Raw genomic sequence first — 900,728 nt, forward strand, 5'->3', positions numbered from 1 at the left:
GGCAAGGTGATGCTGCAACATGTCTGCCGCATGGGCCTGGAAGGCGTGGTGTCGAAGCGCGCCGACGCGCCGTATCGCAGCGGGCGGGGACTGACCTGGATCAAGTCGAAATGCACGCTCAGGCAGGAATTCGTCATCGGCGGCTATCTGCCCTCGGACAAGACGGGGCGGGGCGTGCGCTCGCTGCTCGTCGGCTTCAACGAAGGCGGCAAGCTGCACTATGCCGGCCGCGTCGGCACCGGCTTTTCCGGCAAGGTGATGACGGATTTGAAAAACAAGCTCGACAGCCTCGAGACGGACACATCGCCCTTCTCGGCCGCCGTGCCCAAGGGCAAGGGCCTCACCTTCGTCAAGCCCGAACTTGTCGGCGAGGTGGAGTTCCGCAGCTGGACATCCGACCGTATAATCCGCCACGCCTCGTTCCAGGGATTGCGCGAGGACAAGCCGGCGGAGGAAGTTGTGCAGGAACAGCCGAAGCAAGCCGGCAAGGCCGAGAGCGAAGTGAAAGCGGCAAGTGGTAAGACCGCGCCAAAATCGGCCGGAACGGCCAAGACCTCGATAAAACTCTCGCATCCCGACAAGCTGCTATGGCCCGACGAGAAGATTTCGAAACGGGACCTGCTCGATCACTATGCGCTGGTCTGGCCGCGCATGGAGGAATTCGTCGTCAACCGGCCGTTAAGCCTGGTGCGGGCGCCGGACGGCATTCATGGCCAGCGTTTCTTCCAGAAACACGCATCGCCAGGCATGAGCGACAAGATCGCCAGGATGAAGGATCCGACCGATGGCGAGGAGATCCTCTACATCAAGGATTTCGACGGGCTTGCGGCACTGGTCCAGTACGGGGTGGTCGAGGTCCACATCTGGGGCTCGACGATCGATGAGCTGGAAAAGCCGGACCAGATCATCTTCGACCTCGATCCGGACGAAGGCATCGACGTCAGCCGCGTGCGCGAAGCCGCGCTCGACATCCACAAGCAGCTCGACGAATTGTCGCTGCCCAACCTGGTCAAGACCTCCGGCGGCAAAGGCTATCACGTGCTGGTGCCGCTGAAACCCTCGGCGGAGTGGGACGAGGTCAAGGATTTTGCCCATGATTTCGCCCGCGCGCTGGAGCAGGCGGCGCCCGAGCGATACACCGCGACGCTGTCGAAGAAGGCGCGCACGGGCAAGATCTTCGTCGACTATTTGCGCAACGGCCGCGGCGCGACCACGGTCGCGCCCTATTCCTCGCGCGCCAAGAAGGGTGCCACGATATCGATGCCGGTGACCTGGCCGGAGATCGAGAAGGGCCTCGCGCCGAACGCGTTCCCGCTTGGCGATAAGACGACGCTGTCACAGTTGAAGAAGGCCGATCCGTGGAAGGAGTTCTTCAAACTGGGGAAGGCGTTGAAGCGGAGTTAGCTGGCGCAACGAACGTCGCGATCCTTCGCGCCCCCTCCTGTCCTGCGGACATCTCCCCAATTTGTCTACGCTATGCAAGGTATCTTCTGTGACTGGCGTGACTGATCAGGCCGATGCTTGATTGCCACGTGTTTCCCCAATCCGTCGCTGCTTCGCAGCGCCACCTTTCCCCCCTCCGGAGGGAAAGGAAGCGAGCACTGGACGAGCGTTGACGGCAAAAAACTTGGCGCCTTTCCTCTACCCCGTTCAATCGGGGGAGGAGGCTCGGCGAAGCCGATACGGAGTGGGGGTCGACCAGTGCTACATTGGACAATGCATGCACCAAGCTGCCGTGCTGTCCCGCCAGCACAAAGAGATTGGCCGCCTAGGAGAGAAACACCCTCTCGAACGCCTGCCTTCCCTTCGGCGAGAACACCACGGCGCGGCTGTCCTTTTCGCGTCGCGCCCAGTTTTCGGCGATGATCTTGTCGAGGATGGCGGCGCCAAGCATGCCGGCGAGATGCGATCGGCGCACGCTCCAGTCGAGGCAGGCGCGGCACACCGGCCGCCGCGCCTTGGCTTGGGTCTCGATGCCGAGCGCGGAAAAATGCGAGGCGCCGGATGACGTGAGCCTGATCTCATTGCCCTCGCGCAGCAAAAGCTTCCTGTCGAACAGCCGGTCTAGCATCGCCACCGCCTGCTCGCCGGCGAGATGGTCGTAGCAGACCCGCGCCACGCGCATGGCCGCATCGCGCGGACCGGGGCGCACCCGTTTCGGACCGACCGCCTCGGCGACGCCGATGATCGCTTCGATCATGCCGGCCACCTGCGCGCTGGCGAGCCCGTAATAGCGATGGCGACCCTGGCTCGCCAAGGTCAGCAGCCCGCCATCCATCAGCTTCGACAGATGCGAGGAAGCGGTGGGCAGCGACACGCCGGCTTCCAGCGCCAGTTCCGACGCTGTCAGCGCCGTGCCGCCCATCAGCGCGTTCAGCATATTGGCGCGGGCAGGGTCGCCGACCAGGCTGGCAATGCGGGCGATATCGGGTCCTTCACGCATGGTTCGATCCTCATCGAAGCATTCTCGTCAGGAAAGCATTATTCTGGCGCCATCTCAAGCAGTCCGGGCAAACACTCCTGACAGGAGGATGCCTAGCACAGAGGCGCAAGCGATGCTTCGATCACGGTCGAAGCATCGATGGCGGAACCCAACCGGCCAGGAGACCGACATGACCATAACCTGCTTCATCCGTTACGAGATCGACCCGTTCGGCAAGGCGGCCTTCGAGCAATATGCGCGCGCTTGGGGCCAAGCCATTCCGCGCTGCGGCGCCGAGCTGATCGGCTACTACGCGCCGCATGAAGGCTCGGCCACCACTGCCTACGCCGCCTACAACATCGAGAGCCTCGCGGCCTATGAAGCCTATCGCGCCCGGCTTGCCGCCGACCCGGTCGGCAAGGCAAACTACGAATTCGCCAGGCGCGAGAAATTCATCCTCAAGGAGGACCGTGTCTTCCTGAAGCTGGTGTCCGGCCCGCATGGTCCAAGGCAGCTCTTTCGCACCGACATGACCGTCAAGGAAGGAATAGAGGCATGATCGCTGTCATCTTCGAGGTTGAGCCGGCGGAAGGGAAGCGCGATGCCTATCTCGGCATCGCCGCCGAACTCAAGCCGCTGCTCGAGAGCATCGATGGCTTCATCTCGGTCGAGCGCTTCCAGAGCCTGACCGATCCGAAGCGCGTGCTGTCGCTGTCCTTCTGGCGCGACGAGGAAGCGGTGAAAGCCTGGCGCAACACCGGGGAGCACCGCCAGGCGCAGCAGGCCGGCCGCGGCGGCATCTTTGCCGGCTATCGTCTGCGCATCGCCCATGTGGTGCGCGACTACGGGCTGACGGAAAGGGCGGAAGCGCCGGCGGATAGTAGGGCGGTGAATGGGTGAAGCGCGGCTCTCCCTTCTCCTTTGTGGAAGAAGGTGGCCGAGCGAAGCTCGAACGGATGAGGGGTGCTCCAGCTTGGCGCCGCCGGAGGAGACGGTAAGTTTGCCAGCCTCTCACTCCGCTGGAACACCCCTCATCCGTCTCTCGGCGCTATCGCGCCGATCCACCTTCTCCCGCAAGGGGAGAAGGAGAGCGCTGGCGCTAAGCATTCCCGATCAGCACGCCCGCCCCGAAGACCAGCGCGCCGCCCAGTACCACCTGGAAGGCGGCGCGCCAGAAGGGCGTCTGCATGTAGCGGTTCTGGATGAAGGCGATCGCCCAGAGCTCGAAGAACACCACGATCGCCGCGACGATCGTCGCCGTCCAGAAGTAGGGAATGAGATAGGGCAGCGCGTGGCCGAGCCCGCCCAGCGTCGTCATGATGCCGACGGTCAGCCCGCGCTTCACCGGCGAGCCGCGGCCGGACAGCTTGCCGTCGTCGGAGGCAACTTCGGTGAAGCCCATCGAGATGCCGGCGCCGATCGAGGCGGCGAGGCCGACGAGGAAAGTCTGGAATGTCGCATGGGTGGCGAAGGCGGCGGCGAAGATCGGCGCCAGCGTCGACACCGACCCGTCCATCAGCCCGGCCAGCCCGGGCTGCACATAAGTGAGGATGAACTGGCGCTGCTCGGCCGTCGCCTCCTCCACCTTGACGGTGCCCGGCACATGCTCCTGCTCCAGTTCATGCGCCGAGCTCTCATGGCCTTGCTCGGCCACGGCGAGATCGTCGAGCAACTTTCGCGTCGAGGCGTCGGTAGTGCGCTTGGCCGCCTCGACATAGAAGCGATAGGCCTGCCGCTCCATTTCCTCGGCCTGCCGCCGCACGTGCTCGATGCCGAGCGGCTTCACCAGCCAGTCGGGCTTGCGCTCGAAATAGCCTTTGACGTGCTCGCGCCGGATCAGCGGGATGCGCTCGCCGAAGCGCTTGCGGTAAAGCTCGATGAGCGAATCGCGGTGGCCATCCTCCTCCTCGGCCATCGCCTCGAACACTTTTGCCGATCGCGGAAAGTCTTCCGCCAGGCCATCGGCATAGGCGCGGTAGATGCGCCCGTCATCCTCCTCGGAAGAGATCGCCAGCGCCAGGATCTCCTGCTCCGACAGCGAATCGAAGGAACGGCGGCCGAAGCCGAAAACACGGGAAAGCATGATGGGATCACTCTAGTTTAGAATCGTTCTAAACTAGGATCTTGGCTGCCGGGCGTCAATCGCCAGTGCCGTCGATGCGCTCGCGAATGGTTGATCCAGCGCGTCCGGGCCGCCCTTCATTATTGCCGAATGTTTGCCTATATGGGCAGCATCAGCCGAAATTGAAGGAGACCAACGAATGACGGACAAGAAGCCTCCGCACGCATTCGATGCCAAGCCCGTTCTCGATCTCATCGCCAGCATCGAGGCCGACCTGCAGCGCCTCAAGGGTCTGGTCGAGCAGCAGATCGAAAAGTTCGATCCCGCCAATCCGCACAACAAGACGCCGGACGGCAAGCTCACCGAGGAAGGCGTCGAGTGCTGCTACCGCATGTTCGACGAGGGCAAGTCGCGCTACACCGTCGCCCAGCAGATGAAGATCTCCTTCGCCGCCGCCACGCACCGCTTCAACAATTGGCGCAAGCTCGGCGGCAGCAAAAGGACGAAGACACTCTTGGGGTGAAGGGGCGGTCCTTCACTTGGTGAGGGTGTCGATCGAGCGCATGTGAGCGCGCAAGGCGGCCATAAGCGACGGCGGGCATTTCCTAAAATCCCGAGCTCTGAGGGCAGCCCGCCCGCTATGTGGCCCTACTGCTCCTCGATCGTCGTCATGCCTTCGAATTCCGGCAGCCAATGCAGCGCCGAGCGGTGCCAGACCTGTCTTCTCGGAACGAGATCCTCGCGCTGGCGCGCTGTGCCCACCCTGATGCCATAGATTTTCGGTCCATCGCCAACCGAGGTGGCATAGAGATGCGATCCGCATTCGCCGCAAAAGGCCTGCGCGCGCTTGGCGCCGCTGGATCCGGTCTTGATATAGACCTTCGGCGTGCCCTTGGTAATCCGGTAATGCTCTTCTGACGCCCCCACGGTCACGCGAAAGGCTGTTCCCGTCAGTTGCTGGCAATCCGTGCAATGGCAGATCGAGGTCTTCTCGGGATCGACCTCCGCCTCATAGGTGATCGCGCCGCAATGGCATCCGCCGTCGATCTTCATTGGCCGTTCTCCTCACGAACTTCGCTTCGTTCAACCTAACTCTCGTCCGAAGCCTCGGCCATGGCCTTGCGCCGCTGCTCCCATGTGCCAGTGGCCTGCGGCTTGACGAACAGCCTCGAGATTTGCGGCATTTCCTTCTTGAGCCTTGCTTCCAGGCGCTCGACGCAGGCTTCGATCTCGGGCGCGGTGAGATGATCCTCGAATTCGATGCTCAAGCCCGCGACGATCTCCTCGGGGCCGATATGGACGCTCAATATGCCGTTCGCCCGCTGCACCGCCGGATCATCCTGGGCGATCGCCAGGACCTGGCGCTGCACGTCCAGGGAGGCGGGCTCGCCCATGAGCAGCCCCTTGCTCTCGCGCGCCAGGAAGACCGCGGTCGCCCCGAGGATGATTGAAATGCCGATCGAGCCGACGCCGTCGAGCTCCGGGATTTCGAGAAGTTCGGCGGACAGGATGCCGGCGAAGGCGACGACGAGCCCAAGCAGCGCGGCGCTGTCCTCGAACAGCACCGTATAGACGCTGGGGTCCTTGCTGCGGCGCACCGCCTGGAACCAGCCCTGCTTGCCCTTCTGCTGCCGAAACTCCTTCAGCGCGACCAGCCATGAGCTGCCCTCGAAGAGGAAGGAGAGGCCAAGCACGATGTAGTTGACCTTGACGTTGACGACCGGTTCGGGCGCCATGATGTGGATGACACCCTCGTAGAAGGACACGCCGGCGCCAAGCGCGAACACCAGAAGTGCCACGATGAAGCTCCAGAAATAGAGCTCGCGTCCGTGGCCGAGCGGATGCGTGCGGTCGGGCGGCCGCGCGGCGCGATGCATGCCGTAGAGGAGCAGCGTGCCGTTGCCGGTGTCGACTAGCGAATGCACGCCTTCCGACAGCATGGCGGACGAACCGGTGAAGGCTGCCGCCGCGAATTTGGTGAGCGCGATCGCCAGGTTGCCGGCGAGCGCGGCGTAGATCACCCGTCTCGATCCGCTATGTCCTGCCATCCGATCTCCCGACGCGCCCCAGGGGACACTGAAACTCCACAGACAATGCGCCAGGCAATCGGAAGTTCAAGCAATAGCTATGCGCTTGAGCCGGCTAGCGTGGGGAAACCGGTTGACAGCCGGCCGGCCGGCTTCGCAAAGCGGCACAGCCTCTTGCAGTCCGGCATTTCTCTTGTTTCACTTGGATTGCCCACAAACCGGAGGAGCGAATCATGGCAAAAGGTGCGATGAAGGCGGGCAAGGAACCCCGCAAGCCGAAGAAGGATGCCAAGAAGCCCGCCGCGGCCCCGGCTCCGAAGGCGCCGCCGGTCAAGGCGATGCGCATCAAGGAAAAGTAAGCGGCCGGATTCGGTCGGCCTCGCTCGATCCTCGCTTGAACCGGCAGCATGGCCGTGCTGCCGGTGTTTTGTTGATCGGGAAACAGGGGCACCCTATATCCAAGCGGCGAGGACGACCTCGCTTCCCCGAGAACCGGCCGGGACGACCCGCCACACCCAGCATCTCAACCGATGCTGGAATGACGGAGCGCTTTAGATGTCCTGGATCTTTCTTTTCTTCGCCGGCCTGTTCGAGATCGGCTGGGCGATCGGCCTCAAATACACCGACGGCTTCTCCAAGCCGCTGCCGACCCTTCTCACCATCGCCTCGATGATCGTCAGCCTCGGCCTGCTCGGCCTGGCGCTGAAGACGCTGCCCGTCGGCACCGCCTATGCGGTGTGGACCGGCATCGGTACCGTCGGCACGGCGCTGCTCGGCATCTGGCTGCTCGGCGAACCGGCGACCGCGGTGCGGCTCGCCTGTATCGGCCTGATCGTTTGCGGCATCGTCGGTCTCAAACTGGTAGCCTGAACAATTCCAGGCACAAACACGTTCAGGGCCGCTTTCGGCGACCCTGACCTTATTTTCCGACGAACCGGAACTTAGAGCGGTTCAACGTTCACACGCCGAACCGCTCTACGTCTTGGTTTTGCGCAATTCCGAACGGAAAACCGCTACGCACTTTTCCTGGAATTGCTTTAGCGGGCGGAGAAGCCCGGAGGCGTTCTGCCGACGCGCGCCTTGCGGGCGGCGTAGCGTGCGTCACGCTTGGCCTTGCGCGCCGCTTCCTCGGCGAGCTCGATCGCGATGCGCTCGGCTTCCTCGGCCTCGCGGCGCCTGGCCTCTTCGGCCGCCGCGGCTTCAGCCGCAAGACGCGCCGCTTCGGCAATCGCCTCGCGCTCGGCCTTCTCGGCCGCTTCACGCGCCAGCTTTTCCTGCTTCAGTCTTGCCTTTTCAGCCTCGCGGATGGCGCGGGCCTCGAGGATTGCCTTGCGTTCGGCCTGGCGGGCGAGCACGGCCGGATCATCCGCCGCCGGTCTTGCCTTGAAGCGCTCGAGCAGCGCCTTCTTTGCCTCGTTCGCGGCGTTGCGCCGCTCGAAAATGTCTTTTTCCCTGTAGATAGCCAAGTGCACTTCCCTGCAGTCTATTTGCGAGGCTTACATACGCGCGAAAGCGGCGAGTTCAAGCGCCAAAACGGTATGCCAGCCATGAAAAATCCGGGCTTGTTGCCGCAGAGATACGGCATGGCGATGGGGCGATGCACTGTTCACAGATCGCGCGTCTGGCGGCTGGCAGGGCGGATCGTTACCTCTAGCGCCGACAAGCAACATCCACACGAACGCCCTTTAGGACGCAACCAGATGGAACTCGGTCTTTATACTTTCGCCGATGTCAGCCCGGAGTCCGGCCCCGGCGCCATCGGCCCGCATGAGCGGCTGCGCAATCTCATCGAGGAAATCGAGCTGGCCGACCAGGTCGGGCTCGACGTGTTCGGCCTCGGCGAGCATCACCGCCCCGACTACGCGGCCTCGGCGCCTGTGGTGGCGCTGGCCGCGGCGGCAGAGCGCACGAAGCGCATCAAGCTCACCAGCGCGGTCACCGTGCTCTCCTCCGACGATCCGGTGCGCGTCTTCCAGCAATTCGCGACACTCGATCTTCTGTCCGGCGGCCGCGCCGAGATCATGGCCGGGCGCGGCTCCTTCATCGAATCCTTCCCGCTGTTCGGCTATAACTTCGAGGACTATGACGAACTCTTCGCCGAAAAGCTCGACCTGCTTTTGGCCATCCGCGACCAGGTGAAGGTGACGTGGCAGGGTAGGCTGCGAGCGCCGATCAACGGCCGCGGCGTCTATCCGCGTCCGTTGCAGGAGAAGCTGCCGATCTGGATCGCCATCGGCGGCACGCCGCAATCGGCCGCCCGCGCCGGCGTGCTCGGCCTGCCGCTGGCGCTTGCCATCATCGGCGGCGAGCCGGCCCGTTTCGCGCCGCTGTTCCAGATCTACCGCGAGGCGGCAAAGCGCGCCGGCACCGATCCGGCCTCGCTTGCCACCAGCATCAACGTGCATGGCTTCATCGCCGGAACGATCGAGCAGGCGGCCGACGATTTCTACGGCCCGCAGGCCGAAGTGATGAACCGCATCGGCCGCGAGCGCGGCTGGGGTCCGACCTCGCGCGCCCATTTCGACCAGGCGCGCGGGCCGAACGGCGCGCTGTTCGTCGGCAATCCTGAAGCGGTGGCGGAAAAGATCGTCGCCCAGCACAAGATCTTCGGCAATGACCGCTTCCTGCTGCAGATGGCGATCGGCACCATGCCGCACGCCAAGATCATGAAGGCGATCGAGCTCTACGGCACCAAGGTGGCGCCGATCGTGCGCAAGGAGACCGCTAAGGGGGCATCCGCCGCGCCGGCGCCGGCCGCCTGAGCGGCTGCACACCAAGGGCGTCCACGACCACCGGCTAACGGAACCTTGGCGCGGCAAGCACGTTTCCCCGTCGATTGCACCGGTCGCGGTGCCTGAGGGGAACCGATGAAAGCCGAACCGATCGCTTCCGGCGCGAGGGTTGCCGAAAGCCCTGACACGCGCGCCGAGGCGCGGGCGGACATGCGCCTGATGCGGTCGCTGGTGATCGGGATCTTCATTCTGATGACCACCGCGGCGCTCTATTTCGCCCGTGCCTTCTTCATGCCGGTAGTGCTGGCCTTCCTGCTGGCGCTGACCTTGACGCCTATCGTGCGTTTCCTGCGCAAGCGCGGTATCTCGGAGGTTATTTCGGCGACGCTGCTGGTGCTGCTGTCGATCTTCATCTTCGCCGCCGCGGGCTATCTGCTCAGCGGTCCGGTCATCGAGCTCATCAACAACTCCTATTCGATCGGCCAACAGCTGACGGAACGGCTGGCGCCGTTCCGGCGACCCCTCGAACGGATGATGGATCTCGCGCATCAATTGGAGGGGCTGGCCGAGACGTCGCAGGAGCCGGGCGTGCAGCGGGTGGCGGTGGCGCCGTCCGGGATCCTGTCCTCGGCGGCGAGCAACATTCTGGAAGCCGGCACCTCCATCACCATCGTCTTCGTGCTGTCGCTGTTCCTGCTCGCCTCCGGCACGCTGTTCTATGAGAAAATCGTCCAGTCCTTCACCAGCATGAGCCAGAAAAAGCGGGCGCTGCGCATCGTCTATGACGTTGAGCGCGAGATTTCGCACTATCTGCTCACGGTCTCCGTCATCAATGTCAGTCTCGGCACGGTGATCGGGCTGGGCCTGTGGGCGCTCGGCATGCCCAATCCACTGGTCTGGGGGGCGATGGCGGCATTGCTCAATTTCCTGCCCTATGTCGGCGCGCTGATGACCGTCCTGATCGTCGCGATCATCGCGCTGATCAGCTTCGACACGATCGCCTATGCGCTGCTGGCGCCGGCCTTCGTGGTTTTGTGCGACATCGTCGAAGGCCAGTTCGTGACCCCCATGGTGGTCGGGCGGCGTCTGGAGATCAATGCGGTGGCGATCTTCATCGCCATCGCCTTCTGGTCCTGGCTGTGGGGCTTCGTCGGCGCGCTAATGGCGGTGCCGCTGCTGGTCGTCATCAAGGTTTTTTGCGACCATTTCGAAAGCCTGACCCCGGTCGGCAATTTCCTGGCGGCGCAGCACACGACCGTCGTTGACGACGAGCCGGCCGAGAACAACCACAATCACGCGGCCTGAGGCTGGCCCAATCTCAAACCTCTGCCATCGTTTGCGGCACCGGTGACCAGTGCCTATATCGGACCGGTCAAGCCGGACCTGTCTCCCGAATGAGCGATTTCGATCTCGATGGCTATTTTGCCCGCATCGGTTATGGCGGACCGGCCCACGCTTCGCTCGCCGCGCTCCAGGCGCTGCACGCCGCGCACCCGCGGGCGATCCCGTTCGAGAACATCGACGCCTTGATGGGCGTTTCGGTCGGCCTCGACGTGGCTTCGCTGCAGGACAAGATTTTTCGCCAGGGCCGCGGCGGCTATTGCTTCGAGCACAATCTGATCTTCATGCATGCGCTCGACGCGCTGGGCTTCACCGTCACCGGACTTGCCGCGCGCGTGCTCTGGGGCCAGCCGGATGACGCCGTCACCGCGCGCAGCCATATGCTGCTTCGCATCGAACTTGGCGGCAGTACTTACATTGCCGATGTCGGCTTCGGCGGCTTGACGCTGACGGCGCCGCTGCTTTTGCAACCCGGGCTGGAGCAGCAGACGCCGCACGAAACCTTCCGCCTTGTCGAGACCGGCGGACAATTCCGCCTGCAGGCCGAGATCGGCGGTGATTGGCGCACGCTCTATCGCTTCGACATGAGCGAGGCCTATGAGGTCGACTACCGGGTCGCCAGCCATTTCCTCTCGACTCATCCAAGCTCGCATTTCCTGTCGACGCTGGTCGCCGCGCTCGCCTTGCCCGACCGGCGCTATGCGCTGCGCAACAACCGGCTGTCGACGCATCATGCCGGCGGCCGCAGCGAGCAGCGCGAGATCGCGACGGCTGCCGAACTCGCCGACGTGCTGGAGGACCAGCTCGCCATCGTCATTCCCGACCGCGCCGCCTTCGCGACGAGGCTGCGGGAAAAACGCATCGTGGAGACCTGACCCATGACGGACCTTTCGGTTCTCGACCTGTCGCCGATCACGCAAGGCAGCACCGCCTCGCAGTCGCTTGCCAATTCGCTCGACCTCGCCCGCCATGCCGAGCGCCTGGGCTACCGGCGCTATTGGCTCGCCGAACACCACAACATGCCGGGCATTGCCAGCGCCGCAACATCCGTCGTGATCGCGCATGTCGCCGGCGGCACCAAGACGATCCGCGTCGGCGCCGGCGGCATCATGCTGCCCAACCATGCGCCGCTGGTGATCGCCGAGCAGTTCGGCACGCTGGCCGCTCTTTTCCCCGGCCGCATCGACCTCGGCCTCGGCCGCGCGCCAGGCACCGACATGCTGACCGCGCGGGCGCTGCGCCGCAACCTCGAAAGCGCCGACAATTTCCCGCAGGACGTGGTCGAGCTGATGGGCTATTTCCAGCCGGCCGAGGAAGGCCAGCGCATCCGCGCCGTTCCGGGCGAGGGCCAGACCGTGCCGGTCTGGATTCTCGGCTCCAGCCTCTATGGCGCGCAGCTCGCCGCGCTTCTCGGCCTGCCCTACGCCTTCGCCTCGCATTTCGCGCCGGCCGAGCTCGACCATGCGCTGGAGGTTTATCGCACGCGCTTCCAGCCGTCGGCCGAGCTCGAAAAGCCCTATGTCATGCTCGGCCTGAATGTCTTTGCAGCACCCACGGATGCCGAGGCGAGGCTGCTGTTCAGTTCGCTGCAGCAGGCCTTCGTCAATCTGCGCAGCGGCCGGCCCGGCCAGTTGCCGCCGCCGGTCGAGAATTACGACCGCGATCTCGATTCCGTCGCGAAGACCATGCTCGCCCAGGCGCTGTCCTGCGCCGTCGTCGGCTCGCCGGAAACGGTGCGCCAGGGCATCGACGCCTTCATACGCCGCACTGGCGCCGACGAATTGATGGTAACCGCACAGTGCTTCGACCACGCAGCGCGCGTCCGGTCCTTCGAGATCCTCGCCGACGTGCACAAATCGATGTCGAAGGCGGCCTGACGGCGCCATGGCTTCTGATATGCTCGTCTGCTAAGGGCCCTCCTCGAACGCGAGCGCTGGCTGTGACTCACGACCTCGATGACCGCATGCATTTCGCCATCGACCTGGCGCGGCGCGCCGGCGAGCTGGGGCTCAAATATTTTCGCGACCTCGACAATCTGGCCGTTGAGAGCAAGGGCCATCAGGACCTGGTTTCCGAGGGCGACCGCGAGGTCGAGCTGTTCATCCGCGCGGCGATCGCCGAGGCCTATCCGCAAGACGGCATCGTCGGCGAGGAGCATGCGGCGGTCACCGGAACAACCGGTCATGTCTGGGTGATCGATCCGATCGACGGCACGGCCAATTTCGTGCGCGGCATTCCCGCCTGGTGCGTGGTGATCGCCTGCGCCAGGAATGGTGAGACGATTGTCGGGGTCATCCACGAACCCTCGACTGGCGAGACGTTCTACGGTCGCCTGGGCGGCGGCGCCTTCCTCAACGGCAAGCCGATCAAGGCCAGCGATGCGGCCTCGCTGTCCGAGGGCGCCGTCGGCACCGGCCTTTCCAACCGCGCCTCGACCAAGAATGTCGTCATTCTCATCAGCCTGATCATGGCCGAGGGCGGCGTCTTCTACCGCAATGCCTCGGGCGCGCTGATGCTTGCTTATGCTGCTTCCGGCAGGCTGCTCGGCTATATCGAGGAGCACATGAATCCCTGGGACTGTCTCGCCGGCATGCTGCTGGTCGAGGAGGCCGGCGGCAGGGTGCTCAAGGCCGATCCGAAAACGGTGGTCAGCCAGGGCACGCAAGTGATCGCCGGCGGCAAGCACATCTTCTCCAGGCTGCAGCTGCTTGGCGAGAGTTCCTTCTTGCCTACGCGCTGACGCTCTGCGCGACCGGGCCGAGCGGCCGGCAGGAATTGCGGATCATCAGCCGGCCCTTCAGCACGAGCTTTCTCGGCGGCGCGTCGCGGTTGCCGGCCAGCCGGTCGAGCAGGAGGTTCGCCGCCTGCTCGCCGATCGCCTGCACCGGCTGCGCCACCGTGGTCAGCTGCGGCACGAACACGTCCGACCAGGGAAAATCGTCGAAACAGGCGACCGAAATGTCCTCGGGGCAGCTGAGGCCGATATCGCGGATCGCCTTCATGGTGCCGATCACCATCGGATTGTTGGCCGAGAAGATCGCGGTCGGCCGGTCGTGCAGTGACAAGAGCTGCATGGTCGCGTTGTAGCCGTCGATCTCGTGGAAATTGCCGGAGCGTATGAGCTCCTCCGTCACCGGCAGGCCGGCCGCCTGCAGCGCCTCGCGGTAGCCGATCATGCGGTCATGCATGGGGGATATGTCGGATGTGCCGGTGATGTAGCCGATGCGCCGGTGGCCAAGATGGATCAGATAGGTGACGGCGTCGAACACGGCGCGCTGGTTGTCCAGCACCACCGCGTCGGTGTCGACGCCTTCGCAGAGGCGGTCGAGCAGCACCACCGGCACATTGGCGTCCTCGACGATGCCTTTCAGAATGCCGCCGTCGCCGACGCGCGCCACGATCAGCCCGTCGACCATGCGGTCGAGCAAAAGCCGGATCTGCTCGTCCTGGGTGTTCAGGTCCTCGTCCGTGCAGCACAGCATGACGGCATAGCCGGCGCGGTCGAAAGCCTGCTGGATGACCGAGACGACATCGGTGAAGAACGGGTTGGTGATGTGCGGCACGGTGAGGCCGACGGTGCGCGTAGTGCCCACCTTCAGGCTGCGGGCGATGGCATTGCGCTTATAGCCGATATCGCGGATCGCCTGCTCGATGCGCTGGGTCAGCTCGGGGCTGACGGTTGCCGTGCCGTTGAGCAATGCGGACACTGTGGCGACCGACACACGCGCCGCCTCGGCTACGTGCAGCATGGTCGGCGCCGTGGATTTCCGCTGTTTTTTCCGTCCTGACGCCGTCATTTTCGAAACGTTTAGCCACCCTTATTTGGCTAAACCTACGTAAACCCGGCATTTTTCGCAAGAATTGAATTGCATCAATCCTCAGCAGCCAGATAGGCGCTTGACACATTCGAAACGTTTAGATTAGCGTCGGTCAATCGAAGACGACGGAGGGAGGCCGTCCTTTGCCATGCAGCGCGCTGGCCCCATCACGACGGAAAACAAGGCGGCCGACGGTCCAGCCGTCGTCCTGGGCGCGACGGGCATTTCCAAGCGATTTGGCGGCATCACCGCGCTGTCCGATGTGAACCTCGACCTCAGGCCCGGCGAGGTGCATGCGCTGATGGGCGAGAACGGCGCCGGCAAGTCGACGCTGATGAAGATCCTCTCGGGCGTCTACACGGATTACGAAGGCACTGTTGCCCTCGATGGGCAGACGGTTCATTTCACCGGTGTGCGCGACGCCGAGGACGCCGGCATCGCCATCATCCACCAGGAGCTCAACCTCGTCCCCGAGCTCAGCGTCGCCGACAACATCTTCCTCGGCCGCGAAAAGCTGATCGCCGGGCTGGTCGTCGACCGCAAGGCGAGCAGCCGCGCGGCAAAAGCGCTGCTGCAGCGTCTCGGCATCGAACTCGATCCGGAAGCGCGCGTCGGCACGCTGAGGGTCGGCGAGCAGCAGCTGGTGGAGATCGCCAAGGCGCTGTCGAAATCGGCGCGCATCCTGATCATGGACGAGCCGACCTCGGCGCTGTCGCCGGCCGAGTGCGAGCGGCTGTTCCGCATCATCCGCCAGCTCGCCGCGAGCGGCGTAGCGATCGTCTACATCTCGCACCGCATCGACGAGGTCATGCATCTGGCAAGTCGGGTGACGGTGCTGCGCGACGGGCGCCATGTGTTGACGCAGGACATGGCGGCACTGAACGAAGACGCCATCATCTCGGCCATGGTCGGGCGCGACCTTCTGGCGTCCTCCGATCACGAGCGCGGCAGCGGCGGCAAGGCGGTGCTGTCGGTCAGGAACCTGTCGCTGTCCAAGCCCGACCGGCATGGCTGGCGCAGGGTGATCGACGGCGTCGGCTTCGACCTTGCGGCCGGCGAGATCCTCGGCATAGGCGGGCTGCTTGGGTCCGGCCGCACCGAAATCCTGGAGGCGATCTTCGGCTCCAGCGAAGGCCGCACCGGCGGCGAGATCAAGCTCGACGGCGTGCCGGTCGAGATCGGCTCGCCGCGCGAGGCGCGCCGGCTCGGCATCGCCCTGGTGACCGAGGACCGCAAGACGCAAGGCCTGCATCTCAAGGCCTCGATCACCGACAATGTCGCGCTGCCGCTGGTCGGCGCGTTGGCCCGCTTCGGCCTGCGCTCGCGCTCGGGCGAACAAGGCCTGGCGCGAGAGGCGGTTGGCGCGCTTGGCATACGCTGCGAAAGCATCGAGCAGGCCGCCGGCACGCTTTCGGGCGGCAACCAGCAGAAGGTGGTGATCGGCAAATGGTTGGCGACGCGGCCGCGCGTGCTTCTGCTCGACGAGCCGACGCGCGGCATCGATGTCGGTGCCAAGCGCGAAATCTACGATCTGATCTTCAAGCTCGCCGGCGACGGGCTGGCGATCGCCGTGATCAGCTCGGAACTGCCCGAGCTCCTGCATCTGGCCGACCGCATCCTGGTCATGGCGGAGGGCCGCCAGCGCGGAATCCTGTCCCGCGCCGAAGCCAGCGAGGAAGCGATCATGCGGCTTGCCGCGCCGCGACGTACCACGAGACCTGCCGCATGAACCTAATCAGCCTTCTCTCCCGCACCAAGCTCTACTGGGGGCTGATCGCCATCTTCCTGATCGGCGTGTTCGGCTCGCCGATCAGTTCCAAGGGCAACAACATCTTCCTGTCCTACGGCAATCTGCTCGACGTGCTGCGCCAGGTGTCGACCACCGGTCTCATCGCCACCGGCATGACGGCGGTGATCCTGACCGGCGGCATCGATCTTTCCGTCGGCTCGCTGATGGCTATCTGCTCGGTGGTCTGCGCCATGCTTCTCACCGTGCCGGGCCTCACGCCGTCGGCGGCGCTCGGCGTGCCGACGACCGCGCTGGTGGCTCTCTGCCTCGGCGCGCTTGCCACGCGCTTCATCCTGCTCAACATCGAGAAATCCCGCGCCGGCGCGGAAGCCCGCCGCGACATGCGGCTGGACAAGGCGCGCGGACTGATCATTCCGGGCGTCGTCGGCGTGGTGCTGTGCTGCCTGTCGCTGTGGTACCTGCTGCCGCAGGTCGAGACCAAGTTCGGCGTGCTCGGCGTGCTTCTGGTGGCGCCCTGCGTCGGTCTTCTGTTCGGCACCATCAACGGCTTCATCATCGTCGCCGGCCGCCTGCAGCCCTTCATCGTCACGCTTGCCATGATGGTGACGGCGCTCGGCATCGCGCGGCTGACGGCCGGCCAGAACAATGCCGTGCTGCCGGTCTATACCGGCTCCAACGCCACCGCCGAGTTCGAGATCCTGCGTTCGCTGGTGTTCGGCGTCGTGCCGATGCCGGGCCTCTTCTTCCTCGGCGCGGTGGTGATCTGCGGCGCGGTGCTGCGCTTCACGCCCTTCGGCCGCTATGTCTACGCCATCGGCGGCAATGAGGAGGCGGCGAGGCTTTCGGGCATCGCTGCCGGACGCGTCAAGATCGCCACTTATGCCGTGTCGGGCCTGCTCGCCGGCATTGCTGCGGTGCTCTACGTGGCGCAATACCGGCAAGGCAAGCCGGATGCCGGCGCCGGGCTGGAGCTCGACGCCATCGCCGCCGTGGTCATCGGCGGCACTAGCCTGATGGGCGGGCGCGGCAGCCTGATCGGCACCTTCTGCGGCGTGCTGATCTTCGGGCTGCTCTCCAACATCCTGCAGCTGCACAACATCAATTCGAACCTTCAGCTGGTGCTGAAGGGGGCGATCATCATCGGCACCGTGCTCGTGCAGGAGCGCAACGCCGGCGACATCTTAAGCTATCTGCGCCTGCCCGGCGGGCGGACGGCGCAAAAGGGAACGGCCGCGGCAAAACGGCCGTCACAGGAGACCTCGTCTCTATAATCCGGAGGAAACAGGACCATGAAACGACGTGATATGCTGAAGCTTGCCACCTTCGCAGTGGCACTTCTGACGACGACCGCTCTCTTTTCCAGCGACGATGCCTTTGCCCAGGACAAGAAGTGGAAGATCGGCTTCTCGCAGGTGACGACCATCGAGCCCTGGCGCGCCCAGTTCAACAAGGACATCATCGCCGAAGCCGCCAAGCACCCGGAAGTCGAGCTGATCATCACCGACGGCGAGGACAAGACCGAAAAGCAGGTCGCCGATGTCGAGAACCTGATCCGCCAGGAAGTCGACGCGCTATTGGTGTCGCCGAAGGAATCGGCCGGCCTCACCGGCGTCGTGCAGCAGGCGATCGACGCCAAGATCCCGGTCTTCGTGCTCGACCGCAATGTCGACACCAAGGACTACACGCAGTTCGTCGGCGGCGACAACAAGCTGATCGGCCGGGCGGCCGGCGAATATGCCGTCGAGCTCCTGGGCGGCAAGGGCAAGGCCTCCGGCAACGTCGTCGAGATCTGGGGCGGCATGGGCACGCAGCCGGCGCATGACCGCCATGACGGCTTCCATGAATTCACCGACAAGGAGCCGGGCATCAAATATCTGCTCGACCAGCAGTCGGGAGACTGGAAGCAGGACCAGGCCTACAACATCATGGCCAACGCGCTGAAGACCAACGAGAAGATCGACCTCGTCTACGGCCACAACGATCCGATGGCCTATGGCGCCTATCTCGCGGCCAAGGATGTCGGGCGCGAGAAAGACATCAAGTTCATTGGCATCGACGGCCTGCCCAACGAAGGCGTGCAGATGGTGAACAAGGGCGAGCTGACGGCGACCTTCACCTATGTCACGCCGGGCGCCGAGGGCCTGCGCCAGGCGATCAAGTTCCTCAACGGCGAGAAGGTCGAGAAGACCATCACGCTGCCGACGGAAAGGATCACCAAGGACAACGCCGCCAAGATCCTCAAGGACAACGGGCTCTAAGCCCGCAATCCCCTGCCGGGCCACGCGCCTGGCAGGGCTTTGCCCGAGCGCGCTTCCCATAGCTTGCCGCCGGATGGCGAAGCGTCGCCGCAACACCGATTTTCCGCTCTTTCGCGACCGAAAGTCACGCCCGCCCGGACAAGTCCTGCCCCCGCCGGGAGGCGGTTCTAAGCGCCGCCAACGACGCCGGGTCTAAAAAAAGCAGCGGGAACAACGCGATAGCGCGGGCTCGCGCCGATCGCGCAGCAAAGCGCGCCGCATCGCTTCCCTGGCCTCGCCGAGACAATGAACAGCTTGCGCAGAATGCTTGCGCCTCGTATCGCCTGTTCTTATATACGCGCCAGCCGTCCGGCCCCGTAAAGCGGGGACGTGACGGGATTTCTTGTGAACAGGGGCTTTCGTCGGAACGCCTTTTTCAAGGGTCCTGAGAGCCTGCTTAGAGGAGAGACCAGAACAATGGCAAAAGTTATCGGTATCGATCTCGGCACCACCAATTCCTGTGTCGCCATCATGGACGGCAAGGATCCCAAGGTGATCGAGAATGCTGAAGGCGCGCGCACGACGCCTTCCATCGTCGCCATTTCGAGCGACGGCGAACGTCTCGTCGGCCAGCCGGCCAAGCGCCAGGCGGTCACCAATCCGGAAAACACCATCTTCGCGGTCAAGCGCCTGATCGGCCGCCGCTATGACGACCCGGTGACGGAGAAGGACAAGAAGCTTGTCCCCTATAAGATCGTCAAGGGCGACAATGGCGACGCCTGGGTCGAGGCCGGCGGCAAGAAGCAGTCGCCCAGCCAGATCTCGGCCATGATCCTGCAGAAGATGAAGGAAACGGCGGAAGCCTATCTCGGCGAGAAGGTCGAGAAGGCGGTCATCACCGTTCCGGCCTATTTCAACGACGCCCAGCGCCAGGCGACCAAGGACGCCGGCCGGATCGCCGGCCTCGAGGTGCTGCGCATCATCAACGAGCCGACGGCCGCCGCACTTGCCTATGGCCTGGAAAAGAAGGACGGCAAGACCATCGCCGTCTATGACCTTGGCGGCGGCACCTTCGATATTTCGGTCCTCGAGATCGGCGACGGCGTCTTCGAGGTGAAGTCGACCAATGGCGACACCTTCCTCGGCGGCGAGGACTTCGACATGCGGCTCGTCGAATATCTGGCGGCCGAGTTCAAGAAGGAACAGGGCATCGATCTCAAGGCCGACAAGCTCGCGCTGCAGCGCCTGAAGGAAGCGGCCGAGAAGGCCAAGATCGAGCTGTCGTCGACGACGCAGACTGAGATCAACCTGCCCTTCATCACCGCTGACGCCAGCGGCCCGAAGCACCTGACGATGAAGCTCACCCGGGCAAAGTTCGAAAGCCTGGTCGAGGATCTCGTGCAGCGCACGATCGACCCCTGCAAGGCGGCGCTCAAGGATGCCGGCCTGAAGGCGGGCGAGATCGACGAGGTGGTCCTGGTCGGCGGCATGACCCGCATGCCCAAGATCCAGGAGATCGTGAAGCAGTTCTTCGGCAAGGAGCCGCACAAGGGCGTCAACCCGGATGAGGTCGTGGCGCTGGGCGCCGCCATCCAGGCCGGCGTGCTGCAGGGCGACGTCAAGGACGTTCTGCTGCTCGACGTGACGCCGCTGTCGCTGGGCATCGAGACGCTGGGTGGCGTGTTCACCCGACTGATCGAGCGCAACACGACGATCCCGACCAAGAAGAGCCAGACCTTCTCGACCGCCGAGGATTCGCAGTCGGCGGTGACGATCCGCGTCTTCCAGGGCGAGCGCGAAATGGCGGCCGACAACAAGCTACTTGGCCAGTTCGACCTGGTCGGCATCCCGCCGGCTCCGCGCGGCGTGCCGCAGATCGAGGTCACCTTCGACATCGACGCCAACGGCATCGTCAACGTCTCGGCCAAGGACAAGGGCACCGGCAAGGAGCACCAGATCCGCATCCAGGCTTCGGGCGGTCTGTCCGACGCCGACATCGAGAAGATGGTGAAGGACGCCGAGGCCAATGCCGAGGCCGACAAGAAGCGTCGTGCCCTCGTCGAGGCCCGCAACCAGGCCGAAGCGCTGGTGCATTCGTCCGAGAAGTCGCTCAAGGACTATGGCGACAAGGTCTCGGAGGCTGACCGCACCGCGATCTCCGACGCCATCGCCGCGCTGAAGACCGCGGCCGAGGGCGACGACCCGGCCGATATCGAAGCCAAGTCGCAGGCGCTCGCCGAAGCGTCGATGAAGCTCGGCCAGGCCATGTACGAGGCCTCGCAGAAGGAAGCGGCCGAAGCCGATGCCAAGGCGGATGCCGCCAAGGATTCGGACGTGGTCGACGCCGACTTCGAGGAAATCGACGAGGACGACGAGAAGAAGAAGTCGGCCTGAGCCGGTTGACGGCGAATAAGTGCAAAAGCCCGGCGCAAAGCCGGGCTTTTTTGCAACCCCAATCGAAAAAATGACGGAAAAACCCGGAGCGGCCCGGCTTGGTACTAGCATCCGGGAAACATCGCTCCTAAATCCAAGACCATGCCGGCAAAAATTGCCAACAATGCTTGAAGACATTGAGCATCCGGACAGCGGGAAAAAATGAAAGCTGATTTCTACGAAACGCTGGGCGTGCAAAAAGGCGCCGACGACAAGGAACTCAAGAGCGCTTTCCGCAAGCTCGCCATGCAGTTCCATCCCGACCGCAACCCCGGCGACCGTGCTTGCGAGCACAAGTTCAAGGAAATCAACGAAGCCTACGAGACGCTGAAGGACCCGCAGAAACGCGCCGCCTATGACCGCTTCGGCCACGCCGCCTTCGAGGGCGGCATGAACGGCGCCGCGCACGGCTTCGGCGCCGGCGGCTTCGCTGACATTTTCGAGGACATCTTCGGCGACATGATGGGCGGCCGCCAGCGCCGTTCGTCGGGCGGCCGCGAACGCGGCGCCGACCTGCGCTACAACATGGAAATCACGCTGGAAGAGGCCTTTTCCGGCAAGACGGCGCAGATCCGCGTGCCGGCCTCCATCTCCTGCTCGGAATGCTCCGGCAGCGGCGCCAAGCCCGGCACGCAGCCGGTGACCTGTGCCATGTGCCACGGCCACGGCAAGGTGCGCGCCACGCAAGGCTTCTTCTCGATCGAGCGCACCTGCCCGCAATGTCAGGGCCGCGGCCAGACGATTAAGGATCCCTGCCCGAAATGCGCCGGCCAGGGGCGCGTCACCGAGGAGCGCTCGCTGTCGGTCAACATCCCGGCCGGCATCGAGGACGGCACCCGCATCCGGCTTGCCAATGAGGGCGAGGCGGGCCTGCGCGGCGGACCGTCCGGCGACCTCTACATCTTCCTGGCGGTCAAGCCGCACGAATTTTTCCAGCGCGACGGCGCCGATCTCTATTGCAAGGTGCCGATCTCGATGACGACGGCCGCCCTTGGCGGTTCTTTCGAGGTCACCACGCTCGACGGCACGCAGACCAAGGTGAAAGTGCCCGAAGGCACCCAGAACGGCCGCCAGTTCCGCTTGAAGGGCAAGGGCATGCCGGTGCTGCGCCAGCCCAATGTCGGCGACCTCTATATCCAGACGGCGGTCGAGACGCCGCAGAACCTGTCGCGCCGCCAGCGCGAGCTTTTGGAAGAGTTCGAGCAGCTCTCCTCGAAGGACAACTCGCCCCAGTCGAGCGGCTTCTTCGCGCGCATGAAGGACTTCTTCGAGTCGTTCGGCGAAAACTGATCGTCACGGTCGCGGACGGCGTCGGAAGGGGCGGGCCGCTTCCCAAGCGTCGTCAACACCTTATGCCAGCTTGACGCCTTGCCTTGTCCCACCCAACTGCTAAGTAGCGGATCGGGGGCTGAGCATTGAGGAGAGCTCGTGATGGCACGTAGTCCCGGGTTGCGCAAAGCGCTGGCCGAAAAATTCGACGACGAGCTGAAGTTCTTCAAAGGCTGGATCGACAAGCCGAAAACGGTCGGCTCGATCGTTCCCACCAGTTCCATCACCGCCCGCAAGATGGCGTCGATCGTCAATCCGAGATCGGGCCTGCCCGTGCTCGAGGTCGGTCCCGGCACCGGCGTCATCACCCGCGCCATCCTCGCCCAGGGCGTGAAGCCCGAGAACCTCTACGCTGTCGAATATTCGACCGACTTCGTGCGCCATCTGCGCGGGCTCTATCCCGGCGTCAACGTGATCGAGGGCGACGCCTTCAATCTCGATGCCACGCTCGGCGACAAGCGCGACTTGGTGTTCGATTCGGTCGTCTCCGGCGTGCCGCTGCTCAATTTCCCGGTCGCCCAGCGCATCGCCTACATCGAAAGCCTGCTCGACCGCATTCCCGCCGGACGGCCGATCGTGCAGCTCACCTACGGCCCGCTGTCGCCGATCCCGGCAGGACGCGGCGACTACACGGTCGAGCATTTCGATTTCATCTTCCGCAACATCCCGCCGACGCAGCTGTGGATCTACCGGCGCGCGGCGCATTAGGGATAGGGGAGTAGGGGAGTAAGGCAGTAGGGGAATAGGGGATGAACGGTTCAGCTTCCACGCTCGCGCCCTACTGCCCTACTCCCATACTGCCCTACTCCCTTAGCGAAGCAGGCCAATGGCAGTAATCCCACGAATCCTTGTCTTCGCCGGCTCGGTCCGGACCGGCGCCTATAGCGGCCGGACCGCCGATGTGGCGCAGAAGGAGCTGGCCATGCAGGGCGCGGAGGTGACGCGTATCTCGCTTCGCGACTATCCGCTGCCGATCATGGACGAGGACCTGGAAAAGGAAAAAGGCATCCCGGAGAACGCCGTCAAGCTCGCCCGTCAGATCGCCGCGCATGACGGGTTGCTCATCGCGACGCCCGAATATAACGGCTCGATCCCGCCATTGCTCAAGAACGCGATCGACTGGGTGAGCCGGGTACGGCGCGAGGGCAGCCGCACCTTCAGGCCGCTAGCCGGCAAGCCTGTAGGGCTCTGCTCGTCGTCGGAAGGCAAGTTCGCCGGCATACGTTGCATCAACCATCTGCGCGCCGTGCTGGTGCGTTGCCAGATGGAGGTGATCACGCCCGAATGCTCGGTCTCCGGGGCCGGGGAAGCCTTCGCCGAGGACGGACAATTCAGGGACGCCAGACTACACCAATCGATGGAGCGCCTATGCCGCACACTGATCGAAACCTCGCGCATGCTGTCCACCCGGATCGAGGCATGATCAATTTCGCGGAGGCCGATACGATGCGAGACAGGCTGATCGTGGGGCTGGACCTGCCGACGCTGAAGGAGGCCGAAAGAACGGTGCGCGAGCTCGAAGGCGCCGTTTCCTTCTACAAGATCGGCTATCAGCTCGCCTTCGCCGGCGGACTGGACTTCGCGCGGGAGCTCGCCAGCGGCGGCACCAAAGTGTTCCTCGACATGAAACTGCTCGACATCGACAACACGGTGGCCAAGGGCGTCGAGAACATCGTCAAGATGGGTGTCTCGATGCTGACGCTGCACGCCTATCCCAAAACCATGAGAGCGGCTGTCGAGGCGGCCAAGGGCAGCGAACTCTGTCTGCTCGGCGTGACGGTGCTGACCTCGATGGACGAGCAGGACGTGATCGACGCCGGCTATGAATACGACCCGCACACGCTGGTGCTCAGGCGCTCCGAACAGGCGCTGCATGCCGGCATGGGCGGCATCGTCTGCTCCGCGGAGGAAGCAGAAGCGGTGCGCCGCATCGTCGGCCCCGACCTGGCGGTGGTGACGCCGGGCATCCGGCCGTCGGGCAGCGACCATGGCGACCAGAAACGCGTGGTGACGCCGGCCCAGGCGATCCGCAACGGCTCCAGCCACTTGGTCGTCGGCCGGCCGATCGTCGCCGCGCCGGACCGTCGCGCCGCGGCCGAAGCGATCCTCGCCGAAATGCAATCCGCCTGAGAGCCTCTTTCGCCAAACAAACAGGAGAACAGCATGCCGAAGGGATATTGGGTCGCCCGCGTCGATATACGCGATCCGGAGGGCTACAAGGATTATGTCGCCGCAGCGAAGCCGGCTTTCGACCGCTTCGGCGCGAAGTTCCTGGCGCGCGGCGGCGAGCATGAAAAGGCCGAAGGGCCGGGGCGCGCCCGCAACGTCATCATCGAATTCGAATCGCTTGCGGCGGCGCATGATTGCTACCACTCGCCGGAGTACCAGCGCGCCGTCGCAATCCGCCAGAAGGTGGCCGACGGCGAGATCGTGCTGGTCGAGGGTATCTAACGGAGCAATCTATTGGCGGCTGTCTCTGCCATCGCGTCTGCAAGGCTCATGCCCCATTGCCTGCGGCAATAGTCGCGGAAATCGAAACAGGGCAGGCCGGGGCAGACTTCGAACTCGATGAGATGGACGATGTCATCGCCCTCGACCCGGAAATCGACGGAAAAGACATCTTTCAGGCCGAGACCGCTTATCAGTTTCTGCGCAATGGCACGGATTTTCCGATCCGCCTCCGGCTGACTGGCGCCGACGGCCTCAAGGTCCGGCTCGACATAGGTGCCTGCATCCTTCGCGGCCTGGCCGGTGTCGCCGTAAAGCGCCATCGAGTCGGCCATGGTCTGAAAATCGCCGCCGGAATCGACGAAGAAGATGCCCAAAGCCTCGACGCCTGTTTCGGGTTTCAGACCGAGGAAGCTCGCCCGCACGTTGCGGCCGGCGACATAGGGCTGGACGACGACATCGTCGCGGTAACGCGAAAAAACCCGCCGGCTAAGCTCCAGCGCATGATCGAGATCGGTGATGCGCGAATCCGGCCAGATGCCGATCTTGGCGCCGAGGCGGTTCGGCTTGACGAACCAGCCCTTGGGCGAGGCCGGCGGTTCGACCAGCCATTCGCCGTTGCGGGCAAGGCCCGCTGCCGGCACCGGCAGGCCGAGCGTGCGGAGCACGGCGCCGGAGCGAAGCTTGTCCTGGCAGAGCGCGAAAAGCGAATCGTCGGCGCCGATGGTGCGCAAGCCGTTGAGGCGGGCGAGCGCTGGTGCCGCGCCGCCACGGAAATAAGCAATGCCGTCCGTCAGCGTCCAGACCAGAGTTTTTGCGGGATTGGCCTTTGCCAGCACAACCGCCGCCTCGTCGAGCTCGACAGGCTTGAAGGCGAGGCCGCGCCTTTCGCAAGCCTTGGCGAGTTGGCCAAATTCCGGCTTAAGGTCGGTCGATTGTGCAAGGTAGGACGCAATTTCGATGGCCCGTTCGGCCGGGTGGCCCTGCGCGACCAGCCGGTCGAGACAGGCCTTTTCCGGTTCGTAGACAAGGATCAGCGTCGGCTGCGGCATCGAATGCTCCGGGCGAAATCAGGCGCTACCATTGCATGGCCGCAGCGGCCGGCTTGCGGGAAACCGACCGGGCCAGGGCGATTGCCTGATAGTGCTGGACGGTCTTAAGCGATCAGCACGTGCGGCTCGAAGCGGCCTTTGACCGGAATGTCGAGCAGGAAAGTCATGCCGGCCTGCGGATCGAGCGCGCGCTGCTTCTCGTCCTTGCCTTTCCAGGCGGAGGTGACCGCCAGCCGGTCGGCTTTGGCGCCGACAAAGGCCGGGCAGGAAGCCTGCGTCACCGGCATGGCGATCTCGCGCAGCAGCGTGCCGTCCGGCGCATAGGCCTTCACCGCCCTGCCGCCCCAGACGGCGTTCCACAGCACTCCGTCGCGGTCGACGACCGAGCCGTCGACATAGCCCTTCGAGGAGCGATGATCGACGAACACCTTTGGTTCGCCGTTGGGCAGTCCCGTTGCGGGGTCGCAGGCAACGCGCATCAGCAGCCCGGTCGCGGTGTCGGTGTAGTAGGCGATCGTCCCATCCTCGGAAAAGCAGATCGAGTTCGAGACGGTGATGTCGGAAAACAGCCGGCGCAGCTCGCCCTTGAAGAACCAGTAGATCGAGCCGGCGCCCTTCTCCTCTCCCTTGCCCATCGTGCCTGTCCACAAGGCGCCGCAGGGGTGCACGCGGGAATCGTTGGAGCGCGTCAGCGGATTGTCGGCCTCGATCGGCATGTGCAGCGTCAGCCTGCCGGTCCTGATGTCCCGGACCTGCAGGCCGGTCTCGGTGGCGATCAGCTGGCGCTCGTCGTCGATGATGGCAATGGCGCTGGCCATGACGCCGAGATCATGGATCTTCAACGCGCCGGCGAGCGGCTTTTCCAGAAGCTTGCCGTTGACGATGTCGAACCAGAACAGCGTGTCGGTTGCGGGATCGTAGCTTGGGCCTTCGCCGAGCTCGCAAATGTGGTCCGAAAAAACCGAAATGCCGTCCATCGTCATCCCCCGAAGGCTTCGTCCCAGGCGGCGACCGCGGCGCGGGCGCGCTGCGCCACCTCCTCGACCGTCGCGCCCGGCTTGTAGAGGCTGGACCCCAAGCCGAAGACGCTGACGCCGACCGCCTTATAGCCGGCGAAGTCCTTGTCGGAAACGCCGCCGACCGCGCCGATCAGCGTCGTTGCCGGCAACACGGCGCGGATGGCGGCAATGCCGCCGGCGCCCAGCACGCTGGCCGGGAAGAATTTCAGCGCCGAGGCCCCTAACTGGATCGCCTGAAAAGCTTCGGTGGGCGTAAACACGCCAGGCATGGTCACCATGCCGTGATGCATGGCGCGGCCCATGACCTCGGCATCGATGTTGGGGCTGACCAGCAACCTGCCGCCCGCCTCGTGCAAGGCGTCGACGTCGGCCGCCGTCAGCACCGTGCCGGCGCCGATCAGCGCGCTTTGCGGCAGCGCCTTGACCAGATCGGCGATGGAGACGAACGGCTCCGGCGAATTGAGGGGCACTTCGATCGCCTCGATGCCGGCGTCGTGGATCGCCCGTCCGATCGCCACGGCTTCCGATGGCTTCAGGCCGCGCAGGATGGCGACAAGCCCGCGTTTCAGCTTCGGGAAGGGTGCGGTCTGGCTCATGAAGCGCCTCCAATCATGCCGTTCTCGCGCGCGGCCTCGACGAGGCCGGCGCGGACCGCTTCATCGGCGTCTACCGTGCGGAAGGCAAGGCCGGCAATGCCAAGCGCCGCGCCATAAAGCATGGCCAGCGCGCCGGAGGCGACCAGCACGACCGGCGCTTCGCTGGCACCGTAGCGGCGCCTTGCCGAAGCGATCTCGCCGCCGATCAGCAGTCCGGATAGACATGCCGCCGCATCGGCGGGCTTAAGATCCTGCAGAAGCCCCGCGGCGCGGATGGCAAACAGTTTCGAGGTGACGTCGCCGCCTTCGCCCAGGGCTCGTTCGCACCACCGCCTGAAGAACGGGCTGTCCGCGGTAACCGTCGCGGGATGCTCGCCGAGTGAATGTTTCAGGATCGAGTGCGTGGCGAGCACGGAAAACAATTCCCCGGTCGGCCAGGTACCGAAACCTCCGACCGCGCCGTCCTCGACCGCGACCCATTTCGAATGCGTGCCGGGCATGCAGACGAGATGGCGTCCCTTTGCCGGCAAACCGGCGCCGGCAAGCTGGGTCTCCTCGCCGCGCATGACATCCGGCGCGTCGGCCAGGCGCTGCGCCAGGCCGGGCACGATGCGGATATCGCGGCGCGAGCCCTCGATGTGGGCGGCGCCGCGCAGGATGGCGCCGATCGGCGCCGGCACGGTGACATAGGGCGCCTCGATCCAGCCCTGCCGGGAACCGGCCATGCCGCAGATGATGACGGGCAGCGCCTCCGGCGCGCCCATGGCCCCAAGATGGCCTTCCAGCACGTTCGAAAAACCTTTTTCGCGGGCGGTGATCAGCCCGTCGTCGCCGCGCCGCTCGGCAAGCACTTTGCCGGAGCCGTCGAGCAGCCAGGCCCTGAGCCTTGTCGTGCCCCAGTCGAGCGCGGCGACCGCTGGTGCCGCGCTCACAGGAAGCCTCCATCGACGATCAGCATCTGTGCGGTGAGCATCCGCGAGGCGTCCGACGCGAGGAACAGCACCGTGCCGACCATGTCGTCGGGCTGCATCACGTCCTTGATGCATTGCTTCGCGACATGGGCGGCGAGCGCCTCGTCGGTGACCCAGAGCTCGCGCTGGCGCTCGGTGATGACCCAGCCCGGCGCCACCGCGTTGACGCGGATGCGGTCGGCGCCCAGCTTGCCGGCGAGGCCCTTGGTCAGGCCGAGGATACCCGCTTTGGCTGCGGTGTAGGCCGGCATATCGGGGTGGTTGATCAGATAGGATGTGGAGGTGAAGTTGATGATCGAGCCGCCGCCGGCGCGCTTCATGCCGGGCGCCACCGCCTGGGCGGTGAAGAAATGCGGCCGCAGATTGATGGCGAGATTGTTGTCCCAGAACTCGACCGTCACGTCTTCCACGGCGTGGCGGTCGTCGAGCGCGGCGTTGTTGACCAGCACCGTCACATCGCCATGCGCCTCGGCCGCTTTTGCTGCGGCGCCGCGCAGCGCCTCGATGTCACGCAGGTCGGCCTTGAGATAGAGCGGGCGGCGGCCGAGCTCCTTCTCCAGCCGGTCGGCAAGCGCGGTGCTTGGCTTGTCGGCTATGTCGATGAAGGCGACTTTCGCGTCCTGCCGCATGAAACCTTCGGTCAGCGCCGCGCCGATGCCGGAGCCGCCGCCGGTGATGAGCACCGAGGCGCCGTCGAGGTCGGCGAAACGTGCCGATGGCATCATGATCTCTTCTCCCTTTGGCCGGCGCGCATCCTAGCCAGACAAAGCGCGGGAGCAAGGGAGAAACGTCTGATTCCGACCAAATGTCAGACAAATGATCGACACCGCGCCATGATGGCGGCCGCCGGTCTCCGAACAGTCGAAAAGCCGGGTCAGATCGCCTTGGCGTGCAGCGCGCCGCGATAGGAATCGCGCAGATAGCCGAGCGTGGCGTCGGCATCGGCCGGCTTGCCGAACAGGTAGCCCTGTCCGCCGGCGCAGCCGAACTGGACGAGACGGTCGGCCTGCGCCTCGTCCTCGATGCCTTCGGCAACGACCTCCATGCCAAGCCCCTCGCACATGGCGAGGATGGCGCGGATGATATGCTCCGACGGTCGGTCGTCGAGGATCGACGAGACAAAGGCGCGGTCGATCTTGAGCTTGTCGAAATGGAACTCGCGCAGGCGGCCGAGCGACGACTGGCCGGTGCCGAAATCGTCGAGCGAGACGCGGATGCCGACGCGGCGCAGGTCCTCGACGATCTTCTCGGCCGAGGCCGGATCGGTCATCAGGCCGGTCTCGGTAATCTCGATCTCCAGCCGGCGCGGATCGAAGCCGGTGCGGTCGAGAATGGCCAGGATATGCAGGCCGGTGTTCTGATCGACCAGCTGCGAGGGCGACAGGTTGAAGGACAGGAACAGGTCCTTCGGCCAGCTGCGCGCCGCCTCGGTCGCCTTGCGCAGCACCAATTGCGACAGCGGGCCGATGATGCCGCGTTCCTCGGCGATCGGGATGAAGACGGATGGCGGCACGACGCCGAGGTCGCGGTCGGTCCAGCGCGCCAGCGTCTCGAAGCCGATGGTGCGGCGGCTGGTCAAGTCGACGATCGGCTGGAAATGCGGCTCGACCTCGCCGGCCGACACCGCGCGGCGCAACGCCTGCTCGATGCGGGTGACGCGCTTGGCCGCTTCCTCCATCTCGCGGGTATAGACGACGACGCGGCCGCGGCCCGAACGCTTGGCGTGATAGAGCGCCGTCTCGGCCTTGTTGAGGAGGATCTCGGTGGTCTCGTCGCCGGAATAAAACAGCGAGCACCCGACCGAGGCCGAAAGCCTGGCGGTGCGCTCGCCAACATCATAGGGCGCCGACAGGATCTCGATCAGCATGCGCGAGGTCTCGGCCGCCTGCTCCTCCGAAAACACCATCGGATAAAGATAGGCGAACTCGTCGGCGCCGATGCGGCAGACGGTGGAGTAGCCATCCATCGAGGCGCGCAGCCGCATCGCCACCTGGACCAGGATGTCGTCGCCGGCCTTGTGGCCGAACAGGTCGTTGATAGGCTTGAAACCGTCGAGGTCGAGGATGCCGACGGTGAAGGGCGCGGGATCGTCGGCGCGCTCGCTGATCAGGCGATCGACCTTGTCGAAGAAGCGACGATGGTTGCCGAGCCCGGTCAACGAATCGGTGAAGGCCAGATCCGTGTTTTCCTTGCCTGACTGAGCGGTAGCAAACGTCGTTTGCATCATGCCTCTGTTCTTGTGGCGGTATTTCTCTTTAGACTGGCAGCAAAGCGTTTAGGAAAAGTATCGAGAAAATCGATTTTCCGAAGGCCCCCAAAAAAGGTCGCGCTTTCCACCCCTCCTGCGCAGTGCTCACGGAACCCGCCGCGCATTTCCTGGAGTTGTTCTTAGCCGGCTCGCCTGACGCGATAGAGGGAGATCGGGCTGCCTTTGGTCCCGGCGAGCGGCTCGAGCCAGTCCGGCACCGAGCCGCGCAGCAGGCCGGCCAGGAAGCCCTGCGGCGCCTTTTGGGTCAGGATCATGGTCTCGACATTGCCGGGGCAGATGGCGACGAGGCCGACACGATGCGCCTCGATGATTGCGCGCGCTTCATCGGCCGAGCCGAGAAAGGCGTCCAGCGCCAGGAGATTGCCTGCGACGTTGCGGTGATAGGGGCCGGCGAAGACGCGATGGCCGCTGTAAGCCAGCACCGGCGCTCCAAGATTGGAGGTCGTCAGCACGGTGGTGTCGGCCATGACGCCCAGCGGCGCGAAGGTCGCCTTCTTCTCGCAGGTCCTGTCCGTGGTGGCGCCGTCGGCGACGGGTTTGCCTTTTTCCAACGCCACCGAGGCGGCCGCGGCGACGCCTGTCCAGACCGGGTTGATCGAGACCAGCCAAACGGCCGCAAGGCGCAGCGCCACGCCGAGTGAGGAGCTGGTTTCGGCCCGCGCCCGCCATTTGGCGATCCACGCCGCGAGCGGGATGACCGCGAAGGCGATCGAGAAGGTGGTGGCGCGCACCTGCCAGGCGCCGACCGCGAAAGCGACGGCGAGCAGTGCCGTGACGAGGCTGTCCTGCCGCCGCCAGCCGCCGCGGCGGAAATGCAGCGCCATCAGGATGAGGGCGACCAGCGGCGTCGCGTAACGCGCTGCGACACGCGCCGGATCGCGGACAAGCAGCGTGAACAGCGACTGGGCCTCGTCGACATGGTCGAGCCACAGTTCCTTGAGGCGCGCGTCGAGGGAGGCGTAGGGCGCGGAGAGGCATTGCGGGAACAGCACCGCCACGACCACGCCGAGGACGACACCCAGCGCGGCGAGCGATCCCAGCCGGCGCCGCCAGCTGCCGGTGGCCGGCTCGATGGAGACGATCGCCGCCAGCGCCACGCCGGCAATAGCCGCGACGACGAACTGCGCGACCGAGAAGGCATCGCACTGAGCCGCACCCCATGCAGAAGGCGAAACGGTGGTGACGAAGACAAGCGCCGCGACTCCGGCGAAGCCGAGGCCGAAATCCCGTGCGATCGTCCGCTCGCCGGCTGGATCGATGACGAACAGCAGCGACACGCAGAGGCCGATGGTGGCGACATAGGGCACGGTTTCCATGCCGACGGCGAGCGTCAGCGCGGCGCAGAGGCCCGATAGCAGCGCGGCCCAGCGCCGCCCGGGCGCCTCGAGCAGCAAAGCGAGGCTCGCCATGGTGAGCATCAGCTGGACATTGTGGTGATCGAGCGCGCCAGGGTCATAGATGCCGATGAAATAATAGCCGGCGGCGCCGATCAGGATGGCGGGCAGCACCGCGCCGCCGCCGCCGAAGCTGCGCGCGGCGCGGGCGGTGAAGAACAAGGTCGACCAGAAAAGCAGCGCCGGCCACAGCACCTGCGCCATGTCCTCGCCAAGCGGCCTGCTGCCGGTGAGCGCCGAGGCGGCGAGGGCTATGGCGGCGATCGGCGCGTCGACCAGCCGCGACCAGTGCATGACGAAGCCGCCTTCCGGCCCCATCCGGTACTGGTGCAGGTCGAACCAGCCCTGGCCTGCCAGCAGGTCGCGGACTTCGATGAGGCGCAGCAGATTGTCATTGTCGCCGCCCGCATCGGTCAGTTGGCCAAAGCCGGCCCATGCATTGACGGCGAAGGCAAACAGGGCGACCAGCAGCGCCAGCATGAGGTCGGACTTCCAAGTGGCGGCGCCGTTCTCGGCTGTGCCCATTACCGTGGCCTTTGAAAGGAGAGGATCGGTTTAAACCTAGCCTTAACGGCTTCAATAAATAGTAAAACGGCTCGACGGGGCCGGCATGAGCACGGCCGGAGGCTGGATCGGGCGTTCGGAGACAGACATGCCGCATGCAGTCCGCCATGAGCCGGTCATCGCCGTGCTCCTGCCTTGCTACAATGAGGAGCTGACGATCGGCGAGGTGGTGCGCCGCTTCCGCGAGACGCTGCCTTCGGCCGCGATCTATGTCTACGACAACAATTCCAAGGACCTCACGGCGCTGAAAGCCCGCGCCGCCGGCGCCATCGTCGTGCGGGAGCCGCGCCAGGGCAAGGGCAATGTGGTGCGGCGCATGTTCGCCGACATCGACGCCGACATCTATGTGATGGCCGACGGCGACGGCACCTACGCCCCGGAGGATGCGCCGCAGCTGATCAATATCCTGCAGACGGAGCGCTCCGACATGGTGGTGGGCACCAGGCGCGGCGTGACGGACGATGCCGGCCGCAACGGCCACGCTTTCGGCAACCGCGTCTTCAACCGGCTCTACAAGGGTCTGTTCGGAACCGACTTCACCGACATCTTTTCCGGCTACCGCGTGTTTTCGCGCCGCTTCGTCAAGAGTTTCCCCGCCGTCTCCGGCGGCTTCGAGATCGAGACCGAGATGTCGGTGCATGCCTCGCAGCTGAAGCTGCCGGTGAGCGAGATGGCGCTCGATTACGGCCGCCGCCCGGAGGGCTCGTCGTCCAAACTGTCGACCTTCCGCGACGGCGCCAGGATCCTGTGGATGTTCGCCATGCTGGTGAAGGAGACGCAGCCGCTGCGCTTCTTCGGCACCTTCGCGCTGTTCTTCCTGGCGGCCAGCATCGGCCTGATGATCCCCGTGCTCATCGAATTCGCCGAGACGGGGCTGGTGCCGCGCATGCCGACCTGGGTGCTGTCGATCGGCATGCTGCTTCTGTCCATGCTCTCGATGATGACGGGCTTCATTCTCGATTCCGTGTCGCGCGGCCGGGCCGAGCAGAAGCGCATCTTCTACCTGTCGATTTCGTCCGGCCGGGCCGAGCGCGGGATGCCGGCGCAGGCCTTGCCGAAGAGCGAGCCGGGCAAGGCGCCTCGGGCTGCTTAGAGCATGGTCCCGAAAAGTGGGAACCGGTTTCCATGCTCCAACAAAGAGTTAGATCGTGAGGGCGATTCAACGAAACGCCATCACGATCTATGGGGCGGCATAGTGGGGCGTCTCTTCCGCTTCGTCCTTGCCGGCGGCATCGGCTTCGTCGCCGACGCGGCGGCGCTCTGGCTGCTGCTTGCCGCGACGCCGCTCGGCGCGCTCTCGGCGCGCGTGCTGTCGATCGGCTTCGCGCTCTGCATCACCTGGCAGGTGAACCGCCATCTCACCTTCGCGCCTTCGAGCCGGGGCATCGCGCAGGAAGGTGCCCGCTATGGCGGCGTCGGCATCGCCACCAGCATCGTCAATTACCTGGTCTACTGCGCCGTCCTATTCGCGCTGCCGGCGCTGCCGCCGCTGGCGGCGCTCGCCATCGCCTCGATCGTCGCGATGACGCTGTCCTTCCTCGGCTATTCCAGGCTGGTCTTCGACCGCTAAGCCTCTGCACCAAGCAAGCACGATTGGCAGACGCCCTCGATTTCCTTATATCGGCGACTGAGTTCGCCGGAGACCAAAGATGCCGCTGAAAATCGCCGTCCAGATGGATCATGTCTCCACCGTGTCGATCGCTGGCGACACGAGCTTCGCGCTGTCGCTGGAGGCGCAGCGGCGGGGGCACAAGCTTTTCCACTACACCCCCGACCGGCTGTCGATGCGGGACGGCAAGGTGTTCGCGCGCATCGAGGAGATGCAGGTGCGCGACGAGAAGGGCAACCACTATTCGCTCGGCGAGAAGGCGCGAACCGATCTGTCCGAGATGGACGTGGTGCTGCTGAGGCAGGACCCGCCCTTCGACATGAACTACATCACCACGACGCATATTCTGGAGCGCATCCATCCGAAGACGCTGGTGGTCAACGATCCGGCCTGGGTGCGCAACAGCCCGGAAAAGATCTTCGTCACCGAATTCCCGGACCTGATGCCGGAGACACTGATCACCAAGGATCCCCAGGAGGTGGCCGCCTTCCGCAAGGAGTTCGGCGACATCATCGTCAAGCCGCTCTACGGCAATGGCGGCGCCGGCATCTTCCATCTGCACGAAGCCGACCGCAACCTCGCCTCGCTGCTCGAGATGTTCGGCCAGCTGTTCCGCGAGCCCTATATCGTCCAGCGCTATCTCAAAGACGTGCGCAAGGGTGACAAGCGCATCATCCTGATCGACGGCGAGCCGGTGGGCGCCATCAACCGCGTGCCGGCCGAGCACGATTCCCGCTCCAACATGCATGTCGGCGGCCGCGCCGAGAAGACCGAGCTGACGGAGCGCGAGCGCGAGATCTGCGCCCGCATCGGACCGGCGCTGAGGGAACGCGGCTTCATCCTCGTCGGCATCGACGTGATCGGCGACTACATGACCGAGATCAACGTCACCTCGCCGACCGGCGTGCGCGAGGTGCAGCGCTTCGGCGGCGCGGATATTGCTGCTCTGTTCTGGGATTGCGTGGAGGGGAAGAGAAGCTAGTTCTCTCCGCGACGCTCTTTGAAACGCGCGGGAACAATGTTCCCGTAATGTTCTTGCCTAAACCGCAAATCTGTGGTTGTCTGGCGTGAGGTCTTGCGCGGGCTGATGGCATCATCGCGCGGGAGCCTGCATCCGGGGGCGCGAAAAACATGGTGGCGCGGGTTCGCACGGTGGCTTTCCAGGGCATCGAGGCTTTGCCGGTCGATGTCCAGGTGATGGTCGGGCCGGGCAAGGTCGGAATGCAGATCGTCGGCCTGCCCGACAAGGCGGTGGCCGAGAGCCGCGAGCGCGTGCAGGCCGCGCTGCACGCATCCGGCCTGTCGATGCCCTCGAAGAAGGTGACGGTGAACCTCGCGCCGGCCGATCTGCCCAAGGAAGGCAGCCATTACGACCTGCCGATCGCGCTCGGCCTGATGGCGGCGCTGGGCGCCATTCCGGGCGACATGCTGGCCGGTTACGTGGTTCTGGGCGAATTGTCGCTCGACGGCACCATTGCGGGTGTTGCGGGCGCGCTGCCGGCGGCGATCGGCGCCAATGCGGAGAGCAAGGGCCTGATCTGCCCCTTCGCATGCGGGCCGGAGGCGGCCTGGGCGGGCAAGGATTTCGATATATTGGCGCCGCGCAGCCTGATCGCCATCGCCAACCATTTTCGCGGCACGCAGGTGCTGTCGCGCCCCGAAGCCGGCATCCAGCTCGCCGCACGCGACTTACCCGACCTCGCCGACATCAAAGGCCAGGAAAGCGCCAAGCGGGCGCTCGAGGTGGCGGCGGCCGGCGGCCATAACCTGCTGATGGTCGGGCCGCCCGGCGCGGGCAAGTCGATGCTGGCGCAGCGCCTGCCTTCGATCCTGCCTCCGCTGGCGCCCAAGGAGCTCTTGGAAGTCTCGATGATCGCCTCGGTCGCCGGCGAGCTCGCCGAAGGCAAGCTGACCGACCGGCGGCCGTTCCGCGCGCCGCATCACTCCGCCTCGATGGCGGCGATGGTGGGCGGCGGACTGCGCGCGCGTCCGGGCGAGGCCTCGCTCGCCCATAATGGCGTGTTGTTCCTCGACGAACTGCCCGAATTCGCGCCGCAGACGCTGGATGCGCTGCGCCAGCCGCTGGAAACCGGCGACTGCATGATTGCGCGCGCCAACCATCGCGTCACCTATCCGGCGCGCATCCAGCTGGTGGCGGCGATGAATCCGTGCCGCTGCGGCATGTCGGGCGAGCCCGGCTATCGCTGCCTGCGCGGCGACCGCTGCCGCACCGAATACCAGGCGCGCATTTCCGGCCCGCTGCTCGACCGCATTGATCTCAGGATCGAGGTGCCCGCGGTCTCGGCGAGCGACCTGATCCGGCCGGACAAGGCGGAGACGAGCGCTTCCGTGTCGCAGCGCGTGGCGCGTGCGCGGGCCATGCAGCGCGAACGGCTGGAAAGGCTGGGCGCTGCCGCCACCACCAACGCACATTGCCCGCCTTCGATCATCGAGGAGATCGCCAAGCCGGATGCCGCCGGCCTGACGCTGCTCAAGGATGCCAGCGAAAAGCTCGGCTTTTCGGCGCGGGCCTATCACCGCGTGCTGAAAGTGGCGCGCACGCTGGCCGACCTCGACGCCAGCGAGACCGTCGGCCGCATCCATCTCGCCGAGGCGATTTCCTATCGCATGAGTGCCGAGCGGATGGCGCAGGCAGCGTAAGGTCCCTGGCGCGGATTCCGGCGCTACCCCGCCCGGTCCTTCGCCTTCAGCTCCAGCCGCCGCTTATGCAGCACCGGCTCCGTATAGCCGTTGGGCTGGACTGTCCCCTTGAACACCAGGTCGCATGCGGCCTGGAAGGCGATCGACTTGTCGAAGTCCGGCGCCATCGGCTGGTAGAGCGGGTCGCCGACATTCTGGCGGTCGACGATCGCCGCCATGCGCTGCAGCGAATCCCGGACCTGGATTTCCGAGCACACCTTGTGGCGCAGCCAGTTGGCGATGTGCTGCGAGGAGATGCGCAGCGTCGCGCGGTCCTCCATCAGGCCGACATCGTTGATATCGGGCACTTTCGAGCAGCCGACGCCCTGGTCGATCCAGCGCACGACATAGCCGAGTATCCCTTGCGCATTGTTGTCGAGCTCGCGCTGGATCTCGTCCGGCGTCCAGTTCGGCCGCACCGCCACCGGCACGGACAGGATGTCGTCGAGCTTGGCCTTCGGCCGGCTCTTCAGCGCCGCCTGCACGGCGTGCACATCGACCTTGTGATAATGCGTGGCGTGCAGCGTCGCGGCCGTCGGCGACGGCACCCAGGCGGTGTTGGCGCCGGCCTTCGGGTGCGCGATCTTCTCAGCCAGCATCGCCGCCATCAGATCGGGCATCGCCCACATGCCCTTGCCGATCTGGGCGTGGCCGGCGAGCCCGCATTCGAGACCCGTGTCGACATTCCAGGCCTCATAGGCGGAGATCCAGGCGGCCTGCTTCATGTCGCCCTTGCGGATCATCGGGCCGGCTTCCATCGAGGTGTGGATCTCGTCGCCGGTGCGGTCGAGGAAGCCGGTATTGATGAACACCACGCGCTCCTTCGCGGCGCGGATCGCTTCCTTGAGGTTGACGGTAGTGCGCCGCTCCTCGTCCATGATGCCCATCTTGATGGTGTTCTTCGCCATGCCGAGCAGCGCCTCGACGCGATCGAAGATCTCGACGGCGAAGGCGACCTCTTCCGGCCCGTGCATCTTCGGCTTCACCACGTACATCGAGCCGGCGCGGGAGTTGGCGCGCCGCCCGTTCGGCCCGATATCATGCAGCGCGATCAGCGCGGTGATCGCGGCATCCATGATGCCTTCCGGCACCTCGTCGCCGTCGCGATCCAGGATCGCCGGATTGGTCATCAGGTGGCCGACATTGCGCACCAGCATCAGCGAGCGGCCGGGCAGCGTAAGCGTGCCGCCGCCGCGCGAGGTGTAGCTGCGGTCCGGATTGAGCTTGCGCACGAAAGTCTTGCCGCCCTTGGTGATTTCTTCGGCGAGATCGCCCTTCATCAGGCCGAGCCAGTTGCGGTAGACGACGACCTTGTCCTCGGCGTCGACGGCCGCGACCGAATCCTCGCAGTCCTGGATGGTGGTCAACGCGGCTTCGAGGAGGACGTCGGCGATGCCGGCCGGATCGGTCTTGCCGATCTGGTTGGCGCGGTCGATGACGATCTCGATGTGCAACCCGTTCTTCACCAGGAGCACCGCTTCCGGCGTGGCGGCGTCGCCGCGATAGCCGACGAACTGCCTTGGATCGGCGAGCGTCGTGGCGCCGGCGCCCTCGCCAGCTTTCAGCGCGCCATTCGCCACCGACAGTCCGTTGACGCCGGCCCATTTGCCGGTGGTGAGCGGCACGGACTGGTCGAGGAAATCCTTCGCCCAGGCGATCACCTTGGCGCCGCGTACAGGATTGAAGCCCTTGCCCTTGTCGGCGCCGCCGGTCTCGGGAATGGCGTCGGTACCGTAGAGCGCGTCATAGAGCGAGCCCCAGCGGGCATTCGCGGCGTTGAGCGCATAGCGCGCGTTCATCACCGGCACGACGAGCTGCGGCCCGGCGACAACGGCGATCTCGGGGTCGACATGTTCGGTCGAGACGCTGAAGGCCGGCCCTTCCGGCACCAGATAGCCGATCTCCTTCAGGAAAGTCTTGTAAGCCTCCATGTCGACCGGCGCGCCGTTTTCGCGATACCAGCCGTCGAGCTTTTCCTGCATGGCGTCGCGCTTGGCGAGCAGCGCGCGGTTCTTCGGCGCGAGGTCGTGGACGATGGCCGAAAAGCCGGTCCAGAATTTTTGCGGGTCGATACCGGTGCCGGGCGTGGCCTCCCCGGCCACGAAGTCATGGAGCTCCCGGGCGATCCGCAACCCGGCGATCTCGATGCGGTCGGTCATCTGCGCGTCTCCAGATAGGTGGCTTTGGCCTTGTTAGCGGGGGCCTTTGACATGTTTGGGGTTGCGGGGTCAATTCAGCTTAGGGTGTAGGGAGCGCGGCTTTCTCCTTCTCCCCTTGTGGGAGAAGGTGGATCGGCGCGCAAGCGCCGAGACGGATGAGGGGTGTTCCAGCGGAGTGAGACGCTGGCTTTCCCTGGAACACCCCTCATCCGTCGCCTTCGGCGACACCTTCCCCCACAAGGGGGGAAGGGAAGGCTGCGCTACACCGCAATCCGCGGCCGCCCCGACGCCACGGCAACCACATGCGCCTCGATGAACATGCGCTGGCCCTCGATGGTCGAGACCTTGAACTCGGTGGCGATGTCGATCTCGGCGCTGTCGGTGCCGGCATCCTTCGCGCGTTCGGCCGCGATCGCGCGCACGTCCGCTTCGGCCGCTGCGATCGCCTTGTCCTCCTCGGTGAAGTCGCGCACCGTCTGGCCCGACGCCAGCCGGAACAGGCCTTCCTTGGGCTGGCTGACGCGGGCTTCGGCCGAGACGCGCACCTGGCCGACCACGGCGCCGAGCGCGTTGGCGACATCGGTGTCCTCCGGCACGATGCAGCCATTGCCGACCAGCGGCGGCAGGCCGGCATAATGCAGCGGCGCCGAGGCGCCCAGCCCGATGACCGGGCGGTCGAGCGCCACGGTGAAGCGGGCGATGCCGGGATGCGCGTCCACCGCGCGCTGCACCAGCGCATGCGCGACGGTGGCCGCGCCATCCAGCCCGTCCTCGGCGAAGGCGGTTTCGAGGATATATTCGGCCGACCAGCGGGTCAGCGTCGTCAGCACGCGCTGCGAAATCTCCTGCGGGGTCGCCGCGATCGTCTGGCCGCGGCCGTCGCGGCGGCGGGCGAAAAGCTCGGCGCCAAGGCGGGCGGTGGCGGCATCCCAGTTCGACTGTTTGCCCAGCACATGGGCGGCATCCGACGGCGTGAAGCCTGAGATATGCACCAGCCCGCGCGCGACCAGCCGGTTCAGCGTGGCATTCTGCGCGTTCGACGACAGCAGCCGGTCGAGCGCCAGCGGCGTGGCGCCGATCGTCTCGTAGAGCTTCGCTTCCGGCCCGGTGAGGCCGGCAGCAAGCCGGTCCGGCACGCCGGTGCGCAGGGCGAAGCGCCCGTCCATGCGGCCGGGATTGGGGGCGCGCAGCTGCCGTTCAAGTTCCGATGTCACCGCCTCGCCATGCACCATGCCGGAGAGCGCCAGCGGCACCAGGCGGCGCGGCCCGAGCAGGATTTTCGGCTCGAGCGCGCCGTCTTCCAGCGTGACTTCCGAATCGCCGCCGAGGCCGAAGGTGCGCATGGCGACCGCCTCGACCATGGTGCGGAAGCCGCCCACGGTTGCGCCTTCCGGATCGAGCCGCGGCCGGCCTTGATCGAGCACGGCGACGTCCGTCGTGGTGCCGCCGATATCCGAGACCATGGCGTCGTCCAGCCCGGTCATGTGGCGGGCGCCGACAAGGCTGGCGGCCGGGCCGGAGAGGATCGTCTCGATCGGCCGCTGGCGGGCGAAGGCGGCCGAGACCAGCGCGCCGTCGCCGCGTACCACCATCAGGGGTGCTGCGATGCCGCGCTTGGCCAGAAACCCTTCGGTCGCCGCGACCAGCCGGTCGATCATCGAGATCAGGCGTGCGTTGAGCAAAGTGGTGAGCGCCCGGCGCGGGCCGCCGAGCTTGGCCGAAAGCTCGTGGCTGGCGGTGACCGGCAGCCCGGTCTTCTCGCGGATGAGGTCGCGGGTCGCCAGCTCATGCGCCGGGTTGCGCGTGGCGAAATAGGCGCAGACGGCGAAGCCCGATACCGAGCCGCCCAGTTCCGGAAGTGCGGCCTCGAGGCCGGAAAGATCGAGCTTGGCGGCATTGCCGTGCACGTCATGGCCGCCGTGGCAGAACACGACCGGATCGGTGCCCAGCGCCATCTTCAGCCCGTCGCGGGCAAGATCGGCCTCGGAAAAGCCGATCATCACCAGCGCCACGCGCCCGCCCTGGCCCTCGACCAGCGCGTTGGTGGCCAAGGTCGTCGACATCGAGACCAGCTTTATCGAGGCAGGATCGCTCCTGGATTTCTCCAGCACCGCGTCCACCGCGCCGGCTATGCCGACGGCGAGATCGTGACGCGTGGTCAGCGACTTCGCCTTGGCCAGCACCTTGCCCTTCGGGCCGCCCTCCTCCGACCACAGCACCGCATCGGTATAGGTGCCGCCGGTGTCGATGCCGAGGAAGAGAGGGTGAGGCTTGGCGGTCATTTCGCAGGCAGTCCGAGGTCGAGGGCTTTGTTGCGAAGCCCTTAGCCGATACCGGCTGGCGGATAAAGAAGGGAGGGATGGGCCAAGGAGGTGGAGAGCAAGTTCCTCGCCCCACGAGGGCCTACGCTATGTGCACATCTTCTGTGACTGGCGTGACTGACCGGGCCGAGGCTTGATTTCCACGTGGTTCCCCCAATCCGTCGCTGCTTCGCAGCGCCACCTTTCCCCCCCCTTCCGGAGGGAAAGGAAGGGCGCCTTCCTCTACCCCGTCGATCGGGGGAGAGGTGGCTCGGCGAAGCCGAGACGGAGTGGGGGTCGACCAGCGCCACATTGGACAATGCATGCGCCAAGGTGCCATGCCCTTCTCTGCCCTGTGGGGCATCTCCCCCACAAGGGGAGACTGGCAGCTCCGCAGCTCACTTCTATTTCGCCGTGATGGTGCCCGTCATCGAGCTGTGGATCGCGCAATGGAACGGGTGCGCGCCGGTGGCGGTTATCTTGACCTTGGCTTTCTTGCCCTTTGCGAGGTGGCCGGTATCGAAGGAACCGTCGTCCGCCGTGGCGGTGTGCGTCTTGGAATCGGCGTTGGTGAAAGTCACGGTGTCGCCGGCGGCGACACTGATCTTGGCCGGATGGAATTTCATGTCCTTGATCTGCACCGCATGATTGGCGGCATAGGCGGGCATTGCGAAAGCAAGCAAAGCGAGAACGAGCGCGGTACGCATGGCGGATTTCCTCCCATGGGTTGTTTAGCTGCTCCTTAACTAACGCCGGCGCGGCGCCTGTCATCCCACGAACCCCACCCTTTTATGGCTCCCATCACAAAACGGCTTGTTCGCCGAATGCCCGCAGCGGCAGAGGAAAACCTTGGTGGTGCGCGCGATCGTATGCCCCGTGCCGGTGACGATCTCGAGATTGCCTTCGACCTTCAGCGGCCCCTTGACCGTGGGGGTTACGGCCAGCGGGCCATCGCGCGCCTCCAGCACCTGCGCTTCCTTCAGCGGCGGCTCGCCGGTGGCGGTGAAGCCGGCCTTGATGTGGCTGTTGTCGCAGAACGGCTTGTTCTGCGACAGGCCGCAGCGGCAGAGCGTGGCACGGAAGAAGGTTTCCTCGCCCAGCACGATCTCGGCATGCACCGCCAGCGGGCCGTTCTCGCGCAGCCGCACGGTGTTGACCACCGGCGGCTTCTCCTGCGGCCCGCCGTCCTTTCTGGTGTAGGTGATGGCGCCCGACGGGCAGTTTTCGGCCAGCGCCACCACCTTCTCGACGCTCGCCGCCTCCGGGTGGATCCACTCGCCCGGCGCGTTGGGCACGAAGACATGCGGATTGCCGAGCACGCAATTGCGCGAATGGATGCAGCGCTTGCCGCTGAAGGAAACGTCGATCTTCTCGCTTTCGACCGTGCCTGCCATGGGGCTCTCCTCCTGGTGGGTTGAGCAAGGCTAGGGCGGCGAAGAGAGGGGCGTCAAGCGACAAGCTCCCCCTTCCCCCCTTGCGGGGGAAGATGGCTCGGCGCTCAGCGCCGAGACGGATGAGGGGGTGCTCCAGCTTGGCAAAGAGGCCGATGCACCACTACCGCCAAGGCTGCAGACTTTGATCCCGAACATAAGCGATGATGGTATCGCACACCGCATCGAGTTCTTTCAGAACGTCGTCGTTCCAGAACCGAAGCACGCGAAATCCTCTCGCCTTCAATTCCGCGTCGCGTTCCTGGTCGTGGCGCGACTCCGCATGCTGACTGCCGTCGATTTCGACGATGAGCCGAGCCTCGGCGCAGAGGAAATCCGCCACGAAGCGGCCGATCGGCGCCTGCCGTCGGAACTTGATGTTATCCAGACGGCGCCCGCGCAGCTCCTGCCACAGGCGATCTTCCGCCTCAGTCGGCTCGCGCCGCATCGAACGGGCGAAATTCCGTTTGGCTGGAGCTACGGGCTGGTGGGGCATAGCGCGAGATTAACCGATGTTGTGGACTTGAACATCCGGCGTCGCACTTCGCTGGAACACCCCTCATCCGTCTCGGCGCTGCGCGCCGAGCCACCTTCTCCCACAGGGGGAGAAGGGGAAGACGCTACTCCGCCAGGTCCACCGTCTCGGTGGAATGCTCGGTGCAGATGAAGCAGCAGGTGTCGCAGGGCTGGTCGTTGTCGGGACCGACGCCGGCGATGACGGAATCGTCGCCGTTCACCCAGGCGCCCCAGCAGATATGCTCGCCCGGTTCGCAGGAGATCGGCACGGACTTCCGCGCCTTCGGCCGGATGAGGAACACCTTGTCGTCGCCCGGCCAGACTTTCTGGCTGTCGCGGCTGAACAGTTCCAGCGCAACGCCGTCGGAGCGCTGGTTGCGCACGAAGATAGACATATCGGCGGCGAAGGCCGAGCCGGTGAGGAGAAGGAAGGCGAGCAAAGCGCGAATCATGGCGAGGTCCCCCGGGGGGAGTAGAGCACGGGAGCGGAAGCGACGCGACCTCCCCTTCCCCCCTTGTGGGGGAAGGTGGCTCGGCGCGCAGCGCCGAGACGGATGAGGGGTGGTCCAGCTTGGCAAGGGCGTTCGCCACATTCGCCACAGAAGTGTGCATCGCCACCGCCTCACTCCGCTGGAACACCCCTCATCCGGCCGCTTCGCGGCCACCTTCCGCCACAAGGGGGGAAGGAAGGGTCAGCGCCTCACCGCGACATGCGGCGCAAACGTCTTCACCGCATCCACCAGGTCCTGGCCCCGCACGTCGAGCGAGGAGATCTCCATATGCACGATGTTCCGGCCGAAGGGCATCAGGCCGAAGGCGTTGGCGGAGGAATAGCGGATGGCGTCGGGCGGCTCCTCGGTAAGCTCGAAATTGAGCATCGCCGCGCCCTTGCCGCCGGCGGCGAGCCGCACGCTCTGCACCTTGCTCCACGGCACCAGCACGTCGCCGGCGCGACGGTCCCGGAAACCATCCTTGTCCAGCACGACCTTGACCGAACTGTCGAAGGCACCGCGCGCGATGAAAGCGCCGAGCCCGAGGCAGGCGGCGCCGAGCAGCGCAATCCACAGCACATGCCCGCCATCCGCGCCCGAGGCCACGCCTTGCAGCGCGCCGAAGCCGAGAATGCCGCCGATCAGGAAGGGTCCGAGGGCGGGCAGGATCTTTCCCGACGGGCTGTTGCGGAGTTCGAGCGGCGCGGCCATGGCCTTGGCACTCAACGCTCCGGCTGCAGCAAAGTCCAGATCCAGCCGATGAAGGTCAGCACCAGGAACGGATAGCCGAGCGCCGGCAGCGGCGCGGAGGTGGGCAAAAGAGTCTTTTTGTTTGTCCGCAATTCCGGACGCAAAACCGCTGCGCACTTTTGCTGGAATTGCTCCCGGGCGCCCCACAGGATCGACGGCGAAGAGCAAAGCGGCGAGGAAAGCCGTGAGCCGCATCCACAGCGCGAAGGTGGCTGGCGCACTGACCATGACCAGCCCCGCCGCCCAGAGCGCAATGCCGCCGGCATAGGAAGGCACGCTGGCCTGCAGGCCCGCCGCATTGCCTGCCAGAAGCAGGCTTTCGCCGGCGAGGAAAGTGAGGAAACCGGCCGCGACGAGATCATTGCCGAGCCGCTGATATTTCATGGTGAGCAGCGCGGCGGCGACGACTATGCCGACGCCGTCGATGGTCCACAGCGTCTCGCGCAGCGCATCGCTGGCGACAAACGTGCCCGCTATGCCACGCGACGCCAATGGCGAGACCGATCGCGGCGACGGTATCCGAGGTGGAGCGCATGCCATGTCTCCCCAAGCCAGAATGCTTCACGGCCGGGCGCTCTCAAAACCGCCTATAAGAAATCTGGAAACCCTGGACCTGAGAATCGGTCTCCCCCCTAGCTGCCAAGTCACAGAACTGCGCAGGATGGTGTTAGACTTTGACAACGCCACATTAGCATTTGAAGATTCCCGAAACTCGCGTATTCGTAGGGCGGGGGAGCAATGACGGTCAAACCATCACACAACAAATCCGAGGCACCGGGGCAGGCGGCGGGCTATCTATTCCAGCTGCGCTACGCTCTTCATAGGGCACTCGAACGCATGCGCCGCGATCCTACCGGCGCAATCGCTATCGAGAAGTATGACGATGTCGCGGTAATCCATGATGGCAACGTAATTTCTGCCGATCAGCTAAAGCACGTGACTCAAACAGAGGCGAAATTTCAGATTCCTCGAAAGCTTTTTGGCGAACCTTAGGCAATTGGGTGCGGTTATTCTCCGGCGGAATTGTCGAGCTAACTAGGGTCGACTTCTGCCTAGTCACGAACGCAACTGTTCCAAACGAATCCGCGCTTGCACACCTCTGCCCCGACGAATCAGCACGTGACGTCGACGCAGCGTTGGTAAAGTTGCGTGAAATTGCTCTGTCGTCCGAAAATAAAGCGACGGAGGAGGACCGTAGTTTATTTGCCGCGTTGGATGAGGCAAGCCAGGCAGCTTTTCTCCGTTCCATTTTCGTGGTGCCGAATACAGTCAATTTGGCCGGGCTAACCGCGGAGATCGAAGCTAGCCTGTATCCTGCTTGCGAGCATCAACAATTGCCGGAATTTCGCCAGGAATTGGAGGGGTGGTGGTTGGAGCAAGTTTCTATTGGGCTTAGCGCCGGTAAAGGACCGGTGATTTCATTAATCGCGGTTGACGGAAAAATCGCTTACCTACGGGAAAAATATAAGGCGTCTGTGCTGCATATTGATATTGATGATCCTGAAGGTGACCTTTCTGGTTTGGACGGCTATACTTTTGTTGAACAGATACGATGCGTCAAGGCTGGCGTTGCCCGCATCAAAAATGCGCAGAAGGCGTTCTTGAAAGCCAGTGCGCAACGCTCAAAGTGGCTCCGAGAGGCCAAAATCGATCCCGCTGAATTGACTCGCTATGACAACGATCTGCAAGCGCGCTGGGGAATCCAATGTGCCATTGTGATGGATGAGTTGGGGGCCGATGCCGACGAAGACGAGAAGCGCAGATGTGGGCGAGGCTTGTTAGGTTGGGCGGAGGTTCAGGAGACACCCCTCAAAGGGGCTAGTGCGCAATTCTTGACCGGAGGCTCGTTTCACGCGCTTGCGGATGCCGTGAAGGTGGGTTGGCATCCAGATTTCTCAACATATTTCAAGTCCAAATGACACTTCGCGCTACCACAATAGAAGAACGACGCTTATTAAACCCGGCTTTTTCGGGAGTCTTAATTGCTAGGGCTGTGGCGGGTTACCAATCAGAGTCGGGAAAGGGATTTCCCTTTCTATATTCGTACTTGATATTGCCACTCGTCCTTCACAGCGAAACGCGGGCACGCCTCCCGTCTACGGTCGTCACGCGACTAATCAACTGGTCGGAGAGGAATGCGGAACTGACGACGCACCTTTCGCGCCGTCTCGCTGATCTAGCCTTGGCAACGAAGGAAGGCCTCCTATTAATCACGACAATGGGGCTCGCACAGATCGTCGACGATGCGCGGATAGAATTGGTCGCAGCGGACAAGGTCTTCGTGAAATTCGAGAAATCCACACCATCCGCCGAAGTCTCAAACTGCTGCAAGAAGGCTCATTTTGTCGGTCGCTGGTTGGCTAGTTCTGGAACCGCACCAACCGTCTTCACCGCTCTGGGAGTACGTCTTTGAAGGTTACTCTTGAAAAATTGGTTCTCTATGGCCACCGAGGCGAAGTCCGCTTTCTTAGCTTTTTCCTCGATCGGATGAATATAATAACTGGTGAGTCAAAGACCGGAAAATCTGCAATCATTCATATTGTTGATTATTGCCTTGGCTCTGGTGAGTGTCACGTTCCAGATGGTGTGATACGCCGAAAAGTGAGCTGGTATGGCGTGTTACTGGATTGCTCCGGCGAGAAAATCTTTATCGCGCGTCAGAACCCTGATAGAGGGCGAGCAACCAACTCAAACATTTATATTCAAATTGGTGCCCAGGTGGAGATTCCAACTAGTGAACGTCTCGTCAAGAACAGCGACCTCGACGGCATAAGGGAACTGCTCACCCGGTATGTTGGAATTGAAGAAAATTTGCACGTACCCGGGTTGGACAGCACACGTCCACCCTTGGCAGCAAATTTCGCTCATTCTCGTATATTTTGCTATCAGGACCAGAGTCTGATCGATAATAAAAATCAGCTTTTTTTCAATCAGGAAGACGGGTTTGTAGCCCAAGCGATTAGAGACACTTTGCCATACTTTCTGGGAGCTGTAACCACCTCCGAATTGCTCAAGCAAAATGAGCTTTCCCAACTTCGTCGGGATATTCGACTTTTAGAGCGGCAGCTGGAAGCCGAAGTCTCTTGGGAGAGGGCTACAGCAACCCGTGCTAGTTCTATATTGGCAGAGGCGAGGCAGGTGGGGCTTGTTCCGCTCGATGTAAGGCCGGCTTCGGTGGATGAGGTGATCCTAGCTTTGCGAGGCGCCCTTGCATCGCCGCTCCCTTCAACTGGCGACTATGTTGATGCTGATGGGGAAATTGGCGAGCTTTTCGCCGATCGAGATTCCCTCAGGTCAGCGTACTCAGAACTCAAGGATCGTGTGGATGAAGCCCGCGTCTTTGGTTCAAACAGGGACGCCTACGAGGGCGAGCTATTCGAACAAAAGTCAAGGCTGGAGGCGCTAAACATATTTCCGGACCTGAGCGTTGGAGGTCATCAATGCCCTCTATGTGACTCCTATATCGATTCCCCGAGAATTCTTATTGAGGAATTGCGCTCAGAACTCTCTGAGGTGGGTGACAGGCTAACATCCCTTCGAGCCCAAAATCCCAGGCTGCAGTCGTACATCGTTGAACTGGAGACCCAGCTAGAGGACGTTAGTCGACGAATACGCGAGAACCAGAGTCAACTGAACGCTGTTGTAAGGCAGAACGAGCTTTACCGGATCCAGCAAGAAGACGCGGTTAAGCGGTCTAGAGTTCAGGGGCGAATAAGCGCGTTTCTTGAAAGCAGGGCGCCCGCGGAAGAGACCGAGCAACGAGTGCGCCTCGGCATAATGAAGCGCAGGGTTGAGCAATTGATGTCCGAATTATCCGGCGATAACTATGAAGATAGGCTCGCAAATGTCGAATACGTCCTATCCGACTATATGACGGAATATGCTCGTGATTTGGAACTTGAACACGCTGATGGGCGGACTCGGTTAGACTTAAGACGACTGACGGTCGTTGCAGAAACGAGAACGCATGGAAGCATCCGGCTAGAAAATATGGGCAGTGGTGACAATTGGGTAGGTTGCCACGTTCTAACGCACATGGCTCTTCACCGCATATTTCGCGAGCGCGACAGGCCAGTTCCTGCATTTGTGATCTTCGATCAACCGTCCAAGGCTCATTATCCGCCGAGTGAGCTGCAAACCAGCGATAGTGATATCGAAGACGACGATCGGATCGCAGTGCGGCGTCTCTTTCGTTTTATTCAGCAACGAACAGCTGAAAGTAAGTTTCAGACGATTGTCATTGATCATGCCGATGAGGCAGAGGCGTGGTTCCAGGATGCAGTTGTCGCCCGATGGAGAGGGGGGGGAAAAGTTAGTCCCAGATCAATGGCTTGAAGTTTAGATCCAAAATCGGCTCCTCAATCCCCCATCTTCAGCGCCTGGATAAACGCCTCCTGGGGGATATCCACCTTGCCGAACTGGCGCATCCGCTTCTTGCCCTCTTTCTGCTTGTCGAGCAGCTTGCGCTTGCGGGTCACGTCGCCGCCATAGCATTTGGCGGTGACGTCCTTCCTGAGCGCCGAGACGGTCTCGCGGGCGATGATGCGGCCGCCGATCGCGGCCTGGATCGGGATCTTGAAGAGGTGCTGCGGGATCAGTTCCTTCAGCTTCTCGCACATGGCACGGCCGCGCTTTTCCGCCGCCGACCGGTGCACCAGCATGGAGAGCGCGTCGACCGGCTCGTCATTGACCAGGATCGACATCTTCACCAGGTCGCCCTCGCGATAGTCGGTCAAATGATAGTCGAAGGAGGCGTAGCCTTTCGAAATCGACTTCAGCCGGTCGTAGAAGTCGAACACCACTTCGTTGAGCGGCAGGTCGTAGGTGAGCATCGCGCGCTTGCCCACATAGGAGAGGTCGGCCTGGATGCCGCGCCTGTCCTGGCAGAGCTTCAGGATGCCGCCGAGATAGTCGTCGGGGGTGAGGATGGTGGCGCGGATCCACGGCTCCTCGATCGAGGCGATCTTGACCACGTCGGGCATGTCGGCCGGGTTGTGCAATTCCTTCACGGTGCCGTCGATGAGGTTCATGCGGTAGACGACCGAGGGCGCGGTGGCGATCAGGTCGAGGTTGAACTCGCGCTCCAGCCGCTCCTGGATGATCTCCAGATGCAACAGCCCCAGGAAGCCGCAGCGGAAGCCGAAGCCGAGCGCCGCGGAGGTCTCCATCTCGTAGGAGAAGCTCGCGTCGTTGAGGCGCAGCTTGCCGACGGCGGCGCGCAAATCCTCGAAATCGGCGGCGTCGACCGGGAACAGGCCGCAGAACACCACCGGCTGCGCCGGCTTGAAGCCGGGCAGGGCCTTTTGCGTTGGGCGGCGGTCCTCGGTGATGGTGTCGCCGACCCGGGTGTCGGCCACTTCCTTGATCGAGCCGGTGAAGAAGCCGAACTCGCCGGGGCCGAGCTCGTCGACATTGACGCGGGCCGGCTTGAACACGCCCGTCCTCTCGACGAGGTACTTCGCGCCCGTGCCCATCATGCGGATGGTCTGGCCCTTCTTCATCACGCCGTCGATGATGCGCACCAGAACGATGACGCCGAGATAGGCGTCGTACCAGCTGTCGACCAGCATGGCCTTCAGCGGAGCGTTGATGTCGCCCTCGCGCGGCGGCGGCAGCTGGTGGACGATCGCCTCCAGCACGTCCGGCACGCCGAGGCCGGTCTTGGCCGAGATCAGCACGGCGTTGGAGGCATCGAGGCCGATCACCTCCTCCACCTGTTCGCGGATGCGCTCCGGCTCGGCCGCCGGCAGGTCGACCTTGTTCAGCACCACGACGATCTCGTGGTTGTTGTCGATGGCCTGGTAGACGTTTGCCAGCGTCTGCGCCTCGACGCCCTGGCTGGCATCCACCACCAGCAGCGAGCCCTCGCAGGCGGCGAGCGAACGCGACACCTCATAGGCGAAGTCGACATGTCCGGGCGTGTCGATGAGGTTCAGCACATAATCCTCGCCGTTCTTGGCGCGGTAGTTGAGCCGAACGGTCTGGGCCTTGATGGTGATGCCGCGCTCGCGCTCGATGTCCATCGAGTCCAGCACCTGCTCCTTCATGTCGCGCTCCTCCAGTGCGCCGGTGAGCTGGATCAGCCGGTCGGCAAGCGTGGATTTGCCATGGTCGATATGGGCGACGATGGAGAAATTGCGGATATGGTCGAGCGGCGTCGTCATGCGGCGCGCTTTAGCAGGGGCGGGGTTGAGGGGCAAGCGGCGGGGCAGTCTCCCCTTCTCCCCTTGTGGGAGAAGGTGGCCGCGAAGCGGCCGGATGAGGGGTGCTCCAGCTTGGCGGCGCCGCCTATCCAGTCGGAGTCCGCCAACGTCTCACTCCGCTGGAACACCCCTCATCCGTCTCGGCGCTATCGCGCCGATCCACCTTCCCCCACAAGGGGGAAGGGGAGGCGCCGCGCCCCTTCACATCCCGCTCACGAAATATTCAAACCCGCTTAAGCATTCATGCACCGCTCTCGCGCATGCTTCGCGCCCGGATGGTAAACCGGCTTGCTGCCTGAGACGACGAAGACCCTGAAATGTCCCGCTCTGCCCGTAAGTTCAGCCCGGCCGCGGTGGCCGGGGCATTGAGACAATTTCTCGCCCGCCGCGACGGCTCGATGATGCCGATGATGGTGCTGCTGACGATCCCGCTGGTGGCTGCGGTCGGCTTTTCGGTCGACTACACCTCGGCGGTGACGACGCGCAGCGACATGCAGAACGCGCTCGACGCCGCGATCATCGCGGTCACCACGCTGCCCACCACCACAAGCTTTTCCGACCGGCAGACGGCGCTGCAGCAGGCCTATGCGGCCAATAGCGGCCAGGGCACGGCGACGCTCACCGGCGTCAATGTCGATGCGACCGGCACGGCGACCTTCACCGCCACGGCAAGCTACCCGATGCCGACGACTTTCATGCAGGTCGTCCGCATCAACACGGTGCCGGTCGGCGTCGGCTCATCGGTGCGCAAGACGCCGGCGCTGGTGCAGACCACTTTCAAGGTGACGAAGGTCTCCGGCTACTGGGCAAAGACCATGACGCTGTGGGGCACCAAATTCGGCCAGACCACGCCCCAGAAGCTGATGACGATCGGCTACACCTATAATGGCTATGGCGACCCGAAGGGCTACGGCACCACGGTCGTGAACACTATAAATGGGTCGACCTCGACGACGGTGCAGAAGCAGGTCTGCACCACCGGCACACTGAAGAGCCTGCAGAACTCCGTGCCCGCCGGCACGGTCATCCAGACCGACAATTACGGCACGAGCTATTATTGCGTCGACACGTTCTATCCGGCCAACGGCGCCGGCGCGGTGATCGACGTCAGCCAGATGGACCAGCTCTACCTCGAGATGGACGTGCCGTCGGGGAATCCAAAGGTGCTCAAGTCCAACGATCCGACCACGTCGAACCGGCTCTATATCGGCACCAGCCCGACCAACTTGACCGAAGTGGCGACCGGGCAGAAGGTCGACATCTTCACCGCCGTGCCCTGCGGCCAGACCGGCTACCAGGCCTGGGAAGACGGCGGCAATGCGGTCCCGGCCCCGGTCTCCAACGCCGACTTCTTCTACACCGTGCAAGGCAAATGCGACTACAACCAGCGCCCGTCGGAGAACGTGCTGACGCAGTGATGGCGCCTCTCCTTCCCCCTTGTGGGGAAGATGCGCGGCGCCGCCGCTGCCGATCTCCCCCACAAGGGGGGAGATCGGACGTCGCGGCCGCTTTCGCCAATCTCCGAACAGCAAGCCACCCACATCACAAACCGGTGAAGCTGTAACGAACCCCTCCACCCCGGCGAAATCGGAGCATGACCCGCTACGGAGATTGCTTCCCATGACCGGATTGAAAACAAGCCTGCTCGCCAGCGCGATGCTTGCCGCCACGCTCGGCGCCGCTTCCGCTGAGCCGCTGACCGTGGTCGAGCTGTTCACCAGCCAGGGCTGCTCGTCCTGCCCGCCGGCCAACGCCAATCTGATCAAGGTCAAGGACCGGCCGGGCGTGCTGGCGCTGTCGTTCAACGTCACCTATTGGGACTATCTCGGCTGGAAGGACACGTTCGGCCGCAAGGAATTCACCGATCGCCAGGTGACCTACGAGCCGTCGCTCGGCCATGACGGGCCGTTCACGCCGCAGGTGGTTGTGAACGGCAGAAGCGACGGCGTGGGGGCGGCGCCGGGCGAGATCCAGGGCTTGATCGCCAAAGGCGGCCGCACGCAGGGTCCGGAGCTTTCGCTCGGCCAGGGCAAGGTCAGCATCGGTGCCGGCAAGGCGCCCGGCGGCGGCGCCGACATCTGGCTGGTGCGCTACAAGAGAGGCGTCGTCGAGGTGCCGGTGGCGCGCGGCGAGAACACCGGCCGCACGCTGCCGCATGCCAATGTCGTGCATGCGCTGACAAAGCTCGGCCGCTGGAACGGCGAGGCGACCACGCTGCCGCTGCCGGCGGCGACCGACGGCTTGAGCACCGCGGTGCTGGTGCAAACACCAGGGGGCGGGCCGATCCTCGCCGCCGCCGCCAACTGATTTTCTTCCCTTCGCGCGGGGCCGCATGAGAGCGGCAACGCTTCACCAAGGCCCGCATCTGCGCGCGCCATAACTCAAGGAGCACGACCATGACCAAGTTCCTCACGCTGCCTGCGCTGGCCGTTGCGCTTACCGCATCGGTCGTCGTCGCCGGCGCCCGCGCCGATGACGCGACCAGCGCGATGAAGCCCGCCAACGCGATGGCGACCGACGCCATGAAGCCGGCCGATGCGATGAAACCCGCCGATGCCATGAAGCCCGACGCGATGAGCACCGAGGCGATGAAGCCTGCCACGGATGCCATGAAGCCTGCGGACACCACCGCTCAGTGAGGTGAGGTTGCGATCCGCTCGCGTCGCCGGCCGACGAGGCAATCGCATATGGCAGCGCAGCCCCCTCTCCGTCTCGGCGCTGCGCGCCGATCCACCTCTCCCCCGGCTTTGCCGGGGGCGAGGAAATGCCAGCCGCCGAGGGCGAGGAAGCGCCAACCGCCGAGGGTGCGGCCTTCGGAAGCCTGGGTTCCTCGCCCCCGCCAGGCGGGGGAGAGGTGGCTCGGCGAAGCAGAGACGGAGAGGGGGAGCGCCGCTGGCGGTTAGACGCCGCCGCACGTCAACGTGAGAATCCCATGGCGGCTTCCTTCCTATATACTGAAACAACAGCAAGGAGATCAGACATGAACGGCATAAAGACAAAGGCCGCGCGGCGATCGCCATTTTTCGCGCGTGGCGCGGTTGCAGCGCTCGGGCTTGCGGCGGTCGTCGCGGCCGTCTTCTGGCAGAGCCCGGCGCGCTCGGCCGAGGACGCGGTGGTGATCCCGCCGCCGGCTTTGGACGAGAAGGCGGCGAGCGGCACCGAGAAGGCGATCTTCGCCGGCGGCTGCTTCTGGGGCGTGCAGGGCGTGTTCCAGCATGTCAAGGGCGTCAGCAAGGCGGTGTCCGGCTATACCGGCGGCAGCGCCGAGAACGCCGTCTACGAGGTTGTCGGCACCGGCCGCACGGGCCACGCCGAATCCGTCGAGATCACCTACGACCCGTCGAAGGTCACCTATGGCCAGCTCCTGCAGGTCTATTTCTCGGTCGCGCACAATCCGACGCAGCTCAACTACCAGGGGCCGGACCGGGGCACCCAGTATCGTTCGACGATCTTCGCCGAGAATGACGAGCAGAAGAAGATCGCCGAGAGCTACATCGCCCAGCTCGACAAGGCCAAGGTGTTTCCGAAGCCGATCGTCACCACGCTCGAAACCGGCAAGACCTTCTACCCGGCCGAGGATTACCATCAGGACTTCCTGACGCTGAACCCGACCTATCCCTATATCGTCTACAACGACCTGCCGAAGATCGAGAATCTGAAGGCGCTGTTCCCCAAGCTCTACAGCGAGAAGCCGGTGCTCGTGCTGGCCTCCAGCAAGAGCTGAGGAAGGCCGCCGGTTTCCTGACGCAGGGGAATCTCGGGCGGCAGGTGTATCTGGGGTCGGCAGGTGACATGCCTTGGCGATTGGCGGAGCCGCCCGAACGTCGTCATTCCAGGGCGGAGCAGCCGCGAAGCGGCGTCGCGGAGTCCCTGGATCCATGCCGTGACCCTGATCAAAGAGCGCAGCGGAGCAGAATTCTGCACCGCAACAGCGCTCGCACGTCGCGGCATGGACCCTCGGGTCTGCGCGCGTCGCTTCGCTCCTTGCTCCGCCCGTGGATGACGAGGTCAGGGCGGCTCCGCCAATCCCGCAGCGTTTGCGCCGATTTCACGGAGGAACGGTGAAAATCCTGCCGACCGACAAACGGCAAGCCAGCCGCTTGCACTTTTCCTGGAATGCTCCGGGCCGGCCTGCCGTTTGAGCACGTGTTTCGCAACCATCCACCCTCTATTTCGCCAGCAAACAAAACACAGTGTGAAGCAGTTCATAGAATTATACTTGCCGCTGTTAAACATTGACATCCGATCTTCTGCCGCCACATAATCATCGCCGTCACCCTTTCGAAGAATTCTGTTTCAACCGAGCCGGAGCCCTGCTTCCGGTACGGAGTCCTCTTGCCTGCATTGGTGGGCCGGACATGCCGGGCCGCGCGCTTTGGAAACAACGACAGATGCGGAGGAACGGCAAATGGCCGTCGAGATAAAAGTTTCCGTCTACACCAATGGCGACGACGCTTTCGTCGCCTGGGCGCCCAGCGACTTCATCGCCGGATGCCGGGGCTTCCTGCTCGAGCGCGGCCGCAAGGCCGGCGCGAGCGAGAAGATCGAGCCGGTGGAGAACCGCGTCGGCTTCACCAAGGACAAGCCGAAATCGGGCGACCACAGGCCGTCGGACGTCTGGCCGTTCCAGCGCTTCAACTGGACCGATCATGCCGCCGATGTCGGCAATGTCGTGCGCTACCGGGTGACTGCGATGGTGAGCGCCGGACCCGGCAAGCCGCTGACCAAGGGGGTGTCGAGCGACTGGACGGACTGGCATACACTTGCCACCGACGCCGGCGGCGGTTTCTCCTGCTACTTCAACCGCGGCCTGGTGCTGTCGCAATTCGTCGCCCGCTATATGGCGAAGAACAAGCTCACGCCGGCGGCCTTCAAGAAGAGCCTGCAGACCAATGGCGACGCGAAATTCCGCGCTTTCCTGGAAGGCGATCTCGGCCTGCGCATGATCGGGCTGACGCAAGGCGCCGGCGACGAATTGCATGCCGCGCTCTACGAGCTTGGCGACGCGACGCTGGAGACGGCGCTGATCGGGCTCGGGCCGCGGCTGCATCTGATCCTCGCCAACGCTTCCGACAAAAAAGGCGACGGCAACAAGGACGCGCGCAAGAATCTCAATGATCACGGCATCGCCACCATCGACAGGATGCTGAAATCGAAAGGCCTCGGCCACAACAAGTTCGTCGTCGTGTCGGAAGACGGCGAGCCGAAGAAAGTGTGGACCGGCAGCACCAACTGGAGCACCACGGGCCTCTGCACGCAGGTCAACAACGGCCTGCTGATCGAGGACGCGGCGGTGGCGGCGCATTTCCGCAAGCATTGGGACCTGCTCAGGGACGCCTCGCCGCCAAAGACCGACCCGGCCAACTTCACGCCGGCGCTTATGGCCGACAACGACGCGCCCAAGACCTTCACGGTCGGGGCCGCCAAGGCGACGGTTTGGTTCACCCGCACCTCGAACGGCGCCGACATGGCGGCGCTGCGCGACGTCATCGGCTCCGCCAAACAGGCGGTGCTTTTCCTGATGTTCACGCCGGGCAAGCAGGGCCTGCACACGCTGGCCGGGCAGCGCGCCCGGGAAAAGGGCATGTATGTGCGCGGCGTGGTCTCCACGCTGAGCGCGGACGAGGGCGGTTCCGAGCAGAATTTCCTCGACATCGACCTGGTCAGCAGCGACCGGAAATTCACGCCGGACCGCTACGCGGTGGCGCAGCCGCAAGGGCTCGACGCGCCGCTCGGGCCGTGGATCGCCGAGGTCACCCGGCGTACCTTCCTGTCGCAGGTCGGCCACGCCATCGTGCACTCGAAGATCCTGGTGACCGACCCGCATTCGAGCGACTGCGTGGTGGTGACGGGCAGCCACAATTTCTCGGCCCCGGCGAGCGAGAGGAACGACGAGAACCTTGTAATCGTGCGCGGCCACAGGAAGCTCGCTGCCGCCTATGCCACCTATGCGATGTCGGTCTATAGCCACTACCGCTACCGCTCCTACATCCGCGAGATGCGGGCTGAAGGCAAGACGCCGTGGAGCTACCTCGAGGACGACGATCAATGGCTGAAGGCCGAGCTTCGGACCAAGGCGCAGGAAATCGCCTTTTGGACGGCGCAGACCTAATTTCCTTCTCCCCGTTCCACGGGGAGAAGGTGCCGGCGGCGCCGGCGGTTGTGATATAGGCATCCCCGAAAAAGCGCAGCCATTGCCTTACCTGACAGGTTAGCGCCGCCCCTCATTGCCTGCCCGTCCTCCGCAGCAGCTACGCTGCAGCTTCGGAGGGTGAACCGGGCTGTCTGCCCATAAACGGGTAGAAAGACGCTCTCACTGTCCAGAATTGTCAGCAGCGGTGTCGATTCACTTGCACCGGGCGGCATCCGACCTATATCAGGTCACCTTTTCCAGCCGGCCGTATTTCAGCATGTCGTCCATCATCTCGATCTCCGGTGTCACCAAAACCTATGCCACCGGCTTCAAGGCGCTGAAGGAAATCAATCTCGATATCGAGCGCGGCGAGATCTTCGCGCTGCTGGGGCCGAACGGCGCCGGCAAGACGACCCTGATCTCGATCGTCTGCGGCATCGTCAACCGCTCGTCGGGCACTGTCACGGTGGACGGCCACGATATCGGCAAGGACTATCGCGCGGCGCGCAGCCTGATCGGGCTGGTGCCGCAGGAGTTGACGATCGACGCCTTCGAGACCGTCTGGGCGACGGTGAATTACAGCCGCGGCCTGTTCGGCAAGGCGCCCAACAAGGATTTCGTCGAGAAGGTGCTGCGCGACCTCTCGCTTTGGGAGAAGAAGGATTCCAAGGCGATCACGCTGTCCGGCGGCATGAAGCGCCGGCTGATGATCGCCAAGGCGCTGTCGCACGAACCGCGCGTCTTGTTCCTCGACGAACCGACGGCCGGCGTCGATGTCGAGCTGCGCCAGGACATGTGGGCGATGGTCAGGCGCTTGCGCGAGGACGGCGTCACCATCATCCTCACCACGCATTATATCGAGGAAGCCGAGGCGATGGCCGACCGCGTCGGCGTCATCAACAAGGGCGAGATCATCCTGGTCGAGGGCAAGGCCGAGCTGATGCGCAAGCTCGGCCGCAAGCAGATGACGCTGGAGCTGCGCGTGCCGCTGTCGGCCGTTCCGGACGGGCTTTCTCGCTATTCATTGGAGCTGTCGGGCGACGGCAACCAGCTCACCTACACCTATGACAACCAGAGCGACCGTCCAGGCGTCGCCTCGCTAATCCGCGACCTCGAGGCGGCCGGCGTCCAGTTCCGCGATCTCGACACCAAGAACAGCTCGCTCGAAGAGATCTTCGTCAATCTTCTGAGGCAAGAGCCATGAACCTGCGCGCGGCCCCCAATTTTCGTGCAGTATGGGCGATCTACCGGGTGGAGATGGCGCGCGCCTTCCGCACGGTACTGCAGAGCATCATCTCGCCGGTTATCTCGACATCGCTCTATTTCGTCGTCTTCGGCTCGGCCATCGGCTCGCGCATCAACGAGATCGACGGCATCGCCTATGGCGCCTTCATCGTGCCCGGCCTGATGATGCTGTCGCTCTTGACGCAGTCGATCTCCAACGCCTCCTTCGCCATTTATTTCCCGAAATTCGTCGGCTCGATCTATGAGCTTTTGTCGGCGCCGGTCTCCTATCTCGAAATCATCATCGCCTATGTCGGGGGTGCGGCGACCAAGTCGATCATGCTCGGCCTGATCATCCTGGCCACCGCGGCTTTGTTCGTGCCGCTCAGGATCGAGCACCCGTTCTGGATGATGGCCTTCCTGCTGCTGACGGCGGTGACCTTCAGCCTGTTCGGCTTCATCATCGGCATCTGGGCAAAGACCTTCGAGCAGCTGCAGCTGGTGCCGCTGCTCATCGTCACGCCGCTCACTTTCCTCGGCGGCAGCTTTTATTCGATCCACATGCTGCCCGGCATCTGGAAGACGATCACGCTGTTCAACCCGGTCGTCTATCTGATCAGCGGCTTCCGCTGGAGCTTCTACGGCAAGGCGGATGTCTCCGTCGGCGTCAGCCTCGGCATGACGCTGGTGTTTTTGGCCATCTGCATCGCGATCGTGGCGTGGATCTTCAAGACGGGATACCGGTTGAGGAACTGACGGAGTTCCTCGCCCCACGAAGTGGGCTACGGCATGCACACATTTTGCAAGCGCCTGGTCTTTGGCGATAGCGTGCATGGCGGCTTGGCGCATGCTTTGTCTATTGTAGCGCTGGTCGATCCCCACTCCGTGTCGGCTTCGCCGAGCCACCTCTCTCCCCGGATCGACGTGGTAGAGGAAAGGCGCCGAGCTTTTTGCAACGCTCCCTTCCTTTCCCTCCGGAGGGGGGAAAGGTGGCGCTGCGAAGCAGCGACGGATTGGGGGAACCACGTGGCAATCAAGCCTCAGGTCGATCAGTCACGCCAGTCACAGAAGATGTGCATCGCGTAGACGAAGTGGGTGAGGAAAGAGCTCCTGGTCAGATCGCCTTCAGCAGGCGCAGCAGTCCCAGCATCTCCACGAAAGTCCCTTTGCGGAACGCGATATAGGTCGGCTCCTCGACGCCGTGGAAGCGGCGCTTGAAGGCCGCCTGGCCCTGCAGGTTGAAGCGCGAGCGGTTGACCCAGGGCGAGTTGTAGGCGCGCTGGAAGGCGCCGCGCCAGAAGCCCGATTCGGCAAAGCCGCTGGGCTCAATGGCAAACAGCGGCGAAAGGCCGAGCGTCACCTGCGAGATGCCTTCCTCGCGGAAGCGGTCGACGGCGAATTTGGTCAGGCCGATCTCGGCATGCGGCGTCGCGTCGGTCTGTTTGCGCTTGAAGGCGGTGGTGTAGCCGATGACCTTGCCGTCGCGAAACAGCGGGTCGAAGTCGAGGATGGCGAGAAGCCGGCCTTCGGGGCTGTGCAGGAGGAAGCGGCGCATGTCGGCGCCGAGCTCTTCGGAAAAGCGGCGGTTGAGGAAGCCCATCTCCCAGCGCTTGATGATGCGCTCCTTGCGCCAGTCGGCGGAAAGCTGAATGATTTCCTCTTGCAGCCTGTCGCCCCTGTCCTCGGCGATGACAAAACCCTTCTTCATCAGCCAGCGTTCGGAATAGCGCACGGTCTCGTTGCGCTTGCCGGAAAAATCATGTGCCGGCAAAAGCAGCCTGGTGTCGATGCCGAGGCGATTGACCATGTAACCGAGGCCGGCGAGCACTTTGGCCGTGTCGGCGCTGATCTGGACGAACCATGGGCCACCGGCGGCCTCGGCGAAGCGCTTGATATAGGCCGCGCGATCGGCCGGGTCGACCACCGGATCGCCCAGCGCGAAATGGTGGCTCATCTTGGTGCCGAAGGCGATGTAGCCGTCGCCGTCGCTGAAATAGGACAGTTTCTGCTGCACGGCCGTCGAATAGGCGAGCGAGAAATCGCCGTAACGGCGCACCAGCGCCAGGCGTTCGCCATCCGTCAAGTTGCGTCGCGGGACCTTGGGTGCCACGGCGTCGAGAAGCCTGTCGAAATAGATGCGCAGGGACGCCATGAGCTCCGCGTGCCAAGAAGTGATGACCTGCCGCCCTCAGGTCGCGAATCGCTGGCGACCGCTGCCGGCCATATCGCATCAGCGCGATATAGGATGCAATTGGCGGCGAATGAAGGGCAAACGGCCGAAAGGCTGCGGTCTCTTCCATCGGCGGCCGAGCATGGGTGCGCGAAGCCCGGTTTGACATTTTCATGCAATGTTATATATCAAGTTATAATATATGGTGAACCAGCCATGGAAGACATCCTCCGATCTCTCGGCTTTCTCTGCCTCGGCAGCCGGATGAAGCGCATAGGCGAGCAGTTGCAGGCCGACACGCAGCGCGTGCTCGACCGTCTGGACATGCGCATCCAGTCGAGCCAGTACCCGCTGCTCGCCGCGCTTGACAGGCTGGGCCCGCTGCCGGTCGGCGAGCTGGCGCAATCCTTGGGCGTCGCGCAACCGGGCGTGACGCGCAGCGTGGCGCTGCTTGCCGAACTGGGTCTGGTCGAGGTCAACCCTTCGCAAGACGACCAGCGGCGCAGGATCGTTTCGCTGAGCCGCGACGGAAGGCGGCTGGTCGACCGGGCCAAGCGCGACATCTGGCCAAGCATCGAGAACGCCGTGGCGGATCTGTGCGCCGATCTTTCCGGCCCGCTGCTTAGCCAGCTTGCCGCCGTCGAGGATCGTCTGGCCGCGACGCCGCTCCACCGCCGCGCCGAAAACGCCAAGGTGGCCGCCTTATGAGACATGTCCTCGACCGCCCCGTCTGGAGCGCGCTTACGACGCGGCACCAGGCTCTCGCCGAAGGCGGCGACCTTGCCAGGCGCTATCGCCCGTCGATCGTTCCTTTCGCCGCCACCGCCGGCGACGATGCGGACAGCCTGCGGGCGCTGGCGGGGCTTCTACCGCCGGGCGAAACCGCAGCCCTGGTCCAGGCGGATGACATCGTTTTGCCGCCGGAACTTTCCGCGATCTCGACGGCGACGCTGGTGCAGATGGTTGCCGAAATGCCGATGCCGGCGGCGTCCGACAAGCGCGTCCGGCAGCTGACAAAAGACAATGCCGAGGAGATGCTGGCGCTTGCCTCGCTCACCAAGCCCGGCCCCTTCACGCTGGAGGCGCTGAGCCTCGGCGATTTCTGGGGCATCAGGGTCGACGGCAGGCTGGCGGCGATGGCCGGCGAGCGCATGAAGCAGCCCGGCTACGCGGAACTCAGCGGCGTGTGCACGCATCCGGATTTCCGCGGCGGCGGCCTTGCCCGCCTGCTGTCGGTGTTCGTGGCGGGCCGAATCGCGGCACGCGGCGAGGTTCCGTATCTGCACGCCTATGAAAGCAATGCCGCGGCGATCAGGCTTTACGAGTCCATCGGCTTCCGCCTGAGAAGCGTAATGAACATGGCCATGGTTCAACGCGCGGAGTGAGTGCCGGGCTATGGAGGCCCATCGCTTCCTCATCCACGGGCAGAGCAAGGAGCGCAGCGACGCAGCGCAGACCCGAGGCTCTCTGCGCCGCTGCACCCTGCGTCCGAGGTAACGGAATGGAGTCCAGGGTCTCCGCGACGGAGCTTTGCTCCTGCTCCGCCCTGGAATGACGACGTTGGGGAGCCTTCCGCCAATCCCCAACGTCTGCGCTACCTCAGTGCATCACACCGCGATCTTGCCGCCGCCCTGTTTCGTGATCGCAACGACGGACGGCCGCACCGGCATGTCCGGCTTGAAATCCGGCCAGCGGGTCGACGGATCCTCGTAATAGGACAGGCGGCCAAAGCCTTCCCAGTCCTCGCCGCCATCGCCCGGATGCTGGACGGCGACGAAAGCCGTCTGGTCGTCGGGCGCAAACAGCGGACCGCACATTTCGGCGCCGATCGGCACCCGGAAGAACAGTTTCGAGGTTGCCCGTGCCGCGCCCTCGGTATCGACCGCCCAGAGGCCGTCGGTGCGGCCGGTGGCCTTCGGCCCCTGGCCGTCGGTGGCGACCCATAGACGTCCGGCGGAATCGACGGCGCAATTGTCCGGCATGCCGAACCAGCCATGGGCGGTAGTCGCGGTCGAGAAGGTGGCGCCGACATCGGCGACCGACGGGTCGCCGCATTTCAACAGCACCTCCCATTTGCCCTTGGTGGCGGCGAAGTCGCCGCCATCCTCGACGATCTCGATGATATGGCCGAAGGCATTGTCGGCGCGCGGATTGGCGGCGTCGACCTGCTCGGCCTTGCGCTTCGAATTGTTGGTCAGCATGACATAGACCTTGCCGTTGCCGGCATTGGGCTGGATGTCCTCCGGCCGGTCCATCTTGGTGGCGCCGAGCAGGTCGGCGGCGCGCCGCGTCTCGATCAGCACGTCGGCCTGCGACGCAAAGCCGTTCTCCGCCGTCAGCGGGCCTTGCCCGAACACGATCGGCATCCATTCGACCGAACCGTCCTCGGCGAACTTCGCTACGTGCAGCGTGCCATCGTCGAGCAGGTTCATGTTGGCGACACGGTCATTGGGGTTGAACGTGCCGGCGGTGACGAATTTGTAGACATAGTCGAAGCGTTCGTCGTCGCCGAGATAGAAGACGACGCGGCCGTCCTTGGCGACGATCGATTCGGCGCCCTCATGCTTGAAGCGGCCCATGGCGGTGCGCTTCCTCGGTGTGGAGGTTGGATCGTTGACGTCGACCTCGACGATCCAGCCGAAGCGATTGGGCTCGTTCGGCTCCTTGGCAAGGTTGAAGCGGTCGTAATGCGCGCCCCATTCATAGGCGCCTTCCGGGATGCCGAGGCGCTTGTAGTTGGCCGCTTCCTTGTGGCCTTCCGGCAATTCGCCCGAGAAATAGCCGTGGATGTTCTCCTCGGCCATCACATAGGTGCCCCAAGGCGTGACGCCGCCGGCGCAATTGTTGAACGTGCCGATGACTTTGGTGCCGGATGGATCGGCATTGGTCTTGACGCGGTCGTGGCCGGCGACCGGGCCGGAGAGCGCCATCTCGGTGGTGGACATGATGCGGCGGTTGAGCTTGCCGTCGCGCACCACCTGCCACTTGCCGCCTTGCTTGCGGATCTCGACGATGGTGCCGCCATGCGCGGCCATCTCGACATCGACCTGCTCCTTCGAGAGCGGAGCCACCTCGGCCTTCTTCTTTCCATCCTTCTCGACGATCGAAACGATGCCCGGGAACATCAGATGCGGGTTGGTGTATTCGTGGTTGACGACCAAAAGGCCGTGCTCGGCCGAGCCGTCGATCGGGATATAGCCGACATAGTCGTTGTTGTAGCCGAATTGCCTGGCCTGGGCCTCGGCCGATTGCTTCAGCGGATCGAAATCCGGCGAATCGGCAAACAGCGGATCGCCCCAGCGCAACAGCACGTCGGCGTCATAGCCCGGCGCGACATGGTGCCTGTCGTCGATGCCGGCTTCGAGCTCGTCGAAGTTGAAGGCCGAGCCTTCTGCGGCGCGGGCCTCGTTGGCGGCGACGAGCGCCAGCGGGCTGACGGTGGCGGCGATGGCCGAGACGGCCAGCGAACCCATGAGGAAGCCGCGGCGCGAGAAGCGCGCTGCGATGATCTCGCCCATGGTGCGGTTGTCGGTCGGGTTGACCGGCGGGCCGTCATTGTCCTCGAGCTGGCTGGTGCGGAAACGGGTCTCAGGGGTCACGGTCATGGTGTTCCTCTGGCTTCTTGAGGTGGCTGGGATTTTGACCGTTCGACCCCTAAAGCGCGCCGATCACATTTTCGTGACACTACCTTGATTGAATCGCAATGGCTATTTGCCGGCTGAGCAGCGGCTGGCTGGCTTGGCCCCCGAAACGCGCCAGCGGTCGACGGCGATCAGCTTGACGGCCTCGCCTGCTTCGGAAACAAGGGCTGCGGCCGGCTTGGCGACGGCGCTTGAAAAAAGGAGACGGCGGTGAGTTTCTGGGGACTGTCGCAGCTCTGCATTTCGACCCTGATGTTCGTGCTGGCGGCGATGGCGGCCAAGCAATGGGGGCTGGCGCCGAGCCTCGCCAAGCTGCTTTTGACGCTGGCGTTCTATACGGCCGGCAATCTGATCATGCTGAGGCTGGTGCGCGAATTCGGCATGTCGGTGTCATTCAGCCTGTCGGCGGTGATCCAGCTCGTCGCGGTCAATGTCGTGGCGCTCGCCTTTTTCGGCGAACGGCTCAACGCCTTGCAAGCGACCGGCATAGTGCTGGCGATCGCCGCCGTCGCGCTGATCACGCTCGGGCCCTATATGCAGCGGCTGTAGCGGGATCAAAAGGCTGGCATGAAACCGATCGCCAACGCGCTCCTCAACAGGTTGGAATTCCCCGTGCTGCTTGCCGGGCTGGTGATCGCCGGCGGACTGTGGGGCCTGGTGGAGCTCGTGGAAGTGGCGCGCGCCACGACCCCGCACGCCTTCGACACGGAAATCCTGCTCGCTTTCCGTCATGCCGGGCAGCCGGACAGCCCGATCGGCCCGCTTTGGCTGGAAGGCGCGGTGCGCGACGTCACCGCGCTCGGCAGCACTGTTGTGCTGGTGCTGATCACGACTGCGACCATCGTTTATCTGCTGTTGATCCGCAGGCCCTCGACAGCGCTGTTCATGTTCGCGGCGGTGGCGGGTGGGCAAGTGCTCTCAAGCCTGCTCAAATTCGAGGTCGACCGGCCGCGGCCTGATCTCGTCTCGCATCTCGTCAACGAGACGTCGCTGTCCTTTCCGAGCGGCCACGCGATGCTGTCGGCCGTGACCTATCTGACGCTCGGCTCGCTGGCAGCCCGATTCCTGCCGGACCGCAGGACGAAGGTCTTTGTGCTCGGGCTTGCGGTGCTCACCACCGTGCTGGTCGGCACGAGCCGCGTCTATCTCGGCGTGCATTGGCCGTCCGATGTGCTTGCCGGCTGGTGCGCGGGCTTCGCCTGGGCCATGCTGTGCTGGCTTGCGGCGCGCCTGCTGCAGCGGCGCAAAGTCGTGGCCGACAGTAACTGATCGATGGCTGCTGGCATCGACACTCGCCGAGTGGGCCGGGCTCTCGCTGCGACGATCCAGCGCATGGAAGCGGGCGACGGCGTCGTCGACACGCTGATGAAGGTCATCCAGGCGCTCGACGAGGCGCGCGTGGAGCTGATCGGCGAGAACCAGGCCAGCGGGCGCGGCGGCAATGGCGTGCGCCTCAAGGCCACCGTGGCGCAGGACCCGCAAGGCTGAGCCGCCACTGCGGTAGGAAAACAGTATTGGCACCGCCGCGACCGGATTTGCCGGCCGATGCTGTGCTCTCTCACACCGCCGCTTCGATTGGCTCGGCAAGCTTTGGATTGGCGCGCGCGGCGATCAGGCAGCCGGCGACGATGAGGCATGCGCCCGCCAGCGTGGTCCAGGCTACCTTCTCGCCGAAGAAGAGCCAGCCAAGCGCGATCGCCCAGATGAAGGCCGAGTATTCGGTCGGGATCAGATATTGCGCTTCGGCGCGGGCATAGGACCAGCTCATCAGGAATTGTCCGGCGAGCGACAGCAGCGCCACCCCGGCCAAGGGGAGCCAGAGATCGCTCGGCAGCGCAACCGCGAGCCAGGGCGCGGCGAGACCGAGCATGATTGCGACGAAGAGGTTCTGGAACAGCATGATCTCGACCGGCTTGGCCAGCAGCGCCTGTTGCCGGGAGAGGATCAGATTGTAGGCATAAAACACCGTCGATACGAGCACCGCGGCCGTGCCCAGCAGGGCATCTTGCGAATAGCCTGCCGCCCCGAACTGGCCGGCCAATATGATCGCGACGCCGACCATTCCGGCTAGCGACGCCCAGACCGCCTGCCGCCTTATGCGTTCGCCCAGCAACAACGCTGCAAGAAAAAGCGCGAACAGCGGCGCGACGAAGCTGAGCCCGATCGCCTCGGCGAGCGGCAGCCTGGCCAGGCCCCAGAAGAACGAGACCAGGACGATGCCGACAATCGCGGCGCGCAGCGCATGCAGGCCCAGCACCGGAAGTCTCGGCTTCACGCGCGGCCCGGCCGACCAGGCCGTGCTCGCGACCACCGTGGCAACCACGCTGCGCCACAGCAGCGTGTTATAGACGCCGATCGCGATGGCTAGGGACTTCATGGCCGCATCCATGCCGGACAGCAGCAAAATAGCGAGCGCGCATATGAGCACAGGGATCGTCGGCGAAACGGCGCCGTTGAGGCTGGATGTCTTCACGGCTTCGCCCATGTGACGGATCGGAGCCGGATAATCCGGAGTGAGCGGCAGGACCAGATGGCAGTGCCGCCGATATGCCGGTCCAATCCCGACCGGCGCCGTTCACGATGCTCTCAGTCGATCTTAATCGCCACGATCTCCCCTTCGCCCATCAGCGGCACGAAGATGTGCTTGCCGTCCGTGCCGATGTCGGCGCTGCCTGGCTTGAACTGCGCCACTGCTTCCGGCGCGCCGGCGGCCTTGTAGCTGTAGAGCGTGCCGGTCATGTAGGCCGTGGCGTAGATGGTGCCGCCGATGGCGACGACGCCGTCGAGATCGGGCGCCGGGCAGCGGCGAGACCTTCCTGGTGGTGAGGTCGACCGACAGCAGGCCGCCGGGCTCGGCGGTGCTGAAATCGGCCTTGTTGATGCCCTTGCCCCAAGAGGCGACGATCAGCCTGTCGCCATCGGCGAACACGCCGTTGGGCGAGGCGAGCAGCGCATCCTTGACGAACAGTTCCGGCCTGTCGCCGTCGATGCGGTAGATCGCGTCGGCCAGCATGTCGCTGACATAGACCTTGCCGGCGCTGTCCTGTGTCATGTCGTTGAGGAACACGGCGCCGGGCACATCGATGGTTTTGACCAGCCTGCCGCTGGCGAGATCGACGACGCGCACCCTGGTAATGTCGGCGGCGTAGAGCTTGCCGCCCGAAATCGCCATGCCCTTGGGCGCGTCCATGCCGTCCACGCAGTGGCGGATGATGACCTTGCCGTCCATCGACAGAAGCGACAGGTAGCCATTGCCGTCCGCCGCGCCGGGATTGCCGACGATGTTGGATACGACGATGCGGTTGTGGGCGGCATCGACAAGCGCCGACTCCGGCTGCTCGAAGCCGGTGGCGCGCCAGAGTTCGCCGGCCTGCGCAGCGGACACGACGGCGGCAATTGCGATGAAGGCGATCAAGGCGGCGAGATGTTTCATAGGTACTCTCCTGGGATGACGCCGAAGAGCTAGGATTTCCGATACTTTCCGGGAAGCCGAAACAGAGCTAGTATCGCAATTCGATACGAATTCGCGCGAACGAGGTGCATTCCATGAACGGCCCGATCTTCGAGGCGCTGAAACGGACGCTGAAGGCCAAGGGCCTGACCTATCGGACGCTCGCCGAACGCATGGGCATTTCCGAGCCGACGGTGAAGCGCATCTTCCATGAGCGGAACTGCAAGCTCGACCGGCTGATGGAGATCTGCGCCGCAGCCGATGTCGAGCTGGAGAACGTGCTCGGCGCGATGAACCGCGGGCCAGGCCCCGCCAACCGCGTCGCGCCCGACATAGAGCGCAGGCTGGCGGCGCGGCCGGCGCTGCTCTTCGTCTTCATCATGCTGTCGGAGAAATTCACGCCCGAAGGCATCATGCGTTCGCAAGGCCTGAGCGAAGCCTCGATGTTCCTCTATCTGCGCGACCTCGAGGAACTCGGGCTGGTGGCGCTAGGGCGCGGCCTGTCGGCAAGGCTGCTGGTCGACACGCCGATCCAGTGGGATTTCGAGGGACCGCTGAAGCCGCATTTCGAGATGACCAACAAGAACTTCATCGGCTGGGCGATCGGCCATATGGAACAGGCCGCGACATTCATCAGCTTTTCCCGGCGGATGCGGCCGGAAACGGCCGAGATGCTGCGGCGCGAGGCCGACGAGCTCGCCGAACGCGCCAGGCTGCTTGCCCACCACGACCAGCACACCACGCCCGAGGACCAGCTCACCGGCTACAAATGGACTTTCGCCTTCGGCGCAACGCCGTTTCCGGCGATCATGCCGATCGGGCCGCACCCGCGCGATGCGGGTGCAAGGGCGGCGAAGGAGAGACGTGCGCTGCCGGCGTAGGGGGCGCCCCTTCTCCCCTTGTGGGAGAAGGTGGATCGGCGCGCAGCGCCGAGACGGATGAGGGGTGTTCCAGCGGAATGAGACGTTGGCGGATTCCGATTGGATAAGCGGCAGCGTCAAGCTGGAGCACCCCTCATCCGGCCGCTTCGGCCACCTTCTCCCACAAGGGGAGAAGAAAAAAGCGTCAAGCCGCGTTCGCTTCTTCCTGCTGTCCGGCGAGATCGTCGCGCGCCTTGCGGGCGAGTCTTTTGGCCGAACGTTTCGGGCTATCGCCGAACAGCTCGGCGGCATCGGCGAGGCAGGCCTTGGTCAGGCTCTTTTCGGAGCGCTTCAACAGCTTGCGCAGAAGCCCGGTCTCGTCGGCGGGGCCGAGCGGCTCGCCTTCGGCATCGAGCAGGGCGCGCATGACGAAGACGTCGTGCAATTCGCCGAGCTGTTCGCCGAGCCTGTCGACCGCCTTACGGCGCGCCTTGATCGGCGTCGGCCACAAACGGCCGAGCAGCGACAGATGCATAGAATGCGTCTTGGCCGCCTTGCGCAGATCGTGAAAGTCCTCATCCTCGCCGCGCGATTGCGCCTTGTCGAGCGCTTTCTTCGCCCGCCGCAAGGTGGCGCGCGCCCCGTCGGCCAATATATCGGCGGCCTGCTCCGGCTCATCGGGCAGAGCGAGCCTGTCAATGCGCTCCAGTCCTTCCCGGCACGCGGCTATCGCCGCATTGATGGCGGCGTCGAGGCCAGGACCGGCATGAAGCTCATGCTGACGCAGCACCAGCCGTTCGCGCACGGCCTCGAGACCGCCGCCTGCGGATAGTTCCGGAAACGCATCGGCAAGGCGATCCATGGTCTCGATCAACGCAGTCGCCTCGCGCGGGCCGGCCAGCAGCGCCGAGACCTGCTTATAGCATTCGTTCTCGGTCTGGCAGAACGGTTCGTCTCCGGAACGAACCAGGCGCAGCAAGGCGCGCACGCTTTTCAGCCGCTTGCGGCATTTATGCAGCCCCTGCTCCGGCTTCTCGTGGGCCATCTCGAGATGGCCGATTGCCTTGCCGATCTCGTCGGCCAATATGCGCCTGACCTCGCCGGTCAGCGGCAAGCGCGGATCGATGCGGAAGCTCATGCGGCGATCTCCGGAATCCCCCCAAGGGCCAGCGACGCGTTGTAGAACCTCGACTCGCCGGTGACCTCGCGACCCAGCCAGTCGGGCAGCATTTCGTCAGATACGTCCTCCGGCGTCTCCAGCTCAGCGATCACCAACCCCGCGAGCTTTCCGCCGAATACATCGACTTCATAGAGATAGCCGCGGTGTCTAACATGGTGGCGTGTCTTCTCGATGACACGTCCGACGGCAAACGCCATCAATTCCTCGGCCTCGGCAAGCGGGATGGAATATTCGAACTCGTCGCGCTCTCGCGCCCTGTCGCCAAACTTCAGCGTCAGCTTGGCGGAGCGCCCGTCGCTGATGCGCACACGCACCGTGCGGCCGGGCTGGGCGGCGACATAGAACTGGCGAATGCGGACCTCCGCCTCGACCTCGTCGCGCCAGGCGGGACTGGAGACCAGGAACTTACGCTCGACTTCCTTGCCCATGGCCGCGCACTAAAGCCTGTGGGGGTCGAGAAGGCAAGCCGACTTGAAGGCCATTTGACTTTAATCAATCGATTGATTAAAGATCGGGCATGAGCAAGCAACCAAGCGTAACAAGGCAGCAGCGCGAGGCCACCACCGCCGATCAAACGCGCGCGGCGCTGGTGCACGCGGCGCTCAAGCTGTTCGGCCGGCAAGGTTTCGACGGCACGTCGACGCGCGAGATCGCGGCCGAGGCCAAGGCCAATATCGGCTCGATCGCCTATCATTTTGGCGGCAAGGAGGGCCTGCGCGCCGCCGCCGCCGACTTTATCGTCGAAACCATCCAGGGCGTCGCCGGCCAGGCGCTGGGCGCAACCCAGGCCGCCACCCCGGCAAGCACGGAAGCCGCGAGAGCACAGCTCTTTGCAGTCCTGGAGCGGATGGTGGTTTTCGTCGTGGCCAGTCCGCAGGCCGGCGAGATCGTACAATTCGTACTTCGCGAGCTCTCGCATCCGACAGCCGCGCTCGACCGCATCTATGCCGGTGTGTTCGAGCCGACGCACCGGCGGCTGTGCCAGATCTGGGAGCAGGCGACCGGCGAGCCGGCCGAGAGTGAGGCGACCAAGCTCACGGTCTTCACCGTGATCGGCCAGGTCATCTATTTCCGCATCGGCCGCGAGGCGGTGATGCGCCGCATGGGCTGGCGCGAAATCGGCGACAAGGAGGCGGCAAAGGTGGTGGCGGTCGCTACCGGCAATCTCAAGGCAATGCTGGCCGCGCGCGCCGCGACCGCCGGCAAGAAGGGTAAATCATGAGCTTTCTCTGTTCGCTGCCGCTCGCGGCTCAACTGTTCGGCGCCTGCGCGCCGGCCGCGCCTTTGGCCGTCGGCTATGTCGAAGGCGAATATGTGCTGATGGCGCCGATCGAAGTGGCCCAGGTGGCGACGGTGACGGTCAAGCGCGGCGACCGCGTCGAGAGCGGCACGGCGGTGGCGACGCTGGAAGACGCCGACGCCAGGATCGAGGTGGCGCAGGCTAAGGCCGCCCTTGCGCAGGCCCAGGCGCAGCTTGCCGATCTGCAGGTCGGCAAGCGCCCCGAGGAGATCGCCGTGCTCAAGGCCGAGGTCGACATGGCCAAGGCCCAGGCGGCAGACGCCAAGCGCAAATATGACCGCGCGAGCGACCTCTATAAGCGCGGCACTGGCACCCAGGCCGATTACGACACCGCCTCGGCCTCGCTGGAGACCGCCAATGCACAGGTCGGCCAGGCGGAGGCCAATCTCGCCGTCGGCAATCTGCCGGCGCGGCCCGAGACCATCAAGGCCGCCGACAACCAGGTCAAGCAGGCACAGTCGACCTTGCAGCAGGCCGAGTGGCGGCTGTCGAAGCGGGTGCTGACGGCGCCCTCGCCCGGCCGCGTCAACGACGTCATCCGCAACCCCGGCGACACGGCCGGGCCGACCTCGCCGGTGATCTCCATGCTGCCCGACGGCGCCGTGAAGCTCAGCGTCTATGTTCCGGAAAGCGCGTTCTCGTCGGTCAAGGTTGGGACCGAGCTCAATGTCCATTGCGACGGTTGCGGGGCGGGGCTGAAGGCGCGGGTCAGCTATGTCTCGCCCGATCCGGAATTCACGCCGCCGGTGATCTACTCGCTCGAGAACCGGCAGAAGCTGGTCTATCTCGTCGAGGCCCGGCCGGAGGGCGATGCGGGACCCTTGCAGCCCGGCCAGATCGTCGATGTCGATCTCGCGGATATCGGGCAATGAACGTCATCGACGTTCGCGGCCTGGTCAAGCGCTTCGGCGACAAGACCGTCGTCGACCACGTGACGATGACGGTGGCCGAAGGCGAGATCGTCGGCTTCCTCGGGCCGAACGGTTCGGGCAAGACGACAACCATCCGCATCATGTGCGGGCTTTTGACGCCGGACGAGGGCGACGGCACCGTGCTTGGCTTCGACATCCGCAACGACGCGCTCAGGATCAAGCGCGAAGTCGGCTACATGACGCAGAAATTCTCCTTCTACGAGGATCTGACGATCGGCGAGAATCTCGAATTCGTGGCGCGGCTCTATCAGCTGAAGCCGGTCGAGGAATATGTCTCGCGCACGCTCCAGGAACTCGGCCTGACGAGCCGCCGCAACCAGCTGGCCGGCACGCTTTCCGGCGGCTGGAAGCAGCGGCTGGCGCTCGCGGCCTGCATCATGCACAAACCGAAGCTGCTTCTGCTCGACGAGCCGACGGCCGGCGTCGATCCCAAGGCGCGGCGCGAGTTCTGGGACGAGATCCATCGCCTCGCCGGCGGCGGGCTGACCGTGCTCGTCTCCACCCATTACATGGACGAGGCCGAGCGCTGCCACCGCATCAGCTACATCTCCTACGGCAAGATGCTTGCCACCGGCACGGTGGACGAGGTGGTGAAGAATGCCGGGCTGACGACTTTCGTCTTGCAGGGGCCGCGGCTCGACCGGGTGGCCGAAGCGCTGCAGGGCCGCCCGGGCGTCGACCAGGTGGCGCCGTTCGGCGCGACGCTGCATGTCGTCGGCTCCGACAAGGCGGCGCTGGAAAAGGCGCTCGCCGATGTCGAGAAGGAGCACAAGGGCGTCACCGTGAAGCCCGGCGAGACCAGCCTCGAGGATGTCTTCATCCAGTTCATGTCCGGCTCGAAGGACAATATGGCATGAACGCGGTCTTCTCCTTCCCCAGGCTCGGCGCGCTGCTGATCAAGGAGTTCATCCAGATGCGGCGCGACCGCATCACCTTCGCCATGATGCTGGGCGTGCCGCTGATCCAGCTGGTGCTGTTCGGCTATGCGATCAACAACGACCCGAAGAGCCTGCCGGCCGCGCTCGTGGCGACCAGCAGCGACCCTTACACGCGCGCCATGGTCTCGGCGCTGCAGACCACCGGCTACTACCGCTTCGACCATGTCGCGCAAAGTGCCGAGGAAGCCGAGTTCCTCATGGCGCGCGGCGATGTCTCTTTCGTCGTCACCATTCCCGCCGATTTCGCGCGCCGCGTCGAGCGCGGCGACAATCCGCAGATCCTGATCGAGGCCGACGCCACCGATCCGGCGGTGGCGAGCGGCGCCGTCTCGACGCTCAGCACCGTGGCCAGCCAGGCGCTGCTCCGGGCGCAGGGAACGCAGGAAGCGGCCAAGGAGGCGGCGCGCGGTCAGCTCGATGTCGTCGTGCACCGGCGCTACAACCCCGAAGGCATCTCGCAATACAACATCGTTCCCGGCCTGCTCGGCGTCATCCTGCAGATGACGATGGTGATGATGACCTCGATCGCGCTGACGCGCGAGACCGAGCGCGGCACGATGGAAAATCTTCTGGCCATGCCGTCGAGCCCGCTGGAGATCATGCTGGGCAAGGTGCTGCCTTATCTCGTGGTGGGCGCCGTGCAGGTGGTGGTGGTGCTGGCCGCGGCGAAGCTTCTGTTTGCCATTCCCTTCATGGGGTCGCTGTCGCTGCTGCTCTCGACCGTGCTTGTGTTCGTGCTGTCGCTGGTGCTGCTCGGCTACACGATCTCGACGATCGCCCGCACGCAGATGCAAGCGCTGCAGCTCACCTTCTTCTTCTTCTTGCCCTCGATCATGCTGTCGGGCTTCATGTTCCCCTATCGCGGCATGCCGGGCTGGGCGCAGGCCTTCGGCGAGATTTTTCCGCTGACGCATTTCCTGCGCATTACCCGCGCGGTCATGCTGAAGGGGGCGGAGCTTCCGGCCGTGGCGGCGGAAATCGGCTGGCTGGTGGTCTTCGTGGCGCTGTTTGCCGGCGTGGCGCTGGTGCGCTTCAGGCGGACGCTGGACTGAAAGTCTCACGACGAAGGTCTCTTGGCGAGCACAAAAGCCCAGGGCTGGAGGAGGTGTGAACGATCGCGGCGCTTCCTGCGTGCAGCACTCCTACGCCGCCGCCATGATTTCCGCATACGTACCGAAATCGACATTGCCGCCGGAAAGCACCACGGCAACGCATTTGCCGGCGAGGTCGATCTCGCCGGAGGCGAGCGCGGCCAGCGCGACGCAGCCGCCGGGCTCGACGACCAGCTTCAAATGCGCCATGGCATCGCGCATCGCCTGGGCGGCGGCCTTGTCGGAGACGGCGATGGCGCCGGCGAGATTGCGGCGGTTGATCTCGAAGGTGATGGCGCCCGGTTCGGCGGTAAGCAGCGCGTCGCAGATCGAGCTGTGGCCGGGCTCGTTCGCGACCCTTTCGCCCCTGGCCAGCGAGCGGCGCGTGTCGTCGAAATGCTCGGGCTCGACCGCCCAGACTTGCGTGTTCGGCGAGGCGTCCTTGACGGCGACGGAAATGCCGCTCGACAGGCCGCCGCCGCCGCAAGGCACGACGACGGCATCGAGCGCGACGCCGAGCGCTTTCGCCTGCCGCATCAGCTCCAGGCCGATCGTGCCCTGGCCGGCGATGATCGCCGGATCGTCGAAGGGCGGCACTAGCACCATGCCTTTTTCGATATAGGGGCGCACGACCGCCATGCGGTCGTCCTTGAAGCGGTCGAACGGCACCACTTCGGCACCCATCTTGCGGACATTGCCGACTTTCAGCGTCGGCGCGTCGGCCGGCATGGCGATGACCGCCCTGACGCCGAACATGGCGGCCGACGCCGCCACGCCTTGCGCATGGTTGCCGGAAGAGAAGGCCACGACGCCGCGGCCGCGCTCTTCCTCGCTGAGCGACGACAGCTTGTTGTAGGCGCCGCGGATCTTGAAGGAGCCGGTGCGCTGCAGCGTCTCGGGCTTGAACAGGATGCGGCCGCCATGACGCCTGTTGAGCTCCGGCGATTCGATCAGCGGGGTTTCGACGATCAGGCCGGAAAGCCGCTCGGCGGCGGCGCGGATGTCTAGGATGCCGGGCAGTGTGGTCATGGGCGACGGTCTTGCGAGAATGGGATCGCCCATGGTGCACGCAAAAGACCGCAACGCGCCAACGAAAAAATGTCATGGAGACAAGGTTGGCGATGGCGGCGCCGGCGGCCATTACTTTCGCCCAGGGCGACGGAAGCGAAGACCTGCCTTTTTCTGGCGCTTAACCGGCTACTCGTCGCCTTCGACGACCCGCAGTCTGAGCTGACCGGTCTTTGAATCGGCCACGCGCGCGCCGGCTTCCGCCTTGGCGGGACCGCCGCGCGGCGCCTCGGTTTCGCCTTCGGCGAATTCCAGCGCCTCGATCTTCTGGCCGCGTTTGGTCACCTTGGATGTCGAGACCAGGATGTCGTCTATGTCCCGCGCCGCCTGGCCGAAATGCGTCTGCAGCCGGCGCACCCGCTCGTCGACGCGTGCCACATCCTCCATCAGCCGGATGACCTCGCCCTGGATCAGATGCGCCTGCTCGCGCATGCGCGCGTCCTTGAGGATCGCCTGGATCACCTGGATCGACAGCATCAGCAGCGACGGCGAGACGATGACGACCCGGGCGCGATGCGCCTTCTGCACCACCGCCTCGAAATTCTCGTGGATCTCGGCGAACACCGATTCGGACGGCACGAACATGAAGGCCGTGTCCTGGGTCTCGCCTTGGATCAGGTATTTTTCGGCGATATCGCGGATATGCACCTCGATGTCGCGCCGGAATGCCTGCGCCGCAACCTTCTGCATGTCGGCGCCCTCGGCGGCGCGGATGGCGTTCCACGCCTCCAGCGGGAACTTGGCGTCGATGGCGAGCATCGGCGCGCCGTTCGGCATCCGCACCAGGCAGTCGGGCCGGCTGCCGTTGGAGAGGCTCGCCTGGAACTCATAGGCGCCGTGCGGCAGGCCGTCGGCGACGATCGCCTCCATGCGCGACTGGCCGAAGGCGCCGCGCGTCTGCTTGTTTGAGAGGATCGCCTGCAGCTGCACGACCTGGCCGGCCAAGGACTGGATGTTGCCTTGCGCGGTATCGATCACCGCCAGCCGCTCCTGCAGCTTGGCGAGGCTCTCATGTGTCGACTTGGTCTGCTCGGCCATGGTCTGACCGAGGCGTCCGGTCATGGCGTCGAGCCGCTGTCCGAGCGACTGGGTAAGCTCGGCCTGCCGCGCCCCGAACACCTCGGCGATGGCCCCCATTCGGCCCTGCATCTCGACCTGCGCCTGCAGCACGTCGGCAATGCGCGCCTCGGTGTCGCGGGCATGGTCGGCGGCTTCCGCCGCGGCAACCGCCCGCGCCTTGGCCGCGCGCCACAGGGCGATGACCAGCGCCGCGAAAAGAACGACGAACAGGACGAGGGTGAAAGCGAGCGCTTGGCCGAGCGTGAGCGTAGAGGCGCCGAGCCGCGCGACCGGTTGCGAAAGGATGGAGGTCATGTCGTTCATGAGAGGCAGCATAACCGATTCGGCCGTCTGGCACAGATCAAAACGTGAACAGGCCAAAGCTGCCCCGGTTGACGCTTCTCAAGCGAGGTCTTAGGTGAGACGCCATGTCGATCAAGCCGCTCATCATCCTTCCCGATCCCGTCCTGCGCCAGGTTTCCAAGCCGGTCGAGCGCGTCGACGCCGATTTGCGCAAGCTCGCCGACGACATGCTGGAGACCATGTATGACGCGCCGGGCATCGGCCTTGCGGCGATCCAGGTCGGCGTGCCGCGACGTCTGTTGGTCATCGACCTCGCCAAGGAGGGCGAGCCGCCGGAGCCGCATGTCTTCATCAACCCGGAAATCCTTGAAAGCGCCGACCAGCGTTCGGTCTATGAGGAAGGCTGCCTGTCGATCCCGGACTATTATGCCGAGGTCGAGCGACCGGCTTCCGTGCGGGTGAAATATCTCGACCGCGACGGCAAATTGCAGGAGATGCAGGCGGAAGGCCTGATGGCCACCTGCCTGCAGCACGAGATCGACCATTTGAACGGCGTGCTGTTCATCGATCACATCTCGAAGCTCAAGCGCGACATGGTGGTGCGAAAGTTCAAGAAGCTCGCCAGGGACAAGGCGCCGGGCAAGATGGTGGGCTAGGGGCCTCTTCGGCCGCGCGAGCACCCGAGCCTGGCGCAAAACAGGATCGCAGCACCTCATGCCGCTTCGCGTCATCTTCATGGGCACGCCGGATTTTTCCGTGCCGACGCTGCGCGCCATCGCCGGGGCCGGTCACGAGATCGCGGCCGTCTACACCCAGCCGCCGCGCGCCGCGGGCCGGCGCGGTCTGGAATTGACGCCATCCCCGGTGCAGCGCGAAGCCGAACGGCTGGGGCTCGAAGTGCGCACGCCCTCATCGCTAAAGGGCGAGGCCGAGCAGCAGGCTTTTGCTGGCTTGCACGCCGATGTCGCGGTCGTCGTCGCTTATGGCCTGTTGTTGCCGAAAGCCATCTTGGACGCCCCTAGGCTCGGCTGCCTCAACGGCCATGCCTCGCTTTTGCCACGCTGGCGTGGTGCTGCTCCCATCCAACGCGCCATCATGGCCGGCGATGCCTGGACCGGCATGATGGTCATGAAGATGGAAGAGGGCCTGGACACCGGACCGGTGGCGATGGTTGAAAAATGCGCCATCGCACCCGATATGACGGCCGGCGAATTGCATGACCTCCTGATGGCTCAGGGCGCTTCGTTGATGGTTGAGGCGCTCGCGCAGTTGGGGATAAATTGTCTGACATTTACCCCGCAGGCGGCGGAAGGGGTGACCTACGCCCGAAAGATCGATAAATCGGAGACACGCGTAGACTGGACGCGGCCTTCTGGCGAAGTCCACAATCACATTCGCGGCCTCTCGCCCTTCCCGGGCGCGTGGTGCGAGGTCGAAATTGGCGGCCGCATGGAGCGGCTGAAACTGCTTCGCTCGACGCTCTCGGATGGCGTCGGCGAGTCGGGAGGAATTCTCGATGACCGGCTGACGGTCGCCTGCGGATCGGGCGCGGTCAGACTGGTCGAAGTTCAACGGGCGGGCGGAAGGCCTGCCGCCGCGCAGGAGTTCTTGCGCGGAGCCAAGATCGCAAAAGGAATGAAACTCACATGAGCATGATGTCGATACGCGCGGCGACGCCGCGGGATCGCGAGGCGATCCGTCTCGTCGAAGAGCATGCCTTTGGCCAGCAGGCGGAAGCCGGCCTGGTCGACGCGCTGGTCACCGGCGGCGACGCCGTCGTCGAGCTGGTTGCCGAAGAAGACGGCCAGGTTGTCGGCCATATCCTGTTTTCCAGGCTTTACGTGCAGAATGGCGGCAAGCGTTTCGCGGCCGTCGCGCTGGCGCCGCTGGCGGTCGAACCCTCCTTCCACGGCACTGGCATCGGCGGCGCGCTGATCCGCGAGGCGCATGTACGGCTCAAGGAAGCCGGCGAGGCGCTGGCCGTGGTTCTGGGCGACCCGACCTATTACGGCCGCTTCGGTTATACCCATGCCCGTGCTGCTGGTTTCGAGAGCGAGTATCAGGGCGAAGCGCTGCAGGCTTTGGCCTGGAGCGACGCGCCCGAGACCGGCAGACTGGTCTACGCTTCGGCTTTCACCGCTTTGGCCGCTTAGAGCATGATCCCGAAAAGTGGGAACCGGTTTTCGGGTAAGATCATGCTCCACCGAGAAAACAAGGTCTCGTCTCAGACATCGGTAATTGTCTGAACATGCCGCGTTTTCGGCTCGATATCGAATATGACGGCAGCCAATTCGCCGGCTGGCAGCATCAGGCCGACCAGCCTTCGGTGCAGCAGGCGATCGAGCAGGCGATCGGGAAGTTCTGCGGCGAAGACGTTAGAATACGGGCCGCCGGCCGCACCGATGCGGGCGTGCATGCCACCGCCCAGGTGGCCCATGTCGATCTCGCCAAAGCGTGGGCGGGCGACAAGGTGCGCGACGCGGTCAATGCTCATCTGCAGGCGGCCGGGGCACGCGTCGCCATCCTCAAGGCGGTGGTTGTCGCGGACGATTTCGACGCGCGCTTTTCCGCCACCGGCCGCCATTACCTCTATCGCATCCTCAACCGCCGGGGGCCGGCGGCGCTGGAAAAAGGCAAGGTCTGGTGGGTCCCGAAGCGGCTCGACGCGGAGGCCATGCATGAGGCGGCCAAAATACTGCTCGGAAAGCATGACTTCACTACCTTCCGCTCCACCCAGTGCCAGGCCGAGAGCCCCGTCCGCACGCTCGACCGACTCGACGTCGGCCGCAATGGCGACTTTATCGAGGTGCGCAGTTCGGCGCGCTCCTTCCTGCACAACCAGGTGCGTTCGATGGTCGGCTCGCTGAGGCGCGTCGGTGACGGCTCCTGGGACGCCGCCGATCTCAAGGCGGCGCTCGAAGCGCGCGACCGCGCCGCCTGCGGCCAGGTGGCCCCGCCGGATGGACTGTTTCTCGTTGGGGTCGATTATCCGGAAGCGTCCGGCAAATCCGCCATGACCAGGGACACCGATACCTAACCGGTCGTGCTGTCCGGTATGTCGATGCCGAGCAGCGCCTGCAGGCCGAACAGGACGAGCAGCGAGGCAACGAACATGCCGACGAACACGGCCGTGCCTACAGCGGGGCCTTTGCCGATGGTTGTGTTGGTCATGCGCCAGGTGAGCACCATCGACAGGGCGAACAGAACCAGCGACAACAGGCTGGCGACCTCGCTGCTTGAGGGGAGGAAAAGCCTGAGCAGCGCCGAGGGCAGCATCAGCCAGGCGATGATCGCCGACGTCCAGTTGGACGCGACGACATAGTGGACGAAACGGCCGCCGATGCCGGCACGCGGCGCGACCAGCGCCAGCGCCACCAGCGGCAGCACCCAGGAGCCGAGATCGACGGTCGCCAGCCGGATCAGCATGCCGAGGCGTCCGGCGAAGGCGTCCGGGTCGCCGATCTCGTTGGCGATTCCGACCCAGCCGACGATCAGCGCCGGCGCCGCCACGACGATGGCGAAGAAGGAATTCCAGAAACCGTCCGCCGAAAGGTCGAGCAGGCGCAACCCGTCGGCCTTGCCGAACATCAGCCGCCAGGCGCCCGCAAGCGAGGCGTAGGTTTCGTCTGCCGACAACATGGTTACGCGAGGCCTTGTCCGAACCAGTCTTCGATGAAGCGTTCGTAGATTTGCGTCAGCGTCTCGAGATCGGCAAGGGCGGCGCGCTCGTCCACCATATGCATGGTCTTGCCGACCAGGCCGAACTCGACCACCGGGCAATAATCCTTGATGAAGCGAGCGTCCGAGGTGCCGCCGGAGGTGGAGAGCGCCGGCGTCTTGCCTACCACGGCTCTGACCGAGCCGCTCAGCGTATCGATCAGCCTGTCGTCGCGGGTCAGGAAGACATGGCTCGGCCGGTCGCGCCAGACAAGCTCGTAGTCGACCGGCGTCTTCTTGCCCGGCCGGTATTTCTTGCGGCCCGCTGCCTGGTCGAGCCGGTTGTGGATCTCGGCCTGGACCGATTCGGCGTCCCAGCTGTCGTTGAAGCGGATGTTGAAAATGGCCGTCGCCTTGGCCGGGATGACGTTGGTCGCCGGGTTGCCGACATCGATCGACGTCACTTCGACGTTGGTCGGCTGGAAATCCTTCGTTCCCTTGTCGAACACCGGATGGAGCAGCGCGTCGACGAGGCTCATCAGCCCGCGAACCGGGTTGTCGGCAAGCTGCGGATAGGCGACATGGCCCTGGCGCCCATTCACGGTCACGCTGCCCGACAGCGAGCCGCGCCGGCCGATCTTGATCATATCGCCGAGCGTGTCCGGATTGGTCGGCTCGCCGACGATCGAGCCATCCCACTTCTCGCCCTTGGCCGCCGCCCAGTCGAGCAGCTTGGTGGTGCCGTTGATGGCCGGTCCCTCCTCGTCGCCCGTGATGAGCAGCGACACAGAGCCTTTCGGGCCGCCATTCTTGGCGACGTGGCGCGCCACCGCGGCGACGAAGCAGGCGATGCCGCCCTTCATGTCGACGGCGCCCCTTCCATACATCTCGCCATTGGAGATTTCGGCGGCAAAAGGCGGGTGGGTCCAGGCCGCCTCGTCACCCACCGGCACGACATCGGTATGGCCGGCAAACATCAGATGCGGGCCGTTGCCCGAGCGCCGCGCATAGAGATTTTCGATGTCCGGCGTGCCGACTTCCGAGAAGACTGGACGTTCGACCGAGAAGCCGAGCGGTTTCAGCATACCTTCCAGCGCGGCAAGCGCGCCGCCTTCGGCGGGCGTCACGGAAGGACAACGGATCAGCGCGGCAAGGTTGGCGGCAGGGTCGGTCGGCAATGTCATGGGCAAAGCGATAGTCGAAAGCGTCTGTCGTGTCACGATGCCAGATGATCGCCGGTCATGCCGCCGACAATATGGTTGTCATCGCCTATAAATGCATGTCGCCCAGAAGTGCGCGGCCGTTCCGGTAGGACGGCCTGCATCATGGCAAGTCGCGGACCAGGCGAGGACGAATGCATGGCCAGTGAAGCAAGAACCATCGCGATAGCCGGCGCCGGCAGCATCGGCTGCTATGTCGGCGGCTGCCTGGCGCTCGCCGGGCGCGAAGTGGCTTTCCTCGGCCGCGGCAGCATCGTCGAGGCCATGCGCGAAAGCGGGCTGGGTGTCAGCGATCTCGACGGCCGCAATCGCCGCGTCGAGCCGCAGGCGATCTCTGCCACCGACGATCCGGCGGCGGCACTGTGTGGCGCGGACGTCATCCTGGTGACGGTGAAGAGCGGCGCGACCGGGGAGATGGCCAGGCTGATCGACGCCCACGGGCGCCCGGATGCCGCGGTGGTCAGCCTGCAGAACGGCGTCGACAATGCCGACAGGCTGCGCGCCGCGCTCCCGGGACGGCGAGTGCTGGCCGGCATGGTGATGTTCAATGTCGTCCTCTCGCCCGATGGCGAGGCGCCGTTGCGTGCGCATCGCGCCAGCCAGGGCGAGGTGATGATCGATACCGGCGTCGACGGTCTCGCCGATCTGCTCGATGTCGATGGGCTTGCCGTCGAAGCGCGCGCCGACATGAAGGCGGCGCAGTGGGGCAAATTGCTGATGAACCTCAACAATGCGCTGGTGGCGCTCTCCGGCCTGCCGCTGGCCAGGCAATTGGCCGACCGAAGCTGGCGCGTCATCCTCGCCGCTGAGATCGATGAGGCGCTCGCCGCGATGCGGGCCGCCGGCATCGCGCCGGCGCGCATCACCGGCCTGCCGCCGGCGCTGCTGCCGAAAGTGCTGCGGCTGCCTGACTGGCTGTTCGGGCTCCTGGCCCGCCGCATGCTGGCGATCGACCCTCGGGCGCGCTCGTCGATGTGGGACGATCTGAAACGCGGCCGCCCGACTGAGATCGACGAATTGCAGGGCGCCATCATTCGCCTGGCCAGGCAAACCGGCACTCCGACGCCGGCCAACGAACGCGTCGCCGCGCTGGTGCGTCAGGCGGAAGCGGAAAAGCGCGGTCCGCCGGGGCTGATGCCGGACGAGATTATCAGTTCCCTGGCACGGAAGTCTTGACCGGTCGGCCCTGTTGCGTTGGCGGGCGGCATGCCTTGGAGATTGGCCGAAACGCCCATCGCGATCGTCATTCTATGGTCTGCGCGCGTCGCTTCGCTCCTTGCTCCGCCATGGAATGACGAGCTTGGGGGGCGGCTTTAGCCAATCCCCGGCGTTTGCGCTGATTTCACAGATATGGACGGAAAATCTTGCACCAAGACAACGGCAGCCTTTCAAAGTCCTTGTGTCGCGGAGCTATCGGCGGTCCTGGATCAGCGTGATCTTCTGCCAGATCTTGCGCGACAGGTTGGAGCTCAGGTTCTCGATGTCGTTGACGGCATTGACGACGACGTCGTCATTGACCGACTGCGCGAACAGCGCCGCGATCTTGCCGGTGATCGACAGCATTTCCGAGCAATAGTCGAGATAGCGCGCCAGGTCGGCGGCATTGGTGATGCGGGCGGGCGAGTGCGAGGTCGGCTTGAAGTCGGCCGACAAGGCCGCCGGATCCTTGGTCAATTGATGCATGTCGATGACATGGATCAGCGAGCGCAGCCCGTGCAGCTTCCGGAAAACCTGCTTGCGCTTGATCCGCTCCTCGGTGCGGATCAGCGTCAATAGCCCAAGCACCGCCAGGATGACCGTATTGATCGTCGCCTCGATGCCTTGCACCGACTGCACGGCATCGTCGGCGCCCGAAATGCGGTCGAGCGGCAGGATGGTGCCGACGAACAGGAACATCGCCACGCCGGCGATGAAGGCCGCGACGATGACGCCGCGCAGCCACCAGATCGGCGCCTCCAGTTCCTTGGCGGCCTTGGCGAGATCTCGCGACAGCGACACCAGTTCGCCGGCAATGGCGCGCAGGCCCCGTTCCGGAAAACGTTCGGCGATACGCTCCTCCAGCCTTTGGGCCGTCTCGATGATCCGCGCCGGATCGAGCGTGCGGTAGCGCATGGCGGTCTCAGCTATCGCCCGGCGCGTTCGTTCGCCTGCCGTAGCGGTTCGGTCCGGGATCGCTGCGGAAACAGGAGAGGATGATGAGCAGGATGGGCCCGATGATGAGCGAAATCAGCGCAAAATAGGTTGGCTTGCCGAAGTCGTGGAAGCGCTTTGCCGTCACAGCGAAGGTGGCCCAGGCCGAGATCAGCAGCACCCCCCAGCAGATCATGGCCCAGTTCTGGCTGGCCGCGGTGTTCAGTTCAACCCGCGCAAACTGGTAGAAGGGGAAAAACTGGACAAGCACCAGCAAGACCCCGGCCAGCGCATAGGCGACCGGGCTCAGTCGCCCCGAAAGGCTGAAGAACACCCAGAGGAATTGCGATCTTTCCGACAATCGCGTCCGCTCCGTCAAAGCATGTCTCCCGAAAGTGGGAACCGGTGTCGGGACAAAGACATGCGCAAGATCAAAAACCTAAAGCGCAGGGAGCGAATCTGAAAGATCGCGACGCGCTTTAGGCAGGATCAATCGCGCAGCAATTCGTTGATCGAGGTCTTGGAGCGGGTCTTGGCGTCGACGCGCTTGACGATCACGGCGCAGTAGAGGCTCGGACCCGGTTCGCCATTGGGCAGCGGCCTGCCCGGCAGTGATCCGGCGACGACGACCGAATTCGCCGGCACCTCTCCGTAAAAGACCTCGCCGGTGGCGCGGTCGACGATCTTGGTCGACTGGCCGATGAACACGCCCATGCCGAGCACGGAGCCTTCGCGCACGATGCAGCCCTCAACCACTTCCGAGCGCGCGCCAATGAAGCAATTGTCCTCGATGATGGTCGGACCGGCCTGCATCGGCTCCAGTACGCCGCCGATGCCGACGCCGCCGGAAAGGTGCACGTTCTTGCCGATCTGGGCGCAGGAGCCGACCGAGGCCCAGGTGTCGACCATGGTGCCCGAATCGACATAGGCGCCGACATTGACGAAGGACGGCATCAGCACGGCACCCGGCGCGACATAGGCCGAGCGGCGCACGATCGAGGACGGCACGGCGCGGAAGCCGGCCTTTTCGAAGTCGACGGCGCTCCAGCCGTCGAACTTGGACGGCACCTTGTCCCACCACACCGCCTGGCCCGGGCCGCCCTTGATGATCTCCATCGGATTCAGCCGGAAGGAGAGCAGCACCGCCTTCTTCAGCCACTGGTTGACGCGCCACTTGCCGTCATCCTGCCGCTCGGCGACGCGGGCGACGCCGCGATCGAGCAGGTCGAGTGCCGACTGGATGGCGTCGCGCGTCTCGCCGCGCGTTGCGGTCGAAATCGTGTCGCGCTCCTCGAAGGCCTTTTCGATGATCTTTTCGAGGCTCGCCAGATCGGGCTTCGACATGATTTCGCTCCATTACCAAGCTGTTAAGGCGCTCAGCCTTAACCTGTTTAAAAGTCGCGCGGACCCTATGTTAAGGCTGAATGGGGGTCAATCGCGGCAGCGTCACGGGACGGCGCAAGTGAAGGAATTGGACGGGTGGATTCGATGACTCCCATGGAAAAGGCAGGGTGGACGCCGCTGCCGCATTCGGACGAGGACCTGGAGCGCTCGAAAAGCGTGCCGGATACCCCGCAGACACGTGCCGAAACCTACCGGCTGGCCTGGAACGATCCTGAATTCATGACGCGGCGCGAATTGCGCGCCGTGCGGCTGCAGCTCGAGCTGCTTAAGCCGGAGATGATCCTGGCCGAACGCGGCATCCGCTCGACCGTCATCCTGTTCGGCGGCGCCCGGCTGCCGGAACCGGGCGGCGAAGCCTGGGCGGCCAAGAACGAGACGCAGAAGAAGAACCTCGAGGCGAACAGCAAATATTACGAAGAGGCGCGCAAATTCGCCCGTCTGTGCTCGCGGCAGTCGGCCACCTCCTATTATCGGGAATATGTCGTCGTCACCGGCGGCGGACCGGGCGTCATGGAGGCCGGCAACCGCGGCGCCGACGATGTCGGCGCGCCGTCGATCGGCTTGAACATCGTGCTCCCGCACGAGCAGGCGCCCAACGCCTATGTCACGCCGGAGCTCTGTTTCAACTTCCACTACTTCGCCATCCGCAAGATGCATTTCGTGATGCGCGCCAAGGCGGTCGCCGTGTTCCCGGGCGGCTTCGGCACGATGGACGAGTTCTTCGAGACGCTGACGCTCATCCAGACGGGACGCATGGAGCGCGTGCCGGTCATCCTGTTCGGCAAGGCGTTCTGGCAAAGGGCGATCGATCTCGATTTCCTTGCCGAGCAGGGCACCATCTCGCCCGGGGATCAGGACATCATCGATTTCGTCGAAACCGCCGACGAGGCCTGGGACATCATCCGCCGCTTCTACAAACTTTAGGGCGATTGCCACGCCTTCGGCGACGGCCCGCGTCAATCTGGAGTTGGTCAGGCCGCCACGTCGACGATCGCGGTCAGGAAGCCGGCGAGATCGTCGGTGACGAAATCGACGTCATCCTCGTTTGCCGGGTCGCGTTCCCAGATCTCCGAGAAGGTCGGCTCGAAATTGCGCGGCACCACCAGCACGGTCGTCATGCCGAGCGTTTTCGGCACGGCCAGATTGCGCGCTAGATCCTCGAACATCACCGCATTGTGCCCGGTCACGGCGTGCAATTCGGCAAAACGCTCATAGGTCTGGCGCTCCGGCTTGGGGTTCAGCCCTGCCGCGACGATGTCGAAGATGTCGTCGAAATGTTCCAATATGCCGAGCTGGCGCGCGGTGCGCTCGGCATGCCTGCGGTCACCATTGGTGAAGATGAATTTGCGCCCGGGAAGCTGGCGGATCGCCGCGCCCAGCACCGGATCCGGCACCAGACGCGAATAGTCGATGTCGTGCACTTTCTCGAGGAAATCGTCGGGATTGATGCCGTGCCGCTTCATCAGCCCGTTCAGCGTCGTGCCGTATTCCAGGTAGAGCTCCTTCTGCAGCTTGCGGGCCTCGTCGCGCGAAAGCGTCAGCAGCTCGCCGACATAGGCGGTCATCTTCACGTCGATCTGCGCGAACAGGTTCGAGTGATGCGGATAGAGCGTGTTGTCCAGGTCGAACACCCAGTCCGTGACATGGGCGAAGCGGGCGGGATCGGGTGTCGTTGTCATGGATTTCTTATGGCACGCCGGGGCAGATTTTATCCACAACTTATGCGCGTCACCAAGGGTGAAAATGGCGTCTCGCTTCAAATTTTAAAAGTCTCGGAAAGGTCGCCTTTAACGCTTGCTGGCACAGAAGCTCTCCGTTGGGAGCAAATGATGAGTCGCATATTTCTGAAGGCCGCTGCCGTGGCATTCGCCTCGGTCGCCGTCTCGCTGTCGTTGACGTTGATTGTGGTTCCGGCAATGGGCTTTCCGATGAGCCGTACCGTCTGGCTGGCGTCGACGGTCTGCCCGCTCATGCTCGCCTGGGCCGCCAGCGCCGGCAGCTTCTGGCAGAGCGACCGGTTGCAGAATGCCCATCGCGAGCTTGCCCGGGCCCACGCGCAGCTCGCGGCGGCGCACCGGCGCCTGTCGGAAAAGGCGAGCCGCGACGACATGACCGGCATGCTCAACCGCGAAACCTTTTTTGCCGCGCTCGACGGGTCGCGGCGCAAGAGCGATCGCGGCGCGCTGCTCATCATCGACGCCGATCACTTCAAGAGGATCAACGACAGCTACGGTCATTTGACGGGAGACGAAGCGCTGCTCCTGATCGCCGGAGCCATCGAGCGCGGTGTCCGCAGCGGTGACATTCTGGGCCGCATCGGCGGCGAGGAATTCGCGGCCTTCCTGGTCGGCGCCAGCGAACCGGAAGCCAAGCATGTCGCCGAACGCATCCGCCGCGAGGTCGAGCTTATCCGTTTCCGCCCCGTCGACGAGCGCACCGTGCCGCTCACCGTCTCGATCGGCGGCATAAGCTGCGGCGAGAGCGCGACGGTTTCCGATTTGATGCGTGCCGCCGATCGCAGGCTTTACGAGGCCAAGAACCGCGGCCGCAATCTTTCGATCCTCGGCCGCGAGCTTCCTGAAGCGGCATGAAGCCTCGCCGCGGGCGTTTAGGAAAGCCCTAACCATGTCCGTATTCAACCGCGCTGAACTTGCCGGTGTAACGCCGTTTTCACTTGGGTTTGGCACGGAATTGGCTTTCTCGGCGGCATGTGTGCCGTTCAGGAACGGCATGCGTGGATCCTATCGAGAGGCGTGTCATGAGCAGGTTCATAAGCAAAATGTCGCGCCGCGCGATCGTGCAGGCGCTGATCGCGTTGCCCACGCTGTCGCTATTCCGCATCCGGCCGGCCCTAGCTGACCCGGACGAGATCGATCCCGATGAAATCGTCGAGATCAATGGCTGGATCCTGCGGCGGAGCGATCTCGCGTGATCTTCGACAGTTACGAAGCCTATAATCAGGCCGGCTTCAAACCCAAGGTCTGCATCCTCGGCTCCGGTCCCGCCGGCACGACGATCGCCAGGAAGCTCGGCGCCGCCGGCATTCCGGTCGTCGTGCTCGAGGCGGGCTCGCGCGAATTCAGCGACGACTCGCAGGATTTCTACCGTGGCAAGACGGTCGGCGATTTCTACTTCGACCTCGACATCACCAGGCTGCGGTTCATGGGCGGCTCGTCCAACCATTGGGCCGGCTGGTGCCGCGTGCTCGACAAACAGGACTTCGAGCCGAAGGCCTGGGCGCCGGACACCGGCTGGCCGATCAGCCGCGCCGACATCGAGCCCTATCTTGGCGAAGTCCATGACATCCTCGATCTTCCGGCGTTCCGTCCGGACGTCTCGGTTTCGGACGACATCCGCTGGGTTCAATTGATCAAGAGCCCCGCGGTGCGCTTCGGCGAGAAATTCGCCGACGAGCTCGACAAGAGCAGGAACATCGCTGTCGTGCTCAACACCTACGCGACCGAGCTTACCGGCGACGGCAAGCGCGTCACCGGCGCGAAGCTCTGGTCGAACGGGCAGGATGCCGGCACCTTCAGCGCGGACTATTTCGTCACCTGCACCGGCGGGCTGGAGAACTCGCGGCTGCTGTTGTGGTCGAATGAACGTTCGAACGGCGGCGTGGTGCCGAACGCGGCGGCGCTCGGCCGCTACTGGATGGAGCATCCGACCTTCCAGGGCGGCAACGCCATTCTCGCCAATTACTCGGAGTTCGAGGTCGACGCCTCGAACGAAGCCTTCTTCTCGCCGACGCTTGCCGCGATGGAACGGCTGCAGATCATGAATTTCGGCATCCGCCTGATCGAGAGCCCCTATCCCAATGTCAAGAAGCTGATCGCCGACCTCGCCTGCACCGCGCCCAACATGGCGGAGTGGATGTCGTCCCAGCTGGATCAGAGGCTACGTTGCGCCGCACAGCTCTATGTCGCCTGGGAGCAGGCGCCGCTCGCCTCGAACCGGATCGAGCTGTCGAAGACCGATGTCGATCACGCCGGCGTGCCGCGCATCGAACTGCACTGGAAGAAGTCGTCGCTCGAGCGCCGAACCCTGCTGGAGGGACTCAGGTTGTTCGGGGCGACGATGGCGCAGAAGAATCTCGGCCGCGTCCGCATCGACGAGTGGATCAGCAATGGCGGCGACTACCCGACCAATGAGGAGACGGCGGGCCACCACCATATGGGTGGCACCCGCATGGGAACCGATGTCCTGAAGAGCGTCGTCGACGCCAATTGCAAGGTGCATGGCATGGACAATCTCTATGTCGGCGGTTCCTCAGTGTTCTGCACGTCGGGCCAGTGCAACCCCACCACCACCATCACCGCGCTCGCCTGCCGGCTGGGCGAGCATCTCGGCAAGGTGATTGCCGTCTGATCTCAAAACGCCGGCGGCGCCGGCGCCTGGAATGGCAACCGGCGCCGCCCTGGCGCGCCTTTTGGAGAATTGCGAGCTCGCCTACAGTCCGTAAACGGCCACGCGCACCAGCACGGCCGCGGCGGCAAGCGCCACCAGCAGAATGCCAAGGCCGATGGGCGAGCCCCAGCCATACCATTCCATCGCCAGCTTGGCGTATTTGTATTCCTCCTCGTTCGAGAGAGGAGTGCGCTGTTGAATCAAGCTCATTGTTTGCTCCTTGTCGGCGACTTTGCCCTTGCCCTGCAAAAAGTGCCATCGCATATTGATACGATAGTCTGAGTGTTAGACAGATTAATAATTAGATGATCGAAATAAATTCGTCAAGCAGGAAACGCGATGAAATGACCCGGGCCGTCGGCCTCGCCGTCATGCGCTGGCAGGACGCCGTTCAGGCCTATGACGAAGCGGTGGGCGCGCGGCTGGGGCTGATCGCGGCCGAGCGGCATTGCCTGGGCCTGCTTCATGCCGGGCCGCAATCGGCGGGCGCTGTGGCGGCGGCAACGGGGCTGACGCCGGCGGCGGTGACGGCGCTGATCGACCGGCTGGAGGCGCGCGGCTACGTCACCCGGACCCGCAGCCTTCAGGACAGGCGCAAGGTGGTGATCGAGGCGACCGAACTGACCAGGGAGCTGTCGGAGCGCTATTACGGCACGATCGCGCGCGAGGGCGAGAAGGTGGTGGCGAGCTTCAGCGATGCCGAGCTCGCGACAGTGCTGCGCTTCGTCAACGCTGCGCTCGACCTGCAGAACGAGCAGTTGGCAAGGATCAAGGCGGAGCCCGAAAAGGCTTGATCGGCAAAAAGCGAGAGGCGGCTCAGCCGCCTGTCGGCAGCTGAACCGCCCTGAATGTCGGTTGGGCGAAAACCGACCTCAGACCGTCGCCGGGTCCAGCGCCGGCTGGCCCTTGAACCGCGCCACGATGCCGGCGAGGTCGCCCTTGGCGAAAGCATCGCGCAGCGCATCGAAGGACGGCAGCACGAAATAGGCGCGCTGGAACTTGTCGATCTCGTAACCGGTGCGCATCACCGTCTCGAGGTCGAACGGCACATGATGGGCATCCTTGCTCTCGACTGCGAATTGCAGTTCGGTGAAGGACGACATCAGCCCGGCGCCGAAGGCCTTCAACGGCTGGCCGGCCTCCTGGATGAGGCCGTATTCGGCGCTGTACCAGTAAAGCCTCGTGATCATCTCGTCGCCGCCGAGCGCGATGATGTCCTCGGCTTTCTGGCCGTACATCTGCATGAAATCGGCGAACACCGGCTGGGTCAGGATCGGCACATGGCCGAAGAAATCGTGGAACATGTCCGGCTCGACGATGTAGTCGAGCTCCTTTTCCTTCCGCAGCCAGTTGGTGACCGGGAAGCGCCGGTTGGCGAGATGGTCGAAGAACGGGCCGGCCGGGATCAGGCCGGGCACCGCGACGATCTCCCAGCCGGTCAGCCTAGTGAGCTTCTCGCTGAGCTCGTCGAAATCCGGGATCCGGTCGAGCAGGCCCAGCGCGGCGACGCCATCCAGATAGGAATGGTGCGCGAGCTTCTTGGTCAGCTTCGTCTGACGGTCGCACAGCGTGCGCCACACCGCCTGTTCCTCGGCGGAATAGTCGTAGCCCTGCGCCACGGTGAAATCGCTGCGGCACACCGAATAGTCGCCGCGAAGGCCCTGCGCCGCGCATTCGGCGGCGTAATCGGCAACGCTGATCGTCATCATATCCTCCTCAAGATCGTGATCCGCGGATCGTCGCGAAGAGTGTAGGAGCGATCGCTGAGGCAAATCAGCCTTGTTTGTAGCTCGGTGGCGAATTTTGAGGTAAAAACACTCCAGTCAACGCGAGATCAGGAAGACATGCCTCAGTTCGACGATTTCGAGATCAAGATGCTCGACATCCTGCAGCGCGACGGTCGCAAGCCTGTTTCGGAGCTGGCGCAGGAGATCGGCCTGTCGACCACCCCTTGCGCGCGCCGCTTCGAAGCGTTGCAGGAAACCGGCATCATCAAGGGCTTTGCTGCTGTGCTCAGCCGCCGCGCCGTCGGCCTCACGGTCGAGGTGTTCATCCAGGTGCGGTTGGTCAGCCACAGCGATGGCTCACCTGAAAGTTTTATAGCCGCCGTCCAGCGCATGGACGAGGTCTCGTCCTGCTGGACGATGACCGGCGACCACGATTTCCTGCTGCATGTCATGGTGCCGTCGGTCGACGATCTGAACGCCTTCGTCATGCACCGGCTGATGCGGCTGCCCGGCGTGCGCGACGTTCACACGCAGCTCGTGCTGCAGAACATCAAGGGCCCCGGTCATGTGCCGCTCAGCCATCTGCGGCGCTGATCCGGTCAAATCTGGCGAAAAGCTGCGTGGAAACTGCTGAACCGCGCCAAGGCGGCTTCGGCATCGGCCTCTAGCACAAGCGGACCCAATATGGAGGTCCGCCATGAACATCGTGCTGATCAATCCGCCGCACACCGCAATCGGCAGCCGCGTGCCCGACGACCATCTGCCGCCGCTCGGGCTTTTGGCGATCGGCGGGCCGCTGATCGATTCCGGCCATCAGGTGCGCCTGGTCGATGCCGAGTTCGGGCCGATGCCGCTTGGCACGCTGGTCGACGAGGCCCTGAGCGGTGATCCGGACTTCGTGCTGATCGGCCATTCCGGCTCGACCTCGGCGCATCCGACGGCCTTGAGCATCGCCGAAATGATCAAGGCGCGCGCGTCGGGCGTCACCGTCATCTATGGCGGCGTCTTCCCGACCTATCACTGGCGCGACATTCTCGCCGCGACCGACGTCTTTGACTTCATCGTGCGCGGCGAGGGCGAGGCGACCGCGACGGCGCTGGTCGAGGCGATCGAGATGCGCCAGCCAGTGGGAAGTGTCGCAGGCATCGCCTATCGCGACGATCTCGGCCGTCCTGTCGCGACGCAGGCGGCCATGACGATTGCCGATCTCGACGCTTATCGCGTCGGCTGGGAGCTGATCGATCATCGCCGCTACTCCTATTGGGGCCGCAAGCGGGCGGTGGTCATGCAGTTCTCGCGCGGCTGCCCGCATCTGTGCAATTATTGCGGCCAGCGCGGCTTCTGGACCCGCTGGCGCCATCGCGACCCTGTCAGATTCGCCAAGGAGATCGCCTGGCTCCATCGCGAGCACGGCGTCGAGCTGATCAACCTGGCGGACGAGAACCCGACCTCCTCGAAGAAGGCTTGGCGCGCCTTTCTCGACGCCATGATCGCCGAGAACGTGCCGGTGCTGATCGTCGGCTCGACCCGCGCCGACGACATCGTGCGCGATGCCGATATCCTGCATCTCTACCGCAAGGCCGGTGTTATCCGCTGGCTGCTCGGCATGGAGAACACCGACGAAGAGACGCTGTCGCTGATCCGCAAGGGCGGCAGCACCAAGTCCGACCGCGGGGCGATCCGGCTGCTGCGCCGGCACGGCATATTGTCGATGGCGACCTGGGTCGCCGGCTTCGAGGACGAGACCTTGCGCGACCTCTGGCGCGGCTTCCGCCAGCTCATCGCTTATGATCCCGACCAGATCCAGGCGCTCTATGTCACGCCGCATCGCTGGACGCCGTTCTTCCGCATCGCGCGCGACCGCAAGGTGATCCAGAAGGACGTGCGCCTCTGGGATTACAAGCACCAGGTTCTGCATATGACCCGGCTGAAGCCGTGGATGCTGTTCTTCGCCGTCAAGCTGATCGAGGTCGCGGTGCAGTCGCGGCCGAAGGCGCTGGCGCGCATCCTCTTCCACCCCGATCCCGAGCAGCGTCATTCGATGCGCTGGTACACGAAGATGGGCCGCCGCGTCTGGTTCCGCGAGGTCTGGAGTTTCCTGATCCACGATCGCCGCGCCGCGGACGGCCCGACGCTCGCCGAGTTCTGGGGCGCGCCGCAGGACGCCGAAGAGGAATCGATGATCGTCCGGCAGCCGGCGCGAAAGCCGGCCATAGTCATTGAAGGTCAGGGAAGGTTAGCCGGCTGAATAGGGCGGCTCACCGCCTGCGGAAACGGTGAACTTACTTTCTTACGGAACGATCAACGTGCCGGCGCCGTGCTCGGTGAAGAGCTCGAGCAGCACCGAATGCGGCGTCTTGCCGTTGAGGATGACGACGCCCTCGACGCCGCGCTCGATCGCCTCGATGCAGGTTTCGACCTTCGGAATCATGCCGCCCGACACCGTGCCGTCCTTGATCAGCGCCTTGGCCTCGGCGACGGTCAGCTCGTCGATCAGCTTCTTGTCCTTGTCGAGCACGCCCGGCACATCGGTGAGGAAGAGCAGGCGCGAGGCCCGGCATGCGCCGGCGATCGCACCGGCGAACGTGTCGGCGTTGATGTTGTAGGTGTGGCCGTCACGGCCGGGCGCCACCGGCGCCAGCACCGGGATCATTTCCGAGCGCGCGAGAAGGTCGAGCAGCGTGCGGTCGACCTCGACCGGCTCGCCGACGAAGCCGAGATCGAGCACCCGCTCGATGTTGGAATCCGGGTCGATCATGGTCTTGCGCGCCTTTTCGGCAAACACCATGTTGCCGTCCTTGCCGCAGAGCCCGATCGCCCACTCGCCTTCGGCATTGATCAGCGCCACGATCTCCTTGTTGATCGAGCCGGCCAGCACCATCTCGACGATCTCGACCGTCTTCTGGTCGGTGACGCGCAGGCCGCCCTCGAACTTGGATTCGATGCCCATCTTGTTGAGCATCGCGCCGATCTGCGGCCCGCCGCCATGCACGACGATCGGGTTGACGCCGGACTGTTTCAGCAGCGCGATGTCGCGGGCGAAGGCTTTGCCGAGCTCGGTATCACCCATGGCATGGCCGCCATATTTCACCACCACCGTCTTGTTCTCGTAGCGCTGCATATAGGGCAGCGCGCGCGAGAGCAGCGCGGCCTGCATTTCGGCGTTGGCGGCGACGTCCGTCATCGATGTGATCCCGGCTTCTAGGAAAGGACGGCGGGGTCTTAGCGGGAATTGGAGCAGGCCGCAAACGGCTTTGCGGTCACAATGACGAAATCGACAGACCTTAGCCCGGCACCTTGAGCGGCGCGCGCCGCTTCAGCCATCCCGAAAGCTTCTCCATCTGCGCGGCGAAGGACAACAGCGTCTCCTCGTCGCCGGGCCGGCCGGCGGCTTGGATGCCGAGCGGAAGGCCGGCCGCCGTGACATGCACCGGAAGCGCGATCGAGGGCTGCCCGCTGACATTCTGGATCGCCGGCCAGTGCGTGAACCACAGGCTCTTGTCCATCAGCTGGCCGAAGAACGACTTGACCTTGAGCAGGCTCGTCAGATGCAATTTGTCGAGCAGATTCTCGAGGAACTCGTCGGCGCCCTTGGGGTCCATTGAGCCGCAGGCCAGCGGCGGATGCGCGATGATCGGCATCAGCACGGCGTCGAAGCGCGCCGTCTCCTCGATAAGCCGCCGCGCCGTGGCGTTGAGCCGCTGCACGCTTTCATAGACTTCGCCAGCGGACAGCATTTCACCCAGACGCGCGAGCACGCGGGTCGCGCGCTCGACCTCGCGGGTTACCGGCCGGCCGACGCGCTGCGACTCGGCCCGCATCGTCCCGGCAACGGCGGAGGCGACACTCCGACAGAAATCGGCGATGAAGTCGCGGCCGATGAAAGGCAGGTCGATTTCCTCCACCGTGTGGCCGCCTTCGCGCGCCAACGCCACCGCCGTGTCGAGCGCCTGGAGCGTCTCGGCCGAGATCGGCAGGCCGAGCGGCGACTTGCGGTAGACGGCGAGGCTGAGCCTGCCCGGGTCGCGCGCGGCGGCGACCGCGAAGAAACCTTGCGGCGCGCGTGCCGCGTAGGGCGAAAGCGGATCGGCGCCATGGGTAAGGTCGAGCAGCAGCGCGGTATCGCGCACCGAGCGGCTGACGGCGTGGTCGACGACCATGCCGTACCAGCTTTCGCTGACCAGCGGCGTCAGCGGCACGCGGCCGCGCGAGGTCTTCAGGCCGACCAGCCCGCTGCAGGCCGAGGGCACGCGGATCGAGCCGCCGCCGTCGGAAGCATGCGCCGCCGGCACCACGCCCGCCGCCACCAGCGCGGCGGCGCCGCCGGACGAGCCGCCGGTGGTGTGGCCTGTGTTCCAAGGGTTGCGGGTGATGCCGAAGCGGGCCGACTCCGTCATCAGCCTCAGCCCATGCTCGGGTGAGGTGCTGGTGGCAACCGGGATCAGCCCGGCGGCGAGATAGCGCTCGACCATCACCGAGTTGAAATCCGCCGTGAAAGGCGGGATGCGGCTGCCGCCATGGATCGGCACGCCCTTGATGCCGATGCCGAGATCCTTGAGCGCGAAGGGCACGCCGGCCAGCGAGGCAGCGTGCGGTCGACGGTCTTCGCTCGTGCCCGTGCGGCGTCGTAAAGTGGTGTAGCGATCGCATTGATGTCGGGCCTTGTCGCCTCGGCGCGCGCGATCGCCGCGTCGACCAGCTCCTGCGGCGCGATTTCCCCTTTGTGGACGAGCTCGGCAAGGCCGGTCGCATCCTGTTCCCAAAGCACGCGCTCGATCGACATCACCGCATCCCCTCGTTTGCCAAAACCTATCGCATGAAGCTGCAGATCGAAATCGGGATTCGATAGAACCAACGGCACGGCAATCTTCGGCGGACAAAGCCTTGGGCGGCCCGTTGCAATTAAATCGCGATCTTCTAATTTGCCGCCATGGGGCCGCAGGACATCAGCAAGCTGATCGTCCGGACTTCGATGAAGGACCGGACTGCGTTCGATCTGCTCTACAAGCAGACCAGCGGGAAACTTTTCGGCGTTTGCCTTCGTGTCTTGAGGGACCGGGGAGATGCGGAAGAAGCGCTGCAGGAGGTGTTCGTCAAGATCTGGACGAAAGCAGACCGTTTCGCGGTTTCCGATCTGAGCCCGATTTCCTGGCTGGTGGCCATTGCGCGCAACCATGCGATCGATCGCATCAGGGCGCGGCGCAGTTCTTCCGCCGACATCGACGCAGCCCTCGACGTCGCCGATCCGGCGCCGGGACCTGAGGCCATGGCTGTCGCGGCTGGCGAGAGCGAACGCATCCACCATTGCCTTGACGAGTTGGAGAAAGACCGGGCGGCGGCCGTCCGGGGCGCCTATCTGAGCGGTGAAAGCTATGCCGAGCTGGCGGAGCGCTTCAAGGTTCCGCTGAACACGATGCGGACCTGGCTGCGGCGAAGTCTGCTCAACTGAGAGAATGCCTGGAAAGATGACGCTGGCGGAAGACAACGGACCGGAACGTGGAGGCGACGACCTGCTCGCCGCTGAATATGTTCTCGGCGTCCTGCCAGCCGACGAACGCCAGGCCGCGTCCCGCCGCATTGATACGGAGGCGGCGTTCGCCCGCCTGGTCGATGCCTGGGAGGTGCGCTTCGCGCCGATAGCCGCTGCTTACGCCGCGGTCGATCCGCCGGCTTCGGTGAAGGCGGCGATCGACCGGCGCCTGTTTGCAGCGTCCGCGTCCACTGCGACCGGCGGCGGCCTGTGGGGGAGCCTTGCCTTCTGGCGCGGCCTCGCCGCGGCGGCCATTGCCGCTTTGGCCGTCTATGTCGCCCTGCCTTACGTCAATCCGCCGGTCCGGTCGCCCGACACCAGGCTGGTCGCCTCTCTGGCCGCCGACAGCAGCAACGTCAAATACCTCGCCGTCTATGACGCCGCCCGCCACGAGGTCGGCCTGTCGCTGGTCTCCGGCGATCGCAGCGCCGGCAAGGATTTCGAATTGTGGATGATCGAGGGCAAGAACGCGCCGGTGTCGATGGGCGTCATCCCCGCCGGCCAGACCGTGCGCATGGCGGTCGCGCCCGCGGTCCAGCAGAAGCTCGCGCAAGGCGCCGTGCTCGCCGTCAGCCTCGAGCCTTCGGGCGGCTCGCCGACCGGCCAGCCGACCGGCCCGGTCGTCGCCGCAGGTGATTTGAAGGGCATCTGATCCCACGCGGCATCATCAAAGACGAATGGAAGTCTATCTCCTGCCTTTGGCGGACTGGAGGAATCCGCCACCGTCACGGGCGGCAGCAGCAAAATAAATCGAACGAAGCAAAAATCTATCGACCTCCGTGAAACTAACTTTTTTGAAGCCCGTGTCTCCTCGCGTTCCCAAACACGGGATGAAAACAACCAGAGGAGACTGACACAATGCGTAAACTCGCCACCCTTTTGCTTGCCTCTACGCTCGGTTTTTCCGCGCTCGGCGCCGTTGCCTATGCCGCCAATCCGATGGTCGGCGGGGCGCCGATGTATGCCAAGAAGAACATCATCGAGAACGCCGTCAATTCGAAGGACCACACCACGCTGGTCGCCGCCGTCAAAGCCGCCGGCCTCGTCGACACGCTGCAGGGCGCGGGCCCCTTCACCGTCTTCGCGCCGACCAATGAGGCCTTCGCGGCGCTGCCCGCCGGCACGGTCGATACGCTGCTCAAGCCCGAGAACAAGGACAAGCTGACCAAGGTGCTCACCTGCCATGTCATCGCCGCCAAGGCGCTGGCAGCCGATGTCGCCAAGATGGCCAAGGCCGATGGCGGCGCGCACCAGGTCACGACGGTCGGCGGCTGCGAGCTGACGCTGAAGACCGAGAAGGGCAAGGTCACCGTGACCGACGAGAACGGTAATGTCGCTCACGTCACCATCGCCGATGTCCGTCAGTCGAACGGCGTTATCCACGTCATCGACAAGGTTCTCTTGCCCAAGATGTAACAAAGCGGGCCGAAGATGTAACAAAGCGGGCATGCCCGGCGAAGCATGGCTGAGCGCCGGCCGCGACATCCAAAATCCGCGCTGCCGGCAGGAGTGCTCCGCGACGGCCCGCAAGGGGCGCGCGGAGCAGCAATCCAGCAAGACACGAAGCGGTTTTTCGTCTGGAAGTGCTCAACATGACGGATAGCGCGTCACCGGCTTTTGATTTCCGGGTGGCGCTCTATCTTGGCAAAATGTGTCAGGAGGAACGGCCATGAACCGTCGCGATTTTCTCTGGAGCGGGGCAGCCGCCACCGCTCTCATCGTCGGATCCGGAGCGATGCTGCGTGCCGGCGGCCCGAAGCCCGCTCTGGCCGCCGAAACCTTCGAGGTCACCAAGACCGATGCCGAATGGCACGCCATCCTCTCCGACGCTGCCTTCGACGTGCTGCGCAAGCAGGGCACGGAATATCCGGGCACCAGCCCGCTGCTCAACGAGCACCGCAAGGGCATCTTCGCCTGCGCCGGCTGCGACCTGCCGGTCTATTCGTCGGAGACGAAGTTCGATTCCGGGACCGGCTGGCCGAGCTTCTGGCAGGAGATCCCCAATTCCATCGGCAAGACCGAGGACCGCACGCTCGGCATGATTCGCACCGAGGTGCATTGCCGGCGCTGTGGCGGGCATCTCGGCCATGTCTTCGACGACGGCCCGCCGCCCACAGGCCTGCGCCATTGCATCAACGGCGTGGCGCTGAGCTTCAAGCCGGCCGCTGCCTGAGCGGACTGGGATCTGTCCAAAGAAATGACCCCGGAAATCGTCACCGATTTCCGGGGTCACGCGTTGAGGTAGCCAGGCGGGGGTTCCGGCTCCTCAATGGCCTCCGCCGCCACCGCCGCGCTGCTGCGCCGGCTTGTTGATGAACAGCACGAAAAATCCGAGCGAGGCGAACAGCACGGTCAACATCATGAACACGTCCATGAAGGACAAAAGCGCTGCCTGCTGCTGCACCATGCCGGACAGCTTCGAAATGGCGGCGGTCGTTGCGTCGAGACGGGCGTTTTGCTGGAAGGTCAGGGTCATGTTCTGCAGCTTGGTTTGCGCGGCCTCGCTGCCCCACTGCACATGCTCCGAAAGCCTTGCATAGTGAAAGGCATTGCGGTCGATCAGCACCGTGTTGATGACTGCCAGGCCGACGGCGCCGCCGAGATTGCGGGTCAGGTTGAACAGGCCCGACGCATTCTTCAGCCGCTCCGGCGGCAAGGTGCCGAGCGCGATGTTGTTGATCGGCACCATGCACAGCATCATCGAGCAGCCGCGCAGGATCTGCGGGATCAAGAGCTCATAGAAATCCCAGTCGGCGGTGAGATGCGTCATCCACCAGGTGCCGGTGGCGAAGCCCAGGAAGCCGATCATCATCATCAGCCTGAGATCGATCTTGTTCGACAGGATGCCGGCGATCGGCGCGGTGAAGAACATTGCCAGGCCGCTGACGAACAGCGCCTCGCCGATCATCATCGAATCGTAGCCACGGATACGGCCGAGGAACACCGGATAGAGGTAGGTCAACCCGTAAAGGCCGATGCCGACGACGAAGGAGAACAGCGAGCCGAAGGCGAAGTTGACGTTGCTGAAGGCCCTGAGATCGACGATCGGCTCCTCGGCGGTGAAGACGCGCCAGAAGAAGATGACGCCGCCAATGGTCATAATCACGGCGCAGATGAAGACGGCCTGTTCCTGCAGCCAGTCATGGTTCGGACCTTCCTCCAGCACATATTCCATGCAGCCGAGGAAGGCGGCCATGCCGATCAGGCCCCACCAGTCGAATTTAGAGAACAGTTTCAGGTTGGGCTTGTCGAAGTCGATCAGCGACCAGGCAGCCGTCGCCACCAGGATGCCGGGCACGACATTGATCAGGAACAGCCAGTGCCAGGACATGGCATGGCTGATATAGCCGCCCACCGTCGGGCCGATCGTCGGCGCCAGCGTCGCCACCAAGCCGATCATCGGCGAGACGACGGCGCGCCTGGAAGGCGGGAAGATGGTGAAGGCAGCCGCGAAGACGCTCGGGATCATGCCGCCGCCGATGAAGCCCTGGATGGCGCGGTAGACGATCATCTGGTCGATATTGGTGGCGGTCGCGGCGAGCGCGCTGGCCGCGGTGAAGCCGGCCGCCGCGGTGGTGAACAGCACCCGCGTCGACAGCATGCGGCTGAGGAAGCCCGACAGCGGGATCATCACCACCTCGGCGATCAGATAGGCGGTCTGCACCCACGGGATCTCGTCGGAGCTGGCGCTCAGGCCCGCCTGGATCTCGGCGAGCGAGGCCGACACGATCTGGATGTCGAGGATCGCCATGAACATGCCGAACACCATCGCCAGGAAGGCGACGACGCGGCGCACAGGCATATGGTCCGCGGGCAGGGCCGGCGCGGCGGCAGCGACCGGGCGTCCCGGCATTGCTCCTGCGGTGATGGTTGCGGTTGCCATGTCATGGCCTCCCTAAGCAATTCTCGACGACCAGCGTGGCGGTCCGGAATTGCGTCGAAACAGATGGTTGGAGCGCGTCTGCCGCTCCGAAGCAGGCTGGGCGGCTCGGCGCTCGAATGGCCACCGAACCGCCCCCCGATCAGTTGGTCGTCGAGGCCGGCGCGGTGCGGCTGTCCACTGCGACGACGACGCTTAAGCCGGCGCGTAGCTTGCCGGTCTTCAAGACGTCGGCCGGCACGTCGATGCGCACGGGCACGCGCTGCACCACCTTGGTGAAGTTGCCGGTGGCGTTTTCCGGCGGGAGCAGCGAGAACACCGCGCCCGAAGCCGGCGCCAGCGAGGAGACCGTGCCTTCGAAGGTCTGGCCGTCGATCGCGTCGACGGTGATGCGGACCTTCTCGCCGGGCACCATGCGGCCGAGCTGCGTCTCCTTGAAGTTGCCGACGATGTAGAGCTTGTCCATCGGCACGACGACGGCGAGCTTCTGGCCGGGGCTGACGAGGTCGCCCTGCTCGACCGAGCGGTTGCCGACGACGCCGTCATAGGGCGCCTTCAGCACGGTGAAGGAGAGGTCGCGCTGGGCCTTGTCGCGGGTGAGCTGCAGCGAGGCGAGCGTCGAGGCCGATTCCGCGCGCTGCGCTTCCAGCACGCCGATATTGGCCTGAGCCGCCGCGATCTGCGCATCGGCGCCGACAAGGGCCGCCTTGCCCTGGTCGAGCGCGGTCTGCGCGTCATCGAGCTGCGCCTGCGTGCCGACATGGGTCTTGAGAAGCTGCGCCGCGCGAAGCTGGGCGCGCGCCGCATTGTCGGCGGCGGCCTGGTCCGCGACCTTCTGGGCCTCGGCCTGCGAAAGCGAGGCCTGGGCCGCCTTGGTCTGAGCCTCTATGCGGTCGAGCGTTTTGCTCAATGTGGCGATCTGCGCCTCGGCCTGGGCGACCGCGATCTTGTAGTCGCCATTGTCGATGACGAACAGCGGATCGCCGGCCTTGACCTTCTGGTTCTCGCCCACCAGCACCTTGTCGATATAGCCGGATATTTTCGGCGACACGAACGACATATCGGCCTGGACATAGGCATCGTCGGTGGAGATCATGAACCGGCCGTCGGTCCAATAGTTATACCCATACCAGGATCCGGCGCCGAGCAGGGCGAGGCCGATGATTGGCAGCAGGAAGGAACGGGCCGAGCGCTTTTTCTTGACGGGCGCCTCGGCCGGAGTCGCGACCGGGGCGGCGGGCTGGACAGGAACTTCCGGCGCTTCGGTCGACGGTTGGACCTTGGCGTTGGGAAACGTGCGGACTTCGGCAGTGGCGGGCGCGTTCGAGGACATGGGTATCTCTCTGGATGTCAGTCAGACTGAACCGTTCGGTTCGAATTGGTGATTGACATAGCGCGGAAAGAGGACCATATCAAGAGGAAATCGAACCGAGCGGTTCGAAATATTTTCAAGGAATGACTTCCATGGTCGAAACGACAGCCGATAGCGATCTGCTCGACTTGCGCAAGGGTCGTCCGGCGGCCGGGCAGGACCCGGTCAAGCGTGCCCAGATCATCGAAGGCGCGCGCCGCGTCTTCATAGACAAAGGCTTCGAAGCCGCCTCGATGAACGATATCACGCGCGAGGCCGGCGTCTCCAAGGGCACGATCTACGTCTATTTCCAAAACAAGGAAGAGCTGTTCGAGGCTCTGATCGAGGAAGAGCGCGGCACCATCTTCAAGAACATGTATGAGGTGCTCGACCATTTCGACGACCTGCGCAACACGCTGGTGAAATTCGGCATGGGGCTCTCCGCCAAGATCACCTCGGCCAAGGTCATCCAGGCCCAGCGCACAGTGGTCGGCGCGTCCGACCGGATACCCGAGCTTGGCGCGCGTTTTTACGAGCGCGGCCCGAAACGCGGCCACGACAAGGTCATGGCCTTCCTCAACGAAGCCGTCGAGCGCGGCCTGCTCGAGATCGACGATGTCGATCTTGCCGCCTATCAGTTCACCGAGCTTTGCCTTGCCGGCCTGTTCCGCCAGTGCATCTTTTCCTACCGCACCAAGGCGCCGAGCCAGGCGGAGATCGGACATGTCGTGAAGTCCGGCGTCGACGTCTTCCTCAAGGCCTACGGCACGCAAAAATTTCTCGCCGAGGAAAAGGCGCTGCAATCGGCCTGACCGCCCTTGGGGCACGCTAATCCCAAAGCGTGCAAAGCAGGCCAAAGGGCCGTGGCGCGGCGTTGAAGGCGCGGGCGTGGCGGCCGAACGCGACGTCGTCGAGATCGTCCACCGACCCCTCTCAAAATGTCGATTGGCTTCGTCCGGCAGGCGCTGTCGGAAGAACCTGTTAACCATCGCTTCCTATGTCTCGGGAGACGTTCAATCGGCGAGTCTCGAGAATGACATCCATGCGTTTCCCCCGTGCCAACCTTTCCGGCGCCTCCGCCTATCAGGGCGACAACGATCATCGCGCGGACGGGCGCCATGGCGGGGTTCCGCAGGCGCAGGCGGGCCAGGTGGTCGCGTTGCGCGTCGCCCCGGCAAGCGAATCGGATGCCGCTCGCAACGCATCACCCGATTCGGCCAATGGCGGCGAATTCAGCCGCCCGGCGTGGCAGGATTATTTCTTCCTCGCGCCCAATGTGCGGTTCACCCGCACGCCGGACACCGATCTCTCCAGGCGGGCCGCCCCGCAAGAAGATACCGCGCAGGCTAAGCCACCCGCCCGCGAGCCCGTCCGGCCGGCGTCGCCGGCTCCGGCGCCAGCCGCTCCGGTCCGGAAAAGTCCTGCCGCCTCCGCCGCTCCCGCCGTGGCGCCGATGCAAACCAGGCCGCTCCGCGCACCATCGTCAGTCGCCCCTGTCACTGTCTCGCCCCCTCCGTCCGCGCCGCCCCAGGTCGCCGCCGCTCCGACGCCAAAACCGCGTCCGAGCGGACTGCGCTGGTCCTATCTTTCCGATCATGCCTTCTTCGAATTCGGCATGCCTTTCCTCGCCGAGCGCCTGGCACGGGCGCGCCTGAACGAGGCGGGGCAGGCGCCGGCCGTTCCGGCGCAGCCACCATTGGTGCAGCCGATGCCGGCGCAGCGTCCGGCCTCACCGGAGATCCAGCCCCGTGCCGCCTTCCTGGGCGAGGTGACGTCGTTTTACCGGGTCATCGAATGGCGCTCCAGCGCGGCGAACGCGGGGCCTTCTCCGGCGCCTGCCCTCCCGGCCGTCGAGCCGACGGCTGTCGAAGCCGCGCCGGTTTCCGCTCCGTCGAGCGCAAGGACGGTCAGGCAGGCGCCGTCGCTGCCCATGGCCGGCGAGGTCGCCCCGCTGTCCGCGATGGCCGGCTACGAGCTTCCTTCCGAGGATCTTCTGCAGATGCCGCCGCAAGGCCAGGGCTTCTACATGTCGCAGGAGCGCATGGAGCAGAATGCCGACCTGCTCGAAAGCGTTCTGGAGGATTTCGGCGTCAAGGGCGAGATCATCCATGTCCGCCCCGGTCCGGTCGTCACGCTTTACGAATTCGAGCCGGCGCCGGGCGTGAAATCCAGCCGCGTCATCGGTCTGGCCGACGACATCGCCCGCTCGATGTCGGCCATCTCGGCGCGCGTCGCCGTGGTGCCGGGCCGTAATGTCATTGGCATCGAGCTGCCCAACGAGACGCGCGAGACGGTCTATTTCCGCGAGCTGATCGGATCGGCCGGCTTCCGCAACACCTCCTGCAAACTGGCGCTCGGCCTCGGCAAGACGATCGGCGGCGAACCGGTCATAGCCGAGCTCGCCAAGATGCCGCATCTGCTGGTGGCGGGCACCACCGGTTCCGGCAAGTCGGTTGCCATCAACACCATGATCCTGTCGCTGCTCTACCGGATGAAGCCGGAAGAATGCCGCTTGATCATGGTCGATCCCAAGATGCTGGAGCTTTCCGTCTATGACGGCATCCCGCATCTTCTGACGCCGGTCGTCACCGATCCCAAGAAGGCCGTCACGGCGCTCAAATGGGCGGTGCGTGAGATGGAGGACCGCTACCGCAAGATGGCGCGCCTCGGCGTGCGCAACATCGACGGCTACAACCAGCGCGCGGCGAGCGCCCGTGACAAGGTCGAGGTCGTGACCATGCAGGTGCAGACCGGCTTCGAGAAGGGCACCGGCGAGCCGCTGTTCGAGGAGCGCGCGATCGACTTGGCGCCCATGCCCTATATCGTCATTATCGTCGACGAGATGGCCGACCTGATGATGGTGGCCGGCAAGGAGATCGAAGGCGCTATCCAGCGTCTGGCGCAGATGGCCCGCGCCGCGGGCATCCATCTGATCATGGCGACGCAACGCCCCTCCGTCGATGTCATCACCGGCACGATCAAGGCGAACTTCCCGACCCGCATCTCCTTCCAGGTGACGTCGAAGATCGACAGCCGCACGATCCTCGGCGAGCAGGGCGCCGAGCAGCTGCTCGGCCAGGGCGATATGCTGCACATGGCCGGCGGCGGGCGCATTTCGCGCGTGCACGGCCCCTTCGTTTCCGACCTGGAGGTCGAGCACGTCGTGGCGCATCTGAAGGCGCAGGGGCGTCCCGAATATCTCGACACCGTCACCGCCGACGAGGAAGAGGCCGAGGAAGCAGCCGATGCCGGTCCGGTCTTCGACAAAAGCGCGATCGGAGAGGAGGATAGCGACGCCCTCTACGAGGAGGCCATCAAGGTGGTCAAGCGCGACAAGAAGTGCTCGACTTCCTATATCCAGCGCCGCCTCGGCGTCGGCTACAACCGCGCTGCTTCCCTGGTCGAGCGCATGGAGAAGGAAGGTTTGGTCGGCGCTCCCAACCATGTCGGCAAGCGCGAGATCCTCACCGGCCGGCGCGATCGCGAGCCGGAACGTGAAGAGATGGATTGATCCCGACGGGCCGTTCCTGGAACGGCGGCATCAGCCGCCGTTCGCCACCAGGACGATCGCCGCGCGCAGCTCGTCCAGCCCGGCGGCTTTTTCCGACGAGGTGGCCAGCACCGCCGGAAAGGCCGCCGGCCGCTTCTTGATCTTGGCAAGCGTCTCCTCGATCAGCCTCGGCACGGCGGCGGCCTTGATCTTGTCGGTCTTGGTCAGCACCACCTGATAGGACACGGCCGCCTTGTCGAGCAGGGTGAGCACTTCCTCGTCCTTGGCCTTGATGCCGTGGCGGGCGTCGATCAGCACATAGACGCGCTTCAGCGTCACGCGACCCTGCAGATACTCGTAGATCAGCTTGGTCCATTGATCGACCTTGTCCTTCGGCGCGCTGGCGTAGCCGTAGCCGGGCATGTCGACCAGCGCCATCGGCGGCAGGTCGGCGCCTTCGCCGGAGAACCCGTCCGGCACGAAATAGTTGAGCTCCTGCGTGCGCCCCGGCGTGTTCGAGGTGCGCGCCAGGCCCTTATGCCCGACCAGCGCGTTGATCAGCGACGACTTGCCGACATTGGAGCGGCCGGCGAAGGCGATCTCCGGCGGTCCTTCCGGCGGCAGGAACTTCATGGACGGCACGCCTCGGATGAAGATCCAGCCGCGGGTGAACAGCTCCGGGCTGATCGCCGTCTCGCTCGTGCTCTTGCCGTTCGTCGTTTTTTCAGGCGCGTTCAAACCGCCGCCTCCAGTTGTGCAATGTCTGCGCCACGGATGGCGTTGAGGTTGCGGCTGATCTTGTCGACCGGCCAGTCCCACCAGGCAGCCTTCAAAAGCCGCCGCACCGTGAATTCGTCGAAGCGCATCTTCACTATCCTTGCCGGATTGCCGGCGACGATCGCATAAGGCGGCACGTCGTGCGTGACAACCGATTTCGCCGCCACGATGGCACCGTTGCCCACTTTCACGCCCGGCATGATCGCCCCATCCATGCCGATCCACACATCATTTTCGACGACGGTGTCGCCGCGGATCTCCTTCGACCAGGTCTGCGGATCAAAACCTTCTTCCCAGCCATGGCCGAAGATGTTGAACGGATAGGTCGAGAACCCGGACATTGCATGGTTGGCGCCGTTCATGATGAAGCGCGCGCCTTCCGCGATGGCGCAGAACTTGCCGATCACCAGCCGGTCACCGATGAAGTCGTAGTGGTGCAGCACGCATTTTTCGGCAAACTTATCGGGACCGTCGGGGTCGTCGTAATAGGTGAAGTCGCCGATCTCGATGTTGGGCGACGTCACCAGCCCCTTCAGGAAGCCGACGCGCGGATGCATCGCGATCGGATGCTTGATGTTGGGGTTGGGTCCGGTCATCGCGATCCCTCCATGGCTGGAGCAATTCCAGGAAAAGTGTGAGCGGTTTTCCGTCCGGAATTGCGTAAAAACAGAGAGACAGCGCGTTCCGGCGCGGTCGATCTCCGATCAAACTAACGTGATCCGCCTGCGGCACCAACCGTTCAGTGGTTGCCGCGGCAGATCACGATCGGGTTGGAAAGGGCGCTGTCGAAGCCGCTGCCCTGATAGACTTGGACGTTCGACGCCCCGGACGGCAGCGAGAAGCTGCCTTCGACGATTTTCTGTTCGCCCGCCGTCGTGTGCAGGGCCCAGCTGAAGGTGCAGAATTGCGGCGGCGCCTTGGGTTGCACGTGGCTGCAATTGAGCTGCGCGCCGCCCAGCATCGCCGCTCCGCCGCAACTTACCGCCTCCTTCGCGGCGGCTGGAAAAGCGTATCCCATGAGCAGCGCCAGCATGGCGATCTTGAGCCGGTTCATCGTCTGGTCCTTGCCCTGACCGCAGGCCGGCCGGGCCGGGTTATGGCCTATGCGATATTTTCAGCAAGCGCCTTAGTCGGTCTTGCGCTCCGCGTCCAGCAGGATTATGTGCATGATGATAATAAGCATGCTCACGAAAGTTTGTCTGCCGACTCCGAAGTCCTCCCATGTCCACCTCGCCCAACATCAGCTTCGTGCTGCACGACGTCGCGCGCCTGCTCAGGAAGCGTTTCGAGCAGCGGTCGCGCGCCTTTGGCCTGACCCGGGCGCAATGGCAGGTGCTGGCCTATCTTTCGGTGCATGGGGGCATCCACCAGAACAAGCTGGCCGACCTCATCGAGATCGTGCCGATCACGCTCGCAAGGTTGCTCGACAAGATGGAGGCGGGCGGCTTCATCGAGCGCCGGCCCGATCCGTCCGACCGCCGGGCGTGGCTTATCTATCTGACCCCGAAGGCGCATGCGCTGATCGAAGTGATGCGCAGCAACGGCCGGAAGACGCGTGACGGGGCCTTTGCCGGCCTGTCCGCGGACGCGCAGCAGCAGCTGCTGAAAACCCTTTGCCTGATCAAATCCAATCTGCTCGATGCCTGCGCCCAGCCGGCCGTCGACCGGGAGAAAGTCCATGTCTGAAGGAACCTCATCCAGAAAGCCCGCCGACGCGGAAAATGTCGGTGAAAGAGTAAGCGACCAGGTCATTCGCCTGGACAGCCAGCGCGAGCAAAGGCGCGGCAATAATCCGCCTGTCGTCGAAGACGACGAGCTGGAAGCGCCCGTGGCGCCGGAGCCGGCAACGCTGGAGGCGCCCTCGACCCAACCGAAGCCGGCTGCCGTCACCGTGGCTCCGCCCGCTCCCGCCAAGCCGCGCCGCAGCCTGACGCGGCCGATCCTGTTCGCGCTGCTGCCCCTGGCATTGGTGGCCGGCGGCTATTACTATGTCGTCGGCGGCCAGATCATGACCACCGACAACGCCTATATCCAGGCGCAGTCGCTCGGCGTTTCCACCGACGTCTCCGGCACCGTCGAGGAGATCGAAGTGCACGACAACCAGCCGGTGAAGAAGGGCGACGTGCTCTTCCGCCTGCGGCCTGCCTCCTTCGAAACCGCGCTCGCCGGCGCCAAGGCGCAGCTCGGCACGGTGCGCAACCAGGTGCTGACGCTGCAGGCGAGCTATCAGCAGTCGCTGGCGGCGATCGACCAGGCAGAGGCCGACATTCCCTATTACGAGTCGGCCTTCCAGCGTCAGCAGGACCTGCTCAAGACCTCGACTGCCTCCAAGGCGACGTTCGACAGCGCCCAGCATGATCTCATAGCGGCCCGCCAGAAGATGACCGTCGCCAAGGCGCAGGCGCAGGCGATGCTTGCCCAGCTCGGCGGCGACGCCAGCCAGCCGGTCGAGCAGAACCCCTTCTATTTGCAGGCCCAGTCGGCGGTGGACGACGCCCAGCGCAACCTCAACGATTCCGTCGTCAAGGCGCCGTTCGACGGCATCGTCACCAATGTCGACGCGCTGCAGGTCGGCAAATACCTGCCGGCTTCGCAGCCGGCCTTCAGCCTGGTGTCGTCGACCGACATCTGGATCGCCGCCGAACCCAAGGAAACCGAGCTCACCTATGTGCGTCCCGGCCAGAAGGCGACGATCAGCATCGACGCCTATCCGGGCGAGGTCTGGCACGGCACCGTCGGCTCGATCAGCCCGGCTTCCTCGTCCAGCTTCTCGCTGCTGCCGGCGCAGAACACCAGCGGCAACTGGGTCAAGGTCGTGCAGCGCATCCCGATGCGCGTGACGATCGACGATCCGGACGGCAAGCCGCCGCTGCGCGGCGGCATGAGCGCGGTCGTCAGCATCGACACCGGCCATGCCCGCGGCCTGCCGGATTTCGTCACCGATCTCCTCAATCGTTTCGGACACAAGTCATGACGACGGCTTCCGCGACAGGCGCGCCCGCGGTCGCCAATCGCGGCGCCATCACCGCTTGCGTGATCCTGGCGGTCATCATGCAGGCGCTGGACACCACCATCGCCAATGTGGCGCTGCCCTATATCCAGGGCAGCGTCTCGGCGAGCGCCGACCAGATCAACTGGGTGCTCACCTCCTATATCGTCGCCGCTGCGGTGATGACGCCGCCGTCGGGCTATCTCGCCAACCGCTTCGGCCGCAAGCGCATCCTTTTGGTGGCGATCACCGGCTTCGTGGTCGCTTCGGTGCTGTGCGGCTTCGCGCAGTCGCTGCCGCAGATCGTCGGCTTCCGTTTGCTGCAGGGCCTGTTCGGCGCAGCGCTCGTGCCGCTGTCGCAATCGATCCTGCTCGACATCTACAGCGTCGAGGAGCGCGGCTCGGCCATGGCGCTGTTCGGCGTCTCGGTCATGGTCGGGCCGGTGCTCGGCCCGGTCATCGGCGGCTGGCTGACCGAGAACGTCTCCTGGCGCTGGGTTTTCTACATCAACGTGCCGATCGGCGCGCTGGCCTTCATCGGCGTGTCGATGTTCGTCCAGGAAACCAAGCTCGACCTCAAAGCGAGGCTCGACTGGCTGGGCTTCGGCATGCTCAGCGTCGCCATCGCCTCGCTGCAGATGTTCCTCGACCGGGGCGAGCAGCTCAACTGGTTCTCCTCGGCCGAGATCATCGTCGAGGCGCTGGTCTGCGCGTCGGCCTTCTACATCTTCATCGTCCATACCTTCACCGCGCGCGACACCTTCGTGAACCCGCGGCTGTTCCTCGACCGCAACTTCTCCGTCGGCATGATCTTCATCTTCATCATCGGCATCACCTATCTCGCTTCGCTGGCGCTGATGACGCCCTATCTGCAGACGCTGATGGGCTATCCGGTGGTGACGGCCGGCATCGTCATGGGGCCGCGCGGCCTCGGCACCATGGCCTGCATGTTCGTGGTAGGCCGCCTCGTAGGCAAGGTCGACACGCGCTGGCTGCTGTTCATCGGCCTCGCCATCACCGCCTGGGCGATGTACGACATGACCGGCTGGACGCCGGATGTCTCGCAATGGACGATCATCAGCACCGGCTTCATCCAGGGCGCCGGCCTCGGCTTCTTGTTCGTGCCGCTCACCACCATCACCTTCGCCACGCTGGCGCCGGAGCGGCGCGCGGAAGGCACGGGTCTCTACAATCTGTCGCGCAACATCGGCTCCAGCGTCGGGATCTCGGTCGTCACCGCGCTTTTGACGCAGAACCAGCAGATCAACCACGCCAACATCGCCGACTACGTGACGCCCTACAATTCGGCGTTCAGCGATCCGGCGATCTCGCAGGCGCTGAGCCCTTACACCGCCGGCGGCCGGGCCGCGCTCGACGGCCTCGTCACCCTGCAGGCGACGATCATCAGCTATATCGACGATTTCAAGCTGATGATGATCCTGTCCCTGGCCGCCATCCCGCTGGTGCTTCTGCTGCGCAAGCCCGGAACGCCGGCCCAGATCGATCACAGCGCGGTCATGGAATGAGGGGTCCCGCCCGGCTCCGGCCATCGATCCCGGCTCGATCGTCGACACGCGGGGCGCTGACGCTTCTGTCGCCGACGTTGGAGATTGGCCGAACCCCGGCGACGTCGTCATACTCGGGTTTGACTTCCATGCCGTGAGCTTTGTCGTGGGGCGCAACGGTGCCGGAATTCCGGAACGGAGCAACGCCTTAGCGTAAAGGCAATGGATTCCAGGGGGTCTGCGCGCTTCGCTTCGCTCCTTGCTCCGCCCTGGAACGACGACCGGGATGGCCGATCGCGAATGTTGGCGCTGTCCCGTTGGCATCTCCAACAAAAAACCCCGGCCAAGCCGGGGTTCTGATTGGAAGTCGAGGAAGCCTACTATTCCGCCGGCGATGGCTTCTTGCGGAACATCGATGCCAGATTGTCCCACAATTCGATCTTGGCGCCCTGGCGCTTCATGATCACGCCCTGCTGCAGGATCGACAGCAGGTTGTTCCAAGCCCAGTAGATTACGAGGCCGGCCGGGAACGAGCCCATCATGAAGGTGAAGATCACAGGCATCCAGGTGAAGATCGCCGCCTGCGTCGGGTCCGGCGGCGCCGGGTTCATGCGCATCTGCAGGAACATGGTGATGCCCATCACCACCGCCCAAGCGCCCATATGCGGCAGGAAGGCGGGCACCGCGAAGGGCAGCAGGCCGAACAGGTTGAAGATCGACGTCGGATCCGGCGCCGCGAGGTCGTGGATCCAGCCGAAGAACGGCGCATGCCGCATCTCGATGGTGATGTAGAGCACCTTGTAGAGCGAGAAGAAGACCGGGATCTGCAGCGCCACCGGCCAGCACCCGGCCAGCGGATTGATCTTCTCGGTCTTGTAGAGCTCCATCATCGCCTGCTGCTGCTTCATCTTGTCGTCCGCGTATTTCTCGCGGATCTCCAGCATCTTCGGCTGCACCTTCTTCATGTTCGCCATTGAGGCGTAGGACTTGTTGGCGAGCGGGAAGAAGATGGCTTTGACGATGACGGTGGTAGCGAGGATCGCCAGCCCGAAATTGCCGAAGAATTTGTAGAGCGTGTCGATGAGCCAGAACATCGGCTTGGTGATGAAATAGAACCAGCCCCAGTCGATCAAAAGATCGAACCGCTTGATGTGACGGTCCTGCGCATAAGCGTTGATCTTGGCGACTTCCTTGGCGCCGGCGAAGACCTCGGTCTCGACGGTCGCCGACTGGCCGGCCTCGATGTTGATCGGATCGGTCAAAAAGTCGGACTGGTAGCGGTGGCGCCCGTCCTCGAAATAGGCATAGCGCGGCTGGAAGGGCTGCTTCTCGGTCGGCACCAGAGTCACGGCCCAGTATTTGTCGGTGATGCCGAGCCAGCCGTCGGTCGACTTGCCGGGCTTGACTTCCTTGTCCTTCTCGATGGCCGCATATTTGTACTCCGACAGCCCTTCGGTGCCGGTGAAGCCGATCAGGCCTTCATGCAGCACATAGGTGCTGGCGACCGCCGGCTTGTCGTAGCGCGTGACCCGGCCGTAATTGAACAGGCTGACCGCGGCGCTGCCTGAATTCTGCACCGTGTCGGAAACGGTGAACATGTAGTCGTTGTCGACCGAGACGGTGCGCTTGAAAGTGAGACCCTTGTCGTTGGTGTAGGTCAGCGTCACCGGCGTCGACGGCGTCAACGTCGGATTGCCCTCGACGCTCCACACCGTGTCCGAGCTTGGCACTGTACCTGTCTTGTCGGTGCCGACGAAACCGATCTCGGCGAAATAGCCGGTGGGCAGCGCCTGCGGGTTGAGCAGCTCAATCTCGGGCGAGTTCTTGTCGACGGTCTCGGTGTAGTGCTTGAGCTTCAGGTCGTCGAGGCGCGCGCCGGTCAGGTTGATCGAACCCTCAAGGCTCGGCGTGTCGATCTTGACGCGCTTGGTCGCGGCGATCGCCTGGTCGCGGCTCGCCGCCGTCGCGGTGTCGCCGCCGGGCGCGCTGGGAATGGCGCCCGGCGTCTGAGCCGTCGTCGCCGCGCCCGGATTGGTTCCCTGTGCTTCCTTCTTCTGCGCCTCTGCGCGCTGCTGCTCGATGCGGGCCTGCTCGCGCTGCTGCTCCATCCTCGGGTTCATGTAGAACACCTGCCAGAGCGTCAGGATCAGCACCGACAGCGCGATGGTGATGAAGAAATTGCGGTTGTTTTCCATCGAAAGCCCTTGGCCTATCGTGTTCCGCGCAGCCGGCGGGAAAGCTCGGCCTTCAACTGGCCGAACGGAATGGCAAGCACGTCTTCGCGCCCGACGATCACATAGTCATTGCCGGGCGCCATGTCATCGGCGGCATGCACGCGCACGGCTTCCCTCAGCCGCCGCCGGACGCGGTTGCGCACCACGGCGTTGCCGACCTTCTTGGTGACGGTGTAGCCGACGCGCGGCGCAAGATCATCGCCGCGGTCGAGAACTTCAACGAGAAAAAGCCGTCCGCGGCGTTTCTCGCCGCCGCGCACAGCCAGGAAATCCGCGCGTTTCAGAAGCCGCCCGGGAGTTTTCCCCTTTGGCTTGCCGGTTGCGGGCAACGATCTCGTCTTTCGTTCAGGCGCTGAGCCGCTTGCGGCCGCGGTTGCGGCGGGCAGCAACGACGCCACGGCCACCCTTGGTGGCCATGCGGGCACGGAAGCCATGCCGGCGCTTACGGACGAGCTTGGACGGTTGGTAGGTACGCTTCATTTGTTTTAATACCGCGGGGTGCGGCCCTTCTTGATTCTGTCACTCTGTAACAGGAGCTTTGCCGGGCCGGCTTAGGCGCGATCGAAACCGCGCCGGGACGGATGGCCCGAGCGTGAGCGGGCTTATAGAAAGAAGGTTTTTGGAAGTCAATCCGGCGTGGCCGCAAGGCATTTTTTCGCGGGACCAAGGTTGAAATGGCAAAAAAGCCGCAAATCGCATAATCTTGCCCGATCAAGGCTTCGTGAAGACCGCGTCATGACGAGTGAAGCTCTGTCCACCGAGGAAAAGACAAGGCCGGCGAATTCGACGCGCCGGGTGCCGCTGTCGCGTGGCCTGTCGACCAAGCTTCTCTTCCTCACCATCGCCTTCGTGCTCTTGGCCGAAGTCCTGATCTTCCTGCCCTGGATCGCCAGCTATCGGGTCAACTGGCTGAAGGAGCGCTTGAGCACCGCCGCAGCCGTATCGATTGTGCTCTTGCAGGGCGAGCCCAACGCGCTGTCGCACAACGCCCAGAACGACGTGCTGATGGCGATCGGCGCCAAGGCGATCGCCGTGCGCGACGGCGGGGTCTCCCGGCTGCTCGTCGTTTCCGACATGCCGCCCCAGGTCGACGAGCATATCGATATCGCCGATGTCGGCCTGGTCAACGGCATGACCGGCGCGCTCGACACGCTCTTTTTCGGCGGCAAGCGCATGCTGCGCGTCTTCGGCCCGGTCGGCGAAAGCGACAAGGAATTCGAGCTGATCATGCCGGATTACCGCTTGCGCGACGCCATGCTGAGATATTCGCGCAATGTCGCCGTCGTCTCGCTGCTGATCTCGCTCTTCACCGCCATGCTGGTCTATGCGGCGATCGACCTGATCATGATCGGGCCGATCCGCACCATGACGCGCTCGATCCTGGCCTTCTCCGAGGCGCCGGACGATCCAGGCCGCGTCATCTCTCCGACGGACCGCGCCGACGAGATCGGCGTTGCCGAGCGCGAGCTGTCGCAGATGCAGGGTCGGCTGCAGAGGATGCTGTCGGAACAGAAGCATCTCGCCGACCTCGGCCTGGCCGTCTCCAAGATCAACCACGACATGCGCAACATTCTCGCTTCCGCGCAGCTGATGTCCGACCGCCTGCGCCAGGTGAAGGACCCGACCGTGCAGTCCTTCGCGCCGAAGCTTCTGCGCGCGCTCGACCGGGCCGTTGCCTATTCCGAGGGCGTGCTCGCCTACGGCCGCACGCAGGAGCCGGCGCCGTCGCGCCGCAGGGTGAGACTCCGCCAGCTTGTTGACGACGTGCACGGCCTGCTCGACATCGAGGAAGGCATCGAGTTCATCAACGCCGTCGATCTCGCCTTCGAGGTCGACGCCGATTCCGACCATCTCTTCCGGGTACTCACCAATCTGTGCCGCAACGCCGTACAGGCGATGGCCGCCGACACCGAAAGCGCGGTGGTGCGCCGGCTGGCGGTCGCGGCCGAGCGCCACGGCAGCGTCAGCCGCATCACCGTGACCGACACCGGCCCCGGCCTGCCGCCCAAGGCGCGCGAGAATCTGTTCGCCGCCTTCCGCGGCTCGGCGCGCAGCGGCGGCACCGGGCTCGGCCTGGCGATCGCGCATGAATTGATCCGCGCCCATGGCGGCACGGTCGAGCTCGTCGAGTCGATCGGCGGCCGCACCGTCTTCGCCGTTACCATCCCCGACCAGCCGGTGCGGCTCGAGCAGGCGCGCAACGGCCTGCGCCGCCCCGCTTGAGGTCACGGCCTCTGGCCGAGCCGCCTGCCGGCAGCGCAGTGCCTCGATCGGATGGCAAAAACACCTGCGACAAAACTTTTGCCGGATCGGCTTGCTTTTCGCAAATTCAGCCGTTAGGGAACACTCCACATCGCGGCCGGCCGTCTCGACCGGATCGCGGGGCTTGTGTCAAACACGGCCTGTTGCGCGCCCGTAGCTCAGCTGGATAGAGCACCAGACTACGAATCTGGGGGTCAGGAGTTCGAATCTCTTCGGGCGCGCCATATTTCCCAAGGGGTTGCGGGGCATGGCGAAAAATGGCCGAGACCTCGGGGGCACGCTGGGGGCACCGGTCCCCAAAGGGCCTTTAGCTCAGCACCTGGCCGTACAGTTCGCGTTCGAACCCGACGTTCTTGCGAGAATCGCAGAACTTGCACCGCCGACGGATGAATGGCTGGCGCGCCAGCGGGAGATAACATTCGATGAGACCTATGGCCCTGAGCAGGCCTTTACGATGTGCGGCATCCGGTTCCTCCGAAGGAACATTGCACGCGTAAGCCGGGCCGAGCAGAGCGAATATTTGAAAGCGCTGGATCACCATCTGGCGGCCATCAATCACCTGCTGCTGACCTACACACAGTTCAATCATACGGCCGCAGATCCGATTAAGTTCCTCGAGGCGTACGAACGCCGCCAAGGCAAGCCAGCCCGGCGCCGCGACGAAATCTTAAAAGATCTGGCTGAGCCGCTCCTGGCGTTGCGAGCTTTCGCCCAATTCCAACAGCGAGCGATCGGAAGTGAGCCAAAGGAATCGGCGGAGGTAGTGCGGCGTCGTAATGACTTTCCCAGACTGGTGTTGATCGCGGACATTGCGGCGACGTATCGGCGCGTCACCGGGCAAGAGCCGACCGCATATGCCGCTGACGACAAGCACCTCAGTCCTGCAGTCGAGTTGGTCACGCTACTAGCGCCGGCCATTCTGAAGGCAGCAAGGGTCAAGAAGACCCAAGTGAGTGCACAGACAGCCAAGGATGAGATCGCGATGGTCAAAAAGCTCTGGTCCGAGGGGCATCGGCCTGAGGAAGCTGGCGTCATCTCCGGCTGGGCGGATTTAGGGTAAACTTTTTCGTCGGTTTCGCGCAGAACAAATTCCTACTATTCGTGACCTTCCCGCCCTCTAATGCGCACCATCGCAAAGGAGGCGAAGTAGATGGCGACTCGCATTCTGCCGGTGGAGGAGGTGCTAGACCGCACCGGCCTTTCCCGCCGGACCCTATATACCGAGATTTCTGAAGGCCGATTCCCCAGGCCAGTCCAGTTGACGGCCAGGCGCGTCGGTTGGCCCGAGGCCGATGTCGAAGCATTCCTCACCAGCAAGATCGCCGCGCGCGACGGGATGGCGGCTTGATGGCTGACCTCTCTCCGCCTGAGCACGAGCACTCCGCCGCGGTCGACCAGGCAATCGAATGGTATGCCGCGAACTTCGGCGCCTGTGAGCGTCCCGTGGTTCCAGCTCTTCGCCGGCGGTTCGATCTGACCCCACATCAAGCCGTTGTCGTGATCCGCGAGGTCACTTTGCGGAGAGCGCGCGCGGCATGAGCACCGAGGGCGACGAAGCCAAGGCCGAGGCATCGAAAGCGAGCTTCAAACTCACCCTGATCGAGACCATTGCGGCCGATCCTCTGCTCCAGCCCAGCGACCTCTCGCTGACCGTTGCCTATCTCGCTTTCCTGACGTGGCCAGCGCGAAAGGTTTGGCTGACGACCACAGCAGCGCGGGCGCGAACAGGCTTGTCAGAGAGGCAGATAGCGACCAGTCGTGCAAGGCTTCTCGACCGCAAATATCTGGTCGACACCGAGACCAAAAAGGGCTTCTCACAGGTCTTCCGAGTGGAAAATCCTCGGGCTGACGAGATGCGCGACCACGTCGCGCTTATGGTCGAGCACCTAAGAGAAGAGATGGCCTTCAAGCAGGCAGATCGGCGTCGCCTGGCTACATTGTCCCCGCAGAAATTGCAGAGACAGAAAGGCGAATGTCACCCTCAAAATGCAGGTGACGTCTCCGCAGCCATTGCAGAAGAATTCCCCTCATATACCCCCCAGGATATAGCTATGAAGGAGGAAGAACCCTTTGAGGGTGGTGCTGACCCCTCCAAGGGATACGCAACCAGAGACGATGATCAGCACGTGCCGTTTCCGGCACCAGCGAGTGAAGACGATCTCGCTGAGATGATGTCGACGCTGTTCGCCGATTGCCAGTTGTCGGCGCTCACCATGTCCAGGATGCGCAAGCTGCTCGCGGAAGGTCGATTGACGCCAGCCATCGTGAACGGCCAGCGGAGCGCTGCCGCATGACCAAGCGCAGGAAAGTTCACCCGGACCAGCTCGACCTATTCGCCTGGGCGGCCGCACGGCCGACGGCGAAGGTCATCAGCGCAATTCCAGGAATCGCTAAGCGCATGTGGCGGGAGCGGCACATGGAGCAGCCGAATAATCCGCCGCACATAGTCCCGCTGCGGAGGCGCGCATGAAGGCCTACCGCTCCGCCGCAACATGGATCGACCAGGCGCTCGGCTGTCTGTCCGAAGCCGTCGAGCGTATGCCCGAAACTCAGTTCCTGATCGAGCATGCTGCCGCGCATGACGCGCCGCGCACGCCGGCCGGTGACGTTGTGGCGGCTGTTCTTGAACGCGAATGGTGGAAGCGCTGGCCGGAAGGTCGCGACGATTGAAGCTGCTCTCCCTCGCCCTGACCATCGCCGCCGTCGCCATTGTCCTGGCCGGCATCATGGGGTGGTTGCCATGAACGGCTCCTTGCGCAAGGTCGGCAGACCCCGCCGCGATCTCACGCCGGAGGAGCAAGCCGCGAAGGAGGCGCGCCGGCGCGAGTTGGCCAGGTTGCGCGGCCGCGCGTGCCGGGCTCGACGGAAGCACGACAAGCTCACGGACATGATCGATGGCCTGGTGCCAGCCTGGGACGATGACGACCCCGCCAAGGTCCTGGCCGCGCTGCTGAGGCGCATGCGCTTCGATTTGAAGTGAATTTCAGCGTTACGCTTAACCGTCACGCTGAAATTCCTGGTGCTACCGTTCGAGTCATGAAGGCAAACGGCTCGAGCAGCACCTCAAGATCGAAACCCCGATCGCCGTACGCGACCGTTCAGCAAATGGTCAAAGCGGCCGGCGGCGCCGATGGCATCACGCTCGTGGATGCGTCCGCCTTGCTCAGCTCGCTCGAGCAGAAGGCGGCTGGTCTCAAGCGAAGGGGGCTCGCTGAGTCGCACAGGCTGGTCGCCGGCGACATCCGCATCCTCGAGGCGATGATCCCACGCCTGATCGCCGGCCACCCGCCGATTGCAGAATGGCAGCGCGACAAGGCCTACGAGCGCGGCGACCTAATCGTTGCCGAGGACGGCGTCTGGAAACTGATCAACGGAGACGGCTCAAAGCGGCAGGATTGGGATACCATCGTCGGCACTCCTGCACCGGCAACCAAGCCTCAGACTCTTGATGAGGAGATCGCCAGCGATCTTAAATTTCTGGAGATTGATGCCGACCTTGACCATGAGGAAATCGCGATCGAGAAGCGGGGCCTCAAGCGTTACCAGGAAGCGGTCAAGTCAAGCGATGTCACCATCGCTCAACTCGAACAACCGCTGACATTTCGCCAGCATCTGAAATCTGAGGCGGGATGGGTAGAGAGAGTACACAATGCTCTGCACAAGCGGGACGATCGCATCGAGAAGCTTGAGGCCGATCTCAAGGCCCGCTCCGATGAGATCGAGCAACGACTGATTGAACTGGCCAAAGCCATTGAACTGGCCAAAGCCAGTGCCTCGGCTTTCGACGAGCGGTTTGCCGCGATCGAGGCCAGAGCCGCAAAGCTCGAAACTGATCCCTTCGAGCTCGACGAGCTGATCGAGGACGGCGGCCGGACCGTCATCCGCCGGATAATCCGCAATGGCGAGGTGGTCAGCGTGAACCACCACGTCACCAAGGCGCCGGTTTATCGCGGGATCTACGACCACACCCGCACCTATCAGCCAGGCGACCTCATCAGCCGCGGCGGCAGCCTTTGGCACACCGACGTGCAATGCACCGGCCCGTTCAATGCCGACAATTTCACCTTGTGCGTGAAGCGCGGAAGGGACGGCCATGAATAAGAGCAGGCTGGAATTCAAGGCGTGCTTGGCGGTGAAGCGGCAGCGTGTGCTGCGCCGTGTTCTCGGCGATCGGAAGGCCGAGGCCAGGCTTGTGGAAATCGAGCGTGGTGCGGCCAAGCGTAAAGCATTGGGCGAGCAGCAGAAGGGGGATTGCGCCGATGGTCGCTGACTGCCCAGGCCCGCAATGGACGCGCGTCGAGATCCTTCCCGGTGAAGAGCCAGAGGATGCCGTGCGTCGGTTGCAGCCGCCTCCGCTCACCTTCGAGGAGCAACTAGCTGTCGAGATTGACCACGTTCGCCAGGAGTTCGGCCGCGACCCAAGGCCAGTCGAGATGAATGCATTGATCCGCTTGGTGAAGCGCCGCAACGGGGTCACCCATCAATGAGCACCAGCAATACCCCGGGGGGGCGTTCGACTTTTGATAGCGTGAAATTGGGCGCCAACCGCCCGGGGCTCATGGCCGCATTTTTTTTGCTGGGCCCGATATTTCCGGCCCTGAAGGCATTTTTTGCCTGTCAGAGGCCCGCCTGACATGTCGGGACCGCTGCTCGAACCCAAGGAAATCAAGGCTCCCAAGTGGATGACCGCTGCCGAACGGGCTGTTTTCCGGCGCCTGATCAGGGCTGAAATCGAGCAAAACAGGTACATTTCCGTCGGGAAACGCGACCAAATTGCCGACTACATCTGCACTTCCACTCGGCTCGACGACCTTCGCGATCGGCTGGCGAAGGAGATCGCCGCGGCTTCACCGCGCGATGTCGACAAAGCCCGAATCCTTGCCCTGAACACTCAGGTCAATTCGCTGATCGCTTTGCGGCAGAAGCTGGGGGATGCCCTATGACCGCTCTTCTGGCCTATGCGAGTAACGATGCCGCCAACGTCATGGCCGACGGCGCCTATGTCGGACGCTGTGACGGCCGCATCCGGGCGATCGAGACGAAAATATTCGAGGCGGCCGCAGATCAAACGGCCGTGCTCGCAATCAGCGGTCTCAAGGGGATGAATCTCCTGCTTTGCGCCCTGCTTCATGGTTGCTCGTTCGCGACCTTCGACGATGCCGTCGACGGGCTAGAGCCTGCGATAATCGAGGTCGAGAGGGCCTTGGGCGCCGCCGGGTTCTTTGCGCTGCGCCTAGCGGGCTGGTCACGGAAGCGCAATCGGGCCGAAGTCTACAAGATCAGTGGAGGCTCGTTTGATGGGGCGCCGGCCAAGCCGCCCAAGCTCATCATGGCAAACGGCATAACGGTCAGCGGGCCGCAGGATCCGTTGCCGATCCCATCGGTCACCAGGCGCTTTCACGATATGCATCGGCTTGGCTGCGCCCCGATATTCTCGGCTGAGATCGCCCTGCCGTTCTTCCATGCAGCGCGATCGGCGCCGTCCGCGCTGATCGGAAAGCACGTGGTCGGTGGCTATGTCGAGGAGGTCGTGATCACCGCGGCCGGCTTGTCGAGGCGCATCGTCTTCCAATGGCCGGAAGATCGGGTCGGCGAGCTGATCACCGTTCGGGCGATGGAGGCCGCATAGATGTTCTGGAACATCATCATCGGCATCCTGTCGTATGCGCTGCAACTCGCGCTTACGCCAAAGCCGCCAAACGCCAAGGCCAAGAGCCTGGAGGACTTCCAGGCCCCGACAGCTGAGGAAGGCCGTGAAATCCCGGTCTCATTCGGCACGGTCGATATCGCCGATCCGAACGTCACCTGGTATGGCGATCTCAAGCGCGATGCGATAAAGGGGCCTCGTCGCTACGGACTGTTCGGGCCGCGCCAGGTCATCGGCTACAAATATTCGCTCGGCATGCAGATGGCGCTTTGCCACGGCCCGGCCGATGATCTGATGCGGATCACCGTCGGCGACAAGCTGGCCTGGAAAGGGCATGCCGCCGACACCCAGATCACCATCAGCAAGCGCAATCTATTCGGCGGAGATAAGAGCGAAGGCGGCATTTCCGGCAAGGTCGATGTCTGCATGGGAGCGCCGACCCAACTTCAGAACGATTATCTAGTCGCCAAAGTCGATCCGAACATCTCGGCCTTCCGGGGCATCGTTACCATCGTCCTCCGACAGGTCTATCTTGGCACGTCGAATTACATCAAGCCGTGGGAGTTCCGCCTCCAGCGCATCCTGAAGAAGTCGGACGGCTCTGACCAGTGGTATCCCGAGAAGGCGAAGATCCAGGCCGAGGCGACCAGCGCCGACGATCTGGCGATCTATGTGGCGCTCGACACCTCTTCCTCGATCGTCGGTGCGCGCATGCAGGCCGTCAAGGCCGCCGCGCGGTTCATCGTGGACTGGATGCGGGATAACAACGATGTCAAATACGACGTCCGCATGGTGGCGTTCGGCTCGAGCGTTAAGTCGAGCACACAATATCGCAAGGTGAGTTCCGACAACCTGGACGCGCTCGATTCCTGGATCGACGGTCTTACCGCATCCGGCACGACCGACTTTGCAGCGGCGCTATCGCAGGCCTCCGCCTTCTTCGATGCCACGGATTCGAAGAAAACCCCCTGCGTCATCATCGTTTCAGACAATGCCGATCAGCCACCTAGCGATCCGATCAGCGGCGTGGCGGAGGCCGTCGACATCATCAGCAGTCTCGATAACGTGCCGGTCTACTGCTATCGCGCTTTCGGTGCCGGCGTCTCCACTATGAGCGGAGCATCGTTGGAGCAGCTCGACAACACTCCCGACGACAACCATGCTCCTGGAGCAGCAGGCGACGACAATCCCGTCGGCGAGGTTCCAAGAGTGACCTTTGGCAGCGCCAATCTGAGCGCCGCGATGACGCCCGGCGCGGTCATCCGTTACTACGACATGAACCCCGCCCACATCATCCGTGAGTGTCTCACGGACACCAATTGGGGCCTCGGCTACAGCGATAGCGACATCGACGAAGGACATGCAAATGGCTGACGAAAAGACAGACCATCCCGAGCCGACGCGTCCCGAAGTTCCTCATGAGGAAACTCGCGAGACCGGAGCACGGCAGCAGCAAGAAATCATCCGCGAAGCGTGGGGCCGCATCGCCGATCACCTTGGACCAGGAGCGCGGTTGTCATGACCTTGCGATATGTACGCTCCGGCGCACCCGGCGCCGGCACTGGTGCCGACTGGACAAACGCCTATACGACCCTCGCTGCTGCGCTGACGGCCGCCGCTGCCGGCGACACGATCTATGTCTCGGAGGACCATGCCGAGAGCCAGGCCAGCGCGATCACGTTCAACTCGCCTGGCACGCTTGCCAATCCCGTCCTGGTGGTTTGCGTCAACCATTCGGGTTCCGTGCCGCCGGTCAGTGCCGATCTCAGGAAAACGGCAACTGTCACCGCGACCGGCAACAGCGCCATCCGCTTCAATGGCGCGTCGACCATCTTCTACGGCATCATTTTCACGGCCGGGAATTCGACCGGCGCATCGAATATCACCGTCGCAGGGTCTTCCAGCTCCTTCAACAAGTTCATCGGTTGTTCGCTGCGCATTGGCGGCAGTGGCAATTCAACCAAGATCGACATGGGCTTGGCAACGAGTGCGGCGATCGTTTTGGAAGACACGACTGTCTCCTTCGGAAGCTCCGCTCAGTGGATAGAAATCGGTGGCTACCTGCGGTGGACCAACACGGCATCGGCTCTGCTTGGCTCGTCGCCAACCAACATCTTCCGGTGGAAGACAGCGGCGGGGGGCTTCCTAGAATGCTTCGGCGTTGATCTAAGCGCAGCGGGATCGGGTACGACCATCGTATCGAACACCACTGGCGATAATGGTGCGAGGGCTTCGCTCATCGATTGCAAGATCAATGCGTTGGCGACCAAATACGCGACCACGACCGCGCCAGGTGCGCTGTTCATCGATTACGTCCGCGTTGGATCGAGCGGCGCCAACTACAATATGGATTCGGTGCGCTACAGCGGCACGCTGACCGAAGAAACGACCATTGTCCGAACCGGCGGCGCGAGCGATGGCATCACCACGCTTTCCTGGAAGATCGTTACAAACGCCAACACGACGCTGCACAACCACTTCGAAAGCCCGCCGATCGCCATCTGGAACGACACGACAGGCTCAGCAGTCACGGCCACCATCCAAGGCATCTGGGGCGGCGGCGCTGTGCCCAACAACGACGATATCTGGGTCGAGGTCGAATACCTTGGAGCGAGCGGTTCGCCCCTCGGCTCGTTCGTCAATGACGGCAAGGCCGATGTCCTGGCTTCGAATGCCGGGCAGGCTGCTGGGTCTGGAACATGGGGCGGCAGCACAACCAAGTTTGCGTTGGATGTGACGTTCACGCCGCAGCAGAAGGGCTGGATTTATGCCCGCGTGAAGGCGGCAAAGGTCTCATCGACGTTCTATGTCGACCCGAAGATCGCGCTCACCTAACCGGCGAAGGCGTGGACGATCGCAAAGCCCACGCCGATAGCGAGGTCGGTGCAGAGGCTTTCCGCCAGGCGCCGGACGCCTATGACGGCGCGGCTGCTCAGCGCCCTGTGCGGCGCCCCAGGCTGCTGCCGACAAATAGGATACCAGGCGGTGGCTTAGGTCCTATCATCTCAATGCCGACGCCGTCGAAATTGATCGTTCCTGCTCCAGACATTGCGCTCGGTGAAAGCATTCCGGCCGGCCCGACGATATAGGGAGTGTGCATCACAGGAACGATGATCGGTTTCGCACCGGATCCGTTAGGCGTGATCGCGGCTTGAAGCGGCTTCATCGGGAAAAATTCGACATTCGGAAGAGTGCCAACTCTTGGACTGGGGATAGTGGCGGTCATCACGTCGGGGCCCACCGTCCCCGCAGACAACGCCACTTGCCGGATTGCGTCGACCAATAGCCCCTTGGCCACGTCCGGCGTGAACGGATCGCCCGTTTTGCGGAACGCCTCAAGCTTTCCAGAAAGCACATTCAGTCCCTGAACTTCCTCCCCAATTGCCCCCAGAACGATCTCCTTTTCCTTCGGGTATCGTCTCTCCACCCGCCAAGGCTTGGGGGTGGTCTCTAATCTTGTCGGGCGGAAGCGCTTCCACGCCATTTCCCGGATGAAGGGGTAGTGACGCGCCCCGTTGATGCGCCAGCCCGCCACCTGTATCCACAGTCCGTGCTTGGGCTCCGGTCGCGCTTCGAGGGCCTGAGCGAGGCCATGTACGACCTGGTTCAGCGTTTGTCGGATGGGCTTGCCACCTCTGAAACTGAGCATACCCGTTTGCGCGTAGAATCCGGAAATAGTTCTCGCGATCCATTCATCAGTTGTCTTGCCGTCGATGTAGGCGATTCCGGCAAAACTAATCGCGGCAAGGCCATCCAGCGCTTTCAGGAACACTAGTTTATTGGCCATCGCGTTGTGAACAGCGCCGGTGCGGTCAATGGTCACCAGACGATCGCCAGCCTGGACAATAAACGCAGGCGTCGAAATCGATAGGATCAGCGTCACGGGTTTCTCCTTGTTCCAGTCCGGAGGTCGTGAAAGATGGCTCGCTGTTTAAAGCAACTGCAGACGTTTGGGTAATGCCCAAATCCAGGCCACCGGCACGCGCCACAGCGCGCCGGACGCTGAGGCGGTGAATAGGAGAGCGGCGGCCAAGAACGCGCGCTTGGCGGGGTGCTATGTCGGTCTATCCATGAATCAGGTGAAACAGGAAATTTGCCGCAGAAATTACGAAGATCGCCGCGAGTAAAACGAGATGGGATCTTTTGATGGTGGCCTTCGGACCCGGAAGCGCGCGTCCGACCGAGACTTTGTTTTGAGCAGCTACTAGCCCAAACGTTCCTACCACTACCGATGCGGCCAACGGGAGCGCATACGGTTTGAACCCGGCAGGGAAGAACGGTCTGCCCATCAAAAGCACGAAACCGATGGTCGCACCAACAAGAACCGTTACATTTCTAAAGTGAGATTTTGGAACCATAGGTTGCTGACATGATTTGCGAGGATTATCCGCCAATCCATGGCAGACCTCAGACCGATGATGGGCTGACGCCAACTGCCCGGAGTTGAGAGCCGAGCTTGGCACGGGTGGCGCAAGCGGCCTTGTCGCCGGCGATGCATTTCTTGTTGGCGTCTGACCAGTCCAACAGGGCGGTGTTGATCCAGCTCCCAGGTGCCCGCGCAATGCCGTAAGGCGTCGGCGCTTTGCCGGCAGCTTCTGCAGCAACAGCAGCGGCTCCCTGACCCCGCGGCGCGCGCTTCCATCCGTTTAGGATAAGGCAGTTCTTCATGTATTGATCTTCTCGAGCCAAGTTGCCTAGGGCATTGCCTATACCGGCGCCGGCAACAAAGCCCGGCGAGCCAATCGCAAGATAGCCCTGGTCTACGGACCCCTTTTGCATTTCGCATTGAGCATGGGCGACGTCAAAACTCGGCCCATAGCCTATCTGTACGTAATCGGCTTGATTGCTCGTCTGACAGCCGCACAGCGCGGCTGCGGCACATAGTGCCAAGAACGCCTTTACTCTCATCCCCCAGCCCCTCCCACGGCTTAGGGTTAAGCATCTCTTAAAGCGAATATTTCTGCAAGAGGGCTCGCTATTTTGGGTAAACGAGACAACGGCAAGCCTGAACTGGATATATGCGGCTATTACTTCCGGGAGATTTCAGGTCGTTTTGTCGACCAGCGGGTTCTTCCGCCTCGGAGGCACATAGCTCGTGACGAGCCGCACGGCCGACCGTTTGACCGTGATCCCGAGGTCCTTGCCGCCGACCGTGACCGTATCTTCATCTACGCGCAGCACCTCGCCTGTTAGCTCGATCTTCTGCCCACTGCTGATGTTCGGCGACGTGTCCACGATCGAATGCGGCTGGTTGTAGGAAGGGATAAGCACCGCGACTCTATCCTCAGTGATGCGCTTGCGGATCGTCGCGGTGATCGCAACCGTATCGCCGACCTTGATGCTGTCCTTCGCCATGGCACGAGTCTGGCGCTGCAACCGGCTTCGTCAAGCGGTTGCTAATATTTTGCGAACAGGCACGGAACAACGCTCGCGAATTGCCGGTTGTGGAAGCATCCGCTCTTGCGTCCGTTTAGTCGAAAGCCCGTCGCCACCATCCTCCCGGCGGCGGGCTTATCCCTATCTTGACCCGGCGCCGAACCACCGCACGAACGCGGCATCCTTGCCGGTGATGTCCTTCACCGTCTTCAGCAGCGCCTCATGCAAGTCCTGCATTGAGCGGTAATGATCGCACTGCGTCGAAATCAGTGGCGTCACGATGGCTTTGTGCAGCGCTGCGGCCGCTGCCATGAATTCGGTTATCTGTGGTTCCGAAAGCTGTTTCGGTTTGTTGCGTCGAACCATTGCGACCGCCTCTTTGTGGTGATCGCCCCATCCGAGGACAGAATTCCTATTTTCAGGTCGCGGTGCAACGGACTATAAGTTGCAGCCAGGATCACATCCGAGGCGGCGATGCTGGCACGAACCGGTGATTTTCCCTGCGACATCTACCGAATAGCTCGAGCCTGCGGCGTCACCCTCCACGATGCTGAAGAGAACCGCACCACCGGCCGCAAGCCGGGCCACTGCTATTGCAAGCCTGCGGTGCGCGCGATCGGCCGCGCCTATGGCGAGTCGCATCTCGCCCTGGTGCTCAAGCTGATCAACCAGACCGGCAACGGCCTTGAGCTCCACGCCGCCATCCTACAGGCCGTTTCCTACCTGGTGCGGATCGAGGTCATGCCGATCGGCTCCGAACTCTTCGACGCCTTCGACCGGATCGACCTCGGCCACGTCCGACGGATGGCGAGGGCGATGCCGGGATCCACCGCGCACAACATGGCGGCCATGCTGTTTCCCATGATCGCCGGCGGCGCGCTATTCGAGAGGGCCGCGGCATAACCACAGAGATCGAGGTCGACGGTGTCGGCACCTATCGCCTGCCAAACGAATGGCAATACCGGCGCCTGGGCCGCATGCGAGGCGAAAAGCGCCATACCGCGGTCCTGGCCTTCGGGTGCGGCATGACGGTGCGGCAGTTCGCCAAGCTGCCACCAGACAGGCAGCAGGCGGTCCACAGGGCCTATTTGACCCTCATGGCACCTCCGGAGCCTCAGCCGGTCGACAACGACGTCCTGGCGCTTCCTGGAGGCCGCTGGTCGACCGAGTTGAAGATCAGGGTCGGGTGCCGGCTGATGCACATGAAAGAAACCCTTCCGCGCGGGCATTTCGGGCCCTGGGTAGAAAAGCAACCAGGTCTGACCAGCAAGATGGCCCAGCAATGCATGGCGCTGGCAAGGGAAGCCCGCCAGCGCGCGATCGAGACAAGGGCGGCGTAGGACAGCGGCAAGAGGAAACGCGCGCTGGCGAGGGCCTCTAGTCTCTGAGGTGGCCAAGAAGGCTGCGCGCGATGGAGACGCAGAAAGCGCTGATGAAGGCGCCAAAAATCAGCGGGAGAAACGTCGAGACCTCAAACGGCTTCCCGGCCATACTCAGCGTCACGGTCGGAAGGATTGCGCCGGTGGCAAGAGCAATGACCGCAAGGCTGTTGAAGAACGTCGCTGCCAGCTTCACGCGCTCGTTGTGAACCAGCTTGCTTTCCGTCATGTCGATGCCTCCTCGCTAAAGCAACAGCGCCCATACTGCGAGCGTCGCTTGCCGCCATCCCGATCATGTCGCGCTGCCGGTAGCGCCAGACAGCGCTGGCGGCCATCGCGAGGCCGATTTCGGCGATGTAGAGGGCGACCACGCCGTCTTGTCAGTCGTGTCGTGCCGGCGGCTTGGCGGAATATTCCCAAAGCTCGTCCCGGTCGTCGGCCCACGCCTCTTCTGTCGGCCAGATAGCCCAAGCATTGAAGAGCGCAGCCGATCCTAGTTCCTTGACGACCACGAAGTCTTCAAGGCGCCACCACTCAATGTTGTATCGGCCTTGCGAGTCTATGCCGCTAGTGGCGAAGCTCATAAACCATCCGTCTTTCGTGAGAGCAAGCACCCCGGAGAGGCGGCGTTCTTCGTGCAGTGTCGGATAGGCACGCTCTCCAGCGACGGGCTCGATCACCCAATCGGATCCGTAGGAAAGACACTCGTCATTGGGAGACGCATACACGACTCGTGGATGAGGCTCTTCGGTGTCGGTAAGCTCGCCGACAAGTCGGCCATTATTCTGGTGATCTTTCAGGACAATGCCCAGCATGCGAGATCGACGACCAAGCGCAACGATTTCGCCCGGCTGGGTGTCTTTGATGGTTTTGAATGATGCAGTGCTTAGGACCTTCATGGTTTTGCCCCTCAGTTGACCGTCCGCTCGATCGTGACTTTCTTGCCGCGTGACAAGAGCACCAGCAAGCCGAGAATGATGTCGCCGAAAACCCAAATCCAAAGCAACACGCCGACGGCAATGGTCCCGCCAATCGCAGTTCCAACATGGGAGGCGGCATCTGTTGTCGCCTGATATTGCTCGCTCACACCTTTGATTCCGGCAAACATCCACAGGCCCATAAGGATGTTGAAGCCCAAGAACATCCACCAGAACATCGTGCCGAAGAAACCGCGCTTGCGTTTCTCAATGCGCTCTATGTGAGGCATAGTTTAGTCCCCCTGTTTATTTCCCCGGCCCAGCATCGCGCAACTGAGGCGCGCACGCAAGCGGGCCCGCTGGCTGTGGCATCGGCGAGCATCGGGTGCTATCGATTAGCCTGCGAGCAGGGGGGTACATTGGAAAAAAGAGACAAACCGTACACACTTGCATGGACGGTCTCGATCGTCGCTCTGCTCAACTCGATCGTCTCCGTTTCCGTTGTCGTGGTCCCGATAGCGATCAATCTGTTCACGCCTAAAAATTCGAACCTGATCTACTCGATTCAGGCGAACGCAAACCCGGTCTCAATAGGGCTCCTGGTGTCGAACAGTGGCATTAGAGCAGGCACCATTTCCGGCGCATCATTGTCTGGCCGGATCGGCAATCACGAGGTCAACGGCTTGGAGCTTCGCGTTTCTGAGCTAGGTGGCAGCGCGGCGATCGTTTCCCCTGGGGATACGAAGCTGTTCACACTCAACGTTTTGAAGCCCATACCCGGTATGCGATTCTTCGAGGTGCTGCCCTGCGGGCCTCACGTGGCGATTGCCATCGACGTGAGTTCCACAGACTTCCAAGGGCAACGACAGAGTGCCCACCTGCCAATAAATTGCGAAGAGGAAATGAATTTTCTTCTCGGCTTGGCCGAAATGCCCGAGGTCTCCCCAAAAAAGGGGAATTGAATTTTTCATCAAATCAGCGCAGCGTGTCCGTGGGCGTAGAAACCCGGACCGCGATAAGCAGGAAACCTCGATTGGCGTCGAAGGTGCTGCTGAGGCGCAGGAGCCTTGGCGGGCTCTGAGCGCTTGGTAACGCCTTGGCGGGCGTTCCAACTCGGCGAATATGGCCGGAGGCGAACGCTATGTCCAGAGCGAGAGCTTAAAATCGTTCGGCTGGTCTCGCGGCCAGTTTCTACCCCCCGGCTTCGGCGCCGCCCGCCGATATTGGACATTGCTCAAACTTCGGCAATGTCCGCCGGCCGTAGAAAGCCGGTTCGAACCGCGAGGAAATACCCATGACTGCAATCACTCGTCGCGCCGCGTTCGGCGCAATCGCCTCCATTCCGGCCATAGGAGGCGTTGTAGCGCTGCCCGTCGCCGGCGCCGAAGAGATGTCGCCGCAGGAAAACCCGAGCCTGGTGGGCCTCCATGCCAAGTTTCGCCAGGCGTTCGATGCATATCTCGCAGCCGATCGGCACAAGACGGCGACCATAGCGTCGTGCGCCGCGCTGATCCCGCCGGTGCCGGCCGAGCTCGTTTACGCACGCAAAGACGGGGTTTCTTCAGGGCTCACCCAGGAAGAGCGCGATTTCGAGGGCAATACCATCTATCCACCCCACGGGTTCGCACGACGGATCTACACCAGCGATAGGATCAGGGAGGCGCATGGCCGCTGGTTCGACCATAGCTCCGGGCGCGAGTTCAAAGCGCTCTTCCGCAAGGCCAAGAAATACGAGGATGCCAAGGAACGCGCGCTTGTGGCCACGGGCATCAAGGCCGCGGTCGAGGAACGCGAGTTCGCCATCGATGACGTGCGGCGCGCCTTCTACGATATCATGAAAGAGGATGCCTGGACGGTCACCGGCCTGATCGCCAAGGCCAACGCGATGGCGTGCTTCGCATCGATCAGCAAGGAGACGAAGTTCTTTTCGTCGTTCGGTGGCGACAAGCTGGCGGCCGATATCCTCCGGGTGATGGCCAAAGCGCTGCGGTGAAAAAGGTCAATTTTGCCGACCTTATTTTTATTGGCCCGGCTGCTATGTGGCCGGGCTCACAACTGTAGGAACCTCGCCCCTTAGGCAGTTGTTTACCCTGATCCACTACCAATGTCCTTGCGAACGGGGTGGAAGGCACGCCAAATGATAGTCCAGAGATACATTTTCCCTGGCTTTGTATTCGGGCCCATAGTCGCCAATTTTGTCGCGGCGGCTCTGCAGGGTGACCTCATGATGAGATCCCCCATTTCAATGCAATTCCTCTTCCTAGCAGGTTGCGGCTTCGCAATAGCCTTTGCTGGCGTCGACCGGCTTACAAAACGCTAAGCGACCATGCTTGAGACGCTTATCGAGGCGCTCTGTTCGCCACTGGTGGCGATGGTCATGCTCGTCATCTTCACAGCGATCGCTTTCATCATGAAAATGACGGGCGACGGCGCATCCCTCTCCGGCATTGTTGAGCATGCCGCGTCCGGCTTTTCGATCGTGCTGATAGTCATGTTGGCGGTCACATTTTTCGATCTTCACACCACTTGTCGGATCCTGCTCGATAGCAATCTGCTCCAGATTGAGTTTGCAACCGTCATGCTAACCGGACTGTGGCATATGGTGCTCCGCTACTTCTTCAAATTTGACCCGCCTCCGCCTCGGAACCATTCGTAATTGCCACGAGCAAATCAGCCCAAGCGTCAAGCGCCTTGCGCTTCTCCCGCAGATAATCGTTCACGTCATAGTGCTGGCCAGTCACTGCGGCACCGCCGCCTGTGTCGCCAGCATGGGCGAGCACCTGTGACACGATGAAACGCGCAACACCTAAACGCTCGCTCGTCATGATGGTGGCGCCCGTGCGCCGAAGATCGTGCGGCGAGGCCTGGGGTAGCTTGAGATCGGAAATCAGGCGCGCCATGGCTCTGGAGAAGGCTCTCCGGTCGATGTGGCCGTCCTCGCCATCCTCAAGCCGCGGAGACGCGAACACATACTCGCTGCCATTGCCCGCAGTGAGCCGCGCGGCCTCGTCGAGCAGTTTCAATGCAAGATCGGACAACGGCACCAGATGCGTTCTCTTGCCCTTCATACGAGCCGCAGGAATGCGCCACGTCTTCGCCGGGCGGTCTATCTCGTCCCAGCGCATGCCGACCACCTCGCCGCCTCGCTGAAGTGTTACAGCGGCCATCCGGAGCGCAACGCTCATCAACGCCTCCGACGCATCCCATGCCTTCCAGACCTTCTGCAGCTCGGAATCATTGAGCACGCGCTGGCGCGCCGTCGGCATCGTCACCGCAATGTCGAGAGCGGGGTTGAGGTCGATGACGCCTTCGCGCACGGCATAGGCCATCATCTGCCGAATGATGTTTCGACAATGCCGGCCATTCGATGCTGCCTTGCGGCCCTGCAGCGTCACGAAGTCTCGAATCTCGGCGCGTGTCAGAGTGGCAACAGCACGATCGCCGAACTTCGGCTTCACCAGCTTGTCAAAGACCCGCCGCTCCTCGGCAATAGTTCCGGGCCGCTTCGGCTTTGCCTCGTCGCCTCCACGGTGCGTCCCCGCGGTCGCCGCTTCGAAATACGCTTCAGCCAGTCCCGCGATGGTATGCAGGCGCTTGCGGCGCTCTTCGGCCTTCAGTTCCTTGTCGACCGCAACCGGATCGATCCCGACGGCGACCTCGCCCTTTGCCTTCCGGGCTAACTCCCTCGCCTTCGATAGACCTATGACTGGGAACTTGCCGAGGCTCTTGCGCCGGTGATCGCCGGCGGCATTCCGGTAGCGCACCGACCACGTGCGGATACCGTTTGGCGTGACACGGAAGATCAGGCCAGGTTCTTTGTCGTCGCGTAGCTCGACGCGCTTGCCCTCCTCGGGCTTCACGTTTTTCAGAAGGTCGTCGGTCAGCTTCACCGGGGGCACTCTGGGGCAACTCGGGGGCACAAAGTCATTGCGCGGCTCTGCATTATCTTGCACACTGCCGCACAATGAGCAAACCCATAAAGCCAGCAAATCAGCGGTCTAGCGAGGGCCAGTGCATTTCCTCGCACAAACCCGCACTAACTTCTGACCAGACTACGAATCTGGGGGTCAGGAGTTCGAATCTCTTCGGGCGCGCCATTTTTCTGCTGTTTCCTGGCGTGGCCGGACGGTCGATCGTTGATCTCTGCCGGGCGAATTGCCTGTCCCTTTCCGCAACTCGGCGCATAGCTGACCGCGGGGACTGATCGTTTTAGGACGCGAAACGCCCGATCACCGCATGGGTGAAGGCCAGCGCCATGCCTCTCCGCCTAGCAACCCACAGATTTATCCTTTCCCAACCGAGGATTCAGGCGATCCTTCGGCGGCCAGGTCATCGACATCGAGGGGATTTCTGACGATTTTCAACGAGCCATCGGCGTTGCGGGGCCACTCCTTCTCGGGTCGATCCCAATAGAGTTCGACGCCGTTGTCGTCCGGATCGCGGAGATAGATCGCCTCGGTCCCGCCGTGGTCGCTGGCGCCAGTGAGTTCTACACCCGGCGTGCGAAGGCGGCGGAGTGCGCTGCCGAGCGCGGCTCGTGTTGGATACACAAAGGCAACGTGATGGAGACCGGTCGATCCTTCCGGCGGCGGCGAACCGCCTCGGCTTTCCCAAGTGTTGATCGCGAGGTGATGGTGATAGCCGCCGGCCGCAAGGAACGCGGCCTCGTCTTCAAGCAGGCCCTGCAGGCCGAAGCTAAGCACCCCGCAGTAGAAAGCAAGCGATCGCTCAAGATTTGCAACCTTCAGATGAACATGCCCGACGCGGACGCGCGGGTCGATCGGCTCGCTTCCGGTCATGATCGGCCCTTTCATTCTCCGTCTCCTTCTAACCTCTTCCCGACGTCGAAAGCAGATTGCGGAAACCGTTTCGTCACAAGACGGTATAATCTGGAATCATCATCCATAATTCTGCATAATAGTCGGCATGCGCATCGATGAGATCAGCGTCTTCGTCAAGGTGCTGGAGGCGGGCAGTTTTGCCGGTGCTGCCCGAAGGCTCCGTATGCCCGCCAGCACAGTGAGCGCAAAGGTGGCGGCGCTGGAGCAGCGCCTCGGTGTCGGTCTGATCCAGCGTACGACCCGCAAGCTCCGCGTCACCCCTGCCGGCCAGGCCTATTTTGAGCGGTGCCGTGCCGGGCTTCGTGAGATCGAGGCAGCCGAAGCCGCGGTTACGTCAGGGACAAGAAGCCTGGACGGCCTGCTTCGGGTCACAGCGGCCGTCGATATCGCGCAAAGCCTGCTGCCACCCATCATCGGCGCGTTTCGCGAAACGTTCCCGATGGTGAAAATCGAGCTGATCGTCACGGACCGGATCGTCGACATGATCGCGGAAGGCGTCGATCTCGCCATCCGCGTCGGTCCGCTCCGCGATTCGAGCCTGGTGACCAGATCCTTCGTCACAGGACCGACGGGACTGTTCGCAAGCCAACACTATCTCGACAGACGCGGCGTCCCCGTTGACGTGGACGATCTCAAGCACCACGACCTGATCGGGTTCGGCAGGCCCTGGGCCCATCCTCTGCCCCTGTTGATGGGAAACCGGAAGATCAGCATTGATCTATCGGGCGACCTGACCTGCGATGACCTGCTAACGGTCAGAACCTTTGTCACCATGGGGCTCGGGATCGGGTTCCTGCCGGCCTTTTTCGCAGACCAACAACGGCTGGTGCGCGTTTTGCCGGCGCTGCATTCGTCCTTGGCGGGACTTTTTTTCGCCTATCCCGCTCAGAAGTTTGTGCCAGCGCGCGTCAAGCGGTTCATCACCTTCGCAGCAGCCAGTGTGAAACGCCTGCACCTGCATCCGTAACTTTGGCGTCGCACTGGATTGAATGGCCACGCCATTTTGACGGGCGGCAGTGCGGGAGCGGCGTGTCCATGCTTCGGCCGAGCCTCGCTCGGCAGCCAGGCCCGCCGGAGGAGCCGGAGTGCTGCGCGCCAAAAACCAATTGCAAAATACAATCAGTCGACCTAGTCTACACTGATTGCACAGCGCAATCAGATCGCGCGAATGCCATGTGAGGAACAGGCAATGGCCAAGCTTGTCTTCGGAATGAACCAGTCGCTGGACGGCTATGTCGATCACATGGCGTTCGGGCCGAGCCCCACGCTCTTCCGCCATTTCATCGAGGAGGCCGAGGGGCAGGCGGGCAGCATTTACGGTCGCCGCATTTACGAGGTCATGCGCTACTGGGACGAGGAGCATCCTGAATGGAATGCGGACGAACGGGCCTTCGCGGCCGCTTGGCGCAACCAGCCGAAATGGGTCGTCTCACGCTCGTTGCAGTCCGTCGGCCCCAATGCCACGCTTGTCGAGGGCGATCTCGGGGCCGCAATCCGGAAGCTGAAGGCCGAGCGCGACGGCGAGATCGAAGTCGCCGGCCCGGACTTGGCGCGAAGCCTCACCGAACTTGGCTTGATCGACGAGTATCGGATCTACCTGCACCCGGTGTGCTTGGTCACGGCAAGCCATATTTCGCCGGACCCCGGCCGCCGCTCCGCCTCATGGCGCATGATCGGATTGGCGAGGATGTGATCAGATTGTCCTACGCCCCCGCCTGATCTCGCGGCGTCCGCGCGCCACCGCCGGCTGAAAATTCGCAAGCGTCTCGGCTCGCCTGCGGCGCCGTTCGGGCCTGCACGAGCAGCCTGGGAAGCTGGGATGAGCAACGCGGCTTTTGAGAGGTAAGGTTGTGGTGGTGAAGACCCCCAACCCGCGCCTATGCCGTGTATGCCAGCGTCAGGATTCTGGGCGAGAGGGCGAAGCGCACCGTCAGCATGCGGCCGGCTGATGTGACCGCTTCGCCCGATTCGAAATCGACGCCGATGTCCTCGAAGCCCAGCACATGGCCGTCGAGCGGAAACGATGCCTTGTAGACCGCCTCCTTGGCGGCAAACAGGACCCGGCTGCCTATGCCGGCCTCGAGATCGCCCACGCGGTCTTGCGGCGTGGCCACGATTGCCTCCAGCTCCCGAGGCAAGGGCAGGGCGGGTTCGATGTCGACGCCCACGCTTCTCATGGCGCCGCTTTGCGCGGCGACCGCCACGGCGAACTCGTCGTCATGCGCTATCGAGCCGATGATGCCCGCGGGCCAGATCGGGTTTCCCAGTTGGCCGCGCGGCACGGCGGGATCCGCGCACCCAAGCCGCCGGAGCAATTCGTGCGCCACCAGGCGACCCGACCCGCTGGCGGCGCGCGCCCTGGGGTCGCGCGTGGCGATGGAGGCGTTTTCCGCCGGCAGGAGATAGCGCTCGTCTCCGACGCGAATAAGACGGCAGCCGGTGATCAGGCCGGGCGGTGCGAAGCCTGTCAATGCGCGCTCGACGGCCATCTCGATGTCCGGCCGGGCCCCTGTCGGTGGGGTGTTCAACGCCCTATCCGCCCAATTCGAGCACGGCGATCATCTCGCCGTCTTCATCCAGTCGCTGCTCCACGAAACCGAAGCCGGCGTAAAGCCGGCGCGCCGCCTCGTTTTCGAGCTCGTAGCAGATCGAGACGCCACGGACATGGCCAAGGCGCGCAATCTCTTCCAGCGCCTTGGCGATAGCGGCGCGGCCGAGGCCCTTGCCCTGCTCGCGCCGGTCGATCATGAAACGATAGATGATCGCTTCGTCATCGTCGTCGGGTGCGCTGTACATCAGGAATCCGACGACACGCCCCGCGGCGACCACGGCGCGCGGGATGGCCTCGTCATCCTGGCGAGCCTCGGCCAGCGAGTCCGCGTTGGAGGCGACAAAGCCTTGTTGTTCTGGCGCCAGCTCGAGCGCCAGTACCGCCGCCCGGTTGCCCTTGCCGACAGGCTCCAGGGCAACCGGCTGGTCACTCGTGCCGGCGGCGCGCGTCACGGGGCATGCCCGATTTCCATCGCGCGAGCATCGATCGGCGTCACGACGCCGTAAAGTTTCGCCGGATTGCCGCGCCAGACCGTGTTCGGCTCAAGGACTTCGCCCTTCATGACGAAGCAGTCGACGTCGGCCACGGACCCCTCGCCCATCACCACCGCGTAGTGAACGAAGGCGGAAGGCGCCAGCGTGCAACCATTGCCGATACGGATGTAATCGGACTTGAACGCGCCTTCCTCCAGCGAGTGCGGCTGGATCACGCAGCCCTCGTTGAGCGTCACGTCGTCGCCGATCTCCACCAGCGACCGCTCGGTTATGATGCAGCCCCCGTCATAGAGCCGCAACCCGACCTTCACACCCAGCAGGCGTAGGATGAGCGGCCGGAACGGGGTGCCGGTGAACAGCCGCATGATCGGTGAATCGGACAGCTTCCAGTGGCGTTCGTGCCGCCAGAAGACCGGATCGTAGATTGTCGCCATCCTGGGTTTCAGCCGGCGGAAGGCGAGGCTGGCGCGCTCGAGGAAGATATAGAACGGAATACCGATCGCCGTGGTCAGCACCACCGCGACGAACAGCGCCGTCTCCCCCCATTCGGTATAGTAGTTGAGCGCCCGGTCCCAGATCGCGAGCGTCAGGAACAGGATCACCCATTGCGCGGCCACGAACATCAGCGCGGTGACGAGATTGTGCAGGTTCTTCCGCGGCAGGCGGCGACTGCGCTCCTTGTCGGAAATCAATCCGAGAAGCTCCTTGTCGCGGTTGACCATGCGCGGAATTTCGAAGGGCGGCGAGCCCAGCAGCCCTACATTCTCGCGGATGGGACCGTCCACCGGCACGTGGACCTTGGTCCCGAGCAGGCAATTGTCGCCGGTGCGGGAATCCGGCGAATAGATGATGTTGTTGCCGAAGAAGTTGCGCTCGCCGACCCGTGTATGCTCGAGGCGGAAGGAGTTGGCCGACTTCTGCATGTTGACCATGAACAGACCGTCGGACACCATGGTTTTCGAGCCGATTTCGCTGAGCTGCGGATTCTCGTGCCGCTGGTTGGTGCCGAAATTCGAGCCGGTCTGATCCACCTTGTTCAGCCGCCAGCCCAGGGCGCGCAGATAATAGACGATGGCCGAGCTGTCGCCGAACAGCACGTTCAGCAGCCGCACGTTGCTCACCAGCTCGAGCATCGACTGCAGCCAATAATGGAAGCCGTAAAGCGAATAGTTCCGGCCGGGTTTCAGCATGAGGTTGAACAGGCGTGGCACGACGGTCGCCAGCAGCACCCCGCCGACGATGAAGCCCGCCACCGTGACCGTAGTGCCGATCGCCACCAGACCGATCGTCTCCTGATAGTCATCGCCGACATTTTCCCAATAGGTGTGAAAGAGCAGCGGGAAAGGCGTGACGATGGCGAAGAGAATGAAGAGCTGGATCGCCTCGTAGATGAACCGGCGCACTCTCGACAGCGGCACGTTGGGGACGGTGCAGTAGTCAGCCTCGGTCGGGATCGCCGGCGAGCCGTGCCTGCGCTCTCCCGCCGGAATGGTCTGCCCGCGATGCAGCGATGAAGCATGGCCGAGCTGGGCGCCGTCGCCGATGCGGGTGTCGATGTCCAGGGTCGAGCCGACACCGACGAAGGCATTGTTGCCGACATAGACCGGGCCGGTGTGGATATAGCCCGCCTGGGCTCGGAAGCCGAGGATCATCGATTCCTTGCGCAGGATCGAGTTGTCGCCGATCGTGATCAGGTCGGTGCAGACCGGAACGGCACGGCATTCGATGACGGTGCGTTCGCCAAGCCTGGCGCCGAGCAGGCGCAAATAGAGGCTGTAGAGCGGGCTGCCTCGGAACAGCACGACCGGAGCGCCGCGGACCAGTGTCTTCACGATCCAGAAGCGGTAATACCGCCAGCCCCAGATCGGGAATGTTTCGGCCTTCCAGCGGCCGACCAGCAGCCATTTGGCGGCGATGGCGAAGCCGCTTAATCCGAAGAACACGCCGGCGGACAAAACAACGCAACGCAGGTAAAGGGCGACCGGTTCGTCCAGAGCGTCATAGACCCAGTTGAGGCCGTCATTGATCGTCCAAAGCGCGACATAGCTGTAGACCGCGTAGAACAGCAACTGCCCGAATCCCGTTGCCCAAATGGCGAGATTGGAAGCCCGGTGCGTCAGCATGGGCTCGCTCGCGGCAATAGCGGCCGTTTGCGGCTCCCGCAGGTAATCGGAAAGCTTGGCGACCGTCGGATGCAGGTAGATGTCGCGCATCGAAGTTGTCGACCACTCCTTGCGGACGCGGATGCGGGCGCAGAACCTGGCCATCAAAAGAGAATTCGCGCCGAGATCGTCGAAGAAGTGATCCTCGATAGAGATATCGTCGAACTTCAGCACGTCCTGCAGCGCGTCCACGAGGAACTTCTCGTCCTCGTTGCGCGGGTCGACCATCGCATGGCCGGATGCGACACGCGCGCTGGTCGGTTTCGGCAATTTCCTCAGGTCGACCTTGTTGGAGACCGTCATCGGGATCGCGGGCAACTGCTCCAGATAGGCCGGAACCATGTAGTCCGGCAGCCGCCGCTTCAGCTCCTGCACGAGCGCGGTGCGATCCACCCCGTCGCCCCCGGCCTTGGGCGCATAGTAGCCGACAAGTTCCGTGCGCTCGGGTTCGATCTCCCACGTCGTGACCGCCGCCTGCGCGATGCCTGGCTGGTCCAGGAGCACGGCCTCGATCTCGCCCAGCTCGATGCGATAGCCGCGGATCTTCACCTGCGTGTCGATGCGGCCGTGATATTCGATCTCGCCCTTGTCGTTGATCCGGCCAAGGTCGCCCGTTCGGTAGATGCGGCCGCCGGGATTGTTCGGCAGCCCGATGAAATCCTGGATGAATTTCTGGTCCGTCAGTTCCGGACGGTTGAGATAGCCGACCGCCACGCCCATGCCGCCGATGCAGATTTCCCCCAGCTGGTCGCCGGTCAGCACCGTCGGCTTTTCCGGATCGAGGATGGCTATCGAATAGGTGGGCAGCGGCCTGCCGATCGTCACCGGCTCGTCCGGCGTCAGCAACGCCATGGTGGCGGTGACCGTGGCTTCGGTCGGGCCGTAGGTGTTCAGGATCTGGCGTCCAGGCTTCGCCCAACGCACCACGAGTTTATGCGAGCAGGCTTCGCCGCCGACCAGGATCGCGCGCAGGCTCGGCGCGTCGCTCTCGATCGACGACAAAAGGGTCGGGCTGCAGGCCATGCATGTGATCTGGTGTTCACGCAGGAAAGCGGCCAGTTCCTCGCCGACGAGGGGCTGCTGACCCGGGGCCGGCACGACCGTGGCGCCGGCGGTGAACGGCACCCAGATCTCCTCCGAGGAAAAGTCGAAGGCGATGGTCATGCCCTGATATACCCGGTCACCGGGTTGATAGCCGTAGGACGCCGCGGCGACGCGGATGAAGTTGCAGAAGCTCTGGTGGGTGATGACAACGCCCTTCGGCTTGCCGGTGGTGCCGGATGTATAGAGGATGTAGCAGGTTTGATCCTGGATGCCGTCCGGCAAGGGCGCTGTTTCCGGCTGGAGCGCGATTTCGGACTCCGCGGAGTCGATCGAGATATGCGGCACCGGCAGGCGCGCTACGCGCGCCGCATAGCCCGAGACGCTGATCACCAACGTGACATTGGCATCGTCGATGATCATCACCATGCGGTCTTCGGGAAACGCGGTGGCTAAAGGCACGAAGGCCGCTCCGGCCTTCATCACGGCCAGCACGGCGATGTAGGTCTCGGCGGAGCGGTCCAGCAAAAGGCCGATCCGGTCGCCCGGCTTGACGCCACGCTCGATCAAAAGATGGGCGAACTGATTGGCGCGGTTGTTCAGCTCGCGATACGACCAGGCACGGCCGCCGGAAATGACCGCGGGCGCGGCGTCGAAGCGGCTCGCCAGGTCGCCGAAGAACCGGTCGAGCCTTTCGTCCGGCTCGCCCTTCTGGATGAAATCGGGGCCGATCAGGATCTGCTCGCGCGCCGGCGCTGCGCTCGCTGCTTTTGCCTGGTGGAAGTTCTGCTTGGCGGGCTTGGTGGCTTCGGTGAGAGACATCAGAAAACCTCGCGGGCTCGTATCGCCCGCTACGTGATTGGTGAAAAGACAAAAACTAACGGCGTCCGGCCAGGCGCCCTTCTTCGCGGACGGTGAAATGATCCTGCCGAGGCGTTTGGGACTGGGGAACTGGCCGACTTCGAGCAGGCCTATGCTGCTGCACTGATGGCCGATCCGTGACGATCGCGCGACTTCACGATGATTTGATGAGGCAGCGCCTCACGCGGGGATCAAAGGGCTATAGGGCGGATGTCGGCATTCTCGACGCAGTACGCAACGTGGCGGAAATCGCGGATGCGCACGACCTCCTCACCGCGCCAGTCGATCAGCACGAAGCCGCGCACCGCATCGCCCGCCTGTGGGTTGCGGATCAGGATCGCCGGCTGGCCATCGAGGAAGCCGAGCGACAGCGCCCAGTCGCCGAGGCGGTCGTAATTGCCGAAATAGGTCGAGGCTTCCTTCTTGCCGATGAGGCGGACGCGATCGATGACGTCGACTCGGACATCCTCGGCGATCAGTCTCCTGACCCCGTCGAAATCGCGCGCGTTGAACAGGTCGACATAACGGCGCAGGCGGCGCTCCTCCTCCGGGTCGAGCTTGGGCATGGCGACGTCGTCGGTTCGGGCGGCCAGCGCCTTCAGCTCTGCCCGGCCGCGATGCAGCGCCGCCTTGGTTGCAGCCAAGGTCGCGCCCGTAACCTCGCACGTTTCGGAAAGGCTGAGGCCGAGCACGTCGGTCAGGACCACGGCGCTCCGCTGCGCCGGCGTGAGCTGCATGAACGTGCGCAGGCTTGTTGCCGCCGCAAGCCTCGCCTCGGCGTTGGCCGAGAGATCCTCCATTGTCGTCATATCGGCCTCGGTGTTGCGGGAGCGCTCCCGCTGGCGGCGGCGCAGATGATCCTGCGCCGCATTGTGGGCGATGCGGAACAGCCACTGCTCGGGCCGTTCGACGAGAGCGCCGCCGTCATATGCAGCAAGCGCCTTCACCACCGCCTCCTGCACGATGTCCTCGCCGTCGACGGTCGAGCCCGCCATACGGGCCGCATAGCGGTGCAGTTTCGGCCGCAGGCCGACAAGCATGGCTTCAAGTTGCGCGCGGCCGAACCCTGCCAAGCTCATCGTCCTCTTTCTCGTCTCGCCAACGCCACGCTGTGCCCTGCTCAGGCGGGCACGACCTCATCGGCCTTGGCCAGCATACGATAATTGCCGACGATCTTCGCCGGCGCCCTCACAAGGGGTGTTGAACGCCGCCCGCCGTGATTGGCGCCGAAGGCTTTGAAGGCGTCGAGTTCGGTCAGCGCCGAGCTGTCCTTGTCATAGCCGACAAGGTGGATGAATTCGCCGTTGTCGAGCTCAAGCACCAGGTAGCGCACCGATTGCGGCTGCGTTTTTATCAAGCGCCTCGAACACTTTCTCCACCAGCGCCCGGTTCTCGGTAATGCTGGTGTCCTTCACGCCGTAGCGGATGACATTGTACGTCATGGTCGTCTCCTGCTTGGGGGTTGCAGGAGAAAGACGTTCCGGATGGGCGAAAGGATTCGCGGGGCACAAAAAATGTTTCCGCTGAGGGCAGGGCAATCGCATACGAGTGGCGCCAGCACCCTGCAGATGTCGCCAAAGCAGGCAGAGGGGGCCTTGCGCGAGGAAGAACGGGCTGGCGGGACAGCGCCTCAAGCGGAGAGATTACCGCTCACCCGACCGCCTTCGCCGCAGCCCGTCCGGCGCTGCGCCCCGAAAAGATACAGCCGCCGAGGAAGGTGCCTTCCAGCGCCGCGTAGCCGTGCACGCCGCCGCCGCCGAAGCCGGCCGCTTCGCCCACCGCATAGAGCCCCGGCACCGGCTGGCCGGCGGCGTCGAGCACGCGGCTGTCGAGGTCGGTCTCAAGCCCGCCCAGTGTCTTGCGGGTGAGCACGTTGAGGCGCACCGCGATCAGCGGGCCGTTCGCCGGATCGAGCATCTTGTGCGGCTTGGCGGTGCGGATCAACCTGTCGCCGAGATAGGCGCGGGCGCCGCGCAGCGCCGTGACCTGCGCATCCTTCGAGAATGGATTGTCGAGCTGCATGTCGCGGGCGCGGATCTCGCGCTCGACCTGCGCCACCTCAAGCAGCGGCTCGCCGCCGGCCAGCGCGTTCATGCGCGCCACCAGCCTCGAAAGATCGGCCTCGACGATGAAATCCTCGCCCTTTTCCATGAAGGCTTTCACAGGGCCGGGAATGCCCGACGTGGCGCGGCCCAGCACCTGCCGCCAGCTCTTGCCGGTGAGGTCGGGGTTCTGCTCCGAGCCCGACAGCGCGAACTCCTTCTGGATGATCTTCCTGGTCAGGATGAACCAGGAATAATCGAAGCCGGTGCTCATGATGTGGCTGAGCGTGCCAAGCGTGTCGAAGCCCGGATAAAGCGGCACCGGCAGCCTTTTGCCGCGCGCGTCGAGCCAGAGCGAGGACGGGCCGGGCAGGATGCGGATCGCATGCTCGGTCCAGATCGGCGCCCAGTTCTTGATGCCCTCGACATAGTGCCACATGCGGTCGCGGTTGATCACCCTTCCCCCGGCAGCCTCGGTGATCGCCAGCATGCGGCCGTCGACATGGTCGGGAACGCCGGTGATCATGCGCTTCGGTGGCGTGCCCAGGCGCGACGGCCAGTTTTTGCGCACCAGCTCGTGATTGCCGCCGATGCCCCCGGACGCGACGATAACCGCCTGCGCGCGGAGCTCGAACGCGCCGGTCACGGCGCGCGAGCTCTTGCGGCCGCGTTCGACGCTGCTCGGCTCCAGCACATCGCCGCGCACGCCGGTGACGGCATCGCCGCTGCGGATGATCTCGTTGACCCGGTGGCGGAACTTGAACTGGACGAGCCCGCGCTTCTGTGCCTCGCGCACGCGCAGCACGAAAGGTTCGAGCACGCCGGGCCCGGTCCCCCATGTGATGTGGAAGCGCGGCACCGAATTGCCGTGGCCGACCGCGTTGCCGCCGCCGCGCTCGGCCCAGCCGACCACGGGAAAGAATTTCAGGTCCCGCTCGACCAGCCAGGCGCGTTTCTCGCCGGCGGCGAAGCCGACATAGGCTTCCGCCCATTGGCGCGGCCAGAAATCCTCAGGCCTGTCGAAGGCGGCCGTGCCCATCCAGTCTTCCAGCGCGAGGTCGTGCGAATCGCGGATGCGCATACGCCGCTGCTCCGGCGAATCGACCAGGAACAATCCGCCGAACGACCAGAAGGCCTGACCGCCCAGCGACTGCTCCGGCTCCTGGTCGACGATGATGATCTTCCTGCCGGCGTCAGCCAGCTCGGCCGCGGCGACGAGGCCCGCCAGCCCCGCACCGACAATGATCACGTCCGCGTCGTCAGCCATCTTTGTTTTCCCCCCAAAGCGTCGTTCCGACGGCGTCTCAGACGGCTTCCCAGCCGTCCTTCTCTCCGGCGCGGAAGATGGCGTCGATGACCTTCTGATTGAGCACCGATTCCTCCAGCGTGAAGACGCGGTCCTTGCCGCCCTGGGCGGCGCGCACGAAGGCTTCGCATTCCAGCCGGTATTGCTGCGTGCCGGGGAAGCGGAACACCTGTGCCTCGCTGTGGTTCTGGTTGTGCAGCTCGATGCGGTGGTGGTCGTAGAGCCCGGCATTGAACGGGGCGAACACCTCGATGAAACCTTTCTCGCCGTGGAACACCATCACCTGTCGCGCCGCCATCTGCGTCGAGAGATAGAAGGAGAGTTCGAAGTCACCGAAATCGGCGCGGATCGAGGAATAGATGTCGGTGCCGAAATTCTTGTCGCGCTCGATCGTCGCCTGCACGCGGAGCGGCTCCTTGCCGGTCGAAAAGCGCGTCGACACGGTCGGATAGACGCCGATGTCGGGCAGCGCGCCGCCGCCGAGGTCGAGCTGGTTGCGCATGTTCTTGGGATCGACATTGTAATAGGAGAACGCGCCCTGCACATGGCGCAGCCGGCCAATGGCGCCCTCGGCAATGAGGTCGCGCACCTTGATCCATTGCGGATGGTAGGTGACCATGAAGGCCTCGCAGACCAGCACCTTCTTCTCGTCGCGCAGCTTGATCAGCGGCGGGATGTCCTTGGCGTCGAGCGCCAGCGGTTTTTCCACCAGCACGTGCTTGCCGGCCTCGATCGCCTTCGCCGTCCATTCGACATGCTGGGAGGTGGGCAGCGGAATGTAGACGCCGTCGACCTCCTTCGACGCAAGCAGCTCCTCATAGGAGCCGAAGGCATGGCGGGCGCCGAAACGCTCGCCCAGAGCCTTGGCCTTCGACAGGTCGCGGCTGGCGATCGCCGACAGCACTCCGTTCTCCGATTCCACGATTGCCGGCAAAAGCTGCTCGCGGCCGATCTTCGCCGTCGACAGAACACCCCATCGGAACATCACGCTTCTCCATATCGGTTATCTCGATGGAGGTGTGCCCCAATTCCGGAGAAAAGCCAATGTACGCCAGTTCCTCGCCCCACGCAGTGGGGAGAGGTGGCCCGGCGAAGCCTGGACGGAGAGGGGTCTTCGTAGGAGGGCTGACCTGGTCGACTCTGACGCCTTGAGCCTCAGTTATGGCGGGCTAAGCTTTACTTTCAAAGACTCCGCCGTCGCGAGCGTCGCCCCCCGCTCCGTCTCGGGCTTCGCCCGAGCCACCTCTCCCCCGGCTTTGCCGGGGGCGAGGAAAGGCGCTGTGCTCAGCCCCTTCTGCCCGTCAGCGTCATGTCGAAATCGACGACGTTCGAATAGAGCGGCGTGCCGACATCCATGCCGTAGCGCGACCTGAGCACCTTGCCCGTGACGTGAAACTTGATGGTCCCGCCCGTCAGCCCGCCGAGCTCGGCCTCGAATTTCTCCGGAAACGTCTTGCCGCGCGCCGTCAGCCGACCGGTCACCACGGCCGTCGTGTCGCCGGTGCGCGTCACGTTGGTGGAGCGGAACTGGATTTCCGGATTGTTGGCCGCGTCGAACACCGCGTCGGAGCGCAGGAAGGCGTCGATGCGGCCCTGCCCGGTGCCGACGCTTTCGGGATAGATGGTGAGGTCGACCTTCGAGCGGCCGACATCGCCACTGTCGATACGGATCGTGCCCTTGAAGCGGCCGAAGGCGCCGTCGAAGCCGCCGCCGCCGGCCTTGCCGATGGTGAAGCGGATCGAGGAGCCCGACGGGCTGATCGTGTAGCTGCCGGCGGCGTCGCTGAGCGCCACCGCGGCAACGGCAGGCACGGCAAGGCAAGCGGCAAAAGCCGCCAATCCGAGGATGCGCGTGTTCATGGGTTTCTTCCTTCCGCAGATACGCCTTTTCTGCGTTCTCGCGCCACCAACGAATGATGGCGCGGTTCTATTCCCTACCTGACGAAGGGCGTGATCATGCGCGTCAGCACCGTGTCGCGCAGCAGGAAATGATGGCGCAGTGCCGCCGCGATGTGCAGCGCCACCAGCGCGATGCCGGCATAGGCGAGATACCAATGCGCGGAAGTCCAGAACCCTTCCGCGGCGTCGGATTCGGTTAGCGGCAGATCGGGCACCACGAAGAGGTTGAACGGCATGGTAGGAATTTCCAGCGTCGACACCGAGACCAGGGCCCACCCGGATAGGGGCAGTGCGATCTGGAAGGCATAGAGCGCGAAATGCGCCAGCGGCGCGGTCTTGCGCTCCAGCGCTCCGACCGAAGGCGGCAGCGCCGGCGCGGCATTGCCGAGCCGCCAGGCGATGCGCAGGATGACCAGGCCGAGCAGCAGGAAGCCGAAGGATTTGTGCAACTGGATCAGCTCGAAGGATGTCCGCTGGCTTGTCGTGCGCATCATGACGACGCCGAGCGCGAACTGGCCGATGAAGATGATGCCGATCAGCCAGTGGAGGAGGATCATCGCCCAGCCATAGCGGGTGGGGGTGTTGGTGAGGGATTGCATGGGAGGCGAACGAAGCCGGCGCAGGCTTTCTTCCGGGAGCATTACCCTCACCAAAGGGGGAGGGTGGGGCTCACCCACTCACCTTGAAGAAATCCACGAACGCCCGGAGCGCCGGCCGCATCTGGCGGCGGCTCGGATAATAGACGAAGAAGCCGTCGAAGGACGGGCACCAGTCCTCCAGCACGCGGATCAGCCTGCCGTCGGCGAGCGGCGCCCGCACATAGGGTTCGAAGACGAAGGCGAGACCGGCGCCGTCGACCGCCGCCTGGGCGATCAGATGATCCTCGTCCAGGATCAGCGGTCCTTGCGCCGCGATCTCGATTTCCTCGCCGTCCTTCTCGAACTCCCAGCGATAAAGGATGCCGCTGGAGAAACGGAAGCGGATGCAGCGATGGCCGGCAAGGTCGCGCGGATGGCGCGGCTTCGGCATGGAGGCGAAACAGGATGGCGCGCCGACCACCGCACCGCGGATGTCTGGCCCGATGCGCACCGCGATCATGTCGCGCTGCAGGCTTTCGCCGAGCCGGACGCCGGCGTCGAAGCCGCCTTCGACCACATCGGTGAAACGATCCTCGATGACGATCTCCAGCACGATGTCGGGATAGGCGGCGGCAAAGGCGCCGAGCCGCGGCGTCAGCACCAGATGCGCGGCGGTGCGCGGCACGCTGAGCCTGAGATTCCCCGCCGGCCGGTCGCGCGCCTCGACAGCCGTCTCCAGCGCGAGATCGATCTCCGACAGCGCCGGCCGCAGCCGTTCGAGCAACTGCGCGCCTTCTTCGGTCGGCGCGACGCTGCGTGTGCTGCGGGCGAGCAGCCGCACGCCGAGCCGCGCCTCCAGGCTGGACACCGCATGGCTCACCGCCGAAGGGGCGATGCCGAGCTCGCGGGCGGCGCCGCGGAAGCTGGCGCATTGGGCAACGGTGGCAAGCACCGCGAGCTGGGAAAGGTTCGTCCGGTTCATTGTTCTATTTTATAGAGCAAGCCGTGCAAAAGAGACAGAATTATCGAACGTACTGACAGCCGCTATCTCATGCCCATCGCAACAAGGAGATGCGCCATGAAAACCCGCAAACTTGGAACTGAACTCGAAGTCTTCCCCGTCGGCCTTGGCTGTATGGGCATGAGCTTCGGCTATGGCGGCCAGCCGGAGGCGGAGGCGATCGCCACGCTGCGCCGCGCCGTCGAGATCGGCGTCACCTTCTTCGACACGGCCGAAGTCTATGGCCCCTTCGAGAACGAGATCCTGCTCGGCAAGGCGCTGAAGCCGGTGCGTGACAAGGTCACACTCGCCACCAAATTCGGCTTCAAGATTTCCGAGCACGGCTCGGGCACCGACCGCATGGTCGGCGTCGACAGCCGTCCCGAGCACGTCAAGGCGGTGGCGGAAGCCTCATTGAAGCGGCTCGATACCGACGTGATCGACCTCTATTACCAGCACCGCGTCGACCCCAACGTGCCGATCGAGGACACGGTCGGCGCCATGGCCGAGCTGGTGCGCGAAGGCAAGGTGCGGGCGCTCGGCCTGTCGGAGGTGAGTGCAGCCACGCTGCGCCGGGCGCATGCCGTGCACCCGATCGCCGCCGTGCAAAGCGAATATTCGCTGTGGAGCCGCGATCCCGAGGACGAGGTCTTCGCCGTCTGCCGCGAGCTCGGCATCGGATTTGTCCCCTACAGCCCGCTCGGCCGCGGCCTGCTCACCGGCACGATCGCGAAGCCGGACGCGCTCGGCGCCGGCGATTGGCGCCTGACCCTGCCGCGCTTCCAGGCCGAGGCGATGGCAGCCAACAACGCCGTCATCGCGGTGCTGGAGAAAATGGCGGCCGGGAAGGGCGTGACGCCGGCGCAACTGGCGCTCGCCTGGGTGCTGCACCAGGGCGATTTCATCGTGCCGATCCCGGGGGCGCGGAAGATACGCCACCTGGAGCAGAACACGGCGGCGGCAGAGATTGAGCTGACGGCAGCCGAGGTTGCAGCGATCGGCGACGCACTGTCGCCCGGCAAGGTGGTCGGCAAGCGCTATACGGAGGAGTTGCTGGCGCTGGTGAATGGGTAAAGGTGGAGGGGCGCTTCGGCGCCCCTTTTGCCGACTCCTCTTATCTCTTCGGTCCTACCAAGGCAACACACTAATCTCCGGCCAGTACTCCCTGGCACGCTTCCCCTTCGCCTCATGCGTCCGCTGATTGTCCAGCGCCCGGTTCGGCGTGATGCGAAACGAAAAAACATCATCCAGCCCGAACGGCGCCACCAGCTCCAGCTCGCCGCTCTCGGCGTACCGCACCCCGACCGCATGCGTCTTCGACGCGAAATAGCTCACCGACTCGCTCGCGCTCGCGTATCGCGGGCACTCCTGGCCGAACTTTTGTGGATACCACAGATGCACCCGCGCCTGGTTGCGCACCTCGACCGGCAGCGGCAGCCCGTCAAAATGCGCCGCCGCCCGGCGGATCACCGCATCCTCCGCTTCATAGGAGAGGTCGGCATCGTCGAAATAGAACAGGTCGACATCCTTGATGCCGTAGCCCGGCGGCTTGCCGGTCAGATGGTTCCAGACGCTGTTGTAGAGCGCACCGGACACCACCAGCCAATCCGGCAGAGCGAGCTGGCGCACGCGCGCCAGCGTGTCGGCCAACAGCGGGTCGGCCGCGACGATGGCGAGGAAGGCCGCGCGTTGCTCTTCGAAGGGAAGGCCGGAGTAGCGGAGATGGTGCATCGCCCTTTGGAAGGCGATTCGCCCTGTTCCGGCAATCCCAAGAAAGCGTTACGCCCTCAGCACGCCGCCGGTCTGCTTGTTGACGTTCTCGACAATGCGTTTTGCGAGCGCCTCGAAATCCTCGTCGGTCAGCGTCTTTTCGACCGGCTGGATCGAGACCTCGATGGCGATCGATTTCTTGGCGGCACCGAGCGAAGCGCCTTCGAAGACGTCGAACACCGAAACGCCGGTGACCAGCTTCTTGTCGGCGGCCAAAGCTGCCCGCACCAGCGTGCCGGCTTCCACAGTCCTGTCGACGACGAAGGCGAAGTCGCGCTTCACCGCCTGGAACGGCGAAAGTTCGAGCTTCGGCTTGGTGCGCGTCGGCTTGGCCTTCGGCTCCGGCACGGCGTCGACGAACACCTCAAAGCCGCAGAGCGGACCGGAGGCGTCGAGCGTTTCCAGCGTCTTCGGATGGAACTCGCCGAACGTGCCGAGCACCGTCTTCGGGCCGAGCTTGATCGTACCGGAGCGCCCGGGGTGATACCAGGCCGGCCCGCCGGGCTCGATCTGCAGCCGGTCGACCGGCGCCCCGCAGGCTTCGAGCGCCGCGATCGCGTCCGCCTTGGCGTCGAACACGCCGACCGGCCCGGCATTGCCGGCCCAACTGCGGCCCGAGCCGTCGAGCTTGGCGGTGCCGCGCCTGACACCAGCGGCCACGCGCCGCTGCTGTTCCGGCGTGTCACCTTCATAAGTGCCGGAGACCTCGAACAGCGCCACATCGCCGATACCGCGGTCGGCATTGCGCTGCGCGGCCGCGATCAGCCCGGGCAGCAACGAAGGCCGCATGTCGGACATGTCGGCGGCGATCGGGTTGGCGAGTTTCAGGCCGTTCTGGCCGCCGCCGAACAGCTCGGCATGCTTGGCCGGGATGAACGACCAGGTCACGGCCTCCATCATGCCGCGCACGGCCAGCGCGCGCTTGGCCGAACGGGTGCGCACCTGCAGCGTGGTCAGGATCTTGCCGTTGACGGCGTCATGCGAGGTCAGCGGCTGCGGCGCGATGTTGTCGACGCCGTGGATGCGCATCACCTCCTCGACCAGATCGGCCTTGCCGTCGACATCCGGCCGCCAGGACGGCACCTTCACCTTGACCACGTCGCCAGAGCCCTGCGGCTCGAAGCCGAGCCGGGTCAGGATGTCCAACGCCTCGGCCCTGGGCACCTCGATGCCGGTCAGCCGCTTCACTTCCGACAGCGGGAAGGTGACGACCTTCGGCTTGTGGCCGGCATAACAGGCAACCTCGATTTCAGAAGGCGTGCCGCCGCAGAATTCGAGCACCAGCTTGGTCGCGAGCTCTATGCCCGGCACCATGAATTCCGGGTCGACGCCGCGCTCGAAGCGATAGCGCGCGTCGCTGATGATGCCGAGCGCGCGGCCGGTGCGGGCCGTGGTGATCGGGTCCCAGAGCGCCGATTCGATCAGCACGTCGGTGGTGTTTTCGTCGCAGCCCGAATGCTCGCCGCCCATGATGCCGGCGATCGATTCGACGCCATTATCGTCGGCGATCACGCACATTTCCGGCGTCAGCGTGTATTCGCGGCCGTCGAGCGCCAGCACCGTCTCGCCTTCCTTGGCGCGCCGCACCACCAGGTTGCCGGCGACTTTTTTCGCGTCGAAGACATGCAGCGGGCGGCCGCGGTCGAAGGTGACGTAATTGGTGATGTCGACCAGCGCGCTGATCGGCCGAAGCCCGATGGCGATCAGCCGCTGCTGCAGCCATTTCGGCGACGGTCCGTTCTTGACGCCCTTCACCAATGTCAGCGCGAAGCCCGGGCAGAGCTCCGGCGCCTCGATCGTGACCTTGACCGGGCACAGCCCGTCGCCGGCATGCGGCATGATCCCGCCGCCGGTGAGGCGGCCAAGCCCGCTCGCCGCGAGATCGCGCGCGATGCCGTAGACGCTGGTCGCGTCCGGCCGGTTCGGCGTCAAATTGATCTCGATGACCGGATCGTCGAGATGCGCGTAGGCCGCGAAGCTGGTGCCGACCGGCGCGTCCTCGGGCAAATCGATGATGCCGTTATGCTCGTCGGAGATTTCCAACTCGCGCTCGGAGCACATCATGCCGTGGCTTTCGACGCCGCGAATCTTGCCGACCGAAAGCGTCACGTCGATGCCGGGAATGTAGGTGCCGGGCGCCGCAAAAGCGCCGATCAGGCCCGCGCGGGCGTTGGGCGCCCCGCACACCACCTGGACCGGCGGCTTGCCGTCGCCGGTGTCGACGGTGAGCACCCGCAGCCGATCGGCGTCGGGATGCTGCACCGCCGTCAGCACCTTGGCGATGACGAAGGGCTTCAGGCCGGACTTGTCGTCGACATGCTCGACTTCGAGGCCGATCGCGGTCAGCCGCTCGACGATCTCGGCAAGCGAGGCGTCGGTCTCGAGATGGTCCTTGAGCCAGGAGAGGGTGAATTTCATGACTGTGTTCCGTCGGGTCTTTGTTCTTCGGGCCGGGCTACGCTGGTCTTCAGATGTCTGGGCAGATCGTCCGGCATGTGCAGGAAGGGCAGTTGCTCACGCACATAGGCATGCAGCGTCGGCTTGAAATAAGCCGGCATGTCCATGGCGCCGAGCATGAAATAGATCCGGTTGTCGAGCCGCCGGTCGGTATAGGCGATCGGCGAGCCGCAGATGCCGCAGAAGGACCGCTCCACCGGGCCGTTGCGGTAGCTTTTCAGCGATTTGCCGTTGAGCGCGACTTGGTCGGCCATGAAGCCGACAAAGGCCGACACCGGCGCGCCGCTGGCCCGCCGGCAATCGCCGCAATGGCAATAGCTGATGTGATGCGGTTCGGCTGACGCCTCGAACCGCACCGCGCCGCAACGGCAACCGCCGGTGTGAGGTGCCGTCATGCAGAGAGGCCTCCGAACAGCGTCGGCAGGTCGAGCGGCCGGAAGCCGTAATGCGACAGCCAGCGCACGTCGGCGTCGAAGAAGGCGCGCAGGTCCGGCATGCCGTATTTCAGCATGGCGATGCGGTCGATGCCCATGCCCCAGGCAAAGCCCTGATATTCGTCGGGATCGAGCCCGCCGGCGCGCAGCACGTTCGGGTGCACCATGCCGCAGCCAAGGATCTCCATCCAGTCGGAGCCTTCGCCGAAGCGCACTTCGCCCGGACGCGAGCGGTCGCACTGGATGTCGACCTCAAGGCTGGGCTCCGTGAATGGGAAGAAGGACGGCCGGAAGCGCATCTTGACCGACGGCACCTCGAAGAAGGCCTTGCAGAACTCCTCCAGCACCCACTTCATGTTGGCGACATTGGCTGACTTGTCGACCACCAGCCCCTCGACCTGATGGAACATCGGGGAGTGCGTGGCGTCGGAATCCTGCCGATAGGTCTTGCCGGGGATGACGATGCGGATCGGCGGCTTCTGCCGCTCCATGGTGCGGATCTGCACAGGCGAGGTGTGCGTGCGCAACAGCTTGCGCTCGCCCTTCTCATCCGGCTGGAAGAAGAAGGTGTCATGCATCTCGCGCGCCGGATGCCCCTCGGGGAAGTTCAGCGCCGTGAAATTGTAATAGTCGGTCTCGATGTCCGGCCCTTCGGCGATCGAGAAGCCAAGATCGCCGAAGATCGCCGCGATCTCGTCGATCACCTGGCTGATCGGGTGGATGCGGCCGCGCTCGGCCGGCGACTGGCGAACGGGGAGCGTGACATCGACTTTCTCGGCGGCGAGCCGGGCGGCGATCGCAATATCCTTCAGTTCCGCCTTGCGCTGGGTGAGCGCTTCGGTGATGCGGATTTTCAAGCCGTTGATCGCCGGGCCCCTCACCTGCCGCTCCTCGGCGCTCATCGTGCCCAGCGTCTTCAGCATCTCGGAGACCGAGCCCTTCTTGCCCAGCGCCGAGAGGCGCACCGCCTCGATCGCCGGTTCGTCGGCCGCGGCCGCGATGTCGGCCATCAGCGAAGCTTCAAGGGTTTCAAGATTTCCAGCGGTGGCGTTCACGGCGAAACTCTCTCGATTGGAGACCGGCATTCAGCTTGCGTGACCGTTTTGGTAACGCGGGTGCCAGTTTGGTTACAGCGGGCATAAGAAAAAACCCGCGCTAGCAGCCCTGCCAGCGCGGGTTTCCCATCAGAATTGCGAATGCCTGGGAAGCGCTGGCTTAGGCGACAGCGCTCTCAAAAGCGTTCGGCGTGGTGTTCTTCAGATATTCGAGCGCGACCTTGGCCTTAGCGACCAGGGCGGCGAAAGCCTGCGGCTCGTGGATGGCCATGTCCGAAAGGATCTTGCGGTCGATCTCGATGCCGGCCTTGTTGAGGCCGTCGATGAACCGGCCATAGGTCAGGCCGTGCTCATGCGCCGCTGCGTTGATGCGCTGGATCCAAAGCGCACGGAACGAGCGCTTGCGGTTCTTGCGGTCGCGGTAGGCATACTGAAGCGACTTCTCAACCGCCTGCTTGGCGATGCGGATGGTGTTCTTGCGACGGCCGTAGAAACCCTTGGCGGCTTTCAGGACCTTCTTGTGCTTGGCGTGGGCGGTGACGCCTCTCTTTACGCGTGCCATGTCATGATCTCCTTAAACGTTGTCCAGTCCGAGGCGATTAGAGGCCGTTCGGCAGAAAATTCTTGATGACCTTCTTGCCGTCCGGTTCAGCCAGAACCATCGTGCCGCGGGCATCGCGAATGAACTTGTTGGAACGCTTGATCATGCCGTGGCGCTTGCCGGCGGCAGCCGACAGCACCTTGCCGGTGGCAGTAATCTTGAACCGCTTCTTGGCGGCCGATTTGGTCTTCATCTTGGGCATTTTGCTACTCCGTATTGGTGGCGCACCATCGCGCTTCTTGTCTCGCTTCGGGCCGACCAAAGCCCGAAAAGCAAATGAAACCGCCACGGCATGCCCTGCCGGGCGGTTTTCGTCTTTTGCTCTGCGTATCGTGCTTTCCGTAAATCGGAGACGATTTCCGGGCCGATACGCGGAACGGCGGTCCTATAGATCAAAGATGGCTTGTGCGCAACACCTCAAGCCGTGCGACGCTGTGTCCCCGGCTAAGGCAGTGTAAACCACACCGGCAGCATCCCCGACTGCTGCATGCCGTCGATCAGCTCGAAGGCCGGCAGCGCCACCAGGAACACCAGCCCGTCGAGCAGCGTGTTCAAGAGCAGACGCGGCTTGAAGCTGCCGGTATCGCCTTCCTGGTAGAGCGTCAGGTTGGGGAAGAAGCGCGGCACCCTGGCGAGATAGGCCTGGTAGGGCGCGCCGAGCACTTCCTTCAGATAGCGCTCCTCGCGTAGGATGACGATGTGGAAGGCGCCGGCGCAGAGCAGCGAAAACAAGATAATGCCGCTGAACGAGCCGATCTGCGCGCCGACGCCGGCGGCAGCGACGGTCGAAAAGAGATAAAGCGGGTTGCGGGTGATCGAATAGGGACCGCCGGTGACCACTTCGGCCGATTTGCGCCCGCCTATGTAGAGCGTCGACCACAGCCGCCCGACGATGCCGAGAAAGATCAAAAGCACGCCGAACATCTCGATCGACTCATGCACGGGCGTGTCCGGCGGAAAGGAAGACTGGCCGAACAGCAGCGCGCAGAACAGCACCACGATCAGCACCGCCAGCACGATCCGGCGCATGTGCTGATAGCCGCCCAACCCCTCATTCTGGTTGTCGGTCGGGACCTTCACTTCATCGACCATGACCCATCCGATCGTCGCTGGCGATCGGATTGAAAAACAGGCGCCCCGCCGATCGTCGGGACGCCGTGCCCGGCAATTCGGGCGGATTTTAGAGCGGGATGGAAAGAGCCCGGCAACTCTCGAAACCGTGATGGGCGCGACGCTTTTGGCGGCCGCGCCTTTCTCGGTCAGCGCGGCGCCAGAACCATCATCATCTGGCGGCCTTCGAGCTTCGGCTCCGCCTCGACCTTGGCGATCGTCGACACTTCCTCGCGCACCTTGTTCAGAAGCTGCATGCCAAGCTCCATATGCGCCATCTCGCGGCCGCGAAAGCGCAGCGTCAGCTTGACCTTGTCGCCTTCCTCGAAGAAGCGCCGCACGGCCTTCATCTTGGTCTCGTAGTCGTGGCTGTCGATGTTCGGGCGCATCTTGATCTCCTTGATCTCGATGACCTTCTGGTTCTTGCGCGCTTCGGCCGCCTTCTTCTGGTTGGCGTATTTCAGCTTGCCGAGATCGAGGATCTTGACGACGGGGGGCTGCGCGTTGGGCGATATCTCGACGAGATCGAGCCCAGCCTCTTCGGCCAGCAGCAGCGCTTCGTTGATGGAAACTTCGCCTCGGTTCTGGCCGTCGGCGTCGATAAGCTGGACCCGGGGCACCCGGATGTCTCGGTTGGAGCGCGGCCCGTCCTTGGTGGGTGCCGCTGCTTTGAAAGGTCTGCGAATGGTCGTGGTCTCCTCGGCCGTTTCGTTCAGGGTTTTAGACAAAAATAGGTGGACGCGCCTATGTGGTGAGCGCGCGGCCGGAGTCAATAGCATAGCCGCGCCGGAAAATCACCTGCTGTCCGGCAATTGTCTGCACCAAGCAAAGAAATGCCGCGAGCACTTTTCGTTGAACCCCGGCCTGTGCCAAAAGACCGGCCGAAAGGACAAGCTCATGGCCGCCAGCGCTCCGGTTTTCATCGATGTGGAGGGGTCGAACATCGCCGTCAGACAGGCGCCCGGCACAGCACCCGGCGTGGTCTGGCTCGGCGGCTACAAGTCCGACATGCTGGGCACGAAGGCCGACGCGCTTGCCGCCTGGGCCGCTCGCGAAGGCCATGCCTATCTGCGGCACGACTATTCCGGCCATGGCGAGTCGGGCGGCGAATTCGCCGCCGGCACGATCTCCAGATGGCTGGCCGAGAGCCTTGCCGTCTTTCGCCGGTTCAGCAAGGGCAGGCAGATCCTGGTCGGCTCCTCGATGGGGGCGTGGATCGCGCTGCGCATGGTGCAGGAACTGCGCAAAGCCGGCGACGACCGCGTCGCCGGACTGGTCCTGCTGGCGCCGGCGCCGGATTTCACGGTCGAGCTGATCGAACCGGTGCTGACCAAGGCACAGAGGCGCGACCTTTCGAAAAAGGGGTTTTTCGCCGAGCCGTCCGACTATTCCGACGAGCCTTACATCTACACGCGCGCTCTGATCGAGGACGGCCGGGCCAACCGGGTGATGACCGGGCCGATCGACACGCATTGCCCGGTGCACATCCTGCAGGGCCTTGCCGATCCGGATGTGCCGTCCGGCCATGCGTTGAAGCTGGCCGCGATGCTGCCCGCCGACGATGTGACGCTGTCGCTGATCCCGGACGGCGACCATCGTCTGTCCCGCCCGGAGGATCTCAATATGCTCGAACGGGTTGTCGGCGACATGGTCAGGCGGGCCGCCTGACCGATGCGCATCTCCATCCCGATATCTGCCTTCGTCGCGGCGATCGTCGGCTTCGGCGGCACGCTGGCCCTCGTCATCGCCGCCGCCAAGGCGGTCGGCGCGACGCAGATCGAGACCGCCAGCGGCGTCACCGCGATCTGCCTGGCCATGACGATCGAATGCCTGTGGCTGTCCTGGCGCACGAAGATGCCGGTCATCACCGCCTGGTCGACCCCAGGCCTGGCTCTGATCGCGGCCTCCAGCGGTTTCACGATGCCGCAGGCCGTCGGCGCCTTCATCGTCACCGGCGTCCTTCTGGTCGCCACTGGCCTGTTCAAGCCGTTGACCCGGCTGATCGCGAAAATCCCCGCCTCGGTCGCGTCCGGCATGCTGGCCGGCATCCTGGTCAGCTTCGCCGTCAATGCAGTGAAGACCATTCCGGCCGATCCCCGGCTGATCCTGCCGCTGATCGCAGCGTTCTTCGTTATCCGCCTGTTCAATCCGGCTCTGTCGGTGCTTGTGGTGCTGATCGGCGGCGGCCTCGCCGCTTTCCTTACCGGCCGCGTCGGCAGCCTGCCTGTGCCGGAACTGTCGACATTGACGTTCATTGCGCCGCAATTCACCGCCTCGGCGACCATTGGCCTCGCCTTGCCGCTCTATCTGGTCACCATGGCTTCCCAGAACCTTTCCGGCCTCGCGGTGCTGCGCGCCGCGGGCTATCATCCGGAGCCCGGTCCGCTGATCGGCGTCACCGGTCTGTTTTCGCTGCTCTCGGCGCCGTTCGGCGCCGCGACAACCAATCTTGCGGCAATCTCGGCGGCAATCTGCACTGGCCCCGATGTCCATCCCGACCCGGCCGAACGCTGGAAAACCGGGCCGTTCTACGCGCTTGCCTATCTCATCTTCGCGATCTTCGGCGCCTCGCTGGTGGCGATCTTTGCCGTCCTGCCGCAAAGCCTGATCGTGCTGGTCGCCGGACTCGCTTTGACGGCGCCCTTGGCCAACGCCATGTCGATTGCGCTGAAAGACGAGGCCGAACGCATGCCGGCCACCGTCACCTTCGCCGTGACGGCTTCGGGGCTCACGCTTTTCGGCGTCGGCGCGGCATTTTGGGGGCTAGTTGCCGGAATGGCAGTGCTTTTCCTGGAAAAACTCAAAAAGCGATAATCATTTCAGGCGCTTCGCCGGTTTTGGCTGGCCTTGCCTTGAATAGCCGATTTCGCCTTCCCATTTCGATTCCACGCAGCCGGTTTGGCTGTCTCCAACGGAAGGATTGGGAGAAATGAATACGACTGCATTGATCCGTCCGGCCTGGACGCCGGCCACCATCGCGCTGATGGTGATCGGCTTCATGGTGTTCTGGCCGCTCGGCCTCGCCATGCTCGCCTACATCATCTGGGGCGACCGGCTCGAGGGCTTCAAGCGCGACGTCAACCGCGCCACCGACGGCATCTTCGCCGGCTGCCGCCGCGGCTCGGACAAAGCGGCTCGCTGGGGTCACGGCTCGTCCCGCACCGGCAATGTCGCCTTCGACGACTGGCGCGAGAAGGAGCTCGAGCGGCTCGCCGAGGAGCGCCGCAAGCTCGACGAGATGCTCTCGGAGTTCGACGAGTATGCCCGCGAGCTGCGCCGCGCCAAGGACCAGGAAGAGTTCGATCGTTTCATGGCCCAGCGCAACAAGCCGACCGCGCCGACCACCACGACCGGGCCCACCGGAGCGACGGGGCCGAATAGCGGCAAGGGCTCGAATCTCCTTGACGACTGAGGCTCAACCATAGGGCCGCCCCCACATGCGGCGTCGCGCAAGCGGCGCCGTTTCTTTTTTGTTCTCCATCTAGCTTTACTCCACTGGCCGTTTCTCTCGAATCGCGTATCGTCCAGCCATGACCCTCGGCTTCTTTCGCAATCTGACCAAGCCAAAGCCCACGCCTGTCGTGGAGCGAGAACATTGCGTCGCCGGCCGAACGCTGCCGCTGAAGATCGTCGAAAGCGCCAGGGCCAGGCGGCTCACGCTGCGCATCGATTCCGGCGGCCAAGGCCTGCGGGTCACCGTGCCGCCCGGCCTGCGCCGGGGCGAGGTGGAGAAATTCCTCGACCGCCATCAGGACTGGCTGGAGCAGCGCCTGGCCAAGGTGCCGACGCGGCCGCAGGTACGCCCCGGCATCAGGATTCCGATCCGCGGCGTGCCGCACCGTATCGTGCATGAGCCTTCGAGGCGCGGCACCGTCACCGTCTCGCGCGACGAGCGCGGTCCGCTTCTGATCGTGCATGGCGAGCGCATCCATCTGCCGCGCCGCATCGCCGATTATCTCAAGCGCGAGGCGAAGAAGGAGATCGAGAAGCTGGTGGTGAAGCACACCGAGGCGATCGGCAAGCGCGCCAAGGCGATAAGGTATAAGGATACCTCCAGCCGCTGGGGGTCATGCACCTCGGAGGGCAATCTCTCTTTCTCGTGGCGCATCATGATGGCGCCGCCGGCGGTGATAAACTACCTCGTGGCGCATGAGGTGGCGCATCTGAAAGAGATGAACCACGGCCCGAAATTCTGGAGACTGTGCGAGAAGCTCTGCCCCGACACCGACCGCTGCAAGGACTGGCTGAAGCGCAACGGCGGGGCCCTGCAGGCGATTGTGTTTGAGTAGCTTAACCGGCTAGGTCGCGTTCCTTCACACCCCCCTCAGCCCCGCCGGGCATCTCCCCCGCGGGGAGATTGGCTATCGCCACGGCTTTCGCTAAATATCAAGCGCTGCAGGAAGGGCTCAGCGCCGAAGCTGCTGATCACCCCCCTCGCGGGTCGGCAGGCCAGAGGGGGGTGCTGTCCCAGCGTCCGCTGGTTCAGGACGAAACCCATCAATCATCATTCGCCGCGTTCAGCTCCTCCGGCCGCAATCCCTCCTCGCCCTGATGCGGCCAAGGCAAGAAATCCCGGTCGAAGGCATCGCTGCCGAAATAGTCCAGCGCCCGGTGCGCTTCGGCGCCGTTGAAGTCGGACTTTTCCATCAGATGCGCGATCACCTCGCGCGCCTGCGCGATCTTCTGCTTCAGTTCGGCGACGGTTCGGTCGGCCATGAGTGTCTGCTCCCGCCTGTGGTTCCTATATGAAGGTAGCGTTTTCCGAAGAGCCGGCAACAGCATGCTTTTTCTCGACTCTTTTCCCGTTTCGTGCCAATCCCGCGCCATGACACTCGACATCAAGATCTGCGGACTGAAAACCGACGCCGCAATGGCCGCTGCCCTTGCCGGCGGGGCCAGCCATGTCGGCTTTATTTTCTTCGCCAAGAGCCCGCGCTATGTCGAGCCCGCCGAAGCCGGGCGCCTGCGCGAAGCGGCGCGCGGCAAGGCCAAGGCGGTTGCCGTCACCGTCGATGCCGATGATGCTTTCCTCGACCAGATCGTCGCCAAGATGCAGCCGGACATGCTGCAGCTGCACGGTTCGGAAACGACCGGGCGCGTGGCGGAACTGAAGGCCCGCTATGGTCTCCCGGTCATGAAGGCGCTGTCGGTCAGCGAGGCGGCGGATCTGGACCGCATGAAATCTTTCGTCGGGGTCGCCGATCGCTTCCTTCTGGATTCCAAGCCGCCGAAGGGATCGCAACTTCCGGGCGGCAACGGCGTCGCCTTCGATTGGCGCGTCCTTGCCGGCCTTGACGCAGGCGTCGATTACATGCTTTCGGGTGGGCTCAACGCCGCCAATATCGGCGATGCCCTGAGACAGGCCAACCCGCCCGGTATAGACATCTCGTCGGGCGTGGAAAGCGCTCCAGGCGTCAAGGATCCGGCGCTGATCGAGCAGTTTTTCCGGGCCGCCAGGGCCGCGCGCGACGACCGCGCCGCCTGAACAGCCTAACCCGAATATGTCCCGGAAAGGTGGAATCCGGTTTTCCGACAAGGACGTGTTCAAAACATAAGATGCCAGGAGATCGGCGATGAACAAGCCGGCAATGCCCAATTCCTTCCGCACCGGGCCCGACGAGCAGGGCATGTTCGGCATTTTCGGCGGCCGCTTCGTCGCCGAGACGCTGATGCCGCTGATCCTCGATCTGGAAGAGCAGTGGAACAAGGCCAAGAAAGATCCCGAATTCAAGGCCGAGCTGCAGAACCTCTCCACCCACTATGCCGGGCGACCGTCGAAGCTCTATTTCGCCGAAGGACTCACCAAACATCTCGGTGGGGCCAAGGTCTATTTCAAGCGCGAGGACCTCAACCACACCGGCTCGCACAAGATCAACAACTGCCTCGGCCAGATTCTGCTGGCCAAGCGCATGGGTAAGAAGCGCATCATCGCCGAGACCGGCGCCGGCCAGCATGGCGTCGCCTCGGCAACTGTGGCTGCGCGCTTCGGCTATCCCTGCGTGGTCTACATGGGCGCCACCGACGTCGCCCGCCAAAGCCCCAACGTGTTCCGCATGCGGCTGCTCGGCGCCGAGGTGCGGCCGGTCACCGCCGGCCACGGCACGTTGAAGGACGCCATGAACGAGGCCCTTCGTGATTGGGTGACCAATGTCGAGGACACCTATTACCTGATCGGCACCGCCGCCGGCCCGCATCCCTATCCCGAGCTGGTGCGCGACTTCCAGTCGGTGATCGGCTCGGAAGCGCGCGCCCAGATCCTGGAGCAGGAAGGCCGGCTGCCGGATGTCATCATCGCGGCCGTCGGTGGCGGCTCCAACGCCATTGGCCTGTTCCATCCCTTCCTCGACGACAAGGATGTGCGCATCATCGGCATCGAGGCCGGCGGGCGCGGCCTCGATGGCGTCGAACATTGCGCCTCGATGAATGCCGGCAAGCCCGGCGTGCTCCACGGCAACCGCACCTATTTGTTGCAGAACTCGGACGGCCAGATCCTCGACGGCCATTCGATCTCGGCCGGCCTCGATTATCCGGGCGTCGGCCCGGAGCATTCCTGGCTGCGCGATTCGGGCCGCGTCCAGTATGAGCCGATCCTCGACGACGAGGCGCTTGAGGCTTTCCAGCTCACAACCCGCGTCGAAGGCATCATCCCGGCGCTGGAATCCGCGCATGCCATCGCGCATGCGATGAAGATCGTGCCGAAGATGGACAAGGACCAGATCGTCATCGTCAATCTGTCCGGCCGCGGCGACAAGGACGTGCACACGGTGGCCAACATGCTCGGCATGGAGATCTGACAATGACCACGCGCATCGACCGCCGCATGGCCAAGCTCAAGGCCGAAGGCCGCCCGGCTCTCGTCACCTACATCATGGGCGGCGACCCCGATTACGACACCTCGCTCTCGATCATGAAGGGGCTGCCCGCCTCCGGCAGCGACATCATCGAGCTCGGCATGCCCTTCTCCGATCCGATGGCCGACGGGCCGGCGATCCAGGCCGCGGGTCTTCGGGCGCTGAAAGGAGGCCAGACCTTGGCCCGCACGCTGAAGATGGCATCCGAATTTCGCGCCGGCGATGACGAGACGCCGATCGTGCTGATGGGTTACTACAATCCGATCTACATCTACGGCGTCGACCGTTTCCTCGTCGACGCCAAGGCCAGCGGCATCGACGGCCTGATCGTCGTCGACCTGCCGCCGGAAATGGATGAGGAGCTTTGCATTCCGGCGCTGAAGGCCGGCGTCAATTTCATCCGCCTGGCGACGCCGACCACCGACGACAAGCGCCTGCCCAAGGTTTTGGAAAACACCTCCGGCTTCGTCTATTACGTCTCGATGACCGGCATCACCGGCTCCGCGCTTGCCGACACCGCCAAAGTCTCGGCTGCGGTCACGCGCATCAAGGCCCACACCGCGCTGCCGGTCTGCGTCGGCTTCGGCGTCAAGACCGCCGAGCAGGCGCGCGTCATCGGCGCGTCGGCCGACGGCGTCGTCGTCGGCACGGCGATCGTCAATGCGATCGCCAATGTGCTGGGACCCAAGGGCGAGACAGCCGATCCGGCCGAAGCCGTCGCCACATTGGTCAGCGGCCTTGCCCAGGGCGTTCGTACGGCCCGCCTTGCCGCCGCCGAATAGTCTGACTAATTCTTCGCGGCGCAAATTCCAGCCGGAAAACCGCCACAGACTTTTCCTGGAATAGCTTGAAGTTCTTCCAGGGCAGGGAGCCGAAGCCATGAACTGGATCACCAATTACGTCCGCCCGAAGATCAATTCGATGCTTGGCCGGCGCACCGACATGCCGGAAAACCTCTGGATCAAGGATCCCGAGACCGGCGAGATGGTCTTCCACAAGGATCTCGAATCCAACCAGTTCGTCATTCCGTCCTCCGGCCATCACATGAAGATCTCGGCCAAGGAGCGGCTGAAATACTTCTTCGACGACGGCAAATATGAGGTGCTGGAAAACCCCAAGGTCGTCCAGGACCCGCTGAAGTTCCGCGACGAGAAGCGCTACACCGATCGCCTGAAGGAGGCGAAGACGAAGACCGGCCTGGAAGACGCTATCCTCAACGCGGTCGGCAGCATCGAAGGCCTGCCGGTGGTGGTCACAGTGCAGGATTTCGCCTTCATGGGCGGCTCGCTCGGCATGGCCGCCGGCGAGGCGATCGTGCACGCGTTCGAGGTCGCGCTTCAGCGCAGGCGGCCGCTGATCCTGTTCGCCGCCTCCGGCGGCGCCCGCATGCAGGAAGGCATCCTCTCGCTGATGCAGCTGCCGCGCACCACGGTCGGCGTCGACCGGCTGAAGGAAGCCGGCCTGCCTTATATCGTCGTGCTGACCAACCCGACCACGGGCGGCGTCACCGCCTCCTATGCTATGCTGGGCGACGTCCACATCGCCGAGCCGGGCGCGCTGATCGGCTTTGCCGGTCCACGCGTCATCGAGCAGACCATCCGCGAGAAGCTGCCCGACGGCTTTCAGCGCGCCGAATATCTGATGGAGCACGGCATGGTAGACATGGTCGTGTCGCGGCTCGAGATGCGGCCGACCATCGCGCGTTTGCTGAAAATGCTGCTCAAGATGCCGCCGGCCGACAAGCCGCTCGAGCCGGAAATCCTGCCGCCGGCGGTGGTCAATGCCGAGGCGCGGCCGCCAGCCTGAGGCGATATCATCGGCCGGCGCGACATCGTTCGCCGCGAACCGCGATTTGCGCCGTCCGTTGTGTGCTGTAGCCTCTTGATGCGCATGACCGTTCCGAGACCGATTCCCGGTCTCTGGGTTAGGCGTTAGGAATCCGCCATGACAACGCTTTCCGCCGAACGCGAAATCGAACATCTGATGACGCTGCATCCGAAAGGCTTCGACCTTTCGCTGGACCGCGTCACGCGGCTTCTCGAACGCCTCGGCAATCCGCAGGACCGGCTGCCGCCGGTCATCCACATCGCCGGCACCAACGGCAAGGGCTCCTGCGCCGCCTTTTCGCGCGCGCTGCTGGAGGCGGCCGGCCACCTCGTCCACGTCCATACCTCGCCGCATCTGGTGAACTGGCACGAGCGCTACCGGCTGGCGGCCGAAGGCGGCGGCAAGCTCGTCGACGACGACGTTTTCGCCGAAGCCATTGCGCGCGTCGCCAAGGCCAATGCGGGCCAGACGATCACCGTCTTCGAGATCCTCACCGCCGTCACCTTCATCCTGTTCTCGGAGCATTCGGCGGAGGCGGCGATCATCGAGGTCGGCCTTGGCGGCCGCTTCGACGCTACCAATGTCATCAAGCGTCCGGCCGTTTCGGTGATCATGCCGATCTCGATGGATCACCAAGCCTATCTCGGCGACCGCGTCGAGCTGATCGCCGCCGAAAAGGCCGGCATCATGAAGCGCGGCTGCCCGGTGGTGATCGGCGCCCAGGAAAGCGAGACAGCGCTTCAGGTGCTGATCGAGACGGCCGAGCGGCTGGATTGTCCGACCGTGGTCTATAGCCAGGATTTCCTTGCTTTCGAGGAAAACGGCCGCATGGTCTACCAGGACGAGGACGGGCTGATGGACCTGCCGCTGCCGCGCCTGCCCGGTCGGCACCAATACGCGAATGCCGCCGCGGCGATCGCCGCCGTCAAGGCGGCCGGCTTCGAGATCGGCCATCGCGCCGCCGAGCGGGCAATGACCCATGTCGCCTGGCCGGCACGCATGCAGAAGCTGACGCAGGGCAAATTGGTGGATCTGGCGCCGAAGGGCGCTGAGATCTGGCTGGACGGCGGCCACAATCCCGGCGCCGGCATCGTCATCGCCGAGGCGTTGGCCGAGCAGGAGGAGAAGAATCCGAGACCGCTGGTCCTGATCTCCGGCATGATCAACACCAAGGACCAGACCGGCTATTTCAGCGCCTTCAAGGGGTTGGCCCGTCATGTCTATACCGTGCCGGTGACCAACAGCGAAGCCGGCGTGCCAAATGACGAGCTGGCACTGCGTGCCGAAGAGGCCGGCCTGTCGGCGGAGCCGGTCAGCTCCGTCGCCAACGCGCTGATGCTGTTGCGCGACTCCTGGGACGGCCCGGCACCGCGCATCCTGATCGGCGGCTCGCTCTATTTCGCCGGCGCCGTGCTGGCCGAGAACGGCACGCCGCCGACCTGAAGCGAATCAAGATTGCGCTGCGGATTTCGGCGGGGGCCGAAAGGAGCCGGCCATGATCAAGGTGAAGCAACTCGCTCATGTCTGCATCTTCGCGCATGACCTGGAGGCGACGCGCCGCTTCTACCGCGACGTGCTCGGCATGGACACAAGGTTCAATTTCCTACGCGACGGCAGGATTTTCGGCTTCTATCTCGACTGCGGCGGCCGCAGCCATGTCGAGGTCTTTGAAAGGAACGAGGCGAGCTACAGCGACCGCGATCAGATCAACCACTTCTGCCTGGAGGTGGAAGATATCGACGCGGCGATCGCCCATATCCGGTCGAAAGGCGTCGAGGTCACTCCGAAAAAGCTCGCCTGCGACGACACTTACCAGGCCTGGATCAGCGACCCAAACGGCGTGAAGATCGAGCTGTTTGAATACACTGCACAAAGCGCGCAATTCGCCGGCGGCGACCGCGTCGCCGACTGGTGATCAGTTCAGCTGATTGACCGGTCCGAAATTCGGCTAGACAAAGGGATTTTGAAAAGGTTGCCGTTTGTCTTGGTGCAAGATTCATTCCGCGAAATCAGAGCAAACGCCGGGGATTGATTGATGCCGCCCCAACCTCGTCATTCTATGGCGGAGCAAGGAGCGAAGCGACGCGGCGCAGACCATAGAATCCATGCCGTGATCTGGAAGCGCCGCCACGGACTGAGAGTTTTGGTCCGGCCATTTCGAACTCCGCTTGCCGGAAATAGATACCGACAGAGCTTAGCCATCAAGATGGCAGGTGATGGCTAGCCAACAGCCTATTTCAGCTCGATCTCAATGAAAGCATATTCGCCGTCATTGGCGTTGATGACGTCGTGCTCGACGCCTTCCCGGCGGAAATAGGGCGCGCCCTGCTTCATCTCGGCGAAGGATTCGCCGTCCTTCGTCACCAGCTTCACCTTGCCGTCCATCAGCGGCACCACGACATAGTCATGGCCGTGGCGGTGCCAGCCGGTGTTGGCGCCCGGCGCGAAGCGGTACTCGGTGACGATGACGCGCTCATTGTCGACGTGTACTGTGGCCTTGGCTGTCCCGGTCATGGCGCTCTCCCTTTTTCTGAAGCAAAGAGTATGACGTGCCTGCATGCGAGGGCCAGAGCGCGTCGAGCGATGACGCCAAGAAAAAGCCCGGCGCGATTGGCCGGGCTTGTCCTTGAACTTTTCGAATCGGCTCAGGCGAGGCTGCCGTTGATCCAGTGCGACAGCGCCGTCTTGGGCGCCGCGCCGACCTTCATGTCGGCCACTTCGCCGCCCTTGAAGATCATCAGCGTCGGGATCGAGCGCACGCCATACTGAGCGGCGAGTTCGGGGTTCTCGTCGATGTTCAGCTTGGCGACCTTCACCTTCGAGCCGAGCTCCTTGGCGATGTCTTCCAGCGCCGGGGCGATCATCTTGCACGGGCCGCACCATTCCGCCCAGAAATCCACCACGACCGGCTCCTTGGCGTTGAGCACATCGGCCTGGAAATTGCCCTTGTCGACCTTGACGGTGGCCATGCTGAAATCCTTTCGAAAACTCGGGTTGCACCAAATGTGGTGGTTGTGGCGGCGATGTTCAAGCAGTTCTTGTGTCACGCTCCCGTGAGTCGGGCAAGTGCATCGTCCATGGCCTTGGCCGGCAGCTCGATCAGGCGCGGCGCCTCGGTGAAGAGCAGCGCCGCCGTCACCTCTCGCCCCGGATAGAGCGGCTGAAGCAGCGCCCGGTAGAGCGCAAGCTGCAGCACATAGGCAGGCGGCACTTCCGTCAGGTCTTTGGGCGCCGGCCGGTTGGTCTTGTAGTCGACGATCGACACCTTTTCCGGGGTGACGGCCAGCCGGTCGATCTTGCCGGAGATGGAACGCAGCCTGCCCTTCACCTCGAGGCTGCCCATGATCGCGACCTCGGCGCGTGACGACGGCGAGAACAGTGCGCCGAAGCGGCCGTCGGACAGGATCGCAAGCACGGCGTCCAGCGCCCTGTCGCGCTCGTCCGCCGGCCAATCGGCACCAGCGCGCGTCAGGTAGAGCTCGGCCGCGTCCCGCCTTTCCCCTTCGGCGATGCCGGGCAGCATCTGCAGCAATTTGTGCAGGGCCAGGCCGCGCACCACCGCGAAGCCGGGCTCGGCGGCGGCATCGAGCACCGGCGAGCGCGTGTCGGGCGCAGCGTCTTTCGCTTCCTCGATCAGCGCCGAGGCGCCGGAAGGCGAAAGCGGCCGCGGCAGCTCCTCATAGGGCGGCAGCGGCCGGAACAGGGTTTCAGGCAGCGGCGCCGTGTGCTCGAACGGGCCGGTCTCGTCGACGCCGGTCAGCGCCACCGGCGGCAATTTGGTCATGTGGAAGCGATGCACGGCAACGTCCGCCGTCGCCGGATGCCGCCGCTCCGAACTTTCAGGCGCACCCAGCAGCGCCCGGCTGACAATCGAATGCCAGGTGCCGGTGCTGGGCTGGCGCTTGCCGTGATAGCCGCAGACGATCAGCCGGTCCTCCGCGCGTGTCATGCCGACATAGAGCAGCCGCCGGTACTCGTCGTCCGCCAGTTCGCGCGCTCGGATTGAGGCCGCCTTCGAGACGCCGTTGGCGACATCGCTGGCCGAGCGCCACAGATAGCCCTTGCCCTTCCATTGTGTCCCCGAGCTCTCGAACGGCATCAGCCGCGGCAGATGCTGGTCGCTGAACGGCGCCGAGCCGCCATCGACCAGGAAAACGACAGGGGCTTCGAGGCCCTTGGCGGCGTGCACGGTCATGACCCGCACCTCGTCGCGCGTCTGGTCCATCTCGCGCTTGATCTCGGGACCGGCATTTTCCAGCGTCGACAGGAAGGATTCCAGCCCCGGCAGGCCGGTCCGCTCCTCGGCCAGGCAGAAGCTGAGGAATTCGTCGAGGATGTCGCCGGCTTCGGGTCCCAGCCGCGCCGTCATCTTGCGGCGCAGCCCGTCGCGCGCCAGCGCCGCGGCGTAGAATTCGAACACCGGCTTGAACGCCACCTCGGTCGCCCAGCCATCGAGCCGGCTAACGACAGCAGCCAGGGCAATATCTTCGGCCGCATGCTGACGCAGCGAGGCAAGCAGCGACTGGCCTTTCGGCCTCCCGCCGGCAAGCGCCAGCAACGTCTCCTCGGAGACCTCGAAGATCGGACTGCGCAGCACCGCGGCCAAAGACAGATCGTCTTCCGGCTGGATCAGGAAATGTCCAAGCGCGATCAGGTCCTGCACGGCGATGTGGCCGGGCAGGCTCAGCCGGTCGGCGCCTGCGACTGGGATCTGCCGGTTCTTCAGGCTGCGCGACAGCGCATGAACGAAGCGGTCGCGCTTGCGCACCAGCACCAGGATATCGCCGGCGGCGAGCTTCCTGCCCTTGCCTTCGATCACCTCGCCATTTCGCAGCCAGGTCTGGATCGTCGTGGCCACATGCTCGGCGACGCGCACTGCGGGCGCGCTGGCGTGGTTGACCGGCAAGGTCCAGTCATCCGGCTCCTCGACCATCTCGGCGCCGATCGAAGGCCACACCTCGACATAGCCCGGCGCGTCGTTGCGGATCGCCTTGTGGCTCAAAGGGTCTGGATCGTGGCTGATGCCGCGCCGCACCTCCGGTTCGGCGAAGACGCGGTCGACCGCGGCCAGCACGTCGTCGCTCGACCGGAACGACCAGGTGAGCTTGAGATTGGCGAAAGCGGCTTCGGCGTCGCGCACACGGCCCGCAAACAACAGCCGGCTTTCGGCGAAGGAGTCCGGCGCTGCTCCCTGAAAGGAATAGATCGACTGCTTCTCGTCGCCCACGGCAAAGATCGTGCGCGTGACCGCCTCGCGCTGGCCGAGCCCGGCGAAGAACTCTTCCGTCAGCTTCTTCACCACCTCCCATTGGTCCGGGCTGGTGTCCTGCGCCTCGTCGAGCAGGATATGATCGATGCCCTGGTCGAGCTTGAACTGCACCCATGGCCCAGCATCGGGCCGTGACAAGAGGCTGACGGTGCGGGTGATGAGGTCGTTGAAGTCGAGGAAGCCCCGCCCGCGCTTCAGCTGCTCGTAGCGCGTGATCAGCCAGCCGGCGACCGTGAGCGCCGCCGCCGTCCCTTCCAGCATGCGGAACAGTGCCAGCCGGTCGGTTACGTCGAGGATCGCCTTGGCCGCGGCGAGGTAGCGATCGGCCAGGTCCGGCAGACGGTCGACCAGCGCCTTCTTGAAGATCTTGGGCGGTTCGTAAGGATCGCCGTCGGCCTTGAGAAAGGCCTTTGCCAGGAGCCGCAGCCGGCGGATCGGGTCGGCTTCGGCGAATGCGCCTCGCGCGTAAGGGACGACATTGTTCAGCACCTGCCGGGCGTCGGCGGCTTCGGCGGCCTGCGCGAATTCGGCGAACTGGCCGGGGGCGAAGCCAGGCAGCGGCCAGAGCGAAGCGGCGATGCCCTCGGCCGTCTGTCCGGATCTGAAGCCGAATTCGGCGAACAGCGGGCGGAAGTCCCGGTCCCTGCCGAGCTTGGCGATGAAATCGCGCAGCTCGTCGCGCTTGCCGACGATTTCGGCAAGCAGCGTATCGAGCCCGAACTCGCCGCCACGGTCCAGCACGGTGGCAAAGGCTTCCGCCAGCCCCTCGACGCCGGCGCCCGCGCCTGAGATCATGTCACGGCGGGCCTCGCCAAACAGCGAGGCCTCCATCTGCGGATCGAGCATCTCGAAATGCGCCGGGATGTTGGCTTCGAGCGGGAACTGGTGCAGCACCGATTCGCAGAAGGCGTGGATGGTCTGGATCTTCAGCCCGCCCGGCGTCTCGAGCGCCTCGGCGAACAGCCGGCGCGCGCGCCGCATCATGTCACGGTCGGCGCCGCGGCCGTCCAGCGCCGCGATCCTGGCCGCCAGCTCCGCATCGGGCAGGGCTGTCCATTCCGAAAGGGTCGAGAACACGCGGTTCGACATGTTGGCGGCGGCCGCACGCGTATAGGTGAGGCACAGGATCTTCGACGGATCGGTGCCGTTGAGCAAGAGCCTAATCACGCGCTGCGCCAAGACATGCGTCTTGCCCGAGCCGGCATTGGCCGACACCCAGGCGGAATAGGCGGGGTCTGAAGCGCGCGCCTGGCTGGCGGCGGTATCGGAGGGGATCGGATATTTCATCCTTCCGCCTCGTCTTCGCTGGCGCCGCCGGCCGACCATTCCAGCACACGCGCCAGATGATCGTAGTCGCCGTCGGCTTCGCCTTCGCGGAACGGCAGCGCGCGCGACAGATAGCCGGTGGTCGGATCGGCATAATGGAAAAGCAGCCGCTCCAGCCGCGCCCAGGCTTCCTCGGACAGGTCATTGGCGGTGCGCGGCTTGCGGTTATATTCGAGGATCGATTCTTCGAATACCTCGCCATTCGGCTTCAGCCGCACGAAGGCAAGCTGCGACGGTTCGCGGATGCCCAGCTCCCTGAAAGCGCCGCGCCTGAGCAACGCGCCTTCCAAAGCCAACTGCGGCGACAGCAGCGTGTGTGCCTGCGCTTTCGAAGGCGAGGAGCCGGTCTTGTAGTCGAGAATGTCGGCCATGCCGCCGGCCAGCAGGTCGACGCGGTCGGCATAGCCGGACAACGTCACGCCGGTGCGACCCACCACCGTCTTCTCGGCGCGCTCCTCGGCATAGCGCCTCGTGACCGCATCGGCGCGGGTATGTTCCCACTCGATGATGTTTTCGGCCAGCTTTTCGAAACGCGGCCACCAGATGGCTTCGATATCCGGCGGAAGCCTTGCCTCGGCAAAGCAGAGACGGCCGGCTTCGATGAGGCTGGCCAGGGCGTTCGGCGCTCTTGGATCCTCGATCCGCCGCGAGAACAAATGCAGGATCTCGTGAAACAGCGTGCCGCGTTCGGCCGCGCCCGGATCGCGGATCAGCGGCTCGAGCGGCATCAGGCCGAGGATGCGCCGCGCATAGACCGCATAGGGGTCGCGGCGCAAAGTCTCGATCTCGGTGACCGAGAAATGCTGCGGACGCATGCTGAGCGGCGGCTTCGGCTGCGGGCGAGGGGCAAAATCCTTCTTCTCGCCGGCATCGAGCGCGCGCGCCCAGGCAAGCAGCGCGTCGCCGCGCCCGCGAAGCGCTGCCGCCGGTTCCTTGCCGATGAAGGTCAGGATGCGCTGCAGCCAGCGCGACGGCACCGCCGGCGCGTCACCCGAGCGCGCTGACCGTGTCAGCACCACTTCCGCCGCGCCCATCGCCATCTGGAAATCATGCGCGGCAAGGCCGATGCGCCGCTCCGGCGGTTCGAGGTCGATGCCTGTCTTCATCAGCCGCGACATGAAGCGGTCGCTCTCGGGCTTGCGCGGCCACACGCCTTCATTGAGCCCGCCGATGACCAGCGTGTCGACATTCTGCAATCGGGCTTCCAGCGCGCCCCAGATGGCGATATTGCGGTCGGTGCCTTGCGCCGGCTTCACCGTCTCGGGCGCGATCAGCGCCTCCATCACGTCCGGCCACTCCGAAGCGGCGAAGGTAAAGGGCGAGGACGCCGCCACCAGTCCGCGCAGCAGTTCGGCGAGCTTTTCGCCGGCGTCGCCGGCATAGAGCTCGGCCAGGCTGCCGTCCGCCGCGCGGCCCAGATCCTCCAGCGCGACGACGCTCGCGCTGGTCAACGTGGCGATGTCGGCGTCCTTCTCATCGCGCATCGCAATGAGCGGCGAAAGCGCTTTGGTAAGGCGGCTAAGCATGCCGTGCGCCTGCTCGATGCCGCGCACGGTAAGACGCGAAAACCAGAAGGGCTGGCGGATATCACCGCTCAGCTCCGCCAGCCGAGTCTCGAAAAGCGCGCCGAGCGATGCGACATCGGGCCGGCCGGTGCCGCCGCGCAGCGCCACCAACTCGACGAGTTCGGCCGCCTTGCGCACGTTTCGGCGTTCGAGGCCGAGCCCAAGCAGCGGATGCTTGAGCAAGGCAAGCAGGCCGACCGGATCGCCGGGCCGGAACGCGGCGCTCAGCGCCAGCCTGAGCAGGCTGGCCGCCGGCGTGTTGATGAGCGGCGCGCCGCCGGAATCGTCGGCAACGACGCCGAAACGCAGAAGTTCCGCCGAAACCCGCCGCGCCAGCGCGCGGTCGCCGGTAACGAGCGCCGCGCGTTTGCCCGGAGCCTCCACGGCGCGCTTCAGCGCGATGGCGATAGCCGCCGCCTCGTCGCGTTCATTCGCCGCCTCCACCAGCGTCACGCCGGCAAGCGCCTGTTCGACATCGTCTGTCGTGAAGCGCGGCCGTGTCTCGGTCCAATATTCGGTGGTTTCGGCCGGCCGCAGCGCCTCGCCGACAAGGGCCGCACGCAAGGCCAGCGGCGGCGGCGCGGCGATCACGTCCTCTAGATCGCGGCGCGGAATGCCGATGCCGCCGATCAGCTTGGCGAGGCCGTATTGCGGGTGGCCGAGCGTTGCCGGATGCGCGCCGGGCACCGTGATCGCCGCGAAGGATGCATCGTCCATCTCGCGATCGAGCCCGGGCAGCACGACGGCCCCGTTGGGCAGGCCGGCGATCACGGCAAGCAGTTCCGCCGTGGCGGGAATGGAGCCGGTCGAACCGGCGGCGATCACCGGCCCGGCCGGCGGATTGCGCTTCAGCCGCGCCGCTTCCAGGCGGATCAGCGCGCTGCGATGCGCGGCGGGGTTGGAGCGGTTGCGCTCCTTGAGCAATTCCGGCCAATTGTCGGTGACGATGCCGAGGAAATCGAGCGTCACCTGCCACCAGCCGGCAAGGTTGCCGGTGACCAGCGTCGCGAGCTTTGCCCAGTCCGTGCCTTCGGTCTCGATCTCGTCCATCAGCCGGGCAAGGTCGCGCGCCAGCCAGATGGCGTCCGCGGCCGAGGTCGGCACGACGAATTCCTCGTTGAACCGGGTTCTGACATGGTCCGGCAGGCTTTCCTTCCAGGCGCGCACCAGCGGCGCCAGCAACAACAGCCGCTCCTGCGCGGCGATCGGTGGCGCGAGGTCTATCGCCGGCGCCGCCTCGGCGTCGAAGGCCGCCTCGTCTTCGTCGAATTCGCCGAGCGGCCGCACCGTCGGCAGGATGGCTGATCGTTTTCCGAGAATCTCCACGAAGGCGCCGCGCAGTGCCCGCGCGGCGCGGCGTGTCGGCACATAGATGGTGACGTCGGCCAGCGCCAGCGGCTCGCCGTCGAAGCGGAAGCCGGGGATCAGTCGCCCGTCGAGCAACGCTCCGGCCAGCGTCGACAGGAACGGCGCTCCGGGCGGGATGGAAAAGACGCGGCGCGCGCCGCTCATACCGCTTTCGCGAGCGCGCCGGCAACCGCCGCCTCGGCGGCGGGAATGGCGTCCGGCGTGCCGACGGTGATCCAGCGTCCATGCATTCTCATGCCGAACAGGCGCCCGGCGGCGATCGCCTTGTCGAAATAGACATTGAGCGAATGCGAGCCGGTGGGCGCGTCCTTGAAGATGCGCGGATGGACGATGGCGGCGCCGGCATAGATCAGGCCCGCCGGGTTGCCTTTCGAGCGCGTGAGCGCGCCGTCGGATGCAACCAGGAAATCGGTGCCGACGCAGTGCCCGGTGGCTGAGTCGAGATCGGTGAGCATCAGCAGAATATCCATTCTGGCGGCGTCCCATGCAAGGGCAAGACGCTCGAGGCTGGGCTCGCCTTTGTCGATCCAGAACGTATCGGCGTTGATGATGTAGAAAGGCGCAGTGCCCAGAAGCGGCAGCGCCTTGACGATGCCGCCCGCCGATTCCAGCAGCGCCTCGCGCTCGTCGGAAATGACGATCTTCGGTGCACGCCTATGGGCGACATGGGCGACGATCTGCTCGGGCAAATAGTGCACGTTGACGACGGCCTTGGCGATTCCGGCGGCTTCCAGGCTGTCCAGCCCCCAGTCGAGCAGGGTCTTGCCGGCGATCTTCACCAGCGGCTTCGGCATCGTGTCGGTGATCGGCCGCATGCGTTTGCCGAGTCCGGCCGCCAGCACCATCGCGGTCGTGGGCTTCATGCGACCCGTTCCTCGAGCAGGCCGTGGGCCATGTAGAATTCCTTCAGGCTGGCAAGCGCCGGATGCGCCAGCGCCCGCCTCAGATAGTCGCGGATGCGCGGCAGGTGCTTCAGATAGTAAGGCTTGCCGTCGCGCTTTTCGAGCCGCACGAAGATGCCGAGGATCTTCGAATTGCGCTGCGCGGCCATGATCGCATAGGCCTCGGCGAAACCGGCCTGGTCGAAAGCGCCGGCGTTGCGCCTGGCCTCGACATAGGCGGCGACCGTCCGCCGCTCGATCTCCGGCGGGACAGTGACACGCGCATCCATGGCTAGAGAGGCGACGTCATAGGCCGCCGGCCCGATCAGCGCGTCCTGGACGTCGACGATGCCGAGCCGGTCGAGGCCGTAACGCTCCGCGCGCCAGATGATGTTGGGCGAATGGAAATCGCGCAGCATCAGCGTGTATTCGCTGCCAGCGAGGCGGTCGAGTAGCGCGTTCCACACCCGGTGATAGCCGGCCCGCAATTCGTCGTTAGCCGGTTCGCCCGTGATCCAAGGCACGTACCAGTCGACCAAAAGGTCGGCCTCGATCAGCATGGCTTCCCGATCGAAGGGCGGCACGTCGTGGACCACGCCGGGCGCCGCTTCCATCCGCGTGGGCCAGGCCTTGCCATGCATCATGGCAAGCAGCTCCGCCGCCGCCTCGTAACGTTCGGCGATAGGCTGGCCGTCGCCGCTCAAGAAACCTTCCGAACCGAGATGTTCGAGGAGCAGAAAACCCTGGTCGAGGTCCTGGGCGTGGATCACCGGCACGCTGACGCCGGCCGCGAGCAACGCCCGGTCGATGGCGACGAAGGCGCTGACAGATTGCGCGGTATGGGCGATCACCGCATAGGGCTTGCCATCGCGCACCGGCGGCCCGAGCACGAGGCGCGGCGAGTTCATCAGCACGCGCGGCGCTTGGCCAGGCAACGAGACGATCTCGTAGGAGCGGGGGGAGGCGTCGCCGACGAAATGGCGGCGGCTGGCGTCGCCCCAGCCGGCTGTGGCCAGGAAATCGCGCATGGCCAGCGACCGCGCTGCGCGATCATAGGCCGGTCCCTGTCCGGACAATCGCGCCACGCGGCCTTCGCCATATTCGGCAAGCTCGACCCACAGCGCGTTTGCCGGCAGGCGGTCTCCGGCCCGTTCAGGCCATTCGATGAGCGCCGCGCCTTGACCGAGCGCGTCCTCGAGGCCGAGCTCGTCGATCTCGTCCGGCGCGGAGAGGCGGTAGAGGTCGAAATGATGCACCGGAACGCGCGTCTCGTAGCTCTGCACCAGCGTGAAGGTCGGGCTCGGCACTTCGAGGCTGTTATCATCGGCAAGCGCCCGGATCAGCGCGCGGGCCAGCGTCGATTTGCCGGCGCCGAGATCGCCTTTGAGCGCGATCGCATCGCCGGCGCGCAATGCCATGGCGAGGTCCTCGCCAAGCCTTGCCGTTGCCGCCTCGTCGGCGAGAAAACGCTCCAGCACCATCCCTGTCATATAGGCCGCGCTACTCGGCCGCGTCACGGATGCCGGCCGGCGTATCCGGGATTCCGGAAGGCTTGTCCGGGAAGGTGCAGATCACCGTCGTGCCCTTGTCCCGGCCGGTCTCGATGCGCACGGTTCCGCCATGCAGTTCGACGAAGCTCTTGACGATCGACAGTCCGAGCCCCGCGCCGCGCCTCCGCCCGCCATTGGCGCGCGGCTCGAAGCGGCGGAAGACCGATTCCAGCACATCCGGCGGCATGCCCGGGCCATCGTCATGCACCGAGAACTCGACGCCGTCGGCCAGCCGGCGGCAGGTGAGCCGGATCGTGCTCGCCTCCGGCGCGTAGTTCGCCGCGTTGCTGAGCAGATTGTAGAGGATCTGGCGAATGCGGGTCTCGTCGCCATGGAAGCTCGCCGGCGCCTCCGCTGCGTCGATCTCGAGCTTGATTTGATGCTCGTCCAGCCGGTCGGCGACTAGCTCGGCGGCCGCGGCGATCGTCCGGTCGATATTCATCTCGGAGATGTCGAGCTGCATGATGCCGGCATCGACGGTCGCCAGGTCGAGGATATCGTTGACGATGGTGAGCAGCACCGATGACGACGAGCCGACATGCTCGACATATTCGCGCTGCTTCGGCGTCAGCGGCCCTGTCGCGGGCAGCGACAAAAGCTCGGTGAAGCCGATGATGTTGGTCAGCGGCGAGCGCAGCTCATAGGACACGTGCTGCACGAATTCGTTCTTCAGCTGGTCGGACTTCTCCAGCGCCTCGTTCCTGTCCTTCAGCGCCCGTTCGACATTGACGGTGTCGGTGACGTCGACGAAGGTGATCATCACCTGGCCATTGGGCAGGTGGATCACCGCGTAGCGCAGCACGTTGCCGTTCATCAGCTCGATCTGGCCGCGGCGGTCGCGGCGCTCGTCGTCGAAGCCGGTGACCGCGGCGACGAAGCCGCCCCACGGGCTGTTCGCGGCCCGCTGGTCGCACAGGTCGCGGATCGCCGAAACATGGATGTTCGGCTTGACCGCTTCCACGGTCAGTCCCCACAGCGCGACGAAGGCCGGATTGGACAGCCGCAGCCGCCCGTCCGGACCGAACACCACCACGCCCTCGGCGAGGTTGTCCAGCGTCTCGCCCTGTACCCGCACGGCGGTCTGGTAGCGGCTTTCGAGGTCCATCTTCTCGGTCAGGTTCTCGAACACCCAGGTGACGCCGCCTTTCGGCTGCGGGTTGGCCACCACGCGGATCGTCTTGCCATCCGGCAGATGCCACCAGTGCTCCTGCGATTCGACGGCGCGGTAGGCGCTGAGCAGGTTTTCCTTCCAGCGCCGCCATTCCGGCTGCTCGGCGATCCTGCCTTCGCTGCGCAGCCGGTCGAGCAGCAGCGTGTTGGAAGGAGCGCTGAGCAGGAAGCCCGAGTCGAGACCCCAGAGCTTCTGGAAGGCCTGGTTGAAGAAGCGTAGCTTTTCCTCGGTGTCGAAGATCGCCACCGCGGTGTTCAGCTGGTCGAGCGTGTCGGCATGGCTGCGCACGGTCCGTTCATATTCGGCGCGGATCGTCTCGGCGGCGCTGGTGTCGCAGGCAAGCCCCGCCGAGCCGTCGGCACCGGCGAAATCGGTGACCGCGAACATGCGTCGGTCGCCTTCGATCACCGTGGAAAGCGTCTGTTCGAATACCGGGCGTGTCTTGTGCTGCTCGGCAATCTGCTCGCGCGCCTGGCCACCAAGGAATTCCTTGGCGTCGCGCACGGCCGCGGCCGGGCTTTCGGCCTCCACCGCTTCGGCATAGGCGCGGTTGACCCATTGCAATCGCCCGTCCGCCCCGCGCAGCCATGTCGGCATCTTCAACGCGTCGAGCAGGCCGATCAGGGTGTCGTAGTCGGCGCTGAGCCGCTGGTTCTCGATCTTCAGCCTGGCCTGGTTGCGCAGCGTCTCCGACAGCGACACGAAGCGCAACAGCACATGCGCCGCGCTCTTGCGGCCATGCACTTCCAGCGGCCCGCCGGCCTGCGTTTCTATGATGAGGTCGAAGGCCTTCCCCTGTTCGCGCAGCGCCGCGACCGCGTGCTCCAGCGCCGCCGCCGAACGCGGCATCAGCCAGCGGCCAAAGGCAAGGAAGGCGGACCTGTCGTCGGGCGCGCCGCTGTCCAGCGGCAGGCTGCCGATGAGCTCGGGTTTCTTGTTGTCCGTGGCCCAGACGACAACGCGCTGGTCGCGCAGGTTGAGCAGCGCCTCGGAACGCTGCAGCGCCGCGTTGACGTCCGCGATGCGGGCCCTGAGCTGGACATTCTGCGAAGCGGTGCGCGTGCGCTCGCGGATCAGGAAGATGGCCGAGACAAGTGCTGCGCCCATGACGCCGACGAACATGGCGAGCTGCATGACCTCGACGGTGTCGACCGGCGCCGCGGCCTTTCCCGGAAGACCTGTCTCGGCATGGGCGGCAAAAGCCAGCAGCGGGCCGGCAAGCGCGGAGGTGGCAAGAAGCGAGCCCAGCCGCAGGCGGGCACGAAAACCGCCGCCGCTCGCGGCGGGGCCGGCCTTGTTCGAATCCTCATGGCCGCCGGAAACGGCCGTTCCCGCGCGTGGCGGGTAATCCCCCGGCATGTCTTGGTCCTCTTCGCCGCTTGAATGCAAGACCGCCCTGAATGCGTCCCCGGCCCAAAATGTCCCCGGACCGCGAATCACAACAATAACGCCTGCCGGAATCGGCGTGAAGAATCATTGGCGCAAAAAATAAAGCCGGGCGGAAAGTCAACCACCCGGCTTCAATATCTGGTAGATAATTTCGCTTTGGTTAATAGCGATAGTGTTCCGGCTTGTACGGGCCCTGCGGCGTCACGCCGATATAGGCGGCCTGCTCGCTGGACAGCTCGGTCAGCTTGGCGCCGAGCTTGTCGAGATGCAGCCGCGCCACCTTCTCGTCGAGGTGCTTGGGCAGCACATAGACCTGGTTCTGGTACTGGCCGTGCTTGGTGAAGAGCTCGATCTGCGCCAGCACCTGATTGGTGAACGAGGCCGACATGACGAAGCTCGGATGCCCGGTGGCGTTGCCGAGGTTGAGCAGGCGTCCTTCCGACAGAAGGATCATCCGCTTGCCGTCTGGGAAGGTGATGAGATCGACCTGCGGCTTGACGTTGGTCCATTGCAGATTGCGCAGCGACGCCACCTGGATCTCGTTGTCGAAGTGGCCGATATTGCCGACGATCACCATGTCCTTCATCGCCCGCATATGGTCGAGCGTGACGACATCCTTGTTGCCGGTGGTGGTGATGACGATGTCGGCGGTGGGAGCGGCGTCTTCCAGCGTCACCACCTCATAGCCGTCCATCGCCGCCTGCAGCGCGCAGATCGGGTCGACCTCGGTGACCTTGACGCGGGCGCCGGCGCCGCGCAGCGACGCCGACGAGCCCTTGCCGACGTCGCCATAGCCGCAGACCACCGCGACCTTGCCGGCCATCATCGTGTCGGTGCCGCGGCGGATGCCGTCGACGAGCGATTCCTTGCAGCCATATTTGTTGTCGAATTTCGACTTGGTGACGGAATCGTTGACGTTGATCGCCGGGAAGGGCAGCAGGCCCTTCTTCTGCAGCTGGTAGAGGCGGTTGACGCCGGTGGTGGTCTCCTCGGTGACGCCGCGGATCGCGTCCCGCTGCTTGGTGAAGAAGCCGGGCGAGGCCTTCAGGCGCTTCTTGATCTGGGCGAACAGGATCTCTTCCTCTTCGCTGCCGGGATTGGACAGCACATCCTCGCCGGCCTCGGCGCGCGCGCCGAGCAGGATGTACATGGTGGCGTCGCCGCCATCGTCCAGGATCATGTTGGAGGTGCCGCCATCGGCCCACTGGAAGATGCGGTCGGTGTAGTTCCAGTAATCCTCCAGCGACTCGCCCTTGACGGCGAAGACCGGGATGCCGGCCTCGGCGATCGCGGCGGCCGCATGGTCCTGCGTCGAGAAGATGTTGCAGGAGGCCCAGCGGATGTCGGCGCCCAGCGCCTTCAGCGTTTCGATCAGCACCGCCGTCTGGATGGTCATGTGCAGCGAGCCGGTGATGCGCGCGCCCTTCAGCGGCTGCTTGGCGCCGAACTCCTCGCGGCAGGCCATCAGGCCCGGCATTTCGGTTTCGGCGATCTCGATCTCCTTGCGGCCCCAGCCGGCAAGCGAGATATCGGCGACCACATAGTCCTTGCTACCCGTCATGGCAGTGCTCCGGTGTGATTTTTTCTCAAAGGCGCGCCGGCGCCGGGAAGCGCGAGCAGGGCGCGATTGCCGGCTTGACTAGCAGATCGGTCGCCGGACGACAATGGGACATAAAGAAATCTTTATGCGCGCATGTCTTTAGTGGCGCGGTGCATGTCGCCCATAAGTGTGTTGCGGTTTGGGACAACGACATGCACCAAAAACAAAAAGATCAGATTTCCTCGCCGAAACGCGAGGCGACCAACTGCTCCAGCGCGTCCATGGCCGGCACCGCCTCCGGGCCGCTGGCGATGACGCGGATCGAATAGCCCGGGCTCGCCGCCAGCATCATCAGGCCCATGATCGAGGTGCCGCCGACCTTCACGCCGTCCTTCTCGACATGGATGGTGGCGTCGAAGCCGCTGGCGACCTGGACGAACTTGGCTGAAGCGCGCGCATGCAGGCCGCGCTGATTGATGATCGGGAACTCCCGCACAACCTCGTCCGTCTGCGGCGCCGATGCGTTCATTTGCTGCTCAGGAGCTGGCTGGCGACGTTGATGTATTTGCGGCCCGCCGCCTGCGCTTCGTCGAGCGCGGCGGCCATGTTGTCGCCCTTGCGGATCGAGGAGAGCTTGATCAGCATCGGCAGGTTCATGCCGGCGATGACCTCGATGCGGCCGGATTCCATCACCGAGATGGCGAGGTTGGATGGTGTGCCGCCGAACATGTCGGTGAGCACGATGACGCCGGCGCCGGTGTCGACGCGCGCCACCGCGTCGACGATGTCGGCCCGGCGCTGCTCCATGTCGTCGTCGGCGCCGATCGCCACGGTTTCGAAATTGTCCTGCGGCCCGACGACATGCTCCACGGCATGCCGGAACTCGGTGGCGAGTTGACCGTGCGTCACGAGCACGAGTCCGATCATTCTCTGGTGGCTCCCGTCATCGCCGCTTCACAGGCGTATCTTATGTTCGCCGGCCATTCCAGGCGGCGGGAGCGCTATCTTGTCGACGCACGGCCGGTTGACAAGCCCAAAATTGCGGCGGCCCGGACCATTTTGACGCATCGCAGCAAAAAACCCCGGGGCGGATCATGAAAAAGGCTGGATCGACAGCCGCGCCATCAGCATGGGCAGCGCGGCGGTGACATTCTGCCGGGCGACGTCGATGCGGGGCAGCCTGCAGCCGGCGATCGTCTCTGCGGCTTGGTCCTGCAGGCGCGCCATATCGGCCGGTTCGACAAGCCGAACCACCAGATCGATCACGGCGGCCGGCTCGAAGGCCAGCGGCCGCGGCCCGATGCCGTGCACCTCGCAGAGTCCGGCGATGCTTGCCGGCGCGCGGCACACCAGCCGGCCGCCGTGAGCAGTCGCAAACAACTGGTCGTCGCCGACCAGCCGGGAAAACAGGCCGCGGGTGCGGCAATGATCGATAAGCGTCAGCGCCAGCGTCGTCTTGCCGGAGCCGGACGGCCCGGTGACCAGCACGCCATGCTCGCCGATCAGGAGGGCCGTCCCATGCATGTTGCGGGGCTTCGTGGCGGTGTCCGGCATATTCGGTTCGGCGGTTAGCCTTCCGCGGGCAGCGTCACCACGAAGCGCGCGCCCTTGATCTCGCCGGGCTTGGTGCCGGGGATGTTCTCGGCCGTCAGGGTGCCGCCATGCGCCTCGACGATCTGGCGGCTGATCGACAGGCCGAGGCCGGAGTTCTGGCCGAATGCCTCGCCGGCCGGTCGGTCGGTGTAGAAGCGTTCGAAGATGCGGTCGATGTTCTCCACCCGGATGCCCGGGCCGTTATCGTCGACGGTGACGATGTTGAACTTGCCGGCGCGAGCCAGTGAAATCGCGATATGCCCATGCTCGTCGGGCACGAAGGAGCGCGCGTTCTCGATCAGGTTGGTGATGACCTGACCGATCCTGAGGTCATGGCCGACAACGAAGAAGCCTTTGGCGCCGGGCGGCAGCTTTGCCACCTTGAACTCGATCTCGACCGCCTTCTTGTTTCGCGTGGTCTCGCGCGACACGGCGACGAGGTCGGTGATGAACTTCTTCAAATCGACGGTGGCGGCGTCCTCGCGCGCCAACTCGGCGTCGAGGCGGGAGGCGTCGGAGATGTCGGTGATCAGCCGGTCGAGCCGCTTCACATCGTGCTGGATGATCTCCATCAGACGCGCGCGAGACGTGTCGTTTTTCGCCAAAGGCAGCGTCTCGACCGCGCTGCGCAGCGAGGTCAGCGGGTTCTTGAGCTCGTGCGAGACGTCGGCGGCGAAGCTTTCGATCGCCTCGATCCTCGCGTACAGCGCATTCGTCATGTCGCGCACGGCAATGGACAAATTGCCGATCTCGTCCTGACGGTCGGAAAAATCGGGGATTTCCTCGCGGCTCTTGACGCCGCGCCGCACCCTGACGGCGGCGGCGGAAAGCCGGCGCAGCGGGTTGGCGATGGTGGACGCCAGAAGCAAGGACAGGATCGCGGTGACGAGAGCCGCCACCCCGAACACGCGCAGGATCGCCTTGCGCTCAGCCGCGACGATCTTGTCAATGTCGCCGCCTTCGGTGGACAGCATCAGCACGCCGAGCACGGCACGGAAACGCTGGATCGGCACCGCGACGGAGACGATCTGCTCGCCCTGCTCGCTGACCCGCACGATGGTCGAGGGGCTGCCGGTCAGCGCCTTGACCACCTCGGGGAAGGCCGCGCCGTTGCCGCCGGGCTGCTCGTGATAGACCGGCAGGTCCTTGTTGCGGAAGAAGTCGAAGATGAATTTCTCGACCCGTTCCAGAAGGTCCGGCTGCTCGTCCTCGACCGGAGGCAGGTCGTAGCGGAGGATCTGGCCGCGCGAATAGAGATGACGCGAATCGAGCAGCAGATTGGCGTCGCGGTCATAGATGCGGGCGCGGGTGCGGGTCGGCGAGATAAGGCGCCTGAGCACCGGCGCGACGCGTTCCGGATTGATCGGGAAATCGAGATTGTCGAGCTGGTCGGAACCCGGTCCAAGGCTCTCGCCGGCCTGAAGCTCCAGTAGCTTTTCCGGGTCGATGCTGATCGAGTCGGTCTCGACGGTCGCCGAGGCCGCGATCGCGCCGGCGATGATCTCGCCCTGCGTCATCAAACTTTCGACGCGCGCGTCGATCAGCCCGTCGCGGAAGGTGTTGAGATAGAGGATGCCGGTGACCAGCACGGCGAGGCCGGCCATGTTGAGGAACAGGATGCGCCGCGTCAGGCTGGAGAAGATGTGGTGGCCGAGAAACCGGCGCATCGGCACCGTGAATTTCGACACGAAGGCGGGCACGATCCGCGGCGGACGCTTCGCCGCGCCCGCCCGTCTGCCTCGCTCTACTTCCACTGCCATCGAATAGCAGGCCCTGCTTAATTAGTGAGTAGGCAGTAGGCGGTAGGGAATTGAGAGATGGCTGGCTGATCGTGGCTATGCATGAGTGGCCGCTCGCACCATTCAAAAACTGACTGCCGACTATTCCCTATTGCCTACTCACTACTGCCCATTTATGCCTCTCGGAATCGGTATCCGACTCCGTAAAGGGTTTCGATCATCTCGAAGTCGTCGTCGACGGCCTTGAACTTCTTGCGCAGCCGCTTGATGTGGCTGTCGATGGTGCGGTCGTCGACATAGACCTGCTCATCATAGGCCGAATCCATCAGCGCATCACGGCTTTTTACCACGCCGGGGCGCTGCGCCAGCGAATGCAGGATGAGGAACTCGGTCACCGTCAGCGTTACCGGCTCGCCTTTCCAGGTGCAGGTGTGCCGTTCCTGGTCCATCACCAACTGGCCGCGTTCGAGCGAGCGGGCCTGCTGGCTGGGCGCCTTGGCGGCTGCCTCGCGGGCGCTGGTGCGGCGCAGCACCGCGCGCACCCGCTCGACCAGCAGGCGCTGCGAGAACGGTTTGCGGATGAAGTCGTCGGCGCCCATCTTGAGGCCGAACAATTCGTCGATCTCGTCGTCCTTCGACGTCAGGAAGATCACCGGCAGGTCCGATTTCTGCCGCATCCGGCGCAACAGCTCCATGCCGTCCATGCGCGGCATCTTGATGTCGAGGATGGCGAGGTTCGGCGGCCGCGCCGCCAGCCCTTCCAGCGCCGACGCGCCATCGGTGTAGGTTTCGACCCGATACCCCTCGGATTCGAGCGCGATCGACACCGAGGTCAGAATGTTGCGGTCGTCGTCGACAAGCGCGATTGTTGCCATTTCAAGCGGCTCCCTCATGAGCTGTCCCTTCTGTCGTCGAGAAGGGGCTTTTGCAGGACAAATTGGGTACAAAATGTGGCACTGGCCCTGTCCGAAGTCACGGGCGGCTTGCCGCTATACACGATCGCGCCCGTATTGGGATTGGACGAACCAAGCCTGCCAATCCTTTGGGCAACCTCCGTGGTTTTTGCACATATAAACGATTTAAACAACTTTCAAATTTTTTAAATCGATTAATGATTTGATATCATTCGGCTTTTCTGGTTCTGAACTTGGCAGCCCCCGTGCGGGCTTCGGGAAACCTCCCGTCGCATGCGGCCAAATCCAGAGAGGAAATTTGATGTCGGAAGCCGGCAAACGCAACCCCGACTGCGCCATCGACGCGATCAGCCTGAAGACCACGGGCATGGTGCGCTACAATTTCGGCGCGGCCGCGCTCTATGAGGAAGCGATCCGGCGCGGCGAAGCGAGGTTGACCGCGCAAGGCGCGCTGGTTGCAGAGACCGGCCAGCACACCGGCCGCTCGCCGAAGGACAAGTTCGTCGTGCGCGACGAGGCGACCGGCCCGCATGTCTGGTGGGACAACAACAAGGCAATGTCGCCAGGTGAGTTCGAAACGCTGTTTGCCGATTTCAAGGCTCATGCAGCCGGCAAGGACCTCTACGTCCAGGACCTGGTCGGCGGCGCCGAGGCTGACCTCAAGCTGCCGACCCGGGTCGTCACCGAATTCGCCTGGCATTCGCTGTTCATCCGCAATCTCCTGATCCGTCCCGAAGAAGCGGAGCTCGAGCGTTTCGTGCCGCAGATGACGATCATCGACCTGCCCTCCTTCCGCGCCGATCCGGCGCGTCACGGCACCCGCACGGAAACGGTGATCGCGGTCGATCTCACCCGCCAGATCGTGCTGATCGGCGGCACCTCCTATGCCGGCGAGATGAAGAAGTCGGTCTTCACCATGCTGAACTATCTGCTGCCGGCAAAGGGCGTGATGCCGATGCACTGCTCGGCCAATGAGGGGCCGGACGGCGACGCGGCGGTGTTCTTCGGCCTGTCCGGCACCGGCAAGACGACCCTGTCGGCGGATCCGTCGCGCACGCTGATCGGCGATGACGAGCACGGCTGGGGTCCGCACGGCATCTTCAATTTCGAGGGCGGCTGCTACGCCAAGACGATCAGGCTGTCAGCCGAGGCCGAGCCTGAGATCTTCGCCACCACTCAGCGCTTCGGCACTGTGTTGGAAAATGTCGTGCTCGACGCCGGCCGCGTTCCGGATTTCAACGATGGCAGCCTCACCGAGAACACGCGCTGCGCCTATCCGCTGGACTTCATCCCCAACGCCTCGAAGACGGGCCGCGCCGGCCACCCGAAGAACATCATCATGCTGACGGCGGACGCCTTCGGCATCATGCCGCCGATCGCAAAACTGACCCCGGCGCAGGCCATGTACCACTTCCTGTCTGGCTACACCGCCAAGGTCGCCGGCACGGAAAAGGGTGTCACCGAGCCGGAGGCAACCTTCTCGACCTGTTTCGGCGCCCCGTTCATGCCGCGTCATCCGTCTGAATACGGCAATCTGCTGCGCGAGTTGATCGCCAGCCACGGCGTCGATTGCTGGCTGGTCAATACCGGCTGGACCGGGGGCGCCTACGGCACCGGCCGCCGTATGCCGATCAAGGTGACGCGCGCCTTGCTGGGCGCCGCGCTCGACGGTTCGTTGAAGTCGGCCGAGTTCCGCACCGACGCCAATTTCGGCTTCGAGGTGCCGGTCGCCGTTCCGGGTGTCGACGGCGCCATTCTCGACCCGCGCTCGACCTGGACGGACAAGGCCGGTTACGACCGCCAGGCCGCGAAACTGGTCAACATGTTCGCGACCAATTTCGAGAAGTTCGAATGCCACGTCGACGCCACCATCCTCGGCGCCGCGCCGCGCCTGCAGGAAGCGGCGGAATAATCGCTGCCTCCAGCGTCTTCACCTCCAGAGCCTGGCTCACGCCGGGCTTTTCTTTTTGCGGCCGTCGCGCCATGACTGCGGGCATGGCAACTGACGACGACATCATCATCACCGGTGAAGCGGTCATTCGTGCGGGCGACCTGCATGAGGATTTCATCCGTTCCTCCGGTCCGGGCGGCCAGAACGTCAATAAGGTGGCGACCGCCGTGCAGCTGCGGTTCGACGCGGCAAACGCGTCCGGCCTGTCCGAGCGCGTGCGCGAGCGTGCCCTCAAGCTTGCCGGCCAGCGCGCCACCAAGGACGGCGTCATCGTCATCGAGGCCGGCCGCTTTCGCACCCAGGAGCAGAACCGCGCCGATGCGCGGGCGCGGCTGACGGCATTGATCGCCAAGGCGGCGGAACCGCCGCCGCCGCCCCGCAAGAAGACCAGGCCGCCCAAAGGCGCCGTGGAGCGCCGCCTGAAGAGCAAGGCGGGCCGGTCGACGGTGAAGAAGCTGCGCGGCCGCGTCGACAGCGACTGAGAACAGCATAGCGGAACGCGAGCGGCCGCTTTCGGGTCGCGGAGCTGTTCCTTCGGTGGCATGCTCTCCGGCCAATTGATCGGATCGACCCAATGCTCGTGCTCCCCAAAGGCGTCCGTCACATGCCGGGTTACCTCCCGCGCCCGGCCCAGGAAGCGCTGGTCGAGGAGATCAGGCGCGTCGTGCAGGCGGCACCGCTCTACGTGCCGGTCATGCCGCGCACCGGCAAGGAGATGAGCGTGCGCATGACCAACTGCGGCGCGCTTGGCTGGGTGACCGACAAGGAGCGCGGCTATCGCTATCAGCCCACGCATCCAGTGACGGGCGAGCCCTGGCCGCCGATCCCGGAAGCCTTGCTGCAATTGTGGCGCGAGGTCTCGGCCTATCCGCACCCGCCCGAGGCCTGCCTCGTCAACTTCTATGCGGCGGATGCCAAGATGGGCCTGCATCAGGATCGCGACGAGCAGGATTTCGCCGCGCCCGTGGTGTCGATCTCGCTCGGTGACGACTGCGTGTTTCGGGTCGGCCAGGACAGGCGCGAAGGCGGCACGAAGTCGTTCAGGCTGAAGAGCGGCGACGTCGTCGTGCTCGGCGGCGAAGGGCGCCTCGCCTTCCACGGCGTCGACCGCATCTACCCCGCGACGTCGGCGCTGCTGAAGAATGGCGGCCGCATCAATCTGACGCTGCGGCGGGTGACGGTGCCTGGCTGACCATTTTTGGGCAACGCGATCTTAAGGACACAAGGGCTATAAACACGGTTGCGAAACCGAGGTCGCCATGCAACCGGACTGGATCAGGACCAGAAGCCTCTTGGACGTGGCCATAGTCACGGTCGTGTCGATCATCGCCCTGTGGATGACCGAATTCTACCTGAGCATGTTGTGGAATCTCGACCACCGAGGGTTTTCCGAGCTTTCGCACAGGCTCCCCTACTGGGACTTCACCAATCTCTGGGCTGGTTCCCGCATGGCCATCGACGGCCATGTTGCTACCCTTTTCGACGTGGATGCCTACCGCGCGGCGCTGCGCGCCATGTTCTCGCCCGATCTTCCCAATCAGGAATGGAGCTATCCGCCGAACATCCTCCTGCTCGGCGTTCCGCTTGCCACCTTGCCGATCCTGCCTGCCTATCTGATTTGGACGGTCGGGACCGTGCTGTGTCTGTGGTTGGCGATACGGCCGCTGAAGCTCGGGACGGCCCTGGAACTAGCCATCGTCTTCAGTCCGGCCGTTATCTGGAACTCGGTGTTCGGCCAGAACGGCGCGTTGACCACCGCCTTGCTGATCGGAGGCCTCGCCGTGGCACCCAGGCGTCCGCTGCTGGCCGGGGTCCTGTTCGGCCTGCTGACGATCAAGCCGCATCTCGGCATTCTCGTGCCCTTCTGCCTGCTCGCCAGCAGCAATTGGCGCGCCATTCTCGCGGCCCTCGGCACCAGCGTCGTGATCGCCGTCGCCACCGGCCTGTTCTTCGGCTTCGATGTCTGGCGCCTGTTCCTGACTGAAACCCGTCCGCTGATGACGGCGATCATGGAGGCGCCTTACCCGCAACCTTATCAGTATAACGCGATAACGGTGTTCTTCACGGCGAGAGCCGTCGGCCTTGGGCTGACCGCCGCCTATGGGGTGCAGGCGGTCGCGACCGTCGCGTCCATCGCCGCGGCGATCTGGCTGTGGTGGCCGGGGCGCGCGGTTTCGCATCAGGAACGCGTGGTGCTTACCGCCGTCCTTGCGATCCTGGCCACGCCCTACGGCTACACTTACGACACGATCAGTGCGGCCCTAGCGGTCGCGATGCTCGCCGCGACGGCTTCGAGACCGCCTCGGCTGATATTGGCGATTTGCTGGCTCGGGCCTTTCGTCGTGCATTTTTTGACCTGGGGCGGATATTGCGTCGCTGTCCTGATCCCGCTGTTTCTTGCCGCGTGGATGCTGCACTCGATATGGGCGAGAGGCCGGAAGGCTGAAATCCCTGGGGAGCCGTCGCTGGCCGAAACAGTTCCGCGAAAGATCCGCAGCATTTCCGTCCGGAAGCGTCCAAAGCCTGCGGTTGGGGCTTAAGGCGCTGTGTCCATCTTGACGCTCACACGACGTCGCGGGAAGTCAGGCATAAAACCCGCGTCGCGCAAGCCCACGACAAGGAGCGCGAACAGGACAATCGTCGCGAGCGGAATTTTCAGCAGTCCAAACTGGATCATCACCAGTGGCAGCAGCATTGCGAAGGTCAAAATAGTCGTCCGCGCCTTGCCATCGGATGGTGGCGGATATCTCGATACCATGAGCCCCAACGCGCCGGCGAGCAGACCGAGATCGTAGCTCAGCGCATAGGGCGTGACAATAAATGTGGCGATCAAAAGGAGTGTGTCTCGGTCGCGCGCATCGCGAACACGAAAGAACGCCGTGGCCACCGCCAGCGCGGTGGGCAGGGCTACCGCGAGATGCAGCGTCAGCGCCAAATCCGGACCGAAGTTCCAGTTGCGAAGCGCGCCATAGACGGACGGCATCATCGCCAGGAACAAACCCTCGAGCACCCTCATGACCGCATTCTGATACGGCAGGACATTTTGGACGTAGCCGCGCCACGAATCGGCTCCGAAGACGGCGGCCGAGGCCGCCACCAGCAATAGCGTGGATATAATCGCGCTGGCGATCACGCTCCAGCGCCGCTCGGCCACCAGGAGGAAAGGAAACAACAGGCCGAGTTGCGGCTTGACTGTCAGTAGCCCGAGCAGCACGCCGGCAATGACGGGTCTCTTTTCGCGCAGCGCCAGCGCGCCGAGCGCCAGGGCCGCGCAGAGATAGCCGTTCTGGGCAGCCCAGAAGTTGAGAACCATGAAGGGCATTGCGGCGACCCACGCAGCGAGGCTCCCCTCGCCGATGAAAGTCCGATAGGCAAGAAGGAAGGCGGCGCCCGTCGTTGTCAGAAAGAGCAACTGGGCGGTTTCGTAGTCGAACAATCCGATCGGCCAGATGAGGAAGAGGAAATGCGGCGGATAGCTCCAATTGTGCCAAGGATATCCGCTGCCGAAGGTCCCTTGAAGGTGGTCGAAATAGATATTCCAGGGGCCAAACAGGTCCTGCACCCTGCCGGAAAGCAGCAGGGTGGACGCCATCCAGTAGTTAGCGAAATCCTTGTCGGCAAGGCGGGGATCGATGCCCGGCGTAAGGATTGCAACCAAAGTCGAGCAAATCAGGATCGTAGCCACGACGGACGCGGCTGCGAGCACAAGCAGATATGGCTTCGGCAGTGCCAGCAACCCTTGCATGAAACCTTGCCCATTGCCTGGCCGGTTTCTTGCAGGAATCTCTTAAGAAATCCGAAAACCGGCCGACTCACAGGGCTCAAAGCTTCCTTAACGCCACTTCCTCGACGAGATGGTTGGCGCCCTTGCGCAGGATGAGGTCGGCCCGCGCCCTGGTCGGTAGGATGTTCTCGCGCAGGTTCTTCAGGTTGATGTTGGCCCACAGCCCCTCGGCGATGGCCCGCGCGGCATCCTGGGAAAGCTGCGAATAGCGGTGGAAGAAGGAGTCCGGATTGCGGAAGGCGGTTTCGCGCAGCCGCATGAAACGCTGGATGTACCATTGATGGATCAGCTTCTCGTCGGCATCGATATAGATGGCGAAGTCGAAGAAGTCGGACAGGAACGGCACGATCTTGCCATCCTTCGGCAATTTGCCCGGCTGCAGGACGTTGATCCCTTCGAAGATCAGGATATCCGGCCGGTCGATGGTGACGAACTCGCCCGGAATGACGTCATAGGTCAGGTGCGAATAGACCGGCGCCCGGACGCTGCCTTGCGCCGATTTGATGCCGGACAGGAACCTGAGCAGCGCGCCGACGTCGTAGCTCTCCGGGAAACCCTTGCGCTCCATCAGGTTCTCGCGGCGCAGGATCTCGTTTGGCAAGAGGAAGCCGTCGGTGGTGATGAGATCGACCTTCGGGCTCGACGGCCAGCGCGCCAGGAGTTCCTTCAACACACGCGCCGTGGTCGACTTGCCGACCGCGACCGAGCCCGCAATGCCGATGATGAAAGGCGTCTTGATGACGTCCTGCGCCTTGAAGAAGGCCTGGCGCTGCCGAAACAGCAACTGGCTTGCCTCGACATGGGCCGAGAGCAGCCGCGACAACGAGAGGTAGATACGCTTGACCTCTTCGAGGTCGACCGGGTCGTTGAGCGAGCGCAGCCGGTCGATCTCGTCTCCGGTGAGCGTCAGCGGCGTGTCGGCCCGGAACTGCGACCATTGCTCGGCGGAGAAGAATCGAAAGGGGGAATACTTCTCGGTCGGAGCAAGCTGGTCCATCGGGTTTCCTGCCCTCCTAGAGCATGATGCCGAAAAGTGCGAAGCGGTTTTCGGGCGACACCATGCGCTCCCGTCTCTATTAACCCTTTGATCGGGACGCCTTTTCGGCGATGCCCGAGCGGCCAGTGCGGCCCTCGAGCTCCTTCAGCACGTCGTCCAGCGGAATGCCCGCTATGCCGAGAACGACCAGCCAATGATACAGAAGATCGGCACTTTCCGAAACGAGAGCCTGGCGGTCGCCGCGGATGGCGGCGATCACCGCTTCCACAGCCTCCTCGCCGAGCTTCTGGGCCGCCTTGTCCATGCCCTTGGCGAACAGCTTCGCCGTCCACGATTCGGGGTCGCCGGAATGGGCGCGTTGGTGGATGATCGTTTCCAGCTCGGCGAGCGAAAATTGAGCCATAGCAGTGCTTTAAGCCCGCTGGGCGGCCGAGTCCAGCCGCATCGGCAGGCCGGCCTTGGCCATATGCGCCTTGGCCTCGGCAATCGTGTAGGTGCCGAAATGGAATATCGAGGCGGCCAGCACTGCACCGGCATGGCCGTCGCGGATGCCTTCGACGAGATGATCGAGCGTTCCGACGCCGCCGGAGGCGATCACCGGCACGCGCACGGCGTCGGCAATCGCCCGCGTAAGTGCAATGTCGTAGCCGGCCTTGGTGCCATCGCGGTCCATCGAGGTCAAAAGGATCTCGCCGGCGCCGCGCTCGACCATGCGCGTGGCGAAGTCGACGGCGTCGATGCCCGTTTTCTCGCGCCCGCCATGGGTGAAGATCTCCCAGCGGTCGGCCTCGCCGGCCGCCGACACCTTCTTTGCGTCGATCGCCACGACGATGCACTGGTTGCCGAACTTGTCGGCCGCTTCCGCGACGAAATCCGGGTTCTTCACCGCCGCGGTGTTGATCGATACCTTGTCGGCGCCGGCCAGAAGCAGCTTGCGGATGTCGGCCACCTGGCGCACGCCGCCGCCGACGGTGAGCGGCATGAAGCACTGCTCGGCCGTCCTGGCGACCACATCGAAGATCGTCTCGCGGTTGTCGGACGATGCGGTGATGTCGAGGAAGCAGAGTTCGTCGGCGCCGGCAGCGTCATAGGCCTTGGCAGCCTCGACCGGGTCGCCGGCATCGACGAGATCGACGAAATTGACGCCCTTGACGACGCGGCCGTTCTTGACGTCCAGACAAGGGATGACGCGCGCCTTGAGCATCACTTCCCCTCCAGCGTCGAGAGCAGGTCGACCACCAGCTCGCCGACCAGCGGCGGCACGTCGCCCTTGGGGTCGAACGCCGGGTCGTAGGCGGAGATGGTGAGGCCGGCGATGCTGAGCGGGCCGGCAAGACCGCACATCGCGCTGCGCACCTGCTCCGGCGCGGGACCGCCAGGCGTGGTGTAGCGGTTGGCCTGCAGCTTCTCGGGATCGTGCACGTCGAGGTCGACATGCATGTGGACCTGGCGTGCGCCGTCGGCCTTCAGTCTTTGCGCCGCGCTCTTCCAATCGGGACATTCGGTCCGGATGATCGGCAGCTTTTCCAGCAGTTCCTTTTCGGCAGCGTCGAGGTCGCGCCCATTGACCAGAACGCAGCGCGCCGGATCGACCGGCTTGAAGCCCGGGATCTGCGCCGCCATCGATCGCCAGCAGAGGCCGAGCACGGTCGCCAGCGCCATGCCGTCGAGAAAGCCCGTTGTGGTGGTTTCCGGCGTGTTGAGGTCGCCATGCTGGTCGGCCCAGATGATAGCGTCGGAGCCGGCACCTGCCACGGCGCCGGCGGCGGTCAGGCAGTTGCCGGCCAGCACGATTGGAAACCGCTTCTTGTCCAGCGCGATGCGGACTTCGCCAGAAACGGCGTTGCAGACGGCAAATCCGGTGCCGATCTCTCGCTCTTCTTCGTCCTCGACCACCTTGCCGATCTCGTTCACCTCGACATCGTGGCCGGCGAGCTTCAGCGCCTCGGCCAGCCCGCCCGAGATCAGCGCGTCCGGACCCTGGCCGCAGCCGCCGTGGAAGTGGCCGCTGTCATAGGATGCCAGGATGATCGAAATGTTCACTGTTCTGCCTCCGCCCGCTCGCCGCGCAGGATCGCCAGCGCCTCGGCCGGGTCGATACGTCCGTCATATAGGGCGCGGCCCGAGATCGCGCCTTCGAGTTTTTGCGCGTCGGGCATGGTCATGCGCACGATATCGGCGATCGAGGCGAGACCGCCGGATGCGATCACGGGAATGGACACCGCCTCGGCGAGGCGGATCGTCGAATCCCAGTTGATGCCGGAAAGCACGCCGTCGCGGTCGATGTCGGTGTAGATGATGGCAGCCACACCCGCGCCCTCGAATTTCTTGGCGAGCTCGATGACGCCGAGCTCGGAAGCCTCGGCCCAGCCTTCGACCGCGACCTTGCCGCCCTTGGCGTCGATGCCGACGGCGATCCTGCCGGGAAAAGCCTTGCAGGCTTGCTTGACCAACTCCGGCTCGCGCACCGCGACCGTGCCGAGGATGACACGGGCGAGGCCGCGATCCAGCCAATCCTCGATCTGCGGCAGGGTGCGGATGCCGCCGCCGAGCTGCACCGGGTTCTTCGTCGCCTTCAGGATGGCGCCAACCGCCGCCGAATTGACGCTCTGGCCCTTGAAGGCGCCGTTGAGGTCGACGACGTGCAGCCACTCGAAGCCCTGGTCCTCGAAGGCCTTGGCTTGGGCTGCGGGATCGTCGTTGTAGATGGTGGCGGTGGCCATGTCGCCGTGCTTCAGGCGCACGCATTGGCCGTCCTTGAGGTCGATCGCTGGAAACAGGATCATGGATCAGGCGCCCTCGACGATGACGAAATGGCCGGTAGAGCTGGCAAGCCTGTATTTCGACGCCTCCTGATACTCCGGCGATTGGTAGCAGGCTACCGCCGTGTCGTAGGAATCGAACTCCACCACCACATGACGATTCCCCGTCGGCGTTTCGGGGTTCTCATAGCGGCCCGCCCGAACGATGAACTTCGCCCCATATTTGGCGAACGCCTTGGCGTTGGCTTCGATGTATTTTTTATAGATTTCCTGGTCGCGCACGTCGATCAGCGCGATCCAATAGCCCTTCTTGCTCATGTCAGGGCCTCCATTTCAGGAAGTTGGTGATCAAGGCCAGGCCGAGCGCCTGGCTCTTCTCGGGATGAAATTGCGTGCCGGCAAGATTGTCGCGTGCCACCGCCGCCGTCACCGCGCCGCCATAGTCGGCGGTCGCCACGATCTCGGCCGGGTTCTTCGCGTCCAGATGATAGGAGTGAACGAAATAGGAATGCAGCCCTTTCGGCCCGGTCTCGATGCCGGAAAACAGCGGGTGCTTGCGTTGGAGCTCGATCGTATTCCAGCCGATCTGCGGGATTTTCAGCGCCGGATCGGAGGGCTGGATCTCCTTGACGTCGCCGGCGATCCAGCCGAGGCCCTTGGTGACGGTCTTTTCAAGGCCGCGTTCCGACATCAGCTGCATGCCGACGCAGATGCCGAGGAAAGGCCGCCCCTTGCGAAGCGCGGCTTCCTCCACCGCCTCCCACATGCCTGCCACCGCGCGCAGGCCGGCGGCGCAATCGGCATAGGCGCCGACGCCCGGCAGAACGATGCGGTCGGCGGAACGCACCCGCTCGGCGTCGGCCGTCAGCTCGATCGTCGCGGCAAGGGCCGCCTCATGCGCGGCGCGCTCGAAGGCCTTGGTGGCCGAGCGCAGATTGCCCGAGCCGTAATCGATGATGGCCACCCGCATGTCAGGGCCTTCCAGGCGTATGGGTCAGGCCGAGCGCCATGCCTGTCTGTGGCGGACGTGCGTGTGATGCACCCGGCACGATGCGCGGCAAGGCCGGCTGGGCCTCGCTCTCCTCGCCGGCTTCCAGCGCATGGCGCGTCTCGGCATCGACGAGATTGCCGGCCTCGACCACGCTCCATTCGCGCCAGCCGCGCCGGCGCAGCGAAGCGATGCGCAGGTTCTGGCCTTCGAAGCCGATATAGAGCGAGACCAGCAGCGACAGCAGCGATCCGGCCGCTTCGAGCCCGAGTCTCTCGCCAGCGACCGACAGGATCGCCATGACGGCGAAGGTCAAGGCCGCCTCGACCCACAGCCGTTGCCAAGCGAGCCAGAGCGGCGCGACCAGGAAACCCAGCCAGGTGAAGCTGTCGCGCACGAAACTTGCGTGCTCGGGGTTGTTGCCGGCCGGCGGCGCCATCACGACATAGATCGCCATAGGGCTATCCTTTCAGGGATCCCTTGGTGGACGGCACCGCATCGGGCTGGCGCGGATCGGGCTCGAGTGCCGCGCGCAAGCTGCGCGCCACCGCCTTGAAGCAGGTTTCGGCGATGTGATGATTGTTGGCGCCGTAATGGTTGGTCACATGCAGCGTGATGCCGGCGTTCTGGGCCAGCGCCTGGAAGAACTCGCGCACCAGCTCGGTGTCGAACGTGCCGATCTTCGGCGACGAGAAGGCCACGTTCCACACCAGGAACGGCCGGCCGGAAACATCGATCGCCGCCCTGGTCAGCGTCTCGTCCATGGCAAGGTCGATCGAGGCATAGCGCATGATGCCGCGCCGCTCGCCCAGCGCCTTGCTCAGCGCATGGCCGATCGCGATGCCGGTGTCCTCGACGGTGTGGTGGTCGTCGATATGCAGGTCGCCCTTGGCCTTGACCGTCATGTCGATCAGCGAGTGCCGGGACAGCTGGTCGAGCATATGGTCGAAGAAGCCGACGCCGGTCGAAATGTCGGATTTTCCCTTGCCGTCGACATGGATCGAGACCGAAATCTCGGTTTCCTTGGTCTTGCGGCTGACTTCGGCCGAACGCGTCATCGCTTTGTCCTTGTTGCCCCGTTCGGAGGCGCCGGGGCTTGAAAACGAAAGCCTTCTATCAGCATGATCCGGCGATTGCCAGTTGCCATTCCGGCCGCTATCGGCCTCGGCCGAGGGGTGGTTTGCAATCGCTGGCCCTATGCATACATATGGCCGATCAAACCTACTCGTACCGCGCCAATCGCCTTTTCAAGGGATAGCGCGAATCGGAGCTCAAGATGTCGAATGAACTCACCATGCACGCCACGACCATCATCAGCGTGCGCAAGGGCAACAAGGTCGTGATCGCCGGCGACGGCCAGGTCAGCCTTGGCCAGACGATCATGAAGGGCAACGCCCGCAAGGTGCGCCGCATCGGCAAGGGCGGCAGCGTCATTGCCGGCTTCGCCGGCGCTACCGCCGACGCCTTCACCTTGCTCGAGCGGCTCGAAGCCAAGCTCGAACAATATCCGGACCAACTGACGCGCGCCTGCGTCGAACTCGCCAAGGACTGGCGGACCGACCGCTATCTGCGTCGCCTGGAGGCCATGATGCTGGTCGCCGACAAGTCGGTGTCGCTGGCGCTGACCGGCAATGGCGACGTGCTGGAGCCCGAGCATGGCGTCATGGCCATCGGCTCCGGCGGCAACTACGCGCTGGCCGCCGCCCGCGCGCTGATCGACACCGACAAGGATGCCGAGGAGATCGCCCGCAAGGCCATGCAGATCGCGTCCGACATCTGCGTCTACACCAACAACAATTTCGTCGTCGAAACGCTCGATGCCGCTTGAGCCGGCCGGCCATGATCCCGAAAAGTGGGAATCGGTTTTTGGACGAGATCATGGTCGAGCAGGAACATAGCTACGATTTTCGGCCGGTCACGGAGAAGGATCTGCCGATGATCGCCCGATGGCTGCGCGAGCCGCATGTCGCTGAGTGGTGGGATGATCCGGACAAGGAGATCGCCGAGATCCGCGAGCATATCGATTCGGTCTCGGTGGAGCCGCTGATCGTCGAGCTGGACGGCAGGCCGATTGCCTATCTGCAGAGCTACGATCCGCATATGGAGGACGACCATCCCTATGCCGACCAGCCCTTCGGCACGCTGGGCATCGACCTCACAATCGGCCCGCCGGAACTGGTCGGGATCGGCCATGGCTCGGCCATCGTGCGCCAGTTCGTCGAGGAGCTGTTCGAGGAAGGCGCGCCGCGCGTCATCATCGATCCGCATCCCGACAATGGCCGCGCCATCCGCGCCTATGAGAAGGCTGGCTTCAGGCCGATCGGCCGCAGGCATTCGCAATATGGGGACGTGGTGCTGATGGCCGTCGATGCGGCCGAGGACGATGAGAATCTGTGGGACTGAAGCAATGACCGCATCCGGAGGGGACAAGACGCTTTCCGCCTACGAAGACAGCTGGCGCATGGGCCTGCTGCTCGTGCTCGCCCTGATCATCTTCCAGGCGGGCGCCTTGTACGGCATGGGGCACCCGCCGATCTGCACCTGCGGCTACGTCAAGCTCTGGCACGGCGTGGTCAACAGCTCGGAAAACTCCCAGCACATCGCCGACTGGTACACTTTCTCGCACATCATCCACGGCTTCCTGTTCTATGCGCTGGCCTGGGCGCTGTTTCCGCGCTCGCCGGTGGGCTTAAGGCTCGCTTTCGCCGTCCTCATCGAAGGCGGCTGGGAGATCCTGGAAAACAGCCCCTTCATCATTGAGCGCTACCGTGCCAGCACCATTTCACTCAACTATTACGGCGACTCAATCATCAACTCGGTGTCCGACACGCTGTTCATGGCGCTGGGATTTGTGATGGCGCGAAAGCTTCCTATATGGGTGATCTTGGCCCTGGCGCTCATCTTCGAGCTCGGCACGGGCTACATCATCAGGGACAATCTGACACTCAACGTGATCATGCTGCTGCATCCGTTCGAGTTTATCAGGCAGTGGCAAAGTGGAATTTGAGTAATATGAGCACCTTTTCTCCCCGCGAAATCGTTTCAGAACTCGACCGCTTCATCATCGGCCAGAAGGACGCCAAGCGCGCCGTGGCGATTGCCTTGCGCAACCGCTGGCGGCGCCAGCAGCTGGAAGGCCAGATGCGCGAAGAGGTGATGCCGAAGAACATCCTGATGATCGGTCCGACCGGCGTCGGCAAGACCGAGATCTCGCGCCGCCTGGCGCGGCTTGCCGGCGCGCCCTTCGTCAAGGTCGAGGCGACCAAATTCACCGAGGTCGGCTATGTCGGCCGCGACGTCGAGCAGATCGTGCGCGACCTCGTCGAGGTCGCCATCGGCCTGACGCGCGAGAAGATGCGCGAGGACGTCGCCGCGCGCGCCCAGATCAACGCCGAGGAGCGCGTGCTGGAAGCCCTTGTCGGCAAGACGGCGAGCCCGGCGACCCGCGACTCCTTCCGCAAGAAGCTGCGCGACGGCGAGCTCGACGACAAGGAGATCGAGATCGAGGTGGCCGACACCGGCAATGGCGGCATGCCGGGCTTCGAGATCCCGGGCATGCCGGGCGCCAATGTCGGCGTGCTCAACATCAATGACATGCTGTCGAAGGCGATGGGCGGCCGCAGGACCAAGACCCGCAAGACGACGGTGCGCGATTCCTACGCGCTGCTCGTCAACGACGAGTCCGACAAGCTGCTCGACCAGGACGAGGTCGTGCGCCGCGCGCTGGAATCGGCCGAGAATGACGGCATCGTCTTCCTCGACGAGATCGACAAGATCGCCGCCAGGAGCGACATTTCGGGCGGGCCCTCGCGCGAAGGCGTGCAGCGCGACCTGCTGCCGCTGGTCGAAGGCACCACCGTCGCGACCAAATATGGGCCGATCAAAACCGACCACATATTGTTCATTGCTTCCGGCGCCTTCCACGTCTCGAAGCCGTCCGACCTGTTGCCCGAGCTGCAGGGGCGCCTGCCGATCCGCGTCGAGCTGCGCGCGCTGGAGAAGTCGGATTTCGTCCGTATCCTGACCGAGACCGAAGCGAGCCTCATCAAGCAGTATATCGCGCTGATGAAGACCGAAGGCGTCGAGCTGACCTTCACCGATGACGCCATCGATTCGCTGGCCGGCATCGCCGTCGAGCTCAACGCCAGCGTCGAAAATATCGGCGCTCGCCGTCTGCAGACGGTGATGGAGCGCGTGCTGGACGAAATCTCCTATGACGCACCCGACCGCCACGGCACGACGGTCGCTATCGATGCCGCCTATGTCGAGAAGCATGTCGGCGACCTGTCGCGCAACACCGACCTGTCGCGGTTCATCCTCTGACATATGAGCTTTGATTTCGGGCTGGCCCTGGGCTGGCCCGAAACACGGGGTGTGGCCAAATGGAAGCATCTGGCCACCATTCTTGGTGGCGGCTCGAAGCCTTCTCTCGACTCCGCGGCGCGCTTTACCTAGTTTGCCGCGCATTCGAAAGCGGCGGCGTATGAAGAAACTTATCCTGCTTTTTCTCGGCATGGCCTTGGCGGCGGCGGTGGCAAACGCTGATGCCGCGACCATCGTACCTCCAGGCAACCGCAACAGCGTGCAGCCGGACATCCCCGGCGCCTCCAGCCGGCGCACCCAGGCCACCAACACCACCTTCCAGGCCAAATACCGCAAGATCTACGCGCTCTTGCAGAACGACGCCGAGTTGCGCGGCAAAATCAGGAAGGTGGCGGCTGCCTACGGCATCGATCCGATGCATATCGTCGGTGCCATTGTCGGCGAGCACACCTACAATGTCGACGCCTACGACCGCCTGCAGACCTATTACGTCAAGGCGATCTCATACCTGTCGAGCAAGCTCTCCTTCGCCTATCATGGCGAGGACATCTCGGATTTCATCCAGCGGCCGGAATTCAAGAAATGCGCCGGCATGGACGACAGCTATGATCTCTGGGAATGCCGCGAGCAGGTCTGGAACCATTCCTTCCGCGGCAAGACCGTCGGCGGCGAGGATTTCCCCAACGACCGCTTCGGCGCCACCTTCTTCCAGCCTTATTATGCCGGCCAGACTTTCGGTCTCGGCCAGTTGAACCCGCTGACCGCGCTGCAGATGAGCGACCTGGTGCACAAGGTCTCCGGCCTGCCGAAGCTCGATGTCGATGACCCCAACGCCGTCTACAAGACCATCATGGATCCGGACCTGACGCTGCCTTACGTCGCCGCGACCATCAAGAAGTCGATCGACGCCTACCGGAGCATCGCGGGCTTCGACATCTCGAAGAATCCGGGCCTGACCGCCACGCTCTACAATGTCGGCAATCCCGAGCAGCGCGCCTACGCGCTGAAGGCCGAAAACGAGAAGCGCCGTGCCGCCGGCCAGCCGGAAAAGCTGCCCGAGGAGAACTATTACGGCTGGCTGGTCAACGACAAGCTGGACGAGCTGAAGGCGCTGTTTTAGCGGACCTCACGCCGCCAGCAGCGATTTCAGCTTGACCGCTTGCGATCCGAGCGCCTCTGGTGCCGGGCTCGCGCGCTTGGCGATCAGCATCTCCGCCAGGCGGATATCACGCGCCACCGCATTGCCGGGGCCGATGCCGCTGGCGGCGACCAGCCTGCCGTCCTGCGCCAAATGGAACAGGATGAAGGCGCCGTCGTCGAGGTCGCGCCGCACGATGCTCTTGCCCTCGTCGGACAGTCCGGCGATCTGCAGGGTGAGCCCGTACTGATCCGACCAGAACCACGGCACGGCCGCATGCGCCTCACCGGCGCCCAGCATGTTCCTGGCGGCCAAGGCGCCCTGTTCCTGCGCATTGCGCCACGCTTCCAGACGCACGCGCCGCCCGCCATAGACGGCGAGCGGGAACGAGCAGCAATCGCCTGCGGCGAAGATATCCGGATCGGCGGTGCGCAAATGCTCATCGACCGCGATGCCGTTGTCGATCGCGAGCCCCGCCTCGGCGGCAAGCGCCGTCACCGGCACGGCGCCGATGCCGATCACCACGAGATCGGCGACGATTTTCTGCCCATCGGCCAGCGTGATGCCGGCTTCCTTGCCGTCATCGGCAATGGCCGCGATCCCCTGGCCGGTGCGGATCGAAACGCCTTCGGCCTCATGCGCCTTGTGGATGATTTCGGCGATCTCGGCCGGCACGCCGCGCATCAGGATGCGGGGCTGCGCCTCGATGACGGTGACGGCGGCGTCGAGCTTGCGCGCCGAAGCGGCAAGCTCGAGCCCGATGAAGCCGCCTCCGATGATGGCGACACGGTTTCCGGCGCTGAGATGAGCGCGAATGGCGAGCGCGTCGTTGAAGGTCCTGAGATAGACGCAGCGGCCTCCAAGGCCCGGCATCGGCAACTGCCGCGGCACGGAGCCGGTCGCCAGCAGCAGCTTGTCGTAGGGAACGGAAGAGCCGTCCGACAGCTGCGCGAGATGCGCGGCGCGATGGATCGCAACAGCCCGGACGGAATGGATATGCCGGATCGCGCGTTCGGCGAAGAGTTCGTCTGTGGCGATCGCCTTGATGGCCGGAGCCTCTCCGGTCATCGCTTCCTTCGACAGCGGTGGCCGCTCATAGGGCAGATGCGGCTCGTCGCCGACCAGCGTCACCGGCCCTTCGAAGCCGAGGTCGCGCAGGGCGAGCGCGGCCCGTCCGCCGCACTCGCCCGCTCCGATGATCACCATCCCCGCCATGCCCGTCATCCGATCCGGATCAGCACTTTTCCGGCATCGACCTTGACCGGATAGGTCTTCAGGTTGACGCAGACCGGCGCGCCGCGCGCGTCGCCGGTCTTGTAGTTGAAGCGGCCATTGTGCTTGGGGCATTCGATGATGTCGTCCATCACCAGCCCGTCGGCCAGATGCACCTTTTCATGCGTGCACAGGCCGTCGGTCGCGAAATACTCGTCGTCCGGGCTGCGGTAGATGGCGAAGGTGCGGCCGGCATGGTCGAACCGCATCACATCCTCCTCATCGATATCTCCGGCCGCACAGGCCTCGACCCAGTCGCTCATCTCGTCCTCCTGAAATTCATGGTCGTGGTCGGGCCGCTCACTCGGCCGCTGCCGCCACCGTATTGTCGTTGTGCAGTTCTTCCCGGTAGGGCTTCGCCGTCGGCGGCAGCGCGCGCTTGAGGAAATAATCCTCGTTGCGCAGCTGGCGCAGAAAGGCCGGGATCATCTCGCGATAGCCGGCAAGGATCGAAGGCGTGGGGGCCGGCAGGTCGTGCTTGATCATCTCATGCAGCCTGGGCAGCGCGTGATAGGGCACCATCGGGAACATGTGGTGCTCCACATGGTAGTTCATGTTCCAGTAGATGAACCGGCTGATCGGATTCATGTAGACGGTGCGGCTGTTGAGCCGATGGTCGATGACATTGTCGGCGAGGCCGCCATGTTGCAGCAGGCCGGTCATGACGTGATGCCAGGCGCCATAGAGGCGGGGCAGGCCGATCAGCATCAGCGGCAGCCAGGAATGCAGGTAGAGGGCCAGGGCGACGGTAGCGAGATAGATGGCGAGCCAGATGCGGGCCACGCGGATCGCCTTCGGCTGCTCCTGCTCGGGAATGAAGGTTTTTTCCGCCGCGCTGATGACACCGGCGGCATTACGCACCATGTCGATCATCGCGTGCCATGCGTCGAGAATGCCGAAGAAGTTGAGCACCACGCGCAGCAGGTCCGGCGGCCGCATGACGGCGATTTCCGGGTCGCGGCCGACGATGATCGTGTCGGTGTGGTGGCGCGTATGGCTCCAGCGCCAGGTCACCGGGTTGCGCATGATCATGAAGCAGGCGAGCTGGTAGACGGCATCGTTCATCCATTGCGTGCGGAAGGCAGTGCCATGGCCGCACTCATGCCAGCGGGAATCGGTCGAGGAACCGTAGAGCGTGCCGTAGACGAAGAAGAACGGCACGCACCACCAGCTGCCCCAGAACCAGATGCCGCCCGCGGCGCTGACGACGAAAGCGGCCAGCCAGATGATAGTGTCGCGGATCGCCGGCTGGTCGGAGCGCTGCATCAGCTCCTTCATCTGCTTGCGCGGGATCTCGGTGTGGTACCACTCGGCCGCGGCCAGCCCGTTCTCGAGCGCGAGCCTGGCGTCTCGCCCGGTCAGGCTGTAGTCGCGCGGCGACGCCGCCGAAGACGTGATTGCCGTCATTGGAGTTCCTCCGCCAGCGCTTGGCGAGCCTCCCCGACCATGCAGGGGCCGCGCATCGCTGAGTTTCGACTTCAGCATAGCCGCAAGGTCTGATAGTCTCAACATCAGAAAGATAGTTTCTATCATTTCCTATCAGAATGAGATATCCTGAGTCGGATATACGGAGTCGGGCAAGCGAGGAAGCGTTCATGGCAAAGCGGCCGACCATTACCGATCTCGCGCGCGTCTCCGGCGTCAGCGTCGCCACGGTCGACAGGGTGCTGAACAGCCGCCTGCCGGTGCGCGAGGAGACGGCGCGCCGGGTTTACGACGCCGCCACCGAGATCGGCTATCACGCGGCGGGGCTGATCAAGCAACGCATGCGCCAGGAATTGCCGGAATACCGGCTCGGCTTCCTGCTGCTCAGGGGCAATGATGTCTTCTATGGCGATTTCGCCCGCGAACTCGAACTGGCGGTTGCGCAGTCGCAGCGTTTCCGCGGCGTTGCAACCGTCGAGTTCGCCACGTCCTTGGCGCCGGATGAGATCGCCGCCCAGATGCGCAAACTGGCGGCCAAGTCGAGAGCCATCGCCGTTGTCGGCCCGGACCATCCCAACCTTACGGCGGTCGTCGAGGCGCTGAAGGCGAGGGGCCAGCCGGTCTTCTCGCTGCTGTCGGATTTTGCCGCCGGCATCCGCGAGGGCTATGTCGGGCTCGACAACCGCAAGGTCGGGCGCAGCGCGGCCTGGATGATCGCCAAGGCCGCCAGGAAGCCGGGCAAGGTCGCGCTGTTCGTCGGCAGCCATCGCTTCCACGGTCATGAGCTGCGCGAGATCGGCTTCCGCTCATTCTTTCGCGAGCATGCGCCGGACTTCACCGTGATGGAGACACTGGTCAACCTCGAGGCCAATGACGTGACGCATGACGCCATGCTCGACCTTCTGGCGCGCCATCCCGATCTTGCCGGCTGCTATGTCGCCGGCGGCGGCATGGAAGGCGCGGTCTCGGCGCTGCGGACGGCGCGCCCGGCCGAGATGCCGGTCGTTATCTGCAACGAGATCAACGCCGTCTCGCGCGCCGCACTTGCCGACAACATCCTCACCATGGTGATCTCAACGCCGCTCGCCGCACTTTGCCGGGAGCTCGTCGGGCTGATGGCCCATGCCATCGAAAGCGGCGCCGCTAACGCGCCCGGGCAGACCTTCCTGCCCTTCGACATCTATCTGCCGGAAAACATCTAGGCCCAAGAGCGATGGCGTCGCCATGAAAGAATCCATCAGCCTGATGGATTCTTTCACGATGGTTTGCTTCGATTCGGGCTAAGGTTTCGACGATCGTGGTCCTCGTCACGCCGATAGTGATCGAAAAACCGGCCGTCCCGGTCGGAATCGCCCTTGACGTTTCCAAAACGAAATGGAATAAATATTTCACTAACTAGGCTTTTTGGTTCTTTCGTTCCGGAACATCTGTTCGAACGGAGGACGAGGCGCCCCAATCGAATTGGCGACGCCGCATGGCCGCAGGGAGAGATTCCCCGGGCAAACCGGGGATTCCGGTTCAATGGGTGCAGCCGGACACCAAGTGGAGGAGAATAAAATGAAGAAACTTCTTTTGGGCGTCGCGCTTTCGGCGCTGATGTGTTCATCCGCCTTCGCCGCCAAGATCGGCGTTTCGATGGCTCTTTTCGACGACAACTTCCTCACCGTGCTGCGCAACGGCATGATCGCGCAGGCCAAGGGCATGGACGGCGTCGAGCTGCAGGTCGAAGACGCGCAGAACGACGTCGCCAAGCAGCTCGACCAAATCAAGAACTTCGCCGCCTCTGGCGTCGACGCCATCATCGTCAACCCGGTCGACACCTCGGCCACCCAGGCGATGTCGGACGCGGCCGCCGCGGCCAAGATTCCGCTGGTCTATGTCAACCGCGAACCGATCAACGTCGACAAGCTCCCCGACAACCAGGCTTTCGTCGCTTCGAACGAGGCCGAATCCGGCACGCTCGAGACCAAGGAAGTCTGCCGCCTGTTCAAGGAAGCTGGCAAGAAGGAAGCCAACGTCTATGTGATCATGGGCGAGCTCTCGAACCAGGCCGCGGTGCAGCGTACCAAGGACATCGACGAAGTGATCGCCACGCCGGACTGCAACTTCATCAAGATCATCGACAAGCAGACCTCGAACTGGAAGCGCGACGAGGCGCAGAACCTGATGACCAACTGGCTGTCGTCGGGCAAGGCGTTCGACGGCGTGATCGCCAACAATGACGAAAGCGCCATCGGCGCCATCCAGGCGATGAAGGCCGCCAATATCGACATGAAGTCGGTGGTCGTCGGCGGCGTCGACGCCACCCAGGACGCGCTGGCCGCCATGCAGGCGGGCGATCTCGACGTAACCGTCTTCCAGGATGCGGCCGGCCAGGGCGCCGGCGCGCTCGACGCCGCGCTGAAGCTCGCCAAGGGCGAAAAGGTGGAACACAAGGTCTACATCCCGTTCCAGCTCGTCACCCCGGCGAACATCGACAAGTTCTTGAAGAAGAACTGAGACGCGCCCGCGCAATTCCGGGAAACCGTGCTCGGTCTCGGCATGGAATTGCGCGAAGACAACCGCGGAGTGGTGCCGCGACGCATCGGACTGGCTGAAGTCGGCTGCTGATCAAGCGGCGCCGCTCCTCTCCCCTCCCGCCCGGCCGGGCGGGAGAACGGGCGCGGTCATTCGGAGGAAGAAGACGTGTCACAGACATCGCATGGCATTGGCGGGCTGAGCTACGACGCCAAGAAGCGCCCATGGCCGGCCGAGTTCAACGTGTTCCTGGCGCTGGTCATCCTGGTCGGCGCCTTCGAGCTGATCGGCCGCGTCTTCCTCGGCGACAGCTTCCTGTTCAACACCCGCGAGAATGTTTCCGGGCTCTTCAACGAGCAGCGCCTGCAGATCATCATCCTGCAGGTCTCGATCGTCGGCATCATCGCCATCGGCGTCACCCAGGTCATCATCTGCGGCGGCATCGACCTGTCCTCCGGCTCGATCGTCGGCGCCACCGCCATGATCGCCATGAGTTTCGCCCAGGTTGCGACCGTCAACGGCAATCCCAACCCCAAGGCGATGTTCATCAACTATGGCTGGACCGACCTGCCGGTCATCGTGCCGCTGCTGGTCGCGATCGGCTGCGGCCTGATCGCCGGCCTGATCAATGGCCTTTTGATCGCCTACACCCGCATTCCGCCCTTCATCGCCACGCTCGGCATGATGGTCACCGCCCGCGGCATCGCCAAATGGTGGTCGAAGGGCCAGCCGATCTCGTTCCCGACCGACAGTTTCGCCGCCATCGGCAAGGGCCTGATGCCCGTCATCATCTTCATCTCGCTGGCGATCCTGTTCCAGCTCATCCTGACCTACACGAAATACGGCAAGCACTGCTATGCCATCGGCTCCAACGAGGATGCCGCGCGCATGTCCGGCATCAAGATCGCCAACCACAAGGTGCTGGTCTATGCGATCGCCGGCATACTGGCCGCGATCGCCGCCGTGGTGCTGTCCTCCAAGAACCTCACCGCCCAGGCCGGCATGGGCGTCATGTACGAGCTCGACGCCATCGCCATGGCGGTCATCGGCGGCGTCTCGCTGTCGGGCGGCCGCGGCTCGATCATCGGCACCGTCATCGGCTCGCTGATCTTCGGCGTCATCATTTCCGGCTTCACCTTCCTGCGCCTCGACGCCTATTATCAGGAGATGGTCAAGGGGGTGATCATCGTCGGCGCGGTCGTTCTCGATCAATGGCGCCAGCGCCGCCGCGCGATAGGAGCTTGACCATGTCCGACATCGTCCTGAAGACCGAAAACCTCACCAAGCACTATGGCGGCGTGCACGCGCTGCAGGAGGCGAATTTCGAGCTGCGCAAGGGCGAGCATGTCGCCATCATGGGCGACAACGGCGCCGGCAAGTCGACCTTCGTGCGCCAGATCACCGGCGTGGAGCAGCGCACTAGCGGCAAGATCTGGTTCGACGGCAAGGAAGTGAACTTCGCCGGCCCGATCGAGGCGCGCGAGGCCGGCATCGAGACCGTGTTCCAGAACCTCGCTCTGGCCGACGACCTCGACGTGCCGTCGAACCTGTTCCTCGGCCGCGAGAAGGTGCTGTTCAACCTCGGCCCCTTCTCGATCCTAGACCGCAAGGCGATGCGCAAGGCCACGGAGGCAGCACTTGTCCGCACGGCGGTGAAGATCCCGAACCTCTCCAGCACCATCCGCCACATGTCGGGCGGCCAGCGCCAGTGCGTGGCCATCGCCAGGACGGCGACCTTTGCCTCCAAGCTGATCATCATGGACGAGCCGACGGCCGCACTCGGCGTCCAGGAGACCGCGCAGGTCGAAAACATCATCCGCACGCTGAAGGAGAACGGCGAGCCGCTGATCCTGGTCAGCCACAACATGCGCCAGGTGTTTGACCTGGTCGACCGCATCGTCGTCTTCCGCCGCGGCCGCATCGTCGCCAATCTCCGCAAGCAGGACACCGACGGCAACGACATCGTCGCCTACATCACCGGCGCCAAGACCGGACAGGCCGAACTCCAGGCCGCCTGACTGGCGCCACGACGGGACCAGACCAAATCGTCCGCGCCGGAAGGTGCGGATATGCCTACAAACCCACCCCTCGAAGGACATTTCATGACACTCCGCTTCGCTCTTCTCGGCGCCGGCCGTATCGGCAAGGTGCATGCCCGCGCCGTCGCCTCCAACCCGCAGGCCAGGCTGGTGGCCGTGGCCGACGCCTTTGAGAAGGCGGCGACGGAGCTGGCCTCCGCCTATGGCGCTGAAGTCCGCACCATCGACGCCATCGAGCAGGCGAAGGACATCGACGCCGTCATCATCTGCACCCCCACCGACACCCATGCCGACCTCATCGAGCGCTTCGCCAAGGCTGGCAAGGCGATCTTCTGCGAGAAGCCGATCGATCTCGACGTCAAGCGCGTCGAGCAGTGCCTGGCCGTGGTCGAGAAGACCAATGCCACGCTGATGGTCGGCTTCAACCGCCGCTTCGATCCGCATTTCGCCGCCGTGCGCAAGGCGATCGACGACGGCGCCATCGGCGATGTCGAGATGGTCACCATCACGTCCCGCGATCCGGGCGCTCCGCCGCTCGATTACATCGCCCGTTCCGGCGGCATTTTTCGCGACATGACCATCCACGACTTCGACATGGCGCGCTTCCTGCTGGGTGAAGAACCTGTTGCCGTCAGCGCCCATGCCTCGGTGCTCGTGGATAAAAAAATCGGCGAAGCCGGCGATTTCGACTCCGTCAGCGTCATTCTCGAAACCGCCTCCGGCAAGCAGGCCGTCATCTCCAACTCGCGCCGCGCCACCTATGGCTACGATCAGCGCATCGAGGTGCATGGCTCCAAGGGCATGGTCGCGGCCGAAAACCAGCGGCCGGTTTCGATCGAGCTCGCCAACGACAAGGGCTACACCCGTCCGCCGCTGCACGATTTCTTCATGACCCGCTACATCGACGCCTACGCCAACGAGATCGCGTCCTTTATCGCCGCGGCAACCGCGGGCAAGAAGGCGGCGCCGAGCGGCAAGGATGGATTGATTGCGCTGAGGCTGGCCGACGCCGCCTTGCAGTCGGCGAAGACGGGCAAGACCGTCCGCATCGATTGAACGTTGAACTCGATTAGAGGAGCAGAGCGATGAACGGTTTGGCCGGTCGCAATTCAGAAACGCGCGCCATCGTCACCGGCGGTGCGCAGGGCATCGGCTTCGCGGTCGCCGAAGCCTTGGCCGACGAGGGCTGTCGCGCGCTGGCGCTGATCGGCCGCTCACAGGAGAAGGGCGACAAGGCCGTCGCAGCACTCAAGAAGAACGGCGTCGACGCGATCTTCATCAGCGCCGATGTCGCCAAGGTTGCCGACTGCAAGCGCGCCGTCGAGACCGCGATTAAGCATTTCGGAACGCTCAGCGCGCTGGTCAATGCCGCCGCCACGTCCGCGCGGGGATCGTTGGTGGAGACCACCGAGGAGCTCTTCGACCAGATATTCGACACCAATGTACGCGGCCCCTTCTTCCTGATGCAGGGCCTGGTCGCGCATCTTCTGGAGCGCAAGGCGCCGGGCTCGATCGTCAACGTGCTGTCGATGTCGGCGCATGCCGGCCAGTCCTTCCTCACGCCCTATTCGACCAGCAAGGGCGCGCTGATGACGCTGACCAAAAATGTCGCGAGCGCCTACCGGAAGAACCGCATCCGCTGCAATGCCGTGCTGCCCGGCTGGATGGACACCGAAGGCGAGGCGATCGTGCAGAAGAAGTGGCACGACGCGCCGGACGACTGGCTGGAAAAGGCCGAGGCTGCACAGCCCATGGGCCAGTTGGTGAAACCCGCTCAGCTTGCCCGGCTGATCACCTATATGCTGAGCCCTCAAGCCGGCGTTATGACGGGTTCGCTGGTCGACTATGACCAGAACATTGCCGGCGTGATCGGCGAGTAAGCAATTCCAGGAAAAGTGTGAAGCGGTTTTCCGTCCGGAATTGCGTCAGAGAATGAGAGAGTGACAAGCGCCCGCACATCGATTATATGAGCCGCATGATCCACCTGACCGCCTCGTTTTGGTACTTTTATTACAGCTCGCTGGCGGCGGGAGGATTGCGCTCGATCTGAAAATTCCAGATCAAAATCCGACAAGCCGCCAGACCTGGCGGCTTTTTTGTTTCAGCCGGCAGGTCTCCTAACCAGGAGCAGAAGCCGTGTTGACCACCACAGACGACCTTCGGGTCAAGGAACTCAAAGTCCTGAGCACGCCGGAAGAGGTGATGCGCGAGATACCGCGCTCGCTCACGGCGACGCGCACCGTTGCCGCTTCGCGCAACGCCATTCATTCCATCCTCACGGGGGCCGATGATCGACTGGTAGTCATCGTCGGCCCTTGTTCCATCCACGATCCGGTCGCCGCCGTGGACTACGCCAGCCGTCTGGCGGCGCTGCGCGAGACCCTGGCCGACCGGCTCGAGATCGTCATGCGCGTCTATTTTGAGAAGCCGCGCACCACGGTCGGCTGGAAGGGGCTCATCAACGATCCCGATCTCGACGGCAGCTTCAACATCGACAAGGGTTTGCGCATGGCGCGCAACGTGTTGTCGGCCGTCAACAATCTCGGCCTGCCGGCGGCGACCGAGTTCCTCGATATGACGACGCCGCAATATATCGCCGACCTTGTCGCCTGGGGCGCCATCGGCGCGCGCACGACCGAAAGCCAGATCCATCGCGAGCTGGCCTCGGGCCTCTCCTGCCCGGTCGGCTTCAAGAACGGCACCGACGGCAATCTGAGGATCGCCGGCGAAGCGGTGAAGTCCGCCGCGCAGCCGCACCATTTCATGGCGGTGACCAAGGGCGGCCGCAGCGCCATTGCCGCGACCACCGGCAATGAGGATTGCCATGTCATCCTGCGCGGCGGCATCCAGCCGAATTATGATGCCGCAAGCGTCGATGCCGCCGCTGCCGAACTCGGCCGCATCGGCGTCGCGCCGCGGCTGATGATCGATGTCAGCCACGCCAACAGCGCCAAGAAGCCGGAGAACCAGCCGAAGGTCGCGCATGACGTGGCGGGCCAGGTCGCTTCCGGTGACGAGCGCATCATCGGCGTCATGATCGAGAGCAATCTCGTCGCCGGCCGGCAGGACGTCGTGTCCGGCAAGCCGCTCACCTACGGCCAAAGCATCACCGATGGCTGCATCGACTGGGCGACCACCGAGACGGTGCTGCACGGCCTTGCCGGCGCCGTCGAATGGCGCCGGTCAGTGAAGCGCGAAATGCTCGCCAGCCGTCAGGGCGCGGCGTAAGCCGAATGGAGAGGGCGGCGGTCACGCCGCCCTCAACCCTTCCCAGGCTGTGAAGATCGAGACGGCGAACAGCAAAAGTCCCGCTGCCCGTCCGGCAAGGATCGTCGCGCCCGGATTATCGACCAGTAAACTCCGGCTGCGCCCGGCGGTGACGGCGAGCCCGCCATAGATCGCCGCCTGTGTGGCGACCGTCAGCAATCCCATGATTGTCGCCTGCATCCAGATCGGACCGTAAGCCGGCTTCAGGAATTGCGGATAGACGGCGAGGATGAAGAGATAGGCTTTCGGATTGATCAGGCAGGTCACCAGGCCTTGACGAAACGCCTTCCAGGCCGAGCGGCTCCCCGTGGGCCCGTCATCGCCGACGGTGATCGAGCTGCGCATCAGCGAAATGCCAATATAGGCCATGTAAGCAGCGCCGGCGACCAGCAGCGGCGTGAAGAGGATCGGCACGAAATGCATGAGCAGCCCGACACCGATCGCGCCGTTCAGCGTGTGCACGGCGCCGCCGAGCATGATGCCGGCGGTCGCCGCCAGGCCCCGGTTGCTGCCGCCGGTCAGCGCATTGGCCAGCACGAACAGCATGTCCATACCCGGAACGGCGATGATGCCGAACAGAAGCGCGAAGAACAGCCAGAGGTTTTCGGCATAGCTCATGTCAGTTGCCTATCGCTTCGGCCGCTAGTGCGGAAAAGGAATCTGTTGCTTTTCAAGCGGCTAGGCGGCCCTATAGGTCACCCCAACTGACGGGGATGTGTCAGTTGCGTTTCGGCCGGATGGAAAAATGCGCAAGGCCTCGCGCCTGTTCGAGATCATCCAGATCCTGCGTCTGGCCCGAAGGCCGGTGACCGCGGCGACGATAGCCGGACAACTGGAAGTGACGGTGCGCTCGGTCTACCGCGACATCGCCGCCCTGCAGGCGATGCGCGTGCCAATCGAGGGCGGGCGCGGCATCGGCTACATACTGCGTCCTGGCTTCGACCTGCCGCCGCTGATGTTTTCCATCGAGGAGATGGAGGCGATCGTGCTGTCCTTGGCGCTGCTCGAACGCACCGGCGACGACGAGCTCAAGCAAGCAGCAAAGCGGGTCGGCGCCAAGATCGCCGGCGCGGTGCCGCCGCCCTTGCGGCAGACGCTCGATGCCAATGCGCTGCATGCTTGGGGTTTTGCCGCACCCTCCGCTTCCGCCGTCGACCTTGCGCTGGTCCGCCGCGCCATCCGCGACGAGGAGAAGCTCAGCCTCTCCTATCGCGACGAGGCGGGACGGGCGACCGACCGCATCATCCGCCCGGTCGCGCTGATCTATTATGCGGAGACTGCCAATATCGTCGCCTGGTGCGAGTTGCGCCAGGCCATCCGCAATTTCCGCAGCGACCGCATCGAGGGCTGCCGGCCGGCGGGCCTGTGGTTCAAGGGCGAGGGCGACCGGCTGCGGCAGGTCTGGGTCGACGGCTGGGAGATCAACACCTCGGCCGTCAGCAACTGAGGCGTCGCCGGCCTAGCGATGCAGCGCTGCGCGGTCGGCGCGATTTCAAGGCACGATGCCGCGACAGGCCCAGGCGACATTGGCGAAAGATCGCGGCCCATCGGGCCGGCCGGCCTGGTAGGCATCGCGCACGGCGGCCTCGACGCGCTCCCGCTCGGCCGCATCCAGCGTGGTCATGTATTTGCCGAGAGGGCCTTCGCCGGCGCCGATCGGCGCCCAGAAATCGTCGAAATCCGCATAGTCCATGCGGATCATCAGCTCAGTCTCGGTAACGTCGGCGAGACCCTGCTCGACGAAAGTCCGCTTCATCTCGCCCGGCTGCATCATCGGCTGGAAGCAATAGCGGCTCCGCATCTGGCGCCCGCTTTCGCTGAGCGCCGCGACGGTGTCGATCATCATGCGCATGCCGGTCATGCCGCCGTAATGGTCCCAGACAACGGCCGCGACCACGCCGCCCGGCCGCACGACGCGGCGCATCTCAGCCACCGCCTTGCCGGCCTCCGGCACGAAGTGCAGCACCAGCAGCGCCAGCGCCCGGTCGAACGCATTGTCCGTGAAAGGCAGCGCGGTGGCGTCCGCTTGGCTGATGGTGACGCGCGGATCGGTGTTCCTCTCCTTCGCCGCCGCGACGAAAACCGGCGAGAAGTCGATGGCCTGGATCTCGGCAAGATCGGCCGATTTCGCCAGTTCGAAGGTCAGGCTGCCGGTGCCGCAGCCGACATCTAGGATTTTTTCGCCGCCGGCCAGACCGGCGAAATCGATAAACAGCGGCGCGAGTCTCTTGCTCCAGCGGCCCATCAGCTGCTCATAGCCGGACGCGGCGTGAACGGTGAAGCTTGATGTCATCCCGCCCTCCCTTCGCTGGTTCCCAGCCTAGACCTGCGCGGAAGCCATGCCAAGCGACGAAAGCAGCGTGATCGCACGCAAGCGTGGAGCGGGTCGGCGCTGGCCGGTCCGGCACGTTGCCGCGAACGTGTACAGAAGCTAATATAGTGCCCGACCCTCGCGGACATTGGGGGACGGGGTGAGTAAGATCCTGATTTGCGGTGGAGGCGTAATCGGGTTGTGCACGGCGGCCATGCTTGGCCGCGACGGTCATGACGTGACGGTCCTCGAGGCCGATCCGGCGGATCAGCCTTCGAGTTCCGTTCAAGGATGGGACTGGGAGCGCCCCGGCGTCGCGCAATTCAGGCAGCCTCACAACCTCAGCTCGCGTTTTCGGATGGTCGCCGATCAGGAACTGCCCGGGCTGACGGATATATTGCTGCGCGCCGGCTGCGTCTGGATGGACTTTTTCGACCCTCGATCGTTGCCTCCGACAATAACGGACAGGGCGCCCCGCCCGGGCGATGAAGCGATGCGCTTCGTCACCGGCCGGCGGCCGGTGATCGAATGGGCCGTGGCCGAGATGGCGCAAGCGGCGCCCAATGTGACGATCCGGCGGGGGACCAAGATTCGCGAGCTGATCACGGGCGCGTCGGCCATTCCCGGCGTGCCGCATATTGCGGGCGTTCGTGCAACCTCCGGCGAAGAAATCCGCGCCGATCTGGTGATCGACGCGATGGGGCGGCGAAGCCCTGCCTGCGAATGGATCGTCGCGGCAGGAGGCCGCAGCCCGAGCGAGGAAGCCGAGGACAGCAATTTCGTCTATTTCACCCGCTACTTCACGGGCAAGCAGCGGCCGCGCCGAAAGGGCCGCCTGCTCACTCCGATGGGGATGTTCTCCATTCTCACGCTGGACGGCGACAACGACACCTGGTCGGTCACCCTGTTCACTTCCGCGAGAAACAAGGCCATGCGGGCTTTGCGCGATACGGCTACGTTCCACCGTGTCGTCATGGCCTGTCCCATGCAGGCCCACTGGCTTGACGGCGAGCCGATCACACATGTCCTGCTGATGGCGGGCGTTCTCGACCGCTACCGGCGGTTTGTCGTCGACGGCCAGCCTGTCGTCACCGGGTTTGCGGCTGTGGCCGACGCCTGGGCCTGCACCAATCCGTCTGCCGGGCGGGGCTTGAGCGTCGGTCTTGTGCACGCGCAGGTGCTCAGGAACGTCGCTCGCCGGCATATCGAAGACCCTGCCGAGTTCTCGCGAGAATACGATGCCGAGACCGAGCGCCAGGTCGGCCCGTTCTATCGCAACCAGATCGCCGCCGACCGTGCCCGGATCGCGGAGATGAACGCTCTGGCGGACGGCCTTCCTGTTCCGCCGCCGAATCCGGTCATGGCCCGGCTTTTCGCCGCCGCAAGCGAGGATGCCGACGTGTTTCGCGGCGTGATCGAGATCGCCATGTGCGTTTCGCTGCCGCAGGACGTCGTCGCCAGTCCGCATATCGCGGCAAAACTGGCCGAGCTGGATGGTCAGCCCTTACCGCCGAGCGCCAACATCATCGATCGCAACCGTATGGCGTCCCTGCTTGCCGGCTGATCTTTGCGATCTGGGTGGGACTTATCGGGAGCGCCAACGACCGGAGACTTCGCTCAAGCAGGCGTCGTTTTGCCGGCCGAGAGGGCTTCGAATATCTCACCTGTTTCGGCCACAAGCGTCCGCATCAATTCGTCCGCGGGAAGCTCCCTGTTCAGCGCCGCCGCCTGGCCATAGAGATGAAAGGCGAAATCTCCCTTTGCGCCGGCGTCGCCGAGCGGAGCGCTGAGCGCCACCATTTGCGGGAAGTCCGGAAGGGGCGTCCTGCTCTCCTCCATCTCCAGGGCATAGCGGGTGCGTCTCGCCCGCGCCGCGCGGCCGGTGAAGGCGTCGGTGACCATCGTGTCCATGTCGCTCGCGGCGCGGATCAGGGCGCGGCGCGGTGCGTCCGTGCCGGCTTCGTCGCAGGACAAAAAGCCGGTGCCGATCTGCACGCCGCTGGCGCCAAGCGCGAAAGCCGCCGCTATGCCGCGGCCGTCTGCGATGCCTCCCGCGGCAATGACCGGCAGTTCGACGGCGTCGACGACCTGGGGGACCAGCGCCATCGTGCCGACGCCGTCGCCGGGACCATTGGGGACATGCGAGCCCCGGTGGCCGCCCGCCTCCCAGCCCTGGGCGATGACTGCGTCGGCCCCGCCGTCGGCGAGCTTGCGCGCCTCGGCGACATTCGTCGCGGTGCCGATGATCGCGATCCCGGCCTGCTTCAGCCTGCCGACGGCAGCCGCATCCGGAATGCCGAAATGGAAGCTCACGACCGGCGGGCGGATCTCGAGCAGCAGTTCAAGCTTTTCCTGGTCGAAACCCGGTCCGATCGGCGGGAGCCTCCGCGAGGGTTCGTCGAGCGACAGCTCCTCGTAGTAGGGCCGCAACCTGTCGATGACCCCGTTCAGCACGGCGTCGCTGGTATCGGGTCTGGGAAAAACAAAGAAATTGAGGTTGAAGGGACGCTCGGTCGAGGCGCGCATCTGGCGCGCAACGTTGCGCAGGCCATCCGGCAGCATCGATGCGCAGCCGAGCGACCCGAGCCCACCGGCATTGCTCACCGCGGCGGCGAGCTGCGGCGTCGCCGAGCCGGCCATCGGAGCCTGGATGATCGGATGCTCGATCTTCAAGAGATCGCATAAACGGCGGTTCGGCCACATGAGCGTTTTTTCCTGTCCGGGACGGGACACACTCGCGCCTATCATAAGCCTGTCTCAGGGCCGGGTCACCGCAATTGTGTGGGCACGCTCCCCACGCTCTCCCTTTCCACCAGCGGGCATTCCAGCTTGGTGATGGGATAGCGGCCGCGGCCTGGCGTCGGCGGCGTTTCGAGCTGCTCGATCGCCCATTGGCCCATCGCCAGATGCGGCAGGATGGAGGTGGTCAGCGGCGGGAAGAGATGGCGGGCGATCTCCTCGTCGTCATAGCCGACCACCGAAATGTCCTGCGGGATATGCAGGCCGGCTTCCTTCAGCGCCTCGTAGCAGCCGATCGCGGTGCGGTCGTTCTGGCAGAAGATCGCGGTCGGCCGCTCCTTGAGCCCGAGCAGCTTGACCGTCGCGGCATAGCCGGCGCTTGCCGACCAGTCGCCCTCGACCACCAGCTCGGGATCGAACGGGATATCGGCAGTGGCCAAAGCGCGGCGATAGCCCTTGAGCCGGTCTTGCGCGGCCTGCATCCACGGTTCGCCGGTGATGGTGGCGATGCGGCGATGGCCGTGCGCAACCAGATGCCTTGTCGCGCTCTGGCCGCCAGCGATCTCGGAGGGAACCACGGCCGGGAAGGCATAATCGGCGGTGTAGCAGTTGAGCAGGATGACCGGGATGTCGAGGCTGTAGAGGAAATCCGGCGCCGCGATCTCGCGGGTGAAGATGGTCATGTAGATCAGCGCCGAGATGCCGCGCCGCGTCAGCGCCTGGACGGCGCGCGGCTCCATCACCGCGTCGCCCATGGTCTGCGCCACCAGAAGCACGTTGCCGGCATTCCACGAGGCCTGTCGCGCGCCCTCGATGGCGACCACCGCCTCCGGGCTGGTGGCGAGCTGGTCGACCGCGAAGCCGATGACGCCGTCGAGGCCCTCGAACGGCGTCACCGGCGGTCGGAGCGCCGAAAAGACCGGCGGCGCATAGCCCAGCGCCCGCGCCGCCTCGATCACCCGGTCGCGGGTTTGCTGCGACAGCCTGATGCCGGGCGAGTTGTTGAGCACGAACGATACCGTCGCCTGCGAGCAGCCGGCGGCGCGTGCAATGTCGGTCATGGTGACGCGCCCCTTGGGCTTGGCCGACGGCTTGCGGCGCCTGGAAGCCCCGGGAGAATCGCTGAGTTCCGTCGGTTCGCTCATGATCGTTTCCCAAACCCAGCCGGCTCTAAAGCAAAGGCCGACGACAGCGGCAAGATGGTCGGGCCGGTGCGTTCATCGAGCTTGCAGCTGACTAATATATATTAGCAGACGCAACATGCAAATCGCTGGCGGCGCCGCGTCGCGACGAAACCAGTCGGACAAGGTCAATAATGCTGACGAATCCGGGTATTTTCCGCGCGGCTGCGAGCCTTGCCGCCCTCGCTCTTCACACTCCAGCGCGTTCTTCGCTCAGCGTCTCCTCCGCTCGAGAGCGCGCGCCTGGCCTCATAGCTAATACTCTTTACTAATAGCCGTTAGCGTTCTACTGTCAACTCGTCGTGACCGTCCGGGCTTCCGTTCGGTGGCGTCAGGTGCGGAAGGACGCTCGCTCGAAACGGCGGCATCGCCGATCCGGGGCTTGCGTCCATCCTCACGAAAATGTCAGACAAATCGGACTATTTACGAACGCCGCATGAGTGTCTAGTGTCTCAACCGCGGCCGGATCGGCACCGTTCTTAAGTCGGCGGATCTTTGCGCCGCACCCTTGAGGAGGAGGGTTGTCCGGGCCGCAGCCGAGACATCGGCGACGAGCTCTACAAGGCAAGTTCTACAAGGGAGGTTGAACTATGAAATCCATGATCCGTAATGCATCTGTCGCCGCGGCGGCCCTGCTCATCGGGCTTGCAGCCACGGCGGTAGCCCGGGCGGACGACAAGCCGACGCTGGCCTTCGTCGTCAACGGCGCGTCGGACTTCTGGAAGGCGGCGGAAGCCGGCGTGAAGAAGGCGCAGGGCGAATTGCCCGATTATAATCTCGAGCTGAAATATCCGGAACAGTCCTCGGTCGCCATCCAGCAGCGGCTGATGGACGATCTGGTGACGGCCGGCGTCAAGGGCATCATGGTCTCGGCCGTCGATCCCAAGACCTCGACCGAAGGGCTGAACAAGATCGCGTCGGAAACCGCGCTGTTCACCACCGACTCCGATGCACCGCAGACCAAGCGCGTCGCCTATATCGGCTCCTCCAACGTCGATGCCGGCAAGCAGGCGGCCGAGATCGCCAAGAAGGCGATGCCGAACGGCGGCAAGTGCCTGGGCTTCGTCGGCCTGCTCGGTGCCGACAACGCCAAGGAGCGCATCCAGGGCATGAAGGACGGGCTCGCCGGCAGCAAGATCGAGCTGGTCGACGTGCGCGGCGACGACATCGATCAGGCGCGCGCCAAGAAGAATGTCGAGGACGCGCTGGTCGCCAGCCCCGACATCACCTGCATGGTCGGCTTCTACTCCTACAACACGCCACGCATCTATGAAGCGCTGCGCGACGCCGGCAAGCTCGGCCAGATCACCGTCGTCGGCTTCGACGACGATCCGATCACGCTGGGCGGCGTCAAGGAAGGCACCGTCGCCGCCACCGTGGTGCAGCAGCCCTTCGAATGGGCCTATCAGGGCATGAAGCTGATGGCCGCCTACCTCAAGGGCGACAAGTCGGGCATCCCGGAGAACCACCTGATCATCATCCCGACCAAGATCATCGGCAAGGATGACGTCGACGCCTACGCCGCCAACCTGAAGGCGATGCAGGGCAAATAAGCCCAAAACAGTCGCGCCGGCTCAAGCGTCCCGCCTTGAGCCGGCGTTCGTATTGACGGGCCGGCCAAGGCCCGTCAGTCTGTGGCCACCGGCTTTTGCCCCGTGCGGTAAACTTAGGCGCGATGACCTCTACCGACACCACCCAGCCGATCACGGCTCCGTTCCTGAGCCTGGACGCCGTGCGCAAGACCTATCCGGGCGTTGTCGCGCTGGACAGGTTCTCTATGGAAGTGAGGCCCGGCGAGGTCATCGGCCTTGTCGGCGAAAACGGCGCCGGCAAATCGACGCTGATGAAAATTCTCGGCGGCGTAACGCGGCCCGACAGCGGCACCATCACCGTCGATGGCGCAGCACATGACGGGCTGACCGTCGAGCAAAGCATCGGCTCCGGCATCGCCTTCGTGCACCAGGAGCTCAACCTCTTCGAAAATCTCGATGTCGCTGCCAACATCTTCTTCGGCCGCGAGCCGCTGCGCGCCGGTCCGCTGAGGCTGGTCGACCGCGCGAAATTGCGCGACATGGTGGCGCCGCTCTTGAAGCGCGTCGGCGCCAATTTCTCGGCCGACACCCCGGTGGCGTCGCTGTCGCTTGCCCAGCAGCAGATGGTCGAGATCGCCAAGGCGTTGTCGATCAAGGCCCGCCTTGTCATCCTCGACGAACCGACCTCCAGCCTGCCGATCGCCGAGACCGAAAAGCTGCTTGACGTCATCAAGGGGCTGAAGGCGGAAGGCATCAGCGTCATCTTCATCTCGCACCGGCTGCATGAGATCGAGCGCGTCGCCGACCGCGTCGTGGTGCTGCGCGACGGCACGCTGGCCGGCACGCTGGCGAAGAGCCAGATCAACCACGACGAGATGGTCAGGCTGATGATCGGCCGCATGCTGAAGGAACGCGAGAAGGCCGGCGAAGCCGCCCGCGCGCCGGGCAGCGTGGCGCTGGCTGCCGAAGCGATCCGCACCAGCACCTATCCGGACCGGCCGGTTAGCATCGAATTGAGGCGGGCAGAGATCCTCGGCCTCGCGGGCCTTGTCGGCTCCGGCCGCACGGAGCTCGCCCGCGTCCTGTTCGGCATCGACGAACGGTTGGCCGGCAGGGTCACGCTCGACGGCAAGCCGCTGAATGTAACATCGGCCGCCGACGCGGTGGCGAACGGCATCTTCCTCGTGCCGGAAGACCGCAAGCTGACCGGCATACTGCTCGACCTTTCGATCGCGCAGAACATATCGCTGCCCAACCTGCCGGCGCATGCCAGGCGCTCGCTGGTCTCGACCGGCGCCGAGCTCGCGACGGCCGAAAAGCAGAAGAAGAACCTCGGCATCAAGGCGCCGTCGGTGCTCACCCGCACCGGCACGCTGTCGGGCGGCAATCAGCAGAAGGTGGTCCTGGCCAAATGGCTGGCCATGAACCCCAAGGTGATGATCTTGGACGAGCCGACGCGTGGCATCGACATCGGCGCCAAGGCCGAGATCTACGGACTGATGCGGGCGCTGGCCGATGCCGGCGTCGCCGTGCTGATGATCTCCAGCGACATGGAGGAGGTGATCGGCGTGTCGGACCGCATCGCGGTCATGCATGAGGGGCAGCTCTCCGGCATTCTCGACAAGCAAGATTTCAGCCAGGAGAACGTGCTCTTGCTGGCGGTCGGCAAGAAGCCGAAATTGCTGCAAGCGGCGGGAGGAGTGCAATGAGCAAGAAGGATCTCGGCCTGCTGATCCTGATCCTTGTGGTCGGTGCGGTGGTGACGGCCATCAATCCGCGCTTCCTGTCGGCGATCAACCTCGCCAACACCTCCAACCTTGTCGCGCTATTCGGTATCCTCTCGATCGGCCAGGCCTTCGTCATCATCACCGGCGGCATCGAATTGTCGGTCGGCTCCCTGATCGCGCTGCTCGGCACGCTGTTCATCGATTTCATCGCGGTGCGCGAGTTGGACTGGCCGCTGGCCTTCGTGGTCATCATCATGCTCGGCGCGGTCATCGGCTTCGTGCATGGCTGGCTGATCACAAGGCTCAAATTGCAGCCCTTCGTGGTGACGCTGTGCGGCTTGCTCATCTATCGCGGCGTGGCGCGCTTCTACACCGCCGACGGCACGGCGGGCTTCGCCTTCGGGCAGAATTTCCCGACGCTCGAATTCCTGACCGCCGGGCGCTCCTACGGGCTGCCGAACTCCTTTATCGCGCTGATCGTCATCGCCATCGTCATGTGGGTGGTGCTGCACCGCTCGGTGTTCGGCCGCTATCTCTACGCCATCGGCAAGAATGAGGAGGCGGCGAAATATTCCGGCATCCGCACGGGCCGGGTGATCATCGCGGCCTATGTCATCTGCGGCGTGCTGACCGCGCTGTCGGCGATCTATTTCGCCATGTACACGCGCTCGATCTCGCCGGCGAGCCACGGCCAGTTCTACGAGCTCTATGCCATCGCCGCGGCGGTGCTGGGCGGCTTCTCGCTGCGCGGCGGCGAGGGCTCGCTGTTCGGCGTCGTCCTCGGCACCGTGCTGCTGCAGGAGCTGCAGAACCTCGTCAACCTGCTCGGCATTCCCTCATCGCTCAACTTCGCGGTGATGGGCGGCGTGATCCTGATCGGCGTCCTGGTCGACCAGCAATGGGGCGTATTCCGCGCCCGGCGCCGGATGATCGAGGCGACGCGCCGCAATGTCGCCGGCGCGCCGGCGGAATAGCTCGCTCTTCCGTCCACGCCCCGGTCCCGGCTCCGATTGGATCGATGCTCGCGGTTGAACCGCCGGGCAAGTCCGGATTCGTGGACGAACTGCAACAACGCGTGAAGCGGAAAACAGCCCCTTGTCGCAGAATCGGGGCTGGGCTAAGCAAATTGTATCCGAGGGTTCCAAGAACAAAATTGGGAGAAAGTACCGTGACATCATCACGTTGGATCGCGCTCGCCGCGCTGGCGTTGACCTGCTCGACCCCGGCGATGGCCAAGGACTGGAAGACCGTCACCGTTGCCATGGAGGGCTCCTACGCTCCCTGGAATCAGACGGATGCCAGCGGCAAGATCGTCGGGTTCGAGGTGGACATCCTCAACGACGTCTGCGCCCGCGCGAAGCTCGAATGCAAGATCGTCGCTCAGGATTGGGACGGCGTCATTCCCGGCCTCACGGCGGGCAAGTTCGACATCGTCATGGACGGCATGTCGATCACCGAGGAACGCATGAAGACTATTGACTTCTCGATCCCCTATGCCTCTTCGCCGGTGGCTTTCCTGGCCGACAAGAACGGCCCGCTGGCCAACCTGTCCAACAAAGGCAAGATGATCGATCTGTCGAAGGACGACGCCGAATCCAAGGCGGCGCTCGACACGCTGCGCAAGGAACTCACCGGCAAGAATATCGGGCTGCAGGTGTCGACCACGGAGGCAACCTTTGCCGACAAATATCTCAAGGACGTCGCCAACGTCCATGAATACAAGACCACCGACGAGCACGACCTCGACCTGATGGCGGGCCGCATCGACGTGGCCTTCGCCGACACCACCTATTTCCTCGGCACGCTGGCCAAGCCCGATGCCAAGGACCTCGAATTCGTCGGGCCGCAATTCAAGGGCGGTCCGATCCTCGGACCGGGCATCGGCGCCGCCTTCCGCAAGACCGACAAGGACCTGCAGGACATCTACAACAAGGCCCTCAAGGCCGCGCTCGACGACGGCTCGGTGTCGAAATACTCCATGCAGTGGTTCAAGATCGACATTACCAAGTAATGTCGCAACGGGAGCAGCCAAGGCTGCTCCCGTTTTGCATTGAGTGCTTGTTGCCCAAAAAGCAGAGCGGTTTTGGGCGAACGACACGCATCAAGGCAGGCAACCGTCGATGCCTATCTCGGCGCCCGCAGGAGCCGTAAGTGGAGTTTCTCAACGATCTCAAGGACCAGGCATCGACGGCCTATGAGCTGCTGGCCGCCGGCTGGGGCGTGCAACTGCTCTGGGGCATCGGCTGGACGCTGGCCGTCACCGTCGTATCGATGCTGATTGGCGCCACGCTTGGGTCGCTGGTGGCGGCTGCCAAGCTTTCGCATCGCGGCGGATTGAGATTTATCGGCGAGAGCTACACCACCGTCTTCCGCGGCGAACCGGAACTTTTGATTATCTACCTATTCTACTATGGCGGCACCCAGGTTCTGACCGGCGTGGCGAGGTCGACCGGATCGATCGGCTCGACCGACATTTTGAACATGCCGAGCTTCCTGGGCGGCGTGCTTGCGGTCGGCATCATTTCCGGCGCTTACCAGGCCGAGGTTTTTCGCGGGTCGTTCCTGGCCATTCACCGCGGCGAGCTGGAAGCGGCCCGCGCCTACGGCATGTCGGCCTGGCTGCGGTTTCGCCTCGTGATCATGCCGCAGGTCCTGCGCCTCGCGGTGCCGGGGCTGGGCAATGTCTGGCAGTTGACCATCAAGGATTCGGCGCTGATCTCGGTCACCGGCGTCGCCGAGCTGATGCTCACGGCCAACAAGGCCGCGCGCTCGACGCATCACTCGCTGCTTTTCTACACGCTCGCCGGCATCCTTTACTTGGTGATGACGTCGATCTCGACGCCGATCTTCGACCGGGCCGAGCGCTACACCTCGCGCAGTTTCACGCGGCCGAAGTGAGAGGTGGCGGTGGAGTTTGATTTCTATCTTTCGACCATATGGAGCGTGCTCAAGGCGCTGCCGCTGACGCTCGAGATCTGGTTCTTCGGCATCGCCTTCGGGCTCGTCATCGCCACCGGCCTGACCTGGCTGCGGGCTTCCGGCTACAAATTGGGCGAATATTTCACCCGCGCCTATGTCTTCGTCTTCCGCGGCTCGCCGCTCTTGGTGCAGCTCTACCTGATCTATTTCGGGCTCTCGCAGTTCGATTTCGTCCGCCACAGCCCGATCCTGTGGCCGATCCTGCGCGATCCGATGTATTGCACGATCGTCGCCATGGCCTTGAACACAGCCGCCTATGAGAGCGAGATTTTCCGCGGCGCACTGCGGGCGGTGCCGGTCGGCCAGATCGAGGCGGCCAAGGCGTTCGGCATGTCGGCCTTCACCCGTTTTCGCCTCGTCACGCTGCCGATCGCGCTGCGGCTCGCCTTGCCGGCCTATTCGACCGAGATCATCCTGATGACCAAGGCGACCGCGCTCGCCTCCGTGGTCACCATCATGGAGATGATGGGAACGGCGCAGAAGATCCAGCACGACACGTTCCGGCCGATCGAGGTGCTGACCTGCGCCGGCGTGATCTACCTGCTGCTCAACCTGTCGATCGCCCGGCTGTTTGCCTGGGTCGAATATCGGCTTTCGCCGCATCTGCGTCCCCCGCCCGAGCAGAACCAGCTGGCCAAACCCGTCCCGGAGGTGTTGTGATGTCGGCAAATGTCGCCGCTGCTGCGAAAGCGGCGCCGTCCTCTGACGAGACGCCCGCGATCAGCGTCAAGGACCTGCGCAAATGCTTTGGCGATCATGAGGTGCTCAAGGGCATCTCGCTCGAAGCGCACAAGGGCGATGTCATCTCGATCCTCGGCTCCTCGGGCTCCGGCAAGAGCACGATGCTGCGCTGTATCAATCTCCTGGAGACCCCGGATTCGGGCGAAGTGCGGGTGGATGGCGAGCTCATCAAGATGAAGCGCGGGCGCGACGGTCACCAGATGCCGGCCGATATCCGCCAGGTGGAGCGGATCCGCGCCAACCTCGCCATGGTTTTCCAGAGCTTCAATCTCTGGTCGCATATGACGGTGCTGGAAAACCTCGTCGCCGCGCCGACGCATGTGCTGAAGCGCCCGCGCGCCGAGTGCCTGGAGCAGGCCGAGGCGCTGCTGAAGCGCGTCGGCATATGGGAGCGCCGCAACTACTATCCGCCGCACATGTCGGGCGGCCAGCAGCAGCGCGCGGCAATCGCCCGCGCCCTGGCGATGAACCCCAAGGTGATGCTGTTCGACGAGCCGACCTCCGCGCTCGATCCGGAATTGGTCGGCGAGGTGCTGCGCGTCATGCGCTCGCTCGCCGAAGAAGGACGCACCATGCTGGTCGTCACCCACGAAATGGGTTTTGCCCGCGACGTCTCGAGCAAGGTGATGTTCCTGCACAAAGGCGAGGTGGATTCGGTGGGCGAGCCGAAAGAAATGTTCGCCAGGCCGCCGACGCCGCAGTTCAAGCAGTTCATCGCCAACTTCAGCAAGTGAAGCGCTGCCTCACCTTCTCCCCTTGTGGGAGAAGGTGGCCGCGAAGCGGCCGGATGAGGGGTGCTGGAAGAAACGAGGCACTGAAGAATAGGATGCTTCCAGCGCCCATTTCGTCATCGTAGCGCTCCTTCCAACACCCCTCATCCGTCTCGGCGCTGCGCACCGAGCCACCTTCTCCCACAAGGGGAGAAGGGCAAGGCGCTAGATCATGTCCGAGAGATCGGAAAACGCCATCGCCTTGCGCAGCACCTCGGCGAAGCGTTCGCCGGCGATTTCCTTGTCGCCGCTGTTGTCGATCGAGGTCACGTCCGATCCCGTCAGCTTGACGCTGGTGCTGCGCGCCAGGCGGACAAGCACCTCGCCACGCGATTCGCGGCCGCGCGCGGCCAGCCGCTCGGCGAGGATCTCCGGCGCCGCCGTGATCTCGACAACGGCCAGATTGGCGTAGCGCTCGCGCAGCGCCGGGATGACCGCGCGGGACACGTTGGCGACCGCCACATGGCCGTTCGCCACGGCCCAGTCGACATCGGCCGGCAGGCCGTAGCGCAGGCCATGCGCATCCCAGCACAACGAGAAGGCGCCGTCGGCCTCCGCTTCGGCGAAGGCGGCATCGGCCAGCGTGTCGTGATCCTCGCTTGCCGTATCGCTCGGCCTGGTGATGACGCGGCGCACGAATTCCAGCCGCGTCTCGCCGGCAAAGCGCGCCTTGGCGTAGCTGATCAGCGTATCCTTGCCGGCACCGCTCGGGCCGACCACCGCGACGAAGACGCCGTGGCGGATCGGCAGGCTCTCGGCCAGCTCGCGCTCGATGAGGGCCGAGACCATCATGCGACCCGGCTGCCCTGGCGCCACACCGTGCGCACGACCGGCACATGGTCGTCCACGCGCACGCGCACGAGGTCGGCACGGCGGCCCGGCTCGATAACGCCGCGGTCGGTGAGGCCGACCGCCTCGGCCGGGTTCTTCGACACCATGGCGACCGCTTGCGGCAGCGAAATCCCTTCGACGACATCACCGAGGAAGAAGGCCGACTGGATCAGGCTGAAGGGGATGTAGTCTGAGGACAGGATGTCGAGCAGGCCGTCGGCGGCAAGCGTGCGCGCCGAGACATTGCCGGAATGCGAGGCGCCGCGCATGACGTTCGGCGCGCCCATCAGCACGCCGAGGCCCGCCGCCTTCGAGGCCTTGGCCGCTTCTTCCGTCGTCGGGAACTCGGCGACGCGCACGCCCTGCTCGACCGCTTCGTCGACATGGCCGGCGGTTGCATCGTCGTGGCTCGCCAGCACGATGCCGCGCCCATGGCAGGCGGCCGAGATGAAGACACGGTTCGGACCGGAATTGCGGGCCGATTCCGCCATCCGCTTCTCGCAGAATTTCTGGAAATCGCGGTCGGTCAGCTTCAGCTTGCGCTGGTAGTAATAGGCATAAGTCTCAAGATTGACGAACTGGCGCTGTCCAGGCGCATGGTCCATCAGCGAGGCGAGCTTCACCCGCTCGTCGGTCTCGAAATTGGCGAAGGCCTCGAGGCAATCGGGTGCGGAAACCTCGCAGCGCAGGTGGATGAAATGGTCGGCCCTGAGCCGATCCTGGCGCACGCTGTCCTCGATCGCGTCGGCCAGCTTGCGCACGTCGTCGGACTTCAGGTCGGCGTCCTCGTCCATGCCGACGCGCAAGGCGTCGAGCACGGTGGTGATGCCGGCCGTCGCGACCTGGGCATCATGGGCAAGCACGGCGGCGATCGGGTTCCAGCGCACTTTCGGGCGCGGCGCGTAATGGCCCTCGAGATGGTCGGTGTGCAGCTCGACAAGACCCGGGATGATGTAGTCTCCGCCCATGTCCTCGCCGGCGCGGGCGGCCCCCGGCTCTATGGCGGCAATCAGGCCGTCGCGCAACAGAAGCGAGCCCTCGACGATTTCGTCGGGCAGCACGATGCGGGCATTGGTGAGAACGGTTTCGGCGGTCATCTCGGGCGGTCCTATCTCGAACGGTCGGCGATCAAATCAGAGCAGTTCCAGGAAAAGTGCTTTGCGGTTTTCCATCCGGAATTGCGTAAAAACTAAAGACAGGGCGGTTCAGCGTTTCCGCTGATCCGCCCTAGGCGGTTTTGCGGGCCGGGCTGCGGCCAAGCGCATGGTGGGAAAGCACCATGAACGGGGCGCCGGGCTCGCTTTCGACGAACAATGTCAGCGCATCCACCGGCACCGGCTGCCGCAGCACATCTGAAAACAGGCCGTCTATCGCCGCGCGCAGCCGTGGGCTTTCCTCCGGTCCGACGCGCCCCGACAGCGTCATGTGGAAGCGGAACGTGTCGAAGACGTAAGGATAGCCCCACTGGCAGAGGTTGCGGAACTCGTCCGGCTTCAGCGCATCGGGGCTGCGGCGCTCGATCTCGGCCTCGGTCAGCGGCGCGCGGAATCGATCGAAGGCGCGCACCACCTCGCCGGCGAAATCGTTGAGCGGCGCGAACTGCGTTTCCGGCACCAGCGCGAAGAAGCCGTCGATCTGGCCGACGACCAGGCGCGGAATAACGACCGGCGGCGTCGCCTCGGCGAAACTGTCGAGCGCGGCGCGCAGCGAGGCTTCCGTCTCGTTTGGCGCCAGCCGGAACGGCGCCTTCAGCGTGGCATGGAACCCGTAACGCCTGGCGGAGGCGGTGTGGAAGGCGACTTCCGCGGCCGACAGATCGCCCACGGCCTCCACCGGCCGCGTCGCCGTGCCGAACGGGTCGCGGCCCAGCCAGTTGGCGGCAATGCGCGCCAGCTGCTCGTCCTGCCCGGGGGTGTAGTAGATGGCGTAGCGCATCGGCGTTCCTCGTCAAGCGCGCTGCGCCCCGAAGGATCATGCGACGCGCTTCAAGTCATTGTTTCGGCAAGTCGTGGACCCAAAAACGCCGGAGCGCTTGCGGCGACATGCAGCGGAACCGCTGCCATAGGTGATTTCCATGACGGATTGACGAAGCTTCATGGGTTTTCGAAGGCAAGTCCAGCACAGAGCGCGTTAGCCGACGATTTTTCCGGACTGGACCAATCCGCCGGTCAGGCCTTCATCAGCCATTCGTGCTCGGCCGCGTTGTGGAATTTCCACGTCCGCTTCGGTCCGGCCATGACGTTGAGGTAATAGAGGTCGTAGCCGTGGCAGGCCGCGCAGGGGTGGTAGCCCTTCGGCACCAGCACGACATCGCCGTCCTCGATCGCCATCGCCTCGTCCAGCTCGCGCACGCCGTTGCGGTCGGCATCGGTGTAGACGCGCTGGAAGGCAAAGCCCTGCGGCGGGTTGAGGCGGTGGTAATAGGTCTCCTCGAGATAGGATTCGGCCGGCAAATTATCCTGGTCGTGCTTGTGCGGCGGATAGCTGGAGGTATGGCCGCCGGGCGTGATGACCTCGACCACCAGCAGCGAATCCGCCGGCTTGCCCTCGGGCAGGATGTTGGTGACGTAGCGCGTGTTGGTGCCCTTGCCGCGCACTTCCTGGCCGAGATCGTCCGGTCCGATGACGCGCACCGGCAGTCCGCCGCCAAGACCGGGCGCCGAGCAGACGGCGAGCTCCAGCTCGGTGTCGGCGGTCACCGACCAGTCGGCGCCTTGCGGCACATAGACCGACCAGGGCTTGCCTTCGAAGGGCGACATGCGCTCGCCCAGCAGGCCGAGATCCTTGCCGCCGGCCGACGCCTTGCCCTTGCCGGTGACGAAGACCAGGCAGACCTCGCGCTCGCCCGTCTTGCCGGACGCCGTCTCGCCGGGACGAAGCCGATGCAGATCGAAGCCGACATAGGTCCAGCCGGCGCTCTGTGGCGTGACGTGGGCGACGTGGCCATGGCCCTTGTCGGCCTTGACGAGAAGTTTCGACATGCTGGCCTCCTTTGGATCATTCCTTCGGCTCGGCCGGAGGCTTCGTCTCCTCGGCCGGCCTGTAGAGATAGAAAAACTGCCACACGGCGTAGCCGGCGAAGCCGAGCGCGATGACGCCCCAGAACGGCGTGCCGGACGCAAACTCGATCACCGACCAAACAAGGCAGACCGCCACGACGGCGATGCGGCGCCAAAGTGGCCGGAAGAAGGGGTGCTCATAGTCTTTCATCACGCCAATCCAGGATTTTGCCCAAGCGCACCAGATAGACCGGGCGCCTCGACTAATCCACTGTTCAGGCCGGAAAGCCTTGCGTCTCCACCGTGTAGCCTGCAGCCGTCATCACCCGCATCAGCTCCTTATGGCCGACCTGAGCCATCCTGATCGGCGGGTTCTTCTTCGGGTCCTGCTCGGCCTCGACCACGAACCAGCCTTCATAGCCGTAGTCGGCGAAGCGCTGGACGATGGCGCCGAAGTCGAGCGAGCCGTCGCCCGGCACGGTGAAGGCGCCGAGCGCCACGGCATCGAGGAAGGACTGTTTCGAGCGGTTCAACCCGTCGATCACACCCATGCGGACATCCTTCACATGGACGTGGTTGATGCGCTTGTGGTGTTTGTCGATGGCGCGCAGCACGTCGCCGCCAGCGAATGCGAGATGGCCAGCGTCGAGCAAAAGCGGAATGCCTTCACCGGAGTTGCGCATGAAGGCGTCGAGCTCCGGCTCGGTCTCGACCACCGCCGCCATGTGGTGGTGGTAGGAAAGCGGCATGCCCTGCTCGGCGCACCATTCGCCGAATTCGGTGACGCGCCGGCCATAGGCCCTCATCTCGTCGTCTGAAAGCTTCGGCTTGGTGGCCAGAGGCTTGGAGCGGTCGCCCTGGATGGAGCGGCCGACCTCGCCATAGACGATGCAGGGCGCGTCGACCGCCTTGAACAGGTCGATCATCGGCTGGATGCGGTCCTTGTTCTTCGCCAAATGCTCGTCGACCAGCGTGCCGGAGAACCAGCCGCCGCAAAGCGTCACGTCCGCCTCCTTCAAGATCGGCAGCATCACCTTCGGGTCGTTGGGGAAGCGGCGGCCCATCTCCATGCCGGTGAAGCCGGCCGAGCGCGACTGGCGCAGGCATTCCTCCAGCGACACATCATCGCTCAGCTCCACGAGATCGTCGTTCCACCACGCGATGGGGGACATGCCCAGTTTGGCTTTCAAGTCGTCACTCCAATGTCGGTTCGTTGTGAGGCCGGTTCAGCCCTGGCGGCTGCCCACGGCTTCCTCATATTTCTTGCGCGCGGCATTGACCTGCGGTCTCGACGAGACCTGCGGCACGGCGACATCCCACCAATGGCCGCCGGCCTCGGTCGAGACCAGCGGATCGGTGTCAATGACCAGCACGGTGGTCTTGTCGTTCTTCTTCGCCTTGGCCAACGCCGTTTCCAGTTCGGCGATCGACGCCACCTTCTCGGCGACGGCACCTAGGCTTGCCGCATGCGCGGCGAAGTCGACATCGGGCACCACCTCGTGGCGCGCGTCCTTGAGCAGATTGTTGAAGTTGGCGCCGCCGGTCGCCATCTGCAGCCGGTTGATGCAGCCGAAGCCCCGATTGTCGAGGAGCACGATGGTGAGCTTTAGGCCAAGCATCACCGAGGTGGCGATCTCGGAATTGAGCATCAAATAGGAGCCGTCGCCGACCATGACGACTACCTCCTGGTCGGGCTTCGCCATCTTCACGCCGAGGCCCCCGGCGATCTCGTAGCCCATGGTCGAGAAGCCGTATTCGGCGTGGTAGGAGCCCGGCGCGCCTGCCTGCCAGAGCTTGTGCAACTCGCCCGGCAAGCCGCCGGCGGCATGCAGCAAGGTGACCCCAGAACCCATGGCGCGCTGGACAGCGCCGATCACCTGCGCGTCGGACGGATAGGCCACGTTGGTCGAGGCCGTTACCTTGGCGGCGGCGGCCTGCCACTCCGTCTTGCCTTTCAGGGCATTGTCAGTCCAGGCGCTCGGCGCCTTCCAGCCCTTCAGCGCGGCACTCAGTTCGGAAAGCCCTTCGGCCGCATCTGCGACCAGCGGCAGCGCCCAGTGCTTGCCTGCGTCGAAGACCTGGGTATTGAGCCCGATGATGGTGCGGCCGGCATTCTTGAACAGCGCCCAGGAGCCGGTGGTGAAGTCCTGCAGGCGTGTGCCGACAGCAAGCACGACATCAGCCTCCTCCGCCAGCCGGTTGGCGGCGGAGGTGCCGGTGACGCCGACGGCGGCCATGTTGAGCGGATGATCGTCGGGCAGCGAAGATTTGCCGCCTTGCGTCTCGCAGACGGGAATGCCGGCGCCCTGCACCAGTTTCGCCAGTTCGCCGGAAGCCTGCGAGTAGAGGACGCCGCCGCCGGCGATCACCAGCGGCTTCTTGGCGCCCCTCAGCGCCGCGACGGCCGCCGCCAGCTCATTGCGGTCCGGGCGCAGCCGGCGCGGCGCCCAGACGCGCTCGACGAACAGGCTCTCGGGATAGTCGTAAGCCTCGGCCTGCACGTCCTGGCAGAGCGAGAGCGTGACCGGGCCGCATTCGGCCGGATCGGTCAGCACCTGCATGGCGCGGTTCAGCGCCGGGATGATCTGCTCCGGGCGCGTGATGCGGTCGAAATAGCGCGACACAGGGCGGAAGCAGTCGTTAACGCTCGCCGTGCCGTCGGAGAAGTCCTCCGCCTGCTGCAGCACCGGGTCCGGCAGGCGGTTGGCGAAGACATCGCCCGGCAAGAACAGGACGGGCAACCGGTTGACATGGGCGAGCGCGGCGGCCGTCACCATGTTGAGCGCGCCGGGGCCGATCGAAGAGGTCGCGGCCATGAAGCGGCGGCGGAAATTGGCCTTGCCATAAGCGATCGCGGCATGCGCCATCGCTTGCTCGTTATGGGCGCGGAAGGTCGGCAGCTCGTCGCGCACCTGATAGAGCGCCTCGCCGATGCCGGCGACATTGCCATGGCCGAAGATCGCCCAGACGCCGCCGAAGATCGGCACCGTCTTGCCGTCGATCTCGGTCATTTGCCGGCTGAGAAAGCGGGTCAGCGCCTGCGCCATGGTCAGGCGGATTGTCTTGCTCATGGTGTTTCCTCCGCAATCCTTCGCCGGTCTTGTTATGCGGCCTTGCGGCCGCGCGCGGCAAGCCACGCCTCCGTCAGCTGCTCGAAACGCGCCGCCATGTCGGCGACCGCCTCGTCATCCGACATCTTGCCGGCCAGCCATTGTTCGGCGGCGTTGACGAAGATGGTGCGACCGACGGCAAATCCCTTGACGATCGGCGCCTTGGCGGTTGCCGCGAAGGCCGCCACCAGCTCGTCCTGCGGCGCCTCCAGCCCGAGCAGCACGACGCCTCGGCACCACGGATCGTTCCTGACGATCACCTGTTCGATCTTTGCCCAGGCGCCTGCCGAAGCCTGCGGCTCCAGCTTCCACCAATCGGGCTTGATGCCCAGCGCATAGAGCTCTTCCAGCGCGCGCGGAATGGTGGTGTCGTCGAGCTTGCCGTGCTTGCCGGCGATGATCTCGACCAGCAGTTCCCGGCCGACTTTCCGCGCCGCCTCGAACAGCGCGCGCAGCTTCTGCTGCTGCTCGCTCTTCAGCGCTTCCGGGTCGTCCGGATGATAGAAGCACAGGCATTTGATGCAGTGGTCGACCGGCCATTCGGCGAGCTGCGAGCCGATATCCTGCGAGAACTCGAAGCGCAGCGGCCGCGACCCGGGCAATTCGACCGGGCGGCCGAGCCAGGCGAAGGGATGGCGGGCGAATTCGAACATCGCGTCGCGGCCGTATTTCTCGTCGATCAGCATGCCGTAGCCGTCCCGGCCGGCGGCGACCTTTGCCGCCGCTTTGACGGTCAGCACCTTGAAATCGGGGATGCGCGCAATATCGCCGCCGACCTTGGCGGCAACGTCTTCCAACTGCACGCGATGGTCGCAGGCTAAAGCCATCAGCGAGGGAATGTCGCGCCTGCGCGTCGTCGCCCAATGAATGTGGTTGATCGCCTCGTCCTTGCGCAGCGCCAGGTGCTTGCTGCCCTGCTTCAGGAAGAACTGCAGCTCCTCGAAGGTCGGATATTCCGGTGCGCAGAGCAGGCGCGAGACGGCGAAGGCACCGCAGGCATTGGCCCAGGTCGCGGCGGTGGCAAAGCTTTCGCCGCCCAGCCAGCCGCGCAGGAAACCGGACATGAAGGCGTCGCCGGCGCCGAGCACATTGTAGATCTCGATCGGAAAACCCTTGCCGACGATGCCGTCCTCGAGATCGTCGCTGATCGGCCCGTCATAGACGATGCAGCCCTTGGCGCCGCGCTTCAGTACGATGGTCGCCGAAGAAATCCCGCGGATCGTCTTCAGCGCGCTCAGGCAATCGTCGGCGCCCGAAGCGATCATGATCTCTTCCTCGGTGCCGACGATGAGATCGCAGTCCGGCAGCACCGTCTTCAGCTGTGCCGAGACGCGGTCGGATTTGACATAGCGCTCGAAACCCTCGGCATGGCCGGCAAGGCCCCAGAGGTTCGGGCGATAGTCGATATCGAACACCACCTTGCCGCCCTTGGCCTTCATCAGGCGGATCGCCTTGCGCTGCGCGGCATCGGAATTGGGCCGCGAGAAATGCGTGCCGGTAACGACCACCGAGCGGGCCGAAGCGATGAAGGCCTCGTCGATATCCTCTTCGGCCAGCGCCATATCCGCGCAGTCGGAGCGGTAAAAGATCATCGGCGAGACGCCTTCGCTCTCGACCGAAAGCAGCACCAGCGCCGTCAGCCGTTCCTTGTCGGTCTTCAAGCCGTCGACCGAGACGCCTTCGCGCCGAAGCTGTTCGCGGATGAAGCGGCCCATCTGCTCGTCGCCGACGCGGGTGAGCAGCGCCGAGCGCAGGCCGAGCCTCGCCGTGCCGACGGAAATATTGGCCGGACAGCCGCCCACCGACTTGGCGAAAGAGGTGATGTCCTCCAGCCGCGAGCCGATCTGCTGGCCATAGAGATCGACCGAGGCGCGGCCGATGGTGATGACGTCGAGCGGCGGATATTTCCCTTCCACGGCTTCGCCCATTCGAACCTCCCATCGGCCTTGTTGTGCAGAGCAGCGTCGTTTTGGACAGCGCGCGCCGGCGATGGCGTGGTGTCGTCAATATGAAATATTAATTCCAATCTACAGTCAATATGGAATGAGCGTTCCCAAGCCGAAAAGCGCTTCTCGGCGAGGCTCAGCCCTTGCGCCGGCGCCCAGCTTCGCGGCGCTTCTCACCCACGGCGACGGTCAGCGCCATTGCCAGCGCCATCGTCGCCGAGATTGAGCGGAAGCCGCCGAAATCGGCCTCGGCGACCTCGAACCAGACCTTGGCGAATTGCGCCAGCGGCGAGAAGGAAGAGTCGGTTATCGCCACGATCGGCACCCCTTGCTCGGCGATCGAGCGCGTCTCCTCGATGGTCGCCGGCGCGTAAGGCGAAAAGCTGATGGCGATGACGGCGTCGCGCGGCGTGGCGAAGCCGATCATCTCGGCATTCAGGCCGGCGGCCGATTCCACCAGCTGGTTGCGGATCTTGAGCTTGCCCAGCGCATAGGCGATGTAGGACGCGACCGGATAGGAGCGGCGCTTGGCCAGCACATAGATCGTCTCGGCCTTCGCCAGAAGCGCCACAGCCTCCTCGAAATGCGCATCGTTGAGCGAGCGCGAAATGTCTCCCAGCGAGGTGCTGGCGGCGGCGACGAAGCCGTCGAAGATCGCCCGATGGCCGCCGCCTTCCTCGGCCTTGGCGCGCAGCGCCGCCAGCCGCTCGTCATAAGAGGAATTGCGCTCACGCAGGCGCTCGCGGAAAACCTGTTGCAGGCTGGTGAAACCGTCGAAGCCGAGCTGCTGGGCGAAGCGGATCAACGTCGAGGGCTGCACGCCGGCCGAAGCGGCAATGCTCGCCGCCGTTCCGAAGGCGATGTCGTCGGGATTGTCGAGCGCATAGGCGGCGATCTGCGCGATGCGCTTCGGCAGGCTCGCACGCCGGTCCAGGATCGTCGCGCGCAGCGTTTCGAAATCGCGAGGCACCCGTTCGTCCATCGTCGCTCCGTCCGCGCGCATATGCTCTGTCCCTCTCCTGCCTCATCATAGCGAGTTCGCGCAAGAACACCATAAAAAATGATTTGTATGTTCCATTCGCAACCAAAATGGACTAATTCATCCATAACAATATTTTCCCGGAGCGATTCCGCTTTCACGGAACCGCTCCATCTGTTTGTTGACGCAATTCCGGACGGAAAACCGCTCGACACTTTTCCTGGAATTGCTCTGGCGCGGAGACAAATCGACATGGTCGGAGTGGGCCTCATCGGCACGGGCTTTATGGGCAAGTGCCACGCCATCGCCTGGAACGCGGTGGGCACCGTCTTTCCCGATGTCGAGAAGCCGAGACTGGTGCATCTGGGCGAGGTGAATGACGAGCTTGCCCGGCGCAAGTCCGGCGAGTTCGGCTTCGCAAAAGGCTCTGGCAACTGGCGCGCTGTGGTCAACGATCCGGAGGTCGATGTTATCTCGCTGACCACGCCCAATCAGTTCCATCCCGAGATGGCGATCGCCATCCTCGAAGCCGGCAAACATCTGTGGTGCGAGAAGCCGATGGCGCCGAGCTTCGCCGAGGCCGAGGCGATGGCGAAGGCTGCGAGAAAATCCGGCAAGGCCGCCGTGCTCGGCTACAATTACATCCAGAATCCTGCCATCCGCCATATCGGCGCGCTGCTCGAGGAAAAGATCATCGGCGACGTCAACCTTGTGCGCATCGAGATGGACGAGGATTTCATGGCCGACCCGGAGGCTCTGTTCTTCTGGAAGCACGAGGCTTCGTCCGGCTATGGCGCGCTCGACGACTTCGCCGTCCACCCGTTGTCGCTGATCAAGGCGCTGTTCGGCCGTGTGTCCCGCGTCATGTGCGACATGGTCAAACCCTATGCCGACCGCAAGACCGCTTCCGGCGACCGCCGCGCGGTCGAGACCTACGACATCGCCAGCGTCTTGATGCATCTCGAGAACGGCGTCGCCGGCACGCTCCTGGTCAACCGCTCGGCTTGGGGCCGCAAGGGCCGCATCGCCATCCAGATCTTCGGCTCCAAGGGCTCGATCCTCTACGACCAGGAGCGGATGAACGAGTTCCAGCTCTACCTCACCGCCGACCGGCCGACCGAGCAGGGCTACCGCACCATCCTGGTCGCGCCGCACCACAAGCCCTACGATTCCTTCCTGCCGGCGCCCGGCCATGGCCTCGGCTTCAACGACCTCAAGATGATCGAGTGCCGTGAACTCCTGATGCGCATCGCCGGCAAGCCGGCTCGCATCATCGACTTCGACGAGGGGCTGGAGATCGAGCGCACCGTGCATGCCATGGCGCGCTCCTTCCAGGAGCAGCGCTGGATCGATGTGAGATAGGGCAGGCAACACCTCAGAACCGGACCGGCTCGAAGCGGCCGGACTTGGCCGAGGCAAGGGCTGCCTCGCACAGGATCATCGCCTTGCGGCCATCGGCGGCGCCGACCGCCGGCCTGCGCCCCGCGGCGAGCGCCTGGAGGAAATGGTCGAGCTCCGCCTCGTAGGATTCGGCATAGCGCTCGACGAAGAAATAGAGCGGCCGCTCAGTGGCGATCCCGCTCTCGCCGCTGAGGCTCACCGAAGTCGGCGTACGGTTACCGGCCTGCAGCATGCCCCTCGAGCCATGCACCTCGATGCGCTGGTCGTAGCCATAGACGGCGCGCACGCTGTTGTTGATGTGGCATTGCCTGCCGGATGCCGTGCGCAGGATGAACATCGCCGTGTCGTAATCGCCGAGCTTCGCATAGTAGGGCAGCACCAGCGAGGAGCCGGTGGCGAAGAGCTCGACCGGCTCCTCGCCCAACAAAAAGCGCGCCATGTCGAAATCGTGGATCGTCATCTCGCGGAACACGCCGCCGCCGCCCGCCAGCGCTTCCTCGGTTTCCGGTTCCGGGTCGCGGCTGGTGATGATCACCTGCTCGACCGCGCCGATCTCGCCGGCGTCGATCCTCTTCTTGACAGTGGCGAAGGACGGATCGAAGCGCCGGTTGAAGCCGATCTGCAGCGCCACGCCGGCCTTCTCGACAGCCGCCAGACATTCATCGGTGCGGGCGATGTCGAGATCGATCGGCTTCTCGCAAAAGATCGCCTTGCCTTTGGCGGCGGCCTCGATGATCAGATCGGCATGTGTGCGCGTGGCGGACGCGATCAGCACGGCCTTGATCGACGGGTTTTTCATCACCGTCGCGGTATCGGCGATCTCGGCGCCCGTCGCAGCGGCGATCCGCTCGGCCGCGTCGCGGCGCGGATCGACGACATAGCGCAGGCGCACGCCCGGATGCCGGGCAAGATTTTTCGCATGCACCGAGCCGATCAGCCCGGCGCCGAACAATGCGGCGTCGATCATTTTATCTCTCTTTTCAGTCTTTCAGGAGATGACTGCTTCCGCGCCGGAACCCGGCTTGGTGAAGCGCTCCAGCTCCTGCTGCAATTCGCGGATCTCGCGGCCGCCGGCCATCATGTCCAGCACTTCCTTTTCGGTGATGTCGCCCTTGCGGAACGTGCCGAGCGAGCGGCCGCGGTTGAGCATGGTGAAGACGTCGCCGATCGGATAGGCGTGGTGGATATTGTGGGTGATGAAGATGACGGCGAGCCCGCGGGCGCGTGCCTGCGCCACATAGCGCAGCACGATCGAGGCCTGGTGCACGCCGAGGGCCGATGTCGGCTCGTCGAGGATCAGCACCCGGGCGCCGTGATAGACGGCGCGGGCGATCGCCACGCATTGCCGCTCGCCGCCGGAAAGCGTGCCCACCGCCTGCTGCGGATCGCGCACATTGATGCCGATCTTGCCGAGCTCCTCATAGACGATGGCGTCGGCCTTTTTCATGTCGATGCGTTTTGTGACCCAGGCACCCTTCACCGGCTCGCGCCCAAGGAAGAAATTGCGGGTGATGCTCATCAGCGGGATCATCGACAGGTCCTGGAAGACCGTGGCGATGCCAGCGTCGAGCGCCTGCCTCGGCGAACTGAACGTCACCGGTCTGCCGTCGACATACATCTGGCCTTCGCTCGGCGTGTGCACGCCCGACAGTGTCTTGATCAGCGTCGACTTGCCGGCGCCATTGTCGCCGAGCAGGCAATGTACCTCGCCGGCATGCGCGGCAAAGGACATGTCGCGCAGCGCCGTCACCGAGCCGAAGCGGCGGGTGACGTTGCGCAGCTCGATCAGTGGAACCGGATCGGCCATCAGCGTGCCTCCGTCGCTTTGCGGCGCACGTAATTGTTGACCAGCACGGCAATCAGCAGCATCGAGCCGAGGAACACCTGGAACCAGTCGGTGTCGATGCCGGTGTAGAAGATGCCCATCTCCACCGTGCCGAAGATCAGCGCGCCGAACATGGCGCCGATCGCCGAGCCGTAGCCGCCGGTGAGGAGGCAGCCGCCGATCACCGCCGCGATGATCGCCTGGAATTCCTTCTGCGTGCCGCGCAGCGTGTCGGCGGAGCCCGCCTCCAGCACCTGGATGACGGCGAACAGTGTCGCCGAAAGTGCCGTGCCGATGAACAGCAGGATCTTCACCCGGTCGACCGGCACGCCGACATTGCGCGCGGCCCGGTCGTCGCCACCGACGGCGAACACCCAATTGCCGAAGCGCGTCTTGATCAAAAGCCATGTGGCGAAGGCGGTCACGGCCACCCACCACAGGATCGACATCGACAGGCCCTGCACCATGGGCGAGCCATCGGGGCGGGCGGCGATCACGCCGTGCGAAGCGAGCCAGGCGAAGACCGGCGCGCCGAACTTGCCGCCGAACAGCCAGACCACGAAGCTGCCTTGCTGGCCGTCGGTAATATAGGGGATCTGCGTGCGCCCGGTGACGGTGCGGGTGATGGCGAGCGTCAGCCCGCGCAGGATGAACAGCCCTGCCAGCGTGACGATGAAGGACGGCAGCCTCGTGCGCACCACAAGGATGCCGTTGAGTGCGCCGACGATAATGGCGATGACGAAGGCGATCGCCACCGCAACGGAGATCGAAAGTCCGAACTGGGTGACGCAAAGCCCGATCGTGACGCTGGCAAAGCCGATCATGGACCCCAGCGACAGGTCGAACTCGCCGCCGATCATCAACAGCGCGACCGCCGCGGCCAGTATGCCGAGCTGCGCCGAGACCTGCAGGAAATTGGCGATGCCGGCCATCGAGAACAGGCCGCTATTGCCGGCGGTGATGCCGAAGGCGAGGAAGACGATGAGGGTGCCGGTGATGGCGCCGAGCTCCGGCCGCCGCATCAGACGCACCAGGCGTCGCGAAACAGGTTTCGGCTCGGGCGGATGAGCCGGGTTCAGGGCATCGGTCACGATCGTCATCCCAATAAGCGTCCAGGGCACCTGAGCAAAATCCGAGGCGGCAGGTGAGGCGGCTTCGCCTTGGCTTCCGTCCGGATTTCTTGTCCAACAAGGGCCCGCCAGCGCTTTTCGCCGGCGGGCCATTATAGCATCAGCGGATGCCGGCCTTGCTGAGATCGCGCACGGCGGCCGCGTCATCCTTCATGATGAAGGACGGCCCGGTGCGCACGGCGGCTGTCGGGAAGGTCTTGTACATCGCCTTGTTGGTCAGGAAGACGACGGGATAGTAGCCCATCATATATTGCTGGTTGTCGATGCCGAACATCATCGTGCCTTTGCTGACGGCATCGAGGATCTCGGGCGACAGGTCGAAGGTGCCGATCTTGTAATTGCCGATCGTGCCGGCGTCCTCGAACATTTTGAGCAGGGGCGCGGCAACCGTCGGCCCGAGCGTCAGCACGCCGGTGACGTCCGGATGCGCGGTGAGATAGCCTTCGACGCGGCGCGTCACGTCGGTCGGGTCCATAGTGGCCGCGACCACGTCGGAGGAGCCGCCGCTCTTCTTCAGCCCGTCATTATAGCCTTCGCAGCGCTTGTCGAGGCTGACATTGCCGACCTCGTGGTTGATGCAGATGCCCTTCTTAACGCCGGCCTTGGCCATGATCTCGCCGGCCTTGACGCCATTGTCATATTCCGAGCCGCCGCCGACGAAGAGGTCGAGGCCCCAGGGCTCCACCGCTTCCTCGCCGCTGTCGATGACCACCACCGGAATGCCGGCGGCCTTTGCCGCTTCCACCGGCGCCTTCAGCGCGTCCATGTCGGGAATGGAGACGACCAGCCCGTCGGGCTTGGACGCCGTCGCCGCCTCGATCATGCGCGCCATGCGCACCACGTCGAAGGTCTCCGGCGCCTGGTATTCGACCTTGACGCCGAGCTGCTTGGCGGCGGCCTGCATGCCGTTCTTCACCACGCTCCAATAGACGTCGTTGGCCTGGCCGTGGGTGACGAAGACGATGCGCACATCGCTTTCCTTCTTCACCTGGGCCGGCGCGGGCAAAATGCCGGCGCCGGCAAAGGCGAGCGAGAGCGCCGCCGCGCTCAACGCATTTCGCAGCCCGGACATCGAGAATAAGGCACTCATAGTGGTTCTCCTCAAGTTATCGTTGTCGTCTCAAGTCTCGGCCTGACCCTCCCGGTCAGGCCGCTTTCGTCATGATTCCCTGTTTGGAGCATGATCTTTTCCGAACCGAAGGTCAGCGAAGCAAAAACCGGTTTCCACTTTTTGCTTCCGCTGACCTTCGGTTCGGGATCATGCTCTGAAATCCCGGAGCGAGCCGCGGCGGATGGACAGTCCCTCCACAAAGGCCATGAAATCCGGGTCTGGAAGCAGGTCGAATTCGTCGATGCGGATCTGCGCCGAGTCGGGCTCGATCGCCTCGATCTCGCCCGGCGCATTGGCGTGCAGGCAAAGGAAGTTGAGCCCTTCGCCGATCTGGTTGAACAAGGCCTCGTAGCGCGCCCGGGCCGGCTGGTTGCGGTGCCAGGGCGTTTCCAGCACAGCGCTCGCCAGCGTTTGGCCGGCTTCTTCCAGCCGCTTGCCGGGCGCCGCATAGACGCCGTCGTCGAGTTGGCCGAGATTGTGGATCGGCCCGTAGACCGAAATGCTTTTCGGAAACAGCGTCGGCAGGCCGTACTCGATGCCGACCGAAGCGTAGCGGTCGACGAATTCCGGCGAGAACACCGCGCCCATATGCCCGTCAATATGGGTGAGCGAGAGCCCTGCGGCCTTGGCCGCGTCGATCTGCGCCCGCATCTCGGCCTCCACCGCTTCCGGCTCGCCCTTGGCGCGCAATTCCGGCACCGAGCGGAACAGATAGCCGTCGCTATCGACGATGCCCGACGCCTGGCTCGCCTTGGTCAGTGGCCGCCAACGATAGTACTTTTTCTCCGAGGTAAGCGTGATGTGGACGCCGAGATTGAGGGAGGCGTCCTTTGCCCCTTCCTCGGCGATCTCCAGGAACCACGGGCAGGGCACCATCACCGAGCCGCTGTCCACCGCGCCGGCGCGCTTCAGCTTCAGATAGGCGACATTGGCGCCATGGCACATGCCGACATCGTCGATGTTGATGACGACCTTGCGTTCAGCCGGCATGGCGGACCTCTTTGGCGCGCTCATGCACATAGAAGCCCGAGCCTTGGGCGAGCCTCTTCAGATTGCGGTAGCCCAGCCTCGCATAGGTTAAGGGATGCGCCTTGGCCGGGTCCTGCTCGGCCTCCACCACCAGCCAGCCGGAATAGCCCTGGGCGGCGAGGATCTTTAAGAGCGTCGCATAGTCGATCGCGCCGTCGCCCGGCACGGTGAAGATGCCTTCCATCACCGCGCCCATGAAGCTCATGTCGGTGTCGCGCGCCTTCTTCAAGATGGCGGGGCGCACATCCTTGCAATGCACATGCACGACACGGCTCACATGCCGGCGCAGCAACTGCTCCGGGTCGCCGCCGGAAAAGGCGCAGTGCCCGGTGTCATAGAGCAGGCCGACCGCCTCGCCGGTGGTCTGCATCAGCCGGTCAATCTCCTCGTCGGTCTCGACGATCGTGCCCATGTGATGATGGAAGGCCATGCCGACCCCGAAATCGACAAAACGCTCGGCGAGCCGGGTGATCTTTTCGCCATAGGCTTTCCATTCGCCGTCCATCAGCTTGGGCCGCTGCGAGATCGGGTCATGGATGCCGCCATGCCGGCCGCGCGAGGTGTCGGCATAGACGACACGCCTGGCGCCGAGGTCCTTGAGCAGCGTCAGATGCGGCCCGATCGCCTCGAACTCCTCGTCCACCTCCTTCTCGCAGATGCGCCCATCATACCAGCCGGAGACCAGCGCCAGCCCGTAATGGTCGAGGATCGGCCGAAGCGCACGGCTGTCGCGCGGGAACTTGCCGCCAAGCTCGGTGCCGGCATAACCGGCTTCCGCGGTTTCGCTAAGGCAGGTCTCGAGCGGCGTGTCGCCGCCCAGTTCCGGCACGTCGTCATTGGTCCAGGTGATCGGGTTGATGCCAAGTCGAACTGTCGTCATTGCTCGCTTTCCGCCCCGCAGCCGGATCGCTGCGGGGTTCATGGTCTCGGGAGGAGATGGCTGCGATTGCTGGCGGGGCGAAAGCCCTGCCGTTTCGTTCGGCAGGAGGCCCTCCCAGCACCCCGCCTCACATGTCCTGTCGACGTCTTGCCCCAACGTCAGTGGTGGAAGTCTACCCCGCTCTGTCTCCCTCGCGAGGGCCAGTTTTCCGAAAAATGAAGGAACCAGTTGTGTTGGGGGGCGGGTGTGACAGGATGGGGGAGGAGAACAATCGCCTATGGCAGCGCCCCCTCATCCGGCCGCTTCGCGGCCGCCTTCTCCCCGGTGGGGAGAAGAGACTGGCGCCGGCGCCGGCAATCTCCTCTCCCCTTGGGGAGAGGTCAGCCGAGCGAAGCGGAGGCTGGGTGAGGGGAGTGTCATATCGACCCATGAAGCAACCCATGCGCCCACACCCCAAACCGCAGCCCTTCCCCCTCGACATGCTGGCCGTGAACCGCTCGAGCCCCGAGCATCTGTCGCGCCAGCTCTATCACGGCCTCGTCGCCATCATCCGCAGCCGCGCGTTGCCGCCCGGCTCCGAGCTTCCTTCCACCCGCGCTTTGGCGGCCGAGCTTGGTCTTGGCCGCAACACCATCGTCGCCGCCTACGACCAGCTCGTCACCGAAGGCTATCTCGCCAACCGCCAGGGCGCGCGGCCCGTGATCGTCGACCTGCCCGAAGGCCCGCGCGAGTCGCCGCGCGAGGAGTCGCCCGTGCCGCTGCGCCAACCCTCGCTGCGCGGCCGGCAGCTGCTCAGCCAACCCTATCACCACGGTCGTCCAGGGCATGTCGCCTTCCACCCCGGCATGCCGGATGCGCAGAGCTTTCCCTTCGGCGTCTGGGGCCGGCTGGTGGCGCGCCGCGCCAGCCATGGCGGCGAGACGCTGTTCGGCACCTATGACGTCACCGGCCACCCGGCGCTGAAGGAGGCGATCGCCGGCTATCTCTATTCCGCGCGCGGCGTGCGCTGCCGTCCGGAGCAGATCGTCGTCACCACCGGCGCGCAGGCCGCCTTCGATCTTCTGGCGCGCCTGCTGCTCGACCCCGACGACACGGTGTGGATGGAGGAGCCCGGCTATTACGGCGCCAAGGCCGCCTTCACCGTCGCCGGCGCAAGAATCCTGCCGATTGCGGTCGACCAGGAGCGCGGCTGGCGTCTCGACCCGCCGGACCCGTTGCCCCGCCTCATCTATGTGACGCCGGCCTGCCAGCATCCGCTCGGCATCACCATGCGCATGGAGGAGCGGCTGCGCCTGCTCGACATCGCCGAGACCGCGAATGCCTGGGTGATCGAGGACGATTTCGACGGCGAATATCGCTTTCAAGGGAGGCCCGTGCCGGCGATCCAGAGCATGGACCGGTCCGGCCGCGTCATCTATGTCGGCACCTTCGCCAAGCTCCTGTTCCCGGCGCTGCGCCTCGGCTTCATGGTGCTGCCGCCGGAGCTTGCCGGCCGCATCGTCAACGCGCTCTCGACAACCGGCCAGTTCGCGCCGCTGCTCCTGCAGGCCGCCTTGGCCGATTTCATCACTGAAGGCCATATGAGCCGGCATCTGAAGCGCATGCGCCGTATCTACGCCCAGCGCCGCCAGCTTTTTCGCGACATCGTCACCGAGCGCCTGCGCGACGAGATCACCCTCTCCCCCGCCGAGGCCGGCATCCAGGTGGTGGGCTATCTCAAGGCAGGCATAGACGACATCAAGGTCAGCCAGGCCGCGGCCAAAAGGGCGATCAACGTCTCGCCCCTGTCGAAATATTTCCAGAACACCGCGCCGACCCAGGGGCTGGTGCTGGGCTACGCGGCGTGTGATGCGGCGCAGACAAAGGATGGGGTGGAGAGGCTGGCCGCGGCGATAGGGGAGGTGCTGGGGTGAGGGGGTGCCGGTGCCAGCAGATGGCGCACCCGTTAAGATTCGAACTTTGACCTCTGCCTTCGGAGGGCAGCTAGGCAGCGGTTGCGTCTGAGTAGAGACCTGCTTGCATTCCGGAAATAACTCTTTCGCTACAACCGGTTGACACAAACAGAGGTACCCTCGACCCCTATGCGTCGTCAAGCTCGGAAGCCCCTTTTTTGTGACAGATGTGACCGCGTTGTGACCGCTCGACCGTCTGACAAGCGGTGCCATGGGGGACAATCGACTTTATGTGTTTATTGATACCTGCGCGAAAAAATTTGCAGTTTTCGCCTGAGCCGAGGAAGCCAGTGCCGCCTACGAACTCAGCCAAACACGAATTGATGGCCCTAGCGCGGGCGCAGCAACAACATCATCTCACTTGCACTTTGGCGTGCATGCCGTCCGCGATCCGTACGCGTCGCCTGCGCATATCCGCCTAGAGTGCTAAACCGAGATGCAACATATTGCTCTTCAATTGCGAAGTCGATGCGAGCCATGTCACGTACCAGTTCTCCAGATAGCCCGTTCGAGCAACTGTGATCAGGAAAAGTCAAGATTGCCGTTGCCGTCGCGTCCGCCACCGCCTTGAGCAGGTCAGCAAGTGCGTTTGCCGAATCTCGCTTAAGACTATAGAGCGAGCGCGGTCGCTTGCTTGGATGAGGGTAGCGCCCGATCCCGGATACTACCCCACAGTCACCGTCCGCAATTGTTTCTAGCACATGGTAGAAACGACTGTAGTGAACACCTGAGTAAGGCGGGTCGATGAACACAAGGTCGCCGGGCATTAGAGATCTTGCGGCAACGTTTGCGTCCTCACGCATGGCGAAACCAGCCCTCAGCGCACGTGAATTGCACACGTCGGAAAGCGCCTTCTTGACATGAGCAACGGGATCACGGGCCCAAGCCTCTTGGAGAAACTTGATCGCCGTAGGTGTAGGTTGGAAGGGTTGCGCAGTGTGCCCCGGTGAGGCCGCGCATTGACTAGCGGCTTCAATCAATGCGGCAATAGCAGCGGTGCGAAGCTCGCCACTATCCGGCACACTCAGTCGAAGCGCATCGAACCAAACGGCTTGCTCGCCGCTAAAGTAGTATCCTCCATAGGCTCGCGTAATTGGCAGTTCTTGGTCATCACACCAACGACGTATTAACTCAACATCTTGCCTATTCGCCATCTGCTGCTTAGGGACTCTCGTCCGATCATAGATTGCTGCAGCCCGTCGTAGCCAAGTTCCCCACATCTCTTCAAACTCAAGATGGTGAGTTCTGGAAATCACCGCTGACGCTACCGCAATACTATATGATTGGATATCAACAGCATGTACCGGTAAGCTATAGTTCTTGGCAACGTGATAAGCTACAGAGGCAGAGCCCGTGAAGAGATCGACAAATCTAAGGTGTTTACTTACCTCATTCTTAATAAGGTGACCGAGGCCATTGCGCAACATAGCCCGCTTTGATCCCATATACTTCATAGCGATTGTAAAACCTCATGCAGGCACCATGCTCCAGATCATCGCGCGCTCGAACCCTGCGAGGCCGCTTAGTGCAACGCCTAGCTGGTTTCCGAGGTTATAGAACGAATGCTCGTCGCCTGTATATTCTCTTTGAAATTGAGCTACGTCATCCAGTGACTGTCGAATGTCGCTCCAAAGATCGATGGAGCTGTCTGGCTCGCCCCCTACCTTCCAAAGCCCGCGTGCAGGTCCAATGTCTTTCCACCAGAAGGCAAAAACATCCGAATCAAAACCCGCTGAATTGAAGAGGGCAGAGGTGGAGCCCGACGCCATACGGAGCATGAGCACCGCCCTCGAAACGATAGCATAAGCGCTCTTTTCCCTAGCGCTAGGAGGTACGCGTGATAGTACGAAAATTGAGTCGTCATCGGGCGAGCTTCTTCGTAATAGAAAATCTGACCACCAAGTTGCAACACGGGGTGACAGATTCTGATAGTCTACTACAGACTGCACGAGACGTCCGAAGCCGACAGGATCAGCCGAGGGGACCTGTCCTGAACGACTTTTTTGTATACTTTCCAATGTAAGTCGCAGTATTTGCCTATCTATGAACTCGAAAGCCGAGTTTGAAGCAGGCTCTAGAGAGGCCCAAATATCCGCGACGACCTTGGTGGTCTCCGGCGCCAACAAGTTCCAGTGGTCCGGTATGCCTTCCGGGCGATAACTGGAATGGTTGCGGGCATGCCGGTCCTTGCTTATGGATTCCAGGTCCATGCCCCACTGCGTAAACCACTTTTGCGCTTGTGCGCCGACCGCCGCGTTGCCCCCGATCGGGGTCAACCAATCTTCTAGAGTTCGTCCGTAAGGGCGCACGGTTGCAGCAAACAGCTCCCCAGATGTGGTTTTCTGCGCCCAATAGGCCAAACAATCCCACACGAAAGAATGCGTGTTCGTCCTACCATGTACGGGCCTTGAGATATTTGGGGCGCTGATCATTGCATGAGAGTTGTTGAATATTCCGATCCCCTCTCCCGCCATTAGTGACATGGTTGCCCGCAGTTCAGCGTAGTAGGCAAGATGGCGAGCTCGATGCGGGTCGCCTCTTAAAAGAGAATGAACGGCCCGACCCAAGTAGCTCCATCCGTCGGCGCAGTGAAGTAGTGTGCTAACAGATATGTACTGAGCCAGATTCCGTGGTTTAGTTATTGCACCAGCGTCTATATCGTCCTGGACTTTTTTTGCAGCTTCGGTTTGATACCAATTGTCCTTGCTTAACCAGCGGCCCTCTTTTGCGAAACGGCGGGTGCCACGCAACGTAGTCTCTACGTCACTTCGATTGATCCGATTGAATGCAGCCTGATTCAAAGCACTGAGCGGCATGATCAGACCAACTCTCGGCGCACACGATCCGCAGCCTTGCCAACGTCACTATCTTGACGGGCCAGGTGTTCCAAGAGCTGCGCGCGAATTTCCTTGTACCCACTACCGCCCCTGAAAACCAATTTTGCGCGCCTCATCTCAGGGGAAAGGCCAGGGGCTGAACTCGCGCGCCAATCAAACGATGACAATGCCGTGGCGATTGAGGATACCGCTGTTGCGGCAGTGTGCTTCTTAAGTGTCGCTATCGCAGCAGAGACGGCGCTCGCATCTGCTCCGTTGGTTCCGTCGGTACCGCGCCATTGACGTAGATCAAGCCGTGGGGCCAGGGCAAAGCAAATGTCATTAAGGACATGCAAGTATCCCCTGACGCCTTGGTCCGTAGAGATGAGTGAGTAGGGCCCATAAAAAGCGGCTGTAGAAGCTAATTTCGCCTCTACGTTGGTTTCCCGCATGGCCGTGTTAGCTAAGTCTGTAGCCCATTCTTGCTCGGACGCGACAACTTCGTCTTTAAATCGTTGCCATGCGTATATGAGAAAGGCCGCTTGCTGGGCTCGATTCCAGCCCAAAACTTCGTTGTCATCTGCGATGCGGGAGCCGAACAGACCTCCTATTTTGCTTCGGCGGCCTTGCCAAGGCTTCACGAAGGTAGCCATCAGAGAGCCTATCCAAGCTGCCTGAGTGACCCAAGGGCTCTGACGCTCACCCAACATATTGATGCGATCGTACCAAGGGCTGTCAGGATGCGACCACAGTGCCTCAGTTAGCTCTTGGGCTCGGGTCTCTCGATAGACTTGGTGCCCTTCGGCTTTGTCCAACCAGTTCTCGCCTCTTAGGAGAGGGTAAAGGTCGAACGCCAAACTTGGATTGATCCTCTTCGGCTTTATGTTGATTGTCCAAAACAGATACGCCTGCCAACTGATGTCAAGACCATGGAAGGCAACGACCGGAAGCTGAAACTCCTCATCCCCCCCTTGGTCGAACGCCCAGAGCCTGTGCTGGCCATCTATAACCTCGAAAGGAGGCACCGCTGTCGGTCGCCAAGTCGAGGACCATTTTTCGTAGGGGAGGTTCAAGCTGGGTGTCCCGCCAGCTTCTGATATAGTCACAACGTCGGCTGCATCGATACCTAGCCCGCGACGCTTCTCACCCGCCTTGATAATGTTGATAACGATGGATGTGGGCAACCAACCCGGCTTCCTTAAGTCATTGAATTCTTCTGAAGCGCGTTTCGATTTGCTCAATGTTGACCACGGATAGCCAAACTCTACATAGCGCCCTATTTCGTCCGATCTCTCGCGGTCATGCTCGCGTTGTATACCCAAATCAGCAGAGCGGGCCGTCATTCCTTTCACATTGCGTCGTGAGATACCACACAGGCTACGCATCTCCGCCGCAGAAAGGGAAAACACATAGAAATGCGGATCAGGCTTACGACGATGCTCTTTGGGGGAAAATTTAACTTGGTCCCAATCTTTAAGCCATTGGGACACCTTTATGGCGGCGACCGCTTTTTTCTTAGAAGTCACCATTTTCACCCCGCCTTTTCCCCATCCCTATAGGTACTGTAGATCGAGTTTCTTCTTAGTTAAAGCCTAGCATCCACGATGCATCAAGTCCGGCAGGTGGCCAACGGACTCAGCCGTGGAACAGCAGGAGGCAGTAGGCGCCACTTGACGCGATTTCTTCTGGGTCAAAGCCGGGCACCCAGCATCTATGCCTCAGAACGTAATTGTACGGTTAACTATGACCCGCCTGGAAAAGGTCATAGCCCCGACGCGATCAGTCAAGTCCGGTGTCCGCCCCTGCGAATTGAGACACCCACGCGGATCGCGTTCCACTCAAGCAAGACTTCGAAAGCTTCGGTGGACGCCTCCTCAGCTCCACAGCGCTGCGTGCATTTGTAGGTCACAACGGTTGTCGCGTTACGCGAAGGCGCAACTCGTCATCAATAGTTGCATTCAAAGTCCGCAATCGGTTCAACCGAACTGACAATTGACCCTGCCAAGGCTGCGCGAGGTGTGCAATCGCAGGCCCGTACGGACCATTGTAGATGATCTCGACGCGCTCCTGCTCATAATGGAGCCGAAGCGCAATAAGCCAATCCGCCTGCTCTTCGACATGCGTGAAAGGGAAGCTGTCGCCGCGTCCAGTCGATTTCACCTGAACCTTACGCCCATCGGGCGCGACCGCATCTATGCCCTTAAGGCCACGCCGCGCCACCAGCGTCAAGGCGAACAATTCGGCCGCAATTGCCTCCCCCAAATCTCCGACGAGGTTACCGTCTAAAGTGAACCGTAGTCCCGTCGCAGCAAATCGTTCCCGTAGAGAATTACGGGCATGAAGTAGGTGGCGCACCTCAGAAGGCAAACTATAGAAAGCCATCACATATCCCCCGGCCGGAACTCCATGGCAGGTCAGGTACCACATTTTCGGAACTACTTCAGGGAGGAGACCGCAAGGACCTCGGTGTGGTTGGCGTACCAACGGGTGGCTTCTCATCAGCCACATTGGGGGTAATGAACCATGGACGGCTAGCCTGTCACGCCCACCAGCTATCGCGAGGTTCTGACAATTCATTGGAAGACGGGGCACTAGGCCCCGCCCTTCATTCGGTTTTCCCGCCGCCAAAGCGGTTGAAGGTTGGTGTAATAGCAAAGCCGGATAAGGTGGTCTAAGTCCCTGGCGCTTGCCAGCGGCTCTATGTGGTCAACCTCCCACTGCCGGTAGCTGTCCCACGACATGCCGATCCGAAACTGTGACGCAATATGGTCTCGGAGCTTGGAGTGGTTGCAGCCGAGCGCATAGGAGGGGCTAGCGCTCCCACCAAGGGCCATTCCGGTTCGGCGGAGGGTATTCCTGTACATTCTGAATGAAGGTTCCCTATACCCTCGCAACAACTCGCGTTGCCGTGCCTGTTTGGCATTGCAAGCGACGCATTGCCGATTGCCCACGAAGCGTTCCGCGCGGTGACCTTCTTTACAGGTCTTCCCCGTATAGAAACGAGAAAGGCCGCACGCGGCGGCCTCTTTTCTGCTCAGCACAATCGAGGTGCTGACACTGTGTAGTGACATTTGAGTTTCCTTTATTGTTTGATGAAATACGCTCTCCTTTCCTCGGCCTGCGGTCGAGCAATAGCCGACTTTGAGTGCGGCCAGTTGTTCTGCGATTGGGGTAGGTTTGCGCAATTCGGCGGTCATGCGTTCGAAGCTACGCGCATTGGTTCCCAGGCCGCTTACTACGGCTGATTTCAAGTGGATGCCCTTAGGAGCGCTCTTGAAATATTCAAGCAGCCGTGTCTCTGCCGATGCCTTACGCGCCTTACGTTTTGTGGCGCCCGCTTCCCATTCTGTTACAACTATGCCCGGCATCTGGCGCCGTAAGGAATTTGTGACTAGGTCGCTTGTCGTGCCCCTTGCAGGAAGAAGCAGGTAGAGGTCTGTAGGATTGCAGTTGCCGGCGTTGTCGATGGGCTTCCTACATCTCGTGCGATTGACGGCTTGCACCACACTTCTGGCTATGAAGCCGTCTTGAAGTGACCGCCGTATGTCAGCATAACCACCGAAGCTGCGATTGCCGGCAAACCAATCGTCACTCTGCGGCCCTTGATGGGCAAAATAGACGTGTGCAGGTGCGATATCGTCGATGTAAGGGAGTCCGAAGAAAACGGCTGCGTCACAGTCGCTCCATTCATTCTTCCCATCGAGGTTGCCCCAGTGGGCAAATTTCAAGGAAGTGCTCGTGCTAAAGTGCTTCACCACGGCCTTTACGTCCTTGTGGGTGCAGACCAAGGGCCGCTTGGCGTTCAATGTTTGCGAGAGCTGGCCCCAGATGACCGGCCATTCCTTGGCGGCATTCTGGACAAGATGCTCTTTGCCGACGCGATGTCCGCACGATAGGTTCAGCCTCACGTTGGCATAAGAACGAATGCCCTCAGGACGAGGAAGCACTCGCACCAGCGTCCCCATTACCAAATAGGTGGGGTCGATGCCGGCAGTAGCATCAAGGATCACACCATGTTTGCCGGCTGCTCCAAGTAGTGACCTAGAGCTGTGCAACAGAGCCTTACCGCGTCTGTCGGTAGTCCAACCAAAGCCGATCCCAGAGATAATTTCCAAGCTCGATAGTAGGTCAATATACCGGGTTCTAAATGGGGTGCGAATTTGAGCTTGACCAAACACCAGATCGGTATCAATGCAATCCTGTATATCTTTCCATGCCGCAAAGGCTTCCTTTGGTAAGCTCTCAACGGCTTCTTGTAGCCTTTGGAAGTCAACGCGACCAAGCAAGTCGAACTGCTTACTACTCAGCATCTTATCGGACTTTGAATGAGCGTCTTCGGTCAACGTAGTTGCGAGGCCATGCAGCCGTTCAACATCGGAACGAGCCGGTCCCTTGAGCAATCCCACAAGGTCTCCACACATGGAACGCATGTCGCCAAGATCAATGTCATATGCGTCAACCCAATCGAAGGCTTCGTCTATGATAACCCATTCACGGCTATTGAGGCCAGCGTAGTAGTGATCTAGTCGAGGACTATTCCCTGTGTTGGCTTTTTCTATAAGAGCTAGCCTATACGCAGAGTGAGTGATCACTAGAACTTGATATGACCCGAGTATATCGGGCGAGCAAGGAGCTTCGCTGTGCAATGACCGGGCCATAGTCCGACCTGCTAGCTCATTGATGCCATGAGCGATTTGGTCTGCTTCATCATTAAACCGGGTAACGATGAGAATGTGCGGATGTAGGATCGGGTGCTGTACAGAACACAGGACCTTGAGAGCCTCGGTCTTTCCCGAACCCGTCGGTAGCTGTACGACCTGCCATTGCTTCGACTTGTCGGCTATCTGTTCTGTGGCTTGTTCGAGCTGGAGCCAACCTTTGACAAGGGGCTCGGAGTGCGACAATTTCAGTTTTGAAGTCCAGTGTTCGATCATACGATTAATGAATGTCATGCTTTCTCCTCAGTATTGAAAAACAGAAAGGCCCACCGGTTTGAAGCCGGCAGGCCCTACAGCGAAAAATCCCGCAGATATCCTGTAAAACTATTGGGAAAAATGCGGGGGTTTATGGACTAGATGTGGCTAGGCCGCCTAGCAGCATTTCTGGAGGGTGAAACCGTTTCACACCTAGCCTCCAGGAGCCTTTTACTCCGCATAGGGAGCAAATTGGATTTCTGAGTCATCCGGGTGCAAGCGGACGATCTGGCAGGCTGACGCATTCTCCCATTTCGGCAGTCGCTGCAACGGTCCAAGCCATGGCCCGAATATTGGTGTTGAGCGCAAGCAGAAACTGTAAGTCGCTTGGACCGTGGGGAACTGGCATCATCTCTCGCAGATAGATGTTTGTCGCCCTCATGCTGGCATCCAGCTTCGCTATCGAAACAGCTACAATTGGCTTTTCACGAAACCAGCTTTTTTGAGCCAAGCACATAATCACAACCGAAAGCTCGGTCCCATCTTGGTAACGAAGCGACGCGGTTATGATGTCCTCGTGTTCGGTCAATGGGACCAACCCAAGCTGCGCTAAACATAGCTTCACCAACTCCGCAACGTGGTCCGGCATTACAAGTGGTCTGTTCGTCATGCTGCCACCTGCCGGCCGGCTTGCCTGAGTTTCGCAACGATATCTTCCGGCTTAAGGTGGGTGTACCGGAACAGCATTCTCGGGTCCCTATGTCCGCTGATGGCCGCGACCTCTGGTACATTCAAACCCAATTCAAAGAACCGGCTTACGGCCTCATGCCTGAGGTCGTGGAACCTAAGGTCCAAAATGCCCGGCTTGTCCTTTGAGGCTCTTCGTTTGCACCTTTCCCATGCAAGGCGGAACGCATTTGCAGAGACGGGAAACAGCCGGTCGTCAGTTGCCGTACCTTGTAGGCTGCGCAGTATCAAAACTGCTTTCTCTGACAGCGGAATGGTACGCGGAATGTCGGTCTTCGTTTCAGGTATCGACAGCAGGCCATTGGCTAGGTCAAGGTCCGAACGACGTATGTTTAGCAGTTCGCCGCGCCGCATTCCGGTTTCGATCGCCAGTTTGATACCGGGCTCTAGCCAATCGGTTCGGCCATCTGCACAAGCAGCCAACAGCGCCGCAAACTCATCTGCATGAAGCCGCCTGTTCCGTCCGTTAGCGGCCTTAGGCCTGCGCACGTTGGCAACTGGATTTGCCTGTAAGGGTATGTCCCATTCACGTCGTGCCACCTCAAATATGGTGCGCAACAAGCCCAGTTCCCTTAGGACCGTCCCGGCTTCGACCTCCCTTAGCCTCTTGTCTCGGTGCCGGGTGAATGCCTGAGGCGTAATCCGAGCTAAGGTCAGGTTGGCCCAGTCGTACCGCAGGAAAACTTCTATCCGTTTAGCTTCCGAAGCATGGCCGCGCTTGCCCGGCGTTACATCGCGCGCATAGCGCCTTAGCAAGTCTGCAACGGTCATACGCTGTAAAGCGGACGGATCATAAGCTAGCGCTGAGCGGTCTAGTTCCTGTTCGGTCTGCCGTATCCATCGCAGTGCATCAGCACGGTTGATGAAGGTTTTGCTTATCGGGGTATGCCCAGTGCGGCGGACCTGTGCCTGCCACTTGTCGTTTCGCTTGCGTAGAGACGCCATCGGCGCTGCTCCTTGTGACCAGATTGTGACTGGTTGCGTTGAGGAGCATTTCGAGGAATGAAGCAGTCGCTCGAAACCCTTGCCGTATAAGGGTTTGAAATGGCGCACCCGACAAGATTCGAACTTGTGACCTCTGCCTTCGGAGGGCAGCGCTCTATCCAGCTGAGCTACGGGTGCTTCCCGGGGGAAACGAACCGGCCGGTGAGCCGGCCAGCCACGGCTTCTTAGCGGAAGCCGCAGCACGCTTCAACGGGCAATTGGCGATTGGGTCGGGGGCTGTAGCGGTTGATTGTCCGACTGAGGGCTGTCGGAGAGGGCGCTCCCCTCTCCGTCTCGGCTTCGCCGAGCCACCTCTCCCCACTGCGTGGGGCGAGGAACAGGCCTCACCCCTCAGCCCCCACCTTCGCCGTCTTCCTGCTCACCGCCCGTGTCGCGCGCTTCGCTTTCTTCGCGCTGGTCAGTTCGTGCATCGCATCAAGCTGCATCTGCTGCATCTCGGCCAGGCGCTGCCATTGGCGCGAGATGAGGTAGTCGAGCTTTTCGTGCAGGTGGCGCACTTCAAGCTCGGCCTTGAGGTTCACACGGTAGTCGTTGAAGGAGCGCAGCCGGTCTTTGGCTTCCTGGCGCTTCTGGCTCATCATGATCACCGGCGCCTGGATGGCGGCGATGCAGGAGAGCAGAAGGTTGAGCAGGATGAACGGGTAGGGGTCGAAGGCCTTCGCCTCGCCTTCCACGAGGTTCAGGCCGATCCACACCAAGAGGATGCCGGCAAACGAGATCAGGAACCACCAGCTGCCGCCGAACTCGGCCATCGAGTCGGAGACGCGGTCGGCGAAGGAGCGGTGCTCCTCGAACTCCTCTTCGGAGTTTTCCGAGATCGTGTCCTGCCTGGCGATCGATTCCACCACCTGACGGTCGAGCTCGGAGAATTCGCCATGCTCCTGCTGCAGCAATTCCTCCATGTAGCGCATGCGGTAACGGGCGAGCTCCTCGCGGCTGATGCGGGCGCCGCGCGGCAGGTCGGGATGGTCGGAGCGGATGCGGTCGGCAAGGCTGGGCCTCAGATCGTCGACGCGCACCAGGTCGCGCTTGCGGAATTTGCGCCCCGATATCGCCGAGGGTTTTTTCTTCGGCTTGACCCTGGTACTGCCGGGAACATGCGGTTCGGGGTGCGGCTCGGAATCCGGCACTTCCGGTGCTTCGAGGATCTCGTCGGCGGCTGCCTGCGCGTCCTCCGGTACGGTTTCCGCCTCTAGATACTCGCCGGCGACGTCGTTCTCATTGTCGGCCTGGATTTGCGCGGATGCCTTCGGGTCGCCTGCCATGCTCAGTGCTCCTGTTCGAGGCTTTGCGCCACGATACGCCAAGCCGGCGCGGCATATCCATGGTCAGTGTGAAAAGTGTGTGACGGAACAAGTTCTTGTGATTGGGGCGGACGGGTGAGCGCCTGGCGATGTACGTGTAATTGCTTGGGGCAGCGCCGCCCCCACTCCGTCTCGGCTTCGCCGATCCACCTCTCCCCCGCTCCGCGAGGGAGAGGAAAGGGCGCGGCGCTATTTCCTCTCCCCTACCTCTTGGTGGGGGAGAGGTGGCTCGGGCGAAGCCCGAGACGGAGTGGGGGAGCGCCGCCGGCGATTTCGCGCCTAACCCTGGAGCAATCGTCTCCGCCGCCTGGCCTTGATCCACATCCAACTGGGCCCTGTGGCGGGCCTCATAGGCTGACTATATCGAAATCAGGCCTGACCGTTCAGGCTCCCGCCACCCGGGGCGCGCGCAGCGCCCCGCAATCTGAGGGATCGCCATCATGTACAAAAAAATCCTGATCGCCACCGACGGCTCCGAACTCGCCCAGAAGGGCGTCGCCCACGGGCTGGAACTGGCCAAGGGGCTCGGCGCCACCGTGGCCTTCGTCACCGTCTCTGAGCCGTTCCCGGCGCTGGCCTGGGGCGGCGCCATGGCGGGCTATGTCGCCGCCGACGAGCTGGTCAATTACGAGGGAAGCGCGCGCAAATATGCAAGCGAGCTGCTTGGCAAATGCAAGGCCGAGGCAGAGGCGAAGGGCGTCAGCGCGAAAACCCTGCATATCGAGAACCGCACGCCCGCCGAGGCGATCCTCGAGGTCGCCGGCGCGGAAGGCAGCGACCTCATCGTCATGGCCTCGCATGGCCGCCGCGGCATCGGCCGCCTGGTGCTGGGTAGCCAGACGGCGGAGGTGGTGTCGCTGACGACCATCCCGGTGCTGGTGGTCAGATAAACGTTGGTGAGGCGGCGCCTCCCCATGAGGTCGTCATTCCAGGGCGGAGCGACGCGAAGCGTCGCGGGGACCCTGGAATCCATGCCGTTACACTGGCGCAAGAATGCAGCGGAGCAGAAAGAAGCTGTCTACGCTGGCGTCTCAAGGCCACTGTCTGCACCGCCCCGACGCTCATTGGTCGGAATGGATTCTAGGGTCTGCGCTGCGTCGCTTCGCTCCTTGCTCCGCCCTGGAATGACGAGGCTCTGGACGGCGGCCCCGCCGCCCTACTGCGTCGGCAGCAGCGGCGCGCCGGGCGATGCCAGATCCGGCGACGGAAAATCGGACGCCAGCTGGCCCGGCGGCATCGACGCAGGCGCCGCGAACCCCGGCGGCCGCAACCCTGGCAAAGCCGAGTCCGGCGGCATCGTGCCGGGCGGCGGCGAGGCCGGCTGCTGCCCGGAATACATCAGCCTGGGTTGGCCGGCGTTGGCGGTCGCCGGCCCGAGGCTGCGCTGGATCAACGCCTCGACATGGTCGTTGCGCTGGCGCGCCGAGTCGGCGCCCATCACCACCACGATCAGATGCCGCCCGTCGGCATTGTAGGAGGTGACGATGTTGTAGCCGGAGGCACGGATGTAGCCGGTCTTGATGCCGTCGACGCCACGCACCCGTCCCAGCATGTCGTTATGACCGCGCACCAGGCGGCCGCGGAACATGAAGTCGCTTTCGGAGAAATAGTGGAAATGCTGCGGGAAGCGCTTTTCCAGCGCCATGCCCAGCACCGCCATGTCGCGCGCCGTGGTCACCTGGCCGTCGTCGGGCAGACCACAGGCATTGCGGAAATTGGTGCCGCTCATGCCGAGCGAGCGGGCCTTGGCGGTCATCATCGCCGCGAACTGATCCTCCGAGCCGCCGCCCAGATATTCGCCCACCGCCACCGCCACGTCGTTGGCCGACTTCACCACCATGGCGCGGATCGCGGAATCGACGTCGATCGTCTCGCCGCGCCGGAAGCGCAGCTTGGTCGGCGGCTGCGAGGCGGCATGGTCGGAAACCGGGATCCGCGTTTCCTTGGTGACGCGGCCGCTCTCCAGCGCCTCGAACAGCATGTAGAGCGTCATCATCTTGGTCAGCGAGGCGGGATAGCGCTGCGCTCTCGAATTGACCTCGAACAGGGTCTTGCCGCTCGATGCATCGACCACGATCGCCGCGTATTTCTGCGGCTGCGCCGGCACGGCCAGCACGCTTTCCGGCGGTGCCGCCGTCGTGCAGCCGGCGACCAGCACGAGCAACGCCAAGACGGCGATGAGTTTCTGTAGGAAGGCGAGAGGACGGGGCAAGACGTTTCTAAAACTGTTGCTGAGACGCGGCGAAGCTAACGTAACCCATGTGCCGCGTCCAACTGGTTAACGGGGATAGAAACGCATTTGCCCAGGTTTTCGGGGGGTGTGAGTATGCTTTCTTTGCTTCCGGAGGTTCGGCGCTGCCCCCTCACCTGCCTGCCGGCATCCTCTCCCCGTATAGTGACGGGGAGAGGAGCGCTGTCATCGCCGGTTTCGCCAATCGCCAGCGTTGCAGAAAGGGCGCAGCCATGGCGGCCAGCTCCTTTCTCCCCGTCACTATACGGGGAGAAATGCCCGGCAGGGCGATGAGGGGCAGCGCCTGCGGCCACAAGTTGGCGGCCCCTGCCGCATCTTGATGCAAAATGCCGACTGTCCGGCTTGCGCGCCCTCCCTCCGACAGGCTTTTCTTGCGCAAAGATTCGGAGAGGCATCCATGGACACGGTCACGATCGGCGCAAAGGGCATCTCCGTCTCGGTCGACCTTGCCGTCGGGCACATCGCCGTCATGGAGGTCGACGCCGATGGCCGCGTTCTGAAGCCGCTGCATCGTGCGCCCTGGGTCGGCTCGCCGCGAGAGAGCCTGCCTGCAAATCTCCCCGAAGGCACGGTGCGGCTCTCCGGCGATTTCCTCTGCGCGCCCTTCTCCGCCAGCGATGTCGAGGTCGCACCCCTGCATGGCTGGCCGGCCAACAGCGAGTGGGACGTGGTCGAGAACAGTGCCATTGCCGGCGGCTGGCGCGCCGTCTTCCGGCTGCGCCGAAAGGTGATGGGCGCGGCCGTCGACAAGGTCTTCACGCTGCGCGACGGCCATCCCTTCCTCTACCAGGAGCACATCTTTTCCGGCGGCTCGGGCGCCATCTCCGTCGCCCATCATCCGATGACGGTGATGCAAGGCGGCGGCCGGCTGGCCTTCTCGCCAAAACGCGTGGCTGTCACGCCTCCCACACCGCTCGAGCCCGATCCGGCGCGCGGCCGCTTCATGCTGGCCTATCCGGCCCGCGCCACCGACCTTAAGCAGTTTCCGCTGGCCGCCGGCGGCGCCACCGACCTCACCGACTATCGCATGGAAGACAGGCGCGAGGATTTCATCACGCTCGTCGAGGCGGACCACGGCGGCCCGGGCTGGACCGCTATTGCCCGCCGCGCCGAGCAGGACCTGGTGCTGGTGCTGAAGAACCCGGCCGAACTGCCGGTGACCATGCTGTGGCTCTCGAATGGCGGCCGCGACTACGCGCCCTGGAGCGGCCGCCATCTCGGCGTGCTCGGCATCGAGGACGGCCGCACCGCGATCGGCCACGCCGCTTCGCTCGGCGACAATTGGCTGAAGCATGAAGGCGTGGCGACGGCCTTCGCGCTGGCCGAGGGGCGGTCGGTCTCGTTCCGCCATGTCCTCGGCGGGGTACCGTTCGCAGGAGTGGAGCCGCCGAGCGGTCTGGAATCGGCGCCTGACCGCGTGCGCATCCTTGCTCCGAACGGCGCGGTGCAGGAGGTGCCGTTCGACGGGGCGTTCTTGCGCATTGGGCGTACGGTTCCGGCCTGAGGTCACATGGCGAAGCCAAGGTTGGGACGATTAAGAACTGCGCCGCGGCTTCTGCATGAACCGGCAGCATGCGACTGCCAGCTTGCAGTCTAAACGACGTCCTAAGGTTTGAATTTTCCACCGACACCCGCCAAAATGCCGGCCGCAACCTTACCGGAAAGCGCCGATGTCCGAGATCGCCCATATCACCGCCGCCATCTTCAAGCGCGCCGGCAAGGCCAAGCGCTTCGTCGTCGCCATCGCCGGCCCGCCGGGCGCCGGCAAGTCGACGCTGTCCGCTTCCTTGCATGAGCTTTTGCCGGAAGGCAGCTCGGAAATCGTGCCGATGGACGGCTTCCACTATGACGACATCATTCTCAACCGTCGCGGCCTGCGTCCCCGCAAGGGCGCGCCGGAAACCTTCGATTTCGCCGGTTTCGAGACGCTGCTGAAGCGCATCCGCTCCGGCGAACCCGATATAGCCATCCCGGTGTTCGACCGCAGCATCGAACTGTCGCGCGCGGCGGCCGAAATCATCGGCGCCGACACCAAGTTCATCCTGGTCGAGGGCAACTACCTGCTGCTCGACGAGGAGCCGTGGTCGCGGCTGGCGCCTTTGTTCGATTTCACCATCTTCGTCGACGTGCCGCGCAACGAGCTCGAGCGCCGGCTGATGGAGCGCTGGCGCGAACACGGCAAGTCCGACGAGGACGCCCGCGCCTGGATCGCCTCCAACGATATGCCCAACATCGAGCGGGTGCTCGCGCGGCGCCGGCCTGCCGACATGGTCATTGGTCAATGACCTGCATGGCCCAATGACCCTGATGATTGGTTAACCTGCTCAATTTTCAATATTTTTGAACGGGAACCTTAAGGTTTTCGCGCCGTTATGACCCTATCCCGAATTGTCCGGCGCCGGAGCAATTCCAGGAAAGCGTGCACCGCTTTCCGTCTGGAGTTGAGAAGAAAATTGCAGGAGCTGTCAGATGGCAACCAACAGCCGAAAAGCCGCGCCCAAAAAAGCCAGGGCCAATCAATCCAGGACGGCGCAGGCCAAGGCCGGCGCCGCGATCGCCGAGCGGTCGAAGGACGCCAAGCCGGCATTCGGCAAGGCGGCGCCGAAGAGAGTAACGCCAGCGGCTCACAAGGTCGCGGCCGAGAGCGCGAAGCACCACAAGCCGGCAAAGGGACCGGCGGTCAAGAAGTCGGGTCCGATCCGCACCGTGGCCAGCGTCGCGACCGGAGCGGTCGTGGCAACCGCAAGGCTGGCGGCGTCCATGTTCGGCCGCGGCGGCGCAAGCGCCAAGACGAAGTAAGGGCTCAGCCCTTCGCCGGAATCGCGAGCCCCCGCTTCACCGCGGGGCGCGCCAGGCCGCGCTCCAGCCAGTCGGCGACGGTCGGGAAGTCGTCGAAGCCGACCAGCTCGCGCGCCTCGTAGAAGCCGATCAAATTGCGCACCCAGCCTAGCATGGATACGTCCGCGATGGTGTAATCGTCGTCCATGATCCACTTGCGGCCCTTCAGCCGCGTTTCCAGCACACCGATTAGCCGCCGCGACTCGTCGCGATAACGCTCCAGCGGCCGCTTGTCGGCAATCTCGCGCCCGGCGAATTTGTGGAAGAAGCCGACCTGACCGAAGATCGGGCCGATCGCCGCCATCTGGAAGAACACCCACTGGATCGTCTCGTAGCGCCGCGCCGGATCGGCGGGAATGAGCTTGCCGGTCTTGTCGGCCAGATAGAGCAGGATGGCGCCGGACTCGAACAGGCCGATCGGCTTGCCGCCCGGACCGTCCGGGTCGACGATCGCCGGGATCTTGCCGTTCGGGTTGAGCGACAGGAACTCCGGCGTCCAGCTCTCGTTCTTGCCGATATCGACATAATGCGGCTCATAGGGGAGGCCGATCTCCTCCAGCGCGATCGAGACCTTCACGCCATTGGGCGTCGTGGCGGAATAGAGCTGCAGGCGCTCGGGCTGCTTGGCCGGCCAGCGCTTGGCGATCGGAAAGGCGGACAGGTCGGTCATCGGAAACTCCGGAGCGGATTGGCGCAGGGCGGCGCTTGTGGCGGGTGAGGCAAGAATTAGGTCTGTGGCCGGCCGCGATCAATACACCGGCAAGCGGCTAGAGCAATTCCAGGAAAAGTGTGAGCGGTTAGGTTCGGCGTCTTCGCCGTAACCTTCCGACCGGAATTGCGTAAAAACAAAAAGATAGGGCGGTCCGCCGTCTCCGGGAAACGGGGGTCCGCTCTATCCATGCACACACAGTCAACCGGAGGGCTTCGGTCAGACCGCCCTGAAGGCCAGCACCGAGTTGGTTCCGCCGAAGGCGAAACTGTTGCTGAGCGCCGCGCGCACCTTGCGCTCGCGCGCCGTGTTCGGCGTCACGTCGAGGTCGCATTCCGGGTCCGGCTCGCGATAATTGGCGGTGGGCGGCACGATGCCGTCGCGGATCGCCATCACGCAGGCGATCATCTCCAGCCCGCCCGAGGCGCCGAGGCAATGCGCATGCATCGACTTGGTCGACGACACCGAAAGCGAACGGGCATGCTCGCCGAAGACACGCTTGATCGCCGCGGTCTCGATCTGGTCGTTGGCCTTGGTGCCGGTGCCATGCGCGTTGAGGTAGTCGACGTCTTCCGGATTGAGTCCGGCATCCGCCAGGCAAAAACGCATGGCCGCTTCCGGTCCCTCGACGGTCGGCGCGACGATGTCGGAAGCATCGGCCGAAAGCCCGACGCCGGCGATCTCGGCCAAAATGGTGGCGCCGCGCGCCGTCGCGTGATCATAGCTTTCGAGCACCGCCATCCCGGCGCCTTCGCCAAGCACAAGGCCTGCACGATCGGCCGAGAACGGCCGGCAGGTGTCAGGCGAAAGCACTCTCAGCGCTTCCCAGCCTTTCAGCACGCCCCACACCAGCGGCGCTTCGGTGCCGCCGGCGACCATCACGTCGGCGCGACCGAGCCTGATCTGGTCGACGGCCGAGGCAATCGCATGGTTGGCGGACGAGCAGGCCGACGTGGCGCCGAAAACAGGGCCGCGCAGCCCGAGATTCATGCTGACCTGGCCGGCGGCCGCGCCCGGCATGACTTTCGGCACGGTGAAGATGGCGGCGCGGTTGCGCCCTTCGAGCAGGATCGCGCGGTAATTCTCCTCGATGGTCTCGAACCCCGCGACGCCGACGCCGACGACTGCGCCCATCCGGTAGGTGTTGTCGGCATGGGCGACTAGTCCCGATTGCCGCATGGCTTCGCGCGCCGCGATCACCGCCAGCAGGCTGAAACGGTCCATCGACACCACCTGCTTGCGGTCGATGCCGTGGTCCGGCAATTCCTTGATTTCGCAACCGGTCTTGACCTTGAGGTCATGCAGCGACGGATTGTCGATAGGGCCGATGGCCGAGCGGCCGGCGCGCATGGCCTCCCATATCGCCGGCGCATCGTTGCCGAGCCCGCAAATCCCGCCGATACCGGTGATGACGACGCGTCTTTGCATGCAATCAGGCTTTTTTCGCGATCAGTTCGCGAACCGCCTCGACCATGTCGCCGACGTTCTTGAGATTGCTCCAGGCATCGACCGTGTTCATCTCGATCTCGATGCCGTATTTTTCCTCGAGATCGAAGATGATCTCGGTCAACTCCAGCGAATGGATGCCGAGCGTTCCGAGATCGGTGCTGGCGGTGATTTCCTCGCCGCCGGTATCGGCATGCGCTTTGATCTTTTCGATGATCTCGGTCGTCAGTTGGTCAGCCATTCGGTTCCTTCCCTGTCGTTTCCCGACGCCAACTGATCAGCGCCCTTTTTGTCCCCGGATCCAACAACGCCGTTGCCCTTACCTCGCCAGACATCGCGCAACCGCTCCAGGGTGGCTTCCCTCTATAGAAACCAAAACGATGTCAAGCAACAAGCGATATATCGACAAAGCCGCCGGAGTGCTTAACCTGGAATGGTGGACACGATCGAGAACACTCTCCCATCCCGGCCCGCCTTGCCTTCGGCCGCCGCTCCTTTGCCTGCCGCGCAACGTGTTGCCGGGCGAGCCAGGCTTTTCTGCGGCAAGAGCGACGGCCGGACGCGCTTGCAGCGGCTCTATCAGGATGGATCGGCCAAGATCCGCCTGCCGGCAGTAGAAGGCGATCCGCTCGAGGCAGTGCTCATCAACACGGCCGGCGGAATGACCGGCGGCGACCGCCTCGGCTGGACAATCGAGGTCGGCGCCGGCGCCTCCGCCTCCGTCACCACCCAAGCCTGCGAAAAACTCTATCGCGCCGCCGCCGACAGGGCCGAGACAAGCGTCGGCCTCCGGGTCGGTCCGGGCGGCCGCATCGCCTGGCTGCCGCAGGGAACCATCGTTTTCGACCGTGCCGCTTTCGCCCGCACGCTGGATGTCGAGCTTGGCGACAGTGCCGAGGCATTGATACTCGAAGCCACGCTGTTCGGCCGGCTTGCGATGGGCGAGCGGACGGTTCAAGGCAGTTTCCATGACCGCTGGCGGATCCGCCAGGGCGGCGCGCTGGTCCATGCGGAGGATTTCCGGCTCGGCCCGGATATCGCCGCGACGCTCCAGCGGCGGGCGGCGACCGGCGGCGCGCTTGCGCTTGCTACAGTGCTCCTCGTTTCGCCGCAGGCGGAAGACCTGCTGGAGAAGGTCCGCGCCATCATCGGCGATCCGGCGATCGGCGGCTGGGGCGGCGCCAGTTTCTGGAGCGTCGGCCGATCTGGCAAGCTTCTTGCGAGGCTCTGCGCCGGCGACGGCTACCAGCTCCGCAAGCGGCTGGTTCCGCTCGTCGAACTGCTCAATGGACGGGCGGGACTGCCCAAATTGTGGTCACTCTGATCTGAAATACCGGGACATCGCATGAACCTTACGCCGCGTGAAAAGGACAAGCTGCTCATCGCCATGGCGGCGATGGTGGCGCGCAAGCGCCTGGAGCGTGGCGTCAAGCTCAACCATCCCGAAGCCATCGCCCTGATCACCGACTTCGTCGTCGAAGGCGCGCGCGACGGCCGTCCGGTCGCGGAACTGATGGAGGCGGGCGCCCATGTCGTCACCCGCGCCCAGGTCATGGACGGCATCGCCGAGATAATCCGCGACGTCCAGGTCGAGGCGACGTTCCCCGACGGCACCAAGCTGGTGACCGTGCACGAACCGATCAGGTGAGGGCCGATCCGATGAGGAAGACCGATGCTGGAGCTTAGGCCCAATTGCGAATGCTGCGACAAGGATCTGCCGCCGGAGGCGGCCGATGCGCTGATCTGCACCTTCGAATGCACCTTCTGCGCCGACTGCGTGGACAATGTGCTGGGCGGGGTCTGCCCCAATTGCGGCGGCAATTTCGCGCCGCGGCCGATCCGGCCGGCAGCCAAGCTGACGAAATACCCACCATCGACCACGCGCGTGCTCAAGGCCGGAGGCTGCGGCCCGCGCAAGGCCGCTTGAACCAGGTCAATTGGAGAAGGGCAGAAAGATGATCACCGCTTCGACGAAACGAACCACACTTGCCGCGATCCTTTTCCTGGCAGCCGCTATGCCGGCTGAAGCCCATGTCGGCGCAGGCTCCACCTCTTCCTTCGCCGCCGGTTTCGCGCATCCGCTGTCCGGGCTCGACCATATGACCGTGATGGTTGCCGTCGGCCTTTGGGCGGCGATGAAGGGCGGCAAGGCGGTCTGGGCCTGGCCGCTGGCCTTCGTCGGCGTGATGCTGGCCGGCGGCGCGCTCGGCATGCTGCATGTGCCTGTTCCTTTCGTGGAGCCGGTTATTCTCGCTTCCGTCGTGGCGCTCGGTCTGCTGGTGGCATTGGCGATCGACCTGCCGCTCTCGGCCGGGATCGCTGTCATCGCCCTGTTCGCGCTGTTCCACGGCCATGCCCATGGCACCGAAGTGCCGGAAAATGCGGCAGGGCTGGACTATATGGCGGGCTTTGCGGTGGCCACGGCGCTGCTCCACGGCGCCGGCATTGCGGCCGGCGTCGGGTTAGGATCGCGCTTCCGCGGTCTGGCGCGCACCGCCGGCGCCGCTTGCGCGGCGATTGGCGTCGGCCTTGCCTTCGGCGTGCTGTGAGGGTGCGATGATCCCCGGCGAAGTCATCACCGCCAAAGGCGACATCGAGCTGAACAAGGGCCTGCCCACGGTGACGCTCAAGGTCGCCAACAGCGGCGACCGGCCGATCCAGGTCGGCAGCCACTATCATTTCTTCGAGACCAATGAGGGCCTGAAATTCGACCGCGAGCGCGCGCGGGGCATGCGGCTCGATATCGCTGCCGGCACGGCCATACGCTTCGAGCCGGGACAGGAGCGCGACGTCACGCTCGTGCCGCTGGGCGGCAAGCGCGAAGTCTATGGTTTCCAGCAGAAGGTGATGGGCAAGCTGTGAAGGTGGCCGGCGCGCTCATATCACTTCGGCGGCTTGGCGGCGGCGTAGATGACGACCTTTCCCGGATTGTCGAATTCCACGGCAAGCACGTCCTCGGCCTGCACGCGTCGCGAATCGATGGCGTTGAAGAGCAGCGCGTTCGCCTCGATCTCCTGGCGCAATTCGGCGACATCCTCCTGATGCTGCTTCACCTTGTTCTCGATGGCCGGCGGCGGCCCGCCTTCACTGCGCGCGGCATCGGTCAGGAACACGATGTCGACCCTGTCGAGCTTGGTGGTCTTGCGCACCGTGCCGATGTTGTCGCGGGTGCGGTCGATGGCGGTGATGACCTTCCCGGCCTCCGTCGTGGAGAGCGCCTCTTCCTGTCGGACATCGGAATCGACGATTGCCGCGGCAGGCCTGGCATTGTCCAGCGGCTGCGCCGCGGACGCCGCCTGGGGCGCGGCCATGACAAGCGCGGCGGCAACCGCGGAACTCCATCTTGCAAAACGCGGGGCTTTCGCCATCGCTCGCTCCTGACTGAACTCCTGACGGGGCGAAAACAGCGAAACGGCCCTGTCTGGCCGCAGGTTCCCTTCAAAAGCCGACAGGCGGACCGCGACGCGGCCCGCCTTGACGTGCAATCAGCTTGCCTTCTTGGTGATCAGCGTCAGCGCGCCATTGGGCTGCATGCTGGCGGCGATCACCTGCGCCGAGCTCATGCCCTTGGCTTCGAGCGCGGATTTCACCTTGGGCGTGGCGTCGATCGACTTGCGCAAGGTCTGCAGGCCGGCGTCGCCGCGCTGCGCCACGATCTGGTTGACCTGCGTCTGCGTGTCCTTGGGCAGTTCTGTAATGTCGACGATGTTGACGCTCTGGATCGCCGGCGCCGCGGACTGGGCTTCTGGCGCGGCGGGTGCGGTGGGCGCCGGGCTTGGCTGCGGCGTCGGCTGCTGCTGGGCGCTGGCGGCCGCCGCCATCACCAGGGTGGCGGTTGCGGCGAGAACTATCGCGTTGCGCATGGATATTCCTTCCATCGGCTTGGGAGTGATTCCGCCCGCCTCAACGGCCCGATGGGAAAGCCCAAATGGGCGCTCAAAGTGTCGCCGGGCGGGTCATTGCGTGACCATTGGATGGCGACAATGTGTGCCCTGCGCGCAAACAATTGGAATTTCGGGAGCGATTGCTGATGGCCAGGATAAGCCGCGCCGCCTATGCGCAGATGTATGGACCGACGGTCGGCGACAAGGTGCGGCTCGCCGACACCGAGCTGTTCATCGAGGTCGAGAAGGATTTCACGGTCTACGGCGAGGAAGTGAAATTCGGCGGCGGCAAGGTCATCCGCGACGGCATGGGCCAGAGCCAAGTCACGCGGGCAGGCGGCGCGGTCGATACCGTCATCACCAATGCGCTGGTCGTCGACGCGCTTGCCGGTATCGTCAAGGCCGATATCGGCCTGAAGGACGGCCGCATCGCGGCGATCGGCAAGGCCGGCAATCCGGATACCCAGGCTGGCGTCACCATCATCATCGGCCCCGGTACCGAGATCATCGCCGGCGAGGGCAAGATCCTCACGGCCGGCGGCTTCGATGCGCATATCCATTTCATCTGCCCGCAGCAGATCGAGGAAGCGCTGATGAGCGGCATCACCACCATGCTCGGCGGCGGCACCGGGCCGGCGCACGGCACCTTGGCCACCACCTGCACGCCCGGCCCCTGGCATATGGCGCGCATGATCCAGTCCTTCGACGCTTTTCCGATGAATATCGGCCTCTCGGGCAAGGGCAATGCGTCAAAGCCGGCGGCGCTGGAAGAGATGGTGCTGGCTGGCGCCTGCGCGCTGAAGCTGCACGAGGACTGGGGCACGACCCCGGCCGCCATCGACTGCTGCCTGTCGGTCGCCGACGCTTACGACGTGCAGGTGATGATCCATACCGACACGCTGAACGAGTCCGGCTTCGTGGAAAACACGGTCGCGGCCATCGACGGCCGCACCATCCATGCCTTCCACACCGAGGGCGCCGGCGGCGGCCACGCGCCGGACATCATCAAGGTCTGCGGCCTGCCCAATGTCATCCCGTCCTCGACCAACCCGACCAGGCCTTACACGATCAACACGCTGGCCGAGCATCTCGACATGCTGATGGTGTGCCATCATCTGTCGCCGTCGATCCCGGAAGACATCGCCTTCGCCGAGAGCCGCATCCGCAAGGAGACGATTGCGGCCGAGGACATCCTGCACGACATCGGCGCCTTCTCGATCATCTCTTCCGACAGCCAGGCCATGGGCCGTGTCGGCGAAGTGGCGATCCGCTGCTGGCAGACCGCTGACAAGATGAAGCGCCAGCGCGGCGCGCTGCCTGATGAGACCGGCGACAACGACAATGTCCGCGTCCGCCGCTACATCGCCAAATACACCATCAACCCGGCCATCGCGCACGGCCTGTCGAAGGAGATCGGCTCGATCACCCTCGGCAAGCGCGCCGATCTTGTCCTGTGGAATCCGGCCTTCTTCGGCGTCAAGCCGGAGATGGTCCTGGTGGGGGGCACGATCGCGGCAGCACCCATGGGCGATCCCAACGCCTCGATCCCGACGCCGCAGCCGATGCATTACCGGCCGATGTTCGGCGCGTATGGCAAGGCGCTGACCAACTCCTCCGTGACCTTCGTCTCGAAAGCGGCGTTCGATGCTGGCCTGCGGGACAGGCTCGGCGTCGACAAGGCGATGATCGCGGTCGAGAACACGCGCGGCGGTATCGGCAAGCATTCCATGGTGCTCAACGACGCCACGCCGCATGTCGAGGTCGATCCCGAAACATACGAAGTGCGCGCCGACGGCGAGCTGCTCACCTGCGAACCCGCGACCGTGCTGCCGATGGCGCAACGGTATTTTCTGTTCTGACAACGGCTGACCGGTGAGCGGGCAAATATCGTTGCGGCGCGCGTGCGCAGATCGCAATATGCGGCAAAGCAGCAGCATTGTGATCAGGCATGCCCACCGAAATCGCCTCGCCGCACGACATCTTTCCGCATATCCGCATCGTCATGGGTCATGGTGATCGGCCTCGGCGTCACCCGGCTGCTTTCGGGAACGGCCCGCATCGTCCAGCATCCCGGCCAGTACCGGCTCTACGCGGTGCATCTCGCCTGGGTCGCCTCGGTGCTGTTGATGCTGGTGCATTTCTGGTGGTGGGAGTTCGGCCTCTATGCCATCGAGAACTGGACCTTCGGCAAATATCTTTTCATCATTTTCTACGCCATCACGCTGTTCCTGCTCTGCGCGCTGCTGTTTCCGGATTCGATGCTCGATTACACCAGCTACGAGGATTATTTTTACTCGCGCCGCGCCTGGTTCTTCGGGCTGCTTGGCGCGACCTATCTGCTCGACGTCATCGACACGCTGCTCAAAGGTCCGGAGCATTTCGCCCGCTTCGGCAACGAATATCTGATCCGCACGCCGGTCTTCGTGGCGCTCTGCATCGTCGCGATCATGGTGCGCGACCGCCGCTTCCACATCGCCTTCGTCGCGGCCGCGCTCGTCTATCAGATATCGTTCATCCTGCGGCTCTTCGACACCATCGTCTGAGCGCGATTGGACCGGCGCTCAGGATGCCCTAGAAATCTCGGAAATGCAGGGCTCAACCATGTACAAGGCCGTCGGATCGCGCGGCTCTCGGGTCAGCCGGGTGCTCTGGATGCTCGAGGAGCTCGGGCAGCCCTACGAGTTCGTCGAGGTGAAGCTGCGCTCGCCGGAGGCTTACGCGCTCAATCCTTCCGGCAAGGTGCCGATCCTGATCGATGGCGACATTGAGGTGACCGACTCGGCCGCGATCTGCGTCTATCTGGCGGACAAGCATGCCGATAAGGGCATGGGCGCCAATCCCGGTCTCGCTGGCCGCGCCGAGATGGATTCCTGGATGCATTTCGCCCAGAGCGAGTTCGAGGCGCCGCTGTGGAACAAGCTGCGCCATCGTTTCCTGCTGCCGAAGGAACTGCGCGTCGACGTCGGGCCTGCGGCCGCCTATGATTTTGCTTCGGAAGTGAGGGCGCTGGACCGCCGGCTCGGCGACAAGCCCTTTGCGCTGGGCGACCGCTTCTCGGCCGTCGACGTCTTGCTGGGCGATATGGGTGGCTGGGCGCGCGCCGGCCGTTTCCCGATCGAGTCCGACCGGGTGAATGCCTATTTCGACCGCGTGCTGTCGCGACCTGCTCGTGCCCGCGCTCAAGCTAATGGCGGAGCCATGAAATGAAGCTCAACATCACCACCGATTTCACCAAATTTCCGCGCGCCGTCTCGGTGCTTGCCGCCGGCGATCCGGCTTTGACCGCGCCCTATGACAAGGCCGTGCTGCCGCATGACGAGCGGCATCTGCGCCGCCGCGCCGTCGAGACCGCCGGCGGCGACAAGGTGCTGGTCGACCTGCCCGAGCCGGTGGCGCTCAACAATGGCGACCGGCTGGTGCTGGAGGACGGCCGCCAGCTCGAAATCGTCGCCGCACCCGAGGAGGTCTACGACATCCGCGCCCGCGACGCGGTTCATCTGACCGAGCTCGCCTGGCACATCGGCAACCGTCACCTCGCGGCGGCGATCGAGGCGGACCGCATCCTCATCCTGCGCGATCATGTCATCAAGGCGATGCTCGAAGGCCTCGGCGCCACGGTGAACGAGGTGTCGGAGCCGTTCAGCCCGGTGCGCGGCGCCTATTCCGGGCATGGCCACGATCACGGCCATTCGCACGACCACCATGACCATGACCACCATGGCCACGATCATCACGATCACGACCATCACGACCACCATCACCACCATGACTGACCAGCCGTCGTCGATAGCGCTGCTGCGGCTGATGGCCTGGTTGTCGCCGGCCTTTCCGGTCGGTAGCTTCTCGTACAGTCATGGCCTGGAACGCGCCGTGCAGGATGGATTGATCGCGGATCGCGAAGATCTCGCCGGCTGGCTGGAGACTCTGGTCGAGATGGGTTCGGGCTGGAACGACGCGGCCCTCTTCGCCGAGAGCTGGCGCCGCGCGCGTGACGGCGGCGACCTGGCGGAAGTCGCTAAATTGGCCGAAGCCCTCGCCGGGTCGCGGGAGCGTCATCTCGAAACCATGCTGCAGGGCGCGGCTTTTCTCCAGGCGGCGTCCGCCTGGTCGTCTCCGGTGCTGCAGCGCCTGCCGGCCGATTGCCCCTATTGCGTTGCGGTCGGTGCCGTTGCCGGCAGCGGCGGCATCGACCTTGCGCAGGCCCTGTCCGCCTTCCTTCAGGCTTTCTTCTCCAATCTCGTGCAAGCGGCGATCAGGCTCGGCGTCGTTGGCCAGCTCGATGCCGTCTCGTTGTTAGCCGGCTTTGAAAATTGGGCTATAGACACGGCAGCTCGCGCAACGGTGTCGACGCTCGACGATCTGGGCGGCGCGGCTTTTGTCTCCGACATCGTCGCGATGAGCCACGAAACGCAATATTCGCGGCTGTTCCGCTCATGATCGTGCTTGCCGTCATCCTCGCCTTCGTCCTGCTTTTGATCACCACGCTGCATGTCTATTGGGGCATAGGCGGTATCTGGCCGGGCACGGACCAGGCATCCTGTGCGCGTGCCGTCGTCGGCTTCCGCGGCGTCGACGAGATGCCGTCGACAGTTGCGAGCTTTGCCGTCGCGGCCTGCCTGGCATTGGCGACGCTCTGGCCTCTGGCGCTTGCGGGTGTCTTTGCGACGCCCTTTCCACGAGCAGGCCTGGCGGCCACAGCATTGATGATCGGCCTTGTCTTCCTAGGACGCGGCATTGCCGGTTTCACGCCCTGGTGGCGCAGGCTTGCGCCCGAACAGCCTTTCGCGCGGCTCGACCAGCGCCTCTATTCGCCGCTTTGCCTGTTGATCGGGTTGGGCTTTGTCGTTCTCGCTATCTCGGAGTTTCCGGCATGACGTCGAAAAACGGTCCTCTTCGCATCGGCATCGGCGGCCCGGTCGGCTCCGGCAAGACGACGCTCACCGAAAAGCTCTGCAAGGCGCTGCGCGACGATTTTTCGATCGCCGTCGTCACCAACGACATCTACACCAAGGAGGATGCGATGATGCTGGCGCGGCTACAGGCGCTGCCGGAAGAGCGCATCGTCGGCGTCGAGACCGGCGGCTGTCCGCACACCGCCATTCGCGAGGACGCTTCGATCAATCTGCGCGCCATCGCCGAGTTGAACCAAAAATTTCCGGATCTCGACATCATCTTCATCGAATCGGGTGGCGACAATCTCGCCGCCACCTTCTCGCCCGATCTTGCCGATCTGACGCTTTATGTCATTTCGGTCTGCCAGGGTGAGGAGATTCCAAGGAAGGGCGGCCCGGCCATCACACGCTCGGATTTCCTGATCATCAACAAGAGCGATCTGGCGCCCTATGTGAACGTCAACCTCGACGTCATGGAGAGCGACGCCGGCCGCATGCGCGGCAAAAGGCCCTTCGGCTTCACCGACCTGTCGCGCGGCAAGGGCTTGCAGCAAGTGATCGACTTCATCGTCGAGCAGGGCGGGCTGCAGCCGGCGCGCCCGGCGGCTTGATCCGCTGAGCCACCGATTATCGGTTGCTGGCAGCGGCCATGCGCGGCATTCTCGGAAAAACAAACCCAAGCGGAGGATTTTCGATGAGCCTTGCCCGCCTGCACAAGGAACCGCTGAGCAACCTGCCCTATTACGAGGAGCGGGTCGATCTCGCCGCCGCCTTCCGCTGGACCGCCCGGCTCAACATGCACGAGGCGGTGGCCAATCACTTCTCGCTGTCTGTCAACGAGGACGGCACGAAATTCCTGATGAACCCGAACCAGGTGCATTTCTCGCGCATCAAGGCGAGCGACCTGCTCCTGATCGACGCCAACGATCCCGACACGCTGTCCGGTCCTAATGCCCCCGACCCGACCGCCTGGGGCCTGCATGGCGCTATTCACCGCAACGTCCCGCATGCACGCTGCGCCATGCATGTCCATTCGATCCACGCCACGGTGCTTGCCTCGCTGGCGGATTCGACGCTGCCGCCGGTCGACCAGAACTCCGCCATGTTCTTCAACCGCCATGTCGTCGACGCCAATTATGGCGGGCTGGCTTTCGAGGAGGAGGGTGAGCGCTGTTCGCAGCTTCTCACCGACCCCAAGGTCAAGGTGATGGTCATGGGCAATCACGGCGTGATGGTCATCGGCGACACCGTCGCCGACACCTTCAACCGCATGTTCTATTTCGAGCGCGCCGCCGAGACCTACATCAAGGCGCTGTGGACCGGCCGTCCGCTGCGCACCCTCTCCGACGAGATCGCCGAGAAGACCGCGCGCGAAATGGACGATTACCCCGGCCAGGCCGAGCGCCATCTGGCCGAGCTGAAAGCGATCCTCGACGAGGAAGAGCCGGTTTACCGGAACTGATGCTGGCTTCCTTCTCCCGGTTACGCTACGCACACATCTTCTGTTACTGGTGCGGCTGATCGGGCCGAGGCTTGATTGCCACGTGGTTCCCCCAATCCGTCGCTGCTTCGCAGCGCCACCTTTCCCCCCTCCGGAGGGAAAGGAAGGGAGCGTTGCTGGACGAGCGTTGACGGCAAAAAGCTTGGCGCCTTTCCTCTCCCCCGTCGATCGGGGGAGAGGTGGCTCGGCGAAGCCGAGACGGAGTGGGGGTCGACCAGCGCCTCCGTTGGCGATTTTCTCAGAGTCCCAACTGCGCCCGCAACTCCTCGGCGCTGTTGATGACGATCGCCCCGGCCGGACCTTCCATCGGTGCTTCCGGCCAGAAGATCGTCTTCATGCCGGCCGCCAGTCCGGCCATGGCGCCGGTGAGGCTGTCGTCGACGGCGAACGCGTCGGCAGGCTCGACCCCCGCCAGATAGGCGGCGCGCAGGAAGGGCTCGGGCAGCGGCTTGCCGTCGATCACGTCGTTGCGGCTGACCGTCAGCATGCCGGGATAGATAAGGCCGACAGCGTTGAGATTGGCGTCGACGATCAGTCGGTCGGAGTTGGAGACCACCGCTTGCTCGACGCCGAGCGCGCGCAATTCGTTGAACACTTCGATCGCGCCGGGGCGTGGCTTCAGCGTTTTGGCCAGCGGCAGATAGTGATCGTATTTGCGCCCGATCCAGTCGTCGAAGGGAAGGTCGAGGCCGAACTCGTCGCGCAGCATCTCGTAGACCGGCCATGCAGCGATGCCCAGCACCCGCTCATGCAGGTCGTGCGGCGGGGCGATGCCGACGCTGCGCAGGGCCGCCGCGAGCGCCGCCTCGTGCAGCGGCTCGCTGTCGACCAGCGTTCCGTCCATATCCCAGAAAACGGCTTTCGGCGTCATGCGCGGCTCCTTTCGCCGATCCCCTTAATCGGTTTCCCGGTGGAGATAAACCGTCCCGCCGGCAAATGTCGCAAGGATGACGAATTGATCCTTCGTCAACCTGCGAGACGTCCAAGCAATTGCTCTCTCGATAGGCAATTGCGCGTTACAATATTCGCTGTAAGCTATGGCGCCCGTTTCAGTATTCTTGCGGGTGGGGAGGCAGCACGTGAATTCGCGACAGGAAACCGGCAGCACCAGGTTGGACGACGCCGCGCGCGCCGGCTGGCTCTATTATGTTGCCGGCAACACGCAGGACCAGATCGCCGCCAAGCTCGGCATCTCCAGGCAGACCGCGCAGCGGCTGGTGTCGCTCGCCATGTCGGAGGGCCTGATCAAGGTGCGCGTCGATCATCCGATCGCCAACTGCCTCGACCTTGCGGCGCGGCTGAAGTCGCGCTTCGCGCTCGACCTTGTCGAGGTGGTGCCGAGCGATCCGACCTCGAGCTCGACGACGATCGGCATCGCCGAGGCGGCCGCGGCCGAGATCGAACGCCGGCTGCGCTCTGAGGCCCCCATCGTCATGGCGATCGGCACCGGGCGCACGCTGAAGGCGGCGATCGAGCAGCTGCCGCCGATGGACTGCCCGCAGCACAAGGTCGTGTCCTTGACCGGCAACATCTCGCCCGACGGCTCGGCCGCCTTCTACAACGTCATCTTCACCATGGCCGACCGCGTCAAGGCGCGGTCCTTCCCGATGCCGCTGCCGGTCATCGCCTCCTCGCCGGAAGAGCGCGAGATGCTGCTCAACCAGCCGATGATCCAGCCGACGCTGGCGCTTGCCGCGGAAGCCGACGTCACCTTCGTCGGCATCGGCGACCTCGGGCCCAAGGCGCCGCTCTACGAGGACGGCTTCATTTCCGAAAGCGAGTTGAAGGCGCTGCAGAAGGCCGGCGGCATCGCCGAGATCGTCGGCTGGGTCTTCGACCGCGAAGGTCGCATGATCGAGGGCATCACCAATGACCGCGTGTCTTCCGCCGCGTTGCCGTCGCGGGAAAGGTCGCTGGTCATCGCTTTGGCCATGGGCGAGCGCAAGCTGCCGGGCATCCTCGCCGCCGTCAATCGCCGGCTGGTCAACGGCCTCATCACCGACGAAAGGACCGCCGAAGCTCTGCTTGCCGGCTGATTGCCCATAAAAAGAGCCGGCTATTGCGAACGGCCATGCGGATTGTTGCCGTCGAGAAAACCCATGTCGCGCTGCAGATGCTCGGATAATTCCCGGACATCGAGATAAGTGCGCCTGCGGCCCGAAAACCTTGCCAATCCCCGCACGAGCGAGAAAAACCAGCCGCGCACCGGGGTGGAAACGAGTTTTTCCTGAACCGTGACCATGATCGTCAGCCTTGAACTGGATTGATCGTTGATCCCAAATATCGGGCTGACCGCTTCGTGCTTCCAATTAAACCTCGATCATGACCCATAAGGAGGCCTTATGCCCGATCTGAGTTCTCCGCAGCTTGCGCCGCTGCCGCCGCTGCAGGCGATCCGGGTGTTCGAAGCAGTGGCGAGGCACCTGTCCTTCACCAAGGCGGCGCAGGAATTGGGCATGACCCAGGCTGCTGCGAGCTATCAGATCAAGGTGCTGGAGGAGCGCATCGGCGCGCCGCTGTTTCTGCGCCGGCCGAAGCAGATCGAATTGACCGAGCCCGGCCAGCGCCTGGCGCCCGCCGTCAGCGAGGCCTTTTCCATCCTGGGTCAGGCCTATGCCGCGGCGCGCGGCGGCGCCGACGGCCTGCTCTGCGTCACCACCGTGCTGACCTTCGCCTCGAACTGGCTGGCGCAGCATCTGGGCTCGTTCCAGCTCGCCCATCCCGCACTTGCCGTGCGGCTCGACACGTCGAGCCGCCTGACCGATTTCGCGCGCGAGGATGTCGATCTTGCCATCCGCTCCGGCGCTGGTAAATGGCCGGGCCTGGAGGCGCACAAGCTGCTCGACGCCGATTTCACGCCGATGCTGAGTCCCAAGCTCGCGGCAAGCATAGGCGGCGTCAAGGAACCGGCGGACCTGCTGCGCCTGCCGATCCTCGACCCCGGCGACATCTGGTGGGCGCAATGGTTCGAGGCCGCCGGAGTGACCGGGCACGATCTCGCCAAACGGCCGGGCTCCAGCATGGGCGCGCAGGCCTATGAGGCGAACGCGGCGATGGCCGGCCATGGCGTGGCGATCCTGACAAGGGCGCTGTTCAAGAACGAGCTCGCCGACGGCCGTCTGATCCAGCCCTTCGACCTCGTCGGCGATGATGGCCACGCCTATTGGCTGGTCTATCCGACGGCGCGCCGCAACGTGCCGAAGATCCGCGCCTTCCGCGACTGGATCCTGGCCGAGATCGCCTGCCCGTAAGCAGGCCGCCCCAGCTTCCTTCCAGTGGGCCGGCCACGTCGCCGGGCGGCTCACGTTGCGTCATTTCTGCTGCGCTGCAGCACAGATTCCGGCTTGACATAAATCACGGTAAGTGAGTAATTGCCCAAAGCCAAGGCAAATGCTCATCTTGGTTTATGGGAGGAATTTGATGAAACTTCGCACGCTCACACTGGGCCTGTTGTCGGCCAGCGCCCTCGCTTTCGCCGCGCATGCCGAATCCATCACCATCGCCACCGTCAACAATGGCGACATGGTCCGCATGCAGAAGCTGACGGACGACTTCACCAAGGCTAACCCCGACATCCAGCTCAACTGGGTCACGCTTGAAGAAAACGTCCTGCGCGAGCGTGTCACCACCGATATCGCCACCAAGGGCGGCCAGTACGACGTCCTGACCATCGGCACCTATGAGGTTCCGATCTGGGCGAAGCAGAACTGGCTCCTGCCGCTCGACAAGCTCGGCGACGACTATGACGTCAAGGACATCATCCCGGCCATCGCCGGCGGCCTCTCCGTCGACGGCAAGCTCTATGCCGCGCCCTTCTACGGCGAGAGTTCTTTCGTCATGTACCGCAAGGACCTGATGGAGAAGGCGGGCTTGAAGATGCCCGACGCGCCGACCTGGGACTTCATCAAGCAGGCGGCCGACAAGATGACCGACCGCGCCAACGGCGTGAACGGCGTGTGCCTGCGCGGCAAGGCCGGCTGGGGCGAGAACATGGCCTTCCTCACCGCTATGTCGAACTCCTTCGGCGCCCGCTGGTTCGACGAGAACTGGAAGCCCCAATTCGACCAGCCCGAATGGAAGAACACGCTGCAGTTCTATGTCGATCTGATGAAGGCCGACGGTCCGGAAGGCGCTTCCTCCAACGGCTTCAACGAGAACCTGGCGCTCTTCCAGCAGGGCAAGTGCGGCATGTGGATCGACGCCACCGTCGCCGCGTCCTTCGTTTCCGATCCGAAGGCCTCGCAGGTCGCCGACAAGGTCGGCTATGCGCTGGCGCCCGACAATGGCCTCGGCAAGCGCGGCAACTGGCTGTGGGCATGGTCGCTGGCGATCCCCGCCGGCACCCAGAAGGCCGATGCCGCCGAGAAGTTCGTCTCCTGGGCGACCTCGAAGCACTATCTGGAACTGGTGGCTTCGAAGGAAGGCTGGGCCAACGTTCCGCCTGGAACGCGCTCCTCGCTCTATGCCAATCCGGAGTACCAGAAGGCGGCGCCCTTCGCGAAGATGACACTGGACTCCATCAATGCCGCCGACCCGACGCATCCGACCGTCAAACCGGTGCCCTATGTCGGCGTGCAATTCGTCGCCATTCCTGAATTCCAGGGCCTTGGCACCACCGTCGGCCAGCTCTTCTCGGCCGCCCTTGCCGGCCAGTCGAGCGTCGACGACGCGCTGAAGCAGGCTCAGGACGCAGCGACCGCGGCGATGACCGAAGGCGGCTATATCAAGTAAGGCTCCTCCCGGTGCCGAACGCCGGCCGCGCATCATGACCGGCAAGGGGCCGCCCGAAACCCAGTTCGGGCGGCCCCCCTTCAAAATCGGGAAAATTCTGGCACAACACTGAAAATCCGGCTGACTTTGGGAGGGTGACCGTCATGGCTACTCAGCAAACCCGTTCGCTTGCCCGTTTCATGATGGCGCCATCGGTGATCCTGCTGTTCGTCTGGATGATCGTGCCGCTGCTGTTCACGCTCTGGTTCTCGTTCCAACAATACAATCCGCTGAACCCGATCCGGAACGGCTTCGTCGGCTTCTCCAATTACGCGCTGTTCTATTCCAACCCGGCCTTCCTCTCCTCGATCCTCAACACGTTGATCATCGTCGTCAGCGTGCTGGTCATCACTGTGGTCGGCGGCATCCTTCTGGCGATGCTGCTCGATCAGCCGATCTGGGGCCAGGGCGTCGTGCGCATCCTGGTCATCTCGCCGTTCTTCGTCATGCCGCCGGTCGCGGCGCTGGTCTGGAAGAACATGATCATGCATCCGCAATACGGCGTCTTCGCCGACATCGCGCGCTTCTTCGGCGCCCAGCCGATCGACTGGTTCGGCCAGCATCCGCTGACCGCCATCATCCTGATCGTCGCCTGGCAGTGGCTGCCTTTCGCGACGCTGATCCTGCTGACCTCGTTGCAGTCGCTTGATGGCGAGCAGAAGGAAGCGGCCGAGATGGACGGCGCCGGCTTCCTCAGCCGCTTCTGGTATCTGACGCTGCCGCATATGTCGCGCGCCATCACCGTCGTCATCCTGATCCAGACGATCTTTCTGCTGTCGATCTATGCCGAGATCCTAGTCACCACCAATGGCGGCCCGGGCTATGCCTCCACCAACCTGCCCTTCCTCGTCTACCAGAAGGCGCTCCTGGAGTTCAAAATCGGCCAGGCATCCGCCGGTGGCGTGATCGCCGTCATTCTCGCCAACATCGTTGCATTCTTCGCCATGCGCGCCGTCGGCAAGAACCTGGACAAGTAAGGGAGGACAAGATGGCACGCGCAGTCACCACCCAGCACAAAACCATCGCCACGGCCGCGGCCTGGATCGTCGCCCTGCTGATCTTCTTTCCGATCCTTTATACGATCATCACCTCGTTCAAGTCGGAGCAGGAGGCGATCCAGGGCTTCAACCTGATCCCCTCCGGGACTTTCGAGAGCTACTCGGAGGTCCAGCAGCAGAGCGGCTACTTCAAATTCTTCTTCAATTCGGTGCTGCTGTCGGTCGGCTCGACCATCCTCGCGCTCATCGTCGCCATCCCGGCGGCCTGGTCGATGGCGTTCTCGCCGACCAAGCGCACCAAGGACGTCCTGATGTGGATGCTGTCCACCAAGATGATGCCGGCCGTCGGCGGTGCTGTTTCCGATCTATCTGATCTTCCGCGACTCGGGCCTGCTGGACAGCCGCATCGGCCTCACCGTCATGCTGATGCTGATCAACCTGCCGATCGTCGTCTGGATGCTCTACACCTATTTCCGCGAGATACCCGGCGAGATCCTGGAGGCGGCGCGCATGGACGGCGCCTCGCTGTGGAACGAGATCATCTATGTGCTGACGCCGATGGCCATTCCCGGCATTGCTTCGACCATGCTCCTGAACATCATCCTCGCCTGGAACGAGGCGTTCTGGACCATACGGCTCACCACCACCAACGCCGCGCCACTGACGGCTTTCATCAGCTCGTTCTCCAGTCCGCAGGGATTGTTCTGGGCAAAGCTCTCGGCGGCCTCGACGCTGGCGATCGCGCCGATCCTGATCATGGGCTGGTTCAGCCAGAAGCAGCTGGTGCGCGGACTGACCTTCGGCGCCGTGAAGTAGCACGCCCAAGCGGCGGACGACGAAGACCATCCCCGGGAGGAAACCATGGGAAACATCACGCTCAAGAACGTCTCCAAGTCCTTCGGGTCGACGACGATCATTCCGAACATCGACCTCAACATCGAGGACGGCGAGTTCGTGGTGTTCGTCGGCCCCTCGGGTTGCGGCAAGTCCACGCTGCTCAGGCTGATCGCCGGGCTGGAGGACACCAGCGGCGGCACCATCTCGATCGATGGCCGTGACGTCACGCGCGAGGCGCCGGCCAAGCGCAAGCTCGCCATGGTCTTCCAGTCCTACGCGCTCTACCCGCATATGACGGTCGCCAAGAACATCGCCTTCCCGCTGAAGATGGCGGGCGAGGACCAGGCGACCATCGACAAGAAGGTGAAGGACGCCGCGCGCGTCTTGAACCTCACCAACTATCTCGAGCGCCGCCCTGGCCAGCTTTCCGGCGGCCAGCGCCAGCGCGTCGCCATCGGCCGCGCCATCGTGCGTCAGCCCTCGGCTTTCCTGTTCGACGAGCCGCTCTCCAACCTCGACGCGGCGTTGCGCGGCACCATGCGGCTCGAGATCAGCGAGCTGCATCATCAGCTGAAGACGACGATGATCTACGTCACCCACGACCAGGTCGAGGCCATGACCATGGCCGACAAGATCGTCGTGCTCAATGCCGGCAATATCGAGCAGGTCGGCTCGCCGATGGAGCTCTACAAGACGCCGAAGAACCTCTTCGTCGCCGGCTTCATCGGCTCGCCCAAGATGAACATGATCGAAGGCGCGCCGGCGGAGAAGTACGGCGCCAAGACCATCGGCATCCGGCCCGAGCACTTGAACATCTCGACCTCGGCCGGCGACTGGAAGGCGACGGTGGGCGTTGCCGAGCATCTCGGCTCCGACACCTTCCTGCATGTCCAGGCGGACGGCATCGGCACCGTCAATGTCCGCGCCGACGGCGAGGTCGCGGTGAGGCATGGCGACACCGTCTATCTGACCCCCGACAAGGCCAAGCTCCACCGCTTCGGCGCCGACGGCAAGGCGCTGGTCCAGTGAGGACGGGACAGTGAGACTGAAAGGCAAATCGGCGCTGATCACCGGATCGGCGCGCGGCATCGGCACGGCCTTCGCCGAAGCCTATGTCCGCGAGGGCGCGACGGTGGCCATTGCCGACATCGACCTGGAAGCGGCGCAAGCGACGGCGAAAGCGATCGGCCCCGCCGCTTACGCGATCTGGCTCGACGTCACCGATCAGGCCTCGATCGAGGCGGCGGTCAAGGCGGTCGAGGCGAAGACCGGTGGGCTCGACGTGCTGATCAATAACGCGGCGATCTTCGACCTCGCGCCGATCGTCGAGATAACCAGGGCGAGCTACGAAAAGCTGTTCTCCGTCAATGTCGCCGGCACGCTCTTCATGCTGCAGGCGGCCGCCCGTTCGATGATCGCGCGCGGCAAGGGCGGCCGGATCATCAACATGGCGAGCCAGGCCGGCCGGCGCGGCGAGCCGCTGGTCGCGGTCTATTGCGCCACCAAGGCCGCCGTCATCTCGCTGACGCAGTCGGCCGGGCTCGACCTCATCAAGCACCGCATCAACGTCAACGGCATCGCGCCGGGCGTCGTCGACAGCGACATGTGGGATCAGGTCGACGCGCTCTTTGCCAAATACGAGAACCGGCCGAAAGGCGAGAAGAAGCGGCTGGTCGGCGAGGGCGTTCCCTATGGCCGCATGGGCAAACCCGAGGACCTCGCCGGCATGGCGGTGTTCCTCGCCAGCGACGAGGCCGAATACATTGTCGCCCAGACCTACAATGTCGATGGCGGCCAATGGATGAGTTGATCGGACGAGTTGAGGGGAGGCGCTTCTCTTCTTCCTCCGGAGAAGACGCCGCGGGGCAGGTGAGGGGCAGCATACTGGAACACCAGGTGTTGCCCCTCATCTTCGCTCCTCTCGAAGGAGGCGTAATCAGTCGGGCTGCAGATCGGCCAAAGGGTAAATGCGATGACCGTGAAACTCTCTTCCTCGAACCTCGCCAGGCTGCCGGCCAACGTCGCCGGTCCGAAATATGACCGCTCTACCCTCAAGGCCGGCATCGTCCATTTCGGCGTCGGCAATTTCCACCGCTCGCACCAGGCGGTCTATCTCGACGATCTGTTCGCCACCGGCGAGGGCCACGACTGGGGGCTGATCGGCGCGGGCGTGTTCGAAGGCGAGAAGATCGGCCGCTCCAAGCTCGAGGAGCAGGACTGGCTGACCACGGTGGTCGAGCAGGACGAGGGCCATATGAGCGCCCGCGTCACCGGCGCCATGGTCGATTTCCTCACCCCCGGCGATGCGACCGCCATCGTCGAGCGGCTTGCCGATCCGGCGATCAAGATCGTCTCGCTGACCATCACCGAAGGCGGCTATTTCATCGACCCGGCATCCGGCAAGTTCAACCCGGCCCATCCCGACATCGTCGCCGACGCGCAGCCGGGCGCCGTGCCGAAAACCGTTTTCGGTATCATCTTGGCCGGCCTGTTGCGCCGGCGCGCCGACGGCATCGTGCCGTTCACCGTCATGTCCTGCGACAACATCCCCCATAACGGCCACGTCACCTCCGACGGCGTCATCGGCCTCGCCCGGCTGATCGACGAGGATCTCGCCAAATGGGTGGGCGACAAGGTCGCCTTCCCGAATGGCATGGTCGATCGCATCACGCCGGCCACGACTGACCGCGAGCGCAAGATCCTGGCCGACGATTTCGGGCTGAAGGACAATTGGCCGGTGTTTTGCGAGCCGTTCAAGCAATGGGTGCTGGAGGACCATTTCACCGCCGGCCGCCCGGCGCTGGAAAAGGTCGGCGTGCAATTCGTCAAGGATGTCTCGCCTTACGAGCTGATGAAGATCCGCATCCTCAATGGCGGCCATGCCACGATCGCCTATCCGGCGGGGCTGATGGACATCCATTTTGTACATGAAGGCATGCAGGAGCCGCTGGTGCGCGCCTTCCTGTCGAAGCTCGAGCATGACGAGATCATTCCGACCGTGCCGCCGGTGCCCGATACCGATCTGGAGGACTATTACCAGCTCATCGAGCGCCGCTTCTCCAATCCCAAGATCGGCGACACCATCCGGCGGCTTTGCCTCGACGGCTCCAACCGCCAGCCGAAATTCATCATCCCGACGATCTCCGACCGGCTGAAGGCGGGCAAGGGCGTCGCCGGCCTCGCGCTGGAATCCGCGCTCTGGTGCCGCTATTGCTTCGGCACCACCGACAGCGGCGCCGTCATCGAGCCGAACGATCCGAGCTGGGACCGCATGCAGGCCACCGCCAAGGCGGCCAAGGACGATCCGAAGGCATGGCTGGCGATGGAGGACATCTACGGCGATGTCGGCCGCTCGCCCGTCTTCGCCGAGGCCTTCACTCATGCCTTGAAGGTGTTGTGGGCGCACGGCGCGCGCGAAACCCTGACGCGCTATCTCGCCGGAAAGCTCTGAAAGCCTCTGTCTCTTTGACGCAATTCGGGACGGAGAACCGCTCACGCTGTTCCTGGAATTGCTTAGCTGGAAGCAACGGCCATGACGCCGGAACTGGTCATCTTCGACTGTGACGGCGTTCTGGTCGACAGCGAGGCGCTTTCGGTCTCGGCGCTGCTTGGCATGATCGAGCTTGCCGGCGGCACGGTCAGCGAGGACGCCGCCTACGAGCATTTCCTCGGCAAGAGCATGAAGAGCGTGCGCGAGATCCTCGGCCAAGAGTTCGGGCTCGACATCAGCGACCAGCATCTGACCGCGATGCGCGTCGACCTGATGCGCAAATTCCGCGAGGAACTGAAGCCGATCGCGGGCGTCAAGGAGGTGCTGCCGAAGCTAGGCCTGCCTTGCTGTGTCGCCTCGTCGGGCACGCTGGAGCGCATCCGTTACGCGCTCGACGTCACCGGCCTGCTCCCTCTGCTGGAGCCGCATCTGTTCAGCGCCACCATGGTCAAGCGCGGCAAGCCGGCGCCCGATCTTTTCCTCTACGCCGCCGCCAGCATGCGGGCGCATCCGCGCGAGTGCCTGGTGATCGAGGACAGCCCAGCCGGCATCGCCGCCGCCCGCGCGGCGGGTATGCGCGTCCTTGCCTTCACCGGCGGCTCGCATGCCGCCAACCCCGCCCTCAAGGCGCGGCTTGCGTCGACGGAACCGGACTTTATATTCGCTGACATGCTGCAATTGCCCGATCTGATTGCAGGCCTGGGAGCGAGAGAAAAAGCATCTTGAGGAAGAGTTTCGTTTGCGCGGTCGATGTCGGCACCGGGAGCGCTCGCGCGGGCATTCTCGACCCTGAAGGCAACCTGCTCGGCCGTGCCGATCATCCGATCGCCATGCACCAGCCCAAGCCCGACCATGCTGAGCATGATTCGGAAGATGTCTGGTCGGCGGTGTGCAAATCGGTGCGGTCCGCCCTCGAGAAATCCGGCGTCGCCGCCGGCGATGTCGCCGGGATGTCTTTCGACGCGACCTGCTCGCTGGTCGCGCGCGACCGGCAGGGCGGCCAGATCAGCGTCTCCGTCACCGGCGAGAAGCGCTGGGACACGATTGTCTGGCTCGATCACCGCGCCATCGCCGAGGCCGATGAATGCACGAAAAGCGGCCACGCCGTGCTCGACTATATCGGCGGCGTGATGTCGCCGGAGATGGAGACGCCGAAGCTGATGTGGCTGAAGCGCCATCTGCCGAAGACATGGAATGAAGCCGGCTATCTGTTCGACCTTGCCGATTTCCTGACCTGGAAGGCGTCTGGCTCGCTCGCCCGCTCGCAATGTACGCTGACGGCGAAATGGACCTATCTCGCGCATGAGGAAAAAAGCTGGCGGCGCGATTTCTTCGCGCTTGTCGGCCTCGACGACCTGTTCGAGCACGGCAATCTGCCCGAAAAGGCGAGCCCGGTCGGCGCCGATATCGGTCCGCTGACGGCCAAGGCGGCCGCCGAGCTCGGCCTCACCGAAAAATGCCGCGTCGGCGCCGGCGTCATCGATGCCTATGCCGGTGCGCTCGGCGTCCTCGGCGGCTTTGCCGGCGACGAGAAGGACATCAGCCGGCATTTGGCGCTGATCGCCGGCACATCGTCTTGCGTCATGGCCATGTCGCAGGACCCGCAGCCCTTCGCCGGGGTGTGGGGGCCGTATTACGGCGCGGCTTTGCCGAGGCTGTGGCTATCGGAAGGCGGCCAGTCGGCCACGGGCGCGCTGCTCGATCACATCATCCGCTGGCACGGCGCCGGCGGCGAGCCGGACGCGGCCATGCATATGAAGATTGCCAAGCGAGTCGCCGAGCTGCGCGCCGAGGAGGGCGATGCGCTGGCCGCGAGGCTGCATGTGCTGCCGGACTTCCACGGCAACCGCTCGCCGCTCGCCGACCCGCATGCCGTCGGCGTCATCAGCGGACTGACGCTCGATTCCTCCTTCGACAGCCTGTGCAAACTCTACTGGCGCACCGCCGTCGGCATCGCGCTCGGCGTGCGCCATGTGCTGGAGGCGCTGAACGAGAACGGCTATCTGATCGACACGCTTCACGTCACCGGCGGCCACACCAAGAACCCGCTTTTGATGGAGCTTTACGCCGACGCCACCGGCTGCACGGTGGTCGAGCCGCTGGCCGACGAGGCGGTGCTGCTCGGCACCGGCATGGTGGCGGCGACCGCTGCCGGGCTTTATCCCGACCTCAACGTGGCCTGCGTCGCCATGCAGCAGGGCGGCCGGACGCGCGCCCCCAACAGGGAAGCCGGCGCCCGCTTCGACCGCGACTACCGCATCTTCCTCGAAATGCACCGCCAGCGGCAGGCGCTCGACGCGATCGGGTAGAGCGTTCCAGGAACTCTTCCGCCGTCTTACTGTCTGCGCAGCGACTTGCCTGTCTCTCCGTCAAACAGATGGATGCAGTCCTCCTCGAAGCTGTAGCGCACCGGCGCCCGCAACTCCGGGCATTCGCGGGCCGGCACCAGCGCGCTGATCTCCTTGCCGCCCGAGCCGAACGTCACCAGCGCGTCATTGCCGTGAAACTCGATGAGGTCGGCGGTGCCCTGCAAAAGGTTTGCGCTACCGGCTTGCGCCGTCTTCAGGTCCGGAGGCCGGATGCCGAGCACCACGCGATCGCCGTGCCGCAGGTGGAAGTCGCCGCCTTGCAGCGACAGCACTGTCCCCGCGCCGGTCAGCGTCCAGCCATCGCCATTTCGAGCCACCGTGGCCTCGATGAAATTCATGTTCGGCGTGCCGATGAAGCCGGCTACGAACTGGTTGCCGGGACGGCGATAGATCTCCGCTGGCGAGCCGATCTGCTCGATCACGCCGTCCTTCAACAGCACGATGCGGTCGGCCAGCGTCATCGCCTCGAGCTGGTCATGCGTGACGTAGACGGTGGTCGTCTTCAGCGACTGGTGCAGCCTGGCGATCTCGACGCGCATATGGTTGCGCAGCTTGGCGTCGAGATTGGAGAGCGGCTCATCGAACAGGAACACTTTCGGCGTCTTGATCATGGCGCGCGCGATCGCCACGCGCTGCTGCTGGCCGCCGGAAAGCTCGGTCGGCTTGCGGCCGAGATAAGGCTCCAGGCCGAGCGTCCTGGAGACTGCCTCGACTCGCTTCCTGATCTCGGCCGCCGGCACTTTCTGCCGCTTCAATCCGAAGGCGATGTTGTCGAAGATCGTCATATGCGGATAGAGCGCATAATTCTGGAACACCATGGCGATGCCGCGGTCGCCCGGCTCGAGATCGTTCACTACCTTGCCGCCGATCGAAACCTCGCCGCCGCTGATATCCTCCAGCCCGGCGAGCATCCTGAGCAAGGTCGACTTGCCGCAGCCGGACGGCCCCAGGAACACGACGAACTCATGCTCCTCGATCGCAAGATTGAGATCGCGGATGACGGTCGTGGCGCCATAGGCCTTGTCGACATGGGAGCAAACGATCGCGGACATCCCTTATCCCTTCTCGCCGGTCAGCAGGATCTGCAGCTTGACGTCCTGCGGCTTGCCTTGCGCCGCGCGCTCGAACGCCTTGATGCTTTCGGAGAAATCATAGGTGCCGGTGATCAGCGGCTTGAGATCGACCTTGCCCGAGGCGATGAGCTGCAGGGCGCGGTCGAAGATGTTGGCATAGCGGAACACGGTCTCGATGCGGACTTCCTTGGCGATCGCCGCCGGCACGTTGAGCTCGACCGTCTCCACCGGCAGGCCTACCAGCACCACTGCGCCGCCCGGCCGCACGATGTCGAACAGATTGGCGAAAGCCTTCGGGCTGCCGCTCGCCTCGAACACGATGTCGGCGCCCCAATTGTCCGTCGCGCTCCGCACGGCATCGACCAGCGACTGCTCGCCGATATTGACCGGCACGATCCCCGGATATTGGCCGGCGATCTCCAACTTCGGCGCGGAGAAGTCCGAGATCAGCACTTTGGAGCAGCCGCCCGCCAGCGCGGCGAGCGCGATCATGATGCCGATCGGGCCGCAGCCGACGACGACGGCGACGTCGCCGGGCACGATGCGGGCGCGCGCCGCCGCCTGCATGCCGATGGCGAAGGGCTCGACCATCGCGCCCTCGGCGAAAGAGACATTGTCCGGCAATTTGTAGGTGAAGGCCGCCGGATGCACGGCATAAGGCGCGAGCACCCCATGCACCGGCGGCGTTGCCCAGAAGCGGACGTCCGGGTCGACATTGTAGATGCCGAGCTTCGTTGCGCGCGACGCAAGGTTCGGCACGCCGGGTTCCATGCAGACGCGGTCGCCGACCTTCAGGCTCGTGACATTGGCGCCGAGCTCGACAATCGTCCCCGAGGCTTCGTGGCCGAGCACCATCGGCTGGCGCACGATATAGCTGCCGATGGCGCCATGTGTGTAGTAATGCACGTCGCTGCCGCAGACGCCGACCGTGTGGATGGCGATCCTGACATCGTCCGGTCCGACGTCTTGCGGCAGCGCGATCTCGCGCAGCGACAGTTCGCCTTTTTTCTCAAGCACCAGTGCCCGCATCGGGTATCCTCACTTCAACTTTTCTTTTGCCGGAAAACGGAATTCAGGAAGCCGCTCAAAACACCGAGGAAGAGCAGCGGCGGCAGCGACAGAAGCACGACCGAGGCGTTGAGGATGCCCCAGGGCACGTTCATGCCTTGCTGGGAGAGCTCGGATGCCACGATAGGCAGCGTCTTGGCGTTGGAGCTCGACAGCATCAGCGCGATCAGGAACTCGTTCCAGACCAGCACGAAGCTGAAGGCGATGGCGCCGATCAGCGAGCGCGCCGCCACGGGCAGCGCGATCCGCCAGAACACCGAATAGGCGCCGTAGCCGTCGACGAAGGCCGCTTCCTCGATCTCCTTCGGCACGCCCTGGAAGGCGGGGATCGCAAGCCACATGATCACCGAGATGGTGAGCAGCGAGTATGTGACGATCAGCGCGGGAAGCGTGTCGTAGAGGCCGACCTGCAGCCAGATAACCATCAGCGGGATGGCGACCGCCACCGGCGGCAGGAAGCGCAGCGACAACACGAAGAACTGGATGTCGCCGGCGAAGCGATTGGGATAGCGCGCCACCGCATAGGCCGCCGGCAGGCCGAGCACGATGCCGATCAGCACCGCCGCGCCGCAGGCGACCGCGGAATTGTACAGCCCGGTCAGCACGCTGTCGCGGCCGAGGATGTAGCTGATGTTGGCGAGCGTCGGCGTGAAGATCACCTTCGGCACGCGGGTGATGATGTCGACATTGTTCTTCAGCGCGTTGAGCGCCGTCCAGAAAAGCGGGAACACGGCCAGGAATCCGGCCAGCGTCAGGACGGCCTTGGCGATCACGCGGCCCGGTCTCAATCGATATTGCTTCATGCCTGCACCCGCTTCCAAAGCAAGGTGAAGGTGATGACGGTCGCGATCATCATCAGCACCGCCATGGCCGAGGCGTAGGAAACCTTGCCGGACTCGATGAAGCCTTGCGAGAAGGCGTACATGTCGAGCGTTTCGGTCGCGACGCCCGGCCCGCCGCGCGTCATCACATAGATCAGGTCGAAGGAGCGCAGCGACTCGATCATCTTGACGAACATCAGGCTGATCAGCGGCGCCTTCAGCATCGGCAAGGTGACATAGGCATGGATCTGCCAGCGCTTGGCGTGGTCGAGCCTGGCCGCCTCGATCGGCTGCGGCGGCAGGGTTTCGAGCAGCTTCAGCACGATGACGGCGAAGAACAGTCCCCATTGCCAGACATCGACCGAAGCGACGGCGAACAATGCCGTGCCGGGCTTGGACAGCGGATCGAAGATCAGCCCGCCGGTGATCAGCCGGTAGGGATAGGTGGCGATGCCGTAAAGCGGATGATAGGCGAACTTCCAGACGAAGGCCGCAGAGACGCGCGGCAAAAGCACCGGGATGATGAAGAGCAGGCAGTAGAAGTTGCGCAGCCGCGGCGAGGCGACCTCGAACATCAAAACGCCGAGCCCGACCGCAACCACCATCGTCGCGATGACGGTGACGATCTCCCATTTCACCGAAACCCAGACGGCATTGAGGAAGCGGCGGTCCGCAAAGAGGTCGGCGAAATTCGAGAACCAGACCCAGGAATAGTCCGGCGCGCTCAGCTCACGGTTCTGCAGTGCGATCACGATGGCGTAGAGCGTCGGCACCATCGACAGCACCAGAAGGATGGCAAGCGTCGGAACCAGAAATGTGACCGGCAGGGAAGAGCGTCGGCGCATTGCCTATCCTCGGATTTTTGCTGCTGTCTGGTGAAGGTCCCGCGGCGCGCATCCCGGCATTCCTTCGAATGCCGCGAACCGCGCGCCGCGGGCGGGAGGATTACTTCTTCTTCACCAGCTCGTTGGCATAGGCCTCGAGCTCGTTGAGGCCGCCCTTGATGTCGGTGCGCGTGCCGGTGACCAGCTCTTCCAGGATGATGCCCCAGCGGTCGCCGAGATCGGGCCAGCGCGGATCCTGCCAGAAGTTCACCGCCGTCACCTTGCCGGTTTCGGCCAGCGCCTGGCCGAGATCGGCGCCGTAGATGTCGGCGAATTCCTTGCTGGAGAGGATGCTGGTGCGGTTCAGCTCGCCGAACTGGTGCGCGTCGAGCCGGCGCTTCTCATTTTCCTTGGATGTCGCCCAGGCGATGAACAGCCCGGCGCATTTCTTCGCGGCGTCATCGGCATTGGCCTTGGTGCCGATGGCAAGCCCGTGGCCATAGCCGCCACCCGGCAGCGGCGAGGGCGGCGGCAGGAAGCCGACCTTGCCGACCACCTGCGAGGTTTTCGGGTCGACCGCCATGCCCGACAGCGGCGTCGATTCGACAAGGATGGCGACCTGGCCGGACAGGAAGGCGCCGGTCGATTCGTCCCAGCTGCCGGTCTGCGTGCCGGGGGCCGAGTCCTTGAACAGCTTGAGATAGGTCTCGGTCGCCCTCACCGCGGCGTCCGAATTGAAGGCCGGCTTGTCGCCGTCGAACCATTTGCCGCCATAGGCCTTGAAGAACGGCATCCAGCGCCAGACATTGGCGCCCGAGCCGCGCGCCCCGCGCAGTGCGATGCCGTACATGCCCTTGTCGGCATTGGTCAGTTTCGGCACGTCGGCGATCAGCTCATCCAGCGTCTTCGGCGGCTGGATGCCGGCGGCTTCCAGCACATCCTTGCGATAGACCATCAGGTCGCCGCCGCCGGTCAGCGGCGCGAACCAGACCTTGCCGTCATAGGTGGCGACCTTCTGGCGGCCCGGATCGAAATCGGCGTAGTCATATTCAGCCGGATAATAATCCTTGAGCGGCGCGATCCAGCCCGAGGAGGCGAACAGGGCCACATTGGCCTCGTCGACATAATAGACGTTGTAGTTACCGACAGTGGAAGCGTCGGCGCGCGACTTGGCGCGGCGGTCGTTCTCGTTGAGGTAGTCGATCTGGAACGAGGCGCCGGAGAGCTTCTTGAACTCGTCCTTGGAGTCCTCCAGAAGCGTCAACCCGTCGCGCGGTTGCGCCAGCACCTTGACCGGCGCCGAACAGACCGGCGCCTGGGCAAGTGCTGCGGTTGACACGGAAGCGGTAAGCACGAACGCTGCGCCGAGGCTGGCAGCGAGCCGGGTTGAATTCATTGGTTTTCTCCTCCAGGAACACTCGCGAAAAGCGGCAGGTCCTCGGGCTAAGCGACCCTCACCGTCGCCCATGTGACCTGCCGCCCGTCGCCAAAATGAGCAGTTGGAGGGAGCGAGACTAGAAGCCCCGTTGCAGCAGACCTGTACTTTTATGCATTGTGCGACGCAAAATATGGCGCAGGCAGAGTCTGCTCGTCACACGAGTATCAGAACTGTCGAAGTGGACGTATCTCGGCTGTATTACGCCCTTAGCGCCAGCCGCTGCCGCGACAGCTTGCGATAGGATGAGGGTGTCATCTTGTGCTTGCGCAGGAAGGCGCGGTTGAAGTTCGAGATGTTCATATAGCCGACCTGGAAGCAGATGTCGGTGATCGGGATATCGGTGTCGGCGAGCAGCTTGCAGGCCTGCCAGAGCCTGAGCTTGGCGAGGTGGTCGCTGAAGGAATTGCCAGTGTTCTTCTGGAAGAAGCGGGAAAAACTGCTTTCGCTCATGCCGGCCAATTGAGCCACATCCGGCAGCTTCAGGTCCTCCGCGAAATGCTGGAACAGGTAGGTCAGCGAGCGCTGTATGATGTCGAGCGACTCGGCGTCGAGAAGCGGAGAGAAGTCGGGCGACGACAAAAGCGCGTATTCGTCGGTGGTGGCCAGAAGCTCGAGCAGCTCGAGGAACATGCGGAACCTTGCCAGCCCGTGCACCTCGCCCATCCGTTCCATCAGCTCGGCGCCGTCGAGCGCGGTGCGGCCATGGAAGACCATGCCGCGCAGCGAGCGTTCCAGGAACGGCTCCAGCTCGCGCAGCTCCGGCAGCAGCCCGGCCGAGCCGCGCAGCCGCTCGGGATCGAATTGCAGCACGATATCGCGGCCTTCGATCAGCTCGCCGGGCTGCACCGCTGTCACCCAGTCATGCGGCAGCCCCCCGCCGACGATGGTCAGATAGCCCGGCCCGAACTCGCCGATATGGTCGCCGACCAGCACCACGCCGGACGATTTCCTGAGCAGATGGATTTCGTATTCCGGATGGAAATTCCAGACATTGCGCTCCCACGGATAGTCGTCCAGCCGCCATAGGAAGCTCTCGCTCGCCTCCGTCACGATGTGCTCGAAAGCGGGCACCGTGCGCGGGATCGCGGCCGTGTTCTTTCTGCGCCTGAATGGCATCCATTCCTCCCGGCATGGCGGCTGGCCGCGCATGCCTGAGGGATCCGTAGCAGCCTGCAGGCGGCAAATGAAAGAGGCGTCGCTGCATCCCGGCTCGCCTGGATCAATCGCTAACCGGGCTTCCTCCCTTGCCAACATGTCGCATTTCGTTCACAAGGCGACGCAAATGGCGCCATTTTGCGCCGTTGTCGTGCGGCTTCCGGCCCTTTGGCCGACGCGCCGTGTTCTGAAAGAGCGGAACAATGTCTGCGATCGAAGCCGGCGCTCGCGCGCCGGAAAATCTTTGGCGTCAGGAAATCAGGGCGACGATCGCGCTCGCCTGGCCGATGGTGCTGACCAATCTCGGCCAGACCGCCATGACCGCGACCGACGTCATGATGATGGGCCGGCTCGGGCCCGATACGCTCGCCGCCGGCGCGCTCGGCTCCAACCTCTATTTCATGCCGCTGATCTTCGGCCTCGGCCTGATGCTGGCGACCTCGCCGATGATGGCGACCGAGCTCGGCCGTCATCGCCATTCGGTGCGCGACCTGCGCCGCACCGTGCGCCAGGGCCTTTGGCTGGCTATCCTGATCTCGATCCCTATCTGGATCTTCCTCTCGCATGGCGAAGAGGTGCTTCTGGCCATGGGCCAGAAGCCGGAGCTTGCGCATGAGGCCGGCATCTATCTGCACTGGCTGCAATGGGCGGTGCTGCCCTTCTATGGCTATATCGTGCTGCGCTCCTTCATCTCGGCGCTGGAGCGGCCGGGCTGGGCGCTGATCATCGTTTTCGTCGCGGTCGCCTGCAACGCCTTCTTCAACTGGGTGTTCATGTTCGGCAATCTCGGCGTCAAGTCGATGGGCATCGCCGGCTCCGGCCTCGCCACCACTCTGTCCAGCACGCTGATGTTCGCCGGCCTAGCGGGGGTAGTGATGCTCGAGAAAAAATTCCGCCGCTACCGTCTCTTCGGCCGCTTCTGGCGCTCCGACTGGCCGCGTTTCCGCGGCCTGCTCAGGCTCGGCCTGCCGATCGCCGGCATCCTCGCCTTCGAGGTGACGATCTTCAACGCGGCGGCCCTGCTCATGGGTCTGATCGACGCGGATTCGCTTGCCGCCCATGCGATCGCCATCCAGATCGCCTCGATCTCCTTCATGGTGCCGCTCGGTCTCAACCAGGCAGTCACGGTCCGGGTCGGCCTGGCGCATGGCGCCGGCAATCCGGAAGGCGTTTCGCGCGCCGGCTGGACGGCCTTCGTCATCGGTGTGTCCTTCATGGCGCTGATGGGCTTGGTGATGATTCTGTGGCCGCATCTGCTGATCAGCGCCTTCATCGACCTCGCCGATCCGGCCAATGCCAGGGTGATCACGCTTGCCGTGTCGTTTCTTATGTTCGCAGCGCTGTTCCAGATCTTCGACGGCGCCCAGGCCGTCGCCGCCGGCATGCTGCGGGGGTTGCACGACACCAAGGTGCCGATGATCTATGCGGCGGTCGGCTATTGGGGTGTCGGCCTGCCGCTCGGCGTGCTGCTCGCTTTCCATTTCGGCTTTAACGGCGTCGGCATCTGGATCGGCCTGGCCTCGGGGCTGGCCGTGGTGGCGGCGCTCCTGCTCGCGCGCTGGCTCAGGCGCGATCGCATCGCGCCGGCGCTCGCCTTCGGGCATTGATCGACAAGGCTGCGCGTCCAGTCGTCAGCAGCCTTGGCGTCTCAGCGCGCCCCTGCGCCTTGCTCCAGCCGCCGCGCGTATTGCGTCAGCGGGAAGCACATGACGAAGAAGATCAGCGCCACCAGTCCATAGACCTTGAACGGCTCGAAAGTCGCGTTGTTGATCGCGTTGGAAGTCCTGACCAGTTCCTCGAAGCCGATGATCGAGGTCAGCGCCGTCGATTTGATGAGCTGCACCAGGAAGCCGACAGTCGGCGCGCGGGTGATCGCGAAGGCTTGCGGCAGGATGATCAGCCTGAGCTCCTGCAGATAGTGCAGCCCGAGGCTTGCGCCGGCATCCCATTGTCCGCGCGGCAGCGCATCGACGCCGCCGCGCCAGATCTCGGCCAGATAGGCGCTGGCGAAGAAGGTGAGCCCGAGCGCCGCCGCCGTCCACGGCTCGATACGCAGGCCCAGCATCGGCAGGCCGAAGAACATCAAAAAGAGCTGCATCAAAAGCGGTGTGCCCTGGAACAGCGCGATATAGCCCGAAGCAATCCGCTTGACCCATTTGTTCCGGGCGATGCGGAAGAACAGCACCATGAGCCCGACCAGCGCACCACCGATGAAGGCGGCCAGCGACAACAGCACCGTCCAGCGCGCGGCGAGCAGCAGGTTGCGCAATATGTCCCAGAAGGTGAACTCGATCATGACACACCTGCTCCGAGCGCCCCTCGTCCGCCGGCAATGAGCAGCCGGCGCAGCCCCATCGACAGGCCGAGATAGACCATGGTCACGACGAAATAGGTCTCGAAGGCGCGGAAGGTGCGCGCCTGCAGCATGTCGGCTTCGTAGGTCAGCTCGCGCACCGCGATCTGCGAGACCACGGCCGATTCCAGCATCATGATGACGATCTGGCTGGTCAGCGCCGGGTAGATCACCTTCAGCGCCTGCGGCAGCACGATCTTGACGAACACCTGGCGGGGCCTGAGGCCGAGCGCCAGGGCGGCTTCCGTTTGGCCACGCGGCACGGCGTCCAGCCCGGCGCCGACGATCTCGATCGTATAGGCCGCCATGTTGAGCGTCATGGCCAGCATGGCAGCAAGGATCGGGTCCAGCCTGATTCCGAGCGTGGGCAGTCCGAAGAAGATGAAGAACAGCTGCACCAGGAACGGCGTGTTGCGCATCACCTCGACATAGGCACCGATCGCCAGCCTGAGCGGCTTCGGGCCGCTTCTCTTGCCGGCGGCGCCCAGAATGCTGAGAAACGTGCCCGCCAGCGTCGTAACTGCGATCAGAAGCAGCGTCATCGCCGCGCCGCTTGCGATTACGCCCGCCGCGCCCGCAAGCCAGCCGAAGTCGAGGCTGTAGCCCATGGCGATTGACCTTGCTGGAAGGTGCCTGACCTGAGGAGGGTTCGGCGCCTCTTACGCCGCCGAACCGCTCCGAAGATCAATCCTTGAGGTTGTCGGGATTGAGCGGCGTCTTCAGCCAGGCCTTCGAGCTCTCGTCGAGCTTGCCGTCGGCCAGCATCCTGGCGACGGCGTCGTTCACCGCCTTCTTCAGCCGGTCCTCGTTCTTGTTGAGTCCGATATGCGAGGGCGAGGTCAAAAGCTGGAATTTCTGCTCCGGCTTCAGCGCATCCTGCTTGGCCAGCACCTGGGCGCCGACATCGTTGCCGACCACCATCAGCTGGGTCTGGCCGGAGATGAAGGCCTGGATGACGGAATTGTAGTTGTCGAAGCGGCGGATGTCGGCAGAGGTGGGCGCCGCCTGGGTGAGCGAGGTGTCTTCCAGAGTGCCGCGATTGACGGCGATGGACTTGTCGGCGAGGTCTTCCTTGCCTTTGACGGCAAGCTCGGCCGGGCCGATGACGGCGATGTAATAGGGCGCGTAGGCGGCGGCGAAATCGATCACCTGCTCGCGTTCCTTGGAGTAGCCGACGCTCATCAAAATATCGACGCGCTTGTCGGTGAGATAAGGAATGCGGTTCTGGCCGGTGACGCTGACCAGGTTGAGCTTCACCTTCAAGGCATCGGCGATCGCCTGCGCCACGTCGATGTCGTAGCCCTTGATGCTCATATCCGCGCTGGCCGAGGAGAAGGGCGGGAAGTCCGAGAAGATGCCGACATTGATGGCGCCGGCCTTGGTGATGTCGTCGACGGCGTCGGCTTTGGCATGTGTGGTCAGGCCGGCGGCGCCGAGCATCAGCATTGCTGCGAAAGCGGATTTCAGTACGTTGCGAAGAGTCATTTTAGTTCCCCTGCTGGAAGCTTGTTGTTTGAAACCGGCCGCCGGCTCCAGCGCGGCGGCCGTGTTGGTAGAGCAGTTCCAGGGGAAGCGGTCTTCCGCCCGGAATTGCGTGCTTTGGTATTAGCCTTTCTTGATCGCCGGGCTGAACACCATCAGGCTGAGGATCTCGAACAGGACCTGGGCGCCGACATGGGCGGTGTTGGTGGTCGCGTCATATTGCGGCGCCACCTCGACGACGTCGCCGCCGACGATGTTGAGGCCCTTCAGGCCGCGCAGCAGCTCCAGCACCTCGCGCGTCGTCAGCCCGCCGACTTCCGGCGTGCCGGTGCCCGGCGCGAAGGCCGGATCGATGCTGTCGACGTCGAAGGAGATGTAGGTCGGGCCGTCGCCGACAATTTTGCGCGCCTTCTCGATGATGGCCGGGATGCCGAGGCGCGGTCACCTCCTCGGCATGCACGACAGTCATGCCGGATTCGTAGGTGAACTCCCACAGATATTCGGCCGAGCCGCGGATGCCGATCTGGATGGTGCGCGAGGGATCGAGCACGCCGTCCAGCACCGCGTTGCGGAACGGCCCGCCATGGTGGAACTTGGTCATGTCGAACAGCCCGCTGGTGTCGCAATGGGCGTCGATATGAATCATGCCGACCGGCGCCTTTTTGCCGACCGCCTTCAGGATCGGATGGCTGATCGAATGGTCGCCGCCGACCGAAAGCGGCAGCACGCCGGCATCGACGATCTGGTTGGTGCGCTTTTCGATGTCCTCATGGCTGATCTCCAGCCGGTAGCGGCTGCGGAACGGCGTGTCGCCGATATCGGCGACGCGCAGCTCATGCGTCGGCGCGCATTCCAGCACATGGTTGTAGGGGCCGATGCGCTCGATGGCGCGCAGCGCGCGCGGCCCGAAGCGCGAGCCGGGACGGTTGGTAACGCCGAGGTCCATCGGCACGCCGATCATCGCCACCTGCAGGTCGCCGAAATCCGGATTCTCGGCGGCGATTTCGCGGTAGGGCGCGGCGAGGAAGGTCGGGACGCCGGAATAGGGGGCGAGGCGCGTGCCCGACTTGTTGAAGATCTTGTCGGCGACCTTGCGGAATTTCGGGTCGAACATCTCGCCGCCATGGCTCTCGCCATATTTGCGGCGCAACGCTTCGAGCTTGCCGCGATCGTAACCCATGTGGTTCTCCTCTCTTGCCTGCCTGCAGCGCTGCCCGCATGGGCGATTTGCCAAGCCAGCCTGTTGTCCGGCTGGATCGTTGCTCCCGGCTGCTGCGGATTCCACGTCTCTTGAAGCTGTTCCGGGTAAAAGTCTCGGGCAGCCGCATTGAAAAATCAATTGATATTGTTAGGTTCCTGGCTGTGAGAAAATCTCACAAAGTAGGAGCTCTTCCATGGCCAAGCGCCTGCCGCCGCTAAACCCCTTGCGCGCCTTCGAGGCCACGGCGCGGCATGCCTCGCTGACCAAGGCCGCGGGTGAGCTGAATGTCACGCATGGCGCCGTCAGCCACCAGATCAAGGCGCTCGAGCAGTCGCTCGGCGTGAAACTCTTCGAGCGCATCGGTCAGCGCGTGAAGCTGACGCCGCATGGCGCCGAATTCCTGCCGGCGGTGTCGGCCGCCTTTGACGGTATCGCCGCCGCCACCCAGCGCATGACTAGGCCAGCAAACGCCGGCGCGCTGTCGGTCTCCTGCGTGCCGGCGCTGCTCTTGTTGTGGATGACGCCGCGGCTCGGCTCCTTCACGGCGCAATATCCGGACATCCAGCTCACCCTGATCCCGTCCAACGACCCCAAAGACATCCGCGCCCCGGATATTGACGTCTGTGTGCATTATGGCGACGGCGGCTGGACCGACTGCTGGATGCGCAAATGGTCCGGGCTGGAACTCTTCCCCGTGGTCAGTCCGACGCTGATCAACAACCGTCCGATCCGCAGCGTGCGCGATCTTGCCGACCACGTCTTCCTGCATGGCGACGACGGCCGTGAATGGCATACCTGGCTGGCCGCCGCCGACGCGCTCGATCTGGAGCGCGGCCGCGGTCATCGTCTGGGCGATGCGCGCATGGCGACTGAGGCAGCCGTGCACGGCCATGGCGTCGCGCTGGGTGACTCCGTCACCGCGCGCGCCTTGCTCGCCAGAGGCATGCTCGTCGCGCCCTTCACGCTGTCGGTGCCGGCGGTCGATGATTTCTACGTCGTCTGCCGCAACGAGATGCGCTCGGCGCCGATCGTGCAGCTCTTCATCGACTGGCTGTTCGCCGAAAAGGAGCAGGACGAGGCCCGCGCCGACGCCCCGGTGGCCGGCCGCGTGCCGAGCCGCAGGAAACGTCCATCGCTCAGGCTTGTCGGGGCGAGAGCCATTCCAGGAAAGGTGTAAATGGTTCAGGCGGCGTCCCGAGGGCTGGACTTGCGTAGCTGCTTTTTGTCGGGCCAGCTTGCAAAGCAGCAAGCGCGTTCGAAAATACAATGCTAAGACGCATTCCCGCGGCTAGAGCATGATCCCGAAAAGCGGGAACCGTGCTCCAATCCAAAGTTAGATCAGGATGACGATTCAACAAATGTGATCTAGCGAGCAACGAAAGCGCATTGAGACATGGCAAAGACCGATATAGCGCGGCGCGTCTACAACCACACCTGGAAGCTCGACCCGATCGTCCGCAGCCTGCTGGACACTGACTTCTACAAGCTTCTGATGCTGCAGATGATCTGGGGCATGTACCCCAAGGTCGACGCCACCTTCTCGCTGATCAACCGCACCACCTCGGTGCGGCTGGCCGACGAGATCGACGAGGGCGAATTGCGCGAGCAGCTCGACCACGCTCGCACCTTGCGCTTTTCCAAGAAGGAGATGATCTGGCTGGGCGGCAACACTTTCTATGGCCGCAAGCAGATCTTCGAGCCGGAATTCCTCGCCTGGCTCGAGGACTTCCGCCTCCCCGAATACGAGCTTTCCAGGCGCGACGGCCAGTTCGAGCTCTCCTTCGCCGGCCCCTGGATGTACACGACGCTCTGGGAAATTCCGGCTTTGGCCATCATCAACGAGCTGCGCTCGCGAGCGGCGATGCGCTCCTTCGGCCCCTTCACGCTCGATGTGCTCTATGCCCGCGCCAAGGCCAAGATGTGGGATAAGACCGAGCGGCTGAAGGCGCTGCCCGGCATCCGCATTTCCGACTTCGGCACGCGCCGCCGCCATTCCTTCCTGTGGCAGCGCTGGTGTGTCGAGGCCCTGAAGGAAGGCATCGGCGAAGCCTTCACCGGCACCTCCAACGTGCTTCTGGCCATGGACAACGACCTCGAGGCTTTGGGCACCAACGCGCATGAATTGCCGATGGTGTTTGCAGCGCTTGCCAATTCCGAACAGGAGTTGCGCGAAGCGCCCTACAAGGTGCTGCAGGACTGGCAGCGCTACTATGGCGGCAATCTGCTGATCGTGCTGCCCGACACTTTCGGCACGGCCGCGTTCCTGCGCGACGCACCGGACTGGATCGCCGACTGGACCGGCTTCCGGCCGGACAGCGCGCCGCCGATCGAAGGCGGCGAGAAGATCCTCTCCTGGTGGCGTGAGAAGGGCAAGGATCCCAAGCAGAAGCTGCTCATCTTCTCCGACGGCCTGGAAGTCGAAACCATCGAGGAGACCTACAAGCATTTCCGCGGCAAGGTGCGCATGTCCTTCGGCTGGGGCACCAATCTCACCAACGATTTCGAGGGCTGCGCGCCGACCGCAACCAAAAGCCTCGACGCCATCTCGCTGGTCTGCAAGGTCAGCGAAGCCAACGGCCGGCCGGCGGTGAAGCTGTCGGACAATCCCGCCAAGGCGACCGGCGAGGAGAAGGAGATCAAAAGGTATCTGAGGATCTTCGGCGAGAAGGATCGGGTGCAGCAGCTGGTGAAAGTGTGAACACTCTGCCGATCTGACGTCACCCTGCAGGACAGCAAAGTTGGATAGGCTGAGTTCCTTCGCGCCCCCCTCTGTCCTGCCGGACATCTCCCCCTCTACGGGGGAGATCATCTTGGCACCCCCGCTTTCGCCAATTTTCAACGCTGTCAGGAATGAGCCGGCGCTGAAGCCGCCAATCTCTCCCCTTGAGGGGGAGATGTCCGGCAGGACAGAGGGGGGCGCCGTAGAGCGCAAGCCTCCGTGGTTGGCCTTCGTAGCGGCCCTCACCCTCCTCCCCACCCCCGCCTTCGCCCACGCCTCCGACCGCGGCCACGTGCTGCTTCTCCCGACGGGCTATTACATCGCCGGCGGCGCGCTGGCGGTGGCCGTCAGCTTCCTCGTGCTGGCGCTGCTGCCGCCGGCCGCCCTCGATCGGTTCTGGCGCCGGCGCCTGCCCCTGCTTGTCTTCAGTGACCGCCCGCGCATCACCGTCAGCCTCACTTCCTTTGCCGCCTTGATATTTCTCGTCGCCGCCGGTCTTTTCGGCAGCCGCGACCCGCTCTCCAATCCGCTGCCCCTGGTGATCTGGACGCTGCTCTGGGCCGGTTTCACGCTGCTGCAGGGCATCTTCGGTGACCTCTGGTCGGGGCTCAACCCGTGGTACGGCCCTTGGCGCGTCGCCTCTCGCGTCTTCGGCCTTCAGGCCGGCGAGGCCAAGCCGTCGCTCCTGCCGCCATGGCTCGGCTGCTGGCCGGCCTTCGTGCTGTTCCTCGCCTTTGCCTGGTTCGAGCTGATCGATCCGGCGCCGGACGATCCGGCCCGCCTCGCCTTTGCCGCCGGCATCTACTGGCTGGCGAGCTTTGTCGCGATGCTCGTCTTCGGCTATGGCGGCTGGAGCAAGCGCGGCGAATTTTTGACCGTCTTCTTTTCCATGGTCGCCCGCTTCGCGCCGCTCGATCGCCGCGATGGCCGGCTCTCGCTCTGCTGGCCGGGCGCCAAGCTGCTCGCGGCTGAGCCGCTGCCGCTGAGCGGCACGGCCTTTCTCCTGCTGGCGCTGTCTTCGGTATCCTTCGACGGCCTGTCGAAAACCTTCTTTTGGTTGGGCCTCTTCGGCCTCAACCCGCTGGAATATCCCGGCCGCACCGCGCTGATCGGCATCGGCAGCTTCGGCCTCGTGCTCACCTTCATCCTGCTCGCGGCTGTGTTCGCGCTGGCCGTCTTTCTCGGCCAACGACTCGCCGGCGATACGCAGCCGCTCGGAAAAACCGCCGGCCTGCTGGTCTGGTCCATCGTGCCGATCGCGCTTGCCTACCACATCGCGCATTACCTCATCGTGCTTTTGGTCGACGGCCAATACGCCTTGGTCGCCGTGTCCGATCCCTTCGGGCTCGGCTGGAACCTGTTCGGCACCGCCAGCATGATGGTCGAAGCCGGCGTCGTCGCCGGCGCTCAATCGGCCTGGTGGCTGTGGAACCTGCAAGCCGGCGTCATCATCGCCGGCCATATGCTAGCCGTGCTTGTCGCGCATGGCCTTGCCTGGCGCCTCCACAAGCAGTTGTCCCGCGCCGCGCTCAGCCAGTTCCCGCTCACCCTGTTGATGATCGCCTACACCATCTTCGGTCTGTGGTTGCTTGCAACGCCGACCGCGGGATGAGACAAGGTTCCTGTCCTTGGGGAAGCTCGCTTGCCAGGTCGGGGCTTTGGTGATTTAGTTTGTACACATGCAATTTTCCCATCCTCGGGAAGAGGATGGTTTAGCCGCCTTATCGCTGGTCAGAACTGAAAAAACAGGGGAACGGACATGGCTGACAAGAACGGATTTTTCGACCTCTCCAAGACGACGCTGTCGCGCCGCACCGCGCTGAAGGGCATGGCCGCGGGCGCCGGCCTTGCGCTGGCCCCCGGCTTCGTCCGCTATAGCCAGGCGCAGAGCTCGGCGCCCATCAGAATAGGCTTCCAGTCGCACCGCACCGGCATCGGTGCCGCCTATGGCCGCTGGTACGAAAAGACGAGCGCGGCCGCCGTCAAGGCGATCAACGATGCCGGCGGCATCAGCGGCCGCAAGGTCGAGCTGGTGATCGAGGATGACGGCACCGATCCAGCCCGCGGCGCCGAGGTGGTCAACAAGTTCGCCAAGCAGCACAAGACCGACATCGTCTTCGGCACGCTGTTTTCGCATGTCGTGATTGGCTCGGCGCCCGCCGCCGGCGAGAACAAGATTCCCTATTTCGTCGTCAGCGAAGGCCATCACGTCGCCTCCACCAAGCTTAACCGCTATGTCTTCCAGCCCGGCATCACCGACGTGAAGAGCCAGATCCAGTCGATGGCGCCGTGGATCGCGGCGAACGCCGGCAAGAAGGTAACGCAGATCTTCCCGGACTTCGCTTTCGGCTACGACCACCGCGATTACCTGCCGCCGGCGCTGAAGGCGCAAGGTGGTGACGTGATCGCGCAGATCGCCATCCCGCCGACGGAGAGCTCCTTCACCAAATACTTCCCGCAGATCCCGGCCGAGACCGAGGTGATCTACCATGTCATGGTCGGTCCGGCTGTGCTCACCTTCGTCAAGGAGCTCGGCGAGTTCTACGGTTCGCAAAGGCCGCAGCTCTTCGGCTTCATCGACTCGCTCGAAGCCGTCGACATCAACAGCCCGGGCCTCGAATTCCTCGACGGCAGCCATTTCTGGGAGGGCTCGCCGCGCTACGCGCAGCCGGACGATTCCGCCGCGCAGAAGGCCTACCGCGCCGCCGTCGGCATCGACGACAATGGGGCCGCCGTCGGCGACGCCAAGGACGTGTCCACCGCCGCCCACATGTTCGGCTGCTGGGAGACGCTCTATGTCGTCAAGAAGGCGATGGAGGATGCCGGCTACAAGGGGCCGGAGGACCGCGCCAAGCTGGTCGAGGCGACCGAAGCGCTGAAGGAATTCGCCGAGGGGCCGGAGCATCCGCAGGGTCCGAAGACCTTCAACGGCAAGATCCACCAGTGCTTCGGCATCCAGAACATCTCCAAGGTCGAAGGCGGCAAGCTCAAGGTTGTCCACAAGACCAAGATCGAGGACGGCCTCTACGAGCCGGAAGGGGACTACACGACGCAGGCGTTGTGAGCTTGTCTCATAGCTGATGCACTTCGGCCCCCACCTCCTCCTCGCCGCCCTCGAGGGTCTGGTCACCTCCGCGGTTCTGGCGCTGACGGCGCTTGGCCTGTCGCTGGTGTTCGGCGTCATGCGCGTCGTCAATGTCGCGCATGGCGAGTTCTTCATGCTGGGCGCGGTGCTCGCCTGGGCGGTGTCGACGGCGATCTCCGGCCATCCAGCGATCGGCTTCGTCGCAGCACTTGTGATCGCGCCCTTGCTGGTCGGGCTGGTCGCGCTCGTTGCCGAACGCCTGGTGCTGCGCCGGCTCAACTACAATCCCGAAGGCACCATCGTCGCCACCATCGGCATGCTCTACATCATCCAGCAGCTGGCGCTGACTTTCTACGGCCCGGAAGCGCGTCCGGTGGAGCCGCCCTTCAGCTACCGCATCCTTTTGCCGTGGTTCGGCTATTCCGGCTACAAGCTGTCGGTGGTCGCCGCTTCCGCCATTCTGCTGGTGATCACCTGGCTGGTGCTGACCCGGACGAAAATCGGCCTGATCATGCGCGCCACGCAATATGACCGCGAGACCGCGCAGGCCTTCGGCATTCCGGTGGAGCGCGTCTATGCCGGCGTCTTCGCCGTCGGCGCCATGCTGGCGGCCATCGCCGCAGTGCTGATCGTGCCGATCAGCCAGGCGCATTACCTGATGGGCCAGGACCCGCTGCTCTTGTCCTTCATCGTCGTCATTATCGGCGGTCTGGGATCGCTCCGCGGCACCGTGGTCGCCGCCATCCTGATCGGCCTCTCCGACGGTATCATCTCGATGTTCTTCTCGCCGACGCTCGCCAAGATCATCGCCACGCTGGTCGTCGCCATGGTGCTGGTGTTCCGGCCGCAAGGCCTGTTCGGGGCGACGTCCAGATGAGGGATGCTTCGCCGGCAAAGACCTACGCCCTGCATATCGGCGTCATCGCGCTTCTCTTCGCGCTGAACTTCATCCTGCCCGATTATCATCAGGGCCTGTTTGCCCGCATCATGGCGCTGGCCGTCTTCGCCATGGGCTACAATCTGCTCTTCGGCTATGGCGGCCTGCTCAGCCTCGGCCACGCTATGTTCTTCTCGGCCGGCCTCTATGGCGCTGGCTTGACCGTCTATCATCTCGGCTGGGGCGTGCCGGAAGCCTTCGTCGTCGGGATCGCCTGTGGCGCGCTGCTCGCCTTGGTCATCGGCCTGCTCGCGCTGCGCACTTCGGGTGTCGCCTTCATGATCGTCACCATGATGCTCGCCCAGGTCTTTTATCTGCTGATTCTTTACTTCGCCGCCTGGACCGGCGGCGACCAGGGCTTGGTCATCCAGCAGGCATCGCGGGTGGTCGCGATCGGCGGCGCATCCTTTGACCTGACCGATCCGACAGTGCGCTACATGATTGCGCTGGCGCTTTTCTCGATCATTCTGCTCGTAACTTTAGCCACGGTCCGCTCCCGCTTCGGCCGCGTGCTGGTGGCGATCCGCGAGAACGAGGAGCGGACAAAAATGCTGGGCTACGATACGGTCGCCAACAAGCTCGTTGCGGTCGTTGCCTCCGGCGCCATCTGCGCGGCGTCCGGTGCTGCTTATGCCTTGCTGTTCGGCTATGTCGGCTCGAGCTTCGCGTCGATCCAGTACTCGATCCTGCCCCTGCTCTGGGTGTTGCTCGGCGGTGCTGCGACCACGCTCGGGCCGCTCATCGGCACGCTGTTCATGTATTATGTCACCGACATCACCAGCGGCTTCACCTCCGCCTATCTCCTGATCGTCGGCGTGGCGCTCATCCTCTTGGTGCTGTTCTTCCCGAAAGGCGTCCTGGGCAGCATCCGCGAACGCTGGCTGGGGTGGCTCCCATGAAGCCGCTGCTCACCACCAAGGGCCTGTCGCGGAATTTCGGCGGCCTGCGCGCCGTCGACGGCGTCGACTTCGCGCTGATGCCGGGCGAGATCCGCGCCATCATCGGCCCGAACGGCGCCGGCAAGACCACTTTCGTCAGCCTGCTCTCGGGCCGCATCCGGCCGTCCTCCGGCATGGTCGTCTTCGACGGCGCCGACATCACCGCCATGCCGGCTTACAAAAGGGTTCGCCTCGGCGTCGCCTATACCTTCCAGATCACCAGCGTCTTCGCCAACCTCACCGCCTTCGACAATGTCGCCTTGCCTGTGCAGCGTACCCTCACGGACGGCCGCACAAAGGGGCAGGTGAGGAGCGGCGTGATGGCGGCTCTGGAGCGCACCGGCCTTGCCGACCGCGCCGGCACTTTGGCCGGACAGCTTTCTTACGGCCACCAGCGCCTGCTCGAAGTGGCGATGGGCCTGGCGCTGAAGCCGCGCCTGCTTATCCTCGACGAGCCGACGCAAGGCCTGGCCGATAGCGAGATCGACAATTTCATCACTTTGGTGCGCGAGATCGCCAGGAACGCGACGGTGCTTTTGATCGAGCACAACATGCCGGTGGTCATGCAGCTTGCCGACCGCATCACCGTCTTCAATTCGGGAAAAATCCTCGCCGAAGGCACGCCGGGTGAGATCCGCGCCAATATGCAAGTGCAGGACGCCTATCTCGGAGCGACCCATGGCTGATCCGGGGTTGCTGACCATTTCCGGGCTGGACTGCTTCTATGGCGAGGTGCAGGTGCTCTACGGCCTCGACCTCGTCTTGAATAAGGGCGAGGTGCTTTGCCTGTTCGGCCGCAACGGCGCCGGCAAGACGACGACGCTGAAGGCGGTCATGGGGCTGGTCCCGGCGGCTGCCGGCTCGATCAAGCTCGACGATAAGGAACTGACCGGGCTTGCCGCGCATGACGTGCCGAAGGCTGGCGTCGCTTATGTGCCGCAGGGCAGGCGACTGTTTGCCGACATGAGCGTGGCGGAGAACATCGAGATCGGCTTGATGGCGCGCGGCAAGGGCAAGCAGACGCGTGACAACGTCCTCGCTCTCTTCCCTTTGCTCAGGGAGCGGCTGAAGCAGCGTTCGGGAACGCTGTCCGGCGGCGAGCAGCAGATGCTGGCGATGGCCCGCGCGCTCTGCCTCGAGCCGCAAGTGCTCCTGCTCGACGAGCCGACCGAAGGGCTGATGCCGTCGATGATCGCCAAGATCCGCGAGACGGTGGCGAAGCTACGCGAGCTGGGTGTCTCGACCATCCTGGTCGAGCAGCGTGTCGATGCCGTGCTGTCGGTGGCGGATCGGGTTTGCTTCATCGAGAACGGCCGCAACCGCGAGACGGTCGATGTCGAGGCGTTGCGGGCGGATCCGTCCGCAGTGCGGCGGTATGTCGGCGTCGGTTAGAAAAACAAAAACCCGGCAATCAAAAACGTCGGAAACAGCACCAGGCCGGACCACGCCATATAGCCGAAGAAGCCCGGCATCTTGAAGCCACGATGCCTGGCGATGGCGAAGACCATGAAGTTCGGCGCGTTGCCGATATAGGTGTTGGCGCCCATGAACACGGCGCCGGCCGAGATCGCAGCAAGCGTCGAGGCGGCTTCCGTCATCAGGTGGTGCGCGTCGCCGCCGGCAAGCTCGAAGAACACCAGATAGGTCGGCGCGTTGTCGAGGAAGGAAGACAGTGCCCCGGTCAGCCAGAAATAGGCGAGATGGTTGGGCCGGCCGTCGGCGGAGGTGACAAGCGCCACCAGCGGCGCCAGCGCGCCGTCATGGCCGGCCCGCAAAATGGCGACGACCGGCACGATGCAGATGAAGATGCCGGCAAAGAGTTTCGCCACCTCGGCGATCGGCCCCCAAGTGAAGCCGTTCGCCTCCCTGTGGCTCTTGTACGAGACTTTAAGCGACAGGAAGGCCAGCGCCAGGATGATGGCGTCGCGCACCAGATTCTGCAGCTCGAGGCCGACGCCGAGGATCTGGATGCTGACGCCTGGCTTCCAGCTTGCCGAAAGCAGGATCGCGCCGATCACGCCGGCCAGCAGCGGCAAATTGGCCAGGCCGTGCAGGCGCACTTTCGTGTCCGGCGTCGGGTCCTTGATCTTCGGCATGCCGCCCTCGCGACGATGCAGCACGATGTCGAGCGCCAGGAAGACGATGAGCACCAGGCCGCCGGTGAACAGCGTCTCGCGCCACAAATTCGCTGTCGTCCAGAAGAAATCGACGCCGCGCAGGAAGCCGACGAACAAGGGCGGATCGCCGAGCGGGGTCAGCGAGCCGCCGATGTTGGAGACCAGGAAGATGAAGAAGATCACGACATGGGCATTGAACGGCCGGTTGTCGTTGGCGCGCAGCACCGGCCGGATCAGGATCATCGAGGCGCCGGTCGTGCCGATGACCGAGGCAAGCAGCGCCCCGATGAGCAGCAGGCCGGCATTGGTGAGCGGGGTTCCGTGGATGTTGCCGGCAAGCAGGATGCCGCCCGAGATCGTGTAGAGCGCGAACAACAGGATGATGAAGGACAGATATTCGGTGAGCAGCGTGTGCAGCACCGCTTCGCCTGCCGAAGGAAGGCCGAAGACGACCGCCAGCGGCACGACCACCAGCGCAGCCCAGGCAGCGGTGATCTTGCCATAGTGATGTTCCCACACATGCGGGAAAAGCAGCGGCCCCGTCGCGATCGACAACAGCAGGCCGGCAAAGGGTAACCCCCACCACAGCGACATGGCGGCGCCCGGCAGTTCGTGAATTTCGGCGGCGAGCGCCGGCTGCGCAAATGCAATCAGGGCCGCAGCGATCAGGCCGGCGGTCAAGCTGCTCATCGAGATCGAGAAGCCGCCTCGATATCCCACAGTCCGGTCAGTCCGCCGGACGATCTTCGAGCGTCACGCCGGCTTCGCGCATGCGCTTCAGCATCGCCTCGACCGAGCTGTTGAGGTCGATGCCGCGGCAGGCATCGAGCCGCACGGTCGTCCTGAAGCCCTGCTTGATGGCATCGAGCGCCGAGAAGGCGACGCAGAAATCGGTGGCCAGCCCAACCAGCGTGATCGCGTCGATGCCGCGCTCCTTGAGATAGCCGCCAAGGCCGGTCGGCGTCGTGTGGTCGTTCTCGAAGAAGGCCGAATAGCTGTCGATCGCGGTGCGGAATCCCTTGCGGATCACCAGCTCCGCCTTAGTCCAGGCAAGTCCGGAATGGAAATCGGAACCGAGGCTGCCCTGGATGCAATGATCCGGCCACAGCGTCTGCGGCCCATAAGGCATCTCTATGGTTTCAAACGCCTGCTTGCCGGGATGGCTGGAGGCGAAGCTCGAATGTCCGGCCGGATGCCAGTCCTGCGTCAGGATCACATGGTCGCTGCGCCGGATCAGATCGTTGACTAAAGGCACGATCTCGTCGCCGCCGGCGACCGCCAGCGCGCCGCCCGGGCAAAAATCGTTCTGCAGGTCGATGACGATGAGCGCTTCTTCGGCCATGCGGCTTCCTCTCGTTCGGCCCTCTGGGTCGGCCCTCTGGTTCGGCCCCCCTGGTTCGGCTTTGGGGGCTGCAGTCAAAAGCCCCTGACGCGACCAGAGAGGGAACCTTGACCAGATGGCCGGCGGCGTCAACCTCCGGCGCCATAACAATCGCGTTCAGGTCTTCGCGGCGCCAACTCCGGCTTTGACAATTCCGGCCCGCCTGATATCATTTGCATACGAATGAATTTGACCGGTGCGAACCGGCAGAAAGCCCAAGGTCAGTGCTTTGGGAGGGCCAAGTGGGAATGGTCCGTTTCTGGAAAGGTTCTGGAAGGCAGAGCGTGATCCGTTACGCGAAACCCACCACGGTCGACGAGGCGCTCGCTCTGCTTGGCGAGGATCGCTGGCGCATTCTCGCCGGCGGCACGGATTTCTACCCGGCGCAGGGCGCGAAGCCGTTCCGCGACAACGTCCTCGACATCAACGGTCTCGCCGAACTGCGCGGCATCGCGGAGGCAGGTGAGCATTGGCGGATCGGCGCCCGCACGACCTGGACCGACATTGTCCGGCACCCTCTGCCGGCGGCGTTCGACGCGCTCAAGGCAGCCGCGCGCGAGGTGGGTTCCGTGCAGATCCAGAATGTCGCTTCCGTTGCCGGCAATCTCTGCAACGCCTCGCCGGCAGCGGATGGCGTGCCGGCACTGCTGGCGCTCGACGCCGATGTCGAATTGCGTTCCGTAGACGCCACCCGTCACCTGCAGCTCGACGCGTTCATCCTCGGCAATCGCCGCACGGCGCTGCAGCCGGGCGAAATGGTCACCGCCATTCGCGTGCCGAAGCGTTCCGCGGCCGGCGCCTCGGCCTTCGTCAAGCTCGGCGCCCGGCGCTATCTCGTCATCTCGATCGCCATGGCGGCGGCGCGGCTCGTGGTTGAGAATGGCGCCGTCGCCGAAGCGGCGATTGCCGTCGGCTCCTGCTCGGCGGTCGCCCGCCGTCTTGCCGGCGTCGAGGCGGCCCTGCGCGGGCGTCCGATCGATGAGGCGCTTGCCGATGCGGTGCTGTCGGCGCCGTTCGATGAACTGTCACCGATCGCCGATGTGCGCGGCAGCGCCGAATACCGGGAGCAAGCGGCGCGCGAGATCGTCGTCCGCGCCGTGCGCGGTGCGGTCGGGCTTGATCAAGGCAAGGTGGCGGCATGAGCACGGCCCAATCCGGCATGGCCCAGTCCGGCATCGAACGCGCCGACATCGCCTTCGAGGTCAATGGCGCGGCCGTCAGCGTTTCGGTGCCGCCCGTGCGGAGGCTATCGCAGGTTCTGCGCGACGAGTTGCGGCTGACCGGCACCAAGGTCGGCTGCGATGCCGGCGATTGCGGCGCCTGCACGGTGCTGGTCGACGGCAATCCAGTCTGCGCCTGCCTGATGCCGGCGGCCTCGGTGGTCGGCGCATCCGTCACCACTGTCGAGGGACTTGCCAATGGCCGGCTTTCGGCCCTGCAGGCGTCGTTCCTGGAGCATGGCGCCGCGCAATGCGGCATCTGCACGCCTGGCCTGCTGGTCGCGGCCACCGCGCTTTTGGAGCGCAACCCCACCCCGAGCGAGGCCGAGACGCAGGATGCGCTGGGCGGCGTGCTCTGCCGCTGCACCGGCTACAGGAAAATCGTCGCGGCGGTGATGCAGGTCTCGCAGCAGATTACCGGTGTCGACCTTCGCCTGCCGAAAGCGGGCCGCGCCGTCGGCGCCTCGCCGATCCGGCTCGATGGCGTGCCGAAAGTCACTGGCGGTGAAAAATTCGGCGGCGATTCCTTCCCGGCCGACGCATTGTCGGTGCTGGTGGTCCGCTCGCCGCATTATCATGCCTGCTTCAGCGTCGGCGATCTCGACGCCTGGACGAAAGCGCATCCCGGCATCGCCGGCGTCTTCACCGCCAGGGACATTCCGGGCAAGAACTGTTTCGGCGTCATCGGCCCCTTCGCCGACCAGCCGGCTCTGGCCGAGGGTTTTGTCCGTCTGCGCGGCGAGGCGGTGGCGCTGGTGGCGGGTGAGCGCGAAGCCATCCTTGACCTAGACCTGACGGATTTCCCGATCACCTGGACCGAGCTGCCGCATCTGCTGCAGCCCGGCGAGGCGAAGGCCGAAGGTGCCGCGCTGATCCATTCGCACCGGCCGGCGAACCTGCTCACTTCCGGCTATGTCGAGCGCGGTGATCCGGAAGGAGCGCTCGCCGCAGCAGCGGTCACGGTCTCGGGCTCCATCGAGACCTCCTTCGTCGAGCATGCCTATATCGAACCGGAAGCCGGCTACGCATACATGGACGGCGACACGCTGGTCGTCGTCGCCTGCACGCAGGCACCCTATATGGACCGCGACGACACCGCCAAAGTGCTGGGCCTTCCCGTCGAGAAGGTGCGCATCGTGCCGACCGCCACAGGCGGCGGCTTCGGCTCGAAGCTCGATGTCTCGCTGCAGCCGCTGATCGGCCTTGTGGCGATGAAGACGGGGCGGCCGGCCGCGCTTGCCTACACACGCAACGAATCGATGATGTCGACCACCAAGCGCCATCCCGCCGAGATGAAGGCGACGATCGGCGCCGATGCCGAAGGCCGCGTCATCGGCATGGTCTTCGAAGGCGATTTCAACACCGGCGCTTATGCCAGTTGGGGCCCGACCGTCGCCAATCGCGTGCCGGTGCATGCTTCTGGTCCTTACCTCACGCCAAATTACCGGGCGACGGGCTATGCCATCCACACCAACGGCCCGATCGCCGGCGCCTTCCGCGGCTTCGGTGTGCCGCAGGCCACCATCATGCAGGAAACGCTCTATGACGAGCTCGCCGGCAAGCTCGGTATCGACCGGCTCGATTTCCGCCTGAAGAACTGCTTGCGCGACGGCTGCGAGACGGTCACCGGCCAGCGCCTGGAATCCGGCGTCGGCATCGGCGAATGCCTGGAGAAGCTTCAGCCGCACTGGGCGCGCGCGCTGGCGGAGGCGGAGGCGTTCAATGAGAGCCATGGCGCAAGCAAGCGCGGCGTCGGCATCGCCTCCTGCTGGTATGGCTGCGGCAACACCTCGCTGCCCAATCCCTCGACCATCAAGGTCGGCATCTCGGCCTCGGGCGAGGTCATCCTGCACCAGGGCGCGGTCGACATCGGCCAGGGCTCCAACACGGTTATCGCCCAGATCTGCGCCGACGCGCTCGGCCTGTCGCTGGACAGGTTCAAGCTGAAGAGCGCCGACACCGCCATTACGCCCGATGCCGGCAAAACATCCGCGTCGCGCCAGACTTTTGTGACGGGCAAGGCGGCCGAGAAGGCCGGCCGCGCGTTGCGCGAGAAAATCCTGCGCTTCGCCAATGTCTCGGAGCATGCGACGATCGTTCTCGATGGCGCCAGCATCTCCATCCGCGAGGGCGACGCGGTGCGGCGCATCGATCTCGCGGCGCTGAAGGTTGATGGCGATGGCCTGGTTTTCGTTGCGGAAGAAACCTACGACCCGCCAACGCTGCCGCTCGACGCCAAGGGCCAAGGCAAGCCTTACGCGGTCTACGGCTATGGCGCGCAGATCGCCGAGCTCGAGGTCGACCTTAAGCTCGGCACCGTGAGGCTGATCAAGATCACCGCCGCGCATGACGTCGGCAAGGCGATCAATCCGCTGCTGGTCGAGGGCCAGATCGAGGGCGGCATCGCGCAAGGCATCGGCATGGCACTGATGGAGGAATATATCCCCGGCCGCACCGAGAACCTGCACGATTACCTCATCCCGACCATCGGCGACGTGCCGCCGGTCGAGCACATTTTGGTGGAGGTTCCGGATCCCGAAGGGCCGTTTGGCGCCAAGGGTCTGGGCGAGCATGTGCTGATCCCGACGGCGCCGGCGATCCTCAACGCCATCCGCCATGCCACGGGTGTTCTGGTCACCAAGGTGCCGGCGACGCCGAGCCGCATCCTGGCGGCGATCCGCGAGAAGGAGGCGCGCCGATGAGCGAGCTTGCCGAACGTTTCGAAACCCATGATCCCGGCGAGAAGCAGGTGGCGGAAAAGATCCGCTGCGATGCCTGCCCGGTCATGTGCTACATCGCCGACGGCCGCACCGGCGCCTGCGACCGCTACGGCAATATCGGCGGCCGCATCGTGCGCATGGATCCGCTGACCATCCTCGACCATGCGGCCGAGACCGGTGGCTCGGTCGTGCCGTTCGTCGCCGAGGGCGAAGCCTGGAACGGCGAACTGGTCAACACCGGAAGGCGTTTCGTCACGGCGATCGGCGCCGGCACCACCTATCCGGATTATAAGCCGGCGCCCTTCATCGTCAGCCAGGAAGTCGAGGGCGTCGATCTCGTCACCGTCGTCACCGAAGGCATCTTCTCCTATTGCGGTGTCAAGGTGAAGATCGACACCGACCGCCACATCGGCGACGAGACGGCGACGGTACGCGCACAAGGCGAGGCGATCGGCCATGTCACCACCGGCGAGTATGGCTCGCAGATGCTGTCGCTCGGCGGCGTCCATCACCTGACCGGCGGCTCCAAGCAGGAAGGCCGTGCCACTTGCGACGCGCTGCTCAATCTCTGCAACAGGAAGCCGGTCGAGCTCACCATCGATGGCGGCGCGACGGTCATCGTCGAGGCCGGCAAGGCGCCGGTCATCGACGGCAAGGTCGAGCACCGCATGCGCGTCGGCTGCGGCTCGGCCACCATCGGCATGTTCGCCACGCAATGGCGCGGGCTGGTCGACGAGGTGGTGGTGGTCGACGACCACATCACGGGTGTCGTGTCCGAGCATCAGGCCGGCAAGGTGCTGGGCTGGGAGGATACGGGCATAAAGATCATCGGCCGCCGCTCGACGCCCGGCCGCTATTTCAAGGTATCGGAACCCGGGCTCGGCTGGGGCGGCACGACGATCTCCGATCCGCTGTCGATCCTCGGCGACTGGAACGCCAAGAAGGGCGCGCGCCCGGGCCTGTCGCTGCTGATGGTTTCGACCACCGGCGAGCAGTTCGCGTATTACGAGCTCGACGACCAGTTGAAACCGATCCAGAAGCCGTTCCCTGAACGGCTGCAAAAATCCGTCGGCCTGATCGAGGACAATTGCGAGCCGGCGCTGTGCACGGTTCTGTTCATCGGCGGCGCCGGCGGCTCGTTGCGTGCCGGCGTCACCGAAAACCCGGTCAACCTCACCCGATCGGTGCAGGGCCTGAAAACCTATGTCACGGTCGGCGGCGCGCCGGTCTATGTCTGGCCAGGCGGCGGCATCACGCTGATGGTCGACGTCACCCGCGTTCCGGAAGGCGCCTTCGGCTATGTACCGACCCCGGCACTTGTGGCGCCGATCGAATTCACCATGCGCCGCGACGATTATGTCCGCCTCGGCGGTTATGAGAACGAGATACGCAGCGTCGAGGATATCCTCGCCAAGGGCGGCGAATATCTCAATCCGCGCAGCAACACCGGCGCGCCGGCCGGCAATCCCTGGCCACCGCTGGTGCAGCTGCGGCGTGCGGCGGCGAATGGTGCTGGATGATAAATGGCCCGCAGGCGCATTGGCTCGCCGACGGCCGGCGGCTTCATCTCAACCATGGGCCGATCGATCTGATCGTCGAGGCCTTCGGTGAAACGGATGAATGCCGCGCCGCTTACGAACAGGCAGTCGCCCGCTTTCAGACGATTCTGATCGAGGTGGTCGAGGAGCTGCCCGAATTGCGCTTGCCGGCCTTCTTCCTGGCGCCGCGCGATTTTGCGGGCCCAACGGCCCGCCGCATGGAAGCGGCCGTCATGCCGTTGGCGGAATGCTTCATCACGCCGATGGCCGCCGTTGCCGGTTCGGTAGCCGACGAAATTCTTGGCTCAATGCTCGCCGGCCGCCGCCTCGACCGCGCTTACGTCAACAATGGCGGCGACTGCGCGCTCCATCTTGGCATCGGGAGGTCGATGACGGTTGCGATCGCCGGCACCGGCAATGGCATGGCCGACCGGGTTACCATCCGCTCCGAAGATGGTGTGCGCGGCGTCGCCACCAGCGGCTGGCGCGGCCGGTCGTTTTCGCTGGGCATTGCCGATGCCGTCACCGTTCTTGCGCGCACCGGCGCGGAGGCCGACGCCGCGGCGACGCTGATTGCCAACGCCGTCGACCTGCCGGGCCACCCGGCGATCGAACGTGTGTCCGCGCGCGATCTGGCGCCCGACAGCGATCTCGGTGAGCTACTGGTGACGCAAAGCGTCGGCGCGCTTGGCGCCGCCGAGGTGGCGCGGGCGCTGGACAACGGCCTTGCCGTCGCCGAAGATTTTCGCCGGCGCGGCCTGGTCACCGCCTCGGCGCTGTTTCTGGCGGGCGAGGCCCGCATCAGTGGCTCGGTGACGCTCGCTGCGCCCAACAAGCATGCACAGGAGGAATTTGCCGATGCCTGAGTTTCCGATCCGCAAGATCGCGGTTCTGACCGAGGAAATTTTCCACGAGGGCGGACCCGCGGCCAAAGAGCCGCGCCTGCGCGCCGCTGCCATGGCGCTCGTGAAAAATCCTTTTGCCGGCCGCTATGTCGAGGATTTGCAGGGCGCGATGGAGGATCTGAAGCCGCTCGGGCCTCTGCTCTCGGACAGGCTGATTACAGCACTTGGCGGCGATGTGAAGAAGATCGACGGCTATGGCAAGGGCGCCATCGTCGGCACGGCGGGCGAGTTGGAGCACGGCGCGCTATGGCACGTGCCGGGCGGCTACGCCATGCGCGAGCGCCTCGGCGGCGCCAAGGCGATCGTGCCCTCGGCCAAGAAGGTCGGCGCCTTCGGGTCAAAGCTCGACGTGCCGCTCGGCCACATCAACGCCGCCTATGTGCGCAGCCATTTCGACGCCATGGAGGTCGGCATCAGCGACGGCCCGCGTCCGGACGAGATCCTGTTCTGCCTCGCCATGACCTGCGGTCCGCGCGTCCACAACCGCATGGGCGGCCTGGCGGCGGAGGACATCAAGGCATGGGACGGCCTCAGATGAGCGGCGAGGACAATCTGCTGCGGCTGGTCGAGGCCGAAGACGGCGACGAGAACAACTACCACCTGCAGGACCAGGTCGGCTTCATCCTGCGCAAGGCGCATCAGCGCCATGTCGCGATCTTCGCCTCGCATATCGGCGACCTGACGCCGCCGCAATTCGCCGCCTTGGCCAAGCTTTACGACATCGGCGAGACCTCGCAGAACCAGCTGGGAACGCTGATCGCCATGGATGCCGCGACCGTAAAGGGCGTCATCGACCGGCTGAAGGCGCGCGGCCTGGTTGAGCTTGCCAAGCACGAAGTCGACAAAAGGCGGCTGCTGGTCAATCTGACGGCTGAAGGCCGCGAAGCGATCGAGCGGCTGATCCCGCTGGCGCGCACCATCACCGAGGAGACGCTGGCGCCGCTCACGGCCAAGGAAGCCGCGACCTTCTTGCGGCTGCTGGCGAAGCTGGCTTAGAGCGTTTGCGCGACCGGCATCAGGCGGGAAGGACTTGGTTTGCCGTCGGTGATGTTTGCGGTGCGCCCCCAGATCAAGACCACAACCAGCATCGAGACGTAGCCGTCAACCGCATAGTGCCAGCCCGTATACACCGAACCAAATAGGATGAGCATCGCGAACACCCAGCCCGCAATGCCGAGCCAGCGGTTGAGTCGCCCAAGGTAGAACGCGTTCAGCGTGGCGATCGCCACATGCATGCTGGGCATGGCGGAAATCCCGGAACCAAGCGCCGGCATGTCGGCCCTATAAGTGGCAAGAAGATAGCTGGAATAAGACAGCACATGCTCGTTGTAGGGCCGCTGCTTCAACACTTCCAGAAGGTCCGCGTAGCGATCGCCACCCAGCAATTCATCGTAAAAGATCGGGCCGACGGAGGAAAACAGCGTCGCCATCAGGGTTCCGACCACCATGATGACGACGGCCATCGCAGTGAGGTATCGCATATGCGTCGGCCGATTGGCGAACAGCGCTGCAAAAAACACCAAGCCGAACCATTCGAGAAACCAGAGTTGGGCATAAGTTACCGACACGATCATCGCCAGAAGGTCGGAATCGAATGCGTGAACGATGCGCCATGGCGCCTGGCCGTGCAGCAGCTCTCCGAAATCGGCCAGGGCTTTGTCACAGTAAAAGGGAATGATGTCGGGTATGTTCACCTTGTAGGTCGTGAACGCGGAGAGCGTCAGAATAAACACGATCACGACACTGGCCGCCCGCAGCCCATTGGTGCGGATCGACATCGCGATGAATGTGAGCGGAGCCTTGGGCGACAAAACCACCGCCACCGGGATCGTCATGGCCAGAAAACCGAGCGATCCAAAGACGAAAAGCCGCCGCAGATACATCTGTGCCATCGCGGAATATGCCGACGGCCAGATCAGCAGCGCCATCATAATATATACCAGGCAGAGCCCAAACAGCTTTTGCGGAACATTGCCTAGTTCAGGGTAACGCGCGAGCCGGCCGGGTTGCCACCGGCCTGGTGAACTTGCGTCCCCAAGTAAATCGCCGGATAGCCCCATGTGCGTCCCCCGAAACGCTATAGAGGTTCTATCTATAGTTGTTTACTTAATATATCATTATCCGATTGCTTGGTGTTTGAAGCGCTCAACCCGAATAACATTAGCGATATGTAATATGTACGAACTATACTTGAAAGGTGGACGGCGCTGACGGAACAACGGCGCCGAACATCTCCCTGGCCTGCTCGGCCGTATAGTAGCCGAGCCTGACATCCTCGGCGACCTGCCTTGGATCGCGCTCGCGCGGATCGCCATAACCGCCGCCGCCCGGCGTGCCGACCCGCACGCGGTCGCCGGCTTTGAGCGCGATGTCCTGTTCCTTGGAAAGATGCGGCGGCACATGGGCTTCGCCGTCCCGGAACACGGTCACGCTGTTCGGCGCGCCGTCCTTGCCGCCGAGCGCGCCCTGCGGGCCGAAGCGGCCGTGATCCATGACGAAGGACGCGCGGGCTTCACCGCGCAGGATCTCGACTTCATAGGCGAGCCCGAAGCCGCCGCGATGTTTTCCCGCGCCGCCCGAGCCCTCGCGCAGCGCGTAATGCCGGTAGAGCACCGGGAACGCCTGCTCCATGATCTCGACCGGCGGCGATTTCGAAATGCCGATGGTCGAGCAGCCATTGCTCAACCCGTCATGGCCGGCATTGCCGCCATAGCCACCGCCCGAGATCTGGTACATGACGTAGTCGCGCCCGCGCGCCGGATCGTTGCCGCCGAGCGCGAAATTGCCGCTGGAGCCGGCGGGCGCCGCCGTAACCTTATCCGGCAGTGCCTGCACCATCGCGGCGAACACGGCCTCGGCGATGCGCTGCGAAACCTCCGCCGCGCAACCGGAAACGGGGCGCGGATATTTCGCGTCGAGGAACGTGCCTTCCGGCCGCTTGACGATCAGCGGCTCGAAGGCGCCGGCGCTGATCGGCACCTCAGGAAAGATATGGCGCATGGCGAGATAGACCGACGACAGGGTCGTCGCCAGCACGCTGTTCATCGGTCCTGCACAAGGCTTCGATGAGCCGGCAAAATCGAAGGTCAGCGTGTCGTCCCTCTTCTCGACGGCGAGATTGATCGTCAGCGGTTCGTTCACCACACCGTCGGAATCGACGAAGGCCTGCGAGCGATAGACACCGTCAGGTATGACAGCGATCGAGGCGCGCATCTGCTCGGCGGCGCGGCGGCGCAACTCCGCGACAGCCTCGACAACAGTTTCGTCACCGTAACGATCGAGAATTTCATTGAGCCTGTCCTGTCCGATCAGCAGTGCGGCGGCCTGGGCGCGGATATCGCCGATACGCTGGTCGGCGACGCGGATGTTCGAGCAGATGATGGCGTAGATCTCTGGATCGAGCACGCCCCTCTTGAACAGCTTTACCGGCGGCAGTCGCAAGCCTTCCTGTTCGACCGCTGTGGCCGAGGCCGAAAAGCCGCCCGGCACCGAGCCGCCGATATCCGGCCAGTGTCCGGTGTTGGACAGCCAGCAGAAGATCTTGCCGCCCCGATAGACCGGCATGACGAAGCGCACATCCATCAGATGCGTGCCGCCGAGATAGGGATCGTTGACGATGTAGATGTCGTCCGGTTCCGGTGGCAGGCAGCGGCCGTCGGCGATCATCTCGATCACCGTCCTGGTCGAATATTGCATGACGCCGACGAACACCGGCAGGCCCTGGCTGCCTTGCGCGATCAGCGAGCCGTCGACGGCCGAGTAGATGCCGTCCGAACGGTCATTGGCCTCGGCGATGACTGGCGAGAAGGCCGCGCGCGAGAAGGCCAGGTCCATCTCGTCACACACCTGCTGCAGGGCGGCCTGCAGCACCGAAAGCGTGATCGTGTCGAGCTTTGCCATTTCAAGCCTCGCCGATGTCGATGATAATGTTGCCGTCGGCGTCCGAGCGCGCATGGTCGCCGGGCTCCAGCACCGTGGTGGCGTCCATCTGTTCCAGGATCGCAGGGCCGTCAATGACGGCGTCCAGCGGCAGCTTTTCACGCGCATAGACCGGCGTGTCGTGCCAGTGCCCATTATACCAGACCGGCCGGATCTCGCGCCGCGCCTCTTCGAGCGTCGCCGCGCGTCCTGCAGGGTCGATCAGCCGCGATAGGTCGATCTGGGGCCGCACGCCGGTGACGGAGGTGTTGAGGTTGACGAGGTTGGCGCGGATTTCCGGCAACTCGACCTTGAAGCGGGCGAAATAGGCCTTTTCGAACAATTCCTGCAGTGTTTCTCGTGAAACCGACGAGGAGGGTAGCGGCACGTTGATGATATGCGTCTGTCCGACGAACTGCATGTCGGCCGAATGGGTGACGCGGATCGCGTCCGGCTTCACCGCTTCCTTGGCGATCAGTGCCTCGCCTTCGTTACGGTGCCGTTCCAACACCTCGCGAAGCGTAGTTTCGTCGAGCAGCTTAACGGGCTGATTGACCGTGTTGACGAAGTCGTGGCGCAAATCGGCGACGACGCAGCCGAGCGCGTTGGTGATGCCCGGCCGCGCCGGCACAAGCACGCGCGGCAGGCCGAGCTCGCGGGCAAGCGCCGTCGCATGCAGCGGCCCGGCGCCGCCGAAGGCGAACAGCGCGAAATCGCGCGGGTCATGGCCGCGCGAGACGGACACCATACGGATCGCGCCCGCCATCTTCATGTTGCCGAGCCTGAGCACGGCGCCCGCGGCTTCGACGCCGGAGAGACCACTGCGCTTGCCGATCTTGTCTTCGAAAACACTGGTCACGCGCTCGACCGTGACCGGATTGTCGACCGCGAGCAGCTTCTTCGGCGCCAGGCGGCCGAGCACCAGATTGGCGTCGGTGATGGTCGGCTCCGTGCCGCCGCGCCCGTAGCAGATCGGGCCTGGGTTTGCGCCGGCGCTTTCAGGGCCGATCTGTATCAGCCCGGCCGCATCGACGCGCGCGATCGAGCCGCCGCCGGCACCGACCGTGTGCACCGCCACCATCGGCACATGGATCGGCATCGCATATTCGATCTCGATTTCGTTCGACACGGCGGGCTCGGCATTGCGGATCAGCGCCACGTCGGTCGAGGTGCCGCCCATGTCGTAGGTGACGAGATTGCCGAAGCCGGCGCGTTTTCCGGTATAGGCGGCGGCGATCACCCCGGAGGCGGGACCGGACATCACGGTCTTGGCCGATTCCAGCGTGACGAAGCGGGCCGAGATCATGCCGCCATTGCCGTTCATGATCAGGAAGTCGCGCGCGTAGCCTTTTGCCGCCAGCTCCTTGCGCAACCGCTCGATATAGCGCTCCAGAATCGGCTGCACCGAGGCGTTGACGGCGGCCGTAACGCCGCGCTCGAACTCGCGCGCCTCCGACAGCAGCGCATGTCCGGTGGTGATGTGCCCGTTCGGCCAGAGCTCTGCCGCGATCTCGGCGGCGCGCTGCTCATGCGACGGGTTGGCGTAGGAATGCAGGAAGTGGATGACCAGCGACTCGCAGCCCGCGGCGAGCAGCTTCTTCACCGCATCGCGCATCTCGGCTTCGTCAAGTGGAATGCGCACGGCGCCGGACGCCTCGACTCGTTCCGACACTTCGAGCCGAAGGTCGCGGGGAATGACGGGGACAAACGTGCCTGTCATACCATAGGCCTGCGGCCTTGTGCGGCGGCCAAGCTCGATCACGTCGCGAAAGCCTCGCGTGGTGATCATGCCGGTCCGCGCCAGGCGGCGTTCCAGCACGGCGTTGGTCGTGGTCGTCGTGCCGTGAACGATGAGGTCGATGCCGTCGATCGGAAAGCCGGTCGCGCCAAGCGCGGCGACCACGCCGAAGGCCTGGTTTTCCACCGTGGTCGGCGTCTTGGCGATATGCACCTTGCCGCCCGCCTTGCCGTCGATCAAAAGCAGATCGGTGAAGGTTCCGCCGACATCGATGCCAGCCACGACGCTTCCGGCCGACGCCGAAAATTTCTCATTCATTGCCGAAACCCGAAATACCAGGACTACGGATATACCTCGGTTTGGAAAGGCGTTTTACGTCGCCATCTTGACCTCAAGATCATTTGTATACTAATAAATTCCCGACACAAGAGCTTACCGCTTGGCAGTGTGTGAGGAGCGCCTCGGAACCTGACCGTTCGGACGCGCAGGAGAAATTTGGCGCCCGGTATGTTCCGTCTGGGCCGGAAAGTTGGGTTGGAATGAACACGACATCCGCATTGAACGTCGCCGGCGCCAAGCCGCTGCAGTTCCCGATCCCGGCCAATGTCTATGCCGAGACCGTGGTGTCGGTGAAGCACTATACCGACCGGCTGTTCTCCTTCCGCATCACCCGCCCGCAGTCGCTGCGCTTCCGCTCCGGCGAGTTCGTCATGATCGGCCTGCCCAATGCCGAGAAGCCGATCTTTCGCGCCTATTCGGTCGCAAGCCCCGCTTGGGACGACGAGCTCGAATTCTTTTCGATCAAGGTGCCGGACGGTCCGCTGACCTCCGAACTGCAGAAGATTGAGGTCGGCGACACCGTCATCATGCGCCAGAAGGCGACCGGCACGCTGGTGCTGGACGCGCTGACGCCCGCCAAGCGCGTGATCATGATCTCGACCGGCACCGGCATCGCGCCTTTCGCCAGCCTGCTGCGCGATCCCGATACCTACGAGAAATTCGACGAGGTCATCCTCACCCACACCTGCCGCGATAATGCCGAGCTCACCTATGGCCAGGAGCTGGTGGCCGGGCTCGAGAGCGACCCGCTGATCGGTGAGCTGACCGGCGGCCGTGTCACGCTCTACAATTCGACGACCCGCGAGGAATCGGCGCGCATGGGCCGCATCACCGCGCTGATCGGCTCAGGCAAATTCTATTCCGACCTTGGCATCGAGAAGCTCAATCCCGAGACCGACCGCATCATGATCTGCGGCTCGATGCACATGCTGAAGGACGTCAAGGAACTCGCCGAAAGCCTCGGGTTCCAGGAAGGTTCCTTGAGCCACCCGGCAAGCTTCGTCGTCGAACGCGCCTTCGTCGGCTGAGGGCGCGTCTTCGCGTTTTGACCATACGGTCAAAAATCTACTGCTTTTGCCGCCTTTTTCCGCTATGAGCCTTTGAAGGACTCGTGAAGCATCGCTTCACGGGTTATCTTCGGCTGAGGTCGCTGAATGGAAGGGCAGGAGATGAGCACGATCCGCGAGGCTGGCGCAGGCGCGTCCAAGGTGATGCCGCTGCCGGCGCGCGCCGCCGCCAACACGCCGGTGCCGCTGGAACATGGCATTGCCCGCAACCCCGGCATGAAGCTCGATCTCGGCTTCCTGGAATCGGTGCGCAGCGTCAATCGCTCGGCGCTGGAGCGTCGCGTCGCGACGCTCACCAAGCGGCGCTCGATCAAGGCCGACAACCAGGCCGCCTGGCTCTTGCGTGCCATTGCCTGCATGGACCTCACCACGCTGAACTCCAACGACACCGACGAGCGCGTGCGCCGGCTCTGCGCCAAGGCGATCAACCCGTTGCGTCGCGATATCGTCGAGGGTCTCGGCATATCAGGCGAAACCATTCGCCCGGCGGCGGTCTGCGTCTATCATCCCTTCGTCGCCACCGCGGTCGACGCCCTGCGCGGCACCGGCATCCATGTCGCCGCCGTATCCACGGCTTTCCCGCACGGCCTTGCCCCGCTCTCGACTCGCCTGCAGGAGATCGAGGCCTCGGTGAAGGACGGCGCCGACGAGATCGACGTCGTCATTCCGCGCGGCCTGGTCTACGGCGCCAAATGGCGCGAGCTGTTCAACGAGATCGTCGCGATGCGGGCCGCCTGCGGCGACGCCCATCTCAAGGTCATCCTCGGCACCGGCGACCTTTCCACGCTGCGCAATGTCATGCTTGCCTCCATGGTGGCGATGATGGCCGGCGCCGATTTCATCAAGACCTCGACCGGCAAGGAAAGCGTCAACGCCACGCTGCCCGTCGGCCTCGCCATGGTGCGCGCCATCCGCGCCTATTTCGAGGAAACCGGCTATCTCATCGGCTTCAAGCCGGCCGGCGGCATTTCCACCGCCAAAGCCTCGCTCGATTGGCTGGTGCTGATGAAGGAAGAACTCGGCCGGCCCTGGCTGGAACCGGACCTGTTCCGCTTCGGCGCCTCTAGCCTGCTCACCGACATCGAACGCCAGCTCGAACATCATTTGACCGGTCACTATTCGGCCAACCACCGCCACGCGATGGCCTAGCACCCACCCTCCCCCCCTTGTGGGGAGGGCCGCCGCGGAGCGGCGGGATGGGGCCAAAAAACAAATCAACCTGTCAAATGCACCAATCCGCTAATCGTTTACCCCCACCCCGATCGGCTCTGCCGATCGACCCTCCCCACAAGGGGGAGGGTAAAGGAGGCGCCCCATGAATATCCTCGAACGCTATCACGCCATGGATTATGGCCCGGCGCCGGAAGCCCGCAACGAGGCCGATGCCTGGCTCGCGGGACGCGACTTCTCAAAAGCGCTGTTCATCGACGGCGCCTGGAAGGCAGCCGCCGGCGGCAGGACCTTCGACACCAGCGAGCCTTCCTCCGGCAAGCTGCTTGCCAAGGTCTCGGATGCGGGCGCCGCCGACATCGACGCCGCGGTCGCGGCGGCGGCCAAGGCGCTGCCGAAATGGAGCGCCAGCTCGGGCTATGCCAGAGCGAAAGTGCTCTACGCCGTCGGCCGCGCCATGCAGCGCCACCAGCGTCTGTTCGCGGTGCTGGAATCGATCGACAACGGCAAGCCGATCCGCGAGAGCCGCGATATCGACGTGCCGCTGGCGATCCGCCACTTCATCCATCATGCCGGCTGGGCGCAGACGCTGGAGAAAGACTTTCCCGACCACAAGCCGGTCGGCGTCGTCGGCCAGGTCATCCCGTGGAATTTCCCGCTGCTGATGCTGGCCTGGAAGATCGCGCCGGCTTTGGCCGCCGGCTGCACGGTGGTGCTGAAGCCTGCCGAATTCACGCCCCTCACCGCCATTCTGTTCGCCGAGATCTGCGAGCGCGCGGGCGTGCCGAAAGGCGTCGTCAACATCGTCCAGGGCGGGCCTGAGGCGGGTGCTGCCATCGTCAACCATCCTGGCGTCCAGAAGATCGCCTTCACCGGCTCCTCCGAAGTCGGCAAGATCATCCGCAAGGCGACGGCCGGTTCAGGGAAAAAACTGTCGCTGGAGCTCGGTGGCAAGTCGGCCTTCATTGTCTTCGAGGATGCCGACCTCGACAGCGCCGTCGAAGGGCTGGTCGACGGCATCTGGTTCAACCAGGGCCAGGTTTGCTGCGCCGGCTCGCGCCTGCTTGTGCAGGAGGGTGTAGCGGAGGCCTTCATCGCCAAGGTCAAGGTCAGGATGAGCCGGCTGCGCGTCGGCAGCCCGCTCGACAAGAACACGGATATCGGCCCGCTGGTCGATCGCACCCAGCTCGATCGCGTCAGAGGCCTGATCGCCGAGGGGGCGAAGCAGGGCGCGGTGTGCTGGCAGCCGGACGCTGCCGTGCCGACGACAGGGTATTATCATCTGCCGACGCTGGCGACAGGTGTTTCGCCGGCTAATATTCTGGCGCAGGAGGAGGTGTTCGGACCGGTGCTGGCGACCATGAGCTTCCGCAACACCGAGGAAGCGATCGAACTTGCCAACAACACGCGCTACGGCCTTGCTGCCTCGGTGTGGAGCGAGAACGTCAACCTTGCCTTGCACGTTGCTCCGCAACTGAAAGCAGGCGTCGTTTGGGTCAACGGCACCAACATGTTCGACGCCGCCTGCGGCTTCGGCGGCTATCGCGAAAGCGGCTTTGGCCGCGAGGGCGGCCACGAAGGCATGTTCGAGTATCTGGCGGCGAAGCTGCCGGCCGGGCTTGTCGTCAAGCCGGCCGCAGCCGGCTCGGCCCAGCCGGTCGAGCAGGCCGACGGCACGCCGATCGACCGCACGGCAAAGCTGTTCATCGGCGGCAAGCAGGTGCGGCCGGACGGCAACTATTCGCTTGCCGTCGCCACTGCCAAAGGGAAGCTTGCCGGCGAGGTTGGCCTCGGTAACCGCAAGGACATCCGCGACGCCGTCGCCGCTGCACGCGCCTGCAAGGCTTGGCCGGATGCGACCGCCTATAACCGCAGCCAGGTGCTCTATTATTTCGCCGAGAACCTGTCGGGCCGCGCCGACGAGTTCGCCGCGCGCCTCGTGCAACTCACCGGCGTCACCGCCAAGGCCGCTCGCGAAGAGGTCGAGCAGTCGATCGAGCGGCTGTTCCTCTATGCCGGCCTCACCGATAAATTCGAGGGCCGCGTCCATCAGCCGCCGGCCCGCGTCGTGACGCTTGCGCTGCATGAACCGGTCGGCGTCGTCGGCATCGTCGCGCCGGACAACCAGCCGCTGCTCAACTTCATCTCGCTGGTGGCGCCGGCGCTCGCAATGGGTAACACCGTGGTCGCTGTCCCTTCCGAGCGGCATCCGCTCTTGGCCACCGATCTCTATCAGGTGATCGAGTATTCCGACGTGCCTGCCGGCGCCATCAACATCGTCACCGGCCGCAGCGCCGAACTCGCCGGCGTGCTGGCCAAGCATGACGATGTCGACGGGCTCTGGGTGTTCGCCGATGCCGACACCTGCGCTAAAGCAGAGGCCGATTCCGTCGGCAATCTCAAGCGCGTCTGGACCGGCAATGGCCGCACGCTCGACTGGGGCTCGAACGAGGCCGGCGGCGAGCCCTTCCTGCGCCGCGCCATCGAGGTCAAGAACGTCTGGGTGCCCTATGGCGACTGAGGCATCCCGCTGAGGCAGATTGCGGGCGGAGTCCTCCGGCCGCTGTCGCGATGGTGATTGCGTTCCGGCTTGACGCTCGCTCACGTGTTCTTTAACCAGAAAAAACATCTTTACATGTGAAGCGGAAGCTGACTGCACGATGCCGGCTGTCTGGCACACGACGCCTGGCCGGCCGTCGAGTAGAGGCGGACGCTCCAGGCAGGCGAGGAGAAAAACATGGCGGAGCTGACAGGCAAGGTGGTCGTCGTTACCGCGGCGGCGCAAGGCATCGGCCGGGCGAGCGCGCTGGCTTTCGCCAAGGCGGGCGCCATCGTTCATGCCACCGATATCAATGAGCCGTTGCTGGCGGAGCTCGGCAAGACGGCCGGCATCAAGACCCGCAAGCTCGACGTGCTGAACGACGCGGCCGTCGCTTCCGCCTTCACCGAAATCGGGCGCGTCGATGTCCTGTTCAACTGCGCCGGCTTCGTCCATGGCGGTTCGATCCTCGAGATGAAGGACGAGGATCTGGACTTCGCGATCAATCTCAATGTCCGTTCGATGATCCGCACCATCCGCGCCGTGCTGCCGGGCATGCTGGAACGCGGCGACGGCTCGATCATCAACATGGCCTCGCTGGCAAGCTCGCAGAAGGGCGTGCCGAACCGCTTCGTCTACGGCCTGACCAAGGCGGCCGTGGTTGGCTTGACCAAAGCGGTCGCCGCCGATTTTGTCGCCAAGGGCATTCGCTGCAACGCCATCTGCCCGGGCACGGTCGAAAGCCCGTCGCTGCAGGACCGCATGCATGCGCAGGGCGACTATGAGGCAGCCCGCGCGGCCTTCATCGCCCGCCAGCCCATGGGCAGGCTCGGCACGCCGGAAGAAATCGCCGATCTCGCCGTCTACCTTGCCGGCGCCACCTACACGTCGGGGCAGGCCTATAATATCGACGGCGGCTGGTCGATCTGACGAAAGGCTCGGATATCGGCGGGGCGGTCGGATCGAAGCGTCTGAAAATCTCGACGATTTGGTCGGCATGGCAGCAAGGCTTGCTTGCCGCCGGTGTGGTCGGCGACTAGGGTCCGCTGGCTTTAACGGGAATTTGCAAAACCGGCCCTTGGCCGCAAGGTGGAGAAAGTTGAGATGAAGTTGTTGCGCTATGGCGAAGCTGGCAGCGAGAAGCCGGGCCTGCTTGATGCGGATGGGAACATCCGTGACCTTTCCGCTCATGTCGCCGACATCGCCGGCACGGCGCTTCATCCGGCCTCGCTGGAGATGCTCTCCAGGCTCGATCCGAAGTCGCTGCCGGTGGTCTCCGGCAAGCCGCGCCTGGGCGCCTGCGTCGCCGGCACTGGCAAGTTCATCTGCATCGGCCTGAACTATTCCGACCACGCCGCCGAGACCGGCGCCACCGTGCCGCCGGAGCCGATCATCTTCATGAAGGCAAGCTCCGCGATCGTCGGGCCCGATGACGACGTGCTGATCCCGCGCGGCTCGGTCAAGACCGACTGGGAAGTCGAGCTCGGTGTGATCATCGGCAAGACGGCGAAATACGTCTCGGAGGACGACGCGCTGGATTATGTTGCGGGCTATTGCGTCGCGCATGACGTGTCGGAGCGCGCCTTCCAGGCCGAGCGCCAGGGCCAGTGGACCAAGGGCAAGTCCTGCGACACGTTCGGCCCGACCGGCCCGTGGCTGGTCACCAAGGACGAGGTCGCCGACCCGCAGAACCTCAAGATGTGGCTGACCGTCAACGGCAAGACCATGCAGAATGGCTCGACCAAGACGATGGTCTATGGCGTGAAGTATCTGGTCTCCTATCTCAGCCAGTTCATGTCGCTGCATCCCGGCGACATCATCTCCACCGGCACCCCGCCCGGCGTCGGCCTCGGCATGAAGCCGCCGGTGTTCCTGAAGGCCGGAGACGTCGTCGAGCTCGGTATCGAAGGATTGGGCCAGCAGAAGCAGACGTTCAAGGCGGACGAGTAGCGCAGACTTCTCCGTTCTCTCCTTTTGGTATTCCGGAAGGAGAGAAGGCGGTTTCGCGCCCTTCCTCTCCCCCGTCGATCGGGGGAGAGGTGTCGAGCGAAGCTCGACGGAGTGGGGGTCGACCTGGCTCGGCCACGGTTATTTCAAGCTGAGCAACGATCAAGGCTCTGTGGTGAGTCGTCAGCGGCGGTGCATTTGAGGACTGCCTTCCCCCACTCCGTCGCCGCTTCGCGGCGCCACCTCTCCCCCCTCCGGAGGGAGAGGAAAGAAGCGCCGCCTACTTCAGCACCTTCCCATCCGCCCCGAACCTGTATGTCTTTGCCGCATCCGGCGTCGCGTAGAGCGTTGCGCCCGGCTCGGCATTGTAGACGCCGAAGATGCGCACGGTGATCAGTCCGGCCTTCTCGCAGTCGAGATAGAGGTTGGTATCAGCGCCGAGATGCTCGGCATGCACCACCGTGCCTTTCCACGGGCCGGATTTCGCGTCGACCGTCAGATGCTCCGGCCGCACGCCGATGGTCTTGGCCGTCTCGCCCAGCCGCGCGCCGTCGATGAAGTTCATCTTCGGCGAGCCGATGAAGCCGGCGACGAACTCGTTGGCCGGCGCATTGTAGAGTTCCATAGGGCTGCCGATCTGCTCGATCCGCCCGGCATTCAGCACCACGATCTTGTCGGCCAGCGTCATCGCCTCGACCTGGTCGTGCGTGACATAGATCATCGTCGCTTTCAGCCGCCGGTGCAATTGCGCGATTTCGAGCCTCGTGTTGACCCGCAATGCCGCGTCGAGATTCGACAGCGGCTCGTCGAAGAGAAAAAGCTTCGGCTCGCGCACCACGGCGCGGCCGATGGCGACGCGTTGGCGCTGGCCGCCCGACAGTTCTGCCGGCCGGCGTTCGAGATAGGGCTCGAGCGACAGCATGGCGGACGCGATCTTGATGCGGCGCTCGATTTCGGCCGCCGGCGTGGCGGCCTGCTTGAGGCCCAGCGCCATGTTGTTCTTCACCGTCAGATGCGGGTAGAGCGCATAGGTCTGGAATACCATGGCGATGCCGCGTTTCGCCGGCGGCGTGACCGAGACGTCCGCGCCGTCGATCAGCACGCGGCCGGAGGTCGAGTCCTCCAGCCCGGCGATCACGCGCAGCAGCGTCGATTTTCCGCAGCCGGACGGGCCGACGAAGACGACGAACTCGCCATCAGTCACTTCGAGGTCGATGCCCTTCAGCACCTCGACCGGCCCGAAAGCCTTCTTCACATTCTCGATCTTCAGCGAGCCCACGGATTCGTTCCTGTTCTAGAGTTTGACGGCCTTGCCGCTGCGCACGCTCTCGTCGGCGGCGAGGCAGACGGCGAGCGACTTCACGGCATCGTCCATGTGGCGGGTTAGGTCGATATCTTCGCGGATGGCCTTGAGCAGGAAGGCCTGCTCGAGGTCGCAGAGCTCCTGGTGGCCCGGCTCGCCCTCCATCGACAGCAACTGGTCTTGCCTGGTGAATTTGCCGTCCGGTCCGGTCGCGGCACTGTGCAGCCGGATGGTCGAGGTCTTGGTATGGGTGTCGATGTCGTCGGACTTCACACCCTCCTTCATGACGATCGATACGCAGCCCTTGGGCGACATCACGTCCTTCACGAAGAAGGCCGTCTCCGAGATCATCGGCCCCCAGCCGGCTTCGTACCAGCCGACCGAGCCGTCCTCGAACAGCACCTGGAGATGGCCGTAATTGTACATGGAGGGCGCCACCTCGTCGGAGAGTCGCACGCCCATGCCGCGCACCTCGACCGGTCTCGCATCGGTGATCTGCAGCATCACGTCGAGATAATGCACGCCGCAGTCGACGATCGGCGATGTCGTCTGCATCAGCTGCTTGTGCGTCTCCCAGGTGTGGCCGGAGGATTGCTGGTTGAGGTTCATGCGGAAGACATACGGGCCGCCGAGCTTGCGCGCCTCGGCGATCAGCCGCACCCAGGACGGGTGGTGGCGCAGGATATAGCCGATCACCAGCTTCCTGCCGTTGGCCTTGGCGGCGTCGACCACGCGTCTGGCGTCGGCAACTGTCGTCGCCAGCGGTTTTTCGACGAAGACATGGCATCCCGCCTCGAAAGCCCGCACCGCATAGTCGGCATGGCTGTCGGAATAGGTGGCGATCGCTGCCACATCCGGCTTTTCGTCGCGCAGCGCCTCCTCGAAGGAGCGGCGGATAGCATAGCCGGCAAGCCCGTCCGGCAGCGGCACGTCGGAGCGGTTGACGAGCGCGGCGACCTCGAAGCCCGGATTGGTATGATAGGCGAGCGCATGGCTGCGGCCCATATTGCCGAGCCCGGCAACGATGACGCGGAGAGGTGTTTGCGAACTCATTTCACGGCTCCCGACGTGATGCCGCGGATCAACTGCCGCGAGAAGATGACATAGAGGATGAGCACCGGCAGGATCGCCAGCGAGAGCGCCGCCAGGATCGCATTCCAGTTGGTGACGAACTGGCCGAGGAAGAGCTGCGCGCCGAGCGTCACCGTCTTGGTCTCTTCCGAGGGCGCCAGGATCAGCGGGAACCACAGATCGTTCCAGATTGGGATCATGGTGAAGACGGCGACCGTCGCCATCGCCGGCCGCACCAGCGGCAGCACCAGGCGGAAGAAGATCGTGTATTCCGAGAGCCCGTCGATGCGTCCCGCATTCTTCAAATCGTCGGACACCTGCTTCATGAATTCCGACAGGATGAAGATCGCCAGCGGCAGGCCTTGCGCGGTGTAGACCAGGATCAGCGCCGCCAGCGTGTTGACCAGCCCCGTCGCCACCATCAACTGCAGGATGGCGACGGTGCCGAGGCGGATCGGGATCATGATGCCGAGCGCGAGGTAAAGCCCCATCAGCGCGTTGCCGCGGAAACGGTATTCCGACAGCGCAAAGGCCGCCATCGCCCCGAACAACAGCACGAAGAACAGCGAAAGCACGGTGACGATCAGGCTGTTCTGGAAATAGTGCAGGAAATCGCCCTGGCCGAACACGGTGGTATAGCCGATCAGGTCAAAGGTCTTCGGCGTCGGCGGCGTCAGCGGCGCGCCGAAGATGCCCGCGCGCGACTTGAACGAATTCATCACCACCAGGACCACCGGAAACAGCGCGATCACCGTGTAGGTGATAAGGATCGCATGCGCGCCGATGGTGCGGGGAAGCGAACGGGTAGCAAGGCTCATGGCGCGCCTCAGAACTGGTAGCGACGCAGGCGCGTCTGCACGAGGAACAGATAGACGCAGACACCAGCGAGGATGATCAGGAACATGATCGTGGCGATCGCGGCGCCCATATTGGGATCGCCGACCTGCAGCTGGAAGCCGAAAAAGGCGCGGTAAAGGAAGGTGCCGAGGATGTCGGTCGAATAGTTCGGCCCGGCGAGCGCGCCTTGCGCGGTGTAGATCAGGTCGAAGGCGTTGAAATTGCCGACGAAGGTCAGGATCGAGATGATGCCGATCGAAGGCAGGATCAGCGGCAGCTTGATCTTCCAGAACTGCGCCATGCCGGTGACGCCGTCGCATTCGGCCGCCTCGATCACCTCGTCGGGGATGGACAGAAGTGCCGCATAGATCAGCATCATCGGGATGCCGACGAATTGCCAGACCGAGACCAGGCTGAGCGCGGTGAGCGCATATTGCTCCTTGCCGAGCCACGGCGTGAAGAAGCTCTTCAGGCCGACGAAATCCATCAGATGCGGCGCCACGCCCCAGATTGGGGACAGGATCAGCTTCCAGGCGAAGCCGACAATGACGAAGGACAGGATCGTCGGCACGAAGATCGCCGTGCGGTAGAAGGCGGTGAAGCGCAGCCTCGGACTGGAAAGAAGCGCCGCGAGCAGGATGCCGATCGGGTTCTGCACCAGCATATGGATAATGAAGAACCAAACATTGTTCCTCAGCGCATTCCAGAAATTCACCGACCAGTTCGGATCACCGAACAGCGTGCGGAAATTGCTGAAGCCGACGAAGACCTGGGACTGCTCGATGTTGCGGAACATGGAGAGCTGGAGGGTGCCGAACAGCGGCAGGATCATGAAGGCCGTGTAGACCAGCACCGCCGGCGCCAGGAAGACGCCGACATGCCAGCGGATCGATCTTTTCGCCCGCGTTTCTGCAGCCATAGTTTCGGTAGCCATGAGTTCGGTTCCCCGCCGTCTCTGGGTTCCAGTTCAGGTGATGCTAGCTGATGCCTCGATGCACGGCCCGGCTGTCCCCTTCGGGGGAAGACAAGGCCAGCGACAGATCGGCTCCGTCTTCCCCGCGCGATCGAGGGTAAGACCGGGAGGCTGCGCCGACAATCGCTATCTGGAACTCGGTCGATGCCGGCCGGGCGCCTGCCCGGCCGGCATCGCTCTTTGATGCTCTTACTTCGCCGGCTTGTACCAGCCGTCGAGGCCGTCCTGCAGCTTCTTGGCCGCGGCCTCCGGCGTATCGGTGCCGTTGATCACATTGGCCGATTCAACCCAGGTCTCGTTCTCGAGGTTCGGCGTGCCGCGCGACAGGATCTGGTAGGTCGAGCGGATGGTCGACTTGCACTTGCCGCGCCAGGAGACGAATTCCTGCGCCAGCGGGTCTTCCATCTTCACCGGCGTCGAGTTCAGGCTGAAAAAGCCGGGCAGCGCATTGGCATAGATGGTGGCGAAGTCGGGCGAGGCGACCCATTCCAGGAACTTCTTGGCTTCCTCCGAGTGCTTCGAGGCCGCATTCAGGCCCATGCCGATGTCGGTATGGTCGGAGATGTAGCAGGTGTCGCCGGCCTTCTCGACCGGCGGCGGGAATGCGCCCATCTTGAACTGGGCCTGGGTGTTGAACAGCGCGATTTCCCACGATCCGGCCGGATAGATGGCGGCGCGGCCGAGCGTGAACAGGTTCTGGCTGTCCGGATAGGTCTGCGCCTCGAAGCCGTCGCCGAGATAGGGCTTCCACTTGGCCAGCTCCTCAAAGGGCGCGACCCAGTCCTTGTCGGTCAGCTTCTGCTCGCCCTTGATTAGCGCCAGGCGGCCTTCCTCGCCTTTCCAGTAGTTCGGGCCGATATTCTGGTAGCCCATGGTCGCGGCTTCCCAGAGATCCTTGGTGCCCATCGCCATAGGAATATAGGTGCCGTCGGCCTTGATCTTGTCGAGCGCCGCGAAGAACTCGTCGCGGGTCTGCGGCACCTTGATGCCGAGCTTGTCGAAGGCGTCCTTGTTGTAGATGAAGCCGTGGATCACCGAAGCCATCGGCACGCAGAAGCTCGTTTTGCCGTCGTCGGTCTGCCAGGCGGCCTTGGCGACGGGCGAGAAGTTCTCCATGCCGGGCAGCGAGCTGATATCGGCAAGGTTACCCTTCTTGAACAGTTCGAGCGACTTGTCGAAGGGGCGGCAGGTGATCAGGTCGCCGGCCGATCCGGCGGCAAGCTTGGCGCCCAGCGCCGCATCATACTCCGTCGGGGCCGAAGGCGCGAACACCACCTTGATGCCGGGGTTCTTGGCTTCGAAGGCCGGGATCAGCTTGTCCTTCCAGATGGTCAGGTCGTCGCCGCGCCAGCTTTCGATGTTGAGCGTCACGTCCTCGGCCAGCGCCATCCCGGTGGTGCCGAGGATGCTTGTGCCGAGCAGAAGGGCCGTCAGTAGTTTGGTCTTCATCTTCAGTCTCCCTGTTGACCTTTTTCAGGTTCGGTTCTGATGAGAACAGGAGCTCAGCGCCCCTTGCTCCCCTCGATCGCGGAAAGCGCCGGCCGAAGCTTCTGGCCGGTTCCTTCCAGTATCTTCTCGGCCGCATCGGTGCTGGCAGCACCCGCGGCGAGCAGAATGGCGGTTTTGACGACGCCGCCGCTTTCCTCGAGCAGGCGCGCGGCGTCGTCGCGGTCCTTGCCGCTGATGGCGGCAACCATGCGCACGGCGCGGTCGCGCAGCTTGATGTTGTCGGCGGTGAGATTGACCATGTAGCCGTCATGGACATGGCCGAGATGGATCGCGGTCAGCGTCGACAGCATGTTGAGCGCGATCTTCTGCGCGGTGCCCGCGCCCATGCGCGTCGAGCCGGCGATCAATTCGGGCGGGGTTTCGAGCAAAATGGCGACGTTGGCCTGTTTGAACAGCGCCGCGCCCGGGTTGTTGGCGATCGCGATGGTCGCCGCGCCGCGGCCGCGCGCATCCTGGAGCGCCTGAAGCGCATAGGGGGTCGAGCCGCTGGCGGAAATAGCGATCAGGCAATCGCCCTTGCCGATGGCGGCCGCGGCGACCGCCGCCGACGCTTCTTCGGTGTCGTCCTCCGGCCCACCGGCCAGCGTGCGGAAGGCCTCGTCGCCGCCGGCGATCAGGATGGCGATGCGATCACGCGCGATGCCGAACGTGCCGGGCAGTTCCAGCGCGTCGGCCACCGCCATCAGGCCGGAGCTGCCGGCCGCCGCATAGGCGAGCCTGCCGCCGCTCTTCAACTGCTTCGCAATGAGCTCGGCCGCGGCGGCGATCGCTGGAATGGCGCCGTGCACAGCCTTGGCGGCCTCGATCTGGGCATTGGCCAGGAACGCCAGGATGGCTTCCGGGGCCTGGACATCCAGTCCCTCAGCATTCTGGTGGAGCGCTTCCGTGCGCGTCTCGGCCATGCATTTTCCTCCAACTGAGCGAACAATACCAAAAAAATACCACTTGTCCACACGCATTAACGAATTTCGAGTCGGAGAACTCGCTTGCCGGCAAATTGGCATGAGTTTTCAACAAAATACGGCTTAATCTTTTTTGAACCGAAATTAACTCTTGGCTATTGGTATTTTATTGGTATTATCCCGGCTTGAGGAGAAATCGTGTGAAATTCGTGCTTGGCATCGATGGCGGCGGCACCAGCTGCAGGGCGGCCCTTGCGACCGTCGAGGGCGCTGTCGTCGGCCGCGCCAAGAGCGGCGCCGCCAACATCCGCACCGACCTCACCGGCGCCCGCGCCAACATTGTCGAGGCGGCCAGGCAGGCTTTCCTTGCCGCCGGTGCCGATCCGGAACTGATTCCCCAAACGCCTGCCATTCTCGGCCTCGCCGGCGCCAATGTCGGCACCTACCGGCAGCAGCTCGAGGCAATCCTGCCCTTCAGCCGGAGTCGCGTCGAAACCGATGCCGAGATCGCGCTCGAGGGCGCGGTCGGCTCCGGTGACGGCGCCATGGCGATTCTGGGCACCGGCACCGCCTATATGGCGCGTAAAGAGGGCAAGTCGCGCGCCATCGGCGGCTGGGGTTTCCAGGTCGGCGACCAGGGCAGCGGCGCCCGCATCGGCCGCGACCTGCTGGAACAGACCCTGCTTGCCTATGACGGCATCCGCCCGGGCTCGCCCCTGACCGACGCGATGCTCGCCGTCTTCCGCAACAATCCCGAGGACGTGGTCGAATTCACCACCAACGCCAAGCCCGGCGATTTCGGCGGCTTCGCGCCAAAAGTCTTCGAGCATGCCGAAAAGGGCGATCTCGTCGCCAACTTCATCCTCGATAAGGCGGTGGCCGATGTCGAGGCTTCGCTTGGCGCGCTCGATCTTTCCGACGACGCGCCGCTCTGCCTGCTTGGCGGCCTGGCGCCGCTTTACGCGCCGCGCCTGTCGACGCGCCATCAGTCGTTGCTCAAAGCCCCGCTCGATGACGCGCTCGGCGGCGCCGTGCAAATGGCCCTGCGCCTCTTTGCCGGCAAATCAGAGGCCGCCCGATGAGCGCCGCCGACCAGATCTTCGCCATGCTGAGGGAGTCATCGCAGAGCGGCGCGCCGCTTTATCTGCAGCTCAGGCGCAGCATCGAGGAAGCGGTCAATCGCGGCCTGATCGGCCCCGGCGACGCGCTGCCCTCCGAGCGCGACATCGCCAGCAAGGCCGATATCTCGCGCGTCACCGTGCGCAAGGCGGTGCAGGACCTGGTCAAGGGCGGCATCCTCGTCCAGCGCCATGGCTCGGGCACTTTCGTCGCGCCGCGCATGGAGCGCGTCGAGCAATCCCTGTCGCGGCTCACCTCCTTCACCGAGGACATGGCGCGCCGCGGCATGACCGTGCGTTCGGTCTGGCTCGACCGCGGCCTCTATCCGCCGTCGCCGGACGAGATGATGGTGCTGGGCCTGTCCTCGACCGAGCTGGTGGCGCGCGTCGCGCGCCTGCGCATCGCCAACGACACGCCGCTGGCGATCGAGCGCGCCGCGCTCTCGGCCAGCGTCCTGCCCGATCCCGAAGCGATCGGCTCCTCGCTCTATGCGGCGCTGGGCATGACCGGCAATCGCCCGGTCCGCGCCGTGCAGCGCATCTCGGCCACCAATCTCGGCGATGCCGATGCGCGCCTCCTGGAGGTGCCGCCGGGGGTTGCCGGACTGCAGATCGAGCGCATTTCCTATCTGGCGAGCGGCAAGGTGATCGAGTTCACCCGCTCGGTCTACAGGGGCGATGCCTATGATTTCGTCGCGGAACTCCGGCTGACCGGGCCGGGAGAGGAGATCCGGCCATGAGCGCCAACACCACCCATATGCGGCGTGAGATCGACGAGATCCCGGAAGCCGCCGCCCGCCTTCTCGATGGCTCGGCCTCGGCGCTGGCCGAGGCGGGGCGCGGCCTGCGCGAGCGCGACCCGCATTTCGTCGTCACCGTGGCGCGCGGCTCGTCCGACCATGCCGCGACTTTCATGAAATATGCCGTCGAGCTGACGGCAGGCCTGGCGGTCGCCTCCGTTGGGCCATCGATCGCTTCGATCTATGGCGCCAGGTTGAAACTCCGAGGTTCGGCGTGTCTAGCGGTCTCGCAGTCGGGCAAGAGCCCGGACATCGTTGCCATGGCCGAAACCGCGCGGGCCGGCGGTGCGCTGACCGTCGCCATCACCAACACGGCGGACTCGCCGCTGGCGCGCGCTTCCGACTACGCCATCGACATACTGGCCGGGCCGGAACGTTCCGTCGCGGCCACCAAGACCTTCGTCAATTCGGCCGTCGCCGGTCTCGCGCTGATGGCGCATGCCACCGACGACCAGCCACTGCTCAAGGCGCTCGCCGGCCTGCCCGGCCATTTCGAGAAGGCGATCGCCTGCGACTGGATGCCGCTCGCTGCCGCGCTGGAAAATCCGCAATCGCTGTTCATCCTCGGCCGCGGCCCGTCCTTCGCGATCGCCAGCGAGGCGGCGCTGAAATTCAAAGAAACCTGCGCCATGCATGCCGAGGCCTACAGCGCCGCCGAGGTCATGCATGGGCCGCTGGCGCTGGTCGGGCCGGGTTTCCCGGTCCTGGCGCTTGCCGCCCGCGATGCGTCCGAACCCTCGCTCGCCGAGGCCGCCGATGGTTTGACGGCCAAGGGCGCCGCCGCCTTCATCACCTCCGACAAGGCGAAGGCCGCGAGGCTTCTTCCCCATGTCGCCACCGGCCATCCGCTGACCGATCCGCTGCCGCTGATCGTGTCCTTCTACGGCTTCGTCGAGGCCTTCGCCCGCCATCGCGGCCTTGACCCCGATACGCCGCGCAATTTGCGCAAGGTGACGGAAACCGTATGAGCGACCGGTTCGCACTCACCGGCGCCCGCATCTTCGACGGCGCCGACTGGCATGACACCGCCGCCCTTGTCGTCAATGGCGACGTGGTCGAGGCCATAGTACCCGCCGGCGCCATTCCCTCCGGCGTTCCGGCGGTCGAGACCGGCGGCGGCCTGCTTGTGCCGGGTTTCGTCGACATCCAGGTCAATGGCGGCGGCGGCGTCATGCTCAACGACCACCCCGATCTCGCCTCGATCGAGACCATCTGCAAGGCGCATGCGCCTTTCGGTACCACGGCGCTGCTGGTGACGCTGATCACCGACGCCCCGGCGATCACCGCCGCCGCGGTCGCCGCTGGCGCCGAAGCGGCCAGGGAGAAGGTGGCGGGCTTCCTCGGCCTGCATCTGGAAGGGCCGCATCTCGCCATAGCCCGCAAGGGCGCGCATGATCCGGCGCTGATCCGGCCGATGACGGACGCCGACCAGGCGGCGCTGATCGCGGCGCGCAGGGAGTTTCCCGTCCTGCTCACCACGGTCGCGCCGGAATCGGTAGAACCGGCCCGCGTCGCGGCGCTGGCCAAGGCCGGCGTGGTCGTCAGCCTGGGCCACAGCGATACCGACTACGCGACGGCCACCGCCTTCGCCGAAGCCGGCGCCACGGTCGTCACGCATCTCTTCAACGCCATGAGCCAGATCGGCAATCGTGAGCCGGGCCTGGCCGGTGCTGCGATCGACACCGGCGCTCTGTATGCCGGCATCATCGCCGACGGCATCCATGTCCATCCGGCGACGATGATCCTTGCACTGCGCGGCAAGCAGGGGCCGGGCAAGATCCTGCTGGTCACCGACGCCATGGCGACGATCGGCACTGACATGACCTCCTTCACGCTGAACGGCCGCACCATCTACCGCAAGGACGGGAGTCTGCGGCTTGCCGACGGCACGCTGGCCGGCGCCGATCTCGACATGATTTCCGCCGTGCGCTACGTCCATCGCGTCGTTGGACTGGAGCTCGACGAGGCGCTCCGCATGGCTTCGCTCTATCCGGCCGAGGCAATAGGCCAGTCGCACCGCCTCGGCCGTTTCGCCAACGGCACGGCCGCCGACATCGTTGGTCTGTCGGACGGCCTGGATGTGAAAAACGTCTGGATCGGCGGCGAGAAGGTGTTTGGAGCGTAGGCCTTCGCGATTTTCGTCATCCTTGGGCGTAGCGACGCGAAGCGCAGCGAAGACCCGAGAATCCATGCCGTGAGCTCTGCCGTGAGCGCAGCGGAGCAGAATCTACAACGTTAGCGATGCCTTAGCGTCACGGAATGGATCCTAGAGCGGTTCACCGTTTCACGGAAACGGTGAACCGCTCTATCTCTTTGTTTTTACGCAATTCCGGACGGAAAACCGCTCACACTTTTCCTGGAATTGCTCTAGGGTCTGCGCGTCGCTTCGCTCCTTGCTCCGCCCTAGGATGACGACACGATGTTCGTTTCGGCCAATCGCCGAGGGCCTTCGGCTCGATAATTGTCAGCCAGCTTTGCTGGCGTAGATATCTTTATACGCCTCGCGCAACACGTTCTTCTGCACCTTGCCCATCGTGTTGCGCGGCAATTCGTCGACGAAGATCACCTGCTTCGGATGCTTGTATTTCGCCAGTCGCTCGCCGATGGCCTGGGCTATGTCGGCGGCGCCGATCGACGATCCCGGGTTGCGCACCACCACCGCGGTGACGCCTTCGCCGAAATCGGGATGGGCGACGCCGATCACCGCGCTTTCGCTGACGCCGTCCAGCGCATCGATCTCGCTCTCGATCTCCTTCGGATAGACATTGTAGCCGCCCGAGATGATCAGGTCCTTGCCGCGCCCGACGATGTGCACATAGCCGTCGGGATCGATCAGCCCGAGGTCGCCGGTGATGAAGAAGCCGTCGTCGCGGAATTCGGCTTTGGTCTTCTCCGGCATGCGCCAATAGCCGGCAAAGACGTTCGGGCCCTTGACCTCGATCATGCCGATCTCGCCCTGGGGCAGCGGCCTGGCGGTCTCGGGATCGGTGATGCGCAGCGAGACGCCTGGCAAGGGGAAGCCGACCGTGCCGGCGCGCCGCTCGCCGTCATAGGGGTTGGACGTGTTCATGTTGGTCTCAGTCATGCCGTAGCGCTCGAGGATGGCGTGGCCGGTGCGCTCGCGCCAGGCCTTGTGCGTCTCGGCGAGCAGCGGCGCCGAGCCGGAGATGAAGACCCGGATCGTTTTCGCCGCCTCGCGTGTCAGGCCGTCCTGCTGCAACAGCCGCACATAGAAGGTCGGCACGCCCATCAAAGCCGTCGCGTGCGGCATCAGGGACAGGATGCGCACCGGATCGAATTTCTGCTCGAAGAACATTCTCGCGCCGGACATCAGGACGACGTTGGTGGCCACGAACAGGCCATGCGTGTGGAAGATCGGCAGCGCGTGGATCAGCACGTCGTCCGCGCCGAAACGCCACTGCTCCACCAGCACGCGCACGTTGGAGGCGAGGTTCTCGTGGCTGAGCATTGCGCCCTTGGAACGGCCGGTCGTGCCCGAAGTGTAGAGGATCGCCGCAAGATCGTTCGGCCCGCGCGCGACATCGCTGAAATCCGTCGTCTGCCGCGACGCCTGACCGGGGAGCGTTCCCTGCCCGTCGCGGCCGAGTGTGAGCACCGTGGCGCCGACCGATGCGGCAAGCGGTTCGACACCCGAAAGACGGTCCGGATCGCAAACGATCAGCCTCGGCTCCGCGTCGCGGAAGAAACAGTCGAGCTCGGGCAGCGTGTAGGCGGTGTTGAGCGGCAGGAAGACCGCGCCGGCGCGCAACGAAGCGAGATAGAGCAGCGCCGCCTCCGGGCTTTTCTCGACCTGGACCGCGACTCGGTCGCCCGGCTCGACGCCCGCCTGCGCCAGCGCATGCGCCAGCTGCGCCGACTTCGCCAGCATATCGCCATAGGTGATCGAACGGCCGTCATCCGTCTCCATCAGCAGCCGGTCGGGGGCCGGCATGCGGGAACGGAAGGCGCTGAAGAGATGATTGGTCATGAAATGTCCTCAAGGCGGACGAAGGCCGAATGGCGCATGCGTTGCGCTTGCCTGAGCGGATACCAGATTTGGCAGCCGGAGCAAAAATTGCGCGGCAGTTTCAGTAGTTATCTGCGGCGCGCCTTGCTGACGCCGGCCCTCGCATCATAGCCCTGGGCGAAGCGTTCCATGCACATCGCCGCGGTGAGCCGGTAATGGTTGAGAAGCGCCTCGACTGCGCCGTCGGCGTCGCCATCCAGCGTGCGCTCGGCGATGATGCGGTGCTCGCCAAGATCGTCGCGTCCCATCCCCGGCGCGTTTTGCGAGATCAGGCGGTAGCGCGAGGCTTGATCGGAAAGCTGATCGCAGAAGGCGATCAGCCACTTCGACCGGCATGCCGCGATCAATGCGCGATGAAAGGCGCGGTGCAGCTTTTCCCACTCCGGATTGTTGGTTGTCGGGTCATCCGGCAGCCGGCGCTCGGCGCGCGCAAGGCGGTGCAGGGCGAGCACCAGCTGCTCTTCCCACTCGGCGGTGCGGTGCGCAATGGATTCGCGCAGCGCCCGCTCCTCCAGCCAGCAGCGCGTGCGCGTCAATTCCTCCAGTTCCGCGGCGCTGACCGGCATCAGGAAGAAGCCGCGCTGGTCGTGACGGCCGAGCAGGCCCTCGGCGGCCAGCCGGTTGAGTGCCTCGCGTACCGGCGACGCGCCGGCGCCATAGCGGGAAACGACCCATTCGACCCGCAGTTTCGTCTCGGACTCCAGAGCGCCGCGCAGCAGGTCGTCGCGCAGTTGCTGGTAGACCGAGCTGGCAAGCGTGCTTTTGCCGCCCTTGCTTTCGCCCGGCTCGGTGTTTCCGTTTGTCAAACGAACTCCTGTTGCTTGCCCCTGGTGTGCCAGGGCCCCTCGGCGAAGCAATTTCCCGTAACTATATTATACAGCCGGGCAATGGCGCCTCAAGCGGAAGATGAGATATTCGACTTTAAGACAAGACGACGCGTTTATTCATTGAACAAAGTAGAATCTCGGCAAAAAGCCGATATTTCTGCACTGCTTCGCTTTATTGAACAGTCGTTCAATTCTCCCATGCGCTCTGCAACTTACGCGGGAGATCGGATCGGTACACGTTCAGCTTGCGGTCCTATCGGCAGCCGTGCGAATTGCTTCGATGTTTGCCCGATAGGCCTCGATGCTGCCGCCCTTGAAGACGGCGGCGCCCGCCACCAGCACATTGGCCCCGGCCGCGGTCACCAGCGGCGCCGTCTCGGCCGAGACGCCGCCGTCGATTTCGATATGGATCGGCCGGCTGCCGATCAGCGCCTTCACCCGCTTCACCTTGTCGACGATCGCCGGGATGAAGGCCTGCCCGCCGAAACCCGGATTGACCGTCATGATCAGGATAAGGTCGAGCCGGTCGAGCACATATTCGATCGCCGTTTCCGGCGTCGCCGGATTGAGCGAGACGCCGGCCTTCTTGCCCAGGCTCTTGATGGTCTGCAACGAGCGGTCGAGATGCGGCCCCGCCTCGGCGTGCACCGTCATGCCGTCGCAGCCGGCTTCGGCGAAGGCCGCCAGGTAAGGATCGGCCGGCGCGATCATCAGATGGCAATCGAAGAAGGCCTTGGTGCGGTTGCGGATCGCCTTGATCACCGGCGGGCCGAAGGTGATGTTAGGCACGAAATGGCCGTCCATCACGTCGAGGTGGATCCAGTCGGCGCCGGCCGCCGCGACGGCCTCGACCTCATCGCCCAGCTTCGAAAAGTCCGACGCCAGCACTGATGGCGCGATCAGGGTCTTCTTGCTCATCAAAGGCCTCTCCAGGCGTCCTCATCGGCGCGCTGCCTGCACGCCTTCATGCGGCGTCTGCCTAGACCATCGTCCAGCCAAGGGGAAGCACGTTTTCCGCATAGGTCGGCGGACAGGCAAAACCGCTGGCCCCGACCCGGGAAAGAAAGACCCCGCCGGATTGCTCCGGCGGGGTTCGGGCGCGGTAATACCGGCTCCTTACTGAAGGTTGTTGGTCGCGGGGTTCCGCTGCAACCTTGGTCGGTCTCGTGGCACCAACTGCTGCAGGATGTCTGGATTGAGCAGCAGGTCCGGATCGATCTCCAAGCCTGGCCGTCGGCGGATCGGGAAGCAATCCGGGTACCGTCCGGTCGTCCCGACCGGGCATCGCCGCCGGATGATCGGCTGGCAAATGCCATCGATCATCTCCGAGCCCGGAGCGCATTCAGCGTCAACAACCCTGCGGCACGCGCCTTCGATCACTTCCGTTCCGCGCGGGCACACACAGGCGCCGCGCTTGTTGAGGATCTGGCCGCGGATGGAGCAAGCTTGTGGCTTCCTGACTGGCGCGCAAACCTTGCCTCTCACCTCCGTCCCTTTCGGGCAGACGCAATCGCCATCGGCATTGCGCACTTGGCCACGGATGCGGCACTGGGCGGGCGGCTGCCTGTCGGGCACGCAAGCTTTGGCGACGCGGTCGAAATGCGTGCCCTTGGGGCAAGCACACCCATTCGTTGTCGGCACCGCGCCGCGAATCGTGCATTTCGGCGGGGCGACCTGACAGACGCCGTTCACCAACTCGCCGCGGCGGCAGACGCAGTTGCCCTCCTGGTCGCGGTACTGGCCAGGACGCAATGTGCATTGCGGCTCCTGCGGCTCGCCGCCTTTGACGCACTTGCCGTTTTCCAGCTCCGTGCCGCGCGGGCAGACGCAGCGTCCGTCCGCCGTCCGGATCTGGCCCTGCAGCAGAACGCAGCGCGGCGGCACCGGCAATGGTTGCAGCTTGCCGCCGCCCGAACTGCACTGGCCGTTGCGGAAGGTGCTGCCTTCCGGGCAGACGCAGCGGCCGGCCGGGTTAAGCACCATGCCGTTCGAGCACTGGTCCTTCACCTCATGCCGGATGGTGAAGGGATGGCAGGCATAGGCCTTGCCGCGATCGCCCTGGATATTGGTCTGGTCGCGCGACAGCACATCGCCGCCGCCTTGCACCGGCGTGTTCGGAGGAAGCACGCCGACGCAGTTCTGGCCGTTGACCGTGCCCTTGAGATCGGCAAGGCGCCCGTCCTCGGGAAGGATCACGGTGACGTGGTGACTGTGGCTTTCGCCGGCGCCCAGCATCAGATTGGCGATGCAGGACGCGGGGAGCGCTGTCGGCTCCGGCGAGCAGCCGAAGGGCGGGTCGATCGAGGTGATCTGAACGCCTTCCAGCCGACCGAGACCCTCTACGCCGATCGCATCGCCGATGCGGACCGGACCGGAGAAGGGATTCGGCCCGTCATTCGTGATGGTGATCTCGAACGAGCAGGGTTGTCCCGGCCGGCACTCGGCATCGCCGGTCTTCTCGATGCGGATGGTGGAGGCGCCACCGCCCTTCGCGCAAGCCTGGCCGATCGGATAGACGATGTCGTCGCCCGGCGCTGGCCCCAAGCTGCCGCGCGCGCAGTTCTCGAACGCGCCATTGCCGCTCACCGTCACGTCGAAGTGCCGGCTGGTTCCGGGCGTCATTACGGCGCCGGGAATCTGGCACGACAGCGTGTCGGCAGGCACCGGTCCGCAAGCCCAGTCCGCGCCGTCCGGAGCCACGGTCTGGATTTGCACCGGCGCGCCCCCCGACACCAGCGTCGCGGCATCGTTGATCCGCACTGGAGCGGTGGGAGCCGAGGTGCCGGCATTGGTGACGGTGATGCGGCAGGAAACAGCGGCACCGGCGAGAGAGCCGCCGCAGGTCTTGGTGATGCGCAAGCCGGGCTGGCCGCCATTCGGATGGCGGATGCGCTCGGTCGCGCAGGCCTTGTTGTTGGCGAGGTCGGCCTCGCCGGGAATGCCTTTCACCTCGGCGCAGTTCTCCACCGTGTCCGGCCGGTAGTTTGCCGGCATCGCCGCCTTGACGACGATCGGCGTCGAGGCGCCCGGAGGCAGCGAGATGCCGGCATTGTCGCAGCGGAACTGGCCGGGGCCGTTCGGCCCGCAGTTCCATGGCGGGCTCGGCCCGAAGGTCGACGAGGTCGGCGCGCCGCCTGGATAGGTGTCGATCACCGTCAGCGGCCCATTATAGGTGCCGGTGCCGTTGTTGATGATGTCGATCACGAAGGTGCAGACGCCGTCCGGTGTGCAGACCGGGGTGCGGGCGCGCTTCTTCAGGATCAGGTCGACCTTCTTCTCCACCGGCGGATTGCACTGCGGATCGCGGTCGCCACGGCGGCAGATTGGGATCGAGGCGCAGCCGCGGTCGTTCTGCTGGCTGCCGAACAGCGGCTTGCCGCTGGCCTTGTAGTCATAGGCGACGCAATTGCGCAGCACGCCGCCCTGCCAGCCGCCCGCCGGCTTGAAGCCGAGCTTGAGGTTGACGGAAGCGCCGGGATTGAGCGTGGTCGCCGGATAGGTGCAGGTCATCGGTGTCGTGCCTGGCACGCAGGCCCAAGGCGCGTTTGGCCCGGAGGTCAGCACGGAGCCGGCCGGCAGCGTCACCTCGTCGAGCACGATGTTGCCGTTATAGGGCGCATCGCCGACATTGGTGACGGTGATGGTGAAATCGCAGCCGCCGGCCATCGTGCAGCGCGGCACGTCGGCATGCTTCTCGACCTTGAGGTCGGGCTGTTTTTCGGGCGGGCACTTCAAGTCGCGCGGGATGACGATGTCGATCACCTGCGTGCAGCAGAGCCCCCAGCCCTCCTTCGGCCCGGCATAGGTCTCGATGCCAGTGACGATGAGGTGGATGGCCTCGCCGGGCGAGGCGCCGATGATCTTCCAGTTCAGCACGCCGCCGCCGACCGGCACCTTCTGCGTGTCGGGAACGATGCTGATGCCTGGTGTCGTCGTCGACACCTGCACCCATTTGCCGGCCATCTCGGGTCCGACCGGCATATGGTAGATGAAAGCGCCGCCGCCGGGCACGCAGTCGACTGTGCCGTGCTCGACCTTGAAGCATTCCTTGTCCGGAGGCGGAGGCGGCGGGTTGCACTTGGTCGGGTCGATCTTGATCGAGGTCTTCACCCCGGTAAGGAAATCGCCGTCGTCGGGCTTGTCCGGATCCTGCGAGGGGATCGTTGTTGGCGGACCGCCCCTGAAGACCACCTCGATCTCACCCTGATTGTCGACCGCCGTCGGCACGGGAAAGGTCGCATGGTCTATCTTGGCGGTGATGCGGAAGGTGATGACGCGTTCGTTTGCGGCGCCCGCGCCATCGAGGTTGACAGCACTGATGCGGAAGTTGGAAACGCTCGCCGTGTCGTTCGGGCCGGCCGACGTGCTGATGGAAGCAGCCGGCAGCGGTCCGCCGGAAGCGCCAGTGCCGTCGCCTGCGACATCGACGCTGACGATCTGCAGGCCGTGCGGCAGTTGGTCCCTGAAATCGAGCCTTGTCGCCTTGAGCAAGGCAGCCACGCTTGGCCGGTCGAAGTCCTGCGGGTCGCCATGGATGCCGAAGCTCAGGACATATTCGACCGTATCGCAGCTTTTCTGGCCGCCTTTCTTGGTGAAGAACGGCACGATCCGCGCAAGCTCCGCATTGATGCCGCGTGACGCTGGATTGGCGGCCTGACTGGTCGCGGCCGGAGCCTGGGCGAGCGCCGGCAAGGCCGGCATGATGGGGACCGCGATACCGGCCGCCATCAGCCAGCGCGCGCCGCGCCTGGCATATGACAGGGGTTTCATGATCGTTTTCATGACGGTTTTGCGCGAGGCGAAGCGGGAATGGGCGAGATCGCTCATCTGTCCCTCCTCGGCGCTTCGCAGTCGACGGCTGGCGTCCTGAGCGGCAGTGTCATCTTGCAGCAAGGGTAGTAGCCGCCCTTGTCCTGATCGGACTTGCGGTAGAAGCAGAGCCCGACATCAACGGTGTCGCCTGGATTGTGGCTGGTGATGTCGACCGTGTAGGGCTTGCCCGGAACATGCGACATGGGGGTTGTCACCCCGACGCCGGGCGTCCTGGACTGCGCCTTGATCGAATCGCCGCCTAAGCCGGCATGGTCATGGAGAGTAAGTTCGGCCCGCAGCCCGCGCGGCGTGCAGTAATAATGCACGTCCTCGACATCCACACAGGGCGGCGTATTGCCGGGCGGCGGGAAATCGGGCGGATAGAACGGAGGCAGATAGCCGCCGCCGGGGATTTCCTCGTAATAGCCGGCGCGGCCCTCGCAAGGGCGCCAGACCCTGACGTCGCCGACATGGCCTTGGACGTCCGGGTCTTCGAAATAGCCGTCGAAATCGACGAACCAGGAGCCGAAAGGCGGCACGTTGGCCGGCTTGACCTGCGCGCTCGGCGTCAGCTGCACGCCATGCACGGCAAGCGGTCCGCCGGCGCCGAGCCGCTCGGCGAGGTCCGGATTGTCGCGCAGCTTGTCGCCGGCGTTGACGACGGTGTCGGTGCAGACGGACGTGTCGAGATTGCCCTCGGCGTTATAGCGATATTGCAGGTCGACGCCGCCGGCCGACTGGCGATTGCCCTGCGGGAAGCCGACCGCATATTCCTGCGGCACCTCGACCCAGGCCGATTCCGTCGCCGGATCGTCTGGATCCTCGCGCCAGTAGCGGATTAGCTCGCCTTTGCCGGAGGAGGCGAAACGGCTGTAATCGTAGCGGTTCTCGACCGGGCCGCGCTGAGCGAGATACATGAAGCCCTTGTTGTCGAAGGCGATGTCGGTGATGGCATAGTCCTGGTCCGCCTTGACCGTCAGCTCCCAGCGCGGATCGCCGGCAAAGCTTCCGTCGCTCGCAATGCCGACCGACCAGATTTCGGCCTTCTCGCCGACGGAATAATAGAGCCGCCCGCCATGATAGGCGACGGCCCAGACGCGGCGCGCATCCTGCGTATAGCCCCAGGTCTCGGGGTTTTCGCTATCGAAAGCGGCAGCCTGGATGTTCATCACGGCGCCGTCGTCGGCGACCGGGGCGAGCCCATGCGCCGGGCGCCCGGCAACGCCATGGTCGAAGCTGTCGATCAGATTCCCTTCGATATCGATGCGGTGAATGAGCCCGGTATCGAGATCCGAAGCGAAGAACTCGCGATGGGTCGGATCGAAGGCGAGATTGCCGATGCCGGGCCCGCTGTTGGTGTCGATATCGGCGAATTTGGAGACCGCGCCCGTGGTGCCGTCGATCTTCCAGATCGTGCCTGGACCGCCGCCATTCTCGGTGCCGAACTGGCCGTCCATGAAGACCGCCCCCGCGGCGCCGCGGCGCTGCCGTTCCGGCCTGCCGTCATTATCGGCGTCCGTGGTGACGATCTCGATGCCATACAGAGAGGTCGCGGCCGCGTAGAGGTTGGGAACGCTCGATGGCACGCCGTCGCGCACGCCGTCGTCATAGGCGAGGCCGAACACCTCCCCGATCTGGCCGGCCGTCACCTCGAAGGGCGGAGGCGTGTTTACCAGTTGGCCGGAAGCCGGCCCGCCGAGATTGGAAACATTGAAAACGCGCAAGGAGGCGCGGGATGTGTCGATGAAGGTCTCGTCGACCGGGTCGGCGCCGGGCGGCAGGCCCTGATCGAAATCGGGAATGGTGGTGCCCGGAAAGCCGCTGACCGCCATCGAGCCGGGATAAATGATCCGGGTTTCCTGCGCCTTCGCTACGCCACCGAGAAAGAGGCCGGCGGACAGCGCCAGGGCAAGAATTCCGCTGCTTGTCGCGATTGCGCGGCGCAAATTGTCGCCGTGGGAACGCAGGAACGAGCCGCGAACGCCAGACATTGAACTCCCCCCGAAGCCGCTGGAAGGAACGTCCGCCTCCGCCGCGCCAATCAGGGCAAGGCGCGGCGTTGCAGCACGTTCTTCCCTGATCGAATTGTCTGTTTTCCTGCTTGTGACGATACGCCGGCTCGTATGCGGGGTCAACGGAATCAGCCGGAAGCCCAGCGCGTCGGCCCCTTCCCTAAGGCGGTGATCGCGCCGGACTCCCGTTGCTCCCGGAGACCGCGAAGTCTCTGGGTTCCTGATCATAGCGGCTTTCCTTTCCGGGCCGCACCATAGCGGCGCCTGACCGTCAGTCGCTGGCTGGCGGGAAAAGGTTCACGGGAAGATAGCGGAGCGGAAAGCGCCCTCGATTGTCACCAGATCCAGTCGCCCCGGCCGAGCGCCGAAACCGCCTCGACGATGCGGGTGAAGCTCGTCCGTGCACGGCCGACCATGTGCCGGGCCCTGAGGTAACCATGCACCAGCCCTGGCTCCTCGAACCAGGTGGCGCGTCCGCCGGCTGCAACGACGCGGTCGCGATAGGCTTCGCCGTCGGAGGAGAGCGGATCGCATTCCGCGGTGATCAGCACCGTTGGCGGCAAGTTGGCGAAATCGGCATCGGCGAGCGGATAGAGCGTGATGTCGCCGGTCAGGTCGGCGCCGCCGGTGCGGATATGCTTGTAGAAGTCGACGTCGCGCACGGTCAGCATCGGCGCCTCGGCATGGGTCACATGGGAGCCGCGCGAATGGTCGCCGCCAAGGCCGGGATAGATCAGCACCTGGCCGGCCGGCTTCTTCCTATGGCCGCGCGTCGCATGCGCGACCGCCGCGCAGAGATTGCCGCCGGCGCTGTCGCCGCAGAGCAGCACCGGGCAGTCATAGGTCCTGGCGGACCATTCGAAGGCGTCCATGGCGTCGTCGAAGGCGGCCGGATGCAGATGCTCGGGCGCCAGCCGGTAGTCGAGCGAGACCACATCGAAGCCGGTGCGGGCGCAAAGCTCGGCGCAGACATCGTCATGGCTGTCCAGCCCGCCAAGAATGAAGCCGCCGCCATGGATATAGAGCACCATCGCGGCCTTGTTCGGCGCCGCATTGCGGTAGATGCGGATCGAGATCTTATTGGTGGGCGCGGCAACGGCAGTCGTCTCCGCCGTCACCCCTTGCGGATAGCCGGCAAAGAACTCACGGCACATCCGGTCGTATATCTCGCGCTGCTCTGCGATGGTGTAGTCGATCGTATCGGGCGGGTAGTAGGAGTTGGTCTTCTCGATGAAGGCCCAGGTCTCGGCGTCGATGAGGGTTTTGTAGTCGGTCATAGACACTCCTTACCTCCCCCTCGATGGAGGAGGTCGCCGCGAAGCGGCGGGTGGGGGTGGCGGCGCTTCACCCCGCCCCCGGACCTTCGGTCCGACCCTCCCCATCGAGGCGAGGGTAAGCCAGCGTTATCGTCCCTTCCACACCGGGTCGCGCTTCTCCGCGAACGCGCGGAACCCTTCCATATTGTCTTCCGACCCATAGAGCTTGTCGACCGTCGGCAGCTGCCGGCGCGTCACCTTGTTCATGGCGTCCTGGAAGGTCAGCGCCTCGGCAACTCGCGCCGTCTCCTTGATCGAGGCGAAGACTAGCGGCGGGCCGCTGGCCAAAAGCCTCGCGATCTCCCAGACGCGCTCCTCGAGCTTTTGCTTGGGCAGCACCTCGTTGACCAGGCCCCAGCGATGTGCTTCCGCCACATCCATCCAGCGGCCGGTGAACAGGAGGTCCATGGCGATGTGGTAGGGAATGCGCTTCGGCAGCTTGATCGTCGCCGCGTCGGCCAAAGTGCCGGCGCGGATCTCCGGCAGCGCGAAGGAGGAATGGTCCGAGGCATAGATGAGGTCGCAGGATAGCGCCAGCTCGAAGCCGCCGCCCACCGCCATGCCGTTGACGCAGGCGATCACCGGCTTGTTGAGATCGCGCAACTCCTGCAGCCCGCCAAAGCCGCCGACCCCATAGTCGCCGTCGACCGCATCGCCGGCGGCGGCCGCCTTCAGGTCCCAGCCGGCGCTGAAGAACTTGTCGCCGGCCGTCTTGACGATGGCGACGCGCAATTCCGGATCGTCGCGGAACGCCTTGAAGGTCTCGCCCATCAGTCGCGACGTCTTGAGGTCGATCGCATTGGCCTTTGGCCGGTCGAGCGTGACTTCGAGGATCGCGCCTTCGCGGCGGGTGGTGATGACGTCAGCCATTCTTCTTCTCTCCAAGCACGAGCAGGGCGTCCGCGATCCATGCGCCCTTGCCTTCGGCGCAGACGATCAGCGGGTTGATGTCGAGTTCTTCGATCTCGCCTTCGTTCTTCTGCACGAAGTCGGCGATGCCGGCGATGGCGTCGATGGCGGCGTTGACGTCGGCCTTCGGCCGCCCGCGATAACCTTCGAGGAGAGGATAGAGCTTGAGCCCACGCAATGCCGCCTCGATGTCGTCACGCGTCGCCGGCAGCATCAGGGTGACGCTGTCGCGCAGCAGCTCGACCAGCACGCCGCCGGTGCCGAGGGTCATCACCACGCCGAACATCGGGTCGCGGGTGAAGCCGACGATCAGTTCGGCGACGCCGTCGCGCACCATGCGCTCGGCATAGAGTCCCGTGCCGAGCGGCAGAAGGTCATGCGCGGCGGCGCTGACGGATTCGGCATCCTTGAGGTTCAGCCTGACGGCGCCGACTTCCGACTTGTGCGTCACGCCGAGCGCCTTGAGCGCCACCGGAAAGCCAAGCGTCATGGACGAGATCACCGCCTCGACCGCATTGGAAGCACGTTCGCCCTTCGGCACCGGCAGGCCGGCCTTGATCAGCCTTTCCTTGGCTTCGGCCTCGTCCGGCGTGACGCGCTTGGCTTCGGCCGCGCCGGCGGCCGTTGTATCGACCGGCTGCGCCTGCGGCTCGCGCCACGCCCAGCCGATGAAGGCGGCGGCCTGGGCGGCATCCATGGCTTCGGAGATGCCGAACAACGGCACCATGCCGCGCGCCATCAGGCCGGCGGTGTATTCCTCAGGCAGGTTCTCCGGCAGCGAGGAGACGATCGCGCCTTGCGCCTTGTTGGTCTTCAGCGCCGCCTCGAAGGCACGCAGCGTCGCCCACCAGTCGACGTCCGAGCAGCGGTCCGGGCGCGGGAAGTCGAGCACCAGCATGTTGAGATCGAAGCCGCCCGACACCATCGCGGTGAAGGTGGCGGTCATAGCCGGCTCGTTGTTCCAGATGAAGGTGTGGTAGTCGAGCGGATTGGCGACAGCGACCAGCGGGCCGAGCGTCGATTTGACATGCGCGCGATGCTCGGCCGTCAGTGCGGGGAAATGCACCCAGCGCCCCTCGGCGCTGTCGGCCATCACCGAAGCCTCGCCGCCGGAGCAGCTCATCGACGACAGCCTGTAGCCGGGCAGCGGCCCGGTGATGTGCAGCAGCTTCAGCGCCTCGATGAAGGCCGGAATGGAATCGACGCGCGCAATGCCAAGCCGCTTCAGGAAAGCGCCGGAGGCGGCGTCGGAGCCGGCCAGCGAAGCGGTGTGCGAGACCGTCGCCTGCCGCGCCTGTTCGGACCGCCCGACCTTCATGGCGATGATCGGCTTCTTCAATTCGCGCGCCCGTGCCGCCAGCTTCTCGAAGCCGGCGACTGAGTCGAAGGCTTCGATATGCAGGCCGAGCGAGGTGACGCGTTCGTCCTCGATCAGGCCCAATGCCATTTCCGAAAGGCCGGTCTGCGCCTGGTTGCCCGCCGTCATCAGGAAGGCGATCGGCAGGCCGCGCTTCTGCATCGTCATGTTGATGGCGATGTTGGACGACTGGGTGATGATGGCCACGCCCTTGCCGCCCTCGGCCAGGCGGATGCCGCCATGCTGATCGGGCCACAGCAACGCGCCGTCGGCATAGTTGATCAGGCCGTAGCAGTTCGGGCCGATGATCGGCATATTGCCGGCGGCGGCGACGAGCTCCGCCTGCAGCCGCTCGCCGTCCTCGTCATAGGCTTCGGTCTCGAGGAAGCCGGCCGCGAAGCAGACGGCGCCGCCGGCGCCGCGCTCGGCCAGCGCCTTGATCACCTCGATGGTAAGATGCCGGTTGACGCCGACAAAGGCGGCGTCCGGCGCTCCGGGCAGGTCGGCGACCGAGCGGTAGGCCTTGCGGCCGGCGACCTCGTCCTTGGTCGGGTGCACCGGCCAGATTTCGCCGGCAAAGCCCATCTTGATCGACTGCGCCACGACGGCGGCGGCCTGCGCCCCGCCGAACACGGCGATCGATTTCGGGCGCAGGAGACGTTCGAGTTTATGCATGGCCATCTTTTCGTTTGAGCGCGATCTTGTCCAAGGCCGGATTCCGGCCTTGGCATATCATGCTCTAAGCTCCGAACGGACGCAGCAGCGCCCGCGAAATAATATGTCGCTGAATCTCCGACGTGCCTTCCCAGATGCGCTCGACACGGGCGTCGCGCCAGATGCGCTCCAGCGGCAGGTCGTCCATCAGCCCCATGCCGCCATGGATCTGGATGGCTTCGTCGGCGACATAGGCCAGCATTTCGGTGGCCTTGAGCTTGGCCATGGCCATGTCCTGGTCGGTGACGGTGCCCTGATCGTACTTCCAGCCGGCTTCGAAGACCATCAGGTCGGCGGCCTTCAGTTCCGTCGCCATGTCGGCGAGCTTGAAGGAGACGCCTTGGAACTTGCCGATCTGCTGGCCGAACTGCTGGCGCTGCGCGGCATATTCGATGGCATGCGACAGCGCGCGTTCGGCGCGGCCGAGGCAGGTGGCGCCGACCTGCAGACGGGTCGCGCCGAGCCAGGAATTGGCGACGTCGAAGCCCTTGTGCACTTCGCCGAGCACCTGGGAAGCCGGCAGCCGGCAGTCGTCGAACTCCAGGATCGAGTTGGTATAGCCGCGATGCGAGACATTGCGGTAGCCGTCGCGCACCGTGAAGCCCTTGGTGCCCTTGTCGACGAAGAAGGCGGTGATCTTCTTGCGTTTGCCACGCGGTGAATCCTCTTCGCCCGAGGCCATGAAGACGATGGCGAAGTCGGCGATGTCGGCGTGGCTGATGAAATGCTTGGTGCCGTTGAGCACCCAGTCAGAGCCGTCCTGCATGGCGGTGGCCTTCATGCCGCGCAGGTCGGAGCCTGCGCCCGGCTCGGTCATCGCCAGGCAGTCCCACTTCTCGCCGCGAATGCAAGGGAAGAGGTATTTCTCGCGCTGCTCCGGCGTGCCGGCGAGCAGGATGTTGGACGGGCGCGCCACGCAGGTCCAATGCAGCGCGTAATTGGCGCGGCCGAGCTCCTTCTCGTAGAGCAGCCAGCTCACCGTATCGAGGCCGGCGCCGCCGACATCGGCCGGCATGTTGGCCGCGTAAAGCCCGGCCTCGATCGCCTTGGCCTTCAATTCGTCGATCAGCTCGCGGCGCAGCACGCCGGTGCGCTCCACCTCGCGCTCATGCGGGTAAAGCTCGTTCTCGACGAAGGCGCGCGTCGTGTCGACGATGAGCTTCTGTTCTTCCGAAAGACCGAAATGCATCGCCTCACCCCTTCTTCTTGCTCTTCTTCGCCTTATCGGCCTTGGCGGGCTTCCCGGCTTTTATCGGCTTTTCAGCCTTTGCCGGCTTCTCGGCCTTCTTCGCCGGCTTGGCCTTTGCGACAGGCTTGGCCGGGGTCTTCCTTGCCGCCAGCTTGGCGAGCTGCCTGGTATAGTCCTTGTGCAGCGCGCCGGCGCCCCAGCCCTTGCCCTTGTTCTGCTTCGATAGCGCTTCCATGATCGCGACCAGATTGTCGTCGCGGATGCGCTCCAGCTCGCGGATCGAGAGGCCATGCGCCTGCTCGTCCGACTGCGTGGCGATCAGGTCGACCAGTTCGTCGTTGAACTCCGGCACGTCCATCAGCTTGGTCCATGGCCATTTCAGGCAGGGTCCGAACTGCGCCATGAAGTGGCGCATGCCAGCCTCGCCGCCGGCGACGCGATAGACCTGGAACATGCCCATCTGCGCCCAACGCAGGCCGAAGGAATAGCGCATGATGTCGTCGAGCTCCTCGACGGTGCAGATGCCGTCCTTGACCAGCCACAGCGCCTCGCGCCAGGCGGCTTCGAGCAGGCGGTCGCCGACAAAGGCTTCGATCTCCTTGCGCACCACCACCGGCTTCATGCCGATCGAGGCGTAGAGCTCCTTGGCGACCTCGATCGCCTCGGGGAAGGTCTGTTCGCCGCCGACGATCTCGACCAGCGGCAGAAGATAAACCGGGTTGAACGGATGGCCGACGACCAGCCGCTCCGGATGCTTCTTCATCGCCACCTGCATGTCGGTCGGCTTGATGCCGGAGGTGGACGAGCCGACGATGGCGTTGGCCGGCGCATGCTGGTCGATCTCGGCCAGCACCTTGTGCTTGAGGTCGAGCCGCTCCGGCACGCTTTCCTGGATGAAATCGGCGTCGGCGACCGCCTCGGCGATGGTCTTGGCGAAGGTCAGCTTGCCTTCCTTGGGCAGGCCGTCCGGCAGCATCTGCTTATAGGCGCGGCGTGCGCCCTTCATCACTTCGCCGACCTTGCGCGACGCTTCCGGATCCGGATCGAAGATCGACACATCGATGCCGTTGAGCAGCAGCCGCGCCACCCAGCCGGCCCCGATGACGCCGCCGCCGATGGCGGCAGCCTTGTTGATGATGCTCATGGTCAGGCTCCGGTTCTCGTCTTGGCTGTGTCGGGATTGGTGAGGGCGACGCGCTCGCCGGCGCGGATCACTGCCGGATCGTAGGCCTTGCGGGCAAACACTTCGAGCACGAAGGGCCGGAAGAATTCGACCGGCAGCGTCTCGTAATCGGGGTCGAAACTCGACTGGTCCCAGCGCTCGCAGAACTGGTCGCAATCGTCGAAATAGGGATGGCCGGCGAAGCGGTCGCGGGCATGCCGGTTGCCGCCCAGGTGATGAGCGTAATAGAGGCGCTGGAAGTCGCCGTGCTTCTCCACGACCCAGGTGCATTGCTCGCGCACAAAAGGCTTCAGGATCGTCGCGGCATACTCATCGTGATTGTAGGGCGCGTAGATATCGCCGATGTCATGCAGCAGCGCCGAGACGATCCAGTCGGTGTCGGCGCCATCCTTCCAGGCGCGCGTCGCCGCCTGCAGGGAATGGCCAAGCCGGGTGATCTTGTAGCCGGAAAGCCCTTCGTCCAATTGCACGAGCGCGTCGAGCAGCCGGTCGCCGGTCTTGGCGGCATAGTCGATCTCATGGGCGGTCAGGAATTCGTAGTCTTCCTTGTCGCCGTCCTTCATCGCGGTGAATTTGACGGTAGCCATCGTGCGCGCTCCCCGCCTTATGCCGCGGCTGCGATCGGCGCCCGCTTGGTTAGATTGAGCTTCTTGCGCACTTCCTCAGGACCGAGCACGCGCGCGCCGAGATTGGTGACGATGCTCACGGCGCGTTCGACGAGTTGCGCGTTGGTGGCCAGCACGCCCTTGTCGAGCCACAGATTGTCCTCAAGGCCGACGCGGACATTGCCGCCGGCAAGCACGGCGGCCGCCGCATAGGCCATCTGGTTGCGGCCGATCGAGAAGGCCGACCAGTTCCAGGTCGAGGGCACGTTGTTGACCATCGCCATGAAGGTGTTGAGGTCGTCCGGCGCGCCCCACGGCACGCCCATGCAGAGCTGCACCAGCGCGTCCGGGTTGAGCACCTTCTCCTCGACGAGCTGCTTGGCGAACCACAGATGTCCGGTATCGAAGGCCTCGATCTCCGGCTTGACCCCCAGCGCCGTCATCATGCCGCCCATGGCGCGCAGCATGCCCGGCGTGTTGGTCATCACATAATCGGCCTCGGCGAAGTTCATCGTGCCGCAATCCAGCGTGCAGATCTCCGGCAGGCACTGGCGGACATGCTCCATGCGGTTCGACGCGCCGCCCATGTCGGTGCCTTTCTCGCTCAGCGGCAGCGGGCTTTCCGGCGGGCCGAACACCATGTCGCCGCCCATGCCGGCGGTGAGATTCAGCACCACGTCCACATTCGCCTCGCGGATGCGCTCGGTCACTTCGCGGTAGAGATGCACGTCGCGCCTGGGCTTGCCGGTCTCGGGGTCGCGCACATGGCAGTGGACGATCGCGGCGCCCGCCTTGGCCGCGTCGATCGCCGAATCGGCGATCTGCTTGGGCGAGCGCGGCACGTGTGGGCTGCGGTCCTGCGTGCCGCCGGAACCGGTCACGGCACAAGTAATGAAGACCTCACGGTTCATCGCGAGCGGCATCGTCTTTCCTCCCAGATTCGATCGGCCATCCATGTCGAGCAAAAAGCTGGAAACCGGCTTTGCTATGACGACCATGCGCCGAAGCTGGCCAAGAATGACCGACTTGCCGGAAACTGTTTTGCGTTTTACGAAGCTCTCATGATAAAAAGCGAAAAGCCGACCATCTTTCGTGCCGAGCGCGAAACGCTGAAGGTGACGTTCCTGGTGTTCTCGGGCTCGTCGATCATGTGCGTGGCCTCGGCGGTCGATCCGTTGCGCGCCGCAAATCGCGTCTCGGGCGAGACGCTGTTCGATTTCAAGCTGGTCTCGGTCACCGGCGAGGCGCCGGTCACGACTTGCGGCCTTCCCGTGTCCGTCAGCGGCCGCTTCGACGCGGCCGAGCCGACCGACATGCTGGTCGTCGTCGCCGGCTTCGGCACGCAGAACTACGCCACGTCGGCATTGCTTGCCGGCTTGCGCAGGGCGGCGCGTGCGGCCCGCGCCTGCGGCGGCGTCGAGGCCGGCACCTGGCTGGTGGCGCGCGCCGGCCTGCTCGAGGGCCGCAGCGCCACCACGCATTGGGAGGACATGGAAGATTTTTCCGCCGCATTCCCGGGCGTCGACGTTCGGCCGGACCGCTATGTCATCGACGGTCCGGTCTTCACCTCCGGCGGCGCCTCGCCAACCTTCGACCTGATGCTGCATCTCGTTCGCACAAGGCTCGGCATGGCCGTGGCGCTCGATGTGGCGAGCGTCTTCATCTACGACCAGGCCCGCGCCGCGACGGATGCGCAGCCGCTGGTCTCGCTCGGCCGGCTCGACGGCTACGACCCTAGGCTCGCCCAGGCGATCCGCTTGATGGAATCGCATGTCGACCAGCCGCTCACCATCGATGCGGTGGCAAAACGCGCCGGCGTCACGGCACGGACGCTGGAAGGCATTTTTCGCAGATCGATCGGCGAGACGCCCGGCGCCTACTATCTGAGGCTGCGCCTCAGCGCCGCCCGCCGCCTGGTGGTCGACACGCGCATCGCCATGGCCGATATTGCCGGACGCACAGGCTTTTCGTCCGCCGCGGCTTTTTCTAGGGCGTTCTCCAGGGCGTTCGGCGAGGCGCCGGTCAGGCTGCGGCGCGGCTGATTATCCAATCGGTCGCTGCCGCCAGATCGTCGACCACAGCCGTAGGCGCCGGATCGAAGCGCGTTTCGTCGCCAGGACGGTACTTGCCGGTCCGCACGAGCAGCGCCGCGCCGAGCCCGGCGCGCAAAGCACCGGCAACATCGCTCTCCGCATCGTCGCCGACCATGACCGCATCGGCCGGCGGGCAACTCAAACCGGCAAGCGCCGAGTGGAAGAATTCAGGCGAGGGCTTGCCGAGCACGACCGGGCTGCGGCCGCTGGCGAATTCGAGCGCCGCGACGAAGGCGCCGGTGTCGAGGCTGAGCAGTCCGTCGGCATCCTTGAAGGTTCGATTGATGGCCAAAGCCAGAAAATCGGCGCCGGCGACCAGTTCGCGGAACGCCCGGTTGAGGCTTGCATAATCGAACGCCTCGCCGGCATCGCCGACGACGACGGCTTTATCGCTTCCGCCTTCCACTCCGGAAAACTCGGCCTTGAGGTCGGGATGGACGAGCAGATGCGGTCGGCGGCCATGCTTGCGGAGCCATTCGACGGCTGCGCGCGCCGGCGTCTGCAATTCCTCGTCATCTACCTCGATGCCCAGCCCGGCAAGCTGGGCAATGATTGCGTCGCGCGACGAACGTGTCGTGTTGCTGACGAAACGGAGCGGCAGACCGGTGCCGCGCAGCCGCTCCATGGCTGCCGCGGCGCCTGCTATCTGGACGTCGCCATCGTAGACAACACCCAGAAGATCGAGCAGCACCGCGCGTATCATCGATGCAGGATGGAGAAACAGTCTCCGTTCGTCAAATTAAGGAAGAATCAGGCCATGGAAGAATCAGGCGGCGTCGCGGCCTTCACCGACGATGCGCGAGCGCATGCTCCTGGCCAGCGCCGTTTCGAGCCGCGCGGCGACCGCGCGATCCCATTCATTTGGCTTGCGGGCGCCGTCTTTCGAATGCGGCAGCGCCATCAGCCGATCGATGATCGAACCAGCCTCGCTGGGAGAGAGCAGGGCGTCGATTTCGCGTTCGTGCTGCATAACGTTTCGCCTCCTTCTTTCCTTCCCGCCACAGGAGTCACGTTTATACGAGTTCCGTGACGGCTGTTTGAAGGCAAGGATGGGGCGATTGAGGGGCGGTTCGGGGCAAGACCTTGTCGTGAAGTCCTGCCCCGCGCGAAGGCGAATTTAACGGCAGCCGCTGCGGTCGGGCAGCCGCTGCGCAGTCAGACGTAGCGATTGACGATGTTTTCGAGCAGCTCCTGCCGGCCGGAGCGCGGCTGCGGCTCGATCTTCTCCTTCACCACGCGTTCGGCGATCTCCTCCAGCGTGCGCTTGCCCGACAGCATCGCCTTGCCTTCGGCCGTGTTCCAGCCGGCATAGCGTTCGGCGAGCGGGCCGGATAGCGCTTTATCCTCGACCATCTTGGCCGCCGCCTTGAGGCCGCGCGCGCAGGCATCCATGCCGCCGATATGGCCGATCAGGAGATCGTCCGGGTCGAGGGACTGACGCCGGAGCTTGGCGTCGAAATTGGTGCCGCCGGTCTTGAAGCCGCCCCCCTGCAGGATCTGGTAATAGGCCAACGCCATTTCAGGAACGTTGTTGGGGAACTGGTCGGTGTCCCAGCCCGACTGGTAGTCGTTGCGGTTCATGTCGATCGAACCGAAGATGCCGAGCGCATTGGCCAAAGCCAGCTCGTGCTCGAAGGAATGGCCGGCGAGGATGGCGTGGCCCTGCTCGATGTTGAGCTTGACCTCCTTCTCTAATCCGAAGCGCTTGAGGAAACCATAGACGGTCGCGACATCGTAGTCGTACTGGTGCTTGGTCGGCTCCTGCGGCTTCGGCTCGATCAGGATCGTGCCCTTGAAGCCTATTTTGTGCTTGTAATCGACGACGAGATTGAGGAAGCGGCCGGCCTGTTCCTGCTCGCGGGCAAGGTCGGTGTTGAGCAGCGTCTCATAACCCTCGCGCCCGCCCCACAGCACATAGTTCTCGCCCTTCAGCTTCTTGGTGACATCGATGCATTTCTTCACCGTGGCCGCCGCATAGGCGAACACATCCGGATCGGGATTGGTGGCCGCGCCCGCCATGAAGCGGCGATGCGAGAAGAGATTCGCCGTGCCCCAGAGCAGCTTGACGCCGGTCTCTTTCATCTTGGTCGCGAAATAGTCGGTGATCTCGTCGAGGCGCGCAGCGCTTTCGGAGAAATCCTTGCCTTCCGGGCGCACGTCGGCGTCGTGGAAGCAGAAATAGGGCGCGCCAAGCAGCGAGAACATTTCGAAGGCGACATCGGCCTTGAGCTTGGCCAGTTCCATCGTGTCGATGCCGCCCGGCTTGGCGAACCAGGGCCGGTCGAAGGTCTGGCCGCCGAAGGGGTCGCCGCCCGGCCATGCGAAGGAATGCCAATAGGCGACGGCGAAGCGCAGATGGTCTTCCAGCCGCTTGCCGGCCACCACCTCGTCCGGATTGTAGAACCGGTAGGCCAGCGGATTGGTCGAATCCGGCCCTTCATACTTGATCTTTTTGATGTCGCCGAAAAATCCGCTGCTCATGGTTTCCTTCCTCTCCAGTGCTTTGCCCGATTACCTCAGGCGTAATTGGTTTCGCTCTTGCGGGGCGCGAAAAGGGTCATGTCGAAACCATCCAACGAAGGAGCATGACAATGACCGATCTCAACACGACTGCCCGCAACTATATCGCCGCCTGGAACGAGAGCGATGCGGCCCGCCGCAAGGCGCTGCTTGACGCCGCCTTTACCGAGGATGTCAGCTATCGCGACCCGGTCATGCAGGGCGACGGCCATGCAGGCGTCGCGGCGCTGATCGACGGCGTGCAGCAGCGCTTCGCCGGCTTCCGCTTCTGGCTGAAGGGCGAGCCGGACGGTTTCGCCGACAAGATTCGCTTCTCGTGGAATCTGGGACCCGAAGGTACCGAATCCGTCATCGAAGGCACCGATATCGGCATCATCGAGAACGGTCGCCTGAAGAGCGTCACCGGATTTTTGGACAAGGTGCCGGCGCAGTGAGGCTGCAGGAGCGAGCGGGGCGCTCCAACTGCCAATCTCCCCCCTTGCGGGGGAGATGCTCGGCAGGGCAGAGAGGGGGGCCTCGCGTCCTCTCACGCGGCTACGGCCCGGATCGCCGGATAGAGCGCACGGTAGCGCTGATAAGCATCCGCGAAGGCGCCGCCGAGGCCAGCGTCCGGCTCGATTGTCGCATCGGTCGCCGGCGCCGTGCAGACCGCAAGCGGATCGGCGCCGGTCGCGGCGATCAGACCCAGCCGCGCCGCGCCGAAGGCGGCGCCGAAATCGCCGTCGGCCGGAATATCGACCGGCACCTGCAGCGCTGTGGCAATCGCCTTCAGCCAATAGCGTGAGCGCGAGCCGCCGCCGATCGCAGTCACCCGGCTCAGCGTCGTGCCGGCTGTCTTCAGCGCTTCGAGACTGTCGCGGAAGGCGAAGGCGACGCCTTCGAGCACGGCCTGCGTCAGCACGGCCCGGCTCGACTGATGCGCCAGCCCGGTAAACGAGCCGCGAATGGCGGAATCATTGTGCGGCGTGCGCTCGCCCGACAGATAGGGCAGGAAGGTGACACCCGTCGGCGCCTTCAGCGTATCGCCGAGCTCGCCGGTCAGGTCGCCGGCGCTCTTTCCCGTGATCTCCGAAAGCCAGTTGAGCGAATCGGTGGCCGACAGGATCACGCCCATCTGGTGCCAAGTGGCGGGCAGCGCATGGCAGAAGGTATGCACCGCGCTTTCCGGATTGGGCAGATAGGAGGCGTTCGCCGCGAAGAGCACGCCCGAAGTGCCGAGCGACACGAACGCATGCCCGGCGCCCACCGTGCCCATGCCGCAGGCGGAAGCCGCGTTGTCGCCGGCGCCGCCGGCGATCGGGATGCCGGCCGTAACGCCCCACTTCGCCGCGAGCTCGCCGCGCAAGCCGCCGGCCCTCGCCGTGCCTTCGACCAGCGACGGCATGTGTTTTTCGTCGAGCGATGTCGCCGCCAGCAATTCGGGCGCCCAGCGCCGCTTGCCGACATCGAGCCAGGACGTGCCGGCTGAATCCGACATTTCGGAGATATGCTCGCCGGTCAGCCAGAGCCGCAGGTAATCCTTGGGCAGCAGCACTTTCGCTACCTTGGCAAAAATCGCCGGCTCGTTGTTCTTCACCCAGGCAAGCTTTGGCGCGGTGAAGCCGGGGAAGACGATGTTGCCGGTGAGCTTGCGGAAGCGCGGATCGGCGTCGAGCGCCGCCGCCTCGACATGGCTGCGCGTGTCGTTCCACAGGATGCAGGGGCGCAGCACCTTGTCTGCGGTGTCGAGCAGCGTGGCGCCATGCATCTGGCCGGAAAGACCGATGCCCTTGACCGCGGCAAGCTCCTTCGGGTGCGAGGCCTTGAGTTCGGCAATCGCCGTCTCGCAGGCCCCGATCCAATGGGCCGGATCCTGCTCCGACCAGCCCGGATGCGGCCGCGAGACGTCGAGCGAGCCATGGCCAGAGCCGAGGACCTTCTGGCCGTCGTCGATCAGCAGCGCCTTGACGCCCGAAGTGCCCAGGTCGAGGCCGAGATACATGATGTCCTCCCATCGCCATTAATTTTTTCGGGTCTCGAAAAAATCTGGCTTGGCCAGTTTTTAAGACAAGATCCGCCCCGGGTCAATTGTCCGGCAAATCGGCGGCGCGGCGCGAGAACAGCGCCGACAGCGGGGTGTCGGGACGGGCGAGCTGCCGCTCGGCTGTCAGCGCCCGCGCCAGCGCAATATGGCCGGCGCGCAGCGCGGCCTCGATCAAGGTCAGGTCGATCACGTCGCGCTGCGCGTGGCTGCCGCCGAAACGGTGCGCGATCGAGCGGATCGGCCGGATCAGGCGCACGGTCTCGTCGTAATTGCCCTCGCCGAAGGCCTTGATCGCGAGCGTCAGCGGATGGCCGACATCGCGGGTGAAGGCGGCATTGTCGTCGCTGCCGCGCATCGCTTCGCGCTGCGCCTCGAGCAGCGTTTTCTTCGGCGCTTCCAGCTCGGCGCCGACAAAGGCCATCATCGCATGGGCGTCGTTGAAGGCGTAGTTACCGGCGGCGGCTTTCGGGATCCAGTTTTCGGCAAGTGCCGCCCAACGGTCGCCGACATCGATGCCGCCCAGGGTGAGGCGCCACAGGATCGCCGAGGCATCGACCATGTTGAGCGCCAATGTCGAGCGGTCGCCATAGATCGGCCCGTCATAGAGCTCGAGCACCTCGTTCGTATCGCCGAGGTCATAGTGGAACAGCGCCAGGTGCCACCAATTGTGGATTTTTAGGAAGCTGTCCTTCGACCACGCGTCGGGATTGGCGCGCATCCAGGCTATGCCATCCCTTTGCCGGCTTTGCATTTCCATGACATGCGCGACCGCATGCTGCGCCCAGCCGTCGCGCGGCTCGATCTCGATGGCTTGCCGGCCCAGGGACTCGGCGCGGGCGTAATCGCCCATTTCCTCCAGCCCGAAGGCCTGCATGCCGAGAATGGCGTGGTAACCCGCCATGTTTTTCTGCCAGGCCGGCAGCGCCCGGCCGATTCGGTCGCGCAGCATGCGCGCGTTGCCGGTGAAGAAATCGATCTGGTGCCCGACCTGCAGCGCCAGCGCGTCGCGAGGATTGTCGATCGCGATATCCTCCAGGATACGGGCGGCTTCATGCCATCGCCCATCGGCAAGATGGCCAAGCGCCGCGACATGCGCCTGTTCGCGCGCCGTGGCGGCGAGCGGCAGCGCCGCCTGATGGCTGGATCGGGCGACCGCCGTCGCATCCCGCTCGGTGGCGAGGCCGAAAAGATAGCCCTTGAAGACATGCGCCATTACAAAGGCCGGGTCATTGGCAATGGCGCAGTCGATGGAACCCACCGGGTCGCCGATGAAGCATTGCAGCTCATGCACGGCGCGGGCGTAGGACGAGTATCCGGCTTCGGTCGCACCGGAATAGGTAAGACCGAATGCGTCCTTCATCATATATCCTCGCTATCGACGGCTCGAACCTAGCCGCTGGAGCGCATCGCTACGGTAGCGATGCCGGCGCCGACCAGCAGCGTTCCGCCGGTGCGGTTGAAGATGCGGATCGCCTTCGGGTTGCGCACGACCGCCCGGGCCCTGGATGCAATCAGCGCGTAGCCGAAGGCGTTGAGGAAGGCCAACGTCAGGAAGGTCGTCTCGAAGACCAGCATCTGCGTCCAGAAATCGGCATGCCGGTCGAGGAACTGCGGCAGGAAGGCGACGAAGAAGGTGATGCTTTTCGGGTTGAGCGCCGTCACCAGCCAGGCGTGGGCCATCATCCTTGCCGCCGAGACGGCGTCGGTGCGGGGTTCCGCCTTCAGCGCGCCGCCGGCGCGGAACAGCTTTATGCCGAGATAGATCAGATAGCCGGCGCCGATCACCTTGAGCACGGTGAACACCGTGGCCGAGGCCGCGAGCAGCGCGCCGATGCCGAGCATCGACAGCGTCATTGCGGTGAAGTCGCCGAGCGCGACGCCCACCGCCATCGGCAGCGCAGTGCGCCAGCCCTGGCCCAGCGCATAGGAGACGACCAAGAGGATCGTCGGGCCCGGAATGACGAGAAGGATGGAAGAGGCGGCGGCGAAGGCGGCCCAGTTTTCGAAGGACATTTCCCTGCTCCTTGAGCGCAAAGAACAGGATAAATCCCGGGGCCGGCGGGAATGTAAAGGGGCCGCTGAAAGAATCTTCGGCGAAAATCTTCAGCGCTTGGGCCGCAGCCCAATCGATCGCTGCAACCATTGGTTAGGGTTAAGCCGGACGCCCGCGTTTCACCCTTTTTCAACCATGACTGCTGAAAATGCCTGCGATCCGGCCGGACCGTGCTTCCCGCCGGCAGCGTAGGGTTTGGTGCATGCGCGAGTTGCCGCAAAGTCTGACGCCGCCTTCCAACGGCGCCGCAATCGATACCGAAATTCTCCTTTCCCGCCGCGCCGTGCTTTCGGGCGCCGGCGCCATGGCGCTGCTCAGCCTTGCCGCCTGCAGCACCACCGACACGCTCGACCTGCCGCAAATGCAGCTCGACAACACCGTCACCGGTTCCGTGCCGCCGATGCGCCCGGCGATCAGCGTCGACAAGAACATCACCGGTCCCGACGTCATGTATGCCTCGCTCACCGATGGTGGTTTCGAGGTTCCGGCCGTGCCGTGGCAGAAGGTCAAGCCGCAGTTCCGCCGCCAGATCGTCGTCGACAAGACCGGCGAGGCGCCCGGCACCATCGTCGTCCATCTTGAGGAGCGCATGCTCTATCTCGTCCAGCCGGGCGGCGATGCCATCCGCTACGGCGTCGGCATCGGCAAGGACGGCTTCCGCTGGTCGGGCCGCGCCAACATCCAGTACGGCCGCGAATGGCCGGTGTGGACGCCGCCGCCGGAGATGATCCAGCGCAAGCCGGAACTGGTGAAATGGCAGGGCGGCCAGCCCGGCGGCCCCACCAATCCGCTCGGCGCCCGGGCCCTCTACATCTATCAGAACGGCAAGGACACCGGCTACCGCATCCACGGTTCGCCCGAATGGTGGAGCATTGGCCAGGCGATGTCGTCGGGCTGCGTGCGCTTGATCAACCAGGACATCATCGACCTCTACAGCCGCGTTTCCAAGAAGAACCCGGTCGTCGTGGTCTGATCGCTCCGTCGGCCCACTCTTCCGTTGCGCGATGCCGCAAGACAGGCGAAGGTGCCGTGAAAACCTTCGCCTCGGGAGAAAAAGCATGGCTGGAACCTTCGTCATCGCGCAAGGCGGCGGTCCGACCGCCGTCATCAACCAGACGGTCGTCGGCGCCACGCTGGAAATCCGCAAGCGCCATCCAGGCGCCAAGGTGCTGGGCTCGATCCATGGCGTACGCGGCATCCGTGACGGCAATTATGTCGATCTCTCCGCCATCCCCGAGGATCGGCTGCGGCTGATTGCCGGCACGCCGAGCGCGGCCCTTGGCTCGACCCGCGACAAGCCTGACGCCGCCTATTGCGAGGTCATCCTCAACGGCTTGAAAAAGGCCGGCGCCGACGCCTTCATCTATATCGGCGGCAACGACACCTCGGGCACGCAGCAGATCCTGACCGACGCCGCCGGCGGCTCGATCGCCTTCGTGCATGCGCCCAAGACCATCGACAACGATCTCGAGGAGAACGACCACACGCCGGGCTTCATCTCGGCGGCCGAATTCGTCGCCGGCGCCTTCCTCTCGGTCGACCTCGATTTCCGCGCCCTGCCCGGCATCTATGTCGGTATCGTCATGGGCCGGCACGCCGGCTTCCTGACCGCCGCCGCGGCCGCTTGGCAGCTCGATCCCGACAGCGGCCCGCATCTGGTCTATGTGCCGGAGCGTGCCTTTTCGGCGAAGCGCTTCATCGATGAAGTGCGCGAAAAGCTGGATCGCCACGAGCGCTGCATCGTCGCCGTCTCGGAAGGCGTCAGCACCGCCGACGGCAAGGCGCTGGTCGAAAGCCTGGTGCCGCCGGACAAGCTCGAGCGCGACCAGCACGGCAATGTCAAACTGTCGGGCAGCGATCTGCCGGCGGCGCTGGAACGGGCGCTTGCCGAAGGCCTGCCGGGGAAGCGCGCGCGGGTTGACGCGCTGGGCTACATGCCGCGCGGCTATGTCGGCGCGATCAGCGCCGTCGACGCGCAGGAGGCCTTCGATGCCGGCGCCTTCGCGGTTGCCGTCGCCGGCGAAGGCGGCGGCTCGGTCGCGCTGCAATATGACGGGTCGAAGACGGTGTTGAAGAAAATGCCGCTGAAGGCGGTGGCCGGCAAGACGCGCCATATGCCGGACGATTTCCTGAAGCCGGACGCCAACCAGCTCTCGGAAACCGGCATGGCCTATCTGAAGCGACTGGTGCCAGAAAAATACAAGGTCGGGAAGCCCTTCGTCTGATGGGTGGCGGCTCGATGCCCGAGCTTGTGGTGGGCGACTGGTTCGGCAAGGCGGAAGTCGATGCCGCCACCACGATGCTGACCGAGCCCTTCGTGCATGATTTCGTGCGCGCCAATATGTGGCATCTGAAGGGCCGCGACGCGGATCTGCTGGTCGACACCGGCATGGGCATTTGTCCGTTGGCGCCCGAGATCGACACGCCGCCCGGCAAGCCGCTCATCGTCGTCGCGACCCACATCCATCTCGACCATGTCGGCTCGCTGCACGAATTCCCGCTGCGCATGGGGCCGAGGATGAGCGCGGCGCAGTTCGACGGCATGGATGATGCCGTCACCTACGCCTATATGTTCCACAATCTCGACGGCGCCGTCTCGAAGCTGCCGGCGCCGGACTGGAAGGCGGCCGATTACCGGATTCCGTCCGCGCCGCTGACCCGCGCGCTCGACGAGGGCGAAGCCGTCGATCTCGGCGACCGGAAATTCCGCGTGCTACATTTGCCGGGACACTCGCCGGATTCGATCGGGCTTTTCGATGAGGCCGACGGCCTCTTCTTCGCCGGCGACGCCGTCTATGACGGCATGCTGATCGACGACCTGCCGGATTCGGACCGCGCCGCCTATTGCCGCACCATGCAGCGCCTGGTCGACCTGCCGATCCGCATCGGCCATGGCGGCCACGGCCCAAGTTTCGACCGCGCCAGACTGCGCCAAATTGCCTCCTCTTATCTGCGCCGGCGGGAGCGCTTCGTAAGCGCATCCTGAATTAAATCTTTGTAAGGTCGCCGCAAAACCCTAATTCGGGCCATTCCGCATCCTAGATGTTTATCTGTCGAGACGGCCGGCTGCCATGCACGGCGAGACAGGCAGATCCGGCCCTCGGCACGTCGACGGACGACCCCTTGGGAGCGTCCGCGATGCCGGATCAACCACTCGCCCGGACAGAACCGACCATGTCACCATCAAGCATCCTTCGCAGACATCGCGTCGCCGCCCTGCTGGGCGCCGCGCTGATCATTTCTCCCGTTGTCGTCTCTTTCGCCCAGAACAATGCCGGCGTCAGCACCGTGGCCGCGACGACGCAAACGCCCGTCGCCGGCATCACGGCTCCGAACGGCTCTTTCGCTCCGGTCATCGCCGTCACCAAGCCGGCCGTCGTCACCATCACCTCGATCATGAAGGCGCAGTCTAGCGAGGGTTCGCCTTTCGGCGGCAATGCTCCTTTCGACGAGTTCTTTCAGCAATTCTTCGGGGACCAGGGCATGCCGATGCCGCGGACGCCGCCGCAGCAGCAGGGCCCGCGCGCCGAGGCGCTCGGTTCCGGCTTCATCGTCAATTCGGATGGCACCATCGTTACCAACAATCACGTCATCGACGGCGCGAGCTCGATCAAGGTGACGCTCGACGACGGCACCGAGCTTCCCGCCAAGCTCGTCGGCCACGACGCCAAGAACGATCTCGCGGTGCTCAAGGTCAAGGCCGACAAGTCTCTGCCGACCGTCAAATGGGGCGATTCCAACAAGCTGATGACCGGCGACCAGGTGCTGGCGATCGGCAATCCGTTCGGCATCGGCACCACCGTTACCGCCGGCATCGTCTCGGCGCGCGGCCGCGACCTGCATAGCGGGCCCTTCGACGATTTCATCCAGATCGACGCGCCGATCAACCACGGCAATTCCGGCGGCCCGCTGGTCGACGTCAACGGCAACGTCGTCGGCATCAACACCGCCATCTACTCGCCCAATGGCGGCAGCGTCGGCGTCGGCTTCGCCATCCCGTCGGACCAGGCGCAGAAGGTTGTCGCCAAGCTGATGAAGGGCGGCGACATCGAATACGGCTATCTCGGCGTGCAGATCCAGCCGGTCACGCCGGATGTCGCCAGCGCCATCGGCCTCGATCATCCTGGCGGCGCGCTGGTTTCCCAGGTCACCGACGGGTCGCCGGCGGCCAAGGCCGGTATTGAAACCGGCGACGTCATCACCGGTTTCGGCGGTCAGGAAATCAAGGATCCCAAGGATCTGTCGCGCGCCGTCGCCGACGTGTCGCCGGGCGCAAAGGAAACCGTCAATATCTGGCGCAAGGGCAAGGCGATGCAGATCTCCGCCGATGTCGGCCGCAACGCCGAAGATCAGAAGACCGCCTCGAACGGCAATGAAGGCCGCAGCCCGTCGGCCGAACAGGGCCTGCGCGTTCCCTCGCTCGGCCTCGGCCTGACCGACCTCACGCCCGATATCCGCGACCAGCTCAACCTTTCCGAGAACCAGCGCGGCGCAGTGGTCGAGCGGGTCAATCCGGACAAGGCTGCCTCGGCGGCTGGCATCCAGCCGGGCGACGTCATCATCGGCGTCGACCAGACCCCGGTGAAGACGGCCAGGCAAGCCAATCAGGCGATCGCCGAGGCCGGCAAGTCTGGCAAAAAGTCGGTGCTCCTGCTGATCGATCGCGGCGACGCGCAGATCTTCGTCGCGGTCCCGTTCGCCGCCGGCTGACAAAAGTCCTGACGCAGCCTGCCGGCTTTCCCGGCGGGCTGCGTTCTCAAGATTCCTGTTGCCCGTAGAGGCATATTCGAGAACACTGCCCGCATCGTTCGGCCGGTACAGGAGGCGTCTCGATGGTCACGCGTGGCTTCTTCTCCGGACGGCGTCCTCCTTCGGACACCGACTCGCGCATTCCGCCCGGCCAATATCTGGAACAGGGTTTCCCGGTTCTCTCGGCCGGGCCGACGCCGCGCGTGCGGACGGAGGACTGGTCCTTTACCCTCAAGCAGGGGCCAAAGTTGCTCAAGAAATGGAACTGGGCCGAATTCAACGCCTTGCCGCAAAGCAAGATGACGCGCGACATCCATTGTGTGACGGCCTGGACCAAGTTCAACACGCCCTGGCAGGGCGTCTTGATCGATGACATCCTCGCCGATGCGAGCATCGAGCCGCCGACGGCCTACACGTTGGCGCTGTCCTTCGACGGCTATTCGACCAATATACCGACCAAGGACCTCGTCACCGGCAAGGCAATGGTGGCGCTGCTCTATGAGGGCAAGCCGATCCCGCCCGATCATGGCGGCCCGGCGCGGCTTCTGGTGCCGCATCTCTATTTCTGGAAATCGGCCAAATGGGTGAATGGGCTGCAGTTCACCGACCGTGACGAACCGGGCTTCTGGGAGCTGCGCGGCTATCACATGTATGGCGACCCCTGGCGCGAGCAGCGCTATTCCAGTGACCCGTGAGGGCCATCCGTGAGCAGCAATCGATGAGTGCCGAGCCGTCGCCGCAATCGCCCTGGCAGGCAGCCACCATCACCCGCATCAAAAAGCGCACGCCGCGCGTCACCAGCTTCTGGTTCCAGCCGTCGCGGCCTTTCGCCCATCTGGCCGGACAGCATGTCGACATCAGGCTGACGGCGCCGGACGGTTATCAGGCGCGCCGTTCCTATTCCATCGCTTCGGCGCCGGTAACAGGTGGCGCCGTCGAGCTCGCGATCGAGCGGCTCGATGATGGCGAGGTCTCGCCCTTCTTCCACGACGTGGCTGCCGTCGGCGACGAAATCGAACTGCGCGGACCGCTCGGCGGCCATTTCATCTGGGAGGAGGGCGACGGCGGGCCGATCCTTCTGGTCGGCGGCGGCTCGGGCGTCGTGCCGCTGATGGCGATGGTGCGCCATCGCACACTGCGCAACACGGCGGTGCCTGTTGCGCTGGTGTTCTCGGCGCGGGTCTGGGACGAGGTAATTTTTCGCGACGAGCTGATCGGTCTCGACGATCGTCGCGACGGGTTCGATCTGGTGCTGACGCTGACCCGCGAACCGGCCCGGCGGCCGTCCGACTATTCGCGGCGCGTTGACGCCCGCATGATGGCGCAGGCCGTGGAGCGCCTGCCGAAGGCGCCGAGGCTCGCCTATGTCTGCGGCTCGAACGCGTTCGTCTCGGCCGCCGCCGATGCCCTGATCGGCGCCGGCGTTCCGGCGGGGATGATCCGCACCGAGCGCTACGGGGTTTGATAGAAAGGCTTGGACTGCCGCCCCCTTCCAGCGCAACGCCGCTGGCCCATCCGGCAGGAAGCCCCCCGGTTATCAGCCAGAACGCGATTAAAGCGAGTCGATTCGCCCCCTTGGAACAGGGGTAGGGTGGTCAATGGTATCGAAAAGTAACTATTAGGAGATTCTAAAATCGAACCGAACGGTTCGTTTCTGTTGACGCTGCGTGCAAGACGGTGTGAACGTTGGCGCTCCGATACATTGGGTGAGCCAACTGCGAAACAAGGCTAAACCTTTGATAAGGCTGGGTAAAAATAAAGTCCTAGGCATGCTTATCAAAACTTCAAGATGCGGATTTTTGGTCCAGGCGAAAAAACTTCGTGATTGGAATCCGGCAGTCAGGTCACCCAAATCAGCGCTGTCCGAACGACGCGATTTCAATCCCAAGACACGCCGCTAGACGGACGGAATAAAAGATACTGGAGTAGCAAAAATGAAAAAGATTGTTCTCACTGCCGCAGCCCTTCTGGCAATTTCCGGCAGCGCCTTCGCTGGTAGCGACCATTACAACCCGAACGAAGCCAATCAGGCGTCGGCCAAGGTCGACTCGTCCTACACGGCTTCGGTCCGCCAGTCCGCGCCGGCCACTCAGCAACCTGCCACGACGGGCGCCGACCACAACCTTTTCGGCAACAACTAACAGCCGACCTCGACCCGGCGGCGGGCTTGCCCGCCCATCGGTCGGACCATAGGATTTAGGAGCACTGAAATGAAGAAGATCGTTCTTGCCACGGCGGCTTTGATGGCCGTTTCCACCGCTGCTTTTGCGGGCAGCGACAATTACAACAACAGCGGCGTCAATCAGCCGGCTCCGGCCGTCGACACCACGCGCACCTCGTCGATCGGTGCCGACTCGCCTGTTTACAAGCTGCTGAACTCGTCGCGCGACGTACACAAGTCGGCTCCGCAGGGTAGCGACCGCGACCACTTCGGCAACCACTGACAGCCGACTGTGATTTGAAGAGAGAGCGGCGGGCTTTGCCCGCCGCTCTTTTGTTTACCGGGAAGGCCAGCCTCCCGATCGACCTCAGGCCGCCTTGGCCTCCTCGCGGTGGAGCGTGAAGGAATGGCCGTCGGCGTCGAAGATATGCAGGTCGCCGGCGCTGGCGTTGAGCCGCAGCGTCTCGCCGCGCCTGACCTCGACATTACCCGGCAGCTTGGCCACCAGCGGCAGGTCGGCGCGGCCGATATCGACATAGACGAGCTGAACCTCGCCGAGCTGCTCAATATAATCGACCTTGCCTTCGAACAGATAGTCAGCGCCAGTCGCGATGGCGAGATCCTCCGGCCGCACGCCGAAGCTGACCGCCACGCCATTCGCCGACATGGGCGTTGCGATCGGCACCGTCGCCTTGCGATCGCCGACATGGCTGACCACGGTCGGATTGCCGGCCTTCTCGATCTTTGCCGGCAATATGTTCATCGCCGGCGAGCCGATGAACTGGGCGACGAACAGATTGCCCGGGCGCTTGTAGAGCTCCATCGGCGTGCCCACCTGCTCGACCCGGCCTTCCTTCAGCACGACGATGCGGTCCGCCAGCGTCATCGCCTCGACCTGGTCGTGCGTGACGTAGATCATCGTCGTGTTCGGCATCTGCTCTTTGAGCTTGGCGATCTCGATGCGGGTGGCGACGCGAAGGGCGGCGTCGAGATTCGACAGCGGTTCGTCGAACAGGAACACTTTCGGGTTGCGCACGATGGCGCGGCCGATGGCGACGCGCTGGCGCTGGCCGCCCGACATCGCCTTGGGCAGGCGGTCGAGATATTTGGTCAGCTGCAGGATCTCCGCCGCCTGGCGCACGCGCTTGTCGATCTCGGCCTTGCTTTCCTTGCCGATCTTCATCGAGAAGGCCATGTTGTCGTAGACGGTCATATGCGGATAGAGTGCGTAGGACTGGAACACCATGGCGATGCCCCGCTTCGACGGCGGCACGTCGTTCACCACCTCGCCGTCGATCTTCAGCTCGCCCGAGGTGATCTCCTCGAGACCGGCGATCGACCTCAGCAAGGTCGACTTGCCGCAACCCGACGGTCCGACGAAGACGATGAACTCGCCCGATTTGATGTCGAGGTCGATGCCGTGAAGAATGTTGAGGTTGCCGTATGATTTCTTCACCTGGTTGAGCGTGACATCGGCCATGGTTCTCTCCTCCCGTTAATCTCTGTCTGAAAGTTCAGTCGATGCGTCCGAACCAGGCGCCGTAACCGCCGAGGCGGACCGGCCCGCTGCCAGTCTGTCCCGAAAAGCCATGCCCGGGCAAGGGTTGCAGCGCGCCTTTGCCGAGCTCGACCTCGGCGGGCTTGCTGCCCAGGTTGAAGGCGCAGACGATCCGCTCATTGCCTTCGCGGCGGGTGAAGACGACGGTGTCGCCATCGCTTTCGATAAAGTCGATGTCGCCCTTGGCCAGCGCCGGATGCTGGCGCCGGAAGGCGAGGAAGCGGCGATAGTGCTCAAGCAGCGAGCTTGGATCGCCCTGCTGCACGTCGACGGCCTGCGACAGGTGCTGACCTGGCACCGGCAGCCAGGGTTTTGCGCTCGAGAAGCCGCCATTCTTGGCCGCGGCCTTCCACACCATCGGCGTGCGGCAGCCGTCGCGGCCCTTGAACTCCGGCCAGAAGCGAATGCCGTAGGGGTCCTGCAGGTCCTCGAACCTCAGCTCCGCTTCGCCAAGGCCGAGCTCTTCGCCTTGATAGATGCAGACGGAGCCGCGCAGGGACATCAGAAGCGCCGAAATCACCTTCAGATAGGCGATCGGATCCGCCTCGTTGGCGGCCCAGCGCGAGGCGACCCGCATCACGTCGTGGTTGGAGAAGGCCCAGCACGACCAGCCGTCGCTGGCGACCCGGCCGAAGGCCTCCAGCACCGCGCGCACCTTCGCCGCGCTGATCTTCTCCGGCGCCAGGAAGTCGAAGGAATAGCACATATGCACGCGCTTGCCGTCGGCGGTGTAGGCGGCGACCACCTCGAGACCGCGCTGGGAATCGCCCACCTCGCCGACGGCGGCCTGCGCCGGATATTCATCGAGCAGCGCGCGGAAGCGCTCGAGAAAGTCGAGATTCTCCGGCCGGCTCTTGTCGTAGAGATGGTCCTGGTAATTGTAGGGGTTGACTGCCGGCGCCGTCTGGTCGTTGCGCTGGTCCGGCGGCAGCGGCGGATTGTCCTCCAGCCCCTGGCTGTGGAAGTAGAAATTGATCGTATCGAGGCGGAAGCCGTCGACGCCGCGCTCCAGCCAGAAGCGGGTGATGTCGAGCAACGCATCCTGCACTTCCTTGTTGTGGAAGTTGAGGTCGGGCTGTTCGGCCAGGAAATTGTGCATGTAATATTGCTGGCGGCTGGTGTCCCATTGCCAGGCTGAGCCGCCGAAGATCGACAGCCAATTGTTGGGCGGCGTGCCGTCGGGCTTAGCGTCGGCCCACACATACCAGTCGGCTTTCGCATTGTTGCGGCTGGAACGGCTTTCCTTGAACCAGGGGTGGATGTCGGCGGTGTGCGACAGCACTTCGTCGATCATTACCTTGAGGCCCAGGCGATGGGCTTCCGTCACCAGCGCGTCGAAATCGGCGAGCGTGCCGAACATCGGGTCGACGTCGCAATAATCCGACACGTCATAGCCGAAATCCTTCATCGGCGATTTGAAGAAGGGCGAGATCCAGATGGCGTCGACACCGAGCGAAGCGACATAGGGCAGGCGCTGAACGATACCTTTCAGGTCGCCGATGCCGTCGTCGTTCGAGTCCTGATAGGAGCGCGGATAGATCTGGTAGATCACCGCGCCCCGCCACCAGTCGCGGTCGATCGCGGGGTCTGGGGCGGGGTCTGGTCTCGAAGTCGCCTTCAAAGCCGATTGCATGTCTTCAACCTCCTTTCACGGAGCCGGCAAGCAGCCCGCGGACGAAATAGCGCTGCAGCGAGAAGAACACGATCAGCGGCACGATGATGGTGATGAACGCCGATGTCGTCAGGATCTCCCAGTTGCCGCCCCGCGAGCCGAGCAGCGCATTGAGCTTGGCCGTCAGCACGATCTGATCGGGCGCCGTGCCGAGGAAAACCATCGCCACCAGGAGATCGTTCCATACCCACAGGAACTGGAAGATGGCGAAGGAGGCAAGTACCGGGAAGGACAGCGGCAGCACGATCTTGACGAAGATCTCGAAGTCGCTGGCGCCGTCGATGCGCGCCGATTCCATAATCTCGCGCGGCAGGCCGGCGATGTAGCTCCGGAGCAGGTAGATGGCGAAGGGCAGGCCGAAGCCGGTATGCGCCAGCCAGATGCCAAGATAGGTCTTGGAGGGCACGCCGAAGAAGCTGCCGACGCCGTTATAGAGCCTGAGCAGCGGGATCAGCGACATCTGCAGCGGCACCACCAGAAGGCCGATGATGACCGCGATCAGCAGCGCCCGGCCGGGAAAGCGCATCCAGGCCAATGCGTAGGCCGCGAAGGCGGCGATCAGGATCGGGATTACCGTCGCCGGAATGGTCACCGTCAGCGAGTTCATGAAGGAGCGGCCGATGCCTTCCGAAAACAGCACGGTTCTGTAGTTCTCGGGGGTGAATTTCGGCGGCGCCGACGAGGCGAAATAGACGCGCTGGCCGCGGTCGCCCTCGAAGGCTTTCGGTGAAGACAGCACGAAGCTGCCATCGGCGTTCATCTGCAGGGTGACGCCATCATTGAGGTCGGCGACCGATCCCGCCTTGTACTGCGTCGGCGCGGAAGATTTTACGCCGAAGGCGCTGATCTCGCGCTTGGGACCGTCGCCGAAGATGTTGCCCTCGATGACGTATTTGCCGTCCTTCTGGGTTTGCGCCGACGCACCCGGCAACCGTCCCGCCTCGCTCTGGCTGGAGCTGGCGAAGGCGTTCCACCAGCCCGACGCGACGATCTGGTCCTTGTCGCGCAGCGACGAGACGAGGACGCCGAGGGTGGGGATGGTCCAGATCGCCACGAAGACGAGCACGGCGATATGGACGCCGAAGCGGCCGAGAAAGGACTTTCCGGTCTTGGTCGCCACCTCAGTGCCCTCCCGTCTCTTTGTTGGCCTGGCGAATGTTCCAGACCATGATCGGAATGACGGCGATCATGATGATGATGGCAATGGTCGCGCCGCGGCCGAAATCGCCGCCGCCGCGGAACATCCAGTCGAACATCAGATTGGCGAGCACCTGAGTATTCCACTGGCCGTTGGTCATGGTCAGCACGATGTCGAACACTTTCAGCACCAGGATGGTGATGGTGGTCCAGACCACCGCGATCGTACCCCAGATCTGCGGCACCATGATCTTCCAGAAGATCTGGAAGGGGTTGGCGCCGTCGATCACCGCTGCTTCGAGCGTCTCCTCCGGAATGCCGCGCAGCGCCGACGACAGGATCACCATGGCAAAGCCGGTCTGGATCCAGATCAGGATCACCATCAGGAAGAAATTGTTCCAGAACGGCAGCGATATCCACACCTGCGGCTGGCCGCCGAAATACTGGATGATGGCATTGAGCAGGCCGATCTGCACCTGGCCCTCGCCGCGATACTCGTAGATGAACTTCCAGATCACGCTGGCGCCGACGAAGGAAATCGCCAAGGGCAGGAAGATCAGGCTTTTAGCGATGGTGCCCCACCAGATCTTGTCGGTGAGCACGGCGATGATCAGGCCGAGGAAGGTGCAGGCGGCCGGCACCACGGCCAGCCATAATATGTTGTTGAAGATCGAGTTGCGCAGATCGTGATCGCCGGCCGCCCATTCATAATTGGCGAGCCCGACGAAATTGGTGCCGCCGCGGTCGAAGAAGGAGAGCCACAGCGTCGCGATCACCGGGTAGATCAGGTAGACGGCGAGGATGATCAGCGCCGGGCCGACGAACAGCCACGGCCGCACATAGCCCTGCCGGCGCAGATTGTTGATGGCGGCGGCGCCGGATACCCCGCGTGAGGGGAAGATGAGGTCGAGCAGTCTGTTGGCGCCCCAGAAATAGGCGACACAGCCGCCGACGCCGACGATGATGACGAATATGGCCGAGAAAATCTGAGCCGCCATGGGTCCCTCTCCCTGCGCATGACCGGCCAGCCGGGGCTGGCGATCGGATGCACCGACTTTCGGTTATTCGGAACAATCGAAACGCGAAGGCTTCCGGCGTGGCCGCCGGTCGGACCCGGGCCGTGGCCCGGATCCAAATGGAGGATGAGGAGGATTTCAGGACGCTTACTTGATGCCATCCCAGCTTTTCTGGATGTCGGCGGCGACGTCCTGCGCGGACTTGCCGCCGACCAGGTCGACCATGCCGGTCCAGAACGAGCCCGCGCCGATCTTGCCGGGCATCAGATCGGAGCCGTCGAACCGCACCGTCGTCGCGCCGACCAGGATCTCGCCCTGCTTCTTCAGCGCTTCGCTGCCATAGGCCTCTTTGTTGGCCGCCTTGAAGGGGGTGACGAAGCTCTTCTGCGCCATCCACAATTCATGCGCGAGCGGCATTTCGAGGAACTTGATGAACTCGCGCGAGGCCTTGGAATCCTTGGTGATCATCACCAGCGTCCCGGCGACTTCCAGCGGCGTGCCGAGCTCAGGCTTGGAGGCGTAAGGCGGATAGGGGAAGAAGTCGGCATCCTGGCCGAGCTTCACGTTTTCCGGGAAGAAGGAGGGAATGAACGATGCCTGATGGTGCATGTAGCACTTGGGCGGCACGGTGAAGAGACCTTTCGGGCTGTCGCGGAAGTCGGTCGCCGCGACCGCCTTGGCGCCGCCGTCCACCATCTTGTCGTCGGTGGCGATCTTGCCAAAGATCTCGATGGCGTTGACCACGGCCGGATCGGTGAACGGGATCTCGTTCTTCACCCACTTGTCGTATACCTCCGGCGGCTGGGTGCGGAGCATGATGTCCTCGACCCAGTCGGTCGCCGGCCAGCCGGTGGCGCCGCCGGAACCAAGCCCGATGCACCAGGGCTTGCCGCCGTCGGCGATGATCTTCTTTTCGAGATCGGCGAGCTCTTCCTGGGTCTTCGGCACCTTGTAGCCGGCCTCGTCGAAATTGTCGGGCGAGTACCAGACCAGCCCCTTCACGTCGATCTTGTAGGGAAAGGCGTAGAAGCCTGGCTTGCCGTCCTTGCCATTATAGGTGCCAAGCTTGGCCCAGGAGTCGCCGGCGGCGTAGTTTTCCTTGATCCAGGCCGCGACGTCGTCGCCAAGCGGGGTGAGCACGCCCTTGGAAGCAAGATCCTGGATGAGGCCGGGCTGCGGCAGGATGGCGATGTTGGGCGGGCTGCCGGCCTGGGTGTCGATGACGATCTGCTGCTCGTAATTCTCCGACGAGGAGTATTTGACGTCCGCGCCTGTGGCCTCCGCGAAATAGTCGAGAACCGAGCGCACCAGCGTCTCGTCCTCGCCGCGCCACGGTCCGAAGATCGTCAACGTCTCGCCCTTGAGGTCGACCTTCTTGAGGTCGTCGTAGTTCGCCCAGTGAAATTTCGAATCCTCGCCCGGCTTGAACTTCAGTTCGGCTTGCGCCGGCAGGCTAAGGGTGAGTGCCGCGACCGCCGCACCCAAGAGAAGCATTTTCTTCATCGCAAGTCCTCCCAGTGGTCACAAACAGGACGAGACCTCCATCTCGTCCGCCGACGCCCGCGGAACTGTGACTCAGCGAAAGGGCAACCGCAACCTTTCGAAGAGAATTCCAAAGCGCTTTGGCTGTTTTGATCTCGCCATTGAATCGCCGGGAAGTCAAGTGGGCGGGTTCATCAATCGATTTAAATCTCCCGAAATCGGGGCGGAAAGTGCGCTGCAGCATACTTTTTTGGCGCTGCAGCAGCAATTTTGCTTCAACCGGCGCCGGTAGACCTTTAAAGTCACGTTGTGCTTGGCGGCCTTGCCAACAATCATCGGATCGATTCAAATTTGAAAGCGCTTTGAGGCTGGGGGCCTTCGATGAACCTCAAGCAACTCTCGCATATGCTGTCGCTCTCGCAGACCACTGTGAGCCGGGCGCTGAACGGCTATCCCGAGGTCAATGAGGAAACCCGGCGCCGGGTGATGGATGCCGCCAAGCGCCATGGCTACCGGCCGAACCCCAGCGCGCGCCGGCTCGCCACCGGCAAGTCGGGAATGATCGGCTATGTGCTGCCGACGGGGGCTGCCGTCGACATCGATCCGCACTTCGTCGAATTCCTCTCCGGCCTCGGCGACTATGCCCGCGCGCATGAGCTCGACCTCGTGCTTTCGCCCGCCGATGCCGACGACGAGGAGACGACCTACCGGCGCATCGTCGCCAACCGCCAGGTCGACGCCGTCTACATCTCCTCGCCGCGTCCCGCCGACAAGCGGCTGGCGCTGGTCAACACGCTGGGCATTCCCTTCATTGTCCACGGCCGCAGCGAGGGGTTCGACTTCGACTATCCCTATCTCGACATCGACAATGAGGGCGCCTTCCATGAAGCGGCGCGCCTGCTGGTCCAGCTCGGCCACAAACGCCTGGCGTTGATCAACGGCAACGACCGCGAGACCTTCGCCATCCACCGCGAGCGCGGCGTGCGCCGCGCGCTCGCCGCGAGCGGACTGACGCTCGGCGAGCGCCATATCCGCTCGGTGACCATGACCGAGGAGAACGGCTACCGCGCCGCCCGCCGCCTGCTCGAGGAGGCTGAGCCGCCGACGGCGATCGTCTGCTCCAGCCTGATCATGGCGCTGGGTGTCGTGCGCGCCGTGCGCGATCTTGGCCGGACGATCCCTGGCGACCTCTCACTGGTCGCCCATGACGACGTCTTCCCCTGGCTGCGGCCGGAGAATTTCCCGGTGCCGCTGTCGACGACGCGCTCCTCGATCCGGCTCGCCGGCGCGCGTGTCGCTGAGCGTCTGGCGGCGCGGATATCGGGGTTGGAAGAGGGGGCTCGCGGTGAGGTCTGGCCGGTCGATCTGGTGGTCAGGGGGTCGGTGGCAGGTGCGCCGGCATAGGTCAACATCCAACAGCTTTGCCGATGGCTCCTTCCGGGCTGCCTTACCGTCGTGGGACAACGGTCCGCCTTGGACTGCTCCTGATGTTGGGCGGGGACAACCGGTAAGCCAGAACCGTCAACCGGTCCTTCAGAGTGCGCCATTTGCCCACATTCCCGTTTACCGAAGCGGATCCGATCCAATACCCTGGGCCGCCGCCGAAGACGTCGCAGGTGGTGATCGTTGGTGGCGGCATTATCGGCGTAACGACGGCCCTCTTCCTTGCCTCCCGGAACATCCCGGTGACGCTGCTGGAAAAAGGCCGCGTCGCGGCCGAACAATCCTCCCGAAACTGGGGATGGATCAGAAAGCAGGGACGAGACGCGGATGAGCTGCCGATCGTCATCGAGGCTTCTCGCCTGTGGCGGCAACTGGCCGATGAGTGTGGCGAAGACATCGGGCTGAACCAGACCGGCGTGACCTACCTGGCGAACGCCGACAAGGACATGGCCAAGTTCGAAGGATTCATGAGGATCGCCGCGATCCATAAGCTCGACACGCGCCTCCTGGACGCCGACGAGACCGCAAAACTCATCAACGGCATGTCACGCCGGTTCAAGGGCGCCATGACGACGCCCTCCGATATGCGCGCGGAACCGTGGTTGGCGGTGCCGGCGCTTGCCAGGCTTGCCGTGCGAAAGGGCGCCAAGATCGTGGAGAACTGCGCCGCCCGGACCCTCGAAATCGCCGCCGGCAAGATCAAGGGCGTGTGGACCGAGGCGGGATATATCGAGACCTCCACCGTGCTGGTCGCGGGCGGCGCCTGGTCTTCCCTGTTCCTGGCGAGACACGGCGTATCCATCCCCCAGCTCAGCGTCAGGGTCACCGTGGCCGCAACGGAGCCCCTGCCTGAAATCTATGCAGGTGCGGCGGCCGACGACCATATCGCTTTCCGGCGCAGACAGGATGGCGGATACACGCTCGCCGCAGGCGGCAGCCACTTGCTGTATCTCGGGCCTGACGCATTCCGGCACGCCACCAAATATATTCCCGCCCTCAGGGACAATCCGTTCGGAACGCGCTATTTCCCGTTCGCTCCGTCAGGCTACCCGGATGGCTGGTCGACGCCGCGCGATTGGGCGCCGGACTCAGAGAGTCCTTTCGAGAGCATGCGGGTGCTCAATCCAGCCGCTGAGCCGGCAAAGCTTCGTTCGGTCGAGCGCAATTTCAAACAGCTTTTCCCCCGGTTCGAGACGGTTCGCCTGAAGGCCGGCTGGGGCGGCATGATCGACGCCATGCCGGACGTCGTCCCCGTCGTGGATCAGGTGCGGACAGTCGGCGGCCTTTTCGTCGCGACGGGAATGAGCGGCCACGGATTCGGCATCGGGCCTGGCATCGGCCGCGTCGTCGCCGACATGATCCAGGGAAACGACACCGGCCACGATCTCAGCCGCTTCCGGTTGCCGCGCTTTTATGATGGAAGCCCTGTCCGGTTAGGTCCGGCTCTTTAAGTGGCCGCCTGAGGTCCATTCTCAATTGCCATGGCAACGGCAATTGGTCGGCGGCGGTCACCGCAATGACGGGAATCGACGAGACGCTCGTAGGGATCGTGTTCCGACAGACGAGACGTGCCGAGTTCTTCACACCCCCTCTGTCCTGCCGGACATCTCCCCCGCAAGGGGGACGTCGCCGCCGCCCTTCGCCAGTCATCGACGTTGAAGAAGTTGGGCCGGCGCTGAAACCGCTGATAGACGGCTGGCAGGCCAGAGGGGGCTGCTGTCCCGCCAGCACCGCGAGTATGAGGGACTACTCCTTCACCGCTCCAGCCGCCTTGATATCGACCAACCCATAGCCGAAATCATTGTCCCGCCCCTTCGGGCCAAGATCCTTGGCTGTGGCGGCAAGCGCTTTCTCGATCTCGTCGGCCGTTCGGTCCGGCACGGCACGGATCAGGTTGGCGATAGCGCCGGACACGATCGCGGCGGCGAAGGAGGTGCCGGTCACCACATCCGACCCGGCGCCGCTCGGCGCTACCATCTCGACGCCCGGCGCCGAGATGAAGACGTAAGGACCGCGATTGGCCTGCGGCATCAGCCCGTCCTTGGCGTCGGTGGCTGTCACCGCGATCACGCCGTCAAAGGCGGCCGGATAGCCATAGGGCGCCTTTGGTCCATTGTTGCCGGCCGCCGCCACCAGCACCATGCCCATCGCCCGCGCATTGCGGCAGGCGGTGCCGAGCAGGTCGTTCTTCGGCCCGACGAAGCTCATATTGATGATGCGCACATTCTGCTCGGCCGCCCAGTCGAGCGCCGACAGGATGACGTCCATGGTCGACTTGCCGCCTTCGAAGGCGCGCGCATGATAGATCTTGGCGCCGGGCGCCATGCCCTCCAGCGGACCGACGCCGGCGATCAGCCCGTCGACAGAGGTGCCGTGGTCGCGCTTCTCGATCGGCACATTGGGCATCGCATCATACTGGTCGGCAATCACGCCTTTCAGCGCCGGATTGGTGTCGTCGATGCCGGTGTCGATGACGGCGACACGCACATTCTCGCCGCTTGCTTGGCTTGCATCGAGCGCGATGCGGTCGAAGGCATAGTTCACGATGCCCGCCGCCTGCTGCAGTGTGTAGATATGGTTCGGCTCGCGCCGCTGGGTGCGGCCGTCGGCGGCAAGCTGCGCAAGCACCACGCCGACCGGCCGCCTGTCGGTGATGCCGAAGCGCACCAGGGTGGTGCCGAGCAGCCGCGACTGGCGCTGCGAGCGCACCTGCAGGCCGAAGGAATTGGCGATCTGTTGGACCACGCCGGCATCGCCGGTCACCGTCACCAGCACTTCGTCGGGCACGAATTCGCCGGCGATGGCGCGCGGCGGTTCGGCCAGGTTGAGACCCTGAGGCGCCGTGACGGGTCCGCTCGGCGCCGGAGCGGGTGGCGGCGTGTTGTTGGAGCTGTTCGATGGCGATGTTCCGTTGGACGGTGTAGGCGTTTGCGGGGCGGCGGGCACCGGCGGGTTCGGAAAAAGGTCGACGATCAGCGCCGGCAGGAACACCGCGCCACCCGCGGCCGCGCCCGACTTCCCGGCGCCGTTCTTGGCGCCGCCGTCCGTGTCGCAGCCGCCGCCGGCCCCCGTCTTGCGATTCAGGCAATCGAGCCGTTTCTGCGTCAGGCTGGGATCGTTGGTCTGCGCGAATGCAGGCGCGGCGACAAAAGTCGCCGTGAGGATCACCGCACGAAAAATGGCACTCGGCCGCGACGCAATTCCGGGCGGAAAACCGCGGCGCACTTTTCCTGGAATTGCCTTAGCCGCCATCGGCCGGTTTCCTTCCCTGCACCACAGCATCCGCGAAGGGCTGGGCGGCAATAAGGCCGACGAGCCTGTCGTAATCGGCTGCCGTGTTGGCCGGGATCGTCAGGTGGAACACGCCGTCCGCGGTCGGGCCGCCGACGATCTTCAAGCCGTTCTGGCCGAGAAAGGCGGCGATATCGGCCATCTTCGCATCCGGCTTGAACTTCACCAGTGCGAAGGGCAGCTTTGCAAGATCGTCCTGGGCGCCGGCCACCTCGAAGTCGTTGCCCGTGCCGCCCGGCCGTTCGAAGGACTGCAGAACGACCAGCGCTAGCAGCGCCGCGGCCGCCGCCCAGGCGATGCCGGCGGGCATTGCCGTCACCCGGCCGAAAACCTTGGCGAGCCAGGATTGGCCGGCGGGCGCGCGCACCGGTCCGGCCTCGGCGTCGAGCGCCTTGGTAAAACGGCTTAGCGCGTCGGCAGGCGGGCGGATCGCCTCGTTGGCGGCGGCGGTGCCGGAGAATTCAGCCTCGGCTTCGCCAAGGGCGGCAAGCGCCGCCGGATCGGTGGCCAGCCACTCCTCGACGGCCTCCAGCTCGGCGCCTTCCAGCGAGCCGTTCAGATAGAACGGCAGCAGCGTTTCCATTTCGTCGCGGCGCGACATCTTTTCAGCGGCGCTCATGGCCACCCCCTGTCGTAACCGGCGGCCTTCAGGGCTTCGCCGAGTTTCTTGCGGGCGTAGAACATCCTCGTCTTGACGGTCGCGACCGGAATGCCGAGCACTTCGCCGATCTCGGTCACCGACTGGCCATGGTAATAGGCAAGGTCGATCACCGTGCGGTGCTCCTCGGCCAAGGCATCGACGAAACGGCGCAAGGCAGCGGCCTTGTCCTCCTTCATGGTGACCACTTCCGGCGTGTCGGCGCCGTCGGGAACCTGGGCCGCGTCGTCGTCGTCGATCCAGTCTTCCTTCTTCTTGCGCAGCGAAGACAGCGCCTTGAAACGGGCGATACCGAGCAGCCACGTCGAAACTTCCGAGCGGCCCTCGAAGCTGGGCGCTTGCTTCCACAGCTCCAGAAAGACCTCGTTCGCAATATCGTCGGCCATCATTTCCGATCCCGTCTGGCGCGCCACGAAGCGGTAGATCCGCGCGTGGTGACGCATGAACAGGAGCCGAACGGCGGCCCGGTCGCCCTTCGCGACCCGGTCTACAAGCGCGCGATCGGTTTCGGTCGCCGCATTCATGGCCGGTCGAGCCGCCTGGCTCCTCGAAGCTCTGTCGCTGATCGGTTCAAAAAGGTTCACCCTCCGCCAAGGAATTTCGGAGGCTAACCGAAGAAAGTGAGCGTTGCCAGAGGGGCAGGGTTTCCCCTTCTCCCACAAGGGGAGAAGGAAAAAGGCCGCGCTTCACCCCAAAAACACTTTCGCCTTCATCGTCTCAGGTATTTCCACGCCGAGCCGGCTCAGCACTGTCGGCGCTAGCTGCAACTGGTCGAGCAGTATGTTCGCCTCCGGTCCCTTCGCAGGTCCGAAATAATAGAGCGCGAAATCCTGCATCTCGTCGTCATGGCCGCCATGGTGGCCGCGGTCGGTCTGGCCATGGTCGGCCGTCACGATCACCTCATAGCCGGCTGCGCGCCATTGCGGCAGGAAGGCGGCGAGCATTCCGTCCATCGCGTAGCAGGCATGGTCCATCTCGTGGCAATCATGGCCGAAGCGATGGCCCATCGAGTCCAGCGTGCAGGTGTGCAGGATGCCGTAGTCGATGTGATGGCGTTTGGTCAGCATGGTCAGCGTCGCGAACAGATCGACATCGCTCGGCGTCATCTGGTTCTTGAGATTGTAGCCGGTCATGGTGTGGAAGCGGCCATGCGTGATCGGCCCGCCCGGTTCGTCGAACTCCATGTCCTCGACGAGATCAAACGGATACGAGCGGAAGAATTCCGACCAGTAGGAATGGGTCACCGCGCCGGTCTTGCCGCCGGCCTTGCTCACTTCCGAAAAGATATCCGGCTGGGTGACGCGAAAGCGGTTCTCGTTGGAAAGGATACCGTGCACCTGCGGGGTCACCCCGGTGTGGATCGAGGCGTAGCAGCAGGCCGAGGTCGACGGCAGCACGGAGCGCATCTTCCACACCTGCGCCTCGCCCGACTGCGCCCAGCCCTCGAGGTTGCCCATCAGTCGGCGCCAGTTCCGGTAGGGCACGCCGTCGAGGATGATGAGCAAAAGTTTGGATTTGAGCGCCACGGAAAATTCCTGTGATTGTTCTTCGAAACGAAAACGCCGCGTGTCGCGCGGACACGCGGCGCTTCTTTGGATAGCCCGATATCAGGCGTTCAGCCAGCACTCGCCGAGCGCGTAGCCGTCCATCATCTCGCCATTCGGGTTCTTCACCCAGCCGCCGACCTTGTTGGTGTTGGCAGCGTCGATGAACTGGTTGAAGAAAGGCACGATCAGTCCGCCTTCGTCGCGCATCAGCATCGCCATGTCGCGATAGATCGCCTTGCGCTTGGCCTGATCGAGCTCGGCGCGGGCGGTGAACAGCATCTTGTCGAATTCCGGCCGCTTGAAGCGCGTGTCGTTCCAGTCGGCGGTCGAGACATAGCCGGTGGAATACATCTGGTCCTGCGTCGGACGCCCGCCCCAGTAGGAGAGCGAGAAGGGCTGCTTGTTCCACACTTCCGACCAGTAGCCATCGCCGGGCTCGCGCTTGATTTCTATCTTGATGCCGGCCTTGGCGCAGCTCTGCTGGTAGAGCTGGGCGGCGTCCACGGCGCCCGGGAAGGCGACATCGGAGGTGCGCAGCAGGATCGAGCCGCTATGGCCGGACTTCTTGTAGAATTCGGCCGCCTTTTCCGGATCGAACTTGCGCTGCTCGAAGTCGGAGGAAAACAGCGGGTAGGCCTCGTTGATCGGGAAGTCGTTGCCGACCGAGCCGTAGCCGCGCAGGATCTTGTCCAACATCTCCTCGCGGTCCATGGCGAGCTTCAGGGCCATTCTGAGATCATTGTTGTCGAAGGGCGCGGTGTCGCAGAACATGTTGAACGGGTAATAGCCGCGCCCCGACACGTTCTCGATGCTGACGCCCGGGATGCGCTTGACCAGATCGACCACCTTCGGCTCGACGCGGTTGATCAGATGCACCTGGCCGCCCTGCAGCGCCGCAAGCCGGGCCGTCGGGTCGTTGATGACGACGATCTCGATCTGGTCGGCATGGCCGGCCTTGTCACCGCGCCAGTAATTGGCGAAGCGCTCGCCGCCATGGCGCACGCCGGGCTGGTTGACGGCGACCTTGTAAGGGCCGGCGCTGATGCCGGCATTCGGGTTGTCCTTGCCGCCATTGGGCTGAATGACGAGATGGTAGTCGGCCATCAGATAGGGGAAATCGGCGTCGGCGTCGCCAAGCGTGACGACCACTTCCTTGCCGTTTGCCTTGATGGTCTTGATGTTCTTCAAAACGCCGAGCGCGCCGGACTTCGACTTCTCGTCGGCGTGGCGTTCGAGCGTGGCAGCAACATCTTCGGCCGTGACCGTCTTGCCGTTGTGGAATTCGATGCCGTCACGGATGTTCATCGTCCAGGTCTTGGCGTCGTCCGACGCGCCGATCTCCTCGGCGATCCGATTCTCGACGCCGCCATCGGGCGTCAGCCGCACGAGGAATTCGCCCCACTGCTTGCAGAAGTTGTAGGTCACTTGGCTGAGGTTCAGCGCCGGATCGAGGCTGTTGGTCGACTCACCACCCTGCAGGCCGGCCTTGATGATGCCGCCCTTGACCGGCGTTGCGGCGAAGGCCTTGCCGGCCAGCGTCGTCGCCAGCGCGGCCGAGGCGCCAAGTGCCGCCGCCCGGCCGAGGAAATCGCGGCGCGATATCCTGCCCTTGCCGGCGAGTTCAGCGAGATGGTCGAGTTCGTTCTGCATGTCCTGCCCCCTTTTTGAGATTGGCTTGGCGCGAGCTCTACCCGGCCTGCGCCATTCTTTCCCGTTCCGCATTGCAGCCGCATGACAGCGGCCGCATTGGTAGCGGACTTTTCGCAGGCTAATTGCCGGCGCTTTCCATGCGCCGTCCCTTGATGGCCTTCTCCAGCCAGCCGATCTCCATTTCCGGCACGGAGGACAAGAGCAAGTCGGTATAGGCGTCGAAGGGCGGCGTCAGAACCTTGCTCTTGGGGCCGTAGCGCACCACCTCGCCGCGATACATCACCGCGATCGAATCCGCGATCGACTTCACCGTCGCGAGGTCGTGGGTGATGAAGAGATAGGCCACCTTCTCGATCTGCTGCAAATTGAGCAACAGCTTGAGGATGCCGTGGGCGACCAGCGGATCGAGCGCCGAGGTCACCTCGTCGCAGATGATCAGCTTCGGCTTGGCGGCGAGCGAGCGGGCGATGCAGACGCGCTGCTTCTGGCCGCCGGAAAGCTCTGCCGGATAGCGATCGATGAAGCCCTTGCCCATCTCGATTTCGTCGAGCAGTTCGGCGACGCGCTTGTCCCGTTCGCGGCCCTTCATGCCGAAATAGAACTCCAGTGGCCGGCCGATGATGGTGCCCACCGTCTGGCGCGGGTTCATGGCAACGTCGGCCATCTGGTAGATCATCTGCAACTGGCGCAGGTCCTCCTTCGACCGGTCGGCGAGCCTGTTGGCAAGCGTGCGGCCGTCGAAGACGACGCTGCCCTGCTCGGGCGGCAACAGGCCGGTGATGGCGCGCGCCAGCGTCGATTTGCCGGAACCGCTCTCGCCGACCACGGCCAGCGTCTGGCCCGGAAAGATGTCGACCGAGACGTTCTTCAGCACCTTGATGTGGCCGCCGCCATAGGCGGCCGTCACGTTCTTCACCGACAGCATCGGTGTGGCGCCCGGCTGCTGTTCCTGGTGTTCGATCTCATGCACCGAGACCAAGGCGTTGGTGTATTCCTGGCGCGGCTGCTTGATGATCTGGCGGGTGCCGCCCCATTCGACCAGCCGGCCGTGGCGCAGCACCATGATCTCGTCGGATACCTGTGCCACGACGGCCAGGTCATGGGTGATGTAAAGGGCCGCGACATGGGTGTCGCGGATGGCATCCTTGATCGCCGACAGCACGTCGATCTGCGTCGTCACATCGAGGGCCGTCGTCGGCTCGTCGAAGACGATCAGGTCCGGTTCCGAGCACAGCGCCATGGCCGTCATCACGCGCTGCAACTGGCCACCGGAGACCTGGTGCGGGAAGCGCTGGCCGATCGTTTCGGGATTGGGAAGGCTGAGCTTCTTGAACAGGGCGACGGCGCGTTTCTCGGCCTCGGCCCGGGTTGCGGTGCCGTGCAGGAGCGTGGCCTCCACCACCTGGTCCATCAGCCGGTGCGCCGGATTGAAGGCCGCCGCCGCCGACTGGGCGACATAACAGACTTCGCGGCCGCGCAGTTTGCGCAGGCCTTCCTTGCCGCCTTTCAGTATGTCGCGGCCGTTGAGGATGACCTCGCCTCCGGTAATCCGAACGCCGCCGCGGCCATAGCCCATCGACGACAGGCCGATGGTCGACTTGCCGGCGCCGGACTCGCCGATCAGCCCAAGCACCTTGCCCTTCTCCAGCGTCAGCGAGACGTCGTGGACAAGCGTGATGGTCCTCGGCGCTTCACCCGGCGGATAGACCGTCGCTTCGATGCGCAGGTTGCGGATGTCAAGAAGAGGGCCGGACTTTGCTTTGCCGTCAACCATCAGCCGCGTCCTCCCTTCAGGCTTGTCGTGCGATTGAGCACCCAGTCGGCGACGAGATTGACCGAGATCGCCAGTGCCGCGATCGCCGCGGCCGGGATGAGCGCCGCCGGAATGCCGAACACGATGCCGTCCTTGTTCTCCTTCACCATGCCGCCCCAGTCGGCATCCGGCGGCTGCACGCCGAGGCCGAGGAAGGACAGTGTCGACAGGAACAGCACGGCATAGATGAAGCGCAGGCCAAGTTCCGAGACCAGCGGCGACAGCGCGTTGGGCAGGATCTCGCGGAAGATGATCCAGCCGCTGCCTTCGCCGCGCAGCTTCGCCGCCTCGACATAGTCCATGACGTTGATGTCGACGGCGACCGCGCGCGACAGTCGGTAGACGCGGGTCGAATCGAGGATGCCCATGACCAGAATCAGCGTCACCAGGTTCGACGGCAGCACCGAAAGCACGACGAGGCCCATGATCAGCGTCGGGATCGACATGAGGAGGTCGACGAGCCGCGACAGGATCGTGTCGTACCAGCCGCCGAATACCGCCGCCGAAAAGCCGAGAATGGCGCCGAGCGAGAAGGACAGCGCCGTCGCCAGCACCGCGATGAACAGCGTGATGCGGGCGCCGTAGATCATGCGCGACAACAGATCGCGGCCGAGATTGTCGGTGCCCAGCCAGTGCGCGGCCGACATCGGCTCCCACACGTCGCCGACGATCTCGGCGTTGCCGTGCGGCGCGATCAAAGGCGCGAAGATTGCCGCCAGCACGAACAGCCCGGTCAGCACCAGGCCGGTCAGCGATGGTAGAGGGATGCGTCTGATAGCGCGCATATCGGCCGCCCCCTATTTCGGATGCCTGAGTCGCGGATTGGCGACGATCGCCGCAATGTCCGCGACGATGTTGAGGGTGATATAGACGGCGGCGAAGATCAGGCCGACCGCCTGGACGACCGGCACGTCGCGCTTGGTGACGTGGTCGACCAGATATTGCCCCATGCCCGGATAGACGAAGATCACCTCGACCACCACGACGCCGACCACCAGATAGGCAAGGTTGAGCATGACGACATTGATGATCGGCGCGATCGCGTTCGGGAAGGCATGCTTGCGGATGACGGCAGAGGCCGACAGCCCCTTGAGTTCCGCGGTCTCGACATAGGCCGACTGCATGACGTTGAGGATCGCCGCGCGCGTCATGCGCATCATGTGGGCGAGCACCACCAGAGTCAGCGCCGCCGCAGGCAGCGCGATGGCCTGCAGGCGCTCACCGAAAGACATCCCGTCATAGACGGTCGAGATGGCGGGGAACCACTGGTGCTGGACCGCGAAGTAGAAGACGAGCAGATAGCCGATGAAGAACTCCGGGAAGGACGTCGAGGCAAGCGCCACGCCGGAGATCAGCTTGTCGACCCAGCCATCGCGGTAGCGCACCGCTATCAGCCCAAGCGTGATCGCCAGCGGGATCGCCACGATGGCCGCCCAGAAGGCCAGGAACAGCGTGTTCCACAGCCGTTCCTTGATCGATGTCGCGATGTCCTGTCCGCTCGACATCGCAGTGCCGAGATCGCCGGTCAGCACGCCGCCCAGCCAGTGGAAGTAACGGATATAGGCAGGCTGGTTGAGCCCGAGTTGCTCGCGCAGATTGGCCAGCGACTCCGGGGTCGCCGATTGTCCGAGGATGGCTTGCGCGACGTCGCCGGGCAGGATCTGCGTACCGGCGAAGATCAGGACCGAAACGGCCAGCAGAAGGAGGATGCCCAGCGCAATGCGCTGGGCCACCAGTTTCACGATGGGCGAGGACATCTCCGCAAGGCCGTGCTCAGGCTTCGAGCCAGCACTTCGCCAGCGCGTAGCCGTTGCAAAGCTCCTGATGCGGATCCTCCACCCAACCTGCCACCTTGGGGCCTGTGGCGTCGATGAACTGGTTGAACATCGGCAGGATCAGGCCGCCCTCGTCGCGCACCATGACGGCCATGTCATGGTACATCTGTTTGCGCTTGGCCTCGTCGAGCTCGGCGCGCGCAGCCAGCACCATCTTGTCGAAATCCGGCCGCTTGAAACGCGTGTCGTTCCAGTCGGCGGTCGACAGATAGGCGGTCGAGTACATCTGGTCCTGGGTCGACCGGCCGCCCCAATAGGAGGCGCAGAAGGGCTGCTTGTTCCAGACCTCGTTCCAGTAGCCGTCGCCCGGCTCCCGCTTGATCTCGAGCTTGATGCCAGCCTTTGCCGCGCTCTGCTGGTAGAGCTGCGCCGCATCGACGGCCCCGGGGAAGGCGACATCCGAGGTCCTGAGCAGGATCGAACCGTCGTGACCCGACTTCTTGTAGTGGAATTTGGCCTTGTCGGGATCGTATTTGCGCTGCTCGATCTCAGTGAACAGCGGGTAGGACGCGTTGATCGGGAAGTCGTTGCCGAGCGAGCCGTAGCCGCGCAGCACCTTGTTCAGCATCTCCTCGCGGTCGATCGCCAGCTTCAGCGCCATCCTTAGGTCGTTGTTGTCGAACGGCGCCGTGTTGCAATGCATGATGAACACGTAGTGGCCGGGACCGGAGTGGTTGCGGATGGTGACGCCCGGCACGCGCTTGATCAGGTCGACGATCTTCGGCTCGACGCGGTTGATCATGTTGACCTGGCCGCCCTGCAACGCCGCGGTGCGCGCCGTCGCGTCGTTGATGACGACGACTTCGACCTGGTCGGCATGGCCCATCTTGTCGCCCTGCCAGTAATTGGCGAAGCGCTCGCCGACATGGCGCACGCCGGGCTCGTTGACCTTGACCTTGTAGGGGCCGGCGCCGATGCCAGCATCGGGCTTGTCCTTGCCGCCATTCGGCTGGACGATCAGGTGATAGTCGCTGAGCAGGTACGGAAGGTCGGCGTTTGGCTCCTTGAGCGTCAACACGACTTCCTTGCCGTTGACCTTGATGGTGTCGATGCCCTTCATGTAGCCCAGCGCGCCGGACTTGGACTTCTCGTCCGAGTGGCGTTCGAGCGTGGCGGCGACGTCCTGCGCGGTCACGGTCTTGCCGTTATGAAATTCGATCCCGTCGCGGATCTTCAACGTCCATACCTTGGCGTCGTCGGACGAGCCGATCTCCTCGGCGATGCGGTTCTCGAGTTTTCCATCGGGGGACAGTTCGACGATCATTTCGCCCCAGCATTTGCCGAAGGCGAAGGGCACCTGCGTCATCATCAGCGCCGGGTCGAGGCTATTGGTGGATTCGCCGCCGACCAGGCCGGCCTTCAGGATTCCGCCCTTGACCGGGCCGGCGGCACGGGCAGCGCTGGCAAGCAGCGAGTTGGCGAAGGGTGCGGCGACGCCGAGCGCGGCGGCGCGGCCAAGGAAGTCGCGACGGCTAAGTTTTCCGGCCGCGACTCGCCGGCTGAGATAGTCGAGTTCGTTAGACATTATGGTTCCTCACTCTGGGTATGCGACCTTATGGTCGTTTCTTGCTATTGGAGGAGATAATGACCGTAAGGGAAAGCGACAGGCAAGACCGAATGCGACATGTGGTGGCGTAAATCGCACGTCGCATTTGGACCAATCTTGCTTCGGCTCAAACCATGGAGCGGGGAATCGTCTGCTCGAAGTCGCGTTCGAAGACCAGCTTTTCGCCCTCATAGGCCTCGATTCTGGCGCTGACGATGAAGTTTGGGGCGTCCGATCGCATCTGGGCAAAGGTTTCGGTCCGCACCGACCATTCATTCCGCGACAACGTCTGTGTCCAATGCGTGGCTCCGGTGGCCGACAGCGGATCGTCGGGATGGATCGTCCATGTCTCGCGCACGATGCTGCCATTGACCAGTCTATGGTCGAGGTCGCGCACCGCGCCGAAATCGTCGGTGATGGAAAGCCTGACCAGACCGGTCTTCTCGTCGCGGTCGACATGGCGTTCGGAGTTCGCCGGCCTGATCGTCTCAGTCGCCCAGGGCGTCGCGCCTTCCGGCTCAGGAAACGAGACCTCATTGCCTTTCGCCAGCGGGCGCAGCGGCAGCTTCAGCGTGGCCTTGGCAAGATCAAGCCGCACCGGCTCCGGCGAGGGCCAGATCATCGGCCAGTAGGCGGTCGAAACGGCGATGCGCAACTTGTGGCCGGCGGGCACCCGGTAGGCGCACTGGTCGAGCACGACGCGCGCCGAAACCGTCTCGCCGGGAACCAAGGGCTCGGGGAACTCATGCGAGTTGCGGTGCGTGAGATTGAGCACGCCGTAGGAGATCAGCTCCGAGGCGCCATCGGGATGCACGTCGCAAAGCCTTACCGCGATGTTGGCCTGGGGCCGATCGGAGGCAAGCCGGACCTCGAGCTCCGGCGCCCCGACGATGTCGATCGCCTCGCCGAGCTCGGGCTGGTCGAAGCACACCGACAGCGCGTCGTCGGGGCGTTGGTCGCCCGGGAGTTCCGGCCCGAAGGTGAACGGAAAATACTCGCCGCCGGCAAGTCCGCAGGTCTGCGGCGAAGCGACGATCGAGGGCTTGGCGTCCGCCGAAATGAGCTCTATTGCCTCAACTTTGATGTTTGAGGACGGCCACTCCTGCTCCGCCACCCAGCGGCCCGGCCGTTCTGGGTGCCAGCGCGCCGGCCGCACGCTGTCCATCACATAGGCGCGGTAGGCCGGATCGGCCTCGACGCCGGTTTCCGTGCCCTTCAGCCAGCGGTCCCACCAGCGCAGCGCCTCCTGCAGGAAGCCGATGGCCGGATTGGGTCCAGCGTAATGCGGGTATTTGTGGATCCAGGGGCCGACGATGCCCTTGACCGGCGACTGGATGCCAGTGACGAGATTGGAGATCGTGTTGCGGTAGCCGTCATGCCAGCCGCCGATCGACAGCACGGCCGCTTTGACCGCCGAAAAATCCTCGCAGATCGAGCCGCGTTTCCAATAGGCGTCGCGATGCTGGTGGCTGAGCCACAGCGGCAACAGGAAAGGCTGGTTCTCCAGCCGGCTGAGCCACAAATCCCGCCAGCGATTGCCGCCGGCGATCGCCGGATCCGGCGGCCGTGACGAATAGGAGAGCATCGTCGAGGCCCAGCCGAAATTTTCGAGCAGCAGGCACCCGCCCTTGTAGTGGATGTCGTCGGCATAGCGGTCGACAGTCGAGCACAGGCTGATCACCGCCTTCAGCGCCGGTGGCTGTTTCGCCGCCACCTGCAGGCAGTTGAAGCCGCCCCAGGAAATGCCCATCATGCCGACATTGCCGTTGCACCAGGGCTGCGCCGCCGCCCAGGCGATGACGTCGCAGGCATCCTGCAATTCCTGTTCGGAATATTCGTCGTCCATCAGCCCTTCGGAATCGCCATTGCCGCGCATGTCGACGCGGATCGAGGCATAGCCGTGGCCGGCGAAATAGGGATGGGTGAGTTGGTCGCGGAAGATGGTGCCGTCGCGCTTGCGGTAGGGCAGATGCTCGAGGATCGCGGGTACGGGGTTGTCGGCGGCATCTTCCGGCATCCATATGCGCGCCGAGAGCCGGCAGCCATCCGGCATGACGATGCCCATGTCGGGAAATTCGACGACCTTGCGGGGGAATTCGGTAACGGTTTTCATGGGGCGCTCCAAGCGTCGCCACATGATGCGGCGACCGACAGCGCGTCATGAGCCAGTCGACGAAATCGGCTGGTCAATCTACGTCAGTTCAGCGGAATATCATTGTCTGCCTTGCTGGCCTGGTAAGCGTTCGAGAGCTCATCGTAACGCGCCTCGATTCTGCCGATCCTTCCCTCCAGCCGCTTGCGCTCAGCCTCGGGCAAAGCCCTGACCAGCCGGCGAATGGAAAAACTCTTCCAATAGGCGTTCTCGGCATTGTAGCCGCCCGGATCCAGGGTGAAGACCTCCTTCAGGATTTTCAGATCGTGCGGGATGGCAAAGCTGTCACGCGAATCCTCGTGGCTGAAGAGGTAGTAGAAATTGTCGAAGCCGGTCCAGGTGATCGCCGACAGGCAGAGCGAGCAGGGCTCGTGCGTTGCCACGAACAGAGCATCCCTTGTCTCGACGCGCTCGGCCTTGGGCATTTCGTAGAAGCGCTTCAGGCAATGCACCTCGCCATGCCAGAGCGGATTTTCGATCTCGTTGTTGGTCTCGGCCAGCACCAGCGAGCGGTCGTCTTTCCTGAGGATCGCGGCGCCGAACAGCTTGTTGCCGTGGCCAACGCCCTCAGCGGTCTTCGGCACGATGTCATGCTCGATCACGTCGAGCAGGCGGTCGATCAGCGAAACGTCGGTCATAGGAATCGGCACTTTCAGGGAAGGTGGATCTCGTAGGGGTGCGAGAAATAAAACTCTTCGAGATTGGAGCCCTCGCCGCCGCGGTCGACGATGAGGAAATCCTGTTCCTCGCCGATCGGCGTCAGCACGCCGTGCCAGAGGTTGCGGCGGTAGTTGATGCCTTGCCCGGGGCCGGCGAGAAAGGCATGCGGCTCGCCCGGCCCGTCCTTGGCGTCATGGCAGACGACGACCAGGAACGGGCGCGGCGACAGCGGGATGAAGGCCTGGCTGCCGAGCGGGTGGCGCTCGACCATGGTTAGCTTCAGCGGCATCTCGTAGGGCGTGCCGCGCACCATCGAAATCAGCACCTTGGCATTCGGGCCGGCTGCTTCCGCGGTGGCGAGGTCGTGATAGCGCATCGCCTTGCCGCCATTGATCGGGTAGCGGTTCTCGCCGCTCATATCGATGACGTCGCCGAAGGGCGCGAAGTTTTCGCGCGTCAGCGGCTGGGCGACGATACGGGTCACCGCGCGCGGCCTCCGAGATAGCCGCCAAGCCTGGCGTGACGGTTGACATCCTTGTAGAGCAGGTAGCGGAAATTGCCGGGGCCGCCGGCATAGCAGGCCTGCGGGCAGAAGGCGCGCAGCCACATGAAGTCGCCGGCCTCGACCTCGACCCAGTCCTGGTTGAGGCGGTAGACCGCCTTGCCTTCCAGCACGTAGAGCCCATGCTCCATGACATGGGTCTCGGCAAAGGGAATGACCGCGCCCGGCTTCAGCGTGACGATGGTGACATGCATGTCGTAGCGCATGTCGGCCGGGTCGACGAAGCGGGTCGTCGCCCAGCGCCCTTCCGTGCCCGGCATCGGACTCGGCGCCACTTCCTGGTCGCTCGAGAAGAAGGCTTCCGGCGCGTCGAGGCCATCGACCGCCTCATAGGCTTTGCGGATCCAGTGGAAGCGGGCAGCACTGCCGCTCTCGTTGCGCACCGTCCAGCCGCTCGACGGCGGCAGGAAGGCGAAGCCGCCGGGGGCAAGCACGTGTTTTGCGCCGGCAAGCGAAACGGTGAGCTCGCCCTCGACGACGAACAGCACACCCTCGGCGCCGGCATCCAGCTCCGGCCGACCGCTGCCGCCGCCGGGCAGGACCTCGACGATATATTGCGAGAACGTCTCGGCGAAGCCGGAGAGCGGCCTTGCGATGATCCAGGCCCTGGTCTTGTCCCAGAAGGGCAGCGGGCTGGTGACGATATCCTGCATCACGCCCTTGGGGATTACCGCATAGGCCTCGGTGAAGACGGCTCTGCCGGTCAAAAGCTCGTTCTGGCCGGGGTGGCCGCCCTGCGGGGCGTAATAGGTTCGCTCGGCGGTCTTGATCATATCCATGGGGTTCCTGGCCCTCAGAGCAATTCCAGGAAAAGTGTGAAGCGGTTTTCCGTCCGGAATTGCGTACAAACAAACTTTAGAGTGGGAGCATGTCTTTCAGGCGAAGCAATGCGATACGCTCGACCTGTTTGCAGGCGGTCTCGAACTCGACGCCGCGGCTGTTGCCGATGCGCGCCTCGAACTCCGTCAGGATTTCGTCCTTGGTCTTGCCCTTCACCGCGATGATGAAGGGGAAGCCGAAAGTCGTGACATAAGCGGCGTTGAGTTTCGAAAACAGCTCGCGCTCCTTGTCGGTCAGCGCGTCGAGCCCGGCGGAAGCCTGTTCCTTGGCCGATTCCGGCGTCAGCCGCTTCGCCGCCGCCAGCTTGCCCGCAAGGTCCGGATGAGCGTTGAGCACCGAAAGCCGCTCGGCTTCGCTCGCCGCCCGGAAGACGCGGCAGAGCGCGTTGTGGAGGCCGCCCGCGCTGTCATGCGCGGGCCCAAGCTCCAATTCGTAGGCGCGCTCGGCGATCCAGGGCGAATGTTCGAAAACACCGCCGAAGGCATGCACGAATTCCTCGAACCCCATCCGCGACGGGCGCAGCGCCGGCGCCTCATAGGGGTGCGTTTCGCGCCAGTGTTTGGCGATGTCGATGCGCCGCGTCAGCCAAACCTTGTCGTGCGACTTCACATAGTCGACGAAGCGCTTCAATGCTGCCACCCGGCCGGGACGGCCGACCAGCCGGCAGTGCAGGCCGATATTCATCATGCGCGGCCGGCCCGCCTTGCCCTCGGCATAGAGCGTGTCGAAACTGTCCTTCAGATAGGCGAAGAACTGGTCGCCGGAGTTGAAGCCCTGCGGCGTGGCAAAGCGCATGTCGTTGGCGTCGAGCGTGTAGGGGATGATGAGCTGCGGCTTCTCCAGCCCGTCGCGGTCGAACCAGTAGGGTAGCTCGTCGTCATAGGTGTCGGAGACATAATCGAAGCCGCCTTCCTCGGCGACGAGCCGCACCGTGTTGACCGAGGTGCGGCCGGTGTACCAGCCGGTCGGGCGCGCGCCGGTCACTTCGTAATGCAGCCGGATCGTCTCTTCGAGGTCGCGCCGCTCGTCCTCGGCCGTATGGTCGCGGTAGTCGATCCAGCGCAGGCCGTGCGAGGCGATCTCCCAGCCGGCCTCCTGCATCGCCGTGACTTGGTCGGGCGAGCGCGCCAGCGCGGTGGCGACGCCGTAGCAGGTCACCGGCACCTCGGCTTCGGTGAACAGCCGGTAGAGCCGCCAGAAGCCGGCCCGCGCGCCGTACTCATAGATCGATTCCATGTTCCAGTGGCGCTGGCCGACCCAGGGCGCGGCCCCGACGATCTCCGATAGGAAGGCCTCCGAAGCCTTGTCGCCATGCAGCACGCAGTTCTCGCCGCCTTCTTCGTAGTTGACGACGAACTGCACCGCGACATAGGCGCCGCCGGGCCATTTGGGGTCCGGCGGATTGGCCCCGTAACCGCGCATGTCCCGTTCGTAACGCATGGCTGCTCCTGCCCCTGTTGCGCTGAAGATATCGAAAGGAGTGCTGCAGCATTCCCCCGAAAATTTTTGAAAGTGCTTTTTGCCGCGCTCCGCTCGACCGGGGCTTATGCATCGCCTTTAATTGGCGCACAATTGAGCTGAAACTCTACTGGGATGGGAGGCGGCCAGTGGCAGAAACGTCGAAAGCCGATGGCGGGCGCCTGACGACCCACGTGCTCGACACCGCGACCGGACGGCCGGCAAAGGGCCTGTCGATCGAGCTTTTCCGCATCGAGGGCCAGAGCCGCAAGCATCTCAAGTCCGTTGCCACCAATGACGATGGCCGCTGCGATGCGCCGCTTCTGGCCGGCGCCGATTTCCGTACCGGCGAATATGAGCTGGTCTTCGCCGCCGGCGACTATCTGCGCGGCCAGGGCCTCAACCTGCCTGAGCCGGCTTTCCTGGATCTCGTGCCGATCCGCTTCGGCATGGCGGAAGAACGGCACTACCATGTCCCGCTCTTGATTTCGCCCTATGGCTACTCGACCTATCGGGGGAGCTGAGACATGACAGAGATCCGCAACGAGATACGCTTCATCCTGAACGGCAGCGACGTCGCGCTGAGAGACGTCGCGCCCGATGCGACCCTGCTCGACTGGCTGCGGCTCAACCGCTCGCTGCGCGGCACCAAGGAAGGCTGCGCCGAGGGCGACTGCGGCGCCTGCACGGTGCTGGTCGGCAAGCTCTCCGCCGAAGGGCTTGTGTATGAAAGCGTGAATGCCTGCATCCGCTTCATGGGCTCGCTCGACGGCACCCATGTCGTCACCGTGGAGCATCTGCGCGGCGAGCCGGGCAAGTTGCACCCCGTGCAGCAGGCGATGGTCGATTTCCACGGCCCGCAATGCGGCTTCTGCACGCCGGGTTTCGTCATGTCGCTCTATGGGCTCTGGATGAAGACGCCCGATCCGTCCAACGCCGCGATCGAAAAGGCGCTACAGGGCAATCTCTGCCGCTGCACCGGCTATGAGGCGATCATGCGCGCCGCGCATGCCATTTCGAGCTACGGCAAGGCGGCTAAGGATCCGCTGGCGTTGGAGCGCAAGGACATTACTGCGCGGCTGGAAGCGCTGCGCGACGGCGCCAGGGTCGAGGTCGGCTCGGGCAAGCGGCGGCTGATCGTGCCGGCCGATGTCGACGATTTCGCCGCCGTGCTCGAGACGGAGCCTGGCGCCACCATCGTCGCCGGCTCGACCGATGTCGGGCTGTGGGTCACCAAGCAGATGCGCGACATCTCGCCGGCGATCTTCATCGGCGGGCTCGAGGGCCTGCGTACGATGTCGGAGAAGGATGGCGTGATCACCATCGGCGCCGGCGTCACCTATAGCGAGGCCTTCGAAACGCTCACGAAGCGCATCCCGGCTTTGGGGCCGCTGGTCGATCGCATCGGCGGCGAGCAGGTGCGCAATATGGGCACCATCGGTGGCAACATCGCCAACGGCTCGCCGATCGGCGACACGCCGCCGCCGCTGATCGCGCTCGGCGCGCAGCTCACGCTTCGCAAGGGCAAGGCCCGCCGCACCATCCCGCTCGAAACCTTCTTCATCGCCTATGGCAAGCAGGACCGTCAGCCCGGCGAGTTCGTCGAAGCAGTGCATGTTCCGGTGCCCGCACCGGGAACCAAATTTGCTGTCTACAAGGTCACCAAGCGCCGGGACGAGGATATCACCGCGACACTCGGCGCGTTCTATTTGACCTTGGCCACGGACGGCACGGTGGCCGACATCCGCATCGCTTATGGCGGCATGGCGGCGACGCCGAAGCGCGCCACCGCGGTCGAGAAGGCGCTTATCGGCAAGGCCTGGAACGAAGCGACGGTGGAGGCCGCCATGGCCGAATATGCCGAGGATTTCACGCCCTTGACCGACATGCGCGCGACCGCCGAATACCGGGCGCTGGCGGCGAGGAACCTTCTGCTGCGCTTCTATATCGAGACGACCGGAACGAAGGCGCCGTTCCAGATCTCGCGCAACGAGGCGGCCTGATGAACAAGCACGCTCCAGCCAATCTCAAAGCCGAGAAGATTGTCGGCGGCGTCGCCACCGAGCAACGGCACGATTCCGCGCACAAGCATGTCAGCGGCACCGCCGTCTATATCGACGACATGCCTGAGCCGGCCGGCACGCTGCATATCGGCCTCGGCCTCTCCAAGATCGCGCACGGCACCCTGAAGAGCCTCGACCTGTCAGCCGTGCGCTCGGCGCCGGGCGTCGTCGATGTGCTGACCTATGGCGATATACCCGGCGAGAACGATATCTCGCCGAGCAACATGCATGACGATCCGGTGCTCGCCGAAGGCAAGGTCGAGTTTTACGGGCAGCCGATCTTCGCCGTGGTTGCCGAAACACGCGAGGAGGCACGCCGCGCCGCGCGGCTGGCCAAGATCGAGTATGACGAGCTTCCGGCCGTCATCGACATCTGGGATCTCGATCCCGTCAAGGACAAGCAGGTCACCACGCCGCTGATCCTCAAGCGCGGCGATGCGGCCGCGGCGATCGCGGCGGCGCCCCGCCGCGTCAAGAACCGCATGTGGCTCGGCGGCCAGGACCATTTCTATCTGGAAGGCCAGGTCTCGCTGGCCATCCCCGGTGAGGACGACGAGGTGATCGTCTATTGCTCGACACAGGGGCCGAGCGAGACGCAGCATCTGGTCGCTCATACGCTCGGCGTGCCGAGCCATGCGGTGACGGTCGAAGTGCGCCGCATGGGCGGCGGCTTCGGCGGCAAGGAAACCCAAGCCAATCAATGCGCGGCAATTGCCGCGATCGCCGCCAAGAAGCTCAAGCGCGCCGTCAAGATCAGGCTCGACCGCGATGAAGATATGACCGCCACCGGCAAGCGGCATGATTTCGCCATCGACTATGAAGTCGGCTTCGACGACGAGGGCAACATCCTCGGCATCGACTTCACCTATGCGCTGCGCTGCGGCTTTTCCGCCGACCTGTCCGGTCCGGTCGGCGACCGCGCCCTGTTCCACTGCGACAACGCCTATTTCTATCCGGCGGTGCATGCCAAGTCGGCGCCGCTCTATACCAACACCGTCTCCAATACCGCCTTCCGCGGCTTCGGCGGCCCGCAGGGCATGGTCGGCGCCGAGCGTGTCATCGACGAGGTGGCCTTCGCCGTCGGCAAGGACCCGCTCGAGATCCGCAAGCTCAATTTCTATGACCCGATGGAGGCGATCGGCGAGCGCAGTGTCACGCCCTATCACCAGAAGGTCGAGGACTGCATCATCCAGCGCATCGTGGCCGAGCTGGAGGAAAGCGCGAATTACGCACGGCGCCGCCGCGAGATCAGCGCCTTCAACAACAACAGCCGCTTCATCAAGCGCGGCCTGGCGCTGACGCCGGTCAAGTTCGGCATCTCCTTCACCAAGACCGAGGCCAACCAGGCCGGCGCCCTGGTGCATGTCTATGCCGACGGCTCGGTGCACATGAACCATGGCGGCACAGAGATGGGCCAGGGCCTGCATCTCAAGGTGGCGCAGGTCGTGGCGGAAGAGTTCCAGATCGATCTCGACCGGGTCAAGATCACCGCCACCACCACCGCCAAGGTGCCGAACACCTCGCCGACGGCAGCCTCCTCCGGCGCCGACCTCAACGGCATGGCGGCACAGGACGCCGCCCGCCAGATCCGCAAGCGGCTGACCGATTTCGCGGCGGATAAATACCAGGTGCCACACGACCAGATCGTGTTCCTGCCCAATCGAGTGCGCATCGGCAACCAGGAAGTAGCCTTCAACGATCTGGTCAGGCAGGCCTATATCAACCGCATCCAATTGTCGGCTGCCGGTTTCTACAAGACGCCGAAGATCCATTGGGACCGCAGCAAGGGCCGCGGTCGTGCCTTTTACTATTATGCCTATGGCGCGGCCTGCTCGGAGGTCTCGGTCGACACGCTGACCGGCGAATATGTCGTCGAGCGCACCGACATCCTGCACGACGCCGGTCGCTCGCTGAACCGGGCGATCGACCTCGGCCAGGTCGAGGGTGGCTTCATCCAGGGCATGGGCTGGCTGACGACGGAAGAGCTTTGGTGGGACGACAGCGGCCGGCTGCGCACGCATGCGCCGTCGACCTACAAGATCCCGCTCGCCTCCGACCGTCCAAAGATCTTCAACGTGAAGCTCACCGACTGGTCGTCGGCCTACGAGCCGACCATCCATCGCTCCAAGGCCGTCGGCGAGCCGCCGCTGCCGCACGGCATGTCGGTGCTGCATGCGCTGTCCGACGCGGTCGCGAGCGTCGCCGGCCACAAGATCTGCCCGCGCCTCGATGCGCCGGCAACGCCGGAACGGGTGCTGATGGCGATCGAGAGATTGAAGCGGGAGGCAGCAAAGCCGGCCTGAATCTGCCTAAACGTGCAAATCGAGGCGCAAAACGCTATATTTCCAGGATGGAAATGCAGACGATGAATTCTCGAGTGCAAAGCCTGAGGGCGTTTTTCGGCCAGGCTGGCCGGGTCGCCCTCGTCGAGGTGGCGGCCACGAAAGGCTCGACACCGCGCGAGGCCGGCGCCTTCATGCTTGTCTCGGCATCGGCCATTCTCGGCACCATCGGCGGCGGTCAGCTCGAATATATGGCGGTCGACAAGGCGCGCCAGATGCTTGGCGGAGGGCCCGGACCGCGATCTCCGGCCAGTGAAGCCCGCATCGAGGTCGACGAAACTTGGGCCACGCTCGACATCCCGCTCGGGCCGGAAATCGGCCAATGCTGCGGCGGCTGCGTCGAGGTGTCGATCCGTCTCGTCGATGCTTCGCTGGAACAGCAATTGATCGCCAAGGCCGAAGCCGAGGAAGCGCATCTCCCGCATGTCTATCTGTTCGGCGGCGGCCATGTCGGCCAGGCGCTGGCCGCGTCGCTGGCGCTGCTGCCGATCCACGTCGTCGTCGTCGAAACCCGATCCGAGGCATTGGAAGGCATGCCGGAAACCGTGGAAACGCGGCTGACGCCGATGCCCGAAGCCGTGGTGCGCGAGGCGCCTGCAGGATCGGCCTTCGCCATCCTGACCCACGACCATGCGCTGGATTTCCTGATCGTCGCTGAGGCGCTGAAGCGCGACGACACCGCCTATGTCGGCATGATCGGCTCCAAGACCAAGAAGGCAACTTTCAGGAGCTGGTTCCTGAAATCGGCTGAAGGGAGCGAAGCCGAGTTCAACCGCCTTGTCTCGCCGATCGGGGGCAATGCGGTGAAGGACAAGCGCCCGTCGGTGATTGCAGCGCTTGCGGCCGCCGAGATCATGACGGCGCTGGTCTCGCATGCCGTCGAAGCGGCAGGCTCTGCCAGCGCTGAAAAGGTGGTGGCCGGCTGATCCAGCCAGCCGGCAACCGCCGGGTTATTCCTTTTCCTGCGTGTGCGCTTCCAGGAACCAGAGCAATTTGTCGAGCGAGCGCGAATAGGCGGTGAAGATATCGGCGGTGTCGGCATCGCCGGCGTCGTCCGCCTCGTCGATTGCCTCGCGCGTCAGCTGCGCCGCCGTGGCATAGCGGTCGATCAGCGCCGCCAGATGATCCTTGGTCTTGTGGATGTCGGTCGGATAGGGCTTCAGCCTAGTCGCCTTCGACACATCCTGCGAGGTGCCGTGCGCGGTGCCGCCGAGCTGCACGGCTCGCTCGGCGATAATGTCGACATGGCCGTCGATCTCCTCGCGGAATTCGTCCAGCATCTCATGGATGGCGATGAATTGCGGACCCTTGACGTTCCAGTGCGCCTGCTTGGTGATCAGCGCCAGGTCGATGGCGTCGGCAAGCCTGGCGTTGAGCAGATCGATCGATTCCTTCTTGGCATCGGATTTGAGGTCGTTCTTGGTGACGATGGCGTCCATGGTCGTCTCCTGTCGCGCTGGACTGATGCTGAGAGCTGAAGGCGGCCCGGCCGACCGCCAGCCGTCAAAACGGCGATGGGTCGAATTTCGTTCCGCATTGGATTGAAGCTCACCACCCGATCGTAGATGTGAATGGCGCTCACCTCTGCTCGCCGTTTTCTTCATTTCCCAAAACGGTCCGAAACGTGTTTGTTGCGCCTCAGGGACAACGAGGCCACAGGACCATGGATGTATTGAAGATCGCTGCCTTTTCGGATGGCGGCACCGGCGGCAATCCCGCCGGCGTGGTGATCGGCGAGGCCCTGCCGGATGCGGCCGACATGCAGCGCGTCGCGGCCGAAGTCGGCTTCTCGGAAACCGCCTTCGCCGCGCCTGAGGGCGAAAGCTGGCGCGTGCGCTATTTTTCGCCGGAGTCGGAAGTGCCGTTCTGCGGCCACGCCACGATCGCACTCGGCGCGGCGCTGGTCAGGAAATTCGGCGACGGCATTTTCAGGCTGAACCTCAACCAGGCCGACATCACCGTCGAAGGGTTTCGCGAAGGCGCCAACTTTGCCGCCGCCTTGCAGTCGCCGCCGACGCGCAGCGGGCCGGCTTCGTCGGAACTGGTCGGCGAAGCCCTCGCCGTGTTTGGCTATGAGCCGGATGATCTCGATCCCGCCATTCCACCGGCCCTCATCCATGGCGGCGCCGATCACCTCGTGCTGGCGCTGAAGTCGCGCGAGGCGCTGGCCACCATGGCCTATGATTTGAAGGAAGGCCAGCCCTTCATGCGGCGCGAAGGCCTGGTCACGATCCTGCTCGCCTATGCCGAGACGCCGCGCCTCTTCCACACGCGCAATCCCTTCGCCTCAGGCGGCGTTTATGAGGACCCGGCCACCGGCGCCGCGACCGCGGCTTTTGCCGGCTATCTGCGCGATCTCGGCTGGCCGCATGGCAGCGCCATCGACATCGTCCAAGGCGAGGACATGGGCATGCGCTCGCGCCTCCATGCCGATATTCCGCCGGCGCCCGGTAGCTCGATCAGGGTCTCCGGGACGGCGCGGCTGATGGATTAAGCTGAAGCAATTCCAGGAAAAGTGCGCCGCGCTTTTCCTTCCCTAATTGCGAAAACTATGAACCCTGGGCCGGCCGCTTCAGGCCGAGATGCTCGCGCAGTGTGCGGCCGTCATAGTCCTTGCGGAACAGGCCACGCCGCTGCAGCTCCGGCACCACCAGCGTCGCGAAGGCGTCGAGCTCGCCCGGGAACCAGGACGGCATCACGTTGAAACCGTCGGCGGCGCCACCTTCGAAGCGGGCCTGCAACTCGTCGGCGATCTCTCCAGCTGTGCCGACCACACGCCAATGGCCGCGTGCGCCGGCAAAGTAACGCGCCAGCTCGCGGATCGAGAGCCCGTCGCGGCGCGCCTGCTCGATGACCAGCGCCTGCCGGCTCTTCATGCCTTCGCTCTCCGGCAGTTCGGGTAGCGGCCCGTCGATCGGATAGCGCCAGAGGTCGGCGATGCTGAGATAGCTGGAGAGCAGCGCCACGCCGACATCGTCGGGGATCAATTCCTGGAGCGCGTCGTATTTCGCCTGTGCCTCGGCTTTCGTCTCTGCGACGATCGGCGCCACGCCGGGCATGATCTTCATATCGTCCGGCTGGCGTCCGTAAGCGGCGAGCCGGCCTTTGAGGTCGTCATAGAAGGCCTTGGCTTCCTCGAAGGTCTGCGCCGCCGAAAACACGACATCGGCGTTGCGCGCGGCAAGGTCCTTGCCGTCGTCCGATGCCCCGGCCTGCACCATCACCGGCGTCCCTTGCGGCGAGGGCGGAATGTCGAGCGGGTCGCGCACCGAAAAGCTTTCGCCGTCATGGCCGGCTGCGCGCCGGTTCCACAGCCCGGTGATCACCGTTGCGAATTCGCGCGCCCGCGCGTAACGGTCCGCATGCGGCCGCAAGCCGGTCGCGCCGAAATTCGCGGCCTCGATGGGGCTTGCCGAGGTGACGAGGTTCCAGCCGGCGCGCCCGCCGCTCAGATTGTCGAGCGAGGCGAACATGCGCGCCAGTCCGTAGGGCTCGTTGTAGCTGGTCGATGCCGTCGACACGAGGCCGATACGCTCGGTCTGAACGGCAAGCGCCGAAAGCAGGCTGATCGGCTCGAAGCCGATCGAGCGCGACGTCTGGCTGGCGATCCGGACATTGGCCTCGCGCAGGCCGGCCGCGTCCTCGCAGAACACCATGTCGAACTTCGCCGCTTCGGCCGTGCGGGCGAGCTGTATGTAGTGGTCGATGTCGATGCCGGCCGTCACATGTGCATCCGGATGGCGCCAGGCAGCGATATGGTGGCCGGTCGCCCACAGGAACAGGCCAAGCTTCATCTGGCGCGCGCTCATTGTGCGCCTCCCAATCCGCGATGCCCACGCAAGGGGCCATGCTGACGGCCCGCTCCGGCCAGTTCCGGCAAAAGCCGACCGGTAAAGTCATCGAGCGCGCGAAGGTCAGCCGGCAACGTGAGATTGATCCCGTCACAGCCACTCGACGCGTGCAACACTGCGAATTGGTCAGCGCCAAGCTCGGACCCAGCGGCGGCGGTCACCAGTAGCTTAGGCGTACCTGGCTGGCGACCGACCCCACGCGCAAAGTGCCTCAGCTCTTCGCAAACGGCTTTCGCATTTTCCAACGATCGCTCGCCAATCAGAACGACGTCGGCGACACGGCTTGCAAACTCACGGTCAGCCTCAGCCGGGCTAGACATGACCAGCACAGGAGCGTCCTGCGGCGAGCGCGCGACATTGAGCGGCCCGCGGACCGAGAAGAACTCGCCCTTATGGTCGAGAACATGCATCTTGTCGGGATCGTGGAACCGGCCGCCCACCTTGTCGAACAGCAGGGCGTCCGCGTCCCAGCCTCGCCATAGTCCCTGGACGATGCCGATATACTCTTCAGCGCGGCGGCGGAAATCATCGTCCGAAAAGCCCTCGGGTCGGCTGAAATTCGCCGCCTCGCGCGGGTTTTGCCTCAGCGTTGCATTCCAGCCGACACGGCCATGGCTGATGATGTCCAGCGAAGCAAAGCGGCGCGCCAGATTGTAGGGCTGGTGCGCGAGCGTCGAGGCGCTGGCGACAAGGCCGATCCTCTCCGTCATCGTGGCCAGCGCGGCCAGCAGCGTGGTCGCTTCGAACGGACTGGTGGACGGCGCATCGGCGGAGTCGGAAATGATGACCATATCGACGCCCGCCGCTTCCAGGTTCCGCACGAAGGCACTGATCTGGCCGAAGTCCAGGACGTCTTGTCCTGTGGCTGCGATGTTGAGCGAAACGGCGAGATGCATAGTGCGGCCCTTCGGCTGCCAGCGATGTCGCTACCAACCTAGGCTCGTCGTCGCATAAGGCAACGGGACCGAGTATGGATGAGGCTGCCACGTGCCCGCCAGTCGTCGTATAGCGGCGAGGTCCTGACGAATTGGTGTTGCGTTGCGGGTCGCATACTTCAGTGGTTAGCCGAGGCGCCCGTCACGTCGTCATTCTATGGCGGGGCAAGGAGCGAAGCGACGCGGCGCAGACCAGAATCCATCCGTGACCTCCAAGCGTCACCAACGGTGCAGAATTCTGCTCCGCAGCGCCTACGATCAAAGTCACGGCATGGATCCACGGGTCTACGCGCCGCTTCGCGTCGCTCCGCCCGTGGATGACGAGATTACGGAGGCTTCGGCCAACCCGAAACACGCAACGCCGCCGGTCCCTACTTGCCCGCCAGAATATCCTTGATCAGCCGCTGGCAGCGCTCGGCCATGAAGTCGAGCAGCAGCCGCACCTTTGGATCCTGCAGCTTCTTATGCGGATAGACGGCTGCGAATTGCACCGGTGTCGGCGGCGTCTGAGGCAGGATCACCTTCAGCCGCCGGTCGCGGATGAACGGCTCCACCTCGAAACGCGGCTTGTTGATGATGCCGCGCCCCGAGAGCGCCCAGCCGGTCAGCACGTCGCCGTCGTCGGTGTCGTAAGGGCCGTGCACCTCGAATTTCTGCACGCCGCCCGGCGTCTGCAGCGTCCAGACGAATTCGCGCGCGCCGGCATAGCGCAGCATCAGGCAATCATGCTTCCTGCCGACCAGTTCCTGCGGCTCGGTGGGTTCTCCTCGCGCTTCCAGATATTTCGGCGCGGCCACCAGCACGCGCTCGCATTCCATGATGCCGCGCATCCTGAGGCTGGAATCCTCGATGATGCCGAGGCGGAAGGCGACGTCGATGCCTTCCTTCATGATGTCGACATTGTGGTCGGAGAGCCTCAGCCGCACCTCGATATCGGGGTACTTGTCGTGGAAGTCCGGTATGCCGGACGCGATGAGCCGGCGGCCGAGGCCGAGCGGCGCCGTCACCCTGATGGTGCCGCGCGGCTGGCCGGAAAGGGCCGCGACCGCGGCTTCCGCCTCGGTGATCGCATCCAGCACCTGCTTGGCACCGGTGTAGAACACCGTGCCGTGCTCAGTCGGCATCAGCTGCCTGGTCGTGCGGTTGAACAGCCGGACGCCCAGATGTTTTTCCAGTTCCTTGATGCGGTTGGAGGCGACGGCCGGCGAAATGCGCATGTCGCGCCCCGCCGCCGACAGATTGCCGAGCTCGACGACACGGACGAAGACGGCGATGTTGTCGAGATAGGCCATGCGTGGGTCTCAAAGGCGGCGCGGGGCAACCCTAGTATTTTTTATTTTTTTTTGAAAGTCATCGCGCACCTCGCCTCTTTTCGTTTGCGCGCCAGACCGTAAAGTCGCTCTCATCGGCAGGGACGAGTGCAATGACTGATTTCGCGATTTTCTGGGACTGGCTGAGTTTTGCGGTCCGCTGGCTGCATGTCATCACCGGCATCGCCTGGATCGGCTCGTCCTTCTATTTCGTCGCGCTCGACCTCGGCTTGCGCCAGCGTCCGGGCCTGCCCGCCGGCGCCTTCGGCGAGGAGTGGCAGGTGCATGGCGGCGGCTTCTACCATATCCAGAAGTATCTGGTGGCCCCGGCCGAGATGCCGGAGCACCTCACCTGGTTCAAATGGGAATCCTACGCCACCTGGCTGTCGGGCTTCGCCATGCTCTGCGTGGTCTATTATGCCGGCGCCGACCTCTTCCTGATCGACCCCAACGTGCTCAACATCTCGGTGCCGGTCGGCATCCTCTTGTCGCTTGCCACGATCGGCGTCGGCTGGATCGTCTATGACCTGCTCTGCCGGTCGCCGCTCGGCAAGAGCGACACCGGGCTGATGCTGGTGCTCTACTGCGTGCTGGTCTTCATCGCCTGGGGGCTGACGCATCTCTTCACCGGCCGCGCCGCCTTCCTGCACCTCGGCGCCATCACCGCCACGATCATGTCGGCCAACGTCTTCATGGTCATCATCCCCAACCAGAAGATCGTCGTCGCCGATCTCATTGCCGGCCGCAAGCCGGATCCGAAATACGGCAAGATCGCCAAGCAGCGCTCGCTGCACAACAATTACCTGACCTTGCCCGTCCTGTTCCTGATGCTGTCGAACCATTACCCGCTGGCCTTCGGCACTGAGTTCAACTGGGTCATCGCCTCGCTGGTCTTCATCATCGGCGTGCTGGTCCGGCACTATTTCAACACCGTGCATGCAAGGAAGGGCAACCCGACCTGGACCTGGCTGGGCGCCGCCGTGCTGTTCATGATCATCATCTGGCTGTCGACCGTGCCGAAGGTGCTGACCGGCGAGCCGAAGACCTCCGCCGCCTCCGCCGCCGCGCAGGTCTATATGGCTTCCGCTCATTTCCCGGCCGTGCGCGACACCGTGCTCGGCCGCTGCTCCATGTGCCACACGGAAGCGCCGGTCTATGAAGGCATCTACCATGCGCCGAAGGGCGTGCTGCTCGACACCGACGAGCGCATCGCCGAGCATGCGCGCGAGATCTATATCCAGGCCGGCCGGGCGCATGCCATGCCGCCCGCGAACGTCACCCAGATCACCGACCAGGAAAGGGCCCTTCTGGTCGCCTGGTTCGAAGGCGCCGGAAAGTAAAGCATGACAGCGAAAATTCTGCGCGGCCGCACGCTCTCCTTCCTGCGTTGGCCCGAAACGATCGACGACCATTCCGCCTGGCGCTACGAGGAAGACGGCGCCCTGCTGATCGACAACGGCAAGATCGCTGCTGCCGGTCCCTATGCGGAGGTCTTGAAGAAGGCGGGCGCCGGCGTCGAGACGATCGACCATCGTCCGCACCTGGTCCTGCCGGGCTTCCTCGACGCGCATGTGCATGTGCCGCAAATGCAGATCATCGCCTCTTACGGCGCCGAGCTGCTCGACTGGCTGAACAAATACACCTTTCCGGAGGAATCGAAGTTCCAGAACGCGCAGCATGGCCGCCGCATCGCCAGGCTCTTCCTCGACGAGATGTTGCGCCAGGGCACGACGACGGTCGTGGCCTATTGCTCGGTGCACAAATCCTCGGCCGAAGCCTTCTTCGCCGAGTCGCATGAGCGCAACATGCTCAACATCGCCGGCAAGGTGATGATGGATCGCAACGCGCCGGACGGCGTGCTCGACACGCCGCAGACCGGCTATGACGATACCAAGGCGCTGATCGCCGAATGGCACGGCAAGGGCCGCCAGCTCTATGCCATCACGCCTCGCTTCGCCATCACGTCGACGCCCGAGCAGATGGAGATGGCCGGCGCGCTCTGCCGCGAATATCCCGATCTCCACATGCAGACGCATTTGTCGGAGAACGACGCCGAGATCGCCTTCACCCAGGAGCTCTATCCCTGGTCGCGTGATTACACCGACGTCTATGAGCATTACGGCCTGCTCGGCAAAAAGAGCCTGTTCGGCCATTGCATCCATCTGTCGGAGCGCGAGGCGGATGCGCTGTCGCAGTCGGGCTCGGTCGCGGTGTTCTGCCCGACCTCCAATCTGTTCCTCGGCTCCGGCCTGTTCGACTATCAGCGCTACCGCCGGCGCGAGAAGCCGCTCAGGATCGCCGCCGCCACCGATGTCGGCGGCGGTACCAACTATTCGATGCTGCGCACCATGGACGAAGGCTACAAGGTGATCGCGCTGAATGGCGAGAAGCTCAACCCCTTCCAGTCCTTCTGGCAACTGACCCGCGGCAACGCCCAGGCGCTTTCCGTGTCAGACAAGGTCGGCACGCTGGAGGAAGGCACCGATGCCGATATAGTCGTTCTCGATGCCCATGCGACGCCTGGCATGCGGCTCAGGATGGAGACGGTCGAGACGCTGGCCGAGGAGCTGTTCCTCTTGCAGACGCTGGGCGACGACCGCGCCGTGCGCGAGGTCTATGTGGCGGGCCGGCCGGCAAAGAGCGCGATTGTCGCATAGCTTAAATGTGCGGTCGCTTGACCCCGCGTCAGCCATCGGCCAAAGCGTGCGTCGACATTTGACAGGGAAACGCTATGGCCACCGCCGACGACATCGCTCTGATCAAGAAACAGGAAGCCACGCTGGTCTTCCCGGCCTTCGATGAGGCTGTCGCCTTCAAGATCGGCTCTGCCATCAGGGACCGGGCTCTGAAGGAAGATCTGCCGATTATCGTCGACATCAGGACCTTCGACCGGCCGCTCTTCTATGCCGCGATGCCTGGCTCCAACGCCTCCAATCCCGACTGGGCGCGGCGCAAGATCAATGTCGTGAAGCGTTATCTGAGAAGCACCTATCGCCTCGTGCTGGAACAGCAGCGCCCCGACCGCACCTTCAAGATCGGCGAAGGCCTGGACATTGCCGATTATGTGCTCGCGGGCGGCGGTTTCCCGGTCACCGTCAACGGCGCCGGCGTCATCGGCGTCATCGCCGTTTCGGGCCTGCCGGAGCGCGAGGACCATGGCGTCGTCGTCGACGTGCTCTGCGCCCATCTTGGCATCGATGCGAGCGGGCTCGCGCTGCCGCCGGAAGAAAAATGACCGACCCGAAAAGCTTCCTCACATCGATCTTCAACGCCGCCGTCGCTGCCGCCGATCCGGAAAAGACGATTCGTAATCATTTGCCGGCAAAGCCGAAGGGCCGCACCATCGTCATCGGCGCGGGAAAAGGCTCGGCGCAGATGGCCGCAGCCTTCGAGAAGGTCTGGGACGGTCCGATCGACGGCCTTGTCGTCACCCGCTACGGCTATGGCGCCAGATGCGAGCGCATCGAGATCATCGAGGCGGCGCATCCGGTGCCGGATGCCGCCGGCCTCGAAGCCTCGCGCCGGCTGTTGGAGAAGGTGCGGGGCTTGACCGCTGACGATCTGGTGGTGGCGCTGATCTCCGGTGGCGGCTCGGCCCTGCTGCCGTCGCCCGCTCCCGGTATGACCTTGGCCGACGAGATTGCCGTCAACGAGGCGCTGCTTGCCTCCGGCGCGCCGATCGCGGCGATGAACACCATCCGCAAGCATGTCTCGACCATCAAGGGCGGACGCCTAGCCGCCGCCGCGCATCCGGCGAGAGTCGTGTCGCTGGTCGTCTCCGACATCCCCGGCGACAATCCGGCGCTGGTTGCCTCGGGCCCGACTGTTCCCGACACCGGCAGCCGCGAGGACGCGCTGGCCTCGATCGCCGCCTATGGCATGAAGCTGCCGGCCTCGGTCATGGCGCATATCCAGTCCCCGGCCGCCGATGCGCCGCGCCCCGACGATCCGCGCTTCGCCGGCAACGAAGTTCACCTGACCGCCTCGGCCGGCGTATCGCTGGAAGCCGCGGCCGCCGAAGCAAAGCGGCAAGGCATCGAGGCCGTCATCCTGTCGGATGCCATCGAAGGTGAGGCGCGCGAGGTCGGCGGCGTGCATGCCGCGATCGCCCGCGAGGTTGCGACCCGCAATCGCCCCTTCGCCAAACCTGTGCTGATCCTGTCCGGCGGCGAGACCACCGTTACACTCCGCGCCAAGGGCAAGGGCGGCCGCAATTCCGAGTTCCTGCTCGCCTTCGCCATCGGCATTGAGGGCGTGAACGGCATCCATGCCCTGGCCGCCGATACGGACGGCATAGACGGCTCGGAGAACAATGCCGGCGCCTTCGCCGACGCCTCGACCGTGGCGCGGATGCGCGCTGAAGGCGTCGATGCCAAGGCGATGCTCGCCGGCAACAATGCCTGGACGGCCTTCAACGCGGTCGGGGATCTGTTCGTGCCGGGGCCTACCGGCACGAACGTCAATGATCTGAGGGCGATTTTGATCAGATAGCTCGACCAATAGGCCGTGTTGAGATTCAGGTCAGGCCGAGTCGAAAATGGTCGATTCCGAGAACCGGAGCGGAGCGTACTTTGGGTATGTGAGCACCGGAAGCGCAGGAAGCCGCCATTTGCAGGCCGGCCTCACCTGAATCTCAATGCTGCCTAAGCAGCCATCAGCTGCTTCACCTTTCTCATATCCTGCAAGAACCGCTCCTTCTCGGCCTCCTTGTCCTCCTGATCGCGGATGCGCAGGATGAAGGACGGGTGGATGGTGAGAAACACGCGCAAGCCGTCCTCGCGTTCGATCACGTCGCCGCGCATCTTGGTGATCGGCACCGCCTTGCCGAGCAGCGACTGCGCCGCCGTCGCGCCGAGCGCCACGACGAGGTTCGGCTTGACGAGATCGAGCTCCTTGTCCAGCCACCAGCGGCAGGCCTGGATCTCGCCGGCATTGGGTTTTGAGTGGATGCGCCGCTTGCCACGCGGCTCGAATTTGAAGTGTTTGACCGCATTGGTCACATAGACCTTGCGGCGGTCTATCGCCGCATCGTCCAGGATGCTGTCGAACACCTTGCCCGCCGGACCGACGAACGGCTTGCCGGCCAGATCCTCCTGGTCGCCGGGCTGCTCGCCGACGAAGACCACATCGGCATTCTCCGGTCCCTCGCCGAAGACGGTCTGCGTCGCATCGCGCCAGAGCGGGCAACGGCGGCAGCCTTTCGCCTCCTCGCGCAGCCCCGGAATATCCTCGGCCTCTGGCGCCACCACATCGGACGGCTCGGGCGTAGGCCAGTGCTTGGCCTTCACCTTGGCGTGATGCGGTGCTGGGCTGGTTGGCATCCGGTCGATCATCTCTGACGCGGCTTTGTCCGCTCCTGCTATCAGATCTGGAATGAGCGAGACCTCGGGAAGGTTCCGCCAATATTTTTTCGGCATCTCTCTCTGCATCGCCTTCACCTTAAGGCGGGCCGGGTTGAAGATGTTTTCGAAATAGGTCCGCCACAGCGCCTCGGCATCGTCTTCCGCCGGCGCGTCGCGCTTGGCCGCGCCTGGGCCGATCGCCAACCGCTCACCGTCCCAGTCGGCAGAGGCATGCGGGGTCAGGATCGTCCAGCGCATGCCGGTGAAACGGCGCACGAAGAAATCGGCATTGCGCTCAACGATGAAATGGTCGGGCTCGAACCACGCGACATAACGCTCGTCCCCGCCTTCGCCGATTTTCCGGAAACGCACGAAGGCGCGCATCTTGTGAATGTCGCGGTGCACCGCCTTCTCCATCGCCTCCAGCCGCCGGATGTCGGGATCGGTCGCGATCGAAAGCAGCTTCGGCTCGGAACGCAACCGCCAGAGCAGCCGGTAGAGAAAGCTGAAGCGCTCCGGATCGGAATGGCAGATCACCGTCTCGGCGCGCTCGATGAAGTCGCGCGGCACGACCAGCCGCGCATCGGCTTGCGCAGGCGGCAAATCGCTGGCGCCACCTTCGCGATCCGGTTCGACCTGCCACGCAACATCTTCCGGCGGAATATCGTTCGTCGCCAGCCGGCGCGCGGCATCCCGCCAGCCGGCGAAATCGGTCTGGCTGCCGAGCCGGACGACATGAGCGGCGAGGTTGAGCTGGGTTCTCGCCATGGTCAGAACAGCGATAGCTGCTCGCAGGAGCGGGTGATCTCCTGGCGCAAACCGGCCTTGTCGGTCAACGCGCCCGGCGACCAGCCTTCCGCGACGATGAAAGGCCGCACCTTGGCGACCGAATGACAGAGCCGGCCGACATCCTCGAGCCGCAGCCGGCGGTGGCGGCGTGTCTCGATGATCCGGTCGATGACCTTAGTGCCGAGGCCGGGAACGCGCAGCAGCGCTTCTCGCTCGGCGCGGTTGACGTCGACCGGAAAGCGGCCCCGGTTGCGCAGCGCCCAGGCGAGCTTGGGGTCGATGGCAAGGTCGAGCATGCCGTCATTGCTGCCGGCGAGGATCTCCGGTTGCGAGAAGCCGTAGAAGCGCATCAGCCAGTCGGCCTGATAGAGCCGGTGCTCGCGTATCAGCGGCGGTTTCTGCAATGGCAGGGACGACGACGAATCCGGGATCGGGCTGAAGGCGGAGTAATAGACGCGTCTGAGGTGATAGCTGCCGTAAAGCCGGGCGCTGGCACGCAGGATGCCGTCATCGGACGTCTTGTCGGCGCCGACGATCATCTGCGTCGACTGGCCGCCCGGCGCGAAGCGCTCGCGCCTGCGGCTCTGCAAAGTGGGCTCGGCCTTCTCCTCGATCTTGCGGCGCAGCTCCGCCATCGAAAGCCGGATCGCTTCCGGCTTCTTTTCCGGCGCCAGTTTCTTCACGCCCTCGTCGGTCGGCAATTCGACATTGATCGACAATCGGTCGGCATAGAGGCCGGCTTTCTCGATCAGCTCGGCCGACGCCTCCGGAATTGTTTTCAGATGAATATAGCCGCCGAACTTTTCCTCGATCCTGAGCCTGCGCGCCACTTCGACCATCTCGCCCATCGTCTCGTCCGGCGAGCGAATGACGCCTGACGACAGGAACAGCCCCTCGATATAGTTGCGGCGATAGAAATCCATTGTGAGCTTCACCACCTCCTCGACGCTGAAGCGGGCGCGCCGCACATTCGAGGACGAGCGGTTGATGCAATAGCTGCAGCCATAGATGCAGAAATTGGTCAGCAGGATTTTCAAGAGCGAGATACAGCGGCCGTCCGGCGCATAGGAATGGCAGATGCCGGAACCCTCGGTCGAACCGATGCCGCCCGATCTCAGCGAGTCGCGCTTCGCCGAGCCGGAGGACGCGCAGGAAGCGTCGTATTTGGCGGCGTCGGACAGTATCGCCAACTTCTCGCGGACGGAAAGCACAGCCATCTGTTCATGATATGTTCCAGAAATGCAATTGGCTATAACTTTTGATTGCTGCCAGCAGAACGTGATCGCCGCCCGCCTATCGGCCAGCGCTCACACCTCATGCAGATAAAGATGGTAATCCAGCTCGCTGACGGTGCGGGCGACACGCAGATATTCGGCCTGCTTGATCGCCACGAAGGTGCGGTGCAAATCGGGGCCGAGCGCCGACTTCAGGAAATCGGAGCCCCTGGCCGCCTCGATCGCGGCGCGCCAGTCGGCGGGCATCGCCGATTTTTCCGTCGCCTGCTCGTAGCCGTTCCCGGTCGTCTCGGGGCCGGGGTCCAGACCTTCATCCAGGCCTTTGACGATGCCGGCCAGCACCGTCGCCGCCACCAGATAGGGGTTGGCGTCGACGCCTGACGGCCGGTGCTCGATGCGGCGGTTTCTGGCATCGCCCGCCGGCACGCGCAGCGCCACCGAGCGGTTGTTGACGCCCCATGTCGGCGCCACCGGCGCGTAGGATTGCGAGACGAAGCGGCGCCATGAATTGGCGTGCGGCGCAAACACCAGCATCGATTCCGCCATGGTGTGGATCAGGCCGCCAAGCGCGTTGAGCAGTTTCGGCGACCATTTCTCGCCGGCGGCCTCGGTGAAGACGTTGCGGCCGGCATCGTCCTGCAGCGAGACGTGGAAATGCATGCCCGAACCCGCATAGGCCTCGATGGGCTTGGCCATGAAACAGGCGGTGACGCCGTGCCGGCGCGCTTGCGCCCTGACCAGCCGCTTCAGCATCACGAGGTCGTCCGCCGCACGCATCACGTCCTTGCGGTAGTTGAGCGTCAGCTCGTACTGGCCGGGCGCGTATTCGGAAATGATGGTTTCTGCCGGAATGCCTTGCGCCTTGGCGGCGGCGTAGATGTCCGAAAACAGCGGCTCCATACCATGCAGATGGTCGACTGAATAGACTTCGGTCTTCGCCGAACGGCGGCCGTCGAGCACCGCGCGGGCGGGCTGCACCTTGCCGTCCGCGTCGCGCTCATTGGACAGCAGGAAAAACTCAAGTTCGAAGGCGCCAGCCGGATGCAGGCCGCGTGCCGCCAGCAATTCCACCTGCCTTGCCAGCACCAGCCGCGGGTCGGAGGTCATCGGCTGGCCATCGAGGTGGTACATCGACATCAGCACCTGGCCGCGCGGCGGGCTGGTGCCGAAGAGCGGCACCAGCGTGCCAGGGATCGGCCATGCGCGCAGATCGCCGTCGCCGGTGTCCCACACCAGTCCGGTCTCGTGCACATCCTCGCCGGTAATGTCGAGGCCGAGGATCGAGATCGGCAGGTGTCGGCCGTTCTCGAAAATGCCCATCAGCTCATGCCGGCGCACGATCTTGCCGCGGCCGATGCCGTTGGCGTCGGTGAGCACGATGTCGAAGGCCTCGATCTCGGGTTGCGCGTCGAGAAAGGCTTTTGCCTCGGCGGGCGTCGAGCCGGAAGGCGAAGTTGTCACGGCGTTCGGATTGTCCATGTTTGCTTGTCTCACGCCGCAAGCTTGCCCGCAACCGCGGCGAAGGCGGCGATCAGCCGGCTCACTTGCGCCGAAGTCGTTGCCGGCGAGATCAGCATCATGTTGTGGAACGGCGCGATCAGCACGCCGCGATTGACGAGTGCCACATGGATGGCGGCTTCCAGCTCCGGCGCATGTGCCTTTTCCGCCTCCCCGCCATTGCGCAATGGTCCTGGCGCGCAGATGAACTCGACGCGGGCGCCGACCCGCGCGACATGCCAGGGCAGCTTGTTTCGCTGGATGACGGCGGAGAGCCCCGCATCGAGCCGGCGCGCCAGCCGGTCCATATGGGCGTAAGCCTCCTCGCTCATCACCTCTTCCAGCGTCGCCCGCATCGCCGCGAATTGCAGCGGATTGGCCGACAGCGTCGTGCCCATGCCGGAATAGCCGGCCTCCTTCGCCCGGTTGTAGGAGCCGTAGCGCGTAGCGACGTCCTCGCTCATGCCCCAGATGCTCGCCGGCACACCGCCCGCTACCGGCTTGCCGAGGACGAAGAGGTCCGGCTCGAGCCCGTGCTTCTTGGTATAACCGCCGGGGCCGGTCGAAATCGTGTGCGTCTCGTCGATCAGCAGCAGCGTGCCGGCGGCGCGTGTCAGGCGCCGCAGCGCTTCGTGAAAGCCGGGTTCCGGCAGCACCATGCAGGAATTGGTCAGCACCGGCTCGGTGATGACGCAGGCGACGTCGCGGTCCGCAAGCGCTGCCTCCAAAGCTCGGATGTCGTTGAACTCGACGATCCTAGTCGCTCGCGTGAGATCGCGAATTCGCCAGCCAATCCAGTTCACCGGCTTGCCGTCGATCAGCCGCACCATCGTCTCGTCGACCGAGCCGTGATAGCAACCATTGAAGACCAGGATCTTCTCTCGTCCTGTCACGGCGCGGGCGATGCGCAGCGCGAAGCGGTTGGCGTCGGTGGCGGTGGTGGCGATCTTAGGGCAGGCCGAAACGCTGCTGCAGGAGGGTGCCGAGCCAGCGCAAGGCCTCGAGCGGCCTCTGCGGAGGCCGGTTCACCGGCTTGCCGTCGATCAGCCGCACCATCGTCTCGTCGACCGAGCCGTGATAGCAACCATTGAAGACCAGGATCTTCTCTCGTCCTGTCACGGCGCGGGCGATGCGCAGCGCGAAGCGGTTGGCGTCGGTGGCGGTGGTGGCGATCTGCCAATAGGGCAGGCCGAAACGCTGCTGCAGGAGGGTGCCGATCGCCAGCGCATCCTCGCTCGGCAGCATGTAAGTTAGGCCTCGAGCGGCCTGCCTGCGGATCGCGCGGGCGACCGCCGGCGGCGAATGGCCGAGCATCGAACCGGTGTCGCCAAGGCAGAAATCGTCGAGCCTGTTGCCGTCGATATCGGTGATGGTGGCGCCCTTGGCGCCGTCAACCAGGATCGGGAACGGTGTTGGCCAGTCGGTCATCCAGTGCATCGGCACGCCGCCGAGGAAGCCGGCAATGCCGTTGCCCAGCTTCGCCTCGGATTTCGGCCGCGCCTTGCGGAAGGTGGCCGCCTCCGCCTCGCGCAGCTCGGCGATGCGGGCGATGTCGATGCCGCCGATGGAATTCTTGGAACTGTCCGATGCCTGCATGAAAACCCCTGTGTTTCGCGCGGCACTCTGCCCATGGCTTGGCAAAACTGCAATTGGCCGTGGTGGGGGCGGACGTTGGATCAGGCAGTAGGCAGTAGGCAGTAGGCAGTAGGCAATAGGCAATAGGTGTCGTCGTCCCTAAGCCCTACTGCCTATTCCTTATTGCCTACGCAGTGATGTCGATCACGCCGCAATCGCCGGCCGAACTTCCGAACACGATGCGGCGTTCTTCCTTGTCCCACATCATCGAGGTGATGGCGCCCTTGCCGGGGCGGCGCAGCAGCACTTCCTTGGCGTCGGCGAAGCGCGCCGCAATCACCATGCCGTCCTCATAGCCGATGGCAGTGACCTCCTGGCTCGGATGGCAGGCGACGCAGGTCACCATCGTGTTGCCGCGCGTGCCGAGCTCGAGCGGCGCCTTGCCCATCGGTCCGTCCTTGCTGGCGAAGGGCCAGACGATCGCCGCCGGCGCGCCCGAGCTTGCCAGCCATTTGCCCTTCACGCTCCAGGACAGGCTTTTCACCTTGCCGGGATAGCCCGACATGCGCATGTGCTTGCCGTCGGCGAGCTTCCAGCCATGCAGCGCATTCTCCTGCATGGTGGTGATGAGAAAAGCGCCGTCCGGCGAAAACGTGATGCCGGTATGGGCGCCGGCCCATTCGAGCTCGACAGGCTTGCCCTCGGCCGCCGGGAAATGCAGCGTTGCGCCATTGTAGCGGGCGACGCCAAAACGCATGCCCTTGGGCGAGAAGGCCAGCCCCTCCACCGAGCGCGGATGGGTGAATTCCTTGATCTTGCCGTTGGCGAAACGCACGAAAGCGGTCTTGCCGGAGGCGTAGGCAATCGCGCCCTGGGGTCCGGCAGCGACGCTGGTGACCCACTTTCTGCCGGCGCTGGCTAGTTCGCTCACCTCGCCGCCGGCCTTTACGGCAAACACCTTTCCGTCCTCGCCGCCTGTGATCAGCCGGTCGTTGGCTGCGTCATGGAAGGCGGCAAGCAAGCCGTCATTGGCCTGAACCGTCTTTTGCCCATTGTCGAGCCGGTGGATTGAACCGTCGGCGAGTGCGAAATGCGGCACGTCGTTCAGGAAGACAGCGGCGACGCAATGGCCTTCGAGATCAAGCGGGGCGACTGTGGGCATGGGGGCGGTCCATTCGGGCTTCTAGGTGCGACCTTGCCTTCTCCCCTTGTGGGAGAAGGTGGATTGGCGCGCTGCGCCAAGACGGATGAGGGGTGTTGGACGGATCGCCGTCATCGCCAGGCTGGAGCACCCCTCATCCGACCTCGCTTCGCGAGGCCACCTTCTCCCACAAGGGGAGAAGGGAAGAACGGGCAGCGCTAGCGCCTGAAGGTCAGGAAATCAAGCCGCCTGACAGGCTTCGAAGCTCTTCCTGAGCCGCTCGGCGTCGAGGTCTCGGCCGATGAAGACCAGCCGGCTCTCATGCTTCTCGCCGTCCTTCCAGGGGCGCTGGTGGTCGCCCTCGAGGATCATGTGCACGCCCTGCAGCACGTAGCGGTCCTCGTCGCCCTTGAGCGCGATGATGCCCTTCAGCCGCAGGATGTTCGGCCCTTCCATCTGGGTCACCTTCTCGATCCAGGGGAAGAATTTCTTGGGGTCCATCTCGCCGCCGCGCAGCGATACCGACTTCACCGTCACGTCATGGATGTCGGAAGCATGGTGATGATGATGATGATCGTGGCCGTCATGATGGTGGTGGTCGTGGTCGCAATCCGGGCCGCATTCATGGTCGTGATCGTGGTCATGCGCGTCGAGGAAATGCGGATCGTTTTCCAGCGCGCGCGACAGGTCGAAGGCCCCGCGGTCGAGCACTTCGTTGAGCGCCACGCCGGAACGCTGCGTGCGGTGGATTTTTGCCGCCGGGTTGATGGCGCGGATCGTCGCTTCGACCTTTTCCAGCTCTTCAGGCGTGACGAGGTCGGTCTTGTTCAGCACCACCACGTCGGCGAAGGCGATCTGGTCCTCGGCTTCCTTGGAATCCTTCAGACGCAGCGGCAGGTGCTTGGCATCGACCAGCGCGACCACCGCGTCGAGCTTGGTCTTGGTGCGAACGTCGTCGTCCATGAAGAAGGTCTGCGCCACCGGCACCGGGTCGGCGAGACCCGTGGTCTCGACGACGATGGCGTCGAAGCGGCCGGGCCGGCGCATCAGCCCTTCGACGACACGGATCAGGTCGCCGCGCACCGTGCAGCACACGCAGCCATTGTTCATCTCGTAGATTTCCTCGTCGGATTCGACGATCAGGTCGTTGTCGATACCGATCTCGCCGAACTCGTTGACGATGACGGCATAGCGCTTGCCGTGGTTCTCCGACAGGATGCGGTTGAGCAGCGTTGTCTTGCCCGCGCCGAGATAGCCGGTGAGAACGGTTACGGGGATTTGCGTCTGTGCATCGCTCATGGTTTGCCTCGAAAATCTTGGCCACGAAAATCTTGGATTGTCGGCCTCATATAGGATGGGTGCCGCGCTTTTGCACGCGCCAAACCGATGGGCCAGCCATCCGCCCGCCTCGGCAGTACGACCGGAGCGGAAGGATGGTGTCGAGGGCGGCGGAGGGCGGATCTTGGCGGGCCTCTTGCGGCAGCCCGCGCCAGGCCATTGTGAATCTCGCCGGTTCAAAAGTCGTTTGTCATCTAACTGAAATAAACATCTGGCATCACCTGCGCGGGCACCGCAATGCTTGCCGGCAAAGCGTTCCGCAAGCCGGATTCTGAGAGATCGTCATTTGCCAGCCGTCGGCCAGCCTCTATGCTGGCCGCGCCGGTTCGGCCGAAGAGGGAACGACCATGGCCAAGGCGGACAAGACAGCGACAATGAGCCGGCTGCATTCGGCGGCGAGGCTGGCGCGCACGGCGCTCGCGGCACGGCTTCTGGCGCATGGTTTCTATGCCGGCCAGGACCAGATCATGCTGGCGCTCGACCGCGAGGACGGCCAGACCCCCGGCAATCTCGCCGGCAAGCTCGGCGTGCGCCCGCCGACCATCACCAAGACCATCAACCGGTTGCAGGCGCAGGGTTTCCTCGAGAAGCGCGCCTCCAACGCCGATGCCCGCCAGGCCCATATCTTTCTCACCGAATCCGGCCGCGAAACCATCCGCGCCATCGAGAAGTCGGTCAAGAAGACCGAGAAGCAGGCGCTGAGGGGCCTCGACAAGAAGGACCAGAAGGCGCTGTTCAAGCTGCTCGCCCGCATCGAGGCGAATCTGTCGAACGAAGATCTGGTCCTGATCGACGACGACGCGGAGTTGGATGAAGCGTGACGCAAAGCGTCGTCGCTCAACCGCACCACGTTCCCGTTAACGAGCGACGCGTAAGCGTCGTCTCGAGCGATCCAAGCGCGATGCGCAGCATCGTCACTCCACGCACCCACGTTAGCGTTATGCTGTAAGCCTGGCGCGCAGCGTCGTCGCCTTCCCGCTAGGCCGCCGCCCCCGATCCCTTCACCAACGCCGCCCAGCGACCGGGCGTCATGCCGAACGCCTTCTTGAAATGCCGGTTGAAATGGCTCTGGTCGCTGAAGCCCGCGCCGGCGGCAATCTCCGCCAGCGACTCGCCCTCGGCGATCATGCGCCGCGCCTTTTGCAGCCGGCGCATCAACAGGAAACGATGCGGGCTGGTTGAATAGGTGGCGCGAAAATGGCGCGACAGCGCGTAGCGGTCGAGCCCCGTAACGGCCTCCAGCTCATCGGAGCGCACCGGCCGCTCTGCATTTTCCTCAAGATAGTCGCGGGCAAGCGCCGCCGCACGCCAGGCGGCCTTGGACGTTGACTTTGCCGGCTTTCCGGCATGGCGTCTCAGATGTTGCGCCAGCTGCGCGACGAAATCCGCCACGAACAGGTCGCCGAGCTCTTCGTCCAGCGGCGCCAGGGCCGAGAGCAGCGTGTCCCGTAGCGCCGGATCGTGGACAACGGCGTCACGCACGAAAGGCAGCGGCTCGCCGCCGAGGCAGTCGAGCAGCAGGGACGGCTCCAGATAGAGGATCCTGTAGCGCAGCCCGTCTTCCGTGCCGGCGCCGCCATCGTGCAACTCGTCCGGGTGCAGCACGATCACCTGGCCGGGCAGGCTGTGTTGCAGCGCACCGCGATAATGGAAGCGCTGCACGCCGTTGAGCGTCACGCCGATGGCGTAGGTGTCGTGCCGGTGCAGCTCGAAGGCATTGCCGTGGAAGCGCGCCTCGATGCGTTCGAGGCCGAGCCCGCCGGGCGCCGAAACGATGCGATCGCCATTGGCCGCATCCGCGCACGAACGTTCAAGACCTTCCTTTGCTTCTGCGCCTAGAGCCTGCGCCATCACCTTTCCCGCCCTTCACGGGCCATCGCGGAGTTCAATCTTGGTGTTCGATACGAAAATTGCAATTGTCCTGAGAGAGGATCTGCCGGTGTGGCAGAAGCTCAACGTCACCGCGTTCCTGACCAGCGGCATCGTCGCGCAGTTCCCCGAGATCATCGGCGAGCCCTATCGCGACCGCGCCGGCAACCTCTACAACCCGATGTCGATCCAGCCGGTCATCGTCCTATCGGCCGATGCAGCGACGCTGGGCGCGATCCATCGCCGGGCCTTGGAGCGCGGGGTGACGACCTCCGCCTATGTCCAGGAGATGTTTTCGACCGGGCACGACATCGCCAACCGCACCGTCTTCGCCGAATTCGCGCCGGACGATGCCAAGATCGTCGGCATCGCCATGCGCGGTGAGAAAAAGCTCGTCGACAAGATCGCCAAGGGCGCCCGCATGCATGCTTGAAGGCAGCGGCGTTGTTGCAGCGGCCGCTTTTGGTCCGGCCACGGCAGACAATTGGCTTGCCGGCATGCTTTGATTGCCGCAAAGGTGTGGCCTCCGCCTTTGCTTCCTTTCGGCCCGAATTTGTCCGTTTCCCGAACTCAAGACGACAGCGCAACGCCGCCCGCGGCGATGCTTTTGATGCTTTGCGTCTATGTCTGCTTCACCTTTCTCGACACCTCCAGCAAATATCTGGTGCTGGCCGGCGTCTCGGCGCTGATCGTCGCCTGGGCCCGTTTCACCGTGCATGTCCTGCTGGTCGGGCTTTTCCTGCGCGGTTGGCGCGAGCCGGCGCGCTTTCGCGCCAACAATCTGCCGGCGCACATATTGCGCGGCTGCATGCTTTTCGGCTCGACGATGTTCAACATCCTGGCGCTGAAAACGCTGCAGCTTGCCGAAACCACCTCGATCTATTTCTTCGGCCCGATGGTCATCACCGCTCTTGCCGGCCCGCTGCTCGGCGAATGGGCCGGCTGGCGGCGGTGGCTCGCGATCCTCACCGGCTTTGTCGGTGTTCTGATCATCACCCGGCCCGGCATCGGCGTGTTCGGCATCGGCCATCTCTTCGCACTGGGGTCGATGCTGTCGAACAGCTTCTACGTCATCATGACGCGGCGCATGTCGGCGACGGAAACCTCCGAGAGCCTGATATTGTTCTCGGCGCTGGCGCCGTCGGTGCTGCTGGCCCCGATGCTGGCCTCCGTGCCCGCGCTGCCCCATGGCGGCTTTCAATGGTTCATCGTCCTGATGCTGGGCGTCTTCGGCGCCGGCGGCCACTATCTGCTGGTGCGGGCTTATCGCCTGGCGACCACGACGCAGTTGGCGCCTTTCCCCTATTCGCAGATGGTGTGGATGATTATCTCCGGCTGGGTGATTTTCCACCAGTTCCCCGACCGCTGGACCTTGCTGGGTGCGGCCATCATCGTTGCCAGCGGGCTCTACATCATCCACCGCGAGCACAGGCTTCGCGTGCGCAACTCCGCCTCGCTCGACACCGAGGCAGAGGCGCTTGCGAAAAAACTTTGATTTGCTCCGAATCCGGTGGCATAAGGCCGTTTTAAAAAATTTAAAGACCTGAATTGAGAGACCCTGGGGAGCGAAGGGCACTGGCACAGAAGATCAAGCTTTCGACGATCGCGGATGCGCTCGGTGTGTCCACGGCAACGGTATCGCTGGCGCTGCGCGACAGCCCATTGGTCGCAGGCTCCACGCGCGAGCGCATCAAGGAGCATGCCCGCGCCATCGGCTATATTTACAACCGCCGCGCCGCCTCGTTGCGCACCTCGCGCTCCGGCATCGTTGGCGTCGTCGTGCACGACATCATGAACCCGTTCTTCGCCGAGATCCTGCGCTCGATCGAAAGCGAGCTCGACCGCAGCCGGCAGACCTTCATCCTCTCCAACCACTACGACCAGCTGGAAAAGCAGCGCACCTTCATCGACACGCTGCTGCAGCTCGGCGCCGACGGCGTCATCATGTCGCCGGCCATCGGCACGCCGGCCGAGGACATCATCATGGCCGAGGAAAACGGCCTGCCGGCGGTGCTGATCGCGCGCACCGTCGCCGGCGCCGATGTGCCGGTGTTCCGTGGTGACGACGCCTATGGCACCGCGCTTGCCACCAATCATCTGATCTCGCTCGGCCATAAGCGCATCGCCATGGTCGGTGGCACCGACCAGACCTCGACCGGTCGCGACCGCTACCAGGGCTATCTCAATGCGATGGAGGCGGCCGGCCTGGAGGTGAAGCCGTCCTGGCGCATTCCCGGGCCGCGTACCAAGCAGGCGGGGTTCGAGGCCGCCGGGCAGTTTCTGGCGCTGAAGGACAAGCCCACGGCCGCCTGCTGCTGGAACGATCTGGTCGCGATCGGACTAATGAACGGCATCGCGCGCGCAGGCCTTGTGCCGGGCGTCGACATCTCCGTGACCGGCTATGACGATCTCGAGGAGGCGGCGATCGCGACGCCGGCCCTGACCACGGTCTGGAACGGTCAGCGCGAGGTCGGCCGGCGCGCCGCGAGCGCCCTGCTCGACAAGTTGAACGGGCAGGCGGTGCGGCCCTCGCAGGAGCTGATCAAGCCGGAACTGCATGTGCGGCAGTCTACCGGCAAGCCGGTGGAGCGTGCATGACCGAGCCTGAAGGAAAATTGCCGATCGCCATCCTGGTGCCCGCCGATTTCAACGATCATGCCGTCGGTCGCATCGACAAGGCGTTCAACCCCGTGCGGGTCGAACGGGCCGATCCATCGCTAGTCACGGACGAGATGCGCGCGACGGTGCGCGGCGTCGCCTCCTATGCGGGCATCAGCGCCGCGATGATCGACGCGCTGCCCAATCTCGAGATCATCGCCAGTTTCGGCGTCGGCTACGATTCCGTCGATGCCGATCACGCTGCCAAGCGCGGCGTCATGGTCACCAACACGCCCGATGTTTTGACCGAGGAGGTCGCCGACACCGCCATCGGACTTTTGATCAACACCGTGCGCGAGCTCTACGCCGCCGAGAAATGGCTGCGCGACGGCGACTGGGTGGAGAAGGGCAATTATCGCCTGAGCCGGCTTACCTTGCGCGGCCGCAGCGTTGGCATCTTTGGCATGGGCCGCATCGGCCGGGCCGTCGCCCGCCGCCTTGAGGCCTTCGGCCTGCCGATCGCCTATCACAATCGTCGCAAGGTCGAAGGCCTGGCATACGACTATCATGCCACTTTGAAAGGCCTCGCCGAAGCCGTCGACACGCTGATCTGTGTTGCCCCGGGCGGCGCCTCCACGGAGAAGGCGATCAATGCCGAAGTCCTGTCGGCGTTGGGTTCGAACGGCGTCTTCGTCAATATCGGCCGCGGCTCGACGGTGGACGAGGCGGCACTCGCCGCGGCGCTGAAGAGCGGCGCCATCGCCGCCGCCGGGCTCGACGTCTTTGCCGACGAGCCGAAGGTGCCGCAGGCCCTGCTCGACGCGCCCAACACCTCGCTTCTGCCGCATGTCGGCTCGGCGTCGGTCCATACCCGCCGTGCCATGGCCAATCTCTGCGTCGACAATCTCGTCGCCTGGTTTACCGAGCGCCGGCCGCTGACACCGGTGCCGGAGACGATCAACGTCAAGGCGCGCGGCTAGGGCAATCCTAAGGGAGTATGGAGCGGCTTTCCATCTATGATGGTCGCTTATTCCGCTGCGGCGCGGGCGCCTGCCTTTGCCGCCGCGTGCAGGCGCACGGCATCGCCGAAGGCCTTGAAGATCTTGGCGGAGTTGCTGTCCGATTTCACCCAGTATTCGGGGTGCCACTGCACGCCGACCGCGAAGGCGCGGGCATCCTTGACGGAGACCGCTTCGATCGTGCCGTCGCTGGCCAAAGCCTCGACTTGCAGTTTCGAGCCGAGCCGGTCAATCCCCTGCCGGTGCAGCGAGTTGACCTTGATGTCTCCGGCGCCGAACACGCCGGCAAGGCAGCTTCCGGGCTTGATCGAGATCGTCTGATGGATAGCGAAGCGCTCGTCCTGATTGTCGCTCACCGGCGCGCGGTGATCGAGCGAGCCCTCGCGCTCCTGGATTTCGGTGCCCAGCGAGCCGCCGAGCGCAACGTTGAGCTCCTGGATGCCGCGGCAGATGGCAAGCAGCGGCACGCCGCGCTCGAGCGCCTTGCGGATCAGCGGCAGCGTGGTGGCGTCGCGCGCCGGGTCGTAAGGACCGTTGGCCTCGCTCGGGTCGCCATTGTAAAGCGAGGGATGGACGTTGGATTTCGAACCCGTCAGCATGACGCCATCGACCGACGACAGCAATTCGTCGAGGTCGAGCCGGTCGCCAAAGGACGGCACCAGGAGCGGGAACACGCCGGCCGCGGCGACCGCTGCTTCCAGATATTGCTGGGGTGCTGCGTGCCAGGTGTAGTTGTCGAACTGGCGGACGTCGGTCGAGACTGCGACGAGCGGCTGCTGCATTTTGGGTTGGTTTCCATCAGGCCAAGGAGTTGTTCTGCCTATAAAATAAGCGATCCGCCGCGGCTTTTCCATGGCAAGTTTCGCCGCCTCGCATGGGCCAGACGAGAGAATATTAGACTATAGTTGCAGTGGGCCGCTGAATGGCCGCAAGCTTGGTCGCGGCGCTGGACTCGACTTCTTGCCTGTGTATGTTTCTCCCCCAACCGGTCCGGGCACCGACGATGTCCGGCATCGGTCAGCTGATCCGCAAGGGAGGAAACTTAATGGATCGTCGTTCTTTCATCCGCAAGGCCGGTGCCTCCGGCGTGGTCGCAGCCGCAGCGGCCGCGGCACTCGCCACGCCGGCCATTGCCCAGTCCAACCCGAAAGTGACCTGGCGGCTGGCGTCGTCCTTCCCGAAATCGCTCGACACGATCTATGGCGGCGCCGAAGTCTTCTCCAAGATGCTGTCGGAAGCGACCGACGGCAATTTCCAGATCCAGGTCTTCGCTTCGGGTGAGCTTGTGCCCGGCCTGCAGGCGGCCGATGCCACCGCCGCCGGCACTGTCGAAGCGGCCCACACCGTCGCTTATTATTACTGGGGCAAGGACCCCACCTGGGCGCTGGGGCGCGGCCGTGCCGTTCTCGCTCAACGCGCGCGGCATGAACGCCTGGCACTATCATGGCGGCGGCATCGACCTGTTCAATGAATTCCTTGGAACGCAAGGGTTGTACGGTCTGCCGGGCGGCAACACCGGCGTCCAGATGGGCGGCTGGTTCCGCAAGGAAATCAACAGCGTCGCCGATCTCTCCGGCCTCAAGATGCGCATCGGCGGCTTTGCCGGCAAGGTCGTCGAGAGGCTCGGCGTGGTGCCGCAGCAGATCGCCGGCGGCGACATCTACCCGGCGCTGGAAAAGGGCACCATCGACGCCGCCGAATGGGTCGGCCCCTATGACGACGAGAAGCTCGGCTTCTACAAGGTCGCGCCCTATTACTACTATCCCGGCTGGTGGGAAGGCGGCCCGACGGTCCATCTCCTGTTCAACAAGGCGAAATATGAAGAGCTTTCGCCGACTTACAAATCCCTGGTGCGCACCGCCGCGCAGGCCGCGGACGCCAACATGCTGCAGAAATACGATTACGTGAATCCGCCGGCGGTGCGGCGGCTGGTGGCCGGCGGCGCCAAGCTCAGGCCGTTCAGTCAGGAGATCATGGCGGCCTGCTTCGAGAAGGCCAATGAGGTCTATGCCGAGATGGAAGCCAACAACGCGCCGTTCAAGAAGATCTGGGAATCGATCAAGGCCTTCCGCAAGGAGCATTATCTCTGGGCCCAGATCGCCGAATACAATTACGACACCTTCATGATGGTGCAGCAGCGCAACGGCAAGCTGTAAGGAGATTAGCCCCTTCTCCCCGTCTATACGGGGAGAAGGTCCCGGCAGGAGGATGAGGGGCAGCGCCGGCTTCGGCAATTGATTCCCCAATGCCCAACCTTACCCATCCGGCGCTGGCGCTGCCCCTTACCTGCCTGCCGGCATCCTCTCCCCATATAGTGACGGGGAGAGGGACGCCATCATCGGCGGTTTCGCCAATCGCCAACGTGGCAAGGTGAAGGGCTTTGCTTCAGCCCCGGCCCGGCACCACCAGCACCTTGACCTCGCCAGGCGCCGGCGGGTTGGCGATTACGTCGGGCGCTTCCTCCAGGCTGACCTGCCTCGAGATCAGCTTATCGATCTCGATCGCGCCGGAGGCGATCAGCTGCGCCGCCCTTCCATGCGTGAACGGATTGAGGAAGGAACCGAGCACCTTTAGTTCGCGAAACAGAAGATCGAACGGCTCGATCTCCACCTTCATGCCTTGCGGCACCACGCCGACGATCACGACCGTGCCGCCGGCCCTCGCCATGCGCATCGATTGTTCCACCGTGTCGCGCACGCCGGCGCACTCCAGCACCACGTCGACGCCGCCGGGCACCAGGCCCTTCGGCCCGGCGAGGGCCGCGATCGGGTCGCCGGCGCTTGGGTCGATCGTCGCGGTCGCGCCAAGCTCCTCGGCAAGCGCGCGGCGCGAGGCCTGCCTGGTCGACAAGATGATGGTCGCCGCGCCCGCGAGTTTCGCCAGCTGAACGACGAGCAGGCCGATGACCCCGCCGCCGAGCACCGCGACCGATGCGCCCGGCCGGATCGCGGCAAGGTCGATGCCATGCAGGCAGCAGGCCAGCGGCTCGCAGAAAGCGCCATGCGTCGGCTTGAGGTTTGCGGGCAGCCGGAAAGCCTGCTTCTGCGGCATCAATACATAGTCGGCAAAGCCGCCGTCGCGGTGGATGCCGATGGCCCTGAGATTGCTGCAGAGATTGACGCGGCCGGCATGGCAGTGGGCGCAGCGCCCGCAGGCGATGTTGGGATCGCCGGTGACGCGGTCGCCGACGGCAATACCCGACACCGCCGCGCCGACGGCTTCGACGATGCCGGAGAATTCATGGCCGAGTGTCACCGGCGGCGTGCAGGGAAATTCGCCGTGGAAAAGGTGTCGGTCGGTGCCGCAGACGCCGCAGGCCTCGATCCGCACAAGGACGTCCTCCGGTCCCGGCGAAGGCTTGTCCACCTCGCGAAGCGCAATGCTGCCGATTGCTTCCAGCCGGACTGCTCTCATGACGCGGTCACCTCAATTGAAACTCGGTGGCTTCGAAAGGTCGGGCGCTGGCGCCGCCGGCTTGGCAGGCGCCGTGTCGCTGAAATTCGGCGGCTGCGACAGGTCGGGCGTGCCCGGCGCGGCAGGCGGGGCGGCGCCACCATCGGTCGGAGCCGCGCCATTGTCCGCCGGCGGCGTGCCAAGCGGCGCCAGCGAAGGCATGCCGGGGAGCTTGAGGTCGATCGTGCTTGGTTCGACCGCAGCGCCCTTGTAGCGCATGACCATCTGGGGAAAGGCGATGGTAAGCCCGATCATGATCACCTGTATCAGGACGAACGGCACCGCGCCCCAATAGATCTGCCCGGTGCTGACCGGCGCGATCTGCTTGCCGGTGATCCTGTCGAGATAGGGCACGCGGGCCGCGACCGAGCGCAGGTAGAACAGCGCGAAGCCGAAGGGCGGATGCATGAAGCTGGTCTGCATGTTGACGCCGAGCAGCACGCCGAACCAGATCAGGTCGATACCGAGCTTGTCGGCGGCCGGCGCCAGGAGCGGCACGATGATGAAGGCAAGCTCGAAGAAATCGAGGAAGAAGGCAAGCACGAAGACCAGGATGTTGACGCCGATCAGGAAGCCTGTCTCGCCGCCGGGGAGCGAGGTCAACAGATGCTCGACCCAGATATGGCCGTTGACGCCGTAGAAGGTGAGCGAAAAGACGCGCGCGCCGATCAGGATGAACAGCACGAAGGAGGAAAGCCTGGTCGTCGAGGCCAGCGCCTGGTTGACGACCTCCCTCGTCAGGCGTCCCTTCATCGCCGCCATGATGAGCGCCCCGACGGCGCCCATGGCGCCGCCTTCGGTCGGCGTGGCGATGCCGAGGAAGATCGTGCCCAGCACCAGGAAGATCAGCGCAAGCGGCGGGATCAGCACGATCACCACCTGCTGCGCCAGCTTGGACATCATCTTCAGCCCCAGCCGCTGGTCGAGGATGGCGACGACATAGATGACGATGACGCCGACGGCGAAGCCAAGGATGTCGGCATTGTCGCCCTGCGTCGGCGCAAGATAGCGATAGGCGCCGTAGGAGACGGCGCCGGTGACCAGCAGCGCCACGATCAGCGACAGCACGCCGTGGCCGAGCGTGCGGGCTTCGAGCGGCAGCGCCGGCATCGAGTTCGGCCGGACGATCGACATGATCAGGATGTAGAGCATGTAGATGCCCGTCAGCACGAGGCCGGGGATCAACGCGCCGGCATACATGTCGCCGACCGAGCGCCCGAGCTGGTCGGCAAGCACGATGAGCACCAGCGAAGGCGGGATGATCTGGGCAAGGGTCCCGGAGGCCGCGATGACACCGGACGCAACCCTGCGGTCATAGCCGTAGCGCAGCATGATCGGCAGCGAGATCAGCCCCATGGCGATGACGGAGGCCGCCACCACGCCGGTTGTTGCGGCAAGCAGCGCGCCGACGAAGATCACCGCATAGGCAAGCCCGCCGCGGATCGGCCCGAACAGCTGGCCGATCGTGTCGAGCAGGTCCTCGGCCATGCCCGAGCGCTCGAGCACGATGCCCATGAAGGTGAAGAAGGGTATCGCCAGGAGTGTTTCGTTCGACATCACCCTGGTGCCGTAGAAATTGTCGGGCAGTGCATGCAGCAGCGGCCAGGCGAGGTTGATCGACCCGCCGGAATAGGGCGAGACCAGGACGCCGATGAAGAAGAACAGCAGGCCGTTGGCGGCGAGCGAGAAGGCGACGGGGTAGCCGATCAACAGGAAGATGATCAGCGAGGCGAACATGATCGGCGCCATGTTCTGCGCGATGAATTCGATCATTGACGGGCCTCGCCCGCGATCGTCTTGGCTTCCTCGGCCAGCGCCTTGGCCTCGAGCTCGGCCTGCTCATGCGCCGACACGAAGGGATTGGGATCGTCCATGTCGCCGCGCATGATGGCGATCTTCTTGATGATCTCGGAAACGCCTTGCAGCGCGAGCAGGAAGAAGCCGGCCAGCAGGATCGCCTTGGCCGGCCACACGATCAGCCCGCCGGCATTGGTCGACATCTCGCCGCTGCGGAAGGACAGCGACACATAAGGTACGAAATAGATCACCATCAGCACGACGAAGGGCATCAGGAAGAAGAGGTGGCCGAGGAGGTCGATCCAGTGCTGCACGCGTCTCGGGAACATGCCGTAGACGATGTCGATGCGAATATGGTCGTTCTGCTTCAGCGTGTAGGCGGCGGCCAGCATGAAGGCGGCGCCGAACAGATACCATTGCAGCTCCAGCCAGGCATTGGAGGAGGTGTCGAACACCTTGCGGATGACGGCATTGCCGGCGCTCACCAGGATGGCGAGCAGGATCAGCCAGGAGACCCAGCGGCCGATGAACTCGTTGATGCGGTCGATCGTCCTGGATAGAGCGAGCAGCCCCGCCATGCATAGTCCTCCCTGGCGCATCGGCCCGAAAATCACGTTCGATTTTCGGAAAGCACGATGCGTTGACTCAAAGTGCCATGCGGCGCGCCCGATTCCCCCTTCCGGTGTCGCACCGCTTGGCCCAACGATATGCAGTGCGTGGTCCGGCAGGTCAACATGACAAAGCCGCGGCAAACAGATCGGCACGCCGGACAGCGGCGGAATGCCGCCGCCTGACGATGCGTCATGCGACGAAAGTCTGTGGGCAACGACAGTCTGGGGACACGAAAGTCTGGGAGCTTAGGCGATCTTGGCCTGGTCGCGCCCGGCGCCGATCAGCACCAGCATGGCGACGAGGAAGAGATAGATCCAGGCGTCGCGCCATTCGAGCGGGAAATAGCCGGCCCAGAGCGATTCTGCCATGCCGAAGGCCGCGGCGCCAAGCGCTGCCTTGAGCGGTGACAGATAGCCGCCGACCGCCGTCACGAACAGGATCTTGAGGCCGTAGACCAGCCCGGTGCCGAAGGAGACATTGCCGTAATAGAAACCGGCAAGCACGCCGGCCAGGGCGGCGCAAAGGCCGCCGAACAGCACGGCGCGGCGGAACACCGCGGTGACGTCAACGCCGCACATCGCCGCCGCTTTCGGATCGTCGGAGACGGCGCGCCAGGCGCGGCCGAAGCGCGAATGCGTAAACAGCCAGGCCGCCAGCGCGACCACCGCGATGACGCCCGCGCAGTCGAGCAGCTGGATCACGGTGAGCGTGACCTTGAAGCCGTTGCCCTGGGCAAAGATGACCGGGGTGGCGAGCATTGGCGGCAACCAGAGGTCATGCGTGTCGGCGGCGATGCGGCTCGCCTCGGACAGGAAGAGCAAAATGCCGAGCGTCGTCACCACGATGGCGTTAGGCGAGCGGTCGGCGAGCCGCTCGAAAACGCTACGCGACAGGACGTGGCTGATCAGCACCGCATAGAGAATGGCGACGGCCACGCCGAGCGCCACAGCGGCGGCGAGCGTCAGCCACAGCGCCTGATAGCCGAAGGCGGCGGTCAGGATCATCGTCTGGCCGCAGAAGGCGAACAGCGCGCCGTACGCCAGGTTCGTACGGTGCAGAATGCCGTTGGTCAGCACATAGCCGAAGGCGAGCAACGCATAGAGCGCGCCCGAATGCAGCCCGTTCAGCACCTGCTGGAAGAAATAGAGCATGCGGCGTTCCTACAGCGCCGCGCGTCCTTCTGACGCGCAAAGGACGCTGTAGCGCTTTGGTTTTGCGCATGATCCTTTCCAAAAATCGTTCTCGTTTTTTGGGGTCATGCGCGGGGTCGTACCTTGACCTCCATCTGGACCGTTACATTCGGAATCTAACTTGTCAAACACGTTTTATCGGTTAGATTTCTGTCATGACGGTATCCTGGACCCCGCATCGTTTCACCGGCGGCATCCTTGCGCTCGATACGGCGAACACCGTCGTGCTGCGCAACGATCCGCAAAAGTCCTTCGACCGTTTCGACGACCCGGCCGAGATCGCCCGCTTCGCCGAGGCGGCGAGCGGCTTCCGCGCCGCCGAGCTCGGCGGCCGGCGGCTGCAGGCGCCGGAACCGGGGGAGATAAAACCGATCGTTATCTCGATCCGCGAAGCGACCGATCGCCTGTTTCGCCACGCCGTGTCGAACGGCGCGGTGGCGACCAGCCACCTGCCGGATTTTCTCACAGCCTGCGCTGGCGGGCTTGCCGGCAGCGCGACCGAGATCGGGACGCCGGGCCAGCCTTTCGGCGATCCGGCCACGCCGATCGCCTTCGAGGCGGCCTTGGCCGTCTCGGCGCTGTCGCTGCTGCGAGACGAAACGTTGGCGCGGCTTCGGATCTGTCCCAATTGCAGCTGGCTGTTTGTGGACCGCAGCCGCAATGCCAGCCGCTTGTGGTGCGACATGGCCGTTTGCGGCAACCGCCAGAAGGCAAACCGCTATTACCGCCGCCGTACAGCGGCGAGGGAGGTCAGCAATGCTTAGGAAATTGTCGCGTTCGGCTCTGGTCGGCGCCGCCCTGGTCGCCGCTGTCGCGCTCGGCGCCTGCCGCGACACCGGCAAGGACCAGCTCTTTGCCATTTCCGGCAAGCTGTTCGAGTTCAACTACCGGCTGGCCATCGCCACCTATGTCATCACGCTGAAGCCGCTGCGGCCGATGGTCGACGGCCAGGTCGCGGTAGTGAGTTTCCAGAACCCGGCCGGCGGCCAACCGCTCGTTGTCCACCAGAAGATCTGGCCGAAGCTGCCCCACATCACGCTCACCAGCCCGCCGCTCTCCTGCGTGGTCAAGGACAAACCTTACAAAGTCTCGATCCGCATCGAGGATTCGAGTGGCACGCTGCTGCAAAGCATCGACACCACCATGACCTCGTCGGAGGACCAGACGATGCTGCCGGACCGGCCGCTGGTAATCGGACCGAAATACGAGCTCAATCCGGACCTTGCTGGCCACCCGGATGGCAAACTGCCCGACGAGCAGAAGCCTGACTGCTCGAAAGCGACCTGAAACGCGCGGAGCTCACGAAATTTTTGTTCTTCACGAAGCGGCTAGCATGATCTTGCATGCGCCGCCGACCACTCGCCAGACCGTTTGTTGCATGTTATCTGGCCTCTGCGATTTTGTTTGACCTCACCGCCAAGGGACGAAAGACTGCGGCGTCCCGCTCCGACGTTGGCTGCCTGATTTGTGGCGCCTCCGCAGAGGAAATACCTGATGACGCTGCACGACGTCGCGCTCGACGACAAGTTCGACCTTGGCAAGGAGCGCGTCTTCCTGTCCGGCGCGCAGGCGGTTGTGCGCATGCTTCTGATGCAGCGCGAGCGCGACCGCCGCGCCGGCCTCAACACGGCGGGCTTCGTCTCCGGCTATCGCGGCTCGCCGCTGGGCGGCCTCGACATGCAGCTGTGGCGGGCGAAGAGGCAACTCGCGCAGGCCGACATCGTCTTCCAGCCCGGCCTCAACGAGGAGCTTGCCGCCACCGCGTGCTGGGGCTCGCAGCAGACCGAATTGCTGGGCGAGGGCACGCATGACGGCGTCTTTTCGGTCTGGTACGGCAAAGGGCCGGGCGTCGACCGTTCCGGCGACGTCTTCCGCCACGCCAATCTGGCGGGCTCCTCGAAACATGGCGGCGTGCTTGCCCTGATGGGCGACGACCACATGGCCGAATCCTCGACCAACGCGCATGCCACCGAATTCCTCTTCGTCGACACCATGGTGCCGATCCTCAATCCGGCCGGCGTCCAGGAGATCATCGACTACGGCCTCTATGGCTTTGCCATGTCGCGCTTCGCCGGCACCTGGGCGGCGATCAAATGCGTCAAGGACAACATCGAATCGACGGCCTCGGTCGATGCCTCGATCGAGCGCCTGAGCATCGTCATTCCCGAATTCGACATGCCGCCGGGCGGCCTCAACATCCGCCACGAGATCGACATGCTCGGCCAGGAAGAGCGGCTGCACGAGTATAAGCGCGCCGCCGCTTCGGCCTTTATCCACGCCAATGGGCTGAACCGCATCGTCTATTCCGGCGGCCGCAATCCCAAGCTCGGCGTCATCACCATCGGCAAGAGCTATCTCGACGTCCGCCAGGCGCTGGAGGATATCGGCATCGACGAACAGGCCGCCAACCGCATCGGCATCCGCCTGTTCAAGGTCGGCTGCCCGTGGCCGCTCGACTTCCAGCACATCGCCGAGTTCGCCCGCGGCCTCGACACCATCGTCGTCGTGGAGGAGAAGCGCTCGCTGATCGAGGTGCAGTTGCGCGAGAACCTCTACGGCACCGCCGTCCATCCGGTGATCGTCGGCAAGAAGGACGAGCGCGGCGACTGGCTGTTTCCGGCCAAGGGCGCGCTCGACCCGAACGAGATCGCCATCGCGCTCGGCGAGCGGATCCTGCGCACCATCGGCCCGTCGGAAGAGATCGCCGCGCGGGTGGCGAAGCTGCGCCAGTTCCAGGCGATGCTCGCCGACACCGTCGACATCGGCTCGCGCACCCCTTTCTTCTGCTCGGGCTGCCCGCACAATTCATCCACCAAGGTGCCGGACGGCTCGCTGGCCGCCGCCGGCATCGGCTGCCACTTCATGGCGCTGTGGATGGACAGGAACACGGTCGGTTTTACGGCTATGGGCGGCGAGGGCGCGCAATGGGTCGGCCAGGCCCCGTTCTCGAAGCGCGACCACATCTTCCAGAATCTCGGCGACGGCACCTACAACCACTCCGGCGTGCTGGCGATCCGCTTCGCGCTGTCCTCCGGCGCCAACATCACCTACAAGATCCTCTACAACGACGCCGTCGCCATGACCGGCGGCCAGCCGCATGAGGGCGGTCTGACCGTCGATATGATCGCGAGGCAGGTGCGTGCGGAGGGCGTCGATCGCATCGCCGTCGTCACGGACGAGCCGGACAAATATGCCGGCAAGGCCGATTTCCCGGCCGGCATCACCATCCATCACCGCGACGATCTTGACTTGGTCCAGCGCGAGTTGCGCGACGTGAAGGGCGTCTCGGTGCTGATCTACGACCAGACTTGCGCGGCCGAAAAGCGCCGGCGCCGCAAGCGCGGCACCTTCCCCGATCCGGACAAGCGAGTCTTCATCAACGAGCTGGTCTGCGAAGGCTGCGGCGATTGCGGCGTGCAGTCCAACTGCGTCTCCATCCAGCCGGTCGAGACCGAATTCGGCCGCAAGCGCCGGATAGACCAGTCGAGCTGCAACAAGGATTTCTCCTGCCTCAACGGTTTCTGCCCGTCCTTCGTCACCGTGCATGGCGGCAAGATCAGAAAGGCCGAAGGCATTGCCGGCAAGGCCGATCCTCTCGACGGCGTGCCGGCGCCCGCTGAATTCCGCATGGGCAACCAGGGCTGGGCGGCGATCATCGACGGCGTCGGCGGCACCGGCGTCGTCACCGTCGGCGCGGTGCTCGGCATGGCCGCGCATCTGGAAGGCAAGGGCTGCGGCATGATCGACATGGCCGGCCTCGCCCAGAAGGGCGGCTCGGTCTTCACCCATGTCCGCATCGCCCCGACGCCTGAGGACATCCACGCCATTCGCGTTTCGGCCGGCAAGGCCGACCTTGTGCTCGGCTGCGATCTTGTCGTCTCCGGCGCCAAGAAGGTGCTGGGCGCGGTGCGTGAAGGCCATACGATCTTCCTCGCCAACACCGCCGAGATCATGCCTGGCGAGTTCACCCGCTCCGCCGACTTCTCGCTGCCGGTCGAGCGGCTGAAGAAGGCGATCCGGGCGGCTGCCGGCGACGACAAGGCGCATTTCTTCGACGCCACCCGCACGGCGACCGCTCTGTTCGGCAATTCGCTCGGCGCCAACATGTTCATGCTCGGCTTCGCCTTCCAGCATGGCGGCCTGCCGCTTTCGGCCGCAGCCGTTGAAAAAGCGATAGAATTGAACGGCGAAGCGGTGGCGATGAACATCGCCGCATTCCGCTGGGGCCGCCGTGCGGCGCATCAGCCCGACTTCGTGCGCGGTCTGGTCGCCCAAACCGGCAAGCCGGCGGTAAAACCAGCCGAGACGCTGGACGATATCATCGCCCGCCGCGTTGCCTTCCTCACCGCCTACCAGAATGCCGCCTACGCCAGGCGCTATGCCGACCGTGTGGCGATGGTGCGCGCCGCCGAAGCCAAGGCCGTACCCGGCTCCACCGCCGTGACCGAGGCCGCCGCCAGGAACCTCTTCAAGCTGATGGCGATCAAGGACGAGTATGAGGTGGCGCGGCTCTACACCGACGGCACCTTCGCCGCCGACCTCGCCAAGCAGTTCCAGAGCTATGAGAGGCTCCAATTCCATCTTGCGCCGCCGATCCTCGGCCGGCGCGGCAATGACGGCAAGCCCCGGAAATCGAGCTTCGGCCCGTGGATGATGAAGGGTTTTCGGCTGCTGGCGGCGATCAAGGGCCTGCGCGGAACCGCCTTCGACCTTTTCGGCTACACGGCCGAGCGGCGCATCGAGCGGCAGTCGCTGAGAGAGTATGAGGCCGATCTCGACCTGATCTCCGGCGCGCTGGCGCCGGGCAGGGTGGAGGCCGCGACGGCCCTTGCCTCCGTGCCGGCGCTGATCCGCGGCTTCGGCCATGTCCGGCAGGCCAGCGCTGCGAAGGCGGCGGGCGAGCGCTCGCGCTTGATAGAGCGTCTGGCCCAGGCTCCGGCGGAGCCGGCGCTTCGCGCGGCGGAGTGAACGCGCGGCGCGTCGATAGCGCGCCAAATCCTCCCGGGTTTCCTGGCCTGTCCCGCGCATCGCAACCCTCTGCAACCGTGGCCGAGCGCCCTTCTAAGCCTTTCTTAAGGCAGCTGTGGCATGACAAGGCGTAGTGTTGGGCCAACGGCATGGGTAGAACAAAGACCGAGAACATCCCGGCGGATGTTTATATCCAGTTTGTGCGGTCGTTGTTCGACAACGCGCACATGCTGGTGATCGGTGGCGTTTGCTACTGGATCCTCGGCTTCATGATCTATTGGCGGACGCACAACCCGCTGTTTCTAGCCTTTTCTTTCGCTCTGCTCTCCATCAGCCTTTTCCGTTACGCAGGCATACGCGGCTTTCTGAAGGCAGGCGGCACAATAGCCAATGTTGAAGAGGCCCGGCGGTGGGAGCGCAACTATATCCTCAAGGGCAGCCTGCAAGGCCTGGGGCTCGGTTCGCTGTGCTTCATATCGATCTACGTCTATCCTGATCCCTTTGCCGAGCTGGCTGCGACGTCGCTGACCATCGCGACGCTGGTTACGGTTGTCGGCCGCAACTACGGCTCCCCGCAGATGGTGCGGATCTTCTCTGTGACCTTCATCGGTCCGGCGGCGCTCGGGCTCTTGCTGCGCATGGATTTCCCGTCGGTCCTGCTCGGCCTGATGATCATCCCGCTGACCTTCATCACCATCAACAGCGCCGACCATGTCCGCAACGTGCTCTTCTCGGCCGTCATCGGCCATAAGCAGGCCAGGAACCTCACGCGCCGGTTCGATCGCGCGCTTAACACCATGTCGCACGGTCTGGTCATGCTGGGGCCGGACGGACGCGTGGCGGTGGCCAATGCCGAAGCCGCCCGCCTGATGTCGCTGAAGTCGGGCGATGCCTTGCTCGGACGCTCGATCCACGGCCTTTTGATGCGCGGCGTCGCCGGCGGCATGCTGGCGCCGAAAGACTGCCGCTACATCGAGGCGCAACTGACGCGCGCCTTGCGCGAGGGGCGCGACCGCAAGGTGCTGGTTTCGCTTGCCAACGGCCAGCATTACGAATTCTCCGCCCGCGAAGGCAGCCAGGAACTGGGCGTCATCACTTTCGAGGATGTGACGGGGCGCGTCGAGGCTGAGGAAAAGATCCGCTTCATGGCGCGCTACGACAATCTGACCGGCCTGCCGAACCGCGCCTATTTCCACGAGCTGGTCGGCGAGGCCATGGCCTCCGGCGACCAGGACCGGCTCTGCGGCCTCGCGGTGCTCGATCTCGACGACTTCAAGAGCGTCAACGACACGCTCGGCCACCCGGTCGGCGACGGGCTGATCTACGCCGTGGCCGAGCGCCTCTCGGCGATTGCCGGACCGGGCATCACCGTCAGCCGCTTCGGCGGCGACGAGTTCATGGTCTTCTTCGACCGTGTCGAGGACGAGAGCCATCTCAGCACCCTGCTCGACCGGATCTTCGCGGACTTGCAGGGCGAAGTGGACGTCGCCGGCCACGGCTTGCGCATCCAGGCCAGCGGCGGCGCGGTGCTTTCCAAGGTCAAGGACACCGACGCTGACGCCATGATCGTCAAGGCGGACCTTGCCCTCTACAAGGCCAAGGAGCTCGGCAAGAACAGCTGGCGGCTGTTCGAGGCGGCCATGGATGCCGCCTTCCGCAATCGCCAGCTGATGAAGGCCGATCTGCGCAATGCGGTGCAGGCCAAGGATTTGCGCGTGGTCTATCAGCCGATCGTGGCCGTCAGCACAATGCGCATCGCCAGTTGCGAGGCGCTTTGCCGTTGGGACCATCCCGATCTCGGCCCGATCTCGCCCAGCGTCTTCATCCCCTTGGCCGAGGAGATGGGCATCGTTTCCGACATCAGTACTCTCGTGCTGGAAGCCGCATGCGCCGAATGCGCCAAATGGCCGGCCCAGACCAGCGTGTCGGTCAACCTGTCGGCCAAGGATTTCCGCAATCGCGATATCGTCCAGAAGGTCAGGGACGCCTTGGCCAAATCGGGTCTGGCGGCGCACCGGCTCGAAATCGAGGTCACCGAGACCGCGCTGCTCGACGACAAGTCGCTGACGCGCGAGTCGATCGAGGAATTGAAGGCGCTCGGCGCGCGCATCGCGCTTGACGATTTCGGCACCGGCTATTCCAGCCTGAGCTATCTCCACAAGCTGCCGCTCGACAAGATCAAGATCGACCGCTCCTTCCTTGTCGATGTCAACCAGAACCGGCAGTCGCTCGATCTTCTGAAGGGCATTGTCGGCCTGTCGCGGACGTTGGGCCTTGCGGTCACCATCGAAGGGGTCGAGACCTTCGAACAGCTGAAGACGCTGGTCCATTTGGTCAAGCCGGACTTCGTGCAGGGCTTTCTCTTCGGCGCCGCGCTCAGCGCGTCGGGCATCGAGACGATGTCGAGCGTCACATGGCCATTTGCCGCGGACCTGCACATCGCCGGCAAACGGACAGCCAGCTAGGAAGCAATTCCAGGAAAAGTGGATACCGGTTTTCCGTCCGGAATTGCGTCAACAACGAGCAATTCCAGGAAAAGTGGAAATCGGTTTTCCGTTCGAAGTTTCGCCAAGGCCAGAGAACAAATCCAAAGAAAAGCGGGAGCCGCTTTTGTGTTAGAAATTGTTTTTGAAGTATGGGAAAATTCAGAAAAGGTGTAAAGAGGTTATTGCGCCAAAAAAGTATGCGCTGCATGAAAAGGTGGCCGCTACCGCATAGTATAGTCTGAGACAGACTGGCGCTTACCAGCTCTGGTTCTGGATTGACCCGGGCGACGACCGTCAGGCTGGATCAGTCAACAGCCGGCATCGGGCGTTGCTTTCCCCGCGAAAGATAGGCGAAAACGTGCGCCGCCATTAACGTTAACAAGCGGTAAATCAGCAATATCGAATTTTCAGCTTGTGTCTCATTTCAACTCGAATAGCCTAATTGCAGGCGGAATTCGAGGATCGGCAATGGATGCTGTAAGGAAGAGTGCGTCGGCTGGCGCCAGCGCGAGAATGGACTCCGCGCTCAACCGATCCATGATGGAACTGCTGGACCACGTCGAATATCGCCTGATCACCGGCGGAGAAGATCTCGAGGCGATCTACCGGCTCCGCTACAATTCCTACGTGCGCTCAGGCATGTGTGGCCCGATCGCCAGCGGCATGTTCGAGGACCGTTGGGATAACCTGCCCAATTCCTACAGGTTCGGCGTCTATTGTTACGGTGAATTGGTCAGCACGCTGCGCTTTCACTACATTTCCAGCGAGCAGCCATACTCGCCCTCGATCGACGCCTATCCAGAAGTCTTGCTTCCGCGCCTCGCCCGCGGCGAAACCTTCATCGACGGAACCCGCTTCGCAACCGACCCCGACAGCGCGCCGGCGCCTGGAGTGCTGCCGTTCCTGACGCTCAGGATCGCCATGGTTGCCTCCTGTTACTTTGGCCAGGACTCGGTGCTTACACCCGTCAAGCTCGAACATTCCGCCTTCTATGCCCGTTTCTTCAATGCCGTGCAGCGGAGCGAGGCCAAGCAATTTCCGGGTGTTCTTGCCCCGATCGCCCTGTTCGAAATTCCCGCCGGCGAAAACATGCGGCAGACGCTCGAGCGGCTGCCGTTCTTCAAGTCGACGCCGATGGAGCAGCGGCTGATGTTCGGCAATCCGGCCATCAACCGGCTGACGCCCCTCTCGATTGTGCCGACGGCGAAATACTATCGCGCCGCTGCCTGAACGCAGGCCATGAACCTTTCGCCGGCTGCGGCGTTAGCAAGCAATTCAAGGAAAAGTGTGAGCGGTTTTCCGGCCGGAATTGCGTCAAAACAAGCTCCGCAGCCGCTCTGTCACGCGACCGCGCGCGCCCCAAGAAAGGATTCCCGCATGACCATCCACTCGCTCGCGCTGACGCCGCTGATCTCGCTGATCGCCGGCGTGCTGATCCTGGTGATGCCGCGGCTCCTCAACTACATCGTCGCGCTTTACTTGATCGTTGTCGGCCTGCTCGGCCTTTTTCCCCATCTCGCCGGCTGAAATCTCCCTCGCAGCGCGGACGAAGTCGCGGCTTTAATTTCAACTTTCGTTTGAGGCTGTTGTCGCAGGCTGTGCGGCAATAGCGCCATTGCTCTTGGTTCGGCTTTTCGCTATGTGCCTCACAGGGATTTTCGAAGGGGTACTTCCATGGCTGATCACTCGCCGACCGGTCCTGTCGAGCTTGGCGCGCAGATGGACTATGCCGAGCACGACCGTACCTACAAGGCCTTCCTCGGCCTTGCCAAATACGGCTCGCTGGTCTGTGCCGCCATCCTTATCGCTATGGCCTTCGGCTTCTTCGTCGGCGGCTTCTTTTCGGCGACCATCTTGTTCATCCTGATCATGGCCGTCGGCGCTCTCATTCTACGGTAGATTTCCCAAGCCAATTGCACTCGACGTCACCGGACGTCCCGGCCGACGCCTTGCGCAATCAAGGTTCCAGCCGAAAGGATCATCCGGTGGGACAGATAGTATTCATCCCTCGTGAGGTTGACCCGAACGAGCCGCGCGTCGCGGCCTCGCCCGAGACGGTCAAGCGCTTGGCGGGTCTCGGATTCGACGTGATCGTCGAGAAGGACGCCGGCCTCGGCTCCCGCATTCCCGACCGGGATTTCACTGCTGCCGGCGGCACGATCGGAACGGCGGCCGCCGCCAAAAAGGCCGATGTCGTGCTGAAGGTGCGCCGGCCGACGGATGCGGAGCTGAAGGACTACAAGCCGGGCGCCGCCGTCATCGCCATTATGGACCCTTATGGCAACGATGCCGCGGTGGCCGCTATGGCCAAGGCCGGCATCACCGCCTTCTCCATGGAGTTCATGCCGCGCATCACCCGCGCGCAGGTCATGGACGTGCTGTCCTCGCAGGCCAATCTCGCCGGCTACCAGGCGGTGATCGACGCCGCCGCCGAATATGACCGCGCGCTGCCGATGATGATGACCGCTGCCGGCACCGTGCCGGCCGCCAAGACCTTCATCATGGGCGTCGGTGTCGCCGGCCTGCAGGCGATCGCCACCGCGCGCCGCCTCGGCGCCGTAGTCACCGCCACCGACGTGCGCCCGGCGGTGAAGGAGCAGGTGCAGTCGCTCGGCGCCAAATTTCTGGCGGTCGAGGACGAGGAGTTCAAGGCAGCCGAGACCGCCGGCGGCTACGCCAAGGAAATGTCGAAGGAATATCAGGCCAAGCAGGCGGCGCTCACTGCCGAGCACATCGCCAAGCAGGACATAGTCATCACCACGGCGCTGATCCCTGGACGGCCGGCGCCGAAGCTGGTGTCGGCCGCCATGGTCGCCTCGATGCGACCGGGTTCGGTGATCGTCGACCTTGCGGTGGAGCGCGGCGGCAATGTCGAGGGCGCGGTGCCCGGCAAGGTCGTGACGACGGAGAACGGCGTCAAGATCGTCGGCCACCTCAACGTGCCGGGCCGTGTCGCCGCATCCGCCTCGCTGCTCTATGCCAAGAACCTTTACGCCTTCCTCGAGACGATGGTCGACAAGGCAACGAAGACGCTCGCCATCAAGCGCGACGACGAGCTGGTCAAGGCGACGATGCTGACCGACGCTGGCCGGGTCGTGCATCCCGCCTTCGCCAAGGCGGCGGAAGAGCCGCGCACCGAGCCGCCGGCTATTCCGGCGACGACCATGGTTGCCGATGCCGCCGACGTAAAGCCGGCGGCAAGGAAGAAGTCCGCAGCCAAGCCTAGGGGGACCGCGTGATGGACGCCTTGCAGAAAGCTCTCGATCAACTCGATCAGGCGACGGCCGCCGTGCGGCTCGCGGTGCAGGATCTCGCCAACAACGCGCCGGGCGCGGCCGATGCCGCCGGCGGCGCGGCGCACGCGCTTTCGGGCGGCGCGATCGATCCCTTCGTCTTCCGTTTCGCCATCTTCGTGCTGGCGATCTTCGTCGGCTATTATGTCGTCTGGTCGGTGACGCCGGCGCTACATACGCCGCTGATGGCCGTCACCAACGCCATCTCCTCGGTCATCGTCGTTGGCGCGCTGCTCGCGGTCGGCATTGCCGCTTCCGGCCTTGCGGCGGGCTTCGGCTTCGTCGCCCTGGTGCTGGTTTCGGTCAACATCTTCGGTGGCTTCCTGGTGACCCAGCGCATGCTCGCCATGTACAAGAAGAAGGAAAAGTGACGTGACCGTCAATCTCGCTTCCTTCCTCTATCTGGTCTCCGGCATCCTGTTCATTCTGGCGCTGCGCGGCCTGTCGCACCCGACCACCAGCCGCCAGGGCAATCTCTACGGCATGATCGGCATGGGCATTGCCATCGCCACCACGCTGGCGCTGGCGCTGCCTTCGGCCGGCCGCTTCGGCCTGATCGTGCTCGGTCTCGCCATCGGCGGCGGGGTCGGCGCCTATGTGGCGCGCCGCATCGCCATGACCTCGATGCCGCAGCTCGTCGCCGCCTTCCACTCGCTCGTCGGCTTCGCCGCCGTCATGGTGGCCGCCGCTGCCATCTACGCGCCGGAAAGCTTCGGCATCGGCACGGCGGGCGACATCCATGCCCAGGCGCTGGTCGAAATGAGCCTTGGCGTCGCCATCGGCGCCATCACCTTCACCGGCTCGGTCATCGCCTTCCTCAAGCTCGACGGCCGCATGTCCGGCAAGCCGATCATGATCGGCGGCCGCCACATGATCAACATCGCGCTCGGCGCCGCCCTTGTGGTGCTGATCGTGCTGCTCGTCTCCACCGAATCCAAGCTTGTCTTCTGGCTGATCGTCGCCGCATCGCTGGTGCTCGGCGTGCTCTTGATCATCCCGATCGGCGGCGCCGACATGCCGGTCGTGGTGTCGATGCTGAATTCCTACTCGGGCTGGGCCGCGGCGGCACTTGGCTTCACCCTCGGCAATCTGGCGCTGATCATCACCGGCGCCCTGGTCGGCTCGTCCGGTGCGATCCTGTCCTACATCATGTGCAAGGGCATGAACCGCTCCTTCATCTCGGTCGTCCTCGGCGGCTTCGGCGGCGAGACGGCTGCGGCGGCGAGCGACGGCATCGAGCGCACCGTCAAGCAGGGTTCGGCCGACGATGCCGCCTATCTGATGATGAACGCGCAGAAGGTCATCATCGTGCCCGGCTACGGCATGGCGGTCGCCCAGGCGCAGCACGCGTTGCGCGAAATGGCCGACAAGCTCAAGGCCAACGGCGTCGAAGTGAAATATGCCATCCATCCGGTCGCCGGCCGCATGCCCGGCCACATGAACGTGCTGCTCGCCGAGGCCAACGTACCTTACGACGAGGTGTTCGAGCTGGAGGACATCAACTCCGAGTTCGCGCAGGCCGACGTCGCCTATGTCATCGGCGCCAACGACGTCACCAACCCGTCCGCGCGCGACGACAAATCCTCGCCGATCTACGGCATGCCGATCCTCGACGTCGACAAGGCCCGCACCTGCCTCTTCGTCAAGCGTTCGCTGGGTTCCGGCTACGCCGGCATCGACAACACGCTGTTCTACAAGGACGGCACCATGATGCTGCTCGGCGACGCCAAGAAGATGACCGAGGAAATCGTCAAGGCCATGGATCACTGATCCAGCCGTAATTCCTGCAAAAAAGCCCGCTCGAAGCGGGCTTTTTTATTGCAGGAACTGTCAGCCAGGTCGCGCTCAGATATCCAGGTTGGCCACCGACAGCGCGTTGTCCTGGATGAACTCGCGCCGCGGCTCCACCTCGTCGCCCATCAGCCGTGAGAACAGCGAGTCGGCGTCCGTCGCGTCCGCCACCTTGACCTGCAGCAGCGAACGCACATTCGGGTCGAGCGTCGTCTCCCAGAGCTGCTCGGCATTCATCTCGCCGAGGCCCTTGTAGCGCTGCATGGTGAGGCCCTTGCGGCCGGAAGCGAACACTGCGTTGAGCAGCGCCAGCGGCCCCGAAAGCAGCTCCGAGGTCTCTTTCCGGCGCAAGGTCGGCTGCTCGCCATAGACTTCGGAAAGCCGCGGTGCGTAGCGGTCGAGCTGGCGCGCATCGGCCGAATTGATCAGGCCGGCATCGAGCTGCACCACATCCTTCACGCCACGCACGGTACGCTCGAAGACATAGCCGCCGTCATTGGAGGTCGAGAGACGCCCGCTCCAGCCGCGCTCGGTCTCCTCGGCGATCATGTCCAGCCGCTTCGCGACGCGCTCGGCCATGGCGTTGGCGCGGCCGAGATCGGCAAGCACGTCGGCATTGAGCGCGCCGGCGATCGCCGCCTGTTCGACGACGTTGCGGTTGTAGCGCGTGTGCAGCCCGTTGATCAGCTGGCGCACCGCCAGCGCGTCGTCGACGGAGGCGCGCAGGTCGTGCCCGGTGCGGACCTCGCCGGAAGCCAGCACCAGCGAGGCCTCGTCCAGCCCGGACTCGATCAGGTATTCCTCATAGGCGCTTTCATCCTTGAGATATTGCGAGCTCTTGCCCCTCGTCACTTTGTAGAGCGGCGGCTGAGCGATGTAGAGATGGCCGCGCTCGATCAGCTCCGGCATCTGCCGGAAGAAGAAGGTGAGCAGCAGCGTGCGAATATGGGCGCCGTCGACGTCGGCGTCGGTCATCAGGATGATCTTGTGGTAGCGCAGCTTGTCGGCGTTGAATTCGTCTTTGCCGATCGAGGTGCCGAGCGCGGTGATCAGCGTGCCGATCATGTCGGAGGACAGCATGCGGTCGAAGCGGGCGCGCTCGACATTGAGGATCTTGCCGCGCAGCGGCAGGATCGCTTGGTTCTGGCGCGAACGGCCGCCCTTGGCGGAGCCCCCGGCCGAGTCGCCCTCGACGATGAAGATTTCCGACTTTGCTGGGTCGCGCTCCTGGCAGTCGGCGAGCTTGCCGGGCAGCGAGGTGACGCCGAGCGTGCTCTTGCGCGTGATGTCGCGCGCCTTGCGCGCGGCTTCGCGCGCGGCGGCCGCCTGGATCACTTTCTCGACCACGACCCGACCTTCGCTCGGATGCTCTTCCAGCCAGGTGCCGAGCGCCTCGTTGACCAGGCTTTCCACCACCGGACGCACCTCGGAGGAGACCAGCTTGTCCTTGGTCTGCGAGGAGAATTTCGGGTCCGGCACCTTGACCGAGAGTACCGCGGTCAGGCCTTCGCGGCAGTCGTCGCCGGTCAGCGAGACTTTTTCCTTCTTGGTCTGGCCGGAGGATTCACCATAGCCGGTGATCTGCCTGGTGAGCGCCGCGCGGAAGCCCGCCAGATGCGTGCCGCCGTCGCGCTGCGGAATGTTGTTGGTGAAAGCCAGCACATTCTCGTGGTAGCTGTCGTTCCACCACATCGCGACCTCGACGGTGATGCCGTCGCGCTCGGCGCGGATGGCGATCGGCTTATCGATCAGCGGCTTCTTCACCCGGTCGAGATATTTGACGAACTCCTCCAGGCCGCCGTCATAATGCAATTCATGGCGCACAAGGTCGGCATGGCGCGCATCGGTCAGGATGATGCGCACGCCCGAATTGAGGAAAGCAAGTTCGCGCAGGCGATGCTCCAGCGTGCCGAAATCGAACTCGATCATGCTGAAGGTTTCGGCCGACGGGAAGAAGGTGATCTCGCTGCCGCTGCGGCCCTCATAGGTGCCGGGCTGCTTGTCCTGCTCGTAGGTGCCGGTCACCTTCAACGGCGCGTCGGCATTGCCATGCGTGAAGCTCATCTCGAAGATTTCGCCGTTGCGGCGGATCTTGAGCTTGAGCCATGCGGAAAGCGCGTTGACCACTGAGACGCCGACGCCGTGCAGGCCGCCGGAGACCTTATAGGAGTTCTGGTCGAATTTGCCGCCGGCATGCAGCTGCGTCATGATCACTTCGGCCGCCGAGACGCCCTCCGAGGGGTGGATATCGGTCGGAATGCCGCGGCCATTGTCGATGACGGTCACCGAACCGTCGGGGTTGAGCGTCACCGAGACGAGGTCGGCGTGGCCGGCCAGCGCCTCGTCGATGGCGTTGTCCACCACCTCGTAGACCATATGATGCAGGCCCGAGCCGTCATCGGTGTCGCCGATATACATGCCTGGACGCTTGCGGACAGCATCCAACCCCTTCAAAACCTTGATGGAATCGGCGCCGTACTCGGCTTCCACGCCAATGGCGCTTTCGGTCTGGTCGCTCATGAATACCTGTCTGATTGATGTCGATGGTCCGGCGCGGAAAAATGGCCGCGAATCGCGCCGTTTTGATGTCCTAGATATAGGCGCAAACGGTTGCTTTTCCAAGGTTTGCGGCCATTTTGCCGGCTTGGCGAGCAGTCTTTCCACGCCTCGCAAGAATGTGGCCGGTGGCGTTCCCCTGGCATAGGTCTGTCGAGACGCGAAAGCCGGGCCGAAGCGCGGCTTCGCTACGCCGAGGGAGTCCGCCTATCCGGCGGCGCGTAGCGTCTTCAGCGCTTCGCTCCAGCGGGACAGTTCGTCGAGCATGGTCTTGGCGCCTCCTTGCACCTGCTCGCTCGGGTGAAATGCGCGATTCTGATCGAGCAGCGTCGCATAGGCCGGCAGCGCCACGCCCTCCGGGATCGGCATGACGCCGACGGAGGTAAGCAGCGGCTTGAGCGCTTGCGCGGCGCGCAAGCCGCCGGACACGCCGCCATAGCTGAAGATCGCGGCGGGCTTGTAGCGCCATTCATGGACCAGATAGTCGATCGCGTTCACGATCGCGGGCGCCACGAAGTAGTTGTACTCGGGTGCCACGAAAACGAAGGCGTCGGCGGCATCGATCGCCTTCGACCAGGCCTTGGTGTGGTCGTTCTCGTATTTGCGCAGGCGCGGGTGATGCGGCTCGTCGAGCATCGGCAGGTCGAACGCGGCGATGTCGGTCAGCACGGGCTCGAACTTGCCATGTTGGCGCACGAACCCTTCCAGCCATTCGCCGAAAATCGGCCCCGCGCGTCCCGGCCGCGTGCTGCCGATGATGATGTCCAGACGATGCTTCACGGGGAACTCCTTGCTTGACGGTATCCATTGGTGACTAACGTAAGGTTCCACCGGCAACAAGCAGCTATCGGCTGATGCCGGTCACATTCCGGCGAGATGTGGCGATCTGCGCTGCCGTCCCGTCGCATGGACGCCGGTCCTGTCGGGCACTACATTCGGCACTGACAGCGGAGCATGCTTCATGGATACCAAGCCCGCCCCCTTCGTGCCGCCGGCGCCCAAGCCGCGCACCCAGCCGCCCTCGACGCTGGAGATGATGCGCATCGTCTACCGCAACCCGCTCGAGCTCTGGGGCGAGCACACCTACAACGAGCCCTGGATATCGGTAACCGGCGTCGGCGGCCCACTGGTCATCGCCAACGACCCCGGCCTTATCCGCCATGTGCTGATCGACAACGCCAGGAATTACAAGATGGCGACTGTGCGCCAGCTGATCCTGCGTCCAATCCTGCGCGACGGCCTGCTCACCGCCGAAGGCGAGGTGTGGAGGCGCTCGCGCAAGGCGATGGCGCCGGTGTTCACGCCGCGCCACATCTTCGGCTTCGCCGGGCCGATGCTGAAGCGCACGCTGGACTTCGTGACCCGCTATGAGGCGGGCGGCGCGTCCGACATCGCCCACGACATGACGCTGCTTACCTATGATATCCTGGCCGAAACGCTGTTTTCCGGCGAGATCGCCGGCGAACCGGGCAGCTTCGCCAAGGAGATCGACCGCCTGTTCGAGACCATGGGTCGCGTCGATCCGCTCGACCTTCTGCGCGCGCCGGAATGGCTGCCGCGGCTAACCCGCATCCGCGGCCGCAAGACCATGGCCTATTTCCGCAACATCGTGGCCAACACAGTGAAGATGCGCGAGGAGCGGCTGAAGCGCGATCCGGACGGCGTGCCGCAGGATTTTCTCACGCTTCTGCTGCGGGCCGAGGGGCCGGGCGGGCTGACCCGCGCCGAAGTCGAGGACAACATCATCACCTTCATCGGCGCCGGCCATGAGACGACCGCGCGGGCGCTGGGCTGGACGATCTATTGCCTCGCCGAAGCGCCCTGGGAGCGCGACAAGGTCGAGCAGGAGATCGACGCCGTGCTGGCGCGCGAGCCAGATCCGACCAAGTGGCTGGATGCCATGCCGCTCACCCGCGCCGCTTTCGAGGAGGCGCTGCGGCTCTATCCGCCCGCGCCCTCGATCAACCGCGAGCCGATCGAGCCGGAGACCTGGAATGGTCTCTACATTCCCAAATATGCTGCCGTGCTGGTGATGCCCTGGGTCGTGCACCGCCACCGCAAGCTTTGGGACAGGCCGGACGCTTTCCTGCCCGAGCGCTTCCATCCGGAAAACCGCGACAGGATCGACCGCTTCCAGTACCTGCCTTTCGGCGCCGGCCCGCGTGTCTGCATCGGCGCCAGCTTCGCCATGCAGGAGGCGATCATCGCGCTGGCGATCCTGTTGTCGCGCTTCCGCTTCGATGTGACGTCGGAGACCCGGCCGTGGCCGGTGCAGAAGCTGACAACGCAGCCGCAGGGCGGCCTGCCGATGCAGGTCTCCCGGCGGGCGTAATCAATGCATGTCGCCCGGAAGTGCGCAGCGGCTCTGGGAAAGCGACATGCATCAAAATTCAGAGTCTTCTATAGCATTTTGCAGCCAAGCGGAAATGCTTGGCGTCGCACAAATGCGGCTAAAACAAGGAGATAGAGCGGTTTAGCGTTTCCGCGAAACGGTGAACCGCTCTATCGGTCGGCAATCGGGCGGCGCTGCTGGAACTGGCCGGCGGCGCGGAAGCGCCAGAGATAGCTGGGCAGTATGGTGGCGATCGCCTGCGGCTGGATGCCGAGGCCGGCAAGCGTCCTGCCGGTCTTGGCGGCTTCGTCGGAAACGATGTTGTGCTCGCGCAGCTGCAGCACCTGGTCCCTGGTCAGGAGCGGATTGGGCAGCAGTTGAAGGATCGACGCCTGGATGTTCGCCAACCACCACGGCACCGGCACCAGCATCCGCCGGCGGTCGATGACCGCGAGCAACTCTTCCATGCACTCCTTGAAGGTCAGCACCTGCGGGCCGCCGAGCTCGTAGATCTGGCCGCCCTTGACATTGCCGTCGACCGAGCGCGCGATCGCTTCGGCGACGTCGCCGACATAGACCGGCTGCAGCTTGTTCAATCCGCCGCCGATCAGCGGCAGCACGGGAGACAGGCGCGCCATGCCGGCGAAGCGGTTGAAGAACCTGTCCTCCGGTCCGAAATTGATCGACGGCCGGAAGATGACAGCGTCCTGAATCGTCTCGAACACCGCTTTTTCACCCAGTGCCTTGGTGCGGGCGTAGTCGGACGGGGAATTGAGATCGGCGCCGAGCGCCGAGATCTGGGTGAGGCCGGCGCCGACCGAGCGTGCGGCCTCGGCGACGGCACGCGCGCCGAAATCGTGCACCGCGCCGAATTTCTGGCGCCCGGTCTCATGCAGGATCGCGACCAGGTTGACGACATGGTCGGCGCCCTGCACGGCGCGGTCGACCGACCAGCGCACGCGCACATTGGCCTGCACCGGCTGGATCTGGCCGACATTGCCGAGCGGCTGCACATGACCGGCAAGGTCGGGCCGCCGGCAGGCGACCCGGATACGGTAGCCGCGCTTGGCCAGCGCCCGCACGACATGGCGACCGACGAAGCCCGAGCCGCCGAAGACGACGACGAGCTTGGGGGTCTGCAGGATTTCGGTCATGACTGGCTCCGCGCGAATGCTTGGCTGAAGCCGTTTCTTAATCCGTTTCTCGCCAAAGGCAAAGAGCGACCGGAGGTCGCCATTGCGTTGTTTTTTGAGCAATTCCAGGAAAAGTGCCCAGCGGTTTTCCGTCCGGAATTGCGCCGCTACAAAAGCGCTTAGAAAGCCTTGGCGATGCGCGCGTCGACCGAGTGGCGGTTGCCGCCGCGGATCACGAAAAAGGCGAGAATCGCGGCCCAAAGCAGCGACTTTTCCGCGCCCGAGAAACCCTGGCCCATGGTCACCCAATGGAACCACACGGTGACCAGAAGCACGATCAGGCCGGCGAAGGCGGCAGGGCGGGTAAAAAGGCCAAGCGCGATCAGGATGCCGCCGAAGAATTCGGTGCAGGCAAGCAGCGGCGACCAGAACACGCCGGGATAGAAGCCGAGCCCCTCGACCATTTCCGTGGCGCCGAACGGATTGACGATCTTTTGCGAGCCATGGATGGCCAGGAAGCCGCCGGCGACAGCGCGCAGCAGGGTTTCGCCGGCATCATGCAATGCCGAATAGAGGCGGCCAAGCGCCGGAATGATCAGCTTTGCGCGGGGGGCGTCGGTGGTCGCGGACATCGTAGCTCCTGTTTGCGGCAACACCCGCAGACGCCCGACGGCCCGGGCAAGTCAAGTTAACAAAAGTTAACTTTGCGTTCATGTTTGTGGCGAACGATGCGAAACGCAGAAAACCCCGCCGAAGCGGGGTTTTCCGGGCAGCGTCCACGCCGAAACAGGGTCCAACGAGGCGGCCTGACCTGAGACGGTATCAAGGTGGCGTGAAGCAACCAGGCCCGCCCCCGCCCTGAACGTCCGGCGAACCGCGAGCCGAACGAAGCAACCAAGGCGGCTCGCAGCGTGGGGTGCCGGGTATGGGTGGCGTCGGGCGGGGAAAAGGTTCAACAGCGCGGCAAACTCAGGCCGAATAACGCTCGGCGAATTCCGAAATGCGCTGCACGACCGCCCTGGACGTAGTGATGCCGCGCGCCTTGGCCTTCTCCGCGGCCTCGGCGCGGGAGCGGCCGGGAATATGCACGCCATAGCGTCGCCGCAGCCGGTCGAGCTGCTCCTTCATGCGCTGCTCGAAATCCGGGTCGAGCAGTTTTGGCTCGATGGCCAGAACGAAAAGGCCGGTGCCGGGGCTATCCGGCCCGCCGGTGAACCAGGGCGCGTCGAGCGACCAGTTGGCACCGGAAATGCCTGCGGCCAGCACCTCGACCATCAACGCGACATTGGCGCCGCGCTGGCCGCCGAAGGCAAGCATCGCGCCCTTCATGGCTGCCGCCGGATCGGTCGTGGGATTGCCGCTGGCATCCAGCGCCCATCCTTCGGGTATCTTCCTGCCGTCCTCGGCCGCCTTGCGGATGTTGACGAAGGCGGTCGCGCTCGACGACTGGTCGATGACCAGCGGCGGTCCGTCGGCGGCGGGCGAGGCGAAAGACATCGGATTGGTGCAATAGACCGGTTTGATCGAGCCTGAGCCGGCCAGCACCGCCGGCCCGTTGGTGGCGGCGAAGGAGACCAGCCCCTGTTCCGCCAGCCGCCCGGTGAAATAGCCGAGCGCGCCGCATGTATAGGCGTTCTTCTGCGAGAAGATCGAGACGCCGAACAGCTTCGCCGCCTTGACTAGGTCGTCGATCGTGCGGTCGAAGCCGGTATGGGCAAGCCCGCCGCGCGCGTCGGAGAGATAGACGGCGAGCGCCGGCCGGGTGATTGCCGGCTCTGCATTGCCGTCGATGCGGCCGGCTTCGAGCGCCTCCAGATAATCGATGAAATGCGACAGCCCGACCGTCGACAGGCCTTCGGCCTCGGCGGCGATGATCGAGGCGGTCAGCGACTGCGCCGCCTCCTCATTGGCGCCGGCGCCGAGCGCCGCCATCCGGCATAGGCCTGTTGCCTGGTCGAGGGTGAGTTGCATGGTGAATGCCTTGGCGAATGGTGAATGGTGAGTAGTCAGTAGTCAGTAGTGAGTAGTCAGTGTGATTGGAAGCGGAGCGCGCGGCCATTCACCATTCACTACTTGTCACTACTTGCTAACCGATCTTGACCGGAATCCGCGCCTCGATCCGGCTGAAGACGAAAACGAGGATGCCGGTGATCGTCATATAGATCAGCGCCAGAAGCAGCAAAGGTTCATAGGTCAGGTAGGTGTCCTGGCGCACCTTGGAGGAGACGGCGAAGATGTCGATGACACTGATCGTCGCCACCAGCGGCGTCGATTTCAGCTGCAGCACCGTCTCGCCTGTCAGCGTCGGCAGCGCCCGGTAGAAGGCTTGCGGCAGCCAGATGCGGCGGAAGATTTTCCAGCGGCTCATGCCGAAGGCGCGAGCAGCCTCGAGTTGGCCTCTCGGCACACCGGCAAAGGCGCCGCGCATCACCTCGCCCTCATAGCCTGCGAAGGAAAAGGTCAGCGCCACCACGGCATAGGGCCAGGCCTGCCTGAGATACGGCCACAGCCAGGATTCGCGGATCCATGGATATTGCGGGAAGACCGAGCCGAGCCCGTAATAGAGCAGCCAGAGTTGCAACAGCAGCGGCGTTCCGCGGATGATGGTGCAGAAGGCTTTTGCCGGCGCCGAGAACCAGATCGGCCCGCTGGCCTGGGCGAGCCCGAGCGGCACGGCGAGCGCAAAGCCCAGCGCGCATGTGACGGCGAGGATCCAGAGCGTCCGCCATATGCCCATCAGGCCCATTTGCCAATATTGCGGCAGCCATTCCCAGCGCATGAAAAAGGCTGCGCAGAGCACCAGCGCCAGCGCGATCAGGATGAGCACGATGCGGTGCGGTTTCAGCCAGATCGAGGCCCGAGCCGCCATGTTGATCGCGGTGGCTTCGGCCGACATCAGCGCGCCTCCTTGACGGAGGGCATGCCGCGCCGCGACCAGACCTCGACGCGGCCGATGATCAGGTTGGAGAACAGCGTGAGCGCCAGATAAAGCGCGCCGGCGGCGAGATAGAAGAGCAGGTAGGCCTTGGTGACGCCGGCCGCCTGGCGCGTCGCCAGCGTCAGTTCGAAGAAGCCGACAACGGCAAGCAGCGCGGTGTCCTTGGTGGCGATCAGCCAAAGATTGGCCAGGCCGGGGATGGCGAAGGGCAGCATGGCCGGCAGCGTGATGCGTCGCAGCATCAGGCCGGGCGGCATGCCGTAGGCACGGGCTGCCTCGATCTGGCCCTGCGGGATGGCGAGGATGGCGCCGCGGATGACTTCCGTCGAATAGGCGCCCTGGACGAAGCCCAGCACGAAAATGCCGGCCGCGAGCCCGCTGATGTCGACACGGCTGTAGCCCATTGCCGTCAGCACCTGGTTGATCAGGTCGGTGCCGGCATAATAGAGCAGCAGGATCAGCACCAGTTCCGGCACCGCGCGCACGATGGTCGTGTAGACCGCGAGCAGGTCGCGCGTCACCGGGCCGCCATAGAGTTTGCCGAAGGCGCCCGCGGTGCCGATCATGAGGCCGAGGCAGGTGGCGCCCACGGCGATCTCGATCGAATGCAGCAAGCCGACTAGCAGCGTGCCGCCCCAGCCGGGCGCCACGGGCGACAGGAGTTCCATGATGCCGGCCGCGGAGGCCGGAAGAAAGGCGTCGATCAGCTTCGCCCCCGGATAATTGGCAAGCCGCCGATCATCGGGTCAGCGGCATTCATGCGTGGCAAGGTTGGGCATGGCGTTGGCGCCATGCCCACACTCATTCGCGAGAGGACTCAGTTCGACTGCGTGGCGCCGCCATAGATGTCGAAGTCGAAATACTTCTTCGAGATCTCGTCATATTTGCCGTTGGCGCGGATCGCCTTGATGCCGGCGTTGAACTTTTCCTTGAGCGCGGTGTCTTCCTTGCGGATGCCGGCGCCGACGCCCGGTCCAAGCACCTCGTCGTCCGGGGCCACCATGCCCTTCAGGTCGCAGCAGGCCTTGCCCTGGTCGGTCTTGAGGAATTCGCCAAGCGCGATCGAATCGGCCTGCACCGCGTCGATACGGCCGGCGGCCAGATCGTTGTTGGCTTCGTCCTGCGTCTGGTATTCCTTGATTTCCTGGGCGCCGGTGAAGTGCTTCTTCGCATAGACCGCATGCACCGTGGACACCTGGACGCCGATAACCTTGCCCTTGAGGTCGTCCGGCGTGGCGCCGAACTTCTGGTCCTTCGGCCCGATGATCGCGGTCGGGGTGTTATAGTACTTGTCCGAGAAGTCGATTGTCTTCTTGCGCTCGTCGGTGATCGACATCGAGGAGACGATGGCGTCGATCTTCTTGGTGGTCAGCGCCGGGATGATGCCGTCCCAGGCAACCGGCGTGATGACGCAGTCGAGCTTCTCCTCGGCGCAGACGGCGTTGACGAAGTCGATCTCCCAGCCCACCCATTTGCCGGTGGCGTCGGGCGAGGTGAAGGGCGGATAGGGCTCGGCGGCGACGCCGATCTTCACCTGCTCGGCCTTGGCCACGCCACCCATCGCCGCGACGCCGAGAAGCAGCGCGGCGGCGAAGGTCTTGAGAACAGTCTTCATTTCAGGACTCCCAGTTTGTTGTTGTTCCCGGTTTTCGCTCCGCTTGATGCCGGCTCCTAGCCGACATTGCGAAGGAATTGCTTGAGCCTTTCGGATTTAGGCGCGCCGAATAATTGTTCCGGCGGACCTTCCTCCTCGACCAGCCCGTTGTAGAGATACACGACATGCGTCGCGACCTCGCGGGCGAACTTCATTTCATGCGTCACCAGCACCATGGTGCGCCCCTCGCGCGCCAGGTCGCCGATTACCTTCAGCACCTCCCCGACCAGTTCGGGATCGAGCGCGGAGGTCGGCTCGTCGAACAGCATGACGCGCGGATTGATCGCCAGCGCCCGGGCGATCGCGGCGCGCTGCTGCTGCCCGCCGGACAGGAAGGCCGGATAGACGTCGCGTTTCTCCGCCAGCCCTACGCGGGCAAGCAGCTTCTCGGCCTGGACAATCGCCTCGTCGCGCTTGACGCCCAGCACATGCACCGGAACCTCGATGACGTTCTCGATCAAAGTCATGTGGCTCCAGAGATTGAAATTCTGGAACACCATACCGAGCCTCGAGCGGATCCGCTCGATCTGCTTGCGGTCCGCCGGAACGGTGTGGCCGTGGCTGTCGGCCTTGAGCTTGATCTCCTCGCCATTGACGCGGATGATGCCGCTGGTCGGGTTTTCCAGGCAGTTGATGCAGCGCAGCAGCGTCGATTTGCCGGAGCCGGAGCCGCCGATGACGGCGACCACTTCGCCGTCGCGCGCCGACAGCGAAACGCCCTTCAGCACATGCAACTGGCCGAATTTCTTATGCAGGTTCTCGACATGGATGGCTTCGGCGGCGCTGCTTTGCGCCTTGCCGGATTGGACTGCGGCAGTATCCGCCACGCTCACCGGGGAACCTCTATACGGTCGAAGGCAGGTCGTCGAACGTCCATCCGGCTAATCAACATACGCTGTACTGCCCGCTCCAGACTTCAGCATGGACCCGACAGCGCGAGCCCGTCAATCCCGCTCATTACGGCACTTGCGGCGTTGTTGTGCAAGTGTATAAATACCCTCTCATGAAATTTTTTCGATTTTTTTCAGCATAAAGGGCATCGATGAGCGCTTTCGGATCACAGTCCATGGCGGCGCCGCTGCGGCGTGTGCTGATGCGTTCGGCGGCCAACGCCATGCGCGATGCCGACAGGGCTGCCTGGCACTATGGCCCCGGGTTTAACCCGGCGAAAGCAGCCGCGCAGCACGCGGCCCTTGCCGAGCTGGTGGCGGCTTCCGGTGCCGAGATCGAATGGATCGAGGACAAGGCCGACGGGCTTTCGGATTCGGTGTTCACGCATGACCCATCGCTGATGACCGACCGCGGCGCGCTGATCCTGTCCATGGGTAAGCCGTTGCGCGCCAAAGAGCCTTCGCTGCATGAAGAGACCTACAAGAGGCTGGGCATTCCGATCCTCGGCCGCGTCGAGGCGCCAGGCCAGGTCGAAGGCGGCGACTGTGTATGGCTGGATGCCCGGACGCTGGCGATCGGGCGCGGCGTGCGCACCAACCAGGAAGGCATCCAGCAGGTAGCCAACCTGCTGACGCCGCATGGCATTTCGGTCTACGGCTTTGACCTGCCGCTGTGGCAGGGCGAAGAGGCGTGCCTGCATCTGATGTCGGTGATCAGCCCGCTGGCCGACGACCTCGCGCTGGTCTATTCGCCGCTTCTGCCGGCGCCGTTCTACCAGATGCTGAAGGCGCGCGGCATCCGGCTGGTCGAAGGCGACGGCGAAGAGTTCGCCGCTTCCAACGGCCTTAGCCTGAACGTGCTGCCGACCAGCCCGTTGAAGGTCATTGCCGTGGCCGGCTTTCCCAGGACCAAAGCCGCGATGGAAGCCGCCGGCTGCACGGTTGAAATCTTCGAGGCGGACGCGCTCTGCATCGCCTGCGAAGGCGGGCCGACATGCCTGACGCGGCCGATCCTGCGCCGATGAATGCGCGCCGCAAGTTCCGTCGTGAGGGCGAGGAGCGGCGGCGGCAGGATCTGATCGACGCCACCCTGGACAGCGTGGCCGAACATGGCCTCGAGGGCGCCACCGTGCGCACCATCGCCTTGCGCGCCGGCGTCACCGCCGGGCTGATCCGGCACTATTTCCCCGGCAAGGAAGATTTGCTGCAGGAAGCCTATGCGGCACTGATGGGCCGCATGACCGAGCAGGCGAAAGCGGCTTTGGTCATGGAAGATGCCTCGCCGCGCCAACGCCTTGCGGCTTTCGTCACCGCCAACCTCAACGCGCCGATCATCGACCAGCGGGTGTTCTCGCTCTGGGCGACCTTCATCGGCCGCGCCGGCGCGGATCCGACGCTCGCCCGTGCGCACCGCGAAGGCTATCTCGGTTTTCGCAACGAGGTGGAAGCCGTCGTGGCCGAAGTTCTCGCCGCCGAACGGCGCAAGCCGGACGCGGCCGAGCTGCGCCACCATGCCATCGCCATTAACGCAATCATCGACGGGCTCTGGATCGAAGGCTGCCTGGCCGGCGAGATGTTCTCGCCTGGCGAATTGGCGGCGATCGGCATCAAAGCCATAGAGGCCGAGCTCGGCCTTGCGCCGGAACAGGGAGGAAATCAATGACCACCGTTGGCGAAGCGCTGATCACGCTGCTCGAGGCGCATGGCGTCGACACCGTCTTCGGCATTCCGGGCGTCCACACGGTCGAGCTCTATCGCGGCCTGGCGCGCTCGAAGATCCGCCATGTCACGCCGCGCCACGAGCAGGGTGCCGGCTTCATGGCTGATGGTTATGCGCGCGCCGGCGGCCGGCCGGGCGTCGCTTTCGTCATCACTGGTCCGGGGCTGACCAACACCATCACCGCCATGGGCCAGGCGCGCGCCGATTCGGTGCCGATGCTGGTCATTTCCGGCGTCAATGCCACCGATACGCTGGGCAAGGGCCTCGGCTTCCTGCATGAACTGCCAGATCAGCGCGGCATGATGGAAAAGGTTGCGCTGTTTTCCGAGCGCATCACCGAGGCCGGGCAGTTGCCGGGCGCGCTCGCCCGCGCCTTCGCGCTGTTTTCGTCGGCGCGGCCGGGCCCGGTGCATATCGAGATTCCCACCGACGTCATGGTCAAGCCCGCCGACGGCATCGCGGCAGCGCTGAGCAACGCCGCGCCGCCGTCGCCGACCGCCGCGGCGGTCGCCGAGGCGGCGACGTTGATCAAGGCCGCCAGCCGTCCGCTGATTCTGTCGGGCGGCGGCGCCAGGAAAGCCGACGCGGCGCTGCGGCGCCTGGCCGAGATGCTTGGCGCGCCGGTCGTCGAGACCGCCAATGCGCGCGGCCTGCTGCATGGCCATCCGCTCTGCGTGCCGGCCAGTCCCAGTCTGAAGGCCGTGCGCGCGCTGATGGCGGAGGCCGATCTGGTGATCGCGGCCGGCACCGAATTCGGACCGACCGACTATGACGGCTATGGCGACGGCGGCTTCGTGCTGCCCAAGAACCTGATCCGCATCGATATTGGGGCCGACCAGATCGCGCGCCGGCCGGTGACGGTCGGCATCCAGGCGGATTGCGCCCAAGGGATCGAGGTTTTGCTGTCGGCAATCGGGCCGGGTCATCCCGCCGCCAAGGACGGCGAAGCCCGCGCGGCCGCCGCACGGAACGCCGCGCTGGCCGAGCTGAGGCCCGAATACCTGGCGCAGGTTCGCGCGGTGGAGATGATCCGCGACGCGCTGCCGGGCGCCATCATCGTCGGCGATTCGACCCAACCGATCTATGCCGCCAACCTCTATTACGACCACGACCGTCCCGGCGGCTGGTTCAACGCCGCGACCGGCTTCGGCGCGCTGGGCTATGGTCCGCCGGCGGCGATCGGCGCGGCGCTTGCTGTACCGGAAGCGCCGGTGGTGTGCCTCACCGGCGACGGCGGGTTTCAGTTCACCCTGCCGGAGATCGGCGCCGCGCTCGATGCCGAGACGCCGGTGATCTTCGTCGTCTGGAACAATCGCGGCTATCGCGAGATCGAGACCTCGATGCTCGATGTCGGCGTCGAGCCCGTCGGCGTGTCGCCGGCGCCGCCGGATTTCTGCAAGCTCGCCGAGGCCTATTGCATCGAGGCCGAGCGCTTGACCGGGGTCGGCGGTCTCACCGAGGCGCTGAAGCGCGCGCGGGCGGCGGCCAGGCCGCGCGTCATCGAAATCACCGTTGACTGAAAGCTGCTGCGACCGTTGCTCGGTCCCTGCCGGTACACCGGCAATTCGCGCCGCTCCGACGGGGGCCGACGCATGCAAAGACGCTGCGCCAGCCATGTCGATATTTCAATTGAGTGACAGCGCGAAAGGCGCGACGTTCACAATTGGGGCGGCATAACCACAAGAAGCATAATCATAAAAAACGACAGGAGCGGTCTAAGTATGACGGAAACGCTGAATGGCAGGCATGTCGTGGTGACGGGCGGCACTGGGGCGCTCGGCGGCGCGGTTGTCGGCAGGCTGTTGGAGCAAGGCGCGATCTGCCACGTGCCCAACGCCCACGCGGCGGCCCCGCCGCATTTTCCTTACGCGGCCCATGCTAGCGTGCATCTGGCGCATAATGTCGATCTGTCGGATTCGGCCAAGGTCGAAGCTTTCTACCATCAGGTGCCCGCGCTCTGGGCCTCGATCCACCTTGCCGGCGGCTTCACCATGGCGCCGGTCGAGAAGATCGAGTCGGCCTCCTTCGCCGAGATGATGGACACCAACGCCCGGACCACCTTCCTTTGCAGCCGCGCCGCGGTGCGCTCGATGCTGGCGTCGGGCACCGCGGGGCGCATCGTCAACGTCAGCGCGCGCGCCGGGCTTGATCCCAGGCGCGGCGCCGGAATGGTCGCCTATGCCGCGAGCAAGGCGGCGGTCGCGGCCATCACGGTGGCGATGGCCGAGGAGCTGAAGCACAAGGGCATCCTGGTCAATGCGGTCGCGCCCTCGACGCTCGACACGCAGGCCAATCGCGACAGCATGCCGGACGCCGATTTCAGCAAGTGGGTCAGCCTCGAGGCCGCGGCCGAAGCGATCGCCTATCTCGCCTCGCCCGCAAACCAGGCCATGAGCGGCACGTTGGTTCCGCTTTACGGCCGGGCCTGACGGCTATCTCTTTGTTTACGCAATTCCGGACGGAAACCGCTGATACTTTTCCTGGAATTGCTCTGATATCCCGACAAAGAAAAAACCCCGCCGGATCGCTCCGGCGGGGTTTTTGTTGTTCGGGTCGAAGGCGCCTTGGCTCAGTTGCCCTGCTTCTTCAGCGCCGCGCCCAGGATGTCGCCGAGCGACGCGCCGGAGTCGGTCGAGCCGTACTGGGCGACCGCTTCCTTCTCCTCGGCGATTTCCAGCGCCTTGATCGAGACCTGCAGCTTGCGGGTCTTCTTGTCGAAGGCGATGACGCGGGCATCGACCTTCTGGCCGACGGTGAAGCGCTCGGGGCGCTGCTCGTCGCGGTCGCGCGAAAGGTCGGAGCGCTTGATGAAGGTCTCGAGGCCGCTGTCGACCAGCCGCACGTCCAGACCGCCATCCTTCACGCCGATGACCTCGCAGGTGACGACGGCGTTCTTGCGCAGCTCGCCGCTGCTGGCCGCTTCGCCGACCGTGTCACGGGCCAGCTGCTTGATGCCGAGCGAGATGCGCTCCTTCTCGATGTCGACGTCGAGCACCTGCGCCTTGACCATGTCGCCGCGATTGTACTCTTCGATGACCTGCTCGCCCGGACGGGTCCAGTCGAGGTCGGAGAGGTGCACCATGCCGTCCACGTCGCCTTCCAGGCCGATGAACAGGCCGAACTCGGTCTTGTTCTTGACCTCGCCCTCGACCTGGCTGCCGACCGGATGGTTGCGCGCGAAGGCTTCCCACGGGTTCTCCAGCGTCTGCTTGAGACCGAGCGAGATACGGCGCTTGGCCGGATCGACCTCGAGCACGACCACGTCGACTTCCTGCGTCGTCGACAGGATCTTGCCGGGGTGCACGTTCTTCTTCGTCCACGACATTTCCGAAACGTGGATGAGGCCCTCGATGCCCGGCTCCAGCTCGACGAACGCGCCGTAGTCGGTGATGTTGGTGACGGTGCCCTTGATCTTCTTGCCGATCGGGAACTTGGTGCCGATATCCGACCACGGATCCGACTCGAGCTGCTTCATGCCGAGCGAGATGCGGTGGGTTTCCTGGTTGATGCGGATGATCTGCACCTTGACCGTCTGGCCGATGTTGAGGATCTCGGTCGGATGGTTGACGCGGCGCCATGCCATGTCGGTGACATGCAGCAGGCCGTCGATGCCGCCGAGGTCGACGAACGCACCGTAGTCGGTGATGTTCTTCACCACGCCTTCGACCACCTGGCCTTCCTCGAGGTTCTGCACGATTTCCGAACGCTGTTCGGCGCGGCTCTCCTCGAGCACGGTGCGGCGCGACACCACGATGTTGCCGCGGCGGCGATCCATCTTGAGGATCTCGAAGGGCTGCGGGTTGTGCATCAGCGGGGTGACGTCGCGGATCGGGCGGATATCGACCTGGCTGCGCGGCAGGAACGCCACGGCGCCGTCGAGGTCGACGGTGAAGCCGCCCTTGACCTGGTTGAAGATGACGCCTTCGACGCGCTCGCCCCTGGTGAACTTCTCTTCGAGACGCACCCAGCTCTCCTCGCGGCGAGCCTTCTCGCGCGACAGCATGGCTTCGCCAAGCGCGTTCTCGATGCGCTCGACATAGACCTCGACGGTGTCGCCGACCTTGAGGGAGGAGTCCTTGCCCTTGGCGCCGAATTCCTTCAGCGGCACGCGGCCTTCGACCTTGAGGCCGACATCGATGATGGCCATGTCCTTTTCGATCGCGGTGATCGTGCCCCGGACAACCTGGCCCTCGCCGGAATGGCCGGCGGTGAATGATTCTTCGAGCATGCTCGCGAAATCGTCGCGAGACGGATTAGCAGCTGACATTGTTTCTCCTGGAATGCTCCGCGCGCTGGCGGAGCGGGCGCCGTGGGTTAGCGTTGCGTGAGCCTGCCGGCGTTCCGGGCTGAAGAGCCCTTGGCCGCTTTTCGAGCGGCAAGTCCGGCGCATGAAGAATGCTGGCAGGCTGGTTCGTGCCCGATATGGGGATTTTCGCCGCTCAAGGCAACCGAAAAAGCCCGATCAGGCCTTGTTTCTCTTGGCAAGGACGTCGTCAACGATCGCCATCGCCGCCAGAAACGCGGCCTCTATAGCCATTTCGCTGGTATCAAGCAAGTGCGCGTCCGCCGCCGGCTTTCAACGGCGAGTCGGCGCGGCCCATGTCACGCTCGTCGCGGCGCTCGATGTCGGCAAGGATGGTGGCGAAATCGGCGCTGCCGCCCATGCTCTCGATTTCGGCCAGCCGCCGCCTGGCGCGCACCTCGGCGCTTGCCGTGACGTAGAGCTTGATGTCGGCATCGGGGCACACCACCGTGCCGATGTCGCGGCCGTCGAGCACAGCACCCGGCGGTGCCTTGGCGAAGTCGCGCTGCTTCTCGACCAGGATGCGCCGGACACTGGGGATGACCGCCACCTTCGAGGCGGCCTCGCCGACCGCATGCGCCGACAGCACGGTGCGGTCGAGGTTCGAGAGATCGACCTGGCGCGCCGCGGTTTCGGCCGCCGAGACATTGTCGAGCGGCAGGCCGAGCTCGAGCAGCTTGTGGGCCACCGCGCGGTAGGTGAGGCCGGTGTCGAGCAGGTTCAGGCGGTAATGGTCCGAAAGCCGGCGGGCGAGTGTGCCCTTGCCGGCGCCGGCGGGACCGTCGATGGCGATCGTGAAGGTGTGGGTCATGGGCGGAGCGTCGCGGTTGGAGGGGGCGACAAATACAATAAGCGCCGCAATCCTTCGCGCCCCCGTCTGTCCTGCCGGACATCTCCCCCACAGGGGGGGAGATTGGCAGTTTTGGGGCCCCGCTCGATCCTGCGACGTTGGCGATTGGCGAAAGCCGGCGCGACAGCTGATCTCCCCCCTTGTGGGGGAGATGTCCGGCAGGACAGAGGGGGGCGCTGTCCCGCCAGCGTTTCTGTTCGGCTCCAGCCCACCGTCACTCAATCTCCGCGCCCAGCCCCTTCATCAGTCCCATGAATTCCGGAAAGCTCGTCGCGATCATATTGGCGTCGTCGATGGTCACCGGCTTTTCCGTCGCCAGTCCCATGACGAGGAAGCTCATGGCGATGCGGTGGTCGAGATGCGTCTTCACCACCGTGTCCTGGCCGTTCGGATGAGCGCCCAGACCCTTGCCGCCCGGCTTGCCTCGCACCGTAAGCGAAGCCTCGCCCTCGGTGCAGTCGACGCCGTTGAGCTTCAGCCCGTTAGCTACCGCCGACAGCCGGTCGGATTCCTTGACGCGCAATTCCTCCAGGCCCTGCATCAGCGTCTCGCCCTCGGCGAAGCTCGCCGCGACCGCCAGCACCGGATATTCGTCGATCATCGACGGCGCGCGTTCGGCCGGCACCGCCACGCCTTTCAGCTCCGAATACCGCACGCGCAGGTCCGCCACATCCTCGCCGCCGGCATTGCGCGGATTGAGGATGTCGATCTTGCCGCCCATCTCCTGCAGGGTCAGGAGCAGCCCGGTGCGGGTCGGGTTCATCAGCACGTTCTCGATGATGATGTCCGAGCCCGGCACGATCAGCGCCGCGACCAGCGGGAAGCCGGCGGAGGAGGGGTCGCCCGGCACGGCGATCGTCTGCCCGGTGAGCTTGCCCTGGCCCTCGATGAAGATGTGGCGCACGCCGCGCTCGTCGGTCTCGACCGTCAGATTGGCGCCGAAGCCTTTCAGCATCTTCTCGGTATGGTCGCGTGTCATCACCGGCTCGATCACCGTGGTGATGCCCGGCGTGTTCAAGCCGGCAAGCAGCACCGCCGACTTCACCTGGGCCGAGGCCATCGGCACGCGATAGGTGATGGGTGCTGCATGTTTCGGGCCGCGCAACGTGATCGGCATGCGGTCGCCGGGCGCTGCCTTCAGCACCTGCACGCCTATCTGGCGCAGCGGGTCGAGCACGCGGCCCATCGGCCGGCCGGAGAGCGAGGCGTCGCCGATGAAGGTGGTCTCCATGTCATAGGTGCCGACAAGGCCCATGGTGAGGCGCGAGCCGGTGCCGGCATTGCCGAAATCGAGCGGGCCTTCCGGTTGCAGCAATGCGCCGTTGCCGGTGCCGCGGATCACCCATTCGGCGCCCTTCTTTTCGATATGCGCGCCCATCGCCTTCATGGCCGCGCCCGTGCGCATCACGTCCTCGCCCTCGAGCAGGCCGGTGATGCGGGTCTCGCCGGAGGCAAGGCCGCCGAACATGAAGGAGCGGTGCGAGATCGACTTGTCGCCCGGCACGCGGGCTGTGCCGGCAAGGGCAGGGGATTTGCGGGCCGTGGCTGGTTTAGCGGCGGCGGAATGAGACATTTTGTCGTCCAAATGAAATGCCGGCTGACCGGCCCGGTTCGTCATGATGCGGCGGTCTCGTATCACGGCGCGCGGCAATGGTCATCCCCTTGGCGCAAGCCTTTGAAAAGCGGGTTTTGAGGTCATGTCTTTTGGCTTTGACAGCGCGGAAAACTGCGGTTAAGGGGACCATTCTTTTTTTGACGAGGCCTGACGTGGCAAAAGCTGAACTTGGCACCAAGCGTATCGACCCCGAAACGGGGCGGAAATTCTACGATCTGAACAAGGACCCGATCGTCTCGCCCTATACCGGCAAGAGCTATCCGCGTTCCTATTTCGAGGAAGGCAAGATTTCCGCCCTCGAGGAGGATGAGGATGTCGCCGACAAGGAAATCGACGCCGAGGAGGAAGAGGGCGCTGAACTCGTTTCGTTGGAAGATGCCGACGAGGAGACCAAGGGCGGCGGCGACGATCTTCCCGATCTCGGCGACGACGAGGACGTGGATCTCGGCGACGATGACGACGACACCTTCCTTGCCGACGAAGAGGAAGAGGACGACGACGTCTCCGATATGATCGGTGTCGGCGACGACGAGGACGAGGTCTGATTCTGATTGTTTGCCGGCCATTTTCGCCTGTGACGAAAAAGCGGTCTTTCAAGGCTTGATCTTGACCGAAGGCGGCGCTAGAAGCCGCCAGCACTAAACGACGGCGCGGTCCCAACCGCGCCGGATCTCTTCGCCGGAAACGGCGCCGGCTGACTGCCGGGAGTGGGGCCATAGCTCAGTTGGGAGAGCGCTTGAATGGCATTCAAGAGGTCGTCGGTTCGATTCCGATTGGCTCCACCAAACAGTCCTTCCTGATCGAAGTTTTTTAGATGGCCGACGTCGTCACCGCTTGGCTGCGGCGCCCGAGCCCCGCATGACGGGCCTGGACGCGAAGGCACCTGGTGACCGGCATGGAGCCTGAGGGAATCCGGTCAAACGGTCCGCTCCTCGTCCTGCAACTACGCCTAACCGCGCTCGGCGCGGGTTCTCGCTGCCTTGCGCGCTGCCGCCGATCGTCCGGCGGCGCCTTTGGTCTGCGCCGCTTTCCTGGCCGCCGCCGACCGCTCCGCGGCCGTGCGGCCGGACGCGGCACTCTTGGCCTGCCGTGACAGGGCCTCGCGGGAGGCGGTGCTTCTCGGCTCGCCCTCGAGCACCTTCGACACTGCCTTCGAGACTTTCGGCTGGCGCTTCGGCTTCCGTTCGCCCTGGCCCGCCTCGTAAGCGTATTTGGCGCTCTTGCGCGTGGTCTCCTTCACGTCGCCTTTCTTGGGGGGCGGCAGGTCGACGCCCGCGCGACGCGCCTCCGAAAGGCCGATGGCGATCGCCTGCTTGGTGGAGCGGGCGCCATGTTTGCCGCGGCGCACTTTGTCGATTTCCGCATGAACGAATTCACCGGCCTGCGTGCTTGCCGACTTGCCTTCGCGCTTGTCCTTGCGCGCCTTTTCGATGGTTTTCTTGTCCGGCATTGTTTTTCTCCTTATCGAACGGGCATAAATGAACGCCGAGAGTCCGCTTCAGTCCCGCCCGGCGGCGATGTCATAGACGGCCCAATGGCGAAACATGCCGCGCGTCGCGTCGGGATCCTCGACGACGAGCAGGAAGCTTCTGGTGCCAGCCGGCGCGTTCTTCCACCGCAGGGGCGGAGACAAGTTGCCTCCGTTGCGGACAGGGGCTCGGGAATGGTCTGCCCGTTTTGCGTGAAAGCCATGGCTGGAACTCCGTGCTCTTATCGCGTTCTTCCCGAAGGAAATTCACGGACGATCTTTGCTCGGATCGGTGGAGCGCACTCGGATCAGTGGAGCGCAATCGCTGCTGGTTTTCTTGGCAACGCGAGGCATCGGCGGGAGTTCCAGTACCATGCCTCGCGATGGAGCCCCGAGGGATGCTCGCAAGTGGAGCCGTCGTCCCTGGAAAACTGCCCGGACGGAGTGACGCCGGTCGCATCCGGCGAAAGATACCGGCAGGTCGGCATGAGAGCGTCGACGCACAGCCGGTGGTCTCGAAGATTTCGCCGGTCGCATTTTCGGTATACTGAATCGAGAAGATGCCGGGACAACAGGAACAACATCATGCGCGTTCTGGTCCGGATTGCGGTGATTGTCGCGATATTGTTGGCGTTGCTTTATCTGGGATTGTGGTATTCGACCGGCGAACAGGGCTTTTTGCTGATCCCCGGCGGCACGCCGGGCTAGTGGACGCAGTGTCCGTCTAGGAAGAAGCGAATTGCGCTGACTGGACGTCACCGGGAGGTGGCGCATGCGATGCTGGACGCGCCCGAGGAAATCCCTATGCCGGCGGCGGCAACTAGGCTAAGGGCTTTCTGTCAGAGGGATGCTCATGAGAATTCCGGTTTTGGGTGGGAAACTGTCGCAGGGACGGGTTCGATCCGGACTGCTTGCCCGACCAGACAGTCTCTTGCCGATGTTTTGCATTGCGGTCGCGCTTGCCGCTTGCCAATCGACTCCGGACACACAGCCTGCCGCTAACTCGCAACCTGTTGCCGATCCGCAACCCGCTCCGGTCGCTGCTCCCGCTCCGGCCTCGCCGAATTCGGCTGTGCTGGATCAGACGGTCGCGGTCGTCCCGCCCGGCAAGGGCGTTCCGGCGAGATACGCCGCATTCTCCGGCATATGGGCGGGGCAGCTCAACGGCATGTATGGCGGCAAGCTCGCGGTCCTGACCGTGTCTTCGGGCGGGCAGGTGACGGTCAGCTACGCATGGGGCGACCTGGCCGACAACAAGCCAGGTGTCGCGGACGGCTCCGGCAGGATCGTCGGCAACACTTTGAAGCTCGGGCGCCTGCCGAACGGCGCGGACATCACCGCCACGATGCCCTCGCCGGGAACGCTCAACGTCACCTACGCGCTTGCCGGCCAGACCTATACCGGCTCGTTCGCCCGGGTCAGCCAGTAAGCAACGCCAGCCGCTAAGATCCAAGCGGGTCGCGCGTGATCCGCACGCACATCGGCGTCCCGATGTCGATGGCATGGCCGGTATCGGTCAGCCGACCGCTTGCCTCATCGCGGGCGAAGATCGAGATGCGGTCAGCGTTCTGGTTTGCCGAAAACAGATGCCTGCCCGATGGCGTCAGCGCGAGGTTGCGCGGCGTCGCGCCGCCGCAAGGCGTGAAGTCGACCGGATCGAGCTTTCCCGACTGCTGATCGACAGCAAAAATGGGGACGCTGTCATGGCCTCTGTTGGAGCCGTAGACGAAGCGTCCGTCGGGCGAGATCTGGATGTCGGCGCAGTGATTGTGCGCGCGAGCCTCTCCGGGCACCGCTGGCTTGGTGTCGATGAGTTCAAGCCTGCCTGAAGACGGCTCAAGCGCCAGCGACACCACCGTCGAGTCCAGCTCGTTCATGACGAAGACGAAGCGGCCGTTCGGATGCAGCGCGACGTGACGCGGCCCGGCGCCGGGCGCGAGCGCCGACGAAGCGAGCTTCACCAGCGTGCCGTCCGGCTCGATGCGGTAGGAGACCAATTGATCGATGCCGAGGTCGGCGACGATGGCGACCCCGCCCTGGACGGTCTCGGTGACGCTGTGCGCATGCGACCGCTCCTGCCGTTCGGCGTTAGGGCCTGTGCCGGAATGGGCGACGCTCGCCAGCGGCGCCGTCAGGCCGCCATCGGCCGCAAAGCCGAACACGGCGACCGCCTTGTCGGGCCCGCCGCTGCCCATGCCGTAGTTCGCGACCAGAAGCTTGCCGCCGTCGCGGGTGATCGTGTTGTGCGCGGTGATGCTGCCGAGCGAGGGCTGCTTGTTGATATAGGCGAGCGAATTGGTGGCGCGCTCGAAGCGATAGGCCGTGACCGTTCCCTCGCGCCAGGCGAAGACTTCCGAATTGGCATAGATGCGCGTCCCGTCCGGCGTCACCGACAGGAAAGTCGGATTGTCGACTTCGTTGGTCTCGGCAAGCTTCTGCACCGCAAGCGTCGCCTCGTCGAAGGCATAGACGCCGAGGCCGACGCCGCGCGCGCCCTGGAAATAGGGCGCCTCGCGGTTGAGGCTGCCGACAAAGACAAGACAGGCGCTTTGCATCGATCTCCCTCCCATCGCCGGGGCTCTCCCGCCTATGCGGCTTTCCAAAAATTTCGCCGATCATCGCTTGCAAGGCAATCCCATATGTGAAAATATTATTCACAAAAGAAAATTGACGGGAGGAAAGCGATTATGCGTCTCGCCATCCGGCATCGCACCCCGAACCGCTTTGCAGGCCGCGCCGGAAGCTTCCGGAGAGGATCATGAGCGCATTCTCGCCGACCGTCGGTGTTGCCTCCACACGCCCGTCCGACATGCCTGAGGCGCATGCCGACATTCCTGTCTGGAATTCGGAAAACTGGTTCTACGAGGACTGGCAGGTCGGCCACAAAATCCGCTCTCTGCGCCGCACCATCTCCGAAGGTGAAAGCCATATGTTCAATGCGCTGGTGCTGGACATCCATCCTTACGTGCAGGACCAGATGTTCGCCGAAAAGGAAGGCATTTTCGGCCGGCGGTTGGTGGCCGGCGCCTTCGTGTTTTCGGCCGGGCTCGGCCTGGTCGCCACCAATTGCCTGAACGCCTTTTCCTATGGCTACGACAAGCTGCGCTTCATTAAGCCGGTCTTCATCGGCGACACCATCTATTCAGTCCGCACCAACCTCCACAAAAAGCCGCGCTACCAGGACATGGGCCTGATCCGCGCCAGCTATGAAGTCTTCAAAGGTGAAGGAGAACTGGTGCTCTACTGCGAGCACCTGCAGACGGTGAAATACAAGAACCCGGCCGATTTCGCCGGCAAGACAGAGAAGTGAATCGTGGCTGCTGAAAACGATCTGCCGCTGACCGGCCTCGTCGTCATCGACATGAGCCAGTTCCTGTCGGGACCCTACTGCTCGCTGCGTCTGCTCGACCTCGGCGCGCGCGTCATCAAGATCGAGCGGCCCGACGGCGGCGACCTGTCGCGCCGGCTCTATCTCAGCGACACCGAGATCGGCGGCGACTCCACCATTTTCCACGCCATCAACCGCGGCAAGGAGAGCCTCGCCGTCGACCTCAAGAACGAGGCCGACCTCGCCATGCTGCGCGGGCTGATCGCCAAGGCCGACGTGCTCATCCAGAACTTCAGGCCGGGCGTCATCGAGCGGCTCGGCCTCGACTATGAGCATGTCAGCACGATCAACCCCCGCCTGGTCTATGCGTCGATCAGCGGCTATGGCGAGGACGGTCCCTGGGTGAAGCGTCCGGGGCAGGACCTGCTCGCCCAGGCTCGTTCCGGCGTCATGTGGTTGAACGGCGACGAGGAGCAGGGGCCGGTGCCATTCGGGCTGGCGGTCGCCGACATGCTGGCGGGCGCCGCCTGCGCGCAAGGCATCCTCGCCAAGCTGGTGCGGCGCGGCATCACGGGCGAGGGCGGCCACGTCGAAACCAGCCTGCTCGAGGCGTTGGTCGATTTCCAGTTCGAGGTGCTGACCACGCATCTCAATGACGGTCGCCGCCTGCCGAAGCGCTCGTCCTTCCGCAGCGCGCATGCCTATCTCTCGGCGCCTTACGGCGTCTATCCGGCGAAGGACGGCTATCTGGCGATCGCCATGACGCCGATCCCGAACATTGCCGATTTGCTCGAATTGCCTGAGCTCGACCCGTTCCGCGACAAGCCGGCGACCTGGTTCACCGCCCGCGACGAGATCAAGGCGATCATCGCCAGGCGCATCGCGGAAAAGACGATCGACGAGTGGCTGGCCATCCTCGAGCCCGCCGACGTCTGGTGCGCCAAGGTGCTGAACTGGCCGGAGCTGATGGAGAGCGACGGCTTCAAGACGCTCGACATGCTGCAGACCGTGACGCGTGAGGACAATGTCTCGATCCTCACCACGCGTTCGCCGCTGCGCGTCGATGGCGCGCGCGCCAAGGTGGATCGCGCCGCCCCGCGCATCGGCGAGCACAGCGAAAAGATTCGCGCGGAGTTCGGCCTGTGAGCGGTGTTTCCTTGAAAGGCATGACCTGGAGCCATCCACGCGGCTACGACCCGATGGTGGCGTGCTCGGCGATTTGGAAGGAAAGGACCGGCGTTTCGATCGAATGGGAAAAGCGCTCGCTGCAGGACTTCGAGTCCTTCCCGGTGGAAGAGCTTGCCCGCGCCTATGATTTGATCGTCATCGACCACCCGCATGTCGGCCAGATCACCGCCGAGAGATGCCTGGCGCCGCTCGATGTGCCGGGACGCGAGGCGGAACGAGAGGCGCTGGCCAAGGGAAGCGTCGGCAAATCCTATCCGAGCTACACATGGCAGGGCCGGCAATGGGGTTTCCCGATCGACGCCGCGACCCAGGTGCAGGCTTGGCGGCCGGATCTGATCGAAGCTGCGCCGGCGATCTGGACCGAAGTGCTGGCGCTTGCCGAGCAGGGCCGCGTGCTCCTGCCGCTCCGGCCGCCGCATTCGCTGATGTGCTTCTACACTTTGGCTGCCGATCTCGGCCGGCCATGCGTCGTCGACGGTTCGGCCGACCTTGTCGATGGCGAGACCGGCGAAACCGCCTTCGAGATGCTGCGCGAGATCGCGGCACTTGTCGATCCGGCATGCCTGACGATGGATCCGATCGCCGTCTTCGAGAAGATGGCCGAGCCCGGCTCGCGCATCGCCTGCGCGCCGCTGATCTATGGCTATGTTCCCTATGCGGTGTCGGGCTTCCGGCCGCACCGCCTTGCTTTTGCCGACATGCCGGTCGCCGGCGGCAATGGCCCGGTCGGCTCGGCTCTTGGCGGAACCGGCATTGCCGTTTCGGCCTTTTCCGCTGCGCGCGAGGCGGCGATCGACTTCGCCTACTGGATCGCCAGCGGCGACGTGCAGCGCGGCCTTTACGCCGCTGCCGGTGGCCAGCCCGGCCATGCCGCGGCCTGGGAGGATGATGCCGTCAACGCCGCGACCGGCGACTTCTATCGCGCCACGCGGGCAACGCTGGAAGGCGCCTGGGTTCGCCCGCGCCATGACGGCTACATGGCGTTCCAGCAGCAGGCCTCCGACCGCATCAATGAGGGCCTCGCCGGCAGGCAGGACGCCCGCCGCGTCGTCGCCGACATCAATCGCCTGTTCCGGGAGAGTTTCGCGTCGGCCACCGCCGGCTAGTTCCATTGCACCAAGGGAGGAAAAAATGACCAGCTTGATACGCGGCCTGCTCGCCGCAACCGCCATAGCCTCGATGCCCGTCGCCGCTCATGCCGCCGATGTGAAGTCGGTGATTGACGGCCTGCCCGCCGATCTCAAGGCGCAATATGACGGCGCGCCGCAGAAGGTGCTGCCCTCGGCCTGGGACAATTTCACGCCGCCGCCCAAGCCATGGAAGTGGTGCCACTCGGAGAGCTACCAGGGCAATCCGTGGCGCGTGTCGGTCACCAAGGAGCTGAAGCGGCTGGTCGACGGCCTCATCGCCGACGGCACGGTGTCGAGCTTCGAAGTGTCGGATTCGAACAACGACCCGAGCCAGCAGATCAATCAGATCCGCGCCTTCATCGCCAAGAAGTGCTCGATCATCACCTCGATCCCGGGATCGGCGACGGCGCTTGACGACGCCGTGGATGCCGCTGCCAAGGCGGGCATTCCCTTCGTCACCGCGGCCGGCTCCGTCACCAGCCCCAACGCCATCAATGTCGATTCCAACTATGCCCGCTGGGGCTATGACATGATGACGGCGATCGGCAAGGCCAACACCGACGCCAGCGTGCTGGTGGTCGAAGGCATCGCCGGACATCCGATCGTGGTCCAGGAGAAGCAGGGCGCCGACAAGGCGCTGGCCGAGAACAAGGGCCTCAAGGTCGCGCGCACCGTCAACGGCAACTGGACGGCCAACGTCACCAAGACGGTCGTGCTGCAGGCGATCGCCACCAATCCGGCGCCGATCGACGCGGTGTGGACGACCGGCAGCGAAAGCCGCGTCGTCGCCGAGGCCTTCGCCGAAGCCGGCCGCCCGGCGCCGCTGATCACCGGCTCGATCACCGGCGATGCGCTCGGCTACTGGAAAGCCAATCCCGACAAATACCGTTTCGAGGGCCACGCCGTGCTGCCTGGCTGGACGGCGCAGACGCTGTTTCGCGTCGGCGAGCGCATGCTCGACGGCCAGAAGCCGAAGCTCAACACGCTGCTGATCCCGATCCCGCCGGTGCATGCCGCGGAGCTCGACAAGTGGTACAAGGACTGCATGACGCCGGACGCCGTTTCGGTCTTCCCGGTGCCGCCGACCGACCCGATGCCCGAGGACGTGCTCGACGCCTATTTCACCAATCCCGCGCCGACCAAGGGCTGGGATTATTCAAAGGTGCCGGACGCCTGCGCCAAGTGATGTTTTGCGATGCCGGTTCTCAGTGAAGAGCCGGCTTCTCCGTTCCGGGAAGAAAAATGCTCGAAGTCCAAGGCGTTTCCAAACGCTACGGCGAAACCGTCGCGCTGGCCGAGGCGTCGATCGCCTTCCGTGTCGGCACGATCCATACGATCCTGGGCGAGAACGGCTCAGGCAAGAGCACGCTGGTGAAGCTGTTGTCCGGCATCGTCCAGCCGGATGGCGGCGCGATCCTGCTCGACGGCAAGGCGTTTTCCGGCACGCAGCCCGCCGCCTTCCAGGCTGCCGGCTTCGCCACCGTTTTCCAGGAGGTGCTGGTCGCGCCCGACCGTTCGGTGACCGACAACATCCTGCTTGGCCTCGACGGCCTGTGGCGACGAGGCGTGCCGCGCGGCGAGCGCCGCGCCCGGGCGCAGGCCGCGCTCGGCCGCTTCGCGGTGACGCCGATCGATCTTGACCGGCCATGCGGCGAGCTGCCGCTTGCCGCGCGCCAGCTGGTTGTGCTCGCCCGCGCCGTCATCCGCAACCCGCGTGTCCTGATCCTCGACGAGGTGACGGCCGCGCTCGACTTCGCCGACCGCGAGTCGGTCTTCGCGCTGATGCGCGCCATGGCCGGCGCCGGCACGCTGATCCTGTTCATCACGCACCGCATGGACGAGGTGATGGCATTGTCCGACCGCATATCCATCCTGCGTGGCGGCCGCGTGGTGAAGACCGAGGAGCGCGGCGCCTCGACCCCGGCCGAGCTTCTGGCGGCGATGGCGCCGCAAACCGCCGCGGAGCTGGCGCATGGCTGAGGCAAATTCTCTTCGGGTCCGTGAGCTTGTCATCGCGCCCGGCGTCGATCCGATCAGCCAGACCATCGCGCCAGGCGAGATCGTCGGTCTTGCCGGCCTCGACGGCCACGGCCAGGAACGCTTCCTACGCGCGCTGGCCGGGATCGAGCGGCCCGTAGCGGGCGAGATCGCCGTCGACGGCAAGGCAGGATCGATCACCAGCTTCCGCAAGGCCGTCGCGGCCGGCATCGCCTATCTGCCGCGCGATCGCCGTTCGACCGGCATTTTCCCAACCCAGTCGGTGCTCGATAATTTCGCTATTTCTACGGTGTCGAATGACCGCCGCTTCGGCCTTCTCTCCTTCGTGGCACGGCGCCGGCGCTATGAGGCTTACAGGCAAAGGCTCAGCATCGTTGCACCCAGGCCCGATGCAGCCATTACAACGCTGTCCGGTGGCAACCAGCAGAAAGTGCTGCTCGCACGGGCCCTCGCGCTGGAGCCGAACTTCCTCCTGCTCAACGATCCGACGCGCGGAGTCGACGTGGCGACCCGGCACGTGCTCTACGACGTGTTCCGCGGTCTTGCCGCCGAGGGCATGGCGCTGGTGATCCTGTCCAGCGAGATCGAGGAGATATTGCTTCTCTGCCACCGTGTGCTGGTGTTCCGCGAGCAGCGCGTGTCGGCCGAGTTCTCGGGTCGGGAAATGACCACCGATGCGGTGATCGCCGCCATGTTCGGGCGCGCCGCATGAGCCCGGCCCTTCGCAAACTCCGTGGCGCCGGCTTTGCCGTGGTGATGCTCGCCGTCCTGCTCGTGCTAAACGTCGCGCTCAATCCGGCGCGCTTTCAGCCGTCGTCCTGGGGCACGCTGCTGGGGCTGGCCGCCCCCCTGATCGGCGCAGCCGTCGCTTCGGCGCCGGTCATCCTGGCGGGTCGCGGCGGCATCGATATCTCCGTCGGTCCGCTGATGGGCTTCGTCAACGCCCTAGTCATCCAGGTGCTGTTCCTCAATCTCGGCGTCTCGTCACCGCTGGTCATCGTTCCGGCCGCGCTGCTGGTCGGGGCGGGGGTCGGCGCCGCGAACGGCGTTCTCGCCACGATCGTCCGCATCCAGCCGATCGTTGCGACGCTCGGCACCTATCTGATCCTAACCGGCGTCACCCTCACCATCCTGCCGGCCCCGATCGGTCCGGCGCCGGACTGGCTAAAGGTGATGGCGGGGCCGTTCTCGATCGTGCCGCTGGCGCTGATCGGCCTTTGCTGGCTGCTCGTTCGCCGAACGCCCTATCACGACCTGCTGATGGCTGTCGGCAGCGACGACCGCGCCGCCTACACGGCCGGCGTGCCGGTGACCAAGGTGCGGCTCGTCGCCTATATCCTGACCGGGATCTTCGCCGCCGCCGCGGGGCTGATGCTCACCTCGCTGATCGGCTCGGCAGACCCCAATATCGGCCCGACTTACACGCTGATTGCGATTGCCGCCGTGGCGCTTGGCGGCGTCAGCCTCGCCGGCGGGCGCGGCGGGCTCGGCGGCGCCGCGATCGGTGCCGTCGATATCTTCCTGCTGCAGAGCCTGCTCACCACCTTCAACGTCTCGACCTATGTGCTGCAGATCGCTTATGGCCTGATCCTGGTCGTCGCCGTGGTGCTGACGGCGGTGCAGGAACGGCTGTCGAGGCGGAAAGGCTGACCGGGATGGCAAGCAACTGGTTCCAGTCCACCAATGCCCGCATCGCCGGCGCCTTCCTGATGGCGCTGCTGCTTCAGGTCGTCGGCACGCTGCTTATTCCCGGCTATTCGGCGCCCTTCGCCATCCGCGCGCTGCTGGTCATCGCCTCGCTGCTGGCGGTGGCTTCGATCGGCCAGACGCTGGTCGTCATCCTCGGCGGCATCGATCTCTCCATTCCCTTCATCATCGGCTTCGCCAATGTCGTGGCGGCGCAGCTTTACGGCCAGGGCTGGAACTTCGCCCTGGTCTGCCTTCTCGTCGGTGTTCTTGCCGTCGCGATCGGCGCGCTGAACGGGCTGATCTCACGCGGGCTCAACATCCATCCGCTGATCGTCACGCTCGGCATCGGCATGGTCGTCCAGGGCGCCGTGCTGTTGTGGACCGGCGGTTTTCCATCAGGATCGGCGCCGGAAGCCGTGTCCAGCTTCGTCTCGATTGGCGGCTCGGTCGGCCCGTTGCCCGTGCCCTTGCTGGTGCCATGCCTCGTGGTGCTGACGGCGCTGATCGTGCTGGTGCTCGCCCGCACGCCCTATGGGCGCCGCCTCTATGCGGTCGGCAGCAATCCGGAGGCAGCGCCCCTTGCGCTGATCGATCCGCTGCGCATGTGGATCGTCACCTATGCGGCGAGCGCCTTCTTCGCGGCTGTCGCCGGCGTGCTGTTGCTCGGCTTCACCGGCTCGGCCTATGGCGATGTCGGCCAGCCCTATCTCTTCCAGACGATCGCTGCCGTCGTGGTCGGCGGCGCAGCGCTTGTCGGCGGCCGCGGCAGCTATCTCGGCACCATCGCTGGGGTCCTGGTGCTGACCGAAATCAACACGCTGCTGATCGGCCTCGGCTTCCGGCCGTCGACCGTGCAGGCCGCGCTCGGCCTGGTGATCCTGTTGCTGGTCTCGCTCTACGGCCGCGAGCGCCACGTTCGGGCGACGATCTAGGATCGAGCTGCTAGCTGTTTAATCCTCGCCCCGGTAAATGTCGCACTCGCGCGGCCCCGAGGACGACCTTGAGTTACGCGGCGAGGCATCGTTCTGGAATTATCAAGCCTGATGCGCTATATGACCATCTACATGGTCAGGAAGCATGACATGAATGAGATCAATTTGGCGGATGCCAAGGCCCACCTCAGCGAACTGGTCGATCGGGTCGAGGCTGGCGATTCGATCGACATCACTCGCCGCGGCAAGCCGGTCGCGCGGCTCACTGCCGTGGCCAAGCCACGCAAGCCGATCGACGTCGCGCTGCTTCGTTCGCTGACGGCGGTGATGCCGGCCCAGTCCGAGAGCGCCGCCGATCTCGTGCGGTCCATGCGGGATAGCGATCGCTACTGATGCTCTATCTCGACACGTCGCTGATCGTCGCGGCGCTGACCAATGAAGCGATGACGTCGCGTGTGCAGGCTTGGCTGGCGGAACAGGACCCGGTGCAGCTTCTCATTAGCGACTGGACAGTCACCGAGACGTCGTCCGCCATGGCGATCAAACTACGCACCGGACAAATCAGCCTGGAACAGCGTGCCGCGGTGCTCGCCATGTTCAATAGGCTGGTCGCCGAGAGCTTTACTGTCCTGGGCGTGACGGGTGGGCAGTTCCGGGCGGCAGCGAAATTTGCCGATCGGCACGATCTCGGGCTTCGTGCGGGGGATGCGCTGCATCTCGCCATCGCATCGGAGCACGGCGCCACGATTTATACGCTTGATCAGCGGCTCGCCGACGCGGGGCCGGAACTCGGTGTGCCCGCACAAATGCTTGCTGACAGCGACTAGTTTGCAGGCGAGTTTCTTATAAGCTAGCCAAGTTGCCATAGCCTGCGCGCATTGCCCGAGAGGAGCCGGCTCCGCTCCGACTCGCTTGTTCCAACCAGCAGCGCATGCGTCGCGGCAATCCAGGTCGTCAGCCCGCCGCCCAGCGTGCAGACCGGCCAGTCGCTGCCCCAGATCACCCGGTCCCATCCGAAGCTGCTGATCGTGTGCTCGACATAGGGCCGGAGCGTATCGACCGTCCAGGTCGCCGGATCGGCATAGGCGACGACCCCGGAGATCTTGCCGACGACGTTGGGCCGCTTGGCGATCGCTTCCATATGCTCGCGCCAGGGATGCTCGGCATTGCCCTTGATGTCGGGCACGCCGCAATGGTCGAGGACGAACTGGACGTCGGGCGCGAGATCGGCAAGCGCCATCGCCTTCGGGATCTGATGCGGCAGCACCACCAGATCGAAGGTCAGGCCGGTGCCGGCCAGCCGTTTGATGTTCTGGCGAAACAGCGCCCCTTCCGACAGGTCGTCCGGCACGACATGCAGCACGCGGCGGAAACCTTTGACGAACGGCTCGGCCTTGACCATCTCCAGATAGGCCTCGAAGCCGGCCTCTTCCGGCCTGCAGGCGGCGATCGCTCCGCGAAGCAGGCTCCCGGCCCGGCCGGCGATCGACTTCACATAAGCGGTCTCGGCGGCGATGTCGGCCGGGTCGACATCGACCTCCATATGCAGGACGCCTTCGATGCCTGAGCGCCGCGCATCGGCGGCATATTCCTCATAGGAGAAATCACGGTTCAGCGCCGGCACACCGGCCAGCCACGGATAGCGAAGCGCGCTCTGGTCGATGAGATGCAGATGCGTATCGATGATCATGGTGGCCTGTCCTCCGTGGGCTCCGGGACTATCCCACCAAAAAATCCATTATTCAAATAAGAAATTATAACGATTGCTGCACGTCGGATCCGGCAAGCTGCGAGAGCCTGGCCGCGGCGCCTTGGAGATGCCGAATCGTCAGCGTGATGTCCGGCGCCGCGGGGGCGTTGACGAGCGTGATGTAGGGGATGGTCAGCGCTGCGATGGCTCTGCCGTCCGGGCCTAGCACCGGCGTCGAAAGATTGTAGACGCCGGCGGTCTGCAGCGACGCCATCATCTCGTAACCGCGGTCGCGCACTTGGTCGAGGCGGGCGAAGAACTCCGGCGTCAGATTGAGCTGTTCGGTGCTCTGCAGGTGCTCGGCGATCATCATCTTGCGCTCTTCCGGGGAGCGAAAGGCGAGCAGCACATGGCCGGAGCCGGTGTCGAAAAGGCTGATATGCGAGCCGACGCGGATCGAGATGCCCCAGTAGCGCGGCGCCTCCTGCTGCGCGATGACCACAGCGGCGCCGCGGTCGAACACCACCAATTGGTTGGCCTGCCATGAAGTCTCGGCCAGTTCCCGCATGATCGGCGTCGCGTAAGACACCAGCCGCCGCACCGGCGCATGCAATTGCGCCAGCCCGAAAAGCTTGAGCGTCAGCGAATAGCGGTCGCCGTCGATCTTGGTGACATAGCCGCGCCGCACCAGGCGGTCGAGCATGCGGTAGAACTCATTCGGGCTGCGGTCGAGCCGCTTGGCGATCTCCGCCTGCGTCAGTCCGCCATCTACGCTGGACAGCAGCTCGAGAATGTCCAGCCCCTTGTCCAGCGCCGGCGCGCGGTAGCGGTCCCCATCTTCTTCCTCGGCCACGAGCCCCTCCAGTGAATTTCGATCTGCATATATGCATGAACTTCACTCGGCTGGAAGCATAATCGCCTTGACCCGGCAATGAAAATGCTATTTGCATATGAATGAAACTTAAGCGCTCGGTCGCGCGCTCGGCGGGCCGTCGCTGCGAGTCCATGGGAGGAGAACATGACGAGACTGGTTTTACGCATTTCCGCCGGCCTGGCTGGCCTGCTGCTGAGCGGCACCGCGTTTTCGGCCGATCTGCCGGGCAAATTTCCGGGCGTGACGATTGACGTGAAGCTGATCGGCGGTCAGCAATATGAAAAGCTCTACGAGCGCATCCCCGAATGGGAGAAGGCGACCGGCGCCAAGGTCAACATACTGACCAAGAAGAACGGCTTCGACATCGACAAGGAACTGAAGTCCGACATCGCCTCGGGCAGCACCAACTGGTGCGTCGGCTGGAACCATTCGTCCTTCGCGCCGCAATATACGAGCCTTTACACCGACCTCAGCAAGCTCTTGCCGAAGGAAGAGATCGACGCGTTCGTGCCCTCGACGATCAAGGCCGCGACCATCGACGGCAAGCTCGAGATGCTGCCGCGCGCGCAGTTCGACGTCTCGGCGCTCTACTACCAGAAGAGTCTCTACGAGAACGCCGACAACAAGACCAAGTTCAAGGCCAAATACGGCTATGACCTTGCACCGCCGGACACCTGGAAGGAAGTGACCGACCAGGCCGAGTTCTTCGCCAACCCGCCGAATTTCTACGGCACGCAATTCGCCGGCAAGGAAGAGGCGATCAACGGCCGCTTCTACGAGATGGTGGTCGCCGAGGGCGGCGAATATCTCGACAAGGACGGCAAGCCCGTCTTCAACTCCGAGGCTGGCATCCGGGCGCTCGACTGGTTCGTCAACCTCTACAAGGCCAAGGCCGTGCCGGCCGGGACCACCAACTACCTGTGGGACGATCTTGGCCAGGGCTTTGCCTCCGGCACCGTGGCGATCAACCTCGACTGGCCGGGCTGGGCCGGTTTCTTCAACGATCCGAAGTCCTCGAAGGTCGCCGGCAATGTCGGCGTCAAGGTGGCGCCCAAGGGCTCCTCCGGCAAACGCACCGGCTGGTCGGGCTTTCACGGCTTCTCGGTGACCGAGAACTGCCCGAACAAGGAAGCGGCGGCCTCGCTCGTCTGGTGGCTGACCAACGAGGACAGCCAGAAGCTGGAAGCCGCCGCCGGCCCGCTGCCGACCCGCACCGCGGTCTGGGACTGGGACCTGAAGCAGGCCGAGAACGATCCTTACAAGAAGGAGGTTCTGGCCGCCTTCCAGGAGGAAGCCAAGCACGCCTTCGCTGTGCCGCAGACGCCTGAGTGGATCGAGATCTCGAACGCCGTCTACCCCGAGCTGCAAGCGGCGATCCTCGGCGACAAGACGTCCAAGCAGGCGCTCGATGACGCCGCCGCCAAGGCGACGCAGATCCTCCAGGACGCCGGCAAGCTCTGACGATAGCTCTCAACGCCGCCTCCCCCGTCGCGAATGGGGGAGGCGACTTGCCGCTACAGGCCTTCCGTTTCGGCCGGGACCTTGCCCATGGCGGCCCGAATTGAATGCAAAACCTCACAGGATCCCGATGAAGGGCTTCAAGCCATCCGCGCCATTCCTGCTGCTGCTCCCGGCGATTATCGTGCTGGCGGGGGTCGTGGTGATGCCGTTGGTCCTGTCGCTTTATTCCAGCTTCACGCCCTTCCGCCTGACGCGGCCGGAGTCCTTCTTCGTCTTCGTCGGCTTCAGGAATTATCTGTCGATCCTGTCCAACGCGGACTTCTGGTGGGCTTTCGGCCGCACCGTTCTGTTGCTCACCATCGCGCTCAACCTCGAAATGTTGCTCGGCCTCGGGCTGGCCATGCTGGTCGAGAAGGCGACGCGCGGCCAGCGCATCCTGCGCACGCTGATGATGTTCCCGATGATGTTCTCGCCGATCCTGGTCGGCTTCCAGTTTAAATTCATGTTCAACGACAATATCGGCCTGGTGAACAACGCGCTGCAGTCGCTGGGCATTACGCAGGACGCCATCCCGTGGCTGATCGAAGGCCATCTCGCCTTCATCGCCATTGCGATCGCCGAGATCTGGTCGTCGACCTCGATTTTCGCCATCCTGATCCTGGCCGGCCTGCTCGCCATGCCCAAGGAGCCGATCGAGGCGGCGCGCGTCGACGGCTGCACGCCCTGGCAGACCTTCCGCTATGTCACCTGGCCCTTCGTCATGCCCTTCGCCTATATCGCCATGACGATCCGCTCGCTCGACGTCGCGCGCGCCTATGACATCGTCAAGATCATGACCGACGGCGGACCTGCCGGCCGCACCGAGCTGTTGTGGACGCTGGTCGGACGCACCGCTTACAGCGACGCCCGCATGGGCCTCGCCAACGCGATGGCCTATTTCTCGATCCTGCTGTCGATCGCCTTCACCGTCTATTTCTACAACAAGCTCGCCGCGGCGCGCGCGCAGATCGGCGCGGAGTGGTGAGAATGGACGAGAACGCCTCCGCCCGCCTTACGCGCCGCGCGCTGACAGTCGCGCATCGTGTCGTCCTCTTCCTCGCCATGCTGGTCATCTGCCTGCCAGGCATCTGGATCGTGCTGTCGTCGCTCAGGCCCACGGTCGAGATCATGGCCAAGCCGCCGGTCTGGATCCCGCAGCAGCTCTCCTTCGACGCTTATGTTGCGATGTTCAGCGGCATCGGCAAAGGCGGCATCCCGGTGCTCGACTATTTCCGCAACTCGCTGGTCATCTCGATCACCTCGACCGTGATCGCGGTGGCGATCGGCATGGCCGGCGGCTACGCCTTCGCGCGCCACCGATTCCGCGGCAAGTCCGGCATGTTCCTCGGCCTGATGCTGACGCGCACCGTGCCCGGCATCGCGCTGTCGCTGCCCTTGTTCTTCCTCTATGTGCGGCTGGGCATTATCGACACCCATATCGGCATGATCCTGGCCTATGTCGCGCTCAACGTGCCCTTCACCATTTGGCTGATCGACGGCTTCTTCCGCCAGGTGCCGAAGGACCTTGCCGAGGCCGCGCAGATCGACGGCTGCACGCGCTGGCAGGCCTTTTGGCAGGTCGAATTCCCGCTGGCGCGTCCCGGCATCGCCTCGGCCGCGATCTTCGCCTTCCTCACCTGCTGGAACGAGTTCGCGCTGGCGTCGCAGCTTACCCGTTCCGTCAGTTCCAAGACGCTGCCCGTCGGACTGCTCGACTATACGGCCGAGTTTACCATCGACTGGCGCGGTATGTGCGCGCTGGCCGTGGTGATGATCATTCCGGCGCTGACCCTCACCTACATCGTCCAGAAACACCTCGTCGGCGGTCTTACCTCCGGCGCGGTGAAAGGTTGAACTGCATGGCAACGGTTTCGCTGAAAAGGCTCACCAAGCGCTACGGCAACATCCAGATCGTGCACGGCATCGATCTCGAGATCGCCGACCGCGAATTCATCGCCTTGGTCGGCCCGTCGGGCTGCGGCAAGTCGACGACGTTGCGCATGATCGCCGGCCTCGAGGAAATCACCGGCGGCGCGATCGAGATCGGCGGCCGCACGGTCAACGATCTGCCGCCGCGCTCGCGCAACATCTCCATGGTGTTCCAGTCCTACGCGCTCTACCCGCACATGACGGTGCGCGAGAACCTGGGCTTCTCGCTGAAGATCGCGGGTGCTGCCAAGGACGACATGGACCGGCGCGTCGCCGAGGCTTCCGCCATCCTCGGCCTCGACGAATTGCTGGAACGCCGTCCCTCGCAGCTTTCCGGCGGCCAGCGCCAGCGCGTCGCCATGGGCCGTGCCATCGTGCGCGACCCGGACGTCTTCCTGTTCGACGAGCCGCTGTCGAACCTCGACGCCAAACTGCGCACGCAGATGCGCACCGAGATCAAGAAGCTGCACGCCAAGGTAAAGTCGACGGTCATCTACGTCACCCACGACCAGGTCGAGGCGATGACGCTGGCCGACCGCATCGTCATCATGCGCTCAGGTTATATCGAGCAGGTCGGCACGCCGGACGAGGTGTTCAGCCGTCCCGCCACCCGCTTCGTCGCCGGCTTCATCGGCTCGCCGCCGATGAATCTGCATGAGGCGACGGTGAGCGACGGCAAGCTTATATTTGGCGGCGGCGACAGCCTGCCTCTGCCCGGACAATTCAAATCGAAGACGGCGGCCGGCGACAAGGTCGTATTCGGCATCCGCCCGGATGATTTCTATCCCACGGGCCACGGGCTAAGCTCCGGCGGCGAGACAGAAGTCCATCGCATCGAGTTGCCGGTCAGCATCACCGAGCCGCTGGGCAACGAAACGCTGGTCTTCGCCGAGTTCAACGGCACCGACTGGGTGTCGCGCATGCTCAATCCGAAGCCGCTGAAAGCCGGCGACAGGATCGGCATGAGCTTCGACCTGAGCCGCGCGCATCTGTTCTCCGCCGAAACCGGCAAGTCGCTGAGGAGCTGACATGGCGAAAATCGAGAAGATCGAACTGCGCATGGTCGACCTCGTGCCGAAGGTCAAGCGCACGGACGCCATCCAGAGCTTCGTCAGCCAGGAGACGCCGATCGTCACCGTCACCGATTCCGACGGCGCATCGGGCACCGGCTACAGCTACACGATCGGCACCGGCGGTTCCTCGGTGATGCGGCTTCTGGCCGACCATCTCGCGCCGCGCCTGATCGGCCGCGACCCCGACCAGATCGAGGCGATTTGGCACGAGCTTGAATTCGCTACCCACGCCACCACCATCGGCGCCATCACGGCGATCGCGCTGGCCGCGATCGACACCGCCCTTTGGGATCTGCGGGCGAGGAAACAGAACCTGCCGCTCTGGAAGCTCGCCGGCGGCGCAAAGGACCGTTGTCCGCTCTACACGACAGAGGGCGGCTGGCTGCATATCGAGACGGCCGCACTTGTCGACGACGCGCTGGAAGCGAAGGCCAAGGGCTTTACAGGCTCGAAGGTCAAGATCGGCAAACCGCATGGATCGGAGGATTTTTCGCGCCTGTCGGCGGTGCGCAAGGCGGTCGGCGACGGCTATGAGATAATGACCGACTGCAACCAGGGTTTTTCCGTCGACGAAGCGATCCGACGCGCCGAGCGGCTGCGCGATCTCGATCTCGCCTGGATCGAGGAGCCGCTGCCGGCCGACGACATCGACGGCCATGTGCGGCTGTCGAACTCGACCGCGACGCCGATCGCGGTCGGCGAGTCGCTCTATTCGATAAGGCATTTTCGCGAGTACATGCAGAAAGGCGGCTGCAACATCGTCCAGGTCGATGTCGGCCGCATCGGCGGCATCACGCCCTGGCTGAAAGTCGCCCATGCGGCGGAAGCCTTCGACATGCCGGTCTGTCCGCATTTCCTGATGGAGTTGCATGTCAGCTTGGTCTGCGCCATCCAGAACGGCAAATATGTCGAATATATTCCGCAGCTCGACGAGTTGACGGGTGACAAAATGCGCATCGAGAATGGTCATGCGCTGGCGCCCAGCGAGCCGGGCATCGGCATCGACTGGGACTGGGACGCGGTCAAGGCGAGAAGCATCGCCGAGTTCACCACGGCGATCGTGAAATAGGGAGGCGAATGATGCAGCGCATGGGAATGGTGCTGGGCTTGAAGCCCGAGAAGGTCGAGGAATATGTCCGCCTCCACGCCGCCGTCTGGCCGGACGTGCTGACCATGATCTCGGCCTGCAACATCAAGAACTATTCAATCTACCTGAAGCGGCCGGAGAACCTCCTGTTCTCCTATTTCGAATATCACGGCACAGACTTCGCCGCCGACATGGCCAAGATGGCCGCCGACCCCAAGACGCAGGAATGGTGGTCGGTCTGCATGCCCTGCCAGGAGCCGCTGGAAACGCGCAAGGAAGGCGAGTGGTGGGCAACGATGGACGAGGTCTTCCACCATGACTGACGTCTTCGATCAGGCATCGCTGGCGCAGTCCTGGCCGAAGCCCTCGAAGCCGCGCCCGATCGTCACCTTCGGCGCCGGCTCGATCGTCGGCGACGCGCACTTTCCCGCTTACAGCAAGGCCGGGTTCCCGATTTCCGGCCTCTACGATCCGGATCAGGCCAAGGCGCAAAAGCTCGCCGGCAAATGGGGCGTGACGGCGTTCGGCTCGGTAGAGGAGGCGGCAGCCGTCAAGGACGCAATCTTCGATCTGGCGACGCCGCCGGGCCGTCATGCCGAGGTGCTGAAGGGGCTGCCCGATGGCGCCGTAGCGCTGATCCAGAAGCCGATGGGTAACTATCTCGGCGAGGCAACGGAAATCCTGGAAATCTGCCGCGCCAAGCAACTTAAGGCGGCGGTCAATTTCCAGCTTCGCTTCGCGCCGATGATGCTGGCGCTGAAGGATGCCATCGCCAAGGGCTGGCTGGGCGAGGTCGTGGATTTCGACGCGCTTCTGGCGCTCGACACGCCCTGGCAGCTCTGGGAATTCCTGCTCAAGGCGCCGCGCGTCGAGATCGCCATGCATTCGATCCATTATCTCGACCTGATCCGCCAGCTTCTCGGCAATCCGCTTGGGGTGCATGCCAAGACGCTTGGCCATCCCAACCACCAGGTCGCGCAGACCCGCACCAGCGCCATTCTCGACTATGGCGACACGGTGCGATGCGCGCTCTCGATCAACCACGACCATAAATTCGGGCGCCGCCACCAGGCCTGCGAGTTCCGCATCTGCGGCACCGAGGGCGCGGCCTATGTCAAGCTCGGCCTTAACCTCGACTATCCGCGCGGCGAGCCGGATACTCTGGAAATCTATCCGAAAGGCGGGTCGGAATGGGTCACCGTCCCGCTGGCCGGCGAATGGTTCCCCGATGCCTTTGTCGGCCGCATGGCCAATGTCCAGCGCTTCGCGTCCGGCGAGGACGCCGAGCTGGTGAGCTCCGTCGAGGACGCCTGGCACACCATGGCCCTGGTCGAGGCCGCCTATAAATCGAGCGCCGCGCCGGCAACGCCGCTGGCCGCAAAGCCGTAAGGCGGGACATGGAACAGACTACCTACTTCGAAGACTATGAAATCGGCTCGTCGCGCCTTACCAGCGGCCGCACCATCACCGAGACGGACTTCGTCGTCCATGCCGGCCATACCGGCGATTTCTTCCCGCATCACATGGATGCCGAGTTCATGAAGACCACGCCTTTCGGCCAGCGCATCGCGCATGGCACGCTGGTCTTCTCGGTCGGCGTCGGCTTGACGGCGAGCGTCATAAACCCCGTCGCCTTCTCCTATGGCTATGACCGGCTGCGCTTCATCAAGCCGGTCTTCATCGGCGACACCATCCGCACGCGCACCACCGTCGCCGCCAAGGAAGACGACCCGAAACGGCCGAACGCCGGACGCGTCATCGAGCGCGTCGAGGTTTTGAACCAGCGCGACGAGGTCGTGCTGGCGGCGGATCACATCTACATCGTCGAGCGACGGCCCGGCTGAAAGACGGAGACAAAGAATGGCTGATATCACAGGCAAGGTCGTGGTCGTCACGGCGGCCGCGCAGGGCATCGGACGGGCAAGCGCGCTGGCTTTCGCCAAGGCCGGCGCCATTGTGCACGCCACCGACATCAACGAGATGGCCCTTGCCGAAGTTGGCAAGACACCCGGCATCACGACGCGCAAGCTTGATGTGCTGGACGACGGGGCGGTGAAATCCACCTTCGCCAAGATCGGCCGCGTCGACGTGCTGTTCAACTGCGCCGGCTTCGTCCATGGCGGTTCGATCCTCGAGATGAAGGACGAGGATCTGGACTTCGCGATCAATCTCAATGTCCGTTCGATGATCCGCACCATCCGCGCCGTGCTGCCGGGCATGCTGGAACGCGGCGACGGCTCGATCATCAACATGGCCTCGCTGGCAAGCTCGCAGAAGGGTGTGCCGAACCGCTTCGTCTACGGCCTGACCAAGGCGGCCGTGGTTGGCCTGACCAAAGCGGTCGCCGCCGATTATGTCGCCAAGGGCATTCGCTGCAACGCCATCTGCCCGGGCACGGTCGAGAGCCCCTCGCTTCAGGGTCGCATGCAGGCGCAGGGCGACTATGAGGCGGCGCGCGCGGCTTTCATCGCCCGCCAGCCGATGGGCAGGATCGGTACGCCGGAAGAGATCGCCGACCTCGCCGTCTATCTCGCAGGCGCGACTTATACGACCGGGCAGGCCTATAATATCGACGGCGGCTGGTCGATCTGAGGCTGTTCCGGTAGGCAGTCGAGCGGCGGCGACCCAATGACGAGGCGGGCCAGTACGAGGCAGCAATGACGAAAATCACGGACCTCAGAACCTTCGACCTGCGCTTCCCGACATCGCAAAGCCTCGACGGCTCCGACGCGATGAATCCCGACCCGGACTATTCGGCCGCCTATGTGATCCTCGACACCGATGTTGCGTCGCTGAAGGGCCATGGGCTCACCTTCACCATCGGCCGCGGCAACGAGATATGCTGCGCGGCGATAGAGGCGCTGCGCCATCTCGTCGTCGGGCTTGATCTCGACTGGGTGAAGGAGGACCCCGGCCGCTTCTGGCATCATGTGACGGGCGACAGCCAGCTGCGCTGGATCGGCCCTGACAAGGGCGCCATGCATCTCGCCGTCGGCGCGGTGGTCAACGCGGTGTGGGACCTGTGGGCCAAGGAAGCCGGCAAGCCGGTCTGGCGCTTGGTCGCCGAAATGAGCCCGGAAGAGATCGTGCGCATCGTCGACTTCCGCTACCTCACCGACGCGATCACACCGGCCGAAGCGCTGGTGATCCTGAAGAAGTCCGAGGCCGGTAAGGCCGAACGCATCGCCACGCTCGAGCGCGAAGGCTATGCCTGCTACACCACCTCGGCTGGCTGGCTCGGTTATCCCGACGACAAGCTCAGGCGCCTCTGTCAGGAAGCGGTCGATCAGGGCTTCAACCACATCAAGCTGAAGGTCGGCCGCGACCGCGCCGACGACATCCGCCGTCTCAGGATCGCCCGCGAGGTCATCGGCCCGGACCGTTACTTGATGATCGACGCCAACCAGGTCTGGGAGGTCGACCAGGCGATCGACTGGCTGAAGGACCTTGCCTTCGCCAAGCCCTTCTTCATCGAGGAGCCGACCAGCCCCGACGATGTCGCCGGCCACGCCAGGATCCGCAAGGCTGTCGCGCCGATCAAGGTCGCGACCGGCGAGATGTGCCAGAACCGCATCATGTTCAAGCAGTTCATCGCCGGCGGCGCGATCGACGTGGTGCAGATCGATTCCTGCCGCATGGGCGGTCTCAACGAAGTGCTGGCGGTGCTTCTGATCGCCGCCAAATTCGGCCTGCCGGTCTGGCCGCATGCCGGCGGCGTGGGCTTGTGCGAATATGTCCAGCATCTGTCGATGATCGACTATGTCGCTGTGTCGGGCAGCAAGGACGGTCGGGTGATCGAATATGTCGACCACCTGCACGAGCATTTCCTGGAACCCTGCGTGATCCGCGACGCCGCCTATATGCCGCCCCAGGCGCCCGGCTTCTCGATCGAGATGAAGGCGCAGTCGATCGAGGACTATCTGCACCGGCCCTGAAGCTGTCGCTGCAAACCGGACCGCGGCCCGCGGTGCCGCACCGCCGCGAATCGGCTATGCCTGTCGCATGCAGGAGACTTCCCTCTACGAGCCGGTGAAGCGGTTCCTCGAGAGCATGGATTTCGCCGTCAAGGGCGAGATCGGGGGCTGCGATGTGGTTGGCGTGCGCGCCGGCGAGCCGCCGGTTGTCGTTATCTGCGAGCTGAAGCTGCAGTTCAACCTCGAGCTCGTCCTGCAAGCCGTCGACCGCGCGTCCGCATGCGACGAGGTCTGGCTGGCTGCTCTGATGTCCGCGCGCGGCAAGGGCCGCGAGCACGACCGCCGTTTTCGCGCGCTCTGCCGCCGTCTCGGCTTCGGCCTGTTGGGCGTCGGCAAGAAGGGCGAGGTGGAGCTGCTGCTCAGTCCAGCCGCCTTGCCGCCGCGCCGTGATCCCAGGCGGCGCTCGCGCCTGGTCGAAGAGCATCACCGCCGCAAAGGCGATCCGTCCATCGGCGGCAGCACGCGCAAGAAGCCGATCATGACCGCCTACCGGCAGGAAGCGCTGGCCTGCGCCGCCGCCATGGCCGACGGTCCGAAGCGGCCGCGCGATCTCAAGGCCCTTTCGCCGCGCGCGGCGAGCATCCTGCAGCATAATTATTACGGCTGGTTCGCTCGGGCCGAGCGCGGCATCTACGCGCTGACCGAAGCCGGCCTCGCGGCGATTGAGCCGCTTCCGGCAGCGCTATAAGCCATCGCGCCCGCGGAATCTTCGCCGGCTTACCAGTCGGTGCCGGTTACCGGTCGGCAAACGAGCCGTCCTTGTGGCGCCAGACCGGGTTACGCCAGCGATGACAAGAATGTCTCGCAATATATCAATGACTTCCGCATTGCCTAAGCCCGCCGGCTGTGCAGGGAACCGACATGTCGGTGACGGCGGCGATGCGTATCCGGCACCCCCGCTGCCCGGCGCGGACAATCGCGATCAGAATCGCTCGCGGTAGTCGCGCGGGTTGGTGCCGAGCACCCGTAGGAAGCCGCGCCGCATCGTTTCCTCCGAGCCGAAGCCGCAGCGCCGCGCCGTTTGGCTGACCGTCTGCCCCCGCTCCAGCATCCGCCGCGCCGCCTCGATGCGGATCTCCTCGACGGCACGGGCGGGTGTCCGCCCGGTTGCCTCCTGATAGCGCCGCGAGAAACTGCGCCGGCTCATATTGGCCTGCTCGGCCAACTGTTCCAGCGAAAGGTCGCCGCTCAGATTGTCCAGGATCCAGCCATGCAGCCGGTCGAAGCGCCCGTCGCCCTCTTGCAGCTTGAGGGTCTGGCTGAACTGCGCCTGGCCGCCGGGACGTTTCAGGAAGACGACCAGCTCGCGCGCCACGGCGAGCGCCATGCGCCGGCCGAGGTCGGCCTCGACGAAGGAAAGCGCGAGGTCGATGCCCGCCGTCACGCCAGCCGAGGTCCACACATTGCCGTCGCGAATGAAGATCGGGTCCGGCTCGAGCCTCACCGCCGGAAAGCGCCGGGCGAACTCCTCGCAGCGGCCCCAGTGGGTAACCGCGCGGCGACCGTCGAGCAGGCCTGCCTGCGCCAGCAGCATGGCGCCGCTGCAGACCGAGGCGGTTCGCGTCGCATCGCGCGAGCGGCCGATAATCCACTGGACCAGCTCGGGGTCCTCGCAGGCCGCATTGACGCCCCAGCCGCCCGGCACGATCACCGTGTCGACCTCGCTCGCCTGCGCCGGCAGCGCCGCTGCCTCCAGCACCAAACCGGACGATGTCCTGATCCGCGGCGAGGCGGCGACGACGATGACCTCATAGGCGGGCGCTTCGCCGGCGTGCATCCTGAAGTCATTGGCACTGGCGAAAACCTGCAGAGGTCCGCTGACATCGAGGAGCTGGATGTCGGGATAGGCGAGGATTTCGATTCGGCGCATGGCTTTGGCCCGAAATGAGGGGTGAATGGCAATCGTGCCAAAGCATGATCCCTTAGAATGCCGGAAGTCAACCTCAAGGAGATCTCCATGAGCCTTCGTTTCGGCATTCTCGTATTCCCCAACGTCCAGCAGCTCGACCTCACCGGGCCTTATGAGGTTATGGCGACGGCCAAGGGCGCGGAGGTGGAACTGATCTGGAAGAATCGCAATCCGGTGACGTCCTCGACGCGCCTTTCCCTCACGCCGACCGCGACCTTCGACGACTGCCCGCCTCTCGACGTGCTGTGCATTCCGGGTGGTGGCGGCGTCAACGCGCTGCTCGAGGACAAGGCGGTTCTCGACTTCGTCTGGGAGCGCGCGGTTGAGGCGCGCTACATCACCTCGGTCTGCAGCGGCGCCCTGGTGCTTGGCGCGGCCGGGCTGCTCAAGGGCAAGCGCGCCACCACCCATTGGTATGCACATGATTTTCTTGAGGAGTTCGGCGCGATCCCTATCGATGCACGGATCGTCGAGGACGGCAAGCTGATCACCGCCGGCGGCGTCACCTCCGGCATCGATTTCGGTTTGGCACTGGTCGCAAGGCTGCTCGGCCAGGCCGAAGCGGAAATCGTGCAGCTCTCGCTCGAATATGCGCCGGCGCCTCCTTTCCGGTCAGGCACGCCCGCCGAAGCTTCGCCCGCCGTCCTGGCGGAGGCGAAGGAGCGGCTGTCGGGTTCGCGGCGGGCCCGCGAGGAAATGTTCGCGCGCTGGCGCCACGAGCGTGCGGCCGTGCCGGCACGCATCCGCGCCTGAAACGCCGGGCTGGATGGCGCATATCCGCGCTGTTCAGCCCAGCCCATTTCGGCTGTTGACTCACCTTTCCGCCTGTGCAGAGATTGGTTGGACCATTGAACCACTTTAGGCTCGGCCGGCGTGACCGATTTCCTGCCCCCCATCCAGACGACAGCCCGCGACGACGCGGTGCTGAAGGCTTTGGCGGGATTCGTGCGGCAGGAGGCTCTTGGCCCGGGCGAAAAACTGCCGACCGAACGCATCCTCGCCGAACGTCTCAAGGTCAGCCGCAACACGGTGCGCGAGGCCCTGACCCGCTGGGAGGGCCTCGGCCTCGTTGAACGGCGGCAGGGCTCGGGCACCTATCTCAAGGCCGCAGTCTCGCCCGACATGCTGCACATGCCGCTGACACTCTCCGGCGGCAACGATTTCGCCGGCCTGATGCGGACGCTGGAGATCCGCAGGGCGCTGGAGGCGGAAGCCGCCGCCCTTTGCGCCATCCGCGCCGGCAAGGCCGAGATCGCCGAGATCGAGCGCAAGCTCGACATCATGGAAGATGCTTTCAAGACCCGCGCCGGCATGTCCTCGGAAGAGGACTGGGAATTCCATCAGGCGGTCTATCGCGCCTCCGGCAATCCGCTGTTCGAGCAGATCATCAGCGCCATGCATGAGCTCTTCCATCGCTTCTGGGAGCATCCGCTCGGCGTGCGCGACTTCGGTCATGCCAGTTTCCCCTATCACCGCACCATCTTCGACCGCATCGCCGCGCATGACCCGGAAGGCGCCCGCGCCGAAGCGCTGAAGCTCATCGCCACCGTCGAGGACGATCTGAAGCGCGGCGCCGCCAACCTCAAGCTTTTGGACCGCAGATGAACGAGCAGCCCAACACTTTCGATCCGGCCTCTTTGGCCAGCGATTATCTCGGCGAGGCGGCGACGCTTCTGGCGCATGACGATCCGTTCCCGGGCGGCGCGGTGGTGCCGCCGATCTACCAGACGTCACTCTTCACCTTCGCCAATTACGCCGATATGGCCGACACCTTTGCCGGCCGGAGAAAGCAGCCGATCTACTCGCGCGGGGACAATCCGACGGTGATGGAGTTCGAGGCGCGTGTCGCGGCGCTCGAAGGCGCCGAGGCCGCGCGCGGCTTCTCGAGCGGCATGGCTGCGATCAGCGCGACCGTGCTCGCCTTCGTCGGCGCCGGCGAGCGCATGGTCGCCGTGCGCAACTGCTATGGCGACGCATATCGGCTGTTCGAGCGGCTGTTCCCGCGCCTCCATATCAAGGTCGACTATGTCGACGGCTCGGACCCCGCCGCGGTTGCGGCGGCCCTTCCCGGCGCCAAGCTGCTCTACCTCGAAAGCCCGACCTCGATGATGTTCGAGCTGCAGGATCTGGAGCATCTGACGCGACTGGCGAAGGAGCAGGGCATCGTCACCACCATCGACAATTCCTGGGCCACCCCCGTCTTCCAGAAGCCGATCTCGCATGGCGTCGACCTAGTGCTGCATTCGGCCTCGAAATATCTGAGCGGCCACAGCGACACCGTTGCCGGCGTGGTGGCGGGCTCGGCCGCCCACATTAGGCACATCAACGAGCAGACCTATTCGCAGCTTGGCGGCAAGCTGTCGCCCTTCGAAGGCTGGCTGCTGTTGCGCGGCCTGCGCACGCTCCCGCTGCGCCTTCCGCATCACATGAAGAGCGGGCTCGTCCTGGCCGAGCGGCTGAAGGCCCACGGCCAGGTCGAGCGGGTCAACCATCCCGCCTATTCCAACCATCCCGGCAAGAAGACCTTAGCCGGCTATGCCGGCCTGTTCTCCTTCGAGGTCACGGAGGATGTCGACATCCCGGCCTTCGTCGATGCGCTGAAATTCTTCCGCATCGGCGTCAGCTGGGGCGGCCATGAAAGCCTGGTCGTGCCGGCAAAAGCTTCGCTCGAGCAGACGCCGGGCATCAATTCGATGGCGCGCTTCGGCGTCAGCCCCCGAACCATCCGCTTCAATGTCGGATTGGAAAATGTCGAGGACCTCTGGGCCGACATCGCCCAGGCCTTCGATAGGTCAAAAAAATAAACGGATCAAAATGGGAGTCCTGAAGATGAAAAAACTGACCTTCATGTTTGCCGCCGTCGCCGGCCTGGCGATTTCCGCCAGCGGCGCGCTGGCCGACACCACCATCAAGCTGGTCGAAGTCATCACCAGCCCGCCGCGCACCGAATTTCTGAAGAAGCAGATCGCCGAATTCGAAAGCGCCAATCCGGGCATCAAGGTCGAGGTGGTTTCGCTGCCCTGGGGCCAGGCCTTCGAAAAATTTCTGACTATGGTGCAGGCCGGCGACACGCCCGATGTGGTCGAAATGCCGGAACGCTGGATGGGCCTCTACGCCAATAACGGCCAGCTCGAGGACCTCGGCCCCTATATGGCCAAGTGGCCCGACGCAAAGACGCTGGGTGACCGCGCCAAGCAGTTCGGCTCGACCGTCAACAACACGCAGTTCATGATCCCCTATGGCTATTATGTGAACGCGCTGTTCTGGAACAAGAAACTGTTCAAGGAAGCCGGCCTCGACCGACCGCCGGAAAACCTCGACGAGTTCGTCTCCTTCTCCAAGAAGATCTCCGCCATCCCCGGTAAATACGGCTACTGCCTGCGCGGCGGCCCGGGCGCCTTCAACGGCATGCACATGTTCATGAACATCGCTGACGGCAAGGGCGGCTATTTCACCGACGACGGTGTCTCGACCATCAACGACGAGGGCTCGGTGAAGGGTCTGCAGATGCTGGCCGACATGTACAAGAACGGCCTGGCGCCGAAAGATTCCGTGAGCTGGGGCTTCAACGAAACGGTGACCGGCTTCTATTCCGGCACCTGCGCCATGCTCAACCAGGATCCGGACGCGCTGCTTGGCATTGCCGACAAGATGAGTGCCGACGACTTCGCCGTCGCGCCGCTTCCTGTGGGTCCGAGCGGCAAGTCCTATCCGACGCTGGGCTATGCCGGCTGGGCGATGTTCGCCAACTCCCAGCACAAGGACGAAGCCTGGAAGCTGATGTCGACGCTTTTGTCGCCCAAGGACAATCTGGAATGGGCGAAGGAAGTAGGCGTGGTCCCGATCCATAACGGCGCCGATCAGGACGCCCACTTCAAGACCGAGCAGTTCAAGGGCTGGTTCACCGAGCTTAACGACAGCTCCAAATATGAAATGGTGACGCCGCCGACGCATCTGGAGAACCTCGGCAACTTCGTCGACCAGGTCGCGATCAAGAACTTCCAGGAGGTGCTGCTCGGCCAGAAGCAGGCCAAGGAAGTGGCCGACGAATGGGCCAAGTTCCTGACCAAGGAGCAGCAGGACTGGCTGGCGAAAAACAAGAAGTAAGCGCAGGCCCACCTTCTCCCCGTTCACGGGGAGAAGGTGGCACAAGATACATGTCGCCCAAAAGCTGCGAAGGGATTTTGGGATAACGACATGCACAAAAATGCCCGGATGAGGGGGCGGCGCCGAGTTCGGATAGGCCGGCTCCGCCCCTCATTTGCCTGCCCTCCTTCGCAGCAGCTGCACCGCTGCTACGGAGGGCGAACCGGCATCTTCTCCCCGTGAATGGGGAGAAGGACGCTGTTGCCGTCCCCGGCATCCACCCATCACCCGTAGAGCCAAAATCTATGACCTACGCCGTGTCCGAAATCCGATCCGCCGCCCGGCCGCGCAGGAAGCGGCTGAGCAAGGCCGCGATCGAGCCGTGGCTCTATCTTTCGCCGGCCATCGTCCTGTTGGTCCTCGTGCTTCTGGTGCCGCTGATCATCGGCATCAGCTATTCCTTCCGCAAATTCTCGGCCTTCAAGTCGCAATATGTCGGTCTCGCCCAGTATCAGGCGATGCTCTCCGACCAGGTGCTCGGCCAGGCGCTGATCAACACGCTGTGGTGGACGGTCGCCAGCCTGTTCTTCCAGTTCTTCCTGGGGCTCGGCTTGGCGCTGCTCCTCGACAAGCCGTTCTACGGTCGCAAGGTCGTGCAGGCCGTTGTCTTCCTGCCCTGGGCGGTGCCGTCTTTTCTTTCCGGCCTCACCTGGGCCTGGCTGTTCAACCCGATCATCGGTCCGCTGCCGCACTGGCTCTTCGCGCTCGGGCTGAAGGCCGAGCCGACCAATGTGCTCTCCGATCCCGCCACCGCCATGTGGGGACCGATCGTCGCCAACATCTGGTTCGGCATTCCCTTCTTCGCCATCACGCTGCTGGCGGCGCTGAAGTCGATCCCGTCCGAACTCCATGAGGCGGCGGCAATCGACGGCGCCTCGCCCTGGCAGCGCTTCACCAAAGTGACGCTTCCCTTCCTGGCGCCGACCATCGTCATCACCGTCATGCTGCGCACCATCTGGATCGCCACTTTCGCCGACCTGATTTTCGTCATGACCGAGGGCGGACCGGCCGGCTCGACCAGCACGGTGCCGGTCTACATCTATGTCAGCGCCTTCAAGTCGCTCGACAAGGGCTACGCTTCGGCGGTGGCGGTGCTGCTTCTGGTGCTGCTGATCGCCTACGCCATCGGCCTGATCGCCATCCGCCGCACGCTGGTGAGGCACGTCTGATGATCGCCGGTCGCTCCACCTCCTCGCGTATCTTCGGCGGCACCGGGCTCTATGCAGCCATCGCGGCCTACGTGATCTTCGCGCTGTTCCCGATCTTCTGGACGCTGAAGATCTCGGTGACGCCCGAGCGCCTGCTCTATTCCGAAGGCATCACCTTCTGGCCGTCCGAGATGACGCTCAAGAACTTCGACACCGTGCTCGAAGCCTCCGATTTCCCGCGTTATTTTCTCAACAGTGTCATCGTCTCGGTGTCGACCGCCGCGTTTGTCACCGTCATCGCCACGCTGGCCGGCTATGCCATGTCGCGCTTCACCTTCCGCGGCAAGGCGACTTTGGCGATCCTGCTGCTGCTCACCCAGACCTTCCCGCTGGTCATGGTCATTCCGCCGATCTACCGCATCATGGGCGATCTGGGTCTCACCAACAGCCTGATCGGCCTGATCATCATCTACACGGCCTTCAACACCGCCTTCGCCACTTTCCTCATGCAGTCCTTCTTCGACGGCATCCCGAAGGACCTGGAGGAAGCGGCGATGATCGACGGCTGCACCCGCGCTCAGGCGATGCGCCGGGTGATCGTGCCGTTGACCTTGCCCGGCATGGGCGCGACGCTCGGCTTCGTCTTCACCGCCGCCTGGAGCGAATTGCTGTTTGCGCTGATGCTGATCTCCAGCGACGAGCAGAAGACCTTCGCCGTCGGCCTGCTCACCTTCATCGGCAAGTTCGCCGTCGACTGGGGGCAGATGATGGCGGCGTCCATCCTGGCGCTCATCCCGGTCTGCGTCTTTTTCGCCTTCCTGCAACGCTATCTTGTCACCGGCCTCACCGCCGGCGCGGTCAAAGGATAAACGATGGCTTCCGTCACGCTGCAAAATGTCGAGAAGGATTATGGCGCGCTGCGCATCCTGCACGGCGTCGATCTCGAGATTGCCGACGGCGAGTTCGTCGTGCTGGTCGGCCCGTCGGGCTGCGGCAAGTCCACGCTTTTGCGCATGATCGCCGGCCTGGAAGAGGTCACCGGTGGCGAGATCCGTATCGGCGAGCGCCTGGTCAACGACATCGCGCCCAAGGACCGCGACATCGCCATGGTGTTCCAATCCTACGCGCTCTATCCGCATATGGATGTCTCCTCGAACATGGGCTTCAGCCTGATGCTGAAGAAGGCCGAGAAGACGACGATCGACGGGCGCGTGGGCGCCGCCGCCAAGCGGCTCGGCCTCGACTCCTATCTCGGCCGCCTGCCGCGCCAGCTTTCCGGCGGCCAGCGCCAGCGCGTCGCCATGGGCCGCGCCATCGTGCGCGACCCGAAAGTGTTCCTGTTCGACGAGCCGCTCTCCAACCTCGACGCCAAATTGCGCGTCCATATGCGCGCCGAGATCAAGGCGCTGCACCAGCAGCTCAAGACCACGTCGGTCTATGTCACCCACGACCAGGTCGAGGCCATGACCATGGCCGACCGCATCGTCGTCATGCATGACGGCTATGTCCAGCAGGTCGGCCGTCCGCTCGAGCTTTACGATCGTCCGGCCAACACCTTCGTCGCCGGCTTCATCGGCTCGCCCGGCATGAATTTCTTGCCGGCTAAGGTCGCCAAGAGCGGCAAGGTCGATGCCGTGCTCGCCGACGGCCAGAAGCTCAGATTGCCCGACGGCCTGCCGCTCGGCGACGGTGATGACCTCACCATCGGACTGCGGCCCGAGCACATCAAGCCGGTCGACGATGGCGCGCTGAAGGCCGAGGTCGAGGTGGTCGAGCCGCTCGGCCTGTCGACGCAGTTCTATGTCAGGCTGGCCAACCAGCAGATCTGCGTCTTCGTCATGGGCCGCAGCGACGTGAAGCCCGGCGACACCATCCGCCTTGCCGCCGATCCGGCGGCGCTGCATCTGTTCGATCCGGCGAGCGGAAACCGGGTCGGCTAGACGTCGATGCAGGTCGGAAGACCGTAGGCTAGAATCGTTTCCGTTGATTCGCCTCGACAGGAAACGGCATGAGCAAGGCCCTCGGCACATTCGCACTGATCACCGTTCTGAGTGCCCTGCTGATGGCGCTGTCACTGGCCGTGGCGAGGCACGGCTATCCCTACGGCGCGTTCGGCGTGAAGCGCCTCGACGGCATTGCCGACGCCGGCTCTTTCCTTGCGATTGCCGCCGTTTATTTCTTCGGCGCGATGCTGATGATGATCCTGCCGATCCGCGCCGCCGGCATCGTGCTGACCCATGCCGCCGACGCGATCTTCTGGGCGACGATCATGCTGTTCGCAACGATTGTCGGCTCGCTGCTCGCCAGATGGGCCTTCGGCCAGCATGAGGTGCTTTGGGCGCTCTTCAACTGGCGTTTCTTGTTCGTGGCAGTGATCGTGGCCGCGCACCTCGCCATGAACGAGCTCCGCCGCAACATCCTGCTCAGAAGCCTGTTCTTCGTCGCCTTCGGTGCGGTGACGCTCGCCTGCCTGTTCTGGTCGTTCTCGACCTGACGTGATGCGGCTTCAGAGCAAGTCCAGGAAAATGTGAGCGGTTTTCCGTCCGGAATTGCGTCAAACAAGAGGCTAGAGCGGTTCGCCGTTTCCCTGAACGGTGAACGCTCTAGGTTTAAGATCGCGGGTAGACCTCCTGCGGGACAATGACTATACCATTTGTCTGACAATTGACCCGGCCGAAGGCCGCCGCGACCAAAACCCAAGGAAAAATAAGATGACCGTGCTGCGCAAGAATCTGATCGATGGCGAGTGGCTTGGCGAAGCCGGCTCGCGCAACATCAATCCCTCAAACACCAACGATGTCGTCGGCGAATACGCTTCGGCCGGGCCGGAGGAGGCAAAGCAGGCCATCGCGGCCGCCAAGGCCGCTTTTCCGGCCTGGTCGCGCTCCGGCCCGCTGGCCCGCCACGCCGTGCTGAAGAAGACCTCTGACGAGATCATGGCGCGCAAGGACGAGATCGGCCGGTCGCTCGCGCGTGAAGAAGGCAAGACCTTGGCGGAGGGCGTCGGCGAGACCATCCGCGCGGCGCAGATCTTCGATTTCTTCGCCGGCGAGACGCTGCGTCTGTCGGGCGAGATGGTGCCGAGCGTCAGGCCGGGCGTCGGCGTCGAGATGACCCGCGAAGGCATCGGCGTCGTCGGCATCATTACGCCGTGGAATTTCCCCATCGCCATCCCCGCTTGGAAGATTGCCCCGGCGCTCGCCTACGGCAACACCATTGTCTTCAAGCCGGCCGAGCTGGTCCCCGAAAGCGCCTGGACCATCGTAGATATCCTGCACCGCGCCGGCCTGCCCAAAGGCGTGCTCAATCTCGTCATGGGCAAGGGCTCGGTGGTCGGCCAGGCGATGCTCGACAGCCCCGACATCAACGCCATCTCTTTCACCGGCTCCGTCGGCACCGGCAAGCGCGTCGCCGCGGCGAGTGTCGAGCATATGCGCAAGTTCCAGCTGGAAATGGGCGGCAAGAACCCGCTCGTCGTGCTCGACGACGCCGATCTCGCGGTGGCCGTCGATTGCGCCATCAACGGCGCCTATTTCTCGACCGGACAGCGCTGCACGGCCTCCTCGCGCCTGATCGTCACCGAACGCATCCACGACCGTTTCGTCGACGCGGTGAAGGAGCGGCTGGACAAGCTGGTCATCGGCGATGCGCTCGATGCCAAGACCCAGATCGGCCCGGTTGTCGACCAAACCCAGCTCAAGCAGGACGAGGACTATATCGCCATCGGCCGCCACGAAGGTGCCGAGCTCGCTTTCGGCGGTGAGCGGCTGGAGCGCGAGACGCCTGGATTTTACCTGCGGCCGGCGCTGTTCCTCGGTGCCACCAACGAAATGCGCATCTCGCGCGAAGAGATCTTCGGGCCGGTCGCCAACGTCATCCGCGTCAAGGACTATGACGAGGCGCTCAGCGTCGCCAACGACACGCCGTTCGGCCTCACTTCCGGTATCTGCACCACCAGCCTCAAGCATGCGACGCATTTCAAGCGCAATTCCGAAGCCGGCATGGTGATGGTCAACCTGCCGACGGCGGGCGTCGACTTCCACGTGCCGTTCGGTGGCCGCAAGGGCTCCAGCTACGGTCCGCGCGAGCAGGGCCGCTACGCGATGGAGTTCTACACCACGGTGAAGACGGCCTATACATTCGCCGGCTAACTCAATCCCGGGAAGAGATCGATGAGCATGGCCGACATGACATGGCTCAACCCGCCGCCGCACCAAACGGTCGGCGACGGCACGCTCACCGTCCGAACCGGCAAGGACACCGACTTCTGGCGCGAGACTTTCTATGGCTTCTGGCGCGACAACGGCCATTTCCTCTGCCGCCCGGTCGAAGGTGACTTCAGTGCGGAGGTCACCGTCAAGGGCGACTACAAGGTGCTCTACGATCAGGCTGGCCTGATGCTGCGCCTCAGCGAAACGCACTGGATCAAGGCCGGCATCGAATACACCGACGGGCTGGCTTACTTCTCCGTCGTGGTCACCAACGACACCTCCGACTGGTCGCTGGTCGCCATAGCCGCCGGCAAGGACGGCGTCAGGATCCGCCTGACCCGCCACGCCGAGGCGATCCGCATCCAATATCTGGACGCCTCGGATGGCCATTGGAAGCCGGTGCGGCTGGCCTATTTCCCGATCTCGAAAAAGGTCGATGTCGGCATGATGTGCTGCTCGCCGCAGCGCGAAGGTTTCGAGGCAACCTTTTCCGGCTTCACCATCGGGCCGCCGATTTCAAGGGACCTGCACGACTGACGCTGTTAGCTCTCCATCCGGTGCTGGAAGAACTGCAGGAACAATTCGCGCTCGGTGGTGATGTCGAGCTTTTCATAGATGCGGCGGCGGTGGTTCTTCACCGTGCCGACGGTGATACCGAGCCGCTCGGCGATGTTGGCGGTCGGATGGCCGGCGAGGATCAGCTCCACCAGCTCGCGCTCGCGCGATGAAAGCTCCGGCCACAGGCTTTCCGGAATTCTGGGCTTTTGCTGCGGCGAGGCGCCGGGGCCGCTCGGCGTCGAGGTGCGCAAAAAGTCTGAGCCGCGTGCCTTGATGTCCAGCGCATGCAGCGCCTCGAACACCGGCAGCCGCTCGGTCAGCAGCGCGATCTCGCTGTCCTTGAACGACACGGTCGAGCGATCGAGGAAAATGCCGAGGCACCAGTCGCCGCCATCCGCCAGCATAATGCCGACCTCGTCGCAGATTTCCGACTGCGCCAGGAAGCCGGCTATGTACTGGCCGCGCTTGGCCTCCTCGTCGGCCAGACCTTTCAGGGGCATGATGCCGAGCCGGCGCTGGCTGCGCCACGAGGCATAGAAGGGGTCGAAGACGTAGTAATTGTCGAGATAGCGCCGCACCATCTCGTCGGAGAAGCGCCGGTGCTTGACGAATTCCGGCGTTCTGGTCGCTGAATAGCGCGTCACCGTCACGAGGTCATGCGCGATGTCGGCGCCGATCAAATCGATCAGGCAGTCGACATGCCGGTCGGTACCGGTGGCGGCGATCGCTTTTGCCAGCGGCGCCCAGATATTGCCCATGCGCATGCCCTTTTCTCGGCGAACCGCGCCACGCGGTCATTGTGCCTTTAGGCATATGGCGCGACCCGGCCCACCGAATCTAGCCTGCGGTCACTCTCGGCAAGGGAAAGCGACCCGTGGACCAGATCACCACCAACCCAATCGTCATCGGCATCGACGCCGGCGGCACCATGACCGACACGATCCTTGTCGATCAGGACGGTCACTTCAAGATCGGCAAGTCGGCGACGACGCCTAAGAACGAGGCCGAAGGCTTCCTCGCTTCAGCCGAGGATGCGGCGGACGCCTGGGGCATCTCGCTGCAGGACCTGTTCTCGGGCGTCAACGTGGTGCTCTATTCCGGCACCGGCATGCTCAACACGCTTTTGTCGCGCACCGGCCGCAAGCTCGGGCTGATCACCACCAAGGGCCTCGAGGACATGATCCTGATGGGCCGCGGCCTCCAGGCCTGGGCGGATTATTCCTATGCCGACCGCCTGCATGCGGTCACCCATCATCATCCCGATCCGCTGGTGCCGCGCCGCCGCACCCATGGCGTCACCGAACGCATCGACCAGTTCGGCGACGTCATCCTGCCGCTCTACGAGCACGAGGTGCATGCCGCGGCAAAGAAGCTGATCGCCGACAAGGTCGAGGCGATCTGCATCATGACCGTCTTTTCCCACGTCAATCCGGCGCATGAGAAACGCATCGCCGAGATCTGCCGCGAGGAGATCGCGGCCGCCGGTGCGGACATCCTCGTCTACACCAGTCACGAGGTGCGTCCAGTCATCCGCGAGCAGTCGCGGCTGAACTCGGTGCTGATCGAAGCCTATGCCACCTCGCGCGGCCGCAAGCAGCTCAAGGGCATCGAGGACGTCTCGAAGAAATATGGCTTCAAATATGGCGTCCAGACGCTGCTCTCCTTCGGCGGTCTGACCTCGATCAATCATCCGCGCCTGCATGAGACCATGATCTCGGGTCCGATCGGCGGCATCCTGGGCGCGGCCTATGTCGGCAAGCTGATCGGCAACGACTCGCTGATCTGTTCGGATATGGGTGGCACGTCCTTCGACATGGGCGTCATCACCCGTGGCCAGACGCGGATCGAGAACGAACCGCTGATGGACCGCTTCAAGCTCAACGTGCCGACGCTGCATCTCGACACGATCGGCGCCGGCGCCGGCATGATCCTGAAGGTCGACCCGCTGACCAGGAAAGTCTCGCTCGGGCCGGAAAGCGCCGGCTCCGATCCCGGCCCGATCTGCTTCGCCAAGGGCGGCACCGAACCGACCATCGCCGATTGCGACGCGATCCTCGGCCGGCTGAACCCGCATTACTTCCTCGGCGGCAAGGTCGTGCTGCAGGTTGAGAAGGCAAGGAAAGCCTTCGAGGAGAAATGCGCCCGCGTGCTCGGCGTCGGCGTCGAGGAAGCCGCCGAAGGCATGATCGAGATGCTGGAGGCCGACGCCAACAACGCGCTGCGCCGCGTCATCTCCGGCCAGGGTATCCATCCGTCGGAATTCACGCTTCTGTCCTATGGCGGCTCCGGCCCGCTGCACCTCGCCGGCTGCTCAAGGGGCATCGGCTTCAAGGACATCATCACCTTCCAGTTCGCCGCCGCCTTCTCGGCCTTCGGCTGCACCACCGCCGATTTCATGCGCCGCCATTCGGTGTCGACACAGATCGACATCGGCGCCCGCGCCAGCGATGACGAATTGCAGGCTTTCGGCGCGAAGGTCACCGGCGTCTGGGACGACCTCACCAAGGCAGCGGTCGACGAGATGATCGCCGACGGCCACAGCCGCGACAAGATCAAGACCGTGCCGTTCCTGATGATGCGCTACACCGGCCAGCTCGAGGACGTCGAGGTGGTGGCGCCGCTGTCGGCGGTTCGTTCGGCCGACGACATGCGCAAGGTCATCGCCGAGTTCGAAGCGGTCTATGCCAAGGTCAACCACCGCGTCTCGCGCTACGGCCAGGCCGGCTTCTCGATCACCGAGCTCGGGCTGATCGCCACCGCGGACAAGGTCAAGCCGATGCTGATCAAGCGCCCGCTTGGCAAGTCCGACCCGGCATCCGCCCATAAGGGCGTGCGCGAAGCCTATATTGGCGGCCGCTGGTACAAGGTCAACCTCTACGAGATGGACCTTCTGCAGCCCGGCCATGAGGTCACCGGCCCGGCCATCATCGAACACCCGGCGACCACCCTCGTCGTCCATCCGCAGGATCGCGTCCATGTCGATGAATGGACGCTGCTCCACTACACCCACGCTTGAGAAAGGGCGAACGGCATGCTGGACAAACCCACTTCTGCCCTGCGCATCCGCGAAAGGCTGCTCGAATCCGAACGGCTGATGGACGAGACCGGCTGCTATGACGGCATCACCGAGCTCAAGCTGCGCAATCAGGATCCGCTGAAGTTCGAGACGCTGCACACCAAGCTGCGCGCCTATTGCGTCTCGGCCCGCGAGATGGCGCGGCGCATCTCCGCCTCGCCCGGCGTGCGCGAGGTCGGCGAGATGGTCGTCGCCATCTACACGCCGGAAGGCGATGCCATCGCGCTCTCCAACGGCATCATGGTGCATGTGCATACGATGAGCCGTTTCATCAAATGGATGATCCGCAACGGCTACGAGGAAAACCCGCAGATCCGCGACGGCGATATCTTCGCCAACAACGACGCCTTCATCGGAACCGTCCAGGTGCCTGATGTGATGGATGTCGTGCCGATCTTCCACTCCGGCAAGCTGGTCGGCTGGGCGGGCGCCGTCTGCCACGAGCTCGAAGCCGGCGGCATCACGCCGGGCGGCGACGTGGCGCTGGCGCAGGAGCGGTTCACCGAAGGCCTGTTCGTCTGCGCCGAAAAGGTCGGCGAGAATGACGAACTCAGGCGCGACTACGTCATCCGCTGCGAGCGCAATCTCAGGATGCCGATCTATTGGGTGCTGGACGAGAAGGCCAAGGTCGCCTCCTGCATCGACATGCGCGAAAGCGTCAAGGCGCTGATCGACGAGATCGGTCTCGACTACTGGATGCAGGTGTCGAAGGAGTTCATCGAGGAGGGCCGCCGCGCCCAACTCGCCCGCACCCGCCAGCTCACCGTTCCAGGCATCTATCGCGGCCACACATTTTACGGCCATGTCACCGCCGGCAAGCCGGGCTACCAGCCGCTCGGCGATCCCGACTGGCTCTACAACATGCCGATCGAGATGGAGATTACCACCGACGGCAAGATCATCATGGACTTCGAGGGCACGCAGCCCTGGGGCTATCATTCGATGAACTGCACGCCGGCCGGCATGGATGGCGGCATGTTCGTGACGCTGACCCAGCACATGAATTTCGAGGGGCTGGTCAATGACGGCGCCTGGATGGCGACCGAGCTGAAGCTGCCCGCCGGCACCTGGACCAATCCCGACAACGAGATGGTGGCGACCGCCACCTCATGGGCGCTGCTGCTGCCGGCCTATGGCGTCTTCCAGCGGCTCCTGTCGCGCTCCTTCATCGCCCGCGGCTTCGTCGAGGAGGCCTTTGTCGGCCAGGTCAACAGCCCGATGATCGAGATGGGCGGCGAGAGCCAATACGGCACGCCCTTCGGCATGGCGCATTTCGAATGCGCCGCCGCCGGCTCCGGTGCGCTGGCCATCAAGGACGGTTTGGACACGGCCTATGTCGGCTGGAACCCGGAATCCGACATGGGCAACATCGAGATCTGGGAACAGAACATGCCGATGCTCTATATCGGCCGCTCCATCGTTCCTAATTCCGGCGGCGCCGGCAAATATCGCGGCGGCTGCGCCTTCCTGTCGACCTGGCTGGTTTCGAAGACCGATCATCTCAGGCTGGTGACGTCCGAGCATTCCTCGCGGGTCTTCGACAATGGCGGTCTGTGCGGCGGCTATCCGGCGCCGACCTGCCAGAAGCACCGCGCCGTCCGCGACACCAACATTTTCGAGCTGGCCGAAAAGGGCGCGCCGCTGGCGCATCATACCGGCACCAATCCCTACCGTTCGGAGTTGGAGGTCCGGCTGGAAGGCGAGCATGTGACGCTGGAAGGTCCTTACATCACCGCGCCGCACAAGACCGGCGACGTCTTCACCCATTCCTACAATGGAGGCGGCGGCTACGGCGATGTGCTGGAGCGTGATCCGGTCAAGACCGCCTGGGATGTCGAGAACGGTTTCCTTACCAAGGAGGCGGCCGAAGGCGTCTTCGGCATCGTGCTCGACGAGGGCGAGGAGGGTTTCCCGGTCGCCAATCTGGAGGCCACCAAGCGCCATCGCGCCGACATGCGGGCGAAACGCCTGGCGCGCGCGAAGCCTGTTTCCGAATGGATCGCCAAGGAGCGGGAGCGGGTGAAGGCTGCCGATTTCGCGCCCGAGGTGAGGAAGATGTATGCCAGCGCGATCAAGCTCTCGCCGCGCTTCACCAAGGATTTTTCGGCCTTCTGGGATGTCGACGCCAAATCGACCTTCGGCGTGGAGTAAGGGACCATGACCTCATACAGCAAGGAAGTCATTGCCGATCTGGTTGCCGGCACGCTGCCCTGGCCGCAGACGCGCCGCATCATGAGCGCCTACAAGGACGACGACCGTTTCTTCAAATATGTCGCGGTGCTGCAGGACCGCGTCGGTTGGAAGGATCCGATCCTGCTGCCCGTGGGCGACCACCTCTTCATCTGCCAGAGCGGCACCGAGCGGGTGACGAAGTGTGAATGCGGCCACTCCTTCGGCGACTACCGCAAGAACTGGAAGCTGAGGGCCTCAATCATCGTGCGCGACAGCGAGGAGTCGCTGCGCGAGATCTATCCCAACAGCGATCTGCCGGATCCGGACTGGATGGAAATCCGCGAATTCATCTGCCCGCAATGCGGCACGCTGCACGAGGTCGAGGCGGCGCCGCCCGGCTACCCGATCGTGCATGATTTCGAGCCCGATCTGGAAGGTTTCTACCGCGACTGGCTGGGCAAGCCGCTGGAGCCATCTAACAAGGGAGGGTGATGCCGCAATGGGCCGCGTCGCAGGCAAGGTGGCGCTCGTAGCCGGGGCCGGTCTTGGCCTCGGCCGGGCGTCTTCGCTTCTTCTGGCGGCGGAAGGTGCAAAACTGATCGTCAGCGACATCGACGAGAGGCTCGCCGGCGATACGGCTGCCGAGATCGGCAAGGCGGGTGGCGAGGCACTGGCGCTGCGCCATGACGTCTCGAAGCCTGAGGACTGGCCGGTCGTCATGGCGGCGATCGAGCAGCGCTTCGGGCGGCTCGACGTGCTGGTCAACAATGCTGGCATCGCGATCGCCAAGACGATCGAGGAGACCTCTTTGGCCGAATGGCGCCGCACCATGGCGATCAATCTCGACGGCGTCTTCCTCGGCTGCCAGGAAGGCATCAGGCTGATGAAGAAATCCGGTGGCGGATCGATCATCAATCTCTCCTCCATCGACGGCATCATCGGCGAGGCAGACTTGGCCGCCTACTGCGCCTCCAAGGGCGGTGTGCGCACCCTGACCAAGGCGGTCGCCGTGCATTGCGCCGAGCAGCGCTACGGCATCCGCTGCAATTCGATTCATCCCGGCTATATCTGGACACCGCAGACCGAGAATTATCTGCGCGATCTGGGCAAGCTCGAGCAGGAGAAGGCCAAGGCGCTGTCGCGCCATCCGATCGGCTTCCTCGGCGAACCGAACGACATCGCCTACATGGTCCTCTACCTCGCCTCGGACGAATCCAAATTCGTCACTGGCTCCGAAATGGTGGTCGATGGAGGTTATCTTGCAGTGTGAAGACGGAGTGCGTCCGCGATGACCGACCTCACCGGCCGCAGCGCCATCGTCACCGGCGGCTTTTCCGGCATGGGCTTCGCCATCGCCACGGCGCTCGCCAAAGCCGGGGCCAATGTTGCCGTCGGCTCCTATGTGGCGCCGCCGCAGGCGGGCAGGGTGGACGCCGCTTACTATCCCGGCGCTGACGAGATCGAGCGCCTGCGATCGGCGCTCGAGGCGCACGGCACCACGGTGCATGCCGCTCATCTCGACGTGCGCGGCAGCGCGCTCACCAACCTGTTCTTCGCGGAAGCCCAGGCGGCCGTCGGCCCCGCGGACATCCTGGTCAACGCGGCCGGCACCACGGCCGAGCAGCCGGTCTGCGGCCATTCCGACGAGCTTTGGGACAAGATCGTCGACACCAATCTCACCGGCGCCTTCCGCGCCACGCGCGCCGTGCTGCCGGGCATGATCGAGCGTGGCTGGGGCCGCATTGTCAACATCGGTTCCACCGCCGCTTCGGTCGGCTGGAAGGACAACCCCGCCTATTGCGCCTCCAAGGCCGGCCTGCTCGGGCTCACCCGCTGCGTCGCGCTCGAAGGCGCAGCGCACGGCGTTACTTGCGTGATGATCAGCCCGACCTGGGTCGAGACCGAGCTGATGCGCCGCAACGTGGCGCAGGTCGTCGAGCGCGAGGGCAAGGGCCGCAGCGCCGAGGACCTGATGGACGAGTTCAGGAAGGGCAATCCCCAGGGACGCATGATGCAGCCGGAGGAAATCGCGGCGCTCGCCGTCTTCCTCTGCTCGGATCTCGCCAAGGGGATCACCATGGAGAACATCCAGATCACCGGCGGCGCATTGTGGTAGCGTCGGTCGGTGGATGATGGATCCCGGTCTCGTGGGAGGAGGCCGGCACAACAGAAGGACCATCAACCAACAGGGGAACTGACATGAAAATAGGAAATGCCTTGCAAAGGGCCGGTCTTGGGCTCGCGCTGATACTCGCTGCAACGACTGCCAGCCAAAGCGCCGATCTCGGCGCCAAGGACGAACCGATCAAGCTCGCCATGCTCGAATGGACCGGCGCGCATGTTTCAACCCACATCGCCGGCCAGCTTCTGGAGAAACTCGGCTATCACGTCGAATATGTCACCGCCGGCAACTTCCCGCAATTCTCAGGGTTGGCCGACGGCTCGCTCAGCGCCTCGGTCGAGATCTGGTTGAACAATGTCGGCGACATCTATCCGAAGGTGCTGGCCGCCAAGCAGATCGAGGACATCGGCAAGCTCGACCTGAAGACGCAGGAAGGCTGGATTTATCCGAAATTCATGGAGAAGGTCTGCCCCGGCCTGCCGGACTGGAATGCGCTGAACAAGCCCGAATGCGTGCAGGCTTTGGCGACGCCCGAGACGGCGCCCAATGGCCGCTTCCTTGATTATCCAGCCGACTGGGGCTCGCGCGCGGCGACCATCCTTGCCGACAACAACATGCCCTACACCGCCGTGCCGTCAGGCTCTGAAGGCGCGCTGGTTGCCGAGCTCGAAGCCGCCGAGGCTGCCAAGACGCCGCTGATCATGATGTTCTGGGGTCCGCATTACGCGCTGGCCGAGAACGATGTGGGTTGGGTGACGATGCCGCCCTGCAAGGAGCAGACCAACGAGCACTGCATCACGCCGCCCGATGTCGACAAGATCGTCTGGTCCGGTTTCGGCGCCAAATGGCCTGCGGCCTACACTTTCCTCAAAGCCTTCAAGATGGACGCGACCGAGCAGCAGAAGCTGATGCTGGCCGTCGACAAGCAGGGCAAGGACCTCGACGCCGTCGTGAAGGAATGGATCGACAAGAACGAGGCGGTGTGGAAACCTTGGCTCGACGCCGCCAAGGGATAATTCGCCGATATGCCTGCAATGGCTGAGGGCGCCATAGGCCCGGTTTCCGCAATGCGTGGAGCCGGGCGAGCGATCGGCACGGGTGGTTAAGGATGGACACTGCCGCGCGTCCGATAAAGCTTGCCTGCCGAAATGTTTGGAAGGTCTACGGCCGGCGCCCGGCCTATTACTTCGATTCGCGCGGTTATATCATCGATCCCGACGCGCTGGCCGAGCGCCTGCGGGCTGAGGCGCATCTGCCGGCGGTGGTCGATGCGAGCTTCGACGTGGCGACCGGCGAGATATTCGTCATCATGGGCCTGTCCGGCTCCGGCAAGTCGACCCTGGTGCGCTGCCTGTCGCGCCTGGTCGAGCCGAGCGCCGGCGAGATACTGCTCGACGGCAGGAATCTGCTCGCCGCCAGCGGCAAGGAGCTCATCGAGCTGCGCCGCCACGCCATGGGCATGGTGTTCCAGAATTTCGGCCTGCTGCCGCATCTGAACGTGCTGGGCAATGTCGCCTTCCCGCTGAAGATCCAGGGCAAGCCGGCAAAGGAACGCGAGGCCCGTGCCCGCGAGATGATCGCGCTGGTAGGGCTCGAAGGCCGCGAGGCGTCCTTCCCGAACCAGCTCTCCGGTGGCCAGCAGCAGCGCGTCGGTATCGCACGTTCGCTTGCGGTGGGGCCGGAGCTCTGGTTCCTCGACGAGCCGTTCTCGGCGCTCGATCCGCTGATCCGCAAGCAGATGCAGGATGAGTTCCTGCGCCTGCAGAAGATGCTGAAGAAGACCATCATCTTCATCACCCACGACATCGCCGAGGCCTTCCGCCTGGCCGACCGGCTGGCGATCATGCGGGCCGGCAAGATCGTGCAGATCGGCCGCCCGGCCGACATTGTGCTCAATCCGGCCGACGACTATGTCGCGCAGTTCACCGAGGACATGCCGCTGCTGCGCGTGATCACGGCCGGCGACATCGCCGCGCCGGCCAACGGCGCCGCGCTGCCCGAACGGAGCGTTGCCGCCGACACCAGTCTCGAAGCGCTTATCCCTCAACTCGCCTCCGGTGCGACGGCCTTTACCGTGCGTGGCGCGGGTGACAGCCCGCCGGCGGTGCTCAGCGCCGGCGCGGTGCTTGCCGTGCTCGAGCGCGAGCAGACGAGATGCACCCGCGAATGACCGCGCCGGCGGCGACATTTCGGCCCTCATCGCGGTTCGTGGTGGAACCGGCGCTTCTGCCCTGGTGCGCGCTGGCCGTGCTGACGGCACTTTGCCTGCTGCTGAAAACCGAGCTTCCCTGGCTGGTCAATTTCCCCAAGGAATGGACGCTGCCGCTGGCCACTTACATCAACGCGGTGACCGACGTGGTCGTCGCCGTCATCCAGCCGGGGTTCCGAGCGCTTTCCGCGCTGCTCGACGCGCCGATGCGCGGCGCGCGGATGGCGCTCGCCTGGCTGCCCTGGCCGGCGGTGATGCTGGCTGTCGCCGTCCTGGCGCTGAAGTCGAGCGGCGAGCGGCTGGCGATCTTCGCGCTCGCCACGCTCGCCTACATCCTGCTCGCCGGCTATTGGCCGCAGAGCATGAACACGCTGGCGCTGGTGCTGCTGGCGGTGCCGATCTCGACCGTGCTCGGCTTCCTGCTTGGCGTTCTGGGCTACGCTCGCCCGCGTTGGCGTCCGGTGCTCAACGGCGCGCTCGATCTGATGCAGACGGTGCCGGCCTTCGCCTATCTCATTCCGCTCCTGCTTCTGTTCGGCTTCGGGCCGGTGGTCGGACTGATCGCCTCGGCGATCTACGCGACGCCGCCGATGGTCCGCAACACCATGCTTGGATTGGACCGCGTGCCGGCGGCAATCAGCGAGGCCGGCCTGATGAGCGGCTGTACGCGCCGCCAGCAATTCTGGCAGGTCGAGGTGCCGACGGCGCTGCCGCAGCTTCTCGTCGGCTTCAATCAGACGACGATGGCGGCGCTATCGATGGTGATCGTCGCCGCCATCATCGGCGGCTTCGAGGACATCGGCTGGGAAGTCCTGTCCTCCATGCGCAAGGCCGAGTTCGGGCAGAGCATCCTCTCCGGCGTGGTCATCGCGCTGCTTGCCATCCTCATCGACCGCCTTACCGTCGGCTTCGCCAAGGCGCCGGAGACCGGTCCGACGCGCGCCATGCGCTGGATGACACCGCGCCGGCTGGCCCTGTCGCTGGCGATCGCGCTGGCTCTCGCCGTAGTCATCCGGCTTGCCGCGCCCGATGCGACGCTTCTGCCGGAAACCGGGCTGCGCATGCAGATGGGCGCTGTCAACGCGTGGCTGCTGGGGCTCGTGCGCGATTATGCCTGGTTCTTCAACGGCGTGCGCAACGCAGTGCTCTACTGCCTGCTGTTGCCGATGCGCGTCGGCATTTCGGGCTCGGCGACGCCGGCAATGTGGGGCTTCTCGCTGCCCCCGTCAGCGCTGGCCCTCTATGCCGCCCTGGTGCTGGCCTTGGCCGTTCTGGCAATGCGCCGTTTCGGCTGGCGGACGGCGGTTGCCGTGCTGGCCGCCGGCCTTGTTCTCTACACCGGTTTCCTCGACCTGCCTTGGCCCGTCTTCATCCTCGCCGTCGCCTTGCTTGCCGGCCAGGTCGGCGGACCGCGGCTCGGTCTCTTTGCGCTTGTCGGCTTCGGGCTGATCCTGGTCAACGGCCTATGGTCCCAGCTGGTGCAGTCGCTCTATCTCTGCACGCTGGCGGTTCTGCTATGCCTTCTGGTTGGCGGCGCGCTCGGCACATGGGCGGCGCATAGCGACCGCGTCTCGCGCATCCTGAAGCCGATCTGCGACGCACTGCAGACCATGCCGCAATTCGTCTTCCTCATCCCGGCGCTGATGTTCTTCAAGGTCGGCGAGTTCACGGCCCTGATCGCCATCATGCTCTACGCCATCGTGCCGCCGATCCGCTATGTCGAGCACGGCTTGCGGCATGTGCGCGCCGATGTCGTCGAGGCGGTCGAGCAGATGGGGGCGACGCCGATGCAGACCTTGCTGCAGGCCAAGCTGCCGCTGGCTTTGCCGGTCGTCATGCTCGGTCTCAACCAGACCATCATGGCGGCGCTGTCGATGCTGGCCATCGCCGCCCTTGTCGGCACGCGCGATCTTGGCCAGGCGGTCTATGTCGCGCTCGGCAAGGCCGATGCCGGCATGGGCCTGATCGCCGGCCTGTCGATTGCCTTCCTGGCGATCCTGGCCGACCGGCTCATCCAGGCAGCGGTCGCGCGCTCCCCGGCTGCTGCCTCGCTCTGATCAGACCGGCGCGGGCATGCGGCCATTGGCAGGTCTTTCGTCCTCGGCTGGAACGGCCATCCTGCGGCGCCGGAAAGCCGGCAGCGGGGTCAGCGTGAACAGGCCGTAATAGACGATGAAGGACGCCATGAAATAGGGGCCGAGCATCTCGACCTCGAAGAAGGAGCGGATCAGCATCAGTCCGATCGCGCCGGCGAGCACCACCGAATCGGTATTCCATTCGCCGAACACCACTTTCGATACGTGCCCGTAGAAAGAGCGCAGGATGACCAGCGCCAGCAAGGTCACGCCGATGAAGCCGATCTCGACCAGCGTCTCGACATAGGTGTTGTGGAAGTGAAAGCCGGAGCGGGTCGAGATGTAGAATTCAGCCCACAGCCGTTCCGGATCGGCAAAGCCCTGCACCCAATAAGCCGCATAGCCGTAGCCGAGCAGCGGGTGCTGCTGCGCCGCCTCCCAGCCCTGCTCCCAGAGATAAGTGCGGCCGGTAAGCGTCGAATCCTTGCCGAAGATGCCGAGCACGACATCCAGCAGGCCGAGATTGAGCGCCGCCACGACGCCGGTCACCAGCGCGCCGGCGCCGACGATGAACAGCACGCGGCGATAGCGCAGCGACAGCACCTTGGTCATGGTGAGCAGCATCACGATGCCGATCACCGCCGGCAGCGAGGCCACCGACGTCGCCGAATGGGCGATGGCCAGCATGTAAACAGACAGAAGCATGATCGGCGCGGTCCAGAGGAAGCCCAGCCAGTTGCGCCGGTAAAAGACCAGGAAGGCGAGGCAGAAGAAGATGCCGAGCGAGGAGAAGAAGCCGATCTGGTTCTTGGAGCCGAAGGCGCCGACGAAATTGACCGTGCCGTCGATCGTGTCGAGCGCGTAGGCGCCGACTTTCAGGGAATAGAGCAGAACGACGAAGATGCCGATCAGCGAGCCCACCACCAGCGTGCGCACGCTGATGGTTCGCGCCGCGACATAGGCGCAGACGATATGCGAGGCATATTGCACCGCCGCGCGCGCGCTGATGCCCGCCGCCTGGGACCAGAACACCGAGAACAACACATAGGTCGCAAGCAGTATGGGCAGCCAGGCGCCGGACAGTTTCCAGGTGAAGCGCCGGTAATCGACGAGGAGCAGCGGCAGCCAGACGGCGTAGTAGGCCAGGATCAGGATCTGGCCGAAATTGGGCGAGTAGGCGAAAGCGACCATGGAGACCGCGACGGCGAAGGCGCCGTAGGTCTCGTTGCGGTCGGGATCGATAAGGATGGATTTGGGAATCTTCATGCCGGATTTTGTCCGTCGAACCTTTCTTCAGCCGGTCTAAGCCACGGCTCGCGCGCGCTGCATCTGCCGCTGCAGGAAGCGCCGCACCGGCTCGTCATAGATGCGTGTGGCGATGTCGGCGATGACGACGACCGAGACCGCCATCACGATGCCGAACCAGGGATGATGCGCGAACGGATCGATCGAGAAGGCCTTGCCGGCTCCGGCGATGATCATCAGCATCGGCGTGTGGATGATGTAGATCGGATAGGAAATCCGCCCGAGCCAGCCATAGAAGCCGGACAGAAGCGGCGCGGTCGGCGCCACCGCGCCGGTCATCACCATGATCGGGAAGACGACGACGATCGCGGCGAGGTCGTAGGCAACGCGCGCGCCGCCGTCAGGTGCGATGGCGAAGATGGCAAGGGTGAGCAGGATCGCGCCCTCGACCCAGAGCCCGCGCCGCAGGAAGCCGAGGCCGCCCTGCCAGCGCGCCATCGACCGGCAGAGCAGCACGCCGAGGAAGAAGGAGAATGTTACGCGCGGCAGGCCACTAAGGATGGTGTTGCCGGTCATGCCGAAATCCAGCGTGCCGGCGAGGACCGAGGCGACGACGAGCAGCACCAGGCTGACGGCGACGATCCCCGTCAGCACGCGCCGTGACAAAAGCACGAAGACCGCGACATAGGCGAAGTTGACGATGAGCTCGAAAAACAGCGACCACGAGGCCGGATTGAGCGGAAAGATCGTGTGATAGGCATCGCTGACCAGCGGGACAAAGAGCATACCGGTCGTCAGCTGCATGCCGATCTCGGACAACGGCATGTATTCGGCCGGCATCAGCCTGTTCTTGACCAGAAGGTAGAAGAAGCCGAGCAGCGTTCCGGCGAGGTAGAGCGGATAGAGCCGGATCAGGCGGATCGCCACGAAGGAGCCGAAGCCCATGCCGTTCTCGATCTTGCGGTCATAGGCATGCGCGATGACGAAGCCGCTGAGCAGGAAGAACAGATCGACCGCAAGATAGCTCGACGGCAGCACCTTGCCGTCGGCCAGGAACGGCGAGAAGTGGTAGAGCATGACGCTGATCGCCGCCACGCCGCGGATGGCGTCGAGATTGAGATACACATGACGCGGGGCTGCGGGCTGCATGTTGTGCCTTCAAGCGGTCCAAACAGATAGCCCGGCCGCGCCTGGAGCATGATGCCGAAAAGTGTGAAGCGGGTTTTCGGATGACATCATGCTCTATCTCTTTGAGTTAGAGCCGGATGATTTCAGGTGATCGACCTGAAATCATCCGGCTCGACGCGAACGAGCCTGGCTTGTCCCTCCCACCTCCGTTCCCAAGTTTGCGTTGAGCAAGCCCGGGTGGCGGCGCTACTGGCTGGCCGTCGGTGCCAGCTTGACCTTGATCACATCGCCCGGCAGGACAGGTGTGTCTTCCTTGGCCTCGACTTCGCTTGTCTTGCCGTTGGCCACACGCACGAGCGAATAGAGCAGGGCAGGCTCCTGGTCGCCGGTCATGCTGGCCGCCGTCGCGGGGTCCGACGCCTGCGCGATCAGGCCCTTCTGCATGCCGGCCTTCAACGTCGCCTCGTTCAGGTCGGCCTCGGCCTGCTGACGGTTGGCGGTAAGGGTGGAGTTGAGCGAGTTCCGCGCATCGATGGCGTCCTGCTCGGCCTTGCTGATCGACTGCTTGGCGGTGAGGATGGCTGTCTCATAATCGAGGATCTTGCCCTGCAGGTCGGTGACCGACTGTTGCGAGGAGAGCAGCCGCGCATTGGCGACCAGGCCTTTCTGCGCCAGCGGGCCGATGCTCTCGGCCTGCTTCTCGGCCAGGTCGACCTGCTTCTGCTGGTTGGTGATCTTCTTCTGCAGCGATTCGATTTCCGCCTGAAGCACGCCCTTCAAATCGTCGAGCGCATCGAGCTTCAGCTTCAGCGATTTCTGGTCCGAGACCAGGATCGCCATTTCGTCGGCGACGATGGGCGGCAGTCTCGGATCGCCCTCGATCTCCTTCGGCACCTCGAAACTCGTCTTCCCCGCAAGGTCGGCATCGATCCTGGCCCGCTTGACGAGCAGGCGGATACGCTGGTCGTCATAGATGTCATAGCTGCCTTTAGCGGTGACCAGATCCTTGCCGAGTTGGGGACCGTAGTCGGCATTGCGCCTTATGCCGCCGGCAATGCTGATTGCTTTGAGCACGGTCAGATCGGGCACGAAGGGAAACTGGCCGGGGTTCTGAACCTCGCCCGAAATGTAGAACGGCCGGAACTGCGCCATCTCGACGGAGGCTTCCGGCTTGTCGGGAAGCGCCAGCTTACGCTGCAGCGCGAGCCCGATCGCCGATGCGACTTCCGCCGTCGTCTTGCCGGCGGCCTGCATGTCGCCGACGAACGGCACCGAGAGCGTCCCGCCCGGGCCGATCGAATACTCGCCGTTGATGGCCGACCAGTCGCGGAACGTGCCGTCGACCGTCTGCCATTCGGCGACGCGGATGTTGAGCTTGTCCAGAGGACCAAGCTGATAATCGCCGGCGGCAGCCAATTGCGGCATGGCCAGCGACGCCGCAAGCAAGAAGCCCGCGACGCGGGCTGGTGTCCGGGATGTGAGACTGCAGGCGAGAGACAGTCCGAAGAGGTTTTTTGTCAAATGAACGTTTCCGATTCGCTTTGGCCCCATCCGCCCGATGAGATCATTTTCGGATGCCTGCCCCGAGTTCGGCGGGGCAGGCCCGTCGGTCAATAGCTGCCGCGCGACATCCACACGGCAGGAACCGTTTTGAAGATGATGCGAATGTCTTCGAACAACGACCAGTTCTCGACATAATGGCGATCGAAGGCGACGCGCGTGTCGTAGGATACGTCGTTGCGGCCGCTCACCTGCCACAGCCCGGTGAGACCCGGGCGCGACTTCAAGTAATAGACCGCGGCGCTGCCGTAGATTTCCAATTCGTCGCGCACGACCGGGCGCGGGCCGACAAGGCTCATGTCGCCCTGCAGGATGTTGAGGATTTGCGGCAGCTCGTCGAGGCTGAGCTTGCGGAGCACCGCGCCGACGCGGGTGACGCGCGGATCGTTCTTCAGCTTGCGCGTCGCGATCCATTCGGCGTTGGCTTCCGGGTGCGCCGCCAGATAAGCAGCAAGCACGCGTTCGCTGTCCGGCACCATGGTGCGGAATTTGAGGCAGGAGAAAATCCTGCCGCCGCGGCCGATTCGCTTGTGGCCATAAAAGATCGGACCGTTGTCCGAAAGCTTGACCAATAGGGCGACCATCAGGAAAAGCGGGCTGAGCAGAACCAGCCCTGCCAGGGAACCGACGATGTCGAAGCTGCGTTTGATTAAACCGCCGATGGGGGGTGGAAAATCAACGCCGACCTGCGCAAAACCCGCATTAGCCGACTTGGCGACGTCCCTCATGCAGAAGCTCCATACGTTGAACGGATGGTTTACGGCAAGATATCAAAAAAATGCTGCAGCGCAACACACAATTTCCTATAGCGGTGAAATGTTCACGTCATGAATTGACTAAATAATAAACCCGACATGCCCAAATTTTCACCTTTGTGGCACGTTTATGACAAGGTGGCAGAAAGCCAGGAAAATGTAGTCCGCCTTTTGGGCCATTTTTGGACAATGCGTTCTTTGCTGCAGCAGAAACGCGGTTGCACGTCACCAAAAACACTCGCCAAGGTAAGTTATTCGGGTAAAATACTAATTAAAGTGGCTGGTTTTACTGAGGCGGAAGACGGGTCATTGAAATAGCTGCCGGAGCCACAGTGTGCGACGCACCATGGCAGAGTCGATCTCGTAAAATCCTTGGAAACCATATCTGTCGGGCCTTGCTCCAATCGGCCCGCCTTAATAGAGTCGCAAATTGTTCCTGTCATTGTCTGCATGGGTAAGGAAGGCCGGAAGCAACCGGCCGGATTGGGCAGCCAGAAAGAGTTCTTTGGCGCAACGGGGAGTTACGCGGGTGGGTAAGTCGCAGCGTCTGCATGCTCGTGTCGGTTGAAGGGCCGGCGAACATGTCTCTGCCAAAATTCATCATCGGCATGATGTTCGCGCTCGCGATCATCATCGGCTGGTCCTATCTCGATGGCGCATCGGCGGGCACCATCCTCTTGCGTGCTATCGTCTGCGCCGTGATCATCCAGGCAGGCTATTTCCTTCTGGTCTTCGCCATGATCGGCCGAGCCACACCGACATCGGCAGGCAAGATCCGTGAAGCCGACCGCGGCACGATCCTCGACAAGGTCGCCGAAAGCGAAAAGCTAAGCGCCAGGCGCAGCCTCCGTTGATCGCTCGACCGACGCCGGGACCAGTCCGGCCTCGACCGCGGGCGTGGTTTCACGCTCGGCCTGCTCGCCTGACAGCATCCTCGCAAGACGGCTGCCGGCGTTTGCTTTCAGCCGCCGATATTGTCCGACCTCGACGATCCGCCCGTTCTCGATGGCCACGACCCAGTCGGCGAAGGCGATCATCGACGGCCGGTGCGCGACGGTCAGAATCGTCATTTGGCCGCGCAGCGCCTCGATCGATTGCGCGATCAGCGACTGGTTCTGCCAGTCGAGCGCGCTCGTCGCCTCGTCGAGGATAAGCAGCGAGGGCTTGCGCAGCAGCGCCCGCGCCAGGGCGATGCGCTGCCGCTCGCCGCCGGAGAGCCGCACACCGCGGTCGCCCACCACCGTCTCGAGCCGCAATGCCAGCCGCTCGACGAAGTCGGCCGCGTGGGCGTTGCGCAGTGCCGCCCAGAGCTCGTCGTCGCTCGCCTCAGGCGCGGCAAGGCGCAGATTGGCGGCGATCGTGTCGTGCAGCAGGAACACGTCCTGCGGCACATAGGCGACCTGATCGCGCCAAGCCCTGCGGTTCTGGGCGGTGATCTCCACGCCGTCGGCCAGGATCCGGCCGCTGGTTGGTTCGAGCAGGCCGAGCAGCATGTCGGCGATCGTGCTTTTGCCGGAGCCGGAAGGGCCGATCAGCGCCGTCACCTTGCCGGCCGGCAGGCCGAAGCTGATATCGCTGACGACCGGTTTCCCGTCGCCTTCGCCATAGGCGAAAGAGACATCGCGGATGTTGAGGCCCGTATCGAGCGTGAGTTTCGCGCCCTGCTCGCCCGCGTTCTCCTCCGGCTCCCGCTCGGCATCGAAACGGGCCTGGAGGCTTCGCATCGAAGCATAGGCCGGCAGGTTGATCAGCACCTGCTGCGTCTGAAGCTGCATGTCCATGAAGCGCGGCGCCACGCGCATGAAGACCAGGAGCAGCACGACGATCTCGGCAAGCGACAAATTGAAGCCGACCAGCGCGATGTAGATGAAGAGGCTGAGCCCAATCACGCTGGTAACCTGGAACAGCGCGGTGCCGAGCGAGGAGTTGCGGACGAACGCGATGTTGTCGGCCTTCATCCTGTCCAGCGTCGCGCCGAGTTCGGCAAAATAGCCCGCCTCGACATTCAGGCTCTTGGCCACCTTGATGCCGCCGAGAAACTCCGAGACCGTGCGGTACTGGTCCTGGCGATTGCCGGTCAGCGTGCGGCCATAGGCACTGGCGCGCGCCCTGAACGGTCGCAGGGCGATCAGCAGCACCAAGCCGATGAAAATGGCGAAACATGTCATCACCGGCGAGATGAAGAGCGAGACCACGAGATAGCCGGTGAGAAGCAGCGTCGCCTGGGTAAGCATGAGCAGCGAGAAGGCGGCGACCTGCACCCGGTCGACATCGCCGTTCAGCGCATGGTCGAGATCGGAGCTGCGGATGCGGGTGAAGACGCCCCATCGCGCCTTGCCGACGCTCTCGAATAGGTTCATGCGCACGCGGTTGACAAAGTCGTAGAGCAGCCGCGCCATGTAGACGGACTTGAAGCGGTTGAAAATCGCTTGCAGCGCCACCAGCGCGACGAGCAGCGTGAGCACGGTGGCAAGCGATAGCGTTCCGCCGGGCACCAGCCAACGCAGGGCCTCCGGCACCCGCACCACATAATCCTGCTCGGCTTTGCCGATCAGGCGCAGCAGCGGAACCAGCAGCAAGATCGAGATGCCTTCGGTGAGACTCCCCAGGATCAGGAAAGCAAGCGCCGTCGCCGTGCGTCGCCCGCCGACATGCGCCATCATGGCGCCGAAGCCGGCGACATCCCGGAAAAACGACAAGCGAAGCTTGGAGGACCAGCCCATGCCTTGGCTCACCTTGTCCCGCCCGCCAGGTCGGTTTCGATCGCGGCGACCGCCTCGTCTATCCGGACAAGCCCGGCCGGCACTTCGAGGCGGCTGACGCCCACCCGTCCGGCGACCTGTGCGCATTGGCCGAGATGGACCGAGGCGGAATCACCCGGCAGCGCCTGCCGGCCGAACCGCGTGACATAGGAGAATTTGATGATCGCCGGCAGCGCGGCGGCCCCGGCCAGCGGCGAAATCGCCGCCCGCCCGCCGCGCTCGAGCACATAGATGCGCGATACGGGCACTGCCTCGTCGGCAAATCCGTCGTGCAACCGGTGTTGCGCCTTGTCGATTTGCGGATGCACCCGCGGCCGGACCTCCGTCTGCTCGAGGCGAATGGCGCCCGCCGCGTCCGCGGCGAGTTTGAGCTGCGGAAATCCGGGCAGGATCATCGGCCGACCCGGGTCGGACAAATCCAGTGCCACGACGTCGTCGGTAAGCAGCCGATGGCCGGCGCGGATCATCGCGCCAGCCGTCGTCGACTTCCCGGCGCCCTTGTCGCCCATGAAGATCACGCTCTTGCCGCCGACGGCGATGGCGCTGGCATGCAGCACGAGCAGCCTGCGCTGGTGAAGAGCGAGCGCCATCACCGGCCCGAGCAGCGGAAAGGCAAGCAGCGGATCGTCGATCCCCGGCGCCGGATCGACGTCGATTCGCTTGCCGCCGCTGATCATGAACGTGCCGACCGCCTGCCATGAAAGATATTGGCGCGCCGGCTCGAAGCGGAACGCCGTGGCGCCCGCCGATGCGCCGTCCGGAAAATCGACCGGTCCGACCGCGATCTCCAGGTCCGGCGTCGCCGGCGCCGTGGGTTCCAGTTCCGGCAAGCTCACTTCCGAGCGCACGATCAGCCCGTAGGCCCTGTAGAAACGACGAATCCGTCCACCCGGCGCCGGCGTCTCGGTGGCGGGTTCGGGCCGCGCAAGGGAAGCGATCGGAAGGTTCATGCCGGGCTTCCTTGGACTTGCCGCAGCCACAGCGACAGCGATACCGAGCGCCAGACATGCTGGACATCCGGCAGCGTCGCCTGCTCGGGCTGGCTGAGCAGGCGCTCATAGACCGCGTTCACTTCGGGCAGGTTGACATAGGGCGCGATCCGCTCGCTGTCCGAAATCAGCAGCCTGTCCAGAAGCTCGCGGTGGTTGCCGAGCATGCCCTTGACCAGATTGGCGGTGAAATCGATCTTGTCGCGCCGCCACTGCACCGCCGGCGGCAAGACGCCTTGCATGGCCCGACGCAGCACATGGCGGCCGAAGCCGTCCCTGAGCTTTTCCTCGCCGGGCAGCGCCAGGCAGAATTCGACGAGCGGCTTGTCCCAGAACGGATAGCGGGGCTCGACGCCGAAATTAGCGGCGGCCTTGTCGAGCACCTCAAAGGCGTGTGGCACCAGCCCGTTGGACAAAAGCCAGCGATGCGTCAGCGCTTCGCTGGCGGTAACGGCTGCTGGCATGTAGCCGCTGCGGTGGAAACGCTCGGCAAGATCGGTGCGCCTGGCAAGCTCCGGGTTGACCAGGCCTGCCCAGGCGGCGCGCGCCGCTGGCGCCGGCCTGCCCCGCACCTTGCCGACAAAACGTCTGGCCATCGACCTCATCCTGGCAATCCGCCAGGCCGGCCCGTAGATGGTCAAGAACTTGAAGTAGAGCGAGAGCATCCCCTCGCCATAGGTGTTGGCGGCGCTGCGCAATTCGCGCCACAACTCCAGCCACCTGCCGGCATTGGCGAGTTCGTGAAGGTGCCCATGGCCCTGCGAGACGACCTCGTCGCCGCCATGCCCGTCGAGAAGCACCTTGACGCCCTTGGCGCCGGCGGTGCGGTAAAGGTCGCGGGTCAATGACAGGCCGGGCGCCAGGAACGTGCCTTCCTGCTCCTCCAGTATGCGCTCGAAATCGGCGAAAGGCGCATAGTTGCCGACCGCAATCAGCGTGGCGTCGAGCGGATTGTCGGCGACAACCGCATCGATGAACGGCTTCTCGTCCATGGGCGAGCCCCTGTCGAACACCAGCGAGAAGGTCTTGAGCTTCGGGTTGCGTTTCGCCGCCGCCCTGAGGCCCGCGAGACAGGCGATCGAGGAGGAATCGAGCCCGCCGCTCAGCATGGCGCCCACGGCCGGCGTGCCGCGCATGCGGTTCTCCACCGATTGCGCGAAGAGATGTCTGAATTCCTCGGCCGCGTCCGATCGCGGCGGCCGCTGCGACGGCTCGATCTGCCAGTAGCGCCGCAGCATTACCTGGCGGTCCGCGACCATCATGCTGTGCCGTGCCGGTAGGCGGAAGATCTCGGCATAGGGCGTAGCCTGCGGATCGTCCGGCAGGCCGGCGAGGAAACCGGAGATCTGGTGTTCGCTGAGCCGTCTGCCGACGCCGTCCAGCGCCAGGATCGGCCCGATCTCCGAGGCGAACGCAAAACGCCTGCCGGTCGAATGATAGTAGAAAGGTTTGACGCCGAAATGGTCGCGCGCGCAAAACAGCGCCTGCCTCTCGCCATCCCATATCGCGAAGGCGAAATCGCCCTGCAGATAGGTCGGGCAGGCCTCGCCCCATTTTAGGTAGGCGCGCATGATGAGCATCGCGTCGGCCATCGCCCGATCGCGCAGGCCGAGCCGCGCCAGAAGCTCGTCGCGATTGTCCAGCCGGCAGTCGGCGGTGATGGCGAGCTTGCCGCCGGCCATCGTCAGCGGACCGGGGCCGTCCTCACCGGTTGTGTCGAGCCAGGCGTGGCCGAGCGCCACGCTGCCCTCCGTCCACCAGGAACTGCCGTCGCGGGCGCGGTGGCGCATGCGCGAAAGCATCCCCTGGACATCGCCGGCCCCGGCGGGCCGGCCATTGTCGCCATGCACGATTCCGGCGACGCCGCTCATCGCTCACGATCCATGATCGACCAGATGGGCAAATCCATTGATCGAGCCGCCGAGCACGATGTGGTTGCCGCTCATCAGCCAGGCATGCGCCTTGAGCTCGCTGCCCGTTCCTTTTTCGATGCCGATGCTGATCTTCGAGGCATTGCCCTGGCGGGCGAGCAGATATTGCCCGGCCAGCGCCTGGGTGAGGCAAGTGGCGCCCGGCACGAGCCGCGCCGCGGCGGCAACGCCCCAGGCAACCCGCCGCAGGTCGCCGATGCCGGCGTCACGCCTGGCATCCAGTCGTGTGACCATGCCGCGGACGCGATTGTAGGAGGACAGCGTCAGCGCAAGCCGCACCGCGCCCACCACTATCAGGCAGCGCGCCAGAAACAGTATCTCGCGGCCGCTCAGCGAGCGGAGCCTAGACCAGTTCCTCACGGTGGAGCCTCGCAAGCCCTGCTTCAGTGAGCCCCTTGAGCAAGCCCTCGACATCGGCCTTGCAGCGCTCGGCATCTACATTGTAGCGCGCGAGCACGGCGCTGCGGATATCGAGGATCGATCGCGGCTCCTGAATCTGCTCCCAGATGAACGCGCCGACGCCGTTCAGGCTGTAATACACATTGGATTTGAGGTGAAGCAGCGCCAGTCCGGCGCCGAATTCACATGCGACCGCCTCGCCGGTCGCGACCACGCGGTCATGGTCCGAGGGGTTCCAGTCCATCCTAAAACCTCGTTGCTGGCCACCGCGCCCTTGGGCCTTTCGCCGTGGATCGGTTGCCGGCGATCCTCGGCAGGAAGCCGGGGGACAAAGCCCCCCGGCTCACCTGATGGAGAGCACCCGGAGCCCCAACCTAGACACCCGGATGTCTGTAAGCTTTTAAGAGAAAGTCAGCTCGCCGACCGGCGTGTGCGCGGGAAAGCTCGCGTCAAGCGCCGTCGTGCCAGCACCGCCCTGCGTGATCGTTTCGATCGAACCGTGAACCGTCAGGCTGGGGGTCTCGTACTCATGCTTTTCAACATTCTGTTCCATTCTACTCTCCAATTAAGGACTGGAAGCGGCTGCAGAATGCCGCCAGCATATGGCTATGCTGCAATGCGATTGCTGCACGGCAACATCTATGAGTCAAGCCTGATTTACCGAGCATTAATCAATTCTCGGTTGCGCTCGCCTTCGTTAATGATCAAGCCCTGGACGCCATTATCGTGAACCGCGACCGCCCCAGGATTCAACCGCAGGTCTTTGCCGGTTACATAAGCAGTTGATTTATTTGTGGTAATTTTCGCGACGCGAAAATCCCTTTCGCTGATGCGAAGAAATTGCTGCGAAAAATGCCGACTTTTCGGCCACGACCGGATGTCCCTGCGTTGTCTTTAAAAGTGATCAAACGTTTGGCCACTTTAGCGCTTAGGTTGCAGCGATGAAACGGCTCCAGCCGGGCTGCGGGGCAATCGCGTTAATTTTCCCGGTGCTTTTCTTCGCAGTTGCGGTATAAACCGCCCGGGCGGTATTTTGCGGAGAACGACATCGGCATGGCGGTGCAGGATGGCTCGTACGAAAGGTTGCGCGCCGCCGGCTGCGCCGACGAAGTCGCCTATGTGCAGGCCTGCCTGAGGCTGTTTTTCGCGCCGCGAGCCAACATTACGGACGGCCGGGCCGATGTCCCAGCGCCGACGGTCTCGGCCGCGACTCCAATCACGGTGACCCCAATCTCAGCGACCCCAATCTCAGCGACAAAGGTCGCCGACATCGCCAGGCTGAACAAGGTCGCCGTGTTCCTGCTCAAGGCGCTCAAGCATGCTCCCGCATGTGCCGCGCCCGCGGAATTGCCTGGATGGCTCGATGGCTATCGTCGGCGCACGATGTCGATGAACGCCGCCTGCATCGGCGACTCGATAGCCATCGATCGCGCGCTGCGCGAGAGGCAGGTCGATTTCGTCTTCCTCAAGGGGCCGCTCCAGCAGCATCTGCTCTATGGCGACCATTTCATGAAGCCTTCCGGCGATGTCGACATACTGGTTTCGCCGGCGCGCTTTGGCCAAGCGCGCGAGGCGTTGCGGGCGATCGGCTACGAGGTCGCCGGCAAATCCCGCTCCGTCTGGTGGGTTCGCTTCCTTGGCGAGCAGCACATGGTTCGCGAAGATGGCGCGAGGACTTCGACGGTCGACCTCCATCACCGGCTGCAGCAGCCGGGATCTCCGAGCCCGCGCGACGTCGACGGCTTCCTGCGCCGCAAGCGCGAAGTCGAGGTGGCCGGAGCCGTCATGCCGGTGATCTCGGCGGCCGACACGCTGCTTTTGTCCTCGATCAGCATCGCCAAGGCCTTTTTCAACCGCGAGCCCTGCGCCGGCTATGTCTGCGACGTCAGGGCCAGCGCCAGCCGCCTGAACGAAGCCGAGCAGCAGAGGGTGCTCGATCACGCCGCCGGACAGGGCCTGGCGGATACGCTGCTCCTCGGCCTGCGCGCGGCCGACGTGCTGCTCGGCGCCACAGGCACCCTGCTTTCGGAGCGCGCGACCCGCATTCTGGCCCGCATCGACAATGCCGATCTCTTCCACATGGTCATGGCGCCGTGGCTGGCGTCGCTCCGCTGGCCGCAGCGCCGCCATGTGCTTTGGGAACTCTGCGGCCGCGAGCCGGTCCGTTACCTTGCTGAAGCCGGTTGGGCGGCCTCCGCCGACCTTAGCAGGCGCATCTTCGAGCGCCCGGCCATGGTCGAGCCGGCGCGGAGCGAAATGATCAAAATCGTGGGTGGGGCGGCCAATCATGCAAGCGAAAGGTAAGTCCATGCCCGTGACGACGCCCATCACGACCCCCGTGTCGACCCTGGGGGTCTGCGTCATCATCGCCGCGCGCAATGCGGCACGCACCATTCCCGGCGCCATCGCTTCGGCGCTGCGCGAGGCCGAAGTGGCTGAGGTGATCGTGGTCGACGACGCCTCCACCGACGACACCCGGGATGTGGCCTTGGCCGCGGACGACGGCAGCGGCCGGCTTGCCGTCATCCGCTTCGACGTCAATCGCGGTCCGTCTGCAGCGCGCAACGCTGCCATCCAGGCCTCCAGATCGCCCTTCATCAGCATTCTCGATGCCGACGATTTCTTCCTCGAAGGCCGTTTTCGCCGGCTTTTCGCCAGCGCCGACTGGGATTTCGCCGCCGACAACATCATGCTGATCCGCGACGATGCCGCGACTGACCTCGCCAAAGTCGCCGCGCCGCCTTTCGCGGCTGATCCGGAATTTCTCGACTTCGAGCGCTTCATCGAGGGCAACATCTCGCGCCGCCGTGTGCGGCGCGGCGAGCTCGGCTTCCTCAAGCCGGTGATCAGCCGGGCTTTCCTCGAGCGGCATGGGCTGAGCTATGACGAGAACCTCAGGCTTGGCGAGGACTACGAGCTTTACGCGCGCGCTGTCGCCTGCGGCGCTCGGTTCAAGGTCATCAAGTCCTGCGGCTATGGCGCGATCGTGCGCGCCGATTCGCTCAGCGGCCGCCACAGGACGCAGGATTTGGAGCGCCTTGCCGATGCCGATCTGGCGCTGCTCCAGATGGACAACCTTCCGGAGCGCTCGAAGGCCGCGTTGCGGCGCCATGAGCGCCACGTCCGCGACAAATACCGTCTGCGCAACTTTCTGGACGTGAAAGCCGAGCGCGGCTTGGCATCGGCCGCGGCCTACGCCTTCGCAAGCCAGTCGAATCTGATCCCGATCGTCTGCGGCGTCGCCGCCGACAAGCTCGACGCGCTGTTCCGCCGCACCGGGATTGCTGCGCGGCAGCAAATACCGCCGATGCGCTTCCTGATGGCGGCAACCAGCACCGCGAGCGAGTGATCCCGCATTGCCCCGGAAGCTGCCGCCCCTCAAAAAATCCCCATTCCGAAAACTATGATGTTGCCTAGTCGCTGCCGGAATGGCAGTCTATGTTGCAATGCAGCAATTTCGAAAGGCCGATAGGATGGCTTCGATTTTTGGCTTCAGATCCCGGGATCCGGCGCGCGACCGGCAGACCGATCTCCAGCGTTTCGACCGGCTGGCGAAGCTGTTCGACCAGATCGCGGCGGAGATCGAGGCGGAGAAAACCGGGCTGGAGAACCGCTACAAGTCGACGGCCGCCACCGCGGCCTTTCTGGTCGAGGCGATGGAGAACGGATCGGCGTCGGCCAGCAAGGGATCGGACGTCAGTGCGATGACCAGCTCGATCCTGAATTGCGAGCGGCGCATTGCCGAGCTCGCTCGCCAAAGAAGTTTGATGAAGGAATTGCGTCATTCGCTCGACGCGATGGTCGAGGATGGTTCCGACCGGCCTGCTTCGCAGGCGGCGGCAAGAGGCTGATGGCGCGTCAGGCGCCGTCATCGGTACGAGACATTAGAGGAGTTCAAAGGGCGGAGGATCAGAAGCGGCTCGCTCATGCGAACCGAGGATGACTTGGGTTGGGCGGACAACACAAGGTGAGTTTGTTATGAACGCAGATCCGGACAAAACCTCCACCGTGGCGGCTTGCGCGATGTCGCATGCGCCAGGGAGATTAACCAGCCTGCGGCTCGGCGTGGCCGGCGCCCTGTTTGCGGTTGCAGCGGCCCTTGCGGCGGGTCTGCATCCCGCGCATGCGCAAGAGGCGCAGCAAGAGCCGCAAAGCGCGCCGTCCTTCGTCGACAATTTCTCAAATTTCAATCAGTCCCGCTGGTTCGTCTCGGATGGCTGGACCAATGGCGCCCATCAGAACTGCACCTGGTCGAAGGATCTCGTGCGGCTTTCCGACGGCGTGCTGTCGCTGGGCTTCGAAAAACGTAAGCTGAAGGACCGCGAGTTCGCCTGCGCCGAGATCCAGACCAAGCAGCGCTACGGCTACGGCGTCTACGAGGCGCGCATGAAGACCGGTACCGGCTCCGGCCTCAACGCGGCCTTCTTCTCCTATATCGGCCCGCAGGATAAACAGCCCTGGGACGAGATCGACTTCGAGGTCCTCACCAAGGATCCGTCGAAAGTGCAGGTCAACAGCTACATCCAGGGCAAGCCGAAGAACGGCAAGCTGGTCGACGTCGAGGGAGGCGCCGACAAGGGCTTCAACGATTATGGCTTCGTCTGGGAGAAGGACCGGCTGCGCTGGTATATCAACGGCAAGCTCGTCCATGAGGTGACTAACCCGGACGAGCTGCCGAGGCATTCGCAGAAAATCTTCTTCAGCCTCTGGGGCAGCGACAAGCTGACCAACTGGATGGGCGCCTTCACCGATCCCGGCAGCAAGGTGACCATGCAGGTCAAGCGCGTCGCTTTCACCGCTTTGGGCCAGCCATGTCAGTTTCCGGAATCGCTGGCATGCAGCATAAGTAATTCCAATTAGGCATGGTCCCCAAAAGTGGGGAACCGGTTTTGGGGTAAGATCATGCCGAACCAGCCAGGCCGTTGGGCCTGGGGGACATCTGAACCGGCCGGACCGCTTTTGTGGCCCGGCCTTTGACAGGAATAGAACCAAATGAATTTGACGGTGTTTGGGATTGGCTATGTCGGTCTCGTCCAGGCCGCAGTGCTTGCCGAGGTCGGCCATGAGGTGGTGTGCGTCGATGTCGACGAGAAGAAGGTGGAGCGGCTCAACCAGGGTTTGATCCCGATCTTCGAACCGGGCCTCGAAAACCTCGTCAAGGAAAACCATGCTGCGGGGCGCATCCGCTTCACCACGGACGCGGCAGCGGCGGTCAGGCATGGCCAGATCCAGATGATCGCGGTTGGCACGCCGCCCGGCGAGGACGGCTCCGCCGACCTGAAATATGTGCTGACTGTCGCCGAGACCATCGGCCGGGAGATGGACAGCCCCAAGATCGTCGTCGGCAAGTCGACCGTGCCGGTCGGCACTTGCGAAAAGGTGAAGGCCAGGATCGCCGAGACGCTGAAGAAGCGCGGCCGCGAGGATCTGAGCTTCGACGTCGCGTCGAACCCCGAATTCCTCAAGGAGGGCTCGGCGGTCGCCGATTGCATGAAGCCGGACCGCATCATCGTCGGCACCTCCAGCGAGGATACCGAGATGGTGATGCGCGAACTGTACGCGCCGTTCAACCGCAACCACGAGAAGATGATCGTGATGGACGTGCGCAGCGCCGAGTTCACCAAATACGCCGCCAATTGCATGCTGGCAACCAAGATCAGCTTCATGAACGAGATGGCCAATCTCGCCGAGCAGCTGGGCGCCGATATCGAGGAGGTGCGCAAGGGCATCGGCTCGGATCCGCGCATCGGCTACCACTTCATCTATCCCGGCCTCGGCTATGGCGGTTCTTGCTTCCCGAAGGATGTTCGCGCGCTGATCAAGACCGCCGAGGGCGTCAAGTTCGACCCCAAATTGCTGCGCGCCGTCGAGGAGCGCAACAATGCGCAAAAGTCGGTCCTGTTCGACAAGGTCAACCACTATTTCAAGGGCGCGCTCAGGGGCCGGACCTTTGCGGTCTGGGGGCTGGCCTTCAAGCCCAACACCGACGACATGCGCGAGGCGCCGTCGCGCACGCTGATGGAGGCGCTGTGGGCGGCCGGCGCCAAGGTGCAGGCCTACGATCCCGAGGCGATGCAGGAGTGCCAGTCGATCTATGGCCTGCGCGAGGATCTGCTTTTGTGCGGCACCAAGGAAGCGGCGCTGCGCGGCGCCGACGCGCTGTTGATCTGCACCGAATGGAAGAGCTTCCGCGCGCCGTCCTTCGACGCGCTCAAGGATGCGCTGACGACGCCGGCCATCTTCGACGGCCGCAATCTCTACGATCCCAAGGTGATCGCGCGCTACGGCATCGAATATTTCTCGATCGGCAGGATGGCCGCATGACGATGGCTGCTTGCCTCAAGAACAACGATGGCCGCGAACGGCAACGGGGCCGACAATGACCATGCGCGTGAAGCAGGAGGGTTCGATCTGATGGTGCTCGACGCTCGGCCCGAACAAATCGCCAACGAGCATTTCGATCTCGTCGTCATCGGATCCGGCTTCGGGTCGTCCTTCTTCCTGCACGAGTTCCTGAAGCGGCGCAAAGCCCGCGTCCTGGTGCTGGAATGGGGTCGCCACAACACGCATGAGTGGCAGCTCAGTCAGAACGCCAACACCGACATAGACGACGAGAGCACCTACAAGACCGACAACGCCGACAAGCCGTGGAATTATACGATTGGTCTTGGCGGCGGCACCAATTGCTGGTTCGCGCAGACGCCGCGTTTCCATCCCAACGACTTCAAGCTGAAGAGCACCTACGGCGTCGGCAACGACTGGCCGATCAGCTATGACGAGCTCGAGCCGTTCTATGGCGACGCCGAGGAGATCATGTCGATCTCGGGCGATCCCGACATGGCGCGGATGTTGCCGCGCTCGCGGCCGTTTCCGCAGCCGCCGCATCGCATGTCGACGCCCGACCGCATGATGAAAGCGGCGCAGCCGGACCAGCACTTCGTCATGCCGACCGCGCGGGCGCGCGTGGCGACGTCGCAGCGCTCCTCCTGCTGCGCGAATCTCAGATGCTGGCTGTGTCCGGCGGACGCCAAGTTCACCGTCAACAACGGCCTGATGCATATCTTCCAGCATCCGGACGTCTCGGTTTGCCTGGGAGCCGAGGTGCGCCGGTTCGACCATGCAGGCGCCGCGGTCCGCTCCGTCGCATTCGTGCGGGACGATAAGGAATATTCAGTCAGCGGCGATCTCTTCGTCCTTGGCGCCAACGCCATACAGAGCCCGGCGATAATGCTGCGCTCCGGACTTGGCGGCGAGTTCGTCGGCTTGGGCCTGCACGAATCCTATGGCTGGAACTACGAGGCCTATCTCGGCGGTGTCGACAATTTCGACGGCTCCACCATCACCACCGGCCTGAATTTCGGCCTCTATGACGGGCCGCACCGGGCCGAGCATGCGGCGGCGCTCGTCTATTTCGAGAATCGCTGGCAGCACGGCATGCGCGCCGAGAAGGGCAGGCTGCGGCAGGTGCTGCCGCTGGTCGTCGTCACCGAGAACCTGCTCGACCCCGAAAACCGCGTCGTCCTCGACAAGGACGAGAACGCCTTCGTGAGCTTCAAGGGCGCGTCGGACTATGCCACCAAGGGCATGGCGAAAGCGCTGGAAAGGCTGCCGGAGCTGCTCAAGCCGTTGCCGGTCGAGCAGATCTTCGATCGCGGCATAAGGCCGACCGAATCGCATGTGCAGGGCACGCTGCGCATGGGCACAGGCCCGGCCGACTCCGTGGTCGACCGCGACATGGTCCACCACCAGCTCAGGAACCTCGTGGTCGTCGGTACCAGCACCTATCCGAGCTGTTCCTGCGCCAATCCAAGCCTGACGGCGGCTGCCTTGTCCTTGCGGGCGGCGGGGAAGCTGGCGGCATGAGGGAGGGCTCGATGAAGATCACCCGCCGCACCGCATTGGCCATCGTCGCCGGCGGGGTCGCCTCGACGGGCATCGCCGCTGCCGCCGTCTCGTCCTTCTCGGACGAGGACCTGGTTCGCGTCACGCTCGAAAAATATTTCGGCCCGCTCAACATGCGCGTCGAGCACCTGCAGCAATTCGTGCTCGAATTCCAGAACCGCAACCCCTGGGTATTCCCCAGCGCCAAGCTGGCGGACGCCGTGACGCTGGCCGAAACGGTGAAGCTCGGCAAGGCGCGCGAGCTGCTGCCGAAGGACAAGCGACGCGATCTGCGTCACTTCGACCGCTGGGTCGTCGCTGAGTTCCACATGCTGACCGATTATGCCTGGCGCAGCTCGCCCGACGATCCGATCCGCTTCACCGGCTGGCAACCATGCACCAATCCTTTCGCCAATCTGGAACCGCACAATGCGTAAGGCAGGCGGAACAGAAGCTCTTTGTTTTCACGCAATTCCGGACGGAAAGTCGTCTCACGCTTTTCCTGGGGTTGCTCCAGCATGAGGTCGCCAATGGCTGCGCAGCGCAAACCGACGGTCACCGTCATCGTTCCTACCTTCAACCGCGAGAAGTTCCTGCCCGAAGCCATCGACAGCTTGCTCCGGCAGACTGTGGTGCCGGATCAGATCCTGATCGTTGACGACGGCTCGACCGACAACACCGGCGCGGTGGTGGCCTCGTTCCCGGCGCCGGTGGAATATTACCGCAAGGAGAATGGCGGCAAGTCGACGGCGCTGAATTTCGCCCTGAAGCACTGCACGGGGGATTTCGTCTGGATATTCGACGACGACGACGTCGCGCACCCGACGGCGCTGGAACGGTTTCTTGCCGCCTTCGAGCGGCAACCGGAGGCCGATTTCGCCTTCGGCGAATATGCGCGTTTCCAGCGCTCCGCCCAGATCGAGGAGCAGGATTACGAGATCGTCGCCTTCGGCCACGTCACCCAGGACAATTTCTTCCCGTCCCATCTCGAATATTGCCACGTTCACCAACCGGGCCTGCTGGTGCGCCGCAAATGCTATAACGAGGTTGGGGGCTTCAACGAAACCCTGGTCCGGTCGCAGGACTATGAGATGATGCTGAGGCTCGCGCGCCGGTTCAAGGGCATCAGGGTCGACGGCCTGATGTTCTTCCAGCGCCAGCACGACATGGTTCGCGGCAGCACCAAGGTCGTGATTTCCTATACCGACCGGATCAAGGCCTGGGGCTCCTACGACCGCGTGATCATGGAAGAGATCTACAAGTCGGTCGATCTCCACGAATATCTCGATCGCTCGGAACAGGCCTTGCCGAAGACGGCCGATCTCGAGATGCAGGCGCTGCTGCAGCGCTCGAGCATCATGGCAAGGAAGGGCCTATGGCACCATGCGGCCGCGGACATCCGCCGTTACGCCCAGCTTGCCGAACGAGCCGGAAAGGCGTCGCTCAGCGACAAGGAGCGCGCAATCGTGCGGCGCACCTTCGAAGCCTATGACACGGGCCTGGGATCCGCTCCCGCCGATGAATTCGTCTCGGCGGTGAAGGGATGGAAGGCGGGCCCGCTGAAGGCCGACATCGTCAGGGAGTACATGCACTCTTTCCCGCATCATCTGGTCAGGGACCTGAAGGCGGGAAAGGTGATCCCGGCATCGAGATTATGGCGGGAGTATTCCACGCTGTCGCTTTCCGCCTCGCTCGGCCGGTTGTGCCGGGCGATGACGTCGAAGCTTCCATTGGCGCGCGGCGCAAGCTGACGAGCCGTGGGTTGCAGATGGTCGCCCGGGCCGAATTAGGAGCCGAACGATGAAAGTGCTTTTTGCAAGCGGCAACGGATATATTCCCGAGTTCACCGGCGGTGTGCAATCCAACACCCATCATCTGGTCGAACAGCTGATCGAGCACGGCCACCAGGCGTCGGTCCTCGCCTCGCTGTTCGGCGACGGCATGTTCGGCTTCAAGGCGCGCGCCAAGATGAAGCTGCTGCGGCAGCCGGCGGTGGTCGACAATTTTCCCGGTTACCCGGTGATGCGCGCCTGGTTCCCCTGGGAGGCGGCGGGCTTCGCCGTCAGGAAAGCCAGGCCCGACGTCGCCGTCGTGCAATGCCACAAATCCGTTCCGCTGGGAAAGGCGCTCCTTGCCGAAGGTGTGCCGCTGGTCGTCTATCTGCACAATGTCGAATTCCATGAGCTTGCGGGCGACCCGCGCGAACTCGGCTCGGCTTTGTACATCGCCAATTCGGAATTCACCGCGCGCACCTACAGGGAAAAATTCGGCATCGAATCCATCGTGCTTCCCCCGACCATCAACGACGCCCTCTATTGCACGCAGACGACCGGCGAATTCGTCACCATGATCAATCCCTATGAGGAGAAGGGTTTTGATCTGGCGGTCAAGATCGCGGCCGCTTGCCCCGAGATCCCGTTCCTGTTCGTGGAAAGCTGGAAGCTTGACGACGACCATCGCGCCCGCGTCGAGAAGACCATCGCGCCGTACTCGAACATCAAACTCGAAAACCGCACCAACGACATGAAGACGGTTTATGGCCGCACCAAGATCCTGCTTGCGCCGAGCAAATGGGAGGAAGCCTGGGGTCGCGTGGCGTCCGAGGCGCATTGCAGCGGCATCCCGGTCGTCGGCTCGAGGCGCGGCGGCCTGCCCGAAGCCATCGGTCCCGGCGGCGTGGTGCTCGACTACGAGGCTCCGCTTGCCGACTGGGCCTCGGCGGTGAAGCGCCTGTGGAACGATCGCCAGGACTACGAACGGCTTTCGGCGGCGGCTCTCGCCTTCTCCAAGCGCCCGGAGCTCGATCCCGCGCGGCAATTGGTGGTGTTTCTCGATCTTCTCGAAAGGGCGGCCCGGCAGGGCGTCCGCCGCGCCGCATAGCTCTATGCCGGGCGCTTTACCCGGCTCTTCAGCGCTTCATAGCCGCGCTCGCCGAGCAGGGCGCGCGCCGTCGCCTTGACCGCCTGCTTCCGCCCGTCAGACGAATTGATCTGCCTGAGCCGCGCTGGAAGATTGCGCGCCGCCTGCTGCAGCGCCGGCAGCGACATCGGGTCGGGCAAGCTCACAATGTTGGTTTCGACGCATAGCACCGGCTTGCCGGAAAGCTTGGCGATCCTCAGCGCCTGCTCATGCTCGCTCTCGATGAACAGGATGGCGTCCGACTTGCGGTAGAACTCGGCCTTGAAGCTGCCATGCGCGCCGAGCCGCTGCCGCTCTGCCTTGTTCGGCAAGTCGAGCATGACGAGATGGTCGTATCGGATGTTGTGCTCGGCGAGCCAGGCCTCAGTCAGCTTGCGGTATTTTTCCAGCCGGCTCGTCACCAGCCAGCCGATCTTGCGGGTCGGCCCGAGCAGGGGACGCGCCCCGGCGAGGAATTTCTCGTAGGCCGGGCCGTCGTCGTTTTCCTCCTCGCTTGGATCGAGGCAGAGCACGCCGTCAATGTCGACGCAGCACTGCTCGAGGAAGACGTGGTGCATGAAATTCCACTGGAACATCCTGGGATGCGGCACGGCCTCGAAGACCATGTCGGTTTCCTCATGCTGCAGCGACAGCCCGAACACGGCGGCGAAGATGAAATCGCCCTTGATGCCGCTGGCCGCGACCTTTTCGCGCGCGTCGCGCATGGCGGTGCCGCCGATTATGCTGTCGTCGATCACCAGGATCTTGCGCATGTCGGAGGCCTGCCGGTCGAGGCCTGCCCAGCGTTTCGTGATGCCCGAAGTATAGATCCGGCCTTCCAGGAAACTGTCGAGATCGGTCATCGGGATGTTCGCCGTCAGGCTGACCAGCGTCGCGGCGAGGATGCCGCTCCTCGGCACGCCGACGACCAGGTCGATGTCGCGCGGCAACCGGTGCAGGTTGCGCACGATCGCGTCGTTCATGTCTGAAATCGATCGATAGTTCATGCGGTTATCCTGTCCTGAGATCGGCGTGTCGCGAGCCGCGTGGTCTCATTTCGCCCCGCTCCGGGCTGCGAGGAACCCTCTTGCGGGTATTAGCCGCAAGGCCTCGTAAAGCGCTTCGCGGCCGGCGCTGAAGGCAAGCGCGACGACAATGGTCACGACATAGGAGAGCGCCGCGCCGCCGGCCAGCGCGACCACCGGCGGCGCCTGCAGCATCGGCTTGACGAGCCAGACCGCGCCGAACGCCAGATGCGCGCCAAGCACGAAAGGCAGCGCCGCGTGAAGCACATGGCTGGCCTTGAGCGGTCCGTGCCTGCCGACATAAAGCCACAGGAAAGGCGTGCGCATATATTCGCTGACCGCGTAGGCGACCGCGACGCCCAGCGCGCCGTAGGGAAGGCCGATGGCGAAGGCCAGCACCGAGGTTACGGCGGTGACGATACCCCAGCGCATGAAGTCGCCCGAACGGCCCTGGCTTACGAACAGCCATCCCGCGGGGTTGTTGAGCGGCTGCAGCAGTCCGGCAAAGCCCAACGCCAGGAAGATCGGCGCGCTTCCCCGCCACTGCTCGCCGAGCACGAAGGGGATGAGCATGTCCGACATGGCTGTGGCGAAGGCGACACCCGGAAGCGCCACCAGAAGGATCAGCGGCATGACGCGCAGATAGGCGCTGCGGTAGCGGTCCGGCTCGTCCTTCAGCCGCGAGAGCGCCGGCACCATCACCTTCGCCAGCGGGTTGGTGATCTGGCTGAGCGGGAAAAGCAGAAGCTTGTAGGCGCGGTCATAGAGGCCGAGCTGCGCCTCGCCCCAGTATTTGCCGATCAGCACATTGTCGAGGTTGCGGGCAAAGAAATTGGCGAAGTTGAAACCGGTGATGCCGGCGCCGAAATTGATCAGCGCGCCGACGCCCTCGACCTTGCGTGGCAAGCCGGGACGCCAGCGCGAGGAAGCCCAGTAGCACAGCGTCGGCAGCACGGCGCTCGCCAGCGTGCCGGCGAAAAGCGCCCAATAGGAACGGTCGATGAAGGTCCATGCGATGGAGACGGCGACGCCGATAATAGCGCTGGCGATGTCGATGATGGCCAGCCGCGTGAACTCCATGCGGCGCGTCAGCAGCGCCACATGCTGGGCTCCCAGGCCATAGGCTATGATCTGCAGGCCGAAGGCGGCGACGAGGCCCGTCACGCGCGGCTCGCCATAGAAGGCGGCGACCAGCGGCGCCGAAGCCGCAAGCACGCAGGCAAGCAGCGTGCTCACCGCCACATTGATCCAGAACAGGTAATTGACTTCCTCGTGGCGAATGCCGGTCTTCTGGATCGTCGCCTGGGTCAGGCCGAAATCCTGGAACAGCGCGATGAAGGCAAGCACCGGCGCGCACATCGCGACGACGCCGAAATCCTGCGGCGACAACAAGCGCGACAGCACGATGACGGAGATCATCTGCGTCGCCACCCGCACGCCCTGCGCGATCGCGGTAGCGACGGCGCCGCGCCCGACCGATTTGCGCAGCGAGCCCTCAGGCGGATCGAATGCACTGGTTTCCAAATTCAGGATCCCTGATCTCGCGACCGGCCCGACATCGTCGCGACCGCGCCCACCGCCATCCACAAGCTACCGCAAGAAGTTTTTGCAGTGCAACAAAAAATGTGCGGACATTTGCTACGCCGCACCAAAATTGTTGCGATGCAGCAAAAGCTGTACTAGCATCCCCGACGGGTGGGCCAACAGCGGTCGAGTTACATGCTGCATGTCTTGTACCTTGTGCATGACGTATCCGATCCGGCGGTGCGCCGGAGGGTGCAGATGCTCAAGGCAGGCGGCGCCGGGGTCACCCTGGCGGGCTTTCGCCGCACCACCAGCCCGGTCGCCGAGATCGAGGGTATCGAGCCCGTCGACCTCGGCGCGACGCGCGACGGCCGATTCGCGCAACGCCTGGGCGCGGTCGCCAAGGCCGCCATGTCGATCGGCGCGAAGCTGGGCGCCATGCCGACGCCCGATCTCATCATCGCGCGCAACCTCGAAATGCTGGCGGTGGCCCGCCGCGCCAATGCCGCGCTCGGGGCAAACGTGCCTATCGTCTATGAATGCCTGGATATCCATCGCCTGGTGCTGCGCGACGATTTCGTCGGCAGGACGCTGCGCGGCGCCGAACGTCATCTCGCCCGCGACGTGAAGCTTCTGGTGACGAGCTCGCCGGCCTTCATCGCCAATTATTTCGAGCCTTTCGGGCAGATCGTCGCACCCGTCGAGCTGATCGAGAACAAATATTTCGAGCCGGCATCCGTTGTCGCTGCGCATTCCTTGGGAGACGACAGCCCGGCGACGCCGCCCTGGCGCATCGGCTGGTTCGGCGCGCTGCGCTGCCGCCGCTCGCTGGAGCTGCTGGCCGATTTCACCCGCCGTCAGGCAGGGCGTTTCGAGGTCGTGCTCAGGGGGCGCCCGGCGCTATCCGAATTCCCGGACTTTCACGGTTTCGTCGAGGCCGAGCCGTGGCTTTCATTCGGCGGGCCTTACCGCAACCCGGAGGACATGGCAGCCATCTACGGGCAAGTGCATTTCTCCTGGGCGATCGATTTCTTCGAAGCCGGGCAGAATTCCGAATGGCTGCTTCCCAACCGTCTCTATGAGGGCTGCCGCTTCGGCGCCGTGCCGATCTCGATGGCGGGCACCGAAACCGGCCGGTTCCTGAAGCGGCAGGATATCGGCGTGCTTCTGTCCGAAGCGACGCCCGAGGGCATCGAAGCGATGCTCGGCGGGATGGATCAGGATCAATATCGCGGCCTGAAATCGCGGGTGCTGGCGCGCAATCCTCGGACCTGGAGCTACGACCGCAGCGACTGCGCGGCTTTCGTTGCAAAGCTGAGCGGCCTCGCATCCATGCCTTCAACCTTTGTGACGGAGGCGGCGGCGTGATGGCAGGGGACGTGCAAGAACCGGTGACGCAGGCTGCCCCGTCGATCCTGATCGTTGTTCCCTGCCTCAACGAGGCGGCCCATATCGGCGGCCTGCTTCACCGATTGCGGCCCGCGGCGGCACGGCTCGGCGGTCGCATCGTCGTCGCCGACGGCGGCAGCACCGACGGCACGCAAGCCATCGTCGAAAATGTCGTGGCGAAGGATCCCCGGGTGATCCTGCTCGCCAATCCGAAGCGCCTCCAGAGCGCCGCCGTCAATCTCGCGGTGGCGAGCCTCGGCGAAGGCGTCGACTACCTCATCCGCATCGACGCGCATGGCGGCTATCCGGATGATTACTGCGACCGGCTGGTCGAGGAAGCCCTTGCCACCGGCGCCGATGCGGTCGTCGTTTCGATGCTGACCGCCGGCACCGGCGCGGTGCAGAAAGCGGTCGCGGCGGCGCAGAACTCCAAGCTCGGGACCGGCGGCTCGAAGCACCGGCATATGTCCGAGGGCGAGTGGGTCGACCATGGCCACCACGCGCTGATGCGCATCGCCGCCTTCCGGCATGTCGGCGGCTATGACGAGAGCTTCAGCCACAACGAGGACGCCGAGCTCGATTACCGCCTGCGCCAGGCCGGCTGCCGCATTTGGATGAGCGGCAGGACGCAGATGATCTATTATCCGCGCTCGACGCTGAAGAGCCTCTATTTCCAATATCTCGGCTATGGCCGCGGCCGCGCCAGGAACGTGCTGAAGCACCGCATGGTGCCGAAGGTCCGGCAGATGATTCCGCTGCTGGTTGCGCCCGTGGTGCTGCTCGCCCTGTTTTCCTTCGTCCATTGGCTGGCGGCGGTGCCGTTTCTTTTGTGGGCGGCGGTGTGCCTCGGCTACGGCCTGGTGACCGCGATACGCCAGCGCAATGCCGGCATAGCGCTCGCCGGCGTCTCGGCCATGATCATGCATTTCGGCTGGTCCGTCGGGTTCTGGCAGCAGCTTTTGATCTCCCGCTCGCAGCGCAAGGTGGCGTGATGGCCGGACGCTCGATCGACATCTGCATCTGCACCTTCCGCCGGCCGGAGCTGGCCGACACGCTGCGCTCCATCGCCGCGCTGGAGAAGCCTAAGGGGTTGGAGATAAGCATCGTCATTGCCGACAATGATGATGAACCCAGCGCGCAGAAGCTGGTGAAGGCTTTGGCCGAAGAGCTGAAGCTGCCGATCCGCTACCGCCACGCGCCGGCGCGCAACATCTCGATCGCCCGCAACGCCTGCCTCGACGCCAGCGTTTCGGACTTCGTCGCCTTCATCGACGATGACGAGACGGCGTCACCCTCCTGGCTGGTCGAGTTGATAGCGGCGGCCGACGCCACGGGCGCCGCGGCGGTGCTCGGTCCGGTGCGGGCGCATTACCGCCAGGACGCACCGGACTGGATGCGGAAGGGCGACTTCCATTCCACCTTGCCGGTCTGGGTGCGCGGCGAGATCCGCACCGGCTACACCTGCAACGTCCTGCTCAGAACGGCCGATGCGAGCCTGCGCGGCCGGCGCTTCAGCCTGGCGCGCGGCCAGACCGGCGGCGAAGACACCGAATTCTTCGACGCCATGGTCAAGGCCGGCGGACGCATCGCCTTTGCGCCTGATGCCTTCGTCGACGAGGTCGTGCCGCGCGCCAGGGCCGCATTCGACTGGCTGCGCCGCCGCCGCTTCCGCTTCGGCCAGACGCATGGCCATCTGATCGGGCGCGGCGCCGGCGGCATGCGCCGTGCCGGCCAGGTCGGGCTGGCTTCCGCCAAGGCCGCCTACTGCTTCGGCATGGCGATTTTGACCGCGATCAGTCCGGTGCGACGGAACCGCAGCGTGCTGCGCGGCATTATGCACGTTGGCGTCGTCAGCGGTTTGGTCGGTGTCCGTGAAATCCGCCAATACGGCCTCACGTCGCCAGAACAAGGGAACAAGCGTGCAGCCTGACGTCAGCTTCGTCATCGCCGCCTACAATGCGGAGGCCACTCTCGACCGCGCCATCGCCGGCGCGATCGCCCAACTCGGCGTGACCGTCGAGGTCATCGTCGTCGACGACCAGTCGCGCGATGGCACACTGGATGTGGCGCGCGCCTATCCGCAAGATATCGTCAGGGTGGTGGCGCTGCCCGCCAATCGCGGCCCGGGCGGCGCACGCAATGCCGGCCTGGACCTGGCGCGTGGCCGCTGGGTGGCGGTGCTCGATTCCGATGATGCGGTTCATCCCGACCGCCTGGCCACGATGATCTCCCGCGCCGAAGCGGCGGGCGCCCAGATTGCGGTCGACAATGTGCAGGTCGTGCGCGAGGACGGCACGCCCGACGACACCATGTTCCCGGCCGGTTATCTCGAAAGCCTGCGCGAAATCTCGCTGGCCGACTATATCGACGGCAATCTGGTCTTCGAATCGCGCTTCAATCTCGGCTACCTCAAGCCGATCTTCCAGCGCCGCTTCCTCAACGACAACAGACTGCGCTACGACGAAAAGCTGCGCATCGGCGAGGACTACATTCTCCTGGCCAGCGCGCTCGCCAGCGGCGGCCGCTGCGTGGTCGAGCCGACCGTCGGCTATGTCTATCACATCCGCACCGGCTCGATCTCACGGGTGCTGGAATTGCATCACGTCGAGGCGATGACGCGCGCCGATGCCGCCTTCGCGGCGGCATATCCCATGGACAGCAGCGCAAAGGCGGCCTTCACCAGGCGCGGCCGCAGCCTGCGCAAAGCGGCGTCGTTCCTGTCCTTGGTTCAGCACATCAAGGCGCGCGCGCCGCTCAAGGCGATCGGCGCGGCGCTCAGGGATCCGGCCGCGATAGGGCATATGAGCATGCCTATCGCGGTCCGGCTGAGAAGGGTTGCGGCGCAGTTTCGCCGTGGGGGCGGGGAGATGAAGCATGCGGGCGATTTGATAGCCGGCGACAGATAGAAATCTTTTTCTCGCAGAAGGAAGACCAGATGCAGAAAGTCAGGAAGGCAGTCATCCCGGTGGCGGGGCTCGGAACGCGGTTTCTGCCGGCGACCAAGTCGATGCCGAAGGAAATGCTGCCCGTCGTCGACAAGCCTGTCGTGCAATATGCCGTTGACGAGGCGTTCGAGGCCGGCATCGAGCACATCGTCTTCGTCACCGGCCGCAACAAGGCGGTCATCGAAGACTATTTCGACCTGCACCCTGAACTGATCGGCACGCTGGAGCAGACCGGCAAGAAGGCGCAGCTCGAATCGCTGGAAAGCCTGCTGCCCGTCGCCGGCGCCACCTCCTTCATTCGCCAGCAGTCGCCGCAGGGCCTCGGCCACGCCGTCTGGTGCGCGCGCGACGTGATCGGCAATGAGCCCTTCGCACTGCTGCTTCCCGACATGGTGTCCTTCGGCGCGCGCGGCTGCCTTGCCGAGACGGTCGATCTCTATAAGCGCACAGGCGGCAATGTGATCGCCGTCGAGCGCTGCGATCCCTCCGAAACCAGCAAATACGGCATTGTCGGCCGCGGCGCGGAGGTGGCATCCGGCTTCGAAGTGACGGCGATGGTCGAAAAGCCGGCGCCCGCCAACGCGCCGTCGAATTTCTACATCAACGGCCGCTACATCCTGCAGCCGGAGATCTTTGCCCTGCTCGGCAACCAGCAACGCGGCGCCGGCAACGAGATCCAGCTCACCGACGCCATGGTGCGCCTGGCTCAGAGCCAGTCTTTCTATGCCCAGCCTTTCGACGGCCGCATGTTCGACTGCGGCTCCAAGGAGGGCTTCATCGAGGCCACCATTGCCTTCGCCTTGGCGCGCGACGACATGAAGGGCCCTGTCTTCGAGATGCTGCAGCAATTTGTCCGGTCGCATGAGCGCAGGGAAGTAGCCGCATAATGCCCATCTTTCGGGTGCATATGCGGTTTCGCGATGGCGCGACTGCCACTCAGGCGCCCGGGCCTGCCGACCCGGCGCATCCTGGCAACAACGTTGCGCGGTCTTTTCTGGTCACGACGCCGATCTACTAAGGCCGATAGCGCCTGCAACCTGGAATTGGACCGAATATGAACTATGCCAACTTTCCTCTCGACAAGAGGATGCCGTTGCCCAGCACAGATCAGGAAAAGGGTGAAGACTTCATCGATGTCGAGCGTCTGCTTGGCATGGCCGCCCGACAGGCCAAGGTCGTGGCGGTCTGCGCCGTCATCGGTCTGTTCCTGGGCGTGATCTATCTGCAGACCACGCCCAAGCAATATATGTCCGTGGCGAGCGTGCTCATCGACGAGGGCCTGAACAAGGTCGTCGACGACATTTCGGCGGCGTCGCAAACCGTTCAGACTGACGCTTCCTTTCTCAGCCAGGTCGAGATTCTCACCTCCGCACGCCTGGCATCGGTGGTGGTCGACAAGCTGAAGCTCGATCAGAACGACGCCTTCATGAATCCGCCCCAATCGGCGCTGGCCAAGGGCATCGGCTTCCTGCGTGGTGTGGTCGGCTATTTCCGCGGCAGCTCGGCCGATGACATCCCCGGCATGCAGAATGTCGACGAGGCGACGCGGCAGGCCATGATCAAGACGGCGCGCCACGACTATGCCGTGCTGAAGCTGCAGAGCGAGGTGCTGGCGCAGCGCAACGGCCGCAGCTACGTGCTCTCCATCGGCTACCAGGCGCCGGATCCCGCTCTCGCCACGGCCATCACCAAGGCCTACGCCGATGCCTATCTGGCGGACCAGCTCAACGCCAGCTTCGACGCCACCGAGCGCGCGGCCTTGTGGCTGCAGGGCCGGCTCACCGAGTTGCGCGAAAGCTCGCAGCAAGCCGCGATGGCGGTCGAGAAATTCAGGGCCGAACATGGGCTCTCCGCCAACAGCGACGGTCAGTTGCTGAGCGACAAGCAGCTCGCCGACCTCAACGCGCAGCTCATCGTCGCCCAGGCCGATACGGCCAGGGCCAGCGCCCGCTACCAGCAATACAAGGCGATCGTCGACAGCGGCTCCGAAAGCGCCTTCAACGATTCGGCCATCGGCGCCGACCAGCCGAGCAGCTCGGTCATCATCGCGCTCAAGACCCGCTATCTGGCCATTGCCAAGCGCCTGCAGGACGTCGAGACCAATTTCGGTAAGGATCATCCGCAGGCGGTCGCGCTGACCAAGGAAAAGGCCGATGTCTCGGCGCAGATCTTCGGGCAGTTGAAGCAGCTAACCGAAAGCTACCGCAACGACTTCCAAGTGGCGCAGGCGCGCGAGCAGGCGCTGCGCGACAAGATCTCCACCGCCGCCGGCAAGAGCTCGATCGACAACCAGTCACAGGTGAAGCTCAAGGAACTCGACCAGCAGGCGCAGGCGCTGACGACGCTCTACCAGACCTTCCTCAGCCGTTACGAGGAAGCATCGCAGCAGCAGTCCTTCCCGGTCGGTAAGGTTCGCATCATATCCGACGCGACGATGCCGCTCGCGGCCTCCAGCCCCCGCACCTTGCGCGTGCTGGCGCTGTCGCTCGTGCTTGGCCTGATGCTTGGAGCCGGCTTCGGCGGCCTCAACGAGTTCAACGAGCGCTTCTTCAGGACGGGCGAGGACGTTCGTGACCGGGTCGGTCTAAAATTCCTCGGCTATCTGCCGACGATCGGCGGTGGCAAGGCCAAGGATTCCAAGCCCGACGACCTGCCGGCCGACGGCAAGGTGGCGAGCCTTTCCGCGGCGGAGAGACGGGCGCGCATGCGTGTCAGCATCGACGCCCCGGCATCGATGTTCGCCGAGACGCTGCGCAACGCCAAGATCGCCTTCGATGTCGTGATGGAAGACCGCGGCAGCCGCGTGATCGGCGTCATTTCGGTGCTGCCCGGGGAGGGCAAATCGACGGTGGCCGCGAATCTCGCCGGCCTGCTCGCCGCCAACGGCGCCAAGACCTTGCTCATTGATGGCGACCTGCGCAATCCGGGCTTGAGCCGCAGCCTCGGCATGGAGACCGAGCAGGGTTTGATGGAAGCGGTGGTCAACGGCCAGACCTGGCAGTCGGTCGGCAAGGTCGACCGTCAGACCAAGCTGGCGATCATCCCCGCCGTGCTGCGCGGCCAGTTCTCGCACACCAGCGAGCTTTTGGGCTCGGCCGGCATGCGCCGCTTCATCGAGAACGCCAAGGAGACGTTCGAATACATCATCGTCGACTTGCCGCCGCTCGGCCCCGTCGTCGACGCCAAGGCCTTCGCGCCGCTGGTCGACGGCTTCGTGCTGGTCACCGAATGGGGCCGCACGCCGCGCAACATGGTGCGCTCGATGCTGGAATCCGAGCCCTATATCGCCAATAAGGTGATCGGCGCGGTGCTCAACAAGGTCGATCTGAAGAAGCTGGCCAAATACGGCTCGCTCGGCGGTTCGGAAAGGTTCTTCGACCGCTACTCGACCTACTATCTGGAAAAATCCGAGCAGCGCCCCAAGCAGGCAGCCTGAAGCGGGTTTCGGTCATATGAAAGGCGAACTGCTCCGCATCTTGATGCCGTAGACATCCCTTAGCCGCCTGCAGGCGCTTGCGGACCTTTGTGGTTAGCCGGAAGGCCCATCCCTTCGTCATCCTCGGGCTTGACCCGAGGATCCATGCCGTGACCGTCGCCGTAGAGTGCGAGGGTCCAGAATTCTGCGCCGCTGGCGCCGCCTCGGCGTAACGGCATGGATTCCAGGGTCTGCGCGCGTCGCTTCGCTCCTTGCTCCGCCCTGGAATGACGACCGGAGGGAAGCTGCAGCCAATCTCCAAGGCTGGCGCTTGCCTTCGTAATGACGACGTCGGCAACGCTTAGGGCCACTCTCCAGGGTTGGCAATAGTCGGCTCAACAGACGATAGGTGTCGCCCTGTCGCCATGTCTCCGACCCGCCAAGTCTTGCCGAACCGCCCTAATCTCGTGAGGACAGCAAGCGGCCGTATTTGCCGACGATCCTGAGAGCGGTCAGCCGTCCGGTTTGAAAGGCGCCGGTGTCGATGTCGAGCCGGCGTCCGTCGAGCGTCGGAGCATCGACGATCGTGTGCCCGTGCACCACCCAGCGGTCGAGGCGATGCGCAGCCTGGAAGAATTCCTCGCGGATGTTGAGCAGGTCGCCCTCGTCCTGCGCCTCGAGCGCGATGCCGGGCCGGATGCCGGCATGCACGAAGACGAATTGGTCGGAGCAGATCATCGCCGGCAGCGTGCGCAGGAAGTCGATGTGGCCGGCTGGGATGGCCTCGCGTATGCGTGCATCCGCCTCCTCGCTCGAACCGTAGAGGCTTATCAGGCGGTCAGGGTCGACGCCGTAGGAGAACAGGGTCTCGCGACCGCCATAGCCGAGCCAGGTTTCGCGCGAGAGATGACCGTCCAGATAGAGCAGCAGCGCGACCTCATGGTTCCCCACGAGGCAGATGCGTTGGAAGCCCTTCGGCGGCGGCGCCATGAGATGGTCGATCACGCGCCGCGAATGCGGCCCGCGGTCGATATAGTCGCCCAGCATGATGATGATCTTGCGGCCGCGGAACCGTTGCGCGTCGAGCTGGATTTTTTCTTCCAGCGCGCGCAGCTCGTCATGGCAGCCATGCACGTCGCCGATCGCGTAGACGACGGTGTCGCGCATGTCCATGACAAGGCGCTCGCGCGGCGTGGGTCGAGGGCGTCTCGATTTTTGGAAAAGGTTCACGGATTGAGGCTCGGCGGCTTGCAATGATCTGCGCCTCGATATCATGCCGAATGCAAACAATTCCACACCGGCGCGCGATCGGCGGTCGCGTCGTCAGGCGGCCTTCAACCGATAACGGAACAGCGTGTGGTCGAAGAACAGCCGGATGCGCGGCTCGGCCTCCGCCGCAATTAGCCAACTCACCGCGATCATGGCGGCGCCGACAAGGGGAATAGCGGCCAGATAGGGCGTACCGGCGCGCATCAGAGCGCCGAGCATCGCCGCGCCGACGACATCGTGGACCAGATAAAGCGGATAGGTCATCAGCCCGATCCGCCGCCAGCCGCGCCAGGAAAGGTCGAGCTGCAGCGACCATGCCATCAGCGCGACAGCCGCCAGGAAAACGGCGATCGGCGTCGCGTAAGGCATGGCGGCTCCGACTTTGACGGCGTGCACGTCGACCGAGCTCGCGATCTGCAGTGCGCCAGCGAACAGGAACAGGGCCGTGAAGGCGAGGCGCGGCAGGGTCAGCGCCTTGAAGCGCATCAGCCATAGAAGCACGCCGACGGCGAAGAACGCGCCGTGATGCACCAGCGTCAGCTGCAGCCAGCGGATCTCTGCAAGACCGGTCCAGCCGAAGGCGAAATAGAGACACCAGAACAGCGTGCTGACCAGGCCGATGAGGATGGCGACCGGTTCCATCAGGTCGAAGCGGCCGAGCCGCAGCAGGACCCAGACGATGGCATAGAAGGCGATCTCGATGCCGAGCGTCCAGTAGACGCTGTCCACCCATGGCTCGAAGGGCACGAACAGCCCGGTGCGGACGAGACGGATCACGGCATCCGTCGGCCAGGAGAGGCCGACCATGAGCAGGACGATCGCGGAGATCGGCGCGCAGATCCAGACCGCCGGTACCAGCCGCCGGAAGCGCGCTTCGAAGAATTTCAGCGGCGTCGCGTTCTCGGCGCTGAAGGCGATGACGAAGCCGCTGATGACGAAAAACACCTGCACGCCGACCCAGCCGGAGCCGGCAAAGGCCATTTCGGGATGGGTCGGGATGCCGCCGGTGGCGCGTGCCGAAATGCCATCGGGGAAAGCCCAGACCCAGAAGCCATAGTGATAGAACATCACCATGATGGCAGCCAGGAAACGCAGGATGTCGATGCCGCCGAATGTCGTCTTTTGCTGAGCCATGCCGTGCCTTCGGTATGGCCCCCCATGCAAACTTTAAAGTCTGTTGCTGCATCGCACAACAAACGATTGCGGTGCGGGACAAATTGGTGAATCCGTCCTTAACGCGGCCGTCTGCCGGGCGGCTACAACCCGATGCCGCGTCCCCTCAGCGCCGCCGCGATCTCGTCGAGGATCGCGGGATCGTCGATGGTCGCCGGCATCGTCCATTCCTCCTTGTCGGCGATCTTTTGCATCGTGCCGCGCAGGATCTTGCCGGAACGGGTCTTGGGCAGCCGCTTGATCGTCACCACGGTCTTGAACGCGGCGACCGGGCCGATCCGCTCGCGCACCAGCCCCACCACCTCGCTTTCGATCGCGCCGCTATCGCGCGACACGCCGGCATTGAGCACGACGAAGCCGAGCGGCACTTGGCCTTTCATGGCATCGGCAATGCCGACGACCGCGCATTCGGCGACGTCGGGGTGGGCCGCCAGAACCTCTTCCATGGCGCCGGTCGAGAGCCGGTGCCCGGCGACGTTGATGATATCGTCGGTGCGGGCCATCACATAGAGATAGCCATCCTCGTCCATCATGCCGGCGTCGGCTGTCTTGTAGTAGCCCGGGAACTCTTCCAGATAGGCCTGGCGGAAGCGGGCATCGGCATTCCACAGCGTCGGCAGGCATCCGGCCGGCAGCGGCAGCTTCACCACGACATTGCCGAGCGTGCCGCGCGCCACCTCGTGCCCGGCATCGTCGAGGATGCGGATGTCGTAGCCCGGCATCGGCACGCCGGGCGAGCCGTATTTCACCGGCAAAAGACCCAGGCCCGCCGGGTTGATCGTCATCGGCGAGCCGGTCTCGGTCTGCCACCAATGGTCGACGACCGGACGGTCGAGCTTCTGCTCCGCCCATTTGATCGTTTCGGGATCGGCGCGCTCGCCGGCGAGGAACAAAGTGCGGAACTTCGATAGGTCGTATTTCGGCACGAACTCGCCCTTGGGATCCTGGCCCTTGATGGCGCGGAAGGCGGTCGGCGCGGTGAACAGCGCCACGACGCCATGCTGCGAGATCACCCGCCAGTAGGTGCCGGCATCCGGGGTGCCGATCGGCTTGCCTTCGAAGAGCACGCTCGTGCAGCCATGCAGAAGCGGTCCGTAGACGATGTAGGAATGACCGACCACCCAGCCGACATCCGACGCCGCCCAGAACACTTCGCCGGGCTTCACGCCGAACTCGTTGTCCATGGTCCATTTCAACGCGACCATGTGGCCGCCATTGTCGCGCACGATGCCCTTCGGCTGGCCGGTCGTGCCGGAGGTGTAGATGATGTAGAGCGGGTCGGTGGCCTGCACCGGCACGCAATCGACATTGGCGCCGGCGGCCCGCTCGCGGGCCACTGCGTCCGCATAGTCGAAGTCGTAATTGTCCTTCATCTCGCAGCGCAGCTGCTCCCGTTGCAGGATCAGGCAGGCGTCGGGCTTGTGCTTCGACATCTCGATCGCCTTGTCGAGCAGCGGCTTGTAGGCGACCACGCGTCCAGGCTCCAGACCGCAGGATGCGGAGATGATCAGCTTCGGCTTGGCGTCGTCGATGCGGGTGGCAAGCTCATGCGAGGCGAAGCCGCCAAACACCACCGAATGCACCGCGCCCAGCCTCGCCGAGGCGAGCATGGCGATGGCCGCTTCAGCTACCATCGGCATGTAGATGATGACGCGGTCGCCCTTGCCGACGCCGCGATGCCTCATCACCGAAGCCAGCGCGACGACCTCGCGCTTCAATTCGGCATAGGTGAATGTCCGGATCGTGCCGGTGATCGCGCTGTCATGTATCAGCGCCAGTTGGTCGGCGCGGCCGCCGGCGACATGGCGGTCGATTGCGTTGTAGCAGGTGTTGCAGGAGGCGCCGACGAACCAGCGGCCATAGACGCCTTGCGTCGGGTCGAAGACCTTGTCGGCCGGCCTGTACCAGTCGATCGCCTTGGCCGCCTCGGCCCAGAATCCTACGGGGTCGCGTTTCCAGCCCTCATAGACTTCGTGATAGCGTGAGGCCATCCGCCTTCCTCCCAAGAAACGTTCTGCCGCCCTGCCATAGACTAAGCCGCGCGTGGCGGCCATGTCTTCCTGCATTTGGTCGACATCGCCGGCAAACGTCTCTGTTCGGCGCCTCCGGTGGAGACGTCGCTGTCACTGTCCGTGATCTAAGCCGGCTTAAAGCGGCAGCGCCGCCAGCATCAGCCCGACGCCGCCCGCGATCAGGATGGCCGCCGCAAGCGCCTTCCGATGGCGCTCGAACGCCGTCGGAGCCCGTTCCCAATTGTAACGCATACAGATCACTCCCCAAAACCCGGCGGACTCATAGCTTACCCAAGGGCAAGAAGGCAAGACTTCGCTAATATTCGCCTCGCGGCGGGCAGGCCTGCTGGGTCGATCCGCCCCTTCGCCATCCATGCCGATGGACAGCCTCGCGGCGCCGCGCTAATTGCTCTTCGGCGAAGGGAGCGGGCAGATGGCTGAAATCGGCTCTGAAACGGTGCTTCGGATGGCGGACGATGCGTCCGTGCAGCATGTCGGCGATGGCGCCGTCGTGCTTTTGGCGCGCAGCGGTCAGCTTTACACCTGCAACGACACGACCGAGGCCTTTCTCGACAAGGTGAACGGCGCGCGCAACCTCAACCAGATCGTCAACCTGCTGTCGGACGAATTCGAGGTCGACAAGGCAACGCTCGACCAGGATATGGCCGAACTGGCCGCCGAGCTGGTGGCTGAAGGCATCCTCGCCGACCCGGGCGCGTGATGACCGACGGACCGGTCCTGCGCGTCCTGTTCCGCGTCCATTTGTGGCTCAGCGCGCGGCTGATGCCGGTGCTGGTCGGCCGGCGCGATTTCGAAAGCGTGTTGAAGCTGGCGCCGCTGCAGTCGGCTGCGCCCTACCGCGACTTGCCGTGGACCTACATCGTCCACCGCGTCAAACGAACGGTGCGGCGCCCCTGGCTGATGCGCGACCGCAGATGCCTTCGGGAAGGTCTGCTCGGTTTCCGCTTTCTGCGCATGGCCGGTCTCGACCCGGAGCTGCGTTTCGGGGTCGATGCCAAATCGATGCACGAGCCTCGCCTGTCAGCGCATTGCTGGGTCTGCCTCGACGGCAAGCCGGTGGTCAGCGACAGCCAGCCCGGCATGGTGGAGATCTACCGCCACCCGGCCAGGATGAAAGCGCCAGCCGCTTGAGCGACCAGACTTTCCGCTACGACCTTGACGGCCAGGTCATAGGCATCACAGCCGCGCGCGCCGATCTCTGGCCAAGCTTCGACCTGATGCTAGGCGCCCTGCGTGTGAACGAGCCTGTCCCGCCCGGTTTCCGCGTCGACATCGTCGAAACGCTTGAGTTGCAGGAGAACCCCGAAGGAAATCTGGCTTTCGACGGCGACGTGCCGCTGGATGGCCATTGCCGCATGATCGACGCCGGAAGCGTCTTCCATCTCGTCTTTCCGGGCCAGCAGACGCTGTCGATCCGCGACGGCGAGCGCCGGGCCGAAATCAGGCTCCATCCCGACAGCAAGATCAAGTGGACCTTGCTGATGATGGTGCTGGATGCGGCGCTCGATGCGGATGGCCAGCACATGCTGCACACCGCGGGTCTCACTCTGCCCGGAAAGGACGGCCTGGTTCTTATCCATGCGCCAAGCGGCACGGGCAAGTCGACGACGTCGTTGGCGCTTGCCTCGCAGGGTTTCGGCCTCTGCTCGGACGACGTCATGGTCCTCAAGGCGACAGCGGACGGGGCCGCGGCCTGGGGTATGCCGCGCAAAGTGAAGGTCCACCGCAAGACGGCGGCGATGCTGCCCTTCGTCGCGCCTTGCCTGGGCGAGACCTGGGACGCCGAGGGCGAGCAGTCCGTTTCGCTGGATTGCCTCGGCCAAATCATTCGCGTCGAGGATGTGCGCGCCAGGCCCGTCGCCGCACTCCTGCATCTCGCGCGCTCGGCCGACGCCCAGACCCGGCTGCTGCCCATGGCCAGGACCGACACCATGGTGGCTTTGGCTACCGACAATGTACGAACCGGCATGACCGGCCTGCTGTCGCTGCAGAAAAGGCGCATGGCCATGATCGCGGCCCTGGTGAAGGCGGTGCCGACCTTCACGCTGGAGGTCGGAGCAAGGCCGGATGAGGCGGCGGATTTGATCCGCGCCACGGTGGGTGTCTGAGGTCTGCTTCCCGCGCTCAGGCTGGATAAAGTCGCGGCCGTGCCAGCCTCTGTACCCAGCGGAAGGCGTCGCGGCTGAGGCGCGAGCGCAGCTTTTCGCGGGAATTGACGCGAAGCAGCATGTTGCCGGTGATCAGCCATTTCGCCAGCCGTATCGACAGATCCGGCTTGATGCGGTTGGCGAGCTCGATAGCGCGCGGCGCGGCGAACAGGCGTCCGGTGACGTTGAGCACCGTCACCAGCTCGAGCTCGATGCCGGTCACGCGGGCGGCCTCGAGCAGGCGCGCTTCGTCTTCCGGCGATCTCAGCGCCCGCACGCCTTGCAGCACGTCGACGCAGAGCTGCAGCCGGTGGAATTTGTGGCCGCCTGCGGCATGGACGATGGCAATGGTGAGCAGCGCCGCCGGCGTGTCGGTCTCGCCCTTGTCGATCGCCTGCAGCTCACGAAATCCGAGCGACAGGCGTCTGCGCATGCCGGTGTCGTGCACCAGATTGCCGTGCAATTCGATCAGCAGGCTGGAGTTCTCTTTCTCCAGCCATTTGAATTCCTGCAGCTCATGCGACTCTGCCTCGCCGCTGCCGAGCTCGAAACCGCATTCGGCGATCGTCCGGTTGGCCGCCTCGACGCTGGCGGGGTCGACGAGGATGTCGATATCGGTGAACGGCCGGTCGGCAAGCTGGCGATAGAGCCTGCGCGCGAACACCGGCCCCTTGACGATCCGGGCCGGGATGCCTTTTGCCGTCAGCGCCTTCATGATGCGGTCCCCGTGATATTGCAGCAGCATCGACTGCCCGGTCACCGTCGTCATCTGGTCGCGCAGCTCGGCAAGCTTTTGCAGCAGGCCCGCGTCTTTCGGCAGATTGGCCTCGCCGCGTTCCCGTAGCTTGCGCAGCACGATCGGCAACACGCCGTGGAACTCGGCATTGGCCAGCAGCGCCAGCAGGCCGCCCGCCGAAACCCCCTTGTCCCAATCGGCGGGTGCCTCCGGGTCCGCAAGGTTGATCAGCAGTCTTTCCTGGGCAGGCGAAAGCTCGGGCAGCATCATTCAGGCAACAGCGGCAGGTTCCACGCATGCTTGCCAGAAAAGCACTAGCGATGCCAGCGATGGGTAGAGCGGTCACCGTTTCACGGAAACGGCGAGCCGCTCTATCTTTTTGTTTTTCGCAATTCCGGGCGGAAGGCTATGGCGAAGGCGCCAAGCCTGACCGCTCACATTTTCCTGGAATTGTTCTACATCCCCCAGCGCAGCGCTGCGGTGTGTACGGGAGCGTCCCACAGCGCCGCCATGCCGTCGTCGAGCAGGGTGAGTGTGATCGAGCATCCGGCCATGTCGAGCGAGGTCACATAGGAGCCGACGAGCGAGCGGATCACCGTCACGCCCTGTTTCTCGAACATTCTGCGGGCGCTGTTGTACATCAGATAGAGCTCCATCGACGGCGTGCCGCCGAAGCCGTTGACGAACAGCAGCGCTGGTCCTTTGGCGCGGCCGCCGAAGTCACCGGCAATTGCCGCGCAGACTTCCTCGGCGATGGCGTCGGCGCTCTTCAGCGCGTCGCGCCGCCGGCCGGGCTCGCCGTGGATGCCGACGCCGAATTCCATCTCGCCGTCGCCGATCTCGAAGGTCGGCTTGCCGGCGGCGGGCACCGTGCCGCTGGTCAGCGCCACGCCCATCGAGCGCGTCGCGGCGTTGACGCCATCACCCAACGCCTTGAGCGCGGGCAATGCCATGCCTTGCTCGGCCGCGGCGCCGACGATCTTTTCCACCACCAGCGTGCCGGCCACGCCGCGCCGCCCCGTCGTGTAGGATGAATTCTCGACCGCGACGTCGTCATTGGTCACCACTTGCAGCACACCGTCCGCGATCTCGGCCGCCATATCGAAATTCATCACATCGCCTTCGTAGTTCTTGACGATGAACAGGCAGCCCGCGCCGGTGTCGACAGCCTCGACGGCGGCGAGCATCTGGTCGGGCGTCGGCGACGTGAACACCTGGCCGGGGCAGGCGGCGTCGAGCATGCCGTGGCCGACCAGCCCGCCATGCAGCGGCTCGTGGCCCGAGCCGCCGCCCGAGATAAGCGCCACCTTGCCGGGCTTCAGCTCTCTGCGGCGGATGAATTTGTGGTCCTCGCCGAGCACGAGGATGTCGGCATGAGCCGCCGCAAAACCATCGAGGCTTTCGGCCAGCACCGTGTCCACCGAATTGATGAATTTCTTCATGGCAGTCCTCCCATGCTCCCGCGCTAGCCGCTGCCCTTGCCGGCGATGCTGGTGATCTTCTGGATGAACTCGTTGATCGCCCGGTCCAGCGCGGCGTTCTGCCTGTCGTCGCCGAAATCCGGCACGATGAGCGAGACATGGCGTGTCTTGCGCTGGCCCGAGGCCGCGGGCGCCTTGCCGGGATGGGCCTGGTGATAGGCGGCCATGAACTGGTCGCGCTCGGCCTGGCTGAAGTGGCAGACCGAGAAGATGGACGGCAGATGCTTTGACGGGATCGGGATCGAATAGGCCGGGCTGGAAATCTGCGTGACAAAGCTGCGGTGCTTGCCGAGCGCGTCGGCAAGGCGCTGGCGCATGCCCGACGGGCGCTGGTCGATCACTTGCGACAGGATCGTCTTATAGGCGCGGATCGCCTCTTCTGAGCCAACTTCCTGTATCTTGGCAGTCTTGGCCATGCAGCGCTTAGACCGAAACGTCCGCAATGGCCGCCTTGGCCATGGCGAGTTGCGCAGGAGCGACCGACAGGTCGCGCAGGCCCGCTTCGAGCAGCGCCGGGATCGCTGCCGGATCGCCGCCGGCGTCGCCGCAGAGGCTCACTGGAATACCTCTTTCCCGCCCGAAGGTCGTGATCGCAGCGATCAGCCGCAGGACGGCTGGGTGGCGGACGGAATTGAGATGCGCCACGGCTGCGTTGTCTCGCGCGGCCGCCATCACATATTGCGCCAGGTCGTTGGAGCCGATCGAGAAGAAGGCGACGTCGGCGAAATCCTCCGGCGCCAGCGCCACGGATGGCACCTCGACCATGATGCCGAGCGGCGGAAGCCTGTGAGCCACGCCTTGCGCGGCAAGCGCGACTCCTTCTTCGGCGAACAGCGCTGCGGCTTGGGCGTACTCGTCAGGCATGGCGATCATCGGGAACATCACCTTCAGATTGCCGTGGATGGCAGCGCGCAGCAATGCCCGTATCTGCACGCGAAAAATATCGCGCCGCTTGAGCGAAAGCCGGATACCACGCAGACCGAGAAAGGGATTGGTTTCCTCGACGGTGAAACCCGGCACCGGCTTGTCGCCGCCGGCATCGACGGTGCGGATGGTCACCGGCTTGTCGCCGGCCCATTCCAGCACCTTACGATAGGCGCGGTATTGCGTCTCCTCGTCCGGCAGCGTCTTGCCGAACAGGAATTCCGTGCGCATCAGCCCGACGCCGTCGCAGGTCGCGATATCGATGCCGTCGACATCGGAAGGGTAGGCGATGTTGACCTGCACACGCACGGCGGTGCCGGCCTTGGTCGCCGCTGGCTCCGTCAGGAATGTCTTCGCCGCGCCCTGACGGTCGGCGAAGGACGAGGCTGACTGCCGGAAGGCTTCGATCTCGGCCGGCGAGGGCGAAAAGATGAGCCCGCCGCGTTCGGCATCGAGCAGCGCGATACCGGTGAGCGTTTGAGCCTCGTCGCCGAGACCGACGACCATCGGCACGCCGCGCGAGCGCGCCAGCATCGCGACATGGCTGGCGGTGCTGCCGCGCTTGAGCGCGATGCCGCCGCCCTCGCTCCAATCGGTCTCCAGGAAGCGCGTCGGCGCGATGTCCTCGCCATAGAGGATCGCGCCGGGGGGCCCCGCGGCTTCGCCGGCTTCGCTCAGCGCCCGCAGCACCTGGTCGCGAATGTCGCGCAGGTCGGCGGCGCGGGCGCGGAAATAGTCCTGGTCCGACGCTTCATAGCCGGCGATCTCGCCGTCCAGCGCTGCCCGCCAGGCGGCGTCCGCCGGCTGCCCGGAGCCGATCGCCGCCAAGGCCGGGCCGCTCAATGCGTCGTCCTCCAACATGGCGATGTGGAATTCGAGGATGCCGGCGGCGTCGCCATCGGCGCTTTCGACCAGTGCGGCCAGCCGGTCGACGGCTTTGCCGATTGCGCTTACCAGTGCGACTTTTTCTTCCTCGGCGCTCGCCCTGGCCTTGTAGCTGGTTGGAGGGTGCTCGAGGTCGAACAGCGGGCCTTCGGCGTAACCCGGGGAGGCGGGGATACCCTCAACCCGCATGGCTCGCATTCCTTGCGCGCCTGCCGTCGTGCAAATCGGTCTCAAGCCGACCGGGCATGATCCGCATCCTCGTCGAAGTCGCGCTGTACCAGGTCGACCAGCGCTTTCACCGCCTGGGCGGCGCCGTCGCCCTTGGCGCGGATATGCAGCATGGTCCCTTTCGGCGCTTTCGCCGCCATCACCTTGACGATGCTCTTGGCATCGAACCAGGGGCCGTTGGCGGCCACCGCCACCTCCACCTCGGCCGCGAAGGACTTGGCAAGCTTGGTGAACTTCACCGAAGGGCGCGCATGAAGCCCGACCGCGTGGGTGATCAGGACCGTTGCTTCGGCGGATGCGGACATTCAGTCGATTCCCGTTCGTTCACGACGGCGACAATTCGTGCGCCGTCGCCACCACTTCCTTGAGCGAGGCGCCGCCGGAAGATTCGGTCGCCGCCATCACCGCGCCTTCGACGATCGGCGCGTTGCAGACGACTATTTTGTGCGAGCGCGGCTCGCCGATCATCTCGACCGCCATCTCGCTGTTGGTCTCGGCGCCGCCGAGATCGACCAGGATGGCGACGCCCGCGTCCGACCAGGCCTTGTCGATCGCGCCCATGATTGCCTCGACACTGGTGCCGAGCCCGCCATGGCCGTTTCCGCCGCACCATGCAAGCGGCACTTCGTCGCCCACCATCTGGCGCACCATGTCGGCCGTGCCTTCGGCAACCAAGGGCGAATGCGACACGATGACGATACCGACATTGCTCATCGATTGCCCTCTATGGCTTCCGCGATTGCGCGCACCAGAAGCGCGGCGGAGCGCGCTCCGGCGTCCATATGCCCGATCGAGCGCTCTCCCAGGAAGGAGGCGCGCCCGCGCAGGGCCTTCATCGGCACCGTGGCCTCTGCCGCTTTGTCGGCGGCATCGGCGATTTCGCGTGCCGTCTTGCCTTGCGCCAATGCCTCATACACCGGCTGCAGCACGTCGAGCATGGTTTTTTGTCCCGGCTGCGATTTGCCGCGCGCCGCGACCGCTTCGATCGCCTTGCCCAATGCCGCCGCCAACGCAGCGCGATCCGGGACAGCGGGCAGTTCCTTGCCGAGCGCCATGAACAACGTGCCGAACAAGGGACCGGAAGCGCCGCCCACGGTCATCACCAGCTTGGTGCCGACGGCCTTCAGCGCATCGGGCAGCGGCTTCGCTGAAAAAGCGTCGGCCTCGGCGCGCACGGCCTCGAAGCCGCGCTTCATGTTGAGCCCGTGGTCGCCATCGCCGATCGCTTGGTCGAGCGCGGTCAATTCCTCGGCATGCGCCGCGATCGTGTCCGCCGCCGCTGCGATCAGCTTTGAGAAATCGGATGCGGCCATTCTTGGTCCTTTATGCCGGAGCGAACAGCGCCGCCACGGCAGCGAACACCTCGGCGACGGCGAAGGCGCCGGGGTCCGCTACGTCAAGCTGCCTGCCGATATAGGCGGAACGGCCGGCCTTGGCCTTCCGCATCGCGGCGGTTGCCTCGGCGCCTTGCCGCGCCGCCTTGGCGGCTGCTTCCAGCCCGCTTGCGTCGAATGCCTTCAGCGCCGGCTCCAGCGCATCGACCATGGTGCGGTCGCCGATCCTGGCACCGCCATAAAATGACATCCGTCCGAGGCCGGCAAGCAGCGCCTTGGGCAGAGTTGCGCCAAAGCCCAAAGTCTGCGAGGCGGCGGTGAAGAAGATCGACAGAAGCACGCCGCTGGAACCGCCCATCGAAGTGCCAAGCGCATCGCCGATCGCGGCAAGCGTGGCCGCGCGATCGGCAAGCGGCAAGGTGTCGATGCGCTCGAGCACGCTGCGCGCCCCGGTTGCCATGGTCGATCCGGTATCGCCGTCGCCTGCCTTGGCGTCTAGCGCGTTGAGGGGCTCTTCGAGCGCGATCAGCCTTTGGCAGGCGGCCCTGATCAGCCGCTCGGTGGCCGCATCGCGGCTGGCGGGCTTTGGGGCTGTGCCGGTAACAGGCTCGGGCATCGCGACAACGACCGGCTGACGAACCGGTTTTGCCGGTGGCCAGGCATGAGGGCCGACAGCCGCAAGCAGCGCCGCCTCGCGCGCCGGGTCCAGCTTGAGCAGCGACAGCGAGAAACCGTTCATGTTGAGCGCCGTCATCAGATGCCCGGGACCGATCGTCAGCGTCACGGCCTTGGCGAGCGGCGAGGACAAAACGGCGTTGGCGATGAGTGACATTTCGAGCGGCGGCACCGAGCCAAGATTGTTGATCAGCAAGCCATAGTGATCGCCGGGATCGAGCCGCGCGGCGAGGCGCTCCGCCATGATGGCGACGAATGCGCCCGCGCTTTGCAGCGGGATACGCTCGACGCCCGGCTCGCCATGGATGCCGAGGCCAAGCTCGCCATCGTCAGCGCCGAAGCGCTCCTCATGCGCCTGCCCGGGGATCGAACAGGAGGAGAGCGATATGCCGAGCGAAACGATATCCTTAGCCGCCGCGCGGGCCGCCGCGGCTACCGATGCCAAGTCATGCCCGGATTCCGACAGGTGCCCGGCGATCTTGTGCACGAACAGCGTGCCGGCGATGCCACGCGGCTGAGCGATGTCCGGCAGCGCTATGTCGTCGGCAACAATCACCATCTCGACCGCGAAACCTTCGGCGCGCGCCTTCTCGGCCGCCAGGCCAAAATTGAGCCGGTCGCCGGTGTAGTTCTTGACCACCAGCAGACAGCCGGCCGGCCCTGTCGTCGCGCGGATCGCCGCCAGCACCGCCTCGACGCTGGGCGAGGCGAAGATCTCGCCGGAGACGGCCGCCGTCAGCATGCCGGCGCCGACGAAGCCGGCATGCGAGGGCTCATGCCCGGCGCCGCCGCCCGAAACCACGGCCACCTTTGTCTTCTCCCAGTCGGCGCGCAGCACGACCTTAATCTCGGGATAGCCATCGAGGCGGGCGAGCGTGCCCGATCCCGCCGTGGCGAGGAAACCGTCAAGCGCCTCGGTGACGATCGTGTCCTTGCGGTTGAAAAAGTGCTTCATGGATTTCGTCCAGTCCGTATCTGCGGTCGTCATTCGGTGCCAATATCTGAGGCGCGCGGCTACATCAGTCTTTGCCCGTCCGAGCCAAAGTAGAGCGGGGCGATGTAGCGGATCGTCACTCTGTCCCCCTTTGCGAGCGGCGTGTCGGGATCGGTCAGCGTCACCATCTTCTTCGCCCCCACCGTCACATGCAGGTGGTTCTGATCGCCGAGATGCTCGACCCAGTCGACGACGCCGTCGGCATAGCCGTTCATCGCCTTTTCGATCGCGAGATGTTCGGTGCGGGCGCCGATCGTCGTCGTTCCGGCCGGCGCGCCGCCATCGGGCAGCAGCCCGGCCGGCAAAAGGTTGATCGCCGGCTGGCCGAGGCGGGCCGCGACATGGAGGTTCGCCGGCTCGGAATAGATCGCGCGCGGCGTGCCGATCTGCACCAGCACGCCGTCTGCGAGGATGCCGATGCGGTCGGCCATGGTCATCGCCTCGATCTGGTCGTGCGTGACATAGAGCATGGTGGCGCCGAGCTCGGACTGGATACGCTTCAGCTCCAACCTGAGATCGGCGCGCAGCTTGGCGTCGAGGGAGGAGAGCGGCTCGTCCATCAGGTAGATCGCGGGCTTGCGCACCAGCGCGCGGCCGATGGCGACACGCTGCATCTCGCCGCCCGACAATCTTGTCGAGCGGTTGTCGAGCTTGTGGTCGATTCGCACCATGCGCGCCACTTCCTCGACACGGCGCCGCACAACGTCCTCCGGAAAACGCCGCGCCGGCGAGCGCAGCGGGAAGGCCAGATTGTCGAACACCGAAAGATGCGGGTAGAGCGAATATTGCTGGAAGACGAAGGCGGTGTCGCGTTCGGCCGGCGACAGCGCCGTCGCGTCATGGCCGCCGATGTGGATCGTGCCGCTGTCTGGCCGCTCCAGCCCCGCGATCAGCCTGAGCGTCGTCGTCTTGCCGGCGCCGGTCGGCCCAAGCAGCACGACGAATTCGCCGTCCTTGATCGCGAGGTCGAGATTGCTGACCGCGACGGTCTCGCCGAAGCTTTTGGTCACGCCCTGGAGATTGACATCAGCCATGGCGCGCCTCCGCTGCCTGATCATGCATGGCGGTCCTGACCGCGCGTCCAGTGCCCTTTTCGAACAGCGAAAGCCGCGCGCTGCTCAGCGTCAGCCCAACCTGCTCGCCGGGACTGAGATGGATGCCGGCCGGCACGCGGGCCTTGATGATGCCGTCGGCCGTCTCCACCGCGACGATCTGGGTGGTGCCGAGATATTCGGTGCCGTAGATCGCGCCGCGCAGCTTCGAGCCGTCGTCGAAGCGGATGTGCTCGGGCCGGATGCCGAGCGCCATGTCGGCGGGCGCCACGTCCTCGCGCACCTCCGGCACCGCCACCTTGGCGCCCTGTACGACGATTTCCTTCGCGCCCTTTGCAAGCCCGCCGCCGAACTTCAAGAAATTCATCGGCGGCGAGCCGATGAAATCCGCGACGAACATGGTCGCCGGCCGGTCGTAGATCTCGCGCGGCGTGCCGAACTGCTCGATGACGCCGTGGTTCATCACCGCGATTTTGTCGGCCATCGACATCGCTTCCATCTGGTCGTGCGTGACATAGACGGTCGTTGCATGAATGCGGTTGTGCAGCTCACGCAGCTCATGCACCATCAAATCGCGGAACTCGGTATCCAAAGTGCCGAGCGGCTCGTCCATGAGAAAACATTTCGGACGTCGCACGATGGCGCGGCCGAGTGCGACGCGCTGGCGGTCGCCGCCGGCAAGGCCGGAAACGGATTTGTCGAGCAGATGGTCGATGCGCAGCAGCTTCGCCGTCTCCTCGACGCGGCTGCGGATCTCGGCCGAAGGCATGCCCTGCGCCAGCAGTGGGAAGCCGATGTTCTTGCGCACATTCATATGCGGATAGAGCGCGAAGAGTTGGAAGACGAAGGCGATGTCGCGCTCGCGCGCCCGGCGCATGGTGACGTCCTCGCCTCCGAGCAGGATCTGGCCGCCGGTCGGGAGTTCGAGGCCGGCGATCATGCGAAGCGTCGTCGTCTTGCCGCAGCCGGAAGGCCCCAGCATGACGAAGAACTCGCCGTCCTCGACGACGAAATTGGAATCCTGCACGGCGACGAATGCGCCGAAGGCCTTCCTCAGGTTCTGAACACGGATCTCGGCCATCTCTATTCCGGGAATTTCGAGACGATGATGAACATCACCGTGCCGGCAAGCATGGTGATGAAGGAATAGGTGTAGAGCGCCAGCGCGAAGGGCTGGAACAGCATCAGGAAACCGATCGCGATGATCGCGGTCGCGATGTTTTCCATCAGGCCGCGCCTTGCCCAGCGGGGCCAGGAGGAGCGTTTGGAGACAACAGCGCGGCTCATGCGTTCCTCCCGTTCTTCTCCCCCGTTAAGAGGAGAGATGGTTGCCAGGTGGTTCCCCCACTCCGTCGCTGCTTCGCAGCGCCACCTCTCCCCCCTTCGGAGGGAGAGGAAGGGAGCCAGGCTGAATGAAGTTCGCTTCCTTCCTCTCCCCCGCCGATCGGGGGAGAGGTGTCGAGCGAAGCTCGACGGAGTGGGGGTCGACTTATTCCCACATCAATCATTTGCGCACCGCGCCGAAGGTGATGCCGCGCAGCAGTTGCTTGCGGAGCAGGATGGTGAAGACGAGGATCGGCACCAGGAAGATGGTCGTGCCCGCCGCCACCGCAGGCCAGTCCTGGCCGCCTTCGCCGATGATGGTCGGGATGAAGGGCGGCGCGGTCTGCGCCGTGCCTGAGGTGAGGAGCGCTGCGAACGCATATTCGTTCCAGGCGAAGATCAGGCAGAAGATGGCGGTCGCGGCGATGCCGGTCGTCGCCTGCGGCAGCACGGTGCGCCAGAAGGCCTGCAGCCGCGTGTAGCCGTCGATCATCGCGGCCTCTTCGTACTCGCGCGGGATCTCGTCGATGAAGCCCTTGAGCAGCCAGACCGCCAGCGAGACGTTGACCGCGGTGTAGAGCAGGATCATGCCGAGCGCGGTGTCGGAGAGGCCAAGCTCGCGGTACATCAGATAGATGGGAATGGCCACCGCGATCGGCGGCATGAAGCGTGTCGACAGGATGAAGAACAGAAGATCGTCGGCGAGCGGCACCTTGAAGCGCGAGAAGCCATAGGCCGAGAGCGTGCCCAGGAACACCGCGCAGAACGTCGAGCCGAAGGCGATGATCAGCGAGTTGACAAAGCGCGGCAGGAAGTTCGACGGGCCGGCGATCACCATGTTGCGCTTGCGCACGGTCTCGTCGCAGAAGCCGGTCGCCGGCCCGAGCGAATTGATGTATTCCGGCGTCTGGCGGGTCCGGGTGGTGAAGAGGTTGCAATAGCCCTCGATGCTCGGCTGGAAGACGACCTTCGGCGGATAGGCGATCGAATCCGGCGGCGTCTTGAAGCTGGTGGCGAAGATCCAGAGCAGCGGCACGATCGAGATCAGCGCATAGGCTATGATGATCGTGCCGGCGATCAGCTTCGCGTTCGACGACGGGGCGACGACGGAATGGGCGGTGGTCAGGCTCATCTCTGCTTCACCTTGTTGAGGGCCTTGACGTAGATGTTGGCGAGGCCGAACACGGCGACGAACAGGATGATGGCGAAGGCCGAGGAATAGCCGGTGCGCCAGCTTTCGAAAGCCTGCCGCTTCAGCGTGATCGAGGCGACCTCGGTGGTCGAGCCGGGTCCGCCGCCGGTGAGCAGGTTGACCATATCGAACATCTTGAAGTTCTCGATGCCGCGGAACAGCACCGCCAGCATGATGAAGGGCAGCGCCATAGGCAGCGTGATCGACCAGAACTGACGCCAGTTGGAGGCGCGGTCGACCTCGGCCGCTTCGTAGATGTATTCGGGAATCGAGCGCAGCCCGGCGAGGCAGATCAGCATCACGTAAGGCGTCCACATCCAGGTGTCCACGATGATGATCGCCCACGGCGCGAGTTCGACATTGGACAGCATCTGCACATTCGTCGGAGGAATGCCGGTGACGAAGGAGACGACGTAGGAAAACAGGCCGATCTGCGGCTCGTAGAGAAAGCGCCAGAAATTGCCGACCACCGCCGGCGACAGCATCATCGGCACCAGGATGATGGTGGTCCAGAAAGCGTGGCCGCGGAATTTGCGGTCGATGAGCCAGGCCAGCGTGAAGCCGATCACCGTCTGCAGGAGGATCGTCCAGAAGACGAAATGAGCCGTGGTCTGCATGGCGATCCAGATATCCTGGTCGCCGAGGATGCGCCGGTAGTTGGCGAGCCCCAGATTCTTCACCACCTCGTTGGGGCGGTTGGCCCGGTAATTGGTGAAGGAGAGATAGATCGCCCAGAACAGCGGGAAGATGTTGATGGCCAAAAGCAAAAGGATCGTCGGCGAGATGAACAGCCAGGCGAGGCCCTTGTCGCTGATGCCCCGGATCTTCTTGGCCAACGGCTCCGGTGTGGCCCGGGCAACGTTGTCCGCAGTCCGATCGAGCATGGTTAATCCTGCTTCGGTCACGTCAAGTCTCGACAATGGAATTTATCTGAACTGCGTCCCGTGCCAAGGCGGCACGGGACGCTGCGATCAAGCTCGGGAGGAGCTTTACATCTTGCCCCGACTACATCTTGCCATCGTCCTGGAAGATCTGCGTCCAGTCCTTGACGAGGCCGTCCAGCGCATCCTTGGCCGAGCCCTGGCCGGCGACGACATAGTCGTGGAAGCGCTTCTGCGAGGCCTGCAGCAGCGGCGCGTAGCTCGGTTCCGCCCAGAAGTCCTTCACGATGGCCATGGAGTCGAGGAAGGCCTGCGCGTAAGGCTGGCTGGACGGGAATTTCGGGTCCTTGACCACCGAGTTCAGGCAGGAATAGCCGCCGAGCGACCACCACTTGGCCTGCACGTCCTTGTTGGCGAACCACTTGATGTATTTCAGCGCCGATTCCTGCTTGTCGGAATAGGAGACCACCGAGATGCCCTGGCCGCCGAGCTGCGCGAACTGGTCGCCGTCGGGGCCTTTCGGATTGACGAAGTAGCCTATTCTGTCGCCGCCGACATTCTCGTCCTTCTGCAGGCCGGGCCAGGTGAAGGCGAAGTTCATGTGCATCGCCACCTGCCCGGATTTGAAGGCGTCGACGCCTTCGCCCATGTAGCTGTTGGAGGCGCCGGGCGGCGTGCAGCAATCATAGAGCGCCTTGTAGAACTCGAGACCCTTCACCGATTTCTCGGAGTTGACGAAGCCTTCCATTTCGTAGGGCTTCTTGGGGTTCTCATATTGGAAGCCGTAGCTGTAGAGCACGTCCATGGCGCCCATGGTGATGCCTTCCGAGCCGCGCTCGGTATAGATCGAGGCACCATAGACGGTCTTGCCGTCGATCTGCCGCTTCTGGAAGAATTCGGCGATCTGCTTCAGCTGGTCGAAGGTGGTCGGCGGGGCGAGATCCCAGCCATATTTCTCCTTGAATTCCTTCTGCAGCTCGGGCCGCGAGAACCAGTCCTTGCGATAGGTCCAGCCGACGACGTCGCCCATGGCTGGCAGCGCCCAGTAGTTCGGCGTGTTCTTCGGCCATTCCGAATAGCCGACCACGGTCGCCGGCACGAAGTCGTCCATGCTGATCTTCTCCTTGTCGAAGAAGTCGTTCAGCTTGACGTAATGGCCGTTCTCGGCGGCGCCGCCGATCCACTGGCTGTCGCCGATGATCAGGTCGCAGAGCTTGCCGTGCGAGTTGAGCTCGTTGAGGAATCGGTCGGCGTAATTGGTCCACGGCACGAACTCGAACTTCATGCCGATGCCGGTTTCCTTGGTGAAGTCCTTCGACAGTTCCACGAGCGCGTTGGCCGGATCCCAGGCCGCCCAGCACAGCGTCAGGTCTTCCGCATGCGCGACGTTCGAGACGGCTGCCGACGCAAAGATCGCCGAGGCCAGTCCCAACGCCAGTTTCAAGGTCGATTTCATTCCTTCCTCCCATTTGCGAAACGCGTCCGGATGACGGTTTCAAGAGCCCTCGACCCTCGCTCCTCCGAGGGCCTAAACAAGGCACGCTATGCGCTGCCGATGTTTAGTAATTTGTTTAGTGATGCTCTTTTTACTAAACAACGCAAGCGAATTCGTTGCTGCGCCGCAGCATGGCGAGCCGTGTCATTGAAATCGTTGGGAAATGATCGCCGGACGTTTCCGTCCTGCTGCCGTCAGTTGGTCGGGGCGGCGGGGCGTGGGCTTGTCGTCACCGGCCGGATCGGTGGCGCCGGCGGCAGCAATGCGCGTATGTCTGCGAAGGGAAAGATCGGCTCGAAGCGGAAGGCCTCCGCCAGCGCGCCGGAGGCGCCGTTGCACTGGCCGGCACGAAACTCGTTCTGAAGGCGCGCCCTGTGCGCATAGTGCTCCGGGCTTTGCGACTGGTGCGCCCGGATCGCTTTCGCCTTGATGTCCCAATGGTGCGAAATCTCGACATAGTGCGTCGGCGAAAAACCGGTGCCGCCGAGCGTGTCGGCATGCAGCACCGGCACCGCGAAGGACGCGGCGATGCGCACGCCGTCGGACAGGGCGCGGTGGTCGCCATGATAATCGTAGTGCGCATGGGTGATGGCGAGATCGGGCTTCACCTCGCCGATCAGCGCCTTCAGCGCCGCAATGAACGCGGCGTCGGCGACGAGCTCGCCGTCGGGAAAGTCGAGGAAGCGCGGCTCGACGCCGAGCAGGCTCGCCGCCTTGGCCGCTTCCTCGCGCCGCAAACGGGCAAGCGCCTTGCGGTCGCCCATGCCGCCTCTGGCACCATCGGTGGCTATTGCGAAAGTCAGTTCTGCGCCTTGCGCGGCATAGGCGGCCAGCGTACCGAACATGAATATCTCGATGTCGTCGGGATGCGCCCCCAGCGCCAGTATCTTCATGTCTTCTCTCCCGGAAAATGGTATCGTGCCGAACGGAATCCTGCTCGCCCTTCTCGCCTACGCAAACTATTCGTTCAGCGACGCCGTCATCAAGGGTCTGGGCGGGCAACTGACCGTCTTCGAGATCGGTTTCTTCGTGACCTTGCTTGCCGGCTGTTTCCTCTTCTTCACTCGGCCGAAGGAGGAACGCTGGCGCGATTTCTGGCGCACCAGGCGGCCGTGGGCCGTTCAGGCGCGCGCCTTGGCCGGCATCATGTCTGGCGTGCTCAGCGTCTATGCCTTCACCACCATTCCGCTGGCGGAGGTCTACGCCCTGCTGTTTCTGGCCCCGTTGCTCGTCACCGTGCTTTCGACCGTCATCCTCAAGGAGAAGGTCGGTCCCTGGCGGTGGCTGGCCGTGGTTGCAGGCTTTGTCGGCGTCATGCTGGTGGTGCGGCCAGGCTTTCGCGAATTGCATCTCGGCCATCTCGCCGCCTTTGCCAACGCCTTCGTCGCGGCAACCATCGTCATCCTGATGCGCTCTCTCGCCCAGCAAGAAAAGCGCACCACCATGTTGGGCACGCTGATCGGCTACGGCCTGCTGTTCAACGGCGCCGGAGCCGCCGCGACCTCGTTTTCGCTTCCCAATCTGTGGCAACTGGGCTGGCTGGTCCTGGGCGGTCTGTTTACCGCCGGCGGCCAATTGCTGCATCTCCTGGCGGCCAAATATGCACCCGCCAACCGCATCGCGCCGACGCATTATTCGCAGATCGTCTGGGCGGTCATCCTCGGTGCTATGTTCTTCAACGAACATCCCGACGCGATGACGCTGGTCGGCCTTGCAGTCGTCGGCGCCTCTGGCCTCCTGACCATGGTGCGCGAGGAAGTACGGCTTGGCACCGTGCGCTGGAACCCGTTTACGCGCGCTCGGCTTTGAGTTGCGCAGCGATCGCGACCGCTGATATGCGGGCGACATGACGACGAAACCCTTGCCGGAGCTTCCGGTCACCGCTGTGCTGCCGGCACTTGGCGAAGCGCTCTCGAGGCGCAACAGCGCCGTGCTGGTGGCGCCGCCAGGCGCCGGCAAGACGACGCTGGTGCCGCTGGCGCTGCTCGACGCGTCTTGGCTAGGGCAGGGCCGGATCGTGCTCCTCGAACCGCGGCGGCTCGCCGCCCGCGCCGCCGCGCGCCGCATGGCCGAGTTGCTGGGCGAGGAGCCCGGCGGCACGGTGGGTTACGCCATGCGCATGGAGAACCGGACCTCGGCGCGGACAAAGATCCTGGTCGTCACCGAAGGCGTGCTCTCGCGCATGATCCTCGACGATCCGGAGCTGCCCGGCGTCTCCGCTGTGATCTTCGACGAGTTCCACGAGCGTTCGCTGGACGGCGATTTCGGCCTGGCGCTGGCGCTTGACGTGCAGGGCGCGCTGCGGCCGGACCTGCGTCTGCTGGTCATGTCGGCGACGCTCGACGGCGCGCGCGTTGCGAGGCTTTTGTCCGACGCGCCGGTGATCGAAAGCGAGGGCCGCGCCTTTCCGGTCGAGATCCGCTACGAAGAGCGGCCGGCCGGCACGGCGATCGAGGACGCCATGGCGAAGGCCGTGCGCGCGGCCTTGGGCAGCGAGCAAGGCAGCGTGCTCGCCTTCCTGCCCGGACAGCGCGAGATCGAGCGCACCGCCGAGCGGCTCTCCGGCAATGTCGCGGCCGATACCGACGTCGTTCCGCTCTACGGCCAGCTCGACAACAAGGCGCAGGATCAGGCGATCAGGCCGGCGCCGGCCGGCCGCCGCAAGGTGGTGCTGGCGACCTCGATCGCCGAGACCTCGATCACCATCGACGGCGTACGCGTCGTCATCGATTCCGGCCTGTCGCGGCTGCCGCGCTACGAGCCGGCGAGCGGCCTGACCAGGCTAGAGACGGTGCGCGTCAGCAGGGCTTCGGCCGATCAGCGCGCCGGCCGCGCCGGGCGCACGCAAGCCGGTGTGGCGGTGCGCCTGTGGCGCGCGGAGCAGACCGCGTCGCTTCCCGCTTTCACGCCGCCGGAAATCCTCGAGGCCGATCTGTCCGGCCTGCTGCTCGACTGCGCCGCCTTCGGCGTCGCCGATCCGTCGGGCCTTTCCTTCCTCGATCCGCCGCCGGCCCCGGCGCTCAACGAGGCGAGGGCGCTGCTCAAGGCCCTGCACGCCATCGATGACGCCGCTCGGCTGACCGAGGCGGGCGCCGCCATGCGCAAGCTGGCGCTGCCGGTGCGGCTGGCGCATATGGTGGCCGAAGCGGCGAAGACCGGCCATACGCTGGAAGCGGCGATGCTTGCCGTGCTCTTGACCGAGCGCGGGCTGGGCGGCGACAGCGCCGATCTGGAGCGGCGTCTGATCCGCTTTCGCGGCGAGAAATCCCCCCGCGCCAATGCCGCCAGGCAGCTCGCCGAGCGTTTGGCCAGGCAGGCCGGTGGCGGGCAGGGCGGCGAGGCGGCCTCCGCCGGCGCCCTCCTCATCCACGCCTGGCCGGATCGCGTGGCAAGGGCGCGCGGCGAGCGAGGCCGCTTCGTGCTTGCCAACGGCTCGGGCGCAATGGTCGACGCCGCCGATCCGCTCGCCAGTGAAACCTGGCTCGTCATCGCCGACCTCCAGGGCAAGGCGCAGAACGCCCGCATCACCGCCGCCGCCCCTGTTGAAGAAGCGGATATCCGCGCCGCCCTCGCCGACCGCATCGAGACCAAGCGCGAGGCGAGCTTCGACCGCGAGCGCCGTGCCGTGCGCATGCGCGAGACTGCCAGGCTCGGCGCTATCACGCTTTCCGAGCGCATGCTGCCGGCGCCGTCCGGCGCGGATGCCGACCGCGCCATTCTCGATGCTTTGCGCGAGCATGGCCTGTCGCTGCTCGACTGGGGCAAGGAGGCGGAGACGCTCCGTCAGCGGCTCGGCTGGCTACATCGCGGCCTCGGCGCGCCCTGGCCGGACGTTTCCGATGCCGCGCTTCTGGACCGGCTCGACGACTGGCTCCTGCCGTTTCTCGCCGGCGACGCATCCTTCGCGGCAATCAAGCCGGCGACTTTGTCTTCGGCGCTCATGGCGCTGGTCCCGCACGACCTGCAGCGCAAGGTCGACGCGCTGGCGCCGACCCATTTCGACGCGCCGTCCGGCAGCCACGTGCCGATCCGCTATGACGGCGAATGGCCGGTGCTTTCGATCCGTGTGCAGGAGCTGTTCGGCCTTGACCGTCATCCGGCGATCGCCAACGGCACCGTGCCGCTGACGCTGGAATTGCTTTCGCCGGCGCACCGGCCGATCCAGACGACGCGCGACCTCCCCGGCTTCTGGCGCGGCTCCTGGGCCGATGTGCGCACCGACATGCGCGGCCGCTATCCGAAGCATGTCTGGCCGGAAAACCCGCTTCTGGCCGCCGCCACCGGCCGCGCCAAGCCGCGCGGGACTTGACGAAGCTCTATCGTTTCCGCTCCTGCGGCTGTAATCCTTGACCATGATCAACATCCTGCGCGCGCCCGATTCCCAGCAGAGCCAGCGGCTGCGGCTCAACACGCTGATCCGCCTGCGCTGGCTCGCCATCGTCGGCCAGAGCATTGCGGTGCTCGTCGTCGCCTATGGACTGAAGTTCCCGCTGCCGGTGTCGATGTGCTTCGCGCTGATCGCCTGCTCGGCCTGGATGAACCTCTGGCTGACCTTCCGCTATCCGGCGGCGCATCGGCTCACCCCGTTTTCGGCCTTCGCCATTCTCACCTTCGACGGCATCCAGCTCACCGGCCTGCTTTACATGACCGGCGGCCTGACCAATCCGTTTTGCGTGCTGCTTTCGGTGCCGGTCGTCATCTCGGCCGCGTCGCTGCCGCTGCGCTTCACCGCGACCCTCGGCGCGCTGGTCATAGTGGCTGCAACCCTTCTGGTGTTCTTCCACCTGCCGCTGCCCTGGTACGAGGGATCGCCGCTGCCGATGCCCTTCATCTATGTCGCCGGCATATGGATGGCGGTCTTCGCATCGATAGCCTTCACCGCCATCTATGCCTTCCGCGTTGCGGAGGAAGCGCGCCTGCTCGCCAATGCGCTTGCCGCCACCGAGCTGGTGCTGCAGCGCGAGCAGCATCTGTCGGCGCTGGACGGGCTGGCCGCCGCCGCCGCGCATGAGCTCGGCACGCCGCTGGCCACCATCACCGTCGTGGCCAAGGAGATGGAAAAGGCGCTCGGCAAGGACCCGAAATATGGCGAGGACGTCAAGCTGCTGCGCTCGCAGAGCGAACGTTGTCGCGAGATCCTGAAGCGGCTGACCAGCCTTTCCTCGGAGGGCGAAGCGCATCTGTCGCGCATGCCGCTCACCTCGCTGATCGAGGAGGTGACGGCACCGCATCGCGATTTCGGCATCTCGATCCAGCTGCGGCCCGGCGAGCGCATCGGCCCCGAGCCGGTCGGCCAGCGCAACCCCGGCGTCATCTACGGGCTCGGCAACCTGGTCGAGAACGCCGTCGATTTCGCCCGCAGCTCCGTCACCGTCAGCTGGAGCTGGGACAATGAGGCGGTCACCTTCTCCATCATTGATGACGGGCCGGGATTCCCGGCCGAGATCATCGACCGCATCGGCGAGCCCTATATGTCGACGCGCCAGGGCACGGAGGCCGGCGGCGGCCTGGGGCTCGGACTGTTCATCGCCAAGACCTTGCTGGAGCGTTCCGGCGCAACCATCGATTTCCGCAATTCGAGCGGGCTCGGCGAAGGCGCGGTGGTGCAGATATCCTGGCCGCGCGGCCTCTTCCTCAACCAGGAACAGGCCTCGGCCACCATGTTCGACAATGCCTAAACCTCGGTTGCATAGCGCGTAACCTTTGCAATTGCCGCATGGCAGCTCTGTTGCCGGCTCTAAAAATTGGACATTGCCCTTGCGGGACTGTATCTGCGTAAAAGTGAGGCATGTCGCCTAAAACTGTGCAGCGGCTTTGGGAAGACGATATGCCCGGAAACAAGGATCGGAAGGGTCTTCGGCAGAACAGGTTCTGCGCGGCGCGCTTCAGGTCAGTAGGATGCCGATAAGATGAGCGGAGACGAAACGACTGGCGCAATGGTCGAGGGCGAGGACACCTCGCTGCTCATCGTCGAGGATGACAAGCCTTTCCTCACCCGGCTTGCCCGGGCCATGGAGACAAGGGGCTTCGTAGTCGAGACGGCGGAGAGCGTGGAAGAGGCGGTCGCCAAGGCGCGCGCCCATCCGCCGGCTTATGCGGTGGTCGACATGCGGCTCGGCGACGGCAACGGCCTCGATGTCGTGGCGGCCATCCGCGAGAAGCGCGACGACGCCCGCGCCATCATCCTGACCGGCTACGGCAACATCGCCACCGCAGTAACGGCGGTGAAGCTCGGCGCCGTCGACTATCTTTCCAAGCCCGCTGATGCCGACGATGTCTTCGCCGCGCTCACCCGCACCTCAGGCGAGCGCGCGGCACCCCCGGAAAATCCGATGTCGGCCGACCGTGTGCGCTGGGAGCACATCCAGCGCGTTTACGAAATGTGCGACCGCAACGTTTCCGAAACGGCCCGCCGCCTGAACATGCACCGCCGCACGCTGCAGCGGATTCTCGCAAAGCGGGCGCCGCGTTAGGATCGCCGGACGTACAGACTAAAGCGCTTCGACCAACGCCGGTTTCGGTTGATGGCGAAGACCTAAACCACCGAAGTCGGCACTGCCCCTCATCGCCCTGCCGGGCACTTCTCCCCGTATAGTGACGGGGAAAAGGCGCTGCCCGCAGCCTTGGCGCCCTTCGTGCAACGCTTGTGATTGGCGAAACCGCCGGCGACAGCGCCCTTCTCCCCGTTCACGGGGAGAAGATGCCGGCAGGCAGATGAGGGGCAGCGCCAGCGCTCGGAAACTGGAGGATAGGGCAGCGACGATTTGCCTTCGATGCTTGCCCGGCCGTTGAAGTTTCAGCATCATCGCGCCGCCGAAAGGGAAGCGAGGAGGCGGAATGCAAGACGAACGGCCGAAATCGATCCTGCGCGAGTTCCTCGACGGCGAGGCCGCAGGCGGCATCATCCTGATGGTGGCCGCGGCCCTTGCGCTGATCGTCGCCAATTCGCCTTTGGCCGAAACCTATTTCGCCGTCCTGCATGCCTATCTCGGGCCGCTCAGCGTCTCGCACTGGATCAATGACGGGCTGATGGCGGTGTTCTTCCTGCTGGTCGGACTGGAGATCAAACGCGAGATGCTGGACGGACAGCTCTCGACCTGGCCGCGCCGCGTGCTGCCCGGCATAGCCGCCGCCGGTGGCATGGCGGTGCCGGCGCTGGTCTATGTCCTGATCAACCGCGACAATCAGGCGGCACTTTCCGGCTGGGCGATCCCCACCGCCACCGACATCGCCTTCGCGCTCGGCGTGCTTTCGCTGCTCGGCAGCCGCGTGCCCGCCTCGCTGAAGGTCTTCCTCACCGCTCTGGCCATCATTGACGATCTCGGCGCCGTCGTCATCATCGCCCTGTTCTACACCAGCGGCCTTTCGCTCGCCTATCTGGCCGCCGCCTTCGTCGTCATCGCCTTGCTCGTCCTGCTCAATCGCATGCGGGCCATGAGACTCTGGCCGTATCTCCTGCTTGGCGTTGTCTTATGGGTGCTGGTGCTGAAGTCGGGCGTGCACGCCACGCTGGCCGGCGTCGCGCTGGCGCTCACCATCCCGCTGGAGCGTTCTCCCGGCATCAGCCACGATCTCGAACAGTCGCCGCTGCACCGGCTTGAGCACGGCCTGCATAGGCTCGTGCCCTTCCTCGTCATCCCGATCTTCGGCTTCTTCGCCAATGCCGGCGTCTCTCTCGGCGGCCTGAGCCTTGCGGCCCTTGTCGAGCCGCTGACCCTGGGCGTCGCTGCCGGCCTGGTCCTCGGCAAGCTGGTCGGTGTTTTCGGCTCCTCGGCGCTGGCGATCCGGTTCGGCCTCGCCGACCTGCCGGCCAATGCCGGTTGGCTGCATATGCTGGGCATTTCGCTCTTGTGCGGCATCGGCTTCACCATGAGCCTGTTCATCGGCCTGCTCGCCTTCGCCTCCGACCCGGCGCTTCAGGACGCGGTGAAGGTCGGCATCCTTGCAGGCTCGCTGCTTGCCGCGCTGCTGGGCGCCGCCGTGCTGCTGACGGCACCTGCGGCCGGCGGGGCCGATGAGGACGTGGAGTAGGGCGCGCGGCGACACCTACTTCCTCGTTCCCGCTAAGGCGGCCCACTTCGTGGGACGGGTAACCGGACTACTCGCTCTCGCCATCCAGCGCCGGCACGGCGACGCCGGCAAGCTCGGCTGCCAAGAGCCGCGCGGCGCCCGCGCGGGCGATCCGCAGCATCAGCGCCTTGCGTGTTGCCGCCGCCATGCGGTGTTCCGGCGCATCGCGCAGGATCTCCGCGCCATAGCCGTCAGAGAGGATGAAGCCGCATTCCTCGGGAAAGATGTCCTGGGGAACGCCGGGATGCGTGGCGAAGAAGAAGCGGTCGGAATGCAGCCGGTAGTCCGGCCATTTGCGGTCGACTCTGAAATCCTCGATCGAGGATTTGATCTCGATGATCCAGATGTCGCCCTGCCTAGTCAGCGCGACGAGATCGGCGCGCCGCCCGGTGGCCAAAGACAACTCCGGCAGCACATGCGCGCCCATTTCGCTGAGCAGCCGCTGCACGCCGCGCCGCACCAGCATGGCGCGTTCCGACTGGCGGCCATCGATCAACGGGTTGAGGGGAATCGGGGAAACGAGTGGCATGGGAGGCACCATGCCAGATTCTGTTCACGGTTTGAACCCCTGCCAGGCATCGCCAAGGAAAGCCTGCTTATGGCCGACGAGAGCGGCACCTATCGCCGCGCCCACCATGATTTCGCCTTGCATGAATTCGGGACGCATCTCCCGTCTTCTGATGCCGTGAAAGACCCCGTAGGGCGACGGCGCTGCGGCAAACGACTCATCGCAGACGTTCAAGTTGAACAGCCTGCCAAAAAGCCGCTGCCTCCCAAGAAGCAAGGCTTAATGAGGAAAGGCGAGCGCGAATAATCACCGGCATTCTGTCGAAAGGCGCCACGTTCCGTGTCATAGTCAGCGGGCATATAGGCGATAAGGAAATTGACCGGCTCATCCGAAAGCTAGATTGGACAAGGAAATTCTGGTGGACCCGACGACGCGGACGGAGAAGGTGTGTTTTGGCCAAGACGGTAGAACCGAAGAGGGCACAGAAGTTCCGCGAAACCGCCCGCGAGCGCGAAACGGACGACAGTGAAGAGAACTTCAACGCGCGCCTAAAGCACGTCGTCAAAGAAGCCCAGCCCAGGGAAGAGGCTCCGCCCTCGCCTGACAAGAAGGTCGCGAAGTCGCCGGCGCCGAAAGACGACAAGAAGCCAAAGAAATGAGAGCTGGGTTTGATGCCCAGATGCATGACCTCTGCGCGCGGTGGGTTAGTGCGGGCGTCAGAGACGGCAAGTCGCTTCACGTTACAGACTTCATTCCAAAAGTGCCTTGTAGGGGCTGACCAGTTCGTTGACTGGGTTTTCCTAGGCGACGGCATGGACCCCTGTACGAATCCCAATAAATGGCAAAAACAAAAAAACGCCATTAGAGCAGCTTTTATCAGGCACATGGGCGCTGAGGCCGTAGACGCGGCCCGTCTCCAGTGGGTTTCGGAATAGCGGCTATGTCAAATATATAATCGCCGCAGGTCGGGCGATTATATATTTGAAGAGGCTCCTCGCACGCCCGGGCGGAAGCCAGCAAAATCGAAGAGCGAGTAGGCCGCATTCATCCGCCGGGTTGGAGCCGGTTCATCGACTCGATCTCAGCGGGGACCGTGCATTGCACCCTGATTTGCAAAAGCTGTCTGCCAGTGATGTCGCGGACTGTGCAAACGATATCGCTGGTCTTTGCGTTTAGCAGCATTCGGCGGGCGATTTCGAAGGCTCGTTCCTTGGCCTCCTTCAGCCCCAGCAGTTCTTTCCCTCGGGCGTCGTGGTAGACATCCCCGCTATGAGAGAGCTCAAAGAAATATCTGGCCATGACGGATAACAAACGTCGCCGCCGGGAGAAAAAGTCCGGCCTTTTTAGATGGTGGCCTGGTATTGCGTGTGGGAGCGGGGCAAGCGATCAAGAGGCAGGTCTGTCAAATCTATAATCGCCACAGGTCGGCGATTATCGGCCGTTTCCTCCGGTCGGTGGCGCAAAGCGAAAAGGCAGCGGTTGAAACGGATGTCTACGGCGACGCCCGCTACGGCGAGTCTCCCGCTCGAAAATCATCCGCCAGAAGCCTGGCCAAGTGGTCGCGGCTCAGACTCAATGTCTCTTTCAGGAACCACAGGAAGTTGCTCGGGCCGTCCGTCGCCAGGCCGTTTTCTTTTGCCTGGGAGATGACCGCGCGCTGGCGCTCGATCCGCTCTTCGATCTCGCGGATGTGCTGCTCGACCCGTTCGATGTCTTCCTGGAGACCCATGGCCGACAGTCTCATTTTGCGCGATCGTCAAAATAGCACCAAACCGGAAATGCGTGGAGCGTAAAGGATGCTCGAGCTGCGGTTCAGAGAAGATTAGGTCTTGCTAATAATATCCCTCGGCAGCAATCTCGCCGTGAGAGGATTTCCCCATGACCCGCGATCAGATGCTTGCCCACCTTCGGTCCGCCGGCGCCGTCGCGCGCGAGGCGGCGGCGCATGGGCATCATCCGTTCGGCTGCGTGCTGGTCGGGCCCGACGATCGCGTTTTGATGCGGCAGGGCAATCTCGACACGGTGCGCCATGCCGAGACGGAACTGGCCCGCCGCGCCGCGGACGCCTATGAGCCGGAGTTCCTGTGGCAATGCACGCTGGTCTCTACCTTCGAACCATGCGCGATGTGCAGCGGGACGATGTACTGGGCAAATATCGGGCGCCTGGTCTTCGGGGTCGAGGAAACCAGCCTCCTGGCGCTCACCGGGGACCACGCGGAGAATCCGACGATGAATCTCGCCTCGCGCACCGTCTTCGCTTCCGGCCAGAAGAAGATCGAGGTCTTCGGGCCGTTCCCCGAAATCGCCGATGAGTTGCTCGCCCCGCACCGCGATTTCTGGAAGCGCTGATAGAATTCCGACCTCAGGCCGCCCCCGCCATATCGTCCAAAATCGGGCAGTCCGGCCGGTCGTCGCCATGGCATGCGTGGATCAGCTTTTGCAGCGTCGAGCGCATCGACTGCAATTCGCGCACCTTCTCCTCGATCGCCCTGACATGGGTGGCGGCGATCTCGCGCACGTCGTGGCTGGCGCGGCTGCGATCCTGATAGAGTGCCATAAGCTGCCTGCAATCGTCGATTGAGAAGCCGAGATTGCGCGCGCGGCGCAGGAAGGCCAGCCGGTGGATGTCCTCGCCGGAGTAGTCGCGATAGCCGTTCTCGGCCCGCGCCGGACGAATCAGGCCGATCTCCTCATAGTAGCGGATGGTCTTGGCCGGCAGGCCGGAACGTTCGGCGGCATCACCGACATTCATGGCGCTCTCCTCGAATTCCAGGCGGCCCATGAGCCGCCTCATTGATTTTGTTTCACAATCCAGTGAGGCCTGTTGCGGAAATGCCGCAGCTCGGCACTTACCGGCGCGTAAGGCCTTGCATATAGGCAGTGCGCGCTTGGCAAGCAAAAGAAATGCCAGCATGAATGATGGCAACAAAGCGGCCGACTCGTGCCGCTGCCATAGAGACGGGGCGTCGGACCTATTCATGCGCTTGAAGTCATTTGCAATCCTCGCCGCTCTTGCGCTGTCGACCGCGATCAGCGGGTGCAGCACCATCGGCGGGCAAATGTTCACCAACAACTATGGCGCGATGACGGATGCCGGCTACCAGCTGCCGCGCATCCCGATCGAGAAGGTGCCCGCCAAATATCACCGGCAGGAAGTGCGCTATGAGACTTCGGAGAAGCCGGGCACCATCATCGTCGATACCCAGAACAAGTTCCTCTACTTCATCGAGGGCGACGGCATGGCGATGCGCTACGGCATCGGCGTCGGCCGCGAAGGTTTTGAATGGCACGGCACCGCCCGTATCGCGCTGAAGCGCGAATGGCCGACCTGGACGCCGCCGGCGCCGATGATCAAGCGTCAGCCCGAGCTCGCCAAATTCGCCGGCGGCATGGAGCCGGGCCTGAAGAACCCACTTGGCGCGCGCGCCATGTATCTCTTCAACAAGGGCGGCGACATGGGCTACCGCCTGCATGGCAGCCCGGAATGGTTCTCGATCGGCAAGGCGATGTCGTCGGGCTGCATCCGGCTGATGAACCAGGACATTATCGACCTCTACGACCGCACGTCGGTCGGCGCCAAGGTCATTGTGATGTAGGCACGAAAAGTTTCGCAGGCGGACCGTCTAGGCAACAACAAGACGTCCTGAAAACAGAAAACCGGGCTGTTGGGGCCCGGTTTTTTGTTTTTTGCGTTGGAGAAAATTCGATCCGCTGAGTCAAATGGTGTGGTTTTCCAGAACCGGAGCGGAGCGTACTACAGTACGTGAGCAACGCATGACCCCGAAAATCGGCCCGATTTTCGGAACGGATCATGCGCCAGCTAAAGCGTCACAGCGTCCTTTGCACGTCTAGAAAGACGCGTGACGCTGTGAGAAGCGCAGAAAACCGCAGCGGGCGGCCGGCGGAGTAGAATTCTCAGGCGACTTGCTCGACCTGCTGGACTTCCGGAACAAAGTGGCGAAGCAGGTTCTGGATGCCGTGCTTCAGCGTCGCCGTCGACGACGGGCAACCGGCGCAGGCGCCCTTCATATGCAGGAACACCGTGCCGTTCTCGAAACCGCGGAAGGTGATGTCGCCGCCGTCTTGGGCGACGGCCGGACGCACGCGCGTGTCGAGCAGTTCCTTGATGGTCAGCACCAGCTCTTCGTCGGCCTTGTCGTAGAACTCGCCGGTGCCGCCTGCTTCGCTCGCCGGAGCGGCCGATGCCATGACCGGCGCGCCGGACATGAAATGCTCCATGATGGCGCCGAGGATCGCCGGCTTCAGGTGCTGCCAATCCGGGCCGTCCTTGGTCACGGTGATGAAATCATAGCCGAAGAAAACCCCGGTGACGCCCGGGATCTCGAACAATCGGCCGGCCAACGGCGACGCCTCCGCCGCGGCTTCGGCGTTGCGGAAATCGGCTGTGCCTTCGCGCAGCACTTCCTTGCCCGGCAGGAATTTCAGCGTCGCCGGGTTCGGCGTCGATTCGGTCTGGATGAACATGGGTATCTCCAGGCCCTTCGTGGGCCGATAGTTTGGAATAGTTCTAAATAGGCTCTATCGGCTGGACATTCAAGCGAAACGCGTCGCTGGGAACGGCTGGCCGGCGGAATGTTTTTTTGGCTTCCATGGGCGTCGAGCAGGCCGGCCTCACCGGAATATCGATGCACCTCAAGCGAGGCTGTCGATCTCTTCGTCGGACAGGTTCTGCGGCACCACCGTGACCGGGATGGGGAAGGCCGCGCCGCGGCCGGCAACCGCGCTGACCAGCGGTCCGGGACCTTCCTTGCCGGCGCCGGCTGCCAGCACCAGGATGGCGATGTCCTGATCTTCCTCGATCAGCTTGTGGATCTCTTCGGTCGGCTTGCCTTCGCGGACCACCAGCTCCGGCTCGATGCCGACGCTCTGGCGCACCTTGTTGGCGTAGCCGTCGAGTGCTCCGCGCGCCGTCGCGTTCGCTTCCTCGCGCATGATCTTTTCCACGCCCAGCCAGTGCTGGAAATCGTCCGGCTCGATGACATAGAGCAGCACCAGCACGCCGCTTGTGTGCTGCGCCCGCTTCGAGGCGTAGGCGACGGCCCGCTCGCATTCCGGCGTATCGTCGATAATCGCCAGGAATTTTCTTCGATGGCCGGCTTCGCGGCTGAGGCGTTTGGAGACCATGTCTATCTGCTCGGTATGGTTTCAGCCGCAATCTGCCACCGCCACAGACCGGCGGCAAGCCGCCGGTCGGCATGGCGTGGTTCAGCAAGATCGCTCGATCAGTCCTGCAGCAGGCCGATAATGTCGCGAACCGTCTTCATCGTGCCCTCGGCGATCGCGCGGGCCCGGTCGCCGCCATCCTTGAGCACAGCGTCGACATAGGCGCGGTCGCCCTCGATGCGGCGCATCTCCGAAGCGATCGGCGCCAGCTTCTCCACGGCAAGGTCGGCAAGCGCCGGCTTGAACACGGAAAACTGCTGGCCGCCATATTCCTTCAGCACGTCTTCCTTCGAGATCTCCGCGAGGCCGGCATAGATGCCGACGAGGTTTTCCGCCTCGGGCCGGCTTTCCAGCCCGTCGATCTCGCTCGGCAAGGCCTCCGGATCGGTCTTGGCCTTGCGGATCTTCTTCGAGATCGTGTCGGCGTCGTCCGTCAGGTTGATGCGCGAGAGGTCCGACGGGTCCGACTTCGACATTTTCTTGGAGCCGTCGCGAAGGCTCATGATGCGCGCCGCAGGGCCGCCGATGACCGGTTCGGTGATCGGGAAATAGCCGTTCACCGTCTCTTCGCCGACCTGCATCTCGACGCCGACGCCGAGCGCGGCGATCTTCTCGGAGAAGTCGTTGTTGAACTTCTGCGCGATGTCGCGGGTCAGCTCCAGATGCTGCTTCTGGTCCTCGCCCACCGGCACATGGGTGGCCCGGTAGAGCAGGATATCAGCCGCCATCAGACTCGGATAGGCGAGCAGGCCGAGCGAGGCGTTCTCGCGGTCCTTGCCGGCTTTGTCCTTGAACTGCGTCATCCGGTACATCCAGCCGATGCGCGCCACGCAATTGAAGATCCAGGCCAGCTCGGCGTGCTGGGTGACCCGCGACTGGTTGAAGACGATGTGCTTCTTGGGGTCGATGCCGGAGGCGAGGAACGCCGCGGTGATCGAGCGGGTCTGGTCGCCGAGGTCCTGATGCACGAGCTGCGCCGTCAGCGAATGCAGATCGACGACGCAATAGATGCAGTCGGACTGTTCTTGGAGGGCGACGAATTTCTTGATGGCGCCGAGATAGTTGCCGAGATGCAGATTGCCGGTCGGCTGGACGCCCGAAAAGACGAGTGGCTTGAAGGCGGACATGAGTTCCCCATGGCTTGTGGAGGGCCGTCTAAGCATGATTCCAAAAAGTTGCAGACTTTTTGGAGCCAATCATGCGGCTGGAAACCGCGCGCGGCGAAAGTCTTGCGACGGCGCGCTTATGAACGAAGCCGACAGCGCGATCAAGAGGCCCGGCCATGGCGCGCATCGGCCCTAGCCAGCCGGCATTGATCCGGCCTAGCATTATCGCCTTGTTTGGAATCCTCATCATGCTTTCGCATCTGCTTGCCGTCGCCTCCGTGTGGCTGGTCGCGGCCGTGTCGCCCGGGCCGAACTTCCTGATGACGGCGCGGATTGCCGTGGCGCGCTCGCGCGGCGCCGGCTTTGCCGCCGTCTGCGGCATCGGCATCGCCACCGCCATCTGGGGCATCTGCGGGCTCGCCGGCATCAAGGCCCTGTTTCTCGCCGCGCCCTGGGCCTACGCGACTTTGAAATTCGCAGGCGCCGGCTATCTCATCTATTCGGGCGTAAGGCTGATCGTCCTTGCCGAGAAGCGCAGCGCGGCCGATGGCTCGCTGATTGTCGATCCGAAGGGATTCTCAACTCATCGGGCCTTTTGGATCGGTCTCGTGACCAGCCTTGCCAACCCGCGTTCCGCACTTTCGGTGGCCAGCATCTTCGCCGTCGCATTGCCGGCGCAGCCTTCATTGTGGCTCGGCGTCGCGTCGGTCGCGCTCATGGTGGCGATCTCGGTCGGCTGGTATGCCTGCGTGGTCAGGCTGTTTGCGGCCGAGGCGGTGTCCAACGGCTATCGGCGGCTACGGCGCACCATCGATCGCGTCGCTGGCTGCCTGCTCATCCTGTTCGGCGCCAAGCTGGCTTTGGAGCGCGGGTGAGGCCGAGCTAGGCACGCGTTAGCCGCGTGTTGATTTCTTCTTGTAGATTGCTACATTAAAATAACTACACAATCGAACGCGGACGCTCGCTATGACCATTAACGTCAACAACAAGGAAGCGGACAGCCTGACACGCGCCTTCGCCAAGGTCGAAGGTGTCGGCATCACCGAAGCGATCGTGATCGCCATGCGTGAGGCTCTGGAGCGTCGGCGCAATCGCGAGACGCCGCTGGAAACGGCTGCCCGACTCAGGGCCGAGTTCGGAATTGAGCTTAGCGAGCAGGCGCGCAAACCGCTGCCGCGCTCAATCTATGACGAATTGTCTGGCGACGACTAATGTTTGTCGACGCCGCAGCCATCGTGGCAATGCTGAGCAACGAAGCGGAGGCCGAGCGTTGTGCGCAGGCGATCGTGGACGCTGCGGCTCCGTTCACGTCGGCGATTGCTGTCTGGGAGGCCGCGATGGCGCTAGCGCGACCAGAAAAGCTGGCCGTACCGGTCGTCAGAAGTGCGGAGATTGTGGGCCGCTTTCTCGAAGAACGCGCAATTGCGTTACGCGAGCTTCCGCCCGCGTCCGAGGCAGCGTCGCTATCCATTGAGGCCGCGTCACGATTTCGCAGCAACGCCATGCGCCTGAACATGGCGGATTGTTTCCACTACGCTTGCGCTCGCTACTACGCGGTTCCGATGCTCTCTACGGCAGACGAATTCAGGCTCACGGATCTGGAGACTGTTCCGTAACAGGCGGCGTCGCCTTCGACCCGCGTTTCACGTTCCTGCGGATCATGCCGAAATCGGCGCCGCCGGTGCCGAAAGCGGCGATGAAATAGAGCGCCGCTCCCCCGCCGACCAGCGCGAACAGCGTCGTCGCCTTCACCATCAGGGGCGAACCGGGCCCGAGCCGCGCGGCAAAATAGTGCTCGGCGAAGTAAAGCGCCACGGCCATGATCACCGCCGACAGCACCAGTCGCGGAATGCGCTTCAGCAAAGGGATGTCGCGGCCCCAATGGCCGCGCCTGATCAGCATGCCGAGCAGCATCAGCGCGTTGACCCAGCCGGCGACTGCCGAAGCGACGGCTATGCCCGGCGCGCCCATCGACGGGAACAGGGTCAGCGCCGTGGCGACATTCACGCCGACCGAGACGGCTGCGAAGATCATCGGCGTGCGCGTGTCCTCGCGCGCGAAATAACCCGGCGTGAAAGCCTTGATCAGCACGAAGGCCGGCAGGCCGAGGCCGAAGATCGCCAGGATCGAGGCGACGATCGGTGTCGAGTGGTTGGCGGCGAAGGCGCCGCGCTCATAGACCAGCCGCACGATCGGCTCCGACATCACCCAGAGCGCCGCCGCCGCCGGCAAGGTCATGAACAAGGTGAACTCGACCGAGCGGTTCTGCAGATTGGCGGCCTCGATCAGGTTGCCCGATTTCAGTGCCCGCGACAGTTCCGGCAACAGAACGATGGCGACGGCCACGCCGACGACGCCGAGCGGCAGCTGGTAGATGCGGTCGGCATAGGCGAGCGAGGACACGGCGCTGTTCTGCCCCGAGGCGATCGCCGTGCCGATCAACTGGTTGATCTGGGTGATGCCGCCGGTGATCGCCGCCGGCAGCGCCAGGATCAGCAGCCGCTTGACATTTGGCGTCATCTTCGGCCGGCGGAAGCCGATCGAGATGCCGGCGTGGCGCACCGCCACCCAGACGATGGCGAGCTGCACGATGCCCGCTGCGAGAACGCCCCAGGAAAGGCCGAAGCCGACATCATGCGCGTTGAGCCCGTGATTCCAGGCATAGGCGAGCACGCTGATCAGGATGATGTTGAGGAAGGCGGGTGCGATCGCCGCCGCGAAATAGCGGCGCAGCGAGTTCAGCATGCCCGCCATCATGGCGCCGAGCGACATGCAGATCAGGTAGGGAAACATGATCGTCGCGAGCGTGACGGTCGTCTCGAACTTGCCTGGAATGTCGGCAAAGCCCGGCGCCACCAGGTAGCGCACGATAAGCGGCATCGCGAGTTCCATGGCGATCGTCAGCGCCAAAAGCGCCGAAAACAGCACGCCGAACACTTCCTCCGAGAAGCGCTTGGCGCCATCGGTGCCATGCTGCTCGATCTCCTTTGCGAAGAGCGGCACGAAAGCGGCGTTGAAGGCGCCTTCGGCGAACAGCCGGCGGAAGGTGTTGGGGAACTGGAAGGCAGCGTTGAAGGCATCGGCGACCGGCCCCGTGCCGAGCGCTGCCGCCATCAGCATCTCGCGGCCGAAGCCCAGCGCGCGGCTCATCAGCGTGCCGGACGCGACGGTGGCGAATTTCTTGACGAGGCTCATGCTGTGAAGGACTGCCAGAAAAATTGCGTCAAATGCATGGTCACTCGGCCGCCGCCTTGGCCTTGCCGTTGCGTTCCGACGAATTGCCTTCCAGCGTATCGATCAGCCGCTTGTGGATGGTGGCGGTGCGCGTCGGGCTGTCGATCTTCTGTCCAGTCAGGTCGGTGACATAGAATGTGTCGATGACCTTCTCGCCGAAGGTGGTGATATGCGCCGAGGCGATGTCGAGCGACAGGTCGGAGAGCGTTCCGGTGATCTCGGAGAGCAGGCCCGGCCGGTCCAGCCCCTCGACCTCGATCACCGAGAAGCGGTTGGACAGCGTGTTGCGGATCTCGGCGCGCGGCGGGATGCGGAACGCCTTGGCGCCACGTTTCGGCTTGGTGCGCTTCTCGATCATCTCGGGCAGCCAGCTCTTGCCCGAAAGCACGTCCTCGATCAGCCGGCCGACGCGTTCGGCGCGGCGGCGCTCGTCCTCGTCGAGGTCGAACTCCCGGGAGATCAAGATGGTGTCCAGCGCGCGCCCGTCGGAAGTGGTGAAGATCTGCGCGTCGACGATGTTGCCGCCGGCCGCGGCACAGGCTCCGGCGATGATCGACAGCAGGCGCGGATGGTCGGGCGCCAGCACGGTGATCTCGGTCACCGCTTCGAATTCATGCGTCTTGACCATGGTGGCGAGCTTCTTGCCCGCCGCATCCGCCTCGCGGATGAATTCGGCATGGCGCAGTTGATCCGGCAGGTCGACGGTCAGCAGATAGTTTTCGTAGTGCTGGGCGACATAGCGCTTGCGCTCTTTCGCCGGCCAGGCGGCCAGCGCCTCCGCCAACCGTTCGCGCGCGGCCGTCGTACGTTCGGCGCGCGACACTTCGGAGAAGCCGCCGGTCAAGAGCAGCTCGGTCTCGAAATAAAGCGTGCGCAGCAATTGTCCCTTCCAGCCGTTCCAAACACCCGGCCCGACACCGCGGATGTCGCAGACGGTGAGGATCAAAAGCAGCTTCAGTCGCTCGACCGATTGCACGATCGAGGCGAAATCCTCGATCGTCTTGCGGTCGTTGAGGTCGCGCGTCTGCGCCGTCATCGACATCACCAGGTGGTTCTCGACCAGCCACGCCACGGTCTCTGTGTCGGCCGCCGACAGCCCCATATGCGGGCAGATGCGCCGGGCAATTCGGGCGCCGGCCTCCGAATGGTCCTCAGGCCGGCCCTTGGCGATGTCGTGCAGCAGCACGGCGACATAGAGCGCCTCGCGGCTCTTCTTCAGTCCCGGCATCAGCGAATGCGACAGCGGATGTACCTTGGCGCCGTGGCCGCGCTCGATCTCGGCCAGCACGCCGATGCAGCGGATCAGATGCTCGTCCACCGTATAGTGGTGATACATCGAGAACTGCATCATGGCGACGATCTTGCCGAAATCGGGGATCAGCCGGCCGAGCAAGCCAGCCTCGTTCATGCGCCGCAGGTTGAGCTCTGCGTTGCGGTCCGAGGTCAATATGTCGAGGAACAGCCGGTTGGCTTCCTCGTCGCGCCGGAGCGACTTGTTGACCAGACCGAGCGAACGGGTAAGCAGCTTCAGCGCGTCGGGGTGGAACTCCAGCCCGTGCTTGTCCGCGAACCAGAACAGCCGCAAGAGATTGACCGGGTCGCGCTCGAACACGCTGTCGTCGGCGATGTTGATGCGGTGATTGTCGACGATGAAGTCGGAGGTGCCGGCAAGCTTGCGCTTGCGCCGCTGGAAGGTGAGAAAGATGCGGTTGAAGCCTGGCACATGCTTGGCCTGCTCTTCCTCGAGCGCCGCGCAGAAGATGCGGGTGAGGTCGCCGACATCCTTGGCGACGAGGAAATAGTGCTTCATGAAGCGCTCGACGGCCGACAGGCCGGGATGCGTCGTGTAGCCCAGCCGCTCGGCGATCTCGCGCTGGATGTCGAAATGCAGCCGCTCTTCCGCCTTGCCGGTGAGGAAATGCATGTGGCAGCGCACCGCCCAGAGAAAATCCTCGGCCTTCTGGAACTCGCGGTACTCGGCCTCGGTGAAGACGCCTTTCTCGACCAGCTCCGCGCCGGTGCGCACGCGATAGAAATATTTGCCGATCCAGAACAGCGTCTGCAGGTCGCGCAACCCGCCCTTGCCGTCCTTGACGTTGGGCTCGACCAGGTATCGGCTTTCGCCGGCCTTGGCGTGGCGCTCGTCGCGCTCGGCAAGCTTGGCCTGGACATATTCCGGCCCGGTCGTGCGCACCACTTCATGGTCGAAGCGGGTGAGCAACTCGTCATAGAGCTTGCGTTCGCCCCACAGGAAACGGGCCTCCAGGATCGAGGTGCGAATGGTGATGTCGCTGCGCGAGAGCCTGAGGCACTCTTCGATGTTGCGGGTTGCGTGGCCGACCTTCAGCCCCATGTCCCACAGCATGTAGAGCATGTATTCGACGATCTGCTCGCCCCACGGCGTCTGCTTGTAGGGCAAGAGGAAAAGCAGATCGATGTCGGAGCCCGGCGCCAGCGTGCCGCGGCCATAGCCGCCGACGGCCACGACCGCCATGCGCTCGGCCGCGGACCGGTTCTTGACCCGGTAGACATGGGTGGCGGCGAAATCATAGAGCGCCCGGATCAGCTCATCCATCAGATGCGAGAGCCGCTCGGCGCAGGCATTGCCGCCGCCATCCTGCTTGAGCATGGCCTCGGCGATCCTGCGGCCCTCTGCCAGCCTGCTCTTGAGCAATTGGAGGACGGCGGTGCGAACCGCCGGGCTCGAGCCGTCGCCGGCGCTCGCCGCCGTCAGCGCGGTCAGGTCGCGGCGCAAGGCGTCGCCATCGATGATTTCGTCGAGTTTCAGGGAAATCTTTGCCATTCGGCGGCGTCTATAGCCTGTTTTCGCGGCGCTGTGTATGGGGGCTGGCGGTCGCGATTGCCGTCATGCAGAGGCGTGAACCGCAATCGCCCGGCCGATTTTTTCAAAAGTCGAAACCGGCCCTTGACCTTCCAGTAACTGGAAGGACTACCTCCGCCTCAATTCGAAAATTCCGAGGCATTGCTGATGACCCATTCCGACCATCACCACCATCATGCGCATGGCGGCACCTGCTGCTCCGGCAAGAACAGCAAGGCCGCCGACGCGGTGATTCGCGACCCTGTCTGCGGCATGACCGTCGATCCGGCGGCCGGCAAGCCGGCGGTCGAGCATGGCGGCCGGACGTTGCATTTCTGCAGCGAGCGCTGCCGCACGAAATTCCAGGCCGAGCCTGAGAGCTACCTGACGGCCACCGATCCCGTCTGCGGCATGAGCGTCGATCGGGCGAGCGCGAAGCACTTCCTCCGTCATGAAGGGCAGGGCTTCTATTTCTGCTCCGCCGGTTGCAAGGGCAAGTTCGAGGCGGAGCCGGCAAAATATGTTGCCGGCCGACCCGAGCCGCAGCCGATGCCGAAGGGCACGCAATATACCTGCCCGATGCATCCCGAGATCGTTCGCGACAAGCCCGGCTCTTGCCCGATCTGCGGCATGGCGCTGGAGCCGATGGGTGTGCCGTCAGGCGACGAAGGCCCGAACCCCGAGCTGATCGATTTCACGCGCCGCTTCTGGGTCAGCGCGGTGCTTTCCGTGCCGCTCCTGATCGTCGCCATGGCTCCGATGCTGGGCTTCAGCTTCGAGAACCTCATCGACGGCCGTACGAAGACTTGGGGCGAGCTGGCGCTGGCGAGCCCCGTGGTGTTGTGGGCGGCGTTCCCGTTCTTCCATCGCGGCTGGGAATCGATCCTCAACCGCAGCCCGAATATGCGGACGCTGATCTCGCTGGGTGTGGGTGCTGCCTATTTCTTCAGCGTCGTAGCGACGCTGTTCCCGGACGTCTTCCCGCATCAGTTCCGTGGCCATGACGGAGCGGTTCCGGTCTATTTCGAGGCCGCCGCCGTCATCGTCGCGCTGGTCTTTCTCGGCCAGGTGCTGGAGCTGCGCGCCCGCGAACGCACCGGCTCGGCCATTCGCGCCCTGCTCGATCTTGCGCCGAAGACGGCGCGGCTAATCGGCGCCGACGGCTCCGAGAAGGACGTGCCGCTCGACGGCGTCAAGACCGGAGATCGGCTTCGCATCCGTCCCGGCGACGCGGTGCCGGTCGACGGCATTGTGCTGGAGGGCCGCTCGGCGATCGACGAATCCATGATCACCGGCGAACCGCTGCCGGTCGAAAAGACGGAAGGCGACATGCTCACCGGCGGCACGCTGAACAAGAACGGTTCGCTGGTCATGCGCGCCGAGAAGGTCGGCGCCGAAACCACGCTGTCGCGCATCGTCGAACTGGTCGCCAAGGCGCAGCGCTCGCGCGCGCCGATCCAGGGCCTGGCCGACCGCGTGTCCTTCTATTTCGTCCCGGCCGTCGTGCTGGTGGCCGTCATTGCCTTCATCGCCTGGGCCTTCGTCGGTCCCGAGCCCAGCCTGATCTTCGCCATAGTCTCGGCGGTGTCGGTGCTGATCATCGCCTGCCCTTGCGCGCTTGGCCTTGCCACACCGATGTCGATCATGACCGCGACCGGGCGCGGCGCGCATGCCGGCGTGCTGATCAAGGAAGCCGCGGCGCTCGAGCGCTTCGCCGCCGTCGACACGCTGATCGTCGATAAGACCGGAACGCTGACTGAGGGCAGGCCGCGGCTGACCGACGTCGTTGCGGCCGGGGAGATCGAGGAGAACGAACTGCTGGGCCTCGCCGCCGCGCTCGAAAAGGGTTCGGAGCATCCGCTGGCCGAGGCGATCGTCGAGGGCGCCACCGCGCGCGGCCTGAAGCTGGCCGACGCGACCGATTTCGAAGCCGTCACCGGCAAGGGCGTTTCGGGCACAGTGTCGGGCCGGAAGGTCGCGCTCGGCAATGCGGCGATGATGACGGATCTCGGCGTCGGAACGCCGGCGGCCAATGCCGAGGCGTTGCAGGCCGACGGCAAGACGGCCATGTTCGTGGCCGTCGATGGCAGCTTCGCCGGCATCGTCGCCGTCGCCGATCCCGTAAAGGCAACGACGGCCGAGGCGATCAAGGCGCTGCATGACAAGGGCCTGAGGATCATCATGGCCACTGGCGACAATGAGCGCACGGCGAAAGCCATCGCCGGCAGACTCGGCATCGACGATATCCGTGCCGGCCTGCTGCCGGACGGCAAGGGCGTGCTGGTAGAAGAGTTGCGCGGCAAAGGCGCTGTCGTCGCCATGGCCGGTGACGGCGTCAACGATGCGCCGGCGCTGGCCGCCGCCGATGTCGGCATCGCCATGGGCACCGGCGCCGACGTCGCGGTCGAAAGCGCCGGGATCACGCTGGTCAAGGGCGACTTGAACGGCATCGTCAGGGCGCGCACGCTGGCTCAGGCGACGATCCGCAACATCCGCCAGAACCTGTTCTTCGCCTTCCTCTACAACGTGCTCGGCGTGCCGGTCGCCGCCGGCGTGCTCTATCCGCTCACCGGCACGTTGCTGTCGCCGATGATTGCGGCGGCGGCGATGAGCCTCTCATCGGTCTCGGTGATCGGCAACGCGTTGCGGCTGAGGACGTTGAAACTTTGAGCAAAGCCCCCAGATACGAACCTCAATCACAAGGAGACCTGAATGACCCTGGCCAAGAAAATCGTGCTGCTTTTGATGGCGGCCGGAATGCTGCTTGCCGTCTTCCTCGAAAGCGTGCCGGCCTCGTCCGAGGAGATGAAGCACGACATGTCCAAGATGGCGATGGGCGCCCAGAGCCCGGCCACTACGGGCTATGAGGCGGCGATGAAGAAGATGCACAAGGACATGGCGATCAAATACACCGGCAATGCCGATGTCGACTTCGTCCGCGGCATGATCCCGCATCATCAGGGCGCCATCGACATGGCCAAGGTGGTGATCGCCAACGGCAAGGACCCCGAAATCCGCAAGCTCGCCGAAGGCGTGGTCACGGCCCAGGAGGCCGAGATCAAGCAGATGCAGGACTGGCTCGCCAAGCACCCGGCGAACTAGCCATTCCAGGAAATCCGGGCAGCACGAGCTTCAGTCTGGATTTCCGGCCACGGCTGTGCTGCGATCCGTCCTCACGCGGAGAAAGCCATGCCCTCGTCGATCAGAACTCTGAAGCTGCCATCCGGCGAAGCCGTTCCGGTGCTGGGCCAAGGCACCTGGAAGATGGGCGAGGACCGGCGCCGCCGCGCCGATGAGGTCGCGGCGCTGAAGCTCGGGCTCGATCTTGGCATCACCCTGATCGACACCGCCGAAATGTATGCCGGCGGGGGCGCCGAGGAAGTTGTGGCGGAAGCCGTAGCCGGGCGGCGCGACGAGACCTTCCTGGTCTCCAAGGTGCTGCCCTCCAACGCCTCGCGCGCCGGCGTGAAACGCGCCTGTGAGGCCAGCCTGAAGCGGCTCGCCACCGACCGCATCGATCTCTATCTGCTGCACTGGCCGGGCAGCGTGCCGCTGTCCGAAACCGTTGAAGCCTTCGAGGCCCTGAAGGCCGAAGGCAAGGTCCGCCACTGGGGCGTCAGCAATTTCGACACCGATGAGATGGAGGACCTTGTCGGTCTGCCGTCCGGCGGCAATGTCCAGACCAATCAGGTGCTCTACAACCTTTCCCGGCGCGGCCCCGAATTCGATCTGGCCCCGTGGTGCGCGGAGCGCGGCATACCACTGATGGCCTATTCGCCGGTGGAGCAGGGCGCGCTGGCGCGCAATGCCCGGCTGGAGGCCGTCGCTGCTCGCCACAGCGCCACGGCCGCGCAGGTCGCGCTCGCCTGGGCGATGGCGCAGCCGGGCGTCATCGCCATTCCCAAAGCCGGCCGCCAGGAGCACGTCCGCCAGAACGCCGCCGCGCTCGACATCGCTCTGACGGCGGAAGATTTCGCCGATCTCGACCGCGCCTTCCCGCCGCCGACACGCAAGCGCGGATTGGAAATGATCTAGCCGCTTACCGGCACGCCCAGCCGCTTGCGGATCCTTCGCAAGGCGCGGGAAAACAGATCGGTATCATTGGCGGCGCGGGCAAGCGTGAGTGCGCCCTGTATGGCGGCGACGGCCTCCTCGGCGAGCGCGCTGGCTTCGCCCGGTGGATGTCCGGATCGCTCCAGCGTATCGGCGAGATGCGTGACCCAGCGGCCGAAATAGCTTCTGATCTGGTCGGCGAAAAGGTCGCGCGATTCGTCCAGCGCGAAGGCGCCGATGAGGCAAACGCGCCGTCCCGAGCGGAAATAGCTGTCTGTCGCCGCGAGCATCTGCTCGATCCCGGCCAACGGATCGGCGCTGTCGCGCAACGGTGCGAAGACATTATCCTCGAACCAGCCGTTGATGTGGGCAATAACGGCTCCCGCCATCTCTTCCTTGCCGCCGGGAAAGAAATGGTAGAGGCTTCCCTTGCCGAGCCCCGTCGCCTCGCCGATCAGGGACAAGCTGGCACCCTCATAGCCATGCTCGCGGAAAACCTCGGCAACGATCCCCAGCAACCGGTCGCGATCCGGAGCGATCCGTCGCATGCTGGCTCAGCCTTCTTGTTTAATCATGATCTTTTCCGAACCGAAGGTCAGCGAAGCAAAAAACCGCTTCACACTTTTCGGGATCATGCTTTAGAGCCCGAGCTCCGAAAGACCGGGATGATCATCCGGCCGGCGGCCGAGCGGCCAACGATATTTGCGCTCGCTCTCGGCGATCGGCAGGTCGTTGATGCTCGCCACGCGCCGGCGCATCAGTCCAGCGTCGTCGAACTCCCAGTTCTCGTTGCCGTAGGAGCGGAACCAATGGCCGCTGTCGTCGCGCCATTCATAGGCAAAGCGCACCGCGATGCGGTTGTCGTTCCAGGTCCACACCTCCTTGATCAGGCGATAGTCCAGCTCGCGCGCCCATTTGCGCTTGAGGAAGCCGACGATCTCGCCGCGGCCTGAGATGAATTCAGCCCGGTTCCGCCAGATGCTGTCCTCGGTATAGGCAAGCGAAACCCGCTCCGGGTCGCGGCTGTTCCAGGCATCCTCTGCAAGGCGCGCCTTTTGCGCTGCCGTTTCGGCCGTGAAGGGCGGCAATGGCGGACGGCTCATGAGATCTCCTGTCGGCTTCGGTTATCGATAACCGACATTGTACCGACTGGTACAATGAGTCAATGGCAGGTCCGATGCTACTGCTTAGTCGCCAACCCCTTCAGCCTGTACAGCGCTTCCAGCGCCTCGCGCGGCGTCATCTCGTCGGGATTGATCGCGCCAAGCGCTTCTCCAAGCGCGTCGCTCTTGACCGGCTTTGGCGTTTCGCGCTTTACCGCCACCGAAAACAGCGGCAAATCATCGACCAGCCGGTTGGTCTTGCCCGAAACCTCGCCTTCCTCAAGCTGATGCAGCACCTCCTTGGCGCGGGCGACGACGGCTTCGGGCAGGCCGGCGAGCCGCGCCACTTGCACGCCGTAGGACCGGTCGGCCGCACCCTTGCCGACCTCGTGCAGGAAGACGACGTCGCCTTCCCATTCCTTGACCCGCATGGTGACGTTGTGGAGCCGGGGGAGCTTGCCCGCCAGCGCCGTCATCTCGTGGAAATGCGTGGCGAAGATCGCCCGGCAGCGGTTCTTCTCGTGCAGGTACTCCACCGCCGCCCAAGCGATCGACAGGCCATCGAAAGTTGCCGTGCCGCGGCCGATCTCGTCGAGGATGACCAGCGCCCGCTCGCCCGCCTGGTTGAGGATCGCCGCCGTCTCGACCATCTCGACCATGAAGGTCGAGCGTCCCCGCGCCAGGTCGTCCGAGGCGCCCACGCGCGAGAACAGCCGGTCGACGACCCCGATGTGAGCGCTTTTAGCCGGCACGAAGGAGCCGGTCTGGGCAAGGATGGCGATCAGCGCGTTTTGCCTGAGGAAGGTCGACTTACCGCCCATGTTGGGGCCGGTGAGCAGCCAGATCGCGCCGGCCTTGGTGCCGTCTTCCGGCGACAAGTCGCAATCATTGGCGACGAACGGCCCTTCGCCGGAACGCCTGAGCGCCTGTTCGACCATCGGGTGGCGCCCGCCGGCAATGTCGAAGGCGAGGCTCGAATCCACCAGCGGCCGGCACCAGCCCTCGCTTTCGGACAAGAGCGCCAATGCTGCTGACACATCCAGCACCGCAAGCGCGTCGGCACCGGCGCGGATCCGTTCGGCCTCGCCCACCACTTCCGCCGTCAGCCGGTCGAAGGCGGCGAGCTCGATGCTGAGCGCCCGGTCGGCGGCATTGGCGATCTTCGATTCCAGTTCCGCCAGCTCCGTCGTGGTGAAGCGCATGGCGTTGGCCATGGTCTGGCGATGGATGAAGCGCGCCTTGGCGGCGTCGCTTCCGGTCATGATCGAGTGGTGGTTGGCGGTGACCTCGATGTAATAGCCGAGCACATTGTTGTGCCGGATCTTCAGTGAGCGGATGCCGGTCTCCTCGATCAGCGAGCGCTCCAGCCCGGCGATCACTTTTCGCGATTCGTCGCGCAGCGCCCGCATCTCGTCGAGCTCGGCATGATAGCCGGTGCGCACGAAGCCGCCGTCGCGCTTGATCAGCGGCAGCTCGTCGTCCAGCGCCTCGCTGAGGTGACGGGCAAGCGCCTCGGGCAAGGCGTTGATTGCGGCCAGTGCCGCGGAGAGTTCGGCGGGCAGGTTGGCCGCCGCGAACAATTGGGCGATGGCGCCCGCCGCCTCGAAGCCGGCGCGCAGCGCCCCAAGATCGCGCGGGCCGCCGCGGTTGAGCGCCAGCCTGGACAGCGCGCGCGGCATGTCGGCGACGTTTTTGAGGCTCGCCCGCAGACCCTGGCAGAGCCGCGTCTCGGAGCGGAAGAAGGAGACCGAATCCAGTCGCGCCGCGATTGCCGCCGGATCGGCCAGCGGCGCCATCAGCCGGTCGGCGAGCAAGCGCGCGCCGCCGCCCGTCACCGTGCGGTCGATCGCCTTGAACAGCGAGCCGTCGCGGCTGCCGGAGAGCGTGCGCAGCAGTTCCAGATTGGCGCGCGTCGCCGGATCGATGAAAAGGGTCGAGCCCTGCTCCTCGCGCTCCGGCCGCGACAGCGGCGGCCGCTCCGCCTTCTGTGTCTTTTCGACATAGGCGATGGCGCCCGAGATCGCCGACAGCTCGGCGCGCGAGAAGGTACCGAAACTGTCCGGCGTCGCGACCTCGAAGAAGCGCGCGATGCGTCCCGTGGCGGAAGCCGAATCGAACAGCGACGGCGGCTGCGGATTGGCGACGCGGCCGAGAACGTCGAAGACCGGCCGCAACTCCGGGTCGTGGAAAACCGGCTCGGCGACGATCAGCTCCCGCGGGTCGACGCGGAAGATATCGGCAAGCAGCCGCTCGGCGCTCGTTTCGGCGACGCGGAAGGCGCCGGTCGAAATGTCGATCCAGGCCAGCGCAAAGCCGGCCTGGCTGGTCGCCGCGCCGCCGCCCTTCACGCGGCCGAGCGCCATCAGGAAGCTCGATTCCGAGGGCGCGAGCAGCTTGTCCTCGGTGATGGTGCCGGGCGTGACCAGCCGCACCACGTCGCGACGCACCACCGATTTTGAGCCGCGTTTCTTGGCTTCGGCCGGATCCTCGATCTGCTCGCAAACAGCGACGCGGAAGCCTTGCGCGATCAGCTTCTGCAGATAATCGTCCGCGGCGTGAACCGGCACGCCGCACATCGGGATGTCGTGGCCCTGATGCTTGCCGCGCCTGGTCAGAACGATGCCGAGCGCCTGGCTCGCCTTCTCCGCATCGTCGAAGAACAGCTCGTAGAAATCGCCCATGCGGTAGAAGAGCAGCGAATCCGGATTCGCCGCCTTGATCTCGATATATTGCTCCATCATCGGCGTGACGCCGCCGGTGGCCGGCGCAGGGGTCGTCGTCTCCCGGGCGTCGTTGTCTGTCGGCATGTGCATGTTCATGCACGGACGCTAGCAGAAGTGGCAGCCCGGTTTAATGCGGATGGTGCGAAAAGCAGGGGAAAGCTGGCAACTGTGCGCGAGCACGCCCGCGAGATTGCCCGGTCCAGGACGGCGGATCATTGTCCCTGACGGCACTGTCCATGTTGAAGCGGCTTTGCCGCGCTTGCCGGTTTACAGCCGTCGCCTGTGGCCTTAGTCCTGGAATTCCAAAGGAAAGCACCCGTCCCAAGCGGTGCCGCACAGGTGAGGAAACCAAAAGCATCATGGCCAGGAAAACCGAGAGCAGCGGCCCCTCCGTCAGTCCCGAGGAGGCGCTGGAATTCCACGCCATGGGACGGCCCGGCAAGCTGGAGATCGTCGCCACCAAGCCGATGGCGACGCAACGTGATCTGAGCCTCGCCTATTCGCCCGGCGTCGCCGTTCCTGTGCGCGCCATCGCCGAGGATCCGAGCCGTGCTTTCGACTACACGACGCGCGGCAACATGGTCGCCGTTATCTCCAACGGCACCGCCATTCTCGGTCTCGGCAATCTCGGCGCGCTGGCCTCCAAGCCGGTGATGGAGGGCAAGGCGGTGCTGTTCAAGCGCTTCGCCGATGTCGATTCCATCGACCTCGAAGTGGCGACCGAAGACGCCGACGAGTTCATCAATTGCGTGCGCTTCCTTGGGCCTTCCTTCGGTGGCATCAATCTCGAGGACATCAAGGCGCCGGAGTGCTTCATCATCGAGCAGCGGCTGCGCGAGCTGATGGACATTCCCGTCTTCCATGACGACCAGCACGGCACAGCGATCATCTCGGCCGCCGGGCTGATCAACGCGCTGGAGATCACCGGCCGCGACATGAAGACCACGAAGATGGTTTGCAACGGCGCCGGCGCAGCAGGCATCGCTTGCATCGAGCTGATGAAGGCGATGGGCTTCCCGCCCGAAAACGTCATCCTGTGCGACACCAAGGGCGTGGTCTTCCAGGGCCGCACCGAAGGCATGAACCAGTGGAAGTCGGCACATGCGGTCAAGACCGATTTGCGCAGTCTCGCCGAAGCGCTGGATGGCGCCGACGTCTTCCTCGGCCTGTCCGCCAAGGGCATGCTCACTCCCGCCATGGTGCAATCCATGGCGAAGAATCCGATCATCTTCGCCATGGCCAATCCCGATCCGGAGATCACGCCGGAGGAAGTGGCCGAGATCCGCACCGACGCCATCATGGCCACCGGCCGTTCGGACTATCCGAACCAGGTCAACAATGTGCTCGGCTTCCCCTATATCTTCCGGGGCGCGCTGGATGTGCGCGCCACCACCATCAATGACGAGATGAAGATCGCCGCCGCACGCGCGCTGGCCGAGCTGGCGCGTCAGGACGTGCCGGACGATGTCGCCGCCGCCTATCAGGGCAACCGGCCGAAATTCGGCCCCAACTACATCATCCCGGTGCCGTTCGATCCGCGCCTCATCTCGGCGATCCCGCTGGCGGTGGCGAAGGCCGCGATGGAATCCGGCGTTGCCCGCAAGCCGATCCTCGACCTCGACCGCTACGCGCAGGAACTGTCCGCCCGCCGCGACCCGATCGCTTCCACCTTGCAGCGCATCTACGACCGCGTGCGCCGCCAGCCCAAGCGCATCGTCTTCGCCGAGGGCGAGGAGGAGCAGGTGATGCGCGCCGCCGTTTCCTATGTGAACCAGAAACTCGGCACGGCGATCCTGCTCGGCCGCGACGACGTCATCAAGGACAATGCCAGGAATGCCGGCATCGACCTAAACAAGCCGGGCCTCGAGATCATCAATGCCAGGCTGTCGCGCCGCAACGGCATCTACACCGACTATCTCTACGAGCGCATGCAGCGGAAGGGTTTTCTGTTCCGCGACTGTCAGCGCCTGATCAACAACGACCGCAACCACTTCGCCGCCTGCATGGTGGCGCTGGGCGATGCCGAAGGCATCGTCACGGGTGTGACCCGCAACTATTCGACGGCGCTCGACGACGTGCGCCGCATCATTGACGCCAAGCCCGGCCACCGCGTCATCGGCGTGTCGATCGTGCTCGCGCGCGGCAGGACGGTTCTGGTCGCCGACACTGCCGTGCACGACATGCCTAATGCCGAGCAGATCGCCGACATTGCCGAGGAGGCGGCCGGTTTCGCCCGCCGCATGGGTTATGAGCCGAGGCTCGCCATGCTGGCCTATTCCACCTTTGGCCATCCGCAGGGCGAGCGCTCGGAGCGCGTGCAGGAGGCGGTGCGCATCCTCGACAAGCGCCGTGTCGACTTCGAGTATGACGGCGAGATGGCGGCCGACGTGGCGCTGAACCCGCGTGCCATGGCGCAGTATCCGTTCATCCGGCTCACCGGCCCCGCCAATGTGCTGATCATGCCGGCATTTCACTCGGCTTCGATCTCGACCAAGATGCTGCAGGAGCTCGGCGGCTCGACCGTCATCGGCCCGCTGCTCGTCGGCCTCAACAAGCCGGTCCAGATCGTCTCGCTCAACGCCAAGGACTCGGATATCGTCAACATGGCGGCCATCGCGGCCTACACTGCTGGGAATTGACGCACGTGCGGTGCGCCGGTTTCTTCACTTGAACCAATGCAAAAGGCCCGCGGCATCGCCGCGGGCCTTCTGCTTGATCGGCAGCTTCGATTAGAAGTTGCGCTGGAAGCGCACGATGCCACCCCAGCTATTCTTCTTGTCGGCCCTGGTCCAGTTGAAATCATCGACGTCGCCGAACTTGCCGTCGTGAACATAGTCGACTTCGGTCGTGATCGTGAAGCCAGGAACGATCGTATAAGCTACGTTTGCAGCAACGGCGGCGTTCTTGTCGTCATCAGCCGAAACCTGGAGGTTGAACGCGGTCTTTTCGTTGAACTTGTAGGTGCCGCCACCCCAGACCGCCCAGTTGCCGCCCCAAGGCTTATAGAAGCCGCGGCCATGCGCGGGGAGAGCCAAACTGGCATCGTTGAAGTTGTCATCGGTGCCGTAGCCGCCCATGACGAACAACGACAGTTCCTTGGTGACGTTCACGTCGAGGCGAACCTTGCCTGCAACTTCCTCATAGGAGCTGTCATAAGCGACGACCCCGGTGATCGCGCCCCAGTCGCCCTTATACTTCAAGCCACCGACGACGTTGGGAACGTAGCTGTCAATGGTGCCATGAATTGCGGTTGCGCCGGTGGTGTCGGAGCCTTCTTCGAGCGAGATCACGCCCGAGAACCCGCTGCCGGCGTCGAAATAGTAGCTGACGACATTGGTGTCCTTGATGCCGTAGGGGATGATCGTATCCTGCACGACGTTACCGGCGTAACCGATGAACTGATCGTAAGGCGTCTCATCTTTACCGACACGCAGGCCGCCGAGCTGGATCCAAGCGAAGTTCAGCGTAACAGACTTGTTGACGGCCGGATTGTCGACGGCGTCACCAGCCCCATTCACGCCGGCGCCATTGCCGAAGTTGAAGCGGGTCTCGGTGTAGGTCTTCAATGTGCCGAGTTCGGTCTCCTGGCCGGTCCAGGTCTTCAGGTTGAAACGGGTGTTTTTCCTCCAGGTCTTGTTATCGCCGCCGTCTTGTCGATCGATGTCCTTGGCGCCGTCGAATGTGCCGACGTCGCCGAAGCCAGCGTCATAGCGGATATAACCGCCGATGCGGAGGCAGGTCTCGGTGCCGGGAATGTAGAAGTAGCCGGCGCCGTAGACGTCGCAGATCTTGACGTATTCGGCCGGTTCCGGCTCGGCGACGGTGACCGCGTCGGCGGCGCGGGCGCCCGAAACTGCGATCAGAGCCGCAGCGGAGCCGAGAAGAAGGCTCTTGATGTTCATTTTCTTGAATCTCCAGTCAAAGGTTCAAGACAGGCCTGACATGCCGTTCGGCTTTTGCCACCCCCGTCCCCATCGTTGAAAAAGTACGCGCACCGGCGCCGCTTCTTCGCCTTGGACATGGCTTAATCGGCCGTCACGTACAACAGAGATTGTGTCTGAAAGGCGGCTTTCTGACTCTTAGAAAGGTCTTGTTGCCCAAATATCACGTCATATATTTGTAAAAACGGCACATATTGCACAATCTATACAATAGAAACGTGCAGAGCTGCATGAAAACGTGCCAAATGTGCCAATATTACAGATTTATGACAACACGTTCGCCGGCTAAGCTTAGATCCGAACAACGCGAAAAATGACTCCCGGAGACTCGGTTCAGGGCAGCATCCGGGCGGCGCGGACCACGTCCTCGACTATGTCTTCCCGCAACATCTCGATGGGGATGCGGCCGTAGAGCTCGGGCGAGGGCCGGCTCAGCCAGAACCACGCAAGCCTTGGATTGGCGATCGCCGAGAGCACGCCGCTGATGCCCGGAACCGGCCTGCCGTCGATGAATTGGGCCAAGGGGAAGACATGCTTGCGGCCGCCCTTGCGCAGGGCAACCACCTCGCCGCGTCTTTGCCAGCGATGCAGCGTGGAGCGCGGGATGCGGAGCTTCTCTTCCAGATAGGTCGAGCCGGCGACCTCGCCGGCCCAATCCTCGATCAGCATCGACTGGAGTTCCGCGGCTCGCTCGGTGATCGTCCTTCCCGTTTCCGGCTTTGGCAACACGCGCTCAAAGGCGGGGACGGATATGGACGAGCCGCCGCTCGCGATCCTCTCTGCCATCATGCGGAAAAAATCGGAAGCAAGGCCGCTCCACTCGCCCTTGAAGGAGCCGACCGCGAGGCGCTGTCCTTGTGGCAGGAAGGGAAGGGCCGCAGCCATATGGCCGGCGACCTTGCTGGCCGACACCAGCACCTCGGCGTCCAGCAGGACACCATGCTGCATCAGCGCCTGTTGCACGGCTTCGGCCACCAGGCCTGCCAAGGCCTCTTGTGAAATCCCTTCAGACGGGCTCTGGAATCTGGTCATGCATCTATCTTGTGGCCCGCGCTCCTCCCAAGCGCTGGCGGTTGCTGAAAATCTATAGCGGAAAGCAAAAATCGCGACGACAACAGGCACCGCGGCCCGGCTGCTTGCTGGCTTGCATCTTTACACCCCTGATTGGGCGCGCCGAAATGTCAGTCACGGAACGCCTCATTTTGCGTTCTAGAAGCCGAACGTGACAGGTCCGCGACAGCCGGCTTTGTTGAAAGGCTGTTGATGGTGACGCAACGGCACGTCTTTCCGCGGGATTCCGAAGCCAGAATCGTCGTTGCCTGCTCGGTAATTCTAAAGCAGCCCGACCTGCTCGGCCTCGCGGCGCAGGTTCTGGCGCGGACGCGGGCCGATCTGCTGGATCACCAGCCCGGCGGCCAGCGAACCGAGATCGCCGCAATCCTTGAGGCTGCGCCCGCTCGTATAGCCGTAGAGGAAGCCGGCGGCATAAAGGTCGCCGGCGCCGGTCGTGTCGACGAGTTCCTTGATCCTCGTCGCCTCGATGGTGACGGTTTCGTCGCCGCGCACGATAACCGATCCTTTTTCGGAACGGGTGACGGCGGCTATTTTGCAATCCTTGCGGATGGCGGCGAGCGCCTCCTCGAAAGAGGCGGTCTGGTAGAGCGATTTGATCTCGTGACTGTTGGCAAAGACGATGTCGACGGTGCCCGACCGCATCAGCTCGAGGAACTCGTCGCGGTAGCGGTCGACGCAGAAGGAATCCGACAGCGTCATCGAAACCTCGCGGCCTGCCGCATGCGCGAGCCTGGCGGTCTGCCGGATCGCTTCCTTGGCGCGCGGCGGATCCCACAGATAGCCTTCGAAATAGGTCACCTTGGCGCCGGCGGCCTTGTCGGCCTCGACATCCTCGGGGCCAAGTTCGACGCAGGCGCCGAGATAGGTGTTCATCGAACGCTCGCCATCGGGAGTGACAAAGATCATCGAGCGCGCGGTCGGCGGTTCGCCCGCGAGCGGCTTGGTGTCGAACGCAACGCCCTGGGCGTGAATGTCATGGGTGTAGATGTCGCCCAGCGCGTCGTTCGACACCTTGCCGAAGAAGGCTGCCCGCCCGCCGAGACTGGCGACGCCGGCCGCCGTGTTGCCGGCGCTGCCGCCGGAAGCCTCGATCGCCGGCCCCATGCGGCTGTAAAGCAATTCGGCGCGCCTGGCGTCGATGAGGTTCATCGCCCCCTTGATGATGCCGTTGGTCTCGAGAAAGGCTTCGTCGCACTGCGCGATGATGTCGACAATGGCATTGCCGATGCAAAGCACGTCATATTCCGACATCAAAATCTCCGCCAAGGACTGCCCCGGCTATCTGGCATGCCGGCCGGGCGCGGGTCTAGCGACTTGGCGCTGCTTTGCCTACCCTGAAAATCGTCATCGCCTTCCGTAACGCCGACCTCGGCGCCGATCGTTCGCCGGCTGCGGCAGCGTTCGCATCGAACTGGCCTATATCGACTGTAGCTTTCCCCGCTATGGTTTCGCGGCGATCGAAACATTTCCGCGCCGCCATGGGCTAGAAGCAATTCCAGAAAAAATGCGTGGCGGTTAGGTTCGGCGACCCGCCGTCGCCTTCCGTCCGGAATTGCGCAAAAAGCAAAGCGGAGCGTTCCCCGCAACGGAAGGCAGAAATGTCCGAAAAGACCGAAATGTCCACCGACCTCGCGCTGCTCGGCGTCCTGGCGGTGCTATGGGGCGCTTCCTATACCTTCATCAAGATCGGCGTCGAGACGATCCCGCCGGTGACCTTCATCGCGGCCCGGACGCTGATCGCCGGGGCTATTCTCCTCGCTGTCATCCGCTGGCGCGGCCTTGCCATGCCTGGGGATGCGGCGACATGGCGTCGGTTCACCTTCCAGGCCTGTCTCAACAGCGTCGTGCCGTTCACGCTGATCGCCGCCGCCGAGCGCTCGGTCGATGCCGGCCTTGCCACCATCCTCAATTCGACGTCGCCGATCTTTACCTTCTTGCTGACGGCATTGATCACGCGCCATGAGCCGGTCACGACGCGCAAGCTCGTCGGCGTCGGCGCCGGCATCGTCGGCATCTGCCTCATCGTCGGCACGCAGGCACTTGGCGGGCTTGGCCATCAATTGTGGGCGCAGCTTGCGATCGTCATCGCGACGGTCTCCTATGCGGGAGCGGCGATCTTCGGCCGCGGCTTCAAGGGCCTCGATCCGATGATACCCGCCGCGGGTTCGATGCTTTGCGGCGCGGTGATGCTTGTGCCGCTCAGCCTGATCGTCGACCGGCCCTGGACGCTTGCGCCGTCGGACGCATCGATCCTGGCCCTGCTCGGCCTGTCGGTCTTCTCGACGGCGCTGGCCTTCGTCATCTATTTTCGCCTGATCCACACGCTGGGATCGGTCGGCACCACCTCGCAGGCCTATCTGCGAGTGCCGATCGGCGTCGGTATCGGCGCCGTCTTCCTCGGCGAAAGCCTCGGGGCCACGGCCTGGGCCGGCATGGCCTTCGTCGTCGCCGGCGTCGCGGCGATGACCATTCCGGCACGGCAGGTCAAGCTTGCGCGAAAATGCATGTCGCCCCGCGTGTGACGCGGTTTTGGGATAACCGACATGCATCGAGGCAAAGCCAAGCGCGTCGACGCGACGCGCTTGGTTGCGTCTGGGAAGAAGCCCGCCTATCTCGGGGACGTGGTTTCTCGATAAGGGCTTGGACCTGCCGTGATCCTAGACGCTGCCCGCGCCGCCGCCAGCCGCCTGTTCTCGCCTGAATTCCGCGCCGTCTTCCTGAAGACGCTGGGGCTGACGCTGCTCGCTCTGCTGGCGCTTTGGCTCGGTCTGGAGAGCCTGCTCGAATGGCTGGCCTGGCCATGGCTGCAAACGCTGCTGCCTGGTCTGCCGTCCTGGGCCGGATGGCTGGGCGGCATCATTGCCGGTATCGTTCTGGCTGTGGGATTGGCCTTGCTCATCGCGCCGGTGACGGCGATCGTCGCCGGTCTGTTCCTCGACGATATTGCCGAAGTGGTCGAGCGCACCGACTATCCCAACGACCCGCCCGGCCGCGCCGTGCCGGCGCTGCAGTCGCTTGTGCTGGCGGTCAAATTCTTCGGCGTGGTGGTCCTCGGCAACATCGTCGCGCTGCTCTTGCTTCTGGTGCCGGGCATCAACATTGCCGCTTTCTTCATCGTCAACGGCTATCTGCTCGGCCGGGAGTTCTTCGAGTTCGCCGCCATGCGCTTCCGCCCCGAGACAGAGGCCAAGGCGCTGCGCCGCAAACATGCCGGCACGGTGTTCCTGGCCGGGCTGGTCATTGCCCTGTTCCTGGCCGTGCCGCTGCTCAACCTTCTGACGCCGCTTTTCGCGGCCGCAATGATGGTCCATCTGCACAAAGCGGTTTCGGCGCGGCTGCCGGTTTAATCGGTGTCGCCGCTGCGAAACAGTGCCTGCAGCTTGCCGAACGGCATGGCCGCCCGGGTGAAGCCGAAAGTGCCGTCCTGCTGGATTTCGCGCGCCGCCGTCTCCAGCATGCCATAGGCGAAATTGGTCAGCCATGGTCCGAGCGAAATGCGTTTGACGCCGGCCGTGGCAAGATCGGCGATGGTGAAACCGGGTCGGGCCATCACATTGACCGGCCGGCTCACCGACGAGCAGATCGTGCGCACCATTTCGACGTCGCCGATGCCGGGAGCGTAGAGCACGTCGGCACCGGCCTTTTCGAAGGCCTGCAGCCGCTTGATCGTGTCGTCGAGATCGGTCTTGCCCCACAGGAAGTTTTCGGCTCGCGCGGTGAAGACGAAATCGTGCTTGAGCGCCCGGGCAGCCTCGACCGCGGCCGCGACGCGTTCGGTCGCCAGCGAGAAATCGTAGATGGGGTTGGCGGGGTCGCCGGTGTGGTCCTCGATCGAGCAGCCGGCAAGGCCGGCGGCTTCGGCCGCGAAAATGGTCTCGGCGGCCTGTTCCGGACTGTCGCCCTTGCCGCGCTCTAGATCGGCCGAAACCGGCAGGTCGGTCGCCGCCGTCACCTCGCGGCAATGATGGATCATGGCCTCGAACGTCACGGCGCCGTCCGGCAGGCCGCGCGAGAAGGCGAAGCCGGCGCTGGTCGTCGCCAGTGCCTTGAAACCGAACGAAGCAAGAAGCTTTGTCGTGCCTACGTCCCAGGGATTGGGCATGACGAAGGTGGAGGAATGCAGATCGCGAAAAATCTTGCCCTTGTCCATGGCGGATCCTCAATCGTGATCGGGGTTGTGAGGGAAATCTATCGCGGTCGCTCGAACCGGGCAAACGAATGCGTCTGGCTCAGAAGCGTTTGGCGTTCTCTGCTGCCAATTTCTCGAAGGCGTCGGAATCCGGCACGTAACGCGACCTTGCCTCCTCCCAGTAATAGGTGACGGAAACGTCATTCGAAGCAGCCTTCGGCGCCGCCTCGTCGCAGCTTTCACCGCTCGGCTTGGTGACGTCGCTCACCGTCGCCTTGATCGCCCCATAAGGTCTTTCGCTGCCGGGCGTCTGGAACGACAGGTCCTGTGTGCGTTTGTAGGCGCAGACATTCTCGTCGAACGTATTGATCTGATCGATAGGCTCGAAGCGGTCGTCGCGAACGAGGATAAGGATCGTGCTGACATAACCCTGGTTCGAATTGAAATGCATGCTCATGGTGATGAGGGCATCGTCATCCGGACCGATTGCGATCTTGCTAGGATCGCGAAAAAAAATAGCTGTTCTGGTCGGTTCCGACATTGACGGCATCGAGCAGCTTCGGCTCGCCCGAAAGATCGTAAAGCGCCAGCACCGCAAACCCTTCGGCGCTGTCTTGCGCCTGGCCAAGGTCGAAAAGCATCGTCAGCCGGTCCTTGCCACCGGCCTTGATCGCAAGCACCGCCGCGTTCGGCAGGCTGATGGTCTCGGGCGGCGAGCCGCCTTGATCGCCGCCAAGGATGTGGCGCACCTCGATGGGCGCGCTTCCCTTGTAAAAACCGTCATCCCCGGCGGCGAGATCGGGTACGACCATTTTCGCGAGGTCGAGATAGGTGACGTCCTGATGACCGGGAATGGCGCTGTTCAGCTCCGGAAAGCTGACGGCCTGGGCTTGCGCCGCGGACCAGGCACAGGGCAGCAGCAGGCACGCGAGCAGGAGTCTCGATAAAATGGAAATCACTACAAGCACCCCCGGAAAAAAGCACGATAGCACGGACGCTTAAGGTACGCAGCCGGTGCTTTCAGCGGATCGGCACGAGGCTCGCGAGTTCGCGCATGTCGTCGAACAGGATGCCGCCGGCCGCCGCCAGGCCGTCACGGTTGGAGAGCGGATCGGCGTGGTAGGAGAACACCCGCATGCCGGCGGCGATGCCCGCCTCGGTTCCCGCGACGCTGTCCTCGATGACGATGCAGTCGGCCGGCGCGAAGCCCATCGTCCTTGCCGCATGCAGGAAGAGGTCCGGAAACGGCTTGCCGCGGGAAACCATGGTGGACGAGAACATCGCATGCTCGAACAGCGGCAGGAGCCCGGTCTGGCCGAGCGTGATGTGCATCTTCGACACCCGCGCCGAGGAGGCGACGCAATAGGCAATGCCGGCGGCTCGGACCTTCTCGATGAAGTCGCTCACATAGGGGATTGCCTCGACGCCGTGCGAAAAAAGATCCGGCAGACCGGCGTTCCAGCGCTCGACGAAGTCGGCGCCAAGCCTGATCTCGGTCGTCTCTTCGACCTCTTTCTGCACCGAGGCCATGCTGCGGCCGGAAAAATGCTTGCGGCAATATTCGAATGTGCTCGTGAAACCGGCGGCTGTGAGCCATTCGGCGAGACGTCTGTTGGCAAGGTTTTCTGTGTCGACCAGAACCCCGTCGCAGTCGAAGATGACCAGTTTCGGAACTTGCATTAAGCGGTGCCGGTCGATCCGAACCCGCCGGTACCTCGTGTCGTGCCGCCCGCCAGCGCCCGCTCCTCGACCGTGATTTGGGTCAGGGCAGCGAAGACGATCTGGGCGATGCGCATGCCGCGCGTCACCGCGAAATCCTCGTCGCCGAGGTTGACGAGCAGGACTTTCACCTCGCCGCGATAGTCGCTGTCGACGGTGCCGGGCGAGTTGAGGACGGTGAGCCCATGCTTGAAGGCAAGGCCCGAGCGCGGCCGCACCTGGCCTTCCATGCCTTCCGGGATTTCCAGCACAAGCCCGGTCGGCACCAGCGCGCGTTTCCCCGGCAGGATGAGCAACGGCCGGTCTTCCGGCACCGCGGCGCGCAAATCCATGCCGGCGGCGCCCGCGCTCTCATAGGCCGGCAGAGGCAGGCCTTCGCCATGCGGAAGCCTGACGAAACCGACGGTGGGGCCGATGACGGAGGAAGGATGGACAGCCGTGCGCATGAGCCCACTCCTATCGGCGCGAATGCCGATTCGGTCAACTCGGCCGTGACGCTATCCAAGGCTTTCTTTGGGGCGTCACGATGACCTGAAGTGTGTTGAGATTCGGGTCAGGCCTCACCTAAAACTGAGCATGCCTCAGCGCAGTTCCACCGGCACCACGGTCGTTTCCTTGATCTCCTCCATGACGAAGGAGGCCGAGACATCCGACAGCGGCACCCTGGCGATCAGCCGCTGGTAGAGACGGTCATAGGCTTTCACGTCGGCGACACGGGCCCTCAGCACATAATCGAGGTCGCCCGACATGCGGTAGACGCCGGTGATCTCGGCAAAGCCGGTCACCGCCGCGCGAAATTTCTGCAGCCAGTCCGGATCGTGATTGGACGTACGGATTAGGACAAAAACGGAGAGGCCGACCCCTAGCTTGTCGGCATCGACCAGCGCGACGCGGCCGGTGATGACGCCATCCTCCTCCAGCCGCTTGACGCGCCGCCAGCAGGCGTTGCGCGACAGCGCCACGCGCTCCGACAACTGGTCGACCGAAAGCGTGCCGTCGCGCTGCAGCTCGGCCAGCAATCTTCGATCGATCTCATCGATTTCCGTCGGCATGTTGGGATGAATGTCCCACAAAATGGCAAAAGGCAAGGACGATTGGGACCGATGAACCAAAGCCGTGTGGCACGATACTCATCATCGGGGCTCATCCCGGCAGGAGGGATCACCATGACGACACGGTTTACGGCACTGTTCACGGCTCACCCGGAGAAGGTCGGCGAGACTTATTTCGGCCACATGGCCTTTGCCGCCTGGTTCTGTTCGCGCCTGTCGATGGCGGCGGGCGCCGCGCTCGTTCACGCTTTCTTGCCATTTCTGTTCGAAACTACGGCCAGCCGAATCGTTCGCGAGCTCTATGAGCGCACGCATAACAGGGGTTCGCATGCGGTGAAGGAGCCGAAGGCTCTCTTGGACCGCGCCTGATAGATGGTGAAATGCGATGTGCCGGTGGGCGGCCTATCTTGGTGAAGCGGTCTTCCTCGAAGACATCATCACCGCGCCCTGCCATTCGCTGATCGCCCAGAGCCACTGTGCTCAGGAGGCCAAGTCGCCGACCAATGGCGACGGCTTCGGCCTCGCCTGGTACGGCGACCGGCCGGAACCTGGGCTCTACCGCGACATCCTGCCGGCATGGTCCGACCCCAACCTGAAAAGCCTCTGCCGGCAGATCAAGTCGGGTCTGTTTCTCGCCCATGTGCGCGCCTCGACCGGCGGCGCCACCAGCCGCATGAATTGCCATCCCTTTGTCTCGGGCCGCTGGTCGTTCATGCATAATGGCCAGATCGGCGGCTTCGAAAAGATCCGCCGCGCGTTGGAGAATTCGCTCTCCGACGAGATCTTCAACCAGCGTGAGGGCACCACCGATTCCGAGCTCTTCTTTCTCCTGATGATCGACCAGGGTCTGGCAACCGACCCGCAGGGTGCGGTGTCGCGAGCAACCGGTCGCGTCATCGAAGCATCCCGCCGGGCTGGTATCGAGCCGGCGCTGAAGCTGACGGTGGCCTTCTCGGATGGCGAAGCGCTGTACGCCGTTCGCTATGCCACCGATGGCCACGCGCCGACGCTCTATACCGGCGCCTTCGCGAAACGCGCCGGCCATTGCATCGTCTCGGAACCCTTCGACCGCGACGGTGGCGAGTGGCAGGCGATACCTCCGGCAAGCTTCGTCACCATGACCAGGGATGGCACGGGCATCCGCCCGTTTGCGCCGGCGGCGAACAAGCTGGCGCTGGTCGTCGGCTGACGCAAATCCCCGAGCTGCCCGCGTTCAGGCAGAGATCAGCAAAATGTAAGCGCGGCGTAAGGACGCCCAAGCTCCCTCCTGTCATCTGTGGCCCTCGACGGGCCGCGAATTATCCGCGCGCTCAAAAACGCATCGACACAGGACCACAGGACAATGTGCAGATGGGCTGCCTATCTCGGCGACACGATCTTCCTGGAAGACGTCATCGCCGCACCCTCCCATTCGCTGATCGTTCAGAGCCGCCAGGCGCGGGAGGCGAAATCGCCCACAAGTGCCGATGGCTTCGGCGTGGCCTGGTACGGCGATCGGCCGGAGCCGGGCCTTTACCGCGATGTTCTGCCGGCCTGGTCAGATACCAATCTCAGGAGCCTTGGGCGCCAGATAAAATCCGGCCTGTTCCTGGCCCATGTACGCGCCTCGACAGGCGGCGCCACCAGCCGCGTGAACTGCCATCCCTTCGTCTCTGGCCGCTGGTCCTTCATGCACAACGGCCAGATCGGCGGCTTCGAGAAGATCCGCCGGGCGCTGGAGAATTCGCTCTCCGATACGTTGTTCGACCAGCTCGAAGGCACCACGGATTCCGAACTGTTCTTTCGGCTTATGATCGGCGAGGGGCTTTCGGACGATCCTTATGGCGCCGTGTCGCGCGCCACCAGCCGCGTGATCGAGGCTGGGCGCAGCGCCGGCATCGAGCCCTTCCTGAAGCTGACGGCCGCCTTCAGCGATGGTAAGGCGCTTCACGCCGTCCGCTACGCCACCGACGATAACGCGCCGACACTCTACACCGCCGCCTTCGCCAAGGGCGTCGGTCGCTGCATCGTCTCCGAGCCGTTCGATCGCGACGGCCGGACCTGGCATGAGATTCCGCAGTCGAGCTTCGTGACGATGACCCGCGACAACACCAGCATCCGGCCGTTCGCGCCGGCAGTCGCACGTTTGGCGATGGCGGGTTAAGGCATCGGTCCTTGCTGATCCCGGGACGGCTTTCGCCGTCCTTCGGGCTACCGGGCGAAACGCGAGAGAGCGTAAGGCCTGAGTAACGCATCGCGGTCGCCGTCGAGGATTTCGCGCGCCGCAAACAATCCCACGGCCGGTGCCAGTGTGATGCCGGAATGCGTGACGGCGATGTAGACACCGCTGACGCCTTCCGACCGGCTGACGATCGGGAAACCATCGATCGGCGTCGGACGGTAGCCCACCGTGTGGAAATCGAGCTCCAGCCCCTCCGAACCGCGCAGCATCGCTTTCGTCGCTTCGAAAAGCTCGCGAGCGGTGGCCTGGGGGTCCTCGCCCGGATCGCCGCCGCCGAAATCCGAGCCGGCAATGATGCGGCCCTCGGCCGTCTGGCGCATATGCAGCCTGTCGGCCATGACCAGGCCGTTGAGGAGCTTCTTGTAAGGGCGCGAATGCACGATCAGGCCGGGCGGCGTTTCGATCGGCAGCCTGATCCCAGCCGTCGCGGCGATCGCCGGGGCGCCGGCACCCGATGCAATCACCACCTCGTCGGCGGCGATGATATCGCCTGAAACAGCGACGCCCGTGACCTTGCCGTTGACCAGCGCCAGCCTGTCGACGGTACCGGTGGCGATCCGCGCGCCGCGCCGTTCGGCATCGGCCAGCAGCGCCTTCGCGGTCGCCACAGGCTCGGCCACGCCTTCCTGCGCGACGTAAAGCGCAAAATCGGGAAGCATCGCCAGGTTGGGCTCGATGCGCGCCGCTTGTTCGCGCCCGACCCGCTCTATACCATAGCCCCAGGACGAATGCTCGGCCGCATAGGCTTCGAGCTTGTCCGCGGGCAGGTCCCAGCACAGACCGCCGCACCAGGCCAGCGGCAGGCCCGGCAGGTCGTTGGCCAGCCGTTTCCATTCGGCCATGGCGCGGATGCGCAGCCGGAAATAGGTTTCCGGATTGCCCCAGCTTGCATTGATCCAGGCAAAGGAATTTGGCGTGGCGACACCGCCGGCGCCGCTTTCTGAAATGACCGTCACCTGTGCGCCGGCTTTCGTGAGATGCCAGGCAGTCGACGCGCCGATAATCCCGGCTCCAATGACGATGACTTGCTTTGCGCTGCTCATACCGGACCCTTGAGAGAGATTTCTCCCCTCATGCCACCGCGCCGGCTGGACCTCAAGTGAGAGTCGGCTATGCGCCGCCCGCCGCTACCGCAGGCGCCCCGGCAATCAGGGCCTTCAGTTCGTCGCAGCGCCGCATGAGCCGTGAAGAGTCGACCTTCTTCGCAACCGCCAGCGCGGTGCCGAGCTCCAGCTCGGCGCCGGATCGATCGCCGATCTTGATGAGCAGCGCCGTAAGCGACAGTCTGGCGTCGGCGGCATTGATCGGCGAACCGATCTCGTTCCAGCGCGAGCATGCGATCTGCAGCTCCCGGGCGGCCTCGGCGAGGCGTTCTTCCTGGATGAAAAGCTCCGCCTTGGCTTCCGCGGTCAGCGCTTTGATGGAGGCCATCGGCCAGCGTTGCGGCTGGGTCTCCAGTTCGGCGATCACCTCTTTCGCCCTGTCGCGCCGATCGGTCCGCGCCGCCACCTTGGCCAGAGTGGCAAGGACCATGCCTCGCCGCTGCAGGGTCGGCCAGCCATTGCCCACCAGGGAACGTTCGAGGGCGTTGAAAGCGGCCTCCGGCTGTCCTTGCTCGAGTTGCAGCAGCGCAAGTCCGGGTTGCGGATCCCAGCCCGCTGCATGCGATGCACGGTAGGCCGTTTCGGCCTCCGTGAGTTCTCCGGCCGCGAGGTGGATGTCGCCCAGCACGCGCAAGGCATCGCCGGTCGCCCAGGGCGCGTCGAGGGCAAGCTGGTCGAGTGCCGCACGCACAAGCGCTTCCGCCTCCTTCAGCGTGCCGTGAACGCCGAGCACTTCGGCGCGATGCAGCCGGCACGAGCCCGAAAGGTCCTCCAGGCCATGTCCCCTGCACCAATCTTCGTAGCCGAGGGTCCACTGGTTGGCGCGCGACCAGTCGCCGAAATTCCGGCAGGCCCAAAGGATGTTGCAGTAGAGGATTCCGCCGACGACCGGGTCGACGTCGCTGGACAGGCCGAGCGCGGCGGCAAGGTCCTGATCCTCCTGTCCGGCTTTGGTTTCACCGAGGCAGAGCTTGAAGAAGCCGCGATAGATAAGGCCGAGCGACTCCACGACCGGATCGTCGAGATGCCTGCCGACCGCGAAGGCCTGCTCGGCGAGCGCAAGCGCCTGTTCCGGCTCGGCTTCCGCGCCCATGATGCGCGCGCCCATCCAGCACCAGAGACCGTGCTCCCTGCTGTCGGTAGCGGTATCGATCAACTGCCCGGCTCGCTTGTGCCAACCCTTGGCGACGGCAAGCTCGCCTCTCTCGAGATGGATCCTGGCAAGGGTGATTGCCGGGGAAGCCGCGCGCAAGCGCTCGCCTGCCACGCCGTAGGCCGTCACCGCGCGTGCCAGAAGCGGAATGGCTTCGGCCGGCCTGCCCATGCATTCCAGGGCCAATGCCCATTCCTCGAGATCGGCCGTCAGCAGCTCGTCGGCGGCGTCCGCTTTCGTGAAAGAGGCCGCGGCCTCATGCCATTTTCTGCCCGCAACGGCCGCGCGCGCCGACAGGATCGGTGAACCGCGGCTCGAAGGCTTGCCGCCCGCATCGGCCAGCGCCGGCCTGGTTTCCGACGCGGCTGGCTGATCGAGGCAAATCCGGTAGCCGAAGCGGGGCAGGTTGCGCAGCGCCGATTCCATGCCGCCCTGGCGAAGAATGCCGCGGGCAAGGCTCGCCACGCGTTGCAGCGAAGCCTCGGTCACCGTCACGCCGGGCCACAGCGTCTCAAGCAATTCGTCCTTGCTCAAGGCGCGCTCCTGGTGGCGCAGCAGGACGGCGAGGAAATCGAAGACGAGGGGCTGCACCTCGATCTCGCTTCCGGCGAGACGAAGGGCGCGCGAGTCCTCATTGAGCTCGAAGTCGCCGAAGCAATAAACTCCCATCGGCAGCAATCCCCGTAACGGCAATAGGCAAAGGATCAGAATAAGATAAGGGCGGCGTAAGGACTGTTGGCCGCCTCTTTCGTAATTCTCCGTCTGCCTGGCGGGCCAAGCTGAGAGTTTAGCTCAGCGACCCCCAGGATGTCACCGGCATCGACATGGTCGGGCGCTCGGTGGCATTTGCACCCAGATCAAGGAGATTGTCACATGCAGAAATACATCATCGAACGCGAGATTCCCAAGGTCGGCACCTTCGAGCGCGAGCAGCTTCGCGACGCGTCCAAGGCCTCGAACGCAGTCCTGGCCGAGCTTGGCCCGGACATCCAGTGGGTCGAATCCTTCGTGGCGGATAACAAGACCTTTTGCGTCTATCTCGCCAAGGACGAGGCGATCATCCAGCGTCATGCCAAGATGAGCGGCTTCCCGGCGACCAAGATCACGCAGATCAAGCGCCTGTTCGATCCGACGACGGCTTACGCCGCCGCCTGACGGGAAGGGATCGATCGTGAAGCGCATTGCGGAAATCGTCCTTGCCGTCGGCGCCTCGGCGCTGCTTTGCGGTGGCGCGGTCGCCCATGACATGCCCGATCCGGTGCTCAAACGGTCCCGGGAAATGGCGGCCAAGTATCTCGATATCGAGGTCGCCAAGACCGAAGGCTACAAGCAGCTGTTCGAATGCACGACGCATGACGAGCACGGCACGATGGGCGTCCATTTCATCCATCCCGGCCGCGCCGGCGACGGCAAGCTCGTGCTCGGCGAGCCGGACGTGCTGACCTACGAGCCGGAGGCCGATGGCTCGATGCAACTCGTCGGCATGGAATACATCGTCTTCGAAAAGGACTGGAAGGGTAAAGGCGTGCCCGAATTCCTCGGCCGCACCCTGCAGCGCAAGACGACGGTGGGCGTTCATCCGGTGGACCCGTATTACGAGCTCCATGTCTGGCACTGGCGGCACAACCCGGCCGGCATGTTCGCCGACTGGAACCCTTATGTGAGCTGCGAGCACGCCCGGTCCTGACGGGCGTGACGGGCGGCGTCCTCGGGAGGGCCATTCATGGCCCTCCCGATCCCTTCGTTCAGACAAAGGAAACACGATCATGTCAACTCTTCGCATGGGAATGAAGTCTGTGGCCGGCCCGTCCGTTGGCGGGCGTTTCTTCGCGACAGCCGTCGAAACATGCCGCTCCGGCCTGCGCGTGCTTGCGCGGCTGGTCCGCATCCGCAGCGACCGCGTCTGGTTGGACGAGTTGCCGGATTATCTGTTGCGCGACATCGGTATCAAACGTTCGGAAATCTCGTCGGTGACCTGGTACGGCGTCAGCCAGGACGACGATGCGCGAATTTGAGGGCTGGTTTCGGCGCGAGTTGTCTACGGTGTGCGCTTCAGCCGGAGCCGATGAGGTCGGTCCGGCGGCATGCATCGCTCGCACAATTTGCGGCAACCCTTGCCGGTCCAAATCCGCCCGCTTGACATAAATACGTACGTACGTATTATGACGCTATGGCTAGACAATCACTCCGCGAAAACCTTCTCCAGGCCGGCTTCCAGACGATCTGGAATTCCGGCTACACCGCGGCCGGCGTCCGCGACATCGTTGCCGCCGCAGGCGCCCGCCCGGGCTCATTCACCAATCATTTTGCCTCCAAGGAAGATTTCGCCGGCGAGGTGCTGGAACGCTACTTCGCCTATGTCAGCGACCTGGTGGAAAATGCGCTGGCGCGTGACGGCACGCCGCCCGTCGGCAGGCTCCGCCGCTATCTCGACGTCATCACCTCGAAGCTCGAGGCGCATGATTGGGCGCGCGGCTGCATGATCGGCAATCTCAGCCTGGAAACGGCCGTCCACAGCGAGCCGCTCCGGCTCAGGCTGGTCGCCATCTTCGAGCGCTGGCGCCGACCATTCGCGGCCTGCATCGCCGAGGGTCAGGCGGCGGGCGAGATCACAAAAACCTTCGATGCCGAGGACCTTGCCGATTTTCTGCTGTCGTCCTGGCAGGGCGCCATGCTGCGCATGAAGGTCGAGCGCAGTCCGGAGCCGCTCGAACGGTTCAAGAAAATCATCTTCAGCACTGTATTTGGGAAGGAGATAGCGCGATGAGTTCGAAGACCGGTGGACAAGAAGCCGCGCTGCGGCGTTTGCGAGTGGATGTGCTGGACTCCAGCATGTCCTACCTGGAGGCCGGATCGGCCGGCCCGACCGTGCTGTTCCTGCACGGCAATCCGACTTCGTCCTACATATGGCGGAACATCATCCCGCATGTCGCGCCGTTCGGTCGCTGCATTGCGCCCGACCTGATCGGCTATGGCCAGTCGGGCAAGCCGGACATCGACTATCGCTTCTTCGATCAGGTCCACTATCTCGACGCCTTCATCGAAGCGCTCGATCTCAAGGACATGGTGATCGTCGCCCAGGATTGGGGTACGGCGCTGGCGTTCCATTTCGCCGCGCGGCGGCCGCGGCGTGTTCTCGGCCTCGCCTTCATGGAGTTCATCCGGCCCTTCGAGCGCTGGGAGGATTTCCACCAGCGCCCGCAGGCGCGCGAATTGTTCAAGGCGCTGCGCACGCCTGGCGCCGGCGAGAAGCTGGTGCTGGAGGAGAATGTCTTCGTCGAAAAGATCCTGCCTGCTTCCATCCTGCGCAAGATGAGCGCAGAGGAGATGGACGCTTATCGTGCGCCGTTCCCGACGCCGCAGTCGCGCAAGCCGGCGCTGCGACTGCCGCGCGAACTGCCGATTGAGAATCAGCCGGCCGATGTCGCGGCGATCAGCGAGCACGATCACCGCGCGCTGCGGCTTTCCTCCTATCCGAAGCTGCTGTTCGCCGGCGACCCAGGCGCCCTCATTTCGGCGCAGGCGGCAAAGGAGTTCGCGGCCGGGTTGAAGAACTGCCGCTTCATCGATCTGGGCCCTGGCGCCCACTATCTGCAGGAAGACCACCCCGACACGATCGGCGAGGCCATCGCCGGCTGGCTGCCAGATGTCGCCCGGGCGGAAAGCGCGGCCGAGCCGGCTTGAGCCGGAGCGTCAGGTACGAGGCGTACCCACCCATGTCGACAGGCCGGCGCTGCGCTGATAGAAGCGCCGCCTGTCACACGGAACGCCTTAAACGATATGCCCGAAACGATACCTGAAGAGGTCGCGCGCCGCCGCACTTTCGCGATCATCGCGCACCCCGACGCCGGCAAGACCACGCTCACCGAAAAGCTGCTTCTGTTCGGCGGCGCCATCCAGCTTGCCGGCGAGGTCAAGGCCAAGAAGGACCGCATCCAGACACGGTCCGACTGGATGAAGATCGAGCGCGAGCGCGGCATCTCGGTCGTCACCTCGGTGATGACCTTCGAATATGAGGACAACGTCTTCAACCTGCTCGACACGCCTGGCCACGAAGACTTCGCCGACGATACCTATCGCACGCTCTCGGCGGTGGATTCCGCCGTCATGGTCATCGACGCCGCCAAGGGCATCGAGCCGCGCACGCTGAAGCTGTTTGAGGTCTGCCGGCTGCGCGACATCCCTATCATCACTTTCGTCAACAAGATGGACCGCGAGAGCCGCGACCCGTTCGAGATCCTTGACGAGATCGAGCAGAAGCTCGCGCTGGACACCGCTCCCGTCACCTGGCCGATCGGCCGCGGCAAGACCTTTTCAGGCACCTACCACCTGGCGCAGAATGCGGTGCGCCGCAGCGACGACGAGAAGGAGCGCACGCCGGTCAACGGCCCGGATTCAAACCGCGTCGCCGGGCTTTTGCCGGACAATGAGCGCAACGACTTCATCGAGGAGCTGGAGCTCGCGCGGGAGGCCTGCCGCCCCCTTGATATCGACGCCTTCCGCGAAGGCCATCTGACGCCGGTCTATTTCGGCTCGGCGCTCCGCAATTACGGCGTGCGCGACCTGATCGAGGCGCTTGGCGCTTATGGCCCGCCGCCGCGCGCCCAGGAAGCTGACGAGCGTCTGGTCGAGGCGACCGAGGAGAAGATGACCTCCTTCGTCTTCAAGATTCAGGCCAACATGGACCCCAACCATCGCGACCGCATCGCTTTCGTCCGCGTCTGTTCAGGCAAGCTGGAGCGCGGCATGAAGGCAAAGCTGGTGCGCACCGGCAAGCCGATGAGCCTGTCTGCGCCGCAGTTCTTCTTCGCCCGCACCCGCGTCACCGCCGACGAGGCCTTCGCCGGCGACGTCGTCGGCATCCCCAACCACGGCACGCTGCGCATTGGCGACACGTTGACCGAGGGCGAGGAGATCCTGTTCCGCGGCGTGCCGAACTTCGCGCCCGAAATCCTGCGCCGCGTGCGCCTCGGCGATGCGATGAAGGCGAAGAAGCTGAAGGAAGCGCTGCACCAGATGGCCGAGGAAGGCGTGGTGCAGCTGTTCTCCCCGGAGGACGGCTCGCCGGCGATCGTCGGCGTCGTCGGCGCGCTGCAGCTCGATGTGCTCAAGGAACGGCTGAACATCGAATATTCGCTGCCGGTGGATTTTGAGATGTCGCGCTTCTCGGTCTGCCGCTGGATCTCGGCCGACGACAAGGCGGAGGTGCAGCGTTTCATCGAATCGCACCGCGGCGACATCGCCCGCGACCTCGACAACGATCCGGTCTTCCTCGCCCAGCACGCCTTCTCGCTGAACTACGAAGCCGAGCGCTGGAAAGCCATCCGCTTTGCTGCGGTGAAGGATTATCAGGTGCGTGATAAGGCGGCGTGATTCTGGTGAATGGTGAATAGTGAGTAGTGAGCAGTAGTAGTGGTCGAGAAGAGCGGCTGCTAATCCTCACCATTCCCCATTCCCCATTCCCCATTCCCCATTCCCCATTCCCTACTCCCTAACTCTCACCCCTTCGCCGCTTCCTCGATCTTGGCGATGTCGATCTTTCCCATCTGCATCATCGCGCTCATGACGCGGCCGGCCTTCTCCCGGTCGGGATCCTGAAGCAGGCGCGGCAGCTGTTCCGGCACGACCTGCCAGGAAACGCCGAACTTGTCCTTCAGCCAGCCGCAGGGGCCGGGCTGCCCGCCGCCTTCGGTGAGCTTCGTCCAGAAGTGATCGACTTCTTCTTGCGTCTTGCAGTCGATCGACAGCGACATAGCTTCGGTGAAATTGAATTCCGGTCCGCCATTGAGCGCCTGGAACGGCACCCCGTCGAGCTCGAAGGTGGTCACCAGCACCTTGCCCTCATCACGATGACCCTTGGGCCAGCGCATGACGCTCAGCACCTTCGAATTTTTGAAGATGGATGTGTAATGGTTCATCGCCTCTTCGGCCTGGCCGTCGAACCACAGGCAGGTTGTGATCTTTTGCATGCGTCTTCCTCCGAATGCTCCTTTGCGGATACGGTCAACGGCTGAGTGCTGAATGGTGCCGTTCCGTCTGCCCAAGGACGGCTGTGCGGCCCGTGATCCGACACAGGCCTGCGGTTTTTCCGGAAGAATCTGGCGCAGTGCAAAATGGTGGTCATGCCTGGCCGTGATCGCTATAACCGCTGCCGACTAAAATTCGAGCGCCGCCCGCCGCGCATCGGCGCGGCCAGCCAGCAAGGACAATCCAATGCCTGCCTATCGTTCCCGCACCACCACCCATGGCCGCAACATGGCCGGCGCCCGCGGCCTGTGGCGTGCCACGGGCATGAAAGACAGTGATTTCGGCAAGCCGATCATCGCGGTGGTCAATTCCTTCACCCAGTTCGTGCCGGGCCATGTCCATCTGAAGGATCTCGGCCAGCTTGTCGCGCGCGAGATCGAGAAGGCCGGCGGCGTCGCCAAGGAATTCAACACCATCGCCGTCGACGACGGCATCGCCATGGGTCACGACGGCATGCTCTATTCGCTGCCGTCGCGCGAGCTTATCGCCGACTCGGTCGAATACATGGTCAACGCGCATTGCGCCGACGCCATGGTCTGTATCTCCAATTGCGACAAGATCACGCCCGGCATGCTGATGGCCTCGCTGCGCCTCAACATCCCGACCGTCTTCGTCTCCGGCGGACCGATGGAGGCCGGCAAGGTGGTGCTGGCCGGCAAGGCGCAGGCGCTCGACCTGGTCGACGCCATGGTCGCCGCCGCCGACGACAGGATCTCCGACGAGGACGTCAAGGTCATCGAGCGCTCGGCCTGCCCGACCTGCGGCTCCTGCTCCGGTATGTTCACCGCCAATTCGATGAACTGCCTGACCGAGGCGCTCGGCCTGTCGCTGCCAGGCAACGGCTCGACCTTGGCCACCCATGCCGACCGCAAGCGCCTGTTCGTCGAGGCCGGCCACCTCATTGTCGATCTCGCCCAGCGCTATTACGAGCAGGAAGACGAGAGCGCGCTGCCGCGCAGCATCGCCTCCAAGGGCGCCTTCGAGAATGCCATGGCGCTCGACATCGCCATGGGCGGCTCGACCAACACCGTGCTGCACATCCTCGCGGCGGCTCACGAAGGCGAGGTCGACTTCACCATGGAAGACATCGACCGGCTGTCGCGCAAGGTGCCGGTGCTTTGCAAAGTGGCGCCGGCCAAGTCCGACGTGCATATGGAGGACGTCCACCGCGCCGGCGGCATCATGGCCATCCTCGGTCAGCTTGACCGGGCGGGCCTGATCAACCGCGATCTGCCGACCGTTCATACCGCCACGCTCGGCGAAGCGCTCGACCATTGGGACATCACTCGCACTTCCGCCGAAAACGTGCGCGAGTTCTTCCGCGCCGCGCCCGGCGGCGTGCCGACGCAAGTCGCCTTCAGCCAGGATCGCCGCTGGGACGAGCTTGATCTCGATCGTGAGACGGGTGTGATCCGGTCGGCAAAGACTCCGTTCTCGAAAGATGGCGGCCTTGCAGTGTTGAAGGGCAATCTGGCGCTGGACGGCTGCATCGTGAAGACCGCCGGCGTCGATGAGTCGATCCTGAAGTTCACCGGTCCGGCCCGCGTCTTCGAAAGTCAGGACGCGTCCGTCAAGGCGATCCTTGGCAACGAGATCAAGGCCGGCGACATCGTCGTCATTCGCTATGAGGGACCGCGCGGCGGCCCCGGCATGCAGGAGATGCTCTACCCGACCAGCTATCTGAAGTCGAAGGGCCTCGGCAAAGCCTGCGCGCTGATCACCGACGGCCGCTTCTCCGGCGGCACGTCAGGCCTGTCGATCGGCCACGTCTCGCCCGAAGCCGCCGAAGGCGGCGCGATCGGCCTGGTCCAGGAAGGCGACACGATCGAGATCGACATTCCCAACCGCACCATCCGGCTCGCCGTCAGCGATGCCGAGCTTGAAGCGCGGCGGGCGGCGATGAACGCCAAGGGCGCCGACGCCTGGAAGCCGGCCGAAAAGCGCAAGCGCAAGGTGACGACGGCGCTGCGCGCCTACGCCGCCTTCGCCACCAGCGCCGACAAGGGCGCGGTGCGGAAAGTGCCGGAGTGAGGAGCGCTTCTACCTTCTCCCCTTGTGGGAGAAGGTGGATCGGCGCGTTAGCGCCGAGACGGATGAGGGGTGTTCCAGCGGAGTGAGACCTCGAAGATTGAAGGGTCCCGCGCGCTTAATTCTTCTGCGTCGCGATCCTTCCAACACCCCTCATCCGGCCGCTTCGCGGCCACTTTCTCCCGCAAGGGGAGAAGGTGAAGCCTGCGCCTACGGCATCAGCTGATACTCATAAAGTTTCTGATAGAGCCCGCCCTGCTTGAGCAGGGCTTTGTGCGAGCCGCTTTCCAGCACCTTGCCCTTTTCCAGCACCACGATCGTGTCGGCCTGGTGCACGGTCGACAGCCGGTGCGCGATGACGATCGTCGTGCGTCCGACGGTCAGCTGCTGCAGCGCGTCGCGGAACAGCGCTTCCGACTCGGCGTCGAGCGCGCTGGTCGCCTCGTCGAGCAGCAGGATCTCGGCGTTGCGCAGCATGGCGCGTGCGATCGAGATGCGCTGGCGCTGGCCGCCGGAGAGCAGGGACCCGTTCTCGCCGACCTCCGTGTCGTAGCCTTTGGCCATGGCGCTGATGAACTCATGCGAGTTGGCGGCCTTGGCGGCGGCGACCACCTCCTCGTCGGTCGCGCCCTCGCGGCCGAGCCGGATATTGTGCATGATGGTGCCGGCAAACAGGAACGTGTCCTGGCTGACATAGGCGATCTTCTGCCTGAGCGAATCGAGCGTCGCGAAGGAGATATCCTGGTCGTCGAACATCACTTTGCCGGTCTGCGGGTCGTACATGCGCATGATCAGGTTCAGGATCGTCGACTTGCCGCTGCCCGACGGCCCGACCAGCGCCGTCATCTTGCCGGCCGCGAGCGTCAGGTTCAGACCTTCGAAAACCGGCGGGCTTTCCGGATAGGCGAAGCTGACATTCTCGAAGCGGATTTCGCCGGGACCGGGTTGCAGCGGTGTGGCGCCGGGTTTCTCGGCGAGCGTCAGCGGCCGGTCGGCGAGCTGGAACATCATGCGCACGCCGACGATGCCGGTCTCGAGCGAGATGCGCACGCGCGCCAGCCGCTTTGCCGGCTCATAGGCCAAGAGCAGCGCTGCGATGAAGGCCATGATGTTGCCCGGCATCTGGCCGCCCTGCAGCACCAGCAGGCCGCTGACCAGCACGGCGCCGGCGATCGCCAGCCCGGCCAGCGTTTCCATTACCGGGCTGGTGGCGGCTTCCAGCGTCGCGATGTTGTTGGCGCGGGTTTCGACGTCCGACACCGCCTTGTGCATGCGCTTGCGCATCGCGGCTTCGAGATTGAAGGATTTGACGACGCGCACGCCGATCGCCGTCTCCTGCATCACATGCACGATCTGGCCCAGCGAGATGAATTCCATCGCCGCGATCTTGCGCACGCGCTTCAGGATACGGTTGACGCCATAGATCGCCATCGGTCCGACGATGAAGCAGATCAGCGACAGCGCCGGCTGTTGCCAGACCATGACCCCGACCAGCACGATCAACGTCACCAGGTCGCGCACATAGGAGGTGACGACGAGGTCGAGCACGCTGCGCGCGGCCTGCGCGTTGTTGGTCATGCGAGCGATCAAGTCGGCCGATGAGGTCGAATGATAGAATTCGATGCCTTGCGCCAGGATGCGGTCATAGATCCGGCGCTGCCGGTCGGCGATGATGGCGTTGCCGACGCGGCTCATGAAATAGGCTTGGACGAAGGTGGCAAAACCCTTGAGCAGGAAGATCGCCGCGACGCCCGCCGCGATCAGGTTGACGCGGTCGAGCCTCTTGAAGACGACGAACTCGTTGGTGATCTCGCGCAGGATCCAGGCGCTGGCGCCGGTCATGGCGGCCACCACCAGCATCGATGCGATTGCCGCGCCATAGCCGAATTTATGCTCGTGGAAGGATTCCCTCACCAGCCTCGCGATGAGGCGTTGGTTTTCCGTCGAACGGAAGAAGCGAAACAACGGCCGATCCTGTGTCTGGCTTGCAAAGAATTTCGGATTCGCCACAACGGCGAGAGGCGGCTTATAGAGCGAGTTGCGGCGCGATGGAACCTTTCGGCCGCCGAGGAAAGAAAAGGCTGCGCCGGGCTGTCTTTTCGGCCACGATGGGTGCCGATTCTTGGGAAAAGGTGACGACAGATGGATTTCGACCTCATCGTGCGCGGCGGCACGCTGCCGGACGGCAGGATCGCCGATATCGGCATTACCGGCGAAACCATCAGGGCGGTCGAGCAGAAACTGCCGGGCTCCGCGCCGACCGAGATCGACGCGCGCGGCAATCTGGTCTCCCCGCCCTTCGTCGACCCGCATTTCCATATGGATGCGACGCTCTCCTATGGCATTCCGCGCATCAATGCTTCCGGTACGCTGCTCGAGGGCATCGCGCTCTGGGGCGAGCTGAAGCCGCTTCTGACCCATGAAGCCGTGCGTGAGCGTGCGCTCGCCTATTGCGACTGGGCCGTGTCGATGGGCCTGCTCGCCATCCGCAGCCATGTCGATGTCTGCGACGACCGGCTGCTCGCGGTGGAAGCGCTGCTCGACGTGAAGAAAACGGTCGCGCCCTATATCGACCTGCAGCTCGTCGCGTTTCCGCAGGACGGTCTCTACCGCTCGCCGACGGCGCTGAAGAACACCATCCGCGCGCTCGACATGGGCGTCGACATCGTCGGCGGCATTCCGCATTTCGAGCGCACCATGGCCGACGGCACGCGCTCGGTGACGGAGCTTTGCGAGATCGCAGCGAAGCGCGGCCTGATGGTCGACATGCATTGCGATGAGACGGACGATCCGCTGTCGCGCCATATCGAGCAACTGGCCTTCGAGACGCAACGGCTCGGCCTGCAGGGCAGGGTGGCCGGCTCGCACCTGACCTCCATGCATTCGATGGACAATTACTACGTCTCGAAGCTTTTGCCGCTGATCGCCGAGGCCGGCGTTTCGGCAATCCCCAATCCGCTGATCAACATCATGCTGCAGGGGCGCCACGACACCTTCCCGAAGCGGCGGGGCCTGACCCGGGTCAAGGAGATGCAGGCGCTCGGCATCCGCGTCGGCTGGGGCCAGGATTGCGTGCTCGACCCCTGGTATTCGCTGGGCACCGCCGACATGCTCGACGTCGCCTTCATGGGCCTGCATGTCGCGCAGATGTCGAGCCCGGCCGATATGGCGCGCTGCTTCGACATGGTCACCAACGTCAACGCCGCCATCATGGGGCTCGACCATCTGGGGCTTGCCGTCGGCAAGCGCGCAAGCCTCGTCGTGCTCGACGCCGGCAGCGCGATCGAAGCCGTGCGCCTGCGTCCCGAACGCCTCTGCGTCATCGCCAGGGGCAAGGTGGTGGCTGAGCGGACGAAGCAGGAAACCCGGCTGTCGATCGCGGGGCGGCCTGCGCAGGTGAATCGGCGGCACAGGGCCGGCTAGAACCAGCCGATTTCCGCCGCTGGTCTTACCGATTGCCCGATTTTCCCTCGTCAAACCGGCCGCTTGCGGCTAGGGAGCGGCATGGCTCCGCTCGCCCGCAATTTCACGATCAGGAACATGTTGCTCGCCGGCATCCTGTTGATGCTGGCCGGCGACTTCATGTTCGCGCTGAACGACGCGATGGGCAAATGGCTGGTCGCGAGCTTCTCCGTCGGGCAGGTGGTGCTGATCCGCTCGATCGGCGCTTTCATCGTGCTCGGCCCGATGATCGCCAACCAGGGCACGGGGAAGCTGTTTCACATGGACCGGCCGCTCTTGCAGTTCCTGCGCGTCGTGGCCACCACCACCGATACCGGGCTTTTCTATGCCGCCGTCGTCTACCTGCCGCTAGCCGACGTGATGAGCTTCTACATGGCCGGGCCGATCTATGTCGCGGCGCTGTCGCACCTCCTGCTCGGCGAAAAGGTGGGCTGGCGCCGTTGGCTGGCGATCCTGGTCGGCTTCTGCGGCGTGCTGATCATCCTGAAGCCCTCCTCGGCGGCTTTCTCGCTGTCTTCGGCCTTCGCGCTGGTCGGCAGCATCGCCTTCGGCTTCGCCATCATCCTTGGCCGCCTGCTGCGCGGCACCAGCGACACGACTTTGGTCACCTGGCAGACGATCGGCACGCTGATCGTCGGCGGCCTGCTCACCATCGGCGCCTGGCGCACGGCGTCGGCGCTCGATTTCGGCGCCATGCTGTTGCTGGGCGTCGTCTCCTGCGCCGCGCATCTGATGATCACAAGGGCGCTGAAGCTGGCGCCCGCCTCTACGCTGGCGCCGCTGCATTACACGCTGCTCCTATGGGCTGTGGTCTTCGGTCTCGTGTTCTTCGGCGATGTCCCGGGGCCGCGTATATTGATCGGCGCGGCGATCGTCGTGCTTGCCGGTATGTTCATCTTCCATCGCCAGAAGGTGGTGGAGACCGAGGTGCCGCCCGAGAACGTGCCGAAGGGCGTGAATTAGGATCCAGGCCTGGGCTCATCCCTCTCGCACAGCCGCCAGATGCCGTGAAAACTCCGCCGTTTCCATCAGGGTCTTGCAGCGGGTGAAGCGGCCGTCGGCATAGGCGCGGAAATCGTCTGCCGGGTTGTCGTTGGCGAGCTGGATCAGGCCCCACAGCGTCCAGAGCAGGTCGCACATCGCCTTGTAGATAACGACGCGGCCGCGCTCGGCCGGCCGCGCCTCGCCGCCGAAATAGGCGCGCATCAGTTCTTCGTCCCGGTCCGCGTCGAATCTGCCCTCGACCGAGAGGTCGCCGAGATCCCAAAGCGGATCGTTCATGCCGGAATATTCCCAGTCGACGATCCACATGCGATCGCCCGTATCGAGGAAGTTCTCGCAGAGCGGATCGCAATGGCAGGCGGCGAGCTGGATCGGATGGGCGGCGAGCGCCTCCCGCACGCTGCCTGCCTCGCGGACCACGTCGTGATAGCCCGAAGGCAGCGTGACATCCTTGGTCGAGAGCACCCTTAGATAGTCGTCGATCATGGCAAACAGCTCGAAGCGGAAAGGAAAGACGGCGCCCGATGAATGCAGCTTGCGGAAGGCCTGGCCAGCCCGCGCGGGGCTGCCCGGCCGCGCCTTGAACTTCTCCGGCGACATCGTCTCGGCGGCGGCGATGAAACGCGTCGCCATCAGGCCGGATGCCGGATCGGCATAAAGCACCTCGGGGCTAACGCCGGCCTTGGCCGCCTCGCGCGCCGCCACCGCCTCGTTGGCGCGGTTGATATATTCTTCCGTACCCTTGCCGGGAATGCGCAGACAAGCTTCGCCGGCCCTGTAGACCCGGTTGGTCAGGCCGCCCAAACGCTCCAGCGGTCCGTCATAGCCTGCCAGTGCCGGGATGGCCGCCAGCGCCGCGCGTGTGTCGTCCATCGGCTTTCCCCTCTTTTTTAACCTTCCCGTCATGTTTATGGCCGGACGGTTCCACAGTTTTCGCCGCTTGGCTATCATGGATGAACAAAGATTCGGCGGGAGCAGCAATGACGGACGGCAAGCACAGCGGCTCGCTAAGCGCGGCCTATGCCGCTACCCGGCCGGACGAAGTCGCCGCGGTCTATGACAGTTGGGCCGAGACCTACGACGCCGACATGTCGGCTGCCGGTTATCGCCATCCGACGATCTGCCTGGCGCTGCTTGCCCGCCATCTGCCGCGCGGCGCCGCGCCCTTGCTCGACGCCGGCGCCGGAACCGGCCTGATCGGCGAGTGGCTCGCGATCACCGGTTATCCGAGGGTCGAGGCGCTCGACATCTCGCAAGGCATGCTGGACAAGGCCGGCGCCAAGGGCGTCTACACGGCGCTGCACCGCCTGGCGATGGGCGATGCTCTGCCCTTCGCCGACGGCGCCTATGCCGGCATCGTCTCGGCCGGCGTCTTCACCTCCGGCCATGTCGGGGTCGACGGGCTTGACGAGCTGATCCGCATCTGCCGCCCGGGCGGCATCATCGTGCTGACGGTCAAGAACACGCTGTGGGATGCCGGGTTCGCGGGGCGGATCGCCGAACTGGAAGCCCGCGGCGCGATAAGCCGCCTCGAAGAGACGCAGCCTTACGCCTCGATGCCCGGCGAGGGCGATACTGTGCCGAGCCGTTGCCTGGCGCTGCGCGTCGGCTGACCGGCGGCGCGCGGATCAGGCCTTTATCTTGGCTCCGGCCGGATCGTACATCGCCTCAAGATGGATCTTTGCCGGCGTTCGTTCCATCGCCACCACCAGCTCGTAGTCGCCCGAGGCGAGGAACGCGTCGCTGACGCCGTCGGCATTGCGCACATAGCCGTAGCCGATATTCTTCTCCACCGTGTAGCCGTAGCCGCCGCTGGTGAGGTAACCCACCGGCTCGCCATTGCGCAGGATGGTCTCGCGCCCGACCAGCACGGTCTCCGGGTCGTCCACCGTGAAGCCGGCAAAGCGCTTCGCCGGCAGCTTGCCGGCCGCTTTCTCCAGCGCCCTGCGTCCGACGAAGTCGGTGTTCTTGCGAAGCTTCACCGCCCAGCCGAGTCCCGCTTCCAGCGGCGTGTCGTTCGGCGTGATGTCGGAGCCCCAGGCGCGATAACCCTTTTCCAGCCTGAGCGATTCCAGCGCCCGGTAGCCGACCGGACGAATGCCATGCGCCTCGCCCGCCGCCATCAGCGCATCGAAAACCTCGCCGGTGACGGCGATCGGCACATGCAGCTCCCAGCCTAGTTCGCCGACATAAGTGACTCGCAGCGCCCTCACGCTATGGCCGGCAATTTCGATTTCGCGCGCATGGCCGAAGGGGAAGGCGGCATTCGAGACGTCGGCATCGGTCACCGCCGACAGCACGTCGCGGGCGCGCGGCCCCATCAGCGACAGCGTGCCGAAATCCTCCGTAACGTCGGTCAGCCTGGCGTCGAGGCCTGAGTCGATGTGATCGCTTATCCAGGACAGGTCATGCGTGCGGAAGCCGGTGCCGGTGACGATATAAAACCGATCCTCGCCGAGCCGCGACACGGTGAGGTCGGCCTCGATGCCGCCACGCGTGTTGAGAAGCTGCGTGTAGGTCAGCCGTCCGACCGGCTTGTTGATGTCGTTGGCGCAGATCCAGTCGAGCGCCTTCAGCGCGTCGGCGCCCGTCAGCTCGTATTTGGCGAAGGAGGATTGGTCGAAGATGCCGACCTTCTCGCGCACGTGCCGGTGCTCCTCGCCGACCGGGCCGAACCAGTTCTGGCGGCCCATCGAATAGACATCCTCGGCGGCTGCCCTATCCGGCGCGAACCAGTTCGGCCGCTCCCAGCCGAGCTTGGAGCCGAATACCGCGCGATGCGCCTTCAGCCGCTCGTAGAGCGGCGAGACGATGCGCGGTCGCCCGGATAGATATTCCTCATGCGGGAAACCGATCGTGTAATGCTTGCCATAGGCTTCCAGCGTGCGGTCGCGGACCCAGTCGCGGTCGCGATGCAGGCCGGAGAAGCGCCTGATGTCGACCACCCAGAGGTCGAGCGGCGCCTCGCCTTCGGCCACCCATTGCGCCAGCACCCAGCCGGCGCCGCCGCCCGACGCGATGCCGAAGGCGTTGAAGCCGGCGCCGACGAACATGTTCGCGCATTCGGGTGCGACGCCGAGGATAAAATTGCCGTCCGGCGTGAAGCTTTCCGGCCCGTTGATCATCTGCTTGACGCCGGCATGGGCGAGAGCCGGCACGCGCGCGATCGCCTCGGCCATATGCTGCTCGAAATGATCATAGTCGTCATCGAACAGACGGAATTCCCAGTCGTTCGGAACGTCGCCGCCGGGAATTCCGGTTGCCCAGGCCAGCGGGTTGGGCTCATAGCCGCCCATCACCAGTCCGCCGACCTCCTCCTTGAAATAGGTGCGGCGGTCGGGATCGCGGATCGTCGGCGCGTCGGCGGCTAGTCCTTCGATCTTCTCGGTGGTGATGTATTGGTGCTTGACTGGCTGCAGCGGCACGTTGATGCCGGCCATCGCGCCGACCTGCCTTGCCCACTGCCCGGCGCAGTTCACCACCTTGTCGCAGGCGATCTCGCCCTTTGACGTCTTCACCGCCGTGATGCGGCCTCCCTTCATCGCAAAGCCGGTGACGCGCACGTCTTCGAACAATTTTGCGCCATGCATGCGCGCGCCCTTGGCGAGCGATTGGGTGATGTCGGAGGGACTTGCCTGGCCGTCGGTCGGCAGCCAGGAGGCGCCGACCAGGTCGCCGGTTTCCATCAGCGGCCACATGCGCTTCACCTCCGCCGGCGACAGAAGCTGCATGTCCATACCGAAGCTTTTTGCCGTGGTGGCCAGTCGCTTGAACTCGGTCCAGCGGTCGGCGTTCGTCGCCAGCCGGAGGCACCCGGTCATCTTCCAGCCGGTCGCCAGACCGGTCTCTGCTTCAAGGCCCTTGTAGAGCTCGACCGAATATTTGAGCACGCGCGTGATCGAGGCCGAGGAGCGCAACTGCCCGACCAGACCGGCGGCGTGCCAGGTCGAACCCGAGGTCAGCTTGCCCTGTTCGAGCAGCACCACATCGGCCTTGTGGTCGCGCGCCAGATGATAGGCGGTGGAACAGCCGATGATGCCGCCGCCGATGACGACGATTTCGGCATGGCTGGGCAAGGTCATGACTTGGTCCCGTATTTCGTCCGGTAGTTCTCCAGCGCCGCATCGAGCCGGACGAGGTTTTCCTCGGTATAGGCGACATAGTCGATGCCGGGCGCGTCGAGATAGAGCTCGGAGACCATGCTCCACATCGCCTCGCGCAGCAGCGAGGCGCATTGCATAGCGGCGTGCGAGCGGCGGATTTCGCTGTCCGGCTCCTTCATGAAATAGGCGGTCAGGAAGGCGAAGGATTCCTCATCGCTCAGCCCGGCATTGGAGGCCGCGCCGGCAAGATCGAACATCGCCGTGTTGAAGCCCGCATATTCGAAATCGATCAGCCACAGCCGCCTGCCATCGTCGAGAATATTGGCCGGCAAAAGATCGTTGTGGCCGAAGACGATCGGCAACAGCTTCTGTGCCCGCTCGAGCTCGTCGGCGAGCGAAAGATAGCGCGGCAACTGATCCTTCTTGCGGCTGCCGCCTTCATCCAGCGTGCGCGCATAGTCGCGGATGACGTGGAACACCCAGAACATGAAGCCGGCGCCGGAGACATGGTTCGGCATCTCGCGATGGAAGCCGCGCAGCAGTCCGGCAATACGGTCAAGGTTGGCCCGCACGTCTTCGGCGACGAAGGTCTTGGCGCCGAGGAATTCCGTCACCAGTATGCCGGGCTCGGCATAATGCACGGCGGGCGCGAAGCCGGCCGCATGCGCCGCCCGCGCCGTCATCACCTCGCGCTCGCGAAAAACATGGTGGAACGGGAAGTCCTGGCCGAAGCGCACGACATGCCGCCCGGCCGCATCGGTGACGACAAAATTGGCGTTGCTGAGGCCGCCCGGCAGCGGCTCGACCTCAATGCTGCCGTTCCAGCACGGCAGGGCCCGGATGCGGTCTTCGGCACTCAAGGCTTCGTTCCGGCCTCAGCCGGTCTCGCGGAAAACGACGATGGGACAAAATAAAAAAGCCTCGTCGGTGCGAGACGCCAGGATCGGTATCCCGCACCGCACCGACGAGCCCCTTGGCCAGGTATGGTATCCCGGCATCCGCCCCCGCGGATTCGATAAAAGCTCGCGCCTGGCTGGTTCCAGACGATCTGGTCACTAGGTTGCGGCTCTGCCATCACCTTCCCGTGGCAGCTCCGAGCCTGTCACAATGTCAGTCTCATGCCGGCAAGGCAGCGCTGTCAATCAAAAGCTGTGACCTTTTTTGGGTGTTTTGCCCGAAAATATGAGCGACTCCTTTCAAAGCATTGCCAAAGCCTTAAATTCGGTCAAAATTCCAGGCCCCCGATGATCCATTCGAAACGGCATGGCGAAATCCTGCGCCTCCTCAACGAGGAGGGCACGATCACCATAGCCAGCCTTGCCGAACGTCTTGGCGTCTCGCTGGAAACGGTGCGGCGCGACGTCAAGCCGCTCGCCGACGACGGGTCGGTGCTGAAGATGCATGGCGCCGTGGGTCTTGCGTCAATTGTGGGCGAGGCGCCATTCGAGCGGCGCATGCGCGAGAATGCGGAAGCCAAGCGCCTGATCGCCCGGACGGTCGCGGCCACGATCCGCGATGGCGAGGCCATTATGCTCGATACCGGCACGACCACATCCTTCCTCGCGCGAGAGCTGCTCGGCCATCGCAGGCTGACGGTGGTCACCAATTCCTCCGACATCGCCCGCACGCTGGCGACGGTGAACGGGAACAAGGTCTATATGGCGGGAGGCGAGCTGCGCAGCGATTCGGGCGCGGCTTTCGGCATTTCGGCGATCGAGTTCGTCAGCCGCTTTTCGGTCGATCATGCGGTGATCTCGATCGGCGCGGTCGATGCCGCTGCCGGTTTGACCGACTACGAACTGGAGGAGGCGGAGTTCGCCCGCATGGTGCTGTCGCGCGGCCAGCGCTCGCTGGTCGTCACCGACCATACCAAGTTCGGCCGCCAGGGCCTGGTCAGGGTCTGCGGCTTCGACGGCTTTTCCGAGCTCGCCACCGACCAGCCGCCGCCATCCGACATAGCCGCCGCGCTGACCCATGCCGGAGCGCGCCTGACCATCGCGACGGCCTAGCGCCGGAGCCGCCAGTACCTTTCCTTCCGTGCCGCGCCGGTGTTTAGTCCGGCCATGGCTTTCACCATTCGCCAATTGCAGTTCTTCGTCGCCGTCGCCGAGCAGGGCACCGTCTCGGGCGCCGCGCAGAATCTGTCGATTTCCCAGTCCTCGGTCACCGAAGCGATTAAGGAATTGGAGAGCGACCTCGGCGTCGAACTGTTCGAGCGCCATCCGCGCGGCTTGAACATCACCCACAAAGGTCACCAGTTCCTGCGCCACGCGACCAAGATCCTGGCCGATGTCTCCGATGCGCGCCGCTCTTTCTCCAGCGAGCAGGCCGCCACGGGCGGGCGCCTGCAACTCGGCGTCACCTCTTTAGTCGCCGGCTATGTGCTCTCCGACCTGCTTGCCCGCTACCGCCGCGCCTATCCTGGCGTCGAGGTCTCCGCCATCGAGGACAATGGCGACTATCTCGAGCACCTTCTGGTTGGAGGCAAGCTCGATATCGCCGTGATGGTGACGTCCAACCTGCGCGACCGCACGGCGCTGCAGTCGGAAATCCTGGAAGTCTCGACCTACCGGCTCTGGATTCCGCTCAGCCATCGGCTCGCCAGCGCCGATATCATCTCGATCGGCGATATCGCGTCCGAGCCGCTGATCATGCTCACCGTCGACGAGATCGAGGAGAACACCGGCAAGCTGCTTTCGGCGATCGGCGCCCGTCCGCATGTCGCTTTCCGTACGCGCTCGGTCGAGGCCGTGCGCAGCCTGGTCGCCACCGGCGCCGGCGTGGCATTGTTGCCGGACCTCGTCTACCGGCCTTGGTCGCTGGAAGGCGACCGCATCGAATCGCGCGATATTTCCGGCTCGCTGCCGGTGGTCCAGGTCGGCACCGTCTGGCGCCGTGGCTCCGGCCTGCCGCAAGCCGCCCGCGACTTCATCGGCCTTGCGCAGTCGCAGCGCATGGCCCGCCAACGGCTCTGATCAGAGCAATTCCAGGAAAGGGTGAAGCGGTCGGGTTTGGCGACTTCGCCATAGCTTTCCGTCCGGAATTGCGCCAATAAAGTATCGGGAAAACCGATATCGGCTTTCTGATAAATGAATTTGCGAAACCGGATTTTTCACAGCACCTTCCGCTTAGGGAACAAAGCCGCGCCTGAGAGCGCTGCCCCTAGCAATGGGAGATCGATGATGAATGCATTTCTGAAGTCGTGCACGGCGCTGACTGTCGCGCTGACTTTTTCCGGTCAGGCCATCGCCCAGGTCAAGGAACTCGGCAAGGGCGAGGGCGAGCTCAACATCGTTGCCTGGCCGGGCTATATCGAGCGCGGCGAGACCGACAAGAATTACGACTGGGTGACGGCTTTCGAGAAGGAAAGCGGCTGCAAGGTCAACGTCAAGACCGCCAACACCTCGGATGAGATGGTCTCGCTGATGAACGAGGGCGGCTTCGACCTTGTCACCGCTTCAGGCGATGCTTCGCTGCGTCTCGTTGCCGGCAAGCGCGTGCAGCCGATCAACACCGATCTGATCCCGAGCTGGAAGACTGTCGACGACCGGCTGAAGGATGCGCCCTGGTTCACGGTCGACAAGGTGCATTACGGCGTTCCCTACCAGTGGGGCCCGAACATCCTGATGTACAACACCGACGTGTTCAAGGAAGCGCCCAAGAGCTGGAATGTCGTCTTCGAGGAGATGAAGCTGCCCGACGGCAAGTCGAACAAGGGCCGCGTCCAGGCCTATGACGGTCCGATTCACATCGCCGACGCCGCCAATTACCTGATGTTCCACAAGCCCGAGCTCGGCATCAAGGATCCCTACGAGCTGAATGAAGACCAGTACAAGGCGGCGCTGGATCTTTTGCGCACGCAGCGCACGCTGGTCGGCCGCTACTGGCACGATGCCGCGATCCAGGTCGACGACTTCCAGAACGAGGGCGTGGTCGCTTCCGGCTCCTGGCCCTATCAGGTCAACACGCTGGTGGCCGCCAAGAAGCCGATCGCGTCCACCGTGCCGGAAGAGGGCGTCACCGGCTGGGCCGACACCACCATGATGGAGGCCGACGCCGCCCATCCGAATTGCGCCTATATGTGGCTCGAGCATTCGCTGTCGCCGAAAGTGCAGGGCGACGTCTCGGCCTGGTTCGGCTCGTTGCCGGTCGTGCCCGCCGCCTGCAAGGGCAACGAACTGCTCGGCGACGAAGGCTGCAAGACCAACGGCTACGAGAATTTCGAGAAGATCAAGTTCTGGAAGACACCGGTGTCGAAATGCGCCAGCCAGAACGACCAGTGCGTACCCTATTACCGCTGGGTGTCGGATTATATCGGCGTCATCGGCGGACGGTAACGCCATCACCCTCCCACAAAGGAGGGTCGACGCGCAACGTCGGGGAGGGTCTTCGAAGTGCCCCCACCCGGCTTCGCAGCGACCTCCCCCATCGAGGGGGAGGTCGGGCGTCGTGCGAGCTCGCACTCGTTTAACCGGCAACTGAACTAACAGGGCCCATGACCTCTGCCGTTTCCTTCAAACAAGTCTCGCGCCATTTCGGCAGCGTGCGCGCCGTCGACGCGGTGGATCTGGAGATCGCGCCGGGCGAGTTCTTCGCCATGCTTGGCCCGTCCGGCTCCGGCAAGACGACCTGTCTGCGTCTGATCGCCGGCTTCGAGCAGCCGACGGCAGGCTCGATCTCCATCTTCGGCGATCGCGCCGAAGGCGTTCCGCCCTATCGGCGCAACGTCAACACCGTTTTCCAGGACTATGCGCTATTCCCGCATCTGAACGTGCTCGACAATGTCGCCTACGGGCTGATGGTCAAGGGCGTCGGCAAGGCCGAGCGGCTGAAAGCGGCGGAGGAAACGCTGTCGCTGGTTCGCCTGCCGGGCTATGGCGCGCGCCGCCCCGGCCAGCTCTCCGGCGGCCAGCGCCAGCGCGTGGCGCTCGCCCGAGCGCTGGTCAACCAGCCCAAGGTGCTCCTGCTCGACGAGCCGCTCGGCGCGCTCGACCTCAAGCTGCGCGAGAACATGCAGGAGGAATTGAAGTCGCTGCAGAAGGTGCTCGGCATCACCTTCGTCTTCGTCACCCACGACCAGGGCGAGGCGCTTTCCATGGCCGACCGCGTCGCCGTCTTCAACGACGGCAGAATCATGCAGGTCGGCACGCCGGAGGATATCTACCAGCGCCCGAACACCCGCTTCGTCGCCGATTTCGTCGGCTCGTCCAATGTGCTGCCGCCGGATTTCGTCCAGCGCTATTCCGGCCAGCGTCGCTGGGGAAGTCTCCGGCCAGAATCGATCCGCGTTTCAAACGCGACCAGCGGCGACGGTGTCGCCGCGCGCCTCGTCGGCACGAATTATCTCGGCGCGACGACAAGGCTGGCGCTCGATGCCGACGGGTTGAGGCTGCATGCGGTCGTGCCGGCGGGCACGGCGCTGCCAGGGGAAGGTGAGGCCGTGATGCTCACCTTCAATCGCGACAGCCTGCATCTGATGGATGAACAGGCATGATGGCGCTTGGGACAATAGCCAATCGCACAGGCAAGGCGCTCTACGGTGCCCCCCTCTGGCCTGCCGGCCATCTCGCCCTCAAGGGGGAAGATCGGCAGTTCCTTCGCCGGCTTCCTTTTTCCGGCGCTGACAATTGGCGAAAGCGGCCGCGACATCCAATCTCCCCCCTTGAGGGGGAGATGTCCGGCAGGACAGAGAGGCGGGCGAAGGATCGCGGCCTTGGCCTTTACACGGTGGCCCCATGACCATCGCCGCTGTTCAATCCAATCCCACCCCCGCGATCCTTCCCGGCAGCGGCGGTCTGCGCGGCGCGCTCTCCGACCTCTTCTGGCGGCGGCCGACAATTCCTGCTCACCCTGATGCTGCTGCCGCCGCTTCTATGGCTCGGCATCGTCTATATCGGCTCGCTCTTCGCGCTGCTCCTGCAGAGCTTCTTCTCGATCGACGAGTTCTCGGGCCTCATCAACCGCGAGTTCACGCTGAAGACCTATGGCGACCTGTTCCAGGCCGCCAATCTCGACATCATCTTGCGCACGGTGACGATGGCGGCGCTCGTCACGCTTGCTTCGGCGGTCATTGCCTTCCCGATCGCCTATTACGCGGCGCGTTATGCGCGCGGCCGCTGGAAGGCGCTGTTCTATCTCGGCGTCATGCTGCCGCTGTGGTCGAGCTACCTGGTCAAGATCTACGCCTGGAAGCTGATCCTCGCCAAGGAAGGCATCCTCACCTGGCTGCTCGGCAAGCTGAACCTGCTCTGGCTGCTCGATGCGTGGCTGTCGCTGCCGATCGTCGGCGGCAACTCGCTGTCGGTGTCCTTCACCGGCACCTTCATCGTCTTCGTCTATGTCTGGCTGCCCTTCATGATCCTGCCGGTTCAGGCCGCGCTCGAGCGCGTGCCCGGCAACCTGGTCGAGGCCTCGTCCGATCTCGGCGCCTCGCCCGGGCAGACTTTTCGCAACGTGCTGTTTCCTCTGGCGCTTCCCGGCATCGTCGCCGGCTCGATCTTCACCTTCTCGCTGACATTGGGCGACTACATCATCCCGCAGATCATCGGCACGTCCCGGCTGTTCATCGGCCAGGCCGTCTATTCGCAGCAGGGCACCGCCGGCAACATTCCTTTGGCCGCCGCCTTTACCGTGGTGCCGATCGTCATCATGGGCTTCTACCTCTGGGGCGCCAAGCGCATGGGGGCTTTTGATGCGCTCTGACCGTGGTCAACGTGCTCCGCTCGGCCTGAAAATCGCCGCCGCCTGCGGCCTGCTCTTTCTGCATCTGCCGATCCTGCTGATCTTCATCTATGCCTTCACGACGGAGGAGAAGAGTTTTGTGTGGCCGCCGCCGGGGCTCACGACGCAATGGTTCGCCGTCACCTGGAACCGGCCGGATGTCTGGGATGCGCTGTCGCTGTCGGTCCGCGTCGCTGCCATCTCGACGGCGATCGCGCTGGTGCTCGGCACGCTTTGCGCCGCCGCCGTCTCGCAGACGCGCTTTTTCGGCCGCGAGACCATCTCGCTGCTGGTCATCCTGCCGATCGCGTTGCCCGGCATCATCACCGGCATCGCGCTGCGCTCCGCCTTCGCGCTGGCCGACATTTCGTTCTCGTTCTGGACGATCGTGCTCGGTCACGCCACCTTCTGCGTGGTCGTCGTCTACAACAACGCCGTCGCCCGTTTCCGCCGCACCTCGGGCTCGATGATCGAGGCCTCGATGGACCTCGGCGCCGATGGTTTTCAGACCTTCCGGCATGTGGTGCTGCCGAACATCGCCACCGCGCTGCTTGCCGGCGGCATGCTCGCCTTCGCGCTGTCCTTCGACGAGGTCATCGTCACCACCTTCACCGCTGGCCAGCAGCAGACGGTGCCGATCTGGATGCTGGAAGAGCTGATCCGGCCGCGCCAGCGCCCGGTCACCAATGTCGTGGCGATGGTCGTCGTGCTGGTGACGCTGCTGCCGATCCTCTTCGCCTATTACCTGACCCGCGACGGCGACCAGATCGCGGGGAGCGGAAAATGAAAACAGCGAATAGGGAGTAGCGAATAGCGAATAGGGAAAGCCGGCAGCCAAACCCCATTCGCTATTCGCTACTCCTTACTCGCTCCTGAATAGGAGAAACCCCATGGACACCCAGATGCTGATCGGCTCGAAATTCGAGAAGGGCACCGAAACCGAGGAGCCGATCCTCAATCCGAAGACCGGCGCGACCATCCTCAATTTGCCCGAGGCGAGCCCGGCGCAGATCGACGCGGCCGTCAGCGCCGCCAGACAAGCGTTCATCAGTTGGTCGCGCACGACGCCGGCGCAGCGCTCGGGCTACCTGCTCAAGATCGCCGATCGCATCGAGGCGGAAGCGAAAGAATTCGCGGCGCTCGAAGCGCTGAATTGCGGCAAGCCGATCAACGCCGTGCTCAATGACGAGATCCCGGCGATCGTCGACTGCTACCGCTTCTTCGCCGGGGCGGTGCGCTCGATGCCCGGCCAGGTCGCCGGCGAATACCTGCCCGGCCACACCTCGATGGTGCGGCGCGACCCGGTCGGCATCGTCGCTTCGATCGCGCCCTGGAACTATCCGCTGATGATGATGGCGTGGAAGCTGGCGCCGGCGATCGGCGGCGGCAACACGGTCGTCTTCAAGCCATCCGAGCAGACGCCGCTCACGGCGCTGAAGCTGGCGAAGATCCTCGCCGAAATCCTGCCCGAGGGCGTCGTCAACGTTGTGCTCGGTCGCGGCGACAGCGTCGGCAACACGCTGATCAATCATCCCAAGGTCAACATGATCTCGATCACCGGCGACGTCGCCACCGGCAAGAAGGTGCTGCAGGCGGCCGCCAAGTCGGTCAAGCGCACGCATCTCGAGCTCGGCGGCAAGGCGCCGGTCATCGCCTTCGACGACGCCGATCTCGGCGCCGTGATCAACGGCCTGCGCGCCTTCGGCTACTACAATGCCGGCCAGGACTGCACCGCCGCCTGCCGCATCTATGCCGGCAAGAAGATCTATGACAAGCTGGTCGCCGATCTGTCCTCCGCCGTGTCGACCATCAAATACAACCAGCCCGATGACACCGAAAACGAGATCGGGCCGCTTATCTCGCGCCGCCAGCGGGACCGCGTATCGAGCTTCGTCGAGCGCGCATCGGAGCTAAAGCACATCGAAATCACCACCGGTGGCAAGCCGGGCGAAGGTTCGGGCTTCTACTACCAGCCGACGGTCGTCGCCGGCGCGCTGCAGGAAGACGAGATCGTGCGCCGCGAAGTGTTCGGTCCGGTCGTTTCGGTGACCCGCTTCGCGGATGTCGACGAGGCGGTGAACTGGGCGAATGACAGCGACTACGGCCTTGCCTCGTCGGTGTGGACCAAGGATGTCTCGCGCGCCATGGCGACCGCCGCCCGCCTGCAATATGGCTGCACCTGGATCAACACCCACTTCATGCTGACCAACGAGATGCCGCATGGCGGATTGAAGCAGTCCGGCTATGGCAAGGACATGTCGCTCTACGCGCTGGAGGATTACACCGCCGTTCGCCACGTGATGGTGGCGCACGGGTAGCCGCCATTTGCCTCTCCCTTGTCGGAGAGGAGAGATCGCCCCGCTGCGGCGTGGCCGAAGCGCCGGGCGATCTTGGTGAGGCATAGCTGGTATCCGGCAGGCGAAGCCGGATACCAGCCGATTTGCCCAAGGGGCGGCAACCCGACCGAAGTGGCGCGGCAGATTTAAGCGGCCGTCCTGCCCTCCGCCGCCGAAGTCGCGGGCTTGATGTTCTGGTTGACCCGGAAGACGTTGAAGGGGTCATAGATGCGCTTCACCTGGCTCAGCCGCTCGTAATTTGCGCCATAGCTCGCCTGCACGCGCGCTTCTCCTTCGTCGTCCATCATGAAATTCACGTAGCCGCCTTCGCCGTTGTGTGGATGGATGCTCGCCCAGTAATTCTTGGCCCACTTGGTGAGGTCGGCGGCCTTGCCTGGATCGGGATCGATGCCGGCGATGACCATTGACCAGGTTGCGTCGCGCGCATTCCATGCCGTCTCATCCTTGCCGACGCGGCGGACGGCGCCGTCGATCGGGTAAAGATGCATGAGCGACAATTCGCTCGGCGCCTCGGCGGCCTGCGCGATATGGGTCGCGATGGCTTCGTCCGGAAGCGACCTGACGAAATCGCCCTTCCAATACCATTGCAGGCCTCTCGGAAGCAGCGGATCGAACATTGCCTGCAAGGCCGGGAACGGCATCATGCCCATCCAGTTGAAGATCGGCGGCGGCAGATTGTCGAGCAGCGGCGCCATGGCCTTGCGGCCATCCTCCTCGCTGCCGTTGTAGCAGGAAATGATGGCGCAGGCGCGCTTGCCCCAATATTCGCGCGGGAAGGGATCGGTCGAGGGAACGGTTTTCAGGCCGACAAAGGCGCCGAGATCTTCCGGCGCCTCCGGCAGGTAGTCGCGATAGGTCCGCATGACGGCCGGGGCATCCTTGGCCTCCCAGAACACCGGGCCGCCGAAGATCATGTTCACAGGATGAGCCTGGAACAGGAAGCTCGTCACGACGCCGAAATTGCCGCCGCCGCCGCGGAGCGCCCAGAACAGGTCCGGGTTCTCGGCTTTGCTGGCTGTCACCACGCTGCCGTCGGCCAGCACCAGATCGGCTTCGACCAGATTGTCGATGGTGAGGCCGTATCTGCGCGTGAGATAGCCCGTCCCTCCGCCGAGAGTTAGCCCGGCAACGCCGGTGGTCGAGACGATGCCGGCCGGAACAGCCAGCCCGAAAGGATGGGTGGCATGATCCACGTCCCCCGAAGTGCAGCCGGGGCCGACCCTCACGGTGCGCGTTTTCCGATCGACATGGACCCCCTTCATCATCGACAGGTCGATGACGAGGCCGCCGTCGCAGATCCCCAGCCCGGCGCCATTGTGCCCTCCGCCGCGCACGGCGATCAGCAGATCGTTGTCGCGCGCGTATTTCACGGCGGTGATCACGTCGGCGACATCGGCGCAGCGAGCAATCAGCAACGGGCGCTTTTCGATCATCCCGTTATAGACCTTGCGGGCCTCGTCATAGCCGGCATCGTCACGCAGGATCACCTCTCCGCGCAGGCTTTCACGCAGTTTTGCATGGGTTTCGTCGGTCATCGATTTGCTCCCTTGATTGCGCCAAACGCCATGCGGCGTCGGCGCCACGCATTTGTTGCTTCGTTATGCCGCCTCGACGGGCGGGTGCGTTGGATGGTGCAGGAAGAGCACAGTGCACCAATCCGGTGCCCGCCGCTTCGCCCGAAAGGACCAGCGGGGCATGGCCCGGGAGAGCCATGACACGGCAACCGACGCAGCCACCGGGGCTGGTCGCACCGGGCGTTCAGGCCCCGGGTCTTGTCGATCTGACGATGACGAGCGGCCGCTCGCGTCGCGGCCGCTCGTGCCACGCTGCTCGCCGCCGGGCCTCTCAGCTCCGGCCCGTCGACGATGCGGCTATTCCACGATCCGGAAGATCTGCCACTGGCTGGTGCCCGACACCACATAGGGCTCCAATTCCTTGCCCCATTTGGCATGCGCATCGATCTTGGCGATCTTGGCGAAGAACGCTTCCAGCTGAGCCAAACTCTCGACCTCATGATGGGACTCGATCGTCGCCTCTCGCGCGCCGATCGAGCCCGTCATGAGCCGGAAATTCAAATCGGCGAGCCCGACCTGCGAGCCGATCTCGCGCTCCCATTTGCGCATCAGCTCGAGTGCGGTCTGCTTATGTCCGAACTTGGCATCGATCTGCCATCTGGCACTGAACATGTTTGCTCTCCCATGATTGCGCCGTTTGATTGTCCGCTGTTGGTTGTCCGTGGGTTGATTATTCGTCCCAGGCCTGCACGACGGTCTGCCGCGCGATCCGCCCGTTCTTCAGCTCCACCATCGCCGCGCAGTACACCTTTGTGCCGTCCGGATAGGCGCAAGCCTGCGTGAAGGCGAGGCTGTCGCCCTCGGCGATGGTGGTGTCGACCTTGTGGGTCATGGCCCGGCTGCAGATATCGTCCCAGAAGGTGCTGATCGCCGCGCGGCCGCGGATCTCGCGCGGCTTGCTCGGCGGATTGTTGCGGTCGATCACCCGCACCAGCGCATCGTCGGTGTAGAAGCTCGACAGCAACTTGCCGTCACGGCCCTCGATCGCCTTCTTGATCGCGGCGCCATCCACGTTTCCTGTCTTGGTCAGCATGTCATCCTCCATATGCCCGTCTTCGATCGGGGCGGTTGACGAGGGAACCGCCCGGCGCTCGTCGCCGGGCGGGATTTCGTTCACTGCGACTTGGTCTTGACGGCGGCGAACAGGTCGTCGGTCTGTTTCTTGAAGGCGGCGAGATCGACTTGGCTGCCGTTGAGCATGGTCGACCAGTGGCGTACGATCGCCGCCATCGCCACCGCCTCCTTGATCTCCTCGTCGCTCGCGCCGTTCGCCTTGGCCGCCAGCGTGTGGAAGTAGATGCAGTACTGGCAGGGTATCTGCGAGGCGACCGCCAGCCCCATCAGCTCCTTGGTCTTGCCGCTGAGGGCGGTGTTGGGGTTGAGCTGCACACCCTTGATCTCGGCCCAGGCGCCGGCGACCGCCACATCGGGCAACGTCTTGAACATGTCCGGCACCGTGCCGAGCGTGGCCTGGATGTCCTTGTAGGCGGCGGTGGCCGAAGCGTCTTCGGCATGCGCCGGGGTGATGGCCAGCAAAGCACCCGCGGCAAATGCCAGCAGTCCGATCTTGCGACTGAGTCTCAGCATGTCATCCTCCATTTCGCAGGGCCTTTCGGCGACATCGCCCGGCCCGCACAGGGAGAATTGGTATCGCTTACGGTCTACCCAGCGCTTCCCCCGAAAGCGCCATGGCTCTCATGGCCCGTCCGGGCCAGCATGCCTCGCCGAAAAAGCCGCCGCCGCCGCGCGCGACGGCAGGTCGAGCTTGAGCAGGATGTTGGCGACGTGCCGCTTGACCGTATGCTCGCTGAGGCTGAGCTCGGCGGCGATCGCCGCGTTGCTCTTGCCGTCGGCGATCAGGTTCACCACCTCGCTCTCGCGCGCCGTCAGCGCGGCCGTATCGGCAGACTTTGCTTTGGGCCGGCAGGCCGGTTCCAGATGCTGCTCCGACGTCGCCAGAACCACCGGTAAAGGATCATCCAGCTCATCGAGGCTGACGCGTCCGGCGTCGACGAAATGCAGGCCGGAGCCAACCGCGAGATCGGCGACCAGCCGCGAGGCCAGGATGTCGCCGCGCCCGGCATAGGCGGCGAGCTGCATCGTCACCCGCGCCGTCAGCCCGACCGGTTGGCCGCGCATTTCGATCTCGCCGACATGCACGCCCTGCGCGCTTGCCACGCCGATCTGCTGTGCCGCCTCGCGCAGTGCCGCCGCGCAGCGTATGGCGCGCGCCGGCCCATCGAAGCGCGAGATCATCAATTCGGCATGCGTTCCGGCCGTGCGTCCGCCATGGCGCCCGACCAAAAGCCGCCAGGTTTCCTGGAAGTGCTGGCTGCGCTCGCTCCACATACGATCGCCGAGCTTGGCCGTGTCGTAGATGCGCGTGACCAGCAACGCGGCGAGCACGCGTTCCACATCGGCCACTGCCGGTTCCCCGGTCAGGAATTCCTCGATCAGGTCGGCCACTCGGTCGACGTCGCCGGTCCAGATCGGGTGGTCGCGCCCCGAGATTTCGACCAGACGGGCGTCGGGGATCTTCCTGGCCAGGAAGCGGCTGGCGTCAGGGTCGACGCGGGCGTCGTTACGGCGATGGATAAGGAATGTCGGCACACGGATCGTCCCGAGCATGTCGCGCACGTCGATATCGGCGTTCATGCGGGCAAGCGCTGCCGCGGCGGTCGGGCTGGCCGACAGCCGCTCGAACCGGGCCCACCATTGGGCAAAATGCGCGTCGTCCACCCGGCCAGGCGCGAAATTGGGCAGTGTCGCGCCGGTGCCCCAGGATGTTTCCGCCGTCTCGATAAAGGCCTCCAGCCGCTCCCGCGGCATCACCCATTTGTGGAAATGCGCATAGCCGCCATAAAGCACCAGCGCACGCGTCCGCTGCGGATAGGTGGCGGCGAACAGCATCGCCATTGGCGCCCCTTCCGAGGCGCCGAGGATCGCCGCGCGGCCGCTGCCGGCGGCATCCATCACCGCGCGCACGTCGTCCATGCGTGTTTCGAGGCTGGGAAGGTGTCGGCTGTCGACGCGGTCGGAAAGCCCGGTGCCGCGCTTGTCGAACAGGATCAGCCGCGAGAAGGCCGAGAGCCGCTTCAACAGGCGGCTGTAGCCTTCGTCTTCCCAATGCAGGTCGAGATTGGAGATGAAACCTGGCACGAAGACCAGATCGAACGAGCCCTGGCCGACCACCTGATAGGCGATCCGCACCTCTCCGCTGCGCGCATATCTGGTCTCGATCGGCCTCACGAGTTTTCCGCCTGGCCTGACGATTTCCGGTCGCCGACCTTAGCAGAAATGGGCCGTCTAAGGCAGAAGAACTTTAGAAAGCGGGAATATAAGACATTCGGCGACCGAGAGTTGCCCTGCCTATTTCCGGGGCGTGGCACCCACGATCTCAGCAGGCCTGACGTAGCCCAGGCTCGCGTCGGCCTGCTGCGGCGTCTGCGGCCGCTTGATCTTGGGTGAGGCGGCTATCACCAACTCGTCGAAATCCTCCGCGTCGCCGTCGAGCAGTTCGAAGAACTGCCGCCGCATCCTGGGCTCCCAGAATTTGTTGATGTGCTCGGCGACGCCGGCAATACCTTCCTCGCGCGGCTTCGAATGGAAGAAGGTGGCGATCTGGTTGGCCATGCGCACCAGCTTTTCCTTGGTGCTGGCGATGTGGTCTTCGTCATGCGACATGCTTGGCAACTCCGGAAGCCACCCGTTCGGGGTGGGTGAAAATATCGAAATCGTCCCCGCGCACCAGCGCCACAAGCGTCATGCCGGCGGCTTCGGCGGTGCGGATAGCGAGTGCTGTGGGTGCAGAGACAGCCATGATGATCGGGGCGCCGATGGCGGCCGTCTTCTGCACCATCTCTACCGAGACGCGCGAGGTCACCACGACGGCGCCGCTCGCGCCGTCGATTCCGGCCTTGGCCAGCGCGCCGGCGAGCTTGTCGAGTGCGTTGTGGCGGCCGACATCCTCGCGCGCCATCACGATGCCTTTCCCGGGAACGTAGAAGCCGGCAGCGTGAACCGCCCCGGTTTCGATGTGCAGCGGCTGCTGCTTCGACAGCAACTTCACCGAACGGGTGACATCCCCTGCGTCAAGCGTAAGCTTCGACGAACCCACGGCGTCGACCGAGCGCATCGCTTCCTCGATGGATTCGATGCCGCATAAGCCGCAGCCGACCGGCCCTGCAAGCCGGCGCCGCCGCGCCTGGAAACGCGTGTTGGCCTTGTCCTTCAGCCTGATCTGGATATCGATGCCGGCACCGAGATCCTCGACTTCGATGGCTTCGATCTCTTTTCGGTCGGCGACGATGCCTTCGGTCAGCGAGAAGCCGAGCGCGAAATCCTCGAAATCGGCGGGGCTCGCCATCATCACCGCATGCGTGGTGCCGGCATAGGAGAACGCCACCGGAGTCTCTTCGGGCACCATGCGGTTCGCGGCCGCAGTGCCGCCGGCGCGATGCGCGAGGCGAGAGATTTGAGTGACCGGACGGCGTTCGTTCGTCATGAGGCGCGCCCCTCTATACCGCCTGTCCTTCGCAGTAGCTGTGGGCGTTCGCGCCTTTCCTCTCCCCCGTCGATCGGGGGAGAGGTGTCAAGCGAAGCTCGACGGAGTGAGGGTCGGTCAGCAGTCAAGATTGAAGCTCTTGCCTCTACTCCGCCGCTTCCAGCGGAGCGATACGGCGGCTCTGCCGAGCCTGCTCGTTATAGTCCTTCTGCCAGTCGGTCGGGCCGTTGGACGGCGCCACCTGCACGGCGGTGACCTTGTATTCCGGACAGTTGGTCGCCCAGTCCGAGAAGTCGGTCGTGATCACATTGGCCTGCGTGTCGGGGTGGTGGAAGGTCGTGTAGACGACACCGGGCGAGACGCGGTCGGTGATCAGCGCGCGCAGCGTCGTTTCGCCGGAGCGGCTCGCGAGCCGCACCCAGTCGCCATCGCGCACGCCGCGGACTTCGGCGTCGTGCGGATGGATCTCCAGCCGGTCCTCGGCATGCCAAACGATGTTTCCGGTGCGCCTCGTCTGCGCGCCGACATTGTACTGCGACAGGATACGTCCGGTGGTGAGCAGCAGCGGATAGCGCGGGCCGGTCCGCTCGTCCGTCGCCACATATTCGGTACGGATGAATTTGCCCTTGCCGCGCACGAAGCCGTCGACATGCATGACCGGCGTGCCGAGCGGCGCCTTTTCGTTGCAGGGCCACTGCACCGAGCCGACGCGGTCGATCAGCTCAAACGAGACGCCGGCGAAGCTCGGCGTGGTCTTGGCGATCTCGTCCATGATCTCGGACGGGTGCGTGTAGTTCCAGTCCAGCCCGATGGCGCGTGCGAGCTCCTGCGTCGCTTCCCAGTCGGCGTAGCGCGCCTTCGGCTCCAGGACCTTGCGCACCATGTTGATGCGGCGCTCGGCATTGGTGAAGGTGCCGTCCTTCTCGAGGAAGGTCGAGCCCGGCAGGAAGACGTGGGCGTAGTTCGCCGTCTCGTTGAGGAAGAGGTCGTGCACGACCACGCATTCCATCGCGGCGAGACCGCCGGCGACATGCTTGGTGTCGGGATCGGACTGCAGGATGTCCTCGCCCTGGATGTAGATGCCCTTGAACGAGCCATCAACGGCGGCGTCCAGCATGTTGGGGATGCGAAGGCCCGGCTCGTCGTCCAGCTTCACGCCCCACAGGCTCTCGTAGATATCGCGCACTGCGTCGCCCGAGATATGGCGGTAACCCGGCAGCTCATGTGGGAAGGAGCCCATATCGCATGAGCCCTGCACGTTGTTCTGGCCGCGCAGCGGGTTCACGCCGACGCCCGGACGGCCGATATTGCCGGTGGCCATGGCGAGGTTGGCGATGGCGATCACAGTGGTCGAGCCCTGGCTGTGCTCGGTGACGCCGAGGCCGTAATAGATCGCGCCGTTGCCGCCCTTGGCATAGAGACGCGCAGCACCCCGGATGGCCTCCGGGTCGACGCCAGACAGCTTGCCGACAGTCTCGGGGCTGTTCTCCGGCAGGGCGACGAAGGAAGCCCAGTCCTGGAATTCGGCCCAGTCGCAGCGCTCGCGGATGAAAGCCTCGTCGAACAGGCCTTCGGTGACGATGACATGCGCCAGCGCCGTCAGCACCGCCACATTGGTGCCGGGCTTCAAAGGCAGGTGGTAGTCCGCCTCGACATGGGCCGATCTCACCATCTCGGTGCGACGCGGATCGATGACGATCAGCTTGGCGCCCTGGCGCAAGCGCTTCTTCAGCCGCGAGGCGAACACGGGGTGCGCGGAAGCCGGATTCGCGCCGATGATCACCGCGACATCGGTGTATTCGACGGAATCGAAATCCTGCGTGCCGGCCGAGGTGCCGTAGGTCTGGCCGAGACCGTAGCCGGTCGGCGAATGGCAGACGCGCGCGCAGGTATCGACATTGTTGTTGCGGAAGCCCTGCCGCACCAGCTTCTGGACGAGATAGGTTTCCTCATTCGTGCAGCGCGAAGAGGTGATGCCGCCAATGGCGCCGCGTCCGTATTGATACTGAATGCGGCGGAATTCCTTCGCCGTGTGGGCGATAGCCTCTTCCCAGCTCACCTCGCGCCAGGGATCGGTGATCTTTTCGCGGATCATCGGCGACAGGATGCGGTCCTTATGCGTGGCGTAGCCATAGGCGAAACGGCCCTTGACGCAGGAATGGCCGTGATTGGCCTTGCCGTCCTTGTAAGGCATCATGCGGATGACCTCGTCATCCTTCACCTCGGCCTTGAACGAGCAGCCGACGCCGCAATAGGCGCAGGTGGTGACGGCCGAGCGCTCCGGCATGCCCTTTTCAAGCACCGTCTTCTCGCGCAATGCGTCCGTCGGGCAGGCCTGCACGCAGGCGCCGCAGGAGACGCATTCGGAAGCGATGAAATCCTCATGCATGCCGGCGACCATGCGTGACTCGAAACCGCGGCCCTCGATGGTCAGCGCGAAGGTGCCTTGCACTTCCTCGCAGGCGCGCACGCAGCGCGAGCAGACGATGCACTGCGCCGGGTCGTAGGTGAAATAAGGATTGGATTCGTCGCGGGCGATATAGTCGACGGCGAGGGAGCCGTGGCCGGGCGCGACCCCATTCTCCTGCTTGACGTGGTTGCGGCCTTCGACGCCGTAACGATTCTCGGTGAGCCCCACCGACTTCGCCACCGCGTCAAACTCGCTGGCGCCGGTTCCGGCCTTCTCGTTCCAGCCGGTCGGATGGTCGGAGACATAGAGCTCCATGACGCCGCGGCGGATCGCGTCGAGCCGCTCGGACTGCGTGCGCACCACCATGCCTTCGCCGACCGGCGTCGTGCAGGAGGCGGGCGTGCCGCCGCGTCCTTCGATCTCGACCAGGCAGATGCGGCAGGAGCCGAAGGAGTCCAGCATGTCGGTGGCGCAGAGCTTCGGAATCTCGACCCCGCCTTCCATTGCCGCGCGCATGATCGACGTGCCTTCCGGCACGGTGATGCTTTGCCCGTCGACGGTCAGGGTCACTTGCTTTGTCGCTTTCGACTCGGGCGTGCCGTAGTCGATCTCCTGGATGAGTGTCGGGAAGTCGGCCTTGATGTTCATCTGCCAGCTCCTATTCAGCCGCCACGCGCGCCGGCGCAGGCTTGAAATCTTCGGGGAAATGCGTGATCGAGCTCATCACCGGATAGGGCGTGAAGCCGCCCAGCGCGCAGAGCGATCCGAACTTCATTGTGTTGCAGAGATCGGTGACCAGCGCGAGGTTCTTGTCCGCCTCGATCCCGGCAGCCACCTTGTCGAGAACCTCCATGCCGCGCGTCGAGCCGATGCGGCAGGGCGTGCACTTGCCGCAGCTCTCGATAGCGCAGAACTCCATGGCGAAGCGCGCCTGCTTCATCATGTCGGCGCTGTCGTCGAACACGGTTATGCCGGCATGGCCGATCAGTCCGTCGCGCTTGGCGAATTCCTCGTAGTCGAAGGGCGTGTCGAAGAGCGCGCGCGGGAAATAGGCGCCGAGCGGCCCGCCGACCTGCACCGCCTTCACCGGGCGTCCCGAAGCCGTGCCGCCGCCGATCTCGTCGACGATTTCGCCGAGCGTCAGACCGAAGGCCGTCTCGAACAGGCCGCCATGCCTGACGTTGCCGGCGATCTGGATCGGGATCGTGCCGCGCGAGCGGCCCATGCCGAAATCCTTGTAGTAGGCGGCGCCCTTGTCCATGATGACAGGCACGGAGGCCAGGCTGATCACATTGTTGATCACCGTCGGCTTGCCGAACAACCCTTGAATGGCCGGCAGGGGCGGCTTGGCGCGCACCACGCCGCGCTTGCCTTCGAGGCTGTTCAAGAGCGAGGTTTCCTCGCCGCAGACATAGGCGCCGGCGCCGACGCGGATCTCCACGTCGAAGGCGTTGGGCGAACCCAGCACGTTGAGGCCGAGCACGCCCGCCTTGCGCGCGATCGCGACCGCCTTGTTCATCGTCGCCACCGCATGCGGATATTCCGAGCGGATATAGACGAAGCTCTTGGTCGCGCCTGTGGCGATGCCGGCGATCGCCATGCCTTCGATCAGCACGAAGGGATCGCCTTCCATGATCATGCGGTCGGCGAAAGTGGCGCTGTCGCCCTCGTCGGCGTTGCAGACGATGTATTTCTGCGAGCCCGCCGTATCCAGCACCGTCTTCCACTTGATGCCCGTCGGGAAGCCGGCGCCGCCGCGGCCGCGCAGGCCGGATTCGGTCACCTGCTTCACGATGTCCGCGGGCGCCATCGCCACTGCATTCTGCAGGCCGTTCAGGCCGCCATGCGATTTGTAGCTGTCGAGCGACAGCGGATCGATGACGCCGCAGCGCGCGAAGGTCAGCCGCGTCTGCTTGGCCAAGAAGGGGATCTTGTCGGGCGAGCCCAGCCAGCGCTTGTGGTGGCCGCCGGTAAGGAAGCCGCTGTCGAACAGGCTCTTGACGTCGGACGGCTTTACCGGCCCGTAGGCGATGCGGCCCGTGTCGGTAGCCACTTCCACCATCGGCTCCAGGAAGTAAGCGCCGCGCGAACCGTTGCGCACGATCTTGGCTTCGACGCCGCGTTCCTTGAGCTCCTTTTCGATCGCTTTGGCGACCTTTTCGGCGCCGAGCGCCAGCGCGCCGGAATCTGCCGGGATATAGATGCGCGGGATCATGAACGCACCTCCGCGACGATCTCTTCGATCTTCTCGTCGTCGAGCCGGCCGATGACTTCGCCGTCGAGCATTGCCGACGGCGAGCAGGCGCAAAGCCCGAGGCAATAGACCGGCTCCAGTGTAACCGATCCGTCGCGCGCGGTCTCGTGGAAATCGATGCCGAGCAACTGCTTGACCTTGGCGGCGACCGCCTCCGAGCCCATCGACTGGCAGGCTTCCGCCTGGCAGAGCTTCAGCACATGCCGTCCTGCGGGCTGGGCGCGGAAATCGTGATAGAAGCTGACCACGCCGTGCACTTCGGCACGGGAGAGGTTCAGCCCGTCGGCGATCACCGGCAGAGCGTCCTTCGGGACGTGCCCGAACTCTTCCTGTATGCTGTGCAGGATCGGCAGCAGCGGGCCCTCGAGGCCCTTCATCTCGTCAATGATCGCCGCCGTGCGCGACGCTATCTCGGTACTTGCGGCCTGCATGGTCACGCAGCGCCCTCCCTGGGTCGTGGCATCCAACCATATGTCGCCCAAACGCTTAGCGATTTTGAGGCGACGACATGCGTGGACGCAATATCGCTAAGTCCTTACGAAATCAGAGGAAACCCCCGAGATCAATAAAGCGCTCCCGTTGCTCGATAGAAATTTTCTATCAGGAGCCGGCGGCCCGCATTGTCTAGCCTAGCGGTGGGCGCGGAAATCGTCCGCCAGCGCCATCGCCTCGTCCAGAAGCGCCTGCACCAGCGGCGTGTGCGGCTCGCGCGGCGCCGCCACCAGCCCGACCGTGTGGCTGGCATCCGGCTCGACGATCGGTATCGCCCTGATCGGTTCGGAAAAGCCAAATGTTTCCGCAAGGTTGAGCGGCATGATCGACGACCATTTGCCGGTCCTGATATGCGAGAACAGCACGATCATCGAATTGGATTCCAGCGTCGGCCGTACCTGCACGCCGGCTTCCGCAAGGTGTTGGTCGATGATGCGGCGGTTCTGCATATCCGGCGTGAGAAGACAGAGCGGCAGCTGGCTGATCTCGGACCAAGTCACTTTGTCGCGGTCGGAATAGGGGTTCCCGACCGCCGTGATCAGCTGATAGCGCTCGTCATAGAGCGGCACGCTGGTGACGCGTCCGAGCGGCTCGTTGTCGAGATAGGTGATGCCGGCATCGACATCGAAATTGCCGAGCAGCGACAGCACTTCGATCGAGGTGCGCGACAGCACCGAGAAGGTGACGCCCGGATGCTTTTCCCGGAACGGCGTCGTCAGCCGCGCCACCATGGCAAGCGCCGTCGGGATTGCCGCGATGCGGATGCGTCCGGACAGACCGTGACGCGCCGCCCGCATCTCCTCGCGCATGGTCCTTGTATCGCCCACGATGCGGCGCGCCCAGCCCAGCACTTGCTTGCCTTCCGGCGTCAGGCCCTGGAAGCGGGAACCGCGCAGCACCAACATGACGCCGAGCTGCTCTTCGAGCTGCTTGATGCCGGCCGATAGAGTCGGCTGCGTGACGCCGCACACTTCCGCGGCCCGGCCGAAATGCTCCTCCTTGGCCAAAGCGATGAAGAATTCCAGCTTGTCGATCATGCCATCCGATCCGCAGCGTTCGGCCCAAGGTCGGGGAAATCGCATCGCTCCGCAAGACGCACGCGCAATCGGACCTCGTCCACACTTTTGACCCGGCTATCTGTTTTCCCGCGCCGCGCGGGGCGCTATGTGGGGTAGGGCGCGGATTGAGGAGGACGACATGCTGGGCTGGTTTCGCAAGCTGTTGCCGCGCGAGGATCGCTTCTTCGATCTGTTCGAGCGGCATTCGCGCACCGTGGTCGGTGGCGCCGAGGCTCTCGAGCAGCTTTTGCAGGGCAAGGACATCGACCGCTGGTGCGAGAAGATCGTCGATCTCGAAAACGAGGCCGACGGCATCACAGCCGAGGTCCTGCTTGCCGTCAGGCGCTCCTTCATCACCCCCTTCGACCGCGGCGATATCAAGGATCTGATCCAGTCGATGGATGATGCCATCGATATGATGCACAAGACCGTCAAGACGGTGAAATTATTCGAGGTCAAGGACTTCGACCCGTTGATGCGGGAAATGGGCGGCGTCATCGTCCAGGCTGCCCGATTGGTCGCGGAGGCGATCCCGCTGTTGGGCAAAGTGGGCGCCAACGCAGCGCGCCTCAATGCCATTGCCGAGGAGGTGATGCGCGTCGAGGGTCGTGCCGACGACCTGCACGAGCAAGGCCTGAAGGATCTGTTCAGGCGTCACGGCCGCGGCGACGCCATGGCTTATATGATCGGCTCGGAGATTTATGGCCAGTTGGAGAAGGTGGTCGACCGCTTCGAGGATGTCGCCAACGAGATCAGCGGCATCGTCATCGAGAACGTTTAGGCGATGGAAGCCGCGATCGCTTTTCCCCTGCTGGTCGGCCTCGTCGCCGTGGCGCTGTTCTTCGACTTCCTCAACGGCCTGCACGATGCCGCCAACTCGATCGCGACCATTGTCTCCACCCGTGTGCTCAGGCCGCATTACGCTGTGTTCTGGGCGGCTTTCTTCAATTTCATTGCCTTCCTGTTCTTTCGGCCTGCATGTCGCCGAGACGGTGGGAAAAGGCATCATCGACCCCAGCATCGTCACACCGGCGGTGATCTTTGCCGCGCTCGTCGGGGCCATCGTCTGGAACATCGTCACCTGGGTCGCCGGCATTCCGTCGAGCAGCTCGCACGCGCTGATCGGCGGGTTGGTCGGCGCGGGCGTTGCCAAGGCCGGAACCGGCGCCATCGTCTGGTCCGGGCTCGGCAAGACGGTCGCGGCCATCGTGCTCTCGCCGGCGACCGGATTCGTGCTGGCGCTCGTCCTGGTTCTCGTCGTCTCCTGGCTGTTCGTGCGCCAGACGCCGTTCGCGGTCGACAATACGTTTCGCGTGCTGCAGTTCTTTTCCGCCTCGCTTTATTCGCTGGGGCATGGCGGCAACGACGCGCAGAAAACCATGGGCATAATCGCCGTGCTGCTCTATTCGCAAGGTGTGCTCGGCCCGACTTTCCACGTACCGCTATGGGTGGTCCTCACCTGTCAGTCGGCGCTGGCTCTGGGCACGCTGTTCGGCGGCTGGCGCATCGTCCACACCATGGGATCGAAGATCACGCGGCTGAACCCCATGCAGGGTTTCTGCGCCGAGACCGGCGGCGCCATCACGCTGTTCGCCGCCACCTGGCTCGGTGTCCCGGTCTCGACGACGCACACCATCACCGGCGCCATCATCGGCGTCGGCGCCGCTCGTCGCGTCTCCGCCGTGCGCTGGGGTATCGCTGGCAACATCGTCGTCGCCTGGGTGATCACCTTGCCGGCGACGGCGGCAATTTCGGCATTGACCTATCTCGCGACGCGACTGGCCGCATGAGGCGGCCCGGGTCGCCGCCGCGTCCTATTCGCCCACCAGGTTCAGGATATTGCCGTCCGGATCCTTGAACCAGGCGACCTTCATGCCGTAACCGACATGGAGGTCGCCCTCGAGCGACAGCCCGGGCATGTCGTAATGCTCGAAAGTGACGCCCTTCGACTTCAACGATTTGACGATCGCACCGATCTGGTCGCCGACCGCCCAAGTCACCGCCGTCGCCTTGTTGGTGCCGGCGAATTGCGAATGGTAGACGTTGATAAGCGTGTCGCCGCTCTGGTAGACGACCAACTCGCCGCCCATGTCGTCTACTTGTTTGAGGCCGAGCGTTCCTTCGTAGAACGCCTTGGCCTTGCCCAAGTCCTTCACCGCGAGATTGGCTGTCGCATTGCTGTTTTGCAGCATGACGGTCTCCTTCACAGATTGTCGTGGTGGCACTGGAGATAGCGCGGGCAGGTCGTTTGACCATTACCAGGCCCGAAGCTAATCCCGATGCAAATCCGACGTCATCCGTCGCTTTCCGGGGCACGCCGGGCGGGCCATTGCGCCACGGCTTGGTTCTGCCGGCAAACTGCACTATCTGGAACGCCAAAGCCCCGAGGAAATGTCATGTCCATCACCAAGGAATCCGTCATCGAGCGCCTGAAGACGGTGAACGGGCCGGACTTCACCGGCAACATCGTCGACCTCGGCATGGTCTCGGAGATTTTCATAGCCGATTCCAAGGTCTTCTTCTCGATCACCGTTCCCGCCGCCCGTGCCCAGGAGCTGGAGCCATTGCGCGCCGCCGCCGAGCGCGCGGTGAAGGCTATCCCCGGCGTCGCCAGCGCCGTCGTCGCGCTGACCGCGGAGAAGAAGGGCGGCGGCATGGAAGCGCCGGTACCGCCGCGCCCGGCTGCCCCGCGGCCCGCCGCTCCGCAGCCGGCGCCGCAGCGCGCCGCGCCGCACGCGCCCGCATCGCAGAGCCACGGCAAGCGCGGCGTGCCAGGCATCGACGCCATCATCGCTGTCGCCTCCGGCAAGGGCGGCGTCGGCAAGTCGACCACCGCGGTCAACCTGGCGCTCGGCCTTGCCGCCAACGGGCTGAAGGTCGGCGTGCTCGATGCCGACATCTACGGCCCGTCCATGCCCAGGCTGCTCAACATCCACGGCCGGCCGCAGACCGTCGACGGCAAGATCCTCAAGCCGATGCAGAATTACGGCCTCAAGGTGATGTCGATGGGCTTCCTCGTCGATGAGGAGACGCCGATGATCTGGCGCGGCCCGATGGTGATGTCGGCGCTGACGCAGATGCTACGCGAGGTCGAGTGGGGTCCGCTCGACGTGCTGGTGGTCGACATGCCGCCCGGCACCGGCGACGCCCAGCTCACCATGGCCCAGCAGGTGCCGCTTGCGGGCGCCGTCATCGTCTCGACGCCGCAGGACTTGGCGCTGATCGATGCGCGCAAGGGCCTCAACATGTTCAAGAAGGTGGACGTGCCGCTGCTCGGCATCGTCGAGAACATGAGCTATTTCCTCGCGCCCGACACTGGCAAGCGCTACGACATTTTCGGCCATGGCGGCGCGCGTCGCGAGGCCGAACGCCTCGGCGTCACCTTCCTCGGCGAGGTGCCGCTGGAAATGGGCATTCGCGAAAGCTCGGATACCGGCGCGCCGGTCGTCGCCTCCAAGCCGGAGGGTGCGGAGGCGAAAATCTACCGCGAGATCGCCTCGAAGGTCTGGGATCGGGTCCAGGAAGAGCGCGGCGCGGCCGAAGCCGCGGTGCCGAGCATCGTGTTCGAGTGATCCCTCCCGTCCACGGGAAGGGTCAGGCGCTCACCTTTTCGCCGAAGGTGGAGAAGAATTGCCCGGCGAGCTTTTTCGACGTCGATTCGATCAGACGGCTGCCGAGCTGCGCGATCTTGCCGCCGACCTCGGCCTTGGCGGCGTATTTGAGGACCGTCCCGTCCGGCCCGTCGGCGGTCAGCGTCACGTCGGCGCCGCCCTTGGCAAAGCCGGCGATGCCGCCCTTGCCTTCGCCCTGGATGGTATAGGAATGCGGCGGCATGAGGTTCTTCAGCGTCACCGCTCCGTTGAAGGTCGCCTTGATCGGCCCGATCTTGAGCACCACGGTCGCCGCCATCTCCGTGTCCGAATTCTTCTCGAGGCTCTGGCAGCCGGGAATGGCTTCTTTCAGGATCTCCGGGTCGTTAAGGGCGTCCCACACTTTTTCCACGGGTGCGGCGATCCGCTCCTCGCCTTCGATCACCAAAGCCATCAAGACCTCCCCGATTTTGCCGATGCCGATTGGTCGTAGCGCGCGGGCCGAAACAAGTCTATCGCACCAAAGTCCGGGTTCCGGCAGCGCCTGCCTCTTGCTTGCGCTCGCGCGTTGTCATATCGATTTGTCATACAAATACGGAGACCACCATGGCAGGCGCCCCCACCAAGAAGAAGAAATTTCGCTCCCAGGAGTGGTTCGATAATCCCGACAATCCGGGCATGACGGCGCTCTATCTCGAGCGTTACCTCAATTACGGCCTGACACGCGCCGAGCTGATGTCGGGCAAGCCGCTGATCGGCATCGCCCAGACCGGCTCCGACCTCTCGCCCTGCAACCGGCATCATATCGAGCTCGCCAAGCGCGTGCGCGAAGGCATCGTCTCGATGGGCGGCATTCCCTTCGAGTTCCCGTGCCACCCTATCCAGGAGACCGGCAAGCGCCCCACCGCGGCGCTCGACCGCAACCTCGCCTATCTCAGCCTGGTCGAGGTACTTTACGGCTATCCCCTCGACGGCGTCGTGCTCACCATCGGCTGCGACAAGACCACGCCAGCGCTGCTGATGGCGGCGGCCACCGTCAACATTCCGGCCATCGCGCTGTCGGTCGGCCCGATGCTCAATGGCTGGCACCACGGCAAGCGCACCGGCTCCGGCACCATCGTCTGGGAATCGCGCCAGCGCCTGTCGGCCGGCGAGATCGACTATGACGAGTTCATGGACATCGTCGCCTCCTCGGCGCCGTCGACCGGCTATTGCAACACCATGGGCACCGCCACGACGATGAACTCACTGGCCGAGGCGCTGGGCATGCAACTGCCCGGCTCAGCCGCGATTCCCGCGCCCTATCGCGAGCGCGGCCAGATCGCCTACGAGACCGGCAAGCGCATCGTCGACATGGTGCATGAAGACCTGAAGCCGTCCGACATCATGACGCGTCAGGCCTTCGAGAACGCCATCGTCGTCAACTCGGCCATCGGCGGCTCGACCAACGCGCCGATCCACCTCAATGCGATCGCCCGCCATCTTGCCGTGCCGCTCGACAATGACGACTGGCAGAACATCGGCCTCAACGTGCCGTTGCTCGTCAACCTGCAGCCGACGGGCGAATATCTCGGCGAGGATTATCACCATGCCGGCGGCGTGCCGGCGGTCGTCGCCGAATTGATGAAGGCCGGGCTGTTGCCGCATCCCGATGCGATCACCGCCAATGGCAAGTCGATCGGCGACAACTGCCGTGACGCGGTCAACGAGAATCACGACGTTATTCGCAGCGCCGACAAGCCGCTCAAGGCCAATGCCGGCTTTATTAATCTCAAGGGCAATCTGTTCGATTCCGCGATCATGAAGACCAGCGGCATCTCGCCGGAGTTCCGCGAGCGCTATCTCTCCAATCCGAACGATCCGGAGGCCTTCGAAGGCAACGCCATGGTTTTCGATGGGCCGGAGGATTACCACGCCCGCATTGACGATCCGGCGCAGGGCATCGACGAGCACACCATCCTGTTCATGCGCGGCGCCGGTCCAGTCGGCTATCCGGGCGGCGCGGAGGTGGTCAACATGCAGCCGCCGGCTTACCTCATCAAGAAGGGCATCCATTCGTTGGCCTGCATCGGCGACGGCCGCCAGTCCGGCACCTCCGGGTCGCCTTCGATCCTCAACGCCTCGCCGGAAGCCGCGATCGGCGGCGGCTTGGCGCTGCTGAAGACCGGCGACCGCGTCCGTATCGACCTGAAGAAGGGCACCGCCAACATCCTCGTCAGCGACGAGGAGATCGCCAGGCGGCGCGCCGCGCTGCAGGGCAATGGTGGCTATCACTATCCCAAGCACCAGACGCCGTGGCAGGAGATCCAGCGCGGCATGGTCGACCAGTTTTCGGCCGGCATGGTGCTGAAGCCGGCGGTGAAGTACCAGGACGTCGCGCACGCCAGCGGCGTGCCGCGCGACAATCACTGAACTTGTTTGGCTCGATCGAAGGGCGGCTTGCGGACGGCGGGCCGCCCTTACTCATGCCCTTGTTTCGGCTCCGTAGCGCCCACAGATAAGCCTGGTCTCAGCGCTTCACGAAGAAGAGACCACCATGGCGAAACGGCGTTCTTCCCTCGGCTTTCTCGGCATGTTCGGCCGCTCGGGCGACTTGCGCCAGCTCGACCAGGCATTGCGTGCGGCCGACCTGCACCCGGCCCTGGTGCCGGAGGGCGTGAAGCTCACCATCGTCAATCTGATGAAGGACCGCTGGCCGGATGAGCCGCCGGCGGGCGCCTATCGATCCGTTGCGCAGCTTTGCGGCTACTGCGTCGCCGGGCCACAGGTGTTCGAGCAGGCCAATGGCCGCGATCCGACCTTGGAGGTCGAGCGCCGTATCGAGGCGGCGCTGGAGGCCGGCGACAGTTTCGACGCGCAAATCGTGCTGATGACGCTGCACGCCAAGCTGATCAATCCAGAAGTGGTCGAGCACTACGGACTGAGCGCCGAGTGACTTGAGCAGAACGGTGAGGCCGGCCTCACCGAAATATCAAGGTGTCCTAGCCGCCCATCTTGCTGCGCGGCAATTTGATCATCTCGCCGAAGCGGGCGCGCAATTTGTCGTCGAGAATGCGCGAGACATGGCGCGGGAAACACTCGGCAAGCACGCGCTTCTTCTCCGCGATAGCCCGCGACAGGATGTCGGGCCGGCCCTTTTCGTTCCATTCCTTGGGCGAGAAACGGTCGCCGACGGCGGGATAGAAATACTCGGTCTGCATCAGCTTCAGCGTCTGATCGTTGCCGAGATAGTGTCCGGGACCCTTGAGGCAGACATCGGCGATGGTGTCGATCGACAGCGCGTCGTCGGTCACCTCGACGCCGCGCACGCAGCGCAGGCAGTGTCCGAGCATGTCGTTGTCGATGATCAGGCTTTCGAGGCAGAAGCCGAGCAGCGAGGCATGCATGCCGGCCGATTCATAGACCAGGTTCAGGCCGGACAAGCCCGCCATGACATTGGTGATGCCCTTCTCGTAACCGGCCTGGATGTCGGGCAGCTTCGAGTCCGACATACCGGCGGCCGAGCCGCCGGGCAGGTCGTAATATTGCGCCATCTGCGCGCAGGCCGCCGTCAGCACCGCCTGCTCGGCCGAGCCGCCGGACATGGCGCCGGTTCTGAGGTCCGAGACGAAGGGCCAGGTGCCGAAGATCGCCGGATGTCCGGGCTTGATGGCGTTGACATAGACCAGGCCCATCAGCACTTCGGCCACCGCCTGCACGACGGCGCCGGCGATCGCTGCAGGTGCCGTGGCGCCAGCCTGGCCGGCCGACAAAAGCAGGATCGGAATGCCGCCTTCGACGCAGGCCTCCAGCACGCCGCAGGCATCCTCGGCGAACTTCATCGGCGGCACGACGAAGCAGTTCGAGTTCGATACGAAGGGCCGCGCCCGGAAATTCTCCTCGCCGCCGGCGATCGCATAGAGCATTTCCAGCGCCGGCTTGACGTTCTCGCGCACGGTGAACGAGGTGCCGACATGCTTGGATGTCCCCATCACGCAGGCATAGAGCGTGTTGAAATCCATATCGAGCGGGTCGGGAATATCGCGCGGCACCATGGTGCGCTGGAAGAAATGGATGTTGTCCAGCCCGTCGACTAGACGGGCGGCGTCGTAGAGATCCTGCAGCAGCGATTCGCGATATTCGCGCTTCTCGACGTCGACCAGATGCACCGCCGCGCCCGCCGTGCCGAAATGCACGCGTTTGCCTTGGATCAGCATGTCGTGCTTCGGATCCTGGCCGTAGAGGGTGAAGTTGCGCGCCGCCTTCTTGATCGTGTCCAGCACGAGCGCGCGGGGCAACCGGATGCGGCCGTCGTCGCCATAGGTGGCGCCGACCCGAGTCAGTGCTTCGGTGCAGGACGGAATGGCATTGGCGAAGCCGACCGTCTCCAGGAGCGTCAGCACCGCTTCGTGGATGCGTTCCCGGTCGTTCTGGCTCAATGGGCCATAGCTGCCACCTTCAAGCCCCGCCCGCACCGGACGGATGTCGTCGGCCAAGGGCGCGGCGCGCATCGCGCGCCGCGCTTCGCGCCCGCCGGACCGCCGCGAACGCTGGTCCGACGACGATTCCTGCTTCTCGAGAGCCACTGACATGGAAGCACTCCACCTTTGTCTTATCTGCGAGGCGATCCGCGGCGGTTGGTCCACCATCGGCTGTCTCGTCCCCTTCTGGCCCCGACTATGCCGCCGGCATTGGTGCAGCCTATGGGCCAGTCATTTCCGTCGAATATGCCAGGGTCCTAAAGCAACAGGAGTGCGTCAAAACGAAAAGAGCCGGCCCGGGCCGGCTCTTTTTCGGGACTTCTGTGGCGATCACGCGGCCGCCGGCCTGCGTCCGGCGGCGGTGGCGAGTTCGCGGATACCCGGCTCGATATGCTGCAGCGAGATCGAGGAGATGCCCAAGCGCATGAAACGAGAGGGCTTTTCGCTGCGGTCGAAGAATCGGTCGCCGGGTTCGATGATGACGCTGCGCGAAGCGGCGGCTTCCGCCAGGCCGCGTGAATCGGTGCCGCGCGGGCCCTCCAGCCAGAGCGATGTGCCACCCGCCGAGTCGGTCGAGCGCCACTCTGGTAGGAAAGCGGAAATCGCATGGACCAGACGCTTGCGCCGCTCGTCGAATGCGGCGGAAAGCCTGCGCACCAGCGCCTCGTGATGGCCGAGCGACAAAAACAGCGCCACCGCGCGCTGGTTGTTCGCAGGCGGGTGCCTCAGCATGAAGCGGCGCAGCGCGCGAAGCTCGGCGATCAGCCCCGCGGAGGCGACGATGTAGCCAAGCCGGAGGCCCGGAGCCAGCGTCTTCGACATCGAGCCGACATAGATGACGCGGCCCGAGCGGTCGAGGCTCTTCAGCGCCTGCTGCGGCGCCTCGTCGAGGAGTTGGCTGTCATAGCCGTCCTCGATTATGATCTGGTTGTTGCGGTTGGCCCGTGCCAAAAGATCCTGCCGCCGCTCCGCCGACAAAGGCACCATGGTCGGGCAGTGGTGGCTGGGCGTGACGAAGACGAAGCCGGAATCGCTGGGGATCGCCGAGGTGACGATGCCCGACTGGTCGACCGGAACCGGCTGGATATCGGCGCCGGCCAGCCGAAAGATCGAGCGGGCGTCCGGATAGCCGGGGTCTTCCATCGCCACTTTCGAGCCCTTGGTCATCAAAAGCGAAGCCAGCATATAGAGCGCGTTCTGCGCGCCCAGCGTCACGATGATCTCGTCCGGATTGGCGAAGATGCCGCGGCGCGGCAGAAGCCTGGCCTGGATTTGCTCGATCAGCAGCGGATCGTCGCGATCCACCATGTCGGACGCCCAGTTGCGGATCTCGAGCACGGCGAGCGCCATGCGGTTGCATTCGCGCCATTCGGCAGTCGGGAACAGCGCCGGGTCAAACTGGCCGTAGACGAACGGGTAGGAGGACTTGATCCAGTTGTCGTGCTTGGCCGGCGGCGGCATGTCGCTGGCAGCGATCTGCCTGCGCGCCTTCCAGTCGATCTCGTTTTGCTGGTCAGGCGCCTTCTGGTGCGGCTTGGCGGGGGTGGCCAGCACGTCCGGATTGACGAAATGGCCGCGCCGCTCGCGCGCCACCAGGAAGCCCTGGTCGACCAGCTGCTGGAAGGCGAGCACCACCGTGCCGCGGGCAACCCCAAGTTTTTCCGCGAGAATTCGGCAGGACGGCAGCGGCATCGAGGCGGCGATCTGCCGGTCGAGAATGGCCGCGACGATCGCCTGGCGGATCTGCGCCTGGAGGGTTTGGCCGGATTCAGCCGAAATCCGGAACAGGCCGGACCATATGGCCGTGTCATTGCGCTGTGGCATGGGAATTCTTCCTCGGATGGCCAGCTGTTTTCACTTGGCTGGACCAGTGGAGTGTATGGGTGGCATAAGGGGTTGCGCCAATCAATTTTTCTGATCGCTGGGATTTATGCCAGTGATCTATCAAGGCGCGATGCGAAGCATCGTCGCCCCGCGTCTAAGCGCGATGCGAAGCATCGTCGCGGCAACACCCAAGCGCGACGCGAAGCATCGTCGCGGCGCGACGCGCAGCTCCGTCGCCCATCGCGCTCCCCACCCTCGCGGTGAAAATTCCCGCACCCTCACCGTCCAAGACCGCCCTCATCAAAGCGTGATGCAGTGCGGCAAAGCCGCGCTTGAACGAAATGGAAATCGGCTCAATAGAATGACGCGCCGACATGCGCCGGAAACATCCGGCCTGTTAAAATGGTCTAAAACCCGCCAGGAGCCCGCCAGTGGACCAGCCATCCTTCGACAAGCAACTTGCCGCCTTGCGCGACCAGCGCGCGGCGGCCAAGGGCTCGATGCGCGAGGCCTTCGCCGCCGATCCCAAGCGCTTCGAGACATTCTCCGCCACCGATGGCGATCTTCTGCTCGACTGGTCGAAATGTGCCGTCGACGCGAACACGATGACGATGCTGGAGAAGCTCGCGGATGCCGCCGATCTCGCGGGACGCCGCGCCGCCATGTTCGAAGGCAAGAAGATCAACATCACCGAGAACCGCGCCGTGCTGCACACTGCGCTGCGCAACCTGACCGGCAAGAGCGTGATCGTGGACGGCCAGGACACCAAGGCCGATGTGATCGCCGTGCTCGACGCCATGGGCGCCTTCGCCGACGCCATCCGCTCCGGCAAGGCAGCCGGCGCCACCGGCAAGAAGATCACCGACATCGTCAACATCGGCATCGGCGGCTCCGACCTCGGCCCGGCGATGGTGACACTGGCGCTAGCGCCCTATCATGACGGGCCGCGCGCGCATTATGTCTCCAACGTCGACGGCGCCCATATCCATGACACGCTGAAGGGCCTGTCGGCGGAAACGACCTTGTTCATCATCGCTTCCAAGACCTTCACCACGGTCGAGACGATGACGAATGCCGAGACCGCGCGCGACTGGGTTCAGAAGGCGCTGGGCAAGGAGGCGGTCGGCAGGCACTTCGCCGCCGTCTCGACCGCGCTCGACCTTGTGGCGAAATTCGGCATCGAAAAGGACCGCGTCTTCGGCTTCTGGGACTGGGTCGGCGGCCGCTATTCGGTCTGGAGCGCCATCGGCCTGCCGGTGATGATTTCCGTCGGCCCGCGCAACTTCCGAGCCTTCCTCGACGGCGCGCATGAGATGGACGACCATTTCCGCTCGGCGCCGATGCAAAAGAACCTTCCGGTACTGTTGGGCCTGATCGGTTGGTGGCATCGCGTCGTCTGCAAATATCCGGCCCGCGCCGTCATCCCTTACGACCAGCGCCTGTCGCGCCTGCCCGCTTATCTGCAGCAGCTCGACATGGAATCGAACGGCAAGAGCGTCACGCTGGACGGCACCGCGGCCGCCACGCCGACCGGCCCGCTGGTCTGGGGCGAGCCCGGCACCAACGGCCAGCATGCCTTCTTCCAACTCTTGCATCAGGGCACCGACTTCATCCCCGTCGAGTTCCTCGCCGCGGCGATAGGTCACGAGCCCGAACTGAAGCACCAGCATGATCTCTTGCTCGCCAACTGCCTGGCGCAGTCGGAGGCCTTCATGAAGGGCCGCACGTTGGAAGAGGCGCGCGCGCAGTTGCTGGCCAAGGGCATGAAGCCGGCCGATGTCGACCGCATCGCGCCGCACCGCGTCTTCTCCGGCAACCGCCCGTCGCTCACCATCCTCTACCGCAAGCTCGATCCGCGCACATTGGGCCGAATCATCGCGCTCTATGAGCATCGCGTCTTCGTCGAAGGCACGCTGTTCAACATCAATTCCTTCGACCAATGGGGCGTCGAACTCGGCAAGGAACTGGCGACGGGTCTGCTGCCTGTCGTAGAAGGCAAGGAGACTGCCGCAAAACGCGACGCCTCGACTGCCGGACTGGTGGCTCATATCCACCAATTGCGTGGCGTGGAGTAAAAGGATTGGCGGATATCAAGGGGATCTTGTTCGACAAGGACGGCACGCTTGTCGACTTCAACGCAACCTGGCTCGGAATAGCCGACTTCATGGCGATGGACGCCGCCGAGGGCGACCGCTGGAAAGCCGACCGGCTGCTCGCCGCCGCCGGCTTCGACTTCGCCACCAAGCGCTTCAAGCCCGATTCGATCTTCGCCTCCGGCTCGAACATGGATGTCGTCGAGCTCTGGTTTCCGCGCCTGTCCAACGAGGACCAGCTACTGGCCGTCTCCCGCTTCAACGAGATCACTTCGGCGCAAGGGTCGGCCATGGCCGTGGCGCTGCCGGGCATCGTGGAGTCGCTTCGGACCTTGCACAGCCGCTCCTATCGGATGGGCGTTGCCACCAATGATTCGACCAGCGGCGCCGAAAAGACACTCGCCACGCTCGGCATCGCGCAGCTTTTCGATGCCGCTTTCGGCTACGACGCCGTGGCGAACTCCAAACCGGCGCCCGACACGGTCGTCGCCTTCTGCGACCTGACCGGGTTGAAGCCGGGCGAGATCGCCATGGTCGGCGACAATCGCCATGACCTGGAGATGGCGCGCGCCGGCGGCTGCGGCCTGGCGGTGGGCGTGCTCTCCGGCACCGGCACGCGCGACTCGCTGGCGCCGATGGCGGACGTCGTTCTGGATTCGGTCGCCGACCTGCCGGATTTCCTTGCCGCGCGGGTGAACGTGCCGGCGGGCTAGAGCTGAGACGCGGTTTTCGTCCGGAATTGCCTAAGAGACAAGAAGATTGAGCGGTTCACCGTCTCGGTGAAACGCCTAGATCCGGCATTGTCAGATGCGACTGCTTCTTGGCCCGATTGCCGCAGCTATTCATGTCGCACCAGCGTCGCGAACCGTTTTTCGTGCGATCTATGAAAAGCCAGCGGCAATCATCCGGCGGGCATTGTTTGAGGCGCGATAGTTCGTCGCCGCGAAGCAAATCGAGGGCCGCCCATGCGATTGTCCCGGTAACGCGGTTGGCGCCTCGGAAATGCAACGATACCGGCGACCCGGCGAGCGCGGCGGTCCTAAGTGCCTCGGCCGCATATTTTCGGATTGTGTCGAGCGCAGCAGCCGGAGGTTCGCCGCCGTGAGCGATTGCCGAGCCGGCGTCGGTTATAGCGCTGCGAAGGGCGAGAACGTCTTTGACGAAAGCCTTGTGGTCGGTCGAACGAAGAGCGAAATCATCGTCGATCAGCCCGGTTTGCCTCGACCACGCCAGGATGTCCGCCGCCGTCGCGAAATGGTCGACTTCCCGGTCGGTGCCTCGCCGACTGACGGTGTTAGCGAAGTCAAGGGCCAGGTTGCCGGCGATACGATGGGGAAATGACATTGGCGACGGCCTTCAATTCCTCGCTGGGTCGGCGCGGTCGCGTCTAAAAAGCGCTAATCCTGCTGCTACCAACAACAGCACGGCGCCGCCGATCTCGGCCGCTCCGACCTTTTCGCCGAAGAGCCAAACGCCTACGGCCAGTGCAACGATGGGCGAGATAAAGGCGTAGAGCCCGGCACGTGCGGTGCCCCATTTTTTAAGCAGGCGCAGATAGATCGTATAGGCTACGATGGTTCCGAGGAGGGAGAGGAACAACAGGCTGGCCGCAGCCGGAACGACATCGATCGTCGCTGCTGGCGTCGCCGAAACCTCGCCCAAAAGGAACGAGACGACGATCAGCGCCGCGCCGCCGAGAACGGCATGGATCGCCGTGAGCGTCAGAGGTTTGATCGGGCCGATCAGCGGCCGTGCGACGACACTCCCCACGCAGTAGCACGCCGTGCCCGCCACGATCGCGGCAAGCCCCAGCCCGTTTCCGGATTCCTGCTCGGCAAGACGCGTCCAGAACAGGCCAAAGAGGCCTGTGCAGCCGAGCGCCAGCGCCAGGCCGTGCCGCCAGGTAGGCCGCTCTTCTCCGAGCACGACTGCCAAGCCAAAAAGAAGCACCGGAACCAGTGCGAGATTGACCAGGCCGGACAGGCCGGACGGGACCGTTTGCATGCCCCAGAACAACAGTCCATAGGTTCCGGCATTCGTCAGCAGGGCCGACACGATGACTCGTGGCGCCCGGCCTTCCGTGAAGGCTGAAAACGCTCCATGTGTCCAAAATGCGAGGATTCCCGCAGTCAGCAGATAGCGCAGTCCCGCCAGAAGAATTGGGGGGACGCCCGCCTCCAGGCCAATCTTGATGGCGGCCCAGGTCAGCCCCCAGATCAGCGCCATAAGGCCGAACAGCGCGAAATTGCTCATAGGGCGATCTCAGCGCAGATCCTGATCGTCGACGAGGATGCGGTGGATCTCGATGCGCTCGGGCAACTCGATCAGAAATTCGGCGTCGCGGTCGAGATGATGGACTTTGATCGGGTCGCCCTTGGTGAAAGCGGTCATCGCCTCGATGTCAGGCCAGTAGGAGATGGTCGTGAACCAGGTCTCCTCTTCCCGGTCCTCCCGAAAGAGTTGGACGCCGAGCGCCACCTGCTGAAGCGGAGGAATGCCCTCTGCCTTCAGATACGGTTCGTAGCTGTTCGCGACGTCGCGACGGGTTCGGCCGCGCCAGATGCGTGCGATGGTTGGCTTTGTGGCCATGTTCGTCTCCTGTGTTCTAGATTTCGCAGGGAGCCGTCTTACGGCAGCGTTCGCGAGAGGAAGTCGCGCACGAGCCGCAAAGCTTCCTCGAAATGTGTTTCCAGCAGCCAATGGCCGGCGTCATCAAGGATGCGGAGTTCCGCATCCGGGAGATCGCGCCGATAGGCGAGCGCCGACTGTTCGGGCATGTAGCCATCCTGCGGGCCCCACACGATCAGCGTCGGCGGTCGGTGCTCGCGCAGATAGGATTGGTATCGCGGGAACCATTCGATATTCTGTTCAAGCTTTTCCATCAGCCGGACCGACACCGCCTTCCGGACACTCGTGTTCATCAGCGGCCAATGCAGCTTCCACAGATCGGGAGGAACGCGGCTGGCGACTTCCTCGGAGATCTCGCCGATGAACTCCTTGCGGAATCCCTCCTCGCTCACCGCTTCTTCGAGCGGACGGTGTCTCTCGACCGATTTGTCCGCCCACCACGCTTTGATCGTGTCGTATTTCGGTCCGAGGGCGTCCTCGTAAATGTCGCCGTTCTGGATGATCAGCGCCGCGATCCTGTTCGGATGCGCTATCGCGTGACGGAGGCCGATCTGAGAACCGTAGTCGTGGAGCCAGAGTGCATAACGCTCCAAATGCAGCGCGTCGGCGAAGTCAGCGAGAACATCGGCATAGGAATTGAAATCATAGTTGAACTCCGCGGGATCCGGTGTGTCGCTGTAGCCGAATCCAGGCCAGTCGAATGCTACTGTCCGCCAGCGATCGGCCAGGCCCGGCATCAGGCGCCTGAACTGGTAAGACGAGCACGGGTAGCCATGCGGCAAAAGAAGGACCGGAGCATCGGGAGGTCCTGCTTCCCGCAGGAATATTGTGTGGTCGCCGATTTTCAATCGACGGTGGCTTGTGTCGTGGATTTCCATGACCGCTCCGTCTTTTCGCTCTATCTGTTAGAACTGGCGAAACGGGTTTAGCTGGTTCTTGTTCCGAACTTCGCCCGGCGGAACCAAGGAAGGAAGCGCTGCATGATCTTTCGCGCCCCGATGTGAGGCGAGGGGCGATTGCTGGACTTTTTAGCCGCCCTTTATCGGAACAAAGGCGAACACCGCGCTGGGCCTGGGCTCGCTGCCACCGTTTCCGCCGACATCCGGCACGTGGTATTCGCCGAGCAGGCAGAGCCGCGACCGGGGCAGCCAGGCGCGACCGGGATCGCCGACCAGCACATCGATCCCGGCGGCGAGGCATCGGTCGAGGAACGGCGCCATCCGCTGTCCGACATCCTGCGCGTAGAAAACGTCGCCCGCCAGCACAAGGTCGACCGCCGGTGGCGGACCGGCGGTGACGTCCTCATCGCGTATCTGGATGGCGCCGCCGTTGGCTTCCGCATTGAGGCGGAGCGCCGCCACGCCGTTACGGTCGATCTCCGCCGAGATCACCATGCGCGCCCCCGCTTTTGCCGCCGCGATCCCGACCAGTCCCGAGCCAGCGCCGAGATCGAGCACCCGCTTGCCGGCGACGATCGAAGGGCGGTCCAGGATGTAGCGGGCCAGCACGGCGCCGCCGGCCCAGGCATAGGCCCAGTAAGGCGGCTGCGGCTCGGCCTCAATTCCGTCGTTGTCGTCGTCCGGTTCGAGCAGCCGCCGCAGACCGCTGCCGGGATGAGCCTGATAGAGCTGGACCTCCCGTACTGACGGCACCGGCGCCAGCCGCATGTTCGTCTTGATGAAGTCCGCCGGATTGAGCCGCCTGCTGCGTGACCATGTCTTGCCGGCGGAATGATCGCTCAAGCCTGGTCCCGCAACGCCCGCCGCAGGATCTTGCCGACCGGGGTCTTCGGCAGCTCGGTGCGGAACTCGATATATCGCGGCCGCTTGTAGCCGGTCAGGTGCTCGCGGCAGTAAGCCATCAGGACTTCGACGGTGAGCGCCGCGTCCTTCTTGACCACAAACAATTTAGGCACTTCGCCGGAATGCTCGTCCGGCACGCCGATGGCCGCCACTTCCAGCACGCCCGGGTGATGCGCCACCACCTCTTCCAGTTCGTTCGGATAGACGTTGAAGCCGGAGACCAGGATCATGTCCTTCTTGCGGTCGACGATCTTGGTGTAGCCGCGCTCGTCCATGAAGCCCATGTCGCCGGATTTGAAGAAGCCGTCCTTGGTCATCGCCTTGGCGGTCTCGTCGGGCCGGTTCCAATAGCCGGCCATCACCTGCGGGCCGCGGATGCAGATCTCGCCCACTTCGCCGAGCGGCACGTTGTTGCCGTCGTCGTCGCGGATGGCGATTTCGGTCGAAGGCAGCGGCAGGCCGATCGTGCCTGTGAAATCGGCCGAGCTGAACTTGTTGGCGGTCGCCACCGGCGAGGTTTCGGACAGTCCGTAGCCTTCGCTCACCGGGCAGCCGGTCAGCGCCTTCCAGCGCTCGGCCACACCCTTCTGCACCGCCATGCCGCCGCCCAGCGTCAGGACCAGCGGTTTGAAATCCAGCTTGCGGAACTCCTCATTGTTGAGCAGCGCGTTGAACAGCGTGTTGAGGCCGGGAAAGATGTGCATCGGGTATTTCGCCAGTTCCTTGACGAAGCCCGGGATGTCGCGCGGGTTGGGGATCAGCACGTTCTGCGCGCCCTGCTGCATGCCCATCAGCGCGTTCACCGTCAGCGCGAAAATGTGATAGAGCGGCAGCGCGCAGATGAAGTTGAGATGCGCCGGCTTGGGCTTCACCGTGTAGGCGTCCTCCACCCACAGCGAGTTCTGCGCAACGTTCGAAAGCACGTTGCGATGCAGCAGCACAGCGCCCTTCGAGACACCGGTGGTGCCGCCCGTATATTGCAGGAAGGCGATGTCGTCGCCGGAGACCGTGGGCGGCTTGAAGGCGATGGTCGCGCCGGTCTTGAGCACGGCATTGAACTTGACGTGGCCGGGCAGCGACCATGCCGGAACCATCTTCTTCACCCGCCGCACGACGAGGTTGACGATGGCGCCCTTGAGGCCGCCCAGCATGTCGCCCATGGCGGCGACGATGACATGCTTGACCGGCGTCCTGGCAATCACCGCCTGCAGCGTGCCGGCGAAGTTCTCGAGAATGACGATCGCCTGCGCGCCGGAATCCTTCAGCTGGTATTCCAGTTCGCGCGGTGTGTAGAGCGGGTTGACGTTCACCACCGTGTAGCCGGCGCGCAGTATGCCCATCATCGCCACCGGATATTGCAGCACGTTCGGCATCATCAGCGCCACACGCGCGCCCTTCTCCAGGCCTCTCGCTTGCAGATAGGCGCCGAACGCGGCCGACAGCCGCTCGAGCTCGGCATAAGTGATCGACTTGCCCATGCACACGAAGGCCGGCTGCCCGGCGAATTGCTTGCAGGCGCCGACAAGGAACTCACCGATGGACTTGTAGGGCAGGGTGCCGATCTCGGCCGGCATGTTCTTCGGATAGCTTTTCAGCCATGGCTTTTCCGGCAGGCCGACGGTGAGCTCGGTGATCTCCTTCGGCAAGCCCTTCGAGGCGGGCCTGGTTGCGGCCGGCTTGGCGGCCTCCGCTTTTGCGGGTTCCGGCTTGTCGGCTTTCGCGGTTGCGGCCCTGGTCTTTGCCACCGCGGAGTTGGCAGTGGCCGGCTTTGCGGCTGCCTTGGCAGGCGCCGCCTTCGCAGCCTTGGGCGCATCGCTTTCGGCGGCGGCCTTGGCCTTTGCTTTCGCCGGGGCTGTCGTCTTGGCTGCTTTTGCCACCTGTCTCTCCCTGTCGCCTTCAATCTGGGCGCCGCCTCTGAAAGAAGCGTCCTCCACGCCGGTCCGGATTTTCCGGGAAATCCCGCCCATCATCTATGTATTGCCTCTATCCGCGACCGTGCAAGTCTTGCCCCAGCGGCAATGCGGGGAAAGATCTGCCATCGAAATCCCGTGCTTCAGTCGCTTCCCGCTCGTGCCTGGGCGGCGGGGCGATCCGGGGCAGGCATGTCTCGCTTCGCCATTTCGGCAGGTGCCGATCAATAAAAAATCGCCGTCGTTAACAATGTCGTGAGCAGAAAAAACTACTCGTTTTTTCCACGATTTGAGCAAAGGGTAGATTCTTTTCCTGCTTCCCGTAGGGTACGCAAACGAGGTGTTCCAAAGGCGAAGAAACGGTGCTTATATGCGCCCTTCGCGAGCCTGATAGAGGGGCTTGGGAGAACATCAGGGAGTGCTCAATGAAAAAGACAATGGCTTTTGCAGCCGCGTTGCTGGCTGCAAGCGTCCTCAGCGGCATGGCCAGCGCCAAGACGCTCGTTTATTGCTCGGAAGCGTCGCCGGCTAATTTCGATCCCGGCACGACGACCGGCGGCAACGACTTCGACGCATCTTCGCGCACCGTCTATTCGCGATTGGTCGAATTCAAGCACGGTGGCACAGAGATCGAGCCTGGTCTCGCCGACAAATGGGAAATTTCAGACGATGGCCTGGTCTATACTTTCCATCTGCATCCGGGCGTGAAGTTCCAGACCACCGACTATTTCAAGCCGACGCGCGACCTCAACGCCGATGACGTCGTCTTCTCCTTCGATCGGCAGTTCAACAAGCAGAATCCGTGGAATGGCGACAAGTATCTGCCGAACCTGACCTGGGACTATTACACCGGCATGGACATGCCGAAATATGTCGCCAAGTGGGAGAAGGTCGACGACCTCACCGTCAAGCTGACGCTGACTGAGCCGAATGCGCCGATGCTGGCCAATCTCGGCATGGACTTCGCCTCGATCGTGTCGAAGGAATATGCCGACCAGCTTGAGAAGGAAGGCAAGATGGCCGACTTCTCGACCAAGCCGATCGGCACCGGTCCGTTCCAGTTCGTCGACTATCAGCTGGATTCGGTCATCCGCTATGCGGCGAACCCCGACTACTTCAAGGGCAAGGAAAAGATCGACGATCTCGTCTTCGCCATCACGCCTGACGCGACCGCCCGCATCCAGAAGGTGCTGGCCGGCGAATGCGACATCGCGCCCTATCCGAACCCGGCCGACATCGCCACCATCAAGGCCAACAAGGACGTCACTCTGCTCGACCAGGCCGGCCTCAATATCGGCTATATGAGCTACAACACCACGATCCCGCCGCTCGACAAGCCCGAGGTTCGCCATGCGCTCAACCAGGCGATCGACCGGGAAGCCCTGATCAAGTCCCTGTTCCAGGACGCCGGCGCCACGCCGGCCGAAAACCTGATCCCGCCGACCATGTGGTCGTGGAACAAGGACGTGAAGACCGACACCTACAACCCGGAAGCGGCCAAGAAGGTGCTGGCCGATGCCGGGCTGAAGGAGATCCAGCTCTGGGCCGCGGACCGCGTGCGTCCCTACAACCCGAACTTCCAGCGCGCCGCCGAGCTGATCCAGGCTGACTGGGCCAAGGTCGGCGTCAAGGCCAACATCGTCAACTACGAGTGGACGAAGTATCGCGAGGAAGGCAAGAAGAAGGACCGTCCGGGCGCCTTCCAGATCGGCTGGACCGGCGACAATGGCGATCCGGACAATTTCTTCGCCACCCTCTTCGCCTGCTCCGCCATCGGCGTCTCGAACTATTCGAGCTGGTGCGACAAGGACTTCGAGGACCTGATCCAGAAGGCCAAGAAGACCAGCGACCAGGCCGAGCGCACCAAGCTCTATGAGCAGGCCCAGGTGATCTTCGCGAAGGAAGCGCCCGCCTTCCTGCTGGCTCACAGCCAGGTCTACGCGGTCGTTCGCAACAACGTCACCGGCTTCAAGATGGACCCGCTCGGCATTCACCGTTTCGACGGTGTTGACAAGTCCGAGTAATATTTGCGAACGGGGCGACGCAAGTTTGCGCCGCCCCGTTTCATTTGACGATGCTCCGATATCTTCTCAACAAAATCGCACTTCTGATCCCGACCCTGGTCGGCATCACCATCTGCGCCTTCGCCTTTGTCCGGCTGCTGCCCGGCGATCCGATCCTCGCCATGGCCGGCGAGCATGGCGTCGCTCCCGCCCGCTACGAAGAGCTCAAGGAACAGTTCGGCTACAACCTGCCGATCTGGGAGCAATACGCGCGCTATGTCCGTGAGGTGGCCACCGGCGACTTCGGCGTTTCCATTTCATCCAAGCGCCCGGTCTTGGAGGAGTTCAAGACGCTCTTCCCGGCGACGCTGGAACTGTCCTTCTTCGCCATGATCTTCGCCATGGTGATCGGCATTCCCGCCGGCATCTTCGCCGCCGTCAAGCGCGGCTCATGGTTCGACCAGTCGCTGATGGGTACCGCACTTGTCGGCTATTCGATGCCGATCTTCTGGTGGGGCCTGCTGCTCATCATCTTCTTTTCCGGCTATCTCGGCTGGACGCCGGTGTCGGGCCGCATCGGCCTGCAGTTCTTCCTCAAGCCGATCACCGGCTTCATGACCATTGACAGCCTGCTTTATGGCAAATGGGATGCGTTCCGCTCCGCGCTCAGCCACCTTGTGCTGCCCTCGATCGTGCTCGGCACCATTCCGCTGGCGGTGATCGCGCGCCAGACGCGCTCGGCCATGCTTGAGGTGCTGGGCGAGGACTATGTCCGCACCGCGCGCGCCAAGGGCCTTTCGGCGGCGCGCGTTATCGGCGTGCACGCGCTGCGCAACGCGCTGATTCCGGTCGTCACCACCATCGGCCTGCAGGTCGGCACGCTGCTCGCGGGCGCCATCCTCACCGAGACCATCTTCGCCTGGCCGGGCATCGGCAAATGGATGGTCGATTCCATCTTCAAGCGCGACTACGTCGTCGTGCAGTCGGGTCTGCTTTTGATCGCGCTCATCGTCATGGCGGTGAACCTCATCGTCGATGTGCTCTATGCCGTCATCAACCCGCGCATCAGGGCAGCGTAAATGAGCCAGTCGACAGAAATCGCCCCGATGGCCGCCGGCAGCCCGGATCGTCTGACCGGCTTCAAGACGTTCTGGCATTATTTCGCCGTGAACCGCGGCGCCGTCATCGGCCTGTTCGTGTTCATCCTTTTGGTGCTCGCAGCGCTCTTCGCGCCGCTGCTCGCGCCCTACGCGCCCGACATCCAGGACAAGGCCGCCTTCCTCAGGCCGCCTGCCTGGCAGGAAGGGGGCTCGACGCAATATCTGCTGGGCACGGATCCGGTCGGCCGCGACATCCTTTCGCGCCTGCTTTATGGCGCCCGCTTCTCGCTGCTGATCGGCGCGGTGGTCGTCACGCTGGCGCTCACCGGCGGCATCACCCTCGGCCTCTTGGCAGGCTATTTCCGCGGCTGGGTCGACGTTGCGATCATGCGCGTCATGGACCTGATCCTGGCCTTCCCGTCGCTGCTGCTCGCGCTGGTCCTTGTCACCATCCTCGGCCCCGGCCTGTTCAACGCCATGTTGGCGATCGCGCTGGTGCTGCAGCCGCATTTCGCCCGTTTGGTGCGCGCCGCCGTGATGGCCGAGAAGAGCCGCGAATATGTCGTGGCGGCAAAGGTCGCAGGTGCCGGACACCTCAGACTGATGCTCCGCACCATCCTGCCCAACTGCCTAGCGCCGCTGATCGTGCAGGGCACGCTGTCCTTCTCCAACGCGATCCTCGAAGCCGCCGCGCTCGGCTTCCTCGGCCTCGGCGCGCAGCCGCCGACGCCGGAATGGGGCACAATGCTTGCCTCGGCGCGCGAATTCATCCTGCGTGCCTGGTGGGTGGTGACCTTCCCCGGTCTCGCCATCCTCATCACCGTGCTTGCCATCAACCTGATCGGCGATGGCCTGCGCGACGCCCTCGATCCCAAGCTCAGGAGGTCGTGATGGCTCTGCTCGACATCCAGAATCTCGTCGTCGAATTCCAGACCGCGTCGGGCCCGTTCCGCGCCGTCGATGGCGTCTCGCTCCATGTCGACGAGCGTGAGGTGCTTGCCATCGTCGGCGAATCCGGCTCCGGCAAGTCGGTGTCGATGCTGGCCGTGATGGGCTTGCTGCCATGGACTGCCACCGTCACCGCCGAGCGCATGACCTTCAACCGCCGCGACCTTTTGAAGATCAGCCCGGCCGACCGCCGCAAGATCATCGGCAAGGACATCGCCATGATCTTCCAGGAGCCGATCGCCAGCCTCAACCCCTGCTTCACCGTGGGTTTCCAGATCGAGGAAGTGCTGCGCTTCCACATGGGCATGGACAAGGCCCAGCGCCGGGCGCGCGCCATCGAACTTTTCAAGCAGGTCGGCATTCCGGAACCGGCGGAGCGGCTCAACTCCTTCCCGCACCAGATGTCGGGCGGCCAGTGCCAGCGCGTCATGATCGCCATGGCGATCGCCTGCAACCCGAAACTCCTGATCGCCGACGAGCCGACGACGGCGCTCGACGTCACCATCCAGAAGCAGATCCTCGACCTACTGGTCTCGCTGCAGGCCAAATACGGCATGGGCCTGATCATGATCACCCACAATATGGGCGTGGTGGCCGAGACCGCCGACCGCGTCATCGTCCAGTACAAGGGCCGCAAGATGGAAGAGGCCGACGTGCTGTCGCTCTTTGAATCGCCGAAGAGCAACTACACGCGCGCGCTGCTCTCGGCACTGCCGGAGAACGCCGTCGGCGACCGGCTGCCGACCGTCTCCGACATGCTGTTCGAGCCCGCACCCTCGGGAGCCGGCGCATGACCAAGGTCGTCGAGGGCAAGGACATCAAGCGCGACTACCATATCGGGGGCGGCCTGTTCCGCGGCGCGCGCACCGTGCATGCGGTGAAGGGGGTCTCCTTCAGCGTCGAGAAGGGTAAGACGCTGGCGATCGTCGGCGAGTCCGGCTGCGGCAAGTCCACGCTCGCCCGTATCATCACGCTGATCGATCCGGCCACCTCCGGCGAGCTCTTCATCGACGGCAACAAGGTCGACATCGCCAGGGACGGGCTCACCAAGGAAATGCGCCGCAAGGTGCAGATCGTCTTCCAGAACCCTTATGGCTCGCTCAATCCGCGCCAGAAGATCGGCGACGTGCTCGGCGAGCCGCTCCTGATCAACACCGACAGGCCGGCCGAGGAGCGGCGCGACCTCGCGATGAAGATGCTGAGAAAGGTCGGCCTCGGACCGGAGCACTACAACCGCTATCCGCACATGTTCTCGGGTGGCCAGCGCCAGCGCATCGCCATTGCCCGCGCGCTGATGCTGAACCCGAGCCTTCTGGTGCTGGACGAGCCGGTCTCGGCGCTCGACCTGTCCGTGCAGGCGCAGGTGCTGAACCTGCTCGCCGACCTGCAGGACGAATTCCAGCTGACTTATGTCTTCATCAGCCACGACCTGTCGGTGGTGCGCTACATCGCCGACGATGTGATGGTGATGTATTTCGGCGAAGCCGTCGAATATGGCCCGCGCGACGAGGTCTTCTCCGACCCCAAGCACGCCTACACCAAGACGCTGTTCGCCGCGACGCCGCGCGCCGACATCGCCAGCATCAAGGCGAGGCTGGCGAAGAAGGCGGCCTGACGTCTGCTTCGTCCTCGTAAAGGGCGCTAGCCCAGAGGTCGTCATTCTAGGGCGGAGCGCCGCGAAGCGGCGCGAAGACCCTAGAATCCATGCCGTTACCTCACTCGAAAGGCGCAGCGGAGCAGAATTCTGCACGGTGAGCGGCGCTCGGATGTCACGGCATGGCAACTGTGTTCATGCGAATGCGGTTTTGTCTCTGATGATAGCGTTGAGCACGACCAAGAGCTTCCTTGCGACGGCGATGATGGCGAGTTTCTTGGAGCCCGACCGGGCAGCAAGCGCTGTGTAGAAGGTTTTGAACCGGTCGCAGGTTCTGATGGCCGTTAGGGCTGCCATGTAGAGGGCGCGGCGCACGCGTGATCGCCCGCCCTGGATCTGGCTCCTGCGTGTGAGCTTGCCGCTCTTGTTGTCGAAGGGGGCAAGGCCGACGAGCGCGGCGATCGCCTTGGGTGAGCGCTTGCCGAGCTCGGGCAGGAGCGCCAGCAGCGAGAATGCGCCGACCTTGGAGACGCCGGGCACGGAGACCATGAGCGTGTAATCGCGGGCGGCGTCCTCGGCTTGACGAATGACTTCGGCGATCTGGCCCTCGAACGCCTTGATGCGTGCATCGAGGCCGGCGATCAGGCCTTTGAGGCTGGTGATGACGATCTCCTGGAAGGCCTCGCCGAGTTGCTTCTTCAGCGTTGCCCGCATCCCGACCAGTTGATCGCGATGAGCGGCAAGCGATTGAAGCTGCTCGACTTCTTCGCGCGGCGCCGGCTCGGCCTCAGGGTTGTAGCGGCGGCCATAGTCGCTCAGCATCCTGGCGTCGAGCGGATCGGTCTTGGCGCGCCGTCTGGTCGACTTGGCATAATGGTGTGTGTGCGCCGGATTGTGCCGCGAGAACGGCACGCCGGCCTTGGCCAGCGCATGGCGCAGCAGCCGGTCATGGACACCCGTCGCCTCCATGACGACGAAGTCCCGACTGGGATCAAGCCCCGCCACATAGGCCGCGATCGCATCGGCCTGGTTGTCGATGCGCCGAAGACGGCCGCTTGTCTCATCAAAAAAGTCCAGCCACTGCTTTGAGATGTCGCAGCCGACATAGTTCTGCATTATCATGTCCACGCCTCTTCCTGTGGTGCGGGGTCTGCTTGGAACAGCCCCGTGCAACTGTTCAGGTTGATGGTTCACCGGTGGGAAGGGACCGGGCCATGCCACGGCCTGTCCGAAAGGACGACCAGGATCCACTCGGTCTCCTTCCCACTTCAACCATACACCGAAACCAACACACAGGATCCCCGGGTCTGCGCCCGCGTCGCTTCGCTCCTTGCTCCGCCCGTGGATAACGACGCTGAGTCCAGTGCGCCCCTGCCTACGACAACTTCGCAATGACGGCCCGCAGCGCCTCCCCAAACCGGCGCACCTCCTCGACCGTGTTGTAATGCACCAGCGAGGCGCGGATGGCGCCGCTGTCCATTGAGAGGTTTAGCCGCTTCATCAGGCGCGGCGCATACATGTGGCCGTCGCGGATGCCGATCTGCATGGCCGCCATCTCCTCAACGATCCGTTGCGGCGAGAGCTTACCGATATTGAAGCAGAAGGTCGGCACGCGCTCATAGATACGCGCCTCATCGGCGATGCCGTAGATGGTGGCGCCACAATCCTTCAGCACCTCCAGCATCTCGCGCGCCAGCATCAGCTCGTAGTCGCGGATGGCGTTCATGCCGGCGACGATATTGTCGCGGCGCGCGCGGTTGTTTTCGGGCAGAAAGTTCCGGCCGACCGATTCCAGATAGCGCACCGCCGCATCCATGCCGGAGACGTTCTCGTAGATGAAGGTGCCGGCCTCGACCTTGTAAGGCGGCTCGTCCGGAATGAAATCTTCGCGGAAGGTCGGCAGCCGCTTCAGGGTGTCGAAGCGACCCCAGAGAAAACCCATATGCGGCGAGAAGTTCTTGTAGCCCGAGCAGACGAGATAATCGCAGTCCCAGGCCTGCACGTCGATCACGCCGTGCGGTCCGTAATGCACGCAGTCGAGGAACACTTCGGCGCCTGCGGCATGCGCGATCCTGGCCACCGATGCGACATCGACGATCGAGCCGATCGAATGCGCCGTCACCGTGCAGGCGACGAGCCGGGTGCGTTCGGAAACCAGCGGCTTGAGATCGTCGACATGCAGATTACCGTCCTCGCGCATGCGCCACCATTTGAACTTCGCGCCGACCTGTTCCAGCGCCAGCCAAGTGGCGATGTTGGCGTCATGATCCATGTCGGTGACGACGATCTCGTCACGATCCGAAAGCATCTGGCCGATGCCGAGGCTGACCAGGCGGATGAACGAGGTGGCGTTCATGCCGAAGCAGATTTCGGAGGGGCTGTAGGCGTTAATGAGAAGCGCGACGCTCTCGCGTGCGTCCGCTACCGACTGGTCGACGCTAACACTGCGGCCATAGCGGCCGCCGCGCTGCACATTGTGTCCGACCAGATGGTTGGTCACCGCGTCGAGCACGCTTTGCGGGATCTGCGCGCCGGCGGCATTGTCCATGAAGATGAAGTCGCCAGCCTGCCGGAGCGCCGGGAACATGGCGCGGATTTTTTCGACCGGGAACGAGGCGGCGCCCTCCTGCGCTTTCGAAACATGGTGCTGGTTCACGAGGCGTCTCCTTCAGGTCATCGATGCAAAAATGGGTTCAGTGCGCGGACCGGGCCTTACCGCGCTCTTCGAGGTAGCCGACCAGTCTCACCAGCGGCCACAGGAAGGCGAGATAGATGATCGCGGCGCCGATCAGCGGCGTTGGGTTGGCCATCAGCGCCTGCGCGTCGGTCGCTTGCTTCAGAAGGTCCGGCATCGCCACGACCGAGGCCAGCGCGGTGTCCTTGAATACCGAGACGCAATTGCTGGTGAGCGGCGGGATGACGACGCGGATCGCCTGCGGCAGCACCACCTTGCGCATGGCCACCCAGAAGGGCAGGCCAAGCGCGGCCGCCGCCTCGAACTGGCCTTTCGGGATGTTCTGGATGCCGGCGCGACAGACTTCCGCGGTGAAGGCCGCAAGCACCAACGACAGCGCGAGTGCGGCCGACACGAAGGACGACAGGCGGACGCCGATAAAGGGCAGGGCGTAATAGATCAGGATCAGCACCACCAGGATCGGCAGCGCGCGGAAGATGTCGATATAGAGTGTCGCCAGCCGCCTCAACGGCTTCGGCGCGTAGAGCCGCACCAAGCAGATCGCCAATCCGGCAATGGTGCCGAAGACGATGGCCGCCAAGCCGAGCAGGATGGTGTTGCCCAGCCCGCGGATCAGGATCGGAAACGATCGGACCAGGATGCCCCAGTTGAAGAAGGTGTCGATCAGTTCCATCGGCCCACCATGAAGGCAATGCCAAGCCCACCGCCTTCGCGGGCCTGAAGGGTGGAAGCGGGAGCGCAGGCCTGGCCGGCACTCCCGCGGCGATATTTCGCCGGACTATTGCGGGATCGGACCGGGGGTCACGGTGCTGGTGCCGGCTTCCGGATCGACGCCGAACCACTTCTTGTGGATTGCCGCCATCGTGCCGTCCTTCTTCATGGCGGTGATCGCGTCGTTGACCTTCTCGAGCAGCGGATGACCCTTCTTGGTCATCATGGCGAAGCGCTCGCCGGTCGGGATGCGCACCAGGATCTTCAGCGCCGGCATCTGCTTGATGGCGAACAGGAAGCCGGCGAGCTCGCCGGCGCCGCCGTCGATGCGCCCGTTCTGCACGTCGAGCAAAAGGTCCTGCTGGGCGTTGTAGCTCTTGGTCTCGGCGACGCCGAGCTTGGCGGCGTTCTCCTTCATATAGGCTTCGCCGGTCGAGCCTGCGATGACGCCGATGGTTTTGCCCTTGAGGTCGTCGAGCGACTTGATGGCCGAATCCGCCTTGCCGACGATCGTGCCGTCGCTGTCGTAATAGGGTTGCGTGAAGCCCTGGTTCTGCAGCCGCTCCTTGGTGACCGAGATCGAGGATACGGCGAAATCGATGCGGCCGGAAGCAGTCGCCGCGAACAGCGCCTGGAAACCGAGGTCCTGGAATTCGGCATCGGCGCCGATGCGCTTGGCGACATCGTTCGCGACGTCGATCTCAAAACCCTCGAAGCCGCCGGAATCGGTCTTGTATTCCCATGGCGGGTTGGCCGGATAGGCGCCTACCATGATCTTGTCGGCAAAGGCGGGCGCCGCGAAAGCCACACCCGCGCCAACGATCACCCCAATCAGTCCTAGACGTTTCAACATTGTGCTTCCCTCTGGTTCGGCCACGTCAAAGTGATTCATTTCCTCTTCCGCTTCTTCCGGCGCCAGCTCCCAGGCGCCGCAGGCGAGACGGTGCCTGCAATCAGGATGCGCGGCGATGCCGCGAACCGATATGTTCCTCAAGCTTGGCGATCAGCGCTTCGACCGCCGCTTCCGTGGTGACCATGCCGGGCGACAGCCTGAGCGTCGTGCCGCGCGCATCGCAGTAGAGGCGCTCGTTGCGCAGCGAAGCGATAATCCTCGCCGCCTCGACGCCTTGCGGCAGGCCGAGCATGACGCTGCCGCCGCGCTCTCTGGCATCGAGCGGCGAACGCAGTGTCCAGCCATTGTCGAGCGCCGCGCCGATGATGCGTTCGACCAGCGTGGCGTTCTGCGCGCGGATGGCGTCGATGCCGGTCTTTTCCACCCATGCCAGCCCGGGCAACGAGGCGACGCTGGCCAGGATCGCCGGCGTGCCATGGTCGAAGCGGCGCGCATCGTCGGCATAGGCGAAGGCGTCGAGATCCCAGGAGAACGGGTTCGGCTGGCTGAACCAGCCGCGCAGCTCCGGCCGGCAGGTCGCAAGCAATTCCGGCGCGACCTGCAATATGCCGGCGCCGGAGGAACCACATAGCCATTTCAGCGAGGTCGAGACGACGAAATCGACCGGCGTCGCGGCAACGGAAAACGGCGCCACGCCGATCCCTTGCGTGACATCGACGCCGACAATGCTGCCCATGGCGCGGCCATGCGCCGCCAGCCGCTCGATGTCGCAGCGATGCGAGGCCGTCGAGGTGACGAAGGTGATGAGCGCGAGTCCGACATCCTCTTGCCAGCGGGCGATGAAATCCTCATCGCGCACCCAGCTCTCGCCCGGTCGCAGCGGCACGGTGTCTAGCATAAAGCCGAAACGCGCGGCCAAGCCCGCGAGCAGGAAATGCAGGCTCGGAAAACAGTCGGCTGCGACAAGCAGCCGTTTGCCCGCCAGGCGCTCGGCCGGCAGGCCGCCGATCAGGCTATAGAGCGCGGAGGTGACATTCTCGGCCGTGGTCAATGTGCCCCGCGGCGCTTCGATCAGCCGCGTCCAGGCGTCGATGAAGCGTTGGCGGGCAGCCAGCGCGGCCGGCCATTGGCCGTCATCTTCTGCTGACCAGACGCCGGAAAATTCCGCCAGCGCGGCGGCCATGTGCTTGGCCTTGCCGGGGAAAGTGCCGATCGAATGATAGAGAAAATAGCCGGACATTTGCTGTCTCTCGCTCCCTTGTGATCATGTGATCACAAAACCGGGCGGCAATCAATCCTTTAAGGCTAAAGAAAGCCAGCGGGGGACGATCAAAAGCGATTACTTGGGCCAGCGCGGCTGCGGCCGGACCGTTTCCGGACTTCGGTCACCGACGTTGAGAAAATCAGGACGCTTTGCCGAAACCGGCGAAATCGACCGCCTTGGGCTCAGGCACCTCGGGACAGATCGTGCGCAAGGTCGCTTGAGTCGCTGTGATGTCGGCCACCACCTCGTCGCGGGCGCGCGGAAAATCCTTGTCCTTGATGGCTGCGATGATCGCGGCGTGACGCCCCGAGGGCTCCATGGTGCCGGCGCGCATCAGCGGCGCGACATGGTTGGACAAGAGCCGCATATAGGGGCCGAAGCGCAGCCACAGGGTTTCGATCAGCTGGAACAGCACGTCCGAGCCGGAGGCGCGGTAGATGGTGAAGTGGAACTGCTGGTTTTTGGCAATCAGCTCGTAGATGCTGCCGTCGCGGCCGATCGCCTGCTGGTCGTCGGTGACCCTCTGCAAGCTGGCGATGTCGGCAGCGGTCAGGCGCGGCGCGCCGAGCTCGGCCGCCAGCCCTTCGACGGCGAGCCGAGCGCGGCAGAGATCGTCGAGCCTGGCCCGCGTCACCACCGGCACGCAGGCCGAGCCATTCTGCGAAATCTCCAGCGCGTTCTCCGCCGCCAGCCGGCGCAGAGCTTCGCGCACCGGCATGTTCGAGGTGCCGAAGGCCTCGGCCAGCGAGGCGATGGTCAGCACCTGCCCGGGATCGAAACTGCCGACCATCAAGGCGTGGCGAAGCTGTTGGTAAATGCCATCCTGGACGGTGATGCGTCCCGATACAGGTTCGAAGCCCAGAGCCACGCTTTTGCTTTCCTTGGGTGCCGGCAAAGTCTATGTGCGATGACATACCCGCCAAGGCGGGCGTGATCATCTGATCACAGATCGTCGCGGCAGCCAAGCGGCTGTGAGAACTCGCCCGTCTGGCCACCACCGCCGGTGCTGCCCCTCATCCGCCTGCGGCGCGCCGTAAACGGGGAGAAGAGGCGGCAGCCAGATGAGGGGCGGCGGCGGACGTTGAAGTTTTTGATCATCTTCGCTTGGCATCAGGCCGATTGCCCGCCGTTGCGAAACAGAAGCCGGTAGCGCCTCAGCTCACTCCGGAATAACCGCCATCGCCTGGATCTCCACCTTCGCCCGGTCCTCGACCAGCGCCACCACCTGCATGGCGGCCATCGCCGGGAAATGCCGGCCGATGACAGTGCGGTAGGCCTCGCCTATTCCCTTAAGATTGGCGAGATACTCGGCCTTGTCGGTGAAATACCACGTCATGGAAGTGATATGCTGAGGCTCGCCGCCGGCTTCAGCGAGCACCGCGGCGACATTGGCAAGCGTCTGACGCACCTGGCCGACGAAATCGTCGGTCTCGAACTTGCATTCGGCGTTCCAGCCGACCTGGCCGCCGATGAAGACAAGCCGGCCACGCGCGGCCACGCCATTGGCGTAGCCGATCGGCTTGGCCCAGCCCTCCGGCTGCAGAATGGTGTGCATGTCCAGTTCCCTCTGGTTCAACTCTGTTCTCACGTCCCGCCCATCACCTGTCTCGCGATGACCACCTTCTGCACGTCGGACGCGCCCTCATAGATGCGCAGCGCCCGGATCTCGCGATAGAGGCTCTCGACGATATGGCCCTTGCGCACGCCGTCGCCGCCATGCAGCTGCACGGCCTTGTCGATCACCTCCTGCGCCTTGTCGGTGGCGAAGAGCTTGGCCATCGCCGCCTCGCGCGTCACCCGCGCGGCGCCCATGTCCTTGGTCCAGGCGGCGCGGTAGATGAGGAGCGCCGCGGCGTCGACATCCAGCGCCATGTCGGCGATATGGCCCTGCACCATCTGCAGCTCGGCCATCGGCGCGCCGAACAATTTGCGCTCCGCGGCGCGTTTGACGCTCTCGTCCAGCGCACGCCGCGCGAAGCCGAGCGCCGCCGCGCCCACCGTGGAGCGGAAGACATCGAGCACCGACATGGCGATCCGGAAACCATCGCCGGGCTTGCCGATCAGCGCTGAGGCCGGAACGCGTACATTGTCGAAGGACAACCTGGCCAGCGGATGCGGAGCGATCACCTCGATCCGCTCGGCTATGCCCAGTCCCTTGGTGTCGCCGGACACGATGAATGCGGAAATCCCCTTGGCGCCCGGCGCCTCGCCCGTGCGGGCGAAGACGACATAGAGGTCTGCGATGCCACCATTGGAGATCCAGGTCTTTTCGCCGGAAAGCACATAGTCGCCGCCGTCACGGATAGCAGTCATCTCCATGTTAGCGACATCGGACCCGGAGCGCGGCTCCGACAGCGCAAAGGCGGAAATCGCCTGGCCGGCTCGTGTCTTCTCCAGCAAGCGCTGCTGGTCCGGCGTGCCGAACAGCGTGATCGCGCCGGTGCCAAGACCCTGCATGGCGAAGGCGAAGTCGGCGAGGCCATCATGACGGGCGAGTGTCTCGCGCGTGATGCAGAGCGTGCGCACATCGAGTGGGCCGGTATTGGCGGGATCCAGCGCTGTCGGCTTCAGCCAGCCGTCACGACCGAGCTTCGCCACTAGGTCGCAGCAGGCGGCGTCGACATCGTGGTGGTCGACGGGGAGGTTTTTCGCGCACCAGGCGTCGAGGGTTTCGGCGAGTTGGCGGTGGCGGTCTTCGAAGAACGGCCAGGAGAGGAAGGAGCGGTCAGGCATGGAGAGAACCTCCTGCGTAGCGTTCCTTCACACCCCCCTCTGTCCTGCCGGACATCTTCCCCGCAAGGGGGGAGATTGGCAGCTTCGGTCTCGTCGCCCGTCCTGCAACTTCGGTGATTGGCGAAACCGGTTGCGACATCTGATCTCCCCCCTTGCGGGGGAGATGGCCGGCAGGCCAGAGGGGGGTGCCTGGGCGAAAACCGTCCATCGTTAGTTCCCCTCGAACACCGGCTTTTCCTTCGCCACGAACGCCTTGTAGGCCCGCTCGAAATCGCCGGTCTGCATGCAGATCGCCTGCGCCTGCGCTTCCGCCTCGATCGCCTGATCGAGGCCCATCGACCATTCCTGGTTGAGCTGCGTCTTGGTGATGCCATGCGCAAAGGTCGGGCCGGAGACGATGCGCGCCGCCATGTCGAGCGCGTCGGCTTCGAGCGCCGCCGCATCGACCAGACGATTGTAGAATCCCCAGCGTTCGCCCTCAGTGGCACTCATGGTGCGGCCGGTATAAAGCAGTTCGGCAGCGCGGCCCTGGCCGATGATGCGCGGCAGGATCGCGCAGGCGCCCATGTCGCAGCCGGCAAGGCCGACGCGGGTGAACAGGAACGCCGTCTTCGCCTCCGGCGTGGCGATGCGGATGTCGGAGGCCATGGCGATGATCGCGCCGGCGCCGACCGCGACGCCGTCGACCGCCGAAATGATCGGCTTGCCGCAGGCGAGCATCGCCTTGACGAAGTCGCCGGTCATGCGCGTGAAGGCGAGCAGCGCCTTCATCTCCATCTTGACCAGCGGCCCGATGATGTCGTGGACATCGCCGCCCGAGCAGAAATTGCCGCCATTGGGCAGGAACACCACGGCGTCGACGTCGTCGGCATAGACGAGCTCGCGAAACGTGTCGCGCAGCTCGGCGTAGCTGTCAAAGGTCAGCGGGTTCTTGCGCGCCGGCCGGTCGAGCCGGATTTTCGCGACCTTGCCCTCGACTTCCCAGAGGAAGTGCTTCGGCTTGAGTTTGGCCATGGCGCTCATTCGCGTCCCTCCCAATTGCTGCGGAACGATTTCAGCATGCCGGTCAGCCGACGCGCCTCGTCCTCGCTGACGGTGCCGAGCAGTTCGCCGACCCAGTTCTCATGCGCGGCGGCAATCGCGGCGAAAGATTTCGAACCTTCCTCGGTCAGCCGCACCATCGAGGTGCGGCGGTCGCCATTGCGGCGCGCCCGTGTCACCAGCCCTTCGGAAACCAGCCGGTCGACGATGCCCGTGACGTTGCCGTTCGACACCAGCAGGAAGCGCGACAGGTCGCTCATCAGCATGCCTTCTGGCGAGCGGTAGAGCGCGGCCATCACGTCGAAGCGCGGCAGCGTGGTGTCGAACTCCTTTTTCAGCCGCTCGCGCAGCTCGGCCTCGATGGTACGCGAGGCGCGCAGCAGGCGAATCCAGAGACGCAGCCTTTCCTTGCCTGGCCCGGTGGAGGTCGGTCCCGCTACCATGTCTCGCCCCCGGAGACCGAGATCGCCTGTCCGGTGATCGATCGCGCAGCATCGCTGCACAGCCACAGCACCGCGGACGCGACCTCTTCCGGTTGAATAAAACGCCCCTGCGGATTCGTCGCTGACAGGCTCTGTCGCGCTTCTTCCACTGAGCGGCCGGTCTTCTCGACGATGCGTTGGACCGACTCTTCCAGCATGTCGGTTTCGACGAAGCCGGGGCAGACGGCGTTGACCGCCACACCCGACTTGGCGGTTTCGGCTGCCAACGCCCGCATCAGTCCGACGACACCATGCTTGGCGGCGACGTAAGGAGCGACATAGGCGTAGCCCTTCAGGCCGGCCGTCGAAGCGACGAAGACGATGCGACCTGTCTTCCGCGCGAGCATGCCGGCCAGGGCTGGCTTCACCGTCAGAAAGGCGCCGGTGAGGTTGACGTCGAGCGTGCGCTGCCAGTCGGCCAGTGCGGTCTTGTGCGCCGGCGCGCTGCCGGCCATGCCGGCATTGGCGACGACGATGTCGAACGGCCCGCGCGCGGCTTCGGCCTTCTCGTGGAGGGCCGCCATCTCAGTCTCGTTCGTGACGTCGGCGGCGAGCCAAGAGATGCGGCTATTCTCCTTCGCGACCTCGGCCAGCGCCGCTTCGCGCCGCCCGCAGATGGTGACGTTCACGCCGGCTTCCGCCAGCGCAAACGCGATCGCCTTGCCGACGCCGGAGCCGCCGCCCGTAACCAACGCGTGCTTGCCGGCAATTTCGCGCGCGGCGCTCATACTTTGAGCCCCGCCGCTGCCTCGCGCTCGGCCAGGCGGTAGATCTGGTCGCGTCCGCGCAGATAAGGATCCGGCCATTTGACGCCGCGATCGCCAAGTGTGACCGCCGCATGCAGCGTCCAGTAGGGATCGGTGAGATGCGGCCTGGCCAGCGCTACCAGGTCGGCGCGCCCGGCCATCAGGATCGAGTTGGCATGGTCCGGCTCGTAGATATTGCCGACCGCCATCGTCGCCATGCCGACCTCGTTGCGGATGCGGTCGGAGAACGGCGTCTGGAACATGCGGCCGTAAACCGGCTTGGCGGCGATGGTGGTCTGCCCGGCCGACACGTCGCAGAGATCGACGCCGGCCTGATGCAGCAGCCTGGCGATCTCGACCGCGTCGGCCGGTGTCACGCCTTCGATGCCCACCCAGTCATTGGCCGAGATGCGCATCGAGATCGGCTTCCCGGCCGGCCACACGGCCCGCACTGCGTTGAAGATCTCCAGCGGATAGCGCATGCGGTTCTCAAGTGAGCCGCCATACGCGTCGGTGCGCCTGTTGGTCAGCGGCGTGATGAAGGCGGAGAGCAAGTAGCCATGTGCGGCATGGATCTCCAGCATGTCGAAGCCGCAGCGCTCGGCCATCTGAGCCGAAGCGACGAACTGATCGCGCACCATGTCCATGTCCGCGCGGTCCATCGCCTTCGGCACCTGGTTCTGCGGCGACCATGGCACGGCCGACGGCGCCATCACCGGCCAGTTGCCGGAAGGCAGCGGCTCGTCTGTTCCTTCCCAGCCGAGACGGGTCGAACCCTTGGCGCCGGAATGGCCGATCTGGGCGCAGATTTTGGCCTCGGTCTCGGCATGGACGAAATCGACCAGCCGCTTCCACGCGACTTCATGTTCTGGTCTGTAAAAGCCGGGGCATCCGGGCGTGATGCGCCCCTCCGGGCTGACGCAGGTCATCTCGATATAGACCAGTCCCGCGCCGCCCTTGGCGCGTTCCGCATAGTGGGCGAAATGCCAGTCGGTCGGGCAGCCGTCGACGGCCTTGTATTGCGCCATCGGCGACACGACGATGCGGTTGGTGAGCGCCATGTCGCGCAGCCTGAACGGCGCGAACATCGGCGCGCGGCGTAAGCTGTTGCCGCCGGCGCCGGCCTTGCGCTGGAACCATTCCTCGGCGCCCGCCAGCCATTCGGCATCGCGCAGGCGAAGGTTCTCGTGGCTGATGCGCTGCGAGCGGGTGAGCAGCGAATAGTTGAACTGAACTGGATCCAAACCGAGATATCGTTCGACTTCCTCGAACCATTCGAGTGAATTGCGCGCCGCCGACTGCAGCTTCAGCACCTCGGTGCGCCGCGCATCCTCGTATTTGTTGAAGGCCGCCTCGAGGTCGGGCTCGGACTCGACATAGTCGGCGAGCGCGACCGCGCTTTCGAGCGCCAGCTTGGTGCCGGAACCGATCGAGAAATGCGCCGATGCCGCCGCGTCGCCCATCAGTGCCAGGTTCTTGTAAGACCAGCGCTCGCACAGCACGCGCGGGAAGTTGATCCAGGCCGAACCTCTGATGTGGTTGGCGTTGGTCATCAGCGGATGGCCGCCGAGATGCTTTTCGAAGATGCGCTCGCAGACGGCGATCGATTCCTGCTGTGTCATCTGACCGAAGCCGAAGGCAGCCCAGGTCTTTTCGCTGCATTCGACGATGAAGGTCGCGGTCTCGCTGTCGAACTGGTAGGCATGAGCCCACACCCAGCCGTGCTCCGTCTTCTCGAAGATCAAGGTGAAGGCGTCGTCGAATTTTTGCGTGGTGCCGAGCCACACGAACTTGCACTTGCGGATGTCGATATCCGGCTTGAAGACGTCGGCGAAGGCGGCGCGCGACTTCGAGTTCAACCCGTCGGCGGCGACCACCAGGTCGTGCGTTTCCATGAAGGGTTTGGGATCGGAAATCTCGGTCTCGAACATCATCTTGATGCCGAGTTCGCGCGCTCTGCGCTGCAGCAGGATCAGGAGTCGTTTGCGGCCGATGCCGCAGAAGCCGTGGCCGGAAGACACCGTGCGCACGCCGTCATGGATGACGGCGATGTCGTCCCAATAGGCGAAATGCTTCTTGATCCAGACCGCGCTGACCGGGTCGTTCCTGGTCAGGTTCTCCAGCGTCTCCGCCGACAGCACCACGCCCCAGCCGAACGTGTCGTCCGGGCGGTTGCGCTCATAGACCGTCACCTCATGCGCGGCGTCGCGCAGCTTCAGCGAAATGGCAAAGTAGAGTCCGGCTGGACCGCCGCCGAGAACCGCAACCTTCATGTCTTGCGATCTCCTCTAGAGCAATTCCAGGAAAAGTGCGTAGCGGTTTTCCGTCCGGAATTGCGTGAACTCCATAAAGTGTCCGGAACCGCCGGCCAGACCGGCGATCCCAAATGCCAGTATCGCGCCGACAGGCAATTATTTCAAGCTTGAAGTTTCATAATTGAACGATTGCCATCGGCGCGATTGGTTCTTCACTTGGTCGGATCCTTCGGGCTCCACAGAACCGTCTCGGCGCCCTTCTCATAGGCCATGCCTTCGGGATAGCTGATGGCTTCAAGCTGCAGGCCCCAGGGCGCCTGGAAATAGAGGATGGTCTGCCCGGCCGCTGGCCCTTCCTTCACCGGCAGCGGTCCCATCCTGGTCTTCACGCCCTTGGCTTCGAGATAGGTCTTCGCCGCGGCGACATCGTCGACATAGAAGGCGATGTGGAAGCCGCCGATATCGCTGTTCTTCGGCGTCAGGTCCTTTTGGTCGGGCGCGGTGTATTTGAACAATTCGATGTTCGATCCATAGCCGCAGCGCACCATGGTGATCTCCTCGATAACCGCCTTCGGATCGACGCCGAGCAGGTCCTCCATGAAAGTGCCCTTGTCGTCGGCGAACGGCCCGAAGGACATTGCCTTCTTGCAGCCGACGACATTGGTGAAGAAGTCGACGGCCTGCTTCATGTCGGGCACGGTGATGCCGGTATGGTCATGCCCGCGCATGCCGGGGATCGAATCCGCTGAAGCCGCTCCCATTGCGCCGAACAAAGAGGCCGCGAAGACCGCTGCCTGGGTTGCGTATTTCATGTCACCCTCCATTGGCGGGCTGACTTGTCGTCGCGCACATCCGAGGCCCGCTGGTCGGCGTGCGGATATCGAAGCTCAATTCATGCCGGCGCTTTCGGCTGCAGCCAGTCGGCGTCGATCTCGGGCAGCGGAATGGCGGCGAGCAGGTCGCGCGTGTAGGCTTCCTTCGGATTGTTGAACAGCGTGTCGGTGGCGCTTGCCTCGACGATCCTGCCTTCGCGCATGACGATAACCTGCTGGCAGAGCCGCCGGATCACCGACAAATCGTGGCTGATGAAGGCGACCGTCAGGCCCATCTCGGCCGCGAGTTTTTCCAGCAGCGTCAGGATCTGCGCCTGCGTCGAGACGTCAAGGCCGGAGACGATCTCGTCGGCCAGCACGAATTTCGGCGACAGCGCGAGCGCCCGCGCGATGCCGACGCGCTGCCTTTGTCCGCCCGACAGCTCGTGGCGGTAGCGGCTGGCGAAAGTTTGCGGCAGACCGACACGCTGCAGGGCTTCCGCGACGCGCTCCTTCAGCCGGTCGCCAAGCCCGTTCTGCCGCAAGGGGGCTGCGATGATGTTGAAGATCGTATGGCGCGGATTGAGCGACGACATCGGGTCCTGGAAGATCATCTGCAGGTCGCGGCGCAGCGGCCTCAGCTCTCCCTCCGAAAGATGGCTGATGTCGCGCCCCTCAAAGCCGATCGAGCCGGCGTTGGGTTCGAGCAACCTGACCAGTGCGCGGCCGAGCGTCGATTTGCCCGAGCCGGACTCGCCGACGATGCCGGTGACCGATCCTTTGGGAAGATCGAAGTCGAGCCCTTTCAGGATTTCGGCCAGCGGCGCTCGGCCGACCAGCGGCTTGCGCGTCATGTCGGGCAGTGCCACCTTCAGCCCGCGCACGGAAAACAGCGGCTCAGCCATGGCCGGGCCTCCAGTTCTTGTCAGCGGCGGCGATTTCGGCCTTGAGCCCGGCAAGCACGCTCTCGTCCACCGGCTTCAGCGATGCGTAGGGATCGGTATAGCGCGGCGTCGCCGCGATCAGCGCCCGCGTATAGGGATGCTGCGGCGCCGCGAAGAGCTGCGCGGTCTCTGCCTCCTCGACCACCTTGCCGGCATAAAGCACCGATACTTTCTGGCTTATCTTTGCGACGACGCCGAGATCGTGGGTCACGAACAGGATCGCCGTGCCGTGGTCGCGCTGCAGCTGCGCGATGAGGCGCAGGATCTGTTTCTGCACCGTCACGTCGAGCGCCGTCGTCGGCTCGTCGGCGACGATCAGCCTCGGTTCCGCGGCGAAGGCCGCCGCGATCAGCACGCGCTGGCGCATGCCGCCGGACAATTCATGCGGATAGCTTTTCAGCACGCGTTCCGGGTCGCGGATCTGCACCTCGTCGAGCAATTGACGGATGCGCTTGTCGGCTCTTTCGCCGCTCCAGCCGAGGATGCGCACCAGCCTGTCGGTCATCTGCGCGCCGATGCGGCGCGACGGGTTGAGCGCGGTCAGCGGATCCTGCGGGATCAGCGCGGTGCGCGCGCCGATCAGGGTCCGCCGCGCCTTGGCGTCGAGCCGGCCCAGATCCTCGCCCTCGATCAGCATCTCCCCTTCGACGATTCGCACGCTTTTCGGCAGCACGCCGAGCACCGCCTTGCCGATCATCGTCTTGCCGGCGCCGCTCTCGCCGACCAGCGCGCGCACCTCGCCCGGCTGCACGCTGAGCGACGCGGAGCGCAGCACGCGCTGGCCGTTGGGCAGCACGGCGCTCAAGCGGCGGATGTCGAGGCATGGTTTCATATTGGCGCTCATCGCAGCACCGGATCGAAGCGCGCCTTCAGCGCTTCGCCGAACTGGCTGAACGAGAGCACGGTGAGGATCAGCGTGATCAGCGGGAACACCAGCACCCACCAGGCCTGATGGATCGACAGCCGTCCCTCGGCGATGATGCTGCCCCAGGTCGGATCGTCGGTCGAGATCGACAGGTTGACGAAGGACAGGATCGCTTCGACGATGACGGCGATGCCCATTTCGAGCGACAGCAGCGCCACCACCGACGGCAGCACATTGGGCAGCACTTCGCGCAGCATGATGCCAATGCGGCCATAGCCGGCGATGCGCGCGCTCTCGACATAATCCATGCGGGCCTGGCTCATCGCCTCGGCGCGGATCACCCGGCAGAAGCGCGTCCAGTCGATGATCGCAATGGCGAGGATGACGGAGCTCAGGCCGGTGCCGAGCACGGCGACCAAAAGAATCGCGAACAGCACAGGCGGGAAGGCCATCCAGACGTCGACGACACGCGAGATGATGCGGTCGGCCCAGCCGCCGAAATAGCCGGCGATCAGGCCGAGCGCCGAGCCGATGAGGCAGGCGGACGTCGCCGCCGCGAAGGCAACGATGAAGGCGATGCGGCCGCCGAAGATCAGCCGCGACAGCAGGTCCCGCCCCAGGCTGTCGGTGCCCAGCCAATAGCCGGGTTCGGCACCGTCCAGCCAGAAAGGCGGCAGCCGCTCCAGCATCAGGTCCTGAGCCAGCGGGTCCTGCGGCGCGATCAGCGGCGCGAAGATGGCAGCGAGCAGCGCAAGCAACAGCCACCCACCGGCCAGCCATAGCCGCGGGCTCAAGCCGCGTCGGGCGATGCGCGCCTCATCCATGGCGAAGCCTCGGATTGAGCAGCGCATACATCATGTCGACGGCAAGGTTGATCAGCACGAAGAGCAGCGCGAAGACCAGCACGATGCCCTGGATCAGCGGCAGGTCGCGGTTGATGACGGCATCGATCGCCATGTTGCCGAGCCCCTCATAGGAGAACAGCCGCTCGACGATGACGGTGCCGCCGATGAGGAAGGTGAATTGCACGCCGACCAGCGTCAGCGTCGGCAGCGCCGCGTTCTTCAGCGCCTCGCGCAGGATCACCTGCGTCTCGGAAAAACCCTTCACGCGCGCCAGCACGACATAGTCGAGGTCGAGCACTTCCTTCAGCGACTGTTTCAAGAGCTGGGCGATGATCGCCGCCAGCGGCAGCGCCAGCGCAACGGCCGGCATCAGCATGTGCTTGATGAGGTCCCAAGTGAGATCGAAGCGCAGCCTCAGAATGCTTTCGGCGAGATAGAACTGGGTGGCGAAGGGCAAATCGAGCTGCGGCGACACCCGGCCTGAAATGTCAAAGACCGGCACCAGCACGCCGAACAAAAGGATCAATACTAGGCCCCAGAGGAAATCGGGGATGGAGAGCGTCGCGCCGCTCACGATGTCGATGCCGGCTTCGACCGCCGTGCCGCGCGAGCGCGCGCCGAGGATCGCGGCGGTAGTGCCGATCGCGATCGCCATCAGCAGCGCCACGGTCGCAAGCTCCAGCGTCGCCGGCAGCCGGTTGAAGACGAGGCCGAGCACGTCCTGGCGCAAGGATATCGACGTGCCGAAATTCCCATGCAGCACGCCGCCGAGCCAGATGAAGAACTGCTGCACGATTCCCTTGTCCAGCCCATAGAGCGCGCGCAGCCGAGCGATGTCGTCGTCGCTGGCGCCGGGCGGCAGCATCATCGCGATCGGGTCGCCGGGCGCGACGCGGATGACGACGAAGACGACGACGGCGACGCCGAAAAGCGTCACCAGCATCGTCGACAGACGAACAAGAAATCTCTGCAGCAGCATGCGCCCATATGTCCGGATGAAAATGCGCGCCGTCTTGCGGACGGCGCGCGTGGCAATCCAAGACCGGTGATCAGGCGGCCGGGGTCATCAGCGCCGGCAGCAGCGCGCCAGACACATGCTGCACGACATTGACCTTCTTCGAATGCACGATCGGTTGCGCATACTGGATCAGTGGCAGCACATAGGCCTGCTCGGCGATGTATTTGTCGACGGCCTTCCAGCCGGCGATGCGCTTGGCCTCGTCCTTCTCGCCCCAGAGCGGCCCGATCTTGGCATCGAGATCGTCCGTCTTCCAGGACGAGTGCGGCGACGGTCCGAACATGGCGAAGCCCGTCGAGGTGGTCGGGTCGCCGATCGAGTTGCCCCAATTGTAGAAGGCGGCCGGCGCCAGCTTGTGCGCGGCGCGCAGCTCGTAATGCTTGGCGATCTCGTAGACCTCGATCTCGGCCTCGATGCCGACCTTGCGCCACATGCCTACGATCGCCTGCACCATCTCATAATCCTTGGGCTTGAAACCCTTGGTGGTCTGGATGGTGAACTTGGCCGGTTTCTTGGTCGAATAGCCGGAGGCGGCGAGCAACTCCTTGGCCTTGTCCGGATTGTGCTCGACCTTGATCGACGGATCGAAGGCCGCGTATTCCGGCGTCTCCAGCGTGTCGATCGGCTGGCCGTAGCCGCGCAGCAGCCGCTTGACGAGGAGTTCCTTATCCACCGCCATCACGGCCGCCTGCCGGACGTTCTTGTCGAGCATCGCGTCCTTGTTGTTGAAGAAGATCATGCCGATGTCGGAGACGTTCTTGATCGAGCCGGCCAACCCGTCCTTGGCGATCAGCCGGTCATATTCCTCGTAAGGAATTTCAAGCGTCACCTGCGAGGAGCCGGACTCGATCTCCGCGACGCGGCTCGCCGCGTCGGTGACGAACTTGATCGTCACATTCTCGAAGGCGGGCTTCGTGCCCCAATAGTGCGGATTGGCTTTCAGCCGCAGGAAGGCGTTGCGCTCGAACTTGTCGACCATGTAGGGGCCCGTGCCGATCGGCGCTTTCTCGAAACCGTCCGCGCCGACCTTCTCGTAATAGGCCTTTGGCAGGATGTAGCCGGTCAGGAACGACATCCACTTGAAGTAGACCGGGTCGAACTGCACGACGTCGCCGGTGATCTTGTTGCCGTCGATCTTGAAATTGTTGACGTTCTTCCAGACGAACTGGATCGGGTTGCCGGTCTTCTCGTCGCCGGCCCGCTGCAGCGACCACACCACGTCCTCCGCCGTGAAGGGCGTGCCATCATGCCATTTCACACCGTCGCGCACCGTCATCATCACCTTGGTGCGGTCGTCGTTCCAGCCCCATTCGGTTAGCAGTCCGGGCGTGAAGGACAGGTCCGGCTTCTGGCCGATGATCTGGTCGAACACCGACTGATAAAGGCCCTGGATGGTCGGATTCACCGCCGAGGGCCCGGTCGTCGGGTCCCAGGAGGGCAGGTTGACGTTGTAGGCGATGGTAAGCTCGTCCGCCGCCTTCGCCGCCCTCGGCAGACCGAGCGTGGCAGCACCCAGCGCCGCGGCGCCATATCCAAGCAAGTCACGTCTGTTGATGGTCATGGTCGTTCCCCTTGTTGGTTGTCATTTGTCCGCGCGGCGGTTTCGTTCGGTGGTGGGCATCCGCGCCTTGTCCATCCCGGAATTGTTCGGCTCAACTTCCTCCCAACTGTTGGGCGAGCATATAGCCGGAGCCCGCGCCCGTGCCGGCGCCCGGCCATGTCGCAGCGCCGGTCAAGTACAGGTTGGCGACCGGCGTGTTCCAGCGCGCGAAGCCGCGCACCGGGCGGAAGAGGAAATTCTGCGCCAGATGATGGCTGCCGCAAATCTGGTCGCCGCCGACGAGGTTCGGATTCTCGCGCTCGAGGTCGAGCGGCGAGAAAATCGCTTGGCCAAGGATTTTTTGGCGCAGGCCCGGCGCAGAGCTCTCGATGATGTCGAGCACGCGCTCGGCATAGGTGTCCTTGACGGCGTCCCAGTGCGCCGGCGCGATCTTGCTCGCGGCATCGCCAAGGATCTCCGCCGGCAGCATGCGCACTTGCACCCACAGCACATGCTTGCCTTGCGGCGCGCGCGACGGATCGACGGCCGTCGGCTGGCCGACGACGAGCACGGGTTGGTCGGGCAGCAGCCCAGCGATCGCCTGCTGGTAGACCCGCGACATGCCGTCGAGCGACGGCGCCAGATGCACATAGGCGAATTGGCGAAGCTCCGCGCCCGCGCTCCAGTCCGGCAGGTCGTCCAGCGCCAGATGGATCATCATCGTGCCCGGCGCATGGCGGAATGTCTTCATCGCCGCGTCGAAGGCGCCGTCGCCCGAGCCGTTGGGCAGCAGCTTGCCCGGTAGCGCTCTCGGCGCGACGCCGGCAATGACAGCCTTGCGCGCGACATGGGTTTCACCGGATGCCAATCGCACCCCGGTTGCCTTGCCGCCGGAAACCGTGATCTCGGCGACATCCGCCCCCGTCGTGATCTGGCCGCCGGCCGCCTTCACCATGCCGACCAGCGCGCGGATGATGGTGTCGGCGCCTCCTTTGCCCAGCACCATGCCGAAACTCTGGTTGGCCATCGATTCCAGGTAGGGGAACACAGCACCCCCGGCGGTGTCGGGCGAGAAGTCGAGATGCATGCCCCAGGCCGCGAGCGTCGTGCGCACAAGCGGCGTCTCGAAATTTTCCTCCAGCCACGCGCGCGGCGATGACAGCAGCAACCGAGCCGTATCGAGCGCGCCAGCCAGACCCTTCCTGCGCCACAGGTTCCAGGCCGTACCGGCAAGCGCGCGGGCGCTCATCGGCGAACCCAGCAGCCGAAACAGGTGCTCGGCCTCCCCAGGGAAGCCGCCGACCAGACGGCGCCACGTGGCCGCGTCCGTCGCCGAGAAGGCGGCGAGCCGCGAGACGGTCTTTTCCAGATCATTGCTGACGCCGAACCATTTGCCGTCCGGGAAGACGCTTGCGAAACAGTCGGCCACGGGCGCGAATTCCAGTCCGTGGCTTTTCAATTCATTTGCATATTTCCGGTGGAAGGCGGAGCCGGCGAAGAGGCTCAAATTCATCGCGCCGAAATCGTGCCGGAAGCCGGGAAGCGTGTATTCGACGGTCCGCACCGCGCCGCCGATCGCCTTGCTGCGCTCAAAAACCGCTATTTTCCAGCCTTTGAGCGCCAAATGCGCGGCGCATGCCAGACTGTTGTGGCCTGCCCCGACAAAAATGGCGTCGAACTCGCTCACGCCCCGCCCCAAAATGCTTTATGCTTAAAGATAATTGCAGATGCATATGTTTTCGTCTAGTAGGTATATTAAGGGCCGCAACGAGCCTTGATGATCACGAACTAGAGGGAACGAAAGACCATGGACACGCAGAAACTCCTCGGCGAGGTCGCCAGCCAGCTGCTCTCGGGCGCGATCAAGGTGGTCGACCTGACGGCGCCACTCGGGCCTAACACGCCGCTGATCAAGCTGCCGCCGGAGCTTGCCGTCGACACGCCGAAGGTCGAGATCCACGAGATCTCCAAATACGACAAGAACGGTCCATGGTGGGCCTGGAACTGGCTGAAGCTCGGCGAGCATTCGGGCACGCATTTCGATGCGCCGCAGCACTGGATCACCGGCAAGGACTATCCGGACGGCGCCACCGACACCATTCCGGCGCAGAATTTCATCGGCCCGGTCAACGTCATCGATTGCTCCAAAGAGGCCGCTGCCGACCACGACTTCCTGCTCACCGTCGACCACATCAAGGCTTGGGAAGCCAATCATGGCGCCATCAATCCCGGCGAGTGGGTGGTGATGCGCACCGACTGGTACAAGCGCAACGGCTCGGAAGCGGAGTTCCTCAACGCCAACGAGACCGGTCCGCACACGCCCGGCCCGACGGCGGAGGCCATCCAGTTCCTGATCAGTAAGGACATCAAGGGGTGGGGCTCGGAGACGATCGGAACCGATGCCGGCAAGGCCGGCGGCATGGAGCCGCCATTCCCGGCGCACACGCTGATGCACAAGGCCAACCGCTATGGGCTGGCCAGCCTCTGCAATCTCGACCAGCTGCCGCCGAAGGGCGCGATCCTGATCGCCGCGCCGCTTAAGATAGAGCACGGCACCGGCAGCCCAATCCGCGCGCTGGCGCTGGTACCGCGAGGTTAAAAAGTCAGGGCCACGACGATGAGCGACGTCGATCACATCATCGTCGGCAGCGGCATCAACGCCCTGGTTTGCGCTGCGATGCTTGGCACCAAGGGCGCCAGGGTACTCGTGCTCGAGCGCAACGACCGCATCGGCGGCTGCATGCGCACCGAGGAGGCGACAGTGCCCGGCTTCGTCCATGACGTGATGGCGACGACGTTTGTGCTGTTCATCACCTCACCGGCTTTTGCCGCGCTCGGCAAGGACCTGGCGCGCCACGGGCTGGAGTTCTGCCACACCGGGACGCCCACCGGTGTGCTTCGGCCCGACGGCAGCCACGCCGTGCTCAGCACGGACCGCGCCGCCAACATCGCGGCGCTGAACCGGATCGCCTCCGGCGACGGCGACCGCCATGGCGGCGATGTGGGCGGCATCGAGCGCAATGCCGGGCTTCTGTTCGGCCTGCTCGGCGGCGCGCTCTGGTCTTATCCGACCACCAAGCTCATCGCCGGCGAGGCCTGGCGGCGCGGCCCGCGCCACCTCGCAGCCTTCATGGGCGAGGCGCTGGTGCCCGCGCGCGGCTGGCTGGAGACGACTTACAGTTCCGATCTCATCCGCGCGCTCTGGGCGCCGTGGGTGCTGCATGCCGGGCTCGGCCCGGAAGACGCGTTTTCCGGCCAGATCGCCAGGGTCATCGCCTTCGCGCTGGAGGCTGCCGGCGCACCGGTCGTCAAGGGCGGCGCAAGGAACCTGCTCGCCGCCTTCGAGGCGCTGATCAAGGAACGCGGCGGCGAAATCCGCGTCAATGCCGACGTCGACTCGATCGTCCAGAGCGGCGGCCGCGCCTCCGGCGTGCGGCTCGCCTCCGGCGAAACGGTGAGCGCCGCGAAAAGCGTCATCTGCTCGGTCACGCCGACACAACTTTACGGCCGCCTGCTCGGCGACGCGGCTCCAAAGCGCGACGTAGAAGCGACGCGCGTCTATCGCTACGGCAAGGGCAACTTCCAGATCCACTACGCGCTCGACAAGCCACCGGCCTGGCGCGGTGAGGGCCTCGACAAGGTGGCGCTGCTGCACCTGACGCCGGGGCTCGACGGCGTCTCGAAAGCCTGCAACGAGGCGGTGCGCGGCCTGCTACCGGAAGTGCCGACCATCTGCGTCGGCCAGCCGCATGCGCTCGACCCGTCGCGCTGCCCCGACGGCAAGGCGATCCTCTGGCTGCAACTTCCCGAGGCGCCGCGCCATATCAGGGGTGATGCCGCCGACAAGCTCAGAACGCCCGCCGATGGCCGCTGGACCGAGGCGCTGCGCGAGGCCTATGCCGACCGCGTCGAGGCGATCCTCGCCAACCACATCGACGGTTTCCGCGAGAGCGTGATTGCGCGCCGCGCCTATTCGCCGGCCGATCTCGAGGCAATGAACATCAACCTGGTCGGCGGCGATCCCTATGGCGGCTCGTCCACCATCGACCAATCCTTCCTGTGGCGGCCATTCAAGGCAAGCCGAAACCACGAGACCGGCATCAAAGGCCTCTATCACATTGGCGCCTCCACCCATCCGGGCGCCGGCCTTGGCGGCGGCTCGGGCTTCCTGCTGGCGGGGAGGCTCTGATGGAACAGAAGCTTCCCGAAAAACGCCAGCGCATCTCGACACTCGGCCAGATCGGCCTGCAGCAATTCGCGCCCTATCTGATGAACCGCATCATGGGCCGCTACAACGCCACTTTGCGCGAGGATTTCCGCAAGCAGGGCCTGACCATTCCGCAGGTGCGGACGCTCGCCGTGCTCTCGGTCACCGATGGCGTCACCGTCAACGACCTCTCTGTCTATACGGTGATCGAGCAGTCGACCTTGAGCCGCACGCTCGATACGCTGGAAGGCCAGGGCCTGGTGCGGCGCGAGCAGGGCGTCACCGACAGCCGCTTCCGCCATGTGTTCCTGACCGATGACGGCCGCGCGCTGTTCACCCGCGCCTGGCCGGCCATGCACGACGCGTTCGAGGCGATGTTCGACGGTGTCGACGATTCCGAATATGCCGCGCTGATCGCGATCCTGCAGAAGATGCTGAAGAACATCCGCAAGCACGACATTTGAGTTTGACCTACGCGCCGCCCGATAGCGGCAACGGAAGGAGGCAGAGATGGCCGAACGGTCTTTTGCCAAGGAAGTCGAAAAGCTGAGGCTCGGCGCCGGCGAGGAATTTTCCGGCGAGGGCATCCTCGCCATCACCAAGGCGCTCTTGCAATGCGGCGTCGGCTATGTCGGCGGCTACCAGGGCGCGCCGATCAGCCATCTGATGGATGTGCTGGCCGATGCGCAGGACATTCTGGGCGAGCTCGGCGTGCATTTCGAGGCGAGCGCCTCGGAAGCGACCGCCACAGCCATGCTCGCCGCCTCCGTGCATTATCCGATCCGGGGCGCCGCCACGTTCAAGTCGACGGTCGGCACCAATGTCGCTTCCGACGCGCTGGCGAACCTGGCGTCGGGCGGCGTCACCGGCGGCGCACTGATCATCGTCGGCGAGGATTACGGCGAAGGCTCTTCCATCATGCAGGAGCGCAGCCACGCCTTTGCCATGAAGAGCCAGGTGTGGCTGCTCGACCCGCGCCCGAACCTGCCTTCGATCGTCAAGGCGGTCGAGGATGGCTTCGAGCTGTCGGAGGCCTCGAACACACCCGTGATGCTGCAGGTGCGCATCCGCTGCTGCCACGTCCATGGCCATTTCACCGCCAAGGACAACAAGCGCCCGCCAATGTCGGTAGCCGACGCGCTGTCGGCGCCGCGCCGCGACACCGGCCGCATCGTGCTGCCGCCCGCCTCCTTCCTGCACGAGAAGGAGAAGGTCGCCAAGCGCTGGCCGGCCGCGGTGGAGTTCATCAAGAGCCGCAAGATCAACGAGATCTTCGGGTCGGACCATGGCTTGGTCGGCATCGTCATGCAGGGCGGCATGTACAATTCCGTCATCCGCGCGCTGCAGCGGCTCGGCCTTGCCGACACCTATGGCGACACCGATGTGCCGCTTTATGTGCTCAACGCCGTCTATCCGCTGGTCGAGGACGAGTTCCTCGCCTTCTGCGAAGGCAAGCAGGCGGTGCTGGTGGTCGAGGAAGGCCAGCCTAACTACATCGAGCAGGCCTTCGCCGCGATGCTGCACAAGGCCGGCCGCGACACCAAGCTGGTCGGCAAGGAGCATCTGCCGATGGCCGGCGAATATACCGGCCAGGTGATGCTCGACGGCATCGGCTCCTTCCTGCGCGCCAATGCCCCGCATCTGCTGCCTGGCGAGGTGCGCGCGCCCAACAAGCTGGGCGAGGGCGTCGACACGGCCGATCTGATCAATGTCGTTCCTGGTCGCCCGCCGGGCTTCTGCGTCGGCTGTCCCGAGCGGCCGATCTTCGCCGCAACGAAGCTGGTCGAGCAGGAACTCGGCAAGCACCACATCGCCTCGGACATCGGCTGCCATCTGTTCTCGATCATGCCGCCCTTCGAGCTCGGCGCCACCACCATGGGCTATGGGCTTGGGCCGGCTTCTGCCTCGGCTTTCAATTCGCCGGAAGCGAAACGCCGCTCGATCTCTTTCGTCGGCGACGGCGGCTTCTGGCACAACGGCCTGACCTCCTCGATCGGCAATGCCGTCTTCAACAAGAATGACGGCGTCATCGTCATCGTCGATAATTTCTACTCGGCCGCCACCGGCGGCCAGGACATCCTGTCCTCGCGCGCCAACAACAGAACGAAGTCCACAAAACATCCGATCGATGAAGCGGTGAAGGGCATGGGCGTCAAATGGCTGCGCCACATCGACCGCACCTATGATGTCGGCAAGATGCGGGCGGCCCTGCGCGACGCGCTGACCACCAAGGAGAAGGGCCCGAAGGTCATCGTCGCCTCGTCCGAATGCATGCTCAACCGCCAGCGCCGCGAGAAGCCGCTGGTCGACAAGGCGATCAAGGGCGGCGAGCGGGTGGTGAAGCCGAAATTCGGCGTCGACGAGGACGTCTGCACGGGCGACCACGCCTGCATGCGGCTCTCCGGCTGCCCGTCGCTGTCGGTGAAGACGCTCGACGATCCGCTGCGCGACGATCCGGTGGCCTCGATCGACCAGAATTGCGTCGGCTGCGGCAATTGCGGCGAGGTGGCGGATGCGGCCGTGCTCTGCCCCTCCTTCTACCGCGCCGACGTCGTCCACAATCCGAGCCGCTGGGACCGTTTCCTCGAAAGCGCGCGCCGCGCCGTGATCGGTCTTCTGCAGCGCCGCCGCGAGAGCCGCCGTTTGATGTTCGCCGATGCTTGATCAGGCTTCTCCCCTGCGCCCGAAATCGGGCGCCCATGACGACGAGCAGGTGATAAAACTCGCTGTGCTCGCGGTCGGCGGTCAGGGCGGCGGCGTGCTTGCCGACTGGATCACCGACGTCGCCGAGCGCAACGGCTACATCGCCCAGTCGACCTCGGTGGCCGGCGTCGCGCAGCGCACCGGCGCGACGATCTATTACATCGAGATGGCCCGCGACACCGGCCGGCTGCCGGTCTTTGCGCTGTCGCCCTCGCAGGGCGACGTCGACATCCTGATCGCCGCCGAGCTGATGGAAGCCGGCCGCGCCATCATCCGCGGCTTCGTCACGCCCGAGCGCACGACGCTGATCACCTCCTCGCACCGCATCGCCGCCGTGTCGGAGAAGATCGAGCCGGGCGACGGCCGCGCCTCGTCCGAAAAGGTGCATGCGACGGCGCAGGCGGCGGCCAAACGCTTCATCGCCTTCGACATGGAAAAGATCGCCGCCGACAACGGCACCATGATCTCGGCCAGCCTCCTCGGCGCGCTGGCCGGCTCCGACGCGCTTCCCTTTACCCGTGAAAGGTACGAGCAGGCGATCGGCGCCGGCGGCCGTGGTGTCGGGCCAAGCCTCGCCGCCTTCGGCGCGGCTTACGATCGCGCGCGCGGCATCGCGGCAGCGCCGGTGGGCGACAAGGCGGCGAAACCGGCCGCGACCGAAGCCCGTGCAACGGCAAAGGTCAGCGGCCCGGAAACGCTGCTGAAAGGCTGGCAGGAGCTCGCCGCCCGCGTCGCCGCGCTGCCGGAGCCGGTGCGCGATATGGCCGAACGCGGCCTGAAGAAGGTCGTCGACTACCAGGACATCGCCTACGGCGGCGAATATCTCGACCGGCTGGGCAGAGCGGTGGCGCTCGACAATGCGGAGCGCGGCTACGCGCTGTCGATCGCGGCGGCGAAGCATCTCGCCAATGCCATGTGCTACGACGACATGATCCGCGTCGCCGACCTGAAGACGCGCTCGACCCGCGACAAGCGGGTGCGCAAGGAGGTCGGTGTCAAGCAAGGTTCGGTCCTCCAGGTCACCGAATATTTCCATCCGCGCATCGAGGAGTTTTGCGGCACGCTTCCTGCTGGGCTCGGCAGCTACATCGAGAACCGCCCAAAACTCGCGGCCTTCCTCGACCGCCGCATCAACCGCGGCCGCCATATACGCACCGACAGTTTCACCGGTTTCGCCATGCTATGGTTCATCGGCGGCCTGCGCCGCTGGCGCCGCGGCCTGCTGCGCCACAAGGTCGAGCTCGAGCATCTGGAGCGCTGGTACGAACTGACGCTCAGCCACGCTCGCCAAGACTACGCTTTGGCCACCGAAATCCTGAACTGCCGCCGTCTGATCAAGGGCTACAGCGACACTCATGCCCGCGCCCAGTCGAAATTCGACCGCGTGCTCTCGGCGCTGCCGATGCTCAACGGCCGCGACGATGCCGCCGACTGGATCCGCCGCCTGCGCGAGGCGGCGCTGAAGGACGAAAAAGGCGACATGCTGGACGGCGCGCTGAAGACGGTTGCGACGCTCAATGAAGGCGCTGCTCGCTAACGAAGATGTGATCCACACAGCTCCGACGGAATTCCGCCCTGTCCTCCGTTTCACGGAGGTAGGGATGAATCACGGAGACGAACCTTATGGTCACCAAGTATTTTCTGCCCGTCGCCTTGGCAGCCGGCACCTTGATGCTGTCCGGCGCCGGCTCGCAGGCCATGCCGCTTGTCAAGCCGAGTGCCGCGCCGCTGCCGATCGAGAGCGTCGGCTGGCGCTGCGGTCCCGGCTGGCACATGAACCGCTGGGGCAGATGTGTGCCGAACGGCCGCCGGTTTATCCGGCCGGTGCGCCACTGGCATCCCGGTTTCTGGTATCACGGCCGCTGGCACCCAGGTTATTGGACCTGGTGATCCGTCGAGGGATCGACGCCCGCGTCGGCAACGGCGCGGGCGTTTTCGTTCACGCCACCAGATCCCGCATCGGCTTAACCCCGGCCGACTCCGGAAACACCTTGTCGCCAAGCACCGCAGCGGAAAGCCCGAACTGATCCGCCAACAAGCCCTTCAGCACTGCCCGCACGTCGCTGGTCGGCGCGAGGTCGCGGCCTTCATAGAGTTGCGCCGGCTTCAGTCCCGGCCAGTCGGCGATGACGCGGCCGCCCTTGATCGCGCCTCCGGCCAAAAGCACCACCGTGCCGGTGCCGTGGTCGGTGCCGACGGTGCCATTGATGCGGGCGGTGCGGCCGAACTCGGTGATCGCGACGACCGCCGTGTGCTGCCAGCGTTCGCCGAGCCCCTTCTCGAATTCCTCGAAGGCGCCGTCCAGTCCGCCGAGCAGATTGGCGAGCCGGCCGGTGGCGCCGCCTTCGTTGACATGCGTGTCCCATCCGTCGAAGGCTAAAGCCGCGATGCGCGGCCCGTCATCGGCCGCCATCAGCCGCGCCGCGCCCTGTGCCGACTGCCGCATGCCTGCGGCATTGTCGAGGCCGCCTTTCGGCTTCATCGTCTTGCCGTCGAGCTGATCGCCCATGGCCATCCGGTCGGCGTCGAGCCCTTTTTGAAGTGCTGCCGCCAGCACCGGGTCTCGGTGATTGTAGAGATCGAGCACGCGTTCCGCCAAGGCGTCGCCGGGCGTCGGCAACGCCTGCGGCGCCCAACCGAGCACGGGGGCGGCGCCGCGGATCACCAGCGGCGTCGAAGGCCCAACCGCCAGCCCTCCGAGCTTCGCCACCCGCTCGCCCGCCGGCAGGCTGGCCAATGCCCGGTTGAGCCAGCCGGTGGTGGCATTGCCGGGGCCGGGCAGGCCGCTTTCCAGCACGTCCTGGCCGTCGAAATGCGAGCGGTCGCGATAGCCGGTCGCCACCGCATGCACCACCGCAGCCCGGCCCGCCTTGAACAGACGCGCAAACACCGGCATTGCCGGGTTGACGGCGAAGAAACCGTCAAGCGGCAATGCCGGGTTGGCGCCCGAGAGCGAAAGCGCGATGTCGCCATGCAGGCCGGCATAGTCGGGATCGCCCACCGGCCCGACCGTCGACAGCCCGTCCAGCGCGCCGCGCAGCACGATGACGATCAGGCGCGGGTCGCGCTTGTCGGCGGCGCGCGCGAAGCGCGGCAGATAGGCCCAGGCAAACAGCGCGCCGCCACTCATCAGCACCGCGCGACGGGACAGGCTGGGGGTTTCGCAAAGGCTCATGGCCATCTCCATAGCTAGCTCACCGGCGCCGGAACTACCGGCGCTGGAATTCGGGCGCCATCAACAGCAGCGCCAGGCCCTGCTGCTTGGACTCCGCCCGTGCAATCGCCTGCCGCGTCTCCGCCGAGACGGACGTGCCGATGATGGAAGCCAGCGTCTCGTCGGGATCGCCGGTGTCATCCGCCTGCTTCGCGGCCTGCCAGGCGATGTCCAGCCGCGTCTTCAGACCCTCGGCGGAGGCCCATGCATCCGTCCGGTCGGAAAAGCCGTTCGGCCCCGGCGGTTGCCACAGCGGCTCGCCGAGCACGCTCAGCCAGCGAAGCGACCGTTGCGGTTCGTTGCCGGCGGTGGCGCCGATCGCCCGCCGCAGCGCCACGACATAGTCCAAGGGCGAGCGCAGCTTCGTGAGCGGCGTCGACCAGGCCTCGGGCATGTCGATCAGCGTCAATGCGATCGAGCGCAGGTCGCCGTCGGTCTTGGTGAAGACCGTGGCCAGGCGGGCGACCGCTGACGGCGGCGGATCGTCGGCGAGGAAATGGCAGGCAAGCTTGGTGGCGATGTGCTGCGCGGTGGCCGGGTGGCGGGCGATGTCGTTGAGTGCGGCCTCCGCCTGGCCCATGCCGCCGTCGGGATAGATCTTGCCGAGCAGCACCGCCTTGCCCGGCTGGTGCGCGTTGGCGTTGAAGACGAAGCTTCCCGGCTCCCCAAGCCGCCCCTCGCGGCCCGCCATCGTCCAGCCGGTCAGCATGGCGGCGAAACTGGTGACGTCGGCCTAGGTATAACCGCTGCCGACGCCGAGCGTGTGCAACTCCAGGATCTCGCGGGCGAGGTTCTCGTTGAGGCCGCGTCCGCGCCGCTTGCCGGCGCGGGAATCGGGGCCGATGGACTGCCGGTTGTCGAGATAGAACAGCATCGCCGGATGGTGCTCGACGGCCAAAAGCATATCGGCGAAGCGGCCGAGCATGAAGGGGCGGATCGCCTCGCGTTCGAAGGCGCCGGCGCTGGCCCGCACGACCGGCGCCTTGGCGACCGAAACGCAGAAATGGTTCGACCAGAAGCCGACAAGGCGCTCGACGAAGCCTGGCGCCGCCGCGAGCGCCTTGTCGAAGCGGGCCTGCGCCTCGTCGCGATAGATATCTGCCTCGACACGTGGCACCGCGGGTTTGGCTTTTGCAACAGCCGGGCCGGGTGGATCATCCGCTGCCAACGGCCGCATGGCGGCCGCCGCCTTCTCATCCCGCGCCGCCTTGCGCTCCATGGCCGCCGCCATGCTGGCCTGGATCGCCGCGGTGCTGTCCAGCAGCCCGGCATTCCGCGGGTCGTCTGGGGAAATGAGCGCGATGTCCTGCTGCTTGAGCTCGGCCTTGAGGTAGCCGCGCGGATCGGCGGCGATCTTGCCGAACTCGTCGCCGGGTTTTGCGCCGAGGCCGAAGCGGTGGAGCGCTACCAGCGCCGGATCGGGGGACATGGACTGTGAAACCGGTGCGGCCAACGAAGCCTCCGTCCGAGCCCGACGCAGATCGCTTCGTCCGACATATTGCATGATCGCAAGAGCGCTCATGGCGCCAGCCGCAGCACCGGCGCCATGCGCGGACCATCACCAGCGGCGCCAGTAGTGCCAGCGGTGGTAGGGATGCCAGACCGGGCCGATATAGACGCGCGGTCCGCCCCAGTAATAATAGCCGGGATAGATCACCCGGCGATTGGGCACGCAGCGGCCCCAATAATTGGGATGCCAGCCCGGACCGCAGCCCCAGGCGACGTGCTCTATCATTGCGGGCGCCGGGGCGACCGGTGCGATCGGCATCGCCGAGGCGGCGCTCGCGGCGACCGTTCCGCCGATGGCGAGCGCTGCCGCGAGCGAATATTTCGTCAGACCGTTCATGGGATACTCCCCAAGTTTCGAGGTTGAAGAGAACCTGCCCGCCGCCGAAGGCGGTCAAAGGCCTGTCCCTCTTTCCCTTGAACGGAGCACGCCCGCCCTTTCCGTCGCTGCCTATGGCGATTTTTTTGCAGGCGGCGGCTGCCGGCCGGCGCGCCGAAGCAGTGCGTCCGCCAGCAATTGGCGGTCCTCCAGCGATCCCGATGCGGCGAATTCGATGATGCGCTGTTCCAGCCGGGTGCGGACCGTGACATCGGCATTGCGCGCGCGCTCCAGCGCGGCGGCAAGCGCGTTGCTGTCGAGGGTCGGCTGCTGCAGGAGGTGCGCCGCCTCGCGCCGCGCGGCCTGTCCATCGAGGATCACGTCGCGGGACTCTCGACGCACCTCGCGCAGCGCCTGGCGGAAGGCCTTGCGGTCGGCGGCCGGCAATCTGCCGCCGGCCGATTCCAGCGAATAGCCCGGATTGGACTTGCCGATCAGCCAGCCCGCCCCGCCCGCGAGCGCGCCGATCAGAAAGACGTTGAGTACCAGGGATGCCGCGACGAGACGGGGGTTCATAGATCCTCCTCAGCCTGATCGGCGTCGGGGCCGGCATCGCCGAACGACGTCGCATTGGCGTCCATCACATAGTGATCCGACTGGATATCCGGGGCAACGACGGTCACCAGCGCCAGCCCGGCCATGGCGCCGGCGAGCCCGACGCCCGCAAGCCCGAAGCCCAGCCACCAGAATCGCCGGCGGCGTTCGTGCCTGACCTCGCCTGCGGCGCGGGCGACGATCATGCGATGAAGCGCCGGGCTGGGTGCTTCGACCCGATAACGGTCGAGCACGGCGTCGAGCCTGCCGGCGCGCTCCAGGATGGCGCGGCCTTGCCCGGTCTCGGCAAACAGCATTGCGGCGGCCTGCTCGGCCGGCGGCCAGCGATGCAAGGCGCCGCCATAGGCATCCGCAAGCGCGGCGAAGCGCCCGGCATCCATCGGACCGTCCGTGATTTTCTCAGCCATCTCGTTCCCCCTTCCGCCGTTTTGACGTGGCCCCCCACGCCCTTGCCCGCGAAGCCGGCAATGCCCTTGCTGTCTCAGTCATTGCCATAGTCTCCAACGAGCATGGCCTGTAACGCGCGACGACCCCGCGCGAGCAAGCTTTCCAGCGCATCGACGCTGACCTGCATGGCGCCGGCGGCCTCGATGTTGGACAGCTCCTGATAATAGACCAGCACGATCGCCTCGCGCTGGCGCGGCGCGAGGCGCAGCAAGGCCTGGTTGACCCTGCGCTCTTCGTCGCCCGGCATGGCATCGGGAAGCGGCGCGTCATCGGCCATCTCCGGCAGCTCGTCCGTCGTCCATTCGCGCCGGCGCCGCAGCCGGTCGTAGCAGAGGTTGAGCGCGACGCGGTGGATCCAGGTGTCGAAGCGTGCCTGGCCTTGGCGCCAGGCCGAGGCGTGGCGCCAGATGCGCATGAAAGTCTCCTGCGCGACGTCCTCGGCCTCCGCAGCGTCGCCGAGCATCCTTGCGGCCAGGGCCAGGATGCGCGGCAGCTTGCGCGCCACCATCGCCTGCACGGCGGCAGCATCGCCGGCGCCGATGCGGCGTACCAGTTCCTCGTCCGGATCGGCGCCCATTAACTGGGGCGCTCCCATATGTCATTGCGCGGCATAGCCTCGTGATCATTGCTCCTGCTTGGGAGCGGATTTGTGGCCCGGCTTCTCGTCGGCGCCAAGCATGCCGTCGCTATTCTTGTCGAGCCTGGCGAAGCGCTTGGCGAGGAAGGCGTCGAGCTCGCCTCTGTCGAGGAAGCCGTCCTTGTTGGTGTCCATGCGCGCGAAGGATTTGGCTGGATCGCCCTTGGCTTTGCGCGCGGTCTGGAAAGCGGTCCACTCGGCCAGGCTGACCTTGCCGTCATTATCGGTGTCGGCCCGCATGAACGCCTTTTCCCGGCGCGCCTCGAATTTCTCCAGCGTAAGGCCGGACTTGGCAGCAGCCGAGCTGTCCGGCGTCGTCTGGGCGGGCGCAGGGGCCGGCGTCGTTGTCTGAGCGACCGCGGCCGCGGTCTGCAAGCCAAGCACAACGGCGAATAGGGTTGGGCGGATCATGCTCTCGTCTCCGGTTGGGCGCGGCCATTGGCGGCCACGCTTCAGCCGTTGAACGCGGCGACGAGCAAAATCCGTCGGTCCTTTTCGACCGGGCAGAATCCTCGGAATCCGACGCCGCCGCGGCGAACGATTCCTCAGGACAGGAGCCGACGACTATCTCGGCTGGTCGACGACCACCAACTGGTCCGGCTTGAAGCCTGCATGCTGCGGCGTCCAGACGTCGCCCTCGCGGTTGAACCAGTGGCACAGATACGTGCCGGAAGCCGCACCGTCGCTGACGGTCATTTCCGGGCCTCCGGATTTCAGCCTGACGACGTCTCCGGTCTTGAAACTATTGGGCATTTCGACCTCCCATGCTGATAGAGGGAGTTTCCCACCAACATCGATTCCCGACAATGGCCGAGATGCGCATCTGAGGTGGTGCAGGGCGGAAGGCGTGGAAAACTGGTGCTGCTTGTGCGGCAAGCCGGCCGGCCTGAAGGCGTGGCCGGATCATGTCGGGCAGCCGAGCGAGCGGCCTGATCGTTCCTTGGGTTCAATCGGTGTCGCGCTGGGGAGCGGGCGGCTGCGCCGATTGGCTGTCGTCTCCGGCCGGGCGGACGGTCATGGACCTTTCATCGGGCCACAATACTTGCGCCTTCATCACCGCCGCCAGAAGATTGTCTGCTTCGACGCTTCCGATTTCAGTCAGAAGCGGTTTGTTGCCTTCTGCTTCGAAATCGACGTGGTAGACCGTCCAACGCCTCATTGCATTTCCGACAACTTCCGTCTCGGCACGGCACGCGGATGGAAGCCCGGCTCGCATTTTGTGGTTAGGATTTTGAGGTCCTGCAAGCCGGGCATGCACCGACGGATGGGCGGGGGGCTTGGGGTTATCGGCCGGCGCGATCGCGAGACTGTCTGATTTGCCCGCTCGCCCACAATCGACCGAGGTCCATCCTGCCGGACGCATTGGTCCGAAAGGGCCAAAGATATAGCCCCTTATTCCGTTGGGGCAGATTACCCCCGCCGGTGATCTTTTGTCACCTGCCCCGTCGCCTAGCGTTCACGGGCAGACCGCTCAACGATCGGCTTCGGTAATGGTTTGGTTCTCGTGGAGAAATTTGGTGCCGCTTGCGTGACTCGAACACGCGACCCCATCATTACGAATGATGTGCTCTACCAACTGAGCTAAAGCGGCCCGGGAAGCGTCAGGCTTCCAGAATGGGCTGGGTGATAGACTCAACCGCTCGCTAATTCAAGATGGGCAGCGGTGAATTCCGGTCTCGCCGGCGGCAATTCCGATCTACGGTTACCGCGCGACGGGCCTGCAGCGGCGTGCGGGCCGCCTGTCCCTTGCACCGGGCTGACCGGTGCGGTCGCGCCGGCGGTGACGAAAAATGTTGATTCTTCAACAAAAAATGCCGAAATGGCTCTGACCGGCAGGCAGCCGCTCGCCGTTGATCGATTGGTCGTCCGCGGCTGACGATCAGACAACCGGCAGCGAACGCGCAGAGGGAGCTCGTTTGGACCCCATCGAGAAAGCGATCCGCAATGCCTTCGAGAAAGGCAATGCCGAGGACCGGGCGTTCCGCGAGAAGGTCTATCGATCGGCCTTTGCCGCGCTCGACCGCGTCCTGCAGGCCAATCCGAACGTCACGGTCGAGGCCGCCATCAGCCGCCGCAAGGCGGTGCAGGCCAAGATCACGGAGATCGAATCAGAGTTCCTGCCGGCCGTCCCCGATGTGACGCTGCCGCCGGAAAACGTCGTGCCGGCCGGCAATGGCGCGCCGGATCCGCGCGTCGAGGCTCCTGCCGTATCGGCCGCGCCGTCGGTCGACGCGCCACGGCCGCCGTCGCAATCCGCGCCGTCGCCCTCGATCACCGTTGACGGGCCGGTGCAGCCCGATGCCTCTGACCGGCCGCATTCGCGCGTGCTGCCGCGCGTGCCCGACATCATGCCGGACGAGACGGCGCTTCCCGATGCGCCGTCGCTCGATGATTCGCCGGGCGCCCCGGTCGGCAACGGCGCCCAGGTCGCGCCCGACCCCGACGAGCGGCGCATCAGGGGCCGGCGCCTGCCGCTCACCGCGATCTTCGTCGTCGCGACGCTGCTCGCGGCCGCCGGCATAGGCCTCTATTTCGCAAAGCAGACCGGTGTCTTCAAGACGGCGGCCGAGCTCAACACCGGTCCGCCGGAGCCGGCGCCGACGCTGGACGATGAGGATTCCTCCCAGCCGGCCGAACCCGGCTCGCCGCAGAAGCCGGGCCAAGCGGACCAGTCGAAGAACTGGATCAACGTCTTCTCACCCGCCGATCCGACGCATGTCAGCGCGCCGTCCGACGCCGCCGCCGAGGTGATGAGGGACGATACCGGCCAATTCCTGCGCATCCGCTCGGGCGCGTCGGGCTCGGCCATCGCATTCGATGTCGGCCAGGGCGTGCTGGAGAAGCTTGCCGGCAAACATGCCATGTTCGACATCGTCGCCCGCTCGGAAGAGGGCAATGAGACGCAGATCTCGATCGATTGCAATTTCGGCGATCTCGGCGATTGTGGCCGCAAGCGCTACGCTGTCGGCCACGAGCGCAACGAATATCTGTTCGACGTGCAGTTCCCGGACAAGCATCCGGGCGCGGCCGGAACCATCGCGATCAACTCCGACTTCGATCAGAAGGGCAAGTCGGTCGACATTTACGAGATACGTGTTTCGATCGCGCAGTGACTGTGTCGCTCTATCTGCAACGCTGGCTCTTCACCCCGCCCGCGCCTTCGGCGCGACCTCCCATCAAGGGGGTAAGGATTAGCGCTACGTCCTACTTCCCCTCGATGGGGAGGTCGGCGCGAGCGCCGGGTGGGGTGCTGCGCCTTCATTGGATTTTTTAGTCGTTCAGCAGCGCCTGCAGCGTCTCGATGCGGTCGGCTTCCGCTGCCGGCTTGTCCCAGCGCAGCCGCGAGATGCGGGGAAAGCGCATGGCCACGCCCGATTTGTGGCGCGTCGAGCGGTTGAGGCCTTCGAACGCCACCTCCAGCACCAGGCCGTTCCTGCGGTCGGCGCGCACCGAGCGCACCGGCCCGAAACGCTCGATCGTGTTGTCGCGCACATATTTGTCGATCTCTCTCAGCTCCTCGTCGGTGAAGCCGAAATAGGCCTTGCCGACCGGCACCAGCTCCTCCGATCCCTCGGGGCCGGACCAGACGCCGAATGTATAGTCGGAATAGAAGCTGGAGCGCTTGCCGTGGCCGCGCTGCGCATACATCAGCACCGCGTCGATGGTGTGCGGATCGCGCTTCCACTTGAACCAGGGCCCTTTCGGCCGGCCGGCAAGGTAGGGCGAATCCCAGCGCTTCAGCATCACCCCCTCGATGATCGGATGCGGCGGCGCCTGGCGCAGCCGCTCCAGCGTCTCCCACTCGGCGAACGCGACCAGCGGCGAGAGATCGAAGCGGCTGGGATCGAGGGTCTTGACGAAGGCTTCGAGCCGGTTGCGGCGCTCGGCGAAGGGCAGCGCGCGCAAATCCTCGCCGTCGATCTGCAGCGCGTCGTAGCAGCGCATGAACGCCGGATATTGCTGCTGGATCTTTGGCGAGACGCTCTTGCGGTTCAGGCGCTGCTGCAGGTCGGAGAAGGTTCCGGTCGCCTCGCGCGGGTCGCCGACCAAAAGCTCGCCGTCCAGCGCCGCTTCGAAATTCATAGCGGCGGCAAGGTCCGGGAAGGCTCCGGACACGTCGTCGCCGGTACGCGAATAGAGCCTGCGGACGCCGCCTTCGCACACCGCCTGCACGCGGATGCCGTCCCATTTCCACTCGGCCGCATAATCTGCCGGCTCGAGCTTTTCGAGGTCGTTGTCGTCGACCGCATTGGACAGCATCACCGGGCGGAACAGCGCGAGCGCCGCGCTCCTCGGCTTTTCCGCCCGGCCCTCCAGCCAGGCGAACAGCTCGGTGTAAGGCGGCGCCAGACCGTGCCAGAGCTCCTCGATCTCGGCGACGTCGACCGTGCCCAGGTCGGCCAGCGCCTGCTTGGCGAGCCGCGCCGACACGCCGATGCGCAAGCCGCCGGTGACCAGCTTGATGATGGCGAAGCGCGCCGAGATGCTGGCGTCGTCGAGCAGCCGCGCTAGCACCCTGGGTCCGTCGGAGCGGCTCGCCGCCTGCAGCCTGCCGACCACCTCGGCCAGCGTCGGCACATGATTGGGGATATGCCCTTGCGGTTGCGGCCAGACCAGCGACACGGTCTCGGCGAGATCGCCGACATAGTCGTAGGAATAGCCGAACAGCACCGGATCCATGCGCTCGACCACCAGCGCGCGCAACATCGCCGGCTTTACCGCGGCGATGTTGAGATCGCCGGTGATGGCTGCAAGCGCCAGCCCGCGATCGGGGTCCTCGACGCTGCGGAAATAGTCGGTGAGAAGCGTCAGCTTGCCGTTGCGCGACGGCGTCAATACCAGACGGTCGAGGAGCTCGGCGAAGCGGTTCATGCGCGACACGACAATGGCGAAGGCCGGCGCGAGGCACCCCCCTCTGGCCTGCCGGCCATCTCCCCCTCCAGGGGGGAGATCAGATGCCGCGCCGGCTTTCGCCAATCTCTAGCCTGGCCGGAGATGCGCCGGCGCTGAAACTGCCAATCTCCCCCCTTGAGGGGGAGATGTCCGGCAGGCCAGAGGGGGGCGCCGTAGAGCTCGGCGGCGGCGATTGGCGAACACTGTTCCATCAATCGCCCTCGTCCTCATACCCCACGAGATGCAGCGGCCGCGCCGCGATGCCCTCGAGCTCGCACCAGCGCACCAGCGCTTCCTCGCGGCCATGCGTGACCCAGATTTCCTCCGCGCCGGTTTCCTTTATCGTGATGATCAGCTCGTCCCAGTCGGCATGGTCGGAAATGATCAGCGGCAGCTCGACGCCGCCCTGCTTGGCGCGCTGGCGGATGCGCATCCAGCCCGAGGCGAAGCAGGAGATCGGGTCCGGGAAACGCCGCGCCCAGCGGTCGGCGAAGGCTGAGGGCGGCCCGACGACGATCGCGCCGGCGAAATCGGCCTTGCTGCCGCTTTCAACCGTCGCCGGCTCGAGCCGGCCGAGATCGATGCCCTGGCCTTGATAATATTCGCTGAGCTTCGCCAGCGCGCCGTGGATATAGATCGGCCTGTCGTAGCCGGCGTCGCGCAAAAGCCGCATCACGCGCTGCGCCTTGCCGAGCGCATAGGCGCCGATCAGATGCGAGCGCTCGGGAAACTGCGCCGCCGATTTCAGCACGCGTGCGATCTCCTCATGGTCCGGCGGATGGCGGAACACCGGCAGGCCGAAGGTCGCCTCGGTAATGAAGACGTCGCATCGGATAGGCTCGAACGGCAAGCAGGTGGCGTCCTTCTGCCGCTTGTAATCGCCGGAGGCGACGATGCGCATGCCTCCATGCTCGACGCAGATCTGCGCCGAGCCCAGCACATGGCCGGCCGGATGGAAGGTGACGGCGACACCGTTGATGTCGAGTGTTTCGCCGAGCGCGGCCGCCTGGGTCGTTCCGGCGAAATCCTCGCCATAGCGAAGACCCATTATGTCGAGTGTCTCTTGCGTGGCCAGCACCGAGCTATGGCCGGATCGCGCATGGTCGGAATGGCCATGCGTGATCAGCGCCCGCCCGACGGGCCGCACCGGATCGAGGAAGAAATCGCCGGGCGGGCAGTAGAGGCCTTCCGGGCGGGGCTTGAGCAGGTCGCTGGCGCGCATGGCTTTGAACATAGTGGCTAAATTTGCCGCGGGAAGCCTGTTGCAAGAGACTGCTGACTCGTCTTGGATCGTGATGGCGTTTCGTTGAAACGCCATCACGATCCAACTCTTGGTTGGAGCATGATCTCTCTCCGAAAACCGGTTCCCACTTTTCGGGATCATGCTATGGACCCCTTCGCCGGCCAGCTTTGCCGGCGGGACCCTTCACGCATGAAACCGCTCCAGGCCTCGTCGGGCGATTTGAATGCCGACCGCCGCGCCGATTTCGCCGAGATGCTGCTCGCCTCCGGCGAGCCCGCGCAAGCGGCCGAGCTTCTGCTCGGCGCGCTGGAACTGGCGCCGCGATGGGCCGCGGGCTGGTTTCGCCTCGGCGAGATGCAGGAGGCGGCTGGCCTTCCCGACCAGGCCGCGCAGGCCTGGGCCATGGCGCTACATCTGGAGCCTGCGGACCGCCTTGGCGCTGCGCTGAAGCTCGAGCTGATCGGCAAGGCGTCAGCCGCAGCGGCGCCGCCCAGCGCCTTTGTCGAGACCCTGTTCGACCACTACGCCGACAGTTTCGAGGACTCGCTCGTCAAAAAGCTCGGCTACGGCCTGCCGGATTTTCTTGAGCGCGCCATCGGCAAGGCACGGCCCGGCCGGTTCCGGCTGGCCCTCGATCTCGGCTGCGGCACCGGCCTGATGGGCGAAAGGCTGCGCCCTTTCGTCGACCGGCTGGAGGGCTACGACATCTCGGCCGGCATGCTGAAGAAGGCGAAAGCCAAGGGCATCTACGACCGGCTGGCCAAGGCCGACCTTCAGCATTTCACGCACACCGGCGACAGGGCCGACCTCGTGGTCGCGGCCGACGTGTTCATCTATCTGGGCGCCCTCGACCGCATCATCGGCGCGGTTGCGAACATACTCGCCGAGGACGGAATATTCGCCTTTTCGCTCGAGACGCTTGCCGGCGGCCGCGATTTCGCCCTTTTGCCGTCACGGCGCTATGCCCATTCCGAATCCTATGCGCGGCGATTGCTAGGGGCGAACGGATTTGCGGTCCTGTCGCTGCAAAGCTTGGTTATCCGGCACGACCGGGGTGATCCGGTCCAAGGCCTGGCCATTATTGCCGGCTTCGCCGCTGCAACCGCCGAGGTGATAACTCCGGCACCCGCATGAACCGGACCTTGCTGCGAAAAAGCCTGAATGGCATGGTCGGGGTGGCGCGGGGCGGATACCAAATGTTTTGCGCAATTCCGGACGGAAGCCCTTTTCTGGAATTGCCCTAGGAGGGATCCATGCGCTGGACCATGGTTGTGTTGGCGTCCTGCCTGACGGTTGCCGGCTGTGTCGGCGGCACGTCGCTGGCCGAGCGCCAGGACGAGGATGTCCAATCCTCACTGCAATATGACGATGTGCCTTGCGACCAATTGCTGGCGCAGCGCAATCAGTTGGCGCGCCAGAACGATCTGCCCGTCACCGCCAAGCCGAGCTTCTCCAATCCGGCGATGGGCTTCGGCCCGTTCATACCTGACACCCGCTCCAAGGCGCAGCGCGCCAGCAACAAGGCGAGCGGCGAGATCGATGCCATGAACCGCTCGATCGACCGCCGCGACTGCGGCAAACCGAAGAAGAAGGAGACGTTCGGGCTGCCCGGCTCGAAGCCTTCCTGAGAAGCCGGCATTCGATATTCGTTTAGCGCTCGAGCGGATCGCCGAGCGTCTGACCGCGCTTGAAAGTCCACCCGATGAATCTCTCGGACCTCGGCGACCGCATCTGCATCCTGGGACCGTCCAATAGCGGCAAGTCCTCCCTTGCCAACGCGATCGCGCGCAAGCGCGGCTTGGAAGTCGTTCACCTCGATCAGCTCTTTCACCTGCCCAATACGGATTGGCAGCAGCGTCCGAGGAACGAATTCATTGCCCTGCACGATGCAGCCATCGCCGGCGAGCGCTGGGTGATGGACGGAAACTACTCGCTTTGCATGCCGCAGCGCCTTCGGCGGGCGACAGGTCTGATCCTGCTGGATATCTCCACGCCCGCAAGTCTGTTGCGTTACTTTCGGCGAACGCTGTTCGAGACCAAGCGGCATGGCGCGTTGGAAGGCGGGCGCGACAGCGTCAAATGGGACATGATCCACCACATCGCCGTCACCACGCCGCGAAACCGCAGCAAATACCGGGCAATGTTCGAAGGGCTCGATCTGCCGAAGCTGCAGCTGTCCTCGTTGCGAGCGATCAAGCAGTGCTTCCGGGACTGGGGTTTGACCCTCGATTAATACCCCGCCTCTCTGTCGACCAGATTGTCGAGCTTTTCGCCTCGCTCGAAGGCAGCCATCTGCCGAAGCATGATCGGCACCAGATGAGCGGGGTCCGACGTCGCCGCCGCATGCGGTGTGACGAACACTTTCGGATGGCTCCACAGCGGGCTGGTCTTCGGCAGCGGCTCGACTTCGAACACGTCGAGGCTCGCCTCCTTCAGCGTGCCGTCGTCCAGCGCGCGCACGATGTCGGCGTCCTTCTGCAGGCGCCCGCGCCCGGCATTGATCAGCACGGCACCGCCAAGGCCGTTGCGGCGGCGCAGTTCCTTGAGCAGCCCGTAATTGACGATGCCTTGGGTTTGCGGCGTCAGCGGCAAGAGCACGACCAGGATGTCGGTGGCGTTGAGGAACGGGATCAGCCCTGCCTCGCCGGAATAGGTCGAAACGCCCTCCATCGGTCGGTCGCTGCGCGACCATCCGTTGACGGCAAAGCCGAGCGACAGCAACGCCGAAGCCGCGGCGCGGCCGAGGCTGCCAAGCCCCATGATGCCGACCGAGATGTCTCCCGCCACTCTTTGCGGCGGCTCGTGCCAGATCTTCTTCTGCTGCTGGACCCGGTATAGCGAGGCCTGGCGATGGTGGTCGAGCACGCGCCACACGACATATTCAACCATGTGCTGGGTGAGATTGTCGGCGACGATCTTGACGATCGGCACGTCGGGCAGGCCGGGATCGGCAAAGATATGGTCGACGCCTGCGCCGATCGAGAATATGGCGCGCAGATTGGGCAGCGACTTGAGAAGGTTGGGCTTCTGCTTCCACACCACCGCATAGGTGATCGACGGATCGTCGGCGCCGTTCGGCTCCAGCACGATTTCACGCTCGGCCGAAAGCAACTCATGCCAGCGCTGCGGGTGGATGCCCGTGAGGGCAAGCAGGATTTTGCCTTTTTCCATTCTCGGATTTGTCTTCCCTGTTGTGGCCGGTCGGCTATTCGCTGACCACGCCGGTCGGTGCCGTCTCGATCTTGAAGGCCGCCGCCATCAGCGCCCGCGTATAGTCGGTTTGCGGGCTGCTGAAAATCTGTTCGGAAGGTCCCGCCTCGACGATCTGGCCATTGCGCATGACGATGACGTCATTGGCAAGGGCACGCACCACCTTGAGGTCGTGGCTGATGAAGAGATAAGCGAGATTGTGCTTGGCCTGCAGGCCGCGCAGAAGGTCGACCACTTGCGCCTGCACGCTCATGTCGAGCGCCGAGGTCGGCTCGTCGAGCATGACGAAGCGCGGGTTGAGCACCATGGCGCGGGCGATGGCGATGCGCTGGCGCTGGCCCCCGGAAAACTCGTGCGGGTAGCGGTGGCGCGTTTCGGGATCGAGGCCGACCTCCTTCAGCACGGCGACGACCTTGTCGTCGCGCTGGTCGGCCGAGAGCTTCGGCTCGTGGATCTTCAGCCCTTCCTCGATGATCTCGGAGACCGACAGGCGCGGGCTGAGCGAGCCGAACGGATCCTGGAAGACGATCTGCAATTCGCGCCGCAGCGGCCGCATGGCGCTGAAGGAGAGGTGGTTGATGTCGCGTCCGTTGAAATTGATCGTGCCCGTCGAGGAGATCATCCGCGCGAGCGCCAGCCCGAGCGTCGTCTTGCCCGAGCCGGATTCGCCGACCACGCCCAGCGTCTGTCCGGCCCGCACCGTGACGTCGATGCCATCCACGGCCTTCACATGATCGACGGTCTTGCGGAAGAAGCCCTTCTTGATGGGGAACCAGACCTTGATGTCCTTGCCCCTCATGACGGATTTGGCGCCTGGGTCGGCCGCGGGCGGCTTGCCCTTCGGCTCGGCTGCCAGCAGATGCTTGGTGTAGTCGTGCCGCGGGTTGGCGAAGATTTCCCTGGTCGGGCCCGTCTCGACGATCTTGCCCTTGGTCATCACGCAGACGCGGTCGGCGATCCTGCGCACGATGCCGAGATCGTGCGTGATGAACAGGAGCGACATGCCCTTGCGGGCTTTGAGCTTCGCCAGCAGTTCGAGGATCTGCGCCTGCACGGTGACGTCGAGCGCCGTCGTCGGCTCGTCGGCGATCAGAAGCTCCGGCTCGTTGGCCAAGGCCATGGCGATCATCACGCGCTGGCGCTGGCCGCCGGAGAGCTGGTGCGGATAGGCGTCGAGACGCTTCTGCGGATCGCGGATGCCGACCTCGGTGAGCAGCTCCAGCGTGCGCGCGCGGGCGGCTTGATCCCGCATGCCCTGATGCAGTTGCAGCACTTCGACGATCTGCTGTTCAATCGTGTGCAGCGGGTTGAGCGAGGTCATGGGCTCCTGGAAGATCATGGTGATCTTGTTGCCGCGCACACCGCGCAATGCCTTCTCGTCCATGGCGAGCAGATCGTCGCCGCCGAACAGGATCTTGCCCGAGGGATGGCTGGCGGCGGGATAGGGCAGAAGCTTCAGCACCGACAGCGCCGACACCGATTTGCCCGAGCCGGATTCGCCGACCAGGGCAACCGTCTCGCCCTTGGCGATGTCGAATGAGACATGGTCGACGGCGATCGACCGGTTGCCGCCCTGCGCGAAGGCGACGCTCAGATCTTGGACGGACAGCAGGGCTTCGCTCATTTGAACGTCTTGCGCGGATCGAAGGCGTCGCGTGTCGCCTCGCCGATGAAGACCAGCAGGGACAGCATCACTGAGATGACGATGAAGCCGGAAATGCCGAGCCAGGGGGCGTTGAGGTTGCGCTGGGCCTGTTTCAGCAGCTCGCCGAGCGAAGCCGAGCCGGGCGGCAGGCCGAAGCCGAGATAGTCGAGCGAGGTCAACGTCGAGATCGAGCCAGAGAGCAGGAAGGGCAGGAAGGTCAGCGTCGCCACCATGGCGTTGGGCAGCAGATGCCGGAACATGATGGTGAGGTTGGGTACGCCGAGCGCCCGCGCCGCGTTGACATATTCGAAGTTGCGGGCGCGCAGGAACTCGGCCCGCACCACGCCGACCAGCGCCACCCATGAGAACAGCAGCATCAGGCCAAGCAGGATGAAAAAGCCGGGCGGCAGGATGGCCGAGACGATGAGCAGGAGGTAGAGCACCGGGATCGCCGACCAGATTTCGATGAAACGCTGGAAGAGAAGGTCGGTCCAGCCGCCGAAATAGCCTTGCACCGCGCCGGCCGCGACGCCGATCAGCGACGAGCCGAGCGTCAGGATCAGGCCGAACAGAACCGAGATGCGGAAGCCGTAGAGCACGCGCGCCAGCACGTCGCGGGCCTGGTCGTCCGTGCCCAGCCAGTTCCAGTTGCCGATGGTGCAGTTCTCGTCGGCCTCCCCCTTCGGGTACTGACTGCAACGTTTGCTTTTATCGTAAAGCCAGGATGGTTTCGCCGGCGCCGGTTCCGGAATGGCGTTGTTGACCGTCTGATAGGAGTAGCGGACCGGCGGCCAGATCATCCAGCCATTGGAATTGATCTCGTCCTGGATCACCGGATCGCGATAATCGGTGACCGCGTAGAAACCGCCGAACTTCTCCTCCGGATAGGCGACCAGGACCGGAAACAGGATCTCGCCTTTGTAGGAGGCGATGATCGGCTTGTCGTTGGCGATCAGCTCGGAAAACAGCGACAGCACGAACAGGAACAGGAAGATCCACAGCGACCAGTAGCCCCGCCGGTTGGCCTTGAAATTCTGCAACCGCCTCTGGTTGAGCGGCGACAGAAATGGCCTGCGGGGCCGCGCCGGCGCGGTTTCGATCGCGGCCTCGGCCATCAGATGTCTCTCCGCTCGAAGTCGATGCGCGGATCGACCCAGGTGTAGATCAGGTCGGACAGAAGGCCGACGAACAGGCCGAGCAGCGAGAAGATGTAGAGGGTGGCGAACACCACCGGATAGTCGCGGTCGATCACCGACTTGAAGCCGAGCAGGCCGAGCCCGTCGAGCGAGAAGATGTTCTCGATCAGCAGCGAGCCGGTGAAGAAGGCCGAGATGAAGGCGCCGGGAAAGCCGGCGATCACGATCAGCATGGCGTTGCGGAAGACGTGGCCGTAGAGCACCTTGCGCTCTGACAGGCCCTTGGCGCGCGCCGTCACGACATATTGCTTACGGATTTCCTCAAGGAAGGAGTTCTTGGTGAGCAGGGTGGTCGTCGCGAAAGCCGAGAGCACGAGCGCCGTCAGCGGCAGCGTCATGTGCCAGAAATAGTCGGCGATCTTGGCGGGCCACGACAGCTGAGCCCAATTGTCCGACACGATGCCGCGCAGCGGAAACCAGTCCCAGAACGAGCCGCCGGCGAACAGCACCATGAGCATGATGCCGAACAGGAAGCCGGGAATGGCATAGCCGACGATGACGACGCCGCTTGTCCATACGTCGAAGGTCGAGCCGTCCTTCACCGCCTTGCGGATGCCGAGCGGGATCGAGATCAGGTAGGATAAAAGCGTGATCCACAGGCCGATGGAGATGGAGACGGGCATCTTCTCCAGGATCAGGTTCAGCACCGAGATATCGCGGAAATAGCTGTCGCCGAAATCGAAGCGGATATAGTTCCACAGCATCATGCCGAAGCGCTCGAGCGGCGGCTTGTCGAAGCCGAACTGCTTTTCCAGCTTTTTGATGAATTCCGGATCGAGCCCCTGTGCGCCGCGATATTTCGAGCCGACATCGCCGGCAACGTCGAAATTGCCGCCGCCACCGGCATCACCGCCACCGCTGCCGAGGCGATCGTTGCCGCCCTGGTTGGTCAGCCGGGCGATCACCTGCTCGACCGGCCCGCCCGGCGCGAACTGGATGACCGCGAAGGAGATGGCCATGATGCCGAACAGCGTCGGGATCATGAGGAGAATGCGGCGCAGGATATAGGCGCCCATCAGGCGACGGGCCCCGCGCGAACAGTGATGTCAGGCTTTGCCAATCTTTGCCGCCTTGCCCTTGTCGACCCACCACAGCGCTTCGACCGGAAAGCCGAAATCGGGTTTCTGCTCGGGGAAGCCGAACATGTCCCAATAGGCGCTTCGGTGATTCGCCAGATACCAACTTGGAATCCAATCGCGCCGCGCGCGCAAGGCCCGGTCCAACGCGCGCATGGCAGTGGTCAGGCTTTCGCGATCCTTGGCGGCGCCCACGGCATCGATCAGCGCATCGATCGCCGGGCTTGCAACCCCCGACAGGTTGCGTGAGCCCGATACGGCGGCGCTGCGCGAGTGGAAGAACATTTCCAAATCGTCACGGGTCGGCGTGGCGCTGAAATTGAATGCGGCCGAGAGCAGGTCGAAATCGAATGTCGATTGCCTGAGCTGATACTGCGCTGAATCCACCAGGCGGATCGAGGCATCGATGCCGATGGCCTTCATGTTGGCAACCCACGGCGAATAGACCTGCACGAAGGTCTCGTCGTCGACCAGGAACTCGGCGGAGAGCCGCCCGCCCTTGTCGTTGAGCACGAAATCGCCGGAGCGTTTCCAGCCGGCCTCAGCGAGCAGCTTCAATGCCGCGCTCAGTTGCTTGCGGTCCCGCCCGGACCCATCCGACGGCGGTTGCTTCACCGCTTCGCCGAAAGTTTCCGGCGGCAGCTGGTCGCGCAGCGGTTCCAGCAGCGCCAGCTCCTGCGCCGTCGGCATGCCCGATGCCCGGAAGTCGGATTTCTCGAAGCAGGATTGCGAGCGCTCGTAGGAACCATAGAAGAAGTTGCGCCGTGTCCATTCGAAATCGAAGCAGAGCGCGATCGCCTGCCGCACGCGCGGGTCCTTGAATTGCTCACGCCGCTGGTTGACGGCGGTGGCCTGCATGGAAGGCGTTGTTTCGGCCGGGAACTCATGCTTGATCACCTTGCCGGCAGTGAAGGCCGGAAAGTCGTAAGCCGTCGCCCAGACGCGCGAGGTGAACTCCTCGCGGTAAAGGATTTCGCCCTTCTTGAAGGCCTCGAACCCGGCCGTCCGGTCCTGGTAGAATTCGATGCGGATACGCCCGAAATTGTTCTGGCCGCGATTGACCGGCAGGTCGTTGCCCCAATAGTCGGCCACGCGCTCATATTCGATCCAGGCGCCGGCCGACCAGCGCCCGACCTTGTAGGCGCTGGAGCCGACCGGCGGATTGAGCTGCGAGGAATCGAACGGGTTGGCCGTAAAGAAGGCCTTCGAAAGGATCGGGAATCCGACCACGTTGAGGATGGTGCGGGCCGACTGCTTGCCGGAGAATTTGAGCTCGACCGTATGGGTGTCCTTAGCCACCGCGTCATCCAGATGCGTCAGTGACAGAGCGTAATCCGGGTGCCCCTTGTCTTTCAGCAGCTTGAAGGTGAAGGCGACATCGTCGGCGGTGAGCGGCGTACCATCATGGAAACGGGCCTGCGGACGCAGCGAGAAGGTGAAGACGTTGCGGTCGTCCGAGATCGTGACACCGTCGGCGATCAATCCATAGACCGCGTCCGGCTCGTCCAGCGCCCGCACCATCAGGGAATCGAAGCACATTTCCATGCGCTGCGGGGAATCGCCCTTGGGGACGAAGGAATTCAGCGTGTTGAAGGTCTGCGGGCTCTGGTTGGCGCCCCAATTGGGCGGCGAGAAGTTGAAGGTGCCGCCTTGCGGCGCGTCGACATCTACATAGTCGAAATGCGTGAAGTCGGGCTTGTATTTCAGGTCGCCGAAGGCCGACAGGCCGTGCAGCTTGACGCCGGTCGGGGTGTCGGCAAAGGCCCGGCCGGGCAGCAGCGCCGCGGCAGTGGCTGCGGCGCCGAGCGCGAGGAAGTCGCGGCGAGGAAGCGAAGTCCGCCGCACCATCAATTGAGGCCCTTGTATTTGGCGGCCAGCGCCTTTTCTTTCACGGGGTCGATCCACCATGAATCGAGATCAACACCGATATAACTGGGTTGTTTTTCGGGGAAGCCGAACATATTCCAATACGCGGCGCGCACTTTTCCCAAATGCCACTGCGGCACCATATAATAGTTCCAGAGCAGCACTCGATCGAGGGCATGCGCCGCGGCAACAAGATCATCTCGATCGGTTGCCAAGATGACACGGTCGACCAGTGCGTCGACCACCGGGTTCTTGATGCCTGCAAGGTTGCGTGACCCTGGGGTGTCTGCGGCCTTCGAGCTCCAGAAGTCCCGCTGCTCATTACCAGGCGAGTTCGACTGCTGGAAGCTTGCCAACGCTAGCACGTCGAAATCAAAGGCGCGGGTGCGATTTGTGTATTGGCTGTCATCGACGATCCGGAGGGTGGCGTCGATACCCAAACGTCGAAGGTTGTCCATGAAGGGAGCAGCTACGCGCTCGTCGACAGGATCGTTGCCAAGAAACTCGATCTTGAATTGGCTGCCCGTCTGCGCATTGATCAACTTGCCTCCTTTGTTGATCCACCCTGCCTGCTTCAGGAGATCATAGGCTTTCCGCAAATTCTCACGCGCCGATTGCGGCGTGTCGTAGATCGGCAATTTGAACTCAGTGGTGAACAGCTCAGAGGGCAGTTTGTCCCGGTATTGCTGTAATATCTCCAGTTCTTTGCCTTGCGGCAACCCACGCGAAGCCAGGTCGCCGCCTTGGAAATAGCTATCGGTGCGCGTATAGGAACCAAAAAAGATCGTGCGATTCATGCTCTCGAAATCGTACGCGTAGGTCAAAGCTTGACGCACCCGCACGTCTTGAAAAAGCGGCCGTCTCGTATTCATGACATAAGCCTGCATCGGCTGTGGAGAGGTAAGAGGGAACTCCTTCTTGATGACATCCGCCGCTTTGACGGCCGGGAATGTGTACTCGACTGCCCAGCGCTGGGCACGTGACTCTACGCGAAAGTCCTCAAAGCCGCCCTTGGTGAACGCTTGCCACGAGGCGTTGTCATCAAGGAAGTAGCTGAAACGCTGGGTGCCGAAATTCTCCCGGCCGATCTTCACCGGCAGCTTGGCCGCCCAATAGTCGGGCACGCGCTGCCAGACGATCTCCGAGCCGGGCTTGAAGCTCGCAATCTTATAGGCGGCGGAGCCCAGCGGCGGCTCCAGCGTAGGCCGGGTGATGTCGCGCTTCTTGCCGCTGGCGTCGGTGCCCTCCCACCAGTGCTTCGGGAGGACGACGAGATCGCCGAGGATTTTCGGCAGTTCCCGATTGCCCTTCTGGTTGAAATGGAACTCGACCTCGCGGTCCGAGATCGCGACGGCGTCGGTCACGGTCTCGAAATAACGGTTGTACATCGGGCTGTTCGCTTTGAGGACTTGGAACGACCAGACCACGTCGTCGGCGGTGATCGGCTGGCCGTCTTGCCACTTGGCGCGCGGATCGAGCCGGTAGGTCGCCGAGGAATAATCGGACGGATATTTGTAGGCTTCGGCGACCAGGGGGTGGCTGACGCTGCCTTCGTCCGTCGCCTGTTCCATCAGCGTGTCGTAAAGCAGCCCGCCGCCGAACTGCGCAAAGCCGGCGGCTGCGGAACCTTGCACGATGTAAGGATTAAAGCTGTCGAAAGTACCGATAACCACCCGGTTCAGCGTTCCGCCCTTTGGCGCATCCGGATTGACGTAGTCGTAATGCTGGAAATTCTCGCCGTATTTTGAAGGCCCGATAAGCGAGGAGGTCGTGTGCCATTCGTCGGCGAAGCTCGCCTGCAGACTCGCTGCGAAAGCAGCCGCCAGCATCGATGCGAAAAATGTCCGGGAGCGGCCGACCGTCATGCGTTCTCCTCGTCTCGAACAGTACCCACCGGCAATCTAGAACATTTGACGCCGGTGAAAACCGCAAGCGGCGGCTTTTGTCGCCGCACATGCAGCTTTCCTAACAGAAAAGCCGGGACGAACCCGGCTTTTCCAAGGAAGTCTCTGCGACAAATTGTTTATTGAGCGGGCGCTGGCGCAGCCGGCTTGGCCGGAGCGGCGCCTTCGGCCGGCTTGGCGGGTGCAGCACCCTCCACGGGCTTGGCGCCTTCAGCCGGCTTGGCCTCGGCCGAGGCGCCCGGCTGCGGCAGCGGCTTCGGATTGTCCGACAGCGTGCGCAGATAGGCGATCACATTGGCGCGGTCTTCTTCCTTCGGCAGGCCGGCAAAGCCCATCGCTGTGCCCTTCACGAACTTCTTCGGCGAGGTGATGAAGTGGTTGAGGTTCTCGTAGGTCCAATGCTCCTGGCCGCCCTTGGAGAAATCCTTCATGCCGGCCGAATAGGCAAAGCCCTCATGCTCGGCGACAGGACGGTCGACGATGTCCCAGAGGTCCGGACCGACCTTGTTCGGACCGCCTTTTTCGCCGGAATGGCAGGCCTGGCACTTCTTGAAGATGGCGGCGCCCGCCTCGGCATTGGCGGTGGCAAGCAGGTCCGCGATCGGCTTTTCCGCCGCGGCAGGCGCAGCCGGGCCGCCCTCGGTCGGCTCCTGGGCTTCGATGGCGAAGCCGGGCTTTTCGGGCGCCGGCGAGGCGAACAGCCCGTCCGAGACGAGGCCTATTGAAAAGACGATGAAGCAGGTTCCCAGAAATCCGCCGAGCAGCTTGTTGACTTCGTTGGAATCCATACGCCCCTTGCTCCCTTTTCCGGCGGACCGTCCCGTCCACTCCGTCCGTCGGTATCGCGAACTGCCCTGAAAGGCCATTCAAATCGCGCGGAAACTAGGTCTTTTGCTCTGGCGTTGCAACACCTATAAGGGCGCTTCCAGTGAGACCTTTTGCCACTTTTCCATCCGCGTTTTTCGACCACCCAAAAATCCGATGTCGACCTTGATCCTGATCCCCGCCCGCATGGCCTCGACGCGCCTGCCGGGCAAGCCGCTGGCCGACATTGCGGGCGCTCCGATGATCGTCCATGTCGCCCGCCGCGCCGCCGAGGCCGGGCTTGGCCGCGTTGTGGTGGCGACAGACACGCAAGCCGTCGCGCAAGCCGTGCAAGCGCATGGTTTCGAGGCGGTCATGACCCGCACGGATCACGAATCGGGTTCCGACCGCATTTTCGAGGCGCTGACGGCGCTCGACCCCGAAAAACGGGTGGAAACGATCGTCAACGTCCAGGGCGACCTGCCGACCATCGACCCCGAGATCATCGGCGCCTCGCTGCGGCCTTTCGAGGACAAGTCGGTCGATATCGCCACGCTCGGCGTCGAGATCGTGCGCGACGAGGAGAAGACCAATCCGAATGTGGTCAAGATCGTCGGCTCGCCGCTTTCCGCCACACGGCTGAAAGCGCTCTATTTCACCCGTGCCACCGCGCCCTGGGGCGAGGGGCCGCTCTACCACCACATCGGCCTCTATGCCTATCGCCGTGCGGCGTTGGAGCGTTTCGTAGCCCTCAAGCCGTCGCCGCTGGAGCGGCGCGAGCGGCTGGAGCAGCTGCGCGCGCTGGAAGCCGGCATGCGCATCGACGCCGAGATCGTCCAATCGCTGCCGCTCGGCGTCGACACGCCGCACGATCTCGAACGCGCCAGGCAAATCCTTTCGAAATGAGACATGTGCATGCCTGAAAAGACCAACAGAATTTCCTTCCAGGGCGAGCCCGGCGCCAATTCCGATACGGCCTGCCGCAACATGTTCCCGTCGATGGAGCCGTTGCCTTGCCCGACCTTCGAGGACGCCTTCAACGCCGTCGAGACCGGCAAGGCCGAGCTCGCCATGATTCCGATCGAGAACACCATCGCCGGCCGCGTCGCCGACATCCACCACCTGTTGCCGGAATCGAAGCTGCACATCGTCGGCGAATATTTCCTGCCGATCCACTTCCAGCTCATGGTGTTGCCGGGCGTGAAGCGTGAAGAGATCAAAACCGTGCACAGCCATATCCACGCGCTCGGCCAGTGCCGCAAATATATCCGCAAGAACGGCTGGAAGCCGGTGGTCGCCGGCGACACGGCGGGTTCGGCCAAGATGGTGTCGGAGGTCAAGGACCGCACCATGGCCGCGCTGGCGCCGGCGCTGGCCGCGGAACTCTACGGGCTCGACATCATCGAGAAGAATGTCGAGGACACCGATTCCAACGTCACCCGCTTTGTCGTCTTGACCAAGAACAAGCAATGGGTGGAGCGCCCCGCGCCGGACGCCAAGATGATGACGACCTTCATCTTCCGCGTCCGCAACGTGCCTGCCGCGCTCTATAAGGCCATGGGCGGCTTCGCAACCAACGGCATCAACATGACCAAGCTCGAGAGCTACCAGTTAGGGGCCTTCACCGCGACGCTGTTCTATGCCGACATCGAGGGCCACCCGGACGATCCGCTGGTCAAGCTGGCACTGGATGAACTGCGCTTCTTCTCGCGCGAAATGCGCATCCTCGGCGTCTATCCGGCCAGCGCCTCGCGCGAGCAGTGGAAGGTGGCGGATTAGCGCCAGCCCAATTCAGGTCAGGCCGAGCCGAAAATGATGGCATCCGAGAGCCGGAGCGGAGCGTACTTGAAGTACGTGAGCACCGGAAGCGCAGGACGCCGTCATTTGCAGGCCGGCCTCACCTGAATTTTCAGCCGAACCCCAGCGGCACGTAGTCGATTTCCATGAACTTTTCCACCTCGGGCACCCAGCGGTCGCGCACGAAGGCGACGTGGTCGGGGTGCTCGTTGTAGCGAGTGTAGGCCGCCTGGTCGGCGAACTCCACCGAGAAGCCGAACTGGTAGTCGTTCTTGGGGCTCACTTGCCGCAGCTGCTCGAAATGCGCCACACCCTTGATCCCGGTCAGGATATTCTTCGCGTCGTGCAGGAAGCGCTTCGTCTCCAGCGACTGCGGCGGATGCTTCAAAGTGAACACGACGGTATGACGGATCATTCTTCTGCTCCTATTCGCTGTCGACCCAGGCGCGGATGAGGTGATGAGCGATCGCCCCTTTCGGTGGTGTGATCAAGCCGCCGGCATGCTGCCTCTCCAGCATCCTGCGCACTTCTTCGCGGAAGAACCAGCGGCAGTCCTCGAGCTCGTTGAGATCGGCCTGGATATCCTCGTTGAGCGGCTCGCCGAAGCAGCCGATCATCAGCGAATACGGGAACGGCCAGGGCTGGCTGGCATGGTAGACGACGCGGCCGAGCCGGATGCCGGCCTCTTCCAGCGTCTCGCGGCGCACCGCCGCCTCGATCGTCTCGCCCGGCTCGATGAAGCCGGCAAGCGCCGAATACATGCCCGGCGCGAAATGCCGGCCGCGCCCGAGCAGGCACTTTTCGCGCGTCACAGTCAGCATGATTGCCACCGGGTCGGTGCGCGGAAAGTGATCGGTGCCGCAGGAAGGGCAATGGCGCCGGTAGCCGCCGGCGCGCATCTCCGAGCGGTTGCCGCATTTCGAGCAGAAGGCGTGGCTGGCGTGCCAGGCAAGCAGCGCCGCTCCTTGCGCCAGCGCGCCGGCGGCCGCCTCGTCGATCAGCCCCTGCATATGGACCGAGCGGTAATCGATCGCCTTGACCGTCTCGGGCAGCTTTTCCGGCTCGACGCCGGCAGGCACCGCCAGCACGGGGCCTTCCTCGGAAAAGCCGAGCAGCACGCCCTGGCCGAGCGAAGGCTCGAAGGCCTGGCTCTCATCCGCCTTGAACCACGGGTCGAACGTGCCGTTCTCCAATTTGAGGTAAAGCCGGCCGGCATGCATCAGCATCAGCCGCGCGGACCGGTCGGCCAGCGCCTTCTCGACCGCGTCGTCGGCGCGGTTCTCGGACTGCCGGTCAATCCGGTTGCCGGCGAAACCGACGAATTGACTCGGTTCGCGCAAGGGCGCGTCAAACAGGCGAAAGCTCATGGGGACTCGGGCGGGCTGAGGGACACGGGGGACGCTGAATGGACACCGGTCAGCTTATAGCGCCGCCTTGATCGTTTCGGCAAACCGCCTGATGTCGGAGCGCTGATAAGGCTCGCGTATGCCGTGCCCCCAGACCGGTCCCGGCCAGCCGGGATCGCCCTCGGAGCGGGCCACGACATGGACATGCAGCTGGCGCACGATGTTGCCCAAGGCGCCGGTGTTGATCTTGGTGCAGCCGGTCACCCGCTTCAGCGCCTGCGCCACCATATTGGTTTCGAAGGTCAGCATCGCCTGGTCTAGCGGCGTCATCTCGTGGATTTCCTCGACGCCCGGCCGCTGCGGCACCAGCACCAGCCATGGCCAGCGCCGGTCGTTCATCAATCTGAGTTCGCAAAGGCCAAGCCACATAAGCTGCTCGCTGTCCGCCTCCAATCGGGCGTCCAGCGTGAAACCGGCCTTGAGGCCAGGCAGCATGGGCGTTTCCTTTGTTTTTTGCAGCATGCTTCAAACCAAGGGACGCTAGAGCGGCGGCAAGGTGGCTGCAAGCGATTCATTGATCGCTCTTGCCAATTTGAAGGACTTTCCAATCGCGTTATGGCCGCAGCTTGCGGCGCCGCCCTTGCATTTCGCTGCCGAATTGCCGATATGGAGCGCGGGAGGTTGGTGGTGGACGATCCACTCGCCAACCGGGTCAGGTCCGGAAGGAAGCAGCCCTAACGAGCCCGGAACGGGTCATTGTTCCAGCCTCCCACCTCTTCGCCTTTCTCCCGCGACATTGACGGCGCCGAGCCGTGCGGGCGAGATTATGCGCAGGAATCGGCCGCCCTCCGTCGCGGTCCTGGGAGCTTTTGACGGCGAATGAGCGAAGCCGGAAATTTGGGGCCAGAGAGCCTGGAGACCGGTAAGGCCGGCGCCTACCGCGTCCTGGCGCGCAAATATCGCCCCTCGAATTTCTCCGAGCTGATCGGCCAGGAGCCGATGGTGCGCACGCTGACCAACGCCTTCGCCACCGGTCGCATCGCCCAGGCATGGATGCTGACCGGCGTGCGCGGTGTCGGCAAGACGACGACCGCGCGCATTCTCGCGCGAGCCTTGAACTACAAAACGGCGACCATCGACCAGCCCTCCGTCGACCTTTCGATCCCCGGTGAGCATTGCCAGGCGATCATGGAAGGCCGCCATGTCGATGTCATCGAGATGGACGCAGCCTCGCATACCGGCATCGATGATATCAGGGACATCATCGACCGCGTGCGCTACGCGCCGGTCTCGGCACGCTACAAAGTCTACATCATCGACGAAGTGCACATGCTCTCCACCCAGGCCTTCAACGGCCTGCTGAAGACGCTTGAAGAGCCGCCGCCGCACGTTAAATTCATCTTCGCCACCACCGAGATCCGCAAGGTGCCGATCACGGTCCTGTCGCGCTGCCAGCGCTTCGATTTGCGGCGCATCGATGCCGGCGCGCTTGTCGGGCATCTGTCCTCGATCGCCGCCAAGGAAGGCATTGCCGTCGATGACGAGGCCCTGGCGATGATCGCCCGCGCCGCCGAAGGCTCGGCGCGCGATTCGCTGTCTATCCTCGACCAGGCGATCGCCCACGGCAGCGGCACCGTCAGCGCCGACGCGGTACGTGCCATGCTGGGTCTCGCCGACCGCGCCCGCATTATCGACCTGTTCGAGCATGTCATGAAAGGCGACGTCGCGGCGGCGCTCGCCGAGTTCCGCGCGCAATACGACACCGGCGCCGATCCGGCCGCCGTGCTCACCGATCTTGCCGAGTTCAACCACCTCGTCACCCGCCTGCGCTTCGTGCCGTCGGCGGCCGATGACGCTTCGCTTTCCGAGGACGAGCGCCGGCGCGGTGCCGAATTCGCCGGCACGCTTTCGGTGCGCGTGCTGTCGCGGACCTGGCAGATGCTCTTGAAGGGCATTCCCGAGGTGCAGTCCTCTAACCGCCCGGTCAGCGCCGGCGAAATGGTGCTGATCAGGCTGGCGCATGCCGCCGACCTGCCAACGCTGGATGAGGCGCTGAAATCGCTGGAAGGCGCGGGACCGCTGCCGAATGGCGTCCCGCGCGCCAATGGCGCACCGGCAAATCCAGGCAATGGCGTAGGCCCCAGCGCCGTGGCGCAGGCGCGGATGCCCGGTTCAAATGGCGGTGCGCAGACCATGCGCCTGGTCGAAGCGCAGCCGGCACCCGTCGCCTTTGTCCCGGCGCCGGAGCCGGTAGCCGAAACCCCTGTCGTTCCGGTCAAATCGCTGGCCGACATCGTCGCACTTGCCGACGCCAATCGCGACATAGCCTTCAAGGTGCTGTTGAAACGCTGCGTGCGGCCGGTGCGCATCGAGCCCGGCCGCCTCGACGTCACCCTGACCGACGACGCGCCCAAGATGCTGCTCAACGACATGACCTCCAAGCTGCGTGCCTGGACCGGCCGCAACTGGCTGGTGTCGCTGTCGAAGGAAGAGGGCGGCCAGACATTGGCCGAGATGGAGACGACGAAACGCGAGAACGCCTTCTCCGACGCCAAGAGCGATCCGACCGTCGCCGCCATTCTCGCCCGCTTCCCTGGGGCCAAGATCATCGACGTGCGCATTCCGGATGTGCCGGACGTGGAAGAGGCGGAGGCGGAAGTGCCTGTCGAGCCGGCAGCCGACGACGACGAAATCTGAAACAATCTTAGAGGACCACCCGATGAAAGATCTTCTCGGCCTGATGGGCAAGGCGAAGGAAATGCAGGCCAAGTTCCAGGCCATGCAGGACGAGATCGCCACGCTTGAAGCCACCGGCCAGGCCGGTGGCGGCCTGGTCAGCATCACGCTCACCGGCAAGTTCGAAATGAAGGCGCTGAAGATCGATCCGTCTTTGATCAAGGCTGACGAAGCCGAGATCTTGGAGGACCTCATCCTGGCCGCCCACAATGACGCCAAAAATAAGGTCGAGCAGGTGATGCAGGAGAAGACCAAGGCCTTGACGGCAGGCTTGCCGATTCCGCCCGGAATGAAATTGCCGTTCTGAGGCGGCCTGCAACAGTTAATTGATTATGAACGGAAATTGAGCCCGGGCGGCAATATTAACCATTTTGCCGGCAATGCTCACGGGCTCATTTCGCGACATTCATAAAGTTTTACCCAAGTCCAGAAGTTGCTAACCCTCTAGCCATCTTTTTGCCCGAAAGAGTCTCATTCCTGCCACATCTCGGGGCGGGCTGGCATCTGGACATGAGGCTTTTTTGGTGATCGCGACGCGATGGAAGACGCCGCTGCTGCTCATCGGCATCGTCACTTCCCCCTTGCCCCTGGCCGGTTGCAGCCAGACCACTTCCTCCCATGGCATGTCGGTGTCGGGTCTGACCGACGCGCTCACGCCGAGCTTCCTCAGCTCGCGCTCCTACAAATATTCGATGAAGGACAAGGAATGCCTGCAAAGGGCGATGTTCTTCGAGTCCAACCGGTCGAGCCGCGACGGCATGATCGCTGTCGGCACGGTCGTGATGAACCGGCTGCGTTCGGGCCAGCATGGCAACACCATCTGCGAGGTCGTCGGCGAGAAGGGCCAGTTCGCGCCCGGCGTGCTGACGCGGCCGATGAACTCCAGGGCGCTGCCCGACGTCGAGGAAGCCGCGGACGCGGTGCTGAAGGGCGAGCGCAAGGCCAAGCTCAAGAACACCATGTATTTCCACACTGCCGGCCTGCGCTTCCCTTACAAGAACATGCATTACACCATGGTGGCCGGCGGCAACGCCTTCTATGAAAAGCGCGGCCGCAACTGGCAGCCGCTGCCGGACGAGCCGATGGTCGCCATGGCGTCCGACAAACAGCAGAAGATCGACCCAACCGCTCCCGTGCTGGTGGCTTCCGCCGAGCCGGTGGTCAAGACGATCGTGCGGCCGGATCCGGCCAAGCAGGCGGCGATGAATGCGGCCGAACCGACGCTTCCGGCCAAGGCGGCAATCGTTCCGGCCGAGGCGACCTATGTGACGGCCGCTGCCGCCCCGTCGCAGAAATCCAGCCGCCTCGCGCAGAAGCCGACGGTCGTGGCGATGCAGGAGCCGATGGCCGAGCCGGACGCCTCGCGTTTCGGCGGCACGCTCAAGGGCCGCTACATCACTTCGGTGCCCAGCGCACCGCAGGAAGCGGCGATGGGCTTCGAGTCGACGCCTGAGAACACCGACGCCATCGGCGCGATGATCGTCAGCCAGAATCGGCCGCTCGAAACCAACTGAACCAATTGCATCCAACGGGGCCTGCCATGGCAGCATGGCGGGCCCCGTGTCGTTGCGGCTGTTCCAAACTGCCTGGAAAAATCCTAGATCAAGGCGATGTCGAAGAGAATCGCCGGTCCGGAAATCGAACGCCTGATCCAGCTCCTGGCCAAGGTGCCAGGGCTCGGGCCGCGCTCGGCGCGGCGCGCCGCGCTTCATCTCATCAAGAAGAAGGAGCAGCTGCTCGAACCTTTGGCCGCCGCCATGGGCGAGGCGGTCGACAAGGTCCGCATCTGCTCGACCTGTGGCAATGTCGACACCTCCGACCCTTGCATGATCTGCACCGACCCGCGTCGTGACGCCGGCACGCTGATCGTCGTCGAGGACGTCTCGGACCTCTGGGCACTGGAGCGCGCGGCCGCCATGAATGTGCGCTATCACGTGCTCGGCGGCACGCTGTCGCCGCTCGACGGCATCGGTCCGGATCAGCTCAACATCCGCTCGCTGGTCGATCGGGTCGCCAGCGGCGAGGTGAAGGAAGTCGTCCTCGCCGTGAACGCGACGGTCGAGGGCCAGACGACGGCACATTATCTGACCGACCAGTTGTCGGGCTTCGAGGTCAAGGTCACGCGGCTCGCGCATGGCGTGCCGGTCGGCGGCGAGCTCGATTATCTCGACGAAGGCACGCTGGCGGCGGCGCTGCGGTCGAGGACGGCGTTTTGAGGGGATCGGGGAGGGGGCTCGTGACAGACGTTTTTCCTCGAAAGGCTGTACTCCGTGTGAAGGAACGCCAGCATTTCAGGCAGGCTATTCTTTCCTTCCTCGCGGCACTTCTCGCTCTCCTCCTCACCCTCCCCGCCCACACCGCTCCCATCGACGACCAGTTCCAGGCCTGGCTTCAAACCGACCTCTGGCCGGAAGCCAAGTCCAAAGGCATCTCGAAAAAGACCTTCGATGCCGCCTTCCTCGGGGTGAAGCCGAACCTCAAACTGCCGGATCTCGTCATGCCCCGCGAGAAACCGACGACGCCGCAAAAGCAGCATCAGGCCGAGTTCGGCCCGCCCGCCGACTATTTCGCCGAGAAGACCATCCGTGCCGTCACCACGGGCGGGCGCACACGCGAGAGCGCCAACGCCCGGGCGCTCGGACTGATCGAGAAGCGCTACGGCGTGCCGGGCGAGATCGTGCTGGCGATCTGGGGTCGCGAGACCGGCTTCGGCGCGGCCAAGATGCCTTATGACGCCTTCGAGGTTCTGGGCACCAAGGCGTTCATGTCGACCAAGAAAGACTTCTTCCGCACCGAGGTGCTGGCGGCGCTCGAAATCGTCGAGCGCGGGCTGGCGCCCGTCAACGCGATGAAATCGTCCTGGGCCGGCGCGCTCGGTCAGCCGCAATTCATGCCGACATCCTTCCTCAAGCACGCCGTCGACTTCGACGGCGACGGCCGGCCCGACATCTGGAATTCGACGCCCGACGTGCTCGCTTCGATCGCCAACTACCTCGTCCATTATGGCTGGGTAAGGGGGCGCGGCTGGGGCACCGAGGTGACGGTTCCGGCTAACGTCTCCTGCTCGCTCGAAGGGCCGGACCAAGGCAGGAAGATTTCCGATTGGGTGGCGATGGGCATCCGGCGCGTCGACGGCAAGGCGTTTGCGCCGAGCGAATTGAAGGCCGAGGGTTTCCTGCTGATGCCGGCCGGGCGCAGCGGCCCGGCCTTCCTCGTTACGCCGAATTTCTATGTACTCAAGCAATACAACAACAGCGATCTCTACGGCCTGTTCATCGGCCATGCCGCCGACCGCATCGCCAGGGGCGACGCCACCTTTGCCGGCACTTGGGGCGCGGTCGGCGACCTGCACCGCTCCGACATCGCCGCGCTGCAGCGCGCGCTCGAGGCCAAGGGCTACGATGTCGGCAGCGCCGATGGCCTGCCGGGCTTCAAGACCCGCCGTTCGATCGGGGTCTGGCAGGCCAAGAACGGCAGGCCCGCCACCTGCTTTCCCGATGGGGGGTTGGTTGCGCAGCTGAAATAGCGGCTGCCTCCAAGCTACCGACCCTGGTACATTTTTGCGGATCGGCGGCTTCAATTAGCCGGCGCATGCGTCGACTCATGGCGGCCCGCCCAGTCCGATATTGCGTCTGGCAAAAATGCCCGTTGCCGGTTCGAGAACCGCTGAATAGGGTGTTGACCAACTGGACAAAAAACACGACGGTGAGCGGTCAAAGCCGCAGCCGGCCTTGCAAAGAACGATACAGCCCTGAGCCGGGAACTCAGGTCAACAAGACAGGGAACGATCACCATGATGCTGGAAAAACTTGCTCTCCGCTCTCGCGCCTTGCTTGCGGGGGCCGCGCTGTCCGCGCTGCTTGTCGCGCCTGCTTTCGCGGTCACGCCCGCTGATACGCTGGTCGAGGGCTTTGCCATCGACGACATCATCTCGATGGACCCGGGTGAGGCGTTCGAGCTGTCGACGGCCGAAGTCACCGGCAACACCTATGATCTTTTGGTCCGCCTCGACCTCAGCGACACCTCCAAGGTCAAGGGCGACCTTGCCGAGAGCTGGAGCGTTTCCGACAACGGCCTGACCTACACCTTCAAGCTCAAGCCCGGCATGAAATTCGCGTCCGGCAACCCGATCACCGCGGCCGATGTCGCCTATTCCTTCGAACGCGCCATCAAGCTCGACAAGAGCCCGGCCTTCATCATCAACCAGTTCGGCATCACCGGCGACAACGTCACCGAAAAGGCCAAGGCCGTCGACGACACCACCTTCCAGTTCGTGGTCGACAAGGCCTACGCGCCGAGCTTCGTGCTCAACTGCCTGTCGGCCACCGTCGCTTCGGTTGTCGACTCGAAGCTGGTCAAGGAGCATGTCGCCGCCGTCACGCCGAGCGCCGACTACAAATGGGACAACGACTTCGGCAATGCCTGGCTGAAAACCGGCTATGCCGGCTCGGGGCCGTACAAGCTGCGCGAATGGCGCGCCAACGAGGCCGTCGTGCTGGAGCGCAACGACAATTACAATGGCGAGAAGGCCAAGCTCGCCCGCGTCATCTACCGCAACATGAAGGAAAGCTCGGCGCAGCGCCTGGCGCTTGAGGCCGGTGACATCGACGTCGCCCGCAACCTCGAGCCGAACGATCTCGACGCCATCGCCAAGAACGCCGATCTCACCACCACCAGCGCGCCGAAGGGCACGGTCTATTACATCAGCCTCAACCAGAAGAACCCGAACCTCGCCAAGCCGGAGGTGCGCCAGGCGTTCAAATATCTGATCGACTATGACGCGATGGCCTCGACCATCCTCAAGGGCATCGGCGAGATTCACCAGTCCTTCCTGCCCAAGGGCGATCTCGGCGCGATCGACGAAAACCCGTTCAAGCTCGACATCGCAAAGGCGAAGGAACTGCTCGCCAAGGCCGGCCTGCCGGACGGCTTCAAGGTCACCATGGATGTGCGCACCGGGCAGCCGACCACCGGCATGGCGGAATCGATCCAGCAGACGCTTGGCCAGGCCGGCATCAAGCTGGAGATCATTCCGGGCGACGGTAAGCAGACGCTGACCAAATATCGCGCTCGCAACCACGACATCTATATCGGCAACTGGGGCCAGGACTATTTCGATCCCAACTCCAATGCCCAGACCTTCGCTTCGAACCCGGACAATTCCGACAACGCCAAGATCAAGACGCTCGCCTGGCGCAATGCCTGGGATATTCCGGACCTGACCAAGGAGACTGAGGCGGCCCTGCTGGAGAAGGATGCGGCCAAGCGCGCCGACATGTACAAGGACCTGCAGCAGAAAATCCTCGACACCAGCCCCTTCGTCATCATCCACCAGCAGCTGGAAGTGGCCGGGCTGCGCAAGAACCTCCAGGGCTTCAAGCTCGGCCCGAGCTTCGACACCAACTTCGTCTGGGCGGTCTCGAAGCAGTAACCCCGGGCGCGACGCGTGAGCGTAGCTGAAAACCAGGCGGCGGCCGGGCGCGGCAGCGCCCGCGCCGTCGCTGTCCTGTCGTCGCTCGGCCGCTTCCTGGTCATCGCGGTGACGACCTATCTCGGTCTTCTCGCGGTGACCTTCTTCATCGGCCGCGTGATCCCGATCGATCCGGTTCTGGCCGTTCTCGGCGACCGCGCGCCGACCGCCGTCGTCGAGCGCACACGCCGCGAAATGGGGCTCGATTTGCCATGGATCGAGCAGTTCTACCTCTATGTCAAAGCAGCACTGAGGGGCGACTTCGGCACGTCGGTGCTGACCACCAATCCGGTGATGTCCGATATCCGCCGCGTCTTCCCGGCGACCATCGAGCTGGCAACCCTGGGCACGCTGATCGGTGCCGTCATCGGCGTGCCGCTGGGGGTGCTGGCGGCCGTCAAGCGCGGCAGCCTGATCGACCAGGTCGCCCGCATCGTCGGCCTCATCGGCTATTCCGTGCCGATCTTCTGGCTAGGGCTGCTCGGGTTGGTGCTATTCTATGCCAAGCTGCAATGGATCGCCTTCCCGGCGCGGCTCGACGTCGTCTACGAATACACGTTCACGCCGATCACCGGCTTCTACCTGCTCGATGCCGCGATCCAGGGGCAGTGGGACGTCTTCTACGACGCCTGGCGTCACATCGTCCTGCCGGCGGCGCTGCTCGGCTATCTGTCGCTCGCCTATATCAGCCGCATGACCCGCTCCTTCATGCTGAACGAGCTGGCGCAGGAATATATCGTCGCGGCGCGCGCCAAGGGCCTGCCGGAACGGCGCATCATCTGGGGCCACGCGCTGCGCAACGCCGCCGTGCCGATGGTGACGGTGATCGCGCTTTCCTACGCCAACCTGCTCGAAGGCTCGGTGCTGACCGAGACCGTCTTCTCATGGCCGGGCATCGGCCTCTACATCACCAACTCGCTGCAGAACGCTGACATGAACGCAGTGCTCGGAGGCACCATCGCCATCGGCTCGGTCTTCATCGCCATCAATCTCCTGTCCGATCTGCTCTACCGGCTGCTCGATCCAAGGACGAAAGCCGGATGAGCGGAGCTATCGCACTTTCCGGCTCGGCTGCGGCCGAGCACCCCCACTCCGGCCCTTCGGGCCACCTCTCCCCCTGCCCGGGGGAGAGGAAAAGCCGGTCGCACACTTGGCGCCTTTCCTCTCCCCCGTCGAACGAGGTGGTCTGCGAAGCAGACCGGAGTGGGGGTCGACACCTTCAACAGGCATTGTCATGACCGCCTCCGACGCCGGCTCTCTCTCCCGTCGAGCGTGGTTGCTCAGCGACCGGCCGGCCTCGCGCCTGCAGGCAAGGCTCGGCCGCGCCTATGTCGCCTGGCGGCGCTTCTCCGCCAATCGGCTGGCGCTGGTCGGCATGCTGATCATCATCGCGCTGCTGGTGGTCGCCGCCTTTGCCGATGTGCTGGCGCCCTATTCGCCGACCGTGGGCGATCTCAAGAACGCGCGCCTGCTGCCACCGGGCGCCGCGCACTGGTTCGGCACCGACGACCTCGGCCGCGACATCTATTCGCGCATCGTCTACGGCGCGCGCTGGACGCTTTATGTGGTGATCCTCGTCGCCATCATCGCCGCGCCCATCGGCCTGCTGGTCGGCACGATTGCCGGCTATGCCGGCGGCTGGACCGACACGATCCTGATGCGCATCACCGATATCTTCCTCGCCTTTCCGAAGCTGGTGCTGGCGCTGGCTTTCGTGGCGGCGCTCGGCCCCGGCATCGAGAACGCCGTGCTGGCGATCGCCATCACCTCCTGGCCGCCATACGCGCGCATCGCGCGCGCCGAAACGCTGACGGTGCGCAATTCGGATTACATCAAGGCGGTGCAGTTGATGGGCGCGTCGCCCTTCCGCATCGTCCTGCGTCATATCATGCCGCTCTGCATCTCCTCGCTGATCATCCGCGCGACGCTCGACATGGCAGGCATCATTCTCACCGCCGCCGGCCTCGGCTTCCTCGGCCTCGGCGCGCAGCCGCCGCTGCCCGAATGGGGCGCGATGATCGCGTCCGGCCGCCGCTTCATCCTCGACCAATGGTGGGTTGCCGCAGCCCCTGGTGCGGCCATCCTCATCGTCAGCCTCGGCTTCAACCTGCTCGGCGACGGCCTGCGCGACGCGCTCGATCCCCGGAGCGGCGACCAATGAGTGGCGAGACGCTCCTCGACGTTGACGATCTGCGCGTCACTTTTCCGACCCGCACCGGCCTCGTGCAAGCCGTACGCGGCGTTTCGTTTTCGCTCGGCCGCGAGCGGTTGGGCATCGTCGGCGAGAGCGGCTCCGGCAAGTCGCAGACCGGCCGCGCCATCATGGGGCTCACCCCGCCGCAGGCCGAAGTGTCGGCGAAGAAGCTCGCCTTCGACGGCATCGATCTTTTGTCAATATCGCCGCGTGAGCGCCGGGCGCTGCGGGGAAACCGCATCGCCATGATCCTGCAGGATCCGAAATATTCGCTCGATCCGGTGATGACCATCGGCCGCCAGATCGTCGAGACGCTGCGCACGCACGAAAAAGTCTCCAAGGCCGAGGCGCGCGAGCGCGCTTTAGCCATGCTGCAGGTGGTGCAGATCCGCGACCCCGCCCGCGTCTTCGACCTTTATCCGCACGAGGTCTCGGGCGGCATGGGCCAGCGCGCCATGATCGCCATGATGCTGGTCACCGGACCCGAGCTGATGATCGCCGATGAACCGACCTCGGCGCTCGACGTCACCGTGCAGCTCGACGTGCTCAAGATCCTCGACAAGCTTGTCGCCGAGCGCGGGATGGGCCTGATCTTCATCTCGCACGACCTGCGCCTGGTCTCCTCCTTCTGCGACCGGGTCGTCGTCATGTATGCCGGCAAGGTCGTCGAACAGATCAAGGCGTCCGAGCTGCGCGATGCCCGGCACCCCTACACGCGCGGCCTGCTCAACTGCATGCCGAGGATCGGCTTCGAGCGCCATCCGCTGCCGGTGCTCGACCGTAAGCCGGAGTGGGCGGCATGACGGCTGCGATCGCCATCGACGGGCTGGAAGTGATCTTCGACCGCTTTCGCGCGCTGAAGGGCGTCAGCCTTGAGGTGAGAGAGGGCGAATCCTACGGCCTCGTCGGCGAAAGCGGTTCCGGCAAATCGACGCTGCTGAGGGCCATCACCGGCCTCGCGCCTGTTGCTTCGGGCACCATCGCCGTCAATGGCAAGAGGCTTGGCAAGACGCGCGACAAGGCCTTCTACCGCGATGTGCAAATGGTGTTCCAGGATCCCTACGGTTCGCTCCATCCGCGCCAGACGGTCGACCGCCTGCTGCAGGAGCCGCTCGCGATCCACGGCATTGCCGACGGCGAGAAGCGCATCGAGCGCGCGCTGGACGAGGTCGGCCTCGGCAAGGGCTTCCGCTTTCGCTATGCGCACCAGCTCTCGGGCGGCCAGCGCCAGCGTGTCGCCATTGCACGTGCGCTGATCCTCGAACCCTCGATCCTTTTGCTGGACGAGCCGACCTCGGCGCTCGACGCCTCGGTGCAGGCGGAGGTGCTGAACCTGCTGGAAGAAGTCCGTCGCCGCCGCAAGCTCACCTTCCTGATGGTCAGTCACGACCTCGCCATCATCACCCATATGTGCGAGCGGCTGATGGTGATGCGGAATGGCGAGGCGGTGGAGACGCTGACCGCGAGCCAACTGATCGGCCATCGTGTCGGCGAGGACTATACGCGTAATTTGCTCAGAGCCAGCGAGGGGTTTGTGAGGGTGTAGCTCTGCAGGTAGTGTTCCGTCACCCCCTCTGTCCTGCCGGACATCCCCCCGCAAGGGGGAGATCAGCAGTTCTTGCGGTCCGCTCTATATCCTGCAACGTTGGTGATCGGCGAAACCCGCCGAGCGCTCAATCTTCCCCCTTGCGCGGGAGATGGCCGGTAGGCAAGAGGGGGTCTGAAGGATCGCGACGCAACTCATGTTGCCGCCTCTTCTCTCATCGGCAGCGCTTCGTCCTGCACGCCTTCCTTATCCTGCGGCTCCTCGATCCGAAACCATGTCACATAAAGCGCCGGCAGGAACAGCAGAGTGATCGCGGTACCGGCGATGATCCCGCCCATCATCGCGTAGGCCATCGGTCCCCAGAACACTTCGCGCGCGATCGGGATCAGCGCCAGGCTGGCGGCGGCGGCTGTCAACGCGATCGGCCGCATGCGGTGCTCGGTCGCCTCGATCACGGCCGCCCAGCGGTCCTTGCCTTCGGCGACGAGGTGCTCGATCTGCACGATCAGGATGACGGAGTTGCGGATAAGGATGCCGATCAGCGCCAGCACGCCGAGGATGGCGACGAAGCCGAGCGGCGCACCGCTGGGCACCAGAGCCGCCACCACGCCGATCAGCCCGAGTGGCGCCACCGCCACCACCAGGAACAGGCGCTGGAAGCTCTGCAGCTGCACCATCAGGATGGTCGCCATGATGAACAGCATCAACGGCACCACCGCCGCGATCGGCCCCTGGCTCTTGGCGCTTTCCTCGACTGAGCCGGCGGTTTCCACTGAATAGCCGGGCGGCAGCTTGGCGATGAAGGCGTCGACTGACGGTTTCAGCTCGTTGACGACGCTCGCCGGCAACACGTCGCCGACCAGGCCGGCGCGCACGGTGATCGTCGGCGTCCGGTTACGCCGCCATACGGTTGGCTGTTCGAGGTCGTAGCGGAAATTGGCGACCGCCGCGAGCGGGATCGACTCACCGTTTCCGGTCGGCAACTGCATGTTCTGCAGCGTCTCGATCGAGCCGCGCTCGGCCTCGCGCGAACGCGCCACGACATTGATTTGATATGTCGCGTCGCGCACCTGCGTGATCGTCGAGCCGCCCACCGTGCTGTTCAGCGCGCTGGCAATGTCGGACGACGTGATGCCGAGCTGGCGCGCCTTGTCCTGCAGCACGTCGACCCTCAGCACGCGCTGCGGCTCGTTCCAGTCGAAGGTCGGCGCCGCCAGCTTCGGATTGGCCGAGATCAAGCCGGCGAATTGCTGTGCGAGCTCCCGCACCGTCTGGATGTCGGGACCGCCGACGCGGTACTGCACCGGCCTGCCGACCGGCGGGCCGAGCTCCAGCAATTTGACGAAGGCATCGGTGCCGACGAACTCCTCGCGCAGCAGCTTCTCCAACGCCGGCTTCACCCGATTGCGGGCTTCGATGCTCTTGGTGACGATGACGGTCTGGCCGAAATAGGGATTGGCCGGCTGCACGTCATAGGCGAGCACGAAGCGCACAGCGCCCTGGCCGATATAAGAGGAAAAATGGTCGATGTCGGGATTGCCGACCAGCGCCCGCTGCTCGAAGCGTTCCATCTGGTCGCGCGTCTCCGTGATTGAGGAGTTTTGCGGCAGGTTCCAGTCGACGATCAACTCCGGCCGGTCGGAAGGCGGGAAGAACTGCTGCTGGACGAAGCCGAAGCCGGCGACCGAGGCGGCGAACAGAAGCACCGTCACGATGATGGTCAGCCAATGGCGGCGAACGGAAAAGATAAGCACGCGCCTGAACAGCGCGGTGAAGCGACCGGGCTGGTCGTGATGCTTGGTCTTCATCGTCGCCGGCAGGATGGTGATCCCGAGCAGCGGCGCGAAGAGCACCGCCACGATCCATGACACAAGCAGCGACACCGCGATGACGACGAAGAGCGTGAAGGTGTATTCGCCGGCGGCGCTCGAGTTGAGCCCGATCGGGATGAAGCCGGCGACCGTCACCAGCGTTCCCGTCAACATCGGGAAGGCGGTCGAGGTATAGACATAGGTCGCCGCCTTGCGCAGGTTGTCGCCGATCTCAAGCCGCGCCACCATCATCTCCACCGCGATCATTGCGTCGTCGACCAAAAGGCCGAGCGCGATGATCAGCGCGCCGAGCGAAATGCGCTGCAGCGATATGCCGAGATATTCCATGACCGTGAAGGTGATCGCCAGCACCAGAGGTATCGACAGCGCGACCACGAAGCCTGCGCGCAGCCCGAGACTGATGAAGGACACCGCGAGCACGATCGCGACCGCCTCGAACAGAGCCCGCGTGAAGCCCGAGACCGCCTCCTTGACGATCACCGGCTGGTCGGCAACCAGATGCACGCCGACGCCGACCGGCAGATCGGCCAGCACTTTCTGCATCTCCTCGTGCAACGCCTCACCGAATTTCAGCAGATTGGCGTTCGGCTTCATGCCGATGGCAAGGCCGATCGCGTCCTGGGCGTTGAAGCGGAACAGCGCCGTCGGCGGGTCGACATAGCCGCGCCTGATCGTCGCCACGTCGCTCAGCCGGAAGAAGCGGTCGTCGACGCGCAGGTTGATGGCCCGCAGGCTTTCCTCGGAGGTGAACTGGCCGCCGACGCGCACGCTGATGCGCTCCGGGCCGGTCTCAATGACGCCGGACGGCGTGATTGCGTTCTGCGCCTGCAGGCTGGCGACGATCGCCTGCTGGTTGAGGCCGAGCGCCGCGATCTGGCGCGTCGAGAATTCGAGATAGATGGCCTCGTCCTGCGCGCCGACCAGATCGACCTTGCCGGCATTGGGCACGGTCAGGATCTTGGTCCGCACATCCTCGACATAATCGCGCAATTGGCGCGGCGTCAGCCCGTCGGCGGTGAAGGCATAGATGTTGCCGTAGACGTCGCCGAAGCGGTCGTTGAAGAACGGTCCCTGCACGCCCTGGGGAAACTGCGCCTTGATGTCGTTGATCATATTGCGCACCTGAAGCCAGTTCGGCACGACGTCGCGCGCCTTGGTGGTGTCCTTCAGGTTCACGAAGATGACGGTCTGGCCGGCGGTGGTGATCGATTTGCTGTAGTCGAGGCTGTCGAGCTCCTCGAGCTTCTTCTCGATGCGGTCGGTCACCTGCTGCACCGTCTCCTTGACCGAGGCGCCTGGCCAGTTGGCCTGGATGATCATGGTCTTGATGGTGAAGGCGGGGTCTTCCTCGCGGCCAAGATTGAGATAGGAGAAGATGCCGGCCACCACGAAGACCAGCATGAAATACCAGACCAGCGAACGGTGGTTGAGTGCCCAGTCGGAGAGATTGAAGTCCTTCATCAGACCCCGCCCTCCGGCACCTTGACCTTCTGGCCCTCGCTCAGACTGTGGACGCCGGCGGTGACGACGCGCATGCCGGCCTCGAGCCCTCCTGCGACCGTGAAGCTGCCGCCGTTCCTAGAGGCGACCTTGATCTCGCGCGTGCTTACGCTGGAGGATTGCGGATCGACGATCCAGACCATTTGCGAGCCGTCCCTTTCGAGCAGCGCCGATATCGGCAGCTCGATCGTTGGTTCGACCTTGGTGATGCGCGTTGCGGTAATCGTCGAGCCGAGCCGAAACGCCGTCGGCGGATTCACCAGCGTCAGCCTGACGCGTCGTGTGCGGGTTGCGCCTTCCGATTGCGGCGCGACTTCGCGCAGCTTGGCCTCGGTTTTGATGCTTGGCAAGGACTGCAGGACGATCTCGAACGGCATGCCGACGGTGAGGTCGCCGGTCAGTTGATCGGGGATGTCGACCACTGCCTCGCGCGGGTCGTTGCGTGCCACCGTGACGACGGTCTGCCCGGCCGAAACGGTCTGGCCGACCTCGGCGCCGGTAGCGGTGACGACGCCATCGAAATCGGAGAACAGTCGGGCATAGCCGAGCTGCTCCTGCGACTTTGCCAAAGCGGCATTGGCGCGCTCGACGCCGGCTTCCGCCGCCTGCCGCGCTTGTCTTGCGGCATCGAATGTAGCTTGCGAGATATTGGCCGAGGCGAGCAATTGCCGCTGGCGATCCTCGCTGGCGGCGGCATTGATGAACTGCGCCTGCGCGTTCGACAGATCGGCCTTCGAGGCCTGGACCGCGAGCTCAAGCGCCGTCGGATCGAGCGCCGCGATCGTCGTGCCCTTGGTGACGAGGTCGCCGACCTTGACGTCGCGCGAGACGACGCGGCCGAGCAGGCGGAAGGCAAGGTCGGCGCTGTATTGTGGCTCGACCGAACCGGCGAAGCCGAAGGTCTCGACCGTCTTCGGTTCGACCACCACCGACAGTACCGGTCGGATGACCTCCGGCGGCTGCTCTTCCGAGCGCGAGCAGGCGGCAAGCGCCGCAACGACGAGCAGGAGAGCGAGGTGCAGCCGGCTCATTGGTTTGCCCCTGCCACGTCAACCGTCTGGCCGGGGCTGAGCAACTGCCCGCCGGCAGTGACGACGCTCTGGCCTTCCTGCAAGCCCTTGTTGACGGCAACCACGCCGGAATCGAAGGCGAGCACCTCGACCGGCGCGGGGGTCACCGCCTTGCTCGACGGGTCAAGGATCCAGACGGCGGGCTTGCCGGCGGTCGAGGTCAGCGCCTGCCAGGGCAGCAATATGGCTTTGACTGGCCGGGCGCTGACCGTGCCGATCACCGCTGCACCCAGCGGCATGCCGGCGGGCGTGTCGGGGATGCCGACCTTGACCCGGATCGATCCCGACCGGGTATCGACCGCCGGCGAAATCTCGCGCACCTTGCCGACCGCGCGGACCTGCGGGTCCGACAGAAGCGTGATCGTTACCGCAGGCGAGGGCGGCGTCTCGGCAACCAGCGTCTCTTGCACGTCGAAGACCGCATCGCGGTCGCCGTCTTCGGCGATGGTGAACACGGTCTGCGCCGCCTGAACCACCTGCCCGGCCTCGACTTGGCGCGCCGTGATGACGCCGGCGGCGCCCGCCTTGAGCTCGGTGAAGGACAGGTTGTCCTTGGCATTGGCCAAGGCGCTCTGCGCGGCGTCGACGCTGCCCTGCGCCACTTTCACCGTCTGGTTGGCGGTGTCGAATTCCCGTCTGGTCGTAAAACCCTGCGAAAGCAGCGTCTTTTGCCGCTGGTAAGTGGCCGCGGCCTGGGTGAGTTGCGCCTGTGCGGCGTCGAGATCGGCCTGGGCCGAACGCAGGTCCGCTTCCTGCTCCTGCGGCTCGATGCGGGCAAGCACCGCGCCCTGGGCGACATGCTGGCCGACATCGACCAGCCGCTCGGCGACCCGGCCGCCGATGCGGAATGACAGATTGGTGAGCGTGCGAGCCGCGATCACCCCGGTCAGCGAGGTTCGCGGCGCGTAGTCGGCGAGCGCAACCGTCTGCGCCGTTACCATCACCGGCAATTTCTTTTCCGCCGCTTGCTGCTTCTGGCAGCCGGACATCGAAATCGCCGCGCTGGCGCAGGCCAGCAGCAAAAAGATTTTTGAACGACAAAGAAAGAGAAGCGGCGAAGACGGCAAGGCGGACGATGTCGCGTTCCTGCTCATGGTTCCCCTCAACCCGTGGGAGCCGCTCCTGACGGCCGCACGTCGCGGATAAAATGAGATTAATCGATCGGCGGGAAAAGGAAACCATTTCCGCGGCGCTCGTCATCACTCTGGTTAAGACCGCCACCGCCAGGCCCAATAGACTGGGCCAATGTGCCGACTTGAGGAAAACGTGAAATAAGGTCAGAAGGGTTTCGATCAACGGAACGGGTGCGATCCTGACGAGGGACGGCCCGATGAGGAACGCGATGAAGAATTCAGCCATTTCCGAACGCAAGAACCAGTCGATCTCGCGCGGCGTCGGCATGACGACGCAGATCTATGCCGATCGCGCCGAGAATTCGGAAATCTGGGATGTCGAAGGCCGCCGCTATATCGACTTCTCGTCGGGCATCGCCGTGGTCAACACCGGCCATCGCCATCCGAAGGTGATCGAGGCGGTCAAGGCGCAGCTCGATCGTTTCACCCACACCTGCCACCAGGTCGTGCCCTATGAGAGCTATGTGCATCTCGCCGAGCGCCTGAACGGCATGGTGCCCGGCAAGTTCGACAAGAAGACGATCTTCGTCACCACCGGCGCCGAGGCAGTCGAGAACGCCATCAAGATCGCGCGCAACGCCACCGGCCGCCAGGCGGTCATCGCCTTTTCCGGCGGCTTCCACGGTCGCACCTTCATGGGCATGGCGCTGACCGGCAAGGTCGTGCCCTATAAGGTCGGCTTCGGCGCCATGCCGGCCGATGTCTTCCACGCCCCGTTCCCTGTTGCGCTGCACGGCGTCTCGGTCGCGGATTCGCTTGCCGCGCTCGACAAGCTGTTCAAGGCCGATGTCGATCCGGGCCGCGTTGCCGCCATCATCGTCGAGCCGGTTCAGGGTGAGGGCGGCTTCTATGAAGCGCCACGCGATTTCATGACCGCACTGCGCAAGGTCTGCGATCAGCATGGCATCCTGTTGATAGCGGACGAGGTCCAGACCGGCTTTGCCCGCACCGGCAAGATGTTCGCCATGGAGCATCATGACGTTGCGCCCGACCTCACCACCATGGCGAAGAGCCTTGCCGGCGGCTTCCCGCTCTCGGCAGTCACCGGCCGCGCCGAGATCATGGACGCGCCCGGTCCTGGCGGTCTCGGCGGCACCTATGGCGGCAGCCCGATCGGCGTCGCTGCGGCGCACGCCGTGCTTGACGTCATCGAGGAGGAAAAGCTCTGCGACCGCGCCAATGCGCTCGGAGCCCGTCTGAAGCAGCGGTTGGTGTCGATCCGCGAGGACGTGCCGGAGATGGTCGACATCCGCGGCCCGGGCTTCATGAACGCCGTCGAGTTCAACGACGTGACGAAGGGCCTGCCCTCGGCGGAGTTCGCCAACGCGGTCAGGTTGAAGGCGCTGGACAAGGGCCTCATCCTGCTCACCTGCGGCGTCTACGGCAACGTCATCCGCTTCCTGTCGCCGATCACTATTCAGGACGGCGTCATGACCGAGGCGCTGGATATCCTGGAAACCTCGATCCGCGAAGCGCGGGCGGCCTAACCGGCGGCTCTTGCCGGCTCGCTTTCGCTGAAGGCCGCAAGCGCCGCCTTCAGCGCATCCGGCCCGCCTGCCACCGTCTGCGGCGTCGGCGAGAAGCCGGCGCCCAGCATCTTGCGGCCAAGCATATGGTCGGCCGGACGGTTGACGGATTCGATGCCGAGCAGCCGGCTGCCGGCATAGTGGTAGATCGAGAACTTATTCTCGGCGAGATCGCCCAGCACCACATGGTGATCGCCGCCTTGCGTCAGCCCCACCATCTGCAGCTTCATGTCGCCGATATCCGACCAGAACCACGGCACCGCCGTGAAGGGCTCGGCGTGGCCGAGAATGGTGCGGGCGGCAAGCCTTGCCTGGTCGGTGGCGTTCTGCACCGATTCCAGCCGCACGTCGCCGCCGGTGAACCAGTGGCGATAGGAGGCCGCGTCGCCGATGGCGAGGATTTCGGGAAGCGAGCTTTGCATATGCTGGTCGACGCGGATACCGTTGCCGATGGCCAGGCCGGCGGCCTCCGCCAGTTCGACATTGGGCACCACGCCGATGCCGATGATCACCATCTGCGCCGGCAGGCGTTCGCCGCCGGACGTGATCGCGGCCGATACGCGGGCATTGTCGCCTTCGAGACGGGCAATGGTGGTGCCGGTGAGCACGCGCACGCCGATCGCTTCCAGGCGCTGGCGCACATGGGCGGCGATGACCGGCGCCACGGCGCGGCCGAGCAGCCGGTCGACGGCCTCGACCACGGTGACGTTGCGGCCGGCGGCCCTCAGCGTCGCCGCGATCTCCAGCCCGATGAAGCCGCCGCCGAGAATGACCACGTCCTCGCTCTGCGCGCTGAGCTCGCGAATCAGGCGCGCATCGGCCAGCGAGCGCAACGAGACCACGCCGGCAAAGCCGGCTCCGTCGAGCTTGAGCAGACGCGGCCGCGAGCCGGTCGCGAGCACCAGCCGGTCGAAGCCGAGCTTTCCACCGGCCACGACATTCAGCCGGCCCGCGCGGGCATCGATGCTGTCGATGCGCGCGCCCGGCCGGTAGTCGATGCCGTTGCCCGAATAGAAGGCTTCGCCGCGCAAGAGCTGCGGCTTGGCCTCGGCGTCCTTGATGAAGGTCTTGGACAGCGGCGGCTTGTGATAGGGCAGTTCCTTCTCGTCGCCGATCAGGACAACTGGTCCGTCGTAGCCCTCTTCGCGCAGGCTGGCGGCGGCCTGCACGCCGGCATGGCCCGCACCGACAATCACAATCCCGTTCGTCATCGCAATCCTTTTTTGTTTGCAAATCTAGGCTCTTGCGCCAGGTGGCGATTGTCTGCCACCGCCGCAAGAGCCGCGGATCGGGTCGCACCCAGAATGGCTCTCTGTCAATCGGGCCAGCGAGGTCGTGCTAGGTTTAAAGTTGATATTTGCAGTTTAGAATAATTCTAAATTATTGTTTCGATTGAATTTTTTCTGTCGCGCCAGTTGACTCCCGGCCTCTCCATCGCTTTATGGAGAGCTGCGCGCAAAGCGCATTCCTTTGATGTCTGGGCCTTGAACCCTTTCGATTGGAGGCAAGTGGGTGACTTTTCATCGCGAACCGCGCATCGGCGCGGCCACCATTTTTACCGGCATGCTCATGCCTCGGCGCGGGTGGGCGCCTTTTATTGAATTTCCAAAGAACCGGAGAAGGATAATGACGGCACGTAATGGCGGCAGGCTGGCTGCGATCTGCGCCACGGCTGCGCTCACGGCGGCGGTGTTCGTGTTGCCGGCGAAAGCCGAGACCGACGCGAAGGCGGTGATCAAGACCTATGCCGACATCGCTTTGGCCAAATATGAGGATTCGCTGACCACCGCGCAGGCGCTGGACAAAGCCGTCGACGCGCTCATCGCCAGCCCCTCGGCCGACACGTTGAACGCCGCACGTGAAGCCTGGAAGGCGGCGCGCATTCCTTACCAGCAGACCGAGGTCTACCGCTTCGGCAACAAAATCGTCGACGACTGGGAAGGCAAGGTGAATTCCTGGCCGCTGGATGAGGGCCTCATCGACTATGTCGCCAAGAGCTACGGCACCGAGTCGGACGAGAACGCGCTCTACACGGCCAACGTCATCGCCAACAAGGAAATCGAGATCAACGGCAAGAAGGTCGATGCCTCGAAGCTGACGCCCGAATTCCTTTCGGGCACGCTGCAGGAGGCCGGCGGCGTCGAAGCCAACGTCGCGACCGGCTATCACGCCATCGAATTCCTGCTCTGGGGCCAGGACCTGCACGGCACCGGTCCGGGCGCCGGCGAACGGCCCTATACGGATTACGACCTCAAGAACTGCACGGGCGGCAATTGCGACCGCCGCGCCGAATACCTGAAATCGGCGAGCGACCTTCTTGTGTCCGATCTGCAGGAAATGGTCGACAATTGGAAGGAGGACGGCGCCGCGCGCAAGAATCTCATCGACGGCGACGCGAATGCCGGCATCTCCACCATCTTCACCGGCATGGGCTCGCTCTCCTATGGCGAGCTCGCCGGCGAGCGCATGAAGCTTGGCCTTTTGCTGCACGATCCGGAGGAGGAGCACGACTGCTTCTCCGATAACACCTACATTTCGCATCTCTATGACGCGGTCGGCATCCGCGATGCCTACCATGCCAGCTACAAGCGGCTCGACGGCTCCGTTGTTTCGGGTCCGTCCGTGTCCGACATGGTGAAGGCCGCCGATCCGGCGATCGACAAGGAACTGTCGGGCAAGCTCGACACCAGCGTCGCCAAGATGGAGGCCATCCAGGCGCGTGCTCTTGCCGGCGAGGCCTATGATCAGCAGATCGCCGAGGGCAACGCGCAAGGCAACGCCACCGTGCAGGCGGCGATCGACGCCCTGATCGACCAGACCAAGTCGATCGAGCGCGCCGTCGGATCGCTCAAGCTGAACCAGATCGCTTTCGAGGGCTCCGACAGCCTCGACGCGCCGGACAAGGTGTTCAAGTAAGTTTAGACGTTCGTACCAGCCAAGCGGCGCCGGACCGGCGCCGTCAGCCAGAGCAAACAGATGCTGATCTGCCATTGCAACATCATCACCGAGAAGGAGATCGAGCAGACGATCGTCGGCCTGCTGGATGAGGATCCCTGGCAGCTGATCGTGCCCGCGAAAGTCTATCACGCGATGCGCAAGCGCGGTCGCTGTTGCGGCTGTTTCCCAAATGTGGTGGAAACGATCATTCGGGTCACCGAGAACTACCACGCCCGCTCGGAGATTGGGGGCGTGGACATCGTTTCACATCTGGATCGCGTGAGAGGCTTGCGCGGCCAATACGGGAGCAGAACCCATGAAAGGCGAACCGCAGGTCATCGAGCGGCTTAACGAGGCCCTGTTTCTGGAGCTTGGAGCCGTCAACCAATACTGGGTGCATTATCGCTTGCTCGAGGATTGGGGCTACACCAAGCTGGCAAAGAAGGAGCGGGCGGAATCGATCGAGGAAATGCATCACGCCGACCGGCTGATCGCGCGCATCATCTTCCTCGAAGGCCACCCGAACCTGCAATCCGTCGCGCCGTTGCGCATCGGCCAGAACGTCAAGGAAGTGCTCGAATCCGATCTCGCCGGCGAATATGACGCGCGCACGGCCTACAAGCACTCGCGCGAGATCTGCCACGACGCCGGCGACTTCGTTTCGATGAAGCTGTTCGAGGATCTTTTGACCGACGAGGAAGGACATATCGACTTCCTTGAAACGCAGCTCGATCTGCTCGCCTCCATCGGCGAGGAGAAATACGGCCTGCTCAATGCCGACTCGGCCAACGAGGCGGAGTAAGGACATGCGGGAATGCGGCGCCCCGTAAATTTTTCGCGCCGCGCGCGGCAGGCCGGGATTCACGGCTTGCCGCTCCAGAGAACCCCCCGGCACCGGATTGGTCGTGGGGCTTTGCTTTTGCTGGCGGTCATGCTTTCCGCATCCACGCTGGCCGGCGAGCCAACCGCCCTGCCGACAAGCCGCACCGATCTGACGCCGAAGGATCAGGCGCGGGTTTTGGCCGTGACCAGGCCGACGACCGACTTCACCAGGCCGGAGCCGTTCGAGCTGATGCAGGGCGGTGCCGGCACGTCGCGCAAGGACGTCAACCGCGACGCCTTCTCGCAGTCCTCCGCCAATATCACCTTCGAGGAGGAGGGCAATTTCAAGCTCGGCAACGCGCTTTTTCGCAAGAACTGGGTGTCGTCGCCGTCTTCGCCCCAGGCTTCGGACGGTCTAGGCCCACTCTTCAACGAGCGCGCCTGCCAGAACTGCCATCTGAAGGACGGCCGCGGCCGTCCGCCGGAGGGAGATACCGGATCGACCTCGATGTTTCTCCGGCTCGCGCGCGACGCTGGCAGCGCCGAGGAAAAGGCCGCACTCGCTGGCCACAAGGTGCTGAACTTCCCCGATCCGGTCTATGGCGCGCAACTGCAGGACCTTGCCGTCCCAGGCCTCAAAGGCGAGGGCCGGATGCGCGTCGATTACCAGGAGCAAAAAGTGACGCTCGGCGACGGCGCCGTCGTTTCGCTGCGCAAGCCGAGCTATTCGGTCGAAAACCTCGGCTACGGTCCGCTCGATCCGCGCACCACGCTGTCGCCGCGCCTGACGCCGCCGATGATCGGGCTCGGCCTGATCGAGCAGATCGCGCCGGCCGATATCCTTGCCCATGCCGATCCGGACGACCGCGACGGCGACGGCATTTCGGGCCGGCCGAACATCGTACGCGACGAGCTGAGCGGCCAGGTGACCCTGGGCCGCTTCGGTTGGAAGGCGCAGACCGCCTCGATCCGCCAGCAGGCGGCCGACGCCTTCGCGGGCGATATCGGCATCTCTACCCCGGAAATGCCGAAACACTGGGGCGATTGCACCAAAGCGCAGGCGGATTGCCTTGCCATGCCGAACGGCGTCCAGCAGCGATTGGGCACCGCCGAAGCGTCGCCCCCGGTGATGGATCTCGTCACCTTCTATTCGCAGAACCTGGCCGTGCCGGCGCGACGCGATCTCGACAGACCTGACGTGCTTGCCGGCAAGAAGCAGTTCTACGAGATGGGCTGCATTGCCTGCCATACGCCGAAATTCGTCACCATGCGCGGTACACCCAACAAGGCGCAGGCTTTCCAGCTGATCTGGCCTTATTCCGACTTCCTGCTGCACGACATGGGCACGAGCCTCGCTGACGGGCAACGCGTTGGCGAAGCCACGGGGAGCGAATGGCGCACCCCGCCGCTCTGGGGTATCGGGCTTACCGCGACGGTCAACGGCAATGCCTTCTATCTGCATGACGGCCGCGCCCGAACGCTTGCCGAGGCTATCCTGTGGCACGGCGGCGAGGGCCGGAAGGCGCGGGACCGCTTTGCGGGTGCTGCCGCGGCTGATCGTGAGGCGCTGATCAAATTCCTGGAGTCGCTCTGATGTCGAAACGCCTGGCCGCCGCGCTTGTTCTTCCGCTTCTTCTTGCGGCTGTCCTGCCGGCATCGGCCGCGATCAAGGCCTCCGATGTCATCGGCCGCGCGGTCCATGGTTTCGTCCGCCCGGCCTATGCCAGCCTCGACGAGCATGCGGCGAGCCTGACCAAGGCGATGCACCAGCTTTGCGGCACGCCCTCCAAGGAGAATCTCGAAGCGGCGCGCTCAGCGTTTTCAGGCACTGTGGAGGCCTGGTCGGTGGCCGAGATCATCGCCTTCGGGCCGATCAAGGAGAACAACCGGCTGGAACGCATGCTCTATTGGCCGGACCGCAAGAGCATCGGCCTGAGGCAAGTCCAGGCCACACTGGCATCAAAGGATCCGTCAGCCACCGATCCGGCGCAATTGGCGCAAAAGAGCGTCGCCATGCAGGGCCTCGGCGCCCTCGAATATGTGCTTTACGGCGACGGCGCCGAAACGCTTGTCGGGAAAGACGATCCTTACCGCTGCGCCTACGGCGCGGCTGTCGCCGGCAACATTGAGACCATGGCCGGCGAGGTGCGCGACGCCTGGAACAAACCGGGCGGTTTCGCGTCGCTCTGGGGCAATCCGGGACCGAAAAACCCGCTCTACCGCGACGGCAACGAAGCGGTGACGGAACTGGTCGGCGTCTTCATCAACGAGCTGGAGATGATCCGCGACGTGCGGCTCAAGGGCTTTCTCGGCGCCAAGCCCGACGCCGACAAGCCGAAGCAGGCGATCTACTGGCGCTCGCAGAACACGACAGCCTCGCTGGCCGGAAATGTCTCCGGCCTCGACCAACTGTTCCAGGCCTCGAAGCTTGGCGACGCGCTGCCAGCCGATGCGCAATGGATGGCCGAGTCCATCCATATCCAGCTCACCAACGGCGTGACAACCGCGAAATCGGTCGCCGGACCGATCGACAAGGCCCTCGCCGATCCGGCGCTACGCGACAAGCTCGAGCATTTCGCGCTGATCACCTCCAGCCTGTCGACCTTGATCGGCACCAGGATGACCGCCGAGTTCGGCCTGACCGCGGGCTTCTCGTCGCTGGATGGGGATTGATACCATGCGAACGGCTCTTATCGATCGCCGCGATTTCCTGCGGGCCGCCGGCGCGGGCTTCGCAGCCGCCATGGCGCCGCGCGCCTGGGCCGACACGCTTGCCGCGGACGCCGTCTTTGCCACGGCCTTCGTCAAGCGCGACGGCAGCTTCGGCGCCGCCGTGCTCTCCGAGGCAGGAAAAATCCTGCATACGGTCGATCTGCCGGATCGCGGCCATGACGTCACCTTCGATCCGGTTTCGAAGCGCTCGGTGGTTTTCGCCCGCCAGCCCGGCACCTTCGCCGTGGTCTTCGACCATGCCGGCCGCGACAAGCCATTGACCATCGCCAGCATCGCCGGCCGGCATTTCTTCGGCCACGGCGTGTTCTCGCCCGACGGCGCTCTGCTCTATGCGACCGAAAACGACTTCGACAACGCGGCAGGCGTCGTCGGCGTCTATGACGCGAAAGCAAAGTTCCGCCGCGTCGGCGAATTCCCGACTTACGGCGTGGGTCCGCATGAGCTGCTCCTGCTCGGCGACGGCCGCACCTTAGCCATCGCCAATGGCGGCATCGAGACCCATCCCGACTACGGCCGCGCCGAACTCAACATCGCGACGATGAAGCCCTCCTACACGCTGGTCGACCGCGTCACCGGCGACCTCATTGAAAAGCACGAATTGCCGCCGGCGCTGCATCAGCTTTCGATCCGCCACATGGATCGCGACCAGACGGGCACCGTCTGGTTCGGCTGCCAGTATCGCGGGCCGGCGACGGACCGCCCGGCGCTGGTCGGCCGCGCAGCGCGCGGCAAGGAGCTCGAGCTGCTGGAGATGCCGCAGGATGTGCTCTCCGGCTTCCGCCATTATATCGGCTCGGTCGCCGCCAATGCGGCGACCGGCACGGTCGCCGTCACTTCGCCGGAGGGCAATTCGCTGGCCGTCCTCGACGCCGCCAGCGGACGCGTGGTCGCGACCAGATCGCTGGTCGAGGTCTGCGGCCTCGCGCCCGACGGCGCCGGCTTCATGGCGACGACCGGCGCCGGCGAGATCGTCGGCGGCGCCGGCACCACCCGCTCCGAGCCGGACTATGTCTGGGACAACCACATGCTGCGCATTGTCGCGACGGCGTGATCGCCGCGCGTAGAAGCAAAGCCGCTTAACATTTCTCGACCCTGGCCCTTGCGGCGGCGGCTTATGCCGGGCAGAGGGTGTTTCGATTCAGTTCCTTAACCGGCCTGTGAAGCTGCCTGAATGAAGCCGCCCGTATGAAGCTGCTCGCCATCGATTGCGCCGCCAATCTCTGCGCCGCTTGCGTCTATGACGCGGGCGCGGGGATGGAGCTTGGCCGCGAGGTGCGCGATCTCGGCAAAGGCCATGCCGAGCATCTGATGGCCGTCATAGAGACGGCCCTGCAGATCGGCGGGACCGGTTACCCCGACCTCAACGCCGTTGCCGTCTCGATCGGGCCGGGCTCCTTCACCGGCCTGCGCGTCGGCGTCTCGACAGCGCGCGGCCTGGCCTTGGCGCTGAAAATCCCGGCGATCGGGGTGACGACGTTGGAAGCCCTCGCGGCGGAGGGGACCAACGCCTTTCCCGGGCGCGCGGTGCTTGCCGCGCTCGACGCCGGCCGCGAGGAAATCCATGCCGCGCTCTATGATGGAACGTTAGCTGAAGCTTACGGACCTTCCGTGGTCACGCTTTCCGAGGCGGCGACCATGGCCATCGACGCCGAAGCGGTCCTGGTCGGCACCGCCGCGCCGCTCGTTGCCCAGGCGGCGGGTCGTGCCTTCGATACCGGTCCGGTAGCTGCCACCGCCGACATCGCGACCTATGCCCGGCTGGCCGCCGCCAAGCGACCCGGCGAGAAGCCGAAGCCGCTTTATCTGCGTGGCGCGGACGCCAAGCCGCAGGCGGGTTTCATTCTGCCAAGGCAGGACAAGGGAAACGACGCCTGATGCGCATACCGTTCTTTCAGCCGCGCCGCAGGGACTATGCCTTGGAACCGCTCACGGTTGCCGACAGCGCCGCCATCTCGGTGCTGCACCGCGAGGATTTCGCGCGGCCCTGGACCGACGGCGAGTTTGCGGCACTGCTCGAGCAGGAAACGGTATTCGGCTATGCGGCGCGCGAAACCGGTCAAGGCGCCAAGCCGCCGGTCGGCTTCGTGCTGGCGCGGCTCGCGGCCGGCGAGGGGGAAATCCTGACCGTGGCTGTCGCCCGCAACCATCGCCGCCAGGGCCTTGGCTGGCAGTTGATGGACGCGGTGCTGCGCGAATTGCATGCTCAACGCGCGGAAGCGCTGTTCCTCGAGGTCGACGAGACCAATGCGCCGGCGATCGGGCTTTACCGCAGGCTTGGCTTCATCCAGGTCGGTCATCGGCCGAACTACTACCGTTCGACCGAGCACGGCCCGACCGGCGCGCTTGTCATGCGCCGCGATCTTCGCTAGCCAATCCGCGCGATAGGGCATGATCCCGAAAAGTGGGAACCGGTTTTCGGAAAAGATCATGCTCTACAAAGAGTTAGATCAGGATGACAATTCAACGACACGTCATCCTGCTCTAGGCGGGGAGCGAATGATCAAGAAATTGCGGATTTCCCTGGCGCTCTTCTATGTCGTCGTCTGTTCGCTTGTGCTGGTGCCGCTGCAGATCCTGTCGATGAAGACAGGGCTCTGGCCCGAAACCTTCATCCTGAGGATATGGCACCGCATGATCCTCCAGGCGCTAGGCATGCGGGTGCATGTGAAGGGCGCGCTGGCCAGGGAACGCCCGCTGCTTGTGGCGGCCAACCACATTTCCTGGACCGATATCATGGTGCTCGGCTCCTTCGTCGATGTGAAGTTCATCGCCAGGGCCGACATGGAAGGCTGGCCGCTGATCGGCATGCTGTCCAAGCTGCAGCGCACCGTCTTCATCGAACGCGAGCGCAAGCGCACCTCCGGCGACCAGGCAAGCGAGATCGCCAAAAGGGTGGCAAAAGGCGACGCCATGGTGCTGTTCGCCGAAGGCTCGACCGGCGACGGCAACCTCGTTCTGCCGTTCAAGAGCACACTCTTCGGCGCGGCCTCGATGGCGATCTCGGAAGGCGCGGCGGAACAAGTCTTCATCCAGCCCGTGGCGATCGCCTATACGCGCCTGCATGGCATGCCGATGGGCCGCCGCCATCGACCGATGACCGCCTGGATCGGCGACCAGGATTTGATGCCGCATCTCAAAACCCTGCTTACCGAAGGCGCGATCGATGCCGAGGTGCATTTCGGCGCGCCGGTGCCGTTCTCCAAGGGTTCGAACCGCAAGGAAACGGCAAGGCTGATGGAAGCCAAGGTGCGCGAGATGATGCAGGCCGCGCTCGCCGATCCGCGCCCCAGTCGTCAGCGTATCGGCTGAAAGCCGGATGCGCGGCGCCGCAACCTGCCAGAATCGTCTGTTTTTTGTCACGGAAAGGCGCTAGAAGCCGCCCGATGGAATTGAACACGATTGAAAGCCACGACATCGGCGCTGCGGCCGAGCACACGGCCAGCACTAACCGGACGGCGAAAAAGGTCTTCGTCAAGACCTATGGCTGCCAGATGAATGTCTACGATTCCCAGCGCATGACCGATGCGCTGGCAGCCGACGGCTATGTCGCCACGGACGCCGTCGAAGACGCCGATCTGGTGCTGCTCAACACCTGCCATATCCGCGAAAAGGCGGCGGAAAAGGTCTATTCCGAGCTTGGCCGCATCCGCGACGTGAAGGCCGAGCGCGCCGAGGCCGGCCGCGAGCTTCTGATCGGCGTCGCCGGCTGCGTGGCGCAGGCCGAGGGCGCCGAGATCATCCGCCGTGCGCCTGCGGTCGATCTGGTCATCGGCCCGCAAACCTATCACCGGCTGCCCGACGTGCTGGCGCGGGTCCGTGGCGGCGAGAAGATCGTCGAGACCGAATACGCCATCGAGGACAAGTTCGAGCATCTGCCGCAGCCGAAGCGCGCCGAGCTTGCCAGGCGCGGCGTCACCGCTTTCCTCACGGTTCAGGAAGGTTGCGACAAGTTCTGCACCTTCTGCGTAGTGCCTTACACGCGCGGCTCCGAGGTCTCGCGCCCGGTGGCGCAGATCGTCGCCGAGGCCGAGCGCCTGGCCGAGGCCGGCGTGCGCGAGGTGACCCTACTCGGCCAGAACGTCAACGCCTGGCACGGCGTCGGCGAAAACGGCGAGGAATGGGGCCTCGGCCGCCTGCTGTTTCGGCTTGCGGAAATCCCCGGCCTGGCTCGGCTGCGCTACACCACCAGCCATCCGCGCGACATGGATGACGAATTGATCGCCGCGCATCGTGACCTGCCCACCTTGATGCCCTATCTGCATTTACCGGTGCAATCGGGATCCGACCGGATTTTGAAGGCAATGAACCGCAGGCACACGGCACGTGACTATCTGGCGCTGATCGAGCGCATCCGCGCCGCTCGCCCCGACATCGCCATGTCCGGCGACTTCATCGTCGGCTTCCCGGGCGAGACGGAAGAGGACTTCGAGGCGACGCTGAAGCTGGTGCGCGAGGTGAACTACGCCGCCTGCTTTTCGTTCAAATATTCGCCGCGGCCCGGCACGCCGGGCGCCGAGATGGACGGGCATCTCGCCGAGGCGGTGAAGAACGAGCGGTTGCAGCGCCTGCAGGCGCTGATCAACGAGCAGCAGCGGAATTTCATCGCCGGCCTGGTCGGCCGCACTGTCAGCACGCTGATCGAGAAGCCCGGCCGCCATGCCGGCCAGATCGTCGGCCGCTCGCCTTGGCTGAACCCGGTTATTGTTGACGACAAGGCCGGTGGAATCGGTGACATTATTGACGTAAGAATCACGAAGACAGGCCCCAACAGCCTGTTCGCCGAGTTGGCCTGATGCATGTCGCCCAAAAATGCCCGCGGTTTGGGGCAACGACACGCATAGCCGCAAGCCTCGGCAGATGAGGAGAGACGGTTGAGCGCTGCCGAACTGAAGAATCCGCCCCAGAACCAGGCGACCGGGGCTTCCGACATGGCGCACATCGTACTGACCTTCGACAACAACAAGCTTGCCAGCGCCCTTTATGGTCAGTTCGACGAGAATCTGGCCCGGCTCGAGCAGAAGCTCGGCGTGGACATCCGTTCGCGCGGCAACCAGCTCGCGATCAAGGGCTCGGCTTCGGCCGCCGAACAGGCGCGCCGCGCGCTGGATACGCTCTACGGCATCCTGCAAAAGGGGGCCGACATCGGCCAGTCGGATGTCGACGGTGCCGTGCGCATGGCGATTGCCGCCGATGACCAGCTGACGCTGCCGACCCTGGAGCGCAAGGGCAAGGTCTCGGCCGCCCAGATCTCGACCCGCAAGAAGACGATCTATGCCCGTTCGCTGACGCAGGACGCCTATATGCGGGCGCTGGAGCGCTCGGAAATGGTCTTCGGCATCGGCCCGGCTGGTACCGGCAAGACCTATCTTGCGGTGGCGCATGCGGCCATGCTGCTGGAACGCGGCATGGTCGAGCGCATCGTGCTGTCGCGCCCGGCGGTCGAGGCCGGCGAGCGGCTTGGCTTCCTGCCCGGCGACATGAAGGAGAAGGTCGACCCGTATCTCAGACCTCTCTACGACGCGCTCTACGACATGATGCCGGCCGACAAGGTTGAGCGGGCGATCGCAGCCGAGGTCATCGAGATCGCGCCCTTGGCCTTCATGCGCGGCCGCACACTGGCGCATGCGGCTGTGATCCTCGACGAGGCGCAGAACACGACGCAGATGCAGATGAAGATGTTCCTGACCCGTCTCGGCGAGAACTCACGCATGATCGTCACCGGCGATCCGAGCCAGATCGACCTGCCGCCCAACACCAAGTCGGGCCTTGTCGAGGCGCTGCGCATCCTCGACGGCGTGCCTGGCATCGTCACGGTCCGCTTCAACGAGGGCGACGTGGTGCGCCACCCGCTGGTGGCCGAGATCGTCAAGGCCTACGATCGCGACGGCAAGCTGGCGCGAGGGCTCGGCGCCGAGAGCTAGAGCATGATCCCGAACCGAAGGACCGCGTCAGCGAAATGTGCGCGGTTTTCGGGAAAGATCATGGTCAAAATAAAGATAGCCCCCTATGGCGCAAAATCCGGAATTTGGCGGCGAAACGCCGGTCGATATCGATGTCTTCGTCGAGGCCGGCGATTGGGCTGCGGAGGCCGAATTGACGCGTCTCGTCGATCGCGCCGTTGCGGCCGCCCTTGCCGAGACTGGCGCGGGCGGCGCTTCCGAGCTTAGCGTCGTTTTTTCCGACGATGCCCATATCCGGGCGCTCAACGCCGAGTGGCGCGGCAAGGACAAGCCCACCAACGTCTTGTCTTTCCCGGCTTTTTCCTTCCCCAAAGGCGGCAAGCTGCCGCCGATGCTGGGCGATATCGTGCTGGCTTCCGAGACCGTCGCGCGAGAGGCCGCCCTGGAAGACAAGCCGCTCGAGAACCATATCACCCATCTCGTCATCCATGGCCTGCTGCATCTTTTGGGCCATGATCACGAGACCGAGGCCGAGGCGGAGGAGATGGAGGCGATCGAGCGCGCGGCGCTTGCGAGGCTTGCCATTCCCGATCCCTACGCGTAACAAAAAAGCTCAATTGACCTGATGGCGATGAACGACACACCAGAGACTGCCGCCCGCCCGGACGCCGGCAGTGCTGCCAAGCCTTCCGAAAAGACGGAAGAGGGCTCAAGTCCGAGTATTCCCACCGGCAGCGCGGCCGCCGAGCCGACGCATGCCGGTCCTTCCCTCTTCGACCGCGTGCTCGGCCTGTTTCGGCACCGCAACGGCACCAGCCTGCGCGAGGAGATCGCCGGCGCGCTTGCCGAAACGGCGACCGATGCCGAATCCTTCTCGCCCGGCGAACGCGCCATGCTCAACAACATCCTGCGCCTGCGCGAAGTGCGGGTCGAGGATGTCATGGTGCCGCGTGCCGATATCGAGGCGGTCGAGATCAACACCACCCTTGGCGACCTGCTTGGCCTTTTCGAGCAGTCCGGCCATTCGCGCATGCCGGTCTATTCGGAGACGCTCGACGATCCGCGCGGCATGGTCCACATCCGCGACGTGCTCGCCCATATCACCAAGGTCGCCCGCGTCAGGAGGGGCCGCACCAGGGCGAAGGCGCCGGCGACGACGGCGCTCGACCTCTCGCAGGTCGATCTCGCGCGCACCATCGGCGATCTCAATCTGATCCGCCAGGTGCTGTTCGTGCCGCCCTCGATGCTCGCCTCCGACCTGATGGGCCGCATGCAGACGACGCGCACGCAGATGGCGCTGGTCATCGACGAATATGGCGGCACCGACGGCCTCGCCTCGCTGGAGGACATCGTCGAGATGGTGGTCGGCGACATCGAGGACGAGCACGACGACGACGAGCCGATGATCACGCAGACCGGCGACGGCGTCTTCGTCGTCGACGGCAAGGCCGAGATCGACGAGGTCGCCAAGATGATCGGCGGCGATTTCGCCGCCGGCGAGCATGGCGAATATGTCGACACAATCGGCGGCATGATCTTCAACACGCTTGGCCGCGTCCCGGCCAGGGGCGAAGTCGTGCAGGCTATCCCGGGCTTCGAGTTCCATGTGCTCGACGCCGACCCGCGCCGCGTCAAGCGCGTGCGCATCGTGCAGAGCCAGAAGGGCGAGCGGCAGCGCCGCCGCGCGGCCCGCGCCGAACAGGCCTGAGCCTGTTCGCCTGATGCCGATGGACGATCCCTTCAAGCACGCCACCTTTGGTTCGGGCGTCTTCTACCGGGATCCGCGCGCTGCTTTGGCGTGGCTGCAGGCGGCCTTCGGCTTCGAGCCGAGCATGCTGGTGAGCGATGCCGACGGCCGGCTCGTGCATGCCGAAATGCGTTTCGGCGACGGCTACATCATCGTCGATTCCGAATGGGATGAGCGTGTCGCCAGCCCGGCCTCCGTCGGCGGCAGGAACACCCAAGCCGTCTATATCCGTTTGCAGCAAGACCTTGACGCTCATTGCGAGCAGGCGCGCGCGGCAGGCGCGGAGATCGTCGAGGAGCCCGCCGATCATTTCTACGGCGAGCGCCAATATCGCGCCCGCGACCCCGAAGGCCATGTCTGGACATTCACCCGCACCGTGCGTGTCGTGCCCAAGGACGAGGCAGAGCGACTGAGCGGCCTGCGCATCGAAGGCTGGCATAGATAGCGGGACCGTATCAGCGGCGTTTATCCGGGTTTGGATCGGGCGGTACAGCCTGTTAAATCTCTAGCTCCCTGATTCGCGCGACTTGGGAAGCTTGATGCAGCGCTTTGCCGGCCGGATAATTCTGCTGTGGGGGTGGCGGCGGTCGCTGGTGGCGTTTGCCGCGGGGGCGCTGGCGGTGCTCGCCCAGGCGCCTTACGACTTCTTCGCCGTCTGCTTCGTTTCGTTTCCGGTGCTCGTCTGGCTGCTCGACGGCGCCACCGGCGAGGCTTCCGACGGCTGGCTCAAGCGCTTGAGGCCGGCTTTCGCCACCGGCTGGTGGTTCGGCTTCGGCTACTTCCTCGCCGGTCTCTGGTGGATCGGCCAGGCATTGCTGGTCGAGGCCGACAGCTTTGCCTGGGCCTTGCCCTTCGCCGTGGTCGGCATCCCCTTTGCGCTCGCTTCTTTCTATGGCTTTGCGACGGTCGTGGCGCGGCTGTTCTGGAGCAGCGATATCGGCCGCATCACCGCCCTTGCCTTCGGCTTCGGCCTTGCCGAATGGCTGCGCGACTTCCTCTTCACCGGCTTTCCCTGGAACGCCGTCGGCTACGCAGCGATGCCTGTGCCGCTCCTGATGCAGAGCGTGTCGGTGACCGGAATGATCGGCATGAACGCGCTCGCGGTCTTCCTGTTTTCGCTGCCCGCGCTGGTCGCGGCGCGCCGGCATCTCAGGCTGGGCATTGCCTTGTTCGTCATCCTCGTCACCGCCCATGTCGGCTTCGGCTATTTCAGGCTCGCCACCCCGGTGAAACCGACACGCTCGATCGATGTCCGCATCGTCCAGCCCGCGGTCGATCTCAGCGAAAAGTGGGACGCCTCGGTGCGCGACCGCATCTTCGCAACTTTGCTGGGGATATCGGGGAAAGCGCCGGAAGAAGGGCACGCCAAGCCGCAGCTCATCCTGTGGCCGGAGACGTCGGTGCCGTTCCTGTTCACCGAGCGTCCGGACGCTCTGACGGCATTGGGCGACATGCTGGCCGACGGCCAGATGCTGATTGCCGGTGTCGTGCGCGAGGAGGGCGGATCGGCGAATGCCGGCAGCCGCTATTACAATTCCGTCGTGGCGATAAACGACAAGGGCGAGATCGTCGATGCCGTCGACAAGGTGCATCTGGTGCCCTTTGGCGAGTATCTGCCCTTCGCCGATCTTTTCGAACGCTTCGGCATCGGCCAGCTCGTTGCCGGACCGATGAATTTCGCTGCCGGCAACGGGCGGCATCCGATCGGCGTGCCGGGTGGCCTGCGCGCAGCTCCGTTCATCTGCTACGAGGTGATTTTCCCCGATCTTGTCGCCGTCGACGCTGCGTCATCTGACGTAATTGTGAACGTCACCAACGACGCCTGGTTTGGCGACACGCCGGGCCCGTATCAGCACTTCAGGCAGGCCCAGATCCGTGCGGTGGAGAATGGATTGCCGCTGTTGCGCGCGGCCAACAACGGCATCTCCGCAGTCGTCGATTCGCACGGGCGCATCGTCGATGCGCTTGCCGTCGACGCGCGCGGCGCCATCGAAGCGCATGTGCCGGTCTCTGGGGGTGCCCTCCTGTCTCCCGACCGGCGGCGCATTAACGGATTGCTGATCATGTTGGTGTTTGCGCTGGCGGCCTTCACATTGAATGTAAGGCAGCGGCTACGGGTCAATTGACAGTCGGCACATTAGAAACTCATACTGTAACGCCTAAAATTTTCTCGAAGTCGGTTGGAGGGTTCTGTTGGGGCAGGTGGCTCCGGCTTCGTATGGCGGAACAAAATAGAAAAAGCCGGAAAAATTCGGCGAGGAAAAAATGACAGAAGAGAACAAGAAGAAGCCGAATCCGATCGACATCCATGTCGGGAGTCGCATCCGGCTACGTCGCAATATGCTTGGAATGAGCCAGGAAAAGCTGGGTGAAAATCTCGGCATCACCTTTCAGCAGATCCAGAAGTACGAGAAGGGCACGAACAGGGTTGGCGCCAGCCGTCTGCAGGCGATCGCCTCCATCCTAAGCGTTCCCGTCGCCTTCTTCTTCGAGGATGCCCCGGGCGAGGAGACCGGCGGCAATCGGGGATTTGCCGAAGACTCCTCGATGGCCTTCGCCGTCGAATTCTGCGGCAGTCCCGAAGGGCTTCAGCTCAACCGGGCTTTCGTCAAGATCGGCGACGTCAAGGTGCGCCGCCGGATCATCGATCTGGTGAAGGCGCTCTCCGCCGACGACGCCGATTGACTTTTACCTATGCCGCCAGCGGGGTCCTGCCGCCGGTGGCATAGCCGACCTTGCCTACATTCATGCCAGATCCGTCGCGCCGCTTGACGAGCGGCGCCCGGCACCGCTAACACGTGGCGCGCCAAAATCGGCAGCCCTGCCGATTTTTTTCAAGAGGGGACACCCGTGACGCGGCAGAATTATCTTTTCACCTCGGAATCCGTCTCCGAGGGTCATCCCGACAAAGTCTGTGACCGTATCTCCGACGAGATCGTCGATCTGGTCTATCGCGAAGCCAAGAAGACAGGCATGGATCCGTGGAAGGTGCGCGTCGCCTGCGAGACGCTGGCCACCACCAACCGTGTCGTCATCGCCGGCGAGGTCCGCGTTCCGGACACGCTTTTGAAGAAGGACAAGGCGGGCAACATCCTCAAGGACGCGTCCGGCCACCCCGTAGTCAATCCGGCCAAGTTCAAGTCTGTTGCCCGCAAGGCGATCCGCGAGATCGGCTACGAGCAGTCCGGCTTCCACTGGAAGACCGCCAAGATCGACGTGCTGCTGCATGGCCAGTCGCCCGACATCGGCCAGGGCGTCGACAACGCCGCCGATCGCCAGGGCGAGGAAGGCGCGGGCGATCAGGGCATCATGTTCGGCTACGCCTGCCGTGAAACGCCCGACCTGATGCCGGCGCCGATCTACTACAGCCATAAGATTCTCGAATTGCTGGCCGCGGCACGCCATGAAGGCAATGGCGAGGCCGGCAAGCTCGGCCCCGACGCCAAGAGCCAGGTCACCGTGCGCTATGCCGACGGCAAGGCCGCCGAGGTCACGCAGATCGTGCTCTCCACCCAGCATCTCGATGCGAGCTGGGACTCCAAGAAGGTCCGCAAGGTGGTCGAGCCCTATATCCGCGAAGCGCTTGGCGACTTGAAGATCGCCGACGACTGCAACTGGTACATCAACCCGACCGGCAAGTTTGTCATCGGCGGGCCTGACGGCGATGCCGGCCTCACCGGCCGCAAGATCATCGTCGACACCTATGGCGGCGCGGCACCGCATGGCGGCGGCGCCTTCTCGGGTAAGGACACCACCAAGGTCGACCGTTCGGCGGCCTATGCGGCGCGCTATCTCGCCAAGAACGTGGTCGCGGCCAAGCTTGCCGACCGGTGCACCATCCAGCTCTCCTACGCCATCGGCGTCGCCCAGCCGCTGTCGATCTATGTCGACCTGCACGGCACCGGCAAGGTCGAGGAATCGAAGCTCGAAGAGGCGCTGCGCAAGGTGATGGACCTGTCGCCGTCGGGCATCCGCCGCCACCTCGACCTCAACAAGCCGATCTATGCAAAAACCTCGTCCTACGGCCATTTCGGCCGCAAGGCCGGCCGTGACGGCTCCTTCTCCTGGGAGAAGACCGATCTCGCCAAGGCGCTCAAGGACGCCGTCGCCGCCTGACGCCAGCGGACGCAAAGGACAGGCCGAGCCGGGCGACCGAAGGATTCTTCGGCCGCCGGCACGGCAAAACCATACGCCCGCAGCAGGCGATCGCCCTCGAAAGCGGCCTGCGCGAATACCGCATCGACCTGACGGCGCAAGCGCCGGCGGATCTCAGGACCTTGTTCAAGGCACAGGTTTCGGCGCTGCAGCTGGAAATCGGCTTCGGCGGCGGCGAGCACCTCCTGCATCGCGCCACGGAGGCGCCGGAGACCGGCTTCATCGGCGTCGAGCCTTTCGTCAACGGCATGGCCAAAATGATGACGGCGCTCGGCAAGACGCCGCTCGCCAACCTCAGGGTCTATGACGACGACGCCACGCGACTGCTCGACTGGCTGCCGCCAGGATCGCTCGACGGCATCGACCTGCTCTATCCCGATCCATGGCCGAAGAAGAAGCACTGGAAGCGGCGCTTCGTCGGCGCCGCCAATCTCGCGCGATTTGCCCGGGTGCTGAAAGCCGGCGGCAGGTTCCGTTTCGCCTCCGACATCGACAGCTATGTGAACTGGACGCTGCTTGCCTGCCGCGATCACGGCGCCTTCGCTTGGCAAGCCGAGAACGCTGCCGACTGGCACCGGCCCTATGAAGGCTGGCCCGGCACGCGCTACGAGGCCAAGGCCATCCGCGAGGGACGGCGGCCTGCCTATCTCACCTTTGTCCGGAAATAGTTGGGCGGTGCTCTGTATTGCATTTGCCGCTACGGGCGCTATATTGCTGCAAGGAGACAATTATGGCCGCCACGGTTGAACGCAAGGAATACCCGATCTCGATGCGCCTGCCGGAAGCGGACGTGGCGATGATCGATCGTGCCGCCCGTCTCCGGGGCCGGTCCCGCACGGATTTCGTGCGCGATGCCGCCGTGCGCGCAGCCGAGGATGTGCTGATGGACAACCGTCTTGTCCGCATGAGCGCGGAAGGATTCGCTGAGTTCATGCAAGTCCTGTCAACTCCGGCCGCTCCGGTTCCCGACCTGGTGGAACTGGCAAAGCGGCCCGCACCGTGGGAAGCTGGTCACACCACGAAGCGCTGACCAGTGGCCTTATCGGCTCCCGAACCGCTTACCGCAGTTCACGACGTATCCGGATTTTCCTGCGGGAAGCCTGCGCTTGATGAATGGCTGAAGAGCCGCGCGCTCTCCAACCAGGAGAAGGGCTTTACGGCCGTTCTCGTTGTCCACGAAGCCGGCCGGGTGGTCGGATACTACGGGTTGGCGCCGACGGCCGTCGTGCCGTCGATCCTGCCTCGGTCGATCCGCACGGGGCAACCGCCCGATCCGGTGCCGTGCCTGCTCCTTGGCCAGCTTGCGACCGATATCGGATGGGCTGGGCGCGGCATCGGCACGGGCCTGGTAAAGCATGCCCTTCAGCGCTGCGTTCAGGCGGCGGAACTGATCGGAGGACGCGCGCTGATGGTCAATGCAGTCGATGCGGAAGCGGCGCAATTCTGGCAGCACCGGGGATTTCTCCCGACGAGGGACGATCCGCTTGTCTTGTTTCGTTCCATCGCGGCAATCGCCGCGTCGCTCGTGGAGGCCCGAAGGTAAGGCGCCGCGTGCGACGAGATGCGGTTAGAAGCGGCCGATCCGATCGAAAGCGCCCGGATCGATTCCAAGCTTCTTCAGGTCGTCGCGGCGCGGCTTGCGGCCGGCCCGGCGGCCCGCGCCGCGGCTGCCGCGCTGCCGAATGTGTTGAAGAAATCGTTAATGAAGAAAAACAATCCACGGTCCATATAGCCAACTTCGCGCGCCACCGCGCGCGTCCTTTTCTTTTGAATGCAACATAGATGGGTGCGGCCCGCCGTTGGTTGCAAGGCGGCCTGCAGCATGGGCGCCATGCCCGGCGTGCAACCCTGCCCGCTTCGGGCACACTTCGCCCAAGGCTGCCTGTAGGCTTGAAACACAAGTCGGGATCGTCTATATCAGCCTCAAATTCTTGGTCGGTATGACGAAGAGTGGGTCCACCCGGTCCCGCTCTTTTTTATTACCCGCCGGCCGGAAGCCAAAGAGCGACAGGGATCTGATGACTGCAACGGCAAGCGAGGCCGACGACCGTATCATCCGCGAAAGCGGCATCGATGCGCGTATTGCGCTGATCGTGCAGCCGGTGCTCAAGGCCATCGGCTTCCGTCTTGTGCGGGTGCAATTGACCGGCCAGAACGGGCTGACGCTGCAGATCATGGCCGAGCGCGAAGACGGCACCATGACCGTCGAGGATTGCGAAGAGGTCAGCCGCGCGGTGTCGCCGGCGCTCGATGTCGAAGATCCGATCGAAAAGGCGTATCATCTCGAAGTGTCCTCGCCCGGTATCGACCGGCCGCTGGTGCGCAAATCGGATTTCACCACCTGGACCGGCCATCTGGTCAAGCTGGAGACGTCGATCCTCATCGGCGACCGCAAGCGCTTCAAGGGCAAGATCGCCGAGGTTGACGCCGACGGCATCCTGGTCGAGCGCGACAAGGCGGCCTATGGCCAGGAGCCGACGGTGCGCGTGCCTTATGACGCGATCGCCGAGGCCCGGCTGGTGCTGACCGACGATCTCATCCGCGATGCCCTGTCGAAGGACAACCGGGCGCGCAAGGAAGCCAGGAAACGCCGCGGCGAAGCGCAAGACGCCGGCGCGGATGAAGAAAACGAAACCGAACAGGAAAGTTGATTGAGTAGCCGGGCCGTGCGCCCGGCGCGAAATCGGGAGAAAGACAATGGTAGTAAGCGCCAACAGGCTTGAACTGCTGCAGATCGCCGATGCGGTCGCGCGTGAAAAGTCGATCGACAAGCAGATCGTCATCGCCGCCATGGCCGATGCGATCCAGAAGGCGGCGCGCTCTCGCTACGGCCAGGAGACCAACATCCGCGCCGACATCAACCCGAACACCGGTGAGATGAAGCTGCAGCGGCTGATGGAAGTGGTCGAGAAGGTCGAGGACTACGCGACTCAGATCGCGCTTTCCACGGCCCGCGAGCGCAACCCCGACGCCCAGATCGGCGACTTCATCGCCGAGCAGCTGCCGCCGATGGATTTCGGCCGCATTGCCGCCCAGTCAGCCAAGCAGGTCATCGTGCAGAAGGTGCGCGAGGCCGAGCGCGACCGGCAGTATGACGAATACAAGGACCGCATCGGCGAGATCGTCAACGGCACCGTCAAGCGTGTCGAATACGGCAACGTCATCGTCGACCTCGGCCGTGGCGAGGCGATCATACGCCGTGACGAGCTGATCCCGCGCGAGAATTACAAATATGGCGACCGCGTCCGGGCCTATGTCTATGACGTGCGCCGCGAGCAGCGCGGGCCGCAGATTTTCCTGTCGCGCACCCATCCGCAGTTCATGGCCAAGCTTTTCACCATGGAAGTGCCGGAAATCTACGACGGCATCATCGAGATCAAGTCGGTCGCCCGCGATCCGGGCTCGCGCGCCAAGATCGCCGTCATCTCGCGGGACTCCTCGATCGATCCGGTCGGCGCCTGCGTCGGCATGCGCGGTAGCCGCGTCCAGGCGGTGGTCGGCGAGTTGCAGGGCGAGAAGATCGACATCATTCCATGGTCGCCTTCGGCCGCTTCCTTCATCGTCAACGCGCTGCAGCCGGCCGAGGTCGCCAAGGTGGTGCTCGACGAGGACGCCGAGCGCATCGAGGTGGTGGTGCCGGACGACCAGCTGTCGCTGGCCATCGGCCGCCGCGGCCAGAACGTGCGGCTCGCCTCGCAACTCACCGGCTGGGATATCGACATCCTGACCGAGCAGGAGGAGAGCGAGCGGCGCCAGAAGGAGTTCGTCGAGCGTTCGGCGCTCTTCATGGAAGCTCTCGACGTCGACGAGATGGTCGGCCAGGTGCTCGCCTCCGAAGGCTTCACCAGCGTCGAGGAAGTTGCCTATGTCGATTCGGGCGAAATCTCCTCGATCGACGGCTTCGACGAGGACACCGCTTCGGAGATCCAGACCCGCGCCCGCGAATATCTGGAAAAGATCGAGGCCGAGCACGACGCAAGGCGCAAGGCGCTGGGCGTCAAGGACGAGCTGCGCGAGATTCCCGGCATCACCACCGCCATGATGGTGACGCTCGGCGAGGACGGCGTGAAGACCATCGAGGATTTCGCCGGCTATGCCGCGGACGACCTGATCGGCTGGAAAGAGCGTAAGGACGGCGAGACCAAGGTCTATCCGGGCGTGCTCGCCAACCACGGCGTCTCGCGCGCCGAGGCCGAGCAGATGGTGCTTGCCGCCCGCAAGCAGGCCGGCTGGATCACCGAGGAAGAGCTCGCCGCCGAGCAGGCCGCGGCCGGCGAAACCGTCGGTGCGTGAGGTGACCACCAATCGCAAAGCCCGTGGACGAGATGAACGATCGCACTTGCATCGTTACGCGCAGGCAGGCCGAAGCGGATGAGCTGATCCGCTTCGTCGTCGGCCCCGATTCGGCCGTCGTTCCGGACATCAAGAGAAATCTGCCCGGCCGCGGTTGCTGGGTCGCCGCCGATCGCCTACATATCGACAAGGCAGCGGCGAAGAACCTGTTTGCCCGTGCTTTCAAGGCACAGGTGACCGTTCCGCCCGATATCGGCGGCATGGTTGACGGGCTGCTCTCCAGATCCGCTCTGGGCATGCTCGGCCTTGCTCGCAAGGCGGGCGCCGTCGTTCTTGGCGCCGCCAAGGTCGAGAGCGCGGTGCGCGACGGGCAGGCGTTGCTCGTGCTGCATGCGACCGAGGCCTCGGACGATGGCGTCCGTAAGATCAGTCAGGCGCGGCGGGCAACCGTCCATCTCGGCGGTCCCGCCATCCTTGCCTACAAACTTTTTCCCGAGGCCGAGTTGAGCTTGGCATTGGGGGGTACAAATGTGATACATGCTGCCGTCCTCGCGCAGGACGCGGGACTGGCGGTTGAGAAGCGCGTTGTTGCGCTCGACCGATATCGGGGCGGTACCCCGAACGATCTGGCAATGCTTGCGGCCGTTGCTGACGAAGATGATGCCGCAGAGGATATGGAATGAACGATACGAAATCGGGCGACGACAAGACGTTGAGCGTTACGCCGAAGAAGACCTTGACGCTGAAGCGCCCCGGCCTCGAGCAGGGCACCGTGCGCCAGAATTTCTCGCATGGCCGTACCAAGTCGGTCGTGGTCGAGACCAAGAAGCGCAAGTTCTCGCTGCCTGGCGACAAGCCGGAGCCGGCGGCGCCGTCCGTCTTCGCGCCTAAGCCCGCCGCGGCTCCTGTCGCCGCCGCGCCTGCCGTGCAGGAAGCGCCCAAGGCGCCGCCTCCGCCGCCGGAGCGTTCCGGCATGGTTCTGAATGAACTCTCGCGCGGCGAGATGGAGGCGCGCCGCAGGGCGCTGGAGGGGTCCAAGGCTCGCGAGGCGGAGGATCGCCAGCGTGCTCTGGAAGATGCCAAGCGCCGCGCCGAGGAGGAAGAACGCCGCAAGCGCGAGCGCGAGGAATCCGCGCGCCGTCAGGCCGAGGAAGAAGCGCGCCTCCAGGCCGAGGCTGAATCCCGGCGCCGCGCCGAGGAAGAGGCTCGCCGTCGCGCGCCGCTGGCCGCCGACGTCGCCGCGGCCGATGACGAGGAAGAGGTGAAGCCCAGGCGCTCAGGCGCCGGTGGTCCGGCCAGCGCGCCGGCGCGCCGCCTCGCCACGCCCGAAGTGGCTCGTCCGGCCAGGCCCGCCAAGGGTGAGGACGACCGCCGCCGCGGCAAGCTGACGCTGAACTCGGCGCTGTCGGACGACGACGCGCGCGGACGCTCGCTGTCGTCGATGCGCCGCCGCCAGGAGAAGTTCAAACGCGCGATGCATAATGAGCCGCGCGAGAAAGTCATGCGTGAAGTGATCCTGCCTGAAACCATCACCATCCAGGAGCTGGCGCAGCGCATGTCCGAGCGCGCCGTGGATGTGGTCAAGTTCTTCATGAAGCAGGGCCAGATGATGAAGCCGGGCGACGTCATCGACGCCGACACGGCCGAGCTGGTGGCTTCCGAATTCGGCCACACGGTCCGCCGCGTCGCCGAATCCGACATCGAGGAAGGCCTGTTCAACATCGCCGACCGCGAGGAAGACCTGGTCTCGCGCCCGCCTGTCGTGACCATCATGGGCCATGTCGACCACGGCAAGACCTCGCTGCTCGACGCCATCCGCAACGCCAATGTCGTCTCCGGCGAGGCCGGCGGCATCACCCAGCATATCGGTGCCTACCAGGTCGAGAAGAACGGTCAGAAGATCACCTTCATCGACACGCCCGGCCACGCTGCCTTCACGGCCATGCGTGCCCGCGGCGCCCAGGTCACCGACATCGCGGTGCTGGTGGTGGCGGCTGACGACAGCGTGATGCCGCAGACGATCGAATCGATCAACCACGCCAAGGCGGCCGGCGTGCCGATCATCGTGGCGATCAACAAGATCGACAAGCGCGACGCCGATCCGCAGAAGGTGCGCGCCGAGCTGCTGCGCCATGAGGTGTTCGTCGAGTCGATGGGCGGTGAGGTGCTGGACGTCGAAGTCTCGGCGACCAAGGGCACCAATATCGACAAGCTGCTTGAGGCGATCCTGCTGCAGGCTGAAATCCTCGACCTCAAGGCCAATCCGGACCGCACCGCCGAAGGCGCGGTGATCGAGGCCAAGCTCGACAAGGGCCGCGGCCCTGTCGCCACCGTCCTGGTGCAGACCGGCACGCTGATGCCGGGCGACATCCTCGTCGCCGGCAACGAATGGGGCCGTGTGCGCGCGCTGGTCAACGACCGCGGCGAGCATGTTCCGGAAGCACCGCCGGCAATGCCGGTCGAGGTGCTCGGCCTTCAGGGCACGCCGCAGGCAGGCGACCGCTTCGCCGTCGTCAACAACGAGGCGCGCGCCCGCGAGATCACCGAATACCGTCAGCGCCTGGCGCGCGAGAAGGCGGTGGCCAAGCATGCCGGCCAGCGCGGCTCGCTCGAGCAGATGATGTCGCAGTTGCAGACGAGCGGGCTGAAGGAGTTCCCGCTGGTCGTCAAGGGCGACGTGCAGGGCTCGATCGAGGCGATCAATGCCGCTCTCGAAAAGCTCGGCAACGACGAGGTCAGGGTGCGGATCGTTCATTCGGGCGCCGGCGGCATCACCGAAAGCGACGTCTCGCTGGCCGAGACGTCGGGTGCCGCAATCATCGGCTTCAACGTCCGCGCCAACGCGCAGGCGCGCACCGCGGCCGCCTCCGCGGGCATCGAGATCCGCTACTACTCGATCATCTACAACCTCGTCGACGACGTGAAGGCGGCCCTTTCCGGCATGCTCTCGCCGGAGCGCCGCGAGACCTTCATCGGCAATGCGGAGATCCTCGAGATCTTCGACATCTCGAAGGTCGGCAAGATCGCCGGCTGCCGCGTCACCGAAGGCAAGGTCGAGCGTGGTGCCGGCGTGCGCCTGATCCGCGACAACGTCGTCGTCCACGAAGGCACGCTGAAAACGCTCAAGCGCTTCAAGGACGAGGTTTCGGAAGTGCCGGCCGGCCAGGAATGCGGCATGGCCTTCCAGAACTACGAGGACATGCGCGTCGGTGACATCATCGAGTGCTTCCGCGTCGAGATGGTGAGCAGGACGCTCTAAATTCGGGTATACTTGCCGGAATGAAACGGGCGGCGGCCGCAAGGCTGCCGCCCAGACCGCTCATGCATTTTGAGACATGCGGCGTGGTCCAATCCCGCGCTCCACGATTTCAGGACCGAAGAATATGTCCCGTTCGACACAGTCAGGCCCCTCCCAGCGCATGCTGCGCGTCGGCGAGCAGGTGCGCCATGCGCTCTCCGAGACCTTGCAGCGCGGCGAGATCATCGACCCGGTGATCGAGAACAGCGTCGTGTCGGTCTCCGAAGTGCGCATGTCGCCCGACCTCAAGATCGCCACCGCCTTCGTCTCGCCGCTTGGCGCGGGCGACGACAGCGCCGTGGTCGAGGCGCTCAACAGGCATGCGAAATTCATCCGCGGCCGTGTCTCCGGCGCGTTGAGGCAGATGAAGTACATGCCGGAGTTCCGCTTCCGGCTCGATACCTCCTTCGACAATTTCGCCAAGATCAATGAACTGCTGAGATCGCCCGAAGTCGCGCGCGATCTCGGCGACGGCAAGAACAACGACAAGGACGAGAACTAGGTGGCGCGTCGCGGCAAGAAAAAGGGGCGGCCGGTCTCCGGCTGGGTGGTGCTGGACAAGCCGGTGGGCATGGGCTCGACCGAGGCCGTGTCCAAGATCAAGTGGCTGTTCCAGGCCGAGAAGGCAGGCCATGCCGGCACGCTCGACCCGCTCGCCTCCGGCATGCTGCCGATCGCGCTTGGCGAGGCGACCAAGACCGTGCCTTATGTGCAGGACGGCGCCAAGGTCTACCGCTTCACCGTCGCCTGGGGTGAGGAGCGCTCGACCGACGACCTCGAAGGTCCGGTGACCGACAGCTCCGACCGCCGCCCGGCCGAGGCCGAGGTGCGGGCGCTGCTGCCGAAATACACCGGCGTCATCATGCAGACGCCGCCGCAATTCTCGGCCATCAAGATCGCCGGCGAGCGCGCCTACGACCTGGCCCGCGACGGTGAGACGGTCGAGATCCCGGCGCGTGAGATCGAGATCGGCCGCCTCGACATCGTCGAGCATGGCGCTGACAAAACCGTCTTCGAGGTCGAATGCGGCAAGGGCACCTATGTGCGCTCGCTGGCCCGCGACATGGGTCGCGACCTCGGCTGCTTCGGCCATATCGCCGAGCTGCGGCGCGTCGAGGTCGAGCCGTTCACGGCGGACGATTTCGTCACCGTCGCCGAGCTCGAAGCGGCCCGCTTCGGCGACAAGGCAGAAGCGGGCCTGGACGAAGACGCGGCTCCGGTCGATTTCAGCGCTATCGACGCGTTGCTTGTCGAAACGGCGGCGGCGCTCGACTGCCTGCCGCAGGTCGCCGTCAGCGACGACGCAGCAACCAAGATCCGCCTCGGCAACCCCGTCATCATTCGCGGCCGCGACGCGCCGGTCGAGGCCGAGGAGGCCTGCGCCACCGCGCGCGGCAGGCTCGTCGCCATCGGCGCCATCGAGCAGGGCATGTTCAAGCCCAAGCGGGTCTTTGCCGGGTGAATCCGGTGCAGGTGTTTGTTGTTCGCGTAATCCCGGACGGAAACTGCTGCACACTTCTCCTGGAATCGCTCTAATCTCCGGCTGAGCGCGAAAGCCGCGGGAACTCATGGCAAAGGCTGACACTGGCAAGAAAAGGGCGCCGCTGAAAACCCGTCGGCCACCGGTCGGCGCGTCGCCCGGCACGCTTATCGCCGATCCGGCGGCACGGCGCAGCGAGCTTCGGCTGACGCTGATCTCACCCGAGAAATACAAAACAATCGACAATGCCTCGATCGACGATCTCAACACCCATTGTGAGAAATGGCCTGTCGTCTGGCTGGATTGCACAGGGCTTGCCAACATCCCGCTGATCGAGGAGATCGGCCGCATTTTCGACCTGCACCCGCTGGCGCTGGAGGATGTCGTCAACACCGGACAGCGGCCCAAGGTGGATTTCTACGAGGGTCATGCCTTCGTCGTCATGCGCATGATCGACGACGTCACCGCGCATCGCTACGAGCAGATCGCGCTGTTTTTCGGCGGCAATTTCGTCGTCACGTTCCAGGAGCGCGAGGGCGATCCGTTCGATCCGGTGCGCAAGCGCATTGCCGGCGGGATGCCCAACCGGCTCCGCTCGCGAGGCGCCGATTATCTCGCCTACGCGCTGATCGATGCCATCGTCGATAGCTATTTCCCGCCCATCGAGGCGGCGAGCGAAACGGTCGACGGCATCGAGGACGAGATGCTGAACAAGCCGCACAAGCACCAGATGCGGCAACTGCATGAACTGCGGCGCGACGCCAACGTGCTGAAAGGCGTGCTGTGGCCGATGCGCGACGCGCTGGCGACGCTGATCCGCAACGACGTGCCCTTCGTGAAGGCCGAGACCAAGATATTCTTCAACGACACGCTCGATCATTCGCTGCGCCTGATCGAGCTGGTCGAGAACCAGCGCGACATGCTCACCGGCCTGATCGAGATGCATGTCTCGCTTACCCAGGCCCGTACCAACGACGTCATTTCCTATCTGACCATCGTCTCGGTGATCTTCATGCCGCTGACCTTCCTGGTCGGCGTCTGGGGCATGAATTTCGATCCGGAAAGCTCGCCCTGGAACATGCCCGAGCTGAAGGCCTATTACGGCTATCCGGCCTCGCTCATGTTCATGGCGATCGTTGCGGTCGGCCTGATCGCGTTCTTCAAATGGAAAAAGTGGCTGTAGCCTTTGAGTTAGCGTGAAGCGCGTCGCGATTTTTCAGATTCGCTCCCTGGTTTTAGGCTTTTGATTTTGCGCATGTCTTGCCCCGAAACCGCTTCCCACTTTCGGGAGACATGCTTTGGTTTTCGCAACCACAACCTGCGACAAGCCGGCTTGACAATTGGGCTGGTGTTTTTTCCGGAATTGCACTATATGCGCCGCAGCTTCGCGCCCTGACGCGTTGCTTGCACCGGCCCCTGCTGGACGACATCCCGGCTGTGGGCGTCCCGTTTCCTCCAACAGATAAGGAAAAGCACGATGTCGATCACTGCCGATCGCAAGAAGGAATTGATGACCGAATTCGCAACCGCCAAGGGCGACACCGGATCTCCGGAAGTCCAGGTTGCCATCCTTTCCGAGCGCATCAAGAACCTGACCGAGCACTTCAAGGACCACAAGAAGGATAACCATTCCCGCCGTGGCCTGCTTGCCCTGGTCTCCCAGCGCCGCAGCCTGCTTGACTATCTCAAGCGCAAGGATGACGCGCGCTATCAGACGCTGATCGACAAGCTCGGTCTGCGTCGCTGACGAATTGACCGGCGGGCTCTCATAGGGCCCGCCGGTCGCGCATTGGCACATCGGATGAGCCGGTGTGATAATGTCTGGGCGCGATGCGCTCGTGAAATTCGTATTCGCGCAGGGCGCGTCCCGGAAACAGCGATTTCCGGCGTCATGCGCAAAGCTGGCCGATCAATCGGCCAAACCCGGTTCCGAACGCGCAGAGGGCCATTCGGAACCGCCCATGGACGGTCATGGGGCAGGATTGCAGGATGCTCGCTCGGCTTGTGAGCCGGACCTTATCGAGCTTCCCGTTGTCTTGCCCGTGGCTGCCCGAAGGAAGCCAGGAAGGGAGAACCCGCGACCGTTAGGACGGCGCGGCCCTTTCCGCATATGAAGGACAAGATATGTTCAATCAACACAAAGTGGAAATCGAATGGGGCGGGCGTCCGCTCATTCTGGAAACCGGCAAGATCGCGCGTCAGGCTGACGGCGCGGTGCTCGCCACCTATGGCGAGACCGTCGTTCTCGCCACCGTCGTCTCGATGAAGGAGCCGAAGCCCGGCCTCGATTTCTTCCCGCTTACCGTCAACTACCAGGAAAAGACCTATGCCGCCGGCAAGATTCCGGGCGGCTATTTCAAGCGCGAGGGCCGTCCGAGCGAGAAGGAAACGCTGGTTTCGCGGCTGATCGACCGTCCGATCCGCCCGCTTTTCGCCGACGGCTACAAGAACGATACCCAGATCGTCGTCACCGTGGTCCAGCATGACCTCGAGAACGACCCGGATATCCTGTCGATCGTCGCCACCTCCGCCGCGCTCACGCTTTCGGGCGTACCCTTCATGGGCCCGATCGGCGGCGCCCGCGTCGGCTACATCAACGGCGAATACGTGCTCAATCCGCATATCGACGAGATGGAGGAATCCAAGCTCGATCTCGTCGTGGCCGGCACCGCCGACGCCGTGCTGATGGTCGAATCCGAGGCCAAGGAACTCTCCGAGGATCTGATGCTCGGCGCCGTCATGTTCGGCCACAAGAGCTTCCAGCCGGTCATCGACGCCATCATCAAGCTGGCAGAGGTCGCCGCCAAGGAGCCGCGCGACTTCACCGCGCCGGATTATTCCGAGCTCGAAGGCGAGATGCTGAAGGTCGTCGGCGACGAGCTTCGCGAGGCCTACAAGATCACCGACAAGCAGTCGCGCTATGCCGCGGTCGACGCCGTCAAGGCGAAGGTCAAGGCCGCGTTCGCTCCGGCCGAAGGCGAGGAAGCCAAGTATACCTCCGAGCAGATCGGCACCGTCTTCAAGGAACTCCAGGCCAAGGTCGTGCGCTGGAACATCCTCGACACCGGCTCGCGCATCGACGGTCGCGATCTCAAGACGGTCCGCAAGATCGTCTCCGAGGTCGGCGTCCTGCCGCGCACCCATGGTTCGGCGCTGTTCACCCGCGGCGAAACCCAGGCGCTGGTCGTTGCCACGCTGGGCACCGGCGAGGATGAGCAGTTCGTCGATTCGCTGACCGGCATGTACAAGGAGAAGTTCCTTCTCCACTACAACTTCCCCCCCTATTCGGTCGGTGAGACCGGCCGCATGGGCTCGCCGGGCCGTCGCGAGATCGGCCATGGCAAGCTGGCCTGGCGCGCCATCCATCCGATGCTGCCCAATGCCGAGCAGTTCCCCTACACGCTGCGCGTCGTCTCGGAGATCACCGAATCCAATGGCTCGTCCTCGATGGCGACCGTCTGCGGCACCTCGCTGGCGCTGATGGATGCCGGCGTGCCGATCGCCAAGCCCGTGGCCGGCATCGCCATGGGCCTGATCAAGGAAGGCGAGCGCTTTGCGGTGCTCTCCGACATTCTGGGCGACGAGGACCACCTCGGCGACATGGACTTCAAGGTCGCGGGCACCGCCAACGGCGTCACCTCGCTGCAGATGGACATCAAGATCGACGGCATCACCGAGGAGATCATGGGCATCGCGCTTGCCCAGGCCAAGGATGGCCGCCTGCATATTCTGGGTGAGATGGCGCATGCGATCTCCGGCGCCCGCTCCGAGCTCGGCGAGTTCGCGCCGCGCATCGAGGTCATGCATATCCCGACCGACAAGATCCGCGACGTCATCGGCTCCGGCGGCAAGGTGATCCGCGAGATCGTCGAGAAGACCGGCGCCAAGATCAACATCGAGGACGACGGCACCGTCAAGATCGCTTCGGCGAACGCCAAGGAGATCGAGGCGGCGAAGAAGTGGATACACACCATCGTCGCCGAGCCGGAAGTCGGCGAGATCTACGAAGGCACCGTCGTCAAGACGGCCGACTTCGGCGCGTTCGTCAATTTCTTCGGCCCTCGCGATGGTCTCGTCCACATCTCGCAGCTCGCCAATGAGCGCGTCGCCAAGACCTCCGACGTCGTCAAGGAAGGCGACAAGGTTTGGGTCAAGCTGATGGGCTTCGACGAGCGTGGCAAGGTCCGCCTGTCGATGAAGGTGGTCGACCAGGCGACCGGCAAGGAAATCGTCCAGGAAAAGAAGAAGGCCGAAGGCGAGGAAGACGCCGCCTGACCGGCCTGGCCGGGTAAATCCCGGATCGGATAAGTTCAAGACGGGCGCGCCGCGAGGTGGCGCCCGTTTTGCTTGAAGGGTATGCGAATGGCCGCGGAGCCGCTGAAGACGCTGTTTTATCCGTTCGAGGCCGAGGCGCTGCCTCTGCCGCGGAAGAATGCCCGCGTGCTTTTTCTAGGCGCCGAGCCCGGCTTCCGTCTGCCTGCTGGCTTCGAGGCGGCGCTGCATCTCGTGCAGGGTTTCAGGCCACATTCTCGCGCCTTGCAGGCGTCCGGCCACACGGTCACGCCGCGTGCGGAGGGCGAGGGCTACGATATCGCTCTCGTGCTCGCCGGCCGCCATCGCGGTCAAAATGAGCTGCGCATCGCCGAAGCGGTCGAGCGAACCGCTCCGGGCGCGCCTGTCGTCGTTGCCGGCAGCAAGGATGACGGCGTCGACAGCCTGCGCAAGCGGATCAACATGCTGGCGCCGCTCGAAGGCCATCTGCCGAAGCATCACGGCGTTGCTTTCTGGTTCCGGCGGACCGGCACGGAGACAGCCGTGGCGCTGCGCGCCGGCAACCCCGACCATGTCATCGAAGGCGGCTTCAAAACCGCGCCTGGCATGTTCTCCTTCGATCGGATCGATGCCGGTTCGAAACTGCTGGCCGCGAACCTGCCTGACGATCTCAAAGGCAATGTCGCCGATTTCTGCGCCGGCTGGGGTTATCTGGCGGCGGAAGTCCTGCAGCGCCAGCAAGGCCTCACCGCGCTCGATCTCTACGAAGCTGATTTCGAGGCCCTGGAGGCGGCCAGGCTGAACGTCCACGGTGTCATCCAGCCGCGCTTCTTCTGGATCGATCTTCTCACCGAGGCGGTCGAACGGCGCTACGACGCGATCGTCATGAACCCGCCTTTCCACAGCGGCCGCGCCGCCGAGCCAGGAATCGGCGCCGGCATGATCCGCGCGGCGTCGAAGGCGCTGAAACCGGGCGGCGGCCTGTTCATGGTCGCCAACCGACAGCTTCCTTACGAACAGGTGCTCTCGGCAGCCTTCGCCAGTCATGCCGAGATCGCCCGCGACGGCATGTTCAAGGTGTTTTCGGCGCGCCGCTGAAACGCCTGTTGGTGCTTTACTGCACGCTGACGATGCGGGCCGGCTCATGCGTGCCGAAGGCGGGCCGCGCTTCGCCGAGCTCGACCTTGAGCGGCGCCGGCCGGCCGAACAGATAGCCCTGTACCACCTCGCAGCCGGCGGCCCGAAGCAGCGTCGCCTGGTTCTCGGTCTCCACGCCCTCGGCGATGATGCCGACGCCCAGCGCCCGCGACAGGCCGACAATGGTCGAAACGATCGCGCCGGAGCTGGAGTCGCTGTCGATGCGGCTGACGAAGGAGCGGTCGATCTTCAGTTTGCCGAAGGAGAAATCGATCAGGTAGCTCAAATTGGAATAGCCCGTGCCGAAATCATCGACGGCCACGGAGATTCCCATATCGGCAAGCTGCTCCAGGATCGCCGCGGCGCGCTCGCGATCCTGCATCATCGCCGTCTCGGTGACCTCGAGCTCCAGCCGCGACGGCTTGATGCCGGTCGATTCCATCACTTCCCGCACGATGCCGACGAAATCCCTGGTCATGAACTGGACCGGCGAGATGTTGACGGCGACGAAGCAGTCCTGCGGCAGATATTTTGCGTCGCTGCAGGCCTTGCGCAGCACCCATTCGCCGATCGGGTTGATCATGCCGGTTTCCTCGGCGATCGGAATGAACTCCATCGGCGGGATCATGCCGCGCTCCGGATGCTTCCAGCGGATCAGCGCCTCATAACCGACGACACGGCCGCTCGGCAGGTCGAACTGCGGTTGGTAGTGGAGGCTGAAGTCGCCGCGGTCGAAAGCGGTCTTCAGTTCCGACTCGATCCACTGCCGGTAATCCGCCACGCGCCCCATGTCGGCGTGGAAGACGGACCAGTTGCCGATGCCGCTGGCGCGTGCGTTTTGCAGCGCCAGGTTTGAGCGGCGCAGGATGAGCACCGGGTCGACGCCGTCCTTTGGCATCGCCACGATGCCGATCGACAGGCTGACCGACTGCAGATGGCTCCGCAACTGGTAGGGCTCCATCATCTCATTGATGAGCTTCTCGATGAGCCGTTCGATCGAACCCCTGATCTCGCGGTCAGGCAGCAGTACGGCGAACTCGCCGGCGCCGATGCGCCCGATCGTTACATTCTTTGGCATATTCTCCTTCAGCCTGTTGGTGAAGGCGCGGATCAGTTCGTCGCCCTGGCTATAGCCGATGGCGTCGTTGATCTGCTTGAAGCGGTCGATATCGATGTCGATCAGGAACACCGGCTCGCCGGTTCGAATCGTCCCGGAGGCGGCCTCGGCTATTTTACCGACCACGGCCTGGCGCGACAAAAGGCCGGTGAGCTTGTCGATATGGGTTTCCTTAAAGACATAGGCCGCCGATTCATCGACGCCCGCGAAGAACGACAGCGCGGCACCGCCCGCGGCTAAAGCGCAGAGCGCGGCGATGACGCCGCCCATCGTTTCGGCCGGCATGCCGGCCATGCCGTCGCCGAAGCCGAACCGCAGCCCCCATAGTCCAAGGATGAAACTGCCCATGCCCGAGCTGGCGATGGTGATCAGCCGGAACAGCGGAGTCCGTTTGGGATTGCTGACTGCAGGCATGCATGGTTCCTAGATTACGGACCTTATAGCGGACATCTCCTTAAAATGAGTTTCCGCTGATGCATGCAATTTTACTGGAGGGCTACTGTCGTGATCGCAAACTATTCCCGCGCGCCGTCGTTCTGCTTCAGTTCCTCCAGTGCAGGCATCGAAACGATGTGATAACCGGAATCCACATAATGGATCTCACCGGTGACGCCCGATGCCAGGTCGGAGAGCAGGTAGAGCGCCGAGCCGCCGACTTCGTCGATGGTCACAGTGCGCCGCAGAGGCGAATTGCGCTGCTGGTAGGAGAACATGTGGCGGGCGTCGGAAACGCCGGAGCCGGCGAGTGTGCGCACCGGCCCGGCCGAGATGGCGTTCACCCTGATGCCGCGCGGACCGTAGTCGTTGGCGAGATAGCGTACACTGGCCTCCAGCCCGGCCTTGGCGACGCCCATGACGTTGTAGTTCGGCATCACCCTGACCGAGCCGGCATAGGTGAGCGTGATCATCGAGCCGCCATTGCCCATCAGCGCGGCGGCGTTGCGCGCGATCTCGGTGAAGGAATAGCAGGAGATCACCATGGTGCGCACGAAATTGTCGCGACTGGTGTCGGCATATAGGCCCTTCAGCTCGTTCTTGTCGGAAAAGCCGATGGCGTGCACCACGAAATCCAACCCGCCCCAGGCCTTGCCTAGCGTCTCGAAGGTCGCGGTGACCGAGGCGCTGTCCTCGACATCGCAGGGCACGATCAGCGAGGCTCCCACCTTCTCGGCCAGCGGCTTGACCCGCCTCCCGAAGGCGTCGCCCTGGTAGGTGAAGGCGAGCTCCGCCCCATGTTCCGACAGCTTCTTCGCGATGCCCCAGGCAATCGAATGGTCGTTGGCGACCCCCATGACAAGCCCCCGCTTGCCCTTCATCAACCCGTCCATAAAAGGCAATCCTTATAAAAACGCCGGCTCTATGCGGAATAGCGCTGGAAAATCAGCGTTGCGTTGGTGCCGCCAAACCCGAAGGAGTTGGACAGGACGGTGTCGATCTTGGCGTTGTCGATACGCTCGCGCACGATCGGCATGCCCTCGAATTCCGGATCGAGCTCCTCGATATGGGCGCTCTCGCCGATGAAGCCGCCCTGCATCATCAGGATCGAGTAGATCGATTCCTGCACGCCGGCCGCTCCCAGCGAATGGCCGGTGAGCGATTTGGTCGAGGTGATGTAAGGCATCTTGTCGCCGAACACCTCGCGAATTGCGCCCATTTCCTTGGAATCGCCGACCGGCGTCGAGGTACCGTGGGTGTTGATGTAATCGACCGGCGATGACACCGTGGAAAGTGCCTGCCGCATGCAGCGGATAGCGCCTTCGCCCGAAGGAGCGACCATGTCGTAGCCGTCGGATGTCGCGCCATAGCCGACGATCTCGGCATAGATCTTGGCACCGCGCGCCTTGGCGTGTTCCAGTTCCTCCAGTACCAGCACGCCGGCGCCGCCGGCGATGACGAAACCGTCGCGGTTGACGTCGTAGGCGCGCGAAGCGGTCGACGCCTTGTCGTTGAACTTCGACGACATGGCGCCCATGGCGTCGAACAGGTCCGACATGGTCCAGTCGAGATCCTCGTGGCCGCCGGCAAACATCACGTCCTGCTTGCCCCATTGGATGAGCTCATAGGCGTTGCCTATGCAATGCGCGGAGGTCGAGCAGGCCGACGAGATCGAATAGTTGACGCCGTGAATCTTGAACCATGTCGCCAAGGTGGCCGACGCGGTCGACGACATGGCCTTCGGCACGGCGAACGGGCCGATGCGCTTGGGACTGTTGTTCTTGAGCGTGGTTTCGGCCGCTTCGACGATGGTCCGGGTTGAAGGTCCGCCGGAGCCCATCACAATGCCGGTCCGCTCATTGGTGATATCGCTTTCGCTTAAGCCGGCATCGGCGATCGCCTGGTCCATGGCGACGTGGTTCCAGGCCGCGCCCTGGCTCAGGAAGCGCATGGCGCGGCGATCGATCATCGGCGTGGGATCGAGCGTCGGCGCGCCCCAGACCTGGCAGCGAAAGCCGTGTTCGGCGAAGGAATCGGAAAAGCTGATGCCGGATTTGGCATCGTAAAGCGAGCTCTGCACCTCGTTGGCATTGTTGCCGATCGACGACACAATGCCGAGCCCTGTCACTACGACCCGTCTCATTCGCAACTCCTTCCGGCGTATTCGGGCGAAAAACCTAGCCGGTTTTCGCTTGTGATCATACGCAAATAAACTGACGTGGCGCCCATTGGCTACGCGACGCCGCGGCGAAAACGGTCAGGCGGCCGACTGCTTGGACAGACCGACCTTCAGATCCGTAGCTGCGTATATGGGTTCGCCGTCTGCCTTGAGCCAGCCATCGGCGATGCCGAGCACCAGCCGGCCCCGCATCACGCGTTTGAAGTCGACGCCGTATTCGACTTTCTTGACCGACGGCGTCACCATGCCCTTGAACTTCACCTCGCCGGTCGAAAGCGCCATGCCCTTGCCGGGTTCGCCCAGCCAGCCGAGATAGAAACCGGTCAACTGCCACATGGCGTCGAGGCCGAGGCAGCCCGGCATGATCGGGTTGCCGATGAAGTGGCAGGCAAAGAACCAAAGATCCGGCTTGATATCGAATTCGGCGCGGATGAAGCCCTTGTCGAAAGCGCCGCCGGTCTCGCTGATCTCGGTGATGCGGTCGAACATCAGCATCGGTGGGTAGGGCAGCTGGGCATTGCCCGGTCCGAACAGCTCGCCGCGGGCGCAGGCAAGCAGTTCCTCGTAATCGTAGCTGGACTTTTGACCCGCCATCAAATTTCTGTCCCCGTGTTCTTCGCGGGCGGCAGGGCGCCCTTCTCGTTGGTTTCCTAACACACTCTGTTTGCGGCCGGAAACCGGCGTTTGCGCTTAACCCGTGCGCCTGCCCGGGTCAATGCGCGCTATTGATCGCATTCGGACTACAGAATATATGTCTGCTGATGTCCGGTTTTGGCATTTGACGTCTTTTTGCCATTCTGGACCTGTTGATGGGCTGGGCAGCAAGCTTCGACGCGAAGAGATGGATTCGGGCCACCGGAAGGAAAATGTCGCTGTGGACAAGCGGGTTCGTGAAGCCGGCCTGAGGCCGACGCGCCAGCGCATTGCGCTGGCCGATCTGCTTTTCGCCAAGGGCGACCGCCACCTTTCGGCCGAGGAACTGCACGAGGAGGCGATCGCCGCCGGCGTGCCGGTTTCGCTGGCGACGGTCTACAACGCGCTTCACCAGTTCACCCAGGCCGGCCTGCTGCGTATCCTCGCGGTCGAAGGCTCGAAAACCTATTTCGACACCAACACGTCCGATCACCATCACTTCTACATCGAAGGCGAGAACCGCATTTTCGACATCGAAAGCGGGCCGGTCACCGTCTCCAACCTGCCGGCACCGCCGGAGGGCATGGAAATCGCCAATGTCGACATCGTCGTGAGGCTTCGCCCGAAACGCGACGACTGATCCCGTGGCGATGCGGCCCGTCGACCTGATTGTCCGGTTTGAATGGGCCACCATCGCTGCGTTGGCTATCGTTTGCTACGCAATGTTCGGCTTTTCATGGTGGCTGTTTGCGCTGCTCATCCTTGTGCCGGACCTGTCGATGCTGGGCTATCTCGCCGGGCCCCGCGTCGGCGCGGTCACCTACAATGCCTTGCATATCCTGATTGCTCCGCTCGTGCTTCTGCTTGCGGGCGCGTTGCTCGCCGGGCCGGTCACCACCGCCGTGGCGCTCATCTGGATCACGCACATCGCCATCGACCGTGCCCTCGGCTACGGCCTGAAATTACCCACCGGTTTTCAGGATACGCATCTCGGCCGTATCGGGCGCGAGCGCAAAGGCGCGGCCGGTTAGGCTCGGTCGAGACCGAGGTCAGGCCGGGCTTCGTCCGATTATCGACAAATCTTACTTGACCTTCTCGCCGGGATAGGCGCCCCACACCTGCGACTGCGCCATCCAGCCGGTGTGGCCATCGAAGGTCATCTCGCACCATTGGCCGTCGCATTTCTTGATCGATCCGATCACGCCCGGCTCGATAATGGCGACGACACCGGCGTCCTTGTCGGGTTCGTCTAGCAGGTTGATTCGCCCGCCCTTGCCGCGCTGCCAGGGCGCGACAATCGCGGTGCGGCGGCCGGAAAGCAGCGACTGATTGATCCAGCCCTCCGAGCCGTCGGCATCGCGCACGCGGCGCCAGGTGTCGAATTCCTGGATGACTTCCATCGGCAGGCCGGCCTTCAGATACATCCAGTTGACGGAATAATTGGCGCCGGGGCCGACGCGCGAATTGACCCGGGCCGGCTTCAGGCTGACGAAGCGCGGCAGCGGCAGGCCGCTCGGCCCGAGCGTTATGGTTTGGGCGGGTGCTGCCGCGCTTTGCGCCAAAGCCTGCGGCGCGCAAAGCAGGGCGCCGAGAATGGCTGCGCTGAAGGCCAGGCGAAGCGACGCGAAACCAGACACTTTCGTTCCTTTCGGCGCCGGTCCGTCGGGATGAGCGCCCCTTTTTCTTTGTCTTCGGCGGCACCGCTTGTTACAGGAGTGGGCTGATGCCGCGACTGGCTACAAGTTTCGCCGGTCTTGGTTAAGGAGGTCTCAACGAGATCGGTTTCGAGAGCACGACCCCGAAAAGTGGGAACCGGTTTTCGGAAAAGATCATGCTCCAAAAAAGAGTAGGATCAGGATGACGATTCAACGAAACGTCATTCTGATCTAGGAAGCTTCGGGGATAAAATGGCAGGCAAAAAACGGCCCCTCGTCGTCATCACGCGCAAGCTGCCCGATCCGGTCGAAACACGCATGCGCGAGCTGTTCGATGCAAGGCTGAATGTCGAGGATCGGCCGATGACACAGCCCGAGCTGGTCGCTGCGGTCAAGGAAGCCGATGTGCTGGTCCCTACCATCACCGACCATATCGATGCCGCGCTGATCGCCCAGGCGGGCGAGAACCTCAAGCTGATCGCGAATTTCGGCAACGGCGTCGACAAGATCGATGTCGCGGCGGCCGCCAAGAAGGGCATCACGGTCACCAACACGCCGAATGTGCTCACGGAAGACACCGCCGACATGACCATGGCGCTGATGCTCGCCGTGCCGCGCAGGCTCGCCGAAGGTGCCAGTGTGCTGACCGGCGAGAAGAAATGGGCCGGCTGGTCGCCGACCTGGATGCTCGGCCGGCGCATCTGGGGCAAGCGGCTCGGCATCGTCGGCATGGGCCGCATCGGCACGGCGGTCGCCAGGCGGGCCAAGGCCTTCGGCCTGTCGATCCACTACCACAACCGGCACCGCGTGCTGCCGACGGTCGAGGAGGAGCTGGAGGCGACCTACTGGGAAAGCCTCGACCAGATGCTGGCCCGCATGGACATCATCTCGGTCAACTGCCCGTCGACGCCGGCAACGTTCCACCTTTTGTCCGGCCGTCGCCTCGCGCTGATGCAGCCTTCGGCCTATATCGTCAACACCGCGCGCGGCGACATCATCGACGAGGAATCACTGATCAAGCTCATCCATGACGGCAAGATCGCCGGAGCCGGCCTCGACGTCTACGAGCACGAACCGGCGCTGAACAGCAAGCTGCTGCGCCTGGCACACAAGGGCAAGGTCGTTCTGCTGCCGCATATGGGCTCGGCCACGCTCGAGGGCCGCATCGACATGGGCGAGAAGGTGATCATCAACATCCGCGCCTTCTTCGACGGCCACCGCCCACCGGATCGTGTCCTGCCGCTCAGGACCTGAGGCTTATTCGCCGGAGACGGTGAGAGCGCCATCCTCGGCTATTCTCACCCTGCCGCCATAGGTCTCGAACGCATCTCGGCCAAGCCGGACCGCCATCGGCGTTCCCCAGCCCATTTCCCGGGCGACGATCAGGCCGAGCAGCAGGATGGCGTCCGGTTCGTGCAGCACCAGGGCGGCCGGCGCCCGGCCGTTGTGGACGAGCTCCATCAGCACCGCCGAAGCCGACGACGACCCGATCGTGCCCGGCAGGAACAGCACGCGGCCGGCAATGACCTCGCCATGCTGCGGATGGCGAACATCGGCGATGCGGCCTGTTTTCGGGTCGACGCCGCCCCAGAAGCTGATCGGCGCCGTCAGCACCAGCGCTTCGCCTTCGCCCGCTTTGCCCGGCACCAGGATTTCGGATGTCGCGCTCATGCGGCGATATCCGTGAAGACCGGCTTGCCCAGCACCGCGCTTTCGACACAGTCGGTGAGCGAGGCATAGAGCACCGCATAGCCGGTGTTGCCCGGCGCGTAAATGGGCGAACTTGCCCGAATTGGTCATCAGCACGCCGTTGCCGAGCTCCGGCATGATCGGCGTAACCACCACGCATGTGTCGACGACGATGACGACGCCGCTTGCCTCGAGCCTCTTTCGCCGGCCGTCCCGCTCCAGCAGGGCGAGCGCGTGGCGGCCGGTGCAGGCATAGATCGGCACAGCGAGCCGACGCCCGGCGATCAGGCGCTCCAGGCTGTCGAACTCGGCGCTCGACAGATGCGGGCTGCCGATCGCCACCGCGTCGATGCTTTCGGTCGCCGCGGCGGTCGACAGGCCCGCGCGGGCCTTGGCAACCATGTCGGTCGTCACGCGGATCACCGCTTCCGGCTCCGGTCCGGCCAGAATGGCTTCGACGTCGGGCGCTTCGGGCGTCACGCCGGCAATGTGGAACAGGCCGACGGCGCCGGACGAGGCGGCCGCCGCGCCGAAGGCTTTCAGCGCGTCTTCGCCGGGATGGGCGGTCACGCCGGTGACGACACACGATCGCGTTGCCCACCTCGCGGCCATAAAGGCTTCCCAGGATAGGCCAGGCGATCTCCGAGCCAAGGAAGGAAGGCGAGAGGTGCGAGACATCGAAAACGAGCCGCGCCCGGCGGTTGTCGGGCCGATGCAGGCCGTAATCCGGCGCACGGCCGGTGATGGCGCAGGCAATGTCCAGGAAATCGCCATAGCGGTTGGTGCGGGCCCCCAGCACCGAATTGCAGAAGACGACCGCATTGGACTCGCCCCAGGCGACATCGCTGCCGAGCGCGGGCCTGTGTCCGGCCTGATAGGGCGCGCAGGTCCAGCTCTGCTCGCAGCCGAGCTTGCGATAGGCCTCCATCATCCGCCGCGCCATGCTGCGCTGCGGCTCCTCCAGCCGGATGCGCGAGCACCCCATCAGATCGAGCGCACCGAGATTGAGCGTCGAGCGGACCACGACCTTCGCGCCGCCTTCGACCAGTTTTTCGGCGAACAGCGTGCCGGAGTCGCCGTGATACAGCGCGCCGTCGATATGCGTGGAGGCGATCGGGATCAGCCGCGGCGCGCCGAGCAGCCGGGCGCTTTCGGCGACGATGCGCATCGCCATGCCCGCGCCATCCTGCCTGGCGGCGATCGCCTGTTCTTCCGGGCTGAGCGAAAGGCTCAAGGCAGCACCTTACGCATGGTGATGGAGGTCGGCCTGGCATAGCCCTCATGCGCCGTACGCTCGGTCTCGCGAAAGCCGAGCCGGGCGAAGGCCGCATGGTTTGCCGTCAGCTCGATGCGGGTCTGCAGCTCGATCGCATCCTTGCCGCGTTCGCGGGCAAGATCCTCGACCGCCCGCATCAGCCGGGTTCCGATGCGCTGGCCCTGGAGCCGCGGCTCGACCGCGAGCTTCCCGACATAGAAATCCCGCGCCCGCTCCAGCGCGAAGACGCAGCCGACGATGCGGCCGTTCTCGAGAGCCAGAAATCCCGCTTCCCGCTTCGCCTTCTCTGCAAGCGTATCGGCGGTCAAAAGATGCGCTGAGGAGGGCGGGTCGATGACCCCGTCCATATAGGCGAAGGCGCGCCGGACCAGCGCGAGCAGGTCGTCCCACCGGTCGAAATCCGCCGGAAGGCCGGTTATGGATATGCCGACGGTCTGGTCCATGCGCTCAGACGGCCTTGTAGCGGATAGTGTCGAAGCGGGCCGTGAGCCCGTCATAGAGCAGCAGCCGGCCGATCAGCGGCTCACCTATGCCGGTGATCAACTTGACCGCTTCCATCGCCTCCAGCGTGCCGATGACGCCCGTCAGCGCGCCGACGATGCCGGCAACGGCGCAGGACGGCACCAGCCCTTCGGGCGGAGCTTCCGGAAACAGATCGCGATAGCTCGGATTGCGTTTGCCGTCCGCGCCTGTCTCGAACGGCTTCAACACCGTCACCGAGCCGTCGAAGCGGCCGACGGCGGCCGTGACGAGGGGTTTCTTCTCACTGGCGCAGGCATCAGCGGCGGCGTAGCGCGTTTCGAAATTGTCGGAGCCGTCGACAACGACATCGTAACGGGCGACGAGGGCAGGGGCGTTCTGTTCCGTCAGCCTCAGGCTATGCGATTCCACCGCGACGTTGGGGTTGATGCGCATGATCGCCGCTGCGGCGCTGTCGGTCTTGGCCATGCCGATCGTGTCGCTGCCATGGATCACCTGCCGCTGCAGGTTGGACAGCGAAACGGTGTCGTCGTCGACGATGCCAAGCGTGCCGACGCCGGCGGCGGCAAGATATTCCAGCACCGGCGCACCGAGTCCGCCGGCGCCGATCACCAGCACCCGCGCCCGTTTCAGCTTCTGCTGGCCCGGCCCGCCGATCTCCGGCAGCACGATGTGGCGGGCATAGCGTTCGAGCTCTTCGTCGGTCAGGGCGGCGTCGGTCATGGCTGGACCTTATAGCGGTGAGAAAATCTTGTCATGCATGTGCGAGGCGAAGCCTCGTCCCGCCAATGCAAAGCGAAGCCCTGTCATGCACGTCGGTCGCGTCAAGAGCTGGCCGTCGGTCCGACGCTGCCGTAATCGACTGTCAGGAACTGCGCCCGGCCGACAAGGCTCGAGAACAAGGCGGCATCCGTACCGGTCATGAAGGCCTGGCAGTTCAGTTCTTCCAGGATCGAGAACAGCGCCGCGCGCCGGCCCGCGTCAAGATGCGCGGCGATCTCGTCCAGGAGAAGGATCGGCGTCAGTCCCGACATCTCGCCGGTCAGCCTGGCATGCGACAGCACGATGCCGACCAGCAGCGCCTTCTGCTCGCCGGTCGAGCACAGTTCCGCCGGCATCGACTTCGGCCGGTGCCGCACCAGGAGATCGGAGCGGTGCGGACCGTCCAGCGTGCGGCCAGCGGCACGATCGCGCTCGCGGCCGTTGGCAAGCGCGCGGCGGAAGCGCTCCTCGACATCGACGGCCGGCGCGACGGCGACCTCGCTCTCCAGGTCGCCGGCAAGGCTGATGTCGGCCTGCGGAAACGGCCCACTACCGGGCAATCTGTCGATCATGGCGGCAAGCAGCCGCACCAGCTCGGTCCGCGCCGCGGCGATCGCCACCCCGGTCTCGGCCATCTGCGTCTCGATCGCGTCGAACCAGGCGCCGTCGCGGGAGCCCTCGGTAAGCAGACGGTTACGGCCGCGCATGGCTTTCTCATAGTCGAGCGCGCGCTGGCCATGGCCGGGGTCGATGGCCAGCACCAGACGGTCGAGGAAGCGGCGACGGTCCGCCGCCGGCCCGGGAAACAGCCCGTCCATCGCCGGCGTCAGCCAGACGACCCGCAGCCATTCCAGCATATCCTCGGCCGATCGCGCCGGCGCACCGTTGATCCGCACCTTCCTGCCGCCTTCGCCAGCGGTGTCGCCGCCGGAAATGCCGGTGCCGATCTCGACCTGGCCTTCCGGTCCTTCGATGCGCGCATACAAGGCAAAGCCGCCATCGCCGCCTTCGCGCGCAACATCCGCATAGGGCGCGCGGCGCAGGCCCCGGCCGGGAGTCAGGAATGAGATCGCTTCCAGGAGATTGGTCTTGCCCGCGCCATTATCGCCCGACAACACCACCGCGCCGGGCGCAAGGTCGAGCGAAAGCGCCGCGTAGTTGCGGAAATTGGTAAGCGTCAACTTACTTATATAGCTTTGCTGCCGAAGTTGTCTGTTATCCTCGGTCACGGCGACATGCGAGGCTCGTTCAAGCTACACCCGCATCGGCATCAGCACATAGAGCGCGGTTTCGTCGGCCATGTCATGGATCAGCGTCGGCGAACCGGCATCGGCCAGCATGAACTTGGCCTCGGAACCGGTGAGCTGGGCGGCGACATCGAGCAGGTATTTGGCGTTGAAGCCGATCTCGATCGGGTCCGACGAATAGTCGGCCGCCAGTTCCTCGGTGGCGCTGCCAGAGTCGGGGTTGTTGACGGCTAAGGTGAGCTGGCCGTCATTGATCGACAGTTTCACCGCCCGGCCGCGTTCGGAGGAAATGGTCGAAACGCGATCCACCGCCGCGGCGAAGCTCTGGCGGTCGATGATCAGCTTCTTGTCGTTGCCGGTCGGGATGACGCGCTGATAATCGGGGAAGGTCCCGTCGATCAGCTTCGAGGTCAAAACGACGCTGCCGATGGTGAAGCGGATCTTGGTATCCGACAGTTCGGTGGTCACCGCCACATCGGGATCGTCGACCAGTTTCTGCAGTTCGCTCACCGTCTTGCGCGGGATGATGATGCCGGGCATGCCTTCCGAGCCCGCCGGTGCGTCGATCTCGGCGCGCGCCAGGCGGTGTCCGTCGGTCGCCACCGAGCGCAGCTTCAGTTTACCGCCCACCTCATGCGTGTGCAGGAAGATGCCGTTGAGATAATAGCGCGTCTCCTCGGTGGAGATGGCGAACTGGGTCTTGTCGATCAGCCCCTTGAGCGCCGCCGATTCCAGCCGGAAGATATGCGAGAACGAACCGGCCGAAAGCTCAGGGAAGTCGGATTGCGGCAGGCACTGCAGACGGAAGCTCGAACGGCCGGACGTGACGGTCATCGCGTTGCCGTCCTCATCCGTCTTCAACATCACCTCGGCGCCGTCTGAAAGCTTGCGCACGATATCGTAGAGCAGATGTGCCGGCACCGTCGTCGCGCCGCCACGCTCGACTTTGGCGGGGGTCGCCTCCGTCACTTCGAGGTCGAGGTCCGTCGCCTTCATCTCGAGGCTGGCGCCCTCGGCGCTGAGCAGCACGTTGGACAGGATCGGTATGGTGTTGCGCCGCTCGACCACGCGGTGGACGTGGTTGAGGGACTTCAGGAGATTTGACCGTTCCAGGATAACACGCATGACGAAACAGGCTCGCTTCAATGAATGAACGGGTCACCGGCAGGCGGCATCCCGCGAAAGCCCTGAAAGGCTTCCAGAATCTCCGTAAGCTGACAGTAAAAAGCCTGCGAACGCAAGCCCGCGGCACCGGTTACGGCCGGCGGCGCGGGCTTTCTGGGGATAAAGCCGGCGAAGTACGTCGCCCGACTATTTCTGCACTCCCTCAGGCCTGGTCGTTGATCAGCCTTCTGAGCAGTTCGAGTTCCTGCGCCAGCGTGTTGTCCCCGCCCGAAAGGTCCTCGATCTTGCGTACGGCATGCAGCACGGTCGTGTGGTCGCGGCCGCCAAAGCGCCGCCCGATCTCCGGCAACGAGCGTGGCGTCATCACTTTCGACAGATACATCGCCACCTGCCGCGGCTTGACGATCGTGCGCGTGCGCCGGTTGGACAGAAGCTCCGTCTTCGACACGTTGTAGTGGCGGGCCACGATGCGCTGGATGTCCTCGATGCGCACCCGCTTCGGCTCGCCGGAACGGTAGATATGACCGAGGATCTCGTCGATGCGGTCGATGGTGATTTGCGGCTCGAAGGACTGGCGGAACAGAAGCTGGTTGAAGGCGCCTTCGAGCTCGCGCCCGCTGCCGGTCACCGTGCTCGCGACATGCTCCAGGATTTCGTCCGAGATGTCGAGCGAGGCATCATCGGTCTTGGCGATGGCGCGGCGCAGCTTCAGCATGCCGAGCCGCATGGCGAAATCCGGCGCCGACATTTCCAGCGCCACGCCGCCATTCAGCCGCGAACGCACGCGCGGCTCCAGCGATTCCAGTTCCGATGGCGGCCGGTCGGCCGCGACCACGACCTGTTTGGCGCTGTCGAGCAGCATGTTGATGAGGTGGCAGAATTCGTGCTGGATCGACTTGCCCTGCAGGAACTGCATGTCGTCGATGATCAAGAGATCGATGTCGCGCAGCTGCTCTTTCAGCGTCAGCGCGTTGTTGTCCCGGATCGCGGTGGCGAAGCGCCACATGAAATATTCCGCGGTCAGGTAGACGACGCGCGACTTCGGGTTGTGCCTCAGCGATTCCGCGGCGATCGCCTGCAGCAGGTGCGTCTTGCCGAGCCCGACGGTCGCATGCAGGAAAAGCGGGTTGAAACGCACCGCGCTCGACTGCGATTCCGCCACCGCCCTCGCCGCCGCGAAGGCCACTCTGTTCGACGGCCCCTCGATGAAGGAGCTGAATGTGTAGCGCGGGTCGAGCGGCGACCCCAGCACATTGTGGCGGAACTCCGGTTCCGCGGGCGCGCCCGGGCGCGGTGCCGGCGCCCGTTGTTCCACGCGCCCGGCGCTCGCGGTGCCGTTGGCGAGCGCGGTGTGCGTCTGCTTTGTCATCTTGCGCGCCGGCGCCACTTCCGGCTCGACATGATTGCGCCCCTGGCGCGTGGCGGTGCGCACGACGATCTCGATCTTGAGGACGTCCGGATCCTCATGCCGCCACAGCTCAGCGATGAGCTCGAGATAGTGGCCGTTGATCCAGGACCGCAGGAAAGCTGTCGGCACGGAGATACGGACAACACCGCGGGAGGCCTCGGCGACCTTCATGCGACCGAACCAGCTCGAATAGACCTCTGCTCCAAGGCGCGCCTTCAGCTGAGCCTTGACCCGTTCGAACTTCTGTTCCGCGTCGCTGGATGGCACCGCGTCGCGCCCTTCGACAAAAGTTGCTGGAAATGGGAGCTCGCCCGCTATCTCCCTCTCGATGCCGCTCTGCATGATCAAGTCCCTTTGTCTTCTCGTACCCTTTTTCCGCCGGGGATGCGCCTCCTGCATCCTTGGTCCGGCGACCTCATTTTGCCGCGCTGCCGCTGCCGCCGCCGGCAACGATCGTCGCAACTCGCGCAAGGGACCGACTGCCGGCTCCGCACGCCGGCTTTCGACAAAGACAAGGCAATACGCCACCCTCCGGCGAAACGCCGGCGAGACATCGACTGCCATGTACAATTACGCCAGTCCCCTACCCGCACCGAAGAGACAAACCAAGCCGCACGCGGAATTGCTCCACGTCATGAATTCTGCCATTTTGTGCTGGCCGATTCAGGCTAGGTTAGGGGCTAGAGCCCGTCCCTTCGATGGATGGACATTACCGAAATCGCTGTGGATAGGGCAAGGCCACATCTAACGGTTTTTTAACGAATCTGGTTACCGGACAGGGCTTGAAATCGGGTGTCCGGACGGCGCGTTTTGACAAAGCCATTGTGATTCAAACCCTTTTCCGGCGAATATGAAAAAGGCCGGCCGAAGCGAAATATTCTGAAATAATTCTCTTGACAGCTACTTCTCCCCTTTAGCCTGACCGTGAGTTGAACAAGCTGTGGATGACCCGCCGTAAGTCCATGAAAAAACTACTGATTTCTTGACAGGCAAATTTGGGCAGCTGCCGCGGGGAGGGCGTGCCGATATCAGCGGCGCTGAATATGCCGGCAAAACATTACTGGCGCTGGATTCGCGCCACAAGCGTTGCTCACGAGTAAATTTTTTAAGTACTTGCCGGCAAACGAAAAAACCCGGCCTGTGCGACCGGGTTCCACATCGATGGATCGAGGATTATGTCGGTCAGGCCGACAGCGTCTTGACGCGCTGAGCGAGTCGCGAGACCTTGCGGGAAGCCGTGTTCTTGTGGACGACGCCCTTGGTGGCGGCGCGCATCAATTCCGGCTCCGCCGCCTTGAAGGCTTCTACTGCCGCGGCCTTGTCGCCGGCGGCCAGCGCCTCTTCGACCTTGCGGATATAGGTGCGGACGCGCGAGCGGCGGTTCTTATTGACCGCCGCGCGGCGGGCGATCTTGCGCGTTGCCTTTTTGGCCGAGGACGTATTGGCCATGATGCCTCTCTTCTGATCTGGTGAGCGCCAACGGGATGCCGCAGGGCGCAAAAAACAAACGGGCAGCCACAGGGCCGCCTCGGTTGGTGCGCCTTATAGTTCAGCTTTTCCGGCGCGTCAACGCCACTGGGCAGTCTTTTTGGAGACTGAAAACACGGCGCGTCGTCATCCGCTTTCTGTCATCGGCGGCATGGCCTAGCGGTTGGTGAAATTCGGCTTCCGCTTCTCGACGAAGGCGGCCATGCCTTCTTTCTGGTCGTCGAGCGCAAACAGCGAATGGAAAAGGCGGCGTTCGAAGCGGAGCCCTTCGGCGAGCGTCGTCTCGTAAGCACGGTTGACGGCCTCCTTGGTCATCATCACCGACGGCAGCGAGAACTCGGCGATCTTCGCCGCCGCCTTCAGGGCTTCCTCAATGAGCTCTGCGACCGGCACCACCCGCGATACCAGCCCGCTCCGCTCGGCTTCGGCCGCGTCCATCATCCGCCCGGTCAGGCACATGTCCATCGCCTTCGACTTGCCGACGAAGCGGGTCAGCCGCTGCGATCCGCCCATGCCCGGCATGACGCCGAGCGTGATTTCGGGCTGGCCGAACTTGGCATTGTCGGCGGCGATTATGAAGTCGCACATCATGGCCAGCTCGCAGCCGCCGCCGAGCGCATAGCCCGCGACCGCCGCGATGACAGGCTTGCGCGTGCGCGTGAATTCCTCCCAACCGACAAAGAAGTCCTGCGTGTAGGCGTCAGCGAAGGACATCGCCTGCATTTCCTTGATGTCAGCGCCCGCGGCAAACGCCTTTTCCGAGCCCGTGAGCACCATCGCGCCGATCGCGGGATCGGCGTTGAACGCCCCCGCCGCCGCCACGACCTCGCCAAGGACTTGCGAGTTCAGCGCATTGAGCGCCTTGGGCCGGTTCAGCGTGATCAGCCCGACCTTGCCGCGTGTTTCCACGAGAATGGTTTCATAGGCCATGGGTTCGCCTCCTTCCGCGGCAATGGGTTGATCGTTACCGTTCCTAGCTTACCGCTGACAGGTCCGGCAATAGAAGGTCGAGCGGCCGCTTTGCACGATGCGTTCGATATGGCCGCGGCAACCCGGCTTCGGGCATGGCTCTCCCTCGCGGTCATAGACCGCGAAGGAATGCTGGAAATAGCCGAGCGATCCGTCGGCCTGGACATAGTCGCGCAGCGAGGAGCCGCCGGCGGCGATCGCATCGGCGATGACTGAGCGGATCGCCCCGGCGAGGCGTTCGCTTTGCTGTTTCGCCTTCTTGGCCGACCTAGCAATGGTGCCGGCTTCGCGCAGCGGCGACAGGCCGGCGCGCCACAGCGCTTCCGAGACATATATATTGCCGAGCCCGGCGATCAGCCGCTGGTCGAGCAGCGCTGCCTTGAGCGGGGACCTGCGATCCTTCAGCAGCGAGGCGAGCAGGGGGCCGTCGAGCGCGTTGCCGGTTGGCTCGATGCCGAGCCCCGCCAGCATCGGATGTGTGTCCGGCGGCCCTTCGGCAAACAGCATGAAGCCGAAGCGGCGCGGATCGTTGAAGATGACGCGCGATCGCTCGCCGGTTGTCGAGGCGACGTCGAACAAGACATGGTCATGCGCCGTGCTTTTCGAGCGCTCGTGATGGAAGGTGCCAGGTATGTCGCTGCTCCCGGCTGTCTCGACTCGGAACGATCCCGACATGCCGAGATGGCAGATGAGAACCGGGCCGTTTTCGATATGCATCGTCAGGTATTTGGCGCGCCGGCCAAGTGCGGTCACGGTCTTGCCGGTAAGCCGCTCCGAAAAGCGCTCGGGAAAAGGAAAGCGAAGGTCGGGCCTGCGTGCCTCGACCTTGACGAGCCTCGCCCCTTGCAGGACCGGTTGCAGTCCGCGCCGGACCGTCTCGACTTCAGGCAACTCAGGCATGTCCGCCTATCGTTGCGAGGAAGGATGTTCCATGGCGACCGGTTGCCAGGCCGAGATGATCCGCGACGGTTTCGCCGATATCGGCGAAGGTCGGCCTGAGCCCGATGTCGCCGCCCTTCAGCCCTGGCCCGATGCCGATCACCGGAACGCGTTCGCGCGTATGGTCGGTGCCGGGCCAGGTCGGATCGTTGCCATGGTCGGCGGTGAGGATCAGAAGGTCTCCCGGCCCGATGCGCGACAGCGCCTCCGGCAGCCGGCGGTCGAAGGCTTCGAGCGCCGCGGCATAGCCGGCGACATCGCGCCGGTGGCCGAACTCGGTGTCGAAATCGACGAAATTGGCAAAGACCAGATCGCCGTCGCGGGCGTCGTCCATGGCGCCGAGCGCCTTGTCGAACATCGCCATGTTGCCGCCGGCCTTGCGCACTTCCGAAATGCCGCGATGAGCGAAGATGTCGCCGATCTTCCCGACGGCGATGACCTTGCTACCGCGCCCGGCCAGCCGGTCGAGCAGGGTCGGCTCCGGCGGCGGCACTGCATAGTCGCGGCGATTGTGGGTGCGCTGGAACGTAGCGGGCGTCTCGCCCACGAACGGCCGCGCGATCACGCGCCCGATCTTGAGCGGATCGACAAGCCGGCGCACCGTGAGGCAAAGCTCATAGAGCCGCTCCAGGCCGAAATGCGTTTCATGCGCGGCGATCTGCAATACGGAGTCCACCGAGGTGTAGCAGATCGGCTTGCCGGTACGGATATGCTCTTCGCCGAGCCGCTCTATGATCGCGGTTCCGGGCGCATGGCAATTGCCGAGGATGCCAGGCAGCTTGCCTTCGCGGACGATCGCGTCGGTCAGCTCGGCCGGGAAGGCCGGCACTGTATCGGGAAAATAGCCCCAATCGAAACGCACCGGCAGGCCGGCGATCTCCCAGTGGCCGGAGGGCGTATCCTTGCCGCTCGACACTTCCTGGGCGGCGCCATGGAAGGCCGAGGCAACCAGCGGCGCGTCGATGCCGAGTCCCGTCGCAGTTCGCGCCGCCAGGCCAAGCCCAAGCGACATCATGTTGGGCACCGCGAGCGGTCCGCCGCGCAGCCCTTGCCTGTCGGCGCGGCCGTCGGCGCAGGCCTTGACTATGTGTCCGAACGTGTCCGCGCCGGCATCCCCATAGCGTTCGGCGTCGGCCGCGCCGCCGATGCCGAAAGAATCGAGAACAAACAGGAACGCGCGCGCCATGGGTATCTTTGTTGTCAGTCCCGACAACCAGACATAAGGTTCCCCGGCGGTATTGGCAAATCGGAAACCAAACCGCAACGGCTTGGCGTCATGGTTGCGGCGAGACGCGGATGCGGCGGGAGCGAAGGGGATATGGCAAGGCGCAGCAAAACCGCGGCGGGGCACGCCGTGAAAATGTGCGCGGCCGCTCTCGCGGCGTTCGGCGTTGCCTCCTGGCCGGCCCGCGCCGACTGGCGTGACGACATCGGCACATTCCGCATCGGCGTCGTCGCTGAACCGGGCGGCGGCAACACCGTTCCCGGGCTCGCGCGCTTGACCGACGCCTATGCCAATGCGCTCGGCATGAAGGTCGAGTTCGTCGTTGCGCGCGACTACGCGGCGCTGATCGAGGCGCAGGCGAGCGGACGTGTGCAATACGCGGTCTATTCGGCTCTCGCCTATGCCACGGCTTCGGAGCGCTGCGGCTGTGTCGAACCTCTGGTAGCGCCGATCGATGCCGACGGCGCCGTCGGCATCCGTTCCGTCCTGGTGACGCGCGACGGCAGGCTTCCGGACCTCGCCGCCATGGCTGCGCACCGGATCGCGATCGCGCCGGCCGAGAATGTCGGCGGCGCGTTGCTGCCGCTGGCGGCGCTCTCGGCCGAAGGCGTCAAGATCGCGCGGGATTCGCCCTTCCTGGAGCGTGCCGCCTCGGCCACCGCGGCCGAGACGATGCTGGCCGGCGGCGAGGCGGACGCCCTGTTCGGCTGGGAGCCGGCCGCTTCCGATGGCCAGCCCAGCCATTCCGACGGCACGGTCGCGCGGCTGGAGGCGGCCGGTATCCCTGAGGCGTCGCTTCGCGTGTTGTGGATCTCGGGCCTTTTGCGCTACGGCCCGCACGCCGTCCGCAGCGATCTCGACCCCGAGGCAAAGCGCCGGCTGACGGTCTTCCTGACCAATCTCAAGTCACAGACGCCCGATGTGTACGACCTGCTGGAGCGGGTGCATTCCGGCGGTTTTGCGCCGGCCGAGCGGAGGGATTATGCGATGGCGGTGGCGATCGTGCGGCAGGATAGGGCGGGGCAGGAATAGCGTGTCAGCAGTCGCCGCAAGGTATCGTCGGACTCCGGCGGGGCCTCAGATAGTAGGTTTCACTCATCGATATGTTGCTGAAAGCCGAGGTCAGCCCGAGCCCCTGCGAATTGCTGGCGGACCAGGTGATGATGGGTTTGTAGCCGAGGTCGCTCTCAACGCGGACCAGGAAGGTGTTGCGGATTTTCAGCGTCGCCGGCACGGTGGTGATCGAGTTCACGGCCGCGTCGGCGCTGTAGGTGGCGCCCACCAGCTTGCGCGACCAGGCAACCTGCACCTGGGGCGACGCTTCGTCCGTGATCTGTATTCCTGTGATGATGATCGTCGGCAACGAACGGTTGTAAGGCTGCAGCGTCGATGTGCCGATCTTCATGATGGCATCGAGGTTGGCCTTCTGGACGGTCTGCTGCTGCGTGACGAGATCCGCGACCATGCTGCCGATGCGGCTGACCTTCTTGCTGGTCTCGATGGCCTGCGAGGCTTCCATCGTGATGAAATACATGATGAGCAGCACCGGAACGATGAACGCGAACTCGATCGCCGCGACGCCGCGGCGATCGCGGCAAAACCGCTCCACCTTCGGCGAAATCCCCCTGAGTGCCCCCGCACTATGCATATCGTCCTCCACGCCGCGGCTTTAGCCGTCGAGCAGCCTCAATTGTCGTCGAATGGTTCGTTCTGCCAGGTCACCGATGCGAAATGCAGCGTGTTGCCGTCTTTCAGATTGGCCATCGACTTGGCCAGGAAATCGGTCATCACCGGCCATTTGTAGAACACTCGCAACATGTTGATGGACTCCGCCAGTCCCGGCGAGACCGTGAAGGTCATCGAGTTGGTGCCTTGCACCAGCACGATGTCGCCGTCGACGATCTTGAAGCCCGCCGTGGCGGCGTCGGCGAAACTCGGATACTCGCGTAAATCGACGAGCAATCCCGGGCAGTCCTTGGCCACCATGATCTCTAGCCTGCTGCAGATCAGCTGCTTGATGGAGGCTTCGGTGACGTTCGTCCTCTGCAACTGCCCGGTTCGCAGCTGGCGAGCAACATCGTCGGTGGCGTTGGCCATCACCTCCTGGCCGGCGAACGAAATGCAGCTCTCGAGGATGGCGAAGACGAGAAGCGCGAACGGTATGGCCAGCATCGCGAATTCCATCGCCGTGCTGCCGCGCCTATCGCTGAAAAAGCCGGGCCGCGGTTTGGCGCGCACCTCGCTGTCCGTGCCGTTGCCGGATGTGGCATCCTTGCTCATATCGCGTTCCTGCCGATCCCCTTGCGGTACCGGCGGCAAGGTTAGCGAAAACCCATTGAGTTCCGGTTTGGATGATCGTTAAATTCGCCTGGCAAGCTTTAAGCTGTCTTTAATGCCCGTGGGGTTCGCCCCTCGCAGGGCTCAGTGCCCGGCGCTCATTTCGGCTTCGGAAGCCTTCTCGGCCTCGCTCTTGAACGCGCTCTCGCAATAGGGCGTGCAGGACATGGTCTGGACTTCGGCGCGTCTGTAGATGCGTACGGAGGAGGCGGCCTGTCGCACGACCGTCACCTGCTCATCGATGATCGGGCTGCCGTCGGAATCGAGCACGACCATATTGGTGACGCCGAAGCCCTTGCCGGTGAGAACGATGGTCGAGGCGTCCTGCACCGAGGCGTCGGCGATCGCGGGATTGCCGATCACGACCGTGTCGGCGGCGCGCGACAATTTGACGATCTTCGCCTGGTTCATGGTGACTTCTATGCCGGCGCCGGCGCTCGCCGGCATCACCAAGGCGGCAGTTGCCAGCAGCGCGGCGACTGGAAACAGCGATCTCGACAACGTCATTGAAGCGCTCCCGCAGGCAGATTCTTCAACGGAACATGAACGAGATTGGTGAAGCAACGGTTAAGCGGGGCCTGGCATGATTAAGGATCGGCTTGCAGGTGTGTCATGAGTCGAGCACGCTTGCTGTTTTAGCAATATTGCAAAAGCGCCGGTTTCCCGGGAACCGAGCTCCCTGACGATGTTTAGGCCACGGTTAACCAAGCAGCGGGTTCGCCTCCGGAAAGGAATCGGTAAGGCTGTTTATTAAGCCGATTGAAACGGCTTCTCCCTAGATTTGCGGCATCCGATCAACCGCAAAGAGAAGTTGACGGAAGTGCTGTAACACGTGGAGTAGGAGCTCTCGAATGTCTAATCTCATTGCACGTTTCGTGAAAGACGAATCCGGCGCAACCGCCATCGAATACGGTCTGATCGCCGCTCTCATCGCGCTCGCCATCATGATCGGCGCTGGCGCGCTCGGCACCTCGCTGAACGCCAAGTTCCAGAACATTGCCAACACGCTTAACGGCGCCGGGTCTCCGTGATCAAGGCATCGCGCCTTTCGAACAAGAAAAAGGGCCGCCAACTGGCGGCCCTTTTTCTTGCGGTCGGCCGATTTTGATCCTCCGCCCTCATCGATCGTTAATTCGGCGCGCCTAGTATGCCGCCGGAACTGCCATGAGCGCGCCGTAATCGATGCTTCAAGCCGTTATCTTCGTCGTCTTTCCCTTCTGCATGCTGTTCGCTGCGGTCTCGGACACCTTGTCGATGACGATCGCCAACCGTGTTCCCGTGCTGTTGGTGGCGACATTCGCGCTTGTCGCGCCGCTCACCGGTATGGACTGGGCAACCTATGGCTGGCATTTCGCTGCCGGCGCCCTCGTACTTGCGGTGACGTTCGGCCTTTTTGCGCTCGGCGGCATGGGCGGCGGCGACGCCAAGCTTCTGGCCGCGACCGCTCTATGGATGGGCCTCAACATCAACTTGATCGGCTATCTGGTGACGTCGGCTTTCATCGGCGGCCTGCTTACGCTGGCAATACTTGCTTACCGGAAATCGCCGCTCCCCATGTACACCGGCCACAACCGGTTTCTGCGCCATTTCGCGGACGAGAGCGTCGGCATCCCATATGGCATCGCCCTGGGCGCGGGTGGACTGATCACCTTCTCGGATTCGCCGCTGATGGTCTGGGCACTGCAGAGGCTCACGTCATAGACTTGGGCGGCATTGATGTCGGCGACCCCCAAGCGCCCCGCACCCTTTGTTGGATCGCAAGGCGGCCCACGCCGCCTTTTTTGTTAACGGCGGGCGGTTCCATCCAATTTGAGTAAACCTTAAATTAATCACGATCGTAAGCATTGCATTAACCTTGTTTTGACGATTGGAGCTGCAAAGTCCGGCCTGGCGAGGTGGTTTGCCTTGAGGCGAAGGGTTTCGGACGAATGCCAGCATCCCGATTGATTATTCTGGGCGTGGCTGCGGTCGCGGCGGGTAGCGCGGGCTATGTGGCGAAGAACATGGTCGCGGCGCCGCCGCCTCAGGTCGTCGTCGATGCGCCCAAACAGCCGGCGATCGCGCTGCAGGATGTGCTGGTGCTTTCCGGCGACGTGCCGATGGGCAGCCAGCTCGGCACCAACATCAGCTGGGAAGAATGGCCGGCCGACGGCGTTAACGCCAATTTCATCACGCGCGCCGCCGAGCCTGACGCGATCGAAAAGCTCAAGGGCTCGGTCGCGCGCGTCGCCATGTATATGGGCGAACCTTTGCGGCGCTCCAAACTGGTCGGCGAGGGGCAGAGCTTCATGTCGTCGATCCTGCCTTCCGGCATGCGCGCCGTCGCGACCGCGATATCGGCCGACACGTCCGCCGGCGGCTTCATCCTGCCCAACGACTTCGTCGACGTCATCATGACCCGCCGCGCCGACACCGGCAATGGGGGCAGCGGCTTCAACACCGAGACGATCCTCAAGAACATCCGCGTGCTGGCCATCGACCAGACCATCCAGGAAGACGAGGAAGGCAAGAAGACCAGGGTCGGCCAGACCGCGACCTTGGAGCTGACGCCGCAGCAGGCGGAGATCATCACGGTGGCGCAGCAGATGGCGGACCGTCTGACGCTCGCGCTGCGCCCGATCACCGACATCCATGAAAAGATTACGGACGAAGCCGACTACCTGGTCAACGGCAATGGCCGGCGCGGAACGGTGCGCCTGATCAAGTCAGGCGAGGTTTCCGAGGTGGGAGCAAGGAAATGAGGCTGAACGGTAAACTGCTGCCCTTCCTGGCCGCCGCGGCGATCGGCTTTTTCCTCGTCGGCACCAGCGCTCCGGGACCGGTTGAAGCCAAGGCCGCGAGTGCCGGCGTGTCGGCTTCCGTCGCCACGCAGCGCGTCAAGCTCGGCCTCAATAAATCCGTGGTCATCGACTTGCCGAGCGACGCCTATGATATCCTTGTCGCCAATCCGGCGGTTGCCGATGCCGTGACCCGCACGGCGCGGCGCATCTACCTGTTCGGCAAGGCGGTCGGCGAGACCAACATCTTTGTGTTCGGTCCCAATGGCGAGCAGATCGTCAGCCTGGATCTGGCCGTCGAGCGCGACGTCGCCGGGCTGGAAGACTATCTGAAGCGCTTCATTCCGACCTCGCAGATCAAGGTCGAGCTCCTCAACGACAACGTCGTCCTGACGGGCATGGTCGACACGCCCCTCGATGCCAAACGCGCCGTCGACCTGGCAACCATCTTCGTGTCCGGCGGCGAAGCGACGACCGGCCAGTATTCGCAGACCGCCGCCGGCGGCTCTGTCAATGGCGGCGTCGACATCAACAACCCCGACCAGGAGCGCCGGACCTCGAAGATCGTCAACCTGTTGCAGATCATCGGGGACGACCAGGTGACGCTCAAGGTAACCGTCGCCGAGGTCAGCCGCTCGGTGATGAAGCAGCTCGGCGTCAACATGGTAGGTAACGGCGGCAGCAACGGCATAACCTTTGGCTCCACCGTCGACACCTATCCCGGCCTCGGCAAGCCATTGTCCAGTTCAGGCTTCGACTTCGCAAGTTCGTCTCTGCAAGGCACCATCACCGCCATGGAACAATCTGGCGTCATGAAGACGCTGGCGGAGCCAACGCTGACCGCCGTTTCGGGCGAAAAGGCAACGTTCAAGGTCGGTGGCGAATACAATATGGTGAGCTCCGTCACCAGCAATAAATCGACTGACAATCAGACCGGCGAAAGGACCTGGACGGCAGACAAGGTCGAATACGGCATCGGGTTGGAGTTCCAGCCGGTGGTGTTGTCTGCCGGCCGCATCAGCCTGAAGGTAAGAACCGCGGTTTCAGAGCCAACGACGGAAGGCTCGTTCGCTTTGGGCGACACCAATATCATCTCGCTGCGCAAACGCCTGGCGGACACGACGGTCGAATTGCCATCCGGCGGTTCGATGATGATCGCTGGTCTTGTCCGCGACGATGTCCGGCAGGCCGTCGACGGCTTACCCGGACTGACAAAAATTCCGGTCCTCGGCACGCTCTTCCGCAGCCGCGATTTCGTCCGCAACGAAAGCGAGCTCGTCATCATCATCACACCCTATCTGTCGCGGCCGGTGGCGCGCAACGACCTGGCGAAGCCGGATGACAATTTCAATCCTGCGAGCGACGGCGCCGCCATGTTCCTCGGCCGTGTCAACCGCGTCTACGGCACCATGCAGACCGACAGGCCAGCTGGCCGCTACCACGGCGTCGTGGGGTTCATCTACAAATGAGTGGGAATGCGGATATGTCCAAGTCAGCATCGAAGGTCATGACGGTCCGGACAGTATCCGGGATCGCACGGGTCCGTCGGCAGATGGTCCCGGCGCTGGCGGTCATGCTTGCCGCGTCGCTCGCAGGCTGCGCCAACCGCGACAGCATCACGGTGGGATCAGTTCCGGACGATTACCGCACGAACCATCCAATCGTGATCGCCGAGAGAAACCAGAAGATCGACCTGCCCGTCGGCGCTGGCGATCGCGGCATGACCGGCGCGCAGCGCGATGCGCTGCTCGGCTTTCTCGACGGCTACGACAAGAGCGCCGCGCCGGCGTTGACGATCGCGATGCCCGCCGGGTCCGCCAACGAGGTTGCCGCACGTGCCGCCGGTCGCGACTTTGCCAGGCTCGCCATGGCGGCGGGCGTCAAACGCAACCGGATCGTCATGACGTCCTATCAGTCGGCGGTGCCGGAAGCGTCCGCGCCGGTGCGCGTCGCCTTTGTCGCCGTGCGCGCCCAGACAGATAAATGCGGCCGTTGGCCCGATGATCTGACGGAGACGTCGGAAAACAAGCATTACGCCGACTTCGGCTGCTCCTATCAGAATAACCTCGCGGCCCAGGTGGCCAATCCCAACGATCTGATCGGGCCGCGCAAGCAGTCCGACATCGACGCCGAAAATCGTGGCGCGGTGATCGACGTCTATCGGAGCAGGGGGATCTCGGACGAGTTCCTCGGCAATTCGGAAGTAACCTACTGAGCCGCGCCGGATGACGAAGAGAGCAGTCACGGAAAGAGCATGACGATGAGCAATCTTGCCTACGACACGCCCGCGGAAACCGGCGATCTTTCGCAGCAGGACATCGCCGCCATGCAGGCGCTGCGTCCCGTGCCGCGCATTTCGATCCAGGCCTTCTGCGAGACCGAGGGGGTCGCCAATCCCGTCGCGCGTGCCGGCGAGGATCGCCGGATGGCCAAGGCCCATCTCAAGGTCCATATGGGTGGCATCCCGACCGCGATCGAGTTCTACCAATCCGCGCCGACACCGAACCTGATCCTGCTGGAATCACGCAGCGAACCGCAGCAGTTGCTCGAACAACTCGGCCAGCTCGCGGAATATTGCGATCCATCCTCCAAGGTCGTGGTCATCGGCCACTACAATGATGTCGGGCTCTACCGCGAGCTTATCCGCTCAGGCATTTCCGAATATGTCATCGCGCCGGTCTCGATGACCGACATCGTCAGCGTCGTGTCGTCGATCTTCGTCGATCCGGAATCGGAGCCGATCGGTCGCTCGATCGCCTTCATCGGCGCCAAAGGCGGCGTCGGCTCGTCGACCATCGCTCACAATGTCGCCTGGGCGATGTCTTCCCTGTTCAAGTCCGAGGTCGTCATCGCCGATCTCGATCTCGCCTTCGGCACGGCCAACATCAATTTCGACCAGGATCCGGCGCAAGGCATCGCCGAGGCGGTGTTTTCGCCCGAGCGCGTCGACGAGGTCTATCTCGACCGTCTGCTCGCGCAATGCGCCGAGCATCTGTCGCTGCTGGCGGCTCCCTCCACGCTAGAGCGTGTCTATGATTTCGACTCGGAGGCCTTCGCGCAGGTCATCGAGACGGCGCAGCGCAGCGCGCCTTTGCTGGTCCTCGACGTCCCTCACGTCTGGAGCGGGTGGACGAAGAGCACGCTGGTCAAGGCGGACGACATCGTCATCACGGCCACGCCCGAGCTCGCAAATCTTCGCAACACCAAGAACATGGTGGACATGCTGAAGCGGCTGCGTCCGAACGATCCCCCGCCGAAGCTGATCATCAATCAGGCGGGCGTTCCGAAGCGGCCCGAGATCGCGGCTTCCGATTTCGCCGAACCGCTCGGCATCACGCCGATGGCGGTGATCAACTTCGAACCGCTGTTGTTCGGCAATGCCGGCAACAACGGCCGCATGCTCTCCGAGATGGATGCCAAGAGCCCGGTCGTCGCGACCATCAATGAGATAGCGCATGTGCTGACCGGACGCAGCGAAATCAAGACAAGGAAGAAGGCAGGCCTGGGCTCGATCCTCGGCAAGCTCTCGCGCAACAAGAAGTGACGCTGATTGAGTGGCGTCGGGTAGTCCATCATGTTTGGTAAAAGAGGCAAAGACGACGGCAGCCGGGCAACGCCCGAATTCCGTCCGCCGACATCCGCTCCTGCCGTCGCTCCAACGGGGACCATGACGGCCGAACGGCCGGTCGCGCCGCCCTCCAGCACGCCGGCCGCGCCGACCGCGCGCCGCCCCGTCGAGGCGCCGCCGGTGACCCCGGAGCCGCCAAGAAGGGTCCAGCGCGAACGCTCGGAGACCTATTACGACACCAAGAGCCAGGTTTTCTCCGCGCTGATCGACACGATCGATCTGTCGCAGCTCGCCAAGCTCGATCCCGAGAGCGCGCGCGAAGAAATCCGCGACATCGTCAACGACATCATCGCGATCAAGAACTTCGCGATGTCGATCGCCGAGCAGGAAGAGCTGCTCGAGGACATCTGCAACGACGTTCTGGGCTATGGGCCGCTGGAGCCGTTGCTTGCCCGCGACGACATCGCCGACATCATGGTCAACGGCTCCAAGAACGTCTACATCGAAGTCAATGGCAGGGTCGAACAGACCGGCGTGCGCTTCCGCGACAACCAGCAGCTGCTCAACATCTGCCAGCGCATCGTCAGCCAGGTCGGCCGCCGCGTCGACGAATCGAGCCCGATCTGCGACGCGCGCCTGCCCGACGGCTCGCGCGTCAACGTCATTGCGCCGCCGCTGTCGATCGACGGCACCGCGCTTACCATCCGCAAATTCAAGAAGGACAAGCTGACGCTTGATCAGCTGGTGAAGTTCGGCGCCATCTCGCCGCAAGGCGCGGAAATCCTCAAGATCATCGGCCGCGTCCGCTGCAATGTCGTCATTTCGGGCGGCACCGGCTCCGGCAAGACGACGCTGCTCAACTGCCTGACCAACTATATCGACCGCGAGGAGCGCGTCATCACCTGCGAGGATTCGGCGGAACTGCAGCTGCAGCAGCCGCATGTGGTCCGTCTCGAAACCCGGCCGCCCAATCTCGAGGGCGAGGGCGAGGTGACCATGCGCGACCTGGTCAAGAACTGCCTACGCATGCGGCCCGAGCGGATCATCGTCGGCGAAGTGCGCGGACCGGAAGTGTTCGATCTGCTGCAGGCGATGAACACCGGCCATGACGGCTCGATGGGAACGATCCACTCGAACAGCCCGCGCGAATGTCTCAACCGTATCGAATCGATGATCGCCATGGGCGGCTACTCGCTGCCGCAGCGCACGGTGCGCGAGATCGTCGTCGGCTCGATCGACGTGATCATCCAGGCGGCTCGCCTGCGGGACGGCTCGCGCCGCATCACCCACATCACCGAGGTGGTCGGCATGGAAGGCGATGTCATCATCACCCAGGACCTTGTCCTCTACAACATCAAGGGCGAGGACTCGAGCGGCCGGCTGGTCGGCGAGCATGTGTCCACGGGCATCGGCCGCCCGCACTTCTGGGATCGCGCCCGCTATTATGGCGAGGAGCAGCGCCTGGCCAATGCACTCGAGGCGATGGAGAAGCGCGCTGACTGATTTGTCTGGAGGTGCAGGGGCCCCGGTCGATGTTCGGAATTGACACCACCGTCCTGGCTTTCGTCGTGCTCGCCGGCTTCAGCGCCGGTGCGGTGGCCTATGCTTTCCTGTTCACGCGCATCGACAACGAGAAACAGGCCGGCAAGCGGCTTCAGACCATCAAGACGGCCGAAACCGACCGGTCGGTGGTGAAAGCCACGCGCGATCGCGCCGCGGAAGCGGTCAAGCGGCGCAAAAGTCTTCAGGATTCCCTCAAGCAGCTCGACGAGAAGCAGAAGACCAACGATCAAAACGTCAGGAAGCCGCCGCTGAAGGTTCAGATCCGCCAGGCCGGCATGCAGGTTCCGATCGAGCGCTTCTACATGTATTCGGCCGTCTGCGGCATCGTGCTGACGGGCCTTCTCTTTTTCGTCGGCGCGCCTTTGTGGGCCCTGCCCGGCGCCCTGCTGGCGGGCGGCCTCGGCCTACCGCGCTGGTTCGTGTCGTTTCGCCGCACACGCCGCGTCAAGGCCTTCCTCGAAGAGTTCCCGAACGCGCTCGACATCATCGTGCGCGCGGTCAAGTCCGGGCTGCCGCTCAACGACGCGATCCGCCTGATCGCCAACGAATCGCCCGAACCGGTGCGGTCCGAGTTCCGCCGCATCGTCGATTCCCAGCAGATGGGCATGTCGGTGCCCGACGCCGCCATGCGCATGTCCGAGACCATGCCATGCAGCGAGGCCGGCTTCTTCGGCATCGTCATCCAGATCCAGTCGCAGGCCGGCGGCAACCTTTCCGAGGCGCTGGGCAACCTTTCGCGCGTCCTGCGCGACCGCAAGAAGATGAAAGCCAAGGTCCAGGCGCTTTCGATGGAAGCCAAGGCGTCCGCCGTCATCATCGGCGCCTTGCCCTTCGTCGTAGCCTTCCTCGTCTATCTGTCGAGCCCGAACTACATCATGCCGCTGTTCACCACCAATGTCGGCAACCTGATCCTCGGCTGCTCGGGTGTATGGATGTCGATCGGCATCCTGGTGATGCGCAAGATGATGAACTTCGAAGTGTAGGGGCGCGGATCCCGTGACAGAGCAGGTCGTCAAAACACTCACCGACCCTTCTTTCCTGATCGCGATGCTAGTTGGCATTGCCGTGTTTGCGACCATCTTCACCCTCATGCCGGCATTCGGCGGCACGTCGCTCAAGTCGCGCATGAAGACGGTGGCGCTCGAACGCGACAAATTGCGCGCCGAGCAGCGTACGCGGCTGGCCAACGAGGCCGAACGCCGTCGCAAGGGCCTGCGCGAGGAACAGTCCATCGGCATGCGGAACATCGTCGATCGCCTCAATCTCAGGCGTGCGCTTGTCGATGAAGGCACGATTCAGAAGCTCAAGGTCGCGGGTTTCCGCGGCCAGAATCCGATGACGCGTTTCCTCTTCTTCCGCCTCGTCCTGCCATTCGTCGGTTTTGCCTTGGCGGCCGCCTATCTGTTTGTGCTCGGCGGACTGCCGCAGCAGCCGGCTTTCATCAAGCTGTTCGTCTGTGTCGTTGTCGCCTATGGCGGCTTCTACGCGCCGATCCTCTACGTCAACAACCGCGCGACCAAGCGCAAGCAGTCGATCCAGCTGGCGTGGCCGGACGCCCTCGACCTGATGCTCATCTGCGTGGAATCCGGCATGTCGGTGGAAGCGGCCTTGCGCAGGGTCGCCGACGAAGTCGGCGCGCAGTCGGTGCCGCTTGCCGAGGAATTCGTGCTCACCAATGCCGAGCTGTCCTATCTGCAGGATCGCAAGATCGCCTATGAGAACCTGGCAAGTCGCACCGGCCTGGAATCGGTGAAGTCGGTGTCACAGGCCCTGGTCCAGGCCGAACGCTACGGCACGCCGGTGGCGCACGCGTTGCGTGTACTCGCCTCGGAAAGCCGCGACATGCGCATGAACGCCGCCGAAAAGAAGGCCGCGGCCCTTCCGCCGAAGCTCACCGTGCCGATGATCCTGTTCTTCCTGCCGGTTCTATTCGCCATCATTCTTGGGCCGGCCGGCATCCAGGTCAGCCAGCGCGGCATCTTCGGCGACCAGCACAGCTCCTCGGGCCAGTAAAGCAATTCCGGGAAAAGTGCCGAGCCGTTAGGCTCGGCGACTTCGCCGTAGCCTTCCGTTCGCATCAAGCAAAAAGCCGCGCGAGGTCCCGCGTGGCTTTTAATTTCAGCGGTGCTTTGGCGATGCCCGCGGTCAGTTCGTGGCGACTTTCGCCTTGCCCTTGTCCTGATCCTTCAACTGGCTCCAGGCGTTCTGCTGGGCGAGCATCTGCCGCAGATAGGCGATGTTGGCTTGCGCCTGCTCGGGCGACAGTTCCTGCGAGGCAATCTTCTCGGCCTCGTCGAAGCGGCCCTGCAGCCCGACGACCAGCGCGAGGTTCTGCCGTACCCTGCTGTCGGCGCCAGGCTGCTGCGCGGCCGAGCGCATATAGGTCTCCGCCGTGCGCAGGTCGCCTTCGAGCACATAGGACATGCCGAGATTGGACAGCACCGAAGGTTCGTTCGGCTTCAGTTCCAGCGCCTTCCGATAGTCCTGCCGCGCTTCGTCCTTCTGACCCATCTGGTCGAGAATGGCGGCTTCCGCCGACACCAGCTTCCAGTCCGGATATTCGGGCGTCTGCGCGCGCCGCACCGCATCGAGGGCCGGCTCGAACTGGCCGTTGGCGGCAAGCGCCTTGCCATAGGCTGCAAGCACGTCGCGATCTTTGGGATAGGCGATCGCCAGCTTGCGCATCACCGCCAGCGACTGGTCGGCGTCGCCGTCCATCTGCAGCGCCGCCGCGAAATTCATCGCCAGTCGCTTGTCGTTCGGATTGCGGGCGTAGGATTGGCCGAGCCTGGACGTGGCCGTCCGCAATTCGCTGGCCGACATCGTTTCCAGCGGCCTGCTGTCGGAGCGGGAGATGGAGCCGGTGGTGAACTTGCTGGTGCTGCCGCAGCCTGCGACGCTGGCCGCCAATGCCGCCATGAAGGCGGTAGTGATGAGACGCTTGGCTGTAAGGTTCAAGGCTGTGGTAGGCATCTGCGGCCCGGTCTCCATTCCTGTGCGGCCATTGGCTGGCCGTCTTCCCTCCCGCAGAAATATTCTGTTAACCCTAACGGACCGTTAAGAAGCGCCGACTCAAGCTGTTCGGCCGGAGATCATTACATGCCTGTAGAACTCGTTGAGCAGAAGCCGGAGGCCGCCTTGCCTGTCTTTCTGGTGCCAAAGGACGCCCTTGAAGCCTCCGCGCTGCCCCCGGCCGCCGTCGCATGGGCAAGAGCAAACGGCTTTTCCGGCGAGGCAGGGCGCACGCTGGTCCTGCCGCGCGAGGGTGGCAGCCTTGCCGGCGCATTGTTCGGCACCGGCGATGGCGAAAGCGTTCTTGCCCTCGGCGCGCTCGGAAGGTCGTTGCCGGAGGGCGATTGGCATTTCGCGTCGGCGATCGCGCAGCCTGATCTCGCCGCGCTCGCCCTGGCCCTCGGGGGCTACGTCTTCACCCGCTACGGCAAGAAACCCGGCAGAGCTTTGCGCTTTGCGCTTCCTGAGGGCGCCGACGCCGCGCATGTCCGCCGCATCGCCGACAGCGTGTTCCTGACACGCGACCTCGTCAACACGCCGACCAGCGACCTGGGGCCGCTTGAACTGGAGGAAGCCGCCCGGAAACTCGCGGCCGCCAATGGCGCCGATATCTCCGCGATCCATGGCGACGATCTCCTCGCGCGGAACTTCCCTATGATCCATGCCGTCGGCCGGGCTTCGACCGGCGCGCCGCGGCTGATCGACATGGTTTGGGGACCGGGCGATGCGCCGAAGGTGACGCTGGTCGGCAAGGGCGTCTGCTTCGATACCGGCGGCCTCGACATCAAGCCGTCGGCCGGCATGCTTTTGATGAAGAAGGACATGGGCGGCGCCGCCAACGTGCTGGGCCTTGCCTCCATGATCATGGCGGCGAAATTGAATGTTCGGCTGCGCGTGCTAATCCCCGCCGTCGAGAATTCGATCGCCGGCAATGCCTTCCGGCCCGGCGATGTGTTGAGGAGCCGCAAGGGCATCACGGTCGAGATCGGCAACACCGACGCAGAAGGCAGGCTGATCCTGGCCGATGCGCTGGCGCTGGCCGATGAGGAGCAGCCCGCTTTGCTCATCGACATGGCAACGCTGACCGGTGCCGCGCGTGTCGCGCTGGGACCCGATCTGCCGCCTTTCTACACCAACGACGAAACGCTTGCCGCCGATCTGAGCGCGGCGTCCGTCAAGGTCGAGGATCCGCTCTGGCGTATGCCTTTGTGGCGTCCCTACGACGCGAAGCTTTCCTCGAAGATCGCCGACATCAACAATGTGACGACCGACGGTTTTGCCGGATCGATCACCGCGGCACTTTTCCTCAAGCGCTTCGTCGAGAAGACCCGCAGCTGGGCGCATTTCGACATCTTCGCCTGGAACCCGGCCGATCGCCCTTATGGCCCGACCGGCGGCGAGGCGCAGGGCATCCGCGCGCTGGAGCAGGTCATCGCCGGGCGTTTTGGAGCGTAGCGGCGAAACGCAGTCACTGAAACGGAACCGAAACAATTTGCTGGCATGCTTGGGCGATGTCGATCTCGATGCGCCCGAGCCAGGCCTTGCGACTGTGGCAGCAGGTGATGCTGGCCCAGGTGCGCGATGGCGAGCCCGATCTCACCATGCGCCAGACGGCGATCCTGTTCACCATCTATCTCGATCCGCCGCCGCACACGGTGCGCGGGCTGGCCGCCAAGCTCAATGTCACCAAGCCGGTCATCACCCGGGCGTTGGACACGATGGGCGCGCTGAAGCTGGTATCGCGCCATCGCGACGAGCTCGACAAGCGCAACGTGCTGATCCGGCGGACGGTGGAAGGCGCGCTCTTTGTCGAGCGCTTCGGCGATGTTATCGTTGCCCGGGCGCACGAACTGCCCATCTGACCTCATTCTGACGATTGGATTATCGATTTGACCGCCAGGGATGCTCGCCTTCATGCCTTCCGCTCCGACCTTGCCGATGCGAGGCTGAAGGGCGAGGTCGCCGCCGACCGCTTCGTCACCGGCCGCCCGGCGCGGATCACGGCCGCTGTCGCCGATCTGCGCAAGGCGCCGCGCCCCGATGCTGGCGTCAACACGCAGATGCTCTTCGGCGACGACGTGCTCGTCTTCGAGGACGCGGAAGGCTGGGCCTGGGTGCAGGCTGCGCGCGACGGCTATGTCGGCTATGTGGCCGACAATCTTCTTGGCGCGCGCGAACATGAGCCGACTCACATCGTCTCCGTGTCTCGCACTTTCCTCTATCCGGGACCGGATCTGCGCTTTCCGATCAGCGGACAGTTGTCGATGGGCTCGACTGTGACGGTGACCGGTTCTGCCGAAACGCGCGGCACGCATTACGCGCTGCTGCCATCCGGCCAGGCGGTCATCGCCCGCCATTTGCAGCCGCTCGCCGAGCTGGCCGAGGATTACGTCACGGTCGCCGAGAGCTTCCTCGGCACGCCCTATCTCTGGGGCGGTGTCTCAGGCTTCGGCATCGACTGCTCCGGCCTCGTGCAGCTGGCGATGCGCATGACGGGCAAGGATGTCCTGCGCGACTCCGATATGCAGGCAGCGTCTATCGGCACGCCGTTCGAACCGGCTGCGGACTATTCAGGTCTCCGACGTGGCGACCTCGTCTTCTGGAAAGGTCACGTCGCGATCATGACCGACGAAAAGAACATGATCCACGCCAACGGTCACACCATGCTGGTCTCGCGCGAGGGGCTGAAGGAAGCGGTCCAGCGCATCGGCTATCTCTATGGCGGCCCGACGGGTTTCAGGAGGCCGTAGCCCCAGCCTTTCCCTTCTCCCACAAGGGAAAGGAAAAGGGACGTTGATCCCCTTTTGTTCCGATTTTCCTTGGCGATTGCCTGCCGCCGCGCTAACTCTTGCGCGTGACCGAGCAGCCGCGCCTTGCCGAACGGAATGCCGCCGTCCTGCTGCCTGAACCATTCGTCAAATGGTTCGGCCAAAAGGGCTGGTCGCCACGCGCCCATCAATTGGACCTGCTGGCGAAGGCGCAAAGCGGCCAATCGGCGCTGCTGATCGCGCCGACCGGGGCCGGCAAGACGCTGGCCGGTTTTTTGCCGTCGCTGACCGAGCTCGCCAACCGTCCCAAGCGAAAGCCGGGCGAAGCCCGCCGCGGCATTCACACGCTCTATATCTCGCCGCTCAAGGCGTTAGCCGTCGACATCGAGCGCAATCTCGGCAAGCCGGTCGAGGAGATCGGCCTGCCCGTCACGATTGAGACCCGCACCGGCGACACGCCTTCGCACAAGCGCCAGCGGCAGAAATTGGTGCCCCCGGACATCCTGCTGACCACGCCCGAGCAGCTTGCGCTGCTGATCGCCTCGAACGACGCCAGACGCTTCTTCGAGGATTTGCGCTACGTGGTGCTCGACGAATTGCATTCATTGGTCACTTCCAAGCGTGGGCATCTGCTGGCGCTCGGCCTGGCGCGCTTACGCGCCTTCGTCCCCGGGTTGCAGACCATAGGCCTGTCGGCCACCGTGGCGGAGCCCGACGAGTTGCGCCGCTGGCTGGTCAGCCAGGCGTCTCCCGGCGCCATGTCCGAGATCATCGTCGTCACGGGCGGCGCGAAGCCCGAGATATCGATCCTCGACTCGGAAGAGCGGGTGCCTTGGGCCGGGCACTCCGCCCGTTACGCCACGCCCGAGATCTACCGCGAGATCAAGCGGCACAAGACCACGCTGCTCTTCGTCAACACCCGCAGCCAAGCCGAGTTGCTGTTCCAGGAGCTATGGCGCGTCAATGAGGACACGCTGCCGATCGCGCTCCATCACGGCTCCCTGGACGTCGCTCAGCGCCGCCGCGTCGAGAAGGCCATGGGCGAAAATGCGTTGCGCGCCATCGTCGCCACTTCGACGCTCGATCTCGGCATCGACTGGGGCGATGTCGATCTGGTGGTGCATGTCGGCGCGCCGAAGGGCGCCAGCCGCCTGGCGCAGCGCATCGGCCGCGCCAACCACCGGATGGACGAGCCGTCCAAGGCGATCCTCATTCCTGCCAATCGCTTCGAAGTGCTGGAGTGCCGAGCCGCGCTCGACGCCAATTATCTCGGCGCCCAGGACACGCCGCCGCTGGTCAATGGCGGGCTCGACGTCTTGGCGCAACACGTGCTGGGCTGCGCCTGCGGCGCGCCTTTCCATGCCGATGCGTTGTTCGATGAGGTAAGGACGGCCTCACCTTATGCCAGCCTCGACAGGCCGACTTTCGACCGCGTCATCGATTTCGTGGCCACCGGCGGCTACGCGCTGAGAAATTACGAGCGCTATGCCCGCATCCGGCAGACCAAGGAAGGCTTGTGGCGGGTTTCAAATCCGGCCGTCGCCCAGCAATACAGGCTCAATGTCGGCACCATCATCGAAGTGCCGGCGCTCAATGTACGTTATGTGCAGGCCGGCAGCAGGGGGGCGGCCTCGCGCGGCGGCAGGGTGCTGGGAAAGATCGAGGAAGCATTCCTGGAGACTTTGGTGCACGGCGATACCTTCATGTTCGCCGGCAAGATCTTGCGCTTCGAAGGCATTCGCGAGAACGAGTGCTTCGTCTCGAACGCGCCTGGTAGCGACGCAAAGGTGCCCTATTATGGCGGTGGCAAATTCCCGCTTTCGACCTATCTCGCCGAGCAGGTGCGGGCCATGCTCGACGACCCGCAACGCTGGAAGAAACTACCCGAGCAGGTCGCGGATTGGCTGCGGTTCCAGGCGGAGAAGTCCGTTCTGCCGAAACGCGACGACCTGTTGATCGAGACGTTCCCACGCGGCAACCGCTATTACCTCGTGGCCTATCCGTTTGAGGGCAGGCTTGCGCATCAGACGCTCGGCATGCTGCTGACGCGACGGCTCGACCGGGCGGGGGCCAAGCCAGTCGGTTTTGTTGCCACAGACTATGCGCTGGCCATCTGGTCGCTGGCCGATATGGGCTGGATGTTCAGGAACAGAAAACCGTCGCTGGCCACGCTGTTCGATCAAGACATGCTGGGCGATGATCTCGAAGCCTGGTTTGCCGACAGCTGGCTCTTGAAGCGCACCTTCCGCAACTGCGCGCTGATTTCCGGACTGATCGAAAAGCGCCACCCCGGCAAGGAGAAAAGCGGCCGCCAAGTGACCGTTTCGACCGACCTCATCTATGACGTGCTGCGCAGCCACGAACCCGACCATATCCTGCTGCAGGCCACCCGTACGGATGCCGCGACCGGCTTGCTCGATGTCAGCAGACTTGCCGAGATGCTCTCGCGCATCCGCGGTCGAATCGTGCATAAGAAGCTCGAACAGATATCGCCGCTCGCCGTGCCGATCATGCTCGAAATCGGCAAGATGCCGGTGCATGGCGAAGCGGACGAGACCCTGTTGATGGATGCCGCGACGCTCGTCGAAGAGGCCATGGGCCCTGAGATGACGGAGTGAAAGAGAGGGCCCAGAGGGGGATGAATTTTTCGCTGTCGCGCGCAACGCTGATCGCCGAGGCCGACCTTGTCGGCATCGCCGGCGAGCGTGCGGTCTGCGACCGGCGCGGCGTTCTCTATTTCCCCGATCTGCGACTGCTCGCGGTCTCCGACCTGCATCTCGAAAAAGGTTCTTCCTTTGCCCGGCGCGGCGCGCTGATCCCGCCTTACGACACCGGCGCCACCTTGCTGCGGCTGCAGGCGGTCATTGCCGACTACCAACCGCGCATCGTCGTCAGCCTGGGCGACTCCTTCCACGATGGTGGCGGCGCCCAGCGCATGCATCAGAGCTTCCGCGAACAGCTGGAGGCTATGATGGCCGGCCGCGACTGGTTCTGGGTCGCCGGCAACCACGACCCGGAAGCGCCCGCCGACCTGCCCGGCGAGACGGTCAAGGAACTCGCCGTCGGTTCGCTGCTCTTTCGCCATGAGCCGTCGAAAACCCGGGTCGAAGGCGAGATCGCCGGCCACCTCCATCCTTGCGCGCGCATCGTCCAGCGCGGCCGCTCGGTCCGGCGGCGCTGTTTCGCCGGCGATGGCGGCCGCATGATCATGCCGGCCTTCGGCGCCTATACCGGCTCGCTCAACGTGCTCGACCGCGCCTATGCCGGCCTGTTCCGCCTGGAAACGCTTGTTGCCTATATGCTTGGCGCCGAGCGCATCTTTGCCATCTCCGGCTCGATGCTGCGGCCGGGCTGAGACGCTACTCTCGTCCGTAGTAGAGCGTGACCGTATGCTTCGCTTCGGCGAAGAACAGCCAGCGCTCGACCAGCATGCCGGCGAGCTGCGCGACGGTCGCAAGCACGGACGCGATCGCGCCCAAGGGCCATGGCAGGAAGAACACAGTCGCCAGCAGGATGGCAGGCGCGGCGAAGGCCAACGCCTGCGTAATCAGTCGCAGCTTGGCGCTGTGCTTGCGCGCGATGCGGAAACCCATTTCCTTCAGCACATAGTTCTCTTCCGTATGCGGCCATTCGATCGACCGCACCGTGCCGCCGGCGAGTCCGGTCGCGGTATTGGCATTTGTCGGTATCTCCAGCCGGTCATTGTAGCGCCACGTCGCAAGCTTCCAGCCCCAGCCGGCGAGCGTGGCAAGGAGGGCCCAGGCCAGCATCGCCGCTGAACCCAGCTTGAACGCCTGAAGCCAGGCGTTGGCGAGAACGCCTCCGGTCATCGCCGAGAAAATAAGATAAGCCGGCAAAGTATAGCGGCTGTGCCACTGCGCGATCGGCTTCAGCGAGGCATAGATCATGCCGGTGGTGCACACTGTCGTGACCGCACCGGCCGCCGCCAGCAGGCCGACGACAGCGACCCAGCCGCCGCTCTTGCCGAGAAACACCCAGCCGATGCCGAACATACAAGCCGGAATGAAGGTCGCGACCGACGCCACGCCTTCGCGCGAAAGCCATGAGCTGCGCCATTGCGAGAAGGCTCGCCAGGCGCGCTCGGGACGGCCGAGATGGCCGGTGGAGGACAACAGCCCTGCCGCGATCAGGCCGAGCGACAACCCCATGCCGACAAGGCCAAGCCAGAAATCGGCAGGAATGAATCCAAATCCGCCAAGCACGCCGAGCAGCGCAAGCAGGCCGTAGCCTGCCCCGGTGGCGGTGGTGAAGAAGACGACCGAGAAAGCGGGATGCATGGTCGGTTAATTCGAAAGCATGCGGTCGATCCAGCCGAGGAACCCGCCCTCGGCTCGGATCGGCTCCAGCGCCGGCGCGTCGACCTTCGCTGCGCGTTGGCTGCGGGCGCGCGGCGGCAGGTATTTGTTGGTCGGCTGATAGCCGAGCTCCGGCATCAACGCGACGCCGCCGCGTTCCTCGACAAGCTGCGAAATCGCCGAAACCGGATCGCCGAGATCGCCGAAATGCCGGGCGCTGGTCGGGCAGGCTGCGACGCAGGCCGGCACGCGGTCCTCCTCGGCCAGATTATCGTTGTAGATGCGGTCGACGCAGAGCGTGCATTTCTTCATCACGCCGACATCGGTGTCGAACTCGCGCGCGCCATAGGGACAGGCCCAGCTGCAGAGCTTGCAGCCGATGCATTTATCCTCGTCGACCAGCACGATGCCGTCCGAGGCGCGCTTGTAGGAGGCGCCGGTCGGGCAGACGGTGACGCAGGCCGGCTGCTCGCAATGCAGGCAGGAGCGTGGGAAATTCACCGTGCGGCCGCCCAGCTCCGTCGTGTGCTCGTAGCTGTGCACCCGGTTGAACCAGACGCCGTCGACATGCCCGCCATAGGGGTCGGTATCTGTCAGCGGCGCCATATGGCCGCCGGTGTTCCACTCCTTGCAGGCGGTCACGCAGGCCTGACATCCGACGCAGGTGTCGAGGTCGATGACGAGGCCGAGTTTCTTGTCGGTATGCGAGGGAAGGCAGGTCATTCGGCGGCTTCCCTCTTCATGCGGAATTCCGTGCCGAAGCAAAGCACGTCCGGCGAAGGCTCGACATTTGGAGGCTGGGCAAAGCGCTCGAATTGCGGCTCGGTGAAGCCGGCTTCATGCCCAGCGCATTTGACGATCCGCACCCGTACGTCGAACCACGCGGCCTGTCCGGTGACTGGATCGGAATTCGAATAGCGCTTGCCGCTGGCGTCAGCCGACGTCTGGTCGCCGATGATATGGTTGAGCAGGAAGCCGCGATTGCTCTCGGCCGTGTCGTCCTTCAGGCCCCAGCTGCCGCGCCGCTTACCGATCGCGTTCCAGGTCCAGACCGTGTCGGGATTCACGCCGTCGATCAGCTTGATCTGGCCCTTCACCCGGCCGTTGATGCTTTCGATCCACACCCAATCGTCGTCGACGAGGCCGAGCTTGCTGGCCGTCTCGCGGTGCACGAACAGCCGGTTCTGGCTGGTGATCTGCCTCAGCCACGCATTCTGCGAGCCCCAGGAATGGTACATGTGCATCGGCCGCTGTGTGAGCGCATGCAGCGGGTATTTGTTGAGGTCGACCGAGTCGTCCTCAAAGGGGGCATACCAGAAGGGCAGCGGGTCCATATAGGCTTCGATGCGCCCGCGCTCGGCCTGTGGTGGCTGCACCTTGCCATGGCCGCGCGCGGCAAGGCGAAAGCGCTGCATCGGCTCGGAATAGAGCTGGAAGACGATCGGCTCGGCCTTGGCGATGAAACCCATCTCGACCGCGAAATCGAGATAGGCGCGGTTGCCCATCTTGTAATAGCGCTGATCGTCGGCGAACTCGTGCTGCCAGAAGCCGCCATTGTCGATGTAGCGCTGCAACTGGTCGGGGTTGACTTCGCCCCTGCCGATTGCGCCGCCATTCTTGCCGCGCCAGCCGGCGAGCGGGCCGATGCCGGGCGTGCGCTCGTGGTTGACGATGTAATCGGCATAGTCGCGGTATTTCGCTGAGCCGTCTTCGTTGACGAAGCCGGGCAGCCCGAGCCGCGCGCCGAGTTCGATCAGCACCGACTGGAACGGCCGCACATCACGGTCCGGCTGCACCACCGGATGGCGGATGGCGTCGGCGGCCCCATCGGCGTGGCTGATCGGCCGGTCGAGCAGGCTGATGCAGTCATGTCGCTCGAGATAGGTGGTGTCGGGCAGCACCAGGTCGGCGAAGGGCACGGTTTCCGAATAATAGGCGTCGGAATAGATGATGAAGGGGATCCTATAGGCGCCCGCCTCGTCCTTGTCGGTCAGCATAGCAATCGTCTCGACCGTGTTCATCGAGGAGTTCCATGCCATGTTCGACATGTACATCATCAGCGTGTCGATCGGATAAGGATCGCCGGCCCAGGCATTGCGGATGACCGAGTGCATCAGCCCGTGCGCGGCTAGAGGCGCTTCCCATGAATAGGCCTTGTCGATGCGCGTGGGCCGGCCGGCCTCGTCGACCAGAAGATCGTCCGGGCCGCAGACGAAGCCGAGCGGCATGCCGTCCAGCGGCGTCATCGGCCGGGTGTTTTTTCCGCATGGCTTCGGTCCCGGCGGCGCGCAGCGCGGGTAGGGCGGCTTGAAGCGGAAGCCGCCTGGAACATCCACCGTGCCGAGCAGCACCTGCAGCAAATGGATGGCGCGACAGGTGTGAAAACCGTTGGAATGGGCCGAGATGCCGCGCATGGCGTGCATCGAGACGGGCCGCCCCTTGATCGTGTCGTGCCGGCGGCCGGCCCAGTCCGTCCAGGCGACCGGCAGTTCGATCGTCTGCTCGAAGGCGACATGCGCCAGCTCCGCCGCGATGCGGCGGATCGCGCCGGCGGACACACCGCAGCGCTCCGCCACGGCATCTGGTGAATAGCTATCGTCCAGGTAACGATCGGCCATCAGTTGGAATACCGGCACACAGGGACGGCCGTTGACCGTGTAGCTGCCCATCAACGCCGGCTTTGCTTCGGGGCCGGCTGCGTTCACCGGTGTCTTCGCCACCCTGTCCCAGGCAAGCGGGTTGCCGTCGCCGTCGCGAACGAACAACCCGTCATCGGCCGCGCCCGGTTCCTGCACGACCAGCACCGGCGCGTTGGTGTAGCGCAGCAGATAGTCGAGATCGACGCGGCCGGCCTTGAGCAATTCATGGACCAGCGCCAGCACGAACAGGCCGTCCGTGCCCGGCCGGATGCCGATCCAGTCGTCGGCGATGGCGTTGTAGCCGGTGCGGCAGGGATTGATCGACACCACCTTGGCGCCGCGCGCCTTGAGCTTGCCGAGGCCGATCTTGATCGGATTGGAATCGTGGTCCTCGGCAACGCCGAACAGCATGAAGTATTTCGTGTTGTCCCAGTCGGGCTCGCCGAACTCCCAGAACGAGCCGCCGATCGTATAGAGCCCGCCGGCCGCCATGTTGACGGAGCAGAAGCCGCCATGGGCGGCGAAATTGGGCGTGCCGAATTTCGACGCCCACCAGCCGGTCAGCGATTGCGACTGGTCGCGCCCGGTGAAGAAGGCGAGTTTTTTCGGATCGGTACGGCGGATACCCGACAGCCGCTCGGTGGCTATCGTGAGAGCTTCCTCCCACTCGATCTCGCGGAATTCGCCCGAGCCGCGCGGCCCTGTCCTCAGCAGCGGCTTCCTGAGCCGCGCCGGGCTGTAATGCTGCATGATGCCGGCGCTGCCCTTGCCGCAGATCACGCCGCGGTTCACCGGATGGTCCTTGTTGCCGTTGATATAGCGCACCTTGCCGTCCTTGATGTGGACGTCGATGCCGCAGCGGCAGGCGCACATGTAGCAGGTGGTCTTGGCGATCCGGTCGGAGACGCTTGGCGAGGTCTCGACGCCGTCGCCCTCGCCCGGCGCTTGGTTGTCGGCCAGCGGCCGTTGCGAGGGGGCGGAATTGGCGCCGCGAGGCACGGCTTTGCTCATGATCCGCGAATGCTCTTGCCGCTCGCCATCTTGGCCTTCGCCTTGGGTCCCGGGCCGCGCATGTAGTGGAGCTCGGGATGATAGCGCTCACCGGCGAGCTGCCGCTTCAGCCGGCGGCTCCAATGCGCCAATAGGGATTTGAAGCGCCCTACCATTTCCCACTCTGGGCCTTTGACGGCCAATTTTTTCCAATTTCAGACAAAAACCTAGAACAAAGCGATTGATGCGTCTAACAAGCAGCTCTTGTAATTCCGATCGATTTTGCTTCTTAGTTGACCCATGACTCTCGATCAGTTGCGCATCTTCGTCGCCGTGGCCGAGCACGGCCATATGACCAAGGCCGCCGAGCGGCTCGGCATCTCGCAGTCCGCGGCCTCGGCCGCTATCCGCGCGCTCGAAAGCCAGCACGGCGTGCGCCTGTTCAACCGGGTGGGCCGCAACATCGAACTGGCCCAGACCGGCCATCGCTTCCTGCCGGAGGCGAAGGCGGTTCTGGACCGCGCCGCGGCAGCGCGCGGCGTGCTGGAGGATGTCTCGCAGACCGTCGCCGGGAGCCTGTCGATCGCGGCCAGCCAGACGATCGCCAGCTACTGGCTGCCGCGCCGTCTGGCTGCCTTCCATGAGGCCTATCCCGCCGTGAAGCTGAGCGTGACGATCGGCAACACCAGGCAGGTCGAGGCCAATGTGCTGGACGGCCGCGCCGATTTCGGCCTGGTCGAGGGCCGCACCGAGTCCGACATCCTGCGCCGCGCCACGGTCGACGAGGACCGCCCGGTGCTGGTGGTGGCGCGCTCGCATCCCGAAATTCCAGCGACGCGGGCGGGCAATCTCGACATCAGGGCGTTGCGCTGGATCATCAGGGAAGGCGGGTCGGGCACGCGCGAGGCGCTGGAGGATTTCGCGCTCGATCAGGGGGTCCCTCCGGCGGAGCTGCAGATATTCCTCGTCCTGCCCAGCAACGAGGCCGTACGCCAGGCGGTCGAGGCCGGCGCGGGGGCGACGATAATCTCGGAGCTGGTCGTCGCGCGCTCCCTGGCCGAGGGCAGCCTCCGGGCCGTGCCGGTCGAATTGCCCAAGCGCGACTTCGCCATGATCACGCACCGCGACCGCCAGGCGAGCCTCGCGCAGATGGCGCTGAAAGCGCATCTCACCGGCAAGGCGGACGCGCCGGCAAGCGGGGAATAGTCAGGCGTATTTGCGTTGCGCGTCGAGCGCGAGACCCAGACCGACCGAGCCGAACATGTCGCCTTCGATGACCGAGGCCTGTGGCACCAGCGACAGGATCTTCCGCTTTGCCAGCGGGATTGCGGTCGAACCGCCGGTGAGGAACACGGCGGTGATGGCGGAGGCTGGAACGCCGGCGTCGGCGATCGTCTGTTTGACCGTGGCGGCCACGCGTTCGATGTCGTCGGCGATGGTCTCCTCGAGGCCCGCGCGCGTGATCTCGGCCGCGAAGCGTGCCCCGGGCAGCGACACCTTCACTTCGGCAGAGGACTGGTCGGTCAGCGCGATCTTGGCCGCTTCGACCAGGCCCGCCATCGCATGGCCATAGCGATGCTCGACGATATGGATGAAGCGGTCGACGAGGTCGGCCCGCTCGGCCTCGTAGCGGATCTGCCTCAGATCCGTCATTGCCTTGGCGGTGTAGACGAGGTTGATGCGTTGCCAGGTCGCGAGATCGATGAAATAGGCCGCGGGCAGGTTGCGCTTGTGGTCCTTGGTCCGCGTCAGATAGCCGAGCTCGGGCATGACATGGGCGATGCTGAGCAGCCGGTCGAAATCGGTGCCGCCGATATGGACGCCCTTGTTGGCCAGGATGTCGGCCTTGCGATCACTCGAGCGGGCGCGCTCCGGCGAGACCCGCACGATCGAGAAATCGGAGGTGCCGCCGCCCATGTCGACGATCAGCGCCAGCTCCTCGCGGGCAACCTTCTGCTCGTAATCGAGCGCCGCCGCGATCGGCTCGAACTGGAAGGCGATGTGCCTGAAGCCTTGCGCCCGCGCCGCCTTTTCGAGTTCACCCTGCGCCTTTGCATCGGCGGCCGCATCGTCGTCGACGAACTGTACGGGCCGGCCCAGCACCACGTTCTCCACCGGGCCGCCGGCGTCTTCTTCAAGCCGCTTCTTGAGATGATCGATGAACAGACCGATGATGTCGATGAAGCCGATCTGGCGCGCCTTGATGCGCGTTTTTTCGTTGGCGAGCGTGCTGCCGAGAACGCTCTTCAGTGAGCGCATCAGCCGGCCTTCGATGCTGTCGGTGTAGTCGCTGATCGCGCGGCGGCCGAAATAGGTGTAGCCGTCCTCGAAATTGAAGAACACGGCGCTTGGCAGAGTGGGTTGCTCGCCTTCCAGCGCCACCAGTCGCGCCCGGCCGTTCCGGATCACGCCCACCGTGGAATTGGACGTGCCGAAATCGATGCCGCCGAATGCAGATTGCATCGCAGCCTCCTGTCGTTGTTTCATAGCGGCAGGCCGACGCATTGCGCGCCGTCATCCGGAAGGCCGGACCGCTTTATCGAAATTGACTGTGTTGCTTGTCCCTAGCGCTGGGAGGCGGCGATGTATCGCAAAACCGGGAAAAGGGAAACCCTCTTTTCAAGGGAAAATGGGTCCTCCCATTTTCCCGCGGGCATCAATCCTTGCGGAAGATGAGCCGTCCGAGCCAGCCCGTCAGCATGGCGAGCGACACGGCGAACACGCCGTAGAGGAAGGAATAATCATGCGCGACACGGAAGATCGACTGCTCGAAGCCGGACTTGCGGATTTCGAGCTGGGCCGAGCTTTCCTTGACGAACATGCCGCTCTTGAACAGGAATGCGCGCGCTTTATGGGTGCCGACCGGCACGTTGGGCGCGAGCCGCACGGTGGCGCGAAACAGGTTCTGCGACAGGAACTGCACGCCGCCGACATTCTCGCTGTAGAGGCCTGTCGCCGTCTTGCGCTCGCGGAGTGCTGCGGTGAATTCCTCGATGGTTGCCGGGCTGTCGGTCTCGTCGACGGGCTTCATGTAGAGGTTCTGCGCCCCGAGCGAGAGCTGCTTGTATTTGGCAGGCTCGGCGATGTCCTGCAGTGGCCGCGTCGTCGCCACGGAATAGGAGACCGGCACGTTCTCGAACGCTTCCGAGTCCAGGTTGATCCAGACCCCGAGCACGCGGTCCTTGCGCCGGACCACGACCGGGCGCGGCGGCCCTTCGAGCACGACGACCACGTCGTACCGCCCCTGGCGTGCGATCAGCGGGTCAGGATTTTCCAGCGATCCGAAGATCGTGAGGTCGGCGCCGGAGAAACCCGCCGTAATGGAAATGGCGTCGGTCGACAGGCCGATCTGGATGCTTTCGGTGGGCGGCGTCTGCGCCGTTGCCGGGGAAAGGGCAAAGAGCATCGACAACGAGGCGGCGGCTGCAAATGCTCTTGGTCCCGCCATCAGTTGAGACCTGCGGCGGACAGCGAATAGAGATTGGGCGGCGTCACGAAGAGATCGACGGCAAGGCGGATGGCGACGGCCAGCACCAGCATTGCCAATAGCGCGCGCAGCTGTTCGCCGCGCAGCCGCTGGCCGGCCTTGGCGCCATATTGCGCGCCGGCGACGCCGCCGGCCATCAGCAGGAAAGCCAGGATCACGTCGACCGTCTGGTTGGTCGTGGCATGCACCAGCGTGGTGTAGGCCGAGGTGAAGATGATCTGGAACAGCGAGGTGCCGATAACGACATTGGTCGGCACTTTGAGCAGGTAGATCAACGCCGGCACCATGATGAAGCCGCCGCCGACGCCCATGATCGACGACAGGAAACCGATCGCCGCACCCAGCCCGAGCACCGGGATGACGCTGACGAACAGTTTCGAGGCGCGGAAGCGCATCTTGAACGGCAGCCGGTGGATCCAGTTGTGCTGGCCGGATTTCTTGAGCACGGGCGCTGCACCGCTGCGGCTGGCGCGCAACGCGTTGACGCTTTCCACCAGCATCAGCCCGCCGACGGTGCCAAGCAGGGCGACATAGAGCAGCGAGATGAAGAGGTCGAGCTGGCCGAGCCGGCGCAACAGCGCGAAGACGTAGATGCCGGCCGTCGAGCCGACGATGCCGCCGGCCAAGAGCACGCCGCCCAGCTTGAAGTCGAGCGTGCCGCGCTTGAAGTGCGACAGCGCGCCGGAAAAGGAGGAGGCGATGACCTGGTTTGGCGCCGGTGGCCACCGCGATCGCCGGCGGGATATTGTAGAAGATCAGCAGCGGCGTGATCAGGAAGCCGCCGCCGACCCCGAACATGCCCGACAGGAAACCCACCGCCGCGCCCATCGCCAGCAGCACGAAGACGTTGACGGAAATTTCCGCGATCGGGAGATAGATGCCCACCCGTCTGTCTCGATCAGTTTGTCTGTCGGCGCATAGCGCCGTCCCCGAACACTAAAGCACCGAAAAACCAATATTTTCTTGCACCGGCGCGGCGGCGGGGCCAAACCCCGCCGCCGCGCCGAAACGAAAACCATCTCAATCAGTTAACAGGCAAATGTGTGGCAGGGCGTCGTGTATGCGACACGCCTGCCGTTATTTCTTGGCCAGGAGCGCCTTGACGAGCGGCGCGTCGATCTCGCCGGTCGGCTTCATCTTGTTGTCGGTCTGGAAGGCCATGATGGCGTTCTTGGTCTTGCCGCCCATCACGCCATCGGCGCCGCCGGCGTCGTAGCCGTTCTTGTTGAGGATCAGCTGGATGTTCTTCACCGCCTTTTTCATGTCGATGCCGGCGGTGGTCTGGGGCGTGCTGTCCTGCCAGGATTCCGGAATATCGGCCGAGTTGGCCGCGGCGTTGAGCGGCTTGGCCTTCCACAATTCCGTCGCGGCGCGTGCCCGCTCGAGCTGCTCGGGCCTGAGCGCATTGGCGATCTCGTCGCGCTTGGCGGCGGCGTCCTTGTCGCCGGTCTTGGCGACCAGCGCGAACCACTTGTAGGATTCCTCCAGGTTCTGCTTCATGCCGACGCCCTTGGCGGCCAGGATGCCGAGGTTGAACTGGCTGTCCTTGACGCCGAGGTCGGCGGCTTCCTGGAACCAGTGCGTCGCCGATTCATTGTCGGTCACCCCGTCGGCCGCCATGGCGAACAGCACCGCGAGGTTGTGCATGGCGCTGGCGTTGCCCTGTTCGGCGGCGAGCTGGTAGTAGGTCTTGGCCTTCTTGATGTCGCGCGCGACGCCGATGCCTTTTTCGTAGAAATTGCCGATGCGGTATTCGGCCGGCGCGAAGCCGAGCTCGGCCGACTGCTCATACCATTTCGCTGCCGCCTTCATGTCTTCCTTGACGCCGCGCGATTCCGCGTAGCGCGAGCCGACCTCGAACAGTGCCTTGGCGTCGCCGCCGGCGGCTGCGTCGCGCAGCGCCACCGGACCGATTTCGGAGGGAATGTCGAATTTGGCTGCGGCCGTCTGACTTGCCGCCGGCGGCACGGCGCCTGTCGTATCGGCCGAGGTGGCGGCCGGCGCGCTGACGCCCTCGGCCGCCGGACTGGCCGCCTCCTTGGCCATCGGCTGCGTGTCGCCATCCGTGTCCGTCGCGGACACGGCTGCTGCGGCAGGTTCGGACGGCATCGCCGAAACCGTCGGCGCCGGCGCGGCTGGCGCCGCAAGCGGTGCCGGCGCGGTCGCCGGTTCGGCGGGCATGGCGGCGGCAGTCTCGGGACTCGAAGGGGTGGAAACGGCAGGTGCCGCATCCTTGACGGGCTCGGCCTGCCTGACGGGACGCGCAGGGGCGTTTTCGGCCTGTGCGGTTCCCATGTCGGTCTTTTGCGCATCGGCTTGCGGCGCTGCGGGCGCGTTGAGCGAAGCCGTATCGACCGTCTGCGTGGAAAGGACCGGCGCGGCCTGGTTGTTGGCCGTTTCGACGGGATCGGACAGGAACGCCTTGCCCAACTGCAGGCCCGCCAGCGCCATCATGATCGCGGCGGCCGCCATCAGGATCGGCTTGCGCCGCGCCTTGAGCAGGTCGCCTATCCTGAGCGCCTTCACCGGGCCGGTCATGGTCGATTGCCGCTTCAGCGTGTCGGCTTCCGCGGCCGCCGCCTGGGCCGCGCGGCGGGCGGCCGCGATGAAGTCGGACTTCGCGGCATCGCTCTCGCTGCGCCTGACCGGCTGGCCGCCGCGTTCGTCGCGCACGCGCTTCATGATGGCGCTGAGGTCCGGCGCGCCGGAACCGGGTTCCAATGGCCGGTTGGCGGCCTTGGGATCGATTGGTTCGTCAATGTCGACGCTTGGCACGTCGGCGGCCGGCGCAGAGCCCGCCAGCGGTTGCGTGTCCGCGTCCTTCTTGCCCTTGAAGGCGCGCGCCAGGCCGCTGAACATCGATTTCCTGCGGCCGGCCGTCTCGCCCTTGTTACCGATCGCATCCGGTCCGAGGGCTGCCATGGCCGCCGCTGCCGCGGCCTCGGCAGGCGTGCGTGGCGCGTTTGGCTCGTCGCGCATGATCGCCGCGGCGCGGCCTTCGAGGCTGGCCATGTCTCCCGTGAGCGGCAGCGGTTGGTCGATGTCCATCGAAGGCGCGTCCTGCACTGCGATCTTGCCGCCACGGCCGCGCTTGCTGCCCGGGTGCGGATCGACCAGCTCGCTCATCGCTTCGCTGGTCTCGCCCGCTTCGAGCGAGCCGAGCCGGTCGACGATCTTGAGCAGCGTGTCGTGGATCGCCTCGAAGGTCCGCGAGTTGCGCTCGTCGGAACGGCGGGTGAGCGCCTCGAGCGTCTTGAGGTCCTGGGCGAGGCCGGCGACGGCGGTCGCGTTGGTCTGCGCCGTGCTGGACGTCGACTCGGCAAGCGATCTGACGGCGCTCTCGGCCGCCTCGCGCGCCACGCTCAGGATGGAATCGCGCGTGCCGGCCAGCGACTTCTCGATCTCGTTGAGGCGCGGGCTGATGTCTTCGAACTCGGGCAGCGGCGTGCCGGGCTTGGAAAGATGCGCCGACAGGCCGGCGACCTGCGCTTCCAGGCTGCGGATCAACGCCGGATCGATGCCCGCGACCTGCTGCGCGGATGATTCCAGCCGGCTGGAAATGTCTTCGAGCCGGCTTTCCAGCCCGCGGATCGCCATCTCGTTGGCGGGATCGGGCGTGCGCGCCTCGATGCGCTTGGCCAAAGCGGTGAAGCGGGCGTCGATCGCTTCCATGATGCCGGCACTCTCGTCCTGGCGCATGCGCTGGTCGAGCCGGTCCGCGACCTCGTCCAGCCGCCGTTCGAGATCGCGAAACAGCATATTGCCCTGTTCGATCGCATCGCCCTGGCGCCGCTCGAGCAGCATGGAGAGCGCGTCGAAGCGCTGCTCGAGGCCCTGGAAGATCTGGTCGGCGTCGGGCATGGCCGGTGCGCGGTCCATCTTGTCGGTGATCAAGGCGATCTGCTTGCCGAGCCGCTCCATGGCCTGTTCGGGCAGGTCGGCGCGCCCGGCCAGTTGGTCCACACGGCTGGTGAGAAGATTGAGGCGGTCGATGACCTCGGCGCCGGGTCGCAACTGCGCGACCTCCTCGATCTGCTGCGCCAGGGAGGCTATGCGCTTCTCGATCCGGCCGAAGGTTTCGGGGTCGAAGGCGTTGGCCTGCGCTGCCACTGTCGAGGCGACGATGGCGCGGGAAATCTCGTCCAGCCGCTCGTCGATCATGGCGAGCGTTTCGCCGCCGCGCATCGTCTGCTGGCTGGCGAAACGGTCGACCGCGCCGGCAAGCGTGCGCACCTTTTCCTCCAGCGAGCGCAGCGAAAGCGATTCCGGCAGGTTGTTGACGGCGCTGCTGATCTGTTCGAGCCGGTCTGTCAGCACCGAAAGGCCCGGGCCTTCGGCGCGCTTGCGCTGGTCGGCGTCGACACGGTCCTCGAAGGCGCTCCAGCGGCGATCGAAATCGTCCCAGCGGCGGTCGACCTTCTGCACGCTTTCCTCGCGCGCCAGCGTGTCCAGCGCGCCCTTCACCTGCTCCAGTTCCAGCCGCAGCAGGTTGACGCTGCGGTCGTCGCTCTTCTCGGCAAGCGTCTGGATGGCGCCCGAAAGCCGCTCGAATTCGAGACCGAGCTCGGCGCTGCTCTTGTCGGGTACGCCGTTCGCGCCGCGCTGGCTGTTGGCCTGCATGGCGCGGTCGATGTCCTGGCGGAACGCCTCGAATTCGCGCTGCAGGCCGGCGGTCATCTGATGGCGCAGTTCCTCGCGCAGTCCGCGCAGTTCGACGGCGATCTTGCCGACCATGGCGACGCTGTCTTCCTGGCCACGCACCCGGTCGATGTCACGCGCGATCGCCTGATAGTTCTGCCCGAAGGCGGGCGCGTCGCCTGGCGCCGGATTTTGCGGCGCGCGCGTTTGCGGCCGCTGGTGCTGAGTGCCGGGATACTGCGCTGCCGGGTTTTGTGGCGGCCGGTCCAAAGGCCTTTGCGCGGAATAGGTGTCTTCGTACCAGCGCGGCTGGCCGTAAGGCTGCGTGCTTGGATAGCGCGGCTCGACCGGCGGCCGTCGCAGATCGAGGCGATCGGGCATGTCGGCGCGCGTCCGGTCCAGCCGCTGCTCCAGCGTTTCGAGCGAGCGGTTCAGTTCTTCGAGCGATGCGTGCGGCCGGCGCTGCCTGCCGGCGTTGAGTGTATCGAGATAGGACCGCTTGCTGTTCATCGATGCGCCCGTTTCAGAATGGCCGGCCAGAGGCCGGTCTGCAGTAGCTGTCGGGAACGAAGCGAGCCGAGCGGTTTTGCTGCGGAGGAAGACGAGCTTCCGGGTTCTCACCCGCGCTTCGAAAAACCGTGAAAAATTCGCTACAGGATAAACACGGGTGACCGACATGCGCACATTTCGCCCAACGTGGTAAACAAGGCGTTAACCAAGCTTAAGAGTCGCGCACAATCATGCGCCGGCGTTCGGGTGCGGCATAAAGTTCCGGCTCGACAACGCCCTTGCGTCACCCGGCGGCTGTCGGTATAGGATTGACGTAAACGTAAAAGGTGCGAAGCCGTGCCTCTTGCGATTGATTTGTTGCAACCACGATTGGAAGCACGCCCCCGCTTCCATTCAGGCGACGCTTGGTCCGCGACCGCGACGCCATCAGGGGAAAGCCAGTGACCATGAAGCTTGTTTCGCCCGGCGAAGCCGCGGCCAATACCAATGACATTCCGGCCGAGGCCGGCGAGGAATTCGTCCGCATCGGCGAGATGGCCAAGAAATACGGCGTGACGCTGCGCACGCTGCGTTTCTACGAAGACAAGGGCCTTCTCAATCCGCATCGCGACGGCTCGACCCGACTCTACACGCGCCGTGACAAGGCCCGCCTGAAGCTGATCCTGCTCGGCCGCAAGGTCGGGTTCTCGCTGCGCGACGTCAAACAGATGATGGATCTCTACGATCCGACCGGCAGCAACACCAAGCAACTGCGGCTGGCGCTCGACAAGTCCGAGAAACAACTCGCCCGCCTGCAGAAGCAGCGCGCGCTGATCGACGACGCCATCGGCGAGTTGAGCAATTCGATGTCCATCGTGCGCCAGATGCTCAGCGAGCGCACCGCCGCTCCGCAGGCAAGCGCCGCCGGCTGATCGCCCGCACTCCGGGGAATACCTCGGACATGGAAAGCCGCGCGGCTATAGCCGCGCGGCTTTTTTGTCGCCACAATGCCTGACCGCTCACAAAAATTTTGGGCTGCGACGAAGTTGACGTTTACGCAAACGTCAATATTTGTTATCGGGGCATCGATATTGGCCCGGGCCTCCTGTCCCAGCACGTGGACAGGCGACTTGCTGGCTGGCCGGGACTGTAAGGGCGGAGGAAGGCATGACGATCTACAGGGCGCCGATCCAGGACACGCTGTTCGTGCTCAACGATGTGCTGGGCTATCAGCGCTATTCCAATCTTCCAGGCTTCTCGGATGCGACGCCCGACGTGGTCGAGGCGATCCTCGCCGAAGGCGCGAAGCTCGCCGAGAACGTCATGCATCCGCTGAACCGCGTCGGCGACATGGAAGGCTGCGTGCGCCATGAAGACGGTTCGGTGACCACGCCCAAGGGCTTCAAGGAGGCCTTCGACCAGTATCGCGAGGGTGGCTGGATGGGGCTTGCGGCGCCCGCCGAGTTCGGCGGCCAGGGCCTGCCTTACGCCGTCCACACCGCGGTGTCGGAATATATGGTTTCCGCCAACATGGCGCTGATGATGTATCCGGGCCTGACGCAAGGCGCGATCGCGGCGATCGTCACCCACGGCACGGACGAGCAGAAGGCGACCTGGCTGCCCAGGCTGATCGAGGGCGCCTGGACCGGCACCATGAACCTCACCGAGCCGCATTGCGGCACCGACCTCGGCCTGCTACGCACCAAGGCCGTTCCCAACGGCGATGGCACCTACAGGATTTCCGGCCAGAAGATCTTCATCTCCGCCGGCGAGCACGACATGTCGGACAACATCGTCCATCTGGTGCTTGCCCGCGCCGAGGGCGCGCCGGAAGGCGTGAAGGGCATCTCGCTGTTCATCGTGCCGAAGTTCAAGCTCGACGCCTCGGGCAATCCCGGTGAACGCAACGCGCTCTCCTGCGGCTCGATCGAGGAGAAGATGGGCATCCACGGCAACTCGACCTGCGTCATGAACTATGACGAGGCGGAGGGCACGTTGCTTGGCGAGTTGAACGGCGGCCTGAAGGCCATGTTCACGATGATGAACGAGGCCCGCCTCGGCGTCGGGCTGCAGGGGCTTTCGGTCTCCGAGATCGCCTATCAGAATGCCGTTTCCTACGCCAAGGACCGCCTCCAGGGCCGTTCGCTGTCGGGCGCCAAGGCGCCGGACAAGAAGGCCGATCCGATCATCGTCCATCCCGACATCCGCCGCTCGCTGATGACCATGAAAGCCTTCAATGAGGCCGGCCGCGCCCTGGCGCTGTGGACGGCGATCAAGTCCGACATCGCGCACCGCTCCGGCGACGACAAGGACCGCCAGGCGGCCGACGACTACACGGGCCTGATGACGCCAGTAGTCAAGGGCGTGCTCACTGACAAGGGTTTCGACCACGCGGTGATGGCCCAGCAGGTGTTCGGCGGCCACGGTTACATCGAAGAGCACGGTATGAGCCAGTTCGTGCGCGATGCCCGCATCGCCATGATCTATGAGGGCGCCAACGGCATCCAGGCGCTCGACCTCGTCGGCCGCAAGCTGGCGCAGAATGGCGGCCGTGCCGTGCAGGCCTTCTTCAAGGAGGTCGGCGAGTTCTGCGAGGAGAACCGCGCTGACGAGAAGATGGCGCCTTTCACCAAGGCGCTGAAGAAGGGCCTCAACGACCTGCAGGCGGCCACCATGTGGCTGGTGCAGAACGCCATGGCCAAGCCCGACAATGCCGGTGCCGCCTCCACCGACTACATGCACCTCTTCGGCCTAGTCGCGCTGGGCTATATGTGGGCGCAGATGGCGAAATCCGCGCAGGCGAAGCTCGCGCAAGGCGCCAATGGCGCCGGCGTGTTCTACGACAACAAACTGGTGACCGCGCGCTTTTTCATGGAGCGCATCATGCCAGAAACGGCGACGCGCCTCGCCCGCATTTCCAGCGGCGCGGACACGCTGATGGCGCTGCCGGCGGAAGCGTTCTAGAAATGCCCGGCGTCTCCCTTCACCCTTGAGGGGAGGGCGGCCCGAAGCGCCGGGAGGGATCGTCCGCGACGAGCTCGACGCCAGTTCCGACGACGTGCCTTGTGAGGAGAAGAGCATGACCAATCCAGCCGAAGTTCTTGGCCTTCCAAAACCCGCCTGGGCGGCGGACGAGGTCGGCATGCTCTACGATATGGCGACCCGTTTCATGGCCGAAGAGATCGCGCCGCGTTACGACGAGTTCGAGAAGAACGAGATTTTCGACCGCGAGAGCTGGCTGAAGGCCGGAGCGGCGGGCCTGCTCTGCGCCTCCATGCCCGAGAAATACGGCGGCTCGGGCGGCACCTTCGCGCATGAGAGCGCCATTATCGAGGCGATCGGCCATGTCGGCGTCGACGGCTTCGGCATCGGCCTGCACAATTCGATCGTAGCACCCTACATCCTGCATTACGGCTCCGAGGAGCAGAAGCAGAAATGGCTGCCGAAGCTTGCGACCGGCGAACTCATCGGCGCGATCGCCATGACCGAACCCGGCGCCGGCTCCGACCTGCAGGGCGTGAAGACCCGCGCCGAGAAGGACGGCAACCACTACAGGATCAACGGCTCCAAGACCTTCATCACCAACGGCCAGCTCGCCAGCCTGATCATCGTCGTCACCAAGACCGATCCGGACAAGGGCGCCAAGGGCACCTCGCTGATCGTCGTCGAGACCGACGAGGTCGAGGGTTTCGAGCGTGGCCGCAACCTCGACAAGATAGGGCTGAAGTCCAACGACACCTCCGAGCTGTTCTTCAACGACGTGCGCGTGCCGACCTCCAACCTGCTCGGCCACGAGGAGGGCAAGGGCTTCGTCCAACTGATGCAGCAATTGCCGCAGGAGCGTCTGCAGATCGGCACCGGCGCGATCGCCATGATCGAGCGCGCGCTGGCGCTCACCATCGACTACGTCAAGGAACGCAAAGCCTTCGGCAAGGCCGTCATCGACTTCCAGAACACCCAATTCAAGCTGGCCGAGTTGAAGACCGAGGCCACCATCGGCCGCGTCTTCTACAATGATTGCGTCGCCCGCCATATCGACGGCGGCCTCGACCCGGTCACCGCCTCGATGGCCAAATACTGGCTCAGCGACCTGCAGGGCAAGGTCGTCGACGAATGCCTTCAACTGCATGGCGGCTATGGCTACATGAATGAATATCCGATCGCCCGCATGTACCGCGACGCCCGCGTCCAGCGCATCTACGGCGGCACCAACGAGATCATGAAATTGCTGATCGGGCGCTCTCTCTGAGCGCCGCGATCGGCAAACCCACAGGAGCACGAAATGGCCGAAGCTTACGTCTATGACGCCGTGCGCACGCCGCGCGGCAGGGGCAAGAAAGATGGCGCGCTGCATGAGGTGCCGGCGGTGCGGCTCGCCGCCAAGACGCTCGAAGCGCTGCGCGACCGCAACGGCCTCGACACCGGCAATGTCGACGACATCATCTTCGGCTGCGTCGACCCGGTCGGCGAGGCGGGCTCCGTCATTCCGCGCGCCGCCGCCTTCGAAGCCGGCTACGACACCAAAGCGCCCGGCATGCAGATCTCGCGCTTCTGTGCCTCCGGCCTCGACGCGATCAATTTCGGCGCCGCCAAGATCGCGCAAGGGGCCGACGAGATCGTCATTGCCGGCGGTGTCGAATCGATGTCGCGCGTCGGCATGGGCATGTCCGGCGGCGCCTGGTTCATGGACCCATCCGTCGGCCTGCCCGGCTGGTTCGTGCCGCAAGGAATTTCGGCCGACCTGATCGCCACCAAATACGGCTTTTCCCGCGACGACGTCGACGCCTATGCGGTCGAGAGCCAGAAGCGCGCCGCCAGGGCCTGGGGCGAGGGCCGCTTCAAGAGTTCGGTGATCCCGATCAAGGACCAGAACGGCCTCACCATCCTCGATCATGACGAGCACATGCGCCCTGCGACTGACATGCAGTCGCTCGCCTCGCTCAACCCGTCCTTCGTCATGCCCGGCGAGATGGGCGGCTTCGACGCGGTCGCCGTGCAGAAGCATCCGGAGGTCGAGGAGGTCAATCACGTCCACCACGCCGGCAACTCGTCGGGCATCGTCGACGGCGCCGCCGCCGTGCTGCTCGGCTCCAAGAAGGCCGGCAAGGCTATGGGGCTGAAGCCCCGTGCCCGCATTCGTGCCTTCGCCAATATCGGTTCCGAACCGGTGCTGATGCTGACCGGCCCGGTCGACGTCACCGAGAAACTTCTGAAGCGCGCCAAGATGAAGCAGTCGGACATCGACCTGTTCGAGCTCAACGAGGCCTTCGCTTCCGTCGTGCTGCGCTACATGCAGGCTTTCGACATCCCGCATGACCAGATCAACGTCAATGGCGGCGCAATTGCCATGGGCCATCCGCTCGGCGCCACCGGCGCGATGATCTTCGGCACGGTTCTGGACGAGCTGGAGCGCCGCGACTTGAACACCGCGCTTGTCACGCTCTGCATCGGCGCCGGCATGGGCACCGCCACCATCATCGAACGCGTCTGAGGGAGAGAGAGCATGAGCTACACCAATTTCATCCTCGACGTGGATGCCGACGGCATCGCTTTGATCACCTGGGACATGCCGGACCGCTCGATGAACGTCTTCACCGAGGAGGTGATGCGCGAGCTGGACGCCATCGTCGAGAAGGTGACCGCCGATGCCGCCGTCAAGGGCGTCGTCATCACCTCGGGCAAGGACACTTTCTCCGGCGGCGCCGACATCGCCATGCTGCAGAAGATGCTGGCCACCTTCGCCGCCGACAAAGAGAAGGATCTCGAGAAGGCGACCAGGGCGCTGTTCGAGAATGCAGGCTATATGACCGGCCTGTTCCGCAAGATCGAGACTTCCGGCAAGCCGTGGGTATCGGCGATCAACGGCACCTGCATGGGCGGTGCCTTCGAGATGTCGCTCGCCTGCCACGGCCGCGTCGCCGCCGATTCCGACAAGGTGAAGATGGCGCTGCCCGAAGTGAAGATCGGCATCTTCCCCGGCGCCGGCGGCACCCAGCGCGTACCGCGGCTGACCGACCAGCAGCAGGCGCTGCAGATGCTCACCACCGGGCAGAATCTCACGCCGCAGAAGGCGAAGGCGATGGGCCTGGTCCACGAGATCGCCGAGCCCTCGAAGCTCGTCGAGACCGCCAAGGCGATGATCAAGAACGGCCTGAAGCCGGTGGCGCCATGGGACGAGAAAGGCTTCAAGCTGCCGGGCGGTCCGGTCTATTCGGCGGCCGGCGCCAATCTCTGGCCGCCGGCCATCGCCATCCTGCGCCGCGAGACCTATGGCAATTACCCGGCCGCCGCCGCGATCCTGAAATGTGTCTATGAAGGCCTGCTGGTGCCGTTCGATACCGCGCTCAGGATCGAGCAGCGCTATTTCACCGAGATCATGCAGTCGAAGGAAGCGGCGGCGATGATCCGCTCGCTGTTCCTGTCGCTGCAGGAGCTGAACAAGGGCGCGCGCCGCCCGGCTGGCGTGCCGGACACCAAATTCAAGAAGATCGGCATCCTCGGCGCCGGCTTCATGGGCGCCGGCATCGCCTATGTCACGGCACGGGCAGGCATTCCGGTGGTGCTGCTCGACCGCGATCTGGCGTCGGCCGAGAAGGGCAAGGCACATTCCGACAGCCTGATGGCCGATCAGGTCAAGAAGGGCCGCGCCAAGCCGGAGGACAAGGACAAGCTCCTCTCGCTGATCACGCCGACGGCGGACTATGGCGATCTTGCCGGCTGCGACCTCATCGTGGAGGCGGTCTTCGAGGATTCGAGCGTCAAGAAGGATGCCACCGAGAAGGCGGAGGCGGTGCTGAAGTCGTCGGCGATCTTTGCGTCGAACACCTCGACGATTCCCATCACCGCCCTGGCGAAGAACTCGGCGCGGCCGAAGAACTTCATCGGCATCCACTTCTTCTCGCCGGTCGACAAGATGATGCTGGTCGAGATCATTCTCGGCAAGAAGACGGGCGACAAGGCCTTGGCCGTCGCGTTCGACTTCGTGCGCGCCATCAAGAAGACGCCGATCGTCGTCAACGACACGCGCGGCTTCTACGTCAACCGCTGCGTGCTGCGCTACATGTCGGAAGCTTATAAGATGCTGATCGAAGGCGTGCCTGCGGCGATGATAGAGAACGCCGCCAAGGCCGCCGGCATGCCGGTCGGCCCGCTGGCGCTGACCGACGAGACGGCCCTCGACCTTGCGCAGAAGATCATGAAGCAGACCATCAGGGATCTCGGCGAGAAGGTCGTCGATCCCAAGCAGATGGCGCTGATCAACACCATGGTCGACACGCATGGCCGCTTCGGCCGCAAGAACGGCAAGGGTTTCTACGACTATCCGGCCAAGCCCGCGAAGAAGAAGCTGTGGCCGGGCCTGAAGGACCTCTATCCGCAGCTGAAGCCCGAAAAGGTCGACTATGAGGAGCTGAAGCAGCGCCTGCTGGTCACCATCGCGCTGGAAGCGGCGCGGGTGATGGAAGAAGGCATCGTCACCGATCCGCGCGAGGCCGATGTCGGCTCGATCCTCGCCTTCGGCTTCGCGCCTTTCACCGGCGGCGCGCTGTCCTATATCGACGGCATCGGCGCCAAGCGCTTCGTCAAGATCGCCAAGGGCCTGCAGAAAAAATATGGCGCCGAGTTCAAGGCGCCGAAGCTTCTGCTCGACATGGCCGAGAAGGGCGAGACCTTCTACCAGCGCTTCGATCCCTACCAGAAGGGCGAGGTTAGAGAGGCAGCCTGACCAACCAGCATGTATGTCTGGGGGCGAATGGCCCGCACCATGGCCACGGCGTCGAGCCGTGGCCCCTATCGGGTTGGCGAGGAAAGCCGGCTGGCTTTTCGCTGCCTGCCGATCGACATCGACTTCAACCTGCATCTCAACAACGCGCGCTACATGATGCTGGCGGACCTCGGCCGCATCGACATCTTCCTGCGCGTCGGGTTGATCGCGCTCGCGCGCAAAAATGGCTGGGCGCCGATGATCGGCGGGCTGCAGGTCGCCTATGTGCGTGAGATCAGGCTGTGGCGCCGCTTCGAGGTGGTGTCGTCGATCGAGACCTGGGAAGGCACGTCGGTGATCGGCAAGCACCGCTTCGTCCTCGAAAATGGCGAGACGGCAGCGCTGATCCTCACCACGGGCGGCGTCTATGATCGTGGCGGCCGCCGCTTTCTCGAGATCGGCGAGATCGTCGCGGCGCTCGGGCAGGCCGCTAGTCCACGCCCGCCGACCGAAGCCGAGCGGGCCTTCATGGTCTCGCACCGGAATTTGCGCGAGCAGGCCAAGGCGGCGTGATCGCGCTTCGGCTCAGGCCGCCCTGCCGAGCAGGAAATCGGCCACTTCATCCGAAAAGATGATCAGATCGTCGTCAAAGGCGACGACCTCCCGCCTGCCTTGAGGATCCGGTTGTCCGGCCGGCATTCCGTGCGCCACAAGCGTCTCGGCGCAACCCACCCAATCGCCATCGCGTTCCGGCTCATTGACCGAGGCCCATCCGAGCGTTCCGCGCACATCGCCGCCGAAGCCGTGCTGCTCTTTCCAGTCCGCGCCATGGTCGAGCAGGAAGCGGGTGAGCTCTGCGTCGCCGCGAAAGACAGCGTGATTCAGCGCCGAGGCCTCCCAGTCGCCGCCGCGCCGGGCGATCGGCCAGCCGAGCCTGACCATGGTCTTCACAGCGTCCCGGCAGCCCTGCGCGGCGAGTTCGGGCAATAGCCGCAATTGCAGGTCCGACAGCGATTCCGGCAGGTCGGGCCGGCGGGTCCTAATTGTCCGCGCCGTCGCCTCGTCGCCGGCCGCGCAGGCGGCGACGAACCGCTCATCATCGGGAAGCGGACCTTCATCACCGGATTGCCGCAACAGCGCGGCGACGTCGGTCAGGCCGAAGCGCAGCGCAACCCGATAGGCGCTTAGGCCGTCGGGCGTCCGCGCCGACGGATCGGCGCCGGCGGTGAGCAGCGCTTCGATATGCGCCGGCGAACGGCGGCGCCGGATCGCCCACAGAAGCGGCCTGCCCCAATCGGAGGTGGGCCGGCTCCCGGCCGGTTCGTTCGGATCGGCATCCGGCGCGGCGAGCAGCAGGTTCAGCGCCTCCAGGCTGTCGAGGTCGAGCACGCGGTACAGCGCGTTCGAACCCGTGACGCGGGCACCGGCCTCAAGCAGAAGCCGGGTGCAGGCCGGGTTCTCGAGCGAATGGTAAAGCGACTCCCCGTCATTCGGATCGGCGCCGGCGTCGAGCAACAGCTTCGTCAACTCCGGATCGTGGTTCTGGCCGGCCGCGCCGTACAGCGCCGAGAGTTTGTATTCGTCCGAAGGCTGTTTCAGCGAGGCCGGTGGCCAGCGGCTGCCCACTGCCTGGTTCGGATCGGCGCCGGCAGCGATGAGCAATCTGGCGGTGGCATGAAGCGCGTCGCGAAAGCGCGGCAGCCGCACCAGGCTCGAATGGGTCACGGCCACCAGCGGCGGCAGGTCGAGCGGACCGCCCGGACGGTTGAGCCAGCCGGCGTCCAGCTTGATCGCCGCCCGCAACACCGCCACGTCGCCGACCGCGCAAGCCAGGTACGCATCGCCTCCGATCATGTCGGGATGGTCTTCGATCATGCGCGCCGCGGCCTCCGGGCTCGCCCGGTTGGTGCTGCCGCTGATGTCTCCGGCATAAACGAGCCCGGCCCAGTTGCGGATCGAGGCGGCGCGGTCAGCGCCGTAGGCACGCTGCGCGGCGACGAAGCTGGCGAGGTCGCGCCAGGACGGGAAGCCATATTCGCGCGCCAGGCAGGACTGGGCGTCATGCAGGCGAAGGCCGAGTGCCGCGATGGCCGGATCGTCCCTGCCCGCCGCCGACGGCAGGCTTTCGCGGAAGCGTGCGATCGCGTCCGTCTCGCCGCGCCGATAGGCCGCGAGCAGGTCTTTGGCCTGCTTCTTCAGAAGCTCGAGATGGGGACGGCTGGGAAGTTGGTTCATGAAAACCTCCGTGCGTTTTCGCCGAAGGTCCGCAAATCCGGCTGCACAAAGGTTTGGCTGTCAGCTCATCGAAGCAAGTGGGTTCAACCCTTCCCCGCGGACCCGGATGCGGCTTGCACCGCGGGCCGACCTTAAAATCGTTCGGTCGCCGGGGTCAATTGGCCGCCCGGGGCCAAACCTCACCCGTTTTCCGCGACAGCATCACTTTCCATTCCGGTTCATCGCTACTGGTGGACAATGGTGTGGTCGCGCGCTAGACAGGCTTGAGGCTTTTTTTCCTGTTTTGAAGGAGAGCGCGCGTGCTCTCACACGACCGCGTATGGGCCGCAATCGATGCTCTCGCCGAGCGCTATTCGCTGTCGGCTTCCGGCCTTGCCCGGCGCGCGGGTCTCGATTCGACAGCCTTCAACAAGTCGAAGCGCCTGTCGTCCGACGGCAGGCCGCGCTGGCCCTCGACCGAATCGCTGGCCAAGATCATCGAGGCGACCGGCGCGTCGCTGGAGGAATTTACTGGGCTTATCGAAGGACGCGACGGCGCCTCTGTCGCCCAACATCGCAGCGCCGTCCCGTTGCTGGGCTTCGCCCAGGCCGGCGCGGGGGGCTTCTTCGACGATGCCGGCTATCCCGCGGGGCAGGGCTGGGATCTGGTCGAGCTTCCGGCGCGGGCGACCGAGACGTCCTATGCGCTGCAGGTGCAGGGCGATTCCATGCTGCCGCTCTACCGCAACGGCGATGTGCTGATCGTCGAACCGGGCGCGCCGACGCGCAAGGGCGACCGTGTTGTCGTCAAGACCACCGCCGGCGAGGTGATGGCCAAGGTGCTCGACCGGCAAACGATGAAATCGATCGTGCTGGTCTCGCTCAATCCCGCCCACCCGGACCGTGACATCCCGACGCGCGATATCGAATGGATGGCGCGCATCGTCTGGGCAAGCCAATAGGCCGGCTTATGCGGCTTCTTCAGGCAGCCGTGGCGATTCTGGCCATTCCGGTGATGGCGGTTCTCGTCGTTGCCGGCGGACACACGGTCAAGGGCCACGAAAGCACCGTCGCGGTCGATCAGATCGACCCCATCGCCGACGCGCTCCCCACGGGCGACGACACGCTTTCAGCTTCCGGTTCCGGTGCCGCGCAAGAGCCGGCGACGTCGGCCATTCCCGCGCCGAAGCCCGCCGTTCATTCGAGGGCCATCGATCCCGACGTCGTGGCGCCGCCGGAACTGTCGGACCAGGAACTCGAACGGGTGGAGCCGCGCGCGCCGCTCAGCGATCTGGCGCTGGCCGGGCCGCCCAAGCCGCCCAAATTGAAAATGCCGGATGACTGGAACGGCACCAAGCTGTTCCAGCCGGTCGCCACCGCCGCCGGGCTGATCGAGGCGAAGGGCTATGCAGTCGCTGTGTCCGGCGTGGATGTCGTCAAGGCCGACGAAACCTGCAGCGACGAGGGCAAGAGCTGGGCCTGCGGCGCGCGTGCAAGGACAGCCTTCCGCGCCTTCCTGCGTGGCCGTGCGGTCGCCTGTACGGTGCCGCCGGAGGGCGGTCGCGACACCATTTCCGCCGAATGCCATATCGGCAATCAGGACATCGGCCAGTGGCTGGTCGAGAACGGCTGGGCGCGCGCCGCGCAAGGCGGCCCCTATGTCGAGGCCGAGAACAAGGCCCGCACGGCCAGGAAGGGTATTTTCGGCCCGGCGCCGAAGCTTGACGGCCTACCGGCGCTGCCGGCCGTCTCGGGGCCGGCGCCGGTGGCTCCGGATTCGATCCTGCCGGCCGATGTCGGCGCCGTTACGCCGCCAACTGACCAGCCAGCGCCCGCTCAATGAGCGCGCGCGTCTCTGCGATGCCGTAAAGCGCCGCGAACGAACCAAAGCGCGGTCCGCGCTCCTGGCCGATCAGCACCTGGTAAATCATCTGGAAGAAGGCGACCGACACGCCCGGCCCCCCTTCCGGGCTCTGCTTCGAATGGTCCTGGTATCGCTCGATCTTGCGCGCCACGTTGAGCACGGCGTTCTGGATCGCCTCGCCGTCGGCGCCTTGCGGCAGCGCGCCAAGCGCCTCGGAAAGCTTCCCCAGCGCCTCGCGCTCCACCTCGTCGGCGGCGCGATAGACCTTGGTCGGCTTCACGAAATCGTCGAAATAGCGGATCGCATAGCCGGTCAGCCGGTCGAGTTCCGGATGCGTCTTTGGCGTCACGCCCGGCGCGTGCCGCGAAATGAAGCCCCACAGCACCGACTTGTCATGCGCGTTGGAGGCGCTGACCAGGTTGAGCAGCAGCGCGAACGGCACCGGCAAGTCGATCGCCGGCGGGTTGCCGTCATGCATGTGCCAGACCGGATTGCCGAGCCGTTCCTTCCAGTCCTGGCGCGGATAGGCGCCGAGGAAAGCGTAATACTCGTCCACCGCCTTCGGGATGACGTCGAAATAGAGCTTCTTCGCCTGCCGAGGCCGCTGGTACATGTAAAGGCCGAGGCTCTCGGTCGGCGCGTAGGTCAGCCATTCGTCGATGGTGAGCCCATTGCCCTTCGACTTCGAGATCTTCTGGCCCATCTCGTCGAGGAACAGCTCGTAGACGAAATGCTCCGGCGCGCGCCCGCCGAGGATGTTGCAGATGCGGTCATAGATCGCCGCGTTGGTCTGATGGTCCTTGCCGAACATCTCGAAATCGACGCCGAGCGCCGCCCAGCGCATGCCGAAATCCGGCTTCCACTGCAGCTTCACATGGCCGCCGGTGACCGGCAGCGTCGTCTCGGTGCCTTCGTCGTCGAAGGTGATGGTGCCGGCCTTGGCGTCGACATTCATCATCGGCACATAGAGCACGCGGCCGCTCTTCGGCGAGATCGGCAGGAACGGGCTGTAGGTCGCCTGGCGCTCCGGCCCGAGCGTCGGCAGCATCACGCCCATGATGTCGTCATAGCGTTCGGCGGCGCGCAGCAGCACCTCGTCGAAACGGCCGGCCTTGTAGTACTGCGTCGCGCTGGCGAACTCATAGTCGAAGCCGAACGTATCGAGGAAACGGCACAGCATCGCGTTGTTGTGGTCGGCGAAGCTCGCATAGTCGCCGCCGAACGGGTTGGGCACCGAGGTCAGCGGCATATGCAGGTAGAGCTCGAGCGCGGAGCGGTCCGGCACGTTGTCCGGGATCTTGCGCATCCCGTCCATGTCGTCGGAGAAGCACAGAAGCTTGGTCTTGACCTTGTCTTGCGTCAGTACACGGAAGGCATGCCGCACCATGGTCGTGCGCGCCACCTCGCCGAAGGTGCCGATATGCGGCAGGCCCGACGGGCCGTAGCCGGTTTCGAACAGGACGGTCTCGGGAAACTCCTTGTTCTTGTAGCGGGCGATGATCTTCTTGGCTTCCTCGAACGGCCAGGCCTTGCTCTCGGCCGCCGCGGCAAGCATCTCGGGATTGAGATCGATGATGTTTGATCCCGTCATGTCGAAGTTCCAGTCATGGCCGTCTGCGCGGCGGATGAAATTTATCGACCGGTCTCTAGGCGCGCGGGGACGGAGCGTCAACGATTTGCGGTGGTTTTCCTTGCGGCGCCATAATGGCGTTCCTACGTTGGAGCGCTATTATCCTGTGTATGTCGCCCAAAGTGCCCCCCAAGGTTTGGGGGAAACGACATGCACGCTTCCGGGAGTTTTGAATGCCTTCATTGACGCCGCACGAAGCCTTGATCCACCTGATGGTCATCACATCGGCTTCAGATCGCGACATGACCGATGTCGAACTGGGGCGGATCGGCGAGGTCGTCCGCTCCTGGCCGGTGTTCGTCGACTTCAACCGGGACAGGCTGGTCCAGGTGGCGCAAGCCTGCCAGAAGGCGCTGCATGAGAAGGACGGGCTGGAAGGCGTGCTGGCGCGCGTCGCCGAGGCGTTGCCCGAGCGGCTGCGCGACACCGCTTATGCCGCCGCTTTCGAGGTCGCCGCCGTCGATCTCGAGATGCGCCTGGAGGAGATCAGGGTGCTGCAGCTCATCCGCCTCAAGCTCGATCTCGACACGCTGACGGTGGCCGCGATCGCGCGTGCTGCCAAGGCGCGCCTGCGCACGCTCACCTAAAGGAGCTGACAGGCCTAAAAGAAGCTCACCGGGAAATAACGCAGATAAAACTCGGCGAAGGTGCCTTTGATCGAGATTTCCTGCAGCGCGTAGTCGAAGGCGGCCGCAAGCGCTGTGTCGCTCTTGCGGGTGGCGATCGCCATGCCCGAGCCCAGATATTCCGGCGCCAGATATGGGCCGCCGGCGAAGCGGCAGCAGCCGGCGGCGTCGGAGCCGCCCAGCCAGAAGGCAAAGCGCATGCCGTCGCCGAAAGCGGCGTCGATCTTGCCGGCCTTGAGGTCGGCATAGAGTTTCTCGGGTGTGTCGAAGGTCACCACCTGCACGGTGTTGAAGTAATCGCGCAGCATTTTCTCATGCGCCGAGCCGCCGATGACGCCGACCCGCTTGCTGCGCAGCTTGTCGAGGATCGGCTCGGCGAAGGCCTTCGCCTTCGGCATGATGAAGCGCGCCGGGAATTGCATGTAGGAGCGCGAGAAGGCGTATTTCTCTCGGCTCGCCGGCGTTGCGGCGATGCCGGCGATGATCGCCTCGCCTTCGCCTTTCTGAAGAGCATCCTCCAGTTCGTTCCACGGCAACGCCTGGACCTTGGCATTTGTCGACAACGCCCAACTCCGCGCAGATCGCCCGCGCAAGATCGATGTGGAAACCCGACAGGCGGCCGGTGCCGTCGAGGAAGTTGAAGGGCGGAAAATCGGTGGTGGTGAGGAATCTCAGCCGCGGCAGCGCGGAGAGGTCGGGCTTCGGCAGCCGCTCCTTGGCGTCCCACAGCACGGGCACCTGCGGTTCCGCACCTTGAGTCGCGCCGGCAAAGGCCGATGCGCCGGTCAGGAGGAACATCAGGGCCAGAAATATCCACCGCAAGATCACGATTTGGCTCCGCACCTGTCCCCGTTCCTTGGCTTTTCGTATGAAAACGGGGCAGGCACAACGGTTTTTGATTTCAAGCGGTCAAATTAGGCGTATGGTTTAGCGCGTTTGCAAATGACCGTGCGTGCCGGAAGGGGGAAGTCGGCTTCGCTGAGGAGATTGCGACGCGGGGGTTGATGCGGAAGGGGTGTTCGGGCATCTACCGTCGGTAACGAAAAAGCAGAAGCAACATGGGGTAGATGTTGCGATGGGCCTGTTTGACAGAACTCTGGAATACATAGACCAGTTGCAGCATGCCGGCACCGCGGCCGCGGTCTGCGAGCGGCTGCTCGGCGTCACCTCGAATTTCGGCCTGACCGCATTGATGGCAGGAACCGTGCCGCAGCCGGGCACCCCGCGCGGCCGGCAGAAACAGCACGTGATGCTTTGCGATTGGCCGGGCGAATGGCTGGAGCGCTATGTGGCGCGCAACTATGTCGACCACGATCCGGTCGTCAGTCACATGAAGCAGCTTCAGGCGCCGTTCCAGTGGCGGGATGCCTCCAAAAACGCGGTGATCGACAAGAGCAGCGACCAAGTCATGGGAGATGCCCGCGAGTTCAAGCTGCGCGACGGCTTGGCCTTTCCGCTGGTCACGCTTGACGGCCAGATCGTCATGGTCTCGCTGGGCGGCGAATCCGTTGAATTGTCGGATCAGGAATTCGGAATGGTCTCGCTGGCGTCGACTTATGCGATCGGCCGCGCGATGCAATTGCACACCAAGGCCGAGAAGGTCATCGATCACATAGAATTGACGGCGCGTGAGCGGGAGTGTCTGCAATGGGCCGCCGTCGGCAAGTCCGAATGGGAGATCTCGCAAATCCTCGGCATCTCGGAACACACTTCCGAGAAACACCTTCTTAACGCCAAGAGCAAACTGGGCGCAGCCAACCGTGTGCAGGCAGTCGCGGAGGCGATTAGGCGCGGCTATATTAGCTAGGTCGGCCGTGCCGGCCTAGAAATTCTTGCCTGCGTATTCGCGCAATATTTTAAGGGACATCACGGCCGTATCTTCCTCTTATGCCTAGGAGACGGCTAATGCTTTTCGCCCTTACAACTCAGGAACTGATGGAACGTCCCGACCTTTGGGAGGCGGTCCATCGCCTGCGCTACAGGATCTTCGTCGAGGAGATGGGATGGACCGATCTCGATCGTCCGGACCAGCTCGAGATCGACCAGTTCGATCATGACGAGGCCGAACATCACCTCGTCATCCGCAACGGCGAACTTGCCGGTTACCAGCGCATGCTTCCGACCACACGGCCGCATCTCCTGACCGACGTGTTGTCGGATCTCTGCGAGGGGCCATCCCCCTCGGGACCGAATATCTGGGAACTCACCCGCTACGCCGTGGCTCCGGGTTTTCGCGACGGCAAGCGCGGCGTCTCAACGGTCGGCACCGAACTGATCGCCGGCTTCGTCGAATGGGGCCTGAAGCGCAACGTCAACCAGGTCATCATCGAGTTCGAGCCGATGTGGGTGCTCAGAGCGCTGCAACTGCATTTCCTGGCAAAGCCGCTCGGATACCAGCGCACCTATGGCAACCAGCAGGTCGTGGCGACCCTGCTCACCTTCACCGAGCATACGCTCGAGATCGTGCGGGCCCGCCGCAATCACTTCTTGCCGGTGCTGAACTGGGGCTATCCCGGTCAGCTCGGCCTGAAGCAGGCGTCGTGATGGAGGCGGTCATGAGTTTCCATCCCGAACCGGAACTGCGTGGCCATACATTGGTCGTCACCGTGTCCTCGCACGATGGCCGGCCGGTGCTCGACAGGCATGCCTATGCAAGCCTCGCCAGGACCTTGCACGAGGCGGCGGTCAATGACGAGGTCCGCGTCGTGATGCTGCGCGGCCTTGCCGGATGCTTCTGCCTTGGCGGCGACTTCTCGGAGTTCCTGGATGCCACCAAGCACCGAGAGCTGATCGCCGCCGTCACCGACATGTTCCGCATGTTGGCGACCTTCCCCAAGCCGGTGCTTGCCTGTGTGGACGGCGATGCCGTCGGCGTCGGCTGCACAATCCTGTTCCATTGCGACATGGTGATCGCTTCCAGGGGCAGCACCTTCAGGGTGCCGTTCGTCGATTTCGGCCTGGTGCCGGACGCGGCGACCAGCATTCTGGCGCCCCAGAAGCTCGGCTATGCCGGCGCGTTTCGCTTCTTCTGCCTGGGCGACACGCTGGGCGCCGAAGACGCAAAGGCGCTCGGCCTGGTCGGCGAGATCGTGACGCAAGGCAGCGCCGAGGAAGCAACGCTGGCAAGGGCGAAACAGCTGGCCAAGAAGCCAGCGGCGGCATTGCTCCAGACGCGCAGCCTGCTCAAGGGCGATACGGACGTGTTATGCGACCGCATCGATCACGAGATAACGCTGTTCCAGCAGGCGCTTCAGGATGACACCACGCTGAAGCGCCTGCAGCGGATCGCGCGCCTGGCCGCCTGAGCGGCCGGCATGCAACATCAGCGCCGCGTAAGCCGAAAGGCGCGCGGCGCTGTAATCCGTCCGGAATCGTGTAACAACGGAAGCCAGCGGTTCCTGGCGAGGAGGAACACCAAGGCATGTCTCCCGAAAGTGGGAACCCGTTTGGGGATAAAGATCTGCGTAAAATCAAAACCTAAGGCGCATGGAGCGATCTGAAATATCGCGACACGCTTTAGTCTTTCAGGAACTCCGGCCCCTCGCAGATGATCTTCTTGTCGGGCTTGCCCACCGCGTCGAGGTCCCTTCCGTCATAGGGCAGGGAAAGCAGGATATGCTGGATTACCGCGAGCCGGGCGCGGCGCTTGTCGTTGGCACGCACGACAATCCAGGGCGAGAACTCCTTGTGCGTGCGTTCGATCATCTGGTCGCGCGCCTTGGTGTAGTCGTCCCACTTGCTGACGCCGGCGATGTCGATTGGCGAAAACTTCCAGTTCTTCAGCGGCGACCAGCGGCGGTCATGGAACCGTTCGAGCTGCGTTTCGCGGCCGATATTCAGCCAGAATTTGAAGAAATGAATGCCTTCGTTGCAGATCATTCGCTCGAAATGGGGTGTCTCGTCGAGGAATTTCTCGTGCTGCTCCGGCGTGCAGAACCCCATGACCGGCTCGACGCCGGCGCGATTGTACCAGGAGCGGTCGAAGGTGACGAACTCGCCCGAAGTCGGGAATTGGTCGACATAGCGCTGGTAGTACCATTGCCCGGCCTCGGTCGGGGTCGGCTTGGGCAGCGCGACGTTGCGAGCCGTGCGCGGGTTCATATATTGCCGCAGCACGAAGATCGTGCCGCCCTTGCCGGCCGCGTCTCTGCCCTCGAACAGCGCCATCACCCGCTTGCCGGTCTTCTGCAGCCAGGCTTGCGTCTTGACCAGCTCGATCTGCAGGCGCTCGAGCTCCTCTTCGTAGTCCTCGCCCTTCATCTTCTTATCGTAGGGATAGCCGCCGGCCGTGAGCTTATTGTCCTCGATCCAGTCAGGCAGCACCGGATTGTCGATGTCGAACTCGCGCTCCTTGCCGCCAATCTTGATCTTGATAGGTGCGGTGGCTGGCACCGCTTCCGCCGTTTCCTTGGCCTTTTTCATCCGGACGAACCTTTCCAGTTTGCGGACTCATGCTATGGAGCCTGTGCAGCGTAGCGCGCTTTCGGGGCGCAAGACGCTGTAGCATTTTGATTTTGCGCATGAACCTTCGCGAAAATCGATCCTGATTTCCAGGGTCCCATGCGCCAAGCCGGTTCAGCGAGCCGCTGGCCGTCGAACGGGATGCGGGGTGGCGCGGGCCTATGGCAGAGACGGGGGCGGAGCAGGACGGCAAGCGACAGGCCCCGGCGGCGCGGCTTTGGCGCAACCGCTGGCTGCTTGGCGCGGGTGTTGTCGCGGTCCTTGCCGTCTATAGTTTCGCCGGCGCCTCCGTCTATGTGCTGGTGCTGGCCCTGGTCGCGCTGGCGGCCGCGGCGATGCTGCCCACGGATGCCGGACGCCAGCCGGCCGATACGGGAGCAGCGATCGAGGCAAGCGGGCTGCAGAGGCTATCCGGCGAGTATCTGGCGGCCGCGGTCGCCGATCCGCTGATCATCTTCGACCATTCCGCCACCATCGTTCACGCCAACGCCGCCGCCTTCGCTGCCTTCGGCGGGCTGGCGCCGGGCATGTCGCTGTCATTGAAATTCCGCGCACCGGAAATGCAGGCGCTGCTGGATGGCATCCTGTCGGGGCACGTCGCCGCCGACGCGGTCGACTACACGGAAAAGCTCCCGGTGGAACGGACATACCGCGTCAGCGCGTCCACGGTCGGCCATGCCACCGGCCTCTATGTGCTGGTCTTCAAGGATCAGAGCGAGACGCGCCGCATCGACCGCATGCGAGCCGACTTCATCGCCAATGCCAGCCACGAGCTGCGCACGCCGCTCGCCTCGATCGCCGGCTTCATCGAGACGCTGCGCGGGCCGGCCCGCAACGATCCGGCGGCCCGCGACCAGTTCCTGCAGATCATGCAGAACCAGACCGGCCGCATGGCCCGCCTGATCGACGATCTGCTCTCGCTGTCGCGACTGGAGATGAAACCCTATCTGAGGCCGGGCACCGAGGTCGATCTTCGCCAGACGATCGACAGCGTCATCGATTCGCTCGGACCGCTAGCCAGCGAGAACGGCGTCGTCATCGAGCGGGAGTTCGCCAATGGGCCGCTCGTCGTTTCCGGCGATCGCGACGAACTGTTCCAGGTTTTCGAGAATCTCCTCGAGAACGCCTGCAAATACGGCCAGTCGGGCGGGCGCGTTACCGTATCGGTCGCCGAAGGCGGGGATAGCCAACAGCCGGGCTTCGACGTCACGATAAGGGACTACGGTCCGGGCATCGCCGAAGAACACATCCCGCGCATCACCGAGCGCTTCTACCGCGTCGACGTCGAAAACAGCCGCACCCAGAAAGGCACAGGCCTTGGCCTCTCGATCGTCAAGCATATATTGACCCGTCATAACGCAAGACTGTCCATCAAGTCGGAGGTCGGCAAGGGCGCGGCGTTCACGGTTCATTTGCCGGCTCGCTGATCGTGTATCGGTTACTAACTGGAATTTTCTTCTTTCTGTCATGCGGTTCGCGTATCAGCGACGGATTGAGGGAGCGCACCAGCCGGCACAAACCGGGAAGGCACATCCATGCAGTCCGTCCATATCGTCAGTGCCTATGACGAAGAACTGAAGTACCTGTCGAAGCGCATCGCCGCGATGGGCGGGCATGCGGAGCGCATGGTCGAACAGGCCGTGGAGGCCCTGGTGAACGTCGATCACGGCCTGGCCCAGAAGGTCATCCAGGACGATCTCGTCCTCGACGAGGGGCAGCGCGAGATCGACGACAAGGCCATCATCATCATCGCTAGGCGCCAGCCGATGGCGACGGACCTTCGCGAGATCGTCGGTGCCATCCGCATCTCGGCCGATATCGAGCGTGTCGGCGACTTGGGCAAGAACGTCGCCAAGCGCGTTGCCTCGGTCGACGGCCGCCAGCCGAATAGCCTTTTCCGTGGTCTGGAGGCCCTTGCCGACCTGGCGCTGACGCAGCTCAAGGAAGTGCTCGACGTCTATGCCTCGCGCTCGGTCGAAAGGATCGGCTTCGTGCGCGACCGGGACGACCAGATCGACGCCATGTACACCTCGCTGTTCCGCGAGCTTTTGACCTACATGATGGAAGATCCGCGCAACATCACGCCCTGCACGCATCTTCTGTTCTGCGCCAAGAACATCGAGCGCATCGGCGACCATGCCACCAACATCGCCGAGACGATCTATTACATCGTTACCGGCGACCAACTGCCCGCCGACCGGCCAAAGGGCGACCAGACCGACAAGGTCGTGCTTCCCGGCAAGGTACCGGTCAAGTGAAAGGGCGCCTCTCGAACGGCTTCCTGATTTAGGTTAAGCTCCTCTGGTGCGTTTCACCGTTTCATGGAAACGGCGAAACGCCCTATCTATTTGTTTTTACGCAATTTTGGGTGGAAAACCGCTCATACTTTTCCTGGAATTGCTCCAGGCACAGCGATTGTCAGTCGCAGTCTCGGGAGGTTTGCGATGGAACAAGTTCGGAACCTGACCCCGCCTCGCCGACATCCGGCATCATTGCATCCAGCGTTTATCTGGGCGGCAAGCGGGTTGCCGACATCGCCATCGAACAGGCCGGCGAATGGGCGGCAAAACCCGGCCATGTCGTCTGGATCGGCCTGCTCGAACCAGATCGCGACCTTCTGCTCAGAGTGCAGGCGCAATTCCACCTGCATGACCTTGCGATCGAGGACGCCGAGCATCCGCATCAGCGCCCGAAGATCGAGCAATATGGTGATGCCCTGTTCATCGTCGCCCGTACCGCGCAATTGATCGACGGCCGGGTCACTTTCGGCGAGACGCATCTGTTCGTCGGCACCGGCTACATCGTCAGCGTCCGGCACGGCCCCTCGACCTCATACGCCGCCGTGCGCCAGCATTGGGAGAGCTGCCCGCATTCGCTGGCCAAGGGCGAGGATTTCGTTCTCTACGCCATTCTCGATTTCATCGTCGACAATTACATGCCGGTGCTGGAGCAGATTGAGGACGAGGTCGAGGCGATCGAGGACAAGGTGCTTTTGAAGCCGATGACCGGTGCCGACATCGAACGGCTGTACATGCTGCGCCGCGATCTCTTGCGGCTGCGCAATGCGGCCCTGCCGCTCGTCGAGGTCTGCCGTAGGCTGACCAGCGCCGATCTGCCCCAGATCCATGCCGCCATGCATCCCCTGTTTCGCGACGTGACCGACCACATCCGCACCGTGCAGGAAAAGATCGACTCCCTGCGCGAGGTTCTGGCCTTCGCCTTCGAAGCCAGCCTTCTCGTCGGACAGAGCCAGGAAACCGCAATCTCCAAGAAGCTCGCCTCATGGGCTGCTATCTTGGCGGTACCGACAGCTTTCGCCGGCATCTACGGCATGAATTTCACCGACATGCCGGAACTGAAGATGGAATATGGCTATCCGACCGTGCTCGCGGTGATCGCGCTGATCTGCGCGTTTCTGTACTGGCGGTTCAAGAAGAATGGGTGGCTGTGAAGAGAAGGGAGTAGGGCAGTAGGGTAATACGGGAGTGATCGACTGGCGAAACGTCGCGCATGAAGCGCTTTTTTCACCTACTCCCCTACTGCCTTATCCCTCTATTCCCCTTATCTTGCCCTGCGCCGCTCCGCCGCCGGCTGGAACGCGACGCGGGAATGATACTTGCAGTACGGCCCCGTTTCGGCGGCGTCATTGCCGCAGAAGCTGAAGTCTTCCGAGAGCGGGTCGCCGTTCGGCCATTTGCAGGTGCGTTCGGTCAGTTCGACAAGCTGCAGGTTGCGCGAGATCGGCACCACGACATTCTCGACCGGGCGGATATAGTGGCGCGCGACCGGCTCGGCGTCGAACTGCACCTGCAGCGCGGTGGCACCGACCGTCACATGGCGTGTGGCGCTTGCGGCGCGGGTCACCGATTTCTGCATCGAGGCGCCTTGCGTCGCCTTCTTCTGGCGCGCCGGCGCTGCTGTCGCGCGGCCGCGGCCCGACAGCTTCAGGCGATGCACCTTGCCGATGACGGCGTTGCGGCTCACTCCGCCGAGCTGTGCGGCAATCTGGCTGGCGCTCAGACCCTCCGACCACAATTTCCTGAGAAGTTCTACCCGCTCGTCAGTCCAGTTCATGAGACCGCGCTCCTGCTAAAGCGTGCGGCAGCCTGAATCCTTTCCCGATCCGGCTCTCGCCGGGCAAACGACACCACATGTACCGGGTGATTTAGGTCCGCCGCACGAAATATAGTTATTTCTCGACTACAAATACCTTATGCGCTGACTCTGTGACAAGAGTCCCAAAGGCAACACCGATTCGGTTTTTACGGTTTTCCCCAACTTGCCTGACCACTGATGAGCCGGCGTGGCGCCAGGGGGTTGTCACGCGCTTCTGCGTGACGTTTTCGTTGACTTCATGGCCGAAAAACATGATAAGCCGCAAAGGCCGCCGCATTGGCGGCTTTTTTGATTTCCGGTTCCGGAGACGCATATAATGAGCGGTTCGGCGCTTTACGAGACCTTTGCTCGCGCACCCCTGGCTTTCGATCACGGGGAGGGGACCTGGCTGGTCACCGACAAGGGCGAGCGATATCTCGACTTCGCGGGCGGCATCGCGGTGAATTCGCTGGGCCATAGCCATCCGCATCTGGTTGCGGCACTCACCGAACAGGCCGCCAAACTCTGGCACGTCTCCAATCTCTACGAGATCCCCGAACAACGCCGGCTGGGCGAGCGGCTGGTCGACGCCACCTTCGCCGACAAGGTGTTCTTCACCAATTCCGGCGCCGAGGCTCTGGAATGCGCCATCAAGACGGCCAGGCGCTACCAATTCGTCAAGAGTCATCCGGAGCGTTTCCGGATCATCACTTTCGAGGGCGCCTTCCACGGCCGCACGCTGGCGACGATCGCCGCCGGTGGCCAGTACAAATATCTCGAAGGCTTCGGCCCGAAGGTCGAGGGCTTCGACCAGGTCGCATTCGACGACATCGACGCGGCTGAGAAGGCGATCACGCCGGAGACCGCGGCAATCCTGATCGAGCCGGTGCAGGGCGAGGGCGGCATCCGCCCGGTGCCGACGCAGTCCTTGAAGCGACTGCGCCAGCTTTGCGACCAGCACGGCCTGCTTTTGATCTTCGACGAAGTCCAGTGCGGCATCGGCCGCACCGGCAAATTGTTCGCGCATGAGTGGGCCGCCGTCACGCCCGACCTGATGGCGATCGCCAAGGGCATCGGCGGCGGCTTCCCGATGGGCGCCTGCCTTGCCACGGATGAGGCGGCGACCGGCATGACGGCCGGCGTGCACGGCACCACCTTCGGCGGCAATCCGCTGGCGATGGCGGTCGGCAACGCCGTGCTCGACGTGGTGCTGGCCGACGGCTTCCTCGAGGACGTGCAGCGCAAGGCGCTGCTTCTGAAACAGGGACTGGCTGGGGTCGCGGACGAATTTCCCGAGGTCATCGAGGGCATCAGGGGAACCGGCCTGATGCTCGGGCTGAAATGCGCCATGCCCAACACCAAGGTGAACATGGCGCTGCGCGACCAGCACCTGCTTGCCGTGCCGGCGGGCGACAACGTCATCCGCCTCCTGCCGCCGCTCACCGTCACCGACGAGGAGATCGGCGAGGCGCTGAAGCGCATTCGCGGCGGCGCCAAGGGTCTGACCGACGCGATTGCGGCCGAAGCCGCGAAATAATTTCTGGAACCTGCCGATGAGTGTCCGCCACTTCACCGATCTATCCGCCGTTTCCGCGGGGGACCTGCGCATCATGCTGGACGACGCGGTGGCGCGAAAGACCAGGCTCAAGGCGGGCGAGCGTTCAAAACCGCTCGATGGCAAGGTGCTGGCCATGATCTTCGACAAGCCGTCGACGCGCACGCGCGTGTCCTTCGATGTCGGCATGCGCCAGCTTGGCGGCGAGACGATCATGCTGACCGGCACGGAGATGCAGCTCGGCCGCTCGGAGACGATTGCCGACACAGCAAAGGTGCTGTCGCGCTATGTCGATGCCATCATGATCCGCACCACCTCGCATGACCGGCTGCTGGAGCTCACCGAGAATGCCACCGTTCCGGTCATCAACGGGCTGACCGACGACACGCATCCCTGCCAACTCATGGCCGACATCATGACCTATGAGGAGCATCGCGGCCCGGTTGCCGGCAAGACCTTCGCCTGGACCGGCGACGGCAACAATGTGCTGCATTCGCTGCTTGAAGCCTCGGCGCGGTTCCGCTTCAACCTCAATGTCGCGGTGCCTGAGGGCAGCGAGCCTTTCGAGAAATATGTCGACTGGTCGAAAGCCAATGGCGGCAAGGTCCGGTTTGCCAAGTCCGCCGAGGAAGCCGTCGACCAGGCCGATTGCGTCGTCACCGACAGCTGGGTCTCGATGGGCCAGGAGCATCGCGCCCGCGGTCACAACGTCTTCCTGCCCTATCAGGTCAATGCGGCGCTGATGGCAAAGGCCAAGCCCGACGCATTGTTCATGCACTGCCTGCCGGCGCATCGCGGCGAAGAGGTCACAGACGAGGTGATCGACGGGCCGCATTCGGTGGTGTTTGACGAAGCCGAGAACCGGCTGCACGCCCAGAAGGCGGTGCTGGCCTGGTGCCTAGGCGCTTGAGAAGGACGGACCTGACCGCTTCCGGTCCGATCGGGGTCAACTTGATCTGGGGATATGTGATGCCTATTTGCGGGCCATCACGTAAATTGAACGCGCTTCGACGCATGCGGCTCACAGGGCGGCATGGCTGCGCCCCGGAGTTTTGTCATGTTGGAAACCCAGACCTTGGCTGAGCATAAACCCCAACTCGGTGAATTCGGCTTCGCCGGCGACGACCACGTCGTGCCTTACGAAGTGGCGCCGCTCGATGTGCGTGGCCGTACCGTGCAGCTCGGGCCGATGCTCGACGCTATCTTGAGCCGCCACAATTATCCCGAGCCGGTCGCCCGCCTGCTGGCGGAGGCCTGCGTGCTCACCGTGCTGCTCGGCACCTCGCTGAAGTTCGAGGGCAAGTTTATCCTGCAGACCCGGACCGACGGTCCGGTCGACATGCTTGTGGCCGATTTCACCACGCCGCATGCGCTGCGCGCCTATGCGCGCTTCGATGCCGACCGGCTGCAGGCGCTGACCGACGCCGGCGAGACCTCGCAGCAGGCGCTGCTTGGCAACGGCGTGCTGGCTCTGACCATCGACCAGGGCGCGCATATGCAGCGCTACCAGGGCATCGTCCAGCTCGACGGCACCTCGCTGGAGGACGCCGCGCGCACCTATTTCCGCCAGTCGGAGCAGATCCCGACCGACATCAAGATGTCGGTCGCCAAGCTGGTGACGCCCGGACCCGCCGGCGCGCGCGAGCAGTGGCGCGCCGGCGGCATCCTGGCGCAGTTCCTGCCGCAGGCGCCGGAGCGCATGCGCATCCCCGATATTTCGGGCGGCGACGGCGACGACCGCGAGGTGACGGACCATCCGGCCGACAATTCCTGGCAGGAATTGCTGGCGCTGCTGGGCACCATCGAGCCGACCGAGCTGATCGACCCGACGGTGGGCGCCGAGCGGCTGCTTTATCGGCTGTTCCATGAGCATGGCGTGCGGGTTTTCAGCAGTGTGCCGGTCGCCGATCAGTGTTCCTGCTCACGCGACAAGATCCGCGGCATCCTCGAAGGCTTTTCGGCCGAGGAGATCAAGGAGTCGACCGAGGACGGCGGCATCCATGTCGCCTGTGAGTTCTGCTCGACGCAATACGACTTCGACCCGGCCGAATTTGCGGCGGACTAACGCCTCCTCCTTCTCCCCGTTTTACGGGGAGAGGGAGCCAATCGCCTAATTCACCGTCCTCTTCGTTCCCGGCATGTCGAGCGAGAAAGCCGGAATGGCGATATCGAACGTCTCGCCCCTGCCGTTGCGCATCGTGTAGTGGCCGACCATGATGCCCGACGGCGTCGAGAGCGGGCAGCCTGAAGTGTATTGATAGCTGTCGCCCGGATTGAGTTCCGGCTGATCGCCGACGACGCCGGCGCCGCGGACCTCCTCGACCCGGCCCTGGCCGTCCGTGATGTGCCAATAGCGCGATAAAAGCTGCACGAATTCGTCGGAGCGGTTGTCGATCGTCACCTGATAGCCCCACACATAGCGGTTCTGGGACGGATCGGAGCGGTCCTCCAGATAGAAGGGCCTGACCAGCACTTCGATGTTGCGCGTCACTGCGCGATACATGGGCCACTCCGGTTGCCGCCGCGGAACATTCGTCGCGCTTCGCTGTTGGACGCGCAGCGCCGACCATCCTTCCAGCCTTGTAGCGCACGTGCCGAAAAACAATGTCATTTAAGTGACACATGACAATGTTGGTGTGCACAAACGGTGCCGGGCGACTCGGGCGCTCTGTCGACTGATGAAACGGCCGCGTGCGGCCTAGAGCAATTCCGGGAAAACTGTGAGCGGTTTTCCGTCTGGAATTGCTTGAAAACAAAGAGATAGAGCAGGTCGCCGTTTCCCACAAACGGTGAAACGCCCTATCGGGAGTGACCAGATCTCGATGGAACTGACTATCGCAGCCGGCCTGGCTTCCTCAGCCCTTCTCCTCTCCAACCTCGCCAGCATCCTGCTCGCCTCGTCGCGGCTGAAAAGGCGGCATGTCATTGCGCCGCCCGACGGCGCGCAACCGGTCTCGATCATCGTTCCTTCTCGTGGCGTCGAGCCGTTCACCCAGGAGACCCTGCAGCGCGCCTTCTCGCTCGACTGGCCTCGCTATGAGCTGATCTTCTGCGTCGCGCATGCCGAGGACCCGGTAGTGCGGCTCATCGATGCGGCGATCGCGCGCCATCCCAAGGTTCCGGCGCGGCTCCTGATCGGCGACGACCGCATCAGCGCCAATCCCAAGCTCAACAACTGCGTCAAGGGCTGGCAGGCGGCGCGGCACGACTGGGTGATCCTCGCCGATTCCAACGTGCTGATGCCCAAGGACTATGTCCAGCATCTGGTCGCGGCGTGGCGGCCGGATACCGGCCTCGTCTGCTCGACGCCGATCGGTTCACGGCCGGACGGTTTTTGGGCTGAAGTCGAGTGCGCCTTCCTCAACACGCTGCAGGCGCGCTGGCAGTATGCCGGCGAGGCGCTCGGCCTCGGCTTCGCCCAAGGCAAGAGCATGCTGTGGAACAAGCCGATGCTCGATGCAAACGGCGGCATCCAGGCTTTGGCCGCCGAGATCGCCGAGGATGCGGCGGCCACCAAACTGGTCAATGGGATTGGCCTTCACGTCCGTCTCGTCGCCTCGCCCTTCGAGCAGCCGCTGGGCCAGCGCACCTTCGCCGAAATCTGGTCCCGGCAAGCGCGCTGGGCGCGGCTGCGTCGCGTCACCTTCCCGCTTTTCTTTGCGCCCGAGATTCTGACCGGCGCGGTCGTGCCGCTGATTTTCGCGCTGATCGCGGCGGCAAGCGCCGGCGTCGGCCTGCCTACCACGGCGCTTTGCGTGCTGGCGGTCGCCTATGTGCCGGAATGTCTGCTCGCCCGGTCCAAGGGCTGGTACCTGTCGCCGCGCAGCATCACCGCGATGATCGCGCGCGACGTCATGCTTCCCGCCATCTGGGCGCGCGGCTGGCTCGGCGGCGCGGTCGAGTGGCGCGGCAACGCCATGACCATCCGCAGCAAGGCGATAACCGAGCTGGAGGAGATCGCGTGAGCCAGGGCTGACGCGTTCTCCTGTCCAATTTGCAGCTTGCTTCCTACTTGGCCGCCCTCAGCGCCTGCTCGATGTCCTCCAGCAGATCGTCGGTGTCCTCCAGGCCGACGGAAAGCCGGAGTGTACCCGGTCCTATGCCGAGTTCGGCCCGCGCGTCGTCGCTGAGGTTCTTGTGCGTCGTCGTCGCCGGGTGGGTGATCAGGCTCTTGGCGTCGCCGAGATTGTTCGAGATCAGCACGATGTCGAGCGCGTTCTGGAAGGCGAAGGCCGCCTGCTTGCCGCCCTTGACGTCGAGGCAGATCAGCGTCGAGCCGCCAGACATCTGCCTCTTCACGACATCCGCCTGCGGATGATCGGTCCGGCCCGGATAGATGACGCGGGCGATCTCCGGTCGGCCGGCGAGGAAATCGGCTATCTTGCCGGCGCTCTCGGTCTGCTGACGCACGCGCAGCGGCAGTGTCTCCAGGCCTTTGAGCAGCGTCCAGGCGTTGAAGGGCGAGAGGCTTGGGCCGGTGTGGCGGAAATAGTCGTGCAGGTTCTCGTCGATCCACTTCTTGTCCGAAAGGATGACGCCGCCGAGGCAGCGGCCCTGGCCGTCTATATGCTTGGTCGCCGAATAGACGACGACATGGGCGCCGAGCTGCAAGGGCTTCTGCTGCAGCGGCGTGGCGAAGACATTGTCGACGATGACGCGCGCGCCGATCGAATTGGCGAGCTTGGCGACCGCGGCAATGTCGACCACCTCCAGTGTCGGATTGGTCGGGCTTTCGAGGAAGAACAGCTTGGTGTTCGGCCTTACCGCCTTTTCCCAATTGGCGATATCAGTGCCGTCGATGAGCGCTGCCTGGATGCCGTAGCGCGGCGCCAGCGTCTCCACCACCCAGCGGCAGGAACCGAACAGCGCGCGCGCCGCGACGATGTGATCCCCGGCCTTGACGCTGCAGAGCAGGGCGGCAGAAACGGCGGCCATGCCGGAGGCGGTGGCGCGGGCATCCTCGGCGCCTTCCAGCGCGCACATGCGCTTCTCGAACATGTCGACGGTCGGGTTGGCGTAGCGCGAATAGATGAAGCCCGGCTCCTCGCCCTTGAAGCGGGCTTCCGCCGCCTGGGCCGTCTCGTAGACATAGCCCTGGGTAAGGTACATCGCCTCGGCGGTCTCGCCATATTGCGAACGCAGCGTTCCGCCATGCACGAGTGCCGTCTGAGGTTTCCAATTGCGCTTCTTGGTGCTCATAGCCTTGCTTCCAGACACAAAAAAACCGGCCGCGAAGTCGCAACCGGTCCATATAGCCTTGCGGCTCGACGGTCCTTTAGCGACTTGTTTAACGTGGCTGCAAGCCGACCGGCCAAATCACCACGGGATAACGACCCTTTAGACCCCTGCCGCGCTTGCGTCAATTGCCGGCTTCATTAAGAGGGTTGTACCAGCCGGGCGGCAAGAGCCTCCTCAGGTCCTCGCCCGGCCTTGTGAACGGAGCCAGCCTTTGCGGCAGACAGGCATTCTTCCGGATCAGGACATCGCGGCGCTGTTCGAGGCCAATGCGCTGAAGTCGCCGCGCGCGCTCGACACCGACCAGATCCAGCCGGCGAGCCTCGATCTGAGGCTCGGCGACAAAGCCTATCGCGTGCGCGCATCCTTCCTGCCGGGTCCCGACCATCTGGTCGCCGACAAGCTCGAGCGGCTGAAGCTGCACGAGATCGACCTCACCCGGGGCGCGGTGCTGGAAACCGGCTGCGTCTATATCGTGCCGCTGCTCGAAAGCCTGGCGCTGCCTGCGAACGTGTCGGCCTCGGCCAATCCCAAGAGCTCGACCGGGCGGCTGGATATTTTCACGCGCGTCATGACCGACCGCGGCCACGAGTTCGACAAGATCGCCGCCGGCTATCAGGGGCCGCTCTATCTCGAGGTCAGCCCGCGCACCTTCCCGATCGTCGTGCGGGCCGGCTCGCGGCTGTCGCAGATCCGCTTCCGCACCGGCAATGCGGTGCTCTCCGAGAGCGAGTTGCGCGACCTGCATCGCGCCGAGATGCTCGTCGCCACCGAGCCGCCCAACATTTCCGGCGGCGGCATCGCGCTCTCCATCGACCTTGACGGCGACAAGGACGGCCTTGTCGGCTATCGCGGCAAGCACCACACCGGCCTTGTCGACGTCGACAAGCGCGCCGCGCAGGATGTTGTCGATTTCTGGGAGCCGATCTACAAGAGCGGTGCGGGCGAGCTGGTTCTCGATCCGGACGAATTCTACATCCTTGTCAGCCGTGAGGCGGTGCATGTGCCGCCGCTCTACGCCGCCGAGATGACGCCCTTCGATCCGCTGGTCGGCGAGTTCCGCGTCCACTATGCCGGCTTCTTCGATCCGGGCTTCGGCCATTCCGCCGCCGGCGGCAGCGGCAGCCGCGCCGTGCTCGAAGTGCGCAGCCACGAGGTGCCTTTCATCCTCGACCACGGCCAAATCGTCGGCCGCCTCGTCTACGAGCACATGCTGAAGCGTCCGCAGGCGCTTTACGGCACCGATCTCGGCTCGAACTATCAGGCGCAGGGCCTCAAGCTCTCCAAGCATTTCCGCGCCACGCGCTGAGGTCGGCGCAGGCTTGGGCACCGAAGGTTCAGCCGCGAAACAGAAACTCCTTCGCTGCGCCCAGGCAGGCGTGAAAGTGGCCGATGAAAAGCAACTCGCGCACACTCAGGCGCTTCCTGCCCCAAAATCCCGGAGTCAGCTTCGTCTGATCAAGCGGAGAGCTTGAGCCTGCCCCTACCGGAAACAACTGCTTGTCCAGGCATCCGAGCACATAGGCTCGCGCGGAGTCGATGCCACAGGCTTTGGCCCTGTCGTTCAAGTTGTCGCCGCGCAACGCGAACGTCATACGATCCGTGTTGCGCATCAGAAAGCTCGCTTGCGCTTTCGAATAGCCGGTGGCCAGAAGCCGGGTCGTCATCTTCGATCGGGCCTGGCTGTAGGACTCCGGGCTGCACTTCCCGGCGCTATAAGCCGTGGAGGACATGCAGGCGAGGGCGATCGCCGAGACTGTCAACGAGACGCCGATCCGCTTCCGGTCCATTTGCTTCCCGGCCTCGGCGCTGCCTCACAGCGCCTTGACCGCCACCGTCACCGGCTTTTCGATCTCCAGCGGATTGCGCAGCGGCAGGCCGAAATCCGGCGCCTCGATCTCGAACGTGTCGCCCGCCTCCGTCCGGACGCCGTCGGCGAAGGAGAGCGTCGCGGTGCCGAACATGTGCACATGCACGTCGCCCGGCTGGCGGAAGGCCGAATATTTGAAATGGTGGTGCTCGAGATTGGCGATGGTGTGCGACATGTTCGCCTCCCCCGACAGGAACGGCTTTTCCCAGAGCAGCTTGCCGTCGCGCCAAATGCGCGACGCGCCGCGTATATCGGCCGGCAGGTCGCCGATCAGTATCTCGGGGCCGAACGAGGCGTTGCGCAGCTTGGAATGGGCGAGGAACAGATAGTTCACCCGCTCCGTCACGTGGTCGGAAAACTCGTTGGACAGCGTGAAGCCGACGCGGAACGGCGCGCCGTCGTCGCCGATGACATAGATGCCGGCGATCTCCGGCTCCTCGCCGCCGTCCTGCGCGAAGGCTGGCGACATCAGCGGCGCGCCGGGCGCCACCGCCATCGTGCCGTTGCCCTTGTAGAACCATTCCGGCTGCACGCCGACCTGGCCCTTGGCGGGCTTGCCGCCTTCGAGCCCCATGCGGAACATCTTCATGGAATCGGTGAGTTCCTCCTCGCCGCCCTCGCTGAGCTTCTTGTGCATGGAATCGCGCGTCGCCGCGGAGCCGAGATGGGTGAGGCCCGTGCCGGTGAGATGCAGATGCGCCGGGTCCGGATGGTTGATCGGCGAGACCAGCCTGCCCCTCTTGTAGACGGCATCGAGATCGATCGTCTCGCCATAGCCCTTGCGCTCGATCAGCGCTTCGAGCCCGGTGCCGGTGCGCGCGGCCTCCATGGCCAGCGAGTAGACGCTGCGCGCGCCGTTGATGACCCTGGTCTTGCCGCCGCCATTGCGGGCGACGACGCGGATCGTCTCGGCGTCGTCGAGGATCTGGGAGATCAGCATGTTCAATCCTCTCTCATTTCTGTCGGCTGCCTGCGGGCGAGCCTTACCGGGCGCGGCGTGGAGCGATCCACGCCGCGGTTGAAACTCTTCGTCCGGATTGCGCTCGCGAGCCTGGTCCTTGTCGGGACTTCTTGACGCCGACGGGCTGCCGGCGGCTTCGCGATCTGAAACCCGTATGCCTCCTGAACCTTGTTCCGGCTCTTAAGCCTTGTTCTTGTTGTAGACGTCGAAGATGACGGCGCCGAGCAGCACCAGGCCCTTGACCACCTGCTGCCAGTCGACATTGACGCCCATGATCGACATCCCGTTGTTCATCACGCCCATGATGAAGCCGCCGACCACGGCACCGATCACCTGGCCGACGCCGCCCATTGCCGAGGCGCCGCCGATGAAGACGGCCGCGATGACGTCGAGCTCGCTGCCAAGACCGGCGGCCGGCACGGCCTGGCCGAGGCGCGCGGCGATGATCAGGCCGCCCAGCGCCGAGAGCACGCCCATATTGATGAAGACGAGCAGCGTCAGCCTTTCGGTGTTGATGCCCGAGAGCTGCGCGGCCTTGGCGTTGCCTCCCATGGCGTAGATGCGGCGGCCGATGGTCATGCGCTTGGTGACGAAGACGAACAGCGAGATCAGCACGCCCATCACCAGCAATACGACCGGCAGGCCCCTGTAGCTGGCGAACTGGAAGACCAGGAACAGCGCCAGTGCGCTGCCGACCAGCGTCTTGATCACGAACAGCGGGAAGGGCTCCGCCTCATAGCCATGACGCTCGCGCTTGCGCCGCGTCCTGAAGCCGAAATAGGCGTAGGCGAGCACCGCGATCAGGCCGAGCACGATCGTCGTCATGTGCAGCGTCAGGCCGCTGCCGACGATGGTCTTGCCCGCGGCGTTGACCGTCGGCGGAATCAGCGTCAGCGGACCGATGACGTCCGGGATGAAGCCCGAGCTCAGCGCCTTGAAGCTGTCCGGCAGCGGCCCGACCGAGGAACCGCCGCCAAGCAGCGCCTGGCAGATGCCGCGGAAGATCAGCATGCCGGCAAGCGTCACGATGAAGCTCGGTATCCGGTGATAGGCGATCCAGTAGCCTTGCGCGGCGCCGATCAGCGCGCCGACGATCAGGCACACGATCGACACCACCAGCGGATTCGAGAATATGCCGAGCGGCCAGATCACCATCATCATCGCCGCAAGCGCGCCGATGAAGCCTGCCACCGATCCCACGCTGAGATCGATATAGCCGGCGACGATCACCAAGAGCATGCCGAGCGCCATCACGATGATGAACGAGTTCTGCTGCACCAGGTTTGAGAGGTTGACCGGTTTGAACAGCGTTCCCGACGTCGTGTACTGGAAGAACAGCATGATGACGATCAGCGCGATGATCAAGCCGTATTCGCGCAGGTTCGTCGTCAGCGCCGAGACGGCGATGCGCTGTCCCTGCTTGACGTCTTCGGCGACGCCGCTCTGCGGCGCGGGAGCGCTTTCTGTGCTCATGATGCCTTTTTTCCTTCTCCCCGAACGATGGCGCGCATGATTTTTTCCTGGCTGGCGTCGCTTGCCGCCATCTCGCCGACGATGCGTCCTTCGTTCATGACATAAATGCGGTCGGTGATGCCGAGCAGTTCAGGCATTTCCGACGAGATGACGATGATCGCTTTGCCCTCGGCGGCGAGGCGCGCGATGATCGTATAGATTTCGTACTTGGCGCCGACGTCAATGCCGCGCGTCGGCTCGTCGAGGATCAAAACTTCCGGATCGGCGAACAGCCATTTCGACAGCACCACCTTCTGTTGGTTTCCGCCCGAGAGATTGCCGGTCAGCTGGTAGACGCTGGAGGCGCGGATGTTGGTCTTCTTGCGGTAGTCGTTGGCGACGCTCATCTCGCGCATGTCGTCGATGACGCCGCGGCTGGAAACGCCGGAGAGATTGGCCAAGGTCACATTGTGCTTGATGTGGTCGATCAGGTTGAGGCCATAGGTCTTACGGTCCTCGGTGACATAGGCGATGCGGTTCTCCACCGCCTTGCTCACCGATGAGAGGTCGAGCGGCTTGCCCCTGAGCAGCACGTCGCCGGTGATGTGCCGGCCATAGGAGCGGCCGAACAGGCTCATCGCGAATTCGGTGCGGCCGGCGCCCATCAGCCCGGCAATGCCCACCACCTCGCCCTTGCGCACATTGAGATTGACGTTCTTGATCACCTGCCGTTCGGCATGGATCGGATGGTAGACCGACCAATCCTTCACCTCGAAGATGACCTCGCCGATCTGCGGCTCGCGCGGCGGATAGCGATCGTCGAGCGAGCGGCCGACCATCGAGGTGATGATGCGGTCTTCCGAGATGTCCTTCCTGGGCAAGGTCTCGATGGTGCGCCCGTCGCGGATCACCGTCACCTGGTCGGCGACACGGCTTACTTCGTTGAGCTTGTGCGAGATCAGGATCGAGGTCATGCCCTGGCGCTTGAACTCGAGCAGGAGGTCGAGCAACGCCTGGCTGTCCTTCTCGCTGAGCGAAGCCGTCGGCTCGTCGAGGATCAGGAGCTTCACTTCCTTGCTCAGCGCCTTAGCGATCTCGACCAGCTGCTGCTTGCCGACGCCGATATTGGTGATCAGCGTCTTGGGATCCTCGTTGAGCCCGACTTTCTTGAGCAGGGCGGCCGTGCGCGTTTCGTTGGCGTCCCAGTCAATGACGCCGTAGCTGGCATGCTCGTTGCCGAGGAAGATGTTTTCCGTGATCGACAGCATCGGCACCAGGGCAAGCTCCTGGTGGATGATGACGATGCCGATATGCTCGCTGTCGTGAATGCCCTTGAAGTTGCATTCCTGGCCGCGGAAGATGATCTGGCCATCATAGGTGCCGGATGGATAGACGCCCGACAGCACCTTCATCAGGGTCGACTTGCCCGCGCCGTTCTCGCCGACGATGGCGTGGATCTCACCTTCCTCGACGCTGAGATTGACGTTCGACAGCGCCTTCACGCCGGGGAACGTCTTGGTGATGTCGCGCATCTCCAAAATCGTCGAGGCCATCAGGATCTGCTCCCTGGCGCACGGCTCCCAAATCGGTGTCGATTGTGGAAAAGGCCCATGCGCGAAATCAACATACTGCGGCGGCTTCGCGTTCCGGATCGGCGCGTGACGCTGCAGAAGCCGGCAAAAACAATACCGGGGTCGGTTCTGAACGAAAAGGGGTCCTGCGGTCGCGCAGAACCCCTTCCTGTAAGGCTGGATTACTTCAGCTCGTCGGCCTTGATGTAGCCGGAGTCGACGACCAGCGCCTTATAGTTCGACTTGTCGACCTCATGCGGCGTCAAAAGGATCGAGGGAACGACCTTGACGTCGTTGTTGTAGGTCTTGGTGTCGAGACCTTCAGGCTTGCCGCCGGAGAGCACCTTGTCGACCAGCTCGACGGTCGCCTTGGCCAGCTCGCGAGTATCCTTGAACACGGTCGAATACTGCTCGCCCGAGATGATCAGCTTGACCGAGGCGGTCTCGGCATCCTGGCCGGTCACGATCGGCCAGGGCTGTGCCGCCGTGCCGTAGCCGACGGCGCGCAGCGAGGCGGTGATGCCGCGCGACAGGCCGTCATAGGGCGACAGAACGCCATCGACGCGGCTGCCGTCCGAGTAGTTGGCCGAAAGCAGGTTGTCCATGCGGGCCTGCGCCGTGGCGGCGAGCCAGCGCAGCGTGCCGACCTTGTCCATGCCCATCTGGCCGGACTTGATCTTGATCGAGCCGTCGTCGATCAGCGGCTGCAGGACCGACATGGCGCCGTTGTAGAAGAAGAAGGCGTTGTTGTCGTCCGGCGAGCCGCCGAACAGCTCGACGTTCCACGGCTTGGTGTTCGGGAAGCGCTCCTTGAGGCCCTTGACCAGCGAATTCGCCTGGATCACGCCGACGCCGAAATTGTCGAAGGTGGTGTAGTAGTCGACATTCGGGGTCTTCTTGATCAGGCGGTCATAGGCGATAACGACGACGCCGGCGTCATTGGCCTTCTGCAACGCGTCGGCCATGGTGGTACCGTCGATCGAAGCGATGATCAGCGCCTTCGGGCCTTTGGTGATTTCGTTTTCCAGCTGGCTGAGCTGGTTCGGGATATCGTCCTGCGCATATTGCAGGTCGACGGTGTAGCCGAGCTTCTCGAGCTGGGACTTGACGGCGTCGCCGTCGTTGATCCAGCGCTGCGAGGTCTTGGTCGGCATCAGCACGCCGACGAGACCCTTGTCTGCTGCGTGCGCCGAATAGGTCATGGCGGCAATGCCAAGGGCCGCCACGGCGGCCAGCGTCTTGATGATCTTCACGATTACTCTCCCTGGTTGATGGACGCGACACTCGGGGCTTCGCGGGCCGCGCAGTCGAGCAGGTGCGCTGGCGCGCCACTGTCGGCTTTATCGATCTCCGGTATCCTCCCAATCGGCTCCGCGACGCAGTTTCAATCGATACGAATTTGCTCGTTGCCGACCCCTGCGCCTCGGAACGCACGAAGGGTGGGTTCCTTTGACATAACTGTCAAATGCGATCTTTGCTGGTTGCTATATCGAAACTGGTATGGCTTAAACGGTAGATAGAAACCCGGCGGAGAGGCTTCGATCCATGGCGGCATTGCGCGATCCTGATGCGATTTCAGCGGGTTACGGGAAACTGCCGGGAGATGGCGAGACGCTGCTGCGCAGCGGCCTCAGCCTTCGCCACATGCGCATGATCACCGCGCTGGACGATCACGGACGGGTGAGCGCCGCCGCCCAGGTCATGAACATCTCCCAGCCGGCCGCCTCGCGCATGATCGCCGAGATGGAGGCGGTGCTCGACGTGAAGTTGTGCGAGCGGCTGCCACGCGGCGTGACGCTGACCCCTTACGGCCTCGCGCTCGCCCGTCGTGCCCGCTCGATCCTGCTCGAAATGCGCGAGGCCGACCGCGAGATTTCCGAGCTCAAGGCCGGCAAGGGCGGCTCGGTGTTCCTCGGCGCGGTGACGGCGCCGGCGATCGAATTGGCGGTGCCGGCGATCCGCGAGATCCGCCGCATCTACCCGCGCATCGAGATCACCATGCAGGTCGAGACCTCGAACGTGCTCGCCCGCGAGCTGATCGCCTCGCGCCACGATTTCATCATCGCCCGCATCCCCGACGACCTCAATCCGCGGCTCTTCGAATCGCGCGTCATCGGCGTCGAGAAGGCCTGCCTCATCGTGCGTCGCGGCCATCCTCTGGCGAGTGGCAAGACGGTGAAGCTGGAAGACACGGCAGCCTATGACTGGGTTTTCCAGTCCGGCGGCTCGCCGCTCCGCCAGGCGATGGAAAGCAACTTTTTGAACCGCGACATTCCGCTCCCCGACCGCATCCTCAACACCTCCTCGCTGCTGCTCACCCTGGTAATGGTGGCGCAGTCCGACGCCATCGCGCCGGTCTCGATCCAGGTTGCCAAGTTCATTCAAGGTGGCGACGGGCTGGCCGGCGCCATCGACGTCGTCCAGACCGAGTTCGATATCGAAGTCCGGCCCTACAGCCTGATCACGGTCAAGAATCGCGTTCTCTCACCCGCAGCCAAAATGCTGCACGACTTCATCCTGCGCGAAGTGGGCTGATGGAACGAGAATGCTACTTGTACGTTCAAATCGGTCGGTCGCTCGCTGGAGTCCGTTGCGGGTGAGGGAAGAGCTGCCGATGCTCAACAGCTCGGGAGGTTTTGATGGAACGTCGATTGTTTCTGACTGGAATGCTTGGCGTTGCGGGGACGGCGGCGCTTGCGAGCTTGGCCGGACCCAGCAAGGCAGTCGCCGGGATTCCCGCCGGCAACGGAATTCTGGACGAGCTCGACAAGCCGGACAACGCGGTTTTCGAGGGTAGCGATCCAGCCGAAACGGAACTCGTTCAGGATGGTTACTATGATGACTGGCGCTGGCGCCGGCGCCACCGCCGTCGCCGGCGCGTCTGGAGAAGAGTGTGCCGACGCGTCTGGCGTCACGGCCGCTGGCGCCGCCGCTGCTGGCGTGAGCGCGTATGGGTCGGCTTCTGGCTGTAGTTCAGTCGCGCAATTAGCCTCGAGGGATGGGCCTTGCACGATCATGCAAGACCCATCCCTAGCACTTATCCGCTGCCGTGTGTTCGCCGGCATCTTTCGCGCATTTGCCTGGCCTCGCCTTTGTCGGAACAATGCCGGTTCAGTCGATGTCGCTGGAGCCGTTGATGTTATGCCGTCCGATACTTTGAGACGAATTCGGTGACAGACGCGTGGAAATCAGGCATCGCCGCTTCGATTTGATCGTCGCTCCAGTCCCACCAGCGAATAGCCAGAAGTGCTTCTATGACGTTTGGCTCGAATCGATGCCGGATCAGCTTCGCGGGGTTGCCCGCAACCACGGCGTACGGCTCGACATCCTTGGACACCACGGCGCCAGCGCCAACGACCGCGCCGTCGCCTATCTTTACACCCGACAAAATGATGGCACGCGAACCAATCCATACGTCGTTGCCCACAGTGATCGGTCCCTTTGCGATATCCCGTGTAGGTGGTCCGAACCGGTCAGAATCTGGAAAAGGGTAGCTGGATACCAAAGACATCGGATGCTCGCCCGCAGCGATAAAAAGTACGCCGGCAGCAATCGAGCAATAACTTCCGATGCGAACAGGTGCCTCAGCGGTCGCCTGGAAAATGTTTCCGAAGTCCACACCGTAGGTCCTTCGACCTATAGTGACATGTCTGCCGGGGTATGGTTTTCGAAACCCCAGTCTTGTCCGAAGTTCTCTAAACATCGCCATGGCGTGCCGATAACGCGAACTGATCGACCAGTACAGTTCCCCCGATAGCCTGGAGCAGCCGAATTATGCAGGCAGTGCTATCAAGGTGTCCAGGATGCTGCGCCGCTTGAGCTCTAGCAACTGCTGGCGGCGCGCTGGCGCCATGTGAATATCGGTCGTGAAGCGGCTTTCATGAAGCCAATCGTCAATTCGCTCGAAAAGCGCCTCGTCCATAGCTACGCCGGCGCCGACCGCGATTCGTTCATAGTCGGCCGCGCACAGATCTTCGTTGCTGAGTGCCCGGTACAGACAGTGCCAATTCAGGCCTCCGGTATCGAACCCGTCGAGCCAATCCCTGCCGAAGTTCAGCCGATCTGTCGGCAATCGACCCAAGTTGAAAAAGGCAAAGCCAGGCCACAGGTACCAGCGCTCATCCGGCGCTTTTCGAACCAATCCCGCGACGGCGGCTCGATCCAGCATGCTGAAAGGGTTTGTCGTTGCCGTTGGGAAAATATCGTGATCCAGAAAACCGACCATGGAAGGCCGGTTCGCGAGAACGATGTTCCTCCAGGCCCAATTCAAGGCGTAGCCGTGTGATTTGCCCCCGTCCTGTTCTCGACGCGTCCAAGGGTTGGCCGGCACTGCCACGAAAGCAACACCGGCCGCCGCACAGATGTCGCGAATGGTGTCCCTTGCGGCCAGATTGGTGGAGTTGTCGGCAACAAGCTGGACGGCCCCGAACACATTTCTAGCGATCAACTTGATCTGCCACTCGATCACCTCGGGGTCGTTGAAGCTGATCGTAATCAGGACTTTCCGCCCACAGATATGAGGAAGGGCCATCGGACGGGCATGCCTTGCCAGCGCGATCCGTTCCCGGACCTGATAGCGAGCATGATGCTTGCGGTCGACCAACGGCCGCAGCCTGAACCATTCGCGGACAGTATATTTCGACAGGGTGCGTGGCATGCTTCGCCTTTATACGTCCGCGACTGGCACGACAACCACAAGCTGTAGCTCAAGCGACTTAGAGGTTCGCCCGGGCGCGCCCAGCATGCCGCCCATGTGAACGGAAGCATGTCGAATCAGGGCTTGGACGTTTACGCGAACTGGAGCGGGTAGCGGGAATCGAACCCGCGCGTTCAGCTTGGGAAGCTGACAGGCTACCATTACATCATACCCGCACAGCAGCCTCGTTACCATGATGGCGCCGCCTCAAGCAATCGGCAAAGCGATTGGGGTCGGCGGCTTCGCCGAAGCCTTCCGTCCGCAGTTGCGGAAGAGCAACCAGCCTCCTCTGAGCCGGGCGTCATTTGGCGCGGACCACGCCTGTCGCTGTCTTGACGAGAGCATGAGCGGCATTGCCCGAACCTTTCGACATGAATACAAAATGTCGGGGTTTCGCTTGCGGCGAGGACGCTGCCTGTCAGGCATCGGTGCTCGCGGCAGCGGCGGTCTGGGGCATCGTTTTGCGGATCATCTACTTCTATTCCGATACTGATCCTTCCGAAAAAGCGATTCATCCGGGCGTCGGCCCGGCTTTTGCGCGGCCGCTCGGCTGGGAAGCCAGGCCGATCAGCGGGCTGGACGGCGCGATTCTGGCCGGGCGTGCCGCATGACACCGATGGAACCCGTCGTAAATGCCCTTTGGGTCGGCGACGCGCTTGGCGAAATCCATGCTGCCTGCCTGCGGTCATTCCTGCTCGCCGGGCACCGGGTGCTTCTTCATTGCTATGACGTCCCGGGCAATGTGCCCAAGGGCGTCGAGATTTTCGACGCCTCGCGATTGATGCCGAGGGAACGCATCATTACCTATCGATCCAACGGCAGTCCTTCATTGTTCTCCAACCTCTACCGGTTGAAAATTCTTGAGGCCGGGATGGGCCTCTATGTCGACTGCGATGTCTATTGCCTGAAGCCGATCCCGCAAGCCGATTACATCTTCGGCTACCAGACCGACATCGAGCTCAACGGCGCCGTGCTGAAACTGCCCGCGGACAGCGACATGCTGCGTGAGGCGCTGAAGATGGTGGACGATCCCTATTTCATCGCCCCGTGGCTCTGCGAGCGCAAGCGCCGACGCTACCGTTGGCGCAAGGCGATAGGCCTGCCGATCGATATCTCGCACTATGGATGGGGTATGCTCGGGCCCTGTGCGATGACCTACTTTGCCGGCAAGACCGGCGTCATCGGTCACGCGTCGAGCATCGACGTCTTCTATCCGGTCCACTACGGCCAGGTATCGCTGTTGCTCGACCCCGGCCTCTCGCTCGCGGACATCGTGACCTCGCGCACGCTCTGCATCCATCTCTTCGACAACTCGCTCAAGGAACGGATCGGCGGCAGCCCCGTCCCCGCCGGTTCTCCGCTCAGGCAATTGCTGGACCTTTCCGGCTTGCCGGCCGGCGCCGGCGGCTGAAGGCGCTCGAGCAATTCCAGGAAGTGTGAGCGGTTGGGCTCGGCGGCTTCGCCGCAGCCTTCCGTCCGGAATTGCGTAGGAACAAAGAGTGCGTTTCGCCGTTTCCGCGGAACCGTGAACGCGCTAGCCCTCTCTCACATGCCGTCAGCTTGATGCGAGGCAGCCGAGTGCGTATCTCTGATCCCGCGCCGCCGAATCGGGCGGCTGGAACCGGAGAATGGCCTTGTCCGCACTGACGCGCTTTCTTGGCGACACGCCCCTCAGGGTGTTCCTGAAGTTGCTCGTGGTCTCTTTCCTCGTCGGCCTCGTCATGCATGCCTTCGGCTGGTCGCCGATGGACGTCTTCTACGGCATCCGCCAGTTCTTCGTCGATCTGTGGAACCTCGGCTTCCACGCCGTAGACCGCTTCCTGGGCTATATCCTGCTTGGCGCGGCGATCGTCGTGCCGGCATTCATCCTGCTTCGGATCGCCAGCTACAGGAAGTAGCGGGGCCGGGATCACGCATATCGCGACGCCACCTCGAACAGGATGGCGTGGCGTGCGGCCAGCGCCGGCACGTCGGTCGAGTAGCCGCCGCCGATGACGCCGCACAACGGCACGCCGCGCTTGCGGAAGTGGCCGATGACCATATCTTCGCGGGCGGCGAGGCCATCGTCGGTCAGCGCCAGCCGGCCGAGCCTGTCCTCGGCATGCACATCCACGCCGGCATTGTAGAAGACGATGTCCAAACGCCTTTGCCCGGAGAGTTGCGGCAGAATGGCGGCGAGCCGCTCGAGATAGGCGCCGTCGCCGGTCCCATCCGGCAGGGCGACGTCGAGGTCGGAGGCGATCTTGCGCAGCGGGTAGTTGCGTTCGCCATGCATGGAAAAGGTGAAGGCGCGCGGCTCGTCCTTCAGGATGTCGGCGGTGCCGTCGCCCTGATGCACGTCGAGGTCAACGACCAGAATGTTTTCGGCGGCGCCTTCCGCCAGCAGCGCCAGCGCGGCGACGGCGATATCGTTGAAAGTGCAGAAGCCGGCGCCTTGCGCGCGCCTGGCATGATGGCTGCCGCCCGCCGCATTGCAGGCAATGCCGTGTTTCAGTGCCAGTCTGGCGGCAAGCACGGTGCCGGCGGTGGCGAGTTGCGCCCTGAGCGACACGCGTGGACCGATGGGAAAGCCGATCTCGCGCTCTATTTTCTCCGGCACCTGGCAGGCGATCACCTGGTCGACATAGTCGGCCGCATGCGCAAGCTTCAGCCGTGCAGCCGGTGCCGGCTCCGGCATCGAAAGCGCGCCGGGCACGGCCAGCCCTCGTATGCGCAAGGTTTCCATCAAAAGCGGATATTTGGTCATCGGAAAGCGATGGTTGACGGCGAAGCCGGCGTCATAGTCGGGGTGATGGACAATCTGCAGCGGCATGGACAGGTCTGCGCCAACCCGGAAATTCGGTTGGCAGTTTGGCGGATGGTGGTTGCGCGAGGTCCGCAAACTGAGGCACATCGGGTCCTCGATCAAGCCGCAATCAACCAGGCACAATTCCTTGAACGCAACCCAGACCAACGCCAGGTCTTTCGTCGTCACCAACCGCTCGGTGCTGGCGATCGCCGTGCCGATGACGCTTGCCTATTTGACGACGCCGCTGCTCGGCATCGTCGACACGGCGGTGGTCGGCCAGTTCGGCGACGCAGCCCTGCTCGGCGGCCTGGCAGCGGGATCGCTGGTCTTCGACGTCGTCTTCACCACCTTCAATTTCCTGCGTTCGGGCACCACCGGCCTCGTCGCCCAGGCCTTCGGGCGCGGCGATGCGCTGGAAGAGCAGGCGGTGCTGTGGCGCGCCGTGCTGATCGCGGTCGTCGCGGGCGTCGTGCTTGCGGCACTTGCTCCGCTCTTTGCCGTCGCCGGCCAATGGTTCATGGGCGCCGAGCCGCGCGTCAGCGCCGCGATGTCGGTCTATATCCGCATCAGGCTGCTCGCCGCGCCCTTCTCGCTGATCAACTACGCCATACTGGGCTACGTGCTGGGGCGCGGCGAAGGCGGGCTCGGCCTGATGCTTCAGGCGGTGCTCAACGGCATCAACATCGCGCTCTGCTTCCTGCTCGGCCTGGAGCTCGGCTGGGGCGTTGCCGGTGTCGCCTGGGCAACGGTTACGGGCGAGTTCCTGGCCATGCTGCTCGGCCTTGCCATCGTGCTCAGCCGCTTCCGCAAGCTGGAGCGGCCGTCGCGCCGGCGCATCCTCGACCTGCCGGCCTACCGGCGGATGCTGTCGCTCAACCGCGACATCATGATCCGCTCCTTCTCGCTGCTTGCCGCCTTCGCGCTGTTCACCAGGCAAGGCGCGCAGTTCGGCACGGTGACGCTTGCCGCCAACGCCGTGCTGATGAATTTCTTCCTGATCGCCGGCTACTTCCTCGATGGCTTCGCCACCGCCGCCGAGCAGTTGGCCGGCCGCGCTATCGGCGCGCATGCGCCGGCTCCTTTCCGGCAGGCCGTACGACTGACACTGATCTGGGGCTTTGGCCTCGCCGGTATCGCCACGCTTGTCCTTCTGACCGCCGGCACCAGTCTGGTGGCGCTGGTGACGACCTCGCCGGAAGTCCGCGCGGTCGCCGACATTTATCTGCCCTGGGCCGCCTTCACGGCGCTGAGCGGCGTGCTTGCCTTCCAGATGGACGGCGTCTTCATCGGCGCCACCTGGTCGCGCGACATGCGCAACATGATGCTCTTGTCGTTCCTCGCCTTCAGCGCCGCGCTCATCGCGCTTGCGCCGGCCTTCGGCAACAGCGGCCTGTGGGCGTCGCTGCATGTCTTTCTGCTGGTGCGGGGAGTGAGCTTGCTTACGGTGCTGAGGCTCAGGGTGCGGACGACGTTCAGCTGATCGGCTTTGCAGCCCAGCGCTCACAAGCGGAATCGCGCAGATCGCGGATCGACCCAACCCGCTCCTTCTCCACAATGCGCGCCATGCCTGCGACGATGCGCCCGGGCAGCGCCGGCCCGGCATAGATCATGCCGGTGTAAAGCTGGACGAGATCCGCGCCGGCACGGATTTTCTCCAGCGCCGTCTCGGTGGAGTCGACGCCGCCGACGCCGATGATCGCTATCTTCGGCCCGAGCAGCTTCCGCATGCGGGCGAGCACCGCGGTCGAACGCTCAAACAGCGGCTTGCCCGAAAGGCCGCCCGTTTCATTGACCGATCCCGAGCTCCGCAATCCGGTCCGCGCCAGGGTCGTGTTGGAGACGATGACGCCGTCGATCTTTTTCTCGGCGATCTCGGCGGCGATGTCTTCCAGCTCCGCTTCGACGAGGTCCGGCGCGATCTTGAGGAAGATGGGCGGCTGGGCCGGAGCCAAGGCGCGCGCGGCCATCACCCGTGACAGCAATTCGCCGAGCTGCTCGCGCGCCTGCATGTTGCGCAGGCCCGGCGTGTTGGGCGAGGAGATGTTGACGGTCAGATAACCCGCATAGGGGGCGAAGCGGGCGACGCCGCGCTCATAGTCGGCGATGCGGTCGGCACTGTCCTTGTTGGCCCCGATGTTGACGCCGACGATACCCGGCCGCCCCTTGCGCGCTGCAAGCCGCTTTTCGGCCGCCGCATGGCCCTCATTGTTGAAGCCCAGCCGGTTGATCACCGCCTCGTCCGCCGTCAGCCGGAAGATGCGCGGCTTCGGATTGCCCGGTTGCGGCAGCGGCGTGATGGTGCCGACCTCGGCGAAGCCGAAGCCAAGCCCAAGCAGCGCGTCCGGCACTTCGGCGTTCTTGTCGTAGCCGGCCGCCATGCCGAGCGGGTTCGGGAAGTCGAGGCCGCAGCGGCTGATCTTGAGCCGCGGATCGCGCGGCGCGCCCGCGCCTACAGGCAGCCCGCAGCGCAGCGCCGCGATCGACATGCCATGCGCGGTTTCCGGATCGAAGGAGAAAAGCAGCTTCTGGCCGATCCGGTCGAGCACCCTCATTCGCCCTCCAGCGACGGGAAGTCGTGACCGCTGGCGCCAAGCGGCAGCGGCTTCACCCAGAGAACGGCGTCGAGCTCGAGCGGAGCATAGAGATGCGGGAACAGGGCGCCGCCGCGCGACACCTCGTATTTCAGTGCGTCGCCCAGCTTGGCCCCGTCGATCGCGATCAGCAGCAGGTCCGTCTGCCCGGCGAAATGCTTGGCCGCCGTCTCGCGAACCTGGCCGGCGGTGGAGAAATGGATGAAGCCGTCGGCGATATCGATCGGCGCGCCGGTGAAGCGCCCGTTCTTTTCGGCTTCGCGCCACAGCGCCTCAGGCGCGATCTTGTAGATAATTTGAGACATTGTCGCGCTATAATCCGAACCGAAGGTGCGGGAAAGGCTTGAAGCTCGACTCTTCCGCATTTCCGGCGCAAACCTGTGATAGCCCGCCTTCACTGGCTCATGGAGGACGATATGCGTCTGCAGCACATCCTGATCCCCGCGGCGCTTTGCTCGCTGGTTGCCGCTTCCGCCTATTCCGAGGAGACCGACCACTACCGTTTGGAGAAGTCGGCCAACGGCTATGTCCGCATGGACACCAGGACCGGCGCCATGTCGATCTGCGAGGAGCGCACCGGCCAGCTTATCTGCAAGATGGCGGCCGACGAGCGCGCTGCCTATCAGGACGAGATCGACCGCTTGGACAATTCGGTCAAGGCGCTCGACGCGCGCGTCGCCAAGCTCGAGAACTCACTGTCGGCCCGGCTGGAATCGCAGCTGCCCAGCGAAGAGGACTTCGACAAGGCGATGGGCTACATGGAGCGGTTCTTCCGGACCTTCAAGGATATCGTCAAGGACATGGACAAAGAGGACGGTGACGGCGGTAAGCTGAACCAGAAGACCTGAACCGGCGAGCAATTCCAGGAAAAGTGCATAGCGGCTTCCGCCCGGAATTGCGCAAAACAGGAGCCAACCGTTGGGGAAAACCCGGCCCGCGGCCTTTGCCGCTTGAAAACGCGCCGCGCCGCCGCATAATCATTCCGGTCCCCGCAAGAAGCAGAAAATGATGATGGGATCGGGGGAGGACTATTTGCCGTCGGGCCACACTTTCGTCATTGCCGACGACCATCCGCTTTTTCGCGGCGCGTTGAAGGAGGCGCTTGCCGGCATCGGCGACGTTGCCGCCATCCATGAAGCCGGCGATTTCGAAAGCGCCAAGGCGCTGGTGCTGGCCAACGAGGATGTCGACATGGTGCTGCTCGACCTATCGATGCCGGGCGCCAGCGGGCTCTCCGGCCTGATCTCGTTGCGCGGCATTCATCCGGCGGTGCCGCTGGTGGTGGTCTCGGCGCATGACGATCCCGTCACCATCCGCCGCGCGCTCGACCTGGGCGCCTCCGGCTTCATCTCCAAATCGGCCAGCATGGAGGAAATCCGCGCCGCCGTGCGGGCGGTGCTTGCCGGCGATATCGCGGCGCCCGCCGGCATCGAGCTCGGCATCGAGCGCGACCCGGAAATCTCCGATCTCATCAAGCGCCTGCAGGCCCTGACGCCGCAGCAGACGCGCGTGCTCGGCATGCTGGCGGAGGGCCTGCTCAACAAGCAGATCGCCTATGAGCTCGGCGTCTCCGAAGCCACCATCAAGGCGCATGTCTCGGCGATCCTCCAGAAGCTCGGCGTCGACAGCCGCACCCAGGCGGTCATCCAGCTGTCGAAGATCGGCGGCGACCCGCTGCAGCCGGTCGGCTGATCACTCCGCTGCCGGCGCCAGCGGCCTGACGCGCGCCATCATCGAGCGGAGCACCGCCGGCTTGAGCGGTTTGTTGATCACGGGAATGTCCAGCCGGCCGGCGGCAGCGCGCAACTCGTTGGAGCGGTCGGCGGTGACCAGCACGCAGGCAAGGGCCTCGCCGTAGGCGGCGCGCAGCGCGGCGATGGCGTCGAGCCCGGTGCCGCCGTCGAGATGATAGTCTGCCAGCACGAGGTCCGGCTTCGGCGTGCCGGGCTTCAGGAGATCGCCCGATCCCGAAGCCGTCTCGACATGACAGCCCCAGCCTTCAAGCAGCAGCCGCATGCCGTCGAGGATACGCGCGTCGTTGTCGATGCAAAGCACATTGAGCCCGGCAAGCGTCGAGGCCGAGCGGGCCGGAGCCTTGCCGGCCTCGCGCGGCGGCGCCGCGACCGCCGCGATCGGCAGGATGACGGAAAAGCGCGTGCCCTTGCCGGGATTGGAGTAGATACGGATCTCTAGCCTCAGCACCCTGGCGATGCGGTCGACGATCGAAAGGCCAAGCCCGAGCCCCTCGGCCTCGCGCGCGCCTTCGTCGAGGCGGGTGAATTCGTGGAAGACGGTGTTGAGCTTGTCGCCGGCAATGCCGATGCCGGTGTCGATCACCTGGATCTCCGCCAGCTCGCCGCGCCGCCGCACGCCGACCAGGATACGGCCCTCGCGCGTGTATTTGATGGCGTTCGACACCAGGTTCTGGATCAGCCGGCGCAAAAGGTTGCGGTCGGTCATGACGCCAAGCGAGGATGGGATGATCGTGAGCTCGAGCTTCTTTTCGGCGGCCAGCGGGCGGAAATCATTGCCGATCTGGCCAAGCAGTCCGCCGAGGCTGAAAGCAGTGTTCTCGGGCTTCATGGCGCCGGCGTCGAGCCGTGAGATGTCGAGCACCGCGCCGAGGATGGTCTCGACCGATTCCAGCGAGGACTCGATATTCATCGCGGCCTTGCCGGCTGGTCCCTTGCCCGCCTTCTCGATCAGCGACGCGCAATAGAGCCGGGCGGCGTTCAGCGGCTGCAGGATGTCGTGGCCGGCGGCGGCGAGGAAGCGCGTCTTGCCGAGATTGGCTTCCTCGGCCAGCATCTGCGCCTGCGCGAGCTCCTCGTTGACGCGGGTGAGTTCGATGGTGCGGGTCTTGACCCGCTGCTCCAGCGATTCATTGGCCCGCTTCAGCGCCAAATCCTGCTCGACGCGGCCGGAAATGTCGGCATAGGTGGCGACGATGCCGCCGTCGGGCATCGGGTTGGAGCGCAGCTCCAGGATGCGGCCGCTGGTCTTCAGCTCCATCTGCCACGGGCCGGCGAAACTGGTCAGCCGGTTGAGCATCGTCACGTGCTGATCGGCGGGGATGTCGCCGCGCTCGGCGAGGTGATGAAGGATCCGGTCGAGCGAGACGCCGACCTGGCCCATCTCGTCCGGCAGGTCGAACAGCAGCCGGTACTGCCTGTTCCAGCAGATCAGCCGGAAATCGCGATCGAAGACGGTGATGCCTTGCTCCATCTGGTCGAGCGCGATCTGCAGCAGGTCGCGATTATGCTGCAGCGCCTCGGTGGCGTCGTCCAGCAGCTTGAAGGCATCCCTGGAATCGCGGTCGTTGCGGCGGAAGAGCAGCGACAGGATCAGCCGCGCCGACGATGAGCCGACGGCGCTCGCCAGCAGCTGCTCCGAGAAGCGGATGACATCCATGCTGGCCTGTTCGGTGCCGAGCAGAGAGACTTTCGCGTCCCTTTCGAAGGATTGGAACGAACGCTCCGTGCGCTCGACGCCGAGATAGCGCGAAATCGTGTCTTTCAGGTCGTTGACGGTGACGGCGGTGCGGAAGCGGCGCAGGCTGGGCATCGGGCCGGCCTCTCGCGGCACGAAGATCGCCGCCTGGATGCGCTCCAGCGGCACCGATGCGCGGGAGAGGGAGCCGAGGACGAAAAACAGCGCGTTGACCGAGAGACTCCACAGTACGCCATGGTTCAGCGGCTCGCCGACCGTGCCGAACAGCGCCTGCGGCCGCAGCGCCTCGAAGCCGAACAGGCCATGGACGACCATGTCGGCAGAGGGACCGACGAGTGAAGGGAGGAGCAGCGTGTAGCCCCAGACGGCGATGCCGGCGACCATGCCGAGCGCGGCGCCCCGGCCATTGGCGCGGCGCCAGATCAGCCCGCCGATCAGCGCCGGCGCGAATTGCGCGATTGCGGCAAACGACATCAGGCCGATCGAGGACAGCCGGGCGCTATTGGTGCTCTCGCGGTAGTAGAGGAAGGCGATGAACAGCAGAATGAAGATCGAGGCGCGGCGCACATTGAGGATCAGCGTCGACCAGTCCTCGTTCTCCGAGGAGCTGGTCTTGAGCACGCGCCGGACGAACAGCGGGATGACGAGATCGTTGGAGATCATGATCGAGAGCGCGACGCTCTCGACGATCACCATGGCGGTCGCCGCCGACAGGCCGCCGATGAAGGCGGCCATCGCCAGCAGGTCATGCCCGCTGAGCAGCGGCAGCGACAAAACATAGAGGTCGCTGCTTGTCTTGCCGCCGACCAGCGACAGGCCGGCAAAGGCGATCGGCAGCACGAAAATGTTGATCGCCACGAGGTAGAGCGGGAACACCCAGGTCGCCGTGCGCAGCTCCGCCTCGCTGCGGTTCTCGACGATGGTGACGTAGAACTGCCGCGGCAGCATCAGGATGGCAAAGCCGCTCAAGCCGGTCAGCACCAGCCAGGTGGCTAGAGAGGTGTTATAGCCCATGGCCCTGCGCACCTGGTCGTTGCCCGAGAGCGTCGTCATCATGTCGCCCGGGCCGCCGAAGATGAGAAAAGTCACCATCAGGCCGATGGCGAGGAAGGCGGCGAGCTTGACCACTGTCTCGACCGCCACTGCCAGCACCAGTCCGTCCTGGTGTTCCGTGGCGTCGGCATGACGTGTGCCGAACAGCACCGCGAAAAGCGCCAAAAGCATCGCCACCACCAGCGAGATATCACTGACGAAGGGATCGAAAGAGGGCGGCGAGCCGGTATAGTGCTCGACCATCAGGCTGACGGAGCCCGAGATCGCCTTGAGCTGCAGCGCGATATAGGGCACCGCGCCGACGGTGGCGATCAGCGTCGCGATCGCCGCGACGGTGAAGCTCTTGCCGTAGCGGGCGCCAAGGAAGTCGGCGATCGAGGTGATCTTCTCGCTTTTTGCCAGCCGGACCATGCGGTTGAGCAGCGGGAAGCCGAACACGAAGACCAGCACCGGGCCGGTATAGATGCCGAGGAATTCGAGGCCGCGCTCGGAGGACAGGCCGACCGAGCCGAAGAAGGTCCACGAGGTGCAGTAGATGGCGAGGCTGAGCGCATAGATGAAGGGCCGGGCCCGGCCGAGCCCGGCTGCCACTGAACGCCGGTCGCCGACGCTGGCGATGGCGAAAAGCAGCGTCACATAGGCGATCGCGATGATGACGACGAACCAGCCTTGCACGGTCCGCACTTCCTCCCTGATGGCTTTTCTCTTCCAGCCATCACGACGCAATCACAGCTTGGGGTCCAAGTCCATCGCGGCTTTTGGCGCATATTTCTTGATGACGCTGCCTGAACAGAAACCGGTGCTTTCGCCTTTTTTCCGGTTTTGCAACCGGAGGGTTTTGTTATTCTGAGCGTGGGCCGGCGCCCGAAGGATACTGGTGAGGCGGCAGCGCGGCCCGGCAAGGAGGGACGAATGCTGAAAGAATTCCAGGAATTCATCTCCAAAGGCAACGTGATGGACTTGGCCGTCGGCGTCATCATCGGCGCCGCCTTCGGCAAGATCGTCGATTCGCTCGTCAACGACATCATCATGCCGATCGTCGGCGCGATCTTCGGCGGGCTCGACTTCAACAATTACTTCTTCGGGCTGTCCTCGAACGTCCATTCGGCCACGCTGGCCGATGCCAAGAAAGAGGGCGCGGTCTTTGCCTATGGCTCCTTCATCACCGTCGTGCTGAACTTCCTGATCCTGGCCTTCATCATCTTCCTGATGGTCAAGGCGGTGAACAATCTGCGCAGGCGGCTGGAGCGCGAGAAGCCGGCTCCTGCCGCAGCCCCGCCGCCCGCCGACGTGCAGCTTCTGACCGAGATCCGCGATCTGCTCGCCAAGCGATAACGCAGAGCCGGCGCTCTGGACCAAAACCCCGGCCGCCTGCGGCCGGGGTTTTCCGTTTGGCGATCTGGTAAAAGCGCTCACGACGCGAATACGGATCTTGCCAATGACCCTTATCGAGACCTTGCGCGCGGAAGCCCGCGCCGCACCCGAAAGCGGCATCGTCGCCGTCATCAATCATGGCCGCCTGCGCGAAGGCCTGATCCCGCTCTGGGCCGGCGAGGGCGATCTGCCGACGCCTTCCTTCATCAGCGATGCCGCCGCCAAAGGACTGGCCGACGGCGAGACTTTCTACACCTGGCAGAAGGGCATTCCCGCGCTCAGGCAGGCGCTCGCCCGCTACTACGCCAGGCATTTCGGCAAGAGCTTCGCCGAGGAGGAGTTCATCGTCACCGGATCCGGCATGCATGCCATCCAGCTGGCCATCGACGCGATCGCCGGTAGCGGCGACGAGGTCATTTATCTGTCGCCCGCCTGGCCGAATTTCGCCGCGGCCGCCGGCGTGGCAGGCGCCGTGCCGGTGCCGGTCACCCTCGACCAGTCCGGCAATGGCTGGTCCTGCGACGTCGACAAGATCGCCTCCGCGATCACGCCGCGCACGAAGCTGTTGTTCATCAACACGCCGTCCAACCCGACGGGCTGGACCGCCGACAAGGAGACGCTGCAGGCGATTCTCGATCTCGCCCGCCAAAAGGGCCTGTGGATCATCGCCGACGAGATCTATGCGCTGTTCCACTACGGCCATGGCCGCGCCCCGTCCTTCCTCGACGTCGCCACGCCCGAGGACCGCATCCTTTTCGTCAACAGCTTTTCCAAGAATTGGGCGATGACCGGCTGGCGCGTCGGCTGGATCAAGACCCATCCGACGTTGCAGCAGGTGTTCGAGAATCTGATCCAGTACTCGACCTCGGGCGTGGCCCAGTTCATGCAGCGCGGCGCGGTCGCCGCCCTCGACGATGGCGACGGCTTCATCGCCGAACAGGTGGAGCGCGCGCATGCCGCCCGCGACCTCGTCTGCGGCGTCCTCGGCGAAACCGGCAAGGCGCGGTTCACCGTGCCGCAGGGCGCCTTCTACCTGTTCTTCAGGGTCGACGGCCTCACCGATGCTCGAAAGGCCGCCTTCGACATCGTCGACAATGCCAATGTCGGCCTGGCGCCCGGCACCGCCTTTGGTCCCGGCGGCGAAGCCTTCCTCAGGCTATGCTTCCACCGCCGCCTCGATCAGCTCGAGGAAGCCGCGCATCGTCTGGCGAAATGGATGAAGACGGTGTGAACTGAACTGAAGCCGGATTGAAACTCGCTCCGGTGAGTCAGCCGGTGCGGATTCGAGACCCCGAGCGCAGCGGACACCCAGGGTCCGTGAGCACCGGAAGCGCAGAAAGCCGCGTCGGATGGCCGCCGGAGTAGAGTTTCAAACGGCTTCAGCCGCCTGACTTCGGCACCAGGAGCGGAATGATTCGGTCGGTCTTGGCGACGGCGGGACGGCCGGATGCAGCATAGGGAATGCCCAGCGCATCCCAGGTCTCGACCAGCGCGTCCTGCAATTCGGCGATCAGCGCGTCCGAATGGAACGGCGTCGGCGTGATGCGCAGCCGCTCGGTGCCGCGTGGCACGGTCGGATAGTTGATCGGCTGGATGTAGATGCCGTGCACGCCAAGCAGCCGGTCGCTGGCCATCTTGCAAAGCTCGGGATCGCCGACCAGCACCGGCACGATATGGGTAGGCGATTCCATCACGGGCAGGCCCGCCGCGGAAAGCACCTGCTTGGTGCGCGCCGCCTGGCGCTGCTGGGCGTCGCGCTCGGCCTGCGAGCGCTTCAGATGCCTAATCGAGGTGGTGGCGGCGGCCGCGATCGCCGGCGGCAGCGCGGTGGTGAAGATGAAGCCCGGCGCGTAGGAGCGCACGGCGTCGATGACAGCGCTGGTGCCGGTGATGTAGCCGCCCAGCGTGCCGAAGGCCTTGGCCAGGGTGCCCTCGATGACGTCGATGCGGTCGGCCAGGCCTTCGCGCTCGGTGATGCCGCCGCCGCGCGGGCCGTACATGCCCACCGCATGGACCTCGTCGATATAGGTCATGGCGTTGTAGCGTTCGGCGAGCTCGACGATCTGCTTGATCGGCGCGATGTCACCGTCCATCGAATAGACGCTCTCGAAGACGATCAGCTTGGCGCGCTCGCGCCCGGCGGCCTGCAGCAGGCTTTCCAGATGCGCGACGTCGTTGTGGCGGAAGATTTTCTTCTCGGCGCCCGAGCGCCGCACGCCTTCGATCATCGAGGCATGGTTCAGCTCGTCCGAGATGATCAGGCAGTTGGGCAGAAGCCGGGCAATGGTCGAGATCGAGGCCTCGTTGGAGACGAAGCCGGAGGTGAACACCAGCGCCGCTTCCTTGTCATGCAGGTCGGCGAGTTCATGCTCGAGTTCGACCAGTGGATTGGACGTGCCGGAGATGTTGCGGGTGCCGCCGGCGCCCGAGCCCATCTTGCCGGCCGCTGTCTGGAAGGCGGCGATCACATCCGCGTTCTGGCCCATGCCGAGATAGTCGTTGGAGCACCATACGGTGATTTCCTGGGCGCGGCCGTTGGAACGCCAGATGGCGCGCGGGAACTTGCCCACCATGCGCTCGAGGTCGGCGAAGACGCGGTAGCGACGCTCGGCGTGGAGCTGGTCGATCGCATCTTCGAAGAACCGCTGGTAATTCATGTCGACTTCCCAAATTTGCGGCGGATCATAGTCACTGCCCCATGCCGCGTCCACCGCGCCCCACCGGTCAAAATGCCACGCCCTTGCCCTGTTCCTAACGACGCCGGATCGTGGCCTATTCCCGGCTGTTTGAAGCAGTTTTGTTTCAGTACGATGCCTCGGACGGGAGGAACTGTTACGGACTTAACATTATAGGGCGGCCAATGCATATCGCCCAAAAGTGCAGCGGTTTTGGGGAACGACATACGCTTTAGCGGGCTTGCGGCGGGGTTTCCAGCACGGTGGCTGTTGAGACAGTTTCCGATAAATCTTGATCAGCGAGGTGGATGATGACGGTTTTGGTGACGGGCGGTGCCGGCTATATCGGCAGCCATATGGTCTGGGAACTGCTGGACGCCGGCGAGAGCGTCGTGGTGCTCGACCGGCTCTCCACCGGTTTCGAATGGGCGGTGGCCCCGGAAGCAAAGCTCGTCGTTGGCGATGTCGCCGACCGCGACCTGGTCGGCCGCATCATCCGCGAGAACAAGGTCGATGCCATCATTCACTTCGCCGGCTCGATCGTGGTGCCGGAATCGGTCGCCGATCCGCTCGGCTATTACGAGAACAACACCTGCAAGACCCGCACGCTGATCGAAACCGCGGTGCGCGAAGCCGTGCCGCACTTCATCTTCTCCTCGACCGCCGCCGTCTATGGCGGCGCCGGGCTGGAGCCGGTGCGCGAGGATGCCCGCCTTGCGCCGGAATCGCCTTACGGCCTCTCCAAGCTGATGAGCGAATGGATGCTGCGCGATGCGGCACTGGCGCATGATATCCGCTACACGGCGCTGCGCTATTTCAACGTCGCCGGCGCCGATCCTAAGGGCCGCGCCGGACAGTCGACGCCCGGCGCCACGCATCTGATCAAGGTCGCCTGCGAAACGGCGCTCGGCAAGCGACCCTTCATGCAGGTCTTCGGCACCGACTATCCGACGCCGGACGGCACCTGCATGCGCGACTACATCCATGTCAGCGATCTCGCCGCCGCGCACCGGCTGGCGCTGCAGCGGCTGCGCGAGGGGGGCGCCAGCCTCGTCGCCAATTGCGGCTACAGCCACGGCTATTCCGTGCTCGAGGTGATCGACAGCGTGCGCCGCGCCTTCGGGCATGATTTCGATGTGCGCATGGGGGACCGGCGGCCGGGCGACGCCGCCGCCGTGGTCGCCAATTCCGACCTTGCCCGCAAGGAGCTCGGCTGGGCCCCGCAACGGGACAATCTCGACCAGATCGTCAACGACGCGCTGGCCTGGGAGCGCATTCTGACGACCAAGAACTCGGCGCGAAACTGAGCGATTCGGTTGGTTTCGGAGACTTCACCGTAGCTCCTCCGGAATTGCGTGATGAGACCGAGCTGTTGGTCCAAGGGCTCGTCCGGCGCGCCGGGACGCGCTATGGGATCGTTGAGGGTGTTATCTAAGCACGGCGCCCTGTTCGATCCTGAGGGGATGGCATGAAGGTCCTGGTTCTTGGCGCCGGCGTGGTTGGCACGGCGGCCGCTTATTATCTGGCTAGGGACGGTCACGAGGTGACGGTGATCGAGCGCCATGAAGCGCCGGCGCGCGGCACCAGCCAGTCGAATGCCGGCCTGGTCTCGCCGGGCGACGCCACCGCCTGGGCCTCGCCGGCAGCACTGAAGACCTTCCTGCGCGGGCTGTGGAACCATGATCTCGGCATCAAGGTCAGGCTGCGCCTCGATCCTTATTTCTTCTATGCCTGGAGCCTACGCTTTCTGCGCGAATGCACCGTGACGCGGCTGCGCGCCAACACCAACATCAAGCTCAGGCTCGCGCTCCATTCCCGCGAGTGCATCAATCAACTGTCGGAGGAGACCGGCATCCATTACGACGAGCGCAAGAAGGGCATTCTCTATTTCTTCCGGTCGCAAAAGAGCCTCGACACCGGCACGGACAATTATCGCTATCTCGGCGAGCACGGCCTGCCGATCGAGATCGTCGGCCGCGAGCGTCTGGTCGAGCTGGAGCCAGGCCTTGCCGGCGTGAAGGAAAAGATTGCCGGCGGCATCTATTCGCCGATCGATCAGACCGGTGATTCCAAGCAGTTCACCGACAGGCTCGCCGCCTATGCGGCCGAGAAGCTCGGCGTCAAATTCCTGTTCGGCACGACGATCCAGGGGCTCGACATTGAGGGCGACCGGGTGCGCGCCGTCATGACCTCGGCCGGCCCAGTCGCCGGCGATGCCGTTGTCATCTCCATGGGACCGGAAAGCGGTCTGCTCGGCCGCCGCTATGGCGTCGACCTGCCGGTCTATCCGGTGAAGGGCTATACAGCGACGATTCCCCTGGAGGACGAAAGCAAGGGGCCGACCATGGGCGGCGCCGACGAGGACCGGCTGATCGGCTATTCGAGACTATGCAATCGCCTGCGCATGTCCTCGACGGCCGAATTCACCGGCTTCGACCGCAGCTTCAAGCCGGGTGATTTCAGGACCATCCTGGAAACCGGCAAGGATCTTTTCCCGGGCGCCTTCGACGAGAAGAAGGCCGTGCTCTGGGCCGGCCTCCGGCCGATGATGCCGAATTCGGTTCCGGTGATTGGCCAGGCGAAATACCGCAACCTCTATCTCGACACCGGTCATGGCCATGTCGGCTGGACCATGGCCTGCGGCTCGGGGCAGTTCCTGGCGGATGTCGTTGCCGGCCGCAAGCCGCAGATCGATCCGCAGGGGCTGCTTTACGGGACGGCGTGCTGAGCCGGTTGGTCTACGCGGTTGCGTTCTTCTGCCATGCTTGTTTGTAGGCTTGCCAGGCCGGATCGGCCGGCGGTTCGGTCCGCTCGCCCTTGCTCATTGCGGGTGCGCCGTCGGACGCCAGCAGCGCGGCGCCAATGCTGGTCCCCGTCGAGGTCTCCGACGCAACGACCGGTCGTCCCGTCGCTGCAGCCAGCATGCCGATGAAAAGCCGGTTCCGCGCGAATGGCCCTTCGACCGTCGTCGGTCCGTCACCACCGATCAACTCCAGGCAAGTCGCGGTCATCAGCGCCAGATAGAACGATATGGCGGCGAAGCGGTGGCCAAGGCTTAAGTCGTCGGCATTGACCCACTGTGCGTCGCGATGCGGGAATGGCCCGGAGCCCTGTTGGGTGGAAGGCAGCAGCAGGACCTGCCGCGCCAGAACGGCCGCGACATCGGCCTCGCTCCATTCCTGTGGCTGGCCCTCGGTCAGCAGCGAAAACTCGCGTCCGCCCATGAAGCGCGCCGACGGCACGGGATCGCCGAGCGCATCGACATTGACCAGCGTGTCGCGCGCCGGGTCGAGCTCCACCTTCCGGCCACCCACCGCCATCGATACCACCCATGTGCCGGTCGAGACGACCGAAAAGGGCGGTGCGTCGGACAGCAGGTGCGGCAGCAGCGAAGCGTTGGAATCATGCAGCCCGCAGAACACGGGCGTCCGCAGGTCGAGCCCGGTCCGCGCTGCGAGCGCGGGCATCATCGGGCCAAGCCGCTCCCTTGCCGGCCGTACCGGCGCCATCAATTGGCGCCAGCCCATCCTGCCGACCAGCGAGGAGTAATCGGACGTCCATGGATTCCAGAGATCGGTGTGGCAGCCGAGCGAGGTCACTTCATTGGCGGCGACGCCAGTCAGCCGCAGCGCCCAGTATTGCGGATACATCAGCATCGCGGCGGCCTTGGCGAATTCCGCTGGAAAGCGCTTCTGCTGCCAGAAGAATTGCGCGCCGAGGTTGAGGCCGATCGGCAACCGCGGCGTGCCGGTTTCGTCGAAGGGGGGACGTGCGGCGTCATAGTCGGCCGCAAGCTGGTCGGGACCGTCGAATTCGTAATCGAGCACCGGCAGCACCAGTTCGCCGGCTCCGTCGACCAGCGCTCCGGTCGCCCCATGCGTGGTGATCGATATCGCATCGATCCGCCGTTCGCGGTTGAGATCGGCAAGGCTGTTCAGGATGAACGTCCACAGCGCCTCGACATCGTGATGCGGATAGGGCGCCTGCCGCACCGGCGCGTTTGCCGTGCGGCGCAGCGCGACCTCGCTCAGTGTCGCGAGGTCGACCAGCGCCACCTTGGCGTTGGTCTTGCCGATATCGATGACGGCGACGATCATGCCATATGGAACATTGTTTCCAGCGGCGCCGCCACCGGCTCGTTGTCGGGCCTTGTCTCCATGATATCGGCCATATGCGCCCACCAGCGCTGCATCACGGGGTGCTTCGGCAGGTCGGCCATGCCGTGGTCATCGGGGCGCCACAGCACGCCGAACAGGATGTCGGTCTCCTCGTCGAGATGGATCGAGTAGTCGGAGACGCCGGCCTCTCTCAGCAGCGCGACCAACTCGGGCCAAATCTCGTCATGGCGGCGCTTGTATTCGGCCTTCATGCCGGGGTTCAGCTTCATCTTGAAGGCGTATTTCTCCATCAGGCGAAGCGTCCTTCGCGCAGCCGCCGCCAGACGATCGGCAGCGCAATGACGATGATCAGAAGCAGGCCGATGAAGATCGACATGACGATGCCGGGCACGTTGAGCAAGCCGAGGCCGAACGTCACCAGCCCCATGATGAAGGCGGCCAGCACGACGCCGAGGATGCTGCCGGCGCCGCCAAGGATCGAGACCCCGCCCAACACCACCATGGTGATCGCCTCCAGTTCGTAGCCCTGCGCGATCGACGGTCGCGTCGAGCCGAGACGCGAGGTGATCAGCACCGAGGCGATGCCCGACATCAGTCCGGTCAGGCAGAACAGGATGAACTTGATGCGGTCGACGCGCACGCCGGAGAACTGGCAGGCGACCGGGTTGTTGCCGATGGCGAAGACTCGGCGGCCGAAGCTCGTGCGATGCAGCACGAACCAGTAGATCAATGCCGCGGCAAGGAACAGCACCAGTTCGAACGAGAACACCCGCCAGACATAGCCTTGGCCGAAGAAGGCGAAGCTCTCCGGATAACCCTTATAGGCCTGATCCCCCAGGATGATGAAGGCGATGCCGCGAAACAGGCTCATCGTGCCGATGGTGACAACGATGGACGGCAGGCCGAGCCGGGTGACGAGCAGCCCGTTGAAGGCACCGCAGCCGAGCCCGACGACGATGCCGATCGCCACCAGCACCGGCGTGCCGGCGCCGGCCTGCACCGCCATGCCCATCATCGTCGAGGCGAGCGCCACGATGGCAGCAACGGAGAGGTCGATCTCGCCCGAAATGATCAGCAGCGCCATGGCCAGCGCGATCAGCCCTTTTTCCGTGAAGTTGAAGGTCAGGTCCGACAGCGACCACGGATCGAGAAAATAGGGCGAAGCGAAGCTGTTCACCACGAAGATGAGGACCGCGATGACGACGAGCAGCGCCTCCCAGGAGAAGATCGCCGAGGAAAGCGGCTTGTCGAGCCGGTCGGGGATGTGGCGTGGGGCAGGGGTGTCGGTCATGCCGCTTCCGCCTTTCTGAGGATGATGCGGCCCTGCCGGCGCTCGCCGCGCGCGTTGAGCACCACGGCCAGGATGATGGCGCTGCCCGAAATCGCCATCTGCCAGAAGGGCGAGATGTTGATGACCGGCAGCGCGTTGGAGATGATGCCGAGGAACAGCGCGCCCAGCACCGCGCCGCCGACCGAGCCGATGCCGCCGGCGATCGAGACGCCGCCGATGACGCAGGCGGCGATGATGTTGAGCTCATAGCCGTTGGCGACTTCGACCGAGGCGATTACGTAGCGCGAGATCCACAGGTATCCGGCGAGCCCGCCGATCATGCCGGAAATGCAGAAGACGATGAACTTGGTGCGGCCGACATCGATGCCGGCATAGACCGAGGCGGTCGGGTTGACGCCGATGGCATAGATCGAGCGGCCGATCTGCGTGCGCGTCATCACCAGGAAGAACAGCGCGATCACCAGCAATGCGATCCAGGACAGCACCGGCAGACCGAGGAAAGCGGCGCGCTGGAAATTGATGAAGTCGGGACTCATCTGGTCGGCGTTGACCCAGGCGCCGCCGCAGACGACGAAGGTCGCCCCGCGATAGATGGTGAGCGTTCCGAGCGTCACCACGATCGAAGGAATGTTCAGCCGCCACACCAGGAAACCGTTGATGGCGCCAAGCACCAGTCCAACGGCGAGAGCGATGACGATCAGCACCGGGATCGGGATCGCCGGATGCGCGGCGTTCAGCATCGCCACCACCATGCCGGTGAAGCAGAGGTTGGAGGCCATCGACAGGTCGATCGAGCGCGTCAGGATCACCACCATCTGTCCCAGCGCCAGGATCATCAGGATCGACGTGTCGTTGAACACCTGGCGCAGATTGGCAGGGTCGGCGAAGCCGGGGAACCGCGTCGAGATCAGCCCGATCAGCACGGCGATGCCGGCAAGAAGCCAGATCTCGCGGTATTTGAGGAAATTCTTCATGCCGCGATCCCCGCTGCGGTTCGAACCAGCGTCTCGGCATCCAGGCCCTTGTTGTCGTAGGTTGCCGCGATGCGGCCCTCGCGCATGACGACGACCCGGTCCGACATGCCTAGGATCTCGGGCAGTTCCGACGATACCATGATCACCGAAAGGCCCTGCGCGACCAGCTCCGCCATGAAACCATGCACGGCCGCCTTCGAGCCGATGTCGATGCCCTTGGTCGGCTCGTCGAGGATGATCACTTTCGGCGTCGTCGCCAGCCATTTGGCGATGACCACTTTCTGCTGATTGCCGCCGGAAAGCGTGCCGACATCCTGGCTGAGCGATGAGGCGCGCAGATCCAGCCGCTCCGTGTAGGAGCGGGCGAGCGAGAATTCTTCCGCGAGCCTCAGCACGCCGGATTTGGAGGTGCGCGCAAGCGAAGGCAGGGACACATTCTGGAAGATCGGCAGGCCGATTACCACGCCCTGTTTGCCGCGCTCTTCCGGCACATAGACGATGCCGGCCTCGATCGAGTCCGCGGCCGATTTCGGTGCGATCGCCTGGCCGTCGAGCGAGATCGTGCCCCGGCTGGTGCGCGTGATGCCGGCGATCGCCTGCATCACTTCGCTGCGCCCTGCGCCGACGAGACCATAAAAGCCGAGGATCTCGCCCTTGCGCAATTCGAAGCCGATGTCATCGAACTCGGTCGGATGCGACAGGCCGGAGACCGAAAGCACCGGCGCGCCGATCTTAGGCTCGCGCTGCGGGAAGATGTGGTCGACGTTGCGGCCGACCATCATGCGCACGATTTCGTTCTGGCCGGTATCCTTGAGCAGGCCTTCGCCGACCATCTCGCCGTCGCGGAAGACGGTGTAGCGGTCGGCGATGCGATAGATCTCGTCGAACTTGTGGCTGATGAAGAGCACCGCCTTGCCTTCGCTCTTCAGGAATTCGATCAAGAGGAAAAGCTCCTCGATCTCCTTCATCGAGAGCGCGGCGGTCGGCTCGTCCATGATGACGATGCGCGCGTCGATCGACATCGCGCGGGCGACGGCTACGAGGTGCTTGTTGGCGATGCCGAGGTCCTTCAGCCGCGTGTCGGCGTCGATATGGCCAGCGCGCATCGTCTCCATCACTTCGCGCGCGTTTTTCCGCATCGTCCGCCAGTCGATGGTGCCGAAGCGGGTGCGAGGAGCGTGGCCGAGGAAGATGTTTTCGGCGACCGAGAGGTCGTCGAACAGCACCGTCTCCTGATGGATGGCGGTGATGCCATGGCCGAAGGCGGCATGCGCGCTGGGCAGCGTCGTCGCCTGGCCGTCGATGCCGATCTCGCCGGAATCGGGTTGGTAGATGCCGGTCATGATCTTGACCAGCGTCGACTTGCCGGCGCCGTTCTCGCCGATCAGCGCCGTCACCTGTCCCGGATAGAGCGACAGGCTGACATTGTGCAGGGCGCGCACGCCCGGGAAACTTTTCGAGATGCCTGAGAGCGTCAGGCGTGGAGAGGCGCTTTGAGAGGGGCGAGAGGGCTCGGGCCGCTCTATCTCCGCTTTGCGCTGGGCTGTCGTGTCCATATCCGTATCAGGCCCTGAGAGAAGGTCCGTTTGAGGATGCGGCGGGGCAATTGTCCCGCCGCATGAGCTTGGAGTCGAGAAGGATCAATAGATCTTGGAGAACTTCTCGATGTTGGTCTTGTCGAACTGGAAGGGCGGCGCCATCGCAGCCGAGTTGGTGTCGTCGAGCGTGACCTTGCCGACGCGGCCGATCGACAGCGTGGCGCCGGGCTTGGCCTCTTCCTTCTTCACCGCCAGGTCATGGGCGAGGTAGATCGCCGAATAGCCGAGGTCGATCGGGTTCCACAGCGCAACCGCTTGGGACGCGCCGTTGTCGATGAACTTCTTGAACTCGGACGGCAGTGCCAGGCCGGTGACGTTGACCTTGCCGATCAAGCCTTCATCGGTCACCACCTGCGCGGCGGCGACGACACCGACGGTGGTCGGCGCGATAATGGCCTTGAGGTTCGGATAGGATTTCAACAGGCCCTTGGCTTCGTCGGTGCTCTTGGCCGAGTCGTCATCGCCATAGACGGTGGCGACCAGCTTGATCTTCGGGAACTTCTCCGGCAGCACCTTCTTGGCGGCCTCGATCCAGGCGTTCTGGTTGGTCGCGGTCGAGGAGGCCGACAGGATGGCGACGTCGCCGCCTTCCGGCAGGTAATCTGCGGCGAGCTTGATGATGGTCTCGCCGATCAAATTGGTGTCGGACGGATTGAGGTGGAGCTGGCGGCCTTCCTTGGCGACGCCCGAGTCCCACGAGATCACGGTGATGCCGCGATCCATCGCCTTCTTCAGCACCGGCACCAGCGCGTCCGCGTCATTGGCCGAAACGGCGATCGCGTTGACCTTTTGCGCGATCAGCGAGTTGATCACCTCGATCTGCGCTTCGGCGGTCGCCTTGGTCGGGCCGGTGTAGATCACGTCGACATCGCCCAGTTCCTTGGCCGCTTCCTCCGCGCCCTTGTTGGCGGCGTCGAAGAAGCCGTTGCCGAGCGACTTCACCACCAGCGCGATCTTGACGTTCTCGGCATAGGCGGCATTCACGAACATGGCGGCGGAAAAGGCCGCCGTGACCAGCAGTTTCTTCAAAAAGCTCATCGAATATCCTCCCTTGAGCGTTGCATTCCATCGCCGCTGCGGGCGTGAGTTCCCTCAGGCCTGCAGTGAAGATTCTTCCTTGTCGCTTGACTGTCTGCGGGCGACGACCAGCGCCACGCCCGCCGTTTCCAGCATCTTGGCCTCGCGGTCCTCGATGCCGTCGTCGGTGATCACGGTCGCGATGCGCGACAGCCCGCACAGGATCAGGCTGGAGCGCATGCGGAATTTCGAGGAATCGACCAGCACCACCAATTCGTCTGCCTGGTCGATCAATTTCTGCTCGGCCTGGATCAGCAGCGGATCGCCTTCCATCAGCCCGAGCGGCCCCAGCCCCTGCGCGCCCATGAACATGCGTCGCGCATAGAAATTGCGCGTCACGTCATTGTCGAAGGGCGACAGGATGATGTTCTGCTCGCGGTAGATCGTGCCGCCCGAAAGCATCACCGTGTTCTTCGAGTGCTTGAGCAGGTGCTCGGCGATCGGGAAGGAGTTGGTGAAGATCGGCATGCGGCGGCCGGTCAGGAAATGCACCATCTGGAAAGTGGTGGTGCCGCCATTGATGATGATCGGCTCGCCGTCGGTGCAAAGGTTCACCGCTTCCCGTGCGATCGCCCGCTTCTGCGCGGCATTCAGCGTTTCGTTGACGGAGAAGGGCCGGCCGGCAAGGCCGATGAACTGCGGCGGCGAGATCGCCTCGGCGCCGCCGCGCACCCGGCGCAGGCGCTTTTGCACATGGAGCGCCGCGATGTCGCGCCGGATCGTCGCCTCGGAGGAGTCCGTCAGCTCGACCATCTCCTGTACCGTCACCACAGGCTTTTCCTGGACGGCGGACAGAATGATCCTGTGGCGTTCTTTTTCGTGCATGGTTCCTCCCTGCCCAAGCATCAGGCACCAGAAAACACGCAGTGTCAATCATTTCCGATCATATATTTTCGTTGTGCAGTGCAATATGATCGATATTGATCGTTTGTGATTGACAAGCAGGCCGCTTGCGTAGACATTCGCCGCGAGAAAAGAGGAGCGCGGCGTTCGCGCTTCAAGGGAGGATACCTATGCTCGACAAGCGCTCCGGCTCGCGCCTCGCCAATCTTTGGGACGATGCAAAGGCCGAAGGGATGAGCGGTCCCGAGCTCCTGGTCTATCGCTCGAACACGCTGGGGTCCGACAAGCGCGTCACCAATTATGGCGGCGGCAATACCTCGTCCAAGGTCTGGCAGAAGGACCCGCTGACCGGCGAGGACGTCGAGGTGCTGTGGGTCAAGGGCTCGGGCGGCGACAGTGCCTCGATCAAGCTTGACGGTTTCGCCACCCTCTACATGGACAAGCTGCGCGCGCTGAAAGGCCTTTATCGAGGCGTCGAGCACGAGGACGAGATGGTGGGGTACCTGCCTCATTGTACGTTCAATCTTAACCCGCGCGCGGCCTCCATCGACACGCCGCTGCACGCTTACGTGCCGAAGGCTTGCGTCGACCACATGCACCCCGACGCCATCATCGCGGTCGCCGCGGCCAAGGATTCCAAGGCGATCACGAAGGAGATCTTCGGCGACGCCATCGGCTGGCTGCCGTGGAAGCGGCCAGGCTTCGAGCTCGGCCTGTGGCTGGAGAAATTCTGCCTGGAAAATCCAGATGCCAAGGGCGTCGTGCTGGAAAGCCACGGCTTGTTCACCTGGGGCGACACGCCGAAGGAATGCTACGAGACGACGATTTCGGTAATCAACCAGGCGATCGACTGGTTCGAGCGGAAATCACAAGGCAAGGCGATCTTCGGTGGCGAAGCGGTACAGGCGCTCGACGCATCGGCTCGCCGCGCTATTGCCGCCAAGCTGATGCCGCGGATCCGCGGCCTGATCTCCGAAAAGAGCCATAAGCTCGGCCATTTCGATGACCAGCCGGCGGTGCTCGAATTCGTCAATTCCAAGGACCTGCGCCCGCTGGCGGCACTCGGCACCTCCTGCCCGGACCATTTCCTGCGCACCAAGATCCGGCCGCTGGTCATCGAGTTCGACCCAGCAAAGCCGGATGTCGACGCCGTCATCGCGCGGCTGGCCGACGACATCGCCGAATACCGCGTCGGCTATCAGGCTTATTACGACAGCTGCAAGCATCTGGACTCGCCCGCCATCCGCGATCCCAACCCCGTGGTCTATCTGATGCCCGGCGTCGGCATGTTCACCTTTGCCGGCGACAAGGCGACGGCGCGCATCTCCGGCGAGTTCTATGTCAACGCCATCAATGTCATGCGCGGCGCCTCGACAGTCTCTTCCTATGTCGGCCTGCCCGCGCAGGAAGCCTTCGACATCGAATACTGGCAGCTCGAGGAAGCCAAGCTCCAGCGCTTGCCGAAGCCGAAGGCGCTGGCCGGCCAGATAGCCTTGGTCACCGGCGGCGCCGGCGGGATCGGCCGCGCCACCGCCAACCGGCTGCTGCGTGAGGGCGCCTGCGTGGTGCTCGCCGATATCGACGAGGCGGCGCTCGCCAGCGCCAATGAAGAGCTTTCGAAGGTCTACGGCAAGGACTTCGTCCGCCCGGTGCGCATCGACGTCACCTCGGAAGATCAGGTGCTTTCCGGTTTCGCCGAAACGTCGGTCGAGTTCGGCGGCATCGACATCCTGGTTTCCAACGCGGGTCTCGCCTCCTCGGCGCCGATCGAAGAGACCACGCTGGCCCTATGGAACAAGAACATGGACATCCTGTCCACCGGCTATTTCCTCGTCTCGCGCGAGGCTTTCCGGCTCTTCCGCGCGCAGAAGATCGGCGGCAACGTCGTCTTCGTCGCGTCCAAGAACGGGCTCGCCGCTTCGCCGAATGCGTCAGCCTATTGCACCGCCAAGGCGGCCGAGATCCATCTCGCCCGTTGCCTCGCGCTGGAGGGTGCGGAAGCGCAGATCAGGGTCAACGTCGTCAATCCGGACGCGGTGCTGCGCGGCTCCAAGATCTGGACCGGCGAATGGAAGGAACAGCGCGCCGCCGCCTACAAGATGTCGACCGACGACCTCGAGGAGCATTACCGCTCGCGCTCGATGCTGAAGCGCTCGGTCTTCCCGGAAGACATTGCCGAAGCGATCTATTTCTTCGCTTCGGACATGTCGGCCAAGTCGACCGGCAACATCGTCAACGTCGACGCCGGCAACGCGCAAAGCTTTACGCGGTAAATTATCGACGGCGGCGCTGCCCCTCACCCTTACCCTCTCCCCGTGAAGAACGGGGAGTGGGGGTCGCCAGCGCCGGAGCTTGTCCCTTCTCCCTGTCACTATACGGGGAGAAGGTGCCGGTAGGCGGATGAGGGACGGCGCCGGCCAAACGAGTTTCTGGGAGGAATTGCAATGTCCGAAACCATCATCTCAGCCGACCTCGTCTCCAGCCACAACGCCGCGCGCAAGGCCGATCTCGAGCGCGACTACGCCTCGCTCGGCGAACGCCTCGACCGCCGCGGCATCGCCATCGATGCGATCCGCGACAAGGTCGAGAAATTCGGCGTCGCGATCCCGTCCTGGGGTGTCGGTACCGGCGGCACGCGCTTTGCCCGTTTCCCGGGCCCCGGCGAGCCGCGCGACATCTTCGACAAGATCGAGGACTGCGCCGTCATCAGCCAATTGACGCAGGCGACGCCGACCGTCTCGCTGCATATCCCCTGGGACAAGGCCGATCCGAACCGGCTGAAACAGGCTGCCTCCCGTTTCGGACTCGGTTTCGATGCCATGAACTCCAACACCTTCTCCGACGCCAAGGACCAGAAGCTTTCCTACAAATTCGGCTCGCTGTCGCATGCCGACGCCGGCACGCGCCGGCAGGCGGTCGAGCACAATCTCGAATGCATCGAGATCGGCAAGACCCTGGGCTCCAAGGCGCTGACAGTGTGGATCGGCGATGGCTCCAACTTCCCCGGCCAGGTCAATTTCGCAAAGGCCTTCGAGCGCTATCTCGACGCCATGCGCGAAATCTATGCCGGCCTGCCGGATGACTGGCGGCTGTTCACTGAGCACAAGATGTATGAGCCGGCCTTCTATTCGACCGTCGTGCAGGACTGGGGCACCAACTACATCATCGCCAGGGAGCTCGGCGACAAGGCCTTCTGCTTGGTCGACCTCGGCCATCACGCGCCCAACGTCAACATCGAGATGATCGTGTCGCGGCTGATCCAGTTCGGCAAGCTGGGCGGCTTCCACTTCAACGATTCCAAATATGGCGACGACGATCTCGATACCGGTTCGATCGATCCCTATCGCCTGTTCCTAGTCTTCAACGAACTGGTCGATGCCGAGCTGTCGGGGGCCAAGGGCTTCAATCCGGCTCATATGCTGGACCAGAGCCACAACGTCACCGATCCGATCGAGAGCCTGATGCTGTCGGCGGTCGAGGTGCAGCGCGCCTACGCTCAGGCGCTGCTGGTCGACCGCAAGGCACTTGAGGGCTTCCAGGACGCCAGTGATGCGCTGATGGCGACGCAGACGCTGAAAACTGCCTACCGAACCGATGTCGAGCCGATCCTTGCCATGGCGCGCCTGCGGAGCGGCGGCGCCATCGATCCTGTCGCCGCCTATCGCGAGGCGGGTTACCGGGCCAAGGTCGCGGCGGAGCGCCCGGCGGTCGCGAGTGGCGGCGGCGGTATCGTCTGACAGGCAGAGCCACTCCCCTCATCCGGCCGCTTCGCGGCGACCTTCTCTCCGAGGGGAAAAGAGATCAGCGCCGGCGCAAAGTCCTCTCCCCTTGGGGTGAGGTCGGATTGCCCGAATTGCTTTTGCAATTCGACCTGGCAATCCGGGTGAGGGGGCCTCTCACTCTGCTCAAATTGTTTATTGGACTAATTCGCCCCCACGGTCTTTCCTAGGCGTCCCCAACGCCAGGAGCACCGCCATGCCCTTGACCCGTCGGATGCTGATCGGCGTCACCCTTTCGCTCGCAATCACCCTCACGCCGTCGACCATCGTCTTCGCCGCGTCGCCCGCTCCCGCCAAGGGCGAGCACGGCATGGTGGTGACGGCCCAGCATCTCGCCACAGAAGTCGGTGTCGACGTGCTGAAGAAAGGCGGCAATGCCGTCGATGCCGCGGTCGCCGTCGGCTATGCGCTCGCCGTGGTCTATCCCAACGCCGGCAATATCGGCGGCGGCGGCTTCATGACCGTGCGCATGAAGGACGGCCGCACGACCTTCCTCGATTTCCGCGAGCGCGCGCCGCTCGCGGCCACCCGGACCATGTATCTCGACAAGCAAGGCAATCCGATCAAGGGCGCCAGTCTCGACGGCTATCTCGCCGTCGGCGTGCCGGGCTCGGTCGCCGGCTTCGAGATGGCGCGCGAGAAATACGGCACGCTCTCAAGACAGGATCTGATGGCGCCGGCGATCGCCTATGCCAGGGACGGTTTCGTCCTCAACCAGGGCGACGCGGCTTCGTTCGCAGGCAGCGCCGACCGTCTCGCAAAGGATCCGGCAGCGGCCGCCATCTTCCTGAAGAAAGACGGCAAGCCCTATGGCATCGGCGAGAAGCTGGTTCAGCCGGACCTCGCCGCCTCGCTGTCGGCGATCTCGGAAAAGGGACCTGACGCTTTCTACAAGGGCGCCATCGCCGATCAAATCGTCAAAGCGAGCGGCGCCAAGGGCGGCATTCTCGCCAAACCCGATTTCGAGCGATATGCCGTGCGCGAGCTGAAGCCCGTGACCTGCGACTACCGTGGCTATGAGATCATCTCCTCGCCGCCGCCGAGCTCGGGCGGCGTCATCATCTGCGAGATCCTCAACGTGCTGGAGGGCTATCCGCTCTCCTATCTCGGCCCCGGATCGGCCGAGACGGTCCACGTTATGGTCGAGGCCATGCGCCACGCTTATGTCGACCGCAATTCGGCGCTCGGCGATCCCGATTTCGTCGACAATCCGGTCCCGAAACTGCTCGACAAGAACTATGCCAAGGACATTCGCGACAAGATCGACCCCTTTCGTGCCGGCGTCTCGAAGGACTTGATGCCGAAAGGCTTCGGCGAGTCCAAGGAAACCACGCACTATTCGATCATCGACAATGAGGGCAATGCGGTCGCGGTCACCTATACGCTGAACGGCTCCTTCGGTGCCGGCGTCGTCGCCGACGGCACCGGCATCCTGCTCAACAACGAGATGGACGATTTCACCCAGAAGCCCGGCGTGCCCAACCTCTACGGGCTGGTCCAGGGCGAGGCCAACGCTATCCAGCCGAAGAAGACGCCTTTGTCCTCGATGAGCCCGACGATCGTCACCAAGGACGGCAAGCCGTTCATGGTGATCGGCAGTCCGGGCGGCTCGCGCATCATCACCATCACGCTGGAGGCGATCGTCAACGTCATCGACCACGGCATGGACATCCAGCAGGCGATCGATGCGCCGCGCATCCACCATCAATGGCTGCCGGACACGATCTATGTCGAACCGTTCGGGCTGTCGCCGGACACGGAGAAGCTGCTTGCCGGCATGGGCTACCATCTCGATCTCAGCGACCAGACCTGGGGCCAGGCCGCCGGCATCCTTGTCGGCGGCAAGAGCCTGGGCGAAATCGAGAAGGGCGGCGGCGCCCGCTACAACGGCGCCATAGACAGCCGCGCAGCTGCCGGCGAGGCGCTGGGATATTAGGCTTAGGGCTATTGAGACTAGCTAAAAATTACAGGAGGCGCAGTAGCGGGCGCTGTTCTTCCATGCCTTAATATGCCGGGGCGCCCTTGGGGTGGCGCTATGGGCGGCAGTTGATGAATGAGCGAGAGTTTTTCTTTGGTGGTTCCTACGCGTGACGGGGGGCCGCACAGTCTGATCATTGCCGAAGAGTATCGACGGCTCGGGATTGAAATTCGGTATTTCGTCATAGCCGTTCATCGCCGAGATACGTGGAAGATGTGCTTCGTAAAGTTGACTTGGCTACCAAGCTATCTGTCAGGTGGGGGAGGTCTTATGTCGAAGGCATTCTGCCGAAGATTGCGGCCGTCTCGCGCGCAAAACGTATTTTCCGGTTGGACGACGATGAATTTCCCTCACGTGCCTTGCTGACCTGGCTGCGCGATGTTGCGGCGCCGACAAACAAACCAGTGATAGCCGTTCCGCGCCGCGCTGTGGCCGTTATCGATTCTATGGCTGTTTTCGCTGCGAAGTTGCCCAATTTGCCACCGCACGACTTTCAGTTTAGAGGGTTCCTCGTCCATTCTGTAAAATTCAAGAAGAAGATCCACACGCCGGGCTTCTCGTTCAATGAATCTGAGGTCTTGTACGCGCCTTCGGAGTGCCACATCTACCATCTCGACTGGGTTGTACGAAGTCGCGAGCAGAGAGCCAGCAAACTCGAATTCTATGAGAAAATGGAGCCGGGAGCGTTCGAATTGTTGAAGTATCAGTATCTCTATGAGGACTTCGATCCGGCCCTTTATGAATTTAGCCCGCTGGAAGACCCGGACATATCTGCTCTGGCCCTTCGGCTCCATAACGAGCGGCCCGCACCCGCGGAAGCGACCAGGGGATGGAAGCGGCTTTTCCGCAGGATCGCCTGCCGATGAATCCCTTTCGCTTCACGGCGGTTAAGCGGCCATTGCTCGGCCCATCGGCGGGTGGCCGGCAGGCAGGAATCTTCATAACGCATGTGCTGAACGATCGAATACAGGCTCATTTTGACCGTCTCCGCCGCGAAACGGAGGCGATCATCGATTGGCAGTTCGCCTATAATCCGTGGACCTTGAGCGATCTCGTCGCAGGACGAGGAGACTTCGAGATCGACCGGACCTCCGTGCGCGTGCGGCAAGCTGTGAGTTCCGGGAACTTGTCGATGGGCTATATGGACATCGTCCTCTTCCCTTTGGCGAAGTCCGCGAATCGGGAATTCGTCTGGGTTCTCGAATACGACGTCGACTTTGCCGGCCGGTGGCTCGATTTTTTCCAGCAGTTTTCGAACAACGGCGCGGACTTGCTGGCGACGACGCTCAATACGCGCCGCCGGGATCGGCGCTGGACATTCTGGGGCACGGCAAACGGGCCGTGCCCGAAATCACTGTTCACGAGAGCATTTATGCCCATCATGCGCGTTTCGAGGCGCATGATCGATGTCTACCAGGAGGCGCTTTCGACAGGCGAGTGGGGTGGGCACTACGAATTCCTCGTGCCGACCATTGCGCGCGTTCATGGTTTCAGGATCGAGGACATCGGCGGGACCGGGCCGTTCGTGCCTTGGCGCCGAAGGAGGCGAAACTATCTGAATACGGCGAAGGACCCCCATCTCGGCCCCGGGACGTTCGTCTGGCGCCCATCGATGACGGCTTATTTTCACGAAGACCACACCGCGTTCAACCAACAGGCCATGCTTTACCATCCGATCAAGGCCGACGTGGACGAATGGGAGGCCGAAGCATCAGTAGCGCTGCCCGAGGCCATCTGATGCGGATAGGCCTAGGTTGGTTTATCGCATAACCAACCGCATGTTTGATCAGGTCACCAGCGTGATCGTCGAGGCGATCAGCATAACGGCGGCAATGGCGACGAACAGCGCATAGATGCGCGGTCGGTCGAGCAGCAGCGCATTGCCCGAAATCCAGGCCGCCGTGGCGCCGCCAAGCGCGAACAGGAAGCCGTTGCGGTGGCCGAAGGACACGGAGGCGGCCATCAGGCCGCCGATGATCAACGCGCCGAAGACGATGATGACGGCGACGGCATATTTCTCGAAATCATTGCCGCTGCCCATTGCCGGCCCCATCGCATTGAGATTGGGCAGGTCGTCCGGGTCGAAAGGGCTGGTCGAGCCGTATTCGTCTTGACCGAGGGATTCGCGCATCATTCATTCTCCGCTGGGCGGCAACAAACCATCAACGCCTGCCGAGCGCAACCCGGCAAAGCCGCCCCGGCGGTGCATTCGCCGTCCGGCTGATGCTCGCGTGCCACGGTTTCCCGGTCGATTTCAACGGCGCAGCGGCGTTGCAGTTCCAGGGCATGATGTCGAAAGTGCGAAGCGGTTTCGGACGACATCATGCTCCATCTCTGGCCTTGACCTATCTGGAAAAATCACTGCGCACGATGCCGTGCCGCTGCAGCTTGTCGTAGAAGGTCTTGCGCGGGATGCCGAGCGCCTCGATGGTGCGGCGGACATCGCCGTCGTTGCGACCAAGCGTCTCGCGGATGATCTCGGCCTCATAGCGATCGAGCCGCTCCGGCAACGGCATCGCGGCGTCGCTCTCCATTGCCGCTGGGGAAGGCCTTTCGCCGACATTATCGAGCCCGAGCACGAAGCGTTCGGCGAAGTGGGCGAGCTCGCGCACATTGCCAGGCCAGTCATGGTCCCTGAGATGACGCTGGACCGCGGTGGAGATCGCCGGCACGGTGCGCCGGAAGCGGGCGGCGGCCCGCTCGGCGAAGTAACCGAACAGAAGCGGCACGTCGTCCCGCCTCTCGCGCAGCGGCGGAATGGAAAGCGTCACCACATTGAGCCGGTAATAGAGGTCCTCGCGAAAATTGCCGCGCTGGCTGGCGTCGCCGAGATCGACCTTGGCGGCCGCGACCACCCTCAGGTCGACCGGACGAACCTCGTTGGTGCCGAGCGGGGTCACCTCGCGCATTTCCAAGACACGCAGCATCTGCACCTGCGTCGAAGGCGGCATGCTTTCGATCTCATCGAGGAACAGCGTGCCGCCGCTCGAATGTTCGATACGGCCGACGCGCTTCTTCTGCGCGCCGGTGAAGGCGCCGGGCTCGTGGCCGAACAGCTCGCTTTCGATGACCGTCTCCGGCAGCGTGCCGCAGTTGAGCGCAACGAAATTGCCTTTGGCGCGGCGGCTCCAGCGGTGCAGCAGGTTCGCCACAACTTCCTTGCCGGAGCCGGTCTCGCCGGTGACCAGCACGTCGACATCGGTGTCGGCGATCTGCCTCAGCGTCCGGCGCAGCCGCTCCATCGCAGGCGTTTGGCCGATCAGCGGTAATCCCTCCTGCGCCTGCTCAGCCGCTTCGCGCAAGGCGCGGTTTTCCACCACCAGCCGGCGTTTCTCCGCGGCGCGCGCCACGCTCTGCGCCAGCCGGTCGGCGGCGAAAGGCTTGGTGATGAAGTCGTAAGCGCCGTCCTTGATCGCCTTGACGGCCATGGCGATGTCGCCATGGCCGGTGACCAGGATGACGGGAATGTCGGGATCGAGATGCAAGACGCGGTCGAAAAGCTGCAGCCCGTCGATCTCCGGCATGCGGATGTCCGAGACAACCACGCCGGCGAAAGTCTTGTCGAGCGCCGCCAGCGCTTCGCTCGCCACCGCGTAAGCCGACACCGAAAAGCCGGCAAGCTCCAGCGTCTGCCTTGTCGCCTTGAGCAGATCGCCGTCGTCATCGATCAGGATCACCGGTACGGGATCGTCCTTGGTCATGCTGCGCCGGCCTTCGACAGATGGACGGTGAAGCGGGTGCCCTGGCCGCTGCTCACCACCTCGATGCGCCCGCCATAGTCGGCGACGATGTCCTTGGAGATGACCAGGCCGAGCCCGAGGCCTTTTTCCTTGGAGGTGTTGAAGGGCGTAAACAGGGATTTCAGGATCGCGGGCGGTATGCCCGGGCCGTTGTCTGAAACGACCACCGCCACCTCTTCGCCGGTTTCGGTGGCGGAGACTTCGACCCGCGCGCCCTCACGGCCCTCGAGCGCCTCCAGCGCGTTCTGGAACAGATTGATCAGCACCTGCTCCAGCCGCAGCCGGTTGCCCATCACCTTCAGCTTCGGCGGCGGCAGTGTAATCGCCAGCGCGTCCAGCCGGCCGGCGAAGCGGCTCCTGAGCAGCACCACGGCGCCTTCGATCACGCCGCGCAATTCAATGGGCTCGGCCGCAGTGCGGCCCTTGCGGGCGAAGGCTTTCAGCTCCTCGGTGATCGAGCCGATGCGCTCGGTCAGCGCGGCGATGGCGCCAAGGTTCTCCTCGGCTGAGGCGCTCTGCTTGCGCTCCAGGAACACGCGCGCATTGTCGGCATAGGCGCGGATCGTCGCCACCGGCTGGTTGATTTCATGCGCGACGCCAGCGGCGACCTGGCCAAGGGTGGCAAGCCGGTTGGCCTGCACCAGCTCCTGCTGCATCACCTGCAGCTTCGCCTCGGTGCTGCGGTGGTCGGCGATCTCGGCCTGCAGCCGGTCACGCGCCAGGCTAAGGTCCTGCGTGCGCTCGACGACCCGGCGCTCGAGCTCGGCGCGTGCCGCCTGCTCGGCGGCGATCCGCATCTGGCCGGACTGCCGGCGCCACAACAGATAGGCGGCAAAGGCGATGAGCGGCACCACCACGCCAAGCGCAAGCAGCCGCATCTCGCGTTGCGCCGCCGCGACCGGTACTTCGGCCGGAACGAGATAGTCGAGCCGCCAAGGCGTCGACGGCACTGCAGTCGAAAGGCGCAGATATTCCGCGTCGCTGCCCCCGGGCGTGATGGCATGGACCAGCGCGACGTCGGAGCTCAGCGGTTGCGGTTTCGTGACCGGCAAGGGCACCAGCGGCGCCTCGCCGAATTGCTGGCTGGCGCGGATGTCGGCCGTGAGCGGAGCGGCCAGAGGTGCAATCGTCATGAAACGCCAGGAGGGCACGCTGGTGATCAGCACCACGCCATGCGCATCGCTAACATAGGCCGGGCGGTTGGCCTCATGCCAGTCGGACTCGAGCTGGTCGAACTCCATCTTGACCACGACGACGCCGAGCGGCCCGGAAGGCCCATCGACGCGGCGCGAGATGTAGAGACCGGGGCGTTTGCTGACGTTGCCGAGCGCGAAATATTCGGCCGTCCCCGTCTGCATCGCGCCCGAGAAATAGGCACGAAAACCATAGTCGTTGCCCACGAAGCTAACCGGTTCGCGCCAGTTGCTGGAAGCGATCGCCAACCCGTCGGTGCCGGTGACGTAGAGCACCGAGGCCTTGGTGCCGGACACGAGCCCTTCGAGCTTGCGATTGAGCACATCGATCGCGGCAGGACTGCGTTTGGCCAGCGCGTCATGCACCTGCTGGTCCTCGGAGAGGAGCAGCGGCAGCGCACGCGGATTTTCCAGCACCGCGCGCAGCAGCGCGACTTTGAGGTTGGCGTCCGTGCGCCCCTGCGTTGCCAGCGCTTCGATCTCGGTCGAGCGACCATAGAGGCCTGCGCCATAGAGCGCCACCGCGATGATCGCCAGCGCCACCGCCGTAAAC

At 64.2% G+C, this 900,728-nt stretch carries 837 protein-coding genes, 6 tRNA genes, 1 other RNA gene, 16 pseudogenes and 1 riboswitch (2 of these 861 only partly in view); of the genes and pseudogenes, 442 read left to right on the forward strand and 418 right to left on the reverse strand.

All coding sequences use genetic code 11. From position 1 onward, the window contains the following. Positions 1-1,404, forward strand: the 3' portion of a protein-coding gene (ligD, locus tag ACVMIM_RS03975) for a DNA ligase D (protein ID WP_476110570.1). 1,101 nt of this gene lie to the left of the window's left edge; only the last 1,404 of its 2,505 coding nucleotides appear in the window; the start codon falls outside the window, past its left edge; it ends in the stop codon at positions 1,402-1,404. Positions 1,405-1,768: 364 nt separating this feature from the next. Here the strand turns inward: ligD and ACVMIM_RS03980 are convergent, their stop codons facing one another. Beyond that, positions 1,769-2,443: an ArsR/SmtB family transcription factor gene (locus ACVMIM_RS03980; protein ID WP_476110572.1), complete on the reverse strand. Its 675-nt coding sequence runs from the start codon at positions 2,441-2,443 to the stop codon at positions 1,769-1,771. Between the two features lie 169 nt (positions 2,444-2,612). Here ACVMIM_RS03980 and ACVMIM_RS03985 point away from each other — a divergent pair, with 169 nt between their 5' ends. Further along, complete coding sequence (locus ACVMIM_RS03985) at positions 2,613-2,981, forward strand: NIPSNAP family protein (RefSeq protein ID WP_476110573.1); 369 nt, start codon at positions 2,613-2,615, stop codon at positions 2,979-2,981. Further along, positions 2,978-3,322 carry an antibiotic biosynthesis monooxygenase family protein gene (locus ACVMIM_RS03990; protein WP_476110574.1) on the forward strand — a complete coding sequence of 115 codons (345 nt, stop codon included), beginning with the start codon at positions 2,978-2,980 and terminating at the stop codon, positions 3,320-3,322. The genes ACVMIM_RS03985 and ACVMIM_RS03990 overlap by 4 nt, the downstream gene beginning before the upstream one ends. 199 nt (positions 3,323-3,521) lie before the next feature. Here ACVMIM_RS03990 and mbfA read toward each other — a convergent pair whose 3' ends face one another. Next, positions 3,522-4,505: an iron exporter MbfA gene (gene mbfA / locus ACVMIM_RS03995; RefSeq protein WP_278051234.1), complete on the reverse strand. Its 984-nt coding sequence runs from the start codon at positions 4,503-4,505 to the stop codon at positions 3,522-3,524. Positions 4,506-4,683: 178 nt separating this feature from the next. Here mbfA and ACVMIM_RS04000 point away from each other — a divergent pair, with 178 nt between their 5' ends. Continuing rightward, the gene (locus ACVMIM_RS04000; protein ID WP_040999331.1) at positions 4,684-5,007 is read left to right on the forward strand and encodes a hypothetical protein; all 324 of its coding nucleotides are present in this window, start codon (positions 4,684-4,686) and stop codon (positions 5,005-5,007) included. 125 nt (positions 5,008-5,132) lie between these two features. Here ACVMIM_RS04000 and ACVMIM_RS04005 read toward each other — a convergent pair whose 3' ends face one another. Further along, positions 5,133-5,537 (reverse strand): GFA family protein, encoded by a 405-nt coding sequence (locus ACVMIM_RS04005; RefSeq protein ID WP_040999333.1) that lies wholly within the window; start codon positions 5,535-5,537, stop codon positions 5,133-5,135. A 35-nt stretch (positions 5,538-5,572) separates the two neighbouring features. Then, complete coding sequence (locus ACVMIM_RS04010; RefSeq protein ID WP_476110576.1) at positions 5,573-6,532, reverse strand: cation diffusion facilitator family transporter; 960 nt, start codon at positions 6,530-6,532, stop codon at positions 5,573-5,575. Between the two features lie 212 nt (positions 6,533-6,744). On the opposite strand from ACVMIM_RS04010, the gene ACVMIM_RS04015 reads away from it, so the two are divergent. Both ACVMIM_RS04015 and sugE read left to right on the forward strand, forming a co-directional pair. Then, positions 6,745-6,870, forward strand: coding sequence for a hypothetical protein (locus tag ACVMIM_RS04015; protein WP_082953831.1), 126 nt, complete (start codon positions 6,745-6,747; stop codon positions 6,868-6,870). A 196-nt stretch (positions 6,871-7,066) separates the two neighbouring features. Further along, positions 7,067-7,381, forward strand: a complete 315-nt coding sequence (sugE, locus tag ACVMIM_RS04020; protein WP_040986423.1) for a quaternary ammonium compound efflux SMR transporter SugE — start codon at positions 7,067-7,069, stop codon at positions 7,379-7,381. Between the two features lie 167 nt (positions 7,382-7,548). On the opposite strand, the gene ACVMIM_RS04025 is transcribed toward sugE, so the two are convergent. Next, positions 7,549-7,977, reverse strand: coding sequence for a DUF6481 family protein (locus ACVMIM_RS04025; RefSeq protein WP_040999338.1), 429 nt, complete (start codon positions 7,975-7,977; stop codon positions 7,549-7,551). A 234-nt stretch (positions 7,978-8,211) separates the two neighbouring features. On the opposite strand from ACVMIM_RS04025, the gene ACVMIM_RS04030 reads away from it, so the two are divergent. The 5 genes from ACVMIM_RS04030 to ACVMIM_RS04050 all read left to right on the forward strand — a co-directional run bounded on the left by ACVMIM_RS04030 (position 8,212) and on the right by ACVMIM_RS04050 (position 13,324). Continuing rightward, positions 8,212-9,273, forward strand: a complete 1,062-nt coding sequence (locus ACVMIM_RS04030; protein ID WP_476110581.1) for an LLM class flavin-dependent oxidoreductase — start codon at positions 8,212-8,214, stop codon at positions 9,271-9,273. A gap of 105 nt (positions 9,274-9,378) precedes the next feature. Further along, positions 9,379-10,548, forward strand: coding sequence for an AI-2E family transporter (locus tag ACVMIM_RS04035; protein WP_476110583.1), 1,170 nt, complete (start codon positions 9,379-9,381; stop codon positions 10,546-10,548). 89 nt (positions 10,549-10,637) lie between these two features. Further along, a complete protein-coding gene (locus tag ACVMIM_RS04040; RefSeq protein WP_476110584.1) occupies positions 10,638-11,459 on the forward strand; it encodes an arylamine N-acetyltransferase family protein in 822 nt (273 codons plus the stop codon). A 3-nt stretch (positions 11,460-11,462) separates the two neighbouring features. Then, a complete protein-coding gene (locus ACVMIM_RS04045) occupies positions 11,463-12,461 on the forward strand; it encodes an LLM class flavin-dependent oxidoreductase (RefSeq protein WP_476110586.1) in 999 nt (332 codons plus the stop codon). 62 nt (positions 12,462-12,523) lie between these two features. Continuing rightward, positions 12,524-13,324: an inositol monophosphatase family protein gene (locus ACVMIM_RS04050; protein ID WP_476110587.1), complete on the forward strand. Its 801-nt coding sequence runs from the start codon at positions 12,524-12,526 to the stop codon at positions 13,322-13,324. On the opposite strand, the gene ACVMIM_RS04055 is transcribed toward ACVMIM_RS04050, so the two are convergent. Continuing rightward, on the reverse strand, positions 13,314-14,333 hold the full coding sequence (locus tag ACVMIM_RS04055) for a LacI family DNA-binding transcriptional regulator (protein WP_476110589.1): 1,020 nt from the start codon (positions 14,331-14,333) through the stop codon (positions 13,314-13,316). The two genes, ACVMIM_RS04050 and ACVMIM_RS04055, sit on opposite strands and share 11 nt — an antisense overlap. 217 nt (positions 14,334-14,550) lie before the next feature. Here ACVMIM_RS04055 and ACVMIM_RS04060 point away from each other — a divergent pair, with 217 nt between their 5' ends. The 9 genes from ACVMIM_RS04060 to ACVMIM_RS04100 all read left to right on the forward strand — a co-directional run bounded on the left by ACVMIM_RS04060 (position 14,551) and on the right by ACVMIM_RS04100 (position 24,602). Beyond that, positions 14,551-16,131, forward strand: coding sequence for a sugar ABC transporter ATP-binding protein (locus tag ACVMIM_RS04060; RefSeq protein ID WP_476110590.1), 1,581 nt, complete (start codon positions 14,551-14,553; stop codon positions 16,129-16,131). Beyond that, positions 16,128-17,423 (forward strand): ABC transporter permease, encoded by a 1,296-nt coding sequence (locus tag ACVMIM_RS04065; RefSeq protein WP_476110592.1) that lies wholly within the window; start codon positions 16,128-16,130, stop codon positions 17,421-17,423. Before ACVMIM_RS04060 ends, ACVMIM_RS04065 begins: the two co-directional genes overlap by 4 nt. Positions 17,424-17,441: 18 nt before the next feature. Beyond that, positions 17,442-18,410 carry a substrate-binding domain-containing protein gene (locus ACVMIM_RS04070; protein WP_476110594.1) on the forward strand — a complete coding sequence of 323 codons (969 nt, stop codon included), beginning with the start codon at positions 17,442-17,444 and terminating at the stop codon, positions 18,408-18,410. Between the two features lie 456 nt (positions 18,411-18,866). Continuing rightward, on the forward strand, positions 18,867-20,783 hold the full coding sequence (gene dnaK / locus ACVMIM_RS04075) for a molecular chaperone DnaK (RefSeq protein WP_040999357.1): 1,917 nt from the start codon (positions 18,867-18,869) through the stop codon (positions 20,781-20,783). A 201-nt stretch (positions 20,784-20,984) separates the two neighbouring features. Continuing rightward, positions 20,985-22,112 (forward strand): molecular chaperone DnaJ, encoded by a 1,128-nt coding sequence (gene dnaJ / locus ACVMIM_RS04080; RefSeq protein WP_040999359.1) that lies wholly within the window; start codon positions 20,985-20,987, stop codon positions 22,110-22,112. A gap of 141 nt (positions 22,113-22,253) precedes the next feature. Then, the gene (gene pmtA / locus ACVMIM_RS04085; protein WP_040999362.1) at positions 22,254-22,859 is read left to right on the forward strand and encodes a phospholipid N-methyltransferase PmtA; all 606 of its coding nucleotides are present in this window, start codon (positions 22,254-22,256) and stop codon (positions 22,857-22,859) included. A gap of 118 nt (positions 22,860-22,977) precedes the next feature. Continuing rightward, positions 22,978-23,574, forward strand: a complete 597-nt coding sequence (locus ACVMIM_RS04090) for an NADPH-dependent FMN reductase (RefSeq protein ID WP_476110597.1) — start codon at positions 22,978-22,980, stop codon at positions 23,572-23,574. Continuing rightward, positions 23,571-24,281, forward strand: a complete 711-nt coding sequence (pyrF, locus tag ACVMIM_RS04095) for an orotidine-5'-phosphate decarboxylase (RefSeq protein ID WP_476110599.1) — start codon at positions 23,571-23,573, stop codon at positions 24,279-24,281. Before ACVMIM_RS04090 ends, pyrF begins: the two co-directional genes overlap by 4 nt. Positions 24,282-24,314: 33 nt before the next feature. Next, a complete protein-coding gene (locus ACVMIM_RS04100) occupies positions 24,315-24,602 on the forward strand; it encodes a DUF1330 domain-containing protein (protein WP_476110601.1) in 288 nt (95 codons plus the stop codon). Here the strand turns inward: ACVMIM_RS04100 and ACVMIM_RS04105 are convergent. From ACVMIM_RS04105 to ACVMIM_RS04135, 7 genes are all read right to left on the reverse strand, one after another. Next, a complete protein-coding gene (locus ACVMIM_RS04105; protein ID WP_476110603.1) occupies positions 24,599-25,651 on the reverse strand; it encodes a D-alanine--D-alanine ligase family protein in 1,053 nt (350 codons plus the stop codon). The two genes, ACVMIM_RS04100 and ACVMIM_RS04105, sit on opposite strands and share 4 nt — an antisense overlap. Before the next feature lie 104 nt (positions 25,652-25,755). After that, the gene (locus ACVMIM_RS04110; protein WP_476110605.1) at positions 25,756-26,628 is read right to left on the reverse strand and encodes an SMP-30/gluconolactonase/LRE family protein; all 873 of its coding nucleotides are present in this window, start codon (positions 26,626-26,628) and stop codon (positions 25,756-25,758) included. A 2-nt stretch (positions 26,629-26,630) separates the two neighbouring features. Continuing rightward, positions 26,631-27,266 carry a 2-dehydro-3-deoxy-6-phosphogalactonate aldolase gene (locus ACVMIM_RS04115; protein ID WP_476110607.1) on the reverse strand — a complete coding sequence of 212 codons (636 nt, stop codon included), beginning with the start codon at positions 27,264-27,266 and terminating at the stop codon, positions 26,631-26,633. After that, positions 27,263-28,198, reverse strand: a complete 936-nt coding sequence (locus tag ACVMIM_RS04120) for a 2-dehydro-3-deoxygalactonokinase (protein WP_476110609.1) — start codon at positions 28,196-28,198, stop codon at positions 27,263-27,265. Before ACVMIM_RS04120 ends, ACVMIM_RS04115 begins: the two co-directional genes overlap by 4 nt. Then, complete coding sequence (locus tag ACVMIM_RS04125) at positions 28,195-28,962, reverse strand: SDR family NAD(P)-dependent oxidoreductase (RefSeq protein WP_476110611.1); 768 nt, start codon at positions 28,960-28,962, stop codon at positions 28,195-28,197. The genes ACVMIM_RS04120 and ACVMIM_RS04125 overlap by 4 nt, the downstream gene beginning before the upstream one ends. A 149-nt stretch (positions 28,963-29,111) precedes the next feature. Further along, positions 29,112-30,461, reverse strand: a complete 1,350-nt coding sequence (locus ACVMIM_RS04130) for a putative bifunctional diguanylate cyclase/phosphodiesterase (RefSeq protein WP_476117092.1) — start codon at positions 30,459-30,461, stop codon at positions 29,112-29,114. A 164-nt stretch (positions 30,462-30,625) separates the two neighbouring features. Next, positions 30,626-32,425, reverse strand: coding sequence for a GtrA family protein (locus ACVMIM_RS04135; RefSeq protein WP_476110613.1), 1,800 nt, complete (start codon positions 32,423-32,425; stop codon positions 30,626-30,628). A 106-nt stretch (positions 32,426-32,531) separates the two neighbouring features. On the opposite strand from ACVMIM_RS04135, the gene ACVMIM_RS04140 reads away from it, so the two are divergent. The 4 genes from ACVMIM_RS04140 to ACVMIM_RS04155 all read left to right on the forward strand — a co-directional run bounded on the left by ACVMIM_RS04140 (position 32,532) and on the right by ACVMIM_RS04155 (position 36,734). Further along, entirely contained in the window at positions 32,532-33,557 is a 1,026-nt protein-coding gene (locus ACVMIM_RS04140; RefSeq protein WP_476117094.1) for a glycosyltransferase, read from the forward strand. Positions 33,558-33,659: 102 nt separating this feature from the next. Further along, on the forward strand, positions 33,660-34,034 hold the full coding sequence (locus tag ACVMIM_RS04145; protein ID WP_278051254.1) for a GtrA family protein: 375 nt from the start codon (positions 33,660-33,662) through the stop codon (positions 34,032-34,034). A gap of 79 nt (positions 34,035-34,113) precedes the next feature. Continuing rightward, entirely contained in the window at positions 34,114-35,055 is a 942-nt protein-coding gene (gene gshB / locus ACVMIM_RS04150; protein WP_476110615.1) for a glutathione synthase, read from the forward strand. A 149-nt stretch (positions 35,056-35,204) separates the two neighbouring features. After that, the gene (locus ACVMIM_RS04155; RefSeq protein ID WP_476110617.1) at positions 35,205-36,734 is read left to right on the forward strand and encodes a YifB family Mg chelatase-like AAA ATPase; all 1,530 of its coding nucleotides are present in this window, start codon (positions 35,205-35,207) and stop codon (positions 36,732-36,734) included. 23 nt (positions 36,735-36,757) lie between these two features. On the opposite strand, the gene ACVMIM_RS04160 is transcribed toward ACVMIM_RS04155, so the two are convergent. The 7 genes from ACVMIM_RS04160 to ACVMIM_RS04190 form a co-directional block, all read right to left on the reverse strand. Beyond that, positions 36,758-38,932 carry a malate synthase G gene (locus ACVMIM_RS04160; RefSeq protein WP_476110619.1) on the reverse strand — a complete coding sequence of 725 codons (2,175 nt, stop codon included), beginning with the start codon at positions 38,930-38,932 and terminating at the stop codon, positions 36,758-36,760. 260 nt (positions 38,933-39,192) lie between these two features. After that, positions 39,193-41,214, reverse strand: a complete 2,022-nt coding sequence (locus ACVMIM_RS04165) for a hydantoinase/oxoprolinase N-terminal domain-containing protein (RefSeq protein ID WP_476110621.1) — start codon at positions 41,212-41,214, stop codon at positions 39,193-39,195. Between the two features lie 422 nt (positions 41,215-41,636). Then, a complete protein-coding gene (locus ACVMIM_RS04170; protein WP_476110623.1) occupies positions 41,637-41,939 on the reverse strand; it encodes a cupredoxin domain-containing protein in 303 nt (100 codons plus the stop codon). 60 nt (positions 41,940-41,999) lie between these two features. After that, the gene (locus ACVMIM_RS04175) at positions 42,000-42,626 is read right to left on the reverse strand and encodes a CDGSH iron-sulfur domain-containing protein (protein ID WP_476110625.1); all 627 of its coding nucleotides are present in this window, start codon (positions 42,624-42,626) and stop codon (positions 42,000-42,002) included. Positions 42,627-42,786: 160 nt separating this feature from the next. Beyond that, positions 42,787-43,158: an endonuclease domain-containing protein gene (locus tag ACVMIM_RS04180; RefSeq protein ID WP_278051263.1), complete on the reverse strand. Its 372-nt coding sequence runs from the start codon at positions 43,156-43,158 to the stop codon at positions 42,787-42,789. Between the two features lie 124 nt (positions 43,159-43,282). Further along, positions 43,283-43,630 (reverse strand): hypothetical protein, encoded by a 348-nt coding sequence (locus tag ACVMIM_RS04185; protein ID WP_476110627.1) that lies wholly within the window; start codon positions 43,628-43,630, stop codon positions 43,283-43,285. Between the two features lie 240 nt (positions 43,631-43,870). Beyond that, positions 43,871-44,911 carry a hypothetical protein gene (locus ACVMIM_RS04190; RefSeq protein ID WP_476110629.1) on the reverse strand — a complete coding sequence of 347 codons (1,041 nt, stop codon included), beginning with the start codon at positions 44,909-44,911 and terminating at the stop codon, positions 43,871-43,873. A 246-nt stretch (positions 44,912-45,157) separates the two neighbouring features. Here ACVMIM_RS04190 and ACVMIM_RS04195 point away from each other — a divergent pair, with 246 nt between their 5' ends. From ACVMIM_RS04195 to ACVMIM_RS04210, 4 genes are all read left to right on the forward strand, one after another. Further along, entirely contained in the window at positions 45,158-45,412 is a 255-nt protein-coding gene (locus ACVMIM_RS04195) for a hypothetical protein (protein ID WP_476110630.1), read from the forward strand. A gap of 143 nt (positions 45,413-45,555) precedes the next feature. Beyond that, entirely contained in the window at positions 45,556-46,338 is a 783-nt protein-coding gene (locus tag ACVMIM_RS04200; RefSeq protein ID WP_476110631.1) for an ABC-three component system protein, read from the forward strand. Beyond that, complete coding sequence (locus tag ACVMIM_RS04205) at positions 46,335-46,832, forward strand: three component ABC system middle component (RefSeq protein WP_476110633.1); 498 nt, start codon at positions 46,335-46,337, stop codon at positions 46,830-46,832. Before ACVMIM_RS04200 ends, ACVMIM_RS04205 begins: the two co-directional genes overlap by 4 nt. Next, the gene (locus ACVMIM_RS04210; protein ID WP_476110635.1) at positions 46,829-48,754 is read left to right on the forward strand and encodes a DUF3732 domain-containing protein; all 1,926 of its coding nucleotides are present in this window, start codon (positions 46,829-46,831) and stop codon (positions 48,752-48,754) included. Before ACVMIM_RS04205 ends, ACVMIM_RS04210 begins: the two co-directional genes overlap by 4 nt. Before the next feature lie 23 nt (positions 48,755-48,777). Here ACVMIM_RS04210 and lepA read toward each other — a convergent pair whose 3' ends face one another. Beyond that, positions 48,778-50,583: a translation elongation factor 4 gene (gene lepA / locus ACVMIM_RS04215; RefSeq protein ID WP_127252994.1), complete on the reverse strand. Its 1,806-nt coding sequence runs from the start codon at positions 50,581-50,583 to the stop codon at positions 48,778-48,780. Between the two features lie 356 nt (positions 50,584-50,939). On the opposite strand from lepA, the gene ACVMIM_RS04220 reads away from it, so the two are divergent. The 7 genes from ACVMIM_RS04220 to ACVMIM_RS04250 all read left to right on the forward strand — a co-directional run bounded on the left by ACVMIM_RS04220 (position 50,940) and on the right by ACVMIM_RS04250 (position 58,735). Then, a complete protein-coding gene (locus ACVMIM_RS04220) occupies positions 50,940-52,040 on the forward strand; it encodes a TadE/TadG family type IV pilus assembly protein (protein WP_476110637.1) in 1,101 nt (366 codons plus the stop codon). A 202-nt stretch (positions 52,041-52,242) separates the two neighbouring features. After that, positions 52,243-52,929 carry a DUF1223 domain-containing protein gene (locus ACVMIM_RS04225; RefSeq protein ID WP_476110639.1) on the forward strand — a complete coding sequence of 229 codons (687 nt, stop codon included), beginning with the start codon at positions 52,243-52,245 and terminating at the stop codon, positions 52,927-52,929. Positions 52,930-53,018: 89 nt separating this feature from the next. Then, a complete protein-coding gene (locus ACVMIM_RS04230; RefSeq protein ID WP_476110641.1) occupies positions 53,019-53,261 on the forward strand; it encodes a hypothetical protein in 243 nt (80 codons plus the stop codon). Between the two features lie 341 nt (positions 53,262-53,602). Continuing rightward, entirely contained in the window at positions 53,603-54,346 is a 744-nt protein-coding gene (gene msrA, locus ACVMIM_RS04235; protein WP_476110643.1) for a peptide-methionine (S)-S-oxide reductase MsrA, read from the forward strand. A gap of 684 nt (positions 54,347-55,030) precedes the next feature. After that, the gene (locus ACVMIM_RS04240; protein WP_476110645.1) at positions 55,031-56,734 is read left to right on the forward strand and encodes a phospholipase D-like domain-containing protein; all 1,704 of its coding nucleotides are present in this window, start codon (positions 55,031-55,033) and stop codon (positions 56,732-56,734) included. Positions 56,735-57,032: 298 nt separating this feature from the next. Further along, positions 57,033-57,959 (forward strand): ABC transporter ATP-binding protein, encoded by a 927-nt coding sequence (locus ACVMIM_RS04245; RefSeq protein ID WP_476110646.1) that lies wholly within the window; start codon positions 57,033-57,035, stop codon positions 57,957-57,959. Further along, positions 57,956-58,735, forward strand: a complete 780-nt coding sequence (locus tag ACVMIM_RS04250) for an ABC transporter permease (RefSeq protein ID WP_041000126.1) — start codon at positions 57,956-57,958, stop codon at positions 58,733-58,735. The genes ACVMIM_RS04245 and ACVMIM_RS04250 overlap by 4 nt, the downstream gene beginning before the upstream one ends. 358 nt (positions 58,736-59,093) lie before the next feature. Here ACVMIM_RS04250 and ACVMIM_RS04255 read toward each other — a convergent pair whose 3' ends face one another. Then, positions 59,094-60,131 carry a phosphatidylglycerol lysyltransferase domain-containing protein gene (locus tag ACVMIM_RS04255; RefSeq protein ID WP_476110648.1) on the reverse strand — a complete coding sequence of 346 codons (1,038 nt, stop codon included), beginning with the start codon at positions 60,129-60,131 and terminating at the stop codon, positions 59,094-59,096. Positions 60,132-60,365: 234 nt separating this feature from the next. Between ACVMIM_RS04255 and ACVMIM_RS04260 the strand changes: the two genes are divergently transcribed. Both ACVMIM_RS04260 and ACVMIM_RS04265 read left to right on the forward strand, forming a co-directional pair. Then, positions 60,366-60,857 (forward strand): MarR family winged helix-turn-helix transcriptional regulator, encoded by a 492-nt coding sequence (locus ACVMIM_RS04260; RefSeq protein WP_476110650.1) that lies wholly within the window; start codon positions 60,366-60,368, stop codon positions 60,855-60,857. Beyond that, a complete protein-coding gene (locus tag ACVMIM_RS04265) occupies positions 60,854-61,534 on the forward strand; it encodes a GNAT family N-acetyltransferase (protein ID WP_476110652.1) in 681 nt (226 codons plus the stop codon). The genes ACVMIM_RS04260 and ACVMIM_RS04265 overlap by 4 nt, the downstream gene beginning before the upstream one ends. Positions 61,535-61,756: 222 nt before the next feature. On the opposite strand, the gene ACVMIM_RS04270 is transcribed toward ACVMIM_RS04265, so the two are convergent. After that, positions 61,757-63,754: a PhoX family protein gene (locus ACVMIM_RS04270; protein ID WP_476110653.1), complete on the reverse strand. Its 1,998-nt coding sequence runs from the start codon at positions 63,752-63,754 to the stop codon at positions 61,757-61,759. 246 nt (positions 63,755-64,000) lie between these two features. Between ACVMIM_RS04270 and ACVMIM_RS04275 the strand changes: the two genes are divergently transcribed. From ACVMIM_RS04275 to ACVMIM_RS04285, 3 genes are read left to right on the forward strand one after another with little or no spacing between them, the layout of a single operon-like run. Continuing rightward, entirely contained in the window at positions 64,001-64,339 is a 339-nt protein-coding gene (locus ACVMIM_RS04275; RefSeq protein ID WP_041000175.1) for a hypothetical protein, read from the forward strand. An 18-nt stretch (positions 64,340-64,357) separates the two neighbouring features. After that, on the forward strand, positions 64,358-65,059 hold the full coding sequence (locus ACVMIM_RS04280; protein WP_476110655.1) for a phosphatase PAP2 family protein: 702 nt from the start codon (positions 64,358-64,360) through the stop codon (positions 65,057-65,059). A 3-nt stretch (positions 65,060-65,062) separates the two neighbouring features. Then, positions 65,063-65,278 carry a helix-turn-helix domain-containing protein gene (locus ACVMIM_RS04285; RefSeq protein ID WP_476110657.1) on the forward strand — a complete coding sequence of 72 codons (216 nt, stop codon included), beginning with the start codon at positions 65,063-65,065 and terminating at the stop codon, positions 65,276-65,278. Positions 65,279-65,348: 70 nt separating this feature from the next. Here the strand turns inward: ACVMIM_RS04285 and ACVMIM_RS04290 are convergent, their stop codons facing one another. Together ACVMIM_RS04290 and ACVMIM_RS04295 are read right to left on the reverse strand one after the other, a co-directional pair. Continuing rightward, positions 65,349-66,275 (reverse strand): DMT family transporter, encoded by a 927-nt coding sequence (locus ACVMIM_RS04290; RefSeq protein ID WP_476110659.1) that lies wholly within the window; start codon positions 66,273-66,275, stop codon positions 65,349-65,351. 111 nt (positions 66,276-66,386) lie between these two features. Then, complete coding sequence (locus ACVMIM_RS04295) at positions 66,387-67,223, reverse strand: SMP-30/gluconolactonase/LRE family protein (protein WP_476110661.1); 837 nt, start codon at positions 67,221-67,223, stop codon at positions 66,387-66,389. 113 nt (positions 67,224-67,336) lie between these two features. On the opposite strand from ACVMIM_RS04295, the gene ACVMIM_RS04300 reads away from it, so the two are divergent. Further along, positions 67,337-68,122: a helix-turn-helix domain-containing protein gene (locus tag ACVMIM_RS04300; RefSeq protein ID WP_476110663.1), complete on the forward strand. Its 786-nt coding sequence runs from the start codon at positions 67,337-67,339 to the stop codon at positions 68,120-68,122. A gap of 184 nt (positions 68,123-68,306) precedes the next feature. Here ACVMIM_RS04300 and ACVMIM_RS04305 read toward each other — a convergent pair whose 3' ends face one another. Together ACVMIM_RS04305 and ACVMIM_RS04310 are read right to left on the reverse strand one after the other, a co-directional pair. Further along, on the reverse strand, positions 68,307-69,239 hold the full coding sequence (locus ACVMIM_RS04305) for a CHAD domain-containing protein (protein ID WP_476110664.1): 933 nt from the start codon (positions 69,237-69,239) through the stop codon (positions 68,307-68,309). Next, positions 69,236-69,709: a CYTH domain-containing protein gene (locus ACVMIM_RS04310; RefSeq protein WP_041000110.1), complete on the reverse strand. Its 474-nt coding sequence runs from the start codon at positions 69,707-69,709 to the stop codon at positions 69,236-69,238. The genes ACVMIM_RS04305 and ACVMIM_RS04310 overlap by 4 nt, the downstream gene beginning before the upstream one ends. Before the next feature lie 89 nt (positions 69,710-69,798). On the opposite strand from ACVMIM_RS04310, the gene ACVMIM_RS04315 reads away from it, so the two are divergent. Genes ACVMIM_RS04315 through ACVMIM_RS04330 form a run of 4 tightly spaced genes read left to right on the forward strand, consistent with a single transcriptional unit; the run spans position 69,799 to position 73,503 of the window. Further along, positions 69,799-70,503, forward strand: a complete 705-nt coding sequence (locus tag ACVMIM_RS04315; RefSeq protein WP_476110665.1) for a DUF1956 domain-containing protein — start codon at positions 69,799-69,801, stop codon at positions 70,501-70,503. Further along, on the forward strand, positions 70,500-71,453 hold the full coding sequence (locus ACVMIM_RS04320; protein WP_476110666.1) for an HlyD family secretion protein: 954 nt from the start codon (positions 70,500-70,502) through the stop codon (positions 71,451-71,453). Before ACVMIM_RS04315 ends, ACVMIM_RS04320 begins: the two co-directional genes overlap by 4 nt. After that, a complete protein-coding gene (locus ACVMIM_RS04325; RefSeq protein WP_476110668.1) occupies positions 71,450-72,370 on the forward strand; it encodes an ABC transporter ATP-binding protein in 921 nt (306 codons plus the stop codon). Before ACVMIM_RS04320 ends, ACVMIM_RS04325 begins: the two co-directional genes overlap by 4 nt. Then, positions 72,367-73,503 carry an ABC transporter permease gene (locus ACVMIM_RS04330; protein ID WP_476110670.1) on the forward strand — a complete coding sequence of 379 codons (1,137 nt, stop codon included), beginning with the start codon at positions 72,367-72,369 and terminating at the stop codon, positions 73,501-73,503. The genes ACVMIM_RS04325 and ACVMIM_RS04330 overlap by 4 nt, the downstream gene beginning before the upstream one ends. Before the next feature lie 90 nt (positions 73,504-73,593). On the opposite strand, the gene ACVMIM_RS04335 is transcribed toward ACVMIM_RS04330, so the two are convergent. Beyond that, the gene (locus tag ACVMIM_RS04335) at positions 73,594-74,571 is read right to left on the reverse strand and encodes a threonine/serine dehydratase (RefSeq protein WP_476110671.1); all 978 of its coding nucleotides are present in this window, start codon (positions 74,569-74,571) and stop codon (positions 73,594-73,596) included. A 168-nt stretch (positions 74,572-74,739) separates the two neighbouring features. Beyond that, positions 74,740-75,993, reverse strand: a complete 1,254-nt coding sequence (locus tag ACVMIM_RS04340; protein WP_476110673.1) for a DNA recombination protein RmuC — start codon at positions 75,991-75,993, stop codon at positions 74,740-74,742. Positions 75,994-76,097: 104 nt separating this feature from the next. On the opposite strand from ACVMIM_RS04340, the gene def reads away from it, so the two are divergent. The 4 genes from def (at position 76,098) to truA (ending at position 79,009) form a co-directional block, all read left to right on the forward strand. Next, a complete protein-coding gene (gene def / locus ACVMIM_RS04345; RefSeq protein WP_476110675.1) occupies positions 76,098-76,628 on the forward strand; it encodes a peptide deformylase in 531 nt (176 codons plus the stop codon). 58 nt (positions 76,629-76,686) lie between these two features. After that, positions 76,687-77,622 carry a methionyl-tRNA formyltransferase gene (gene fmt / locus ACVMIM_RS04350; protein ID WP_041000104.1) on the forward strand — a complete coding sequence of 312 codons (936 nt, stop codon included), beginning with the start codon at positions 76,687-76,689 and terminating at the stop codon, positions 77,620-77,622. Further along, the gene (locus ACVMIM_RS04355) at positions 77,619-78,125 is read left to right on the forward strand and encodes a GNAT family N-acetyltransferase (RefSeq protein WP_476110677.1); all 507 of its coding nucleotides are present in this window, start codon (positions 77,619-77,621) and stop codon (positions 78,123-78,125) included. Before fmt ends, ACVMIM_RS04355 begins: the two co-directional genes overlap by 4 nt. Positions 78,126-78,220: 95 nt before the next feature. Next, complete coding sequence (gene truA, locus ACVMIM_RS04360) at positions 78,221-79,009, forward strand: tRNA pseudouridine(38-40) synthase TruA (RefSeq protein ID WP_476110678.1); 789 nt, start codon at positions 78,221-78,223, stop codon at positions 79,007-79,009. Here truA and ACVMIM_RS04365 read toward each other — a convergent pair. Both ACVMIM_RS04365 and dapE read right to left on the reverse strand, forming a co-directional pair. After that, entirely contained in the window at positions 79,006-79,611 is a 606-nt protein-coding gene (locus ACVMIM_RS04365) for a transporter (RefSeq protein WP_476110679.1), read from the reverse strand. The two genes, truA and ACVMIM_RS04365, sit on opposite strands and share 4 nt — an antisense overlap. 2 nt (positions 79,612-79,613) lie before the next feature. Further along, entirely contained in the window at positions 79,614-80,813 is a 1,200-nt protein-coding gene (gene dapE / locus ACVMIM_RS04370) for a succinyl-diaminopimelate desuccinylase (protein WP_476110680.1), read from the reverse strand. A gap of 174 nt (positions 80,814-80,987) precedes the next feature. Here dapE and ACVMIM_RS04375 point away from each other — a divergent pair, with 174 nt between their 5' ends. Further along, a complete protein-coding gene (locus tag ACVMIM_RS04375; RefSeq protein WP_476110681.1) occupies positions 80,988-82,025 on the forward strand; it encodes a 2-dehydropantoate 2-reductase in 1,038 nt (345 codons plus the stop codon). A 234-nt stretch (positions 82,026-82,259) separates the two neighbouring features. On the opposite strand, the gene ACVMIM_RS04380 is transcribed toward ACVMIM_RS04375, so the two are convergent. The 3 genes from ACVMIM_RS04380 to dapD form a co-directional block, all read right to left on the reverse strand. Then, positions 82,260-82,961: a hypothetical protein gene (locus ACVMIM_RS04380; RefSeq protein WP_041000099.1), complete on the reverse strand. Its 702-nt coding sequence runs from the start codon at positions 82,959-82,961 to the stop codon at positions 82,260-82,262. Positions 82,962-82,968: 7 nt separating this feature from the next. Next, a complete protein-coding gene (locus ACVMIM_RS04385) occupies positions 82,969-83,313 on the reverse strand; it encodes a DUF805 domain-containing protein (RefSeq protein ID WP_476110683.1) in 345 nt (114 codons plus the stop codon). Positions 83,314-83,468: 155 nt separating this feature from the next. Further along, positions 83,469-84,323, reverse strand: a complete 855-nt coding sequence (gene dapD / locus ACVMIM_RS04390; protein ID WP_476110684.1) for a 2,3,4,5-tetrahydropyridine-2,6-dicarboxylate N-succinyltransferase — start codon at positions 84,321-84,323, stop codon at positions 83,469-83,471. 144 nt (positions 84,324-84,467) lie between these two features. On the opposite strand from dapD, the gene ACVMIM_RS04395 reads away from it, so the two are divergent. Further along, positions 84,468-85,307 carry an LOG family protein gene (locus ACVMIM_RS04395; RefSeq protein ID WP_476110685.1) on the forward strand — a complete coding sequence of 280 codons (840 nt, stop codon included), beginning with the start codon at positions 84,468-84,470 and terminating at the stop codon, positions 85,305-85,307. A 47-nt stretch (positions 85,308-85,354) separates the two neighbouring features. On the opposite strand, the gene ACVMIM_RS04400 is transcribed toward ACVMIM_RS04395, so the two are convergent. Then, a complete protein-coding gene (locus ACVMIM_RS04400) occupies positions 85,355-86,062 on the reverse strand; it encodes a pyrimidine 5'-nucleotidase (RefSeq protein ID WP_041000095.1) in 708 nt (235 codons plus the stop codon). 150 nt (positions 86,063-86,212) lie between these two features. Here ACVMIM_RS04400 and ACVMIM_RS04405 point away from each other — a divergent pair, with 150 nt between their 5' ends. From ACVMIM_RS04405 to ACVMIM_RS04415, 3 genes are all read left to right on the forward strand, one after another. Beyond that, positions 86,213-86,974 carry a GGDEF domain-containing protein gene (locus ACVMIM_RS04405; RefSeq protein WP_278051301.1) on the forward strand — a complete coding sequence of 254 codons (762 nt, stop codon included), beginning with the start codon at positions 86,213-86,215 and terminating at the stop codon, positions 86,972-86,974. 188 nt (positions 86,975-87,162) lie between these two features. Beyond that, positions 87,163-87,315, forward strand: a complete 153-nt coding sequence (locus ACVMIM_RS04410) for a hypothetical protein (protein WP_476110686.1) — start codon at positions 87,163-87,165, stop codon at positions 87,313-87,315. Continuing rightward, complete coding sequence (locus ACVMIM_RS04415; protein WP_476110687.1) at positions 87,312-88,751, forward strand: GMC oxidoreductase; 1,440 nt, start codon at positions 87,312-87,314, stop codon at positions 88,749-88,751. The genes ACVMIM_RS04410 and ACVMIM_RS04415 overlap by 4 nt, the downstream gene beginning before the upstream one ends. Before the next feature lie 81 nt (positions 88,752-88,832). Here the strand turns inward: ACVMIM_RS04415 and ACVMIM_RS04420 are convergent, their stop codons facing one another. Beyond that, positions 88,833-89,000 carry a hypothetical protein gene (locus ACVMIM_RS04420; RefSeq protein ID WP_181170310.1) on the reverse strand — a complete coding sequence of 56 codons (168 nt, stop codon included), beginning with the start codon at positions 88,998-89,000 and terminating at the stop codon, positions 88,833-88,835. Positions 89,001-89,095: 95 nt separating this feature from the next. Between ACVMIM_RS04420 and ACVMIM_RS04425 the strand changes: the two genes are divergently transcribed. Next, positions 89,096-89,584, forward strand: coding sequence for a MarR family winged helix-turn-helix transcriptional regulator (locus ACVMIM_RS04425; protein ID WP_476110689.1), 489 nt, complete (start codon positions 89,096-89,098; stop codon positions 89,582-89,584). 78 nt (positions 89,585-89,662) lie between these two features. On the opposite strand, the gene phhA is transcribed toward ACVMIM_RS04425, so the two are convergent. After that, positions 89,663-90,499: a phenylalanine 4-monooxygenase gene (gene phhA / locus ACVMIM_RS04430; RefSeq protein WP_476110690.1), complete on the reverse strand. Its 837-nt coding sequence runs from the start codon at positions 90,497-90,499 to the stop codon at positions 89,663-89,665. A 135-nt stretch (positions 90,500-90,634) separates the two neighbouring features. Here phhA and ACVMIM_RS04435 point away from each other — a divergent pair, with 135 nt between their 5' ends. Next, positions 90,635-91,111 carry an Lrp/AsnC family transcriptional regulator gene (locus ACVMIM_RS04435; protein ID WP_040984916.1) on the forward strand — a complete coding sequence of 159 codons (477 nt, stop codon included), beginning with the start codon at positions 90,635-90,637 and terminating at the stop codon, positions 91,109-91,111. 103 nt (positions 91,112-91,214) lie between these two features. Further along, complete coding sequence (gene bchE, locus ACVMIM_RS04440; protein ID WP_476110691.1) at positions 91,215-92,765, forward strand: magnesium-protoporphyrin IX monomethyl ester anaerobic oxidative cyclase; 1,551 nt, start codon at positions 91,215-91,217, stop codon at positions 92,763-92,765. 42 nt (positions 92,766-92,807) lie between these two features. Here the strand turns inward: bchE and argB are convergent, their stop codons facing one another. The 3 genes from argB to ACVMIM_RS04455 all read right to left on the reverse strand — a co-directional run bounded on the left by argB (position 92,808) and on the right by ACVMIM_RS04455 (position 95,300). Beyond that, on the reverse strand, positions 92,808-93,701 hold the full coding sequence (gene argB / locus ACVMIM_RS04445; RefSeq protein WP_041000089.1) for an acetylglutamate kinase: 894 nt from the start codon (positions 93,699-93,701) through the stop codon (positions 92,808-92,810). Between the two features lie 100 nt (positions 93,702-93,801). Then, positions 93,802-95,088, reverse strand: coding sequence for an amidase (locus tag ACVMIM_RS04450; RefSeq protein WP_476110692.1), 1,287 nt, complete (start codon positions 95,086-95,088; stop codon positions 93,802-93,804). Beyond that, positions 94,989-95,300, reverse strand: coding sequence for a hypothetical protein (locus tag ACVMIM_RS04455; RefSeq protein WP_476110693.1), 312 nt, complete (start codon positions 95,298-95,300; stop codon positions 94,989-94,991). Before ACVMIM_RS04455 ends, ACVMIM_RS04450 begins: the two co-directional genes overlap by 100 nt. A 147-nt stretch (positions 95,301-95,447) precedes the next feature. Between ACVMIM_RS04455 and ACVMIM_RS04460 the strand changes: the two are divergent. The 4 genes and pseudogenes from ACVMIM_RS04460 to msrB all read left to right on the forward strand — a co-directional run bounded on the left by ACVMIM_RS04460 (position 95,448) and on the right by msrB (position 98,220). After that, positions 95,448-95,986, forward strand: a pseudogene (locus tag ACVMIM_RS04460) (sigma-70 family RNA polymerase sigma factor). After that, a complete protein-coding gene (locus ACVMIM_RS04465; RefSeq protein WP_476110695.1) occupies positions 95,983-96,699 on the forward strand; it encodes an anti-sigma factor in 717 nt (238 codons plus the stop codon). The pseudogene ACVMIM_RS04460 and the gene ACVMIM_RS04465 overlap by 4 nt, the downstream one beginning before the upstream one ends. A gap of 206 nt (positions 96,700-96,905) precedes the next feature. After that, a complete protein-coding gene (locus ACVMIM_RS04470; protein WP_476110697.1) occupies positions 96,906-97,463 on the forward strand; it encodes a fasciclin domain-containing protein in 558 nt (185 codons plus the stop codon). A 253-nt stretch (positions 97,464-97,716) separates the two neighbouring features. Next, positions 97,717-98,220 carry a peptide-methionine (R)-S-oxide reductase MsrB gene (gene msrB / locus ACVMIM_RS04475; protein ID WP_476110699.1) on the forward strand — a complete coding sequence of 168 codons (504 nt, stop codon included), beginning with the start codon at positions 97,717-97,719 and terminating at the stop codon, positions 98,218-98,220. Between the two features lie 93 nt (positions 98,221-98,313). On the opposite strand, the gene ACVMIM_RS04480 is transcribed toward msrB, so the two are convergent. Beyond that, positions 98,314-99,930, reverse strand: a complete 1,617-nt coding sequence (locus ACVMIM_RS04480) for a DHA2 family efflux MFS transporter permease subunit (RefSeq protein ID WP_476110700.1) — start codon at positions 99,928-99,930, stop codon at positions 98,314-98,316. A gap of 139 nt (positions 99,931-100,069) precedes the next feature. Then, the gene (locus ACVMIM_RS04485) at positions 100,070-101,260 is read right to left on the reverse strand and encodes an HlyD family secretion protein (protein WP_476110701.1); all 1,191 of its coding nucleotides are present in this window, start codon (positions 101,258-101,260) and stop codon (positions 100,070-100,072) included. Positions 101,261-101,391: 131 nt separating this feature from the next. Between ACVMIM_RS04485 and ACVMIM_RS04490 the strand changes: the two genes are divergently transcribed. Further along, positions 101,392-102,090 (forward strand): TetR/AcrR family transcriptional regulator, encoded by a 699-nt coding sequence (locus tag ACVMIM_RS04490; protein ID WP_476110703.1) that lies wholly within the window; start codon positions 101,392-101,394, stop codon positions 102,088-102,090. Between the two features lie 221 nt (positions 102,091-102,311). Beyond that, the gene (locus ACVMIM_RS04495; protein ID WP_476110704.1) at positions 102,312-104,789 is read left to right on the forward strand and encodes a DNA translocase FtsK; all 2,478 of its coding nucleotides are present in this window, start codon (positions 102,312-102,314) and stop codon (positions 104,787-104,789) included. 30 nt (positions 104,790-104,819) lie between these two features. On the opposite strand, the gene yihA is transcribed toward ACVMIM_RS04495, so the two are convergent. From yihA to ACVMIM_RS04510, 3 genes are all read right to left on the reverse strand, one after another. Continuing rightward, positions 104,820-105,455 (reverse strand): ribosome biogenesis GTP-binding protein YihA/YsxC, encoded by a 636-nt coding sequence (gene yihA / locus ACVMIM_RS04500; RefSeq protein ID WP_476117096.1) that lies wholly within the window; start codon positions 105,453-105,455, stop codon positions 104,820-104,822. Positions 105,456-105,502: 47 nt separating this feature from the next. Beyond that, positions 105,503-106,141 carry a CatB-related O-acetyltransferase gene (locus ACVMIM_RS04505; RefSeq protein WP_476110706.1) on the reverse strand — a complete coding sequence of 213 codons (639 nt, stop codon included), beginning with the start codon at positions 106,139-106,141 and terminating at the stop codon, positions 105,503-105,505. A gap of 143 nt (positions 106,142-106,284) precedes the next feature. Then, positions 106,285-106,599 carry a hypothetical protein gene (locus tag ACVMIM_RS04510; RefSeq protein ID WP_476110707.1) on the reverse strand — a complete coding sequence of 105 codons (315 nt, stop codon included), beginning with the start codon at positions 106,597-106,599 and terminating at the stop codon, positions 106,285-106,287. A 167-nt stretch (positions 106,600-106,766) separates the two neighbouring features. Between ACVMIM_RS04510 and ACVMIM_RS04515 the strand changes: the two genes are divergently transcribed. Genes ACVMIM_RS04515 through ACVMIM_RS04525 form a run of 3 tightly spaced genes read left to right on the forward strand, consistent with a single transcriptional unit; the run spans position 106,767 to position 110,060 of the window. Beyond that, positions 106,767-107,231: a MarR family winged helix-turn-helix transcriptional regulator gene (locus ACVMIM_RS04515; RefSeq protein ID WP_476110709.1), complete on the forward strand. Its 465-nt coding sequence runs from the start codon at positions 106,767-106,769 to the stop codon at positions 107,229-107,231. Then, a complete protein-coding gene (locus ACVMIM_RS04520) occupies positions 107,224-108,519 on the forward strand; it encodes an HlyD family secretion protein (RefSeq protein WP_476110710.1) in 1,296 nt (431 codons plus the stop codon). The genes ACVMIM_RS04515 and ACVMIM_RS04520 overlap by 8 nt, the downstream gene beginning before the upstream one ends. Then, positions 108,516-110,060, forward strand: a complete 1,545-nt coding sequence (locus ACVMIM_RS04525; RefSeq protein ID WP_476110712.1) for a DHA2 family efflux MFS transporter permease subunit — start codon at positions 108,516-108,518, stop codon at positions 110,058-110,060. Before ACVMIM_RS04520 ends, ACVMIM_RS04525 begins: the two co-directional genes overlap by 4 nt. Before the next feature lie 359 nt (positions 110,061-110,419). Here the strand turns inward: ACVMIM_RS04525 and yidC are convergent, their stop codons facing one another. Genes yidC through rpmH form a run of 3 tightly spaced genes read right to left on the reverse strand, consistent with a single transcriptional unit; the run spans position 110,420 to position 112,753 of the window. Then, positions 110,420-112,234 (reverse strand): membrane protein insertase YidC, encoded by a 1,815-nt coding sequence (gene yidC / locus ACVMIM_RS04530; RefSeq protein WP_476110714.1) that lies wholly within the window; start codon positions 112,232-112,234, stop codon positions 110,420-110,422. 14 nt (positions 112,235-112,248) lie between these two features. Continuing rightward, positions 112,249-112,602 carry a ribonuclease P protein component gene (rnpA, locus tag ACVMIM_RS04535; RefSeq protein WP_278051323.1) on the reverse strand — a complete coding sequence of 118 codons (354 nt, stop codon included), beginning with the start codon at positions 112,600-112,602 and terminating at the stop codon, positions 112,249-112,251. 16 nt (positions 112,603-112,618) lie between these two features. Next, positions 112,619-112,753, reverse strand: coding sequence for a 50S ribosomal protein L34 (gene rpmH, locus ACVMIM_RS04540; RefSeq protein WP_008833937.1), 135 nt, complete (start codon positions 112,751-112,753; stop codon positions 112,619-112,621). Between the two features lie 255 nt (positions 112,754-113,008). Here rpmH and ACVMIM_RS04545 point away from each other — a divergent pair, with 255 nt between their 5' ends. The 15 genes from ACVMIM_RS04545 to ACVMIM_RS04615 all read left to right on the forward strand — a co-directional run bounded on the left by ACVMIM_RS04545 (position 113,009) and on the right by ACVMIM_RS04615 (position 123,017). Continuing rightward, positions 113,009-114,496, forward strand: coding sequence for an ATP-binding protein (locus ACVMIM_RS04545; RefSeq protein WP_476110716.1), 1,488 nt, complete (start codon positions 113,009-113,011; stop codon positions 114,494-114,496). Positions 114,497-114,682: 186 nt separating this feature from the next. Continuing rightward, positions 114,683-114,759 (forward strand) — tRNA-Arg (locus ACVMIM_RS04550). A 23-nt stretch (positions 114,760-114,782) separates the two neighbouring features. After that, positions 114,783-115,595, forward strand: coding sequence for a hypothetical protein (locus ACVMIM_RS04555; protein WP_476110718.1), 813 nt, complete (start codon positions 114,783-114,785; stop codon positions 115,593-115,595). Positions 115,596-115,685: 90 nt separating this feature from the next. Beyond that, positions 115,686-115,883 carry a helix-turn-helix transcriptional regulator gene (locus ACVMIM_RS04560; protein WP_476110720.1) on the forward strand — a complete coding sequence of 66 codons (198 nt, stop codon included), beginning with the start codon at positions 115,686-115,688 and terminating at the stop codon, positions 115,881-115,883. Between the two features lie 187 nt (positions 115,884-116,070). Continuing rightward, the gene (locus ACVMIM_RS04565; protein WP_476110722.1) at positions 116,071-116,829 is read left to right on the forward strand and encodes a hypothetical protein; all 759 of its coding nucleotides are present in this window, start codon (positions 116,071-116,073) and stop codon (positions 116,827-116,829) included. 172 nt (positions 116,830-117,001) lie between these two features. Beyond that, a complete protein-coding gene (locus ACVMIM_RS04570) occupies positions 117,002-117,205 on the forward strand; it encodes a hypothetical protein (RefSeq protein WP_476110724.1) in 204 nt (67 codons plus the stop codon). A 70-nt stretch (positions 117,206-117,275) separates the two neighbouring features. Next, complete coding sequence (locus tag ACVMIM_RS04575; RefSeq protein ID WP_476110725.1) at positions 117,276-117,515, forward strand: hypothetical protein; 240 nt, start codon at positions 117,276-117,278, stop codon at positions 117,513-117,515. A 125-nt stretch (positions 117,516-117,640) separates the two neighbouring features. Next, positions 117,641-118,636, forward strand: coding sequence for a hypothetical protein (locus tag ACVMIM_RS04580; RefSeq protein WP_476110727.1), 996 nt, complete (start codon positions 117,641-117,643; stop codon positions 118,634-118,636). Further along, positions 118,629-118,805: a hypothetical protein gene (locus tag ACVMIM_RS04585; protein WP_476110729.1), complete on the forward strand. Its 177-nt coding sequence runs from the start codon at positions 118,629-118,631 to the stop codon at positions 118,803-118,805. The genes ACVMIM_RS04580 and ACVMIM_RS04585 overlap by 8 nt, the downstream gene beginning before the upstream one ends. Further along, positions 118,795-119,022, forward strand: coding sequence for a hypothetical protein (locus tag ACVMIM_RS04590; RefSeq protein ID WP_476110731.1), 228 nt, complete (start codon positions 118,795-118,797; stop codon positions 119,020-119,022). Before ACVMIM_RS04585 ends, ACVMIM_RS04590 begins: the two co-directional genes overlap by 11 nt. Before the next feature lie 147 nt (positions 119,023-119,169). Further along, entirely contained in the window at positions 119,170-119,478 is a 309-nt protein-coding gene (locus tag ACVMIM_RS04595; RefSeq protein WP_476110733.1) for a hypothetical protein, read from the forward strand. Then, positions 119,475-120,164, forward strand: coding sequence for a hypothetical protein (locus tag ACVMIM_RS04600; RefSeq protein WP_476110734.1), 690 nt, complete (start codon positions 119,475-119,477; stop codon positions 120,162-120,164). The genes ACVMIM_RS04595 and ACVMIM_RS04600 overlap by 4 nt, the downstream gene beginning before the upstream one ends. Beyond that, a complete protein-coding gene (locus tag ACVMIM_RS04605; RefSeq protein ID WP_476110736.1) occupies positions 120,165-121,556 on the forward strand; it encodes a vWA domain-containing protein in 1,392 nt (463 codons plus the stop codon). Continuing rightward, positions 121,549-121,704, forward strand: coding sequence for a hypothetical protein (locus ACVMIM_RS04610; protein ID WP_476110738.1), 156 nt, complete (start codon positions 121,549-121,551; stop codon positions 121,702-121,704). The genes ACVMIM_RS04605 and ACVMIM_RS04610 overlap by 8 nt, the downstream gene beginning before the upstream one ends. A 221-nt stretch (positions 121,705-121,925) precedes the next feature. Next, positions 121,926-123,017, forward strand: coding sequence for a hypothetical protein (locus tag ACVMIM_RS04615; RefSeq protein ID WP_476110740.1), 1,092 nt, complete (start codon positions 121,926-121,928; stop codon positions 123,015-123,017). Between the two features lie 97 nt (positions 123,018-123,114). Here the strand turns inward: ACVMIM_RS04615 and ACVMIM_RS04620 are convergent, their stop codons facing one another. The 4 genes from ACVMIM_RS04620 to ACVMIM_RS04635 all read right to left on the reverse strand — a co-directional run bounded on the left by ACVMIM_RS04620 (position 123,115) and on the right by ACVMIM_RS04635 (position 125,870). Further along, entirely contained in the window at positions 123,115-124,065 is a 951-nt protein-coding gene (locus ACVMIM_RS04620; protein WP_476110742.1) for a hypothetical protein, read from the reverse strand. A 524-nt stretch (positions 124,066-124,589) separates the two neighbouring features. Continuing rightward, on the reverse strand, positions 124,590-125,090 hold the full coding sequence (locus ACVMIM_RS04625) for a hypothetical protein (protein WP_476110744.1): 501 nt from the start codon (positions 125,088-125,090) through the stop codon (positions 124,590-124,592). A 135-nt stretch (positions 125,091-125,225) separates the two neighbouring features. Then, positions 125,226-125,537 (reverse strand): hypothetical protein, encoded by a 312-nt coding sequence (locus ACVMIM_RS04630; protein WP_476110746.1) that lies wholly within the window; start codon positions 125,535-125,537, stop codon positions 125,226-125,228. A 162-nt stretch (positions 125,538-125,699) separates the two neighbouring features. Next, positions 125,700-125,870, reverse strand: coding sequence for a hypothetical protein (locus ACVMIM_RS04635; protein ID WP_476110748.1), 171 nt, complete (start codon positions 125,868-125,870; stop codon positions 125,700-125,702). Between the two features lie 162 nt (positions 125,871-126,032). On the opposite strand from ACVMIM_RS04635, the gene ACVMIM_RS04640 reads away from it, so the two are divergent. After that, positions 126,033-126,461 (forward strand): hypothetical protein, encoded by a 429-nt coding sequence (locus tag ACVMIM_RS04640; protein WP_476110750.1) that lies wholly within the window; start codon positions 126,033-126,035, stop codon positions 126,459-126,461. 122 nt (positions 126,462-126,583) lie between these two features. After that, positions 126,584-126,898: a hypothetical protein gene (locus ACVMIM_RS04645; protein WP_476110751.1), complete on the forward strand. Its 315-nt coding sequence runs from the start codon at positions 126,584-126,586 to the stop codon at positions 126,896-126,898. 37 nt (positions 126,899-126,935) lie between these two features. Here the strand turns inward: ACVMIM_RS04645 and ACVMIM_RS04650 are convergent, their stop codons facing one another. The 3 genes from ACVMIM_RS04650 to ACVMIM_RS04660 all read right to left on the reverse strand — a co-directional run bounded on the left by ACVMIM_RS04650 (position 126,936) and on the right by ACVMIM_RS04660 (position 128,144). Next, positions 126,936-127,166 carry a hypothetical protein gene (locus tag ACVMIM_RS04650; RefSeq protein ID WP_476110753.1) on the reverse strand — a complete coding sequence of 77 codons (231 nt, stop codon included), beginning with the start codon at positions 127,164-127,166 and terminating at the stop codon, positions 126,936-126,938. Between the two features lie 151 nt (positions 127,167-127,317). Continuing rightward, positions 127,318-127,836 carry a hypothetical protein gene (locus ACVMIM_RS04655; protein ID WP_476110754.1) on the reverse strand — a complete coding sequence of 173 codons (519 nt, stop codon included), beginning with the start codon at positions 127,834-127,836 and terminating at the stop codon, positions 127,318-127,320. Positions 127,837-127,847: 11 nt separating this feature from the next. Continuing rightward, positions 127,848-128,144: a hypothetical protein gene (locus ACVMIM_RS04660; protein ID WP_476110756.1), complete on the reverse strand. Its 297-nt coding sequence runs from the start codon at positions 128,142-128,144 to the stop codon at positions 127,848-127,850. Between the two features lie 129 nt (positions 128,145-128,273). Between ACVMIM_RS04660 and ACVMIM_RS04665 the strand changes: the two genes are divergently transcribed. From ACVMIM_RS04665 to ACVMIM_RS04675, 3 genes are all read left to right on the forward strand, one after another. Then, positions 128,274-128,816 (forward strand): hypothetical protein, encoded by a 543-nt coding sequence (locus ACVMIM_RS04665; protein WP_476110758.1) that lies wholly within the window; start codon positions 128,274-128,276, stop codon positions 128,814-128,816. Positions 128,817-129,244: 428 nt separating this feature from the next. Then, positions 129,245-129,847, forward strand: a complete 603-nt coding sequence (locus ACVMIM_RS04670) for a hypothetical protein (RefSeq protein WP_476110760.1) — start codon at positions 129,245-129,247, stop codon at positions 129,845-129,847. Positions 129,848-130,180: 333 nt separating this feature from the next. Continuing rightward, a complete protein-coding gene (locus tag ACVMIM_RS04675) occupies positions 130,181-130,510 on the forward strand; it encodes a hypothetical protein (RefSeq protein WP_476110762.1) in 330 nt (109 codons plus the stop codon). On the opposite strand, the gene ACVMIM_RS04680 is transcribed toward ACVMIM_RS04675, so the two are convergent. Next, complete coding sequence (locus ACVMIM_RS04680) at positions 130,473-131,744, reverse strand: tyrosine-type recombinase/integrase (RefSeq protein ID WP_476110764.1); 1,272 nt, start codon at positions 131,742-131,744, stop codon at positions 130,473-130,475. The genes ACVMIM_RS04675 and ACVMIM_RS04680 overlap by 38 nt on opposite strands. A gap of 103 nt (positions 131,745-131,847) precedes the next feature. Here ACVMIM_RS04680 and ACVMIM_RS04685 point away from each other — a divergent pair. Further along, positions 131,848-131,951 (forward strand) — tRNA-Ser (locus ACVMIM_RS04685). Positions 131,952-132,137: 186 nt separating this feature from the next. Here ACVMIM_RS04685 and ACVMIM_RS04690 read toward each other — a convergent pair. After that, positions 132,138-132,668, reverse strand: a complete 531-nt coding sequence (locus tag ACVMIM_RS04690; protein ID WP_476110766.1) for a VOC family protein — start codon at positions 132,666-132,668, stop codon at positions 132,138-132,140. Between the two features lie 112 nt (positions 132,669-132,780). On the opposite strand from ACVMIM_RS04690, the gene ACVMIM_RS04695 reads away from it, so the two are divergent. Continuing rightward, positions 132,781-133,662: a LysR family transcriptional regulator gene (locus ACVMIM_RS04695; RefSeq protein ID WP_476110768.1), complete on the forward strand. Its 882-nt coding sequence runs from the start codon at positions 132,781-132,783 to the stop codon at positions 133,660-133,662. 222 nt (positions 133,663-133,884) lie between these two features. Further along, positions 133,885-134,414, forward strand: a pseudogene (locus ACVMIM_RS04700) (dihydrofolate reductase family protein). 158 nt (positions 134,415-134,572) lie between these two features. Here ACVMIM_RS04700 and ACVMIM_RS04705 read toward each other — a convergent pair. The 11 genes from ACVMIM_RS04705 to ACVMIM_RS04755 all read right to left on the reverse strand — a co-directional run bounded on the left by ACVMIM_RS04705 (position 134,573) and on the right by ACVMIM_RS04755 (position 146,611). Beyond that, positions 134,573-135,184, reverse strand: a complete 612-nt coding sequence (locus tag ACVMIM_RS04705; protein ID WP_476110770.1) for a 4'-phosphopantetheinyl transferase family protein — start codon at positions 135,182-135,184, stop codon at positions 134,573-134,575. Between the two features lie 43 nt (positions 135,185-135,227). Beyond that, positions 135,228-135,698, reverse strand: coding sequence for a GNAT family N-acetyltransferase (locus ACVMIM_RS04710; protein ID WP_476110772.1), 471 nt, complete (start codon positions 135,696-135,698; stop codon positions 135,228-135,230). Then, positions 135,695-139,765, reverse strand: a complete 4,071-nt coding sequence (locus ACVMIM_RS04715) for a Pls/PosA family non-ribosomal peptide synthetase (RefSeq protein WP_476110773.1) — start codon at positions 139,763-139,765, stop codon at positions 135,695-135,697. Before ACVMIM_RS04715 ends, ACVMIM_RS04710 begins: the two co-directional genes overlap by 4 nt. Positions 139,766-139,995: 230 nt before the next feature. Beyond that, positions 139,996-140,883, reverse strand: coding sequence for an RNA polymerase sigma factor (locus ACVMIM_RS04720; protein WP_476110775.1), 888 nt, complete (start codon positions 140,881-140,883; stop codon positions 139,996-139,998). A gap of 41 nt (positions 140,884-140,924) precedes the next feature. Then, the gene (locus tag ACVMIM_RS04725) at positions 140,925-141,125 is read right to left on the reverse strand and encodes a hypothetical protein (RefSeq protein WP_476110777.1); all 201 of its coding nucleotides are present in this window, start codon (positions 141,123-141,125) and stop codon (positions 140,925-140,927) included. Further along, complete coding sequence (locus ACVMIM_RS04730) at positions 141,118-141,246, reverse strand: hypothetical protein (protein ID WP_476110779.1); 129 nt, start codon at positions 141,244-141,246, stop codon at positions 141,118-141,120. Before ACVMIM_RS04730 ends, ACVMIM_RS04725 begins: the two co-directional genes overlap by 8 nt. A 208-nt stretch (positions 141,247-141,454) precedes the next feature. Continuing rightward, a complete protein-coding gene (locus ACVMIM_RS04735; RefSeq protein ID WP_476110781.1) occupies positions 141,455-143,113 on the reverse strand; it encodes an FAD-binding dehydrogenase in 1,659 nt (552 codons plus the stop codon). A gap of 37 nt (positions 143,114-143,150) precedes the next feature. After that, a complete protein-coding gene (locus tag ACVMIM_RS04740) occupies positions 143,151-144,137 on the reverse strand; it encodes a Gfo/Idh/MocA family protein (RefSeq protein ID WP_476110783.1) in 987 nt (328 codons plus the stop codon). A gap of 299 nt (positions 144,138-144,436) precedes the next feature. Continuing rightward, positions 144,437-145,012 (reverse strand): YceI family protein, encoded by a 576-nt coding sequence (locus ACVMIM_RS04745; RefSeq protein WP_278051194.1) that lies wholly within the window; start codon positions 145,010-145,012, stop codon positions 144,437-144,439. Between the two features lie 74 nt (positions 145,013-145,086). Next, positions 145,087-145,650, reverse strand: coding sequence for a cytochrome b (locus tag ACVMIM_RS04750; protein ID WP_476110785.1), 564 nt, complete (start codon positions 145,648-145,650; stop codon positions 145,087-145,089). 70 nt (positions 145,651-145,720) lie between these two features. Further along, the gene (locus ACVMIM_RS04755) at positions 145,721-146,611 is read right to left on the reverse strand and encodes a LysR family transcriptional regulator (RefSeq protein ID WP_476110787.1); all 891 of its coding nucleotides are present in this window, start codon (positions 146,609-146,611) and stop codon (positions 145,721-145,723) included. Positions 146,612-146,707: 96 nt separating this feature from the next. On the opposite strand from ACVMIM_RS04755, the gene ACVMIM_RS04760 reads away from it, so the two are divergent. After that, entirely contained in the window at positions 146,708-147,703 is a 996-nt protein-coding gene (locus tag ACVMIM_RS04760) for an aldo/keto reductase (RefSeq protein ID WP_476110789.1), read from the forward strand. Between the two features lie 54 nt (positions 147,704-147,757). Here ACVMIM_RS04760 and ACVMIM_RS04765 read toward each other — a convergent pair whose 3' ends face one another. The 8 genes from ACVMIM_RS04765 to infC form a co-directional block, all read right to left on the reverse strand. After that, positions 147,758-148,360, reverse strand: coding sequence for a nucleotidyltransferase family protein (locus tag ACVMIM_RS04765; RefSeq protein ID WP_476110791.1), 603 nt, complete (start codon positions 148,358-148,360; stop codon positions 147,758-147,760). A gap of 48 nt (positions 148,361-148,408) precedes the next feature. Further along, positions 148,409-150,817 (reverse strand): phenylalanine--tRNA ligase subunit beta, encoded by a 2,409-nt coding sequence (gene pheT, locus ACVMIM_RS04770; RefSeq protein WP_476110792.1) that lies wholly within the window; start codon positions 150,815-150,817, stop codon positions 148,409-148,411. Continuing rightward, positions 150,814-151,251, reverse strand: a complete 438-nt coding sequence (locus tag ACVMIM_RS04775) for a GFA family protein (RefSeq protein ID WP_476110794.1) — start codon at positions 151,249-151,251, stop codon at positions 150,814-150,816. Before ACVMIM_RS04775 ends, pheT begins: the two co-directional genes overlap by 4 nt. Continuing rightward, positions 151,248-152,300 carry a phenylalanine--tRNA ligase subunit alpha gene (pheS, locus tag ACVMIM_RS04780; protein WP_041000057.1) on the reverse strand — a complete coding sequence of 351 codons (1,053 nt, stop codon included), beginning with the start codon at positions 152,298-152,300 and terminating at the stop codon, positions 151,248-151,250. Before pheS ends, ACVMIM_RS04775 begins: the two co-directional genes overlap by 4 nt. A 205-nt stretch (positions 152,301-152,505) precedes the next feature. Then, the gene (gene rplT / locus ACVMIM_RS04785; protein WP_041000056.1) at positions 152,506-152,907 is read right to left on the reverse strand and encodes a 50S ribosomal protein L20; all 402 of its coding nucleotides are present in this window, start codon (positions 152,905-152,907) and stop codon (positions 152,506-152,508) included. A gap of 37 nt (positions 152,908-152,944) precedes the next feature. Next, complete coding sequence (gene rpmI, locus ACVMIM_RS04790) at positions 152,945-153,148, reverse strand: 50S ribosomal protein L35 (protein WP_027166935.1); 204 nt, start codon at positions 153,146-153,148, stop codon at positions 152,945-152,947. A 242-nt stretch (positions 153,149-153,390) separates the two neighbouring features. Continuing rightward, complete coding sequence (locus ACVMIM_RS04795; RefSeq protein ID WP_041000055.1) at positions 153,391-154,038, reverse strand: methyltransferase family protein; 648 nt, start codon at positions 154,036-154,038, stop codon at positions 153,391-153,393. A gap of 167 nt (positions 154,039-154,205) precedes the next feature. After that, a complete protein-coding gene (gene infC, locus ACVMIM_RS04800; protein ID WP_041009911.1) occupies positions 154,206-154,742 on the reverse strand; it encodes a translation initiation factor IF-3 in 537 nt (178 codons plus the stop codon). A gap of 211 nt (positions 154,743-154,953) precedes the next feature. On the opposite strand from infC, the gene ACVMIM_RS04805 reads away from it, so the two are divergent. From ACVMIM_RS04805 to ACVMIM_RS04820, 4 genes are all read left to right on the forward strand, one after another. After that, positions 154,954-155,724, forward strand: coding sequence for an alpha/beta hydrolase (locus ACVMIM_RS04805; protein WP_041000163.1), 771 nt, complete (start codon positions 154,954-154,956; stop codon positions 155,722-155,724). A 3-nt stretch (positions 155,725-155,727) separates the two neighbouring features. Next, positions 155,728-156,870 carry a benzoate/H(+) symporter BenE family transporter gene (locus ACVMIM_RS04810; protein ID WP_041000054.1) on the forward strand — a complete coding sequence of 381 codons (1,143 nt, stop codon included), beginning with the start codon at positions 155,728-155,730 and terminating at the stop codon, positions 156,868-156,870. A 115-nt stretch (positions 156,871-156,985) separates the two neighbouring features. Then, a complete protein-coding gene (locus ACVMIM_RS04815) occupies positions 156,986-157,468 on the forward strand; it encodes a DUF2852 domain-containing protein (RefSeq protein WP_278051182.1) in 483 nt (160 codons plus the stop codon). A 118-nt stretch (positions 157,469-157,586) separates the two neighbouring features. Then, positions 157,587-158,345 carry a M48 family metallopeptidase gene (locus tag ACVMIM_RS04820; protein ID WP_041000052.1) on the forward strand — a complete coding sequence of 253 codons (759 nt, stop codon included), beginning with the start codon at positions 157,587-157,589 and terminating at the stop codon, positions 158,343-158,345. 208 nt (positions 158,346-158,553) lie between these two features. Here the strand turns inward: ACVMIM_RS04820 and ACVMIM_RS04825 are convergent, their stop codons facing one another. Next, complete coding sequence (locus tag ACVMIM_RS04825) at positions 158,554-158,772, reverse strand: hypothetical protein (protein ID WP_041000051.1); 219 nt, start codon at positions 158,770-158,772, stop codon at positions 158,554-158,556. Between the two features lie 109 nt (positions 158,773-158,881). Here ACVMIM_RS04825 and ACVMIM_RS04830 point away from each other — a divergent pair, with 109 nt between their 5' ends. From ACVMIM_RS04830 to ACVMIM_RS04855, 6 genes are all read left to right on the forward strand, one after another. Further along, positions 158,882-159,541 (forward strand): phosphoribosylanthranilate isomerase, encoded by a 660-nt coding sequence (locus tag ACVMIM_RS04830; protein ID WP_476110798.1) that lies wholly within the window; start codon positions 158,882-158,884, stop codon positions 159,539-159,541. A gap of 88 nt (positions 159,542-159,629) precedes the next feature. Further along, entirely contained in the window at positions 159,630-160,850 is a 1,221-nt protein-coding gene (gene trpB / locus ACVMIM_RS04835; protein WP_476110799.1) for a tryptophan synthase subunit beta, read from the forward strand. Positions 160,851-160,852: 2 nt separating this feature from the next. Next, entirely contained in the window at positions 160,853-161,689 is an 837-nt protein-coding gene (gene trpA, locus ACVMIM_RS04840) for a tryptophan synthase subunit alpha (protein ID WP_476110801.1), read from the forward strand. Positions 161,690-161,786: 97 nt separating this feature from the next. Next, positions 161,787-162,713, forward strand: coding sequence for an acetyl-CoA carboxylase, carboxyltransferase subunit beta (gene accD, locus ACVMIM_RS04845; RefSeq protein ID WP_476110802.1), 927 nt, complete (start codon positions 161,787-161,789; stop codon positions 162,711-162,713). 138 nt (positions 162,714-162,851) lie between these two features. Next, positions 162,852-164,177: a bifunctional folylpolyglutamate synthase/dihydrofolate synthase gene (locus ACVMIM_RS04850; RefSeq protein WP_476110803.1), complete on the forward strand. Its 1,326-nt coding sequence runs from the start codon at positions 162,852-162,854 to the stop codon at positions 164,175-164,177. Between the two features lie 52 nt (positions 164,178-164,229). Further along, the gene (locus ACVMIM_RS04855; protein ID WP_476110804.1) at positions 164,230-164,649 is read left to right on the forward strand and encodes a VOC family protein; all 420 of its coding nucleotides are present in this window, start codon (positions 164,230-164,232) and stop codon (positions 164,647-164,649) included. A gap of 317 nt (positions 164,650-164,966) precedes the next feature. Here ACVMIM_RS04855 and ACVMIM_RS04860 read toward each other — a convergent pair whose 3' ends face one another. From ACVMIM_RS04860 to ACVMIM_RS04920, 13 genes are all read right to left on the reverse strand, one after another. Next, positions 164,967-165,248, reverse strand: coding sequence for a cupin domain-containing protein (locus tag ACVMIM_RS04860; protein ID WP_027166948.1), 282 nt, complete (start codon positions 165,246-165,248; stop codon positions 164,967-164,969). A gap of 131 nt (positions 165,249-165,379) precedes the next feature. After that, complete coding sequence (gene trxA / locus ACVMIM_RS04865; protein WP_041000044.1) at positions 165,380-165,703, reverse strand: thioredoxin; 324 nt, start codon at positions 165,701-165,703, stop codon at positions 165,380-165,382. A 74-nt stretch (positions 165,704-165,777) separates the two neighbouring features. Then, positions 165,778-169,290, reverse strand: a complete 3,513-nt coding sequence (addA, locus tag ACVMIM_RS04870; protein ID WP_476110807.1) for a double-strand break repair helicase AddA — start codon at positions 169,288-169,290, stop codon at positions 165,778-165,780. Beyond that, positions 169,287-172,406 (reverse strand): double-strand break repair protein AddB, encoded by a 3,120-nt coding sequence (addB, locus tag ACVMIM_RS04875; protein ID WP_476110808.1) that lies wholly within the window; start codon positions 172,404-172,406, stop codon positions 169,287-169,289. The genes addA and addB overlap by 4 nt, the downstream gene beginning before the upstream one ends. After that, a complete protein-coding gene (locus tag ACVMIM_RS04880; RefSeq protein WP_278051167.1) occupies positions 172,403-173,125 on the reverse strand; it encodes a nucleotidyltransferase family protein in 723 nt (240 codons plus the stop codon). Before ACVMIM_RS04880 ends, addB begins: the two co-directional genes overlap by 4 nt. Further along, entirely contained in the window at positions 173,122-174,633 is a 1,512-nt protein-coding gene (gene tsaE / locus ACVMIM_RS04885; RefSeq protein WP_476117099.1) for a tRNA (adenosine(37)-N6)-threonylcarbamoyltransferase complex ATPase subunit type 1 TsaE, read from the reverse strand. The genes ACVMIM_RS04880 and tsaE overlap by 4 nt, the downstream gene beginning before the upstream one ends. 10 nt (positions 174,634-174,643) lie before the next feature. Further along, positions 174,644-177,223 carry a sensor histidine kinase gene (locus ACVMIM_RS04890; RefSeq protein WP_476110810.1) on the reverse strand — a complete coding sequence of 860 codons (2,580 nt, stop codon included), beginning with the start codon at positions 177,221-177,223 and terminating at the stop codon, positions 174,644-174,646. 190 nt (positions 177,224-177,413) lie between these two features. Beyond that, on the reverse strand, positions 177,414-178,814 hold the full coding sequence (gene ahcY, locus ACVMIM_RS04895) for an adenosylhomocysteinase (protein ID WP_476110812.1): 1,401 nt from the start codon (positions 178,812-178,814) through the stop codon (positions 177,414-177,416). A 211-nt stretch (positions 178,815-179,025) separates the two neighbouring features. After that, on the reverse strand, positions 179,026-179,322 hold the full coding sequence (locus ACVMIM_RS04900) for an HPr family phosphocarrier protein (protein WP_041000039.1): 297 nt from the start codon (positions 179,320-179,322) through the stop codon (positions 179,026-179,028). Further along, on the reverse strand, positions 179,319-179,720 hold the full coding sequence (locus ACVMIM_RS04905; RefSeq protein WP_041000038.1) for a PTS sugar transporter subunit IIA: 402 nt from the start codon (positions 179,718-179,720) through the stop codon (positions 179,319-179,321). The genes ACVMIM_RS04900 and ACVMIM_RS04905 overlap by 4 nt, the downstream gene beginning before the upstream one ends. 165 nt (positions 179,721-179,885) lie before the next feature. Further along, on the reverse strand, positions 179,886-180,347 hold the full coding sequence (locus ACVMIM_RS04910) for an HPr kinase/phosphorylase (protein ID WP_476110814.1): 462 nt from the start codon (positions 180,345-180,347) through the stop codon (positions 179,886-179,888). Between the two features lie 14 nt (positions 180,348-180,361). Then, complete coding sequence (locus ACVMIM_RS04915; RefSeq protein ID WP_476110816.1) at positions 180,362-182,146, reverse strand: stimulus-sensing domain-containing protein; 1,785 nt, start codon at positions 182,144-182,146, stop codon at positions 180,362-180,364. Positions 182,147-182,298: 152 nt separating this feature from the next. After that, the gene (locus tag ACVMIM_RS04920) at positions 182,299-183,000 is read right to left on the reverse strand and encodes a response regulator transcription factor (RefSeq protein ID WP_006201274.1); all 702 of its coding nucleotides are present in this window, start codon (positions 182,998-183,000) and stop codon (positions 182,299-182,301) included. Between the two features lie 340 nt (positions 183,001-183,340). Between ACVMIM_RS04920 and ACVMIM_RS04925 the strand changes: the two genes are divergently transcribed. From ACVMIM_RS04925 to ACVMIM_RS04940, 4 genes are all read left to right on the forward strand, one after another. Next, positions 183,341-184,951: a phosphoenolpyruvate carboxykinase gene (locus ACVMIM_RS04925; protein ID WP_476110817.1), complete on the forward strand. Its 1,611-nt coding sequence runs from the start codon at positions 183,341-183,343 to the stop codon at positions 184,949-184,951. 83 nt (positions 184,952-185,034) lie between these two features. Then, positions 185,035-185,472, forward strand: a complete 438-nt coding sequence (gene arfB, locus ACVMIM_RS04930; RefSeq protein ID WP_476110818.1) for an alternative ribosome rescue aminoacyl-tRNA hydrolase ArfB — start codon at positions 185,035-185,037, stop codon at positions 185,470-185,472. A gap of 92 nt (positions 185,473-185,564) precedes the next feature. Next, a complete protein-coding gene (locus ACVMIM_RS04935) occupies positions 185,565-186,182 on the forward strand; it encodes an alpha-ketoglutarate-dependent dioxygenase AlkB family protein (RefSeq protein ID WP_476110819.1) in 618 nt (205 codons plus the stop codon). 106 nt (positions 186,183-186,288) lie between these two features. Beyond that, entirely contained in the window at positions 186,289-187,530 is a 1,242-nt protein-coding gene (locus ACVMIM_RS04940; RefSeq protein ID WP_476110821.1) for a glycosyltransferase family 87 protein, read from the forward strand. Here ACVMIM_RS04940 and ACVMIM_RS04945 read toward each other — a convergent pair. The 10 genes from ACVMIM_RS04945 to hisB all read right to left on the reverse strand — a co-directional run bounded on the left by ACVMIM_RS04945 (position 187,527) and on the right by hisB (position 194,579). Then, on the reverse strand, positions 187,527-188,735 hold the full coding sequence (locus ACVMIM_RS04945) for a glycosyltransferase family 87 protein (protein ID WP_476110823.1): 1,209 nt from the start codon (positions 188,733-188,735) through the stop codon (positions 187,527-187,529). The genes ACVMIM_RS04940 and ACVMIM_RS04945 overlap by 4 nt on opposite strands. A gap of 76 nt (positions 188,736-188,811) precedes the next feature. Further along, positions 188,812-189,771, reverse strand: a complete 960-nt coding sequence (gene coaA, locus ACVMIM_RS04950; protein WP_476110824.1) for a type I pantothenate kinase — start codon at positions 189,769-189,771, stop codon at positions 188,812-188,814. 79 nt (positions 189,772-189,850) lie between these two features. Further along, positions 189,851-190,174 (reverse strand): phosphoribosyl-ATP diphosphatase, encoded by a 324-nt coding sequence (locus tag ACVMIM_RS04955; RefSeq protein WP_476110825.1) that lies wholly within the window; start codon positions 190,172-190,174, stop codon positions 189,851-189,853. A 9-nt stretch (positions 190,175-190,183) separates the two neighbouring features. Continuing rightward, complete coding sequence (gene hisF / locus ACVMIM_RS04960) at positions 190,184-190,978, reverse strand: imidazole glycerol phosphate synthase subunit HisF (protein WP_476110827.1); 795 nt, start codon at positions 190,976-190,978, stop codon at positions 190,184-190,186. Further along, on the reverse strand, positions 190,975-191,814 hold the full coding sequence (locus ACVMIM_RS04965; RefSeq protein ID WP_041000027.1) for an arginase family protein: 840 nt from the start codon (positions 191,812-191,814) through the stop codon (positions 190,975-190,977). The genes hisF and ACVMIM_RS04965 overlap by 4 nt, the downstream gene beginning before the upstream one ends. Next, a complete protein-coding gene (gene hisA / locus ACVMIM_RS04970) occupies positions 191,811-192,557 on the reverse strand; it encodes a 1-(5-phosphoribosyl)-5-[(5-phosphoribosylamino)methylideneamino]imidazole-4-carboxamide isomerase (RefSeq protein WP_041000026.1) in 747 nt (248 codons plus the stop codon). Before hisA ends, ACVMIM_RS04965 begins: the two co-directional genes overlap by 4 nt. Before the next feature lie 3 nt (positions 192,558-192,560). Continuing rightward, positions 192,561-192,851, reverse strand: coding sequence for a DUF1330 domain-containing protein (locus ACVMIM_RS04975; RefSeq protein WP_476110830.1), 291 nt, complete (start codon positions 192,849-192,851; stop codon positions 192,561-192,563). A 1-nt stretch (position 192,852) separates the two neighbouring features. Continuing rightward, positions 192,853-193,503: an imidazole glycerol phosphate synthase subunit HisH gene (gene hisH / locus ACVMIM_RS04980; RefSeq protein ID WP_476110832.1), complete on the reverse strand. Its 651-nt coding sequence runs from the start codon at positions 193,501-193,503 to the stop codon at positions 192,853-192,855. Position 193,504: 1 nt separating this feature from the next. Then, positions 193,505-193,978: a DUF2628 domain-containing protein gene (locus tag ACVMIM_RS04985; protein ID WP_476110834.1), complete on the reverse strand. Its 474-nt coding sequence runs from the start codon at positions 193,976-193,978 to the stop codon at positions 193,505-193,507. A 4-nt stretch (positions 193,979-193,982) separates the two neighbouring features. Beyond that, positions 193,983-194,579: an imidazoleglycerol-phosphate dehydratase HisB gene (hisB, locus tag ACVMIM_RS04990; RefSeq protein ID WP_476110835.1), complete on the reverse strand. Its 597-nt coding sequence runs from the start codon at positions 194,577-194,579 to the stop codon at positions 193,983-193,985. 218 nt (positions 194,580-194,797) lie between these two features. On the opposite strand from hisB, the gene hslV reads away from it, so the two are divergent. The 5 genes from hslV (at position 194,798) to ACVMIM_RS05015 (ending at position 198,964) form a co-directional block, all read left to right on the forward strand. Next, positions 194,798-195,349 carry an ATP-dependent protease subunit HslV gene (gene hslV, locus ACVMIM_RS04995; protein WP_040986886.1) on the forward strand — a complete coding sequence of 184 codons (552 nt, stop codon included), beginning with the start codon at positions 194,798-194,800 and terminating at the stop codon, positions 195,347-195,349. Positions 195,350-195,399: 50 nt separating this feature from the next. After that, complete coding sequence (locus tag ACVMIM_RS05000; RefSeq protein WP_476117101.1) at positions 195,400-195,924, forward strand: GNAT family N-acetyltransferase; 525 nt, start codon at positions 195,400-195,402, stop codon at positions 195,922-195,924. Positions 195,925-195,928: 4 nt separating this feature from the next. After that, positions 195,929-196,528: a DUF2585 domain-containing protein gene (locus ACVMIM_RS05005; RefSeq protein ID WP_476110837.1), complete on the forward strand. Its 600-nt coding sequence runs from the start codon at positions 195,929-195,931 to the stop codon at positions 196,526-196,528. A gap of 5 nt (positions 196,529-196,533) precedes the next feature. Further along, positions 196,534-197,844, forward strand: a complete 1,311-nt coding sequence (gene hslU / locus ACVMIM_RS05010; RefSeq protein ID WP_278051116.1) for an ATP-dependent protease ATPase subunit HslU — start codon at positions 196,534-196,536, stop codon at positions 197,842-197,844. An 85-nt stretch (positions 197,845-197,929) separates the two neighbouring features. After that, entirely contained in the window at positions 197,930-198,964 is a 1,035-nt protein-coding gene (locus ACVMIM_RS05015) for a DUF1402 family protein (protein WP_476110838.1), read from the forward strand. A gap of 6 nt (positions 198,965-198,970) precedes the next feature. On the opposite strand, the gene ACVMIM_RS05020 is transcribed toward ACVMIM_RS05015, so the two are convergent. Genes ACVMIM_RS05020 through ACVMIM_RS05030 form a run of 3 tightly spaced genes read right to left on the reverse strand, consistent with a single transcriptional unit; the run spans position 198,971 to position 201,661 of the window. After that, positions 198,971-200,206 (reverse strand): NAD(P)/FAD-dependent oxidoreductase, encoded by a 1,236-nt coding sequence (locus ACVMIM_RS05020; RefSeq protein ID WP_476110840.1) that lies wholly within the window; start codon positions 200,204-200,206, stop codon positions 198,971-198,973. Then, entirely contained in the window at positions 200,203-200,517 is a 315-nt protein-coding gene (locus ACVMIM_RS05025) for a MocE family 2Fe-2S type ferredoxin (RefSeq protein ID WP_140658747.1), read from the reverse strand. Before ACVMIM_RS05025 ends, ACVMIM_RS05020 begins: the two co-directional genes overlap by 4 nt. Before the next feature lie 37 nt (positions 200,518-200,554). After that, on the reverse strand, positions 200,555-201,661 hold the full coding sequence (locus tag ACVMIM_RS05030) for a fatty acid desaturase family protein (RefSeq protein ID WP_476110842.1): 1,107 nt from the start codon (positions 201,659-201,661) through the stop codon (positions 200,555-200,557). A 188-nt stretch (positions 201,662-201,849) separates the two neighbouring features. Between ACVMIM_RS05030 and ACVMIM_RS05035 the strand changes: the two genes are divergently transcribed. The 7 genes from ACVMIM_RS05035 (at position 201,850) to ACVMIM_RS05065 (ending at position 209,463) form a co-directional block, all read left to right on the forward strand. After that, complete coding sequence (locus ACVMIM_RS05035; protein ID WP_476110844.1) at positions 201,850-202,881, forward strand: LacI family DNA-binding transcriptional regulator; 1,032 nt, start codon at positions 201,850-201,852, stop codon at positions 202,879-202,881. A gap of 355 nt (positions 202,882-203,236) precedes the next feature. Next, positions 203,237-204,178, forward strand: coding sequence for a sugar ABC transporter substrate-binding protein (locus ACVMIM_RS05040; RefSeq protein ID WP_041000013.1), 942 nt, complete (start codon positions 203,237-203,239; stop codon positions 204,176-204,178). A 186-nt stretch (positions 204,179-204,364) separates the two neighbouring features. Then, positions 204,365-205,441, forward strand: coding sequence for an ABC transporter permease (locus tag ACVMIM_RS05045; RefSeq protein WP_041000012.1), 1,077 nt, complete (start codon positions 204,365-204,367; stop codon positions 205,439-205,441). Positions 205,442-205,443: 2 nt separating this feature from the next. Further along, positions 205,444-206,214 (forward strand): ATP-binding cassette domain-containing protein, encoded by a 771-nt coding sequence (locus ACVMIM_RS05050; protein WP_042637543.1) that lies wholly within the window; start codon positions 205,444-205,446, stop codon positions 206,212-206,214. Between the two features lie 84 nt (positions 206,215-206,298). Continuing rightward, entirely contained in the window at positions 206,299-207,291 is a 993-nt protein-coding gene (iolG, locus tag ACVMIM_RS05055) for an inositol 2-dehydrogenase (RefSeq protein WP_278051106.1), read from the forward strand. 29 nt (positions 207,292-207,320) lie between these two features. After that, positions 207,321-208,115, forward strand: a complete 795-nt coding sequence (locus ACVMIM_RS05060) for an SDR family oxidoreductase (RefSeq protein ID WP_476110847.1) — start codon at positions 207,321-207,323, stop codon at positions 208,113-208,115. Between the two features lie 256 nt (positions 208,116-208,371). Continuing rightward, positions 208,372-209,463, forward strand: a complete 1,092-nt coding sequence (locus ACVMIM_RS05065) for a 3-deoxy-7-phosphoheptulonate synthase (RefSeq protein WP_476110849.1) — start codon at positions 208,372-208,374, stop codon at positions 209,461-209,463. A 21-nt stretch (positions 209,464-209,484) separates the two neighbouring features. Here ACVMIM_RS05065 and ACVMIM_RS05070 read toward each other — a convergent pair whose 3' ends face one another. Then, a complete protein-coding gene (locus tag ACVMIM_RS05070) occupies positions 209,485-210,120 on the reverse strand; it encodes a LysE family translocator (RefSeq protein WP_476110851.1) in 636 nt (211 codons plus the stop codon). 127 nt (positions 210,121-210,247) lie between these two features. On the opposite strand from ACVMIM_RS05070, the gene ACVMIM_RS05075 reads away from it, so the two are divergent. Next, positions 210,248-210,949: a helix-turn-helix transcriptional regulator gene (locus tag ACVMIM_RS05075; protein ID WP_476110853.1), complete on the forward strand. Its 702-nt coding sequence runs from the start codon at positions 210,248-210,250 to the stop codon at positions 210,947-210,949. Between the two features lie 45 nt (positions 210,950-210,994). On the opposite strand, the gene ACVMIM_RS05080 is transcribed toward ACVMIM_RS05075, so the two are convergent. Beyond that, entirely contained in the window at positions 210,995-211,795 is an 801-nt protein-coding gene (locus ACVMIM_RS05080) for a class I SAM-dependent methyltransferase (protein WP_041000007.1), read from the reverse strand. Positions 211,796-211,973: 178 nt separating this feature from the next. Between ACVMIM_RS05080 and ACVMIM_RS05085 the strand changes: the two genes are divergently transcribed. After that, the gene (locus ACVMIM_RS05085; protein ID WP_476117103.1) at positions 211,974-213,377 is read left to right on the forward strand and encodes an FAD-dependent oxidoreductase; all 1,404 of its coding nucleotides are present in this window, start codon (positions 211,974-211,976) and stop codon (positions 213,375-213,377) included. A 53-nt stretch (positions 213,378-213,430) separates the two neighbouring features. Here the strand turns inward: ACVMIM_RS05085 and ACVMIM_RS05090 are convergent, their stop codons facing one another. Both ACVMIM_RS05090 and ACVMIM_RS05095 read right to left on the reverse strand, forming a co-directional pair. After that, positions 213,431-214,516 carry an NAD(P)H-dependent flavin oxidoreductase gene (locus ACVMIM_RS05090; protein ID WP_082045185.1) on the reverse strand — a complete coding sequence of 362 codons (1,086 nt, stop codon included), beginning with the start codon at positions 214,514-214,516 and terminating at the stop codon, positions 213,431-213,433. A 65-nt stretch (positions 214,517-214,581) separates the two neighbouring features. Continuing rightward, entirely contained in the window at positions 214,582-215,697 is a 1,116-nt protein-coding gene (locus ACVMIM_RS05095; protein ID WP_476110855.1) for a LacI family DNA-binding transcriptional regulator, read from the reverse strand. A gap of 626 nt (positions 215,698-216,323) precedes the next feature. Here ACVMIM_RS05095 and ACVMIM_RS05100 point away from each other — a divergent pair. The 7 genes from ACVMIM_RS05100 to ACVMIM_RS05130 all read left to right on the forward strand — a co-directional run bounded on the left by ACVMIM_RS05100 (position 216,324) and on the right by ACVMIM_RS05130 (position 223,446). After that, on the forward strand, positions 216,324-217,286 hold the full coding sequence (locus ACVMIM_RS05100) for a sugar-binding protein (RefSeq protein ID WP_041000004.1): 963 nt from the start codon (positions 216,324-216,326) through the stop codon (positions 217,284-217,286). 122 nt (positions 217,287-217,408) lie between these two features. Further along, a complete protein-coding gene (locus tag ACVMIM_RS05105; RefSeq protein ID WP_476110857.1) occupies positions 217,409-218,974 on the forward strand; it encodes a sugar ABC transporter ATP-binding protein in 1,566 nt (521 codons plus the stop codon). Further along, positions 218,971-219,966: an ABC transporter permease gene (locus ACVMIM_RS05110; RefSeq protein ID WP_041000002.1), complete on the forward strand. Its 996-nt coding sequence runs from the start codon at positions 218,971-218,973 to the stop codon at positions 219,964-219,966. The genes ACVMIM_RS05105 and ACVMIM_RS05110 overlap by 4 nt, the downstream gene beginning before the upstream one ends. A gap of 194 nt (positions 219,967-220,160) precedes the next feature. Continuing rightward, positions 220,161-221,003: a transporter substrate-binding domain-containing protein gene (locus ACVMIM_RS05115; RefSeq protein ID WP_476110859.1), complete on the forward strand. Its 843-nt coding sequence runs from the start codon at positions 220,161-220,163 to the stop codon at positions 221,001-221,003. Between the two features lie 140 nt (positions 221,004-221,143). Continuing rightward, positions 221,144-221,890 carry an ABC transporter permease gene (locus ACVMIM_RS05120; protein WP_476110861.1) on the forward strand — a complete coding sequence of 249 codons (747 nt, stop codon included), beginning with the start codon at positions 221,144-221,146 and terminating at the stop codon, positions 221,888-221,890. A gap of 3 nt (positions 221,891-221,893) precedes the next feature. Beyond that, on the forward strand, positions 221,894-222,631 hold the full coding sequence (locus ACVMIM_RS05125) for an ABC transporter permease (protein WP_476110863.1): 738 nt from the start codon (positions 221,894-221,896) through the stop codon (positions 222,629-222,631). Further along, positions 222,631-223,446 carry an ABC transporter ATP-binding protein gene (locus tag ACVMIM_RS05130; RefSeq protein ID WP_476110864.1) on the forward strand — a complete coding sequence of 272 codons (816 nt, stop codon included), beginning with the start codon at positions 222,631-222,633 and terminating at the stop codon, positions 223,444-223,446. The genes ACVMIM_RS05125 and ACVMIM_RS05130 overlap by 1 nt, the downstream gene beginning before the upstream one ends. Before the next feature lie 201 nt (positions 223,447-223,647). Here the strand turns inward: ACVMIM_RS05130 and phnN are convergent, their stop codons facing one another. From phnN to ACVMIM_RS05175, 9 genes are all read right to left on the reverse strand, one after another. Next, complete coding sequence (gene phnN / locus ACVMIM_RS05135; RefSeq protein WP_476110866.1) at positions 223,648-224,274, reverse strand: phosphonate metabolism protein/1,5-bisphosphokinase (PRPP-forming) PhnN; 627 nt, start codon at positions 224,272-224,274, stop codon at positions 223,648-223,650. Next, positions 224,271-225,410, reverse strand: a complete 1,140-nt coding sequence (locus ACVMIM_RS05140) for an alpha-D-ribose 1-methylphosphonate 5-triphosphate diphosphatase (RefSeq protein WP_476110867.1) — start codon at positions 225,408-225,410, stop codon at positions 224,271-224,273. Before ACVMIM_RS05140 ends, phnN begins: the two co-directional genes overlap by 4 nt. Before the next feature lie 130 nt (positions 225,411-225,540). Further along, positions 225,541-226,248, reverse strand: coding sequence for a DUF1045 domain-containing protein (locus ACVMIM_RS05145; RefSeq protein WP_476110869.1), 708 nt, complete (start codon positions 226,246-226,248; stop codon positions 225,541-225,543). Between the two features lie 233 nt (positions 226,249-226,481). Beyond that, positions 226,482-227,294, reverse strand: a complete 813-nt coding sequence (gene iolB, locus ACVMIM_RS05150; RefSeq protein WP_476110871.1) for a 5-deoxy-glucuronate isomerase — start codon at positions 227,292-227,294, stop codon at positions 226,482-226,484. A 16-nt stretch (positions 227,295-227,310) separates the two neighbouring features. Continuing rightward, positions 227,311-227,523, reverse strand: a complete 213-nt coding sequence (locus ACVMIM_RS05155; protein ID WP_278051091.1) for a DUF3329 domain-containing protein — start codon at positions 227,521-227,523, stop codon at positions 227,311-227,313. Between the two features lie 64 nt (positions 227,524-227,587). Then, complete coding sequence (gene iolE, locus ACVMIM_RS05160; protein WP_476110873.1) at positions 227,588-228,502, reverse strand: myo-inosose-2 dehydratase; 915 nt, start codon at positions 228,500-228,502, stop codon at positions 227,588-227,590. Between the two features lie 36 nt (positions 228,503-228,538). Further along, positions 228,539-230,383 (reverse strand): 3D-(3,5/4)-trihydroxycyclohexane-1,2-dione acylhydrolase (decyclizing), encoded by a 1,845-nt coding sequence (iolD, locus tag ACVMIM_RS05165; protein WP_476110875.1) that lies wholly within the window; start codon positions 230,381-230,383, stop codon positions 228,539-228,541. Positions 230,384-230,415: 32 nt separating this feature from the next. Next, positions 230,416-232,350, reverse strand: coding sequence for a bifunctional 5-dehydro-2-deoxygluconokinase/5-dehydro-2-deoxyphosphogluconate aldolase (locus ACVMIM_RS05170; RefSeq protein WP_476110877.1), 1,935 nt, complete (start codon positions 232,348-232,350; stop codon positions 230,416-230,418). A gap of 154 nt (positions 232,351-232,504) precedes the next feature. Beyond that, a complete protein-coding gene (locus ACVMIM_RS05175; protein ID WP_041000137.1) occupies positions 232,505-233,350 on the reverse strand; it encodes an SIS domain-containing protein in 846 nt (281 codons plus the stop codon). 249 nt (positions 233,351-233,599) lie between these two features. On the opposite strand from ACVMIM_RS05175, the gene ACVMIM_RS05180 reads away from it, so the two are divergent. Next, a complete protein-coding gene (locus ACVMIM_RS05180) occupies positions 233,600-234,709 on the forward strand; it encodes a Gfo/Idh/MocA family protein (protein ID WP_476110879.1) in 1,110 nt (369 codons plus the stop codon). A gap of 13 nt (positions 234,710-234,722) precedes the next feature. Here ACVMIM_RS05180 and iolG (ACVMIM_RS05185) read toward each other — a convergent pair whose 3' ends face one another. The 6 genes from iolG (ACVMIM_RS05185) to iolE (ACVMIM_RS05210) all read right to left on the reverse strand — a co-directional run bounded on the left by iolG (ACVMIM_RS05185) (position 234,723) and on the right by iolE (ACVMIM_RS05210) (position 240,723). Continuing rightward, positions 234,723-235,715 (reverse strand): inositol 2-dehydrogenase, encoded by a 993-nt coding sequence (gene iolG / locus ACVMIM_RS05185; RefSeq protein WP_476110881.1) that lies wholly within the window; start codon positions 235,713-235,715, stop codon positions 234,723-234,725. Positions 235,716-235,736: 21 nt separating this feature from the next. Then, a complete protein-coding gene (locus ACVMIM_RS05190) occupies positions 235,737-236,555 on the reverse strand; it encodes an ATP-binding cassette domain-containing protein (RefSeq protein WP_476110882.1) in 819 nt (272 codons plus the stop codon). Then, positions 236,555-237,673 carry an ABC transporter permease gene (locus ACVMIM_RS05195; protein WP_476110884.1) on the reverse strand — a complete coding sequence of 373 codons (1,119 nt, stop codon included), beginning with the start codon at positions 237,671-237,673 and terminating at the stop codon, positions 236,555-236,557. Before ACVMIM_RS05195 ends, ACVMIM_RS05190 begins: the two co-directional genes overlap by 1 nt. 130 nt (positions 237,674-237,803) lie before the next feature. Continuing rightward, complete coding sequence (locus ACVMIM_RS05200; RefSeq protein ID WP_476110886.1) at positions 237,804-238,793, reverse strand: rhizopine catabolism ABC transporter substrate-binding protein; 990 nt, start codon at positions 238,791-238,793, stop codon at positions 237,804-237,806. A 168-nt stretch (positions 238,794-238,961) separates the two neighbouring features. Then, complete coding sequence (locus tag ACVMIM_RS05205; RefSeq protein WP_476110888.1) at positions 238,962-239,804, reverse strand: polysaccharide deacetylase family protein; 843 nt, start codon at positions 239,802-239,804, stop codon at positions 238,962-238,964. Further along, a complete protein-coding gene (iolE, locus tag ACVMIM_RS05210) occupies positions 239,794-240,723 on the reverse strand; it encodes a myo-inosose-2 dehydratase (RefSeq protein WP_476110890.1) in 930 nt (309 codons plus the stop codon). Before iolE (ACVMIM_RS05210) ends, ACVMIM_RS05205 begins: the two co-directional genes overlap by 11 nt. Before the next feature lie 440 nt (positions 240,724-241,163). Between iolE (ACVMIM_RS05210) and mocR the strand changes: the two genes are divergently transcribed. Beyond that, positions 241,164-242,636: a rhizopine catabolism transcriptional regulator MocR gene (gene mocR, locus ACVMIM_RS05215; protein ID WP_476110892.1), complete on the forward strand. Its 1,473-nt coding sequence runs from the start codon at positions 241,164-241,166 to the stop codon at positions 242,634-242,636. 368 nt (positions 242,637-243,004) lie between these two features. Here the strand turns inward: mocR and ACVMIM_RS05220 are convergent, their stop codons facing one another. The 9 genes from ACVMIM_RS05220 to ACVMIM_RS05260 all read right to left on the reverse strand — a co-directional run bounded on the left by ACVMIM_RS05220 (position 243,005) and on the right by ACVMIM_RS05260 (position 253,421). Then, positions 243,005-244,129 (reverse strand): DNA adenine methylase, encoded by a 1,125-nt coding sequence (locus ACVMIM_RS05220; RefSeq protein ID WP_476110894.1) that lies wholly within the window; start codon positions 244,127-244,129, stop codon positions 243,005-243,007. Positions 244,130-244,144: 15 nt separating this feature from the next. Further along, positions 244,145-245,491, reverse strand: coding sequence for a hypothetical protein (locus ACVMIM_RS05225; RefSeq protein ID WP_476110895.1), 1,347 nt, complete (start codon positions 245,489-245,491; stop codon positions 244,145-244,147). Between the two features lie 2 nt (positions 245,492-245,493). After that, entirely contained in the window at positions 245,494-247,026 is a 1,533-nt protein-coding gene (locus ACVMIM_RS05230; protein ID WP_476110897.1) for a DGQHR domain-containing protein, read from the reverse strand. Between the two features lie 370 nt (positions 247,027-247,396). Further along, on the reverse strand, positions 247,397-247,873 hold the full coding sequence (locus ACVMIM_RS05235) for a DUF6998 domain-containing protein (RefSeq protein WP_476110898.1): 477 nt from the start codon (positions 247,871-247,873) through the stop codon (positions 247,397-247,399). 209 nt (positions 247,874-248,082) lie between these two features. Continuing rightward, complete coding sequence (locus ACVMIM_RS05240) at positions 248,083-250,443, reverse strand: DEAD/DEAH box helicase family protein (protein ID WP_476110900.1); 2,361 nt, start codon at positions 250,441-250,443, stop codon at positions 248,083-248,085. 226 nt (positions 250,444-250,669) lie between these two features. Further along, a complete protein-coding gene (locus ACVMIM_RS05245) occupies positions 250,670-251,074 on the reverse strand; it encodes a hypothetical protein (RefSeq protein WP_476110902.1) in 405 nt (134 codons plus the stop codon). Continuing rightward, positions 251,071-252,096 (reverse strand): tyrosine-type recombinase/integrase, encoded by a 1,026-nt coding sequence (locus ACVMIM_RS05250; RefSeq protein WP_476110904.1) that lies wholly within the window; start codon positions 252,094-252,096, stop codon positions 251,071-251,073. Before ACVMIM_RS05250 ends, ACVMIM_RS05245 begins: the two co-directional genes overlap by 4 nt. Before the next feature lie 100 nt (positions 252,097-252,196). Further along, positions 252,197-252,273, reverse strand: a tRNA-Arg gene (locus ACVMIM_RS05255). 206 nt (positions 252,274-252,479) lie between these two features. After that, on the reverse strand, positions 252,480-253,421 hold the full coding sequence (locus ACVMIM_RS05260; RefSeq protein ID WP_476110905.1) for a DUF1003 domain-containing protein: 942 nt from the start codon (positions 253,419-253,421) through the stop codon (positions 252,480-252,482). Positions 253,422-253,900: 479 nt separating this feature from the next. On the opposite strand from ACVMIM_RS05260, the gene ACVMIM_RS05265 reads away from it, so the two are divergent. Next, positions 253,901-254,350 (forward strand): universal stress protein, encoded by a 450-nt coding sequence (locus tag ACVMIM_RS05265; RefSeq protein ID WP_476110907.1) that lies wholly within the window; start codon positions 253,901-253,903, stop codon positions 254,348-254,350. A 266-nt stretch (positions 254,351-254,616) separates the two neighbouring features. Here ACVMIM_RS05265 and ACVMIM_RS05270 read toward each other — a convergent pair whose 3' ends face one another. After that, positions 254,617-255,672 carry a D-alanyl-D-alanine carboxypeptidase family protein gene (locus ACVMIM_RS05270; RefSeq protein WP_476110908.1) on the reverse strand — a complete coding sequence of 352 codons (1,056 nt, stop codon included), beginning with the start codon at positions 255,670-255,672 and terminating at the stop codon, positions 254,617-254,619. A gap of 436 nt (positions 255,673-256,108) precedes the next feature. Here ACVMIM_RS05270 and ACVMIM_RS05275 point away from each other — a divergent pair, with 436 nt between their 5' ends. From ACVMIM_RS05275 to ACVMIM_RS05285, 3 genes are all read left to right on the forward strand, one after another. Further along, on the forward strand, positions 256,109-257,215 hold the full coding sequence (locus tag ACVMIM_RS05275) for a hypothetical protein (protein ID WP_476110910.1): 1,107 nt from the start codon (positions 256,109-256,111) through the stop codon (positions 257,213-257,215). Positions 257,216-257,381: 166 nt separating this feature from the next. Then, positions 257,382-257,996, forward strand: a complete 615-nt coding sequence (locus ACVMIM_RS05280) for a nucleoside triphosphate hydrolase (RefSeq protein ID WP_476110912.1) — start codon at positions 257,382-257,384, stop codon at positions 257,994-257,996. A 184-nt stretch (positions 257,997-258,180) separates the two neighbouring features. Further along, positions 258,181-258,510, forward strand: coding sequence for a hypothetical protein (locus ACVMIM_RS05285; RefSeq protein ID WP_476110914.1), 330 nt, complete (start codon positions 258,181-258,183; stop codon positions 258,508-258,510). A gap of 4 nt (positions 258,511-258,514) precedes the next feature. On the opposite strand, the gene ACVMIM_RS05290 is transcribed toward ACVMIM_RS05285, so the two are convergent. The 3 genes from ACVMIM_RS05290 to ACVMIM_RS05300 all read right to left on the reverse strand — a co-directional run bounded on the left by ACVMIM_RS05290 (position 258,515) and on the right by ACVMIM_RS05300 (position 260,945). Then, a complete protein-coding gene (locus tag ACVMIM_RS05290; RefSeq protein ID WP_476110915.1) occupies positions 258,515-259,219 on the reverse strand; it encodes a glutathione S-transferase family protein in 705 nt (234 codons plus the stop codon). A gap of 258 nt (positions 259,220-259,477) precedes the next feature. After that, positions 259,478-260,686: a beta-ketoacyl-[acyl-carrier-protein] synthase family protein gene (locus ACVMIM_RS05295; RefSeq protein ID WP_476110917.1), complete on the reverse strand. Its 1,209-nt coding sequence runs from the start codon at positions 260,684-260,686 to the stop codon at positions 259,478-259,480. A 4-nt stretch (positions 260,687-260,690) separates the two neighbouring features. Continuing rightward, positions 260,691-260,945 carry an acyl carrier protein gene (locus ACVMIM_RS05300; RefSeq protein WP_041003067.1) on the reverse strand — a complete coding sequence of 85 codons (255 nt, stop codon included), beginning with the start codon at positions 260,943-260,945 and terminating at the stop codon, positions 260,691-260,693. 195 nt (positions 260,946-261,140) lie between these two features. Here ACVMIM_RS05300 and ACVMIM_RS05305 point away from each other — a divergent pair, with 195 nt between their 5' ends. The 5 genes from ACVMIM_RS05305 to ACVMIM_RS05325 are packed head-to-tail and all read left to right on the forward strand — an operon-like array spanning position 261,141 to position 263,566. Then, complete coding sequence (locus ACVMIM_RS05305; RefSeq protein WP_476117105.1) at positions 261,141-262,028, forward strand: urease accessory protein UreD; 888 nt, start codon at positions 261,141-261,143, stop codon at positions 262,026-262,028. A gap of 21 nt (positions 262,029-262,049) precedes the next feature. Further along, positions 262,050-262,352, forward strand: coding sequence for an urease subunit gamma (locus ACVMIM_RS05310; RefSeq protein WP_476110919.1), 303 nt, complete (start codon positions 262,050-262,052; stop codon positions 262,350-262,352). Positions 262,353-262,376: 24 nt separating this feature from the next. Beyond that, a complete protein-coding gene (locus ACVMIM_RS05315) occupies positions 262,377-262,631 on the forward strand; it encodes a DUF1272 domain-containing protein (protein WP_278051068.1) in 255 nt (84 codons plus the stop codon). A 28-nt stretch (positions 262,632-262,659) separates the two neighbouring features. Further along, the gene (locus tag ACVMIM_RS05320; RefSeq protein ID WP_476110921.1) at positions 262,660-263,253 is read left to right on the forward strand and encodes a HupE/UreJ family protein; all 594 of its coding nucleotides are present in this window, start codon (positions 262,660-262,662) and stop codon (positions 263,251-263,253) included. A 7-nt stretch (positions 263,254-263,260) separates the two neighbouring features. Then, positions 263,261-263,566 (forward strand): urease subunit beta, encoded by a 306-nt coding sequence (locus tag ACVMIM_RS05325; RefSeq protein WP_041003075.1) that lies wholly within the window; start codon positions 263,261-263,263, stop codon positions 263,564-263,566. A 20-nt stretch (positions 263,567-263,586) separates the two neighbouring features. Here ACVMIM_RS05325 and ACVMIM_RS05330 read toward each other — a convergent pair whose 3' ends face one another. Continuing rightward, entirely contained in the window at positions 263,587-264,072 is a 486-nt protein-coding gene (locus ACVMIM_RS05330) for a hypothetical protein (RefSeq protein ID WP_476110923.1), read from the reverse strand. 117 nt (positions 264,073-264,189) lie between these two features. Beyond that, on the reverse strand, positions 264,190-264,567 hold the full coding sequence (locus ACVMIM_RS05335; protein ID WP_476110925.1) for a hypothetical protein: 378 nt from the start codon (positions 264,565-264,567) through the stop codon (positions 264,190-264,192). Positions 264,568-264,734: 167 nt separating this feature from the next. Between ACVMIM_RS05335 and ureC the strand changes: the two genes are divergently transcribed. The 8 genes and pseudogenes from ureC to ACVMIM_RS05375 all read left to right on the forward strand — a co-directional run bounded on the left by ureC (position 264,735) and on the right by ACVMIM_RS05375 (position 270,942). After that, positions 264,735-266,447, forward strand: coding sequence for an urease subunit alpha (ureC, locus tag ACVMIM_RS05340; RefSeq protein WP_476110927.1), 1,713 nt, complete (start codon positions 264,735-264,737; stop codon positions 266,445-266,447). Positions 266,448-266,536: 89 nt separating this feature from the next. Then, positions 266,537-267,131, forward strand: a pseudogene (locus tag ACVMIM_RS05345) (hypothetical protein). A gap of 58 nt (positions 267,132-267,189) precedes the next feature. Further along, positions 267,190-267,795: a glutathione S-transferase family protein gene (locus ACVMIM_RS05350; protein ID WP_476117107.1), complete on the forward strand. Its 606-nt coding sequence runs from the start codon at positions 267,190-267,192 to the stop codon at positions 267,793-267,795. Beyond that, a complete protein-coding gene (gene ureE / locus ACVMIM_RS05355; protein WP_278051062.1) occupies positions 267,792-268,361 on the forward strand; it encodes an urease accessory protein UreE in 570 nt (189 codons plus the stop codon). Before ACVMIM_RS05350 ends, ureE begins: the two co-directional genes overlap by 4 nt. Then, positions 268,354-269,025: an urease accessory protein UreF gene (locus ACVMIM_RS05360; protein ID WP_476117109.1), complete on the forward strand. Its 672-nt coding sequence runs from the start codon at positions 268,354-268,356 to the stop codon at positions 269,023-269,025. The genes ureE and ACVMIM_RS05360 overlap by 8 nt, the downstream gene beginning before the upstream one ends. Continuing rightward, complete coding sequence (locus tag ACVMIM_RS05365) at positions 269,022-269,462, forward strand: DUF3995 domain-containing protein (RefSeq protein ID WP_476110929.1); 441 nt, start codon at positions 269,022-269,024, stop codon at positions 269,460-269,462. The genes ACVMIM_RS05360 and ACVMIM_RS05365 overlap by 4 nt, the downstream gene beginning before the upstream one ends. Next, a complete protein-coding gene (ureG, locus tag ACVMIM_RS05370; protein WP_476110931.1) occupies positions 269,459-270,091 on the forward strand; it encodes an urease accessory protein UreG in 633 nt (210 codons plus the stop codon). Before ACVMIM_RS05365 ends, ureG begins: the two co-directional genes overlap by 4 nt. A gap of 83 nt (positions 270,092-270,174) precedes the next feature. Continuing rightward, positions 270,175-270,942, forward strand: a complete 768-nt coding sequence (locus ACVMIM_RS05375; RefSeq protein ID WP_040986987.1) for a class II aldolase and adducin N-terminal domain-containing protein — start codon at positions 270,175-270,177, stop codon at positions 270,940-270,942. A gap of 277 nt (positions 270,943-271,219) precedes the next feature. Here ACVMIM_RS05375 and ACVMIM_RS05380 read toward each other — a convergent pair whose 3' ends face one another. Continuing rightward, the gene (locus ACVMIM_RS05380) at positions 271,220-271,852 is read right to left on the reverse strand and encodes an HAD family hydrolase (RefSeq protein ID WP_040998448.1); all 633 of its coding nucleotides are present in this window, start codon (positions 271,850-271,852) and stop codon (positions 271,220-271,222) included. A 208-nt stretch (positions 271,853-272,060) separates the two neighbouring features. Between ACVMIM_RS05380 and ACVMIM_RS05385 the strand changes: the two genes are divergently transcribed. Continuing rightward, on the forward strand, positions 272,061-273,017 hold the full coding sequence (locus ACVMIM_RS05385; protein ID WP_040986992.1) for a sugar-binding transcriptional regulator: 957 nt from the start codon (positions 272,061-272,063) through the stop codon (positions 273,015-273,017). 20 nt (positions 273,018-273,037) lie between these two features. On the opposite strand, the gene ACVMIM_RS05390 is transcribed toward ACVMIM_RS05385, so the two are convergent. Beyond that, a complete protein-coding gene (locus ACVMIM_RS05390; RefSeq protein ID WP_476110934.1) occupies positions 273,038-273,223 on the reverse strand; it encodes a hypothetical protein in 186 nt (61 codons plus the stop codon). A gap of 100 nt (positions 273,224-273,323) precedes the next feature. On the opposite strand from ACVMIM_RS05390, the gene gcvA (ACVMIM_RS05395) reads away from it, so the two are divergent. The 9 genes and pseudogenes from gcvA (ACVMIM_RS05395) (at position 273,324) to ACVMIM_RS05435 (ending at position 283,385) form a co-directional block, all read left to right on the forward strand. Continuing rightward, positions 273,324-274,232: a transcriptional regulator GcvA gene (gene gcvA, locus ACVMIM_RS05395; protein WP_040998441.1), complete on the forward strand. Its 909-nt coding sequence runs from the start codon at positions 273,324-273,326 to the stop codon at positions 274,230-274,232. 169 nt (positions 274,233-274,401) lie between these two features. Further along, on the forward strand, positions 274,402-275,712 hold the full coding sequence (locus tag ACVMIM_RS05400; protein ID WP_476110936.1) for an ABC transporter substrate-binding protein: 1,311 nt from the start codon (positions 274,402-274,404) through the stop codon (positions 275,710-275,712). A gap of 143 nt (positions 275,713-275,855) precedes the next feature. Beyond that, positions 275,856-276,728: a carbohydrate ABC transporter permease gene (locus tag ACVMIM_RS05405; protein WP_278051055.1), complete on the forward strand. Its 873-nt coding sequence runs from the start codon at positions 275,856-275,858 to the stop codon at positions 276,726-276,728. An 11-nt stretch (positions 276,729-276,739) separates the two neighbouring features. Further along, positions 276,740-277,565, forward strand: a pseudogene (locus ACVMIM_RS05410) (carbohydrate ABC transporter permease). A 45-nt stretch (positions 277,566-277,610) separates the two neighbouring features. Next, positions 277,611-278,615, forward strand: coding sequence for an ABC transporter ATP-binding protein (locus tag ACVMIM_RS05415; protein ID WP_476110938.1), 1,005 nt, complete (start codon positions 277,611-277,613; stop codon positions 278,613-278,615). Between the two features lie 10 nt (positions 278,616-278,625). Continuing rightward, on the forward strand, positions 278,626-279,396 hold the full coding sequence (locus ACVMIM_RS05420) for an L-iditol 2-dehydrogenase (RefSeq protein ID WP_476110940.1): 771 nt from the start codon (positions 278,626-278,628) through the stop codon (positions 279,394-279,396). 162 nt (positions 279,397-279,558) lie between these two features. Next, positions 279,559-281,037 (forward strand): mannitol dehydrogenase family protein, encoded by a 1,479-nt coding sequence (locus ACVMIM_RS05425; protein WP_476110941.1) that lies wholly within the window; start codon positions 279,559-279,561, stop codon positions 281,035-281,037. Positions 281,038-281,118: 81 nt separating this feature from the next. Beyond that, positions 281,119-281,802, forward strand: coding sequence for an HAD family hydrolase (locus ACVMIM_RS05430; RefSeq protein ID WP_040998428.1), 684 nt, complete (start codon positions 281,119-281,121; stop codon positions 281,800-281,802). Continuing rightward, positions 281,799-283,385: an FGGY-family carbohydrate kinase gene (locus ACVMIM_RS05435; protein ID WP_476110943.1), complete on the forward strand. Its 1,587-nt coding sequence runs from the start codon at positions 281,799-281,801 to the stop codon at positions 283,383-283,385. The genes ACVMIM_RS05430 and ACVMIM_RS05435 overlap by 4 nt, the downstream gene beginning before the upstream one ends. Positions 283,386-283,411: 26 nt before the next feature. On the opposite strand, the gene ACVMIM_RS05440 is transcribed toward ACVMIM_RS05435, so the two are convergent. The 6 genes from ACVMIM_RS05440 to ACVMIM_RS05465 all read right to left on the reverse strand — a co-directional run bounded on the left by ACVMIM_RS05440 (position 283,412) and on the right by ACVMIM_RS05465 (position 289,785). Then, the gene (locus tag ACVMIM_RS05440; protein WP_476110945.1) at positions 283,412-284,497 is read right to left on the reverse strand and encodes an ABC transporter ATP-binding protein; all 1,086 of its coding nucleotides are present in this window, start codon (positions 284,495-284,497) and stop codon (positions 283,412-283,414) included. A 3-nt stretch (positions 284,498-284,500) separates the two neighbouring features. Next, entirely contained in the window at positions 284,501-285,547 is a 1,047-nt protein-coding gene (locus ACVMIM_RS05445) for an NAD(P)-dependent alcohol dehydrogenase (RefSeq protein WP_476110947.1), read from the reverse strand. Positions 285,548-285,561: 14 nt separating this feature from the next. Beyond that, on the reverse strand, positions 285,562-286,389 hold the full coding sequence (locus tag ACVMIM_RS05450) for a carbohydrate ABC transporter permease (protein ID WP_476110949.1): 828 nt from the start codon (positions 286,387-286,389) through the stop codon (positions 285,562-285,564). Then, positions 286,386-287,252, reverse strand: a complete 867-nt coding sequence (locus ACVMIM_RS05455; protein ID WP_476110951.1) for a carbohydrate ABC transporter permease — start codon at positions 287,250-287,252, stop codon at positions 286,386-286,388. The genes ACVMIM_RS05450 and ACVMIM_RS05455 overlap by 4 nt, the downstream gene beginning before the upstream one ends. A gap of 100 nt (positions 287,253-287,352) precedes the next feature. After that, positions 287,353-288,627, reverse strand: coding sequence for an ABC transporter substrate-binding protein (locus ACVMIM_RS05460; protein WP_476110953.1), 1,275 nt, complete (start codon positions 288,625-288,627; stop codon positions 287,353-287,355). Between the two features lie 240 nt (positions 288,628-288,867). Further along, a complete protein-coding gene (locus ACVMIM_RS05465) occupies positions 288,868-289,785 on the reverse strand; it encodes a helix-turn-helix domain-containing protein (protein WP_476110955.1) in 918 nt (305 codons plus the stop codon). A 242-nt stretch (positions 289,786-290,027) separates the two neighbouring features. On the opposite strand from ACVMIM_RS05465, the gene ACVMIM_RS05470 reads away from it, so the two are divergent. Continuing rightward, positions 290,028-291,431: an MATE family efflux transporter gene (locus ACVMIM_RS05470; RefSeq protein WP_476110957.1), complete on the forward strand. Its 1,404-nt coding sequence runs from the start codon at positions 290,028-290,030 to the stop codon at positions 291,429-291,431. A 41-nt stretch (positions 291,432-291,472) separates the two neighbouring features. Here ACVMIM_RS05470 and ACVMIM_RS05475 read toward each other — a convergent pair whose 3' ends face one another. The 4 genes and pseudogenes from ACVMIM_RS05475 to speB all read right to left on the reverse strand — a co-directional run bounded on the left by ACVMIM_RS05475 (position 291,473) and on the right by speB (position 294,839). Beyond that, positions 291,473-292,120 carry an amino acid ABC transporter permease gene (locus tag ACVMIM_RS05475; RefSeq protein ID WP_476110959.1) on the reverse strand — a complete coding sequence of 216 codons (648 nt, stop codon included), beginning with the start codon at positions 292,118-292,120 and terminating at the stop codon, positions 291,473-291,475. Next, positions 292,117-292,785, reverse strand: coding sequence for an amino acid ABC transporter permease (locus ACVMIM_RS05480; protein ID WP_278051040.1), 669 nt, complete (start codon positions 292,783-292,785; stop codon positions 292,117-292,119). The genes ACVMIM_RS05475 and ACVMIM_RS05480 overlap by 4 nt, the downstream gene beginning before the upstream one ends. Before the next feature lie 76 nt (positions 292,786-292,861). Next, positions 292,862-293,662: a transporter substrate-binding domain-containing protein gene (locus tag ACVMIM_RS05485; protein ID WP_476110961.1), complete on the reverse strand. Its 801-nt coding sequence runs from the start codon at positions 293,660-293,662 to the stop codon at positions 292,862-292,864. Between the two features lie 120 nt (positions 293,663-293,782). Beyond that, positions 293,783-294,839, reverse strand: a pseudogene (speB, locus tag ACVMIM_RS05490) (agmatinase). A 214-nt stretch (positions 294,840-295,053) separates the two neighbouring features. Here speB and gcvA (ACVMIM_RS05495) point away from each other — a divergent pair. From gcvA (ACVMIM_RS05495) to ACVMIM_RS05530, 8 genes are all read left to right on the forward strand, one after another. Then, positions 295,054-296,037 (forward strand): transcriptional regulator GcvA, encoded by a 984-nt coding sequence (gcvA, locus tag ACVMIM_RS05495; RefSeq protein WP_476110962.1) that lies wholly within the window; start codon positions 295,054-295,056, stop codon positions 296,035-296,037. Positions 296,038-296,253: 216 nt separating this feature from the next. Then, a complete protein-coding gene (gene pncB / locus ACVMIM_RS05500; protein ID WP_476110964.1) occupies positions 296,254-297,558 on the forward strand; it encodes a nicotinate phosphoribosyltransferase in 1,305 nt (434 codons plus the stop codon). A 196-nt stretch (positions 297,559-297,754) separates the two neighbouring features. Further along, on the forward strand, positions 297,755-299,191 hold the full coding sequence (locus ACVMIM_RS05505) for a hypothetical protein (protein WP_476110966.1): 1,437 nt from the start codon (positions 297,755-297,757) through the stop codon (positions 299,189-299,191). 147 nt (positions 299,192-299,338) lie between these two features. Continuing rightward, a complete protein-coding gene (locus tag ACVMIM_RS05510) occupies positions 299,339-300,643 on the forward strand; it encodes an ABC transporter substrate-binding protein (protein ID WP_040998396.1) in 1,305 nt (434 codons plus the stop codon). A 16-nt stretch (positions 300,644-300,659) separates the two neighbouring features. Beyond that, positions 300,660-301,541 (forward strand): branched-chain amino acid ABC transporter permease, encoded by an 882-nt coding sequence (locus tag ACVMIM_RS05515; protein WP_040998394.1) that lies wholly within the window; start codon positions 300,660-300,662, stop codon positions 301,539-301,541. After that, positions 301,538-302,500 (forward strand): branched-chain amino acid ABC transporter permease, encoded by a 963-nt coding sequence (locus ACVMIM_RS05520; protein WP_476110968.1) that lies wholly within the window; start codon positions 301,538-301,540, stop codon positions 302,498-302,500. Before ACVMIM_RS05515 ends, ACVMIM_RS05520 begins: the two co-directional genes overlap by 4 nt. Continuing rightward, positions 302,497-303,225, forward strand: coding sequence for an ABC transporter ATP-binding protein (locus tag ACVMIM_RS05525; protein WP_476110970.1), 729 nt, complete (start codon positions 302,497-302,499; stop codon positions 303,223-303,225). Before ACVMIM_RS05520 ends, ACVMIM_RS05525 begins: the two co-directional genes overlap by 4 nt. Beyond that, positions 303,218-303,931 (forward strand): ABC transporter ATP-binding protein, encoded by a 714-nt coding sequence (locus tag ACVMIM_RS05530; RefSeq protein ID WP_476110972.1) that lies wholly within the window; start codon positions 303,218-303,220, stop codon positions 303,929-303,931. The genes ACVMIM_RS05525 and ACVMIM_RS05530 overlap by 8 nt, the downstream gene beginning before the upstream one ends. Here ACVMIM_RS05530 and ACVMIM_RS05535 read toward each other — a convergent pair. Further along, positions 303,928-305,346, reverse strand: a complete 1,419-nt coding sequence (locus tag ACVMIM_RS05535; protein ID WP_476110974.1) for a sodium:proton antiporter — start codon at positions 305,344-305,346, stop codon at positions 303,928-303,930. The two genes, ACVMIM_RS05530 and ACVMIM_RS05535, sit on opposite strands and share 4 nt — an antisense overlap. Positions 305,347-305,383: 37 nt before the next feature. Next, positions 305,384-305,998 carry a bifunctional nicotinamidase/pyrazinamidase gene (pncA, locus tag ACVMIM_RS05540; RefSeq protein ID WP_476110976.1) on the reverse strand — a complete coding sequence of 205 codons (615 nt, stop codon included), beginning with the start codon at positions 305,996-305,998 and terminating at the stop codon, positions 305,384-305,386. A gap of 323 nt (positions 305,999-306,321) precedes the next feature. Here pncA and ACVMIM_RS05545 point away from each other — a divergent pair, with 323 nt between their 5' ends. The 6 genes from ACVMIM_RS05545 to ACVMIM_RS05570 are packed head-to-tail and all read left to right on the forward strand — an operon-like array spanning position 306,322 to position 313,416. Beyond that, positions 306,322-307,179 carry an FAD binding domain-containing protein gene (locus ACVMIM_RS05545; RefSeq protein ID WP_476110978.1) on the forward strand — a complete coding sequence of 286 codons (858 nt, stop codon included), beginning with the start codon at positions 306,322-306,324 and terminating at the stop codon, positions 307,177-307,179. Next, complete coding sequence (locus tag ACVMIM_RS05550; protein WP_476110980.1) at positions 307,176-309,959, forward strand: molybdopterin-dependent oxidoreductase; 2,784 nt, start codon at positions 307,176-307,178, stop codon at positions 309,957-309,959. The genes ACVMIM_RS05545 and ACVMIM_RS05550 overlap by 4 nt, the downstream gene beginning before the upstream one ends. Continuing rightward, positions 309,956-311,497, forward strand: coding sequence for a 6-hydroxynicotinate reductase (locus ACVMIM_RS05555; RefSeq protein WP_476110982.1), 1,542 nt, complete (start codon positions 309,956-309,958; stop codon positions 311,495-311,497). The genes ACVMIM_RS05550 and ACVMIM_RS05555 overlap by 4 nt, the downstream gene beginning before the upstream one ends. Continuing rightward, the gene (locus ACVMIM_RS05560; protein ID WP_040998380.1) at positions 311,497-312,381 is read left to right on the forward strand and encodes a UPF0280 family protein; all 885 of its coding nucleotides are present in this window, start codon (positions 311,497-311,499) and stop codon (positions 312,379-312,381) included. The genes ACVMIM_RS05555 and ACVMIM_RS05560 overlap by 1 nt, the downstream gene beginning before the upstream one ends. Continuing rightward, positions 312,374-312,958 carry an amino acid synthesis family protein gene (locus tag ACVMIM_RS05565; RefSeq protein WP_476110983.1) on the forward strand — a complete coding sequence of 195 codons (585 nt, stop codon included), beginning with the start codon at positions 312,374-312,376 and terminating at the stop codon, positions 312,956-312,958. Before ACVMIM_RS05560 ends, ACVMIM_RS05565 begins: the two co-directional genes overlap by 8 nt. After that, the gene (locus ACVMIM_RS05570) at positions 312,955-313,416 is read left to right on the forward strand and encodes a MarR family winged helix-turn-helix transcriptional regulator (protein ID WP_476110985.1); all 462 of its coding nucleotides are present in this window, start codon (positions 312,955-312,957) and stop codon (positions 313,414-313,416) included. Before ACVMIM_RS05565 ends, ACVMIM_RS05570 begins: the two co-directional genes overlap by 4 nt. On the opposite strand, the gene ACVMIM_RS05575 is transcribed toward ACVMIM_RS05570, so the two are convergent. From ACVMIM_RS05575 to ACVMIM_RS05585, 3 genes are all read right to left on the reverse strand, one after another. Further along, entirely contained in the window at positions 313,413-314,351 is a 939-nt protein-coding gene (locus ACVMIM_RS05575; RefSeq protein ID WP_476110986.1) for a phosphatase PAP2 family protein, read from the reverse strand. The two genes, ACVMIM_RS05570 and ACVMIM_RS05575, sit on opposite strands and share 4 nt — an antisense overlap. Positions 314,352-314,604: 253 nt before the next feature. Beyond that, complete coding sequence (locus ACVMIM_RS05580; protein WP_476110987.1) at positions 314,605-316,320, reverse strand: hydantoinase B/oxoprolinase family protein; 1,716 nt, start codon at positions 316,318-316,320, stop codon at positions 314,605-314,607. 1 nt (position 316,321) lies between these two features. Next, entirely contained in the window at positions 316,322-318,394 is a 2,073-nt protein-coding gene (locus tag ACVMIM_RS05585) for a hydantoinase/oxoprolinase family protein (protein ID WP_476110988.1), read from the reverse strand. A 221-nt stretch (positions 318,395-318,615) separates the two neighbouring features. Here ACVMIM_RS05585 and ACVMIM_RS05590 point away from each other — a divergent pair, with 221 nt between their 5' ends. The 5 genes from ACVMIM_RS05590 (at position 318,616) to ACVMIM_RS05610 (ending at position 325,141) form a co-directional block, all read left to right on the forward strand. Continuing rightward, entirely contained in the window at positions 318,616-319,443 is an 828-nt protein-coding gene (locus ACVMIM_RS05590; RefSeq protein WP_476110989.1) for a ferredoxin--NADP reductase, read from the forward strand. A 141-nt stretch (positions 319,444-319,584) separates the two neighbouring features. Continuing rightward, positions 319,585-320,631, forward strand: a complete 1,047-nt coding sequence (gene deoC, locus ACVMIM_RS05595) for a deoxyribose-phosphate aldolase (RefSeq protein WP_476110990.1) — start codon at positions 319,585-319,587, stop codon at positions 320,629-320,631. A gap of 166 nt (positions 320,632-320,797) precedes the next feature. After that, positions 320,798-323,173: an aldehyde dehydrogenase family protein gene (locus ACVMIM_RS05600; protein ID WP_476110992.1), complete on the forward strand. Its 2,376-nt coding sequence runs from the start codon at positions 320,798-320,800 to the stop codon at positions 323,171-323,173. A gap of 216 nt (positions 323,174-323,389) precedes the next feature. After that, positions 323,390-324,121: an SDR family oxidoreductase gene (locus tag ACVMIM_RS05605; protein ID WP_476110994.1), complete on the forward strand. Its 732-nt coding sequence runs from the start codon at positions 323,390-323,392 to the stop codon at positions 324,119-324,121. 174 nt (positions 324,122-324,295) lie between these two features. Continuing rightward, positions 324,296-325,141: a fumarylacetoacetate hydrolase family protein gene (locus ACVMIM_RS05610; protein WP_278051028.1), complete on the forward strand. Its 846-nt coding sequence runs from the start codon at positions 324,296-324,298 to the stop codon at positions 325,139-325,141. A gap of 277 nt (positions 325,142-325,418) precedes the next feature. Here ACVMIM_RS05610 and ACVMIM_RS05615 read toward each other — a convergent pair whose 3' ends face one another. The 6 genes from ACVMIM_RS05615 to ACVMIM_RS05640 all read right to left on the reverse strand — a co-directional run bounded on the left by ACVMIM_RS05615 (position 325,419) and on the right by ACVMIM_RS05640 (position 331,733). Next, a complete protein-coding gene (locus ACVMIM_RS05615; RefSeq protein ID WP_476110995.1) occupies positions 325,419-326,417 on the reverse strand; it encodes an ABC transporter ATP-binding protein in 999 nt (332 codons plus the stop codon). 15 nt (positions 326,418-326,432) lie between these two features. After that, positions 326,433-327,494, reverse strand: a complete 1,062-nt coding sequence (locus ACVMIM_RS05620) for a Gfo/Idh/MocA family protein (RefSeq protein WP_476110997.1) — start codon at positions 327,492-327,494, stop codon at positions 326,433-326,435. Further along, positions 327,491-328,330 (reverse strand): carbohydrate ABC transporter permease, encoded by an 840-nt coding sequence (locus tag ACVMIM_RS05625; RefSeq protein ID WP_476110999.1) that lies wholly within the window; start codon positions 328,328-328,330, stop codon positions 327,491-327,493. The genes ACVMIM_RS05620 and ACVMIM_RS05625 overlap by 4 nt, the downstream gene beginning before the upstream one ends. Positions 328,331-328,338: 8 nt before the next feature. Then, on the reverse strand, positions 328,339-329,268 hold the full coding sequence (locus ACVMIM_RS05630; protein ID WP_041000382.1) for a carbohydrate ABC transporter permease: 930 nt from the start codon (positions 329,266-329,268) through the stop codon (positions 328,339-328,341). Positions 329,269-329,511: 243 nt separating this feature from the next. After that, positions 329,512-330,771, reverse strand: a complete 1,260-nt coding sequence (locus ACVMIM_RS05635) for an ABC transporter substrate-binding protein (RefSeq protein ID WP_476111001.1) — start codon at positions 330,769-330,771, stop codon at positions 329,512-329,514. Positions 330,772-330,824: 53 nt separating this feature from the next. Next, a complete protein-coding gene (locus ACVMIM_RS05640; RefSeq protein ID WP_476111003.1) occupies positions 330,825-331,733 on the reverse strand; it encodes an N-acetylmuramic acid 6-phosphate etherase in 909 nt (302 codons plus the stop codon). Positions 331,734-331,933: 200 nt separating this feature from the next. On the opposite strand from ACVMIM_RS05640, the gene ACVMIM_RS05645 reads away from it, so the two are divergent. From ACVMIM_RS05645 to nagA, 4 genes are read left to right on the forward strand one after another with little or no spacing between them, the layout of a single operon-like run. Beyond that, the gene (locus tag ACVMIM_RS05645) at positions 331,934-332,815 is read left to right on the forward strand and encodes a glucosamine kinase nucleotide-binding domain-containing protein (protein ID WP_476111005.1); all 882 of its coding nucleotides are present in this window, start codon (positions 331,934-331,936) and stop codon (positions 332,813-332,815) included. Further along, complete coding sequence (locus tag ACVMIM_RS05650; RefSeq protein ID WP_476111007.1) at positions 332,812-333,591, forward strand: GntR family transcriptional regulator; 780 nt, start codon at positions 332,812-332,814, stop codon at positions 333,589-333,591. The genes ACVMIM_RS05645 and ACVMIM_RS05650 overlap by 4 nt, the downstream gene beginning before the upstream one ends. Then, a complete protein-coding gene (locus ACVMIM_RS05655) occupies positions 333,588-334,619 on the forward strand; it encodes an SIS domain-containing protein (RefSeq protein WP_476111009.1) in 1,032 nt (343 codons plus the stop codon). The genes ACVMIM_RS05650 and ACVMIM_RS05655 overlap by 4 nt, the downstream gene beginning before the upstream one ends. Continuing rightward, positions 334,616-335,776, forward strand: coding sequence for an N-acetylglucosamine-6-phosphate deacetylase (gene nagA / locus ACVMIM_RS05660; RefSeq protein ID WP_476111011.1), 1,161 nt, complete (start codon positions 334,616-334,618; stop codon positions 335,774-335,776). The genes ACVMIM_RS05655 and nagA overlap by 4 nt, the downstream gene beginning before the upstream one ends. Before the next feature lie 339 nt (positions 335,777-336,115). On the opposite strand, the gene ACVMIM_RS05665 is transcribed toward nagA, so the two are convergent. The 12 genes from ACVMIM_RS05665 to bcoG form a co-directional block, all read right to left on the reverse strand. Then, the gene (locus ACVMIM_RS05665; protein WP_476111013.1) at positions 336,116-337,639 is read right to left on the reverse strand and encodes a malonate--CoA ligase; all 1,524 of its coding nucleotides are present in this window, start codon (positions 337,637-337,639) and stop codon (positions 336,116-336,118) included. 107 nt (positions 337,640-337,746) lie between these two features. Further along, a complete protein-coding gene (locus tag ACVMIM_RS05670; protein WP_476111015.1) occupies positions 337,747-338,484 on the reverse strand; it encodes a GntR family transcriptional regulator in 738 nt (245 codons plus the stop codon). 261 nt (positions 338,485-338,745) lie between these two features. Continuing rightward, positions 338,746-339,423, reverse strand: coding sequence for a ribulose-phosphate 3-epimerase (gene rpe, locus ACVMIM_RS05675; protein ID WP_476111016.1), 678 nt, complete (start codon positions 339,421-339,423; stop codon positions 338,746-338,748). A 198-nt stretch (positions 339,424-339,621) separates the two neighbouring features. Next, entirely contained in the window at positions 339,622-343,332 is a 3,711-nt protein-coding gene (locus ACVMIM_RS05680) for a DUF7929 domain-containing protein (RefSeq protein WP_476111018.1), read from the reverse strand. Then, positions 343,329-345,308 (reverse strand): hypothetical protein, encoded by a 1,980-nt coding sequence (locus ACVMIM_RS05685; protein WP_476111020.1) that lies wholly within the window; start codon positions 345,306-345,308, stop codon positions 343,329-343,331. Before ACVMIM_RS05685 ends, ACVMIM_RS05680 begins: the two co-directional genes overlap by 4 nt. A gap of 356 nt (positions 345,309-345,664) precedes the next feature. Further along, positions 345,665-346,606 (reverse strand): alpha/beta hydrolase, encoded by a 942-nt coding sequence (locus ACVMIM_RS05690; RefSeq protein WP_476111021.1) that lies wholly within the window; start codon positions 346,604-346,606, stop codon positions 345,665-345,667. Between the two features lie 126 nt (positions 346,607-346,732). Then, positions 346,733-347,515 (reverse strand): carnitinyl-CoA dehydratase, encoded by a 783-nt coding sequence (locus ACVMIM_RS05695; RefSeq protein WP_476111023.1) that lies wholly within the window; start codon positions 347,513-347,515, stop codon positions 346,733-346,735. Continuing rightward, positions 347,508-349,586, reverse strand: coding sequence for an acetate--CoA ligase family protein (locus tag ACVMIM_RS05700; protein WP_278047093.1), 2,079 nt, complete (start codon positions 349,584-349,586; stop codon positions 347,508-347,510). The genes ACVMIM_RS05695 and ACVMIM_RS05700 overlap by 8 nt, the downstream gene beginning before the upstream one ends. 64 nt (positions 349,587-349,650) lie before the next feature. Next, the gene (locus tag ACVMIM_RS05705; protein ID WP_476111026.1) at positions 349,651-350,814 is read right to left on the reverse strand and encodes an acyl-CoA dehydrogenase family protein; all 1,164 of its coding nucleotides are present in this window, start codon (positions 350,812-350,814) and stop codon (positions 349,651-349,653) included. A 4-nt stretch (positions 350,815-350,818) separates the two neighbouring features. Further along, positions 350,819-351,958 carry a carnitine 3-dehydrogenase gene (locus ACVMIM_RS05710; RefSeq protein ID WP_476111028.1) on the reverse strand — a complete coding sequence of 380 codons (1,140 nt, stop codon included), beginning with the start codon at positions 351,956-351,958 and terminating at the stop codon, positions 350,819-350,821. A 2-nt stretch (positions 351,959-351,960) separates the two neighbouring features. After that, positions 351,961-352,584 carry an HD domain-containing protein gene (locus ACVMIM_RS05715; RefSeq protein ID WP_476111029.1) on the reverse strand — a complete coding sequence of 208 codons (624 nt, stop codon included), beginning with the start codon at positions 352,582-352,584 and terminating at the stop codon, positions 351,961-351,963. Between the two features lie 17 nt (positions 352,585-352,601). Next, positions 352,602-353,525 carry a 3-dehydrocarnitine:acetyl-CoA trimethylamine transferase BcoG gene (gene bcoG / locus ACVMIM_RS05720; RefSeq protein WP_041000408.1) on the reverse strand — a complete coding sequence of 308 codons (924 nt, stop codon included), beginning with the start codon at positions 353,523-353,525 and terminating at the stop codon, positions 352,602-352,604. Between the two features lie 138 nt (positions 353,526-353,663). On the opposite strand from bcoG, the gene ACVMIM_RS05725 reads away from it, so the two are divergent. Then, positions 353,664-354,644 carry a GlxA family transcriptional regulator gene (locus ACVMIM_RS05725; RefSeq protein WP_041000351.1) on the forward strand — a complete coding sequence of 327 codons (981 nt, stop codon included), beginning with the start codon at positions 353,664-353,666 and terminating at the stop codon, positions 354,642-354,644. Here the strand turns inward: ACVMIM_RS05725 and ACVMIM_RS05730 are convergent. The 3 genes from ACVMIM_RS05730 to xylA all read right to left on the reverse strand — a co-directional run bounded on the left by ACVMIM_RS05730 (position 354,625) and on the right by xylA (position 357,176). Then, positions 354,625-355,386, reverse strand: coding sequence for a TIGR01458 family HAD-type hydrolase (locus ACVMIM_RS05730; protein ID WP_476111032.1), 762 nt, complete (start codon positions 355,384-355,386; stop codon positions 354,625-354,627). The two genes, ACVMIM_RS05725 and ACVMIM_RS05730, sit on opposite strands and share 20 nt — an antisense overlap. A 75-nt stretch (positions 355,387-355,461) precedes the next feature. Next, positions 355,462-355,665 carry a hypothetical protein gene (locus ACVMIM_RS05735; RefSeq protein ID WP_041000347.1) on the reverse strand — a complete coding sequence of 68 codons (204 nt, stop codon included), beginning with the start codon at positions 355,663-355,665 and terminating at the stop codon, positions 355,462-355,464. A 185-nt stretch (positions 355,666-355,850) separates the two neighbouring features. Beyond that, positions 355,851-357,176, reverse strand: a complete 1,326-nt coding sequence (xylA, locus tag ACVMIM_RS05740; protein ID WP_476111034.1) for a xylose isomerase — start codon at positions 357,174-357,176, stop codon at positions 355,851-355,853. Between the two features lie 110 nt (positions 357,177-357,286). On the opposite strand from xylA, the gene ACVMIM_RS05745 reads away from it, so the two are divergent. Continuing rightward, entirely contained in the window at positions 357,287-357,649 is a 363-nt protein-coding gene (locus ACVMIM_RS05745) for a nuclear transport factor 2 family protein (RefSeq protein WP_476111036.1), read from the forward strand. A gap of 92 nt (positions 357,650-357,741) precedes the next feature. On the opposite strand, the gene xylB is transcribed toward ACVMIM_RS05745, so the two are convergent. From xylB to ACVMIM_RS05760, 3 genes are all read right to left on the reverse strand, one after another. Then, positions 357,742-359,196: a xylulokinase gene (xylB, locus tag ACVMIM_RS05750; protein ID WP_476111038.1), complete on the reverse strand. Its 1,455-nt coding sequence runs from the start codon at positions 359,194-359,196 to the stop codon at positions 357,742-357,744. Between the two features lie 82 nt (positions 359,197-359,278). Beyond that, the gene (locus ACVMIM_RS05755; RefSeq protein WP_476111040.1) at positions 359,279-360,598 is read right to left on the reverse strand and encodes a tetratricopeptide repeat protein; all 1,320 of its coding nucleotides are present in this window, start codon (positions 360,596-360,598) and stop codon (positions 359,279-359,281) included. A gap of 29 nt (positions 360,599-360,627) precedes the next feature. Then, positions 360,628-361,251: a LysE family translocator gene (locus ACVMIM_RS05760; RefSeq protein ID WP_041000337.1), complete on the reverse strand. Its 624-nt coding sequence runs from the start codon at positions 361,249-361,251 to the stop codon at positions 360,628-360,630. Positions 361,252-361,595: 344 nt separating this feature from the next. On the opposite strand from ACVMIM_RS05760, the gene ACVMIM_RS05765 reads away from it, so the two are divergent. The 8 genes from ACVMIM_RS05765 (at position 361,596) to ACVMIM_RS05800 (ending at position 368,484) form a co-directional block, all read left to right on the forward strand. Then, positions 361,596-362,264, forward strand: coding sequence for a L,D-transpeptidase (locus ACVMIM_RS05765; RefSeq protein WP_476117112.1), 669 nt, complete (start codon positions 361,596-361,598; stop codon positions 362,262-362,264). Between the two features lie 85 nt (positions 362,265-362,349). Continuing rightward, a complete protein-coding gene (locus tag ACVMIM_RS05770) occupies positions 362,350-363,516 on the forward strand; it encodes a diphosphate--fructose-6-phosphate 1-phosphotransferase (RefSeq protein WP_476111041.1) in 1,167 nt (388 codons plus the stop codon). Positions 363,517-363,530: 14 nt separating this feature from the next. Further along, complete coding sequence (locus ACVMIM_RS05775) at positions 363,531-364,277, forward strand: MBL fold metallo-hydrolase (protein ID WP_476111043.1); 747 nt, start codon at positions 363,531-363,533, stop codon at positions 364,275-364,277. A gap of 188 nt (positions 364,278-364,465) precedes the next feature. Further along, positions 364,466-366,001, forward strand: a complete 1,536-nt coding sequence (locus ACVMIM_RS05780) for a DegQ family serine endoprotease (protein WP_476111045.1) — start codon at positions 364,466-364,468, stop codon at positions 365,999-366,001. A gap of 122 nt (positions 366,002-366,123) precedes the next feature. Then, complete coding sequence (locus ACVMIM_RS05785; protein ID WP_476111047.1) at positions 366,124-366,735, forward strand: sulfite oxidase-like oxidoreductase; 612 nt, start codon at positions 366,124-366,126, stop codon at positions 366,733-366,735. Positions 366,736-366,758: 23 nt separating this feature from the next. Further along, positions 366,759-367,505, forward strand: a complete 747-nt coding sequence (locus ACVMIM_RS05790) for a ferredoxin reductase (RefSeq protein ID WP_476111048.1) — start codon at positions 366,759-366,761, stop codon at positions 367,503-367,505. 469 nt (positions 367,506-367,974) lie between these two features. Further along, positions 367,975-368,181, forward strand: a complete 207-nt coding sequence (locus ACVMIM_RS05795) for a DUF680 domain-containing protein (RefSeq protein WP_041000325.1) — start codon at positions 367,975-367,977, stop codon at positions 368,179-368,181. A 69-nt stretch (positions 368,182-368,250) separates the two neighbouring features. Beyond that, the gene (locus tag ACVMIM_RS05800; protein ID WP_278047107.1) at positions 368,251-368,484 is read left to right on the forward strand and encodes a DUF680 domain-containing protein; all 234 of its coding nucleotides are present in this window, start codon (positions 368,251-368,253) and stop codon (positions 368,482-368,484) included. Between the two features lie 84 nt (positions 368,485-368,568). Here ACVMIM_RS05800 and ACVMIM_RS05805 read toward each other — a convergent pair whose 3' ends face one another. The 5 genes from ACVMIM_RS05805 to ACVMIM_RS05825 form a co-directional block, all read right to left on the reverse strand. Further along, on the reverse strand, positions 368,569-369,681 hold the full coding sequence (locus ACVMIM_RS05805) for an ABC transporter ATP-binding protein (RefSeq protein WP_476111050.1): 1,113 nt from the start codon (positions 369,679-369,681) through the stop codon (positions 368,569-368,571). 34 nt (positions 369,682-369,715) lie between these two features. Beyond that, entirely contained in the window at positions 369,716-371,392 is a 1,677-nt protein-coding gene (bglA, locus tag ACVMIM_RS05810; RefSeq protein ID WP_476111052.1) for a beta-galactosidase BglA, read from the reverse strand. Positions 371,393-371,396: 4 nt separating this feature from the next. Next, positions 371,397-372,551: a carbohydrate ABC transporter permease gene (locus ACVMIM_RS05815; RefSeq protein ID WP_476111054.1), complete on the reverse strand. Its 1,155-nt coding sequence runs from the start codon at positions 372,549-372,551 to the stop codon at positions 371,397-371,399. 1 nt (position 372,552) lies between these two features. Beyond that, positions 372,553-373,566, reverse strand: a complete 1,014-nt coding sequence (locus ACVMIM_RS05820) for a carbohydrate ABC transporter permease (RefSeq protein WP_476111056.1) — start codon at positions 373,564-373,566, stop codon at positions 372,553-372,555. Between the two features lie 165 nt (positions 373,567-373,731). Beyond that, a complete protein-coding gene (locus ACVMIM_RS05825; protein WP_476111058.1) occupies positions 373,732-375,087 on the reverse strand; it encodes an ABC transporter substrate-binding protein in 1,356 nt (451 codons plus the stop codon). Between the two features lie 360 nt (positions 375,088-375,447). Between ACVMIM_RS05825 and ACVMIM_RS05830 the strand changes: the two genes are divergently transcribed. Both ACVMIM_RS05830 and ACVMIM_RS05835 read left to right on the forward strand, forming a co-directional pair. Continuing rightward, the gene (locus ACVMIM_RS05830) at positions 375,448-376,470 is read left to right on the forward strand and encodes a substrate-binding domain-containing protein (RefSeq protein ID WP_041000311.1); all 1,023 of its coding nucleotides are present in this window, start codon (positions 375,448-375,450) and stop codon (positions 376,468-376,470) included. Positions 376,471-376,613: 143 nt separating this feature from the next. Further along, on the forward strand, positions 376,614-377,960 hold the full coding sequence (locus ACVMIM_RS05835; RefSeq protein ID WP_476117114.1) for an NAD(P)/FAD-dependent oxidoreductase: 1,347 nt from the start codon (positions 376,614-376,616) through the stop codon (positions 377,958-377,960). 295 nt (positions 377,961-378,255) lie between these two features. Here the strand turns inward: ACVMIM_RS05835 and ACVMIM_RS05840 are convergent, their stop codons facing one another. The 14 genes from ACVMIM_RS05840 to puuE all read right to left on the reverse strand — a co-directional run bounded on the left by ACVMIM_RS05840 (position 378,256) and on the right by puuE (position 394,503). Then, on the reverse strand, positions 378,256-379,761 hold the full coding sequence (locus ACVMIM_RS05840) for a S8 family serine peptidase (RefSeq protein WP_476111060.1): 1,506 nt from the start codon (positions 379,759-379,761) through the stop codon (positions 378,256-378,258). Then, entirely contained in the window at positions 379,751-380,419 is a 669-nt protein-coding gene (locus ACVMIM_RS05845; RefSeq protein ID WP_476111061.1) for an anti-sigma factor, read from the reverse strand. The genes ACVMIM_RS05840 and ACVMIM_RS05845 overlap by 11 nt, the downstream gene beginning before the upstream one ends. Next, positions 380,416-380,982 (reverse strand): sigma-70 family RNA polymerase sigma factor, encoded by a 567-nt coding sequence (locus ACVMIM_RS05850; RefSeq protein ID WP_476111063.1) that lies wholly within the window; start codon positions 380,980-380,982, stop codon positions 380,416-380,418. Before ACVMIM_RS05850 ends, ACVMIM_RS05845 begins: the two co-directional genes overlap by 4 nt. 162 nt (positions 380,983-381,144) lie before the next feature. Beyond that, positions 381,145-381,984 (reverse strand): alkaline phosphatase family protein, encoded by an 840-nt coding sequence (locus ACVMIM_RS05855; RefSeq protein ID WP_476111064.1) that lies wholly within the window; start codon positions 381,982-381,984, stop codon positions 381,145-381,147. An 81-nt stretch (positions 381,985-382,065) separates the two neighbouring features. Beyond that, positions 382,066-383,655, reverse strand: coding sequence for an ABC transporter substrate-binding protein (locus ACVMIM_RS05860; RefSeq protein WP_476111066.1), 1,590 nt, complete (start codon positions 383,653-383,655; stop codon positions 382,066-382,068). A 118-nt stretch (positions 383,656-383,773) separates the two neighbouring features. Continuing rightward, the gene (locus ACVMIM_RS05865; RefSeq protein ID WP_476111068.1) at positions 383,774-385,429 is read right to left on the reverse strand and encodes an ABC transporter ATP-binding protein; all 1,656 of its coding nucleotides are present in this window, start codon (positions 385,427-385,429) and stop codon (positions 383,774-383,776) included. After that, positions 385,429-386,253 carry an ABC transporter permease gene (locus tag ACVMIM_RS05870; RefSeq protein WP_476111069.1) on the reverse strand — a complete coding sequence of 275 codons (825 nt, stop codon included), beginning with the start codon at positions 386,251-386,253 and terminating at the stop codon, positions 385,429-385,431. Before ACVMIM_RS05870 ends, ACVMIM_RS05865 begins: the two co-directional genes overlap by 1 nt. A 12-nt stretch (positions 386,254-386,265) precedes the next feature. Further along, a complete protein-coding gene (locus ACVMIM_RS05875) occupies positions 386,266-387,225 on the reverse strand; it encodes an ABC transporter permease (RefSeq protein ID WP_041000298.1) in 960 nt (319 codons plus the stop codon). A 16-nt stretch (positions 387,226-387,241) separates the two neighbouring features. Further along, positions 387,242-388,828, reverse strand: coding sequence for an ABC transporter substrate-binding protein (locus tag ACVMIM_RS05880; RefSeq protein ID WP_476111071.1), 1,587 nt, complete (start codon positions 388,826-388,828; stop codon positions 387,242-387,244). A gap of 148 nt (positions 388,829-388,976) precedes the next feature. Then, positions 388,977-390,962, reverse strand: a complete 1,986-nt coding sequence (locus ACVMIM_RS05885) for a CocE/NonD family hydrolase (RefSeq protein WP_476111073.1) — start codon at positions 390,960-390,962, stop codon at positions 388,977-388,979. A gap of 83 nt (positions 390,963-391,045) precedes the next feature. Further along, a complete protein-coding gene (locus ACVMIM_RS05890; protein WP_476111075.1) occupies positions 391,046-391,639 on the reverse strand; it encodes a nucleoside deaminase in 594 nt (197 codons plus the stop codon). A gap of 14 nt (positions 391,640-391,653) precedes the next feature. Beyond that, complete coding sequence (locus ACVMIM_RS05895) at positions 391,654-392,145, reverse strand: ureidoglycolate lyase (RefSeq protein WP_476111077.1); 492 nt, start codon at positions 392,143-392,145, stop codon at positions 391,654-391,656. Further along, positions 392,142-393,002, reverse strand: a complete 861-nt coding sequence (locus ACVMIM_RS05900; RefSeq protein WP_476111079.1) for a bifunctional allantoicase/(S)-ureidoglycine aminohydrolase — start codon at positions 393,000-393,002, stop codon at positions 392,142-392,144. The genes ACVMIM_RS05895 and ACVMIM_RS05900 overlap by 4 nt, the downstream gene beginning before the upstream one ends. A gap of 76 nt (positions 393,003-393,078) precedes the next feature. Further along, entirely contained in the window at positions 393,079-394,503 is a 1,425-nt protein-coding gene (gene puuE, locus ACVMIM_RS05905) for an allantoinase PuuE (RefSeq protein WP_476111081.1), read from the reverse strand. A 167-nt stretch (positions 394,504-394,670) separates the two neighbouring features. On the opposite strand from puuE, the gene uraH reads away from it, so the two are divergent. The 4 genes from uraH to xdhC all read left to right on the forward strand — a co-directional run bounded on the left by uraH (position 394,671) and on the right by xdhC (position 399,852). Then, positions 394,671-395,045 carry a hydroxyisourate hydrolase gene (uraH, locus tag ACVMIM_RS05910; RefSeq protein ID WP_476111083.1) on the forward strand — a complete coding sequence of 125 codons (375 nt, stop codon included), beginning with the start codon at positions 394,671-394,673 and terminating at the stop codon, positions 395,043-395,045. Positions 395,046-395,048: 3 nt separating this feature from the next. Beyond that, complete coding sequence (gene xdhA, locus ACVMIM_RS05915; protein ID WP_476111085.1) at positions 395,049-396,524, forward strand: xanthine dehydrogenase small subunit; 1,476 nt, start codon at positions 395,049-395,051, stop codon at positions 396,522-396,524. Further along, the gene (xdhB, locus tag ACVMIM_RS05920; protein WP_476111087.1) at positions 396,524-398,887 is read left to right on the forward strand and encodes a xanthine dehydrogenase molybdopterin binding subunit; all 2,364 of its coding nucleotides are present in this window, start codon (positions 396,524-396,526) and stop codon (positions 398,885-398,887) included. Before xdhA ends, xdhB begins: the two co-directional genes overlap by 1 nt. A gap of 62 nt (positions 398,888-398,949) precedes the next feature. Continuing rightward, complete coding sequence (xdhC, locus tag ACVMIM_RS05925; RefSeq protein WP_476111088.1) at positions 398,950-399,852, forward strand: xanthine dehydrogenase accessory protein XdhC; 903 nt, start codon at positions 398,950-398,952, stop codon at positions 399,850-399,852. A gap of 24 nt (positions 399,853-399,876) precedes the next feature. Here the strand turns inward: xdhC and dps are convergent, their stop codons facing one another. Beyond that, a complete protein-coding gene (dps, locus tag ACVMIM_RS05930) occupies positions 399,877-400,365 on the reverse strand; it encodes a DNA starvation/stationary phase protection protein Dps (RefSeq protein WP_476111090.1) in 489 nt (162 codons plus the stop codon). Between the two features lie 224 nt (positions 400,366-400,589). On the opposite strand from dps, the gene ACVMIM_RS05935 reads away from it, so the two are divergent. Continuing rightward, a complete protein-coding gene (locus tag ACVMIM_RS05935; protein ID WP_476111092.1) occupies positions 400,590-401,420 on the forward strand; it encodes a PhzF family phenazine biosynthesis protein in 831 nt (276 codons plus the stop codon). A 55-nt stretch (positions 401,421-401,475) separates the two neighbouring features. Here ACVMIM_RS05935 and ACVMIM_RS05940 read toward each other — a convergent pair whose 3' ends face one another. The 3 genes from ACVMIM_RS05940 to ACVMIM_RS05950 all read right to left on the reverse strand — a co-directional run bounded on the left by ACVMIM_RS05940 (position 401,476) and on the right by ACVMIM_RS05950 (position 405,004). Further along, positions 401,476-402,735, reverse strand: a complete 1,260-nt coding sequence (locus ACVMIM_RS05940) for an LLM class flavin-dependent oxidoreductase (protein WP_476111093.1) — start codon at positions 402,733-402,735, stop codon at positions 401,476-401,478. After that, the gene (locus ACVMIM_RS05945; protein ID WP_476111095.1) at positions 402,732-403,673 is read right to left on the reverse strand and encodes an LLM class flavin-dependent oxidoreductase; all 942 of its coding nucleotides are present in this window, start codon (positions 403,671-403,673) and stop codon (positions 402,732-402,734) included. The genes ACVMIM_RS05940 and ACVMIM_RS05945 overlap by 4 nt, the downstream gene beginning before the upstream one ends. A 410-nt stretch (positions 403,674-404,083) precedes the next feature. Next, on the reverse strand, positions 404,084-405,004 hold the full coding sequence (locus tag ACVMIM_RS05950) for a LysR family transcriptional regulator (protein ID WP_041000271.1): 921 nt from the start codon (positions 405,002-405,004) through the stop codon (positions 404,084-404,086). 131 nt (positions 405,005-405,135) lie between these two features. On the opposite strand from ACVMIM_RS05950, the gene ACVMIM_RS05955 reads away from it, so the two are divergent. The 4 genes from ACVMIM_RS05955 (at position 405,136) to ACVMIM_RS05970 (ending at position 409,513) form a co-directional block, all read left to right on the forward strand. Beyond that, positions 405,136-406,362, forward strand: a complete 1,227-nt coding sequence (locus ACVMIM_RS05955) for a urate hydroxylase PuuD (RefSeq protein WP_476111097.1) — start codon at positions 405,136-405,138, stop codon at positions 406,360-406,362. Between the two features lie 3 nt (positions 406,363-406,365). Then, positions 406,366-407,679, forward strand: coding sequence for a guanine deaminase (gene guaD, locus ACVMIM_RS05960; protein WP_476111099.1), 1,314 nt, complete (start codon positions 406,366-406,368; stop codon positions 407,677-407,679). Positions 407,680-407,753: 74 nt separating this feature from the next. Beyond that, positions 407,754-408,257 carry a heme-degrading domain-containing protein gene (locus ACVMIM_RS05965; RefSeq protein WP_476111101.1) on the forward strand — a complete coding sequence of 168 codons (504 nt, stop codon included), beginning with the start codon at positions 407,754-407,756 and terminating at the stop codon, positions 408,255-408,257. After that, entirely contained in the window at positions 408,254-409,513 is a 1,260-nt protein-coding gene (locus ACVMIM_RS05970; protein ID WP_476111103.1) for a glycerate kinase type-2 family protein, read from the forward strand. The genes ACVMIM_RS05965 and ACVMIM_RS05970 overlap by 4 nt, the downstream gene beginning before the upstream one ends. 152 nt (positions 409,514-409,665) lie before the next feature. Here the strand turns inward: ACVMIM_RS05970 and ACVMIM_RS05975 are convergent, their stop codons facing one another. The 7 genes and pseudogenes from ACVMIM_RS05975 to ACVMIM_RS06005 all read right to left on the reverse strand — a co-directional run bounded on the left by ACVMIM_RS05975 (position 409,666) and on the right by ACVMIM_RS06005 (position 417,900). Continuing rightward, entirely contained in the window at positions 409,666-411,132 is a 1,467-nt protein-coding gene (locus ACVMIM_RS05975; protein WP_476111105.1) for a UdgX family uracil-DNA binding protein, read from the reverse strand. 2 nt (positions 411,133-411,134) lie between these two features. Then, a complete protein-coding gene (locus ACVMIM_RS05980) occupies positions 411,135-412,370 on the reverse strand; it encodes a putative DNA modification/repair radical SAM protein (RefSeq protein ID WP_476111107.1) in 1,236 nt (411 codons plus the stop codon). Positions 412,371-412,460: 90 nt separating this feature from the next. Beyond that, positions 412,461-413,867 carry a glutamine synthetase family protein gene (locus ACVMIM_RS05985; protein WP_476111109.1) on the reverse strand — a complete coding sequence of 469 codons (1,407 nt, stop codon included), beginning with the start codon at positions 413,865-413,867 and terminating at the stop codon, positions 412,461-412,463. An 11-nt stretch (positions 413,868-413,878) separates the two neighbouring features. Then, a pseudogene (locus ACVMIM_RS05990) lies at positions 413,879-414,869 on the reverse strand (transaminase); the annotation flags it as partial. A 2-nt stretch (positions 414,870-414,871) separates the two neighbouring features. Beyond that, a pseudogene (locus ACVMIM_RS05995) lies at positions 414,872-415,481 on the reverse strand (aminotransferase class III-fold pyridoxal phosphate-dependent enzyme); the annotation flags it as partial. A gap of 166 nt (positions 415,482-415,647) precedes the next feature. Continuing rightward, on the reverse strand, positions 415,648-416,622 hold the full coding sequence (locus ACVMIM_RS06000) for a WD40 repeat domain-containing protein (protein ID WP_476111111.1): 975 nt from the start codon (positions 416,620-416,622) through the stop codon (positions 415,648-415,650). 219 nt (positions 416,623-416,841) lie between these two features. Then, a complete protein-coding gene (locus ACVMIM_RS06005; protein ID WP_476111113.1) occupies positions 416,842-417,900 on the reverse strand; it encodes a CobW family GTP-binding protein in 1,059 nt (352 codons plus the stop codon). Positions 417,901-418,286: 386 nt separating this feature from the next. Between ACVMIM_RS06005 and ACVMIM_RS06010 the strand changes: the two genes are divergently transcribed. Then, positions 418,287-418,760: a MarR family winged helix-turn-helix transcriptional regulator gene (locus ACVMIM_RS06010; protein ID WP_041000249.1), complete on the forward strand. Its 474-nt coding sequence runs from the start codon at positions 418,287-418,289 to the stop codon at positions 418,758-418,760. Positions 418,761-418,917: 157 nt separating this feature from the next. Here ACVMIM_RS06010 and ACVMIM_RS06015 read toward each other — a convergent pair whose 3' ends face one another. Further along, a complete protein-coding gene (locus ACVMIM_RS06015) occupies positions 418,918-419,790 on the reverse strand; it encodes an AraC family transcriptional regulator (RefSeq protein ID WP_476111115.1) in 873 nt (290 codons plus the stop codon). Positions 419,791-419,833: 43 nt separating this feature from the next. Between ACVMIM_RS06015 and ACVMIM_RS06020 the strand changes: the two genes are divergently transcribed. The 4 genes from ACVMIM_RS06020 (at position 419,834) to ACVMIM_RS06035 (ending at position 423,386) form a co-directional block, all read left to right on the forward strand. Continuing rightward, entirely contained in the window at positions 419,834-420,241 is a 408-nt protein-coding gene (locus tag ACVMIM_RS06020; protein WP_476111117.1) for a DUF2000 family protein, read from the forward strand. 177 nt (positions 420,242-420,418) lie between these two features. Next, a complete protein-coding gene (locus tag ACVMIM_RS06025) occupies positions 420,419-421,303 on the forward strand; it encodes a DMT family transporter (RefSeq protein WP_476111119.1) in 885 nt (294 codons plus the stop codon). Positions 421,304-421,383: 80 nt separating this feature from the next. Beyond that, complete coding sequence (locus tag ACVMIM_RS06030) at positions 421,384-422,406, forward strand: LacI family DNA-binding transcriptional regulator (RefSeq protein ID WP_140811547.1); 1,023 nt, start codon at positions 421,384-421,386, stop codon at positions 422,404-422,406. Next, positions 422,403-423,386, forward strand: a complete 984-nt coding sequence (locus ACVMIM_RS06035; protein ID WP_476111121.1) for a 2-hydroxyacid dehydrogenase — start codon at positions 422,403-422,405, stop codon at positions 423,384-423,386. Before ACVMIM_RS06030 ends, ACVMIM_RS06035 begins: the two co-directional genes overlap by 4 nt. 47 nt (positions 423,387-423,433) lie before the next feature. Here the strand turns inward: ACVMIM_RS06035 and ACVMIM_RS06040 are convergent, their stop codons facing one another. Beyond that, positions 423,434-424,207: a gamma-glutamyl-gamma-aminobutyrate hydrolase family protein gene (locus ACVMIM_RS06040; protein WP_476111123.1), complete on the reverse strand. Its 774-nt coding sequence runs from the start codon at positions 424,205-424,207 to the stop codon at positions 423,434-423,436. A 263-nt stretch (positions 424,208-424,470) separates the two neighbouring features. On the opposite strand from ACVMIM_RS06040, the pseudogene ACVMIM_RS06045 reads away from it, so the two are divergent. Beyond that, positions 424,471-425,581 (forward strand): annotated as a pseudogene (locus ACVMIM_RS06045) (TRAP transporter substrate-binding protein). 229 nt (positions 425,582-425,810) lie between these two features. On the opposite strand, the gene ACVMIM_RS06050 reads toward ACVMIM_RS06045, so the two are convergent. From ACVMIM_RS06050 to ACVMIM_RS06065, 4 genes are all read right to left on the reverse strand, one after another. Continuing rightward, a complete protein-coding gene (locus ACVMIM_RS06050) occupies positions 425,811-426,839 on the reverse strand; it encodes a zinc-dependent alcohol dehydrogenase family protein (RefSeq protein ID WP_476111125.1) in 1,029 nt (342 codons plus the stop codon). Between the two features lie 12 nt (positions 426,840-426,851). Beyond that, positions 426,852-428,651, reverse strand: coding sequence for a TRAP transporter large permease (locus tag ACVMIM_RS06055; protein WP_476111127.1), 1,800 nt, complete (start codon positions 428,649-428,651; stop codon positions 426,852-426,854). Continuing rightward, positions 428,648-429,253: a TRAP transporter small permease subunit gene (locus tag ACVMIM_RS06060; protein WP_278047148.1), complete on the reverse strand. Its 606-nt coding sequence runs from the start codon at positions 429,251-429,253 to the stop codon at positions 428,648-428,650. Before ACVMIM_RS06060 ends, ACVMIM_RS06055 begins: the two co-directional genes overlap by 4 nt. Before the next feature lie 279 nt (positions 429,254-429,532). Continuing rightward, positions 429,533-430,438, reverse strand: coding sequence for a branched-chain amino acid ABC transporter permease (locus ACVMIM_RS06065; protein ID WP_041000234.1), 906 nt, complete (start codon positions 430,436-430,438; stop codon positions 429,533-429,535). 194 nt (positions 430,439-430,632) lie between these two features. On the opposite strand from ACVMIM_RS06065, the gene ACVMIM_RS06070 reads away from it, so the two are divergent. The 10 genes from ACVMIM_RS06070 to ACVMIM_RS06115 all read left to right on the forward strand — a co-directional run bounded on the left by ACVMIM_RS06070 (position 430,633) and on the right by ACVMIM_RS06115 (position 442,994). Then, on the forward strand, positions 430,633-431,241 hold the full coding sequence (locus ACVMIM_RS06070; protein WP_476111130.1) for a CGNR zinc finger domain-containing protein: 609 nt from the start codon (positions 430,633-430,635) through the stop codon (positions 431,239-431,241). Then, entirely contained in the window at positions 431,234-431,764 is a 531-nt protein-coding gene (locus tag ACVMIM_RS06075; RefSeq protein ID WP_476111131.1) for a hypothetical protein, read from the forward strand. The genes ACVMIM_RS06070 and ACVMIM_RS06075 overlap by 8 nt, the downstream gene beginning before the upstream one ends. 180 nt (positions 431,765-431,944) lie before the next feature. After that, a complete protein-coding gene (locus ACVMIM_RS06080; RefSeq protein WP_476111133.1) occupies positions 431,945-435,445 on the forward strand; it encodes an indolepyruvate ferredoxin oxidoreductase family protein in 3,501 nt (1,166 codons plus the stop codon). 149 nt (positions 435,446-435,594) lie between these two features. Beyond that, positions 435,595-437,910 (forward strand): putative bifunctional diguanylate cyclase/phosphodiesterase, encoded by a 2,316-nt coding sequence (locus ACVMIM_RS06085; RefSeq protein WP_476111135.1) that lies wholly within the window; start codon positions 435,595-435,597, stop codon positions 437,908-437,910. A gap of 558 nt (positions 437,911-438,468) precedes the next feature. Next, the gene (locus ACVMIM_RS06090) at positions 438,469-439,161 is read left to right on the forward strand and encodes an N-acyl amino acid synthase FeeM domain-containing protein (RefSeq protein ID WP_476111137.1); all 693 of its coding nucleotides are present in this window, start codon (positions 438,469-438,471) and stop codon (positions 439,159-439,161) included. A 147-nt stretch (positions 439,162-439,308) separates the two neighbouring features. Next, positions 439,309-439,458 carry a DUF3096 domain-containing protein gene (locus ACVMIM_RS06095; RefSeq protein WP_023729728.1) on the forward strand — a complete coding sequence of 50 codons (150 nt, stop codon included), beginning with the start codon at positions 439,309-439,311 and terminating at the stop codon, positions 439,456-439,458. Positions 439,459-439,605: 147 nt separating this feature from the next. After that, positions 439,606-439,830 carry an aa3-type cytochrome c oxidase subunit IV gene (locus ACVMIM_RS06100; protein ID WP_041000220.1) on the forward strand — a complete coding sequence of 75 codons (225 nt, stop codon included), beginning with the start codon at positions 439,606-439,608 and terminating at the stop codon, positions 439,828-439,830. A gap of 86 nt (positions 439,831-439,916) precedes the next feature. After that, entirely contained in the window at positions 439,917-441,170 is a 1,254-nt protein-coding gene (locus ACVMIM_RS06105) for a Re/Si-specific NAD(P)(+) transhydrogenase subunit alpha (RefSeq protein ID WP_476111139.1), read from the forward strand. Next, positions 441,170-441,595, forward strand: coding sequence for a proton-translocating transhydrogenase family protein (locus ACVMIM_RS06110; RefSeq protein WP_041000216.1), 426 nt, complete (start codon positions 441,170-441,172; stop codon positions 441,593-441,595). The genes ACVMIM_RS06105 and ACVMIM_RS06110 overlap by 1 nt, the downstream gene beginning before the upstream one ends. 1 nt (position 441,596) lies before the next feature. Then, the gene (locus ACVMIM_RS06115) at positions 441,597-442,994 is read left to right on the forward strand and encodes an NAD(P)(+) transhydrogenase (Re/Si-specific) subunit beta (RefSeq protein WP_476111141.1); all 1,398 of its coding nucleotides are present in this window, start codon (positions 441,597-441,599) and stop codon (positions 442,992-442,994) included. Between the two features lie 75 nt (positions 442,995-443,069). Here ACVMIM_RS06115 and gyrB read toward each other — a convergent pair whose 3' ends face one another. After that, a complete protein-coding gene (gene gyrB, locus ACVMIM_RS06120; RefSeq protein ID WP_476111143.1) occupies positions 443,070-445,535 on the reverse strand; it encodes a DNA topoisomerase (ATP-hydrolyzing) subunit B in 2,466 nt (821 codons plus the stop codon). A 243-nt stretch (positions 445,536-445,778) separates the two neighbouring features. Then, positions 445,779-446,351, reverse strand: a complete 573-nt coding sequence (locus ACVMIM_RS06125) for an NADPH-dependent FMN reductase (RefSeq protein WP_278047158.1) — start codon at positions 446,349-446,351, stop codon at positions 445,779-445,781. Between the two features lie 181 nt (positions 446,352-446,532). Here ACVMIM_RS06125 and ACVMIM_RS06130 point away from each other — a divergent pair, with 181 nt between their 5' ends. Continuing rightward, the gene (locus ACVMIM_RS06130) at positions 446,533-447,903 is read left to right on the forward strand and encodes a cytochrome P450 (RefSeq protein ID WP_476111145.1); all 1,371 of its coding nucleotides are present in this window, start codon (positions 446,533-446,535) and stop codon (positions 447,901-447,903) included. 170 nt (positions 447,904-448,073) lie between these two features. On the opposite strand, the gene ACVMIM_RS06135 is transcribed toward ACVMIM_RS06130, so the two are convergent. From ACVMIM_RS06135 to ACVMIM_RS06165, 7 genes are all read right to left on the reverse strand, one after another. Continuing rightward, entirely contained in the window at positions 448,074-449,057 is a 984-nt protein-coding gene (locus tag ACVMIM_RS06135) for a complex I NDUFA9 subunit family protein (protein WP_476111147.1), read from the reverse strand. A gap of 158 nt (positions 449,058-449,215) precedes the next feature. Beyond that, complete coding sequence (locus ACVMIM_RS06140) at positions 449,216-449,668, reverse strand: DoxX family protein (protein ID WP_476111149.1); 453 nt, start codon at positions 449,666-449,668, stop codon at positions 449,216-449,218. A gap of 337 nt (positions 449,669-450,005) precedes the next feature. Continuing rightward, entirely contained in the window at positions 450,006-451,007 is a 1,002-nt protein-coding gene (locus ACVMIM_RS06145) for an Ldh family oxidoreductase (protein WP_278047162.1), read from the reverse strand. 115 nt (positions 451,008-451,122) lie between these two features. Further along, positions 451,123-451,932: an ABC transporter permease gene (locus tag ACVMIM_RS06150; RefSeq protein ID WP_040993550.1), complete on the reverse strand. Its 810-nt coding sequence runs from the start codon at positions 451,930-451,932 to the stop codon at positions 451,123-451,125. Continuing rightward, positions 451,932-452,642: an ABC transporter permease gene (locus ACVMIM_RS06155; protein ID WP_278047163.1), complete on the reverse strand. Its 711-nt coding sequence runs from the start codon at positions 452,640-452,642 to the stop codon at positions 451,932-451,934. The genes ACVMIM_RS06150 and ACVMIM_RS06155 overlap by 1 nt, the downstream gene beginning before the upstream one ends. Positions 452,643-452,791: 149 nt before the next feature. Continuing rightward, on the reverse strand, positions 452,792-453,589 hold the full coding sequence (locus tag ACVMIM_RS06160; RefSeq protein ID WP_040988876.1) for a transporter substrate-binding domain-containing protein: 798 nt from the start codon (positions 453,587-453,589) through the stop codon (positions 452,792-452,794). 56 nt (positions 453,590-453,645) lie between these two features. Beyond that, positions 453,646-454,461, reverse strand: coding sequence for an ABC transporter ATP-binding protein (locus ACVMIM_RS06165; RefSeq protein ID WP_476111152.1), 816 nt, complete (start codon positions 454,459-454,461; stop codon positions 453,646-453,648). A 209-nt stretch (positions 454,462-454,670) separates the two neighbouring features. Between ACVMIM_RS06165 and ACVMIM_RS06170 the strand changes: the two genes are divergently transcribed. The 4 genes from ACVMIM_RS06170 (at position 454,671) to ACVMIM_RS06185 (ending at position 458,667) form a co-directional block, all read left to right on the forward strand. Further along, positions 454,671-455,543, forward strand: a complete 873-nt coding sequence (locus tag ACVMIM_RS06170) for a dimethylarginine dimethylaminohydrolase family protein (protein ID WP_476111154.1) — start codon at positions 454,671-454,673, stop codon at positions 455,541-455,543. Continuing rightward, positions 455,513-456,181 carry a TetR family transcriptional regulator C-terminal domain-containing protein gene (locus ACVMIM_RS06175; protein WP_052458557.1) on the forward strand — a complete coding sequence of 223 codons (669 nt, stop codon included), beginning with the start codon at positions 455,513-455,515 and terminating at the stop codon, positions 456,179-456,181. Before ACVMIM_RS06170 ends, ACVMIM_RS06175 begins: the two co-directional genes overlap by 31 nt. Next, positions 456,178-457,758 carry a 5-guanidino-2-oxopentanoate decarboxylase gene (locus tag ACVMIM_RS06180; RefSeq protein WP_476111155.1) on the forward strand — a complete coding sequence of 527 codons (1,581 nt, stop codon included), beginning with the start codon at positions 456,178-456,180 and terminating at the stop codon, positions 457,756-457,758. Before ACVMIM_RS06175 ends, ACVMIM_RS06180 begins: the two co-directional genes overlap by 4 nt. A gap of 201 nt (positions 457,759-457,959) precedes the next feature. After that, positions 457,960-458,667: an SDR family NAD(P)-dependent oxidoreductase gene (locus ACVMIM_RS06185; protein WP_476111157.1), complete on the forward strand. Its 708-nt coding sequence runs from the start codon at positions 457,960-457,962 to the stop codon at positions 458,665-458,667. 140 nt (positions 458,668-458,807) lie between these two features. Here the strand turns inward: ACVMIM_RS06185 and rpsA are convergent, their stop codons facing one another. From rpsA to aroA, 3 genes and pseudogenes are all read right to left on the reverse strand, one after another. Beyond that, entirely contained in the window at positions 458,808-460,505 is a 1,698-nt protein-coding gene (gene rpsA / locus ACVMIM_RS06190) for a 30S ribosomal protein S1 (RefSeq protein ID WP_476111158.1), read from the reverse strand. A gap of 195 nt (positions 460,506-460,700) precedes the next feature. Continuing rightward, positions 460,701-461,352 (reverse strand): annotated as a pseudogene (cmk, locus tag ACVMIM_RS06195) ((d)CMP kinase). Positions 461,353-461,605: 253 nt separating this feature from the next. Further along, positions 461,606-462,964, reverse strand: coding sequence for a 3-phosphoshikimate 1-carboxyvinyltransferase (aroA, locus tag ACVMIM_RS06200; protein ID WP_476111160.1), 1,359 nt, complete (start codon positions 462,962-462,964; stop codon positions 461,606-461,608). A gap of 194 nt (positions 462,965-463,158) precedes the next feature. On the opposite strand from aroA, the gene ACVMIM_RS06205 reads away from it, so the two are divergent. Both ACVMIM_RS06205 and ACVMIM_RS06210 read left to right on the forward strand, forming a co-directional pair. After that, a complete protein-coding gene (locus ACVMIM_RS06205) occupies positions 463,159-463,551 on the forward strand; it encodes a TIGR02300 family protein (RefSeq protein WP_040993567.1) in 393 nt (130 codons plus the stop codon). Positions 463,552-463,715: 164 nt separating this feature from the next. Beyond that, positions 463,716-463,791 (forward strand) — tRNA-Ala (locus ACVMIM_RS06210). 164 nt (positions 463,792-463,955) lie between these two features. Here the strand turns inward: ACVMIM_RS06210 and ACVMIM_RS06215 are convergent. Further along, positions 463,956-464,456, reverse strand: a complete 501-nt coding sequence (locus ACVMIM_RS06215) for a DUF6496 domain-containing protein (RefSeq protein WP_476111162.1) — start codon at positions 464,454-464,456, stop codon at positions 463,956-463,958. 48 nt (positions 464,457-464,504) lie between these two features. Beyond that, positions 464,505-464,741 (reverse strand): YbhB/YbcL family Raf kinase inhibitor-like protein, encoded by a 237-nt coding sequence (locus tag ACVMIM_RS06220; RefSeq protein WP_476117116.1) that lies wholly within the window; start codon positions 464,739-464,741, stop codon positions 464,505-464,507. 318 nt (positions 464,742-465,059) lie between these two features. Between ACVMIM_RS06220 and ACVMIM_RS06225 the strand changes: the two genes are divergently transcribed. Both ACVMIM_RS06225 and ACVMIM_RS06230 read left to right on the forward strand, forming a co-directional pair. After that, positions 465,060-465,182 (forward strand): hypothetical protein, encoded by a 123-nt coding sequence (locus ACVMIM_RS06225; RefSeq protein WP_476111164.1) that lies wholly within the window; start codon positions 465,060-465,062, stop codon positions 465,180-465,182. Positions 465,183-465,546: 364 nt separating this feature from the next. Then, positions 465,547-465,903 carry a hypothetical protein gene (locus ACVMIM_RS06230; protein WP_476111166.1) on the forward strand — a complete coding sequence of 119 codons (357 nt, stop codon included), beginning with the start codon at positions 465,547-465,549 and terminating at the stop codon, positions 465,901-465,903. A 13-nt stretch (positions 465,904-465,916) separates the two neighbouring features. Here ACVMIM_RS06230 and ACVMIM_RS06235 read toward each other — a convergent pair whose 3' ends face one another. Beyond that, positions 465,917-467,029, reverse strand: coding sequence for a lactonase family protein (locus tag ACVMIM_RS06235; protein ID WP_476111168.1), 1,113 nt, complete (start codon positions 467,027-467,029; stop codon positions 465,917-465,919). A gap of 203 nt (positions 467,030-467,232) precedes the next feature. On the opposite strand from ACVMIM_RS06235, the gene ACVMIM_RS06240 reads away from it, so the two are divergent. The 10 genes from ACVMIM_RS06240 to ACVMIM_RS06285 all read left to right on the forward strand — a co-directional run bounded on the left by ACVMIM_RS06240 (position 467,233) and on the right by ACVMIM_RS06285 (position 475,566). After that, a complete protein-coding gene (locus ACVMIM_RS06240; protein WP_476111170.1) occupies positions 467,233-467,784 on the forward strand; it encodes a MaoC family dehydratase in 552 nt (183 codons plus the stop codon). A gap of 3 nt (positions 467,785-467,787) precedes the next feature. Continuing rightward, positions 467,788-468,948 (forward strand): CaiB/BaiF CoA transferase family protein, encoded by a 1,161-nt coding sequence (locus tag ACVMIM_RS06245; protein WP_476111172.1) that lies wholly within the window; start codon positions 467,788-467,790, stop codon positions 468,946-468,948. A 20-nt stretch (positions 468,949-468,968) separates the two neighbouring features. Further along, entirely contained in the window at positions 468,969-470,096 is a 1,128-nt protein-coding gene (locus ACVMIM_RS06250) for an extracellular solute-binding protein (protein ID WP_476117118.1), read from the forward strand. A 25-nt stretch (positions 470,097-470,121) separates the two neighbouring features. After that, on the forward strand, positions 470,122-471,306 hold the full coding sequence (locus ACVMIM_RS06255; protein ID WP_476111174.1) for a substrate-binding domain-containing protein: 1,185 nt from the start codon (positions 470,122-470,124) through the stop codon (positions 471,304-471,306). Positions 471,307-471,362: 56 nt separating this feature from the next. Continuing rightward, complete coding sequence (locus ACVMIM_RS06260) at positions 471,363-472,100, forward strand: ATP-binding cassette domain-containing protein (protein ID WP_476111176.1); 738 nt, start codon at positions 471,363-471,365, stop codon at positions 472,098-472,100. Next, positions 472,093-472,830, forward strand: coding sequence for an ATP-binding cassette domain-containing protein (locus tag ACVMIM_RS06265; RefSeq protein WP_476111178.1), 738 nt, complete (start codon positions 472,093-472,095; stop codon positions 472,828-472,830). The genes ACVMIM_RS06260 and ACVMIM_RS06265 overlap by 8 nt, the downstream gene beginning before the upstream one ends. Further along, entirely contained in the window at positions 472,827-473,768 is a 942-nt protein-coding gene (locus ACVMIM_RS06270) for an ABC transporter permease (RefSeq protein ID WP_476111180.1), read from the forward strand. The genes ACVMIM_RS06265 and ACVMIM_RS06270 overlap by 4 nt, the downstream gene beginning before the upstream one ends. Before the next feature lie 5 nt (positions 473,769-473,773). After that, positions 473,774-474,739 (forward strand): ABC transporter permease, encoded by a 966-nt coding sequence (locus ACVMIM_RS06275; RefSeq protein WP_476111182.1) that lies wholly within the window; start codon positions 473,774-473,776, stop codon positions 474,737-474,739. A gap of 150 nt (positions 474,740-474,889) precedes the next feature. Further along, on the forward strand, positions 474,890-475,132 hold the full coding sequence (locus ACVMIM_RS06280; protein WP_278047182.1) for a type II toxin-antitoxin system Phd/YefM family antitoxin: 243 nt from the start codon (positions 474,890-474,892) through the stop codon (positions 475,130-475,132). After that, positions 475,132-475,566, forward strand: coding sequence for a type II toxin-antitoxin system VapC family toxin (locus ACVMIM_RS06285; protein ID WP_476111184.1), 435 nt, complete (start codon positions 475,132-475,134; stop codon positions 475,564-475,566). Before ACVMIM_RS06280 ends, ACVMIM_RS06285 begins: the two co-directional genes overlap by 1 nt. Positions 475,567-475,589: 23 nt before the next feature. On the opposite strand, the gene ACVMIM_RS06290 is transcribed toward ACVMIM_RS06285, so the two are convergent. Both ACVMIM_RS06290 and ACVMIM_RS06295 read right to left on the reverse strand, forming a co-directional pair. Next, the gene (locus ACVMIM_RS06290; protein WP_476111186.1) at positions 475,590-476,429 is read right to left on the reverse strand and encodes an amidohydrolase family protein; all 840 of its coding nucleotides are present in this window, start codon (positions 476,427-476,429) and stop codon (positions 475,590-475,592) included. Positions 476,430-476,493: 64 nt separating this feature from the next. Then, positions 476,494-477,282, reverse strand: coding sequence for an IclR family transcriptional regulator (locus ACVMIM_RS06295; protein WP_040993594.1), 789 nt, complete (start codon positions 477,280-477,282; stop codon positions 476,494-476,496). A 165-nt stretch (positions 477,283-477,447) separates the two neighbouring features. Between ACVMIM_RS06295 and ACVMIM_RS06300 the strand changes: the two genes are divergently transcribed. The 11 genes from ACVMIM_RS06300 to ACVMIM_RS06350 all read left to right on the forward strand — a co-directional run bounded on the left by ACVMIM_RS06300 (position 477,448) and on the right by ACVMIM_RS06350 (position 487,554). After that, positions 477,448-478,764 (forward strand): ABC transporter substrate-binding protein, encoded by a 1,317-nt coding sequence (locus ACVMIM_RS06300; RefSeq protein WP_040993596.1) that lies wholly within the window; start codon positions 477,448-477,450, stop codon positions 478,762-478,764. A 127-nt stretch (positions 478,765-478,891) separates the two neighbouring features. Continuing rightward, entirely contained in the window at positions 478,892-479,788 is an 897-nt protein-coding gene (locus ACVMIM_RS06305) for a carbohydrate ABC transporter permease (RefSeq protein ID WP_476111189.1), read from the forward strand. A gap of 2 nt (positions 479,789-479,790) precedes the next feature. After that, on the forward strand, positions 479,791-480,657 hold the full coding sequence (locus ACVMIM_RS06310) for a carbohydrate ABC transporter permease (RefSeq protein WP_476111191.1): 867 nt from the start codon (positions 479,791-479,793) through the stop codon (positions 480,655-480,657). Positions 480,658-480,662: 5 nt separating this feature from the next. Beyond that, positions 480,663-481,760: an ABC transporter ATP-binding protein gene (locus tag ACVMIM_RS06315; protein WP_476111193.1), complete on the forward strand. Its 1,098-nt coding sequence runs from the start codon at positions 480,663-480,665 to the stop codon at positions 481,758-481,760. A gap of 1 nt (position 481,761) precedes the next feature. Beyond that, positions 481,762-482,874, forward strand: a complete 1,113-nt coding sequence (locus ACVMIM_RS06320; protein ID WP_278047190.1) for a mandelate racemase/muconate lactonizing enzyme family protein — start codon at positions 481,762-481,764, stop codon at positions 482,872-482,874. A gap of 11 nt (positions 482,875-482,885) precedes the next feature. After that, positions 482,886-483,215 carry an L-rhamnose mutarotase gene (locus ACVMIM_RS06325; RefSeq protein ID WP_040994407.1) on the forward strand — a complete coding sequence of 110 codons (330 nt, stop codon included), beginning with the start codon at positions 482,886-482,888 and terminating at the stop codon, positions 483,213-483,215. Continuing rightward, a complete protein-coding gene (locus ACVMIM_RS06330) occupies positions 483,208-484,281 on the forward strand; it encodes a Gfo/Idh/MocA family protein (RefSeq protein ID WP_040993606.1) in 1,074 nt (357 codons plus the stop codon). Before ACVMIM_RS06325 ends, ACVMIM_RS06330 begins: the two co-directional genes overlap by 8 nt. An 8-nt stretch (positions 484,282-484,289) precedes the next feature. After that, positions 484,290-484,736 (forward strand): MaoC/PaaZ C-terminal domain-containing protein, encoded by a 447-nt coding sequence (locus ACVMIM_RS06335; RefSeq protein ID WP_476111196.1) that lies wholly within the window; start codon positions 484,290-484,292, stop codon positions 484,734-484,736. Positions 484,737-484,752: 16 nt separating this feature from the next. Then, on the forward strand, positions 484,753-485,484 hold the full coding sequence (locus tag ACVMIM_RS06340) for an SDR family oxidoreductase (RefSeq protein ID WP_476111198.1): 732 nt from the start codon (positions 484,753-484,755) through the stop codon (positions 485,482-485,484). A 65-nt stretch (positions 485,485-485,549) separates the two neighbouring features. Beyond that, a complete protein-coding gene (locus ACVMIM_RS06345; protein WP_476111200.1) occupies positions 485,550-486,827 on the forward strand; it encodes an L-fuconate dehydratase in 1,278 nt (425 codons plus the stop codon). Between the two features lie 67 nt (positions 486,828-486,894). Then, positions 486,895-487,554, forward strand: coding sequence for a DUF2161 domain-containing phosphodiesterase (locus ACVMIM_RS06350; protein WP_476111202.1), 660 nt, complete (start codon positions 486,895-486,897; stop codon positions 487,552-487,554). Between the two features lie 234 nt (positions 487,555-487,788). On the opposite strand, the gene ACVMIM_RS06355 is transcribed toward ACVMIM_RS06350, so the two are convergent. Beyond that, on the reverse strand, positions 487,789-488,736 hold the full coding sequence (locus tag ACVMIM_RS06355) for a GlxA family transcriptional regulator (protein WP_476111204.1): 948 nt from the start codon (positions 488,734-488,736) through the stop codon (positions 487,789-487,791). 87 nt (positions 488,737-488,823) lie between these two features. On the opposite strand from ACVMIM_RS06355, the gene ACVMIM_RS06360 reads away from it, so the two are divergent. The 10 genes from ACVMIM_RS06360 (at position 488,824) to ACVMIM_RS06405 (ending at position 498,817) form a co-directional block, all read left to right on the forward strand. Continuing rightward, the gene (locus ACVMIM_RS06360) at positions 488,824-489,528 is read left to right on the forward strand and encodes a DJ-1/PfpI family protein (protein WP_476111206.1); all 705 of its coding nucleotides are present in this window, start codon (positions 488,824-488,826) and stop codon (positions 489,526-489,528) included. A gap of 120 nt (positions 489,529-489,648) precedes the next feature. Beyond that, positions 489,649-490,380, forward strand: coding sequence for a FadR/GntR family transcriptional regulator (locus ACVMIM_RS06365; protein WP_476111208.1), 732 nt, complete (start codon positions 489,649-489,651; stop codon positions 490,378-490,380). Then, a complete protein-coding gene (locus ACVMIM_RS06370) occupies positions 490,377-491,579 on the forward strand; it encodes a PLP-dependent transferase (protein ID WP_476111210.1) in 1,203 nt (400 codons plus the stop codon). Before ACVMIM_RS06365 ends, ACVMIM_RS06370 begins: the two co-directional genes overlap by 4 nt. Positions 491,580-491,604: 25 nt before the next feature. After that, a complete protein-coding gene (locus ACVMIM_RS06375) occupies positions 491,605-492,882 on the forward strand; it encodes an ABC transporter substrate-binding protein (protein ID WP_040994412.1) in 1,278 nt (425 codons plus the stop codon). A 284-nt stretch (positions 492,883-493,166) separates the two neighbouring features. Further along, positions 493,167-494,090 (forward strand): carbohydrate ABC transporter permease, encoded by a 924-nt coding sequence (locus ACVMIM_RS06380; protein WP_476111212.1) that lies wholly within the window; start codon positions 493,167-493,169, stop codon positions 494,088-494,090. Beyond that, a complete protein-coding gene (locus ACVMIM_RS06385; protein ID WP_476111214.1) occupies positions 494,090-494,938 on the forward strand; it encodes a carbohydrate ABC transporter permease in 849 nt (282 codons plus the stop codon). The genes ACVMIM_RS06380 and ACVMIM_RS06385 overlap by 1 nt, the downstream gene beginning before the upstream one ends. A 3-nt stretch (positions 494,939-494,941) precedes the next feature. After that, the gene (locus tag ACVMIM_RS06390; protein WP_476111216.1) at positions 494,942-496,009 is read left to right on the forward strand and encodes an ABC transporter ATP-binding protein; all 1,068 of its coding nucleotides are present in this window, start codon (positions 494,942-494,944) and stop codon (positions 496,007-496,009) included. Positions 496,010-496,077: 68 nt separating this feature from the next. Beyond that, complete coding sequence (locus ACVMIM_RS06395; RefSeq protein ID WP_476111218.1) at positions 496,078-496,563, forward strand: hypothetical protein; 486 nt, start codon at positions 496,078-496,080, stop codon at positions 496,561-496,563. A gap of 217 nt (positions 496,564-496,780) precedes the next feature. Further along, positions 496,781-498,220: an aldehyde dehydrogenase family protein gene (locus tag ACVMIM_RS06400; protein ID WP_476111220.1), complete on the forward strand. Its 1,440-nt coding sequence runs from the start codon at positions 496,781-496,783 to the stop codon at positions 498,218-498,220. 21 nt (positions 498,221-498,241) lie between these two features. Then, positions 498,242-498,817: a DUF1349 domain-containing protein gene (locus ACVMIM_RS06405; RefSeq protein WP_476111222.1), complete on the forward strand. Its 576-nt coding sequence runs from the start codon at positions 498,242-498,244 to the stop codon at positions 498,815-498,817. 5 nt (positions 498,818-498,822) lie between these two features. Here the strand turns inward: ACVMIM_RS06405 and ACVMIM_RS06410 are convergent, their stop codons facing one another. Continuing rightward, on the reverse strand, positions 498,823-499,602 hold the full coding sequence (locus ACVMIM_RS06410; RefSeq protein ID WP_476111224.1) for a helix-turn-helix domain-containing protein: 780 nt from the start codon (positions 499,600-499,602) through the stop codon (positions 498,823-498,825). 110 nt (positions 499,603-499,712) lie between these two features. Here ACVMIM_RS06410 and ACVMIM_RS06415 point away from each other — a divergent pair, with 110 nt between their 5' ends. The 8 genes from ACVMIM_RS06415 to ACVMIM_RS06450 all read left to right on the forward strand — a co-directional run bounded on the left by ACVMIM_RS06415 (position 499,713) and on the right by ACVMIM_RS06450 (position 510,474). Further along, on the forward strand, positions 499,713-501,854 hold the full coding sequence (locus tag ACVMIM_RS06415; protein WP_476111226.1) for a hydantoinase/oxoprolinase family protein: 2,142 nt from the start codon (positions 499,713-499,715) through the stop codon (positions 501,852-501,854). Positions 501,855-501,869: 15 nt separating this feature from the next. Then, positions 501,870-504,065, forward strand: coding sequence for a hydantoinase B/oxoprolinase family protein (locus tag ACVMIM_RS06420; RefSeq protein WP_476111228.1), 2,196 nt, complete (start codon positions 501,870-501,872; stop codon positions 504,063-504,065). A 6-nt stretch (positions 504,066-504,071) separates the two neighbouring features. After that, entirely contained in the window at positions 504,072-504,578 is a 507-nt protein-coding gene (locus tag ACVMIM_RS06425; RefSeq protein WP_476111230.1) for an acetone carboxylase subunit gamma, read from the forward strand. A 7-nt stretch (positions 504,579-504,585) separates the two neighbouring features. Beyond that, positions 504,586-505,356: a glucose 1-dehydrogenase gene (locus ACVMIM_RS06430; protein ID WP_476111232.1), complete on the forward strand. Its 771-nt coding sequence runs from the start codon at positions 504,586-504,588 to the stop codon at positions 505,354-505,356. 18 nt (positions 505,357-505,374) lie between these two features. Then, a complete protein-coding gene (locus ACVMIM_RS06435; protein ID WP_476111234.1) occupies positions 505,375-506,202 on the forward strand; it encodes an SDR family NAD(P)-dependent oxidoreductase in 828 nt (275 codons plus the stop codon). A gap of 83 nt (positions 506,203-506,285) precedes the next feature. After that, on the forward strand, positions 506,286-507,224 hold the full coding sequence (locus ACVMIM_RS06440) for an ABC transporter substrate-binding protein (RefSeq protein ID WP_476111236.1): 939 nt from the start codon (positions 506,286-506,288) through the stop codon (positions 507,222-507,224). Between the two features lie 92 nt (positions 507,225-507,316). Further along, on the forward strand, positions 507,317-508,378 hold the full coding sequence (locus ACVMIM_RS06445) for a quaternary amine ABC transporter ATP-binding protein (RefSeq protein ID WP_476111238.1): 1,062 nt from the start codon (positions 507,317-507,319) through the stop codon (positions 508,376-508,378). Next, positions 508,375-510,474, forward strand: a complete 2,100-nt coding sequence (locus tag ACVMIM_RS06450; RefSeq protein WP_476111240.1) for an ABC transporter permease — start codon at positions 508,375-508,377, stop codon at positions 510,472-510,474. Before ACVMIM_RS06445 ends, ACVMIM_RS06450 begins: the two co-directional genes overlap by 4 nt. On the opposite strand, the gene ACVMIM_RS06455 is transcribed toward ACVMIM_RS06450, so the two are convergent. The 4 genes from ACVMIM_RS06455 to ACVMIM_RS06470 all read right to left on the reverse strand — a co-directional run bounded on the left by ACVMIM_RS06455 (position 510,475) and on the right by ACVMIM_RS06470 (position 515,153). After that, entirely contained in the window at positions 510,475-511,758 is a 1,284-nt protein-coding gene (locus ACVMIM_RS06455; RefSeq protein ID WP_476111242.1) for an O-antigen ligase family protein, read from the reverse strand. Between the two features lie 36 nt (positions 511,759-511,794). Further along, on the reverse strand, positions 511,795-512,886 hold the full coding sequence (locus ACVMIM_RS06460; RefSeq protein ID WP_476111244.1) for an acyltransferase family protein: 1,092 nt from the start codon (positions 512,884-512,886) through the stop codon (positions 511,795-511,797). Between the two features lie 225 nt (positions 512,887-513,111). Then, positions 513,112-514,290, reverse strand: a complete 1,179-nt coding sequence (locus tag ACVMIM_RS06465) for a polysaccharide biosynthesis/export family protein (protein WP_040994414.1) — start codon at positions 514,288-514,290, stop codon at positions 513,112-513,114. 185 nt (positions 514,291-514,475) lie between these two features. Next, entirely contained in the window at positions 514,476-515,153 is a 678-nt protein-coding gene (locus ACVMIM_RS06470) for a sugar transferase (RefSeq protein WP_476111246.1), read from the reverse strand. Positions 515,154-515,761: 608 nt separating this feature from the next. On the opposite strand from ACVMIM_RS06470, the gene ACVMIM_RS06475 reads away from it, so the two are divergent. Then, on the forward strand, positions 515,762-516,034 hold the full coding sequence (locus tag ACVMIM_RS06475) for an exopolysaccharide production repressor exox (RefSeq protein WP_476111248.1): 273 nt from the start codon (positions 515,762-515,764) through the stop codon (positions 516,032-516,034). Here the strand turns inward: ACVMIM_RS06475 and ACVMIM_RS06480 are convergent. From ACVMIM_RS06480 to ACVMIM_RS06505, 6 genes are all read right to left on the reverse strand, one after another. Beyond that, positions 516,008-517,903, reverse strand: coding sequence for an ABC transporter ATP-binding protein (locus ACVMIM_RS06480; protein ID WP_476111250.1), 1,896 nt, complete (start codon positions 517,901-517,903; stop codon positions 516,008-516,010). The two genes, ACVMIM_RS06475 and ACVMIM_RS06480, sit on opposite strands and share 27 nt — an antisense overlap. Positions 517,904-517,911: 8 nt before the next feature. Next, a complete protein-coding gene (locus ACVMIM_RS06485; protein WP_476111252.1) occupies positions 517,912-518,892 on the reverse strand; it encodes a phosphoenolpyruvate carboxykinase (ATP) in 981 nt (326 codons plus the stop codon). Next, a complete protein-coding gene (locus tag ACVMIM_RS06490; protein WP_476111254.1) occupies positions 518,889-520,802 on the reverse strand; it encodes a lasso peptide isopeptide bond-forming cyclase in 1,914 nt (637 codons plus the stop codon). Before ACVMIM_RS06490 ends, ACVMIM_RS06485 begins: the two co-directional genes overlap by 4 nt. Before the next feature lie 3 nt (positions 520,803-520,805). Further along, positions 520,806-521,222 carry a lasso peptide biosynthesis B2 protein gene (locus ACVMIM_RS06495; protein ID WP_476111256.1) on the reverse strand — a complete coding sequence of 139 codons (417 nt, stop codon included), beginning with the start codon at positions 521,220-521,222 and terminating at the stop codon, positions 520,806-520,808. Then, positions 521,206-521,505: a PqqD family protein gene (locus ACVMIM_RS06500; RefSeq protein WP_040993642.1), complete on the reverse strand. Its 300-nt coding sequence runs from the start codon at positions 521,503-521,505 to the stop codon at positions 521,206-521,208. Before ACVMIM_RS06500 ends, ACVMIM_RS06495 begins: the two co-directional genes overlap by 17 nt. A gap of 156 nt (positions 521,506-521,661) precedes the next feature. Then, the gene (locus tag ACVMIM_RS06505) at positions 521,662-521,814 is read right to left on the reverse strand and encodes a lasso RiPP family leader peptide-containing protein (protein ID WP_095769314.1); all 153 of its coding nucleotides are present in this window, start codon (positions 521,812-521,814) and stop codon (positions 521,662-521,664) included. Positions 521,815-522,314: 500 nt separating this feature from the next. Here ACVMIM_RS06505 and ACVMIM_RS06510 point away from each other — a divergent pair, with 500 nt between their 5' ends. The 9 genes from ACVMIM_RS06510 (at position 522,315) to ACVMIM_RS06550 (ending at position 532,022) form a co-directional block, all read left to right on the forward strand. Then, positions 522,315-523,565: a nucleotidyltransferase family protein gene (locus tag ACVMIM_RS06510; protein ID WP_476111258.1), complete on the forward strand. Its 1,251-nt coding sequence runs from the start codon at positions 522,315-522,317 to the stop codon at positions 523,563-523,565. 4 nt (positions 523,566-523,569) lie between these two features. After that, a complete protein-coding gene (locus tag ACVMIM_RS06515; protein ID WP_476111260.1) occupies positions 523,570-524,610 on the forward strand; it encodes a glycosyltransferase family 2 protein in 1,041 nt (346 codons plus the stop codon). Positions 524,611-524,734: 124 nt separating this feature from the next. Further along, positions 524,735-525,112, forward strand: coding sequence for a single stranded DNA-binding domain-containing protein (locus ACVMIM_RS06520; RefSeq protein WP_476111262.1), 378 nt, complete (start codon positions 524,735-524,737; stop codon positions 525,110-525,112). 172 nt (positions 525,113-525,284) lie between these two features. Next, positions 525,285-526,121: an endo-1,3-1,4-beta-glycanase ExoK gene (gene exoK, locus ACVMIM_RS06525; protein ID WP_476117120.1), complete on the forward strand. Its 837-nt coding sequence runs from the start codon at positions 525,285-525,287 to the stop codon at positions 526,119-526,121. 132 nt (positions 526,122-526,253) lie between these two features. Continuing rightward, entirely contained in the window at positions 526,254-527,585 is a 1,332-nt protein-coding gene (locus ACVMIM_RS06530; protein WP_476111264.1) for a UDP-glucose dehydrogenase family protein, read from the forward strand. Positions 527,586-527,675: 90 nt separating this feature from the next. Continuing rightward, positions 527,676-529,124: a GMC oxidoreductase gene (locus tag ACVMIM_RS06535; protein WP_476117122.1), complete on the forward strand. Its 1,449-nt coding sequence runs from the start codon at positions 527,676-527,678 to the stop codon at positions 529,122-529,124. Between the two features lie 11 nt (positions 529,125-529,135). After that, the gene (locus ACVMIM_RS06540; protein WP_476111266.1) at positions 529,136-529,579 is read left to right on the forward strand and encodes a hypothetical protein; all 444 of its coding nucleotides are present in this window, start codon (positions 529,136-529,138) and stop codon (positions 529,577-529,579) included. 93 nt (positions 529,580-529,672) lie between these two features. Then, a complete protein-coding gene (locus tag ACVMIM_RS06545; RefSeq protein ID WP_476111268.1) occupies positions 529,673-530,893 on the forward strand; it encodes a glycosyltransferase family 2 protein in 1,221 nt (406 codons plus the stop codon). Positions 530,894-530,942: 49 nt separating this feature from the next. Continuing rightward, positions 530,943-532,022, forward strand: coding sequence for a glycosyltransferase (locus ACVMIM_RS06550; protein ID WP_476111270.1), 1,080 nt, complete (start codon positions 530,943-530,945; stop codon positions 532,020-532,022). A gap of 2 nt (positions 532,023-532,024) precedes the next feature. Here the strand turns inward: ACVMIM_RS06550 and ACVMIM_RS06555 are convergent, their stop codons facing one another. After that, positions 532,025-533,047 carry a phosphoribosyltransferase gene (locus ACVMIM_RS06555; RefSeq protein WP_476111272.1) on the reverse strand — a complete coding sequence of 341 codons (1,023 nt, stop codon included), beginning with the start codon at positions 533,045-533,047 and terminating at the stop codon, positions 532,025-532,027. A gap of 45 nt (positions 533,048-533,092) precedes the next feature. Next, complete coding sequence (locus tag ACVMIM_RS06560; RefSeq protein WP_476111274.1) at positions 533,093-534,589, reverse strand: lipopolysaccharide biosynthesis protein; 1,497 nt, start codon at positions 534,587-534,589, stop codon at positions 533,093-533,095. Positions 534,590-534,784: 195 nt separating this feature from the next. On the opposite strand from ACVMIM_RS06560, the gene ACVMIM_RS06565 reads away from it, so the two are divergent. The 6 genes from ACVMIM_RS06565 (at position 534,785) to ACVMIM_RS06590 (ending at position 542,359) form a co-directional block, all read left to right on the forward strand. Next, complete coding sequence (locus tag ACVMIM_RS06565) at positions 534,785-535,957, forward strand: glycosyl transferase family 1 (RefSeq protein ID WP_476111276.1); 1,173 nt, start codon at positions 534,785-534,787, stop codon at positions 535,955-535,957. Then, entirely contained in the window at positions 535,957-536,970 is a 1,014-nt protein-coding gene (locus ACVMIM_RS06570) for a glycosyltransferase family 2 protein (RefSeq protein WP_476111278.1), read from the forward strand. Before ACVMIM_RS06565 ends, ACVMIM_RS06570 begins: the two co-directional genes overlap by 1 nt. Continuing rightward, positions 536,970-537,908 (forward strand): glycosyltransferase family 2 protein, encoded by a 939-nt coding sequence (locus tag ACVMIM_RS06575; RefSeq protein WP_476111280.1) that lies wholly within the window; start codon positions 536,970-536,972, stop codon positions 537,906-537,908. Before ACVMIM_RS06570 ends, ACVMIM_RS06575 begins: the two co-directional genes overlap by 1 nt. Next, positions 537,898-538,884 (forward strand): glycosyltransferase family 2 protein, encoded by a 987-nt coding sequence (locus ACVMIM_RS06580; protein WP_476111282.1) that lies wholly within the window; start codon positions 537,898-537,900, stop codon positions 538,882-538,884. The genes ACVMIM_RS06575 and ACVMIM_RS06580 overlap by 11 nt, the downstream gene beginning before the upstream one ends. Before the next feature lie 29 nt (positions 538,885-538,913). Further along, positions 538,914-539,810: a UTP--glucose-1-phosphate uridylyltransferase GalU gene (galU, locus tag ACVMIM_RS06585; RefSeq protein WP_476111283.1), complete on the forward strand. Its 897-nt coding sequence runs from the start codon at positions 538,914-538,916 to the stop codon at positions 539,808-539,810. A 167-nt stretch (positions 539,811-539,977) separates the two neighbouring features. Further along, positions 539,978-542,359, forward strand: coding sequence for a polysaccharide biosynthesis tyrosine autokinase (locus tag ACVMIM_RS06590; RefSeq protein WP_040993663.1), 2,382 nt, complete (start codon positions 539,978-539,980; stop codon positions 542,357-542,359). Between the two features lie 438 nt (positions 542,360-542,797). Here ACVMIM_RS06590 and ACVMIM_RS06595 read toward each other — a convergent pair whose 3' ends face one another. The 3 genes from ACVMIM_RS06595 to ACVMIM_RS06605 form a co-directional block, all read right to left on the reverse strand. Then, positions 542,798-543,511 (reverse strand): metallophosphoesterase, encoded by a 714-nt coding sequence (locus tag ACVMIM_RS06595; RefSeq protein WP_476111285.1) that lies wholly within the window; start codon positions 543,509-543,511, stop codon positions 542,798-542,800. Between the two features lie 150 nt (positions 543,512-543,661). Further along, entirely contained in the window at positions 543,662-544,741 is a 1,080-nt protein-coding gene (locus tag ACVMIM_RS06600; RefSeq protein ID WP_476111286.1) for an acyltransferase family protein, read from the reverse strand. 122 nt (positions 544,742-544,863) lie between these two features. Continuing rightward, positions 544,864-546,771, reverse strand: a complete 1,908-nt coding sequence (locus ACVMIM_RS06605; protein ID WP_476111287.1) for a propionyl-CoA synthetase — start codon at positions 546,769-546,771, stop codon at positions 544,864-544,866. 454 nt (positions 546,772-547,225) lie between these two features. Between ACVMIM_RS06605 and ACVMIM_RS06610 the strand changes: the two genes are divergently transcribed. Genes ACVMIM_RS06610 through ACVMIM_RS06620 form a run of 3 tightly spaced genes read left to right on the forward strand, consistent with a single transcriptional unit; the run spans position 547,226 to position 548,921 of the window. Further along, positions 547,226-547,513 carry a PqqD family protein gene (locus tag ACVMIM_RS06610; RefSeq protein ID WP_040994441.1) on the forward strand — a complete coding sequence of 96 codons (288 nt, stop codon included), beginning with the start codon at positions 547,226-547,228 and terminating at the stop codon, positions 547,511-547,513. Then, entirely contained in the window at positions 547,513-547,944 is a 432-nt protein-coding gene (locus ACVMIM_RS06615; RefSeq protein WP_476111289.1) for a lasso peptide biosynthesis B2 protein, read from the forward strand. The genes ACVMIM_RS06610 and ACVMIM_RS06615 overlap by 1 nt, the downstream gene beginning before the upstream one ends. Continuing rightward, on the forward strand, positions 547,941-548,921 hold the full coding sequence (locus tag ACVMIM_RS06620) for a serine kinase (protein WP_476111290.1): 981 nt from the start codon (positions 547,941-547,943) through the stop codon (positions 548,919-548,921). The genes ACVMIM_RS06615 and ACVMIM_RS06620 overlap by 4 nt, the downstream gene beginning before the upstream one ends. Positions 548,922-548,937: 16 nt before the next feature. Here ACVMIM_RS06620 and ACVMIM_RS06625 read toward each other — a convergent pair whose 3' ends face one another. The 15 genes from ACVMIM_RS06625 to ACVMIM_RS06695 all read right to left on the reverse strand — a co-directional run bounded on the left by ACVMIM_RS06625 (position 548,938) and on the right by ACVMIM_RS06695 (position 563,053). Further along, a complete protein-coding gene (locus tag ACVMIM_RS06625) occupies positions 548,938-549,963 on the reverse strand; it encodes a nucleotidyltransferase family protein (protein ID WP_476117124.1) in 1,026 nt (341 codons plus the stop codon). A 188-nt stretch (positions 549,964-550,151) separates the two neighbouring features. Continuing rightward, positions 550,152-551,138, reverse strand: coding sequence for a dihydroxyacetone kinase subunit DhaK (gene dhaK, locus ACVMIM_RS06630; protein WP_476111292.1), 987 nt, complete (start codon positions 551,136-551,138; stop codon positions 550,152-550,154). A 23-nt stretch (positions 551,139-551,161) separates the two neighbouring features. Continuing rightward, a complete protein-coding gene (locus tag ACVMIM_RS06635; protein WP_476111294.1) occupies positions 551,162-551,593 on the reverse strand; it encodes a hypothetical protein in 432 nt (143 codons plus the stop codon). A gap of 7 nt (positions 551,594-551,600) precedes the next feature. After that, positions 551,601-553,175 (reverse strand): phosphoenolpyruvate--protein phosphotransferase, encoded by a 1,575-nt coding sequence (ptsP, locus tag ACVMIM_RS06640; protein WP_476111296.1) that lies wholly within the window; start codon positions 553,173-553,175, stop codon positions 551,601-551,603. Positions 553,176-553,216: 41 nt separating this feature from the next. Next, complete coding sequence (locus ACVMIM_RS06645) at positions 553,217-553,519, reverse strand: HPr family phosphocarrier protein (RefSeq protein ID WP_040988690.1); 303 nt, start codon at positions 553,517-553,519, stop codon at positions 553,217-553,219. Between the two features lie 19 nt (positions 553,520-553,538). After that, positions 553,539-553,928, reverse strand: a complete 390-nt coding sequence (gene dhaM, locus ACVMIM_RS06650; RefSeq protein ID WP_040993682.1) for a dihydroxyacetone kinase phosphoryl donor subunit DhaM — start codon at positions 553,926-553,928, stop codon at positions 553,539-553,541. Beyond that, positions 553,925-554,527 (reverse strand): dihydroxyacetone kinase subunit DhaL, encoded by a 603-nt coding sequence (gene dhaL, locus ACVMIM_RS06655; RefSeq protein ID WP_476111298.1) that lies wholly within the window; start codon positions 554,525-554,527, stop codon positions 553,925-553,927. Before dhaL ends, dhaM begins: the two co-directional genes overlap by 4 nt. Before the next feature lie 10 nt (positions 554,528-554,537). Then, a complete protein-coding gene (locus tag ACVMIM_RS06660; protein WP_476111300.1) occupies positions 554,538-556,178 on the reverse strand; it encodes a dihydroxyacetone kinase subunit DhaK in 1,641 nt (546 codons plus the stop codon). A 59-nt stretch (positions 556,179-556,237) separates the two neighbouring features. After that, positions 556,238-557,251, reverse strand: coding sequence for an ABC transporter ATP-binding protein (locus tag ACVMIM_RS06665; RefSeq protein ID WP_476111301.1), 1,014 nt, complete (start codon positions 557,249-557,251; stop codon positions 556,238-556,240). Then, positions 557,244-558,350: an ABC transporter ATP-binding protein gene (locus tag ACVMIM_RS06670; protein ID WP_476111302.1), complete on the reverse strand. Its 1,107-nt coding sequence runs from the start codon at positions 558,348-558,350 to the stop codon at positions 557,244-557,246. Before ACVMIM_RS06670 ends, ACVMIM_RS06665 begins: the two co-directional genes overlap by 8 nt. Before the next feature lie 2 nt (positions 558,351-558,352). Next, a complete protein-coding gene (locus ACVMIM_RS06675) occupies positions 558,353-558,556 on the reverse strand; it encodes a hypothetical protein (RefSeq protein WP_476111303.1) in 204 nt (67 codons plus the stop codon). Between the two features lie 217 nt (positions 558,557-558,773). After that, positions 558,774-559,724, reverse strand: a complete 951-nt coding sequence (locus ACVMIM_RS06680) for a carbohydrate ABC transporter permease (RefSeq protein ID WP_476111304.1) — start codon at positions 559,722-559,724, stop codon at positions 558,774-558,776. Then, positions 559,721-560,668 carry a carbohydrate ABC transporter permease gene (locus ACVMIM_RS06685; protein WP_040993696.1) on the reverse strand — a complete coding sequence of 316 codons (948 nt, stop codon included), beginning with the start codon at positions 560,666-560,668 and terminating at the stop codon, positions 559,721-559,723. The genes ACVMIM_RS06680 and ACVMIM_RS06685 overlap by 4 nt, the downstream gene beginning before the upstream one ends. A gap of 121 nt (positions 560,669-560,789) precedes the next feature. Beyond that, entirely contained in the window at positions 560,790-562,121 is a 1,332-nt protein-coding gene (locus ACVMIM_RS06690; RefSeq protein WP_476111305.1) for an ABC transporter substrate-binding protein, read from the reverse strand. 233 nt (positions 562,122-562,354) lie between these two features. Further along, a complete protein-coding gene (locus ACVMIM_RS06695) occupies positions 562,355-563,053 on the reverse strand; it encodes a PIG-L deacetylase family protein (RefSeq protein WP_476111306.1) in 699 nt (232 codons plus the stop codon). Positions 563,054-563,078: 25 nt separating this feature from the next. Between ACVMIM_RS06695 and ACVMIM_RS06700 the strand changes: the two genes are divergently transcribed. The 5 genes from ACVMIM_RS06700 (at position 563,079) to nhaA (ending at position 570,191) form a co-directional block, all read left to right on the forward strand. Continuing rightward, complete coding sequence (locus ACVMIM_RS06700) at positions 563,079-563,969, forward strand: DMT family transporter (RefSeq protein ID WP_476111307.1); 891 nt, start codon at positions 563,079-563,081, stop codon at positions 563,967-563,969. A gap of 37 nt (positions 563,970-564,006) precedes the next feature. Next, positions 564,007-566,469 carry an ATP-dependent helicase HrpB gene (gene hrpB, locus ACVMIM_RS06705; RefSeq protein WP_476111308.1) on the forward strand — a complete coding sequence of 821 codons (2,463 nt, stop codon included), beginning with the start codon at positions 564,007-564,009 and terminating at the stop codon, positions 566,467-566,469. Between the two features lie 43 nt (positions 566,470-566,512). After that, positions 566,513-567,838 carry an ActS/PrrB/RegB family redox-sensitive histidine kinase gene (locus ACVMIM_RS06710; RefSeq protein WP_476117126.1) on the forward strand — a complete coding sequence of 442 codons (1,326 nt, stop codon included), beginning with the start codon at positions 566,513-566,515 and terminating at the stop codon, positions 567,836-567,838. Between the two features lie 231 nt (positions 567,839-568,069). Next, on the forward strand, positions 568,070-568,633 hold the full coding sequence (locus ACVMIM_RS06715; RefSeq protein ID WP_040993706.1) for an ActR/PrrA/RegA family redox response regulator transcription factor: 564 nt from the start codon (positions 568,070-568,072) through the stop codon (positions 568,631-568,633). Between the two features lie 364 nt (positions 568,634-568,997). Then, complete coding sequence (gene nhaA, locus ACVMIM_RS06720; RefSeq protein WP_476111309.1) at positions 568,998-570,191, forward strand: Na+/H+ antiporter NhaA; 1,194 nt, start codon at positions 568,998-569,000, stop codon at positions 570,189-570,191. 67 nt (positions 570,192-570,258) lie between these two features. Here the strand turns inward: nhaA and ACVMIM_RS06725 are convergent, their stop codons facing one another. Continuing rightward, positions 570,259-570,759 (reverse strand): MmcB family DNA repair protein, encoded by a 501-nt coding sequence (locus tag ACVMIM_RS06725; RefSeq protein WP_217571628.1) that lies wholly within the window; start codon positions 570,757-570,759, stop codon positions 570,259-570,261. 69 nt (positions 570,760-570,828) lie between these two features. On the opposite strand from ACVMIM_RS06725, the gene ACVMIM_RS06730 reads away from it, so the two are divergent. Both ACVMIM_RS06730 and ACVMIM_RS06735 read left to right on the forward strand, forming a co-directional pair. Further along, positions 570,829-571,044 (forward strand): hypothetical protein, encoded by a 216-nt coding sequence (locus ACVMIM_RS06730; protein ID WP_476111310.1) that lies wholly within the window; start codon positions 570,829-570,831, stop codon positions 571,042-571,044. Between the two features lie 146 nt (positions 571,045-571,190). Then, positions 571,191-571,397: a hypothetical protein gene (locus ACVMIM_RS06735; protein ID WP_476111311.1), complete on the forward strand. Its 207-nt coding sequence runs from the start codon at positions 571,191-571,193 to the stop codon at positions 571,395-571,397. 385 nt (positions 571,398-571,782) lie between these two features. Here ACVMIM_RS06735 and ACVMIM_RS06740 read toward each other — a convergent pair whose 3' ends face one another. Both ACVMIM_RS06740 and ACVMIM_RS06745 read right to left on the reverse strand, forming a co-directional pair. Next, positions 571,783-572,037: a DUF6894 family protein gene (locus tag ACVMIM_RS06740; RefSeq protein WP_278047258.1), complete on the reverse strand. Its 255-nt coding sequence runs from the start codon at positions 572,035-572,037 to the stop codon at positions 571,783-571,785. 208 nt (positions 572,038-572,245) lie between these two features. Beyond that, positions 572,246-572,467 carry a hypothetical protein gene (locus ACVMIM_RS06745; protein ID WP_278047259.1) on the reverse strand — a complete coding sequence of 74 codons (222 nt, stop codon included), beginning with the start codon at positions 572,465-572,467 and terminating at the stop codon, positions 572,246-572,248. Between the two features lie 149 nt (positions 572,468-572,616). Here ACVMIM_RS06745 and ACVMIM_RS06750 point away from each other — a divergent pair, with 149 nt between their 5' ends. Continuing rightward, complete coding sequence (locus tag ACVMIM_RS06750; RefSeq protein ID WP_476111312.1) at positions 572,617-573,087, forward strand: nucleoside deaminase; 471 nt, start codon at positions 572,617-572,619, stop codon at positions 573,085-573,087. Between the two features lie 13 nt (positions 573,088-573,100). Here ACVMIM_RS06750 and cueR read toward each other — a convergent pair whose 3' ends face one another. Further along, a complete protein-coding gene (cueR, locus tag ACVMIM_RS06755; protein WP_476117128.1) occupies positions 573,101-573,490 on the reverse strand; it encodes a Cu(I)-responsive transcriptional regulator in 390 nt (129 codons plus the stop codon). 226 nt (positions 573,491-573,716) lie between these two features. On the opposite strand from cueR, the gene ACVMIM_RS06760 reads away from it, so the two are divergent. After that, positions 573,717-574,334: a L,D-transpeptidase gene (locus ACVMIM_RS06760; protein WP_476111313.1), complete on the forward strand. Its 618-nt coding sequence runs from the start codon at positions 573,717-573,719 to the stop codon at positions 574,332-574,334. Positions 574,335-574,653: 319 nt separating this feature from the next. On the opposite strand, the gene ACVMIM_RS06765 is transcribed toward ACVMIM_RS06760, so the two are convergent. The 3 genes from ACVMIM_RS06765 to trpS form a co-directional block, all read right to left on the reverse strand. Next, entirely contained in the window at positions 574,654-575,223 is a 570-nt protein-coding gene (locus ACVMIM_RS06765; RefSeq protein ID WP_040994447.1) for a NifU family protein, read from the reverse strand. 168 nt (positions 575,224-575,391) lie between these two features. After that, positions 575,392-575,883 (reverse strand): universal stress protein, encoded by a 492-nt coding sequence (locus ACVMIM_RS06770; protein WP_040993731.1) that lies wholly within the window; start codon positions 575,881-575,883, stop codon positions 575,392-575,394. Positions 575,884-575,981: 98 nt separating this feature from the next. Further along, complete coding sequence (gene trpS / locus ACVMIM_RS06775; RefSeq protein WP_476111314.1) at positions 575,982-577,049, reverse strand: tryptophan--tRNA ligase; 1,068 nt, start codon at positions 577,047-577,049, stop codon at positions 575,982-575,984. A gap of 227 nt (positions 577,050-577,276) precedes the next feature. Here trpS and ACVMIM_RS06780 point away from each other — a divergent pair, with 227 nt between their 5' ends. The 3 genes from ACVMIM_RS06780 (at position 577,277) to ACVMIM_RS06790 (ending at position 578,644) form a co-directional block, all read left to right on the forward strand. Further along, positions 577,277-577,903 carry a LysE family translocator gene (locus ACVMIM_RS06780; protein WP_476111315.1) on the forward strand — a complete coding sequence of 209 codons (627 nt, stop codon included), beginning with the start codon at positions 577,277-577,279 and terminating at the stop codon, positions 577,901-577,903. Positions 577,904-577,994: 91 nt separating this feature from the next. After that, positions 577,995-578,240, forward strand: coding sequence for a type II toxin-antitoxin system VapB family antitoxin (locus tag ACVMIM_RS06785; protein ID WP_476111316.1), 246 nt, complete (start codon positions 577,995-577,997; stop codon positions 578,238-578,240). Continuing rightward, complete coding sequence (locus ACVMIM_RS06790; protein ID WP_476111317.1) at positions 578,240-578,644, forward strand: type II toxin-antitoxin system VapC family toxin; 405 nt, start codon at positions 578,240-578,242, stop codon at positions 578,642-578,644. The genes ACVMIM_RS06785 and ACVMIM_RS06790 overlap by 1 nt, the downstream gene beginning before the upstream one ends. Here the strand turns inward: ACVMIM_RS06790 and murJ are convergent. Then, on the reverse strand, positions 578,619-580,223 hold the full coding sequence (gene murJ, locus ACVMIM_RS06795; RefSeq protein ID WP_476111318.1) for a murein biosynthesis integral membrane protein MurJ: 1,605 nt from the start codon (positions 580,221-580,223) through the stop codon (positions 578,619-578,621). The genes ACVMIM_RS06790 and murJ overlap by 26 nt on opposite strands. Positions 580,224-580,263: 40 nt before the next feature. After that, entirely contained in the window at positions 580,264-583,065 is a 2,802-nt protein-coding gene (locus ACVMIM_RS06800; RefSeq protein WP_476111319.1) for a [protein-PII] uridylyltransferase, read from the reverse strand. A 186-nt stretch (positions 583,066-583,251) separates the two neighbouring features. Between ACVMIM_RS06800 and ACVMIM_RS06805 the strand changes: the two genes are divergently transcribed. The 3 genes from ACVMIM_RS06805 to ACVMIM_RS06815 all read left to right on the forward strand — a co-directional run bounded on the left by ACVMIM_RS06805 (position 583,252) and on the right by ACVMIM_RS06815 (position 587,118). Continuing rightward, complete coding sequence (locus ACVMIM_RS06805) at positions 583,252-585,753, forward strand: heavy metal translocating P-type ATPase (RefSeq protein ID WP_476111320.1); 2,502 nt, start codon at positions 583,252-583,254, stop codon at positions 585,751-585,753. 42 nt (positions 585,754-585,795) lie between these two features. After that, positions 585,796-586,185 carry a CopM family metallochaperone gene (gene copM / locus ACVMIM_RS06810; protein ID WP_278047269.1) on the forward strand — a complete coding sequence of 130 codons (390 nt, stop codon included), beginning with the start codon at positions 585,796-585,798 and terminating at the stop codon, positions 586,183-586,185. A gap of 87 nt (positions 586,186-586,272) precedes the next feature. Next, a complete protein-coding gene (locus ACVMIM_RS06815; RefSeq protein ID WP_476111321.1) occupies positions 586,273-587,118 on the forward strand; it encodes an aldo/keto reductase in 846 nt (281 codons plus the stop codon). Here ACVMIM_RS06815 and ACVMIM_RS06820 read toward each other — a convergent pair. The 3 genes from ACVMIM_RS06820 to mutS all read right to left on the reverse strand — a co-directional run bounded on the left by ACVMIM_RS06820 (position 587,115) and on the right by mutS (position 591,046). After that, complete coding sequence (locus ACVMIM_RS06820; protein WP_278047271.1) at positions 587,115-587,684, reverse strand: TetR/AcrR family transcriptional regulator; 570 nt, start codon at positions 587,682-587,684, stop codon at positions 587,115-587,117. The two genes, ACVMIM_RS06815 and ACVMIM_RS06820, sit on opposite strands and share 4 nt — an antisense overlap. Before the next feature lie 90 nt (positions 587,685-587,774). Further along, on the reverse strand, positions 587,775-588,239 hold the full coding sequence (locus ACVMIM_RS06825) for a nuclear transport factor 2 family protein (RefSeq protein WP_476111322.1): 465 nt from the start codon (positions 588,237-588,239) through the stop codon (positions 587,775-587,777). Between the two features lie 77 nt (positions 588,240-588,316). After that, positions 588,317-591,046 carry a DNA mismatch repair protein MutS gene (gene mutS / locus ACVMIM_RS06830; RefSeq protein ID WP_476111323.1) on the reverse strand — a complete coding sequence of 910 codons (2,730 nt, stop codon included), beginning with the start codon at positions 591,044-591,046 and terminating at the stop codon, positions 588,317-588,319. Between the two features lie 275 nt (positions 591,047-591,321). Between mutS and ACVMIM_RS06835 the strand changes: the two genes are divergently transcribed. Continuing rightward, a complete protein-coding gene (locus ACVMIM_RS06835) occupies positions 591,322-593,601 on the forward strand; it encodes an NADP-dependent malic enzyme (RefSeq protein ID WP_476111324.1) in 2,280 nt (759 codons plus the stop codon). Between the two features lie 90 nt (positions 593,602-593,691). On the opposite strand, the gene ACVMIM_RS06840 is transcribed toward ACVMIM_RS06835, so the two are convergent. The 3 genes from ACVMIM_RS06840 to ACVMIM_RS06850 all read right to left on the reverse strand — a co-directional run bounded on the left by ACVMIM_RS06840 (position 593,692) and on the right by ACVMIM_RS06850 (position 597,228). Next, positions 593,692-594,864, reverse strand: a complete 1,173-nt coding sequence (locus tag ACVMIM_RS06840; RefSeq protein ID WP_476111325.1) for a porin — start codon at positions 594,862-594,864, stop codon at positions 593,692-593,694. A gap of 372 nt (positions 594,865-595,236) precedes the next feature. Next, positions 595,237-595,935 carry an antitoxin Xre/MbcA/ParS-like domain-containing protein gene (locus ACVMIM_RS06845; protein ID WP_476111326.1) on the reverse strand — a complete coding sequence of 233 codons (699 nt, stop codon included), beginning with the start codon at positions 595,933-595,935 and terminating at the stop codon, positions 595,237-595,239. Between the two features lie 300 nt (positions 595,936-596,235). Next, positions 596,236-597,228, reverse strand: coding sequence for an adenosine kinase (locus tag ACVMIM_RS06850; RefSeq protein ID WP_476111327.1), 993 nt, complete (start codon positions 597,226-597,228; stop codon positions 596,236-596,238). 347 nt (positions 597,229-597,575) lie between these two features. On the opposite strand from ACVMIM_RS06850, the gene ACVMIM_RS06855 reads away from it, so the two are divergent. Both ACVMIM_RS06855 and ACVMIM_RS06860 read left to right on the forward strand, forming a co-directional pair. After that, on the forward strand, positions 597,576-598,499 hold the full coding sequence (locus ACVMIM_RS06855) for a DMT family transporter (RefSeq protein ID WP_476111328.1): 924 nt from the start codon (positions 597,576-597,578) through the stop codon (positions 598,497-598,499). Between the two features lie 129 nt (positions 598,500-598,628). Continuing rightward, positions 598,629-599,324 carry a sulfate transporter family protein gene (locus ACVMIM_RS06860; protein WP_476111329.1) on the forward strand — a complete coding sequence of 232 codons (696 nt, stop codon included), beginning with the start codon at positions 598,629-598,631 and terminating at the stop codon, positions 599,322-599,324. Here ACVMIM_RS06860 and ACVMIM_RS06865 read toward each other — a convergent pair. The 6 genes from ACVMIM_RS06865 to ACVMIM_RS06890 form a co-directional block, all read right to left on the reverse strand. Next, positions 599,321-600,127 carry an isocitrate lyase/PEP mutase family protein gene (locus tag ACVMIM_RS06865; RefSeq protein ID WP_476111330.1) on the reverse strand — a complete coding sequence of 269 codons (807 nt, stop codon included), beginning with the start codon at positions 600,125-600,127 and terminating at the stop codon, positions 599,321-599,323. The two genes, ACVMIM_RS06860 and ACVMIM_RS06865, sit on opposite strands and share 4 nt — an antisense overlap. A gap of 79 nt (positions 600,128-600,206) precedes the next feature. Beyond that, a complete protein-coding gene (locus ACVMIM_RS06870) occupies positions 600,207-600,563 on the reverse strand; it encodes a hypothetical protein (RefSeq protein WP_476111331.1) in 357 nt (118 codons plus the stop codon). Between the two features lie 40 nt (positions 600,564-600,603). Further along, positions 600,604-601,065, reverse strand: coding sequence for a hypothetical protein (locus ACVMIM_RS06875; RefSeq protein ID WP_476111332.1), 462 nt, complete (start codon positions 601,063-601,065; stop codon positions 600,604-600,606). Between the two features lie 61 nt (positions 601,066-601,126). Beyond that, positions 601,127-601,786 (reverse strand): HAD family hydrolase, encoded by a 660-nt coding sequence (locus tag ACVMIM_RS06880; protein WP_476111333.1) that lies wholly within the window; start codon positions 601,784-601,786, stop codon positions 601,127-601,129. Continuing rightward, entirely contained in the window at positions 601,786-602,271 is a 486-nt protein-coding gene (gene dut / locus ACVMIM_RS06885; RefSeq protein ID WP_278047283.1) for a dUTP diphosphatase, read from the reverse strand. The genes ACVMIM_RS06880 and dut overlap by 1 nt, the downstream gene beginning before the upstream one ends. A gap of 135 nt (positions 602,272-602,406) precedes the next feature. Continuing rightward, positions 602,407-602,877 carry an Lrp/AsnC family transcriptional regulator gene (locus tag ACVMIM_RS06890; protein WP_040994450.1) on the reverse strand — a complete coding sequence of 157 codons (471 nt, stop codon included), beginning with the start codon at positions 602,875-602,877 and terminating at the stop codon, positions 602,407-602,409. Between the two features lie 114 nt (positions 602,878-602,991). Here ACVMIM_RS06890 and ACVMIM_RS06895 point away from each other — a divergent pair, with 114 nt between their 5' ends. The 3 genes from ACVMIM_RS06895 (at position 602,992) to ACVMIM_RS06905 (ending at position 605,020) form a co-directional block, all read left to right on the forward strand. After that, positions 602,992-603,246, forward strand: coding sequence for a DUF6356 family protein (locus tag ACVMIM_RS06895; protein ID WP_040994452.1), 255 nt, complete (start codon positions 602,992-602,994; stop codon positions 603,244-603,246). A gap of 16 nt (positions 603,247-603,262) precedes the next feature. Continuing rightward, a complete protein-coding gene (locus tag ACVMIM_RS06900; protein ID WP_476111334.1) occupies positions 603,263-604,066 on the forward strand; it encodes a class II glutamine amidotransferase in 804 nt (267 codons plus the stop codon). A gap of 153 nt (positions 604,067-604,219) precedes the next feature. After that, positions 604,220-605,020 carry a class II glutamine amidotransferase gene (locus tag ACVMIM_RS06905; RefSeq protein WP_476111335.1) on the forward strand — a complete coding sequence of 267 codons (801 nt, stop codon included), beginning with the start codon at positions 604,220-604,222 and terminating at the stop codon, positions 605,018-605,020. 47 nt (positions 605,021-605,067) lie between these two features. On the opposite strand, the gene ACVMIM_RS06910 is transcribed toward ACVMIM_RS06905, so the two are convergent. Further along, the gene (locus tag ACVMIM_RS06910; RefSeq protein WP_476111336.1) at positions 605,068-606,141 is read right to left on the reverse strand and encodes an NAD(P)/FAD-dependent oxidoreductase; all 1,074 of its coding nucleotides are present in this window, start codon (positions 606,139-606,141) and stop codon (positions 605,068-605,070) included. A gap of 67 nt (positions 606,142-606,208) precedes the next feature. Continuing rightward, on the reverse strand, positions 606,209-608,023 hold the full coding sequence (locus tag ACVMIM_RS06915) for a winged helix-turn-helix domain-containing protein (RefSeq protein WP_476111337.1): 1,815 nt from the start codon (positions 608,021-608,023) through the stop codon (positions 606,209-606,211). Between the two features lie 204 nt (positions 608,024-608,227). Between ACVMIM_RS06915 and ACVMIM_RS06920 the strand changes: the two genes are divergently transcribed. From ACVMIM_RS06920 to ACVMIM_RS06945, 6 genes are all read left to right on the forward strand, one after another. Next, a complete protein-coding gene (locus ACVMIM_RS06920) occupies positions 608,228-608,509 on the forward strand; it encodes a DUF4242 domain-containing protein (RefSeq protein WP_040993777.1) in 282 nt (93 codons plus the stop codon). Between the two features lie 16 nt (positions 608,510-608,525). Further along, a complete protein-coding gene (locus ACVMIM_RS06925; protein WP_476111338.1) occupies positions 608,526-609,041 on the forward strand; it encodes a hypothetical protein in 516 nt (171 codons plus the stop codon). 79 nt (positions 609,042-609,120) lie between these two features. Further along, positions 609,121-609,369, forward strand: coding sequence for a DUF1127 domain-containing protein (locus ACVMIM_RS06930; protein ID WP_278047289.1), 249 nt, complete (start codon positions 609,121-609,123; stop codon positions 609,367-609,369). A gap of 155 nt (positions 609,370-609,524) precedes the next feature. Further along, a complete protein-coding gene (locus ACVMIM_RS06935; RefSeq protein ID WP_476111339.1) occupies positions 609,525-610,121 on the forward strand; it encodes a TetR/AcrR family transcriptional regulator in 597 nt (198 codons plus the stop codon). Next, positions 610,118-611,038: a haloalkane dehalogenase gene (locus ACVMIM_RS06940; protein ID WP_476111340.1), complete on the forward strand. Its 921-nt coding sequence runs from the start codon at positions 610,118-610,120 to the stop codon at positions 611,036-611,038. Before ACVMIM_RS06935 ends, ACVMIM_RS06940 begins: the two co-directional genes overlap by 4 nt. A 96-nt stretch (positions 611,039-611,134) precedes the next feature. Beyond that, entirely contained in the window at positions 611,135-612,727 is a 1,593-nt protein-coding gene (locus tag ACVMIM_RS06945; RefSeq protein WP_476111341.1) for a peptide chain release factor 3, read from the forward strand. A gap of 125 nt (positions 612,728-612,852) precedes the next feature. On the opposite strand, the gene ACVMIM_RS06950 is transcribed toward ACVMIM_RS06945, so the two are convergent. Further along, a complete protein-coding gene (locus tag ACVMIM_RS06950; protein WP_476111342.1) occupies positions 612,853-613,323 on the reverse strand; it encodes a VOC family protein in 471 nt (156 codons plus the stop codon). 244 nt (positions 613,324-613,567) lie between these two features. Between ACVMIM_RS06950 and ilvD the strand changes: the two genes are divergently transcribed. Further along, entirely contained in the window at positions 613,568-615,412 is a 1,845-nt protein-coding gene (gene ilvD, locus ACVMIM_RS06955; protein WP_476111343.1) for a dihydroxy-acid dehydratase, read from the forward strand. Positions 615,413-615,619: 207 nt separating this feature from the next. Here ilvD and ACVMIM_RS06960 read toward each other — a convergent pair whose 3' ends face one another. Next, on the reverse strand, positions 615,620-617,374 hold the full coding sequence (locus ACVMIM_RS06960) for an ABC transporter ATP-binding protein (protein WP_476111344.1): 1,755 nt from the start codon (positions 617,372-617,374) through the stop codon (positions 615,620-615,622). Between the two features lie 177 nt (positions 617,375-617,551). Between ACVMIM_RS06960 and ACVMIM_RS06965 the strand changes: the two genes are divergently transcribed. Both ACVMIM_RS06965 and ACVMIM_RS06970 read left to right on the forward strand, forming a co-directional pair. Beyond that, entirely contained in the window at positions 617,552-618,832 is a 1,281-nt protein-coding gene (locus ACVMIM_RS06965) for an amidohydrolase family protein (protein ID WP_476111345.1), read from the forward strand. Positions 618,833-618,913: 81 nt separating this feature from the next. Further along, complete coding sequence (locus ACVMIM_RS06970; protein ID WP_476111346.1) at positions 618,914-619,834, forward strand: DMT family transporter; 921 nt, start codon at positions 618,914-618,916, stop codon at positions 619,832-619,834. Between the two features lie 15 nt (positions 619,835-619,849). Here the strand turns inward: ACVMIM_RS06970 and ACVMIM_RS06975 are convergent, their stop codons facing one another. After that, positions 619,850-620,746, reverse strand: coding sequence for a phosphotransferase (locus ACVMIM_RS06975; protein ID WP_476111347.1), 897 nt, complete (start codon positions 620,744-620,746; stop codon positions 619,850-619,852). A gap of 107 nt (positions 620,747-620,853) precedes the next feature. Between ACVMIM_RS06975 and ACVMIM_RS06980 the strand changes: the two genes are divergently transcribed. Further along, positions 620,854-621,486, forward strand: a complete 633-nt coding sequence (locus ACVMIM_RS06980) for a class I SAM-dependent DNA methyltransferase (protein ID WP_476111348.1) — start codon at positions 620,854-620,856, stop codon at positions 621,484-621,486. Between the two features lie 15 nt (positions 621,487-621,501). Here ACVMIM_RS06980 and ACVMIM_RS06985 read toward each other — a convergent pair whose 3' ends face one another. Beyond that, entirely contained in the window at positions 621,502-623,955 is a 2,454-nt protein-coding gene (locus tag ACVMIM_RS06985; RefSeq protein WP_476111349.1) for a GcvT family protein, read from the reverse strand. Next, positions 623,952-624,836 (reverse strand): phosphotransferase family protein, encoded by an 885-nt coding sequence (locus ACVMIM_RS06990; protein WP_040993805.1) that lies wholly within the window; start codon positions 624,834-624,836, stop codon positions 623,952-623,954. The genes ACVMIM_RS06985 and ACVMIM_RS06990 overlap by 4 nt, the downstream gene beginning before the upstream one ends. Before the next feature lie 384 nt (positions 624,837-625,220). Here ACVMIM_RS06990 and ACVMIM_RS06995 point away from each other — a divergent pair, with 384 nt between their 5' ends. The 7 genes and pseudogenes from ACVMIM_RS06995 (at position 625,221) to ACVMIM_RS07025 (ending at position 633,014) form a co-directional block, all read left to right on the forward strand. Next, positions 625,221-625,985 (forward strand): DeoR/GlpR family DNA-binding transcription regulator, encoded by a 765-nt coding sequence (locus ACVMIM_RS06995; RefSeq protein WP_476111350.1) that lies wholly within the window; start codon positions 625,221-625,223, stop codon positions 625,983-625,985. 54 nt (positions 625,986-626,039) lie between these two features. Further along, complete coding sequence (locus ACVMIM_RS07000; RefSeq protein WP_476111351.1) at positions 626,040-626,951, forward strand: LysR family transcriptional regulator; 912 nt, start codon at positions 626,040-626,042, stop codon at positions 626,949-626,951. Between the two features lie 207 nt (positions 626,952-627,158). Next, positions 627,159-628,313, forward strand: coding sequence for an ABC transporter substrate-binding protein (locus ACVMIM_RS07005; protein WP_278047775.1), 1,155 nt, complete (start codon positions 627,159-627,161; stop codon positions 628,311-628,313). 158 nt (positions 628,314-628,471) lie between these two features. After that, on the forward strand, positions 628,472-629,470 hold the full coding sequence (locus ACVMIM_RS07010) for an ABC transporter ATP-binding protein (protein WP_476111352.1): 999 nt from the start codon (positions 628,472-628,474) through the stop codon (positions 629,468-629,470). Positions 629,471-629,711: 241 nt separating this feature from the next. Beyond that, positions 629,712-630,678: pseudogene (locus ACVMIM_RS07015) on the forward strand (ABC transporter permease). Then, on the forward strand, positions 630,668-631,483 hold the full coding sequence (locus ACVMIM_RS07020) for an ABC transporter permease (protein WP_476111353.1): 816 nt from the start codon (positions 630,668-630,670) through the stop codon (positions 631,481-631,483). Before ACVMIM_RS07015 ends, ACVMIM_RS07020 begins: the two are co-directional and overlap by 11 nt. Before the next feature lie 103 nt (positions 631,484-631,586). Next, positions 631,587-633,014 (forward strand): gamma-aminobutyraldehyde dehydrogenase, encoded by a 1,428-nt coding sequence (locus tag ACVMIM_RS07025; protein ID WP_476111354.1) that lies wholly within the window; start codon positions 631,587-631,589, stop codon positions 633,012-633,014. Between the two features lie 164 nt (positions 633,015-633,178). Here the strand turns inward: ACVMIM_RS07025 and ACVMIM_RS07030 are convergent, their stop codons facing one another. From ACVMIM_RS07030 to ACVMIM_RS07080, 11 genes are all read right to left on the reverse strand, one after another. Continuing rightward, entirely contained in the window at positions 633,179-634,588 is a 1,410-nt protein-coding gene (locus ACVMIM_RS07030) for an FAD-binding oxidoreductase (protein ID WP_476111355.1), read from the reverse strand. Between the two features lie 336 nt (positions 634,589-634,924). Then, positions 634,925-635,239, reverse strand: a complete 315-nt coding sequence (locus ACVMIM_RS07035) for a hypothetical protein (protein WP_040993821.1) — start codon at positions 635,237-635,239, stop codon at positions 634,925-634,927. A gap of 58 nt (positions 635,240-635,297) precedes the next feature. Beyond that, the gene (locus tag ACVMIM_RS07040) at positions 635,298-635,660 is read right to left on the reverse strand and encodes a nuclear transport factor 2 family protein (protein ID WP_040994460.1); all 363 of its coding nucleotides are present in this window, start codon (positions 635,658-635,660) and stop codon (positions 635,298-635,300) included. A gap of 80 nt (positions 635,661-635,740) precedes the next feature. Next, entirely contained in the window at positions 635,741-636,214 is a 474-nt protein-coding gene (locus ACVMIM_RS07045; RefSeq protein WP_476111356.1) for a carboxymuconolactone decarboxylase family protein, read from the reverse strand. 108 nt (positions 636,215-636,322) lie between these two features. Next, on the reverse strand, positions 636,323-637,876 hold the full coding sequence (locus tag ACVMIM_RS07050) for an alpha/beta fold hydrolase (RefSeq protein WP_476111357.1): 1,554 nt from the start codon (positions 637,874-637,876) through the stop codon (positions 636,323-636,325). 120 nt (positions 637,877-637,996) lie between these two features. Further along, positions 637,997-638,311 carry a formate dehydrogenase subunit delta gene (locus ACVMIM_RS07055; protein WP_476111358.1) on the reverse strand — a complete coding sequence of 105 codons (315 nt, stop codon included), beginning with the start codon at positions 638,309-638,311 and terminating at the stop codon, positions 637,997-637,999. Next, positions 638,301-639,131, reverse strand: coding sequence for a formate dehydrogenase accessory sulfurtransferase FdhD (gene fdhD, locus ACVMIM_RS07060; RefSeq protein ID WP_040993827.1), 831 nt, complete (start codon positions 639,129-639,131; stop codon positions 638,301-638,303). Before fdhD ends, ACVMIM_RS07055 begins: the two co-directional genes overlap by 11 nt. 145 nt (positions 639,132-639,276) lie before the next feature. Continuing rightward, a complete protein-coding gene (fdhF, locus tag ACVMIM_RS07065) occupies positions 639,277-642,189 on the reverse strand; it encodes a formate dehydrogenase subunit alpha (protein ID WP_476111359.1) in 2,913 nt (970 codons plus the stop codon). A gap of 10 nt (positions 642,190-642,199) precedes the next feature. Further along, on the reverse strand, positions 642,200-643,756 hold the full coding sequence (locus tag ACVMIM_RS07070) for a formate dehydrogenase beta subunit (RefSeq protein ID WP_476111360.1): 1,557 nt from the start codon (positions 643,754-643,756) through the stop codon (positions 642,200-642,202). Continuing rightward, a complete protein-coding gene (locus ACVMIM_RS07075; RefSeq protein ID WP_040994464.1) occupies positions 643,753-644,232 on the reverse strand; it encodes a formate dehydrogenase subunit gamma in 480 nt (159 codons plus the stop codon). Before ACVMIM_RS07075 ends, ACVMIM_RS07070 begins: the two co-directional genes overlap by 4 nt. 192 nt (positions 644,233-644,424) lie before the next feature. Further along, the gene (locus ACVMIM_RS07080; protein ID WP_278047312.1) at positions 644,425-645,324 is read right to left on the reverse strand and encodes a LysR family transcriptional regulator; all 900 of its coding nucleotides are present in this window, start codon (positions 645,322-645,324) and stop codon (positions 644,425-644,427) included. Between the two features lie 160 nt (positions 645,325-645,484). Here ACVMIM_RS07080 and ACVMIM_RS07085 point away from each other — a divergent pair, with 160 nt between their 5' ends. Further along, complete coding sequence (locus tag ACVMIM_RS07085) at positions 645,485-646,126, forward strand: DUF47 family protein (protein WP_476111361.1); 642 nt, start codon at positions 645,485-645,487, stop codon at positions 646,124-646,126. Between the two features lie 3 nt (positions 646,127-646,129). Then, a pseudogene (locus ACVMIM_RS07090) lies at positions 646,130-647,135 on the forward strand (inorganic phosphate transporter). A 24-nt stretch (positions 647,136-647,159) separates the two neighbouring features. Here the strand turns inward: ACVMIM_RS07090 and ACVMIM_RS07095 are convergent. Continuing rightward, a complete protein-coding gene (locus ACVMIM_RS07095) occupies positions 647,160-647,537 on the reverse strand; it encodes a VOC family protein (RefSeq protein WP_476111362.1) in 378 nt (125 codons plus the stop codon). Positions 647,538-647,741: 204 nt separating this feature from the next. Here ACVMIM_RS07095 and ACVMIM_RS07100 point away from each other — a divergent pair, with 204 nt between their 5' ends. Next, a complete protein-coding gene (locus ACVMIM_RS07100; protein WP_476111363.1) occupies positions 647,742-648,917 on the forward strand; it encodes an Mrp/NBP35 family ATP-binding protein in 1,176 nt (391 codons plus the stop codon). 22 nt (positions 648,918-648,939) lie between these two features. On the opposite strand, the gene ACVMIM_RS07105 is transcribed toward ACVMIM_RS07100, so the two are convergent. After that, positions 648,940-649,389 (reverse strand): SRPBCC family protein, encoded by a 450-nt coding sequence (locus ACVMIM_RS07105; protein ID WP_476111364.1) that lies wholly within the window; start codon positions 649,387-649,389, stop codon positions 648,940-648,942. A 152-nt stretch (positions 649,390-649,541) separates the two neighbouring features. On the opposite strand from ACVMIM_RS07105, the gene ACVMIM_RS07110 reads away from it, so the two are divergent. Both ACVMIM_RS07110 and ACVMIM_RS07115 read left to right on the forward strand, forming a co-directional pair. Beyond that, positions 649,542-651,347: an IlvD/Edd family dehydratase gene (locus ACVMIM_RS07110; RefSeq protein WP_476111365.1), complete on the forward strand. Its 1,806-nt coding sequence runs from the start codon at positions 649,542-649,544 to the stop codon at positions 651,345-651,347. Positions 651,348-651,471: 124 nt separating this feature from the next. Further along, positions 651,472-651,870: a hypothetical protein gene (locus ACVMIM_RS07115; RefSeq protein ID WP_476111366.1), complete on the forward strand. Its 399-nt coding sequence runs from the start codon at positions 651,472-651,474 to the stop codon at positions 651,868-651,870. Positions 651,871-651,916: 46 nt separating this feature from the next. Here ACVMIM_RS07115 and ACVMIM_RS07120 read toward each other — a convergent pair whose 3' ends face one another. Both ACVMIM_RS07120 and pdxR read right to left on the reverse strand, forming a co-directional pair. Next, positions 651,917-653,506 (reverse strand): trimethylamine methyltransferase family protein, encoded by a 1,590-nt coding sequence (locus ACVMIM_RS07120; RefSeq protein ID WP_476111367.1) that lies wholly within the window; start codon positions 653,504-653,506, stop codon positions 651,917-651,919. A gap of 219 nt (positions 653,507-653,725) precedes the next feature. Next, a complete protein-coding gene (gene pdxR / locus ACVMIM_RS07125; RefSeq protein WP_040993852.1) occupies positions 653,726-655,219 on the reverse strand; it encodes a MocR-like pyridoxine biosynthesis transcription factor PdxR in 1,494 nt (497 codons plus the stop codon). Positions 655,220-655,650: 431 nt separating this feature from the next. On the opposite strand from pdxR, the gene pgi reads away from it, so the two are divergent. Further along, positions 655,651-657,294 carry a glucose-6-phosphate isomerase gene (gene pgi, locus ACVMIM_RS07130; protein ID WP_476111368.1) on the forward strand — a complete coding sequence of 548 codons (1,644 nt, stop codon included), beginning with the start codon at positions 655,651-655,653 and terminating at the stop codon, positions 657,292-657,294. A 5-nt stretch (positions 657,295-657,299) separates the two neighbouring features. Next, a complete protein-coding gene (locus ACVMIM_RS07135) occupies positions 657,300-658,025 on the forward strand; it encodes an HAD family hydrolase (RefSeq protein WP_040993856.1) in 726 nt (241 codons plus the stop codon). Positions 658,026-658,080: 55 nt separating this feature from the next. Here ACVMIM_RS07135 and ACVMIM_RS07140 read toward each other — a convergent pair whose 3' ends face one another. From ACVMIM_RS07140 to ACVMIM_RS07165, 6 genes are all read right to left on the reverse strand, one after another. Continuing rightward, a complete protein-coding gene (locus ACVMIM_RS07140; protein ID WP_476111369.1) occupies positions 658,081-658,656 on the reverse strand; it encodes a CGNR zinc finger domain-containing protein in 576 nt (191 codons plus the stop codon). Between the two features lie 12 nt (positions 658,657-658,668). Then, a complete protein-coding gene (locus tag ACVMIM_RS07145) occupies positions 658,669-659,565 on the reverse strand; it encodes a DMT family transporter (RefSeq protein WP_476111370.1) in 897 nt (298 codons plus the stop codon). 9 nt (positions 659,566-659,574) lie between these two features. Then, the gene (locus ACVMIM_RS07150; protein ID WP_040993861.1) at positions 659,575-659,901 is read right to left on the reverse strand and encodes a hypothetical protein; all 327 of its coding nucleotides are present in this window, start codon (positions 659,899-659,901) and stop codon (positions 659,575-659,577) included. A gap of 38 nt (positions 659,902-659,939) precedes the next feature. Next, positions 659,940-660,818: an alpha/beta fold hydrolase gene (locus tag ACVMIM_RS07155; RefSeq protein ID WP_476111371.1), complete on the reverse strand. Its 879-nt coding sequence runs from the start codon at positions 660,816-660,818 to the stop codon at positions 659,940-659,942. Positions 660,819-660,968: 150 nt separating this feature from the next. Beyond that, entirely contained in the window at positions 660,969-661,682 is a 714-nt protein-coding gene (locus ACVMIM_RS07160) for a class I SAM-dependent methyltransferase (protein WP_476111372.1), read from the reverse strand. Then, the gene (locus ACVMIM_RS07165) at positions 661,679-663,619 is read right to left on the reverse strand and encodes a long-chain-fatty-acid--CoA ligase (RefSeq protein WP_476111373.1); all 1,941 of its coding nucleotides are present in this window, start codon (positions 663,617-663,619) and stop codon (positions 661,679-661,681) included. Before ACVMIM_RS07165 ends, ACVMIM_RS07160 begins: the two co-directional genes overlap by 4 nt. A 458-nt stretch (positions 663,620-664,077) precedes the next feature. Between ACVMIM_RS07165 and ACVMIM_RS07170 the strand changes: the two genes are divergently transcribed. The 5 genes from ACVMIM_RS07170 to ACVMIM_RS07190 are packed head-to-tail and all read left to right on the forward strand — an operon-like array spanning position 664,078 to position 669,318. After that, positions 664,078-665,676 (forward strand): ABC transporter substrate-binding protein, encoded by a 1,599-nt coding sequence (locus tag ACVMIM_RS07170; RefSeq protein WP_040993865.1) that lies wholly within the window; start codon positions 664,078-664,080, stop codon positions 665,674-665,676. 50 nt (positions 665,677-665,726) lie between these two features. Next, positions 665,727-666,734, forward strand: coding sequence for an ABC transporter permease subunit (locus tag ACVMIM_RS07175; RefSeq protein ID WP_040993867.1), 1,008 nt, complete (start codon positions 665,727-665,729; stop codon positions 666,732-666,734). Beyond that, positions 666,735-667,646: an ABC transporter permease subunit gene (locus tag ACVMIM_RS07180; protein ID WP_442920177.1), complete on the forward strand. Its 912-nt coding sequence runs from the start codon at positions 666,735-666,737 to the stop codon at positions 667,644-667,646. Then, positions 667,646-668,497: an ABC transporter ATP-binding protein gene (locus ACVMIM_RS07185; protein WP_476111374.1), complete on the forward strand. Its 852-nt coding sequence runs from the start codon at positions 667,646-667,648 to the stop codon at positions 668,495-668,497. The genes ACVMIM_RS07180 and ACVMIM_RS07185 overlap by 1 nt, the downstream gene beginning before the upstream one ends. Further along, a complete protein-coding gene (locus ACVMIM_RS07190; RefSeq protein ID WP_476111375.1) occupies positions 668,494-669,318 on the forward strand; it encodes a dipeptide ABC transporter ATP-binding protein in 825 nt (274 codons plus the stop codon). Before ACVMIM_RS07185 ends, ACVMIM_RS07190 begins: the two co-directional genes overlap by 4 nt. Before the next feature lie 174 nt (positions 669,319-669,492). Here ACVMIM_RS07190 and ACVMIM_RS07195 read toward each other — a convergent pair whose 3' ends face one another. The 19 genes from ACVMIM_RS07195 to ACVMIM_RS07285 form a co-directional block, all read right to left on the reverse strand. Beyond that, positions 669,493-670,419 carry an IS110 family RNA-guided transposase gene (locus ACVMIM_RS07195; protein WP_476111376.1) on the reverse strand — a complete coding sequence of 309 codons (927 nt, stop codon included), beginning with the start codon at positions 670,417-670,419 and terminating at the stop codon, positions 669,493-669,495. A 253-nt stretch (positions 670,420-670,672) separates the two neighbouring features. Further along, positions 670,673-671,953, reverse strand: a complete 1,281-nt coding sequence (locus ACVMIM_RS07200) for a cysteine desulfurase-like protein (protein WP_476111377.1) — start codon at positions 671,951-671,953, stop codon at positions 670,673-670,675. Positions 671,954-671,990: 37 nt separating this feature from the next. Continuing rightward, on the reverse strand, positions 671,991-672,665 hold the full coding sequence (locus ACVMIM_RS07205; RefSeq protein WP_476111378.1) for an amino acid ABC transporter permease: 675 nt from the start codon (positions 672,663-672,665) through the stop codon (positions 671,991-671,993). Positions 672,666-672,770: 105 nt separating this feature from the next. Beyond that, positions 672,771-673,556 (reverse strand): ABC transporter substrate-binding protein, encoded by a 786-nt coding sequence (locus tag ACVMIM_RS07210; RefSeq protein ID WP_278047331.1) that lies wholly within the window; start codon positions 673,554-673,556, stop codon positions 672,771-672,773. Between the two features lie 100 nt (positions 673,557-673,656). After that, positions 673,657-674,796 (reverse strand): aminotransferase class V-fold PLP-dependent enzyme, encoded by a 1,140-nt coding sequence (locus tag ACVMIM_RS07215; protein WP_476111379.1) that lies wholly within the window; start codon positions 674,794-674,796, stop codon positions 673,657-673,659. A gap of 163 nt (positions 674,797-674,959) precedes the next feature. Beyond that, entirely contained in the window at positions 674,960-675,688 is a 729-nt protein-coding gene (locus ACVMIM_RS07220; protein ID WP_476111380.1) for a GntR family transcriptional regulator, read from the reverse strand. A gap of 291 nt (positions 675,689-675,979) precedes the next feature. Continuing rightward, positions 675,980-676,375, reverse strand: a complete 396-nt coding sequence (locus ACVMIM_RS07225; RefSeq protein ID WP_040993881.1) for a RidA family protein — start codon at positions 676,373-676,375, stop codon at positions 675,980-675,982. Positions 676,376-676,404: 29 nt separating this feature from the next. Further along, positions 676,405-677,553 (reverse strand): acyl-CoA dehydrogenase family protein, encoded by a 1,149-nt coding sequence (locus ACVMIM_RS07230; protein WP_476111381.1) that lies wholly within the window; start codon positions 677,551-677,553, stop codon positions 676,405-676,407. A 210-nt stretch (positions 677,554-677,763) separates the two neighbouring features. Further along, positions 677,764-678,576, reverse strand: a complete 813-nt coding sequence (locus ACVMIM_RS07235) for an enoyl-CoA hydratase family protein (RefSeq protein ID WP_040993886.1) — start codon at positions 678,574-678,576, stop codon at positions 677,764-677,766. Then, positions 678,573-679,037 (reverse strand): MarR family winged helix-turn-helix transcriptional regulator, encoded by a 465-nt coding sequence (locus tag ACVMIM_RS07240; protein ID WP_040986048.1) that lies wholly within the window; start codon positions 679,035-679,037, stop codon positions 678,573-678,575. Before ACVMIM_RS07240 ends, ACVMIM_RS07235 begins: the two co-directional genes overlap by 4 nt. Further along, on the reverse strand, positions 679,031-679,804 hold the full coding sequence (locus tag ACVMIM_RS07245) for an SDR family NAD(P)-dependent oxidoreductase (protein ID WP_476111382.1): 774 nt from the start codon (positions 679,802-679,804) through the stop codon (positions 679,031-679,033). Before ACVMIM_RS07245 ends, ACVMIM_RS07240 begins: the two co-directional genes overlap by 7 nt. After that, complete coding sequence (locus ACVMIM_RS07250) at positions 679,801-682,095, reverse strand: bifunctional salicylyl-CoA 5-hydroxylase/oxidoreductase (protein WP_476111383.1); 2,295 nt, start codon at positions 682,093-682,095, stop codon at positions 679,801-679,803. The genes ACVMIM_RS07245 and ACVMIM_RS07250 overlap by 4 nt, the downstream gene beginning before the upstream one ends. A gap of 194 nt (positions 682,096-682,289) precedes the next feature. Continuing rightward, positions 682,290-682,889 (reverse strand): VOC family protein, encoded by a 600-nt coding sequence (locus ACVMIM_RS07255; protein WP_476111384.1) that lies wholly within the window; start codon positions 682,887-682,889, stop codon positions 682,290-682,292. A gap of 80 nt (positions 682,890-682,969) precedes the next feature. Next, positions 682,970-683,794 (reverse strand): ATP-binding cassette domain-containing protein, encoded by an 825-nt coding sequence (locus ACVMIM_RS07260; protein WP_476111385.1) that lies wholly within the window; start codon positions 683,792-683,794, stop codon positions 682,970-682,972. Then, complete coding sequence (locus ACVMIM_RS07265) at positions 683,787-684,665, reverse strand: ABC transporter ATP-binding protein (RefSeq protein ID WP_476111386.1); 879 nt, start codon at positions 684,663-684,665, stop codon at positions 683,787-683,789. The genes ACVMIM_RS07260 and ACVMIM_RS07265 overlap by 8 nt, the downstream gene beginning before the upstream one ends. 8 nt (positions 684,666-684,673) lie before the next feature. After that, positions 684,674-685,522, reverse strand: coding sequence for an ABC transporter permease (locus ACVMIM_RS07270; protein ID WP_476111387.1), 849 nt, complete (start codon positions 685,520-685,522; stop codon positions 684,674-684,676). Beyond that, the gene (locus tag ACVMIM_RS07275; RefSeq protein ID WP_476111388.1) at positions 685,515-686,522 is read right to left on the reverse strand and encodes an ABC transporter permease; all 1,008 of its coding nucleotides are present in this window, start codon (positions 686,520-686,522) and stop codon (positions 685,515-685,517) included. The genes ACVMIM_RS07270 and ACVMIM_RS07275 overlap by 8 nt, the downstream gene beginning before the upstream one ends. A 70-nt stretch (positions 686,523-686,592) precedes the next feature. Further along, entirely contained in the window at positions 686,593-688,122 is a 1,530-nt protein-coding gene (locus ACVMIM_RS07280; RefSeq protein WP_476111389.1) for an ABC transporter substrate-binding protein, read from the reverse strand. A 91-nt stretch (positions 688,123-688,213) separates the two neighbouring features. Next, positions 688,214-689,788 carry a phytoene desaturase family protein gene (locus ACVMIM_RS07285; RefSeq protein WP_476111390.1) on the reverse strand — a complete coding sequence of 525 codons (1,575 nt, stop codon included), beginning with the start codon at positions 689,786-689,788 and terminating at the stop codon, positions 688,214-688,216. Positions 689,789-689,908: 120 nt separating this feature from the next. On the opposite strand from ACVMIM_RS07285, the gene ACVMIM_RS07290 reads away from it, so the two are divergent. The 6 genes from ACVMIM_RS07290 (at position 689,909) to ACVMIM_RS07315 (ending at position 696,901) form a co-directional block, all read left to right on the forward strand. Then, the gene (locus tag ACVMIM_RS07290) at positions 689,909-690,700 is read left to right on the forward strand and encodes a cyclase family protein (RefSeq protein ID WP_040993905.1); all 792 of its coding nucleotides are present in this window, start codon (positions 689,909-689,911) and stop codon (positions 690,698-690,700) included. A gap of 18 nt (positions 690,701-690,718) precedes the next feature. Continuing rightward, entirely contained in the window at positions 690,719-692,290 is a 1,572-nt protein-coding gene (locus tag ACVMIM_RS07295) for a phytoene desaturase family protein (protein ID WP_476111391.1), read from the forward strand. Further along, positions 692,290-692,772, forward strand: a complete 483-nt coding sequence (locus ACVMIM_RS07300; RefSeq protein WP_278047347.1) for a MarR family winged helix-turn-helix transcriptional regulator — start codon at positions 692,290-692,292, stop codon at positions 692,770-692,772. The genes ACVMIM_RS07295 and ACVMIM_RS07300 overlap by 1 nt, the downstream gene beginning before the upstream one ends. Before the next feature lie 46 nt (positions 692,773-692,818). Continuing rightward, positions 692,819-694,972 (forward strand): thiamine pyrophosphate-dependent enzyme, encoded by a 2,154-nt coding sequence (locus tag ACVMIM_RS07305; RefSeq protein WP_476111392.1) that lies wholly within the window; start codon positions 692,819-692,821, stop codon positions 694,970-694,972. Further along, a complete protein-coding gene (locus ACVMIM_RS07310) occupies positions 694,965-696,548 on the forward strand; it encodes an indolepyruvate oxidoreductase subunit beta family protein (RefSeq protein ID WP_476111393.1) in 1,584 nt (527 codons plus the stop codon). The genes ACVMIM_RS07305 and ACVMIM_RS07310 overlap by 8 nt, the downstream gene beginning before the upstream one ends. Before the next feature lie 86 nt (positions 696,549-696,634). Then, positions 696,635-696,901: a GCG_CRPN prefix-to-repeats domain-containing protein gene (locus ACVMIM_RS07315; protein WP_476111394.1), complete on the forward strand. Its 267-nt coding sequence runs from the start codon at positions 696,635-696,637 to the stop codon at positions 696,899-696,901. Positions 696,902-696,950: 49 nt separating this feature from the next. On the opposite strand, the gene ACVMIM_RS07320 is transcribed toward ACVMIM_RS07315, so the two are convergent. The 10 genes and pseudogenes from ACVMIM_RS07320 to ACVMIM_RS07365 form a co-directional block, all read right to left on the reverse strand. Further along, on the reverse strand, positions 696,951-698,186 hold the full coding sequence (locus tag ACVMIM_RS07320) for a DUF1501 domain-containing protein (RefSeq protein ID WP_476111395.1): 1,236 nt from the start codon (positions 698,184-698,186) through the stop codon (positions 696,951-696,953). 34 nt (positions 698,187-698,220) lie between these two features. Next, positions 698,221-699,654, reverse strand: a pseudogene (locus ACVMIM_RS07325) (DUF1800 domain-containing protein). Positions 699,655-699,783: 129 nt separating this feature from the next. After that, a complete protein-coding gene (locus ACVMIM_RS07330; RefSeq protein WP_476111396.1) occupies positions 699,784-700,071 on the reverse strand; it encodes a GCG_CRPN prefix-to-repeats domain-containing protein in 288 nt (95 codons plus the stop codon). Between the two features lie 111 nt (positions 700,072-700,182). Next, complete coding sequence (locus ACVMIM_RS07335) at positions 700,183-700,626, reverse strand: periplasmic heavy metal sensor (RefSeq protein WP_476111397.1); 444 nt, start codon at positions 700,624-700,626, stop codon at positions 700,183-700,185. After that, complete coding sequence (locus ACVMIM_RS07340) at positions 700,623-701,072, reverse strand: hypothetical protein (RefSeq protein ID WP_476111398.1); 450 nt, start codon at positions 701,070-701,072, stop codon at positions 700,623-700,625. Before ACVMIM_RS07340 ends, ACVMIM_RS07335 begins: the two co-directional genes overlap by 4 nt. 74 nt (positions 701,073-701,146) lie before the next feature. Then, positions 701,147-701,689, reverse strand: coding sequence for an RNA polymerase sigma factor (locus ACVMIM_RS07345; protein WP_476111399.1), 543 nt, complete (start codon positions 701,687-701,689; stop codon positions 701,147-701,149). A gap of 45 nt (positions 701,690-701,734) precedes the next feature. Continuing rightward, complete coding sequence (locus ACVMIM_RS07350; RefSeq protein WP_476111400.1) at positions 701,735-702,160, reverse strand: EF-hand domain-containing protein; 426 nt, start codon at positions 702,158-702,160, stop codon at positions 701,735-701,737. A 153-nt stretch (positions 702,161-702,313) separates the two neighbouring features. Next, positions 702,314-702,502: a YodC family protein gene (locus tag ACVMIM_RS07355; protein WP_040986255.1), complete on the reverse strand. Its 189-nt coding sequence runs from the start codon at positions 702,500-702,502 to the stop codon at positions 702,314-702,316. A 193-nt stretch (positions 702,503-702,695) separates the two neighbouring features. Further along, positions 702,696-702,908 (reverse strand): hypothetical protein, encoded by a 213-nt coding sequence (locus ACVMIM_RS07360; RefSeq protein ID WP_040993928.1) that lies wholly within the window; start codon positions 702,906-702,908, stop codon positions 702,696-702,698. Between the two features lie 356 nt (positions 702,909-703,264). Further along, positions 703,265-703,340, reverse strand: a tRNA-Thr gene (locus ACVMIM_RS07365). Positions 703,341-703,665: 325 nt separating this feature from the next. On the opposite strand from ACVMIM_RS07365, the gene ACVMIM_RS07370 reads away from it, so the two are divergent. Further along, the gene (locus ACVMIM_RS07370) at positions 703,666-704,862 is read left to right on the forward strand and encodes a hypothetical protein (protein WP_476111401.1); all 1,197 of its coding nucleotides are present in this window, start codon (positions 703,666-703,668) and stop codon (positions 704,860-704,862) included. Positions 704,863-705,019: 157 nt separating this feature from the next. Here the strand turns inward: ACVMIM_RS07370 and ACVMIM_RS07375 are convergent, their stop codons facing one another. After that, positions 705,020-706,621 carry a cisplatin damage response ATP-dependent DNA ligase gene (locus ACVMIM_RS07375; RefSeq protein WP_476111402.1) on the reverse strand — a complete coding sequence of 534 codons (1,602 nt, stop codon included), beginning with the start codon at positions 706,619-706,621 and terminating at the stop codon, positions 705,020-705,022. A gap of 232 nt (positions 706,622-706,853) precedes the next feature. Then, positions 706,854-707,864 carry a ligase-associated DNA damage response exonuclease gene (locus ACVMIM_RS07380; RefSeq protein ID WP_476111403.1) on the reverse strand — a complete coding sequence of 337 codons (1,011 nt, stop codon included), beginning with the start codon at positions 707,862-707,864 and terminating at the stop codon, positions 706,854-706,856. A gap of 210 nt (positions 707,865-708,074) precedes the next feature. Between ACVMIM_RS07380 and ACVMIM_RS07385 the strand changes: the two genes are divergently transcribed. From ACVMIM_RS07385 to ACVMIM_RS07395, 3 genes are all read left to right on the forward strand, one after another. Next, positions 708,075-709,019 carry a methyltransferase domain-containing protein gene (locus tag ACVMIM_RS07385; RefSeq protein WP_476111404.1) on the forward strand — a complete coding sequence of 315 codons (945 nt, stop codon included), beginning with the start codon at positions 708,075-708,077 and terminating at the stop codon, positions 709,017-709,019. 119 nt (positions 709,020-709,138) lie between these two features. Continuing rightward, complete coding sequence (locus tag ACVMIM_RS07390) at positions 709,139-709,513, forward strand: hypothetical protein (protein ID WP_476111405.1); 375 nt, start codon at positions 709,139-709,141, stop codon at positions 709,511-709,513. 74 nt (positions 709,514-709,587) lie between these two features. Next, positions 709,588-710,118 carry a P-loop NTPase family protein gene (locus tag ACVMIM_RS07395; protein ID WP_476111406.1) on the forward strand — a complete coding sequence of 177 codons (531 nt, stop codon included), beginning with the start codon at positions 709,588-709,590 and terminating at the stop codon, positions 710,116-710,118. Here ACVMIM_RS07395 and ACVMIM_RS07400 read toward each other — a convergent pair. From ACVMIM_RS07400 to ACVMIM_RS07430, 7 genes are all read right to left on the reverse strand, one after another. Next, positions 710,115-711,056 (reverse strand): 2-hydroxyacid dehydrogenase, encoded by a 942-nt coding sequence (locus ACVMIM_RS07400; protein ID WP_476111407.1) that lies wholly within the window; start codon positions 711,054-711,056, stop codon positions 710,115-710,117. The genes ACVMIM_RS07395 and ACVMIM_RS07400 overlap by 4 nt on opposite strands. A gap of 34 nt (positions 711,057-711,090) precedes the next feature. Next, positions 711,091-712,719 carry an ABC transporter ATP-binding protein gene (locus ACVMIM_RS07405; protein WP_476111408.1) on the reverse strand — a complete coding sequence of 543 codons (1,629 nt, stop codon included), beginning with the start codon at positions 712,717-712,719 and terminating at the stop codon, positions 711,091-711,093. Further along, on the reverse strand, positions 712,716-713,855 hold the full coding sequence (locus ACVMIM_RS07410) for an ABC transporter permease (protein WP_476111409.1): 1,140 nt from the start codon (positions 713,853-713,855) through the stop codon (positions 712,716-712,718). The genes ACVMIM_RS07405 and ACVMIM_RS07410 overlap by 4 nt, the downstream gene beginning before the upstream one ends. Continuing rightward, on the reverse strand, positions 713,855-714,952 hold the full coding sequence (locus ACVMIM_RS07415; protein ID WP_040993947.1) for a microcin C ABC transporter permease YejB: 1,098 nt from the start codon (positions 714,950-714,952) through the stop codon (positions 713,855-713,857). The genes ACVMIM_RS07410 and ACVMIM_RS07415 overlap by 1 nt, the downstream gene beginning before the upstream one ends. 30 nt (positions 714,953-714,982) lie before the next feature. Continuing rightward, positions 714,983-716,860: an extracellular solute-binding protein gene (locus ACVMIM_RS07420; protein ID WP_476111410.1), complete on the reverse strand. Its 1,878-nt coding sequence runs from the start codon at positions 716,858-716,860 to the stop codon at positions 714,983-714,985. Further along, a complete protein-coding gene (locus tag ACVMIM_RS07425; protein WP_476111411.1) occupies positions 716,860-718,743 on the reverse strand; it encodes an extracellular solute-binding protein in 1,884 nt (627 codons plus the stop codon). The genes ACVMIM_RS07420 and ACVMIM_RS07425 overlap by 1 nt, the downstream gene beginning before the upstream one ends. Before the next feature lie 158 nt (positions 718,744-718,901). Then, positions 718,902-719,570, reverse strand: a complete 669-nt coding sequence (locus ACVMIM_RS07430) for a c-type cytochrome (RefSeq protein WP_476111412.1) — start codon at positions 719,568-719,570, stop codon at positions 718,902-718,904. A gap of 193 nt (positions 719,571-719,763) precedes the next feature. Here ACVMIM_RS07430 and ACVMIM_RS07435 point away from each other — a divergent pair, with 193 nt between their 5' ends. Next, the gene (locus tag ACVMIM_RS07435) at positions 719,764-720,492 is read left to right on the forward strand and encodes a 3-deoxy-manno-octulosonate cytidylyltransferase (protein ID WP_476111413.1); all 729 of its coding nucleotides are present in this window, start codon (positions 719,764-719,766) and stop codon (positions 720,490-720,492) included. Between the two features lie 9 nt (positions 720,493-720,501). After that, positions 720,502-721,365 (forward strand): prephenate dehydratase, encoded by an 864-nt coding sequence (locus ACVMIM_RS07440; RefSeq protein WP_476111414.1) that lies wholly within the window; start codon positions 720,502-720,504, stop codon positions 721,363-721,365. Between the two features lie 130 nt (positions 721,366-721,495). Here ACVMIM_RS07440 and ACVMIM_RS07445 read toward each other — a convergent pair whose 3' ends face one another. Genes ACVMIM_RS07445 through ACVMIM_RS07455 form a run of 3 tightly spaced genes read right to left on the reverse strand, consistent with a single transcriptional unit; the run spans position 721,496 to position 723,224 of the window. Next, positions 721,496-721,798: a Dabb family protein gene (locus ACVMIM_RS07445; RefSeq protein ID WP_476111415.1), complete on the reverse strand. Its 303-nt coding sequence runs from the start codon at positions 721,796-721,798 to the stop codon at positions 721,496-721,498. A gap of 10 nt (positions 721,799-721,808) precedes the next feature. After that, entirely contained in the window at positions 721,809-722,750 is a 942-nt protein-coding gene (gene nudC, locus ACVMIM_RS07450; protein ID WP_476111416.1) for an NAD(+) diphosphatase, read from the reverse strand. Positions 722,751-722,804: 54 nt separating this feature from the next. Then, positions 722,805-723,224 carry an HIT domain-containing protein gene (locus ACVMIM_RS07455; RefSeq protein ID WP_040994488.1) on the reverse strand — a complete coding sequence of 140 codons (420 nt, stop codon included), beginning with the start codon at positions 723,222-723,224 and terminating at the stop codon, positions 722,805-722,807. A 181-nt stretch (positions 723,225-723,405) separates the two neighbouring features. Between ACVMIM_RS07455 and ffs the strand changes: the two genes are divergently transcribed. The 11 genes from ffs to ACVMIM_RS07510 all read left to right on the forward strand — a co-directional run bounded on the left by ffs (position 723,406) and on the right by ACVMIM_RS07510 (position 734,675). Further along, positions 723,406-723,502: signal recognition particle sRNA small type (gene ffs, locus ACVMIM_RS07460), an RNA gene on the forward strand. 106 nt (positions 723,503-723,608) lie between these two features. Next, a complete protein-coding gene (locus tag ACVMIM_RS07465; RefSeq protein ID WP_476111417.1) occupies positions 723,609-725,426 on the forward strand; it encodes a DNA polymerase III subunit gamma/tau in 1,818 nt (605 codons plus the stop codon). Positions 725,427-725,448: 22 nt separating this feature from the next. Continuing rightward, positions 725,449-725,772: a YbaB/EbfC family nucleoid-associated protein gene (locus ACVMIM_RS07470; protein WP_040993963.1), complete on the forward strand. Its 324-nt coding sequence runs from the start codon at positions 725,449-725,451 to the stop codon at positions 725,770-725,772. 217 nt (positions 725,773-725,989) lie between these two features. Next, positions 725,990-726,979: a cell wall hydrolase gene (locus ACVMIM_RS07475; protein ID WP_476111418.1), complete on the forward strand. Its 990-nt coding sequence runs from the start codon at positions 725,990-725,992 to the stop codon at positions 726,977-726,979. A gap of 96 nt (positions 726,980-727,075) precedes the next feature. Continuing rightward, on the forward strand, positions 727,076-727,681 hold the full coding sequence (recR, locus tag ACVMIM_RS07480; protein ID WP_476111419.1) for a recombination mediator RecR: 606 nt from the start codon (positions 727,076-727,078) through the stop codon (positions 727,679-727,681). Between the two features lie 56 nt (positions 727,682-727,737). Then, the gene (locus ACVMIM_RS07485; RefSeq protein ID WP_476111420.1) at positions 727,738-728,991 is read left to right on the forward strand and encodes a lytic murein transglycosylase; all 1,254 of its coding nucleotides are present in this window, start codon (positions 727,738-727,740) and stop codon (positions 728,989-728,991) included. Between the two features lie 270 nt (positions 728,992-729,261). Continuing rightward, positions 729,262-730,896: an ABC transporter substrate-binding protein gene (locus ACVMIM_RS07490; protein WP_476117130.1), complete on the forward strand. Its 1,635-nt coding sequence runs from the start codon at positions 729,262-729,264 to the stop codon at positions 730,894-730,896. Between the two features lie 15 nt (positions 730,897-730,911). Beyond that, positions 730,912-731,979: an ABC transporter permease gene (locus ACVMIM_RS07495; RefSeq protein ID WP_476111421.1), complete on the forward strand. Its 1,068-nt coding sequence runs from the start codon at positions 730,912-730,914 to the stop codon at positions 731,977-731,979. 190 nt (positions 731,980-732,169) lie between these two features. Beyond that, entirely contained in the window at positions 732,170-733,096 is a 927-nt protein-coding gene (nikC, locus tag ACVMIM_RS07500) for a nickel transporter permease (RefSeq protein ID WP_476111422.1), read from the forward strand. Continuing rightward, positions 733,093-733,932 carry an ABC transporter ATP-binding protein gene (locus ACVMIM_RS07505; RefSeq protein WP_476111423.1) on the forward strand — a complete coding sequence of 280 codons (840 nt, stop codon included), beginning with the start codon at positions 733,093-733,095 and terminating at the stop codon, positions 733,930-733,932. Before nikC ends, ACVMIM_RS07505 begins: the two co-directional genes overlap by 4 nt. Then, positions 733,929-734,675 carry an ABC transporter ATP-binding protein gene (locus ACVMIM_RS07510; protein ID WP_476111424.1) on the forward strand — a complete coding sequence of 249 codons (747 nt, stop codon included), beginning with the start codon at positions 733,929-733,931 and terminating at the stop codon, positions 734,673-734,675. The genes ACVMIM_RS07505 and ACVMIM_RS07510 overlap by 4 nt, the downstream gene beginning before the upstream one ends. A 194-nt stretch (positions 734,676-734,869) precedes the next feature. On the opposite strand, the gene ACVMIM_RS07515 is transcribed toward ACVMIM_RS07510, so the two are convergent. Genes ACVMIM_RS07515 through ACVMIM_RS07525 form a run of 3 tightly spaced genes read right to left on the reverse strand, consistent with a single transcriptional unit; the run spans position 734,870 to position 740,171 of the window. After that, positions 734,870-737,968, reverse strand: coding sequence for an efflux RND transporter permease subunit (locus ACVMIM_RS07515; RefSeq protein ID WP_476111425.1), 3,099 nt, complete (start codon positions 737,966-737,968; stop codon positions 734,870-734,872). Continuing rightward, the gene (locus tag ACVMIM_RS07520; protein WP_476111426.1) at positions 737,968-739,038 is read right to left on the reverse strand and encodes an efflux RND transporter periplasmic adaptor subunit; all 1,071 of its coding nucleotides are present in this window, start codon (positions 739,036-739,038) and stop codon (positions 737,968-737,970) included. The genes ACVMIM_RS07515 and ACVMIM_RS07520 overlap by 1 nt, the downstream gene beginning before the upstream one ends. Beyond that, positions 739,035-740,171 carry an efflux RND transporter periplasmic adaptor subunit gene (locus ACVMIM_RS07525; RefSeq protein ID WP_476111427.1) on the reverse strand — a complete coding sequence of 379 codons (1,137 nt, stop codon included), beginning with the start codon at positions 740,169-740,171 and terminating at the stop codon, positions 739,035-739,037. The genes ACVMIM_RS07520 and ACVMIM_RS07525 overlap by 4 nt, the downstream gene beginning before the upstream one ends. Positions 740,172-740,419: 248 nt before the next feature. Between ACVMIM_RS07525 and ACVMIM_RS07530 the strand changes: the two genes are divergently transcribed. Then, positions 740,420-741,697 (forward strand): 4-aminobutyrate--2-oxoglutarate transaminase, encoded by a 1,278-nt coding sequence (locus ACVMIM_RS07530; RefSeq protein ID WP_476111428.1) that lies wholly within the window; start codon positions 740,420-740,422, stop codon positions 741,695-741,697. Here the strand turns inward: ACVMIM_RS07530 and ACVMIM_RS07535 are convergent. Beyond that, on the reverse strand, positions 741,694-742,947 hold the full coding sequence (locus ACVMIM_RS07535; RefSeq protein ID WP_476111429.1) for an NAD(P)/FAD-dependent oxidoreductase: 1,254 nt from the start codon (positions 742,945-742,947) through the stop codon (positions 741,694-741,696). The two genes, ACVMIM_RS07530 and ACVMIM_RS07535, sit on opposite strands and share 4 nt — an antisense overlap. Positions 742,948-743,362: 415 nt before the next feature. On the opposite strand from ACVMIM_RS07535, the gene ACVMIM_RS07540 reads away from it, so the two are divergent. The 20 genes from ACVMIM_RS07540 (at position 743,363) to ACVMIM_RS07635 (ending at position 761,573) form a co-directional block, all read left to right on the forward strand. Further along, positions 743,363-744,652 (forward strand): imelysin family protein, encoded by a 1,290-nt coding sequence (locus ACVMIM_RS07540; protein ID WP_476111430.1) that lies wholly within the window; start codon positions 743,363-743,365, stop codon positions 744,650-744,652. Between the two features lie 60 nt (positions 744,653-744,712). Next, the gene (locus tag ACVMIM_RS07545) at positions 744,713-745,024 is read left to right on the forward strand and encodes a (2Fe-2S)-binding protein (RefSeq protein WP_040993978.1); all 312 of its coding nucleotides are present in this window, start codon (positions 744,713-744,715) and stop codon (positions 745,022-745,024) included. Beyond that, entirely contained in the window at positions 744,990-745,475 is a 486-nt protein-coding gene (gene bfr, locus ACVMIM_RS07550) for a bacterioferritin (protein ID WP_040993979.1), read from the forward strand. The genes ACVMIM_RS07545 and bfr overlap by 35 nt, the downstream gene beginning before the upstream one ends. Positions 745,476-745,604: 129 nt before the next feature. Beyond that, positions 745,605-747,089: a di-heme oxidoreductase family protein gene (locus ACVMIM_RS07555; protein ID WP_476111431.1), complete on the forward strand. Its 1,485-nt coding sequence runs from the start codon at positions 745,605-745,607 to the stop codon at positions 747,087-747,089. Further along, entirely contained in the window at positions 747,089-748,168 is a 1,080-nt protein-coding gene (locus ACVMIM_RS07560) for an imelysin family protein (protein WP_476111432.1), read from the forward strand. Before ACVMIM_RS07555 ends, ACVMIM_RS07560 begins: the two co-directional genes overlap by 1 nt. Positions 748,169-748,172: 4 nt before the next feature. Beyond that, complete coding sequence (locus tag ACVMIM_RS07565; protein WP_278047385.1) at positions 748,173-749,279, forward strand: DUF1513 domain-containing protein; 1,107 nt, start codon at positions 748,173-748,175, stop codon at positions 749,277-749,279. A 134-nt stretch (positions 749,280-749,413) separates the two neighbouring features. After that, the gene (gene tsaB, locus ACVMIM_RS07570) at positions 749,414-750,103 is read left to right on the forward strand and encodes a tRNA (adenosine(37)-N6)-threonylcarbamoyltransferase complex dimerization subunit type 1 TsaB (protein WP_476111433.1); all 690 of its coding nucleotides are present in this window, start codon (positions 749,414-749,416) and stop codon (positions 750,101-750,103) included. Then, on the forward strand, positions 750,103-750,597 hold the full coding sequence (locus tag ACVMIM_RS07575; protein WP_476111434.1) for a GNAT family N-acetyltransferase: 495 nt from the start codon (positions 750,103-750,105) through the stop codon (positions 750,595-750,597). Before tsaB ends, ACVMIM_RS07575 begins: the two co-directional genes overlap by 1 nt. A 127-nt stretch (positions 750,598-750,724) precedes the next feature. Further along, on the forward strand, positions 750,725-751,537 hold the full coding sequence (gene olsA / locus ACVMIM_RS07580; RefSeq protein ID WP_476111435.1) for a lyso-ornithine lipid O-acyltransferase: 813 nt from the start codon (positions 750,725-750,727) through the stop codon (positions 751,535-751,537). Positions 751,538-751,611: 74 nt separating this feature from the next. Beyond that, a complete protein-coding gene (gene miaB, locus ACVMIM_RS07585) occupies positions 751,612-753,021 on the forward strand; it encodes a tRNA (N6-isopentenyl adenosine(37)-C2)-methylthiotransferase MiaB (protein ID WP_476111436.1) in 1,410 nt (469 codons plus the stop codon). Between the two features lie 135 nt (positions 753,022-753,156). Then, on the forward strand, positions 753,157-754,149 hold the full coding sequence (locus tag ACVMIM_RS07590) for a PhoH family protein (RefSeq protein WP_278047781.1): 993 nt from the start codon (positions 753,157-753,159) through the stop codon (positions 754,147-754,149). Positions 754,150-754,234: 85 nt separating this feature from the next. Continuing rightward, positions 754,235-754,732 carry an rRNA maturation RNase YbeY gene (gene ybeY, locus ACVMIM_RS07595; RefSeq protein WP_476111437.1) on the forward strand — a complete coding sequence of 166 codons (498 nt, stop codon included), beginning with the start codon at positions 754,235-754,237 and terminating at the stop codon, positions 754,730-754,732. Positions 754,733-754,759: 27 nt separating this feature from the next. Further along, positions 754,760-755,836 (forward strand): hemolysin family protein, encoded by a 1,077-nt coding sequence (locus tag ACVMIM_RS07600; RefSeq protein ID WP_476111438.1) that lies wholly within the window; start codon positions 754,760-754,762, stop codon positions 755,834-755,836. A gap of 13 nt (positions 755,837-755,849) precedes the next feature. Beyond that, positions 755,850-756,320, forward strand: a complete 471-nt coding sequence (locus ACVMIM_RS07605) for a VOC family protein (RefSeq protein ID WP_476111439.1) — start codon at positions 755,850-755,852, stop codon at positions 756,318-756,320. A gap of 94 nt (positions 756,321-756,414) precedes the next feature. Further along, positions 756,415-758,001 carry an apolipoprotein N-acyltransferase gene (lnt, locus tag ACVMIM_RS07610; protein WP_476111440.1) on the forward strand — a complete coding sequence of 529 codons (1,587 nt, stop codon included), beginning with the start codon at positions 756,415-756,417 and terminating at the stop codon, positions 757,999-758,001. A gap of 139 nt (positions 758,002-758,140) precedes the next feature. After that, positions 758,141-758,560: a helix-turn-helix domain-containing protein gene (locus ACVMIM_RS07615; RefSeq protein ID WP_040993989.1), complete on the forward strand. Its 420-nt coding sequence runs from the start codon at positions 758,141-758,143 to the stop codon at positions 758,558-758,560. Between the two features lie 165 nt (positions 758,561-758,725). Continuing rightward, on the forward strand, positions 758,726-759,991 hold the full coding sequence (gene metK, locus ACVMIM_RS07620; protein ID WP_476111441.1) for a methionine adenosyltransferase: 1,266 nt from the start codon (positions 758,726-758,728) through the stop codon (positions 759,989-759,991). After that, positions 759,988-760,698 (forward strand): tRNA (guanine(46)-N(7))-methyltransferase TrmB, encoded by a 711-nt coding sequence (trmB, locus tag ACVMIM_RS07625; protein WP_476117132.1) that lies wholly within the window; start codon positions 759,988-759,990, stop codon positions 760,696-760,698. The genes metK and trmB overlap by 4 nt, the downstream gene beginning before the upstream one ends. A gap of 62 nt (positions 760,699-760,760) precedes the next feature. Then, positions 760,761-761,060, forward strand: a complete 300-nt coding sequence (locus ACVMIM_RS07630; protein WP_476111442.1) for a type II toxin-antitoxin system TacA family antitoxin — start codon at positions 760,761-760,763, stop codon at positions 761,058-761,060. A gap of 3 nt (positions 761,061-761,063) precedes the next feature. After that, positions 761,064-761,573, forward strand: a complete 510-nt coding sequence (locus ACVMIM_RS07635) for a GNAT family N-acetyltransferase (protein WP_040993993.1) — start codon at positions 761,064-761,066, stop codon at positions 761,571-761,573. 74 nt (positions 761,574-761,647) lie between these two features. Here ACVMIM_RS07635 and ACVMIM_RS07640 read toward each other — a convergent pair whose 3' ends face one another. Next, the gene (locus ACVMIM_RS07640; protein ID WP_476111443.1) at positions 761,648-761,854 is read right to left on the reverse strand and encodes a hypothetical protein; all 207 of its coding nucleotides are present in this window, start codon (positions 761,852-761,854) and stop codon (positions 761,648-761,650) included. Between the two features lie 194 nt (positions 761,855-762,048). Here ACVMIM_RS07640 and rimP point away from each other — a divergent pair, with 194 nt between their 5' ends. From rimP to ACVMIM_RS07690, 10 genes are all read left to right on the forward strand, one after another. Continuing rightward, positions 762,049-762,681, forward strand: a complete 633-nt coding sequence (gene rimP, locus ACVMIM_RS07645) for a ribosome maturation factor RimP (protein WP_476111444.1) — start codon at positions 762,049-762,051, stop codon at positions 762,679-762,681. 46 nt (positions 762,682-762,727) lie between these two features. Beyond that, the gene (nusA, locus tag ACVMIM_RS07650; RefSeq protein ID WP_476111445.1) at positions 762,728-764,323 is read left to right on the forward strand and encodes a transcription termination factor NusA; all 1,596 of its coding nucleotides are present in this window, start codon (positions 762,728-762,730) and stop codon (positions 764,321-764,323) included. Positions 764,324-764,355: 32 nt separating this feature from the next. Beyond that, positions 764,356-765,006: an RNA-binding protein gene (locus ACVMIM_RS07655; protein WP_476117133.1), complete on the forward strand. Its 651-nt coding sequence runs from the start codon at positions 764,356-764,358 to the stop codon at positions 765,004-765,006. After that, a complete protein-coding gene (gene infB, locus ACVMIM_RS07660) occupies positions 765,003-767,582 on the forward strand; it encodes a translation initiation factor IF-2 (protein WP_278047397.1) in 2,580 nt (859 codons plus the stop codon). The genes ACVMIM_RS07655 and infB overlap by 4 nt, the downstream gene beginning before the upstream one ends. Before the next feature lie 124 nt (positions 767,583-767,706). Next, positions 767,707-768,123, forward strand: a complete 417-nt coding sequence (gene rbfA, locus ACVMIM_RS07665; protein WP_476111446.1) for a 30S ribosome-binding factor RbfA — start codon at positions 767,707-767,709, stop codon at positions 768,121-768,123. After that, positions 768,124-769,083, forward strand: coding sequence for a tRNA pseudouridine(55) synthase TruB (truB, locus tag ACVMIM_RS07670; RefSeq protein ID WP_476111447.1), 960 nt, complete (start codon positions 768,124-768,126; stop codon positions 769,081-769,083). 106 nt (positions 769,084-769,189) lie between these two features. Continuing rightward, positions 769,190-770,284, forward strand: a complete 1,095-nt coding sequence (corA, locus tag ACVMIM_RS07675) for a magnesium/cobalt transporter CorA (protein WP_476111448.1) — start codon at positions 769,190-769,192, stop codon at positions 770,282-770,284. Positions 770,285-770,578: 294 nt separating this feature from the next. After that, the gene (gene rpsO, locus ACVMIM_RS07680; protein ID WP_027165894.1) at positions 770,579-770,848 is read left to right on the forward strand and encodes a 30S ribosomal protein S15; all 270 of its coding nucleotides are present in this window, start codon (positions 770,579-770,581) and stop codon (positions 770,846-770,848) included. Positions 770,849-771,225: 377 nt separating this feature from the next. Next, positions 771,226-773,376: a polyribonucleotide nucleotidyltransferase gene (gene pnp / locus ACVMIM_RS07685; protein ID WP_476111449.1), complete on the forward strand. Its 2,151-nt coding sequence runs from the start codon at positions 771,226-771,228 to the stop codon at positions 773,374-773,376. 87 nt (positions 773,377-773,463) lie between these two features. Next, positions 773,464-774,471 carry a class I SAM-dependent methyltransferase gene (locus tag ACVMIM_RS07690; RefSeq protein ID WP_476111450.1) on the forward strand — a complete coding sequence of 336 codons (1,008 nt, stop codon included), beginning with the start codon at positions 773,464-773,466 and terminating at the stop codon, positions 774,469-774,471. 16 nt (positions 774,472-774,487) lie between these two features. Here ACVMIM_RS07690 and ACVMIM_RS07695 read toward each other — a convergent pair whose 3' ends face one another. The 4 genes from ACVMIM_RS07695 to fabA all read right to left on the reverse strand — a co-directional run bounded on the left by ACVMIM_RS07695 (position 774,488) and on the right by fabA (position 778,835). After that, positions 774,488-776,041, reverse strand: coding sequence for a putative bifunctional diguanylate cyclase/phosphodiesterase (locus ACVMIM_RS07695; RefSeq protein ID WP_476111451.1), 1,554 nt, complete (start codon positions 776,039-776,041; stop codon positions 774,488-774,490). A 101-nt stretch (positions 776,042-776,142) separates the two neighbouring features. Next, positions 776,143-776,955 carry an enoyl-ACP reductase FabI gene (gene fabI / locus ACVMIM_RS07700; RefSeq protein WP_040994004.1) on the reverse strand — a complete coding sequence of 271 codons (813 nt, stop codon included), beginning with the start codon at positions 776,953-776,955 and terminating at the stop codon, positions 776,143-776,145. A gap of 29 nt (positions 776,956-776,984) precedes the next feature. After that, positions 776,985-778,205, reverse strand: coding sequence for a beta-ketoacyl-ACP synthase I (gene fabB, locus ACVMIM_RS07705; RefSeq protein ID WP_476111452.1), 1,221 nt, complete (start codon positions 778,203-778,205; stop codon positions 776,985-776,987). A 114-nt stretch (positions 778,206-778,319) separates the two neighbouring features. Further along, positions 778,320-778,835 carry a 3-hydroxyacyl-[acyl-carrier-protein] dehydratase FabA gene (fabA, locus tag ACVMIM_RS07710; protein WP_027165888.1) on the reverse strand — a complete coding sequence of 172 codons (516 nt, stop codon included), beginning with the start codon at positions 778,833-778,835 and terminating at the stop codon, positions 778,320-778,322. Between the two features lie 247 nt (positions 778,836-779,082). Here fabA and irrA point away from each other — a divergent pair, with 247 nt between their 5' ends. Together irrA and ACVMIM_RS07720 are read left to right on the forward strand one after the other, a co-directional pair. Beyond that, entirely contained in the window at positions 779,083-779,514 is a 432-nt protein-coding gene (irrA, locus tag ACVMIM_RS07715) for an iron response transcriptional regulator IrrA (RefSeq protein WP_476111453.1), read from the forward strand. A gap of 10 nt (positions 779,515-779,524) precedes the next feature. Beyond that, a complete protein-coding gene (locus ACVMIM_RS07720) occupies positions 779,525-779,905 on the forward strand; it encodes a DUF4260 domain-containing protein (RefSeq protein ID WP_476117135.1) in 381 nt (126 codons plus the stop codon). A 51-nt stretch (positions 779,906-779,956) separates the two neighbouring features. On the opposite strand, the gene ACVMIM_RS07725 is transcribed toward ACVMIM_RS07720, so the two are convergent. Then, positions 779,957-780,511, reverse strand: a complete 555-nt coding sequence (locus ACVMIM_RS07725; RefSeq protein WP_040994008.1) for an SH3 domain-containing protein — start codon at positions 780,509-780,511, stop codon at positions 779,957-779,959. A gap of 270 nt (positions 780,512-780,781) precedes the next feature. Here ACVMIM_RS07725 and ACVMIM_RS07730 point away from each other — a divergent pair, with 270 nt between their 5' ends. Then, positions 780,782-781,783: a 2-hydroxyacid dehydrogenase gene (locus ACVMIM_RS07730; RefSeq protein WP_040994009.1), complete on the forward strand. Its 1,002-nt coding sequence runs from the start codon at positions 780,782-780,784 to the stop codon at positions 781,781-781,783. A gap of 3 nt (positions 781,784-781,786) precedes the next feature. Here the strand turns inward: ACVMIM_RS07730 and ACVMIM_RS07735 are convergent, their stop codons facing one another. From ACVMIM_RS07735 to ACVMIM_RS07790, 12 genes and pseudogenes are all read right to left on the reverse strand, one after another. Then, positions 781,787-782,200: an aconitase X swivel domain-containing protein gene (locus ACVMIM_RS07735; RefSeq protein ID WP_476117137.1), complete on the reverse strand. Its 414-nt coding sequence runs from the start codon at positions 782,198-782,200 to the stop codon at positions 781,787-781,789. 144 nt (positions 782,201-782,344) lie between these two features. Further along, positions 782,345-782,896: pseudogene (locus ACVMIM_RS07740) on the reverse strand (aconitase X); the annotation flags it as partial. Beyond that, positions 782,844-783,392 (reverse strand): annotated as a pseudogene (locus ACVMIM_RS07745) (aconitase X); the annotation flags it as partial. The pseudogenes ACVMIM_RS07745 and ACVMIM_RS07740, both read right to left, overlap by 53 nt. A 56-nt stretch (positions 783,393-783,448) precedes the next feature. Then, entirely contained in the window at positions 783,449-783,937 is a 489-nt protein-coding gene (locus ACVMIM_RS07750) for a GNAT family N-acetyltransferase (RefSeq protein WP_476111454.1), read from the reverse strand. A 4-nt stretch (positions 783,938-783,941) separates the two neighbouring features. Then, positions 783,942-784,697, reverse strand: a complete 756-nt coding sequence (locus ACVMIM_RS07755) for a molybdopterin-synthase adenylyltransferase MoeB (RefSeq protein WP_476111455.1) — start codon at positions 784,695-784,697, stop codon at positions 783,942-783,944. Between the two features lie 101 nt (positions 784,698-784,798). Continuing rightward, a complete protein-coding gene (recF, locus tag ACVMIM_RS07760) occupies positions 784,799-785,965 on the reverse strand; it encodes a DNA replication/repair protein RecF (RefSeq protein ID WP_476111456.1) in 1,167 nt (388 codons plus the stop codon). Positions 785,966-785,989: 24 nt separating this feature from the next. Beyond that, positions 785,990-787,108 carry a DNA polymerase III subunit beta gene (gene dnaN, locus ACVMIM_RS07765; RefSeq protein ID WP_040994017.1) on the reverse strand — a complete coding sequence of 373 codons (1,119 nt, stop codon included), beginning with the start codon at positions 787,106-787,108 and terminating at the stop codon, positions 785,990-785,992. Between the two features lie 202 nt (positions 787,109-787,310). Further along, positions 787,311-788,858, reverse strand: a complete 1,548-nt coding sequence (gene dnaA / locus ACVMIM_RS07770; RefSeq protein ID WP_476111457.1) for a chromosomal replication initiator protein DnaA — start codon at positions 788,856-788,858, stop codon at positions 787,311-787,313. 840 nt (positions 788,859-789,698) lie between these two features. Then, entirely contained in the window at positions 789,699-789,965 is a 267-nt protein-coding gene (gene rpsT, locus ACVMIM_RS07775; protein ID WP_140751078.1) for a 30S ribosomal protein S20, read from the reverse strand. Between the two features lie 195 nt (positions 789,966-790,160). Further along, the gene (locus tag ACVMIM_RS07780; protein WP_476111458.1) at positions 790,161-790,934 is read right to left on the reverse strand and encodes an enoyl-CoA hydratase; all 774 of its coding nucleotides are present in this window, start codon (positions 790,932-790,934) and stop codon (positions 790,161-790,163) included. Positions 790,935-790,982: 48 nt separating this feature from the next. After that, on the reverse strand, positions 790,983-791,873 hold the full coding sequence (gene mutM / locus ACVMIM_RS07785) for a bifunctional DNA-formamidopyrimidine glycosylase/DNA-(apurinic or apyrimidinic site) lyase (protein ID WP_476111459.1): 891 nt from the start codon (positions 791,871-791,873) through the stop codon (positions 790,983-790,985). Continuing rightward, a complete protein-coding gene (locus ACVMIM_RS07790) occupies positions 791,866-793,098 on the reverse strand; it encodes a phosphopentomutase (protein WP_476111460.1) in 1,233 nt (410 codons plus the stop codon). Before ACVMIM_RS07790 ends, mutM begins: the two co-directional genes overlap by 8 nt. Positions 793,099-793,230: 132 nt before the next feature. On the opposite strand from ACVMIM_RS07790, the gene ACVMIM_RS07795 reads away from it, so the two are divergent. Beyond that, complete coding sequence (locus ACVMIM_RS07795; RefSeq protein ID WP_476111461.1) at positions 793,231-794,169, forward strand: phosphate/phosphite/phosphonate ABC transporter substrate-binding protein; 939 nt, start codon at positions 793,231-793,233, stop codon at positions 794,167-794,169. Between the two features lie 4 nt (positions 794,170-794,173). Here the strand turns inward: ACVMIM_RS07795 and ACVMIM_RS07800 are convergent, their stop codons facing one another. The 3 genes from ACVMIM_RS07800 to ACVMIM_RS07810 all read right to left on the reverse strand — a co-directional run bounded on the left by ACVMIM_RS07800 (position 794,174) and on the right by ACVMIM_RS07810 (position 795,981). Beyond that, positions 794,174-794,785 carry a TadE/TadG family type IV pilus assembly protein gene (locus ACVMIM_RS07800; protein WP_476111462.1) on the reverse strand — a complete coding sequence of 204 codons (612 nt, stop codon included), beginning with the start codon at positions 794,783-794,785 and terminating at the stop codon, positions 794,174-794,176. Between the two features lie 38 nt (positions 794,786-794,823). Continuing rightward, the gene (locus ACVMIM_RS07805) at positions 794,824-795,417 is read right to left on the reverse strand and encodes a TadE/TadG family type IV pilus assembly protein (protein ID WP_476111463.1); all 594 of its coding nucleotides are present in this window, start codon (positions 795,415-795,417) and stop codon (positions 794,824-794,826) included. A gap of 141 nt (positions 795,418-795,558) precedes the next feature. Continuing rightward, a complete protein-coding gene (locus tag ACVMIM_RS07810; RefSeq protein ID WP_476111464.1) occupies positions 795,559-795,981 on the reverse strand; it encodes a pilus assembly protein N-terminal domain-containing protein in 423 nt (140 codons plus the stop codon). A 344-nt stretch (positions 795,982-796,325) separates the two neighbouring features. Between ACVMIM_RS07810 and ACVMIM_RS07815 the strand changes: the two genes are divergently transcribed. The 9 genes from ACVMIM_RS07815 (at position 796,326) to ACVMIM_RS07855 (ending at position 805,395) form a co-directional block, all read left to right on the forward strand. Then, on the forward strand, positions 796,326-796,505 hold the full coding sequence (locus tag ACVMIM_RS07815) for a Flp family type IVb pilin (RefSeq protein ID WP_476111465.1): 180 nt from the start codon (positions 796,326-796,328) through the stop codon (positions 796,503-796,505). 151 nt (positions 796,506-796,656) lie between these two features. Further along, complete coding sequence (locus ACVMIM_RS07820) at positions 796,657-797,175, forward strand: A24 family peptidase (RefSeq protein WP_476111466.1); 519 nt, start codon at positions 796,657-796,659, stop codon at positions 797,173-797,175. A 227-nt stretch (positions 797,176-797,402) separates the two neighbouring features. Then, a complete protein-coding gene (gene cpaB, locus ACVMIM_RS07825; RefSeq protein ID WP_476111467.1) occupies positions 797,403-798,215 on the forward strand; it encodes a Flp pilus assembly protein CpaB in 813 nt (270 codons plus the stop codon). Beyond that, positions 798,212-799,720 carry a type II and III secretion system protein family protein gene (locus ACVMIM_RS07830; protein ID WP_476111468.1) on the forward strand — a complete coding sequence of 503 codons (1,509 nt, stop codon included), beginning with the start codon at positions 798,212-798,214 and terminating at the stop codon, positions 799,718-799,720. Before cpaB ends, ACVMIM_RS07830 begins: the two co-directional genes overlap by 4 nt. Positions 799,721-799,734: 14 nt before the next feature. Next, entirely contained in the window at positions 799,735-800,466 is a 732-nt protein-coding gene (locus tag ACVMIM_RS07835; protein WP_476117139.1) for a CpaD family pilus assembly protein, read from the forward strand. 45 nt (positions 800,467-800,511) lie between these two features. After that, positions 800,512-801,795 (forward strand): CpaE/TadZ family protein, encoded by a 1,284-nt coding sequence (locus ACVMIM_RS07840; protein WP_476111469.1) that lies wholly within the window; start codon positions 800,512-800,514, stop codon positions 801,793-801,795. Between the two features lie 30 nt (positions 801,796-801,825). Then, complete coding sequence (locus ACVMIM_RS07845) at positions 801,826-803,322, forward strand: CpaF family protein (protein WP_476111470.1); 1,497 nt, start codon at positions 801,826-801,828, stop codon at positions 803,320-803,322. Between the two features lie 29 nt (positions 803,323-803,351). Continuing rightward, positions 803,352-804,365, forward strand: coding sequence for a type II secretion system F family protein (locus ACVMIM_RS07850; protein ID WP_476111471.1), 1,014 nt, complete (start codon positions 803,352-803,354; stop codon positions 804,363-804,365). A gap of 13 nt (positions 804,366-804,378) precedes the next feature. Further along, positions 804,379-805,395 (forward strand): type II secretion system F family protein, encoded by a 1,017-nt coding sequence (locus tag ACVMIM_RS07855; protein ID WP_476111472.1) that lies wholly within the window; start codon positions 804,379-804,381, stop codon positions 805,393-805,395. Between the two features lie 132 nt (positions 805,396-805,527). Here the strand turns inward: ACVMIM_RS07855 and ACVMIM_RS07860 are convergent, their stop codons facing one another. Then, positions 805,528-806,355 carry a tetratricopeptide repeat protein gene (locus tag ACVMIM_RS07860; protein ID WP_476111473.1) on the reverse strand — a complete coding sequence of 276 codons (828 nt, stop codon included), beginning with the start codon at positions 806,353-806,355 and terminating at the stop codon, positions 805,528-805,530. Between the two features lie 126 nt (positions 806,356-806,481). Between ACVMIM_RS07860 and ACVMIM_RS07865 the strand changes: the two genes are divergently transcribed. From ACVMIM_RS07865 to pdeM, 5 genes are all read left to right on the forward strand, one after another. Then, entirely contained in the window at positions 806,482-807,849 is a 1,368-nt protein-coding gene (locus ACVMIM_RS07865) for a leucyl aminopeptidase family protein (RefSeq protein WP_476111474.1), read from the forward strand. 56 nt (positions 807,850-807,905) lie between these two features. After that, positions 807,906-808,256, forward strand: coding sequence for a MarR family winged helix-turn-helix transcriptional regulator (locus tag ACVMIM_RS07870; protein ID WP_476111475.1), 351 nt, complete (start codon positions 807,906-807,908; stop codon positions 808,254-808,256). 27 nt (positions 808,257-808,283) lie between these two features. Further along, on the forward strand, positions 808,284-809,144 hold the full coding sequence (locus ACVMIM_RS07875) for a C40 family peptidase (protein WP_476111476.1): 861 nt from the start codon (positions 808,284-808,286) through the stop codon (positions 809,142-809,144). Positions 809,145-809,248: 104 nt separating this feature from the next. Next, on the forward strand, positions 809,249-811,780 hold the full coding sequence (locus tag ACVMIM_RS07880) for a ligase-associated DNA damage response DEXH box helicase (protein ID WP_476111477.1): 2,532 nt from the start codon (positions 809,249-809,251) through the stop codon (positions 811,778-811,780). Positions 811,781-811,800: 20 nt separating this feature from the next. After that, on the forward strand, positions 811,801-812,517 hold the full coding sequence (gene pdeM, locus ACVMIM_RS07885) for a ligase-associated DNA damage response endonuclease PdeM (protein WP_040994054.1): 717 nt from the start codon (positions 811,801-811,803) through the stop codon (positions 812,515-812,517). A gap of 4 nt (positions 812,518-812,521) precedes the next feature. On the opposite strand, the gene ACVMIM_RS07890 is transcribed toward pdeM, so the two are convergent. From ACVMIM_RS07890 to ACVMIM_RS07905, 4 genes are read right to left on the reverse strand one after another with little or no spacing between them, the layout of a single operon-like run. Further along, on the reverse strand, positions 812,522-813,460 hold the full coding sequence (locus ACVMIM_RS07890; protein WP_476111478.1) for a dimethyl sulfoxide reductase anchor subunit family protein: 939 nt from the start codon (positions 813,458-813,460) through the stop codon (positions 812,522-812,524). A 6-nt stretch (positions 813,461-813,466) separates the two neighbouring features. Beyond that, complete coding sequence (locus tag ACVMIM_RS07895) at positions 813,467-814,201, reverse strand: 4Fe-4S dicluster domain-containing protein (protein WP_476111479.1); 735 nt, start codon at positions 814,199-814,201, stop codon at positions 813,467-813,469. Next, entirely contained in the window at positions 814,198-817,128 is a 2,931-nt protein-coding gene (locus ACVMIM_RS07900) for a molybdopterin oxidoreductase family protein (RefSeq protein WP_476111480.1), read from the reverse strand. The genes ACVMIM_RS07895 and ACVMIM_RS07900 overlap by 4 nt, the downstream gene beginning before the upstream one ends. After that, positions 817,125-817,283, reverse strand: coding sequence for a hypothetical protein (locus ACVMIM_RS07905; RefSeq protein ID WP_476111481.1), 159 nt, complete (start codon positions 817,281-817,283; stop codon positions 817,125-817,127). Before ACVMIM_RS07905 ends, ACVMIM_RS07900 begins: the two co-directional genes overlap by 4 nt. A 124-nt stretch (positions 817,284-817,407) precedes the next feature. Here ACVMIM_RS07905 and ACVMIM_RS07910 point away from each other — a divergent pair, with 124 nt between their 5' ends. Further along, positions 817,408-818,313, forward strand: coding sequence for a LysR substrate-binding domain-containing protein (locus tag ACVMIM_RS07910; protein ID WP_476111482.1), 906 nt, complete (start codon positions 817,408-817,410; stop codon positions 818,311-818,313). On the opposite strand, the gene ACVMIM_RS07915 is transcribed toward ACVMIM_RS07910, so the two are convergent. The 4 genes and pseudogenes from ACVMIM_RS07915 to ACVMIM_RS07930 form a co-directional block, all read right to left on the reverse strand. After that, complete coding sequence (locus tag ACVMIM_RS07915; RefSeq protein ID WP_476111483.1) at positions 818,314-819,570, reverse strand: Hsp70 family protein; 1,257 nt, start codon at positions 819,568-819,570, stop codon at positions 818,314-818,316. Between the two features lie 193 nt (positions 819,571-819,763). After that, positions 819,764-820,555 carry a TIGR02186 family protein gene (locus ACVMIM_RS07920; protein WP_040994069.1) on the reverse strand — a complete coding sequence of 264 codons (792 nt, stop codon included), beginning with the start codon at positions 820,553-820,555 and terminating at the stop codon, positions 819,764-819,766. After that, positions 820,555-821,479, reverse strand: a pseudogene (locus ACVMIM_RS07925) (sulfite exporter TauE/SafE family protein). The gene ACVMIM_RS07920 and the pseudogene ACVMIM_RS07925 overlap by 1 nt, the downstream one beginning before the upstream one ends. Before the next feature lie 192 nt (positions 821,480-821,671). After that, positions 821,672-825,742 (reverse strand): peptidoglycan-binding protein, encoded by a 4,071-nt coding sequence (locus ACVMIM_RS07930; RefSeq protein ID WP_476111484.1) that lies wholly within the window; start codon positions 825,740-825,742, stop codon positions 821,672-821,674. 446 nt (positions 825,743-826,188) lie between these two features. On the opposite strand from ACVMIM_RS07930, the gene ACVMIM_RS07935 reads away from it, so the two are divergent. From ACVMIM_RS07935 to ACVMIM_RS07960, 6 genes are all read left to right on the forward strand, one after another. Continuing rightward, positions 826,189-826,653, forward strand: coding sequence for a MerR family transcriptional regulator (locus ACVMIM_RS07935; RefSeq protein WP_278047785.1), 465 nt, complete (start codon positions 826,189-826,191; stop codon positions 826,651-826,653). Between the two features lie 235 nt (positions 826,654-826,888). Continuing rightward, positions 826,889-828,685, forward strand: a complete 1,797-nt coding sequence (locus ACVMIM_RS07940) for an acyl-CoA dehydrogenase (protein WP_476111485.1) — start codon at positions 826,889-826,891, stop codon at positions 828,683-828,685. Positions 828,686-828,800: 115 nt separating this feature from the next. After that, positions 828,801-829,970 (forward strand): acyl-CoA dehydrogenase family protein, encoded by a 1,170-nt coding sequence (locus ACVMIM_RS07945; protein WP_476111486.1) that lies wholly within the window; start codon positions 828,801-828,803, stop codon positions 829,968-829,970. 33 nt (positions 829,971-830,003) lie between these two features. After that, on the forward strand, positions 830,004-831,212 hold the full coding sequence (locus ACVMIM_RS07950; protein WP_278047441.1) for an acetyl-CoA C-acetyltransferase: 1,209 nt from the start codon (positions 830,004-830,006) through the stop codon (positions 831,210-831,212). Between the two features lie 12 nt (positions 831,213-831,224). Next, on the forward strand, positions 831,225-833,444 hold the full coding sequence (locus ACVMIM_RS07955) for a 3-hydroxyacyl-CoA dehydrogenase NAD-binding domain-containing protein (RefSeq protein WP_476111487.1): 2,220 nt from the start codon (positions 831,225-831,227) through the stop codon (positions 833,442-833,444). Between the two features lie 9 nt (positions 833,445-833,453). Further along, entirely contained in the window at positions 833,454-833,996 is a 543-nt protein-coding gene (locus ACVMIM_RS07960) for a thioesterase family protein (RefSeq protein ID WP_476111488.1), read from the forward strand. Between the two features lie 12 nt (positions 833,997-834,008). On the opposite strand, the gene ACVMIM_RS07965 is transcribed toward ACVMIM_RS07960, so the two are convergent. After that, positions 834,009-835,658, reverse strand: coding sequence for an ankyrin repeat domain-containing protein (locus ACVMIM_RS07965; protein ID WP_476111489.1), 1,650 nt, complete (start codon positions 835,656-835,658; stop codon positions 834,009-834,011). Positions 835,659-835,957: 299 nt separating this feature from the next. On the opposite strand from ACVMIM_RS07965, the gene ACVMIM_RS07970 reads away from it, so the two are divergent. Then, positions 835,958-836,599 carry a S24 family peptidase gene (locus tag ACVMIM_RS07970; RefSeq protein ID WP_476111490.1) on the forward strand — a complete coding sequence of 214 codons (642 nt, stop codon included), beginning with the start codon at positions 835,958-835,960 and terminating at the stop codon, positions 836,597-836,599. An 8-nt stretch (positions 836,600-836,607) separates the two neighbouring features. Continuing rightward, complete coding sequence (locus ACVMIM_RS07975) at positions 836,608-837,480, forward strand: thermonuclease family protein (RefSeq protein WP_476111491.1); 873 nt, start codon at positions 836,608-836,610, stop codon at positions 837,478-837,480. On the opposite strand, the gene ACVMIM_RS07980 is transcribed toward ACVMIM_RS07975, so the two are convergent. Further along, positions 837,443-839,092 carry a lysine--tRNA ligase gene (locus ACVMIM_RS07980; protein WP_476111492.1) on the reverse strand — a complete coding sequence of 550 codons (1,650 nt, stop codon included), beginning with the start codon at positions 839,090-839,092 and terminating at the stop codon, positions 837,443-837,445. The genes ACVMIM_RS07975 and ACVMIM_RS07980 overlap by 38 nt on opposite strands. Positions 839,093-839,304: 212 nt before the next feature. Here ACVMIM_RS07980 and ACVMIM_RS07985 point away from each other — a divergent pair, with 212 nt between their 5' ends. Then, complete coding sequence (locus ACVMIM_RS07985; RefSeq protein WP_476111493.1) at positions 839,305-839,718, forward strand: tellurite resistance TerB family protein; 414 nt, start codon at positions 839,305-839,307, stop codon at positions 839,716-839,718. Between the two features lie 14 nt (positions 839,719-839,732). On the opposite strand, the pseudogene ACVMIM_RS07990 reads toward ACVMIM_RS07985, so the two are convergent. After that, positions 839,733-840,555: pseudogene (locus ACVMIM_RS07990) on the reverse strand (transporter substrate-binding domain-containing protein). Between the two features lie 277 nt (positions 840,556-840,832). On the opposite strand from ACVMIM_RS07990, the gene ACVMIM_RS07995 reads away from it, so the two are divergent. The 3 genes from ACVMIM_RS07995 to ACVMIM_RS08005 all read left to right on the forward strand — a co-directional run bounded on the left by ACVMIM_RS07995 (position 840,833) and on the right by ACVMIM_RS08005 (position 843,062). Beyond that, positions 840,833-841,564 (forward strand): LuxR family transcriptional regulator, encoded by a 732-nt coding sequence (locus tag ACVMIM_RS07995; protein WP_040994094.1) that lies wholly within the window; start codon positions 840,833-840,835, stop codon positions 841,562-841,564. Between the two features lie 98 nt (positions 841,565-841,662). Continuing rightward, complete coding sequence (locus ACVMIM_RS08000) at positions 841,663-842,301, forward strand: acyl-homoserine-lactone synthase (RefSeq protein ID WP_476111494.1); 639 nt, start codon at positions 841,663-841,665, stop codon at positions 842,299-842,301. 11 nt (positions 842,302-842,312) lie between these two features. Then, positions 842,313-843,062 carry an enoyl-CoA hydratase-related protein gene (locus ACVMIM_RS08005; RefSeq protein WP_278047449.1) on the forward strand — a complete coding sequence of 250 codons (750 nt, stop codon included), beginning with the start codon at positions 842,313-842,315 and terminating at the stop codon, positions 843,060-843,062. 211 nt (positions 843,063-843,273) lie between these two features. On the opposite strand, the gene ppk2 is transcribed toward ACVMIM_RS08005, so the two are convergent. Then, entirely contained in the window at positions 843,274-844,179 is a 906-nt protein-coding gene (gene ppk2 / locus ACVMIM_RS08010; protein ID WP_040994100.1) for a polyphosphate kinase 2, read from the reverse strand. Positions 844,180-844,379: 200 nt separating this feature from the next. On the opposite strand from ppk2, the gene ACVMIM_RS08015 reads away from it, so the two are divergent. The 3 genes from ACVMIM_RS08015 (at position 844,380) to ACVMIM_RS08025 (ending at position 847,669) form a co-directional block, all read left to right on the forward strand. Then, positions 844,380-845,645 (forward strand): sensor histidine kinase, encoded by a 1,266-nt coding sequence (locus tag ACVMIM_RS08015; protein ID WP_278047451.1) that lies wholly within the window; start codon positions 844,380-844,382, stop codon positions 845,643-845,645. Positions 845,646-845,753: 108 nt separating this feature from the next. Continuing rightward, positions 845,754-846,476, forward strand: a complete 723-nt coding sequence (gene phoU, locus ACVMIM_RS08020; protein WP_476111495.1) for a phosphate signaling complex protein PhoU — start codon at positions 845,754-845,756, stop codon at positions 846,474-846,476. A gap of 230 nt (positions 846,477-846,706) precedes the next feature. After that, on the forward strand, positions 846,707-847,669 hold the full coding sequence (locus ACVMIM_RS08025; RefSeq protein ID WP_476117141.1) for a magnesium and cobalt transport protein CorA: 963 nt from the start codon (positions 846,707-846,709) through the stop codon (positions 847,667-847,669). Positions 847,670-847,779: 110 nt separating this feature from the next. Here ACVMIM_RS08025 and ACVMIM_RS08030 read toward each other — a convergent pair whose 3' ends face one another. Then, entirely contained in the window at positions 847,780-848,292 is a 513-nt protein-coding gene (locus ACVMIM_RS08030; RefSeq protein ID WP_040994109.1) for a GcrA family cell cycle regulator, read from the reverse strand. A gap of 358 nt (positions 848,293-848,650) precedes the next feature. Here ACVMIM_RS08030 and ACVMIM_RS08035 point away from each other — a divergent pair, with 358 nt between their 5' ends. From ACVMIM_RS08035 to ACVMIM_RS08045, 3 genes are all read left to right on the forward strand, one after another. Then, positions 848,651-849,850, forward strand: a complete 1,200-nt coding sequence (locus ACVMIM_RS08035) for an acetylornithine transaminase (RefSeq protein ID WP_476111496.1) — start codon at positions 848,651-848,653, stop codon at positions 849,848-849,850. Between the two features lie 16 nt (positions 849,851-849,866). Next, positions 849,867-850,778: an ornithine carbamoyltransferase gene (argF, locus tag ACVMIM_RS08040; RefSeq protein ID WP_476111497.1), complete on the forward strand. Its 912-nt coding sequence runs from the start codon at positions 849,867-849,869 to the stop codon at positions 850,776-850,778. A 123-nt stretch (positions 850,779-850,901) separates the two neighbouring features. Then, a complete protein-coding gene (locus ACVMIM_RS08045; protein ID WP_278047455.1) occupies positions 850,902-851,933 on the forward strand; it encodes an Hsp33 family molecular chaperone in 1,032 nt (343 codons plus the stop codon). Positions 851,934-851,978: 45 nt separating this feature from the next. Here ACVMIM_RS08045 and apaG read toward each other — a convergent pair whose 3' ends face one another. After that, a complete protein-coding gene (gene apaG / locus ACVMIM_RS08050) occupies positions 851,979-852,371 on the reverse strand; it encodes a Co2+/Mg2+ efflux protein ApaG (RefSeq protein ID WP_040994117.1) in 393 nt (130 codons plus the stop codon). A 319-nt stretch (positions 852,372-852,690) separates the two neighbouring features. Between apaG and ACVMIM_RS08055 the strand changes: the two genes are divergently transcribed. Continuing rightward, positions 852,691-853,833: a ceramide glucosyltransferase gene (locus ACVMIM_RS08055; protein ID WP_476111498.1), complete on the forward strand. Its 1,143-nt coding sequence runs from the start codon at positions 852,691-852,693 to the stop codon at positions 853,831-853,833. 43 nt (positions 853,834-853,876) lie between these two features. Here ACVMIM_RS08055 and ACVMIM_RS08060 read toward each other — a convergent pair whose 3' ends face one another. Next, positions 853,877-855,067 carry an O-succinylhomoserine sulfhydrylase gene (locus ACVMIM_RS08060; RefSeq protein ID WP_476111499.1) on the reverse strand — a complete coding sequence of 397 codons (1,191 nt, stop codon included), beginning with the start codon at positions 855,065-855,067 and terminating at the stop codon, positions 853,877-853,879. A gap of 56 nt (positions 855,068-855,123) precedes the next feature. Then, positions 855,124-855,201, reverse strand: a riboswitch (SAM riboswitch). A 116-nt stretch (positions 855,202-855,317) separates the two neighbouring features. Here ACVMIM_RS08060 and ACVMIM_RS08065 point away from each other — a divergent pair. After that, positions 855,318-856,412: a 2'-deoxycytidine 5'-triphosphate deaminase gene (locus ACVMIM_RS08065; RefSeq protein ID WP_476111500.1), complete on the forward strand. Its 1,095-nt coding sequence runs from the start codon at positions 855,318-855,320 to the stop codon at positions 856,410-856,412. Positions 856,413-856,440: 28 nt separating this feature from the next. Here ACVMIM_RS08065 and ACVMIM_RS08070 read toward each other — a convergent pair whose 3' ends face one another. The 5 genes from ACVMIM_RS08070 to chvE form a co-directional block, all read right to left on the reverse strand. Further along, a complete protein-coding gene (locus ACVMIM_RS08070; protein ID WP_476111501.1) occupies positions 856,441-856,893 on the reverse strand; it encodes a hypothetical protein in 453 nt (150 codons plus the stop codon). Between the two features lie 24 nt (positions 856,894-856,917). After that, positions 856,918-857,913 (reverse strand): AraD1 family protein, encoded by a 996-nt coding sequence (araD1, locus tag ACVMIM_RS08075; protein WP_040994128.1) that lies wholly within the window; start codon positions 857,911-857,913, stop codon positions 856,918-856,920. 201 nt (positions 857,914-858,114) lie between these two features. After that, positions 858,115-859,407 (reverse strand): multiple monosaccharide ABC transporter permease, encoded by a 1,293-nt coding sequence (gene mmsB, locus ACVMIM_RS08080; RefSeq protein ID WP_040994130.1) that lies wholly within the window; start codon positions 859,405-859,407, stop codon positions 858,115-858,117. After that, entirely contained in the window at positions 859,404-860,939 is a 1,536-nt protein-coding gene (gene mmsA, locus ACVMIM_RS08085) for a multiple monosaccharide ABC transporter ATP-binding protein (protein ID WP_476111502.1), read from the reverse strand. Before mmsA ends, mmsB begins: the two co-directional genes overlap by 4 nt. Before the next feature lie 200 nt (positions 860,940-861,139). After that, positions 861,140-862,210 (reverse strand): multiple monosaccharide ABC transporter substrate-binding protein, encoded by a 1,071-nt coding sequence (gene chvE, locus ACVMIM_RS08090; RefSeq protein ID WP_476111503.1) that lies wholly within the window; start codon positions 862,208-862,210, stop codon positions 861,140-861,142. A gap of 292 nt (positions 862,211-862,502) precedes the next feature. Between chvE and ACVMIM_RS08095 the strand changes: the two genes are divergently transcribed. Continuing rightward, positions 862,503-863,492: a LysR family transcriptional regulator gene (locus ACVMIM_RS08095; RefSeq protein ID WP_040994136.1), complete on the forward strand. Its 990-nt coding sequence runs from the start codon at positions 862,503-862,505 to the stop codon at positions 863,490-863,492. 104 nt (positions 863,493-863,596) lie between these two features. Then, positions 863,597-863,929: a protamine-2 (modular protein) gene (locus ACVMIM_RS08100; protein ID WP_476111504.1), complete on the forward strand. Its 333-nt coding sequence runs from the start codon at positions 863,597-863,599 to the stop codon at positions 863,927-863,929. 167 nt (positions 863,930-864,096) lie between these two features. Here the strand turns inward: ACVMIM_RS08100 and ACVMIM_RS08105 are convergent, their stop codons facing one another. The 3 genes from ACVMIM_RS08105 to ACVMIM_RS08115 form a co-directional block, all read right to left on the reverse strand. Then, on the reverse strand, positions 864,097-864,576 hold the full coding sequence (locus ACVMIM_RS08105) for a CatB-related O-acetyltransferase (protein WP_476111505.1): 480 nt from the start codon (positions 864,574-864,576) through the stop codon (positions 864,097-864,099). A 153-nt stretch (positions 864,577-864,729) separates the two neighbouring features. Continuing rightward, positions 864,730-865,614 carry a hypothetical protein gene (locus ACVMIM_RS08110; protein ID WP_476111506.1) on the reverse strand — a complete coding sequence of 295 codons (885 nt, stop codon included), beginning with the start codon at positions 865,612-865,614 and terminating at the stop codon, positions 864,730-864,732. A gap of 141 nt (positions 865,615-865,755) precedes the next feature. Beyond that, positions 865,756-865,829 (reverse strand) — tRNA-Gly (locus tag ACVMIM_RS08115). A 177-nt stretch (positions 865,830-866,006) separates the two neighbouring features. On the opposite strand from ACVMIM_RS08115, the gene ACVMIM_RS08120 reads away from it, so the two are divergent. The 3 genes from ACVMIM_RS08120 (at position 866,007) to ACVMIM_RS08130 (ending at position 867,551) form a co-directional block, all read left to right on the forward strand. After that, on the forward strand, positions 866,007-866,264 hold the full coding sequence (locus ACVMIM_RS08120) for a hypothetical protein (RefSeq protein ID WP_476111507.1): 258 nt from the start codon (positions 866,007-866,009) through the stop codon (positions 866,262-866,264). Between the two features lie 5 nt (positions 866,265-866,269). Beyond that, the gene (locus tag ACVMIM_RS08125) at positions 866,270-867,064 is read left to right on the forward strand and encodes a hypothetical protein (protein ID WP_476111508.1); all 795 of its coding nucleotides are present in this window, start codon (positions 866,270-866,272) and stop codon (positions 867,062-867,064) included. 217 nt (positions 867,065-867,281) lie between these two features. Next, positions 867,282-867,551, forward strand: a complete 270-nt coding sequence (locus ACVMIM_RS08130; RefSeq protein ID WP_476111509.1) for a DUF6460 domain-containing protein — start codon at positions 867,282-867,284, stop codon at positions 867,549-867,551. 11 nt (positions 867,552-867,562) lie between these two features. Here ACVMIM_RS08130 and ACVMIM_RS08135 read toward each other — a convergent pair whose 3' ends face one another. Further along, complete coding sequence (locus ACVMIM_RS08135; protein ID WP_476111510.1) at positions 867,563-868,465, reverse strand: histone deacetylase family protein; 903 nt, start codon at positions 868,463-868,465, stop codon at positions 867,563-867,565. A gap of 121 nt (positions 868,466-868,586) precedes the next feature. On the opposite strand from ACVMIM_RS08135, the gene ACVMIM_RS08140 reads away from it, so the two are divergent. Next, a complete protein-coding gene (locus ACVMIM_RS08140) occupies positions 868,587-869,921 on the forward strand; it encodes an MATE family efflux transporter (RefSeq protein WP_476111511.1) in 1,335 nt (444 codons plus the stop codon). Here ACVMIM_RS08140 and ACVMIM_RS08145 read toward each other — a convergent pair. Next, on the reverse strand, positions 869,914-870,993 hold the full coding sequence (locus ACVMIM_RS08145) for a quinone-dependent dihydroorotate dehydrogenase (RefSeq protein WP_476111512.1): 1,080 nt from the start codon (positions 870,991-870,993) through the stop codon (positions 869,914-869,916). The genes ACVMIM_RS08140 and ACVMIM_RS08145 overlap by 8 nt on opposite strands. Further along, positions 870,990-871,337, reverse strand: a complete 348-nt coding sequence (locus tag ACVMIM_RS08150; protein ID WP_040994151.1) for a DUF952 domain-containing protein — start codon at positions 871,335-871,337, stop codon at positions 870,990-870,992. The genes ACVMIM_RS08145 and ACVMIM_RS08150 overlap by 4 nt, the downstream gene beginning before the upstream one ends. A gap of 111 nt (positions 871,338-871,448) precedes the next feature. Between ACVMIM_RS08150 and ACVMIM_RS08155 the strand changes: the two genes are divergently transcribed. Beyond that, positions 871,449-871,880 carry a hypothetical protein gene (locus tag ACVMIM_RS08155; RefSeq protein ID WP_040994524.1) on the forward strand — a complete coding sequence of 144 codons (432 nt, stop codon included), beginning with the start codon at positions 871,449-871,451 and terminating at the stop codon, positions 871,878-871,880. Between the two features lie 184 nt (positions 871,881-872,064). After that, positions 872,065-872,724 (forward strand): response regulator transcription factor, encoded by a 660-nt coding sequence (locus ACVMIM_RS08160; RefSeq protein WP_278047787.1) that lies wholly within the window; start codon positions 872,065-872,067, stop codon positions 872,722-872,724. On the opposite strand, the gene ACVMIM_RS08165 is transcribed toward ACVMIM_RS08160, so the two are convergent. Further along, positions 872,725-876,210 carry a PAS domain-containing hybrid sensor histidine kinase/response regulator gene (locus tag ACVMIM_RS08165; RefSeq protein WP_476111513.1) on the reverse strand — a complete coding sequence of 1,162 codons (3,486 nt, stop codon included), beginning with the start codon at positions 876,208-876,210 and terminating at the stop codon, positions 872,725-872,727. 237 nt (positions 876,211-876,447) lie between these two features. Between ACVMIM_RS08165 and mscL the strand changes: the two genes are divergently transcribed. Further along, positions 876,448-876,870 carry a large conductance mechanosensitive channel protein MscL gene (gene mscL / locus ACVMIM_RS08170; RefSeq protein WP_040994155.1) on the forward strand — a complete coding sequence of 141 codons (423 nt, stop codon included), beginning with the start codon at positions 876,448-876,450 and terminating at the stop codon, positions 876,868-876,870. 103 nt (positions 876,871-876,973) lie between these two features. Then, positions 876,974-878,140: a pyridoxal phosphate-dependent aminotransferase gene (locus tag ACVMIM_RS08175; RefSeq protein ID WP_476111514.1), complete on the forward strand. Its 1,167-nt coding sequence runs from the start codon at positions 876,974-876,976 to the stop codon at positions 878,138-878,140. 148 nt (positions 878,141-878,288) lie between these two features. On the opposite strand, the gene hemA is transcribed toward ACVMIM_RS08175, so the two are convergent. Continuing rightward, the gene (gene hemA / locus ACVMIM_RS08180) at positions 878,289-879,566 is read right to left on the reverse strand and encodes a 5-aminolevulinate synthase (protein WP_476111515.1); all 1,278 of its coding nucleotides are present in this window, start codon (positions 879,564-879,566) and stop codon (positions 878,289-878,291) included. 329 nt (positions 879,567-879,895) lie between these two features. On the opposite strand from hemA, the gene galE reads away from it, so the two are divergent. Both galE and ACVMIM_RS08190 read left to right on the forward strand, forming a co-directional pair. After that, the gene (gene galE / locus ACVMIM_RS08185) at positions 879,896-880,891 is read left to right on the forward strand and encodes a UDP-glucose 4-epimerase GalE (RefSeq protein ID WP_476111516.1); all 996 of its coding nucleotides are present in this window, start codon (positions 879,896-879,898) and stop codon (positions 880,889-880,891) included. Positions 880,892-881,052: 161 nt separating this feature from the next. Next, positions 881,053-882,312 carry a D-amino acid dehydrogenase gene (locus tag ACVMIM_RS08190; protein ID WP_476111517.1) on the forward strand — a complete coding sequence of 420 codons (1,260 nt, stop codon included), beginning with the start codon at positions 881,053-881,055 and terminating at the stop codon, positions 882,310-882,312. A gap of 10 nt (positions 882,313-882,322) precedes the next feature. Here ACVMIM_RS08190 and ACVMIM_RS08195 read toward each other — a convergent pair whose 3' ends face one another. From ACVMIM_RS08195 to ACVMIM_RS08225, 7 genes are all read right to left on the reverse strand, one after another. Then, positions 882,323-883,681, reverse strand: a complete 1,359-nt coding sequence (locus tag ACVMIM_RS08195) for an FGGY-family carbohydrate kinase (protein WP_476111518.1) — start codon at positions 883,679-883,681, stop codon at positions 882,323-882,325. Further along, the gene (gene rhaM / locus ACVMIM_RS08200) at positions 883,678-883,992 is read right to left on the reverse strand and encodes an L-rhamnose mutarotase (RefSeq protein WP_476111519.1); all 315 of its coding nucleotides are present in this window, start codon (positions 883,990-883,992) and stop codon (positions 883,678-883,680) included. The genes ACVMIM_RS08195 and rhaM overlap by 4 nt, the downstream gene beginning before the upstream one ends. Beyond that, a complete protein-coding gene (locus ACVMIM_RS08205) occupies positions 883,992-884,993 on the reverse strand; it encodes an ABC transporter permease (RefSeq protein WP_476111520.1) in 1,002 nt (333 codons plus the stop codon). The genes rhaM and ACVMIM_RS08205 overlap by 1 nt, the downstream gene beginning before the upstream one ends. Next, positions 884,990-885,967, reverse strand: coding sequence for an ABC transporter permease (locus tag ACVMIM_RS08210; protein WP_476111521.1), 978 nt, complete (start codon positions 885,965-885,967; stop codon positions 884,990-884,992). Before ACVMIM_RS08210 ends, ACVMIM_RS08205 begins: the two co-directional genes overlap by 4 nt. Continuing rightward, positions 885,964-887,523, reverse strand: a complete 1,560-nt coding sequence (locus ACVMIM_RS08215) for a sugar ABC transporter ATP-binding protein (protein WP_476111522.1) — start codon at positions 887,521-887,523, stop codon at positions 885,964-885,966. Before ACVMIM_RS08215 ends, ACVMIM_RS08210 begins: the two co-directional genes overlap by 4 nt. A gap of 84 nt (positions 887,524-887,607) precedes the next feature. Further along, entirely contained in the window at positions 887,608-888,603 is a 996-nt protein-coding gene (gene rhaS / locus ACVMIM_RS08220; RefSeq protein ID WP_040994173.1) for a rhamnose ABC transporter substrate-binding protein, read from the reverse strand. 54 nt (positions 888,604-888,657) lie between these two features. Continuing rightward, positions 888,658-889,467, reverse strand: a complete 810-nt coding sequence (locus ACVMIM_RS08225; RefSeq protein ID WP_476111523.1) for a DeoR/GlpR family DNA-binding transcription regulator — start codon at positions 889,465-889,467, stop codon at positions 888,658-888,660. Between the two features lie 188 nt (positions 889,468-889,655). On the opposite strand from ACVMIM_RS08225, the gene ACVMIM_RS08230 reads away from it, so the two are divergent. From ACVMIM_RS08230 to ACVMIM_RS08250, 5 genes are all read left to right on the forward strand, one after another. Beyond that, complete coding sequence (locus tag ACVMIM_RS08230) at positions 889,656-891,758, forward strand: bifunctional rhamnulose-1-phosphate aldolase/short-chain dehydrogenase (RefSeq protein ID WP_476111524.1); 2,103 nt, start codon at positions 889,656-889,658, stop codon at positions 891,756-891,758. A 171-nt stretch (positions 891,759-891,929) separates the two neighbouring features. Continuing rightward, positions 891,930-893,222, forward strand: coding sequence for an L-rhamnose catabolism isomerase (gene rhaI / locus ACVMIM_RS08235; RefSeq protein WP_476111525.1), 1,293 nt, complete (start codon positions 891,930-891,932; stop codon positions 893,220-893,222). A gap of 238 nt (positions 893,223-893,460) precedes the next feature. Beyond that, positions 893,461-895,200: a gamma-glutamyltransferase gene (ggt, locus tag ACVMIM_RS08240; RefSeq protein WP_476111526.1), complete on the forward strand. Its 1,740-nt coding sequence runs from the start codon at positions 893,461-893,463 to the stop codon at positions 895,198-895,200. A 248-nt stretch (positions 895,201-895,448) separates the two neighbouring features. After that, positions 895,449-896,108: a hypothetical protein gene (locus ACVMIM_RS08245; protein WP_476111527.1), complete on the forward strand. Its 660-nt coding sequence runs from the start codon at positions 895,449-895,451 to the stop codon at positions 896,106-896,108. Further along, entirely contained in the window at positions 896,072-896,980 is a 909-nt protein-coding gene (locus tag ACVMIM_RS08250) for a hypothetical protein (protein ID WP_476111528.1), read from the forward strand. The genes ACVMIM_RS08245 and ACVMIM_RS08250 overlap by 37 nt, the downstream gene beginning before the upstream one ends. Positions 896,981-897,028: 48 nt before the next feature. On the opposite strand, the gene ACVMIM_RS08255 is transcribed toward ACVMIM_RS08250, so the two are convergent. The 4 genes in view from ACVMIM_RS08255 to ACVMIM_RS08270 are tightly spaced (at most 20 nt apart) and all read right to left on the reverse strand, a layout consistent with a single transcriptional unit that may run on beyond the window. Continuing rightward, positions 897,029-897,376: a hypothetical protein gene (locus tag ACVMIM_RS08255; RefSeq protein ID WP_476111529.1), complete on the reverse strand. Its 348-nt coding sequence runs from the start codon at positions 897,374-897,376 to the stop codon at positions 897,029-897,031. Beyond that, positions 897,373-897,567: a hypothetical protein gene (locus ACVMIM_RS08260; RefSeq protein ID WP_476111530.1), complete on the reverse strand. Its 195-nt coding sequence runs from the start codon at positions 897,565-897,567 to the stop codon at positions 897,373-897,375. Before ACVMIM_RS08260 ends, ACVMIM_RS08255 begins: the two co-directional genes overlap by 4 nt. Positions 897,568-897,587: 20 nt before the next feature. Next, positions 897,588-898,943 (reverse strand): sigma-54-dependent transcriptional regulator, encoded by a 1,356-nt coding sequence (locus ACVMIM_RS08265; protein ID WP_476111531.1) that lies wholly within the window; start codon positions 898,941-898,943, stop codon positions 897,588-897,590. Next, positions 898,940-900,728 carry the 3' portion of an ATP-binding protein gene (locus ACVMIM_RS08270; RefSeq protein ID WP_476111532.1) on the reverse strand. Its footprint extends 77 nt past the window's final position, so the window shows 1,789 of its 1,866 coding nt (coding positions 78-1,866); its start codon lies beyond the right edge, outside the window; the stop codon is at positions 898,940-898,942. Before ACVMIM_RS08270 ends, ACVMIM_RS08265 begins: the two co-directional genes overlap by 4 nt.

The organism is Mesorhizobium sp. USDA 4413 (assembly GCF_056280365.1).

What these genes read in the sequence shown, in the direction of transcription:
- ACVMIM_RS03980 (WP_476110572.1), bottom strand. Translation starts at nt 2,443, where the DNA reads ATGCGTGAAGGACCCGATATCGCCCGCATTGCCAGCCTGGTCGGCGAC.
- ACVMIM_RS03985 (WP_476110573.1), top strand. Translation starts at nt 2,613, where the DNA reads ATGACCATAACCTGCTTCATCCGTTACGAGATCGACCCGTTCGGCAAG.
- ACVMIM_RS03990 (WP_476110574.1), top strand. Translation starts at nt 2,978, where the DNA reads ATGATCGCTGTCATCTTCGAGGTTGAGCCGGCGGAAGGGAAGCGCGAT.
- mbfA (WP_278051234.1), bottom strand. Translation starts at nt 4,505, where the DNA reads ATGCTTTCCCGTGTTTTCGGCTTCGGCCGCCGTTCCTTCGATTCGCTG.
- ACVMIM_RS04000 (WP_040999331.1), top strand. Translation starts at nt 4,684, where the DNA reads ATGACGGACAAGAAGCCTCCGCACGCATTCGATGCCAAGCCCGTTCTC.
- ACVMIM_RS04005 (WP_040999333.1), bottom strand. Translation starts at nt 5,537, where the DNA reads ATGAAGATCGACGGCGGATGCCATTGCGGCGCGATCACCTATGAGGCG.
- ACVMIM_RS04010 (WP_476110576.1), bottom strand. Translation starts at nt 6,532, where the DNA reads ATGGCAGGACATAGCGGATCGAGACGGGTGATCTACGCCGCGCTCGCC.
- ACVMIM_RS04015 (WP_082953831.1), top strand. Translation starts at nt 6,745, where the DNA reads ATGGCAAAAGGTGCGATGAAGGCGGGCAAGGAACCCCGCAAGCCGAAG.
- sugE (WP_040986423.1), top strand. Translation starts at nt 7,067, where the DNA reads ATGTCCTGGATCTTTCTTTTCTTCGCCGGCCTGTTCGAGATCGGCTGG.
- ACVMIM_RS04030 (WP_476110581.1), top strand. Translation starts at nt 8,212, where the DNA reads ATGGAACTCGGTCTTTATACTTTCGCCGATGTCAGCCCGGAGTCCGGC.
- ACVMIM_RS04035 (WP_476110583.1), top strand. Translation starts at nt 9,379, where the DNA reads ATGAAAGCCGAACCGATCGCTTCCGGCGCGAGGGTTGCCGAAAGCCCT.
- ACVMIM_RS04040 (WP_476110584.1), top strand. Translation starts at nt 10,638, where the DNA reads ATGAGCGATTTCGATCTCGATGGCTATTTTGCCCGCATCGGTTATGGC.
- ACVMIM_RS04045 (WP_476110586.1), top strand. Translation starts at nt 11,463, where the DNA reads ATGACGGACCTTTCGGTTCTCGACCTGTCGCCGATCACGCAAGGCAGC.
- ACVMIM_RS04055 (WP_476110589.1), bottom strand. Translation starts at nt 14,333, where the DNA reads ATGCTGCACGTAGCCGAGGCGGCGCGTGTGTCGGTCGCCACAGTGTCC.
- ACVMIM_RS04060 (WP_476110590.1), top strand. Translation starts at nt 14,551, where the DNA reads ATGCAGCGCGCTGGCCCCATCACGACGGAAAACAAGGCGGCCGACGGT.
- ACVMIM_RS04065 (WP_476110592.1), top strand. Translation starts at nt 16,128, where the DNA reads ATGAACCTAATCAGCCTTCTCTCCCGCACCAAGCTCTACTGGGGGCTG.
- ACVMIM_RS04070 (WP_476110594.1), top strand. Translation starts at nt 17,442, where the DNA reads ATGAAACGACGTGATATGCTGAAGCTTGCCACCTTCGCAGTGGCACTT.
- dnaK (WP_040999357.1), top strand. Translation starts at nt 18,867, where the DNA reads ATGGCAAAAGTTATCGGTATCGATCTCGGCACCACCAATTCCTGTGTC.
- dnaJ (WP_040999359.1), top strand. Translation starts at nt 20,985, where the DNA reads ATGAAAGCTGATTTCTACGAAACGCTGGGCGTGCAAAAAGGCGCCGAC.
- pmtA (WP_040999362.1), top strand. Translation starts at nt 22,254, where the DNA reads ATGGCACGTAGTCCCGGGTTGCGCAAAGCGCTGGCCGAAAAATTCGAC.
- ACVMIM_RS04090 (WP_476110597.1), top strand. Translation starts at nt 22,978, where the DNA reads ATGGCAGTAATCCCACGAATCCTTGTCTTCGCCGGCTCGGTCCGGACC.
- pyrF (WP_476110599.1), top strand. Translation starts at nt 23,571, where the DNA reads ATGATCAATTTCGCGGAGGCCGATACGATGCGAGACAGGCTGATCGTG.
- ACVMIM_RS04100 (WP_476110601.1), top strand. Translation starts at nt 24,315, where the DNA reads ATGCCGAAGGGATATTGGGTCGCCCGCGTCGATATACGCGATCCGGAG.
- ACVMIM_RS04105 (WP_476110603.1), bottom strand. Translation starts at nt 25,651, where the DNA reads ATGCCGCAGCCGACGCTGATCCTTGTCTACGAACCGGAAAAGGCCTGT.
- ACVMIM_RS04110 (WP_476110605.1), bottom strand. Translation starts at nt 26,628, where the DNA reads ATGGACGGCATTTCGGTTTTTTCGGACCACATTTGCGAGCTCGGCGAA.
- ACVMIM_RS04115 (WP_476110607.1), bottom strand. Translation starts at nt 27,266, where the DNA reads ATGAGCCAGACCGCACCCTTCCCGAAGCTGAAACGCGGGCTTGTCGCC.
- ACVMIM_RS04125 (WP_476110611.1), bottom strand. Translation starts at nt 28,962, where the DNA reads ATGATGCCATCGGCACGTTTCGCCGACCTCGACGGCGCCTCGGTGCTC.
- ACVMIM_RS04130 (WP_476117092.1), bottom strand. Translation starts at nt 30,461, where the DNA reads ATGCAAACGACGTTTGCTACCGCTCAGTCAGGCAAGGAAAACACGGAT.
- ACVMIM_RS04135 (WP_476110613.1), bottom strand. Translation starts at nt 32,425, where the DNA reads ATGGGCACAGCCGAGAACGGCGCCGCCACTTGGAAGTCCGACCTCATG.
- gshB (WP_476110615.1), top strand. Translation starts at nt 34,114, where the DNA reads ATGCCGCTGAAAATCGCCGTCCAGATGGATCATGTCTCCACCGTGTCG.
- ACVMIM_RS04155 (WP_476110617.1), top strand. Translation starts at nt 35,205, where the DNA reads ATGGTGGCGCGGGTTCGCACGGTGGCTTTCCAGGGCATCGAGGCTTTG.
- ACVMIM_RS04160 (WP_476110619.1), bottom strand. Translation starts at nt 38,932, where the DNA reads ATGACCGACCGCATCGAGATCGCCGGGTTGCGGATCGCCCGGGAGCTC.
- ACVMIM_RS04165 (WP_476110621.1), bottom strand. Translation starts at nt 41,214, where the DNA reads ATGACCGCCAAGCCTCACCCTCTCTTCCTCGGCATCGACACCGGCGGC.
- ACVMIM_RS04170 (WP_476110623.1), bottom strand. Translation starts at nt 41,939, where the DNA reads ATGCGTACCGCGCTCGTTCTCGCTTTGCTTGCTTTCGCAATGCCCGCC.
- ACVMIM_RS04175 (WP_476110625.1), bottom strand. Translation starts at nt 42,626, where the DNA reads ATGGCAGGCACGGTCGAAAGCGAGAAGATCGACGTTTCCTTCAGCGGC.
- ACVMIM_RS04180 (WP_278051263.1), bottom strand. Translation starts at nt 43,158, where the DNA reads ATGCCCCACCAGCCCGTAGCTCCAGCCAAACGGAATTTCGCCCGTTCG.
- ACVMIM_RS04185 (WP_476110627.1), bottom strand. Translation starts at nt 43,630, where the DNA reads ATGATTCGCGCTTTGCTCGCCTTCCTTCTCCTCACCGGCTCGGCCTTC.
- ACVMIM_RS04195 (WP_476110630.1), top strand. Translation starts at nt 45,158, where the DNA reads ATGACGGTCAAACCATCACACAACAAATCCGAGGCACCGGGGCAGGCG.
- ACVMIM_RS04205 (WP_476110633.1), top strand. Translation starts at nt 46,335, where the DNA reads ATGACACTTCGCGCTACCACAATAGAAGAACGACGCTTATTAAACCCG.
- lepA (WP_127252994.1), bottom strand. Translation starts at nt 50,583, where the DNA reads ATGACGACGCCGCTCGACCATATCCGCAATTTCTCCATCGTCGCCCAT.
- ACVMIM_RS04220 (WP_476110637.1), top strand. Translation starts at nt 50,940, where the DNA reads ATGTCCCGCTCTGCCCGTAAGTTCAGCCCGGCCGCGGTGGCCGGGGCA.
- ACVMIM_RS04225 (WP_476110639.1), top strand. Translation starts at nt 52,243, where the DNA reads ATGACCGGATTGAAAACAAGCCTGCTCGCCAGCGCGATGCTTGCCGCC.
- ACVMIM_RS04230 (WP_476110641.1), top strand. Translation starts at nt 53,019, where the DNA reads ATGACCAAGTTCCTCACGCTGCCTGCGCTGGCCGTTGCGCTTACCGCA.
- msrA (WP_476110643.1), top strand. Translation starts at nt 53,603, where the DNA reads ATGAACGGCATAAAGACAAAGGCCGCGCGGCGATCGCCATTTTTCGCG.
- ACVMIM_RS04240 (WP_476110645.1), top strand. Translation starts at nt 55,031, where the DNA reads ATGGCCGTCGAGATAAAAGTTTCCGTCTACACCAATGGCGACGACGCT.
- ACVMIM_RS04245 (WP_476110646.1), top strand. Translation starts at nt 57,033, where the DNA reads ATGTCGTCCATCATCTCGATCTCCGGTGTCACCAAAACCTATGCCACC.
- ACVMIM_RS04250 (WP_041000126.1), top strand. Translation starts at nt 57,956, where the DNA reads ATGAACCTGCGCGCGGCCCCCAATTTTCGTGCAGTATGGGCGATCTAC.
- ACVMIM_RS04255 (WP_476110648.1), bottom strand. Translation starts at nt 60,131, where the DNA reads ATGGCGTCCCTGCGCATCTATTTCGACAGGCTTCTCGACGCCGTGGCA.
- ACVMIM_RS04260 (WP_476110650.1), top strand. Translation starts at nt 60,366, where the DNA reads ATGGAAGACATCCTCCGATCTCTCGGCTTTCTCTGCCTCGGCAGCCGG.
- ACVMIM_RS04265 (WP_476110652.1), top strand. Translation starts at nt 60,854, where the DNA reads ATGAGACATGTCCTCGACCGCCCCGTCTGGAGCGCGCTTACGACGCGG.
- ACVMIM_RS04270 (WP_476110653.1), bottom strand. Translation starts at nt 63,754, where the DNA reads ATGACCGTGACCCCTGAGACCCGTTTCCGCACCAGCCAGCTCGAGGAC.
- ACVMIM_RS04280 (WP_476110655.1), top strand. Translation starts at nt 64,358, where the DNA reads ATGAAACCGATCGCCAACGCGCTCCTCAACAGGTTGGAATTCCCCGTG.
- ACVMIM_RS04285 (WP_476110657.1), top strand. Translation starts at nt 65,063, where the DNA reads ATGGCTGCTGGCATCGACACTCGCCGAGTGGGCCGGGCTCTCGCTGCG.
- ACVMIM_RS04290 (WP_476110659.1), bottom strand. Translation starts at nt 66,275, where the DNA reads ATGGGCGAAGCCGTGAAGACATCCAGCCTCAACGGCGCCGTTTCGCCG.
- ACVMIM_RS04295 (WP_476110661.1), bottom strand. Translation starts at nt 67,223, where the DNA reads ATGAAACATCTCGCCGCCTTGATCGCCTTCATCGCAATTGCCGCCGTC.
- ACVMIM_RS04300 (WP_476110663.1), top strand. Translation starts at nt 67,337, where the DNA reads ATGAACGGCCCGATCTTCGAGGCGCTGAAACGGACGCTGAAGGCCAAG.
- ACVMIM_RS04305 (WP_476110664.1), bottom strand. Translation starts at nt 69,239, where the DNA reads ATGAGCTTCCGCATCGATCCGCGCTTGCCGCTGACCGGCGAGGTCAGG.
- ACVMIM_RS04310 (WP_041000110.1), bottom strand. Translation starts at nt 69,709, where the DNA reads ATGGGCAAGGAAGTCGAGCGTAAGTTCCTGGTCTCCAGTCCCGCCTGG.
- ACVMIM_RS04315 (WP_476110665.1), top strand. Translation starts at nt 69,799, where the DNA reads ATGAGCAAGCAACCAAGCGTAACAAGGCAGCAGCGCGAGGCCACCACC.
- ACVMIM_RS04320 (WP_476110666.1), top strand. Translation starts at nt 70,500, where the DNA reads ATGAGCTTTCTCTGTTCGCTGCCGCTCGCGGCTCAACTGTTCGGCGCC.
- ACVMIM_RS04325 (WP_476110668.1), top strand. Translation starts at nt 71,450, where the DNA reads ATGAACGTCATCGACGTTCGCGGCCTGGTCAAGCGCTTCGGCGACAAG.
- ACVMIM_RS04330 (WP_476110670.1), top strand. Translation starts at nt 72,367, where the DNA reads ATGAACGCGGTCTTCTCCTTCCCCAGGCTCGGCGCGCTGCTGATCAAG.
- ACVMIM_RS04335 (WP_476110671.1), bottom strand. Translation starts at nt 74,571, where the DNA reads ATGACCACACTGCCCGGCATCCTAGACATCCGCGCCGCCGCCGAGCGG.
- ACVMIM_RS04340 (WP_476110673.1), bottom strand. Translation starts at nt 75,993, where the DNA reads ATGAACGACATGACCTCCATCCTTTCGCAACCGGTCGCGCGGCTCGGC.
- def (WP_476110675.1), top strand. Translation starts at nt 76,098, where the DNA reads ATGTCGATCAAGCCGCTCATCATCCTTCCCGATCCCGTCCTGCGCCAG.
- fmt (WP_041000104.1), top strand. Translation starts at nt 76,687, where the DNA reads ATGCCGCTTCGCGTCATCTTCATGGGCACGCCGGATTTTTCCGTGCCG.
- ACVMIM_RS04355 (WP_476110677.1), top strand. Translation starts at nt 77,619, where the DNA reads ATGAGCATGATGTCGATACGCGCGGCGACGCCGCGGGATCGCGAGGCG.
- truA (WP_476110678.1), top strand. Translation starts at nt 78,221, where the DNA reads ATGCCGCGTTTTCGGCTCGATATCGAATATGACGGCAGCCAATTCGCC.
- ACVMIM_RS04365 (WP_476110679.1), bottom strand. Translation starts at nt 79,611, where the DNA reads ATGTTGTCGGCAGACGAAACCTACGCCTCGCTTGCGGGCGCCTGGCGG.
- dapE (WP_476110680.1), bottom strand. Translation starts at nt 80,813, where the DNA reads ATGACATTGCCGACCGACCCTGCCGCCAACCTTGCCGCGCTGATCCGT.
- ACVMIM_RS04375 (WP_476110681.1), top strand. Translation starts at nt 80,988, where the DNA reads ATGGCCAGTGAAGCAAGAACCATCGCGATAGCCGGCGCCGGCAGCATC.
- ACVMIM_RS04380 (WP_041000099.1), bottom strand. Translation starts at nt 82,961, where the DNA reads ATGCGCTACCGCACGCTCGATCCGGCGCGGATCATCGAGACGGCCCAA.
- dapD (WP_476110684.1), bottom strand. Translation starts at nt 84,323, where the DNA reads ATGTCGAAGCCCGATCTGGCGAGCCTCGAAAAGATCATCGAAAAGGCC.
- ACVMIM_RS04395 (WP_476110685.1), top strand. Translation starts at nt 84,468, where the DNA reads ATGACTCCCATGGAAAAGGCAGGGTGGACGCCGCTGCCGCATTCGGAC.
- ACVMIM_RS04400 (WP_041000095.1), bottom strand. Translation starts at nt 86,062, where the DNA reads ATGACAACGACACCCGATCCCGCCCGCTTCGCCCATGTCACGGACTGG.
- ACVMIM_RS04405 (WP_278051301.1), top strand. Translation starts at nt 86,213, where the DNA reads ATGAGTCGCATATTTCTGAAGGCCGCTGCCGTGGCATTCGCCTCGGTC.
- ACVMIM_RS04410 (WP_476110686.1), top strand. Translation starts at nt 87,163, where the DNA reads ATGTCGCGCCGCGCGATCGTGCAGGCGCTGATCGCGTTGCCCACGCTG.
- ACVMIM_RS04420 (WP_181170310.1), bottom strand. Translation starts at nt 89,000, where the DNA reads ATGAGCTTGATTCAACAGCGCACTCCTCTCTCGAACGAGGAGGAATAC.
- ACVMIM_RS04425 (WP_476110689.1), top strand. Translation starts at nt 89,096, where the DNA reads ATGATCGAAATAAATTCGTCAAGCAGGAAACGCGATGAAATGACCCGG.
- phhA (WP_476110690.1), bottom strand. Translation starts at nt 90,499, where the DNA reads ATGATGACGATCAGCGTTGCCGATTACGCCGCCGAATGCGCGGCGCAG.
- ACVMIM_RS04435 (WP_040984916.1), top strand. Translation starts at nt 90,635, where the DNA reads ATGCCTCAGTTCGACGATTTCGAGATCAAGATGCTCGACATCCTGCAG.
- bchE (WP_476110691.1), top strand. Translation starts at nt 91,215, where the DNA reads ATGAACATCGTGCTGATCAATCCGCCGCACACCGCAATCGGCAGCCGC.
- argB (WP_041000089.1), bottom strand. Translation starts at nt 93,701, where the DNA reads ATGACGGACGTCGCCGCCAACGCCGAAATGCAGGCCGCGCTGCTCTCG.
- ACVMIM_RS04455 (WP_476110693.1), bottom strand. Translation starts at nt 95,300, where the DNA reads ATGTCGATCGAGCGCGTGCTTTGGGAACAGGATGCGACCGGCCTTGCC.
- ACVMIM_RS04465 (WP_476110695.1), top strand. Translation starts at nt 95,983, where the DNA reads ATGACGCTGGCGGAAGACAACGGACCGGAACGTGGAGGCGACGACCTG.
- ACVMIM_RS04470 (WP_476110697.1), top strand. Translation starts at nt 96,906, where the DNA reads ATGCGTAAACTCGCCACCCTTTTGCTTGCCTCTACGCTCGGTTTTTCC.
- msrB (WP_476110699.1), top strand. Translation starts at nt 97,717, where the DNA reads ATGAACCGTCGCGATTTTCTCTGGAGCGGGGCAGCCGCCACCGCTCTC.
- ACVMIM_RS04480 (WP_476110700.1), bottom strand. Translation starts at nt 99,930, where the DNA reads ATGGCAACCGCAACCATCACCGCAGGAGCAATGCCGGGACGCCCGGTC.
- ACVMIM_RS04485 (WP_476110701.1), bottom strand. Translation starts at nt 101,260, where the DNA reads ATGTCCTCGAACGCGCCCGCCACTGCCGAAGTCCGCACGTTTCCCAAC.
- ACVMIM_RS04490 (WP_476110703.1), top strand. Translation starts at nt 101,392, where the DNA reads ATGGTCGAAACGACAGCCGATAGCGATCTGCTCGACTTGCGCAAGGGT.
- ACVMIM_RS04495 (WP_476110704.1), top strand. Translation starts at nt 102,312, where the DNA reads ATGACATCCATGCGTTTCCCCCGTGCCAACCTTTCCGGCGCCTCCGCC.
- ACVMIM_RS04505 (WP_476110706.1), bottom strand. Translation starts at nt 106,141, where the DNA reads ATGACCGGACCCAACCCCAACATCAAGCATCCGATCGCGATGCATCCG.
- ACVMIM_RS04510 (WP_476110707.1), bottom strand. Translation starts at nt 106,599, where the DNA reads ATGAACCGGCTCAAGATCGCCATGCTGGCGCTGCTCATGGGATACGCT.
- ACVMIM_RS04515 (WP_476110709.1), top strand. Translation starts at nt 106,767, where the DNA reads ATGTCCACCTCGCCCAACATCAGCTTCGTGCTGCACGACGTCGCGCGC.
- ACVMIM_RS04520 (WP_476110710.1), top strand. Translation starts at nt 107,224, where the DNA reads ATGTCTGAAGGAACCTCATCCAGAAAGCCCGCCGACGCGGAAAATGTC.
- ACVMIM_RS04525 (WP_476110712.1), top strand. Translation starts at nt 108,516, where the DNA reads ATGACGACGGCTTCCGCGACAGGCGCGCCCGCGGTCGCCAATCGCGGC.
- yidC (WP_476110714.1), bottom strand. Translation starts at nt 112,234, where the DNA reads ATGGAAAACAACCGCAATTTCTTCATCACCATCGCGCTGTCGGTGCTG.
- rpmH (WP_008833937.1), bottom strand. Translation starts at nt 112,753, where the DNA reads ATGAAGCGTACCTACCAACCGTCCAAGCTCGTCCGTAAGCGCCGGCAT.
- ACVMIM_RS04545 (WP_476110716.1), top strand. Translation starts at nt 113,009, where the DNA reads ATGACGAGTGAAGCTCTGTCCACCGAGGAAAAGACAAGGCCGGCGAAT.
- ACVMIM_RS04555 (WP_476110718.1), top strand. Translation starts at nt 114,783, where the DNA reads ATGGCGAAAAATGGCCGAGACCTCGGGGGCACGCTGGGGGCACCGGTC.
- ACVMIM_RS04560 (WP_476110720.1), top strand. Translation starts at nt 115,686, where the DNA reads ATGGCGACTCGCATTCTGCCGGTGGAGGAGGTGCTAGACCGCACCGGC.
- ACVMIM_RS04565 (WP_476110722.1), top strand. Translation starts at nt 116,071, where the DNA reads ATGAGCACCGAGGGCGACGAAGCCAAGGCCGAGGCATCGAAAGCGAGC.
- ACVMIM_RS04570 (WP_476110724.1), top strand. Translation starts at nt 117,002, where the DNA reads ATGAAGGCCTACCGCTCCGCCGCAACATGGATCGACCAGGCGCTCGGC.
- ACVMIM_RS04575 (WP_476110725.1), top strand. Translation starts at nt 117,276, where the DNA reads ATGAACGGCTCCTTGCGCAAGGTCGGCAGACCCCGCCGCGATCTCACG.
- ACVMIM_RS04580 (WP_476110727.1), top strand. Translation starts at nt 117,641, where the DNA reads ATGGTCAAAGCGGCCGGCGGCGCCGATGGCATCACGCTCGTGGATGCG.
- ACVMIM_RS04585 (WP_476110729.1), top strand. Translation starts at nt 118,629, where the DNA reads ATGAATAAGAGCAGGCTGGAATTCAAGGCGTGCTTGGCGGTGAAGCGG.
- ACVMIM_RS04590 (WP_476110731.1), top strand. Translation starts at nt 118,795, where the DNA reads ATGGTCGCTGACTGCCCAGGCCCGCAATGGACGCGCGTCGAGATCCTT.
- ACVMIM_RS04595 (WP_476110733.1), top strand. Translation starts at nt 119,170, where the DNA reads ATGTCGGGACCGCTGCTCGAACCCAAGGAAATCAAGGCTCCCAAGTGG.
- ACVMIM_RS04600 (WP_476110734.1), top strand. Translation starts at nt 119,475, where the DNA reads ATGACCGCTCTTCTGGCCTATGCGAGTAACGATGCCGCCAACGTCATG.
- ACVMIM_RS04605 (WP_476110736.1), top strand. Translation starts at nt 120,165, where the DNA reads ATGTTCTGGAACATCATCATCGGCATCCTGTCGTATGCGCTGCAACTC.
- ACVMIM_RS04610 (WP_476110738.1), top strand. Translation starts at nt 121,549, where the DNA reads ATGGCTGACGAAAAGACAGACCATCCCGAGCCGACGCGTCCCGAAGTT.
- ACVMIM_RS04625 (WP_476110744.1), bottom strand. Translation starts at nt 125,090, where the DNA reads ATGAGAGTAAAGGCGTTCTTGGCACTATGTGCCGCAGCCGCGCTGTGC.
- ACVMIM_RS04630 (WP_476110746.1), bottom strand. Translation starts at nt 125,537, where the DNA reads ATGGCGAAGGACAGCATCAAGGTCGGCGATACGGTTGCGATCACCGCG.
- ACVMIM_RS04635 (WP_476110748.1), bottom strand. Translation starts at nt 125,870, where the DNA reads ATGGCAGCGGCCGCAGCGCTGCACAAAGCCATCGTGACGCCACTGATT.
- ACVMIM_RS04640 (WP_476110750.1), top strand. Translation starts at nt 126,033, where the DNA reads ATGCTGGCACGAACCGGTGATTTTCCCTGCGACATCTACCGAATAGCT.
- ACVMIM_RS04645 (WP_476110751.1), top strand. Translation starts at nt 126,584, where the DNA reads ATGACGGTGCGGCAGTTCGCCAAGCTGCCACCAGACAGGCAGCAGGCG.
- ACVMIM_RS04650 (WP_476110753.1), bottom strand. Translation starts at nt 127,166, where the DNA reads ATGACGGAAAGCAAGCTGGTTCACAACGAGCGCGTGAAGCTGGCAGCG.
- ACVMIM_RS04655 (WP_476110754.1), bottom strand. Translation starts at nt 127,836, where the DNA reads ATGAAGGTCCTAAGCACTGCATCATTCAAAACCATCAAAGACACCCAG.
- ACVMIM_RS04660 (WP_476110756.1), bottom strand. Translation starts at nt 128,144, where the DNA reads ATGCCTCACATAGAGCGCATTGAGAAACGCAAGCGCGGTTTCTTCGGC.
- ACVMIM_RS04670 (WP_476110760.1), top strand. Translation starts at nt 129,245, where the DNA reads ATGTCGCCGCAGGAAAACCCGAGCCTGGTGGGCCTCCATGCCAAGTTT.
- ACVMIM_RS04675 (WP_476110762.1), top strand. Translation starts at nt 130,181, where the DNA reads ATGCTTGAGACGCTTATCGAGGCGCTCTGTTCGCCACTGGTGGCGATG.
- ACVMIM_RS04690 (WP_476110766.1), bottom strand. Translation starts at nt 132,668, where the DNA reads ATGAAAGGGCCGATCATGACCGGAAGCGAGCCGATCGACCCGCGCGTC.
- ACVMIM_RS04695 (WP_476110768.1), top strand. Translation starts at nt 132,781, where the DNA reads ATGCGCATCGATGAGATCAGCGTCTTCGTCAAGGTGCTGGAGGCGGGC.
- ACVMIM_RS04705 (WP_476110770.1), bottom strand. Translation starts at nt 135,184, where the DNA reads ATGGCCGTCGAGCGCGCATTGACAGGCTTCGCACCGCCCGGCCTGATC.
- ACVMIM_RS04715 (WP_476110773.1), bottom strand. Translation starts at nt 139,765, where the DNA reads ATGTCTCTCACCGAAGCCACCAAGCCCGCCAAGCAGAACTTCCACCAG.
- ACVMIM_RS04720 (WP_476110775.1), bottom strand. Translation starts at nt 140,883, where the DNA reads ATGAGCTTGGCAGGGTTCGGCCGCGCGCAACTTGAAGCCATGCTTGTC.
- ACVMIM_RS04730 (WP_476110779.1), bottom strand. Translation starts at nt 141,246, where the DNA reads ATGACGTACAATGTCATCCGCTACGGCGTGAAGGACACCAGCATTACC.
- ACVMIM_RS04735 (WP_476110781.1), bottom strand. Translation starts at nt 143,113, where the DNA reads ATGGCTGACGACGCGGACGTGATCATTGTCGGTGCGGGGCTGGCGGGC.
- ACVMIM_RS04740 (WP_476110783.1), bottom strand. Translation starts at nt 144,137, where the DNA reads ATGTTCCGATGGGGTGTTCTGTCGACGGCGAAGATCGGCCGCGAGCAG.
- ACVMIM_RS04745 (WP_278051194.1), bottom strand. Translation starts at nt 145,012, where the DNA reads ATGAACACGCGCATCCTCGGATTGGCGGCTTTTGCCGCTTGCCTTGCC.
- ACVMIM_RS04750 (WP_476110785.1), bottom strand. Translation starts at nt 145,650, where the DNA reads ATGCAATCCCTCACCAACACCCCCACCCGCTATGGCTGGGCGATGATC.
- ACVMIM_RS04755 (WP_476110787.1), bottom strand. Translation starts at nt 146,611, where the DNA reads ATGAACCGGACGAACCTTTCCCAGCTCGCGGTGCTTGCCACCGTTGCC.
- ACVMIM_RS04760 (WP_476110789.1), top strand. Translation starts at nt 146,708, where the DNA reads ATGAAAACCCGCAAACTTGGAACTGAACTCGAAGTCTTCCCCGTCGGC.
- ACVMIM_RS04765 (WP_476110791.1), bottom strand. Translation starts at nt 148,360, where the DNA reads ATGCACCATCTCCGCTACTCCGGCCTTCCCTTCGAAGAGCAACGCGCG.
- pheT (WP_476110792.1), bottom strand. Translation starts at nt 150,817, where the DNA reads ATGAAATTCACCCTCTCCTGGCTCAAGGACCATCTCGAGACCGACGCC.
- ACVMIM_RS04775 (WP_476110794.1), bottom strand. Translation starts at nt 151,251, where the DNA reads ATGACGGCACCTCACACCGGCGGTTGCCGTTGCGGCGCGGTGCGGTTC.
- pheS (WP_041000057.1), bottom strand. Translation starts at nt 152,300, where the DNA reads ATGGCCGACATCGCGGCCGCGGCCGACGAACCGGCGATCGAGGCGGTG.
- rplT (WP_041000056.1), bottom strand. Translation starts at nt 152,907, where the DNA reads ATGGCACGCGTAAAGAGAGGCGTCACCGCCCACGCCAAGCACAAGAAG.
- rpmI (WP_027166935.1), bottom strand. Translation starts at nt 153,148, where the DNA reads ATGCCCAAGATGAAGACCAAATCGGCCGCCAAGAAGCGGTTCAAGATT.
- ACVMIM_RS04795 (WP_041000055.1), bottom strand. Translation starts at nt 154,038, where the DNA reads ATGGTCGATGAAGTGAAGGTCCCGACCGACAACCAGAATGAGGGGTTG.
- ACVMIM_RS04805 (WP_041000163.1), top strand. Translation starts at nt 154,954, where the DNA reads ATGGCCGCCAGCGCTCCGGTTTTCATCGATGTGGAGGGGTCGAACATC.
- ACVMIM_RS04810 (WP_041000054.1), top strand. Translation starts at nt 155,728, where the DNA reads ATGCGCATCTCCATCCCGATATCTGCCTTCGTCGCGGCGATCGTCGGC.
- ACVMIM_RS04815 (WP_278051182.1), top strand. Translation starts at nt 156,986, where the DNA reads ATGAATACGACTGCATTGATCCGTCCGGCCTGGACGCCGGCCACCATC.
- ACVMIM_RS04820 (WP_041000052.1), top strand. Translation starts at nt 157,587, where the DNA reads ATGACCCTCGGCTTCTTTCGCAATCTGACCAAGCCAAAGCCCACGCCT.
- ACVMIM_RS04825 (WP_041000051.1), bottom strand. Translation starts at nt 158,772, where the DNA reads ATGGCCGACCGAACCGTCGCCGAACTGAAGCAGAAGATCGCGCAGGCG.
- ACVMIM_RS04830 (WP_476110798.1), top strand. Translation starts at nt 158,882, where the DNA reads ATGACACTCGACATCAAGATCTGCGGACTGAAAACCGACGCCGCAATG.
- trpB (WP_476110799.1), top strand. Translation starts at nt 159,630, where the DNA reads ATGAACAAGCCGGCAATGCCCAATTCCTTCCGCACCGGGCCCGACGAG.
- trpA (WP_476110801.1), top strand. Translation starts at nt 160,853, where the DNA reads ATGACCACGCGCATCGACCGCCGCATGGCCAAGCTCAAGGCCGAAGGC.
- accD (WP_476110802.1), top strand. Translation starts at nt 161,787, where the DNA reads ATGAACTGGATCACCAATTACGTCCGCCCGAAGATCAATTCGATGCTT.
- ACVMIM_RS04850 (WP_476110803.1), top strand. Translation starts at nt 162,852, where the DNA reads ATGACAACGCTTTCCGCCGAACGCGAAATCGAACATCTGATGACGCTG.
- ACVMIM_RS04855 (WP_476110804.1), top strand. Translation starts at nt 164,230, where the DNA reads ATGATCAAGGTGAAGCAACTCGCTCATGTCTGCATCTTCGCGCATGAC.
- ACVMIM_RS04860 (WP_027166948.1), bottom strand. Translation starts at nt 165,248, where the DNA reads ATGACCGGGACAGCCAAGGCCACAGTACACGTCGACAATGAGCGCGTC.
- trxA (WP_041000044.1), bottom strand. Translation starts at nt 165,703, where the DNA reads ATGGCCACCGTCAAGGTCGACAAGGGCAATTTCCAGGCCGATGTGCTC.
- addA (WP_476110807.1), bottom strand. Translation starts at nt 169,290, where the DNA reads ATGAAATATCCGATCCCCTCCGATACCGCCGCCAGCCAGGCGCGCGCT.
- addB (WP_476110808.1), bottom strand. Translation starts at nt 172,406, where the DNA reads ATGAGCGGCGCGCGCCGCGTCTTTTCCATCCCGCCCGGAGCGCCGTTC.
- ACVMIM_RS04880 (WP_278051167.1), bottom strand. Translation starts at nt 173,125, where the DNA reads ATGAAGCCCACGACCGCGATGGTGCTGGCGGCCGGACTCGGCAAACGC.
- tsaE (WP_476117099.1), bottom strand. Translation starts at nt 174,633, where the DNA reads ATGACAGGGATGGTGCTGGAGCGTTTTCTCGCCGACGAGGCGGCAACG.
- ACVMIM_RS04890 (WP_476110810.1), bottom strand. Translation starts at nt 177,223, where the DNA reads ATGCCGGGGGATTACCCGCCACGCGCGGGAACGGCCGTTTCCGGCGGC.
- ahcY (WP_476110812.1), bottom strand. Translation starts at nt 178,814, where the DNA reads ATGACGGGTAGCAAGGACTATGTGGTCGCCGATATCTCGCTTGCCGGC.
- ACVMIM_RS04900 (WP_041000039.1), bottom strand. Translation starts at nt 179,322, where the DNA reads ATGAACGCATCGGCGCCGCAGACGGACGAGGTTGTGCGGGAGTTCCCG.
- ACVMIM_RS04905 (WP_041000038.1), bottom strand. Translation starts at nt 179,720, where the DNA reads ATGATCGGACTCGTGCTCGTGACGCACGGTCAACTCGCCACCGAGTTC.
- ACVMIM_RS04910 (WP_476110814.1), bottom strand. Translation starts at nt 180,347, where the DNA reads ATGCCGGACACCGCCACGAAGCCCCGCAACATGCATGGGACGGCCCTC.
- ACVMIM_RS04915 (WP_476110816.1), bottom strand. Translation starts at nt 182,146, where the DNA reads ATGGCAGTGGAAGTAGAGCGAGGCAGACGGGCGGGCGCGGCGAAGCGT.
- ACVMIM_RS04920 (WP_006201274.1), bottom strand. Translation starts at nt 183,000, where the DNA reads ATGGCAACAATCGCGCTTGTCGACGACGACCGCAACATTCTGACCTCG.
- ACVMIM_RS04925 (WP_476110817.1), top strand. Translation starts at nt 183,341, where the DNA reads ATGTCGGAAGCCGGCAAACGCAACCCCGACTGCGCCATCGACGCGATC.
- arfB (WP_476110818.1), top strand. Translation starts at nt 185,035, where the DNA reads ATGGCAACTGACGACGACATCATCATCACCGGTGAAGCGGTCATTCGT.
- ACVMIM_RS04935 (WP_476110819.1), top strand. Translation starts at nt 185,565, where the DNA reads ATGCTCGTGCTCCCCAAAGGCGTCCGTCACATGCCGGGTTACCTCCCG.
- ACVMIM_RS04945 (WP_476110823.1), bottom strand. Translation starts at nt 188,735, where the DNA reads ATGCAAGGGTTGCTGGCACTGCCGAAGCCATATCTGCTTGTGCTCGCA.
- coaA (WP_476110824.1), bottom strand. Translation starts at nt 189,771, where the DNA reads ATGGACCAGCTTGCTCCGACCGAGAAGTATTCCCCCTTTCGATTCTTC.
- ACVMIM_RS04955 (WP_476110825.1), bottom strand. Translation starts at nt 190,174, where the DNA reads ATGGCTCAATTTTCGCTCGCCGAGCTGGAAACGATCATCCACCAACGC.
- hisA (WP_041000026.1), bottom strand. Translation starts at nt 192,557, where the DNA reads ATGATCCTGTTTCCAGCGATCGACCTCAAGGACGGCCAATGCGTGCGC.
- ACVMIM_RS04975 (WP_476110830.1), bottom strand. Translation starts at nt 192,851, where the DNA reads ATGAGCAAGAAGGGCTATTGGATCGCGCTGATCGACGTGCGCGACCAG.
- hisH (WP_476110832.1), bottom strand. Translation starts at nt 193,503, where the DNA reads ATGCGGGTGGCCATCATCGATTACGGCTCGGGCAATCTGCGCTCGGCC.
- ACVMIM_RS04985 (WP_476110834.1), bottom strand. Translation starts at nt 193,978, where the DNA reads ATGGCGATCTATGTCGTGATGGCGCCGCCGGCCGGCAACAACCCCGAG.
- hisB (WP_476110835.1), bottom strand. Translation starts at nt 194,579, where the DNA reads ATGACGCGTTCGGCCGAAGTCAGCCGCAAGACCAAGGAAACCGAGATT.
- hslV (WP_040986886.1), top strand. Translation starts at nt 194,798, where the DNA reads ATGTCGAATGAACTCACCATGCACGCCACGACCATCATCAGCGTGCGC.
- ACVMIM_RS05000 (WP_476117101.1), top strand. Translation starts at nt 195,400, where the DNA reads ATGGTCGAGCAGGAACATAGCTACGATTTTCGGCCGGTCACGGAGAAG.
- ACVMIM_RS05005 (WP_476110837.1), top strand. Translation starts at nt 195,929, where the DNA reads ATGACCGCATCCGGAGGGGACAAGACGCTTTCCGCCTACGAAGACAGC.
- hslU (WP_278051116.1), top strand. Translation starts at nt 196,534, where the DNA reads ATGAGCACCTTTTCTCCCCGCGAAATCGTTTCAGAACTCGACCGCTTC.
- ACVMIM_RS05020 (WP_476110840.1), bottom strand. Translation starts at nt 200,206, where the DNA reads ATGACGGGCATGGCGGGGATGGTGATCATCGGAGCGGGCGAGTGCGGC.
- ACVMIM_RS05025 (WP_140658747.1), bottom strand. Translation starts at nt 200,517, where the DNA reads ATGAGCGACTGGGTCGAGGCCTGTGCGGCCGGAGATATCGATGAGGAG.
- ACVMIM_RS05030 (WP_476110842.1), bottom strand. Translation starts at nt 201,661, where the DNA reads ATGACGGCAATCACGTCTTCGGCGGCGTCGCCGCGCGACTACAGCCTG.
- ACVMIM_RS05035 (WP_476110844.1), top strand. Translation starts at nt 201,850, where the DNA reads ATGGCAAAGCGGCCGACCATTACCGATCTCGCGCGCGTCTCCGGCGTC.
- ACVMIM_RS05040 (WP_041000013.1), top strand. Translation starts at nt 203,237, where the DNA reads ATGAAGAAACTTCTTTTGGGCGTCGCGCTTTCGGCGCTGATGTGTTCA.
- ACVMIM_RS05050 (WP_042637543.1), top strand. Translation starts at nt 205,444, where the DNA reads ATGTCCGACATCGTCCTGAAGACCGAAAACCTCACCAAGCACTATGGC.
- iolG (WP_278051106.1), top strand. Translation starts at nt 206,299, where the DNA reads ATGACACTCCGCTTCGCTCTTCTCGGCGCCGGCCGTATCGGCAAGGTG.
- ACVMIM_RS05060 (WP_476110847.1), top strand. Translation starts at nt 207,321, where the DNA reads ATGAACGGTTTGGCCGGTCGCAATTCAGAAACGCGCGCCATCGTCACC.
- ACVMIM_RS05070 (WP_476110851.1), bottom strand. Translation starts at nt 210,120, where the DNA reads ATGAGCTATGCCGAAAACCTCTGGCTGTTCTTCGCGCTTCTGTTCGGC.
- ACVMIM_RS05075 (WP_476110853.1), top strand. Translation starts at nt 210,248, where the DNA reads ATGCGCAAGGCCTCGCGCCTGTTCGAGATCATCCAGATCCTGCGTCTG.
- ACVMIM_RS05080 (WP_041000007.1), bottom strand. Translation starts at nt 211,795, where the DNA reads ATGACATCAAGCTTCACCGTTCACGCCGCGTCCGGCTATGAGCAGCTG.
- ACVMIM_RS05090 (WP_082045185.1), bottom strand. Translation starts at nt 214,516, where the DNA reads ATGTGGCCGAACCGCCGTTTATGCGATCTCTTGAAGATCGAGCATCCG.
- ACVMIM_RS05095 (WP_476110855.1), bottom strand. Translation starts at nt 215,697, where the DNA reads ATGAGCGAACCGACGGAACTCAGCGATTCTCCCGGGGCTTCCAGGCGC.
- ACVMIM_RS05100 (WP_041000004.1), top strand. Translation starts at nt 216,324, where the DNA reads ATGAAATCCATGATCCGTAATGCATCTGTCGCCGCGGCGGCCCTGCTC.
- ACVMIM_RS05105 (WP_476110857.1), top strand. Translation starts at nt 217,409, where the DNA reads ATGACCTCTACCGACACCACCCAGCCGATCACGGCTCCGTTCCTGAGC.
- ACVMIM_RS05110 (WP_041000002.1), top strand. Translation starts at nt 218,971, where the DNA reads ATGAGCAAGAAGGATCTCGGCCTGCTGATCCTGATCCTTGTGGTCGGT.
- ACVMIM_RS05130 (WP_476110864.1), top strand. Translation starts at nt 222,631, where the DNA reads ATGTCGGCAAATGTCGCCGCTGCTGCGAAAGCGGCGCCGTCCTCTGAC.
- phnN (WP_476110866.1), bottom strand. Translation starts at nt 224,274, where the DNA reads ATGATGGTCTCGGCCCTCATCGAGCGCGAGCTGGCCGAGAGCCTGCCG.
- ACVMIM_RS05140 (WP_476110867.1), bottom strand. Translation starts at nt 225,410, where the DNA reads ATGACCGCCGAAACCGTTCTCACCAATGCCCGCATCGTGCTGCCCGAC.
- ACVMIM_RS05145 (WP_476110869.1), bottom strand. Translation starts at nt 226,248, where the DNA reads ATGCGCTACGCCATCTACTACACCCCCGGGCAGGACGAGCAGCTGGCG.
- iolB (WP_476110871.1), bottom strand. Translation starts at nt 227,294, where the DNA reads ATGTCGAAACTTCTCGTCAAGGCCGACAAGGGCCATGGCCACGTCGCC.
- ACVMIM_RS05155 (WP_278051091.1), bottom strand. Translation starts at nt 227,523, where the DNA reads ATGAAAGACTATGAGCACCCCTTCTTCCGGCCACTTTGGCGCCGCATC.
- iolD (WP_476110875.1), bottom strand. Translation starts at nt 230,383, where the DNA reads ATGAGCAAGACAATCCGCCTGACCATGGCGCAGGCGCTGACCCGCTTT.
- ACVMIM_RS05170 (WP_476110877.1), bottom strand. Translation starts at nt 232,350, where the DNA reads ATGGGCGAAGCCGTGGAAGGGAAATATCCGCCGCTCGACGTCATCACC.
- ACVMIM_RS05175 (WP_041000137.1), bottom strand. Translation starts at nt 233,350, where the DNA reads ATGGACGAACGGGTGCCTCGCGATTTCGAAACGCTGCGCGCGACGATC.
- ACVMIM_RS05180 (WP_476110879.1), top strand. Translation starts at nt 233,600, where the DNA reads ATGGTCGGAGTGGGCCTCATCGGCACGGGCTTTATGGGCAAGTGCCAC.
- iolG (WP_476110881.1), bottom strand. Translation starts at nt 235,715, where the DNA reads ATGATCGACGCCGCATTGTTCGGCGCCGGGCTGATCGGCTCGGTGCAT.
- ACVMIM_RS05190 (WP_476110882.1), bottom strand. Translation starts at nt 236,555, where the DNA reads ATGGCCGATCCGGTTCCACTGATCGAGCTGCGCAACGTCACCCGCCGC.
- ACVMIM_RS05195 (WP_476110884.1), bottom strand. Translation starts at nt 237,673, where the DNA reads ATGACGATCGTGACCGATGCCCTGAACCCGGCTCATCCGCCCGAGCCG.
- ACVMIM_RS05200 (WP_476110886.1), bottom strand. Translation starts at nt 238,793, where the DNA reads ATGAGTGCCTTATTCTCGATGTCCGGGCTGCGAAATGCGTTGAGCGCG.
- ACVMIM_RS05205 (WP_476110888.1), bottom strand. Translation starts at nt 239,804, where the DNA reads ATGCCGGCTGAACGCAAGGTCGTCATCAACATCGACGATGTCGGCATG.
- iolE (WP_476110890.1), bottom strand. Translation starts at nt 240,723, where the DNA reads ATGACGACAGTTCGACTTGGCATCAACCCGATCACCTGGACCAATGAC.
- mocR (WP_476110892.1), top strand. Translation starts at nt 241,164, where the DNA reads ATGCGCCCACACCCCAAACCGCAGCCCTTCCCCCTCGACATGCTGGCC.
- ACVMIM_RS05220 (WP_476110894.1), bottom strand. Translation starts at nt 244,129, where the DNA reads ATGAAGTATATGGGATCAAAGCGGGCTATGTTGCGCAATGGCCTCGGT.
- ACVMIM_RS05225 (WP_476110895.1), bottom strand. Translation starts at nt 245,491, where the DNA reads ATGCCGCTCAGTGCTTTGAATCAGGCTGCATTCAATCGGATCAATCGA.
- ACVMIM_RS05235 (WP_476110898.1), bottom strand. Translation starts at nt 247,873, where the DNA reads ATGGCTTTCTATAGTTTGCCTTCTGAGGTGCGCCACCTACTTCATGCC.
- ACVMIM_RS05240 (WP_476110900.1), bottom strand. Translation starts at nt 250,443, where the DNA reads ATGACATTCATTAATCGTATGATCGAACACTGGACTTCAAAACTGAAA.
- ACVMIM_RS05245 (WP_476110902.1), bottom strand. Translation starts at nt 251,074, where the DNA reads ATGACGAACAGACCACTTGTAATGCCGGACCACGTTGCGGAGTTGGTG.
- ACVMIM_RS05250 (WP_476110904.1), bottom strand. Translation starts at nt 252,096, where the DNA reads ATGGCGTCTCTACGCAAGCGAAACGACAAGTGGCAGGCACAGGTCCGC.
- ACVMIM_RS05260 (WP_476110905.1), bottom strand. Translation starts at nt 253,421, where the DNA reads ATGGCAGGCGACCCGAAGGCATCCGCGCAAATCCAGGCCGACAATGAG.
- ACVMIM_RS05265 (WP_476110907.1), top strand. Translation starts at nt 253,901, where the DNA reads ATGTACAAAAAAATCCTGATCGCCACCGACGGCTCCGAACTCGCCCAG.
- ACVMIM_RS05275 (WP_476110910.1), top strand. Translation starts at nt 256,109, where the DNA reads ATGGACACGGTCACGATCGGCGCAAAGGGCATCTCCGTCTCGGTCGAC.
- ACVMIM_RS05280 (WP_476110912.1), top strand. Translation starts at nt 257,382, where the DNA reads ATGTCCGAGATCGCCCATATCACCGCCGCCATCTTCAAGCGCGCCGGC.
- ACVMIM_RS05285 (WP_476110914.1), top strand. Translation starts at nt 258,181, where the DNA reads ATGGCAACCAACAGCCGAAAAGCCGCGCCCAAAAAAGCCAGGGCCAAT.
- ACVMIM_RS05290 (WP_476110915.1), bottom strand. Translation starts at nt 259,219, where the DNA reads ATGACCGACCTGTCCGCCTTTCCGATCGCCAAGCGCTGGCCGGCCAAG.
- ACVMIM_RS05295 (WP_476110917.1), bottom strand. Translation starts at nt 260,686, where the DNA reads ATGCAAAGACGCGTCGTCATCACCGGTATCGGCGGGATTTGCGGGCTC.
- ACVMIM_RS05300 (WP_041003067.1), bottom strand. Translation starts at nt 260,945, where the DNA reads ATGGCTGACCAACTGACGACCGAGATCATCGAAAAGATCAAAGCGCAT.
- ACVMIM_RS05310 (WP_476110919.1), top strand. Translation starts at nt 262,050, where the DNA reads ATGAACCTTACGCCGCGTGAAAAGGACAAGCTGCTCATCGCCATGGCG.
- ACVMIM_RS05315 (WP_278051068.1), top strand. Translation starts at nt 262,377, where the DNA reads ATGCTGGAGCTTAGGCCCAATTGCGAATGCTGCGACAAGGATCTGCCG.
- ACVMIM_RS05320 (WP_476110921.1), top strand. Translation starts at nt 262,660, where the DNA reads ATGATCACCGCTTCGACGAAACGAACCACACTTGCCGCGATCCTTTTC.
- ACVMIM_RS05325 (WP_041003075.1), top strand. Translation starts at nt 263,261, where the DNA reads ATGATCCCCGGCGAAGTCATCACCGCCAAAGGCGACATCGAGCTGAAC.
- ACVMIM_RS05330 (WP_476110923.1), bottom strand. Translation starts at nt 264,072, where the DNA reads ATGGCGAAAGCCCCGCGTTTTGCAAGATGGAGTTCCGCGGTTGCCGCC.
- ACVMIM_RS05335 (WP_476110925.1), bottom strand. Translation starts at nt 264,567, where the DNA reads ATGCGCAACGCGATAGTTCTCGCCGCAACCGCCACCCTGGTGATGGCG.
- ureC (WP_476110927.1), top strand. Translation starts at nt 264,735, where the DNA reads ATGGCCAGGATAAGCCGCGCCGCCTATGCGCAGATGTATGGACCGACG.
- ACVMIM_RS05350 (WP_476117107.1), top strand. Translation starts at nt 267,190, where the DNA reads ATGTACAAGGCCGTCGGATCGCGCGGCTCTCGGGTCAGCCGGGTGCTC.
- ureE (WP_278051062.1), top strand. Translation starts at nt 267,792, where the DNA reads ATGAAGCTCAACATCACCACCGATTTCACCAAATTTCCGCGCGCCGTC.
- ACVMIM_RS05360 (WP_476117109.1), top strand. Translation starts at nt 268,354, where the DNA reads ATGACTGACCAGCCGTCGTCGATAGCGCTGCTGCGGCTGATGGCCTGG.
- ACVMIM_RS05365 (WP_476110929.1), top strand. Translation starts at nt 269,022, where the DNA reads ATGATCGTGCTTGCCGTCATCCTCGCCTTCGTCCTGCTTTTGATCACC.
- ureG (WP_476110931.1), top strand. Translation starts at nt 269,459, where the DNA reads ATGACGTCGAAAAACGGTCCTCTTCGCATCGGCATCGGCGGCCCGGTC.
- ACVMIM_RS05375 (WP_040986987.1), top strand. Translation starts at nt 270,175, where the DNA reads ATGAGCCTTGCCCGCCTGCACAAGGAACCGCTGAGCAACCTGCCCTAT.
- ACVMIM_RS05380 (WP_040998448.1), bottom strand. Translation starts at nt 271,852, where the DNA reads ATGACGCCGAAAGCCGTTTTCTGGGATATGGACGGAACGCTGGTCGAC.
- ACVMIM_RS05390 (WP_476110934.1), bottom strand. Translation starts at nt 273,223, where the DNA reads ATGGTCACGGTTCAGGAAAAACTCGTTTCCACCCCGGTGCGCGGCTGG.
- gcvA (WP_040998441.1), top strand. Translation starts at nt 273,324, where the DNA reads ATGCCCGATCTGAGTTCTCCGCAGCTTGCGCCGCTGCCGCCGCTGCAG.
- ACVMIM_RS05400 (WP_476110936.1), top strand. Translation starts at nt 274,402, where the DNA reads ATGAAACTTCGCACGCTCACACTGGGCCTGTTGTCGGCCAGCGCCCTC.
- ACVMIM_RS05405 (WP_278051055.1), top strand. Translation starts at nt 275,856, where the DNA reads ATGGCTACTCAGCAAACCCGTTCGCTTGCCCGTTTCATGATGGCGCCA.
- ACVMIM_RS05415 (WP_476110938.1), top strand. Translation starts at nt 277,611, where the DNA reads ATGGGAAACATCACGCTCAAGAACGTCTCCAAGTCCTTCGGGTCGACG.
- ACVMIM_RS05425 (WP_476110941.1), top strand. Translation starts at nt 279,559, where the DNA reads ATGACCGTGAAACTCTCTTCCTCGAACCTCGCCAGGCTGCCGGCCAAC.
- ACVMIM_RS05430 (WP_040998428.1), top strand. Translation starts at nt 281,119, where the DNA reads ATGACGCCGGAACTGGTCATCTTCGACTGTGACGGCGTTCTGGTCGAC.
- ACVMIM_RS05440 (WP_476110945.1), bottom strand. Translation starts at nt 284,497, where the DNA reads ATGTCCGCGATCGTTTGCTCCCATGTCGACAAGGCCTATGGCGCCACG.
- ACVMIM_RS05445 (WP_476110947.1), bottom strand. Translation starts at nt 285,547, where the DNA reads ATGCGGGCACTGGTGCTTGAGAAAAAAGGCGAACTGTCGCTGCGCGAG.
- ACVMIM_RS05450 (WP_476110949.1), bottom strand. Translation starts at nt 286,389, where the DNA reads ATGAAGCAATATCGATTGAGACCGGGCCGCGTGATCGCCAAGGCCGTC.
- ACVMIM_RS05455 (WP_476110951.1), bottom strand. Translation starts at nt 287,252, where the DNA reads ATGCGCCGACGCTCTTCCCTGCCGGTCACATTTCTGGTTCCGACGCTT.
- ACVMIM_RS05460 (WP_476110953.1), bottom strand. Translation starts at nt 288,627, where the DNA reads ATGAATTCAACCCGGCTCGCTGCCAGCCTCGGCGCAGCGTTCGTGCTT.
- ACVMIM_RS05465 (WP_476110955.1), bottom strand. Translation starts at nt 289,785, where the DNA reads ATGCCATTCAGGCGCAGAAAGAACACGGCCGCGATCCCGCGCACGGTG.
- ACVMIM_RS05470 (WP_476110957.1), top strand. Translation starts at nt 290,028, where the DNA reads ATGTCTGCGATCGAAGCCGGCGCTCGCGCGCCGGAAAATCTTTGGCGT.
- ACVMIM_RS05475 (WP_476110959.1), bottom strand. Translation starts at nt 292,120, where the DNA reads ATGATCGAGTTCACCTTCTGGGACATATTGCGCAACCTGCTGCTCGCC.
- ACVMIM_RS05480 (WP_278051040.1), bottom strand. Translation starts at nt 292,785, where the DNA reads ATGGGCTACAGCCTCGACTTCGGCTGGCTTGCGGGCGCGGCGGGCGTA.
- ACVMIM_RS05485 (WP_476110961.1), bottom strand. Translation starts at nt 293,662, where the DNA reads ATGACTCTTCGCAACGTACTGAAATCCGCTTTCGCAGCAATGCTGATG.
- gcvA (WP_476110962.1), top strand. Translation starts at nt 295,054, where the DNA reads ATGGCCAAGCGCCTGCCGCCGCTAAACCCCTTGCGCGCCTTCGAGGCC.
- pncB (WP_476110964.1), top strand. Translation starts at nt 296,254, where the DNA reads ATGGCAAAGACCGATATAGCGCGGCGCGTCTACAACCACACCTGGAAG.
- ACVMIM_RS05505 (WP_476110966.1), top strand. Translation starts at nt 297,755, where the DNA reads ATGTCCGGCAGGACAGAGGGGGGCGCCGTAGAGCGCAAGCCTCCGTGG.
- ACVMIM_RS05510 (WP_040998396.1), top strand. Translation starts at nt 299,339, where the DNA reads ATGGCTGACAAGAACGGATTTTTCGACCTCTCCAAGACGACGCTGTCG.
- ACVMIM_RS05515 (WP_040998394.1), top strand. Translation starts at nt 300,660, where the DNA reads ATGCACTTCGGCCCCCACCTCCTCCTCGCCGCCCTCGAGGGTCTGGTC.
- ACVMIM_RS05520 (WP_476110968.1), top strand. Translation starts at nt 301,538, where the DNA reads ATGAGGGATGCTTCGCCGGCAAAGACCTACGCCCTGCATATCGGCGTC.
- ACVMIM_RS05525 (WP_476110970.1), top strand. Translation starts at nt 302,497, where the DNA reads ATGAAGCCGCTGCTCACCACCAAGGGCCTGTCGCGGAATTTCGGCGGC.
- ACVMIM_RS05530 (WP_476110972.1), top strand. Translation starts at nt 303,218, where the DNA reads ATGGCTGATCCGGGGTTGCTGACCATTTCCGGGCTGGACTGCTTCTAT.
- ACVMIM_RS05535 (WP_476110974.1), bottom strand. Translation starts at nt 305,346, where the DNA reads ATGAGCAGCTTGACCGCCGGCCTGATCGCTGCGGCCCTGATTGCATTT.
- pncA (WP_476110976.1), bottom strand. Translation starts at nt 305,998, where the DNA reads ATGGCCGAAGAAGCGCTCATCGTCATCGACCTGCAGAACGATTTTTGC.
- ACVMIM_RS05550 (WP_476110980.1), top strand. Translation starts at nt 307,176, where the DNA reads ATGAGCACGGCCCAATCCGGCATGGCCCAGTCCGGCATCGAACGCGCC.
- ACVMIM_RS05555 (WP_476110982.1), top strand. Translation starts at nt 309,956, where the DNA reads ATGAGCGAGCTTGCCGAACGTTTCGAAACCCATGATCCCGGCGAGAAG.
- ACVMIM_RS05565 (WP_476110983.1), top strand. Translation starts at nt 312,374, where the DNA reads ATGCCTGAGTTTCCGATCCGCAAGATCGCGGTTCTGACCGAGGAAATT.
- ACVMIM_RS05570 (WP_476110985.1), top strand. Translation starts at nt 312,955, where the DNA reads ATGAGCGGCGAGGACAATCTGCTGCGGCTGGTCGAGGCCGAAGACGGC.
- ACVMIM_RS05575 (WP_476110986.1), bottom strand. Translation starts at nt 314,351, where the DNA reads ATGATGGCGCTGCTGATCTGGCCGTCGGCATATTCCGCGATGGCACAG.
- ACVMIM_RS05580 (WP_476110987.1), bottom strand. Translation starts at nt 316,320, where the DNA reads ATGGCAAAGCTCGACACGATCACGCTTTCGGTGCTGCAGGCCGCCCTG.
- ACVMIM_RS05585 (WP_476110988.1), bottom strand. Translation starts at nt 318,394, where the DNA reads ATGAATGAGAAATTTTCGGCGTCGGCCGGAAGCGTCGTGGCTGGCATC.
- ACVMIM_RS05590 (WP_476110989.1), top strand. Translation starts at nt 318,616, where the DNA reads ATGAACACGACATCCGCATTGAACGTCGCCGGCGCCAAGCCGCTGCAG.
- deoC (WP_476110990.1), top strand. Translation starts at nt 319,585, where the DNA reads ATGAGCACGATCCGCGAGGCTGGCGCAGGCGCGTCCAAGGTGATGCCG.
- ACVMIM_RS05600 (WP_476110992.1), top strand. Translation starts at nt 320,798, where the DNA reads ATGAATATCCTCGAACGCTATCACGCCATGGATTATGGCCCGGCGCCG.
- ACVMIM_RS05605 (WP_476110994.1), top strand. Translation starts at nt 323,390, where the DNA reads ATGGCGGAGCTGACAGGCAAGGTGGTCGTCGTTACCGCGGCGGCGCAA.
- ACVMIM_RS05610 (WP_278051028.1), top strand. Translation starts at nt 324,296, where the DNA reads ATGAAGTTGTTGCGCTATGGCGAAGCTGGCAGCGAGAAGCCGGGCCTG.
- ACVMIM_RS05620 (WP_476110997.1), bottom strand. Translation starts at nt 327,494, where the DNA reads ATGAGTTCGCAAACACCTCTCCGCGTCATCGTTGCCGGGCTCGGCAAT.
- ACVMIM_RS05625 (WP_476110999.1), bottom strand. Translation starts at nt 328,330, where the DNA reads ATGAGCCTTGCTACCCGTTCGCTTCCCCGCACCATCGGCGCGCATGCG.
- ACVMIM_RS05630 (WP_041000382.1), bottom strand. Translation starts at nt 329,268, where the DNA reads ATGGCTGCAGAAACGCGGGCGAAAAGATCGATCCGCTGGCATGTCGGC.
- ACVMIM_RS05635 (WP_476111001.1), bottom strand. Translation starts at nt 330,771, where the DNA reads ATGAAGACCAAACTACTGACGGCCCTTCTGCTCGGCACAAGCATCCTC.
- ACVMIM_RS05640 (WP_476111003.1), bottom strand. Translation starts at nt 331,733, where the DNA reads ATGGCCGAGACGCGCACGGAAGCGCTCCACCAGAATGCTGAGGGACTG.
- ACVMIM_RS05650 (WP_476111007.1), top strand. Translation starts at nt 332,812, where the DNA reads ATGAGCGCCGCCGACCAGATCTTCGCCATGCTGAGGGAGTCATCGCAG.
- ACVMIM_RS05655 (WP_476111009.1), top strand. Translation starts at nt 333,588, where the DNA reads ATGAGCGCCAACACCACCCATATGCGGCGTGAGATCGACGAGATCCCG.
- nagA (WP_476111011.1), top strand. Translation starts at nt 334,616, where the DNA reads ATGAGCGACCGGTTCGCACTCACCGGCGCCCGCATCTTCGACGGCGCC.
- ACVMIM_RS05665 (WP_476111013.1), bottom strand. Translation starts at nt 337,639, where the DNA reads ATGACCAATCATCTCTTCAGCGCCTTCCGTTCCCGCATGCCGGCCCCC.
- rpe (WP_476111016.1), bottom strand. Translation starts at nt 339,423, where the DNA reads ATGAGCAAGAAGACCCTGATCGCGCCATCAGTGCTGGCGTCGGACTTT.
- ACVMIM_RS05680 (WP_476111018.1), bottom strand. Translation starts at nt 343,332, where the DNA reads ATGAGCGATCTCGCCCATTCCCGCTTCGCCTCGCGCAAAACCGTCATG.
- ACVMIM_RS05685 (WP_476111020.1), bottom strand. Translation starts at nt 345,308, where the DNA reads ATGTCTGGCGTTCGCGGCTCGTTCCTGCGTTCCCACGGCGACAATTTG.
- ACVMIM_RS05690 (WP_476111021.1), bottom strand. Translation starts at nt 346,606, where the DNA reads ATGACCGACTACAAAACCCTCATCGACGCCGAGACCTGGGCCTTCATC.
- ACVMIM_RS05695 (WP_476111023.1), bottom strand. Translation starts at nt 347,515, where the DNA reads ATGGCTGACGTCATCACCACCCGCCGCGAAGGCGCGATCCTCGAAGTC.
- ACVMIM_RS05700 (WP_278047093.1), bottom strand. Translation starts at nt 349,586, where the DNA reads ATGCATAAACTCGAACGTCTCCTGCGCCCGAAATCGATCGCCGTGTTC.
- ACVMIM_RS05705 (WP_476111026.1), bottom strand. Translation starts at nt 350,814, where the DNA reads ATGCATTTCGGTCTTTCGGAAGAACAGAAGCTCATCGTCGACACGACG.
- ACVMIM_RS05710 (WP_476111028.1), bottom strand. Translation starts at nt 351,958, where the DNA reads ATGAGCATCATCAACAAGGCTGCCGCCATCGGCGGCGGCGTCATCGGG.
- ACVMIM_RS05715 (WP_476111029.1), bottom strand. Translation starts at nt 352,584, where the DNA reads ATGGCTACCGTCAAATTCACCGCGATGAAGGACGGCGACAAGGAAGAC.
- bcoG (WP_041000408.1), bottom strand. Translation starts at nt 353,525, where the DNA reads ATGCCGCTCGCGATGAACCGTGAGGTCTTCATTACTTGTGCCGTGACC.
- ACVMIM_RS05725 (WP_041000351.1), top strand. Translation starts at nt 353,664, where the DNA reads ATGATAAAAAGCGAAAAGCCGACCATCTTTCGTGCCGAGCGCGAAACG.
- ACVMIM_RS05735 (WP_041000347.1), bottom strand. Translation starts at nt 355,665, where the DNA reads ATGCAGCACGAACGCGAAATCGACGCCCTGCTCTCTCCCAGCGAGGCT.
- xylA (WP_476111034.1), bottom strand. Translation starts at nt 357,176, where the DNA reads ATGAGCAGCGGATTTTTCGGCGACATCAAAAAGATCAAGTATGAAGGG.
- ACVMIM_RS05745 (WP_476111036.1), top strand. Translation starts at nt 357,287, where the DNA reads ATGACCGATCTCAACACGACTGCCCGCAACTATATCGCCGCCTGGAAC.
- xylB (WP_476111038.1), bottom strand. Translation starts at nt 359,196, where the DNA reads ATGTATCTCGGCCTCGACCTGGGCACTTCGGGCGTCAAGGCGCTGCTG.
- ACVMIM_RS05755 (WP_476111040.1), bottom strand. Translation starts at nt 360,598, where the DNA reads ATGAAGGACGCATTCGGTCTTACCTATTCCGGTGCGACCGAAGCCGGA.
- ACVMIM_RS05760 (WP_041000337.1), bottom strand. Translation starts at nt 361,251, where the DNA reads ATGTCCTTCGAAAACTGGGCCGCCTTCGCCGCCGCCTCTTCCATCCTT.
- ACVMIM_RS05765 (WP_476117112.1), top strand. Translation starts at nt 361,596, where the DNA reads ATGGCGCTGCTCAGCCTTGCCGCCTGCAGCACCACCGACACGCTCGAC.
- ACVMIM_RS05770 (WP_476111041.1), top strand. Translation starts at nt 362,350, where the DNA reads ATGGCTGGAACCTTCGTCATCGCGCAAGGCGGCGGTCCGACCGCCGTC.
- ACVMIM_RS05775 (WP_476111043.1), top strand. Translation starts at nt 363,531, where the DNA reads ATGCCCGAGCTTGTGGTGGGCGACTGGTTCGGCAAGGCGGAAGTCGAT.
- ACVMIM_RS05780 (WP_476111045.1), top strand. Translation starts at nt 364,466, where the DNA reads ATGTCACCATCAAGCATCCTTCGCAGACATCGCGTCGCCGCCCTGCTG.
- ACVMIM_RS05785 (WP_476111047.1), top strand. Translation starts at nt 366,124, where the DNA reads ATGGTCACGCGTGGCTTCTTCTCCGGACGGCGTCCTCCTTCGGACACC.
- ACVMIM_RS05790 (WP_476111048.1), top strand. Translation starts at nt 366,759, where the DNA reads ATGAGTGCCGAGCCGTCGCCGCAATCGCCCTGGCAGGCAGCCACCATC.
- ACVMIM_RS05795 (WP_041000325.1), top strand. Translation starts at nt 367,975, where the DNA reads ATGAAAAAGATTGTTCTCACTGCCGCAGCCCTTCTGGCAATTTCCGGC.
- ACVMIM_RS05800 (WP_278047107.1), top strand. Translation starts at nt 368,251, where the DNA reads ATGAAGAAGATCGTTCTTGCCACGGCGGCTTTGATGGCCGTTTCCACC.
- ACVMIM_RS05805 (WP_476111050.1), bottom strand. Translation starts at nt 369,681, where the DNA reads ATGGCCGATGTCACGCTCAACCAGGTGAAGAAATCATACGGCAACCTC.
- bglA (WP_476111052.1), bottom strand. Translation starts at nt 371,392, where the DNA reads ATGCAATCGGCTTTGAAGGCGACTTCGAGACCAGACCCCGCCCCAGAC.
- ACVMIM_RS05820 (WP_476111056.1), bottom strand. Translation starts at nt 373,566, where the DNA reads ATGGCGGCTCAGATTTTCTCGGCCATATTCGTCATCATCGTCGGCGTC.
- ACVMIM_RS05825 (WP_476111058.1), bottom strand. Translation starts at nt 375,087, where the DNA reads ATGAAGAAAATGCTTCTCTTGGGTGCGGCGGTCGCGGCACTCACCCTT.
- ACVMIM_RS05830 (WP_041000311.1), top strand. Translation starts at nt 375,448, where the DNA reads ATGAACCTCAAGCAACTCTCGCATATGCTGTCGCTCTCGCAGACCACT.
- ACVMIM_RS05840 (WP_476111060.1), bottom strand. Translation starts at nt 379,761, where the DNA reads ATGGCGGCTAAGGCAATTCCAGGAAAAGTGCGCCGCGGTTTTCCGCCC.
- ACVMIM_RS05845 (WP_476111061.1), bottom strand. Translation starts at nt 380,419, where the DNA reads ATGAGCGCCGCTGAAAAGATGTCGCGCCGCGACGAAATGGAAACGCTG.
- ACVMIM_RS05850 (WP_476111063.1), bottom strand. Translation starts at nt 380,982, where the DNA reads ATGAATGCGGCGACCGAAACCGATCGCGCGCTTGTAGACCGGGTCGCG.
- ACVMIM_RS05860 (WP_476111066.1), bottom strand. Translation starts at nt 383,655, where the DNA reads ATGCAGAACGAACTCGACCATCTCGCTGAACTCGCCGGCAAGGGCAGG.
- ACVMIM_RS05865 (WP_476111068.1), bottom strand. Translation starts at nt 385,429, where the DNA reads ATGGTTGACGGCAAAGCAAAGTCCGGCCCTCTTCTTGACATCCGCAAC.
- ACVMIM_RS05870 (WP_476111069.1), bottom strand. Translation starts at nt 386,253, where the DNA reads ATGCGCGCTATCAGACGCATCCCTCTACCATCGCTGACCGGCCTGGTG.
- ACVMIM_RS05875 (WP_041000298.1), bottom strand. Translation starts at nt 387,225, where the DNA reads ATGTCCTCGCCCATCGTGAAACTGGTGGCCCAGCGCATTGCGCTGGGC.
- ACVMIM_RS05880 (WP_476111071.1), bottom strand. Translation starts at nt 388,828, where the DNA reads ATGTCTAACGAACTCGACTATCTCAGCCGGCGAGTCGCGGCCGGAAAA.
- ACVMIM_RS05885 (WP_476111073.1), bottom strand. Translation starts at nt 390,962, where the DNA reads ATGAAAACCGTTACCGAATTCCCCCGCAAGGTCGTCGAATTTCCCGAC.
- ACVMIM_RS05890 (WP_476111075.1), bottom strand. Translation starts at nt 391,639, where the DNA reads ATGACCGACGTTTCGCTGATCGACCGCCTGCTCGACGTGATCGAGCAT.
- ACVMIM_RS05900 (WP_476111079.1), bottom strand. Translation starts at nt 393,002, where the DNA reads ATGGATATGATCAAGACCGCCGAGCGAACCTATTACGCCCCGCAGGGC.
- puuE (WP_476111081.1), bottom strand. Translation starts at nt 394,503, where the DNA reads ATGCGTTACGAACGGGACATGCGCGGTTACGGGGCCAATCCGCCGGAC.
- xdhA (WP_476111085.1), top strand. Translation starts at nt 395,049, where the DNA reads ATGACAGAGATCCGCAACGAGATACGCTTCATCCTGAACGGCAGCGAC.
- xdhB (WP_476111087.1), top strand. Translation starts at nt 396,524, where the DNA reads ATGAACAAGCACGCTCCAGCCAATCTCAAAGCCGAGAAGATTGTCGGC.
- xdhC (WP_476111088.1), top strand. Translation starts at nt 398,950, where the DNA reads ATGAATTCTCGAGTGCAAAGCCTGAGGGCGTTTTTCGGCCAGGCTGGC.
- dps (WP_476111090.1), bottom strand. Translation starts at nt 400,365, where the DNA reads ATGGACGCCATCGTCACCAAGAACGACCTCAAATCCGATGCCAAGAAG.
- ACVMIM_RS05935 (WP_476111092.1), top strand. Translation starts at nt 400,590, where the DNA reads ATGGATGTATTGAAGATCGCTGCCTTTTCGGATGGCGGCACCGGCGGC.
- ACVMIM_RS05940 (WP_476111093.1), bottom strand. Translation starts at nt 402,735, where the DNA reads ATGAGCGCGCGCCAGATGAAGCTTGGCCTGTTCCTGTGGGCGACCGGC.
- ACVMIM_RS05945 (WP_476111095.1), bottom strand. Translation starts at nt 403,673, where the DNA reads ATGCATCTCGCCGTTTCGCTCAACATCGCAGCCACAGGACAAGACGTC.
- ACVMIM_RS05950 (WP_041000271.1), bottom strand. Translation starts at nt 405,004, where the DNA reads ATGGCCTATCTCGACAACATCGCCGTCTTCGTCCGTGTCGTCGAGCTC.
- ACVMIM_RS05955 (WP_476111097.1), top strand. Translation starts at nt 405,136, where the DNA reads ATGACTGATTTCGCGATTTTCTGGGACTGGCTGAGTTTTGCGGTCCGC.
- guaD (WP_476111099.1), top strand. Translation starts at nt 406,366, where the DNA reads ATGACAGCGAAAATTCTGCGCGGCCGCACGCTCTCCTTCCTGCGTTGG.
- ACVMIM_RS05965 (WP_476111101.1), top strand. Translation starts at nt 407,754, where the DNA reads ATGGCCACCGCCGACGACATCGCTCTGATCAAGAAACAGGAAGCCACG.
- ACVMIM_RS05970 (WP_476111103.1), top strand. Translation starts at nt 408,254, where the DNA reads ATGACCGACCCGAAAAGCTTCCTCACATCGATCTTCAACGCCGCCGTC.
- ACVMIM_RS05975 (WP_476111105.1), bottom strand. Translation starts at nt 411,132, where the DNA reads ATGGCGAGAACCCAGCTCAACCTCGCCGCTCATGTCGTCCGGCTCGGC.
- ACVMIM_RS05980 (WP_476111107.1), bottom strand. Translation starts at nt 412,370, where the DNA reads ATGGCTGTGCTTTCCGTCCGCGAGAAGTTGGCGATACTGTCCGACGCC.
- ACVMIM_RS05985 (WP_476111109.1), bottom strand. Translation starts at nt 413,867, where the DNA reads ATGGACAATCCGAACGCCGTGACAACTTCGCCTTCCGGCTCGACGCCC.
- ACVMIM_RS06000 (WP_476111111.1), bottom strand. Translation starts at nt 416,622, where the DNA reads ATGCCCACAGTCGCCCCGCTTGATCTCGAAGGCCATTGCGTCGCCGCT.
- ACVMIM_RS06005 (WP_476111113.1), bottom strand. Translation starts at nt 417,900, where the DNA reads ATGAGCGATGCACAGACGCAAATCCCCGTAACCGTTCTCACCGGCTAT.
- ACVMIM_RS06010 (WP_041000249.1), top strand. Translation starts at nt 418,287, where the DNA reads ATGGCCAAGGCGGACAAGACAGCGACAATGAGCCGGCTGCATTCGGCG.
- ACVMIM_RS06015 (WP_476111115.1), bottom strand. Translation starts at nt 419,790, where the DNA reads ATGGCGCAGGCTCTAGGCGCAGAAGCAAAGGAAGGTCTTGAACGTTCG.
- ACVMIM_RS06025 (WP_476111119.1), top strand. Translation starts at nt 420,419, where the DNA reads ATGCTTTGCGTCTATGTCTGCTTCACCTTTCTCGACACCTCCAGCAAA.
- ACVMIM_RS06035 (WP_476111121.1), top strand. Translation starts at nt 422,403, where the DNA reads ATGACCGAGCCTGAAGGAAAATTGCCGATCGCCATCCTGGTGCCCGCC.
- ACVMIM_RS06040 (WP_476111123.1), bottom strand. Translation starts at nt 424,207, where the DNA reads ATGCAGCAGCCGCTCGTCGCAGTCTCGACCGACGTCCGCCAGTTCGAC.
- ACVMIM_RS06050 (WP_476111125.1), bottom strand. Translation starts at nt 426,839, where the DNA reads ATGAGAGCAGTCCGGCTGGAAGCAATCGGCAGCATTGCGCTTCGCGAG.
- ACVMIM_RS06055 (WP_476111127.1), bottom strand. Translation starts at nt 428,651, where the DNA reads ATGATCGAATTCATCGCGCAGAACATGGCGCCGATCATGTTCGCCTCG.
- ACVMIM_RS06060 (WP_278047148.1), bottom strand. Translation starts at nt 429,253, where the DNA reads ATGGCGGGGCTGCTCGCTCTATCCAGGACGATCGACCGCATCAACGAG.
- ACVMIM_RS06065 (WP_041000234.1), bottom strand. Translation starts at nt 430,438, where the DNA reads ATGCTCTATTTCTTCCAGCAGGTGCTGAACGGGCTGCATTCGGGCGCG.
- ACVMIM_RS06070 (WP_476111130.1), top strand. Translation starts at nt 430,633, where the DNA reads ATGACGGTATCCTGGACCCCGCATCGTTTCACCGGCGGCATCCTTGCG.
- ACVMIM_RS06075 (WP_476111131.1), top strand. Translation starts at nt 431,234, where the DNA reads ATGCTTAGGAAATTGTCGCGTTCGGCTCTGGTCGGCGCCGCCCTGGTC.
- ACVMIM_RS06085 (WP_476111135.1), top strand. Translation starts at nt 435,595, where the DNA reads ATGGGTAGAACAAAGACCGAGAACATCCCGGCGGATGTTTATATCCAG.
- ACVMIM_RS06090 (WP_476111137.1), top strand. Translation starts at nt 438,469, where the DNA reads ATGATGGAACTGCTGGACCACGTCGAATATCGCCTGATCACCGGCGGA.
- ACVMIM_RS06095 (WP_023729728.1), top strand. Translation starts at nt 439,309, where the DNA reads ATGACCATCCACTCGCTCGCGCTGACGCCGCTGATCTCGCTGATCGCC.
- ACVMIM_RS06100 (WP_041000220.1), top strand. Translation starts at nt 439,606, where the DNA reads ATGGCTGATCACTCGCCGACCGGTCCTGTCGAGCTTGGCGCGCAGATG.
- ACVMIM_RS06110 (WP_041000216.1), top strand. Translation starts at nt 441,170, where the DNA reads ATGGACGCCTTGCAGAAAGCTCTCGATCAACTCGATCAGGCGACGGCC.
- gyrB (WP_476111143.1), bottom strand. Translation starts at nt 445,535, where the DNA reads ATGAGCGACCAGACCGAAAGCGCCATTGGCGTGGAAGCCGAGTACGGC.
- ACVMIM_RS06130 (WP_476111145.1), top strand. Translation starts at nt 446,533, where the DNA reads ATGGATACCAAGCCCGCCCCCTTCGTGCCGCCGGCGCCCAAGCCGCGC.
- ACVMIM_RS06135 (WP_476111147.1), bottom strand. Translation starts at nt 449,057, where the DNA reads ATGACCGAAATCCTGCAGACCCCCAAGCTCGTCGTCGTCTTCGGCGGC.
- ACVMIM_RS06140 (WP_476111149.1), bottom strand. Translation starts at nt 449,668, where the DNA reads ATGTCCGCGACCACCGACGCCCCCCGCGCAAAGCTGATCATTCCGGCG.
- ACVMIM_RS06145 (WP_278047162.1), bottom strand. Translation starts at nt 451,007, where the DNA reads ATGCAACTCACCCTCGACCAGGCAACAGGCCTATGCCGGATGGCGGCG.
- ACVMIM_RS06150 (WP_040993550.1), bottom strand. Translation starts at nt 451,932, where the DNA reads ATGTCGGCCGAAGCCACCGCGATCAACATGGCGGCTCGGGCCTCGATC.
- ACVMIM_RS06155 (WP_278047163.1), bottom strand. Translation starts at nt 452,642, where the DNA reads ATGGAACTCCTGTCGCCCGTGGCGCCCGGCTGGGGCGGCACGCTGCTA.
- ACVMIM_RS06160 (WP_040988876.1), bottom strand. Translation starts at nt 453,589, where the DNA reads ATGAAGACTGTTCTCAAGACCTTCGCCGCCGCGCTGCTTCTCGGCGTC.
- ACVMIM_RS06170 (WP_476111154.1), top strand. Translation starts at nt 454,671, where the DNA reads ATGAGCGCTTTCGGATCACAGTCCATGGCGGCGCCGCTGCGGCGTGTG.
- ACVMIM_RS06175 (WP_052458557.1), top strand. Translation starts at nt 455,513, where the DNA reads ATGCCTGACGCGGCCGATCCTGCGCCGATGAATGCGCGCCGCAAGTTC.
- ACVMIM_RS06180 (WP_476111155.1), top strand. Translation starts at nt 456,178, where the DNA reads ATGACCACCGTTGGCGAAGCGCTGATCACGCTGCTCGAGGCGCATGGC.
- ACVMIM_RS06185 (WP_476111157.1), top strand. Translation starts at nt 457,960, where the DNA reads ATGACGGAAACGCTGAATGGCAGGCATGTCGTGGTGACGGGCGGCACT.
- rpsA (WP_476111158.1), bottom strand. Translation starts at nt 460,505, where the DNA reads ATGTCAGCTGCTAATCCGTCTCGCGACGATTTCGCGAGCATGCTCGAA.
- aroA (WP_476111160.1), bottom strand. Translation starts at nt 462,964, where the DNA reads ATGTCTCATTCCGCCGCCGCTAAACCAGCCACGGCCCGCAAATCCCCT.
- ACVMIM_RS06215 (WP_476111162.1), bottom strand. Translation starts at nt 464,456, where the DNA reads ATGCCGGACAAGAAAACCATCGAAAAGGCGCGCAAGGACAAGCGCGAA.
- ACVMIM_RS06225 (WP_476111164.1), top strand. Translation starts at nt 465,060, where the DNA reads ATGCGCGTTCTGGTCCGGATTGCGGTGATTGTCGCGATATTGTTGGCG.
- ACVMIM_RS06235 (WP_476111168.1), bottom strand. Translation starts at nt 467,029, where the DNA reads ATGCAAAGCGCCTGTCTTGTCTTTGTCGGCAGCCTCAACCGCGAGGCG.
- ACVMIM_RS06240 (WP_476111170.1), top strand. Translation starts at nt 467,233, where the DNA reads ATGAGCGCATTCTCGCCGACCGTCGGTGTTGCCTCCACACGCCCGTCC.
- ACVMIM_RS06250 (WP_476117118.1), top strand. Translation starts at nt 468,969, where the DNA reads ATGACCTGGAGCCATCCACGCGGCTACGACCCGATGGTGGCGTGCTCG.
- ACVMIM_RS06255 (WP_476111174.1), top strand. Translation starts at nt 470,122, where the DNA reads ATGACCAGCTTGATACGCGGCCTGCTCGCCGCAACCGCCATAGCCTCG.
- ACVMIM_RS06260 (WP_476111176.1), top strand. Translation starts at nt 471,363, where the DNA reads ATGCTCGAAGTCCAAGGCGTTTCCAAACGCTACGGCGAAACCGTCGCG.
- ACVMIM_RS06265 (WP_476111178.1), top strand. Translation starts at nt 472,093, where the DNA reads ATGGCTGAGGCAAATTCTCTTCGGGTCCGTGAGCTTGTCATCGCGCCC.
- ACVMIM_RS06270 (WP_476111180.1), top strand. Translation starts at nt 472,827, where the DNA reads ATGAGCCCGGCCCTTCGCAAACTCCGTGGCGCCGGCTTTGCCGTGGTG.
- ACVMIM_RS06275 (WP_476111182.1), top strand. Translation starts at nt 473,774, where the DNA reads ATGGCAAGCAACTGGTTCCAGTCCACCAATGCCCGCATCGCCGGCGCC.
- ACVMIM_RS06280 (WP_278047182.1), top strand. Translation starts at nt 474,890, where the DNA reads ATGAATGAGATCAATTTGGCGGATGCCAAGGCCCACCTCAGCGAACTG.
- ACVMIM_RS06285 (WP_476111184.1), top strand. Translation starts at nt 475,132, where the DNA reads ATGCTCTATCTCGACACGTCGCTGATCGTCGCGGCGCTGACCAATGAA.
- ACVMIM_RS06290 (WP_476111186.1), bottom strand. Translation starts at nt 476,429, where the DNA reads ATGATCATCGATACGCATCTGCATCTCATCGACCAGAGCGCGCTTCGC.
- ACVMIM_RS06300 (WP_040993596.1), top strand. Translation starts at nt 477,448, where the DNA reads ATGACGAGACTGGTTTTACGCATTTCCGCCGGCCTGGCTGGCCTGCTG.
- ACVMIM_RS06305 (WP_476111189.1), top strand. Translation starts at nt 478,892, where the DNA reads ATGAAGGGCTTCAAGCCATCCGCGCCATTCCTGCTGCTGCTCCCGGCG.
- ACVMIM_RS06310 (WP_476111191.1), top strand. Translation starts at nt 479,791, where the DNA reads ATGGACGAGAACGCCTCCGCCCGCCTTACGCGCCGCGCGCTGACAGTC.
- ACVMIM_RS06315 (WP_476111193.1), top strand. Translation starts at nt 480,663, where the DNA reads ATGGCAACGGTTTCGCTGAAAAGGCTCACCAAGCGCTACGGCAACATC.
- ACVMIM_RS06320 (WP_278047190.1), top strand. Translation starts at nt 481,762, where the DNA reads ATGGCGAAAATCGAGAAGATCGAACTGCGCATGGTCGACCTCGTGCCG.
- ACVMIM_RS06325 (WP_040994407.1), top strand. Translation starts at nt 482,886, where the DNA reads ATGCAGCGCATGGGAATGGTGCTGGGCTTGAAGCCCGAGAAGGTCGAG.
- ACVMIM_RS06330 (WP_040993606.1), top strand. Translation starts at nt 483,208, where the DNA reads ATGACTGACGTCTTCGATCAGGCATCGCTGGCGCAGTCCTGGCCGAAG.
- ACVMIM_RS06335 (WP_476111196.1), top strand. Translation starts at nt 484,290, where the DNA reads ATGGAACAGACTACCTACTTCGAAGACTATGAAATCGGCTCGTCGCGC.
- ACVMIM_RS06340 (WP_476111198.1), top strand. Translation starts at nt 484,753, where the DNA reads ATGGCTGATATCACAGGCAAGGTCGTGGTCGTCACGGCGGCCGCGCAG.
- ACVMIM_RS06345 (WP_476111200.1), top strand. Translation starts at nt 485,550, where the DNA reads ATGACGAAAATCACGGACCTCAGAACCTTCGACCTGCGCTTCCCGACA.
- ACVMIM_RS06350 (WP_476111202.1), top strand. Translation starts at nt 486,895, where the DNA reads ATGCAGGAGACTTCCCTCTACGAGCCGGTGAAGCGGTTCCTCGAGAGC.
- ACVMIM_RS06355 (WP_476111204.1), bottom strand. Translation starts at nt 488,736, where the DNA reads ATGCGCCGAATCGAAATCCTCGCCTATCCCGACATCCAGCTCCTCGAT.
- ACVMIM_RS06360 (WP_476111206.1), top strand. Translation starts at nt 488,824, where the DNA reads ATGAGCCTTCGTTTCGGCATTCTCGTATTCCCCAACGTCCAGCAGCTC.
- ACVMIM_RS06370 (WP_476111210.1), top strand. Translation starts at nt 490,377, where the DNA reads ATGAACGAGCAGCCCAACACTTTCGATCCGGCCTCTTTGGCCAGCGAT.
- ACVMIM_RS06375 (WP_040994412.1), top strand. Translation starts at nt 491,605, where the DNA reads ATGAAAAAACTGACCTTCATGTTTGCCGCCGTCGCCGGCCTGGCGATT.
- ACVMIM_RS06380 (WP_476111212.1), top strand. Translation starts at nt 493,167, where the DNA reads ATGACCTACGCCGTGTCCGAAATCCGATCCGCCGCCCGGCCGCGCAGG.
- ACVMIM_RS06385 (WP_476111214.1), top strand. Translation starts at nt 494,090, where the DNA reads ATGATCGCCGGTCGCTCCACCTCCTCGCGTATCTTCGGCGGCACCGGG.
- ACVMIM_RS06390 (WP_476111216.1), top strand. Translation starts at nt 494,942, where the DNA reads ATGGCTTCCGTCACGCTGCAAAATGTCGAGAAGGATTATGGCGCGCTG.
- ACVMIM_RS06395 (WP_476111218.1), top strand. Translation starts at nt 496,078, where the DNA reads ATGAGCAAGGCCCTCGGCACATTCGCACTGATCACCGTTCTGAGTGCC.
- ACVMIM_RS06400 (WP_476111220.1), top strand. Translation starts at nt 496,781, where the DNA reads ATGACCGTGCTGCGCAAGAATCTGATCGATGGCGAGTGGCTTGGCGAA.
- ACVMIM_RS06405 (WP_476111222.1), top strand. Translation starts at nt 498,242, where the DNA reads ATGAGCATGGCCGACATGACATGGCTCAACCCGCCGCCGCACCAAACG.
- ACVMIM_RS06410 (WP_476111224.1), bottom strand. Translation starts at nt 499,602, where the DNA reads ATGCGCATGGGCAATATCTGGGCGCCGCTGGCAAAAGCGATCGCCGCC.
- ACVMIM_RS06420 (WP_476111228.1), top strand. Translation starts at nt 501,870, where the DNA reads ATGCTGGACAAACCCACTTCTGCCCTGCGCATCCGCGAAAGGCTGCTC.
- ACVMIM_RS06425 (WP_476111230.1), top strand. Translation starts at nt 504,072, where the DNA reads ATGACCTCATACAGCAAGGAAGTCATTGCCGATCTGGTTGCCGGCACG.
- ACVMIM_RS06430 (WP_476111232.1), top strand. Translation starts at nt 504,586, where the DNA reads ATGGGCCGCGTCGCAGGCAAGGTGGCGCTCGTAGCCGGGGCCGGTCTT.
- ACVMIM_RS06435 (WP_476111234.1), top strand. Translation starts at nt 505,375, where the DNA reads ATGACCGACCTCACCGGCCGCAGCGCCATCGTCACCGGCGGCTTTTCC.
- ACVMIM_RS06440 (WP_476111236.1), top strand. Translation starts at nt 506,286, where the DNA reads ATGAAAATAGGAAATGCCTTGCAAAGGGCCGGTCTTGGGCTCGCGCTG.
- ACVMIM_RS06445 (WP_476111238.1), top strand. Translation starts at nt 507,317, where the DNA reads ATGGACACTGCCGCGCGTCCGATAAAGCTTGCCTGCCGAAATGTTTGG.
- ACVMIM_RS06450 (WP_476111240.1), top strand. Translation starts at nt 508,375, where the DNA reads ATGACCGCGCCGGCGGCGACATTTCGGCCCTCATCGCGGTTCGTGGTG.
- ACVMIM_RS06455 (WP_476111242.1), bottom strand. Translation starts at nt 511,758, where the DNA reads ATGAAGATTCCCAAATCCATCCTTATCGATCCCGACCGCAACGAGACC.
- ACVMIM_RS06460 (WP_476111244.1), bottom strand. Translation starts at nt 512,886, where the DNA reads ATGCAGCCCGCAGCCCCGCGTCATGTGTATCTCAATCTCGACGCCATC.
- ACVMIM_RS06465 (WP_040994414.1), bottom strand. Translation starts at nt 514,290, where the DNA reads ATGCCGCAATTGGCTGCCGCCGGCGATTATCAGCTTGGTCCTCTGGAC.
- ACVMIM_RS06470 (WP_476111246.1), bottom strand. Translation starts at nt 515,153, where the DNA reads ATGAGGGACGTCGCCAAGTCGGCTAATGCGGGTTTTGCGCAGGTCGGC.
- ACVMIM_RS06475 (WP_476111248.1), top strand. Translation starts at nt 515,762, where the DNA reads ATGTCTCTGCCAAAATTCATCATCGGCATGATGTTCGCGCTCGCGATC.
- ACVMIM_RS06480 (WP_476111250.1), bottom strand. Translation starts at nt 517,903, where the DNA reads ATGGGCTGGTCCTCCAAGCTTCGCTTGTCGTTTTTCCGGGATGTCGCC.
- ACVMIM_RS06485 (WP_476111252.1), bottom strand. Translation starts at nt 518,892, where the DNA reads ATGAACCTTCCGATCGCTTCCCTTGCGCGGCCCGAACCCGCCACCGAG.
- ACVMIM_RS06490 (WP_476111254.1), bottom strand. Translation starts at nt 520,802, where the DNA reads ATGAGCGGCGTCGCCGGAATCGTGCATGGCGACAATGGCCGGCCCGCC.
- ACVMIM_RS06500 (WP_040993642.1), bottom strand. Translation starts at nt 521,505, where the DNA reads ATGGACTGGAACCCCTCGGACCATGACCGCGTGGTCGCGACCGGCGAG.
- ACVMIM_RS06505 (WP_095769314.1), bottom strand. Translation starts at nt 521,814, where the DNA reads ATGGAACAGAATGTTGAAAAGCATGAGTACGAGACCCCCAGCCTGACG.
- ACVMIM_RS06510 (WP_476111258.1), top strand. Translation starts at nt 522,315, where the DNA reads ATGGCGGTGCAGGATGGCTCGTACGAAAGGTTGCGCGCCGCCGGCTGC.
- ACVMIM_RS06515 (WP_476111260.1), top strand. Translation starts at nt 523,570, where the DNA reads ATGCCCGTGACGACGCCCATCACGACCCCCGTGTCGACCCTGGGGGTC.
- ACVMIM_RS06520 (WP_476111262.1), top strand. Translation starts at nt 524,735, where the DNA reads ATGGCTTCGATTTTTGGCTTCAGATCCCGGGATCCGGCGCGCGACCGG.
- exoK (WP_476117120.1), top strand. Translation starts at nt 525,285, where the DNA reads ATGTCGCATGCGCCAGGGAGATTAACCAGCCTGCGGCTCGGCGTGGCC.
- ACVMIM_RS06530 (WP_476111264.1), top strand. Translation starts at nt 526,254, where the DNA reads ATGAATTTGACGGTGTTTGGGATTGGCTATGTCGGTCTCGTCCAGGCC.
- ACVMIM_RS06535 (WP_476117122.1), top strand. Translation starts at nt 527,676, where the DNA reads ATGGTGCTCGACGCTCGGCCCGAACAAATCGCCAACGAGCATTTCGAT.
- ACVMIM_RS06540 (WP_476111266.1), top strand. Translation starts at nt 529,136, where the DNA reads ATGAAGATCACCCGCCGCACCGCATTGGCCATCGTCGCCGGCGGGGTC.
- ACVMIM_RS06545 (WP_476111268.1), top strand. Translation starts at nt 529,673, where the DNA reads ATGGCTGCGCAGCGCAAACCGACGGTCACCGTCATCGTTCCTACCTTC.
- ACVMIM_RS06550 (WP_476111270.1), top strand. Translation starts at nt 530,943, where the DNA reads ATGAAAGTGCTTTTTGCAAGCGGCAACGGATATATTCCCGAGTTCACC.
- ACVMIM_RS06555 (WP_476111272.1), bottom strand. Translation starts at nt 533,047, where the DNA reads ATGAACTATCGATCGATTTCAGACATGAACGACGCGATCGTGCGCAAC.
- ACVMIM_RS06565 (WP_476111276.1), top strand. Translation starts at nt 534,785, where the DNA reads ATGCTGCATGTCTTGTACCTTGTGCATGACGTATCCGATCCGGCGGTG.
- ACVMIM_RS06570 (WP_476111278.1), top strand. Translation starts at nt 535,957, where the DNA reads ATGGCAGGGGACGTGCAAGAACCGGTGACGCAGGCTGCCCCGTCGATC.
- ACVMIM_RS06575 (WP_476111280.1), top strand. Translation starts at nt 536,970, where the DNA reads ATGGCCGGACGCTCGATCGACATCTGCATCTGCACCTTCCGCCGGCCG.
- galU (WP_476111283.1), top strand. Translation starts at nt 538,914, where the DNA reads ATGCAGAAAGTCAGGAAGGCAGTCATCCCGGTGGCGGGGCTCGGAACG.
- ACVMIM_RS06590 (WP_040993663.1), top strand. Translation starts at nt 539,978, where the DNA reads ATGAACTATGCCAACTTTCCTCTCGACAAGAGGATGCCGTTGCCCAGC.
- ACVMIM_RS06595 (WP_476111285.1), bottom strand. Translation starts at nt 543,511, where the DNA reads ATGGACATGCGCGACACCGTCGTCTACGCGATCGGCGACGTGCATGGC.
- ACVMIM_RS06600 (WP_476111286.1), bottom strand. Translation starts at nt 544,741, where the DNA reads ATGGCTCAGCAAAAGACGACATTCGGCGGCATCGACATCCTGCGTTTC.
- ACVMIM_RS06605 (WP_476111287.1), bottom strand. Translation starts at nt 546,771, where the DNA reads ATGGCCTCACGCTATCACGAAGTCTATGAGGGCTGGAAACGCGACCCC.
- ACVMIM_RS06610 (WP_040994441.1), top strand. Translation starts at nt 547,226, where the DNA reads ATGGCTGAAATCGGCTCTGAAACGGTGCTTCGGATGGCGGACGATGCG.
- ACVMIM_RS06615 (WP_476111289.1), top strand. Translation starts at nt 547,513, where the DNA reads ATGACCGACGGACCGGTCCTGCGCGTCCTGTTCCGCGTCCATTTGTGG.
- ACVMIM_RS06625 (WP_476117124.1), bottom strand. Translation starts at nt 549,963, where the DNA reads ATGCTGCCCGAGCTTTCGCCTGCCCAGGAAAGACTGCTGATCAACCTT.
- dhaK (WP_476111292.1), bottom strand. Translation starts at nt 551,138, where the DNA reads ATGAAGAAATTCATCAATTCGGTGGACACGGTGCTGGCCGAAAGCCTC.
- ACVMIM_RS06635 (WP_476111294.1), bottom strand. Translation starts at nt 551,593, where the DNA reads ATGGCCAAGACTGCCAAGATACAGGAAGTTGGCTCAGAAGAGGCGATC.
- ptsP (WP_476111296.1), bottom strand. Translation starts at nt 553,175, where the DNA reads ATGCGGGTTGAGGGTATCCCCGCCTCCCCGGGTTACGCCGAAGGCCCG.
- ACVMIM_RS06645 (WP_040988690.1), bottom strand. Translation starts at nt 553,519, where the DNA reads ATGTCCGCATCCGCCGAAGCAACGGTCCTGATCACCCACGCGGTCGGG.
- dhaM (WP_040993682.1), bottom strand. Translation starts at nt 553,928, where the DNA reads ATGAGCAATGTCGGTATCGTCATCGTGTCGCATTCGCCCTTGGTTGCC.
- dhaL (WP_476111298.1), bottom strand. Translation starts at nt 554,527, where the DNA reads ATGGCCGCATCCGATTTCTCAAAGCTGATCGCAGCGGCGGCGGACACG.
- ACVMIM_RS06660 (WP_476111300.1), bottom strand. Translation starts at nt 556,178, where the DNA reads ATGAAGCACTTTTTCAACCGCAAGGACACGATCGTCACCGAGGCGCTT.
- ACVMIM_RS06665 (WP_476111301.1), bottom strand. Translation starts at nt 557,251, where the DNA reads ATGGCTGATGTCAATCTCCAGGGCGTGACCAAAAGCTTCGGCGAGACC.
- ACVMIM_RS06670 (WP_476111302.1), bottom strand. Translation starts at nt 558,350, where the DNA reads ATGGCCGAGATCCGTGTTCAGAACCTGAGGAAGGCCTTCGGCGCATTC.
- ACVMIM_RS06675 (WP_476111303.1), bottom strand. Translation starts at nt 558,556, where the DNA reads ATGAGCCGCGCTGTTGTCTCCAAACGCTCCTCCTGGCCCCGCTGGGCA.
- ACVMIM_RS06680 (WP_476111304.1), bottom strand. Translation starts at nt 559,724, where the DNA reads ATGAGCCTGACCACCGCCCATTCCGTCGTCGCCCCGTCGTCGAACGCG.
- ACVMIM_RS06685 (WP_040993696.1), bottom strand. Translation starts at nt 560,668, where the DNA reads ATGCTCGATCGGACTGCGGACAACGTTGCCCGGGCCACACCGGAGCCG.
- ACVMIM_RS06690 (WP_476111305.1), bottom strand. Translation starts at nt 562,121, where the DNA reads ATGAAATCGACCTTGAAACTGGCGTTGGGACTGGCCTCGGCGATCTTT.
- ACVMIM_RS06695 (WP_476111306.1), bottom strand. Translation starts at nt 563,053, where the DNA reads ATGAAGATACTGGCGCTGGGGGCGCATCCCGACGACATCGAGATATTC.
- hrpB (WP_476111308.1), top strand. Translation starts at nt 564,007, where the DNA reads ATGACGACGAAACCCTTGCCGGAGCTTCCGGTCACCGCTGTGCTGCCG.
- ACVMIM_RS06710 (WP_476117126.1), top strand. Translation starts at nt 566,513, where the DNA reads ATGATCAACATCCTGCGCGCGCCCGATTCCCAGCAGAGCCAGCGGCTG.
- ACVMIM_RS06715 (WP_040993706.1), top strand. Translation starts at nt 568,070, where the DNA reads ATGAGCGGAGACGAAACGACTGGCGCAATGGTCGAGGGCGAGGACACC.
- nhaA (WP_476111309.1), top strand. Translation starts at nt 568,998, where the DNA reads ATGCAAGACGAACGGCCGAAATCGATCCTGCGCGAGTTCCTCGACGGC.
- ACVMIM_RS06725 (WP_217571628.1), bottom strand. Translation starts at nt 570,759, where the DNA reads ATGCCACTCGTTTCCCCGATTCCCCTCAACCCGTTGATCGATGGCCGC.
- ACVMIM_RS06730 (WP_476111310.1), top strand. Translation starts at nt 570,829, where the DNA reads ATGGCCGACGAGAGCGGCACCTATCGCCGCGCCCACCATGATTTCGCC.
- ACVMIM_RS06740 (WP_278047258.1), bottom strand. Translation starts at nt 572,037, where the DNA reads ATGGCCAGATATTTCTTTGAGCTCTCTCATAGCGGGGATGTCTACCAC.
- ACVMIM_RS06745 (WP_278047259.1), bottom strand. Translation starts at nt 572,467, where the DNA reads ATGGGTCTCCAGGAAGACATCGAACGGGTCGAGCAGCACATCCGCGAG.
- ACVMIM_RS06750 (WP_476111312.1), top strand. Translation starts at nt 572,617, where the DNA reads ATGACCCGCGATCAGATGCTTGCCCACCTTCGGTCCGCCGGCGCCGTC.
- cueR (WP_476117128.1), bottom strand. Translation starts at nt 573,490, where the DNA reads ATGAATGTCGGTGATGCCGCCGAACGTTCCGGCCTGCCGGCCAAGACC.
- ACVMIM_RS06760 (WP_476111313.1), top strand. Translation starts at nt 573,717, where the DNA reads ATGCGCTTGAAGTCATTTGCAATCCTCGCCGCTCTTGCGCTGTCGACC.
- ACVMIM_RS06765 (WP_040994447.1), bottom strand. Translation starts at nt 575,223, where the DNA reads ATGTTCATCCAGACCGAATCGACGCCGAACCCGGCGACGCTGAAATTC.
- ACVMIM_RS06770 (WP_040993731.1), bottom strand. Translation starts at nt 575,883, where the DNA reads ATGGTCTCCAAACGCCTCAGCCGCGAAGCCGGCCATCGAAGAAAATTC.
- trpS (WP_476111314.1), bottom strand. Translation starts at nt 577,049, where the DNA reads ATGTCCGCCTTCAAGCCACTCGTCTTTTCGGGCGTCCAGCCGACCGGC.
- ACVMIM_RS06780 (WP_476111315.1), top strand. Translation starts at nt 577,277, where the DNA reads ATGCTTTCGCATCTGCTTGCCGTCGCCTCCGTGTGGCTGGTCGCGGCC.
- ACVMIM_RS06785 (WP_476111316.1), top strand. Translation starts at nt 577,995, where the DNA reads ATGACCATTAACGTCAACAACAAGGAAGCGGACAGCCTGACACGCGCC.
- ACVMIM_RS06790 (WP_476111317.1), top strand. Translation starts at nt 578,240, where the DNA reads ATGTTTGTCGACGCCGCAGCCATCGTGGCAATGCTGAGCAACGAAGCG.
- murJ (WP_476111318.1), bottom strand. Translation starts at nt 580,223, where the DNA reads ATGAGCCTCGTCAAGAAATTCGCCACCGTCGCGTCCGGCACGCTGATG.
- ACVMIM_RS06800 (WP_476111319.1), bottom strand. Translation starts at nt 583,065, where the DNA reads ATGGCAAAGATTTCCCTGAAACTCGACGAAATCATCGATGGCGACGCC.
- ACVMIM_RS06805 (WP_476111320.1), top strand. Translation starts at nt 583,252, where the DNA reads ATGACCCATTCCGACCATCACCACCATCATGCGCATGGCGGCACCTGC.
- copM (WP_278047269.1), top strand. Translation starts at nt 585,796, where the DNA reads ATGACCCTGGCCAAGAAAATCGTGCTGCTTTTGATGGCGGCCGGAATG.
- ACVMIM_RS06815 (WP_476111321.1), top strand. Translation starts at nt 586,273, where the DNA reads ATGCCCTCGTCGATCAGAACTCTGAAGCTGCCATCCGGCGAAGCCGTT.
- ACVMIM_RS06820 (WP_278047271.1), bottom strand. Translation starts at nt 587,684, where the DNA reads ATGCGACGGATCGCTCCGGATCGCGACCGGTTGCTGGGGATCGTTGCC.
- ACVMIM_RS06825 (WP_476111322.1), bottom strand. Translation starts at nt 588,239, where the DNA reads ATGAGCCGTCCGCCATTGCCGCCCTTCACGGCCGAAACGGCAGCGCAA.
- mutS (WP_476111323.1), bottom strand. Translation starts at nt 591,046, where the DNA reads ATGCCGACAGACAACGACGCCCGGGAGACGACGACCCCTGCGCCGGCC.
- ACVMIM_RS06835 (WP_476111324.1), top strand. Translation starts at nt 591,322, where the DNA reads ATGGCCAGGAAAACCGAGAGCAGCGGCCCCTCCGTCAGTCCCGAGGAG.
- ACVMIM_RS06840 (WP_476111325.1), bottom strand. Translation starts at nt 594,864, where the DNA reads ATGAACATCAAGAGCCTTCTTCTCGGCTCCGCTGCGGCTCTGATCGCA.
- ACVMIM_RS06845 (WP_476111326.1), bottom strand. Translation starts at nt 595,935, where the DNA reads ATGACCAGATTCCAGAGCCCGTCTGAAGGGATTTCACAAGAGGCCTTG.
- ACVMIM_RS06850 (WP_476111327.1), bottom strand. Translation starts at nt 597,228, where the DNA reads ATGTCGGAATATGACGTGCTTTGCATCGGCAATGCCATTGTCGACATC.
- ACVMIM_RS06855 (WP_476111328.1), top strand. Translation starts at nt 597,576, where the DNA reads ATGTCCGAAAAGACCGAAATGTCCACCGACCTCGCGCTGCTCGGCGTC.
- ACVMIM_RS06865 (WP_476111330.1), bottom strand. Translation starts at nt 600,127, where the DNA reads ATGGACAAGGGCAAGATTTTTCGCGATCTGCATTCCTCCACCTTCGTC.
- ACVMIM_RS06870 (WP_476111331.1), bottom strand. Translation starts at nt 600,563, where the DNA reads ATGAGCATGCATTTCAATTCGAACCAGGGTTATGTCAGCACGATCCTT.
- ACVMIM_RS06880 (WP_476111333.1), bottom strand. Translation starts at nt 601,786, where the DNA reads ATGCAAGTTCCGAAACTGGTCATCTTCGACTGCGACGGGGTTCTGGTC.
- dut (WP_278047283.1), bottom strand. Translation starts at nt 602,271, where the DNA reads ATGCGCACGGCTGTCCATCCTTCCTCCGTCATCGGCCCCACCGTCGGT.
- ACVMIM_RS06890 (WP_040994450.1), bottom strand. Translation starts at nt 602,877, where the DNA reads ATGCCGACGGAAATCGATGAGATCGATCGAAGATTGCTGGCCGAGCTG.
- ACVMIM_RS06895 (WP_040994452.1), top strand. Translation starts at nt 602,992, where the DNA reads ATGACGACACGGTTTACGGCACTGTTCACGGCTCACCCGGAGAAGGTC.
- ACVMIM_RS06900 (WP_476111334.1), top strand. Translation starts at nt 603,263, where the DNA reads ATGTGCCGGTGGGCGGCCTATCTTGGTGAAGCGGTCTTCCTCGAAGAC.
- ACVMIM_RS06905 (WP_476111335.1), top strand. Translation starts at nt 604,220, where the DNA reads ATGTGCAGATGGGCTGCCTATCTCGGCGACACGATCTTCCTGGAAGAC.
- ACVMIM_RS06910 (WP_476111336.1), bottom strand. Translation starts at nt 606,141, where the DNA reads ATGAGCAGCGCAAAGCAAGTCATCGTCATTGGAGCCGGGATTATCGGC.
- ACVMIM_RS06915 (WP_476111337.1), bottom strand. Translation starts at nt 608,023, where the DNA reads ATGGGAGTTTATTGCTTCGGCGACTTCGAGCTCAATGAGGACTCGCGC.
- ACVMIM_RS06920 (WP_040993777.1), top strand. Translation starts at nt 608,228, where the DNA reads ATGCAGAAATACATCATCGAACGCGAGATTCCCAAGGTCGGCACCTTC.
- ACVMIM_RS06930 (WP_278047289.1), top strand. Translation starts at nt 609,121, where the DNA reads ATGTCAACTCTTCGCATGGGAATGAAGTCTGTGGCCGGCCCGTCCGTT.
- ACVMIM_RS06935 (WP_476111339.1), top strand. Translation starts at nt 609,525, where the DNA reads ATGGCTAGACAATCACTCCGCGAAAACCTTCTCCAGGCCGGCTTCCAG.
- ACVMIM_RS06940 (WP_476111340.1), top strand. Translation starts at nt 610,118, where the DNA reads ATGAGTTCGAAGACCGGTGGACAAGAAGCCGCGCTGCGGCGTTTGCGA.
- ACVMIM_RS06945 (WP_476111341.1), top strand. Translation starts at nt 611,135, where the DNA reads ATGCCCGAAACGATACCTGAAGAGGTCGCGCGCCGCCGCACTTTCGCG.
- ACVMIM_RS06950 (WP_476111342.1), bottom strand. Translation starts at nt 613,323, where the DNA reads ATGCAAAAGATCACAACCTGCCTGTGGTTCGACGGCCAGGCCGAAGAG.
- ilvD (WP_476111343.1), top strand. Translation starts at nt 613,568, where the DNA reads ATGCCTGCCTATCGTTCCCGCACCACCACCCATGGCCGCAACATGGCC.
- ACVMIM_RS06965 (WP_476111345.1), top strand. Translation starts at nt 617,552, where the DNA reads ATGGATTTCGACCTCATCGTGCGCGGCGGCACGCTGCCGGACGGCAGG.
- ACVMIM_RS06970 (WP_476111346.1), top strand. Translation starts at nt 618,914, where the DNA reads ATGGCTCCGCTCGCCCGCAATTTCACGATCAGGAACATGTTGCTCGCC.
- ACVMIM_RS06975 (WP_476111347.1), bottom strand. Translation starts at nt 620,746, where the DNA reads ATGGACGACACACGCGCGGCGCTGGCGGCCATCCCGGCACTGGCAGGC.
- ACVMIM_RS06980 (WP_476111348.1), top strand. Translation starts at nt 620,854, where the DNA reads ATGACGGACGGCAAGCACAGCGGCTCGCTAAGCGCGGCCTATGCCGCT.
- ACVMIM_RS06985 (WP_476111349.1), bottom strand. Translation starts at nt 623,955, where the DNA reads ATGACCTTGCCCAGCCATGCCGAAATCGTCGTCATCGGCGGCGGCATC.
- ACVMIM_RS06995 (WP_476111350.1), top strand. Translation starts at nt 625,221, where the DNA reads ATGATCCATTCGAAACGGCATGGCGAAATCCTGCGCCTCCTCAACGAG.
- ACVMIM_RS07000 (WP_476111351.1), top strand. Translation starts at nt 626,040, where the DNA reads ATGGCTTTCACCATTCGCCAATTGCAGTTCTTCGTCGCCGTCGCCGAG.
- ACVMIM_RS07005 (WP_278047775.1), top strand. Translation starts at nt 627,159, where the DNA reads ATGAATGCATTTCTGAAGTCGTGCACGGCGCTGACTGTCGCGCTGACT.
- ACVMIM_RS07010 (WP_476111352.1), top strand. Translation starts at nt 628,472, where the DNA reads ATGACCTCTGCCGTTTCCTTCAAACAAGTCTCGCGCCATTTCGGCAGC.
- ACVMIM_RS07020 (WP_476111353.1), top strand. Translation starts at nt 630,668, where the DNA reads ATGCGCTCTGACCGTGGTCAACGTGCTCCGCTCGGCCTGAAAATCGCC.
- ACVMIM_RS07025 (WP_476111354.1), top strand. Translation starts at nt 631,587, where the DNA reads ATGGACACCCAGATGCTGATCGGCTCGAAATTCGAGAAGGGCACCGAA.
- ACVMIM_RS07030 (WP_476111355.1), bottom strand. Translation starts at nt 634,588, where the DNA reads ATGACCGACGAAACCCATGCAAAACTGCGTGAAAGCCTGCGCGGAGAG.
- ACVMIM_RS07035 (WP_040993821.1), bottom strand. Translation starts at nt 635,239, where the DNA reads ATGTTCAGTGCCAGATGGCAGATCGATGCCAAGTTCGGACATAAGCAG.
- ACVMIM_RS07040 (WP_040994460.1), bottom strand. Translation starts at nt 635,660, where the DNA reads ATGCTGACCAAGACAGGAAACGTGGATGGCGCCGCGATCAAGAAGGCG.
- ACVMIM_RS07045 (WP_476111356.1), bottom strand. Translation starts at nt 636,214, where the DNA reads ATGCTGAGACTCAGTCGCAAGATCGGACTGCTGGCATTTGCCGCGGGT.
- ACVMIM_RS07055 (WP_476111358.1), bottom strand. Translation starts at nt 638,311, where the DNA reads ATGTCGCATGACGAAGACCACATCGCCAGCACCAAGGAAAAGCTGGTG.
- fdhD (WP_040993827.1), bottom strand. Translation starts at nt 639,131, where the DNA reads ATGACGAACGAACGCCGTCCGGTCACTCAAATCTCTCGCCTCGCGCAT.
- fdhF (WP_476111359.1), bottom strand. Translation starts at nt 642,189, where the DNA reads ATGAACATCAAGGCCGACTTCCCGACACTCATCCAGGAGATCGACTAC.
- ACVMIM_RS07070 (WP_476111360.1), bottom strand. Translation starts at nt 643,756, where the DNA reads ATGATCCCGCGCATCTATATCCCGGCAGATTCCGGCGCGCTGGCGCTC.
- ACVMIM_RS07080 (WP_278047312.1), bottom strand. Translation starts at nt 645,324, where the DNA reads ATGATCGACAAGCTGGAATTCTTCATCGCTTTGGCCAAGGAGGAGCAT.
- ACVMIM_RS07085 (WP_476111361.1), top strand. Translation starts at nt 645,485, where the DNA reads ATGCTGGGCTGGTTTCGCAAGCTGTTGCCGCGCGAGGATCGCTTCTTC.
- ACVMIM_RS07095 (WP_476111362.1), bottom strand. Translation starts at nt 647,537, where the DNA reads ATGCTGCAAAACAGCAATGCGACAGCCAATCTCGCGGTGAAGGACTTG.
- ACVMIM_RS07100 (WP_476111363.1), top strand. Translation starts at nt 647,742, where the DNA reads ATGTCCATCACCAAGGAATCCGTCATCGAGCGCCTGAAGACGGTGAAC.
- ACVMIM_RS07105 (WP_476111364.1), bottom strand. Translation starts at nt 649,389, where the DNA reads ATGGCTTTGGTGATCGAAGGCGAGGAGCGGATCGCCGCACCCGTGGAA.
- ACVMIM_RS07110 (WP_476111365.1), top strand. Translation starts at nt 649,542, where the DNA reads ATGGCAGGCGCCCCCACCAAGAAGAAGAAATTTCGCTCCCAGGAGTGG.
- ACVMIM_RS07115 (WP_476111366.1), top strand. Translation starts at nt 651,472, where the DNA reads ATGGCGAAACGGCGTTCTTCCCTCGGCTTTCTCGGCATGTTCGGCCGC.
- ACVMIM_RS07120 (WP_476111367.1), bottom strand. Translation starts at nt 653,506, where the DNA reads ATGTCAGTGGCTCTCGAGAAGCAGGAATCGTCGTCGGACCAGCGTTCG.
- pdxR (WP_040993852.1), bottom strand. Translation starts at nt 655,219, where the DNA reads ATGCCACAGCGCAATGACACGGCCATATGGTCCGGCCTGTTCCGGATT.
- ACVMIM_RS07140 (WP_476111369.1), bottom strand. Translation starts at nt 658,656, where the DNA reads ATGTCATTTCCCCATCGTATCGCCGGCAACCTGGCCCTTGACTTCGCT.
- ACVMIM_RS07145 (WP_476111370.1), bottom strand. Translation starts at nt 659,565, where the DNA reads ATGAGCAATTTCGCGCTGTTCGGCCTTATGGCGCTGATCTGGGGGCTG.
- ACVMIM_RS07150 (WP_040993861.1), bottom strand. Translation starts at nt 659,901, where the DNA reads ATGGCCACAAAGCCAACCATCGCACGCATCTGGCGCGGCCGAACCCGT.
- ACVMIM_RS07155 (WP_476111371.1), bottom strand. Translation starts at nt 660,818, where the DNA reads ATGGAAATCCACGACACAAGCCACCGTCGATTGAAAATCGGCGACCAC.
- ACVMIM_RS07170 (WP_040993865.1), top strand. Translation starts at nt 664,078, where the DNA reads ATGAAAAAGACAATGGCTTTTGCAGCCGCGTTGCTGGCTGCAAGCGTC.
- ACVMIM_RS07175 (WP_040993867.1), top strand. Translation starts at nt 665,727, where the DNA reads ATGCTCCGATATCTTCTCAACAAAATCGCACTTCTGATCCCGACCCTG.
- ACVMIM_RS07180 (WP_442920177.1), top strand. Translation starts at nt 666,735, where the DNA reads ATGAGCCAGTCGACAGAAATCGCCCCGATGGCCGCCGGCAGCCCGGAT.
- ACVMIM_RS07185 (WP_476111374.1), top strand. Translation starts at nt 667,646, where the DNA reads ATGGCTCTGCTCGACATCCAGAATCTCGTCGTCGAATTCCAGACCGCG.
- ACVMIM_RS07190 (WP_476111375.1), top strand. Translation starts at nt 668,494, where the DNA reads ATGACCAAGGTCGTCGAGGGCAAGGACATCAAGCGCGACTACCATATC.
- ACVMIM_RS07195 (WP_476111376.1), bottom strand. Translation starts at nt 670,419, where the DNA reads ATGATAATGCAGAACTATGTCGGCTGCGACATCTCAAAGCAGTGGCTG.
- ACVMIM_RS07205 (WP_476111378.1), bottom strand. Translation starts at nt 672,665, where the DNA reads ATGGAACTGATCGACACCTTCTTCAACTGGGGCATCCTGGTCCGATCG.
- ACVMIM_RS07210 (WP_278047331.1), bottom strand. Translation starts at nt 673,556, where the DNA reads ATGTTGAAACGTCTAGGACTGATTGGGGTGATCGTTGGCGCGGGTGTG.
- ACVMIM_RS07215 (WP_476111379.1), bottom strand. Translation starts at nt 674,796, where the DNA reads ATGTCCGGCTATTTTCTCTATCATTCGATCGGCACTTTCCCCGGCAAG.
- ACVMIM_RS07225 (WP_040993881.1), bottom strand. Translation starts at nt 676,375, where the DNA reads ATGCACACCATTCTGCAGCCGGAGGGCTGGGCCAAGCCGATCGGCTAC.
- ACVMIM_RS07230 (WP_476111381.1), bottom strand. Translation starts at nt 677,553, where the DNA reads ATGCCTGACCGCTCCTTCCTCTCCTGGCCGTTCTTCGAAGACCGCCAC.
- ACVMIM_RS07235 (WP_040993886.1), bottom strand. Translation starts at nt 678,576, where the DNA reads ATGAGCGCCATGGCCAAACTCAAGCCGAAGCACTTCCTCTGGGAAGTC.
- ACVMIM_RS07240 (WP_040986048.1), bottom strand. Translation starts at nt 679,037, where the DNA reads ATGGTAGCGGGACCGACCTCCACCGGGCCAGGCAAGGAAAGGCTGCGT.
- ACVMIM_RS07245 (WP_476111382.1), bottom strand. Translation starts at nt 679,804, where the DNA reads ATGAGCGCCGCGCGCGAAATTGCCGGCAAGCACGCGTTGGTTACGGGC.
- ACVMIM_RS07250 (WP_476111383.1), bottom strand. Translation starts at nt 682,095, where the DNA reads ATGAAGGTTGCGGTTCTCGGCGGCGGTCCAGCCGGACTCTACTTTGCC.
- ACVMIM_RS07255 (WP_476111384.1), bottom strand. Translation starts at nt 682,889, where the DNA reads ATGAAATACGCAACCCAGGCAGCGGTCTTCGCGGCCTCTTTGTTCGGC.
- ACVMIM_RS07260 (WP_476111385.1), bottom strand. Translation starts at nt 683,794, where the DNA reads ATGGCTGAGCCGCTGTTTTCCGTGCGCGGGCTGAAGGTGGCACTGCCC.
- ACVMIM_RS07265 (WP_476111386.1), bottom strand. Translation starts at nt 684,665, where the DNA reads ATGAAACCATGCCTCGACATCCGCCGCTTGAGCGCCGTGCTGCCCAAC.
- ACVMIM_RS07270 (WP_476111387.1), bottom strand. Translation starts at nt 685,522, where the DNA reads ATGGATGAGGCGCGCATCGCCCGACGCGGCTTGAGCCCGCGGCTATGG.
- ACVMIM_RS07275 (WP_476111388.1), bottom strand. Translation starts at nt 686,522, where the DNA reads ATGCTGCTGCAGAGATTTCTTGTTCGTCTGTCGACGATGCTGGTGACG.
- ACVMIM_RS07280 (WP_476111389.1), bottom strand. Translation starts at nt 688,122, where the DNA reads ATGACCATCAACAGACGTGACTTGCTTGGATATGGCGCCGCGGCGCTG.
- ACVMIM_RS07290 (WP_040993905.1), top strand. Translation starts at nt 689,909, where the DNA reads ATGGACACGCAGAAACTCCTCGGCGAGGTCGCCAGCCAGCTGCTCTCG.
- ACVMIM_RS07295 (WP_476111391.1), top strand. Translation starts at nt 690,719, where the DNA reads ATGAGCGACGTCGATCACATCATCGTCGGCAGCGGCATCAACGCCCTG.
- ACVMIM_RS07300 (WP_278047347.1), top strand. Translation starts at nt 692,290, where the DNA reads ATGGAACAGAAGCTTCCCGAAAAACGCCAGCGCATCTCGACACTCGGC.
- ACVMIM_RS07305 (WP_476111392.1), top strand. Translation starts at nt 692,819, where the DNA reads ATGGCCGAACGGTCTTTTGCCAAGGAAGTCGAAAAGCTGAGGCTCGGC.
- ACVMIM_RS07310 (WP_476111393.1), top strand. Translation starts at nt 694,965, where the DNA reads ATGCTTGATCAGGCTTCTCCCCTGCGCCCGAAATCGGGCGCCCATGAC.
- ACVMIM_RS07315 (WP_476111394.1), top strand. Translation starts at nt 696,635, where the DNA reads ATGGTCACCAAGTATTTTCTGCCCGTCGCCTTGGCAGCCGGCACCTTG.
- ACVMIM_RS07320 (WP_476111395.1), bottom strand. Translation starts at nt 698,186, where the DNA reads ATGAGCCTTTGCGAAACCCCCAGCCTGTCCCGTCGCGCGGTGCTGATG.
- ACVMIM_RS07330 (WP_476111396.1), bottom strand. Translation starts at nt 700,071, where the DNA reads ATGAACGGTCTGACGAAATATTCGCTCGCGGCAGCGCTCGCCATCGGC.
- ACVMIM_RS07335 (WP_476111397.1), bottom strand. Translation starts at nt 700,626, where the DNA reads ATGAACCCCCGTCTCGTCGCGGCATCCCTGGTACTCAACGTCTTTCTG.
- ACVMIM_RS07340 (WP_476111398.1), bottom strand. Translation starts at nt 701,072, where the DNA reads ATGGCTGAGAAAATCACGGACGGTCCGATGGATGCCGGGCGCTTCGCC.
- ACVMIM_RS07345 (WP_476111399.1), bottom strand. Translation starts at nt 701,689, where the DNA reads ATGGGCGCCGATCCGGACGAGGAACTGGTACGCCGCATCGGCGCCGGC.
- ACVMIM_RS07350 (WP_476111400.1), bottom strand. Translation starts at nt 702,160, where the DNA reads ATGATCCGCCCAACCCTATTCGCCGTTGTGCTTGGCTTGCAGACCGCG.
- ACVMIM_RS07355 (WP_040986255.1), bottom strand. Translation starts at nt 702,502, where the DNA reads ATGCCCAATAGTTTCAAGACCGGAGACGTCGTCAGGCTGAAATCCGGA.
- ACVMIM_RS07360 (WP_040993928.1), bottom strand. Translation starts at nt 702,908, where the DNA reads ATGAGGCGTTGGACGGTCTACCACGTCGATTTCGAAGCAGAAGGCAAC.
- ACVMIM_RS07375 (WP_476111402.1), bottom strand. Translation starts at nt 706,621, where the DNA reads ATGAACCGCTTCGCCGAGCTCCTCGACCGTCTGGTATTGACGCCGTCG.
- ACVMIM_RS07380 (WP_476111403.1), bottom strand. Translation starts at nt 707,864, where the DNA reads ATGCGCGCCAGCGACCTGCTCAAGCCCCGCCCGGAAGGCCTCTACTGC.
- ACVMIM_RS07385 (WP_476111404.1), top strand. Translation starts at nt 708,075, where the DNA reads ATGAAACCGCTCCAGGCCTCGTCGGGCGATTTGAATGCCGACCGCCGC.
- ACVMIM_RS07390 (WP_476111405.1), top strand. Translation starts at nt 709,139, where the DNA reads ATGCGCTGGACCATGGTTGTGTTGGCGTCCTGCCTGACGGTTGCCGGC.
- ACVMIM_RS07395 (WP_476111406.1), top strand. Translation starts at nt 709,588, where the DNA reads ATGAATCTCTCGGACCTCGGCGACCGCATCTGCATCCTGGGACCGTCC.
- ACVMIM_RS07400 (WP_476111407.1), bottom strand. Translation starts at nt 711,056, where the DNA reads ATGGAAAAAGGCAAAATCCTGCTTGCCCTCACGGGCATCCACCCGCAG.
- ACVMIM_RS07405 (WP_476111408.1), bottom strand. Translation starts at nt 712,719, where the DNA reads ATGAGCGAAGCCCTGCTGTCCGTCCAAGATCTGAGCGTCGCCTTCGCG.
- ACVMIM_RS07410 (WP_476111409.1), bottom strand. Translation starts at nt 713,855, where the DNA reads ATGGCCGAGGCCGCGATCGAAACCGCGCCGGCGCGGCCCCGCAGGCCA.
- ACVMIM_RS07415 (WP_040993947.1), bottom strand. Translation starts at nt 714,952, where the DNA reads ATGGGCGCCTATATCCTGCGCCGCATTCTCCTCATGATCCCGACGCTG.
- ACVMIM_RS07420 (WP_476111410.1), bottom strand. Translation starts at nt 716,860, where the DNA reads ATGGTGCGGCGGACTTCGCTTCCTCGCCGCGACTTCCTCGCGCTCGGC.
- ACVMIM_RS07425 (WP_476111411.1), bottom strand. Translation starts at nt 718,743, where the DNA reads ATGACGGTCGGCCGCTCCCGGACATTTTTCGCATCGATGCTGGCGGCT.
- ACVMIM_RS07430 (WP_476111412.1), bottom strand. Translation starts at nt 719,570, where the DNA reads ATGGATTCCAACGAAGTCAACAAGCTGCTCGGCGGATTTCTGGGAACC.
- ACVMIM_RS07435 (WP_476111413.1), top strand. Translation starts at nt 719,764, where the DNA reads ATGTCGACCTTGATCCTGATCCCCGCCCGCATGGCCTCGACGCGCCTG.
- ACVMIM_RS07440 (WP_476111414.1), top strand. Translation starts at nt 720,502, where the DNA reads ATGCCTGAAAAGACCAACAGAATTTCCTTCCAGGGCGAGCCCGGCGCC.
- ACVMIM_RS07445 (WP_476111415.1), bottom strand. Translation starts at nt 721,798, where the DNA reads ATGATCCGTCATACCGTCGTGTTCACTTTGAAGCATCCGCCGCAGTCG.
- nudC (WP_476111416.1), bottom strand. Translation starts at nt 722,750, where the DNA reads ATGAGCTTTCGCCTGTTTGACGCGCCCTTGCGCGAACCGAGTCAATTC.
- ACVMIM_RS07455 (WP_040994488.1), bottom strand. Translation starts at nt 723,224, where the DNA reads ATGCTGCCTGGCCTCAAGGCCGGTTTCACGCTGGACGCCCGATTGGAG.
- ACVMIM_RS07465 (WP_476111417.1), top strand. Translation starts at nt 723,609, where the DNA reads ATGAGCGAAGCCGGAAATTTGGGGCCAGAGAGCCTGGAGACCGGTAAG.
- ACVMIM_RS07470 (WP_040993963.1), top strand. Translation starts at nt 725,449, where the DNA reads ATGAAAGATCTTCTCGGCCTGATGGGCAAGGCGAAGGAAATGCAGGCC.
- recR (WP_476111419.1), top strand. Translation starts at nt 727,076, where the DNA reads ATGTCGAAGAGAATCGCCGGTCCGGAAATCGAACGCCTGATCCAGCTC.
- ACVMIM_RS07490 (WP_476117130.1), top strand. Translation starts at nt 729,262, where the DNA reads ATGCTGGAAAAACTTGCTCTCCGCTCTCGCGCCTTGCTTGCGGGGGCC.
- nikC (WP_476111422.1), top strand. Translation starts at nt 732,170, where the DNA reads ATGACCGCCTCCGACGCCGGCTCTCTCTCCCGTCGAGCGTGGTTGCTC.
- ACVMIM_RS07505 (WP_476111423.1), top strand. Translation starts at nt 733,093, where the DNA reads ATGAGTGGCGAGACGCTCCTCGACGTTGACGATCTGCGCGTCACTTTT.
- ACVMIM_RS07510 (WP_476111424.1), top strand. Translation starts at nt 733,929, where the DNA reads ATGACGGCTGCGATCGCCATCGACGGGCTGGAAGTGATCTTCGACCGC.
- ACVMIM_RS07515 (WP_476111425.1), bottom strand. Translation starts at nt 737,968, where the DNA reads ATGAAGGACTTCAATCTCTCCGACTGGGCACTCAACCACCGTTCGCTG.
- ACVMIM_RS07520 (WP_476111426.1), bottom strand. Translation starts at nt 739,038, where the DNA reads ATGAGCCGGCTGCACCTCGCTCTCCTGCTCGTCGTTGCGGCGCTTGCC.
- ACVMIM_RS07525 (WP_476111427.1), bottom strand. Translation starts at nt 740,171, where the DNA reads ATGAGCAGGAACGCGACATCGTCCGCCTTGCCGTCTTCGCCGCTTCTC.
- ACVMIM_RS07530 (WP_476111428.1), top strand. Translation starts at nt 740,420, where the DNA reads ATGAAGAATTCAGCCATTTCCGAACGCAAGAACCAGTCGATCTCGCGC.
- ACVMIM_RS07535 (WP_476111429.1), bottom strand. Translation starts at nt 742,947, where the DNA reads ATGACGAACGGGATTGTGATTGTCGGTGCGGGCCATGCCGGCGTGCAG.
- ACVMIM_RS07540 (WP_476111430.1), top strand. Translation starts at nt 743,363, where the DNA reads ATGACGGCACGTAATGGCGGCAGGCTGGCTGCGATCTGCGCCACGGCT.
- ACVMIM_RS07545 (WP_040993978.1), top strand. Translation starts at nt 744,713, where the DNA reads ATGCTGATCTGCCATTGCAACATCATCACCGAGAAGGAGATCGAGCAG.
- bfr (WP_040993979.1), top strand. Translation starts at nt 744,990, where the DNA reads ATGAAAGGCGAACCGCAGGTCATCGAGCGGCTTAACGAGGCCCTGTTT.
- ACVMIM_RS07555 (WP_476111431.1), top strand. Translation starts at nt 745,605, where the DNA reads ATGCTTTCCGCATCCACGCTGGCCGGCGAGCCAACCGCCCTGCCGACA.
- ACVMIM_RS07560 (WP_476111432.1), top strand. Translation starts at nt 747,089, where the DNA reads ATGTCGAAACGCCTGGCCGCCGCGCTTGTTCTTCCGCTTCTTCTTGCG.
- ACVMIM_RS07565 (WP_278047385.1), top strand. Translation starts at nt 748,173, where the DNA reads ATGCGAACGGCTCTTATCGATCGCCGCGATTTCCTGCGGGCCGCCGGC.
- tsaB (WP_476111433.1), top strand. Translation starts at nt 749,414, where the DNA reads ATGAAGCTGCTCGCCATCGATTGCGCCGCCAATCTCTGCGCCGCTTGC.
- ACVMIM_RS07575 (WP_476111434.1), top strand. Translation starts at nt 750,103, where the DNA reads ATGCGCATACCGTTCTTTCAGCCGCGCCGCAGGGACTATGCCTTGGAA.
- olsA (WP_476111435.1), top strand. Translation starts at nt 750,725, where the DNA reads ATGATCAAGAAATTGCGGATTTCCCTGGCGCTCTTCTATGTCGTCGTC.
- miaB (WP_476111436.1), top strand. Translation starts at nt 751,612, where the DNA reads ATGGAATTGAACACGATTGAAAGCCACGACATCGGCGCTGCGGCCGAG.
- ACVMIM_RS07590 (WP_278047781.1), top strand. Translation starts at nt 753,157, where the DNA reads ATGGCGCACATCGTACTGACCTTCGACAACAACAAGCTTGCCAGCGCC.
- ybeY (WP_476111437.1), top strand. Translation starts at nt 754,235, where the DNA reads ATGGCGCAAAATCCGGAATTTGGCGGCGAAACGCCGGTCGATATCGAT.
- ACVMIM_RS07600 (WP_476111438.1), top strand. Translation starts at nt 754,760, where the DNA reads ATGAACGACACACCAGAGACTGCCGCCCGCCCGGACGCCGGCAGTGCT.
- ACVMIM_RS07605 (WP_476111439.1), top strand. Translation starts at nt 755,850, where the DNA reads ATGCCGATGGACGATCCCTTCAAGCACGCCACCTTTGGTTCGGGCGTC.
- lnt (WP_476111440.1), top strand. Translation starts at nt 756,415, where the DNA reads ATGCAGCGCTTTGCCGGCCGGATAATTCTGCTGTGGGGGTGGCGGCGG.
- ACVMIM_RS07615 (WP_040993989.1), top strand. Translation starts at nt 758,141, where the DNA reads ATGACAGAAGAGAACAAGAAGAAGCCGAATCCGATCGACATCCATGTC.
- ACVMIM_RS07630 (WP_476111442.1), top strand. Translation starts at nt 760,761, where the DNA reads ATGGCCGCCACGGTTGAACGCAAGGAATACCCGATCTCGATGCGCCTG.
- ACVMIM_RS07640 (WP_476111443.1), bottom strand. Translation starts at nt 761,854, where the DNA reads ATGCTGCAGGCCGCCTTGCAACCAACGGCGGGCCGCACCCATCTATGT.
- rimP (WP_476111444.1), top strand. Translation starts at nt 762,049, where the DNA reads ATGACTGCAACGGCAAGCGAGGCCGACGACCGTATCATCCGCGAAAGC.
- nusA (WP_476111445.1), top strand. Translation starts at nt 762,728, where the DNA reads ATGGTAGTAAGCGCCAACAGGCTTGAACTGCTGCAGATCGCCGATGCG.
- ACVMIM_RS07655 (WP_476117133.1), top strand. Translation starts at nt 764,356, where the DNA reads ATGAACGATCGCACTTGCATCGTTACGCGCAGGCAGGCCGAAGCGGAT.
- infB (WP_278047397.1), top strand. Translation starts at nt 765,003, where the DNA reads ATGAACGATACGAAATCGGGCGACGACAAGACGTTGAGCGTTACGCCG.
- rbfA (WP_476111446.1), top strand. Translation starts at nt 767,707, where the DNA reads ATGTCCCGTTCGACACAGTCAGGCCCCTCCCAGCGCATGCTGCGCGTC.
- corA (WP_476111448.1), top strand. Translation starts at nt 769,190, where the DNA reads ATGGCAAAGGCTGACACTGGCAAGAAAAGGGCGCCGCTGAAAACCCGT.
- rpsO (WP_027165894.1), top strand. Translation starts at nt 770,579, where the DNA reads ATGTCGATCACTGCCGATCGCAAGAAGGAATTGATGACCGAATTCGCA.
- pnp (WP_476111449.1), top strand. Translation starts at nt 771,226, where the DNA reads ATGTTCAATCAACACAAAGTGGAAATCGAATGGGGCGGGCGTCCGCTC.
- ACVMIM_RS07690 (WP_476111450.1), top strand. Translation starts at nt 773,464, where the DNA reads ATGGCCGCGGAGCCGCTGAAGACGCTGTTTTATCCGTTCGAGGCCGAG.
- ACVMIM_RS07695 (WP_476111451.1), bottom strand. Translation starts at nt 776,041, where the DNA reads ATGCCTGCAGTCAGCAATCCCAAACGGACTCCGCTGTTCCGGCTGATC.
- fabI (WP_040994004.1), bottom strand. Translation starts at nt 776,955, where the DNA reads ATGGACGGGTTGATGAAGGGCAAGCGGGGGCTTGTCATGGGGGTCGCC.
- fabB (WP_476111452.1), bottom strand. Translation starts at nt 778,205, where the DNA reads ATGAGACGGGTCGTAGTGACAGGGCTCGGCATTGTGTCGTCGATCGGC.
- fabA (WP_027165888.1), bottom strand. Translation starts at nt 778,835, where the DNA reads ATGGCGGGTCAAAAGTCCAGCTACGATTACGAGGAACTGCTTGCCTGC.
- irrA (WP_476111453.1), top strand. Translation starts at nt 779,083, where the DNA reads ATGGATTCGGGCCACCGGAAGGAAAATGTCGCTGTGGACAAGCGGGTT.
- ACVMIM_RS07720 (WP_476117135.1), top strand. Translation starts at nt 779,525, where the DNA reads ATGCGGCCCGTCGACCTGATTGTCCGGTTTGAATGGGCCACCATCGCT.
- ACVMIM_RS07730 (WP_040994009.1), top strand. Translation starts at nt 780,782, where the DNA reads ATGGCAGGCAAAAAACGGCCCCTCGTCGTCATCACGCGCAAGCTGCCC.
- ACVMIM_RS07735 (WP_476117137.1), bottom strand. Translation starts at nt 782,200, where the DNA reads ATGAGCGCGACATCCGAAATCCTGGTGCCGGGCAAAGCGGGCGAAGGC.
- ACVMIM_RS07750 (WP_476111454.1), bottom strand. Translation starts at nt 783,937, where the DNA reads ATGGACCAGACCGTCGGCATATCCATAACCGGCCTTCCGGCGGATTTC.
- ACVMIM_RS07755 (WP_476111455.1), bottom strand. Translation starts at nt 784,697, where the DNA reads ATGACCGACGCCGCCCTGACCGACGAAGAGCTCGAACGCTATGCCCGC.
- dnaN (WP_040994017.1), bottom strand. Translation starts at nt 787,108, where the DNA reads ATGCGTGTTATCCTGGAACGGTCAAATCTCCTGAAGTCCCTCAACCAC.
- dnaA (WP_476111457.1), bottom strand. Translation starts at nt 788,858, where the DNA reads ATGCAGAGCGGCATCGAGAGGGAGATAGCGGGCGAGCTCCCATTTCCA.
- rpsT (WP_140751078.1), bottom strand. Translation starts at nt 789,965, where the DNA reads ATGGCCAATACGTCCTCGGCCAAAAAGGCAACGCGCAAGATCGCCCGC.
- ACVMIM_RS07780 (WP_476111458.1), bottom strand. Translation starts at nt 790,934, where the DNA reads ATGGCCTATGAAACCATTCTCGTGGAAACACGCGGCAAGGTCGGGCTG.
- mutM (WP_476111459.1), bottom strand. Translation starts at nt 791,873, where the DNA reads ATGCCTGAGTTGCCTGAAGTCGAGACGGTCCGGCGCGGACTGCAACCG.
- ACVMIM_RS07790 (WP_476111460.1), bottom strand. Translation starts at nt 793,098, where the DNA reads ATGGCGCGCGCGTTCCTGTTTGTTCTCGATTCTTTCGGCATCGGCGGC.
- ACVMIM_RS07795 (WP_476111461.1), top strand. Translation starts at nt 793,231, where the DNA reads ATGGCAAGGCGCAGCAAAACCGCGGCGGGGCACGCCGTGAAAATGTGC.
- ACVMIM_RS07800 (WP_476111462.1), bottom strand. Translation starts at nt 794,785, where the DNA reads ATGCATAGTGCGGGGGCACTCAGGGGGATTTCGCCGAAGGTGGAGCGG.
- ACVMIM_RS07805 (WP_476111463.1), bottom strand. Translation starts at nt 795,417, where the DNA reads ATGAGCAAGGATGCCACATCCGGCAACGGCACGGACAGCGAGGTGCGC.
- ACVMIM_RS07810 (WP_476111464.1), bottom strand. Translation starts at nt 795,981, where the DNA reads ATGACGTTGTCGAGATCGCTGTTTCCAGTCGCCGCGCTGCTGGCAACT.
- ACVMIM_RS07815 (WP_476111465.1), top strand. Translation starts at nt 796,326, where the DNA reads ATGTCTAATCTCATTGCACGTTTCGTGAAAGACGAATCCGGCGCAACC.
- ACVMIM_RS07820 (WP_476111466.1), top strand. Translation starts at nt 796,657, where the DNA reads ATGCTTCAAGCCGTTATCTTCGTCGTCTTTCCCTTCTGCATGCTGTTC.
- cpaB (WP_476111467.1), top strand. Translation starts at nt 797,403, where the DNA reads ATGCCAGCATCCCGATTGATTATTCTGGGCGTGGCTGCGGTCGCGGCG.
- ACVMIM_RS07830 (WP_476111468.1), top strand. Translation starts at nt 798,212, where the DNA reads ATGAGGCTGAACGGTAAACTGCTGCCCTTCCTGGCCGCCGCGGCGATC.
- ACVMIM_RS07835 (WP_476117139.1), top strand. Translation starts at nt 799,735, where the DNA reads ATGTCCAAGTCAGCATCGAAGGTCATGACGGTCCGGACAGTATCCGGG.
- ACVMIM_RS07840 (WP_476111469.1), top strand. Translation starts at nt 800,512, where the DNA reads ATGAGCAATCTTGCCTACGACACGCCCGCGGAAACCGGCGATCTTTCG.
- ACVMIM_RS07845 (WP_476111470.1), top strand. Translation starts at nt 801,826, where the DNA reads ATGTTTGGTAAAAGAGGCAAAGACGACGGCAGCCGGGCAACGCCCGAA.
- ACVMIM_RS07850 (WP_476111471.1), top strand. Translation starts at nt 803,352, where the DNA reads ATGTTCGGAATTGACACCACCGTCCTGGCTTTCGTCGTGCTCGCCGGC.
- ACVMIM_RS07860 (WP_476111473.1), bottom strand. Translation starts at nt 806,355, where the DNA reads ATGCCTACCACAGCCTTGAACCTTACAGCCAAGCGTCTCATCACTACC.
- ACVMIM_RS07865 (WP_476111474.1), top strand. Translation starts at nt 806,482, where the DNA reads ATGCCTGTAGAACTCGTTGAGCAGAAGCCGGAGGCCGCCTTGCCTGTC.
- ACVMIM_RS07870 (WP_476111475.1), top strand. Translation starts at nt 807,906, where the DNA reads ATGTCGATCTCGATGCGCCCGAGCCAGGCCTTGCGACTGTGGCAGCAG.
- pdeM (WP_040994054.1), top strand. Translation starts at nt 811,801, where the DNA reads ATGAATTTTTCGCTGTCGCGCGCAACGCTGATCGCCGAGGCCGACCTT.
- ACVMIM_RS07890 (WP_476111478.1), bottom strand. Translation starts at nt 813,460, where the DNA reads ATGCATCCCGCTTTCTCGGTCGTCTTCTTCACCACCGCCACCGGGGCA.
- ACVMIM_RS07895 (WP_476111479.1), bottom strand. Translation starts at nt 814,201, where the DNA reads ATGACCTGCCTTCCCTCGCATACCGACAAGAAACTCGGCCTCGTCATC.
- ACVMIM_RS07900 (WP_476111480.1), bottom strand. Translation starts at nt 817,128, where the DNA reads ATGAGCAAAGCCGTGCCTCGCGGCGCCAATTCCGCCCCCTCGCAACGG.
- ACVMIM_RS07905 (WP_476111481.1), bottom strand. Translation starts at nt 817,283, where the DNA reads ATGGTAGGGCGCTTCAAATCCCTATTGGCGCATTGGAGCCGCCGGCTG.
- ACVMIM_RS07910 (WP_476111482.1), top strand. Translation starts at nt 817,408, where the DNA reads ATGACTCTCGATCAGTTGCGCATCTTCGTCGCCGTGGCCGAGCACGGC.
- ACVMIM_RS07915 (WP_476111483.1), bottom strand. Translation starts at nt 819,570, where the DNA reads ATGCAATCTGCATTCGGCGGCATCGATTTCGGCACGTCCAATTCCACG.
- ACVMIM_RS07920 (WP_040994069.1), bottom strand. Translation starts at nt 820,555, where the DNA reads ATGGCGGGACCAAGAGCATTTGCAGCCGCCGCCTCGTTGTCGATGCTC.
- ACVMIM_RS07930 (WP_476111484.1), bottom strand. Translation starts at nt 825,742, where the DNA reads ATGAACAGCAAGCGGTCCTATCTCGATACACTCAACGCCGGCAGGCAG.
- ACVMIM_RS07935 (WP_278047785.1), top strand. Translation starts at nt 826,189, where the DNA reads ATGAAGCTTGTTTCGCCCGGCGAAGCCGCGGCCAATACCAATGACATT.
- ACVMIM_RS07940 (WP_476111485.1), top strand. Translation starts at nt 826,889, where the DNA reads ATGACGATCTACAGGGCGCCGATCCAGGACACGCTGTTCGTGCTCAAC.
- ACVMIM_RS07945 (WP_476111486.1), top strand. Translation starts at nt 828,801, where the DNA reads ATGACCAATCCAGCCGAAGTTCTTGGCCTTCCAAAACCCGCCTGGGCG.
- ACVMIM_RS07950 (WP_278047441.1), top strand. Translation starts at nt 830,004, where the DNA reads ATGGCCGAAGCTTACGTCTATGACGCCGTGCGCACGCCGCGCGGCAGG.
- ACVMIM_RS07955 (WP_476111487.1), top strand. Translation starts at nt 831,225, where the DNA reads ATGAGCTACACCAATTTCATCCTCGACGTGGATGCCGACGGCATCGCT.
- ACVMIM_RS07960 (WP_476111488.1), top strand. Translation starts at nt 833,454, where the DNA reads ATGTATGTCTGGGGGCGAATGGCCCGCACCATGGCCACGGCGTCGAGC.
- ACVMIM_RS07965 (WP_476111489.1), bottom strand. Translation starts at nt 835,658, where the DNA reads ATGAACCAACTTCCCAGCCGTCCCCATCTCGAGCTTCTGAAGAAGCAG.
- ACVMIM_RS07975 (WP_476111491.1), top strand. Translation starts at nt 836,608, where the DNA reads ATGCGGCTTCTTCAGGCAGCCGTGGCGATTCTGGCCATTCCGGTGATG.
- ACVMIM_RS07980 (WP_476111492.1), bottom strand. Translation starts at nt 839,092, where the DNA reads ATGACGGGATCAAACATCATCGATCTCAATCCCGAGATGCTTGCCGCG.
- ACVMIM_RS07985 (WP_476111493.1), top strand. Translation starts at nt 839,305, where the DNA reads ATGCCTTCATTGACGCCGCACGAAGCCTTGATCCACCTGATGGTCATC.
- ACVMIM_RS07995 (WP_040994094.1), top strand. Translation starts at nt 840,833, where the DNA reads ATGGGCCTGTTTGACAGAACTCTGGAATACATAGACCAGTTGCAGCAT.
- ACVMIM_RS08000 (WP_476111494.1), top strand. Translation starts at nt 841,663, where the DNA reads ATGCTTTTCGCCCTTACAACTCAGGAACTGATGGAACGTCCCGACCTT.
- ACVMIM_RS08005 (WP_278047449.1), top strand. Translation starts at nt 842,313, where the DNA reads ATGAGTTTCCATCCCGAACCGGAACTGCGTGGCCATACATTGGTCGTC.
- ppk2 (WP_040994100.1), bottom strand. Translation starts at nt 844,179, where the DNA reads ATGAAAAAGGCCAAGGAAACGGCGGAAGCGGTGCCAGCCACCGCACCT.
- ACVMIM_RS08015 (WP_278047451.1), top strand. Translation starts at nt 844,380, where the DNA reads ATGGCAGAGACGGGGGCGGAGCAGGACGGCAAGCGACAGGCCCCGGCG.
- phoU (WP_476111495.1), top strand. Translation starts at nt 845,754, where the DNA reads ATGCAGTCCGTCCATATCGTCAGTGCCTATGACGAAGAACTGAAGTAC.
- ACVMIM_RS08030 (WP_040994109.1), bottom strand. Translation starts at nt 848,292, where the DNA reads ATGAACTGGACTGACGAGCGGGTAGAACTTCTCAGGAAATTGTGGTCG.
- ACVMIM_RS08035 (WP_476111496.1), top strand. Translation starts at nt 848,651, where the DNA reads ATGAGCGGTTCGGCGCTTTACGAGACCTTTGCTCGCGCACCCCTGGCT.
- argF (WP_476111497.1), top strand. Translation starts at nt 849,867, where the DNA reads ATGAGTGTCCGCCACTTCACCGATCTATCCGCCGTTTCCGCGGGGGAC.
- ACVMIM_RS08045 (WP_278047455.1), top strand. Translation starts at nt 850,902, where the DNA reads ATGGCTGCGCCCCGGAGTTTTGTCATGTTGGAAACCCAGACCTTGGCT.
- apaG (WP_040994117.1), bottom strand. Translation starts at nt 852,371, where the DNA reads ATGTATCGCGCAGTGACGCGCAACATCGAAGTGCTGGTCAGGCCCTTC.
- ACVMIM_RS08055 (WP_476111498.1), top strand. Translation starts at nt 852,691, where the DNA reads ATGGAACTGACTATCGCAGCCGGCCTGGCTTCCTCAGCCCTTCTCCTC.
- ACVMIM_RS08060 (WP_476111499.1), bottom strand. Translation starts at nt 855,067, where the DNA reads ATGAGCACCAAGAAGCGCAATTGGAAACCTCAGACGGCACTCGTGCAT.
- ACVMIM_RS08070 (WP_476111501.1), bottom strand. Translation starts at nt 856,893, where the DNA reads ATGGACCGGAAGCGGATCGGCGTCTCGTTGACAGTCTCGGCGATCGCC.
- araD1 (WP_040994128.1), bottom strand. Translation starts at nt 857,913, where the DNA reads ATGCTGATCTCCCAGATCCTCGACGACGCCGAGACGATCCGCGTCGTC.
- mmsB (WP_040994130.1), bottom strand. Translation starts at nt 859,407, where the DNA reads ATGAGCACAGAAAGCGCTCCCGCGCCGCAGAGCGGCGTCGCCGAAGAC.
- mmsA (WP_476111502.1), bottom strand. Translation starts at nt 860,939, where the DNA reads ATGGCCTCGACGATTTTGGAGATGCGCGACATCACCAAGACGTTCCCC.
- ACVMIM_RS08095 (WP_040994136.1), top strand. Translation starts at nt 862,503, where the DNA reads ATGGCGGCATTGCGCGATCCTGATGCGATTTCAGCGGGTTACGGGAAA.
- ACVMIM_RS08100 (WP_476111504.1), top strand. Translation starts at nt 863,597, where the DNA reads ATGGAACGTCGATTGTTTCTGACTGGAATGCTTGGCGTTGCGGGGACG.
- ACVMIM_RS08110 (WP_476111506.1), bottom strand. Translation starts at nt 865,614, where the DNA reads ATGCCACGCACCCTGTCGAAATATACTGTCCGCGAATGGTTCAGGCTG.
- ACVMIM_RS08125 (WP_476111508.1), top strand. Translation starts at nt 866,270, where the DNA reads ATGGAACCCGTCGTAAATGCCCTTTGGGTCGGCGACGCGCTTGGCGAA.
- ACVMIM_RS08130 (WP_476111509.1), top strand. Translation starts at nt 867,282, where the DNA reads ATGGCCTTGTCCGCACTGACGCGCTTTCTTGGCGACACGCCCCTCAGG.
- ACVMIM_RS08135 (WP_476111510.1), bottom strand. Translation starts at nt 868,465, where the DNA reads ATGCCGCTGCAGATTGTCCATCACCCCGACTATGACGCCGGCTTCGCC.
- ACVMIM_RS08145 (WP_476111512.1), bottom strand. Translation starts at nt 870,993, where the DNA reads ATGAGGGTGCTCGACCGGATCGGCCAGAAGCTGCTTTTCTCCTTCGAT.
- ACVMIM_RS08150 (WP_040994151.1), bottom strand. Translation starts at nt 871,337, where the DNA reads ATGTCTCAAATTATCTACAAGATCGCGCCTGAGGCGCTGTGGCGCGAA.
- ACVMIM_RS08155 (WP_040994524.1), top strand. Translation starts at nt 871,449, where the DNA reads ATGCGTCTGCAGCACATCCTGATCCCCGCGGCGCTTTGCTCGCTGGTT.
- mscL (WP_040994155.1), top strand. Translation starts at nt 876,448, where the DNA reads ATGCTGAAAGAATTCCAGGAATTCATCTCCAAAGGCAACGTGATGGAC.
- ACVMIM_RS08175 (WP_476111514.1), top strand. Translation starts at nt 876,974, where the DNA reads ATGACCCTTATCGAGACCTTGCGCGCGGAAGCCCGCGCCGCACCCGAA.
- hemA (WP_476111515.1), bottom strand. Translation starts at nt 879,566, where the DNA reads ATGAATTACCAGCGGTTCTTCGAAGATGCGATCGACCAGCTCCACGCC.
- galE (WP_476111516.1), top strand. Translation starts at nt 879,896, where the DNA reads ATGACGGTTTTGGTGACGGGCGGTGCCGGCTATATCGGCAGCCATATG.
- ACVMIM_RS08190 (WP_476111517.1), top strand. Translation starts at nt 881,053, where the DNA reads ATGAAGGTCCTGGTTCTTGGCGCCGGCGTGGTTGGCACGGCGGCCGCT.
- ACVMIM_RS08195 (WP_476111518.1), bottom strand. Translation starts at nt 883,681, where the DNA reads ATGATCGTCGCCGTCATCGATATCGGCAAGACCAACGCCAAGGTGGCG.
- rhaM (WP_476111519.1), bottom strand. Translation starts at nt 883,992, where the DNA reads ATGGAGAAATACGCCTTCAAGATGAAGCTGAACCCCGGCATGAAGGCC.
- ACVMIM_RS08205 (WP_476111520.1), bottom strand. Translation starts at nt 884,993, where the DNA reads ATGACCGACACCCCTGCCCCACGCCACATCCCCGACCGGCTCGACAAG.
- ACVMIM_RS08210 (WP_476111521.1), bottom strand. Translation starts at nt 885,967, where the DNA reads ATGAAGAATTTCCTCAAATACCGCGAGATCTGGCTTCTTGCCGGCATC.
- ACVMIM_RS08215 (WP_476111522.1), bottom strand. Translation starts at nt 887,523, where the DNA reads ATGGACACGACAGCCCAGCGCAAAGCGGAGATAGAGCGGCCCGAGCCC.
- rhaS (WP_040994173.1), bottom strand. Translation starts at nt 888,603, where the DNA reads ATGAGCTTTTTGAAGAAACTGCTGGTCACGGCGGCCTTTTCCGCCGCC.
- ACVMIM_RS08225 (WP_476111523.1), bottom strand. Translation starts at nt 889,467, where the DNA reads ATGCACGAAAAAGAACGCCACAGGATCATTCTGTCCGCCGTCCAGGAA.
- ACVMIM_RS08230 (WP_476111524.1), top strand. Translation starts at nt 889,656, where the DNA reads ATGCTCGACAAGCGCTCCGGCTCGCGCCTCGCCAATCTTTGGGACGAT.
- rhaI (WP_476111525.1), top strand. Translation starts at nt 891,930, where the DNA reads ATGTCCGAAACCATCATCTCAGCCGACCTCGTCTCCAGCCACAACGCC.
- ggt (WP_476111526.1), top strand. Translation starts at nt 893,461, where the DNA reads ATGCCCTTGACCCGTCGGATGCTGATCGGCGTCACCCTTTCGCTCGCA.
- ACVMIM_RS08250 (WP_476111528.1), top strand. Translation starts at nt 896,072, where the DNA reads ATGGAAGCGGCTTTTCCGCAGGATCGCCTGCCGATGAATCCCTTTCGC.
- ACVMIM_RS08255 (WP_476111529.1), bottom strand. Translation starts at nt 897,376, where the DNA reads ATGATGCGCGAATCCCTCGGTCAAGACGAATACGGCTCGACCAGCCCT.
- ACVMIM_RS08260 (WP_476111530.1), bottom strand. Translation starts at nt 897,567, where the DNA reads ATGATGTCGTCCGAAACCGCTTCGCACTTTCGACATCATGCCCTGGAA.
- ACVMIM_RS08265 (WP_476111531.1), bottom strand. Translation starts at nt 898,943, where the DNA reads ATGACCAAGGACGATCCCGTACCGGTGATCCTGATCGATGACGACGGC.